Genomic DNA, 912071 nt, shown 5'->3' on the forward strand with positions numbered 1-912071 from the left:
CCCAGCCACGCCTGCACCCTGACGTTGGGCGCGGCGGCGCGGATCGCTTCGGCGAACCAGCGCGCCTTCGGCGAAACCTTTGCCAACGGCAACGATCCGTCGTGTTCGAGCGGTCCGGTGTGTACGTACAGGTCGCGGATGCCCGTGCCTCTCAGCCGTTCGCCGAGCGCGGTCACGTCGGCGGCGGTCTTCCGGCCGTCGACCCAGGCATGGCCGAGCCAGAGCGCGTCGTGGTCGCGGGTGCGCGCGTCCGCGGCCGGCTCACCGGCGTACTGCACCCGGAGCGAGATCGCATAGCTGCCGAGCGGTGCCACCACGAGCAGGACGATCGCGGCCGTCACCGCGACCAGTACGCGGCGAAGCCTGGATCGCCGGCGGCGCCTCACGCGTACGGCTTCAGGCCGGCGTAGATGAGGGTGAGCATCCGGTCCCGGACCGCGGGGTCCAGTTTGGCCGCGGTCGCGCCGCGGGAAGCGCCGATCAGCAGCGCGTACACCTCGGGGAACTCGGCGTCCGTACGCACCGCGCCGGCTCGCTGCGCGGCGGTCAGCAGGTCGTTGAAAGCCGAGCGCATGCCCCGGCCGGCCTCCTGGGCTTCCGCGCCGGCCACGGCGCCGGCGGCGGTCAGCGCCTCGGCGATCGCGAGCTTGGACGCGGACTCCGACACCACCTGGGTGAAGAACTCGAAGAACGCCTTCCCCGGTTCGGCGTCGCCGGACAGCTCCCGGGCCCGCTCCCGGAGCCGTTCCAGCCGCAGCGTCAGCACCGCCTCGAGCAGCTCGGTCTTGGTCGGGAAATGCCGGAAGACCGTTGCGATCCCGACCCCCGCCAGCCTGGCCACGTCATCGGTGGACGCGCTCGGCGACCGCCCGAAGACGTCGTCCGCGGCGGTCATGATCCTGGCCCGGTTGTCCCGTGCGTCTGCTCGCACCCCAGCTCCCCTCCGTCGCTCCTCAGCCTAGAAGACGCCCCGAACCCCGCATCTGGTTGTAAACGAAGTCAATACTCCATATATTCGAAGTCATCACTCCGTTTATCCCGTGAGGAACCCCCGATGACTCCCGAAGAGGTCTTCCTGAAGCTCGTGCACGGTGTCGCCGACCGAGACTTCGCCGCCCTGCCCGAGTTGTACGCCGAGCAGACCGACGTGCGGCACCCGATGAACCCGTACGGCGACCACCCGCTGCTGTCCCGGGACGCGCTCCGCGAGCACTTCGGTGGCACCGGTCCGCGGGTCGCCGAGGTGGTCCGGTTCCGGCCGGACGGCATCCGGGTGCACGAGACCGCCGACCCGGAGGTGATCGTCGCGGAGTTCGTGTACGCCGGCACCGTGCTGGCCACCGGCGAGCCGTTCCGGGTGCCGGCCGTGTTCGTGCTCCGGGTCCGGGACGGGCTGATCGTCGAGTCCCGGGACTACATCGACCACCTGGCGATGATCCGCGCCCGCGGTCAGGCCGGCGAACTTGTCACGCACCTGATGCAACCGGCGACCGCCACCGCGACGTCCTAGTCCACAGAGGCGCCGAACGGCCCCGGACCGTGACACCACCTGTCCGCCCGGGGCCGTTTCCAATGCTCAGGTGATGACGCCGCCCTTGGCGCGGCAGGTGTCCCGGAGGTGCCAGAAGTTGCGCAGGTACTCGTCGTGCACCGTCCGCCCCATCACCCGGACCTGTGCCTCGTCGGCCTGCCGGAGCGCCGAGTACGAGAAGTTGTGGCTGCCCGTGTACACCCGCGGCACGATGTCGTTGTCGAATCCGCCGTCGATCAGCAGGTACTTCGAGTGCACCCGGATATCGATGCCTGGGGCAACGTTGTAGTTGCACTTGGTGATCTGCACCGGCGCCGACTTCAGCGCGGTCAGCACGGCGTCGTTGGCATTGGTGAGTACGACGTCCACCCAGCAGCCGTCCTTGCGCAGCTGCGCCAGCCGCTGGGCGATCGCGGGCCGGTTGAAGTCCCACATCGCCACGCGTACGTCGGTCTGGTGCCGCGAGCCGTCCGGTTCGGTGTACGTGCAATGCACCGAGCCGAGGGTGTTGTAGACGGTGTCGGTGGCCGGGTCGTCGAACGGCTGCCCGGCCCGTTCCTGGCGCGGGAAGAAGAACACCCGGTAGTCCGTACCGCTGCCGGAATCCTTGTAGTAGTTGTTGTTCCCGGCCGCCACGTACCGGTACGAGCGCAGGTCGGAGAAGTAGGTCCGGTACGCCGCGTACGTCTTCGGATCCGAGTACGTGAGCGCGTTGTTGTACGCCTCGTTCTGGTCCCAGCTGCCCAGGTTCGCGGACGCCTGGTACACCACCGAGCCGACCTCCGCGCCGGAGCTCTGCCGGATCTTCGAGAAGGTGAAGAACTTGTTGTGGTTGTACGGCGTGACCGGCCCGTCCGACCACTGCTTGACCCGGGTCGCGATACAGCCGCGGATCGTCCCGGCGGGTGCCTTGTCGGCACAGTCGGCGACGTACGACGGCTGGTCGTCGGCGGAGCCGATGGCGGCCCGCAGCCGGTTGGTGGCGGCCGTGGTGGCGGACTTCTGGTCGACGATCAGCTTGATCCGGACGCCGCGATCGTGCGCGGCGACCAGCCGGTCGACGATGTCCGGGTCGGTCGCGGTGTCGGCGGTGTCCGGCGGATCGAACCCGAAGAACGACCCCTGGATCTCCTCGCCGGCCGGCACCCGGTCGATCAGGCCGGCCAGCTGCACCTGGATCGTGTTCTGCTGGGCGGTCGTCCCGGCCGGGTCGTTGAACACCGCGTGCCCGATCACCGGGTCGGGCACGGCGGGTACGGCGGGCGCGGCCGCCGGCTGCAACGCCGGCCCAGCGAGCAGTACCAGCGGGACAAGCAGCGCCGGACGCAGGGTGGACTGCAGGGTGAAATGCACGGTGTGACCTCCTGGGGGCGGATCAGAAGGATGTTCACTACCCAGTCCATGGTGCCGGAAATATTTCTTCCTGAACAGCGGAACGGCCCCCGACCGGGTGGTCGGGGGCCGTTCGGTTGCGGCTAGGTCAGCGGTCGCCCATCGGGACGTACTGGACGCCTCGCCCGCCGGTGTAGATCTGCTTCGGCCGGGCGATCTTCTGGTCGCCGTCGCCGAGCATCTCCAGCCACTGCGCCAGCCAGCCGGACGTCCGCGGGATCGCGAACAGCACGGTGAACATCTCCGGCGGGAACTGCAGCGCCTCGTAGATCAGGCCCGAGTAGAAGTCCACGTTCGGGTACAGCTTGCGGGAGACGAAGTACTCGTCCTCGAGCGCGATCTTCTCCAGCTCGACCGCGATCTTCAGCAGCGGGTTGATCCCGGTCACCTCGAAGACGTCGTCGGCCGCCTTCTTGATGATCTTCGCCCGCGGGTCGTAGTTCTTGTAGACCCGGTGGCCGAAGCCCATCAGCCGCTCTTCGCCGTTCTTCACGCCCTCGATGAACGACGGCACGTTCTCGACGCCGCCGATCCGGCGCAGCATCTTCAGCACCGCCTCGTTCGCGCCGCCGTGCAGCGGGCCGTACAGGGCGCCGATCCCGCCGGCCACCGCGGTGTACGGGTCGACCTGGGTCGAGCCGATCGCGCGGACCGCGTTCGTCGAGGCGTTCTGCTCGTGGTCGGCGTGCAGGATGAAGAGGATCTCCAGCGCGCGGACCAGCCGGTCGTCGGCGGCGTACTTCGGCTCGCTCATCTTGAACAGCATGGACAGGAAGTTCGCCGTGTAGCTGAGCTCGTTGTCCGGGTACACGTACGGCTTGCCCTGCGCGTGCCGGAACGCGAACGCGCCCAGGGTCGGCATCTTCGCGATCAGCCGGCGGATCTGCAGCGCCCGGGACTCCTCGTCGAAGATGTCCCGCGACTCCGGGTAGAACGTGGACAGCGCGCCGACCGAGGCCAGCAGCATGCCCATCGGATGGGCGTCGTACCGGAAGCCCTGCATGAAGGTCTTCAGGTTCTCGTGCACGAACGTGTGATACGTCACGTCGTGCGCCCACGCCTCGTACTCCGCCTTGTTCGGCAGCTTGCCGTTCACCAGGAGGTACGCGACCTCGAGGTAGTTGGACTGCTCGGCGAGCTGCTCGATCGGGTACCCGCGGTACTCGAGGATGCCCTTGTCGCCGTCGATGAAGGTGACGGCGGAACGGCAGGAGGCGGTGTTGACGAAACCGGGGTCGTAGGTGGCCAGGCCACCGTCGCCGTCGGCGGCGCTGATCTGCTTGAGATCCGCGGCACGGATGGTGCCGTCGGTGATGGCAAGGTCGAAGTCCTTGCCGGTCCGGTTGTCCCGGACGGTGAGCGACTGTTCGGTCACGATGCCCTCTTCGGAAGCTGGCGTCATCGGCCGCTGAGCGAGGGTTATGTCAGCCGGCGGGACGCGGGTCTGGACTGCAATCTTTACGGCTAAACTAGTGCGGTCCTCAGCTGCTTCCAAGCCGGGGTCCCCTCGGCGTCCGGGCTCACTTTGACCCGTACGCACCGACGCCGGTATTCTAGGACGCTGTTGTGCGTTCCAGGTCCATCCTCAGTCGGCGGACCGCTCGCCGACGTCCAGTTTTGTCAACCTCTGAGAAACGAAGGTCAACGACCGTGCGCACGTACAGCCCGAAGCCTGCTGACGTCACCCGTGAGTGGCACGTGATCGACGCCACCGACGTCACGCTCGGTCGGCTCGCCGTCCAGATCGCCACCCTGCTGCGTGGCAAGCACAAGCCGACGTACGCTCCGCACGTCGACGGTGGTGACTTCGTCGTCGTCGTCAACGCCTCGAAGGTGGCCCTGTCCGGCACCAAGCGGACCGACAAACTGGCGTACCGGCACTCGGGTCACCCGGGTGGTCTGACCGCGACGCCGATCGGCGAGATTCTCGACAAGGACCCGCGCAAGGCCGTCGAGAAGGCCGTCTGGGGCATGCTGCCGAAGAACCGCCTGAGCCGGAAGCTGCTGACCAAGCTGAAGGTGTACGCCGGCCCGGAGCACCCGCACACGGCCCAGCAGCCGAAGCCGTTCGAGATCACCCAGATCGCCCAGTAAGCGATCGACGAACCAGGTAAACGAGGATTCCCAGCGTGAGCGACATCACCACCGAGACCGAAGAGCTCGACACCGAGGTCCCCATCGACACCGAGGGCCCGGTCGCCTACACCTCCGAGACCAACCCGGCTCCGGAGCAGCGCGCCGAGCAGGGCCGGGTCGCGGTCATCAACCCGGCCGGCGCCACTGGTCGCCGCAAGGAGGCCGTCGCCCGCGTCCGGATCGTCCCGGGCACCGGCAAGTGGAAGATCAACGGGAAGGACCTCGACGTCTACTTCCCGAACAAGGTGCACCAGCAGCACGTGAACGAGCCGTTCGTCGTCGCGGGCCTCGAGGGCTCGTACGACGTGATCGCCCGGATCAACGGCGGCGGCATCACCGGCCAGGCCGGTGCGCTGCAGCTCGGCGTGGCCCGCTGCCTGAACGCGGCGGACCTCGAGGCGAACCGCCCGGGGCTGAAGAAGGCCGGTCTGCTCACCCGCGACGCGCGGATCAAGGAGCGGAAGAAGGCCGGACTCAAGAAGGCCCGTAAGGCGCCTCAGTACAGCAAGCGCTGATCACCTGATGGGGCGTTTGTTCGGCACGGACGGATTCCGTGGCCTGGCGAACGTGGACCTGACCGCGGAGCTGGCGCTCGACCTCTCGGTCGCGGCAGCTCACGTACTCGGCGAGGCCGGTGCCTTCCAAGGGCACCGGCCACGCGCCGTTGTGGGGCGGGATCCGCGGGCCAGTGGTGAGTTCCTGGAGGCGGCGGTGGTGGCCGGTCTGGCCAGTGCCGGCGTCGACGTGGTCAAGCTCGGCGTCCTGCCGACGCCGGCGGTCGCGTACCTGACCGGCTCGACCGGTGCCGATCTCGGCGTGATGCTGTCGGCCAGCCACAACCCGATGCCGGACAACGGCATCAAGTTCCTGGCTCGCGGCGGGATCAAGCTCGACGACGCGATCGAGGACGCGATCGAGGCCAAGATGGGCGAGGAGTGGCAGCGCCCGACCGGTGCCGACGTCGGCCGGGTGACCGACGACGGGCAGGGTTTCGAGACGTATGTCTCGCACCTGGTCCGCTCGGCGCCGAACCGGTTCGACGGCCTGAAGGTCGTGATCGACTGCGCGAACGGTGCCGCGTCCGAGACCGCGCCGGAGGCACTGCGCCGGCTCGGTGCCGAGGTGATCACGGTCGCCGCCGCGCCGGACGGCCTGAACATCAACCTGAACTGTGGCTCCACCCACATCGAGGGTCTGCAGCGTGAGGTGCTCGGGCACCGCGCCGACGTCGGCATCGCGCTCGACGGCGACGCGGACCGCTGCCTGGCGGTGGACGCGAACGGTGAGCTCGTCGACGGCGACCAGATCCTCGCGGTGCTGGCGCTGGCGATGCGGGACAGCGGCCGGCTGTCGAACGACACCGTCGTCGCGACCGTGATGAGCAACCTCGGCTTCGTCCAGGCGATGGTCCGGGAGCAGATCGCGGTCGAGCAGACCAAGGTCGGCGACCGGTACGTACTGGAGGCGATGAAGGCCGGCGGGCACAAGCTGGGCGGTGAGCAGTCCGGGCACGTGATCCTGTCCGACCACGCCACCACCGGCGACGGCACGCTGACCGCGGTGATGCTGCTCGCGCGGGTCGCCCAGACCGGCAAGGGCCTGGCCGACCTGGCCGCCGCGATGACCCGGCTGCCGCAGGTGCTGGTGAACGTGAAGAACGTGGACAAGTCGCGCGCCGGCACGGACGAGACCGTCCAGTCCGCGATCGCCGCGGCCACCACCCGCCTCGGCGACACCGGCCGGGTCCTGCTCCGGCCCTCCGGCACCGAGCCGCTGGTCCGGGTCATGGTCGAGGCCGAGTCCTCGGACACCGCCCACGAGATCGCCCACTCCCTCGCCGACGTGGTCGCAACCTCACTCAAGCTGTAGAAGCGCCGAGCTGAAGGGGCCGGAGAGATGACCTCTCCGGCCCCTTCAGCGTTTTCAGGACACCGAGATGTCGACCGACGGACGCAGTACGGCGGCCGCCGCGAGCGCCTCGTGCACCGGGTTCGCCAGGAACTCCTTGATCAATCCGTCCGCTGCCGGCTCATCCGCCAGCGGGAGCGCGAGCTGCTCGTACGCCGCCTGGAACCGTGGTCCCCACCGGCGTGTACCGAGCCGGGCGGTCCGTGAGCAGTTGTCCACCATGTACGCGACGTCCCGCGCGTGCATGTACGGCAGCAGCGAGTCGACGGCTTCGATGATCGACTCGTTCACGATCTCCGACCAGGCATGGCCACGCGCGGCGAACTCGTCGGCCTGGGCCGTCATCGTCGCCACGAACAGCCCCGCGGTCAGTGGATCGACGACGGCCGGTGCAGCCTCGCGCCGGGCGTGTGCCTCGGTGCCGGCCCGCCACATCGGGCTGCCGCTGATCGCGGTCATCGGCCGGGTCGCAAGCCGCTGCTCGGCCAGGATCACGCTGCGCAGTTCGGTGCCATCGGCAACTTCGTCGTAGATCTCGGCGACCAGGTCACGGGCCGGCTGGTACGCGGCGGCGTACGCGCGGTCGAAGGCATCCTCGTCGCCGGTGGCCGCGCGGACCGCCGCCAGCCCGGAGTCCGAGATGGTCCGGGCAATCGGGCCGGTGACCGACTCGGTCGACCGCTGGTACGCCGTCACCGCGTCGTCGCCGCCGATCCGGAAGTGCCGGTACAGCGCCTCGACCAGGCCGTGTACGGCGCCGAGCAGGATCGCCCGCTCGCCGACGATGTCCGACAGGTACTCCGATCTCAGCGTGGTCGCGAACGTGTACGGCGATCCGAGCGCGATCGACCAGGCCAGCGCCCGATCGGTCCCGTGTCCGTCCGGGTCGGCGTGGACGGCGATGCTCGCGTTGATGCCGGCGCCGTTGATCGTTTCGCCCTGCTGGTACAGGCGGCGGACCGAGTCGCCCATTCCCTTCGGGCAGACCGCGATCACCGGATGCCCGGCCGGGAAGTCGCTGCCGATCGAGGTCAGGTGGCCGAGCAGGAATCCGTGGGACAGGCCAATGGTCGCGCCGGGCGCCAGCGCGGCGAAGATCTGCTCGTGGTTCGCGGCCAGCGCGGCGTCGGCGATCAGCAGGATGACCAGGTCGGACGTGCCCGCGACGTCGAGCCAGTCGCCAAGAGTGCCGTTCTCCTCGGTGAAGCCGTTCTTCCGGGCGTCCGCGGCCGATGCCGAACCCGGACGCAGCCCGACCGACACCGTCACGTCGGTGCCCGCCAGCGAGTCCCGCAGGTTCAGCGCCTGGGCGCGTCCCTGCGGACCCCAGCCGAGTACGCCGATCCGCCGGACGCCGTGGAGCGCTTGCGGCAGCAGCGCGAACAGGTCCCGGCCGCCGCGCACGATCGTCTCGGTCCCGCCCGGCACGGTCATGATCTCGGTCCTGAAGACCGACGAGGTGATGGTGTGCATGCCTTTCAGTGAAAGCCGATCCGGTACATTGCAGCAAGCGCAACATCTGCATCGGATCGTTGCGGGAGGTGAAATGGAACGCCGCGAGCTCGAGTTGTTCCTGCATCTGGCCAGGACGCTGAACTACGGGCGTACGAGCCTGGAGTCGCATGTCAGCCCGGCCACGCTGACCCGGACGATTCAGCGGTTGGAGGCGCGGGTTGGTGGGCGGTTGCTGGATCGTGGTCCGCGTGGGGTGGTGCTGACCGCGGAAGGGCAGCGGTTCGCGGCGTATGCCGAGCGGGCGCTGGCGCTCTGGAACGACTATCGGGCGGGCGCGGACGAACCGGCCGGGTTGACCGGTGAGCTGAAGATCTTCGCGACCGTCACGGCCTGCCAGATGCTGCTGCCGGACCTGCTGGCACCGTTGCGGGCGGCGCATCCGCAGATCCGGCTGAACGTGCGTACGGGTGACGCGGCGGCCGCCCTGGCGCGGCTCGATGAGGGGGAAGTGGATGTCGCGGTCGCCGGGATTCCGCGCCGGTTGCCGCAGACGTTGGTGAGCCGGACGGTCGCGGTGACTGACCTCGTCCTGGTGAGCAACGGCGAGCCACAGGAGGAGTACGTCGTACCCGCGCGTGGGCTGGTGCGGGAGGCCGCGTTCCGGTGGTTTCGGCGGTGCGGTGTGAAGCCGGTGATTGCTGCTGAGACCGACGGGCACGAAGCGCTGCTCGCGCTGGTCGCGCTGGGCTGTGGGATCGGTGTGGTGCCGCGGCTGGTGCTGGATTCGTCGGTGATGCGGGAGCGGCTGGTTGAGGTTGAGGCGGAGCTTGAGCCGCTTACGGTTGGGCTTTGTGTGCGGCGGGACGATCTGCACCGGCCTTTGGTTGCCGCGTTCTGGGGGCTGTGACCGTAGCGCCGGGGTGTAGTTTCGCCGGGACGAGTTGGGGTGGGAGTGGGTCGGCGCCTTCGAGTTCGCGGAGCAGGGCCTCGGTGCCCAGTTGGCCGAGCTCGGGGCCGGGGGTGCGCATCATGGTGAGCTCTGGGTCGGTCATCGCGGCTGTTTCCGGGACCATCAGCAGGGACAGGACCGAGAGGTCGCCGGGTACGTCGTACCCGGCGCGCTTGAGACCGGCGACGGCGCCGAGGGCGGCATACTCGTTGAGTACCAGGACCGCGGTCGTCTCCGGATGGTCCGTGACGAGTTGCTCGGCGGCGACCTTCCCGGCCTGGGTGGTGTCCAGACAAGGCACGACCACGACCGGCAGTCCGTACGCGGCGGCGGCCCGGCGGTACGCGGCCTCGGTCCGCACCCACGGCCCGTACGAGTGGAAGCGTGGGTCGCTGAGATCGCCGGAGATCAGCGCCAGCTCGCGATGGCCCAGTTCGTACACGTGCCGGATCGCGTCGTCGACGGTCGTGTCGAAGTCGATGTCCACATGCGGCAAGCCGTCAAGTTCGTCCGTACGCCCGATCAGCGCGAACGGCGTACCCGCCTGCTGGAGGACGTCGACGCGCGGATCGTCCAGCTGTACCTCCATCAGCACGACGCCGTCGACCAGGCCCTGGCCGAGCAGTTCGCGCAGCTCGACGCCGTCGTTGCCGACCGGCCACAGCACCAGGTGGTAGTCCTCCTTGCGCGCCGCCTCGGCCGCGCTGGTGAAGAACTCGGCCGTCGACATCCCGAACCGGTGCTCCAGCGCCGGGTACGCCATCGCGATGATGTGCGTACGCCGGCTGGCCAGCGCGCGGGCGACGACGTTGCGCCGGTAGCCGAGCTCGGCCATCGCCTGCTCGATCCGCGCCCGGGTCGCCGCGGTCACCGGTTTGGTGTCGTTGAGCAGGAACGAGACGGTCGCGATCGAAACCCCGGCCCGTTCGGCAACCTCCCGCATCGTGGCCATCGATCCAGCCCCCTCTGAACTCTTGACAGCAGTGTGACGTAGGGAACATAGTCCTTCAACGCCTCAGTTAAGCGGTTTACCGGCGAATTCACAAGGTTCACCGCTGCCCGGTCGAAACGCTGCGAAGGAGTCCGATGTCATGATCAGCAAGCGGATCGCCGCCGTGCTGGCGGGTGCGACCACGGTGTCGCTCCTGCTGACGGCCTGCGGTGACAACGGCGCCGGCGGCCAGTCGCCGGCGGCCGGCGACAGCGTCAAAAGCCTCACGATCCTGGACTACTACAACAACGATCCGGACAAGTCCCTGGTGCAGAAGGGGCTCGACTCCTGCGCGACCAAGCTCGGCATCAGCATCCAGCGGGAGACGGTGCCTGGTGACACCCTGATCCAGAAGGTGCTGCAGCAGGCCTCCTCGAAGACCCTGCCGGACGTACTGATGCTCGACAATCCCGACGTCCAGCAGATCGCGGCCACCGGTGCGCTGGCGCCGCTGAACGACCTGGGCGTGAACTCGGACGGCGTCATCAAGGGCATGGTCGACGCGACCTCGTACCAGGGCAAGCTGTACGGTCTGGCGCCGGTCACCAACACGATCGCGCTGTTCTACAACAAGGACCTGCTGGCCCAGGCGGGCGTCCAACCGCCGAAGACCTGGGACGAGCTGAAGGCGGCGGCGAAGAAGCTCACCAAGCCGGGCCGGTATGGGATCGCCTTCAACGCCAACGCGACGTACGAAGGCTCCTGGCAGTTCTTGCCGGCGATGTGGACCAACGGCGGTGACGAGACCGATCTGAGCAGCCCGCAGGTCGCGGAAGCCCTGCAGCTGTGGGTGGATCTCGTGCAGTCGGGGTCCGCGTCGAAGAGCGTCATCAACTGGACGCAGGGCGACGTGAAGGACCAGTTCCTGGCCGGCAAGGCGGCGATGATGGTGAACGGCCCGTGGCAGATCCCGGCCCTGGAGAAGGTGCCGTCGGTGAAGTGGGACGTGGTCACCTTCCCGGTGAACAAGCCGGATCAGACCCCGGTCGCGCCGCTCGGCGGTGAGGCCTGGACGGTCCCGCTGAACAAGGATCAGGCCAAGCAGCAGAAGGCCGCGGACTTCGTGAAGTGCCTGAATTCGGACGAGAACGAGCTGGCCTGGGCCAAGGCCCGGTTCACCATCCCGACCAAGACCGCGCTGCTCGACGAGTACGTCAAGCAGGTGCCGTCGATGAAGGCCTTCGCCGAACAGGTCAAGACGGCCCGGGCCCGGACCGGCAAGCTCGGCGACAAGTGGCCGGACGCCGCCAAGGTGATCTACCAGGCGATCCAGCTGGCGCTGACCGGTAAGGCCTCGGCCCAGGACGCCTTCAAGCAGGCGTCCGGCGGCTGATCGGCATGGTCACGCTGACCCGTACGACTCGCACCAGCACCGCCGGCCGCGCGCGGGTACGCGGCCGGCGGGGCGAGGACCTGACGAAGGTGCTCTTCGTACTGCCGGCCGCGGTCGCGATGGTGGCGCTGTTCGGCTACCCGGTGGTCAAGAACCTGCTGATGAGCCTGCAGGACTACGGGCTGAAGACGTTCTTCACCGGCGTCGCGCCGTGGATCGGGCTGAAGAACTACAGCACGGTCGTGACCGACAACCTGTTCTCGGACGCGATGCTGAACACGGCGCTGTTCACGGTCGGGTCGATCGTGTTCCAGTTCGCGATCGGGCTCGGGCTGGCGCTGTTCTTCCGGAATCGCTTTCCGCTCAGCGGGCTGATCCGTTCGTTGTTGCTGCTGCCGTGGTTGCTGCCGCTGATCGTGTCCAGCGCGACGTGGCGGTCGATCCTCGAACAGGACAGCGGCATCCTCAATCGCACTTTGCTGGGTTTGCACGTGATCGACGATCCGGTGCCGTGGCTGAACTCGCCGTCGGTCGCCCTGATCGCGGTGATCGGGGTGAACATCTGGATCGGCATCCCGTTCAACGTGACCCTGCTGTACGCGGGCCTTTCGGAGATCCCCGACGAGTTGTACGAGGCCGGTCAGCTCGACGGCGCGACCGGGTGGCGGGCGTTCTGCTACATCACCTGGCCGAACCTGCGGTCGGTCGCGAGCGTACTGCTGATGCTCGGGGTCGTGTACACGATCAAGGTCCTCGACATCATCCTCGGTCTCACCGGCGGCGGTCCGGCGAACGCGACGCAGACGCTGGCCACCCAGTCGTACGAGAAATCCTTCGTGGACTTCCGGTTCGGTCAGGGCGCGGCGCTGAGCAACATCCTGATCGCGATCTCGTTCGTGTTCGCGATCTTCTACCTGCGCGGCACCCGTCGCGCCCCTGACGAATAACAGCCGAGTAGGAGAGAACGATGAAACGTACGGCGTACGCGGTCATCGGCGTACTCATCCTGTGCGTGATGCTGTTCCCGGTCTACTGGATGGTGAACGCGTCGCTGCAACCGTCGGGCAACACGCTGACCGCCGGCTTCCTGCCCTTGCACCCGACGTTCGCGGGTTACAAACGCGCGCTCGACGAGCAGGGCGGGAACCTCGTCACCAGCATGATCATCGCGGCCGGCACGGTCGTGCTCAGCCTGGCGATCGCGACCCCGTGCGCGTACGCGCTGTCGCAGTTCCGGTCCCGGTGGGTGTCGATCGGGCTGCTGGCGATCCTGATCTCGCAGATGATCCCGGGGATCGTGATCGCGAACGCGCTCTACACCGCGTACGAGCGGATCGGCCTGCTGAACTCGATCCCGGGCCTGATCGTCGCGAACTGCAGCAGCGGCATCCCGTTCGCGATCCTGATCCTGCGGTCGTTCATGCTCTCGCTGCCGCCGTCGCTGGTGGAGGCCGCGCGGGTGGACGGCGCCGGGCTGTTCCGGGCGTTCGTCGCGATCGTGCTGCCGATCAGCAAGAACTCGCTGATCACCGCCGGACTGTTCAGTTTCCTGTTCTCCTGGAGCGATTTCCTGTTCGCGCTGACGCTGACCACCAAGGGCGGCGTCCGGCCGGTGACGCTCGGGATCTACCAGTACCTCGGCACCCAGGTGCAGAACTGGAACGCGGTGATGGCGACCGCGGTGCTCTCGGCGATCCCGGCCATCGTGCTGCTGGTCGCCGCGCAGAAGTACATCGCCGCCGGTGCCATCGGCGGGGCCGTCAAATAACCATTGGGGAGACCAACTATGAAGGTACTTGTCTGGGGCGAGAACCGGCACGAACAGGTCGAGCCGCACGTCCGGGAGATCTACCCGGACGGCATGCACGAGACCATCGCCGCCGGCATCCGCGAGAACCTGGACGCGGACGTGTCCACCACCACCCTGGACGAACCGGAGCACGGTCTGACCGAGGAGGTGCTGGCCGGTACGGACGTACTGGTCTGGTGGGGTCATGCCGCGCACGGCGAGGTCGACGACAAGGTGGTCGACCGGGTGTACCAGCAGGTCCTGTCGGGTATGGGCCTGATCGTGCTGCACTCCGGTCACTGGTCGAAGATCTTCGGCAAGCTGATGGGTACGACCTGCACGCTGCGCTGGCGCAGTGAACGCGATCGGGAGCTGGTCTGGACGGTGAATCCGACGCATCCGATCGCACAGGGCGTACCGCATCCGATCGTGATCGAGCAGCAGGAGATGTACGGCGAGTACTTCGACATCCCGGTACCGGACGAACTGGTCTTCGTGTCCTCGTTCTCCGGTGGCGAGGTGTTCCGTTCCGGCTGCACCTTCCGCCGTGGGCACGGGAAGATCTTCTTCTTCTCGCCGGGCGACCAGGACTACCCGGTGTACCACCACCAGGACGTCCGGAAGGTGATTGCGAACGGCGTCCAGTGGGCACAGACGGACCTCCCCGAACGAAAGGTTCCGACCTTGCTGCGTTACGAGACCGGCGACTTCTTCACCGGACACGGTTACACCGGCCCGATCGAGGAGCGCGCGGATGACTGAACCCGTACGCCTGCTGCAGGCCGGCGCCGGTGGGATGGGCCGGGCCTGGCTGCGGACCATCGCCGCCGACCCGGACGTCGAGCTGGCCGGCCTGGTCGATCTCGACGTCGAGGTGGCCCGGGCGGCCGCGGACGAGCACGGGTTCCGTGACGTCCCGGTGGCGGCGTCGATCGACGAGCTGGCCGGTGCGGCGGACGCGCTGATCGACGTGACGGTGCCGGCCGCGCACCCGAAGGTGAGTGTGGACGCCTTGCTGCGCGGGCTGCCGGTGCTGTGCGAGAAGCCGCTGGCCGAGACAGTGCGGGAGTGTCTCGGCATGGTCGCCGCGGCTGAGGTGAGCGGGAAACTGCTGATGGTGTCGCAGTCCCGGCGGTACTTCCGGGCCGTCACCGCGTTCCAGCGGCAGCTCGCCGAGCTCGGCCCGATCGGTACGCTGACCTGCGAGTTCTACAAGGCGCCGCACTTCAGCGGTTTCCGGGAACGGATGGCCGAGCCGCTGCTGGTCGACATGGCGATCCACCAGTTCGACCTCTCCCGGAAGCTGATCGGCGCCGAGCCGGTGTCGGTGTACTGCGACTCGTACAACCCGTCCTGGAGCTGGTTCGACGGGAATGCCGCGGCGTCCGCGATCTTCACGTACACCGACGGCACCCGGTTCGCGTTCTCCGGTAGCTGGTGTGCCGCCGGCCTGGAGACGTCCTGGAACGGCCGGTGGCGCGCCAGTACGCCCGGCGGCACGGCCACCTGGGACGGCGACAACGCTCCGATCGCGGCACTCTCCTCCGGCGAAGACCTGCCCGCCGTGATGACCGACGATCCCGAGGAGATCGCCGGTTCGCTGACCGAGTTCGTGAACGCCGTTCGCACGTCGACCACGCCCCAGTCCGAAGTGCATGCCAATGTCGTGAGCATCGCCATGGTCGAGGCGGCCGTACGCTCCGCCCGCGCCGGCGTCCCGGTCCAGATCGCCGACGTGATCACCGACGCGTACGCCGAGGCCCTGGAAACCATCACCACCCCCTCCCTCCAAGCCGCCTTGGCCGCCTGGCCCAACCCCCTGAAGGCCGTCGGCCTCGACTGACACCCCGCGGCGCACAACCGCCCCAAACCGGTTTGGGGCGGTTGCGCGCGTGGAGTGGGGAGGGTTGTACTCCCGGTTTGGGGGTGTCAGGCTCCCCAAACCGGTTTGGGGGGCTTGGGTGCGTTTAGCCTGGCGGGCATGAGTGAAGCGATGACGCGGGCCCGGTTGGTGCCGATGCGGCCTAGAGATCCGGGGGAGCCTGGGCGGGTGGCGTCGTCGCTGGAGCTGTTCTTCGACCTGGTGTTCGTGGTCGCGGTCAGTGTGGCTGCTTCCCAGTTGCATCACGCGTTGTCGGAGCAGCACGTCGGCAGTGGGTTGCTGTCGTTCGCGATGGTGTTCTTCGCGATCTGGTGGGCGTGGATGAACTTCACCTGGTTCGCCACCTCGTTCGCCACCGACGACTGGCTGTACCGGTTGCTCACGATCGTGCAGATGAGCGGCGTACTGGTGCTGGCCGCCGGGATCGAGCGGGTGTTCACCGAGAAGGACTTCAGGGTCGTCGTCCTCGCGTACGTGGTGATGCGGGTGGCGATGATCGCGCAGTGGCTGCGGGCCTCGCGCTCGGCGGGTGAGAGCCGGCGCGCGACGCTGCTCTACGCCGGTGGGATCGCGTTCGTGCAGGTGCTCTGGCTGGTGTTCCTGGTGCTGCCGGAATCGATCCAGCTCGCCGCCTGGGTGGTGTTCGTGGTCGTCGAGATCTCCGTACCGGTGGTGGCCGAGCGGCGCGGGACGACGCCGTGGCATCCGCATCACATCACCGAGCGGTACAGCCTGTTCACGCTGATCCTGCTCGGCGAGAGCCTGCTCGCGTCCGCGAACGCGATCATCGAGGCAGTCCACGACCACGAGGCGCTCGGTCCGCTGATTTCGCTGTCCGTACTGACGCTGGTGGTCACCGCCGCGCTCTGGTGGATCTACTTCTGGCCGCCGCACCACACCGCGATCACGTCGTTCGGGCGGTCGCTGCGGTACGGGTACGTGCACTACTTCGTGTTCGCCGCGGCCGGTGCGTTCTCCGCCGGTATCGAGGTCGAGATCGACGTGATCACCCATCACACCGAGCTGAGCGAGATCGCGGCGTCGTACACCGTGACCGTACCGATCGCGATCTTCGTCCTCGGCATCTGGTGGATCGCCCTCCGGGACAACGCCGACCGCGTGGTGAACCTGGTCGTCCCGCTCGGCGCCGTCCTGGTCCTGCTGGACCCGCTGATCCCGGTCCCGTTCGCACTAACCGCAGTGTTCATGGCACTGGTGGTCGCGACCCTGGTGGTGCGACCGCCTGTCAGCCAGGAGTAGTTGCCGAGCCCAGCTCGGCGAGGGCAGTGGCTACGCGGCCGTGGGCGGCCTCCAGCGCGGCCTGGGCGGCCGGGATGGGGGCACCGGTGAGCAGGTGCACCAAAGCCGGCTTGAGCTCGCCGTCGGCCGCGGCCAGCGCGGTCTCGCAGGCGGTCTCGTCGGCGCCGGTGGCCTCGCCGAGGATGCGCAGCATCCGGCCGCGGAGCTTCTTGTTGGTGGCGACCAGGTCGACCATCAGGTTCGACCAGGTGCGGCCGAGTTTGATCATCAGCGTGGTTGAGAACGCGTTCAGAATCATCTTCTGCGCGCTGCCGGCCTTCAGCCGGGTGGAGCCCGCGATCACCTCGGGGCCGGTGTCCGCCGCGACCACGATGTCGGCCAGCGGCGCCAGCGGGGCGTCCGGGTTCGACGTCACCAGTACGGTGGTCGCGCCGGCCGCGCGGGCGGCCTTCAGCGCGCCGGCCACGTACGGCGTGCTCCCGGAAGCAGCGAGGCCGACGACGAGGTCCTGAGCGGTGACGGCGGCCGCGTCCAGGGCGCCACCGTCCTCGGAGTCCTCGACGTTCTCGACCGCGCGGAGCAGGGCCTCCATGCCGCCGGCGTGGTGGGCGACCACCAGCCCGTCCGGCACGTGGAAGGTCGGCAGCAGCTCGGCGGCGTCCAGCACCGCCAGCCGGCCGGACGTCCCGGCGCCGAAGTAGTGCACCCGGCCGCCGCCACGGATCGCCTCGACGGCAGCGTCCACGGCCTTCGTCAGCTCCGGGATGACGGTCGCGACGGCGCCGGCGACCCGGGCGTCCTCGTTGTTGACCAGATGGAGGATTTCGGACGTGCCCACCGCGTCGATGGCGAGCGTCCTCGGGTTGCGCTGCTCAGTCGGTGAGGTCACGGGGATGATGTTAGTTTCCTACCGAAGCTTTTTCAATTCTGTTCATCCTTGACGAAGTAGCTGACGTCACTCGGATCCTTTGAGCCGGTGCCCACGTACCGCACTCGCAGTCTCCTCGAGCGCCTTCCGGGCGTCCGGCAGCACCTGCTGAGCGACTCCGATGAACAGGCAGTCGATCACCGTCAGTTGCGCGATCCGGCTCGCCATCGCCCCGGACCGGTACGTCGTCTCCCGGGCCGCGGTGGTCAGCACCAGGTCGGCCGTCCGGGCCAGCGGGGAGCGGGGAAAGTTTGTCACCGCGACGGTGGTGGCGCCGTGCTTGGCGGCCTCCTCGAGCGCCTCGACCACCTCGACCGTGGTCCCGGTGTGCGAGATCCCGATCGCGACGTCGCCCTCGCCGAGCAGCGCCGCGCTGGTCAGGGCGATGTGTACGTCCGACCAGGCGAACGCGACCCGGCGAATCCGGTGCAGCTTCTGCTGCAGGTCGAGCGCGACGAACGCGCTGGCCGCGAAGCCGTACAGGTCGACCCGGGGCGCCTTGGCGACCGCGTCCACCACCTTGGCCAGGGTGTCCACGTCGACCTGCTGGGCGGTCTCCCGGACCGCCCGCTCGTCGGCGAACGCGACCTTGCTGACCACGTCGGCCAGCGAGTCCCCGGGCTCGATGTCACCGCCCACCTCGGGGTGCGCGCTCTCCTGCGCCGACTGGGCCGCCAGCTGCAGGCGGAGCTGCGGATAGCCGGGGACACCGATCTGCTTGCAGAACCGGATGACCGTGGTCTCCGAGGTGGATGCCACCTCGGCCAGTTCGGAGATCGTCATCGCCGCCACTCCGCCCGGGTCCGCGAGGACCGCGTTCGCCACCCGCTGCTCGGCCGGCGCCAGCGCGGGCATCACCGCGCGGACCCGGACCAGCAGCGGCCCCGTGGGTTCTGGAGAGGTCGTTGAATTCATGACAGCCACGGTACGGCGCCTATGCACGAGATGGGATCACCGACGCGAAAGTCTCCAACCCGATGCGGTAAATGACTCCGGCGAGCGTTCGCCGTCGAGGAGTACACCGCCCCGGCTGGTGATCTTGACGCCGTCCACGTACACGCCGCGGCCCTGGTACTGCGGATCGGTCGTGTACCGCCAGCGGATGGTCTGCTCGCCCGCGCCCAGTTCGGCGCTGACCTGATGCCAGCGCCGGTCGCCGGAGCCGCTGATCGAGCCGTCGGTGTCGATCACCGAACCCCGGTCCAGTACGGAGAACGGCACCTTCGTCCAGGTCGTGCCGTCGCTGGACGTCTCCAGGTACAGCAGATCCGTGTCCTCGGTGTCGATGAACAGGTCGAACGCCAGCTTCGCGCCGGTCGGCGGAACGGCGATCCTGGTGGCCAAGGTGGTGGTCGCGTTGTCGGCCGTACCGGAGAACCAGGCGTCCTTTCCGTGCCGTGGGCCGACGCCGAGGGCCAGCGCGAGGCCTTGCGCGACGGCCCGGCGGGCGGGGCTGTTGCTGCCCCAGTCGCGGCTCGGGTGGACCCGGTTGCTGAGCAGGATCGCGAACGACCGCGAGTCGAAGTCGATCACCAGCGACGTCCCCGTGTACCCGGTGTGGCCGGCGGTGCGCGGACCGGAGAGCCCGCCCATGTACCAGCGCTGGTTCAGCTCGAAGCCGAGCCCGTGGTCGTTGCCGGGGAAGCTCTGGTTGAAGTTCGTGATCATCGCGGTGACCGAGGATTCCTTCAGGATCCGCGCGCCGCGGTAGCTGCCGCCGTTCAGGAGTGCCTGCGCCAGTACGGCCATGTCGTCCGCCGTACTGAAAACGCCCGCGTGCCCGGCCACGCCGCCCAGGGACCAGGCGTTCTCGTCGTGCACCGAACCCCAGACCATGCCGCGTGGCGGGGACGACTGGTACTCGGTCGCGGCGATCCGTGGCTTCTTCTTCGCGTCCGGGTTGTAGCCGGTGTCGCGCATCTGCAGCGGCTTGGTGATCCCGTCGGCGACCAGCTTGTCCAGCGTCTTCCCGGTCACCCGATGGGCCAGCTCGCCGAGGGCGATCAGGTTCAGGTCGCTGTACAGGTACTTCGTCCCCGGTGGGTCCTGCAGTTTCGCGGTCAGGGCGAGCTGCAGCCGCTCCTCCGGCGTCTTCCCGCTGCTCCACAAGGGCAACCAGGACGGGAATCCGCTGGTGTGCGTGAGTGCCTGCAGTACGCTGACGTGCTCCTTGCCGTTCTGCGCGAACTCGGGGACGTACGTGGCGATCGGCGCGTCCAGGTCGACCTTGCCCTTCTCGACCAGCTGCATCACGACGATCGACGTGAACAGCTTGGAAACCGAGGCCATGTCGAAGATCGTGTCGGTACGCATCGGGAGCTGTTGGTCCGGCGGCAGCTCGGTGCCCTGGCCGTCGGCGTACTTCACCGCCAGCCCGGTGGCCGTCCGGGTGACGATCTTCCCGTTGTGGCCGAGCAGCGTGACCGCGCCCGCGTACATCGGTTTCGCTGTCCCGATCGGCTTGGTCCAGGCGGCCACCTGGGCCAGCGCGGCGTCGATCGGCGCCGGATCGAGACCGGCCTGGGCAGGGGTGGCGTCGCGCAGCAGCGTGGTCTTCGGCGCGTAGCCGTCGTGCGGCCGGTCGAACCGGCCGGAATCGTTGCTGCCAGCAACTGCAGGGGTTGCCATCGTGAGTATCACCGCAGAGACACTAGTCATTGTGGCCCACCGCTTCATCGGTGCGCTCCCTTGTACAGAAGGTACTTCGCCCGCCGAGCGGTCCACGCCTCGGTCTCGGGCCGCCAGGCCGCGACGATCTGGTCGGCGGTCGCGCCGGCGAGCAGCATGGTCCGGAATCGGTCCGATCCGGTCAGCAGGTCGATCCATCGGCCGGGTGGGGTCTCCGCCCGCCAGGTGAACTCCGGGTAGAGCTTACGGGCCTCGACGATCAGGTGCGTCGCGGCCGTGATCGCCTCCGCCTTGCCCGGGTCGGTGATCTGTACCTGCAGACCACCGCACAGTACGTTCGCGTTCTTGCTGATCGTCGGCGTGAAGTACGCCTCCCGGAACGCGACGCCGGGGATGTTCTTGGTCTGCAGCGCCTGCGCCCAGCGGTAGTCGACGTACGGCGCGCCGATCAGCTCGAACGGCCGCGTCGTGCCGCGCCCCTCGGACATGTCGGTCGCCTCGAACAGACACAGACCCGGGTACAGCAGGGCAGTGTCCGGCGTGGGCATGTTCGGACTTGGCATCACCCACGTCAGGCCGGTCGCGTCGTACAGCTGGTCGCGCTTCCAGTTCGAGACCTGGATGACGGTGAGGTCCTTCAGCCGGCCGCCGTTCGGTTCCAGCGGGAGGTACTCGGCGTCGAACATCCGGGCCAGCTCGCCCACCGTCATCCCGTGCTGCTGGAGGATCTCCTTCTTGCCGACGCCGGAGGTGTACCCGGGTTTGAGCATCGGCCCGCGGGCGTACCCGCCGACCGGGTTCGGCCGGTCCAGGACGACGAACCGCGCGCCGGTCCGGACCGCCGCGAGCATGGCCTCGAACATGGTCCAGATGTACGTGTAGAACCGCGCGCCGACGTCCTGGATGTCGAACACCACGGTTTCCACGCCGGACTTCGCGTACAGCGTGGCGAGCTTGTCCGCGTTCGCGCCGTACGCGTCGTACACCATGATGCCGGTCCGTGGGTCGACGTGATCGCCCTCCGAACCGCCCGCCTGCGCACTGCCGCGGAAGCCGTGTTCGGGGCCGAAGACCGCGACGATGTCGACCTTCCCGGACGCGTGCATGGTGTCCACGACGTGCGTGTAGTCGGGCAGGATGCCGGTCGGGTTGCTGATCACGCCGACCTTCTGGCCGGCCAGCGCGCGCCAGCCGCTCCTCGCGAGCACCTCGGCGCCGGTCATCACCTTGCGGTGCGTCCCGGCCGAGGCGGTGGGTACGTCGATCAGCGGGGCGGCGGCGACCGCGCCGGCGCCCGCGAGCAGACTGCGTCGTTTCATCAGGTCTCCTCAGGAACGGAACGTCAGGTCGGCAACGATCGGTCGGTGGTCACTCGGCGCCTGCGCGACCGGGACCTCCGCGGGCACCTCGGCCCGCCGCACCCGCAGCCCGGCGCCGACGGTGACGAAGTCGATCCGCTTGTTCGCGGCGACCGCCGGACAGGTGTACGGACCGCCGGTCGTCTTCCCGGCGGCGGTCCACGAATCGGTCAGCCGGGTCCACAAGCCGGCCAGCTCCGGCGCCGTGGCCTCGGCGTTGAAGTCGCCGACGAGTACCTGCAGATCCCCGCGCCGGTCCTGCGCCAGAATCCGCGTCGTGTCCGCGACCTGCATCCTGCGTACGGTCGGGTCGCCGCGGTAGTCCAGGTGCGTGCAGTACGCATGCAGCCGGCGCCCGCGTACGTCGACCTCCGCCTCCAGGAAACCGGGCGCCGGCGCGGGCACCGGATTCGGGTCCTGGGTGGACAGCCTGGTGATCGAGTGGTTCTCGCCGCGCACGATCGGGAACCGGGACAGCAGGCCGACGCCGTACTGCCGCCGTGGCTGACCCGTCGCGGGCGGATCGAAGTCGTAGATCGGGGCGAACGCCGAGTACATGCCGAGTTTTCCGGCCAGCTCGGCAATCGTGTCCAGCCACTGGCTGCGGGCGTCCCAGTGGACGTCGACCTCCTGCAAACCGATCAGGTCCGCGTCCAGCGCCTTCAGTGCCTGCGCGGTCCGGTCCAGGTCGAACACGTTGTCCGTACCGGCACCGGCGTGAATGTTGTACGAGGCAACGGTCAGCCGGGTGTCGCGCGGATCGAAGGTGAGCCCGTGACCGAACGGATGCAGCACCGGCGCCGGATCCGTGCCGTTCGGTCGTGCCGGGATCTCGACCGGGAGCTTGCCCGTCGGCGCGATCTCGCCGTACAGCACCTTGGCCAGCGCCTCCATCGACACGGCCGTGTTCCCGTACGTGACCAGGGTGGTCGCGGCAGGCTGGAAGTACGCGACGTCGTACGGGTCGCGGACCGGGATCACGATCACCGGGCGTCCGGTGGACAGCAGGCCGTTGACCAGCTTCTGCTGCTTGGCCAGCTTGTCAGTGACCTCGGTGTCCCACGCTTTGTTGGTCAGCACAATGGTCAGATCGGCCGCGCCGGTGGCCGCCAGCGCGTCGGCGATCTTCGCGTCGGTCGGCGTGGTGCCGGTGTCCTTGACGACGGTCGTTGCGCCGCGGCGCTGCAGCGCGGTCGCGAGCGTCGTGGGGGAGAAGCCGGTGACCAGGATCTTCCGCGGCGCCGGTGATAGCGGGAAGAGGTCGGCGTCGTTGCGCAGCAGCGTCGTACTGTGGTCGGCGATCCGCTGCGCCTCGGCGTAGCTCGCCGGAGTACCGATCAGTTTCGCGACCCGGGTCAGGTCGACGTACGGGCGATCCACCAGGCCGTTCCCGCGCTTCAGCGTGAGGATGCGGGTGACGCTCTCGTCGATCCGGGTCTCGCTGATCCGGCCACCACGAACCGCGGCCAGCACCGAGTTGTACGCCAGACCGGGATCGACCGGCATCAGCAACTGGTCGACGCCGGCCTCGATCGCCCGGAGCGGGATCTCCGCGTCGCCGTACTTGTCCCGGACGCCCTGCATCGCGAGCGAGTCGGTGATCACCACCCCGTCGAAACGGAGCTGTTCGCGCAGGATTCCGGTCAGGATCGGCCGGCTCAAGGTGGCCGGGTCGCCGGACGGGTCGAGTGCCTTGACCACGATGTGCGCGGTCATGATCGACTGGATGCCGGCCCGGATCGCCGCCTGGAACGGTGGCAGGTCGAACTCGGTCCACTCCGCCAGCGTGTGGTGGATCTCCGGGATGCCGACGTGGCTGTCGGTGTCGGTGTCGCCGTGACCGGGGAAGTGCTTCGCGGTGGCGACGATCCGGCCGTCCCGCTGGTACCCCTTCACCTGGGCGGCGACCAGCTGCGAGACCAGCGTGGGGTCGGACGAGATCGAGCGGACGCCGATCACCGGGTTCAGCGGGTTCAGGTTGACGTCGGCGTCCGGCGCGAAGTCGGTGGTGATGCCGATCGCCTTCAGCTCACGTCCGGCGATCGCGCCGGCCTTGCGCGCGTACGCGGCCGAGCGGGTCGCGCCGAGCGGCATCCCGCCGGGGAACTGGGTCACGGGCGGCCCGACCCGGACGACGGTGCCGTACTCCTGGTCGGTGCTGATCTGCAGCGGGACGCCGCCGTTCGCGATCGCGGCGGCCTGCAGGCCGTTCGACAGCTGGGCGATCTGCCGCGGGTCCTTCACCGAATCGGTCCAGGTGAAGTAGATGACGCCGCCGAGGTGGTACTTCGCGACCACTTCGGCCGGCGTGGCGACGCCGAACAGCTTGGTGTTGCGGGCGTCGGCGGTATCGGCGGCAGCGCCGTACGCGTAACAGACGAACAGCTGGCCGACCTTCTGCTCCAGCGTCATCCGGCGCAGCGTGTCGTGGACCCAGCGGTCCGGGCGGGCATCGGCGGCGAGGGGGCCGGCGACCGTCGAACCCGCGACGGTGGCCGCCGCCAGTCCGAGGGTTTGGCGTCGGGTCAGTTCCATCGGTGTCACCAACTCAGTCCGGGCGGGCAGGGGCGAGCGGCAAAGTAACTGAATTACAGATACTCCCCAACGACGCGAAAGTTACCCACACGGGCACGGTGGGTCAAGAGTCGGTGACGCGGGGTTCGATGATGGCAGATCGCGGTGCGGCGACCGCCAGCACGGCGTGTTCGTGCGGCAGATAGCTGAGCCGGAGACCGGGCGCGGACTCGACCGGTCCGGCGTCGAGCGGCATTTCCCGGCGCAGGCCCGCGTGGTGAAGGCCGAGACCGAGCGCCTTGCCGACGGCTTCCTTCGCCGTCCACAGGCGCAGAAAAGCAATCAGCTGATCAGGCTGGGCGCGCAGCCAGTCGCGTTCTTGTGGGGTGTACCAACGATCGACCAGCGGCTGGAAATCGCGCGGCCGGAGCTCCTCCAGATCCACGCCGAGCGGGCCGTCGGACGACGCGGCCACCACCACCCATTGCTGCGTGTAGCTGAGACTGACCGCGAGCCCCGCGATCCGCGGCCGGCCGGTTTCGTCGTGGGTGAGTGCCGGGCGGTCGACCAGGGTTCCCGCGAGTTTCAGCAGCAGCTTGTGAGCCGTCGCGCGCGGCCGCGCCCCCGCGGACGCCAACCACACCTGCACTGGACTACCCACCGACCGACCGTACCCGACCGAGGCGCCTTGTCGACAAAGATCCACCAGCCAGGTCACTTTGAGAAGCCACCGTGCATTCTTTGGCCCGACGAATGCGCGGTGGCTTCCCAAGGTGGGGTCGCCGTACGGACGCGGCGGTCGTTGTCGCGGCGGCTGGTCAGAGTTTGCGCAGTCTGACCCAGCGCACGGCGTGGTCGGCGCCCTTGCGGAGGACCAGCGTGGCGCGGGAGCGGGTCGGGAGGATGTTCTCGCGCAGGTTGGGGCCGTTGATGCCGTCCCAGAGCGACTCGGCCTTCTTCACTGCCTCGTCGCGGCTCAGCTCGCCGTAGCGGACGAAGTACGACTCGGGGTTGCGGAAGGCGGTCTCCCACAGTTTGAGGAAGCGTGCCACGTACCAGGAGCGGATGTCGGCGGCGGCCGCGTCGACGTACACCGAGAAGTCGAAGAAGTCGCTGACCGCCAGACCGCTTTTGCCGTCCGCGTGCCGGGGGGCCGGCTGCAGGACGTTCAGGCCCTCCAGGAGCAGGATGTCGGGCTGTTCGACAGTGGTCCGGACGCCGGGCATCCGGTCGTAGTGCAGGTGCGAGTACACCGGCGCCTCGACCGCGTCGATCCCGGACTTCACCTCGACCACGAAACGCAGCAGTGCCTTCCGGTCGTACGACTCCGGGAAGCCCTTGCGCTGCATCAGGCTGCGGCGCTCGAGCTCGGCGTTCGGCCAGAGGAACCCGTCGGTGGTGACCAGCGCGACCCGCGGGTGCTCGGGCCAGCGGGCCAGCAGCTCGCGCAGCAGCCGGGCGGTGGTCGACTTGCCGACGGCAACCGAACCGCCGATGCCGATCACGAACGGGGTCCGGGTCGCGGCCGGTTTGCCGAGGAAGCTCTCGGTGTCGGCGTGCAGCGCGCGGGCGTGCCGGACGTACAAGGACAGGATCCGGGACAGCGGCAGGTACACCTCGCGGACCTCGTCCATGTCGATCTCGTCGCCGAGACCACGCAGCCGCTCCACCTCGTCCGCCGTCAGCGGCGAGACGGTGGTCTCGGCCAGCTGGGCCCAGGTGGCCCGGTCGAGCTCGGTGTAGGGAGTCACCTCCCGCGACGGCTGCAGCATGTGGCCCATTCTTCCCATCGGTGCCGGATGCACCCACCCCCGGTCGGCGTGGGCTTCGTCTCAACCCTGGCACACCCACCGAAACTTTCGCTGACCGGTTCATATGCGAAGATCACCGCCCGATGACCGTAGATACCGCCTGGCTGGGTACTCAGCGGCTGCCCGAGGTGACCGTGCATGCGTCCGGGGTGCTGGCCCAGACGATCCGGGCCGAGGTCCGACGGACGCACCGGCTCCGCACCGACGCGCACCTGTCCGTCTGCACGCTTGCCCGGGTCCGGGAGACGCCGCTCTGGCAGGAGGTCGAGGCCGCGGTCCCCGAGCACGGTCTGGGGGTCGAGGGGTTCGTGGTGGTGCGACGAGGCAACGATCTGGTCGTCGCCGCCGAGGACGGGCACGGGTTGCTGTACGGCTACTTCTACCTGCTCCGGTACTTCGAGTGGATGACCGGCGACTTCACCGTCGTCGAGCAGCCGGCGGTACCGATCCGGATGCTCGACCACTGGGATCAGCTCTCCGGCACGGTCGAGCGCGGGTACGCGGGTGGATCGATCTTCTTCCGCGACGGCCGCGTGGTCGAGGACCTGACCCGGGTCCGGGCGTACGCGCGGTTGCTGGCGTCGGTCGGTATCAACGCGGTCGCGTTCGCCAACGCCGAACTGCCGGACGTCGCGCGGCTGGCCGGCGTTTTCCGTGAGTACGGGATCGCGGTCAGCCTGGCCGTGGATTTCACCGACGATCCGCGGGACGAGCGGGTCGCGCGCTGGTGGTCCGCGACGGTCGCGCGGTGGTACGAGGTGGTCCCGGATCTCGGTGGCCTGGTCGTCCGGGCGGGCCGCGATGCCGACGGCGCGAACGTGCTGGCGCGGGCGGTGGCGCCGTACGGCGGGACGGTGTTCTGGCGGTGCGCCGGGACCGGGCCGGCGCCGGACTGGCGGGATCGGCGATCCGACCAGGCCCGGGCCGCGTACGACCAGTTCATCCCGCTGGACGGCCGGTTCGAGGAGAACGTCGTACTTCAGGTGAAGCACGGTCCGCTCGACTTCCAGGTACGCGAGGCCGTGTCGCCCCTGCTCGGGGAACTGCAGGAAACGCCGCTGGCGCTGGAGTTGCAGGTCACGCAGGAGTACTCCGGGCAGCAACTGGACCTGTGCTACCTCGGGCCGTGGTGGCGGGAGATCCTGCAGTTCGACACGACCGGTGACAGCGGCGCGACCGTTGCCGACCGCATCGGTGCAATCGTTGCCGTGTCCAACGTTGGTGATGCCGACAACTGGACCGGGCACAAGTTTGCGCAGAGCAACCTTTACGCGTACGGGCGGCTGGCGTGGGAGCCCGCGGCCGATCCGGTGAGTCTGGTGCACGAATGGGCGGCGGCCACCTTCGCGCTGGACGACTGGACCCGGAGTGAACTCGTCACGATCATGGCCGGGTCCTGGCGTACGTACGAGCGGTACACCGCCCCGCTCGGAGCCGGTTTCATGGTGACGCCGTCGACGCACTACGGGCCGAGCATGACCGGGTACGAGTACTCCGGGCGTGGGCACTTCGCGGACCGCGACGGCGTCGGCGTGGACCGAACCGTCAAGACCGGCTCCGGCTTCACCGGGCAGTATCCGGAACCACTCGCGAGCCTGTACGAGGACCTGTACACCTGCCCCGAAGAGCTGTTGCTGTTCTTCCATCACGTTGCCTACGGCCACGTACTGCGCAGCGGTGTGACTGTGCTGCAGCACATCTACGACGTGCACTTCCAGGGGTACGCCGAAGTGGAGGCGATGGTCGCGCAGTGGCAGGCGATCGCCGCCCGCTTCGAGCCGGCGGTCCAGGAGAACGTCACGTCCAGATTCGACGCCCAACTCGCCAACGCCCGCGAGTGGCGCGACCAGGTGAACACCTTCTTCCACCGCCTCAGCGGCATCCCGGACGCCCACGGCCGCGTAATTCACCGCTGAGCACCCCGCCACCGCGCTAGTCTGGGTCGAAAGTTTCGACCAGCCGGGGAGGGTGGCGTGACTGAGCGGCCGACGATTGCGAAGATCGCCGAGCAGGCCGGGGTGTCCGTACCGACGGTTTCCAAGGTGCTGAACGGGCGGTCCGACGTGGCCGAGGCGACCCGGGCGCGGATCGAGAGCCTGATCCAGGAGCACGGCTACCGGCGGCGCGGCGCGGGTACGCCGGCCAGTCCGATGATCGACCTGGTGTTCAACCTGCTCGGCGGCGAATGGGCGATGGAACTCATCCGCGGCGTCGAGGAAGTCGCCCGGGCCGAGGGCGTCGAGGTGGTGCTGTCCGAGTGCGGCGGCGCACTGCGCCCACGGCAGCAGTGGATCGAGTCGGTACTGAACCGCCGCCCGCTCGGCGTGATCATGGTCTTCTCCGACCTGGACGCCGATCAGCGCGCCCAGCTGGAAGCGCGCCGGATCCCGTTCGTGGTCGTCGATCCGGTCGGTGACGTCGGCGACGACGTACCGTCGATCGGCTCGGCGAACTGGAACGGCGGCCGGATGGCGACCGCCCATCTCCGCGGCCTCGGCCACACCCGGATCGGGATGATCAGCGGCCCCGTCAGCACGTTGTGCTCGCGGCAGCGCATCGACGGGTACACGGACGCCCTGCGATCCACCGGCGTCGAGCCGGACCCCGCGCTGATCCGATCCGCCGATTTCGAGGTCGGCGGCGCGTACCGCGAGGCGCTTGTGCTGTTGTCCGTCGCCGACCGGCCGACCGCGATCTTCGCCGGCAGCGACATGCAGGCCCTCGGCGTCTACCAGGCCGCCCGCGAGCTCGGTCTGGACATCCCGCGCGACCTCTCGGTGGTCGGGTACGACGACCTGCCGCTCGCGCAATGGGTGACGCCCGCTCTGACCACCGTCCACCAGCCGCTGCAACAAATGGCCGAGCTGGCCACCCGCGTCCTCCTCGACCTCGCCCGCGGCGTCACCCCGCCCGCGCTCCGCCTCGACCTCGCCGTCGACATGCGCGTACGCCGCTCCACCAGCAACCCTCCACTCTGACGGGCATCCCCTCAACCACAGGGTTGCCCCCTGGAAATTCGAGGGGGCAACCCTCCGGCTCAGGGGATGAGGCTGCGGATATGGTGGGGCGCATGATCGTCGGCGTGGGGATTGATGTGGTCGACGTGGATCGGTTCGCGCGTACGTTGGAGCGGACGCCGGGGTTGCGGGAGCGGGTGTTCACGCCGGTCGAGGCGGTGAAACCGCCGGCCTCGCTGGCGGCCCGGTTCGCGGCCAAGGAGGCGCTGGCGAAGGCGCTCGGCGCGCCGGCCGGGATGCACTGGCACGACGCCGAGGTGCAGACCGACGAGACCGGCCGGCCGTGGCTGGAGATCACCGGCACCGTCGCGGCCCAGGCGGCCAAACTCGGCGTCCAGAGTCTGCATCTTTCGCTGAGTCACGACGCCGGGATCGCTTCCGCGGTGGTCGTCCTGGAGGGTTGAGCATGCGGCACGCGTACACCGTCGAGCAGGTCCGGTCCGCCGAGGCCGCGCTGATGGCGAAACTTCCTCCGGGTACGTTGATGCAGCGCGCAGCCACCGGCCTGGCAGTTGCCGTCAGCAACTTCCTCGGCCGGACGTACGGCGCGAACATCGTGCTGCTGATCGGCTCCGGCGACAACGGCGGCGACGCACTGTACGCGGGCGCGCGCCTGGCCCGTCGGGGCGCTCGGGTGACCGCGATCCTGCTGTCGGAAAAGGTCCATGCCGCCGGGCTCGAGGCGTTCCGGCTCGCCGGTGGCCGGGTTGACACCAGCGATGCCCTCGCCGGTGGCCGGGTTGGTGCGAGCGACGACCTCGCGGATGCGGACGTGGTCCTGGACGGGATCGTCGGCATCGGTGGGCGACCGGGCCTTCGGCCGGACGCGGAGGCGCTGGTTCGACGCGTCGAGCAGCACGGCGTACCGATCGTGGCCGTCGACGTGCCGTCGGGCGTCGACGTCGACACCGGCGAAACACCCGAATCGCATCTGAACGCGGCGCTCACCGTCACCTTCGGTACGCACAAGATCTGTCATCTCGTCGATCCGGCCGCGACCGCCTGTGGTCCGGTCCATCTCGTCGACATCGGCCTCGACCTACCGCCTGCCGAAGTGCAGTCGCTGCAGGCGGATGACGTACGCGCGCTCTATCCGGTGCCGCACGGTGAGTCGGACAAGTACTCCCGCGGCGTGCTCGGGTTGATGGTCGGCTCGCCGCAGTATCCGGGTGCCGCGGTGATGGCGACCGCCGGCGCCTTGGCCGGTCCGGTCGGCATGGTTCGGTACGTCGGCTCGTCGTCGGTCGGGCAGGCGGTGCTCGCCGAGTACCCCGAGGTGGTCGTCGGCGAGGGTCGCGTGCAGGCGTGGGCCGTTGGTTCCGGTATTTCCACCAGCGGGGTGGATCGCGATCGGTTCACTCGGCTGATCCAGCAGGACGACGTACCGGTGATCGTGGACGCCGGGGCGATCGGCGCGTTGGGTACGAAGCACTCGGCGCGCCTCGTGATCACGCCGCATGCGGGTGAGCTCGGCCAGTTGCTCGGCGTACCGCGCGCGGAGATCGAAGCCGGCCGGTTGCACTATGCGCGGACCGCTGCCGAGGAACGCCAGCTGACCGTGCTGCTGAAGGGCGCGACCACGGTCGTCGCGTCCCCCGACGGCACGACGTACGTGAACCCGATCGCCACGCCCTGGCTGGCCACCGCGGGTTCCGGCGACGTACTGGCGGGGCTGCTCGGCGCGTTCCTCGCCTCCGGGCTGGATGAGGCTCGCGCTGCTGCCTTGGCCGCGTACCTGCATGCTGCCGCCGGCACGCTCGCCTCCGCCGCCGGCCCGATCACCGCGATGTCGATCGCCCACGCCCTCCCAGCAGCCACCCGGCACCTCCTCAGCTCCTGACTACGGCGCCGTCAGGTCCAAGCCTCCTGCGGTGTTGCGCAGTTGCAGCGTCTTGCCGTCGACCTTGTACGTGACCTGCCCCTTGAGGCCGTTCAGCACCGTGGACTCGATCTTCCCGGCATCGCCCGGACACGCGCGGCGGGTGGTGGCGAGATCCCCGAAGGTCAGCGTTCCGGTGCCCCGCGCGACCATGCCCTGAAAGCTGTTGCAACCGGTCGATCCGGTCACGCGTTCGCCGTTCACCGTCAGCCAGACCTTGTCGAATCCGGCGCCGTGCGAGGCGGTCTCGCCGGTCACCACCGTGGCCAGCGTCCACCTCGTACCGTCCAGAGCCGGCGCGGGCTCGGCGATCTTGCGATCGGTCAGCGAGATCGTCGTACTGCCCGAGGTGAGTTCGAGTTTGCTGCCGTCGAGCTTCCAGGACGGTTTCGCCTGCAGGATGTTGCCGAGCCACGAGTCCTGGCCCTGCTGCGGGCCTGGGCAGCCCATCGCGGTCGACGACAGCTCGCCGTCGAGCGTGATCCGGCCGTCGGTCGTCGACACCTTCGACTGCATCGAGTTACAGCCGGCATCGGCGATCAGCCGGCCGTCCGCGGTGAACTGAAGCCGGACCTGGGTCCGCGGCGCCAGCGGGCGCGGCTTGCCGTTCTCGGTGACCGCGGTGGACAGGTAGGTGTTGCCGATCAACGATCCGGTCTTGCCAGGGCCGGGTTGTCCGGTCTGGTTCGTCTGCTTGGGCAGATCACTGGGCTGATCTCCGGGACCGGTCGCGGATTCGGTCCCGCAAGCAGTCAGAGTCAGCAGCAGGCCGGCTCCGGCGAGGGCGATCATCGGTTTGTTCACACCCTGAGGACGCTGCCGGAGGTCCTCGCGTTGCAGCTGTGGGCTCCGTAATATCGGGATGTGGCCATTCGGAGCCGTTACCTCGTACCGACGGTCGTCCTGGCCGCCGCCGCGCTGGTCGTCACGCCGATCGTCGTCCGCGCGAACAAGGACACCCCGGTCTCGACCGCCAACGCCGCCACCAACCCGCCGGCACCTAGTACACGACCGGTGCCTAGTACGCCGGCTGTCACCAAGTCCTGTACCAAACCCGACTGGGTCACCACCGCCACCGACAACGTGGGCGAGGGGCGTACGTACGGGCAGTACTACCTGCACAACAACATGTGGAACAACCACAACGGTACGTACACGATGTCGGTGTGTGACTACGACAACTGGTACGAGGACGTCACGCAGCCGAAGCCGGACGACCTCGGCGTACAGGCGTACCCGAACGTGCACAAGGACTACGACGACACCCCGTTGGCGAAGATCCGGTCGGCGGACTTCGGTGCGACCGCGCCGAACTGCGACGGCTGCATCTACAACGTGGCGTTCGACATCTGGATCAACGAAGGCTTCGAGAACGAGCTGATGATCTGGACCCAGAACTCCAACCAGACCCCGGCCGGCTCGAACCTCGGCGTCACCACGATCGGCGGACAGCAGTACGAGGTGTGGAAAACCGACGGCGCGAATACGCCCGGCGGGATCTTCACCTACAAGTCGGTGCATCCTCAGACCGCCGGCACGATGCCGCTTCAGGAGTTCTTCAAGGATCTGGAAGCCCGGAAGTGGATCCCGGCGAAGTCCACCACCTGGCAGGTCGACTTCGGCGTCGAGGTCGTCTCCACCGGCAACACCAGACAACGCTTCACCTTCACCGACTTCGCCATCCACGAGCGCTGACCGCCGCATAGGGTGCGGGGTGTGATCGGGATGGTGATTTTCGACAACGACGGGGTGCTGGTGGACTCCGAGCGGCTGGCGAACGGGATCTTGGCGGAGCTGCTGACCGAGGCCGGGTTGCCGTACACGTTCGAGGAGACCGTGCGGGACTTCATGGGTGGGTCGATGGCCTCGATGCGCCGGCACGCCGAGGCGCGGCTCGGGCGGGCGTTGCCGGCGGATCTCGAGGATCGGTACCACCAGCGGTTGTTCGACGGGTTCGCGCATTTGCAGGCGATCGACGGGGTCGAGGGCGTACTCGATCACCTCGACGCCGAAGGCATCACCTACTGTCTCGCGTCGTCGGGTACGCACCGGCGGATCCGGACCGCGCTGACCGCGGTCGGGTTCCTGGATCGGTTCGAAGGGCGGATCTTCAGCGCCGAGGACGTCGCGCACGGCAAACCCGCGCCGGACCTGTTCCTGCACGCGGCCGCGACGATGGGCGTGAAGCCGGCCGGCTGCCTGGTGATCGAGGACAGCCCGCTCGGCGTCGCCGCGGCGGTCGCGGCCGAGATGGAGGTCTTCGGGTACGCGGGGATGACGGACCCGGCGAAACTTTCCGATGCGGACAAGATTTTCCACCACATGGGCGCCCTCGCCGAGCTGATCGACCGCGCCTGAGACACTGTCAGGACCATGTCTAGTCCTCAGTCTTCCCCGGTCCGGGCCGAGGCGGTCGTCGATCTGGCCGCGATCCGCCACAACGTCGCCACGCTGCGTGCCCGCGCCGAGGGCGCCCAGCTGATGACCGTGGTGAAGGCCGACGGGTACGGGCACGGGATGGTGCCGGTCGCCCGCGCCGCCCGCGAAGCCGGGGCGGACTGGATCGGCGCGGCCGTGCTGGAGGAGGCGCTCGGGCTGCGCGCGGCCGGTGACACCGGGCCGATCTTCTGCTGGCTGACCACGCCCGGTGAGCCGCTCGCCGACGCGATCGAGGCCGGTATCGACCTGTCCGCGGGCGCGCCGTGGGAGATCGACGAGCTGGCGGCCGCCGTGACGGACCGCCCGGCGCGGGTACACCTGAAGATCGACACCGGGATGTCACGCGGTGGCGCCGTACCGGAGGAGTGGCCGGCGTTGATCCGGGCCGCGGTCCGGGAGCAGGCCGCCGGGCTGATCGAGGTCAAGGGCATCTGGTCGCACCTGGCGTCGTCGGACGAGCCGAAGAGCCCGGCGAACGAGTCCCAGCTGGCCACGTTCACCGAGGCGATCGAGGTGGCCGAGTCGTTCGGCATCGACGCCGAGTTCAAGCACCTGGCGAACTCCGGCGCCACGCTGGCACTGCCGGAGACGCACTTCAACCTGGTCCGGCCGGGCGTCGCGACGTACGGGCTGTCGCCGTTCGGGCACGCGCTCCCGTCGGCCGAGCTCGGGCTGGTTCCGGCGATGACGTTGCGGGCCCGGTTCGCGATGGTGAAGCGCGTTCCGGCCGGGGCCGGGGTCTCGTACGGGCTGACCTGGACCGCGCCGCGACCGTCGACGCTCGGCCTGGTCCCACTCGGGTACGGCGACGGTCTGCCGCGGCACGCGTCGAACGGCGCGCCGGTGCAGTCCGCCGGTGGGCGGCACGCGGTCGTCGGCCGGATCTGCATGGATCAGTGCGTGGTGAACCTGGAGGACGACGAGGCGGCCGCGGGCGACGAGGTGGTGCTGTTCGGCCCGGGTACGTCCGGCGAGCCGACCGCCGACGACTGGGCCGACGCGGCCGGGACGATCAACTACGAGATCGTCACCCGCCTGGGCGCCCGCATCCCCCGCCGGTACGTCGACGGGACGCAGTCCGTCCCCCACCCAGCCGCGCCCTCCTCCCACCCGGCCGCGCCCTCCTCCCACCCGGCCGCGCCCTCTTCGCACCCGGCCGCGCAGCCCTCCTCCCACCCCGCGGGGCAGTCGGCCTCCCACTCCGCCGGGCAGTCGGGCTCGCGCGACACTCCCTCGGTCGACGGGTAGGTCGGCGTGTCCAAAGCAGGGCGGACCGCTGGTCTGATCGGCGCCGCGGTCGGTGTGCTGGCGGCTGGAGCCGCGGCCGGTGTCGCGGTCGAGCGGCAGGTGATCGGCCGCCGGTCGGGTCAGCAGAAGCAGCTCGAGGCGGAGCCGTTCGGTTCGTTGCGCGGTACGCCGCACATCTTCACCGCCGACGACGGCGTCGAGCTGTACGTCGAGGTCGACGAACTGAAACGGTCCCGCCGCCCCGCGCCACCGAAGCGCCGCCTGGGCCGGAAGCTGCCGTTGCCGCCCGAGGACCTGACGGTGATCTTCGCCCACGGCTACGGGCTGAACATGGACGCGTGGCACTTCGAGCGCCGCGAGCTGGCCGGGATCGGCACCATGGTGTTCTACGACCACCGTTCGCACGGCTGCTCCGGCCGGTCGCCGAAGGAGCACGTCAGCATCGATCAGCTCGGCCAGGACCTGTACGGGATCATCGAGCGGTTCGCGCCGACCGGCCCGGTGATCCTGATCGGCCACTCGATGGGTGGCATGACGATCATGGCGCTGGCCGAGCAGCATCCGGAGCTGTTCGGCGATCGGGTGATCGGTGCCGGGCTGTGTTCGACCAGCGCGGGCCGGCTGGACCAGGTGCCGATCGTGTTCCCGGGGAAGCTCGGGATGCTCGCTCGCGCGCTGGCGACGCCGACGGTGTCGGTGCTGGCGCGGATCCCGGACGTGGTCGAGCGCGGCCGGAAGGCGGGTACGGACATCAGCTACTTGCTGACCCGGAAGTACTCGTTCGGTTCCGAGGTGCCGCCCGCGTTCACCGAGTTCGTGAACGAGATGATCGCGGCCACGCCGATCGAGGTGATCGCGGAGTTCTACCCGATCTTCGCGCTGCACGACAAGTACGAGGCGCTGGAGCCGCTGCAGAAGGTGGAGTGCGTGGTGATCGGCGGCGACCGGGACCACCTGACCCCGTTCAGCCACGCCGAGGAGATCGTCCGGCGGGTGCCCGGCGCGGAGCTGGTCGAGGTACGCAACTGCGGCCATCTCGGCCTGATCGAGCACCACCGTGAGTTCACCGCGGCCCTCCTTGGCATGATCGAGCGAGCCGAACAATCGCTAGGAACCACATGACCGATTTACATGTCGTCGACGCCACCGTGGAGCACGCGGATGAGATCGTCGGGGTGATTCATCACGCCTTCGCGGCCCGGCGGGTACTGGACCCGCCGTCGACCGCGTTGTCCGAGAACGCCGGTACGGTCGCCGCGGCGATCAAGGCGCACGGTGGTCTGCTGGTCCGGGTCGGTGGCGTACCTGCCGGGGCGATGCTGTTCGAGCAGATCGGTGACGTACTGAATCTGCGTCGCGTGTCGGTCGATCCGCGGTTCCAGAGTCGTGGCGTCGCGTCGGCGTTGGTGGGTTGCGCGGAAGAGGTTGCCGTACGCCGCGGACTCGCCCGGGTGAACCTGATCGCGCGGGTCGAGCTGCCGGACACCGTCGAGTTCTGGCGCCGGCGTGGGTACTCCGTCGTCGACCAGCAGGGTCAGAACCTGATCTACGCGAAGGCGATGCCGATCGAGCTGACCGTACCGACCGCCGACGACATGCAGGCGATCGGCAACGAGCTGGCCGGTCAGCTGCGCGCGGGCGACGTCCTCGTCCTGTCGGGTGATCTCGGCGCCGGCAAGACCACGTTCACGCAGGGCCTCGGCGCCGGATTGCAGGTACGCGGCGCGATCACCTCCCCGACCTTCGTGATTTCGCGGGTGCATCCGCCGCTCGGCGATGGCCCGGCGCTCGTACATGTCGACGCGTACCGGATCGGCGGGTTCGCGGAGCTGGACGACCTCGACCTGGACGCCAGCCTGGAGGACGCGGTCACGGTGGTCGAATGGGGACACGGCCTGGCCGAGGCGCTCGCCCCGGATCGGCTGGATGTCGTGGTGACCCGCGGCGACGACGACACCGACGAGACCCGCGCGCTCCGGATCATGCCGGTCGGCCCGCGCTGGGCCGCGTCCGGCGTTCGGGTGTCCGTACTGGAGAAGAGCTGACATGCTGCTTGCCTTTGACACGTCGAGTGCCGCCGTCACGGTCGCGCTGGCCACCCCGACCGGGGAGATCGTCGCCTCGTCGACGACCGTGGACGCGCTGCGCCACGGCGAGCTGCTCGCGCCCGCGATCGCGGCGGCGCTGGAGACCGCGGGCGTCACGCCGCGCGACCTGACCGGGATCGCGGTCGGCGTCGGCCCGGGTCCGTTCACCGGCTTGCGGGTCGGGCTGGTGACCGCGCGGACGATGGGCGAGGTGCTGGGGATCGAGGTCTCCGGTGTCTGCAGCCTGGACGTCCTCGCGCGGCAGTCGTCGCTGACGTCGCCGGTCGCGGTCGCGACCGACGCGCGGCGCAAGGAGATCTACTGGGCGCTGTACGACGGACCGGCCGCGGACGGCAGTCGCCGCCGGCTGGAAGGTCCCGCGGTGGACAAGCCGGCCGAGGTCGCGCACGTGCTGTCCGGCCTGCCGGTGATCGGCCGCGGCGCGGTGCTGTACGCCGATGCGCTCGGCGTGGCCGATGCCGACGTCACGGAGTACCCGTCGGCCGAGGTGCTGGCGACCGGCGTCGCGACCCGAACCCTAGAGGTGGTCCCGCCGGAGCCGCTGTATCTGCGCCGCCCGGACGTCACGATGTCCGGCGGGCCGAAGAGGGTGTCTCAGAACCCTGCACCTACTGCGGCGCAGGGTTCCGAGACCTCCTCTAAGAGCGTGCTGTGAGACCACGGATCCGTGCGGCGCGTACGGACGACCTTGCTGAGCTGGTCGCCCTGGACGCGGCGTGCTTCGGGTCGGCGGCGTGGAGCGAGGTCGCGTGGGCCGACGAGTTCGACCGGCTGTCCGAGGACCGGGTGGTTCTGGTCGCGGACGAGGGCGCGATCGCGGGGTACGTCGTACTGCTGGTTCCGCCGGTCGTGCTCGACGTGGTCGAGGTGCTGCGGATCGCGGTCGCCCCGGCGGAACGGCGGACCGGCGTCGGCGGGCAACTGCTGACGGTGGCACTGGATCGGTGTACGGGCCGGACCGTCCTGCTGGAAGTTGCTGCCGGCAACGAAGCGGCGATCGGGCTGTACCAGGGGTTCGGGTTTGTGGAGATCAGCCGGCGGAGCGGGTACTACGCCGGTGGCGAGGATGCGGTGATCATGCGGTGGCGGGAGGAATCATGAACGAAGGTCCCTTGATCCTGGGGATCGAGACGTCGTGCGACGAGACCGGTGTCGGTATCGTCCGCGGCCAGACGCTGCTCGCCGACGCGATCGCGTCCAGCGTCGAGGAACACGCCCGCTTCGGCGGGGTGGTACCGGAGGTGGCCAGCCGGGCGCACCTGGAGGCGATGGTGCCGACCATCCGCCGCGCCTGCGAGACGGCCGGGATCAAGCCGTCCGACGTGGACGCGGTCGCGGTCACCAGCGGACCCGGTCTGGCCGGCGCGCTGCTGGTCGGCGTCGCCGCCGCGAAGGGCCTGGCGTTGTCGCTGGACAAGCCGATCTACGGCGTGAACCACCTGGCGGCGCACGTCGCGGTGGACACGCTGGAGCACGGTGACCTGCCGAAGGGCTGCGTCGCGATGCTGGTGTCCGGCGGGCACTCCTCGCTGCTCGCGGTCCATGACATCACCGACATCACCGACGGCGTGGTCCCGATGGGGAACACGATCGACGACGCGGCCGGTGAGGCGTTCGACAAGGTGGCCCGGGTGCTCGGGCTGCCGTTTCCCGGCGGGCCGTACATCGACAAGGCGGCGCGCGACGGCGGCGACCGGTTGTACGTGAAGTTCCCGCGCGGGCTGACCTCGCCGCGGGACCTCGAGCGGCATCGGTTCGACTTCTCGTTCTCCGGTCTGAAGACGGCGGTCGCGCGCTGGGTCGAGGCGAAGCGGCGGGACGGCGAGGACGTACCGGTGAACCACGTCGCCGCGGCCTTCCAGGAGGCGGTCTGCGACGTGCTGACCCGGAAGGCGATCGACGCGTGCAAGGACCGTGGGTTCGAGCACCTGCTGATCGGTGGCGGCGTCGCGGCGAACTCGCGGCTGCGGGTAATGGCCGAGGAGCGCGCGGCGGCCGCGGGGATCGCGGTCCGGGTGCCGAGGCCGGGGTTGTGCACCGACAACGGCGCGATGGTGGCAGCGCTCGGATCGGAGCTGGTCCGGGCCGGGAAGGCGCCGTCGCCGCTGCACCTGCCGGCCGACTCGTCGATGCCGATCACGGAGGTGCTGAACAAGTGAGGTGGACCGGGCCGGACGGGTTCGAGGCCGATGACGACGTCGCGCGGGTCGATGTCGACGTGGTGCACGGGTTCTTGAGTACGTCGTACTGGGCGGCCGGGATTTCGCGGGACGTGGTGGAGCGGTCGATCGCCGGGTCGCTGAACCTCGGCGTGTACGCCGCGGATGGCGCGCTGGTCGCGTACGCGCGGATGGTGACGGACCGGACGACGTTCGCGTGGCTGGCCGACGTGTTCGTACTGGAATCGCATCGGGGGCACGGGCTCGGCAAGTTCGTCGTGTCGACGTTCTTGGAGCATCCGGAGTTGAAGGGGATTCGGCGGTTCATGCTGGCGACGGCGGACGCGCACGAGCTGTACCGCGCGTACGGCTTCACCGAGGAGGAGCCTGGCCGGCTGATGACGATCCGCCGCGACGCGTCGGAGTTGTACGGCCGGCAGTGAGTACACCGGGGGCGCGGCCGGCTGCGAGGGTGCCGGGGGTCGACCTGGTCCGGAACCCGCCCGGGGCTTCGGATCTGGTGCTGTTGGCGCATGGGGGTGAGGAGGAGTCGCTCGGGAATCCGCATTCGTGGCGGCCGGCGCTGCTCCGGATGTGGCCGTTCGCGGTGGCTGCACGGTCGGCGGCACCGGGGGCAGCGGTTGGCTTCATGCGCTACCGCTACCGCGGCTGGAACGCTACCGCAGCTGACCGGTTTGACCCGCCTCACCCGGCCGCCCGCGCGGTGGCTGATCCGGTGGTTGATCTTCGGGCTGTGTTGGATCAGCTGCCTTCGGTTGTGCGCCGGGTGCTTCTGATCGGGCATTCGATGGGTGGGCGGGCAGTGGTTGCCGCCGGTGATCACGCGCGGGTGGCTGGGGTGCTTGCGCTGGCGCCCTGGTTGCCGGTGGGGGAGCCGCTGGTTGGGCTGCGGGCGCCGGTGATGTTCGCGCATGGGGCGGATGACACGATCACCGATCCGGCGGCGACGATGGCGTACGCGGCGCGGGTGCGGGCGGCGGGCACACCCGTGCGCACGTACTTGCTGGCCGGCGAAGACCACGCGATGCTGCACCGCTCCGGCGACTGGAACCGCCTGGTAGCAGACTTCATCCGCTCAGCCCAGGACAGTCAAGAGCTGTCCGGCAGCCAGGAGTTGCCGGAAACCAACCGTGGTCTCCAGGCAGCAACTGTTGGAGAGATCGCACTGGCGCGGTTCCGCTTGCCAGTGCGGGAACGCTTCCGGGTGGGGTGAAAGCAGAGGCCTGGGGGTGGTGCGTACCGCTTGCTCCCCAGGTGAACGGTCAGCGGCCAACCGGTTCCGTCCTCCAGCCTGCCGAAGCCAGGTGAACGCCGGGCGTTGCCTGGATGACCGGTTAGTGGCGGGTCTCCGGGGAGCGCGGCAGCGGACGCAGCACCTCGCCCGCCGGCAAGTCACCCGGAGACCCGCACGCGAGTCGATCATATGTTCGAATACAACTCGAACGCAAGTCCCACGGTGAATTTCAGCCGGTGATCCGGCGGCACGAGTACGCGGTGGCGTCGCGGCCGATGCGGGTGATGATCAGGGTCGCGGACGCCTGACCTTTCGGGGCGAGCTTCTTGCGCAGCTGGGCCGGATCGAGATCGACACCGCGCTTCTTGATCTCCAAGGTGCCGATTCCCTGCGTACGGACCCACGTACGCAGGGCCTTCTCCTTGTACGGCAGCTCTTCGAGCACTTCGTACGCCGACGCGAGTGGGGTCCGGGTGTACTTGGCTGCTGTGACATAGGCGATGCGCGGGTCCAGTAGCCAGCCGTACACTGCCGCGGCAACCGCGGTGACCAGACCGGCGCGTACTACGGCACCGTCCGGTTCGTAGATGTACTGGCCGACTGGGCCGGCGTCAGCCTCCGGTGCGTCCGAGACAGTCACTTCGCCTGGCAGCAGGGTCGCGCGGCGCGGCTTGCCTCCGTACAGCGCACCGGACCAGAGCGCAGCCTCCTTCACCTCGCCGGAGTCGCTGATCCACTCGGCCTCTACGTCCGGTGGGATCGCATCGTGCGGAATGCCCGGTGCGACCTTCACGCAGGCTGTTCGCTGCAGTAGGCCGGTGACAAACGACCAGGGTGGCGAGTAGGCGTTGTGGTCGAACACCCGCCGTCCGTCTGCTCGCCGCGCTGGGTCCGCGAATACCACGTCGTACGGCGTGAGGTCTGTGGACTCCGCGTCGCCTACCAGTACCTGTCCGGTCAGTCCGAGGGCGGTGAGGTTGGCGCGGGCGGTGGCTGCTGTTTCCGGGTCGCGTTCAATGCCAGTGACCTGCAGTCCGGCGCGGGCGGCGCTGATCAGGTCGCCACCGATTCCACAGCCCAGATCGACCACGCTGGCTCCGGGGAGGGCGGCTGCGATGCGAGCAGCTCGGTGCGTACCCACGGTGGTTCTGGTGGCTTGTTCCAGGCCGTCCGGGGTGAAGTACATGCGGTCTGCGTCCGTACCGAACTTGGCGATCGCGCGGTGGCGCAGTGCGGCTTGGGTGACCGCGGTCGTGACCAGCGCAGCGTCGTACCGGCGTCGCAGCTTCTCCACCAGCTGCAGCTCGCCACCGGGCCGGTACTCGCTGCACGCGGCCGCCAGTACCTCGGCGCCTGGTCCGTCCAGCAGGGCAGTGACAGTCACCCGGCAACTCTAGAGGGGACTGGAACAGCTCCTGCTCCAAGTGCGGGTCCCCATCGAGTACAGCCGCCAGTTCATCGCCGACCGCGTCTTGGGACCGTAGATGCCATCCACGGTGAGGTTGTGGCGGCGCTGGACCGTCTTGATCGCCGCCCGGGTGTTGCTGCCGTAGATGCCGTCGACAGCCAGCTTGGTGCCGTAGCAGAAGTTCAGGTTGCGCTGCAGTACCCGGATGGCCGTGTCGGGGTCGCCGGAGCGGTTGGAGCCGCGATAGGGCTTGTCGCCGTACATCAGGTTGCAGTTGGTGCTCGCACTGTCCAGAAGCGTCGGCAAGGGGATGCCCCAGCTGCGGTTCACTGGTACGAGCCGAGCCGACCGGCACTGCGGTAGCGCGGCGGCCGCCTTCAGCTCGGCGGCGGTCGCGTCATGGGAGCCGGACTGGTCAGTGGCCTTGTTCGCTGTCTTGCCGGCTGCTTTGTCGGCTGCTTTCGGTGCGGCGGCGCCGGCCTGATTCGCGGCGCGGTGTTTCGACGCGTTCGCGGCGACCGCGCCGAGGCCGAGCGCGCCGACGGCGGCCAGCACCATCAACACCCGGCCGGACACCTTCGGCAACGCCGGAAGCTTGAACGCCATGGGCTCCTCCACACCGTTCCCGGAGACCGCTCCGGACGGACATTTCCAGCAGAACGGTCCCATGCCGGAGGGGTCCGCGCCCAGCGCCTGACCACATTCCGTACCCGTTCCGTGCCCGTTCGTACCCGCCCGGGCATCGGCTCGGCCGAGAAACCTTGGCACTCGAGTTGACCGAGTGCTAATCGCGGCCTAGATTCGGTGTTGGCACTCTCCCCCGGAGGGTGCCAGCGGTCCGGCCTCTGACCCCCGCGACGGCAGGGGAGCGCGACCACCTCGAAAAGACAAGCGAATTCGACCGTGGAGGTCAGCAAGTGTCGGTCACGATCAAGCCGCTCGAGGACCGTGTCCTCGTCGCGCCGCTCGAAGCCGAGCAGACCACGAAGTCCGGCCTGGTGATCCCGGACACCGCCAAGGAGAAGCCGCAGGAGGGCGAGATCCTCGCCGTCGGCCCGGGCCGGATCGACGACAACGGCAACCGCGTCCCGCTGGACGTCGCCGTCGGCGACAAGGTCATCTACTCCAAGTACGGCGGCACCGAGGTCAAGTACGACGGTCAGGACTACCTGATCCTGGGCGCCCGCGACATCCTCGCAGTCGTCAGCAAGTGACGAACCACCGCTGTTCCTGACCGACACCGCCCCGGAGCCCCAGGCGCCGGGGCGGAGTGGGTTCCGGCCGGCCGCTCCGGCGGCCCGGCCGGGGAACGGCGGCCGGCTCGTTGCCTGCACCGAAGACATTCAGAAAAGGACTGGTTCTCTTCATGCCGAAGATCCTCGAGTTCGACGAGAACGCGCGGCGCGCGCTGGAGCGCGGCGTCGACAAGCTCGCGAACACGGTCAAGGTGACGCTGGGGCCGAAGGGCCGCTACGTCGTCCTGGACAAGAAGTGGGGCGCCCCGACCATCACCAACGACGGTGTCACCGTCGCCCGTGAGGTCGAGCTGGACGACCCGTTCGAGAACCTTGGTGCGCAGCTCACCAAGGAGGTCGCCACCAAGACCAACGACATCGCCGGTGACGGCACCACCACCGCGACGGTGCTGGCGCAGGCGCTGGTGCACGAAGGCCTGCGGGCGGTTGCCGCGGGCGTCAACCCGATGGGCCTCAAGCGCGGTATCGAGGCGGCCGTCGAGGCCGTGTCGGCCAAGCTGGTCGAGACCGCCCGTCCGGTGGACGACAAGGGCGACATGGCCCACGTCGCCACCATCTCCGCCCGGGACGCCGAGATCGGCAGCCTGATCGCGGACGCGTTCGACAAGGTGGGCAAGGACGGTGTGATCACCGTCGAGGAGTCGAACACGTTCGGCACCGAGCTCGAGTTCACCGAGGGCATGCAGTTCGACAAGGGCTACATCTCGCCGTACTTCATCACCGACGCCGAGGCCGGCGAAGCGGTGCTGGAGGACCCGTACATCCTGATCCACCAGGGCAAGATCTCCGCGATCGCGGACCTGCTGCCGCTGCTGGAGAAGGTCGTGCAGTCCGGCAAGGCGCTGCTGATCATCGCCGAGGACGTCGAGGCCGAGGCGCTGTCCACCCTGGTGGTGAACAAGATCCGCGGCAACTTCACCTCCGTCGCCGTCAAGGCGCCGGGCTTCGGTGACCGCCGGAAGGCGATGCTGGAGGACCTGGCCGCGCTCACCGGCGCGCAGGTCGTGGCCCCGGAGGTCGGGCTGAAGCTCGACCAGGTCGGCCTCGAGGTGCTCGGTTCGGCCCGCCGGATCGTGGTCTCGAAGGACAACACCACCGTCGTCGAGGGCGCCGGCAAGGCCGACGACATCGACGGCCGGGTGAACCAGATCAAGGCCGAGATCGAGCGCACCGATTCCGACTGGGACCGGGAGAAGCTGCAGGAGCGGCTGGCCAAGCTGGCCGGTGGCGTCTGCGTGATCAAGGTCGGCGCGGCCACCGAGGTCGAGCTGAAGGAGAAGAAGCACCGGATCGAGGACGCGGTGTCCGCGACCCGGGCCGCGATCGAGGAGGGCATCGTCGCCGGCGGCGGCTCCGCGCTCGTGCACGCGGCCACCGTGCTGGACAGCGGTCTCGACCTGGCGGGCGACGAGCTCGCCGGCGTCCGGATCGTCCGCAAGTCGGTCGTCGAGCCGCTGCGCTGGATCGCCGAGAACGGTGGCTACGAGGGTTACGTCGTGACCTCGAAGGTCGCCGAGCTCGAGGTCGGGAGCGGCTTCAACGCGGCCACCGGCGAGTACGGTGACCTGCTGGCGCAGGGCGTCCTGGACCCGGTCAAGGTGACCCGGTCCGCGCTCGCCAACGCCGGTTCGATCGCCGCGCTGCTGCTCACCACCGAGACCCTGGTGGTCGACAAGCCCGAAGAAGAAGAGCCCGCCGCGGCCGGTCACGGCCACGGTCACGGTCACTGACCTTCAGGCAGCTAGTTCGACAGCACAGCACACACACAGCACCGCCCGGCAGGCAACTGCCGGGCGGTGCCGTGTTTTCGGGAACTAATGTGCGTCTGGTGACAGATTCTTTCCGCGAAGGCGGCGTACGGGTCCGGGAACGCCGTGACGAGGACCTCGACGTATGTGCCGAACTGCTCCGGGTGGTGCATGAACAAGCCGGGTACCCGATCAACTGGCCGGCTCATCCGCGCGGGTGGCTGACGCCCGCGAGCCGGCTCGGATGCTGGGTCGCGGAGCTCGACGGCCGGGTCGTCGGGCACGTTGTGCTGACGGCGGTGGGGGAGCGCGCCGAGGTGGAGCGGCTCTTCGTGGACCCGACGGTGACCCGGAAGGGGATCGGGCGCCGGTTGCTCGACCACTGCGTGACGGCCGCCGCCGGCTTCGGGCGGGAGCTGTCGCTCGAGGTGGTGGACAACCGCGGCGCCGCCGTACATCTCTACCGGCGCGCGGGGTGGACCGAAACCACCCGTACGCCGATCGACTGGGGCGGCGAACATGCGACAGAACTGATCCGTTTCAGCCCACCCGCGCGTACCTGACCCGTCAGTAGTGACGGATCGTGATCAAACGAGGGACTGGATCACGCCCAGCCACTAGGCAACAAGAGTTGAGCGCCGTACCATCTTTCAGGCTGACCGGTCTGACACGAGGGGGCGAGGGGTGACCGAGGTCCGAGTACCTGACACCCACGACCGGGTCGAGCTCAGGGATCTTGCCGCGCTGGCCGGCGACGGGGACCGTACAGCTCTCAACGACCTGCTCACCAGGGTGCGCGCTGTGGCGCACCGCTACGTACGGTCCCGGTTGTGGACCTATCCCGGCGGCGCCGACATGGTCGACGACGTCGCGCAAGAGGTATGTGTCGCGGTGTTCGGCGCGCTCAGCCGGTACCGGGACGAGGGGAGGCCTTTCGAGGCTTTCGTCTACGGCATCGCGGCCCGCAAGGTCGCCGATGCCCAGCGTGCGTTCGCGGTCGCCGACGTCTCGACGCCGGACCTGCCGGACGGCGCGGACGAGTCACCGACGCCGGAGGAGCGCGCGGTTCGGCAGTCCGAGGTCCAGCACATCATCGGCCTGCTGGACAAGCTGCCGGAAAAGCTGCGGGAGATCCTGCGCCTTCGCGTCGTCGCGGGGTTGTCAGCCGAGGAGACCGGCCGGGCACTGGGAATGACACCGGGGGCGGTGAGGGTCGCACAGCATCGGGCGTTGAACACGCTCAGGGGGTACGTGGGGCATGAAGCACAGCTGGAACGAGGAAGAGCAGGGGAGGGGCATCATGGCTGACCGTTTCGATCTGGACGCGATCGAGTCCGATGACGCGCTGCTCGATCTGCTCGCCGCCGGTGGGGAGTCCGCCCGCTCGGCGGGCGAGCGCGACCCGGCCGTCCAACTGCTGGCCGAGCTCCGGCTGGCGGTGGAGGTCGAGGACGAGCTCCCGGTGGAGACCATCGACGATCCGGAGAGCTTCCTGGCGCGGTGCGCCGCGCTCAACCCGATCACCGACCCGTTCGCCCGCAAGGTGGCGACCCGGGGGCTGGCGCTCGGGGTGGCCGCGGTGGCGGCGCTGTCGGTCTCCGGGGTGGCGGCCGCCGTCAACGGCGATCCGCTGTCGCCGTACGAGAAGGTGATCGAGAAGGTGGTCGACGCGGTCCGCCCGCAGACCAGCTTCCCGAAGGAACAGCTCGACGGCCTGCCGGTGCTGGACAAGACCAAGATCGTCAAGGTCGCCAAGGACTACCAGGACAAGGCCCGGGCCGGTCATCTGGACCAGAACGACGGCACCGGCAACCCGGGTACCGAGGACCCGAACGCGCGGGAGCTCCCGAACCCGCCGCAGGTCGTGGTCCCGCCGGAGAAGCCGCTCGCGGTGCTGGACAAGCCGACGATCGGGCCGCCGGTGCCGGCGAAGCCGGTCGGCGACAAGACCGGTGACCCGACGACCGACCCGGGCGGTGACCAGGGCGGCGGCGACCAGGGCACGGACCAGCCGACGAGCCCGCCGAGCACGCCGACGACCACGCCGCCGCCGAGCGAGCCGACGGAACCGACGACCACCACCACGCCGACTCCGACGCCGACCGACCCGACCACTACGACGACGCCGAGTACGCCGCCGAAGGGTGACACGGGCACCGGCGACGGCGGGAGCCCGACGGGTGCGCCCACCGGCGACCCGGGTACTGGCGAGGCTGGTAGCGGTGGTGACGCGGGCACGCCGTCCGCAGGCACTACGACGACTCCGACCGGCTCGGACACGACCGCCCCGAGTGGTGACACCACGGGCGGTACCGACACCACTGGTTCGGACACTACTGGCACCGGCGGTACGGACGGTACTGGCCTTCCGGCTACTGGTGGTGACGGGCAGAAGCCTGCTGGTGACGTCACTCAGGTCCCGACTGACCTGGCGAGTGTGGTGGGGGAGCTCGTCGGCAAGGCGATCGCGCCGGTGCTGCCGACCCCGACCGGTACGCCGACCACGCTGGAGAGCGCGCAGCGCTTCTTCGGCCCGGCCGACGCCGCCGTCAAGCCGCGGACCGTACACCACGAGACCGCCAAGTCCGCCAAGCACGACAAGGCGGCCAAGTCCAAGGCGGCCAAGTCCGGCAAGTCGGCCAAGGGGCACGGGAAGCACTCCAGCGGAAAGGTCAGTACCGGTTCGGTCCGGAAGGCCTATCCGAAGGGCAAGCACTCCACCGGCGAGTACCCGGAAGGCAAGCACGCGGCGATCGACCGTACGCACGGATCGACCGAGGACCTGGTGCTGCTGACCATCCTCGGCGTGATCAACAAGCCGACCGAGTAGACGTACTTCCGGCACCCGCCCGTCCCCGCGACCCGCGGTGGGCGGGCGGCGCCGTGGACGGCGGATTCGGGTGCTGGTGGCGGCGCGGATAGGATGGGGTTCCGTTCTCGCCGTGTAAAGGTGCTCGTTTTCCCCATGGACATCACACCCGCTGGAGTTCCCGACAAGTTCGCCGTCCTCGGCCTCACCTTCGACGACGTGCTGCTGCAGCCCAACGAGTCCGACGTCATCCCGTCCGAGGCGGTCACCCGGTCCCGGGTGAGCCGCAACGTGTGGGTGAACATCCCGCTGCTGTCCAGCGCGATGGACACCGTCACCGAGGCGCGGATGGCGATCGCGATGGCCCGCCAGGGCGGCCTCGGCGTGCTGCACCGCAACCTCGCGATCGAGGACCAGGCCCAGCAGGTCGACCTGGTCAAGCGCTCCGAGTCCGGCATGATCGCGCAGCCGATCACGATCGGTCCGGACGCCAGCATCGGCGAGGCCGACGCGCTCTGCGCCCAGTACCGGATCTCCGGGGTTCCGGTGGTGGACGACGCCGGGGTGCTGGTCGGCATCGTCACCAACCGTGACATGCGGTTCGAGAACGATCTGTCCCGCCCGGTCCGCGAGGTGATGACCCGGCAGCCGCTGATCACCGGCAAGCAGGGCATCGCCGCCGACGACGCGATGGCGCTGCTGAGCAAGCACAAGGTGGAGAAGCTGCCGCTGGTCGACGACGCCGGCAAGCTCACCGGGCTGATCACGCTGAAGGACTTCGTCAAGCGCGACAAGTTCCCGCTGTCGACCAAGGACGCCACCGGCCGGCTGATGGTCGGTGCCGCGATCGGCTTCTTCGGCGAGGCGTACAAGCGGGCCATGACGCTGGTCGAGGCCGGGGTCGACGTGCTCGTGGTGGACACCGCGCACGGTCACTCGAAGGCGCAGATCGAGATCATCCGCAAGCTCAAGGCCGACCCGGCGACCCGTGGCGTCGACGTCGTCGGCGGCAACGTCGGCACCCGGGTGGGCGCGCAGGCGCTGGTGGACGCGGGCGCGGACGGCGTCAAGGTCGGCGTCGGGCCGGGCTCGATCTGTACGACCCGGGTGGTTTCGGGCGTCGGCGTGCCGCAGGTGACCGCGATCTACGAGGCGTCGCTGGCGTGCAAGCCGGCCGGCGTACCGGTGATCGGCGACGGCGGCCTCCAGTACTCGGGTGACATCGCCAAGGCGATCGTCGCCGGCGCCGACACGGTGATGCTCGGTTCGCTGCTGGCCGGTTGCGAGGAGTCGCCGGGTGACCTGGTGTTCATCAACGGCAAGCAGTTCAAGGCGTACCGCGGGATGGGTTCGCTCGGAGCGATGTCGTCCGGCGGCCTGCGCAAGTCGTACTCGAAGGACCGCTACTTCCAGCACGACGGCGGTTCCGACGAGAAACTGATCGCCGAGGGCGTCGAGGGCCAGGTCCCGTACCGCGGCCCGCTCTCCGCCGTCGCCCACCAGCTGATCGGCGGCCTCCGCCAGTCGATGTGGTACACCGGCGCCCGCACCGTCCCCGAACTCCAGGAAAACGGCCGCTTCGTCCGCATCACCTCGGCCGGCCTCCAGGAATCCCACCCCCACGACATCCAAATGACCGTAGAAGCCCCGAACTACTCCGGCCGCTGACCGCCCGACCTGAAGGAATCACCAGATGACCGAGATCGAGATCGGGCGGGCCAAGCGGGGGCGGCAGGCGTACGCGTTTGACGACATTGCGATTGTGCCGTCGCGGCGGACGCGGGACCCCGAGGAGGTTTCGGTTGCCTGGCAGATCGACGCCTACCGGTTCGAGCTGCCGATCCTGGCGGCGCCGATGGATTCGGTGATGTCGCCGGAGACGGCGATCGCGATCGGGAAGGCCGGGGGGCTCGGGGTGCTGAACCTCGAAGGGCTCTGGACCCGGTACGAGGACCCGAGCGGGCTGCTCGAGGAGATCACCCGGCTCGACGTCCAGCAGGCCACGCACCGGCTGCAGGAGATCTACGCGGCGCCGATCAAGCCGGAGCTGATCTCGCAGCGGGTGCAGGAGATCCGCGACTCGGGCGTGACCGTGGCCGGCGCGCTGTCGCCGCAGCGGACCAAGCAGTTCGCGAAGCATGTCGTGGACGCGGGCGTCGACCTGTTCGTCATCCGCGGCACGACGGTGTCCGCCGAGCACGTGTCCGGTCAGGCGGAGCCACTCAACCTGAAGCAGTTCATCTATGACCTCGACGTCCCGGTGATCGTCGGTGGCTGCGCGACGCACCAGGCGGCGCTGCACCTGATGCGTACCGGCGCGGCCGGCGTGCTGGTCGGGTTCGGCGGCGGCGCGGCGCACACCACCCGGAAGGTGCTCGGCGTCGCGGTGCCGATGGCGTCGGCGGTGGCGGATGTCGCGGCCGCCCGGCGGGACTACATGGACGAGTCCGGCGGCCGGTACGTGCATGTCATCGCGGACGGGTCGGTCGGCCGGTCCGGTGACGTGGCGAAGGCGATCGCCTGCGGCGCGGACGCGGTGATGGTCGGTTCGCCGTTGGCGCGCGCGAGCGACGCGCCCGGCGGCGGGTACCACTGGGGTGCCGAGGCCTGGCACCAGGATCTGCCGCGCGGCGAGCGGGTCGAGGTCGGTGTCACCGGCACGATGGACCAGATCCTGTTCGGCCCGTCCTGGGTGCCGGACGGCACGATGAACCTGGTCGGCGCCCTCAAGCGCGCGATGGCCACCACCGGGTACACGGAGCTCAAGGAGTTCCAGCGGGTCGAGGTCGTCGTCGGGTGACCGCGGCCGGTAGGGGCTGATGAGCACCGGCGTACTGCTCCTCCACGGGTCGAGCGGTGTGCCTGATCTCGACCGGGCGCGCATCCTCGCGGCGGAGGGGTACGACGTACTCGCGCCGCGCTGGGCCGTGCGCCACGAGGTACCGCTGGAGTCGTTCCCGGTGGATGAACTCGCCGGGCGCAACGAGCGCGTGGTGGTGATGGGCAGCTCGTGGGGAGCCGAGGCCGCGCTGCTGCTGGGTGCGTTCGACGCGCGGGTCGATGCGGTGATCGCGTTCGCTCCGAGCGCGTACGTGTGGGGGCGGAACCTGGAGGACGGGAGTCACGCGTCCGCCTGGACCTGGCGGGGTACGCCGCTGCCGTACGTTCCGTTCGATCCGGATTGGCGGGCGGATGATGATCCGCCCAGCTACACGGGGTTGTACGCGCAGAGCGTCCGGACGTACGCGAGTGATGCGGTAGCTGCCCGGATTCCGGTGGAGCGGGTTCGCGAGGTGCTGCTGGTGGTCGGTGGGGACGATCAGGTGTGGCCGGCGGGTGCGTTCGCGGCGGAGATCGTACGCGGGCGGGGTGCGCTGGAGACGCCGGTCGTGACGGTCGCCGAGGCTGGGCATCGGGCGGTGCTGCCGGGCGAGGAGCCGAAGCGCGCCGGGCAGCGGATGGCGCGCGGCGGCACCGACGCGGCCGACCGGCAGCTCGGCACGCTCGCCTGGCCGAGCGTGCTGCGAGTGCTCGCCGGAAGCTGACGGCAGGGTTATCCACCCGCGTTGTGGGTTCTCCACTCGTATACCGGTGGAGAACCCACAACAGCGGTGGATATCCACTCGCGTTGGCGCGCGGAGCGCGCGCTTGGGTTGATGGGTTCTGGAAGGATTGCGGCATGGGATTGTTCAACCGACGCAGCAGCCAGGACACGGACAATGTTGCCCTTGCCGCAGGGCGGGCACGACTGTCCCCGGACGATGTGGATCAGGTGCGGTTCCTGATCACCACCAAGAAGGCGGTGCACGCGGTCAAGCTGATCCGTGAGCGCACCGGGCTCGACCTGAAGCAGTCCAAGGAGCTGGTCGACGACATCCGGCTCGGGCGGTACGTGGCGCCCACCACCGGCACCCCGGTCGTACGCCGCCCGAACACGAACCTCGCCGAACGCACCCGCGCGCTCAAGGCGGCCGGTGAGCTGCACCAGGCGACCGCTCTGGTCGTGTCCGAGACCGGCATGACCGAGGCCGAAGCCGGCCTGTTCGTCGGTGCCCTCCGCGCCGACCTGTCCGAGTAACCCGTCACCTAGGACGGCGTCCAGCGCGGGTCGCGGCCCGAGGCGGCGAGCAGCGCGTCGGCGGGGTCGGTGAAGCCGTCGAGGTGTTCGCCGATGATGCCGGCCGACCGGTACAGCTCCTCACGCTCGGCGAACCACGTCCGTACCTCGTCCACAAGCTCTGGCTCCATCCGTGTCGGCACGCCGATCGCCACCGCCAGATCCCACCCGTGGATCAGGTGGTCCGCCGCCAGCTGACGCAGATACTCGTCCGGCTCCTCGTCACCGTACGAAAGGTGCACCTTGCCGACCGCCAGGCCCGCCGAGACCGTCGCCTCCCGGGCGGCCGCCGATGCCGCGCCGGCCGGGTCGTCCCCGAGCAGGTCGCCACTCAGGGCGTCTCCGACGGCGGCGATCGTCTTGCCCGCCATCAGCGGTACGACCCAGCGTTCCTCACCGACGACGTGGTTCACCAGCGCCCGGACGTCCCAGTCCGAGCACGGTGTCGGCGCCGACCACTGATCGCTGTCCACCGCTGACACCAGCTCCGCGAAGTTCGCGACCGTGCGGTTGTGCAACTCGACGACATCCATGACCGCACCCCCTCCCCAGCGTCAGCGTCCGCCGCGGAGGACAGCACGTCAAGCTACCGGCCGAGCTGGAGTTGCTGGGCGGCCTCGTGCGCGTGGTGGGACGCGGCGACATCGCCGGTGGCGGCGAGGAGGTTGCCGTGGTGGTGGTAGCAGGACCCGGCCAGGTCCTTCATCTGCAGATCGTCGTCCGCGTACGGGATCAGCGCCGTCGCGACCTCAGCACACCAGCCGGCCAGATCAAGCGCGATCTCGGTCCGCCCGGCCTGGAAGTACGCCGCCGAGATGTCCAGCAGCAGCCGCGCCCAGATCGGCATGTACGTAGCGGTCTCGAACCGCATCCGGTGCGACTCCCGCTCCGACGAGATCGCGAACAGATAGTGCGCTTCCAGCCCGAGCGTCAGCGCGGTGTCGCCGTCCTGCACCAGCAGCGGACGGACCAGCTCAGCCAACTCGGTCGCCCGCACAGCTGCTGATTCAGGGTCGGTGCGCCCGGACACCGTCGCCAGCGTCATCCCGGGCGCGGGTTCGCTGAGCGCCACCAACCGGTGGTACTGCTCGAACGTCCCGAGCTTGACCTCCGCGTTCTCCAGCGCCGCCACCAGCGTCGGCGGTAGCCCGCGATCCAGCTCGTCGACCACCCGCGTCGCCGCCTCGGCGTCGGTGTCGTACGCGGTGCGCAGGCAGGACTCGCCTTCCAGCCGGCCGACGATGCCGAGGTGCTTGCCCTTCCGGACCAGGGCGGCGACCAACGTACGCATGTCGGTCGCCGACTCCGAGTCAGCGAGCGTGTCGGCGGTGGTCAGCCCGATCTCGTCCGCTTCCAGCGCCAGGTCGAGCCGTCCCTCGGCCGCGTGCACATCGGCCGACACCGCGGTCGCCGTGCACAGATAACGCGCGTACGAGAGCGACTGCGGACTCTCGTTGATCTGATCGGCGAGTTGGAGGAACAACTGGGTGGCCGCGTCGGCGGAGGCGACCGCGAGGGCGGGATCGCCGTACCGGCGCAGGATCAGCGCGTTCATCGCGAGTACGCGGGCGAAGTCCGGCTGATGCTTTACGCCGTCCGCGCCGCCGACGAGTTGCCCGTACGCGATCACCGCGCCGTCCATTTCGAGTACGGCGGTGGCGCCGTACCCGCGGTGTGCCTGGGTCATCGCGCGGCGGGCGCGGACGTCGGCGAGGAAGCAGGTCGCGTCCAGTACGCCGGCGTCCTGGAGCTCGGTGTAGCCGAGTTGCGCCTCGTGCAGCGCGGCCAGCGCCTCCTCGTGCCGCCCGGACGCGTTCAGCGAGCCGGCCAGCTCGTACTGGGTAGCGGCCATCAGGTGCTTGGCCTCGTAGTGGTTCGGGTGCCCTTCGGCCCGTTCCCTGGCCAGCTCGATGACCCGTTGCTGGTACGGCCCGGCCTCGTCGGCCCGGCCTTCCTCGATCAGCACCTGCGCGGTCTGCAGCGCCTCACCGAGCTCGTCCTCAGGCGGCGTCCAGAGCCCCCCGCTGTCCACCATCTTGACGTCCCGCTCCTTCATGTTGAAGAGGGCGTCAGCTTAATGCGGATCTGATACTGACACCGTCTATTACCCACAGGTAGCCTGGGCAGATGAGCGAGCAGACCTCGATTCCCGCGGATCCGGAGCTTGATCCGACGGCGTCGTACGCGACCGATCAGGCAGTCATCCGCCGGTTGTCGGGGTTGCTACGCGCGACGGCCGGAACCAGGACGTCGTACGCGCCGGCCACCGGTCAGCCGATCGCCGACCTGCCGGTGTCCAGCGAGGACGATGTGATCGCCGCGGTCCGGCTGGCTCGGAAGACGCAGGAGAGCTGGCGGCGGGTGCCGCTGGCCGAGCGGGCCGCGATCCTGCTCCGGTACCACGACCTGGTGCTCGACCACCGGCACGAGTTGGTCGACCTGATCATTCGTGAGTCCGGCAAGGCGCGGAAGCAGGCGTTCGAGGAGCTCGCCCACGTCGCGCTGACCGCGCGGTACTACGGCCGCAAGGCGTACGAGCTGCTCGAACCGCAGCGCAAGCTCGGCATCTTCCCGGTGCTCACCCGCGCCGAGCAGCGCTTCGTACCCAAGGGGGTCGTCGGCGTCATCTCGCCGTGGAACTACCCGCTGACGATGGCGATCTCGGACGCGCTGCCCGCGATCCTGGCCGGCAACACGGTCGTCCACAAGCCGGACAGCCAGACGCCGCTGACCGCACTGCGCGGCATCGAGCTGCTGTACGAGGCGGGGCTGCCCCGCGATGCCTGGCTCGCGGTGAACGGCGACGGCCCCACGGTCGGCGGCGCGCTGATCCAGAACGTGGACTACATCTGCTTCACCGGCTCGACCAAGACCGGCCGGCTGGTCGCGAAACAGTGCGGCGAGCGGCTGATCGGCTGCAGCCTGGAGCTCGGCGGCAAGAACCCGATGCTCGTACTGCGTGACGCCGACGTCAATCGGGCCGCCGAAGGCGCCATCCGGGCCTGTTTCGCGAACGCCGGCCAGCTGTGCGTCTCGATGGAACGCCTGTACGTCGCGGACCAGGTGTACGACGCATTCGTGACCGCCTTTGTCGACCGGGTGAAGAAGATCCGGCTGAGCGCGGGTACCGGCTGGGATGTCGACATGGGCTCACTGATCTCCAAGGCCCAGCTGGAGACGGTCACCCGGCATGTGGAGGACGCGCGTACGCAGGGCGCGACCGTACTTGCCGGCGGCAAGCCCCGGCCGGACATCGGCCCGCTCTTCTACGAGCCGACCGTCCTGTCCGGCGTCACACCCGCGATGGAGTGCTTCGACAACGAGACCTTCGGCCCGGTGGTTTCGATCTACCGGTTCTCGGACGAGTCGGAGGCGATCCAGCGGGCCAACGAGGGTGAGTACGGGCTGAACGCCAGCGTCTGGACCCGCGACGGCCGCCGTGGTCGCGCGGTCGCCGCGCAGCTGATGGCCGGTACGGTCAACGTGAACGAGGGGTACGGCGCGACGTTCGGCTCGATCGACACCCCGATGGGCGGCATGCGGTCGTCCGGCCTCGGCCGCCGGCAGGGCGTCGAAGGCATCCGCCGGTACGTCGAACCGCAGGCGATCGCCACCCAGCGCCTGATCCCGATCGCCGCCTCGCACGGAATCTCCGACGAGAAGTTCGCCGACCTGATGACGGGCGCCCTTCGGGTGCTGAAGAAGATCGGCCGCCCATGAGTTTTGACTACGACGTCCTCGTCATCGGGTCCGGCTTCGGTGGCTCGGTCAGCGCGTTGCGGCTGACCGAGAAGGGGTACCGCGTCGCCGTGATGGAAGCCGGGGCGCGGTTCGAGGACGGGGCGTTCGCGAAGAACTCGTGGGACACCAAACGGTTTCTGTTCGCGCCGAAGCTCGGGATGTACGGCATCCAGCGGATCAGCGCGCTCCGGGACGTGATCATCCTGTCCGGGGCGGGCGTCGGCGGCGGCAGTCTCGTGTACGCGAACACGCTCTACGAGCCGCTGCCCGCGTTCTACACCGATCGGCAGTGGGCGCACATCACCGACTGGAAGGCCGAGCTCGCGCCGTACTACGACCAGGCGAAACGAATGCTCGGCGTCGCGACGTACCCGGGTTTCTCGCCGGCCGACAAGGTGATGAAGCAGGTCGCCGAGGACATGGGCGTCGGTGACACGTTCCACCCGACACCGGTCGGCGTGTTCTTCGGCGAAGCCGGTGTCGAGGTCGACGATCCGTACTTCGGCGGCGCCGGCCCACGGCGTACCGGCTGCATCGACTGCGGTGAGTGCATGACCGGCTGCCGGCACAACGCGAAGAACACCCTGACCAAGAACTACCTGTACCTGGCCGAGAAGTCCGGCGCCGAGGTGTACTCGCTGACCACCGTCACGTCGGTCGTCCCGCTGCCCGAAGGCGGGTACGCCGTGGACACCGTGCGTACGTCGAACCGCAAGGTCACCCGGCGCTTCACCGCGCGGCAGGTGATCTTCGCGGCGTCCGCGCTGGGTACGGCGAAACTCCTGCACCGGCTGCGCGACGAGGGCAAACTGCCGCGCCTGTCGCAGCGCCTCGGCGTGCTGACCCGGACGAACTCCGAGTCGCTGCTCGGCGCGATCTCGCGGGAGCGGGACGTCGACTACACCCGCGGCGTGGCGATCACGTCGTCGTTCCATCCCGACGACATCACCCACATCGAGCCGGTCCGGTACGGCAAGGGCAGCAACGTGATGTCCTTGCTGCAGACGGTCCTGACCGACGGCGACGGCGACAAGCCACGGTGGCGTACGTGGCTGCGGGAGCTCGGCGTGCAGCGCAAGCACATCCGCCGCCTGTACGACCTGAAGCACTGGTCCGAGCGGACCGTGATCGCGCTGGTGATGCAGACCGCGGACAACTCGATCACCACCTTCGGCAAGCGGGACCGGCTCGGGCGCTGGCGGCTGACCTCGAAGCAGGGTCACGGCGCGCCGAACCCGTCCTGGATCCCGGTCGCGAACCAGGTGGTCCGGCGGATGGCGAAGCTGATGAACGGTACCCCCGGCGGCACCATCGGCGAGCCGTTCAACGTGCCGATGACCGCGCACTTCATCGGCGGCTGCGCGATCGGCGACTCCGCCGAGACCGGCGTGGTCGATCCGTACCACCGGGTGTACGGGTACGACGGGCTGCACATCATGGACGGATCGGCCATTTCCGCGAACCTCGGCGTCAACCCGTCCTTGACGATCACCGCCCAGGCCGAGCGGGCGCTGTCGTTCTGGCCGAACAAGGGCGGTACCGACCCGCGCCCGGACCCCGGCAGCGCGTACCGGCGGATCGATCCGGTCAAACCGGAGCACCCGGTCGTACCCGCGGACGCACCCGGCGCGCTGCGTCTCCCGATCATTCCCAAACAGCCCGTGACGGAGCCGTAACAATTCCGCCATCGGCGGCCTGTTCGGCAAATGAAAAAACCTCAGCAATGTCACGTGCTGAGGTTTTCGAAAAGGGCCGTAAAAGGGAGCAAGCCCCTCGGGAACGTTTCCGCCCAAATCGTTTCCCGAGGGGCTCACTCAAGCCGGGGTGAGGCGCCCGGCGCTTGGGATCGGGTCACCAGCCACAGCTGGCGACCCGAGCTCTTGGTTACTACCTTACCTCCGATTTCCAGGACTTTGGGCCTTGTGACCACTCTGCGTGCTGATCGTAATGATCAACATTCGTAGCTCCTGGTAACCGGGTGGCGGTCTTCCTTGCGGTAACCGCCTCTGCACACATCAACGAGCCCGTCTACAGGGGGTTACGAGGTTCCCCAGAAAAATCCAAAAACTTTTCCCGGGAAGTGCGGAGAGTGGTCATGAGGCACTTCAGGCCCCCATGTTCCACGTGACGCCCGCCGCAGAACCGGCGTACCCGTCTGACCTACTGTGAGCCGACCGAACTGATCAGGGCAGGAGAACCATGAGCGACATCCTGGGCGTGGCACGTGAGCAGGTACTGGAACAGGGCACCGGGCTGAACCAGGAGCAACTGGCCGAGATCCTGCGGACGCCGGACGAGCAACTGCCCGAGCTGCTCGCGCTCGCGCACGACGTCCGGGTGAAGTGGTGCGGCGAGGAGGTCGAGGTCGAGGGGATCATCTCGCTGAAGACCGGCGGCTGCCCGGAGGACTGCCACTTCTGCTCGCAGTCCGGTCAGTTCACCTCACCGGTGCGGGCGGTCTGGCTGAACATCCCGGAGCTGGTCGAGGCCGCCAAGGAGACCGCGAAGACCGGTGCGACCGAGTTCTGCATCGTCGCCGCCGTCCGCGGCCCGGACGAACGGCTGATGAGCCAGGTGAAGGCCGGCATCGAGGCGATCAACGCCGAGGTCGAGATCAACATCGCCTGCTCGCTCGGCATGCTCACGCAGGCGCAGGTGGACGAGCTGAAGTCGTGGGGCGTGCACCGGTACAACCACAACCTCGAATCCGCGCGCTCGTACTTCGGCGACGTCGTCACCACGCACTCCTTCGAGGAGCGCTGGGAGACCTGCCTGATGGTGCGCGACTCCGGGATGGAGCTGTGCTGCGGCGGCCTGGTCGGGATGGGCGAGACACTCGAGCAGCGGGCCGAGCTGGCCGCGCAACTGGCCGAGCTGGACCCGCACGAGGTCCCGCTGAACTTCCTCAACCCGCGCCCGGGTACGCCGTTCGGCGACCTGGAGGTGATGGACGGCAAGGACGCGCTGCGGACCATCGCCGCGTTCCGGCTCGCGATGCCGCGGACCGTGCTGCGGTACGCGGGCGGCCGCGAGCTGACGCTGGGCGACCTGGGTACGCGCGAGGGACTGCTCGGCGGGATCAACGCGGTCATCGTCGGCAACTACCTGACCACGCTGGGCCGCCCGGCGACCGCCGACCTGGACCTGCTGGCCGAGCTGAAGATGCCGGTCAAGGAACTTCAGAAGACGTTGTGACCGAGGAAGAGGTTGTGGCTGGGACGTACTGCGGCCGCTGTGGTCGTGAGCTGACCGACGGCGGCCACGAGGACTGTCGCCGGGCGCTGGCCCTGGAACCGCCCAGGTACTGCGCCGACTGCCGGCGCCGGATGGTCGTCCAGGTGCACCCGATGGGCTGGACGGCCCGCTGCTCGGTCCACGGCGTGCTCGAGCCTGCATCGGAGGATCTGCGGTGACACAGTTGAGTTGGCAACAGCGTGACGCGGAGCTGCTTTGGCACCCGTACTCGTCGCTCACCGCCCCGGACCCGATGCGGCTGGTTCGCGGCGCATCCGGCGTCCGGCTGGAACTGGACGACGGCGCCGGCGGTACGGTCGAGGCGATCGACGCGATGTCGTCCTGGTGGTGCATGATCCACGGGTACCGCAACCCCGTCCTGGATGCCGCCGTCAAGAATCAGGTCGACGACTTCAGCCATGTGATGTTCGGTGGGCTCACCCACGAACCGGCGATCCGGCTGGCCGAGCGGCTGGTGGAGATCACGCCGGCCCCGCTCCGGCACGTGTTCTTCGCCGACTCCGGGTCGGTGTCGATCGAGGTGGCGATCAAGATCGCGCTCCAGTATCAGGTTGCCCGCGGCAACAGTGGGCGGAACCGGATGCTGACCGTTCGGGGCGGGTACCACGGCGACACGTTCGCGCCGATGAGCGTGTGCGATCCGGTGAACGGGATGCATTCGCTGTTCACCGGCACGCTGAAAGAGCAGGTGTTCGGCCCGCGGCCGCCGGCCGGATTGGACCGCGCGGAGGATGATCCGGAGCTGCAAGCCTGGATCGCCGGCATCACCGAGCTGGCCGAGAAGCACGCGGACGAGATCGCGGGCATCATCATCGAGCCGGTGCTGCAGGGCACCGGCGGGATGTATCCGTACAGCCCGGTCTGCCTGCGGGTCCTGCGTGAGCTCGCCGACCGGCACGGTTTCCTGCTGATCCTGGACGAGATCGCCACCGGGTTCGGGCGGATCGGGACGTTGTTCGCGTCGGAGTACGCCGGGATCGATCCGGACATCCTCTGCGTCGGGAAGGCGATCACCGGCGGTTATCTGACGCTCGCGGCGATGCTGTGTACGACCGAGGTCGCGCACACGGTGTCGAACGGACCGGGCGGCGCGCTGATGCACGGGCCGACCTTCATGGCCAATCCACTCGCCTGTACGGTCGCGCTCGCGTCGATCGAGCTGCTGCTTTCGCAGGACTGGGCCGCGCGGGTGGCGTCCATCTCGGCCGGGCTTTCGGCGGGACTCGCTCGAGCGGCGGAGCTGCCGGTAGTGAAGGACGTTCGGGTGATCGGCGCGGTCGGTGTCGTACAACTCGATCGGCCGGTAGACGTACCGAAGGTGACGGCGGCGGCGCTCCGGCGGGGCGTGTGGGTGCGGCCGTTCCGCGATCTGGTGTACACGATGCCGCCGTACATCAGCACCGACGACGACATCGCCACCATCGGTACCGCGATCACCGCCGCGGTCGAAGAGGCAGGCTGATGCGCAGGACGTGGTACGAACGGAAGGCCCGCGGATGCTGACGGAAGCGGAGGGTGGCGGATGCTGACGGAGTGGTTGGGGCCGAAGGCCGTGGCGCTGGAGACCCGCGGGTTGACGCGCCGGTTGCACGCGCGGGCAGCCGGCGACGACCTGATCGACCTCGCCGGCAACGACTACCTCGGCCTGAGCCGCGACTCACGCGTGATCGAAGCCGCCGCCGAAGCCGTCTGTACCTGGGGAACCGGGTCGACCGCATCCCGCCTCGTCACCGGCACCACCGCGCTGCACGAAGAACTGGAGCAGGAGCTCGCCGCGTACGCGGGCCAGGAATCAGCGCTCGTCTTCTCCTCCGGCTACCTCGCGAACCTCGGCGTCGTCACCGCCCTGGCCGGCCCGGGCACCCTGCTGATCTCCGACGAACACGTCCACGCCTCGCTCGTCGACGCCTGCCGCCTGTCCCGCTCCCGGGTCGAGATCGTCCCGCACAACGACGTCGACGCGGTCGCGAAACTACTTGCCGAACGCAACGAACGGCACGCGGTGGTGATCACCGAATCGATCTTCAGCGTGCTCAGCGACGAAGCCCCGTTGACCGATCTCGCCGCGACCGCCCAGCAGTACGAGGCGTTGCTACTCGTTGACGAAGCCCACGGTTTAGGTGTCACGGGCAACGGCCACGGCTCCGTACACGCCGCCGGTCTCGCCGGACAGGACCACGTCGTGGTGACGATGACGCTGTCCAAGGCGATGGCTTCGCAAGGTGGCGTCGTACTCGGACCGTCCGTGCTGCGCGACCACCTGATCAACCGCTCCCGTCCGTTCATCTACGACACCGGCCTGAACCCCGCCGCCGTCGCTGCCGCCCTGGCCGCCCTGCGCGTACTCCAAGCCGAACCGAACCGACCAGCCGCCATCCATGCGGCCACCGCCCGCCTCGCCGCCGCCTTCGACGTTCCGCCTCCCGCCGGCCCGATCGTTTCGATCCCGATGCCCGGCCCCCACGAAACCGTCCGCGCCGCCAACTTCTGCCACACGAATGGCATCCGAGTCGGCAGCTTCCGCCCCCCATCCGTCCCCGACAACATCTCCCGCCTCCGCCTGACCGCCAACGCCACCCTCACCGACCTTGCCCTGACCCAAGCCATCCGAACAATCCAAACCGCCCTCACCCCCTGACCCCCACCCGGTCCCATCCCCGCACGAAACCATCCCCGCAGCCGAACCCTCCCCTTAGCGCGGCGCCGAACCCTGCACTTGAGGGGGCAAGTTCTGGGCGTACCGGCACCTGTTCCCGGGCCGCACACCTGCTCTTGGGCCGCACACCTGTTCGCGGACAGCACGCCTGGGGTCGCGGGTCGGCGCCTACACTCGGGTGATGCGCATCCTGCTCGTTACCGGCACCGACACGGGGGTCGGTAAGACCGTGACCACCGCCGCGCTCGCGGTGCGGGCCGCCGCTAGCGGGACGGTCGCCGTGGTCAAGCCGACCCAGACCGGTGTGGGACCGGGCGAGCCGGGTGATCTGAGCGACGTAGCGCGGCTGAGCGGGATCACGGACGGGTACGAGGGGATCCGGCTGCGTGATCCGCTGGCGGCGACCACCGCCGCGCGGCGCGAAGGGGTGGCGCTGCCGTCGGTCGAGACGCAGGCCAAGCTGATCGAAGAGCTGGCCGGGACGCGGGACACCGTGCTGGTCGAGGGTGCCGGTGGGCTGCTGGTCGGGCTGGATGCCGAGGGCAACAACCTGGCCGATCTCGCTGAGTACTTGACCACGCCGTTCAAGTTCGTGGTGGTCGCCCGTGCCGGGCTGGGGACGCTGAATCACACCGGGCTGACTGTCGAGGCACTGCGCGCTCGCGGGCTGGAGATCGCGGGGCTGGTGATCGGCAGCTGGCCGGAGGCTCCCGATCTCGCGGAGCAGTGCAACCTGGAGGATCTGCCGGCGACGACCGGAGTGCCGGTGATCGGGCGGATCCCCGCCGGGGCCGGGGAGTGGAGCCAGGAGGCATTCGTGGCATCCGCACCCGGATGGTTCAAGTGACGGAACCAAATCGCCCCGAGGACGAGCTCCCGAGTCAGTCCGGGCATGCGGCTCAGCCCGAGCACGGGCGCGGGCCTCAGCCCGACAGCGAGCTCGGGCGTGCGGCTCACCCCGAGCACGGGCGCGGGCCTCAGCCCGACAGCGAGCTTGGGCGTGCGGCTCAGCCCGACGGCGGGGTCGGGCGTGGGGCTCCCTCTGAACATGGGCTTGGGTGTCCGGCCCGGTTTGATGTGGGGGTTGGGTATTGGGTGGTGGATGATCCGGTGGCGGTGCGGGAGGTGCTGCTGGACCCGGGGACGTTTCGGCCGGACAACGCGGTGCTGGCGCATACGCCGTTGTCGGTGAAGGCGTTGCGGGTGCTGTCTGGTGCCGGGTTCGCGCTGCCACCCACACTGGCGAACAACGCGGGTGAGTCGCACCGCCCGATCCGCGCCGCGGTAGCGCGCTTCTTCAGCCCGGCCCGGGTCGCCGCGGTGGAGCCGCTCGCGCGGGAGCTCACGTCCGCACGGGTGGATGCGGCAAGAGCACAACTAGCGTACGGAGACCAGGTCGACCTCGTACAGGCGATCGCCGCGGAGCCACCGGCGCTCGTCGTACTGCACCTGCTCGGCCTGACCGATGTCGACGTCCCCGCGTTGAAGGCGTGGAGTCTGGACTCACTGGAGCTCTTCTGGGGTCAACCGGATGCGGACCGCCAACTAGAGCTCGCGCACAGTGCAGCCGAGTTCTACAGCTGGCTCCGGGCGCGTACGAGTGCCGCGCGTACTGCACCTGCTGATGACCTGTTCGGTGCGCTGGTCGGGTTGGGGCTGACCGACGAAGAGGTGTGCGCGGTCGGGTACTTCCTGTTGATCGCCGGACAGGAGACCACCACGCAGCTGATCTCAACGGCGTTCCAGCGTCTCATCGAGGCTCCTGGTGAACCGGTTGACGTTGTCGAGGAGGTGCTGCGGGAGAGCTCGTCAGTGCCGACCTGGCGGCGGGTCACTGCCTGTCCGGTCACGGTCGGTGGGGCCGAGGTGCCGGCGGGTGCGCCGGTGCTGCTCGGGCTGAGCGGGCATGGCGGTCCGGCTGACCTTGCGTTCGGGATCGGCGTACACCGCTGCCTGGGCGCCGGGCTGGCGCGGCTGGAGGCGCGGGTCGCGTTGGAATGTGCGCGGGACCTGTTGAGTGGTGTGCGACTGGTCGAAGAACCGCCGATGATCGACCTGCTGTCGTTCCGGGCGCCGCGGCGGCTCCTGGTTCGCGCGGCCACGCGTTGACGGTTACCGCATTACAGCCTTTCTGACCTGCGGCGATAGGCTCTGGCCGTGGCCCAAGGTATTTCGCAGCATGAACTCGTCCTGGTGGTGGACTTCGGCGCGCAGTACGCGCAGCTGATCGCGCGGCGCGTCCGCGAGGCGAACGTGTACTCCGAGATCGTTCCGCACTCGATGCCGGTCGACGAGATGCTGGCGAAGCGGCCGAAGGCGATCATCCTGTCCGGCGGTCCGCAGTCGGTGTACGCCGAGGGCGCGCCGCGGGTCGACTCCGGGCTGTTCGAGGCCGGGGTGCCGGCGTTCGGGATCTGCTACGGGTTCCAGGCGATGGCGCAGACGCTCGGTGGCGACGTACGCCGGACCGGGCTGCGTGAGTTCGGCCGGACGCCGGTCACGGTGAGCGCGGCCGGGACGCTGCTGGCGGACATCCCCGAGGAACTGAACGTCTGGATGTCGCACGGTGACGCGGTGCACGCGCCGCCGGCCGGCTTTGCCGTACTGGCCGCGTCCGAGGGCGCGCCGGTGGCGGCCTTCGAGGACCTGGACCGCAAGCTCGCGGGCGTGCAGTGGCATCCGGAGGTGCTGCACTCCCAGGCCGGGCAGGCGGTCCTGGAGCATTTCCTGTACGAGATCGCCGGCTGTGCCGGTGACTGGACCACCTCCAACGTGGTCGACGAGCAGGTCGCGCTGATCCGCGAGCAGGTCGGCGACAAGCAGGTGCTGTGCGCGCTGTCCGGCGGGGTCGACTCCGCGGTCGCGGCGGCCCTGGTGCACAAGGCGATCGGCGACCAGCTCACCTGTGTGTACGTCGACCACGGCCTGCAGCGGGCCGGTGAGTCGGAGCAGATCGAGAAGGACTTCGTCGCCGCGATCGGGATCCGGCTGGAGGCGATCGACGCCGAGGAGCAGTTCCTGACCGCGTTGGCCGGGGTGACCGATCCGGAGCAGAAGCGGAAGATCGTCGGCCGGGAGTTCATCCGTACCTTCGAGGCGACCGCGCGCAAGGTGGACGCCGAGCGGCACATCGAGTTCCTGGTGCAGGGCACGCTGTACCCGGATGTGGTCGAGTCCGGCGGCGGTGCCGGCGCGGCGAACATCAAGTCGCACCACAACGTCGGCGGGCTGCCCGACGACCTGCAGTTCAGCCTGATCGAGCCGCTGCGGACGCTGTTCAAGGACGAGGTCCGCGAGCTCGGGCTGGCGCTCGGCCTGCCGGAGACGATGGTCTACCGGCACCCGTTCCCGGGGCCGGGCCTGAGCATCCGGATCATCGGTGAGGTGACCCGTGAGCGGCTGGACATCCTCCGCGCCGCGGACCTGATCGCGCGCACCGAGCTGACAGCGGCCGGGCTGGACCGCGACATCTGGCAGTTCCCGGTGGTGCTGCTCGCCGACGTCCGCTCGGTCGGCGTCCAGGGCGACGGCCGCACGTACGGGCACCCGGTCGTCCTCCGCCCGGTGACCAGCGAGGACGCGATGACCGCCGACTGGGCCCGCCTGCCGTACGACGTGATCGAACGCATCTCCACCCGAATCACCAACGAGGTCGACGAGGTGAACCGAGTAACCCTCGACGTCACCAGCAAGCCCCCGGGCACCATCGAGTGGGAGTGATCCCGCGCCCGGGGTGAACCGGGTGGTTGGTACTCTTCGGAGAGTTGCTCTTCGGCCACGGCGGGTGACTACCTCGGGGGAGGGGATCGTGGTGTACCGCATTCATTTCGACTGTGCGGATCTGGCCCGGACGACGATCGCGCAGCGGCCGGACCCGTTGTGGGAGGTACTGCTCGGCCTGCACGTGCTGCAGGGCGACGAGGAGCCGGAGGTCTACGGGCCCTGGCGGGAGCGGGTACGGGGCCGGCTGACCGTTCCGGAGCGGGAACTGATCGCGCTGGCTCCACCGGTGGGGTACTCACCGGACTTCCTCACGCCACGTGCGGCGGGGGAGGGGCTCGAGGCCGGACTGACGGCGGTCGCGGCGACACCGGCCGGCCAGTTGATATCGGAGCTCCGCCGGCTGTCGGACAGTGTCCGCCTGCCGAACTGGACGCGCCGGCTCGCGTCCGGTGACACCGGAGTGATGACCCGGCTCGTCCACGGGCTGCGGTCGTTCCACCGGACCAAGATCGCGCCGCAGCTGCCGATGATCTCGACCGCGATCGAGCCGGCCGTCGCGCAGCACAACAGCATTGTCGCGAACGACGGGTTCGAGTCGCTGATCCCGCAGCTGCACGGGTCGCTCGGCTGGGCGGCTCCGGTGTTGTCAGTGGACATGCCACACGTCAACCGCGACCTGTACCTGAACGGCCGTGGGCTTCGCCTGGTGCCGTCGTTCTTCTGCTGGAAGTACCCGATGATGCTGCTCGACCCGACCTTGCCACCGGTGCTGGTGTACCCGGTCAAGCACGATCCGGCGCCGGTTGTCGTACGTCGCCCGGACCGTGATCGCGCGGTGGCAGTGCTGTTGGGGCGGACACGGGCACAGGTGCTGACGTGTATCTCGGATGGTGCCTGTTCGACCAGTGAGCTGGCTGCCCGGACGGGGATCTCGCCTGCTTCGGCCAGTGAGCATGCACGGGTGCTGCATGACACCGGGCTGGTTACTACGCACCGGGTTGGCAGTTCGGTGCGGCACACGTTGAACCGGGTGGGCGCGGAGGTGCTTGCGGGTGCTCGTACCTAGCCTGTCTGGGCCTGGATGCCGTCGAGCAGGCGGTCCAGGCCGTAGCGGTACGACTCCGATGCGGCTTCCTGTGTAGTGGACTGGTAGCCCTTCGCGTTCCAGATCGTCGTCATCGCGGGGTGCCGTTCGACGTCGAAGTACGTCTCCCACAGGTCGTTCCGCTCGTGCCACCAGGCGTCGTTCGCCTGGCCGGTGGTGCGTTCGATCAGCCTGCTCTCGGCTTCGAGGCCGGCGGCGGAGTCGATGTACGTGGTGATCGCGAGCGCCGCCGTATTCGTCTCGGCGGCACTCAGGCCGAGTACGAGCATCGCCGCCAGCAGGTACTCACGGGCAGCCAGCATGGCCGGGCCGACCGGCGGGCGGATCGTGGAGATCTGCGACAACCACAGATGCCGCTGGAACATCGCGCGGGTCTGCCCGGAGTAGATCTCGATCTGTTCGCGCCAGTCGTCCGGCCGCTCGCCCGGACCGGGGAGCTCACGCTCGCTCATCACCTGGTCGACCATCAGGTCGAGCAGTTCCTCCTTGGAGGGTACGTACGTGTAGAGCGTCATCGTGCCGACGCCGAGTTCCTTCGCGACGCCGCCCATCGAGGCAGCGGTCAGCCCGTGCTCGTCGGCCAGCCGGATGGCGGTCAGTACCACGTCGTCCAGGTCGAGCGACGGCCGCCGCCCGGCGCCGCGCTTCCGGTTCGGTTCGGCCGGGCGGTGGTTGCGCCACAGCAGCGCCAGCGTCCTGTCCGGCTGCCCCGCGCCGCTCTGCTGCTTGTTCACAGGGCAACGATAGGCGCTGGGTCGAATTCTCGTATACCATACGAGAATTCGATCGGAAGGAGAGAACGGCATGACGATCTTGGTGACGGGCGCGACCGGGAGCGTGGGGCGACTGCTGGTGGACGAGCTGGTGGCCGCGGGCGCGCCGGTGCGGGCGCTCACCAACAATCCGGCCAAGGCGGCGCTACCGGCCGGCGTCGAGGTCGCGCGGGGGTACCTGGGGAAGCCCGCGACCTTGCCGGCCGCGCTGGCCGGAGTGGACACCGTGTACCTCGCGCCACTGCCGGCGTACGTCGAGGAGTTCGCCAGGTGCGCGCGGGAGGCCGGCGTACGGCGGGTGGTCGTGCTGTCCGGTGAGCCGGCCGACTACGAGGCGCAGGGTGATCCGTCGACCTGGCACTACCACCGGATCGAACGGGCGATCGAGGCGGCCGGATTCGACTGGACGTTCCTCCGGCCCGGGCAGTTCATGAACAACACCTTGGACTGGGCGGAGTCGATCAAGAAGGAGGGCGTGGTCCGGGCGCCGTACGCCGGGGCGGTGCAAACGCCGATCGATCTCGGTGACATCGCGGCGGTGGCGCGGGTGGTCTTGCTGTCGGAGGAGTTCGGCAAGCAGAAGGTGGCGATGAGCGGCCCGGAGGCGATCACGCAGCCGGAGGAGGTCGCGTACATCGCGGCGGCGATCGGCCGGGAGGTGCGCTTCGAGGAACAGACGCCCGCCGAGTACTTGGATCAACTGGCACCCGTGATCGGCCTGGAGACCGCGCAGTGGTTGCTGGACGGCTTCCGGATGATGTCCGAGTACCACCTGAAGCCGGAGTCGACGGTCGCCGACCTGACCGGGCGGCCGGCGGTCACGTATCGGGAGTGGGCGGTCGCGAACGCGGACGTCTTCCGATGAGCTTGCATCTTATCTGAACATGTGTTCGACTGTGCGGTATGAGGTGGGCCGGGCAGCGGATCGATGTGGAGGCGCCCGATGCGCTGCCCGGCCTCGGCTCGATCGCGGGGCTGGTGCGGTCGGTGACCACTCCGGAGTTCCAGGGCGTCACGTTCCATGAAGTGCTGGCGCGGTCGGCGCTGAACTCGGTGCCCGGCGCGGCGGCGCTGCCGTTCAGTTGGACGGTCAATCCGTACCGTGGCTGCACGCACGCCTGCCGGTACTGCTTCGCCCGGCCGACGCACAAGTACCTGGAACTCGACACCGGGCAGGACTTCGACCGGCAGATCGTCGTGAAGACCAACGTGGCCGAGGTTCTGCGCCGGGAGCTCGCCCGGCCGTCCTGGTCGCACGAACCAGTTGCCCTCGGCACCAATGCCGATCCGTATCAGCGCGCCGAAGGCCGGTACCGGCTGATGCCCGGCATCATCGACGCGCTCGCCTCGTCCGGTACGCCACTGTCCATCCTGACCAAAGGAACCTTGCTCCGCCGCGACCTCGGGCTGTTGTCCGCCGCCGCTTCACAGGTGCCGGTGGGGATCGCTATGTCGCTGGCCTTGGGCGACGACGAACTACGCCGAAGCCTCGAGCCGGGCGTACCTTCGGTCCGCGGCCGCCTCGACCTGATCCGCGCGATCCGCGCCGCCGGTCTCCCGTGCGGCGTGATGGTTGCTCCCGTCCTTCCGTGGCTCACCGACTCCACCGATCAGCTGGATAACCTCTTCACCCAGCTGGCCGAAGCGGGCGCCACCGGCGTCACCACGCTCCTCCTCCACCTGCGTCCCGGCGTCAAGGACTGGTTCATGCAGTGGCTGGCCCGCGACCACCCGGAGCTGGTCGCCCGCTACGAATCCCTCTACGCCCGCGGCTCCTACGCCGCCCCCAGCTTCCGCAAGGCCTTCGAAGCCAAGGTCCGCCCGCTACGAGCCAAGCATGGCTTCGCCGGCGCCGCGTCCCACCGCCCCGAGCCGATCGCCGGGATGCATGTCACCACCCAGCCGCAGGCGGTGCAGCAATCCCTGTTCTAGGAAACAGGGAGGAAACGCCCGTCGCGCTGAGATCAGCGGTGTGAAAAAGCGAACCCAGCTGACCGCCCTGGCCGCGTCGCTGGCGGTGATCGGCGGCTCGGTGACCGCCGTGAGCGCCAGCGTGGTCTCCGCCGTCACCTGGAAGTCCTGTCCTGCGTACTCGGACGAGGTGGCCCGGAGTCTGGGGGTGACGCCCGAGCAACTCGCCACCTTCCGCACTCTGATGGACCGGCTGCAGTGCGGGACGGTCCGCGTGCCGCTGAACTACGCGGATCCCGGCGGACGGATGATCGACGTCGCGGTGACCCGGCTGCCGGCCACTGACCGCAAGCACCGGCAGGGCAGCGTTGCCGTGCTGCCAGGTGGGCCGGGCGGCAGCGGGTACCTGGACCCGATCTTGCGCGTGGTGTTGCGGAACGACGAGTTCGCCAAGCTCAACCGTCAGTACGACGTGATCGGGTTCGACCCGCGGGGCGTCGGCTCCAGCACCAAGGTCGCCTGCGCGCCCGGTCCGATGGGTCCGACGCGGCCGGGCCCGTTGACGAAGGCCGCGGCGAAGCAGATCTACGACGCGCAGGTCACCGCGAACCAGCGGTGCTCGACCTCCGATCCGGCGTTTCTCGGGCAGCTCACGACCCAGAACGTGGCGCGGGATGTCGACCGGGTGCGGTCCGCGCTGGGGATTCGTGCGCTCAACCTGATCGGGTTGTCCTGGGGACGTATCTGGGGATCGTCTACCGCAGTACCTTCCCGGCCCACACCGGGCGGGTCTTCCTGGACAGCCCGGCGCCGCCGTGGACCGAGCTGGACCGGCACATCCTGGAGAGTGCCGCGGCCCAGGAACGCAACTTCGCCCGGATGGCGGCCTGGCTCGCCCGCCACGACGCGACGTACCACCTGGGCAGTACCGCGCGGAAGGTACGCGCCGAGGTCCTCCGGCTCGTCCGCGCGTACGACCGGAACCCGAAGACTTACAGCGATTTCCCGTCGCCGATCGACGGCTCCACCATCGCCGACCTGGCCGGCCGCGCCGGCACGGACTGGCCCCGGGCGGGTCAGGCCCTGAACGAGCTGCGGACGGCTACCGGCTCGACCGTGCCGCCGACCGTCAAGGACCTGTTCGGCGCCCGCCGACCGGCCCCCGGAACCCCCGAAGCGACGAACTTCACCATGAACTGGGCCGTCAGCTGCAACGAGGACGGCAGCCGGTCCAGCTTCGAGGCGAGCTGGCGTGACTACCAGCAGCTCCAGAAAACGAGCCCGGTCACCGGCCGGAGGTGGGGACCCCCGGCCCGCTGCGCCGGTTGGTCGCTGCCCGTCCAGCACCCCACGCTCCGGCACTCCGACGGCTCCCTCATCCTGGCCGCCCACCTGTACGAGAACATGTCGGTCTACGCCTGGGCGCTGGAAACGCGGAAAGCCGTCGGCGGCACCGTCTACACGATCCCCGACGACGCTCATGTCGCGACGACCAAGGTCCCGCGGTGCGCCGCGGAAGTGGTTACCTACTTCGTATCCGGTGCTCGTCCCCGACCCTGCCCGGGGCTTCAACCGCCGGCCTGACAAGCCGCCCAGCCTGACAAGCCCGCCCAGCCTGACAAGCTCGCCCGGCCCTCGGATCGTCACTGCGAGGTGAGGATTCGCGGGCCTTCCGGGGTGATGGCGACGGTGTGTTCGGCGTGGGCGCCGCGGGTGTGGTCGGTGGAGCGGAGGGTCCAGCCGTCGGGGTCGATGCGGTAGGCGGAGCTGGGGCCGGTCCAGAACCAGGGCTCGATGGCGAAGACGTGGCCGGCGCGGAGCTTGAGGCCGCGGCCGGCGCGACCGCCGTTGGCCAGGTGCGGCTCCTCGTGCATCCGGCGGCCGATGCCGTGCCCGCCGAAGTCGAGGTTGGTCCCGAGGCCGGCGTCCTTGCCGATCCGGCCGATCGCGGCGCCGATGTCGGTGATCCGGCCGCCGTCGACCGCGGCCGCGATACCGGCGGCGAGGGCTCGCTCGGTGGTCGCGATCAGATCCAGGTCCTCGGCCCGCGGTGTACCGACGCAGAAGCTCGTCGCCGCGTCCGCGCACCAGCCGTCGACCGACGCGCCACAATCCACGTTGAGCAGATCGCCGTCCTGCAGCCGAAGATCCGATGGCAACCCGTGCAGCACGGCGTCGTTCACCGACGTACAGATCACGCCACTGAACGGCGCCGGCGCGAACCCGGGCTGGTACCCGTCGAAGGTCGAAACCGCGCCGGCCGAGCGCAGCACCTCCCGCGCGACCTCGTCGAGCTCGCGCAACGAGACGCCGACCGAGGCCGCCTTCCGCACCGCCGCCAGCGCGTCGGCGACCACCCGCCCGGCGGCCCGCATCTGCTCGATCTGCGCGGGTGTCTTCAGCTCGACCATGATGTCCTCGACTCCTGGGATAGTTATACCGGTACTTCTATCACGCCGGGCCGGGTGGCAATCAACTCGGGCCCGCGGAAAATGCTTTGAGGCCAAGCCGTCCGGCCGCTTAGGGTCGGCGCATGATTACGTACTTCGTGATGGTCCGTCGTGCCCGCCTCCGGGCAGGCGAGGGGTGCCTGGGGATGGCATCCGCTCGATAGTCGCTGGGCCCAACGCGTCGTCGACGCCGCCGAGGTAGAACCCGGCGAACTCGTCCTCGACGTCGGAGCCGGACTGGGCGCGCTGACCGCGCCGCTGGTCCGGGCCGGTGCCCGAGTCATCGCTGTCGAACTCCACCCCGGCCGGGCCGACCGGTTGCGCCGGCGGTTCGCGGACGCGCCGGTGACGGTGGTCCGGGCCGATGCCGGTGACCTGCGGTTGCCGTCACGGTCGTTCCGGGTGGTGTCGAGTCCGCCGTACAACATCTCCACCTTGTTGCTGAAGCGCCTGCTGGCGCCGGGTACCCGCCTGGTGTCAGCGGATCTGGTGCTGCAGCGACAGGTGGCGAATCGGTGGGTACGCGGTGATGCTCCGGGCGCGAACCGGTGGTTCCGTCACTACGACCCTTCGATCGGGCTCCGCCTTCCCCGCAAGGCATTCACCCCGCCTCCACATGTCGACTCAGCAGTCCTGGTACTGCGCAAACGCTGAACTACGGAGCGAACCCCCACTCGGTCAGAGGTGACCGGGTGGGGGTTTCTGCTTGCCGGCGGTGCCGTCAGCCGTGCCAGGAGTTCCACAGCGCGGCGTACGAGCCTTTACGGGCGACCAGCTCGTCGTGGCTACCGAGCTCCGAGATGCGGCCGTCCTCCACCACCGCTACCCGGTCGGCATCGTGCGCGGTGTACAACCGGTGTGCGATCGCGATCACAGTCCGCCCTTCCAGTACGGCGGCCAGCGAGCGTTCCATGTGCCGTGCGGCCCGCGGATCGATCAGTGACGTCGCCTCATCCAGTACGAGCGTGTGCGGATCGGCCAGCACCAGCCGGGCGAGTGCGAGCTGCTGCGCCTGCGCGGGCGTCAGTGCCAGCTGCCCCGAACCCACTCTGGTGTCCAGACCGTCAGGCAGTGCCTCGGCCCACTCGCGAGCGTCCACCGCGCCGAGCGCATCGAGTAGCTCGTCATCAGTGGCTGACGGACGTGCCATCGACAAGTTGTCCCGCAGCGTGCCAACGAAGACGTGGTGTTCCTGCGTCACCAGAGCGACCTGCTTGCGCAGCTCATCCAGTGGCAGGTCCGTCATCCCCACGCCGCCCACTGTCACCGAACCAGTTCGTGGTGGATGGATTCCGGCGACCAGTCGGCCCAGTGTCGATTTACCAGCACCGGACGGTCCGACCATGGCGATCCGCTCGCCCGGTGCGATGGTGAGATCGACACCGTGCAGTACGTCCCGTCCCTCGACGTACGAGAACCTGACGTCACGTGCTTCAACCAGCTCACCATCAGGCGTACGCCCGGATGGCGTGCGGTCGTCAGGTACATCGCTGATCCCCAGCAGTCTTGCGAACGCCGCACCGCCGGACTGGAGCTCGTCCAGCCAGGAGAGCAGGCGGTCGACCGGGTCGATCAGCTGGTTCACGTACAGAACGGCAGCCGTGACCGCGCCGAGTGAAACGTGGCCGTTGAGGTGCAGCCAGCCGCCGAACAGCAGTGTGCCGACCACTGGCACCAGGTATCCCAGCTCGGCAGCCGGGAAGTACACGGTCCGTAGGAACAGCGTGTACCGCTCGGCGTTGTACGACCCGCCGATGTCCGCGTCGCCCCGGCGTACGCGATCGTCGTACCGCCGGAGTGCCTCGACAGTACGTGCGCCCTCGACCGTTTCGGCGAGCGAACTGGTCATCTGCGCGTACGCCGCGTTCTCGCGCAGGTAACCGTCCTTGGCGCGCCGCAGGTACCACTTCGTGCTCAGCCAGAGCAGCGGAACCATCGCCACCAGCGGCACCAGCACCCAGACCCCGACCAGCAGCGTGGCGACGGCCGTGAACAGTACGGTGACGAACGCGATGATGGTCTCCGGTACGGCGAACCGCACCGTCCGCGACAACGTGTCGACGTCTCGCGACGTCCGCGACAGCAGATCACCCGTACCGGCGCGCTCGACCGTGCCGATCGGAAGTGCGAGCGCGTTGTCGACGAACTCCTCCCGCAGCTCGGCCAGCACCTGCTCACCCAGCGCGAACGACTTGAACCGCGCCCACCGCGTCAGCAGCGACTGCGCCACGATGAAGACGGCGATCACCGCGATGACCAGGTTGACCTTGGCAGCGGTCGTGCCGTGCTGCACGTTCTGGACCAGGTCGCCGATCAGCCGCGGCGCCGCCAGACCGCTCACCGCTGCCAGCGCGTGCAGGAGCATCGCGGCCAGCAGCGTACGGGGATGCCGGCGCGCCAGCCGACGCGCGTGCCGACGGATCTCGGCCGACCCGGCGACGGGCAGGATCTGTTTCATCGCAGGGCCTCCTCTTCCTCGGTCTCGGGTTCTGTCTCGTCGTCGGTCTGGCGGGTCACGGTCCGGCGGTAGCGCGGGTTGGAGTCGAGTAGCTCGCGGTGCCTGCCGACCGCCGCCACCCGACCGGCCGCTACGAAGATCACCTCGTCGACCCGGTCCAGCAGCAGTGGGCTGGCGGTCAGTACGACGGTGCTGCGGCCGGCCCGGTGGTCGCGCAGCCGGTCCGCGATCCGTGCCTCGGTGTGTGCGTCCACAGCCGATGTCGGCTCGACCAGCACGAGTACGGACGGGTCAGCGAGTAGAGCGCGGACAAGTACCAGTCGTTGCCGCTGCCCACCGGAGAACGAGCGGCCCTTCTCCTCGACCTCCGAGTCCAGTCCGTCCGGTAGTGCGACCAGCACGTCCTCGGCCGACGCCGTACGCATCGCGGTCATCAGTTCCTCGTCAGTACGCCGGCCGTCCGGGTCCAGCTCAGTACGCAGCAGGCCGGTGAACAGCTGGGAGCTGGTGTCACTGACCAGGATCCGCTCGCGTACGTCCGCCCGTGTCGCACTGGCCAGCGTCACACCGCCGTACCGGACTTCGCTGGTGTCGTCGTAGCGGCCCAGCTGGTCAGCTAGTACGGCGTAGGTGTCCGGCTCGGCGGAGACGATCGCAGTGAGCAGACCATCCCGTGCGCGTACGCCAGACACCGGATCGACCAGGTCACCGGCTTCCGGCAGCCGCACTGGCTGCTCCGGGTCGGTGATGTCCGGCCTGAGCTTCAGCACCCGGTTCACTCGACCGGCCGCGACCAGACCGCGCATCAGCTGGTTGGCGAACTCGGTCGCTGTCCGGAGCGGTAGTACCAGGAACGTCGCGTACCCGTAGAAGGCAACCAGTGACCCCGGGCTGAGCTGACCGCGTAGCGCGAAGTGCGCGCCCAGACCGACCACCAGCACCACGAAGATGCCCGGTAGCAGCACCTGGGCGGCGTCCAGCACGGACTGGATGCCGGCCACCCGCACACCGGCCTTCCGGACCTGCTGCGACTCCGTCCGGTACCGCCGGGAGAACGACTCTTCACCGCCGATGCCACGCAGCACCCTCAGACCGGCGACGATGTCGGAGCCCAATGAGTTCAGCTCGCCGACCGCCTCGCGTTGCGCGGACTGGCGCCGGTGCAGCGGCCGGAGCATCGGGCCGAGGCAGAAGAGCATCACCGGTACGCCGATCAGTACCACCAGACCGAGCGTGGTCGACGACGACAGCAGGATCACCGCGACCACGAAGAACGCCACGATCGAGCCGGCGAACCGGGCCGAGATCTCCATCAGGTTACCGATGTACGACAGGTCGCCGGCGCCGACGCTGACAACCTCTCCGGTGGCCAGGTGCTTCGGCAGCGTCGCGCCCAGGTCCGCCGACTTCCGGGTCACCACCTGGACCGTCCGGTACGCCGCGGTGAGCCAGTTGGTGACCGCGAACCGGTGCCGCATGATGCCGGCGACCGCCTGCACCACGCCGACCGCGAAGAGCAGGGCGGTCCACTGCAGCAACCGCTTGCCGTCGCCGGCCGCGACCCCCTCGTCGATGGCCCGGCCGAGGATCGCCGGGATGAACGCCTGCGCGCCCATCCAGAGAATGCCGAACGCCATCCCGCCGGCGAGCGTACGGGACTGCCCGCGGGCGACCCACCACAGGTAGCGGGCCGGCGAGCGATGGTTCGGGACGCCGGGATCGGCGAGCGGCAGATGTCTCATGGCTTCTTCAGGCTAGGTCGCGCCACTGACAGTTCGCATGCGAATTAGCTCCGCGCGCGTGCGGCCGCCGGTACACGCGGTGACGGTGACGGTCGGTAGAGCTTCACCTTGCGTTGGGCAACGGGTTCCCACCGGGCAATCTGCGGCCCCTGTCCTGGAACCATGTTGGTGATCGCGCATCGGGGAGCGAGTGGCTACCGCCCGGAACACACACCGGCCGCGTACCGGCTGGGAGCGGTACAGGGCGCCGACTACCTGGAGCCCGACCTGGTAGCCACGCTGGACGGCGTCCTGGTCTGCCGGCACGAGAACGAGATCTCCAGTACTACTGACGTGGCTGATCACCCGGTGTTCGCGGACCGGAAGATCACCAAGATCGTCGACGGGACGGCTGTTACCGGCTGGTTCGTGGAGGACTTCACGTACGCGGAGCTGCGGACGCTGCGCGCCAAGGAGCGGATGCCGGCGCTGCGGGCGAGCAACACGGCGTACGACGGGCTGGAGGAGGTACCGACCTTCGACGAGGTGGTAGCCCTGGCCCGGCGCGAGTCGGCGCGGCTCGGGCGGCCGATCGGGGTCATCCCCGAGCTGAAGCACCCGGCGTACTTCCGGCGGCTCGGTCTGCCACTGGAGGAGCTACTGACCGAGCGGATCGTGGCACTGGGACTGCGTGCGGACGAGATCATGGTGCAGTCGTTCGAACCGACCAGTCTGCGTCGGCTGGCGGTGATGACGCGGGTACCGCTGGTACAGCTGATCGACTCGGAGAGCGCACCGAACGACTTCCTGCGTACTGGTGACGGTCGCTCGTACGCTGATCTGCTTGCACCGTCCGGGTTGCGGGAGGTCGCTACGTACGCGCAGGTGCTGGCGCCGCACAAGGACCTGGTGATTCCGCGAACTGCTGACGGGTGTCTGGGGGAGCCGACTCGTCTGGTTGATCAGGCACACCGTGCCGGTCTGGCGGTGCAGGCCTGGACGTTCCGGGCGGAGCGGCGCTTCCTACCTACCGCGACTGACTTCGCTACCGAAGTCACCCGGTTCGCCGCGCTGGGGCTGCAGGGCGTCTTCGCTGACCACCCTGACCAGGCTGTTGCCGTACTACGAGGAGCTGCGCTCAACGTGTGAGCGGCAGCGGGGTGACCGCTGGCTGTGGTCACCCCGCCAGAGTGGCCGTGGGTGCTGCGTCCGTGCCGGCACAGGGTTGGCGCGGTGCCGGCGCAGTGACCGTCACGCCGCCGGGGGCTTGGTGCCGGTGTTGTTGCTGGTGTCGTCGTAGAGGCGGGCGGCGATGTCGTTCTCGGTCGTGTTCTGGTTGTGGTTGACCGTCTGCTGAACGTTCTGCCACACGGCCTTGCCGTCGGACTCGGGAATCACGATCCAGGCGACCGCGTACCCGATCATGGCGGCACCACCGGTGATCAGCGTCAGCCCGACCCAGCCGAGCCGGACCAGCGTGACGTCGACGTTCAGGTACTCGGCGATACCACCGGAGACACCCGACAGCATCCGCTGGTTGGCGGACCGCCGCAGGATCTTGCCGGACAGGTTCTGAAACGGTGCGTTGGAGTTCGTCATGGCTCTACTCTCCCGCCCCGGCGCCCTCCACCACATCCGGATCGGCACCGACCCACCCCTGACCCACCCCTGACGACTTCCGGCTGACCCAGGACTGTCGGTGCGGGTCGTTAGCGTTGGGAAGTATGGACATGGCGGCGGTGGTGAAGGTGATGAGTGAGTTGCCCGGTGCGGAGGAGCACGAGGGCTGGGCCGGCCAACCGGTCTTCAAGGTCCGCAACAAGAGCTTCGCGTACCTGTCCGAGGACCAGACCCGAATGCACCTGAAAGCACTCCGCGAGGAACAGGAGGCCCTGGTCGCCGAGAACCCCGACGTCTTCACCCCCTCCTGGTCCGGCGGCCGCTTCGCCTGGCTGGAAATCAACCTCCCCCACGCCGACCCCGAAGAACTCCAAGAACTGATAACCGAAGCCTGGCGCCTAACCGCCCCCAAGTACCTGATCGCCCAACTGACGGCTTGACCGGGGCAGCCGCCTGACGCCGCGCGGGGGCTGGCTTGCACTCGGGTGGGGCGAGTGCTAATACTTGGTTAGCACTCCACGGGTGAGAGTGATAACTGCTCGGCTCGCCGGAGTGTGTAAGAAGACGGCCTCGATGAGGTGCCGGAGCGTGGCGGGACATGAGCGTCGCGACCCTGGTGCCGTCCGTCGCGGGCATCGGAGCCGGCTGAACCACAAAGACTCGACGCGGGAGGACTCGCGGAGAATGCCCAAGCTGATTGCTTTCGATGAAGAGGCGCGCCGCGGCCTCGAGCGGGGAATGAACACCCTCGCCGACGCCGTCAAGGTGACGCTCGGCCCGAAGGGCCGCAACGTCGTGCTGGAGAAGAAGTGGGGCGCCCCCACGATCACCAACGACGGTGTCTCCATCGCCAAGGAGATCGAGCTCGAGGACCCGTACGAGAAGATCGGGGCCGAGCTCGTCAAGGAAGTTGCCAAGAAGACCGACGACGTCGCCGGTGACGGTACGACCACCGCCACCGTGCTGGCCCAGGCCCTCGTCCGCGAGGGGCTGCGCAACGTCGCCGCCGGCGCCAACCCGATGGGCCTGAAGAAGGGCATCGAGAAGGCCACCGAGGCGGTCAGCGAGCAGCTGCTCAAGCTGGCCAAGGACGTCGAGACCCGCGAGCAGATCGCGTCGACCGCGTCCATCTCGGCGGCGGACAACCAGGTCGGCCAGATCATCGCCGAGGCGATGGACAAGGTCGGCAAGGAAGGCGTCATCACCGTCGAGGAGAGCAACACCTTCGGCCTCGAGCTCGAGCTCACCGAGGGTATGCGCTTCGACAAGGGCTACATCTCGCCGTACTTCGTGACCGACACGGAGCGGATGGAAGCGGTCCTCGACGACCCCTACATCCTGATCGTGAACAGCAAGATCTCGAGCATCAAGGACCTGGTCCCGGTGCTGGAGAAGGTCATGCAGACCGGCAAGCCGCTGGCCATCATCGCCGAGGACATCGAGGGCGAGGCGCTGGCCACCCTGGTCGTCAACAAGATCAAGGGCACCTTCAAGGCCGTCGCCGTCAAGGCGCCGGGCTTCGGTGACCGCCGCAAGGCCATGCTGGTCGACATCGCCGTCCTCACCGGCGGCGAGGTGATCTCCGAGGAGGTCGGTCTGAAGCTGGACTCGGTCGACCTGGAGCTGCTCGGCCAGGCCCGCAAGATCGTCGTCACCAAGGACGAGACGACCATCGTCGAGGGCGAGGGCGACGCGGACCAGATCGCCGGCCGGGTGAACCAGATCCGCGCCGAGATCGAGAAGTCGGACTCCGACTACGACCGCGAGAAGCTGCAGGAGCGGCTGGCCAAGCTGGCCGGTGGCGTCGCGGTGATCAAGGTCGGCGCGGCCACCGAGGTCGAGCTGAAGGAGCGCAAGCACCGCATCGAGGACGCCGTTCGCAACGCGAAGGCGGCCGTCGAGGAGGGCATCGTCGCCGGTGGTGGCGTCGCTCTTCTGCAGGCGTCCGTGGCGGCGTTCGAGAAGCTGGAGCTCGTGGGTGACGAGGCGACCGGCGCGCAGATCGTGCGTCAGGCCGTCGAGGCCCCGCTGAAGCAGATCGCCGTGAACGCCGGCCTCGAGGGTGGCGTCGTGGTGGAGAAGGTTCGCAACCTCGAGCCGGGTCACGGTCTGAACGCCGCGACCGGTGAGTATGTCGACCTGATCGCCACCGGCATCATCGACCCGGCCAAGGTGACCCGGTCCGCGCTGCAGAACGCGGCGTCGATCGCGGCCCTGTTCCTCACCACCGAGGCCGTCATCGCCGACAAGCCGGAGAAGGCCGCGGCCGCTCCGGGTGGCGCGCCGGACATGGGCGGCATGGACTTCTGATCCAGTAGTCCGACAGCACCCGCAGTACCCCAAGCGGCCCCGAGCACATGCTCGGGGCCGCTTGCTGTTCCGGGGCCGCGATCAGGTGCCGGTGATCAGGTGGTGGGCGAGGACGGGGGAGAAGGTACGGGTGGGAAGGGTGGGGGCGAGGCCGCAGGGGCCGTCGGATTCGCCGGGGGTGCGGAGCCAGAGGTGCAGGTCGGCGGGGGCCGGGGCGGTGGCCGGGGGTGCGCCGAGTTTGCGGGCGGGTGGGTTGCAGGAGCTGCCGTCGGAACCGTTGCCGTTGCGGCTGGTGTCGATGACGAAGTGCGTACCACCGCCGAGCGCGGTGAGGATCTCGTTGCCCCGCGCGGTGGACTGTTCGGTACTGAAGTAGTCCGCCGTGTTCAGCGCGAACCCGCGGATCTTGCCGACGTCGGCGAGGCGCAGGCGGCGGGCGATCTCCTTCGCGCCGGCCGAGCTCACGGTGCCGGCGTCGAGGTACGCCCACGTGTTCGGGTTCTTCGCGGCGAGCAGCCCCACCGCGTACTTGAGCATCGCGATCCGCCCGTCCCACTGCGCCGCCGGGTAACAGTCGAGTCCGGCCAGCGCGTTCGGTTCGAGTACGACGATCGCCGGCCGGGCTCCGATCCCGTCCGACACGGCCGTGATCCAGTTTCGGTACGCGGCGTCGGTCGTCGCCCCGCCGCCGATCCCGCACTGCCGGCCGGGCAGGTTGTCGGTGATCAGCACCGGCAGTTTCCCGGCCCGGTCAGCCGCGGTCGTGTACGCCGTGACTGCAGCCTTCGCCTCGCCGCTCCAGCTTCCGATCCAGCGCGCCGACGGCTGACCCGCGATCTTCGACGCGAGCGCGGTGTCCTCCGGGTGCCGGCGTGCGTACGCGGCGGCCGCCGACGCCGGGTCGACGTACAACCCGTGCGTCAGCCGCACCGGGTCGCCGGTCGTTTCGGCCAGTCCGGTCGCGGGCCGGCCGAAGACGAACAGTGCGGCGGTCAGCAGCAGGCCGGCGGTCAGCGAACGTGCGACCGGGTGCGGCCGATGGGCGGTCAGCGAACGCGCGGCCCGGTGCGGCAGGCGCGAAGTCGGCATCGGTGCAGCGTCCTTCCGTCCAAGGAATGATCACTCAACGTGCCGACGACATTACCGCCAGTGGATCAACTGTTTTCGTCGACCTCGCAGAACGAGGCGTAGTGGTCGCCGGTGTAGTAGACGTGCGCGGGCGTGGTTTTCGCACCGCCGCCGATCAGCCGGCGGGCGCCGCGGTCGGGCGAACCGGGCGTCTTCACGGTGTACTCGTGGTAGTACCCGGACGACTGGCTCGGCAGAATGCCTTCCCGGTTCGAGAAGACGGTGCCGTCCTGGCGGTACGGGAACGGTCCGCCGGAGTGGATGAGCTTGAGCGTGTCGGATGCCTGCGAAGGCAGCGAGCTGAGTGCACAGGTGTCTATCGCCGTGATGGACGACGACGTGGGGTGGGCGGTGGGGGCGGCGTACGCCGTGGAACCGAAGGCGACGGTGGTCGCCAGGGTCACGGCAGAGATGAGGGTTCTCATACCGCCGAGGATCCTCCGTCCAGACCGGCGACGGGTCATCCCAAGTGTGAATAACAGGTGGACTATGACCCCGGCCGCGTTCTAGGGTCTAGCTCGGCGAGAACAATCTTGGAGTGGAAGGAGCGACCGATGCGTACACCGACTTGTTTCCCGGCGCGCCCGGCCCGCTCCGCCAGCTCGCACTGAGCGGACCCCCGCGCCTCCCGTTGGAGGATTCGTGACCATCCGCACCACCGTCGAGGCCGACCTCGACACCATCATCGCTCTGATCGAGCAGCAGTCCGTCAACACCGTCACCCTCGACCGCTACCGCGAGTATGTTGCCGCCGGCTACTACCGGCACGACTGGACCTGGGTCCTCGAGGAGAACGGCAGCATCCAGGCGCTCGCCATCTGGTGGGGCGGACCGGAAGAACCGCTCCCGTTCAGCATCGACGGTTTGTACTACGCCGGCGATGGCGACCCGGTCCCGGCGTGGACCGCGCTGATCGAGCATGTCCTCGCGGCTCGTCCGGCTGATGCCGAACCGCCGGAGTACCACTTCTTCCTGGACAGCGACTGGGAGAACGATCCCGAGGTCGTCGCGCCGCTCGACCAGCGTACGCGGGCAGCCGTCGCCGCCGGGCTGACCGAGGTGACCGACCGGCTGCGCTACGAGTGGAAACCGGAGTACGGGTTGCCGAAGCGCTCCACCCGGCTGCGTTTCGAACCGGCCGACGACGAGGCGTTCGTGAAGATGTTCATGCAGGTCAGCGAGAACAGTCTGGACGCGGCGACGGCCCGCGAGATCGCGCGGATCGGCGTCGAGGGCGCGGCGCGGGAAGAGTTGGCGATGTACAAGTCGATGCCCGGTGACCGTGCGCTCTGGCGGCTCGCGTACGACGAGGCCGGCGAACTGGTCGGGTTCGAGATGCCGTCCGCGAACGCCGGTGGTCCCGTGGTCGGCTACCTCGGCGTCGTACCCGAGCACCGCGGCAAGGGGCTGATCGACGATCTGCTGGCCGAGCTCACCCATCAGCTCGCCGATGCGAAGCAGATCCGCGCCGATACGGACTTCGGCAACGTGCCGATGGCGAAGAGCTTCGAGCGGCAGGGATACCGCAAGTTCGCGGTCCGGCGGGTGCTGTCGTTCCCGCAGAGCTGAGCCGGCGACGACCGCGGCGCTGAGGTAGAGACGCGCGACTCCCCGAGCCCTATGCTCCCTGACATGTCAGCTGGGCTGGGGGGATCGGGGAGTCGCGGCGATGCGTGACATCGCGCTGATCATGCATGTCGTGGCGGGGGTGTTCGCGGTACTGTTCGGGCCGCTCGCGATCGTGCTGACGCTGCGCCGGCGTGGGTTGAACTGGGCCGGCGAGGTGTACCACTGGACGATCGCGCTGGTGTGCCTGACCGCGCTGGTGATGGTGCCGTACGAGTGGGGACGGCTCTGGTACTTCGGCCCGATCGCGGTTGCCACGTACTTGTTCGTGTACTTCGGGCAGCGTGCGGCGGAAGCGCCCGGTGGGCTTTGGTATCGCGGGGTGCTGCGCGGGTACGGCGGTGGGTGGATCGCGCTGTGGACGGGGATCGCGATGATCGCGCTGCCGCGTCACCCGTGGACGTGGGCGATTCCGATCGTGCTGGGGTTGGCGGCGATCGAGTGGCTGTGCTTCCGGCCGGCGCCGAGCTGGACGCATCTCCAGCCGGGGCGAGGTTGACGCACCCGCGACCGGGCAGAGGTCAACGCCTGCGATCGGGCAGCGGTTGACGCACCTGCAAACCGGCAGAGGTTGCCTGCTGGCCCGCTTGGCTGAAGGGTTGCCCCCTGGGATTTTGAGGGGGCAACCCTGCGGTTCAGGGGGCTAGGCCTGGCCGGCTTGTTCTTCGGGGGTGGATTTGCGGACGACCAGGCGGGTCCAGGCGCCGACGTAGATGCGGTCGTCCGGGTTCAGTTCCTGGCGCTGGCCGGGGACGATCGGGGTGTCGGGGAGCGGGCCGGCGGCGGACGCGACGTACGTGCCGTTGGAGGACTGCAGGTCCTCGATCCACCAGCGCTGGCCGTCGGTGGTGAGTTGCGCCTGGCGGCGGCTGACGCCGGTGTCGTCGCCGCAGTCGATCTCCGGGTCGATGCCGCGACTACGGGACGGGCGGCCGACGAGGAGGCTCTTACCGTTCAGTGCGATCACGGCGGGGAGGCCGGGGGACGGGCAAGGGTCTTCGCTTTGCTGGACCGCGTACCAGTCGGGGTCTACCCAGCGTTCCACTACCCACTCACCGATCGCTGCTTGCGGAGCCGCTGGTGCTGGTGCCGGGGCGCCTGCCTGGTCGAGTGGTGCGGCCGGGCGGGGCATGGTGCCGGTGGTGAAGTCGTAACCGCAGTTCTCGCAGAACAACGCGTCGACGGATGCCGCCTCAGAACAGCTAGGACACAACTGCCCACCCACCGATGCACTACCTCCAGCCACTGCACTTCCGGGAGGCGGTGCGGTCGCGCCGGGTCCGGTCGGTGGTGCTACGGCGCCGGCGGTCGGGCCGTACGCGGGGGGTGTGCTTGCGGCCGCTGCACTTCCGGCAGGGGGCGTGCCGGGTCCGGTGGCGCCGGGTGGTGTCGTGCCGGTGGCTGTCGCGGGCGCTGGTGGCGTGAGGCCAGGCGCCGCGCCAGCCGGTGGGGTGCTGCTGGGTGCTGTGCCGGGTAGCGGGGTGGTGCCGGGTGCATTGCTGGTGCCTGTGCCGGGTGCGCTGCTGCCTGTGCCTGTGCCTGTGCCTGGGGCGGGGAGGGGGAGGCCGCAGACGTCGCAGTAGTCGGTTGAGGTGGTGGGGTGTCCGCTGGGACAGGTTGCTGTCATTTCCTCACCCGGGTGGTCTTGGTGGAGGCGGTGTCCAGGGCCATCTCGTCGGCCTTTTCGATCGTGCGCTTGAGCCGCACCGTACCCGTTTCCTGGTCGTCGATGTCGACGACCTTGCGCAGGCGGGTCGTGGCCGCCTCGTTTCCGGTGGCCGCGGCGAGCTGGACCGCACGCCCGAGTTTGGTGGTCGCGGTAGCCGTGTCTCCGGCGGCCTTGGCGGCCAGACCGTCCTGGATCGCCTGCGCCAGCTCGGTCTGCCCGGTGTAGTGCGCGACCTCCGGACTGATCCGCGTGGTCAGCGCGTCATCGGCCGACCACAGCGCCTTCACCAGCCCCTGCGCGACGACATCGTCACCCAGTACGAGCTGCACGCGCGCCGCCAGTTGCTCCTGCCCGATCGCCTTCGCGGCCAACCGGATCGCCACGTGATAGTCCCGCGACTCATCACCCCAGGAACCAGTCGGGTACGAGCCGGTCAACGGGTTGATCACCGCACGCCGTGACGTCAGGTCCTCCACGGTCGGCGCGACCTGCCGTACGAACAGCACCTCCGCGCCCTGTGGTGCCCACACGCGCAGGTCGGCCTGCGCCACGCCGCGACTCATCGCGTTCTGGATCAGCTTGGAGAACTCCTCGGCGAGCTGGTTCGGTGCCGGGATGATGTCGACGGTACCGAGCAGTGCCTGCGCGATCCGCCGTACCTCGTCGACCTGCCAGGCCACCCCGACCCCGCGCGTGTCGCACTGGAACTGGCCGGTCACCGACTCGATCGCCTGGGTCAGCGCCTCCGGCGTCTCGTGCTGGTTCTCGCCGTCGGTGAGCAGGATCGCGTGCTTCTGCGACAGCGTCGGCACGGTCGCGAACACCCGCGACGCCAGCCGCAGCCAGGTACCCATCGCGGTCCCGCCGTCGGCGTAGAACCGGGACACGGCGTCCTTGGCCGCCTGCCGGGTGTACGGGTCCATCTTCACCATCACCGGCTCCGCGGACGGCGGGAACGCCAGCTGGGCCCGGTCGTTGCCGGAGATGACCGCGAACCAGACCCCGTCGAGGATCTGGTCGAGCGCGGTCTGCGCGGCGTACGCGGCGGCCTGGACGCCGTCGCGCCCCATCGAGCCGGAGGTGTCGACGATGATGATCTCGCCCGCGTCGCCGCTGCCGGACTGCCCGGCCGCGCCGGCGCCGGCGCAGTTCACGGTGACGATGGCGTGTACGTCGGTCCCGCCGTCGGGCAGGAACTCGTTCTGGTAGACGGTGGCGGTGAAGTCGGCCATTTCGGGTTCCTATCGAAAGGTAGGTGCTGAGGTTCAGATCCGCGCGAGCGCGACGGTGATGTTGTCCTGGCCGCCTTGGGCGTTGGCCCAGTCGACCAGCGCGGACGCGGTGGCCCTGGGCTCGCCACCGGTGCCCGCAGCTGTCTGACGTACGAGGTCGGCCAGCGGTGCCGCCTCGGAGCAGTAGTTCCACAGACCGTCCGAGCAGACCAACAGCCAGCCCGGACCGGTTACCTGCAGCGTTGTCGTTCGCGGAGTGTGGTCTGGTGCGTCCTTGCCGAGCCAGCGGGTGATCGCATGCGCGTGCGGGCCGGACTCGGCTTCCGCGCGGGAGACGCCGGTAGCAATCAGCTCCGCCGCCCACGAGTCGTCAGTGGTCAGTCCGACTGCTTCGCCAGCGTCCGGGAACCAGTACGCGCGGCTGTCCCCGATGTTGCCTGCTACCAGCAGGCCGTCCTCCAGTACGGCTGCGACGAACGTGCAGGAGGCTGGGTTCGGGCTGTCCGGGCTGGTTGAGTCGATGACCGCATCACTGGCCGCATCGGCTGCTGCCTTCAACCGCGCCACGATCGCGCTGCTACGGGAGGAGTCGGTCCCGAGGCCTTGAGCGTGCCCAGCTTGCAGTACCTCACGTGCCGCCCGTGCAGCAGCCAGTGAGGCTACATCGGAGTCCATGGACGAGCTGACGCCGTCACAGACCACCAGCAGGGCCCGGCTACCCGGTGTCTCGTCCGCTGCGATCGCCATGGCGTCCTCGTTGCGGCTGTGCCGGATGCCCCGGTCACAGACACCAGCCACCCACGCCGCGGGCTGCTCCTCGAAGTGGTCACGTGGCTTGGCTGCCTTGGTCCCGCAGGTCTCGCAGTACCCGTCCGGTCCGACTGTGCCACCACACGAGTGGCACGGGCCAACAGCGTTCACCACGGCCGCGGTGAGCTCGACTGTCGGCTCGGTGTCGGTGTCCAGCGCCGGTGTGCTCGGGCTGGTGCCGGGGTGGAGCTCGGCGCCGCAGGCCTCGCAGAAGCGATCGGCCTCGGACACCGGCCCGCCACAGCTGGGGCAGACCGTCTCGGTCGTACTCGTCATCGCAACGTCCATCCTCGAACCTCGTTGGCCAGGTCGACCAGGCCGATCCGTTCCGCGCGGCTGCCGGCCTGACTGGCCAGCAGCCGGTAGGTGGCCTCCAGCCCGTCCCGCAGGGCCGGCTCGGTGGCCGACCGCCCGTCGATCCGGACAGCTTCCTGCGGACCGGACTGCCGCACTTCCGCAAGTGCGGTTTGGAACACGTTAGCGGCCAGGTTGGCCCGGTCGACCGGATCGATGGTCAGCGTGGCGATGCTGTCCATCGCCTGAGCGAGCGCGGGGAGGCCACGCCCCGATCCTGCCAGCAGTCCGGCTCGCTGGCGACGAGCCCGTACGTACGCGCCGCTGGTCCGCGGTACCAGGTCGAGCGCGCCGAGCGCTCCGTCCAGGTCGTTGCGCTGCGTACGGATGGTCGCCAGCCCGAAGGCCGATGGTGCGATGTAGTTGGCATCCGTACGCGCGCAGGCGAGGTACAGGCCCTCGGCGACGTCGTACTCGTTGCTGTGCTCACAGGCGATCGCCAACGCCAGTTTGGGTCCCAACTCGCCCGGCACCTGCCCGTACACGGCGTTGAACGCGGACTGCGCTGCTGCCGAGTCACCACGGGCCAGCGCGACCAGTCCGGCCATCCAGACCGCTCGCCACTCCCACGGGTCGTTGTTGAGCAGGTCGGACACTGCGGTGTCCACCAGGTCGTACCGCTCGGGACCTACTTCCAGCGCAGCGGCTGCTACCTCCAGCAATGTCTGTGGCGACTGCTCCGGCGCATCGATCAGCAGCTCGAGCCGCTTGTCAGCGTCCGGCACGCTGACTGTCTTGAGCCAGCCGGCCATCTTGTCGCCCTCATCCGGTACGAGCGACGGCAGCTGCTGCCACGGTGCAGCCGCGTCACCCAGACCGGCCGACTTGTCACCAGGTGTACCGAACAGCAGCGAGGACGCGGAGTGCTGGGCCGCCTTGACGCCCTGCTTCTCCGCGACCACCTCACGCAGTACGCCCAGCAACTGCACGCGGAACTCATCCGCGGACTGGAAGCGGTCCGCCGGGTCCGGCGCGCACGCCTTGGCCAGCAGCCGGTACACCGAGTCGTACTTCTGGAACAGCGGCACCTCGGCGACCGGCGGCAACGAGTCGACGTACCGGCCCTGGTACCCGCGGAACTCCATCGCCAGCACGCACAGGGTCCGGCCGAGCGTGTAGATGTCGGAGGCAACCGACGTACCGACCTCGGCCACCTCGGGCGCCTGGAAACCGACCGTTCCGTAGATCGCGGAGTCCAGGTCGTCGATCCGCCGGACCCCGCCGAGGTCGATCAGCTTGACCGCGTCCCCGACCTGGATGATGTTGTCCGGCTTGAAGTCGCAGTACACCAGGCCGAGGTCGTGCAGGTACGAGAACGCGGGCAGGATCTCCAGCAGGTACGCGATCGCCTGGTCGATCGGCAGCGCGTCGTACTGGCCGTGGTTGGCCGCCATCCGCTGCTTGAGCAGTGTCTTCAGCGACGTACCGCCGACGTACTCCATCACGATGTACCCGGCGCCGTCATGGGTGACGAAGTTGTAGATTTCGACGATCAGCGGATGCTCGACCCGGGCCAGGAACTGCTGCTCGGCGATCGCGGCCGCGACGGCGTCCGGGTCCTCGGAGTTCAGCAGGCCCTTCAGTACCACCCAGCGGTCGGACACGTTCCGGTCCTGGGCCAGGTAGATCCAGCCGAAACCACCGTGCGCGAGACAACCGGCCACCTGGTACTGCCCGCCGACCAGATCACCCGCGTGCAGCTTCGGAGCGAACGAGAACCGGCTGCGGCACTTCGGGCAGAACCCTTCGGTACGGCCGGGCTGGCCGTTGCGCGACCGGCCGACCTCGTTGCCGCAGCTCGGGCAGTTCCGCCGGTCCTCCGGGACCATCGGGTTGGCCAGAATCGCCGTACTGGCGTCGATCGCGGGGATCGACGGTACGTTGGTGAGGCCGGCGCCGAGCCGCGCGCCGCGCAACCGGGTGGACGACGTACCCAGCTTGCGGGTCAGTTTCGAGCCGGCCTGGGCCGCGCGGGCCGAACCGAGCGGCGTCGAGGCCAGGCGGTTGGAGGCGCGCGAAACGGTCGACACCGAGCTGATCGGGTCGGGATCGGGTGCTTCCGCACGCTCCGCGGCCGGTGAGCCGCACACGTCGCAGTACCCATCGGCGTACGTCCCGGTGCACCCCGGCTGAACACAAGCGCCGGCCGCGGCGGATGCTGCGGGAGCGGAGGCGGCCGGAGCAGACGAGGCAGCTGGGGAGCCGCAGACGTCGCAGTAGCCGTCCAGGATGCTGCCGGTGCAGCCCGGCTGGGTGCAAGCGGTGGTGGTCGTCATTTCGTCCCTTCCAGGTAGGCCTGGTAGGCCGCTACCAGTGCACCGAGGCGGGCCAGGTCGGTCGGCTCCGCCTCGATCACCGCCCGGCCGCGCCGGTACAGCTCGGCGAGATCTTCGTTGCCGGCAGCAACACTTGCCGCCTTCACCTGATAGGCGTCCAGCAGCTGACTCAGTTCGTCCCGCCGTTCGAGCACCGCGCCGTACGCCGCCTGTGCCTGCCCGAGCGCGCGCCGGACCGCGTCCAGCCGGGTCAGGTACCGCGTCAGCTCGGCCGGCGTGTTCGGCACCGGTCCAAGCGCGGTCACGTCCGGTACGCCGAGGCGTGGCGCGGGCGTGACCGCGGCAACCGCCTTGTCGGCGAGCGCGCGCACCGCCGTACCCTGCGCTTCCAGCTCGGACCGCAGCGTACGCGCGCGAGCCACGTCCGCCGCACGTTCTTTGCGAGTCGCCGCGCCGACGATCAGATCCCGCTCGGTCTTCGCGGTGGCCAGCTCCAGCGGGCCGATCAGCCCGCCGATGTCCGCGCCGCGTTTGTTGCGTTCGGCAAGGTCCGTCAGGCGGCGATCCAGGTCGTGGTGCTCGGCAAGCGCCTGGTTGCGTACGTTCGCGGGCTCTTGTTTGACCAGGTCACTGATCCGTTCCACGTCGGCCCGCAACCGCCGCAGCCGCGCGGCCAGGTCGGCGTCGCCGGGCTCGAGCGCGAGCTTGGCGCGCAGGCTCGACGCCAGCGCGTCCGACAACTTGCATGCCTCGGGCAACGAAACCGCGAGTGAGCCGCCGGCGCCGCCCGCGTCCAGTCCGCCCCAGATCAGCGCGGAGATCCGCTCGGTTTCCTGCACGCCGACGCGGCCCGAGTCCCAGCTGACCAGGATCAGCTCGTACCGGTCCGAAACCGCCTTCCAGACCGTCATGCTGAGCACCACATCCGCGCTCAGCGCATCGGCATCCGGCGAGTGCAACGCGGCGGTGTCGAGCTCGTCCAGCTCCGCCTTCCGCCGGTCCCGCCACTCGCCGAGCGCGGTCAGGAAGGACAGCAGCTCCGTCGCCGGAACGCTGCTCCCCATCCGTCCCGGCGGCGGTGGCGCCGAGACTGTCGGCGTACGCACCGTCATCGGCCGTAGACCGCGACCGGAGGAGCCGGCAGTTTGCCCAGGTCAGGCATCAGCCACTTGTTGTAGGACCCCATCCAGGTCCCGTCGGTCTTGATCTTCTCCAGGACACCGTTGACGAACTTCACGAACTCGATGTTGTTCTTGTTGATCCCCAGCCCGTACGGCTCGTCGCTGATCCGCTCGGTGAGCACCTTCGCGTACGGGTCCTGCGCGGCGTCACCGGCGAGCACGGTGTCGTCGCCACTGATCCCCGCCGCCTTGCCCTGCTGGAACAGGACCAGGCAGCCGGTGTCGGAGTCGGCGGTGACCGGCTTGATCTTCGGGTTCGCCTTCTTCAGGTTGTCCAGGCTGGTCGATCCGGCCGGGGCGCAGATCGTCTGACCGGACAGGTCGGCGAGTTTCGTGGCCTTCGAGTCGAGCTGGACGAGGGTCTTCTGGCCGGACCGGTAGTACTCGGCCGAGAACGCGATCTGGTTCCAGCGGGCGCAGTTGATGGTGATGTTCCGGGCGACGATGTCGACCAGGTTCTGCTGCAGTACGGGGATGCGCTGCGGGCTGGAGATCACCCGGAACTCGACCTTGTGCGGCTGCCCCTTCGCGGGCGGACCGAAGATCGCATCGGCGACCGCGTTGATCATGTCGATGTCGAAACCCTCGATCTGCCCGGTGATCGGGTTCCGCGAGCCGAGGTGCAGGCTGTCCGCCGACACGCCCGCGATCAGCCGCCCGCGCTTCTGGATGTCCGCCATCGTCGTGCCGGCCGGCATCTGCATCGGGGCGGGCAGCGGCCCGTCCGGTGCGTACGACGCGAGTTCCTTGGTCTTGTCGCATGACTCGGCCGGGGCGGGCGCGGCCGACGAGGTGGTCGGCTGTGGCGCCGCCGGGATCTCGGTGGCGGCGTAGTTGCCGGTGCCACAGGCGGTGAGCAGGAGCGCGGTGGCGGCGGCGATCGGGATCAGCTTCTTCATCGGTACTCCTCCAGTCGCTGCGACATGCCCCACGCGACCAGCAGCGCGGCGGCGATGCCCACGGCCAGACCGAGCCAGCCGAGCGGCGCCAACCCGGTCCGGGCGTCACCGAGCTTGCCCTGCACCGCGCTGCTCGCCTCCTGCAAACGCTGGTCGGACGTACTGTCGAACTGGTCGAAGGCGGTCACCGAGTCCGTCGAGTACGGTGTCTTGGCCTGACCGATCGCGATGCTCACGGCGTTGTCCCACTGGCCCTTGCTGTCCTGGTCGCGGATGTACTTGTGCACGGTGCCGTAGGTCAGCCACTGCGACTGCAGCGCACTGTCCCCGAGTTTGTCCACCTGGTTGAGCACTTCGCCGGCTGACGCGTTGTACGCCTTGTCGAAGCTGTCGCCCGAACCACGCGCGATCAGCGTCAGACTCTCGTTCGAGCGGGCGTCGTACGCGGCGATCCGGGCGCGGGACAGTCCGACCGTACGGTCGTACGCGCCGTGATTGGTGTCGTTCGCCGCGCTCGATGCGCCGGCCAGGAGGACCCCGCCGATGACCGTGGTGAGCAGTACGAGTACGCCGCCGGCGGCGATCGGGACGTTGAGATAGCGGTGCGTACGACGGGCGAGCCAGCGCAGCGTGAGCGCGAAGATCAGCAGCGTGAGTACGCCGCCGGCGATCACCCAGATCGTGCCGTACCCGACGCCGTCGAACTCGGTACCGACGCGCTTCTCGTTCGCGTCCACCAGTGCTTTCACCAGCGGGAGCGAGTCGTTCTGGAGAACCGAGTTCGCGTCCTTCAGGTACTGGGAACCGATCGGTAGACCCTGGCGGTTGTTCGCGCGGGCCTGCTCGATCAGGCCTTCGTACGTGATCAGGGTCTTGTTCAGCGCGCCCAGCGCGTCGCGGTCGGCCGGTTGCGCGGTCGCCGCCTCGGCGATCAGGCCGGCCGCGGCCGCGAGCGAGTCGACGAACTGCTGGCGTTGCCCGGGTGGTTCCAGGCCGCCGACCAGGAAGGCGTTCGTCGCGTCGGCGTTCGCGCTGACCAGGTTGGTGTGGATCGCCTGAATCCGGACCAGCTGGGCGGCGTTGTCCTGCGCGCGCTGCAAGGCGCCGTCGGACTGCTGGAAACCCTGCGCGGCGGCGAGACCGAAAACCACACTCATCGCCGCGGCCAGGATCAGGAACGCGCGCATCCGGCCCGGCGTACCGTCGAACCAGCGCGCGACCGCGCCACGCCCGGCCGGGCCTGGGGCCGGCGCCTGGACCGCTGTACCAGCTGGTGCGGCCGGCGACCAGGTCGCGGGCGGCGCACTCTGCGTCTGGGTCACGCCGTTTCTCCTTGCTCGCTCTGCTCGCCGGACGGCTCGCCTGCTGCTCGCCCCGCCTCTGGCTCCCCGGCCTCTGACTGCTCGGCCTCGGGTTGTTCTGGGTCGGGTTCTTCGGTGAGGTCTGTTGGGAGGATCTGACGCAGTTGGTCGGTGGTCGGTGCCGTCACGTCGCGCAACCGCCACGCCTGCCGGCCGATCGCTGCCTCGAGTACGTTCCGCGCGAACCGCCCGTTGCCGAACGAACTGTCCCGCGGCGTCTCCGCGAGAATCTCCTCAAACGCCTCCACCGCCGCCGGCACCAACTCGTAGTCAGCTGCCGTCGCCAAACCGGTAAGAATCTCGGTCAGCTCGTCATCCGCGTAGTTCTCGAACTCGATGGTGGTCCGGAACCGGCTGGCAAGACCCGGGTTCGCCGCGATGAACGTACGCATCGGTTCGGGGTAGCCGGCAACGATCACCACCAGGTCGTCGCGGCGGTCCTCCATCTCCTTGACCAGAGTGTCGACCGCCTCCCGTCCGTACTGATCGGCGCCGTTGTCACCCGCGGTCAGGCTGTACGCCTCGTCGATGAACAACACTCCACCGGCGGCCGACTCGACCACCTCGGCGGTCTTGGTCGCGGTCTGTCCGAGATACCCCGCGACCAGCTCGGACCGGTCGACCTCAACCAGCTGCCCCTTGGACAACAGACCAAGCGCCTTGTAGATCCCACTCACCAGCCGCGCGACGGTCGTCTTCCCGGTCCCCGGATTCCCCACGAACACCAGATGCCGCGTGATCGTAGGACTCTTCAACCCCGCCTCGACCCGCAACTTCTCCACCCGCAACACCGCAACCTGCCGATGCACTTCCCGCTTGACCCGCCCAAGCCCAGTAAGCCCATCCAACTCCCCAAGCAACTCCTCAACCGACTTCTCCGGAACCTCTGCAGACTTCTTTTCCGGTTCTTTGGGTTCGGGAGCTGGGGTTGAGGTGAGTTGTACTGGCTGGGCTCCTGCTGCTTGTAGTTGTGCTGCTGCTGCGACGGATGCGTTCCCCACCACGCGCATGGTTGGTTCGCCGAGGGTGCAGGCTGCTGACGCGACCTCGGCCAGCGCCTGCGCGTACGCGACCCGCTCCGGCGAACCCGCCGCGATCAGCTCACTCAGTACGCCGGTGGGCGCCCCACGCCAGCGACGTCCGCGAACAGCCGCGTCGAAGAAGTCCTGGATCGTGGCCCCGTCGATCACCGTGCTCCAGTCGGCAGGCGCACCAGGCGCGGATTCAGCCACCGCGGCCGCCAACGCCAGCGCCTCAGCCCGAGCCCGCTCTTCGCCGACCCCAGCCCGCGCCGCAACCACCAGCACTCCCGCCAACGCCTCCCGCAAAGAACTACCCCCCACGCCACTCATGACCCACCCCGCCCCGGCGGCGGCACCAACGGCCCACCCGATCCAGCACCCGGTCCACCCGACCCAGCACCCGGTCCACCCGACCCAGCCCCGGGTCCCCCCGGCCCAGCGCCTGGCCCACCCGCCCCCGCGCCGGGGGATGCGTCCGGACCTGCAGGAGGCGCTGGAGTTGAACTGGTCGGGCCCAGAGCGAGAGTTCCGCCCGTGGAACCCGTGCCGAACTTCTCTTCCAGGAATCTGCCGTGCGCGATCAGCGCCGCCGCGTCCGCCCGGTTCACCGCGTCGAAAACCTTGTCCATCGTCGCGCCCAGCAGATCCAGCTGGTCGATCAGGATCATCAGCGAGGTCTTCCCACGATCCACCGGCCGGGTGTCCGCCCACTGACGCGGCAGCCGCAGGTACCCGCCGATTGCCTCCGGCAAGTAGTCGGTCGCGGTCGCCATCACCGAGTACGCCTGCGCGCTGCCACCAAGGTTCCCCAACCGCGGAATCGTCTCCCGTACCACCCGGACCACCCGCCCGACCCGCGACGCGACCACGGCCGGTACGGCACCACCGGCGACCAGTTCCTCGACGCGTACGAGCGCCGCGAGCAGGTCGTCGGTCGTCGGCGGCCCGGCTACCGGGGCAGGCTCGGGCTCCTCCTTGCGGCCGGTCAGCCGCGCGAAGAAGTCACCGAACGCCACGAAATCTCCCCCCAGTACCCGGACGTGGATCAGCGACCGAGGTCGAGATCAAGGCTGCCGTGGACGACCTGCTGGTTCTGCTGTGCGACCCGGTCCAGGTACGAACGCGACTTGGTCACCTCGTTCTCCAGCGTGCCGATCGTCGCGGCCATGTTGTCCAGCGCCTCGCTCTTGAACGTGTCGATCGCGTCCATCGTCGCGTAGATGTTCGCGAACGCGGCCTGCAGCTGCGGCAGCCCGATCGTCGCGGACGCGGCCTGCTGCTGGATCGCGACCGAGTTGTCCTTGAGCATCTGCGAGGTGCGCTCGATCATCCCGCTGGTGGTGCTGTTCAGCGCGGTGATCTGGTCCAGTACGAGCTTCTGGTTGCCGAGTGCCTGCGCCACGATCACGGCCGTACGCAGCGCCGACACGGTGGTGGTGGAGGCGCGGTCGACGCCCTTGATCAGCTCGATGTTGTTCTTGATCACGATGTCGATGGCCAGGTAGTTCTGGATCGAGACCGCGAGCTGGGTGAGCAGGTCCTGGTGCTTCTGCCGGACGTAGAACAGCACGTCCTCGCGGAACGCCTTCGCCTTCTCCGGGTTCGTCGCGTCCAGCTCCGCGATCGCGGCGGACAGTCGCGCGTCCAGGCGCTCGGCGACGTACACGTACTGGTTCAGCCGGGTCATCGCGTCCCAGAGGTTCTGCTTCTCCAGGTTCAGCGCGGCGTTGTCCTTGCCGAGCTCGTCCTGCCCGTTGCGCAGGCTGTGCAGGATGCCTTCGAGATGGCTCTGCGCGCTCTGGTACTTGCGGAAGTAGTCCTCGATCTTGTCGCCGAACGGGATCATCCCGAGCAGCTTCTTCGGGCCGCTCGCTTCCTTCGGGTCCAGGTCCTCGACCGTACGGCGCAACTCGAGCAGGGTCTTGCCGACGGTCGATCCCTCGGACAGGCCGCCGCTCTGCAGCGCCTTCACCGGCGACTGCAGCAACCGGTTCGAGCTCTCGGCGGCCGCGCGGATGTCGACGTCACCCATGCTGCGTACGTCGCTCGCCTTCGCCGCGAACTCCGGCGACCGCGGCTCGGCCGCCATCAGCGCGTTCAGGAAGGTGTCGACCTTGGTGTCCAGCCCCGGCAACGCGGCCGCGTCCACGGCCGGCGCCATCGTCGGCGCGGCGGTGGTCGCGACCGGCTGTGACGGCGGCGGCGCGGTCAGTATCAGCCCCGGCGCGGTAGCCGTCGGCGGCTGCAACGGAGAAACCCCCGCCTGCGCGGCTGTCGGTTGTGGGGCGGCCGGCTGTGCGGCGGCCGCGGCGCCCGGCTGAATGGCGCCCGCGCCCGGCGTACCAGGCGTGTTGTCTGCTTCGGTCATCGTCGTTCCCCTCCGGTGGCCTCCGCGAGCCGTCCCCTCCGCCCGCGCCCTGTCTCCTCCGTGACGCGCACACAATCTACGCGGTTCCCGGTCCCCCCGCCCCAGTCGTTAGCTACTCGTTGCTAGGTCCGGTGTGGTGATCCAGCGCCTACTGCGCGTCACTCGGCACGGCACCTCGCTGCACGGGAGGAAAGGCCACGATGAAACCACATCGAGGCCTCCCCTCCCGCGCACCGAGCTACCGCACCGAGCACCTGCTCGCTACGGCGCTGGATCACCACACCGGACCTGGCTGCGACGGAAGGAGACGAACGCGAACCCATCGTGAGCATCGCGGGACGTTTCGGTCCAGTGGGATGGGTCGATTGGTGGGAACGTCACGTCGCCGGTGGGGGACTGGGCTACTTCGGTGAGTTCGAGGGCGTCGGCGTGGGGGAGGGCCTGGCGGTAGATTTCGCCGCCGCCGGCTACGAAGAGCGTGCCGTCGTACGCGAGCGCCTCGTCCAGGGAGTGGGCGACGGAGACGCCGTCGGCGGACCAGCCGGGTTGCCGGGTGACGACGACGGTGCGCCGGCCGGGTAGTGGGCGGCCGATAGAGTCGTACGTCTTGCGACCCATCACCAGCGTGTGGCCGAGGGTGAGTTGCTTGAAGCGCCGCAGGTCCTCGCGGATGCGCCAGGGCAGGTCGTTGTCCCGCCCGATCACACCGTTCTGTCCAACCGCGGCGATCAGTATCACGCTCATACGGCGATCGGTGCCTTGATCCCCGGGTGCGGGTCGTACCCGACGAGTTCGACGTCGGCGATCTCGTACGCGTCGATCGCGTCCCGGTGCCGGAGGTTCAGCGTCGGCAGCGGCCGGGGCTCGCGGGTGAGCTGGAGGCGCGCCTGGTCGAGGTGGTTGAGGTACAGGTGCGCGTCGCCGAGCGTGTGCACGAAATCACCGGCCTCGAGCCCGGTCTGCCGCGCGACCATGTGCGTGAGCAGCGCGTACGAGGCGATGTTGAACGGGACGCCCAGGAAGATGTCGGCCGACCGCTGGTACAGCTGGCAGGACAGCCGCCCGTCCGCGACGTAGAACTGGAACATCGCGTGGCACGGCGGCAGCGCCATCTCGTCCACGTCCGCGACGTTCCACGCGTTCACAATGTGCCGGCGCGAGTTCGGGTTCTTCTTGATCGACTCGACCACGGCCGCGATCTGGTCGACGTGCCGGCCGTCCGGGGTTGGCCAGGAGCGCCACTGATAGCCGTACACCGGGCCCAGCTCGCCGTCCGCGTCGGCCCACTCGTCCCAGATCGAGATGTTGTTCTCGTGCAGCCACTTGATGTTCGTGGAGCCGCTGAGGAACCAGATAAGTTCCCCGATCACCGACCGCAGGTGCAGCTTCTTCGTCGTCACCGCCGGGAAGCCGGCCGAGAGGTCGTACCGCGACTGGTACCCGAACACACTCAGCGTGCCGGTCCCGGTCCGGTCCCCCTTCTCCACCCCGTTGCCGAGCACATGCCGAAGAAGATCCAGGTACTGCTGCATACGGCCAACCTACACTGGCGAATCGCCTTGATGCTGGCAAACTCTCGGTGTGGAACACGTACTGACCATGGTGGTCCGGGTCGAGAAGAACGCGCGGCCGGCGCAGACCGACGCGCTGGAGACGGCCGCGCGCGCCGTACTCGCGATCCTTGCCGACGAGCGTTCGGTCGGCGAGGGGGAGTGGGCCGAGGCGATGACGGACTGGCAGGACCATCAGATCCGGAAGATCGTCAAACGCGCCCGCGGAGCGGAGTGGCGGCGTACGGAGAATGTGCCGGGGATCACGATGATCGGCACCAGCGCTGGTGCTGACTCGCCTGATGAGGTGAACGCGGCGCAGGTACGAGTGTTTCCGCCGACCACTGTGGATGAGGTACCGCTGGAGCTGGCGAAGTTGCAGGTCAGTGGGACGGATTTCGAGGACTCGGCGGACCTGCCCGCGGTGGCGGCCGGCGTGCCGGTGTTGTGGGTGAACCCGGAGTTGGAGATGTCGAGCGGCAAGGCGATGGCGCAGTGCGGTCACGCTGCGCAACTCGCTTGGTGGGCGTTGCCGGACGAGGCCCGCAAGGAGTGGGTGTCCACCGACTTCGCGCTCGCCGTGCGGCGCGCTGACCGGGCGGGTTGGGCCAGGCTTCTCGGCAGCGGGCTTCCGGTTGTGCAGGACGCTGGTTTTACCGAGATCGCTCCGGGGTCTCGCACGGTGATCGCGGACCATCCGCGACTTCGGTGAGAGTCAGGGGCGGCTCGGGTACGGGTTAGGCCGATCCCTGATTGCCGACCGAGCGTGTTTTTGGCTGACTGGAAAGGTCGGGCCGATCCACGGCCCCGGAGTGCTGGGGAACAGATGAACGATACTCAACTGGTCGAAGAGCTGCGTAAGTTGCGGGTGTCCGTGGAGAGCCTGCGCCTGTCGATCGACACGGCTACCTCCGCTGGTACGAACCTCGCGGACAGCCCGTCGGACCTCCGTGACCGCGGCGAGGAGATCGCGGCGACACTCGAACAACTCCAGTCACTCCACGAGGACGGCGTCATCTCCGGCGACGACTACGAGACAAACAAACAAAAACTTCTCTCCCGCTTCGTAGTGGTCTAAGGGAAGCTTTCCTGTTGGAGTAGGGGGTTGCCCCTTCAAATTTCCAGGGGCAACCCTGCGCTTGCGGGGATGCCCTTTCAAATGGGGGGGTTCGGGTCAGCGGGGGATTCGGTAGTGGAGGTGGGTTACTCGGTTGCCTTCGACGACCTGGGGGACACGACGGCGGAGACGATGACGTCACCCATGACTACTTCACCACCCGGTACGTGAGGTGCTGCGCGGACGGTGTCGACACCGCGTCGATCAGCTCAAGCGCGTACCCGGGCGCGGCGCCGGCCGGGAACAGTCGGGTCCCGTCGCCGAGGACGACCGGCGCGACGTGCAGCCGCAGTACGTCGGCCAGGCCGGCGGCGAGCACCTGGTGGCAGATCTGCCCGCCGCCCATCACCGAGACATCCTTGCCATCAGCAACTTCCTGCGCCCGCGTGACCGCTTCCGCCGGACTCCGCACGAAGCGGAACCGGTCACCGAGCCGGGTCTGCTCCGGTGCGGAGTGGGTGACGACGAAGATGGGTGCGTTCACCTCACCGGTCGGCTTGGCGCCGTAGCCCATCTCGTCGCTCCACCCCCGTGGACCGTCGATGATGTCGAACAACGTACGTCCCTGGATCACCGCACCGGTCGCCGCGAACGTGTCGTCCAGGATCTTCTGATCCGCGTCCGTACCCTGGAAGACCCACTCGTGCAGGGCTTCGCCGCCGTCGCCGAGGCCGTTGTCAAGGGCAACATTCGGCCCGGTGACGTACCCGTCCAGGGACACCGAGATGTCGACGATGACCTGGCTCATGATCAGCTCTCCTTGGCGAGCAGTTCGGCGAGGCGGTCCATCGAGTCGTTGATGCCGCTCTCCATGCCGTACTCGATCGACTGATCGCGCGCGCTGACCGACGGGAACACCGACCGTTGGTGCAGCCGGACGCCGCTCCCGGTCGATTCGAGCGTCATCTTCTCCAGGCAGACCTCGCCCGGCGCGCCTTCCCACTCGAAGGTCTGGATGATCAGCTTGTCCTGCTCGACGGTGTGGAAGACGCCATGGAAGGCGTACTCACCCTGGTCGTCGCGGTGGATGTACCGGTACTTGCCACCGGGGCGTACGTCGTACTCCTCGATCGTCGCGTCCAGGTCGCGCGGACCGAGCCACTGGGCGACCAGGTCCCGGTCGGTGACGACCCGGAACAGCTGGGCCGGGGTCGCGTCGAACTCCCGGGTCACCTCCACGAACGGCGTACCGGCGGGGGTGTTGATCGTCGTCTCGCTCATTTCTCCTGCTCCTTCACGGTGTTCAGCAGCGCGTCCATCCGGCGGAAGCGCCGTTCGGTTTCGAGCCGGTACTCGTCGATCCAGCTCGTCAGTGCTTCGAGGGCGGCCGGCACCAGGTGGCACGGGCGGCGCTGGCCGTCCCGGCTCCGGGTGATCAGCCCGGCGGTCTCCAGCACCTGGATGTGCCGCGACACCGCCTGCTTGGTGATCGGGAACGGTTCGGCCAGCTCGTTGACCGTGGCCGGCCCGCGGGACAGCCGCGCGACCATCGCCCGCCGAACCGGGTCGGCGAGCGCCGCGAAGGCCCGGTCGAGCTGATCGTCATCAACCATCATCTTTATCAACCATTTCCTTGATCAACCGATGTGTTGAATATAGGCAGTGCCGGGCGAGCTCGTCAAGCCCGGGAATAAGCAACCCAGGTTGACATCGATCGGTTGTCAACCTAGGTTGCTTGCATGAACGAGTTGGTGGATCCGGAGGACCCCGCGGCCGGGCTGGCCGCCGTGGTGGCGTTGCGGCGGCTCGCCGATCGGCTGGAGGACAGCCAGGTGGAGCGGGCGATGCGGGCCGGGTGGAGCTGGTCCGAGGTGGCCGAGGTGCTGGGTGTGACCCGGCAGGCCGTGCACAAGAAACACGCCCGGCGGCTGCTCGCCGCCGGGGTAGCCCTGAGGAGGCGCTGATGTCGGATGCCAAGGATGTCCGCTCGATCCTGGTGCACGCGGGCCGGGCCGAGGCCCGCCGCGACGGCTCCCGGACGATCGAGGCCGAGCACGTACTGCTCGCGCTCGCCGGGATGCAGGACTCGTCGGCCGCCCGGATGCTGGCCGCGGCCGGCCTGACCGAGGACGCGATCCGGGCCGCGCTGGACAGCGAGTGGGAGCAGAGCCTGGCCGTCGCCGGGATCGCGGTCCGGACCGGTGGGCTGCCGCCGGCGTCGCCGGAGCCGGGGCGCGATCCGCAGATCGGCGAGTCGACCAAGTTGGTGTTGCGCCGGGGGACGGACGCGGCGCCCAAGGGGGCTCGCTTCGGTCCGATGCGCATCCTGGTCGGCCTGCTCGACTCCGACCGCGGCCGCGTCGCCCGCGCCCTGCAGGCAGCCGGGGTCGACCGCACCGCCCTGCACGCCGAGGCAGCCGAAGCCCTCGCCAAGGGGACCCATTGAACCCCCGGGACGCACCGAACCAGGGCGCGGTAGGCAGCGGAGGCGTAGCGAGCCGCCGGAGTACGTCACGTGTTGTCCTGCTGCGATGCGGTCTGGTCGCCGGTCCGCTGTTCGTCGTGACGTTCCTGCTGGAAGGCGCCTTCAAAGGTTCGGGGTACGACGCGCTCCGCCATCCGGTCAGCTCGCTGGAGCTCGGGAGCCACGGCTGGATCCAGGTCGCGAACTTCCTCGTCGCGGGCGTACTGACGATCGCCTTCGCGACCGGGGTCTGGCGCTCCGGTCACCGATCCGGCGGCGTACTGATCGGAGTATGGGGCGCCGGACTGATCGGCGCCGGCCTGTTCACCACCGATCCGGTCAACGGGTTCCCGCTGAACACGCCCGACGTCGCGGCGTACACCACGTCGGGCGCGTTGCACGACGGCTTCTCGCTGCCCGGCTTCCTCGCGCTGGCCGTGGCCCAGCTCGTCCTCTGCCGCGGCGGCTGGAAGTGGCTGACCTATTCGTTGCTCAGCGCAACGGCCTATGTGGTCTGCTTCGGGTTGACGAGTTCCGCGTTCAACCAGACCGCGGGGTTGATCGCGGTCGGTGGACTGTTCCAGCGGATCACGGTCACGATCGGATGGGCGTACACCGTCGCGCTCGCGATCCGCCTGCTTCGCCGGAGCTAGATTGTTTCGAAGCCCGCCATCATCGCCATGTCCTCGTGTTCGAGGTTGTGGCAGTGGATCAGGTACTTGCCCTTGTGGGCGGTGAACTTGACCAGGACCTCGACCACCTCGGCGGGGCGGATGTCGACCGTGTCCTTCCAGCCGTGGTCGAACTCGGAGAGCTTCGACCGACCGCCGCGGGTCAGCACCTGGAACGGCGCCAGGTGGACGTGGACGGGATGGTGTACGTCGGTCACGAACGTCCAGATCTCGTACTGATCCAGTTTCACCTGTGCCTGCATGACCTTCGGGTCGAACGCCTTGCCGTTGATCGTCCAGCCGCGGTGACCGCCGGCGTCGCCGCGGCGGAAGCGCCATTCGCGTCGTACCACCCCGGCCGGCCGGGGCGTCACGGCGTACGTGGACAACGTCGCCGGGATCCGCGTGTCGTCAGCCGCCTTCCGGGCGATCTTGAAACGCATGACGTTCGCGTTGCCGTCCAGCCGGTTGACCACGGTCACTTCGTCACCCGGCTGGTACTGCGAGAAGTCCACGATCACGTCGAATCGCTCGGCCGGCGCGACCACCAGCGTCTTGTGCTCGATCGGCTTGTCCAGCAGGCCGCCGTCGCTGCCGATCTGTACGAACGTGGCCGGTCCTTTGTCGAACCCGAGCTCGTACCGGCGCGCGTTGCTGGCATTCAGTACGCGGAACCGGTACCGCACCGCGTCCACCTCATGCACCGGCCACGGCGCTCCGTTCACCAAGGTGACATCGGCGACTACACCCTCCATGTACTTGGCCTCGACGCCCGGACCGTCCTTCAGGGCCGGGTACAAGAACGAGCCGTCCGCGTCGAACGCGCGGTCCGCGATGATGAGTGGGATCTCCCGATCGCCCTTGGGCAGTGGGAGTTCGGCCTCCTCCTCGTCCCGGATGATGTGCAGCCCGAACAGTCCGCGGTACACCTGGGGAGCGGTGTAGTCCATGGTGTGGTCGTGGTACCAGAGCGTCGCGGCGCGTTGTGCGTTCGGGTACGTGTACGTACGCCGCCCGGTCGTCATGTCACCGCCCTCCATGTGCCCGCCCATCTGATGCCCGCCGTGCTGCCCGTTGGCCGGCATGATCAGGTCGAGTGGCCAGCCGTCACTCGGCGCGGGCGTGTGGCCGCCGTGCAGGTGGACGACTGTCGATACGTCGAGCTCGTTGACCTGCTCGACGATCGCGGTGCGCCCACTGCGTACGTCGAAAGTCGGTCCGGGGAGGATGCCGTCGTACCCCATCGCCTCGGTTTTGAGGCCGGGGAGGATCTCCAGGCTCGCCTTGCGCTGGACCACCTGGTAGTAGTCGGCCTTCGCGTCCGATCGGATCGGCTTCTTCACCGGTGGGATCGGCAGCGGGACCTGGAACGGTTCGGGCAGTTTCGCCTTGCTGCGCAGGAGTTCGCCGGCCTGGGCCGGGTTGGCTTCCTGGCCGCAGCTGGTCAGGGTCAGGGCGGCGCCGGTGCCGCCGGCGACGGCCAGGAAACCACGGCGGGACATCTTCATCGCTTCGCCTCCCGGCGGCTCAGGCGTGCGGCGGACCGGAACGACCAGACCGTCATCCACACCACGGTGGTGACGAGCGCGGTGCCGAGGGGAATGTGGACGGCGAAGTCCTGCAGGTACCCGTAGGTCAGCTGGACGAACTCGGCGATCGTCAGCACCGCGGACACGATCAGCGGCCAGAACCGGCCGCCACCGGCGAGCGCGTAGCAGCCGGCGATGACCGTCTGGATGAACGCGATCAACCAGAGCGACGTGCCGATGGCGCTGTGCGTATCCATCGCGTCGACGTTGCCGGCCAGGAAGTACCCGGCCATGATCGGCTGCATGATGATCAGGATCGCGTGGATGACCAGTGTGATCCGGAGCAACTGCAGACTGACGCGCGGCCGCCGTACCTTGGCCGGCGCCGTGATCGCGCTCATGCGGGTACCACCTTGCGGATGCGGTTGATCCAGAACGCGAACACGACCGTGGCGCCGACCAGCGCGATGCCGAGCGGGACGTGGATCGCCAGCTGGCGGCTGTAGCCCACCGCGATCTGCGCCACCTCGCCGGCCAGGATCAGCAGGCTCACCGCCGGCGCCGTCCAGCGGCCGCCGGACCGCCACCAGATCGTGGCCGCCAGCACCTGGAACAGGCCGAGGAAGGCCAGCGCCAGACCGGTCGGCTCGTGCATCCGCATGCCGGCCGGCGATCCGTTCAGGTACACGCCGGCGAACACCGGCTGCAGACAGATCGCCACCGCATGGACCGCGGCGGCCGCGCGGAGCAACGTCAACGACTTCATGGACCAGACAATAGTAGCCTGGCTACATGTAGAGCAATCAGGTATGACCCTGGTCTCAGGTCAGCCGCCCCAGCGCCGGGACAACCGGTCTCAGGTCAGCCGCCCCAGCGCCGGGACAACCGGTCTCAGGTCAGCCGCCCCAGCGCCGGGACAACCGGTCTCAGGTCAGCCGCCCCAGCGGAGCGACCGTGATCCCGGCGCGTTCGCAGACCCAGTGCGGGTCCGGGCCGAGCTCCGGCTCGATCCGGAGCTCGTGGTCCTGAAGGTCGTCGCAGGCCGTACACCGCGGCCAGCGGATGCCGGAGTCGACCAGGCGATCCTGCACGTCCTGCGCGACCAGCCCGGCGATGTGCTCCGCGCCGTCCGGCCACTGGTCCAGCCACCACTGCCGTCCCGCGACCGCGTCCTCCAGACAGGACACCATCACGGGATCGTTGAACCCCCGGGCGGCGAGGTCGTGCAGCACCATCGCCCGGGCAGTCAGCAACACCCCTGGCTCACTCATCCCGTACAGCGTGCCAGACCCCACCGACAAAAACGCACCGCCCAACCCCGGCCCCCAACCCCGGCGCCCAGCCGCGGCGCCCAGCCCCGGCGCCCAACCCTGGTGCCCAACCCTGGTGCCCAACCCTGGTGCCCACCGCGCCGAACGCCGCCGGCCTCCGGCCATTTGAGTTGTTAACCTCCGCGGCTGCCCCTTCACCCCCGGCAGGCAGGAGGTGAAGGGGCAAGCCGCGTGGTTAACCCCTTATCAGCCGGCCACGGTTTGGCAGGTGGGGGTGGGGTCGATGCGGTTGGCCAGGCGGAGTTCGCGGGCGGCGGCGGTGCGCAGGACGGCGCCGATGCGGGCGCGTGCGGCGAGCGGGCGGCGCGGCGGCTCGTACTCCTGCTGGGGAGCGTTCGGCAGCGCCGACTGGGCGAGGTTGCGGGCGTTCTCGACGGCGGTGTTGCCGGGGATGAAGTACGTCATGGTTCTGCTCCCTCCGGAGAGCGTGGTTGATCGCCCCGGGAACCGAGCGGTCCCAGGGAGGTTTGTGTGGTTGTCAGCGCTTGGGTGCCGGACCGCTGCTGGATCGGACGATCAGCTGGGTCGGCAGCAACAGTTGGCGTTCGGTGCTGGCCGGGTCGAGCAGGATGCGCCCGACGGCGCGCCCCTTGTCCTTGATCGGCTGCCGGACCGTGGTCAGTCCGACCGCCTCCGCGGCCGGGATGTCGTCGAACCCGGCCAGGGTCAGGTCCCGTCCGGGTGTCAGCCCGCGGACCTTCATCGCCTCCAGCGCGCCGAGTGCCTGGACGTCGCTGAGCCCGACGATCGCGGTCGGCCGGTCCTGCGAGTCGAGCGCGTACTCGGCACCGCGCCGCCCGGACGCGATCGCGTTGTGGCCACCGGAGACGATCCGCAGCCGGGCGTCCGGCATCGTCTTCTGCAGGCCACGAATCCGCAGCTCGCAGTCGGTGTAACCGACCTCGTCCAGGGTCAGCTCGACCGGCCGGCCGCCGGCCGCCTGGGCGTTGTCGACCAGGACGACGACCTCCCGATGGCCGAGCCGGGCCAGGTGCTCGCCCAGCTGCGCGGCCGCCTCCAGCTCGTCGATCGCGACCCAGGACAGCGACGGGTGGTCACCGCGGTCGGTGGAGACCGCCGGGATGCCACGGTTGTCGAGGATCTCGAGCGCCGGGTGACCGCCCGGTACGCAGAAGATCGCCGCCGCGTCGATCGCCGCCTGCTGCACGGCGTTGCTGCCGCCGGTGATGTCGGTCGAGCTGAGCGGCATCAGCAGCAGGCTGGTGGCGAACTCCTCGGCGACCTCGGCCAGCCCGGCCAGGAAACCGACCGCGTACGGGTCCGAGAAGGCGTAGGCCAGTTTGTCGGTGAACAGCACCCCGACCGCACCCGCCTTGCCGCTGCGCAGTGCCCGTGCCGCCGCGTCCGGCCCGGCGTACCCGAGCTCGTGGGCGGCGGCCAGGATCCGCTCGCGGAGCGCGACGGACAGCTGATCGGGCTTGTTGTACGCGTTGGACACGGTCGACGGCGACACGCCGACGGCTTTGGCCACGGTCTTCAGCGTCACTCCGGCCATCCCGCTCCCTCCTCATCTGTATCGTTCTTCTAAATCGATCTAGAAAAACGATACAGAAGCCCGCCGCGGAGTGCAACACGAATTCCGCGAATCTGCGAGAGGATGATCCCCATGGGTTCGTTGCTGGAGATCATCGCGCTGCATCCGGCGGACGCGGAGGCGGCGCAGGAGGGTGGGGCGGACCGGCTTGAGCTGTGCGCCTCGATGGAGGCGGACGGGCTGTGTCCGTCGGTGTCGACCGTCAGTGCCATTCGCCGGGTCACCGACCTGCCGTTGCGGGTGATGCTGCGCGTGGAGAACTCGTTCACCACCAACGGCGCCGACCTGAACCGCCTAACGGCCATGGCGCAGTCCTACTTGTCAGCCGGGGCAGATGGCTTCGTACTGGGGTTCCTGACGCCCGACAACCAGGTTGATGTCGATTCGGTGGCCGCACTGGTCAGTACGTTCGCCGGTACGCCGTGGACGTTCCACCGGGCTATCGACGCAGTGCTGGAGCAGCAACCAGCTTGGCGCGCACTACGCGGCCTGCCCGGGCTGGACTGTGTACTGACCGCCGGATCCTCTATCGGGGTCAGCCACGGGCTGGACGACCTGTGCAAGCTGGCGAAGGAGGACCCCGCCGTAGCCAGTGTGATGATGGCTGGTGGTGGACTGCAGCCGGAGCATGTGCCGTGGCTGTTCCAGAGTGGCGTACGCCGTTTCCACGTCGGAACGTCAGTACGCCAGGACGGGTCGTGGACGAAGGCGTACGTGAACTCGCGCTTCGTCCGGTCGTGGCGCAACCTGCTCGATGCCCAGGACGCCCGCGACGCCCAGGACGCTCGCGAATGATTCTGATCGACCCGCCCGCCTGGCCGGCCTGGAACCGGGTCTGGTCGCATCTGGTCAGTGACGAGTCCCATGACGAGCTGCACGCGTTCGCGAAGGCGGCCGGCATTCCGGTGCGTGGATTCGATCGGGACCACTACGACGTACCCAGTGACCGGTACGACGACCTGGTCGCGGCTGGTGCCGTGCCGGTGTCCAGCCGGGAGCTGGTACGCCGGCTGATCGCTGCCGGACTGCGGCACCGAAAGCAGCCCCCGACTCAAGGGTCTTGAGCCGGGGGCCGTGCTTCAGTCGAGCAGCTCGGTCACGGTGCCCGCGGCGACGGTGTGGCCGCCCTCGCGGACAGCGAACCCGAGGCCGACGTTCATCGCGATCGGCTTCTCCAGCTCCACGTTCAGCTCGATCGAGTCGCCCGGCATCACCAGGTTGATCTCACCCAGGTCGATGCCACCGGACACGTCGGTCGTGCGGAAGTAGAACTGCGGCCGGTAGTCCGCGGCGAACGGCGTGTGCCGGCCACCTTCGGCGGTGGACAGCGCGTGCAGCGTGGCCCGGAACTTCCGGTGCGGTCGCACGCTGCCCGGCAGCGCCACCACCTGGCCACGACGGACCTCGTCGCGCTTCACGCCACGTAGCAGCACCGCCGCGTTGTCACCCGCGTCCGCGGACTCCAGCGACTTGCCGAACGTCTCCAGACCGATCGCCGTGGTGGTCACGGTCGGGCCGAGGCCGACCACCTCGACCTGGTCGCCGAGCTTCAGCGAACCACGCTCGACCGCGCCGGTGACCACGGTGCCGCGGCCGCTGATGGTGAGTACGTTCTCGATCGGCATCAGGAACGGCTCGCCCAGCTCACGGTCCGGCACCGGTACGTAGCTGTCCACCGCGTCCAGCAGTTCACCGATCGCGGCGGTCCACTTCGGGTCGCCTTCCAGCGCCTTCAGCCCGGACACCCGCACAACCGGCACGTCGTCACCCGGGAAGCCGTACTCCGCCAGCAGCTCCCGGACCTCCAGCTCGACCAGGTCGAGCAGCTCCGGGTCGTCGACGGTGTCCGCCTTGTTCAGCGCGACCACCAGGTACGGCACGCCTACCCGTTGCGCGAGCAGCACGTGCTCACGCGTCTGCGGCATGGCGCCGTCCTGCGCGGAGACGACCAGGATCGCGGCGTCCACCTGGGCGGCGCCGGTGATCATGTTCTTCACGTAGTCGGCGTGCCCGGGCATGTCCACGTGCGCGTAGTGCCGGGTCGCGGTCTCGTACTCGACGTGCGAGATGTTGATCGTGATCCCGCGCTGCATCTCCTCCGGGGCACGGTCGATGCCGTCGAAGGCGACGAAGCGGTTCACGCTCGGGTCGCGCTCCGCGAGCACCTTGGTGATCGCGGCGGTCAGCGTGGTCTTGCCGTGGTCGACGTGACCCATCGTCCCGATGTTGAGGTGCGGCTTGGTCCGCACGAACTGGCTCTTGGCCATGAGTGTTTCCTTTGCAGTCAGAAGATTCGCTGTGAGCCAGGACCCTCCGGGCTGCCCTCCGCGGCTGTCACCCGCACGGAGGGGGCCGGTGAGCGACCACCCTCCTCCGCGGGTCCCGCGCTGCAGGAGGAGGGTCAGATTCGCGTGCCGGCGAAGACTGCTGAATCAGCTGACGCGGCCCACGTGGGAGCGCCCGTCAGGCCGGTGCCTGACAGGTCGAACTCGAAAACCACGCGGAACATGCGGATCACGGTAAAGGTGAACGTCGCCGCCGGCAACTTGATTCCCGGCGTCCCGTAGCTCCGGCCAGGACTGCTAGTTCAGTGCGAAGAGGCGGGAGCCGTCGGAGAAGACGGGCCGGGCCGCGGCGACCGTGACGGCCGGCTTGTCGCAGGTGACGTCCTCGGACTTCACTACCGGCTCGGCGTTCGTACTGGGCAGGATCTGCCTGGCCTGCACGCCAGTAGTACCGATCATCACGGGGGAGCAGCTGCCGTTGGGCTGCGGCATCAGCGTGACCACGCGCCCGTCCGGGAGCAGTCCGAACCCGTTACGGGGGTACTCCGGTTGCTGCAGCTTCGGCGGTACCGGCAGCAGATGGTGCCACTGCGGAGTCCCGTCCGCGGGGCTCGACGACGACACGTCGTACGTCTGCGGCTGCCCGGGGTCGTTTCCAGTACGGCAGGTGATCAGTACGAGTGAGGCGTGCGTTGCCGCGAGCTGCGCGTCACAGGAGGATGCTCCGAGTCGCGGGCGTGGTGTGCCTGGTACGGGCGTGGTCCAGATGATGCGGCCTTCGCTGACATCCACTGACCACTGGTACAGCGTTCCGCCGGCCGCACCGGTCCAGATCAGCCCAGACACCTCACGGGTGTCCGGGACTGCAACCAGCTCACCGACCCAGGTGGACGGGTCCAGCTCCGCGCTCAAGTCGATCCGGCTACCCAGATCGACCTCCCAGCGCTGGGAGCCGGTCTTGACGTCCAGTCCGCGTACGTCGGCGCCGTTGCCTGCGCAGGCGTCGACCACTACGGCCTGGTCGCCAACAAGTACGCCCTGGGTCACGTTGCAGCGCACCTGCGCTCGCCAGTGCGTCGGACTGCTCACGCCGTGCGCCACGACGAAGTTGCCCTCCGCCACCAGCAACTGGTTCTCGTCGACTGCCAGTGCGGTCCCGTCGGTGTGGACCTCGGTCAGTACCTTCCCGCTGACCGCATCCAGCACGGCGTACGTGGGTAGGTCGATGCCCGCGGGTTCGCGGTACTGCGAGCGGGGCAGGTGCGCCGCGATCGTACGACCGTCCTGTGACACCAGCAGGCCCTTCACGCCGCTGGATGCCGCGTCCTGGACATCTGCCCGCGAGTACCGCCAGCGGATCTGACCGGTGGCGGCATCTGACATGACTACGCCGTCGGACCGCAGTTCGGCGACACCACCTGCGGTGCCGGTGATGGCGCCGGTTGCTGGTACCTCACGGCTCCACGCCAGCGTTCCGTCGAGCTGTACGGGCAGCTGGGTCGGTTCGATCGTGGTGGTCGTACTGACAGTGTTGGCAGTCTCCAGCCGCGCTTGTACGAACGGCTCGCCGGCTGACACCACGATCCACGCGAGCAGCGCGCCACACACGGCAGTCGCACCAACGCCCAGCCACCGCGGAGGTGCCTGGGCGTACGGCGGTGCGAGCCGCAACCGTCTAGCCAAGGCCAACAACGCACCGGCAAGTACTAGCGCAACCGATGCAAGCAGGAGGTACGGCCAGCGCTCCGACATCGCCGCACCCGGCTGTGCGGCCGGCCAGCGCCACCAGCACACACCGATCGCGATCAGCCCAATCACGGCGAAGACAATCGCCGGGACAGTGACCAGCCGCTGCTGCGCCCGCCGGAACCATGCACACGTCAGTCCGGCAGCCAGTGCCGTACCAGCGATCGGCGCCCACACCGGATAGCTGCCAACGTCCGAAGACTCCACCGGCCACTTGGCTGCGGCACCGAGGCCACGGCCGAGCAGAACAGAGGACGCGACGACCGCGCCGAGGGCTGCACCGAAGTAGATGACCGGAATCAGCCCGCCGATCCTCCGGGCCGCCCTAGGGCCCAGCGAGTCGACCTCCCGGGCCAGGTTCTCCCTGGCTGGTCGTTCCCACTCCGCGTGGCCACGCGGGGTCGTATACAGATCGGTTTCGCTCAGACTCTGCAGGAACGACATCCGGCCGCGGGCGAAGTCCCGGTCGGCGACATGCGCGTACTCCGCGCGGATGCCGGCCGCGTACTCGTCGTACCGCGCCTGCGCGAGGCTCAGGATCCGCAGGTCGGCGTCGCACAGCACGGCGCCGTTGCGGTCGTCCGGAGCGCAGTCGTGCTTCGCGGTCAGCCGGACCAGCCGGCCGATCTCCTCGACCTGGCCGGCCGGCAGGCCGGCTGCCGCCAGCTCGAGCTCGGCCAGCTGGGCCGAGACCTCCTCGTTCTCGCCGGGGTCGGCCCGCGGGTCGTAGATCGCGTCGTGGAACCAGGCCGCCAGCCGGACCGTGTCGGCGTCCTCGGCGTGCTCGGCCAGCTCGTCGACGGTCGCCAGCACCTCGGTCAGGTGCTGCTGGTCGTGATAATGACGATGTTGCTCTGCGTAACGAGCCAGCAGGTCGTCGCCCAACGGCTGCGCGTGCGGCAGCAGGCGATTCCACTGGTCGCGCAGGTCCATGGCTATGGAGTCTGACATCGGTTGGGAGCCTGAAACGAACGATTCGGCCTTCCTGGAGAGGGTCGTGGCCAAAGCGATATCGGCTCGTCACCTGACCGCTTCGCGACCTGCGGCGCACGTCACACTCTGAGACGGGCGAACGAGTTGCGAGACGCGCCGGCTACGCAACGTCACTAACGTAGGGCGATCACCGTGTCCGAACCGGAAGTCAGGACCAGGTTGCCGATGGCGCGCGGATCGCGGCCGCAGACGATCCCGGTGGGCAGCCGGACCTGCCGGAACCCGGCCCGGCTGATCACGTTCGCCAGGCAGCCGGCGCCGGCCGGGCTCAGCGAGACCACCCGGCCGTCCGCGGTCACGGCGACCTTCTCCCGCGGACTGACCGGAGCCACCGTCTGCCAGGCTGTCTGTCCGGTGTTCGCGTCGATCGCGGTGACGACGGTCTTGCGGCTCTCCCGGCTGCTCCGGCCGGGGCAGTCGACGACGATCAGGTACTTGCCGGAGGCATTCAGCAGCGTCCGGCACGCCCACGCCTTCGGCACTGCCCAGCGCCAGCGAATGTCACCGGTCCGGGGCTCGATGGCGGTCAGAGCAGCCGGGGAGTCGGAGTCACCACCTGGCTCCGCCACGACCACCAGACCGGCCACGACGACCGGCCGCCGGTACGTGTCCACCGCTGTCTTGGTCCACAACGTCTTGCCGGACTGTACGTCAAGCGCGGTCAGCTCGTCCGGTTTGTCGTCGCACGTGTGGCTGACGAAGCTGAGGACGGTCTCGGCGGTCGCAATCGCACCTACCTCAGTGCAGGCGCCTGGCTCGAAGGTCCAGCGTTCGTCGCCGTCCGGGTCGACGCCATGCAGCTTGCCGGAGCGTTCGCCGGTCAGCAGTGGCTGTGACTGCTGGATGAAGCGGTCGCGGGTGTGACTTGGCCACGCGGCCTTGCGGCGACCTGTGTTCGCGTCGAGCAGTAGGTAGCCCACATCGGAGAACTGAGCAAGTACGTAGTCGCCGTTGCCAGTTGCCGCGATCACTGGCTTCTCGTCGGAGTCGGAGCGGCTGTAGCGCCAGCGGAGTGCACCGGTCGCGGCGTCGAGCATCTGGACCACACCACCAGGCCGCGGTACGGCGATCCCGTACCGGGTGCCGATCGCCTCTTCGGCGCCGGTGCCCAGTACGGAGTCGCTGACCCAGGCGACCGAGCCGTCGAGCACGGAAGGACTGGACTTGCCGGCAGTGCGCGGTGCGCCTTCGACTCGTTCATTGGAGCTCAGTACGTAGCCACGTGACAGTGGCTGGATGAGCAGCAACAGGACGAGGGCCACTGCGATCGGTACGGCGAGCCAGGCGAGCTGCTGACCGAGGTTGCGCGCCGGGAGATAGCGAGCGGTCTTGGTACGGAGCAGTGAGGCGACCAGTGCGGCAGCGGCGGCAGCAAGTAGTAGAAGCAGTGCGGAGATGAGGAGCGGTACGCGAAGACCGACGCCAACGGCTGCATTGGTCGTCGGTACCTGGGCCCAGGCGATGAGCAGTCCGGTCACGGAGATCGCCAGCACGGTACCGGCGATCAGGCGGGCGCGCTGACTGGCGCTGCGAGCGCAGCGGAACAGTACCGGCGTGCTGAAGAACGAGAGGACAGCCAGCGCGACCGTGGGCCAACCCACTTCGTCCTGCGCGGCGGGGATCTGCCAGGAAGCACCTGATGCGGCAATGGCTACAACGGCTGCTGCTATCGCAGTGAATGTTGCCGTGGCAGTCAGTGCGGCTTGCTGCCATCCGCGCCAAGGTGCGGGGAGTTCGGTGTCCAGTCCGGCCAGCTCGGTTTCCAGGTTGACGCGGGCGACCGGACCGAGACGCTGGCGTGCCAATTGGGTTCGGTACAGGTGTCCGTCGAGCAGGTCGCGTACTTCGTCGTACCGGTGCTCCATCGCCCCTTTGCGGTCGCTGGCATCGCGCCGTACCTCGGACGTGTGGACGGCGTACCGGCTGGGGTCGGCGGCGAGGATGGCGTTGACGGCGTCGAGCAGCACGTCGCCGTTGGCATCACGGCGCGGTGGCGCGTACGCATCCGGTGGCGGCGTGGCCAGGTCGCCGGTGAGGCGGATCAGCCGGGCCACCTCGGCAATCCGGATCGACGGGACGCCGTACCGGGGCAGGAGCTGTTCGGCCAGGTGCGCCGACGCCTCGGCGTCCTCGGCCGGTGTACCGCCCGGGTCGTGGACCGCGCGGTGGAACCAGGCCGCGAGCCGGACGCTGGCCGGGTCGGTGGACAGCTGGATGAGCGAGTCGAGTGCCGTCAGGACGACACCGAGGTACTGGTCGCGGTACGCGCGCCGGTTGCGCTCGACGTACCTGGCGACCAGGTCGTCCGCGAGCGAGGCAGAGCCGGGCAGCAGGTCGTCCCACCGCGCCCGGAGTTCCACCACTGCATCAGTTTGCCAGCAGCACCTCTACAACCAGCCCACGATCACCCCACCACCAGTTTGCGGTTGGCGTGCGGCTTCACCCGCTGTGTGCGTTTGGTTACTGCTTGGCGGACAGGATGCCGGTCAGCAGGCCCGGGTAGAGCGCTTCGAGATCCTCGCGCCGGAGCAGGCTGATCCGGCGGGTGCCGTCGGTGTGGGTGGACAGCACGCCGGCTTCGCGCAGGATGCGCAGGTGGTGCGCGCGGGTGGACGCGGTGACCGGCAGCTCGATCTCGCCGCAGCAGACCCCGGCCGGATTGTCGGCCAGTGCACGCACGATCGTCAGCCGGACCGGCTCGCCCAGTGCCTGCAGCACCGACTCGACCCGGATCTCATCCCGCTCCGGCTGTGGCAGGACTTTTGTGGCCATGAATCCATAGTACGACCCCCGTCGAACTTCGATGATCTTCGTAGTACGATGACGATCGAATTAATGACTTCGTCCCGGAAGGTCTCCGATGTCCGCACGGATCTACCTGCTCGGTGCCGGTGCGTTCGCGGTCGGCACCAGCGCGTACGTCGTGTCCGGTGTACTGCCCGACGTGAGCTCCGAGCTCCATGTCTCGCTGACCGCCGCGGGTCAGCTCGCGACCGCGTTCTCACTGTCGTACGCGATCGGTGCGCCGATCCTGTCCACGCTGACCGGCCGGTGGGAGCGCCGTACCCTCCTGATCGCCGCACTCGTGCTGGCCGCGCTGGGCAACCTGATCGCGGCGCTGGCCGTGAACTACCCGATCCTGATCGTCGGACGGATCGTGGCCGCGTTCGGCGCCGCCGTGTACACCCCGGCCGCCACGCTGTTCGCCACCAGTCTGATGCCGCCGGAGAAGCGTGGGCGAGCCGTCGCGATCGTGTTCGGCGGTCTGACGTTCGCACTGGTGCTGGGCGTACCGGCCGGCACTCTGCTGGGCCCGACACTCGGCTACAAGGGCGTGTTCGCTCTGATCAGCGCAGTCGCCGTACTGGTCGCCATCGCCGAGCGGGGCGTGCTGCCGAAGGTCGAAGCGCCGCCAGTCGTCAGTCTGCGGGAGCGCTTCGCCGGAGTGGCCGACCGGCGCGTGCAGATCATCCTCGCGATGACGGTTCTTGCTGTCCTGGCCGCGTTCACGGTGTACATCTACATCGTGCCGCTGCTGAAGCACACCGCCGGTCTGACCGGCAAGGTCACCAGCCTGCTGCTCCTGATGTACGGCGTGGGTGCCGTCATCGGCAACTTCCTCGGTGGACGGATCACCGACCGGTTCGGCAGCCTCCGTACCCTCTTTGTGCTGATGGCGGCCATCACTGTCGTACTGGCCACGCTGGACGTCACTTTGACGACGGCAGTAGGTGCTGGAGCCGCCCTGGTGGTCTGGGGCATGCTGACCTGGGCGTTCAACCCGCCGGTCCAGAGTCTGCTCATGGAGCTCGGTGGTGGGCTGTTGATCTCGCTGAACGCATCTGCCATCTACCTGGGCGCCGGACTGTCCGCTGTGGTCGGTGGACTGGTCATCCAGACCCTCGGCGTCGGGTACTTGCCGGTGCTGGCGTCCGCACTGTCTCTGGTCGTGGTCGGCCTGGTCTACCTGCTCTGGCGGGACTCCAGCCTGCAGCAGGTAGAGGAGCTGGAGCGCGACGAGGGCATCTACGTCACGGCCACCGCTGACTGACGAGGACCAGTAGTACGGCAGGCTTCTGCCATGCCCCTGCTTGCCGGCGTGCTGCTGCTCGCCTCGACCCTGCTCGGTTCGAGTGACCCCACTCCTGTCATCGACGGCTGGAAGAACTCGCCGGTGTACGTCGACGCGACGCAGCGGTCACTGGTACCGGACAAGGACGCCGCCGCACTGGCCGAGCGGGTGAACGGGCACGACCCGGCGATTCACATCGCGGTCGTGCCCGCTGCCGTACTCAACGACGGTAGTACTGACATCAGTACGGCTGCCCACAGGTACGTGGACAAGCTTGTGGATGAACAGCGTGCCGACGGCATCTACCTGGTGGTGTTCGGCGGTGCGATCACGTGGGGGAGCGCGGTCGGCACCGACACCCCGATCGCGGACATCCTCACTGACGAGCTGGGTAAACACAGCCGATCCGATCCGGTCGGCACCCTCAACGGTGTACTGGACCAACTAGCCGTACCGAAGACATCCAGCGGTCCACCTGGTTGGTTGTGGCCGTTGCTCGTCGTGGTGGTGCTCGTGGTAGTTGGCGTACTGGTACTGCGCTGGTGGAAGTCCCGCCCGGCCAAGGACAGTGGCCCGGCGTTGTACCGGCCGTCGTACGACGTGCTGCCCGACGAAGTCGACTCGTTGGCGGAGCGCCGGGCCGCCGCGCGTGAGGACGTGACGCGCTTCGGCGAGGAACTGGATTCCGCTGACGTGCGTCTGGATGGCGTGAACACCACGGCGGACGTACAGGCGGCACTGGACGCGTACGCCGATGCGGGCCGCGTGGTCGATGGCGAACCGGACGACGACAAGCTGCGGACGGTTCGTGCCACGGTCGAGTACGGGCGCTGGCGGTTGGCCTGTGCGCAGGCCGCGGTTGCCGGCACGCCTGCACCGGCTAGGCGAGCCGCCTGCTTCTTCGACGCCGCGCACGGCACGTCCGTGACCGACTGGATGTACACGCCTCCCGGCGGACGGGCACGGGAGGTTCCGGTGTGTACCGCCTGTCGGGACCGGCTCTCGGGAGGAGCTCGATGAAGCGTCTGCTCGGTGCCCTGGCGATCGTCATGCTCTGGGCCTTGCCCGCACTGCCGGCGCACGCTGCCGGTGACCCGGAGGGCTATCTGAACACCGTCGCCGGTCACCTCGGCGACGCGGGCGTCTGGGTCGACCCGGCGGTGAAAGGGCTGACCAGCGCCGAGACTGCTCGTCTCGACGCGGCGGCGAAGCGCGCGGCCGCGCCGATCCGGATCGCGGTCATCCCCGCGGCCGCGATCAACACCTCCGACAACCGGTACTACGTGAACCTCGCCTGGGACGGTGAGGAGATCGCCGACCAGTTGTACGACCGAGTCGGTGTCGAAGGCGTGTATGCGGTCCTGGTCGACGCGACGTCGGAGAGCGCGGGTCGCGGGTTCCATGCTGTTCAGCGCGCCGACAAAGGACCGACGTACCACGTGGGCGACGCGGTGGACCAGGCGGTCGACTGCTGTGCGCCGGACTACGAGTCGATGCTCGAACGGTTCATCGAGCGCGCGCAGGTAGTGGACAAGCCGTTCTACGTCGACGCGGCGCCCTACGCCGGTACCGCGGCCGGGGTGTTCGGTCTCTGGTACGGCATCAGCACACTGGGCGCCCGCAGAGCCCGCCGGCAGGACGAGAAGTCCCACCTGAACGTCGTGAAGCCCCTGCTGAACGAGGAGATCATCGCACTGTCCCAGCAGGTCTCCGCACTGCCGACGACCTCGGACGCGCAGCAGTCCAAGCTGTCCAAGGATGTGCTCGACACCGTTGAGAAGGCACGGCATCGGCTCGACGAGGCCAAGGGCGATGCGGACGTCGAGGCGGTGACTACCTTGCTCGGCTCAGCTCGCTACGGCCTGGTCTGTCTGGATGCTGTCCGCGCGGGCGAGCCGATCCCGGAGCCGACGGCACCGTGCTTCTTCGACCCCCGGCACGGCCCCAGCACGACGGAAGTTGACTGGAGACCGGAAGAAGGCACCATGCGCCCGGTCAGTGTCTGTGCGGCCTGCAAGCAGCGCGACGAGGCCGGGGAGAAGCCAGAGATCCGGATGGTGAAGGGCTGGCAGATCGAGCGGCCGTACTGGGAGTACGCGGAGGACCTGGCCGCGTACGTGGACGGCTACTGGTCACGTGGTGACGGGAGCCAGTGGTGGTTCCCCGATTCGGACTTCCGTCGCCGCGGCGACGAGATGCGGTCACGCTGGCGTTCTCGCCGCGCCGGCGCGCGCTTCAGGCGGTTCAGCTCGAGTATCGGCAACTCGGTCGGTGAATGGTCCACATCGTCCAGCAGCAGCTCCGGCAGCGACGACGGCGGCGGCTGGTACGGCAGCTCGAACCGGCGTGGCTCCTGGTCGTCGCGGACGCGGTCCAGCGGTGGCGGCTCGTCCCGGCGCTCGTCACGCCGGTCCGGCGGCTCACGCGGCTTCTAGGTGGCGTAGCACGGTTCGAGTCGGCTCACGCGGTTTCTAGTACGGCAGGCAGGTCCTCGCTGTGCAGTACGGCCAGTGAGGTGACCGCACGGGTCAGGCAGACGTACAGCCGGCGCAGCCCGGTCCGTTCATCCGCTTCACCGGCGACGATGCCAGCAGGCTCCACCAGCACCACGTGGTCGAACTCCAGACCCTTTGCCAGCGACGCCGGTACGACATCCAGGTGCGCGTCCACATCGTCCTCGTCTCCCAGTACGGAGTACGCGACTCCCTCGCCCTGCAACGCCTTCCGGGTAGCTGGTACGAGAGCATCCGGAACGATTAGGCCGATCGAGCCGAGCCGCTCGGACACGTCGTGCACAGTACTGACCGCCGCGGCGAGACTGTCCGGTACGCGGGTGATGGTGAGCTCACCACGTGCCCGTCGTACCGCCGTCGGTGGTTTGAGGTGCGGAGCGATCGTCGGGAGGAGACGGGCCGCGTACTCGATCACCTGACCCGGGACCCGGAAACCGGCAGTCAGCTCCTCGGTGTGGGCGCTGGTCTTGCCCAGGTGCTTCAGTGCCTCGTCCCAGGACGGCGTGGCCCACGGAGTGGTGCCCTGGGCGATGTCACCGAGGACAGTCATCGACCCGGTCGAGCAGCGGCGGCCGACTGCTCTGAGCTGCATCGCGGACAGGTCCTGCGCCTCATCCAGTACGACGTGGCCGAGTGACGGCGTACGGTCGACCAGGTCGGCGATCTCGTCGATCAGCGTGGCATCGGCAACCGACCACTTCGCCGCCCCGGCCGAGCGCGGCACCTTCTCCCAGCTCAGTAGCGCCTGCTCCTCGTCAGTGAGGATGCCGTCGGCGTGTACGGCCAGCAGCTCGCGGTCCGTGAACAGCTGGAACAGCAGCTTGGCCGGATCTACAGCCGGCCACAGTGCATCGGCGTACTGCTTCACTGGCCGGCTGCGCGCGACCGAGTCTTGTACGCGGTCGTCCGGTGAGTCACCTGCCGCCTCCATCCGCAGCAGCACCGCATGCGCCAGTCGCTGCGGCAGCATCGCGCGCCCGGCCCCGTACCGGATGCCGCGGTTGCGGAGCTCGTTCACCAGCTCCTCCGCCTGGTACGCGGCGACTCGCCAGCGGTGCGCACCACGTGGTACGACCAGCGACTCGTCCGGCAGCTTCACGTGCGACCAGACAGCACGGTGCAGTACGTCGGCCATCCGCGCATCGCCCTTGAGCACGTCGACCGCCGCGGGCCCCGGTCCGGCGATCTTGACCCGCGCGACCATCTCCTCGACAGTCGTCTGCTTCGCCTCGATCTCACCCAGCGCGGGGAGTACGTCGCCGATGTACCGCAGGAAGCTCGCGTTCGGTCCGACCACCAGTACGCCGGCCCGGCTGAGCTGGTCGCGGTACGCATAGAGCAGGTACGCCGCGCGGTGCAGGCCGACCGCTGTCTTACCGGTACCCGGGGCGCCCTGGACGCAGATGGTGTCCTCGACGCCGGCCCGGACGATCACGTCCTGTTCCGGCTGGATGGTGGCGACGATGTCGCGCATGGGGCCGGAACGCGGGCGCTCGATTTCAGCGTCCAGGATGTCGCTGTGCTGGTCGGCCGCGCCGTCGGCGGTCAGGTCCTCGTCCTCGAACGCGGTCATCTCGCCGTGCGTGAAGCCGAACCGGCGGCGTACGCCCACGCCCATCGGCTCGGTCTTGCTGGCCCGGTAGAACGGCACCGAGATGTCCGCGCGCCAGTCCACCACCAGCGGCTCGCCCAGCGCGTCGTTGACGTGCCGGCGGCCGATGTGGAACGTCTCCTCGGTCGGCTCCAGGTAGTCCAGCCGCCCGAAGAACAGCGGTACGTCCGGGTCGTCCTCCAGTTCCTTCATCCGCCGGAAGATGGCGGCCTGCAGGAACTCCTGGTTGACCCGGTCCGCGCTGTGGATCTCCAGCGCGCCGGTCTTCTCCCGCATCAGCGCCAGCGCCGACCGAGAGGTCTTCAGATAGTCCTTCTCGGCCTGAAGGGTGTCGGACGTGTCTGAGGGCATGCTGAAACCTCCGGCGAGTAGGGGAGCCCAGCCACGTTACTTGAGCACTCTGCGCGGTGGAACCGAATTACGGGCCAACGGCCGGTAGGCGCGCAGTCCCGGACGGAGCAGGAACGGCAGGCTGGCCGCCAGCAGGAGCAGCGCGACGATTCCGTCGAGCCAGTAGTGGTTGGCGGTCACCACGACCACGCCGAACGTGATGAGCGGGTGCAGCAGCCACAACCAGCGCCACCGCGACCGGGTGATCAGGACCATCGACAGCGCGATCAGCGCGGCCCACCCGACATGCAGGCTGGGCATGGCGGCGAACTGGTTCACCGGACCACCGGAGTGGTCCGGACCGTAGACGGACTGGTCGTACAGCAGCCCGGTGTCGACGAAACCGGGCATCATCCGCGGCGGCGCCAGTGGGAACAGGATGTGACCCACCGTGGCCAGCGCAGTCAGTGACACCATCGTCCACCGGACATGCGGGTACGCCTTCGGCCGCCAGATGCTCAGCCAGAGCAACACGATCGCAGTGAGCGGGGCGTGCACGCTCGCGTAGTACAGGTTGGCGCTCTTGAGCAGCTGCGGGAACTGCATCGCCCACTGCTGGATCGACGCCTCGTTCGGCAGGTGCAGCCAGCTCTGGAGCGACAGCACCTCGTGCGCATGGCCGAACGCGGACCCGGTATGCCGGGCCGCGATCTGTCTGCCCAAGCTGTAGATCAGGAACAAGGTCGCCAGCAGTACTGCTTCCCGCACTACTCGCCAGACGACCTGTGCCTTGCGTTGTCCTTGTTCTGTTTCCCCACCAAGCCCCACCGGCTCCAGTGCCTGCGTCCCCATAGCTTTCGACGGTACTCGTCGTTCGCTCAGGATTTACTCAGGCGCAACCCTGGCGTTGCCCTGGGCAACCCCCGAGCGACGGTTCGTGATCTGGCCGTCACGCCACCGCGATCAGCCCTTCACGGCGCCGGTCAGGACGCCCTTGGCGAAGTGCCGCTGCAGGAACGGGTAGATCAGCAGGATCGGAACGATCGACACCACCAGGATGGCCATCTGGATCGATGCCTGTGGCGGCAGCAGCTCGGTGCCCAGTTCGGCGCTGCCCAGCTGGGTGTCGTTGATGACGTACGTCCGCAGCACCAACTGCAACGGCCAGAGCTTGGAGTCGTTCAGGTAGAGCAGCGCGGAGAAGAACGCGTTCCAGTACGCCACCGCGTAGAACAGGCCGATCACGGACAGTACCGCCTTGGACAGCGGCAGCACGATGTACGAGAACGTCTTCAACTCACCCGCACCGTCGATCCGGGCGCTCTCGGTGATCTCGGTCGGCAGGTTCATGAAGAACGCCCGCAGTACGACCACGTTGAACGCGCTGATCATCGTCGGCACGATCAGCGCCCAGATGCTGTCCAGCAGACCGACGCCCTTGACGGTCAGGTACGTCGGGATGATGCCGGGGGAGAACAGCATGCTGAACAGCACCACCAGCAGGATCGGGCGTCCGGCCGTGAATCCGGGCCGAGCCAGCGCGTACGCCAGCAGGCACGACACGGTCAGGCTGAGCAGCGTACCGATGACCGTCACGAAGATACTGACGAACAGTGCCCTGGTGACCACGCCACCGGAGAACAGCGACTGGTACGCGGCGAAGTTCACCGACTTCGGGAAGAGCACCAGACCGCCGGACTCGTTGATCTGCTTGTTCGGCGCCACGCTGGTCGAGATCACTCCGACGAACGGGATGATCACGACCGCGCAGAACACCAGCAGCACGAGTCCCTTGAAGACGCGCATCGGCCACGACGGCATCGGTACGCCCTGAACAATTCTCCTGGGCCCGATCTTGCGACTCATCGGGAGTACACCCCCTGCTCTCCGAAGATGTGCGCCACCTTGTTCGCGGTGAGTACGAGGATGACGCCGACGACGCCCTTGACCAGACCGACCGCCGCCGCGACGCCCCAGGCACCACCGAGTACGCCGTTGTTGTAGACGTACGTGTCCAGTACTTCACTGACGTCTCGGCCGACCGCCTGTTGCTGCAGGATGATCTGCTCGAACCCGACGGTCAGTGAGTCACCCAGCCGCAGGATGAACAGCAGAATGATGATGCCGCGCAGACCGGGCAGCGTGACGTGCCAGAGCTGCCGCATCCGGCTGGCACCGTCGACACTCGCCGCCTCGTACAGCTGCGAGTCGATCTGGGACAGGGCGGCCAGGAACAGGATGGTGGCCCAGCCGGTGTCCTTCCAGATGATCTGCGACGTCAGTAGGACGTGGAACAGCTCGGAGTTCCCGATGATGTTGATCGTGGTCAGGTCGTGTGAGCGCAGGTAGTTGTTCAGCAGGCCGCTGCCGCCGAGCATCTGCTGGAACAGCGCGACCACGATCACCCAGGACATGAAGTGCGGCAGGTACAGGATGCTCTGGGCGATCCGCTTGATCCGCTCCGAGAACAAGGAGTTCAGCAGCAGGGCGAGCAGGATCGGCGCCGGGAACACGAACACCGACTGCAGGCTGGTCAGGACCAGTGTGTTCTTCAACGCCCGCAGGAAAGCCGGATCACCGTTGAAGATGACGCTGAAGTTCGCCCAGCCCGACCAGTCGCTCCCACCGATGCCGAGGAACGGCTGGTAGTCCTTGAACGCGATCACGTTGCCGAGCAGCGGCACGTAGTGGAACGCGATGATCAACGCGGTACCGGGTAGCGCGAACAGCAGCAGCACCCGGTCCCGTACCAGCCGCCGGCCAAGACTCAAATGCTGCCCCGGCTGCTTCGTGGTCCTTTGCAGCATCTACTTCCCTGCCGTGTCTGCGTGAGCCTGCTCGAGCTCGGTCCGGATCTTGTCGCCGCCGGCGGACTTCCAGTCCTGCACACCGGCCGCCCATGCCGACACCGGCTTCTTGCCCTGCACGATCTGGTTCTCCAGGTCGAGCATGGTCTTGTTCAGCTGCGCCTGCTTCTTCGACAACGTGTCGGAGTACAGGCCGTACGACGCGTCGTACACGAGGCGGTCCGCGACCTTCTGCTGGATCGCGTGCTGCTTCTGGGGTACGTCCGGCTTGCCGGCCCAGTAGAGCGCCAGCGTGCTGTCGCTGATGTACTGCAGGCCGATACCGGTCTCCACCGTGCCGACCTTCGTCGGTACCGGGTCCGTACCCTGCAGCGTGTAGTGGCGGCCCGCCACGCCGTACTTGCGGAACAGATACTCCTCGGTGCCGAACGGTGCGGCCATCCAGTTGGCCACCTTCAGCAGCGTCTCGGCCGAGTGCTTGCTGTCCTTGCTGAACGAGGTGACGTTGTTCAGCGCCGAACCCATCCACGGCTTGCCTTCACCGCCGTCGAAGCCCGGCACGTCGAGCATGTTCACACCGAAGTTCGGATCGCCGGTGTTGTCGGCGTAGTACTGGTTCCAGGCCACGAAGCTGTCGTAGTCGAAGGCGGCGATGCCACCGTTGAACCACTGCTTGCGGGCACTCGCCTTGTCGTTGAACGCGTCCGGGTTGATCACCCCGGCGGCGACCATCTTCCGGCCCGCTTCCAGTGCCTGCTGCTGCGCCTCATGCTCGTACATCGAGCTGAACTTGCCGCCGTCCTGCTTCCAGACGTTGGGAATCCCCAGCATCATCCGGATCGTCGAGATCGGCACCCGGGTCCAGGCCCACTTGTTCTGCTTCGGCGCGGTCAGCTCCTTGGCCAGGTCGAAGAACTCCTGGAAGTTCTTCGGCGCCGGGTTCTTGATGCCCTTCGCGGCGAGCAGGTCCTCGCGGTAGAGCGCCAGCGACGTACGCGACATCCCGCGCGGCACCGGCACGCCGTAGATCGCGCCGTTGAAGACGCAGCCCTTCCAGTACTCGGACGGGATGTTCGCCAGGAACGGGTACTTCTTCGCGGCATCGCCGGACAGGTGCTCGGTCAGATCCATGCACTTGGACTTCACCAGGCCGGGGATCTGCGGCGTGTCGGTCGGGATGTTCAGGATGTCCGGCAGGTCACCGCCGGCGATCCGGGTGGCGAACTTGTCCTTGTACTCGTCGTTGGACGCCATGCTGATCTGCAGCTCGGAGCCGAGGCGCTTGTTGACCTCCTGCCAGAACTGGTTCTGGTCGGCGGCCGGCGGGATCGCGCCCGGGATGTTGGTCATGAACGTGATCGGCTTGCCGTCGCCGGGCACCTCGGTGATCGCCTTGACCGGGTTCGCCGGGTACTTCAGGAAGCCGTCCAGCACCACGTCCGTACCCGGCAGGTCCGGCTTGATCTCGCCGTACTTCGTGTACGTGGGCAGTTTGACGGCCGCGTTCGCGGTGGCAGCGTTCTTCTTGTCCGACGCGCACCCCGCCAGCAGCGGCGTACCCGTGACCGCGACAGCGGCGGCGGCCAGACCGCCGCCGAGGAATGATCTTCTGCTGACTGGCATGAGGCCTCACTTCCATCGGAGGGCCACACCATGACATAGTACGTCCTATGTCTTCAAGAGTCGGCGCGACGGAAATCGTCTTCGACCCCGCCGGGAGCGGCTACCACACGTTCCGCATCCCGTCCGTGCTGGCGAACGGCTCTGTGGTGCTGGCGTTCGCCGAGGGACGGCTGCACGGAGCTGGTGACGCCGGCGAGATCGAGATCGTGCTGCGGCGTTCCCTCGACGGCGGCCGGAGCTGGCTGCCGCTGCAGGTCGTGTCAGCAGTGGCCGGCAAGACCTGTGGCAACCCGGCGCCGTTGCTGGACCCGCAGTCCGGGGACGTCGTGCTGGTGACCGTGCAGAACGGTGCCGACGCAGTGGAGATGTCACTCGCCCGCGGTACTGATCCGGTCGACGGGCGGCGCGTCTTCGTACAGCGGTCGTCTGATGACGGTGCGACCTGGAGCGACGCCGAGGAGATCACTGCACAGGTCAAACCGGCTGACTGGGGCTGGTACGCGACTGGACCGTGTCACGGCATCACACTGCGCTCCGGGCGGCTGGTCGTACCGGCCAACCACTCGCACGTACCCACTGAGCCGGTGGATGACCTGATCCGGCTGAACGGTGGGCACTGCATCTACAGCGACGACGGCGGTCGTACCTGGTCGGTTGGCTTCGTGGACCGCAACGACGGGCCGGAGATCAACGCCAACGAGACCACAGTGGCCGAGTTGCCCGACGGGCGGTTGTACTTCAACGCCCGCAACCACCAGGGCACCGGCCCGGCCCGCGTACATGCCTGGTCGTCGGACGGCGGTCAGACGCTCGATGCGCCGTACACAGGGATTCCAGAGATCACCGCACCCGGTATCCAGGGCAGCGTGCTCTGCCTGCCGGACGGGCGGTTGCTGTTGTCCACACCGGTGAACCCGTCGTCCCGCCGCGAGCTGACCGTCTTCGTGTCCGAGGACTCCGGTGTGACGTGGAAGCCCGCCCTGGTCGTGCACGAGGGCATGGCCGGGTACTCCGATCTGGTGCTGCTCGCCGACGGCTCGATCGGCATCTTCTACGAGGCCGGTGAGACCTCGTCCTTCGCGACCCTGCGTTTCGCCACATTCGCCCTTTGAGGTTGGGAGACCCCTTGACCGTACCCGCCCAGACCACCGCCCGCCTGACCGGCGTCGTACCGCCGCTGGTCACTCCGCTGACACCCGAGTACGACGTCGACACCGCATCACTGGCCCGGCTGATCCAGTACCAGCTGGCCGGGGGCGTGGACGGGGTGTTCGTACTCGGCACCTCCGGCGAAGGCACGTTTCTGACCGACGAACAACGACAGGTCGTGCTGGAGACCACTGTCGCGGAGGTGGCCGGGCAGGTACCGGTGCTGGCCGGTGTGATCGACACATCGACCGGTCGGGTCGCCGCACACGTTTCTGCCGCGCTGAAGGCTGGTGTGGATGCACTGGTGGCGACAGCGCCGTTCTACGCCGCGACACATCCAGCGGAGATCGAGCGGCACTTCGTACGGCTCAAGTCACTGGCGGGTGACACGGCCATCTATGCGTACGACATCCCGTCCCGGGTGGGTACGAAGCTGTCGGCGTCGCTGGTGCTTTCGCTGGGGGAGCAGGGGGTGATTGCCGGGGTGAAGGACTCGTCGGGGCAGGAGACCAGCCTGCGGCAACTGGTGATCTCCCGGCGTGAGCTGGGTATGCGGGACTTCGCTGTGATGACCGGCTCCGAGGTGACGGTTGACTCGTCGCTGGCGTTCGGTGTTGATGGAGTTGTACCTGGGCTGGGGAACGTGGACCCGGCCGGGTACGTGCGGTTGTTCAAGACCGCGGTGGCCGGGGACGCCGCGGCCGCGCGGGCAGAGCAGGACCGGTTGTTCCGGCTGTTCGAGATCATCGAGGTGGCGGACCGGTCACGGATGGGCGCCAGTTCGTCGGCGCTGGGTGCGTTCAAGGCCGGGCTGTACGTGCTCGGCGTGATCGACTGCCCGGTGACGGCGTACCCGTGCATTCCGCTCAGCGACACCGAGATCGACGCCATCCGGCCGTTACTGGACCGTGCCGGATTACACTGAGCGGTCCTGACCAAGGGAGGCCGGCAGTGACAACGGGTGGGCTCAGCCGGGCACGAGGCGCGGCGGGAAACCAGTCCTTCATCCGGGACGCGATCAAGTCGTACATCCTGGAGCGCGGTCTGAAGGCAGGTGACCCGCTGCCGAACGAGCAGGACCTGATGGCGCAGCTGGGCGTCGGCCGGCACCCGCTGCGGGAGGCGATGAAGGCACTGCAGGCGGTCGGCATCATCGAGATCCGGCACGGCTACGGCACGTACGTCGGCGAGGTCAGCCTGCAGTCCCTCGAAGACGGTCTGGCCTTCCGGATGTCCCAGTCGATGGCCGGCGACCTCCGGGACGTACAGAACGTCCTGGAGGTCCGCCAGGCCATCGAGGTCGGTCTGGCCGACGACGTCGTCCGGCAGTTCCAGGAGCACGGCTACGACACCCTGGAGCCGATCGTCGAACGAATGGAAGCCCAGGCGGCCGAGGGCAACTACTTCCCCGACGAGGACTGGGCCTTTCACCAGGCCCTCTACGAGCCCCTAGGCAACGCCTTGGTGATCGACCTGCTGTCAGTCTTCTGGCGCACCTTCGCCCAGGTCGACGCCCGCCTCCCCGGTGCCCGTTACACCCCCGCCGACGCCGCCGCCTGGCACCGCGACCTCCTCCAGGCCCTCACCACCGGCAACCCCACCACCTACGCCCACTCAATGAAATCCCACTTCAACGGCATCCACACCCGCCTCGGCGAGTAACAGCGCACATCAGGGGAAAGGGTTTCTGCGTCAACGACTTTCCCCTGCTCCTCAGGTGAAGAGGTTTTCTGCGTCCACGATCGTGTACGCGTAGCCCTGTTCGGCCAGGAAGCGTTGGCGGTGGGCGGCGAATTCGGCGTCGATGGTGTCTCGGGCGACGATGGAGTAGAAGCGGGCGGTGCGGCCGTCGCCTTTGGGGCGGAGGACGCGGCCGAGGCGCTGGGCTTCTTCCTGGCGGGAGCCGAAGGTGCCGGAGACCTGGATGGCGACCGACGCCTCGGGGAGGTCGATGGAGAAGTTGGCGACCTTACTGACCACCAGCCGGGTGATCTCGCCGGCCCGGAACGCGTCGAACAGGCGCTGGCGTTCGCGGACCGTCGTCTCGCCCTTGATCACCGGACATTCGAGCCGTTCGCCCAGCTCGTCCAACTGGTCGATGTACTGACCGATGACCAGCAGCGGTTCATTCGCGTAGTGGTCGGCGATCTGCCGCACCAGCCTGGACTTGGCCGGCGTGGATGCCGCCAGCCGGTACCGGTCCTCCGGTTCAGCAGTCGCGTATACGAACCGCTCCGTCTGCTCCAGGTCGACGCGTACCTCGACGCAGTCCGCCGGTGCGATCCAGCCCTGTGCCTCGATGTCCTTCCACGGCGCGTCGTACCGCTTCGGCCCGATCAGCGAGAACACGTCGCCCTCACGGCCGTCCTCGCGGACCAGCGTGGCGGTCAGGCCGAGCCGCCGCCGGGTCTGCAGATCAGCGGTCATCCGGAAGATCGGCGCGGGCAGCAGGTGCACCTCGTCGTACACGATCAGGCCCCAGTCGCGCGCGTCGAACAGCTCCAGGTGCGTGTAAACGCCCTTCCGCCGCGTGGTCATCACCTGGTACGTGGCGATGGTGACCGGCCGGATCTCCTTCCGCGCACCGGAGTACTCGCCGATCTCGTCCTCGGTCAGCGTGGTGCGGCGGAGCAGCTCGTCCTTCCACTGCCGCGCGGACACCGTGTTAGTGACCAGGATCAGCGTGGTCGCCGACGCCTGTGCCATCGCGGCCGCACCGACGATCGTCTTGCCGGCACCACAAGGCAGTACGACGACACCAGAGCCGCCGTGCCAGAACGAGTCGGTCGCCTGCTCCTGGTACGGGCGCAGCTCCCACCCGTCACGTACGAGCTCGATCTTGTGCGCTTCGCCGTCGACGTACCCAGCCAGGTCCTCAGCCGGCCAACCGAGCTTCAGCAGGGTCTGCTTGAGATGCCCACGCTCCGACGGGTGCACCAGCACGGTGTCGTCGTCGAGCCGGTCGCCCAGCATCGGTTTGACCTTGTTGCTGCGGAGCACCTCCTCCAGCACCGGCCGGTCGGTCGTAACCAGGACCAGTCCGTGCTGCGGGTGCTTCTCCAGCCGCAGCCGCCCGTACCGATCCAGTGTCTCCGCTATGTCGACCAGCAGCGAGTGGGGAACCGGGTAGCGGCTGTAGCGCAGCAGCACGTCGATGACCTGCTCCGCGTCATGCCCTGCGGCCCGCGCGTTCCACAACCCCAGTGGCGTCAGCCGATAGGTGTGTACGTGCTCCGGCGCCCGCTCCAGCTCAGCAAACGGTGCAATGGCCTTCCGGCACTCGTTGGCATCCGCATGCGCCGTCTCCAACAACAACGTCTTGTCCGACTGCACGATCAGTGGACCGTCTGTCACCCGCTGCTCCTAACTTCGCCCCGACCCTCCATTGTGCCTGACCCCACCAACAACCAGGCCGGGCTACTCCACCGCGCGAGCAGCTGAGATCCGGTGCAGGGCGTACGTACGCGGGGTATCACTGGTGTCGTCGTACGCGGTCAGCCAGCCATCGGCCACCCGAGCGGGTTCGACGATGCGCTCGGAGGAGTGGCCGTTGTGGTCGACATAGGCGATCCACGTACGGGTATGGGACTCGGCCGCGTTGGTGAGGACCGCGATGGTTTCGGCGGGCGCGGCGGGTTCGGTGAGTCCCTCGTCGCCAGGCCGTTCGGCGGCGATCCGGTCGCCCGTACGGACCCTCTCGATCACTGCCTTCACCTGGTCGTCGGTCAGGTCGAACGCGGACTCGTTGAAGTCCCGGCTGGTACGGCGTCGTGGGGCCGTCCCACGACGCGGCGCGCCGGTCACATGGACCGCACCGTCGAACGTCTCGGCCAGCGGAGCCAGACCGGCGTCCCGCAACCGGCTCAGCACCATGTCCGGCGGCGACGGTGACACGACCACCGTCGGTGCGAGCCGGCGGAACCTGACCCCGGGCAGGTTCGACGTCAGCAGCTGCGTCACCACGTTCTCGTCGTCACACCGCAGGTACGTCGAAGCAGTTCCCAACCGCAGTACGCCATGGCGTCGCGCCACGTCGTCCACCAGGTACGTCAGTGGCTGCGGCACGGGCGTACGCGAATGCTCTGCCAACCAGGCGTGTAGCTGAGCCGCCGTACGCCCCAGGTCGAACGCACGCCGGACCGAGCTCTCACTGAACCGGTAGACCCCTGCACCACCATCGGACTCGACATCGGCCATCGCGGACAGCTCATCCTGTACGACACGCACCAACGGCCCAGGAGCTATTGCAGTGAGATCAGCCTGCAGCAGCACCTCTGACACCGGGTCAGGCATCAGCGGGCTGATCGCCGCAGCCAGCTCATCGACTGTCGGCTCTGACCCGAGTAACGGCTGCGCGTGCTTTGCCAGCGCGCCAAGCCCGGTCAGCCCGAGCAGCGCCGCTTCGGACACGCTCCACTCGACCAGGTCGTCCCGGAACTGCCCACCGCGCCGCGGCCGATGCCACGCCACCCAGGTCACCACAGACTCCGGGGAAGGCGCCGTACCAACAGCTGCCTGGGCCAGCGCCTGCAGCGTGAGCACTCGGATCTCCGGTGCGAGCAGTCGCTCCAGGTCCGGTGCCAATGCATTGATGAGTCGATCACGTGCAGCCGCAGTACCGCCGCCGCTGTCCCGTCGGCCGATCAGTCCGATCGCTCGGAGCCCAGAGAACCAGGCATTGACCAGCTGGCCCCAACGATGCGCCAGATCAAGCTCCAGCCAGTCGTCGTACCCACTGGTCGGCAGCCAGAGCTCACCGGTTCCTACTTCGACCGCAGCAACCAGACCGGCCGCGTACGCGATCTCCAGTACGGCCGCAGCCGTGTGCTCTTCCGCACCGATCTTCCCGGCCAGGCTGCGCAAGTCACGGACACCAACGCCACCCGTACGCAGCACAGGCGGCGGCTCCGTACTCAGCTGCTCCAGTGCCCGGTCAACGAGCCGCACCATGTCGAGAGCTGCACCGGCAGCGGCCCGGTCCGCGATACTTGCCGACACCTTCTTGCCGTCCAGCGGCGGCGGCACTGGCCTTGTCGACGCCAGCACCCGCCCGGCGCGCAGGTGCAGGCCGATCTGCCGCGGCAGCACAACCGTGTTCGCATCCTTGGGTACGACCAGGCCGCGCGCCAGCAACCGCTCCACTGGCGTACGGGCCGACGCGATCGTGACTGGACGATCTGCCTTCTCAACGGACCCGGTTGGTGGACCCCAGGTCAGTTTGTCGAGTACTGCACGCGCATCGGGACCAGCGTCCTCGATCAGCTTGTCCAGATCGCCGAAATGCCGGGTAGTACTCGGTCCGAGACCAGCTGGGGTGGGACCGAGTAGTTCGTGGACCGCGCGGATCAGCCGCAGGTCGTCGTCCGTACCCCAGATCAGGGCCAGGTCCAGCAGTTCGGCCACTCGTGGTCGCACTACCTCCACTGGCTGGCCGACGCCTTGTGCGAGCGTGTTCAGGTCGACTGGCTCGGGTAGTGCGGACAGTGACTCGAGTAGGTCGACGCCGAACTCGTCCAGCCGGTTGATGGCGCGGGCGGCGGACGCGTTGCTGGTCGCCCGGGCCGACAGCTGGCCGGTGTCCGCGGGGATCGGCAACGCGAGGTCAGGGCGCCGCCGGAGCAGTTCACCGAGCGCGGCGTCGTCCCAGCCCCGTAGCGCCTCAGCGAGGGTACGGGGGCGGGTCGGCTCGGTCGTGCTCATCCTTCCAAAGGTACGGCCCCAGTGGTCCGCACCCCAAGGCTGCCTCCGCCGCTGCCCCCCGCGGTCGGCACTCCACGGTTGCGCCCGGCAGTCGGCAGCCCGAGGTCGGTGCCTGCTGTCACTCGGCTGCGCCGGCGTGGCCGATCTGACGGAAGCCGACACGTTTGTAGACGGCGGCGACGGCCTCCGACTGCGCGGAGAGCATGACGACCTCGACGCCGTGGTCCAGCGCGTGTTCGACCAGAGTGGAGGTCACGGCCGCGGCCAGGCCCCGCCGGCGCATTGACGGCAGCGTACCGACGCCGACGATCTCCGACACGGTGTCGACCGGCTGGTGGTTCCCGCTGGCGACGATGCCGTCCGCAGTGTACGCGGCAGCGCCCACAGACACGCCACGCAGCATCCGGTCGCGCAGCGCCGCCGCCACGTCGTCCGGAACCTCAGTCGCCGCGGCGTCCCGCTCTGCCGGCCCAGCCGAGCCGACGCCGGTACCAGGCTCACTGAAGGCCAGACCGACCACCGCACGCGCCCGACGCACCTCGTTGTCGTCCGCCGGCAGGATCTCGCAGCGAGCATCAGCTACTGCCGGCCGGAAGTCCTTGCGCTCCAGCACCAGCAGCGGGTGTTCGACCACTGTCAGTCCAGCACTGATTGCAGCCGGTCCCAGCGACGGACAGGTCTCCACGACCCACTCGAAGCTCAGTGGGATCTCCAGCTCGGCACACCGCGCCCGTACGCGCTCGATGTCGTCCGGCGCGATCGTGGCGCCGGAGCCGGGCACTGGCCGCGCGTAGTACGGCCACACGGTCGTACTGCGGAACAGGGTGAACGGTCCGAGCTGTTCGGCAACCGCACCGGACAGTGGGACGCTGTGAAGGTAACTGTCAACTCTGGTGATCATCGCGAGGAAGTGAACCACCCGGAGCGGCCGGACGCCAAGGGTTATGTCGAAGTACGTCGATCGGCTCCGACGTGTCGTACGCCGGCAACAAGAGGCAAACGAGAGCCAAGGAGCGACAGATGGAGAAAGTGACGTCCGCGGACGGTACGGCGATCGCGTACGACCGGGTGGGCCACGGCGACCCGGTGATCCTGGTCGGGGGCGCCTTGTGCGACCGGGACTCGAACCGCCCACTGGCCGACGCTTTGGCGAGTCGGTTCGACGTGATCACGTACGACCGCCGCGGCCGCGGTGACTCCGGCGACACGACGCCGTACGCGGTGGAACGCGAGGTGGACGACCTCAACGCCCTGCTGGCGGTCCTCGGCGGCACGGCGGCCTTGTACGGGCACTCGTCCGGCGCTGGTTTGGCGGCGATCGCGGCGAGCAGAGGACTGCCGTGCACGAAGATCGCACTGCATGAGCCGCCGTACGGACCGGATGACGTGGACCCGTCCGACGACGGTGAGCACGTGCTAGAGCTGATCGGCGCCGGTCAGGGTCGCGAGGCGGTCGAGCTCTTCCTGATGATGACCGGCATGCCGCAAGCAGAAGCACTGGCCATCGCAGCCACGCCCGGGCTGGCCGAGCTGGCACCGACGCTCGCCTACGACTTCGCCGTGATGGGCTACGGCCTCAACGGCGGCGGTACGCCGGTGGAGCTGCTCCGCGCGGTCAAGCCGGAGACGCTGGTACTCGCAGGCACCGCGTCCGCGCCGTTCATGGTCGACGCGGCGCATCGGATCGTGTCGATCCTGCCATCGGCCCAGTACGCCGAACTCGCTGACCAGCACCACGCCGTACCACCGGAGGTGCTCGCTCCGGTACTGGCGGACTTCCTCAGGCGATGATCTCGAACGTCACGACCAGGTCAGCTGTTCGATGGGAGCGCTTCGGTGAGTTCTTCCAGTTCGACCACCAGACACGGGCCGCCGTCGAAGGCGCCGCCGTCGATGCCCAGGGCCAGCCCGTCGGCGTACAGGTGTGGGCCGGTCAGGAACTGGGCGTCGATGCCGAGCTGGTCGGCGACGATGCTGTGGCCGTGCACGATCCGGTGACCGCCCAGGTGCTGCAGCATGATCCGGGCGACCTCCGGGCCGCTCGGTCCGCGGAAGGCGTACCGAGAGGTCATCCGGCGCCAGATCTCCCACCACACCTCGATGTCGTCGGAGTGCAGCTGGGCGTGAGCCGCGGCGTTGATCTGGTCGCGGGTGTCACCCCACTCGACGTACTCGGAGGTGTCGGAGTGCATCAGTAGGTTGCCGGCGTCCAGGGCCAGCAGTGGCTGGTCGAGCAGCCACGCCACCTCCTCGTCCGTGAGCAACTCCTGGTCCCGGTCCAGGCCGCCGTTCAGCGCCCAGGACCGCTCGAAGCTGCGCAGCGTCAACCCGTCATGCGGTACGAACGTGTCACCGAACTTGTGCATCCCGAGCGCGAGGATCTCGTGGTTGCCCAGCAGCATCCGGATCGCGCCCGCCGGTGCTTGCGCGATCAGGCCGCGGACGTAGCGGAGTACGCCGATGCCGTCCGGGCCACGGTCGAAGAAGTCGCCGAGGAACCACAGCCGGGCGTCCGCACCGGCCCAGTTGCCGTCCGCGTCGGTGAGGCCGGCGGCGTGCAGGGCGGCGGTCAGTTTGTCCAGGTGGCCGTGGATGTCACTGACCGCGTACACCCGAGTCATGTCAGCCCCGCAGGGTCAGCACGACCAGGACGATGTTCAGGGCCGTGACGGCGGTGGCTACCAGGCATGCCGCGAGAGTAGTCGCCCGGCGGTTGACAAGGTCGCCCATGACGCGCCGGGATGCGGTCAATCTCACCAACGGCCACAGCGCGCACGGGATGCCGAAGCTCAGCACCACCTGCGAAATCACGAGTGCGCGGCTCGGGTCGATGCCAACCGCAAGCACAACCAGCGCCGGTACCAATGTGACCAGGCGGCGGACCGCCAGCGGTACGTGGCGCTGCCAGAAGCCGTCCAGGATCACCGAGCCCGCGTACGTACCCACTGAGGAGGAGGCGAAGCCACTGGCCAGCAGAGCGAGGGCGAACAGTAGGGCGGGCAGCTGGCCGAGTCGGTCGCCTATTGCCACATGGGCAGCGTCCAGCGAGTCAGCGCCGGTGCCTTTCAGAGCTGCGGCGGCCAGGACGACCATAGCGAGGTTGACTGCACCGGCCAGCGCCATTGCCACCGCTACGTCGAGCCGGGTGGCCCGTAGTACCCGCGACTTGCCGCTGGGGGAGCGGATCGCTTTCCAGTGGCGGTCGGTGACCAGCGCGCCGTGCAGCCAGATCGCGTGTGGCATCACGGTTGCGCCGAGCATGCCGGCCGCGAGTACGAGGGACTGCGTGCCGTCCAGGTGCGGCACCAGACCGCCGGCGACGCCGCTGGCAGACGGGCTGGCCTTGGCCGTTGATACGACGAAACCGATCAGTACTACGGCCAGTAGCCCGATGATCGCCGCCTCGAACGGACGCTGCCCGCGCTTCGACTGGTAGATCAGCAGGCCGAACGACACGAGACCGGTGATCACACCGCCAAGCAGGAGCGGTACGCCGAACAGGAGGTTCAGTGCGATCGCACCGCCGACCACCTCGGCCAGGTCGGTCGCGATGGCCACCAGCTCGGCCTGGGCCCACAGCCCGGTCGACGTGGAGCGTTTGAAGTGGTCCCGGCACAGCTGCGGCAGCGTACGCCCGGTGGCGATGCTCGCCTTGGCCGACAGGTACTGCACCAGCACGGCCATCAGGTTGGCGCCGACCACCACCCAGCAGAGCAGATAGCCGTACGTGGCGCCCGCTGCGATGTTGGTGGCGAAGTTACCCGGGTCGACGTACGCGACCGCCGCGACGAAGGCCGGTCCGAGCAACAACAACCCGGACCGGTTCAACTGCCGCTTCAACGGAGCCGGTGCGTACATGAGAGCAGTGTGTACTACACAGCTACGCCCAGGCGAACAGCACCTCGAGCGAAACCTCCACGGTGTGCTCACCGGGGGTGATGTTCAGGCTGGAGTCGTACGCGCCCTTGCCAAGCGCCGACACCGCCTCCGCCTGCATCGGAAAGCCACGCTGGCTCTCCGCGATCGCGGTCACCGACCCGAGCGAGAAGCCGGCCAACCCGGCCAACTGCTCCGCCTTCGCGGTGGCATGCCGGAACGCCAGCTCACGTGCCTGGACCAGCATCGCGCTCTTGTCCTCGATGTCGAACTGCAACCCGTGCAAGGCCAGGCTGTTGCCCGCAGCACCAACTGCCGCGTTCAGCAACGCGCCGAACCCGGTCAGGTCCTTCGTCTGCACCTGAATCGTGTGCGACGCCCGGTAGGCCGCGTCCGTACCCGGCTCCCGGTACTCCTGAAACACACTGACCGCACTGGTCTCCAGCTCCCCCTCCCCAACCCCCTGCCCCCGCAGCACCGCAACCACCGCATCAGTCCGCCCGCCCACGGCAGCCACCGCCGAAGCCACGTCCCCCGCCACCTGCTCCACCCCAAAAGTCACCCGCAAAACATCAGGCAACCCACGAACCTGCCCCGACCCGACAACACTCACCCCAGTATCCATAACCGCCAGTCTCGCATCCGCTCAGCTGGCTCGGGGGATTATTCGGGCGGGGATGTTGTGGTGGTGGCAGAGGGAGAGGAGGGCGGTGCCGTCTATTAGTTGGAGGGGTTTGCCGTTGGCGAACTGGTAGCTGGTGGGGCCGAAGCCGGAGGTGGTGATGAGGATGCCTTTGGTGGCGCCGGCGTCTACTACGGTGCCGAAGAGGTCGCGGACTGCTGAGGGTGGGACGGTGCGGGTCCACAGCTTGGCCTGGACGACGAACTTGCCGCCGGTGATCGGGCGGGGGTCGTACGCGACGCAGTCGATGCCGCCGTCGGTGCCGCGGCGGAACAGCTGGGTGTCGAGGCCCATGCGGGTCAGCAGGTTGTGGACCAGGTGTTCGAAGGACTCGGGGCTCAGGTCGAGTAGGTTCGGCCGGGCGTCGATTTCGCTGATCACGTCGACGGCTTCGATGGTACGTGGATCGGTCAGGTCGAACTCGAGTACCGGCTCGACCGGCTGTAGTTCCTCCGGGTGCCGTGACACCTCCGCCGCGAAGTAGTGCCGTACGCACGCCACTGGGTCGAGTTGGTCCAGTACGAGCGCCTGGTACTGCTCACGTGTCGCCCGCAACGTGATCAGACACGGTCGTACCGTCTGACCCGTGGTGAGGTCCACCGACTCCACCATGCCGTTGAAAACCACGGTGTCGACCACTCCGTACTGGTCGCTGCCGAAGACGAGGTGCAACGCCCGCAGCGCCAACTGCGCCACCAGCTGTTGGTACAGCCGCCGTAGCTCCAGTGGATCGCGCGGTACGGCAAGCACGGTGTCCAGTGCGCGGTCGTAGCGGTACGACTCCTCCGCCGGCACCACACTGACGTCCGGTAGGTCCCACTCCACCGCCAGCAACGTCGACTCGGGTACGTACGCGACCTTGCGCCGGCGTGGAAAGTCCAGTGGTTCCGGTACTCGGTCCAGCGCCTTCGTGAAGTAGCGCGTGACCGCCTCCCGATCGTGGTTCCGCACAGCGCGTTCGTACGCGTCTACCCGTGCATGCTGTTCAGCAGTCGCCTTGTCCAGCCGGCGTTGGTGTTCCACCTGTTCGCGGAGCGCCCGCGCCACCCGCTCCCGGCGGTTCTCCTCGAACGTCCGGTGCCGTTCGATCGCCTCGGCGAACCGGTCCTCCGCGTCGGCGAGCCGGCGGGCGAACCGGCGCTCGGCACCCCACCAGCGGAACCGGCCCGGCGGGTGGGGCACGAACGCATCCCAGACCGGTCCGGGATGCGCTTCGAGATCGGCCGGCGAAACCGTCGGCGGTGCCCGGCGCGGCGCCCGTTTCAGCGTCTGCAGGTCGGTGCCGTGGACGTCGACGGCGAGCGCGCCGGCCAGGATGCCGCCCAGGACCCGGACGTGTTCCCGCACCGCAGCGGTTCGCTGTGCCGCGTCCGCGGTGCGCCCGGGCGGACGGTCGCTGCGAGCGTGACCTGCCATGGATCGGTCCATCGCCTCACACCTCTCGACTCCAAGGTAACCGGCCAACCACGCTGCGCGACCGTTGTGACGGAGAGTTGGTAAGGACATTGCTTGCCGTCCACCCCCTGTTTCCTGCCGCACGTGCAGCTGCAAACGCACCCGACTGCTCTTGCCGCCGGCATCCGGTGGAGTGACGATGAAAAGATGAGCCTTCCGTCGTACGCGTCCGGGGTGTCCGAGGTCCCGTTGCTGGGCGAAACGATCGGGGCGAACCTCAGACGGACGATCGCGACGTACGGCGAGCACGACGCCCTGGTGGAGGTCCAGACCGGTAGACGCTGGACGTACGGCGAGTTCGGCGCCGAGGCCGAACTGGTCGCCCGCGGCCTGATCGCCCGCGGTATCGCGAAGGGTGACCGGGTCGGCATCTGGGCCCCGAACCGCGCCGAATGGACGATCACCCAGTACGCGACCGCGTTGATCGGCGCGATCCTGGTGAACATCAACCCCGCGTACCGTACGCACGAGCTGTCGTACGCCCTGAACCAGTCCGGCGTACGCACCCTCGTCTCGGCGACCGACTTCAAAACCAGCAACTACCGCGCGATGGTCGACGAGGTACGCCCGGACTGTCCCGCCCTGGAAGAAACGATCTACCTCGGCACCGGTGACTGGGACGCGCTCCGCGACGACGCGAGCCGGATCACCCTCGCGGAACTGAACGCCCGCGAGGCCGAGCTGTCCTTCGACGATCCGATCAACATCCAGTACACCAGCGGCACCACCGGCTTCCCGAAGGGCGCGACGCTTAGCCACCACAACATCCTGAACAACGGCTATTTCGTCACCGAAACGATCGCCTTCACCGCCGACGACCGGCTCTGCGTGCCAGTTCCGTTTTATCATTGCTTCGGTATGGTGATGGCCAACCTCGGTTGCACCACGCACGGTGCCTGCATGGTGATCCCGGCGCAGGCGTTCGACCCGGTCGCCACTCTGCAGGCGGTCCAGGACGAGCGGTGCACCGCCCTGTACGGCGTACCCACGATGTTCATCGCCGAACTCGGCCTGCCGGACTTCGCCGAGTACGACCTGACCTCCTTGCGTACCGGCGTGATGGCCGGATCTCCTTGCCCGGTCGAGGTGATGAAGCGTTGCGTCGCGGACATGCACATGGCCGAGGTGGCGATCTGCTACGGCATGACCGAGACCTCGCCGGTGTCCACCCAGACCCGGCGCGACGACGACCTGGATCGGCGTACGTCGACCGTTGGCCGGGTGATGCCCCACGTCGAGGTGAAGCTGGTCGATCCCGCCACCGGACTGATCGTCGAGCGTGGCGAACCGGGCGAGCTGTGCACCCGTGGGTACTCGGTGATGCTCGGCTACTGGGACGAGCCGGAGAAGACCGCCGAGGCGATCGACCAGGCCCGCTGGATGCACACCGGCGACCTGGCGACGATGCGCGCCGACGGGTACGTGAACATCGTCGGCCGGATCAAGGACATGGTCATCCGCGGCGGCGAGAACGTGTACCCGCGGGAGATCGAGGAGTTCCTCTACACGCATCCGTCGATCGCCGACGTGCAGGTGATCGGCGTACCGGACGCGAAGTACGGCGAGGAACTGTGCGCCTGGATCAAACTCAAGCCAGGCGCGGACCCACTCGACGCGGACGCCGTGAAGGCCTTCGCCACCGGGCGGCTGGCGCACTTCAAGATCCCGAAGTACGTGCTGCTGGTGGACGACTTCCCGATGACGGTCACGGGCAAGATTCGCAAGGTCGAGATGCGGGCGAAGTCCGTGGAACTGCTCGGATTGACGTGAGCAGCGCGCCGACCCCGAAGAGTCCGCCGAGCACGCTGACCGCCGTCCACCCGGCCCGCTCGTACAGTGCGGTCGACACGATCGCGCCCAGTCCGCTGCCGAGCGAGTAGAACACCATGTACCCGCCGATCAACCGGCTGCCCGCCTCCGGCCGCAACGGATAGATGCGGCTCTGGTTGGTGACGTGGATCGCCTGCACGGCGAGGTCGAGCAGGACCGCCCCGATCGCCAGCGCCACCAGCGTGTACGGCGTCCAGCCGATGACCAGCCAACTAGTTGCCAACAGCACCGAAGCGAGGGTGGTGACGAGCCGCCCGTGACCGCGATCGGCCAGCCGCCCGGCCGGTCCGGCGGCGAACGCGCCGGCGGCGCCGATCAGTCCGAAGATGCCGATCTCGGTGTGCGACAGGCCGCGTTCGGTCAAGGGCAGCGCGATCGCGCTCCACAGCGTGCTGAACGACGCGAAGATGAAGAACGCGCGGAGGGCGCTCTGGCGGAACAGCGGCTCGGTGGTCCACAGCTCGATCGTTGACCGCAGCAACTTTCCGTAGCTCAGCCCGGCCTTGGGTTGCGGGGTGGACCCGACCAGCGTCAGCGCGATCAGCAGACAGAGCGCGCAGGCAACGAAGTAGACCGCTCGCCAGCCCGCGACGTCGGTGAGCGCGCCGGACGCGGTCCGGGCCAGCAGGATGCCGACGACGATCCCGGTCGTGATCGTGCCGACCGTACGCCCGCGTCCGGCCGGATGGCTCAGCGCCGCGCCGTATGCGACCAGGGACTGCGTGACGACGGCGAGCGCTCCGATCGCGGCGAGGCCGACGAGCAACGTGGCGGCGCTTCCGGCCAGGCCGGTGACCAGAAGCGCGACCGCCAGCAGTACGAACTGGAGCTGGATCAGCCGCCGGCGGTCGAGCAGGTCGCCGAGCGGTACCAGGAAGAACAGACCGAGCCCATACCCGATCTGGGTGACGGTGACGAACAGGCCGACCGTGCCGGCGCTCAGCCCGAGGTCCGTGCCCATCGTGACCAGCAACGGCTGGGCGGCATAGACGGTCGAGACCGCGATCCCGGCCGCGACCGCGAGGAACAGGCGATGCCTGGAAATTGGTTGCATGTTGCTACCGTACGAGATATTGGTAGCATGATGCAACCAGGAGGTGCGGGATGGTCAAACGGACCAGGTTCGACGAGGAGAGTTGCCCGGTCGCGCGGTCGGTGGACGCGGTCGGCGACTGGTGGTCGCTGCTGATCGTGCGGGACGCGTTCGACGGCAGCCGCCGGTTCGGCGACTTCCAGCGCAGTCTCGGCGTGGCGAAGAACATCCTCAGTACTCGGCTGAAGGCCCTTGCCGACAACGGGATCCTCGAAATGGTCCCGTCCGGGGCGCGGCACGATTACGTCCTGACCGCGAAGGGTGAGGCCTTGTTCCCGGTGATCGTGGCGCTGCGCCAGTGGGGTGAGGCGTTCGCGTTCGCGCCGGGGGAGCCGCACTCGGAGCTGCTGGACCGCTGCGAGGGCCGGCCGCTGCGCGCCCTCGAGGTGCACGCGGCCGACGGCCGGCTGATCGCCCCCGAGGACACCGAGGTGCGAAAGGTCTAGAGCCCCGCCGCGAACGCCTTCAGGCTCGGCGTCTCCTCGCCGCGCCGCCAGATCAGCACCAGCCCCGAGTCGGGTACGCCGGTGAGCGGAATGCTGACGATGCCGCTCCGGAGGTGGTACGCGGCGGTCGGCTGACAGACGAGCATCGCCCCGTGCCCGGCCGCGATCAGCGACAACCCCTCCTGGAACGTCTGCACCTCCGGGCCGCGATGAATCAACGCGCCACCCGGCGTCTGCGTGGGCGCCTGCGCCTGCCGCCAGTACCCCGGCGCCGGCCCTTTGAAGCCGATCAGCGTCTCGCCGGCAAGCTCTTCGGCCTCGATGGTCGTGCGCCCGGCCAGTCGATGGCTGGTGCAGACGGCGAGCGTCTGCGGGTGCGTGGAGAAGACCGGCCCGACGACCAGATCGTCCTCGGCGACCGGCACCAGCACCACGGCCGCATCGATCGTCCCACGCCGCAGTGCCCCGAACGGGTCGTTCAGCGGGAGCTCGCAGGTTTCGATCAAGCAGTTCGGGTGATCGGACTGGAAGGCCGCGACGGCATTCAGGATCTCGTCGTTCGCCACGCCCTGGAAGCCGATCCGGAGCCTTCCCTTACCGTGGGTCGCGTGCTCGCGCGCGTTCTCGACCACCCGCTCCAGCGCGACGTACGCGGGCCGTAGTGACACCAGGAACTCCTTGCCGAGTGGAGTGAGCGCGACTCGGCGGCTGGTCCGCTCGAACAGTGGCCCGCCGATCCGCCGCTCCAGCGCTTGCAGTAGCTGGCTGACCCGGCTCTGCGAGAGGTAGAGACGTTCCGCCGTCCGGCCGAAGTGCAGCTCGTCGGCCAGTACCAGGAAGCACTCCAGCTCGCGGATCTCGACTGCCACGTTCGCCGCCACCTATCGATTAGCTCAGCTAATACAAGCATCTTCGGATCGTCGTTGTTCCCGGAATCATCTGGCCGCTGAATGGTGACATGACATCAATTCGCGCGGCGGACGGCGACCAGGAGACCAGCGCGGTCCGGACCCGCGGCTGGGCTGCCTCGGTGACGATGGCGGCGACCGTGTTCACCGTGGTGACCGCTGAGATGCTGCCGGTCGGCCTGCTCACCCCGCTGAGCTCGGCCCTGCACGTGACCGAGGGCGCGGCCGGCCTCAGCCTCACCGTGACCGGGATCGTGGCCGCGATCGCGCCGCCGGTGCTGCCGGCACTGCTCGGCAAACTCGATCGCAGGACCGTACTGAGTGCGCTGATGGTGCTGCTCGCGGTCGCCGCGTTCGCCGCCGCGGTGGCGCCGGTCTTCGCGGTGTACCTCGGCGCGCGCGTCCTGATGGGGATCTCGATCGGCGGGGTCTGGCTGCTCGCGGTCGGTCTCGCGCGCCGTGTCGTACCGGAGCACGCGGCCGGTCCGGCGACCTCGCTGATCTTCAGCGGGATCGGCATCGCTTCCGTGCTGGGGGTTCCGGCCGGTGCGTACGTCGGCGAGCTGGCCGGCTGGCGCTGGGCCTTCGCCGGCATCGGCGTGCTGTCGATCGCTCTGGCCGTGGCGCTGCGCCGTTACCTGCCATCGCTGGCCGCCGAGCAGGCCGTGCGGTTGCGGGATGTCGGGGCGGTGTTGCGGATTCGGCAGGTCCGGGTGGGGCTCGCGCTCGTCGCGTTGATCGTGACCGGCCACTTCGCCGCGTACACGTATGTCCGGCCGCTGATCGAGCCGCACACCGGGCCGGCGCTGATCGGTACGCTGCTGCTCGCGTACGGCGCGGCCGGTGTCGCCGGCAACTTTCTCAGCGGTGCGCTCCGGCCGGTCCGCGCGTTGATGATTGTTGCCGGCGGCATCGGATTGGTCGCGTACGCGATGCCGGTCCTCGGTACGACCCTGGCCGGATCACTTGTCTTGCTGGTGATCTGGGGTTTCGCGTACGGCGGCACGAGCGTTTCCACGCAGGCGTGGACGCACGCGGCGGCGCCCAGTGCCCCCGAATCATCGTCCGCTGTCCTGGTGGGGGTATTCAACGGATCGATCGCACTGGGCGCCTTCACCGGCGGCCAGGTCGCGGACCGTTTCGGCACGACCACGGTCACCTGGCTTCCCGCGGTACTCGCTACCGCGGCGCTTGCTGTGCTGCTGGCGAACTACCGGACGGCCGCAAGGGCGGCCGAGTCCTCGTCGCCGAAGGTGTCCTCGAGTTTCTCCGGCGAGTAGTCCAGGTCGATCCCGGCCACGTCCGCGCCGACCGCCGACTCGATCGCTCCGAGCCGGCGGGTGGCGCGATCACCCGCGTACGTCATCAGCGCCGTCGGGTTGATCTCGGCCGGCAGCTCGGGGGAGTTGTCCATCGCCCACTGGATCTGGGTCAGCGCGTGCGGCAGCAGCGATTCCATCGTGTCGGTGACGATCTGCCAGTTCGACGCGTCGGCGGCGACATGACGGCGGCAGGTGAACGTACCCCAGGCCATGTGCCGCCGCTCGTCGTCGCCGATCCGGCGGATCAGTTCCTGCATGCCGGGCAGCACGCCGCGGGCCGTACACAGCAGGTTCCAGGCGTGGTACCCGGTCAGGGCCAACGTCCCTTCCACCACGTGGTTGTACGTCACCGAGGCGCGCACCTGATTGGCCGGCGACGGATCGTCGGCGAGCGACTTCAGCGCGACCGGGAGCGCCTCGTAGAAGATCGCCCGGTACCCCGGGTTGTTCTCCACGTAGTGATGCAGATCCTCGGTGACACCGACCGCGTCCAGCCAGAGCCGGAAGACCGCGGTGTGCTTGGCCTCCTCGAAACAGAACTGGGTCAGGTACATCTCGTCGCCGAACCGGCCTTCGGCGGCCATCGCCTGCAGGAACGGCTGCAGGTCCTCGGTCACCGCCTCCTCGCCGGCGATGAACTGGGAGCAGAGCATCAACGCGTTGTCCTTGTCGTTGTCACTCAGCTCCTGCCAGTCCTTCGCGTCCTGGCTGAAGTCGATGTCGCGGGGGTTCCAGAACTTGCGGTTGCCCTTGTCGAACAGCCGCAACGGCAGCGCGTCCCAGTTCAGGCCGCCGGACCGCAGCGAGCTGAAGCCCTGTCGGTGCAGTGTCTTTTCCTGGGCAGGATTCGTCATGCGTGCTGCCTCCTGGATTCGGTCAAGAAGGGAGAGAGGACGCGAGCCAGCTGCGCCGCCACCACCGCGGGGGGAGGGCCCGGGGTGACGATGTGACTGATGACGACGCGCAAGGCGACGTCGACGCAGCTGGTCGCGTCCTCCGCCGGCACCTCCGGCCAGTGTTCCCGGACGTGTGCGTCCAGCCGGAGGTGCGCCAGTTCCAGCACCTGCTGTCCCCGTGTCGTCAGCAGCTGACTGGCCTGGTCCGATCCCGGCTGGCCCAGCGCCGCCTTCACCAGCGGGTTCTCCCCGGCCAGTGCGAGCGCCCGCTCCACGGCGGCCTTGAGACCGTCGATCGGATCGGACTGCTCGGCGAGCGCCGCGTTCACATCCAGCAGGAACCGCTCGGTCTCGCGTGCCGCGACGGCTTCCAGTACGCCCCACTTGTCGCCGAACTCGTTGTACACGGTCTGGCGGGACACCCCGGTACGACGGGCCACCTCGGCCATCCGGAGTCCGTCGTACCCACCTGTTTCGATGGCGTCCTGTGCGGCGTCCAGCAGCTCGTCGCGCAGCCGGCGCTTGGTCCGATCGGCAAACGAGTCCATGAGGACAGGGTTTACAAAAATGGCTCTGATGTCAAGTGGTCGGACACCATGTCCAAGAATGTCAACCAGGTTGGGATGCGAGACGGCGATGGCTGACGGAGCACGTAGGGTTGGGGGCGTGTCAACCGCCGCGATCCAGCCCACTCCCGATACCGCCGACGTGCCGGAACTGGTGGTGGGATTCGACCTGGACATGACGCTGATCGACTCCCGGCCGGGGATTCAGGCCGTCTGGGACCTGCTGGCCGCGGAAACCGGCGTAGCGATCGACACCGACCTGGTCGTCAGCCGGCTCGGGCCGCCGCTGACCTGGGAAATGGCGAACTGGTTCCCCGCGGAGCAGGTCGACGCGATGGTCGCGCGGTACCGCGAGCACTACCCGTCGTACGCGATCACCGGCAGCCTGCCGCTGCCCGGGGTGGCCGAGTCGCTGGCCGCGATCCGGGCGTTGCGCGGGCGGACGATGGTGGTGTCGGCGAAGTACACCCCGTCGGTACGCCTGCACCTCGAACACCTCGGCCTGGACGTCGACGAGCCGGTCGGTGATCTGCACGGCGCCGAGAAGGGCACCGCGCTCCGCGAGCACAGCGCGACGGTTTTCGTCGGCGACCACACCGCCGACATCGATGGCGCGCACGCCGCCGGCGCGATCGCGGTGTCCGTCGCGACCGGGCCGTTCAGCGCGGACGAGCTCCGGGCGTACGGTGCCGATGTCGTACTGAACGATCTGACCGAGTTCCCGGCCTGGCTCGACGCGTACGTGCTGGAGCAGCGGCTGGAAGCGCTGATGCGGCGGCTGACCACGTACGACAAGCTCGTCGTCGCGTTCAGCGGTGGCGCCGACTCGGCGTTCCTGCTCGCCGCCGCGGCCCGCGCGATCGGCCCGGCCAACGTGGTCGCCGCGACCGCCGTGTCGCCTTCGCTGCCGGCCGCGGAGCTCGAACCGGCGGCCCGGTTCGCCGACAGCCTCGGCGTCCGGCACGTCACCCCGCACACGCACGAGATGGAGCGCGAGGGGTACCAGGCGAACTCCGGCGCGCGCTGCTACTTCTGCAAGGCCGAGCTGATCGAGACCCTGCAGCCGATCGCCGACGAGTTCGGCATCACCGCGATCGCGACCGGAACCAACGCCGACGACGCGATTGCCGGGTTCCGGCCGGGCATCCGGGCCGCCTTCGAGCGCGGCGCGCTGACCCCGCTGAAGGACGCCCGGCTGACCAAGGCGCAGATCCGTACCGCGTCCCGCAGCTGGGGGCTCGAGACCTCCGACAAGCCGGCCGCCGCGTGCCTGTCCAGCCGGATCGCGTACGGCATCCGCATCACGCCGAACCTGCTGGTCCGGGTCGACCGGGCGGAGCAGGCGGTCCGCGAGCGGCTCGCCGGGTACGAGGTCGAGAACGTCCGCGTCCGTGACCTCGGCGACGCCGCTTCGATCGAGATCGACGCGGCGCTGCTCGGCCGGGTCGACCAGCAGCAACTGGTCGACGCGGTGATCGCGGAAGGGTTCCCGGCGGCCCGGGTCGATCCGCGTGGATTCCGGTCCGGATCGATGAACGAACGGTTGCCGGAACCGGACAAGTACCGCAACCTCTGAGGACCGCGCGGCGGCACCGGTTCAGGCATTTCCCGGAGGCGCCGTCGCGCGCCTTCACGTACGCTGGGCTCCGGATCGGACCGCCCGTCCGATCGGCATCGACTGTTACCGACTGAAGAGGTTGCCGTGCCCGTTGGCAAGGTCAAGTGGTATGACTCCGAGAAGGGGTTCGGATTCCTCAGCAAGGAGGAGGGCGGCGACGTGTACGTCCGCGCCGAGGCCCTGCCGGCGGGCGTGACCAACCTGAAGCCGGGCCAGAAGGTCGAGTTCGGCGTCGTCGAAGGACGCAAGGGTGAGCAGGCCCTGCAGGTCCGGTTGATCGACCCGCCGCCGTCGGTGGCGAAGGCGATGCGGCCGAAGCCGGAGGAGATGCAGGTGGTGATCGAGGACCTGATCAAGCTCCTCGACCGCGTCGGCGAGGGCTACCGCCACGGCCGCCACCCCGACAACAAGTCCGCCCGCCAGGTAGCCACGGTCCTCCGCGGCGTCGCCGACAAACTCGACTACTGACCCCCGCCCGCCCAGGTCCTCGCCGCTCCAGCCCGGTCCGCGGCGCGCCGCGTGCACAACCCTCCAGTTCAGGGGGCATCCCCTTGAATGAAGGGTTGCCTCCTGGAAATTCGATGGGGCAACCCTTCGGTTGGAGGGGCAGGGCTTCAGCGGATGCGGTCGATGCCGGCCTGGATGCCGTCGAGGACGGTGTTCAGGCCGAAGCGGAACTCGTCGGTGTCGTCGGGGGGTAGCTGACCGAAGGCGGCGGCGATGCCGGGGAAACGGTCCGGCGTTGCCAGATGGGCGAGGCGTTCGACGTACTGGCGATCGGCCTCGCGGGCCTCGTCCGGATCGGTCGCCATGTTCGCGGTCAGTTGCGTCGTACCCCGTACGTAGATGTTGACGAGCAGCATCGCGGACAGCCGGTCCTGCGGGGGCAGCGGCGTGCCGTCGAACGCGTGCAGCGCGGACTCCAGCCAGGTCAGCTGGTTCGGTGACAGCGGCGGCTCGTAGACCGGGATCTGCAGCACCCACGGATGCGCCCGCAGGCCGTCGCGGAACGCCTCGGCCCAGGTGGTGATCCGGGCCCGCCAGTCCTGCTCCGGGTCGAGCTCCGGCGGTACGCCGAACGCGTGCTCCACCATCACCACGTACAGGTCGTCCTTGGCGTCGATGTACCGGTACAGCGACATCGTCGTGAACCCGAGCTCGGCCGCCACCTTGCTCATCGACACCGCGCCCAGCCCGCCCGCGTCCGCCAGCCGAACGGCCGCCCGAGCGATATCACTGATGTGAAACGCCGGCTTGGGCCCCGGCCGGCTCCGCCCCTCGACCCCCCACAGCTGCTCCAGCACCCGCGGCAGTTCCACCTCGTCCATGCGCACCATCCTCTCCCGGCCTCCCTTCAGCTTATCTGTTTACATCATAGACAGTCTTGCGTATGGTCTGTGTATGGCGCACACAGTGTGTGGCGTAGACAGATAATCCTGGAGGGGTGTCATGGGTACGACGGAACGGGCCGGGCGCAAGGAGTGGATCGCGCTCGGCGTCCTCGCGCTGCCGCTGTTGCTGGTCTCGATGGACGTGTCGGTGCTGTACTTCGCGGTCCCGTTCATCAGCGCCGACCTCGGCGTGTCGGCGACCGAGCAGCTGTGGATCTTCGACATCTACGGCTTCGTCCTCGCCGGTCTGCTGATCACCATGGGTTCGCTCGGTGACCGGATCGGCCGGCGCCGGCTGCTGCTGTTCGGCGCGATCGGCTTCGGCGTCGCATCCCTCGCGGCCGCGTACGCGCGGAACCCCGAGCAGCTGATCGCGGCCCGCGCCGCGCTCGGGATCGGTGGTGCGACCCTGATGCCGTCGACCCTCGCGCTGATCCGGAACATGTTCCACGACGCCAAGCAGCGGCAGCAGGCGATCGCGTTCTGGAGCGCGGTGATGATGGGCGGGATCACGCTCGGCCCGGTGCTCGGTGGGTTCCTGCTCGAGCACTTCTGGTGGGGATCGGTGTTCCTGATCAACACGCCCGCGATGGTGCTGCTGCTCGTACTCGCGCCGGTGCTGCTGCCCGAGTTCAAGACGCCGGCCGCCGGGCGGTTCGACCTGCTCGGCTCCGTACTTTCGCTGGCCGCCGTACTGCCGGTGATCTGGGGGATCAAGGAGCTCGCCGCGCACGGTGCCTCCGTACTGCCGGTGGTGGCGATCGCCGGTGGGCTGATGTTCGGACTGTTGTTCGTGCAGCGGCAGCGCACCGCCGTACACCCGATGGTCGACCTGTCGATGTTCCGCAACCGGGCGTTCAGTGGCTCCCTCGCGGCGAACACGATCGGCACGCTGGCGCTGGTCGGGAACGCGGTGTTCCTGACGCAGTACCTCCAGCTGGTGCACGGGTTGAGCCCGTTGAAGGCAGCGCTCTGGTCACTCGCTCCGTCGGTACTGGTCGGTGGCGCGGCTCCGTTGGCAACCGCACTCGCCGGAAAGCTGGACCGGGCGTACGTGATTGGTGGCGCGTTTGTTCTTGCGGCATCCGGATACGCGGTGCTGACTCAAGTGCACGTTGATTCGTCGCTGGCCGTACCGCTGGTCGGAGCTGGTTTGCTCGCCGCCGGTTTGGTGATGGTGATGACGCTGGTGACCGAGGCCGTGGTCGGGTCGGTCGCGCCGGAACGCGCTGGTTCGGCGTCGGCGGTGATGGAGACCTGCTCCGAGTTCGGCGGTGCGCTGGGGATCGCGATCCTGGGTTCGATCGGGACCGCCGCTTATCGCGCCGATGTCCCGTCCGGGTTGCCGCCGGCCGTTGCGGGGCCGATCCGGGACGGTCTTCCTGCTGCGACCGCCGCGGCCGGTCATCTGCCCGCTCAACTCGCCGATGCGGTCCTCACTACGGCCCGCCATGCCTTCACCCACAGCATGAACGTGGTCGCGCTGGTGGGCACCGTCCTGCTGCTGGCCACCGCGGTCACCACCACTCTCACCCTCCGCGGCACGACCCCGGTCCCCGCCCCTGAAGAACCCGAACTCACGCCTGCCGCGTGACCCCGTCAGCGGGGCGGGCGGCCACCGCCGGGGCGGCGCTTGAACAGGCCGCCACGGTTCCGCTCAACCGTAGGCTCCTCAGCCCACGGCGCCCGCGCCTCCCCAGAAACCTCATCCTCATCCGGCTGCCCACTCCACCACCGCCCAACCACCCCGTCACCCTCAGCACGCACGGCTCCATCGCCTCGCGGGGCTCGGTCACCACTCAGCCCCGCATCACCGCGTCCCGTCCGGTGATCGGGTGCCTCCCCACCATCCCGTTCCACGGACGGTGAGGGGTTCTGGGGTGGTGACGGGATGTTGCCCGGGCGCCACTCGATGGTTGGTTCGTCGTGGGAGGTGGACCGGCTCGCGCGGTTGGCGCGCTGCTCGGCGACGCTGAGGATCGTCCGGGTAGTACCGGTCCGATCATCCGCCTCGTACGCGTCCTCGTCCCGACCGTCCTCCTCGACCCGATCGCGACCGTGGTCCTCGGTCTGCTCGCGACCGTGGTCAGGCGCCTGTCCACCGGGACGCGGTCCGTCAGGTCTACCCGGCCGGTCCGAGCCCTGAGCCGAACGACTGGACGGACGCATCCGGAGCACCAGGAAGACCACGACCAGCAGCACCCCGGCCAGGAAACCGAACCCCAACCGAGGGATCAGCGGAAGCACGATCCCGCACCCACCGCCGATCACCCAGGCCAATTGAAGCACCGTCTCGGATCGAGCGAACACCGACGTGCGCACGGATTCGGGTACGTCCCGCTGGATCATCGCGTCCAGCGACAACTTGCCCAGCGAACTGCACAACCCGGCCACGAAACCGAGCGCGATCAGGATCGGCAGCCCGTACAGCACCGCCACCGCGACCGCGACCACGGCGTCCGCGAGCAGCACCACCAGGACGACCGCCTCCGGTTTTCGTGCCTTGAGCAACGATCCGAGGACGGTACCGAGACTGTTGCCGATCCCGGCCGCGGCGATCACCGCGCCGGCCGCGACCGCGCCCTTGATCCCGCTCACCGGCTGGTCCCGGAGCAGGAACGCCAGGTACATGGTCAGGAACCCGGACACGAACCGCAGCCCGAGGTTGCACCGGATACCACGTGATACGGCGGCGGTGACGGCGCGGCGGCGGGCGTCCCGGCCGGCCGTACCGGTGACTTCCTCGTCGGCCGGGGAGTCGACCGCGCTCGGCAACCGGATCGCGAGGATCAGGCCGATCAGGTACACCACCGCGGCCCAGCGCAGCGACCACTCCGGCCCGATCGCCGCGAACGCGCCCGCGATCCCGGCGCCGACGGTCGCGCCGGCGACACCGGCCAGCGAGATCCGGGAGTTCGCGGTGACCAGGGTGATCTGCCGGGGGAGCAGGCGCGGTACGGCGGACGCGCGGGTGACGCCGTACGCCTTGGAGGCAACCAGGCACCCGAGCGCGGCCGGGTACAACCAGACCGACTCGTGGCCGGAGATCGAGGACGCCAGGCCCCAGACCAGGAACGCGCGGGCGCCGAGCGTCGCGCCGATCGCCCAGCGGCGCCCGTGCCGGAACCGGTCCAGCATCGGGCCGATCAGCGGCGCCATCAACGCGAACGGCGCCATCGTCAGCAGCAGGAAGAGCGCGACCCGGTCGCGGGCCTGGTCGCTGGGTACGGTGAAGAAGACCGTGCCGGCGAGGGAAACCGCGAACGCCGTGTCACCGGCCGCGTTCACCGCGCCGAGCTCGATCAGCCGCGACAGCCCCGACTCGCCTGCTCCCTGCGCGCTGGTCAGCCCTCGAATCCGCCGCCCGGTCGCCCGGCCGACCTTCCCACCAACTTCCGCGGCGCGCTTGGAGGCCGACGCGACCCCAGTCGCACCGACCTTTGAGGCATGCCCGACCTTTTTGCTGGCACTGCCAACCCGCTTGCCCGCACTACCAACCCGGTCCCGGGCCCCCTGCACCCGTTCCCCCGCTGCCTTTCCACCACCACTCGCCGCGTTGCCGTCTGGTCCGGGGCGGTTTCCACCGGAGGTCGGCCTCGGGTCGGCAGGGTCGGGAGGATGCATGGAACCATCCTGCCTCGCCCCAGGGACAGAGCGCAGCCACCGCGCGTACGCGCCGCGGTAAACCACGGGCCGGTTGCCGCGATCACAAGCTGTCGTGACGGTGCCCGCGAGCTGGTGTTTGCCGGGTGGGCTGCGGCTGGGTTGCCGCGGCCCCGGGCTGAGGTGGCGGTGGGTCGGAGCTGGTGTTTGCCGGGTGGGTGGGTGGTTGTTCGGGTTGGTTGTGGGTGGTGGGGAGGGGTTGGGTGGTGGGCATTCGGCGTACGGGGGACGGCGTGCGAGAATGGGCGATTGTGACCCCCGCCAGAGCTCCGGAAACGGTACGTGCCAAGCCCGACGCCGTCTGCGTCGCGGCGGTCGAACCGGCCCGTGACGCGGCGATCGCCGAGGCCGGCGCCGCGCGGGTCGGCGAGCATCTCGGTCAGCTGGTCGAGGGCGAACGCCTGGTCACGCACTACTTCGCGTCCACCCACCCCGGGTACCAGGGCTGGCGCTGGGCGGTCACGGTCACCCGCGCCTCCCGGGCCAAGACGGTCACGGTGAACGAGGTGGTGATGCTCCCGGGCGACACCGCGATCGTCGCGCCGGAGTGGGTGCCGTGGTCGGAGCGCGTCCAGCCCGGCGACCTGCGTCCCGGCGACCTGTTCCCGACGCATGCCGACGACCCGCGCCTGGAGCCGGGTTTCACCGACACCGCCGACGCCCCGGAGGACGTTCGCGCGGTCGTGGACGAGCTCGGTCTCGGCCGTGAGCGGGTGCTGTCGCCGTTCGGTCGCGAGGACGCCGCCGACCGCTGGTACGCGGGTGACTTCGGCCCGTCGTCCCCGATCGCGCAGGCGGTCCCGTACAAGTGCCACTCCTGCGGGTACTGGATCCGGCTGGCCGACAGCCTCGGCCAGGCGTTCGGCGTCTGCGCCAACGAGATGGCGCCCGGCGAGGCGCGCGTGGTCGCGTACGACTACGGCTGCGGCGCCCACTCGGACGCCACCATCGAGAACCCCGACCTGCCGATCCCCGAGCACGCCTTCGACACCACGGGCTACGACACCCTCCAACTGACCGAGCAGCCGGCCCTCCCGACCGAGGCGTAAGACCCGGCTCAGTCCTCGACGGCGGGGCGGTCGCCGCGCTGGATGGCGGCCCAGCGGCGCTTGCAGTACCAGAGGCCGATCAGGCCGAGGCCGAAGCCTGCTACCGGTACCCAGATCCACCAGTCGAGGCCGTCGTCCTTCAGCTGGTTGCGGAACAGCATGAGTACGACGAATGCGATCGCCCAGATGACGATGCCGGTGATCACGCTGGGAATGCCGGACAGGTCGAGCGGCTTCACCTCGGCGTGCACGAGCTCACCGCGCGCCAGCTGACTGGTCGGATCGGTGCGCTTCTTCGCCGCGGGCTGCTCCTCGCTCACACACTTACCTTAGCTGCCGATGCACAAAGGTTTGTGGTAGGTGCTCGCAACTGCACGGTAGGACCTGGCACGATGCGGGCATGAGCTCGCCCAAGGCCGCGACGGCCCGCTCCGGTACCGGTCCGCTGGACTCCTTCTTCAAGATCAGTGCACGCGGTTCCACCGTCGGGCGTGAGGTCCGGGGTGGCCTGGTGACGTTCTTCACGATGGCGTACATCGTGGTGCTGAACCCGCTGATCATCGGCACCGTCAAGGACGGTGGCGGTCAGTTCGTCGGTGGTGGCACCGACCCGGCGGTGGCGATCGCGAAGATCGCCGTCGCGACCGCGCTGGTGGCGGGGGTGGTGACGATCCTGATGGGTCTGGTCGCGAACTTCCCGCTCGCGCTCGCGACCGGCCTTGGCCTGAACGCGTTCCTGGCGTTCTCGGTGGCGACCAAGATGACCTGGGCGGACGCGATGGGCCTGGTGGTACTCGAGGGCCTGATCATCTTGATACTCGTACTGACCGGCTTCCGGAAAGCGGTCTTCGAGGCGGTGCCGCTGCAGCTGAAGATCGCGATCAGTGTCGGGATCGGGTTGTTCATCACGTTCATCGGCGTCATCGACGCCGGTTTCGTCCGCCGCCCCGCGGCGCTGACCGGGCCGCCGGTGGAGCTGGGCGTCGAGGGCCACCTGCGTGGCTGGCCGGTGCTGGTGTTCGTGTTCGGCCTGCTGCTGATCGTGATCCTGTACGCGCGGAAGGTGAAGGGCGCGATCCTGATCGGCATCCTGGCCGCGACCGTACTGTCGGTGGTGATCGAGACGATCGGGAACATCGGCGCCCGCACCGACAAGAACCCGGGCGGCTGGGGCCTGAGCGTGCCGAAGCTGCCGGACCAGTGGTTCACGAAACCGAACCTGGACACGATCGGTGAGTTCAACCTGTTCGGTTCGTTCGAGAAGATCGGCGTGGTGTCGGCGCTGCTGCTGATCTTCTCGCTGATGCTGGCCGACTTCTTCGACACGATGGGCACGATGACGGCGATCGGCGCCGAGGCCGGCCTGAACGACCAGGACGGCATCCCGCCGAACTCGCAGCGGATCCTGATCGTGGACAGTGTCGCGGCCGCTGCCGGTGGCGCCGCGTCGGTGTCGAGCAACACGTCGTACATCGAGTCGGCGTCCGGGGTCGGCGAGGGCGCCCGGACCGGCCTGGCCAGTGTGGTGACCGGGATCTGCTTCCTGATCTCGATGGTGGTCGCGCCGCTGGTGACGCTGGTCCCGTACGAGGCGGCGACGCCGGCGTTGATCCTGGTCGGGTTCCTGATGATGACGCAGGTGAAGGGGATCGACTTCGACGACCTGGAGGTCGCGTTCCCGGCCTTCCTGACGATCGTGCTGATGCCGTTCACGTACTCGATCTCGGCCGGCATCGGCGCCGGCTTCGTCGCGTACGTGATCCTCAAGGTGGTCCGCGGCAAGGCCCGCCAAGTACATCCACTGATGTGGGTGGTCGCCGCCCTGTTCGTCATCTACTTCGCGATCGGCCCCCTGACCGACTGGCTGACCTGATCGGCGGCGGTGGCGCGGAGGGTCAGGTAGTCGGTGCGGGCGGCGAAGAGGTCGCGTAGTTCGGTGGTTACGTTGTCGAGGAACTCGGCGCGGTACGTCGAGTCGGTGAGTAGGGCGATCGAGTAGTACAGGCCGGTGAAGTTCGCGATGCCGACCGAGACCTTGATCAGGGAGGCGCTGAGTACGAGCGGGTGGTTCATCAGCGTGACGTGGTACGACCAGGAGCCGAGCGGGACGCCCCACTGGTCGTAGATGTGCTCACTGATCGCCAGCAGGCCGAAGGCGACGAAGAACAGGCCGACGCCCGTACTGACCACGAGGACCTGCATCCACTGCCGGATCATCAGGTTGACGCTGAGGTTCACCCGCTGGATGCGCTGCAGCGGCGGGCCGGACCCGGCGTCACGCTCGATCGCGTCGACCTCGCGCGGCAGCCGGATCAGCAGGAACACCGTGCTCAGCAGGGTGAACGCGACGACCGAGAAGATGATGAACGCGGTCGGCATCCCGGCGAACACCTGCCACATGTCCGCGGTGATGAACAGCACCAGCGAGAAGACCAGCAGCAGCGGCAAGGCGCGGATGAAGCTGGCGACCGAGTTGGCCAGCTCGGTCGCCAGCCGGCGTACGCCCCAGATGACCGTCGCGATCAGGCCGTAGCCGATCACGATGTACGCGACGCCGACCAGCAGCAGGTTGCCGATCGCGATGCCGAAGAACTGTTTCAGCTGTCCCTGCGTGACGAGCGGCAGGAGTGCGGGCAGCAGGACGAACATCGCCAGCTCCGGGATGCCGAAGCGGGTCGGCAACGACCAGAACGGCCGGCCGCGGAAGCGGTTCAGCAGGCCGAAGCCGGCGACCAGGGCGATCAGGCCGCCGAGCGCGGCCAGCAGGTTCTGCCACCAGTGCCAGTCCAGTGAGGTCGCGCCGAGCATCTCGGCCAGGAACACCAGCACCAGCAGCGGCGCGGCCCGGGTGAAGATGTCGTGCGTCGGTGAGAAGTCCTCGATGAACAACGGCAGCCCCGCCCGGCGGAACCGCTGCTCGTACCGCGCCAGCTCGGCACTCGTCCCCATGTACGGGAACCCTAGCCCGTCCCCGTACCAAAGCACGGGTAGACGGCGGAACACCTTGGCCACCAACCCCCTTCGGGGCAGTGGAATATCAGTCGGTGGTCAGACGTTTTAGTTAGCAAAGGTAATGAGTTAAGGTAAGGATATGCCCGAAGTAGTAGCCCAGCAGGTGAAAAGTGACGTCGGCCTGGCGAGTGCGTTGCGGTCGTCGACCCTGCGGTTGTCGCGGCAGATCCGCCGGCAGCGCGAGCCCGGGCACGACCTGACCGCGAACCAGCTCAGCGTGCTCGGCGCGCTGGCCAAGCACGAGCTGATGACGATCGGCGAGCTGGCCGCGCACGAGCAGGTCAAGCCGCCGTCGATGACGCGGATCGTGACCAACATGGAGGAGGCCGGCCTGGTCGCCCGCCGGCCGCACCCGACCGACAAGCGGCAGATCGTCGTCGAGCTGACCGACCACGCCGACGAGCTGATCCTGGCCAACCGGAAACGCCGCGACGAGTGGCTGCAGACCAAACTGAAGCAACTGACCCCTGAGGAGCGCGACATCCTGCGCAAGGCAGCACCCGTGCTGGAACGACTGGCGGCTCGATGAGCCCCACGTTCCGCGCGTTCAAAGTCCGGAACTTCCGTCTCTACGCCTCCGGTGCGATCGTCTCCAACGTCGGCACCTGGATGCAGCGCGTCGCCCAGGACTGGCTGGTCCTGGAGCTGACCCATTCCGGGACGGCACTCGGCATCGTCACCGGTCTGCAGTTCCTGCCCGCGCTGCTGCTCGGCCCGTACGCGGGTCTGGTCGCGGACCGTTTCCCGAAGCGGCAGGTGCTGACGCTGACCCAGGTCGCGATGGGTACGGTCGCGCTGGTCCTCGGTGGACTGACGATCAGCGGGCACGTACAGGCCTGGCATGTGTACCTGCTCGCGCTGCTCTTCGGTGTCGGAACCGCCTTCGACGCGCCGACCCGGCAGGCCTTCGTGGTCGAGATGGTCGGCCGCGACGAGCTCTCGAACGCGGTCGGGCTGAACTCGGCGTCCTTCAACGCCGCCCGCCTGCTCGGCCCGGCGCTGGCCGGTCTGCTGATCAACTGGATCGGGACCGGTCCGGTGATCATGATCAACGGGTTCACGTACGCCGCGGTGATCGTGTCGCTGCGGCTGATGCGCGTCGGCGAACTGCACACCCCGAAGCCCGCGGCCCGGGACAAGGGCATGATCCGGGACGGGATGCGGTACCTGTGGCGCCGGCCGGATCTGATGATGGTGCTGGTCGCGGTGTTCTTCGCCGGCACCTTCGGGCTGAACTTCCAGATGACGTCCGCGCTGATGGCGACCGAGGCGTTCCACAAGGGCGCGGGGGAGTACGGCATCCTCGGGTCGGTGCTCGCGATCGGCTCACTGTCCGGTGCGCTGCTGGCGGCCCGGCGGGTGCGGATTCGGGCCCGGTTGGTGATCGGCGCCGCGATCGCGTTCGGCGTACTGGAGATCGTCAGCGCGCTGATGCCGACGTATCTGACCTTCGCGCTGGTGCTGCCGCTGGTCGGTCTGACCTCGCTGACGATGCTGACGTCGGCGAACGCGACCATGCAACTGAGCATCGAGCCGACGATGCGCGGGCGGGTGATGGCGCTGTACATGACGGTGCTGATGGGTGGCACGCCGATCGGATCGCCGTTCATCGGCTGGATCGGGCAGGAGCTCGGCGCGCGGTACTCCCTGATCGTCGGCGGCGGGCTGACCGTGCTCGGCACGGTCGGTTCGGTGCTGTACTTCTCCCGCCGCCGCGGCCTGGCGATCCGCCCGAGACTGCTGCCGCGCCCACACCTGGAGGTGCTGCCCCAAACCGAGCTACTCGGCGAAAAGGCAATCCTGGACGCCGCCCCCGACCCGGTCCCAGCACAATCCGGCGCAGCCAAGAAGAAAGACGCCGACCCCCAGGTCGCCTGACCAACTGGTCGGCGCCCAGGGTGACGCGGTGGTGCGGCGGTGCGGTGGCGCCGCGGGGCTCGCCGGGAATTGGTTTGCCGGCTAGGGGCGGATGCGGGTTAGCAGGCGGGTGGCGAAGAACAGGGCGTCTATGTCGGTGCCGCGTTCGGTGCGCATGGTGGCGGGGTCGTGCTTTGGTTTCGGGCGTTCGGTTGGCGTACCGGGCGTGGTGATCCGGAGGAACCCGCTGCCGCCGAGTCCGCCCTGGTACGGCGCCCACTGGACGTCGATGATGTCGCCGAGCTGCACCGACCACGGGTCGCCCAGGGCGCGTTTCTTCCGGCCCACGCCGCGCTGGTATGCGAACGTGAGCTGTCCGTTCGCCACCGTCAGCGTCGCGTCCCGCCCTTCGATCCGGTCCGCCGCGGCCGGTGGCGCGACCAGCCAGGCGGTCGAGGCGGTCGCCGGTACGTCGCGCCGGACGAGCGTACGGCGGATGTGGCCGGCGATCTCGTCGGCGAGTACGGGGTCCACGGCCGGGAAGTCGTACGGGTCGAGCAGCACGTCCGCGCCGGTCACCGCCTGCAGCGGATCGCTGCCGTCCCGCAACACCAGCCGGAACCCGGAGTCACTCACCTCGACGCTTTGCACCGCCTCCACCGGCACCACCCGCTCACCCAGCCGCCCCCGCAGCGAGCAGTTCAACGCGTCCAGCCCGGCCCCGTCGTACCGGATCCGCAACACCCCGATCCCGTCCCAGCCGACCGACCCGTACGCGCTCACCAACTCACCACCAGCCACCCGCCCCATCCTCCCCTGTCCCCGGGTCCACCGCAGTCCCTCGCGTGTGCAAACCCCCCCACCCCCACCCCCAACTCCCACCCCCCCCGCCCACAGGCCGACCCCGCCCACCCTCCCGTCCACCCGCACTCCCACCCACCGCGGGCCGAACCCTCCGTTTGAGGGGGCATCCCCGCGACTGGAGGGTTGTCCCCTGGGAATTCGAGGGGGCAACCCTCCACTCGAGCAGGCAAGCCCAGGGCACAACCCCGTGCCGCGGGCCTGTTGGCATGGGCGCACCTCCCCGCCAGCCGTCTTTTGTCTTTCCCTGCCGCAGACTTGTTGGCATGGGCGCACCTCCCTGCCAGCCGTCTTTTGTCTTTCCCTGCCGCAGACTTGCTGTCATGGGCGCACCTCCCTGCCAGCCGTCTTTTGTCTTTCCCTGCCGCAAGCTTGCTGTCATGGGCACAATGGGGTGTGACTCATTACGATCTGGTGATCATCGGGACCGGTTCCGGCAACACGATCGTTAATCGGCGGTTTGCGGGCTGGAAGGTGGCGATTGTCGAGCGCGGTACCTTCGGCGGTACCTGCCTGAACGTCGGCTGCATCCCGACCAAGATGTTCGTGCACGCGGCTGACGTCGCCGCCACCCCGTCGGTCAGCTCCCGGTTCGGTGTCGACGAGGAACTGCTGGGCGTGCGCTGGGCCGACGTCCGGGACCGGATCTTCGGCCGGATCGACCCGATCGCCGCGGGCGGTTCGGAGTACCGGCATCACAACCCGGACAACGCGAACGTCACCGTGTACGACGGCACCGGCCGCTTCACGGGTGACAAGGAGCTGACGGTCGACAACCAGGACGGCTCGACCAGCGTGTTCAGCGCGGACCGTTTCGTCCTCGCGAGCGGCAGCCGTCCGGTGATCCCGCCGATCCCGGGGCTCGAGGAAACCGGCTACCACACCTCGAACACGATCATGCGCCTCGAGCAACTACCGGCCCGGCTCGCGATCATCGGCAGTGGTTTCGTGGCGGCCGAGTTCGCCCACGTCTTCGCGTCGTTCGGCGTGGACGTGACGATCATCGCCCGTTCGAAGGCGCTGCTCCGGCACGAGGACGCCGAGCTCGCCGCGCAGTACACCGAGATAGCGCAGCAGAAGTACGACGTACGCCTGAACCGGGAGACGATCCGGGTAACCCGGCACGACGACGGCGAGATCGAGCTGAAGATGCTGCACCCGGACGGCGCCGAGGAGCTGATCGTCGACGAGCTGCTGGTGGCGGTCGGCCGGGTACCGAACTCGGATCTGCTCAACCTGGACGCGACCGGCGTCGAGGTCGACGGCGAGGGCCGGATCGTCGTGGACAAGTACCAGCAGACCAACGTCGACGGGATCTACGCGCTCGGCGACGTGACCAGTCCGCATCAGCTGAAGCATGTCGCGAACCACGAGGCGCGCGTGGTGAAGCACAACCTGCTGAACCCGGACGACCGGATCGCTTCCGACCACCGGTTCGTACCGCACGCGGTGTTCAGTTCGCCGCAGATCGCATCCGTCGGCCTGACCGAGGAGCAGGCGAAGGAACGCGGAATCCCTTATGTGGCAGCGGTTCAGCGCTACGCTGACATCGCGTACGGCTGGGCGATGGAGGACACCACCGGCTTCGCGAAGGTGATCGCCGACGCGAACACCGGTCAGCTGATCGGTTGCCACATCATCGGCCCGCAGGCACCGACGGTGATCCAGCCGGTGATCCAGGCAATGAGTTTCGGTCTGGACGCGTATGCGATGGCGCGCGAGCAGTACTGGATTCACCCGGCGATGCCCGAGGTACTGGAGAACGCGCTGCTCAAGCTGGAGCTACATCCGAAAGGCTGAGATCACCTCGGCCACCGAGTCGAGTGTTTCGAGGTCGGGCAGGCTGATCATCACTTCGGCCACGCCCGCCTCGGACAGCTCGCGGAACCGCCTGATCTGGTCGTCGACGGTGCCGGCGTTGACGGCCGCCGCGTACGTCGCCGGGTTGGCGTTCCGCGGCCGCAACCCCTGCACCAGTTGCTCGACGGCGCGATGATCCTTGCCGACCAACGTGGTGGACAGGTGCGTCAACTCGACCGGCCGGGAACTCACGTCCCGCAAGTACGCGGCCCGCTCCCACCCACCAGCAAAGGGAGATGGTCCTGCAACGGCCTTGGATAACAGGTGGTGTCGGGTACCGAGAGCACCTTGCCGTGGAACGGTTTGTTGCCTGGTCCCGCCCACCACTCAGTACGTCCAGCGTCGCCGCGATCTTCCCCAGATGCGCGACATTCCGGTACGTGATCCCGGAAATCAGCGTCCCGAGCCGCACCCGGTTCGTACACGCGGCCAGGTACCTGAGCGTGGTCCAGCTTTCCAGGAAGTCCTCCCAGGCCCGCCCCACCTGCGGAATCTGCCGGCCGTAGTACGTCGTCGTACCCCTCGTCCGACCGCCACACACGCCATCCCCGCCGTACGCGCGACCCGAAGCCACTCCAGCCGTCGCTCCTTGTCCAACCCCAACGTGTCGATCACGGTCGTCAGCCCGCGTCCGATCCGCTGCCGCCACCACGTCCAGCAGCGCGAACGCATCCGCACTGGCCGCGAGGTCGTCCTCGCCGGCGCCGACCAGCGCGTGCAGCCGGTCGCTCGACACGATCAGCTCCGGACCGAAGTGCTCGGCCGCCCAGGTCGACTTCCCGGACGCGCCCGGACCGACGAGCACCACCACGCACGGCGACGGAAGCTTGAGCTCGTTCACAAAAGCAGTTTCCACCACCGATACGCTTTCCGGATGCGATTGTTCGTGGCAGTGGTGCCACCTCTTGAGGTAGTGGAGGATCTGAGCGAGTTCGTCGAGCCGCGCCGGGACCATCCCGACGACGACATCCGCTGGGCATCGGACCAGCATTGGCACATCACGCTGGCGTTCCTCGGCGAGGTGCCGGACTGGAAGTCCGAGGAGTTGGAGGAGCGGCTGGAGGCGGCGGCCAAGCGGCAGCAGCCGTTCGAGCTGCGGATCGCAGGAGCCGGCGCGTTCCCGGGCGTACCGGATGCGCGCGTGCTGTACGCCGGAGTGCGCGACGAGACCGAGTCACTCAAACACCTGTCGATGACGACCCGATCGGCCGCGAGCAAGGCCGGCGTCCAGGTCGAGGCCCGGAAGTTCGCGCCGCATCTCACGCTGGCGCGGCTGCGGCGGCCGATCGACGCCACCCGATGGGTACGGATTTTCGACACGTACCGTAGTCCCGCGTGGACGGCGGGCAGTTTGCAGCTGATCGAGTCCCGATTGGGCGAAGGGCCGGGCCACAGTGCGGCGTACACCACAGTAGGCGAATGGGACTTCTTAGGTTAACCTCAACAAGGTTAGCCGTACCTAAGTCTATGAAAGTGTCTCCGCCATGCTCGCGAACTATCTGATCGGACTCCGCGAAGGACTCGAGGCATCGCTGGTGGTCAGCATCCTCGCCACGTTCCTGGTCAAGTCCGGGCATCGGGATCGGCTCAAACTGGTCTGGATAGGTGTCGCCAGCGCGCTCGCCGTCGCGGCCGCCGCGTGGGGCCTGCTGCAGTTCGTCACCGCACTGACCGCGCGCTCGTTCACCACCCAGGAAACCGTCGGCGGGGTGATGTCGATCCTCGCCGTCGGGTTCGTCACCTGGATGATCTTCTGGATGCGGAAGGCGTCCCGCGGCATTGCCAAGGAGCTCCGCGAGCGGATGGGCCAGGCGCTTGAGGTCGGCTCCCGGGCGGTCGTCATCCTGGCTTTCCTCGCGGTCTTCCGGGAGAGCATCGAGACCGCGTTCATCGTGTACGCGTCGGCGGCGACCGCGACCACCGCCGTACCGTTCATCGGCGTACTCCTCGGCCTGGCCACGTCCGTGCTGCTCGGTGTCGCGATCTACAAGGGCGCCGTGAAGATCAACCTGGCCGTGTTCTTCAAGTGGACCGGCGCGGTGCTGATCCTGGTCGCGGCCGGCATCTTCGCGTACGGCTTCCACGACCTGCAGGAAGCCGGCATCCTGCCCGGCCTGCACAACCTGGCCTTCGACATCTCGCACGTGGTCCCGCCGGACAGCTGGTACGGCGTGCTGCTGAAGGGCATCTTCAACTTCAACCCGGCGCCGAGCGTACTGGAGGCGACCGCGTGGGCCGTCTACCTCGTACCGGTCCTGGTGCTGTACTTCCGCCCGGTGAAAAGCTCCACGCCACCCGCCGTACCGGTCGTGAAGACCGCCGGCGAAGCAGTCTGAATCATCCCCTCATCCCTTTTGTTTCAGGAGAACCATGTCCGCGTCCAGGGCCGGTAAGGCCACTCTCGCCGGTGTCGTCCTCGGGCTCGCCGCGCTGACCGCGTGCGCCAAGGCCGAGCCGGCCGGGAAAGACGACGGCACCGGACCGGTGTCGGTCAAGGCGTCCGACTCGGGCTGCGACCTGAGCCGCCGGGACGTGAAGGCGGGCACCAGCACGTTCTCGGTGTCGAACGGCGGCAGCAAGGTCACCGAGTTCTACGTGTACGCCGACGGTGACCGGGTGATGGGCGAGGTCGAGAACATCGGCCCGGGCCTCAAGCGGGACCTGATCGTCGAGTTGCCGACCGGGAAGTACCAGGCGGTGTGCAAGCCGGGGATGGTCGGCGACGGGATTCGCGGCGACCTGACGGTCACCGGTGACGCGGCGCCGCAGACGTCCGAGGACGCGCTGCTGAAGCAGGCGACCGAGGGGTACCAGCGGTACGTGAACTCGCAGGCGATCGCGCTGGAGCAGAAGACCACCGAGTTCGTCACCGCGGTCAAGGCCGGCGACGTGGCGAAGGCGAAGGCGTTGTACCCGGTGTCGCGGACGTACTGGGAGCGGATCGAACCGGTCGCGGAATCGTTCGGCAACCTGGACCCGAAGATCGATGCCCGGGTCAACGATGTCGAGCCGGGTACCGAGTGGACCGGGTACCACCGGATCGAGCAGGCGCTCTGGGTGTCGAACAGCACCAAGGGGATGGCGAAGTACGCCGATCAGCTGCTGGTGGATGTGAAGACGGTGGTGGCGAAGGCGAAGGTCGTGAAGGTCACGCCGCTGCAGATGGCGAACGGCGCGAAGGAACTGCTGGACGAGGTCGCGACCGGCAAGGTCACCGGCGAGGAAGACCGTTACTCGCACACCGACCTGTGGGACTTCGAGGCAAACGTCGAGGGGTCGCAGGCGGCCGTCCAGGCACTGCGCCCGGCGCTGCAGCAGCGCGACCCGGCGCTGGTGAAGCAGCTCGACACCAACTTCAAGACGGTCTTCGCCGCCCTCGACAAGTACCGCGACGGCGACGGCTTCAAGCCGTACACCGCCACCGAACCGGAAAAGAAGACCCTCGGCGCGGTAGTAGACGGCCTCGCCGAACCGGTAAGCCGGGTAGCCGCAACCATCGCCAAAAAATGACAGACGAAAAGCCCACTCCGGGCAATCGCACCCCGGCAACCACTGACCGGTCCTCCGGGGGCCAGGCCTCGGATGCCAACACCGTCTCGGGCGTTGGCTCTGCTCCTTCTTCCGCCGTCGCCCCGGCGCAGCCGGGGCGACGGCGGGGGTTTTCCCGGAGGGGGTTGTTCGGGGCGGCTGGGGCTGCGGTTGTTACTGGGGTTGCTGGGTATGCGGCGCACTCGGCTCTCGACACCCAGCCAACGCAGGCGGCTGACAACAACGGGCCTGTTGACTTTCATGGTGTGCATCAGGCGGGGATTGTCACGCCGGTGCAGGATCGGTTGCATTTTGCGGCGTTCGACGTCACCACCACGAGTCGCGACGACCTGATCAGCTTGCTGAAGGAGTGGACCGCCGCGGCCGCGCTGCTGACGGCCGGGAAGGACATCGGGCAGTACGGCGCGGTGAACGGCCCCGACGAGGCACCGCCGAAGGACACCGGCGAAGCCGTCGGCCTGCCACCCGCCCGCCTGACCCTGACGATCGGCTTCGGCCCAGGCCTGTTCGACAAACGCTTCGGTCTCGCCGCGAAACGACCGAAGGCCCTCGTCGACCTGCCGCATTTCATCGCCGACAACCTGGATCCGCAGCGTTCCGGCGGCGACCTCGCCGTACAAGCCTGCTCCGACGACCCGCAGGTAGCAGTCCACGCGATCCGCAACCTGGCCCGGATCGGCTTCGGCCGGGTGGCGGTCCGGTATTCACAGCTCGGCTTCGGGCGTACGTCCTCCACCTCGCGCGCCCAGTCCACCCCGCGCAACCTGTTCGGCTTCAAGGACGGCACGAACAACCTCAAACTGGAAGAGGCCGACAAGCTCGAACAGCAGCTGTGGGTCCAGTCCGAGGACGGCCCGGACTGGATGGTCGGCGGCTCGTACCTGGTGTCGCGGCGAATCCGGATGCACATCGAGACCTGGGACCGTACGTCGCTCGGCGAGCAGGAGGCGGTGATCGGGCGCGGCAAGGGTACGGGCGCCCCGCTCGGCAAGGCGGACGAGTTCGACGCGATCGACTTCGCGGCGAAGAACGCCGACGGTGAACCGAAGGTGCCGACCGATTCGCATGTCCGGCTCGCGCATCCGCAGTTCAACAACGGTGCCGAGCTGCTCCGCCGCGGGTACAACTTCGTCGACGGCTCCGACGGTCTCGGTCGGCTGGACGCGGGCCTGTTCTTCCTCGCCTACCAGCGTGACCCGCGCAAACAGTTCATCCCGATCCAGAAGCAGCTGTCCCGCGACGACAAGATGAACGAGTACATCGAGCACGTCGGCTCCGCCGTCTTCGCCTGCCCGCCGGGCGTCACCCCAGGCTCGTACTGGGGCGAGAAGCTCTTCAGCTAGGGCGTACTCCGACGAAGGTCAGCACCTCGCAGGAGAACACCCGGACGTCGTCCTGGTTGAACAGCTCGGCCCGCGTACGCACCAGTCCGCGATCTGGTTTGGACCGCGACAACCGGGCTTCCATCACCTCGGTACGCAGCCGCAGCTCGTCGCCCGGACGTACGGGTGCCAGCCACCGCAGCTTGTCGATGCCCGGCCCGCCCAGGCTCCCGACCTTCCTCAGGTACTGATCGGCGTACAGCCGCATCATCAGGCCGGCGGTATGCCAGCCGCTCGCGATCAGGCCCTTGAACGGCCCGTCGGCCGCCGCGGCGGGATCGATGTGGATGTACTGCGGGTCGAACTGCTCGGCGAACTCGATCAGGGCTGCCTGGTCGATGGTGACGGTGCGGGGATGGTGGGTACGAACGCCCGGCACGTAGTCCTCGAAATACATCAGGTCCCCTTTCGTCAGGTAGGGCGGCGAGATTACCCGACGAAAGGGGACCGTGAAATTGAAACTTGCTATTTAACTGCACCCGCAGTTACTCCGGCAACAAAATGCCGCTGAGCCAGTAGAAAGCCAATAACTACCGGAATGCTCACTATCAGCGCGGCAGCCATGATCTGGTTCCAGTAGATGTTGGTCTGGGTGGAGTACTGGCGCAGGCCGACCGACAACGTACGGTTCGCCTCCGTCGTCATCACCGACGCGAACAGCACTTCGCCCCAAGCAGTCATGAACGAGTAGATCGCCACCGCGATCACCCCGGGCCGCGCCGCCGGTAGTACGACCCGCCACAACGCACCCATCGGACCGCAGCCGTCCACCAGCGCGGCCTCGTCCAATTCGCGCGGAATGCTGTCGAAGTACCCGGCCAGCATCCAGATGGAGAACGGCAAACTGAAGGTCAGGTACGTGATGATCAAACCGAGCCGGGTACCCACCAGTTGCAACCCGAGCGAGTTGTTGAGGTTCACGAAGATCAGGAACAAGGGCAGCAGGAAAAGTACGCCCGGGAACATCTGCGTCGACAGTACCGTGGTGGTGAAAACGGTCCGGCCGCGGAACCTGAACCGTGACACCGCGAACGCGGCCAGAATCGCGATCGCCACCGAGAACACCGTCGCCGCCACCGAGACGATGGTCGAGTTCACGAAGTACCTGGCCAGCGGCACCGTTTTCCACATGTCGACGAACGGCGCCAGGGTCAGGTTCGACGGCCACCAGGTGAACGCGCCTTGCACGTCCTTCAGCGGTTTCAGCGACGACGTCACCATCACGTACAGGGGGACAAGCACGAACAGTCCGAGTACGGTCAGGACGACACCGCGGTAGATCTTGAAGCCCCTGGTCTCACGCACGACGTGACCTCCTGCCGGTGCCGAGCAGATAGATTCCGGTGACGATCATCAGGAAGATCAGCAGCAGTACGGACATTGCCGCGCCGGTGCCGAAGTTCCAGGTCAGGAACGACGCGTTGTAGATGTGGAACGTGATCAGGTCACCGGCCGGCGGCTGCGCGGTCCCGAACAGAACGTACGGCGTGTTGAAATCGCTGAACGTCCACAAGAACAGCACCAGCACGAGTACCAGATTGACCGGCCGTAGCGAGGGCAGGGTGATGTTGCGCCATTGCCGGAGGTTGCCGGCGCCGTCGACCGACGCGGCCTCGTACAGATCGCGCGGAATGCTCTGCATACCGGCCATCAAGGTGAGGAACGCGAACGTCCACAGCTTCCAGCCGGCCACGGTGATCAGCGAGACCAGTGCATTGCCACCGATCAGCCAGAACGTCTTCCCGTCGCTCAAATGCAATTGGTCCAGTACGTGGTTCACGGCGCCGGTGTCGCGCTGGAGCATGAAGTTCCAGGTCAGGATTCCGGCGTACGCAGGCAGCGCGTACGGCACCAGGAACAGCGTCCGTACCAGACCGCGCCCGCGAAACTCGGGCTGCAGCGCGACCGCGGCCGCCATCCCGAGTACCCACGAGAACGCGACCGTGATCAGCGAGAACGCGATCGTGACGCCGAACGACTTCAGTAGGCCCTGCCCGACGGCGTTGTTGAAGTCGAGCGCGACCTTGTAGTTGCCGAGCCCGGCGCTGGGGGCGGACGACCAGTTCGCGATGAAGAACTTGGTCAGTTTGATGAAGCTCATCCAGATCCCGACCAGCATCGGGATGATGTGGATGAACAGCTCCAGCAGCACCGCCGGGGCCAGCAGCGCGTACGGCAGCCAGCGTTTCAGCCCGGGCCGCTGCTCGGGGCGGCCCCGGCGCCTGGTCGGCGCCGGAGCCGCGGTCTCGGTTGCGACGGCCATCGTCAGCTGCTCGCCGCCACCTGGTCTTCAGCGGTCTTGAGCGCCGCCTTCACGTCGTCCGCGCTGACCGTGCCGCCGGTCGCGATCTTGGCGAACATCGTGTTCATCGCCTTGCCGACGGTGCTTTCGAACTGGTCCTCGGCCGGCACCAGCGGCAGCGGCTTGGACTTGGTGTTGTAGATGTCCTGGAAGGTCGCGGCCTCGGTCGCGTCGGTGGTGAAGTTCGGCTTCGCGTCCTTCAGTACCGGCAGCGCGGAGAACGGCTTGTCCAGCGTGCTCTGCGTGGTCGCGTCCGTCATGTACTTGACGAACTTCAGCGCCGCATCCTTGTGCTTGGTGTTCTTGAACACCGACAGGTTGATCCCGGCGACGTGGCTGGCCACCTGCTCACCACCGGCCGGCGCCGGGAACGGGACCACCCCGTACTCGCCGGCTTTCATGCCGTTGGCAACGATCGAGGAGTCGGCGTTGTTCTGGTTGATCACCATCGCGACCTTCTTGGTGGCGAAGTCGTTCACCGACTTGGTGCCGTTGTCGTACTGCGCGTTCGACGGGTTCGCGACCTTGTCCTGCTGCATCAGGTCCAGGTACCGCAGTACGCCCTGCACGTTGCCGTCGGCGGTGAAGGCCGGTTTGCCGTCGGCGCTGAACCAGTCGGCCTTGTTCTGCGCGGCGTTGATGAAGGCGAAGTGCACGTTCTCGGTGTAGGAGCCGGCCGCGAGTGCCATCCCCCACTGCTTGCCCGGGATGGTCAGCTTCTTCGCGGCGGTGACCATTTCCTCCCAGGTCTTCGGCGGCTGCAGTCCGGCCGCGGCGAACATCGCCTTGTTGTAGTACAGGCCGTACGCCAGACCGTAGAGCGGGACCGAGGTCGGGTCGGTGCCTTCCTTGCCGCCGGTCGCCAGCGCGGTCGGTACGAACTTGTCCTTGCCGCCGATCGCGGTCATCGCGTCACCGTCGAACGGCAGGAACGCGTCGGTGGCCTGCAGCGAGGCGGCCCAGGTGTTGCCGATGTTCACCACGTCCGGTGCCTGGCCGGAGGTGATCGCGGTCTGGATGCGGGTCTGCAGGTCGTTCCAGCCGATCACCTCGAGGTTGACCTTGATCCCGGTCTCGTCGGTGAACTTCTTCAGTACCGGGGTCAGCACCTCCTTGTCGTTGTCCAGGCTGGTGCCCTGGTTGCTGGCCCAGTAGGTCAGCGTCTGATCACCGGAGCTGCCGCCGGAGGAGCCGTTCTTGTCGCCACCACCACAGGCGGCGAGGCTGATTCCGATGGCGGTCGCCGCAACCGCGGCAACAAGCGAACGCAGTCTCACGTCGGACTCCCTCGTCCCGTCGAGCCCCCACGGACCTGCGGGGGCGGATCGGGCCCATCCTGACCTAACCGGTTAAGTTTCGAAACCCTAACCGGTTCAGTAACCCCCCGTTCGTTACGACCTCGTGATCTGTAACCACCCCACCCGCGCCCACGCGCACCCACCCGCGCCCACGCCCCGTACACCCACCCGCGCCCACGCCCCGTACACCCACCCGCGCCCACGCCCCGTACACCCGCCCGCGCCCACGCCCCGTACACCCGCCCGCGCCCACGCCCCGTACACCCGCCCGCGCCCACGCCCCGTACACCCGCCCGCGCCCACGCCCCGTACACCCGCCCGCGCCCACGCCCCGTACACCCGCCCGCGCCCACGCCCCGTACACCCGCCCCGCCCGCGCCCACGCCCCGTACACCCGCCCGCGCCCACGCCCCGTACACCCGCCCGCGCCCACGCCCCGTACACCCGCCCGCGCCCACGCCCCGTACACCCGCCCGCGCCCACGCCCCGTACACCCGCCCGCGCCCACGCCCCGTACACCCGCCCGCGCCCACGCCCCGTACACCCGCCCGCGCCCACGCCCCGTACACCCGCCCGCGCCCACGCCCCGTACACCCGCCCGCGCCCACGCCCCGTACACCCGCCCGCGCCCACGCCCCGTACACCCGCCCGCGCCCACGCCCCGTACACCCGCCCGCGCCCACGCCCCGTACACCCACCCGCGCCCACGCCCCGTACACCCACCCGCGCCCACGCCCCGTACACCCGCCCGCGCACACCCGCCCTGCCCGCGCGCGCCTCCCACCCTCCGCCATTTGAGAGGTGAACCCCTGAAAGTGCCCGTTCACCTCCCGCGTACGTGGGGTGAAGGGGCAATTTGAGGGGTGAACCACTCAAATGTCAGCGGTGGGCGGGGCCGGAGGATTCGCGGCGGTGGAGTTCGCCGGCGGGGGCCTGTTGGTGCAGGGCGACCGAGCTGGTGGTGGTGCTGGCGGCGGCGGTGACCAGGCGGAGCAGGAGGTCGGCGGCGGCGCGGCCGCGTTCCATCGTCTTCTGGTCGACCGCGGTGATCCCGGGCCGGGCGAACTCGCACAGCGGCGAGTCGTCCCACGCGAGCACCGACACCTCGCCGGGTACCGCGGTGCCGAGCTCGGTCGCGACCCGGAGCGCGGCGACCGCCATCAGGTCGTTACCGAGCACGATCGCGGTCGGGGGATTCGCCCCGGTGAGCAACTGGCGGGTCAGCTCGGCGCCGTCGTCGTACCGGTAGCTGCCCTCGATGTGACGTACGGAGATGCCGCGCCGCGTGGCCCGGTCCCGGAGGATCTGCATCCGCAGCCGTTCGTGTACGAAAGTGAACGGACCGCTGATATGCGCGATGTTGGTGTGCCCGAGCTCGCCGAGGTGATCGAGCAGCAGCGTGACCGTCTCTTCCGGCGAGCTGATCAACCGCCCGACCGAGTCGTCCGGCGCGTTCGAGCTGACCACCACGCACGGCACGCCGAGTTCCTTCAGCAACGGGATTCGCGGGTCGTCGTCGAGCTCGTCGAACAGGATGAACCCGTCCACCCGGCCCTGCCGCGACCACCTTCGCAGTACGTCGAGATCCTCGCCGTGCTCGCCGGTGAGCCGGAGCAGCAGCGACGAATCGACCTCGTTCAGGTACTGCTCGATGCCGACCAGGGTGCGCATGTAGAACGCCTCGGTGGAGATCAGCGTGGGGTCGCGGGCGATCACGATCCCGATCGTCCGGGTCCGGCTGGCCGACAGCGCGACCGCGGCGGAGTTCGGGTGGAAGCCGAGTTCTTCGGCCAGGTCGAGCACCCGCTGCCGGGTTTCCTCGCTGACGCCGGCGCGGCCGTTCAGCGCGTACGAGACCGATGCCTTCGAGATCTCCAGCCGTCGGGCGAGATCGCTGATCGTGACCCGATGACCGCGGCGCGTACTGCCACCTGGGCCGTCGCCGGCCGTGTCACCGCCACCGTTCGTTCCGGATCCGCTCGTGGTCATCGTCTGGCTCCCCGCACAGACGGGAGATTAGCAGCGGCTCGCTGGGGGTAGCCCTGCCGGCAAGTTTTGGATAGCGTTTTCCCATGGCTTCGACGGAACCGTTGCGACTGGATTTCCTGCCCTGGGAGTACGCCCGGAACGCCTCGGACGCGGAGCGCGCGCGGCAGGCCGAACGGCAGGCGCGGCTCGGCGGATCGCTCGAACTCGCGGCCGACGCGTACGTCGCGGAGTCCGCCGCCGTGTACTGCGACGAGCTCCGGATGGGCGATCGTTCGTACATCGGCGCGCACGCGTACGTGACCGGGAAGATCGTGCTCGGACCGGATTCCACCATCAACCCGTTCTCGGTGGTTCGTGGTGCGGTGACGATCGGCGACGGGGTCCGGATCGGCGCGCACACGTCGCTGCTCGCGTTCAACCACGGCACCGCGCCGGGTCAGCCGATCTTCAAGCAGCCACACACCGCGCGTGGCATCACCATCGGCGACGACGTCTGGATCGGTTCGAACGTGACGATCCTGGACGGCGTCACGGTCGGTCCGCACACCATCATCGGCGCCGGCGCGATCGTCACCAAGGACATCCCGGCGAACTCGGTGGCGGCCGGCAACCCGGCCCGCATTCTCCGATCCCGGACAGGAGCCGCCATGACAGGTGATCTCGGTACCAGGCTGAAGGACTTCGCCGCGCGGGCGCGGGAGCAGGTCGACGACGTACTGGCGCGGTGCTGGGACGGTGAACGGTTCGTCGACCGGCCGGGTCCGGTACGCGAGCCGGCGATCCGCCCGTGGTGCGATGCCGTCGAAATCGCGGACCTGCTGGTACGGCGTACGCCATCTGGTCACTCCCGCGACGACCTGATCCGGCGGTTCCGCGCGCGCCAGGATTCGGTCAGCGGACTGGTATCGCCAGGGGACCTGTCCGACGACGGGATCGGCAAGCCGTCGGATGTCGAACTTGCTGTCCTTGAAGGGCCCGCGAGCTACCACGTGCTTTGTGTCGGGTACGCGCTGCAGGTCCTTGGTAGCGGGTTCGAGCACCCGATCACGACCGACTACACGCTCGACGATCTGGACAAGTTGCCCTGGGCAAGAGGGGCGTGGACGGCGGGCTCCGCGATCGACGCGCTCGGTACGGCGCTGGCCCGGAACCTCCATGATCACAAGCAATCCGGACCGCTTGAACCGTTGCTTGGCTGGTTGCTCACTCGCGCTGATCCGAAGACCGGAGCGTGGGGTGAACAGCATCCGGACGACGGTTGGTTGCAGGTCGTGAACGGCTTCTATCGGCTGACGCGTGGTACGTACGCGCAGTTCGGCCTGCCGTTGCCGTACCCGGAACAGGCCGTCGCGACGGTGCTTGCGCATAGCAACGATCGGCGGATGTTCAGCGGTGACAACTACAACGCCTGTAACGTACTCGACGTCATCCATCCGCTGTGGCTCGCCCGGAAGCAGACGTCGTACGGAGAGCAGGACGGGCGGCGGTGGGCGGAGCAGCAGCTGCGCGCGATCCTGCCCCGGTGGGTGGACGGTGCCGGTTTCGCGTTCGCGCCGGACGGCATCGACGACCGCGCGGTTCCGGGCCTGCAGGGTACGGAGATGTGGCTGGCGATCATCTGGCTGCTCTCCGACTACCTCGGCCGGTCCGACGACCTCGGCTACCGGCCACGCGGCGTGCATCGGCCCGAACCCCTGGTCAACTCGCGTTGACCAGGACCTTCCGCCTACCCTGACGGGGTGGACCCCCGCACGCGCCGACTGGTGACCTCGCTCGTACTGGCCGCCCTCGTCGCCATTGTGGTGGTCGCGGCGCTCGTCCGGTGACGCTAACGTCGGGCGCATGACTGCCACCTCCACCAGCCCGCGGTCGTCGTACCTGATGCGAGCGGGCCTGGTCCGCAACGTCCGGTCGGGGGAGCACCTGACCACCTTCGTGGTGTCCGGGGTGGCGACGGTACTGATCACCCGGCTGCTGCTCAGCCTGAGTGGGTACCCGCAGATCGGCGGCAAGGGCCTGCACATCGCCCACGTACTGCCGGGTGGTCTGCTGATGCTGATTTCGATCGCACTGCTGCTCGGGTACGTCGGACCGGTCGTCCGCCCGGCCGCCGCGACCGTCGGCGGCATCGGCTTCGGCCTGTTCATCGACGAGGTGGGGAAGTTCGTCACCTCGGACAACAACTACTTCTACAAGCCGACCGCCGCGATCGTGTACGTGGTGTTCGTACTGATCGTGCTCGGCTTCCGGTTCCTCACCACGCGGCGGCCGATCGACCAGCGGGAAGAGCTGGCGAACGTGATCGACCATGCGGTCGAGGGCGTAGCCGGTGGACTGTCCCGGCGCCGCCGTGCCGAGGCGGCAGAGCTCCTGGGCGTGGTGGATCGCGGTGTGCCGGGGCGGCGTGAGACAGAAGACCTGCTCGCGGTCTGTCCGCCGGATGAGGTGGAGCTGGCTGCTCCGGTCGATGCGGCTTGGCGGGCGTTGCAGCGCGGGTTCGAGCGGCTCGCGACGCACCCGAAGGCGCCGACGGTGGCGGTCGCCGTACTGGCCCTTCAAGTGGTCGGTGAGATGGTCATCGCGGCCGTGGTGGGGGAGGGGATCGACCATCTGCCTGTACTCGGCGTGACGGTCGGGAGTTTGCTGTCGGCGATGTTCACGGTGCGGGGCGCGCTGGCGCTTCGGAAGGGCAACCGGGCTCGTGCGGTCCGGCTGTTCGAGCTGGCGGTGCTGGTGTCGCTGCTGATGACGCAGGTGTTCCAGTTCGCCGCTACTCAGTTCGCGGCTGCCTTCGGGATGCTGCTGGACCTGGTGATGCTCGGCCTGCTGCGGGCCGAGCGCGACCGGATGCGGCGGGTACTGGGTGACGTTGGTGAGACGGCTGTTGGTACTGCTGTCGGTAGTGCCAGGGTCAGGACGCGCCCACTGCCACCTGATCCGGATCAGCCGCCGTTCCCGGAGGACCCGTCGGACCCGGTGTAGCTTTCCAGTTCTCGTGCCGGCCGATCAGTACGGGTGACATGGTGGCGATCAGGTAGATCGCACCACCAGCTAGTAGCGCGGGTGCCATGCCGACACCTGCGATGGCGACGCCGGCGATCACGCCGCCCAGTGGTACGCCGGTCCAGCAAACCGCGTCGGCCAGTGAGTTGACCCGGCCGAGGAGGTGGCGGGGGATGCGCTCGATGAACAGGGCACCGAGCACCGGGTTGATGAAGCCGGCGCCGACGCCGCCCAGGGCGTACACGGCCATCAGCGTCCAGACCGGCGCATCGGTGGCCATCGCGACGAACCGTGGTGCACCGGCTATCAGGAACGCGATCGTGAAGACCAGCTTGCGGGGTATCCGCTCGCCGATAGCCGCTGCCAGCAAGGCGAACGCGGTGGCGGTCGCTCCGAAGCAGGTGAGGATCAGACTGGTGTGGCCGGGGCCGTAGCCGTGGTCCTTGATCCAGACCGGCAGTAGTACAGCTCCGACCGCGGCGTCGAGCAAGTTGGTGACCGCGATCATCACCACCAGCGGCAGCATCAGCTTGTCGGTCCTGAGGAAACGCCATCCCTCCAGCAGACGACGCCCGTACCCCTGCTCCTCCTGCTGCTCCGGTATTTCGACCCGCTCCTGCTTGGGCAGCCAGCGGGCGATCAGTACGGCGCAGATGCCGAATGACGCGGCGTCGATCCACAGTGCGTTGACCGAGCCGACCAAGGCGATGAGTCCGCCGGCCAGTGCGTACGCGAAGAAGCCGGCCAGGCGCTCGGTCGTACTCTCCAGGCCGGTGACGCGCTCCAGCGGGACCTTGGCGGCGCGGGCGATGTCCGGGATCAGCGTGCCCTTGGCGGCATCACCTGGTCCGCGGAGCGCGCCGGCGACCGCGACGAGTGCGATCAGCGTGGGAAAGTGCAGTAGGCCGAGCGTATGTAGAAGAGGGATGAGTCCTACTACTGCCGTACTGGCCGTGTCTGCCACGATGCTGACGCGGCGGGCTCCGACCCGGTCGATCAGTGGGCCGCCGATGGCCTTCGCCAGTACCAGCGGGGCCATCTCGGCCATCGCGACCAGGCCGGTCTTGACCGGCGATCCGGTCGTGATCAGCACGAACCACGGGATCGCGATGGAGCTGACCCGCGTACCGCAGATGGACACCACGTTCGCCACCAGGAACGCTGCCAGTGGCGCCCGGTTCCTTGTCTCGCTCATCGTTTGCCCCCTGTCCTGTGGTCCGCTAGTGCGTCTCGCGTGGGAATGCCTGGATCTGGACGCTTACCTGCTCGGCGCCCTCGGGCAGCGGGGCCCTGAGGTCGGCAGCGCGGTACTTGTCCAGCACCGCCAGGACCTCGCGCATCATCGCCGCGAGCTGATCGGGTCGCAGCTGGAACGCGTAGTCGGCGAGCAGACTGGCGTCGCGCCAGTCCGCCGGCATCGTCTGCATCGCGTCGATGTAGCTGAAGATGTTCTCCGCGTACGTCTGCCCGACGCCGTGCAGGAAGCCGAGGGCCAGCTCCGGCTCCTGGTCCAGCAGCTCGGACGAGTCGAACTCGGTGCTCTGGTGCGCCGCCTGCCACCAGCGGTCACGGGCGTTGCCGCGGCTGTCGTCCTCGACGACCAGACCAGCCTCGGCCAGTTGGCGGAGGTGGTAGCTGGTCGCACCGGTGTTGACGCCGAGCCGGCCGGCCAGCGTCGTCGCGGTCTGCGGGCCGTGGATCCGGAGCAGACCGACGATCCGGTTCCGCATCGGATGCGCCAGGGCCCGGACCAGATGCCGGTCCAGCCTGATGGAACTGGTCTCGTCGTTGTCGCTCATGGTCTTGAGCATAGGACTGCAAAGACTCTTTGCAAAGAGATTCTGCAAAGAAGTTCTGCGGTCGGTTGTCCACAGGGCGCGAAGTGGCCGGTCCGCGGGGGCGCGTTCGCGGCATCTTCTCTGTCGACCGGAATCCCGGCAGGGCGAAACCCGATCCCAGGCGGGACCTGATCCAGCGGGACCCCGTCCAGCGGGACCTGATCCAGCGGGACCTGATCCAGCGAGAGTCAACCCAGTGAAACGGAGAACAGCGATGATGCGTGTGATGCTCGAGGAGGCCGACTACTGCGATGTCGCCGCCGATCTGATGACATTCGACGAAGGCGCGGTGGTGTTCTGGCGCGACGGCGAGGAGGTCGGCCGCCAGCGCCAGTCCCGGATCCTCTCCCTCGAGCTCCTGGACGAACGCTCCGCGAAGAGGCGCATCCAGCGCGCCCGAAAACATCACCCGAAAGCCTGGAGCCAATGGAGCCCAGAAGACGAACAGACCCTCATCACGATGTTCAACCAGGGCTCCACCAAGGAACAACTGGTAGCAGCCCTAGGCCGCCAGGAAGGCGGAATCGCCGCCCGCCTGAGATCCCTAGGCCTCCTCGAAGAAGACCAAAAACTAACCTGACCACCTGTGCAACTCGCCGACCACCGACCACACCGGCTCCCGTCGCCGGCGGTCAGACGGCGATGATCTCGACCAGGCCGCCGAGTGCGCGGAAGTCCTTCGGGTTCCGGGTGTACAAAGCAGCCTCGTGGGTGGCTGCGGTCGCCGCGATCACCAGATCGAAGGCACGGGCGCGTGGCTGTGCCCCAGTTGCCGCGACAGTTGCCGCGAAGGTGCCGTAGGTGCGTGCCACCGCGTCGGACACTGGCAACGCGTCAAAGGCTCGCTCAATGCCGGCCAGCCGGCGCAGTCTCTCGGCGCGGACTTCCGGTGTTTTCGCGACAAGGACGCCGAAATGCAGCTCGGCAAGGCTGATCGTGCTGATCGCGAGTTCCGCATCGACTTTCTCGGCGAGGCCCTCGATCAGAACGCTGGTATCGAGCAGCGCTCTCATTCCTGCGCTGCCCAGGGGTCGGCGAGGTCTTGATCGATGAGCTCACGGTCGGCCTGCCAGTCGTCGTCGGAGCGACGGCGCAGGACGTCGGCGATCTCGTCGTAGCGCCGCCAGTGATCTCGCTCCGGCGGACCTAGAACGGCTGCCGGTCGCCCGGAAACCGTGATCACCAGGCGCTCGCCGGCTTCGGCGCGGCGGACGAGATCGCTCGCGTGCTGTCGTAGCTCACGAAGTCCGAGTGCGTCCATATGTTCAAGGTAGCACATGTGCTACCTGTGTGTTTGTCGTCGGACCGCGACAGGAGCCGTGCCCGGGAAGCGGGGGAGTGGGTTGTCATCGGGCCGGTACTTGGGAGCACGGCGCGGCACCGGACGGGAGGTGGGTTTTGGGGCGGTGGGAGAATGGCGCGATGCGGTCTGAGGTGCGGTTGGAGGGTTTGGCGCGGTCGGTGGATGCCGGGGCGCGGACGGCTGCTGCCCAGGCGCGGGAAGCTTCCGGTGGGCTTGAGGTGGTACGGGGGGCGTTGCTGGGGCGCGAGAGTTTGGTGCGCGGGCTGGCGTCGGGCCGGCGGCGTGGGGTGGACGGGCCGCCGTACTTGCGGGTCGAGCTGCGGTACGTCGATCTGAAGGGGGTGCGCCACCTGCAGATCACCGAGTTCGACGAGCGTCAGGCGCATACCCGCAACGTCGCGGCCGCGGAGCTGGAGCAAGCGGTCGACGAGTTGCTCGGTCAGGCGTACGGGTCGTGGCATGTGGAGACGACCACCGAGACGCTGCGGCTCCGCTACACCAAGAAAGGTAAGGAGCTGCTGCACCGGCAGGACGACGACCGGGAGCAGGAGACCCGCCACGACCGGGTGAAGCGCCGGGTGCTCGACCCGGCGGCGCCGTTCCTGATCGAGCTCGGGATCAGCGATCACCAGGGCCGGGTCAAGCCGTCGCGGCAGGCGAAGTACAAGCAGATCGAGGAGTTCTGCAAGCTCCTCGCGCCGGCTCTCGACGAGGCGATCGCGGCCGGGCGGATCGCGGCCGGCCGGCCGTTGCAGGTCGTCGACCTCGGCTGCGGGAACGCGTACCTCACCCTCGCCGCGTACCACCTGCTGACCGCGGCCGGGCACGACGTACGGATGACCGGGATCGACCACAACCCGGGCGCGCGGAAACGGAACACCCGGGTGGTCGAGGCGCTCGGCTGGCAGGACCACCTGCGGTTCGTCGACGCGACCATCCAGGCGGCCGAGCTGGACGTCCGGCCGGACGTGGTGCTGGCTCTGCACGCCTGCGACACCGCGACCGACGACGCGCTCGCCCGGGCGGTCGGGTGGCAAGCATCACTCGTTCTGGCGGCTCCATGTTGTCATCACGACATCCAAACGCAGCTCAAGAGCGTCACACCACCGGCGCCTTACGCGCTGATGACGAGATATGGCATCGTTCGTGAGCGGTTCGCCGACGTCCTGACGGACTCCCTGCGGGCAGCGGTGCTCCGACAGGTCGGTTACCGGGTGGAGGTCGTGCAGTTCGTGGACAGTCAGCACACGCCGCGCAATCTACTGCTCCGCGCGGCCCGCACCGGCGCCAAGCCGACCCCGGACCTCCAGTCCGAATACCAGACCCTGATCGCCGAATGGCAGGTCAATCCCCGCCTGGCCCAACTCCTGCTACCCCCGACCCCGACGCCCGCCGGAACCCCCACGGAACCGGCCGACCTGGCGGAACCGACTCACCCGGCAGCATCGGCCAACCTCACGGAGCCGGCCCACCCGGCGGAATCGGCCCACTCCGCGGAACCGGCCCACCCTGCCGCATCCGAGCCGGTCGGGGCGTCGGCTCAACCCGGTGTATCTCGGCCGGGAGGGGTGGTTTTGTGAGGCGGTTGCGGGTTGCTCTTGGGTTGGTTGGGGCGACGGTTTGTGTGCTGGTGGGGGTGGCGCTTCCCACCACTGCCACCGCGAACCCGGCGGCCGATCCGACCGCGACCGCGCCGACGAAGCTGTTCACGGTCCGGGACGACCGGCTCAAGGAGACGACCGGCCTGGCGAAGAGCGTGAAGCACGACGGCATCTACTGGGCCGTCAGCCGCTCCGGCGATACCGGCCGGGTGTTCGCGGTCGACCAGACCGGCAAGGTGAAGGCGGTCCTGCGGATCAGCGCGAAGGTCGTCGACGTCGAAGCCGTCGGCGTGGACCGGAACGGCTTCATCTACCTCGCGGACATCGGCGACACCAAGGGCAACCGGGACCAGATCGAGGTCTACACGTTCCCCGAGCCGGAGACGCTGCAGGACCAGGACAAGATCCCGTACCACCGGTACGACTACACCTATCCCGACGGAGCGCACGACGCCGAGACCTTGCTGATCGAGCCGGGTACGAGTCAGCTGTACTTCGTCACCAGGTCCTCGCAAGGTGCCGGGGCCATCTACTCGGCGCCGCCGTCGCCTAGCCGTCAGGGTACGAACAAGCTGACCAAGTTCGCGGCCGCGCCGTCCGGGGGGATCACCGACGGGACGTTCCTGCCGGATGGTCAGCGGGCCGTGCTGCGAAGCGCGACCGAGGTGTCCACGGTCGCATGGGGTGACACACCCACGGTCGTCGCTCGCGTCACCGCGTCAACAGGTGCGGGCAAGTCGGTAGCAGTCGGTCCGGCCGACGGAACCGTCGTGGTCGCCAGCAGCGGTACGAACGCGGCGTTCTACCAGCTGACCGCACCCGCGAAGCCGGCCGATACCACCACCAGTACGCCGCCGTCGGCCAGCGCCACCCCGAAGCCGGCCACCGCCTCGGACTCCAGCAGTTCGACCGCCGGCAAGAGCCACAACCTGCGCTGGATCATCATCGGTGCTGCCGCGTTCGCGATCCTCATCACCGTCCTCACCTTCCCGCCCGGCCGCCGCGAACGCCAGGACCGCCAAGCCGAGAACGACCGCCTGACCGGCCAATCCCCACCCACCCCCCGCCGCCGCCAGCCCCAATAACAACCCCACCCACCCCTGCTGCCGTTCCGCGCCGGGTCACCGTGCTGTCGTCGGGGCGCGCCGGGGACCACGGTCGCGGGGGGAAAGACAACAGCCGCCGACCCCGGGTGGGGTGGCGGCTGTTTGGGGGGATGAGGGTTACTTGAGGTTTTCGACTACGTAGTCGATGGATTGGGTGAGTTTTTCGACGTCGTCTGGGTTCACTGCGGGGAACATCGCGACCCGGAGCTGGTTGCGGCCGAGTTTGCGGTAGGGCTCGGTGTCGACGATGCCGTTGGCGCGGAGGGTCTTGGCGACCGCGGTGGCGTCGATCGAGTCGTCCAGGTCGATGGTGCCGACGACCAGGGAGCGGGCGTCGGGGTCAGTGACGTACGGGGTCGCGTACTCCGACTTCTCGGCCCAGGTGTACAGCCGGTTGCTGGAGTCGGTGGTACGGGCGACGCTCCGCTCGAGACCGCCCTGGTTGTTGATCCAGTCGGTCTGCTCGGCCATCAGGAACAGGGTGGCGAGCGCGGGCGTGTTGTACGTCTGGTTCTTGCTGGAGTTGTCGACCGCGGTGGCGAGGTCCAGGAAGGCCGGGATCCAGCGGCCGGAGGCGGCGATCTCCTCGACCCGGGCGAGCGCGGCCGGGCTCATCAGCGCGATCCACAGGCCGCCGTCGGAGGCGAAGCCCTTCTGCGGGGCGAAGTAGTACACGTCGGCCTCGTTCAGGTCGACCGGGAGGCCGGCCGCGCCCGAGGTGGCGTCGATCGCGACCAGCGCGCCCTCGTCGGCGCCTTCGACCCGGCGGACCGGGGCCATCACGCCGGTGGAGGTCTCGTTGTGCGGCCACGCGTACAGGTCGACGCCGGCTTCGGCGACCGGGATCGGGCGGGTGCCGGGCTCGGACTTGATCACCGACGGGTCGCCGAGGTGCGGGGCGAGCTGCGAAGCCTTGGCGAACTTCGAGGAGAACTCACCGAAGTTCAGGTGCTGGCTCTTCTCCCGGATCAGCCCGAACGTCGCGATGTCCCAGAACGCGGTCGAACCACCGTTGCCGAGCACCACCTGGTACCCGTCCGGCAGCTGGAAGAGCTCGGCCACACCGTCCTGTACCCGCTTGACCAGGTTCTTCACCGGGGCCTGGCGGTGCGAGGTGCCGAGCAGCTTCGCGCCCTCGGACGCGAGCGCGGCGATGGCCTCCGGACGGACCTTCGAGGGGCCGGCGCCGAAGCGGCCGTCAGCGGGCTTGAGCTCTGCAGGAATCTTGATGTCGCTGGTCACCAGCGTCTTCCCTTCGTCGTCTGCATCTCAGATAGCCGACGACGCTGTCAGCGAGTCCATACTCGCACACCGCTGCCAACCGCCACCGCGGGGTCTCACCGGAGCCCGGCGGAAGCTACTCGTGCTTGCGGGTGATCGTCTGCATCCCGGTCAGCAGAGCGACGGGACCCTCGGGCGTGTCTGTCCACTCGCCGCAGGCGCCGCCACCTTCGGCGACCTCCAGAGTGAGCTCAGCACCGTCCATCCGCAGCGCCGGGTGGTAGTAATGCGCGACCCGCTCCGCCTCACCCTCGATGTAGTGACCGATCAGTGCGCGCCGGAACCGGTCGGTGGTGACGTTCGGGTTGCTCCCGTGCACCAGCGCGCCGTGGAAGAACAGCACGTCGCCCGGTTCCATCTCGACCGGTACGGCGTCGGTGGCGGACGGCAGCGGTACGGTCACGTCGGTGAAGCTGACCGTGGTGTCGGCCTTCTCGGTGCAGAGGATCGGCCACCGGTGTGACCCGGGGACGACCTCGAGGCATCCGTTCGCCTCGTCGACCTTGTCGAGGGCCATCCAGGCCGCGACGCACGTACCCGGGTCGGCCTTCAGATAGAAGTTGTCCTGGTGCAGCGCCTGCCCGCGGGAGCCCGGCGGCTTGAAGTACAGCATCGTCTGCACCGCGTACGGCGATCTGCCGAGCAGTCCGGTCAGTACGTCGTCGATGCGCGCGTCAGTCAGCCACTGCAGCGAGGTGTCGTCCCAGCGGTGCATCTGCGCCATCCGCGGGTACCGCTTGAGCGGGTCGCGGTCGGGCGAATCGTGGCCGGCGAAGTTCTGCCCCTTCGGCCCGCGATGCCGGACGTCCATGTAGTGGTCGCGCAGTCGTTCGGCCTCGGCGGTGCTGAACAGTCCGCGCACCAGCGTGTACCCGGTGCGCTCGAACTCGTCCCGGAGAACGCGATCGTCGATGTTGGATGAAACGCTCATGCACAACTCCCGCATTCGTGCCGTACTGTGCCTGACGTCAGCAATTCTCCAGCCAGCGCCATGCCTGTGACGACGGACGATCCACGCGAGGACTTGAACTTTTGAAGCAGAACGTGCCCGAGGTACGGGTCGGGCTGAGGTCCGCGCCGACGTTCTGGCGCTGTGAACCGAGCTGGTCGTGGACGTCCCGCCCACTCGCCGACCACCTGCTCTGGTGCGTACTCGACGGCCGGGGCGTACTGGAGTACGCGGGCCGCCGGCATGAACTGCACCCAGGTGTCTGTGCGGTGTTCCGGCCGGGGGACACGCCACGTGCGAGCCATGACCCGCACCGCAGGCTGCTGGTCTTCGGCATGCACTTCACCGCCACGCCGACCGCGGCGCCGGAGCCGCGGTGTGGTGAGGTGATGGACCGCGAGCTGCTCGGTGTACTCGCGCGGACCAGCGACGCGGCGTACCAACGGCAGGACGCGCTCGGTACGCATCAAGCCGAACTGTGTCTCCAGCAACTGATCACGCTGGTGTGGGACGCGGTGCACAACCCGGGCCGGAGCGGCAGCGATGCGGCGATCGACGAGATCGCCCGGCTGCTCCGGCAGGACCCGGGCCGGGTGTGGTCGGTGGCCGAGATGGCGCGGCGCGCGTTGCTGAGCCGGGCGCAGTTCACCCGCCGGTTCGTCGCGCGGCTGGGGATGTCGCCGGCGCAGTACCTGATTCAGGCGCGGATCGACCGGGCGCACCAGTTGCTCACCGAGAGCGGCATGACCGTCACGGAGACGGCCGCCGCCCTCGGGTACACGGATGTTCCGTACTTCAGCCGGCAGTACCGGCAACGAACAGGCCGCTCACCCAGCCAGGACCGCTGAGCCGAGCCAGGACCGGTGAGCCGAGCCAGGACGGCTGAGCCGGGCCTGGACCGGTGAGGCGAGCCAGGACCGCTGAGCCGGCCGGGACCGTCAGGTCCAGTCGGGGTTCCAGCCTTCGACCGAGTCGGCGGGCCGGGAGGACGGGCCGGAGTAGATCGCCGACGGCCGGATCAGCCGCCCGGTGCGTTTCTGCTCCAGCACGTGCGCGCTCCACCCCGCCGTCCGCGCGCAGGTGAACATGGAGGTGAACATCGGCGGCGGCACCTCGGCGAAGTCGAGCACGATCGCGGCCCAGAACTCCACGTTCGTCTCCAGCACCCGGTCCGGCCGCCGCTCGCGCAGCTCGGCCAGCGCGGCCTGCTCCAGCGCCTCGGCGACCTCGTAGCGCGGCGCGGCGAGCTCACGTGCGGTCCGGCGAAGCACCCGGGCGCGCGGGTCCTCGGCCCGGTACACCCGGTGCCCGAAGCCCATCAGCCGTTCGCCGGCGTCCAGCAGGCCCTTCACGTACGAGCGCGCGTCACCCGACTTCTCCACGCCCTCGATCATCGTCAGGACCCGGGCCGGAGCCCCGCCGTGCAACGGACCGGACATCGCGCCGACCGCGCCGGACAGCGCCGCGGCGACGTCCGCGCCGGTCGACGCGATCACCCGCGCGGTGAACGTCGACGCGTTCATCCCGTGCTCGGCCGCGGACGTCCAGTACGCGTCGACCGCCTGGACGTGCTTGGGGTCCGGCTCGCCACGCCAGCGGATCATGAACCGCTCGGTGATCGTCTTCGCCTTGTCCACCTCACGCTGCGGCACCATCGGCTGCCCGGTCCCGCGGGCCGCCTGCGCCACGTAGGACAGCGCCATCACCGCCGCGCGGGACAGGTCGTCGCGGGCCTGCACGTCGTCGATGTCGTACAGCGGCCGAAGCCCCCACGCGGGTGCGAGCATCGCCAGCGCGGACTGCACGTCGACCCGGACGTCGCCGGTGTGTACGGGCAGCGGGAACGGTTCGGCGGGCGGCAGGCCCGGTGTGAACGCGCCGTCGACCAGCAGGCCCCAGACGTTCTCGAACGGCACCCGGCCGACCAGGTCCTCGATGTCCACCCCGCGGTAGCGGAGCGCCGAACCTTCCTTGTCCGGCTCGGCGATCTGCGTGTCGAACGCGATCACGCCTTCCAGCCCGTGCTGCACCTCGGTCGTCGGATCTGACATACGCTCCCTCGTCCTCTTGGTCGGCGCGAGGCCCACCAGGAGAGCCGCGCACCGTCGGCGCTCAGGCAGCATAGTTCGCCACCCTCGCGGCCGGACAGCTTTGTGACCGGTTCGAGCACCCGAGCGCCCGCACCACGCCGTACCGCGGGCTGGTTGACCGGTCAGAGGTCTACTGTCGTCGGCATGACAAAGCCCCTCCCCGCCCTCGGGCTCGTGATCGGCCTCATCATGACGTACGTCGGGATGGCCGGCGCGTCCCTCGCGACCAGCAAGCTGATGATCCGGGTCCAGATCTTCCGCAACGACTTCGGCCACACGCTGCCGTGGCTGGCGTTGCTGGTCGCGATCGCGGTCGTGCTCGGCGTACTGATGGTGCTGCCTGCGATCGGTTCGGGCGTGACCACCGGCGCCGGGCTGCTGATGACCGTGGTCGGGCTGGCCGCGGTGCTGCTGCCGGTCGAGCACGCCCTGGACCTGATTCGGCTGTTCGACATCTTCGGGAAGCGGCTCGGCGCCTCGTACCTGCTGTTCGACGGGACCGTGCTCCTGGTCGGCATCCCGTTGCTGCTGGTCGGTATCCGGCGCTGGACGCAGGACGCCAAGCTGGCAAAGCTCACGCAAGGCCCGCAGCAGCCGCAGCAGTGGGGCGGCTACCCAGGCCAGCAACAGCAGCCGCCACAACACCGGTCCCCGCAGGACCAGCGGCCGCAACACCAGTACCCCCAGCAGCAGCCGCCGCAGTACCCGGGCCAGCAGCCGCCGCAGTACCCAGGCCAGCAGCCGCCTCGATAGATACGTCAGTAGGCTCGTTGCGTGGACCTAGCGGAGATGCGGCGTACGTACGGCCTGGGCGAACTGCTCGAGAGTCAGGTGGATGCTGACCCGATCGCGCAGTTCCAGGTGTGGCTGGAACAAGCAAGGGCGGCCGGACTGGCAGAGCCCAACGCGATGGTGCTGGCCACCGCGGACGGCAACGGACGCCCGTCCGCGCGCACGGTGCTGCTGAAGCGGGTCGACGAGCGTGGCTTCGTCTTCTATACCAATCAGCAGTCCCGCAAGGCCGACGACCTCACCGCGAACCCGTACTGCGCGCTGGTCTTCCCCTGGCATGCGATGGAACGTCAGGTACGAGTAGAAGGCGCCGTCACCAAGCTGCCGACCGACGAGGTGGACGAGTACTTCGCGAGCCGGCCACGTGAGTCACAGCTTGGTGCGTGGGCATCGCAGCAGAGCCAGCCGGTCGAGTCCCGCGAAGAGCTGGACCTGCAGTACGAGTCCTACGAGCGCCAGTGGCCGGAGGGTACGGAGATCGCGACGCCGTACTTCTGGGGTGGCTATCTGGTCACCCCGGAAGCGTTCGAGTTCTGGCAGGGCCGCACCGGCCGGCTGCACGACCGACTGGCCTACCGCCGGGCCAGCTCCGGTTCCGACTGGGAGCTGTCGCGACTCCAGCCCTGACTCTCCTCCCGGAAGCCGTGCTTCTTCCACCACCGCGCCAGCGGCCGTGGAGCCCACCAATTGGCGTGACCAAGCAACCGCATGGTGGCTGGTACGAGTAGCGCCCGGACGATCGTCGCGTCCAGTGCGATCGCGATCACCAGCCCGACGCCGATCATCTTCACGAACACGATCCCGGACGTGGAGAACGCGGCCACCACGATGATCAGCAGCAACGCCGCACTGGTGATGATCCCGCCGGTGCGCTGCAGTCCTAGTGCTACGGCCTGGGTGTTGTCGCCGGTCCGGTCGTACTCCTCCCGGACGCGGCTGAGCAGGAACACCTCGTAGTCCATCGACAGTCCGAACAGTACGGCGAACAGCATCACCGGATTGGTCGAGTCGATGAACCCGGCGGCGGTGAAGTGCAGTAGCCCGGACAGATGTCCTTCCTGGAAGATCCACACCATCGCGCCGAACGCTGCCGACAGCGACAGCACGTTCATCAGCAGTGCCTTCGCGGGTAGTACGAACGACCCGAACGCCAGGAACAGCAGCACGAAGGTCGCCAGCACGACGAACCCGACCATGTACGGCGTCCGCTGCTTCAGCACCTGCAGCAGATCGATCACCGCAGCAGTCTCTCCACCAACCTGTACGTGCGTACCGCCCGGTGCAGCCACTGCTCGGACGCCATGTACGACGTCCCGCGCCGGCAACTCCTGACCGGTGTACTTGGTGTGCACGACCACCGATGCGATCCCGTGGGCGTACCCACCGATCCGTACGTCCTCCACGTCCCGCACCTGCTTCAGCTTCGCTATGTACGGCGCTAGTGCGGCGGACGGATCAGTCGGCGGCGAATCGAACCGCACCGCGGAGTAGATGTCCGATCCACCCGCACCTGGGAAGTCGCGCTGCAGTGTCTCGGTCACGGTCCGGGACGTCGCACCCGGTGGCAACGAGCGGTGATCGACGCCACCCAACTGAGCGCTCAGGAACGGGATGCCGAGCACCAGCAACACTGGCACGAGCACCAGCACGTACCGCACCGGTCGCCGCATCACACTGTGCGCCAACCGGTACCACGTGCCATGTTCGGACGCCGCCTTGCGTGGCTTGAAGACCTGCAGGCTGTTCACCCGATGCCCAAGGACAGCGAGCAGGGCCGGAAGCGCGGTCAGCGCGGCGAGCATCGCGATCGCCACCGCGGCCGCGCCGCCGTACGCCATCGACTTCAGGAACATCACCGGGAACAGCACCTGGCTGCTGATCGCCACGCCGACGGTGATCCCGGAGAACGCGACCGTCCGCCCGGCGGTCGCCATCGTCCGGGTCAGCGCCGTCTCGACATCGTTGCCGTGCGCAAGCTCTTCGCGGAACCGGGTGACGATGAACAGCGCGTAGTCGATCGCCAGCCCGAGCCCGATCATGGTGACGATGTTGATCGAGAAGATCGACACGTCGGTGATCGCGGCCAGCCCGCGCAGCAGCAGGAACGCGCCGAGGATCGCGAGCCCGCCGACGAACAGCGGCAGCGACGCGGCGACCAGGCCGCCGAACACGATCACCAGCAGCACCAGCACGATCGGCGTCGAGATCGCCTCGGCCCGGACGATGTCGTGCTCGGTCTGCGAGTTCACCTCGTCGAACACCGCGACCTCGCCGCCGACCTTGCTCTCCAGGCCGGGCGGCGTGGCGCGTACGTCCGCCGCGATCCGCTGGAAGGTCGCGAGCCGGTCTTCCTGGGTCGCGCCGGCCAGCGTGAGTACGGCGTACGTACTGTGCCCGTCCGTCGAAACGAACGCGGGGGACTTGCTGCTCCAGTACGTCATGGTGCCGACGACGTCGGACTTCGGCAGCCCGGACAGATGATGCTCGACGGACCGCCGGAATTCCGGATCGGCGACCGTCCCGGACTGGCTGCGGTAGAGCACGATCACGTCGGTGCCGGTCCGGCCGACGTTCTGCTCGATGGTCTTGATCGCGTTCGCGGACTCGGTGTCCGGCGCGTCGAAACCACCGTTCGCGAGCGAGCCGAACACGCCGGTGCCCCAGACCAGCCCGAGGGCGACGAAGACTCCGGTCAGGGCGAGCACCAGACGGCGCCGGCGGTAGGCGAAATGGCCGAGCTTCTCGAACACGAACGCTCCAGGACAGCGTAGATTGAACGGCAGGAGATGAGAGTGAACAGTGTTAACTGTTAACGGTGTTCACTCTACGGCCGGGCCCTACAGTGATGTCAAGGAGTGTTTGCGCAGTGAAATCACCGACGACCGGACGGGACCGGCGCCGGGCGGCGACAGTGGCCGAGATCAAGGCGGCGGCCCGGCGGCTGCTGGTCAGCGGCGGGACGGCCGCGGTCGGCCTGCGCGCGGTGGCCCGCGAGCTCGGCCTCACCCCGCCGGCCCTGTACCGGTACTTCCCGAGCCACGAGGCGCTGATCAGCGCCCTGGTCGCGGACCTGTACGACGAGCTGACCAATACGCTGACGGACCTGCAGAACGCCGACGGGGAGGTGGACCTCGGTACCCGGCTGTACCTGCTCGCGAACGGGCTCCGGGACTGGGCGCTCGCCCATCCGGCCGAGTTCGGGCTGCTGTTCGGGACGGCCGTGTTCGACCCGGAGGACGACTGTCACGAGGAGACGCCGGGGCACCGGGCGGCGATGCGGTTCGGTGGGTTGTTCAAGGAGCTGGTGGCGATGGTCTGGCACCAGAAGCCGTTCCCGTACCCGGCCGACGACGTGCTCGGGCCGGTGCTGGTCGAGCAGCTGACGGCGGAGTCGGAGCACTTCCACGGGATGCCGGCCGGCGCGATCTACCTGTCGCTGAACTACTGGAACAGGCTCTACGGCCTGATCTGCATGGAAGTCTTCGGCCAGTTGCACTGGGTGCTCCCGGACGCCACCGCGTACTTCGAGGCCCAGCTCTTCGAGATCGGCGAAGCCCTCGGCCTGGATTGCCCGATGCCGGAATAGCTCTGTGCCGCAAAAGAAAGAAGCCCGCGGGCGCTTCCAAAGACATGACCGGGTGGTCACGCTCAGGGTCAGGCGGACTACCTGACTGCCCGCGGGCCCGGTGGCGGCGTTGAATTGGCCGCACACTTGCCCACAACTAGTGGTTGGCGGTCAGCCCGCCGCCACCTCACGAGTCCGATAAGACTTCATGCCTTGGACCACCTCCCTTCGCGTGTACTGCGAACCTACTGCCGCCCGGTCCACCCTTCAACCGGTTTTCGCCCTGAGATGAACGACAATCGGGCCCATGATCAGACTCGGTTTGCCGGCCGTCGTGCTGTTGATCGGAACCGCCTGGTTCGGGTGGGCGTCGTACCGCCGGGCCGCAAGCGCGGAGCAGGCACTGGCCGAGGTCAACGCCGAACACCGGGCGCTGACGCGGGAGGTCAGATCGCTCGAACGGGCGGTCGCGGCCGCCGAGCAGGGCCTGCGTACGCTCAGCTCGCACCCGTCGGTGCCGCGCGACGTAGCGGTCACCGCCGACCTGACCCTCGCCGATGTGCGGCGACTGGTGGAACGTGACAAGGAGCTCGACGACTGATGGCAAAGCTGGGGAACGCTGCTGCGGCGATCAAGCCCAAGGGCAGCGTGAAGGCGAAGGTGATCGGCGGGGTGGTCGTCGGGGTGATCGCGCTGATCATCCTGTTCAACATCTTCAACTTCGCGAACACCGATACGAACCGGATCGGCCTGCACTACGGCGGCGGCATCATCGAGGACAAGAAGTTCAAGTCGATCATCCCGCCCGGTTCGACGAACTCGCTGATCGGGCCCGGCGACACGGTGTACACGTACCCGATCGACCAGCGCTCGTACATCATCGGGGGTGACGGCGCCGACACCGACTCCGGTGACGAGGTGACCGTGGTCAGCAAGGACAACGTCCGGCTCGGCGTCCGGGTGCAGGTGTACTTCACGCTGAACCGGGACAAGGACGTGATCAAGTCCTTCCACGAGCGGATCGGCCTGAAGACCGAGGCGTACGAGGAGCGCGGCTGGAACACCATGCTGCAGAGCTACTTCCGGCCCCAGATCGACCGGGCGCTGGCCGCGGTCGCCACGAACTACGGCTGGGCCGAGCTGTACAACAACGAGGCGAAGAAGTCGCAGTTCCAGTCCGCCGCGGCGAAGGAGTTCACCCGGCTGCTGCCGGCCGCGGTCGGCGGTGACTACTTCTGCGGGCCCGGCTACAACGGCAACAACGACTGCGGCGAGCTGTCGTTCACCGTGCAGAAGCCGATGCCGCTGGACAAGGGCATCATCGACGGTCTCGAAGCCAAGCAGCGCGCCGAGCTGGCGAAGGCGACGCAGGAGCAGAAGAACCAGCAGGTCAACGTCGAGCTGCAGTCGGTGAAGCAGCAGGTCGCGATGCTCGGCGCGCAGGGCTACCTGCTGAAGACCGCGATCGAGTCGGGCAAGATCCAGTTCATGGTCATCCCGCAGAACGGGAACGTCAGCATCCCGGTGCCGACGACCACGCAGTCCGGGCAGCCGAACCAGGAACCGAGCACGCCACCGGCAAGATAGGACCATGAACGCGCTGCCGTCCCATCTCGAGCTGGTGCGGGGTGTCGTCCTGCCCAAGCCGGTCGGCGCGCACCCGGTGCTCGACTTCGTCAACACCCGGTCCGAGTGGACCAGCCGTGCCTCCGCCCGGACCGAGTGGCTGACGTCGTACGAGGCCTTCCTGATCTGGAACGCGTACGTCGGCCTGCAATCGTCCGCTCTGACGGACCGGTTGATCGAGCAGGCCGATCCGGTTGAGGCCGCGCGGTCGCTGCGGACCACGCTGGACTTCAGGAGCGACCTGTACGACGTACTGACCGGTGCGGCCGGCAATGCGTTCGAGCCGGTCGCGCGGCTGGTCGAAAAGGCGTCCGGCCGGCTGCGGCTGGTGCGGTCGGACAACAAGATCACCTGGGAGCTGCCGGAAGATGTGGTGCTCCCGTTGCATCACCTGGCGGTGCTCGCGGGTGAGCTGCTCACCGGAGCATCCCGCGAGTACGTCCGGACCTGCCCGTCCTGCGGCTGGCTGTTCCTGAATCCGCGGGGCCGCCGCCGGTGGTGCTCGATGGCGACCTGCGGCAACCGCGCCAAGGCCCGGGCGCACGCGGCCCGAGTCCGCTAAACGGGGCAGGCTGCGCGGCCAGGATCCGCTAGACGGGCAGGCTGCGCGCGGCTCGGGTCCGCTAGGCAGGCAGGCTGCGCGGCCCGGACCTGCTAGTTGAAGGCGGCTGGGTCGACAGTGATCCAGGTGTGCTTCGCGCGGGCGAGGACGCGGCCGTCGGCGTCGTACAGCGTGCTGGCGGTGTAGGTCTTGCGGCCGTCCTCGCCCAGGTAGCGGCCGAGCGCGATGCATTCCTCACCGACCTGCGGCCGCGCGTCGATGCAAGCGGTCAGCTGGCCGAGTACTGACGGACGTCCGTCGAGGTCGATCGTCCAGCCGCCGGGGCAGTCGAGCGCGGCCCAAAGGAACAACTCGTCGACCAGCCCGTCGGTGCCGAGGTCGGCCGCCGGCCGCCAGGTGCAGGCCGTGCGCCCCGCGCCGATCGGGCCGGGCTGCAACCGCAGACCACCCTGGTTCGCGGGACCGCAGACGAAGCAGGTCGGGAACGGATGATTGTGCAGCCCGCGGTACGCCGCTTCGGCCGCTCGTGCTTCCTCCGGCGCGACCGGATCGATGGTCGCGTCGGCGAGGAAATCGCTGTCAAACGGTGCGCCTTCCGCGACCAGTACGTCACCGTGCGTGAGCCGTGCACCCTCGGCCGTCGCCGCCAACTCAAGCTCCTGCTGCAACGGCGGAGGCATTCGCAGTGTGACTTTGGGTACGTGCGAATCATCGAGTCGCGCCGCCAGCGCGGTCCCGACCAAGCCGGCCACGTACCCACCGTTCCCTGACCGCTCCGGACCCTGAAACCGCCGCTCGACCCGCACAAAACTCATGGTCCACGACCTTAGGCCATGCACGGAGAACAACCGTTTGCACACAGGGCGTACGCAGGTGTGAGGGGTGTGGTCGGTGGGAAGAAAAGGGATTCAGGGAAATCTGAGGATTTCTCGGAGACAAACCGACTGAGCCCTCCAGTTCAAACGTCCGTTTGAACTATGCTGACTGCAAGCTACTGCGCGTGAGCAGGTGGGGTGCCTGAGCGAGTGGTAGCCGGGGGGAAGGAGAACTCTGTGGAAACACCGGTCGAAACGACCCGGGAAAGACTGCTCAACGTCGCCGAGCAGCGGTTCGGCGAAGGGGGCTACGAGGGGACGTCGCTGCGCGCCATCACGGTCGCCGCGGCCGCGAACATCGCGGCGGTCAACTATCACTTCGGGTCGAAGGAAGCCCTGTTGCGGGCCGCGGTCGGCCGGGCGATGGCGCCGGTCAACACCGAACGAAGGCGCCGGCTGGACCAGCTGGAGGCGGCCGGGTCACCGACGCCCGAAGATCTCATCCGGGCGTTCATCGAGCCCGGCCTGGAGCTGGTGCTGCGCCGCGGCGAGCGCGGCGCGGTGGTCGCGCGCTTCATCGGCCGGATCGCGTTCGACCCGAGCCGGCGGATCCGTGAGCTGTACGCGGCCGAGTCCGAACCGGTCGAGAGCCGCTACCGGGCCGCGCTGCAGCAGGCGCTGCCGCAGGCGTCCCCGGAAGCGGTCGCGTTCGGGTACGTGAACATGCTGGGCCTGCTGGCCCTGCACCAGTCCCAGGCGCTGTCGCCGGCTCCGGGCGCTGAAGGGGCGGGCGCCGACGACCAGGGCAAGCTCGCCGAGAACCTGATCGCCTTCCTGGTAGCGGCCTTCAACCAGGGCCTGCGCGGCTGATTCACACCCACCCCGCCGGTCGTCGGGGTGGGTGAGTTTTGTCCGGGTTTTGCTCATGGATGTTCGGACTGTCAGGTAACGCTGCATAATGGCGCTCTGTGGACCCCTGTGAAGTCGTGGTTGCCGTCGACCTCGGTGGAACCCGGATGAAGTGTGCCCTGGTCGCCGCCGACGGTGCCGTGCTGCACCGGGAGACCCGGCCGACGCCGCGGGCAGCCGGTGGCCGGGCCGTACTGGACGCGTTGCTCTCGACCGTGGTCGAGCTCGGGCAGAAGGCGACCGCGGAAGGCCATCGCGTCCGCGCGATCGGCGTCGTGGTGCCGGGTGTCATCGACGCCGAGCACGGCACCGTCGGCGCCGAGAACCTGGAATGGGTCGGGACGCCGGTCCTCGCCGAACTGCAGGCGGCGGTCCGGGCCGCGGGCAGCGACGACCTACCGATCGTGCTCGCCCATGACGTCCGCGCCGGTGGGTACGCCGAGCTGCGGCACGGCGCGCTCGCCGGGACGACCAACTCGATGTTCCTCCCGCTCGGTACCGGGATCGCGGCCGCGATGGTGGTCGACGGTTCGCTGGTCAGCGGCGACGGGTACGCGGGGGAGCTCGGGCACTCGAAGTTCATCTACGGTGACGCCGCCGAGCTGTGTGCCTGCGGCCAGTGGGGCTGCCTGGAGACGGTCGCCTCGGCCGCCGCGCTGGCCCGGCGGTACACGGCGCGTACCGGGCGGACCGTCGACGGCGCGCGTGAGGTGATGGAGCTGCTGGCGGCCGGTGACGAGGACGCCGCGGCGGTGTGGCAGGTCGCGCTGACCGCGCTGATCGACGCGCTGGTCCTGTACACGACCCTGGTCGCGCCGACCCGGATCGCGATCGGCGGCGGGCTGATCGGCGCCGGGGAGACACTGTTGCAGCCACTGCGCGAAGGAGTCCACGCGCGGATCACGTTCCAGCGCGAGCCGGAGATCGTGGCCGCCGTCCTCGGCGACGAGGCCGGCTGTCTCGGCGCCGCGCGGATGGCCTGGGATCGCGCCGACGAGGAGGAAAAGAACGTATGACGACCTATCGGGTCGGCCGGGTGGTTACGCCGGACGATGTCCTGGAGCATGCCTGGATTCAGGTGGTCGGAGAGGACATCCACGCCTTCGGGCGCCGGTCCGAGGGGATGCCGGCAGACGGCAAGCGGCCCGAGGACCTCGGTGACGTGACGGTGGTGCCGGGGTTCGTCGACATCCACACGCACGGAGGCGGCGGGTCGTCGTTCTCGACCACTGACCCGGAGGAGGCCCGCAAGGTCGTGGCCTTCCATCGTGGGCACGGTACGACCACCACGCTCGCCAGCCTGGTGACGTCGCCACTCGACGTACTGGTCGCGCAGACCGCCTGTCTGGAGGAGCTGGTCGCCGACGGGGACATCGCGGGCGTGCACCTCGAGGGACCGTTCCTGTCCGAGGCGCGATGCGGCGCGCACGAGCCGTCGCTGCTCCGGCCGCCACTCACCGAGGACATCGCGACCGTACTCAGCGACGCGGTGAAGATGGTGACGATCGCGCCCGAGCTGGAGAACGGACTGGAAGCGATCCGCCAGGTCGTCGACGCCGGTGTGGTCGCCGCGCTCGGGCACACCGACGCGACGTACGAGCAGATGGTGGCCGGCGCGGATGCCGGTGCGACCGTCGCGACCCACCTGTTCAACGGCATGCGGCCGTTCCATCACCGCGACCCCGGCCCGGTCGGCGCCGCGCTGAACGACGAGCGGTTGCTGCTCGAGGTGATCAACGACGGCATGCACCTGGACCCGCAGGTGGTCCGGGTCGCGCTGGCCGCGGCCGGCGTACACCGGATCGCGCTGATCACCGACGCGATGGAAGCGACCGGGATGCCGGACGGCCGGTACAAGCTCGGCGGTCTCGAGGTCGACGTCAACGAGGGCCTGGTGACGCTTGCCCACGGCACACATTCGATCGCGGGCAGCACGCTGACGATGGACGTCGCGTACCGGAACGCGGTGAAGTCCGGGGTTTCGCTGGTGGACGCGTCGCGGATGGCCTCGACCACTCCGGCGCAGACCTTCGGCTGGTACGACGTCGGTTCGATCGAGACCGGTAAGCGGGCGGACCTCCTGCTGCTGGACGAGGAGTACACCGTCCAGAAGGTGATGCGGGCCGGGTCGTGGCTGGATCGATGATCGGCACGGTCACCCTGAACCTCGCGCTGGACGTCACCTACGAGGTGGACGAGCTGGTGGTCGGCGGCAGTCATCGCGTCGACCGAACCCGGCAGCGCGCCGGTGGGAAGGGCGTGAACGTCGCGCGGGTGGCGGCGACGCTCGGGCATCAGGTGCTCGTCCTCGGCTTCGTCGGTGGCGTCACCGGTGAGCTGGTCGCCGAGGAACTGTTCGATGCCGGGCTGACCGCGCTGCTGACTCCGATCGCCGGTGAGACCCGGCGAACCGTTGCCATTATCAACGGATCGGACGGCGACGCGACGATCTTCAACGAAGCCGGGCCGACCGTGAGCGGCGACGAGTGGCGCGCGTTCCTGGACCGGATGCCGTGGGGCCGGCTCGGGGTGCTGTCCTGCTCGGGCAGTCTGCCGCCGGGCCTGCCGGCCGACGCGTACGCCGAACTCGCGGTGCACGCCCGGCATCACGACGTACTTTCGGTGATCGACACCGGCGGTGACGCGCTGACTGCCGCCGCCCGTGCCGGCGCGGTGGTCCGGGCGAACGCGTCCGAGCTGCGCGCCGCGGTCGGCGACGCCGAGGTCGAGGACGGCGCGGCCGAGCTGGTCGCGCTGGGCGCGACCGCCGCGGTGATCACCGACGGACCGCGCGGGATGGTTGCCGCCAGCAAGAAAGGTGTCTGGCGCGCGCTGCCGGTGGAGACCGTTCGCGGCAACCCGACCGGCGCGGGCGACGCGTGTACGGCGGTGGTCGCCGCCGCGGTCGCGGAATCGGCCGAGCCGGACTGGACCATCGTGCTCAAGTCCGCCGTCGCCGCCTCCGCCGCGGCCGTGCTGACACCCGTTGCCGGGGACATCGATCTCGGCGCGTACCGCCGTTGGCAGCCCCAAGTTTCCGTTCAGTAGAAGGAGTTCTCATGCCGTTGGTTTCCGGAGCCGAGGTGGTTTTGGCTGCCGCCAAGGCCGGGCGGGGCGTCGGTGCGTTCAACGTGATCCAGCTGGAGCACGCGACCGCGCTGATCGCGGGCGCCGAGCAGGCCGGCGCGCCGGTGATCCTGCAGATCAGTGAGAACGCGGTCAAGTACCACGGCGCGCTCAAGCCGATCGGTGTCGCGACGCTGGCCGCGGCCGCGGCCGCGACGGTGCCGGTCGTCGTCCACCTCGACCACGCGATGGACCGGGACCTGGTCACCGAGGCGGTCACGCTCGGGTTCACGTCGGTGATGTACGACGCGTCGAAGCTCGAGTACGCGGACAACGTGGCGAGTACGACCGAGGTGACGAAGTACTGCCACGACCACGGCGTGTTCGTCGAGGCCGAGATCGGGGAGGTCGGCGGTAAGGACGGCGTGCACGCGCCCGGCGCCCGGACCCGGCCGGACGAGGCGCTCGCGTTCGCCGAGGCGACCGGGGTCGACGCGCTGGCCGTCGCGGTCGGCTCGTCGCACGCGATGACCGAGCGGACCGCGACACTCGACTTCGAGCTGATCGCTCAGCTCCGTCAGGCGGTCCCGGTTCCGTTGGTGCTGCACGGTTCGTCCGGTGTTGCCGATCCGGATCTGACCCGCGCGGTCGAGGCCGGGATGACGAAGGTCAACATCGCGACGCACCTGAACAACGTCTTCACCGGCGTGGTCCGCGAGGTCCTGGCGGAGAACCCGAAGCTGGTCGACACCCGCAAGTACCTCGGCCCGGCCCGCGACGCGGTCGCCGCCGAAGTCACCCGTCTGCTGGGCGTACTGAAAGCAGTCTGATGCCCGACCAGCCCGGACGGTGCTGATGGCTACCGCGGGCGACCAGCCTGGTTTGGCGCGGCGTCTCGGGGTGGGCGACGCGGTGCTGATCGGGCTGGGGTCGATGGTCGGCGCCGGTGTGTTCGCCGTCTGGTCGCCGGCCGCCCGCGCAGCCGGCAGCGGCCTGCTCGCCGGGCTGGTGATCGCGGCCGTCGTCGCGTACTGCAACGCGGCGTCGTCCGCGCAGCTGGCAGCCGTCTACCCGGTCTCAGGCGGCACCTATGTGTACGGGCGGGAGCGGCTGGGGGAGTGGTGGGGTTTCGCCGCCGGATGGTGTTTCGTCATCGGCAAGACCGCATCCTGCGCGGCGATGGCGCTCACCTTCGCGACGTACGTGACCTCGATCGGCTGGCTGCAACGCGTACTCGCCCTGGTGGCGGTCGTAGCACTCGCGGCAGTCAACTATCGCGGCGTGACCAGAACCGCGCGACTGACCAGAATTCTCGTCACCTGCACCCTCGCGGTACTCGCACTTGTACTGGTCCTGCTCTTCACCACCGACTCGCAACAGCAGCACGTATCGACGGCAACCTCCGCGTACGGCGTCCTGCAGTCCGCCGGACTGCTCTTCTTTGCGTTCGCCGGGTACGCCCGGATCGCGACCATGGGTGAAGAAGTCCGCGACCCCGCGCGGACCATCCCCCGCGCCGTCACCATCGCGCTGACTGTTGCTATCGGCATCTATCTGCTGGTCGCGGTCGCCCTGCTCCGGCACGGCGACCCCGCGTCGACCGTTGCGCCCCTCGCGGCCGCGGTCGACGGGGCCGGTGCGGCCTGGGCAGTACCGGCCGTACGGGTCGGCGCCGCCCTCGCCAGCCTCGGTGCCCTGCTCGCGTTGATCGCCGGCGTCGGCCGTACGACCCTGGCGATGGCCCGGAACCGGGACCTGCCCAGCTGGCTGGCCGCCGTACATCCCCGCTACCAGGTGCCGCACCACGCCGAGCTCGCGCTCGCCGGGGTCGTCGGCGTACTGGTCCTCAGCACCGATCTGCGCGGCGTGATCGGCTTCTCCTCGTTCGGAGTCCTGTTGTACTACGCGATCGCGAACGCGTCCGCCTTCACTCAGCCGGCCGAGCAGCGCCGCTGGCCGCGGGCCGTCAACGTGCTCGGCCTGACCGGGTGCGTCGTCCTCGCGGTCACCCTGCCCTGGACCTCCGCCGTGGTGGCCGCGGCGGTGCTCGCCGCGGCCCTGTTGGTCCGCCGGGTCAGGAAAGGTCGCGCCGGATTCGCCAGAAGCTGAAGCCGGTCAGCAGCAACGCGAGTACGAAGAACAGGCCGAACTCGCGCCACTGCAGTGCCCAGAAGGTGTCCGCGGTGAAGTACTTGACGTGCTGCCGGTAGCCCTCGTCCGCCAGGCGCTGATAGCACGCGGTCATGTCGGCGCGGGAGGTCGGCTTCTCCGCGCCGGACGGATTCGGCGGCGCCATCGGCGCGCACTTGATCGCCCAGTCGGGCAGGGAGTTCTGTACGGTGCCCGACTTGTCGACCGTCTTGTCGTAGAGCTTCCACGCGCCGACTGAGTCGACCGCGACCTCCATCGACTTGACCTGTGGAGCCGTGTCCGGCCCACTCAGCTGGAACCCACGCATGCTGTCGGCGGTCGCCGCCACGTACTTGTCGGTCGGCGCCAGCAGGTGCGGACGGATGAACGTCGGCGTGACGATCTGGATCAGGATCACCGCCGCGAGCGTGATCGCCAGCGCGACCAGGGTCCGGCGGACGACCAGGCCGACCGCGACGCCGAGCGCGAACGCGAACGCCGCGTACCCGACCGGGACCAGACCGCGGGCCGAGAAGGTGGGCGGGAACATTCGCGGCAGATACGTGTTCGAGTCCTGCCCTGCCTGGAGCGCGTCGTCGATCGGGTCCGACCACCAGGTGACCGCGAAGCTGAGCAGACCGGTGATCCCGACCGCGGTCAGCCCGGTCACGCCGACCTTCGTGGCCAGCCAGCGGAAGCGCGAGATGCTCTGACTCCACGCCAGCCGATGCGTACCGGCCTCCAGTTCGCGGGCGATCAACGGCGCTCCCCAGAACGCGCCGATCACCGACGGGATCGCGTACAACATCACCTGACCGACCCGGTAGAGCAACGGGTCGAGCCGTTCGAACGCAAGGTTCTTGATGAAGCCGTCGGTCAGCCGGCGATAGTCGTCGAGTAGTCCCGGGCCGGTCGCCGCGAAGAAGATCCCGGCCGCCAGCACCACCCCCGCGATCACCAGGAACTGCACGCGGAACTGCCGCCACGTCAGCCAGATCATCGCTGCACCTCCAGTACCGGGCGCTCCGGCTGAACATCGCGGCCCATGTACGCGAGTACCAGGTCCTCGAGCGTGAGTTGGGTGACCGTCCAGGCCGGATCGAGAATCGGCTGATCGGTCCGGATCAGGTACGTGGACTGGCGATCGGTGTGGCTCGCGGTCACCACGTGCTGATCGCGCGGCAGGTCCTTCTGGTCGCGGCGCGGACCGGTCAGCCGGTAGTGCGTCGCCAGCAGGGTGTCGATCTCGCCGCTGACCTGTACGCGGGAATCCACGAGCACGATGAGGAAGTCGCAGGCGCGTTCCACATCGGAGACCAGGTGCGAGGACAGTACGACGCTGAGCTCCTGCTCGGCGACCGCCTCCATCAGGTCCTGCAGGAACTCGCGCCGGGCCAGCGGGTCCAGCGCGGCGACCGGCTCGTCGAGGATCAGCAGCTCGGGCCGCTTGGCCAGGCCGAGGGTGAGCGCGAGCTGCGCGCGCTGACCGCCGGACAACCGGCCGGCCCGTTGCTTCGGGTCCAGCTTGAGGTGCTCGATCCGGTTCTGGGCAAGGGATTCGTCCCACGCCGGGTTCAGCCGCGCGCCGAGCCGCAGATGGTCGGCGACGCTCAGCCGGGCGTACGTCGGGGTGTCCTGCGCGACGTAGCCGACTTTCGCCTGCTGGGTACCGGCCGGCGCGCCGAGCACCTCGACCGCGCCGGCGGACGGCGTCAGCATGCCGACCGCCAGGTTCAGCAGGGTGCTCTTGCCGGCGCCGTTCGGCCCGACCAGCCCGACCACATGTCCGGCCGGAACCTCCAGGTCACAATCGGTCAGCGCCCAGCGCTGCCCGTACTTCTTGCCCAGACCGTGGGCTTGCAAGACAGCCGTCACGCTATGTCCTCCTGAGCGGCGGACCGAAAGGTGGTCAGGAACAACGCCTCGATGCTCTCGTCGTCCAGCCCCGCCTTGCGGGCCTTGGCGAGCCAGCGGCGCAGGTCCTGCCGGAGCGGGCCGTGCGCGGCGAGCGTGTTGTCGGTGAGGGTCCGGGTGACGAACGTGCCGCGCCCCGGCCGGGCCTGCACCAGGCCTTCGTGCTCGAGCTCGCGGTATGCCTTGAGCACGGTGTTCGGGTTGATCGCCAGCGCCGCCACCACGTCTTTCACGGTCGGCAACTGATCACCCTCGCGCAGCAGTCCGAGCCGCAACGCGTTCCGGACCTGCTGAACGATCTGCTGGTACGGCGACACCCCCGAGCGCCCGTCCAGATGGAACTCGATCATCCATTACCCCATTCATCTAGTTGACTAGCACTATAGGGGTACGACTCGAGTACGCGTCAAGAGTCGGCGGAGGTCAGCGGATCGCTTCGTACCGGCGGAGCGCCTCGCGCCGGGCCTCGCCGTGGTCGACCAGCTGATCCGGGTACCCGGCCGCGCCGCCGTGCTTCCACGGCTCGTGCGCCGCCTTGCCGTCCAGTTGCCGCAACTCGGGAACCCAGCGCCGGACGTACGCGCCGCTCGGGTCGAACTTCAGGCCCTGGGTGACCGGATTGAAGATGCGGAAGTACGGCGCCGCGTCCGCGCCACAGCCGGCCACCCATTGCCAGTTCAGCGCGTTCGAGGCCAGATCGCCGTCGCGCAAGGACCGCATGAACCAGCGGGCGCCGTACTTCCAGTGGATGTGCAGGTCCTTGACCAGGAAGGACGCGACGACCATCCGGACGCGGTTGTGCAGGAAGCCGGTCGCGGCCAGCTGCCGCATGCCGGCATCCACGATCGGAAAGCCGGTGCGGCCGGTGCGCCAGGCCTCCAACGGGCCGCCCTGCCCGCGCGGTTCGTCGTACTGCATGCGGGCGAACTCGGGGCGCAACGGTTCCCAGGCGGCGCGCGGGTACCTGGCGAGCAGGTCGGCGCAGAACTCGCGCCAGGCCAGCTCCCGCCGGTACGCCTCAGCGCCGGCGCTGTGCCGGCGAGCCAGGTCCGCGAGCATCGTGCGCGGGTGGATCTCGCCGTACTTCAACGGGACGGACATCCGCGACGTACTGTCCAGATCAGGCCGATCCCGCTCGTCGGCGTACGCCGAGACTCCCGCCAGCCAACCACGCCAACGCTCACCAGCCGCGGCCTCACCCGCCTCCACCGCACCCGCGTCCCCCGTGCCAGCGTCACCCGCGCTCGCGTCCCCCGCCTTCTTCACACCGGGTAGTTCCTCGCCCGGCGCCTCGATCCAGCGCACGTCTTCCGGCGCGTCCACCGGTTTGCGCCACCCGTGCTCCAACCACGCCCGAAAGTACGGCGTGAACACCTGATACGACCGCCCCTGCTGATTGAGCACCCGCCCCGGCGCGACCGCGTACGCCGACCCCGTCCGCACCAACGGGCACCCCAGGGCGCCTTCCACCGCCAGATCGCGCTCCTGCCCGTACGGCGCGTAGTCAGCGCTGACATGCACGCTCGACGCCCGCACCGCACCCGCCACCGCGGGCACGACCTCAGCCGGATCACCCCGTCGCACCACCAGCCGCCCACCCATCGACGCCGACAGCGCGTGCAGCGACGCCAGCAACTGTTCGCGCCGCGGATCGCCCGATCGCTCCCAGAGCAACGGATCCAGCACGAACAGGCCGAGCACCCGCCCGTCGCCCGCCGCGACCGCGTCCAGGAGCGCGGGATTGTCCGCCAGCCGAAGGTCGCGCCGGAACCACATCATTGCCGTCATCGCGCTCATCCTCCGCCTGTACCCCAGGGAATTGGGTAAGGCTTGCCTGCATAGGTGAGAATGGTTGTCGTGAGCGAGCTGATCGATACCACCGAGATGTACCTGCGGACCGTCTACGAGCTGGAAGAAGAGGGCATCCTGCCGTTGCGGGCGCGGATCGCCGAGCGGCTGCACCAGTCCGGTCCGACGGTCAGCCAGACGGTCGCGCGGATGGAGCGGGACGGTCTGATCAAGGTGGAGGGCGACCGCCACCTGGAGCTCACCGACGTCGGGCGGAAGCAGGCGGTCCGGGTGATGCGCAAGCACCGGCTGGCCGAGCGGCTGCTGGTCGACGTGATCGGGCTCGAGTGGGAGGACGTGCACGCCGAGGCGTGCCGCTGGGAGCACGTGATGAGCGACGCGGTCGAGCTGCGGCTGCTGCAGTTGCTCGGCAACCCGACCGAATCGCCGTACGGGAACCCGATTCCGGGCCTGGAGGAGCTGCAGGTCACCAGCGCAGCCAGCGGGATCGAGGAGTTCCGGATCGGGGTCGAGCCGCTCGACCAGGTGCTCGACCAGGCCACCGGCGAGAGCGTCCGGGTGCTGGTCCGCCGGATCGCCGAGCCCGTACAGACCGACGACGGCGCGATGGCGGTGCTCCGTAAGGCCGGCGCGCTGCCCGGTCGCGAGGTCGACTCGACCCTCGACGCGGAGGGCGTCCTGGTCGGCAGCCGCGAAGCCGGCGGCGTGATCAGCGACGAAACGGCCGGCCACATTTTCGTCAGCCGCGTCTGACAAAGTCAACTCTGGGTTAACGCTGCGCACCCGGCGGGCGACGCCGGGTCGTCAGCAGGTACGGTCGGGCCGCTATGTCTGAGAATGATGCGATCGATTGGCCGGAGTACCTGCGGGAGTTCCACTCCGCGGCTCCGGGTTGTACCGAGGCTTTGCTGTCGCGGGCGGTGGCCGGCGACCACACGCCGTACCGCTGGCTGGTCCGGGCCGTCTCCGGTGAGGCCCGCCGGGTGCTGGACCTCGCCTGCGGCAACGGCCCGGTGGCGCGCGAGCTGTACGGGCGCTGGGTGGTCGGCGTGGACAACAACGCGACCCAGCTGGCCGGCGCGCCGAACCCACGCGTGCAGGCCGACGCGGTGCACCTGCCGTTCGCGAACGAGGTCTTCGACGTCGTCACCTGTTCGATGGGCCTGATGGTGCTGCAACCACTTCCGGACGTACTGCACGAGGCGGCGCGGGTGCTGCGGCGTGGTGGCGTACTGGCCGCGATCGTCCCGGCGGTACGGCCGCTCCGGCGCGGTGACATCCGTACGCTCAGCGGGCTGACCACGCGGCTCCGGTCGACGCCGCAGTTCCCGGCGGGTGGGGAGATCACCGAGCTGAAGGACCAGCTGAAGCACGCCGGCTTCGACGTGATGGAGAGCCAGCGCGAGCGGTACGTGTACCTGATCCGCACCCGCGACGATGCCCTCCGGTTGGTCAACGCGCTGTACCTGCCGGGTACGCCGGACGTCCGCCGCGACGCCGCGGTCGCCTGGCTCGCGGACCGTGCCGAGACCAAGGACGGCCTCGAAGTGGCGATCCCGATCCGGCGGATCACCGCCATGCGTACCAAGGTCGCGCTGACCGGCTCCTGAGCACTCAGGCTCACCCGGGCATTCGGTAGGTACGGTGTGCCTGTGAGTGCGCTGCGCTGGTCCGTCCGGACGCTCGACCGGGCGCTGGACGGTGAAACGGTCTACCGCGAGCTGCTGGCCGGCGAGCCGGTGGCGTACTGGCTCGACGGCAGCTTGACGGACCGGTTGCCGCGGCGGGTTTCTGTTCTTGGTACGACGCTGGGTGCCGGGGCGGAGGTGCTGGTTCGGGATGCGGCCGACGGGGACGTGTTCGAGGAACTGGACAAGCTGCTCGCTGAGCGGACGGGGGAGCCGCCGCCTGAGCTGGACGGGTTGTTCTGTGGTGGCTACGTCGGCTACTTCGGGTACGAGCTGAAGGCGCTCACCGGCGGAACTGCCGCGCACCAGGCGACCACGCCGGACGCACTGTGGATCTGGGCCAACCGTTTCGTCGTCATCGACCACGACCGCGACGTGACGTACCTGGTCGCACTCGACCTAACCGGCGCAGGTGAGGACTGGCTGGATCGGGCCGAGCGGTCCGCCGCGGACTGGTGGATGCCTGGCGTCGACGTACCGGCGATTGCCCGGCTGGATCTGGAAGCGCATCTCGAGCAGGACCGGCCGACGTACCTGGCCGGGATCGAACGTTGCCTGGCGGAACTCGCGGCCGGCGAGACGTACGAGGTGAACCTGACGAACCGCGTCCGCCTGCCCGCCGTACCCGATCCGTTCGAGTTCTTCTGCTGGCAGCGATCCGCGAACCCGGCGCCGTACGCGGCCTTCCTCAGATCCGGTGACCTCGCGGTCGCCAGCTCGTCGCCGGAACGCTTCCTCACCGTCGACGCGGATCGCTGGGCCGAATGCCGTCCGATCAAGGGCACCGCGCCGCGCGACCTCGACCCGGACCAGGACCAGCTGGCCGCGAAGTCGCTCGCCGAGGACGACAAGACCCGCGCCGAGAACCTGATGATCGTCGACCTGATCCGCAACGACCTCGGCCGGGTGAGCGAACCCGGGACCGTGCAGGTCCCGCAACTGATGCAGGTCGAGAGCTATCGGACCGTACATCAGCTGGTGACGACGGTACGCGGGCGATTGCGCGCTGACGTCACAACGATCGGCGCGGTTCGCGCGTGCTTCCCGCCCGGGTCGATGACGGGCGCGCCGAAGATCCGCACGATGCGGATCATCGACGAGCTGGAGTCGAGCGCGCGGGGCGTGTACTCGGGGGCGCTCGGCTATCTGGCCGTGGACGGCCGGGCGGATCTCAGCGTCGTGATCCGGACCGCGGTACTGACCCCGGACGCGACCGTGATCGGCGCCGGGGGAGCGATAGTCCTGGACTCCGAGCCGGACGCCGAGTACGAAGAAATGTTGCTCAAAGCAACAGCTGCGGTGGGAGGGAAATGATGACTGACTTGCTGGTGGCGGATTCGTTTCTGGTCGCGGGTGGGAAGGTTCGGGGGCTGGAACTGCATCGGGACCGGTTCGTGGGTTCGTGCGCGGCGGCGGGGATCGCGGTGGAACGGGTCCGGGCGGAACGGTTCTGGGATGAGCAGATCGCCCGGCTGCCTGGGTTCGGGCGGTGGTTCCCGCGGTTCGAACTGAGCTCGGCGGGGGAGTTCGCGGTGCAGTTGCGGCCGGCGCCTCCGATCGGCGGTGCGGTCCGCGTCGCCGTACACGACGGACCGGACCCGAGAACCGCACCCAGGGTGAAAGGGCCCGACCTGGAACTCCTCGGCAAACTCAAGGCGGCCGCCCCCGACCGCGCCGACGAAATCCTCCTGCTGGACACGGACGGAACGGTTCTTGAGGCGGCGTACTCGGCGATCGCTTGGTGGGAGGACGACACGCTCTGCTTCCCGCCGTCCGATCGGCCCTTCCTTCCGTCCGTCACCGCCCACCTGCTCCGCAAAATAGCCACCACCCAAGGCGTGGAGATCGCTGAACACCCCATCACCCCCACCGAACTCCAGGCAACCACCGAAGCCTGGCTCCTCAACGCCCTCCACGGCATCCGCCCCATCCACGCCTGGAACGCCTCCCCGATAGACCCCCTCCCCAACTCCCAGGCCCCCCACTGGCAATCCCACCTGACAACCCTCTCCACCCGCCTCCCCTAACCCACCCCACCACCGCCCCCACCGCCGCCCCGGCCGAGTGCATTTGAGGGGTGAACGTCGGGGGTTGCCGGTTTGCCCCCTGTATGCGGGGTGTGAAGGGACCGGTTGAGGGGTTCACGTCTCAAATGACGGCGGCTGCGAGGGAGTCGCGTGGGCGAGGAGGCATGCGGCCAGTCGAGGCCGTACGCGGCGGCGTGTCGGGCCGGCGGGCGGGGTTGGGCTGGAGGATTTTGCAAATGTGATATCAGTTTGGTAGCTTGGAGGTATCGAGAGGAGCTTGTGATGGTAGATGTGCGGATGCCTGCGGCGAAGGTGGTTGAGCGGGCGGGTGGCGAGGCCAATGGGTGGCTGATGTTTCTGCTCGGGCTCGTGCTGGCGGCAGCGGGGGTGTTCCTGCTCGTTTTCCGGAATCAGGACGGCACGCTGGTGATCGCCGGAATCGGCGCGATCGTGCTCGCGCTGATCGTGCTGAAGGGTCTGACGGCGGTGTCACCCGGCCGGGCGCGGGTCCTGCAGGTTCTCGGGCGGTACTCGGGGACGATCCGGACCAACGGCCTGCGCTGGGTGAACCCGATCTCCACCCGGCGTGAGGTCTCGACCCGGATTCGCAACCACGAGACGTCCGTTGCCAAGGTCAACGATGCCGACGGCAACCCGATCGAGATCGCCGCGGTGGTGGTCTGGCAGGTCGAGGACACCGCGCAGGCGACGTTCGAGGTGGACGATTTCGTCGAGTTCGTGGCGATCCAGACCGAGACCGCGGTCCGGCACATCGCCAACAGTTACCCGTACGACGTGCACTCCGAGCAGGACGTGCTGTCGCTGCGGGACAGTACGCACGAGATCACCGAGAAACTGTCCGCCGAGATCGGCGCCCGGGTGCATGCGGCCGGGGTGCGGGTGATCGAGTCACGGATCACCCACCTCGCGTACTCGCCCGAGATCGCCCAGGCGATGCTGCGCCGCCAGCAGGCCGGCGCGATCGTCGCGGCCCGGCAGCAGATCGTCGAAGGCGCGGTCGGGATGGTCGAGCTCGCGCTGGAGCGGCTGTCGGAGCACCGGGTGGTCGACCTGGACGAGGAGCGGAAGGCGACGATGGTCAGCAACCTGATGGTGGTGCTGTGCGGCGACCGGGATGCTCAGCCGGTGGTCAATACCGGCTCGCTCTACCAGTGAGCCGCGGGCCGTGGCCGTCGAACGGAAGAAGATCCTGCTCCGGCTGGATCCGGCTGTGCACGACGCGCTGGCCCGCTGGGCGAACGACGACCTGCGCAGCACCAACGCACAGATCGAGTACCTGCTCCGCCGGGCCCTGGCCGACGCCGGCCGGCTGCCCGCCGGAGTAGGCAAACTCCGCGGCCCGGGCCGCCCGCCCAACGAGGAGAGCGATGAATAAGACGGTGGTGAAGCGCTCCGGCCGATCAGGGCCAAGTGCCTCCGGTCGCGCGAGGAGGGCCGGATGAGCAAGCCGGTGGTGACGCCGTTGCGGCGATCAGGGCGGTCAAGTCGGTCGGGTTCGGCTCGGCGACCCGGCCGGCAGCGGAAGACTGTTGCCCTAGGCAACGCGACGGTGCCGGACGGGATCGCGGCCAGGTTGTTCCTGCTGTCCTGGGATCCGGTCAAGGGAAAGCTGCGCGGGCAGGCCAAGCTGGGCAAGCTGCTGCGAGCCGCGGTGCTGGTCGACCTGCAGCTCAACGGAAATGTTGCTGACGACAACGGCCGCGCCCGGGTGACCACGGCGGCAGCCCCGATCGACCCAGTGCAGGCGGCAGTGCTGGAAGAACTCCGCGCGGTGGGGCCGCGGCGCTGGCGGCACTGGATCGACCGCCGGAACCACCTGACGGTGCGGATGGTCCGCGACGAGCTCGCCCGGGCGCAGCTGATCAAGGTCGAGCCACGTCGCGTGCTGGGCATCTTCCCGGCCGGCCGGATCACCGTCCGGCACCCGCTGATCCGCCGGCAGCTCCTGCATGCCGCGCACGACACGCTGCGCCCGTCCCGGGTCGTCTCCCGGGTGGATCTCCGGGACGCGTCGATCGCCGTGCTGGCGGCCACCGCCGGCCTGCGGATCGTGATCAGCAAGGAGCAGCGGCTGCGGCACAAGGACCGGCTGGCGCAGCTCGCGGTCCGGGTCGGCCCGGTGGCGCCCGCGCTGAAGAAGTCGCTGCAGAGCCAGCACTCGGGCGGCTGACCTCGGCGACCCGCCCCATGTCAACCCCCCCGACCCGCCCCATGTCAACCCGCCCGACCCGAGCCATGTCAACCCGCTGCGCCCGCTGCGCCCGCTGCGCCCGCTGCGCCCGTCCGCTGCCCCGCGCTCTGGGAGGTGCTATGGTTCTTTACTCAAGTAATGAACCAAGTAACGACGCCGGCGACAGGGGGTGCTGATGTTCGACGACCGGAGCCCGATCTATCTGCAGATCGCCGACCAGATCAAGAACGACATCGTGACCGGCGTCCTCGCCGAGAACGAACAGGTGATGTCGACCAATCAGTACGCCGCCTTCTGCCGGATCAACCCGGCGACCGCCGCCAAGGGTTTCGGCCAGCTGGTCGACGAAGGGGTGCTGTACAAGAAGCGCGGCATCGGCATGTTCGTCGCGCCGAACGCGCGGGACCTGCTGCGTACCGGCCGGAAGGAATCGTTCTTCGCCGACGTCGTCGACCCGATGATCCGGGAGGCGAAAGCAATCGGCATCCCGCTCACCGACATCGTCCGGCACCTCGCCAGTTACGGAGACGCGTGATGACGTCCGCCCTGACAGTACGAACCGAGAACGTCTCGGTCCGGTTCGCCGGCCTGCCCGCGCTGGACCGGCTCGATCTCCGGCTGGCGCCGGGGAAGATCCACGGGTTGCTCGGCCGGAACGGCTCCGGGAAGAGTACGCTCGCCGCCGCGCTGGCCGGGTTCCGGCGGCCGGACGAAGGACGCGTCCTGATCGAAGGCGGTGATCTCGGCGCGGCGCAGGAGCCGTACGAGAACGCGGTCGTCACCAGCCGGGTCTGCCTGATCCGGGACTCCGGCGACAACCCGGCCGGCGCGCAGGTGCGGCAGGCCGTGCAACTCGCCGCCGCGCTGCGCCCGTACTGGGACGCCGACCTCGCCGGTGAGCTGCTGGACCGGTTCGAGCTGCCGATGAAGCAGAAGATCCAGAAGCTGTCCCGCGGCAAGAAGTCCGCGCTCGGCGTCGTGCTCGGGCTCGCCAGCCGCGCGCCGCTGACCATCTTCGACGAGAGCTACCTGGGCATGGACGTACCGTCCCGGAACCTGTTCTACGACGCCTTGCTCGCCGACTACGCCGAGGTGCCGCGCACGATCGTGCTCTCCACGCACCTGGTCAGCGAGGTCAGCGCGATGCTCGAAGAGGTGGTCATCCTGGACGGCGGCCGATTGGTCACCCAGTCGCCGGTGGACGCGCTGCGTGGGCGTGGCGCGTCGGTCGTCGGCCCGGCCGCGGCGGTCGACAAGTTCACCGCCGGCTTCACCGTGCTCGCCGAGGAGCGCCTCGGCGGGACCAAGTCCACCACCGTTCTCGGCGATCTGCATCCGGCGCTGGTCGCCGACGCGGCGGCCGCCGGCCTGGAGATCGGCCCGGTCGGTCTGCAGGATCTGTTCGTCCACCTCACCGCCTCGACGGGAGCCCGGTCATGAGCGGCACGACGGTCAGCGACCGCGCGACCCTGCCCCGCGGAGTCACCGATCTGCGGCGGTTCAAGCACGTCGTGAACGCGATGACCCAAGGCATGCGGCAGATGCTGGTCGGCTACTGGGTGGTGATGCTGGTCGCGCTGCTCGGCGTCGGGATCGTGATCGCGCTCCTGACCGGCGGCGTCAAGGCCAGCGTGTGGGACTACGGCACGCAGTCCCCGAAGTACTTCTCGATGGCGATCGGGATCACGCTCACCCCGGCGTTCTTCACCCTGCTGATCGCGCAAGGCGTCACCCGGCGGATGTATTCAGTTGCCTCCGGCATCTACCTGACCGGGACCGCGGCCGCTACCGCGCTGTTGTGGCTGCTGGCGTACCAGGCCGAGCATGCCCTGTACGCGGGGCAGGGCTGGCCGGACAAGCTGACCAACCCTCACCTCTTCACGAACACGTCGCAGGGCGGGCTGATCTTCGCCGAGTTCTTCCTGATGATCCTGGCCCACGAAGTGACCGGGTGGCTGCTGGGCATCACGTTCTTCCGCCTCGGCTTCTGGCGCGGCGTACTGTTACTGCCGGTGAGCCTGGTCCCAGCCGTCGCCGCCGAGCTGCTGCTGGTGGCGCAATGGCTCGCGGACCTGCTGCGCAACACCGGGTACCAGCGCCCGCCGCTGGCCATCGCGATACCGTCGGTACTGATCGTGAGCGCACTCGGCGTCTACACCGGCTATCGGCTCCTTCTGCCGCTCGCCCCGAAACCCGCGAAGGGCTAGTGCGCACTAGTTATGCACAGGGGTTGTGCATAACCGGGACCGATTCTGTGGACGATTCGGCAATTGCTGTGGACGACCGGATCTGTTCTCAGGAAAGGGTTGTGCCGGCCCGGCGACGAGCGTAGAACTGACGGCACGCGGCTTCTACTCGAAGCGGCGGGTCGAACGGAAACCGAGGGCCCTCGCGGTGGGGATCCCCACCGAGGTAGACCGGTGACGGGGTCTGCCGGCCGCCACGGACCCGGATCGGGAAGCTGGAGACGTCACTGTCCCTTCAGTTGGTGCGGGCCCCTCCGACTCATACCTGGAGGGGCCCGCCTTCGTCTGTCAGCTCACTTCAAGGTGATCGCCAGTACGGTGTGCGCGCCGCGCGCCGGTACCTGCACCTGCGTACCACGGCTCGTCGTCACCACCTGGTACGCGACTGGATGTCCGTTCAACGAAACGCCCTTGACCTTCGCGCCGGACGGGATGACGGCGCCTACCGTCAGTGCCGCCCCGACGCCCTTCGCGGTGACGTCGGTGGTCAGTACCTTGCCGGCCTGGCGCGCGGTCACGTCGACCGCGCCGCGACCGACCAGCACGTTCTTCCCGGCGACCTGCTGCTGGCCTTCCGGCAACTGCGGGACGACCGCGATCCGGCCGTTGCCGAGATCCGGGTCCACGCCGAGCTGCTGGTGTACGACCGGCCAGAGGATGCCGTACGCGCCCCACGCCTGCAGTGCCATCGAACGGTCGTAGAACGGCCGGCCGATGTTCGCGGGGGAGTCCGGCGACGGGGCGATCTCCGGCATCGCGCCGGGGGTCTCCCAGACCGACGGGTCGAGCTGAATCCGCGCGTTGCCGGTCGTGTACACCTGCTGCTGCTTCTTCCCGAGCCGACCGAAATTGCCCTCGGCAACAGCCATGATGGAGGTGTTCAGGCCGAAGATGCTCCGCTCGCTCTTCACCTGCGAGACGACCCCGTCACAGGATGCACCTGGGTTGCCGGCCGGGTCCGAGGTCGGCCCGGTGCCGGTGTGGAACAGGCCGAACTCACCTGTGTAGCAAGGCGTTTCGCGCTGGTCGAGTGCTGTCTGCGCATGCTCGGGTGACGCCAGCGGCGTGGCAGGCTGTCCGGGCTTGGTCAGCATCGCTTCCATCGGCGTGACACCGATCCAGTGCCGCTGGAAGATCGGGGTGTTGTCGTTCGCAGGGTTGGCCGGGTCGTCGATCGAGTCGGCGTAACCCATTGCCTTCGGCACCCACCACTGCGCCTCGAAGCGGGACTCCAGGTCGGTCGCCCGGGCAGTCGCCCACTGCTGCACCTTCGAGTCGCGCTTCGACGCGGCCAGGTCGGCAAGATCACGCAGGCCGCGCGCCAGGTACACGGTGCTGTCGAGCTTCTCCACGCCCATCCCGGCACGCTCGACGTTGGCAAGACCCTCGGGCCACCCGTCGCCGTCCTTGTCCAGTTCGCGATACACGTACTGGAGGTTGCGGACGCTGAAGTCGTACATCTCGTCGCGGAACTTGTTGTCACCGGTCCAGCGCCAGAGCAGCGCGACCGTACTCGGGAACTTCACCGTCTCGTCCGTGTTACCGGGGCTCTGGTTCGAGCCGTAGTACACGTCGCCGGTCGGCGTCACCTCATGGGCGACCTTGCCACTGCGCTTGTTCAGGATGTCGCTGATGTCGCGGAGCGCGCGCAGGTGCTCCTTCACGGTGTCGAACTGACCGGCCGCGACGGCCGCGAAGGCGGTGTACTCGCCGTCGGTCGCGAACAACCACGGGTAGTCCGGGAAGCCGGCGCCGAACCAGCGCGCGGCATCGACCGTGCCGGCCGGCGCGGGGTAATCCTTGCCCTCGTTGACATCTCGGATCTTCAGATCGCGTGCCTCCTGGACCGAATCGGCCAGGTTCTGCTTGCTCCACTCGACGCTCTGCTGCAGCAGCCGGTCACCAGGCAGGTCAACCGCCGACTGTGCGTCGATCTGCTTCCGCGCGGAAGTCTTTGCCCGCAGCAACTTGTCCGGGTTGCTCAGGGCCTTGCCGTACTCGCGTTGCGCGGCCTGAGTGCCCTGATCCGAGCCGGCCACCGCGAACCAGATGGTCTGCTGCTGACCAGGCGCGAGCTTCACCTCGTACGTGAGCCGGCCGCCGGTGCCCTTGCCGACCAGCGAGTCGTCACAGCGCGCGGGTGTCGTACCGTCCGCCGGGCAGATCACCGCCGGGTCCTGCGGGCCGCGATGGTTCGGCCCGAGCTGGTGGCTCGTCGGACGCAGGGACGATCCGGCGTACGCGGCGAAGTCGTGGGCGGTCGCGTTCGGGTACGACGGGGTGCCCTGCTCGCGGAAGCGGAGCGCGCCGTCGGCGTACGCGCCGGTGTCGGGCAGGTTCGCGTCCGCCGCGCTGGGTGTGGTCCAGCCCCACGGGTACGGCTGCATCAGCTCGGAGTGGGCGTCGACGTCGAGTTTCACGGTCTTCGCGGTGGCCGAGCTGAGCGTCAGGCCGACCAGGGTGGCGCGGATGCCGTCCGGCACGAAGTCGGTGCGGCGGACGTTCACGGCGCCGGAGTAGTCGATCCGGCTGTACCCGTGACCGCTGGTGTACTTCGCGGCCGGGACCTGCTTGCCGAGCCAGTTCCCGTCGAGGCCGAACCACAAGCCGTCGAGGAGTTTGATGGGCTGGGTCCAGAAACCACCCATCTCGCCGCGGACATGCCAGCCGGCGGCGGGGTACAGACCGGACTCGTCGCCCATCGCGTACGCCCGGTCGCCCACCACCAACGACCGCCGATCAGCGAGCCGGGTGGTCTCGGACAACTCAGCCGCCCCGGCCGCACGGGATGCACCGCCGGCACCGGCTTGAGTGGGGGCGGTTCCGGGGGTTGTTCCGTTCGCGGTGGTTGGTGTTGGGCCGGCCAACGCTGAGGCGGTGCCGGCCAGGATGGTCGCGGTGGCGAGCAGGGCGACGCCCACGGTGCGGCGTACGCGCCTGGGCGGGGACGTACTACTTCGGCTGGTTGGGTTGGTCGGATGGGGAGTCATGGCGGTTCCTCCTTCTCGCGGCGCCCGGGGGACAAGCGCCGGGGACTCATCCAGGGACGGAGCTGCCCCTGATCACCAGTTCTGGCTGCAGCAGGCGTTCGGCCGGGGCCCCACCGGAGCCGCCGGTCAGGATCGCGATCAGTTCTTCCGCGATCAGGTCCATCGGTTGCCGGAAGCTGGTCAGGCCGGGGGAGACGACCTCCGCGAGCGGCGAATCGTCGAAACCGGTCACGCCGACATCCGGACCAGGTCGCAGGCCGCGCCGGGTCAGCTCGCGGAGCGCGCCGAGCGCGAGAATGTCGCTCAAGGCAACGATCCCGTCGACCTCGCGCCCGGCGTCGAGCAACTCGCCGGTGACGCGGGCGCCTTCTTCGATACTGTCCTCGCGGCACCGCACGGCCAGGGAGGTGGTCGGCAGGCCGAGACGTTTGCACTCGGTACGCCATCCGCCGAGCCGGTCCTCGCCGAGCCCGGACGATTTCGGCCAGCCGACAAAGGCGATCCGGCGGCGACCGGTGTCGTACAGATGCCGCACCGCCAGCGCGGATCCGGCCGCGCCGTCGACGTCGACCCACGGCCCCGGCTGCGTGGTCTCTTTCCACACCCGCCCGAAGCTGACGAAGGGGATCTCCTGATTCTTCAGCCATCCGTGCCGCGGGTCGCGCGTCTCGGTCTGCGAAAGCACGAACCCGTCGACCAGCCGGCGCGCGTGCAGGTCGTCGTACGTAGGCATCCCGTCGACGCCGGGTTCGGCGGTGAACAGGAGGATGTGCCGCGCCGTACGCTCCGCCGCCGCGCACAATGCGTGCAGGAACTGGTCCATCACCAGATGCGTCCGGTTCGGCCAGTTCGGCACGCAGTACCCGATCAGCTCGACGGCGCTCGTCCGCAGGCTCCGCGCGTTACGATTGGGCCGGTAGTTGAGCAGCTCGATGGAGCGGTTGACCCGAGCCAACGTGTCCGCCCGCAACCGATGCGGCGCATTCAGCGCGTTTGATACGGTCTGCACCGAAACCTCGGCATGCGCAGCAACCTGCTTCAAAGTAGCCACGCGGCCTCCACCGGTTTTAACGTTCAAAACACCGGCAGTCTCTCCCAACCGCAAGCACCTGTCAACGGCTCAGATCTTCGGCGGACCCTGCCGGACGAGGGCGAGCGTGTCCTCGACGCGCAGCGGCGGAATCCACCGCCCCCACCAGGCAGCACCGGCCTCGGCGAACGCACCCGGATCGCCACCGCTGACCTTCACCTCAAACCCCGGCCGAGCTTCGGCAAGCAGCTCCCGTACGTCCCGCGGGGTGATCTGCCGCGGCGCGGCGGTCGTCCCCTTGTACGCACAGGACCCATCCCACCGAACAATCCGCCGACGCACCGCCGGCACCAAGAAGTTGCCTCCCACCCAGATCGGTACCCGCGGCCGCTGCACCGCCGGCGCCATCAGCCGCACCCCATCCAGCCGGTAATGCTTCCCCGCCGCACTCACCGGTTGTCCAGTCCACAGCCGATCGATCAACTCCAGCCCTTCATCCAGCATCTCCGCCAGCACCCGCTGCCCGACAGCCGGCATGAACGGATCGCCCGGATCCCCAATCCCCACCCCAAGAATCAACCGCCCGTTCGACAGCTGATCCAACGCCACACACTCCGCCGCCACCTTCCACGGATGCCGCCGCGGAAGCGGCGTCACGGTAGTCCCGATCCGGATCCGCTCAGTCGCGGTTGCTATCGCAGCCAAGCAGATCCACGGGTCGTAGGTCGGTTGCGACGCATCCCCCTGGTAGACGAGGTAGTCCTCGAGGAACAGGGCATCCCACCCGGAGTCCTCCACCACCCGGGCAAGCTCCGCCAGCCCGCGGGGGTCCCGCCCTTCCCCCACCGCCCCGACTGTCACTGAGAACCTCATCTGCCCACGCTATCTGCGGCGGGAGGACAGGAGGTGTTGGGCGGTGGGGTAGTGCACCTGGGCGGGACGGGGGGTTTGCGTACGGTGTCTCGGGGGTGCACTACCTGTCGTTATGCCGGTCAGGCGGTGTGGCCGCCGGCGATTGTCAGTTCGGTGCCGGTGATGTAGGCGGCGGCGGGGGTGGTCAGGTAGGTGATGGCGGCGGCTACCTCGGTGGGGATGGCGAAGCGGGGGATGGCGAGGTCCGCCAGCTGAGGTGCGGCGTACGGGCCGTTGGCGGGGTTCATTTCGGTGTCGGTGGGGCCGGGCTGGATGACGTTCGAGGTGATGTTGCGGCCGCCGAGTTCGCGGGCCAGCGCCTTGCTGAGGCCGACGAGTGCGGACTTGCTCATCGCGTACAGCGTCATGCCGGGGCTGGTCACCCGCCCGGCGGCGCAACTGCCGAGGTGGATCAGCCGTCCGCCGTCGGACAGCAGCGGTACGGCGGCCTGAGTGGCCGCGTACACCCCACGGACGTTCACCGCCAGCACCCGATCGACGTCCTCCAAGGTCAGATCGGTGATCGGCGCGATCGCCCCGACACCCGCGTTGTTGACCAGAATGTCCAATCCACCAAGGGCTTCCGCGGCCTCGCGTACGCCGTCGCCGACCGCGATCGCGTCACCCGAATCCACCGCGTACGCGAACCCGCGCCGCCCGAGCGCCTCGATCTCCTGCACCACCTTGGCCGCCGAGTCCGCCGACGAGTGGTAGGTGATCGCCACATCCGCCCCACGCTCCGCCAGCGCGACCGCGGCCGCCGCCCCGATCCCACGACTGCCACCGGTAACCAGTACCTTCTTGCCAAGTAGTTCGTTCATGTTTCAATCTCACCGCCCACCGACCCGCGAAGCTGGCGAAAATCCGCCACCGGATCCTGGCGACGCAAAACCGCCAGGATCACCCGCGCGGCACGCTGGCCGGCAGCATCCAGAACTGCACCGCTTCCATCAGCCGATGGTGCTTGGTGTTCTGGAACGACGCGACCCGCCACTCGCCGTCGTCCTCCAGCACCAGCGTCAGCGTCTGCACCTTCGCCAGCCGCGCCGGCCGCTTCTTCCCGACCTCGCCGCGGGTGACCACGACGGCCGTCCGCTCGCCGTGCACGTGCAGTTCCACCAGCTCGCTGAACATCCGGGTGTCCTTCAGGAACTTCCCGAACAGCGCGGCATGCCCCGCCACCAGGTCGTCCCGGCCGCGATACACGGTGCCGACGAACGTCACGTAGCTCGCGTCCGCGCAGAACTCCCGCCCGTACGCCTCCGCGTCGCCCCGATCCCAGGCCTTGGTCAACCGATCGAGCACGGCCAGCACCCGGGTCTCCGCTGCCACCTGCATGATAACTTCCTCCCTGCAGTATCTTCACTAAGCTAATATCTGCTCTGATGCAGATATCTAACCCGGAGGTGCCCACCCATGTCAACCGAGCAGGAGCGCAATGCCGTCTTCCGGCGGTACCTGAGCGCGATGGCCCTGCACAGCCTGGCCAGTGCGGAAGCGGCCGGGCTGAACGCGACCGACTACTTCGTCCTGAACCTGCTTGACCTGACCGGGCCGCGGACATCGGGTGAGCTGGCCCGCTGGACCGGCTTGAGTACGGGGGCGACCACGCGGATGATCGACCGCCTGGAGCAGCGTGGGCACGTCAAGCGCGGCTTCGATCCGGCCGACCGGCGCAAGGTCGTGGTGGAGATGGGCGAGCCACCGAAGACCGTGGGCCAGGCGGTCGCGGGTGCGCGCCGGCGGATCGGCGGGGTGATCGGGGCCTACTCCGGCGCCGAGCAGGAGATCCTGTTCCGGTACTTCGCCGAGGCGGCCGAGGCGTATCAGGCGTCGACCGAAGAGCTGATCGACCGCCGTACCTCGATGTCGTAAAACCGCTAGTGAATGTCGGTGTGGGCAGGGATGCTGGAGGGCGTGTACGAGTGCAGGGAACGATGCGTCCGCGCGGTCCAGTCGAAGGACGCGCGGTTTGACGGCTGGTTCTTCACCGCGGTGCTGACGACCCGGATCTACTGCCGGCCGAGCTGCCCGGTGGTGCCGCCGAAGGTCGAGAACATGCGGTTCTACCCGAGCGCGGCGGCCGCGCAGCAGGCCGGGTTCCGCGCCTGCAAGCGGTGCCGCCCGGACGCGAGCCCGGGATCGCCGGAGTGGAACGACCGCGCCGACCTGGTCGCCCGGGCGATGCGCCTGATCGCGGACGGCGTGGTCGACCGCGACGGCGTACCAGGCCTCGCGACACAGCTCGGCTACTCGGTGCGTCAGGTCCAGCGCCAGCTTCTGGCCGAGCTCGGTGCCGGTCCGCTCGCGCTCGCCCGCGCCCAGCGCGCCCAGACGGCGCGGTTGCTGATCGAGACCAGCGAGCTCCAGATGGCCGACGTCGCGTTCGCGGCCGGCTTCTCCAGCGTGCGTACGTTCAACGAAACCGTCCAGGAAGTCTTCGCTCTGGCGCCGACCGAGCTGCGCCGCCGCGCCCGCCGTGGCACGACCACGACCGCCCCCGGCACGATCTCGCTCCGCCTCCCGTTCCGCGCCCCGCTGACGCCGGACAACCTGTTCGGGCACCTGATCGCGACCGGCGTACCAGGCGTGGAGGAATGGCGCGACGGCCACTACCGGCGTACGTTGCGCCTCCCGCACGGCCACGGCGTGGTCGCGCTCCGCCCGATGCCCGACCACATCGCCTGCCAGTTGTCGCTCACCGATCAGCGTGATCTCGCGATCGCGATCAGCCGTTGCCGCCGGATGCTCGATCTGGACGCCGACCCGATCGCGGTCGACGACCTGCTGAGCACGGACCCGGTGCTCGCGCCGCTGATCGCGAAGGCCCCCGGCCGCCGCGTGCCGCACACGGTCGACGGCGAGGAGTTCGCCGTCCGCGCGGTGCTCGGCCAGCAAGTCTCGACGGCCGCGGCGCGTACGCACGCGCATCGCCTCGTCCTGCGGCACGGTGAGCCGATCGAAGACGTCGGCGGCGGCCTGACCCACCTCTTCCCGACCATGCAGGCGCTGGCCGGTCTCGACCCGGAGACGCTCGCGTTCCCGAAGACCCGGCGTACGACCCTCACGACGCTGATCGCGACGTTGGCAGCGGGCGAGATCGACCTGGGCGCCGGCGCGGACTGGGATCACGTCCGCGAACAGCTCGCCGCCCTGCCGGGCATCGGCCCGTGGACGGTCGAGTCGATCGCGATGCGATCCCTCGGTGACCCGGACGCCTTCGTGGCCAGCGATCTCGGTATCCGGTACGCGGCCCGTGACCTAGGCTTGCCCGAGGCCCCGAAACCACTGACCGACCACGCCCGCGCGTGGCGGCCCTGGCGTGCGTACGCGGTGCAGTACTTGTGGGCCACCGGTGAGCACGCGATCAACAAGCTCCCGGCCGCGGACGATCCGACGTACCAGGTGCCCCGACTCTCGACGGAGTGAGCATGACCGAACTGACCACCGACCGGCTGCTGCTCCGGAACTGGAAGGAGTCGGATCGGGAGCCGTACGCCGCGCTGAACGCCGACCCGGCCGTGATGGAGCACTTCCCGGCTCCGCAGACGCGCGAGCAGAGCGACGCGCTGATCGACCGGAACCGCCCGGCGATCGACGAGCGCGGCTGGGGACTGTGGGCGCTGGAGGTCCGCGAGACCGGCGAGTTCATCGGTTTCACCGGTCTGTCGGTGCCGAGTTTCGAGGCGGCCTTCATGCCCGCGGTCGAGATCGGCTGGCGCCTCGCGAAAGGTGCTTGGGGCAACGGTTATGCGAGTGAGGCGGCGCGGGCGGCGCTCGCGTACGGGTTCGGCCCGGCCGGCCTGGACGAGATCGTCTCGTTCACCGCGACCCCGAACCTGCCGTCGCAGCGGGTGATGCAACGGATCGGGATGACGCGCGACGAGGCCGGCGATTTCGACCACCCGAGGATCGAGGTTGGTCATCGCCTGCGCCGGCACGTCTTCTACCGGATCAGCCGTTCGCAGTGGGAGTCGACCCGGTGACGTACGCCGTCGTCGACAGTCCGCTCGGTCCGCTCACCTTGGTGGGGACCGACGCGGACGAGCTGACCGGGTTGTACATGGATCAGCAGCTGTACCGCCCGGAGCAGGAGACGTTCGGCGATCGTGACGACTCGATCCTGCCGGCGGTGGCCGAGCAGCTGGACGAGTACTTCCATCACGGCCGGACCACCTTCGACGTACCGCTGCACTTGCGCGGCACCCCGTTCCAGCGGCAGATCTGGACCGCGCTTCAGACCATCCCGTACGGCGAAACCAGCACGTACGGCGGCCTGGCGACCGCACTTGGTCTGGGCGGGCGCTCGGCCCGGGCCGTTGGTTTGGCCAACGGAAAGAACCCGATCAGCATCATCGTGCCCTGTCACCGCCTGGTCGGCGCCGACGGGAAACTGACCGGGTACGGCGGTGGGCTGCCGCGCAAGCGGGCCTTGCTGAACCACGAGCAGGCACAACCCGTACTTGTTGAGTGATGGGGTTGTGCCTGCCCGCTGATCAGGAGCGGGTGTCGGCGGTGTCGTCGATCTGTTCGGCGGCCGGTGCGCCCGCCGCGGCCAGCACTGGCTTCGGCTTGAACACCCGGCGGGCGAGCGGCTCGGTGTAGCGAGCAGCGATCGGGCCGAGGATGACCAGGATCAGTACGTACGCCGTGGCCAGCGGACCGAGTCGGGGCTCGACGCCGACGGCCAGGCCGGCGATCACGATCGAGAACTCACCTCGGGCCACCAACGTACCGCCGGCCCGCCAGCGTCCCGCGGTCGAGATGCCCGCGCGGCGCGCGGCGAACCAGCCGGTCGCGATCTTCGTCAACGCGGTCAGTACGGCGAGCGCGAACGCGATCGCCAGCACCGGCGGGATCTTCCGCGGATCGGTGCTCAGTCCGAAGAACACGAAGAACACCGCGGCGAACAGGTCCCGCAGTGGGCTCAGCAGGTTCCGCGCGCCGTGCGCGACCTCACCGGACAGCGCGATGCCGACAAGGAACGCGCCGACCGCGGCCGACACCTGCAGTTGCTGGGCGATCCCGGCGACCAGCAGGGTCAGGCCGAGTACGACCAGCAGCAGCATCTCGGGATTGTCCGAAGACACCGCGCGGCTGATCACGCGCCCGTACCGCAAGGCCACGAACAGGACCACGCTCACCGTGCCGAGTGAGATCAGCAGCGTGATGCTTCCACCGGCCAGGCCGACGCCGGCCAGCAGCGCGGTCAGGATCGGCAGGTAGACCGCCATCGACAGGTCCTCGAGAACGAGGATGCCCAGCACGACAGGGGTTTCGCGGTTGCCCAGCCGGCCGAGGTCGCCGACGACCTTCGCGATCACGCCGGACGACGAGATCCAGGTGACGCCGGCCAGTGCGACCGCCGCGACCGGACCCCAGCCGAGCAGCAGCGCCACGGCAGCGCCGGGCAGCGCGTTCAGCAGGAAGTCGACGGCGCCGGACACCCATTGTGTCTTCAGCGTGCCGACCAGATCGGACGCGGTGTACTCGAGGCCGAGCAGCAACAGCAGCAGGATGACGCCGATCTCGGCGCCGGTGGCAACGAACTCCTCACTCGCCGCCAGCGGCAGCAGGCCGCCGTGCCCGAACGCGAGCCCGGCCAGCAGGTAGAGCGGAATCGGGGAGAAGCCGAGCCGGCTGGCGATCCGGCCGAGGACGCCGAGGGCAAGGATGACCGCGCCCAGCTCGATCAGCAGGGCGGTGATGTTCTCGTGCATCTCACCCACCCGCGATCAGGTCGGCAACGGCATCGACGCCTTCGCGGGTGCCGACCACTACCAGGGTGTCGCCGATCGCGAACCGGAAGTCGGGCGTCGGCGACGGGGTCGCGCCGGTCCGGCGGAGCACCGCGACGATGGACGCGCCGGTCCGGCTGCGGACCTGGGTGTCACCGAGCGTGCGGCCCGAGTACGGCGACTTGGCGGTGATCGGGATGTGCTCGGTGACCAGGTCGATCTCGATCTCGCCGCGGACCGGGTCGATCTGCTCCGGGACCAGCAGCCGGGCCAGCGCGGCCGCCTCGCCCTTGGCTAAGGGCACGGACGCCTGGCACTCGTCGTCGTCATCGGGCTTGTGGAAACCGAGGAACCGCCGGCCGTCGTTGTGTACCACCACCGAGACGTGCTTTCCGGCCTCGGTGACGAGGTCGTACCGGATGCCGATCCCGGGGAGCGTGGTCGTGGTCGGGTGGGCCTGGTGGTCCATGGTGCTCCAGATGCATTGGTGATGAATACAAGGCGTCTGCAACCATTCTCTCAAACCGGTGGTAACCGATCCGGCCGCCGACTGTGACCTGAATTGCAATCAGGTGCAGTGCAACGAGTTGCATAGTTACAGTGCGGGTATGGCGCTGGAGCACGCGATCCTGGTCTCGCTGACCGAGCGGGCCGGCTCCGGGTACGAGCTGGCCCGGCGGTTCGACCGGTCGATCGGGTACTTCTGGCCGGCCACGCATCAGCAGATCTACCGGGTGCTGCGCCGGATGGACGAGGCCGGCTGGGTGAAGCACACCGAGATCGCCCAGGAGGGCCGGCCGGACAAGAAGGTGTACCGGATCGCGGGCAAAGGGCGCGCCGAGCTGACCCGGTGGCTGGCCGCGCCGGAGGACCCCGCCGTACTGCGCGACGGGCTCGGCGTGAAGCTCCGCGGCGCGTCCCTCGGCGACGCCGGCGTGGTCCTGAAGGAGGTCGAACGGCACCGGGCCGAGCATGCGACGCGGCTCGAGGTGTACCGCGGGATCCGGAAGCGCGACTTCCCGAAGGCGGCCGAGCTGCACGGCCGGGACCTGCACCAGTACCTCGTCCTGCGCGGCGGTATCCGCGCCGAGGAGTCCTTCGTGGCCTGGTGCGACGAAGTGATCGATGCCCTCCGGAAGGACAGCCGATGAGCGCGTACCCGCATCTGCTCGAACCGTTGGATCTAGGGCACGTCGTGCTGCCGAACCGGGTGATCATGGGTTCGATGCACACCGGGCTCGAGGACCGGTTGAGCGATCTGCCCAAGCTGGCCGCGTACTTCGCCGAACGCGCGCGCGGCGGTGCCGGCCTGATGGTCACGGGCGGGTACGCGCCGAACCGTACCGGCTGGCTGACGCCCTTCGGTTCGGCCTTGACCAGTACGAAACAGGCGACCAGGCACCGGTTGCTGACCGATGCGGTGCATGCCGAAGGCGGCCGGATCGCACTTCAGATCCTGCACGCCGGCCGGTACGCGTACCACCCGTTCAGCGTCTCGGCGTCGGCCTTGAAGGCTCCGATCAACCCCTTCAAACCGCGGGCGCTCTCCGACCGGGGCGTTCGCCGGCAGATCGCCGCGTACGCCGACTGTGCCGCGCTCGCCCGCGACGCCGGGTACGACGGCGTCGAGATCATGGGCTCCGAGGGGTACTTCATCAACCAGTTCCTGGCCGAGCGGACGAACCGGCGCACCGATCGCTGGGGCGGTAGCCCGGAGAACCGGCGCCGGCTCGCGGTCGAGATCGTCCGGCGTACCCGGGAGCGGGTCGGCACGGACTTCCTGATCATCTACCGGCTGTCGATGGCCGACCTGGTCGAAGGCGGTCAGACCTGGGACGACGTGATCACGCTCGGCCGCGAGATCGAGGCGGCCGGGGCATCGATCATCAACACCGGCATCGGCTGGCACGAGGCCCGCGTACCCACCATCGTTACGTCGGTCCCGCGCGCGGCGTTCACCAGCGTGACCGCGGCCTTCAAACCACACGTGTCGATCCCGGTCGTCACCTCGAACCGGATCAACCTGCCGCAGGTCGCCGAGGAGGTACTGGCCCGCGGCGACGCCGATCTGATCAGCATGGCCCGGCCGTTCCTGGCCGATCCGGAATGGGTGCTCAAGGCAACAATAGACCGGGCCGACGAGATCAACGTCTGTATCGCCTGTAACCAGGCCTGTCTGGACCATGTGTTCGCGAAGAAGAAGGCAAGCTGCATGGTCAATCCGCGGGCGGGCCGGGAGACCGAGCTGCGGCTGGAGGTGACCCGCCGGGCCAAGAGCATCGCGGTCGTCGGTGCTGGGCCGGCCGGGCTCGCGGCGGCGGTGACCGCGGCCGAGCGCGGGCATCGGGTCGAGCTGTTCGAGGCGAGCAACGAGCTCGGTGGACAGTTCGGGATCGCGCGTCGGATCCCGGGCAAGGAGGAGTTCGCGGAGACGATCCGGTACTACCAGCGGCGACTCGAACTGACCGGAGTGAAGGTGCACCTCGGGCGTCGCGCGACGCCGACGGACCTGGACGGGTTTGACGAGGTCGTGCTCGCGACCGGGGTGGTGCCGCGGGTGCCGGCTATTCCCGGCATTGATCACCCGAAGGTGCTCTCGTACGTCGAGGTGGTGCGGGGCGGGAAGCCCGTGGGGGAGACAGTCGCGGTGATCGGGGCCGGTGGGATCGGGGTGGATGTGAGCGAGTTCCTGACCACGCTGGAGTCGCCCGCGCTGGATCTGGTGGCGTGGCAGGCGGAGTGGGGTGTCGCGGACCCGGTGACGGTTCAGGCGGCGCTGGGAGTGCCGCGGCCGGAGGCGTCGCCGCGGAAGGTGTATCTGTTGCAGCGGAAGGCTGGGAAGATTGGTGCCGGTCTGGGTAAGACCAGCGGTTGGGTGCACCGGGCGGCGCTGAAAGCCAAGCAGGTCGAGCAGTTGCGCGGGGTGAACTACGAGCGCATCGACGACGAAGGGCTGCACATCAGCTTCGGGCCGAAGCGGGAGAACCCCCAGGTGCTCGCGGTCGACACGGTCGTGATCTGCGCCGGCCAGGAACCACTCCGCGACCTAGCCGAGCCGCTCCGCGCAACGGGCAGACCGATCCACCTGATCGGCGGCGCCGACGTAGCCGCCGAGCTAGACGCCAAACAAGCCATCGACCAGGCCACCCGCCTAGCCCTCACCCTCTGACTGCGTGCCCTAAGGACAGGAAGTAGTCCCGCTTCAAGGCGCGCGCCAGGCTCAGACAAGCACAACCGACAGCCGCGATCGCCACTACTTCCTGTCGTTGGACACAGCTAGTGCACCTCGGCCGGTGCACTAGTGCGCGGTGGCGTTCTGGCTTTGAACTAGTGCACCGTGTACGGCGTACGCGCACTAGTTGAAGGAGTGGGAGTTATGAAGACTGTTCTGATTTCCGGTGGTGGGATCGCGGGGCCGGCGTTGGCGTTCTGGTTGCGGCGGTTCGGGTTCGCGCCGACGGTGGTGGAGATCGCGCCGGGGCCGCGGCCGGGTGGGCAGACCGTGGATCTGCGTGGGGTGTCGCGGGTGGTCGCCGAGCGGATGGGACTGATGCCGGCGGTGGCCGGGCGGCAGGTGCATGAGCGCGGCCTCGAGTACGTGCGCGCCGACGGGCGCCGGACCGCGGCGATGGCGGCCGAGGCGCTCGACGGCGCCGGCCCGGTCGCGGAGATCGAGATCCTCCGCGGCGACCTGGCCGAGCTCCTGACCGACGCGACCACCGACGTGGAGTACCTGTACGGCGACTCGATCACCGCCCTGCGACAGGACCTCGAGCCGAGCGAACCAAGCACCGCCACCCTCAGCCGCAGCAGCGGCGGCACCAGCAGCGGCATCAGCAGCGGCACCAGCAGCGGCACCAGCACCGGCGGCGGCTGTGGTGGGGTTGAGGTTACTTTCGCGAGTGGGGGCGAGCGGCGGTTTGATCTGGTGGTCGGTGCGGATGGTGTGCATTCGCGGGTGCGGCGGCTCGCGTTCGGGCCGGAGGCGGACTTCGTTCACCACCTCGGCGGCTACACCTCGTACTTCACCATCGAGACACCGGAAGACCTGCAGCACTGGATGAAGATCTACACCGCTCCGGGTGGTCGCTGGATCGCGCTGCGGCCGGACCGCGACCCGCGGTTCGCGAAGGTGCTGCTCAGCTTCCGTTCGCCGGTGCTGGACTACGACCGGAAGGACCTCGCGGCGCAGAAGCGGCTGGTTCGGTCGCGGTTCGAAGGTCTCGGCTGGCACGCCGAGAAGGTGCTGGCCGGCCTGGACGCGGCGGACGATTTCTACCTCGACACCACCAGCCGTGTCGTCGTCCCGGACTGGTCCCGCGGCCGGGTCACGCTCGTCGGTGACGCGGGGTACTGCGGTTCCCCGATGGCCGGTCACGGTACGGCGCTCTCGCTCGTCGGGGCGTACGTCCTCGCGGGCGAACTGGCCGCGGCGAACGGTGATCACGCCCGCGCGTTCCCGGCGTACCAGGCCCGGATGCAGGCGTACGTGGAGCAGCGGATGGAGCTTCCGCCGGGTGGGCTGAAGATGGCGATGCCGATGTCGTCGTTCGGCATCGCGTACCGCGACCTGGTGCTCCGGGTGATGACCTCGCCGATGATGTCCGGCGCGCTGGCCAAAATGGCGCGGGTGAAGCCGGACGCCATCGACCTGCCGGAGTACAGCGGGCTGCCTGAGCGCAGCGGGCTGCCGGAGCACTCGGTCGGGTTGCCGGAGGGGTCAGTCGAGCGGGGAGACCCAGTCCGGGTTGCGGCCGAGGAGGCCGAGTAGCTGGTCGAGGTCGGAGGACGTGCCGGACACCTTGACGCCGCGTTCGAACGCGTACCCCGGCCCGCGGTTCGCGTCGGTGTCGGGGATCCGGCGGGCCAGCGTGAGCGCCAGCTCGACCATGTCCGGTGGCGGGTTGTACGGGACGTCGATCGCGCGGGCCAGGTCCCAGGCGTGCACGACGCAGTCGAGCTGGTGGAAGGTCAGCGCGATCCGGCGCGGGAACGAGCCGAACTCGCGGACCTCCACCAGCCGGTCCAGCGCGCCGCCGTCGGCGAACGCGTCCGCGACCCGGACGTTCGACCGCCGGTACGCGCCGGCCGGGTTGTCGGCGAGGCGGCCACCGTTCCAGGTGTGCACGGTGGCGGAGCCGTTCTGCGCGGCCGCGGCCAGGCCCTCGTTCTGGCTGACCACGTGCCGGAGCAGGCCGCGGACGGTCCAGTCGGGGCAGGGGGTCGGAAACCACAACTGCTCGGCGCGTACCTGCATGACGACTTCCCCGAGCACCGCGCCGGCCCGGCGATCCAGATCCCGGATGTCCATCCGCTCTCCTTCAGTGGCTGCACCGAGCATAAGTCGGTACGCCGCCGTCCGCAGGGAAACGCCTGCGGCACAAGGGACAACCCGCACAGCGGTGGAACAGATGATGCCCAGGTGTCGCGGCAGGTTGCAGGCAGCAGGCAGCAGGCAGCAGGCAGCAGGCAGCAGGCAGCGCGCGGCGGTTGCGAGCAGCAGCAGGTGGCAGGCGGCGGTTGCGAGCAGCAGCACGCCGCGCGTGCGGCGCCGAGCCGCGATCAGGCCTTGGCGGCGGCCTTAGCGGCCTTCTTGAAGTTGCGGACCTCCAGCAGCGACGCGGCGTCGGTGACGTCCGCGATCGAGCGCCGGGAGCCGCGGTCGCCGTAGTTGCCGGCGGCCTCACGCCAGCCCTTCGGCTGCACGCCGCGCTGCTTGCCGAGCAGCGCGAGAAAGATCTTCGCCTTCTGCTCGCCGAAGCCCGGCAGCGCCTTCAGCCGCTTCAGCACCTCGGCCCCGTCCGGCTTCGGGCGCCCGGCCAGCCAGATGTTGCTGGTTTCACCGTCGTACTTGTCGAGGATCTCCTGGGCCAGGGCGTGTACCCGGCGGCCCATTGACCCGCCGTACCGGTGGATCGCCGGCGGTGTGACGGCGAGCTCGACGAACTCCTCCACGTCGGCCGCGGCGATCTTGCGCAGGTCGAAACCGTCCATCCGGTTCGCGATCTTCAGCGGTCCGGAGAAGGCGTGCTCCATCGGGTACTGCTGGTCCAGGAGCATCCCGACCAGCAGGGCGAACGGGTCGTCGTTGAGCAGCTGGTCGGCGTCCGGGTTGCCGGTGAGTTGCAGTTCGCGCAGCATGCCGTCCATCTTGACATGGCGTCAGCGCGTGGGCACGCGCGTGCGCCAGAGCAGGTAGACGAAGTACGGCGCGCCGATCAGGGCGGTCAGGAGGCCGGCTGGGATCTGGGCCGGGGCGAGCAGGGTTCGGCCGAGGCTGTCGGCGAGGCTGACCAGGACGGCGCCGAGCAGTGCCGCGACCGGGAGGATCCGGGCGTGCCGGCCGCCGACCAGGGCGCGGGCCGCGTGCGGGGCGACCAGGCCGACGAAACCGACCACGCCGATCGCCGAGACCGCCGCCGCGGTCAGCAGCGCTGCCGCCAGCAGCATCACCAGCCGGGTCCGCTCCAGCCGGACGCCGAGGATGCGGGGGACATCGTCGTCCAGCGCGAGCAGATCCAGCTCCCGTCGTACGTGCACGATCAGCGGGGTCAGTACGGCCAGCGCGATCGTGACCGGGACGATCTGCGGGAGCGTACGCCCGTAGGTGCTGCCGGAGAGCCAGGTCATGGCGAGGCTCAGGTTCCACGGGTCGGTCGCGACGATCAGCAGCGTGGTGATGGCGGTCGCGGCCGACGAGACGCCGACGCCGATGAGTACGAGCCGGTCCGAGCTGAGGCCGCCGCGCCAGGAGGCGACGTACACCAGGCCGAAAGTGAGCAGCGCGGCGACGGCTGCCGTACCGGACAGCAACCAGATGCTTGCCGACGGCACCAGGATCAGGATCGTCACGGCGCCGACGCCGGCCCCGCCGGTGATGCCGAGGATGCCTGGTTCGGCGAGCGGGTTCCGGCAGACGGCCTGCACGGTCGTACCGGCGATGGCGAGCGCGGCGCCGCACAGTATCGCGGAGAGTACGCGGGGGATGCGCTGGTCCAGGACGTACGTGATTGCCCGGCCGGAGCGACCGCTGATCCAGTTGACCAGGTCGCCGGTACGAAGGAAGGCGTCGCCGGTCAGCATCGCGCCGACGAGGGCCACGACCAACAGAACGACAAGGGCGATCGTGACGAGCCAGAACGTGCGCCGACTGCGTACACCGGAACCTGTGCCGCCGGGAGAGCGCCCGGAATCGCGGTGCCGCCGGGCCAGCCAGACCAGGACGCCCGCGCCGACGACCATCGTCATGATGCCGGTCGGGATCTCCACGCCGGCCTGGCCGCCGAACAGCGCCCGCAGGATGACGTCCGCGGCGAGTACGACCAGGACGCCGGCCAGGCCGGAGAGCGGGAGCAGGACGCGATGCCGGAGTACGCCCGGAACGATCGGGGCGATCAGCCGGACCAGTACGGGCGCGACCAGGCCGACGAAACCGACCGGTCCCGCGACCGTGACCGCGGCGGCGGAGAGCAGGACCGTGACCAGCGTGGTCAGGATGCGTACCCGGCGTACGTGCACGCCGAGGACCGCCGCGGTGTCGTCGCCGAGCGTGAGGATGTCCAGTTTCGCCGCCAGCAGGAACGCGCCGACGATGCCGAGGGCAACGATCGGCGCCATTTGGGTGACCGCGTGCAGGTCGGTCTGGACGAGCGTGCCGGCACCCCAGGCGAACGTGCCGACGGTTTCCTCGCGGTACAGCAGCAGGAGCAGCGTGGTCACGCCCGCGAGTGCCATCGCGACCGCGGACCCCGCGAGGATCAGCCGCGTCGGCCCGGTCGCGCCACCGGCGGACAGGGCGAGTACGAGACCCGCGGCCGCCAGCCCGCCGAGGAACGCGACGCCGCCGGCCGACAGGACGGGCAGCGGAATCCCGAACGCGGAGACGACCACGACCGCCAGGTACGCGCCCGCGTTGACGCCCAGCGTGTCCGGCGAGGCCAGCGGGTTTCGCGCCAGCGACTGCAGTCCCGCGCCGGCTACGCCGAGGGCAACCCCGACCAGTACGCCGGCCAGCAACCGCGGCAAGCGCGACGCGATCAGTACGTTCTGCGCGTCGTCGGAGCCGCGGCCGATCACCAGCCGGACCAGATCCCCGGCCCCGATCGAGGACGTGCCCTGCGTCAGATGTACCGCCGCCAGCATGATGATCGCCGCCGCGACCAGCACGAAAACGCCGGCCACGCGCACCGTACGGACCGGCTGCCGGAGGGTTTCGGCAGCCGGCGCGGTGACCTGGGTCAAGAGGTGACTGCCTGGACGGCGGCGTCGACGAACTGCTCGGCCGACTTCGGCCCGCCGAACATCCAGATACCGTCGGGCAGGCGATGGACGTTGCCCGCCTTCACGAACGGAAGGTTCTTCCAGATCGCGTTCCCGGCCAGGTCCTCGCCGAACACGTCGCCGCCGTCGTTCTTGTTCGCGATGTACAGGAACGTACCGTTCGGGAGCTTGGTCAGCCCTTCCAGATCGGTCTGCGCCATCCCGTACACCTTGTCGCCGGCGCCGGTCCAGCCGTTCTTCAGGCCGAGCTCGGCCGCGACCGCGCCGAGCAGCGAGCCGGAGGTGTACATCCGGATCGAGATCGTGCTGCCCTGCTTCCAGCCGTCGGACATCGTGAAGCCGGTACCGGCCTTGCCCGCGTCGGCGATCTTCTTCTTGCCCTCGGCAACTGCCTGGTCGAAGCCGGCGGTCAGCTGCTTCGCCTGCTCCTGCTTGCCGGTGGCCTGGCCGATCAGGTCCAGGTTGGTCTTCATCTGCGGGATCGCGTTCGCCGCGTCCGCGCCGCGCAGCACCAGCACCGGCGCGGCCTTCTCCAGCTGGGCGATCGTGTTCGCCGACTCGTCGGTGGTGGTGACGACCAGATCGGGGTTCAGGGCAACGATCGCGTCGACGCTGGACTCGCCACGGGTCCCGACGTCCTTCACCGACGGATCCAGCTTCTCGGCGGTCACCCAGTTCGTGTACCCCTTGACGTCCGCGACGCCGACCGGCATCACGCCGAGCGAGATCAGGCTTTCGACCGCGTTCCACTCGAGCGCGACCACCCTCGCGGCCGGGGCTTTCAGGTCGAGTTTCTTGTTCCGCGCGTCGGTCAGCGACACCGGCCGCGCGGCCGCGGTCGACGTGTCGTCGGAGGTGGTCGGTTCGCTGGTGCCGCACGCCGTCAGGGACAGCAGGGCAGCAGCGACCAGAGCGATGGCGGTTCGTCTCATCAGAATGACTTTCAGATCGTGGTGACGCGGGACAGGTGCTTGCCGATGGGGCGGGTGCTGACCAGGCCGGTGGCCGGATCGGTGCCGACCTCGATCCGGATGCCGTACGTCTCGGTCAGCGCGCCGGCCCGCAGGACCTCCTCCGGCGTACCGGTCGCGCGTACTCGCCCCTGATCGAGTAGCGCGATCCGGTCGGCCACCGCGGCCGCCTGGTTGAGGTCGTGCAGGACGACACCGACGGCAACTCCGTGCTCGTCGGCGAGTTCGCGCATCAGGTCGAGAATCTCGATCTGGTAGCGCAGGTCGAGGAAGGTGGTCGGTTCGTCGAGCAGCAGGACGCCGGTGTCCTGTGCGAGGCAGGTCGCGAGCCAGACGCGTTGCAGTTCGCCGCCGGACAGCTCGTCGACCGCGCGGTCGGCCATCGCGCGTACGCCGGTGACCGTCATCGCGTGCTCGATCGCCCGTGGGCCGTCCGCGTCGTCGTTGCGCCAGCGGCCCTTGTGCGGGTGCCGTCCGTACCCGACGACGTCGCGCACGCGGACGCCGTTCGGGGTCGGCCGGGACTGCGACAGCAGCGTGACCTTGCGGGCGAACTCCTTCGCCGACAGGGCGAGCGCGTCGTCGCCGCCGGGGAACGTGATGCTGCCCGCGTCCGGCTGGTGCAGCCGGGCCAGAGCGCGGAGCAGCGTCGACTTGCCGCTGCCGTTCGGCCCGACGAGCGCGGTCACGCTCGCGGCCTCGATCCGCAGCGACGCGCCGTCGACGACATGCCGGCCGTGATACCCGAGGCGCAGCTCGGCGCCGGTCAGCCCCACCAGTTCGTGCATGCGATGGAGGATAGCCTTACCTAATCTGACATGTCAGCAGTGGTCTCATCCTGAACTAGTGCGCGTACGATGTACGCGCACTAGTTTGGGAGGCTTGATGAGTGACGCGCCGTACTTGGCGATCGCGGCGGAACTGCGGCAGCGGATCGAGGACGGGGAACTGCGGCCGGGGGAGCGGGTGCCCTCGACGCGGGCGCTGGTCCGCGACTTCGGGGTGGCGATGGCGACCGCGACCAAGGCACTTCAGGTGCTGCAGCAGGAGCGGCTCGTGCACCCGTCACCGGGAGTCGGGACCGTGGTGGGTCCACCGCCGCGTACCCGCCGTGCCGACGGTGCCGCGCCGGAGCGGCGGGTACTGCCGGACGGTTCGCTCGACCTGAACCGGGCCGAGGTGGTGGAGATGGGGATCGCGATCGCCGACGCGGAAGGACTCGCCGCGCTGTCGATGCGGCGGATCGCGGCCGAGCTCGGGGTGTCGACGATGGCGCTCTACCGGTACGTCGGCGGGAAGGACGCGCTGGTCGTACAGATGGTCGACGCGGCGATCGGCGAGTTCCCGCTGGGTCCGGCGCCGGCACATTGGCGGGACGCGATCGCTGCGGTCGCGCGGGTGCACTGGGCGGCGTACCGGAAGCACCTTTGGCTGGCCAGTGCGATCAGCCTCAGCCGGCCGCAACTCGTACCGCAACTGTTGCCGCACACCGACGCGGTGCTCGGGGCGTTGCGCGGTTTCGAGAAGAGCGCGGCGCTCTCGACGATGATCAGCCTGTTCGCGTACGTGCGCGGGATCGCGCTGGTGATGGAGGCCGAGGCGCAGGCCGAGCAGGACACCGGCGTGACGGCCGACGAGTGGGTACTGCGGCAGGGCGACCAGCTGGCGGCGATGATCGCGGCCGGCAACCTGACCGCCTTCGGCGACCTGCTCGCCGACGACTTCGACTTCGACTACGACCTGGACAAGTTGTTCGAATTCGGCCTCGGCGTCTTCCTCGACGGCCTGTCCACCCGGTGAAGGGGTGTCTGGTGCTCCCACGCCTACTGCGCGGCACTCGGCACGGCGTGGGAGCACCAGACACCCCTTACGCTGAGTACTGACAACGACTCCGGAGGTGGCGGTGGAGCCAGTGTTCGCGCCGGGTGTGCCGGACGGCGTACGGCGGTTGTACGAGCGCAGGCCGGAGTTGTTCGTGGCGGCGGACGCGCCGCGGCCGCGGCGGGAGACCTCCTGGTCGGCGGCGCCGGGGAGCACGTTCGGCTCGTTGCTGGTATGGATCGGGGTGTGCGTCGGCGGGTGGATTCTCGCGCTGATCGTGATGGCGGCGACGCTGCCGACCGCGGTGGCGGGATGGATCTCGGTGGTGCTGGCCGGGATCGCGGTGGTTGCCACCGGCGGGATCGTGGTGAAGACGATGGCCGAGGATCGCGGCCACAAGGCGGTCCGGGTGCAGCACGGGAAGTACCTGCTGCCGGAGGATTTCGACGACGCGGCCGGGCGGTTGCTGGGGCGGGCGCAGCGCGCGGTCAAAACGGTGCTTGAGGCAACGGTTACCCGGCGCGGGTTGCTCGACGACGTGAAGAACGAGCTGGTGCTGCCGGAGCAGTTGTGGGACATCGCGCAGGTGCTGCGCGAGCAGACGGTGTTGCGAGCGCGGCAGCACGACATCGCGCGGGGGATGGCGACCGCCGAGCTGGATGCGGTGCTCGGACCGCAGCGGCGGGCGCTGGCGTTGTCGGTCGACGCGATCCGGCGCAAGGTGGATCTGCTGGATCGGTACGCCGACCGCGTACGCTCCGCCGATGCCGCCCTTCGAGCCGAGGCCGCACTGGGCGACGGCGATCGCTACATCGAGCTCCTGGCGCGTACCGAACCAGCCGGGGACACGTCGGTGGTAGAAGGTTTCGCCGACGAGGCGAACGCGTTGAAAGACACCCTCACCAGATCGATCAACGCCGCCCGCGACGCCGGCAAAACCCTCGCACTACCTGACTAAAGACCAGAGAGAAGCTCTTCTTCTTGCTCTGGGGTCAGGCCGACGGTCAGCTCCGCTGTGCCTTGATCCCAGTCGAGTACATCGGCGACCGTCTGCCGCAGCGGCGTGACCGGCATCCCGGCCGCCTGGGCCTTCGCCGGGTTGCGTCGGCGGGCGTTCCACTCGGTCTCTGCCTCGACGAGCGGGAACCACTCCGGCACGGCATCCCTGGGAACAGGTACGAGCTCAACCGTCGTACCCGCCAACTCGGCCGCGACCTCGATCAGCTCCGCGAGAGTCGACTCCGGGCCGATCGCATTGAAGGCACCGTCCCGTCCATCCGCGATCAGCTGCACGACCAGCCGCCCGACATCCCGGCTGTCGATCAACTGCAACGGGTGCTCCGGCTTCGTCGGCAGCGCGACCCGCCCACCCCGCGCACCACGCCGGATCCAGTACAGCACCGTGTCCGACGAGTCACCCGGTCCGGTCACCCGGCCGGGGCGTACCAGCGTCGCCCGGGTGCCGTACCGCTCGACCACGTCGTCCTCACACGCCACCTTGCACGGCCCGTAGGTCTCGTTGGTCAACTCCTCCGCATCGCGCATCGGGTCACGTCGCGGCGCGGTCTCGTCGGTACCCGGCGGGAGGTCACGCGCGTACACCGCGTGGCTCGACACGAACACGTACCGCCCGACCCGATCGCCGAGTACGTCCATCGCCTGGTCGACGTCGCGAGTGCGGTACGCGCTCAGGTCGACCACCGCGTCCCACTCGCCGGTCCGCAGCGCGGTGTAGTCGCCGGTCGACCGGTCGCCGACCAGCTCCGTCACCCCGGCCGGCAGCGGCCCGCTCTGCCCGCGGCTGAACGACGTCACCTCGGCCCCGTGTGCCAGCGCGTCCGCCACGATCGCGCGCCCGACAAACCCGTTTCCACCCAGCATCAGTATCCGCACGACCGCCGAACCTACCTGCCCGATCGGGCAGATGGACAACCGATTAACTGTGTAACACGTCTGAAGAGGTAAGGGGTGCGGTGGGTGGCGCACACTGGAGGTGGTGGACGGCGACAGGGGAGCCATGGGGAGACGTGCGCACGTAGGCCAGGAACAACCTCGGTCGATGCCAAAGCTTTTGGGGTTGACCCTGGTCGGCGCACTGCTTCCGGGGGTTGGGCTGATCATCGGCGGTCGCCGGCGGTTGGGTGCGTTCGTGCTCACCGTGTTCCTCGGGCTGGTCGGGCTCGGCGTGTACGTCGGGCTGACCCGGCGCGACGAGGTGCTCGCGGCCGCGGTGGTACCGAGCCGGCTGCTGCAGACGTCGATCCTGATCGGCGTCCTCGCGATGCTCTGGATCGTGGTCATCGTCGCCTCGCACCGTTCGTTGCGTCCGGCAACGGGAAGCGCCGGCGGCCGGGTCCTCGGCGCGGCGTTCGTCGGGTTGCTGTGTTTCGCGGTCGCGGCGCCGTCGGCGATCGGCGTCCAGACCGTGCTGGCCCAGCGGACGCTCGTGCAGGACGTCTTCCAGGGGCAGGAGGAGAGCAAGAGCGCGACCCGGCCGGCGACCGTGAACGTCAAGGACCCGTGGGAGGACCGGCCGCGGCTGAACCTGCTGCTGCTCGGCGGCGACGACGCGCCGGACCGCGAAGGGGTGCGGACGGACACGGTGATCGTCGCGAGCATCGACACGAAGACCGGTAACACCGCGCTGATCTCGCTGCCACGGAACCTGACCTTCATGCCGTTCCCGGCCGACTCGCCGCTGGCCAGGTTCTACCCGAACGGTTTCGGCAAGGAAGGGCTCAGCCTGGACGGGCGGCTGGAGTGGATGCTGACGGCGATGTACCAGAACATCCCGGACGCGCATCCCGGCATTCTCGGCCCGTCGGACAATGAGGGCGCGGACGTACTGAAGGAGTCGGTCGGCGAAGCGACCGGGCTGAAGCTGGACTACTACCTCCAGGTCAACCTGCGCAGTTTCCCGGAGATCGTGGACGCGCTCGGCGGGATCACCGTGAACGTCAACGAGCGGGTCGCGATGGGCGGGGTCAGCAGTTCGCACATCCCGCCGAAGGAATGGATCGAGCCCGGCCCGAAGCAGCACCTCGACGGCCGGCACGCGCTGTGGTTCGCTCGCGGCCGGTACGGCGCCGACGACGACCAGCGGCAGGTCCGGCAGCGCTGCGTCATCAAGAGCATCGTCGACGCGGCGGACCCGCAGACGCTCGTCACCAAGTACAAGGCGATCGCGAAGGCCGGCCGGCACCTGCTCCGTACCGACATCCCGCAGGAACTGCTGCCGGCGCTGGTCGAGCTCGGGCTGAAGGTGAAGTCCGGCACGGTGTCGAACGTGACGCTGGATCCGGAGAAGTTGCGCCTGAAGTACTTGCACCCGGATTACAAGGCGCTCCGCGAGACCGTACAGACCGCACTGGAATCGGCGCCGCCGCCCGCGACCAGTACACCGGTGGCACCCAAGCCCACCACCACTCGCAAACCGGTCACCGCGACCAGCACCCCGACGTCACCCCCGGGTCCCACCCAGGACCTCGCCGACGCCTGCGCCTACCACCCGAACGGCGACCAGCCGAACTAGTCCGTCGGAACCGTGCGGCCGAAGAGGGCTTCGGCGACGGCGGCCAGGTGGGGGCGGAGGTCGTCCTCGGTGGCGTCGGCGAGGGCCGGGGTGCCCACGGCGGTTCGGAGGATGCCGATGCCGAGCAGCCAGGCGGCGAAGAGCTCGGTCCGGAGGTGCTTGTCTTCGTTGCCGTCGGCAAGGTCTGACAGCACGCCCAGATAGCCGTCACACACCTGCCGGCGGAGACGGTCCTTCATGTCCTCGTGACCGGCCGAGCGGAGCATCGCGATCAGCGGGTGCTCCCCGGCGTACTCGGCCCAGTCCTCGAACACCAACTGCCGCATCAGCTTGGCCGGCAGCTCCTCCACCGGCCCGTCGGGCAGGATCACCGGCTCCGACGACCTCGCCATCGCCTCGGTGAACAGCCCGGACTTGGAGCCGAAGTAGCGGAACACGAGCGCCGGATCGACACCGACGTCGCCGGCCACGTCCCGGACACTGGTGCCGTCGTACCCGTCGCGGGCGAACCGCAGCCGCGAGCACTCCAGCAACTTGGCCCGGGTCGCCTCCCGATCCCGCTTGTGCGCCATCCACCCAGCTTAAGTCATCGCTCGTTGACATCGTACCGGGGGCGGCTCTACGGTCTAAGTCATCGATCGATGACTTGGGAGCTGAAACGGATGAAGGATGTAGTGGTGGCCGGCGGCACTACCGGCATGGGCCGGGAGATCGCCTTGCACTACCTACGGGCCGGCGCGCGCGTCACGGTGATCGGCAGTACGCCGTCGCGGGGCGAGGACCTGCTGGCCGCGGCCCGGGAGCTGCCGGGAACCGCCGTGTTCCTGCACGCGGACCTGCTGTCCGTCGCGGAGAACCACCGCGTGATCAAGGAGCTCGAGAGCCGGTACGACAAGCTCGACGTGCTGGTACTGGCCGCGATGGTGCCGTTCGTGAGGCGCCGGGAGACCGTCGACGGACTCGAAGGTACGTTCGTGCTCTATTACCTGAGCCGCTTCATCCTGAGCTTCGGCCTGACCGAGCTGCTGGAGCGCGGCGAGAACCCGATCATCGCGAACCTCGGCGCCACCGGGATCACCAAGGGCGCGGTCAACTGGGACGACCTGCAGTTCGCGCGGAAGTACAGCACGGTGAAGGCGACGATCAGTGGCGGACGGGCCAATGACCTGCTCGCGGTGCACTACCTGCAGAACCACCCGGACGGCCGGACGAAGTACTTCGGCATCCAGCCGCCGTACACGAAGAGCGGGACGAACCACCTGCCGCAGCCGCTGCGCGCCCTGGCCAAGGTGAGCGCCGCGCTGTTCGCGAAGCCGGCGGCCGAGAGCGTACGGGACACCCTGGAGGTACTGGAAGCGCAGCCGGCCGAGCGGCTGATCCTGCGCGCGGTGGGCCGGCCGGTCGATCCAGGGCTGAAGACGTTCGATCCGCGGGCGGCGCGCAGGCTGTACGAGCTGACCAAGGAACTGATCTGAATCCGGGTGTCGATCCGGTGCCGGCCCGCTCGACGTGAGAGTAAGAGATCGACCGAGAACACGAGGAGCAGCCGCAATGCGATACATGATCATCAACAAGGCAGATGGCGCCAGCGAGGCCGGGAAGTTGCCGGGGCCGGAGGTGGCGGAGGGAGTCGGCAAGGTGGTCGAGGACCTCTCCAAGGCCGGGGTGCTGCTGTTCGCCGAGGGCGTGCACCGCAGTTCGCTCGGTGCCCGGGTGAAGGTCGCGGACGGCCGCCGGACCGTCACCGACGGCCCGTTCGCCGAGACCAAGGAGCTGGTCGGCGGCGTGATCGTCGTCGAGGTCCGGAACCGGGACGAGGCGATCGAGTGGGCCGCCCGGCTGGCCGAGGCGCTGGACGGCGAGGTCGAGGTACGCCGCGTGGTCGAGGAAGCCGACTTCGACTCGGACCTGTTCCAGCACTGATCCGAGATCCTCGGGAACCACCTGTCCATTCCCGCCACGTCCGTTCGTGGAAGGGACATGAACAACAAACTGGTGGTTCCCGAGGCCGAGTTGTACTACGAACTGCGCGGTTCAGGACCGTTGGTCGTCCTGATCGGTGCACCGATGGACGCCGACGCGTTCGCGCCGCTGGCCGGCCTGCTCGCATCCGAGTACACCGTGCTGACGCATGACCCGCGCGGTGTGAAGCGCAGCACGCTCGCACCCGGCGGTACGTCCACCCCGGAGCAGCGGGCCGACGACCTGGCCCGGCTGATCCGGCACGTCGACGCCGGTCCGGCCGTCGTCCTCGGTTCCAGCGGCGGAGCAGTCACCGCACTGGCGCTGGCGCAGGCGTACCCGCGGCTGATCCGTACCGTGATCGCGCACGAGCCGCCGCTCGACCGGCTGCTCCCGGACGCCGACGAGCTGCTGGCGAAGTCGGAAAAGATGATGGCCGACTACCTCGCGGGTGACGTGACCGGAGCGTGGAAGCAGTCCTTCGCGGTGGCGAACATCTTCATCCCGGACGAGGTGGTCGAGCAGATGTTCGGCGGCGAGCGCGACCCGGAGGACGTCGCGGCGGAGCGGTTCTGGTTCGGTCACGAGATGCGCGAGAGCATCACCTGGCTGCCGGACGTGGCTCAGTTGCGTACGGCCAACATCGTGATCGGGATCGGTGCCGACTCCACCGGGCAGCTGTGCGACCGTACGTCCACCGCGCTGGCCGCCCAGCTCGGTATCGAGCCGACCCGGTTCCCGGGCGGGCACACCGGCTTCGCGGACGCGCCCGAGGTGTTCGCCGAGGCCCTGCGGGTGGAGCTGAAGGCCGCGCCCGGGTCGCGGTGAGACTCGCGCGTGGATCGTCGGGGTGAGTATGTGAAGCTGGGGGTGTCCGGTCCGTGCGCGGGTGTGTGATCGCGGTCGTACCGGGCACCGGTCGAAGGTGCCGCGTTGCCCGCGTGGCGGCTTGACCTCAACCGTGGTTGAAGTTTCAAGCTGGTGTCGCTGGCTGAGGACACCGCAGATATCGGCCCTGAGGGCCCCGACGAAGGAGCAGAGTTGACCACGTACACGCTTCCAGACCTCCCGTACGACTACAGCGCCCTGGCGCCCAGCATCGCCGGCGAGATCATGGAGCTGCACCACGACAAGCACCACGCGACCTATGTGAAGGGCCTGAACGACACCCTGGACAAGCTGGCCGAGGCCCGCGACAAGGGTGACTTCGGCGCGATCGTCGGGCTGGAGAAGACGCTCGCCTTCAACCTCGGCGGGCACGTCAACCACTCGATCTTCTGGAAGAACCTGTCCCCGGACGGCGGCGACAAGCCGGACGGCGAGCTGGGTGCCGCGATCGACGAGTTCTTCGGCTCGTTCGACAGCTTCCAGGCGAACTTCACCGCGAGCGCGACCACCATCCAGGGCTCCGGCTGGGCGATCCTCGGCTGGGACGCGCTGGGCGGCAAGCTGCTGATCCACCAGCTGTACGACCAGCAGGGCAACCTGCCGGCCGGCCAGATCCCGATCGCGATGCTGGACATGTGGGAGCACGCGTTCTACCTGCAGTACAAGAACGTGAAGCCGGACTACGTCAAGGCGTGGTGGAACGTGGTGAACTGGGCCGACGCCCAGGCCCGCTTCGACGCCGCCCGCACCGGCGCCGCCGCCCTCATCACCGGCGCCTGACCACACCGCTCGTCCCAGCGCCGAACACCGGCGCCGACAACCAGTGCTGGGCATCACCGCCTGAGCGCCGTTTCGGCATCTGTCTCACGCCCGCCCGCGCCCGCCTCGCGGGCGCGGGCGGGCGTGGTCGTGTCAGCGACAGAAGTCGGCGATTACTGGGGCGATGGCGGCGGCCTTGATGACGTGGTTCTGGCCGGGGATTTCCCTGTGCCGGGCGCCGGGGACGGCGGTGGCGAGGGATCTGGTGGAGGTTTTCATCCAGGTCGGGCTCTTGCCCCCGTTCACCACCAGGACCGGCTCGTCGATCGCGGCCCACTGGGCGGAGCCCATCGGGTCGCCGAAGCAGTTCTCGCCGACCACCTGAGCGTCGTACGGCAGCGTGTGCGCGATCGCCTTCATCGGTTTCCAGGCCGGCATCAGCTTCATCATCGTGACGAAGATCCCGGGCAGCCCGATCCCTTTGGTGAAGAAGTACCTGATCGCATCGCCCGCCTCGAGCGCCTGGAGTTCGGCGACCCACTCGCGCGGGATCTGCTTGCGGCTGTCGTCCACCACGTACGGCGGCTCGAACGCGACCAGCTTCTCGACCGGCAGCCCCGCCGCGGCCGCCCGGAGCGCCAGCGCCGCGCCGGACGACGACCCGTACGCGAACGCTGACCCGCCGGCCGCCTCGATCACGGCGGCCAGGTCCTCGATCTCCCGCTCGACCGCGTACTCGGCCGCGTCCCCGGAATCCCCGCGCCCACGCCGGTCGTAGTTGTACACGGTGTACCGGTCCGCGAGCAGCTCGGCCAGTTCGGGCATCGGTCCTTGCGCCCGGCAGCACAGCGCGCCGTCGACCAGTACCAGCGCGGGCCCGCTGCCCCGCCGGTCGTACGCGATCTTCGTCCCGTCCTTCGAGGCTACGGTGTCCATGATTTCCTCCTGCTTTCGGTGACCGTCTCACCTCTGCGTCGACCGTGGAGGATCAGCCTCGACTGTCTGTGACGTGGATCACATTTCAGTTTCGCTGACGGCAGCCCGTTCGAGCAGCAGCTTGCGTTCGCGTTCGTTGCGGGTCAGCCCGGCGGCCCTCTCGAACTCGGCCCGCGCCTCGGCGTACCGCCCGAGTTTGAAGAGCAGGTCGCCGCGTACGCTCGGCAGCAGGTGGTAGTCCTTCAGCGACGGCTCGTCCGCGAGCAGATCCACCGCTTCCAGGCCGCGCGCCGGACCGAACGCCATCGAGATCGCGACCGCCTGGTTCAGCTCCACGACCGGCGAGGGCGCGACCTGGGCGAGGACCGCGTACAGACCGGCGATCCGGGCCCAGTCGGTGTCTTCGGGGTCGGCCGCGCGGGCGTGACAGGCGGCGATGGCGGCTTGCAGCAGGTACGGGCCAGGTGGTTTCTCCAGCGCCCAGGCCCGGTCGATGCCTTCGAGTCCGCGCCGGATCAGCAGCCGGTCCCAGCGGCGGCGGTCCTGGTCGAGCAGCAGCACCGGCTCGCCGTCGGGGCCGGTGCGGGCTCCCGCGCGGGACGACTGCAGCTCCATCAGCGCGAGCAGGCCGAGGACCTCGGGCTCGGTCGGCATCAGCTCCACGAGCAGCCGGCCGAGCCGCATCGCCTCGTTGGCCAGCGCCGGCCGCATCCAGTCGTCGCCGGCGGTCGCGGAGTACCCCTCGTTGTAGATCAGGTACACGACTTCGAGCACCGACGAGAGCCGATCCAGCAGGTCCGGGCCGGACGGCACCTCGAACTCGACGCCGGCCTTGGCCAGGTTGCGCTTGGCCCGGACGATCCGCTGCGCGATCGTCGGCTCCGGGGCGAGGAACGCGCGCGCGATCTCATCGGTCTTCAGGCCGCCGAGCAGTTTCAGCGTCAGCGTGACCCGGGCGTCCATGGTGAGTACGGGGTGACAGGCGGTGAACACGAGCCGGAGCAGGTCGTCCTCGATGTGGTCTTCGAGGATGGCCTCCACGTCGTCCTCGACGCTCTCGCCGTCGATCTCCAGCTCATGGCCCATTTCGGCGAGCTTGCGCTGGTACGTCTCCTTGCGCCGGATCAGGTCGATCGCGCGCCGCTTGGCGATCGTCATCAGCCAGGCACCCGGATTCTTCGGTACGCCGGACTCGGGCCACTGCTCCAGCGCCGCCACCAGCGCGTCCTGAGCCAGCTCCTCGGCCAGCCCGACGTCCCGCACGATCCGGGCCACACCCGCGATGATCCGCGCCGACTCGATCCGCCAAACCGCGTCGACCGCCCCACCCGCATCAGTAACCGTCACCCGCCGATAGTAGACACGAACCCAGCAGCCCCGCTCCCGCCCGAATCGGACCTGCTACGTCAGGCGCCAGAGGGAGGTTGTTTCTTGGGCTCGTGCTCGGGTGTGGTGTGGGCTGACGTGCCGTCGGCCGCTGAGCGTGAGGCCGGCGGTTCGGGCCAGGAGGGGTATCTCGTCCGGTTGCCTCAGGCCCAGGTGCTCGGCGAGATCCGACATCACCAGCCACACCTCCCCGCCTGGCCGGAGATGCTCGCGGGACTTTCCGAGGAAGTCGCGGAGCATGCGGCTGTCCTCGTCGTAGACCGCTTGGTCGAGCGGCGTGAGCGGCTTCGCCGGGATCCATGGTGGGTTGCACACGATGAGATCCGCCGTACCGGGCGGGAACAGGTCGGTCTCCAGCACGGTGGCGGTGACCTGCAAGCGTGCCAAGTTCGAGCGGGCGCAGGCGACCGCGCGCGGGTTGTTGTCAGTGGCAACCAGCTGCCGAACCCCGCGGCGGGCCAGGATCGCGGTGAGCACCCCGGTTCCGGTGCCGACGTCGAACGCGGTGCCCGCGGCCGGCAGCGGTTGCTCGGCAACCAGATCGGCGTACTCGGATCTGGTCGGCGCGAACACGCCATAGTGCGGATGGATGCGGTCGCCGAGCGCGGGTACGTGCACGCCTCGGAGTCGTAGTTGATGCGCTCCGATGACACCCAGCAGTTCCCGCAACGGAACCGTCCGCTCACCGCCGGACGGGCCATAGGCCTGATCGCAGGCGGCGCGTACGTCGGGTGCTCGCCGCAGCGGGACCCGGTGATCGGCCAGGGGGATCAGTAGCGCGTTCAGGACCCGGACGCGCTCGGCCTGGCGGCGGCGCTGGTTGGGAAAGGAGCCGATCCGGATGGCCGGCACTCGCCGCCCGAGCGCGGCGAGAAGTTGTTTCGCGTTCTGGAAATCACCTGTCCAAAGAAGTGCGGAGCCGCGGTTGATCAGGCGCAGTGCCCGGTCCGCGGAGATGCCGTCGTCGACGGCGATGACGTCGTCCATGAGTCGTCCCTGCCAGTGCGGAGTGAAAATGGCCAGCACGGCTCACCCGGACGCCGTGGTGGCGCCGGGGAGCGGGGGACGGGGACTAGCGGACTACTGCCGCGTGCCTGGGCGAGGTCACCGGACAACTGTAGACAGGTGCACCGATAGACTTTCTGACCGGATACCCCCTCGGACGATGGCATGAGGTTTGCTGTGCTCACCATGCAGGACGCGCTGCTGGCGCTGACGAAGTACTGGACCGACCGCGGCTGCATGGTCGTGCAGCCGTTCAACACCGAGGTCGGTGCCGGGACGCTGAACCCGGCCACGATCCTCCGGGTGCTCGGTCCCGAGCCGTGGCGGGTGGCGTACGTCGAGCCGAGTGTCCGCCCGGACGACGCCCGCTACGGCGAGAACCCGAACCGCCTGCAGACGCACACCCAGTTCCAGGTCGTGCTCAAACCGGACCCGGGGAACCCGCAGGAACTGTTCCTGGACAGCCTGACCGCGCTCGGGATCGACATCGACGCGCACGACGTCCGGTTCGTCGAGGACAACTGGGCGAACCCGGCGACCGGTTCGTGGGGTCTCGGCTGGGAGGTCTGGCTGGACGGCCTGGAGATCACCCAGTTCACGTACTTCCAGCAGGCCGGCGGGATGACGCTGGACCCGGTGTCGGTGGAGATCACCTACGGCATCGAGCGGATCATGATGGCGCTGCAGGGCGTCTCGCACTTCAAGGACATCGCGTACGCGCCGGGCATCTCGTACGGTGAGGCGTTCGGCCAGGCCGAGTACGAGATGAGCAGGTACTACCTGGACGACGCCGACGTGGAGTCGCAGAAGCGCCTGTTCGAGGAGTACGCGAACGAGGCCCGCCGGATGATCGACGACCGGCTGCCGGTGCCGGCGCACATTCAGGTACTGCGCTGCTCGCACACGTTCAACGTGCTGGACGCCCGCGGCGCGGTGAGTACGACCGAGCGCGCCAAGGCGTTCGGCCGGATGCGGACGCTGGCGCGCGAGGTGTCGCGACTGTGGGCCGAGCGCCGCGACGAGCTGAAACACCCGTTGGGTCAGGCCGAGCTGCCGCCCGCGGCGGAGGAGCCGACCGAGTTCCCGGCGAGCAGCGGGACGCGGCAGCTGACGTTCGAGATCGGCACCGAGGAGATGCCGCCGTCGGAGGTCACCAAGACGGCCGCGGCGGTGCAGACCGCGCTGGAGGAGAAGCTGGCCGCGACCCGGCTCGGGCACGGCAGGATCACCACGTACGCGACGCCGCGGCGCGTGGTCGCGTTCGTCGCCGAGGTGCAGGCCGGCGAGCCGGACGCCGACCGGGTGGTCCGTGGTCCGCGGAAGTCGGCCGCGTACGACGCCGACGGCAATGTCACCAAGGCCGCCGCCGGGTTCGCCCGTGGTCAGGGGGTGGACGCGAGCGAGCTGCACGCCCTGGACGTCGACGGCGTCGAGTACGTCGCGGTGACGAAGCCGGACCCGGGCCGTGCCGCGGCCGAGGTGCTGAGCGGCGTACTGAAGGAGATCGTCGCCGGGCTGCGCTCGGACAAGAACATGCGCTGGAACGACGCGAACCTGTCGTTCACCCGGCCGATCCGCTGGCTGGTCGCGCTGCTCGGCGATCAGGTCGTACCGGTCTCGGTGTCGTCGCTCGCGGCCGGCCGGACCACCCGCGTACACCGGACCGCGGCCCAGCCGAAGGTGGAGATCGCGGCCGCCGAGGGGTACCTGGACCTGCTGCGGATCCACGGGATCGAGGCCGATCCGGCCCGCCGGCGGTCCCAGATCGTCGACGCCGCCGCCGAGCTGGCCGCGAAGGTCCAGGGCACGGTCGACGTCGAGGGCGAGGCCGCGCTGGTCGACCAGATCGTCAACCTGATCGAGGAGCCGACGCCGATCCTGGGTGGGTTCGAGGCCGACTACCTGGACCTGCCGAGCGAGATCCTGACCACGGTGATGCGCAAGCATCAGCGGTACCTGCCGGTCCGGGATGCTGACGGCAAGCTGCTCCCGCATTTTGTTGCCGTGGCCAACGGTTCGGTCGACGCCGACCTGGTCCGGGCCGGCAACGAAGCGGTGCTGCGGGCCCGGTACGAGGACGCGGCGTTCTTCTGGCGGGCCGATCTGGACACGCCGCTGGAGTCGATGAAGGGCGAGCTGGAGAAGCTGGCCTTCGAGGAGCGGCTCGGGTCGATGGCCGACCGGGCCGGGCGGATCGGCCGGATCGCGGAGTCGCTGGCCGCGAAGGTCGAGCTGGGCGGCGACGACCTGACCACGCTGAAGCGGGCCGCCGAGCTGGCGAAGTTCGACCTCGGTTCGCAGATGGTGGTCGAGCTGACCAGCCTGGCCGGCACGATGGCTCGCGAGTACGCGCGCCGCGCCGGTGAGACCGAGGGCGTCGCGCAGGCGCTGTACGACATGGAGCTGCCGCGATCGGCCGGTGATCCGGTGCCGTCGACGATTCCGGGTGCGCTGCTCGCGCTGGCGGATCGGTTCGATCTGCTGGCCGGGCTGTTCGGGATCGGCGCGAAGCCGACCGGAAGCTCGGACCCGTTCGCGTTGCGGCGGGCGGCCGGCGGAGTGGTCGCGATCCTGCGCGAGCACCCGGAGCTGCGGGCGATCACGTTGCCGGTCGGGCTGCAGGCCGCGGCGGACGAGATCGGTGCCCAGGGCATCGAGGTGCCGGCCGAATCGCTGGCGGAGGTGGCCGAGTTCACGGTCCGGCGGTACGAGCAGCAGCTGATCGATCGTGGGGACGACCATCTTCAGGTCGCCGCGGTGTTGCCGTTGGCAACTGCTCCGGTGGTGGCGGACGAGGCGCTGACGGCGTTGCAGGGGCTGGTCGGGAACGGTGAGTTCGCCGATCTGGTGGCCGTGTTGCAGCGGGTGCGGCGGATTGTTCCGGAGGGCACCGAGGCGGCGTACGACTCGAGCAAGCTGACCGAGCCGGCCGAGGTTGTACTGCATGGCGCGGTGGAGAAGATCGGCGAGGCGCCGACCGGGCTGGCTGACTTCGTCGCGGCGGCGTCGGTGCTGGTGGAGCCGGTGAACGCGTTCTTCGACGAGATCCTGGTGATGGCGAAGGAGCCGGAGCTCCGGGCAGCCCGGCTGGGCTTGCTCGCCACGATCAGCAAACTCGCCGCCCCGGTGCTCGACTGGCAAGCCCTCGGCACCAGCCTGAGCCCAGCCGAATGAGCGCAACATGAGCACCGCATGAGCCGGGTGGGCCCGGATGGGCGCGGAGTGAGTGTGGGATGAGCGGTTTCGGGGTGGTTGAGGTTGCCGGACGGGCGGCGGAGGTTGCCCCGCGCCTGCGGGCGTATCTGCCGCCGACGCCGTTCGTTCGGTACGACGCGTTCAGCGACGAGCTGGGTGCCGAGCTGCTGGTGAAATGTGAGCACCAGCAGCGCACCGGTTCGTTCAAAGCGCGTGGTGCGCTGGCGAAGGTGCTCACCCTGACCGACGCGCAACGTGCGGCCGGGGTGATCACGGCGTCCACCGGCAACCACGGCCTCGGCGTCGGCAACGCGCTGGCGATGCTCGGCGGACACGGCATCGTGTACCTGCCGGAGAACGCCGCACCGGGCAAAGTGGCCGCCCTCCGTCGGCTCGGCCTGGAACTACGGGCCGAAGGCAACGACACCGGCGCCCTGGAACTGAAGGCCCGGGCGTACGCGACCGATCATGGTCTGACGTACGTTCCGCCGTACAACGACCCGGACGTCATCGCCGGGCAAGGCACCATCGCCGTCGAGATCCTTGACCAGCTACGCACGGCCGGCGGGCAACTCGATACCGAGGAGCTGGACGCGATTGTCGTATCGGTGGGTGGCGGCGGTCTGATCAGCGGTGTCGCCGCGGTACTGAAGCAGGCCCTCCCCGGCATCCGCGTGTACGGCGCGCAGCCGGCCGTCGACGACGCGATGGCCGCGTCCGTACGCGCCGGTGAGATCGTCCAGGTCGACGCGCAACCAACCCTGTCGGACGGTACGGCAGGCAGCGTCGAGCCGGGCAGCATCACCTTCGGCCTGTGCCGTGAACTGGTTGACGACTGGGTGCTGGTCGAGGAGGACGCGATCCGCGCAGCGCTCCGGCTGGTGATCGACACCGAGCACCAGTTGATCGAGGGCTCCGCGGCGCTCGCGTTCGCGGCCGCGCGGGAGCGCCGTACCGAGCTGGCCGGGAAACGGGTCGCGGTCGTGTCCTGCGGTGGCAACATGTCGTCGTCGACCTTGGTGACCGCGCTTGCGTGAGCTCGTGGTTCTCGGGACCGGCAGTCAGGTGCCGTCCCGGGAACGCACGCAGAACGGGTACTTCCTGCGCTGGGACGACGAGGGTTTCCTGTTCGATCCGGGCGAAGGCACGCAGCGGCAGATGCTGTACGCCGGGGTGCCGGCGAGCGCGATCACGCGACTGTGCGTGACGCACTTCCACGGCGATCACTGCCTCGGCGTACCCGGGATCGTGCAGCGGCTGTCACTGGACGACGTACCGCATCCGGTGCGCGCGCACTACCCGGCGTCCGGGCAGACCTATTTCACCCGGTTACGGTACGCGGCGTCGTTCTTCGAGCGGGCCGAGTTGCTGGAGGAGCCGGTCGAGGCGGACGGGTTGTTGTCGGTCGGCTCGTTCGGTCAGTTGTGGGCGCGCCGATTGGAGCATCCGATCGAGTCGTTCGGTTATCAACTGCTCGAGCCGGACGGTCGCCGGATGCTGCCCGGCAAGCTTGCCGCGTACGGGGTGACCGGACCCGCCGTCGGTCGGCTGCAACGGGCCGGATCGATCGAGGTGGACGGCCGGACGGTGCACCTGGACGAGGTCAGTGAGCCGCGACCGGGGCAGCGGTTCGCGTTCGTGATGGACACCCGGTTGTGCGAGAACGTGCTGCGGCTGGCCGAGGATGCCGATCTGCTCGTGATCGAGTCCACCTACCTGTCGTCCGAGGCGGAGCTGGCCCGGCGGTTCGGGCATCTGACCGCGCGGCAGGCGGCCCGGGTCGCGGCGGAGTGCGGCGTACGCAAACTGGTCCTCACGCACTTCTCCCAGCGCTACCTGGAGCCCGAGCGCTTCCACGCGGAGGCGGCGGCCGAGTTCTCCGGCGAGATCGTGGTCGCGGCGGACCTCAGCCGGACAGCGGTACCGCCGCGGCGGTAACACGAACATTTGATGAGCGACGCGCGAATACTCGGCATCGGTGGGGGTCGCGGGATTAGCATTGCCCGCGAATGTAAATCGCCGATCGCCCGCCGAGTCCCAGGAGCATCCTGTCGTGCGCACCCCCCGTCTGCTGCCGGCGGCTGTCGCGCTGGTGCTGGTCGGTACGGCAGCTGGGGTGACGGTCTGGCGGCCCTGGGAGGGGTCTGCTGACGCGTCGAGCGGTCCGGGTGGGATCACGATCTCGCGGAGTCAGTGCGGTCAGGGCTGGACCGATCCGAAGGCGGGGCGGCAGACGATCGTCGTCCACAACACCGGGTCCGCCGCCGCGGAGGTCGATCTGGTCGAGATCGGCAGCGGGAAGGTGTACGGCGAGGTGGAGGGCCTCGGACCGAACACCAGCGCGCCGATGGACGTGCAACTCGGCGCCGGCAAGTACGCGATCCGGTGCCTGATCGAGGACACCGATCCGATCACCGGGCCGACGGTCACGCTGACCGGTGATGCCGTGGCTGGGGCGGCGGCGGTTCCGGTGACGAAGAACGACATGCTGCCGTTGGTCAAGCGGTACGAGGCGTCGGTCGCGTCCGGGGTCGCCGCGCTGGCGGCGAAGACCGACAAGTTGCGCGCCGACGTGGGCGCGGGGGAGCTGGCGGCGGCACGGGCCGACTGGCTGGGCGCTCACCTGGCGTACAACTCGCTGGGCGCTGCTTACGGCGCGTTCGGTGACTTCGCGGACCGGATCGACGGGCCTGACGCAGGGTTTCATCCGTTGGAGAAGGGGTTGTGGCACGGCGCTCCGGCCGTGGTGCTGAAGCCGGTCGCGGATCGGTTGGCGGCCGCGGTGCACGGGTTGCAGGCGGATTTGCCGAACGAGCAGGTCGATCCTGACGATCTGGGTCTGCGCGCGCACGAGATCATGGAGAACGCGCTGCAGTTCGAGCTGACCGGGGAGAACGATCAGGGCAGCGGTACGTCGCTGAACACCGCGCTGGCGAACTTGAACGGCACGGCGACGGTGCTCGCGATTCTCGATCCCGTACTCGAACCGCGTTATCCCGAGCTGCCGCAGGTACGGAAGTGGGAGGCGCGGGTACGAACCCTGCTGACCGCCCATCAGAACACCCCGGTCAACCAACTGAACCGCACCACCAGAGAACAACTCAACGGCGCCGTCGGCCAACTCCTGGAAGTACTGGCCCCAGTAGCCACCCTCTGTGAAGTCAGGAGGGGATGATGAAGCCCGAGCCGCCGGCATGCCCAGAGCGCCGATCACCCGCTGCATCCCTCGCTGCATCCGCTGATGCATCCGCTGATGCATCCGCTGCTGCATTGGGCGCGGAGCGCGGGAGCGTCGGCCGCCGCTCTTTCCTCCGCGGCGCACTGGCAGGCGCCGGCGCGGCAGCTGCCACCGGCACAGCAGCGTCAGCTGCCACTGGTGCGACGGCGGCCGCTGCCACCGGCGCCGCGGCTGCCGGCTCGACCACGACCACAGCCGCCGCCCAGTCGGCGGGTGCTCCGGCGCCCGTCCCGTTCCATGGAGTGCATCAGGCTGGTGTTACTACCGGTCAGCAGCGACAAGCTGTGTTTGCCTCCTTCGACGTGGTTGCTGTGGGCAAAGATGAGTTGACCGACCTGTTCAAGACCCTGACCGAGCGGGCCCGGCTACTGACTACCGGCGGTGCGCTTCCACCCGTCGGAATCACCGCGCCACCACCCGACTCCGGCGTACTCGGACCGGACATGCCGGCCGACGACCTCACGATCACCGTCGGCGTCGGCGCCTCGCTCTTCGACGACCGGTACGGTCTCAAGGCCCGCAAACCGGCCAGGTTGACCGCGATGAAGGAGTTCCCGAACGACACCCTGGACCCGAGCCTGTGCCACGGCGACCTGAGCCTCCAACTCTGCGCGAGTGACACCGACACCGTCCTGCACGCGCTCCGCGACCTCGCTCGGCACACCCGGGGCGGAATGCAGCTCCGCTGGCGGATCGACGGCTTTCAAAGCCCGCCGCGCCCATCCGGTACGCCCCGCAACCTGATGGGGTTCAAGGACGGCATCGTCAACCCGGCCCAGTCGGAGTACGACAAGCTGGTTTGGGTCGGCCGCGGCAACGGCGAGCCGCCCTGGACCGAGGGTGGTACTTACCAGGTACTTCGACAGATCCGGATGCTGGTCGAGTTCTGGGACCGGGTGTCGATCGGTGAGCAGGAGAACATGTTCGGCCGGCGCCGCGACTCCGGTGCACCGTTGGACGGCAACCACGAAACCGACAGCCCGGATTACGCGGCCGATCCGACCGGTGGCGCGATCCCGTTGACCAGTCACATCCGCCGGGCCAACCCGCGTACGCCGGAGACTGCCGCCAGTCAGTTCCTGCGGCGCGGCTACAACTACGACAAGGGCATCGATTCGGTCGGTGACCTGGACCTGGGCCTGTTGTTCTGCGCGTATCAGCAGGACATCGCCCGGCAGTTCGTGGCCGTGCAGACCCGGTTGGCCGATGAGCCGCTCGTCGACTACATCCGGCCGGTCGGTGGCGGCTACTTCTTTGTGCTTCCCGGTGTCCGGGACGGCAACGACCACTACGCAAAGTCGCTGCTGGAATGAGTTACCCAGAAGGAGAAGGCATGCGCGCAAGACTCCGGGTCGCGGCGACGGCTGCCGCGGCCGCGACCGGCCTGGTGCTGGCTGCGGGTTGCAGCGGTACCACTCATCAACTGACCAACGCCGCGTACCAGCTGGACGCCGCGGCGTACCAGCACCCGGTGCGGACGACCACGCCGATCAAGCACGTGGTGGTGATCTTCGGCGAGAACATCTCGTTCGACCACTACTTCGGTACGTATCCCAACGCCACCAACGAGAATGGCACGCCCTTCACCGCGGCCCGGCACACGCCCAAGGTGAACGGTCTGTCCAAGCAGTTGCTGACGCACAACCCGAACGCGTACAACCCGAAGCGGCTCGCGCCGTCGCAGGCGCTGACCTGCGACCAGAACCACGGGTACAGCGCGGAGCAGAAGGCGGTCAACGGCGGCAAGATGGACAAGTTCGTCGAGAACACCGAGACGGACAAGTGCACCGGCCAGCCCGTACTGTTCGGCGAGCCCGGTCTGGTGATGGACTACTACGATGGCAACACCGTCACCGCGATGTGGAACTACGCCCAGCACTACGCGCTGAACGACAACTCGTTCGACAGCGTGTACGGCCCGTCGACGCCCGGCGCGATCAACCTGATCTCCGGACAGACGCACGGCGTCCAGGCGATGGACCCGAAGACCGGCAAGCCGACCACGGACGCGTACGCGGTGCAGTCGCCGGACCAGAACGGGATTGGCACCATGACCAACGACCCCGACCCGTACTACGACGACTGCTCCAACAACAACGGCAAGTCGGCGAACAACCTGGCCGTGATGCACGGGCAGAACATCGGCGACCTGCTGAACCGGCAGCACGTCACGTGGGGCTGGTTCCAGGGCGGGTTCAAGCCGACCGGGACCGCCAACGACAAGGTGGTCTGCGGTACGCAGCACGCCAACGTCGGCGGAAACCTGGCGACGGACTACAGTCCGCACCACGAGCCGTTCCAGTACTACCGGTCGACGGCGAACCCGAAACACCTGCCGCCGTCGTCGGTGGCCGCGATCGGCAAGACCGACCAGGCCAACCACCAGTACGACACGTCCGACTTCGACGCGGCCGTTGCCGCGAACAACCTGCCCGCGGTCAGCTTCCTGAAGGCCGGCGAATACCAGGACGGCCACGCCGGGTACTCGGACCCGCTGGACGAGCAGGCGTTCGTGGTGAAGGAGCTGAACCAGCTGCAGAAGTCGAAGGAATGGTCGTCGACGGCAGTCGTGCTGGCGTACGACGACTCCGACGGTTGGTACGACCACGTGAAGGCACCGGTGGTGAACGGTTCCCACGACGCGGCGCTCGACCAGGCCGCACTGTGCGGCTCGAAGCCGGCTGCCGGCGGGTACGCCGATCGGTGTGGGTACGGCCCGCGGCTGCCGCTGCTCGTCGTGTCGCCCTACGCGAAGACGAACCACGTCGACCACGCACTGACCGACCAGACCTCGGTCCTGAAGTTCATCGAGGACAACTGGCGGACCGGGCGGATCGGCGACCACTCGTTCGATCAGCGGGCCGGCAGCATGAACAGCATGTTCAGCTTCTGGGGGCACCCGAACACCAGGAAGCTGATCCTGGACCCGAAGTCCGGCGCCGTCGTCAGCTGAGAATCAACCACTGAGAACTGCCTCGCCCTGCAGGGTTTCAGCAGGGCGAGGGTCAGTGCTCAGCCAGGAAGTCGTCAATCAGCGCGTTGACCTGCTTCGGTGATTCCAAAGCGGCCAAGTGTGCGGCCTGTTCGAGCACCACGAACCGCGCGCCCGGAATAGCGTCGGCCATCACCTTGGTCTCCGCGACCGGGAAAGTCTGATCCTCGGCGCCCGCCACCACCAGTACCGGCGAACGGATCGCGTGGAACAGTGCTCGTTGGTCCGGCCTACGGATGACCACGCTGGTGACGGCGTGCATCCCGGAGCGGACGTTCACCCGGTGGACGAGGTCGTTGACCTTGGCAACAACTTCTGGCTTCTCCCGTGCCGCGGTCGGGCCGAGGAACGCGCCCAGCACCGGTCGGGTGAGTGGTCCGCGAACTCCGCCGAGAAGGTGCGCCGACCGGGTCAGCACGCCGTACTCGAAGCGCTGCCGGCGGCCCGCGGGGGAGGCGGTCGCGTTCATCAGGACGGCGCGCCCGGTCCGGTCCGGGTGCAGGGCCGCGAAGGTCCCGCCGATCATTCCGCCCCAGCTGTTCCCGATCAGGTGGACCTTGTCGACACCAAGATCGTCGACAATCTGCAGTACGACCCGCGCGCACTCCGCGAAGCTGAACGGCTTTGTCAACAATGCACTGCCGCCGTGCCCCGGTGGATCGACCAGGATCACCTGGAAGCGGCCGGCGAAGTGCTCGGCCTGCGCGGACCAGAGCGTGCCGTCCATCAACAGACTCGGCCAGAACAGCAGCGCGGGGCCGGACCCGTCGATCCGCAAACGGATCCGGCCCAGTACGGTCTCGACGTACCGATCCTGCATGTCTGAACGCTACCGGTCACAGCGGTGGTACGGACTCCATCAGGCGCGTCGTCAACTCGCGGATGCAGTCGACCAGCTCCGGCGGTGACTGCACCTCGAACGGCAGGCCGAGCGCACCGAGATGCAGTGCGAGATGTTCGAGCGAGTTCGCCCCGGTCTCGACCAGCGTGGTCGCCTCGTCGATCGGTGTCACTGCCGCGACATGCGTCCCGTACCGGTCGGCCACCTGTTCGGCCGGTGCACGGACCAAGATGCGGGCCTGATGCCGGTACGCCCCGGAGGCGACGCCACGGATCGTGCTCGCCAGGTCCGGCGCTTCGCGTGGGGTGAAGCGCGGCCCGGTCGGAATCCGCGGCTCGAGCCGGTCGAGCCGGAACGTACGCCAGTCCTCCCGGTCCAGGTCCCACGCCACCAGGTACCACCGGCGACCGGTGTGTACGAGCCGGTGCGGCTCAGTTGTCCGGGTGGTCGCCGTACCGTCGTGGTTGCGGTAGTCGAACCGGAGTCGCTGGTGGTCGCGGCAGGTCGCAGCGACCGCGAGCAGTACGTCAGGCAGTACGGCCGGACCGCTCTCCGGGGTGACCGCGATCTGCTGCAGCAGCTCGATCCGGTGCCGCAGTCGCGACGGGAGGACCTGTTCGAGCTTGGTCAGCGCCCGCACCGACGACTCCTCAGTACCGGCCACGGTGCCGGTCGCTGCGGCCCGCAGTCCGACCGCCACCGCCACCGCCTCCTCGTCATCGAGCAGCAGCGGCGGCAGCGAGGCACCCGCGCCGAGGCGGTAGCCGGCCACCCCGGACACGGCGTCGACCGGATAGCCCAGGTTGCGCAGCTTGTCGACGTCACGCCGAACGGTGCGGACCCCGACGCCCAGCTCCTCGGCCAGAGCGGCGCCGCTCCACTCCTTGGGTTGCTGCAGGAGTGACAGGAGCCGGAGCAGTCGAGCGGAAGTTTCGAGCATGGTGACAGTTTGCCAGCCAGTTAGGACTGTAGCTGTCCTAACTGGCTGGAAGACTAAAACCATGATCAAGCCGTTCAGCATCGACATCCCGCAGAGCACCCTCGACGACCTCGCCGCCAAGCTGGCGAGCACCCGCCTCCCCGCGCCGCTGCCCGGCGACGACTGGACCACCGGTGTCCCGGTGTCCTGGCTGTCGGAGCTGGCCGAGTACTGGCGCACTTCGTACGACTGGCGGGCCGCCGAGAAGGAGCTCAACTCGTACCCGCAGTTCACCACCGAGATCGAAGGGCAGCGGATTCACTTCATCCATGTCCGCTCCGCGGAGCCGGACGCGCTGCCGCTGATGCTCACGCACGGCTGGCCGGGATCGATCGTCGAGTTCCTGGACCTGATCGGCCCGCTGACCGACCCCGTCGCGCACGGCGGGCAGGCGGCGGACGCGTTCCATGTCGTGATTCCGGCGCTGCCCGGGTTCGGGTTCTCGGGGCCGACGGCGGATGACAACTGGACGTTCCCGCGGATCGGGCGGGTGTGGGCCGAGCTGATGAGCCGGCTCGGGTACGAGCGGTTCGGCGTGCAAGGTGGTGACCTCGGCGGGTCGGTGTCACCGGAGGTCGCCCGGGCGGTGCCGGAGCGCGTGGTGGGCGTCCACACCAACGGCGGGACGAACCTGCCGCCGATGGAGCTGTCCGAGGACGAGCTGAAGTCGCTGACGCCGCTGGAGCAGGACAAGATGGCGCGGATCGGGCAGTTCATGCAGGACGAGTTCGGCTACATCTCGATCCAGTCGACCCGGCCGCAGACCCTGGCGTACGGGCTGGTCGACTCGCCGATCGCGCAGCTGGCCTGGATCATGGACAAGTTCCACGCCTGGACGCACCCGGCCGAAACCTTGCCGGAGGCAATCATCAGCAAGGACCGGTTGCTGACGAACGTGATGATGTACTGGCTGACCGGCACCGGCGGCTCGGCCGCGTACATCGGGTACGCGCAGCCGCGGGACTGGACGCCCCGGCCGAACTCGGGTGTCCCGACCGCCGTACTGGCCCTCGCGCACGACGTGGCGATCCGCCGCTACTGCGAGCCGTCGAACAACATCACCCGCTGGACCGACGTCGACCACGGCGGCCACTTCGCCGCGCTGGAAGAGCCCGAACTGCTGGTCGGCGACGTCAGGGAGTTCTTCCGCGACCTGCGCTAGGTCACTGATAGTAATCATTTGGGCAGATCTGGTGGCTTGGAGTCGATTCTCAGGTGATTCCTTGGTTGGGCCGATGGACTTCTCAGGCTGGCGCGCTCTACTCGTAGTAGAGGGAAATGGCTGAGGAGGGCGACGGCAATGAGCGAGAGCGGCGGGCAGTACGGGGGCGGACAGCAGTCCGGTGGGCCGCAACAGGGTGGGCCGCGGTACGGCGGGCCGGGTTACCCGGGTGGGCAGTACAGCGGGCCGCGGTACGGGCAGCCGTACTACGGTGGACAGCCGCCGTACGGTGGGCAACCGCCGTACCCGTTCGGTCCGCCGCCGCAGCCGCCGAAGAAGCACCGGCGGCGACTGCTCGGTGCCGGCGTACTGGGTCTGGCCGCCGTCCTGGTCGCCGGATCGGTTGCCTGGGGCATCGATCAGCGCGCCGACCGGAGCACCTCGCAGCTGTCCCAGAAGGCTTTCGACGCCTCGTCGGTGGCGGCGAACGTGTCGCCGGGCCTGGTCGACGTGAACACCGTGCTCGGGTATGAGGGCGCACGGGCCGCCGGTACCGGGATTGTGCTCACCTCCAACGGCGAGGTGCTCACCAACCACCACGTGGTCGAAGGCGCCACGTCGATCACCGTGACCGACATCGGCAACGGCAAGACGTACAAGGCGAGCGTGGTCGGGTACGACTCGCAGCACGACATCGCCGTCCTGCAACTGAAGGACGCCGCCGGCCTGCAGACCGCGAAGACCGGCAACTCCGACCAGGTGAAGGTCGGCGACCAGGTGGTCGGGGTCGGGAACGCGGGCGGCGCCGGCGGTACGCCGAGCTATGCGAGCGGGAAGGTGACCGCGCTCGGCCAGGCGATCACCGCGACCGACCAGAACGGGCAGGACCCGGAGAACCTGAAGAACCTGATCCAGACCAACGCGAACATCCAGGCCGGCGACTCCGGCGGCCCGCTGGTGAACGCGAGCGGCCAGGTGGTCGGGGTCGACGTGGCGGGCGGCAGTGCGAACGGCGGCGGGCAGGGCTACCGGGGGCAGACCTCGGCCAGCACCGCGCATGCTGCCACCGCGACGCTGGCGACGGCCGGCGACAACGGGTACGGGTACGGGAACGGGCAGGACAACGGGTACGGCGACGGAAACGGCTTCCCGTTCGGCGGCTTCGGCGACGGCAACGGCAACGGTTCCGGCAACGGGAACGGCCAGGACAACGGGAACGGCCAGGACAACGGGAACGGCCAGAGCAACGGCGACGGCTCCGGCAACGCGCAGGGGAACGGCAACGGGACCGCGACCGAGGGGTACGCGATTCCGATCAACGAAGCGCTGTCGATCGCCCAGCAGATCGAGAACGGCAAGTCGTCGTCCGCCGTCCACATCGGCGACTCCGCGATGCTCGGGGTCTCGGTCGTCACCACGCCGGGCACCACCGGCGCGGTCGTCGGCGACGTACTCTCCACCGGCCACGCGGCCGCGGCCGGCATCTCCGCCGGTGACGTGATCACCTCCTTCGGCGGGCACGCGGTCGACTCCCCGGACGCGCTGTCCAAGCTGCTGAACAACCAGCACCCGGGCGACAAGGTGGAGGTCGGCTGGACCGACCAGTCCGGTCAGACCCACAAGGCCACCATCGAGCTCATCACCGGCCCGGTCCGCTGACGCCGTACCCCCTCCCCAGCGGACCGCACCGATCGGGCCCAGCGCTCTCCTCCCCCTCGAGCGCTTCGGGCCCGATCGGCCTGTCCGGCCGGTGAGCGGTGGCCGGGATCACTACCGGCCGGGGTGAACAAGCGTTTACGATGCTCGAGTAAACAGTTGTTCACCCCTGTGAGGACTCCGCGCTTGACCGTCCGTCCTGCCGTCCATCCGCGCCTGATCCTGGCCGCGCTCGCCTTCTGTGGCGTGCTCGTCTCGGTCAGCCAGACCATCGTCGTGCCGCTCCTGCCGGTGCTGCCCGGCATCACCCACAGCCCGCCGTCCGACGTGAGCTGGCTGATCACCGTCACGCTGCTCACCGGTGCCGTCTTCACCCCGCTGCTCGGCCGCGCCGGCGACATGTACGGCAAACGCCGCGTGCTGCTGATCGCGCTGTCGTCGATGGTGATCGGCTCCTTGCTCTGCGCCAGCAGCTCCGACCTGACCGTACTGATCGTCGGCCGCGCGTTTCAGGGCGCGGCGGTCGCGGTCGTACCGCTCGGGATCAGCATCCTGCGCGACGAACTGCCACCCGCCCGGGTCATCCCGGCGATCGCGATGATGAGCGCGACCCTCGGCGTCGGCGCCGCGTTCGGCATCCCGGCCGCGACGCTGGTGGTCGAGTACGCCAACTGGCACACGATGTTCTGGATCAACCTCGGCCTTGGCCTGCTCGACATCGTGATCGTCCTGCTGATCGTCCCGGAGTCGGCCGTCCGGTCCCGCGGGCGCTTCGACGTACTCGGCGCCGTCGGCCTCAGCGCGTTCCTGGTCTGCCTGCTGCTCGCGGTCTCGAAGAGCGGCAGCTGGAGTACGACGAGCATCGTCGGCCTGTCCGCGATCGCGATCCTGATGGTCCCGCTCTGGGGCTGGTACGAACTGCGGACGAAGAGCCCACTCGTCGACCTCCGGGTCTCCGCGCGACCGGCCGTGCTCTACACCAATCTCGGCGCGCTGCTGATCGGCTTCGCGTTCTACGCCAACTCGCTCTCGACTGCTCAGCTCGTCCAGGAGCCGACCTGGACCGGGTACGGACTCGGCGAATCGATCGTGGTGAGCGGACTCTGCCTGCTGCCGGGCGGGGTGGCGATGGTGCTGCTCTCGCCGGTATCCGCGCGAATCTCGAACGCGCGCGGTCCGCGGTTCACGCTGGCGATCGCGTCCGTGCTGATGGCCGCCGGGTACGTGGTGCGCCTGTTCACCAGCTCGAACGTGGCCGGCATCGTGATCGGCGCGACCGTGGTCTCGGCGGGTACGGCCGTGGCGTACTCGGCACTGCCTGCCCTGATCATGCATGCTGTGCCGGTGACCGAAACCGCCGCCGCCAACGGCCTGAACACGCTGATGCGGACGATCGGGTCCGCGATCTGCAGCACGGTCGTCGCCACCGTACTGGCGAACATCACGATCACGGACGGCGGCCGGGTCGCGCCCGCGCTGGCGGCGTACCGGATCGTGTTCGTGGTCGCGGGGATCGCGGCCGTGGTCGCGGCCGGGCTGGCGTTGCTGATCCCGGTCCGCCGGACCGAGCCCGCGTACGAGGTGGTCAGGACGTGACGGATCCGGGGCGGACCTCGATCCTGCGCGCGGCGCGGAAGGCGTTCGCGCGGGAGCCGTACAACGCGGTCACACTGCGCGGGGTCGCCGCCGACGCAGGTGTCAGCGCCGCCCTGATCGTCAAGCACTACGGCAGCAAGGAAGCGCTCTTCGAGAAGGTCGCCGACTTCAGCGAGGCCGCCCAGCTGTTGCTGCAGGCGCCGAACGAGCGGCTCGGCGAGCACGCCGTCCGGACCCTGGTCGAGTACCGGCGCGAGAACGACCAGGACCTGCTGGTCCGGGTCGTGTTCGCGGCCGGCAAGGGGGACGAGCGGGCCCAGATCCGGGACCACTTCCGCGACCAGGTCACCCGCGCCTTCGCCGCCCGGCTCACCGGTCCGGACGCCGAGCTGCGGGCCGCGCTGATCACCGGCCAGCTGCTCGGCCTCGGCGCCGCGATCGCGATCGACAAGACCGGCCCGATCGCCGTTGCTGATCTGGATCAGGTCGTCGCTCTGTACGCGCCGGGTCTGCAGGCCCTGATCACCCCTTGAGCTGATCACTCCTTGAAACAGCGTCTTACAATGTGATCTGAGGTGCTCGTCGCGGACGCTGCCGCCGCTAGCATGGACGATCCAGGCCGAGAGGCGCTGCAACGGGCCGCCGGCCCGCCACGCTCGACCTGAGTGCACGCCCGCGTGCACCCTGCAAGGGCGCCTCCGGAGATCGTTTCTGGAGGGGACGGCAGATGACCGAGACCGCGCTGCGCGAGCTGCTCGACCAGCGGATCGTCGTACTCGACGGTGCCTGGGGCACAATGCTGCAGAACGCCAAGCTCGAGCCCGCGGACTACGCCGGCGATCGCTTCGGCGACCACACCCACGACGTGACCGGCGATCCGGACCTGATCAACCTGACCCGGCCGGACGTGATCCTCGACGTCCACCGGCAGTACCTGGCGGCCGGCGCCGACATCACCACCACGAACACCTTCACCGCGACCGGCATCGGCCAGGCGGACTACGGCCTGCAGGCGTACGTACGGGAGATGAACCTCGCCGCCGCCAGGCTCGCCCGGCAGGCGGCGGACGAGTACGCCACCCCGGACAGCCCGAAGTTCGTCGCCGGATCGATCGGCCCGCTGAACGTCACGCTGTCGCTGAGCCCGCGGGTCGAGGACCCGGCGTATCGCGCGGTCACGTTCGAAACGGTCAAGGCCACGTACGCCGAGCAGATCGCCGCGCTCGCCGAGGGCGGCGTCGACCTGCTGCTGATCGAGACCATCTTCGACACCCTGAACGCGAAGGCGGCCGTCGCCGCGGCCCGGGAGGTCGCCCCGCACCTTCCGCTGTGGATCTCGGTCACCATCGTCGACCTCAGCGGGCGGACGCTGTCCGGTCAGACCGTCGAGGCGTTCTGGAGCTCGATCGAGCACGCCGATCCGCTGGTGGTCGGCGTCAACTGCTCTCTCGGTGCCGAGGAGATGCGGCCGCACGTCGCCGATCTGGCCCGGTTCGCGGGTACGTACGTCGCCTCGCACCCGAACGCCGGCCTGCCGAACGCGTTCGGTGGGTACGACGAGACGCCCGACGAGACCGCCGGGATGCTTGAAGAGTTCGCCGAGTCCGGTCTGGTGAACATCGTCGGCGGCTGCTGCGGTACGACGCCGGCGCACATCGCGCGGATCGCCGAGTCGGTGAAGGGCGTCCCGCCGCGTACCGTCGTGGCCACCGACCACACCACGCGGTTCTCCGGGCTGGAGCCGTTCAAGATCGGCGCCGACACCGGGTTCGTGATGATCGGCGAGCGGACCAACGTGACCGGGTCGGCGAAGTTCCGCCGGCTGATCGAGGGCGACAACCACCAGGCCGCGGTGGACGTGGCGCTGGAGCAGGTCCGCGGCGGCGCGAACCTGCTGGACGTGAACATGGACGCCGACCTGCTGGACAGCGAGCAGGCGATGACCACGTTCCTGAACCTGATCGCGACCGAGCCCGAGGTGGCCCGGATCCCGATCATGATCGACAGCTCGAAGTGGTCGGTGCTGGAGACCGGGCTGAAATGCGTGCAGGGCAAGGGCGTGGTCAACTCGATCAGCCTGAAGGAGGGCGAGGAGCAGTTCCTCGACCACGCCCGGCGGATTCGCGACTACGGCGCCGGCGCGGTGGTGATGGCCTTCGACGAGCAGGGCCAGGCCGACACGGCCGAACGCAAGGTGGAGATCTGCGGCCGGGCGTACGACCTGCTGACCCAGAAGCTCGGCTTCCCGGCCGAGGACATCATCTTCGACCCGAACGTGCTCGCGGTCGCCACCGGGATGGCCGAGCACAACGGGTACGCGAAGAACTTCATCGACGCGTTGCCCCTGATCAAGGCGCGCTGCCCGGGCGTACACATCAGTGGCGGGATCTCGAACCTGTCGTTCTCGTTCCGCGGCAACGACATCGTCCGGGAGGCGATGCACTCGGCGTTCCTGTTCCACGCCGGCAAGGTCGGCCTGGACATGGGCATCGTGAACGCCGGCCAGCTCGCGGTGTACGAGGACATCCCGAAGGACCTGCTGGAGCTGGTCGAGGACGTCATCTTCAACCGCCGCGACGACGCCACCGACCGGCTGGTCGCCTTCGCGGAGAACGTGAAGGGCAAGGGCAAACAGCGCGAGGTCGACCTTTCCTGGCGGGAAGGAACAGTCGAGGAGCGGCTGTCGCACGCGCTGGTCCACGGCATCGTCGACTACATCGAGGCCGACACCGAGGAGGCGCGGCAGCAGCTGCCGCGGCCGCTGGAGGTGATCGAAGGTCCGTTGATGGCCGGGATGAAGATCGTCGGCGACCTGTTCGGGGCCGGGAAGATGTTCCTGCCGCAGGTGGTGAAGAGCGCGCGGGTGATGAAGCGCTCGGTCGCGTACCTCGAACCCTTCATGGAGGAGGAGAAGGAGCAGGCCCGGCGGGAAGGTCGCGCGGAGCTGGTCCGTGGGCAGGGCAAGGTCGTGCTCGCGACGGTCAAGGGCGACGTGCACGACATCGGCAAGAACATCGTCGGCGTGGTGCTCGGCTGCAACAACTACGAGGTGGTCGACCTCGGCGTCATGGTGCCGGCGGCAAGGATCTTGGACACCGCGGTGGCCGAGGGCGCGGACGCGGTCGGCCTGTCCGGGCTGATCACGCCGTCGCTGGACGAGATGGTGTCGGTTGCCGCCGAGATGGAGCGGCGCGGCCTGAAACTGCCGTTGCTGATCGGTGGCGCGACCACGTCGAAGCAGCACACCGCGGTCCGGATCGCCCCGGCGTACGATCACACCACCGTGCACGTACTGGACGCGTCTCGCGTGGTCGGTGTGGTCTCCGATCTGCTCGACCCGGATCGTGCCGAAGCGCTTGCCAAGAGCAACAGTGTGGAGCAGGAGCGGCTGCGCGAACAGCACGCGAACAAGCAGCGCAGCCCGTTGCTCACGGTCGAGCAGGCGCGCGCGAACCGGGAGCCGGTCGAGTACGGCGAGTTGCCGGTGCCTGCCTTCACCGGGTTGAAGCGGGTGTCGCCGTCGATCGAGACGTTGCGCGAGATGGTCGACTGGCAGTTCTTGTTCCTGGCCTGGGAATTGAAGGGCAAATACCCGGCGATCCTGGAGCAGCCGGTCGCGCGGGAGCTGTTCGACGACGCGAACACGTTGCTGGACGAGATCATCGCCGCCGGGTCGTTCACGGCCGAGGGCGTGTACGGGTTCTGGCCGGCGCACGGCGCGGGGGACGACATCGTGCTCGACGGTCTGGATCGGTCGTTCCCGATGTTGCGGCAGCAGACCGAGAAGCCGTCCGGGCGGCACAACCGGTGCCTGGCGGACTATGTCGCGCCGGCCGGAGATCACCTGGGTGGGTTCGGGGTTGCGATTCACGGTGCCGAGGCGCTGGCGAAGTCGTACGAGGAACGCAACGACGACTACAAGGCGATCATGGTGAAGGCGCTGGCCGACCGGCTCGCCGAAGCGTTCGCGGAGTGGATTCACCTGGAGGCGCGGAAGGCGTGGTTCGAGCCGGACGTGCAGCCGGTGCTGGCGGATCTGCATGCTGAACGGTTCCGTGGGATCCGGCCGGCGCTCGGGTACCCGGCCAGCCCGGATCACACCGAGAAGAAGGACCTGTTCGAGCTGCTCGAGGCGGAGAAGATCGGGCTCGGACTGACCGAGTCGTACGCGATGACACCGGCCGCGGCGGTCAGCGGACTGATCTTCGCGTCCCCGGCAGCAAAGTACTTCAGCGTCGGCCGCCTCGGCCGCGACCAGATCACCGACTACGCCACCCGCCGAGGCCTCACAACCACCGAGACCGAACGCTGGCTACGCCCCAACCTCGCCTACGACCCGGAGTAACTTGGGAGGTGCTGCCGGCGCAGTGCTGGTCGGAGCGGCCGCTCGCCTTCCCGCCTCCGCCGTAGGCGGATGTGTTTAACCCAGGCCGTGCTGGTTGTGGCGGTTGGCGTTGCGGTCTGGTGTGGCTGAGGAAGTTGTGGTGCCGGTGGCGGTGGTTGCAGCACCGGCGGCCGGGGCGAGGGCGGGGTCTTGGGTGAGTCTGCGGAGGAGCGGGTCGGCCTTCTCCGCGGCGGTTTGGACCGCGTTGGCGGTGTGCTCCGGCTGCCCTCGCTCAACCGCCTGAGCAAAGCCGTACTCGATGGTGCGTGCCGCCCGAAGACGCTCAGGCCATTGCAGCTCGTCGGTCCCGGGCAGCAGTTCGACCGTCTTCTCCCAACACCGGTCAGGCTGCACCGAGAGCATCCAGTCCGACAGCGCGGCAAAGTCCTCCGGCCCAGCCGGCGTACCACCCTGCTGCCGCACGACCTCCGTCACCGACTCGACCCACGGAGCGCACGGATCATCGGCACGGATCAGACCCCTGGCCATAACTCCTCCAAAGCGTTCGGCGGAGCCAGGAAAGGGGCGGTACGGGTTCACCCGTCGGCCGGTTTCAACCTAGGCTGACGAGATGACTGTGACTGTTCGACCAGCCACCGCCGCGGACGCGGAAGCAGTGGCAGCGGTCTGGTACCTGGGCTGGCAGGACGGGCACCTCGGCCACGTACCGGACGAGCTGACCGCACTGCGGACCGAGGAGTCGTTCGGTACCCGCGCGGCGGCCCGCGTCGCGGACACCACGGTGGCTGTGGCCGACGGTGAGATCGCGGGCTTCGTGATGGTCGTCGGCGACGAGGTCGAGCAGGTGTACGTCGCGCGCGACCACCGCGGCTCGGGCGTCGCGGGCACCTTGCTCGCCGAGGCCGAGCGGCAGGTGCGCGCCAACGGGCACGACGAGGCCTGGCTGGCAGCCGTGACCGGGAACGCGCGAGCGCGCCGGTTCTACGAGCGCAGCGGCTGGACGGACGCGGGCGCTTTCGACTACGCGGCCTCGATCGACGGCGGCACGTTCCCCGTCCCATCACACCGGTACGTGAAACGCGTACAGGACGCTTGAGCCGGCTCCGACGAGCCACGGCAGGGCCTACGCTGCTGGGATGAGTGAGTGGTCGAGCGGGGGCATCTACGAGTCCTATGTCGGGCGATGGAGCCGACTGGTCGCGGCGGAGTTTCTAGGTTGGCTCGACCGGCCGGAGGGGCTTCGCTGGCTGGATGTCGGTTGTGGGACTGGCGCGCTGACCAGCACGGTCCTGCAGACCGCGGCTCCGGCGGCGGTCCTTGGCGTCGACCCGTCGGCCGGGTTCGTCGAGTACGCCCGGGAGTCGGTGGATGATCCGCGCGCAACGTTCGAGGTCCGGTCGGCGGCGGAGTTGCCGGACGGGCCGTACGACGTGGTGGTCGCAGGGCTGGTGCTGAACTTCATCCCCGAGCGGGTCGACGCGCTGCGCCGGATGCGGGCGATCGGTGGGACTGTCGCCGCCTACGTGTGGGACTACGCCGACGGCATGCAGCTGATGCGGTACTTCTTCGACGCGATGCAGGAGCTCCGCCCGCAGGACCGCGATCACGACGAGGGCGTACGGTTCCCGTTCTGCACCGCCGAAGGTCTGGAGCTGCTGTTCCGCGAGGCCGGCTTCGAGTCGGTCCGTACGCGCGAGATCGTCGTCCCCACGGTCTTCCAGTCCTTCGACGACTACTGGCAGCCGTTCCTGGGTGGCCAGGGCGTAGCACCCGCGTACCTGCGCGGCCTGGCCCCGGCGGACCAGCAGGCTCTCCGCGAAGCAGTGCGCGCCCGCCTGCCAACCCACTCGGACGGCTCGATCCACCTGACCGCACGAGCCTGGGCCGTCGCAGGGTGAGGTAGCTCTCTCGCGGTTCGTCGGACCGGCATGTCAAGACCAGGCGCTCGGCTCCGTCGTATCTGTGAGAGGAGAGCGCCGATGAAGTTCTTGCTGATCCTGCAGGGTGATGGTGCGGGGCGGTTGCAGCGCCAGGAGTTCGAGCGGGTTGCTCATGACGCTGGTGAACTGGTTGGTGGCGAGCAGCTGGCCGATGCGCAGCTGGCGGTTCGGCTGCCGGACACCGAACCGACCCGGATCGACGGGTACTACCTGATCGACGTGGAGAGCCGGGAGCGAGCGGTCGAACTCGCGCGCCTGCTGCCGGACGCGCGAGTCGCCGGTCGTTCCGTGGAGATCCGTGCGGTCATGCACCCGACCGCGGCGGACTTCTAGACCACGTCGAACCACAGACTGGTCGCCAGTGCGGTCTCCGTGACGCTCTTCCGTTCCAGCCGGACAGTGCGGCCACCCGCCTGGTCGAACAGACGGGTGCCGTCGCCCAGCATCACCGGCGCGAACAGCAACAGCACTTCGTCCAGCTCGCCCGCCTCGATGCACTGCTTCGCGACATTGGCGCCGATCACGTTGACGTACCTGTCTCCGGCCGATTCCTTCGCGGCGGCAAGCGCTCGCGCGAAGTCATTCACGTACGTGACACCGGGCTCCGGTGCATCCGGCACCCGGTGCGTGACCACGTACATCGGACCGCTCCAGCCGCCGCCGAACGCTTCGCCCTCGCCGGTCTCGCCCTTGTGCGGGTCGTCGCCGTCGTGCGAGCGGCGGCCGACCAGCAGCGAACCGATCCGCGGTATCAGCGCGTCCACCTCCGGATTGGGACCGAGGTACGGGCGCATCCACTGCATGTCACCGCCCGGACCGGCGATGAAACCGTCCACCGACATTGTTACCGAGTAAAGAACCTTCGCCATTCGTGTCTCCTTTTCCGTGGCCGGTTGTTTGGGACGAACGAGCTGAGGAAAACTCTTCGTCACGGCCGGGTTAGCCAGCGGCAGGTTCTGTGGATACCCTTTGCCGCGAGTCGGAGTTTGGATCGGGAATTGAGGTGCAACGCGGCAGATGACAGAGCCGATCGACCTTGCGCGAGCATCCCCGGCGCGACTTTACGACGCGCTGCTGGGTGGCAAGAACCACTTCGAGGTCGACCGAAAGCTGTGTCACGAGCTACTCGACCTCGCCCCCGACCTGCGCACGCTGTGTACGGAGAACCGGCGCTGGCTGGCCGAGGCGATCACCCGGATGACGACCGAGGGCCGGATCGACCAGTTCCTCGACCTCGGCGCCGGCCTGCCGACCGCCCAGAACACGCATGACGTCGCGCTCCGGCTGAACCTGGCCGCGAAGGTCGTGTACGTGGACAACGATCTGACCGCGATCTCACACGGGCGGGCGCTGCTCGCGGACGAGAAGAGCAGCTTCTTCGCCGACGCCGACCTGGCCGACCCGGCCGCCGTGCTCGCGCACCACGCCGTCACCGCCGGCCTGGATCTGCATCGCCCGGTGGGCCTCCTGTTCGGCCTGTCCCTGCATTCGGTCACCGATCTCGACGAGGCGGTTCAGGTGGTCGGGGACTACCTGGCGGCCGTTCCCTCCGGCTCGTACCTGGCCCTCACCCACCCGCTGAACCCGCACGACGGCAGCCGGCTGTCGTCGTTTTCGACCGGGATCGCTGCGAAGCTGAAGAGCGCTTTCCCGTGGGGACGGTTCCGGACCCGGGACGAGATCGCCCGGTTGGTCACCGGCCTCGACCTGGTCAGGCCGGGCCTGGTCGATCTGACCGGGTGGTGGCCGGCCGACGAGCAGAACCTCAGCAGGACCGGCGCCGGCCAGCTCCTGATGGTCGCGCTCGGCCGCAAACCGTAGGAATTCACTGGTGCCCGGCTCTTGGCCGGACCATGATGGACCGCATGTCTGCCAAGACCGCTGCCGCTTACTGATCACCGCGCGCCCACCCGGCGCGCGCTCTGTTCAAGCCTGTCCACCCGACAGGCTCCCCAGCGTGCAGTCCTTCTTGGAGTCTTCTCATGACCATCGAGTCATCCTGGGTCGAGATCGCGTGTGACGAGTCGGGGTTCTCCGGCACCAACCTGCTCGACCCCACCTCACCTGTCATCACCCACGCCAGCGTCGACCTCTCCGTAGCTGCAGCAGCCGACCTGATTGCAGTACTACGTACCCGCCTGCGCCGCCGGTCGGAGTACAAGTCCAACCAGTTGCTACGACCGGAGCAGCGTCCTGCACTGGAGTGGCTGCTGACCACACTGCATGGACATGCCCACGTACACGTCATCGACAAGACCGCGTACGTCGCCGCGCGTGTGTTCGAGCTCTTCACCGAGGAACCGTCGTACGGAGCGGGCACTGCGCTCGGTACGAACCACTCTGCCGCGGTAGCGGCCGTACGGAACCGCACTGGCTTCCTGGCTGCCTTTGTGGACCTGACGCGGACCAAACGGGTCAAGCTGCTTGATCACACGGCCATCGACCGGTTCTTCGCGACGATGCCGGCTGACGTACCCGCGTTGCGGTTGGTGACCCGGGTCCGGGTCGAAGCGGTGATGAGGCGGTTGATCGACGACGACCCGGAGATACCGCCGCCATTGGAGCCACTGGTGCCGGCACTCGCGGAGACGCTGCTGTACTGGAGCGGCGGCCGGCGAGCGGTAGCTGTGGTGCACGACGAGCAGAGTGCGCTCACGAAGGGACGGGTGGACCGGCTCGGCGCGTACCTGGCTGAGCGGGCTCCACTGCGCTCGTTCGTACAGGTCGACTCTCGCGAGGATCCGCGAGTACAGGTGGCTGACTTCCTGGCTGGGATCGCCCGGCGCGGTACACCGGACTTGGCCGGCTTGCTCGCGCCGTACCTCCAGCTGTCTGTTCAGCCGGGCGTTCAGTCGTGTGCGGCGACGAAGTCCTCCCAGGTGTGAGTGCCGAGGTCCGCGCCGGTCAGAGTGAGGTTGCCGCCGGCGCGGTACACCTTGCCCACCTTGCCGGGCACATGGACCGGTACGGACAGCCGGCGCTTCCCAGTGGCTCGCAGGTAGTCACGGGCCAGGTCGGACACGCTGTACACCTTGGGACCGACCAGGTCAGCCACCAGGCCCTGCGGTTCGCCGAGCGCCAGCTCAGCGAGCCGCTGCCCCACGTCCCTGGCATCGACCGGCTGCAGCCGGGCACCACCAAGCTTCGGGAGCACAGGCAGCTTGGCCATCCCCTGCACGATCGTCCAGGCGAACTCGTGCAGCTGCGCGACCCGTACCACCGATGACGGCACCGAGGACGCCAGGACAGCCTGCTCGGCGCCCAGCTTCGACTTGAAGTACGCCATCGGCAGCTGGTCGACCGCAGTCACCGAGATGTGTACGAGGTGCCGTACGCCCGCCCGCTCCGCTGCGCGCACCAGGTTGCCGGTACTGACCTCGTCGCCCTTCGGACCACCGGCCAGGTGCACGATGACGTCTGCACCGGCTACTGCCTGGTCGAGGCCTTCTCCGGTGAGCAGGTCGACTGCCAGGTACTCGACGCCGTCACCGCGGTCCTGCGCGTGCCGGGTCAGTACTCGCACCTTGCAGCCCGCCTCCTGCAGCAGCGGGACCACCTGCCGGCCGATCGTGCCGGTGCCACCGGTTACCAGGATCGTGCTCATGTCGTTCTCCTCTCGGGTTCTGATCTCCTGACGGATCTCGGCCCGGCGAATGTGACTCGATGTGACCTGGAATACAGCGGGCAAAAATGTCGAGGCATGATCGAGGCCTCCGACCTACGGGTGCCGGGGCGCACCAGGCGTACCGGCTGAGAACGCACTGGAGGCGCTGTCATGAAGTACGTGGTGCTGATCCACTCCAACCCGCAACCGTGGGGTCACCCGACGATCGACTACACCCAGGTCGGGCGGGCCGTCCCGGACCAGGAGCGGGCGGCGATGGCCAAGGAGTTCGAGGAGATGCTGGGTGAGCTGTCCGAGTCCGGTGAACTGGTCACTGGGCTGGCCCTGGACGCTCCGGCGACCGCGCGGACGTATCGGTTCGAGGGCAAGCGCCCGGTGAGTACGGACGGGCCGTACGCCGAGTCCAAGGAGCAGCTGGCCGGGTTCTTCGTACTCGACTGCGCCACCCGGGAACGCGCGGAAGAACTGGCCGCCAAGTTCGCCGGTCCCGGCGACGTGATCGAGCTCCGGCCGGAGATGGAATTCTGATCACTGCGCGAGATTGCATGATTTCGTACAGTAACGCGCGCGGCGTGACGAAACCGCGGATCGGGAGTGACGTACGCCGTACCGCGGCGGCGAAAGCTCCCTTACGCTGAGGGACTCACCGAGTGTCAGGAGGGGTGCCGTGACCACGGTCTTGCTGATGGGGCCGCCCGGAGCGGGCAAAGGAACGCACGCGGGGCTGCTCGCGGAGCACCTCGGCGTACCGGTGATCGCCACCGGTGACCTGTTCCGGAGCAACATCGCGGACGGCACCGAGCTCGGCAAGACCGCGCAGGGTTACCTCGACGCCGGTGAGTACGTGCCGGACGAGGTCACCAACGGGATGGTCCGGGACCGGCTGGCCGAGCCCGACGCCGGTCCGGGATTCGTCCTCGACGGGTACCCGCGGACGCTCGACCAGGCCGGCGTGCTGGACGACATCCTCGGCCGGCAAGGGCGATCGCTGGACGCGGCGCTGGTGCTGCAGGTGCAGCCCGACGCCCTCGTCCACCGGCTGCTCCGGCGGGCCGAGCTCGAACACCGCTCCGACGACACCGAGGACGTCATCCGGCGCCGGTTCGAGGTCTACCACGCGCAGACCGCGCCGCTGTTCGACCTGTACGCCGATCGCGGGATTCACCACGAGGTCGACGCGTCCGCGGACATCGGCACCGTGCGTACGCGGGTCTGGCAGGTCGCGGTCCAGCTCAAGCCGGCGGCCTGAGTGTTCGTGGGAACATCCGTTGGGCGGAGCAAGTTGTTCTGAGCATGCATGGTGAGTACAAGGTGCCGGGCGGGAAGCTTGTCGTCGCCGATCTGGACGTGGTCGACAACCACGTCCGGGCCGCGCAGATCTCCGGGGACTTCTTCCTCGAACCGGACGACGCGCTGGAGCGGATCAACGGAGCACTGGCCGGTCTCCCGGTAGGCACCGCGGCGGCACAGATCGCCGCCCGGGTCCGTGGCGTGCTCGGCGACGGGGTCGAGATGCTCGGCTTCTCGCCCGAGGCGGTGGCGGTCGCGGTCCGGCGGGCGCTGACCGGAGCAACTGGTTGGCGCGACCATCAATGGGAGTTCGTCCACGACGTACCGCGGGAGCCGGCGCTGCAGATGGCGCTGGACGAGGTGCTGGCCGAGCAGGTCGGCAACGGCGAACGTCCGCCGACGCTGCGGGTCTGGGAATGGGCCTCGAACGCGGTCATCATCGGCAGTTTCCAGTCCGTACGCAACGAGGTCGACCTGGACGGCGCGGCGCGCAACGACGTCACCGTCGTACGCCGGATCAGCGGCGGCGGCGCGATGTTCGTCGAACCTGGCAACACGATCACGTACTCGCTGTACGTTCCGGAATCGCTGGTTTCGGGGCTGTCGTTCGTCGAGTCGTACGCGTACCTGGACGACTGGGTGATTGGTGCACTCAACGATCTCGGGATCGCGGCCACGTACCAGCCGATCAACGACATCACCTCACCGGCCGGGAAGATCGCCGGCGCCGCGCAGAAGCGGTTCGCCGGCGGGGCGGTGCTGCATCACGTCACGATGGCGTACGACATGGATGCGGCGAAGATGCTGGACGTACTCCGGATCGGCCGCGAAAAGCTGTCCGACAAGGGGACCACGAGCGCGAACAAGCGCGTCGACCCCTTGCGCAGCCAGACCGGGCTCGACCGCGCGGACGTGATCGAGCGGATGGTGGGCACCTTCAAGGCCCGTTACGGCCTGGCGCCCGGTGCGATCGACGACGCGACGGTCGAGCTCGCCGACGACCGGGTCAGGACGAAGTTCGGCACCGAGGAGTGGCTCACCCGCGTCCCGTGACCGCTGCGCGGATTACGCCGGGTTGGTTGCGCCGGGTTGGTTACTCGGGCGTGGTGATGGGGACGGCCGTGCCGCTGACGTGGACGCGGTTGTCGCCCGGGCGTAGTTCCACCGTGATCAGGCTCGGGCGGCCGAGGTCGTCGCCTTGGTGCAGCGTGATCTTCGGCTGACCGAGGCCCAGCTCACGCAGGTACGCGCCGAACGCGGCCGCCGCCGCGCCGGTGGCCGGGTCCTCGACGACCCCGCCGACCGGAAACGGGTCGCGTACATGAAAAACGGTCGGCGACTCGCGCCAGACGAGCTGCAAGGTGGTGAGATCGCGCTCCAGCATGTACGCGAGCAGCCGATCGAAGTCGTAGTCCAGCTCGGCCAGCCGCTCCCGGGTAGCCGCCGCCAGCACAAGATGACGCGCCCCCGCGTACGCGACCCGCGGCGGCAGCGCCGGCTCGAGATCACCCGCCGACCACCGCAGGATCTCCAGCACATCACCAAGCTCAACCGGTTCAACGGCCGGCTCGACACTGCTCAGCGTCGCCCGCAACCCCGCATCCACACTCACCGGCACGATCCCGGCCGGCGTCGAGAACACCAGTTCCCCAGGCCCAACCCGCTCCGCCAACGCAACCGCCGTCGCCACCGTCGCATGCCCACAGAACGGCACCTCCGCCTTCGGCGAAAAGTACCGAACCGTCCGCACCCCGCCCGCATCCGGCCCACCCGTCAGGAACGCCGTCTCGGAGTACCCAACCTCCGCCGCGATCGCCTGCATCTCCCGCCCATCCAGCCCACCAGCATCCAGCACCACCCCCGCCGGATTCCCCCCACCCGGATCCCCAGTGAACGCGGCATAGCGCAGCACAGTCGTCATACGCCCATCCAATCAGCCACCGGCCAGCTCCGCGATCTGCTGGACGTAGTCGACAAGGAACGGGTCATGCTCCTCGAAGGGATAAGCGAGGTAATAGGCGTCCACCGCTGCCGGTGCGCTCACGAATCCACACCGAGGCCACAGCGCGATCATGTCGTCGTGGTCCGGCGCGCGGCTGGCCAGCAGCTTCATCAGAAAAATCTGCTGCGCCGGCGGGCAGAGGACGGTGAGATGACTGTGTTCGTACACCACTTCGCAGTTGTCGAGGTCAAGTCCGGCAGGGGAGAACATCGCGGCGGAGTCGTTGAGCCAGCTTGCTTTCAGACCGTGTCGCTCGCCCACCTGGCGGACGACGCTCTTCACCTCTTTGGTCAGCCTGGTCAGAGAGTCGACGTCCGCGGTGGACTCGCGAAGATCGTGCAAGGCCAGGTACGACCCACCGACGACAACCAACCGGCAGGAAAGACTCCGGCCGGCCAGTTCGTCGGCGAGTTCGGTGAGGTGGTCGAGGATCTCTGCCTTGTTCAGGACGACGGGAACTCGGCCAGGGGTTCCGTGGCTCATGCCGCGTTGCGCCAAAGGTCGTGGGTGGGGAGCCAGATGTTGCGGGCTGCCAGTTGGATTGGGGTCTGTGCCCGCGCCCGGCGGATCCGGGCCGGCGTGCCGGGCGTCTCCCAGGGCGTGGGTGATGACGGAACCGATCGGGTCCAGCGTGGGCGGGGGAGCCCGGCGTCGTCGGCCAGCTTCTCCGCGACGCCGGCCAGCAGTGCGTCGAACGCGGCGTCACCGGTTCGGTCCGGCGGGGACGCGATTGCCGCCGCGGTAAGTTCAGGATGCTCGGCGAGGACGTCCAGGAATCCCCGCAAGCGTGCCCAGTTGATCTTGCGGACCCGCGCATCAGGGGCGTACGCCCCGGCCAGACTTCCGATCGTGAGTTCCGGCGCCAGTGCGGGCGTCCGCACTGCGACCGACAACTCCTGGCCCGCGGCCGCGACAAGCCGGGACAGCATGGTCAGCGTCGGGTCACTCGATCCCGCCTCTATCCGTGAGACGGTCGAGGTCGGAACCCCGGCTTTGGCCGCCAGCGCGCTTCTGGACAGGCCGGCATCCTCCCGTGCCTGTCTCAGTAAGTCGCCCGCGCTCATGTAAGTAGCATATATGCAACATCTGGTGGTTCTCAACGCTCGCCGGCCGCGTAGCGTGCGGGTTATGGGTATCGGGTACGTGATTTTGTACGTGGGGGAGCTTGAGGTTTCAGTGGGGTTCTACCGGGATGTGGTGGGGCTGGCGTACAAGTTCACGGATGCGGGGTACGCCGAGTTCGACGCGGGTGGGGTGCGGTTCGGGTTGTACGAGCGGCGGCGGGCGGAGTGGTTGACGGGGGAGGTGGTGTCGCCGGGGGCGGGTGGGGAGGTGGTGGTGATGGTCGACGACGTGGATGGGTGCGCGGCGCGGTTGCGGGCGGCCGGGGTGCCGGTGCTGAGTGGGCCGGCGGACCGTCCGTGGGGACATCGGACGGTCCACGTGGCTGACCCGGATGGTTTCGTGGTCGAGTTCGCGCAGGAGATCCCGCGAACCCGCCGGCGCCAGTAGGCCTGCATCCGCGTCAACGGCGGCCTACCGGCGTACGCGTCAAGGGCGGCCGGGTCAGCGGCGGTTTTGTTGCCAGCGTTGGCGGGACATGCCGCTGATCAGGACGATCCAGAACAGGCCCCACAGCAACCACGGTGCGGTCAGAGCGATCGAGCTGATCACCAGACCGACCATCAGGAACGGCGCGATCATCAGGAACGCCGGCGGGGGAGCGGCGCGGCGCGGGCCTCGGACCGGCCAACCCTGCTGAGCTACCTGTACCTCGGCCGATGCCGGCAGGTCGTCGAAGAGCGGCTCGATGTCATCCACGTACCGGGCGCGCGTCGCCTGCTCGCTCCGCTCCTCGAACTCCGCCTGGGTCAACCGCCCGGCGACAAAGTGCTCGCCGAGCGCCGAAACCGCGCGATCCCGCTCGGAATCGCCGATCCGCAGCCGTTTACCGGCGCTGCCGCCCCGTCGGCCCGTCTCTTCACCGTCACCCCGTTGGCCCGCCTGCTCGCCGTCGTCCTCGCGCCGGGTGGTGCTGTCCTGCAGGTTGTTCAGCATCATCGGCCAGCTGGTGCCCCGTCGGCCTGTCTGCGCACCGGCCCCGCCGTTCCAGCCTGATCCGTTCCAGCTCGGGCCGTTCCAGCTCTGCCACTCGCGTTGCCAGTTGCGTTGCCACTCACGGTGCCATTCGCGCCGGGCGGCGCGGGCGGCCGCGCGGCGGTCGCGGTCGGAGGATGCGCTCATGACCGGTCCCGCTCGCCGTCCGGCTCGCCGGCGTCGTCTTCGGCGAGGATGCCGTACAGCTTGCGGCGCAGCTCGCCGACCGCGTCCCGGGCCTTCGCCTGCTGCTCCGGCGTTCCGGTCGCCATGATCTGCCACATCGCGGTCGCGACCTGCCCGAGCACCGGCCGGAAGCCGTTCTCGTCGTCGCCACCGGGCGCGCTCATCGCCTCCCAGGGCGCGGACACCTCGTCCTGGTGCTCCCCGACGTACGTGCGGCCCTCGTCGGTGAGCCGGAACGTACGCCGCCCGGCCTCCGCGTCCGCGGTCACCAGGCCCTCGTCCTCGAGCTGCTGCAGCGTCGGGTAGATCGAGCCGGGGCTCGGCTTCCACACGCCGCCGCTGCGCTCGGCGATCTCCTGGATGATCTGGTACCCGTTCATCGGCTGTTCGGCGAGCACGGCCAGGATCGCCGCCCGGACGTCGCCACGCCGCGCCTTCGGTCCGCGCCAGCGCGGCGGCGGACCCCACGGCGGGCCGAACATCTGCCCGCCACCGAACATCCCCCACTGCGGGCCGTACTTCTGCTGATGCCCCTGGTGGGTGCGGCGGCCGGTCATCGCCGCGCGCAACTCGTCAATGATCTCGTCAAAAGTCGAACAGTGCCGCGTGAACTGCGCCCAAGGCCAGCCCGCGGCGTACGCCGATCCGGTCATCTGGACCACCCGTCCCTTGCCAAAAGTGACTGCGATAGTTCGACGATATATCGCGAACCATCGCAACCCAAGGAATCAGCGGGTGAACTTCAGATCCTTCACTGTCGCCGCCAGCACGACCGCGTTGTCCTGCACGTTCACCGAGGTCAGCTGCGCGCCGAACGGCAACTCCGGCAGGCTGATCCCGCGCGCGAGCAGGTTCTTCAGCCGGTCCTGCAGAGCCGACGGGGCACCGGTAGCCGACTCCTCGAGAGCCAGTGCGATCCGGCCCTGCTGCACCTGCGGTACGACCGGGACGTCGATGTTGATGCCCTGCATCGCCAGCTTCGCGTGCAGCTTGCCGTTGACCACCTCGGTCGTCAGCCCGGCCAGTCCGGTACTGCGGACCGCCAGCCGCCCGACCTCCCGCGGCGACATCCGGACCTGCATGTCGGTCGTGCCGACGGTGACGGTGCCGGACTGCTGGAACAGCAACGAGCGCGGCACATGAACGTTGTTCATGTCGACCGTCAGGTTCTCGCCCGGGACCTTGTCGAAGGTCGGCTTTCCCATCGTCAGGTTGACTTTGGAGAAGTCCTGCTTGATCAGCTGCGGGATGAAGAACCCGTTGATCTTCACGGACGTGTCGGCGGAGCGTACGCCGTACTTCGCCGCCTCCTTCTGCGCCATCGAGGCGAGCTGGTTCTGCGCGACCACCCCGGCGACCTTGTCGACGACGAACGCGAGGATCGCGACCAGCACCAGCGTCACGACGAGCCGGCGAAGCCACCGGCCCTGCCTGCTAGGACTCATTGCTGCCTTTCCCGATCAGCCGTGCCGGAGGCGCGGAATTCAACCCAGCATCTCCCTCAGCGCGTCGTCGGTGGACGTGGGTTCGAGGCCGAAAGCAACAGTCGCGGCGGTGGAGTCGAGAATGAACGGACGCTGCCACTGGTACTGCATCTCCACTGTCTCGCGTGCGGCCGGATTGACCAACCCGGCCAGCCGAAGCAGTATCCCCGGAAGCGGCGCGACCCGCGCCGGCCGCGCACCTGCGAGCTCCGCGGCCCGCGTTGCGAGCTGGCGTACGGAGAGCGGTGCAGGTGTCGGTACGTGCCACGCACGGCCCCAGGAGCTCTCGTCATCGGCAACCGCGATCAGCGTCCGAGCGACATCGCCTACGTACGTCCAGCTGTGCGGCGCATCCAGCGCACCGGGCATCGCCCCGCGCTTACCGGCAATCACCTTGGGCAGCACAGTCACGCTGAACGGGGACACCGCACCCTTACCCAGGTAGTCCGACCCGCGTACTTCAGCAGTCCGGATTCGCCCCGCCTCGTGCGCCGCCAGTGCATCGGCCCACACCTGCGCCCGTACCTGACCTTTCACCGTGTTCGGCAGCATCGGCAGGTCTTCCCGCATCGGCCCGTCCACCGCGCCGTACCCGTACAGGTTCCCCGTGGTCACCAGCACCGCGCCGGACGCCTCAGCCGCCGCGACCAGCGCGGCACCAAGAGGCGGCCATTCGGTAGTCCACTTGCTGTACGCCGGTCCCGCGCACGAGTAGATCGCCCGCGCGCCGTCGACGTACGCGGTCAACCCTGCCTTGGCATCAGCGGTGACCCGCTCGACCCCGTCCGGGCCACCACCGGATCGGGTGATCACCCGAACCTGTTCGCCTCTGGCAACCAGCAACCGGGCCAATACGGACCCAACGGCCCCGGCCCCGACAACAACGTGCATGGCTGCTCCCCTTCGGTACTGGCATCGGTGGCGGGCCGAAGCCCACTCAGACGTTATCCGACCACGATGTCCAACCGGAGGGCGGTGCGCCGGGAAGGGTTTTGGCGCGAGTGACCTCGCGCCAAAGCCCACTCGTGTACTCAGCGGTGGCGCGCCGGTGTCAGCGGGAACACCGGTAGCACCGTCCGCTTCCAGGTGAAGTTGGTGACTCCGGCGAAGGATGCGTACCAGGCCACGGCAGCAGTCACCAGACCGAGCCAGCCACCCACCTTCGTCATGGTCGGCGCGGTCCCGAGCGCGCCGATCGTGAGGAACAGGAACGTCAGGGTCAGGAAGACGAAGACGCCCAGCACCGCGCCACTGACCCGGGCCGCGGCCACCGTCATGTACGCGGTGAAGATCGTCCAGGCCAGCAGGAACAGCCCGGTCGCCGTCGCGGCGTTCGCACCGAGCCCGGGCAGGACGAACTTGACGTACGCGGCGAACGACAGCCAGAACGCCCCGAACGAACTGAACGCCAGCGCGCCGAACGTGTTGCCCTTCCGGAACTCCCACATGCCGGCCATGAACTGGCCCAGCCCGCCGTAGAAGGCGGCGAGCGGCAGCACCACGGCCTCGAGGGTCGCGTTGCTGATCAGGTGCGCGTTGAACACGCTCAGGACGAAGGTCGTCATCGCGAACCCGGCCAGCCCCAACGGCGCCGGATCGGCGATGGTCACCCCCGTGTCGATCTGCTGCCGGAGCGGCGCTTCGACCGCCGTCCCCTGCGCTTCGACGGGCGTACTCGTCGCTTCGAACGCAGTACCTTTCTGTGTATCGGACATCACAACTCCTTCTCGCGGACAACCGGCGACACGCCGACGCCATCCATGTGTGACGTACCTTTCAGCGTAGTCCGATAATGCGAAAAGGCTCCCGGAGAACCGGATCGATCAGACCGGGGTCGGGCGCGCGCAGCGCGGGCACACCTGGGCCGGGGCCGGCCACTTCCCGGCGCAGTACCGGCAGTAGTAGCGGCGAGCCCACCAGATAACGGCCAGCGTGGGCACCGTCGCCGTGAGTATCAGCCCGGCCGCCAGGACCGCCGGAACGGCGAACAGATCGCCGAGCGCGGCCAGTACGACGCCCAGCGCGACCAGAACGGACAGCACGAGCACCGCGTTGAGTGACCGGGGACCACCCGGCCGCATCCGCGCCAGCCGGTGATCGAGTCGCGGGTCTTCCGCCCGCAGCGCACGCTCAAGCGCACCCAGTTTCAGTTCTTCGTCGTCACTCAGCTTCACTGCGGTCTCTGCTCCGGTCGATGGTGTCCCGCCATGATGACCCGGCCCGGCCAAATACACCAAGCCCCGTCCTGACTCCGGACTACCACCCACCGTGCCATCCGCCCAGCAGCCCAGCCCCACGAAGGCTGCCTACTGACCCGCCACAACCCCAACTGAACCCACATCTCCCCGCAGCCCAAGGCCGCTCGGGTGCCCCCGGCAGGATTCGAACCTGCGACGCACGGTTTAGGAAACCGACGCTCTATCCCCTGAGCTACGGGGGCGCACGCGGGGACAGCTTAGCGGAGGCTGGTCAGCCGGTGAGGGCGGTTACTCCCAGGTGGCCGGTGATGGATTTGTAGCGCTCGGCGTACAGGGTGGTGCAGCGGGAAGAGGCGCAGCCGGCGCCGGCGAAGGTGATGCCGCGGATGGTTGCCGAGGAGGAGCCGCGGCGGGAGTAGAGCGGGCCGCCGGAGTCGCCGCCGATGATGGCTATCTGGCCGCCGCGGGTGGCGCGGATGACGTACGTCGTGCAGCCCTCGTTGTCGCAGTACTTGGCCGACGTGGAACGGACCGTGAGGCCGCACAGGGACGTACTGAAGCTGCCGGACTGGCAGACCACCGTGCCGACGCCGGGGTCGCCGCCGCCGGTGACCGTGCGGGTGTCGGCGGAGTCGCCGGGGCCGTCGGTCCAGATCTTCGGGCCGTACGCGCTGCCCGTGATCAGGGACTGGTCGTAGTCCGGGTAGTTCGTCCGGACCGTGGTGGTGCCGTAGTAGTTGGTTCCCGACTTCCAGATCGTCCCGGCCGGACCGCAGTGCCCTGCCGTGACCGATCCACGCTGGCCGTTCGAGCGGCGTACGACGGAGAAGCCGGCCGTGCAGTTCTTCAGCGCGGAGGTGATCCGGGCGCCGCCCCAGTGGCCGCCCTTCGGGGTGTCGCTGAGCCTGGATGTGCGTGCTAGCGAACCGGCGACGAGCTGGACTCCGGACAGGTCGCGGAGCCCGGCCAGTGACGCGGGTGACGTACTGGCCTGGTCGTACTCGACGACGACGTTCTCGGTCAGCGGATCGAGGTCCGCGGCGAACGTCGTCCGGCCGGCATCGGCTGACCAGGAGCGGGCGCCGACCGCGTTCCACGCCTCCGCGATCGACTGAGCTGAGCGGCAGCTGCGTTCGACGCGGACCAGCTGCTTGCCGGCCGACGGCAGGTTTCGCGCCATCGCCGACTGGTACTTCTTGCTGTCGAGCTTCGCCGAGTCGACGACGACCTTGTACCCGGACGTGGCCGAGCCGACCACGCCGATGATGCCCTGGCTCAGCCCGTACGGTAGTCCGGATTTCGGGCGGCCGGTGGCGTCCAGCGGCTCCAGCGAGTCGACCGCGGCCGAGATGCCGTCGCCGATCGACTCACCGAGCGGCCGCGCGTCGGACTTCGAGGTCGGCTGCGACAGCCGCTGCGCGTCGGTCGAGCTCGCGCTCGGCTGCGCGTGCGAACAGGCCGTGGCAGCGGTCACCGCACCCGACGAGGGTGCGGTGAGGGCAACCGCGAAGAGTGATGCTGAGCCGAACGTGATCAGCGGGACGGTAACAGAGAGTCGCACGTGGCTCCCCACATTGGTGGACCTGGCCCTTAGATCGTCCGGTCAGGACTCCGCTCCGTCAAGTCTTGATCACCGTCCGCAAGCAAATTCGACTACCGTGCGCGAGCGTAACTCGCAAGTCGGCGCCCGTCGGCGGCGAAGAACTGCAGCGTGTCGCCGGACACCGCGATCCGCTTCGCGGCGTCCAGTACGCCGGTGTGCGGGACGTTGTCGCAGCCGATCATGTGCTGTGGCCCGGAGGTCGCGCTGAACGCACCCCGCTGGCCGATCGTGAACGTGCCCTGAAGGCTGTTGCAGCCGTCCGAACCGCCCCAAGTGCCATCCGGGTGCAGGACCAGCACCGGATCCTCCGGCCGGGGGGTCCTCAGCGCCTTCACGCCGGCCATCTGCAGCGGGCGCCACGTACCGGACACGGTCTTGGCGGTCGGCGGCTCCGGTGCCGGCGTCGCCGAGGCGGAGGCCGGAGCGGCCGCTATCGGTGTTTGCGCGGGCTTGCCGTGCGAACCGGCCAGCCCGAAGCCGGCCACGACCACTGCAGCGACGGCCACCGCGGCCGCTCCGGACACCAGCCAGGTCCGGCGCTGGGCGCGGCGCGCGCCGGTGGTGGCGCGCTCGGTCAGCGTGCCGGCCGGCGGCACCGAGGCCGCGGCGCGTTCGAACGTACCGCGCAGGTCATCCTCGAGATCGGTGTTGCTCACGACAACCTCTCATCGACGCGATGGGACTCTCTGGTCTTCCGCAGTGCCGCGAGCGCGCGGCTCGCGGTCGCCCGTACGGAGGAGGGCTTGATGCCGAGCAGGTCGGCGATCGTCTGGTCGTCCAGGTCCTGGTAGTAGCGCAGCACCAGGACGACCCGTTCCCGGGCGGTCAGCGTTGCCAGCGCGCGCCAAAGATGGTCGGAGTCGGCGATGCCGGTGGCGTGATCGGGCACCGTGTGCTGCGGGTCGATATCGGCCGTCGGAGCCTCGGTGTACGAGCGTCTGCGCGTCATCGACAGGAACTCGTTCACCAGGATCCGCCGGACGTAGTGATGCGGATCGTCCGCGCCGCGCACCTTCCGCCAGGACCGGAACGCCTGCATCAACGCGATCTGTGCCAGGTCCTCCGCCCGCTGGTAGTCGCCGGAGACGGTGAACCCGAGTCGCACCAGTTCCTGCCCACGGGCGGATACGTACTCCTCGAACTCCACTCGCCACTCCCTGGCCGGCCGTACAACTCCTCACATCTATTAAGACGCATCGAGTCGCGCGGCTGATGCAACCGTTCGTACACAGTTGGATCTCGCGATACGGATCTCGCGGCGCTGCCTTGGACTGCCTTGGACTGTCTGCGCGGTCCGATAGGTCAGGCCGCGGCCTGCCCTGCGGGTGGGCCTCGGAAAGGGTCCGCAGGGCAGGCGCGGGTCACCCCGCTCCGGACGGCTTCGGGGTGCACGTCCGGGCGCGGGGGGTCAGCGGAGGCCGAGTGACTTGGTCAGCTCGGCCGTCACCTGGCGTGGTGCCGGCAGCGTGCCAGGCTTGCCCTGGCCCTCCAGGGAGGTCGCCACCAGCCGGTGGCAACCGAAGGCTTCGGCGGTGAAGGACAGCACGCCGCGGTCGTTGTCGGTGAACCGCAGGACGTACGTGGGGCCGAGTTCCTTGGTGCAGATGCTCGGCTTCTTCGCGACCGGCTTGGCCGCGTTGACCAGGGCGAACAGCTCGGTCGCCTGCTTGCCGTTGCGCTTGGTCTTGACGGTCGCGTAGTCCTGCCCGGCCGCCTGCGCGTCGAACTGGCAGATCGTCACACTGACCGGGTGGAACGCCGAGGTGGCGACGCCCTGGCCCCAGACCACTTTGTCGGTGGCGGTGCGGACGGCCGTGATGGTTTCCGGGCAGTCCATGCTCGGGGTGCCGCTGGGGGTGGGCGACAGGCTGGGGGTGGTCGGGGTGTCCGTGGGCTGTGCGGCGGGCGGGGACGAGGCGTTCTCGGTGCCGCAGGCGGCGGCGAATCCGAGTACGGCCACGACGAGCGTCGCACCGATCAGGCCCCGGGTCCGTAATGCACTCACGACTCGGTCCTTCCGGGTTGGCAAGGTCCACCATGATGCTCGAACGGGGTCACGCCGCGCGTGCCGGAACATCACGGCAGCACGTCTATCCGGTCACGCCGCCCGATCGAGCGGCAACCGAGGCACACCTGTAACCCGCGCGCACTGGCCGCCCCCTCGTCCTCGGACCCGTACTACGCACCCGACAGGGCGATCTCACGGTCGTCCGGCGAACCCTCTCCGGCTGCCCGGCGCCCACCTCCGCGTCGCCCGGGATGCACTGCCCGGGATGCGCCGACCGGCCGTAGCGGCTGCCGTTGTCCCCGTGGCGCCTTACGATGCTGTGTCGTGGGCCGGAAGAAAGACGCTGCCGCCGCCGCGCAGCGCGCACGTGAGGAATGGCAGCTCGGCGTCGACTGGGCGCGCTGGCTGCTGGCCGGCAACGTACCCGCCGAGCTCACCATGTACGGGCTGGTGCTCGACCCGGGCGAAACCGCCTACATCCAGACCAACGCCCAGTACGCCCGGTTGTACGGCGGAAACGGGCGCTACACGCACACCGGCGGGTTCTTCTTCGGCAAACCGGCGATGGTGGTCGGAATGATGGCCGCCACCGCCGCGGTGAACGCGAGCCGGAAGTCGGCCGCCAAGCGGGACATGCAGCAGTCGTGGCGCGACGCGCAGGAGCTCCCGGTGGTGGCGACGAACTACCGGCTGCTCTGCCACGTCCCGGCGAAGGGCTGGATGAGCTTCTACTACAGCGCCGTCCAGGAGTTCTACCCCGATCCGGCGAACTGGACGATCACCTTGGGCTTCCAGAACGCGGTCCCGCTCCGGCTGTCCGGCCTGGCCACGCCGACGCTCTCCGTACTGACCTCCTGGTGTGTGCTCGGCAACAACCGCTGGTACGGCGAACCGGGGATCGCGCCGCTGATCCGGGAAGCCGCCGGATCCCAGTTGCAGGGTGGTTCCGGGGCCCCGATCGAGGGCGAGGTCGTGCAAGGCGAGATCGGTCCGGGTACGTCCTGGGGACTCGGTAACCTGGGACTATGACGAGCCCGTACGAGGACGACGAGCCGCTGCTGCCGGAACAGACCCGCGACGACGACCCGCGGAGCTGGGGCGACAACGACTTCGGCAGTGACGACGACGATCGCATCCTGAACGAGGTCCCCCCGCACCACGGCGGCTGACGGTGAACAGCCGGCGAAGTGTTCCGGGCTGGTGAGAATCGTTGGGGCCTCCAATGGATGAACACGGGTTCGAGTAGCGGTTTCGCCTGTACCGGTGGAGAATCCGTCGCAGCAGCGGTAGACGATCGTGGGGTTCGTCGACTGAGGGGGAGACGTGGAACTTCGGGGTTTTTCCGAAGGGTACGGCGGCCGGGTGGCGAGTTGGGCAGTGGACGCCAAGGAGGTGGCGTTGCTGTCGGGGCGGGTGGAGTACCCGTTCCCACCCGAGTTACGGACCAACTGGCGGACGGCTGACGCGGACATCCACTCCTATCTGCTGTTCGACGGGGAACGGCCGGTGGGTTACGGCGAGGTCTGGCTGGACGACGTGGAGGACGAGGTCGAACTGGCCCGGATCATCGTGGACCCGGAGGTTCGCGGTCGTGGGGTCGGCGCCGAACTGGTCCGGGCCTTGCTCGGACCGGCCCTGGACGCCGGGTACGCGGAGGTGTTCTTGCGGGTCCGCCCGGAGAACGCGGCGGCGATCCGCGCCTACCACCAGAACGGCTTCGTCGACGTTCCCGCCGGGTTGATGGAGGAATGGAACGGCGGCCAACCGGTGCCGTACCGCTGGATGCGCTACGGCGGCGAACAGGTGGACACTGGCGAGCTCAGGGGCCGAGAGAACTGCTGAGGAAAGCACGCCCACCTGCCACTACGACGAACTGCTACCGCGACGAACTGCCACTACGACGAACTGCTACCGCGACGAACTGCCACTACGACGAACTGCTGCCGTGACGAACTGCCACTACAAACGCACTGCCGCTACAACGCGATGCTGCCGCGACGACTGCTGCCGCTACGACGGGCTGCCGCTACAAACGCACTTCTGCTGCAACGCGGTGGTGCCGTGACGACTGCTGTCGTGGCCTGCCGCGCGGTCAGGGGCGGGGGTCGGTGCTGCCGGCGCGCAGGAGGTCGCGGATCTCGGTGAGCAGTTCCTGGTCGGCGGTCAGCGGTTCCGGTTCCGGCTCCTGACCGCGCTTGCGCCGTTCGGCCAGCTTGTTCATCGGCAGCACGATGAAGAAGTAGACGGCCGCCGCGGTGAAGAGGAAGATCAGTGCCTCCTGCAGGATCGCCCCGATCTTGAACTCCGCGCCGTTGAGTTTGAAGTTCCACACGCCGCTGATGTCCGTCTTGCCGAAGATCGCCGCGATCAACGGGTTGATCAGGTTGTCCACCAGCGCGCTGACGATCTTGCCGAACGCCGCGCCGATGACGACAGCGACCGCCAGGTCGATGACGTTGCCGCGCATCACGAATTCCTTGAAGCCCTTGAGCATGTGGTGCCTCCACGAAGCGGGTGGGATGTACCCGGACGAAGCGGGTGAGGTGTACCCGGACAAGGTAGGACCACAGGCCTGCTGGAGCTAGGGACCGCGCCGCGCGCCGGTGCATCGTCGCGCACTGTTTCCGGGGACCGGTCAGCTGGTGTCCGGAGTCAGAGCCACGGTGATGCGTGAGTTCGCACTGGCCTGGGCCAGTTTGGTGGCGACCTCGGAGGTCGTCGCGACCACGACCAGCGCACCCGTACCAGCCGATCGCGGCACCGGCAGGGCGATCACAGGCACGGCCCGGGCGAGCAGTCCAGCGGTGTCTCTCGTGGTGCTGGTCGCCGCGTACAGGTTGAGGTGATCGCCGACGCGGAGCAGCGCGCTGATGTCGGCATCGTCGACCCGGAGCGGGTACGCGACTGAGCTGGGCGGAATCGCGGGTGGGCCGAGGAATCTCGCGTCGGTCAGTGGTTCGCCGGCACGAACCGGCCCGCTGAGTACGCGCCTGCTGAGGTCTGCGCCGGGTCTGAGGGCGCCGGCCGGCACGGCCGCGGACGGCAGGCCAACGGTCCGTAGGTCGCCGCCCGTGGGCACCACGCCGCCGGCGAGGTCGCGCGCCGCGGCCAGCACCGGAATCGTCGGTGGCGGCGCGGGGGACAGGGAGAGAAGGCCGAAGTACACGGCGGCCGCGGCGGCGATGCCGGCCAACAGCCGACGGTGCCACCGGGCGGCCCGGATCAGGTCACGGAGCGGATCACGAAGCAGGGAAGGGATCATGCCGGAGAAGATACGATTTTCGCCGACTCCGGCGGTTCAGTTATCCACAGGGGGCAGCCGCACGCGGTACCCGAGCCCGGGGGTGGGTCAGGCGGCGCTGGTCCCGGAGGACGACGAGCTGCTGGACGACGAGCTACCCGACGAGCTCTTCGCGGCCGTCGAAGAACCCGACGAGGACGAGGACGACGAGGAATCCGAGGAAGACGAACCGGACGACGACGAGCCCGAGGACGAACCCGAACCCGACGACTCGGACTTCGCCGGTACCGAACTCTTGCCGGACGAGCGGCTGTCGGTGCGGTAGAACCCGGAGCCCTTGAACACCACGCCGACGGCGTTGAAGACCTTGCGCAGGCTGCCCTGGCAGTTCGGGCACACGGTCAGCGCATCGTCCGTGAAGCTCTGGCGCACCTCGAGCGCTTCGCCACAGTCGGTGCACTGGTATTGGTACGTCGGCACGGTCGGTTCCCTTCAAGCCGCTGGCACTCCTACTACCCGACTGCTAATAATGCGCCAGCGGCCCGAACTATTCCAACTCAGCCCTGCCGGCGGACCGTAAAGTTCCAGCAGCCGGCCACCACGTTCCGCACCTGAACGCTGTCCACTGCCGCGTCCTCGAACAGTCGTTTGAGTTCGGTCTCCGCGGTCCCGGCCTCCGCCAGCACACCATCCAGCATCTGGCCGTTCGCGTCGTACTGACGCAGGACCGCGCGCCGGTCCCGGAAGTCGATCGGGAAGCTACCGGTGTCCGGCTCCGGACAGTCCAGGGTGTGGACGAACACCGGCCCGACCTCGGCGTACGGTCCGCCGACGGCCATCGGGCGGTACGCGACCAGCGCGATCTCCGCGCCCGCGGCGGCGATCGTCAGGCAGCAGCGCAGCGGCTCGCCGCCTTCGGACCGGCGCGGAACGACGCTGTTTCCGGAGTCGTCATGCCGGTTGCGGCGAATCCGGTCCAGAGCGGAACCGGGGACTCCCTCATACCTCAACTCAGCGTTCATGTCGATGGAACGCAGAGCAACGCAAAGTTGTGAGGCACCCCATTTGGGGCACGGGGCGGGATTCTCTACGGTTGGGTCCGTGCGTCGCCTGCTTCGAGCCGTCATCATCAGCGGAATCGCCCTCACCACGGTCCTCCTGGTGATCGCCGGTACCGTCGTTTTCGTCGTCCGCCACTCGTTCCCGACCTACGACGGGACGATCGACCTGGAGGGACTGGACGGTGACGTGAGCGTCGTCCGGGACGCCAACGGCATCCCGCAGATCTACGCCGACACCCCGGCCGACCTGTTCGCCGCGCAGGGCTACGTGCACGCGCAGGACCGGTTCTTCGAGATGGACTTCCGCCGGCACGTCACGTCCGGCCGGTTGAGCGAGCTGTTCGGCAAGACCGCGCTCGAAACCGACAAGTTCGTCCGTACCCTCGGCTGGCGCCGGGTCGCGGAGCAGGAGCTGCCGCTGCTCAGCCCGACCACCCGGCAGTACCTGGACGACTACGCCCGCGGCGTGAACGCGTACCTGGCGAAGCACAACGGCTCCGGGCTGAGTCTCGAGTACGCGGTCCTGTCGGTGCAGCCCGGTGGCCCGAAGAACTACACGCCGGAGCCGTGGACGGCCGCCGACTCGCTGGCCTGGCTGAAGGCGATGGCCTGGGACCTCGGCGGCAACCTGGATGAGGAGATCACCCGGACCAAGCTGCTGGCGGCGTTCCCGCAGCGCAACATCGAGAGCCTCTACCCGCAGTACCCGTACGAGCGGAACCAACCGATCATGCCGACTGGTTCGGTCAAGGACGGCAAGTTCACCGCGAAGCCGACCAGCAACGAGGTTCGCCGTGGCATGCTCACCCAGGACCTGCTGAAGTCTCTCGACTCGGTGCAGAAGGTCGCCAAGGGCCTGCCCCAGCTCCTCGGCCAGGGCGACGGCGTCGGCTCGAACTCGTGGGTTGTCTCCGGCGACCACACAACGACCGGCAAGCCGCTGCTGGCCAACGACCCGCACCTGGGCGCCACCATGCCCGGGATCTGGACGCAGGTCGGCCTGCACTGCAACAGCATCAGCAAGAGCTGCCCGTTCGACGTGTCCGGCTTCAGCTTCTCCGGTCTGCCCGGAGTGGTGATCGGCCACAACAACGCGATCTCGTGGGGCTTCACGAACCTCGACCCCGACGTCCAGGACCTGTACCTGGAGCGGATCGAGGGCAACAACGCGCTCTACAACAACAAGTGGCGCCCGATGGTCACCCGCGAGGAGACGTTCAAGGTGGCCGGCCAGAGCGACCCGGTGAAGATCACCGTCCGGGAGACACGGCACGGCCCGCTGATCTCGGATGTCGGCGACGACGAGCGGAAGGTCGGCGAACAGGCAGCGACCCAGGCGAAGTACCCGAAGGCGTACGGCGTCGCGCTGCAATGGACCGCGCTGAACCCGGGAAAGACCGCCGACGCCCTGTTCGCGATCAACGTCGCGCAGAACTGGTCCCAGTTCCGTGCCGCCGCCAAGCAGTTCCAGGTCCCCTCGCAGAACCTGGTGTACGCCGACACCGACGGCCACATCGGGTACCAGGCTCCTGGTCTGATCCCGATCCGGTCGATCGGCCGCGGTGACTGGCCCGTACCCGGCTGGGATCCGAGGTACTACTGGAAGGGCTACGTACCCTTCGATGCGCTACCGACGGAGTTCGATCCACCGGACGGGATCATCGTCACCGCGAACCAGGCAGTGGTACCCCGGACGTACACGTACTACCTGACGAACTCCTGGGACTACGGCTATCGGTCGCAACAGATCCTCGACCGGATCAAGGCGGCCGGGAAGCTGGACGTGAACGCGATGGCGTCGATCCAGCTGGACACCAAGAACAAGGCCGCCGAGATGCTGGTCCCGTACCTGCTCCGGATCAGCATCGACGACGCGTTCGACCGCCAGGGCCAGGACATCCTGCGGAACTGGGACTTCACCCAGCCGCCGGACTCCGCCCCCGCGGCGTACTTCAACGTGGTCTGGCGCAACCTGCTCGCGCTGACGTTCCACGACCAGCTCCCGGAGGGCACCTGGCCGGATGGTGGCTCGCGCTGGTTCGAGGTGATCCACAATCTGCTCGGCCAGCCGAACAGCGGCTGGTGGGACGACATCCGTACGCCGCAGCGGGAGAGCCGGGACGACATCCTGCGCGAGGCGCTGATCAACGCCCGCACCGAGATCACCCAGAAGATGGCGCGTGAGCCCGCCAACTGGCAGTGGGGCCGGCTGCACAAGCTCACGCTGACCAACCAGACGCTGGGCAAGTCCGGGGTCGGCGTAGTCGAGAAGATGTTCAACCGCGGCCCGTACGAGCTTGGCGGTGGCACTTCGATCGTTGACGCCACCGCCTGGGACGCGTCGGAGGGGTACGGAGTGACCGCGACACCGTCGATGCGGATGGTCGTCGACCTGTCGGACTTCGACCAGTCCCGGTGGGTGAACCTGACCGGTGTCTCCGGGCACGCCTACTCGTCGAACTACACGGACCAGACGGACCTGTGGGTCAAGGGCGAGACGCTCCCGTGGGCGTACACGAAGGGCGCTGTCGAAGCGACCCGCAAACACACGCTGACCTTCACGAAACCTGGCAGCTGAGCTCGGCTGCCAGCTGAGCCCAGCCCTGGCAGCCGGGCTCAGCTCTGGTGGCTGAGCTCGGGTGCCAGGTTGCCGGGGCTTACCAGGCGGGTGTGCTGGCCTCCGCGAACAGTTCTTCCGGCCAGGTCCAGATCGCCCGCTGGGTGAGCAGGATGGAGATGGTGCGGTCGGCCGGCGTGGTCGACCACAACGTGCCCAGGCCGCCCGCCCAGCCGTACTGCCCGCCAACGGACACCCCATAGCCCCAGCCGGTGTCCGGACCGAGGAACCCAACAGCCGCCTCCCGCTGCGTGGGTGTCAGGTGATCCGTTGTCATCGCCGCGACGGAATGCGGTGACAGCAGACCGCCGCCGTCCTCCAGCAGCATCCGCGTGAACGCATGGAAGTCATCCACGGTCGAGATCAACCCACCGGCCGCGTCCGGGAACGGTGGCGGCGTCAGCCACTGACTCCCGACGGCTGGGTCGAGTACGTCGGTCCCGATGTACGCCGTGGTCAGCCGATCAGGGTCAGACGCGGTGAAGCCGGTATCGCGCATTCCCAACGGCTGGAAGATCCGCTCCGCGAGGAACTCACCCAGCGGCTGACCCGCGACGCGCGCCACGAGTACGCCAAGTAGATGCGAACCGGTGGCGTACAGCCACTGCTCACCCGGCTGGTACTGCAGTGGCAGCGTCCCGAACCGTTTCATCCACTCGTCAGGCTCCAGCTCAGTACGCGGAATCGGTGGGCCGAATGTGTGCACACCGAGCTCCTGTTCGCGCTGGCGCAACTCAGGGTTGTCCGACTCACCTAGACCGAGCCGGAACGTCAGGAGGTCCTCCAGCGTGATCGGTCGCGCCGCGGGCACGGTGTCCTCCACAGGACCGTCGGGCCGTCGCAGTACGACCGGATGCGCCAACTCCGGCAGTACGTCGGCTACTGGCGCGTCCAGCGTCAACCGCTTGTCATCGACGAGCAGCATGGTCGCGGCAGCCACGATCGGCTTGGTGAAGGACGCCACCCGGAACAGGCTGTCCCGCTCCAACTCCGGTCCGTCGTACGCGGCCTTGCCGTGCACTTCGACCTTGGTCTCGTCGCCACGGCTCACCAGACTGATCAGTCCGGCAACCACACCGTTCTCTACGTACGTTTCAAGCATCAGTGCAGTCCTCCAGCGAACGGCATGTCCCGCCATTGGGCAGCGAACATGCGGATTCCGTCGGCCAGGTCCGGGAAGTGCGGCACCAGCGGCGTACACACCATGACCTGTAGCGCGCGGGCGTGGTCCATCAGTTGCTGGACCTGTGGATCCAGTGGCGTGCTCGCTGCCGCGTCGTACGCACGGTAGAGCTCCGGGCCGAAGCCGGCGATGTCCCACTCGCGCGGTCCGACGGTGACGTCCTCGAAGTCGGCCCAGAGCGGACCGTCGACGGTGTTGATGAGGTTCCACGACGGGGCATCGCCGTGGATCGGCTGCACGACCGCTGACGGAAACGCAGCCTCGAAACCGGCGCGACTGCCCAGCACCGGCTCCAGCACCTTCCACTCGGCCCGTGCCCGGTCGAGGTCCGCCTCTTCGAGCAGACCCGGTACGGCGTCCATGGTCCCGAGCACCTGCCCAATGAGCTGCAGTGGACTCATCCACAGCAGTTCTCCCGGGTACGTGGCGAGCTGTGCGTGCAGATCGACCACCCTGGCTGTGGCACCCGCATAGTCAGGTTCAACAGCCTGGTCGACCTCCACGTACGTCCAGAGCGTCATGGACAACCCGTCCTGCTCTACCGGCTTCAGCGGCACGAGGGGACTCGGCGTCACCACAGGTAGTCCCTGCTCGGCCAGCCAGGTCACAGCGTCCAGTTCACGCTGCTGACGGCCGTCCGGCCCTTTGAAGATGTCCGGCAGGTCCAGCGGCACTCGGGCCACGACAGGTGCCGGCTGCAGGTGGACGACGGTCGAGAAGCCTTGGTAGAGCACGGCCGGATCGGTGACGGTCAGGCCCATTGCGCGTGCGGCTGTGGCTGCGGCTTGAACCGCGGTCTCAGTCATGCCCCGATCTTTGCAGTGGGATCAAGTGGTTCGGCGTCAGCGCCGCGTGGACCGGCCGGTCGTGCGTGTCGAACGGGAGCGTCGCTACGACCTCCGTGTCGTACACAGCGGCCCACACCGGCGTACCGGGCCGCGTACGAGCCAGTGCGCGGTCGTACGAGCCACCGCCGCGCCCCAGCCGCACGCCGTCGCGGGCGACAGCCAGAGCGGGGCAGATGACCAGATCGGCGGTGGCGATCGCGTCCGAGCCCAGATCGATCGGTGGCTCCGACAGACCGAGCCGCCCCGGCACCAGGTCGGCCGCACCAGGTGCGACGCCCCAACCGAGGTCGTTGTCGGCGTACAGGATCGGTAGGAGCACCTCGTGGTTCGTGGCGAGCAGCCAGTCGATCAGCGCACCGGTCTGCGGTTCCGGTCCCATGGACACGTAGAGCGCGACCCGGTACACGTCCGGCAGCACCTGTTGGGCGCTCGCCAGCAGTCCCTCGGAGCGGGCCCGCCGGGCTCGCGCATCGAGAAACTGCTGCCGCGCCGCGGCCTTCGTCAAGTACACAGACCGATCGTATGAGCGTGACGCGTGCAACAACGGGATTACCGTCCGTCCCCTAGGGTTGGTCCATGGGTGAGGTGGGTCTCAGACAAGCGCAGGAGAAGATGCGCGCGGCCGGTGCCGCCGATGTCGCGATACGTGTCTTCACGCACTACTACCGGCTGCTGGAGTCCGGGCAGCAGGGCAAGATCCGCGAGGCGGATATCGAGCCGGTCGGCGAGTTGCCACATCTGGAGCACCTGGACACCGATCCGGACGCGCTCCGCGCCGCGTTGGCCGAGACAGCGGTGATCAAGCTCAACGGCGGCCTCGGTACGTCGATGGGCGTCACCGGCCCGAAGTCGGCGCTGCCGGTCAAGGACGGGCTGAGCTTCCTGGACATCATCGCCCGGCAGATCCTGAGCACCCGGCGCGCGTACGACGTGCGGCTGCCCCTGGTGCTGATGAACTCGTTCCGGACCAAGACCGAGTCGCTGCAGATCCTCAGCGAGTACGAGGGGCTGGCGATCGACGGCCTGCCACTCAGCTTCCAGCAGAACATGGAGCCGAAGCTGCTCGCCGACGATCTGACGCCGGCCGAGTGGGAGCCGGACCCGGAGCTCGCCTGGTGCCCGCCCGGCCACGGCGACCTGTTCACCGCGCTGGTCGCCTCCGGCACGCTGGACGCGCTCCGCGAGCACGGCTTCCGGCACGCGTTCATCTCGAACGCCGACAACCTCGGCGCCACCCCGGATCCACGGATCGCCGCCTGGATGGCGGAACATACCGTACCGTTTGGTATGGAGGTGTGCCGGCGCACCCGCTCCGACCGGAAGGGCGGTCACGTCGCGGTCCGGAAGTCCGACGGCCGGCTGATCCTGCGGGACAGTGCCCAGGTCGCGGACGACGAGACCGCGTACTTCCAGGACATCACCCGGCACAAGATGTTCAACACCAACAACCTGTGGATCGACCTGGACCGGCTGGCCGAGCTGATGTCCGGGCACGACGGCATCCTCGGGCTGCCGATCATCGTGAACCACAAGACCGTCGACCCGGCCGACCCGGGATCGCCGAAGGTGATCCAGCTGGAGACCGGGATGGGTACCGCGATCGAGACCTTCGAGGGATCACAGGCGGTGATCGTCGACCGCAGCCGGTTCAAGCCGGTGAAGACGACGAACGATCTGCTGGTGCTGCGGTCGGACGTGTACGAGCTGGACGAGGCCGGTGATCTGACCACGACGCATGAGGGCGACGAGCCGTACGTGGACCTGGACCCTGAATACTTCAGGATCCTGGCCGACTTCGACGCCCGGTTCGCCGCCGGGCCGCCGTCGCTGGTCCGCGCCGACCGGCTCGAGGTCCGCGGCGACGTTGCCTTCGGCAAGGACGTGGTGGTGATCGGCGACGTCGAGGTGTCCGCCCCCGACGGCAAACGCCACGTGATCCCAGACGGAACCGAACTCAGCTGAAGACGAGCAGCGCGGAAGGTGGCCGGCGCCGAGATGGACGGGGGGCCTGGGGATGGACGGGCCGGAAGGCTGGGCAGGGCTGAAGAGGGCAGGGGTAGGGGCGGACGGGCCCGGAGGCTGGGCGGGGCTGAAGATGAGCGGGGCTGGGGATGGGCTGGGCTGAAGGTGGACGGGCCGGAAGGCAGGACCGGAGCTGGGGATGGGTGGGCTGAAGATGGGTGGGGCTGAGCGTGGATGAGGTGTTGATTCGGCTGTTGGAGTCGGCTGATGTCGGGGAGGCGGCTGCGGTTTGGTGGGGAGCCCGGCATGCGGACGGGTCGCAGTTGCCGCCGGCTGTTCACACCGCGGAGCAGGTCGTCACCTGGTTCGCGGACGTGCTGCTGCCGGACGGGCAGACCTGGGTGGCGCTCGACGATGACCGGATCGTCGCGGTGCTCACCCTGGATGGTGACGACCTCGACCAGTTGTACGTTGCCCCCGAGGCAGCCGGGCAGGGGATCGGGTCCACGCTGGTCGACCTCGCCAAGGACCTCCGCCCGGGTGGTCTCGCGCTGTGGACGTTCCAGAGCAACATCCGCGCCCAGGCCTTCTACCTCTCCCACGGCTTCCGCGAGGTACGCCGCACCGACGGTGCCGGCAACGAGGAGCACGCGCCGGACGTTCGGATGGTGTGGGGAACCCCTGACGACAGGACGTAGCGCCCAGCCGCCAACGCCAACGCCAACGCCGACACCGCCGCCAACGCCAACGCCGACACCGACGCCGACGCCGACACCGCCGCCGACACCGACGCCGACACCGACGCCGACACCGACGCCGACACCGACGCCGACACCGACGCCCACGTCGACTGCGAAGCCGCCGACTCCGACGCCGGCGTAGATGGCTAGGGGTTGGTGCGGGTCCGCCGGCAACAGTCGGCCTTGCGGCGTGGTGTTGACGCGCGCTGATCGCGACATCCGGATGCGTGCGGCCGCGGTCGGCTCGACGTGGCAACTACCTCCTGTGGGTGGGACAGATTAGGGTCGGGTCGTGAGACGGAGTGTGGATGAACATCTGGAGGTTGTGCTCGGGAGGGTGACGGCGTTGCCGGCGTTCGACCAGCCGTTGATGGACGCCGTCGGGCTGATGCTCTGCGAGGACATCGTGTCCGGCGTGAGCCTGCCGGGGTTCGACAACTCGGCAATGGACGGGTACGCGGTGCAGGCCCGTGATCTGGCCGGCGCCTCGGACGAGAACCCGATCCCGCTGCCGGTGGTCGGGGAGTTCCGGGCCGGTCGCAGCGAGCCGATCGTGGTCACCCAGGGGACCTGCGTACGGATCATGACCGGTGCGCCGATGCCGCGTGGTGCGGACAGTGTGGTTCCGGTCGAGTGGACCGACGGCGGGACGGTGACGGCACGGTTCACCAAGCAGCCGCCGGTCGGTGGATCGGTCCGGCGCGCCGGCGAGGACGTGACCGCCGGTACGCAGGTACTGGACCGCGACACCGTGCTGGGCCCGCGGCAGATCGCCGTACTGGCCGCGGTCGGCCGGGCGCGGGTGAAGGCGCGGCCGCGACCGCGGGTGGTGGTGATCTCGACCGGTGCCGAGTTGCGCGAGCCGGGCAGCCGACTGGGTGACGGGCAGATCTACGACTCGAACAGCTACACCCTGGCCGCCTGCGCCCGGGACGCCGGAGCAGTGGCGTACCGCGTCGGCATCGTCGATGACGACCCCAAACGGATCATGGACACCCTGTCCGACCAGTTGGTACGGGCCGACCTGGTGATCACCACAGGCGGCGTCAGCATGGGCGCGTACGACATCGTCAAGGAGGAGCTGTCCAAGCTCGGCACCGTGGACTTCCCACAGGTCGCGATGCAGCCCGGGAAACCGCAGGGGTTCGGTGTGATCGGTGAGGACGAGGTACCGATCTTCACGCTGCCTGGCAACCCGGTGTCGGCGTACGTGTCCTTCGAGGTGTTCGTCCGGCCAGCCCTGCGCAAGATGATGGGCCAGATGCCGTACCGGCGCGCACTGGTACCCGGTGTGACGCTGGACGGGTTCAGTTCGCCCGCCGGACGCCGGCAGTACGTCCGCGCCACGGCTACGGCAGGCGACGAGGGCTGGATGGCCAGTACAGTCGGCGGGCACGGCTCACACCTGCTCGGCGGGCTGAGCCGGTCGAACGCACTGATCGTGGTGCCTGAGGACGTGACAGCGGTCCGGGCCGGCGATCAGGTCGAGCTGATGCTGCTGGACGAGGAGACCGGATGACTGAAGGCCCTGCGCGGTTGACCCACGTCGACGAGTCCGGGGCGGCCCGGATGGTCGACGTGTCAGCCAAGGACGTGGGTGTACGGCGTGCCGTTGCCAGTGGCAAGGTTCTGGTGTCGGCCGAGGTGGTGACCGCGCTGCGCGGCGATGGCGTACCCAAGGGTGACGCACTAGGCGTCGCCCGGATCGCCGGGATCATGGGAGCGAAGCGGACACCCGATCTGGTGCCGCTGTGCCATCCGATCGCCATCACCGGCGCCAAGGTCGACCTGGAGGTGGCGGATGACGCGGTACTCATCCAGGCCCAGGTGAAGACCACTGACCGCACCGGTGTCGAGATGGAGGCACTGACCGCGGTTGCGGTTGCCGGCCTGGCCGTCATCGACATGGTGAAGGCACTGGACCCGGCTGCCGTGCTCACTGACGTACGAGTCGAGCTGAAAGAAGGCGGTAAGACCGGGCACTGGGAGCGGCCGTGAGAGCTCTCGTCGTCAGCGTGTCGAACCGCGCGGCAGCAGGGGTGTACACCGACACCACGGGTCCACTGATCGCGCTGCGGTTGGCGGAGTGGGGTTTCGAGGTGTCAGGACCCCAGGTAGTGCCAGATGGCGAACCGGTAGGGGATGCGCTGCGAGAGGCGATCGAAGCGGCGTACGACGTGGTGCTCACCACAGGCGGTACCGGGATCTCACCAACCGACGAAACGCCTGAACAGACAGCAGATGTACTCACCAAAGAGCTGCCTGGCGTAGCGGAGGCGATCCGGGCGTACGGCGTGGCCAACGGCGTACCCACCGCTTCACTGTCCCGCGGACTAGCCGGAGTGGCACGTACTACCGTCATCGTGAACCTCCCCGGTTCACGCGGCGGCGTCAAAGACGGTCTGGCCGTACTGGAGCCGCTGCTCCGACATGCGGTCGAGCAAGTACACGGCGGCGACCACGTACGGACGGACACCGACTGATGGCGATCGTGCACTGGCCGGTGGAGCTGCAGCACGGCCAGGTGGGGCTGCGACCGCTACGAGCCGGTGACGGCAGTGAATGGGCCGCGGCGCGCCAGCGGAACGTCAGCTGGCTACGGCCCTGGGACGCCACCCAGCCACCCGGTGCGGACGACGGCGCACGCACCTTCCGCGCTATGGCACGCGACTGGAACCGCCAAGCACGCTACGGACGCATGCTCCCGTTCGTCATCACCTACGGCGGTGCAGCCGGCGCGGGCGTACGCGCCAAGTGGCCGCTCGTCGGACAGCTCACGGTGTCCGGCATCACGTACGGCTCCGCGCGCTGGGCCAACCTCGGCTACTGGGTCGACGAGCAGTACGCCGGCCGCGGGATCGTGCCGACAGCCGTCGCGATGGCCGCCGACCACTGCTGGTTCACCCTCGGCCTGCACCGCATCGAAGTCGCGATTCGCCCAGAGAACAAGGCAAGTCTGCGCGTCGTCGAAAAGCTCGGTTTCCGCTACGAAGGCGAACGGCCAAGGTTCCTGCACATCGACGGCGACTGGCGCGACCACCGCATCTTCGCGCTCAACCTCGAAGAAGTCGGACCCGGTCTCGTATCCCGACTCGGCTGACTACGCTGCGTACTGGTCACATCAGTCACACGAGTCTTCTTGCGACACACCGTCCCACGTACCCCATCTGGCCCCCGCCGCGCCTTAGCGTCGTCGCATGGGGACGACAGGCTTGATCTACGTGGCGATCGTCGCCGCCTGGGCCGCCTATCTCGTCCCGATGTGGCTGAAGCGCGGCGACGAAGCGCGGCGCCGGCCGGTGTCGTCCGCCGCCGATGCGCGCGTACTCTCCCGCGACCCGTCGCGGCCCCGGTACGTCGTCCGCCCGGCCGGCGCCGCCACCGCTGACGACGACTCGCCGCCGCCCAAGCGGTACATCCCGAACCGGGCCCGCCGGGTGGCCGCCATGCGCCGCCGGCGGGTGCTGTCGATCCTGACCCTTTCGCTGCTGTCCGTCGTCGCCCTCGCCGGACTCGCGATGCTGCCCTGGTGGTCCGTCGCCGTACCGGCAACCCTCATCGCCGGATTCGTCGTACTCACCCGGGTGCAGCTGCGGCGGCAGGCGCGTACCCGCATCGAAGCCGCCGCCGAACGGCGCACCCGCGACCAGGCCCGGCACGACCGCGGCCCAGCCGGCAAGCCCGCGCCGTCACCCGACAACGAGCTGACCATCGAGGTCAAGCTCCCCGCCGAGCCCGCGCCGGAGCCCGAAAAGAAGCCGGCCCAGCCGCCCTCCGAAGGCCTCTGGGACCCGGTACCGGTGACGCTGCCGACCTACGTCATGAAAGAAAAAGCACCCGACCGGACCGTCCGCACCATCTCCCTCACCGACGACGAAGTCTTCTCCAGCGCCCGCACCACCGACCCCGCGCAGAAGCCCGTCGCGACCGAGCCCGTCGTACCCGAAGAACCCGAAGTGAAGCGCGCCGTTGGAGACTGATATCCGGTTTTAGACTCAGGCACTCAACGTGTTAGAGTCTCCCGGTCGCCAGGGAAACCGAAGCGACCAGCCTGGGGCTGTGGCGCAGTTGGTAGCGCGCTTCGTTCGCAACGAAGAGGCCAGGGGTTCGAATCCCCTCAGCTCCACGAAGGCGATGGGCGGCGTGTGTCGCGCACTACGTGCGCTGACCGCGTCGCCTTCGTTATTTTGTGCGGCTGCGCTTCGCTTGCCGCGGGCGGGGGCTCCGCCACCCGCACCCCCTTGCGCCTTCGCTTCGCTCGGCTCCGTGGTTGGTCGTCTCGGTTGGCTTGCCGGTGGTGGTTGGGCGCCGCGGATGGGTTTCCGCCTGGGTTGCTCATCGCGGTCGGCTTTCCGGCGCGGATTGCTCGTCGCGGTGGGTTTGCCTTCGCTTCGCTTGGCTCCGTGGTTGGTCGTCTCGGTTGGCTTGCCGATGGTGGTTGCTCGGCGTGGGTTGGCTTGCCGGTGGTGGTTGCTCGGTGTGGGTTGGCTTGCCGGTGGTGGTTGGGCGCCGCGGATGGGTTTCCGCCTGGGTTGCTCATCGCGGTCGGCTTTCCGGCGCGGATTGCTCGTCGCGGTGGGTTTGCCTTCGCTTCGCTCGGCTGTGGGGGCTTGGCGCCGCGGCTGGGTTTCGACTTCGCTTCGCTTGTCGCGGGGGTTGCCTGCGCTTCGCTCGGCTGTTGGGGCGGGTGTGTCTGACTTCGCTTCGCTTGTCCGTGGTGGGGGCCTTGGGCAACTTTTAGGGGCGGATGGCGGTTAGGACCAGGTTGATTGTGGTGTTTACCTGGGTGGTGGTGACCGGGGCGGTGTGTAGGAGTAGGCGGTAGTAGACGGGGCCGTAGAGGAGTTCTACTACGGTGGGGAGGTCTACTTCGGGGCGGATCTCGCCGGCTTGTTGGGCCTTGGTCAGGCGGGTCAGGCAGAGTTGGACTCGGGGGCGGATGAGGGCGTTCAGGAGGGCGTCGGAGATGGCTGGGTCGCTTTGGGCGGCGGCTATCAGGCCCTTGGAGTACGCGGCGAAGAGGGGGTCCGTGACGGTGCGGACGAGGGCGTGCAGTTGGGTGTGGAGGTCGGCTGCGAGGTCGCCGGTGTCGGGGAACTCCAGGGTGTTGGCGGCGCGTTCCTCGATTGCTTCGAGCAGGATCGCGGCCTTTGAGGGCCACCAGCGGTAGAGGGTTTGCTTGCCTACGCCGGCCTGTTTGGCGATGCCCTCCATGGTGAGGCGGGCGTAGGTCTCGGTGCTGCACAGCTCCAGGGCCGCGTCCAGGATCGCGCGCCGGGCGCGTTCGCTGCGGCGGTCGGGGTTCGGGGTCGCCATTAGACCAGTGTACGAGACGAGACGTTGTGTCTTGACAGTGACCCGAAGCGAGACTTAGCGTCTCGCGGTGAGACGAGACGTCTCGTCATAGTTCACTAGAGGGGAACTCCCATGTCCGAAGCCTCGGTACGCCGGTACGCCGGCCTATTCGGGATGATCGCCAGCGCCTTCATCGTGGTTCAGGTGCCGCTGTACTTCCTCTATCCCGGCGCCCCGCCGGATTGGGACATCCTGACCCGCAGCCTGATCGGGATCGTCGGCTGCGTGTTCTACATCCTGTTCTTCACCGGCCTGCGCCAGCTGATCCACCAGGTCGACCTCGCCTCGGACTGGATCGCGGGCGTGGTCCAGGCGGCCGGCCTGCTCTGGGTGGCGATGGTGTTCGTACCGCAGTCGATGGAGGCCGGCGCCGCGATCTCGGTCGACCACGACATCGACACCACCAAGGAAGGCCCGTTCGCGGCCGCGCAGTACCTGATGCAGGGGCTGATTTCACGTCTGCTGATGGCGCTGTTCCTGATCGCGCTCGGCATCGTCGTCACCCGGCTCCGGCTGCTGCCGAAGTGGGTCGGCCGGTCCGCGTTCGTGCTCGCCGCGATCAACCTCGCGTTCGTGCCGGCGATCTACTCCAACGACGACCCGTCGAACTTCTACGCGGTCCAGGGCTGGGGCACGACCGCCAGCATGGGCGCGCTGTGGAGCCTCTGGCTGCTGGCCGTCAGCATCAGCACCTTCCGCAGCGCCCGCCGGGTCGCTCCGGCACCGGCCGGCCGCCGGGCCAGCGTGGACGCCTAGCTCCGGCCGAGCACCTAGGCCGAGCACATAGGACGAGCACATAGGACGAGCACAGATCGAGCACCTAGGACGAGTGCATAGCACAAGAACACGCGTCAGCTAATCTTGACTCATTCCAGAAAGCGCGGAAGACTGCAGACGTGCCGACGGTGGATGAGCTCCAGGGGTTGTTGCGTGCGGCGGCGTTACGGGTGACCCGGCCGCGGCTGGCCGTGCTGGCCGCGGTGTACGGGTTCCCGCACGCGGACACCGACTCGATTATCGGTGCCGTACGCAACGACCTGCCGGAGGTGTCGCACCAGGCCGTGTACGACTCGCTGCACACGTTGACGGCAGCGGGCCTGGTGCGGCGGATCCAGCCGCTGGGGTCGGTGGCGCGGTACGAGTCGCGGGTCGGTGACAACCATCACCACGCGGTCTGCCGGACCTGTGGCGCGATCGCCGATGTCGACTGCGCGGTCGGGCACGCACCCTGCCTGACCGCGTCCGAGGACAACGGTTTCGTCATCGACGAGGCCGAGGTCATCTACTGGGGACAGTGCGCCGACTGCTCACGCCGTACCTGAACTCGAAGCAACTCGAAGTAGCAAACGTCCAGTGCTGGAAGGAATTCGATGTCCGAGAACCACGAGCCACTGCCCGGCGAGGCCTCCGAACAGAGCCGCGGCGGCGAGGCCGGCGCCACTGCCGGTGGCTGCCCGGTGAACCACGGTCAGGGCGTGCACCCGACCAGCGGAAACGCCAACCGTGAATGGTGGCCGAACCAGCTCAACCTGAAGATCCTGGCCAAGAACCCGGCCGTCTCGAACCCGCTCGGCGCGGACTTCGACTACGCCGCCGAATTCAAGAAGCTGGACCTGGCCGCGGTCAAGGCCGACATCGCGGAGGTGCTGACCACCTCGCAGGACTGGTGGCCGGCCGACTTCGGCAACTACGGCCCGCTGATGATCCGGATGGCCTGGCACAGCGCCGGCACGTACCGGATTCATGACGGCCGCGGTGGCGCCGGGGCCGGGCAGCAGCGGTTCGCGCCGCTGAACAGCTGGCCGGACAACGGCAACCTGGACAAGGCCCGCCGGCTGCTCTGGCCGGTGAAGAAGAAGTACGGCCAGAAGATCTCCTGGGCCGACCTGCTGGTGCTGACCGGCAACGTCGCGCTGGAGACGATGGGCTTCAAGACGTTCGGCTTCGCGGGCGGCCGGGAGGACGTCTGGGAGCCGGAGACCGACGTGTACTGGGGTCCGGAAACCACCTGGCTGGACGACAAGCGCTACTCCGGCGACCGTGACCTGCAGCGTCCGCTCGGCGCGGTCCAGATGGGTCTGATCTACGTGAACCCGGAAGGCCCGAACGGCAACCCGGACCCGGTCGCCGCGGCCCGCGACATCCGCGAGACGTTCGCCCGGATGGCGATGAACGACGAGGAGACCGTCGCGCTGATCGCCGGCGGCCACACCTTCGGCAAGACCCACGGTGCCGGCCCGGCGGAGAACGTCGGCGCCGAGCCCGAGGGCGCGCCGATCGAGCAGCAGGGCCTGGGCTGGAAGAGCACCTACCAGACCGGCAAGGGCAAGGACGCGATCACCAGCGGCCTCGAGGTCACCTGGACCACCAAGCCGACCCAGTGGACGAACGACTTCTGGGAGATCCTGTTCGGCTACGAGTGGGAGCTGAGCAAGAGCCCGGCCGGCGCCAACCAGTGGGTGGCGAAGAACGCCGAGGCGATCATTCCGGACGCGCACGGTGGCCCGAACAAGCTGCCGACGATGCTGACCACCGACCTGTCGCTGCGGTTCGACCCGATCTACGAGCCGATCTCGCGCCGGTTCAAGGACAACCCGGACGAGTTCGCGGACGCGTTCGCCCGGGCCTGGTACAAGCTGACCCACCGCGACATGGGTCCGGTCGCCCGGTACCTCGGTCCGGAGGTTCCGAGCGAGGTGCTGATCTGGCAGGACCCGCTGCCGGCCATCGACCACGAGCTGATCGGCGACGCGGACGTGACCGCGCTGAAGGCGGCGATCGCGGCCTCCGGCCTGTCGGTGGCGCAGCTGGTCTCCACCGCGTGGGCGTCGGCGTCGACGTTCCGCGGCAGCGACAAGCGTGGTGGCGCCAACGGCGCGCGGATTCGCCTGCAGCCCCAGGCCGGCTGGGAGGTCAACAACCCGGACGAGCTGGCGCAGGTGCTGCGTACGCTCGAGGGTATCCAGCAGTCGTTCGGGAAGCCGGTTTCGCTGGCCGACCTGATCGTGCTCGCCGGTGGTGTCGGGGTGGAGATCGCCGCGAAGAACGCCGGCCACGACATCGTCGTACCGTTCACGCCCGGCCGGACGGACGCGACCGCGGAGCAGACGGACGCGGACTCGTTCGCCGCGCTCGAGCCGGTCGCGGACGGTTTCCGCAACTACTCCGGCAAGGGCAACCCGCTCCCGGCCGAGTACCTGCTGCTGGACCGCGCCAACCTGCTCACGCTGAGCGCGCCGGAGCTGACCGTCCTGGTCGGCGGCCTGCGGGTCCTCGGCGCGAACTACGACGGTTCGAAGCACGGCGTACTGACCGACAACCCGGGCACGCTGACGAACGACTTCTACGTCAACCTGCTCGACCTCGGTACCGAGTGGCACGCGACCGACGACGGTCAGGAGACCTTCGAGGCGACCGTCGACGGCAAGGTCAAGTGGACCGGTACCCGCGCCGACCTGGTCTTCGGTTCGAACTCGGAGCTCCGGGCCGTGGCCGAGGTGTACGCGACCGATGACGCCGCGCCGAAGTTCGTCACGGACTTCGTCGCCGCCTGGCACAAGGTGATGGAGCTCGACCGCTTCGACCTGCGCTGACCAAACCCTGAACTGGCTCCCGCGCGCGTTTTGCGGGAGCCAGTTCGGCATTTCGACAGGAGGTGTCCGCCGGCAGCTAGTGCACCTGAGCCTGTTGGTGATGGCGCGTACGGTGTCTCAGGGGTGCACTACCTGTCGAGCTGCAAAGGAATGGGGTCTGTGATGCGGTTTCATCATGATCGGGAGCCGGCTGGTGATCTGACCTTCAGTGACGTCTTCCTGGTACCGAACCGGTCCGGTGTGGCGTCCCGGCTGGATGTGGATCTGTCCACGTCGGACGGGACCGGCGCGTCGATTCCGATCGTCGCGGCGAACATGACCGCGGTGTCGGGGCGGCGGATGGCGGAGACGATCGCGCGCTGTGGTGGGCTCGCGGTGCTGCCGCAGGACATCCCGGTGGATGTGGTGTCGGAGGTGGTCGGTTGGGTCAAGCAGCGGGACCCCGTACATGACACCGCGCTGGTGCTGCCGCCGACCGGGACGGTGGGGGAGGCGCTCGCGCTGCTCCCGAAGCGAAACCACGGCGCGGTGATTGTGGTCGACGACGGCCAGCCGGTCGGGGTGGTGACCGAGGTCGACTGCTCCGGCGTCGACCGGTTCACCCAGCTGGACGCGATCATGTCCCGGGAGCTGCTGACCCTGCCTGCTGGGATCGACCCGGAGGCGGCGTTCGGCCTGCTGCACGACGGGCGGCATCGGCTGGCGCCCGTGGTGGACGCGGCCGGCCAGATCGTCGGCATCCTGACCCGGGAGCGCGCGCTCCGGGCGACGCTGTACGACCCGGCCCTGGACGCGGCCGGCAAGCTGACGGTCGCCGCCGCGATCGGGATGAACGGTGACGCCGAGCAGAAGGCGAAGGCGCTGCTCGACGTCGGCGTCGACGTACTCGTCCTGGACACCGCGCACGGTCATCAGGAGCGGATGCTCGAAGTGGTCGAGCGGGTCCGGGCGCTCGGTCCGAAGGTACCGATCGTGGCCGGGAACGTGGTCACCGCCGAAGGCGTCACCGATCTGGCCAACGCCGGCGCCGACATCATCAAGGTCGGGGTCGGGCCGGGCGCGATGTGTACGACCCGGATGCAGACCGCCGTCGGCCGGCCGCAGTTCTCCGCCGTACTGGAGTGCGCGGCGAAGGCCCGTGAACTCGGCAAGCACGTCTGGGCCGACGGGGGCGTACGGCACCCTCGGGACGTCGCGCTGGCGCTGGCCGCGGGCGCGTCGAGCGTGATGATCGGATCCTGGTTCGCCGGCACGTACGAGTCGCCCGGCGATCCGCACCGGGACAACCAGGGCCGGATCTACAAGGAGAGCTTCGGGATGGCGTCCGCGCGGGCGGTGCGGTCCCGGACCGTCGAGGACAGCCCGTTCCAGCGGGCCCGGAAGAGCATCTTCGAGGAGGGCATCTCGTCCGCCCGGATGTACCTGGACCCGGACCGCCCGAGTGTCGAGGACCTGCTGGATTCGATCGTCTCCGGCATCCGCAGCTCGTGTACGTACGTCGGCGCCGCGAATCTTGCCGAGTTCCACGACCGGGCGGTGGTCGGGTTGCAGACCGCAGCCGGGTACGCCGAGGGCAAGCCGCTGGACACCAGCTGGTGAGACCTCATCCCCGGGGTGAGGTTGAGGGCACAACAAGTTCATGCGCCGGGCGATGGCGGGCGTCGCGGATCGGTGGCACCGTGTAGGCAACAGGGGGAGCCAGGGCACCGGGGGCATGCAGTTCGGGTGGTGTCCTGCTCGCGGTCGCGGGCACTGACGCAGGGTTGAGCCGAGGCTTGGGAGGGCGACTCGGTAACCGGCGCTCGGCGCCCGCGACCGCATGCGCCGATTCAGTTGGCAAAACGCGGGGTACAGCGGCATAGTCAGGGAATCGATGCTGCAGCCGTGTTTGGGGAGCCGGTGTCGTGGAAACGGACAAGGCTGCCCCGTTGCGGGTTGACGCGGAGACGGCGATCATCCTGCGCGAGGCGTACCACAAGATCGAGGCGCTGTTCCGGACCGACCACTACGGCCTGTACGACTACGTCCGGGTGGTGGCCGGGAAGATCGCGCGCGTCGACGCGTTCTTCATCGGCTTCCTGCACGGCAGCCGGCGGGTGCGGTACCCGTACGGGTACGACGACGGCGCGTACGTCAGTCCGGACACGCACACGTTCGGGCCGAACGGGCAGACAGCCTGGCTGATCAAGCACCGGCAGACGTACCGATTCGCGTACGACAACGGGTCCGCCCTGCACGCCGGGGTACCGATCGGGGACCAGACCCGGCGCTCCGCCGACGTGGTGACGGTGCCGATCTTCCGGGCGGTCAAAGACGGGGCGGACCAACTGTTCGGGATGCTGTCGATGCAGAGCTACCTGCCCGGCTCGTACGACGACAACGCGGTCCGGGCGTTCGAGTGGCTGGCTGGTCTGGTGGAGCGGGTGCTGACCCGCGAAGGCGAGGACAAGGACGCGTTGCGCCGCCTGCCCGCCGGCGACACCGGGCCGAACCTGCTGACGTCCGACCACGTGGTGGAGTACCTGACGCACCGGGTCGCGTCGATCCGCGACATCGCGGCCGAGGCGCTGACCGAACCGGACCTGAACGCCGCCGTTCACACCCACCTGACCCGGATCATCGACGCCACCGAGCACATCCAGACCGAACTGATCGAGATGCTGCTGGAGACCGACGAAGGTCCGGAACGCCGGTTCGCGAGTCTGACCAAGGCCCAGCAGGGCGTCGCGGTACTGCTCGCCGACGGTTTCGACAACGATCAGCTGGCGGCCGAGCTCGGCGTCAGCCCGAACACGGTCAAGACCCACCTGAGCGCGATCCTGCGCAAGTACGGTCTGCGCAGTCGCGCCCAGGTGGCCGACGACGTCCGGCGGTACCTTGCCCGTTGATGGGGCCTGTCGATCAGGCCCGCTGATTCAGTACGACCGGGCGACGTACGCGATCAGGTCCGGCTCGTTGTCGCCGATCGGAAGCGAACCGTCCGGGCGCTGCAGGCAGCGGACCGTGATACCCGATTCGCCGAGGCGATCCTCGCCTTCCTCACCGAGCGTGGCGTACGGCAGGCTCGCCCAGCCGGACGATGCGGCCTCCACCGCGTCGTCGACGGTCGTGACCGGGGTGATCCGCTCCGCCTGCCGCGCGGACGCCTCCGCCAGCAGGTGCACCTGATCGTCATCGATCGCGCGCGTGACGGTACTGACCAGGTCCGCCAGGCCGACCGTGGATTTGCCGTTCGCGCGCAGGCGGCGTACGACCGTGGCGGCGTTGGCGGCCAGGTCACGGGGGCCGAGTTCGATCCGGATCGGTACGCCCTTGAGCTCCCAGTTGACCGCGCGGCGGCCGAACGGCTGGTCGACGCGATCGTCGAGCGTGACGCGGAGACCGGCCGCTTCGAGGTCCGTGGCGATCGCCCGGGCCGCGCTGATCGTTTCGTCCTTCACCGCCAGTACGACGACCTGGACCGGCGCGACCGCGGGCGGAACGCGGAGGCCGGCGTTGTCGCCGTGGACCATGATCATGCCGCCGACCAAGCGCGTCGTACTGCCCCAGGACGTCGTCCAGGCGAGCTCACGCCGGCCTTCACGCGACAGGTAGCCGATGTCGAACGCACGCGAGAAGTTCTGGCCGAGCTCGTGCGCCGTACCCAGCTGCAGCGCCTTGCCATCACCGGTCATGGCTTCCAGCGTCATCGTGTTGATCGCGCCGGCGAACCGTTCACGCCGGGTCTTTCGCCCAGCCAGGACAGGGATTGCCAGCAGGTTGACCATCACGTCGCGGTACACCTCGGTGAGGATTCGCGTCGCGTACGCGCGGGCGTCCTCCTCGGTGGCGTGTGCGGTGTGGCCTTCCTGCCAAAGGAATTCGGTCGTCCGCAGGAACAGTCGCGGCCGGAGCTCCCAGCGGACCACGTTGGCCCACTGGTTCAGCAGCAGCGGCAGGTCGCGGTAGCTCTGCACCCACTTCGCCATGTACTCGCCGATCATGGTCTCCGAGGTCGGCCGCACTACCGCGGGCTCCTCGAGTTCCTTGCCGCCGGCATGCGTCACCACCGCGAGCTCCGGGCTGAAACCGGCCACGTGTTCGGCCTCGCGGCGGAGGTAGCTCTCCGGAATCAGCAGTGGGAAGTAGGCGTTCTCGGCGCCGGTTGCCTTGATCCGCCGATTCATTGCCTCCTGCAACAGTTCCCAGATCCCGTACCCGTACGGTCGCACGACCATGGTCCCCCGGACCGGCCCGTTGTCGGCGAGCTCGGCCTTGGTGATCACGTCCTGGAACCAGCGCGGAAAGTCCGTGGCCTGATCGGCAAGCACGGAACGGGTCGTCTTCATGCCGTCCGAGTGTAGAAGCAGGTCGTGCTGCCCGCCGCCCAATTATCAGTCCCCCGGCGCCCTGCGGGCGCCGGGGGACTGAAGAAAAGCAGGAGTGGCGAGAGCCTGATCGCCGGCTGGGGCGAGAGCCCGGTGCACAGCTGGTGCCGGAGGCCGACCTCCGCCGTGGGTGGTGCTGCTAGCTAGAGCGAAGCCAGGGCTTCGTTCCAGGTTTTGGAGGGGCGCATGATGGCGGCTGCCTTGGCCGGGTCGGGCTGGTAGTAGCCGCCGAGGTCGGCCGGGGTGCCCTGGACGGCGATCAGCTCGTCGACGATGGTCTGCTCGTTCGCGGCCAGCTTCTCCGCGAGCGGCGCGAACGCCTTCGCCAGGTCGGCGTCGTCGGTCTGCTTCGCCAGCTCCCGCGCCCAGTACAGCGACAGGTAGAAGTGGCTGCCACGGTTGTCGATCCCGCCGACGCGACGGGTCGGCGACTTGTCCTCGTTCAGGAACGTGGCGGTGGCCCGGTCCAGGGTGTCGGCGAGGATCTGCGCCCGCGCGTTGCCGGTCGACTGGGCCAGGTGCTCGAAGCTCGCGGCCAGCGCGAAGAACTCACCCAGGCTGTCCCAGCGCAGGTAGTTCTCCTTGACCAGCTGCTGTACGTGCTTCGGCGCCGAACCGCCCGCCCCCGTCTCGAACAGACCACCACCGGCCATCAGCGGCACGATCGACAGCATCTTCGCGCTGGTACCGAGCTCAAGGATCGGGAACAGATCGGTCAGGTAGTCACGCAGCACGTTGCCGGTCACCGAGATGGTGTTCTCGCCGCGGCGGATCCGCTCCAGCGACACCTTGATCGCGTCCACCGGCGCCAGGATCCGGATGTCCAGGCCCTCGGTGTCGTGCTCGAACAGGTACGTCTGCACCTTCGCGATGATCCGCGCGTCGTGCGCCCGGGTCTCGTCCAGCCAGAACACTGCCGGGTCGCCGGTGGCCCGGGCCCGGTTGACGGCCAGCTTGACCCAGTCCTGGATCGGCGCGTCCTTGGTCTGGCAGGCGCGGAAGATGTCGCCGGCCGAGACAGCCTGCTCGAGCACCGCCGCACCGGCAGCGTTCACCAGCCGGACGGTGCCGGTGGTCTGGATCTCGAACGTCTTGTCGTGCGAGCCGTACTCCTCGGCCTTCTGCGCCATCAGGCCGACGTTCGGCACCGACCCCATCGTGGCCGGGTCGAACGCGCCGTTCGCGCGGCAGTCGTCGAGGACCGCCTGGTAGATGCCGGAGTAGCTGTGGTCCGGCAGCACGGCGAGGGTGTCGTGCTCCTCGCCGTCCGGGCCCCACATGTGGCCGGAGGTACGGATCATGGCCGGCATCGACGCGTCGACGATCACGTCCGACGGGACGTGCAGGTTGGTGATGCCCTTGTCCGAGTCGACCATCGCGAGCTTCGGGCCGTCGGCCAGCTCGGCGTCGAACGAAGCCTTGATCTCGGCGCCCTCGGGCAGCGTGGCGATTCCGTGCAGGATGCCGCCGAGGCCGTCGTTCGGGGTCAGGCCGGCCTTGGCGAGCACATCGCCGTACTGCGCGAACGTCTTCGGGAAGAAGGCCCGGACGACGTGACCGAAGATGATCGGGTCGGACACCTTCATCATGGTGGCCTTCAGGTGCACCGAGAACAGCACGTCGTCGGCCTTCGCCTGGGCGACCTGCGCGGTCAGGAACTCGCGCAGCGCGGCCACATGCAGTACGGACGCATCCACGACCTCACCGGCCAGCACCGGGATGGACTCGCGCAGCACCGTGGTGGTGCCGTCGTCGCCGGCCAGCTCGATCCGCAGCGTGTCGTCGGCCGCGATCACCACCGACTTCTCGGTACCGCGGAAGTCGTCGGTGTCCATCGTCGCGACGTTGGTCTTCGAGTCGGCGCTCCAGGCACCCATCCGGTGCGGGTGGGTCTTCGCGTAGTTCTTCACCGAGGCGGGCGCGCGGCGGTCCGAGTTGCCCTCGCGCAGCACCGGGTTCACCGCGGAACCCTTCACCTTGTCGTACCGGGCCTGGACCTCGCGCTCGGCGTCGGTCTTCGGCTCGTCCGGGTACTCCGGCAGGGCGTACCCCTGGGCCTGCAGCTCGGCGATCGCCGCCTTCAGCTGCGGCACCGAGGCGGACACGTTCGGCAGCTTGATGATGTTCGCCGCCGGCGTCTTGGCCAGCTCGCCGAGCTCGGTCAGCGCGTCCGCGATCCGCTGGTCTTCCTGGAGGTACTCGGGGAAGACCGCGAGGATACGGCCGGCCAGTGAGATGTCCCGCGTCTGCACGCCGACACCGGCCTGGCCGGCGTACGCCTGGACGACAGGGAGGAACGAGTACGTGGCGAGCGCCGGAGCCTCGTCGGTGTGGGTGTAGATGATCGTCGAGTCAGTCACAGCCCCCACCCTAATGGGCGATCCAGCCCGCTCAGCCGCCGCGTGGGCAGGCTCACGCTCCGTCGCCGGAACGCCCAAGGGTTCTTCGGCGATCGGCCCCGTCGCCGGGACGCCGGCGGTTCTTCGGCGATCCACTGCGTCGCCGGGACGCCAGTGGTTCTTCGGTGATCCGCTTCGCGACCGTCCGCGACCGTCCGCGACCGTCCGCGGCCGTCCGCGGCCGTCCGCGGCCGTGCGCGGCCGTGCGCGGGGTCAGGCGCCGTTGAGGTCGTCGGGGTGTGCCAGGTGGATACCGGCCGCGACCGTGACCGCGCTGGTGAACGCGAGGGTGTCGATCGGGGAGGACGCCGCGACCGTCGCGCCGGCCAGCGAGCCGAGGCCCTTCGCGCCGTCCCAGGTACAGTCGACGAACACCGCCTTGGCCGCCTTGACCTGGGAGAACTCCACGCCGGACAGATCGCAGCGCCGGAACACCGCGCCGGTCAGTTCCGCGGAGACCAGGTCGGCGTTCTGCAGCCGGCAGTCGGTCAGCTCCACCTTGTGGAACTTGGCGAACCGGAACGAGGCGAAGTCCAGCACGGTGTCCCGGACCGTCACGTGCTGGAAACTCGCGCCGGGCCCGGAGAACCCGATCATCCGGGACGCCGTGATCGTGACGCGGGTCAGCGCCGCGTCCGACCAGCGGGCGTTGGCGACGTCGCACTGGGTGAGCTCGGTGTCGACCACGATCAGCTTGTCCAGGTCCGACCCGGCCAGTTTGCAGCGGGTCAGGCGGCAGCCGCCGAGCTCGACATGCTCAGCCTCCAGGTCGCTGAGGTCGATGTCCTCGAGGGCGAGGTCGAGCAGCCGCTCCTCGTCGTCGATCTCCTCCGGCAGCACGGAGTCGAGCTGGGTACGGACACGAGGCGCGGCAATCTTCACCCCACAGACCGTAACGGGCACCACCGACAGAAAAAGCAGCACCGCCCGAGCGGGTGCAGCGGCTAGCGCCGACGGGGTTGGGGTGTTTGGGGAGTCTTGCCTACCCGAAATGGGCAGTACGACTCCCCGGTCCGGGTAGTACCGCGCCCCGAACCGTTTTGGGGAGTGCGTGGGGGGGGGGGGGGGGGGCTGCGGGTCGCGCCGGTGGGCGGTTCTTCGGAAGAAAATTTGCGCATGGAGCCGGAAAAGTTCCGCAAAGGCGGTCTGACTGCCGCGCGTGCGATCCGCCGGCCACCGTCGGCTCCGAGTTGGCCCCACGCCTACGACCCAAGAGCCGGTGAACCACGCAGTTTGCCCCTTCACCCCCCGCCTGCGAGAGCTGAAGGGGCATTTGCGGAGGTTAACCACGCAGATGGTGTCGGGGGAGTTAGGTGGTGCGGAGGTAGTGGGCTGCGGCGCCGAGGAGGGCGGAGTGTTCGGTGTCGGGGGTGGGGGTGGCGGGGAAGGTGAGAGCGTCGGCGATCAGGTCGTAGGCGCCGGAGATCGAGCCGCCGAGGACCGTGCTGGTCACGCCGAAGCGGTCGATCCACGGTTGCAGCGCGCTGGAAAGGTCGGTGAACGCATCCACCAGCACCTCACGGGCGACGGTGTCACCCGCACGCGCTCGGTCGGCAATCTCCTTCACGCCAAGCGCTGCAGTCTCCTTCGCACCAGGCGCTTCGGTCTCCCTCGCACCGAGTGCCCCAGTCTCCTTCGCACCAGGCGCTTCGGTCTCCCTCGCACCGAGCGCCCCAGTCTCCTTCGCACCAGGTGCTGCAGTCTCCTTGGCGCCGGGCGCTTCGGTCTCCCTCGCACCGGGCACTGCAGTCTCTCTCGCGCTGGGTGCTTCGGTCTTCCTCGCGGAAGGTGCTTCGGGGGCGGTGCGGTTGGTGTAGCGGCGTTGGATTGCTCGGGCGGAGATTGAGTCCTCCAGGGGCTTTCCGGCGTACTTCGTCTTGTACAGCTCGCCGCCTGGCGGGACGGCGTTGCCGTCGCGGACTACCCGGCCGTCGGCGAGGAACGCCGTGCCGATCCCGGTACCGATGGTGACGCCGAGGCAGCGTTCGACACCGCGGACCTGGCCGGCCGTCCATTCACCGACCGCGAACGCCTCGGCGTCGTTCATGAACATCACCCGCTCGATCCCCAGCTCAGTACGCAGCGCGGCACCGAGATCGAACCCGTACAGCTGATCGAACTTGCCCTGCCCCCGGTACCAGGCGACCCCAGTGGCGAAGTCGAACGGGCCCGGCAGCGCGATCGCCAGCCCGTTTGCCAGCGGCAACTTCCGGGCCGCGTCGGCGAGCTGCTCGACAACCTGCGCGGCCGCCGCTTGGGACTCCAGTTCGGCCCGGTCCATCTCGGTTACCTGCCACGTACCGGGTGTGACCACCGCCGCGGTGGCGTGACTTCCCCCGACTTCCAGCACCGCTACGTCCATCCGCTCATCATCGCAGCCGTCCTGATCACGGACCGAGGGAACCCGTGGTGGCTCCTGTCCGTAGAGTGACTGGAGCGAGAGGATGGGAATGCCGACCGAGAGCAGGACGACGTCCGTGGTCGCGGCGCTGAGCGTCGTGACGGCGGTGTTCGGTCACGTCCTGGCCGGTGGCGGTGGTTTGCCGTTCAACGTCTTGGCGCCGTTGGTCGCGCTGACCGGGGCGTGCTGGCTGCTCGGTGAGTACTTGGCCGGCGAACGACTGCTCACGGTGCTCGTCCTGGCCGGTGTGCAACTGTTCGTACACGTCACGCTGGACGCCGCCAGCACGCACGACGGGATGGCGATGTCGCCGGGGATCGGCGGCAGCCTGATGATGACCGGCGCGCACCTCGGCGTACTGCTGGCCGGCGTACTCGCGGTCACGCGCACGCACCGCTGGGTGGGCCGCGTACTGCGCGTGTTCGCCCGGTTGTTGCCGCGGCTCCCGATTCTCCGTCCAGTACGGCTGCATGTCGCCGCCGTACCAGGCAGCTCCGAGCCGTGGGTACCGATCGGTGCCCGGCTCGGGTCGAGCGTTTCCGGACGCGGACCTCCGGGCGTACGAGTGAACTCCGCCCGCTGACACCGGCCACTCGCGCCGGATCACTCGTATGCCTTGAAAGGTTCTCCCATGCCCAAGAGATTCGCCCTGCGCGCCGTCGCGATCGCGGCGGCGTCCGCCCTGGTGGTGATCGGTGCCGCGACCTCGGCGTCGGCGCACGTGTCGGTGTCGTCGCCGGACGCCAAGCCCGGTGGGTACGGAAAGCTGGTCTTCCGTGTCCCGACCGAGTCCGACAACACCAGCACCACCAAGCTCGTCGTGTCGCTGCCCAAGGACCACCCGTTCGCGCATGTCGGCGCGCAGGTGAAGGACGGGTGGAAGGTTGAGAAGAAGGAAGAGCAGCTGCCGGCTCCGGTGAAAGTCGGTGACGTCACGCTGACCAAGGCGATCACGACGGTCACCTGGACCGCGACCGGTACCGGGATTCCGCCGAACGACTTCGACGAGTTCGCGCTGTCGGTCGGCAAGCTGCCCGAGGGGGTCGACGCGTTGAGCTTCCCGACCGAGCAGACGTACAGCGACGGTGAAGTGGTCAAGTGGGCCGAGGTCGCGAAGGACGGCGCCGCCGAGCCTGAGCACCCGGCGCCGACGCTGAAGCTTGCGGCGGCGGTCGCTCCGGTGGCCGCGACGACGTCCGATTCGACGAGTACGACGGACAAGCCGGCGCGTTGGCTCGGCGGCGGTGGGTTGCTGATCGGGCTGCTCGGATTGGCGTTCGGTCTGCGGCCGCGGAAGCCCGCGGTTGCCGCCGGCACGCCCGCGAAGCCCGCGAAGCCCGCGGGGTCCGCGGGGTCCAGGCCTGCGGAACCCGGGCCTGCGGAATCCGGGACAGCGGAGTCCGGGACAGCGGAGTCCGGGAAGTAACCGTGCGCCGATTGATTGCTGTCCTGGTTGCGTCGCTGGTCACGCTGGTGCTTTCCACCAGCGTGGCGGCGGCGCACGCCAAACTCGAATCGATGACGCCGGCCGACGGTTCGTCGTCGGCGGCGCCGCCGACGAAGGTGATCCTGACCTTCAGCGAGCCGGTCGGGTCCGACGGTACGCAGGTGCAGGTGAAGTCGCCGAGCGGGAAGAACGTCGCGAACGGTGACCTCACGGTGGTCGACAACACCGTCACGCAGCCGGTCGGCGCGATGGTCGAGGCCGGGAAGTACCAGGTCGAGGCCCGCGTGGTCTCGGCCGACGGGCACCCGATCACGGTCACCGGGTCGTTCACGGTCACGCATGCCGGTCACGCATCCACCGCCCCCGGCACCGACCCGACCGCCACCACACCCGCGAGCCAGTCGAACAGCAGCTCCAGCACGGTGACCATCGTCGCCATGTGCCTGGTCATGCTGGTCGTCGTAGCCCTCGCCATAGTAATCGTCCGCCGCCGCCCAGCCTCATGACAACCGACGAACCCGCCAACGCACACCCCGCGGAGTCGGGGAGCGGTTCCCCGCCTCCAGCGGCTGGCCTTCCTTCCCCACCCGCCGTCAGGCGGGCTGGTGTGATTGTTTCCGGGATGGTTGCTGTTGGCATCGTTGTGATGGTGGTCGCCCTGGTGGCTGCCGGCGGTGCGCCGCAGCGGGCTGAGGACGGGTTGCTGGGGGCCGGGTTCGGGATCTCCTGGGCGGTTCCGGTGCTCCGGATTCTGGCGGACCTAGCGGCTGTTGCGACCGGCGGCGCCGTGCTCGCGGTCGCACTCTTCCTTCCCGCAAAGGACGGAAAGCTAGGCAGTACGGCGATCCGGGCCTGTCAGGACGCCGCGCTGGCAGCCGGTGTCTGGGCCGTCGCCAGCATCGGTGGCCTGATCGCCACCGCGACGGTCATCCTCGGCATCCCCCTCTCGCACCTCGCCGAACACGCCGCCCCAGCCGGCCAACTACCCCAGGTCCGCGCCCTGGCAGCCGCCGTCGTACTCACCGCTGTACTAGCGGTAGTCCTCAGCGGCACCAAAACCAGACGCGGCGCCCAACTGGCCGCCCTGCTGACGCTGGCCGCCCTGATCGGCCCACTCCTGACCGGCCATTACGCCATCGAACGCCCAAGCATCTGGTCGATCCTCGCCACCACCTCGCTCGTCGTACACGTGACCGCGGCCACCATCTGGATAGGCGGCCTGGCCGCCGTCCTCCGGTACGCCCGCTCGCGCCCCGCGGTCGAACTTTTCAGCACCCTCGCACTGAGCTGCGCGATCACCATGGGCGTAACCGGTCTGCTCACCGCCGAGATCCACCTGGACGGGAGACAAGGCGGCTGGGGCCTGATCACGCAATGGGTGACGACCGGGTACGGCGCGCTCGTCTTCGCCAAGACCGTCGCCTTCGCGATCCTGGTGACGGTCGGATGGTGGCATCGGCGGCGTACGCTGCCGGTGCTCGCGTCCGGCGACCAAGCCGCCTTCCGGCGACTGGCGGCGGTGGAACTGCTGATCATGGCAGCCACGATCGGCCTGGCCGTCGCCCTCTCCAGAACGCCATGAATCGCCAGCGCACTGCGAATCGACAGGACCTCATGAGTCAAGACAACGCCAGGAGTCGACTCGATGACATGTCAACAGCCGTCCGTACAATAGGTGGATGACGGAACCGCGGTGGCTCGACCAGCGTGAGGCGCGACTTTGGCTGTCGTACCGCGACACGCACCGCGAGCTGATGCGCGCGCTCGAGGCGCGGATGATCAGCAATTCGGGCCTTTCCGGCGCCGACTACGCCCTGCTGCACCCACTGTCCGAAGCGGAGAACGGCTTGCTCCGGACCCGCGATCTGGGCCGCTCGGTCGGGTGGGAACGCAGCCGCCTGTCGCACCAGGTCAGCCGGATGGAGAAGCGCGGCCTGGTCTGCCGCGAGGAGTGCAGCGACGACGCCCGCGGCTCGATGGTCCGGCTCACCGAGCTCGGCCGGAAGGCGATCGACGCCGCCGCGCCCGACCACGTCGAGGCGGTTCGCTCGTACTTCTTCGACCGGCTGAGCGTCGCGGAGCAAGAGCAGTTGACCACTTTGCTGGACCGGATCGCCGCCGATCTCCCGAACACCTGCACGCCGGCGGACTGCGATCCGGTGGACTGCGAGGAGTAACCACCAGTAACAACCGCCACGGAGCCGAGGACACGCCGTCACGGAGAGCGATCGCGAAGGGCGCCGGAAAGAATGAGGACGTCTCGTCCGGATGCGCGCTGGATTTGACAATCGTTTTCACTAAAGGTGAGGATGGTGCGCATGTCCGAGGCTCTGAGCAGGCGTGGGTTTCTGGGGTTGGGCAGCGCTGTCGGGCTGGCCGCCGCGGTGGGATGTGGCGCGGACGGCGAGGCCGCCGCGCAGCCGAAATCAGGTGGCCGGCTGCGCGCGGTGTACGCGGGTGGTGGCGCGAAGGAAGTGCTGGATCCACACGTGCAAAGCCTGTTCGTCGACATCGCGCGGCACAAGGCGCTGTACGAGAAGCTGGTCGAGCTCGGGCCCGATCTGAAGCCGGTGCCGCGGCTGGCGTCGAAGTGGGAACACGACGGGACCGCGACCACCTGGCGGTTCAGCCTCCGGGACGCGACGTTCCACGACGGCGCGAAGCTGGTCGCCGAGGACGTGCTGTTCAGCCTGGCCCGGATCGCCGACCCGGCGGTGCCGGAGCGGGTCGCGCAGTCGTCGCTGGCGACGCTGGATCTCAAGCGCAGCAAGGCGATCGGCCCCGCGACGGTCGAGCTGGTGCTGACCGCGCCGAACGCGGAGTTCCCCGCGTTGCTGGCCGGGATCGGCACCCAGATCGTGCGGAACGGCTTCAAGGACCCGACCAAGCCGATCGGTACGGGCGCCTTCAAATACACGTCGTTCGAGGCCGGCCGGTCGCTGGTGGCGGCCCGGTTCGACGACTACTGGGACGGGCCGGCCCGGATCGAAGAGTTGCAGATCCTGTCCGCCGACGCCGAGGCGCGCGCCAATGCCGTCCAGGGCGGCCAGGCCGAGTACGCGAATGACATGACCGCGACGTTCGCCCGGACGGCCGAGGCCGGTCGCACCGTGAAGATCGTGGCGGCGAAGGCCAGCACGATGCAGGCGTTCGTAATGAAGGTCGACCAGGCGCCGTTCGACAACCCGGACGTACGGCTCGCGTTCAAGCTGCTCGCCGATCGGCAACGACTGGTCGATGTCGTACTCGCCGGGCGTGGCGAAGTGGGGAACGACCTTTTCGGCAAGGGATATCAGTACTATCCGGCCGAGCTACCGGCCCGGGAACGCGATGTCGACAAGGCGAAGGCGCTGCTGACGAAGGCCGGGCTGGTGGGTAAGCAGGTGGAGATCTTCACCGCTGACGCGTCGGCCGGGTTCGTCGAGGCGGCGACCTTGTTCGCGGAGCAGGTCGCGGAAGCCGGCGTCCGGCTGAAGGTGACGACGGGCAGCCCGCAGACGTACGCGAAGGACCTGCTGACGAAGGGTGCCATCGGCAACCATCGGTCCGGCGCGATGCCGATCCCGCAGTACGTCACCGATCGGCTGCTGACGCATTCACCGTTCAACGTGACGCACTGGCGGCGGCCGGCGTTCGATGCCGCGTTCGCCGCGGCGCGGGCGACCACCGACGAGGCGCAGCGGTCGGCGAAGTACGGCGCGCTGCAGAAGACGTTGCGGGACGAGGGCGGGATCTTGGCGTGGGGCCTGCCGGACTATCTCGTGGCGGTGTCGGCGAAGGTGCAGGGTGTGCAGGCGGCGCCGCCGAACACCTTGGACCAGGGCCGGTTCGACAAGGTGTGGCTGACCTGAATGCGGACGTACGCCGTCCAGCGGGGTCTGCTCGCAATTGTTCAACTTGCCGTCCTTTCGGTCCTGGTGTTCGTCCTCACCTCGCTGCTGCCAGGTGACGCCGCGGACCTCCGGTTCACCGAGACGCTGTCGCCGGAGCAGGTCGCGCGGCTGCGTGACGAGCTCGGTCTCGATCAGCCGGCGCCGGAGCGTTTCGTACATTGGCTGGGGAATGTGTTCAGCGGCAACCTCGGTACGTCGCTGATCAGCGGGGGACCGGTGGCCGGCATCGTCCGGAACTCGATCGGCGCGACGCTCGTACTCACCCTCGCCACCCTGGCCGTGGTCGTGCCACTGGCCGTTGCCCTCGGCATCGTGATGGGTACGCGCGAGAACGGCCGGCTGGACCGGACGATCACCTCGATCACCCTCGCGTTGTCGGCGATCCCGGACTTCGTGATCGCGGTCGTCCTGGTAGCGGTGTTCGCGCTCAAACTCGGCTGGCTGCCCGCGACCTGGATCGGCGGCGACCTGCTCGCCAGCCCGGCGTTGCTCGTGCTCCCGGTCGCGGTCCTCTTCGGGCGTACGGTCTGCCTGCTGTCACGTCAGGTCCGGGCCGGGACGATCACCGCGTTGAACGCCGAGTACGTGGCTCAGGCGCGACGCCTCGGCGTACCGCGCCGGCGGCTCTTGTTGCGCCACGTCCTGCCGAATGCCGCTGTCCCGGGCATCCAGGAGCTGGCGCGTACTGGTGACACGCTGCTCGGCGGGGTCTTGGTGGTGGAGGCGATCTTCGCGATTCCTGGTTTCGCGACCGCGTTGGTAGATGGGGTCGAGACTCGTGACATCCCCGTGGTGCAGGCATTGACGCTCACGCTCGCCGTGGCCGCGTTGCTGATCAACCTGGCCGCTGACCTGACGTGTAATCGGCTCGTTCCGCGGACGGAGCTGCTGCGATGAAGCGGTGGATCGGAGCGAGTGCATCGGCGGTGCTGGTCGTGGTGCCGTTGGCGATCGCGGTGTTCGGGCCGTTCCTGCCGTACGAGGCCGCGCCCGGGTCGCCGTACTCCTCGGAGGGTTTGCTGGGGACCGACGGGTTGGGGCGGGACGTACTCGGCCTGCTCCTGATCGGTGGGCGGACCGCGTTGGGGATGGCGTTCGGCGCGGTCGTGCTGGCGTACGTGATCGGCGGACTGATCGGCCTCACGGCGGCGTCGACGCGGCATCGATGGCTGGACGAAGGCTTGATGCGCCCGCTCGACGTACTGCTGCCGTTGCCGTCGTTGCTGGTCATCAGCGTGGTTGCGGTCGGTTGGCAGGCGTCGGCGGTGGCGATCACGGTCGCCGTCGCGATGGTGAACGTGCCGACGGTCGCGCGACTCGTACGGGCGGCGGCGCTGGACGCGGCCAGCGGGCCGGTGGTCGAGGCGCTCCGGATGCAGCGCGAGTCGTGGGTCGCGATTCAGCTCGGGTACGTGGGGCGGTCCGTACTTGGGCCGGTGGCTGCTGATCTTGGGACCCGGATCACGCTGGCTGTGTTCTTGGTTGCCTCGGTCAACTTTCTCGGATTGGGGTTGAGCCCGACCGCGCCGGACTGGGCGGTGAGCATCTCGCGTAATCGTGAAGGGTTGCTGCTGCAGCCGTGGTCGGTGCTGGCGCCGGCGGTGCTGCTGGTGTCGTTCACACTCGGGTTCAACCTGCTTGCCGATCGGCTCGTGCATCGGTCGCGGCGGCTGGTGGGGAGTTCGGTATGACGTTGGTGCGGGTCAAGGAACTGACGGCGACGGTGGGTGACGCCGTCCTTGTCGATGGGGTGTCGTTCGAGGTTGTCGCCGGGGCGGTGACGGCGCTGGTGGGGGCGTCGGGGTCGGGGAAGACGACGTCGGCGCTGGCGTTGCTGGGGGAGCACGGAGACGGGGTACGGCTGGCGGGTCACGTCGAGGTCGACGGGGAACTGGTTGTCGACGGCAACGGGGTGACGGGTGCGGCGGTTGGCGTTCGCGGACGTGGGGTCGCGTACATGCCGCAGCATCCAGGCAGTGCGCTGAACCCGGCCCGGCGAATCGGTACGACGCTCCGCGAGCTGGCCCAACTACACGGAGGCGACGTAGCCGAAGCAGTTCGCGCCGCCCAGCTAGAAACCGGCAAGGAGACCCTCAGGCGGTTTCCGCATCAGTTTTCTGGGGGGCAGCGGCAGCGGGTCGCGTTGGCTCAGGCGCTGGCCTGCCGCCCGAAAGTACTCGTCCTGGACGAACCCAGCACCGGCCTCGACTCGATCACCCGGCTGCAACTCGTCCAAGAACTCCGCGACCTGGCCAACTCCGGACTCGGCATCTTGCTGCTGAGTCACGATCTCGACCTGGTCCGCGCGCTCGCCACCCAGGTCGTCGTCCTCTCGGCCGGCCGGGTTCTGGCGGCCGGCGGCACCGACGTACTCCCATTGTCCCCCGACCTGCCCACACCGGGAACCACCACCGCCCGGCAGCCGTTGCTTAAGGCAATGGACCTGTCAGCCGCGCTGCGGCCGCGCGGCCGCGACCCCGTCCTGCGCGAGGTCGGCCTCGACGTCCGCGCCGGCGCCTGCCTGGGCGTCGTCGGCCGCTCCGGCAGCGGTAAAACCACGCTCGCTCGCTGCCTGGCCGGCCTGCACGAGCGCTTCACCGGCCACATCCTGCTCGACGACGAACCACTGCCGGTGCTGCGCCGCCGTACCGCCGAACAGAACCGCCGCGTCCAGTACGTCTGGCAGGAGGTCCGTGGTTCCTTCGACGAACGCCGCCCGGTCGATCAGCAGGTTGCGCGTACGGCGCAACGTCTCCGGGGCCTCGGCGCCGAACCCGCGTACACCGAGGCCGTCGCCACCCTGGCCCGGCTCGGCGTCGCCGCGATCACCGCGAGCCGTCCACCGAGCCGGCTGTCCGGCGGCGAACTGCAACGCGCCGCCTTGGCTCGTGCCGTACTCGCCGAGCCCGACGTACTGATCTGCGACGAGATCACCACCGCTTTGGACGATCGCGGTACGGCACTCGTGCTCGATCTGCTGACCGAGTTGAAGGCGCGCGGTACGGCGCTGATCTGGATCGGCCACGACCTCGGACTGGTCGCGGCGGTTGCCGATGAGGTGCTGGTACTGGACGCCGGCCGCGTGGTCGAGCAGGGACCGCCCGCGTCGCTGATGACCGCACCACACCACGACCTGACCCGGCGGCTGGTCGACGCCGCCCGGATCGGCCGGCCCGAGACTCCGCCCGTGCTATCCCCCGACTCAAGGAGCGAACCGCGCCGATGACGCGACTGCACGACCATTTGGCGGAGGCGATCAAGGACCCGGACCCGATCCGCGTCCGGTCCGGCGGTAGCCCGGAGGAGGACCTGATCTGCCTGCGATTCGAGACGATGAAGGTGTACTCCGCGCTCGGCGCCGTACGCCACCTGCTGGACACCGGCCGGGTACACCCCGGCGACACGCTGATCGACAGTTCGAGCGGGATCTACGCGCACGCGCTGGCGCTGGCCTGCCACCGGTACGGGATGAAGTGCCACATCGTCGGGTCCACCACCGTTGACCGCACGCTCAGGGTTCAGCTGGAGATCCTCGGCGCGACCGTCGAACAGGTGCCGTCCTCGAACAATCTGCAGCTCGACCAGAACCTCCGGGTCCGGCGGATCGGCGAGATCCTGCGGGACAACCCGACGTACCACTGGATGCAGCAGTACCACGACGACATCCACTACCTCGGGTACCGCGCGGTCGCGGACCTGGTCGCGTCGCTCGTACCCAGCGGGCCGGTGTGCCTGGTGGGTGGCGTCGGGACCGGTGCATCGACCGGCGCGATCGCGGCGTACCTGCGGGAGCGTGGCCGGGACGTGAACCTGGTCGGCGTGCAGCCGTTCGGGAGCGTGACGTTCGGCGCCGGGCACACCCAGGACCCGGAGATGATCATCGCCGGGATCGGGAGCTCGATCGAGTTCCGCAACGTCCGGCACGAGTTGTACGACCGCATGCACTGGATCTCGTTCGAGTATGCGATGTCGGCGGCGGTGGATCTGTTGCGTACGTCCGGGGTGTTCGCGGGCCTGTCGGCCGGGGCGGCGTACCTGTCCGCGCTGTGGGAACACAACTGTGATCGGGACCGCAAGCACGTGTTCCTGGCCGCGGACACCGGGACGCGGTACGTCGAGTCCGCTTTTGCCCGGCATGCCGAGGCGCGGCCGATGGCGTCGATGCGGCCGCGGGAGATCGACTCGCTGGACCAGCTCGCGGTGCCGTGGTCGGCGATGTCGTGGGATCGGCGCGAGTCCGGCCGGGCCCGGCGCGCGGAGTTTCCAGCTGCGACTCCGTCGCATTAGTGTGGGCCTGTGTTACTTCGGGAGCTGTTCACGGCGGCTGAGGTCGACCGGTTGCGGAACGTGGTCGAGCGGGTCCATGCGGAGGTCGTCTCGGCGGCCGAGGCCGGGGAGACGACGGTCAATGTCTGGCCGGACGGGCACCGGCTGGAAACCGTCCGCGGGACCACGATCCACTGGGAGCCGGACGCGGCCGGCAAGGCGGTCCGCAGCCTGTCGCCGGTCTCGCGGCTGGACCCGCTGCTGGAAACATTGTGGGACGAGCCAAGGTTGGTCGAGCCGATGAGTTCGTTGATCGGGGCACCGGCCGGGCGGTTCGTGGCAAAACTGAACTTCAAGCGGGCCGGCGTCGGGTCGGAGTTCGCCTGGCACCAGGACTTCCCGTACTGGTACGGGTGCTGCGGCGCGGACGCGTACGACATCGCGACCGCGATCGTGATGCTCGACGACAACACGGCCGCCAACGGCGCGATGACGCTGATCCCGGGCAGCCCCGCCGAAGGCCCGGTCCGCCGCGATCCGCTGGACCCCACCGGTTTGCTGGTCGACCCGACGGCCGTGGACGAGAGCCGCGCGGTCACGGTCGAGGCGCCGGCTGGGTCGGTGCTGATGTTCCCCGGCCTGATGGTCCATCGCTCCGCCCCCAACCACACCGCCACCGACCGCCGTTCCCTCCTCTACTGCTTCCAGCCTTCGGGCCGGCCTGAGTTGTCCGCCTTGCATTACAACCCTGAAAGGCTTGCTGACTTACCATGACTGCTTCCGTGGCCGAGTTGACCGCGTGCGTTCTCGACGGGTCGTACGGGCCGTCGCCGGCGGACTTCGACATCACCAGCGCGTTCTGGCTGCATCACACGACACGGTTGCCGGGCGCCGAGGTGACGTACCGGAACTACTACGTGCTGCTCCGGGTCGGCGAGGTGTTCGGTGCCTGCTCGTTCGAGGCCGACGAACTGGAACCTTCGTTCTGCGCCGACACCTCCGGGCGTACGCTGGCCGACGTACTTTCGTCCGACGATCCGCTGCCGGTGCGGATCGCGGCTCTGGACGCGTACCTGGCGGCGGTCGAACCACATCACGAGTCGCCGTACGCCGAGGAGATCGTGCTGCCGGCCGGCACGCCCGACGTCCGCGCCCGGGCCCGGGACGCCGCCGTCGCCGGCCTGCTGGAAGTTGCTGAGGGCACCAAAGTCGCGCTGATCGGGGTGGTGAACCCGCTCGTCGACGCGATCACCGCCCGCGGCGGTACCTGCCTGCCGTGCGACTTCAACCTCCGCCGGACCGCCTCCGGCCTGCCGGTGACCCGCGACATGACCGAGGTGATCGACGCCGCCGACGCGGTCGTCGCCACCGGCATGACGCTGTCCAACGGTTCCTTCGATATCCTGCTTTCTCGTTGCCGTGAGCAATCAAAACCACTGGCCATCTACGCCCAGACCGGAAGCGCCGTAGCCCGCGCCTTCCTCCCGTCCGGCGTGACCGCTCTCTCGGCCGAACCTTTCCCCTTCTCCCAGTTCAGCTCCCGCCCGAGCAGCCTCTACCGCTACAGGACGGCGACATGACCACTCAGAACCACCAGCCAGAAGTAAAAGCCATCACAACCACTGGTGAGGTACCAGGGGATCTGAAGATGGCTCGGCGGTTGTGGCCTTTTCTGCTCGCTTCGACCGTCAGCCTGATCCCGTTCACGGTGTTCGGGATGTACCTGGTGCCGATCGCCGGCGCCGCGGGTGGGAGTGTGGCGGAGATCGGCGGGCTGCGGGGGCTCGGCGGACTCGCGGCACTCGCGGTCGGCGTATCCCTCGCACCCCTGATGGACCGGGTAGCGCGCGAGCTGGTCGCCGCCGGCGGCCTCGCCCTGCTGGGCATCTCAGCCGCATTAGGAGCCATCGGCAACGTCTTCGCCCTGGCCGGTTTCTGCCTCCTGATCGGCGCGTCGACCTCCATCCTCGCCCCGTCCATCGGCGCGGCGGCAGCGGACCGCTTCACCTCCCCAGCCGCCGCCGGCCGCGCCGCGACCCTCGTCTCCGCGACCACGTCGGCAATGGCGATGCTCGCCGCCCCCGTACTCGCCGGGCCCGGCCTGATCTGGGGCTGGCGCGGCAACCTGCTCGCCGCCTCGGCCATCTCGCTCGTACTGTCCGCCGCGTTCTTCTGGCGCGGTCGCGGCCGCAAACCCGCGATCACCAAGAACGAGCGGATGAGCTACCTCGCCACGTACCGCGCGCTCGCCCGCGTACCCGGCGCCCTCCCGCTGCTCGCGGTCGCGATGCTCCGGACCGCCGCGTTCATGGGGTACTTGGCGTACCTCGCCGCGTTCTACGACGAGAAGTTCGACCTGGCGCCGGGATGGTTCGCACTGGTCTGGTCGTTGAGCGGAGCGTCGTTCTTCCTCGGCAACCTCCTCGCCGGCCGGTACGTGGCCACCGACGGCACGGGCATCACGCCCGAGAAGATGCTCCTGATCGGCATCAGTACCGCCCTGGTCGCGGTTGGCGCGTTCTACTTCTCGCCGTCGTTGCCGCTGACGCTGTTCCTGACCGCCCTGATGGGCGCCAGCCACGCCACCGTCGCCGCCTGCGTCACCACGCTCCTGGTCCGCCGCAGCGGTGACCTCCGCGGTTCGGCCCTCAGCGTCAACGCCGCCGGGATGAGCCTCGGCACCTTCCTCGGCGCCGCGATCGGCGGCCTCGGCCTAGCCCTGGCCAACTACCCCGGCACCGCCGCCACCTTCGCCGCCCTGACCTTCATCGCCCTACTCTGCGCCCTAAAAGTCCGCCCCTAACAGTGAGGATGTAGGCGTGGACCCCGCAGTGGTCGTCCTGACTCGGCCCCTAACTGACTTCGGGTCTTGAACGGGATCTGTCGGTCGACCTGCTGCGGGGTTCGCTTGCACTCACTCGGCGAGAACTCGTGACTTCATAGGAGCCTGTGCCAGCAGGCACCCATCACTGTTTTGTCCGTCGCTCGGCTGGTGCGTGCCGCCCTGACCGTGTCGAATGGAAGGACGGCGATGTCTACCATCGCACAGCCAGATGCCGTGTCCCAGGCCGAGATCACCGGTGGTGTCGACACTCACCGCGATACCCATACGGCGGCTGCGATCGACCAGACGGGCCGGATGCTCGGTCACCAGACCTTTCCCGCCACTGGTGCCGGCTATGCGGCTTTGCTGGCCTGGCTGGGCTCGTTCGGGCCGGTCGTTCTGATCGGTGTCGAGGGCACCGGCGCTTACGGGTCGGGCCTGACCGGCTACCTGACCGGGCAGGGTGTGACCGTGGTCGAGATCGACCGGCCCAGTCGTAAAACCCGCCGGACAGCAGGCAAGTCCGACCCGATCGACGCCGAAGCAGCCGCCCGAGCCGCTTTGGGCAAAGTACGCACCGGCATCCCCAAGAACCGTGACGGGCAGGTCGAGGCACTACGGAACCTGCGCATCGCCCGCAACAGCGCCGTCAGCCAGCGCGCTGACTGCCTGCGCAGAATCAAGGCCCTGATCGTCACCGCACCACACGACCTGCGCCAGCAACTACGCGGCCTCACCAACCCGCGCCTGATCGACACCTGCCACAACCTGCGACCCGACCCTAATCAGATCGCGATCCCACAACACGCCGTCAAAACCGCGCTACGCTCCCTGGCCCGCCGTCACCTCGCAGCCCAGCACGAGATCGCCGAGCTCGATCAACTCATCACCGAACTCATCAACACGATCAACCCCGAACTGCTCACCCTCAACGGCGTCGGCCCCGATGTCGCCGGCCAACTCCTGGTCACCATCGGACAAAACCCAGAACGCATCCACTCCGAAGGCGCCTTCGCGATGCTCTGCGGAGTCGCCCCCATCCCCGCATCATCCGGCCAGACCCACCGCCACCGACTCAACCGCGGCGGCGATCGCCAAGCCAACTCAGCCCTCTACACCATCGTCATCAGCCGACTCCGCTGGGACCCACGCACCCGCGCCTACCTCGAACGCCGCACAACCAACGGACTGTCCAAGAAAGACATCATCCGATGCCTCAAACGCCTCATCGCACGCGAGATCTACTACGTCCTCACCAAACCACAAACCCCTTGACCATCCATAGGAGCATCCCCCACCGCGCACACCCCACCCCACCGCGCACACCCCGCCTCACCGCGTACGCCCCGCCTCACCGCGTACGCCCCGCCTCACCGCGTACGCCCCGCCTCACCGCGTACGCCCCGCCTCACCGCGTACGCCCCGCCTCACCGCGTACGCCCCGCCTCACCGCGTACGCCCCGCCTCACCGCGTACGCCCCGCCTCACCGCCACCCCCAGCCCTCGCGGCCCGGAGCCATTTGAGGGGTGAACGTCTGAGGTGGTCCCTTCACCTGCGGGGTGCGGGTGGTGAAGGGACCATTTCAGGGGTTAACCACTGAAAGGGTGGGGCGGGTTCAGGGTTGTCACGGTGGTTCGGATCGGCCGGACTCGATATATCGTTCAGTTTTATGGAGAACCTGCCCGATCGCCCGCATCCGCACGCGCACCTGCGGGCGTCCGACATCGATCGTGACCAGGTGGTCGACGTACTGCGGGAGGCCCTGATGTCGGGGCGGTTGTCGCAGGACGAGCACGCCGACCGGCTGGAGCAGACCCTGCAGGCGAAGACGCTCGGTGAACTCGAGCCGATCACCCGCGACCTGGTCGTACCCGGTCAGGCCGCGCCGGTGCCGGTGGCGCAGCCGGCCGCGTCGACGGCGAACAGCCCGGTCCCGATCGAGGAGCCGGCCGACCCGAACGCCAGCCTCGACAACATGGTGGCGATCTTCGGCGGCGGCGAGCGGAACGGCCGCTGGCGGGTGAAGCGCCGGACCAACGCGATCGCGGTCTTCGGCGGGCACGACCTGGACATGACCGACGCGGTGTTCGAGGGCCGCGAGGTGACGATCTGGGCGTTCGCGGTGTTCGGTGGGATCGACATCACCGTACCCGAGGGGGTGACGGTGCGTAACGAGGGCGTCGGCATCTTCGGCGGCTTCGGCGCCCGCGGCAGCTCCGACCCGGACCCGAACGCCCCCGTCGTAGTGGTCAAGGGCCTGGCTCTCTTCGGCGGCGTCGGCGGCCAGTCCTCCGCCAAACGCCACGGCAAGAAGAACAAACGCCACCTGGGCCACTGAACGCCGCCTCGGCCACCGAGTACACCAATGGCCGGCGGAGCAATTCGGGTGCGGCACCAGCTGCCGAGCTCGTAGCCTGCGGGGATGAGTGACAACACGTTTGTCCCCGCCGATTTCGACGTGCCGACCGAGTTGGTGGCACCGGAGTTCCGGCTGGTGCCGCTCGGGGGTGAGCACAACGTCGCGGATCTCGCTGCCTGGAGCGGGAGTATCGAGCACATCCGGGCGACTCCGGGCTTCCAGGGGAGCAGCTGGCCGCCGGTCGACGGGATGACGGCCGAGGCGAATCTCGGCGATCTGGTGCGGCACCGGGAAGACTTCGCCGAGCGGCGCGGGTTCACGTACACGGTGCTCGAGGCCGGCACGGGTGATGTGATCGGCTGCGTCTACATCTATCCGAAGCGCGGTGACGAAACAGTCACCGACGTACGGTCCTGGGTACGCGCCGATCGTGCCGAGTTGGACATCGTGCTGTACGAAGCGGTCAGCGGCTGGCTCGCCGCCCGCTGGCCGTTCGGGACCATCGAGTACGCGGTCAGATCCAGGACTTGAACCACATGCGGTTGAGCCAGTCCGGGTGGGGGAGGACCTTGTCGGTCAGGATCGGCCAGATGTAGGCGAAGTTCAGGACCACCAGGACGACGAACGCGCCGACCACCGCGCTGCCGATCAGGCGGCGCGGGGTCGCGGTACTGAGGGCGGTACGGGCCGGGCCGAGGATCTTGCCGAGGACGAGTGACAGCGCGATCACCGTGAACGGGATCATCGTCACGGCGTAGAAGAAGAAAATAGGCCGGTCGTCGAATGCGAACCACGGCACCCAGCAGGTGGCGAAACCGAGGATCGGGATGCCGAACCGCCAGTCCCGGGTGGCGATCCACAGCACCAGCGCGGCGAGCAGCGCCAGCGCGCCGCCCCACCAGAGCAGTGGCGTCCCCAGGGCAGAGATCACCTGCAGACAGTTCGTCCCGGCCGGGGCGTTGCAGCCCGGCGTACCGGGCTTGATGTCGTTGACCGCGTCGAAGCCGATCGGGCGGGCGATGATCGGCCAGCCGGCCGGGTTCGACTGGTACGGGTGGGTGGCGTGCTTGATGTAGTCACCGGTGTGGAACGCGAGCACTTCCTTGTGGTACTCGATCAGTGACCGGAAGTCGTCGGGTACGACCTTCATCACGCCATGTGCCGGATTGCTGGCGGCCCAGTTGTGGTCGTACGCGTTGTCGTGCAGCAGCCAGCCGGTCCACGTCGCGACGTACGTCACGCCCGCGACCAGTACCAGGCTGACGAACGCCGGGATGCCGTCGACGAGCGCCGACTTCACGAACGCGAACCGGACGCCGAGCGCGCGCCGGGCGCCGAAGTCCCACGCGAACACCAGGATGCCGAACGCGGCCAGCGTCCAGACCGCCGACCACTTGGTACCGAGGGCCAGCCCGAAGCAGATACCGGCCGCGATCCGCCACGGCCGGACCAGCAGCCAGCGGCCGATCGTCCGGCGGGCACCGTCCGGGGTCGGCGTGTCCAGCGTCTCGGCGTGCCGGCGGCGGGTCCAGTCCCGGTCCGCGACCAGGCAGGAGGTGGCCGCGACCAGCCAGAACGCGAGGAAGATGTCGAGCAGCGCGACCCGGGACATCACGAAGTGCAGTCCGTCGACCGCGAGCAGTAGTCCGGCGATGGCGCCGATCAGCGTCGAGCGGGTCATCCGGCGGACGGTCCGGATCAGCAGCAGTACCGTCAGGGTGCCGAACAGGGCCGGCATGAACCGCCAGCCGAAGGTGTTCATCCCGAACAGTTGCTCACCGGCGGCGATCATCCACTTGCCGACCTCGGGGTGTACGGTCAGGCTCGGCGTGTCCTTGAAGACGTCCAGGTTGCCGCTCAGGATCGCCTTGTCGGCGGCACCCTCCGGCTGGTCGATGAACTGCCGCGCGTACCCGAACTTGAGCAGGCTGAACGCGTCCTTGGCGTAGTACGTCTCGTCGAAGACGAACTTCACCGGGTTGCTCAGGTGCCAGAACCGCAGCACGCCGGCCAGGACGGTGATCACCAGGGTCGCGATCCAGCCGCCGTCGAAGTCCTTCGGCATGGCCGGGTACAACCGCTCCTTGAGCGGCGGCAGCCGCCGTCCGAGCACGTCCCGCCCGAGCGTCTCCAGCTCTTCGCCGGCGTCGCCCCGCCGCGCAGTCCCGTCCTCGATCACAGCAGCCACGCCCGCCATCGTACGGACGCCCAGGTCCCACCGCCTCCCCCGCCTGTGGAAAACCCGGGCTGCCCGTCCCCGACCTCCTACAATCAATGCCATGAGCACGCCACGCGAGGAACTGCACGCGCTGATCGACGCATTGCCCGACGAAGCCGCGGCGGAGCTCGTACCCGACATGCGCGAGATCCTCAGGCACCGTCTGGAGATGCGCCGCCGTCGGGCCACCGAACCCAGGCCGTGGCCACCGAGCTGGTTCGGTGCCAGCGTCGGCAGCCGTCCGGACACCGCCCGGCGGAACGAAGAGATCCTGCGAGACGAGTTCGGTCGCGGCGAGTGATCGTCGTCGACACCGGTCCGCTCGTCGCGGCCGTGCTTTCGAACGACGATGACCACCGCGTCTGCGTCGATCTGTTCGCGGCCGCCCATCTCAACCGTGAGCAACTGGTTGTCCCGAGCTTCGTCATCCCCGAGGTCTGCTACCTCATCCAGCGTGACCTCGGCGCCAAGGTGGAGGCCGACTTCGTCGAGTCGCTCGCGGCAGGCGACTTCGCGGTGGCCGAATGTGAATCCGAGTTGGACCGGATCGCCGACTTGATGCACAAGTACGCTGATCTGCCGCTCGGGGTCGCTGATGCCGCGGTGGTGGCGGTCGCCGAGGCGCTGGGGGCGCGGGAAGTGGCGACGTTGGATCGGCGGCATTTCACCGTGGTGCGCCCGCGGCACCTTGATGGTTTTGCCCTGCTCCCATGAATGGGCGGCTGGTGTTGGCGGGGACGCCTATTGGGGATGTGGGGGACGCCTCGGGGCGGTTGGGGCGCGTGCTGGCGGAAGCGGATGTGGTCGCGGCGGAGGACACGCGGCGGTTGCGGCGGTTGACTTCCGAGTTGGGGATTCAGGTGGGTGGCCGGGTGGTCAGCTACTTCGAGGGGAACGAGCGGGAGCGGACGCCGGAGTTGCTGCAGGCGCTCACCGACGGGCAGACCGTGGTGGTGGTGACGGACGCGGGGATGCCGAGCGTGTCGGACCCGGGGTACCGGTTGGTGGCGGCGGCGATCGAGGCGGAGGTCGTGGTGACGGCCGTGCCGGGGCCGTCGGCGGTGCTGACCGCGCTGGCGTTGAGCGGCCTGCCGGTGGACCGGTTCACCTTCGAAGGGTTCCTGCCGCGCAAACCGGGCGAGCGCGGCCGCCGGTTGACGGAGCTCAAGGACGAACCGCGGACGATGGTGTTCTTCGAGGCACCGCACCGCCTGGCGGCGTCCCTCGAATCCATGCAAGAAGCCTTCGGTACGGACCGCCGCGCCGCCGTCTGCCGCGAGCTCACCAAGACGTACGAAGAGATCAAACGCGGACCGCTGAACGAGCTGGTGACCTGGGCCGAGGCGGGCGTCCGCGGCGAGATCACCGTCGTGGTCGCGGGCGCGGACCCGGACCGCGCCATGACCCCGGCGCAGCTGGCGGCGGAGGTCGCGACGGACGAGGAGGCGGGTACGCCCCGCAAGCAGGCGATCTCCGACGTGGCGAAGCGCTTCAACGTCCCGAAACGGACGGTGTACGACGCCGTACTCGCTGCCCGAGACCCTGGTAAATAGACCTGGCGCCCGGCACTACCCTTGACTGCATGTCCGAGAAGGCCTATTACGTCACCACCCCGATCTACTACGTCACCGCCGCGCCGCACATCGGCAGCGCGTACACGACGGTGGCCGGGGACGTCCTGACCCGTTGGCACGCCCAGCGGGGCGAGCACAAGTGGTACCTGACCGGTACCGACGAGCACGGCGAGAAGGTGATGCGCAGCGCGCAGGCCCAGGGCATGACCCCGAAGGAGTGGACCGACAAGCTCGTCGAGGAGGCCTGGAAGCCGGCCTGGGTGGACGTCGACATCGCGTACGACGACTTCATCCGTACCACCGAGCAGCGGCACACCGAGCGGGTCCGCGAGTTCTGGCAGACGCTGTACGACAAGGGCGACGTCTACAAGGGCGAGTACGAAGGCCTGTACTGCGTGGGCTGCGAGGAGTTCAAGCTGCCCGCCGACATCCGCACCGACGAGGACGGCACCCAGCGGTGCATGATCCACGGTACGGAGCTGGAGACGGTCTCCGAGACGAACTACTTCTTCCGGCTCTCGGCGTACGCGGACAAGCTGCTCGCGCTGTACGAGGAGCAGCCCACTTTCGTCGCCCCGTCGAGCGCCCGCAACGAGGTGATCGCGTTCGTCAAGCAGGGTCTGCAGGACCTGTCGATCACCCGGTCGACGTTCGACTGGGGAATCCCGGTCCCGTGGGACGAGGACCACGTCCTGTACGTGTGGATCGACGCGCTGCTGAACTACGTGAGCGCCGCCGGGTACGGCACCGACCCGGAGCGGTTCGAGGAGCTTTGGCCGGTCGACGTGCATCTGGTCGGCAAGGACATCCTGCGCTTCCACGCGGTGATCTGGCCGGCGATGCTGATGGCGGCCGGGGTGGCCGTACCGAAGCAGGTGTTCGCGCACGGCTGGCTGCTGGTCGGCGGCGAGAAGATGAGCAAGTCGAAGCTGACCGCGATCGCGCCGCACGAGATCACCGACCACTTCGGCTCGGACGCGTTCCGGTACTACTTCCTGCGTACGATCCAGTTCGGTTCGGACGGGTCGTTCTCCTGGGAGCACCTGAGCGCCGTGTACACGTCCGAGCTGGCGAACGGCCTGGGCAACCTGGCCAGCCGGATCGCGGCGATGGTCGGCAAGTACTTCGACGGCGCGCTGCCGGAGGCGGCCGACCACGGCCCGGCCGAGCAGGCACTCGCGGACAAGCTCGCCCAGACCGTCGCGACCGCCGACAAGGCGCTGGACACGCTCGCGTTCCACGATGCGCTGGCCGCGATCAACGAGCTGGTCGGCGCCGTGAACGGGTACGTCACCGAGCAGGAGCCGTGGAAGGTCGCGAAGGACGAGACCCGGCGGGACCGGTTGGCGACGATCCTGTACTCGGCCGCCGAAACCCTCCGCGCCGTCGCGGTCCTGCACAACCCGACGATGCCGAAGTCGTCCGCCAAGCTCTGGACGCTCCTCGGCGCCGAGGAGAAGCTGGGTGCCCTGGCCGACCAGCGTGTCCAGGACGCCGGCACCTGGGGCCAGCTCCCGGCCGGCGCCACCCTGACCAAGGGTGACCCGCTGTTCCCCCGCCTCGAAGAGGCCTGATCGCGACGCGCCTCGAAGAGGCCTGATTGCAACACTTTGCCGCCGCCGTCCGGGAATGCCGGGCGGCGGCGTCCCCTTTTCCTTGAAGGGGCAACCATTTCTCCAGGAGGCGATTCGATGCGTGCGGTGGTGTTCGAGGAGTTCGGCGGGCCCGAGGTTCTCAAGATGGAGGATCGGCCGGAGCCGCAGGCCGGCCCCGGGCAGGTGCGGATCGCGGTCCGCGCGGCCGGGGTGAATCCGTACGACTTCAAGATGCGGCGCGGCTGGACCAGGGCGTTCGCCGAGCCGGTGCTGCCGGCTATTCCGGGGTTCGAGGTGGCCGGCGTTGTCGACCAGGCGGGGGAGGGTGCCGCGTTCGCGGTTGGCGACGAGGTGGTCGGGTGGTCGCAGGGCGGGGCGTACGCGGAGTACGCGATCGCCGGGACCATCGCGGTGAAGCCGGCCGGGTTGAGCTGGGAGCAGGCGGCGAGTATCCCGATCGCGGGCGAGACCGCGCAGCGGGTGCTCGACGAGGTGGCGGTGAAGCCGGGTGAGACGGTGCTGATCCATGGCGCCGCGGGTGCGGTCGGCTCGGTCGCGGTGCAGCTCGCGAAGGCGGCGGGCTTGACGGTGGTCGGGACGGCGTCGGCGGCGAACCACGACTATCTACGGTCGATCGGCGCGATCCCGGTCGCGTACGGTGATGGGCTGCTCGAGCGCGTGCGGGAGGTCGCGCCGCAGGGGATCGACGCGGTCATCGACACCGCCGGGAAGGGCGGGCTGGAGGAGTCGATCGAGCTTCGCGGCGGTACCGAGCGGATCGTCACGATCGCCGACTACGAGGGCGCGGGGAAGCTCGGTATCAAGACCAGCGGTGGCGGCCGGGAGCCGGAGGAGATCCAGGCCGGGCTGACCGACCAGCTGCAGGCGGCCGCGGACGGCAAGCTCACGGTCCGGATCGCCGCGACGTACGCCTTGGCGGACGCGGGCGAGGCGCAGGACCTGAGCGAGTCCGGCCACGCCCGCGGCAAGGTCCTCGTACTTCCGTAGTGCGGACCTGCAGCACTCACTCACTGAGTGCTGCAGGTCCGGCCCTTACACGTAGGCGAACCGCGACTCCGGCGTCGGTACCTCATCCACCCGCGGATCCCAGCGATCCACGAACTGCACCCCGGCCGGGACCTCGATGCTCTCCGTCGACGTCCAGCCGCGAGTCAGCGTCCGGAAGTCCGGTACATCCGGGTGGTAGTGCGGCTTCCCGGTACCAAGCGCGTCCCGAGCCATCGGCGCGCTCAGCGCCTGGTACCGGAAGTCGGCCGACATCCGCAGCCGGTTGGTCCGGTTCGGCATCGCGCCGTGCACGGTCAGGCTGCCGAACAAGAGCACATCGCCCGGCTGGTACGACGTCGTCCGCCATTCCGGATGGTTCTCGTCGGCCTCGGCCCGCATCATCCCGGGACCGTCGGATGCCTTGACCGGAAGCACGCCGAGCCGTGGCGACCCGGCGAAGACCCGGAGCCCACCGATCTCCGGCGGCGCCTCGCTCAACGGCAACCAGGTGGTCAGCGTGTCGACGGACCCCTGGATGAACCGGTAGTCCTGATGGATCGGGGTCGGGTTCGCGCCGGGTGACGGCGGCGCGATCCGGCAGATGTGCGCCGGGTGCGCGAACGCTTGCTCGCCGAGCAACCGCCCGGCCAGCGACACCAGCTCCGGCCGTACGGCCAGCTCGTGGAACGCCTGCGTGCTCTGGATCGCCGTGTACGCACCGAAGAACCCGGCCGATCCTTCTTCGACCGCCCGCCCGGACGCGATCAGGTCCCGCGGCTCACTGTCCGGCGCGAGCCAGTCGCTGTCGTACAGAATCCGCGCGAGCTGCTCATGCACGTCCCCGACGACATCGCGAGGCAGCAACCCCCGGAAGAACAGGTACCCGTCCCCGGCCAGCCGACCGCGCAGTACTTCGTCGTCGTCCAGGTCCCCGTACGAGTCGGTCAGTTCTTTCATTTGTCGTTTCCGATCTTGTCCATGGAGGCGGCGATGTCGCTGACGTTGACCTTGTTCAGGTACAGGTCGTTGACCGCCTTGTTGATCTCGGTCGACTTGGCCGTCCAGCCTTCGGTGATCGGCAGGTTCACGGTGCTGCCGGCGGCCGAGGCGATGAACGGCTGGACGTCGATGTTCTTCTTCTTCCAGTACGCCTGGTACCCGGCGCCCGCGTCGTTCAGGGCCGGGATGATGTAGCCGGCGTCGCCCATCAGCCGCTGTGCCTTCTCCGAGCCGAGGAACGCGACCAGCTTGCCGGCCTGGTCCGGGTGCTTGGTCTTGGCGAACATCGCCTCGGCCAGGCCGTTGATCACCACGGTCCGCCCGGACGGTCCGGCCGGCATCGCGGCGACGCCGATCGGGAACTTCACCTCGGGCAGCGCGAACGGCAGCAGCGCGTTGTTCGCCGGGAACATCGCCACCTCGCCGCGGTAGAACATCTCGGTCGCCTGCCCGGTCGGCGGGTTGGTCCGGGTACCGTCCGGCGAAACCTTCCACTTGAAGATCAGGTCCCGGGCGAACTGCAGTGCCTCGACCGACTTGTCGCCGGCGAAGTCGAAGGTGCCGTACGGCTTGTCGATCGCGTGCCCACCGTTCGACGCGATCCAGTTCAGCCACTGCGTCTGGCTGTGGTTCCAGGAGCAGAAGCCCCACTGCTTGCTGCCGACGGTCAGCTTGCGGGCGATCTCCAGGAAGTTGCCGGAACCGTCCGGTGCCCAGGTCAGCTCGGCCGGCATCGTGACGCCGGCCTTCTGGAACAGCGTCTTGTTGTACAGCAGTCCGACGACGCCCAGGTCCTTCGGCATCCCCAGCTGCTTGTCCTCGAACTTGTACGACTGCACGACGTTCTCGTTGTACGAGTCGAGCTTCAGGCCGGCCTTCGAGATCAGGTCGTCGAGCGGCGCGAGGACGCCCTTCGACGCGAAGTCCGGGAAGTAGTCGACGGTCAGCCAGAACACGTCCGGCGCCTTGCCGCTGGCCAGCTCGGTGGTGAGCTTGGTCCAGTACTGGTCCCAGGGCAGTACTTCCATCCGGACCGTGATGTCCGGGTTCTCCGCGGTGAACGCGGCGAACACTGCTTTGTACCCTACTTCCTGCTGCTCGTCCCAGAGGCGGTAGACGAGCTCGACCTTGCCGCCGCTGCTGCTCGCCTTGTCGTTCGACGAACCGCAGCCGGCCAGCGCGAGCACACTGCCGGCACCGATCAGAAAGGTCCGCCGGGACAGGCCCACTGCCGAATTCTTGGGGGACATCAGAACCTCCGCATTACTTGAGCCCGGTAACCGCGACCGAGCGGACGATGAAGCGCTGGAAGACGACGAACAGCACCAGCAGGGGCACCAGCGCGATCAGGCTGCCGGCCATCACGGCGTTGTAGTCCACGCCGACCTCGCCCTTGAACAGGGCGATGCCGACCGACAGCAGCCTTTTGTCCTCGCTGCTGGTGATGATCAGCGGCCAGAGGAAGCTGTTCCAGTTCGCCACCACGGCCAGTGTGGTGACGGTGACCAGGATCGGTTTCGACAGCGGCAGCACGATCGAGATCAGGGTCCGGACCCGGCCGGCGCCGTCGATCCGGGCCGCGTCCTCGAGATCCGCGGGGATGCTGCGGAAGAACTGCCGGAGCAGGAAGATCGCGTACGGCGTACCGAGCATGGTCGGCAGCATCAGACCGGCCCAGGTGTCGACCAGGCCGAGCTTCTGCATCATCAGGTACAGCGGGATCATCGTGACCACCGGCGGCACCATCAAAGTCGACAAATACACCCAGAACAGCGCGTCCCGGCCGGGGAAGGACAGCCGCGCGAACGCGTACGCCGCCAGTACCGCGAACACCACCTGGCCGAGGGTGATCCCGGCCGTGACCAGCGCGGTGTTCAGCAGGTACCCGCCGAACCCGGACGCGAACAGCCGGTCGAACGCGGCCGTACTGGGCGGCAGCCCCGGCTCCCACGGCATCGTCTCGGACAGTTGTCCGGGGCCCTTGAACGCGGTCAGCAGGGTGAGGAAGTACGGGAAGATCGCGAACACACAGCCGGCCACCAGGACGGCGTACGGGAAGATCTTCAGTTTCATCCGGACACCTCATAGGTCGTACGGCGCTCGAAGTAGACGAACTGGGTGATGGTCGCGACCAGGACGACCGCGAACAGCAGCACCGAGATCGTCGACGCGTACCCGAAGTCGAACTTCTTGAACGCCTCTTCGTAGATCAGGTACGTGGTCACCTCGGTACTGTCACCAGGACCGCCCTCGGTCATCACGAAGATCGTGTCGAAGGCCTGGAACGAACCGATCACGTTGGTGATCAGGACGAACAGCATCGTCGGCCGGAGCAGCGGCAGCGTGATGGTGAAGAAGTGCGCCACCGGTGAAGCGCCGTCCAGGGACGATGCCTCGCGCAACGATGCCGGGATGTTCTGCAGACCGGCCAGGAAGAACAGCATGTTGTACCCGGCGAACTGCCAGATGTGTACCGCGGCAACGCTCGGCATCGCCAGTACCGGCGAGGACAGCCAGGCCGGACCGTCGATCCCGAACACGCCGAGGAACTGGTTCAGCGCGCCACGCCCTGGGTCGAAGATCCAGCTCCAGACCAGACCGAGCGCGACCGGCGTAGCCATCCACGGGATCACCAGCAGCGCCCGGAAGTACTTCATCCCGCGCAGCTTCCGGTCCACCAGGAGCGCCAGCAGCAGCGACAGGATGGTCGTACCTGGTACGCAGATCGCCACGTAGTACAGCGTGACCAGCAGCGAATGCCAGACGTCCGAGTCCGCGAACAGCTTCTGGTAGTTGGCGAGCCCAACAAACTCCGGTGTCGCGAGCAACTTCCAGTCGAACAGGCTGAGCACCAGCACGATCACTACCGGCGCCAGCAGGAAGCCGAGGACGCCGACCAGGCTGGGGGCGAGCAGCGCGTACGCCGCGGCGGTCTGCCGGCCGCGCCCGCGCTGCCGCCGGCCGCGAGGGGCCGGCCTAAGCATCAGGGTCCTTGAGCGGATGCGGCCGCGGCGAACTCGGGACGAGCAGCTCGCGGGTACGGTCGATCGCCCATTCGTCCAGCGCGCCGATCGGGTCGCTGGACATCCGCAGCCCCGGCCCGTCCTCGATGTGCTGCGCCCAGATCTCGCGCTCCTGCACGTCGGGCCGCACGATCAGGCAGTCGGAATCGTTGGCCCACCAACGACCGTGCAGGAACTCGCGCGCCACCGAGGTGGACCGTGCGCCCCGCTGACCCGGCTGGCTGATGTCGCCGGACGGTGGGTCGACCAACGGATCGGTGTCGGGCGAGACGCGCATCGCGTCGACCAGTCCGAGGCTCGGCAGGATCGGGGCGCCGCAGCCGTGCAGGATGCGATTCGGTCCGACCGCTTCGCGGAGCAGCCGCAGACCGTGCCGGTACGCCGTGATGCCGTCGACCTGTTCGTGCCGCTGCCCTTCGATCGCGCCGGCGTACACGAAGTCGAGCTTGAAGTGGTCGTAACCCTGCCGGCAGAGCTCGGTGAACACGTCCTGGATGTGCCGCGCGGCGCCCGGGTGGGTGACGTCCAGGACAAGTTGCTCCTGGCCCCAGTTCGTACCGGCGTTGATGCCGGGGACCAGCCATTCCGGGTGCTTGCGGGCTGTTTCGCTGCCGGCGGCAACCAGGAAGGGTGCCACCCAGATGCCGGCCCGGCGGCCGCTGGAGCGGATGTCGGCGGCCAGCCGGACGGTCGACCCGAAGTCGTCCCGCGGCGTCAGCCAGTCGCCGATCTCGGTCTGGTACCCCTCGTCGAGCAGGACCAGGTCGACGCTGAGCTCATGCTGGTCGAACTGGCGTACGTCGTTCATCACGTCGCGCTCGGTGACCTTGCCCCAGTACGCGTACCAGCTGCACCACGACGGACCGAACACGCGGACCGGCGGCGCGCCGGCGGCGAACGTCTCGGCCCAGTCGGCCAGCGCCTGGTTCGGATTGGTGTGCGTACTGGTCGTGGTCTGGACCTCGCCGTCGGCGGAGATCACCAGCCGGTCGCCGTGGACCTCGGCCCGGATCGACGGAACCACGTCCGGGGAGAGCGCGGAGAAGACGACGACCTCACCGCCGGTCGCGACCGCGAGCAGGCCCTCGCCCTGGAACCGGCCGGCGTCGACGCCGGGACGGTAGGCCATCACGTGATGGTTGGGCGCGGTCGGCCGGGGCGGCCGGGCGTCGAGCCGGTACCAGCCGCTCGGGCTCCAGGACTGCCAGCCGTGCTCGAAGACCAGCGTGCCGGCATCAGGTACGAGCTCGGCGACGGGAGCGAAAGGCACGAATCCCTCGATTCAATGGGGTGCAGGATCTTGCTGCTGTGCCGCTAATCTTGGGGCGCGAACAAGGAGATCCACCATGACGGAGCCTGCTGACTTCGAGCACGATCTTGCTACCCAAGTGCTGATCGAGCTGTACAGCGAGATCCCGCCACCGAGCAAACTGGTGACCGGGCACTTCCACAGCGGCGGTGATTACCGCGTCGTCCGGCCGGATGGTGTCGGCAGTTGGTACCTGCTCTACACGGCCTCCGGCACCGGGCAGTACGCCCTGGGTGACAACACTCTGACACTGCGGCACGGGGACGTGCTGCTGGTCAGCCCGGGGACGCCGCAGGACTACGGCACGGTCGGTACGTACTGGGAGTCCTGGTGGGCGCACTTCCAGCCGCGGCGGGAGTGGCACTCGTGGCTGTCGTTGCCGCAGGCAATGCCCGGGCTGTCGTACGTCCGGCTGGCGAGGTCGTCGGAGACGGACCGGGTGGTGTCGGCGTTCGACCGGCTGCACCGGGACGCGCAGCGCGCCGGACTGTCGCCGACCGGTGACACCGAGTTGCATCTGCTGGAGAAGAGTGTCGCGACCGAGCTGACCATGAACGGCATCGAGGAGGTGCTGCTGACCGCGGTCGCCAGCCTGCGCCGCGAGACGCAGCACCTCGATGCCCGCGTGCATTTGGTGCTGGAGGCAATCACCGCCGACCCGGCCCGGCCGCACACGCTGACCTCGCTGGCCGGGCTCGCGCAGGTGTCCGTGTCCCGGCTCGCGCATCTGTTCAAGGAGCAGGTCGGCGACTCGATCATGAACGTCGTCCTCGCGCTCCGGCTGCAGCGCGCGGCCGAGTTGCTCGGCGCCACCGACATGTCGGTGGCGCAGATCGCGGCCGCGGTCGGGTTCGACTCACCGCACTACCTGAGCCGCCAGTTCGGCCGCCGGTACGGGATGTCACCGACGGCCCACCGGAACGCGGTCAGGAAGCCGGAGCTAGAGCTATATTGAGCTCGGTCGCGGCCGCGTAGTCGGCACCTCCGGCCAGACCGACGAGGCGTACGTACCGTGCCGTCGTACCGGCCGGAATCCGCGCGATCTTCGCGTCGACGCTGCCGTCCCACGACCCCTTCGCCACCGACGTGAACGTGCTGCCGTCGGTGCTGGTCTGTACGTCGTACGAGGAGATCCGCCCGTTCGGCACATCGGCGTCCTGCCGTGGCGTGTACACCAGCGCCTCGATCGCGCGCGGCGTCTTGAGGTCAAGCGTGATGTACTGCGGCAGCGGCGCGTGCGGGCTCCAGTTGGAGTGCCACATGGTCGTGCAGTTGCCGTCGATCGCGGCCGCCGCGCTGTATGCCGCCCCGCCCTGGCTGGTGGCGGTCGCGGTCATCTCGTTCTGCGGAAGCAGGTTCAGCGGACCGAACGGACCGTCCGACGGCGGCGGGGTGCCTGGGATCGCCGTCACCCGGCCGAGGTTCGGTGCCTTGAGCAACGGATGGGTCCGCAGGTAGTTCAGGAACACTTCCTGGCCCATGCGCGGCGCTCGCTCCAGGTTGGTGTACTGCTGGAAACCCGGATACCCGTACTGCGCGCCGTGCAACGGCATCGCCGCACTCGTCGTCACCCGGTACGTCTTGTCGAGCCGCAACGGTCTTCCGTTCACCAGAACCTTTGCCGGATCGACGCGGTTGCCGACCGGTTTGCCCAGGTCGTACGTGTAGCGGAAGTTGTCCGACGTCGCCAGCGAGGACAGTCGCGTACAGCCGTACGCGGGCGGAATCCACTGCTGTTCGAGGACATCCTTGACCGTGGAGCCTTTCATCGAGAGCGTGGTGATCGGAGAGATCCCGGCCACCGGCCACGCGGCGCCGTACGTCACCGTGCCTGCTTTCAGGCCGGCCGCGATCACGTCGACGCCGAGATCGGCCGGAACCAGCGCGAAGTCGCCGTCCGCCTCGTGCCTGTACAGGTCCGCGACCAGGTTGCCGGTCCGGCTCTCCGCCTTCGGCGCGAAGTCCAGGTCGCGGTCGAGCTTCGTCAGCGGTTGCTGCTGGCGCGTGGTCCACTTGTCCATCCAGTACTTCACGATCTTCTGGACGCCCGGATCCGGCGTCAGGTCCTTGGTGACGGCGTGGTTGGCGGCCGTGGTCGCGGAGCGGATCACGTCACCGGTGGCCGGATCGAGCGAAAGGTTCACCTCGCCGAGTACGCGGCCGTGGTTGCTTGCCTCCAGCACCGGCCTGGGTACGCCGTTCGGGTCCGGGATCATGCAGTTGAACGCGGTGTGCCAGTGACCGCCCAGGATCACGTCGATGTCCGGTGACATCGACCGGGCGGCGTCGAAGATCGGGCCGGTCGGGTTCTTGCAGTCGTTGTACAGCCCGCCCTGCTGGCCGCCCTCGTGCATGCTGACCACGATCGCGTTCACGCCTTGCGCCTTCAGCTCGGCCGCGGCCCGGTTCGCGGCGTCGACGACACCCTGGAACTCGAAGCCGGAACCCTTGATCGACAACGTTTCGGTCGGCGTACCCGGGAAGCCCAGGCCGATGAAGCCGATCCGCTGCGTACCCGCCTTCGCGATCCAGTACGGCGGCAGTACCGGCTGCTTGCTCTTCGGGTTGACGATGTTGGCGGCGTGGTACGCGTAGTCGGTGCCGTGGAAGTTCCGGCCGGTCGAGTCCTTGAAGCAGCTGTCGAACCCGGGCTTGCCGTAGCAGGCGCCGGTGGTCATCCGGCGCAGGAACGGGAACTCACGGTCGAACTCGTGGTTGCCGGCCACGTCGAAGTCCATCCCGAAGGCGTTCAGTACCTCGATCGTCGGCTCGTTCGCGAACGCCTGGGTGTAGTCCGGCCAGCCGCTGAACTGGTCGCCGGAACCGATCAGGAAGCTGTTCGGCTTGCCGGCGCGGAGTTTGTCCAGGTGCGCCTTCAGGTACCCGGCGCCGCCGACCTGCTGGGTACCGGACGGTCCGGCGATGGTCAGGTTCTCGGTCTCGGAAAGGTAGCCGTGCAGGTCGGTCAGGCTGAGTACCTGCACCGGGATCGGGGCCGGCGTCGCGCTCGTCGGGCTCGGCACCGCGACCGCCGCGGCCACCAGGCCGAGCGCGGCGAGGATCGAGCTGATCCGGGACTTTCTGGTCATCGGCTGCTCCTGTCAGTCGGGACACGCAACGTACGACCTGCCGGCGCGGCCCGGACAGCTCCGGAGCTGCTGACTTCCTGCACGATCCGGCTGACGCGTTTCTACAAGCGCTCCGGGTACCGGTAGCCGTACCGTCGGGCCGGAAAGGAGTTCACGATGACTGGATATCTCGCGACGGCGGAGGTCGACATCAACGCGCCGGCCGACCGCGTCTGGAGCGTACTGACCGATCCCGCCGAGCTGAAGCAGCTGTGGTTCGGCGCGGACGTGGCGACGGACTGGACGGTAGGCAGCCCGATCACCTGGACCGGCGAATGGGAGGGCAAACCCTTCCAGGACAAGGGCAAGATCCTGGAAGTCGCCCCCGGCCGCCTGCTGAAGTTCACCCACTTCAGCCCCCTGACCGGCCAACCAGACGCACCCGAGAACTACCACACCCTCACCTACGAACTATCAGGTTCCACCCACCTCACCCTCACCCAAGACAACAACAGCACCAAGGACGAGGCCACCCACGCCCAAGGCATGTGGGAGTCCCTCCTGGCCAACGTCAAGAAGGCCGCCGAGGCTCAGTAATCTGGGCCCCATGGCAGCTGATGGTGTTGAGGTTGGTCGGCCGACGCGGGAGCGGGCGGGGGTGGGGGAGGACGGGCGGGTGCGGGACCGGAAGCGGCCGGCCGTGCCGGATCCGTTGCCGGTGAGTGTGGTTGACGCGCACTGTCATCTGGATATTGCTGATGGGGAGGATGGGGACTGGCTGGGGGCGGCGGAGGCGATTCGGTTGGCCTCGTCGGTGGGGGTGACCAGGATCGTGCAGGTCGGGTGCGATCTGCCGGGGGCGGTGTGGGCGGTCGAGGCGGCCGCGCAGTACCCGAATCTGATTGCCGGCGTCGCGCTGCATCCGAACGAGGCGCCGAAGTTGAAGGCCGCCGGTGAGCTGGACAGCGCGCTGGCCGAGATCGAACGGCTGGCCGCGAGTTCGGACAAAGTACGGGTGATCGGCGAGACCGGGCTCGACTACTTCCGTACGGGGGCCGACGGGCAGGCGGCGCAGCACGAGTCGTTCGCGGCGCACATCGAGCTGGCGAAGCGGCTGGGCAAGACGCTGATGATCCACGACCGCGACGCGCACGACGACATCCTGCGCATCCTGGACCGCGAGGGCGTACCCGATCGGCTGGTGATGCACTGCTTCTCCGGCGACACCGAGTTCGCCCGCGAGTGCGTCAACCGGGGCGCGTACCTGAGTTTCGCCGGCGTGGTCACCTTCAAGAACGCCCAGTCGCTGCGGGACGCGCTGGCGGTCACGCCGATCGACCGCATCCTGGTCGAGACCGACGCCCCGTACCTGACCCCGTCCCCGTACCGCGGCAAGCCGAACGCGTCGTACCTGATCCCGCACACGGTCCGCCGGATGGCCGACGTACTGAACATCTCCACCGCCGAACTCTGCGCGGCCCTGAACACCAACGCCGACAACGCTTTCGGAGGGTCCTGGTAGCGGAACGTCAACGTTCTCCCGACCCGTTGCCCGCGGCCGCCGGCAGGCGCACGCTGAAGACGCCGGCCTCGTCCGGGGCCGGTTCCCGAGGGGAGGGGTTATGAGCGTACTGATGACTCTGCGGGTGACTGGGGATCCGACGGCGGTCGAGAAGCTGGGCGCGGACAACGGCGCGCTCTTCCAGGGAGTGGTGGCGGACGCGCGGAGTCGCGGCGTGATCTCGCATCACTTCTACGGCAACGGGTCCGAGGTGTTCGTGGTCGACGAATGGCCGGACGAAGCATCGTTCCAGGGGTTCTTCGAGCACGCCGGGCCGCGGATCCAGCAGATCATGGCGGCGGCCGGAGTGACGGCGGAGCCGTCCATCGAGTACTGGCGGCACCTGGAGGTCGGCGACGACGTCGGCTGATGCCGCTCGCGGCCACCTGGTAAACACTCCGCATGGAGTTCAGTGAGGTCGTCCGGCGCCGGCGCATGGTGCGGAACTACGATCCGGACCGGCCGGTGCCGGACGAGGTACGCGAGCGGATCCTCGAGCACGGCCTGCGGGCCCCGTCGGGCGGCTTCAGCCAGGGCTGGGCGTTCCTGACGCTGGAAGGCGAGGACCGGGAGCGGTACTGGCGGATCGCGGCCGAGGAGCCGGATCAAAAGTATGTTGAATGGATCACAGGGTTGCGCCGCGCGCCGCTGCTGATCCTCGCCTTCGCGCACAAGGACGCGTACCTCGATCGGTACACCGAACCGGACAAGGGCTGGACCGATCGGGACGAGGGCCGCTGGACCGCGCCGTACTGGTACGTCGACACCGGAATGGCCGTCCTGCTGATGCTCCAGACAGTGGTCGACGAAGGCCTGGGAGCCTGCTTTTTCGGGCCGCCCGCGGACAAAGTGGGCCGGTTGCTGCGCGAGTTCGGCGTACCCGAAGGATTCGACCCGGTCGGGGTGCTTTCGGTCGGATACCGGGCTCCGGACAAACGGTCGCCGTCGTTGAAAAGGGGGCGCCGGACGACCGCCGAAGTGGTTCATCGGGGGCATTGGGGCAATTACCGCGAGTAATTGCCCTGCTACACCTTTTTTCGACTCGCCGGACAGGGGATTGGCACTTCCGCGTCCTGTTCGTTATTGTCCCGTGACGTTGGCCGGGATCGGGGAAGATTCCGGGCAGCACGCCCCTCGGCGTTGACCACAGGTTCCGGGCCATCAGTCCGGCGCTCGCGGCCGGTGCCAGTGCTGTCCCACCCCGTGCCCGGGTAGCCCTACCTGGGAGCTTTAGTGCGTAAGTCCATCATCGTGGCCGTCGGTGCGGCGGCCGCGTTAGCCGTCGCGGGCGGCTCGGTGGCATATGCCACCAAGAGCAAGACGGTCTCCATCTCCGTCGACGGCCAGGTGCGGAAGGTACACACCTTCGGCTCCACCGTGGCAGACGCCCTGAAGGCCGAAAAGGTTCAGGTCGGTGACCACGACGTGGTCGCGCCGAGCGCGGACAGCCAGCTCAAGGACGGCCAGGAGATCTCGGTGCAGTACGGCCGCCAGCTGACCGTCGACGCCGACGGCGTGAAGAAGGCCTACTGGACCACCGCCGACAACCTGAACGAGGCTCTCGGCGACCTGGGGCTGCGGTACGACGGCGCGCAGCTGTCCACCAGCCGGAGCGCCCCGCTCGGCCGGGAGGGTCTGCAGCTGACCGTGAAGACCCCGAAGACCGTGCAGATCGTGCACCTGGGCAAGACCATGACGATCAAGTCGCTGGCCGGCACCGTGGGTCAGGCGCTGACCGAGGCGAAGATCCGCTGGGACGCCGACGACCGGATCACCCCGGCCGCCGCGACCCCGCTGAAGCTCGGCGTGAACACGATCGGGTACGTCCAGGTCCTGCAGAAGACGGTCACCAAGAACGTCGCGGTCCCGCATGGCTCGGACAAGACCGAGTCGGCGAGCCTGGTCGAGGGCACCACCAAGACCACCACCAAGGGCACGGACGGCTCGAAGGCCGTCACGTACCTGTACACCTACCTGGACGGCAAGCTGTCGGCCACGAAGGTGGTGGGGTCGAAGCTGGTGACCAAGGCGGTCGACGAGCAGATCGTGGTCGGTACCAAGCCGAAGCCGGCCGACACCACCACTGACAGCAAGCCGCCGGCGACGAGTGACGGTGGCGCCTGGGACCGGATCGCGCAGTGCGAGTCCGGTGGTAACTGGGCGTCGAACACCGGTAACGGCTACTACGGCGGCCTGCAGTTCGACCACGGCACCTGGGCGGCGTACGGCGGCACGGCGTACGCGAACAACGCCAACGGCGCGTCCAAGGCGCAGCAGATCGCGATCGCGGAGAAGGTCAAGGCCGACCGCGGCGGGTACGGCGCCTGGCCGCACTGCGGCAAGAAGGCCTGACCGGAGTGGTTTCCGGTTCTGCCAAACTGACGAGGTGACCTCGTCTGATTCATCCACGTCCGCCGGACCGAGACTTCTCGGTCCGGCGGACGTGCGTTCACTGGCCGCGTCCCTCGGGGTCCGCCCGACCAAACAGCGCGGGCAGAACTTCGTCATCGACCCGAACACGGTTCGCCGGATCGTCCGGGCCGCCGGGCTGGCGGCGGGTGAGACGGTGCTCGAGGTCGGTCCTGGGCTCGGTTCGCTGACCCTGGCGCTGCTCGCCGAAGGGCATCGGGTGACCGCGGTGGAGATCGATCCGCTGCTGGCGCGGGCGCTGCCGTCGACGATCGCCGCGTACGCCCCGGAGCAGGCTGCCGGGCTGACCGTGGTCGAGGCGGACGCGATGGAGGTCGGGCCGGCCGAGATCGGTGCTCCGACCGCGTGCGTGGCCAACCTGCCGTACAACGTCGCCGTGCCCGTGCTGCTGCATCTGCTGCAGGTGTCGGACTCGCTGCGGCACGGGCTGGTGATGGTGCAGTCCGAGGTCGCGGACCGGCTGGCGGCGGCGCCTGGGTCGCGTACGTACGGCGTGCCGTCCGCGAAGGCCGCGTGGTACGCCGAGGTGCGGCGCGCCGGGCCGATCGGGCGGAACGTGTTCTGGCCGGCACCGAACGTGGATTCCGGTCTGGTTGCCTTCGAGCGGCGCGAACCGCCGGTGACGGCGGCGACCCGCGAAGAGGTGTTCGCGGTGATCGAGGCGGCGTTCTCGCAGCGCCGGAAGACGGTCCGGTCCGCGCTGGCCCGCTGGATGCCGGACCGCGACCGCCTGGACGAGGTGTTCCGGAGCACCGGAATCGACCCGCGGCTGCGCGGCGAAATGCTCGGGATCACCGACTTCGCCGCCCTGGCCGGTGCGGCACGGACCGCGTGAGACTCGTGCGCGCGGGAAGACCGCGACATGCCCTAGCCTGTGCCCGTGCCACCTTCTGCTGAGGTCACGGTGCGGGCGCCGGCCAAGATCAATCTCGGTCTGTCCGTCGGCCCGCCGCGCCCGGACGGCTTCCACCCGGTCGCCACGGTGTACCAGGCCGTTGCCCTGTACGACGACGTGACCGCGACCGTCCGCGACGACGACGGGGACGTGACGGTCGAGATCGTGGGTGATTTCGCGGCCGGCGTACCCACTGACGAGACGAACCTCGCGGTCAAGGCGGCGCGGCTGCTGCAGGCCGAGTACGACGTGGACGAGGGCGTCGACCTGTCGATCCGGAAGACCATCCCGGTCGCGGGTGGGATGGCCGGCGGTTCGACCGACGCGGCCGCGACGCTGGTGGCGTGCAACCGGTTGTGGGGTCTGCAGCTGACCCAGACCGAGCTGCAGCATCACGCGGCCGAGCTCGGCAGCGACGTACCGTTCTGCCTGGTCGGTCACACCGCGCTCGGCCAGGGCCGCGGCGAGCAGGTCACCGAGGTGATGTCCCGCGGGACCTTCCACTGGGTGTTCGCGATCGCCGACGGTGGTTTGTCCACCCCCGACGTGTACGGCGAACTGGACCGGATGCGCCCGCTGCGCCGGGTCGAACCGCCCCAGGTCCGCCCCGAACTGCTCTCCGCCCTGCTGTCCGGCCGCCCCGGCGCCCTCGCCGTTGCTCTCGGCAATGACCTTCAGGCGGCCGCGCTGTCACTGCGCCCCGAGCTCGGCGAAACCCTCCAGTTCGGCCTGGACCAGGGCGCCCTGGCCGCGCAGATCTCCGGTTCCGGCCCGACCTGCCTGTTCCTCGCCGCCGACAGCCGCAACGCCGTCGACCTGGCGGTCGAACTAGCCGAATCCGGCCTCTGCCGCATGGTCCGCCAAGCCGAAGGCCCAGTCCCCGGCGCCCGAATCCTCCCGGCCATCGTCAACCGGTAGAAAATCGCTCGTCGTGGCTATCGGTCGGTGTTACGGTCCGAGAGCTACAGCCATTTGTCTTTGAGACGGGAGACCGGGATGCGCCGCGTTGTGATCGACCGCATTGGTATTGATCGCTTCGAGGCATTCGCGAGGACTCTTGAACTCTTTGACGATGGGTATTGTGGCGCATGTCGACGCCGGTAAGACCAGTCTGACCGAGCGGCTGTTGCATGCCGCCGGGGTGATCGACCGGGTCGGGCGGGTGGACGACGGGAACACCCAGACCGACTCGATGGAGCTGGAGCGGCAGCGTGGGATCACGATCCGGTCCGCGGTGGTGGCGTTCGCGCTCGGTGACCTGCCGGTCAACCTGATCGACACGCCTGGGCACTCGGACTTCATCGCCGAGGTCGAGCGCGCGCTGTCCGTACTGGACGGCGCGGTGCTGGTGATCTCCGCGGTCGAAGGCGTCCAGCCGCAGACCCGGCTCCTGATGCGTACGCTGCACCGGCTGCAGATCCCGACCTTGCTCTTCGTGAACAAGATCGACCGCGTCGGCGCCCGGTACGACGAGCTGCTCGCCGACATCCGGCGACTGCTGACACCGGCCGCCGTACCGATGGGGACCGTGACCGAGCTCGGGGTGCGGTCGGCCCGGTTCGAGCCGTCGCCGGTACGGAACCCCGTGCTCGGCGAGGTGCTTGCCGAGCGGGACGACGACTTCCTGGAGCAGTACCTGGAGGACAACCACCCCGACTACGCGACCGAGCTGCGCCGGCAGGTCGCGCGCGGCGTCGTGCATCCGGTGTACTTCGGCTCGGCGATGACCGGCGCCGGCGTACCCGAACTGATCGGCGGTATCCGTGCCTGGTTGCCACGAGCAACCACATCATCGGAAGATCCCTTACAGGCAAGGGTATTCAAGGTGGAGCGTGGCGCGGCCGGGCAGAAGATCGCGTCCGCGCGGATCATCGGCGGCGCACTCACGGCGCGTACGCCGGTGGACGTCCATCCGGTCGACGGGTCCGCGTACCAGACTCGTCCGAGCGGGATCGAAGTCTTCGAGCAGGGCAGCCGGCATTCGGTGGACCGGGCCGAGGCCGGGCAGATCGTGGCGTTGCGGGGGCTGAAGAGCATCCGGATCGGGGACCAGCTCGGCGTCCGCGGCGGGCAGGTCGCCCGGTTGTTCGCACCGCCGACGCTGGAAACCGTGGTGACCGCGCGCGACCGGGTCAAGCTGTTCCAGGCGTTGACCCAGCTGGCCGAGCAGGACCCGTTGATCCGCGTCCGCAAGGCCGATGAGATCACCGTCAGTCTGTACGGCGAGGTGCAGAAGGAGGTAATCGCCTCGCTGCTCGCCACCGAGTACGGCGTCGAGGTCACGTTCAGCGAGACGACACCGATCCACGTCGAGCAGCTGATCGGCACCGGCAGCGCGCTCCGCGAGATCACCGCGCCGGGGAACCTGTGGGCGGCCGGCGTCGGTTTCCGGGTGTCACCGGTTGCCGAGGGCATCGAGTACGAGCTGGAGGTCGAGCTCGGCGGGCTGCCGCGGGCGTTCCACAACGCGATCGAGGAAACGGTCCGGCAGTCCTTGCATCAGGGGTTGTTCGGGTGGGAGGTCCCGGATATCCACGTCGCGTTGACGCACACCGCGTACTACAGCCCGGTGACCGTTGCCGCGGACTTCCGTCGTCTCGTCCCGCTCGTCCTGATGCAGGCGATCGCCGCGGCGGGTACGCGGGTGATGGAGCCGGTCAATCAGTTCGAGCTGGACGTACCGGCGGAGACGATCTCCCGCGTGCTGGCGCATGTCGCGGAACATCGGGGTGTGGTCACGCACACCAACCTCACCGAAACCCAGGCGCACCTGGAAGGCACGATTCCGGCCGCGACCACGCACGGCTTCGAGTCCGCGTTACCGACCCTCAGCCACGGCGAGGGGATGCTCGCGACCGCCTTCCACGCGTACGTCCCGGTCGGCGGGCCGCCCGCGACCCGTACCCGGACGGATGGGAACCCATTGAACGAGAAGGAGTACCTGATCTACCTGGGTCAGTCGAACCGCTGAAGGATGGTGTGGATCTCGGTGACCGTCTCAGGCACCGCGGGGGAGTGCGCCGTGATGCTGAGGAGCTCGCGAAGGTGAAGGAGTGGAGCCCGCTCGCGCCAGCCGGGCGTGAGCGGGTGGACCTCCTCGTAGGCGGTGAAGAAGTCGCCGGAGAGATTGCCGTAGATCAGCAGCGTGGCGAGATCGGCCTCCGGCCAGCCGTAGTACACGGCCGGGTCGATCATCGCCGGCCCGCCATCAGGTCCCGGAAGCAGGTTGCCGTGCCACAGGTCGCCATGCAGGAGGGCAGGCGGTTGCGCCGGGATGATCTCAGCCAACCGCCGCACCACCCGCTCCAGCAAACGCCGCCCAGCCGCCCCAAGCTGCCGACAGGTCGGGTGGCAGGTCGGCCTGTGTTTTGACGACTACCAATTTCCCCAGGTTGGTGCGTACGCGGTACGTCTTGCTGGCGTAGCCGCCTTCCAGTGGATCGGCTGAAATCGGGTCGCCGAGGGACAGGCCGTCGAGCCAGGCGGGGGTCAGCATCTGGACGATCCTGGCACGGGTTTGGCACTGGCATGGCGGGGGTGTGGCGGTCGGCTACCCTGGGGCGCGTTATGCAGGCACCTAACTTGGTCAATCTGGAAGCTGTTTCGAAGGGCTTCGGGACCCGGACACTGCTTGACTCGGTCAGTCTCGGCGTCGGCCGGGGCGAGCGGGTGGGCGTGGTCGGGCGGAACGGCGACGGCAAGTCGACGCTCCTCCAGCTCCTGGCCCGGCGGATGGAGCCCGACGGCGGCCGGATCACGCAGAACCGGGACCTGCGGCTCGGGTACCTCGGGCAGAGCGACGATCTCGACCCGGAGCAGACCGTGCTGCACGCGGTCCTCGGCGACGTCGAGACGTACACCTGGGCGGCCGATCCGCGGGCGCGCTCGGTGATGGAGCACTTGCTCGGCGAGGTCGACCATCAGGCCCTGGTCGGCAGCTTGAGCGGTGGTGAGCGCCGCCGGGCGTCGCTGGCCAGGCTGCTGCTCACCGACGTCGACCTGCTGGTGCTCGACGAGCCCACCAACCACCTCGACATCGAAGCGGTCAGCTGGCTGGCGGGCCATGTCACGGACCGCGCCGGCGCGCTGATCGTGGTCACCCACGACCGCTGGTTCCTGGACGCCGTCTGCACGGTCACCTGGGAGGTCCAGGGCGGTCGCATCACGTCGTACGACGGTGGGTACGCCGCTTATGTGCTGGCGAAGGCCGAGCGCGCCCGGACGGCACAGGTGACCGAGGCGAAGCGGCAGAACCTGCTGAACAAGGAGCTCGCCTGGCTGCGGCGCGGCGCACCGGCCCGTACGTCCAAGCCGAAGTTCCGGATCGAGGCCGCGAACGCGCTGATCGCCAACGAGCCGCCGCCGCGCGACAAGCTGGCCCTGTCGCAGCTCGCGACCGCGCGGCTGGGCAAGGACGTGTTCGACGTCGAGGACGTCAGCCTGAGCTTCGGCGACCGGACGATGCTGGACCGCGTCACCTTCCGCCTCGGCCCGGCCGACCGGATCGGCCTGCTCGGCCCGAACGGGGCCGGCAAGACCACGTTCCTGAAGGTCCTGACCGGGCAGCTCGCGCCGGACCGGGGCCTGGTCAAGCAAGGCAAGACGGTACGTGTCGCCAATCTGTCCCAGACGCTGGAGGAGATCGACGGTTCGGTCACCGTGCTCGACCACATCACGGCGATCCGGCGTACGGCCGCGCTGGCGGGCCGCGGCGGTGAGCTGACGTCGTCACAGCTGCTGGAACGGTTCGGCTTCACCGGTGACAAGCTGACCACCCGGATCTCGGACCTGTCCGGTGGCGAACGGCGCCGGCTGCAACTGCTGCGCATCCTGCTGGACGAGCCGAACGTGCTGATCCTGGACGAGCCGACCAACGACCTGGACGTCGAGACGCTGACCGTCCTCGAGGATTTCCTCGACGGCTGGCCGGGCGTGGTGGTCACGGTGACCCACGACCGGTACTTCCTGGAGCGGGTCAGTGACATGGTTTACGCGATCATGGGCGACGGCCGGGTACGCCATCTGCCGCGCGGTGTCGAGCAGTATCTGGACGAACTCGAGGCCGGAATTCCGCGCCGGCCGGCGTCGAATGTGTTGACACCGGCGACGGCGATGTCCAATGATTTGCCGGTCGCGGAAAATGCCGCGCCGATTGTTGACGCGGCAGCGGCCCGGGCGGCGAAGAAGGAGCTGAACCGGATCGAACGGCAGCTCGCGAAGCTGACCGAGACCGAGCGGAAACTGCACGACCAGCTGGCCGTCAGCGCGAGTGACTACGCCCGGCTGGCCGAGCTGGACGCCGAGCTGCGGAAGCTCGCGGACGAGCGCGGCGAACTGGAGACGGCCTGGTTCGAGGCGGCGGAACGCGCCGAATAGCAGGGTTCTCGCGGTGTTCGAGCCGCGGCGCCCCTCCGATCCCCTGTGATTCGGAGGGGGCGCCGAGCTCGTGGGTGAGCGGGCCCCGTGCCGGCCTGCGTTGTTCGGGCCCCGAGCCCCGGACACCGCGCGACCGCATTCGGCGGACCACCTCTTGCCGCCGAAGTCACCGTCTTCCTGACACTTTGTAGTCGATTCGCGACCGACGGTGATGACCCTAGTCCGGGTCCTCGCTCAGTGTCGATAGTCGTCGGCTACAGCAGTCTCACGATCTTGTTGCAACTAGCAACGATCGGAGCCGGGTGGAAGTGACGGGTCGTCTTTTCGGATAATTCCGGCACAATTCTCTATCTCATTTGTCAGTACCAGGAATCGGCATTGTCGCGGCGCTGAAACCGATTGTTTCCGTGGCTCAGTGCTTTTCCTGGTCGAAGGGCCGGACGAGTTCGCGCAGGACCCGGGCGATCCGCTGCTGGTCGCGCTCGCTCAGCGACCCGAGCAGCGCCCGCTCGTGGGTGAGCAGGTCGGCCATCGCGGCGTCCACAGCGTCCCGGCCGGCCGGGGTCAGCTGGACCAGCACGCCGCGCCGGTCGTTCGGGTCGGGCAGTCGCTCGACCAGGCCGCGCGCGGTCAGCCGGTCGACCCGGTTCGTCATCGTGCCGGAGGTGACCAGGGTTTCCTTCAGCAGTTTGCCGGGGGAGAGTTGGTACGGAGCGCCGGCCCGGCGGAGCGCCGCCAGTACGTCGAACTCCCAGGACTCCAGCCCGTGCGTGTCGAACGCCTGACCACGCGCCCGGTCCAGGTGCCGGGCCAGCCGGCTGACCCGGGACAGCACCTCCATCGGCGCCACGTCGAGGTCCGGCCGCTCCCGGCGCCAGGCCTCGATCAGCCGGTCGACCTCGTCCTCCATGCGTCGAGACTACCCATCAAGACTCTTGACATCAAGACAAGTGCCGTGCTTAAAGTATCTCGATATCAAGATAAACCCCATCCGAGAGGGGCAGGAACCGATGCGTACGTCACCGGTGTGGAGTCCAGAGCAGTACGGCACGTACGCCGACGAGCGCGCCCGGCCGTTCCGCGATCTGGTCGAACGAGTGCGCGCGGACGACGTACGCACCGTGGTCGACCTCGGCTGCGGACCGGGCGCGCTGACCGCGACGCTGCGGCAGGTCTGGCCGGACGCGGTGGTCCGGGGGATCGACAGTTCGCCGCAGATGCTCGAGGCGGCCGAACAGTACGCCGACGAGCGGTTGTCCTTCGAGCTCGGCGACGTCCGTACCTGGGCGGTCGAGCCGGGGTCGCTGGACGTGATCGTCACGAACGCGACGCTGCAATGGGTGCCCGAGCAGCTCGACCTGCTGCCCGGGTTCGTCCGGGCGCTGCGGCCGGGCGGGTGGCTGGCGATCCAGATCCCGGGGAACGGGAACGCGCCGTCGCACGCGATTCTGCGCGAGTTGGCCGGTACGGAGCCGTACGCCCAGTACGCGAAGGATGCGTCGCTGCGGCCGGACGTACCAGGGCCGGCTGAGTATGTGGACGCGCTCAGTGCGGAGGGATGCGTAGTGGATGCCTGGGAGACGACGTATTTCCATTTGCTGGCCGGCGACAACGCCGTCCTCGAATGGGTGAAGGGCACCGGCGCGCGTCCCGTGCTGCAGTCGTTGCCGGATGACGTACGGCCACAGTTCGAGGCGGAGTACGGCGCGCGGCTGGCGCAGGCGTACCCACAGAAGTCGTACGGGACGCTGCTGCCGTTCCGCCGGATCTTTGCCGTGGCGCGGAAGGCCTGACGATGCGGCTCGACCATGTACAGGTGTCGTGCCCGCCCGGTGGTGAGGACGTGGCGCGGGCGTTCTACCGGGACGCGCTCGGGATGACCGAGGTGGAGAAACCGGAGCTGCTGAAACCGCGCGGTGGTTGCTGGTTCAGGTCCGGTGCGGCCGAGATTCACATCGGCGTCGAGCAGGCGTTCGTACCGGCGATGAAGGCACATCCGGCGCTGGCCGTTGACGATCTGGACGCGCTCGCGGCGAAGCTCGAAGGCCTTGGTTTCCCGGTCACCTGGGACAACGAAACGATCCCGGGCCGCCGACGGTTCCATACCGCCGACGGCCACGGGAACAGGATCGAGATCGTGTAACAGGCGGCTCGTCCGACCCCCTCAAAGCCGGACGAGCCGCGAGGGCAGGTCTCCCAATTCCTCGCTACGGCGTGGAATCGGGAGACCTGCCCTGGATCATTCGGTCGCCAGCGCGCCGGCCGGGGCGACCTTGGCGGCGCGGCGGGCGGGCAGTACCGACGCGAGCAGGCCGGCGACCGCGGCGATGGCGGCGATCGCGATCAGCAGCGTGCCGGGTACGGCGTACTGCACGCCGCCGTCGACGGTCTGACCGCCCATCAACGCGGCGGTTCCGGTCCAGCCGTAGACCAGGCCCAGAACGATCCCCAGCCCGGCCGCGACGAGTGCCATCAGCAACGATTCGACAGCGAGCATCGCCCGCAACTGCCGGCGGGACAGGCCCATCGCCCGGAGCAGCGCGTTCTCCCGGGTTCGCTCCAGTACGGACAGGCTGAGCGTGTTACCGACGCCGACCAGCGCGATCAGTACCGAGACCCCGAGCAGACCGACCCCGACGATCAGCAGCACGTCGAAGATCTTCGTGTAACTGGTCCGCTCGGCCAGACCACCGCTGACCGACAGGTCCTTCACGGTCGGGATCGACTGCTCGACGGCGTCGATCACCCGCGAACCGTTCGCCTTCGGGTCCGACGCCAGCCAGTACCCGGTGACGGGCGCGTCCGGCGCCAGCTTCGCCAGGTCGGTCGAGGTGAGCGTCATCGCGTACAGGCCGGTCGCGCGCCGCGCCGTCACGGTCAGCTTGTGCGCGCCGGTGCCGATCGTGACCTTGGCGCCGTCCTCGGCCTTCAGCAGGTTCATCGTCGAGTAGTCGAGCAGCGCCGTACCGGGCTTCAGCGCGCTCGCCAGGTCGGGATTGTGGATCACCGAACCGGCCGCGCCGGCATCGATGCCGGTGACCTCGACCTCGTCGCCGGCCGCCTTCACCCGGACCTGGCTGACCGGTACGACCTGCGTGACGCCCTTGATCGCGCGCAACTGATCGGCGGCGCCGGACGGCATCTTCTCGTTGTACGTGGCCACCACCAGATCCACCGGGTACTGGCCGTCCATCGACACGTCGAACGTCTTCCGGACCGAGGCGATACCGACACAGGTGAGGCTGATCAGCGTGACCCCGATCAGCAGGGCGGACGTGGTCGCCGCCGTACGCTTCGGGTTCCGGACCGCGTTCGCGAGCGCGATCCGGCCGGGTACGCCGCTGCGGGCCGGGAGCACGCCGATCACGCGGATCAGCGCCGGGACGAGCAGCGAGCCGACCGCGAGTACGCCGAGGAACGACAACGCGCCACCGGCGACACCGATCAGTACCTGGTGTGCTGCCGCGCCGGCCGCCAGCAGCAGGCCGCCACCGGCGAGCAGCAGGAAGCCGAGGATCAGCCGCAGGATGCCGGCCCGGGACGCGGCCGCCGGAGCGACCTCCGGACGCAGCGCGGCCAGCGGCGCGACCTTGGTGGCACGGCGCGCCGGTACGACGGCGGCGATCAGCGTGGCGACGGTACCGAGTACGAGGGGGAGCAGCAGTGACGACGCGTCCAGGTGCAGCGGTACCGGCGGAATGCCCCAGTTGAACTCGCGGGACATCGCCAGCGCGAGCGCGGACAGCGCCACCCCGAAGATCACCCCGATCGCGGAGGCGATCGCCCCGACCACGGTGGCCTCGGACAGTACCGAGGTGAACACCTGCCGCCGGGACGCGCCGACGCAGCGCAGCAGCGCCATCTCGCGGGTGCGCTGGGCGATCACGATCGTGAACGTGTTGCCGATCACCAGACAGGCGACGAACAGCGCGATCACCGCGAACATCCCGAACACGCCACCGAGTACGTCGATCCCGTGCGTGAAGCCCTCCACCTCGCGCTGGATGAACTCCGCGCCGGTGTAGACCATCACCCCCGGCGCCACGACCGCCCGGACGGCCTCGGTGAGCTGTTCAGGGCTGACACCGGGCTTGGCGGCGAGGTTGATCGCGGCGATGTACTCGTCGGGCGCGAAGGTCTTCACCGCCGCCGGGGTCGCCACCGCCGGGGCCGAGCCGATGTACTTCGAATCGTCGATCAGACCAACGATCCGGACCGTCCAGGACTTCTTGTCGTACGACTCCAGCCGCAGGGTCTGACCGACCCCCACCTTGTACTTGGCCGCCTCGCGGGCCGGCAGCGCGATCTCGGTCGTTGCGGTAGGCAACCGGCCGGACGAGGTCGCCGGACCGGCGATCCGGCTGGTGTCGTACAGCGACTCGACCACCAGCGACGTCGGCCGGACCAGTCCCGGGAAGGACGCCTGCAGGAAGGCCGACGTCCGGGTGATCACCGACGCGGCCTGCGGCAGCGCCTTCGCCCTGGCCACATCGGTGGGTGAGATCGACGCCTGATTCGTCTTCACGACCGTGTCGACACCCTTGTACTGGGCGCCGATCGTCTCGTCGACACCGTGCGACGCGGACGAATGCACGACCATCGCGAGCGAGCCGAAGCCGACGCCGAGAACGATCGCCAGGCAGGCGGCGATCAGGCGGCCCAAGTGGGCGCGCAGCGAGGACAGCAGCGAACGGCGCACGTCAGGCCCCCAGCTGCCGCAGCGCGTTCAGGACGCTCTCCGGGGTCGGCTCGAGCAGTTCGCCGGCCAACTTGCCGTCGGCAAGCATCACCACCCGGTCGGCGTACGAGGCCGCGAGCGGATCGTGCGTCACCATCACCACGGTCTGACCGAACTCACGGACCGAGCGGCGCAGGAACCCGAGTACCTCGGCACCGGACCGCGAGTCCAGGTTGCCGGTCGGCTCGTCCGCGAACACCACCTCCGGCCGGCCGACCAGGGCCCGCGCGACCGCGACCCGCTGCTGCTGACCACCGGACAGCTCCGACGGGCGGTGCGTGAGCCGGTCCGCCAGTCCGAGTACGTCGATCAGCGTGGCCAGCCACTGCTGGTCCGGCTTGCGGCTGCCGAGCTCCAGCGGCAGCAGAATGTTGTCCTTCGCGGACAGCATCGGCAGCAGGTTGAACGACTGGAACACGAAACCGATCCGGTCCCGGCGGATCTTGGTCAGCTCCGCGTCCGGCAGCCGGGTCAGCTCGGTCTCCCCGAGCAGCACCTGACCGTCGGTCGGGCTGTCCAGCCCGGCCAGGCAGTGCATCAGCGTCGACTTGCCGGACCCGGACGGGCCCATGATCGCGGTGAACCGGCCGACCCCGAAGTCGACCGAGACCCCGTCGAGCGCGGCCACCGCGGTGTCACCCTGTCCGTAGACCTTACGCAGCTCGTGCGCACGGATCGCGGTCCGTGGCTCCCCGTCCTGCGGCAGTCGCCCGGTGCCGATCTGCCCGGTCTGCAAGCTCATGTCACTCCTCAACTCAACTGAACGTTGGTCAAGAAGTTAGTGAGTACGCGGCCCGATCTCGTCGGACCGGAGACTGGAGTCCGCGTACTACCTGGGTATGAGAGGGCGTCTCCTACTTTGTCGGCCGGACCAGGCCTGTCTCGTACCCGAGGACTACCAGCGCGACCCGGTCCCGGAGCCCGGTCTTGGCAAGGATCCGGCCGATGTGCGTCTTGACCGTTGCCTCGGACAACGTGAACAGCTTGGCGATCTCGGTGTTCGACAGACCACGGGCGACCTCGATCAGTACCTCGCGCTCGCGGGCCGTCAGCTCGGCCAGGTCCGGCCGCTCGGCTCCGGCGTCGGGCAGCGCGCCGGCGAAGTGCTCGAGCAGGCGTTTGGTGGTACTCGGCGAGACCACCGCGTCACCGGAGTACACCTGGCGGATCGCGTTCAGCAGATCCGCCGGCGGGGTGTTCTTCAGCAGGAAGCCGGCCGCGCCGGCCTTGATCGCGGCGAACGCGTACTCGTCCAGGTCGAACGTGGTCAGCACGATCACCTTCGGCGGCTGCCCGTCAGTCGATGCCTGCGGCAACGACTGGAGCCGCTGGGTGGCCTGGACCCCGTCCAGCCGCGGCATCCGGACGTCCATCAGGACGACGTCGCACGCGGTCACCTGGATCTTCTCGACCGCCTCGCCGCCGTCCCCGGCCTGCCCGACCACGCGCATGTCGGCCTGCGAGTCCACCAGCATCGTGAACCCGGCCCGGACCAGCTCCTGGTCGTCGACCAGGAACACCCGGATCACATCGTCTGACACTTACCCTCCGTTGGGCAGGTTGTACGGCAGCCTGGCGATCACCTCGTAACCGCCGCCCGCCTTCGGTCCGGCGCTCACCGTACCGCCCGAGACCGAGGCGCGCTGCCGCATCCCGACCAGACCGTGACCCGGATCGCTGCTCGGCGCGACCCCGGCCCCGCGGCCGTCGTCGGTGACCACCACGGTCAGCATCTCGCGCCCGAAGTCCAGGGTGACGGAGGTACGCGCTCCCGGCCCGGCGTGTTTCAGCGTGTTCGTCAGGCCTTCCTGCACGATCCGGTACGCGGTCAGGCCGAGCAGCGCCGGCAGGTCCCGCGGGCGGCCGGTCACCTCGTACGCGACGGTCAGACCGGCGGCCCGGACGTTCTCGATCAGCTCCGGCAGGCTGGAAACCCCCGGCTGCGGGCGCGGCTGGTTCGGATCCAGGTCACGCTGCTCGTCCTGTTTGAGCAGGCCGAGCATCTTTCGCATCTCGGTCAGGCTGGCCCGGCCGGTGTCACCGATCGTCGCCAGCGCCTTCTTCGCCGCCTCCGGGGACTGATCGGCCGCGTACAGACCGCCGTCGGCCTGGACGATCATGATCGACAGACCGTGCGCCACCACGTCGTGGATCTCGCGGGCGATCCGGGTCCGCTCGTTGCTGACCGCCAGCTTGGACTCCCGGTCCCGGTCGCGTTCCAGCTGAGCGGCGCGTTCCTCCAGCTGCGCCACGTACAGACCGCGGGTCCGGCGGCGTTCGCCGAGCGCCCAGACCCCGAAGACGAGCGCGCCGAGCGCGACCATCATGGTGATCTGCTGCTTCCAGTCCGAGTTCGACCAGTAGCGCGAGGTTGCCATCAGTACACCGAGACCACCGATGCCGAGGGCGATCCGGCTTTGCTGCACGTCGCCGTACACGGTGATCGCGTACAGACCGACCAGCAGACCGACGTTGCCGGGCATCAGCTGGACCTGGGCCAGCCACTGCAGCAGGGCGACCGAGCAGACCCCGTAGAACACCAGCTCCGGATGCGTACGCCGCCAGACCAGCGGCGCGAGCATGCCGAACGCGAGGAACCCCTCCAAGTGCGCCTGCGCGAGCGACAGGAACCCGAAAGTCACGCACAAACCGCCGGCCAGGAACAGGTCGAACGCCCTGCTCCGGGCAGGCACCGGCCGTGCGGTCAGCATCCCCGTCATGCGAGCCAGCGTACGGGGCGCCACGCCCGCGGACGTCATGCCACGGGCGGATCTGGGTGTGGGGGTCTAACGACAGGAGGTAGTCATCTGCCCGCGCCGTTCGGCACCGCGCCGCACCGGAACTCGGGCCGTCGGAGGGGACTACCTCCTGTCCTTACGGCACGCCTACTTGTGTGGGCGGGTCGAGAGGGTGGGCTTGGGTTCGAGGCCGGAGAGGCCGTTCCAGGCCAGGTTGACCAGGTGCGCGGCGACGTCCGGCTTCTTCGGCTTCCGGGCGTCCAGCCACCACTGGCCGGTCAGCGCGACCATGCCGACCAGCATCTGCGCGTACATCGGCGCGTTCTTCGGGTCCAGCCCGCGGCGCTTGAACTCCTCGGCCAGAATGTGCTCGACCCGGGTCGCGACATCGCTCAGGATCGAGATGAACGACCCGGTCGACGACCCGACCGGCGAGTCCCGGACCAGAATCCGGAACCCGTCCGCGTTGTTCTCGATGTAGTCCAGCAGCGCCAGCGCGGCCTGCTCGACCAGCTCGTGCGCGCGCCCCGCCGTCAGTGCGCCGGTGACACCGTCGAGCAGCGCCCGGACCTCACGGTCCACGACGACCGCGTACAAACCTTCCTTGCCGCCGAAGTGTTCATACACGACCGGCTTGGAGACCTCGGCGCGATGCGCGATCTCCTCGACCGAGGTGGCCTCGTACCCCTTCTGGGCGAACAGGCCGCGGGCGATCGTGATGAGTTGTTCGCGACGCTCGGCACTGGTCATCCGGATTCGGCCGGACCGCCGCGGTTTTGGTTCCGTCACGTCGTGATCACGTCAGCATCATGCCGTACTTCCGGTCTTGCCGGTGGTGGTTTTCGCTCTCAGGCAGCTTTCAGCGTACGCGTCGAGGCGTCCACCCGGCGCGCCTCCAGCCGCTCCTTGACCGGCCAGCGGACGTCGCTCACCCAGCCCATCCGCTCGAAGAACCAGATGCAGCGCGCCGACGTGTCGAGCTGGCCCTTCAGTACGCCGTGCCGGGCGCAGGTCGGGTCGGAGTGGTGCAGGTTGTGCCACGACTCGCCCTGGCTCAGGATCGCCAGCCACCACACGTTGCCGGACTTGTCCCGGCTCTTGAACGGCCGGTCGCCGATGGTGTGGCAGATCGAGTTGATCGACCAGGTGACGTGGTGCAGCAGCGCGATCCGGACCAGGCTGGCCCAGAAGAACGCGGTCAGCGCGCCCTGGATCGACCACGACCAGAGACCGCCGATGACGGCCGGCGCGAGCAGGCTGACGGTGACCAGCATCGGGAACATCCGGGACACCTTCACGATGTCCTTGTCCTTCAGCAGATCCGGCGCGTACTGCCGCTGCGGCGTCTGCTCGGTGTCGAACAGCCAGCCGATGTGCGCGTGGTAGAACCCCTTGGTCAGCGCGCCCATCGTGTGCCCGTACTTCCACGGGCTGTGCGGGTCGCCGTCCCGGTCGGAGAACTTGTGGTGCTTGCGATGGTCCGCGACCCAGCGGATCACCGGCCCCTCGATCGCCAGCGAACCAGCGATCGCCAGCGCGTACTTCAGTGGCCGGTTCGGCTTGAACGACTTGTGCGTGAACAGCCGGTGGAACCCGATCGAGATCCCGTGCCCCGCGACCGTGTAGAACACCACCGCCAGCACGACGTCCCGCCAGCCGAGGAACCCACCCCACGCGATCGGCACCGCCGCCAGCACCGCCAGGAACGGGATGCCGATGAACAACGCCAGCGCGACCTGCTCCCAGGTCTTCTTCTGCTCACCACCGAGCGTCCCGGTGTGCACGTCCTCGACCGGCGCGGTACGGGTGGGCGCGTCCGGCGTGGCAACGGGTGGAGTCATGGCTGTTCTTCCCTCGGGTCAGGGGTTCCTTACCTACGCCACCGTAACCTACGGACCCGTAGGTTAGGAACCCCTCGCGTGTCGCCCACCCCACTCATGGCAAACTGTCCCGGCAACCACGATCCCCCGTGGGGTAATCGGCAGCCCGCGAGACTTTGAATCTCGAAGACCAGGATCGAAACCTGGCGGGGGAGCAATCAAGAACCCCCGGCTCATCAGTCCACCGAGCCGGGGGTTTGTGCTGCCGCGGCCGATGATCGACGCTGTTCTACTGCTGGAAGGGCCAATCCGCTCTACTGCTGGAAGTTCCAGTTGGCTCTACTGCCAGAACTGCCAGTTGGGTGGGGCCTTGGGGAGGTTGGGTGGGGGTGTCCAGCCGGGTGGGGGTTGCCAGGTTGGGTCGGGTGGGGGCCAGTTGGGTGGTGGGAGCGGTAGCGGCCGGCTCGGATCGTCCAGCCGATCGACCAGGCCGCCGCGAGCACGGCCACGAGCAGCAGGATCGCGCCGCCCTTCGCGAAGGTCATCGGTTCGCCACCGCAGCCGGCGTCGTCGGGTACGCAGGGGTCGGACGGCACTCCCAGCATCGCGATCCCAAGAAGACCCAGCACTCCACAGATGCCGCCGACCCACGCCCCACCCAGAACCAATCCGGTGTGCCTGGGCGCGTCGAAGTACCCGTGAAACACCCGAGGATCATCCGGCGCCCGCAAACTCACGCCGCCAATTACAGCCGCGTACGCCCCGATCCGCCCACACCCCGCCCCCGCTCGCCACCCAATCGTGACGCGCACCCAGATCGCTTCGCGTACGACGTGAGCACGCCGGCGCCCACATTCTGCGTTGATCAAAGCTGCGACGGCTGGCTCTATTCTGCGGGGATGGTGGGTGAGTTGGGGGCGTTTCCGGTGCTGTGGTTTTTGCGGCATGCCGGGCTCGCGAGTGGGGTGATGGTTGGTTTGTTTGCCGTGACGGGTGTGTTGACCTGGCGCGACCCGATCATCCGTACGCGGGTGCTGCCGCTCGGGATCGCGCTCGCCGGCTGGGCGTCGATGGCCGTGCTTCCACTTCTGATGCTGCTCTTCGGCGGGCGCGAAGGTGCCGCCGCCCTGCTGTGGATCGTGGCCGGGCTGTACGCGCTGTGCATCGTCGCGACGCTCGGCCGTCCGTTGCTGATCTTCTCGGACCTGTTCGACGACGCCGAAGGCGAGATCTCACCCGCAGACCAGCGCCGCTCGACGATCGGCCAGTTCGTACTGATCGCAGCGATCTGCGTCGCCGTCGTAATCGTGATGGCGTGAAGGGGAGTACTCGCGGAACCACGACGGGCGTGCGGTGGGTGGTCGAGTGCTTCGCCGAGGTAGCCGTACTCGATTCCGGCGAGGTGTTTGATCAGGCCGAGGAGGTTCGTGCCGGTCGGTGTACGTGGGCGCCGCTGCTCGTACTCCGACAGGCCGGCCAGCTTCTCAACCAGCTCCGCCCGACGGTGCTGAAGCAGGTTCAGCAGTTCGGGTTTGAGGTTCGTCATGGGGTGGCGAGCCAGGTGGTGTACGTGGTGGGGTCGGTGTTGCTGCCGCAGATGATGGTGGTCAGGTGGCGGTTGGTGAAGCGGGTGGGGTTTTCGAGGATCGCGGCGACGCCCAGGGCGGCTGAGGGTTCGGTGATCAGGCCGGCGTGGTCGTGGAGTACGCGGATCGCTTTGATGATGGAGGATTCTTCGACCAGTACGGCGTCGTCGGCGACGGCGAGCAGGTCGGTGAGGACTTCGGGGATGGGGCGGCGGCCGGCCACTCCGTCGGCGATCGTGTTGATCGAGTCGGTGGTGACGACGCGGCGTTCGTGCCAGGAGCGGGTCATCGCCGGTGCGCCGTGGGGCTGGACGCAGATGATTTCTACTTCTGGGGCGAGAGTTTTCAGCACGTACCCGATGCCGGTCGCCATCGCGCCGCCGCCGAGAGCGATCAGCACGGCCGGCCCTTCGCGCGGAGCGGATCGCTGGTCGCCGGCAGTCGTCCGGCCCACCGAGCTGTTGCCGGGCGGGGTGTTGCTGGGCGTGGTCGTGTACGGCGGGTGGTTACCTGGTGCGGAGGTTTGGAAGGCTTCGGCGAGTTCCAGGCCGATGGTGGCGGCGCCTTCGCAGGTTTCCAGGTCGAGGCTGTCTTCCAGGAGGCGGATGCCTTCCGCGCCGGCGATCTCGGCGGCTCGGTCGCGGGCGAGTTCGTGGTCGCCGTCGACCAGTTCGAGTTTGGCGCCGAGCGCCCGGATGCGGTCGAGTTTGGTGGGCGTCGCGAACCGTGAGGCGACGACGGTGACGTCGATGCCGCGGCTCCGGGCGGACCAGGCGAGGGCCTGACCGAGGTTGCCCGCACTCGCGCAGACCACGGCCGGGGAGCTCGTACGCGCGAGTTGATCGGCGACCACCTCGGTGCCGCGGCCCTTGAAACTGCGTACTGGGTTCGCGGTCTCGAGTTTGATGCTGAGCGCACATCCGAGTACTGGGTCGAGGGCCTCGCACCGGTACAGCGGACTGTCCAGAAACACCGGATCAATCACCCGCCGAGCCGCCCGAATCCGCCCCAGATCAAGCCGAGTCTCCAACACGAACAGCACCCTATCCGGGGCCGTACGCGCCGTCGTTCAGAAGAGTGGCGAGTAGCCGCCCGAGGTTCGGCGGGAAGACGGTCGCTGTGGTCCGACCGAGAGCGGCTGCCGACCACCACTCGAACCCAAGAATGCTGCGTGCCTCGTGCTCAGTCAGCGCGGTCGGCCGCGGACTGAAATGAGCCACGCGATGCAGCAACCATTCCTCGTGTACGTCCAGGCGCCGCCCGTCGTACTCGTACACATGATCCCGTCGCCACACCAGTTCCCCCGGTGGAAGCGCAGTCAGCCCAGTCTCCTCGTACGCCTCACGCGCCGCCGCCGACTGGAGGGTCTCGCCGGGCTCGATGCCTCCGCCGACCGGGTACCAGCACTCGGCGCTCGTTCGCGGGTCCTTGGCGTGGATGAGGAGCAGGCGATCGGTTGGGTCGACCAGCAGGAGCTTCACCGTTTGCCGAGCGGTGGAAAGGCTGGGGGACCGCGATGTGTGGGCGGGTGGAGGGGGCATCGGAGTGGGCTCAGTCGGATAGGAAGGTGCGGAGGTGGTTGGACCAGGTGGTGGGTTGTTCGAAGTGGGACATGTGGGCGGTGTTGGGGATGACCACGAGCTGGGTGTTGGGTACGGCGTCGTGGAGGCGGTGGGCCAGTTGGACGGGGAAGCCCATGTCCTTTTCGCCGTGCAGGATGAGGATTGGTTTGGCGAACTCGCGCAGGGTTTGTTCGGGGTCGCGGGTGAACCAGGGGTGGGTCAGGCCTTGGATCGCGCGTTCCAGCGACCAGTCGCCCAGGTCGGGCCCCAGCGATTCGAGGAGTTGCAGGTACTCGGGCGCGCGGTCGAGGTCCCAGACGAAGATGGTCGAGTTGCGGAGGGTGCCGTTCGCCTCGTCCTCGACCTTCTGGCGGCGCTGGTACTCGGGCCAGTCGGCCAGGTACGGCTCGTTGTCCGCCGACGTGTACGCCGAGGTCGACGCGAGCACCAGCCGGCGTACCTGCTCCGGGTGCTTGTCCACGAACTGGATCGCCGCGCGGCCGCCGGTGGAGAAACCGAGGAGATCCACCTGACCTAGCCCGAGGCGTTCGATCAATCGATGGGTGTCGCGGACGACGAGCTCAGGCTGCAACTGGTCAGCCGGCAGACCGCGCGTACTCCGCCCGCAACCGCGGAAGTCGAACAGAACAACGTGATGATCACGCGCCAACGGCTCGAAACCGGGCAGCAGATACCCGTGACCGACGTCCGGCCCACCATGAACAACCACCAGCGAAGGCCGCTCGCCCCGCCGCCCGAGCTCCCGGACGAACAGCGTCACGTCCCCGACATCCACCAGTGATTCCTTCATTCACAAAGCCTTTCAGCGGCCACCGACAGTTTCGGGTGTTCGGCTCGCTGGGACGCCGTCGTGCGAGTACTCGCTTGTCAGGCCGGAGGTTGTGGGGTGGCTGGCTCGATGAGGCAGAAGACGGTGCCGTCGGAGGACTGGAGGACGACGAAGTCGGCGTCGGGTGGGTAGGTCCAGTCTTCGACGTGGGTGGCGCCGAGGGCCAGGAGGCGGTCGACTTCGGCTTGGATGGTGGAGCTTGGGTCGACCCAGAGGTCGAGGTGGGTGCGGTCGGTGTCGTCCAGGTGCAGGCGGGTGGGGCGGGCGGCCGGTGGTGGTACGAGGAAGTCGGGGTTGCCGGCCGGGGGGAAGTTGAGGGCCGGTCGCAGAGGCCACTGACAAGAGCCGGGTGCAAGAGCAGCGGGGTGGGTGGAAGTGTGCGTAAGGACAGGTGGTGTTGGGTGGGGAGGTAGTGCACCTGAGCGTGAACGTGGGTGTGTGTACGGTGTCTCGGTGGTGCACTACCTGTTCTTCGGTGCGGTAGGAGCGCGTCGCGGGGGTGAAATCGGTCTCGTCCACCCGGGTGAGGGGACGGTTCGGGAGCAAGTAGGCTTGCGCGGGCACTGCATCGGGTGCCCATGCTGATACTTGTCGAAAGAACTCGCAGGGAACTCGAGGAGAAGACCGCGTGACTTCCCATCGCCCCGCGGCGGTCGTGATCATGGCCGCCGGTCTCGGAACCCGGATGAAATCCGCGACCCCGAAGGTGCTGCACGAGATCGGCGGGCGCAGCCTCGTCGGGCATGCCGTGGTGACCGCCCGGGCGCTCAGCCCGGAACACCTGGTGGTCGTCGTCGGCAACGGCCGTGAACTGGTCGAGGAGCACCTGAAGGCCGTCGATCCGGAGGTCCGGACCGCTGTCCAGGAGCAGCAGCTCGGTACGGGGGACGCCGTCCGCGCCGGGCTGACCGCCGTACCCGGCGACTTCGACGGCTCGGTGATCGTCACGTCGGGTGACGTACCGCTGCTCGAGGCGGAGACGCTGCACGAGCTGGTCGCGGCGCACGACAAGGACGGCAACGCGGTCACCGTGCTGACCGCGCGGGTGCCGGACCCGACCGGGTACGGGCGGATCGTGCAGGGCGCGGATGGGACCGTCGCGGCGATCGTCGAGCACAAGGACGCCACCGCCGAGCAGCGCGCGATCGACGAGATCAACGCCGGCATCTACGTCTTCGACGCGGCTACCCTGCGTGACGGTTTGAGCCGGCTGACCACCGACAACGCGCAGGGTGAGCTGTACCTGACCGACGTACTGGGCATCGCCCGCACCGACGGCAAGCGGGTCGGGTCGCATGTGACCGGCGACGCGATGCAGACCGAGGGCGTCAACGACCGGGTCCAGCTCGCTACGCTCCGTGCCGAGCTGAACCGCCGGACGCTGCTGCGGCACATGCGCGAAGGCGTCACGATCGTCGACCCGAACACGACCTGGATCGACAGTACGGTCGACCTCGCCCGTGACGTCACGCTGCTGCCGAACACCCAGCTGCACGGCGCCACCACGGTCGGTACGGGTACGACGATCGGCCCGGACACCACGCTGACCGATCTCGAGATCGGCGCGAACGCGACCATCATCCGTACCCACGGGTCACTCGCCGTGATCGGTGACGGCGCTTCGGTCGGGCCGTTCGCGTACCTGCGGCCGGGGACCAAACTCGGCGTGAAGGGCAAGATCGGGACCTTCGTCGAGACCAAGAACTCGACCATCGGCGACGGTGCGAAGGTGCCACATCTGACGTACGCCGGGGATGCCACCATCGGCGAGGGCGCCAACATCGGGGCGGGCACGATCTTCGCGAACTACGACGGCGTGGCGAAGCATCCGACCCATGTCGGGAAGCACTCGTTCATCGGCAGCAACTCGGTGCTGGTGGCGCCGCGGACGATCGCGGACGGGGCGTACCTGGCCGCCGGGACCGCGCTGACCGAGGACGTCGGGCCGGGCGAGATCGCGGTCGCCCGCGGCCGGCAGCGCAACATCAAGGGCTGGGTCGAGCGCAAGCGCCCCGGCACCAAGACCGCCGCCGCCGCCGAAGCCGCCCTCGCCGCCCAGGACGAGCAGGACGAGCAGGCGCGGCCGGGTGAGCGCGGCGAGTAGCGGGAATCAGCGGGTCAGCGAGATCAACGGGAGGCGCGGGCGGATGAGCGGGATGAAACGAACCACCGAGAAGAACCTGATGGTCTTCTCCGGCCGGGCCCATCCCGGTCTGGCCGCGGAGGTCGCCGAGGAGCTCGGCTCCGGCCTGGTGCCGACCCAGGCGTACGACTTCGCCAACGGCGAGATCTACGTCCGGTTCGAGGAGTCGGTCCGGGGCAGCGACGCGTTCGTGATCCAGAGCCACACGTCGCCGATCAACGAGTGGATCATGGAGCAGCTGATCATGGTCGACGCGCTGAAGCGGGCGTCGGCCAAGCGGATCACCGTGGTGCTGCCGTTCTACGGGTACGCGCGGCAGGACAAGAAGCACCGCGGCCGGGAGCCGATCTCGGCGCGGCTGATGGCGGACCTGTTCAAGACCGCGGGCGCGAACCGGCTGATCTGCGTCGACCTGCACACGTCGCAGATCCAGGGTTTCTTCGACGGCCCGGTTGATCATTTGATGGCGCTGCCGATCCTGAGCGACTACGTGGCGCGGAAGTACGGCGATCAGCAGCTGGCCGTGGTCTCGCCGGACGCCGGCCGGATCAAGGTCGCCGAGCAGTGGTCGGCCCGGCTCGGCGGCGCGCCGCTGGCGTTCATCCACAAGACCCGCGACATCGACCGGCCGAACGAGACGGTCGCGAACCGGGTCGTCGGTGAGGTGAAGGGCCGGGTCTGCATCCTGGTCGACGACATGATCGACACCGCCGGCACGATCACCAAGGCGGCCGACGCGCTGTACGCCGAGGGTGCCGCCGGGGTGGTGATCGCGGCCACGCACGCGATCCTGTCCGGGCCCGCGGTGGACCGGCTGAAGAACTGCCAGGCCAGCGAGGTGATCGTCACCAACACGCTGCCGATCGCGGAGGAACGCCGCTTCGACAAGCTGACCGAGCTGTCGATCGCGCCGCTGATCAGCCGCGCGATCCGCGAAGTCTTCGAAGACGGCTCGGTAACCAGCCTGTTCGAAGGCCGCGCCTGACCCAGACCCGCCTGAGAACAAGGGCCGAACTCATCTAGTCCGGTAGTCCTCAAACACGTACGCCGGAACGCGCTCCGCGATCCCGCCCAGCGCCGACGTCACCTCGGTCACCCGCGGAGCAGTCCAGTAACCAACCCGATGCGCGCGGCCTCGGCCGTTCTGCCGGTGAAGAAGGCAGTGCGACGGCGTACTGAGCGCAGGTACAACAGCAGCAGGCCGCCGGCGGACGCGATCAGGATAAGGATGGTCATCGGTACGTCGGCTGGCCGTAGTCGCGGAGTACGAAGGGTGGGATCAGGTCGATCAGCCGGGTCATCGCCTCCAGCCGGGCGTGCACATCCGGTACGTGGAAGCCGCCGACGCCCCACGTGACGAACGCGTTGCCGGAGATCAGCCACTCCAGGGCCGGGTTGTACTGGACGCACTCCATCATCCGCGGATGCATGACCGCCGACCCGTACCGGTCGTCGTCGCAGTCGACCCGGAACTGCTCGTTGAAGGCGGCGTTCTCCAGTTCGAGGTCGCGGCCGTGGAACATCCGGCGCAGGCCGGTTTCGCGGGTGATCATCAGCGGCGGCAGCGCGACCGGGAGGTTCAGGGCAACGAAGTGCACGTGGTGCGTGGACTGCGTCTTCCCGTTGCTGGTCACGTAGCGGTAGTCGAACAGGTACATGCCGCGACCGCGGTACGAGCCGGCCCACGCTTCCGTGACGTCGCCGCCCGCCGGGAACACGCTGCCGGCGATCTGTAGCAGCCACGGGTCCGGCGGGACCAGGTACCACCCGGATGCCGCCGCCTGGGCGGCCCGCTCCTGCGCCAGCGCGCGCCGGCGGCGGCCGTTCCGCAGGACCAGCGCGACCAGGCCGAGGACGACCAGCATCAGGACCAGCGGAATGAGCAGGGCAAAGAACGAGATCACCACCGCAAGGTACCGAGGTCGGCAGGTCGACAGTACGTATACGCCCACTGGGCGCCGCGGTAGGCGGGGCGGGCGGCCGGATCGTGGGTCAGTGGACATATACGTACTGTCCAACTGCCGAAGGTGCGGGCGGGGGAGGGTGGATTTCCCGTCTGGGCGGGCTCGTGGGTAGACTGTTTTGGTTGCCTCGGCGAGGGACGCCCCCCGAGAAGTATGGGCGCGGCTCCGTGATCGACGCGGTGGTTCGTTGCCTGACGCCTTCCCCGGGGTCAGCAGGCGCCCGCTGAGGCCGCAGCCTAGTTCCACCCAGTCAACAGATCACCGCAACGCTTTTGAGGAGTTCAGTCGTGGCCGAGGTCAAGATCCAAGCCGAATCACGGACGGAGTTCGGCAAGGGGGCTGCCCGCCGAATCCGCCGGGACAACAAGGTTCCCGCTGTCCTCTACGGCCACGGCAGTGACCCGGTGCACATCACGCTGCCCGGTCACGACACCATGCTGGCCCTGAAGACCGCCAACGCCCTGCTGTTCATCGAGGTCGAGGGTGGCGAGTCCCACCTGGCGCTGCCGAAGCAGGTCCAGCGCGACCCGCTGAAGGGCTACATCGAGCACGTCGACCTGGTCATCGTCAAGCGTGGCGAGAAGGTTCAGGTCGAGGTCGCGGTGCACCTCGAGGGCGAGGCCGTCTCGGACGCGCTGGTCGTCACCGAGCACCCGTCGATCCTGGTCGAGGCCGAGGCGACGCACATCCCGGAGAGCATCACCGTCTCCGTCGAGGGCCTCGAGATCGGCGCCCAGATCCACGCGTCCGACCTGACCCTGCCGACCGGCGCCACGCTGGCGATCGAGCCGGACACCCTGGTCGTGAACGTCACCGCCCAGCCGACCGCCGAGCAGGTGGACGCGGAGCTGGCCGAGGCCGAGGCGGGCGTGGAGAAGGACGAGCCGGTGGCCGCCGCCGCCGAGTAGTCTGCAGGCGGCAGCACCAACAGAACCTCTGGAGGGCCGGGATCCGTGGCGGACGACGTGTGGTTGGTCGTCGGACTGGGGAATCCCGGCCCTTCGTACGCCCGGACCCGGCACAACATCGGTCACCTGGTGGCCGACGAGCTGGCGGCCCGGACGGGTACCAAGTGGAAGCAGAGCAAGCAGGTCAAGGCCGAGGTGATCGAGACCCGGATCAGCGGCCTGCGGACGGTGCTGGCCAAGCCCCGCGCGTACATGAACGAGTCCGGCGGACCGGTCTCCGGGCTGTTGAAGTTCTTCAAGCTGGACCCGGCCAACCTGGTCGTCGTGCACGACGAGCTGGACATCGACTTCGGCGTGCTGCGGTGCAAGTTCGGCGGCGGCGACAACGGCCACAACGGCCTCCGGTCGGTGCGGAAGTCGGTTGGCACCGGTGAGTACTATCGAGTCCGGTTCGGGGTGGGTCGTCCGCCGGGCCGGCAGAACCCCGCCGACTTCGTCCTGAACGAGTTCTCCGCGGCCGAACGCAAGGACCTTCCGTTCGCCGTCGACCGGACCGCGGACGCGGTCGAGTGCCTGCTCACCGACGGCCTCGAGTCCACCCAAGGACGGTACAACTCTTGAAGCTGGACAACTCGTGAAACTGCGCGGCCTGGTCGACACCCTGATCACCGACCCGGTGCTGGCCGGCGCCGTCCGGGACGCCCGCGGCGACGACGTCACGACCCTCGACCTGAGTGCGCCCGGTCCGGTACGCCCGGTGGTGCTCGCCGCGCTGGCCGCGAGCCGGAACGGCGCCGACCGGCCGGTGCTCGCCGTCACTGCCACGTTCCGCGAGGCCGAGGAACTGACCGAGGCGCTGCAGTGCCTGGTCGAAGAGCCGAGCACCGTCGCGTACTACCCGGCCTGGGAGACGCTTCCGCACGAGCGGTTGTCGCCGCGTTCCGACACGGTCGGCCGCCGCCTCGCCGTACTGCGCCGGCTCGTCCATCCGGACCCGTCGGACGAGACCACCGGACCGATCAAGATCCTGGTCGCGCCGGTGCGGTCGGTGCTGCAGCCGCAGGTCGCCGGGCTGGCCGACCTGAAGCCGGTGCAGTTGCATGTCGGTGATTCGGCCGAGCTCGAAGATGTCGTCGAGCGGCTCGCCGGCGCCGCGTACCACCGGGTCGATCTGGTCGAGCGGCGCGGTGAGTTCGCCGTCCGCGGCGGCATCATCGACGTGTTTCCGCCGACCGAGGAGCACCCGCTCCGGGTCGACTTCTTCGGCGACGACGTCGAGGAGATCCGGTACTTCGCGGTCGCCGATCAGCGTTCGCTGGATGCGGCCGAGCACGGCCTGTGGGCGCCGCCCTGCCGTGAGCTGCTGCTGACCGACGAGGTCCGCACGCGCGCCGCCGTACTGGCCAAGGAGCACCCCGAGCTGGCCGAGCTGTTCGAGAAGCTCGCCGAGGGGCATGCCGTCGAGGGGATGGAGTCGCTGGCTCCGGTGCTCGTCGACGACATGGAGCTGCTGGTCGACCTGATGCCGGCCGGTACGCATGTGGTCGTCAGCGATCCGGAGCGGGTACGGGCGCGGGCGCATGATCTGGTCGCGACCAGCCAGGAGTTCCTGGAAGCGTCCTGGGCCGCCGCAGCCGGTGGTGGCGAGGCACCGATCGACCTGGGCGCGGCCGCGTACATGTCGCTGGGTGACGTCCGGTCGCAGGCGCTGGGCAAGGGTCTGGCCTGGTGGAGTCTGTCGCCGTTCGCGGCCGCACCGACCGATGCGACGCCCGAGCTGCGGGACTCGATGGGCGAGCGGATCGCGTTCGACATCGACACCGAGGCCGGGGCGGTCAGCAGCCGCATCCTCGCCGTTCGCGAGGTCGATCCGTACCGGGGTGAGACCGGCGCGGCGGCCGAGGACATTCGCGGCTGGCTGCGGGGCGGCTGGCGGGTCGTCTGCGTCACGGAGGGGCACGGTCCCGCGCAGCGGCTGGCCGAGGTGTTCTCCGAGGCCGAGCTGCCGGCCCGCCTGGTCGACGAGATCGCGGGAGTGCCGGAGCCCGGCGTGGTGCTGATCTCGCAGGGCCAGCTGGAGCAGGGTTTCGTTGCCGAGGGCATCAAGTTCGCGGTACTCACCGAGAACGACCTGTCCGGGCAGCGATCGGCGGCCGAACGGCGTTCCCAGCAACGGATGCCGTCCCGCCGGAAGAAGACGATCGACCCGCTGGAGCTGCAGCCCGGCGACCACGTCGTGCACGAACAGCACGGCGTCGGCCGGTACGTCGAGATGATGCAGCGGACGGTCGGATCGGGTTCACAAAAGGCCACCCGTGAGTACGTGGTGATCGAGTTCGCCGCCAGCAAGCGCGGTCAGCCCGGCGACCGGTTGTACGTACCGACTGATCAGCTTGACCAGGTCACCCGGTACGTCGGTGGCGAGCAGCCCACGCTGGACAAGATGGGCGGCGGCGACTGGGCCAAGCGCAAGGGCCGCGCCCGCAAGGCGGTCCGCCAGATCGCGGGCGAGCTGATCAAGCTGTACGCCGCGCGGCAGGCGACCAAGGGGCACGCGTTCGCGAAGGACACGCCCTGGCAGCGGGAGCTGGAGGACGCGTTCCCGTTCGTCGAGACGCCGGACCAGCTGGCCACGATCGACGACGTGAAGCACGACATGGAACGCATCACGCCGATGGACCGGATCGTCTGCGGTGACGTCGGTTACGGCAAGACCGAGATCGCCGTCCGGGCCGCGTTCAAGGCGGTGCAGGACGGCAAGCAGGTGGCGGTACTCGTGCCGACGACGCTGCTCGTACAGCAGCACTACGCGACCTTCGCCGAGCGGTACGCCGCGTTCCCGGTGAACGTCGCGCCGCTGTCGCGGTTCCAGACCGACAAGGAATCCAAGGCCGCGATGGACGGCCTCGCGGACGGGTCGATCGACGTCGTGATCGGTACCCATCGGCTGCTGTCCGGCGAGATGCAGTTCAAGGACCTCGGCCTGGTGATCGTCGACGAGGAGCAGCGGTTCGGCGTCGAGCACAAGGAGCAGCTGAAGCGGCTGCGCACGGCGGTCGACGTACTGACCATGTCCGCGACGCCGATCCCGCGGACGCTGGAGATGTCGATCACGGGCATCCGCGAGATGTCCACGATCGCCACCCCACCGGAAGAACGGCACCCGGTGCTGACCTTCGTCGGCGCGTACGACGAGCACCAGGTGACCGCCGCGATCCGGCGCGAACTGCTCCGTGAGGGTCAGGTCTTCGTCGTCCACAACCGGGTGAACACGATCGAGAAGGCGGCCGCGCGGATCCGCCAGCTGGTACCCGAGGCGCGCGTCTCGGTCGCGCACGGCCAGATGAACGAGCACACCCTGGAGAACGTGATCCAGGGCTTCTGGGAGAAGCAGTCCGACGTGATCGTGTGTACGACCATCGTCGAGTCCGGGATCGACATCTCGAACGCGAACACGATGATCGTCGAGCGCTCCGACCTGCTCGGTCTGTCCCAGCTGCACCAGCTGCGTGGGCGGGTCGGCCGCGGCCGCGAACGGGCGTACGCGTACTTCTTCTTCCCGCCGGAGAAGCCGCTGACCGAGACCGCGCACGACCGGCTGGCCACGATCGCGCAGCACGCCGATCTGGGTGGCGGGATGGCGGTCGCGATGAAGGACCTGGAGATCCGCGGCGCCGGCAACCTGCTCGGCGGCGAACAGTCCGGGCACATCGCGGACGTCGGATTCGACCTGTACGTCCGGCTGGTCGGCGAGGCGGTCGCGGAGTACCGCGGCGACACCCAGGCCGAAGAGCCCGAGGTCAAGATCGAGCTGCCGATCGACGCGCATCTGCCGCACGACTACATCCCGTCCCAGCGGCTCCGGCTCGAGATGTACCAGCGGCTGGCGGCCGTACGCGACGCGGACGCGATCGCCGAGCTGGTGGAGGAGCTGCACGATCGGTACGGCGACATCCCGGCGGCCGTACTGAACCTGATCGAGGTGGCGAAGTTCCGCAACCACGCCCGCCGGGCCGGTCTGCACGACGTCACTCTGCAGGGGAACCTGATCCGTTTCGGGCCGGTCGAGCTGCCTGATTCGAAGGTGCTCCGGCTGAACAGGCTGTACCCGAAGAGTCTGGTGAAGCCGCAACTGCATACCATTCTGGTGCCACGACCTGCCACCAGGCCGATCGGCGGTCAGCCGCTCCGCGACCAGGAGTTGCTGCAGTGGTGCACCCGGTTGATCGACGACGTGATCGCCGAACCGATCGGAGTACCGGCGTGAACCTGACGACACACAGCGTGACTAGGCGAGGAGATTCGGTGAGCAGAGGGCGGAAGCTTGGGGCTCTCGGTGCGGCGGTGGCCACGGTGCTGCTGGCCGGCGGCTGCGCGGCGGGTACGCACCCGGGCGCGGCGGCCATGGTCGGCGGCACCGAGATCAGCATCGGCGACGTCGACAAGACCGCGCAGGCGGTGACCGCTGCGCTGGGGAAGAAGTACGACACCGCGTCCGCGCTGAGCGACATGGTCAGCAACGTGCTGGTCGAGAAGGTACAGCAGCAGAAGTCGATCACGGTCACCCCGGCCGAGACCGCGGTGGCGGCGAAGGCAGTCGTCGGCGGCGACCAGCAGACGTACGAGAAGTTCCAGGCCGACTCGGTCGCGCGGGACTTCCTCAACCAGGTCGGCACCGCCGCGATCGTCACCGCCAAGCTCGGCGGCGGCACCGTCGAGGACCTGCAGAACCAGGCCAAGCTGCAGCAAGGCAGCGTGGCCCTGCGGGACGCCATGAAGAACGTCGACGTCACGATCGCGCCGCGCTTCGGGCAGTGGACCGACGGGCGGATCGACAGCGCGGTCTCCGGATCGCTGTCGGTGCTGTCGCCGCAGACGGCCGCGCAGCAGAAGGCCGCTCAGCAACAGCAGCAGCCGCAGCAGGGTCAGGGCTGATCCGTTGAGCGCGAGTGAGGTCGGTGGGATCAAGGTCGTCCTGACCAGCCCCCGGGTGGCCCCAGGGCTGCTCACTCGCGCTACCTGGCAGCCGCTGGAAGCCGCCGACGAGATCGCCGCGTCCGGCGGTCCGGACCGGCCTGACGTCCAGGCGGTGATCGGCTCGGGTCTGCCGGTCACGCAGGTCGAGGGCGACGCCACGGCCGCGTGGACCTGGCTGACGGCAGCCGCCCGTACGGGCCGCCAGGCCGTCTGGCTGACCGCCGACGACGGCGACCCAGCCCTACGCCACCTCATCGCCGACGCGCGCATCCGCGACCCGCAGGCGCCCTACGACGTCGAGATCCTGCACGGGTCGTACGACGTACCGGGTGCTCGGCTGATCGATCTGGTCCGGGTGATGGATCGCCTGCGGCGGAACTGCCCCTGGGACCAGGAGCAGACCCACGAGAGCCTCGCGAAGTACCTGCTCGAGGAGACGTACGAAACCCTCGAAGCGATCGACACCGGCGACGCCGAGCACCTCCGCGAGGAGCTTGGCGATCTGTTGCTGCAGGTCGCGTTCCACTCGCGGATCGCCGAGGACCGTGTCACCGGGGACGACGATGCCGAGGGTGGTGGGTTCACCATCGACGACGTTGCCGCCGGGATTGTCGAGAAGCTGATCCGCCGGCACCCGCACGTGTTCGGCAGCGTGGATGCCGCGGACGCGGCGGCCGTCGAGGCCAACTGGGAAGCGATCAAGGCGACCGAGAAACAACGCACCTCGGTCCTTGAAGGCATCCCGCTCGCCCTGCCCGCGCTGGCCCTCGCCGACAAAGTACTGGGCCGGGCCGCCAAAGTTCTCCCCGCCGACACCGAGCAGCTCGCTGAACCCGAACCGGTGGACGAGACCGAGCGGGTCGGGCAACAACTGCTGGCAATCGTCCGCGAGGCCCGCGCCTCCGGCGTCGACGCCGAACAGGCACTACGCACCACCATCCAGCACCTGACAACAGAAATCCGCGCCGCCGAAGGCTCTTAGCTACTGCGGTCCGTCGAGGAGGTTGCGGAGGGCGTCGCGGTGGGTTGTGTAGGCCTGCTGCCCAGTCTTCGTCATCCGGTACGTGGTGGTTGCTCCGCGTCCGTGACCACTCTTCGTCGTCGCCACGTACCCGGCCGCTTCCAGCGCCGACATGTGCTTCGACAGGTCCGAGTCGGCCACGCCCAGATAGTCCTTCAGGAACTTGAACGTGACGGTCGTCGCATTCGCCAGCACCGCCATCGCGGCCAGCCGTTTCGGCGCGTGGATGACCGGGTCGAGTCCGTCGATCACCCGAGCCGCTCCCGTACCTTCGCCGCCGCGATCGCGTACCGGCGCTCGTAGTACCAGATCCCGGCCGTCACCAGTACGAACCCGGTCCCGGCCGCGACCGGTACGCCACCCAGCCACCAGACCGCAGCGACGACCAGCACGATCACCGGGAGGGTCAGGAAGTACCCCTTCCACAGCCGCCCGATCTCCCGCGGCGGCCGGCCCCGCCCCGGGAACGGCATCGCGCCGTGCCGTCGCTGCATCCAGTTCAGGAAGCCCAGTTCGAGCGCCAGCAGAATCGCCAGCGACGCGAAGAACAGCGCCGAGTTCTCCCGCCACCACGTGAACGTCCCGATCATCCCGGCCACCCACGCCCCGACCACCGGCGGATACCACCACGCCGTCTTCGGGTAACTGACATACGGCGCCGCCTCGGCCCGCTCGATGATCCGCAGCTGCTCCCCAGCATCACTTTCCATACCGGAAAGCTACCCCATAACTTTCCACTTCCGCAAGTAGAAAGTTATCGGATCGTGTGCCGAAGGACAGGTAGTGGTGGGCCGAGAGGTAGTGCACCTGAGCGTGAAGTGGTCCGCGTGTACGGCGTCTCGGAGGTGTACTACCTGTCGTTAGGTACAGCGATATTTGGATGCGGGGCGGCTGCTGGGCTGGGACCGTGGGCGGGTGGATGTTGCTGGGGTGCTGCGGGAGCGGTGGGATCTGAAGGCGGCGCGGCTGGAGGTGCTGACCGGCGGGATGAACTCGGCAACCTGGCTGGCGTCGTCGGAGGGCGACGCGTGGCGCGTAGTGGTGAAGTCCGTGGATGTGGATGACGCGTCGTTCGGGCCGGGTCTCGAGTTGGCGGTGCGGCTGGATGATGCGGGCGTGGTGAGCGGTCGGCCATGGTCCAGCAAGGGCGGCCGGCTCGTTGAGCGGGCCGACGATCGGCAGGTCGCCGTCCTGGAGTACGTCAGTGGCGAAGAACTGGGAAAGACCGCCGCGGACCGGACCTCGATCGGGGACCTGCTCGGCCGCGTACACACGATCGCCGCCGTCGAAACCGGTGACCTGCAGGACTGGCTGCGCGTACTGATGCCGTTCGACGACTATCTGGATCTGGAGCCGTGGATTCGGCCGGCGGTCGCGGACGCGATCGCCCGGGCCACGGCGCTGGGCGAGACCTGGGCCTGGCTGCACGGGGACGCGGCCAGGGAGGCGTTTCGGCGGCAGCCGGACGGCAGTGTCGCGCTGATCGACTGGGGGAGTGCGCTACCCGGCCCGATTCTGTACGACGTCGCCTCCGCGGTGATGTACGCCGACGGGTCACCCGAGCACGTCGTGGCCGCGTACGTTCGCCGGCGACCTGATCTCGCCGGCGAGCTCGCCCGCGGGCTGGACGCTTTCCTGCACGTTCGCTGGGCCGTTCAGGCCGGCTACTTCGCGTGGCGGATCGGGAACAACGTGCTGACCGGGATCAGCGATGAAAGCGAGAACCGGAAGGGCCTGGCCGACGCCCGTCGGGCCTTTGGCGGGTAGCCGGATTCGGCTGATTTGCAGGCGATCCGGGGGTCCACGGGGTGTTGCTGACGCCGGAGGTACCGCGGGGTGGGATCGTTGGGGTGACGCGGTCCACTGGGTGGGGTGGTCTGGAGGCTAGGCTCAGCACGATTCGTCATCGAGAACTTGGGAGTCAATGTGGCCACCATCGAGGCCGTCGGCGCCCGCGAGATCCTCGACTCGCGCGGCAACCCCACTGTCGAGGTCGAGGTTCTGCTCGACGACGACACCGTCGCCCGGGCAGCGGTCCCGTCCGGCGCGTCCACCGGTCAGTTCGAGGCCGTCGAGCTGCGGGACGGCGACAAGGACCGGTACGGCGGCAAGGGCGTGCAGAAGGCCGTCACCGCGATCCTTGAAGACATCGACAAGGAGATCGTCGGGTACGACGTACACGAGCAGCGGCTGATCGACCACGCGCTGCTCGACCTGGACGGCACCCCGAACAAGGCAAAACTGGGCGCGAACGCGATCCTCGGCGTCAGCCTCGCCGTCGCCAAGGCGGCCGCGGAGAGCTCCGGCCTGCCGCTGTTCCGCTACGTCGGCGGCCCGAACGCGCACGTCCTGCCGGTGCCGATGATGAACATCCTGAACGGCGGCGCGCACGCGGACAGCAACGTCGACGTGCAGGAGTTCATGATCGCCCCGATCGGTGCCGCCACGTACGGCGAGGCGCTGATGCAGGGCGCGACCGTCTACCACGCGCTGAAGGCGGTGCTGAAGGAGCGCGGCCTGTCCACCGGTCTCGGCGACGAGGGCGGTTTCGCGCCGAACCTGGAGAGCAACCGGGCCGCGCTGGACCTGATCGCGGTCGCGGTCGAGAAGACCGGGCTGCAGCTCGGCAAGGACATCGCGCTGGCGATGGACGTCGCCGCGAGCGAGTTCTTCACCGAGGGCGTGTACGCGTTCGAGGGCGGCAAGAAGTCCGCGGACGAGATGATCGCCTACTACGCCGACCTGGTCGCGTCGTACCCGATCGTCTCGATCGAGGACCCGCTGAACGAGGACGACTGGGCCGGCTGGCAGGGCATCACCGGTGAGCTCGGCAGCAAGATCCAGCTGGTCGGCGACGACCTGTTCGTCACCAACGTCGAGCGGCTGCAGCGCGGCATCGACGAGAAGTCGGCGAACAGCCTGCTGGTCAAGGTGAACCAGATCGGCTCGCTGACCGAGACCCTGGACGCCGTCGACCTGGCCCACCGCAACGGCTTCAGCTGCATGATGAGCCACCGTTCCGGTGAGACCGAGGACACCACGATCGCCGACCTCGCGGTCGCGACCAACTGCGGTCAGATCAAGTCCGGCGCGCCGGCCCGGTCGGACCGTACCGCCAAGTACAACCAGTTGCTCCGGATCGAGGAGGAGCTCGACGACGCGGCGACGTACGCCGGTCGTTCGGCCTTCCCGCGGTACCAGGGCTGATTTCAGGGGGTCGCAAGGCATGCCGTCCCGTCGGGATACCGGTGCACGACCCGGCTCGCGTCCGTCGAGCCGGACCCAGTCGCGTCCGCAGCGCAATGCCTTCGGCCCCGCCCCGACCCGCCCCGCCCGGCGGGGCGACCAGCCCAAGCGGCGTACGACGGGTGCCGCGGCCGGTCCGGCGCGCACCCGCGGGTCGCGCAACCTGACCGGCCGGGCGGCCGTCGTGCTGCTCGTACTCGGCGCGCTGATCGTGTCGTACGCGCAGAGCCTGCGGGTGTGGTTCGACCAGCACCAGCAGGTCAGCGCGCTGAACCAGGAGATCCGCGACCGGGAGAAACGGGTCGCGGAGCTGAACGACGAGATCGCCCGCTGGGACGACGACGCGTACGTGAAGGCGCAGGCGCGGCAGCGGCTCGGCTGGGTGATGCCGGGTGAGGTCGGCTACCGGGTGATCGGCGCGGACGGGAAGCCGGTCGGCGCCCCGCCGGAGCCGTCGGCGCCGTCCGACGGTGCGGCCGAGACGCAGAAGCCGACCTGGTACACGAAGCTGTGGGGCAGCGTCGAGGGCGCCGGCAAACCACCGGCGGCGGCGACCCCGCCGGCCCGGACCCAACCCACCCCGAAGACGATCCTGACGCCGCCGCCTAAGGTAACCAGGTGAGCGTCAGTCCTTCCGGCCAGGTCAGCCCTTCGGATCAAGAAGCAGTCAGCAAGCAGCTCGGGCGTACCGCGCGGGGGATCCGTTCGATCGCGCACCGGTGCACCTGCGGTCTCCCCGATGTGGTCGAGACCGAGCCGCGGTTGCCGGACGGTACGCCGTTCCCGACCACGTACTACGTCACCTGCCCGCGACTCGCGTCCGCGATCGGAACGCTGGAGTCGTCCGGGCTGATGAAGGACATGACCGACCGGTTGGCGGATGACCCGGAGCTGGCCGAGCGGTACCGGGGCGCACATGAGGCGTACCTGGCGCACCGCGAGTCGATCGACCACGTCGCGGAGATCAGCGGGATCTCCGCGGGTGGGATGCCGACGCGGGTGAAGTGCTTGCATGTGCTCGCCGGTCATTCGCTGGCCGCCGGGCGCGGGGTGAACCCGCTGGGCGACGAAACCCTCGACGCCCTGGAGGACTGGGGCCGCCGAGGTCCGTGTGTCTGAGGACGTCACCAGAGTCGCGGCAATCGACTGCGGTACGAACTCGATCCGCCTGCTGATCGCCGATGTGCGCGCTGGCCAACTTACCGAGGTTGATCGGCGGATGATGATTGTGCGGCTCGGTCAGGGGGTGGATGCGACTGGCGCGTTCGCTCCCGAGGCGCTGGAGCGGGTTTTCCGGGCCGCCGACGAGTACGCCGAGGTGATCCGCTCCACCGGCGCCACCCGCGTACGCTTCGTCGCCACCTCAGCCGCCCGCGACGTCAGCAACCGCGACGCCTTCCTCGAAGGAATCCAGTCCCGCCTCGGCACCACCCCCGAAATCATCACCGGCCCCCAAGAAGCCCACCTAACCTTCCAGGGCGCCACCCAGTCGCTCCCCGCCCTGACCCCGACATCCGGCGCCGCTGGTGAGCCGGTAGTACCCGGGCCATACCTGGTAGCCGACATCGGCGGCGGCTCAACCGAACTGATCCTCGGCAACTCCACTCCCACCGCCCGCACCGCCTCAGCCGACCGCGCCTCCGCCGACCGCCCCGCGTACGCCGACCGGCGTCGCGCTGGTGCGTCGGGCGTCATCGCCGCCGAGTCGCTTGACCTCGGCTCTGTCCGGCTCACCGAGCGTCATGTCACCACCGACCCGACCAACCCCGCCGAGCTCGCCGCGATCGCCCGCGACATCGACGCCCTGCTCGACCACACCACAGTCCCCATCGCCGACGCCCGCGCCCTGGTCGCCGTAGCCGGCACCGCGACCACCGTCGCCGCGGTCGCCCTCAACCTCCCCGAGTACGACCGCGCCGCCGTACACCACGCCCAACTATCAGCCGACGCCCTCCGCGCCGCCACCACCTGGCTGACCACCACCACCCGCGCCGACCGCGCCGCCGTACGCTCCATCCACCCCGGCCGGGTTGACGTCATCGGCGCCGGCGCCCTCATCCTCCAACACCTCTTCGACCGCCTCCCCATCACCACCCTCACCATCTCCGAACACGACATCCTCGACGGCGTAGCCCTCTCCCTGGCGGACTGACGGGTTGTTTCACCACTGACCGGTTGTAGTAGGTCACCGGTGAAACAAATGGCCAGCGGTAGTCTCTAGTCTGGGGCTATGGAGCTGCCGCATCCGTTGACTGGGGAGTTGTTTGGTAGTCCGGTGCCGCCGGGGGCTGGGTGGCCGGGGGATCCGGCGGTGCGGGGTACTCGGGTTGCGCGCGATGCGGATGAGGTTGTGCGGTTGGCGCGGACCGGGGAACTGCATGAGCTTGATGCTCGGGTTTCGGTTTGCCGTGCTTGTCCGCGGCTGGTGGAGTGGCGGGAGGATGTTGCCGTCAGCAAGCGGAAGTCGTTCGCGGATCAGCCGTACTGGGGCCGTCCGATTCCCGGGTGGGGTGCCGACGAGCCGCGGATTCTGATCGCCGGCCTGGCTCCGGCGGCGAACGGTGGGAACCGGACCGGCCGTGTCTTCACCGGGGACCGCTCCGGCGACTGGCTGTTCGCGAGCCTGTACCGGGTCGGTCTGGCCAACCAGCCGACCAGCGAACACGCCGGCGACGGCCTGCGCCTGATCGGTACCCGGATGATCGCCGCCGTCCGCTGCGCGCCACCCGCCAACAAACCCACTCCGGCCGAACGCGACACCTGCGCCCCTTGGTACAACCGCGAACTGGAGTTGGTCCTCCCCACGACCAAGGCCATCGTCTGCCTGGGCAAGTTCGGCTTCGACGCCCTCCTCACCGCCCTGGCCGCCCTCGGCACGACCGTCCCCAAACCCCGCCCCAAGTTCGGCCACGCCGCCGAGTACCTGATCAAAACCCCGCACGGCGACCTGACCGTCCTGGCCAGCTTCCACCCCAGCCAGCAGAACACCTTCACCGGCAAACTCACCGAACCGATGCTCGACCAGGTCCTGACCCGAGCCAAAACCCTGGCCGGCCTGGATGGTCCGGCGATCGCCGGATGAGTGCCCGGGACGGGATTCGAACCCGTACGCCTTTCGGCTGGGAGGTTTAAGCTCCCTGCGTCTGCCGTTCCGCCACCCGGGCGCTCCGGACGAGAGTACTCGGTGGAGGGCGTTTCGGAACTCTACTGGTAGACCTTTCGGGGATACACGGCGTGGGCGCCGGCGACGCGGTCCAGGAAGAGTTTGCCGGCGCAGTGGTCGATCTCGTGCTGGAGGGCGCGGGCCTCGAAGCCGTCGGTGCTGATGGTGACCGGTTCGGTGCCGCCGGGGAGTACGCCGGTGACGGTCAGCCGGGTGGCGCGTTTGACGTCGCCGGTGAAGTCGGGGACGGACATGCAGCCCTCGCGGGCCTTCTCGTTCCGGCTGGACTCGACGATCTCGGCGTTGCAGAGCACGAAGACCCCATGGCACGTACGCGTCTTGGGGTGCCCGCTGACGTCGAGCGAGAACATCTGCGCGGCCACGCCCACCTGCGGCGCGGCCAGGCCGACACAGCCGGGGGAGACCCGCATCGTCGCGACCAGGTCGGCGGCGAGCTGGATCATTTCGGGATCGCGCGGGTCGACGACCGCGCCCTCGGTCGCGAGCACCGGATGCGGGGCGCGGACCACGTCAAGTACGCGGCCCTGAACGCCGAGCAGTTCCGGGGACCAGCCGGAGATCACCTCGGTCACGGTCACAGCTCGTCGCTCTCGGCGGGGCGCAACGTGACGCCGACCCCGAGCTCTTCGGCGGTGATCTCGAGCGCGCGGTTCAGCGTCGTCAGCTCGGCGGCCGGCGGCAGCTCGACCTCGGCGGTCAGTACGTACAGCCCGCCGCTCAGCCGCGTCGACATGTCCGTGACCGTACCGCCGGCGGCCGCGACCATCCGGGTCACCGCCGACACGATCCCGGGCCGGTCCGCGCCGTGCACGCTCAGCAGGTACGGCGCGCCGATCGCCGCGTGCCGGTGCTCCGGACCCATTTCCCGGACCGTGATGACCAGCTCGCCCCGCAACGGCTCCAGCGCCGCCTTCACCTCGTCGTACGGCCCGGCGCACACGATCATCATCGCGAAGTGGCCGCGCAGCAGCGTCATGGTCGAGTCCTCGAGGTTCACACCGGTACCGACCAGTGCCTCGGTGACGTCCGCGATGATTCCCGGCCGGTCCGGACCGATGACGGTGACTGCGAGCTGACTCATGCCCGGCAACCTACCGCCGACCTAAGTACCGAAGACAAACGACTTCGGTATGCGGACACGGGCGTACGCCCCGGCAACCGCTTACGCACCGCTACATTCGAGCTATGAGCGAGCTTCCGGCCGGGCCTTCCAGCAAGCCCGCGCGCCCGCGCCGCAGCGCCCGCGACTGGGTCGTGGACAGTGTCGCGTTCGCGGTCGCGGTGCTGATCGGGCTGGTGCTGTACACCGACGGTGAGCAGGATTCGGTCAGTCATTGGCTGCTCGCGGCCGACTTCTACGTCGGGATGGCCTTCTGCCTGACGCTCTGGTTCCGGCGGCGCTGGCCGGTGCAGCTCGCGCTGGTCGGGGCCGTGGTGTCCGCGTTCTCCGAGTCGTCCGGTATCGCGGCGCTGATGATGATCCTGACGGTGGCGATCTACCGGCCGTTCCGGATCACGTTGCTGGTGTTCGCCGCCAACGCGGTCTGCCTGCTGGCGTACATCGAGATCCGGAACAAGCCGGACGACCCGGCGGCGGTGCTGATCACAGCCGCGGCCCTGTACGTGGCGGTGGCCGGCTGGGGTCTGTACATCCGATCGCGTCGCCAGCTGCTGCAGACGTTGCGGGACCGCGCGGACCGGGCCGAGACGGTGGCCCGGCTGGAGGCGGAACAGGGGCAGCTCCGGGCGCGCGAGGAGATCGCGCGCGAGATGCATGACGTACTCGGGCATCGCTTGTCGTTACTGAGCGTGCACGCCGGCGCGCTCGCGTACCGGCCGGACGCGTCCACCGAGGAGGTCGCCGGTGCCGCCGAGATCATCCGCGCCAGCGCGCATCAGGCGCTGCAGGACCTGCGCGAGGTGATCGGCGTGCTGCGCGCACCGGTCGGCGAGTTGCCGCATCCGGCGTTCGCGGACCTGCCGGCCCTGGTCGAGGGCTCCCGCGCGGCCGGTATCCCGGTGGAACTCACCCTCGACGCGCCGGGCGCGCTGCCGGAGCACGTCGGGCGTACGGCGTACCGGATCGTGCAGGAAGGACTCACCAACGCCGTCAAACACGCGCCGGGCGAACCGGTACGGATCAGCGTGACCGGTGCCCCCGGCAACGGATTGTCGGTCGAGCTGGTCAACCCCGCACCCAACCGCCGCCGAGGAGACGGCCAGGGTTTGAAGGGCCTCAGCGAACGCGCCGCCCTGGTAGAAGGCCGCGTCGAACACGGCCGCACCCCCGAAGGCGACTTCCGCCTCTACGCCTGGTTACCGTGGCCCGCATGACCGAGCGAAGCGAGGGCATCATCAAGCGCAGCCCATTTTGTGCCTCAGCCGCGCCCGGAGCGAAGCGAGGACGTGGATGAGTATTCGGGTGCTTATCATCGACGATGATCCGCTGTTGCGTGCTGGGCTGAAGTTGATGCTGGGTGGCGCGGAGGACATTCGGGTGGTCGGCGAAGCCGGGGACGGTACGGGCGTACAAGGGCTGATCGATCGACTCGCGCCGGATGTCATCTTGATGGACATCCGCATGCCCGGTACGGACGGGCTGACCGCGACCGAGGCGGTGCGACGGCGGCCGGGAGCGCCGGAGGTCGTCATCCTGACCACCTTCGACGCCGACGAGCATGTGCTGCGCGCGCTTCGCGCCGGCGCGGCCGGGTTCGTCCTCAAGGACACGCCACCCGCGGAGATCGTCGAGTCGGTACGGCGGGTGGTCGCCGGCCAGCCGGTGCTCTCCCCGGCGGTGACGAAACGCCTGATCACCCGGGTCGCGGACGCCGGCCAGGATCACCGCAAGACCAAGGCGGCGGCCCGGATCGCCGAGCTGAACGACCGCGAGCGCGAGATCGCCGTCGCGGTGGGGGAGGGGAAGTCGAACGCCGAGATCAGCGCGACGCTCTACCTCAGCGTCCCGACGGTGAAGACGCACGTCTCCCGGATCCTGACCAAGCTGGACCTGAACAACCGGGTCCAGATCGCCCTCCTCGTCCACGACGCCGGCCTCCTCCACGACTGACCCGCGCCCCCGCACCCCCGACTGACCCGCGTCCCCCGACGTCCCCGGCTGACCCGCGTCCCCCGACGTCCCCGGCTGACCCGCGTCCCCCGACGTCCCCGGCTGACCCGCGTCCCCCGACGTCCCCGGCTGACCTGCGGTCCCGGCTGGCCGGTGTCACCGACTGACCGACGTCCGGCTGACCCGTGTCCCGGCTGACCCGTGTCCCGGTTGACCGGTGTCACTGGTTGAGCGAGTCGGTGGTCAGCGCGGTTCGAGGATTACTACGGCGGTGGGTTTCGAGCGCCGTGCTGCCCAGGCGTCGAGGTGCTTGTCGATCTGCTGCCAGCGGGCCCACAGCCGGGTCCGCTCCTCGCCCTCCGCGGCGCGTCCCCGCACCGGCCGCTTCCCGTCGGCGACGACAACCTCGGCGTCCGGGTGCGCTTGCAGGTTCAGCCACCAGGCAGGCTCCGGATCCTCCCAACCGTTCATCGCCATCGTGACCAGGTTCGGTCCGTCCTCGAAGTACCCGAGGATCACGCCGCGCGGCTCACCGGTGCGCCGGCCGGGCACGGTCAGGTGCAGGGTGCCGTAGTGCTCGTCGTCTCGTGGTAGCGACAGGCCGAGCCGGCCGCCACTCCTGTTGTAGATACCACGATGGATCTTCCAGGCCAGCCACTTCACCCAGCGCGGTGGCAGCCACCCGGTCCGTTCCGCAGCACTCATGCCCCCTCCAGACACTCATGTGGTGTCCAGGGTGACAGAAGGCCGGGCCCCCGGCGAGTTGGAGGCCCGGCCGATCAGGTGGTGTTACGACTGCGTCGCCCGCTGGAACTCCTCGTTCGGCGTCTGCAGGCTGCCGAGGCTGGTGACCTCGCGGCGGAAGAACAGCGCCAGTGTCCAGTCGAGGATGACCCGCATCTTCCGGTTGAAGGTCGGTACCCGGGAGACGTGGTACGTCCGGTGCAGGAACCAGGCCAGCCAGCCCTTCACCTTCACGCCGTACAGCTGGGCGACGCCCTTGTGCAGGCCGAGGCTCGCGACCGAGCCGACGTACTTGTGCTCGTAGTCCTGCGGCGGCTGACCGTCCACGACCCGGAGGATGTTCGCGGCGAGCCGCCGCGCCTGCCGGACCGCGTGCTGCGCGTTCGGGGCGCAGTACGTGCCGGCCGGGCCGGTCAGGTCGGGTACGGCGGCGTTGTCGCCCGCGGTCCAGGCGTCCTCGACGCCCTCGATCCGCAGGTTCGCGAGGGTCTTGACCCGGCCCTTCTCGTCCAGCGGGAAGTCGGTCGCGGCCAGTGCCGGGTTGGCCTTCACGCCGGCCGTCCAGACGATCGTGTCGGCGTCGAACTCGTCGCCGTCGCTGAGGATCACGCGACCCTTCTCGCAGGACTCCAGCCGGGTCTCCAGCCGGATCTCCATGTTCCGCTTGCGCAGCTGGTCGACGGTGTACTTGCCGAGTTCCTCACCGACCTCGGGCAGGATCCGCCCGGTCGCCTCGACCAGTACCCAGCGCATGTCCTCGGGGTTGATGTTGTCATAGTACCTGGTCGCGTACCGGGCCATGTCCTCGAGCTCGGCGAACGCTTCCACGCCGGCGTACCCACCGCCGACGAAGACGAACGTGAGCGCGGACTTGCGCAGCACCGGGTCGGGTTGCGACGACGCGACATCGAGCCGGTCCAGCACCTTGTTCCGGAGCGCGATCGCCTCTTCGACGTTCTTGAACCCGGTCGCCTCCTCGGCCAGACCGGGGATCGGCAGCGTACGCGCGATCGAACCGAGGGCGACGACGATCTGGTCGTACGCGAGCTCGTACGCCGGGCCTTCCTCGGGCAGCACCTTGGCGACCTTGCCGGCGTGGTCGATCCCGGTCACCCGGCCGGTCACCACCCGGCAGCCCTTGAGGGTCTTGCGCAGCGGCACCACGACGTGCCGCGGCTCCACCGATCCGGCCGCGGCTTCGGGCAGGAACGGCTGGTAGGTCATCACCGAGCGCGGGTCGACCACGGTGACCCGGATCCGGCCCTTGCGGGCGGCGCGGCGCAGGCCGTACGCGGTGTACATCCCGACGTAACCGCCTCCGACGACGAGGATGTGCGGCACCTGGGCTGTCATGCGGTTCACTCTCCCTGAGTGGATCTCCGACTTCATGTTCACTTCAACGCTAAGCGCTCGTGAAAGATTTCACAAACCATCGTGGGAGTGATCTCACCTACCGAACATCCCCCGCTGGAGGGAGTACCCATTCCCTCATGGTGGGGTCACCGACACGTCCGCGACCAGTACCCGGCCGAGCCGTCACGCAACCGCAAGCCCGGCCGGCGCCGCCGGATCGGTGGTAGACCTTCGTCAGAGGTGTTGCTCAGGTACGGGGTAGTGCGCGTCAATAGGGGGGTGGAGAGCTACCGCACCCCGGTCCTGATTGGTTCGCTGCTGGCTCCGCCCGCGGTGTGCGCGTTGCTGACGCCATTCCGAAGTCATTTCGACAATGCGAATGCCGCGCTCGTGCTGGTGGTCGTGATCGTCGCCGTCGCGGTCTTCGGCATTCGGGTCGCGGGCGTACTCGCGGCCGTGTCCAGCGCGGTCTGGTTCGACTTCTTCCTGACCGTGCCGTACAACAGCTTCCGGATCGACAGCAGCAACGACGTCGAGCAGGCCGTACTGCTGATGGTGATCGGCGTCGCGGTCACCCAGATCGCGATCTGGGGCCGTCGGCAACAAGCCAACGCGTCCCGGCGGCGCGGGTATCTGGACGGCGTGATCACCACTTCGCAGGCGGTCGCGGCCGGTGCGTCCGCCGACGACCTGATCGAGCAGGTACGGGCCGAGCTGACCGCCGTACTGGGGATCGACGGTGTGAAATTCGTTGCTGGTAGCAAGCAAACCGAGGCGCCCCGGCTGAACCCGGACGGTACGGTGGCGCGCGGTCAGCACGTCCTGAAGGTCGAACGCGACGGCCTGCCGACGAATGCCGAGATCGAGCTGATCGTCCAGCACGCCGGTGCCACCCGCGGCCGGTTCCTGCTCACCGCCGCCAGCCGGATCGCCCGCCCCGACCTCGAACAGCGCCTGGTCGCGGTCGCGCTGGCCGACCAGGTCGGCGCCGCGCTGTCCACCCAGGAAGCAATTCACCCGCACGTCTGATCGCATCGTCAACCGATTGAGTCGTGCAACCGTTTTCCCGGGCCTGGTTTCGGTTGGAGAACAAGGGAGTAATTCTCAGATTGCGTTAAGGGTGGGGCCGTAGTATCGCGATACGACCCCGGATGTGGGTCATCAGGAGGAAAACATGCAGAGCAGTAACCCGGTGCTGAACCGGTCGAGTGCGTTCGCGCCTGGCCAGGGCCAGGCATACCCGGGCGCCGCTCCGTACGGTCAGCCAGGCGCCTATGGCTACGGCGGCACGGGCATGCCGCCGAACCAGTACCAGGGCGCTCCGGCCGCGAGCCGCCCGATGACCATGGACGACGTGATCGTCAAGACCGCGATGACGCTCGGCGTAGTCACCCTGTTCGGCGCGCTGGCCTGGTGGTTCGTACCGAAGACGCTGGTCACCCCGCTGTTCCTGGCCGGTGCGCTGGCCGCGTTCGCGATCGCGATGGTGCTGTCGTTCTCCCGGAAGATCAACCCGGCGCTGGTGATGGTGTATGCCGCGGCCGAGGGCGTCTTCCTCGGGATCGGCTCCAAGTTCATCGCCGCCTGGACCGGCGCCGGCACCGGCATCGTCGTCCAGGCCGTGCTGGCCACGCTGGTGACGACCGCGCTGACCCTGGCCACCTACAAGTACTTCCAGATCAAGGTGACGCCACGGTTCACCAAGATGGTGGTCCTGGCGACGATGGGCTTCGCCGGCGTGATCGTGATCAACCTGATCGCGAGCCTGTTCGGCTTCAACTCCGGGATCGGCGGCTTCGGCGCGATGGGCCTGCTGTTCGCCGCGATCGGCGCCGGGCTGGCGGTGTTCAACCTGATCCTGGACTTCGACATGATCGAGCAGGGCGTCCGGCACGGCGCCCCGCAGAGCGAGGCCTGGCGGGCCGCGTTCGGCCTGACGGTGACGCTGGTCTGGCTGTACTGGAACATCCTGCGCATCCTCGCCATCCTCCGCGGTGGCGACTGATCGCAGCGTCAAGCCGTAGTTGAAACAGTGGAAGGGCCGGTTCAGGTGGACCGGCCCTTCCGCCTGTTCCGGCACCAGTACAACCGGTTCGCACCGCCCCTCCGTCCGATGCATCACGGGGCGTCTTGACCCCACCCCACGCCCCACGCAGTACACCCACCGGGCACTCCACACCCACCGGGCGCTCCCCGTGAGAACCCACCGTGCATTTCAACGGCCGATGGGTACGCGGTGGCTTCCCAAAGCGCGCCGGGCGGCGGGTACTCGGGACGGGGCCGGCGGCGCGGTTGGTGATTGGCTGGGCCGGGAACGTGAAAGACCTGCCCCTCCACCTGAAAGGGCAGGTCTTGCCGGGTTGTCTCCTTTGCGGTTCAGCCCATTCGCCGGTGCGCCTTGACCAGATCGAACTCGTGGACGATGGCGGTGGCGTGCCCGTGCGCGAGTTCGTACTCGCTGGAGAGCCATCGCACTCTGTCGTCGAAGCGCAGGAACGACGGTCCGTCGTTCATCAGCTGGAACCACTCGGTCATCTGGCGTCCGGTGCACCTGGGCACTGCCTCCACCAAACGCTGGTGCGTCTCCTCGGAGTGGTTCAAGCCCATCTTCGCCTCCCGTCATCGGGGTACCGCGTAGTTATCGACTGTGCACCAACCGGACGCCGGTTATCAAGACTCCGGCCAGGAAACTCGCCGCTCAGCGGACGCACAACCCTGTAACTACTGGCCGACCGGCACGCTTTCGCCGCGGTCGGTGGTGTTGCCGGCGTCCGCGGTGTCCGGCTCGACCCGATCGACATCGGCCTTCGGGTGCCGGCGGCGGTGCCGCAACGAGGCCCAGCGACCGCGCGGTCCGCGCTCCCGGCCGGCCACCTCGGTGGCGGCGACCTCGGTACCGGCCCGGCGGGCGGCCTGGACCGCGGCGTCCGCGACCGGCAGGATCGCCTCGCCACGGAACGGCTCCGGGTGGACCATCGACTCCGGCCCGACCCCCATCGCGGCCGCGACCGACGGCAGCAGCGCCGCCGACGCCGCGGCGTACCCGGTCGCCGACGGGTGGAAGTTGTCCCGCCCCCACATCGACGGATCGGTCCGGAACACCTCGCCGAGCAACGAGCCGAGCGACACCGAGCGGCCGCCGGCCTCGACCACCGCGATCGTCTGCGCGGCCGCCAGCCGGTGACTCCAGGACCGGGCCACCCAGCGCAGCGGCGGCACGATCGGCGGAACCACGCCGAGGTCCGGGCAGGTACCCACCACCACCTCGCAGTTCGCGGCGCGCAGCCGGCGGACCGCGGTGGCGAGCAGCCGGACCGAGGTCGACGGCGGCATCTTCGCCTTCACGTCGTTCGCGCCGATCAGGATCACGGCGACATGCGGCCCGGCCTGCAGCGCGGTGTCCACCTGCACGGCGAGATCGGTCGACTTCGCGCCGGTCTTCGACACGTCGACCAGCCGGACCGGACGCTCGGCCAGCTCGGCGAGGCCGGAGGCGAGCATCACCCCGGGCGTCTCGTCCGGCGACTCGGTGCCGTACCCCGCGGCACTGGAGTCGCCGAGCATGGCGAACGTGACCGGATGTCCTGGGAACCGGCCGTACAGACCGTTGCCCGGAGTTGGGTAGTAGCGCATCGGCCCGATCACACGCTTCACGTACTCGGCCTCTGCGGTCAGTACGCCGTAAACGGTGGCACCGATGAGTCCGAGTCCCCCGCCCCCGAAGGCTGCGGCCTGGGCCAGCTTCTTCGCTGCCCGGGCTTTACTCATGTAATAAGCATTACACGCTGTTATCGCGATGCAAGTGAAAATAGGGCAACGGCGCTCGTATCACTACAGTAAAGATGTGCGCTACGCAGAATCACTCCTGGACCTGGTCGGCAACACCCCGCTGGTGCGGCTGACGAAGACGGCCGACGGTGCGCGGCCGCTGGTACTCGCCAAGGTCGAGTACTTCAACCCCGGCGGCTCGGTGAAGGACCGGATCGCGGTCCGGATGATCGAGGCCGCGGAGGCGTCCGGTGAGCTCAAGCCCGGCGGCACGATCGTCGAGCCGACGTCGGGCAACACCGGCGTCGGGCTGGCGATGGTCGCGCAGCAGAAGGGCTACAAGTGCGTCTTCGTCTGCCCGGACAAGGTCAGCGAGGACAAGCGCAACGTCCTCAAGGCGTACGGCGCCGAGGTCGTGGTCTGCCCGACCGCGGTCGCGCCGGAACACCCGGACTCGTACTACAACGTGTCCGATCGGCTGGTCCGCGAGATCCCCGGCGCCTGGAAGCCCAACCAGTACGCCAACCAGAACAACCCGCGTTCGCACTACGAGACCACCGGCCCGGAGCTGTGGGAGCAGACCGAGGGCAAGATCACGCACTTCGTCGCGGGCGTCGGTACCGGCGGCACGATCAGCGGCACCGGCAAGTACCTGAAGGAGGTGTCCGGTGGCCGCGTACAGATCATCGGCGCGGACCCGGAGGGTTCGGTGTACTCGGGCGGTACCGGCCGTCCGTACCTGGTCGAGGGCGTCGGTGAGGACTTCTGGCCGGAGACGTACGACCGGGACATCTGCGACCGGGTGATCGAGGTGTCCGACGCGGACTCGTTCGCGCTGACCCGGCGGCTCGCCCGCGAAGAGGCGATGCTGGTCGGCGGCTCCGCCGGGATGGCGGCCGCGGCGGCGATCCGGCTGGCGCACGAGCTGGACGACCCGGACGCGGTCATCGTCGTACTGCTGCCGGACGGCGGCCGTGGTTACCTGACCAAGGTGTTCAACGACGACTGGCTCGCGCAGTACGGCTTCCTCGCGCACACCCGGCAGGGCGCGACGCTCGGCGACATCCTGGCCCGCAAGGACGGCAGCCTGCCCGGCATGGTGCACACCCACCCGCACGAGACGATCGCCGAAGCGGTCGCGATCCTGCGTGAGTACGGCGTATCGCAGATGCCCGTCGTCCGGGCCGAGCCGCCGGTGATGGCGGCCGAGGTAGCCGGCGCGGTGTCGGAGCGGACGCTGATGGACGCGCTGTACTCCGGCAAGGCGCGGCTGGCCGACATGGTCGAGCAGCACATGGACCCGGCACTGCCGTCCCTGGGCGCCGGCGAACCGGTGACCAGGGCGGTCGAACTGCTCGAAGGACGCGACGCCCTGATGGTGCTCGACGACGGCAAGCCGGTGGGCGTACTGACCCGGCAGGACCTGCTGGTCCATCTGTCCGCCGACTGACTCCCCGTTCCCGCCCGACGACGTCGCGCGGTTCCCGGGAAGACTTAGCGGTCCACGACCGACGGGATGATGGCGATCAGCGCGGTGATCACAATGCCGACCACAACCACTGCCGCTCCGAGAATCTGAAGAATTTCCATACCTCAAGAATCCTCCACCACCCCTCTCCAGACATCGGCCTCCGGATCGGTCTTCCCCTCATCCCAAGGTCGTACGCCGACACACCCACCCTCCTACTAGAGGAGTCCGGGTTATCACCTAATGGACCCACCAAGGACCCCGCTCCACGGCGACTGCCTGTCGCCGCCTCCGGCGGGGTGCTGCCGCCGCGAGGTGGAGCGTCTACGCCGTGGGAACTGTGGTCGCGGGAACAGGAAAGGACACCGCTTCGCGGCGACTGCCTGTTGCCGCCTTCGGCGGGGGTGCTGCCGCCGTGAAGTGGAGCGTCTACGCCATAGGAACTGTGGTGGCGGGGACAGCTCCGCCTGCACCTACCCGTCCAACGATGTAGCCCGTGACCGCAAGCGGAACACCATCACCGCATGGGGCAGGGGATGGGAATTCCGTGAGTTGCGGTCACAGGCTACTCGTTCAAGCAGTACCTGTTCAGTTGGTGCGCTCCCTCAATTACGGCAGGAGCAAATGCCGGTCACTAGTAGACAGATTTCCAGTTCACGTCAGTTGCCCGCTTGCCAGTGGTTAGCATTTCCATGATCGCTTTGCGGATCAGCTCAACCGTGACGACTGAATCGGGCGGAAAACTCTCGTCGTGACCTTCCGAGAAGTAAGGCACATCGGCGTCGCCGTCCCTTTTGCCTTGCGCATAGAAGCTTCCATCAACGTCGGTGAATCCGAGCGCTGCCGCGGATAGTTTTGGATTGATGCCGACTCGGATCTCGTGATCAGGGAGCCCGCGCTCATTCTTCGGCCGCTCGTTGATGTACAGCGCTGCTAGATTGTTGTCGGCGTCTTTCTTTGCCTCGGCCAGAAGGTGTGCGATGAAATTCGAAACACCCGCCTCGGTTTCGACGGGCATCTCATATCCGTCAGAACCGAAATATGCACTGATCGTGAAAGTCATTCTGACCCACCGTCGCTTTCGCCTTCAAAGGTCTTCCTGTACCCACCAGGACCATAGATTACTAGCTTGGCTCCAGGTGGCAGGAATTGGGGGCAGCAGCGTGACGCAGTTGAATAGCTTGGCGCTGCAAGGAATATTGTTGAGGTAGAGCCTGGCGTACTTGATTCCTCGGTCGCGCATGTGCATTGCAAACTTGATTTCTGTGTGGGTGATTCGGTCGTAGACTGGCCATCTTTTCTCTTTGCAGAGGTCGAGTGCCTTCTTTTGCAGTTCCCCGCGTCCACTGATGAATTCCGCTGCGGTCCCGTTCTCGTCGATGTATAGCCCGGTGGTTGGTCCGTGCTGTCCGCGCTGAGGCAGCCGACGCATTACAGCTGCAACGATGTCCTCGCTCGGTTCTGAAGGATCGACATCGCTTCGATGCTGGCGGCTCGGGTCCGGCCTATTTCCGCCGCCGCTCCCGCCGCCACCGGGTGCGGCGGGCCGCTCGCCGCTGACCATTTGCTGTACCCAACCGAGCGCGATATCGGGAACTCGTCCGGCTTCATCCGCCGCCTTTTCACAGGCCCGTGCCGCCGCTTCGAGCTGGAGTGCGGCCGTGCGGGCCGCCGCATGACTTGAACCGAACCCGGCCAGATAGCCGGCGTGATCCCGGCACCGAGCTGCCATGCGTAGCAGATACCCACTCATCGCAGGAATCTGCTGAATGCTCGCTAGCAGCTCGGCGGCGACGCGCTGCAATTCGGATGGCATCAGGTGCGGCCATCAGAGTTGATCGGCATAACTTTTACAACTCTGCGCTGCGATCTGCAGGGCTTCCGCCGCGTCATTTACAGCCTTCCCAGCCGTGTCGAGTAACTGGATGATCTGGGCATCAGCATTCGTGGCCGAGCCCCGAATCAGTTGTTCCACTTGCGCACCACTCTGGGAGAACCTGATTCTAAAACCTGCAAGGCTCCCGGCTCCCTGAGTTGCGTCGGTAGACATTTGATATAGCTGCTCTTTTAGTTGCTGAATCTGCGACATGAACATTCCTCTCAACCAACGGGCGGATTCCATCTGACACAGAAGAGCGCGACCCCTTTACGTGCCATTCGGGTATCGGGGTGGCCCGCGACCGCAACGGAAACACCTTCACCACAGGGGAGCGGATAGGAGTTCCCGAGAGTTGCGGTCACGGGCCACTGTTCACAATGCGTAGCTATTCAATTGTTGTGGCCCGACATTTCCCTGATGCTCGGGCGCCAGGGAGAATGCCAGGGATTCACAATCCCCAGCTCGCCCGGGGGACTGTGGCTATTGGAAACGACGGGGCGGGTGTGTGCGCTTTCCCGCGTGCGGAGGGGGGACCGGGCGGCTACACCGCACCGCGCCCCGTCGAACGCCAGGGTGGCCGGGCAGGAGAATGCTCGCCAACCACGCTGACGGGACTATTCGACGTGTCCGGGAAACAACACCATCACTCCGAGGTTCTTGATCTCTTCCAAGATCACCGGTGGGTCGTCATGAAGATTCGAGAAGTGGTGCACTCCCGGTGTTATCAAGACTCTCTCTTTTCGGCCACGGAGCTGTCCGAGCATCGCTCTGTAGGCAATTCCATATGGCTGTATTTCCAGTTGCTCGACGAAAATTTCAGTGACTTCCAAGGATCGGAATTGAGCGAACTCCCGCATCCGCTCAATAGCCCGGTCCATTTCATCGTGCGTCACATGGCCCTGTTCCTGCAGGTACATCACAGCGAATGCCTTCGGGCATCCTCTGTCTGGTGAGTGGTCCGGCTGAGGTATGTGCTCGGCGCGTCCACCCCATTCCATTTCTGACCCTTCTTAATCGAGCCATACCACTTCGGTCGACCCGCTGTGTCCATGAACTTGCATTACGTCGTTAATGTTTGCCCATATGGAAGTAGCCTGCGGATTTCCGGGCCAGTGCAGGGCAACCGCACCGGATGACCAAACAGCCCCTTCGGCAACGACGCCAATCCCCGATATGCCGCTAATGTCGTTGTGTCGGAACAAGTGAAACCGCTTTGGTCGTTCTGTAATATTCATTCTGATTCCATCCCCCGTCGTGGTTGGCCGTGGTCGTTTCCGGCAGTGGATTCATCGCCCATTCAAAGACGACTAGCGTTTCTCCCCCTGTCATGAGGTGCGGGGGTTAACCTTGATACGAAGCCTGCAGGGGCGGTGACCCTCTGTGAAGGGCGACGCTGTCTCCAGTCGGCGGAGAGATACATTGGAGACACTGCGTGACTGACTGATCAACGATGAGTGAGGCGAGCCGGAGCATGTCGGAAGCACGGGAATCCGCGCTTGGCACTGCACTTGCAGTCAGGCGCGCCCGGCGCGGGAAGTCTCTCGCGGACCTCGCTGCGGCAACGTTCGTTTCGCGGGGCTGGATCAACAATGTGGAGGCGGGAAGGCGCTGGCCGCATTGCGATTGGGTAGAGCTTGCCGACCGGGAGCTGGGCGCGTCCGGCGAGCTAGTCGCGGTATGGCGACGTGAGAATCTGGAACGCGAACGAGAATCGGTCAGGCGTGAGGCTTTGCGAAAGAGTGAGCGCGAATCGCAACTGCTCCTGGCAGCCGAACCGGACGCGGTGGATCTGGACGAGATTAACCAGCTGATCTCTGAACTGGCGGTCACGTATCTTTCGAGTCCACCCGGCCCGATGCTCAATCAGGCAATGTCACTACGTGGCGAATTGATTCGTCGACTTTCGATTCGCAATATGAAATCTAGTCGGTTCTCTGATCTTCATGTAGGTCTCAGTCGCGTATCTGGAATACTTGCCTACGCCGCGTTGGATCTCGGTGACGCTCAGGGCGCAGCAACTCATGGTGCCGTTTCCTATAAGATGGCCGCTCAAGCTGGAGACAGCGAGCTAATGGCATGGAGTCGTGGAACACAGTCGCTGATTGCTCGATTCGACAAGGATTACGTACTCGGCCAAGAATTGATTAATGACGGAATGAAGTACGCCGGGCAAGGAACTTCGGAGATTCGATTGATCTGCGGAGCTGCTCAATGTGCTGCCAATCTTGGTGACAGCACGTCAGCAAGGGCCTTGCTTGTAGAGTCCAATCGTGAACGCGAGCGTAGTACGCAGGACGCAGTAGAGGGATTATTTGGCTTCTCTCGCGCTAAGCAGGCCTACTACTCAGCATCTTCCCTCATGTGGCTGTCTGACAATGAATCTCTTCAAGACGCCGAAACGAATGCCATGCTCGCAATCGAAACCTGGGTCAATGAACCCCCCGAGCAGCGATCTCTAGATGATGAGGCGCTTGCGCAGGTGTATCTCGCTACTGCGCGCCTAAAGATGGGAGAATTAGAAGGCGCGATGCATGCCGCGCGGACAGTGCTGGAGCTTCCGGAAGACCGACAGATCTCATGGATAGTGAATCGCCTGGCCGATCTTAGCGAGCTGCTTGGTAACGACAGGTTCAAGAATTCGAAGGTTGCCAGCAGCGCTAGAGACGAGCTGTTGTCCTACCGCACGTAGTCCAACCGTCTCGGCCGCCGGTGGGACGACCCTCACCACGCCGACCTGAGTAAGCCCGGCCTCCAAGCTTCCCGGCCCCTCGACGGACACGACCGCCGACGGGCCGCGAGCGCGCATGAGTGGCGTGGCACTTGACTCCCTCGAATTTTCAGGGGGCAACCCTCTGCCGGAGTAGGCAAGCCCGACCAGCCGCAAAGAGCAGTCCACTCGGGTGCTGGTGAGCCTCTGCCGAAATGCGGTCCCGTGCTGGGGCATCCCGCCTGAACCATTCCCTACGGGGGCACAGCCTCCAACGCCACGGATGCAGCACCCCGCCGAAGGTGGGCAACAGGCAGCCGCCGAGAGGCGTGTCCCTTCTCCTACGAGCACAGGCCCGACGGGCACAGGCTCCACCCGGCGGCGGTAGCAACCCCGCCAGAGGCGGCAATAGCTAGCCGCCGCGGAGCGGTGTCGTTGTGGGGTTAGTGGACTACGGCGAAGTCGGTGGGGTCTAGTTTTCGGGTTTGGTGCCAGTACTTCATGGTCCAGTCGGGCCAGATGGTGGAGTTTCGGCCGGAGGGGTCCAGGTACCAGCTGGTGCAGCCGGATTGCCAGACGGTGTTGTTGAGGTCGCCTTGGATCGTGTCGACGAAGCGTTCCTGGACCTCCTCGCGGACCTCGACGTACGACGCGCCTCGTCGGCGGAGCAGGTGCAGTGCCTGCATCACGTACCGGACCTGGGCCTCGATCATGAAGACCATCGACGAGTGGCCGAGGAGGGTGTTCGGGCCGACCAGGAGGAACAGGTTCGGGTACCCGGCGACGGTGATGCCGAGGTGCGCGCCGACGCCGTTGTGCTTCCAGTGGTCGGCGAGGTCGACGCCGTCCTTGCCCAGGACCGGCATCCGGGTCAGGTTCGCGGAGACGGTGAAGCCGGTGCCGAGGATGAGGGTGTCGCAGGCGCGGTCGGTGCCGTCGGCGGTGACGACGCCGGTCGGCGTGATCCGCGTGATCGGGGTGCTGACGACGCTGACGTTCGGGCGGGCGAGCGCGGGGTAGTAGTCGTTCGAGATCAGGATCCGTTTGCAGCCGATCTGGTAGTCCGGGGTCAGCTTGGCGCGCAGTTCGGGGTCGGTGACCTGTTTGTGCAGGTGCCGCTTCGCCTGGAGTTCAAGGCCTTTCATCAGCTTCGGGTTCCCGGCGAAGCCGGCGCCGCGACCTTCGAGACCCCAGTAGACGGCGTCGCGAATCACCCGCTGGCCGGCCGGGAACCGCTGGTACAGCTTGCGTTCCCAGCCCGCGATGGCCCGGTCCGGCTTCGGCGTGACCCACGGCGCGGTCCGCTGGTACACGTCCAGCTGGGCGACCTGCGGCGCGATCTCGGGTACGAACTGGATGGCGGACGCACCGGTCCCGATCACCGCCACGTTTCGCCCGCGCAGGTCCTGGGAGTGATCCCAAAGCGCGGAGTGGAACGCCGTACCGGCGAAGGTGTCCAGGCCGGGGAGGTCGGGGACGTTCGGCTGGTGCAGGCTGCCGACGCCGGTGACCAGGGCCTGGGTCTCGATCGTCTCGCCGCCGTTCACCGTGACGGTCCAGCGGCCGGTGGCCTCGTCGAAAACGGCCTCGGTGACTTCGGCGCCGTACCGGATCTTGTCCGCGATGCCGTACTTGTCCGCGCAGTGCCGCAGGTAGTCGAGGATCTCGTTCCAGGGCGCGAACATCCGGGTCCAGCGCGGGTTCTGCTCGAACGAGAAGGAGTACAGGTACGAGGGGATGTCGCAGGCGCAGCCCGGGTACGTGTTGTCCCGCCACGTGCCGCCGAGGTCGTCGGCCTTCTCCAGGATGACGAAGTCCTCGCAGCCGGCCTGCTTGAGCTTGATCCCCATGCACAGCCCGGAGAACCCGGACCCGATGATCACCACCTCAGCCATAGCTGCCGAGGTTACTCCTTCAACCGGTACAAGGTCTCGCCTGCGTTCGGGACGACGAAGGTGTCCGGGTCGGCCTCGTACGCGGTGAGGTCGATGGTGGCGGGGTCGAGATACCCGAGGTTCGCGCCGCGTACGACGTCCTCGGCGATCCCGGTCGCGAGCGTGACCTGGACGCGCAGGTGCTCACCGGTGGCCGGGTCCCAGGTGCCGGCGCCGCGCAGGTGGGTCGAGTGCGCGAGTACGCCCCAGTGCAGGTCGCGGAACTGCTCCCACTGGCCGAGGAAGTAGTCGCGGCAGTGGTACCCGATCCGCGCGATCTCCGGATGCATCGCGGCCAGTTCGGTGACGTGCGGCGCGTACAGGATGACTTCGCCACCGTCCGCGACGATCGGCTCGACCTTGTAGAACCCCTTGGCCGCGGTCCAGATGTCGGCGTACTTCGCCGGCATCACCGACACCACCCGCCGCACCGGACGGTCCAGGTACCGGACGTGGGTCTGCGCGGAGATCTCGGCCGCGGCGCGCCACGACTCGGTGGTGTCGCCGAACGCGATCGCATGCAGCGCGTCCGTACCGGACTGGGCGACCACGGACAGCGCGAGTTTCTCCGCCGGGATCATCGCCGCGGCCTCGTCGATCAGTGCGCGTACGGGCGTGATGCCCGGTGTGCCGATGATGTTCGCGCTGGTGATCAGTGCGCCGAGCCAGTGCGACAGGTCGATGACTTCCTGACCGGCGACCCCGGGGAAGAAGTACTTGTTGCCGCCGGAGAACCCGACCACCTCGTGCGGGAACACCGGGCCGACGACCAGCGCCACGTCGTGTTCGACGACCGCGCGGTTCAGCCGGACCGGTACCTCGTCGCGGAGCATCTCGGCGGAGATCTCGCCGACCCGCGCGGAACTGATCGTGCCGAGGCCGGCGAAGGTTTCCGGGTTCCACCACTCGTGGTTGAGTACGTTCGGGTAGTCGTCGCCGAGGTGCTTGCGGAGCTGTTCGGCGGTCATCTCCGCATGGGTGCCGAGGGCAACCAAAATCGTGACCTGGCTGCCTTTGAGGGCCTGTGTGACCGCCTTCAGCAGCAGCGGGAGCGGGCAGCTGCGGGTCGCGTCGGGGACGATAACGCAGACGCTGCGCCCCGCGAGACCCGCGCCGGCCAGGGCGTCACCGATGAACGCCGTCACCTCGTCCTCGGTCAGGACCTGACCCGCACCACCGATCACCGCTGCTGTAGTCACAACTCGACCCTACTCACCGCCTGCGCCTTGGTGGGGTTGGGCCGCGTCGAGCGCGACCATTGGACGCCGACGATCACCGCGTACGCCACACCCGCCGCCGGCGCCGCCCAGAACCGGAAGAACGGGAGCTGACCGGCGAAGGCGGTCGCGGCGAACACCAGGCCGTACGTGGTCAGCCCGGCGACCGTGCCGCGACGGCGGGATTCGAGCGCGGTACTGGGAAGCGGACCCATGTGGTTGTCGAGCGCGGCGCCGAACGCGCTGAGTCCGACCAGCGTCAGCACGATGAAGAGGATCGCGCCGGGCAGCTCGCCGAACGCAATCGCGGCCACGTTCACGAACGTCACGACGGCGAACACGAGCGCCATGTCGATGGCACCGAAGATCAGGTGCGTACGGCGCCTGCGGCGGAGGTTGATGTCGTCGGCCGTGCGTACGGGGCCCGGGTCGCCGGTGAGGCGGCGTACGACGAGGACGAGGCTGACCGCGATCACGGCCAGCAGGAGTACGCCGATGATCGACAGGACGACGGATCGGGTCGTCGACATGTACTGGCGGACGGTGTCGCCGTACACGCAGCTCGCCGACGGCGGGAACCAGCCGCTACGTACCGTGGTCAGGTTGTCCTCGGTGAGGAACTTCTTGCCACAATCCCGGTCCGGGTCGTACCAGCCCGGCATCGACAGCGTCACCACTGTCGCCCACACCAGCCCGCCGAGAAGCCCCAGCCCCAGCAACCAACCCGCCCGCCGCCGCACCACGTCCACGGCTCTACCTTCTCATTGGTGGCCGGGAGTTACGCCTCCGGTGACAGCTGCTTGGTGTACATCAGGTTGGCGCTGTCGTCGTTGCGGACGAGTTCGCCGGGCGGTACGGGGCGGTTGTCGTACATCAGGCCCTTGCCGTCGGGGATGTAGCCGCGACGGGCGTACATGCGCTGGGCGGTGCCGTAGTCGGCGTACAGGCCGACGCCGATGCCGACCACCGGGGATCGGGTGGCGACCAGTTCCTCGGCGGCGTCCATCAGGGTGGTGCCGATGCCGCGCCGACGGTACGGCGGGAGGACGTTGAAGTCCTGGATCTCGGGCATCACCTGGAAGTACGGCGACACCCAGCGCACCGTCACGTACCCGGCGAACACGTCGTCGACCGTCGCGACCAGTACGTCCCGGTCGCCGGCTTCCTGCTCGGCGAGGTACCGGCGGTACTGGCTCGCGGGTTTGTCCCAGCCCAACGCGGCGAAGGCGGCGGCGAGCACCGGCGGATCGTCGGCGTGCAAGGGGCGGATCGCAGGTCCGGACATGCCCGACAGCCTGCTGTGCGGACGGTGACGGCGCAAACGAGTTTAGTAGCGGTCAAAACCTGACCGCTATATCTTCTAGAGTTCTGGGCATGACGAACAATCCGGTAAGTGGTGAGCGGGCCGACCTGCTCGAGTTCCTGGGCAAGCACCGGCACTTCCTGCGGCACACCGCGCAGGGTCTGACCGACGAGCAGGCGAGTACGCGCTCGACGGCGAGCGAACTGACGATCGGCGGCGTGATCAAGCACGTGTCGGCGACCGAAGCACACTGGGCCGGCTTCGCGCAGGGCAAGGGCGGCAACCTGCCGACCGAGTACACGCCGGAGGTGATCGCCGCCTGGCAGGACCAGTTCCGCCTGGTCGAGGGCGAGACGCTGGCCGACGTACTCGCCGAGTACGAGAAGGTGGCCGCGGCGACCGACGAGTTGGTTCGTACGCTCGACCTCGACGTCAGCTTCGAGCTCCCGTCCGCCCCGTGGCAGCCGCCGGGCGTGTTCTGGACCGTACGCCGCGTCTTCTTCCACATCGCTGCCGAAACCGCCCAGCACTCCGGCCACGCCGACATCATCCGCGAAACCATCGACGGCCAAAAAACCATGGGCTGACCCCGGCCGACCCGAACCCCGCGCCCCCAACCCGAACGGATCTCCACCGGCGTTGAGGGTTCTCCATCGGCACACCAGTAGAGAACCCTCAACACCAGTGGATATCCGTCTGTTGGGGGAACTGCTTCCGGGGGAGTGGGGCCGCGGGAGTCTGTGGTGGTGGGGGGCGTTGGCGGGTCGCGAGGAACGTGGGGTGCGGCGCGCGGTGGAATGGCGTTGCCGGGCTTTAGGAAGCCGGGGTCGCGTGGCATTGGAGGGTTGTGGGGCAGCCGGGGTGCGGCGGGGTGTTAGTGGGTTGTGAGGAAGTTGGGGTGGGGGAGTTTGGGGTGGGGGTGGGGTGGCGTTAGCGGGTTGCGAGAAGGCTGGTGTGGGGGGATCCGGGCGCTGAAGATGGGCTGGTGATCGGAGCGGATGCTGGGGTGTCGAGGTGATCGGCGGGTTCGTCGTCGAGGGTGCGCTGATCGGCGCCGCGGGCTGCGCGGTCTGGGAGGTGGCGGTCCGCGCTCGGCGGTGGGTCCGAAGCACCCGGCGGCTCAGCCGGCTCGCGCGCTACCTGGAGCACACCAGTCATTCGTTGCGCGAGGTCGCGTTGAGCATCTGGAAGTCGACTGATCCGTCGATGCGTCAGGTCGCGCACGCGATGCTCGACCTGACCGCGGAGTTCGAAACCGCCGCGGCCCGCTGCCGGTCCCGAACCTGGCGTCCACAGCGCGCGCACCGTCACCATCTGAACAACCTGATGACGGCGGCCCAGGTGCTGCGCCGTACCGCCCACAGCCCCCAACTCGACCGCACCACCGACGGCGCCGCCCTGCACCTGATCGCCGACAGCCTCCGCCGCACAACCACCCTCGGCTTCGCCATCGAACCCCCAACCCGAGGCCCGGCCACCCCCCTCCATCCCAACCCAGCCAACACACCAACCTGGACCAACCCACCCCCGCCAACCAACCCCCACCCCACCCGAAACACCCCACCCACCCCGGGTCACGACCCCCACCCCCGACCCGCCACAGACCTGACCCCCAGCACCTCCCACACCCCAGCCGCGAGCCCAACCCGCGACGCTCACCCAAGCCCCGATGCGTACCCAACCCACGGCGCGGCCGTGCAACCCGACGCGCACGTGACCCCCGGCGCGGACCCGAGTCACGGTGCGTACCCGACCCACAGCGCGGACGTGCGACCCGACGCGCACGTGACCCCCGGCGCGGACCCGAGTCACGGCGGGTACCCGACTCGCAGCGCGGACCCGAGCCGGGGTGGGTACCCGAGGTCTGGTGTGGTTCCCGACTCGGCGGGTGTGGCGGCGGCGCTCTCGTTGACGGACCTGGCCAACCTCCGGACCGCGCAGATCGCCGAGCGCATCACCGCCGGCCTGACCGCGCCCCACGCCACCGTCGAATCCCGCTCGACCGCGCCCCATGCCCCGGCCAATCCCCGCTCGACAGAGCCCCGCGCCGCGGCCAAATCCCGTCTGTCCGCGCCCCGCGCCGCGGTTAAGCCCGGCCGGCCGCCAACCGCCCGCCCCCGCGGCACCACCACACCAACCTCCCACGGCCGCGACCTCTGAGCCCCAGACCCGCAGTCCGGCCGGGTGCCTCGCCGGCTGAGCCCACCCCACCCCACCCGCCCGGCGCGGAGCTCCGGTCGGTGGCTGTGGGCCCGTACATCGAACGCGGCACCTGCGCGTACGGTCTGCTACTGGGCGCGGCGGCGTGGCGCCTGGAAGCGGTGGACTTCTTGGGGCCAGCCGCAGGCGGTTGCGATTTTGCCGGCCCAGAGTCGCGCTGCCGCCTCGTCCGCGACGTCGACGACCGCGAATCCGCCGAGGTGTTCCTTGGATTCGGCGTACGGGCCGTCGCTGAACAGTGGCGTGCCGCTCGAGGCGTCGACGCTCACCACCGGCGCGTCCGGGTCCAGTCCGCCGGTGAAGATCAGCACCCCGGCCGCCTCCATCTCCGTCCGCAGCGCGGTCACCCGCCGCCCCGCCTGCTCGAATTCCGCGTCGGTCAGATCCGGTACCCAGCTCTGATCGAACGCGATGAGGTACTCAGCCATCTCGTCTCCTCAATCCGGGGCGGCCCCAAAGCCCACCCTCCACCATCACCACGAACCCCAACCCCACAATCCGACACCACCACCAACTTCCCGTACGGTGCGCACACACGCCGAACGGAGATCACATGTCCAAACTCGTCCGCGACCGCATCCCGGACCTGATCCGCGCGTCCGGCGCCGAGCCGATCACCCACCGGGCCACCGCACCCGAGTACACGCACCAACTCCGCGCCAAACTCCAGGAGGAGGTCGACGAGTTCCTGACCGCGGACCCGGCCGGCGCAGTCGAGGAGCTGGCCGACATCATCGAGGTCGTCTACGCCCTGGCCGCCGACCTGGGCGCCACCAGCGAGTCCTTGGACGCGACCCGCGCCACGAAAGCCGCCGAACGCGGTGCCTTCACCACCCGCACCATCTGGAGCGGCAACCGCTGACGCAAATGGGAGGCACCAGGGGACTGGGTGGTGCCAGGATGCTGGCATGGGTGTGCGGGCGTTGAGTTTCGGGTCGGTGGCGGAGGCGTACGAGCGGTACCGCCCTGGGTACCCGACCGAGCTTCTCGAGCTGGTGGTGGCGTACGCCGGCGCGCCGATCCGCACCGCGCTTGAGATCGGCGCCGGGACGGGCAAGGCGACGCGGCTTTTCGTACAGGGCGGGATCGCGGTCACGGCGACTGAACCGGACGCGGCCATGCTCGCGGAGTTGCGCAAACACCTGCCGAACGTCACCACCGTGCAGGCCGCGTTCGAGGACCTGCCGTTGGATTCGGCGTACGACCTGGTGTACTCGGCCGCCGCACTGCATTGGACGAACCCGGACGGGCGCTGGGACCGGATGGCCGCACTCGTCCGGCCGGGTGGTGTCTTCGCATCGTTCGGTGTGCCGATCCAGCTGGCCGCCCCGGACCTCACGGAGGCAGTACGCGCGGCCCGTGCCCCGTTCCTCGACGACGACGGCGTCCCATCACCCGACGGCACGCCCGCGGATCACCCGATGCAGTGGCCCGGCACCGAACTCCAGCAGTCCGAATGGTTCACCGACGTCCGGCAGACGGTGATCCCCCGCCGAATCACGATGCCCGCCGCCGACTACATCGGCCAACTGTCGACAGTCTCGGCGTACGTACTCCTGAAGCCCGCCGACCGCGACGAGGTCTTCCGCCGAATCCTCCACGTCCTCCCGGAAACCGTCGAACTCAACGCCGAAGTCCAAGCCCACCTGGCCCACCGCCGCTAACCAGCGCGTACGGCAGCGCCCCAAGCTCAGCCCTGTTGGTCGGCCGGAAACGGTGCGCCGGTGTTGCTGTGGCAGCGGTAGCCGTTGGGGTTCTTGTGGAGGTACTGCTGGTGATAGGCCTCCGCGTAGTAGAACGTGGTGGCGGGGGCTATTTCGGTGGTGATGTCGTCGTAGCCGAGGGGTTTGATGACGGGGGCGTACAGGTCGCGGGTGCGTTCGGCCTCGGTGCGCTGGGCGTCGGTGGTGTAGTAGATCGCGGAGCGGTACTGGGAGCCGAGGTCGTTGCCCTGGCGCATGCCCTGGGTCGGGTCGTGGGTTTCCCAGAAGACTTTGAGCAGGTCGGTGAAGGTGGTCTTGCTGGGGTCGTACACGATCCGGACCGCTTCGGCGTGGCCGGTGCGGCCGGTGCAGACTTCCTCGTACGTCGGGTTCGGGGTATAACCGCCCGCATACCCGACGGCGGTGGTGTACACCCCGGGCAGTTGCCAGAAGATCTCCTCGGTACCCCAGAAACATCCCGTTCCGAACCAGACTTCCTCGAAGCCCTCAGGTGCGGCGGCGGTCTGCGGGGTGTGCAGGACGATGTTGTCGTCGGGTACGGCGAAGCCGGGCGTGTCCCGTCCGGGCAGGGCGGCCGACGGCTCGACCATGGCGGTGTTGCGGGTGAAGAACGACATTCTCACGCCTCTCGCAGTCTGACTCTCATAGTCCCTCAACGCCCACGCCCAGGCGAACCTTCCCCGGCGCCCTTACGGCATCAGGCGATCATCACCCCGGGCCGGGCCCCCCGCACGGAGGCGTACGACTCCGCGACGCGCGCGACGCCTTCCCGGAGCGCGTCCACTTCGAGCGTGAACGGGAGCCGGACGAAGGATTCGAGGCCGCCGTCGGGGGAGAACCGGGAGCCGGCGACCAGCAACGCGCCGTTGCGCTGGGCGACGCCGACCAGGCTGGAGCCGACCGGCTCAGGCAGTTCGCACCAGAGCGAGAGCCCGCCGCCAGGCAACCGGAAGTTCCACGACGGAAGGTCCCGGGCGACCGCGTCAGCGAGTGCATCCCGCCGCTGCGCCAGCGCGGCCCGGCGCTCGGGCAGCAGCGTGGCGCGCTGCCGCAGCAGGTCCGCGACAACGAGCTGCTCCAGCACCGGGGCCCCGAGGTCCAACGACGCCCGGGCGTCCAGCACCCGCGCCACCAACGAGGACGGCACCCGCATCCACCCGATCCGCAGCCCGCCCCAGAACGACTTGCTCACCGATCCGACCGTGATCACCCCGTCCGGGTCGTACGACGCGAACGGCGGCGGCATCTCCTGCCCGTCCAGCGACAGCTCGAACAGCGTCTCGTCCACGATCGCCGTCGTCCGGCTGCGCGCGAACGCGGCCGCGAGTTGCTGCCGATCCGCCGCCGGCAACAGGAAACCGGTCGGGTTCTGGAAGTCCGCGACCAGCCACGCCGCCCGCGGCGCCGTCTGCCGAATCGTTGCCTCCAGCAATGGAAGGTCCCACCCACCGGGCGACATCGGTACGGCGACCACCCGGCAGCCGCTGCGCCGGATCGCGTCCACCGAGTTCGGGTGGGTCGGGCTCTCGGTCAGTACCCGATCGCCTATCTGGGTGAACGCCCGGACCGCGATCGACGTCGCCGCGAGCGCGCCGGCGGTGACGATGATCTGATCCGGCGAGGTCGGCAGGCCGCGTTCGCCGTACGCCGCCGCGATCTCCGCCCGCAACACGGGCAGCCCCTGCGGGTGGTACCCAGGCGTCGTCAGGTGCACCGGCATCTCCGCGGCCGCCGACGCCACCGCCGTACTGATCCCCGGGATCGCGGACGGCGCCGCGCAGGTGAAGTCGTACAACCCGGCGGTGTCGATCCATGGCGCCTGGTGCCGCGCGAGCCTCGGCTCGACCTTCGTCGGCAGCGCCGTGACGCTGCCCGAACCGCGCCGGCTGATCAGGTACCCGTTGTCCCGCAGCTCGCGGTACGCCGACGCGACCGTGGTCCGGCTGACCCCCAACGCGTCGGTCAGCTCGCGCTCACTCGGCAGCCGCGAACCGGGCATGATCCGCCCGTCCGCGATCAGCAGCCGGAGCCGTTCGGCCAGTACGCGGTACGCCGGGCCGGTGCCGTCGGCCCAGTCACCGAGCAGACTGGACAAGGTGCTCGCGGGGAGATAGCGCATGCAGTCCACTATCGCGCAATTGGCTATCGAACACCAGGCCACTTGGCACCGACACTGGAGTACGTGACCGCCACCTCCGCTGCCCCGTCGCGGCAGCTCGCGCCCATCAACCCGATTCAGCAGCTGAAAGCAGGCCACCTGCCGCGCCGCCTGGTCCAGCTGTACGTCGGCCTGACGCTGTACGGCGCCTCGATGGGCCTGATGATCCAGGGCAATCTCGGCCTGAACCCCTGGGACGTGTTCCACGTCGGCATCACCAAGCACCTCCCGCTCAGCTTCGGGACCGTCGTGATCGCGATCAGTTTCGTCGTCCTGCTCGCCTGGATTCCGCTCCGGCAGTGGCCTGGCGTCGGTACGCTCAGCAACGCGATAGTGATCGGCCTGGTCGCGGACCTCACGCTGGCGACCGTCGGCCGGCCGGACGAGCTCTGGTTGCGGATCGTGTTCATGCTGGCCGGTGTCGTGGTCAACGCGCTGGCCGGCGCGATGTACATCGGCGCGCAGTTCGGCCCCGGGCCGCGCGACGGGCTGATGACCGGCCTGGTACGCCGCACCGGGTTGAGCGTTCGCCTGGTGCGTACGTCGATCGAACTCACCGTACTCGCGACCGGTTTCCTGATGGGCGGATCGATCGGCGTCGGCACGGTCGTGTACGCGCTGTCGATCGGCCCGTTGGTCCACTACCTGCTGCCACTCTTCACGGTCCGGCTGAAGGGCCAAGCCTGACAAATGCGGCGGGCCCCCGGACCTGGTGTGTCCGGGGGCCCGCCGCTCTCGCAGGACCCCTCAGCCTGCGGGTCTTTTCAGCCGACCGGCTCCAGCTCACGCTCCTCGGGAGCCGCCGAGCCGTTCTTCAGGCGCCGCGGCCACCATGCGCGGGTACCCAATAGCGCGATCACGCTCGGTACCAGGAAGATCGACATCACGAACGCGGAGATGACGATCCCGGCCGCGACCGAGAAGCCCATCTCGGTCAGCAACGCCATCCCGGCCAGCATCAGCGACGAGAAAGTCCCGGCCAGGATCAACCCGGCCGCTGCCACCGACGGACCACCGTGCTCGATCGCCAGGTCGGCCGCGGTCCGTGGATCGGTGCCGCGTTCGGCTTCTTCGCGCAGCCGGGCGATCATCAGGATGTTGTAGTCGGTGCCGATGGCAACGACGAACAGGTACAGCATGATCGGCAGCGAGAACGTCACCCCGGCATGCCCGGCCGCGCCCTGGAACACGAACACGGTCGCGCCGATCGAGCTGAAGAAGCTCAGCACCACCGCGAACATCAGGATCAGCGGCGCGATCAGCGACCGCAGCAGCAGCGCCAGGATGATCGCGATCAGCCCACCCGCGACCGGGAAGATCACCGACAGGTCCCGGCTGTTGGCGGAACGGATGTCGGTGTAGCTCGCGGTCACGCCACCGATCAGCGCGGTCGTTCCTTGCGGCGCCTCGGCGTGCGCCGTGTCCCGGAGCTGCCCGTCGACCAGGTCGAGCGCGGCGTTCGCGTACGGGGGATCGTCCAGTACGACGTTGATCTGGGCAACGGTCCGGTCCTTGTTCAGCAACGCCAGGCTGCCGTCCGCCCCGGCCGGAAGTACCGCGCCGACTCCGTCGACCTTCGCGAGTTTCCCGGCGTACGTGCTGAGTTCGGCCGGGTCCAGCGGAGTGCCGTTCGTGCTGCGTACGTACACGGTGGTCGGGTTGAGCGCGCCGGCCGGGAAGCCGGACTGCAGGTCCTTGATCGCGCGCGCCGACTCGGTACCGTCCGGGAGCTGGCCGAACGCGTCGTAGTCGACCTTCATCCCGAGCGAGCCGAGCGCGAGTACGACCATCACCGCGCCGGAGATCGCCGCGACCACGGCCGGCTTGCGCGCGGTGAACACCCCGAGCCGCTTGAACATCGCGCCCTTCGGCGTCCGCTGCCAGGACTTCGACGGCCAGAACACCTTCGGGCCGAGCAGCGACACGACCGCCGGGATCAGCGTGATCGCCGCGAACGCCATCACCGCGACCGCGATCGCGAGGCCCGGGCCGAGGCTCTTGAACCCGCCGAACACGGCCAGCAGCAGCGCGCTGAACGCGACCACGATCGCACCCGCCGCCGACACGATCACCTCGGCGACGCGGGCGACCGCGTCCACCAGGGCCTGTTTCGGTTCCTCGCCGGCCCGGAGCCGTTCGCGGTAGCGGAAGAGCAGGAACAGGATGTAGTCGGTGCCGACGCCGTACAGCACCACGGTCAGGATCGTCTGCAGGTCCTGGGTGACGTGCAGATCCGTCGCCTTCGCGACCAGCGCGATCAGGCCGGGCGCGATCGCGGACACCAGACCGACGGTGAGAATCGGCAGGAACGCGGCGATCGGGCTGCGGTAGATCACCAGCAGCAGGCCGACGATCAGTATCAGCGTGGCGATCCCGACCACCACGAAAGCGTTCTCGAACGCGTCCTGGTTGTCGAGGTACAGCGCCGCGTCGCCGGTCACGCCGTACTCGAGGTCGGCGCCGGTCAGCGCGGGACCGGTCACGTCACGGATCTTCTGGACCGCATCCAGGACCGCCTGCTCGTCCGGGAGTCCCTTCAGGCCGACGCTGACGATCTGTACCTGCTTGTTCGGCGAGACGGCTTGTGGGCCGGTGACCGCGGCGGTGACGCGGTCGATCTTCGCGCTGGTGATCTTGGCCGCCAGCGCGGTGATTTTGGCCTGGTCGGCGGCGGTCAGTTCACCGCCCGCGCCGCGCTTGACCACGATGCTGGCGGTCGCGTCGTTGGTCTGCCCGAACGCGTCCGCGGCCAGCTTCTGCGCCTGCACGGATTCGTACTTGTCCGGCAGCAGCGCCGCCTGGTCCTTCGTGGTGACGTCCGCGAGGGTCGGCGCGAACGCGATCACCGCGATCGCCGCGACCACCCAGGCGGCGATCACTTTCCACGGATGGTGGACGACGAAACGCCCGAGTCTGGTGAACACCCCGAACCCTCCTGAGGGTCAGCTGGCTGTCAGGTTGACCTGAATCACTGTCTACCTGCCGGTCGGTAGGTAGACTACCTGCCGCACGGTAGGCAAGTGAAGATGAGAAGGTGGTGACGTGCAGCACCCGACCGGTTCCCGTGACACCAAGGGCGACATCCATCGCGCCGCCGTCCAGCTGTTCTCGACCCAGGGGTACGAGAAGACCAGCCTGCGCGAGATCGCCGAACAAGTCGGCATCACCAAGGCGTCGCTCTACTACCACTACTCGTCGAAACAGGACCTGCTGCGCGCGATCATCGGCACCTTCCTGGACGACATCTCCGTGGTGCTGAGCTCGGTGGAGACGATTCCGTGGTCCCCGGAGGCGGAGCAGGAGGCACTCCGGGCGTACGTGGACGTGGTCGTCGCACACCGGAGTACCGGGCCGACACTGCTCCGCGACATCACCGCGGTGCTCGCCGCGTTCGGGGACGACCTGGACGCGCTGATCGCCCGGAGCCGCCGCTTCCAGCTCTGGCTGGCCGGCCCCGACCCGACCGCCGCCGACCGCCTCCGCGCCGCCGCCGCGGTCGAAACCGTCGGCGCCGCGATCTCAACCGACGTCGACCTCGAGGCCACCCCCGCCGAAGTCCGCGCCATCCTCCTGGAAGCCGCGACCGCGGTCCTCAGTCACCGCGGCCAACCCCCACCCACCTAGCCAAACAAGAACGCTTTCCGACGAACCGGGGCCTGTTGCCCTTGCATTCGCCGGAAAGCGCTCTGGATATCTGCTGCAAACACTCCTACGCCGTGCAGGTCAGTCCGTGCCGCGCTCGGTCCGCACCCGCCGTGGCGGCTCAGTCCGTGCCCGTTGTGCGGCTCAGTCCTTGCCGCGGGTGGTGTCGCGGTTGGCTCCTGGCTTGGAGGCACCGGACCTGTCGCTGCCCGCGGCTGTCTGAGCAGCTTGCTCGGGGCTGGATGGCCTTGGTGGAGCTACGTCACCCGCGGCATCGAGGGCTCTGACGGTGTCTGCTTTGGCCGCCAGCTGTTTGTTTTCCGGTGCGGACTGAACCGGCGCCGGCTGCGGCGGAGAGGTCTCCGGGTGTACGGCGCGGTCCACCCACTCCTGATCGGTCACCGGCGAAGGACCCGACCGGTCCTCACCAGCAACCGGCTGCACCGCCGCCGGAGCCTCCGATTCCACCCCAGTCACCGTTTGCTCCGGCTCCCGCACCTCCGGCGCGACCTGCTCCGGCGCGACCTGCTCCGGTGCGACCTGCTCCGGTGCGACCTGCTCCGGTGCCTGAGCCTGCTCCGGCTGCTGCGCCTCGGGGTGCGGTGTTTCCGGCGGGACAGTGGCTGGTTGTGGCGACTCCAGAGGCGGCCACGGTTGTGCGGGCGGTCGGTTCTTCCCCGCATTCGGATTCGGCCTTGGCCTCGGTGCAGGCCTCCTCGGCGACTCCGGCTGCTGCGGGTCACCAGCTTGCGCCTGCGCCTGCGCCTGCGCCTGCGGCTGCGCCTGCGCCTGCGCCTGCGCCTGCGCCTGCGGCTGCGCCTGCGGCTGCGCCTGCGCCTGCGGCTGCGCCTGCGGCTGCGCCTGCGGCTGCGGCTGCGCCTGCGGCTGCGCCTGCGGCTGCGCCTGCGGCTGCGCCTGCGGCTGCGCCTGCGGCTGCGCCTGCTGTTGTGCCTGGGGTTGTGCTGGTGCTTGTTGTGGTTGGGGTGGCTGCTGTTGTGCCTGGGGTTGTGCTGGTGCTTGTTGTGGTTGGGGTGGCTGCTGTTGTGCCTGGGGTTGTGCTGGTGCTTGTTGTGGTTGGGGTGGCTGCTGTTGTGCCTGGGGTTGTGCTGGTGCTTGTTGTGGTTGGGGTGGCTGCTGTTGTGCCTGGGGTTGTGCTGGTGCTTGTTGTGGTTGCGGCGGCTGCTGTTGTGCCTGGTACTGGGCCAGTTGGGCCTGGAGGGCCTGCATGTTCGCGGCTTCTTGGGCGGCTTGGGTGGCCTGTTGCTGGATCAGCTGTACGAGCTGCGCGTTGAGCTGCTGAGTCGAGGCCAGTGCCGCCTGAATGGCCTGCTGGTTCTGCAGGATCCGCTGCTGGATGGCGGCGAACTGCTGAGCATTCGCCTGCTGCTGCGGCACCTGCCCAGGCTGCGGTCCCTGCGCCTGTCCAGGCTGCCTCGGCTGCTGCAAGGGACCCGGCTGCACAGGACCCGGCTGCACGGGACCGGGCTGTACCGGTCCGGGCTGTACCGGTCCGGGTTGCACCTGCCCGGGCTGCGCCGGCGCCTGCTGTGGTTGCGGCGCCTGGAACACCCTGCTGATATTCCCCTGTGCCAGCGCCGACAGGCTGAGCTTGGTCAGCGTGCTGTCGCTCCCGATCGCCCGCAGTACTCGTGGATCGGTGTTCTTCGCGTCCTTCATCGCCATCACCAGCGCGGCCTTGAGCATCTTCTTCCCGCGCCGGATGTTGCGCCGGCGGGAGACCGCGTTGGCTGCCCGCCGGAACGGGTTCCGGGTCGTGCGGTTCGGTGCCTGGGTCGCCCGTATGCGGGCGTTCGCCTCCTGTGCCCGCTGGTTGGCGACACCGGTATGCAGATCCGGCCGGATCCCGGCGTTGACGGTGCTGGTCGCCAGCCGCCGCAGGTCGCCCTTGGTCATCTGCGAGCGGCCGATCCGCTCGAGCACGTCCGGGTCCATGTTCTTCACGTCGCGGGCGGCGAGCGCGTACGCCGCCTTCAGCGTCTTCGCGCCCTGCTTCGTTTCCCGGTTCGCGGCCCAGCGAGATCTCCGGCTCGGACGTTCTGGTGAGGGCTGGCTCATCTGGGGTCTCCTAGTCGATGTAGACGGCGTAGTTGACCCCGACGGCGGTCGTCAGGGGTTCGTTGCTGGGCCGGGTGCTGTACAGGTGGATCTGCGCGCCCGGCCGCAGCCAGACGGCCAGGTGCCGGCGGCCGGTTCCCGCGCCGGGCTCCCACTCGTCCGCGAACGTCGGACTGCCGGAGTCGCCGATGTAGTCGGGTTCGCCCCAGTGCTGGGTGGCTAGGTTCAGGTGGTCGGGCCAGTGCGCGTCCAGCCCGGCCTCGGCCTCGGCGATGTCGTCCGGGCCGATGTCGTACGCCGACCAGCCGCTGTCCGGGCAGTCCGGGAACGCGAGCCCGTCGAACACGATCATCGTGGTCCCGCGCCGGGTGACGAAGCCCCAGGAGACCATCTCGTCGTCGATCACCTCACCGGGATCGAGCGGCCACGGCGCCCACGACGTCTGACCCATCACCCGCTGCACGAGGGCGCGTACGACCTCCGGCCCGGCGTCGTCGTCGTCCGGACCCGCGATCACGGTCCAGTCCACAATCTCGGCGAGATCCGCCATCGCCAGGTCATCCTGGTCGAGCGGCCTGTCCTGCGTCTTCATCCGGCCTGTGCCGTCCTTCCTGCCCGGTGAGTGGCGGCAACCCTCTGTGCGCAACGGTAGGGGTCGCAGTGGGTCATTCGCCAGCCGGTTCGACGCGCCGCGGCCCAATCCGGATCCGCCGAAGTTCCCTGGTCGTGGACGGCCTGCCGGTCCCGAGCAGACCAGGCCGTACGCTGGTCCGGTGAACAAGGAACACCGTTACGGCTTCGAGACCCTCGCCATCCACGCCGGGAACGAGCCCGACCCGACCACCGGCGCGGTGGTGCCGCCGATCTACGCCACCAGCACCTACAAGCAGGACGGCGTCGACGGCCTCCGCGGCGGCTACGAGTACTCCCGCTCGGCGAACCCGACCCGGACCGCGCTGGAGGAGTGCCTGGCCGCGATCGAGGCGGGCAACCGCGGCTTCGCGTTCGCCAGCGGCCTGGCCGCCGAGGACACCCTGATCCGGTCGGTCTGCGCGCCGGGCGACCACGTGGTGTTCCCCGACGACGCGTACGGGGGCACCTTCCGGCTGTTCTCCCGCGTCCTCGGCAACTGGGGTGTCGAGATGACGCCGGCCGCGGTCACGCACCCGGAGGCGATCCGGGCCGCGATCCAGCCGGGGCGGACCAAGGTGGTCTGGCTGGAGACACCGACGAACCCGCTGCTCAACGTCGCGGACATCGCCATCGTGGCGCAGATCGCGCATGACGCGGGCGCGTTGCTGGTGGTGGACAACACGTTCGCCTCGCCGTACCTGCAGCAGCCGCTCGAGCTGGGCGCGGACGTGGTCGTGCACTCGACCACCAAGTACATGGGTGGGCATTCCGACGTGGTCGGCGGCGCGCTGATCGTGCGTGACGCCGAGCTGGCCGAGAAGATCGCCTTCCACCAGAACGCGATCGGCGCGGTCGCCGGGCCGTTCGACGCGTGGCTGGTGCTGCGCGGGATCAAGACCCTGGGCGTACGGATGGATCGGCACAGCGACAACGCCGAGAAGGTCGTGGAGTTCCTGCAGCGGCACGAGTCGGTCAGCCAGGTGCTGTACCCGGGACTCGACGGTCACCCGGGGCACGAGACCGCAGCGAAGCAGATGAAGCGGTTCGGCGGCATCGTCAGTTTCCGCGTCACCGGCGGGGAGAAGCAGGCGCTGGACATCTGCAACAAGGCGGAGGTCTTCACGCTCGGTGAGTCGCTCGGCGGCGTCGAGTCGCTGATCGAGCACCCCGGAAAGATGACCCACGCGTCAGTCGCCGGTACGCCCCTGGAGGTCCCGGCCGACCTGATCCGCCTGAGCGTCGGCATCGAAACCGCCGACGACCTCCTCCAGGACCTGGACCGCGCGCTGTCCTGACTACTGTCCAGCGACGGAAGTTCGGTCAAGGGTTGGGGGTAAGTGGTGGGACTGGTGGTGGCCGTCGACTTCGGGTCGACGTTTACCAAGGCGGTGGCGGTTGATGGGGATTCGGGTGCGGTGGTCGCGCGGGCGGAGCATCGGACGACCATCGACACCGATGTGATGGACGGGTGGCATGCCTGCCGCGCGGTGCTTGAGGACGTGGACCGAGGCGTCAGGAACGCCGAAGTGCTCGCGTGTTCGAGCGCCGGCGGCGGTCTGCGGATCGGTGTCGTCGGCAACGAAGAGCTGGTCACCGCCGAGGCCGGGAAGCGGGTCGCGTTGTCCAGCGGCGGGCGCGTGGTCGCGGTGGTCAGCGGCGGACTGTCGGCGTCCAGCCAGAAGGAGCTCCGCAAGGACCGCCCGGATGTGGTGCTGCTGCTCGGCGGTACGGACGGCGGCAACTCGGCCGTACTGCTCAAAGCGGCCGAGACCCTGGCGAAGTACAACTGGCGGAAACCGATCGTTGTCGCGGGCAACGTCGACGCCCAGGCCGAGATCACCGAGGTACTCGGCGCGGTACCGCACGTGCTGGCCGGCAACGTGGTCCCGGAGATCGGGGTGTTCGCGCCGGACAGTGCGCGGGCGGCGATCCGGGAGATGTTCCTCAAGCACGTGATCGGCGGCAAGAACCTGTCTCGCGACCCGTCCTTCGCCCGGATGGTCCGCGCCGCGACCCCCGACGTCGTACTGCGCGGCGTCGAGGTACTCGCCGGTCTGCACGGTGACGTCGCGGTCGTCGACATCGGCGGCGCGACCACCGACGTACATTCGGTGATCGAACTCGACCCGGAGGACGCGAACCTCGGCCGCGAAGTGGTCGCCACCCATCCGGTCACCCGTACGGTCGAGGGCGATCTCGGCATGCGATGGAGCGCCGTACCGGTGGTCGAGGCCGGCGTCGAAGCCGAGCTGGTCGCCGGCGAGAGCGAGTTGCGTACGGCGGCCAGGCACCGGCACGACGACCCGTCCTTTCTCCCGGACAGTCCGCGCGAGGCGGCGTACGACGAGCAGTTGGCGAGCGTGGCGGCGACAGTCGCCCTGCGCCGGCACGCGGGCCGGCAGCGGATCGTTTTCGGCCCTGGCGGGCGCGTGATCGAGCGGTCCGGGAAGGACCTGCGCGAAGTGGATCTGCTGGTCGGGTCCGGGGGAGTGCTGCGGCACAACCCGCCTGAGGTCGCGGCGCGGATCCTCGGCTCGATCGGTACGAACGCGCGGGCGGAAGGCTGGCTCGTACCGCAACACGCCGAAATCTGCATCGACCGCGACTACGTACTCGCCGGCGTCGGCCTCCTCGCCGACCTCGCACCGAAAGCAGCCGAAGGCCTGGCCGGACACATTCATACAACGGCCACGACCGGGCACTAGCTAGGCTCATCACCAGTGCGAGTCACGGAGGTGGGATGAGCAACCTGGGGCGGGACGAAGCCGGCGAGCCGGAGCGGGAGAGCCCGGTCGCCGACAACGAGGTGCCGGCGGGCACCACCGACGACGCCGATCCGGGCAAGGCGCGGGAGTTGGATGGGGCGGGGGAGTCGGCGGGCGGTCGGCGGGTTGATACCGGGGTGACCAGGGGGATGGAGATCGCCAGCGCGTGGTCCTGGCGGTTCCTGGTGATCGTCGCCGCGGTGGTCGTGATCGGGTACACGATGCGGTACCTGTCCGAGGTCGTCGTTCCGGTGACCGTCGGCGTACTCCTCACTGCGCTGCTGGTGCCGGTCACCAACGGTCTGCAGAAGCTCCGCGTACCTCGCGGTCCCGCTGCCGGGCTCACCGTGATCGCGACCCTGATTGTGATCGCCGGCCTGCTGACCCTGGTCGGTACGCAGATCGCCGGCCAGTTCGAGGACCTGTCGAAGCAGGTCGGCGAAGGGGTCCAAAAGCTCCGCGAGATGGCCCGGATCAACTTCGGGCTGACCGACGCGGACATCACCAACCTGTTCAAGCAGCTGCAGAAACAGTTCACGTCCGGCGGCGCGCTCGGTCAGCAGGCGGCAGCGGTCGGTACGACGGCGACGCATGTGGTCGCGGGTCTGTTCATCGCGCTGTTCTGCCTGTTCTTCTTCCTGTACCAGGGCGAACAGATCTGGAGATGGCTGGTCCGGCTGTTCCCGCGCCGGGCTCGCGACAAGGCGGACTCGTCGGGCCGGCGGGCGTGGGTTTCGCTGACCGCGTTCGTCCGGGCCACCGTCATCGTCGCCGCGGTCGACGCGATCGGTATCTCGCTCGGCGCCGCGATCCTCGGCCTGCCACTGGTCAGCGCGATCGGCATCCTGGTGTTCGTCGGCGCCTTCGTACCGGTGGTCGGCGCGCTGGTCAGCGGCGTGGTCGCGGTCCTCGTCGCACTTGTTGCCAAGGGCCCCATCGTGGCGATCGTGATGCTCGCGATCGTGATCGGCGTACAGCAGCTCGAGGCGCACGTACTGCAGCCGTTCCTGATGGGCCGCGCGGTCAGCGTGCACCCACTGGCGGTGATCCTGGCGATCGCCACCGGCGTCGTCATCGCGGGCATCGTCGGCGCTCTGGTCGCCGTACCCACCGCCGCCGTCATCAACGCCATCGTCAACCACCTGGCCGGCAACGACCCCGACCCCGACCCACCAAGACCACTACCGAGGCGCCCCCGCCCCGCCCCAACCGAAGACTGAACCGACAACGCCGACCGTCGCCTCCCACTTCGGTGTGAGGCAACGAAAAACGCCGCCGGGTATCTGCCCGGCGGCGTTCTTCTCGGTCAGCGTCAGCGCCCGCCGATCCCCTTGTTGTCGTTCCCCTTGGTGAGATTGACCGGGCTCTGGGTGTTCTCTCCGGTCCCCTGCGCCGGCGGCTGCCCGGCAATCGCCTGCGGCGAAGCGACTCCACCGAGCGCGGCGAGAGCGGCCCGCTCGCCGTCGCCGGAACGCTGCTGCTCCTGGCTGGTGGTGACGACCCCTTCGAGCGCCTGGCCGGTGGCCGCCTCCCTGGTGGCCGGCTCGGCCGTGGCCGCCGTCTGGTGGACATTGCTCCAGTGCGCGCTGAGCTGGTTCACGTCCCGCGTAGGTGCACCCTTCAACGCCGGATCGGCGCCGGCGTTCTTCAGCGCCGCCATCGTTGCCCGGGCACCTTCGGCGATGATCGATCCCCGGGTCTTCTGTACCTGGCCCCAGCGGCTGGCGCGGTCGGCCACGTTCCGGCCGGCTTCGGCTACCCGCTGGCCACCCGCCACGGCCGCGTCCGCCGTGGCGCGAGCACCCTGCTGGACTGCCTGCCCGGCGACCTGCGCGCCATCCACCGTGGCGTCCCAGCCGGCCCGGGCCACGTCGGCGGTCGCCTGGCCGAACTCGGTGGCGCGGTCACGCGCGACCTGGGCGCCCTGCTGGATAGCCTGTCCGGCAGCTTGCGCACCCTGAACGACCGAGTCCCGGGTGTTGAGGGCGATGTCGGAGGCCGCCTGGCCGAACTCGGTGGCGCGGTCACGCACGGCCTGGGCGCCCTGCTGGATGGCTTGTCCGACTGCCTCCCGGCCCGCCTGGACCCGCCCGGCCACCTCCTGGCCGAACTCGGTGGCGCGGTCGGCCACGTTCTCGCCGAACTGCCGGGCCTGGCTCGCCAGCTGGACCGCACCTTCGCTCAGTCGCTGCGCGGTGTGGGTGTACACCGCCTGCACGCGACCGGTGGCCTCCCTGATCTTGTTGTTCAACCGGGTCTTCAAACTCGGCTTACTCGCCTTGGCGATCATCTTGTCGATGATTTCTCTGTCCGCGGAGGCGATTGCCACCACGTTGCCCCATTGCTGGTCATTCAGCTGGCCAAAGCGGTCCATCGCAACGTCCCAGTTGCGGCCGGGCTGCGGGCCCTCGGTGGGTTGCGTCATTTCTCGGGCTCCTAGTCGATGTAGACCGCGTAGGTGACGCCCACCGCATCAGTCAACGGCGCCTGCGTCGGCTTGTTGCTGAACAAGTGGAACTGGGCACCGGGGCGGACCCAGACGGCCAGGTGGCGGCGGTCGGCGCCGGCGCCTGGCATCCACTCGTCGAGGAAGGTGGGACTGCTGTCGTCACCCACGTAGTCCGGCCGGCCGAGGTGCTTCTGGGCCAGCTCGAGCATGGTCGGCCAGTTCTGGTCGAGCCCGGCTTCGGCGGCCGGGATGTCGTCCGGGCCGATGTCGTACGCCGACCAGCCGCTGTTGCGGGCGTCGGCGAAGGCCAGCCCGGGGAACACGACGATGGTGCTGCCGCGCTTGGTGGTGAAGCCCCACGACGCGAGCACGTCGTCGATCTTCTCGCCCTGGTTCAGTGGCCAGGGCTTCCAGTCGGTCGCGGACGTGACGCGCTGCACGATCGCGCGCACCACCGCGGGGCCGGTCTGGTCGTTGTCCGGTCCCGCGATCGGCTTCCAGTCGCTGATTCCGGCCAGATCGGCGATCGCCAGATCATCCTCGTCGAGCGGCCTGTCCTGCGTCTTCATTCGGCCTTGTTCCTTCCATCGGTGCTCAAGCCGTTATCGGTAAAGGTACGGCGTTTCAGGGCCAAGCCCCGGGGCGGAGGCCGGTCTGTGGACAACCCGCTGAACCAGAAAACGAAGGCGTTCCCGGTCTGGTCCGGACAGGTGATCGGGTCGTGAGCGGCGCGAACCGATCGGTGCTGCTGCGGTGGTTCAGCTGAGCCCGTGACCCCGGCCGGTGGAACGGTTCGGCTGGCTGCCGGGCTTGTCGCGTTCGCCGGCCGAGGTGCCGGGACGGGACTGCCCCGGTGTCACCGGCGGCAAGGTCGCCGCGTCGCGTGCCTGCGTCAGGTCCGGCGACAGCCGCGGGGACGGCGCGTCGTCGCCCAGGCGCGCGTACGCCGCCTGGGTGAGCGCCTGGTCCGAGACACTGCTGTTCTCGGGGCCGGTGCCGGGTGGACTGCCCGAGTTGGCCAGGCCGTCACGACGCTCCTCGCGGGCTCTGTGAATTGCTGTTCTCATGTCCCCTCCTCTTCGAGGTAGACCACATAGTTAATACCTACCGACGTCGTCAACGGCTTGCGGCGCGGCTTGTTGCTGTACAGATGGATCTCCGCACCGGGCGGTGTCCAAACGGCGAGATGGCGGCGATCGAGACCGGCTCCCGGTGCCCAGTCGTCGTCGAATCCGGCCTTGCTGTCTACTCCGACGTACGAAGGCTGTCCCCAGTGCCGGCAAGCGAGGCTGAATTTTTCCGGCCAGTGTTCGTCGAGTCCGGCCGCGACCTCGTCGATGTCCCACGGCTCGATCGCGAACGCCACCCAGCCGCTGAAGGGGCTGTGCGGAAGGACCTGGTCGTCGTACACGGCGAGCTCGGTGTTCCGGCGGGTCAGGAAGCCCCAGCCGTCGAGCTGGTCGTCGATCACCGTCTTGCGGTTGATCGGCCACGGCTTCCAGTTGGTCGCGGACTTGACCCTGCGGATCAGTCGCCGGACCGGTACCGGCCCGGTGGCGCCCGTGTGCGGCCCGCCGAGGCGCCGCCAGTCGCGGACGTCGGCGAGGTCCGCCATCGCCCGGTCGTCGTCGTCCAGCGGTCGATCCAGTGTCTTCATCCCTGCGGCTGCCCCTGTCGCTCCGGTTCCTGACGAAACTATGACCCCGGCGGGGTCACGCGGATGGTCGTCCGGTGTACAGCAGACGAACAGCCGTCCTGGAAGCTTCCCAGGACGGCTGTCGGGTTGGTCAACCGCCGTTTGGTCTCAGTGCGGTATCGGTGCTCCGGTGCCGGTCCGGATCCGCACTGGACCAGTGCCGGATCCGTATCGGACCAGTGCGGATCAGGGCCGATCAGTGCATGGCAGCCGCTGCCGAGGACTCCAGCGAGTCCTCGCCCTCGGCCTTCGGGCCGTCGTTGCGGCCGGCCAGCCGCTGCTCCGGGGTGATGATCGCGATGATCAGCGCGATCGCCAGGAACGGCAGGGAAACCAGGAACACGTCGCCCATCGCGTCGACCAGGCCGTGCAGCGCCCAGCCCTTCATCGGCTGCTGCAGAGCGTGCAGTGCCTGCACGCTGTTCGCCGCCTTGGCCAGCTGGTCGACCATGCCCTGCGCGGCCTGGGGGACCAGGTCGGTCAGGTGACTGGTCAGCCGGCTGGTCAGCACCGCGCCGTACACGGCCGTGCCGATCGCGCCACCCATCGAGCGGAAGAAGGTCATCGTCGAGGTCGCGCTGCCCATGTGCTGCCGGGGCACGCTGTTCTGCGCGGCGGTGACGGTGATCTGCATCGACAGGCCCAGCCCGGCGCCCATCACGAACATATAGATCGCCAGCTGCCAGTACGGAGTGGAGAGGCTCAGCGTGGACAGCATCACCATCGCCGCGCCGACCGCGACCGCGGAGATGATCGGGTAGATCTTGTACCGGCCGGTCTTGCTCATCAGCTGGCCGCTCGGGATCGACGCGGAGAAGATACCGACGATCATCGGCAGCAGCGCCAGGCCGGACCGGGTCGGCGACATGTCCTTGACGGCCTGCAGGTACAGCGGCAGGAAGATCAGCGCGCCGAACATCGCGAAACCGAGCAGGAACGCGTACCCGGCGTACCCGGAGAAGATCCGGCCCTTGAACAGGTCCATCGGGATGATCGGCTCGGCGACCTTGAGCTCGACGAAGACGAACACGACCGCCAGTACGACCGAGGCGCCGAGCAGCGCCAGCGTGGTACCGGTGCCCCAGCCGTTGGTCGGGCCGCTCCAGGAGACGGCCAGCAGCAGCGAGGTGACCGCGGCGGCCACGGTGGCGGCGCCGAGGTAGTCGATCTTGTGCGAGCGCTTCACGTGCGGCAGCTTCAGCACGGCGCCGACGATGCCGAGGGCAACCAGGCCGATCGGCAGGTTGATCCAGAAGATCCAGCGCCAGCCCGGACCGTCGGTGAGCAGACCGCCGAGCAGCGGGCCGGCCACCGAGGACAGACCGAAGACGGCACCGAAGTACCCCATGTACTTACCGCGCTCGCGCGGCGGGATCACGTCGCCGATGGTGGCGAACGCGAGCGACATCAGACCACCGGCACCAAGACCCTGGACGGCCCGGAAGCCGATCAGCATCTCGATGTTCTGCGACAGCGCGGCCAGTACGGAACCGGCCAGGAAGGTGACGATCGCCGCGATGAACAGCGGGCGGCGGCCGTACAGGTCGGACACCTTGCCCCAGAGCGGGGTCGAGGCGGTCGAGGTCAGCAGGTACGCGGTGACCACCCAGGACAGCTTGTCCAGGCTGTTGAACTCGCTGACGATCCGGGGGAGTGCGGTACCCACGATGCTCTGGTCCAGGGCGGCCAGGAACATGCCGGCCATCAGTCCGCCGAGGACGACCATGATCTGCTTGTGGGACAGGTAGTTGGGACCGCCGTCCGGAGTCGGTGAGGCGCCGCCGGCGGTAGCGGGCTCTGTGGTGCTCATCTGGTGCTCTCCAGGTTCTTGTCGGTGTTCGCACGGGCGGCGGAGTCGCCGTCGTCCGTGGCTTCGTCGAGGTCGTCGGGGCGCTCTGCCGGAGCGGACTTGTGCAGCCGCGGTGCTACCGCGGCCCAGCCCTTGTCGGCCCAGGCGGCGCTGGTGGGAGCTTCGGTGAGGGCGGCGACGCCGTCCGCGAAGCGGGTCATCAGCCGCTCGAAGGTCTGCACGTCCTGCTCGGACCAGCCCTCCATCGCGGCACTGAGCAGCTCCATCCGGTGCCGGGCGCCGGCCTCCCACTGCTCCACGCCCTGCTCGGTCAGCTCGACCCGGAAGGCGCGGCCGTCGTCGGGGTCGGGGGAGCGGCGGACCAGGCCGAGCTGCTCCAGCGACCGGACGTGCCGGCTCGTGGTCGAGGCGTCGAGCTCCAGTCGCGCGGCCAGATCGGACAGTCGCAGTGCGCCGTTGCACCGCAGCGCGAACAGCACGATGTGCGCGCTGTGGTCGATCGTGTCGCCGGGCTGCTTGGCCTTGAGCCGGCGACCGACCCGGGTGAACGCGTGCATGACGCCCTCGATGGGCGTGCGCGGAGAGTACGCGTCGTTTACTTGCATGCTGCAAGCATATACATGCTTGCGTGATACACGCAAATGAGTTTCCAAGGTGTTCAACTGAGCCGCCACTTATTTGCTCTCGGTCGCCGAGTGGTTACTGTCCGCAGCGGAGGAGAATCTCTCCCGTGCATGCGACGGTGGAAGGAGAGGTTTTGTGACGCGGGTAGCGGTGGTGACCGGTGGTGGGTCAGGGCTGGGACGGGAGATGGCGCTAGCGCTGGCGGGCGCCGGATTCCTGGTGTGGGTGACCGGCCGAACCGAGGACAAGCTGAAGGAAACCGCCGCGGCGGCGGGAGAGGTAAGGAGCGAGGCGGCTGGGGGTGGGGCCGGCGGCGCTGGTGGGCGGGTGCGGTGGGCGGTTCTGGATGTGGGGGACGGGGGTGCGGTGCGGGAGTTCTTCGGCGGGCTGGAGCGGGTCGATGTGTTGGTCAACAACGCCGGTACGGGGGCGCCGGCCGCGGCGGTGCAGGACGTTGCCGAGGCGGACTGGCGGCGGGTGGTGGACACGAACCTGACCGGATCGTTCCTGTGCGCGCAGGCGGCGTTCGACCTGATGTTGCGGCAGGACCCGAAGGGTGGGCGGATCATCAACAACGGGTCCATCTCGGCGCACGTACCGCGGCCGCGGGGGATCGCGTACACGGCCAGCAAGCACGCGATCTCCGGTCTGACCAAAGGACTGGAGCTGGAAGGGCGGCCGCACGGGATCACCGCGTGCCAGATCGACATCGGCAACGCCGCGACCGCGATGACCGAACGGATGGAGCAGGGCGTACTCCAGCCGGACGGATCGATTGCGGCCGAACCGACCTTCGACCCGAAGATCGTGGCGGACTTCGTCGTCCGGATCGCCCAGCTCCCGACCACGGTCGCCGTACCGAACCTGACCGTGATGGCAGCCGGCATGCCGTACGCCGGCCGCGGCTGACCGTCGCTCTTACCTCACCGCCGCACGACGTCAGTCGGCAGGGAGGTCCGGCCACAGCTCCTTAAGTGCAGCGATGATCCGCGCGGTTGTCTGGCCCATGAACTGGACTCCGGCCAACTCGGTGTCACTGCCGGCGTACTGCTCCGGCACGACCACGTCCCCACCAACCCAAGTACGCCGCACCCGCTGCGTCGCGCTGATGTCGTCCAGCGGGTCACCGTCCACCATCAGCAGATCAGCACGCGTACCAGCAACCAGCCGGCCGCGGTCAGTCAGTTTGAACGCGTCAGCGGGCGCACTGGTCGCGGCCACGAGCGCCTCGGCCGGAGTGAGCCCAGCACGCACCAGATGTTCCAGCTCCCGGTGTAGTGACGCTCCGAAGACCATGCCGGGGTTCGGAGCGTCCGTCCCAGCCAGTACGGGCACGCCGGCTCGTAGCAGCGCCAGTGTGTTCGCCCTCGCCGCGGCACCGTCCGGCGGCTGCGGTGGCATCCACCGGCGAGACTGCTCGTTCAGTACCCGCCTCCACCTCGCAGGCATCCGTTGCATCAGCTCAGGCGCGTCCTGCAAGGGCAGTCGCCCGGACGGACAGGTGTACCCGTCGACGATGTCCAGAGTGGCGATCACCGCAGTACTACTACTGGCGACCGCCTCGATGTCCTGCGGCGACATGAGATCAGACGGTGCATGCGCGAGTACGTCAGCGCCGCACTCGACCACCTTGACCGCACTCGCCGCGGTCGACACATGTGCGACAACAGTCAGCCCGCAGTCGTGAGCCGCGTCGACCAGTGCTCGCAGCGTGGCCTCGTCCAGTGTGGGGATGTCCATCCCCGCGCCAGACCCGTCGTCGTAGATCAGCTTGAGGTGGTCAGCTCCCTCCGCGATGCGATCGGCGACGAACTGCTTGGCATCCGCCGGACCGGTGACGTACGGGATCGGTGGGAACGCGATCGTCGGGTGACCGCCTGGAACGGTCGCGCCGATGCTGGACGTGAAGAACGACGAGCGCGGAGTCTCCTGTTCGATCACCTCGGGCATGCAGAACTGGTCGAACTGCGTGGTCACACCGAAGGTCGCCGCGAGCTGCGTACAGCCAGGGATGAGGTGAACATGCGAATCGATCAGTCCGGGCAGCAGGGTGGTTCCGGAGCCGTCGATCACCGTGTCGCCCGGTTGGACGAGGTCCGGCCCGCCAACAGCAGCGATGCGACCGTCCGCGACCCGTAGACAGCCCTGTGGGAGTACGGCGCCTCGGTCGATCAGCTGGGTGTGCAGGATGGTGAATGACATGCCGTGGACGCTAGGGGGTGACGTAACGTCATACTCCAACCCGTTTACGGAGGTGCAGTGGAGCGTACGGTCAGTGAGGTGGCCAAGCTGGCCGGTGTCTCGGTACGGACACTGCGTCACTACGACGCCATCGGACTGCTACCGCCGGGCCGCGTAGCGACGAACGGCTACCGGTACTATGGCCGGTCGGAGCTGCTCCGGCTGCAGCGGATTCTGCTACTCCGGGAGCTTGACGTACCGCTGCCCGCGATCTCCCGCATCCTGGACGAGCAGGAGGATGAGGTCACCGCACTGCGCGGACACCGCGAGCAGTTGTTGGCGGAGCGCAAACGGCTGGACACCATGCTCGGGTCGGTCGAACGGACGATCGCGGGTGTATCCGGTGACGAGACGGTGACCGATGCGGAGTTCTTCACCGGACTGACCGAGGCGCGGTCCCGGCTGCATACCGAACTGGCTGAGCGGTTCGGCGCGGAGGTTGTCGAAGGGTTCGAGCGAGCCGTACGGGAGACCGACGGCTGGACGCGGGAGGACTACGAGCAGCTGGGCGACGAGGGCCGTCGGCTGCTACTGCGGATGGCCGCGGCCCGGGACCGCGGCGTACGGCCGGATTCACCCGAAGGACTCGAGCTGATCGAGCTGCATTACCAGGGCGTACTCGAGCTGTGGCCCGCGACGCCGACGACGTACTACGCGCTCGGTGATCTCCTGGTCGAGAACGCGGATCAGCGCGCCATCATCGAGACCGTGGACAAGGATCTGCCCGAGTGGCTCGCGGCGGGAGTGCGGGCGTACGCGGTGCGACGGCTCGGGTATGCCCAAAACGACAAGAAAACTGTCCGTGGGGGCGTCTAGTCTCAGGCAGGTGAGTGAGCAGCGGGAATCCTTGGTTCATGTCCGCGGCCTGCGGAAGTCGTACGGCGACTTCGAGGCGGTCCGTGGGATCGACCTGGACGTGTGGCGGGGTGAGGCGTTCGGGTTCCTCGGCCCGAACGGCGCGGGCAAGTCGTCGACGATGCGGATGATCGGCGCGGTCTCCCCGACCAGCGGCGGGACGCTCCGGATTCTCGGCCTGGACCCGGCCACCGACGGGCCGGCGATCCGCGGCCGGCTCGGCGTCTGCCCGCAGGAGGACACCCTCGACACCGAGCTCACCGTCCGGGAGAACCTGACCATCTACGGGCGGTACTTCGGGCTCAGCCGGGCCGAGTGCCGCAACCGCGCGGACGAGTTGCTGGAGTTCGTCGCGCTCACCGAGAAGGCGAAGGTGAAGGTCGACGAGCTGTCCGGCGGGATGAAGCGGCGGTTGACGATCGCGCGGTCGCTGGTCAGCAAGCCCGACCTGCTGCTGCTCGACGAGCCGACCACGGGGCTGGACCCGCAGGCGAGGCACCTGTTGTGGGACAAGCTGTTCCGGCTCAAACAGGCCGGTGTCACGCTGATCATCACCACGCACTACATGGACGAGGCCGAGCAGTTGTGCGACCGGCTGGTGGTGATGGACGGCGGACTGATCGCGGCCGAGGGTTCGCCGGCCGAGCTGATCCGCGACTACTCGACCCGCGAGGTCACCGAGCTGCGCTTCGGGCCGGACGTGATGCTCGCCGACCACGACGCCCTGGCCGGCAAGGTGGAGGATCTCGCGCAACGGATCGAAGTCCTGCCGGACCGCCTCCTGCTCTACACCGACGACGGAGAGCGTGCCGTCGCCGCCGTCCACGAGCGCGGCCTGCAACCGGCTGCGGTCCTGGTCCGTCGTTCCACCTTGGAGGACGTGTTCCTCCGCCTGACCGGCCGGACGCTGGTGGACTGACATGGCGATTGCTCTGGAGAACGGTCGCCGGATGTTCGACTACTGGCTGACCGTCTACAAGCGGACCTGGAAGGGCAGCCTGATCAGCAGCTTCCTGCTGCCGATGCTGTACCTGGCCGCGATGGGGATCGGGCTCGGCTCGTTCGTGGACAGCAACGGGACCGGCGCGCTGGGCGGCGTCAGCTACCTGCAGTTCATCGCGCCGGGGTTGCTCGCCTCGACCGCGTTGCAGATCGCGGTCGGCGAGGCGACGTACCCGGTGATGAGCGGCCTGAAGTGGCAGAAGTTCTACCACTCGATGATCGCGACCCCGCTGCGGCCGGCGGATGTGGTGTACGGGCAGCTGGCGTTCATCGCGTTCCGGGTGTTCAGCTCGTGCACGGTGTTCCTGGTGATCATCGCGTTGTTCGGTGGGCTCAAGTCACCGCTCGGCGTGCTCGGCCTGCCGATCGCGTTGCTGGTCGGTCTGGCGGTCGCCGCGCCGATCGCCGCGTACGCGACCACGCTGGAGAACGACTCCGGTTTCGCGATCGTGTTCCGGTTCGGCGTGGTGCCGGCGTTCCTGTTCTCCGGGGCGTTCTTCCCGGTGTCACAACTGCCGGACTGGATCGAGTGGCTGGCGTACGTGAGCCCGCTGTGGCACGCGGTCGACCTGGCCCGCCACCTGAGCCTCGGCACGGTGAACCCGTGGCTGGCGCTCGTCAACATCGTCTACTTGCTGGCCTGGCTGGTGGCCGGCACCTGGCTGGCCGTTCGCGGCTTCACACGAAAGCTGATCGGCTGATGGCGACCATTGCGGCCCGGGTGCTGCCTGTTCCGGTTCGGCTCGGCGGGGGCCGGCATATCGTCGAGCGGAACTTCCTGCTGTACCGGCGGTCCTGGGTGGTGTTCCTGTCCGGGTTCTTCGAGCCGGTGTTCTACCTGTTGTCGATCGGGATCGGCGTCGCGCATCTCGTCGGCGACTTCACCCTGTCCGACGGGACCAGGATCGCGTACGCGGCGTTCGTCGCGCCGGCCATGCTGGCGAGTTCGGCCATGAACGGGGCGATCTTCGACTCGACGTACAACATCTTCTTCCGGATGAAGTACGCCAAGCTGTACGACTCGATGCTGGCGACGCCGCTGCGGCCGTGGGACGTGGCGACCGGTGAGGTGACCTGGGCGCTGCTGCGCGGAGCCATCTACTCGGCGATGTTCGTCGTGGTGATGCTCCTCATGGGCCTGGTGAAGTCGTGGTGGGCGCTGCTCGCGCTGCCCGCCTCGGTGCTGATCGGGTTCGCGTTCGCCGGCGCGGGGATGGCGCTGACCACGTTCATGCGCAGTTGGCAGGACTTCGAGTTCGTTCAACTGGCGATCATGCCGATGTTCCTGTTCTCGGCGACCTTCTACCCGGTCGAGACATACCCCGGGGTGATCCGTTGGCTGGTCGAGATCACCCCGTTGTACCAGGGTGTCGTGCTGGAGCGGGCCTTCACCACCGGCAACGTCGGCTGGTTCCTGCTCGTACACGCCGGCTACCTGGCCGCGATGGGTGCCTTCGGCATGTACGTCGCGTCGCGCCGCCTGGGCAAGCTCTTGCTGAAGTGACTCACCGGTCGAGTACTCCGGCCAATGCGAACAAGTCAGCGAGGGTGAAGTGGTTCGGCGTCGCGCTCGGGAGAGTGGGGCGCCAGTCCGCGGGCGCAGCATGGCTGGGGTCGGCCAGCGGGCCAAGCATGGTTTCCGCGAGCAAGCGGCTGCCCAGTGGACCAAGTGTGGCTCCGGCTGTCACCACCTCGGCTTCGGCGAGTAGGTAGTACCAGAGCGGCGTGGAGCGATCCAGACCGTACGGCTGCAGCTCAGCGAGGTCAGCGGCTGCCAGGACTGGTATGCCCAGAGCTGTGGCAATGGCCTGACCGGATGGGATCTGCCAAGTGAGGTGCCGAAGCAGATCGCGCTGTGGCAGTGAAACCGGTAGGTCACCTGCTGGATTGGCGTGGCGTGGCAGCCGGAACAGCGGAGTACACACCGAACGCCGTATCGGCCGCGCATTGGTTGCGAGCAGCTCGCGCCAGTCGACGTACCGGTCTGGGCCAGGGCAGCCACCGCGCAGGTCGGGATTGTCCGGGCTGAACAGATAGGCGGTCAGCTTGTTGTTCACCTGGTACGCCGGCCGCAGCTGCGCATGCCCGAACCGCAGTGCGATCTGCAGCTCAACAGGCAGCCCGGTACCAGGCAGCCCGGTACCAGGCAGCCCAGTACCAGGCGGTGCGAGCCCAGTGGCGCGCTCGCACGTGCCCGGCTCGACCAGACCGGCCAGGTACTCGTGGCGGATGATCCACTGGTAGTGCCAAACGACCTCACGACGGTACGCGGCGAAGCTGGTCACTCCGGAGGCCCGTAGCCGTTCGACCACGTGGTTGTGGAAGCGCAGGAACGCGGCATGCAGCGCACTGAGCATCAGCGTGTCGTCGTTGCGCAGGTCGAATGTCATGGTGGTGCCGTCCGGTGCGCGCGGTACGTCCTCGTACTGGCCGTTGGACCCGACTATGAGCAGTGCCGGGTCCTTCGGGTCGAAGTGAAGTGCTGGCGGTCCGGCGGCGTACACGGAGTCGAGGTCCAGCCAGGGCGTGCGGTGGTTGGTGGTCAAGAACGGATCGGCCGGACGGGCCAACCGCGTTCGCGGATCGAGCGACAGGTCATGACTGACGAACTGCCCGAAGAACGCACTCACCGTGTCCTGTGCTCCACCACCCGGTTCAGCCGCGAGTAGGCCGGGGTCCATGGTGAGGTCGTCGCGCGCGTCGAGCGGACCGTTCGCACGACCTAGCTCGAGCAGCGCCGCGACGACCTCCGGGGCGTGTTCGGCGAACGGCGGCAGTGCGAACGCGCGGCTGTAACTAGTTGCAGTACCCATCGCAGTGGAAGCTCCACCCGCCACCACAGCCGTACGAGGTCCGGGTGCAGTTGTACTTCCGGAACGCGCAGAAGTCGCCACACCAGTCGTCCCAGGTCGAACACGCACAACTGTCAGCCGGTGCCATCCCGGCGTTCTCAACCGGTCCGAGTGTGCCGAACAGCGCCTGCGCGTCCTCACGCCGGTACGCCGACCGCACCAACTCGTCGAACCGTTCCCGCGTTCCGAACTCCGCCCCGGAGTGCTCGAACCCACGCCGTACGAACGCCTCGAACTCATCCAGTACAGCGGCCTGCTTGCCGACCAGTGCCGGTCCAGTGGCGCGGTGCCGACGTAGCTGCTCCAGCCAGAGCTCCTGCCGCACCGGCAACGACAGCTGGGTGAACACGGCCCTCCGGTACGCCATCGGCAGCCGCGTGATCTCGTCGTACGTCTGCGGCAGTCTGCCCTGGCGTGCATCCACCCAGGCCTGTACGTCGCTGGTCGTACCGGTGGCGAATGCGGGCAGCTTGCCGGTAAGCACGATCCCTGCTGCCACACCGGCGCCCAGGCCAAGGCGGAGGAACTGCTTGCGGTCCAGCTGAGCGCGGGGCTTCGATGCCTCCGGCACAGACCTCCAGAAGCGTTTGGCGTCGCGACCACGCTGCCCGACGCCGCGTACGCCTCACAACCGTTTCGAGCCTCACCGAATGCCTCGCCGAATGCCTCGCCGAGCAACGCGGCGGAACCCCGGACGCGGCGGCGGCGTCTGCTGGAACATGACGTTCGAGGCAGACCTGCGCGGGCCGAAAGTCCCATTGCCAGGTGGACCAACGCGATGGATCGGGGACTCGTTCCGGCTGCTGACGGAGTACTTCGGCACCGAGGCGTTGCGCCGGCCTGCCGTCGTACCGGAGGAATTCGTACCGGCCGGGTACGACGGGTCGGACGCGGCCGCGCGGGAGCTGTGTGTACGGGTGTGCGAGCGGATGGGCGTCCAGCCTGAGCAGGTGCACTTCAGCTTCCGGCTGGAGAAGGTGACCGAGGCGGCCGAACTGCTCGGGTCGGTGATGCTCGACGACTACCTCGACCCGGATCATCCGCTGTCGAAGGACGCGGCACCCGGCGACCGGGCCGCGGTTCGTACGCACTCCAACCGGCTTGGTATTGCTTCGTTCGAGCAGGTCGACCGGATCATCCAGGCTGAGCTGACGAGTGGCCAGGGCGATGACGGCGAGCAGTTGTTGCCGTTTCTGGTCCGGCGGCTGGGTGCGGCCGAGTTCGGCGCCGAGCTCGTCCATTGCCTGCTGGCCGCGGCTGCCTCCGACCAGGGCGCCGGCCGCACCACGTACGCGCCGCCTGTCGTACGCCCCGGGCCGGCACTCGGACGCTGGGTGGATCTGGCCGCCGACTGCCCCGGCGTCGACCCGATCCCCGGTCACTGCGCCGTCCTGCTCCGATCCGACATCCTCGCCGACCCGCTGAAACTGCTGGCGGCCGTCTCCCACGAGCTCAGCCACGAGCTCCTGTCCCGCCCGGCGCCGCCCTGGGCCACCGGCCCACTCGAAGAGCCGTTGACCGATCTGTGCGCGCTGTTCCACGGGTTCGGCATCGTCCTGGTCAACGCCGCGGTGGACGAGACGACACTGGACGGCGAATGGGTACACACCTCCGGGTACCTCGGCGAGAACGCGGTCGCGGAAGCACTCGCCCTGTACCGCTTCGAACAACACCGCCTGCGCCACGACGGCCGGCTCGTCCCGGACTGGCACCAGGCCCTCGACCCCGTACCGCGCGCCCGTTTCGTGTCCCGCCTCGACGAGCTGATCGGTGGACCGCCGACAGTGCTCGGTTGGTGATCCCGGCCGCGACAAAGATCCAGTGGAACGGCTGATCATCCGGCCGCGTCCTTTCGATATGAATCTGATCGGTGCTTGGCGGCGCCGGCTCCGCGAGCGCGAGCTGTTGTACGGTCCGAAGGTCCTGCTCCCGGGTGGACCGGAGCAGTGGATCGAGGACACGCTGGACTGGCTGATCGGCCAGTTCGGGACCGAGCCGCTGCGTCGCCCGCCGGTACTGCCGACCGCCTTCGTGCCCAAGGAATACGACGGTTCGGAGCGGGCGGCCTGGGAGTTGTGCGTCCGGGTGTGCGCCTGGATGGAGGTGCCCGACGACCGAATCCGGTTCAGCTTCCGGATGGAGGAGGTCCGCGCGGCCGCCCGCAGCGCGGCCGTGCACCGCTTCACCGCCGAGCAGCCGCGCGAGCTGGTCGCGCTGTCGGGGCTGCAGGCAACGATGACGCCGGCCGAGGTCGCGGCCCTCGTGGCCGAGGGCTTCGACGCCGAGATCGCGGTACTGACCGAACGTGAGCTGGACGCCGAGCTGCGGCGGACCACGGCGATCGCCCAGGAGACCGATCCGAACCGGCGCGCCGACCTGTACGCACGCGCCGAAGCAGTGTGGTCCGCGCCCGCGGGCTCGGGGTCGCGGGCGTGCTGGATCGACCTGCGTACCGGCGGCCGCGAGGGCACCGCGGTGATGCTGTCGGCAACCACTCTCGCCGAGCCCGCCGCGGTGGTGGCGGCAGTCGCGCACGAGCTGGGCCACGAGGTGCTCTGGGGATACCACCTGATCGACCGGCAGCGGCCGGACGCGGAGGCGGTCAGCGACCTGTTCGCGGTCTTCCACGGCTTCGGCGTTTTCCTTGCCAACCAGGCGGTCGAGCGCGTGCCGGGGAAGCGCTCGATGCTGCAGAGCCTTGGCTACCTGGGGGAGCGCGGCGCGTCCGACGCACTGGCCGCGTACTGCTTCCGCCGGCATGGACTGTGGGCGGAGTCGCTGCTGCCGGTGCTCCCGACCGAGCTCGACCGGGCGGTACGGATCCGTACCTTCGCGCGGCTCGCGACGCTGGTGAAGAACGCCGAGATCTCGTCCATCCAGGAGGGCGCGCCGCTGAGGTGAACCCGACGACGGCCGGACCTGGCAGGATCTGGCGAGTGAGGATCGCGATGGTGCGGAACAACCAGCAGATTCGGTCCTTGAAGGCGCCACGCGAACGGCTTCCCGGCGGCAGCCGCCGGTGGATTCGCGCGTCGATGGACTGGCTGGTGGCGGAGTTCGGCCGGGACGTACCGCATCGCCCGATTGCCGTGCCCGCGGACCTGATCCCGGTCGCGTACGACGGTAGCCACGCGGCCGCGACCGAGCTGTGCGGACGGGTCGACGGGCGAATGGACCTCCGGCCAGGTCAGTGCGGCCTCAGCTTCGAGCTCGATTGCGTACGCCGGCCGGGCGGCGGGACCGTCAAGGAACAGTCCGGCCGCTGGATGCGCGGAACCGAACAGAACCTGATCCAGCTCGCGCCGGCACTGCCCGCCGACCCGGTCGCGCTGATCGCGATCTACGCGCACGAGGTGGGTCACGAGCTGTTGCTGGGCAGCGGACGGATCACGCCGGCCGCCCGCCCGGATCACGAGTCGCTGACCGACCTGCTCACCGTCTTCTACGGCCTCGGCATCTTCACCGCGAACGCCGCGTACGAACGCCGCCCGCGCCCGAACGGTCGCGGCAAACAACCACTCGCCCGCGGGTACCTGCGGGAAGCCGCGCTGTCCGAGGCGCTCGCGTACTACGCGATGCTCCGCGGCGAACGGCATCCGGAGTGGGAGCGGCACCTGGACGCGCCCGTACGCCGCGGCATGCGCAACCAGCTGGCGGTGCTGCACCGGTAAGACTCGCTACACCGTCAAGAGTCGCTACACCGTCAAGAGTCGCTACACCGTTAGGAGTCGTCGCAGCCACCACACGCCGCCGCGGTACATCGACTCCTTGCTCGGTCCGGTCAAGTAGTCGGGCAGGTGCAGGTACGTCATCACCTGGTACAACGCCCCGAGCTCCTCGGCGAGTTCAAGCGCGCGCCGCAGCGCGGCCGGGTCGGCGTATTCCTCCCACTCGCTCAAGTACGCGTCCCGCACTTCCGGTTCGCGGGACAGCGGCGAGCGCTCCTCGACGAAGGTCACCAGGTCCAGGAACGGATGCGCCAGCGCGGCATCGGTCCAGTCGAAGGCGAGGACCCGGCCGTCCTTCACGGCGAGGTTGCGCGGGTGCAGATCGCCGTGCAGCAACGTCTCGGGTACGCCGATCGCGGCCAGCTCGTTGATTGCCTCGCGCAACTGTTTCGCGCGCTCCGGCAGCCGGTCCCGTTCGGCCGGTTCGAGCCGGTCGGTGAACGGGTTGGGGCCGAGCAGGCGGTCGACCTCGGCCGCGAGGACAGCCAGCCGCCGATCGGCGCAGGTGAACTCCAGCAGCCGCTCGGGCTGATCCGCGTAGCTTCGCTGTAACCGGGCATGGCGACGGACCGCATCGATCCAGACGCCGAGCTCGGTCTCGTCGGACAGCGGCGTACCGAGGTCGCGCAGCAACATCCACGCCCGCCGCTCGTCGATGGCGATCGGCGCTGGGACCGCATCCGGGCGATCGGCGGACGCGCGGTGCAGGAAGAGCGGCTCGTGCGCGAAGAGGAACGGCAGCGCGTCCGGCCGTACCGGCTTGATCGTGGTCGAGTGCGCGAGCGCTTTGAAGTACACGTCGCCGTCGGCGGTCGGGATGCGCAGGACGTTCGACAGACCCCAGGACTTGAGCTGCGACCACGGGCCGGTCGCTCGGACATGCTCGGCGATCCACCGCGGCGCCTCGTCGTACCACTCCGGATGCGTCCAGGCGGGCAGATCGGCCGAGCTGACCGGCCGGTCGTACACCCACGTCGCGTCGGCGGGTGGTTCGGTGATCGGGCTCATCAGGTACGTGGGCGGGTCGTCGGACAGACAGGTGAGGACGACGGCCTCGATGCCGTACGTGTCGCGGACCGCCTCCACCACCGGCGCGACATCCGGGAACCACGTACTCGACGGCGCGTCGACCTCCACCTCCAGCGTGAGGGTCGCTTGATCGCCCGGACGGACCACGACAGCCGTTACCTTCATGTCCTGCAGCGTATGTGCCGGGCACAACCGTATTTCGCACTAGGGTTACAGAGTGATCGAGGCCAGGGATGTGGTCCGGGCGGCCGAGCTGCTGCACGATGTGGTCGCGCCGACTCCGTTGGAGTACTCGCGGTGGCTGAGCGAGCTAGTCGGCGGTGACGTCTTCCTGAAGTGCGAGAACCTGCAGCGAACCGGGTCGTTCAAACTGCGTGGGGCGTACGTACGGATGGCGCGACTGTCCAAATCCGAGCGCGACCGTGGCGTCGTCGCGGCCAGCGCGGGCAACCACGCGCAGGGCGTCGCGCTGGCGGCGCAGTTGCTCGGGATCAAGTCGACCGTGTTCATGCCGAACGGCGCGCCGATCCCGAAGGAGAAGGCGACCCGCGCGTACGGCGCCGAGATCCGCTTCGTCGGTACGTCGATCGACGACTGCCTGACCGCGGCGCGGGCGTACGCGGCCGAAACCGGCGCGGTGCTGATCCACCCGTTCGACCACCCGGACATCGTCGCCGGCCAGGCGACCACCGGGCTGGAGATCGTCGAGCAGTGCCCGCAGGTGCGGACCGTCGTCGTACCGACCGGTGGTGGCGGCTTGCTCGCCGGGATCGCGACCGCGATGCAGCGGGACGGGATGCCGATCGAGGTCGTCGGCGTCCAGGCGGCCGGCGCGGCGGCGTACCCGGCGTCGCTGGCGGCGGGGGAGCCGGTGCAACTCGACCGGATGACCACGATGGCGGACGGGATCGCGGTCGGCCTGCCGGGGAAGGTGCCGTTCGAGACGATCCAGCAGTACGTCGGCGATGTCCGTACCGTCGGCGAGGACTCGTTGTCGAAGGCAGTCCTGCTGGTACTGGAACGCGCCAAGCTGGTGGTCGAGCCGGCCGGTGCGGCCGCGGTTGCTGCCGTACTGGATGAGCCGAAGCGGTTCAAACCGCCGGTGGTCGTGGTGCTGTCCGGTGGCAACATCGACCCGTTGCTGTTGATGCGGGTGATCCGGCACGGCATGGCGGCGGCCGGCCGGTACCTGTCGTTGCGAGTACGCATCCCGGACACGCCAGGCGGACTGGCCACGTTGCTGACCGAGCTGGCGGCACTGGACGCCAACCTGATCGAGGTCGTGCACGAGCGGATCTCAGAGACGCTCAGCCTGGAGGAGGTCGAGGTAGCGCTTCAGCTGGAGCTGCGCGGCGAGGAACACCGCCAACGCATCCTCACCGATCTCACCGCGAACGGCTACAGCTACACCCTCAACTGACCCAGCAGTGTCAGCCGGCCAGCCGCCTCAACTGACGCAGCAGGCTCAGCCGGGTTGGCGGCTTGACGATCAGGTCAGGCGAGTGGGCTCGCAGCTCTTCACCAGCGGTGCGTGCAGGCGCTGCGCGAGCACTTCGCGCTGCGTCGGCTGGGCTTCCTGCTGGCGGTGCAGTCCCTCGGCGGTCAGCCGTACGTTGACCGCGCGCCTGTCCTCCGGGCACATGTGCCGCTCGACCAGGCCGGCAGTCTCCAGCCGGCCGATCACGCGCGACAGCGCGCTCTGACTCAGGTGTACGGACTTGGCGATCGTTGCGACCTTGGCGGAGTGCTCCGGCAGCTCGGCGAGCCGCTCCAGCACCTCGTACTCACTCATGCCGAGCGAGTGACCGGCCTGCAGTGCCCGGTCAAGGGCGCAGGTGAGGTCCGCGTGGCGAGCCAGTAGCTCGCGCCATTCGCGCACATCGGCGGTGGTCTCACCAGGCCCACCGCTGACCTTCGTAGCGGTCATGTTCTGGACCATAGCATGCACACGCAATCAATGCAAACGCATTTAATGCCTAGACATTAGATGCATGCGCATGCAATAGTCTCTCCTCGTGACTACGCAAACCCCAACTCCAGCCGGTACTGCACCGGCCCGCATGACCTGGGATGCACGTCTCTGGGGCGCGCTTCTCGTCGTCTGCGGCGTGATCTTCCTCGACGGCCTGGACGTGTCCATGGTCGGCATGTCCCTGCCGTCCATCGGCGCCGACCTGGGCGTCTCCCTTTCTTCCCTGCAGTGGGTAGTGACCGGTTACGTACTCGGGTACGGCGGTCTGCTGCTGCTCGGCGGCCGGACCGCCGACCTGCTCGGCCGGCGCCGGGTGTTCCTGATCGCCCTGGGTGTCTTCGCCGTGGTCTCGATGCTGAGCTCGCTGGCGACCAACCCCGAACTGCTCATCGCCGCGCGGTTCGTGAAGGGCATCGCGGCCGCGTTCACCGCGCCGGCCGCGCTCTCCATCATCACCACCACCTTCCACGAGGGACCGGATCGCAACCGGGCACTCTCGATCTTCACCACCTGCGCCGCCAGCGGCTTCTCGATGGGCCTGATCCTCGGCGGCGCGCTGACCGAGGTCGGCTGGCGCTGGACCTTCCTGATGCCCGGCCCGGTCGCCCTGATCGTGCTGCTGTTCGGCATCAAGCTGATCCCGAGCAGCCCGCGCGACGATGCCTCGGGCGGGTACGACGTACCAGGCGCGATCACCGTCACCGGCGGCATGCTGGCCCTCGTCTACGCGGTTGTCGGCGCGGAGCACGCCGGCTGGGTGTCCGTCCAGACCATCGGGCTGTTCGTCCTCGCCGCGGTTCTGCTGGCCGGATTCGTCGCCATCGAGCTGCGTACGAAGAACCCGCTGGTCCGGCTGGGCATCCTGCGCAACCCGTCGCTGCGGCGCGCGAACCTCGCCATCCTGACCGTGTTCGGCTCGTACGTCGCGTTCCAGCTGATCGGCACCATGTACCTGCAGAACCTGCTCGGCTGGTCGTCCTTCCAGACCGCGCTGGGCTTCCTGCCGGCCGGCATCCTGGTCGTCACGCTGTCGCCGAACGTCGGCAAGATCGTCGACCGGGTCGGTACCGAGAAGATGATCATCGTCTCGATGGCGCTGTTCGTCGCCGGGTACGCCCTGTCGCAGCGGATCGGCCCGGAGTCGGAGTACTTCTCCACCGTGTTCCCGACCATCATGCTGCTCGGTCTCGGGTTCGCGATCGGGTTCCCGTCGCTGAATATCCAGGCCGTGTCCGGCGTACCGGACCACGAGCAGGGGCTGGCGTCCGGCCTGTTCAACACCTCCAACCAGGTGGGTGGCGCGGTCGTACTCGCGATCGTGACCGCGGTGATCAGCAGCCAGACCGTCGGCGTGACCGCGCCCACCGGGGTGCTGTCGGCGTACAAGTCCGGGCTCGGGGTCGTGACCGGGATCGCGGCGCTCGGGCTGGTGATCGCCCTCACCGGGCTGCGCGGCCTGAAGGCGCGGCGGGCGGCCGAGGAAGCCGAGGCGGCCGAACTGGCAGCGGTACAGAAGGAGCTGGCGGCGGAGGAGATGGAGCCGGCGGCGTGACAACAACCAGCTCCGCTCGGGGCTGTGCGGTGATATGACAGCACGTGGTGCGGACTCCTTCGGGGGTCCGCACCACTGCATTTCGGGGGTTACCCCGATTGGTTTCGGCCCCGCGGAGTGCTGGACTTGGAACATGGACGAGCGAAGCGAGGGCATCATCAAATACAGCGAGCATTGCTCATGCCCGCCCGGAGCGAAGCGAGGACGGGCATGAGCAACCAGAGCTACGACCAGAAGGTCAAGGACATCCTGGACCGGGTCGCCAACGGTCACCTGTCACCCGAGGAGGCCACCACGCTGATCGCCGCCCTCAAGCCGGCCCCATCCGAAGGCCCCGGCGCATCCGAGGCCCCCGGCGTACGCGGTGCGGCCGGCCCGGCGGCCAACGCTCCGGTTGCCGACAACGGAGACCCCACCTCCTGGCCCCGCCCCTCAACCGGCGACACCCCGTCCCCCACAGCCTGGGCCGACGCCGTCGACTCCCCGACTGCCGAGCAACCGACGGTTGCGCCGTCCGGCGTGCAGGACAGTGTGCCCGGCGCGGTGACCGAGCCGGATGCTGCCTCGGATGAGGAGGAGTTGGTGGAGGAGCAGCACAGCAACGTGCCGATTCCTTCCGGGGTGCAGCGGGTGACGATCCGCGCGATCGGCCGCCGCGTACGCCTGATCGGCGAACCGGCAGTGAACGGTGTGGCCGTCGACGGACCGCACGTGATCAAGCGCGACGGCGACACCCTCGCGATCAGCAGCGAAGGCGACATGGGCGTCTCGATCGACGGTTTCAGCATGCTGCGGAACCCGACCGACCTGAAGGCGCACGTGAACGGCCTCGCCAAGGAACTCTCGATCCGCGTCAACCCGAACCTCCAGGTGGAGGTGGAGGTGACCGGCGGCAGCGTGAACGCCGAACGCGTCCCCGGCCTGTCCCGCGTCCGCGTCACCGCCGGCACCGCGAAGGTCGCCGACGTGGACGGCCCGATCGACGTCCTGGTCCAGGCCGGCACCGCCTCGGTGGACGGCCAGATCACCAAGGGCCGCTCCCGCGTCCGCGTCGAGTCCGGCACCGCCACGGTCGCCCTCCGCCGCGGCTCCGACGTCCGCGTCCACACCGAAGCCCAACTGGGCCGAGTCACCTGGACCGGCGCCGTCTCCGGCCAATCCAAAGACGTAGAAATCGGCCGCGGCCGAGCCGCCCTGGACGTAGAAGTCCTGGTAGGCACCGCCCAACTAACCTCTGACTGACCCACCCCCGACTGGCCTCGCCCCCGCCCCCGAGCCAGTCCGCTCGCCCTCTTACGCACAACCCTCCATTTCAGGGGGCATCCCCGCGACTGTGAACTGGTCCCCGAAAGTTGGACTGGCTGGGTAGGGAGCCTATGCCGTGAGGGTCTGGGTGCGGTATTGCACTGGGCTCAGGCCCTTGAGTGTTGTTGAGGTGCGGTGGTTGTTGTACCAGTGGATGTAGTCGGCGAGTGCGGTGGTGAACGCGTCGGCGCTGGTGAAGGTGGTGTGGTGGAAGAGTTCTTCTTTGAGGTGTCCGAAGAAGTTCTCGATGATGGCGTTGTCGTAGCAGTTGGCTTTGCGGGACATCGACTGGGTCGCGCGGGCGGTGGTGAGTAGGGCCTGCCAGGAGTGGTGCTGGTATTGGAAGCCTTGGTCGGAGTGGACCAGCAGGCCGGGGCTGGGGCGCTGGGTGGTGAGTGCTTGTTGCAGGCTGGAGTTGGTGAGTTGCAGGTTAGGTGAGTCGCTGGTTGTGTAGGCGATGATCTGGCGGTCGAACAGGTCCATGACCGGCGACAGGTAGAGCTTGCGGCCGGCGATGGCGAACTCGGTCACATCGGTGACCCACTTGCGGTTCGGAGCGGTGGCGGTGAAGTCACGGGCCAGCAGGTTCGGTGCGGTCTTGCCAGTCGCGCCGGTCGTGCTGGTCTGGCCTTTGAACGAGTTGTAGCGGCGGCGGCGCCGGACCAGGCAGACCAGCCCGAGGCGCCGCATCAGCGCCAGGACGGTCTTCTTCGCGACCCGCCAGCCGGCGGTCACCAGTTCGCGGTGGACGCGACGATGCCCGTAACGGCCTTTGTTGTTCTCGAACACTTCCCGGATGGCGGTCTTCAGGGCGGCGCGTGGGTCCGGCGAGGCGAGGCGGGCCTGGTGGTAGAAGAACGTCGACCGGGCCAGACCAGCAACCTCCAGCAATACCTCGAGGCGGTGGTCAGCCTTGAGAGCGGTGACGGCCTGGGCCTTCAGCGTCGTTGCTGGGCTCTCAAGGCACGCAATTTTCCCAGGTAGGCGTTTTCGGCCCGCAGCCGCTCGTTCTCGCGACGCAACCGCTCCAACTCACTCACCTCACCCAATTCACCCGCAGACCGGCCACGATCACCACCACCGGCACCCGGTGGGCGGCCCGGACGTTTCGGGCGCAACCCGTCATCACCCTCGTCGCGGTACTTACGGGCCCAGTTCTCGATCAATTTCGGCGACGACAACTCGAACTCCCGCGCGAGCGCGACCTTCGTCTCGCCCGCGAGAAACCGCCGGACCACCTCGCGCTTGACCTCGAACGAGAAGACCCGTTTCCCCGGCATCGCCACCAACGCTCCCGTACCTCGAACACGCCACCGGTCGTACAACCGGTTCACCGCTGAAGCACTCCCACTCAGCCGCACCGCGACCGCCTGCCGGCCCCAGCCAGCCTCGAACAACGCTACCGCCTCACACCGCTGCTCCTCAGACAACGAACTACCACCACGCATACAACCACTCCCCAGAATCAGAACTGAATTTCTCAGTCCAACTTCTGGGGAGCAGTTCACTGCAGGGTTGCCCCCTGATAATTCGAGGGGGGCAACCCTGTACCTCAGGGGATGTCCTCTCGGGTGGAGGGTTGTGCGGAACGGGCCGGTTCGGGGGCTGGTTGGGGTGGGTGTTCGGATCAGGTGGCAACCGCCTTCGCGGGGATGGTGCGGAGGTGGCGGAGGGGGGAGAGGTAGAGGAATGTGGTGCCGGCGAGGGTGCCTAGGCCGGTGATCCAGAGGGTGGGGTGGAGGCCGAAGGTGGTGCCCAGGGTGCCGCCGAGGAGGCTGCCGAGGGGGGTGGCGCTCCAGGAGACGAAGCTCATGGTGGCGCTGACTCGGCCTTGCAGGTCAGGTGGGCAGAGGCGTTGCTGGGTGCTGACCTGCAGGATGTAGCTGACGATGATGCAGAAGCCGGCCAGCAGGGTGCCGGCGACGAACCAGGTCACCTGCCAGCCGGGGGCGGTCAGTGCCTGGACGGTGAACGCGACCGCGATCCCGGTCGAGGAGAGCAGCAGCGTACGGGCGTCTCCGTACCTGCGACTGATCTTCTCGGTGACGGTTGACGCGACGATCGCGCCGAGCAGACCGATCATGCTGAGTACGCCGATCGTGGCGGGCTGCAGGTGTACCTCGCGGACCAGGTAGACGATCATGATCGCGCCGGCCGCGGACTGGAAGAGCATCGTCACCATCGTGTTCAGGGCCAGCGGCCGGAGCAGTGGATGGTGGAAGACGTAGCGCAGTCCGGCGCCGATCTCGCGGCGCAGGCCGGGACGCTCGGGGCGTACGGGCTCCGCTTCCGGCGTACGGATCGAGCGCAGCCAGAGCGCTGACCAGAGGAAGCTCAGCGCGTCCAGGCCGATTGTCAGCGCGGCGCCGAGCCATTGGACGAGCAAACCGCTCGCGCCGGCGCCGACCACCGCGCCGATCGAGTGGTTCGCGGCCAGTTTCGCGTTGCCGGGCAGCAACTGGTCGCGATCGAGGAGGCGCGGCAGGTACGAGTTGTGCGCCACGTCGAAGAGCACGGTCAGTACGCCGGCCGGGATCAGTACGAGGTACAGCTGGGTCAGCGTGAGTACGCCGAACCACCAGGCGATCGGGATCGACGCGAACAGCAGCGCGCGGAGCAGATCGGCGTACACGAGGACCGGTCGGCAGCGGATGCGGTCGGCCCAGGCGCCGGCGAACAGGCCGAGGCCGAGCCAGGCGGCGGTTTCGCAGGTCCGGAGCAGCGCGACCTGCAGGGTGGACGCGTTCAGATTGAGGACGGCGAGCAGGGGGATCGCGCCCATGGTCAGCCGGGTGCCGAGCTGACTGAGCAGGTCGGCGGCCCACAGGCGGCGGAAATCCGGGTGTCGCAGGATGCTCATTCCGCGACCGTAAGGGCTGAGTTGAGTCCTGTCGACTCAAGTATCAACAAAGTTGAGTCGACTGGACTCAATATAATTGGGAAGTGAAATTGTCGGTGATCTCCGGCAGGATGGGTGGCCTGCATCACATCCATAGGGGAGGACGAATGGCCGCAATCGAGGCAAGTGGCCTCGTGAAGACGTTCAAGGGCCGGAAGAACACGGTCAAGGCGCTGGACGGGATCGACCTCGACGTGCCCGAAGGCAGCGTGCTCGGCCTGCTCGGCCCGAACGGCGCGGGCAAGACGACAACGGTCCGGGTGCTGACCACGCTGATGAAACCCGACGCGGGTACGGCGCGGGTGCTCGGGCACGACGTGGTGAAGGACGCGGACATGGTCCGATCGCTGGTCGGGCTCTCGGGGCAGTACGCGGCCGTCGACGAGCTGCTCACCGGCCGGGAGAACCTGTGGATGTTCGGCCGGCTGTACCGGCTCGGCAGTCAGCAGGCGAAGGAGCGGGCGGAGGAACTGCTCGCGACGTTCGATCTGACCGAGGCGGCGGACCGGACCCTGAAGACGTACTCGGGTGGAATGCGCCGCCGGCTCGACCTGGCCGGTTCGCTGATCGCGCACCCGAAGGTGCTGTTCCTGGACGAGCCGACGACCGGCCTCGACCCGCGGTCCCGGATCGACCTCTGGAAGATCATCCGCGACCGGGTCCGCGAGGGGGTGACGATCCTGCTCACCACGCAGTACCTGGAGGAGGCCGACGAGCTGGCCGACAGCATCGCCGTGGTCGATCACGGCTCGGTGATCGCGCGCGGCACGGCCGACGAGCTGAAGGCGAAGGTCGGTGGCGAACGGATCGAGGTGGTCGTGCACGATCCGGCCGACACCACTCGCGCGCTGGAGTTGCTGACCACCGCGCTCGGCGTCGCCGATCCGGAGTCGACCACGATCGAGGAGCACACCCGGCGACTGACCGTACCGGCGCCGGGCGGGTCGAGCACGCTCGTCGAGGTGATCCGGACCCTGGACGCCGCGCGGATCCGGATCGCCGACATCGGGTTGCGGCGGCCGACCTTGGACGACGTGTTCCTCACCCTGACCGGGCACGAGGCCGAGCAGAAGGAGTCGCTGTGAGTGTGGAGCTGCCGGCCAAGGTGAACCCGCTGAGCCGGGCCCTGTCGGATGCCGGAATCCTTGCCTGGCGGAGCCTGAAGCGGATTCCGCGGACGCCGGACATGCTGATCTACGCGACCATCCAGCCGATCATGTTCGTGCTCCTGTTCGCGTACGTGTTCGGCAACGCGATCCCGATCCCGGGTTTCCCCGGACCGCGGGCGTACCGGGAGTTCCTGATGTCCGGGATCTTCGCGCAGACGATGGCGTTCGCGGTCGCGTCCGCGAGCGTCGGGCTGGCCGACGACATGTCGAAGGGCCTGATCGACCGGTTCAGGTCGTTGCCGATGGCAAGGTCCGGGGTGATCGCCGGGCGGGTGATCGGCGACCTGGTGTTCAACGCGTTCGTGATGCTGATCATGGTGATCTGCGGATTCATCGTCGGCTGGCGCTGGCACAACGGGATCGGCCAGGCGCTGGCCGCGTTCGCGATCCTGCTGCTGTTCGCGTTCGCGATGCTCTGGGTGGGCGCGCTGATCGGGCTGTCGGTCGGCGGGCCGGAGGTGGCGTCGTCGGCCGGGCTGATCTGGCTGTTCCCGCTGACCTTCCTGTCGAACGCGTTCGTCCCGACACCGCAGCTGCCGAAGGCCCTGCAACCGGTGGCCGAGTGGAACCCGATCTCGTCGATCGTCGCGGCCTGCCGGCATCTGTTCGGCAATCCGTCGCCGTTCGCCAGTCCGGACGGATTCCCGGCGCAGCATCCGGTCTGGCTGTCACTGATCTGGTGCGTGGCGATCATCGCCGTGTTCGCCCCGCTGGCCGTCCGCAAGTACCGCAGCGCGACCGGGCACTGACGGCGTACGCGTTGCTGACGGGGACCGCCGGCAGTTGAAGGACTGCCGGCGGTCCCGGCGGCGGACCACAAAAGCAAGCGCCCCGGTGGGGTGACCACCGGGGCGCTCGGAAGCTTTGGTGGTCAGCCGGTGAACGGTTCCGCGGCGACGATCTCGACGGTGACGGGCTTGCCGTTCGGCGCCTCGTACGTCGCCTTGTCGCCCTTCTTCTTGCCCAGGATCGCGGCGCCCAGGGGCGACTGCGGGGAGTACACGTCGATGTCCACCGACGCGTCCAGGGCGAGCAGTTCGCGGGAGCCGAGCAGGAACGTCTCGACATCGTCGTCACCGGCGAACGTGATCGACACCTTCATCCCCGGCTCGATCTTGCCGCCGGCCTTCGGGGTCTCGCCGACCCGGGCGCGGCGGAGCATGTCCTCCAGCTGCCGGATCCGGGCCTCGACCTTGCCCTGCTCGTCCTTCGCGGCGTGGTAGCCGCCGTTCTCCTTGAGGTCGCCCTCGTCCCTGGCCTCGCTGATCCGCTGGGTGATCTCGGCACGGGCCGGGCCCTTCAGGTGCTCGAGCTCGGACTTCAGCTGGTCGTAACCGTCCTGCGTCAGCCAGACAACGCTGTCCTCATCGATCTTCTGCGTCACGGGCTGCTCCTTGTGTTGGGATGGGCAGGAAATACTGCTGGCCGCCGTCGTCGACGGCGACCATTCCATCGAGCGTAGCAAGAGACCACGGATCACGCAGGGGTTCTCAGGCGTCGCAAACGCTCGGAAGGCGCTTGCCGTCAGCGTGAATCGCCCCCTTTCCACCGAGTCACGGCAACCGATTGCCCACCCACCCACCCACCGCGGCCCGGCGTCCGCCGGCCCCAAACCGGTTTGGGGAGTTCAGACCCCCCGATTTGGCCGGTTGCCCTCCCCGAACCGGTTTGGGAGTGCGGGGGCCGGGCGGGGGGGGGCAGGGTCAGCGGGGGCGGTGCTGGGTGGGGGTGGTGCAGCCGACCAGGACGACCGAGGTGGCCGCGCGCTGGGTGGTCAGGGTGACGGGGAGCGTCTGGTGCCGGGCGGAATCCGCGGGGACCGTCACCGTCACCTCGCCGACGATCGAGAAGTCCGCCGCCTTCGCCTGTACCCGGCAGCTGGCCTCCTCGGACTTGCTCCGTTCGACCTTGATCGTCGCCTTCGCGCTCGTCGGCGAGACGATCTCGAACCCCTGCAACTGCGACGTCACCGCCGGATTCGACTGGATCCAGGCCACCCACACCAGCCAGACCAGCGCGGTCAGCGCGAGCACGCCCAGGCCGCCGATCACGAGCGGCCGGCGGGAACGCGCGGGCTTTCCGTACCGGGCGTTCAGGTCGGTACCGGAGTCGGTACCAGGGCCGGTGCCGGGGGACGTCGGAGAGTCGATCACAGGTCAGTCCAGGGGGTCGGTCGTGGGTTTTGCCGGGTGTCGTAGGACCATTGTGTCTTGTGAGTGGAGATCTTCGGTTGTTGCATGTGCACGCCCACCCGGACGACGAGTCGAGCAAGGGCGCCGCGTCCACCGCCAGGTACGTGGCCGAAGGCGTGGAAGTGCTGGTCGCCACGTGTACGGGCGGGGAACGCGGATCGATCCTGAACCCGAAAATGGACCGGCCGGAAGTGCTGGCGAACATCACCGAGATCCGCCGCAAGGAGATGGACAGCGCGCGCGAGATCCTCGGCATCCGGCAGGAGTGGCTCGGCTGGGTGGACTCCGGTTTCCCGGAGGGCGATCCGCTGCCGCCGCTGCCGGAGGGCTGCTTCGCGGGGCAGAAGGTGGAGGACGCCGCCGCGCCGCTGGTGAAGCTGATCCGCGAGTTCCGGCCGCAGGTGGTCACGACGTACGACGAGAACGGCGGGTACCCGCACCCCGACCACGTGATGTGCCACCAGATCACGGTGGCGGCGTTCGAGGCGGCGGGGGACAAGGACGCGTACCCGGAGCTTGGTGAGCCCTGGCAGCCGCTGAAGCTGTACTACCACCACACGTTCCACTACGAGCGGATGAAGGCACTGCACGACGCGATGGTCGAGCGCGGGCTCGAGTCGCCGTACGCGGAGCGGCTGAAGGACTGGAAGCCGGACCCGGAGAACGAGCGCCGGATCACCACCCGGGTGGAGTGCGCCGAGTACTTCGAGGTGCGCGACCAGGCGCTGCTCGCGCACGCGACCCAGATCGACCCGGACGGTTCCTGGTTCGCGGTGCCGCTGGCCGTACATCAGGCGGCCTGGCCGACCGAGGACTACGAGCTGGCGCGGAGTCTGGTCGAGTCGGAGCTGCCTGAGAACGACCTGTTCGCGGGGCTCCGCTGACGGGCGGCACGGACAATGAGAGAATGGTGGCGTGACAGCGATGATCTCCCTTCAGACGGCCGAGATCGACCCGAACGTGGTGAAGCCGGGTTGGATCGCGCTGCTCATCGTGCTCGCTCTCGGTGCCGTCACGGTGCTGCTGTGGCTGAGCATGCGCAAACAGCTGAGGCGGATCGACGTGGACGGCGCTGGTGCGGACGGCCCAGCACGGTCCGGCGACCCAGCGAGTCCGGACAACTCGCCGTCCCCGGCTGGCGATGCAGCGCCGAAGACTTCGGAGACCCCGACGACGTCGACTGAAGCCAAGGAACACACCTCGCACTGATGTCGGTTGGGTAGCCGGCGCGCTGACTCAGCGCGCTCGTTTCGTCGCGCTGACGGTGCGCTGACGCGGTGCGCGGGCGTCGTGACTTCGGCCCCGTGCGCTGACTCCGTGCGCTGACTCCGCGCGCTGGTTCGGTCGCGCTCGGGTGAGTCGGCTGGGTCTCGGTGTGGTACCGGTTGGAACACCCTGATCACGACATGGTTTCGGACTGGGCTGCCCACCTCCACGTGACCCTATAGTGAGCCGCGTGCTGACAGGAGCCCACGTTCGGTCCGTACGTTGACGGCGGCCCGCGGTCAACGGGTGGCCCGGCATCGCATGCCCGGACGCCTGGTCGCGGGCGGGGTCGCGGCCGTCGTGGTCGCATCGGTGGCGCTGGTGATCGCCCTGTTCGCGGCCGGCAGTCAGCCGCAGAACGCCGGTCTGCTCGGTGGTCCGAGCCTGTTCGTCTCCTGGCTGGTGCCGTTCTTCCGGCTGATCTCCACGCTGGCGACCGTCGGTTGCGCCGGCGCGTTGCTCGCCGCGGTGGTCCTGCTCAGGATCGACGGCGGCCCGCTCGGCGTACAGGGCCGGCGCGCGGTCCGGGACGCGAGCAACTCGGCCGTCATCTGGGCGGGGTGCGCGTTCGCCGGCGCGATCGTGACCGCGGCAGTCATGCTCAACACCCCCGTACGCCTGCTGCGTCTCCGCCTCGACGACGCGCTCGGCGTACCCGAGGTCAAGTCGCTGCTGATCACGGGCATCCTGGTTCTCGCGCTGGCGATCGGCATCCGGCGCGTACAGACCGCATCCGCCGCGAGCCTCGGCGTACTCGTCGCGATCGGCGCGCTCGTACCGACGGCCGTGACGACGTATCCACGGAACGAGTCGTACGTAGTACTGGCCGGAATCGCCCTGGTCATCCACGTGATCGCGGCAACCACCTGGATCGGCGGCCTCGCCGGCCTGGTCCGCTACGGCCGCGCCAGCCGCGGCGGCCTGCCGATCGTCCTCGAGCGCTACGGCCAGGTCGCGTACGTCTCGTCGATCGCCGTAGTCCTCAGCGGCCTGATCACCGCCGCCGGCCGCCTGGCCGCGATGAGCAACGGCTGGAGCGGGATCTTCAGCACCCTCACCTCAAACCCGTACGGCGCCCTCCTGATCGCCAAGGTCATCGCCTTCGCCATCCTCATCACCCTCGCCACCCTCCACCGCACCCACTCCCACGGCGACCTCCTCACCGGCGGCCGCCCCTTCTGGCGAGTAGTAGCCACCGAACTAGCCACCATGGCCCTAACCCTCGGCCTTTCCGTAGCCCTCTCCCAAACCGCTTAGCACTACTGCCTGGAACTACGGTTGGGGGTATGGCGAACGAGCTTGGGGCTTCGGCTAGTCCGTATTTGCGGCAGCACGCGGGGAATCCGGTGGAGTGGCGGGAGTGGGGGGCCGCGGCGTTCGCGGAGGCGCGGGAGCGGGGCGTGCCGGTGTTCTTGTCGGTGGGGTACTCGGCTTGTCACTGGTGTCATGTAATGGCGCATGAGTCGTTCGAGGATGTGGAGACGGCGGCGTACCTGAGTGCGCACTTTGTCAGTGTGAAGGTGGATCGGGAGGAGCGGCCGGACGTCGACGCGATTTATATGGCGGCGACGGTGGCGATGACGGGGCAGGGTGGGTGGCCGATGTCGGTGTTTCTGACGCCGGCGGGGGAGCCGTTCTTCTGTGGTACGTATTTTCCGAAGGATGCGCGCGGTGGGATGGCGTCGTTCCGGCAAGTGCTGGAGGCGATCGCCGACGCGTGGCGGAACCGGCGCGAGCAGCTTGACGGGATCGGCAAGCGGGTGGTCGATCAGCTCGGCGCGCGGCAGCAGCTGGGCGGCGGCTCGTTGGACACCGCGCGGGCGGTGGAGTTGTTGAAGACCGAGTTCGACCCGGTGGATGCCGGGTTCGGGCGGGCGCCGAAGTTCCCGCCGTCGATGGTGCTCGACTTCCTGCTCCGGCACCACCGGCGTACGGGCAACGGCGACGCGCTCGCGATGGTGGCCCAGACCTGCGAGCGGATGGCGCGCGGCGGCATGTACGACCAGCTGGCCGGCGGCTTCGCGCGGTACTCGGTGGACGGCCAGTGGATCGTGCCGCATTTCGAGAAGATGCTGTACGACAACGCGCTCCTGCTGGACGTCTACACGCAGTGGTGGGCGATCTCCGGTGACCCGCTGGCGCGGCGGATCGCGACCGAGACCGCCGACTTCCTGCTGGCCGAGTTGCGTACGCCGGAAGGTGGTTTCGCGTCCGCGCTCGACGCCGACACGGACGGTACGGAGGGCAAGTACTACGCCTGGACGCCTGACGAGCTGCGCGACGTACTGGGCGCGGACGCCGGCTGGGTGATCGACCTTTGCGAGGTGACCGGCACTTTCGAGCACGGATCGTCCGTACTGCAGTTGCGCCGGGACCCCGATGAGCGCTGGGCCCCGGTACGCGCGAAGCTGCTGGAAGCGCGCAACCGGCGTACATATCCAGGCCGTGACGACAAGGTGGTTGCAGGTTGGAACGGGCTCGCCATCACCGCCCTTACCCGTGCGGGCGTGGTCCTGGATCGGCCGGAGTACATCGAGGCCGCACGGGCCGCCGCCGAATTGATCCGGTCGGTACACCTCGACGCGGAGACCGGCCGGCTGCACCGGACCTCGCGGGACGGCACGCGGGGTACCGCGCACGGCGTCCTTGAGGACTATGCGGCCTTCGCGCAGGGCTGTCTGACGTTGCTCGGGGCAACCGGCGACCTGGTCTGGTTCACGACCGCGGAAGCCTTGCTGGACAGGACTCTGGAGCAATTTATTGCCGATGGCTCCTATTTTGACACCGCGGCGGACGCCGAAGAGCTGATCTGGCGCCCGCAGGACGCGACCGACAATGCCACGCCGTCCGGGGCCAGCCTTGCCGCCGAGGCTTTCACCACACTGGCCAGCCTGACCGGATCGGCCCGGTACGAGACCGCGGCCGAGCAGGCGCTGCAGGCATCCGCGGCGATCGCCGAGCGCGCCCCACGGTTCGCCGGCCGGGCACTCGCGGTCGCGGACACCATCGCCGGCGGGCCGCTGGAGATCGCGATTGTGGGTGCGTCGCCCGAGCTCCGGCGGGTCGCGTTCACCCAGGCGCAGTGGGGTACGGCGATCGTCGCGGGCGCGCCCGGTCTGGCCGTACCGCTCTTCGACGGCCGGGCCCTCGTCGACGGCCGGCCGGCGGCGTACGTATGTCAGAAATTCACCTGCCGGCTGCCCGTTTCGTTGCCGGAACACCTTCGGGACGCGCTGCGGCCGACCGGCTGAACCCTGCCCAGGTGCGGGTTTTCCCTGCCGTTTCGGTCGAATCCCTTGACTCACGGCGACCGGGCGGCAACAGTCGGTCCCCAAGTCGGATGTAACGGAAATCGCATGCACCGACACAAAGTGTCACAACTGAGGCAGTGGCACTGTTGCGTCAACATCCGGCCGGTCCCCAACTGAATTGGTCGCTGCGCCCAAACAGCGACCACACCGTGAGGAGATGTTGTCTTGAGACGACTGACATCAGCAGGGGTGGCGATCGTCGCGGCAGCCGGTCTCGCCGTCACGATCACCGCTTCGACAGCGGGTGCCGCCGACCGATCGGTTCCGCTCCCGGCGTCCGGCTTCAACCAGCCGGCCGCCGTCCAGGCCGAACAGGCGCTGACCGCGCGGACGGCCACCGCGCTCGGGCTCGGCAAGGGCGAACAGCTCAAGGTCCGCGATGTGGTGAAGGACGCCGACGGTACCGAGTACGTCCGCTACGACCGTACGTTCAACGGCCTGAAGGTCGTCGGTGGTGACCTGATCGTCAAGCGCAAGGGCGAGGCGATCGGTCAGGTCACGTACAACCGTGGCGCGAAGGCCGTCGAGGTCGCGACAAAGCCGACTCTGTCCCAGTCGGCCGCACTGGCGAAGGGCGCGCAGGCCGCGAAGTTCAAGGCCTCCGGCAACAAAGGCCAGTTGGTCGTGTACGTGACGCCGGCCAAGCCGGTGCTCGCGTACGAGGTGGTCACCACCGGCGTGAAGCCGGACCAGACCCCGTCGGTACTGCACTCGTTCATCGACGCCAAGACCGGTGCGGTGCTGGCGCAGGACGACGAGATCAAGGCCGGTACCGGCAACTCGATGTACGCCGGCACCGTCTCGATCGGTACGTCCGGCAGCTACACCATGTCGGACCCGAGCCGTGGTGGTAACTACACGACCGACCTCAAGGGCGCGACCAGCGGCAACGGCACGACGTTCACCAACTCCACCGACACGTGGGGCGACGGAACCGCGTCGAACCGCCAGACCGCCGCCGTGGACGCGCACTACGGCGCCCAACTGACCTGGGACTACTACAAGAACGTCCACGGCCGGAACGGCATCTTCAACAACGGTCAGGGTGCTCGTTCCCGCGTGCACTACGGCAACGCGTACGTGAACGCGTTCTGGGACGGCACCCAGATGACGTACGGCGACGGATCGGGCAACACGCACCCGTTGACCGCGATCGACGTCGCCGGTCACGAGATGAGCCACGGCGTCACCGAGGCAACCGCCAACCTGAACTACTCGGGTGACGCGGGCGGCCTGAACGAGGCGACCAGTGACATCTTCGGGACCATGGTCGAGTGGTCCGCGAACAACTCGACCGACCCGGGTGACTACCTGATCGGCGAGAAGATCAACATCAACGGCAACGGCACGCCGCTGCGCTACATGGACAAGCCGTCGAAGGACGGTGCCAGCAAGGACTGCTGGACGACCAGCACCGGTGGCCTGGACCCGCACTACTCGTCCGGCCCGCTGAACCACTGGTTCTACCTGGCGTCCGAGGGTACTGGCAGCAAGACCATCAACGGTGTCACGTACAACAGCACCGCTTGCAACGGCACGACGTTCGCCGGCGTCGGCCGGGACATCGCCGCCAAGGTCTGGTACCGCACGCTGACCACCAAGCTGAGCTCCGGCAGCACCTACAAGGACGCCCGCGAAGGGGCGATCAACTCAGCGAAGGAGCTGTACGGCGCCGATTCCGCGCAGTGCAAGGGCATCGAGGCCGCCTTCGGTGGGATCTCGGTCCCGGCCGGTTCGGCCGCCTGTGGCGGTGGCACCACGCCGCCGACCGGTGACAACCTGCTGAAGAACCCGGGCTTCGAGTCCGGCGCGGTCGACTGGACCGGCACCGCCGGCCCGGTCACCAACAACACCGGCCGCCCGGCGCGTACCGGCACCTGGAAGCTCTGGCTGCAGGGCAACGGCCGCGCCACCACCGAGAGCGTCGGTCAGTCGGTCGCGATCCCGGCATCGGCCTCGTCGGCAACGTTGACGTTCTGGATCCGGATCGACACCGCCGAGACCACCACCACGACGGCGTACGACACCGCGAAGGTGCAGGTCGTGGACGGGTCGACGACCAGCACGCTGGCGACGTACTCGAACCTGAACAAGAACACGTCGTACGTGCAGAAGACGCTGAACCTTTCGGCGTACAAGGGAAAGACGGTCACGGTGAAGTTCGTCGGCCAGGAGGACTCCTCGGCGCAGACCAGCTTCGTCGTCGACGACACGTCCCTGACAGTGAGCTGATCCGCTCACCCTGAGTCGTCCGGGGCGCGGCGCCACCGCCCAGGCCCGCGCCCCGGATCCTCTTCTTCGTGAGGAGATCGGTTCATGCGTAAAGCTCTCGCCCCCGCGCTCGGTGCGATTCTCGCGTTGGTTGTCCCAAGCAACGTTGCGTTCGCGGCCGATTCGCCGGACATTTCCGTCACCAACACCAAGGCCCATCTGGACCAGTTGCAGTCGATTGCCACCGGCAACGGTGGTAATCGGTATACCGGCCGGCCCGGGTACAAGGCTTCGGCCGACTACGTGAAGGCCAAACTGGACGCGGCCGGCTACACGACGACATTGCAGTCGTTCAGTACGTCGGCCGGTACGTCGTACAACGTGATCGCCGAATGGCCGCACGGTGATGCGAACCATGTGGTGATGGCCGGTTCGCATCTGGACAGTGTCAGCGTGGGTCCCGGTATCAACGACAACGGTTCGGGCAGCGCCGGCGTACTCGAAACCGCCCTCGCCTACGCTGCCAGCGGCCAAACTCCCAAGAACCGGTTGCGCTTCGGCTTCTGGGGTGCCGAAGAGCTCGGTCTGCTCGGCTCGAAGTACTACGTGAACAACCTGCCCGCGGCCGATCGGGCAAAGATCGAGCTCTACCTGAACTTCGACATGATCGCGTCACCGAACCCGGGGTACTTCGTGTACGACGACAACCCGGCCGGTGACGGTGCCCGCGACGAGCTGGTCTCGTACTTCACCAGCAAGAACGTGCAGACCGAGTTCATCGACGTACAGGGCAGGTCCGACCATGCTGCCTTCAGGTCGTTGGGTATACCCACGGCCGGGACGTTCTCCGGTGCCGAGGAGATCAAGTCGTCGGCACAGGCAACGAAATGGGGCGGTACGGCCGGCCGCGCGTTCGACCCGTGCTACCACCGGTCCTGCGACACCATCAGCAACCTGGATCTCACGTCGCTGGATCGCCAGATCGATGCCATCGGCCACATGATCTGGACGTACGCGCAGAAGGACTACACCGGCGGTCCGCCGCCTGGCGGTGGGAACCTGCTGCAGAATCCGGGTTTCGAGTCCGGTGCGACCGGCTGGACCGGTACGACCGGGGTGATCACCAGTAGCACGTCGCGGCCCGCGCACAGTGGGTCGTACAAGGCGTGGCTGCAGGGGAACGGCCGGAGCAGTACCGAGAACCTCGGTCAGTCGGTGGCGATCCCGGCGACGGCTGCTTCGGCCGCGTTGTCGTTGTGGATTCGGATCGACACCGCGGAGACCACGTCGTCCACGGTGTACGACACGGTGAAGGTGCAGGTGGTCGACGGGTCGGCGACAAGTACCTTGGCCACGTACTCGAACTTGAACAAGAGCGCGGCGTACGTACAGAAAACGCTCGACGTGTCGGCGTACAAGGGGAAGACGGTCACGGTGAAGTTCGTCGGCCAGGAGGACTCGTCGGCGCAGACCAGTTTCGTGATCGACGATGTGGCGGTGACTGCCGGCTAGATCTTCGTACAGAGCTTGCCTGGTGGGATGGCGGCTTCGGTGAGGAGTTTGCTCACCGGGGCCGCCAGCGGCTTCAGCTTCGGGTCCTCGATCCGGGCCGTCTTCCCGTTCGCCGACACCGCGACGATCATGTCGTCGGGATGCCGCGTCGACGGCTTGGTGGCAACCAGGCCGGCCCAGTCGACCTGTTGAGCCGCCGCGGTGATGGTCGTCAGCAGACTCGGAGCCAGCTTGCACCGAACCGGCGCCTTGCCCCGCGAGCTCACCGTCGCGACACCGTCGGTCCCGATCAGTACCTGATCGTCAAAGCCGGCGAACCCGCCGGTCCGGCTGACCGTCAACGGCAGTCCGGCCCCGGTGGGTGTGGCCGTCGGCAGCGTGGGTGCACTGGGCGACGGCGTGCTACTGACTGGGCCGCTACCGCCACCGGACTCGCTGCCACACCCGCTCAGCGCAATCCCGGCCACGACGACCACCGCTACGTACCTGCTCAGGTTCCTCACCCACTATGGATACCCGATTCGGCACCATCCGTTGCACCTGTGACACGACTGAAATGTTCAGATCGCCTGTGACACCAGGTCGACCATCGCACGGGTCAGGAGTACGCGGTGCTCGAACAGCTCCAGTGGTGCGCCATCGTCGGGTAGGGCGGTGAACGCGGCACGTACGAGCAGCGAGCCCAGGTAGCCGTACAGGACGTCGTCGTGTGACACCTGCATCCCCTCAGCCGCCAGACCCTCCTGGAACGCGCTGAGGATCAGGTTGTGCACCGCCGGCAGCGCGTCCGGTGCTAGCTCGCCCGCGTGTGCCAGGCCGATCAGCAACTGTCCCAGGTCGAACCCAACCGCTTGTGGGCAGTCAAAGCCCTAGTCGATCAGTACGAACTCATCTGGTTTGTCATGTGGCACCAGTAGGTTCTGCGGGCTCGCGTCACCGTGCTGGTAGCACTGCGGTAGTGCGTCCAGCGCGTCTAGTACAGCTGGTACTCGTTCGCCTAGTGCGAGCAGGTCGTCGCGCAGTCCGTACTCCCCGAGGTTGGTGACCGCTGCAGCGAGCATCGGGTGCCGCCAGGTCTCCGGATCAGCCAGTGCGGGCAGTGCGGCCTGCATGACCCGGCCGTTCGCGTAGTAGCGCAGTGCGTAACCAGGCGTACCGAAATGAGGTCGGGGGAGTAGCGGCTCGACCAGGTGGGGTTGCCGGCGCGCCGACAGCCGCCCGAGCAAGTACGCCGCCCGTCCGAACCGCTCCAGCGGCCACGGCCCCGGCTCCTGGACGACGTTCTCCATCCAGATCGTGCCGCGCTCGTCGTCGTACACGTCGATGCGGTAGGCGGTGGCAAGCCGCATCCCCTCCGGCAGCAGCTCGCCGACGCCACTGCGATGCACCGCGATCTCCAACTGCCAGGGCATGTACTCGATGAAGCTCTCGCGGAACTCCATCGGCATCTGCTCAAGCACCGGCGAGTACCGAACCGACTGCAACTTCTTCACAAAACACGACCAGTCCGCACCACCAGCGGTCGTACCGAACACCCGATGCAGCGACTCCGTACTCGGCGTACCGATCGGATAATCAACCGCCTCAACCCACACCGCCCCCGGCACGGCCCCCGGATCCCCGGTAATCACCCGCACCAGCGCAACCAACTCCGCGCCGCCCACCACACCCAACATCCCGCCCCCCACCACCCAGGCCCACTACGCACCCAGTAAACCCACCCCCAGCCCAAAAGAACACGGCACGACCCTGGTGCGTTTGATCGCCGGAACCTTCGACGGCAACGCTTTGAAAGTAACATCCGAGGTGTTACTATTCGAGTAGTTGGGAGGTGGGGAGATGCATGCAGTCGATGCCTTGGGGACTCTGGAGCTGCTGGGTTCCGGTCAATGGGGACTTGTGACGACCGCGCAGGCGGACGAGGCAGGCGTGTCCAAGATGCGCCTGTCCCGCCTCGCCGAACATGGCACCGTCCAGCGTGTGCGGCATGGCGTTTACGCACTTCCCTCCGCCGGTGCGGGGCCAATGCAGGGCGTACGTGCGGCGTGGCTTGCCACCGGCAGTCGGCCGGCGGGAGACGGTCCGTTTGCCGTGGTGTCCGGTCAGTCTGCCGCGGCAGTGCATGGTCTTGGCGACCTGCTGCCCGCCCAGTACGAGTTCACCACCGCGGTCCGGCGCCAGACCACGCAGCCTGACATCCGGTACCGCAAGCGAGATCTGCCTGAAGCCGAGGTCACGCGGGTAGGCGGACTGCCCGTGACCACTGTTGCCCGCACTGTCAGCGACCTGGTCACCGCCGGGACAGACTTCGATCACCTTGCGGTGGTGGTTCGCGATGCCGTCACCACCGCGGGTGTCGGGTCGGCTGCTCTGGTTCAAGCACTCGAGCCGGCTGCCGCACGGTTCGGATCCCCGGATGGCAAGGCCTTGTTCGCCAGACTGCTGGACGCTGCCGGTTATCGACCTGACCCCTTGATACTCGAGTTGTCGGCTCCAGAACTTCAGAAGAAGCTCCTCCAGGCGGTCATGCCTCAACTCGAGGCCGTTGTGGCCCAGGCCGTCGCCGAGCAACTGCGCCGGCTGACACCGAAGTCTGAAACGCGAGCTGCCGATCACCGGCCGGATGGGAAGGCCGACGCATGAAGCAACCGCTGAATCGGCTGGAAGCAAACCGCCTGCGGCGATCCCTGGGAACGAAGCTCGCCAACGAGGCCAAGAGCCGCGGAGTCGCTGCCGATCCTGTCCGTAAGCAGTACATCTTCGCGATCTTCCTGAGTCGCGTCTTCCAGGATCGGGATGTTCCGTGGGTACTCCTCGGCGGCAACGCGCTACTGATCCGGATCGGCGGCGGTCGATTCACGCAGGATGTGGATCTTGCTCGCGAGACGCCCTGGGCCAGTTCCGCAGCGGCATTGTCCGAGCTCCGGCAACTTTCCGCACGCCCCTATCGTGACGACCCGTTCGAGTTCGAGCTGTACTCGCTCGCGTCCGATTTGGCCGACATTGTTCGGATCATCGCCGCGATCCCGTTCGATGCCGGCCGGCTCGTCACTGTCCTTCGACGGGAAGCCGGTCGGCGCCGAATGGAGTTGCCGACGGCGTTCCGGGCACCCAGCAGTGAGTGGCGACTCGGCTTTCCGCGGGCGGCTGCCGAGTTCGCGCAGTATCCGCGCCAGTACTGGGACCTGTCCGCGGCGCTGTCCTTCTGTGATGACTGCCTGGGTGGCCTGCTGAAGGGCGACCGCACTACCGGTTCCTGGGATCCCGAGGGTTCTTCCTGGCGGTAGAACGCGCGATCGCAGCTCGTTGCGGTCCCGAGGTCAGCCGACGGTGTAGGTGGCGATGCTTACGGCTATGTAGTGGCAGGCGAAGGCGGCGACGGTGAAGGCGTGGAAGATTTCGTGGAAGCCGAACCAGCGGGGGGACGGGTTCGGGCGCTTGGTGCCGTAGACGATCGCGCCGATGGAGTACAGGCCGCCGCCGACGGCGATCAGGGTGACCACGGCGGTGCCGCCGGTGTGGTAGATGTCGCCCATCCAGAAGATCGCGACCCAGCCGAGGGCCAGGTAGATGGGGGTGTAGATCCAGCGGGGCGCGCTCAGCCAGCAGATGCGGAACAGGATGCCGAGGGCGGCGCCGCCCCAGACCAGGCCGAGCATCAGGACCCGGTTCGCGCCGTGCAGCAGCACCATCCCGAGCGGGGTGTAGGTGCCGGCGATCAGCAGGAAGATGTTGCTGTGGTCGAGCCGGCGCAGGATCGCCTCGCCGGTCGGGCCCCAGTAGAACCGGTGGTACAGCGCGGAGATGCCGAACAGCAGCATCGCGCCGATCGTGTACACGGCCGCGGCCCAGCGGGCGTTCGCGTGCGGCGCCAGGCAGACCAGGACGATGCCGGCCGCGGTCGCGAGCGGAAAGGTGCCGGCGTGCAGCCAGCCGCGGAGCTTGGGCTTGAGCGGACCGATCCGCCCGGAGAGCGGGTTGCCGAGTTCCTGAGGCCGCGCACTGGTAGCGGACATCGCCGTCCTTTCGAGGGGTAGCCGGGCGGTGGTGTACCTACGCAACCGTAACCTACGGAACCGTAGGTTTCATCGGCCGGAAGGATGAAATGTAGGCGAAGTCACCGCGGGCCCGCAGCGCTCCCGCGGTTTCGATGCCGGAAGTCCCGGAAAAGTTCGGCTCGGCCGGCAGGTTTTCGTGAGCCACTCCAAGGCCTCTCCGACCTGGGCGAATGTGGGCTAGCCTCGTGATCGAGAGTCTTCGAGGAGAGCATCCTGCCCATGCGGACACCTGGCAAACAAAAGCTGCGCGACGCGGTCTACGGCCTGTACGAGCGGCGGCTGACCCGATCGCTGTCGCCGGACCGGATCCCGCGGCACATCGGCGTCATCATCGACGGCAACCGCCGCTGGGCCCGGCAGGTCGGCGACCCGGTGTCGCGCGGTCACGAGGCCGGGGCGACCAAGATCACCGAGTTCCTGCACTGGTGCGAGGACGTCGGCGTCAAGGTCGTGACGGTCTGGATGCTGTCCACCGACAACCTGACCCGCCCGGCCGACGAGCTGGAGCCGCTGCTCCGGATCATCGAGCAGACGGTCGAGGAGCTGACCACGATCGGCCGCTGGCGGATCCACCCGGTCGGCGCGCTGGACCTGCTGCCCGGCAGCACCGCCGAGGCCCTCAAGGCGGCCGAGACCGACACCCAGGACCTGGACGGCCTGCTGGTCAACGTCGCGGTCGGGTACGGCGGGCGCCGCGAGCTGGCCGATGCGGTCCGGTCACTGCTCCTGGAGGAAGCGGCGAAGGGCATCTCGATCGAGGAGCTGGCCGACCGGGTCGACGTCGAGCACATCGCCCGGCACCTGTACACCAAGGGCCAGCCGGATCCGGATCTGGTCATCCGGACGTCAGGGGAGCAGCGGCTCGGCGGCTTCCTGCTGTGGCAGAGCGCGCTCAGCGAGTTCTACTTCTGCGAGGCGCTCTGGCCGGACTTCCGGCACGTGGACTTCCTCCGCGCGATCCGCAGCTACGCCCAGCGCGAGCGCCGCTTCGGCACCTGAGCCACCCTCGCTCGATCCGCCTGACGCGCCTGAGCGCCGGCCGCAGCGCGGGCAGGTCGTGCGTCGGCGTAGGTAGTAGGCGTACGTCGCCATGCCCAGCGCGGCGCCCCAAACGGTCCACAGGATGCCCGGGCCGGTGACCGCCCAGTTGTCGCCGTGCAGCGGCAGCTGAGCGTTCATCAGGCCGGCCGGGATCAGTACGACCGACACGATCGACGCGGGGATGATCGCGAGCATCGGCGGTACGCGCCGGCCGGCCTTGAACCAGATCCACCGCGGGTACACCTCGCCCCATCGGCGGACCAGGCCGTGGGTGAGGACGCTGCCGCCGGCTCCGGCCACCGCCAGGCCGAGGCCCATCTCGAGCATCCCGGGCGTGTCGGCCATCATCCTGTGGAAATCCTTGCTGATCCCGACCGGCCAGCCGAAGAACCAGGCCACCCGGGTGAACTCGTACGGAACGTTCGCCAGCACCGCGACCAGAACCGCCCGCCGGCCCCACCGGAGCGCCGCCTCCGGGCTGGTCCAGGCCGGCTGTACGTGGCCCCGGCCGCACGACACGCACTGCTGCCGGCTGCGCCGGTGGTACGCGATCGCGGTCGCCGCCCAGAGCAGTCCGCCGACGAACACGACGATCAGGTGCACCCGATGCCAGTACAGGATGTCGCCGACGCCGCCCTGCGGTCCTGGTACGCCGGTGAACGCGAACACGAGCAGTGCTGGCGCCATTACGAGCATCGCGATCAGTGTGTAGTCAGGTACTACCAGTGCGAGGCAGACCGCGAGTACGGCGGCGATCGCTTGGAGTACTGATCCACGTGGTTGAGTCCGGGTCATCACGACTGCCAGTACCGCGCCGCCCAGTCCCACAGCCGCCATCACCGGTGCGACCACGTGCGCCGGCGCACCCTCCAGTACTGAGCCGGTAGCGCGGTTGTCGGGTACCTGCGCGAACGGGTAGCCCGCGCCTCCGAAGGTCCAGTACATGCCCAGTACGCCGTACACGAGGGACCAGAGCGCAGTGGCGTACCCGGTCCAGATCGGCCAGTTCTTTCGCATGCACCGAGCCTCACGTGGCGGCACGCCTGGCGGATCACCCAGCGGAGTGAGCGGCCTCCCCCGGGTGAGGGGAAGGTGTAACGCCGCGTTAACCCCGTGGCCGGGCGTGTCGGGCTGCGCCGTTTGGCGGAGGCTCCTACTCTGACAATGACGGTCGGAGGGGAAGCCGGCTGTCCGGGAGGCCCGATCAGCTTGAGAATCGTTTGCCAGCCGGTTGCCCCATGAGGGGCCGAACGGAGTACCCGAGACCCACGGTCTCGTCCGCACTGATTCCCGGATTCGCCGGTACGGCGGTCCGGAGGGGATCTGCATCCGGTCCCCGGGCCAGCTCCCGGTCCATCACCTAACCACTGGTGGGCCGGGCGAGGTGCAACGTCGCGGCCCAGAAGAGGACGTGCGACATGGCTGCCACCCACGCCAAGGCGTCAAGTACCTCATCCACACCGGCCCAGCGCACCTTCGTGCTGGACACCTCGGTGCTCCTCTCCGACCCGCACGCGATGCTGCGGTTCGACGAGCACGAGGTGGTCGTCCCGGTGGTCGTCGTCACCGAATTGGAGGCCAAACGGCATCACCCGGAACTCGGCTACTTCGCCCGCACCGCGCTGCGACTGCTCGACGAGCTCCGGATTCTGCACGGACGTCTGGACGCGCCCCTGCCAGTGGGGGAGAAGGGTGGAACGCTTCGGGTTGAGCTGAATCACACCGACCCGGAGACGCTGCCGGCTGGTTTCCGGCTCGGTGACAACGACAGCCGGATTCTGGCCGTGGCCTGCAACTTCATGGCCGAGGGCAAGGACGTCACGCTGGTCTCCAAGGACCTGCCGATGCGGGTCAAGGCGTCGGCGTGCGGGCTGCAGGCGGAGGAGTACCGGGCCGAGCTGACCCTGGAGTCCGGCTGGACCGGGATGGCCGAGCTCGAGGTCGAGACCCACGTGGTGGACGACCTGTACGAGGACGGTGCGGTCGAGCTGGCCCAGGCAGGTGAGTTCCCGACCCACACCGGGCTGGTGCTGCTGTCCGACCGGGGCAGTGCGCTCGGGCGGGTGATGCCGGACAAGCGCGTCCGGCTCGTACGCGGCGACCGCGAGGCGTTCGGCATCCGCGGCCGGTCGGCCGAGCAGCGGGTCGCGCTGGACCTGCTGCTGGACCCGGATGTCGGCATCGTGTCGCTGGGCGGCCGCGCCGGTACCGGCAAGTCCGCGCTGGCGCTGTGCGCCGGTCTGGAGTCGGTGATGGAGCGGCGGCAGCACAAGAAGGTGGTGGTCTTCCGGCCGCTGTTCGCCGTCGGCGGGCAGGAGCTCGGCTACCTGCCGGGCAGTGAGTCCGAGAAGATGCAGCCGTGGGCACAGGCGGTGTACGACACGCTCGGCGCGCTGACCAGTAGCGACGTGATCGACGAGGTGTTCGACCGGGGGATGCTGGAGGTCCTGCCGCTGACCCACATCCGCGGCCGGTCACTGCATGACGCATTCGTGATCGTTGACGAAGCACAGTCGCTGGAGCGCAACGTACTGCTCACCGTGCTCTCCCGGGTCGGTGCCAACTCGCGGGTCGTACTGACTCACGATGTGGCGCAGCGGGACAACCTGCGGGTCGGACGGCACGACGGCGTGGTCGCGGTGGTCGAGCAGCTCAAGGGGCACCCGCTGTTCGCGCATGTCACGCTGACCCGCTCGGAGCGGTCGCCGATCGCCGCGCTGGTCACCGAGATGCTGGACGATCTCCAGTTGTAAGCAGTGTTCTAGCTGTTCGGTCATTGAATTCTGTTAAGCGAGAGTAAGAACGGTGCGGTCGCCACGCGGCGGCCGCACCGTTCGTCCGTGACCTGCTTGTGATCACGCTCGGTTTACGCCAGAGTATGTTCTCGTTGCAGCCGACGGGGGTCGGGTTTTCTCGGAAGGACAGATGAAAGCGAAGCGCTCCGTCGCGGCTCTCTCAGTGACTGGGATCGTCGTGGTCTCCGTGGTCGCCGGTATCGATCTCTTCAGCTCCCCCGGGAGCAGCAGTGCGTCGGAGAGCGTGTCCGGGCGGGCCGAACTGGCAGTCATCAACAGTGGCAAGGTCCTGACCAGCGCCGCGCCGTCCGCCACGCCGAAGTCCGGCGACCTCTCCGCTGCCGCCGACGCGGTCCGGATGCGGAACCAGGTCGAGGCGATCGAGCAGCAGCGGATCGTGCTGCAGAACGCCGCCGATCAGAAGAACGATGCCAAGAACGCCGCCATGCGGCGGTACCAGGCGCTCCAGGAGGCCGACCGCTCGGTTCGCGAGGAGCGGGCCAGCCGGGACGCCGAGCGGAAGAAGTACGAGGGCACGCCGAAGGAGGTCGCGATGAACCTCCTCCCCGACCACGGCTGGGGCCAGAGCCAGTTCAGCTGCCTGGAGAAGCTCTGGAACAAGGAGTCCCGCTGGAAGGTCAGCGCGGCCAACCCGACCTCCTCCGCGTACGGCATCCCGCAGGCACTGCCCGGGAAGCGGATGGCGGCGTACGGGTCGGACTGGCGTACCAACCCGGTCACCCAGATCAAGTGGGGCCTGGACTACATCGATGCCACGTACGGCTCACCGTGCTCCGCGTGGGCGCACTCGGTGGCCAAGAACTGGTACTGACCCAACTGTGGAGCTGGCACGGGCGGTGAGTGCCCGCGGCGAGCTGGTGCTGCGCCGGCGTGACGGCGGAGCGCTGGAGCTGCGGGTCAACGGTGTGTTCGTGATGGACGACCAGGAGACGTCCAGCGAGGAGCTGCTGGCGTCTGCCGCGCTGGCCGCCGTACGGCACCCGGACCGCGTGGTGGTCGGCGGGCTCGGCCTCGGCTACACGGTCCGCGCGTTGCTCGCCGATGCACGGCTCGGTCAGGTGCTGGTCGCGGAGATCGAGCCGGAGCTGGTCGGCTGGATGCGCTCCGGGCTGGTCCCGTCGGTCCTCGACGATTCGCGGGTCGGCGTGGTGGTCGGCGATGTACGGGCGGTTGTCGCGGATCTGGTCGATGCATCGGTCGACGCGATTCTGCTGGATGTGGACAACGGTCCGGACTTCCTTGTGTACAACGAGAACTCGGCCATCTACACGTCCGGCTTCCTCGCCGTCTGCCGGGCGAAACTGCGCACCGGCGGGGTGCTGACGGTCTGGTCCTCGTCGTCGTCGCCCGCGCTGGAGACGGCCGTCACCTCGGTCTTCGGTGACTGCGAGGTGAAACCGGTGCCGGTCGCGCTGCAGAATCGGGCCGAGACCTACTACGTGTATCAAGGCGGCGCCTAGCCCCGTGGGTTGTCCACAGGTTGCGGATCGGGGCGTTTCGGTGCGGGCCGGACACGTACTCTGCAGGTATGGGAGATGACGCGGAGTTCCGGATCGAGCACGACACGATGGGCGAGGTCAAGGTGCCTCGGGACGCGTTGTGGCGGGCGCAGACACAACGTGCGGTGGAGAACTTTCCGATCTCCGGGCGGCCACTGGCACCGGAGCTCGTGCACGCGCTCGCCCAGATCAAGGCCTCGGCGGCAGTGGTGAACGCGTCCCTCGGCGTGCTCGACGCGGACCGGTCGGCCGCGATCGTGGCGGCGGCGGACCAGGTGGCCGGCGGCGAGTTCGACGCCGAGTTCCCGATCGACGTCTTCCAAACCGGATCGGGTACGTCGACGAACATGAACGTGAACGAGGTCCTGGCCACGCTCGCCACCCGCGAGCTCGGCGCGGACGTGCATCCGAACGACCATGTGAACGCGTCCCAGTCCAGCAACGACACCTTCCCGTCCGCGATCCACGTCGCGGCCACGGCCGGTGTCGTCGAGGAGCTGCTGCCGGCGCTGGAGCACCTCGCGGATTCCCTTGCCCGGAAGGGATCTGAGTTCGCGGAGGTGGTGAAGTCCGGGCGGACGCACCTGATGGACGCGACTCCGGTGACGCTCGGCCAGGAGTTCAACGGGTACGCGCAGCAGATCCGCCGTGGCGCCGCGCGGGTGCGGGCGACGCTGCCGCGGGTCGCCGAGCTGCCGCTGGGCGGGACCGCGGTCGGCACCGGTATCAACACGCCGCCTGGGTTCGCGGGCGCGGTGATCACCGAGCTGAACCGGCGGACCGGTCTGGAGCTGTCCGAGGCGGAGGATCACTTCGAGGCGCAGGGCGCGCGGGACGGTCTGGTCGAGCTGTCCGGGCAGCTGAAGACGGTCGCGGTCAGCCTGACCAAGATCTGCAACGACCTGCGCTGGATGGGTTCCGGGCCGCGCGCCGGGCTCGGCGAGATCGCGCTGCCCGATCTGCAACCGGGATCGAGCATCATGCCGGGCAAGGTGAATCCGGTGATCTGCGAGGCGACCCTGATGGTCGCCGCGCAGGTGATCGGCAACGACACCACCATCACCGTGGCCGGTGCCGGCGGCAACTTCGAGCTGAACGTGATGCTGCCGGTGATCGCGCGGAACCTGCTGGAGTCCATCACCCTGCTGTCGAACAGCTCCCGTCTGCTGGCCGACCGCTGCGTCGACGGCATCACCGCGAACGTGGAGCACGCCCGCGCGCTGGCCGAGTCGTCACCCTCGATCGTCACGCCGCTGAATCGGTACATCGGGTACGAGAATGCCGCCGCGGTCGCGAAAAGTGCTTTGAAACAAGGGAAAACGATCCGTGAAGTAGTGATCGAGAACGGTCACGTGGCGAAGGGAGACCTGACCGAGGAACAACTGGATGCCGCCCTCGACGTACTGTCCATGACCCGCCCGGCCACCTCGTGACGGCGCGCTACTGGGAGCCGGGCACCACGATCGAATGGGTGTACGAGGGCTCCGGGCCGCACGCCCACCTGCCGAACGTACGCCCGATGACCGTGGTGCGGGACGACGCGGATGGACTGGTCGCCTGGCTCGCGCCTGGTACGCCGTTGCTGAAACCGGTGCTCACCGACGGGCGCGAGACGCGGCATGCCGGTCCGGTCGCGATGTTCACCGCGGACCGGGTGCTGAAACTCGACGTCTGGCGCGGGACCGGGATTCTCAAGGTGTCGCCGCCGGGCAAACCGTGGTCGGTCTGGCACTTCTGGGACGCCGACGGGACGTTCCGCGGCTGGTACGTGAACCTAGAGCACGAGCATGTGCGTGACTGGGCCGCACGTCGTACCAGCACGGTCGACCATGTGCTGGACCTGTGGATCAACCCTGACCGCAGTATCGAATGGAAGGACGAGGACGAACTCGAAGGCGCTGTCACGGCGGGCCGCTACACACCCGCGGAAGCAGCCGACATCACCAACGACGCCCACCTCGCCATCCGCGACATCGAGGCCTGGGCCCCACCCTTCTCCGACAACTGGCAAACCTGGACACCCCCACTCACCTGGAAGGTCCCCACCGCACCCACCACCCACAACCCCAGCCTAATAGCGGAGGAGCTACACACCTGATGCCCCAACCGCAGTCTGGCGAACGAAACCGGTCGGTTGCGGATACGGCGGTGGAGATTCTGGGGTTGACCGGGTGGCCGGGTGGTTGAGGGTGCTGGGTGGCAACAGGTGCGTTACGAGGGGTTGCAACCGTCGCGTACGGCCTTAGCTTGGAGATATGTACACCATCGAGTTGCAGACCGAGGAGCTTCAGCTGCTGCGCTCGGCCCTCGGCAGTTATCTCCAGGCGTTCGGGCACAACGAAGCCGATCTCGTCAAAGCCACCAGAGCCCTACTGGCCAAACTCCCCGAGGAGCTCGAAACCAAGGCCGGCTGAAGGGAGTCAGCTGCGGGGGCGGACGGTGAGGGGGACCGGTTTGGCGGTGGAGGTGAAGAAGTCGTTGCCCTTGTCGTCGACCACGATGAAGGCGGGGAAGTCCTCGACCTGGATCTTCCAGATCGCCTCCATCCCGAGCTCCGCGTACTCGATCACGTCGACCGACTTGATGCAGTCCTGCGCCAGCCGCGCCGCCGGTCCGCCGATCGAGCCGAGGTAGAAGCCGCCGTGCTCCTTGCACGCCGCCGTCACTTTCGCCGACCGGTTGCCCTTGGCAAGCATCACGAACGACCCGCCGGCTGCCTGGAACTGGTCCACGTACGCGTCCATCCGCCCCGCCGTCGTCGGCCCGAACGAACCGGACGCGTACCCTTCGGGCGTCTTCGCCGGACCCGCGTAGTACACTGCGTGATCGCGCAGGTAGGCAGGCATCGGCTCGCCCGCGTCCAGCCGCTCCTTGATCTTCGCGTGCGCGATGTCCCGCGCCACCACGAGCGGACCGGACAGTGACAGCCGCGTCTTCACCGGCAGCTTGGACAGCTCCGCGCGAATCTCGCTCATCGGCCGGTTCAGGTCGACCCGGACCACCTCGGAGTCGTCCAGGTGCTCGTCGGTGGTGTCCGGCAGGAACCGGGCCGGCTCACGTTCGAGCTGCTCCAGGAACACACCCTCCGGCGTGATCTTCGCCAGCGCCTGCCGGTCCGCCGAGCAGGACACCGCGATCGCGACCGGGCAGGACGCGCCGTGCCGCGGCAGCCGGATCACCCGCACGTCGTGGCAGAAGTACTTCCCGCCGAACTGCGCGCCGATCCCGAACTGCTGCGTCAGCTTGAAGACCTCCTCCTCCAGCTCCACGTCCCGGAACCCGTGCCCGACCGGCGATCCCGTCGTCGGCAGCGTGTCCAGGTAGTGCGCCGACGCGTACTTCGCGGTCTTCAGCGCGTACTCGGCCGAGGTGCCACCGACCACGATCGCGAGATGGTACGGAGGGCAGGCCGCCGTACCGAGTGAACGGATCTTCTCGTCCAGGAACTCCATCATCCGGTTCGGGTTCAGAACCGCCTTGGTCTCCTGGTACAGGAACGACTTGTTCGCGGAACCGCCACCCTTGGCCATGAACAGGAACTTGTACGCCGGGTCGCCGGTACCGGGGGTGGAGTACAGCTCGATCTGGGCCGGCAGGTTCGAACCGGTGTTCTTCTCGTCCCACATGGTCAGTGGCGCCATCTGGCTGTAGCGCAGGTTCAGTTTCGTGTACGCGTCGTACACGCCGCGGCTGATCCACTCCTCGTCGGCGGCGCCGGTGAGTACGCCCTCGGACTTCTTGCCCATCACGATCGCGGTGCCGGTGTCCTGGCACATCGGGAGGACGCCGCCGGCCGAGATGTTCGCGTTCTTCAGCAGGTCGAGCGCGACGAACCGGTCGTTGCCGGACGCCTCCGGGTCGTCGATGATCCGGCGCAGCTGCTCCAGGTGCGCGGTCCGCAGGTAGTGCGAGATGTCGTGCATTGCCTCCGCGGTCAGCGCCTGCAGTACCTCGGGCTGCACCTGCAGGAAGGTCCGGTCGCCCACGGTGAACGTGCTGACACCCTCGGTGGTCAGCAGCCGGTACTCCGTCTCGTCGGCACCCAGCGGCAACAAGTCGGAGTAGTTGAAGTCGGCAGACACCGGGCATACCTCCAGATGAAGTGGACTGACCAAAGCCTAATCTCCCGCCCTCAGGGGCCGGCTCAGGGGTGAATGGGGGAGGAAACGGGTCTGCGAGTGGGGGTGGGCGCGCGTATGGTTTTGCCGTGGCTCAGGATGACGTACCCCGGGATGGCGTTCCCCAGCAGCAGCGACCGCAGGACGTGTCGCCGGTGCCGAGTGGCGACGAGTTGGCGCTGCGGCGGCGGGTGTCCGACATGGAGCGGGAGGAGGTCGCCGACGTGCTCCGCGAGGCCGCGGGCGAGGGCCGGCTCTCGTACGGTGAGCTGGAGGAGCGGCTCGAGTCGCTGTACGGCTCCAAGACGTACGGCGAGCTGGTCGAGCTGACCGCCGACCTCCCGGCCGGTCCGAGCGCGCCCGGTCATGGCGTACCGGCCGTGGACCCGCAGCACAGCGGCGGCGCGATGGTCGAGTCCGGCCCGGTGATCAACGTGTTCCTGTCCGACACGAAGCGGCTGGGCAACTGGCTGGTGCCGCAGCGCCAGGAAGTCCACGCGGTCCTCGGCGACGTCACCCTCGATTACACCGAGGCGAGCATCCCGTACGACGAGATCGTGGTGGACGTGAAGTCGATCCTCGCCGACGTGAAGATCCGCGTACCCCAGAACGCGATCGTCGTCCTGGACAGCAACCCCATCCTGGGCTCGGTCACCGAACAGGAATCCGGCCTGGCTGCCGTCCCCGACCCCAACGCCCAGCCGACCACCCCCAAACGCTTCCACATCCGCGGCACCGCCATCCTCGGCGAAATCAAAATCAAACGAGGCCCCCGCCTCTCCAAACGCCTCGGCCTAACCTGACCCAGCCGCCTAGCGCCCTATTCGTCCAGGGCTGCAGGTGCTTCGCGGTGGGTTGCCTCCAGCCAGGTGTGGAGGGCAGGGAGGTTGCGGATGTTTTCGCGGGGGAGGTGGAGGCGCTTCCGGGTAGTGGTCCTTGGGGTGATCGGGACGGAGCGTTCCCAGGGCGGGTCGGGCATCAGGTGGTGGGGGCCTCGGTGGAAGGTGTCTGGCGGTGGTCGGTCAGGAGGGCGGTGAGCCAGGTGCGGAAGGATTCCAGGTCGCTGACGTGGTTCTGGGTGAGTACGAGGCGCTTGGCCCAGACGTCCTTCGGGTGAATGGGTAGCTGGCGCGTCATTCTCGGGCCGTGCGGCAGGTCGATCGAACTGATGTCGTCCCAGGCCATGAAGCGCCGGCGTCCGTAGTGGATGCCGCGATGATCGACAACCACGACCGGCCGCTGGGTGATCAGCTGCCAGATGACCCCAGCGCCGACTACCACGTACACCGCGAACAGTACGTAGCTGGTCACGCGCCAATCGCTGTAGAACAGGCGCGGGAGTGCACCGAGTCCGATCAATGCGAACGGCAGCATCGACGGAAACAGGTACGCCCATCGACGCAGCGGAAACTCCACCCGCTGATTCCGGTGCCACTCCACCATCCACGCTTCAGGCAGCCGCTCACCCATAACCCGCACGCCGTCCCCCAGCCTCGACCTCCCCCCGGAGCAGGCTCACTGTAATGCACAACACTTGTCCCATGAAGCGCTCCAGGACAGGGCCCAAACGACGGGGTGGCGGACGGCTCCTGGCCCTGGTGCAGTTCTTCGCGTTCCTGACGGCGGCCTTCGGCGGCTTGGGGCTGTACTCGTCGCACCTGTCACGTCCGCTCGATCAACCTACCGCGACGGCTAACGGAACGGTGGTCAGTACCCACGAGTCCACGTGGTTCCCCAAACGCGCCGGCTCGGCCAGTGTCCGGTACGCCGTGGGTGGGGCGGACTACCTGATCAAAACGCGCCGGGACCCGGGGGAGCACTTTCTGCGCATCGGCGACGTCGTCCCGGTCGAGTACGCCGTTGCCGCGCCGGCCGCTGCTCGTGGGGTCTGGGCAGCGGATGCGGCGCGGTCGGACGCCACGGTGTGCTTCTGGATTGCCGGGGTTTGTGCCGGGTTGGGGCTGGTCAGTTTCGGTGGGTGGTGGCGGTCCAGCGGCCGGCGTGGTGGGTGATTTGGATGGGGTGGGCGAAGGTTTGGGTGATCAGGGGAGTGGTGAGGACCTCGTCGGCCGGGCCGGTGGCGAGGAGGCGGCCTTCGCGGAGGAGGGCGGCGTGGGTGGTGCAGGTGGGGAGTTCCTCGAGGTGATGGGTGACCAGGAGCCAGGTCAGGTGTGGGTGGGAGGCGTGGATCTGGTCGAGGGTTTCGAGGAGTTGTTCGCGGGCGGCGACGTCGAGACCCGTTGAGGGTTCGTCCAGGAGCAGGAGTTTCGGGTCGGAGATGAGCGCGCGGGCGATCAGAGCGCGGCCACGTTCGCCCTGGGAAATGGTGGTCCAGGGCGACTTGGCGTGCGCGCCGACGCCGAGCAGGTCGATCAGCTCGTAGGCACGAGCGGTCTGTTCGGCGGTCGGCTCCCAGCGCGGCATTCGTTCGATGGTTCCGGTCAGGCCGGTCAGCACGACGTCGTGGATGGTGAGCGGCGAGCGCAGCGGGTGGCGCGGGTTCACGTGGCCGATGGATTCACGCAGCGTGCGGATGTCGACCGTACCCAACCGTTTGCCCAGGATCTCGACCGTGCCGCGGGTTGGGTGCGTGACCGCGCCGCACAGGCCGAGCATGGTGCTCTTCCCGGCGCCGTTCGGGCCGAGCAGCGCCCAGCGTTCACCCTCGGCCGCGGTCAGCGACACCCCGGTGAGCAGCGGTTTGCCGTCCCGGACGAAATCGACGTCCTTCAGTTCGAGCACCCGTAAACCTCCTCGTACAACGCCTTCAGCTCGGCCGCGCTCGCTTCCCGCCCGGTCCGGTCCGTGTACTCCTGGACGTGCCGCGCGAACACCGCTTCCTGTTCAGCCGGCAACCGTACGCCGTACACGGATTCCAGTACGTGCGCGATCCCACCTTTACCCGACTGGCTGTTCACGCGGACCACCGCCTCGTACCCGCGGCCGACGTCGGCCGGATCGATCGGCAGGTACGGCACCTCCCAGAACCCCGGTCCCTGGACGGCGAAACCCTTCCGGATCGCGTCCTGATGCGTACCCGAGAACGCGGTGTACACGAGTTCGCCGACGTACGGATGCCGCGGATGAATCGGCATCCGGGTGCAGTACTCGACCACGTCCTTGATCCGGTCGATGTCCGAGAAGTCGATCATCGGGTCCACGCCCTGGGCATGGAGGTTCAGCGCGAGGGTGGCGATGTCGACGTTGCCGGTGCGTTCGCCGTTGCCGAAGACGCAGCCCTCGACGCGTTGCGCGCCGGCCAGGACGGCGAGTTCGGCGCAGGCGACCCCGGTGCCGCGGTCGTTGTGCGGGTGTACGGACAGGATGACGCCGTCGCGCCGGGGCAAGTTCTGATGCATGTACTCGATCTGGTCGGCGTACACGTTCGGAGTCGCGACCTCGACCGTGGCCGGCAGGTTCAGGATCACCGGTCGTTCCGCGGTCGCGTCCCACTGTTTGGTCAGGTGGTCGGCGAGTTCGAGGATGAAGTCCGGCTCGGTCAGGTTGTACACCTCGGGCGAGAACTGGAAGCGCACGTTGTCCCCGGCCAGCCGCTGGATGTGCTCCGATCCGGCGTAGATCATCGCGGCCAGTTCGTCCCGGGTACGGCGCAGCACGACATCGCGCCACACCGGCGCGGTCGCCGTGTACATGTGGATGACCACGTCGCCGCGGATGCCCGCGACCGATTCGACCGTGCGCTCGATCAGGTCCTTGCGGGCCGGGGTGAAGACGACGATGGTGACGTCCGGCGGGACCAGGTCCGAGCCGGCCAGCAGCCGGACGAAGTCGAAGTCGGTCGTGGACGCGGACGGGTAGCCGACCTCGATCTCCTTGTAGCCGATGGCAACCATCAGCTCGAAGAACTTCCGCTTCCGCTCGGGGTCCATCGGGTCGGCCAGCGCCTGGTTGCCGTCCCGGAGGTCGACCGGCACCCACAGCGGCGCGGTGGTGATCCGGTTGTCCGGCCAGGTGCGGGCGACCGGCGCGCCTTGGATCGGGCGCGGCACCGGGACCTTGGCGAAGACGTCGCGGTAGCGGTGGCTGGGCATGGGGGAGGGTTGCTGACGGTTCACGATCGTGGGTCCTTCCGGGGTCCGAAGCGGGTGGACCGGCGGATGACGGCACTCCACGGGGGGAGCGCCGGTCGAATCAGCTCCCGCCGTGGCGGCCAAGAAGGAGGAGGCCCGCGAGCCGGAGGGTCGACATGCCGAGTACCGTATCAACTCCTCAGACAAGCTGACAACCTGAGAACCAATACACTTGCCCAATGATTCGCCGACACCCGCTGGCCGAGCAGGCCGCTGAGGAGTTGCTGCGCCGGATCGGCAGCGGTGAATGGGCAGTCGGCGCGAAGCTGCCTGGCGAGACCACGCTGGCTGCACAGCTGGGCGTCGGCCGGTCGACGATCCGGGAGGCGGTGCGTGAGCTCGCCGGTCGCCGGGTGCTGGAGAGCCGGCAGGGCGCCGGGGTGTTCGTGCTCGCGCTCGAGGCCGCTGAGGACTGGGACAAGGTGCTCCGCAAGGCGGACATCACCGACGTACTCGAGGGCCGGCTGGCGATCGAGACCGAAGGCGCCCGGCTGGCCGCGTCCCGGCGGACTCCGGACGACCTGAAGAACTTCCGCTACACGCTCTCCGACCGGCGGAGGGCCGCGGTGAGTGCACCGGACGACTGGTACATCGAGGCTGACCTGGCGTTCCATCGTGCGATCGTGACGGCCGCGCACAACGCGGTACTCACCGAGTTGTTCGACACCTTCGTTCCGCGGATCCGGCGGGCGATGGTCGACATGCTGAAGATGGACGACGAGCACCGGCACCGCAACGACCAGGCGGCACACGCGGCGATCGCCGAGGCGATCCGGGTGAAGGACGCCGACCTGGCCGCATCCCTCTCCCGCCAGCACCTCAGCGCCGTCCGCAACTCCATCACCTAGCGCAACTGCGCCGACCCGCCGCCATCGCCTAGCCGCAGCGATCGGTTCGCCGCGGCGATCGCTGGTCGCCGTCGGCGCGATGTGTTGTGGTTAGTTGCGGTGTTGGGCGAGTACTGAGCGGAGCCAGGGTGTCAGTGCGTCCAGGTCGTCGACGTTGTCCGGGGTGATCGTCAACGGCCGCGTACGCCGGTCCGTCGGCTGCACGCGGACGCTTCGTGCCAACGGAAGCCCGACCGGCGCATCGATCCGGCTGATCGCGCTCCAGGGGAGCGTGCGCCCGCGGGTGATGCCGGACTCGTCCACCGTGAGCACCGGACGGTTCGTGATCAGCTGCCAGACAGCGTGCCCGGTGCCGTACATGAACGCGGCCAGTGCGGTCAGCCGCAGGACGCCGAGTGTTCCGGAGATGTCGTTGTTCTGCAGGTGCTGGAGGTTCGTCAGCGCGGACACCACTGTCAGCAAGCCGAAGCCGACCAGGCGGGCGTACACCCGTACGCGGCGAGGTGGAAAGACCACGCTGCCTTCTGACTCGAGCTCGGCCGCCCATGCGTCTGCCGACATGTCAGGCGCCCCACCTGTCTGTGTGGTCGGCCACAGTGGGCGGATCGGCGCCGTGCCGGGTGCAGGTGATCGCAGCGGCTTTCACCGCGTAGTCGACCACGTCGTGCAGGTCTTCGGCTCCCAGACCGGCCAGGCGCTTCTCACCGAGCAGACCGCGTGCGTTGAGGCCGGCGATCAGTGCAGACATGAACGAGTCACCTGCGCCCACTGTGTCGACCACATCGATCGCCGGCGCCGGTACGTCGACCTGTATGTCCCGGCTGACTCCAAGAGCGCCGCCGCTGCCGCGGGTGATCACCACGCACTGCGTACGCTCCGCAGTGAGTAGCTCCTGCGCTATGGCTTCGGGCGTCTGCCCCGGGCGCAGGAACTCACAGTCCTCGTCACTCAGCTTGACCAGGTCGCTCAGCGCCGCCAGCTCCCGTACGGCAGACCAGGTCGACACCGGGTCCGGTGTGATGCTGGGACGCGCGTTCGGGTCAAGAGTGACTGTCACTGGCTGGTCGATGAGTGACTTCAGGAAGTCGTGGATGGCTGCCGCACCAGGCTCGAGCACGGTCGCGATCGAGCCGGTGTGTACCGCTGGGCACCCGCGTGACAGTGAGAGCGTCGGCGGCTCCCAGGAGATGTCGAACTGGTACGTCGCGACGCCCGCCGCGTCCAGCGTCGCCGTCGCGGTGCTGGTCCGGAACTTGGCGTCAACCGAGCCAGGAGCAAGCTGCACCCCGTTACCGAACAGGTGCGCGCCAAGTTGATCCCCGTACGCGTCGGTGCCGAACCGGGTCACCAACTCGGTAGGAACCCCCAGTCGAGCCAACCCCACCGCGACATTCGCCGGAGACCCACCCGGAGTCGCCTGCACCTTCCCGTTCCGGCCGCTCTTGGCTACAGCTCCAACGATGTCAACCAGAGCTTCCCCAACTACTAGAACAGGGGCGCTCATCTGGCGTGCTCGAAGTCGATGGTGGAGTAGGCGCGGAGTTTGGCCAGCTGGTGGACGCTTTCGATGGTACGGATGGTGCCGCTGCGGGAGCGCATCACCAGGGAGTGCGTACGGGCGGTGGAGCGGCCGTAACGCACGCCGCGGAGGAGCTCGCCGTCGGTGATACCGGTGGCCACGAAGAAGCAGTCGTCGCCGCTGACCAGGTCGTCGGTGTCCAGTACCCGGTCCAGGTCGTGGCCGGCGTCCAGTGCCTTCTGCCGTTCGGCGTCGTCGCGCGGCCACAGCTTGCCCTGGATCTTGCCGCCCAGGCACTTCATCGCGCAGGCGGCGATGATGCCCTCCGGCGTACCACCGATGCCGAGCAGCATGTCCAGACCGGTGTCCGGACGGGCCGCCTCCACCGCGCCGGCCACGTCACCGTCGGAGATGAACTTGATCCGCGCGCCGGTGGCCCGGATCTGCGTCGCGAGCTCCTCGTGCCGGGGCCGGTCGAGCAGCACCACCGTGACATCGTCGACCGACGAACCCTTCGCCTTCGCGACCCGGCGGATGTTCTCGGCGACCGGCAGCCGGATGTCGACCACCTCGGCCGCTTCCGGCCCGACCACGAGTTTCTCCATGTAGAACACCGCGGACGGGTCGTACATCGAGTTCCGCGCCGACACCGCCATCACCGCGATGCCGTTGTTCATCCCCTTCGCGACGAGCGTCGTACCGTCCACCGGGTCGACCGCGACGTCGCACGCCGGGCCCTCGCCGGAGCCGACCTGCTCGCCGTTGTAGAGCATCGGGGCGTTGTCCTTCTCGCCCTCGCCGATCACCACGACGCCGTCCATGCCGACGGTGCCGATCAGCGTACGCATCGCGTTCACCGCCGCGCCGTCGGCGCCGTACTTGTCACCACGGCCGACCCAGCGCCCGGCCGCCATCGCGGCGGCCTCGGTGACCCGCACCAGTTCGAGCGCGAGGTTCCGGTCAGGCGCGTGCGCCTCGACCTCCAGATGGGCAGGTGGCGTGGTCGGGTCCATGTCCACGGATCGTAGCCAACGCCTCCGGCCGGTGTTCCGGCGGATTGGGCGGCACGAGACACTGTCGGTATGAGTTCCACAGGCCAGGGTGCTTCCGATCAGGGTGCCGCCGACGACACCGCGGCCGACACCGCCGCGCGCGAACGCGCGCAGGTGCTGGCGGAGCGGAACGAGTACCGCCAGGCGTACCGGCGGGACAAGGCGAAGTCGCAGACGGTCGGAAACATGGTGTTCGCGCTGGCGATCTGCCTGGCGGTGGTCGCGTTCCTGGTCCTGGTCACCTGGCGGCCGCACAAGGAGGAAGTCAAGGCGATCGAGTACACCGCGCAGCTCGAGGACGCGAAGAAGGTCGCCGCCTGGGTCCGCGGGCCGGAGCCGATGCCGTCCGGCTGGAGTGCGACCAGCGTCGAGTTCCGTACGCCGCAGCAGGAGCCGATCACCTGGCACCTCGGCGTGGTGACGGCGGCCCGCAAGTACGTCGGTCTGGAGCAGTCGAACGTCACCACCGGCAAGTTCCTCGGCGACAAACTCGGCCGCACGTCCGACGACGGCACCGCCGCGGTGAACGGCGTCACCTGGCAACGCAAGATCCTGCTGGACCGAAAAGGCGAAACCGCCCTGGTCCTGGTCGGCGCCGGCACCACCACCATAGTCACCGGCAACGCCGGCTACCCAGACCTGGAAGCCTTCGCCTCAGTCCTCCACTGACCACCCCCGCTACCCCCCGCGCCGCGCTGTCGTCCGGATGCGGTGACTGGCCGAACTCTGCACCTGAACGGGCAAGGCTCGCCGTGCGTGGGGTGAACGGTTTTCGGACGGGCGTTGACAGCGGGGTTGGGCGGGCGGTTGTATCGAGGATCGGCTCGTGCACGCTCGGGGATTAGCGAGAGGGCCTTTGATGGCTGCGCCTGCCAGGCTGGGGAGTTGACCCGCCGATGTTCGTCACGGGGTTGCTGCTGGGCGCGGGAAGCTCGCCGCATTTGGGTACGCCGTGGCAGTTGCTGGCCTATCGAGGCGACACGTTGCTCGGCTGCACGGTGCAAGCCGCGCGCGAATGCGGTTTCGACCAGCTGATCGTGACGCTCGGAAGCGCATCGGGCCAGGTACGCGACCGGGTCGACCTCGGCGGCGTACGGGTTGTCGACTCACCGCACTTCGACACCGGCAGCGCATCGATCGTCCCGGCGCTGGACGCGGTCGACCGGCGGGCGGACGGCATCGTCGTACTGCTCGGTGACCAGCCCGGAGTCACTTCCGCGACCGTGTGGTCACTGGTCGCCGAGGCCGCGACCCCGATCGGTGTCTGCCGGTACGGCGATGGTGAGAGTCAACCATGCTGGTTCGGCCGCGAACTGTTCGGTGAGCTGCGTGGCCTGCGTGCCGACGCCGAGCTGTGGAACCTGGTCGGCAGCGGCGTGCATCCGGTCACCAGAGTCGATGCTATCGGCAACATTCCGCCGCGGATCAGCACCTGGGCGACGTACGAACGAGTCATTTCCGGCGCACCCGGGCCGGCGGTCGAACCGCCGCCCGGCACACATTCGAGCGCGCTGCCCACCAACCCCCACCGCCGGCGGCGCCGCACCAGCACCTGACCGACTGGGAGTGGATCAGGTCCTGGTGCGCATCGGGTGGTCAGTCGGCGCCGGCCAGGCGCAGGCCGACGACGCCGGTGACGATCAGGGCGATGCAGGCGATTCGGGCGGGTGTGATCGGTTCGTCGAACAGGATGATTCCGAGGGTGACGACGCCGACCGAACCGAGGCCGGTCCAGATCGCGTACGCGGTGCCGACCGGGAGGCGGTCGAGGGTCCTGGCCAGCAGGGCGACCGAGATCACGCCGAACACCAGCACCCCGAGCGTCGGCCAGAGCTTGCTGAAGCCCTCGCTCGGTTTCAGGCTGAGTGCGAACGCGATCTCGAACGCCGCCGCGACCAGCAAGATGAGCCAGGCCATCAGGCTGCCTGTACTCCGCGCAGGTGCCGGTGGGTGATCGTCGCGACGCGAGCACCGAGCGCTGCCGCGGTGCGCAGGTCGGTGGCCGGCGGCGCCTTCTCCGCGGACAGGTCGCCGTCGGATTGCGCCATCGCGCCGAGCCAGCTGCCGAGCCGGTTCAGGTCCTCGATGCTCGCGGTGCTCTCTGCCCAGCCCGGGTAGATGTCCAGGCCGACCCAGATCATCCCGTGCTGCGCGGCGAAGACGGCCAGGTCGACCAGGCTGTTCAGCTTGTCGCCGTTGATCGCCTTCGAGTTGGTGAACCCGGCCGCGATCTTGTCCCGCCAGCCGAGGTCGCCGGCCCAGATCTTGACGCTTTCCTCGGCGAACTTCTTGAACACCCAGCTCGGGCTGCCCATGTATGTCGGGGTGCCGAAGATGATCGCGTCCGCCGCGTTCAGCCGGGCCCAGACATCGTCGGTCAGCTCGTCCAGCGGGACCAGGTCGGTGCTGGTGCCGGGCACCGACGCGGCGCCGGTGGCGACGGCCTCGGCCTGCCGCGCGGTGTGCCCGAACCCGGAGTGGTACGCGATCGCCACACGGGCGGGGGTGGTGGTCATGGCTGCTTCCTCCTGAGGCTTTAGCGGACTACAGTCCGTCTTATGGAAGACAGTACCGGACCGCAGTCCGTTTCACAACGAGGTTTGCCGGTGGTGGGTGAACCACGCCCGGAGCGCGCGGATGCGCGGCGGAACCGGCTCCGGGTTCTGGAGGCGGCCGACCGGTTGTTCACCGAGCACGGCGTGAAGAACGTGTCGCTCGACGCGATCGCCGCCGAGGCCGGGGTGGGGAAGGGGACCGTGTTCCGGCGGTTCGGGGACCGGGCCGGGCTGGCGGTCGCGCTACTGGACGAGCGTGAGCAGGAGCTGCAGGCGAAGATGCTCAACGGGCCGCCGCCGCTGGGGCCTGGCGCGCCGCCGGTGCTTCGGGTCGAGGCGTTTCTGGAGGCGTACCTGGAGCTGCTTGATCGGCATGTCGAGCTGTTCATGGACAGCGAGAACGCGTCGGACGGGGCGCGGTACCGGATCGGGTCGTACCACCTTTGGCACCGGCATCTGGCCCATTTGATCGAGGCGGCCCGGTCGGGGCTGGACGCCGACTACACGGCACATGTCCTGCTGGCGCCGCTCGCGGCGGATCTGCACAACGCGTTGCGGGGCCAGGGGTTCGACCTTGAGCGGCTCAAGGCTGGGCTCACCGCAGTAGCCAAAGCCCTGCTGCCGACCTGACCGCCGCCCCGGTCCAGCCGGTTACCCGCCGGTGGTTGGTGCTGGGGGCGGTTGTGCCCGGGGGACTTGGTTTAGTTGGGTTTTTGTTCGTGGGTGGCTTGGGCCTTGGTCAGGCGTTCGCGGGCGCCGTCCAGCCAGTGTTGGCAGGTGGTGGCGAGTTCCTCGCCGCGCTCCCACAGGGCCAGGGACTCCTCCAGAGTGGTGCCGCCGGCCTCCAGTTTGCGGACGACCTCGATCAGCTCCTCGCGGGCCTGCTCGTAGGATATTTCCGGTCGGTCGCCGCTCACTTCGTCTCCTCGGACTTGACTTCCACCGCGAAGCGGCCGTCGGTGACCCGCGCTTGCAGCAGGTCCCCGGGCGCCACCTGCGCCATTTCCCGGACGGCGGTGCCGTCGGCCAGTTGCAGCACCGAGTATCCGCGCTCGAGCGTCGCCTTCGGTGACAAGGCCCGGACGCTCGCCAGCCGGTGCGTGATGTCGTCGCTGGCGCGGTCCAGCCGGTGCGTCAGGGTCCGGCGGTTTCGCTCGACCAGCGCCGTGATTTCGTCGCCGCGCCGCTGCAGGTCGGTCACCGGAGCTGCCAGCGCCGGCCGGCTGCGCACCGCCGCCAGCGCGTGCGTCTCCCGGTCCAGCCAGGAGGTGATTGCTCGCAAACCGCGCTCCCGCAGCAGGCGTACGCCGTCGAGCTCCTCGCGGACGTCCGGCACGATGCGTTTCGCCGCGTCGGTCGGCGTCGACGCGCGCAGGTCCGCGACCAGGTCGAGGAGTGGTGAGTCCGGCTCGTGGCCGATCGCGCTCACCACCGGCGTACCCGTCTTGGAAACCGCGCGGATCAGGCCCTCGTCGGAGAACGGCAGCAGGTCCTCCAGTGAGCCGCCGCCGCGGGCAATCACGATCACCTCGACGGCCTCGTCCGCGTCCAGTTTCCGCAGCGCGGTCATCACCTCACCGGCCGCGGACGGTCCCTGCACCGACGCGTACTCGATCCGGAACGCCACCGCGGGCCAGCGGCGTTTCGCGTTCTCGAGTACGTCCCGCTCGGCGGCCGAGTCGCGTCCGCAGATCAGGCCGATCGTGTGCGGGAGAAAGGGCAGTTTCTGTTTCCGGTACGCGGCGAAGAGGCCCTCTGCCGCCAGCAACTGTTTGAGGCGCTCGATCCGCGCCAGCAGCTCGCCGATGCCGACGTGACGGATCTCGTTCACCGCGAGCGCGAGGGTGCCGCGGCGGGCGAAGAAGTTCGGCTTGGCGTTCACCACTACCCGCGAACCGTCCGTGACCGGCGGGTCGACCGCTTCGAACACCCGGCGATTGCAGGTGAACCGCAGCGAGATATCGGCGTCGGTGTCCCGGAGCGTACCGAAAACGGTGGTCGTCCCGCGCCCGATCGAGACGTCCGTCAGCTGCCCCTCGACCCACACTGCCCCGAGCTGATTGATCCAGCTCGCAATGCCGTTCGCAATCGTACGAACGGCGGCGGGCGCATCCGGCGACGTCTCCAAAGCCACCCCCAGACCCTACGACCCCGCACCGACAAACCGGGTCAGGCGCCTCAGGTGAACTCCCGGACAACACGTTCGAGCACGCCGTCGGGGAGTACGCCGGGCAGGGTCAGCTGCTCCAGCATGTAGCCACCGACGGCGAGGTAGAGCAGCAGCGGATCGCCGGGCAGCCCGTGTTCGCGGTGCAGCCGCATGGTTTCGTCGAGGTTCTCGCGTACGCGCCGGGCGAGCGCCGCTTGCAACGCGGGGCGGCGGGTCGCTTCGAGGCGGAGCTCGAGCAGCGCGAGGTACCCGGACCGGTCGGCGCTGAGCCGGGCGCGCAGCAGGCCGAGGAGCGCGCCGAGGAACTCGGTCGACGGCGGCTGATCGAGATCGGCGCTGTCGGGGCCGAGCCGGTCGTGGACCCGCAGGCCTGCTTGCAGGAGCAGGTCGTCGCGGTTGGCGAAGTAGTTCGAGGCGGTGCCGTGCGGTACGCCGGCCGCGACGTCCACCGAGCGGAACGTGAGCCCGCGCGCGCCGTCGGCAGCGAGCACCTCGATCGCCGCGTCGACGAGCGCGGTCCGCCGTTCAGGGTTGGTACGCATCAAACTCCTTGAGGATGAAACCACTACGTATAGAGTACTACGGACGAAGTGTTTACGAGAGGGAGACATGCGCGAACTGACCTACTTCATCGCCGCCAGCCTGGACGGGTACGTCGCCGCCGACGACGGCGGTGACCCGACCGACGTGAGCCCGGGCGGGTTCTTCCTGTCCCAGGGCGACCACTCCGTGCCGCTGATCGAGGCGTACCCGGAGACGCTGCCCGGGGCGGTGCGGCAGGCGCTCGGGCTGGACGCGGAGAACCGCGTCTTCGACACCGTGCTGATGGGGCGACGGACGTGGGAGCTCGGCGTCGAACTCGGCACCACCAACGCGTATCCGCGGTTGCGCAACCTGGTGTTCAGCCGAACGCTCGGCGCGAGCCCCGACCCGACGGTCGAGCTCGTCGGCACCGACCCGGTGGAGCGCGTCCGCGAGCTCAAACGCGAACCAGGCCTGGGGATCTGGCTCTGCGGCGGCGGCGCGCTGGCCGAGTCCTTGTGGCCGGAGATCGACCGCCTGGTGATCAAGGTCAACCCGGTCGTGATCGGCGCCGGCGTCAAGCTCTTCGAATCTGAGCAGACCGACGTCCGGACACTCGAACTCACCGACCACCAGATCTACGGCAGCGGCATCGCAGTCCTCACCTACCGCAAGCCGTGATGCCCTGAGTCGGCGAAAATCCTTTGCGGTGAAGGGGTTTTCGGGGGATTCTTGCCGGGCTGGTTCACCTCCCGTGAGGAGCCGCTCCGACAGGGCGGGCGGCTCCTCGGGGTGATGGTGGTCACAGGGCATGGGTCGAGTCGGTCGGGTGCGGCCCGTACCATTGGAGCGTGACTGCCCAGCCTGACGACTCTGGTACTTCGACCGCGGTGCGGACCAAGCGGGTGCTGCTGGCGGCCCCCCGGGGGTACTGCGCCGGCGTGGACCGAGCCGTCGTCGCGGTGGAGAAGGCGCTCGATCTGTACGGACCGCCGGTGTACGTGCGCAAGGAGATCGTGCACAACAAGTATGTCGTGCAGACCTTGCAGAAGCGCGGTGCGATCTTCGTCGACGAGACCGACGAGGTGCCCGAGGGCGAGACGGTGATCTTCTCCGCGCACGGCGTGGCCCCGGTGGTGCACGAGGAGGCGGCCGCGCGGCAGTTGAAGACGATCGACGCGACCTGCCCGCTGGTGACGAAGGTGCATCACGAGGCGAAGCGGTTCGCCGCCACCGACTACGACATCCTGCTGATCGGCCACGAAGGTCATGAGGAAGTCATCGGTACGTCCGGCGAGGCGCCCGATCACGTACACCTGGTCGACGGCCCGGACGACGTACCCAACGTGACCGTCCGCGACCCGGAGAAGGTGGTCTGGCTGTCCCAGACCACGCTGTCCGTCGACGAGACGATGGAGACGGTACGCCGGTTGCGCGAACGGTTCCCGCACTTGCAGGACCCGCCGAGCGACGACATCTGCTACGCGACGCAGAACCGGCAGGCGGCGGTGAAGAAGCTCGCGCCGGAGGCCGACCTGATGCTCGTGGTCGGCTCCCGTAACTCGTCCAACTCGGTGCGCCTGGTCGAGGTGGCGGTCGAGCACGGCGCGAAGGCCGGTTACCTGGTCGACTTCGCCGACGAGATCGACGAGGCCTGGCTGGACGGCGTCGACGCGGTCGGGGTGAGCAGCGGCGCGAGCGTACCCGAGGTGCTGGTCCGCGACGTCCTGCGCTGGCTTGCCGAGCGCGGTTACGCCGATGTCCAGGAGGTCACCACCGCGGAGGAGAGCCTCACCTTCGCCCTCCCCCGCGACCTCCGCGCCGACCTGAAGGCCGCCGGCCTCCCCACCACCGGCACCTCCGACCACGCCTGGACTATCTGACCGTCACCGTTGTGGTCGCGGTGGTCGGAAACCAGCCTTTCGTTCCGCAGTAGTGCACCGTGTAGGTGAACTTGTAGGTGCCGGGGCGTTTGAACGTGTGGCTCTCCGACTGATAGCTCTCGGACCCCGACTTGAGCTGAGTGCGGGCGCAGTCGACCGCCCCACCGTCGGAGCCGGTGTTGTAGCCGTCGCCGAAGGCGTAGACGGTCCCCGCCGACAGGTTCAGGAACGACGTGGTTGCCGGTAGCACCGTGTTCTCCGGCTGCACCTTCGGGATGTATGCCTTGCCGGAGACCGTGATGTTCATGGTCACGGTGCGGCCTTTGATTGCTGGTTTGAGGACTACCTGGATCGGTGGCGGTGGTTTCGGGGTAACCGTCGGCGGGCCGGTGATCACCGATTTCGGTGCGCCGGGGCTGTTCGTCACCGGTGGCGCGCCGCCGATGTCCGTGACGTTGCCGAGGGCAAGGGCGACTGCCGCCGCGCCGGCGGCGGCCACCAGTGCGACGCCGGTCGCGCGCCGCCGGCGTACCGTCCGGACCCGGTTGAACACTGCTTCGCTCGGTACGGCGCTGGGCGGCGGCGGATCGGCCACCAACTGCTCGAACCGGCTTTTCAGATCGTCGGTCATGGCTCAGCCCTCCTTCTGGGCAGGGGAGGAGACGGCGGCGACCAGGTGATGTTCGCGGAGTTTCGCCAGCCCGCGGGACACGTTGCTCTTCACGGTGCCGACCGAACAGCCCATGATCTGGGCGATCTCCGCTTCGGGCAGATCCTCGAAGTACCGCAGCACCAGCGTCGCGCGGGTACGCCGGGGGAGCGTGGCGAGTGCCCTGAGCAACAGGTCACGATCGTCCACCACCCCGTACTCGGACGGTGCGGCCGGCTCCGGAAGGTACTCCGTCGGCGTCTCGCCCTTCCATTTCCGGCGCCACCACTGCGTACTGGTGTTCACCATCACCGTGCGGGTGTAGCTCTCCAGCGCGTTGCCGCTGCGCAGCGAGTTCCGGTGGAACCACACCTTGGTCAGGCTCGTCTGGACGAGATCCTCGGCCAGATGCCATTCTCCGGTCAGCAGGTACCCGAATCGCTGTAACGCCGTGAACCGTCCGTCCACGAACTCGGCGAACTCGAGATCCCGTCCTGGATCCATCCCACACCCCTCGGCAGCTTTCTCTCACCCGGTCAGGAGTGTGATGAGCCGAAGGTTCCGAAAGGTTGAGCTGTGATCCGGCGGAATCGAGGTTGTGATCTTCAGACCGCGGCGTCGTACCGGGTCTGGGCAGTAGTGATGGCCGGCAGGTGGTTTTCGGCCCAGTCGGACAGGACGCTGATCGGGGCGATCAGCGACGTACCGAGCGGCGTGAGCGTGTAGACGACACGGGGCGGGATCTCGGCGAACACCTCACGGGTGATCAGGCCGTCGCGCTCCATCCGGCGCAGCGTCTGGGTGAGTACCTTCGGCGCGACCCGGCCGATGCCGTCGCGGAGCTCGGTGAAGCGCAGCGGGCCGTCGCGCAGCAGCAGGACGGCGAGCACGGTCCACTTGTCGCCGATCCGGTCCAGGATCACCCGGGTCGGGCAGTTCGGGTCGAAGACGTTGCCTTTGGTTACCACAAGGTACTTATAGCACGTTGAAGTAGCCAGTTACCAATCGATACTGTCGAGGTCAGAGCCAATCGAAAGGAAACTGGGAATGAAGATCGCGGTGTACGGCGCGAGTGGGATGGTCGGCAGCCGAGTGGTCGCCGAGGCGATCGGTCGTGGGCACGAGGTGACCGGCGTCACTCGATCCGGCGGTGAACTTCCGGCCGGCGTCCGCGCGGTGCGGGCGAACGCGAACGATGTCGCGGCGGCGAAGGAGCTGGCCGCGGACGTCGACGCACTGGTCGCGGCGATCGGTCCGAGCCGGGCGGGTGGCGACCACCAGGAGTACCTGGACGCGGTCGACACCCTGGTCGCGGCGGTACGTGGCACCGCGACCCGGCTGATCGTGGTCGGTGGCGCGGGCAGTTTGGTTGTCAACGGCAACCGGGTGGTGGACGCGCCCGACTTCCCGGCGGCGTACAAGAACGAGTCACTGACCGTCTCCCAGGCGCTGGAGAACCTTCGCGCCACCGGCGAAGAGGTCAACTGGACGATGCTGTCCCCGGCGCTGACGATCGCGCCGGGCGAACGTACCGGTGTCTTCCGCCTCGGTCTGGACGAGCCGATCGGCGACCACATCTCCGCCGAGGACTACGCGATCGCCCTGGTCGACGAGCTGGAGCAGCCGGCCCACAACCACCACCGCTTCACCCTGGGCTACTGAGCACGGGGCTACTGGGGCAGTGGGCTACTGGGTGTTCGGCTGCTCGGGTAGGTGCTCCACGTACTTCCCCAGCACGTAGTCCCAGCCGGTGTCGTAGCTGAGCCGCGCCCGGGCGCCGTCACCGCGATGCTCCCACCCGGAATGAACCAGCCGGACCTCGGTGCCGGCCGCGGTAGGCGTGAATGTGACGGTGACCCGGCCGGCCTCACTCGGCTCGCTGCCGGGATGCCAGCTGAAGCTCAGCGACCGCGGCGGATTCCAGGCGGACAAAGTTCCCCAGGTCGCTAGCTCGCCGGCCGCGCCGTACTCGACGATGCGGCCGCCGACAGCGCCCTCCAGACGTACCTCGCGCGCCGCGTCTTCGCCGACCGAGTGGCCGAACAGTGGCCACCAGGCCGATGTCTCCGCGGTGAACGCCTCGAACGCTCGCTCGACGCCGACCGGTACGACCACCTGTTTCACCAGTGGTGCGATCTCCTGCTCCACGTTCATCTCCGCTCCTCGTCGGTCCGCTTGACGTGCTCGGCGTACGCCTGCAGCGCATCGCCCCAGAACTGGTCGAGCCACTTCCGCAGCTCGTCGAGACCGGCCTGGTGGACCCGGTAGATGTTGCGCGTACCGCGCGACTCGTGCCGTACCAGACCGACCGCCCCGAGCACCTTCAGATGCTGCGAAATGGCCGGCCGGCTGACGGGCAGGTGCTCAGCCAGGCCACCGACCGAGCACGGCCCACCAGTCCGCAGGGTCTCGAGGATCACCCTGCGGGTCGGGTCGCCCAGCGCGTCCAGCACAGGCCCCGCGGCAACAAGTGATCCGTAAGTTTCCACGAACGGTAAGTTGCCACTAACGGAACTTGGCGTCAAGGGGTCAGTTGAGGGGGTCGAGGGTCAGGGTGGCTTGTTGGGGGTTGGGGGCGTGGATCAGGGACTCGTGGTTGCCGACGTCGTCGAAGGCGAAGGCGTAGGCGCGGGTGTCGGCCATCTGGGCGTGGATGGTTTTGGCGTACTGGTTGGTGACGGCGTCCTGGTAGAAGTTCGCGTTGCTCGGGTCCGGCTGGTTGGGGTTCGTCAGCAGGGTGGTGCGGTTGAAACCGGCGCAGAGCGTACGGGAAATTGGTCCGCGGATCTGGTCGTTCGGTGCGTCGAGCAGTTTGAAGCAGCCGAAAACGCTGGCCGAATCAGGTTTCTGGAATGACGTGACGACCGCGCCGGAACCGTCGGTGAAGTTCATGACATTGCCCGTGACACGGCCGAAGTACTTCGTACCCTCACCGAACGGGGCCACGGTCAGCGTTTCCGAGGCGTACTTCGACCAGACTCGATTGATGTAGTCATCCATCGCATTCGCGGGAAGGGCGCCGGTTTCCACGCCGTACAACGGAGAAAGCGCACGCAGCACCGAGCCATCGGGTGCTGTCTGGATCAGCCCGCCCCAACCGCCGGCGGTGTCGCGGAGCGTGTTGTAGACCGCGTTGTACCCGCCGGGCTTGAGGCGGCCGGTGGTGTTTCCGTTGACGCCGACCGCGTACGGCGCGGAGAACATGTCGACCTGGGTGCTGTTGATCCACAGCCCACCATCGTTCAGCGTGTACTCCGACCAGTTGAACAGGATGTTCCGGTTCGGGTCGCTGGGGTTCTGTACGGCCGGTTGCACCAGGCCGCCGGTGGTCAGTTTGAAGACGAGCTTTTGGCCGTACGAGAAGTACACCCGGCCGGAGAACTTCGGTAGCTGGATCGTGGTTGCTTGGCCGTTCGCCGGTCCTGGGATGGATGCGTCCGGTGCTGGGGCCGGCGGGTTGCCGCCGGCCGGCCAGGCGTGGAACGTACCGGCGGCGTCGGCCCAGCCCTGCTGCCCAGTCGCCAGGTTGGTGCCCAGGTTGTAGATGTAGACGGCGTCCGCGCGCCCCGAGTTGTTGGTGACGGTCAGTGGAATAGTCGTCGGTACCGCCGCTGGGGCTGGTGGTGCCGACAAGATGCCGGTCAGTGCCGCCGCCGCGATGACGATCGGCAGTCGTGTTGCGAAGCGCATGGTGTTCTCCTCACGTCGCTTGAGAGAGCGCTCTCATCCTGTCGTGAGGCAACCACCTAGTGTCAACGGCTGACTACTGTCGGCTTTCCGACAGGCGGGGGGATCGGCTCGGGCGCAGGTCCTGGCCGTCCAGCTGGCTGGGGCCGGGGAGCAGAGACCTGCGCGTCAGCCGGCCTGGGTCGGGGGCCAGTGTCTGGTGGGTTGGGGGTCTTCCAGGGCGAGGAACTCGGGCGCGGTGAGAGGTCGCACGGACGCCTCGATCGACTCCATCGCGGTCAGCTCGGACTCGGTGACGTGCAGGTCGCGGAGTTTGCGGGCCGTGATGAAGACCCGCCGCTCGAACGATCCGACCGTCCCGTTGTACGCCTCGACCGCTGACGTCAGCGAGCGCCCGACCCGGCCGAGATGATCGCCCATCGTGCCCAGGCGCTCGTACAGCTCCCGCCCGAGCTCGAACACCTGCTGCGCCGACTCGGTCAGCGCCGACTGGTTCCACGCGTACGCGGCCGCGCGCAGCGTCGCGATCAGCGTCGTCGGAGTCGCCAGGATCACCCGCCGCTCCGCCGCGTACTCCAGCAGGGCCGGCTCGACGTCGAGGGCCGCCGACAAGAACGACTCGCCGGGTACGAACAGGATCACGAACTCCGGTGACGGCGAAAGCCTGGTCCAGTACGCCTTCGCGGACAGCTGGTCGACATGCGTACGCAGATGCCGGGCATGCGCGCGCAACCGGTCCTCGCGGAACTCGGCGTCATCGGACTCGCTCGCGTCCAGGAACGCCGCCAGCGGCACCTTCGAGTCGACGACGAGATTCTTGCCCTCGGCAAGCCGGACCACCAGGTCCGGACGCAGGATGCCGTCCTCCCCGAAGGTCGTCGCCTGCTCGGTGAAGTCGCAGTGCGCGACCATCCCGGCCAGCTCGACGGTCCGGCGCAGGTGCAGCTCGCCCCAGCGCCCGCGGACCTGCGGTTTTCGGAGCGCGGTCGACAGCGACGCGGTCTCGCGGCGCAACGCCTCGCCGCTCATCCGCACCTCGTTGACCTGCTGGTGCAGCTGGCTCTGCCAGGCCGCCCGCCCCTTCTCGAGCTCGCCCAGTTGCGCGTGCAGGCGATCCAGCGCCTCCTTCACCACCGCCTGGCCGCCCAGCTGCTGACCGACGGACGTCCGCTCCTGGGTCAGCTCGACGACCCGGTCCTCGGCCGCGTCCCGCTCGGCGGTGATCCGGGCCAGCCGGGAACCGTCGCGCCCGCGCGCCCAGAGCACGCCGAACGCGGCGCCCAGCAGCAGCCCGATGAAACCGAACAGCAGGATCAGCAGCAGCGTCGTACCGGTCATGGCACTGATGGTGCCGAAGGCCACCGACAGTTTTCGGGACCGACGCTCAGCAATCCATCGCGGGAAAGCTGTATCCCTGCGCCTTCAGCAACGGAAGCACCTTGTCCAGCGCCGCCACCGTCTGCGCGCGGTTCCCGCCGCCGTCGTGCATCAGGATGATGTCGCGGTTGTGCGCGCGGGTCAGGATGTTGTGCACGATCGCGTTCGTGCCCGGCCGGGCCCAGTCGCGGGGGTCGACGTTCCAGAGCACCTGGACCTTCCCGGCGGCCCGGATGTCGGCGCGTACCTTCGGGTTCGACGCGCCGTACGGCGGCCGGAAGCAGGTCGACTGCGGTCCGTCGAAGATCTCGTGGTGCCGTTTCGCCGGTGACACCGCGGTCAGCTGCGGGTGCGTGATCGAGTGGCTGCCGATGGTGTTGCCGGCAGCAAGTACCTGCTCGCGCAGGCCCGGGTGCGCTGCCTGCATCTCGCCCAGCTCGAAGAACGTCGCGTGCGCTCCGTACTTGGCCAGGACCTGCAGGATCCGTGGCGTCCAGAGCGGGTCCGGGCCGTCGTCGAAGCTGAAGAACAGCACCTTTTTGTTGCCGGAGGCAAGCGCCGCGGTCGGGTTCGGGGCCGGCCGCCGCGGGGTCGACGGCGGCGCGTTCAGCGTCGGCGTCTCGGTCGGCTCCGGACCCGGTGTCGCCGAACTCCGTGAGGTCGCGGCCGCCGGTTTCGGTTGCCGTTCGTGCCCGAGCGCCAGAACGAGCAGCGAACCGGCGACGACGGCGAGCGCGACTCCGGTCGCGACGAGCGCGGCGAACTTACGGGACATCAAATCTCCCCCTTGCGGATCAGGCGGTTTCCCAGCTCCCCCTCAGGAGCCCTCACATGAGTGGAAGACGCCTTACCCGTCAGCTTGGTTGGCGCGGTCGTGTTGCGGAGAGATCTCGACTGTCGCGGCGGTACCGCGGTGGTACAGCCTGCCTTCCAGTGATTTCACGCTCGCGACCAGCACAAAGCTCATGCTGACCAGCAACGACCAAGCACCGAATTTCTCCGGATGTACGATTCGCCACACGCTGACCTGATCGGGATAGTTCCACGCGTCCAGGAAGGTGCCGGCGTTCTCCGCGATCCAGAGGAAGAAGCCGATCAGCGCGAAGGACACCGCCAGTGGCATCCGGTAGCGCCGTACGCCGACCGTGAAGAACACCCAGGCCCGGCGCAGCACGACCAGCAGGCCGATCGCGATCGGGATCCGCAGGTCGGGCAGCCAGTGGTGGGTGAAGAAGTTCAGATAGATCAGTACGGCGAACACCGTGGTCTGGAGCGGGCGGTATCCACTCACGCGGAGGTCGAACCGGCGCCAGGCCTGACAGAGGTAGCTGCCCACCGCGGCGTACATGAACCCGGCGAACAGCGGCACGCCCGCGAACTTCGTCACCGCGTCACCCGGGTACTGCCAGGAGCCGACGTGCACCTTGAACAACTCGAGCCCGAGTCCCACCAGGTGGAAACCGAAGATCACCGCCACCTCGCGCCACGTCTCCAGCCGGACCAGCCAGAAGAGCAGTGTCAGTACGAGGCAGTACAGCAGCAGCGCGTCGTACCGGGCGATCGGCAGGTCGACGTACTTGGACACCGCCAGGCCCGCGAACAGGAACGCCGGGAACAGGCACGACACCACTTCGAGCCAGCCGAAACGGAGCAGTTGCACGCAGCCGAACACGAAGCGTGAGGACAGGCCGGTACGATCGGTCCAGGTGGTCACGGTGGGGAAGACGCCGGATCCGGGCGGCTGGTTGGGGGTTCGGCGCCCCGGCCGCGTACCCTTGCCTCCCGTGGCACTCACCATCGGAATCGTCGGGCTCCCGAACGCGGGCAAGTCCACCCTGTTCAACGCGCTCACCAAGAACGACGTACTCGCCGCGAACTACCCGTTCGCGACCATCGAGCCGAACGTCGGCGTGGTCGGCGTACCCGACCCGCGGCTGCACAAGCTGGCCGAAGTGTTCGGATCGGCGAAGGTGATCCCGGCCACCGTCCAGTTCGTCGACATCGCCGGGATCGTCCGCGGCGCGTCCGAGGGCGAAGGGCTGGGCAACAAGTTCCTCAGCCACATCCGCGAGTCGGACGCGATCTGCCAGGTCACCCGGGTGTTCCGCGACGACGACGTCACCCACGTCGACGGCAAGGTCTCGCCGGCCGACGACATCTCCACCATCCAGACCGAGCTGATCCTGGCCGACCTGCAGACCGTCGAGAAGGCGATCCCGCGGCTGGAGAAGGAAGCCCGGCTGAAGAAGGAGAGCGTCGCCGTCCTGGACGCGGTCCGGGCCGCGCAGAAGCACCTCGAGGCGGGTACGCCGATCATCGCGACGGACGTCGACCGCGACGCGTTGCGCGAACTGATGCTGATGACCGCCAAGCCCTACCTGTACGTCTTCAACTGTGACGCCGACGAGCTCGCCGACGAGGACCTGAAGCAGAAGATGCGGGACCTGGTCGCGCCGGCCGAGGCGATCTTCCTGGACGCCAAGTTCGAGGCCGAGCTGGTCGAGCTCGGCGACGAGGACGAGGCCCGCGAGATGCTCACCGAGATGGGCATCGACGAGCCCGGCCTGGACGTGCTGGCCCGGGTCGGTTTCGACACCCTCGGCCTGCAGACGTACCTGACCGCCGGCCCGAAGGAATCCCGCGCCTGGACCATCCCCCGCGGCGCCACCGCCCCCGAAGCCGCCGGCGTCATCCACACCGACTTCCAGCGCGGCTTCATCAAGGCCGAAATCGTCTCCTTCACCGACCTGACCGAAGCCGGCTCCATGACCGCCGCCCGAGCCGCCGGCAAGGTCCGCATGGAAGGCAAGGACTACCTGATGCAGGACGGCGACGTAGTCGAGTTCCGCTTCAACGTCTAACAAAAGAGGCATCGCTGAGGAGGGGTCGGGGCCGACCCTCCCGGCTGCCAGTTGTGGGTCCGCTCGGCGAGCAATCTCACATGCGTTGTGGACAGCATCGAATGCCCACGGGAATCGATTTCTCCACGGCAGTTGCGCCTGCGCTGCGCAGGTAGCGATTCAAGCCTTCGACGTACTGGGGTTCGGTCCGTGTTCCCTCGGTGACCACAAGAATGCGCCGAGCGGGCTGCCTCTTGGGTCGGTTGGCGCGCCTGCCCGGCTTGGGCACTGCCATCTCAGTGGTCCTCGGCGCCGACGAGTGCGGCCAGCATGCTTGGCGAAAGTCGGGGAGTCCCACCGTAGCGGCCCGTGAGATAACGCCGCGCTATGTTCGCGTCCGGGTGCTTCGGGAAGTCGGCGAGGCAGGTCAACTCGGTCGCGCCTTCGTAGGTCTTGTCCGTGAGCCAGACCTGTTCGGGCTCCAACTTCACCTCACTCAGCGGCGACAGGACGTACGACTCGTGGCTGGTGAAGATGAGCTGCGCGCCCTGGGTGTTGACCAGTGGGTCAGTGAACGCCCCGAGTAGGACCTCAAGAAGGTGAGGATGCAGGCTGGCGTCGATCTCGTCGACGAGGAGCAGCCCTCCTGCACGCAGTGTCTCCAATGCCGGCACCGCGATGGCGAGCCACGCGATCGTTCCGTCGCTCTCGTCCTGGATCGAGAACTTGGGACATTCGTCAGCGCTGCCGCGATGGACGAAGACCATATGCCGGACCATTTGGGCGAGTTGGTCGTCATCCAGGTCGGCGGGCTCCACGTCTTCGTCTTCAGCCTTCTCGTCGGTCGCGTCGCTCGGTCGCGTCTCCTCTTCGCGCAGATCGCGCTGGAGCCGGCGGACGGCGCGGCGTACGTGCTCGGGGATGTTCCTCTCCTCGATGCTGACGTTCACAATGCCGATGTCCGCGACCTGCAAGAGTGCTTCGAGGTCGGTGAAGGTGATGTTCCCCTCGGCCAGCGAGTCCGCGATGCTCGACAGTCGTCCCTCGCGGTGGGAGTCCTTCACCAGAACGTAGTCGAACCCGACGGCCAGATTGTGAGCCACGGAATACAGCGGCGTATCGCGCAGCAACAGCGCGCGGCTGAGCACCAACTCACGTCCGGTTACTTCGATCCGTGCGCGCAGGCTTGGATGAAAGGTGATTGTGCTCGCGTCACGGTCCCGATCGAGCAGCGTGCGCCACCGTGAACGGGGGACGTCACGCAGCCACTCGCGTTTGATGCCGTCATGGTCGACCTCGAAGCCGTACAGGTGCCGGCGTCCCTCGTGGACGAAGTCGAGCTCGTACGTGCTGGATGACGTGCGAGCGGTCCCATCGAGCAAGAACGGTGCCCGATGCATGGACTTCGACGCCTGCCAGGCTGTGGCGGACAGGCTGATCGCCGCGAAGGCGTATCGAAGTGCATCCAGCAAGGCGGACTTGCCGGACGCGTTGCCGCCGAAGACCCCTGCCACTGGATATGTCACGGAGAGCCAATCGTGATCCTGGGGCCGGAGGGTGCGCAGCGACGGATGCGTGAGGTCGACCGTCACCTCGTCCCGGATGCTCTTGTGATTGCGCACCGTGAAGCTCAGCAGCGTCATGTGTCAAAGATGACATTCGGAGAGCGTTGGTTTGAACGATTTTCGAGCAAATCGGGGATCTCAGCGACGATCGCGATCGTCGACTGTGCCGGGCTGCGCAATGTTCGTGGCCGGTTCCGGGGCAATTCGTGAGGTTCAGACGACGATGGTGGTTAGGGCTGCCCAGAGGAGTGGGGAGTTTTCTGGGTGGGGTTTGGTGCGCCAGGTGATTAGTTGGGTGCGTTGCCAGGTGTTTAGGTAGTGTGCGGGGTCGGGGTGGTCGTGGGCGGTGTCTACGGCGGTGATGGCCTCCGAGAGTGGGCGTGTTGTGGTGGGTACGCCGGCCAGGGTGTGGAAGGCATGGTTTGTAGGTAGGGGCCAGCGGGTCGCGGTGACCAGGTGGGCGCCGTTGTGGAGCATGGCTGTGGCGAGGCCGAATGATTCGGTGAAGCGTAGGTCGCCGCCGGTTTCGCAGCCGATCAGGGCTACTCGGGGTGGGGCGGGCCAGATGCGCGTACCGGGCTGACCGTCGCTGTGTAGGGGGAGTGTGCCGAGGAGGAGGTCCTTGGCGGACAGCGGGCGGTGGGTGCGGGTCAGATCGGTGAGGCCGGTGGTTTCTGGGCCGCAGGAGAGGTGCATGGCGCCGTCCTCGCTCTGGCCTCCTTCTACTGGTGCACCGGTTACGTGGCCGACATACAGGAGTCTGCGGGCGCCGCTGCGGAGTACGTCGCTTAGCCAGTCGCGGTTGAGGTCTGTGCGGCGGAACGCGTCCGGTGCGGTGGCGGTGTGCGGTTGGACGGCGCCGGTTGCTGCGTGACGCTGGACCAGGGCGAGTAGGTCCGGGTCGGAGCCGGGTGGACCTAGTACCGAGCCAAGCGGTGAGTCAGCTCGGAAGCCTGGGACGCGCGGATCAAGCACCAACACAACCGGCCAGTCCACAGTGGTGTTGCTTGGCTGGGTTTGTTGGCGGCGTAGGGAGGTTGGGGCTGTGGTTACTACGTCTGCCAGGTCCAGGAGGCGGGTGTCGGCGTCGTCCAGTGCCAGTAGCTCCCACGGGACCTGTGCGACTCGGGGCGATGGCTGGATGCGTACTAGTGGCCGGCCTGCACGTTCCAGTACGTGGCGTAGCTGTGCGGTTAGTCCGTCCGGCCAGAGCGCCTTGCCGAGCGTACGTGCGAGCTGCGCTTCGCCACGCTGGTCCGACAGCGCACCTGACGCGAAAGCACGGCGTACGCCATCAGCGCCTTCGCCCGTGCCAGGTAGTGCAGCGGCCAGCTCGCGTACTGCCGCATCGACTTCATCAGCAGGCCCGCGGCCAGTACCGAACCCAGTCGCGCCGCCGGCCCACGTCCACGTCATAAACAGGTCACCAGCGTCAGCCAGCCGGATTTGTACTACCGGGCGGCTGGTGAGCTCGGAAGTGTTCCAGAACGGCACCTCCTGCTCGTCCACGATCGGCCGGCGGTAGCGGAACTCAGCCGCAGCTATGTACTCCTGAAGCGCAACCCGTTCCGCGGACATCCGTACCTTCGGCGGCGGCGCGACGCGGAGCCCGATCGACGCGGCAGCATCCGCAGCAACACCTCCGAGCGTCAGAGGCGAGCCGTACGTCTTCATCGCAGGCTCCGGGAAGACCGGTGCCGCAGCAGCAACTGCCGGCGGTGCGCCTAGTGCGAGCGCGGCGCCGGCGCACTGGTGTTCTACCAGTTCGAACAGTAGGCCCTGGTCCTCGCGGCGGACAGCCAGGCGGAAGACCAGCCGCATGGCGTCATTGGCCAGCTCAAGCCACTGGTTGCGGGCGTACGCGGTGACGAAGTCGTGGCGGGCAGCGGCCAGGGTCAGCGCAGCCGGGAGGGCCAGCGACAGCGCAGTGTCAACGGATGCGCGCTCGTGATCGCCGTGGTCTGTCTGGTTCAGGTTGTCTTCGAGAGTCCGCGCCAGCATCAGGTCGACCTGCGCGCACCGTTCATACAGCTCCTGCGCCTGGTACACGTCGCGCGCCTCCTGCGCCAGGCGCTGCAGCTCCTCGATGTCACCTCGCTCGTACGCGTGCTGAGCGGCCAGTAGCTTGCTGTCCGCGGCCGCGATCGATGCGCCGAGCCGTGCGAACCGGTCCAGGCTGGTAGTGATCAGTGCACGTGCGTTCGCAGTGTCGCCGCGTAGATCGGCGAGGTGGCTCCGTGCCTGTTCACAGGTTGCCAGGTCGCCGTACCGGCGCTGCTGTTCGAAGTACGTTGATGCCTGCGTGAACAGCTGCTCCGCTTCGTCGAGCTCACCGCGTTCCATCGCCACGTACGCCCGGTGTGCGAGCAGCGTTTGTACTTCACCGGTGTCGCGCAGTGTCTGGAAGCCCTGCTCTGCTTGGGCGAAGTAGTCCTCAGCCAGGTCATACCGCCCGGTAGCAGTGCAGATCGACCCGAGTGCGGTCTGCAGCCGGGGGATTGCCTCCACGGCAGTTGGCGGTGTGGTAGCGAGCACGAGGCTCGCATGCTCCTCCGCCTTACCCCACTCGCTGCGGTTGATCAGGAGAAGCACACGGTTCAGGCCGAGCTCGGCTGCACGCAGTCCGTCCGGGTCGGTGAACTCGGTCAGTACGGTTGCGGCCTGGTCGAGCCAGTCGAGTGCCTCGTCCAGATGGCCGGTAGTACTGAGTACTGCGGATCTGGCCATCATCGTACGGAGCTGCAGCTCCAGCCACAGTTGCCGGCCGTGTGGTCCCATCGGTGCTTGCGCGACGCTGTCGAGCAGCGCATGCGATCGCGTACTGGTGTCGTCGGCGCCGGGCAGATCGGATGCCGAGAGGTGGACGCTGGTGAGGTCGGCCAGTAGGTGGGCTCGGAGGAACCGTACGTCGGGTGAGTCCTCCAGCGATTCCGCCAGGACAAGCAGTTCGGCGTACAGGTCGTACGCGGCGGCGAACTCGGCTGCCAGGTGATGCTCGTGCGCGCGGGCGAACCCTGCGTCGAACGGGTCGCCGTACAGCTGGAGGTGCTGCGGGTTCGTACTGTCCGTCATCCGTCAGTAGTCCCCATCATCGCCGGCCCCGGCAAGGACCTCCGCGAGTAGCAGCTGACCAGCTGGTTCGGTGCGCATGCGCTCGCGGGCAAGGTTGCGGATCGCGGCCCGGTCGGCGCTGGCGTCGGACGCGGCGCCGGGATCGAACCCCGGCAACAGCACCTCCACACCAATCAACAGCTGTTCCGGAGATGGCAGGGTGATGTCCGCTTGACCGGTCCAGCTGTCGTCCTGCCTGGTGAGGCGTATCCGGGGCGGTTCGGCCTGGTCGGGCCGGCTTCCGGCGGGTAGGCGGACCTCTGCGGCGAGTGGCGTACCAGTCGGGGCCGACGGATGCGCGACGACCTCGATGTCCAGTTGGCGGCGGGCGCCCTGGGCGCGGAGGGTCCAGGAGATCGCCTCCTCGGCGGCATCGACGAAACCGGGTGGGTACCGCCGCCAGTCGTTGATTCCATTGCCTCGGGCAATCAACCGGCCGGTGCCGGCGTGCTGAGCACCAGCCGCGAGGGCGTAACCGCTCTTCCTTGCGATCAGTTCATTTGCCGAGGTGATGTCTGATTCCTGGGCCAGGGAAGCATGCAGCGTACGCAGCGCCGGACTGTCTAGGCCGGCGCAATCAGCGGCGTCGTCGATCAGCCGCAGAACCTCAACCAGCTGCCGCGCCACTGGTGATGCGATCGAGGGACTGTGCAGCCAATGGAGCAAGGGAACCAGTGCGGACTGGTGTTCTTCGATCAGCTCGGGTATGCAGTCGTCGTCATCGAACAGTTGCTGGCACTGGTGGGTGAGTGCGGCAGTCTCCAGGGCGAGTACGGCTGGGTTGAGGTCCGGGATGCCGTCCAGGTACGACGCCGGCCACCAGCGGGCGGCCCAGTGCGCGAAGGCGAGCCGCCCCGCCGTACGCGCAAGAGCCGACACCTCCGCGACAACAGCAACCTCTGCAGTGGCCACCTGCTCGTTGTACAGCGCCCATAGCCACTGCTGTGCGCGTACGGGGTCGTGGATGTGAGCGGTTGGCAGCCTGGGGCCGTCGAGGACTGACCAGGTGAGTACCGCGCCGGCGACGTCGAGTACTGCGTGGGTGAAGTCCGCGGTACCTGTGGTGGGGGCGGCGGCCGGGACCACGCTGATGGTGCCGTCGGGCGACTGGGTGGTGTGGACGGTTGTCGCAGGCATCAGGCGCTCCTCGACTCGGCCGGGTCCGCTGTGGTGGCTGACAGGGTCCGCAGGGCGGCGCGGACGCGTGCGCGGTGGTCCATCATCACGGAGCGAGCCACGCCGTCGAGTACCGTCCACGCTGCCGGCAAGTCCGGGAGGGGTGCGTCGCGGACGTCGCGGCCGTGGAGGCGTACCCAGAGTCGGCGCATGTACGCGCTCCAAGGTGTACGTAGGTCCTGGGCGAGTGAGTTCAGTACACCGCCGTCGGGGTCGGGGGAGACCGTCATGCGGCGCGCACGGAGTACGGAGGCCTCTCTTCGCCAGCGGCTGTTGACGGTCCGGTGCGCTGCAGTAAGGCCTAGCCCGCCGCCGACGCCCAGTGGGTCCAGACCGCTGGCCAGGCGGGCGCCGAGCGTGGCAGCGACTCGGAGGGTTTCGTTGGACAGACCTAGTGGGGAGCTGCTGCGGCTGACCTCTCGGCTGACGAGGGTTGGCACCGGTGGGAGCTCGTCGCGGCGGGTCGACGACTGGAGTACGACGAACAGGCGGTCGAACAGGGTGCGGTCGAGTGGTGCGGGGAGGGTGGCTGTCGAGGCACTGCGACCGACCTCGGGGCGTACGGGAACCGGATGCACTGTCAGGCCCAGATGCGTCGGTAGCTCATCAGAGCCCCAAACCCCGCCCGCCTGTGTCCACACCAGCTGACCGAACAGTTCACCGTGTCCAGCCGCGACCATCGCCGCGTACGCCACTGAGTCGTCCAGAGAGTCCAGTACCTCATCCGCCAGCGCAATAACCGCAGCAGCATCAGGTTGCGGCAGAAGAGCGCGGGCAGCCCAGGACTCGATCAGGGCCGCGTCCAGTTGTGTGCGGTGTTCGGTACTGGTCAGGTGGTTGCGGAGGGCTTCCACTGTGCGGTCCGCGGTGTCGTCGGCGATCTCCTGGACAACGGTGCGAGCGATGGTCTCCGCATCGGATGGCGGTGCACCGTGTTCGGTTGCCAGCTCGTAGCACCGCTGGAAGTACAGGTCCTGTGGGTTACCAGCTACGACACCCAGCGCCCGGCGGGCCTTCTTCAACAGGGTGAACCAGTGCGCCGTCGCAGCGAGGCAGCCCGCCGACTCCACAATCAGAGCGTTGAGACGCGCGGCCTGGTCCGGTGCAAGGAAGTCTGTCGCGAGCTCCGGATGCAGCGCGGGCCGGACGATCAGCGGCAGCACGATCAGCTTCACCGTGCGGGTCAGTGGAGCGCCACCAGGACCGCTCAGTGACTCCAGTCCGGGCCCGAGGTCACGCCAGGCGTGGTCGATGACCATGGCACGCGGGCGGCCCGCACCGGTCGCCTGGTTCGGCATACCGGGAGCGTACGTGGTCCCCGTACGCGCGGGCGAACCTGGGATCGGTAGACGCCACGTGCCGCCTAGCGTCCTGCACGTACACCGAGTAGCAGCACTAGGAGAAGACATGGGACTCTTCGGACGCAAGAACCGTGAGCAGCAGGCCGCCGAGATCATCAGCAAGGTGGCGAGCGGCAAGGGGTTCTACGGTCGCACCACTCGCGCGTTCCTTGGTCAGGAGGACTTCGCCAAGGTCCAGCAGTCGATCGGGGCGTACCAGTCCGGTCATGACGTACGCCAGTTGCTCGCGGCGGGCGTACCGACCGTACCGGCCATCGTGGTGTCGGTTGCTGACACCGGTCGGCTCATCAACTACGACCCGGTTGTCGACCTGGTACTGCAGTTGTCCGGTACGGATGCCGCAGTAACGCTCCGGACGATCGTCTCGAAGCTGCGCATCCCGCGCACCGGTGACCAGGTACACCTGATCGCGGACCCCAGCACACCGGGTGCGTACCTCTACGCCGGCGACGGCGTGAACCCGTGACCACGCCGCTGGTGCGGGCTGCGGGCTGAGATGGCCGGGGACGAGATCCACTGGGTGCTGGTGTCGCGGATCACCGGGGTGGGCGCGGTCGCTGTGTACGGGAGCGCGGGCACGATGATCTTGTCCGGACCGGTGATGCTGGGCGCCACCTTGCTGGCCGGGGCGGACATGCTGGTGATGGGGATCATCTTCACGGTCCTGATGCTTCCGCTCGGCCTCGCGCTCTGGGCGAACACCTCGGTCGAACGGGAGCAGAACCGGCAGCTTGACGCGTTCGGTGTGCCGGCGATCGCGGAAGTCACCGGGCTGGGCGAATGGGACGACGGCGAATCAGCCGGGATCACCCTCGAACTCCGGGTCAGCGGCACCGGCTTCCCAGCCTTCGAGACAACCTGGAAGCGTTCAGCGTCTCAGGACCTGAGAGTGGGCACGCGGGTCACCGCCGTCGTCGAGCCGGGCATCGGCCTCTGCCGCGTCGACCTGTGATCGGTCGGCGTGCCTGTGATCAGCTAGCGCGGCCGGTGATGAGTCGGCGGGGCTTGCGATCAGGCGGCGCGGACTGGGGTGTCAGTGCGAGTTGGCGATCTGGTCGGCGGCGTTGTGGACGAGGGTGATCAGTTCGGGTGGGGAGATCACCTGGGCGGCGCCGGCTTGAGCCAGGACGGCGGCGCAGGCTTCGTGCGGGTTCTCCAGGTCGGCGTGTACGAGCCAGCAGCCGTCTTCGGTGGGGATGACCGGGTGTGTGGCGCGGAAGCGGCGGAGGGCGTGGTCGCGGACCTTGAGGACCATCGGGTAGGAGGGGCGGGAGGCTTGGAACTCCCGCTGCGACTGGAGCCAGTACGCGGCGAGGTCGAAGCCGGGCGGGCGGGTGAAGGGGCGGTCGGTGGAGGCGGCGGAGGTCAGGCGGGAGAGGCGATAGGTCCGGAGCCGGCCGTCGGTGCGGGCGGCGACGAGATACCAGGTACGGCTCTTGGCGACGAGCCCCAACGGCAAGACGGCAAACGGCCCACGGCCGGACGCTGACGGTGCGGGCGGCGTGGGCGGCGTGACGCCGGCCGGCAGGGACGGAGGGGTGCTGTCGGCGGTCGGCAGGGACAGCGGGGCGCTGCCAGCGGTCGGCAAGGACGGAGGGGTGTCGGCGGTCGACGGCGTTGGAGGGGTGTTGTCGGCTGCTGGCTGGGGGTTTTCGCCGTAGGTGATTTCCAGTTGGTGTTCTTGCCAGACGGCTTCGCGGCAGAGGGACAGCCAGCGGGGTGTCTCCCGGTGGTCGTCCCAGCCGGCGTGGTCGATCAGCAGGCGTTGACGCGCGTACTCGGCCTCGCGACGTACGCCCTCCGGCAACGACGCGATCAGCTTCGTGACAGCGAGTTCGCTGGACGCATCCAGCCCCAGATCAGCCAGTACGTGCGCGGTCGCACCGACGAACACCGACATGACCTCGGACGGCGTGAGCCCGGTCAACCGGCTGCGGTAGTCGGGCAGCAGCGCCCACCCACCGCCCCGCCCGCGGATCGAATAGACCGGAACACCAGCCAGACTGAGCGATTCAAGGTCCCGCTGAATCGTCCGCGGCGACACCTCCAGCGCGGCCGCGAGCTGCGTGACCGTGGACTGGCCACGGGTCTGCAGATGCAGCAACAGGCGGAGGAGCCGTTCGGCGCGCATCCTTCGACTATCGCAGAAAAACAAGCCATCAGCTGGCGTCTTTTGTTCTTGCGGTCGGTCGCACGACCCGCAGCCCAGGTGCGTGCCGTCGTGGAGTCAGCGGGGACTGTCTGTGATGAGCGCGGACGTGTCCGCGAGGAAGTCGGCGGTGCTGTAGCGGTCGAGGAGCGAGGTCTGCAGGATGTGGGCGTAGATCAGGTTCAGCATGACCCGTGCCTGCCGGGGCGCCTGGGTGTGGGCCTGTCGCGGGTCGAGTCCGCCTCCGGTGGAGAGCCAGCGGGTGGCGTATTCGCGGACGAACTCGAACGCGACGGTGTAGACCTCGTTCGCGGCCGCGCGGACGGTCGGGTTGGTGACCGCCTCGGCCCAGACCTGCACGATGAAGCCGGTTGGCATCTCCGCTTGCGCGATCTGTTCGGTGATCAGCGTTATGAGGCGTGCAGGAGCGGGGAGCGGGTCAGACTCCAGGAGTCCTTCCAGGCCGATGAATACGCCGCCGACGGTCGTGCGAGCGACGTGGGCGATGATCTCGTCCTTGCTCGCGAAGTGGGTGTAGATCGCCCCGGAGGACAGGCCTGAGCCGTCGACGATGTTCGCCATCGAGGTCGAGTGGATGCCGCGCACCGCGAACTGCTCCAGCGCCGCGCGCGCGATCTGCTCGCGCCGCGCCTGCCGCCGCGACTCGCTGATCTTCGGCATCGCCGGCACTCCCATCCCAACAGAACGAACGTTCCCGCAGCATGCTCGGAAACATCCCTGGCCTTGACTTTCCCGGTGCAGAGAACGCTACCATAAAGAGCGATCATTCGGGTTTTTTGAGGCGAGGGGTTCATGGACGTGAACCAGACCGAAGAGGCTGTGGACTGCGTAGTGGTGGGTGGTGGCCCGGCCGGAATGATGGCGGGCCTGCTGATGGCACGCCAAGGTGTTCGAGTGCGAGTTCTCGAGAAGCATCCCGACTTTCTCAGAGATTTCCGGGGCGATACGATCCATCCCTCCACGCTGCGGATCATGGACGAACTCGGCATCATCGAGCGATTCCTCGAGATTCCGCACCACCGCATGAAGACCGTCGCCGTCTCTTCTCCGGACGGGGAGTCGGTGTTCGCGGATTTCTCGCTGCTTCCCGAGCCGTACAACTATGTGGCGTTCATGCCGCAGTGGGATTTCCTCGACTTCCTCGCGAACGAGGCTCAGGCCTACCCATCGTTCGAGTTGACCCGAGAAGCCGAGGTGACCGAGCTGGTTGTCAAAGGCAACCAAGCACGCGGAGTCCGCTACGCCACCCCGCGGGGCGAGCAGACCCTGCCCGCTCGCCTGGTCATCGGTGCGGACGGTCGTCACTCCACCGTGCGCACCCTCGCGTGGCTTGCCCCGACCGAGAACGACGCTCCCATGGACGTGCTCTGGTTCAGGATCAGCCGTGCGGAAGACGACCAGGTGCCGTTCGTCAGCGTCGGATCAGGGTTCACCATCGTCGCCGTAAACCGCGGAGCGTACTGGCAAGTGGCCTACTGCATCCCCAAGGGCGAGTACGACCACTTGCGCGGCTATCCCATCGACATCGTTGCCGACCGTATCCGCCAAGCCATTCCGGTCCTGGCGGAACGATTCACGCGAGAGATCTCCGGCTGGGACGACCTCAAACTCCTCAGCGTCTCGGTCAACCACCTGCGACGCTGGCATCGCCCAGGCCTGCTCTGCATCGGAGACGCCGCACACGCCATGTCGCCCGCCGGCGGCGTCGGCATCAACCTGGCGATACAGGACGCGGTAGCGGCCGCGCGAATCCTTGGCCCTGGCCTGGCGGCGGGCAAGACTCCCACGGAGACGTTGCTGAAACGAGTGCAGAAACGGCGAGAGCAACCGGCACGCATCATCCAAACCGGCCAGGTGAAGATCCTTGCCGACCTGTACCCGAAACACCTCGACGACACCTACAACACCCCTATGGCCGCGAGAATTGTGCGCCGCTCGCGCCTGCTGCAGAAGATCCTCGCCCGAGTCATCGGAATAGGTCTGCGGCCGGAGCACGTCTGACGCGACAAGTCCGCAGCTGCAGCAGCAGGCGGAGGCGCGCATCCTTCGACTGGCGCAGAAAACAAGCCATCAGCTGGCGTCTTTTGTTCCTACGGTCGGTCGCATGACTGCAGTCCAGGTGCGTAACCTCTCGATGTCCTATCAGGCCCCGGTCCGCAAAGGCGGATTACGGGCCGCGCTCGGTTCGCTCGTGCGCCGTGAGTACAAGACGGTGCAGGCACTCGACCAGGTGTCGTTCACGATCGCGCCCGGCGAGGTGGCCGGTTTCATCGGGCCGAATGGTGCCGGCAAGACCACGACGATGAAGATCCTGTCGGGCATCCTGCATCCCACCGGCGGCGAGGTCGAGGTGCTTGCCGCGACGCCATGGCACCGGCGCGCGGCGTTTCTGAAGCGGATCGCGTTCGTGCGTGGCAGTCAGCCGGTCGGTGGTTCGCAGGAGCTGACGGTGATGGATTCGCTGGAGTATCAACGGATCCTGTACGACGTACCACGTCCGGCTTTCCGTCGTACGCTAGCCGAACTCGAGGTGCTGCTCGACCTGGATCCCCTGCTGGAGCGGCAACTTCGCGCCCTCAGCCTCGGCGAACGAATGCGGGTCGGTCTCGCGATGGCGCTGATCTACCGCCCCGAAGTGCTGTTCTTGGACGAACCAACGATCGGTCTCGATGTCAGCGCGGCGAGTCAGATCCGCGAGTTCGTCGCGGAGTACGTCGAGCAGACCGGCGCGACCGTGCTCCTGACCAGCCACTACATGGCCGATGTCGCATCGCTGTGTCCGCGGTTGATCCTGATCGATCACGGCCGGGTCGCGTACGACGGGCCGCTGGCGGAACTGTCCACGCGCCTGTCGCCGTACAAGCTGATCCGGATCTCGGCGCGTGGCGCGGCGAACCCGGAGCAGTTCGGGGAGGTGGTCGAGAAGTCCGACGGGCAATGGGTTCTGCGCGTACCGCGTGACGAGGTGGCCGGTACGACGGCGCGGTTGCTGCAGGCGCTAGAAGTCGTGGATCTCGCGGTCGAAGAACCGCCGCTGGAGAAGGTCATCGACCAGGCGTACCGGGAAGGTCTGCGATGAGAACCGCGGTATTGCTGGGTTTCCGGCTCCGGCAGGAGGTGCTGGCGTGGTCAGGCGCGTGGTGGTTCCTGGCGACCCTCACCGTGCAGGCAGTGGTGGCGCCGCTGATCGGACTGTTCGTCTGGTCCGCCGTTTACCCGGATGATCCGGCGATCGCGCGGTACTACATCGTGGTCATCCTGGTCACCTTGATGACCGAGTCGTTCGAGCAGCACACGTTCTCCAATCAGATCTACGACGGTACGCTCAGCCACGAACTGCTCCGCCCACAGCCGGTCGTGATCGGCGTGATCGGGATGAATCTCGCGACGCGGATCTGGCTGACCTTCCTCGGTGCACCGGTCGTCGTACTGGCCGGGATTTCGCTGCGCGCCGGCTTCGACTGGGCGGCGGTGTTGCGGAGCGCGCCGTACATCGTGCCGGCCGGAGTGCTGGTTTTCCTGTGGACCTTCCTGCTGTCGCTGACCGCGTTCTGGACCGACAAGGTGCATTCGATCGTCGGGTTCGGCAGCCAGCTGATCTTCCTGCTCGGCGGCACTGCGGCCCCGATCGCGCTACTGCCGGAAGCCTGGCGGCGCGTTGCCGAAGTCCTGCCGTTCTACGGCATGATCGGTCTCCCCGCCGACCTGGCCGCGGGCACCCGCTCGACGGGGTCGCTCGGCTACCAACTCGCCTGGATCGCGGTCCTTGGTTCAGCCGTCACGATCAGTTGGCGAATTGGCGTACGCAGGTACACGGCGGTGGGATCATGAAGCTGCTTCGCCTGGTGGGTGTGGGTTTCTCGATGGCGCTCCGCCGGAGCGTGGCGTTCCGGATCAATCTGTTCTTCGACGTTCTGCTCGCGTTCACCGGTCTCGGTACGGCGATCGCCGCGGTGCTGATCGTGTTCACCCGCGCGGACAGTCTGGCCGGGTGGTCGAAGGCGGAGTTCCTGGTGCTGATCGGGACGTACCAGTTGATCACCGGGCTGCGGGCGACGTTCGTCGATCCGAACCTGGCGTGGTTCCCGGAAACCGGGATCCGGAACGGGAAGCTCGACGGCTATTTGTTGCAGCCGGCATCGAGTCTGTTCCTGGCGAGCCTGTCGCTGTCGTCGCCGTTGGCGCTGATCCAGTTCGTACTCGGCGGGGTCGTACTGGGCTGGGGGATCGGGGCCACGGACCGGCCGCCGAGCCTGGCCGGCGTACTCAGCTGGCTGGTGCTGGTCGTCGCCGGGCTCGTGGTGACGTGGGCGTTGAGCGTGCTGCTGGCGTGCCTGGCCTTCTGGGCGCCGAAGTTGCAGCTCGACGTGTTCTACCACTCCGCCTGGCAGCTCGGTCGGTACCCGACGGATGTGTTCACTCGCCCGATCCGGGTGTTACTGACGTACGTCTTCCCGATGGCCCTGATCGCGTCCATCCCATCCGCCGCACTGCTCCGCGGCCCGCGGTTGGCGCCCGTACTGGCAGGGGTGGCTGCCGCTGGCGGAACTGCCGCCCTGGCGGCACTGGCCTGGCGCGCCGGCCTCAAGCGCTACACCGGCGCCACCTCATGATCGGCCTGACGACTAGGCGTCGAGTAGCGCGGTGAGGGTGTGGTGGGCGGTGCGGGACATCACGGGGTTGGTGTCGACGTAGTACCAGAGGCAGCCGATGGCCTGGGCGAAGGACCAGGCCATGCCGCGGCGCCACTCGGCGTCGTCACTGCCCAGCGCTTCCCGGAACGCCTTCCGCGCGGTCGGGTCGAGCAGGTTCCAGGCCGGCTGAAGATCCATCGCGGGGTCGGCGACGGCGAACCCGCCGACGTCGATCACCGCGGCCAACCGCCCGTCCGCGACAAGCAGGTTGCCGGGCATCAGGTCGCGGTGCGTCCACACGTCCGGTTCGGTACGCGGCGCCGTACGCAACTCGGCCCACAATCGCGCCAGCGCGTCGATGTCGATCATGCCGCGGCTCTTCTCAAGCCCCTCGGCGACGTACGTGTCCTGGGACGTCAGCGTGCCGCCCCGCCACGACCCGGTGAACACGCGCCCTTCGGTCGGCTCGGCACGCAACGCCAGTACGAAGCGCGCCAGGTCCTCGGCGAAAGCGGTCGACCCGGAGACCTCCGCGTCGTACGCGATCGTGCCCGGCAACCAGCTGTACACCGCCCAGGGCAGCGGATACCCGGCACCCGGCGCACCGATCGCGACAGGCTCCGGCGTCGGGTACGGCGAGATCGCCCGCAGCCGGCGCGCCGCGGTTGCCTCGTCATCCAGCTCCGCGCGGATCTCCGCCGGATCGCCCGGCAGAATCGGGAACCGGGCCACCAGCTCAGCGCCGATCCGGAACAGTGCGTTCACCGTCCCGTGCGAAGGCACCGCCCGCACCGCGAGCCCACTCCACGCCGGGAACTGCTCGCTGATCAACTCCGAGACCAGCCCGACACTGACATCCAACTGCCCGGCATGCATCACCCGCCAAGTATCCGCGGCTCCCAACCCGTCCGCATGCCAATTACCGCCGCGGGTCTCAGTGGGTGGCGAGCGGGCGGGCGCGTTCGGTGGCGAGACGGATGGCGAAGACCGCCAGGGCGGTGCCGGTCAGGTAGCGGTGGACGCGGAGCCAGGTCGGGCGGCGGGAGAGGAAGCCGGCGATCGAGCCGGCGGTGATCACGAAGACCGCGTTCACCGCGACGCCGACGGCGAGCTGGACGAAGCCGAGGATCAGGCTCTGGCTGCCGAGGTGCCCACGGGACGGATCCAGGAACTGTGGCAGCAGCGAGATGTAGAGAATCGCGATCTTCGGGTTCAGCAGGCAGGTGAGCAGGCCCATGCCGAACAGTTTGCGGGGCCGGTCGGGCGCCAGCTCCTGGGTCGCGAACACCGAACTGCCGCCGGGACGGAACGCGTTCCAGGCGAGCCAGAGCAGGTACGCGGCGCCGATCAGCTTCAGCGTCAGGTAGATTTCCGGAACCAGCGCGAACAGCGTGGCCAGCCCGGCGCTGGCCGCGAGCAGGTACACGAAGAAGCCGAGGCCGACCCCCGCCAGCGAGACCAGCCCGGCCCGGCGGCCCTGGGCGATCGAGCGGGAGACCAGGTAGATCATGTTCGGCCCGGGCGTGATCACCAGGCCGAGCTCGACCAGCGCGATCCCGAGCATTGCCTCACCGCTGACCAGCATTTCGTGTCCCTCTCTCGGTTCCGTTCCGGGCGTACGCCGAACCTAACAGCGGGACGCGTACGTCCGCGGAGGTTTTCACGGACGGAGATTTCGGTCGCGGCGGTACTGACTCTCGGTTAGCGTGGGTGCGTACGCCTGACGGTTTGTGAAGGAGACGGTATGAGCGACAAGTCCAGCGAGCCGGCGGACGATCTGCAGAAGAAGTTTCGGGAAGCGCTGGAGAAGAAGAACGCCGGCAACCACGCGCACCCGGGCCGCGGCGTCCGCGGTCAGGGCGTCGGCGAAGCGCACAACGACAAGCAGAAGCGCCAGTTCCGGCGCAAGTCCGGCAGCTGAGAACCGCCACTGTCCATCCATCCACTGAGCCCCGGGTCGCCGCCCGGGGCTCGACCTTTTCCGGCGGCCCTTCGGCCGGAACCGTGAGTGCTTCCGGTCGACCTAGGGCCGGACCTCGAAGACCAGGTTGAACGGTGATTGGGCGACGGTCCGGAAGCGGGTGAAGCCGGCGGCCTTGGTGACGTCGCGGATGCGCGCCGGGCCGGCCTGGGTTCCGAGCGCGAGACCGACCGGCTGGGACAGCGACGCCGGCGTGCACAGCAGCGTCGAGAAGCCGTAGTACGCCCGGCCGACCGGGTTCAGGTTGTCCTCGACGTGGTCGCCGGCCATCGGTTCGACGAGCATCCAGGTGCCGTCGGGCGCCAGCGCGTCGCGTACGTGCCGGGCCGCGCCGACCGGGTCGCCCATGTCGTGCAGCGCGTCGAAGGTGGTGACCAGGTCGTACCCGGCCCCGCTGAACTTGTCGGCCGGCGCGACCTCGAACGTCACCCGTCCGCCCAGACCCGCGTCCGCGGCCCGGAGCCGGGCCGTTTCGATCGACGGTTGGTGGTAGTCCGATCCGATGAACGTCGACCGCGGGAACGCCTCGGCCATCAGGACGGTGGACGCGCCGTGACCGCAGCCGATGTCCGCCACCGACCCACCGCGCTCGAGCCGCGCGACCACGCCCTCCAGCGCCGGCAGCCAGCTGGACAACAGATTGGCGTTGTACGACGGCCGGAAGAACCGCTCACACCCGATGTGTACGTCCGACGTGTGCTCGTGCCAGCCGATGCCCGCGCCGCTACGTGCTGCCTCGATTGTCTGCGTGGCGTGCTGCACCGTGCCTAGCGCGATCTGGAAGAACCCCGGCAAGTACGCGGGGCTGCTCGGGTCAGTCAGGGCAACGGTCTGTTCTGGCGGCAACGTGTAGCGACCAGTGGCTGTGTCGTATTCGACGAACCCACCTGCTGCCTGGGCGTTCAGCCACTCGCGGGTGTAGTGCTCGTCGGTACCGGTGCGTTCCGCCAGTTCAGGTGCCGTGGTCGGCCCGTGGTCGGCCAGCGCCTGGTAGTAGCCGAGCCGGTCGCCCATCACGACCAGTGCCGCGTTCAGCGTCGCTCCGACCTCGTCCACCGCCCGGTACACCAGACCCATCAGTTTGTCGCTGTCGATCGCAACAGTCATGGCTTCCTCCCCTAGTGGTGCCTGTTAGTGCTTATGGCCGAACGTAGGCAGCGGCGGCCGGCCATCGCATCAGGTGGGTCACCTGGTGCACACTGCGAAACATGCTGATCGGGCGGGCCGCGGAGCGCCGGGTGATCGAGCAGCTGATCGCGGGGGCACGCGTCGGAGCCGCCGGCGTACTGCTCGTCACCGGCGAACCCGGCATCGGCAAAACCACCCTGCTCGACGAAGCCGCCGCACTGGCTACCGGACTGCGTGTACTACGTGCCCGCGGCACCGAAGCCGAGCGGGAGCTTCCCTTCGCCGGCCTGCTCCAACTGCTTCGCCCGGCGTTGGCGCACCTGAACCGCATCCCCACGCCACAGCAGTCCGCGCTGTCATCCGCACTGGCACTCGGATCAGCTGCGGCCGGCGAGGGAGGTACTCAGTCCGCGGATCGGTTTGTGGTTGGAGCCGCGACACTCAACCTGCTCTGCCGGTACGCCGAGGATGCGCCGGTGGTGCTGATCGTCGACGACGCGCACCAGCTCGACCAGCCCTCAGCTGAGGCGCTGCTGTTTGCCGCGCGGCGGCTGGTGGCTGATCCGATCGTCATGCTGATTGCTGTACGCGCCAACGAACCGCATCCGTTCGAGGCGGACCTGCCACGGCTGCAGCTGGAAGGGATTCCGCTGGAGGCGGCACGGCAGCTGATGCGGCAGCTGCCCGGTGAGCTGGTCGAGCAACTGCACCGGAGCGTCGCAGGTAACCCGCTGGCGCTACTCGAACTAGCAGATGACCCGGACCGCCTGCAGCGGGTGCCTCCTGGTGTGCCGCTACCTGTCCCGGCCATGCTCGCCGAAGGGTTTGCTGCCAGAGCGAACCAGCTGACGCCAGATGCACGCGCTGCGCTGCTGGTTGCCGCAATTGACGAGTGTGAGCTCGGTGCGGTGACCAGAGTGTGCGAGGAGCTCGGTGCCGACGTTGCCGCGCTGGCGGAGGCCGAGGCGGTTGGACTGATCGCGATTCGCGACGGTGAGGTGCTGTTCCGGCATCCGCTGGTGCGGTCCGCGATCTACAGCACGGCTACGCCTGTTGAGCGGCGTACTGCGCATGCTGCGGTGGCTCGGACGACGCCAGACCCCGACCGGCGCGCCTGGCACCTGTCCGAGGCTGTTCTGGGCGCTGATGATCAGGTAGCGGCTGGACTGGTGGTTGCGGCCGAGCATGCGGCGGCACGGGGTGCGCATGCGGTGGCGGCGACGGCGTACGAGCGGGCCGGACGGCTGAGTCAGAAGCCGCAGGAGCGTGCTCGCAGGCTGGTTGCCGCCGGAGCCGCCGCATGGTCGGCCGGGCTCGCGGAGCGGGCGCAGGCGCTGCTGGACGACGCGCTGGCGCTGCAGCCGCCGGTACAGGTTGGTCTCTGGGCGCAGGAGATCCGGGGCGACATCGAGGTCAAGTGCGGATCGCCGCGACGGGCTCGCGACATTCTGGTTGCCGCCGCGGCGGACTGTGACGACCCGGAGGTCGCTACCGCGCTGCTTGCGGACGCGGTCGGCGCGTGCTTCCGGATGTGTGATGCGGTGGCTGGGCTGGAGGCCGCGTACGAGCTGGACCGCCTGCTTCCGGCCGTGCACCGACCAGGACTCCGCGTGGTCGGGATGCTGGCGAGCGGAGTAGCCAAGATCCTCGCCGGCCACGGCGGTCCCAACCAACTACACGAAGCAATCTCAGCCGCCTCATCCGAGCGAGTGGAGCGGGACAGCAGGTGGGAGTTGTGGGTGCGGTTGGGGGCTCTGTGCTTGCGGGAGACCGGGGCCCGGCGGACCCTGCGGCAGCAGGCGATGCTGGACCGGCCCGGACAGGTAGCCCTGGCGTCCCTGCCGGAGCTTCTGTTCGTAGTAGGTCGTGACGACGCGACCACCGATCGCTGGGCGGACGCGGAGGCGTCGTACGACGAAGCGATCCAGCTGGCACGGGAGACCGGGCAAACCGCCGTACTGGCAATGAACCTGGCCGGTATGGCTTGGCTGTCGTCTCACCAGGGGAGGGCGGAGTGCCAGGAACTAGCGGCAGAGTGTCTGCGGATCTGCACCGATCACGAGATCCACCTCGGCACAGTGTGGTCGCTGTTCGCCCTGGGAGACCTGGAACTCGGACGGGGCGATCCGGCATCAGCGCTGCCCCAGTACGAGCATCTGGTCGACGTACTGGCTGAGTACCGCCTGAAGGACCCGGACTTGTCCCCAGCGCCCGAGCTGGTTGAGGTCTATGTACGCATGGGACGTGTGCCTGATGCCCAGCGAGTAGCGCAGGAGCACTACGAGCTGGCGGCGGCGAAAGGACAGCCCTGGTCGCTGGCGCGGGCAGCACGAGCGCGCGGTGTAGCCGCTGACAGCGAACGGGACTTCCTACTGGCGCTGGACCACCATGCCGAGACGGTGGACGTTTTCGAACTGGCCCGGACCAGGCTGGCGTACGGCGCGTGGCTGCGACGCGTACGACGCCGGGTGGACGCTCGTACGCAGCTGCGGCTCGCAGTGGAAGGTTTTGACGCGCTAGGCGCACCCGGTTGGGCTGACCAGGCCGCTGCCGAACTCAAAGCCACCGGAGAGACAGCGCGGCGCCGCGTACCCAGTACTGCGGACGATCTGACGCCACAGGAACGGCAGATCGCTCTGCTGCTCGTGGATGGGCGCAGCATCCGGGAGACGGCGGCACGGCTGTTCCTCAGTCCGAAGACTGTGGAGTACCACTTGCGCAAGGTGTACGCGAAGCTGGGCATCCACTCCCGTACCGAGCTGGCCGGCCACTTGGGTACTACTCGAACGTAGGCTGGCTGGATGAGGCAGCCGTTCACGGAAACGAGTGGTATCGCCCGGCACTGGGGCTTCGAGGATCTCGCGGCCAACGGACCCGTACAGCGGCTCACGCTGTTCACCGGGGTCCCGGTCTGTCTGATCACTGGGTACGCGGAGACCCGCGAGTTGCTGGCGCACCCGGACGTGGTGCGGTCGCCACTGGAAGGTCCGCACCGGGACACGGTGCTGGATGACCTGATCGCCAGGACCGAACAGCACATGCTCGGCGCCAACCCGCCCGACCACACCCGCCTGCGCAAGCTGGTCACGGCAGCTTTCACCCGGCGCCGGATCGACGCGATGGAACCACGCATCCGCGAGATCGCCACCGACCTACTCGACCAGCTGTCCGCCACCACCCAACCGGTTGATCTCGTGGATGCGTACAGCTATCCGCTGCCGATCACCGTGATCTGTGAACTGATCGGGATTCCGGCGATCCGGCGGGACGACTTCCGGCGCTGGTCGTCGGTGATCGTGAACGCCGCCGCGCACCCGGCGGACGAGTACGTCGAGGCGACCACGCTGATGCTCGACTGCGTCCACGATCTGATTGTCGACAAACAACAATCGCCGAGCGACGACCTGCTCTCCGGCCTGATCCAGGCCCGCGACGGCGGCGACCGGCTCAGCGAGGACGAACTGACCTCGATGGTCTTCCTGCTGCTCGCGGCCGGTCACGAAACCACTGTCAGCCTGATCACCAACGGCGTACACGCGCTGCTCCGGCATCCCGAGCAGCTCGAGTTGCTGAAGGCGGAGCCGGAGCGGTTGCCGGCCGCGGTGGAGGAGTTGCTCAGGTACGACGGTCCGCTGCAGGCCGCCATCCCGTACGTCACCCAGGCGCCGATCGACATCGCCGGGCAGCGGATCGCGGCCGGTGAGGTGATCGTGTTCGCGCTGCTCCCGGCGAACCGCGACATCCGGAAGGTCGAGCGGCCGGACGAGCTGGACATCACCCGGGACGACGCCACGCACCTCGCTTTCGGGCACGGCATCCACCACTGCCTCGGCGCGCCCCTGGCCCGGCTCGAGGGCCGAATCGCGCTCGAGCTCCTGTTCGACCGCTTCCCGAATCTCCACCTCGCCGACCCCACCCAGGACCCACCCCGCACCCCCAGCCTCCTGATGAACGCGATCCGCGAACTCCCCGTCCACCTCTGACACGCGGCCCCATTTGAGCGGTTAACCTCGCCGACTGCCCGTTCACCACCCGCATGCGAGGGGCGAACGGGCAATTTCAGACGTGAACCACTCAAATGCCGTGCGGCTGGCAGGCGGGTGGGCGGACGGGTGGGCAGGTGGCGAGCAGACGGGTGGGGAGGCGGCGGGCGCGCGGGTGGGAGGTGGGTGGGGGTGAACGGGGGGTGAAGTGGGGTTGAATCGCGGTGGTGGGATTGCTGGGTGGTTGGGTGGGGATGGCATTCTTTTCGGGTGACGGAGTTGATGGAGGTTGCGCGGCACCTGCTCGGGATCGCGATGGCCTCGCATTGGCTGCTGCTCATCCTGTTCGCCGCCGCCGCGCTCGACGCGGTGTTCCCGGTGGTGCCCAGTGAAGGCATGGTGATCACCGCCGGGATGGCGGCCGCGGCCGGGCATCAGAATCTGCTGCTGGTGATCGCGGTCGCGATGGCCGGGTCGGTGATCGGCGAGTCCGCCTGCTACTTCCTCGGTCGTGGGTCCGGCCCGGTGCTGCATCGCTGGATGCGGCGCCAGGAGCGGCGTCAACAGCTGTACGACAAGGTCGCGACGGCGCTGCACGCGCGCGGCGGGCTGATCCTGATGACCGTTCGGTACATCCCGGGCGCGCGGATGGTCGCGACGCTGACGGCGGGCGCGACCCGGTACTCGTTCAAGAAGTTCCTGGTGTTCACGTTCTTCGGCGTCACGATCGCGTACACGTACGTGGCGCTGCTCGGGTATCTGGGTGGGGACGCGTTCGCGCACGACCAGTTGAAGGGGCTCGCGTTCAGCCTCGGACTCGCGGCGGTGATCGGCCTGGTGATCGAGACCGCCCGCCGAATCGCCGTCAAGCGCCGCGCAGCGAAACTCCCAGCCGCCTGAAGAGATCCCGGCCGGCTGAACATCACGGCTGGTTAACGATCGTCGCCTTGGTTCGGCCGTGGGGGCGTGTCCTGGACCAACCTTCGGGTGGTTCCGTGCGTCAGTAGGTAGGTGGTGAGGCCAGGGGTTAACCTCGCGGCCGCCGCGTTGGTCGGCGCGGCGGTGCTGGCCGGATGCGCCGACGTACCGCCGTCCGGCGCGCCCACCCCAGGCAAATCCGGCGCCTCGACGGGCAAACCCGGCGACTCCAAGCCCAACCCGAGCACGCCGGCGAAACCCGGTCCATCGTCGACAACCCCATCGTCGACAATCCCCTCGCCGACGACCCCGTCGTCAACAATCCCAGCGCCGACGATCCCAGCGCCGACAACGCCCGGACCGACGGCCCCGGCGACCGGGCTGCCGGCGGCGGCGCCGGTGACGAGAAGCTTCCCGAGCCGGTTGCCGAACGGGAAACCGCCGCTCTTCGTCGTCGTCTCCTTCGACGGCGCCGGCGATCTCGCGCTCTGGGCCCGCTGGCGCGCCGTCGCGAAGCAGGTCAACGCGCGGATGACGTTCTTCCTCTCCGGCCCGTACCTGTACCCGGAGAACCACCGCACCGACTACAAACCGCCGTTCCACAAACCCGGCGCCTCCGAGATCGGCTGGGGTGACACCGCGAACGTCCTCGCCCGGACCACCGTGCTGCGCGAAGCGATCGCCGAAGGGCAGGAGATCGGTACGCACGCCAACGGGCACTTCTGCGGCGCGACCGGGATCGGGAAGTGGACGACCGCGCAGTGGACCGCCGAACTCAGCGCATTCGACCGCATGGTCCGTACCGGCCCGACCCTGGCCGCGGGCAAAACGGTCGCGCCGCCGTTCGACCCGTCGACGGTGAAGGGCATGCGGACGCCGTGCCTGGAGGGCAACCGGGCCGCGTACCGGCTGGCGATGGCGAAGCGCGGGATGCTGTACGACGCGTCCGCGCCCGGGTACATCGCCTGGCCGAAGAAGGTCAACGGCCTGTGGAACTTCCCGCTGGAGTCGGTGACGCTGGCCGGGACCGGCAAGAAGACGCTGACGATGGACTACAACCTCTGGTACGCCCAGACCAAGGCCCGCAAAGCGCCGCTCGCGCAGGCGCCGGCGCTGCGGGCACAGGTCCTCGCGACGTACCGCGCCGCGCTGGCCAAGTCGCGGGCGAGTGGGAACCCGCCGCTGTTCCTCGGCAACCACTTCAACCGATGGAACAACAGCGTGTACTCGGATGCCCTGACCGACTTCGTCAAACAGACGTGTACGCAACCGGACGTGCGCTGCGTGTCCAACATGGAGCTGGCGAGCTGGCTGGCGAAGAACGGCGTACCTACCGGACAGAACCGCCCGTCATAACCTCAGCAATCACAGCTTCAGATACCCGTACGCGCTCTGCCAGGTGCCGCCGTCCTTGATCCGGCCGACCACCAGCCGCTGCAACCTGGTGTCCTGCGGCAGCTCGTCGAGCTGATCGATGCCATGCGTACGGAAGGTGAAGAAGATCGCGCTGTCCTGGCTGTCGTTCGGCGTCCCGTACGGAGTGAAGCGCCGGCCGAACCGCACCATGTTCGAGTCCTGAGGCAGGTTGTCCAGCAGATACGGGTCGAGCAGCCACGACCACAGGTTCGCCGTCTGCACCGGGAACTCCGGGAAGTACCGCGGGAAGAACTCACGCGCCTGGGCAAGGCTGTCGTCGACAAGCTCGTCAGTCAGCGGACCGGTCTCCGGGATATGTACGCCGATGATCCACTCGCCGGTCTCCGTACCAGGCACCGGTCGCTCCTCGGTGACCTGGTGCAGCAGGTACTGCAGGCGGCCGAGCGCGTAGATCTGACCGACCCAGTGGATGGTCATCCACCAGTGCGTCTCCAGGCCGTAGCTCCCGTGCGTACGCCGATTGACCTTGATCTGCTGCCCCAGGTCGGCCAGCGTCGCCCAGCTGATGTCGTCCGGAATCCCGCGCTCGGCGTGGAACCGGCGGATGTCCGGGACGGTCTCCAGGAACGCCTGGATCGAGTCCCGCGGGTCCTCCGGCATCTGGAACCGCGGCTCACTCCCGAGCTTCCCGACCGATGACCGGATCTGCTCCACCAGCCCCCGCACCGCCACCGGGTCCGCCTGGTACGCCTCCGCATCCTCCCGATCCGCGTCGGCAAAACCCAACTGGCGATACACCTCGACACTTGTCACTCGTCAACGGTAACCGATTCCCCCGTGGCCAGAGACTTACCGTTCTTCGGCCAGGCCCAGGTACAGGATTTTGGGGTCGGCCGGGTTGAAGGCAAGGGACGGGATGCCGTCGTTGCGGTTGTGGTGTTTGGTGAGTTCGCCGGTGGACGGGCGGAAGCGGTACAGGTCGGCGCCGAAGTTCGCGAAGGACGTGCCGTAGCTGAAGTAGATGAGGTCCGGGTCGGCCGGTGACGCCCACATCTGGTTGCCGTTGATCAGGTCGGCCTGGGTCTGGTCGAGTACCTCACGGAACTTCTGGCCGCCGTCGATGGACTCCCAGATGAACCGCGTCGACCGGTCCCGGTCGTACCCCTCCATCCACACCTTGGACGGGTCGGCCGGGGAGATGGTCAGGCTGAACGCGTTCACCCGCTCGACCGGGCGCGAACGGGTCCAGCTACGACCGCCGTCGAAGGTGACGTACACGCCGTCGGACATCACCCCGACGACGACGTGATCCGGGTTCCGCGGATCGATCACGGCGTCGTACGCGTACAGATCACGCGCCGGGAGGACGCCGGTGCGCTGCCAGCTGATGCCGTCGTCGGTCGAGTCGTACAGCTGGCCGTCGCCCGCGACCACGCGCAGCCGGCCGGGCCGGGCGTTGAGCGCGGCCAGCCCGCCACCCTCGACCGGGCCGGCCACGGTGCTGACGTTGGCGCCGTGTACGCGGAGGATCGGCTGGTCGTTGACGCTGTAGATGTACGCCGAGTCGTCCGGCCCGGCCTGCACGTCGTACGTACTCAAATCGTCGGTGAACTTGTCCAGGAGTTGCCAGCTGCATCCGGCGTCGCTGGAACGCTGGATCTCCCGCTGGCCGATGCTGATCAGGGTGTTCGGTGCTTGCAGCGCGGCGACCTTCGCGTACGTGACGGCGCGCAGTCTGCCGGTGGTCGGGGCGAGGGTTTCGCCGTCCGACTCGGTGATCGTCACCGAGCCGTCGCCGTACACGGTGTCGCAGTGCGGCCGGTTCCAGAACCAGCCGGGTCCGGCGGCACCGGCCGTACCGGGAATCAGCGCGAGGAGGACGGTCAGAGCACTACCCAGGGCGAGGCGGTGTGAGGTCATCCCTTAGGTGTAAGGGTTTACCAACGAACCGCACAGCGCTCATCGGTGGCCAACAGGCGCCATGACGGGAAGCGGTCAGCTGGCCGCGGTGTCGATGTGCCGGGCCAGGATCAGGTCGTTGTCGGTGATGCCGCCGGCCTCGTGGCTGCTGACCCGGAAGGTGACGGTGGTCCAGCGGATGTCCATGTCCGGGTGGTGGTTCATCGACTCGGCCAGCTGCGCGACGGTCGCGACCAGCCGGATACCGTCCAGGAAGGTTTCGCTCTTGACGCTGCGGACCAGCTCGTTGTCGACGACCTTCCACTCCGGCAGGTGGTCGCGCAGCGCGAGGTCGATCTGGTCATCGGTCAAAAGGTCAGCCATGCAGTCACTCTAGACCTCTGCCCGCCGGACCCGCGCCGCGGCCGACAGCCCCGCACCGGCCAGCACCGCGCCCGCGACGATGATCACGCCGAAGACCCACGGCCGCGGATTGTCGGAGTTGAAGGCCAGCAGGGTTCCGCTGATTGCCAGCGCGGTCGCGATGCTCATCGTGCCGGCCATCTGACCGGCGCTGCTGTTCCGTCCGGCGTTGTTGTGATCGGACAGATCCAGCGTCAGCACCGACAGGCTGGACGAGCTGAGACCCATCCCGATCCCCGCGAATCCCCAGCCGATCAGACCGAACCAGGTCGTCGCGTCGGTCCAGGCCAGCAACGACGTCACCAGCAAACCGACGGTCATCAACGCCAGGCCCGTACGCAGCACGGTGACCCGTTCGATCCCGTGCTCACGCCCCTGCAACCACGATCCGAACGCCCAGCAGACGCCGGTGATCGACAATGTCACCCCGGCCCGCGACGGGCTGAAGTTGTGCTGCAACGTCAGCAACAGCGGCAGGTACGCTCCGACTCCGGCGAACGCTGCGCCACCGAGCGCACGGACCGCGACGACGGCCGGGAAACCACGTCGCGCCACGAAAGTACCCGCGGGCATGACGCGTACCGCGGACCGTCCGAGGACCAGGAGCGCGACGACGACCGCCGTACCACCGAGGACCGGATGCGCCTCGAGATGATCGCCCGCGACGGTCATCGAGAACAAGGCGACGGATGCGGCGAGCGCCCACGGAAGGGCAGCGCGCCAGGCCGCGAGCTCGGCGGCATCGTCGGCGCTGCGCTCGGGTACCGGCGAGGTCGCCGACTGGCGCATCGCCGGCCGAAGGAGCAGCCAGCTCGGTACGAGCAGAACGACCGCGCCGAGGAACACCCAGCGCCAGCCGAACTGCTCGGTCACCACACCGGTCACGACCGGGCCGAGCACGGACGGCAGGATCCACATCGCGGCGAACAGCGAGAACATCCGCGGCCGCAGTACGGCAGGCAATGCCCGCGCGACCAGGACCATCAGCGACACGTCGAGCAGTCCTTCGGCCAGACCGCTGAGCAGCCGGCCGGTGATCACCATCGGCATCGTGGTCGCCGTACCGACCAGCAACTGGGCAAGTGCGAACGAGACCGCGCCGGCACGTAGCGTCGGGATCGGGCCGCGGCGATCGGACCAGAGGCCGGCGATCGCGAGGGAGATCAGGTAGCTGGCGTTCGGCGCCGCGTTCGCGAGACCGAAGCTGCCGAGCGCGTGGAACTCGCGGACCATCGTCGGCAGCGCCGTGCCGACCGCGCGGTTCTCGAAGGCGCCGAGGGTGACCAGGCCGATCACGCCCAGTACCAGCGGGAGGTGCCGGCCGGTGAACAGGCGGGGGCGGGTCGTGGGCTCGGCGGTCCGGGCGGTCGAGGTCATGACCGCTATCGTCGAAGTTGAAGTTAGGTTGAAGTCAAGAGGAGCGGTTGCCGGGCAGCCGGAAGATCAGCACCAGCACGCGCAGCACGAGTACCGCGCAGATCACCAGCAGGTTGTACCCGAAGAACTGGAACAGGCTGATCGAGTCGGTGAACTTCGGGCCGCCGGGCGTACCCAGCAGCAGCACGGCCATGATGCCGGCGGTCGCGCCGATGATCGCCAGCAGCGCCTGATGCAGCAGACCGGTGAAGTGCCGGCGGTCGCGCTCGTCGGCCAGCAGCCGGACGTTCACGCCGAGCCGGCCACTCTCCGCGGCGGCCGCGATCCGGTCGATCCGGCGCGGCAGCCGGCGCAACATCGGCAGCAGCGTGGCGAGCTCCTCGGTTGCCGTCCGGCGAAGCGCGTCCGGGGCCAGCCGGTCCGTGACATGCGCGCCCGCGAACTCCCGCGACGCCTCGACCAGGTCGAACCCGGGGGAGATCCGCGAGATCGTGCCCTCGACCGTCGCAAGCGCCCGGAACACCGCGGCGACCTCAGGGGGTACGCCGAGGTCGTGCGACGTGATGATCTTGAACAGGTCGTTGAACATCGCCGGACCGAGCGCGACACCGGCGGTCAGGTGCTTGGTCATGAACTGCCCGACCGCCCGTTCCAGCCCGCGCTCGTCGATCACGTCCGGCCGGTAGACGATCTCCAGCAACGCGTCGGTCGCGGAGACCGGATCGCCGTGGTCGATCGCCAGCAGGAACCGCTGCAGCGCCTCCCGGGTGGCCGGGTCCAGCCGGCCGACCGAGCCGAGGTCGAGCATGCCGATCCGGCCGTCGGTGAGCAGCAGGAAGTTGCCGGGGTGCGGGTCGGCGTGGAAGACACCGTCGATCGCCACCTGTCCGAGCAGGCAGTCGAAGAGGGTCCGGCCGAGCCGTACCGGGTCGAGTCCGCGGTCGGCGATCGCCTGTTGCGCGTTCCCGAGACCGATCCCGTCCAGGCGCTGCATGGTCAGTACGCGGCGGGTGGAACGGTCCGGGTAGAGCCGGGGCACGACCAGGTCCTTGCTGCCGGCAACGGAACGCCCGGCCGCGACCGCGGTCATGTTGCCGGCCTCGACGGTGAAGTCGAGTTCCTCGCGCATCGCGTCGGCGAAACCGTCGGCGAGCGCGCGTACGCCCATCGCGCGGCCCCAGTCGGTGTTCCGGTCGAGCAGCCGGGCCAGCCGGCGGACGATGTCGAGATCGCGTTCGACCAGGCCGGCGATGCCGGGGCGCTGCACCTTGACCACCACCGCCTCGGCGTTGGCGCCGGCGGACAGGCGGGCGGTGTACACCTGGGCGATCGAGGCGGCGGCGAGCGGCTTCTGGTCGAACTCGGCGTACAGTTGGTGTGGTGGCGCGCCGAGCTCTTCGGTGAGTACGCGCTCGATCTGCGGCCACGGCACGGGCGAGACCTGGTCCTGGAGATGGCTCAGCTCGGCGGCGACCGCGGCCGGGATGACGTCGCTGCGGGTCGACAGCACCTGCCCGAGCTTCACGAACGTGACACCGGCCTCGTCCAGCGCTAGCCGGAGCGAACGGGCCAGGTCGGCCTGCCCGGCCGCGTTCTCCCGGCCGGGGCGCCGGCGGCCGCGCAGGTACGGGCCGAGGCCGTGCTTGAGCGCGATCCGCATGATCTGCAGGTACCGTCCGGTACGCGCGATCCGGCCGCCCAGATCCCGGCGCAGATCGCGGGCCCGGGGCAACGAACCGGTCGGGACGAGCGCCTCCGACAGCACCAGGAACACCAGGCCGGTGAGCATCGCGCACAGCGTCGTCAACCCGAGCAGCGCGACCGCCACCGCGTTCGAGCCGGTGAACTCGCCCGACCCGACCAGCGCGTTCGCGATCGGGCTGAACACCGCCAAGGTCAGTGCCGCGCCCAGGCCCATCCGGACCAGCCCGAACCGTACGCCGAGCAGCCGCTGCGCCACCGGTACGAAGATCACCGCGAACACGGCGATGCTGAACAAGGCTCCCACCACAACACCCATGCCCGCACCCTAGGTGCTTGAGCCGCCCGACCGGCTCACCCACGCGAGTGAACCACCCCCCAACCCGCCCGTCCCGAACAACCCTCCACTTCAGGGGTCATCCACTGAGGTGGAGGGTTCGGCGGGTGGTTCAGGGGGTACGCGGGTCAGGCGGGGCGGCGGCGGATCTTGTTGCCGAGCCAGACCAGCGGGTCGTACTTGCGGTCGGCGACCCGTTCTTTCATCGGGATCAGCGCGTTGTCGGTGATCTTGATGTGTTCGGGGCAGACCTCGGTGCAGCACTTGGTGATGTTGCAGAAGCCCAGGCCGTGCTCGTCCTGGGCGGCGTGCTGCCGGTCGGCGGCGTCGAGCGGGTGCATGTCCAGCTCGGCGATCCGCATCAGGAACCGTGGCCCGGAGAAGTTCTCCTTGTTCTCCTCGTGGTCACGGATCACGTGGCAGGTGTTCTGGCAGAGGAAGCACTCGATGCACTTGCGGAACTCCTGCGAGCGCTCCACGTCCTGCTGCTGCATCCGGTACTCACCCGGCTTCAGGTCCGCCGGCGGCTTGAAGGCCGGCACCTCGCGGGCCTTCTGATAGTTGTACGAGACGTCCGTGACCAGGTCCCGGATCACCGGGAAGGTACGCATCGGGGTGACCGTGACGACCTCGTCCTCTTCGAACGTGTTCATCCGGCACATGCACATCAGCTTCGGCATGCCGTTGATCTCGGCGCTGCAGGAGCCGCACTTGCCGGCCTTGCAGTTCCACCGGACCGCCATGTCCGGCGTCTGGGTGGCCTGCAGCCGGTGGATCACGTCGAGGACGACCTCGCCCTCGTTCACCTCGACCTCGTAGTCCTTCAGCTCGCCGCCGTCGGCGTCGCCCCGCCAGACCCGGAATTTGCCCTTGTAGCTCATCGACGTCCTCGCTTCGCTCCGGGCGCCGATGAGGCACGAATCGCACTGTCCAGTTTGATGCCCTCGCTTCGCTCGGTCATGCTGTCGGCAGCTCCTCATCCGTCAGGTACTTCGAAAGCTCCTCGACCTCGAACAGCTCGAGCAGGTCCGCGCGCATCGGGATCTGCTGCTCCTCGGTCACGTTCACCGAGCCGTCGGCGTCCAGCGCGCAGACCAGCAGCTTCTTCCGCCACTCGGCGTTCATCCCCGGGAAGTCGTCCCGGGTGTGACCGCCGCGCGACTCCTGCCGCAGCAGCGCCGCGCCGGCCACGCACTCGGACACGGTCAGCATGTTCCGCAGGTCGAGCGCCAGGTGCCAGCCCGGGTTGAACTGGCGGTGGCCCTCCACCGTCATCTTCGCGATCCGGCCGCGGAACTCGGCCAGCCGGCCGAGCGCCTGCTCCATCTCGGCTTCCTTACGGATGATGCCGACCAGGTCGTTCATCGACTGCTGCAGGTCCTGGTGGATCGAGTACGGGTTCTCGCCGCCCTCGAGCTCGAACGGCGCCAGCGCCTCGGTCGCGGCCGCGTCCACGTCGGCCTCGCTGATCTTCGGCCGGTTCGCGCCGAGCTCGTCGACGTACGTGGCCGCGCCCAGGCCGGCCCGTCGCCCGAAGACGAGCAGGTCGGACAGCGAGTTGCCGCCGAGCCGGTTGGACCCGTGCATGCCGCCCGCGACCTCACCGGCCGCGAACAGTCCGGGCACCCGCGACGACGCGGTGTCCGGGTCGACCTCGACGCCACCCATCACGTAGTGGCAGGTCGGACCGACCTCCATCGGCTCCGCGGTGATGTCGACGTCGGCCAGCTCCTTGAACTGGTGGTGCATCGACGGCAGCCGCCGGGTGATCTCCTCGGCCGGCAGCCGCGAGGACACGTCCAGGAAAACGCCACCGTGCGGCGTACCCCGGCCTGCCTTCACCTCGGAGTTGATCGCCCGGGCGACCTCGTCCCGCGGCAGCAGTTCCGGTGGGCGCCGGTTGTTGTCGGCGTCCTTGTACCAGCGGTCGGCCTCTTCCTCGTTGTCCGCGTACTGCGCCCGGAACACGTCCGGCACGTAGTCGAACATGAACCGCTTGCCTTCGGAGTTCTTCAGTACGCCACCGTCGCCGCGGACCGACTCGGTGACCAGGATGCCCTTCACCGACGGCGGCCAGACCATGCCGGTCGGGTGGAACTGGATGAACTCCATGTTGATCAGCGTCGCGCCGGCCCGCATCGCCAGCGCGTGCCCGTCACCGGTGTACTCCCAGGAGTTCGAGGTGACCTTGAAGGACTTGCCGACCCCGCCGGTCGCGAGTACGACGGCCGGCGCGTCGAACAGGATGAACCGGCCGGACTCGCGCCAGTACCCGAAGGCGCCGGAGATCGCGTCGCCGTCCTTCATCAGCTCGGTGATCGTGCACTCGGCGTACACCTTGAGGTTGGCCTCGTAGTCGCCGGTGGCCTCGAAGTCCTCCTGCTGCAGCGAGACGATCTTCTGCTGCAGGGTACGGATCAGCTCCAGGCCGGTGCGGTCGCCGACGTGCGCGAGCCGCGGGTACGTGTGGCCGCCGAAGTTCCGCTGGCTGATCTTGCCGTCCGGAGTGCGGTCGAACAGCGCGCCGTACGTCTCCAGCTCCCAGACCCGGTCCGGGGCCTCCTGGGCGTGCAGCTCGGCCATCCGCCAGTTGTTCAGGAACTTTCCGCCGCGCATCGTGTCGCGGTAGTGCGTCTGCCAGTTGTCGTTCGAGTTCGCGTTGCCCATCGCGGCCGCGCAGCCACCCTCGGCCATCACCGTGTGTGCCTTGCCGAACAGCGACTTGCAGATGATCGCGGTCTTCTTGCCCTGCTCGCGGGCCTCGATCGCCGCGCGCAGGCCGGCGCCGCCGGCCCCGATCACGACGACGTCGTAGGAGTGTCGTTCCAGCTCAGTCATATCCAGAAATTCCCGGTCAGTTGATGAAGCGCAGGTCGGAGAACCATCCGGCGGACAGCGCCATGATGTAGAAGTCGGTCAGGATCACGGTGAACAGCGACGTCATCGCGAACGTGCCGTGCTTCGGGTTCAGCTTGGACACGAAGGTCCAGTACCGGTAGCGCAGCGGGTGCTTGGAGAAGTTCTTCAGCCGGCCGCCGACGATGTGCCGGCAGGCGTGGCAGGACAGCGTGTACAGCCACAGGCAGACCAGGTTCACCCAGATGATCAGGGTGCCGAGGCCGATCCCGAAGCCGCCGTCCTTGCCGTGGAAGGCGAGGATGCCGTCGTACACGTTCAGCAGGCCGAAGATCAGCGCGCCGTAGAAGAAGTACCGGTGCAGGTTCAGCGCGATCAGCGGGAACTTCCGCTCCCCGGTGTACGCCTTGTGCGGCTCCGGTACGGCGCAGGCGGCCGGCGCGAAGAACAGCGAGCGGTACCCGGCCTTGCGGTAGTAGTAGCAGGTGCCGCGGAAGCCGGCCAGGATCACGAACGTGATCAGGCTGAACGGCAGGAAACGCGGGAAGTCGCCGAACCAGGTGCCGAGATGGCTGGAGCCGGGTACGCAACTGCTGGTGACGCACGGCGAGTACAGCGGGGTGAGGTAGTGGTACGAATCGACCCAGTACCACTTGTTCATGAAGATGCGGATCGTCGCGTAGACGATGAAGAACAGCAGAATCACGCCGATACGCAACGGCGCGAGCCACCATCGATCCGATCTCGCGGTCTTGAGGCCTACCTGCGCGCGGCCCGGGCTACTTACCCCCGTGGCCATCAGACCCGTCCTCGCTTCGCTGCGGGCGATTCTGATGCCCACATGGCGCTGTCCTTAATGGTTCTCTCGCTTCGCTCGTTCACGGAGCGTGCCTGTCGGGCGCGCCGAAGCCTTCGTGTTCCGCGTCTGTCCACATGGACGCGTCGTACTCCACGTCGGAAATCTCCTCGAGTTCCTCCGGAACGGGTCCGGGCCTGTGCCTGGGGTCGGGCGGGCCGAGCTCTGCGAGGTCGTCGCTCAGCCGGGCCACGTCGGACACCAGGCGGCGGATGCCGAGGGTGTCACCGTACTCCTGGCTGAGATTGCCGACGGCCGTATGCAGCCCCTCGAGCGCGCGGACGACCGCAGCGGTGGCTTCACGGCTGCTGTTGCCTTCACCCATGGCCGACTCCAGTAATGGTCATGTAGCTGTCAGTATGGGCACACTTTGCCCCTGTGGAGCGCGCAACGGAAGACCCGTCGGTACGGCGTGTTTCCAGTTAGGCTTACCTCAGTTGCGACCGGCCGACGGGTGGAGTAATGGAGCGAATCCGGCCTGTAGGACAACGAGATTCGCCGGTGGGGTGAGGGTCTCGACCTGCTCCAGCCCGGTCGGCCGTTGTGCTGTGCCGTACCCATTCCACGACCAGGGCAACACCCGGCCGCCGATCACCAGCGCCGGCCGGCCGTCGAATCGCACCATCGCGCCGTCTGGCAGTTCGGCCAGGTTCTGGACGGTGGTTCGTTGCTGCCGCGTGCGTGAGTCGACCCGCTGGTGGTGCAGTACGGCGTCCATGTCGGCCGCGCGTGGGCGTTCGGCCAGGGCGTTCGCGGTCGCCCAGGCGCCCGCGTACAGCAGGAAGTCCCTGCGCCGGCAGCAGTGGCAGGGGCGATGGCCGGCCGCGAGCGCGACTGCCTCGTCGAAGAAGAACAGCGCGGTCCAGCGGCCTGGTGGCATCGGGTCGCGCCGGATTCCCTTCCATTCAAGGACACAGCAGATCCACGCCTTCGACCGCCAGCGGGTGCTGCCGAGCGTACGGTCCGGGCGGTGGATGCTGCCGCGGTTGCCCAGCAGCAGGCCGCGGCCGGGGTCGGCGACGATCTCCTGGGTGGGCAGAACCCTGTTCTGCAACGGCATACCCGCATCGTGCCGCATACCAGGGACAGTTTCTGGCAGAGTCGCCCTGACCGGGGCGGTGGGGCGGGGAAGGAATTGATGCAGTGCAGATTGTGGTGGGAGTCGCGGTGGTAGAAGAAGGACGCGTGCTGGCGGCGTACCGGCCGGGGCCTGATGGTGGGTGGGAGTTTCCGGGCGGGAAGGTGGAGCCGGGGGAGTCCGAGGAGCAGGCCGCGGTCCGCGAGATCCAGGAGGAACTGGACGTGGAGATCGCGGTCGGTGAGTCGCTCGGGCCGGGCGTGGACATCTCCGCCGAGTACCGGCTGCACGTCTACCGCGCGCGGATCGTGGCCGGCGATCCGGTCCCGCGGGAACACTCCGAACTGCGCTGGTTCGGCCCGGCCGAGCTCGACGAGTCGGACTGGCTGGCCCCCGATCGGCCTTTCGTCCGGAGGTTGCGCCCGAGAATTTGAGTGTCGGAAGTCACACCCCGGCCCGCGTTGGCTGCTCAGTCACGATTCGGTGACGGAGGGTCTGCGAGCCATGGCGTCCACAGTGCGAGATACGTAGCCTTCCCGGCAACCCGGACCGATCCGGGCCGAGGGGCTCGGGCGCACTCACCACAGGACCGGGTGATGAGCAATGACGCTGGGGGTATCGGAGGCATCGCCGCCGGACGAGGGCTTGCCCGCGGACGCGCTGGCCGGGACCGCCGAGGCAGGTGAGATCGAGGGCCGGTCGCTCGGCCGGATCGCCTGGACCAGGCTGCGCCGGGACAAGGTCGCGATGATCAGCGCGGTGGTGATCCTGCTGATCATCGCGATGGCAGTGTTCGCGCCGCTGATCGTGAAGCTGAACGGGTTCCCGCCGGACCAGTTCAACAAGCTCGACGCGAACGGGAACCCGCTGCTGAACACCCGCGACGGCGGCATCCCGATCGGCGGGCTGTGGGGCAGCGGCACCAGCTCGCAGCACTGGCTCGGCGTCGAGCCGCAGAACGGCCGGGACGTGTTCTCGCGGCTCGTCTACGGCACCCGCGTCTCGCTGCTGGTGGCACTCGGCGGCACCATCATCGCGGTCGTTCTCGGCACCGTGATCGGGATGGTGTCCGGCTACTTCGGCGGCTGGGTGGACACGCTGCTCAGCCGGCTGATGGACATCATGCTCAGCTTCCCGTCGCTGCTGTTCGTGATGGCGCTGACCCCGGTGATTGCCTCCCGGGGCCAGGATCTGTTCGGGATCCCGGACGACAACACGCTGCGGATGGGCGTACTGATGTTCGTCCTCGGCTTCTTCGGCTGGGCGTACCTGGCCCGGATCGTCCGCGGTCAGACGCTGTCGTTGCGCGAGCGGGAGTTCGTCGAGGCGGCCAGGTCGCTCGGCGCCGGCCCGGGGTACGTGATCTTCCGGCAGTTGCTGCCGAACCTGCTGCCGACGCTGCTGGTGTACACCACGCTGCTGATCCCGAGCTACATCACCGCGGAGGCCGCGCTGTCGTTCCTCGGTGTCGGGATCAAGGAACCGACGTCGTCGTGGGGGCGGATGATCGCCGACGCGTCGGACTGGATCGAGAGCAACCCGCTGTACCTGTTCTTCCCGGGGCTGGCGCTGTTCATCACGGTGCTCGCGTTCAACCTGCTCGGGGACTCGGTCCGCGATGCTCTCGATCCGCGCGCCGGAAGGAGCTGACCGGTGGGCCGCTTCCTGATCCGCCGGCTGCTGCAGGCGGCGTTCGTGCTGGTGGTGATCAGCGCGATCACGTTCTTCCTGTTCTGGGCGACGCCGGCGAACCCCGCGCTGCTGATCTGCGGCAAGAACTGCAACACCGAGACGGTCGCCCAGGTGAACGCGACGTACGGCTTCGACGATCCGCTGGTCGTGCAGTACGGCCACTACATGCAGGGCCTGGTCAGTCCGGGCGGGCGGACGATCGGCTCCGAGGGCAACGAGCGCCACTGCGCGTGGCCGTGTTTCGGGGAGTCGTACCAGAACGGCATCCCGGTCTGGGACTCGATCCGGGACGCGTTCCCGGCGACGCTCTGGCTGGCTGCCGGCGCCGCGGTCCTCTGGCTGCTGGCGGGGGTGCTGCTCGGCCTGATCGCGGCGCTGCGCAGAGGCAAGTTCGCCGACAAGCTGAGTGTCGGGCTGGCGCTGTTCGGGGTGTCGTTCCCGACCATCGTCTTCGGGTACCTGCTGCTCTTCCTGTTCATCGTCAAGCTGAAGTGGATCCCGTTCCCGGACACCGCGAACTCGGCGTTGTTCACGGTCGGCCCGGTGAAGTGGCTGCAGTTCTACATCCTGCCGTGGATCACGCTCGCGCTGGTGTTCGCGGCCCTGTACACGCGGCTGACCCGCGCGAACATGATCGACACGATGAACGAGGACTACATCCGGACCGCCCGGGCCAAGGGCCTGGACGAACGGACCGTGGTGTTCAAGCACGGACTGCGCTCGGCGCTGACGCCGATCGTGACCATCTTCGGTCTGGACGTCGGCGGTCTGCTCGGCGGCGCGGTGATCACCGAGCAGATCTTCAGTATCACCGGGCTGGGGAAGTTCTCGATCGACTCGGTACTCAGCAACGACCTGCCCGCGATCATGGGCGTGGTCCTGTTCGCGGCGATCTTCGTGGTGCTCGCGAACATCGTCGTGGACGTCCTGTACGCCGTCATCGACCCGCGCGTGCGGCTGTCCTGACCAGGTGAGGTGACCTGTGACCGAATCCATGTCCGCCCGGCCGTTCCTCGAGGTCAAGGACCTGCAGGTCCGCTTCCCGACCGACGACGGTGTGGTGAAGGCGGTGAACGGCCTGAGCTTCACGCTGGAACGCGGCCGGACGCTCGGCATCGTCGGTGAGTCCGGTTCGGGCAAGAGCGTGTCCAGCCTGGCCGTGATGGGGTTGCACAAGGGCAGCCGGGCCGAGGTGTCCGGCGAGATCTGGCTGGACGGCGCCGAGCTGGTGGCGATGCCGGTCTCCGAGATCCGGACGTTGCGGGGCCGGAAGATGGCGATGATCTTCCAGGACCCGCTGTCGGCGATGCATCCGTTCTACCGGATCGGCGACCAGCTGACCGAGGCCTACCTGGTCCACAACGACGCTCCGAAGGCGGTCGCCCGCAAACGCGCGATCGAGCTCCTGGACCGGGTCGGGATTCCGGCGCCGGACAAGCGTTTCCACGACTACCCGCACCAGTTCTCCGGCGGGATGCGGCAGCGCGCGATGATCGCGATGGCGCTGATGTGCGATCCGGCGCTGCTGATCGCGGACGAGCCGACCACCGCCCTGGACGTCACCGTGCAGGCCCAGATCCTGGACCTGATGAAGGACCTGCAGCAGGAGTTCAACTCCGCGATCATCCTGATCACCCACGATCTCGGCGTGGTCGCGAAGATGACCGAGAACGTGGTGGTGATGTACGGCGGCCGGGTGGTCGAGTCCGGCAACGTCCGGGACATCTTCTACCGGCCCGAGATGCCGTACACCTGGGGACTGCTCGGTTCGATCCCGCGGGTGAACCGGACCGGTGACCAGCGGCTGAGGTCGATCCGGGGTACGCCGCCGTCGCTGATCAACCTGCCGGCGGGCTGCCCGTTCGAGCCGCGCTGCGACTACCAGGAGCACGCGGACGGGACGCCCTGCGGGGCCGAGCTGCCGGAGCTGCTGCAGATCGGCGGCGGTGCCCGGGACGGGCATCTGGTCCGCTGCCACATCGGCGGCGACCAGCGCCGCAAGTTGTTCGCCGAGCAGATCAAGCCGAGCCTGTGAAGCCCGAGGAGCGCCGATGAGTACGACGACCTCCGCCGCGCCGGCGGCCGGGCAAGGGACGGTACGCGGCGAGCTGCTGCTGGAGACCAAGGACCTGCGGCGGTACTTCCCGATCACCCAGGGGATCATCCTCCAGAAGCAGAGCGGCGCGGTGAAGGCGGTCGACGGGGTCGGGCTGCGGATCCACGCCGGCGAGACGCTCGGCGTGGTCGGTGAGTCGGGCTGCGGGAAGACCACGACCGGCCGGCTGGTGACCAGGCTGGATGAACCGACGGGTGGCTCGATCTCGTTCCTGGGCGCGGACATCACCCATCTCGGCCGGTCCGCGATGCGCCGGTACCGGCGGGACATCCAGATGATCTTCCAGGACCCGTTCTCGTCGCTGAACCCGCGCCAGACCGTCGGCGCGATCATCGCGTCGCCGTTCGACATCCAGAAGGTGCGCAGCCCCGGCGGTACCCGCAAGGCGGTGCAGGAGCTGATGGAACGGGTCGGGCTGAACCCCGAGCACTACAACCGCTATCCGCACGAGTTCTCCGGCGGTCAGCGGCAGCGGATCGGCGTCGCCCGGGCGCTCGCGCTGCGCCCGAAGCTGATCGTCTGCGACGAGCCGGTATCGGCCCTGGACGTCTCGATCCAGGCGCAGATCGTGAACCTGCTGGAGGACCTGCAGGAGGAGTTCGGGCTCGCGTACCTGTTCATCGCGCATGACCTGTCGGTGATCCGGCACATCTCCGACCGGGTCGCCGTCATGTACCTGGGCAAGGTGGTCGAGACGGCCGGGCGGGACGAGCTGTACAACCACGCCCGCCACCCGTACACGCATGCGTTGCTGTCGGCGGTTCCGGAGGCCGACCCGGACGCCGAGGAGCAGCGGGAGCGGATCCGGCTGACCGGCGACGTACCGAGCCCGCTGAACCCGCCGTCCGGGTGCCGCTTCCGGACCCGGTGCTGGAAGGCCCAGGACATCTGCGCCGATCAGGAGCCACCGCTGGTCCAGATCGGCGCGCCCGGGCACGAGGCTGCATGTCACTTCCCGGCGGAGCCGGGGAATTGATGGAGTCCGGCGGGGCCGGGGAATTGATGGAGTCCGTCGGAGAGAGACGTGATTTGAGCAGCACTGGAAGTGAGGAAAGTCATAGCTCAACGCCGCCGTGACCCGGCGGCGATCTCAGCACAAGGAAGGAAATCACTGGCCATGGATCACCTCAAACGAACCCGATCGGCGATCGCCCTGGGGATCGGGGTGGGTCTGACCGCAGCCGCCTGCGGCGGAGGCGGGGGAACCTCGTCGTCCGGCGGGGAGAGCGCGGCCGGTGCCAAGGGGGGCACCGTAACGGTCTATCACGTCAACGACGTCGAGCATCTCGACCCGGCCCGCAACTTCGTCACCGACTCGAACATGATCGGCAAGCTGATCACCCGGACCCTGACCGAGTACCGCTACGACGCGAAGACGAAGAAGATCGTGCTGGAGAAGGACCTGGCCGAAAGCTACGAGGCCAGCCCGGACTTCAAGACCTGGACCTTCAAACTGAAGGACGGCCTGAAGTACGAGGACGGTACGGTGATCAAGGCCGCCGACATCAAGTACAACGCGGAGCGGTCGTTCGCGCCGGACATGGCCGAAGGGGCGCCGTACGCGCACGAGTACCTTGCCTGTCCCGGTTACAAGGGCCCGTACGTGGCGAACAACAACGGCGGCAAGGGCTGTACGGCGATCGAGGTCCCGGACGACAAGACGATCGTCTTCAAGCTGAACCGGCCGGTCGCCTCCTTCGACGGCACCACCAGCATGAAGGTGTTCGCGCCGGTGCCGCAGGCGAAGGACACCAAGACGCAGTACGACAACCACCCGGTGTCCACCGGTCCGTACAAGATCGAGTCGTACACCCGGAAGAAGCAGCTGGTACTGGTCCGCAACGACCAGTGGGACGCGAAGTCGGACCCGATCCGCGACGCCCGGCCGGACAAGTTCATCTTCAAGTTCGGTGACGCCGAGGCGACCGTGGACCAGCGCCTGATCGCGAACGGTACGGCCGATCAGAGCTCGCTCAGCTTCGCCGGTCTGCAGCCCGAGAACATCGCCAAGACGAACCAGGCCGGCGTCAAGGACCGCATCGTCGAAGGTACCGACATCTGCCGCCGGTACATCGCGTTCAACCAGCAGAAGCCGTTGCTGAAGAACCAGAAGCTCCGCGAGGCCCTGTACTACGGACTGGACCGGACCAGCTACCGCGACGGCCGGGGCGGCGAGCGACTTGCCAAGGTGGTCGACTCGATCATCCCGCAGGACATGGAGGGCTACACGCCGGAGGAGCACTTCAAGGCTCCGCCGGAAGGTGACCAGGCCAAGGCGAAGCAACTGCTGACCGAGGCCGGCTACAAGGGTGAGAAGCTCACGCTGTCCACCGCTGACTCCGGTCTGGCCGTGAAGGCGGCCGAGGCGGCGCAGGCCTCCTGGAAGGCGATCGGCGTCACCGTGGAGATCCAGAAGATCCCCGGCGACAACTACTACTCGACCGAGCAGCAGGACTCCGCCGCGGCCGACCTGATCACCGCCGGCTGGTGCTACGACTGGGCCAGCCTGACGACGATCGTGCCGTCCGTCTTCGGGCCGGACACGACCGCGCCGGGCAAGGCGGCACAGAACAACTACGCGCGCAGTCAGGCCGGTTGGGACAAGCTCGCGGAGCTGTCCAAGGAGACCGACAAGCAGAAGCTGGAGTCCGGCCTGTCCGGGCTGTACACCGAGATCATGACGAGTGCCCCGATCGTGCCGACGGTCCAGGACCTGAACGTGTACGTCGTCGGCTCCAACCTGGACAGCGTGGTCACCGACCCGAACACCGGCGGGCTGCCCGACCTGACCCAGCTCGGCGTCAAGAAAGTGAGCTGACCTGCAACTTGTATGGGTCGTTTGTATGGGTTGTACCTGGTGACCGGCCGGGTGCACCGGCAAGAATCCTGCCCACGGCTCTTGGGGAGGAGTGACTGATGTCGGTGTACCCGGCGGTGGCGGCGGTGCGGAGAGAGGACTTCGCCCCGGAAATCGTCTGCGAGGTGTACGACCTGGACTCGCGCCGGCACGGCGCGACGGCGGCCAAGGAACTGACCAGCCGGCAGGTGACGATCGGCCGGATGATGGCGACCGGCGCGAAGGATGCCGCGATCGCGCGCGACCTGGGTCTGTCGCTGCGGACGGTGCGGTCGGAGATCAGCGCGCTGATCGCGGGGCTGGGCGCGAAGTCCCGGTTCCAGGCCGGCTGCCTACTGGTCCGCCGCTTCGGCTGAGCGGCCGAGCCGACCGGGTGAGCTGAGCGGCCGGGCTGACCGGGTGAGCTGTCCGTATGAACGGGCCGGTCGCGGGGTGCCGCCGGAAACTCGCCGGAAACTGTCGGGCCGCCGACGTAGGCTTTCGGCATGGTTGAGCTTGCTGAGCGCCGGCTGCTGCTGGTGCACGCCCACCCGGACGACGAAACGATCAACAACGGCGCGACGATGGCGCGCTACGTGGCCGAAGGGGCCCACGTCACGCTGGTCACCTGCACTCTCGGTGAGGAGGGTGAGGTCCTGGTCCCGGAGCTCGCCCATCTGGCCGCCGATCAGGAGGACGGCCTCGGCCGGCACCGGATCGGTGAGCTGGCCGGCGCGATGGCCGAGCTCGGGGTCACCGATCACCGCTTCCTCGGCGCCGCGGGCAAGTACCGCGACACCGGGATGATCTACAACGAGCACGGCAACGCGGACGTCCCGCCGGAGACCCGCAAGGACAGCTTCTGGCAGGCCGACCTGCTGGACGCGGCCAACGACCTGGTCCCGGTGATCCGGGAGCTCCGTCCGCAGGTCCTGGTCACCTATGACCAGTACGGGAACTACGGCCATCCCGATCACATCAAGGCGCATCGCGTGGCGACGTACGCCGCCGATCTGGCCGCCGCCCGGTCGTACCGGGAGGACCTCGGTCCGGCCTGGGACGTGCCGAAGATCTACTGGACGGCGATGGCGGAGTCGCGGATGCGGGAGCAGCTCCGGCTGCTGCGTGAGGCCGGTGACACCACCACCTTCGAGGGGATGGACCCGGACGGTCCGCTGCCGCCGATGATCACGCCGGACCGGTTCATCGACTGCGTGATCGAGGGCGGGCAGTTCATCGACCAGAAGATGAACGCGATGAAGGCGCACGCGACCCAGATCACCGTCGACGGCCCGTTCTTCGCCCTGTCGAACAACGTCGGCAACCAGATCTGGGGCTCCGAGCCGTACCGGCTGGTCAAGGGCACCGCCGCCCCGGGCCCGGACGGCCTCGAACACGACCTGTTCGCCGGCCTGTAATTCATCGCCGACTAGGTGACGGTTCCCACACGCTCGGTTGAGACATCAAGCTCTGGTCAGGAATAGCCTGCTGACGTGTCCTCAACCGAGCCGAGTGGGAGTGTGCCCGCTGCCGACTTCCGGGTCGCGCTCGGGAAGTTCGCGGCCGGGATCACGATCATGAGCACGTCGCAGGACGGCGTCGCGCACGCGATGACGGCGAACGCGTTCACCTCGGTCTCGCTCGATCCGCCGCTGGTGCTGGTCTGCGTGGACAAAGGCGTACGCATGCACGCCGCCGTACTGGACTGTGGGTACTGGGCGGTGTCCGTACTGTCCGCGGCGCAGCAGCCGATCGCCTACCGGTTCGCGCGGTCCGGGCGGGATCTGTACAGCCAGTTCGACGGCATCGGGACGACGGCGGGCCCGAAAACCGGCTGCCTGGTCGTCGACGGCGCGCTTTCGTGGCTGGAGTGCCGGACCTGGGCCACGTACGACGGCGGTGACCACACGATCGTCGTCGGCGAAGTGCTGAGCCTCGGCAACGGCGAATCGACCGCCGACGGAGCGCTCGTCTACTACTCTCGTGGCTACCGGGAACTGCCCGGCGACCGAGCGTGACGGGCGGGTCGGCGGGGGCTGGCCCGGAGGCCGGGACGGCCTGTTTCGTCCCGTAGGATGTGCGCTTGTGCCCTGACCAAGGCTCGAGCAGGAGGACACTGTCCGGTGGGGAGAAAACAGCTCGCGGGGATCATCGCCGCCGCTGGATTCGGTGTAGTCGTCGTCGCGTACGGCGCCGCGTTCGCGTTCGCCGGTGACAAGGTCCCGGGTGACACGACGGTGCTCGGAATCCCGCTCGGTGGGCTCTCCAAGAACGACGCGAAGGCCAAGCTCGAGGCCGGTTTGAAGGACCGGGCCGGCGCCCCGATCGCGCTGACGGCGGGTGGGTCCAAGTTCCAGGTGGTGCCGGCCGACGCCGGGCTGTCGGTGGACGTGGACGCGACCGTTGCCGCCGCCGGCGCGGGCCGCAGCCTGGCCCCGGGCCGGATCCTGCGGGCGCTGAGTGGTGGCGACGCGGTCGAGCCGGTGGTGACCAAGGACGACGGGAAGCTGAAGGCGGCCGTCGACAAGCTGGCCGGCCAGGTGAACCGACCGGCCACCGAGGGCACGATCACCTTCAAGGGCACCAGGGCGGTTCGGCACGACTCCGCCGACGGGCTGCAGCTCGACACCGCGAAGGCCCCGGCGGCGGTGCTGGCGGCGTACCCGTCGAACGGTGAGCCGAAGGACCTTCCGGTCAGCGTGACCAAGCCGAAGGCCGGGTCCGAGGCGATCGCGAAGGCGATGAAGGAGTTCGCCGAGCCGGCCATGTCCGGCCCGGTCCGGCTGAGCGTCGGCTCGAAGTCGGTCGACCTGACCGCGGCCGAGCTCGCGCCCGCGCTGACGCTCACCGCGCGTGAGGGCGAGGTCATCCCGGCCCTGAACACCAAGGCGCTGGAGCCGCTGTTCGAGCAGCGGTTCAAGTCGCTGGAGACGCTGCCGAAGGACGCGACCGTACAGATCTCCGGCGCCGGACCGAAGGTGGTTCCGGCGGTGGACGGGATGGTGGTCGACCGGGCCAAGATCGGTGCCGCGATTCTGGCCGCGCTGCCGAAGCCGACCGGCGAGCGCCGGGCCACCGTGCCGCTGATCGCGACGAAGGCGAAGTTCACCACCGAGCAGGCGACCGCGCTCGGGATCACCCAGCGGATGGGCGACTTCACCACCCAGTTCCCGCACGGCACCGGCTACCGGAACGTGAACATCGGCACCGCGGCGGCGAAGATCAACGGGACGCTGCTGAAGCCGGGCGAGACGTTCAGCCTGAACAAGGTCGTCGGCGAGCGGACCAAGGAGAACGGGTTCACCGAGGGCAACATCATCAGCGGCGGCAAGTTCGTCCTGGACCTCGGCGGCGGCGTCTCCCAGTCGGCCACCACGACCTTCAACGCGGCCTTCTTCGCCGGGCTGAAGATCCTTGAGCACAAGGCGCACAGCGTCTACATCGACCGATACCCGGTCGGCCGCGAGGCGACCGTTGCCTGGCCGTCGGTGGACCTGAAGTTCCTGAACGACTCCGGTCACGGCGTGCTGGTGCAGACGATCTTCAAGGCGTCGACGCCGGGTACGCAGGGCAGCATCCGGGTGATCGTCTGGGGTACGAAGACCTGGCAGATCACCGCGGGGCAGTCCGAGCGTACGAACTACCGGTCGCCGAGCGTGGTCTACAACACCGCTGCCGACTGCCGGGCGCAGGCGCCGACGGCCGGGTTCGACATCACCGTGTTCCGGTACTTCGCGAAGAACGGCGCCCGGGTGAAGACCGAGTCGTTCACCACCAAGTACAACGCGGCCGACGACATCCGCTGCGGCCCGAAGCCGGGTACGCCGGTCACCCCGCCACCCGGTGGAGTCAAACCACCACCAGGCCGCTAACCGCGGTTGAGCCTCCGCTGTCGGGTTGTTTCACCGGTGGCCTGTTGTAGCTGGTCACTGGTGAAATAACCTGCCAGCCGCTAGCTGCGGTTGAGTTGGTGGAGGCCGGCCGCGACCTCGTTGAAGACGGGCTCCTCGATCACCGCGCCCTCGCGGCGGACCTGCGCCGGGTCGATCCGTAGCACCCGGTCCAGCCGGATCTCGCTCGGCCGGTGCTCCTTGTCCCACGCGCCGCTGCCGATGTCCAGCCAGACCCGGCCCCAGCGCGCCTCGTCGACGGCGTCGCGGTCGTGGTCCTTGCTGGTGAGGATGAGCGCGAGCAGGTACGGCGCGTCCCAGCCGACCACCAGCACCGGCCGGTCCTTGCCGCGGTGGTGGTCCTCCTCGAACGGCACCCAGGTCCAGACGATCTCACCCGGGTCGGCGACGCCGTCGTCCGGATGCGGCGTGTACTCGACGTGCACCGTTCCTTCGAAGTCGCCCGCGTACTCCGGCCGCTCGGCCACGTGATCCGTCATGGCACCCGAGCGTAGCGCCCTCACATGACGAGGGGCTCACACCGTTTCATCGGTGTGCACATCACTCAGACGCCTGCGAAGACCGGTAACCGGGGCGCGATTCTCGCCGTCCTGCTCACCGGCCAGTTCATGGCGAACATCGATACCGCGGTCGCCAACATCGCCAGTCCGTCGATCGCGACCGACCTGCACGCCTCCGAAGGCGCGGTCGGTCTGGTCATCTCGGGGTACGTGGTCGCGTTCGCCGTCCTGCTCATCACCGGCGCCCGGCTCGGTTCGTCGTTCGGGTACCGGCGGACGTTCCTGCTCGGCCTGGCCATCTTCACGGTGGCATCGCTGGCCTGCGGGGTCGCGCCGGACATCACCACGCTGATCATCGCTCGCTTCGTCCAGGGCGCGGGCGCCGCTCTGATGGTTCCGCAGGTGCTCAGTGGCATCCAGCTGCACTTCCAGGGGCGCGACCGGCTCAAGGCCCTCGGGTACTTCTCGATCGCGCTGTCCGGTGGCGCGGTCGCCGGGCAGCTGCTCGGCGGCGTACTGATCGCCGCGAACCTGTTCGGTACGGACTGGCGACCGATCTTCCTGGTCAACGTACCGATCGGCATCGCCCTGGCTGTTGCCGGGCGGCGTCTGCTGCCGGCCGATCAGCCAGGTGATCGCGACCGGTTGGACCTGGTCGGCGTATCCGTTCTGTCAGCAGCAGTTCTGCTTGTCATAGTGCCGCTCCTGCTCGGTTCGGAACGTGGCTGGCCTGTCTGGTCGTGGCTGTGCCTTCTGCTCAGTCTGCCGATGCTGGCGCTGTTCGAGTACGGCGAGCGTCGTACGGCCGCGCGTGGTGGACGGCCACTCATTGCACGCCAGGTACTAGGGCATCGGTCCGTACGCGCTGGTCTGCTGGCTCATGCGTGCACCAGCGGTACGTACTTCGCATTGCTCTTCGTACTCGCCATGTACCTGCAGAGCGGTCTGCACAAGGGCCCTGCGTACTCAGGGTTCGCCATGGTGGTGTGGGTTGCTGCATTCGGTCTGGCTGGACCTGTGCTGCCCAGACTGCGTAGAGGAGTGCGCTGGATGCCAGTAGTGGGCTGCCTGATCCTGGCGGTTGGCTACCTGTCGGTACTGGGCTACCTGTTGCTGGGCGGTCGTACTGGGCCGCTGCTGTTCGCTCTGCTTGGTATTGGTGGTCTAGGGCTGGGCATCAGTGCGAACACGCTGATCGGTGCGGTGACGTCCACGCTGCCGCCGCAGTACGCGGCTGATCTCTCTGGAGTCGTTGCTACCAACGCACAGCTCGCTGGTGCGCTGGCTGTCGCGTTGGCCGGCTCTACGTACGCGGCACTCGCTCAGGACCCCGGACGGGCGCTGGCTGTTGTACTGGCCGGGTTCATTGTGCTGACGCTGGTTGGTGCGCGGGCAGCTCACCGGTTGGTCAGATAGCGGTAGCGGTACGCCTCCTGGTACCCCAGCCTTGTGTACGTCGTGAGGGCCGCCGTGTTGTCCTGGAGCACCTCCAGGTAGGTACGGCGGCCACCTAGAGCACCTGCCCACCGGGCGAGGCCCTGGACGATGGCGGTTCCCAGTCCGCGGCGGCGGAAGTCCGTAGCGACCCGGACTGTGTCTACGCCCAGCCAGTGGCCGGTCATAGCGCCACGGGCGACCGCCGCGACCTGTCCGTCGAGGGAGATCGAGGCGAACCTCGCCTTCGGTGCTCCTTCGAGTACCTGCGGTGCTGCGGCTGGTACGGGACCTTCGAAGGCGCTGGCGTACCAGGGGTCATCCGGTCGCTCCGCCAGCTGTACGTCGTACGCCGGCTGGGCGTTCACGTGGTCAAGCGTGGTGTGCATGACCAGTACGTCGGACTGCTCCGGCCGCGCCTCCATCCAGCCGCAGGCGCGGATCGCCTCTTCGTACGGGCTGCCGACCCGGATCAGGGCCTGTGCCGGTAGATCGTGCTTGGCGTAGAAGTCCACTGACTGCTTCAGCGCCTCTGCCACCGGCACGCCAGGGTCTCCGGCGGGCAGGAGCGAGTTACCACGGCCGGTCCAGCCTGCTGAGGCCCGCAGTAACCAGTGACCCACGTACGCCGTTTCGACCGCCGGACGGCCCAGCGCGGTGGTCAGGAACAACTGCTCGACATCCACCGGGCGGAGCGGCATTTCCGGAATGGTCTTGGCCGCTGTCACGTCGCCCAGTGGGATGCCGTGGACAGTACCGTCGGCGTGCCGGACACTCAGGGCGTGGTTGTCGCAGGCGGCCAGGACGCCGATCAGATCGGTCAACCCACCCGGAATCCGGTGCCGGACGACAACACGGTGGCCGATATCACGGGTACCAAGGCCTGACACGATCCGGACTCCTGGCAAAGTGGGCGACGTACTACCGTGATACTAGAGACACCGTGCATCACCGCATCGCAGCACCCCGAACTCGACGCTGCGCTTGCCTGCCATAGGAGGAGTAGCAGTGACCTACGTCATCGCGCAGCCGTGTGTTGACCTGAAGGACCTCGCTTGTGTCGAGGAGTGCCCCGTCGACTGTATCTACGAGGGCAACCGGATGCTGTACATCCACCCGGACGAGTGCGTCGACTGCGGGGCGTGCGAGCCGGTCTGCCCGGTCGAGGCGATCTACTACGAGGACGACACCCCGGAGCAGTGGAAGGACTACTACACCGCGAACGTCGACTTCTTCAACGACCTCGGCTCCCCGGGCGGCGCGTCCAAACTCGGCAAGATCGACAAGGACCACCCGTTCATCGCCGCTCTCCCCCCGCAGGAGCACGACGAGTAGTCTTCAGTTACAGCAAGTAACAGGGCGTCCCGGGATGGGGCGCCCTGTACTTATTGCTCGAGTACGTCTACGTGGACGTGATCGAGGTGCCGGAGGATTTTCGGGTCGCCGGAGCGTTCCGGGGGCGTGTAGTCCCGCCACCCGCTGTCCGACTTGTTCCCCGCCGTCCAGATCTTGTCACTGAAGATCACCGTCTGGATCTTCAGCAGATCGGCCCGCGCGACCAGGTACTGCGCGATCGCCCACCCTTTGGTCGTGTTCGGCGCCGAGATAGGCCGCACGAACACATCGACGGCCCGCCCCTCGTAGTGCGCCGACCCCTCCATATGCCCGGTACTCACCCCACCAGGCTGATACCCACCGGTGGTCAACTTCCCGAACGTACGCGCCAGATCCTTCCGCACCGCGTCCGCCCGCGGCGTCAGCCCGTCCGCGCCCACTACCTGCGTCGGCACCGAATCCGTGTTCACCGTGCAGCTGAACACGCTCTCCGACTGCCCGGTCAGCGCCGACGCCAGCACCCGCGCGTCCGCCTCGTGATCGGCGTACGCGTTCGGGAACGCACTCCGCTGAACCCGATCGGCCGCGACCGTGATCGACAGCTTCTGGTAGTTCTTGATCTTCACCAGCGCGTCGTAGAACTTCCCGGCCGCGTAGTGCGGGTCGCGCACCTGCGCCGCCGTACCCCAGCCCTGTGACGGCCGCTGCTGGAACAGCCCGAGCGAGTCCCGGTCGCCGTGCGCCAGGTTCCGCAGGCCGGACTCCTGGTACGCGGTGGCGAGCGCGATCGTCGCCGCCCGGGCCGGCAGCCCGCGGCGGACCGCGACGCCGGCGATGATCGCCGCGGACTCGGCCTGCTCGAAGTCGAGCACCACCTGCTGCCCGCCCACGGTCGCGCTGCACTGCTCCCGCGGCTGCAGGATCGAGCCGACATGCTTGCTGCCGAGCCAGGCGATCCCCGCTCCGACGGCAATACTCAGCGCGCCGATGGCTCCGACGGCCACCAGCACACCACGCTTCATCGGCATACCGCTCCCAACGTTCGGAGGCGGGGGACAGGTTCCGGTTCGCTGATCACGAACTGGTTGACGTGCGTTGCCTCACATTGGTTGGCTCAGCCGGGCCGGTACTGCCTCGTGCTGGCCTCGTCCTCGGCCGGTCTCAGGCGTTCGCGTGCAGGGCCTCGTTGAGGGTGATCCCGCCGCCGGTCCGCGGCCGGGCCTCGACCGCGCCGGTGACCGAGTTCCGGAGGAAGAGCAGCCCCGGCTGACCGGACAGGTCGCGGGCCTTCACCACGGTGCCGTCCGGGAGCGTCACCTTGGTGCCGGCGGTGACGTACAGTCCGGCCTCGACCACGCAGTCGTCGCCGAGCGAGATCCCGGTCCCGCCGTTGGCGCCGAGCAGGCAGCGCTTGCCGATCGAGATCACCTGCTTGCCGCCGCCGGACAGCGTGCCCATGATCGACGCGCCAGCGCCGATGTCACTGCCGTCGTCGACCACGACACCGGCCACGATCCGGCCCTCGACCATCGAGGTACCGAGCGTGCCGGCGTTGAAGTTCACGAACCCCTCGTGCATCACCGTGGTGCCTTCGGCCAGGTGCGCGCCCAGCCGGACCCGGTCCGCGTCGCCGATCCGGACCCCACTCGGTACGACGTAATCCGTCATCCGGGGGAACTTGTCGACGCTCGTCACCGAAAGGTGCTGGCCCGCGGCGCGCGCCCGGAGCCGTACCTGCTCAATCTGCTCGACCGGGACCGGCCCGAGCGACGTCCAGGCGTTGTTGGGCAGCGCGCCGAAGATGCCGTCCAGGTTCACACCGTGCGGCTGAACGAGTCGATGCGACAGGAGGTGCAGCCGCAGGTACGCGTCCGCTACGCCGGCCGGTGCATCCGCTAGGACCAGTTCGGTCACTACTACCTCGCGGCGTACCTGCCGGAGGTCGTCGGTGCCCTCCGCCGCGACCAGCTCGGTCGGCGCCTTGGCGTCCGCTACCCGCGCGCCTAGCTCGGGCGCCGGGTACCAGACATCAAGTACGTCCCCAGCAGCAGTAACAGTCGCAAGTCCGAATCCCCAGGCCCGCGCGGCGTTCTCCGTCATGCCCCTACCCTAATTCGCTCGCCCACTGGGACTGACAACCGCCCGCTTGCTGGTCGTTTTATTCGCTCCGAGGTGCCGGGGAGAGCGTGGTGTACTGGCCGGATGCTTGCCGACTGGGTGCCGAGTGACGTGGTGGTGGCGGTGCTGGGGGCGCCGGAGGCTGATGAGGTGCACACCGAGTTGCTGCGGCAGTGGGGGTCGTCGGAGGTTTGGCGGTTGTCGTACGGCTTGCGGAGCGTGGTGGTGAAGCGGGGGAGTGACGCGCAGGCGGGGGAGCTGGGGGCGTACGAGCGGTTCGTACTGCCGCTGGGGTTGCCGGCGCCGGAGGTGCTGTACGGCGCGGGTGACGTGCTCGTACTTGCCGATGTGGGTCGGGTGACCCTGGAGCAGGAACCTACTGCCGAGGGGTTCGTGGCGGCGGCGGAGCTGGTCGCGCGCCTCCGCGAGAAGACACTGGACGAGCCGACCGACTTCCCACCGGAACGGGTTGAGGAACTGGCCGCACGAATCGAACGAGCCGGGCAAGGCGGGTCGGCTGCTCCGAGCAGGACGGGCGAGGGGAGCTGCTCAGGCCGGGCGAGCGGATCGGCTGAGCGGGGTGGGGCGGCTCGGTTGGGTGGGGTTGAGGTTAGGCGGTTGGTGCGGGCGGTGGAGCGGGTGCATCGGGATGCGGGGGTGGGGGTGGTGCATGGGGACTTCGTGCCGAAGAATCTGGTGTCGGACGGGACCCGGTGGTCGGTAGTGGATTGGCCGGTGGCGTACGCGGCGCCGCACCTCGGTGACCTGTACACGCTGGTCCGCGAAGCGGTTGCCCTCGGCTACGACCGCGGTCCGATCGTCGCCCGGTACGTGGAGGTGTCCGGCGCCGACCCGTTCCTCGTCGACCGGCAGTTGCTCGTCGGCGGCGCCTGCTTCTGCCTCCTCGCCCTGACCTTCGTCGTCGAGGAAGGCATCCGCACGATCCCCGGCTCGGAAGCCTGGATCGCCCCGCTGCACTCCGAACTCACCGACCTGATCGAACAGCTCTCATGAACCTCCTCGTCCTCGGCGGCACGAAGAACCTCGGCCGCCACGTCGTCGAGGCCGCCCTCGCCGCCGGTCACGAGCTCACGCTCTTCAACCGCGGCCGCACCAATCCGGAGCTCTTCCCGGGCGTACGCCGCCTGATCGGCGAACGCGCCGCGCCGGACGTACTCGCGGCAGGTGAGTGGGACGGCGTCATCGACCTGTCCGGCTTCTTGATCCGCGACGTTTCACTCAGCGCCGCCCTACTGCGTGATCGCTGCGCCCACTACACGTTCATGTCGTCGATCGCCGTGTACGCGAGCAAGACGGCGCGCGGGATGACCGACTCGGCGCCGTTGCTGCCCTGGCCGGACGGCGCGCCGGAGGACGAGTTCACGATGGACCTGTACGGCCCGTCGAAGGTGCGCTGCGAATCGTTGCTCAACGCCACTTTCGGCGAGCGTACGGCCGCCGTCCGGTCCGGGTTCGTGGTCGGTCCGTACAACCCTGATTTCGGCAACTGGGGATGGGCACTCGCGCACGGTGGTTCGCTGGAGTGCGCGGCTCGTCCGGAGCAGCCGATTCAGTACATCGATGCCCGGGATCTCGCCGATTTCCTGCTCCGCGTGACGGTCGAGCGGTCGCCTGGTCCGTACAACGCGGTCGGTCCGACTCGGACGATGACCGAACTGGCCGACGCCTGGCTCGCCGCCGCGCCGGGATCCCGAACGGTTGACTGGTCGCCGGCAACTGATCGGTTTCACCTGCCTCACGACGGGTCCAACGACGGCACCTTCCAGCTCGACAACAGCCGGGCCGTCGCGGCCGGGCTGCGGCTCCGGCCGGACGCGGAGATCGCCCGCGACTACCTCGCCTGGCTCCAGGCCGGAAACATCCCGCCAGACCCGCCGCACTGATTCGTAAGATGATGCCGTGATCATCAAAACAGGCGGCGGACCCGGTGGACCGACGAGTCCGCGGGCCGGGTTCAGCAGCGTTGACGCGACTCGCTACTCGGGCAGCAGCGGCGGCAGGCAGGAGGTCGACCTTCCTGTCGCCGAGCGAGTGATCCAACCCGGTGATCGCCTCCGCTACAAGATCTACCCGGAACTGGACGCGGCGCTCACGTACACCGCCACGTACGCGGCCGTCGAGCTGGCCTTCGCCGACGGAACGCGGTCCGCCGGCCTGGACCAGTACGGGAATCCAGCCGATGCCGCCGGACAGGGCGCCGCCAAGATCCTGTACACGAACCAGTGGAACGACGTGCAGGTCGAGCTACCCGCAGGTAAGACGGTCGCCCGCGCCGTACTGGTGGTGGATGCCCCAGAGCCGGGCCATGAGTTCGCCGGCTGGATCGACGACGTCGAGATCGGTCCGGCGCCACCAGCGCCCGACGGCACCGACCTGGCCGCGTACGTCGACACCCGCCGCGGTACCAACGCCAGCCACGACTTCTCTCGCGGCAACACCCTCCCGATCACCGCCTGGCCGAACGGCTTCAACTTCCTCACCCCGGTGACGAACGCGTCGACACACCGCTGGCCGTACGAGTACCACCGCGCCAACAACGCCGACAACCGCCCGGAGCTGCAGGGACTGACGTTCTCGCACCAGCCGAGCCCGTGGATGGGCGACCGTGACCAGCTCACGATCATGCCGGTCGCAGCGGCCGATCCGCTCGGCGATCCGGCCGAGCGCGCGGCCGCGTTCAGTCACGACGACGAGATCGCGCGCCCGGACCTGTACGCGGTGACGCTCGCGAACGGCATCCGCGCCGAGCTCACGCCGACCGATCACGGCGCGACCTTCCGGTTCACCTTCCCGGCCGACGCGCCCGGCCGGCACCTGGTCTTCGACACGATCGACGAGAACGGCGAGTTCGGGTACGACGGTACGGCGCTCACCGGCTGGGTCGAGAACGGTTCGGAAACCGGCCGGACCCGGATGTACTGCTACGGCCTGTTGTCGGCCGCACCAACGAAATTCGGCCCGGCGATCGGTGGTCGCGCCAACGGTCGCGCGGCCACCTTCGACGTACCCGAAGTGACGTTGCGGATCGCCACCTCGTTCATCGGCGTCGACCAGGCGCGGCACAATCTCTCGCTGGAGCTCGAAGGTCGTACTTTCGAGGAGATCCAGGCCGCCGCCAATGCGGTCTGGAACGAACGGTTGCAGGTGATGCGGCCGGAAGGCGCGACGCTGCCGCAACTGCGGACCGTGTACGGAAACCTGTACCGCCTGAACCTCTACCCGAACTCGCATTTCGAGAACGTGGGTACGGCGGAAGCGCCCGAATACCGCTATGCGAGCGCGGTGCTGCCGGTTGAAGGTACGGCGACCGCGCGCGACACCAATGCGGTCGTGAGGCCCGGCAAGATGTACGTGAACAGTGGGTTCTGGGACACGTACCGGACCGCGTGGCCGGCGTACGCGTTCTTCTACCCGGAGTTGACCGGCGAGCTGATCGATGGATTCGTGCAGCAGTACCGCGACGGCGGGTGGATCGCGCGCTGGTCGTCACCGGGGTACGCCGACTGCATGACCGGGACGAGTTCGGACGTGTCGTTCGCGGACGCGTACCTGAAGGGCGTGCCGCTGCCGGATGCACTCGCGACGTACGACGCCGGGCTCCGGAACGCGACCGTCGCGCCGGAGGCGACCGAGGTCGGGCGAAAGGGCGCGGAGACCGGGTTCTTCGCCGGGTACGTGAGCACCGGCACCGAGGAGAGCGTTTCGTGGTCGCTGGAGGCGTACCTGAACGACTTCGGGCTCGCGCAGGTGGCGGCGCGACTGGCCGAGGACCCGGCGGTGCCGCCCGCGCGGCGCGCTGAATTGCTGGAAGAAGCGGAATACCTGCGGCGGCGGTCGCTGAACTACGTGCTGCTGTTCGACGACGCGATCAATTTCTTCCAGGGGCGGCGCCCGGACGGTACGTTCGCCAAGCCGGCCGCCGAGTTCGACCCCGAGGAATGGGGCGGCGACTTCACCGAGACGGACGGCTGGAACTTCGCCTTCCACGTCGCGCACGATCCGCGCGGTCTGGCCAATCTGTACGGTGGCGCGGCCGGTCTGGAAGCCAAACTCGATGCATTCTTCGCGACCCCGGAACTGGCGGTGAAGAAAGGCACGTACTCGATCGTCATCCACGAAATGGTGGAGGCGCAGGCGGTCCGGATGGGCCAGTTCGGGTTCTCGAATCAGCCCGCGCATCATATCGCCTGGATGTACAACTACGCGGGCGCTCCGAACAAGACGCAGGCGATCGTACGCGAGGTCCTGGATCGTTTGTACGTCGGCGAAGAAATCGGCCAGGGATATCCGGGCGACGAGGACAACGGCGAAATGTCGGCGTGGTATTTGTTCGCCGCGCTCGGCTTGTACCCGCTGCGCGTCGGCGCGCCCGAGTACGCGATCGGCTCCCCGCTGTTCCCGCGCACCGTCGTCACTCCGCTGGGCGGTTCACCCCTGACCATCACCGCCGACGGCGCCGAACACCCGTACGTCCAAGCCGTTTCCCTGAACGGCCGCAAGCTGTCGACGGCCTCCGTCGCACACGCCGACCTGATCGGCGCGACTCAGCTCGACTTCACGCTCGGCGCGGCTCCGTCCACGTGGGCGACCCAGGAGTTCCCGCCGTCACTGACAGCGGATGACAAGATCGCCACCCCGCTGACCGACCTGATCCCCACCGACCCGTCCAACCCGCTCTTCGACGACACGTCCGCCACCGAAACCCGGCTGGGCCCGCACACCACCTGGTCGCTGCCCGCCCCCGGCACCGCGACCCTCTACACGCTCACCTGCGCCGACGCCGAAACCGCCCCCACCGCCTGGCGCCTGGAAGGCTCACTCGACGGCATCACTTGGACCACCCTCGACAACCGCACCAACACCATCTTCCGCTGGCCGCGCCAAACCCGCCCCTTCACCATCCCCACTCCGGGCGCCTACCAGCACTACCGCCTGTCCCTCCCCACCCCAGCCACACTCACCCAACTGGAGCTCCTGCAGTAACCGGCGGGCTACTGCTTGGGGGCTGAGGTGGCTCGGATGTGGAGTTCGGTGCGGAGGGTGACCGTGGACGGCGGGCGGCCGGGGGCTGCCGTGCGGTCCTTGAGGAGGAGGCCGGCGGTGCGGCCCAGCTCGTACGTGGGCTGGGCGACCGTGGTCAGGCTGGGGATGACCAGGTCCGCCCACGGGATGTCGTCGAAACCGACGATCGCGATGTCGTGCGGTGCGCGGACGCCCTTCTTGGCCAGGCATTCGAGGGCGCCGACGGTCATCAGGTTGTTGGTGACGAACAGTGCCTCGGGCGGATCGTCCAGCTCCAGCAGGCTTTCCATCGCCGCATACCCGCCGGCCTCGCGGAAGTCCGCGTGCCGAACCAGATCCTTGTCGTACCGGATGCCTCCGCCGCGGAGCGCGGAGCGATACCCGGCGAGGCGATCCATCGCGGTGGAGACCTTGCGCGGCCCGGTGATGCACGCGATCCGCCGGTACCCGCCGTCGATCAGATGTTTCACACCCTCGAAAGCGCCGTGCTCGTTGTCGACCAGTACGGTGTCGGCCTCGACGCCCTCGACCCGGCGGTCGATCATCACCAGCGGGATCTTCGCGTCCGCGAGCAGCTGGACACCCTCGGCCGTACTGGTCGGCGAGATCACCACGCCGGCCATCTGCTCGGTCAGCACCGCCGATGCGTACGCGGCCTCCTTCGCCGGATCCTCGTCGGAGTTGCACAGCACGACGTGGTACCCCTCGGTCTGCGCGACGTCCTCGAGACCACGGACCAGCGAGGTGAAGAACGGGTTCTCGATGTCGGAGATGACCACCGCCCAGAGGTTCGTCGACGACTTGCGCAGGTTCCGGGCGACGCCGTTCGGGCGGTAGCCGAGCTCGGCGACCGCGGCGCGGACCTTCTCGGACAGCTCCGGGTCCACGTTCCGCCGGCCGCTGAGCACCCGCGACACCGTCGCCGGCGACACCCCCGACCTACGCGCGACGTCGTAGATCGTCGTCATACCTGCTCCCCGCTGGAGATCCGATGGTCGTCTGGATCGCACTCTAACCCCGACCCAGACCCAAGGATCTCATGAGGCGGGCGACGTATCAGCCGAAGCGCCGGGCTGGGTGGTATCGCGGGAAGTGCTGGGGTGGTTGGTGGCGGGCGGCACGGTCGGCGAAGCGCCGGGCTGGGTGGTGGTGAGGGTGAGGAGGGAGCGGGCGGCCTCGTGGGTGGGGGCGGAGGCGGCGGCGCCGTTGGTGGTGGTGGAGAGGGCGCCGGCGGCGTTGGCGAGGCGGGCGGCCTCGATCAGCGGGGCGTCGTGGGCCAGCGAGGCAGCCAGCGAACCGCAGAACGCGTCCCCGGCGCCGACCGTGTCGACGGTCGCGACCTGATGTGCCGCGATCCGTTCCTCGTACCCGCCGTCCCGATCCAGTACGTACGCGCCACGTGCGCCGAGCGTGACCACGCAACCGCGCAGATCCCAGTCCTCGGCGAGCTTCCGCGCGATCGCCGGCACCTGCGACTCGTCCTCACAATCGAGTCCGGTCAGCGCCGCCGCCTCGACCTCGTTCGGTACGAGCACATCGACGTACGCCGCCAGCGCCGGATCCACCGGGCCGACCGGCGCCGGCGTGAGAATCGTCGTGACGCCCGCGGTCGAGGCGAGCCGAAGGGCGGAATGGCTCGCCTCGACCGGCAGCTCGAGCTGAACACTCAGCACCTTGCTCGCGACCAGCGCCTCGGTCGCCGCGTCCACGTCGGCCGCGGTGATCGCCGCGTTCGCACGCGACACGATGATGATCGAGTTCCCGCCATCGGGCAGTACGAGCGGAAGTCCGACTCCGGTCCCGAGCGACGGATGCCGTACGACCCACGAGGCGTCGACGCCGTTCGCCGAAAGCAGCTCCAGAAACTCCTCGCCGTACCGGTCTTCGCCGATCGTGCCGACGATCGCCGTCCGCGCTCCCATCCGGGCGGCCGCGATCGCCTGGTTCACGCCTTTGCCACCGAGGAACTCGGCGAACCCGGTTCCGTGCAGCGTCTCGCCCGGCAACGGTCGCCGCTCGGCCGACGCGACCAGATCCTTCATGAACGAGCCGAGCACGCAGACGTCGTACTCGCTCATGCCTGGTCCTCCCGCAGACGTTTGCCCAGGGCACCGGACGGGTGAAACCGCGCGAAGTCCTGATGACTGAACTCCCGCAGTACGACCAGCGCGCAGGCGAGCGCGTCGCCCATCGCCAGGGAAGCGGTGGTCGAGGCGGTCGGCGCCAGGTTCAGCGGGTCGGCCTCGCGCAGCACCATCGTGTCCAGCGTGTACGTGGCCAACCGGGCGAGTGTCGACTGCTCTCGCCCGGTCATCGCGATCACCGGGATGTCCCGCTCGCGCAGCATCCGCGCGAACGCGCACACCTCGGCGGTCTCACCGGACGCGGACAATGCCAGCACGATGTCCCGGTTCGTCACCGCGCCGGAGTCCCCGTGCAGTGCGTCACCGGAGTGGATGAAGGTGGCCGGCGTACCGGTGCTGGCCAGCGTGGCGGCGATCTTCCGGCCGACCAGACCGGACTTGCCGAGACCGGTCACGACCAGGTGGCCTTCGCAGCGCGCGACCGCGGTCAGTACGTCGAGGAACACCCCGTCGAGCCGGCCGGCGAGCGCGGACACCGCCGCGGCCTCGGTCTCGATGGCGTCCCGCGCCGCCTGCAGTCCCCGCGCGACCAGGTCCCTCGGCAACTCGGCGGCACCGCGTAGTTCGTCGGCACCGCGCAGCTCGGCGGCCGCGGGCAGCTCGTCGACCGTGCGGTGGGCGGACGCACGGTTCGGCACAACTGGCATTCCAGCGCCTCTCATCTCAGAAATCGATTTCCGAAGATTAGGCAGCTCGATCCGCCGGTGTCAACGTCTGCATCCAGGTCGAAACCCTTGCCCACAGGTACGAATCGGGGGAGTTGATCACATCATCACCGGACCGGCTCTTGACCGGCCAGGTCGCCGATCGTAGATTGCGAGAAATCGATTGCCCTCTCGAAGCCGCCGAACCAGGTTCACGCCGCTGCCGCAAGGTCGTGCCCCCGGGTCGCGGTTCGGCCGTTCGTGAACACACCCCTGGAGCACCTGATGGCCGCAACACCCACCCCTGCCAGCCAGTCCGGCCTCGCCCGGCAGTTCAGTCGCCGGTCCGTCCTGCGCGGCGGGCTCGGTGCCCTCGCCGCGTCGGCGGTGGGCGTACCGCTGCTGTCCGCCTGTGGCGGAAGCTCTTCCAGCGGGAACGCCAAGGAGTTGTCGTTCTGGAACTTCTACGGCCCGTCCGACGACCAGGGCCCGCAGAGCAAGTGGTTCGTCGACACCGTCGCCGAGTGGAACAAGAACAACGACGTCAAGGTCAAGCTGCGGTACATCCCCGGCAAGGACTACCTGAACGGGACCACGCTGCAGACCGCGTTCCAGTCCGGCCAGGGCCCGGACATCTTCCTGATCAGCCCCGGCGACTTCCTCCGCTACTACAACGGTGGCGTGCTGCAGGATCTCGGGTCCGCCTTGTCCGACGAGGCGAAGAAGGACTACCTGCCCGGCCTGCTCGAGGCGCGCAGCGTGGACGGCAAGGTGTACGGCCTGCCGATGGAGATCGAGCCGCTCGCGATGTACTACAGCGAGGCCGCGTTCGAGAGCGCCGGCCTGTCCGAGGGCGACCTGCCGAAGACCTGGGACCAGACTCTCGCGATCGCCCAGAAACTCACCAACAGCAAGCGGTACGGGGTGATGTTCGAGACCGCGCCGGGCTACTACCAGAACTTCACCTGGTACCCGTTCATGTGGCAGGGCAACGGGAACGCGATCAAGGACGGCAAGTCCGCGTTCGACTCGCCGGCCGCCGTCCAGGCGCTGAAGTTCTGGGGCGACACGATCAAGACGAAGGTCGCGCCGCGGAAGGCGCTCGGCGACGGCGGCGGTGACGTGGTGTCGAACCTCGGCTCCGGCGCGGCCGCGATGCAGCAGAGCGGGATCTGGGCGGTCTCGGACCTGCGCACCAAGGCGAAGAACTTCAAGTACGGCATCATCCCGCTGCCCACCCCGGACGGCGGTCAGGCCGCCACCGACCTCGGCGGCTGGGCGTTCGTGGCGAACTCGAAGGGCGCGAACCCGGAAGCGGCGGCGAAGTTCATCGCCTGGGCGCTCGGCTCGACCGACGCGGCCGGCGTCGAGCGGCAGCGGCAGTGGAACACCGTGGTGAAGACCAACCTGCCGCCGCGCAAGTCGGTCCAGGAGGCAGCGGACGCCAAGGGCGCGTTCGCCGACGGCGCGCTGAAGAAGTACGTCACCGAGATCGCGCCGACCGGGAAGCCGGAGCCGCGGTTCCCACCGGAGGTGTACCAGCCGATCGCGGACGCGATCCAGGCCTGTCAGCTGAACGGGTCCGACCCGGCCAAGGCGGCGGCCGACGCGGCGCAGAAGATCGACACCTTCCTGAAGACCTACCAGGGCGCGCCGATCAGCTGATGGTGACGACAACAGCCCCACCGTCCGCACCGAGGACCAGACCGCACGCGAAACCGAAGGCCGGGATGACGCGGAAGCGGCGCGAGGCGCTGGCGGCGTACGCCTTCCTCGCGCCGGACACGATCGGCCTGTTGCTGTTCGTGGCGATCCCGATGGTGCTCGCGTTCGGTGTCGCGTTCTTCAAGGTCGATGGCTTCGGCAACTATCAGTACGTTGGTCTGGCCAACTACAAGCTGATGGCCGGCGACGATCAGCTCTGGGCGTCGCTGAAGGTCACCGCGACGTACGTGGTCGCCTTCGTACCGATCGCCTTCGTGGTGAGTTTCGCGCTGGCGATGCTGGTCCGCAACCACTTCAAGGGCATCGGCTGGGTACGCTCGGCGTTCTTCCTGCCGAACGTGGTCAGCCTGGTCGTCGTCGGTCTGATCTGGCAGTTCCTGCTCGTGGACAAGCAGGGCGCGCTGTCCAAGCTGCTGGCGCCGCTCGGGCTCGGTGACGTGTCCTTCCTCGGTACGCCGTCGCTCGCGCTGGGTACGTACGTGGTGATCAGCGTCTGGTTCCTGATGGGATACCAGATGCTGGTCTTCCTGGCCGGTCTCAAGGACGTGCCGAAGGAGCTCGAGGACGCCGCCGAGATCGACGGTGCGGGCCCTTGGCAACGATTCCGGTACGTGATCTGGCCGCTGCTGCGCCCGACCAGCTTCTTCGTCGTGGTGAACTCGACGATCGGCGCGGTCACCGGTCTGCAGGCGTTCGACCTGGTCTTCGTCCTCACCAAGGGTGGTCCGGCCCGGGCGACCAGCACGGTCGTGCTCTACATCTACGAGCAGGCGTTCACCTTCAACAACATGGGGTACGCCGCCGCGCTGACCACCGTGGTCGTCGCGATCCTCGTCGTCTGCACCGGCCTGATGTTCGGCTTCACCCGAGGAGGTCGTTTTGACGAGGATTAGAATCGTTCCGATCCTTGCCCATGTTCTCGCGATCATCGCGGTGGCGCCGCTGCTGTGGATTCTGATCAGCGCGTTGCGGCCCGCGGAGGACGTGTTCAGCTTCGGCTGGCCGCGGCACTGGACGCTGAGCAACCTGCAGTACGTGTTGCTGAAGATCCCGATGCCGCGGTTCATGCTCAACTCCGCGATCGTGTCGGTGACGGTCACGGTGATCGCGCTGTTCTTCCACTCGATGGCGGCGTACGCGCTGGCGCGACTGCGCTTCCCGGGCCGCGGGATCATCTTCTCCGGAATCATGTCGACGCTGCTCGTGTCGCTGCCGGTGATCCTGGTTCCACTGTTTCTGGTCGCAAAGCAACTGGGTCTGCTGGACAGTTACGCCGGTCTGATCGTGCCGAGCATCTTCCACGCGTTCGGGATCTTCCTGCTCCGGCAGTACTACCTGAACATCCCGCGCGAACTGGAAGAGGCGGCCGACCTGGACGGCTGCGGGTACTGGCGGCGGTACTGGAGCGTCATCCTGCCGCTCAGCCGGCCCGTACTGGCATCGCTGTCGGTGCTGTTCTTCCTGGCCAACTGGAACGCGTTCCTGTGGCCGCTGACGATCACGCGGAACCCGGATCTGCGGGTCATCCAGCTCGGTGTGTCCGGCATGCAGGGGCAGTACGCCTCGGCGTGGAACCTCATTCTCGCGGCCGCGGTGATCGCGGCCATTCCGACGGTCGTCGTGTTCGTCGCGGGCCAGCGCCGGCTGGTCGACGCGATGAAGACAACCGGCCTCAAGTGAAGGGATAGCTCATGAAGCGTGGGGCCTTGCTCGCTGTCCTGCCGCTGGTCCTCGGATCGGCGACCCTCCTCACCCAGTCCCAGAACTCGCCACCGCCAACCGCCGCGTCGACCGCCATCGGCACGGCACAGGTGGAGTCGAAGGGCACCCCGAGCCCGAGCGACGGCGACCTGTGGCCGTCCTGCTGGGCCGGCAACGACAAGCTGTACGCCGCGAACGGCGACGGCAAGGGATTCAGCACCGGCGGCGACTTCGCCGACATCGCCGTCAGCGAGATCAACGGCACCCCCGGATACTTGTCTGGGGCAACGATCTCGAAGGGCGACCAGGTCGGGTCGATCTGGAGCGGTCCCGGGTACAACCGGAAACCGACCGGAATGGTGTGCGTCGGTGACACCATGTACCTGGCGGTGCAGGATCTCGCGCTCGACTTCAACGACGTACCGGCGGCGAGCATCCTGAAGTCCACCGACCACGGCAAGACGTGGACCTGGGACAAGAAGAAGCCGATGTTCGCCGACCACGTGTTCACCACGATCTGGTTCGCGGACTTCGGCAAGGGTGGCGCGCTCGCGCCGGACGGTTACGTGTACGCGTACGGGCTGGACGGCAACTGGCGCGACTCCTTCGACGACACGGTTCCGGACCCGCAGAGCGTGTTCCTCGCCCGTGTCCCGAAGAACAAGGTGCAGGACCGCGGCGCGTGGAAGTTCTACACCGGTTCGGGCTGGTCGGCGAAGATCGCTGACAAGAAGCCGGTACTGACCGACACGCGGCGGTTGTACGCGCAGACGTACGGCACGAACGCGTCGAACTTGAGCGTGATCAGCCAGGGCGGCGTCACATACCTGGCGAAGCAGAAGCGCTACGTGTACACGTCCTGGACCGAGTACACCTTCGAGTTCTACGAGTCGCCGACGCCGTGGGGCCCGTGGAAGCACTTCATGAGCAAGGACTTCGGTGGGTACCCGTGGTCGACCTCGAAGTACGGCGGGTACGGCGTGACCATCCCGTCCAAGTTCGTCCAGCCGGACGGGAAGACGATGTACCTGCAGGCGAACGTGTGCCCGTGCGGCGGCGGCGGGATCGGTACGTCGGTGTACAACTTCAACCTGCGCAAGCTCGTACTCACACCGTCGTCCGACGCGCCGGCCGCCAACCTGCCCGGCCCGGACACCCTGGCGGCGCCCGCGAGCGGAGCGGTCGCAATCTCCAAGTCGACAAATTCCGGCAGTCTCGCGCTGATGAACGACGGCGCGCGGACGGGCAGTGAGTCGGACTTCGACGACGAGGTGAAGGGCGCGTCCTGGTGGGGGTACGAATGGCCGGCGCGGCACAAGGTGAACAACGTCGAGTTCACGTCCGGCACGGTGTCGGCGCAGGGCGGCTACTTCACGGGCCGTCCGCGAGTACAGGTCAAGCAGAACGGTGAGTGGGTCGAGGTCGGTTCGCAAACGGTGTCGCCGGCGTACCCCGGTGATGCGACGGCGGGGGCGAACACGACGTACACGTTGACGTTCCCGACGCAAGAGACCGATGGCGTCCGGGTGATCGGTCTGCCCGGCGGGACGCGCTCGTACACGACCGTGTCCGAGTTGGCGGTCCGGTACGTCGCGCAGCTGGCCGACGGTGGGTTCGAAGGTACCGGTGGTGGCAAGCCCGCGTGGCAGTTCGAAGGCGCTGCCGCCAATGGTGTCGACCGTGGTCTGGGCTTCGCGCACTCCGGTGCGAACAACGGCTGGATTCGCTGTACCTGCACGGGTTTCAGCGATCTCTACCAAACCGTTCCGGTGACGCCCGGCGCGACGTACACCTTCGGTTCGTGGATCAACGCGTCCGCGAATCTGCCTGCCGACCAGGGCCGGTTCGGTGTACGCGCCGGAGGCCAGGACCTGGCCGGCACGACCTTCGGCGCCGGCACCGGCTACGTACACCATGAGGTAACTGTCAAAGTCCCTGCCAACACCCACGAGCTGACTGTCCACGCCGGCTTCACCGGGCCGAACAAGGACACGTGGATTCAGGTGGACGACTTCACAGTGAGTTGAAAGACCGGAGTGGTCGGTGGTGTCGTGGGAGGAGTGGTCGGCGCTCACGGCCAGGGGAGGAGCTCCGGGCCGGTGACGGGGGACGGGCGACCTGCGTACCAAGCGGTCAGGTCGGGGAGGCTGCCGGTCAGGACGAGGTCCTGGCCGGTGCCGTTCTCCCAGGTGGCGGTGGGGGACTGGAGGATCAGGTGCGTGCCCTCGGGCGTGCGGGCGCGGAGGAAGTCGAGCAGGTGCAGGCAGAAGTCGGTTGGCCAGGACGCTGGAGTCACTCCCAGATCCAAGTCAGTGGTGTGGATGGTCAGCTCGCGCCAGGTGGCTTCCAGACCGGCCGCCAAGTTGCTGTTGCGGTGGAGGATCGGGCGGTCCCAGTCGTCCTCGCTGACCTTGTCCCATGAGGTGAGCAGAGTGGTGACGGCTTGGGTGACATGGGCTGCCAGTTCGGTGGCGGGGCGATCGGCGCCGGCCTCGATGGCGGCATCGCGGGCAGGGCGGCCGCCGTCGTACACCTCGATCAGCCGGCCCTGGAGTGCCTCGTCGACCTGCCGGGTCATCGCCTCGGAGAAGTTGGCGAGGTGCGTGATCACGTGACCGCGGGACCAGCCCGGTAGGGCCGAGTCGGCGCGGGCGGTGGGGTCGTCCAGGTCCGCGACCAGGCCGAGCAGTTGGCCGGCGGCGGTGCGGATCGGCTCGGCGGCATCCGCGGTTCCGGTCAGGGCCACAGCATCTCCTTCGTCCAGCCGGCCGGTGCGTTGCCGTCGGCGGTGTCGAGTCGGTAGCGGAGGCGTACGTGCCGGCGGTCCTGGTCGGATTGCCAGAACTCGGCTTCCTCGGCGCGCAGCGTGTACAGCGTCCAGTTCGGCGCGACCAACTCCGGGTCGTCGGCGATTCGCTCGGCCTGTTCCTTCACCGCCACGTCGATGTCGGAGCGATCCGTCAGTACCGCGCTCTGCTTGCCGACCAGCGCCTCGGCGCGGGCCGCGACCGGGCGGGCCAGGAAGTCGCGCGCGGATTCCTCGGCCGGCGCGGGCTCGACCGTACCGACGATCCGGACCTGGCGCCCGAGCGGCACCCAGTAGAACGTCAGCGCCGCGTACGGCGAGATGTCCAGCTCCTCGCCCTTCCGGCTCGTCGACGTCGACGCGAACTGCCAGCCGTCGTCCGTCACGTTCTTGAGGATCAGCACCCGCCCGTTCGGCCGGCCATCGGCGCGGACCGTCGACAACGTCATGGCGCACGGCTCGGGCACCTGCTCGTCGATCGCGGTCAGCAACCACTCGACGAACAGCGCGTGCGGGGTGTCGGGCGACTCAGCGGGTTCCCAGGCCGGCGGGTTCCCGGTCAGGGTCGGTACGGCGCGCAGCCGGGTACGAAGATCGGTCACGCGCCGACCCTAAGCGAGTGATTCACATGCCAGCAAGCGGATATCCCATTAGTATCACCAGATGACCACGCTCGCCCTGGCCTTGGCCACCACGATCAAGCACGACGGGCATGGCGGCGTGGCCGACCTACTGTCCACGCCGGAGCAGGCAAGTGCGTGGTTCAGTACGTACGAACCCCTCGTACGCGACGTCCTCGGAGCCGCACCGGTTGAGCCGGAGTTCTTCCAGGGCGACCTGCTTCGGGTACGGCGTGCGGTGCGGGCGCTCTTCGCGCGAGCGGTGCCCGGCGCGCCCAGCAAAGCCGACGCGAACCGGCTGATGGATGCGGGCGACGCGCTCCGGATGCTCAACCGGGCAGCGGACCGGCTCGGTACCACCCACCTGGACTGGCCGGCCGACGGTCCGCCGGTGCTGCGCTGGTCCGGGCGCACCGACGACCCCACCGCGCTGCTGATCGGCGCCATCGCGCGCTCCGCGATCGACTTCCTCGCCGGTCCGGACCGCGACCGGCTACGCGCCTGCCCGGCCGCGCGGTGCGTCAAGTACTTCCTCCAGGACGACCCACGCCAGACCTGGTGCTCCCCGTCCTGCGGCAACCGCGAACGCGTCAACCGCCACTACCGCAAACGCACCACCTGATGCCCTCGTCGATAACCTGACGCCATGACCAAGCTTGACCTGACCGTGTCCGCGCCCGACCTGACCGAGGCGCTGGTGAACATCGCGTCCGTCAGCGGTACGGAGGAGAAACTCGCGGACAAGGTCGAGAAGGCGCTCTCGGCGTACCCGCATCTGAAAGTCTTCCGGCACGGCAACACCGTGGTCGCGCGCACCGACCTGGGCCGCGCCGAGCGGATCGTCCTCGCCGGGCACCTGGACACCGTCCCGCTGAACGACAACCTGCCCGCGCGCCGCGCCGACGGACTGATCCACGGGCTCGGTGCCTGCGACATGAAAGGCGGCGTCGCGGTCGCGCTCCGGCTCGCCGCCACGCTGACCGAGCCGAACCGCGACCTCACCTACGTCTTCTACGACTGCGAGGAGATCGAGGCCGAGCGGAACGGCCTGTTCAAGCTGACCCGGTCCAACCCGGAGCTGCTGGAAGGCGTCTTCGCGGTCGTGATGGAGCCGTCCAACGCGGCGGTCGAGGCCGGCTGCCAGGGCACGATGCGGATCGAGGTCACCACCCGCGGCGAGCGCGCGCACTCGGCCCGCTCCTGGATGGGTGTGAACGCGATTCACGGCGCCGGCGAAGTCCTGGCCCGCCTCGGGGCGTACGAGCCGCGCCGCGTACCCATCGACGGACTGGAATACCGCGAAGGACTCAACGCGGTCGCGATCACGGGCGGGATCGCCGGCAACGTCGTACCGGACCTGTGCACGGTCACCATCAACTACCGCTTCGCCCCGAACCGCTCCGAGGCGGAGGCCGAGGCGCACCTGCGGTCGGTGTTCGAGGGGTTCGACGTGGTCGTGACGGACTCCGCGCCGGGCGGCCTGCCCGGCCTGGACCGACCGGCCGCGGCCGCGTTCCTGCAGGTGGTGGGCGGCGAACCCCAACCCAAGTTCGGCTGGACCGATGTCGCCCGCTTCACCCAACTCGGCGTACCCGCCGTCAACTACGGCCCCGGCGACCCCCTGTACGCCCACAAACAGGACGAGTTCGTCCCCGAAGCCGAGATAGCCCTGTGTGAACAACGCCTGAGGACTTGGTTGACAAGCCGCGCCTGAGCGGGCTCTGTTTCCGCGCACCGAATAACCTGGACGCATGTCAGAACCATCGATCCACCCCGACCGTCCGGTTGGCCAGCAGCAGCGCGGGCCGATCCTGATGCGGCGCAAGCAGGTGCAGCACTCCACCTCCGAGCAGCGGCTGCTGGACAGCCGCGGCCCGTCGGACTGGGTGCACACCGACCCGTGGCGGGTGCTGCGCATCCAGTCGGAGTTCATCGAGGGATTCGGGATGCTGGCCGAGCTCGGCGCCGCGATCAGCGTGTTCGGTTCGGCCCGGACGAAGCTCGACGACCCGATGTACGCCGCCGCCGAGCAGTTCGGCCGGAAACTGGTCGGTGCCGGGTACGCGGTGATCACCGGCGGCGGACCGGGCGTGATGGAGGCCGCGAACAAGGGCGCCTCGGAGGCCGGCGGCGTCTCGGTCGGCCTCGGCATCGAGCTCCCGTTCGAGAACGGCATGAACGAGTGGGTCGACATCGGGATGAACTTCCGGTACTTCTTCACCCGGAAGACGATGTTCGTCAAGTACGCCCAGGGCTTCGTGGTGATGCCCGGCGGGTTCGGCACGCTTGACGAACTGTTCGAGGCGCTCACGCTGGCCCAGACCCGCAAGGTCACCTCGTTCCCGGTGGTGCTGTTCGGGTCGGCGTACTGGGGCGGCCTGGTCGACTGGCTGCGTACCACCATGCTCGCCGACGGCAAGATCTCACCCGCCGACCTGGACATGTTCGTGGTCACCGACGACGTCGACGAGGCGATCAGCTACATCGTCAAGGCCGGCGAGCTGGCCGACGCCGCCGCCGAACAAGCCGCCGAAGCAGCCGCCCACGAAGTCGAGTCCGCCACCGACCCCACCACCCATTCCCACCAACTAGGCTCCGACGGCAGCTAACCCCCCCCGCCGCGCCCGCCCAGCCAGCCGGCCAGCCCGCCCGCCCGGCCAGCCAGCCAGCCAGCCAGCCCGCCCGCCCGCCCGGCCAGCCAGCCCGCCCGCCCGCCCGCCCGGCCAGCCAGCCCGCCCGCCCGCCCGGCCAGCCCGCCCGCCCGGCCAGCCCGCCCGCCCGGCCAGCCCGCCCGGCCGGCCCGCCCACCCGGCTCCCGCCGGCAACCGAGTCGGTCACGCGAACACCCAGCGCCGTACCCACAGATCGGCCGGTGGGAGTGCTGCGTCGGAGCGGACGGGTCGGGGCTCGCTGGGGTTAACCACTCGTCTTGAGGGGCGGGGTCCAGTGGTCTAAGCAACGAGTAGTTCGGCCAGTGCTTGGGCTGGGGTTTTGAGGTTGAGTGTAGGGCGGGGTCGTTGGTTGAGGGTGGTGGCGATCTGGTCGAGGCTGGCGGCGGTGTGGGTGGACAGGTCTGTGCCTTTGGTGAGCCAGAACCGCAGGAGCCGGTTGGTGTTCTCGTTGGTGCCGCGTTGCCAGGGGGAGTGGGGGTCGCAGAAGTAGACAGGCATGTTCAGATCGAGCTGGATGCGCCGGTAGGCGGCTAGTTCGCGTCCGCGGTCCCAGGTCAGGGAGCGGCGCAGGTGGTCGGGCAGGGTGCGCATCTGGGTGATCATGGTCTCGGCCACGGTGTCGGCGTCGTGCTGGCCGGGCAGGTGCAGCAAGATGGTGAACCGGGTGGTGCGCTCGACCAGTGTGCCGACCGCGGAGCGGTTGCCGGTGCCGATGATCAGGTCGCCTTCCCAATGTCCGGGCACGGCACGGTCGGTGGCCTCGGCGGGGCGTTGACTGATCGTGAACGCTTCCCGGTACGGGTTTCGGGCCTGGCGATGGTCGCCGCCGCGGGGTTTGCGGGCCGTGCGGCGCAGGCTCAACTGCCGGTGCAGGTCTTGTCGCAGCTGGCCGCGGGTCTGCACATACAGCGCTTGGTAGATGGTTTCGTGCGACACACGAGCCATCCTCTCCTGCGCGCTGTCGCCGGGGTGATCACGGCGCAGTACTGCCGCGATCAGGCCCGGGGACCAGCCGGTGTCCATCCAGCCGGTGATCCGGGCGCACAGCCCCGGATCGGCGGCCAGCTTGAACTCCTTGGGCCGGCGCCGCCGCTCATGAGCGGCACGGTGAGCCACCGGCGCCCAATAGGACCCGTCCCGGCCGCGATTGCGGGCCACCTCACGCCAGATCACCGACTTGTCCCGCCCGATCGCCTCACCGATCCCGGCATACGACAACCCCTGCCGTAACAGCACAGCGATCACCGCCCGGTCCTCACTGGTCAACGGCCGCCGAGCTCGCGTCCCCGCGACCCCACCCGGGACTGCTGCTGGCACGCTGCCCGGCAACCCACCAGCTCTGTTCTGCCGCAACGATGGCTCCACAAGCCCCGATGTTCGCCACCACAACGAACCCGTATCCCACGACACGCCGACCGCCGACGCCGCTGACTGCACCGACCACCCACCACCCACCAGCGCGAAAAACTCATCCCGCACTCCGTACGGATACCTCATCGGCATACACAACACCTTCCATCAGGCGTTGCTTCGACCACTGGACCCCGCCAGGGTTCACCACCGGTATACGGGTGGTGAACCCTCAAGAGGAGTGGTTAACCACCCGCGTTGGAGAGGCGGGTGGGGAGCCGAAACCCTCGGTGCCGGCGCTGAAAATGCGGGTGTCGGTGCGGGTGACTCGGGCGGCATGGCACGATCGGTCCCGTGATGTGGTTCTTCGGGCTGATCGTGATCGTACTGATCGGGGCTGTAGCAGTCGTGGCCTCCGGGCGTTGGGGTGCCATGAGCACCGCGTACGACGACCGCCCCGACATGACCGTCCCCGCCCGCCAGGCCCTCACCGCGACCGAGATCGAGTCGGCCCGCTTCGCCGTCGGCGTCCGCGGCTACCGCATGGACGAGGTGGACACCCTCCTCGAACGCGTAGCCAAAGAGGTAGCCGAACGCGACCGCCGCATCGCCGACCTCGAACGAGCCGTAGCCCCCATCCTCGACACCCCCAACGGCACCGGCTTCACCACAAGCCCCACAAACACCCCCACCGACTTCGAGGATCCCGGCACCCGGCCCCCCATCATGGTCGGCGGCAACTTCCCCGAACCCCCCACAACCCCCGAGCACCCCACCGCCCCCCAGACTCAGCCGTCTGCCGACGCCCTGGCCGAGCAGTACACGGACGCGCGCGCTCAGCAGTACACCGGCACCCAGACCGATCAGCCCACGGATGCTCAGGCACAGCAGTCGACCGGTGCTCAGACTGGGCAGGCCGCGGCGCCCGTCGTACCACCTGCGGTCGCCTCGTCAGCGGTCGAGCAGTCTGCTCCGCCGGCCGGCGACCCCACCGCCGAACAGGCCGCGCCCACCACCGACCAGACAGCCGAGTCGACCGCGCCAGCTCCCCAGAGCACACCGCCGGTCACACCCCCAGCACCTACCGGGCCCGCGTCCACGCCACCCGCGTCCACTCCACCCGCGTCCACCGTGCCCGCGTCCACCGCGCCCGCGTCCACTCCACCGGCGTCCACTCCGTCAGTACCGGGTGGTGTGCAAGCGCCAGGTCCGCAAGCTCAGATGGCACCTGCTGGGAGCTCCAGGAACCAGCCGGCCGACCACCCCTCGTACGAACCAGCGGACGACGACCCAGCAACCACCGAGCTCCCACGCACGAACCATGCGGCCGACGAGTACGAACGCCTGCAAGCCGAAGCCCGTGCAGTACTGGAAGCCCAGTCCCAGCCCGTAACCCCCCGCCGTACCCCGGCACCCCAACACTCCTCCACCCAGCAACCCCCAACCCAGTCCTTCACTCAGCAATCCTCGACCCAGGAACCCCCGAGCCAAGTCTCAGCCCAGCCCCAACCGTCCGCCCCCGAGGACCGCGCTCAGCAGCGCCGCCCTGCACAAGACCAGGCCACACCCGAGCCGCCCGTACAGCACCTCGCGCAGGAGCAGCAGGCGGGTACTGGGGAGCAGGCGGACGTGCGGGACAACGGGGACGCGGGGAGCGGGGACCAGGAGGAGGGGTGGCGGTTTTGGCCGCCGGAGGGGGCTGATGGGGAAGGGGCTTATCGGCGGCCTAGCTGATGGTCGGCTTGGGTGAGCGGGGCGTACGCCGGGCAGAGGCGGCTGTGATGCTCCGCGTGAGTCCGGAGGTCGCCTGGGACGTGGTGATGGACTGGGAGCGGCAGTCGCGGTGGATGTTGTTCACCCGGGTGTGGGCCACCGGGAACGGCGGCGTGGGGGTCGGAGGTGGGGTCGCGGCGCGTACTTCTGTCGGTGGTGTCGGGTTCACTGACGACATGGTCATCACCCGCTGGGAGCCGCCGCGTGAGTGCACGGTGAAACATCTCGGCAAGCTCGTCCAGGGCACAGGCACGTTCACCATCGAGCCCGTACCCCTCACCACATCCAATACCAACCACCCCACACCCCACCCAGACAGCCCCAACCACGCCCACACCGACCGGGCGGTTGGTGGGGTGGGGTGTCGGGTTGTTTGGCGGGAGGATGTGGTGCCGCCGTTCGGGTGGGTTGGGGCGGTTGGGTGGTTGGTGGGGCGGTGGGGGTTCGAGTTGTTGATGTGGGTTTCGTTGCGGCGGTTGGTTCGGGAGGTTGGCGGGTGACGGTGGTTGGGCCGGACGGGCAGGCGCGGTGCGGGTGGGCAACCTCAGCGCCGGAGTACGTCGAGTATCACGACACCGAGTGGGGCAAGGAGATCCGTACCGACCTCGGCCTGTTCGAGCGGATGACGCTCGAGGGGTTCCAGTCGGGGTTGTCGTGGATCACGATTCTGCGGAAGCGGGAGAACTTCCGGGCCGCGTTCGCGCGGTTCGACCCGGTGGCGATCGCGGCGTACGGGGACGCGGACTTCGACCGTTTGATGGCCGATCCGGGGATCGTCCGGAACCGGTTGAAGATCAACGCGACGATCTCGAACGCCCGCGCGCTGCTCGAGCTGGACGACGGCGAGTTCACCGAACTGCTCTGGTCGTTCCGGCCCGCGAAGCACGTCACGCCGCGCACGTTGGCCGACGTACCCGCGACCACACCGGAGTCGGTGGCGATGGCGAAGACCCTGAAGAAGAAGGGATTCGTCTTCGTCGGGCCGACCACCGCGTACGCGTTGATGCAGGCGACCGGGATCGTCAACGACCACCTGAAGACCTGCATCGCGCGCTGACCAACCCTGTTACGGGCGCCGATCGGACCTGCTTCACGCGCCGGCCAAACCCTGCTTCACGCGCCGGATCTCGTGCACGTGCAGCTGGTTTGTGCAGATGCAAACGGTACTTTGCCGGAAACCAAAGACAAACGGCTGAACGAGTTGTGCTCCGGGTACTGAACGTGATGAGGTGTTCAGCGGGCTCCCCGACTGTCAGGTGGTTGTCCGGCCGTGACTCGCCCTGCCGGAACGTGGTCTGGGAGCCCACCAAACGTCTGGTTCCGCGCTACGGCAATTCGTTGGTGCCGTCAACGGTGTACGCCGTCCGGAACACGTCGCTCCCGGTCAGACCGGTGAGCTGCGTGCCGGTCGGCGTCGTCGTGAGATAGAGGTTCGCCTCGGCGTACGCGTCGGCCGCGTCGTCGTCGGACGTGCCGAACTGGCGGGTCCAGGTACGGGTGTGATCGGCGGCGTACTTCGCCAGTACGCCATCGAACTTGCCGAGTGCGGTCTCCAGCGCGCCATCGGTGAACCCGCCGACGTACAGCTCGCCGGACCGGTTGACCGCGATCGCGGCGCCCTTGTCGTTCCCGCTCGTGCCGAACTGATCCCGCCACGTCAGCACACCGTCGGCGTCGGCACGGGCGACCATGATGTCCTTGTCGCCGTTCAGGGTTCCGGCGAAGTCGCCCGCGGTGTACCCGGTCAGGTACACGCCGCCGGCCGGATCCGCCGCGAGGGCCCACACTTCGTCCGACGCGGCGGTGCCGTACTGCCGCATCCACACCGGATCGCCCGCGGTCGAGTAGCGCGCGACGAACCCGTCGATTCCACCCGCCGGCGTACCGAGCGCGCCGCCGGTCATGCCGCCCAGATAAACGGCACCGTTGGAGACCGCGACCGCCATCCCCTTGTCCTCGCCGGCGCTACCAGCTTGGCGTACCCACGCCTGCCGCCCGTCGCTGCCGAACCGGGCGACGAACACGTCCTTGTCGCCTTCGTTGGTGCCACCAAGCGATCCTTTGGTATACCCGCCGACGTAAACGTCGGTTCCGTCGACGGCGATCGAGTACCCACGATCCGCGACGCCGGGTACGCCGAACTGGGTGACCCAGCGACGGTTCCCGTTGGGGTCGTACTGCGCGACGAACGCGTCGTCGGTCGTGTTGCCGGCATGTGATCCGTCGAGGTTGCCGTTGGTATACCCGGTCAGCGCGATGTTGCCGTCGGCATCGACCGCTACACCGTACGCCCGGTCGGTGCCGCTCGTACCGAGTGAGCGGGTCCACTCGCGCGTACCGTCGGCCTTGTACTTCACCAGGTTGACGTCGGTGCCGCCGGCGTACGATTGCCCGTCCAGTGCGCCCGCTGCCGCGATCGCCTGGTAAACGTTGCCCGCGGCATCGGTCGCGATTCCGCCGGCGCGGTCGTCGCCGGGCGTACCGATGATCGCGGCGCGCATCGGCGTGGCCGGCGGCTTGCCGAGGTACTGGAAGATGTACTTCGCGCCCTCGACGAACGTCGGGCCCCAGACATCCCAGTCGTGCCCGCCGTTGACGACGCGGAACTCCGACGTCAGGTTCGGTACGCGCGCGGCCTGGTTGTACACCACGTGCGACTCGAAGTCGAGGTCGTGGGTGGCGTCGATCGGCTTCGGATTCTTGTACTCGTCGTCGCCGACCGCGATGAACAGATGCGACTTCAGGCCGGTCGCCGCGAACGACTTCAGCGCGGCGGGCCAGTTCAGCTTCAGGTACACCGACTCCACGAACGGATCGCGTCCCTTGCCGAAGGCACCGAAATCGCGGGTGCTGGAATCGCTCGGCGGCAACGGGAAGTACACGGCCGGGCTGAGGACGATCGCCGCGCCGAACACGGTCGGGTGGACCAGCGAGTACCGCAGCGCGCCGGCGCCACCCATCGAGTACCCGGCGATCGCGCGCCCGGTCCGGTCCGCGATGGTCCGGTAGGTGGCGTCGATCCGCGGAACCAGATCCTTGACGAACGCGGTCTCGACCGGCTGCCCCGCCGGAATCTTCCCGTCTGCGCTGCCCTTGTACGCCGAGTCCACGTACCAGCTCGCGCGGTTGCTCCACGGCGCATCCGGCATGACCGCGATCATCGGCGGGATCTCCCCACTACCGATCAACTGATCCAGCCGGCTCTTCAGTTGAGTCCACGCGCTCATCGAGTCACCACGCCCGTGCAGCAGGTACACGACCGGATAACGCGCCGTCGACTCCGCGTATCCGGCCGGCAGATACACGTTGTACGCGATATCGGCCCGCAGCGTTGCAGACGGCGCAACCCCACTCTTAATCACCCCCGCCGCCGCAGCGCTCGGCGCCGCAGCCCCCGGCGCGGCGCCCGCCGATGCGGATGTGGCGAACGGCGTGGCGATCGCCGTCGCGCTGGACGAGGCCGCGCGCGACCCCGGAACAAGAAGGCTCCCGACCAGCGTGGCAACGGTCAGAGCAGGCAGCAGCAGTTTCCTCACAAGCATGTTGTAATCGCTTACGTAAACGATTACAAGACCTCGCCACGCCCGAGGTCCGGACAGCTTGCCCCCTCAGCCAGCGGGTTGCCCCCTCGATTTTCCAGGGGGCAACCCTCCACTCGAGGGGATGCCCCCGCAAGTGCAGGGTTGTGCCCCAGTCGGCGGGCGAGCGTACGCCCCCGCGCCCCCGCGCCGCCGCGACGATGGGTGCACGGCGGGCGGTGCGGGGTGCGGGGTGGTGCCGGGGTGGTGCCGGGGTGTGCATGGCGTGCGTTGTGGAGTGCGCGGGGTGCACGGCGCGCGGGGCGAGCGGGGTGTGCTGCCGGTAGGGCGGGTGGTGTGGCCGGTGGTGTGGGGTGCCTGGCGAGTGCGCCGGGGCGCACGGCGCCGGGTGTGTGGCGTGGGATGCGGGGGTGGGCGGGTGGTGCGGGTGCGCGTGCGGGGTGGTGCGCGTGCGGTGGGTTGGGGGAGGGCGGGTTAGTGGCCGGTGAAGGTTGGGTTTTGTTTGGTTACGAAGGAGGTGACTGCGTTGTGGTGGTCTTCGGTGGCGCCGGTTAGTTGCATTTGGGTGGCTTCGAAGGACAGGGACTCGGCCAGGGTGTGGGTGGCGGAGTAGTTGAGGGATCGGCGGACGGCGCCGTACGCGATTGTTGGGCCTTGGGCGAGCTTGTTGGCGAGGTCGGATACGGCGGTGGCGAGGTCGGCGGGTGGGACGACCGAGGTGGCGAGGCCTAGGTCCAGGGCTTCGGCGGCGGGGACGGTGCGGGGGAAGTAGAGCAGTTCGAGTGCTTTGGCGTGGCCGATCAGGCGGGGGAGGGTCCAGGAGATGCCGGTGTCGCAGGAGAGTGCGATCCCGGTGAAGGCGAGGTTGAAGCCGGCCGTGTCGGCGACGATCCGGAAGTCGCACGCGAACGCCATCGACGCGCCGGCCCCGGCCGCGACTCCGTTGACGGCGGCGATCACCGGCTTGGGCATCTCGGCCAGGGCGAGCGCGATCGGCGTGTAGTGGTCCGGCACCGTACTCCAGAGTGCTGCCTGATCGTTCGCCTGCAAGAGCCCGATGTGCTCCTTGAGATCCTGCCCGACGCAGAATGCTCGCCCGGTGCCGGTCAGCACCACGACGCGTACGCCGGGGTCGTCCGCGGCGGCGCGGACGGTGTCCCGGAGCAGGATCTTGGTCGGCGTGTCGAGCGCGTTCATCGCGTCCGGCCGGTTCAGCGTGATGGTCGCAACACCCGCGTCGACGGCGTACGTGACGCTGGCAGCGCCGGCCCCACTGTTGCCAGCGCCAGCGGAAGCGGCGGTGTCGGCGGAAGCGCTAGTGGCGTCAGCGCCAGTGGTGCCGGCGTTCGTGCTGTGTGCAGGGGCGCTGCCGGGAGTGCTGGAGCCTGTGGTGTTGGGAGAGCCGGGGGTGCTGGTGGGGTCACTCATTGTGGTCGGCTCCTTGACTGTGGGTTAGGGGTGTTGGTGTCGTGTCAGGCAGATGTCAGGTGTTGGCGAGGCAGCTGTCGACGAAACGCCCGGCCGCGGGAGCTAAACGTTCGGCGTGGAAATCGAAGAACGCGGCGGCCTTGGTGCCGGCCCAGTCGGTCGGGAGGAGCTCGTCGGGGAGGCCCGGATCCCGGAACAGGAACTTGCGCCATTCGTGCACCAGCTCGGACCGGACCGCGAACGCCTGCTCGTCGCCGGGCGCGTCGCCCGCACCGGCCGGCACCCCCGCGGCGGCGTCGACCAGCGCCTTGGCTTCGATCAGCCAGGCGTCGTACGACGCGCCGAGCTCGTCCAGTTTCCAGACCCGCCGGGCGAACTCGACGGCGTCCTCGCCGACGGGTGCGCGGAACCGGTCCGCGGCGATGTCCTCGATGCCGAGAATCTGGTCGACCTCGGCGTCGTTGCGCAGCCCGACCCAGGCGCCGTCGGAGAGCGGAGCCCAACCCAGGAAGGCGAGTTGGCTCGCGAGCTGTTCGCGGCGGCGCGCGTTCGGGACCTCGCGGAGGATGCCCAGGTGCCAGTGCCGGTCCCAGTCGCCCGGCCCCTCGGCGCCGGTGGCCATCGGCGTGCCGTCGGGGGCGGTCCGGTAGATCCGGGCGGCGGCGTCGTCGAGGCGGCGACGCGCCCGGGCGGTCAGCGCGTACCCGGGCTGGCCGTCGAGCCGGACCGGCTCCAGCCAGCCTTGCCGGACCATCCGGGAGACGGCGGTACGGACGGCCGGCGGATGCACGCCCAGCGGCGCGAGCAGCCGGACGAGGGCCGCGACCGGGGCCTGCGCGCCGCGGGCGCGCAGGTGGTCACCGTAGAGGTCGAAGAGGGCTGAACGGGCGTGCACAAGACTCGAGTCTGCCGTATGGTGCACGGCTCTGGCCCGGGATCGGGAATAATGGGGTGCGATACACACTGCGATACGCGCCGACGGCGCATCACCGCAACGGCGCCGGCGACGGTCCCCCGCGCGGTGTCGTCGCTCAACACCGACACTGGGAAGGGGTGCGCGCATGGCGGCGATGAAGCCGCGGACGGGCGATGGTCCGCTCGAGGTCACCAAGGAGGGCCGCGGGATCGTGATGCGGGTTCCGCTCGAGGGCGGCGGCCGGCTCGTCGTCGAGCTCAACGCCGACGAAGCGACCGAGCTCGGCAATGCACTGAAGGCCGTCGTCGGCTGATCACATCCTCCGGGGGTCTCGCACCCCTTGCCAATCACTCCGGCCCCGGTGGCTGCCGTTCACGGGCACCCGCCGGGGTCGTACCGTTGTCCAGGCATGTTTCATGTCAGACATATTTGATCAAACAGTGAGGTCCTTCTAGTGGCTCGCCGTAGCGCTTCGTCTCCTTTCCCCAGCCTTCCGGTCGTGACCTGGCAGCCGGGTCTGCCGGTGCACGGGGCGCCCGCCTGGGTAGTCGTCCTCGACGCCGAGGGTGGCCTGCCGGCTGCCGCGAAGGAGGCCGGTGAGCGGCTCGGGGTGGACCTCGGCCGGCTGCTGGAGGCGCAGCTTGCGACCGGGTTCAGCCCGGCGGCGGGGGCCACGGTGGCGTACCCGCTGCTGACCGGTGAGGCGAGCGAGGTGGTCCTGGTCGGTGCCGGTGACGGCAGCGCGAAGGACCTGCGACACGCCGGTGCGGCGATCGCGCGGTTCGGTCGCGGCAAGGACGAACTCACCACTGTCGTTGCTGAGGGCATCGATGACGCGGCGCTCCGGGCGTTCGCGGAGGGCGTGATCCTCGGCTCGTTCTCGTACACGCTGAAGACCGTCGACCCGGGCGAGCCCGCGGTCGGGCAGGTTGCCGTCACGGACGGCACCGACGGTACCGACGGGGCGCGGCAGCAGGTGCTGGACCGCGGCGTCGTGATCGGCCGGACCGGCTGGCTGGCGCGGCAGCTCGCGATCACCCCGTCGAACGCGAAGGACCCGGCCTGGCTGGCCGCGCGGGCGACCGAGGTGGCCGCCGCGACCGGTCTGGAGGTGACGGTCTGGGACGAGAAGAAGCTCGCCGCCGACGGCTTCGGCGGCATCCTCGCGGTCGGCCGCGGCTCGACGCGTCCGCCGCGGTTCGTCCGGCTCGACTACGTACCGGCCGGCGCGACGAAGAACACGCCGTACGTGGTCCTGGTCGGCAAGGGCATCACGTACGACACCGGCGGCCTGTCGCTGAAGCCGCGCGAGGGCATGGTGTCGATGAAGCGTGACATGACCGGCGGTGGTTCGGTGATCGCCACCATGTCGGCGCTCCGCGAGCTCGGCGCGAACGTCCGCGTCACCGGCCTGGTCTGCGCCGCGGAGAACATGCCGTCGGGTACGGCGTACCGGCCGGATGACGTGATCCGGCACTTCGGCGGCCGGACCACCGAGGTGAAGAACACCGATGCCGAAGGACGGTTGGTCCTCGCGGACGGTCTGGCGTACGCCGTGCAGGAGCTGAAGCCGGATGTACTGGTCGACATCGCGACGCTGACCGGCGCGATCAAGGTGTCGCTCGGCGCGATGCTGTACGGCGGACTGTTCGCCACCGACGACGCGCTGGCGGACAACCTCGCGGACGCCGGCCGGGTGTCCGGTGAGGAACTGTGGCGGATGCCGCTGCCGGCCGAGTACGAGGATCTGATCTCGACCCCGATCGCCGACTCGGTGAACAGTTCGAAGGGCCCGGGTTCGATCACGGCCGCGCTGTTCCTGAAGGCGTTCGCCGGGGACATCCCGTGGGCGCACCTCGACCTGTCGTCGATCGCGGAATCGCCGGCCGACCGGTTCGAGTACTCGATCGGCGCGACCGGCGCCGGCGCCCGCCTCCTCACCACCTGGCTGACCTCCGAAACCCCAACCGCCGGCATCTGACCCAGCCGCGAGAACCCGCGTCGACAGCCCGGCCGCGACGCGATCCGGTCGCGGGCTATCCGAGTCGCTCCCGGAGGAACTCGACGATCCGGTCGCGGGCCGGACGCGCCTGCGGGACCAGGCCGGGCAGGCTGAGGAACGCGTGTCCGGCCCGGTCGAACTCGTTCACCTGGACCGTCGTCCCGGCCGCCCGCAACCGCTCGGCGTACGCGCGTCCGTGATCGGCCACCGGGTCGAGCACCGGGATCACGAACAGCGTCGGCGGCAGCCCGTTCAGGTCGGCGTACAACGGTGACAGCTCGCGTGGATCGGTCCCGTCCGGCACGGCGACGTGGCGGAAGAAGTCGACGGCTTCACGAGTCAGGTTCGGCGTGTCGGCGTACTCGCTCATCGACTGGTAGTCGAGTGCGGTCGAGGTCAGGTCGACGCACGGGTTGACGAGCACCTGCGCGCGTAGTGAGAGGCCGGCGTCCCGGGCACGGAGTACCGACAGCGCCGCGACCATCGAGCCGGCGCTCTCCCCGGCGAGCGCGATCCGCCCCGGGTCGATTCCCCACTCGTCGGCATGACGTAGCACGTGCCGGTACACCTCCCAGCCGTCGTCGACCGCGGCCGCGAGCGGGGTGTCGTAGTCCATCAGCCGATGCTCGACGGAGACGACCACCGCGCGTACGCCGGCCGCGACGTGACTGTTGATCCAGTCGCACTGCACCGCGGTCCCGACGTAGCCGCCACCGTGTACGTGAACGACCAGTGGCAGCGTTGTCGATGCGTTGACCGGGCGGTACACCCGGACCCGGATCGTGCGGTCGGGGAGGCGTACGTCCTGCCAGCTGATCGAGGCGCCGCGGTGCGGGAAGCCGGTGGCGAGGCGAGCCGCCCGGGAATTCACGATGCGGTTCTGGGCCTGGCCGAACGCGATCAGCTCCGCGGGCGACATCGCGAAGAAGCCGGGTTCCTTGCGCAGCCCGTACAGCACCCGGATGCCGAGCGGCTGCCGGTGCTTGACGGCCGGCGCGCCGGCGCCCGGCCTGCTGGTGGCGGAGTGGGTCATCGGGCACCGTCCTGAGTTTCGCTACCGTTAGTATCGATACCGACGGTAGCATAACTGGGTAGGATGCGGCCATGACTTCCGCGAGCAGTTCGGCCCGGCCCGGGCGGCCCCGGTCCAGCGTCGACGCGGAGGTGTTCGCGGCGACCCTGCGGACGATCGACGAGCTCGGGTACACGCGGGCGACCGTCGACCGGATCGCCGCCGCGGCCGGGATCGCGAAGACGACGATCTACCGGCGCTGGCCGTCCAAGGGGGCGCTGGTGACCGCCTGCCTGGTGGACACGTTCGGCTCGTTGCCGCTGACCGGGGCCAGCCGGTCCGGCGATCTGGCGACCGCGATCCGGTACGGCGCCGCGAAGATCGGCGAGCCCGGGGTCGCCGCCGCGTTCGCCGGGGTGTTCACCGACGCGATCGGCGACCCGGCGCTCCGCGAACTGCTCGCCGGGCAGTTGCAGGAGCCGTACCGAGTCGCACTGCACGATGCGCTCGGCGAGCCGGATCAGCGGATCCTGTTCCTGATCGACGTGGTGATCGGCACGCTGCTGCACCGGATGGGGATGACCGGCGAGCCGATGGTCGACGCGGACGTCGATGCGCTGATCAACATGCTCCAACGTGAACTCGGCTGATCAACGGAACATTTCCGGCAGTTATCGGCAGAAAAGTTCCGGAAAGTCAGACGGCGTCGAGTTCGGTGATCGCGTCGGCGGGCAGGGTCAGGTCGCGGGCGGCGAGGTTCTCGCGAAGGTGGGTCAGCGATGACGTACCCGGGATGACGACGCTGGTCGTGGAGCGTTGCAGCAGCCAGGCCAGGGCGACCTGGTACGGGGTGGCGTCCAGCCGGGCGGCGACCTTCGTCAGCGTCTCGGACTGCAAGGGGGTGAAACCGCCGAGCGGGAAGAACGAGGCGAAGGCCAGGTTGTGTTCCGCGGCGTAGTCGACCACGTCGTCGTCTTCGCGGTTGACCAGGTTGTACAGGTTCTGGATCGTGACGATCGGCGCGATCGCCTGTGCCTCGCGGATCTGGGTGATCGTCACGCCGCTCAGGCCGAGATGCTTGATCAGGCCTTGCTGCTGCAGCTCGACCAGGGTGCTGAACGGCTCCGCGATCGACTCGTCGTTGTGCCCGGCATGCGCGCTCGAACGCAGGTTGACGACATCCAGGACGTCCAGGCCGAGGCGGTCCAGGTTGCCGTGTACCTGCTGCCGCAGCTCGTCCGGTGCCAGCGCCGGAATCCACGACGCGTCGTCGCCGCGCCGGGCGCCGACCTTGGTGACCAGGTGCAGCTCGGCCGGGTACGGGTGCAGGGCCTCCTTGATCAGCTCGTTGACCACCTCCGGTCCGTAGAAATCGCTGGTGTCGATGTGTGTCACGCCGAGGTCGACTGCTGCCCGAAGGACCGCGATCGCCTGTGCGCGGTCCTTCGGTGGGCCGAAGACTCCGGGTCCGGCCAGTTGCATGGCGCCGTACCCCATCCGGGTCAGCGTGAGATCTTCGGCGAGGGTGATGGTCGGGTTCGTCATACCCATCACTCTTCGCTCACCGCCCGCCGTTAGGCAGTGCCCGGCCGATCCTGGTACTGCCAGAACCTAGGCTCGGCGCAGGTGCTGCCGACGACCTAGGCCCGCCGTGCGTACGCCCGGATGATCTCCGGGTACGCCGCGAACGCCGTCCCCGCGTGATCGACCGGACCCATCGAGTGGACCGTCACCTCCGCGCCACGGGAGCGTAGCGAGGCCGCGCAGACGTCGGCGTTGGCCGCGACCACGTCGGTGTCCTTGGTACCGCTGTACAGGTGCACCGGCACCCGCGGTGTCCAGTCCCGGCAGATCTGGTCGGCGGACTGGATCGCCCGCAGGAACCGTCCCTCCGGGTGCTTCAGCCGCTGGAGGAACGCCGGCGTGAACAACTTCTCCGGCGAGTCCGGCAACCCGGCAACGATCTCCTGATCGGTGTGCGACCCGTCGAACAACCCCTCGACAGTCGACGCGTACGGTGCCTGGAACGCCTCGCGCGGATCGTCGTACATCCCGACGGTCCGGTCCCACGCCGTCACCAGGTACGCCAGGTAGAACGACGCGGTCGGTGCCAGCAACCGCCCGTCGAAGGCGGCCGGCAGCTCGGTGCGGAGCAGATCGTACGGCCCCGCGACCGCGCGAATCTCGCCGAGCCGGAACGGACCGACCTCGCCCCGGCTGAGCGCCCGCCCAAAAGCAACCGACGCCCGGCCGCCCTGCGAGAACCCGGTGACGAGCACATCACGCTTCAGCACGACACCGTGCCGCGCCGCGAACGTCCGCGCCGCCAGCAGCAGATCGGCCGACGCCGTGGTCTCGGTCTTGGTGTCGACGTACGGATGCTGCCCCGGCCCGAGCCCAAGCCCGAGGTAGTCCGGCGCGACCCCGACCAGCCCCTGCCCCGCGAACAACGCCGTGACCAGCCCATCGGTCGACGCCGGATCCACGGACGCGGCGGCCGCCTTGGTCGGGTTGGTACCGTGCAGGTACTCCACGACCGTCAGCGCGCCGCGGCGCCCGTTCGGGAGCACGATGATCCCGCTGGCGGTCGTCGGCCGGTTGTCGTGGTCGATCGTCCGGTAGACCACGCGGTACGCGGTCACGCCGTACGCCGACTTCGGCGCGCCTGGGAAGTCGGTGGCGGCCGCGTCCAGTTGGGCCGCGCTCAGCTGCGCGATCGGCACCGCCGACACCAGCGCGCCACGTGGCGCGTGCACCCGGGAGACGGCGGCTTCGGACAGCGACGGCTGATCGACGGCGCCGAACGCCGACAGCGGGAAGGTGAGCAGGGCAGCGGTCGCGAGCGTGGCGGCGACGGTCTTGGTCAGGCGAGAAGTCATACCCCAACCCAACCTCCGCGCGAACCCGGACAACATGGTGTGACCCCCCGGGACCCAGGTGGGGTTTTCCCTACCAGCCAAAGAAGTATGACAACGAACCTGGCGCCCCGGCCCGTAGTTACAGGTGTGACCGATCGACCGCACGTGGTGGCTCTCGTGGCCAACAACGTCATCAACGACAGCAGAGTTCTGAAGGAAGCGGCGGTACTCGCCGACGCCGGCCTGCGGGTAACCGTGCTCGGCGTCTCGCTCGACGAGCACACCTCCGTCGACCGGCTGGAGAGCGGCGCGGTGATGGTCCGGCTACCCGGGACGTTCACCTTCCGCGACGGCCGGCGCCGCCGCCGGCAGCGGCGCCGGGACTGGCGGCTGCCGCTGCTCGGAGGCCACATCCCCGGTGAACTGGTCGTCCGCAAAGCACTTCTGGAGGCCCGCCGCGCCGAGCTGAACGTCGGGGCCGGCCGCGGCCCCCGCCTGCTCGGGCATCGAGCCAGGCAGCTCGTCTTCGCCGGAGCGCGCGCCCGCGGCCTGCTGATCCGGCACCAGAACCGCGCCTTCAAACTCGGCTGGCGAGTCTGGGACGGCGTGGTCGCGCGGACGCCGTGGGCCGTCAGCTGGCCCGGTACGGTGCCCGAGGCGTACGACTACGAGACCATCTTCGGCCCGGTCATCGACCGGCTCGATCCGGATGTCATCCACGCGCACGACATGCACACGATCGGCGTGGCGGTCCGCGCCGCCGCACGATCCGCCCGGGCGGTGCCGGCCATCCTGGGCCCGAGGGTGGTCAAGGTGGTCTATGACGCGCACGAGTACGTGCCCGGGATCGCGCGGTACGGCGCGCGTACGCCCCGGTTCATCGCTGCCTGGGCGCGGCACGAGCGGGACTACCTTCCGGTCGTGGACCGGGTCGTCACGGTCAGCCCGGCGATCGCCGAACGGCTCCGGCGGGAACACGCCCTCGACCGGTTACCGGACGTCATCCTCAACACACCCGACCTCCCCGAACCGAACCTCCCCGAATCGCGCGTGCCCGGACCGGACCGGCTCGGCGTCACGGTTCCGGTCGGTGCCGACATCCGGGGCCGGATCGGGCTGCCGGCCGGGGTTCCGCTGATCGTGTACAGCGGCGGCATCACGGTCGTACGCGGGATCGACACCGCGATCAGGGCGTTGCCGAAACTGCCCGGCGTACACCTCGCGGTGGTTGCCGTCCCGTCGCCGGATCTCCCGGGTGTGGACGTACTACGGAAGCTCGCCGCCGACGTCGGCGTGACCGAGCGCGTGCACTTCCTGCATCCGGTCGGCCCACGCGAGGTGACCGCGTTCCTGCGTACGGCGGATGCCGGCATCATCCCGATGTTGCGCGCGCCGAACCATGAGATGGCGTTACCGAACAAGCTCTTCGAGTACAGCCTGGGCGGTCTGCCCGTGCTGGTGAGTGACATGGCCAGCTTGCGTGAGTTCGTCACCCGTACCGGAATCGGGGAGGTGTTCGCGGCCGGTGACAGCGCCGACTTCGCGGCCAAGTGCACGGTGTTGCTGGGTCAGCTCGACAGCTACCGGCTCACTGACCCGGCGTTCCGTGAAGAGGCAGCGTGGAGCGGACAGGCCGCGCGGCTCCGGAGCGTGTACGCAGACCTGCTCGACCGGGACGTCAAGAAGGGACAGGGAGGAGCGGGATCGGATGACTACAAGCTGGTCAGGAGGCTCTTGTAGAGCTCGACCGTCTGATGCGCGACCGCGTCCCAGCCGAACTGCGTCACTGCACGCTCGCGCCCGGCCTTACCCATCGCCTCCGCCTTCGCCGGATCGTCGACCAGCGCGTTGATCCCGTCGGCGAGCTCGCGTTCGAACATGTCTGGGTCGTTCTCGTCGTACCGAACCAGTGTGCCCGTGACGCCGTCGTCCACGACCTCGGGAATGCCACCGACCGCGCTCGCGACGACGGCGGTCTCGCAGGCCATCGCCTCCAGGTTCACGATCCCGAGCGGCTCGTAGATCGACGGGCAGCAGAACGCCAGCGCGTGCGTCAGCACCTGGCGCACCTGCTCCCGCGGCAGCATCTCCGACACCACGAACACACCGTCGCGGGCCGCCTTGAGGTCGTCGATCAGCGCGTCCGTCTCGGCCTTCAGCTCGACCGTGTCGGCCGCGCCCGCCAGCAGGACAAGCTGCACCGACGGGTCGAGACGCAGCCCGGCGCGGAGCAGGTGCGGTACGCCCTTCTGCCGCGTGATCCGGCCGACGAACGTGACGTACGGCCGGTTCAGGTCGACGCCGAGCCGTTCGAGGACCTGGGTCGACGGGTCCGGGTGGTAGAAGTCCGCGTCGATGCCGTTCGAAATCACATGGACGCGCGCCGGGTCGACCGACGGGTAGCAGTCGAGGACGTCGGTACGCATCCCGCGGCTCACCGCGACGACCGCGTCCGCCGCCTCGTACGCGGTCCGCTCGGCCCAGCTGGACAGCCGGTACCCGCCGCCGAGCTGCTCGGCCTTCCACGGGCGCCGCGGCTCCAGCGAGTGCGCGGTCACCACGTGCGGCACGTCGTACAGCAGCTTGGCCCAGTGGCCGGCCATGTTCGCGTACCAGGTATGCGAATGCACCAGCTCGGAGTTGCCGACCGCGGCCGTCATGGTCAGGTCGGTGGACAGGATCCGCAGCGCCGCGTTCGCGTTCGGGAGCCGGGGGTCGTCCTCGGAGTGCGCGGTCGCGCCTTGCCGGGGCTCACCCATGCAGTGCACGTCGACGTCTACCAGCCGGCGTAACTCGCGGACCAGGAAGTCGACATGCACCCCCGCCCCGCCGTACACGTCCGGTGGGAACTCTCGCGTCAGGATGGCGACCTTCATAAGCTCCGACTGTAAGCCATCGCACCCCCTTCAGGGCATCAGGCGACCTCCGTCGGTACCCAGAAGCGCAGCTTTCCGTGACGCTCGTCCTCCAGCTCGCCGCCGGCCGCCTCGATCACCTTGCGGGACCCGGCATTGTCCACATCGCAGGTGACCAGCGCGGGCTCGATGCCGAGCGCGGCCGCGATCGGCAGGGACTGGGCCAGCATCCGGGTCGCGTGGCCCTGCCGGCGCGCCGACGGGCGGACGAAGTACCCGATGTGGCCGGCCACCTCGAGCAGCGGCGGGGTCAGGTAGTGCCGGATCGAGAGCCGGCCGAGGAACTCGACGCCGTCGACGAACCACAGCACGGTCTGGTGCACGATGCCGGGCGGCAGTACGGTCGCCGGCTCGGCCTCGCCCTTGATCGCCTCCACCAGCTGGTGGAACTCGGCGGGGTCCGCCGCCCGCTCCCGGCTCCACAGCTCGTCGTCCCCGGCGATCGACTTCGGTCCCAGCCAGTGGACTTCCTCGGGTGCCAACTCGTCCCAGGCCGCGAGGAACGAACGGTGAACGGCAACAGTCGGAACGACGAGGATCGGCATCTTTACAGTGTTACGACACCCGCAACCGCTTATGCACGCGCCCGTCCGGGATTAGGGTGCCGTCATGGCAAAGGCGCCCAGAGTTCTTGGAATCGTGCTGGCTGGTGGCGAGGGTAAGCGGTTGATGCCGCTGACTGCCGACCGGGCCAAACCGGCCGTGCCGTTCGGGGGCAGTTATCGCCTGATCGACTTCGTGCTGTCCAACCTGGTGAACGCCGGGTACCGCAACCTGTGCGTGCTGACCCAGTACAAGTCGCACTCGCTCGACCGGCATGTGACGCTGACCTGGCGGATGTCGACGTTCCTCGGCAACTTCGTCACCTGTGTACCGGCGCAGCAGCGGCTCGGCCCGCAGTGGTACCAGGGCAGCGCGGACGCGATCTACCAGTCGATGAACCTGATCAACGACGCCGACCCGGAGTACATCGTGGTCTTCGGCGCCGACCACGTGTACCGGATGGACGCGTCCCAGATGGTCGCGGCGCACATCGAGCGCGGGAACGGCGTGACGGTCGCCGGGATCCGGGTGCCGCGGACGGAGGCGACCGAGTTCGGCGTGATCAAGACCGCCGCCGACGGGCACGCGATCGAGGAGTTCCTGGAGAAGCCGGCCGATCCGCCGGGCCTGCCGGACTCGCCGGACGAGGCGTTCGCGTCGATGGGCAACTACGTGTTCAGCCGGGACGTACTGGTGGAGGCGCTGCGCAAGGACGCCGCCGACCCGGCGTCCCGGCATGACATGGGCGGCGACATCGTGCCGATGCTCGTTGCCGAGGGCAAGGCCGGCGTGTACGACTTCCAGGAGAACGACGTACCCGGCGCGCTGGACCGGGACCGCTCGTACTGGCGCGACGTCGGCTCACTGGACTCGTACCACGAGGCGCACATGGACCTGGTCTCGATCCAGCCGGTGTTCAACCTGTACAACTCGGACTGGCCGATCTTCACCTCGCACCCGCAGCTGCCGGGCGCGAAGTTCACCGACAACGCGACGGTCGGCGAGTCGATCGTCTGCCAGGGTTCGATCGTGTCCGGCGCGACCGTCGACCACTCGGTCCTCGGGCCGAACGTGATCGTCAGCGCCGGCGCCCGGATCGAGCGGGCGGTGATCATGGACAACTGCAAGATCGGGCGCGACGTGGTGCTGAAGAACGTGATCCTCGACAAGAACGTGGTGGTACCGGACGGGGTCGAGATCGGCGTCGACCCGGACCACGACCGGGAGCGCGGATTCACCGTCTCGAAGGGCGGCGTGACCGTACTCGGCAAGGGTCACCTGATCGAGCCACTGGAACCCGCCGTCCAAACCACTGACGAGGCCGGTTCGAAGGACTCAGCCGGTTCTGCTGATTCCGTGGATGAGGTTGCTGAGGCGTGACGGTCGACCCGTTGTCCGAGCCGGGTGCACGGGAGCTGGAGGTCGCGGACCCCGGCCACCGGGAGCTGTTCGACATCCCGCCCGCACAAGGCGGTACGTACCCGGACGTGGCGTACTTCGCCGGCAACTCACTGGGCCTGCGCCCGAAGGCGACCCGTACCGAACTGCTGGAGGACCTGGACGCCTGGGCCGCGCTCGGCGTCGAAGGTCATCTCGACGCGGACCGCCCTTGGCTGCCGTACCACGAGCTCCTGACCGGCCCGGCCGCCCGCCTGGTCGGCGCGTTACCGAGCGAGACGGTCGTGATGAACTCGCTGACCGTCAATCTCCATCTGCTGATGGTGTCGTTCTACCGCCCGACCCGCTCGCGGCACCGCATCGTGATCGAGGACAGCGCGTTCCCGTCGGACAGTTATGCAGTACGCTCCCAGGCCGCCTTTCACGGATACGACGCCGAGGACGCGATCATCCGCCTTCGGCCGCGCCCGGGCGAGGACAGCCTGCGTACGGCGGATGTGGTCGAGCAACTCGGCGCCGACGTCGCGCTCGTACTGCTCGGTGGGGTGAACTACCTGACCGGCGAATTGATGGACATCCCCACGATCACGAAAGCCGGTCACGCGGCCGGCGCGGTCGTCGGCTGGGACCTCGCGCACGCTGCCGGGAACGTACCGTTGGCCTTGCACGACTGGGATGTGGACTTCGCGGCCTGGTGCTCGTACAAGTATCTGAACGCCGGTCCGGGCGCGCTGGCCGGGGCGTTCGTGCACGAGCGGCACCTCGGCGGGGACCGGCCGCGATTCGAAGGCTGGTGGAGTACGGAGGCGGCGACGCGGTTCGAGATGAAGCCCGAGGCCCGGCCGCCCGCGACCGCGGACGCGTGGCAGGTGTCGAACCCGCCGATCTTCTCGATGAGCCCGGTCCGCACGTCGTTGGAGCTGTTCGACAAGATCGGCATCGAGGTGCTGCGGGAGCGGAGCGTGCGGTTGACGGCGTACCTGGAGAAGCTGCTGGCCGGCGGGCCGTTGCAGGTGATCACCCCGGCCGACCCGGCGCGGCGGGGCGCGCAGTTGTCGCTACGGGTCCAGGGCATGCGCGCCGGTGAGTTGTCGCGGCAGTTGCGCTTCGGGTACGGCGTGATCGCGGACGCCCGCGAGCCCGACGTACTGCGCCTCGCGCCGGTGCCGTTGTACTCGACCTACCACGACTGCTGGCGGGCCGCCGCGGCGTTGGCGGAGGTGGTGCCGGCATGAAGGTGGCGATCGTCGGAGCCGGTCTGACCGGCAGTCTGCTGGCCTGCTTCCTGGCGCGGCGCGGCCTGACCGTGACGCTGTACGAGCGCCGGCCGGACCCGCGTACGGGCGTGGCCGAGCGTGGCCGGTCGATCAACCTGGCGATCTCCGAGCGCGGTCTGGACGCGCTGCGGCGGATCGGTCTGGTCGACCAGGTGATGGCCGACGCGCTGCCGATGATGGGCCGGATGATCCACCCGGTGACCGGCCCGCTGGACTTCCAGTCGTACTCGGCGGCGGGCGATCGCGCGATCAACTCGATCAGCCGCGGTACGCTCAACAACGCGCTGCTGACCGCCGCGACGGCCGCGCCGCAGGTGTCGGTCGAGTTCGAGCACCGGCTGGTGGAGCTGGACTCGCAGGCCGGGCAACTGGTCTTCGCGACGCCGCGGGGAAAGGTGTCGGTGACCGCCGACATCGTGCTCGGGACGGACGGCGCCGGGTCGGCGGTGCGCGAGCAATTGCTTGCCGAGGGCATCGTTGCCGAGGACGTCAACTTCCTCGACTACGGGTACAAGGAGTTGTCGATCCCGGCCGCCGACGGTGAGTTCGCGCTCGATCCGGGCGCGCTGCACATCTGGCCGCGCGGTACGTCGATGATGATCGCGCTGCCGAACCCGGACCGATCGTTCACCTGTACGTTGTTCTGGCCGGCCGGATCGTTCGACGCGCTCGACTCGGCGGGCGGCATCGAGGACCACTTCCGGCTGAACTATCCCGATCTGTTGCCGTTGGCACCGAATCTGGTGGACGACTATCTGAGCAATCCGGTCGGCGTGCTCGGCACCGTACACACGTTGCCGTGGCAGGCGCACGGGCGGACGGCGTTGCTGGGCGATGCCGCGCACGCGATCGTGCCGTTCTACGGGCAGGGCGCGAACTGCGCGTTCGAGGATGTCGTCGAGCTGGACCGCTGCCTGGACGACACGGGCGGTTCGTGGGCGCGGGCACTGCCGTTGTTCGAGGCGCGCCGCCGGGAGAACACCGAGGCGATCGCGGAGATGGCACTCGCGAACTTCATCGAGATGCGGGACAAGGTCGCGTCACCGGTCTTCCGGCTGCAGAAGCGCGTCGAGCATGCGCTGGAGCGGCTGCTGCCCGGGACATACGTCTCCCGGTACGAACTGGTCTCGTTCAGCACCACCCCGTACGCCGAGGTCCGGCACCGGGTCCACCGCCAGCACCAACTACTGGGCGCCACGGCGGTGGCCGCCGCCGGCGCCCTCCTCGCCCTCACCCGCCGAAAGCGCCACCGATGAACCGCGCACTTGTGTGGAGGTGGGTCGGGTGAGCCTGTGGTCAGCTGAGCTGTTGACGGGACAGCCGAGGTCAGTCGGGGTGCTGCGGCATTTTGTCGACGGCGCGTTCGTGGAGAGCGCGTCCCGGTTCGCGAAGCTTTCGCCGGTGACTGGTCAGCAGATCTTTGAGGTCTGTGAAGCCGACTCGTCGACCGTGGATGCGGCCGTCGGGGCGGCGCGGCAGGCGTTGAGCGGCCCCTGGGGCCGGATGAGTGAGCAGGAGCGCGCGGCGGTGCTGAGGCGCGTCGCGGACACTCTGGAGCGCCGGTTCGAGGACCTGGTCGCGGCGGAGGTCGGTGACACCGGCAAGTCGATCAGCCAGGCTCGTACGCTCGACATCCCGCGGGGCGCGGCGAACTTCCGGGCCTTCGCGGACTTCGCCACCACCGTGCCGACCGAGTCGTACCAGACCACGCTCCCGGACGGCCGGCGCGCGCTGAACTACGCGGTCCGGAAACCGGTCGGTGTGGTGGCGATCGTGGTCCCGTGGAACCTGCCGTTGCTGCTGCTCACCTGGAAGGTCGCCCCGGCCCTTGCCGCCGGCAACACGGTCGTGGTCAAACCGTCGGAGGAAACCCCGTCGTCGGCGACCGTGCTCGCGGAAGTGATGGCGGAGGCCGGCGTACCGGCCGGTGTGTTCAACCTCGTGCACGGTTTCGGCCCGGCGTCGGCGGGGGAGTACCTGACCCGCCATCCGGGCATCGACGCGATCACCTTCACCGGCGAGTCCGCGACCGGTACGGCGATCGCGAAGGTCGCCGCCGACCGGGTGAAGGCGGTGTCGTTCGAGCTCGGCGGAAAGAACGCCGGGCTGATCTTCGCCGACGCCGATCTGGACGCGGCGGTCGAGGGTTCCGCTCGCTCGGTCTTCACCAACGGCGGTCAGGTCTGTCTGTGTACGGAACGCCTGTACGTGCAGCGATCCGTCTACGCCGAGTTCACCGAACGACTGGCCCGGCGCGGGTCCGAACTGACCTACGGCTGGCCGGCCGACGAGGCGACCATGAACATGCCGCTGATCTCGAAGCAGCACCGCGACAAGGTCCTCGGGTACTACGACCTGGCGCGTACCGAAGGCGCCGACGTACCGACCGGTGGCGGTGTACCGTCCTTCGGCGACGCCCGCGATGGTGGTTGCTACGTGCAACCAACTGTGCTGACAGGCTTACCGGCGGACGCGCGGACGAACCGGGAGGAAATCTTCGGACCGGTGTGCCACGTGGCGCCGTTCGACACCGAGGAGGAGGCGTACGCGCTGGCGAACGGCAGCGATTACGGGCTTGCGGCAACGGTCTGGACGCGCGACGTCGGCCGGGCGCACCGGGCCGGTACCGCGCTGGAGGTCGGGTTGTGCTGGATCAACACCTGGTTCCTCCGCGACCTCCGGACACCGTTCGGCGGCATGAAACTGTCCGGCGTCGGCCGCGAGGGCGGTCGGCACTCGCTGGACTTCTACACCGAAACCACGAACATCTGCGTCGAGCTGACCTGACCCCGGCGATCAGCGGTTGGTCAGCATGGTGAGTAGTGGGTTCACGCGTTCGGGGCCGAGCAGTCGGCTCAGTTCTTCGAGGTCCCGGTTCAAGTTCGGGATCGCGTCCAGGGCGATCTGGTCGGCGAGGACCGCGGCGAGCAGGCGCGCGGCCGGCTCGTCGTACCCGGCCGCGAGCGCGAAGCAGACCAGCTCGAAGCGGTAATTGCCCTTGCCGGGCAGCCCGCGGAGCGCGTCCAGCTGGCCTGGCACATCGTCGGGAAGAACGATCTTCGGCGATCGCAGCTGCTCGATCGCCACCTTCAGCGCGGTCCGGAAGAGCGCCTCGGCCCGCACCCGATCGCCCTGATACAGCCACCCCAGCCCTTGACCGTGGAATCCGACCGCGGCCGGTGGGTCGAATTCGGCGGCGCGTTCGTAGTCGGCGATCGCCTCCGGATAGCGGCCGAGCGAGAGGTAGGTCCGCCCGCGGCTGCTCCAGATCGCCCGGACTTCCGGCGCGAGCTCCAGCGCCCGGTTGAAGTCGCTCAGCGCCGCCGCCGGCTCGTCCTGCCCGAGCAGAAAGGTGCCGCGGACAGAGATGATCGAGGCGCTGACCGGTCCGCGGCGCCGCGACAACTTGACCGCCCGGTCCAGGTCGCGGCGCGCGCCGGCGACGTCGCCGGCCAGCGCGCGCGCCCGCCCGCGGAGTACGAACGCCCCGGGCAACCGTGAGAACACTTCGAGGAGCGTGTCGAAGTCCGCGATCGCCTTCGCGAAGTCGCCGCGTTGCTGGTGCAGAATGCCACGGGACATCAGTGTTTCCAGGTCGTGCGGGCTGCGCAGGATGCCCTGGTCGAAGGCGGCCAGCGCCCGCTGGTAGTCACCGTTCTCGGCCCGGATCACGCCGATCGTACGGATCGCGTCCACCGAATCGGGATCGAGCTCGAGGGCGCGGTCCAGGTCCGCGTACGCGGCGGTCTCGTCGCCGTCGCGGTAGCGGAAGTCCGCCCGGACGGTCAGCAACTCGGCCGACCGCGGCGCGAGCCGGATCGCCCGATCCAGCTCCGCGATTGCCTCCGGCAACCGTTTCTGGTCGGCGTACGCCCGCGCCCGCGCGAGCAACGCGTCCGGATCCGAGAGCTCACCCGCATCCGTTGGCGGACCGGCGGGCTTTTGCTCTTCGGGTTGGAGGCCGCCGGTGAACTGCTCGATCACGGTTCGGACGGCCGCCACATCGGCCTCGAAGCCCGTACGCGGGACCCGTTCGAGGTCGGCGACCGCGTCCTCCTCGCGTCCCAGCATCGCGCGTACGGCGGCCCGGAGCAGTCGTGAATCCGGCGCGTCCGGGTCGAGCTCCACGGCGTGGTCCAGATCGGCGAGGGCCTCGAAGAATCGTCCCCGGGCGAACTGGAAACCGGCCCGCAGCACCAGCCAGGCCGGGTTGCCGGGGGCGACAGCGACAGCGCGATCCAGGTCCGCCTTCGCCTCGGCGGTCTGGTTCAGCTCCTCACGCAGCGAGCTCCGCGCGACCAGCAGGATCGGATCAGCCGGGTCCAGGACAACCGCACGGTCGAGGTCCGCGAGAGCCTCCTCGTACTGCTGCAGTCCCCGGTACGCCGCGCTTCTACTCGAGTAGGCGAGCACGTAGTCCGGGTTGCGCCGAACAGCTTCATCCAGATGCCGCAGCGCCTGCTGGTACTCGCCCAACTCGGTCCGGATCTGACCACGCAATTCCTCGGCGATGCCAGAAGGCCCCAGCACCCGGTCAGCACGATCCAGGTCCTGCAACGCCTCACGGTCCCGTCCCAGACTGTGCTGCAGCGCCGCGCGGTCGATCAGTACGTACCAGCGGTGCGCGTCGTCAAGCGTTCGGTCCTCGGCGAGGTTGTCCAGCATCGCCAGCCCGTTCTCCAGCCGGCCGCTCACCCAGCCTGCCAGCTGTTCACCCCGGGCGCGTACCGCGTCGTTGCCACCGTCCAGCCCGGCGTCCACGATCATCTGTGCCCAGGCCGGTGTTCCGTTGGCCCAGCGGTAGACGTCGATGAAGTCCTGCACGGCGCCCGGCAGCGCTGCCTCGCCGGTCGCGCACAGCTCGTGGTAGGTCTCCTCGCGGCTCAGAGCGACCCACCGGCGGTTTCACCAGCGCCCGACGGCCGGCAGGGCGAGCTGCTCCTTCCGCTGGCCGTAGTGCGTTGCCAGTGCGCGGTGGCGGTCGATCCAGTTGTCCGGAGCGGCCCGCCGCGACGAGCGGAGCATCGCCTGCCGAACCACGGCGTGGTACCGATATCCGTCGGCGTGCGCGCTCACGAAGGGCAGACCGCACACCCATTCGAAGTCGGCCGCCGGATCCGCGGCGACCGACAGGATCTCCCGGTCGAGACGGCGCGGCAGGGCAGCGGCCTGCGCGGCAGCCCGGTGATCCGGGTCGGGAACGCCGTTGAGGAACCGGCTGACCGCGGTGTCGACCGGGTCCGCCGCGCGCGCCGTGCCGTCGGTCGCGGCGGCCGCCAGCAACGCGACCAGCACCGGCAGGCCACCGGACAGCTCCAGGACGAGGTTCGCGGTCGCGGGGTTGGTGACGCCGCGGGCCGCCAGCAGTTGCCGTGCCTCGGCCTCGGTGAAGGTCGGCAGCTCGACATCGGCGCGGATGTTCACGAAGCCGGCCCACCGGTTCGCGTCGAGCGGATGCTGGCCGGACAGTACGAGCAAGAATCCGGCCGGCAGATCGCCGTACCGGCCTTCCAGCAGTTGCAGGAGCCAGTCACCGAGGACCGCCTCGGTCTGCTCGAACGCATCCACGAACAGCGCCACCGGCCGCTGGTCGCCGAGCTTCCACAGATCGGTGACGAAGGCCTTGCTGAGCACCTCGATCGGTGCCAGCAGCAGATCCGGGTCGTGCTTGCGGCCGAGCCGGCGGCCCAGGAACGCGCGGAGCTGATCGACCTGCTCCGCGGCGTCGTTCTTGTCGATCTCCTCGGTGAACGCGCCGACCACCGGGACGTTCGCGGCCGCGCGAAGACCGATCCGGACCGCGGAACGGGTCAGCAGCGCGGACATTCCGGCCGGCGCGTTCGGATCGGAGTCGAGCGTACGCCGATCCTTGCGATACCGGGCCAGCATCCGCCGGAAGCCGGTGCACTGGGCGCCCGACGCGGCCAGCCGGTCGGTCAGCTGCTCGATCGCCGACAGGATGTCATTGGCCGTGTCGATCGCCCCGACCGCGTACCCATGCCGCTCGGCGAGTTGCTGCCAACGCTCGACCAAGGTGGTCTTGCCGACCCCGCCGACGCCGTACAGGCTGATCAGGAACCGGCGCCGGGGGTCGTCGACCGGAAGCGTCAGGTTCTGCTCGAACTGGGCGAGCGCCACGCCGCGGCCGACGAAAAGGTCCTGCCGGCGAGCCCGGATACGGTCCTGCAGGGACGGTCTCCGGTCGCTCACCTCAGGGCCCCCAGCTGTCGTCCTGCTCCACGGAGCCACGATCGTACCGGCCTTTCCCGGCCGGCCCGTTGGTACCGACGCGCCGTGAGTGCTTGGCTCGGCGGCGATTCTGTGGTCAGGATGCAGTCATGGCCGATGCGACGGTGGTCCCGGGCAAGGCGGTGCCGCGCGGGCGGTACCCGCATGTGAAGGTCGCGAACGGGTTCGCGTTCGTCTCCGGTACGTCGAGCCGGCGCGCCGACAACACCATCGCGGGGGCCGCGGTGGATTCGCTCGGCACGGTCACGCTCGACATCCGCGCGCAGACCCGCGCCGTACTGGAGAACCTTCGCGACATCCTCGGCGCTGTCGGGGCCGGCCTCGACGACCTGGTCAGCGTGACCACGTACCTGGTGTCGATGAACGACTTCGGCGGCTACAACGAGGTGTACGGGGAGTTCTTCGACGCGAACGGCCCCGCGCGGACCACGGTCGCCGTCCATCAGTTGCCGCATCCCCAGCTCTTGATCGAGATATCCGGAACCGCAGTGATCCCGCAGGAGGCGTGAATCCAATGGTCAATCTCGAGTCGACGAACTTCCCGGAGTGGATCGAGGAGAACAAGCACCTGCTGAAGCCGCCGGTCGGCAACAAGCAGATGTTCCCGACCGGGGACGACTTCATCACGATGGTGGTCGGTGGCCCGAACCAGCGCACCGACTTCCACGTCGACCCGTACGAAGAATTCTTCTACCAGATCTCCGGGGAACTTCGGGTGCTGGTCCAAACACCTGACGGCCCGGCCACGGTCGAGGTGAACGCGGGCGAGATGTGGGTGCTGCCAAGGAACATGCCGCACTCGCCGCAGCGCGGGCCGGACTCGATCGGCCTGGTGATCGAGCGGGTCCGCGAGCAGGGCACGCTGGAGAAGTTCCGCTGGTACTGCGCGAACTGCAACGCGATCGTGCACGAGGTCGAGCTGCAGGTGAACGACATCGTCGCGGACCTGCCACCGGTGTTCAAGGCGTTCTACGAGAGCGAGGACGCGCGGACCTGCCCGCAGTGCGGCACGCTGCACCCGGGCAAATGACGGTCGACGTCCACACCCATCTCGTACCGAAGGGCTGGCCGGACCTCTCGGTAGCGTGCGGTGGGCACGGCTGGCCGTGGCTGCGGATCGACTCCGAGCGTGCCGCGATGATCATGATCGGTTCGTCGGAGTTCCGCCCGATCGGACCGCAGACCTGGGATCCGGCCGTCCGCCGCGCCGACATGGATGCCGACGGCATCGATCTTCAGGTGGTCTCGCCTACCCCGGTGTTCTTCGGGTACGAGCGCCCGGCCGCGCAGGCGGTCAAGCTGGCCAGGATCTTCAACGACCTGACCCTGGAAACGCTGGCGGGCGACGAGCGGTTCGTACCGTTCTGCCAGGTCCCGTTGCAGGATCCGGACGCCGCCTGCGCCGAACTCGACCGTTGCCGCGCCGCCGGTCATGCCGGGGTCGAGATCGGCAACCACGTCGGGGACAAGGACCTCGACGACCCGGGGATCGTTGCCTTTCTCAAACATTGCGCGGAGACCGGTACGCCGGTGCTGGTCCACCCCTGGGACATGCCGGGCGGGCCGCGGCTGGACCGGTGGATGGCACGCTGGCTGACCGGGATGCCGGCCGAGACCCACCTGTCCTTGCTGGCGATGATCCTCGGCGGCGCGTTCGACCGGTTGCCGCCGTCGCTGCGGATCTGTTTTGCTCACGGCGGCGGGAGTTTCGCGTTCTGGCTCGGCCGGCTGGAGAACGCCTGGCACCGGCGCGGCGACCTGGTCCGTGGTTGCTCGGAGCATCCACCCTCGGCGTACCTGGACCGGATCCTGGTCGACACGGTGGTGTTCGAATCAGCGCCTTTACGGCTACTTGTCGATACCTTGGGGGAAGACCGCGTACTGGTCGGCAGTGACTACCCCTATCCACTGGGTGAACGGCCGGTCGGGGAGGTGGTACGAAAAGCCGGCTTCCTGACCGCGGACCAGCAGCACAAGTTGCGTACCGGTAATGCGCTGCGCTATCTCGGGAGGCCTGTATGAGTGAGGACCGGTCGGTACTGTCCCGGAAGGCACCTGAGCCCGACCAGGAGCTTCGCTACGGCGACCACGCGGACCAGGTGATCGACTACTGGCACGCGAAGGACTACCGGTCACCGGTGGTGTTCCTGCACGGTGGCTTCTGGCGGCCGGAGTACGACCGCGTGCACGCCCGGTCACTCGGCGCGGCGCTGTCGGACCGTGGTTGGCCGGTGCTGTCAGTGGAGTACCGGCGCGAGCCCGGTAACCCGGATGTCACCACAGGCGACGTACGGACCGCACTGGACGCGCTACCGGACCTGGTGAACCTGGAAGCAGGCTTCGTACTGGTGGGGCACTCGGCAGGCGGTCAGTTGGCGCTGTGGGCCGCGTCGACCCTCAACCCGGTCCGTCTGCGCGGGGTGATCGCGCTGGCTCCCGTAGCTGACCTACTACAGGCCGACCGCTTGGACCTGGATGGCGGTGCCGTACAGGCGTTCATAGGCGGCGGCGTACGCAACGACCTGGACCCGGTGCACCTGCCGGCCTCAATCGCCCCCGTCACCCTGTTCCACGGCGTCAACGACTCAGTAGTACCGATCAGCATCACCGAGTCGTACTACAGCGCCCACCCCACCGCCCACTACCACCGCCTCGACCACTGCGCCCACTACGAACTGATAGACCCCCAAACCGACCCCTGGCAAAAACTCCCCCCAGAACTAACCCGCCTCACCAGCTGACTCAATCGTTTGCTTCCGAGTGGACCTTCGCGTAATTACGCTCGCCGAGGACTAGTCCACAAACTCGGGAGACACAGCATGCGAAAGATCCTGGCCGGCGCCGTACTCGGCCTCGCCGTCGCGGCTCTACCGCTGACCGGCGCGCAAGCGGCCACCCAGACAAGCCAGTCGACTCACCTGGCCCAGTCGACCCAGTGGCGGGGTCACTTCACCACCGGCGTCGACTGCCGAGCGGCCGGCAACAACATCCTGATGACCAGCCCCAAGGCCCAAACCTACGAATGCCGCCCCTTCAACCTCGGCGGCTTCGACCTCTACGTCACCTACGACTGAGCTACCCCAACTCAGGGATGCGGCGCCAGACAGCACCTCGTCCGGTGCCTTCCGGACTGACCTTCTGTTCGGCCTTGAGCTCCTCGAGGACGAGCCGGATGGTTTGGTCGCTGATCCCAGGCAGCGCCGTTCGAACGTCCGCAAGCCGGAACACCGGTGCCGCATGCCTGAGTATGTGCGTCCTGACCCGGTCCTGCTTGGTCCCTCCGCTCCGATCGCTGGCTGCCCGGCGCGCGAACACCTGGTACGCCGATGCCAGGACGTCAACGAAGTAGGTCAGCCAAGGCCAGGGGTCAGCGTGGTCGTCATGCCAATCATCGGTTGAGCGCAGAAGGGCCGCATAGTACTGGTCGGCGGAGTCGGCGATGAGGTGTTCAAGCGAGACCCACCTGCAGACCTCGTAGCCGGCGTCGATCAGCAGCGCGTTCGTCAGCGCGCGGGCAACTCGGCCAGATAGTCAGCCGTCCGCATCGCAGGCACCGGAATGAACCGGACCGTCGTACTGCCGTCCGGTGAGCGATCGACGACCAGGTTGTCGTCGGTTTTCAGCTGGCCACCTGGGTACGCCGTCTCAGACCAGAGCAGCCGGTGAAGATGGAGCAACAGTCCGATGTTCAGCGGGCGCCACTCCTCTTGGAACAAGTAGTCGAGCGCTTTGCGGTAGCCGACCAACTCTTGCTCACTCCGGTTGCGCAGTACGCCCGCAGTCCCCTCGATGACGCGCTCCGCCCGCGCGACATCCGGCACGATGACACCCTCGATCGCCGAGGAAGCGGTGATGCTCTGGATTCGGGCCCGATTCGCCAGCTGAAGCGCCGGCAGCTGATGCCGAACGAGCGCACCGGAATCCTCCAACAAGAAACCGGCAAACATACTAATCTCAGATCATCTTAGTATGTTTGTCGGTTTTCTTGGCGGGTTTCGCCGTGCACTTTCGCTGTGCGTCGCCGGCTACCAGCTCTCCGTCTTCGGCCTATTTCAGGCGTTTGGCGGCGGTTAGCAGGCCGTCGGAGGTGGGGAGGAGGGCGGAGACGAGGTCGTCGTCCTCGCGGACGGCTCGGATCAGGTCGCGGAGGGCCATCGTGTCGGCGTCCCGGCGGGCGGGGTCGGCGAGGCGGCCGTTGGCCAGGACGCCGGCGAAGACGACCAGGCCGCCGGGGCGCAGGAGCCGGAGGGCCTCGTGCAGGTACGCGGTGTTCTCCCGGCGGTCCGCGTCGCAGAAGACCAGGTCGTAGTGACCGTCGGTGAGGCGGGTGACCACGTCCAGGCCGGAGCCGGCGATCAGGCGGAAGCGGTTCGACGTGATGCCGGCGTCGAGGAAGGTCTTGCGGGCCAGGCGCTGGTTCTCGGCGTCGATGTCGACCGTGGTCAGGGTGCCGTCGGCGCGCATCCCGCGCAGCAGCGCGAGCCCGGAGACACCGGTCCCGGTGCCGATCTCGACCACCGCCTTGGCGCCGGCGCACGCTGCCAGCAGGCTCAGCGCCGACGCCGCCCCCGCGCCGATCGGGGCGATCCCGCTCTCCGCGGCGCTCGCCCGCGCACCGGTGACGGCTTCGTCCGCACCGGTGTAGTCCTCGGCGTAAGCCCAGGACGTCGGGTCGATGCCGGTGGCGATGGTGCCCTCCCAGTACTCGGACGGGTGATCTGCGGCTGCGCTACTCATGCTGCACCGAAGCCTAGCGGGTACGGGTCCGCTTTCCGTGCTGCACGCGCAGAGGTTGCGCACTCCTGCTCATAACAACCGGCCTACAATCAGCTATGATCGTCGGCAGCAGACATGACTCACCCGGTGAGGGAGGTGCGGAGTGCGGTCAGGCGCGGATGACGTCGATGCCGGCTTCCTTGAAGACGCCGAGCTGGCTCTCGTCGGCCTGGGCGTCGGTGACGAGCGTGTCGATCTCGCTCAGCTCACAGATCCGGGCGAAGGCGCGCTGCCCGAGCTTCGAGGAGTCCGCCACCACGACCACCTTGGCGGCCCGGCTGACGATCAGCTGGTTGATGTTCGCCTCGCCCTCGTGATGAGCGGTGGCGCCGGTCTCGTCGATCCCGTCGACGCCGATGAAGGCGATGTCGAGCGACAGGTCGGACAGAATCCGGTGCGACAGCGGGCCGATCATCTCGTACGACTGCGGCCGCGCCACGCCTCCGGTCAGCACCATCTTCACGTGCGGCCGGACGATCAGCTCGTTGGCGATGTTCAGCGCGTTGGTGACGAGCGTGAAGGCCGGCTCACCGTGCTCGGCGGACAGCTCCGGGCGGGTCGCCAGCGTCCGCGCCACCTCGGAGATGGTGGTGCCGCCGTTCATCCCGATCACCATCCCGCGCCGGACCAGCGTCGCCGCCGCCTGCGCGATCCGCTGCTTCTCGGACGCGAAACGCGCAGTTTTGTAGCGCAGCGGCAGGTCGTACGACACCGCGTTCGCGACCGCGCCGCCGCGGGTCCGGGTGAGGAGCTGCTGTTTGCCGAGATGATCCAGGTCACGCCGGATGGTGGCCGCGGACACGTGCAACTGCTCGGCGAGCTCGTCGACGTCGATGGCGCCCTTTTCGGCGAGCGACTCGAGCAAGGTGTTGAGCCGTTCATAACGCTTCACCCGGGGCTCCTCCTTCACACAATCGGTCAGCCGGGTGGCGGCTGGTTGGCACCATTCGATCACGTTCGAGCAGTTTCGACCATGACAAGTGCGGAGACGACATGACCCAGACGCCATTCGTGAGCAGTGAGATCGCCACTCAGCCGGACCTGTGGCGCCAGGTTTCGGCGGGTTTCGCGCAGTACGGCGGTGCACTTCCGCGGGCCGGTCTGCGCGTCGCGGCCGTCGGCTGCGGCACGTCCTGGTTCATGGCGATGGCGTACGCCGCGCTCCGTGAGGACCTCGGACAAGGCGAGACGGATGCGTTCGCGGGCTCGGAGTTCCCGGCCGGCCGGGCGTACGACGTGGTGGTCGTGATCAGCCGCTCCGGCACCACCACCGAGGTACTCGACCTGATCCGCGGCACCGACCTGCCGACCGTCGCGATCACCGCGACCCCGGGTTCGCCGATCGTCGACCTGGCCGATCAGACGATCATGCTCGACTTCGCGGACGAGCAGTCGGTCGTACAGACCCGGTTCGCCACCACCACGCTCGCGTTGCTGCGCGCCTCGCTCGGTCAGGACCTGACCCAGGCCGCCGCGGACGCGGAGACCGCGCTGACCGTCGACGTCGACGAGCTGGCCAAGCTCGAGCAGGTCACGTACGTGGGTACGCGCTGGACCGTCGGTCTGGCCCATGAGGCCGGGCTGAAGCAGCGCGAGGCCGCGTCGGCGTGGACCGAGGCATACCCGGCGATGGACTACCGGCACGGCCCGATCGCGATCGCGCAGCCCGGCCGCGGCGTTTGGATCTTCGGCGAGCCGCCGGCCGGCCTGGTCGACGACGTGACCGCGACCGGCGCCACGATCGTGCACCACGCCGCCCTGGACCCGATGGCGTCCCTGGTCGTCGCCCAGCGCGTAGCGGTCGCCAAGGCCCTGGCCCTGGGCCTCAACCCGGACCAGCCCCGCAGCCTGTCGCGCTCCGTCATCCTCGGCTGAGTCATCCTCGGCTGAGGGTTATCCACCCGTGTTGGGGGTTCTCCACTGGTGTGCGGGTGGAGAACCCCGGCGGGGTCCAGTGGTCTAAGCAACGAGTAGTTCGGCCAGTGCTTGGGCTGGGGTTTTGAGGTTGAGTGTAGGGCGGGGTCGTTGGTTGAGGGTGGTGGCGATCTGGTCGAGGCTGGCGGCGGTGTGGGTGGACAGGTCTGTGCCTTTGGTGAGCCAGAACCGCAGGAGCCGGTTGGTGTTCTCGTTGGTGCCGCGTTGCCAGGGGGAGTGGGGGTCGCAGAAGTAGACAGGCATGTTCAGATCGAGCTGGATGCGCCGGTAGGCGGCTAGTTCGCGTCCGCGGTCCCAGGTCAGGGAGCGGCGCAGGTGGTCGGGCAGGGTGCGCATCTGGGTGATCATGGTCTCGGCCACGGTGTCGGCGTCGTGCTGGCCGGGCAGGTGCAGCAAGATGGTGAACCGGGTGGTGCGCTCGACCAGTGTGCCGACCGCGGAGCGGTTGCCGGTGCCGATGATCAGGTCGCCTTCCCAATGTCCGGGCACGGCACGGTCGGTGGCCTCGGCGGGGCGTTGACTGATCGTGAACGCTTCCCGGTACGGGTTTCGGGCCTGGCGATGGTCGCCGCCGCGGGGTTTGCGGGCCGTGCGGCGCAGGCTCAACTGCCGGTGCAGGTCTTGTCGCAGCTGGCCGCGGGTCTGCACATACAGCGCTTGGTAGATGGTTTCGTGCGACACACGAGCCATCCTCTCCTGCGCGCTGTCGCCGGGGTGATCACGGCGCAGTACTGCCGCGATCAGGCCCGGGGACCAGCCGGTGTCCATCCAGCCGGTGATCCGGGCGCACAGCCCCGGATCGGCGGCCAGCTTGAACTCCTTGGGCCGGCGCCGCCGCTCATGAGCGGCACGGTGAGCCACCGGCGCCCAATAGGACCCGTCCCGGCCGCGATTGCGGGCCACCTCACGCCAGATCACCGACTTGTCCCGCCCGATCGCCTCACCGATCCCGGCATACGACAACCCCTGCCGTAACAGCACAGCGATCACCGCCCGGTCCTCACTGGTCAACGGCCGCCGAGCTCGCGTCCCCGCGACCCCACCCGGGACTGCTGCTGGCACGCTGCCCGGCAACCCACCAGCTCTGTTCTGCCGCAACGATGGCTCCACAAGCCCCGATGTTCGCCACCACAACGAACCCGTATCCCACGACACGCCGACCGCCGACGCCGCTGACTGCACCGACCACCCACCACCCACCAGCGCGAAAAACTCATCCCGCACTCCGTACGGATACCTCATCGGCATACACAACACCTTCCATCAGGCGTTGCTTCGACCACTGGACCCCGCCCCCCAACATCAGTGGAGAACCCGCCGCGTGGGGTGCTTGGGCGGCGGGCGATCAGGAGGCCGGCGGTGGCTGCGGTCAGCAGGCCGGCGGCGGTGGTGGTGAGGGTGGCCTGGGTGCCGGACAGTGGGATCAGCAGGCCGGCGGTGGCTTGGCCCAGGGCGGAGGCGCCGACTCGGAGGCTGGCAGCGGTTGTGCTGACCCGGCCCTGAAGTGGCTCCGGGCTGTACTGCTGCCGCGCCGCGAACATGGCCGGCAAAGTAGGCCCTTCCACGAGTCCGGCGGCGACAGCGAGCAGTAGTAGGACTCCGAATGATGCCGCGTACGGCCAGGTGCCTAGTACGAGACCGTACGCCGCGACGGACACCACCACGACGTACTCAGGCCGCCAGCGTGCTTGGACACGGCCGAGTAGTAGTGCCGTGGTGACGCTGCCGAGCTCTACTGCTGTCCACAGGTAGCCGGCGGCCGACTTGGGAAGGCCGAGCGACGCCACGTGTAGTGGTAGTGCGATCAGCAGCATGCCGGTGAAGCCCATCAGCAGAGTGGTCGTGACTGTTGACGCTCGCAGCGGCGGCGTACGGGCGAGATGGCGTAGTCCGCCGACGACTGAGCTGAGGAACTGCTCGCCGCTGGCGCCGACCGGTGGGAGTGCTGGTAACCGGGTGATGGCGATGATGCTCAGTGCGGCGGCGGCCACGATCACCACGACTGCCGCGTCGACGGCGACTACCGCGGCGACAGTAGCTGCGGTCGCTGGTCCGGCGATCGCGGCCGCGCTGAAGCTGACCGCCTCGAACGAGTTTGCGCGAGCCAGCTGATCCGGCCGGAACAGGCTGGGCAGCATGCTGGTGAACCCGCCGCTGACCATCGGCAGCGTGGTGCCGGCGATCGCGGCGAGGGCGGGGGAGACCCAGCTCGCGCTGTGGCCGACGAACGCGAGAAGCGCGAGCATGACGGCCGCGAGGGCGGCCTGATTGACCGCGAGCGCGCTGCGTCGATGGGGTGTTCGATCGAGCCAGGCACCGAGGAGTGGGCCGGTGACGATCGCCGGCAGGGCGTACGCGGCGCCGGTCAGGCCGGCGAGCGCGGGGCTGTCCGTACGATCCAGTACCAGCAGGACGAGGGTGAACGCGACCATCTCGTCGGCGAACCGGGCGAGGGTGGCCGCGAGGTAGTAGCTGAGCACTTTCCCTCCTTGTAACGCTGATCTGGCTGTTACGCGTTACGCTAGCAAATACGTTACGGGAGGAGTCCAGTGGAAATTCAGTCGCCGGATCGGTTGGTGCGGCTTGCGGTGGATCTGGTGAACACCCGCACGCTCGATCCTGAGCAGCTGGTTTCACCGGGGTCGTTGCGGGCGTTCCTGCTCGAACACGGTGAGCCGGAGCCGGTCGAACCGGACGAGGACGACCTGGTCGCGGTGCGCGCGGTCCGGGAGCGGCTCCGCCCGGTGTTCCACGCGGACGGCAGGGTGGCGGCCGGCGTACTGAACGGGTTGCTGGCGGAGTACGCCGTGAAGCCGTACTTGTCGGATCACGATGGGGCGCCATGGCATCTGCATGTGGCTGATCCGGATGCGTCGTGGGGTGAATGGCTGGCCGCGACGACAGCGCTCGGGCTGGCGACGTTCGCGGCTGGTCACGGGTTCGAGGCGCTAGGGGTGTGCGCGGCGGCGGACTGCGAGCGAGTGTTCGCCAACCCGGCCGAACACCGCCCCCGCCGCTTCTGCACCCCCCGCTGCGCAACCCGAACCCGAGTAACAGCCCACCGAGCCCGCAACCCCTAACACCACCTGCTTCCCCCACCACCTGCTTCCCCACCAGCTGAGGCGCGGCCGGGGTGGGCGTCTGGTGCGAAACCAGTTTCGTCTGAGGTCTGGTGAATGCGAAAGCGCTTGCGCTACTGTGCGGAACGGTCGGCTTGCCGATCGCCATCCGCGCAGAGGAGTTCCGATGAACAGGTTTGCAATTCGTTGTGCTGCCGGGCTTTCCGTGCCGTTCCTGCTGGCGGCCTGCTCCAGCGCGCCGTCCTCGGGCGACGCCGCCGGAGCCGGTTCAGGGTCCGGCGAGCAACAGGTGACGATCACGGTGGGTGACCGTCCGACCAGCTCGGACCCGGCCAACCGGGCCCAGTACGACCAGAAGGTGGCCGACTTCCAGAAGGCCAACCCGGACATCAAGCTGAACCCGGTCGAGACGCTCTGGGACCCGACCACCTTCCAGGCCCAGGCCGCCGGCGGTCAGCTGCCGGACGTACTGAACGTGCCGTTCACCGAGCCGCAGGGCCTGATCGCCCGCAAGCAGGTCGCCGACCTGACCAAGGTGCTCAAGGACGACGGCCTGATGACCCAGCTGAACCCGAACGTGCTGAAGATCGGCCAGGACCAGTCCGGCAACGTGTACGCGGTCCCGACCGCCGCGTACTCGGTCGGCCTGGTCTACAACCGCGACCTGTTCACCAAGGCTGGGCTCGACCCGAACAAGCCGCCGGCCACCTGGGACGAGCTGCGCGCGTACGCGAAGCAGATCACCCAGAAGACCGGTCAGGCCGGGTACGCGCAGATGACCACCAGCAACACCGGCGGCTGGATGTTCACCACGCAGAGCTACGCGTTCGGTGGCTCGATCGAGAACGAGGACGGCAGCAAGGCGTCGTTCGACGACGCGCCGTCGCGGGCCGCGCTGCAGGCGCTGCACGACATGAAGTGGGTGGACAAGTCGATGGGCCAGGCGGTGCTCTACGACATCGACGGCATCTCCAAGGCGTTCGCGGCCGGCAAGATCGGCATGTACATGTCAGCGCCGGACGCGTACCGCACTCTGGTCACGACGAACGGTCTGAAGGCGTCGGCGTTCGGTATCGGCCCGATGCCGCAGCAGAGCGGTGACCACGGCACATTGAGCGGTGGCAGCGTCCAGATCGTCAGCCCGAACGCCACCGACGCCGAGAAGGCAGCAGCGATCAAGTGGATCAAGTTCGCGTACCTGAACAAGTACGTGAACCAGGACGCCGCTGTGACAGCTGCCAAGAACGGCGTGGCGGCGAAGCAGCCCGTTGGTGTACCGGGGCTTCCGGTGGTCGCGGCCGACCAGTACTCGACGTACCAGGACTGGATCAAGCCGTACGTGAACGTCCCGTTGGAGAACTTCGCGCCGTACACGAAGGTGGCCGCGGACCAGAAGATCATCCCTGAGCCGCCGGTGAAGGCTCAGGAGGTGTACGCGGCGCTCGACCCGGTCGTGCAGACCGTACTGGGCAGCGAGAAGGCGGACATCTCCGCGCTGCTGACCAAGGCCGCGGGCACCGTGAACGCCAAGCTCGGGCGCTGAGTTGCTTCGCCGCCTGCGCAACGGTGTACCGGCAGTGCTCTTCGCGCTGCCGGTACTACTGGTCTTCCTGGTGTTCTCGTGGGGCCCGATCGTCAAGGGCCTGGTGATGAGCCTGCAGCAGACCAATCTGATCGATCCGGTCAAGTGGGTCGGGCTGGAGAACTTCCGGTACGTGTTGAGCGACCCAGCCGTCGGGCAGGCGTCACTGAACACCCTCTGGTTCACCTTGCTGGCGCTGCTGTTCGGTTTCCCGGTGCCGTTGCTGCTGGCAATGTTCCTGTCCGAGCTACGTGGCCGGTCCTGGCTGTACTCCACACTGGCGTACTTGCCGGTCATCACCCCGCCGGTGGTTGCCATCCTGCTCTGGCGGTTCTTCTACGACCCGTCGCCGGGCGGCATGTTCAACAGCATCCTGGGCAGTGTCGGGCTCGGACCGTTCCTCTGGCTGGACAGTCCGTCATCAGCAATGCCGTCCATCGTGCTGGAAGCGACGTGGGCCGGTGCCGGCAACGCAGTGATCATCTACCTGGCCGCACTGACCTCCGTCCGTACTGACCTGTACGAGGCGGCTGAGCTGGACGGTGCAGGCGTAGTACGCCGCGTATGGCACGTGATGCTGCCGCACCTGCGCAGTGTCCTGCTGTTGATGCTGCTGCTCCAGATCATCGGCACCATGCAGCTGTTCACCGAGCCGTTGCTGTTCACCGGTGGTGGACCACAGGGAGCGACTACAACCATCTTGCTGCTCATTTACAACTACGCCTTCGTCAACGGCGACTACGGAGCTGCTACCGCGCTGAGTGTGCTGCTGGCCTTGGCGCTCGCGGTGGTGTCCGCCGTGTTCCAGTTGGCCACTCGTGGATGGAGTACGGAGTGAGCGAACGGAGTGCACTGTCGGACGCGGACCGGAAGCTCACCCGGATACGTGTGCCGTTCGTCATCGGGCAGGTCCTCGTACTGATCGGACTGCTCGTTGCCGGTCTCGGACCGCTGCTCTGGTTGCTCAAGGCAGCGATCTCCCCGACCCAGGACAGTGTGCGCTCGCCACTCGCGTGGTTCCCGTCCGGTGAAGTGCAGTGGGGAAACCTCAGTACTGCCTGGCAACAGGGCCACATCGGGTACTACCTGGGTAACACCGCCATCATCGCCGCCGGCTCCGCTCTGGCGTCGCTGATCGTGTGTACGACAGCCGGCTACGTACTGAGCGTGCTGCGCCCACGCTGGGGTGCAGTGTTGTCCGGCGCGATTCTGGCCACGCTGTTCGTACCCCACATCGTTTCACTCGTCCCGCTGTACCTGACCGTGCTGAAGGTGCCAGTAGTACATGCCAACCTGACCAACACGTTCTGGGCGGTCTGGCTGCCACCCGCGGCCAGTGCGTTCAACGTGCTGATCGTGAAACGCTTCTTCGACAGCATCCCGCGGGAGTACTTCGAAGCGGCCCGGATCGACGGCGCCGGTGCACTCCGGGTGTTCACCTCACTGGTACTCCCGCTGTCGCGGCCGATCCTCGGCGTGGTCCTGCTGCTCAGCATCATCTCCTCCTGGAAGGACTATCTGTGGCCTCTGCTGGTGCTGACGAATCCGGATCTGCAGCCGGTCTCGGTGGCGTTGCCCAAGATCGCCAAGGTGACGGAGCTCAACATCCAGTTGGCGGGCCTGTTCCTGGCCCTGCTCATCCCGGTGCTGCTGTTCCTGGTGTTCCAGCGAGCGTTTCTGCGCGGCGTCGGCCTGTCGGGAGGAATCAAAGCGTGAAACGAGTTCTGGTCACCGGTGCGGACGGTTCGATCGGCCGGGCCGCGGTGGTCGGTCTGCAAGCCGCCGGGTACGAGGTGACCGGCCTGTCCCTGCGCTACGACCACACCAGTACGGCAGATCGCCCACTGGTAGGCGATGCGCGATCAGCCGACGACGTCGGCGCCGCACTGGACGGTGTGGACGCGGTACTGCACCTGGCCGCCATCCCGCACCCCAGTCTGGGTACGCCGGAGGAGGTGTTCGAGAACAACGTCGCGGCGACGTTCAACGTACTCGCACAGGCTGGACAGCAGGGCATCGGCCGCGCGGTGATCGCGAGCAGCATCAACGCGTTCGGCGTACCCATGAACGTCAACCAGGTCGTACCGGCGTACTACCCGCTGGACGAGGAGGTGCACGCGGACATCTCCGACGCGTACTCGTTGTCCAAGAGCGTCGACGAACAGAGTGCACGGATGGCTTGGCGGCGCTGGGGAACCGACGTGATCGCACTGCGCTTCCCACTGGTCAAGGACCATGCGGAGCTGCTCAAGTTCGCGGCCAGGGCGGAACGCGACCCGTCCGGGATGGCCCGCGAAGGCTGGGCGTACTTGGACCTGCGGGACGGCGTACGCGCGATCATCGCCGCACTGGAGTCAACGGTCGCCGGCGCGCATGTGGTCGGGCTGGCGGCCGACGACATCCTGATCGACCGGCAAACGGACGAGCTGCTACGGGAGTACGCGCCGACCGTCCCGCTACGGCGGCCCGTGCACGGCCGGGACGCACTGGTCGACACTGCACGGGCGAAAGAGCTGCTGGGCTTCACGCCGCGGTTCTCGATCCACGACGACGATCAGGTGGTCTCCGCGGTCACGATCTGAGGCGCGACGTACTGGATGCCGGGCTTCGGGTCGGGTTCGAGGAGCTGGGCCGCCACCTGCCGGCCGATCTCCTCGAGCCCGACGTCGACCGTGGTCAGGTGCCGGGAGGTGCGCTGGTCGTGCATCAGCTGCTCCCAGTTGTCGACGCCGATCAGCGAGACATCGCCGGGTACGTCGCGGCCGGCGGCTCGTACCGCACGCTCGGCGCCGCGGGCGATCGCGTCGCTCCCGCAGAAGATCGCGTCCACGTCCGGCGACTCGGCCAGTACGGCGGCGGCCGCCTCCGCGCCCCAGTCCTCGCGCCAACGGCCGAACCGCACCGGCGCGGCCCACGCCAGCCCGGCCTCCGCCAGCATCTCCTTGGCGCTGGCCGCGCGCTTGACCGCCGCGTTGTCGTGCGGCTCCGCGGTGATGTGCGCGATTTTCCGGCGCCCCTTGGACAGCAGGTGCTGGATGGCGATCCGGCCGATCGCGTCGTCGTCGGAGGTGATCGTGACGTCGTCCGGGTTCTCGGTGTACGTGAACGCGTAGATCACCGGTACGTCGAAGCGGCTGGTCAGCGACGGGGTCGGGAACGACGTGCCGGTACCGATCACGATCACGCCGTCGATCCGGCGGGCCCGCAGTTGCAGGATCGACTCGGTCACGTCGTGGTCGTCGATCCGGGCGTCGTACAGCAGGATCGCCTGCTCCTTGGCGCCGAGCTCGGTGGCGGCGGTGGCGAGCACCACGCGGGTGAACGGGTTCGACGCGCGGTGCGTGAGCACGCCGATGGTCTGGCTGCGGCCGCGGGCGAACGACCGGGCCAGCGCGTTGTGCCGGAACCCGAGCTGGTCCGCCGTGGTCCGGACGTGCTGCCGGGTCGCGGCGGAGATCCGGTCGGTCCCGTTCAGCGCCTTCGATGCCGTCGACAACGACACCCCCGCCGCCGCGGCCACATCGGACAACGTGATCACCGGTTTGGCCATTCCCCCATGTTAGTTGGTTCCGAGCCGTTGACAGGTGGCTCGCCGGGCAGCAGGGTTTGGGGAGCGAAACCGCTTTCGCTCCCTGGGAGGAGAGTTTCATGACCCGTCGCCGCTCGGGCGCAGTCAGTCTTCTCACGGCCGGTCTGCTGCTGGCCGCCGTACTTCAGTCACCGGCCCGCGCCGCGACCGCCGCCGCGCCCACGCTGACGATCACACCGACCACGGTCGGCAACACGTTCACCGTCGGGCAGCAGGTGCAACTCGGCTTCAGCACCGACGCGACCACCGTCAGCTGGACGGTCCGCGATGCTGCCGGTACCGAAGTGAGCAAAGGCTCCGCATCGGCCGCTGCACTCAACGGACAGCTCACACTGCCGATCAGCACACCCGGCTGGTACCAGACCGATCTCGCCGCGGTGGCTGCCGACGGTTCGACCACGCTGGGCGGTACGGACTTCGCCGTACTCACCCCACACGACTTCTCCACCTCCACCGACACTCGCATCGGCGTCGCGTCCGCACTGGGCTTCGGTGGCGTGGCCAACCCGGGTCTGGAGGCCGTACCGCTGATGGCCAACGGGGGTATCTCGACCGCGCGGGACGAGGCGTTCTGGTCCGCGGCCGAGACCACCAAGGGCGTCATCCAGTTCCCGCAGAAGGTCAAGGACTACAAGAAGGCGCTGGACGACAACCACGTCGACTTCCTGAACATCCTCGACTACGGCAACTCGCTGTACTACCCCGACGAGGCGCCGTCGACCGACGAACAGCGGGCCGCGTTCACTCGGTACGCTGTCGCGGCTGTTGACGAGTTCGGTACGGAGCACACGACGTACGAGCTTTGGAACGAGTGGAACCTGCGCGACCAGAACGGCGCCGCGAAGGCCAGTCCGGAGAACTACGTCGCGCTGCTCAAGTCAGTCAGCGCAGCGGTTCGTGCGAAGCATCCGGATGTGAAGCTGACCGGTCCGTCGCTTGCCGTCATCAACGACTGGCAGGGCTGGTTCACCAAGTTCGCGGACCTCGGTGGGCTCGACTACGTGGACGCGGTCACCATCCACCCGTACGTGCAGCCGCTCGACCCGGAGGCATCCGTTGCGTACGTGAACACCATCCGCGGCATCATGGCGGCGCACGGCTCCAGCAAACCGATCTACATCACCGAACAGGGCTGGGCCACCGGTACGAACCCAAGTGCGGTGTCCGAGCCGGCACAGGCCCGTGACCTGGTACGCGGCCAGCTGCTGTCGTACGGGAACGGTGTCGCGCGGTACAGCTCGTACAACTTCATGGACTCCGGCAACAACCCGTCCGACGTGGAGCACCGGTTCGGCATGGTGCGTAACCGGCTCGACTCGCGTGGTGCGCTCGTACCCAAGCCGTCGTACGTGGCAACTGCTGTCCTGGCTCGGCAGATCGACCAGCTTCCACTGATCGGACAGACCCGGTTCGGTACGAACGGGTACGACGTCTCGTTCAACGCGGGGAGCGGACAGTCGGTCCACGCGGTCTGGTCGACGACACCCGGTCTGGTGAACATTGCGGCACCAGCTGGATCGCCGGTGCAGATAACTGACCTGTACGGGGTGACGACCACACTGACTGCGGACGCGGGTGGTCACGTGTGGATGACTGCTGGACCAGACCCGTTCTACGCACGCGGCGCGATCACTGGCGTGGCACCGTCCAACCGGTTCGGGCTGTCCATGTCACCGGAGATCGCCGGCGACCCAGCCACCGGCACGCTGACGTTCACCAACCCGGATGCGGTGGCGCACACGTTCACTGTGTCGGCCGGTGGCACTGAGACGAGTGGCTCGGCGGCTGCAGGTGCAACGGCTACTGCTGCAGTGGCCTATCCGGCACAGGACTCGACCGGGCCGCGTACGTACTCGGCGAAGGTCAGCGTCGACGGGCAACCAGTCGGACTGGTGTCCGCGGCTGGCACAGCGACCCCTCCGCTGTCAGTTACTGCTTCGCACGTACTGAACGGCAGTGGAAAGGACCTGCTTCGTTTCCGGGTCACCAACTCCTCGTCACAACCCATCATCCTGAGCGGCCTCGACTGGACGGCTGGAGCGGCGTCAGGCACGTTGCTGGCCGGCTGTGTGGTCCCCGCACACGGCACGGACGAGGTCGATGTGGCGCTGACGCTCGACCAGGCCACTACCTGGTCTGCCAGTCTGCGTCGGACGGGTGCTGCTGACATCCAGGCATCCGGCAAGCTGGTTCCGGTCACTGCGCCAACAGTCGCCAAGCGGTACACGGTCAACTTGGACGGCGTCATTGACCCGGTGGTCGCGCGGCAGCCGGCCATAGCGCTGGAAGGCACTGGTACCCCACCGGTGACCGGCTGGGGCGGTCCCGGTGACCTGTCCGGCAGGCTGTGGCTCACGCACGACGACCAGAACCTGTACCTGTCAGCCAAGGTCACCGACGACGTGTTCTCCCAGCCGAGCCGTGGCGGCAACATCTGGGGCGGTGACGGGCTGCAGCTCGGTATGACAGCCGGTGCGCCCGGTGAAGCAGTCCAGACGCAGGAGATCGGTGCCGCGCTGACCGATGCGGGTCCGGTGGACACCTGGCGTTGGACACCGACCAGTCAGACAGGTGTACCGCCGGGCGTCCAGGCCAAGGTGGTACGTGACGAGGCGGCGCACACGACCACGTACGAGATCGCTGTGCCGTGGAGCACGCTCGGTGTCGCGGCCAAGGACAGGCTGATCGCGGCGACCGTCGTGCTGAACGAGAACGACGGCACTGGGCGGCGTGGCTGGCTGACCTGGGGCAGGGGCGTCGCCGAGACCAAGAACCCCGGGCTGTTCAACGCCATCAGGCTCGACCCGTCCGCTGCCAGGTAGCCGGTCCCTGACTCGGCGTAGGTGCCCTGGAACGCTGCCCGAGGGGCACCTACGCCGTACCCGGCCGACCCGCCTAGGATCGGCACTGGGAGTCCACAGGACCCGGGAGGGGTGCGAGTTGAGTCACACCGTGCTGGCCGAGCTGGTGGCCAACGTGCTGAAGGTCACCGCCAAGGCCGGGGACACGGTGGAACCGGATGACATCCTGGTCATTCTGGAGTCGATGAAGATGGAGATACCGGTACTGGCCGAGGTGGCCGGCACCGTGACCGAGCTGAAGGTCGCCGAAGGCGAAGTGGTCCGGGACGGAGACCCGATCGCCGTCATCGACCCGAGGTGACGCAGAATCATGCAGGGGTGATTCAACCGAAATGGCCGTCCGCGCGTCTTTACCGGTGAGGGCACCGGCCGGGAACTTCCGGCCGGAGCGCCGCGTTGAGCCGACGTACGACGAACTCAGGGTCTTTCCCGGGTTCTCCCGACGTGCGAAAAGGACGGTGACCGCGGCACCATGGCCTTCACGCTCATTGCCGAGAGGACCCAGGGAGGCGTTGCGGTGAAGCCGTTCAGCACCTCGACGGTGCCCGCGACCCAACCGGCGGCCGAGGCCCTTCCCGAAGCGCTGCCGTCCTGGGACGAGATCGTCCGGAACCACTCCGCCCGCGTCTATCGGCTGGCCTACCGCCTGACCGGTAACAAGCACGACGCCGAGGACCTGACCCAGGAGGTCTTCGTCCGGGTCTTCCGGTCGCTGTCCTCGTACACGCCGGGGACGTTCGAGGGCTGGCTGTACCGGATCACCACGAACCTCTTCCTCGACGGCGCCCGCCGCAAGCAGCGGATCCGCTTCGACGGCCTGCCCGAGGACGCGCACGACCGGCTGCCCGCCAAGGGCGAGGGCCCGGCCGAGAAGCTGGACTCGGACCTGTTCGACCACGACGTCCAGGACGCGCTCGACGCGCTGCCGGAGGACTTCCGCGCGGCCGTGGTGCTGTGCGACATCGAGGGCATGACGTACGACGAGATCGCCGATGTCCTGGACGTGAAGCTCGGCACGGTCCGCAGCCGCATCCACCGCGGCCGGTCGATGCTGCGCAAGCACCTGGAGCACCGGGCCCCGCGGTCCGGCCAGACCCGTGTCGGCGGCCCGCCCACCGACGGTCCGGCCACCGATGGCCTGTTCGACGGCGGTGACCTCCGATGACGCACCCGCTGGACAAGCTGAGCGCTGTCGTCGACGGCGCGCTGGACCACGACTCCCGGGACCGGGTGCTGGTGCATCTGGTGGGCTGTGACAGCTGCCGGGCCGAGGTGGACGCGCAGCGCCGCCTGAAGGCGCGGATGTCGGCGGTGGAGTCACCTGATCCGTCCACTGACCTGATGCAGCGCCTGATGGGTGTCTCGTCGTTCTCGACCGAGCCACGGGAGGAGGTCCGCCCGGTGCTCACACCGGCGGTCAGCCTCTTCCCACAGCGGTCCGCGTTCCCGGCCGGGCGTACAGGTGGCACTCGGCCGGGCGCCGGGCGTGGCGTCCGCTCCCGGCGCCGTACCGGTGTGCTGGGTGCTGCCGGCTCAGCAGCCGCGGTCGCCTCCCTGCTCGGGACGGCCTTCGTCATCGGCGACCCGGCCCGCTCGGAGCAGCCGCCGACGCTGCAGCCGCCGGTGGCCAGCTTCTCCTCCGACCATGCGACTACTACCGGGGGAGCGCCGTTCGCCGACCCGGTCGCGGTGCTGAGCTCGTACACGGGCGGCGGGTACGCGGGGCTGAGCCCGACGCTGGGTTCGGCTTTGGGCTCGAGTCCGGCCCTGGGCTCGGTTCCGGTGGGTTCGAGGCCGGGTTCCACGCTCGGCCCGGTGGCTCTGACCGGACGCTGACCGGTGAGCCTCACCCGGCTCGCCGTCCTGGTCAGCACTGCCCTGATCGGCTTCGGCCTGCCCTTGCCCGCCGGCGCCGCGCCGCTCCTGCCGCTCGGTTCGAAACCGGACTCGCCGAGCGCGGTCAGCTGGCTGCGTAAGGCCGCCGCCGCGCCGAACCAGGTGTCGTACCACGGCACCCAGATCATCACCGCCTGGGGACCGCAGGGCGCCAGCTCGGCGATGTTCAACATCGTGCACGCGGCGTCGCAGGGGTCGGAGATCAGCGTGGTCGGTTCGTCCGCGCCTGGCGCGAAGGCGTTCGTGCAGCGCGCTACGACGACCGGTGCGGCCATTGACGGCGGACCATTAGCGTTGCTGCAGTCCACGTACCAGCTGGTCGACAAGTGCTGTACGGACCTGATCGGCCGGCCTGCAGTACAAGTGGAGGCGCTACGGGACGACCAGACGCTGGCGGCTCGGTTCTGGATCGACAAGGCGACTGGGTTGTTGCTGCAGCGCCAGCTGTTCAGTGCGGACGGCAAGACGATGGTGCGGGCGACAGTGTTCACTGAGTTGGAGATCGAGAGCTCGGAGTTCCTCGGTCACTTGCCACCGATGCTGCCGAACGGCGTGGAGTCAGTGGGCTTGGGCAAGGTCGACAAGCTGCGTTCACAAGGCTGGGTTTGCGCACCGGACCTGCCGGCGTCGCTGACGTTGTACGACGTACACCAGGACACCAGCAACGGGTCACTGCAGTTCTCGTACTCGGACGGGCTGTTCAACGTGTCGCTGTTCGAGCAGCGCGGTGCACTCGACCCGGCCGCGGTCGCGGGGTTCAGCACTACGGACAGTCCAGGTGTGTACGTACGGTACGGAATGCCGTCGTACGTGGTCTGGTCTTCCGGTGGGATCGTGTACACGCTGATCGGTGACCTGCCCGCGGAGCAGCTCGGTCAGGTGGTTCGGGCGTTCCCGCACGAACAGCCGATCCAGCTGACCGCGATCCAGCGGCTGGGGACCGGGCTGGCCAAAATCGCGACCTGGCTCACTCCGATGGGTGCACTTTCGCCGAAGCTGGGATAATCGATCTGGATGCCCCTCCGGTTGTTCCCCGGCCGGGCCTCCGACCGACGACCACGACGACGTGAGGCGGGGCACCGTGAACGACGACGCCGAGCCGACAGTTCCCACCCCGGCACCCCCGAACCCCGCTTCGGACCCGCCCCCCGGCTCACCCACGCCCCCCACCGCTACCCCTCCCGCACCCGCTGCCCCCGGCTCATCCACCGCTGCCCCTGTGAGCCCTGGCACCGCCACTCCCGCCGACTCCTTCACAGCGCCTGGCGCTGCTCCTTTGAGTGGGTTGACTCCGCCGGCGCCCGGTGCCGGCGCGTTCCCGCTGCGGGCGCCCGGTTCGGACGCCGCCTACCGGCAGACCACCGGCGGGCGCTCCACCACCCAGCGCAGTTTCGGCCAGCCTGACCCGCAGGAACCGCGCTTCCGCCCGATCTACCCCGGGCAAGCCTGGCCGACCGAACAACCGCAGTACCGCCCGATGTACACACCGCCCCCACCAGCGGACTGGCACCAGCAGCAGGCCCGCTCGTACTCCGCGGAACCCCCGAAGGTGAACCGCGTAGTCGCGATCGCCGCCCTGGTAGCTCTCGTCATCGGCGTCCTGGCCGGCGCCGGCGCCGCCACCGCCGTGGTCGCACTCGGCGGCAACAACCCACCCGTCACCGAACAGCCCGACCCGCCGGTGGGCAACGGCGCCGACCCCAAGATCCGTACCGGCTCGGTCTCCGCCGTCGCCGCGGCACTCCTACCGAGCGTCGTGCAGCTGAAGGTGCAGGGCTCGGACAACTCCGACGCGACCGGCTCCGGGTTCGTTATCGACAACGTCGGCCACATCCTGACCAACAACCACGTCGTCGCCGCGGCCGCCAAGGGCGGTTCGATCCAGGTCGTCACCAACGGCAACAAGACCGCGACCGCGCGACTGGTCGGCCGCTCACCCGCGTACGACCTGGCCGTCGTACAGGTGGCCGGGCTGGATGCGCCGTCGGTGCAGCTCGGCCGGTCGGAGCAGGCCGTGGTCGGGCAGGACGTGGTCGCGATCGGTTCACCACTCGGCCTGGCCGGTACGGTCACGTCCGGCATCATCTCCGCGAAGAACCGTCCGGTGACCACCGGCGATTCGGTGGACCAGGCGTCGTACATCAGCGCGCTGCAGACCGACGCGGCGATCAATCCGGGCAACTCCGGTGGCCCGCTGGTGGACATGAACGCGCGGGTGATCGGCGTCAACTCCGCGATCGCGACCGTACCCGGCGCGGGTGAAGGACAGAGCGGGAGCATCGGGCTCGGGTTCGCGATCCCGATCGACCAGGCCCGGCGGACCGCCCAGCAGCTGATCGCCAACGGCAAGGCGTCGTACCCGGTGATCGGGGCCAGCGTCGACATGCAGTTCGAAGGTGGTGCGCGGGTCAGCGCGGTGAGCACCGGTTCGCCGGCCGCGCGCGCCGGTCTGCGGGTCGGTGACGTGGTCACCGCGATCAACAACCAGCCGGTGGACAGCGCGGAAGTACTGATCGTCGCGATCCGCACCTACCAGCCCGGCCAGGCCGTCCGCCTCGCGTACGAACGCGGCGGCCGCGCCCGGACGGCGACCGTAACTCTCGCCCAGCAAATCGGCTGACGCATAAGCTGGATTGTCGAGATACCCTTGTCGGCGTCCGGGGCAAGTACAGGAGGGTGAGGCCATGTTCGGCATCGGGCCATTGGAACTGGTCGTGATCGCGATCGTCGCCGTGCTCGTCTTCGGCCCCGATCGCCTGCCGGAGTTCGCGCGGACGGCCGGCCGGCTGCTCCGCCAGGTCCGCCAGATGGTCAACAACGCCCAGAACGACCTCCGCAACGAGCTCGGCCCCGAGTACGCGGACCTCGAGCTGCAGGACCTGAACCCCAAGAACTTCGTCCGCAAACACCTCCTCGACCCGATGGACGACGACGAACCCTCGTCCACCGAGTTCACCGACACCCCGGCCCAACGCCTCCCCGCCGGCGCCAAACCCCCGTACGACCCCGAATCCACCTGACCCCTGTGGAAAACCTCCCAGCTCGGGCCGCCGCGATGGATACGCTCAAGCAGGAAGGGGCGGGCGGGCGAGTGCTGCGACCGCGAGGGCGCCGGCTGTGGCTGGGAGTAGGGCGAGGATGCCCCACAGGGGTGGGAACGGGTGCACGCCGTACTCGGTGACGAGTAGGAGCGCGAGGGCGGCCGTGATGGTGAGTAGGACAGCTGTCACGGCGGCGCCGGCGGCGATTAGGCGCGGCGTACGGGCGAGCGCGACCACCAGCAGCCAAAGCAGCAGGTTGAAGGCAGCGACGCCGTACATGAGGCCGTAGACGGTGCCTGAAGTGATGGTCTTGCCGTACGCGGCGTACGCCGACGAGGCGTGGTTGAACAGGCTTCGGCCACCGGCCTGATCGGCGATCGCGGCCACCGCCGGCGCCAGGGAGAGCGCGACGGCGATCAACGGAGTTGCTCTTTTAGAAAGTGACTTTCTCATGCAAGTGACTGTACAAACGGCGTGCCGCGGGCGTCAAGAGTTTTAGACAGTCACTTGCTGAAGCGTGTTGCTGTCTCGTAAGGTGCGGGTATGGCTACCGGGTTGCGGGAACGCTGGCGGGTGAAGGCGCGGCGGACGATTCAGGAGCGCGCGCTGGATCTGTTCGACGAGCGCGGGTTCGACGCGGTGACGATCGAGGAGATCGCCGCCGCGGCGGAGGTCTCACCGTCGTCGGTGTACCGGTACTTCAGGACGAAGGAGGGGCTGATCGTCGCCGACGAGTTCGACACGATGAGCCAGCAGGCACTGGAGGAACTGCTCGACGTCAACGACCCGGTAGGCAGCATGATCCGGATCGTCCGCGCGTACGAACAGGTCGAACCTGCGACCAACGGATTAGAAGGTGGAAGCCCCGAGCCCGCACCAGGCAATCAAGCTCCAGCCCAACCGGGTGATCAGATGCCGGCTTCACCGGGTGATCCGGCCGCGCCTGGTGGTCGGGCGCCGGCTCCTCTGGGGGATCAGGTGGTGCCTGGTGGTCGGGCGCCGGCCTCGCCGGGGGATCACGTGCCGGACTTGTCGGATGATCAGGTGCCGGCGGTGGCGGGTGGTGATCGGCGGCGGGCGGGTGGTGCTGAGCCGGTTTCGTATCGGCGGGTGCGGTACTTCTTCAAGGAACCCTCGGTGCGGACGGCGTTTCTTGCCTCGCTGGATCGCGCGAGTCAGCGGATCGCGCCGTTGATGATCAGCGGTCAACTGACCCCGACCCAGGCTCGCGTCGCCGCGAACGCGCTGGTCTTCGGGTACTTCTCCGCGCTCGAGCAGTGGTACCAAGAGGACGGCGTACGCCCGATCGCCGACTACGTCGAGCAAGGCCTCGCCCCACTCCGCCCAATCTGGTCAACCCCCACGGAGTCCACGCCTGCCGCTTCGATCTCCGCCGACTAGGCCTCGGCGCCCGCCGACTAGCCGATCGGCAGGCGGGACCAGGATGAGCCCCGACCGCAGCGTCGCCGAGGTCGCCGGCTGGCCCGACGATGACCTGGAAATGGGCCGCGATCGGCGACAGCTCAGCGGCCGATCGGCGACGGCTCAGCGGCCGATCGGCGACGGCTCAGCGGCCGATCGGCGACGGCTCAGCGGCCGACGGGGGAGAGGCCTAGTTGGCGGCCTAGTAGGCCGCGGGGTTTGCCGCCGAGGGTGGTGGCGATTTTGGCGAGGATCTGGGCTGCGGGGGCTTCTGGGTCGGCGCCGGCGAGGGGTTGGCCGAGGTCGCCGCCGGAGCGTAGGCGCTCGTCGAGCGGGATCTCGCCCAGGAGCGGGATCGCGTACCCGAGCCGCGCCGACAGCGTTTCCGCCACGCGCGTACCGCCACCCGAGCCGAAGATCTCGATCCGGTGTTCCGGGCCGCAGTGCGGGCAGGGCAGGAACGACATGTTCTCGATCACGCCCGCGACCCGCTGGTGCACCATCTGCGCCATCGTGCCGGCCCGCTCGGCCACCTCGGCGGCGGCCTCCTGCGGCGTCGTCACCACGATCACCTCGGCGCTGGTGAGCCGCTGACCGACCGAGATCGCGATGTCCCCGGTTCCCGGCGGCAGGTCCAGCAGCAGTACGTCGAGATCGCCCCAGTACACGTCGGCGAGCATCTGGACCAGCGCCCGGTCCAGGATCGGGCCGCGCCACGCGACCACCTGATCGCGCTTCGGCTTCAGCATGCCGATCGAGATCACCTTCAGGCCGTGCGCCGGGACCGGCATGATCATGTCGTCGACAGCGGTCGGCCGCTCGTCCGCGACACCGAGCATGGCCGGCACCGAGTGCCCGTAGATGTCCGCGTCGAGGACGCCGACCGAGAGCCCCTGGCGCGCCATCGCGACCGCCAGGTTGACCGTCACGGACGACTTGCCGACGCCGCCCTTGCCGGACGCGATCGCGAACACCTTGGTCAGCGAGTCGGCCCGGGAGAACGGGATCTCCTTCTCCGCGACGCCGCCGCGGAGCTGGGTCTGCAGGGCGGAGCGCTGCTCGGCGGACATCACCCCGAGGTCGATCTCGACCCCGGTGACGCCGTCGAGTTTGCTCACCGCGGCGGTGACGTCGCGCCGCAGCGTGTCCTTCATCGGGCACCCGGCGACGGTCAGCAGCACGCGTACGGCGACCACGCCGTCGTCCCGAACCAGAACGGATTCGACCATCCCCAGGTCCGTGATCGGCTTCTTGATCTCGGGATCCAGCACTCCACCGAGCGCTGCGGTCACCTGCTCAGCAGTGGCAGCCATGCCCCAAGGCTACGTGGTCCCCGCCCCGCGCCGGACCACGGTCCATGTGACGTACGTCCGCCAAGGCAAACCTAACCCCAGCCAACGCTGTCGGCGCAGAGACCATTTGAGTGGTTAACGTGTCTGGTTGCCTGTTCACCGGCCGCATGCGAGGGGTGAAGGGGCACGTTCGGGGGTTCACCACTCAAATGGCCTTGGGGTGGAGCGGGGGTTCGCGTACGGGTTACAGGCCGGGGGCGCCGTAGATGGGGAACCAGCGGGAGAGGTCGGGTTCGAAGCGGAGGTCCGCGCCGACCACCGACTTGATCTGGAGTTCGGCGGCGTTGTCGCGGCGGTCGGTGCCGACCGGTACGAACGGGTACCAGGAGCCGCGTTTGTACAGGTACACCAAGCCCATGGTCTGGCTGCCGTTGGTGAATGTGACGAGGGTGCAGAGCAGCGCGGTGCCGAAGCCGGCGTCGACCAGGGACGTGTTCACCGCGTGCAGGTCGGTGACCAGTGTCTCCAGGTCGTCCGGTGCGGTTTCGCGTACCAGCCAGGTGAACCCGTACGAGTCGGTCGTACTGGTGAACTTGCCGTTGTCCAAAGCCAGCAGCTTGTCGACCTCGTCGCGCAGCGTGGAGAAGCCACCGCCCTCGGCTGCCTTGAAACAGACCGAGCCACTACCGGTCGGGCGGTAGTCGGCCGCGGTCTCCAGAGTGATCGCGGCCGACGGAAGCGAGAACAACTGATCAAGATTCGGCGGAACGGCTTTGCTCCTGCCCAGCAGGATGTCAAGAAGACCCATAGCTCTAAGCTTGCTCGCCCAACTCGCGGGAGAGGGTACCGAGGCGCTCCAGGCGTGTCTCCAGGGTCGGGTGGGTGGAGAACAGGTTCGACAGGCTGGCGCCCTTGCCGGAGAGGGCCGGGGCGAAGAAGAAGGCGTTGAAGGCCTCCGCCTGGCGCAGGTCCCGGGACGGGATCCGGGCGATGTCTCCGCTGATCTTGGTCAGGGCGGATGCCAGGCTCGACGGTCTGCCGGTGAGCATCGCTCCGGCTCGGTCGGCGGCCAGCTCGCGGTAGCGGGACAGGGTCCGGGTGAGCAGGAACGAGATCGCGTACACGGCCACCGACACGGCGATGATGGTGAGCACGATGACCGCGGTGTTCTGGTCGCGGTTCCGGCCCAGGCCGCCGTACAGGCCGAAGCGGGTGATCAGGCCGGCCAGTACGCCGAGGAAGGACGCGATCGTCATCACCGCGACGTCCCGGTGCGCGACGTGTGAGAGCTCATGCGACAGCACGCCCTCCAGTTCGTCCTGGTCCAGGCGGCGCATGATGCCGGTGGTGACGCAGACCACAGCGTTCTTCGGGTTACGCCCGGTGGCGAACGCGTTCGGCAGGTCCACGTCGGCGATCGCCACCCGCGGCTTCGGCATGTCGGCCAGCGCGCACAGGCGGTCGATCGCGCCGTGCAGCTCCGGTGCCTCCTCCGGCGTGACGATCCGGCCGTGCATCGCGTACAGCGCGATCCGGTCGGAGAACCAGTACTGCACGAACAGCATGCCGCCGGCGATCACCACCGCGATCACGGCACTTCTGGTCAGCGCGATCAGCAGTGCCACGAAGCCCACGTACAGCAGGCCGAGCAGGAAACTGGTGACCACCATCCGGCTGGACAGCCCCCGGTCGGGCGCGAATCGAGTCTTCATCCCCACGTCCTTCTTCTTCCTCAATAGCGAGGGTAGCTCGCGGTCAAACCCGGTCGTCCTCGCGGCTGTCCAGGTCGGTGAGCAGGGAGCGCAGCTCGGAGCGGAGGAAGTCACGGGTGGCGACCTCGCCGACCGCCATCCGTAGCGACGCCATCTCGCGGGCCAGGAACTCCATGTCCGCCCGGGTCCGGGAGTCGACGTCCCGGTCCCGCTCGTACTGCACGCGGTCGCGGGCCTCCTGGCGGTTCTGGGCGAGCAGGATCAGCGGCGCGGCGTACGACGCCTGCAGGCTGAGCGCCAGCGTCAGGAAGATGAACGGGTACTGGTCGAAGCGCAGGCTCGACGGGGCGAAGATGTTCCAGCCGATCCAGAACAGGATCGTCACCGTCATGTAGACCAGGAACTGCCCGGTGCCGAGGAACCGCGCGATCCGCTCCGACAGCCGGCCGAACGCGTCCGCGTCGTACGTCGGCCGCGGTACGAACGTCCGCCGCCAGTCGCGGGGGATGTCCAGCCGGGCCGCGCCGCGGAACACCCGGCGCTCGTCCGACGTCCGCCGGCGCTCATCGGTGGTACTGCTCCGCGGGCGGCGGTCGTCGGTGCTGCGGTCGTCACGTGGCATCGTGGTCCACCTCCTGCGGCTCTGGCTCGTGTGGCTCGAGGTGATCGCGTTCCCGCCAGTCGTCGGGGAGCAGATGGTCGAGTACGTCGTCGACCGTCACCGCGCCGAGTAGCCGGCCCTCGTCGTCCAGTACTGGTGCGGCAACCAGGTTGTACGTGGCGAGGTACTTGCTGACGGTCTGCAGGCTGTCGTCCGGGCGGAGTCCGTCCAGGTCGGTGTCCAACGCGGCGGACACCAGTTCTGACGGTGGCTCACGCAGTAGCCGCTGGATGTGGCCGATGCCGATGAACCGTCCGGTAGGTGTCTCCAGCGGTGGCCGGCAAACGTAGATCATCGCGGCCAGTGCGGGGCTCAGGTCGGCATTGCGTACGTGGGCCAGTGCATCTGCCACTGTGGCGTCCACGGGCAGGATGACCGGCTCTGACGTCATCAGACCGCCGGCAGTGTGCTCCTCGTACGTCAGCAGTCGCCGTACGTCTTCTGCTTCATCTGGTTCCATCAGTGTCAGCAGGCGTTCCGCTGTGTCGGTTGGCAGCTCCGCGATCAGGTCAGCGGCGTCGTCCGGGGACATCTCCTCCAGTACGTCCGCGGCTCGCTCTGTGTCCAGTCCGGCCAGGATCTCGACCTGGATGTCTTCCGGCAGCTCTTCCAGTACGTCGGCCAGCCGCTCGTCGTCCAGCGCCGCCGCGATCTCCTTGCGTCGCTTGGCAGACAGGTCATGCAGTACGCCGGCCAGGTCAGCTGCTCGCATCGACTCGAACGCGGCGAGGATGTGAGTTGCCCCCTGTCCTTCTTCGACCTGAGTGAACCCGCTGACATCAGCCCAGTCGAGGACGTGCGTCTGTCCGCGACGCCGGAACCGTTTGGAACCTTCCCGCACCGCTACCTTCGTCAGCAGCCAGTCCCTGGTCCGCCACTGCTCCATGGCCATGTCGAACACCACGGCGGTCGCGCCGGTGTCAGCAATGGTGACGGTCCGGTCGAGCAGCTCGCCCAGTACGAGTACCTCGGTCGCTCGCTGTTCGAAACGGCGCATGTTGAGCAGACCGGTGGTGATGACGTGCCCGACGTCCACCGAGGTGACCCGGGTCATCGGCAGGAAGATGCGGCGCCGGGTGAACACTTCGACGACCAGACCGAGTACGCGCGGCGGCTGGTTGCCCTGGCGCATCATCGTGACGACGTCCCGGATCTTGCCGACCTGGTCGCCGTTCGGGTCGTACACGGGCAGCCCGGCCAGCCGAGCGACGTAAACCCGCGACGGTGATCCGGTCATGTCCGAAGGCTAACCCGCCGAACCGGAGTCTTGGCTGAGGACGCTCAGCTGAGCTTCGGGCGGCGGCGAATCCGGCGGTGCAGGGTGATCGGCGGTTTGCCGCGGGTGGTTGCCCGGCTCGGCGGCGGCGTCTCGGCGCGCGGGGTGGCATCGAACCGCCCGGCCGACTCGGTGAGCTCACCGGTCGGCTCCAGCACGAGGATGTCCGCCTCGGACCGCCAGCGCTCGAGCTGGGTGTCCAGTCCGGCCGCGTTCAGGCGCTCGGTCCGCAGCACCTGCGCCGCAGCCGTCCACTCCTCGCTACCGGGCTCGAGGCGCCGTACGGTCGCCTGCCAGCTCGCCAACCGGTTCATGGCGGGTTTGGCGGGTACGACGACCTGCACCGCGCCGGAGGTCGCTAGCCCGGGTAGCGGCTGCTCCGCGCTGTCGGACCTGTCCGCGAGCACGACGTACTGTCCGTCGACGGTGGCGAACCAGGCCGGGACAGCGCGCCGGCCGTCCCAGGCCAGCCAGACCAGTCCGGCCTTCTTCATCACGCCGGCGATCTCGGCGACCGCCTCCTCGATGCTCACGACCCAAGCGTGACACAACTCAGCCGAGGTCTCGCATCGCTGTCTGTGCGCCGGCCTGGAAGCGGGTACGTGCGCCGAGCTCCTGCATCAGTGCGGCGATCTTGCGTTGCGCGGTGCGCGAGCTGACACCGAGCTGCCGGGCCAGCGCCTCGTCGGTCAGTCCTGCCAGTAGTAGTGCAACGAGAGTCTCGGCGCCGTCAGCCTTCACGGGCAGCGCCCGTTCCCACAGTGCCTCGAACAGTTCGACGTACGCATCGAACAGGCCACAGGGTTGCACCAGGACAGCGGATCGGTCGTTCAGCAGTACCAGCGCGAGGCGGTCGTCCGCGACGTACAGGTTGATCGGCAACGCAGGTAGTACACGCGCGGTTTCGTTGTCCTGTGCATCGAGTACGCCATGCTCGTACACAGTCCTGCACTCGGGCAGAAGACTTGCCGGCGCACGGTACGGCGTCTTGACCAGTCGTCGTACTTCGGTCCGTGCAGCCAGCTGTACTTGCTCAATCCGCTGCTGTACGGCGCCTGCACCTGTCACCAGCTCCACCATCGTCGCAGTCGGCGTACCGGTGTGGGTGCGGTACGCGGATGACAGGTCATCGATGTGTACGCGGGCGTCGCGCAGCCGGCGTTCTTGTTCAAGCAACAGCACTTCCAGCGCGATGTCCGGCGCCACCGCCACGTAGTGATCGTCTACTCGACTGACCAGCCCTTTGCTGACCAGGCTGTTCAGCACTGCATTCTCGGACGGGTGAGGTCCGGAAGCGACCAGGGCGCTGTACGCGTCCTCCTCGGCTCTGGTGAGGCCCAGCGCAGTCAGATCACCCACGATGGCCCAGCCAGCCGCGCAGTACGGCTTGGTAGCCGGCCTGGAAGCGGGTGTCGGCATCCAGCCGGTGCCGCATCCCGTCGATGTGCTTGCGAATGGTCCGTTCGCCCAGCCCCAGATGTACGGCCATCTCGTTGTCGGTGAAGCCGGACATCAGCAGGGCGAGCAGCTCCCGCTCGGACGCGGTCGGGCGATCAGCGGACGGCCCACCGTCGTACGTGGCCAACGGGACCGCTTTACGCCAGTACAACTCGAACAACGCGGCCAAGCCGGACACCAGCACCGGGTCGTGGATCAGCAGCGCGGTCTGATGCCGGGACGCGTGCACGTCGTACGGGACGAACGCCATCGGAGCGTCCGTGACGATCAGCTTCATCGGTACGTCACCCACGCGCGCCTGCTCGCCGTCCGCGATGCCCTGGATCAGCGCGGCCAACCGGCCGGGCCGGTCCATCGAGCCACGCCGGTCGTAGATCACCCGGAACGCCACACCGCGCTTCAGCTGGTCGATCTCCAGTTGGTTCACCTGGTTGGGGTCGTCCCGGTACGGCGGCGCGTCCCACCCGCACACCTCGTGCCGCGCACCGAGCAGCAGTCTGCTCATCGACTGCGCGATCTGTTCGCCCTGCAGGACTTCGACCAGGTCCGCCGGCTCACGCCGGGTCGTACTGCCGTGGAACCGCACTGTCAGCTCCACCATCTTCCGGCGCGCGTCCGCGAGCTCACGTTCCCGCCGGCGCGCCAGCTGGTCCAGCGCAGTGTCCGGCGGCAGGACCACGTACCTGGGTGGATTGGTGTCGACCAGCGTGACCAGGTCCAGTTCGATCAGCCGGGCAAGAGCAGCGGAACGGTCTGCGAGCTCGGTGGCGAGGACTGGGCGGCTGGAGACGAGTTCCTCGTACAGGTCCTGCTCCTGGCGATTCAGACCGAGCGGCTCGAGCACTGACCGATCATCGCCGGTTCCCGCCATTGGCGGGAACTGCCTGGCCAGACCGCTTCCGGACATGTCGCCGCCCTGCCAAGGTCTGCACAGGTCCGCCCAAAGGAGATCACCCATGACCAGATGGCGTATCCCAGTAGCCGCACTGTCGGCTCTTGCACTGCTACTCGGCTCCACAACCACGGGAGCTGCCAGTACGCCGCAGCAGACGCCGCCGGTCGCCCAAGAGGTGGCACAGGTACCAAGGCCGACCGGGAGTACGCAGCTAACGCTGATCACCGGCGACCGGGTTACCTACCAGTTCCTTGCGGACGGTACGCCGGTCGACGCCGAAGTCGCTGCGGCGCCCAGGGAAAACGGTCGGCCAGTTGTCTTCACGCAGCTTCGCCAAGGGGACCAGTACTACGTCTATCCGTCAGACGCCTCTGGGCTGATCACCAGTGGCCGGTTGGACAAGCGGCTGTTCGACGTGGCGTACCTGACCAAGTACGGCTACAACGACGCCAAGTCGGCCACGCTGCCGCTGATCCTGCAGCGTCGTACGGCCAAGTCAGCGCTGCCAGGGACGCGCAGCGTACGGCCACTGGCCAGCATCCGCTCCGAGGCGGTCGCACTGGGCAAGGCACAGGCAGCCGGCTTCTGGGCGGCGGTGGACACTCCGACCGCCCGGTCGCTCGACGGCGTGGCGAGCATCTGGCTCGACGGCAAGGTGCAGGCCAATCTGGACGTCAGCGTGCCGCAGATCGGCGCGCCAGCGGCATGGCAGGCCGGTTATACGGGCAAGGGCGTGAAGGTCGCCGTACTGGACACCGGTGTCGATCAGACCCACCCAGACTTGGCTGGGAAGGTTGCCGAGGCCGTGAGCTTCGTACCTGGGCAGGACGCGACCGACAAGCACGGCCACGGTACGCACGTCGCTGACACCATTGTCGGTTCCGGTGCGGCATCCGGCGGCAAGTACAAGGGCGTGGCGCCCGACGCGACGCTGCTGGTCGGCAAGGTACTCGACAACAGCGGTGGTGGGTCGGAGTCGGACATCATCGCCGGCATGCAGTGGGCGGCCGCGCAGGGCGCCGAGGTGATCAGTATGAGCCTGGGCGGCTGCTGCACCGACGGTACGGACCCGATGAGTCAGGCGGTGAACGACCTGTCCGCGCAGTACCACACGCTGTTCGTGGTGGCGGCCGGAAACGACGGCAGCGCGGGCACTCTCGGTGCGCCCGGTGTCGCGGACGCCGCCCTGACCGTCGCTGCGGTCGACAAGCAGGACAAGCGGGCCGCGTTCTCCAGTCAGGGACCGCGGCGGGTGGATCAGGCGCTCAAGCCGGACATCTCCGCGCCGGGCGTTTCCATCGTCGCGGCGCGTGCGGCCGGTACATCGCTCGGCCCGCTGGTCGGCGACAAGTACACGAGCCTCAGCGGTACCTCGATGGCTACTCCGCACGTCGCCGGCGCGGCCGCACTGCTGTCACAGGAGCACCCGGACTGGACTGGCCAGCAGCTGAAGGGCGCACTGATCAGCAGCTCCAAGGAGATCGACGGCACGGCGTACCAGGTGGGTTCTGGACGTGTCGATGTCGCCCGTGCGGTCAGTCAGGGCGTCTACAGCACCGGCAACGTTGACTTCGGCATCCTGCCCAGGCCGTACGACGTGCCGGCCGAGAAGACGCTCACGTACGTCAACACGACCGACCAGCCGGTGACGCTCAACCTGACCGCGTCGATCAAGGCGACCGAAGGTACGGCGCCGCCGAACGCACTCAAGGTGCCGGCGACGGTAACTGTGCCTGCCAACGGCTCCGCACCGGTCGCTGTCACCTTCGACCCGAGTGGACCGGGCACCTGGTACCAGGGCGCTGTCGTAGCTCGTTCTGGCAACACCCAGCTGCGTAACGCGGTCGCCGCGTACGTGCAGCCGCCACGGAACAAGCTGACTGCGTCGATCAAGCTCCCGGCCGGTGCGACCGACGTGCAGTACAACACCTGGTACTTCATGCGCCTGGACGACCAGTACGACCTGGACATCACCAACAACGTGGCGTACGCGCCGGGCGAGCAGAGTGTCGCGGGCACTCTCGACGAAGGCACGTACAGCGTCCAGACGTCGATCAACTGGCGTGACGCGGCAGGCAACCCACAAGTCACGCTGCTGACCAACCCGCAGGTCGATCTGCACGCCGATCAGAACGTAGTACTCAACGCGCAGACAGCCAGCAAAGTCAGTACGCGGACACCACAGGCCGCTGTGCCGGTCGACACGCAGGTTGGTTGGGTGCAGTCGTCTGCTGCCGGGATGTGGACGCTACGGGTCGGCGCGCAGTCGCAGTACAAGGAGGAGTGGGGTTTGTGGGCCACACCGACGCAGCAGGTGACCGTCGGGCAGTTCCTATGGCGTGACGACCGGCTACTGGCAAGACCGCCGGTTGCCATGTACTCCGGTGGGAGAGCGCTGGAAGCCAAGTACGTGACGCTAGAAGCGGAAGACGCCCGCTTCGACGGTACGAAGGCACTGCCGTTCGTCTTCGGTACGCCAGTACGCGGCGCGGTCGTACTGCTCGACGTATCGGACCTGTGTCCTACAGAGGCGTGGACGTGTCAGAGCGGCGTACTGGATCGTGCACTGGCCGCGCAGAAGGCCGGTGCGGTCGGTGTGATCGTGTACGGCGCCCGCGGTCGCGCACTGCTCACAGATGACGTTGCTGTTCCGATTCCCGTACTGACCATCCCAGCCGAACAAGGACATGCACTACGCGCGCGGATGCCCCGGATGATCACGGTGGTCGGCAAGGCCACCATCCCGTACGTGTACTCGCTGTCGTACCCAGTAGAAGGCCGGGTGCCTGCACTGCAGAAGACAGTGAGCTCCCGTGACCTGTTCCAGTTCGACAGCCGCTACCACGCCGATACACCGGGCACGCTCGCGCTCACCTGGAGTACAGCGAAGAAGTACGGCCGCGGTCTCGGCTCGACGAAACTGACAGTGCGAGCGCCTGGCGTACTCACTGAGTACGTCGGCCCGATGCAGAACGACGTACAGCGCAGCAGAAGCGGCAGCCTCACGTACGACGCTCCGGCCGACATGGAAGCGTTCCATCGCAGCGGTTGGGTCCAGTCGCGTACGGACGTGCTGACGCGTGCTGGACGACGGACCGACACGTACGGCGCCCAGCCGCTGGTGCACTCCGCCCTGAGGAACATCACGCCGGAAATGAACGACTACACCTGGAAGCTGTGCCAGGCGTGCCGCAGCGGCAACATCTTCATGCCTTGGCACACCCAGAGCAGTGATGGCCTGACTGGCGGTACGCAGACGTACTACTCCACCGAGATCCTGCGTGGCGAGCCGCAAACGCAGCTCAAGCTGTGGGGACCGGATGGCAAGGAGATCCCGGTCGAAGAGGGCTACTGGCTGTTCTTCATCGCACTGATCGCGGTGCCGTACTTCGTACTACCCGATGCACCAGGCCAGTACCGCATGAAGGAGACGTACCCAGCTCCGTACAAGCCGCAGCGCTGGGCGCGGACCGTCGACTCGGAGTGGACGTTCAGCACGGCCAAACCGACCGACGGCTTCCCGTACCGACCACCACTCGGGTACGGAGTGCACTGCGGCACTTGGGACACCATCACCCGACTCGGGAAGGACAAGGGCAGCTGCGCGGCCAACAGCCAGCTGTACTTGGGCTACGACCTCGGACTGCGCTTGGACAACACCCTGCCGGCTGGACGCGACCACAAGATCACCATCAGCGGCTACCACCACTCGTACCTCGGTAGCGATCCCGAACTGACCAGTCTGAAGTTGTCGGTGAGCTACGACGACGGTGCGACCTGGCAGTCCGTACGCACGACCAGGTCCGGCCGCAGCGAGTACAGCGCCGTACTGAAGCACCCGAAGCGTGCAGGCGCCGTCAGCCTGCGTACCGAAGGTGTTGACGCCGCAGGCAACACCATCAAGCAAACCATCACCCGCGCGTACGGAGTCACCATGCGGTGAATCAGGCCACACTCGGTAGGGAAGTGAGCCCGGTCACCGGGACAGCGGCGACGGAGGTCGTACGCTGCCGGTGACCGGGGAGTAACCGAGTGGAGGTCCCGATGACGGAACAGGTTTTGCGCAGTCGGCGGTCGTGCCTGGCCACGCCCGGCTCGAACCCGCGGTTCCTCGCCAAGGCGAAGGGGCTGGACGCGGACCAGGTGTTCCTGGACCTGGAGGACTCGGTCGCGCCGATCGCGAAGCCGGACGCCCGGAAGAACATCGTCGCCGCGCTGAACGAGGGCGGCTGGGGGAACAAGCTCCGTGTCGTCCGGGTGAACGACTGGACCACCGAGTGGACGTACGCCGACGTGATCGAGGTGGTCGGCGGTGCCGGCGCGAACCTGGACTGCATCATGCTGCCGAAGGTGCAGACCGCCGAGCAGGTGGTCGCGCTCGACCTGCTGCTCACCCAGCTGGAGAAGGTGCACGGCTACGAACCCGGCCGGATCGGTATCGAGGCGCAGATCGAGAACGCGCTCGGCCTGACCAACGTGAACGCGATCGCGACCGCCTCGCCGCGGGTGGAGACGATCATCTTCGGCCCGGCCGACTTCATGGCGTCGATCAACATGAAGTCGCTGGTGGTCGGCGAGCAGCCGCCCGGGTACGACGTCGGCGACGCGTATCACTACATCCTGATGCAGATCCTGATGGCCGCCCGCGCGCACGGCAAGCAGGCGATCGACGGGCCGTACCTGCAGATCAAGGAGGTGGACGGCTTCCGCCGGGTGGCGGGCCGGTCCGCCGCGCTCGGCTTCGACGGCAAGTGGGTGCTGCACCCGGACCAGATCGCCGCCGCGAACGAGGTGTACTCGCCGCGCCAGGAGGACTACGACCACGCGGAGAACATCCTCGACGCGTACGACCACTACACGTCGGCCGCCGGTGGCGCCCGGGGCGCGGTGATGCTCGGCGACGAGATGATCGACGAGGCGTCCCGCAAGATGGCCCTGGTCATCTCCGCCAAGGGCCGCGCGGCCGGCCTGACCCGCACCGACATCTGGCAGCCCCCGGCGGACTGACGCCGCCGATAGCGGGTTATGTCACCACGGGCGGGTTACAACACGTCATCCGCGCCACAACCCGCCGGCCGGCTCACAGCGCCCAGACCTTGAGGATGCGGATCGGCTTCACCGGCGGTCCGTCCTGGTCCGGGTCGGCGATGCCGGCCGCGACCATCCGGTCGAACGCGTCCATCCCGGCGATCACGTGGCCGAGCACGCTGTAGTTCGGCGGGATGTTCGCGAACGAGTGCACCACGAAGAACTCCGACCCGTTCGTACCCGGCCCCTGGTTGCCGTAGGCAACGGTGCCGCGCGGGTAGGTCTCCTTCCCGGACACCTCGTCCGGGAACTTGTACCCCGGCCCGCCCTCCTCCTGGCGGTAGATGTCGCCGCACTGCAGTACGCCGAGCCGGGCCGAGTTGGTCAGCCGGAAGCACTGCGTGGCGTCGTAGAACCGGCTGCGCACCAGATGGACGAAGTTGTGTACGCCGCACGGTGCGCCGGATCGGTCCATCCGGACCACGAACGGCCCGTAGTTGGTCAGGAAGTACACGTCGACGGTGCCCTTGGCCTTCGCCACCGGACTGGGCCGCCGGACCGGCTTGGCCGCCGGGTTCTCCGGTGTCGGCGTGAACTCGCATTTCACCACCGGTTTGGGGTGCTTGGCCGGCGCGGCGGACGCGGTCGTGGTCGTGAGGGTCGCGGCGACCAGGGTGGCCGCGATCAGGGCGGTGATCGATCGCTTCATGCGACGTACCGTAGTACGCCAATCGCTCCGCGTAGAGGTTCTGCAGAGGTTGTTCAGGGATTCCGCCGCGGACTCGATCATCACGCGCATCCCGCCTAAGGTGTTCCGGTCCGCTGCGGAAGGTGTGGTGCGTGAACGGCGAGGTACTGGCAGGTCGGTACCGGTTGCTGACCCTGCTCGGCAGAGGCGGCGCAGGTGAGGTGTGGGCGGCCGAGGACACGGTTCTCGCCCGTCAGGTGGCGCTGAAGCTGCTGCGCGGCCTCGACGGTGACCCGATGGAAGCGGTCGACCGGTTCCGGGCGGAGGCGCAGTCAGCAGCTCGACTGACCCACCCGAACGTGGTCGCGACGTACGACGTCGGTACCGAAGGCGACCACGTCTTCCTGGTGATGGAGCTGGTCCAAGGACCCGATCTGGCGCAGCTGATGCGCGACTCCGGTCTGCCGAGTGCCGAGCTGGTTGCCGACATCGCGGTCCAGGGCGCCCGCGCGCTCGACGCGGCGCATGCGGCCGGTGTGGTGCACCGCGACATCAAACCGGCCAACCTGATGCTGACGCCGGACGGCACGCTCAAGATGACCGACTTCGGGATCGCCAAGCGCGCCGGCAACGAGACGACCGGGCTGGGCGTACTGCTCGGCACGGCGTCGTACGTGTCGCCGGAGCAGGTACGTGGCGAACCGGCCACCCCTGCCAGTGACTGGTACTCGTTCGGCTGCGTACTGCACGAGCTGCTGACCGGTGCGCCACCATTCGCCGGTCCGACTGTTGACGTGGTCATGCGGCAGCATCTGGATGCGGTACCGCCACCTGTGGCGCGTGCTGACGTACCGCAGGAGCTGTCTGCTCTGGTCACGCACTTGCTGGCCAAGAACCCGGCGGACCGGCCATCGTCCACTGCACAGGTGTCTGCGCTGCTCACCCCGTCCAACAAGACGCAGGTACTGACACTGCCCCCAGCTGACCCGGCCGGCGTGACTCACGCGCAGGGCGTGACTCACGCGCAAGGCGTGACAGACACGCCAGGCGTGACTGGCGCCGCTGGTGTGGTCGGTGTGGGGAAGTGGGAGGAGTCGGAGCCCCGGACGCACCGAGCGGCGTCCACCGGCCGGCTCCCGCTGGTGAAAGTGGGTGTGGCTGCCGCTGTAGTGGTTGTCGGCGTGGTGGCGGCGCTGCTGTTGCGCGTGGGCCTGTCGGGTGACCAGCCAACGGCACAGGCAGGCGGTACGCCGTCTGCTCCGGTTCAAAAGGCGACCGCGGCTCCGAAGACCACCCCGGCGCCGACAACTGCCAGAACCTCATCCAAGCCGCCGAGTACGAAGCCGACGCTCAAGCCGACGCCGCAGGACTCTCGTGGCGTACTGGTGCAGCGGCTACGCAGTCTGGCGGCGCAGGTGCGGGCTACTGAGCAGAACAACCAGTCTGGCGGTCACGGCAACCAGAGCAAGGCGCCGCGTGAGGCAGCCAAGGACCTGGATCAGGCCGCCGAAGCGGTTGACGAGGGGGATCTGCAGGCCGCGGGGGAGCACTTCTACGCGGCCCGGCAGCGGCTGTTCGAGGCGCAGGTGCGTCACCGCTGGCAGGCGACTCCGCAGATCGTGACCCTGTTCGGCACGATCGGCCGCACCCTCCCACGCCCCGACTCCGACAACGAGTGAGCCACGCGACCCCAGCCAGCCCATCAATCCGGGTGTGCTGGGGTCGGTGAGTGAGGCACGCGACCTTCAACAGGTGGTGGGTGTCACAGCGGGTGTCACCCTCGCACCGGGATGCTGATTACCGCGATACTCGCGGGTAAGCCGTCCGAAGGAGGCGCACGATGAGCAGGTTGCAGCAGACCGACGGGCTGACCGACATCCAGGAGGAGATCCTGAAGACGGTCCGGGCCTTCGTGGAAGCGGAGATCCTCCCGGTCGCCACCGAGCTCGAGCACCGCGACGAGTACCCGGCCGAGATCGTCGAAGGCCTCAAGGAGCTCGGCCTGTTCGGCCTGATGATCCCGGAGGAGTACGGCGGTCTGGGCGAGTCGCTGCTCACGTACGCGCTCTGCGTCGAGGAGATCGCCCGCGGCTGGATGAGCGTGTCCGGCATCATCAACACCCACTTCATCGTCGCGTACATGCTGCTCCAGCACGGGACCGACGAGCAGAAGCAGAAGTACCTGCCGCGAATGGCGACCGGCGAGGTACGCGGCGCGTTCTCGATGTCCGAACCGGGTTGCGGATCGGACGTGTCCGCGATCAAGACCAAGGCCGCCCGCGACGGCGGCTCGTACACGATCAACGGCCAGAAGATGTGGCTGACCAACGGCGGCTCGGCCAACCTGGTCGCGGTGCTGACCAAGACCGACGAGGGTCAGGACTCGGTCTACAAGAACATGACCACGTTCCTGGTCGAGAAGGAGCCCGGCTTCGGCGAGGTCGACAAGGGCCTGACGGTGCCGGGCAAGATCGAGAAGATGGGCTACAAGGGCGTCGACACCACCGAGCTGGTCTTCGACGGTTACCGGATCGACGCCGGGCAGGTTCTCGGCGGCGTACCCGGCAAGGGGTTCTACCAGATGATGGACGGCGTCGAGGTCGGCCGGGTGAACGTGGCCGCCCGCGGCTGCGGGGTGGCGCGCAGGGCCTTCGAGCTCGGCATCTCGTACGCGCAGCAACGGGAAACGTTCGGGAAGAAGATCGCCGACCACCAGGCGGTGCTGTTCCGGCTGGCCGACATGGCGGTGAAGGTCGAGGCGGCGCACGAGCTGATGGTGAAGGCGGCCCGGAAGAAGGACAGCGGCTCCCGCAACGACTTCGAGGCCGGCGTCGCGAAGTACCTGGCCAGTGAGTACTGCGCGCAGGTGGTGGAGGACTCGTTCCGCATCCACGGCGGCTACGGCTTCTCCAAGGAGTACGAGATCGAGCGGCTGTACCGGGAGGCGCCGATGCTGCTGATCGGCGAGGGTACCGCCGACATCCAGCGGATGATCATCGGCCGCCGCCTGCTCGAGGACTACAAGCTGTAGATCGGGCTGTAAGCCTGCCCGGTGCGCTGGGTCGACAGGCGGGGCGGTGCCGGTCGGCCCAGCGCACAGCAGGGCAGGGTCTGAGGGGCTAGGCGGGTTGCCTGGTGTGGCCGGAGCCGTAGCCGGACAGCAGCCAGATGCCCAGCTGGGTGATCTCGTGCCGGACCGAGGCGCCGGCCCGGCGGGTGGTGATCAGCCCGGCCTCCCGGAGCACCGTCGCCTGGTGGCTGGCGGCGGCCGGGGAGATCCGGCAGCGTTTCGCCAGCTCCGTCGTCGTACACCCCGCGACCGTCGCCTCCAGCGCGGCGGCCCGGGTGGAACCGAGCAGCGAACCCAGCGGGTCACTCGACGGCGTTGCCTCCACCGACGCCTGCCGCAGGATGCCGGGCGCATGCTGGATCGGGTACACCAGGATCGGTTTCAGTCCCGGGTCCCGCAGCTTGGTCGGTACCTGCCAGCAGAACGCCGAAGGCTGCAACTCGATTCCCCTGCCATCGAGATACAGATCGCGGTCGTTCATGTCGAGCACCTGCAGGACCGGTGCCACCCACCGGACCCGCGGGTGCAACGACGACAGCAATCGGTCGACACCGTGCCTGGCCAGCGCCTCCCCACGATGGGCGTGGTCAGCTGACACGTGCGTGCCGATCGACTTCCAGTACGGCGCGATGGCCGCGTCGTGGTACGTACGGATCGCCCGTCCGAGCTTCTGCATCGACAGCCGGCCGCCCTGGGCCAGCTCCCGCGTCCACGGTGACGGGGGCCGGTACTTGCCGAGCAGGTCGAGCTGGCTGTGGACCTGCTGCCGCGGTGTCGCCAGCGCCAGCTCCAGCGCGGAGTCGAAGTCCGGCGCGGACTCGGCCGGGGTGAGGAAGTCGGGGGAGTAGCCCTTCGGCGGCGTCAGCTCCAGCAGCAGCCGCATCTGGTCCGGCGCCACCTTGGTCCGCACCTGACGGCGCCAGTCCTCGAAGATCAGCCGGCCGTCGGACTGCTGCAGCATGTGCAGACTGAGCAGCACCTCCCAGAGCGGCGCCGGCCTGGTGGCCACCGTGACCCGGGTCAGATCGCGTGGCGTGAAATGAATTCGAAGCACCGCGGGCCCCTCCCGTTTCCCTCTCGTCACGGCCGTCCCCGACGGCTTCGGTCGCGGAAAGTGATCAATTCCTGACCGAACGCGATGCCGGAATTCAATCAAGGCACCGGATTGGTCCACAACTGTTTGAACATTCCAATCGGGTAGTACTCCTGGCCATGGCAAAAGGTTGCCAAGCCGTCCGTCAGACGGTAGAGAACACCGGGTTCAAAGCCAGTGGTTCCGCTTGAACAAGCGGTAAAGGACGAAACACGCGACCGCCATCACGCCGAGTACGACGAAATAGGCGTACTTCAGCCGCAGTTCCGGCATGTAGTCGAAGTTCATCCCGTAGATACCGGCGATCATCGTCGGGACGGCGAGAATGGCGACCGAGGCCGAAATCCGCCGCATGTCCTCGTTCTCGGCCACCTGTACCTGGGCCAGCCCGGCCGCCAGGATCGAGCTGAGCAGCTCGTCGAACGAGATCACCTGCTCCTTGACCCGTTGCAGATGGTCGTCGACGTCGCGGAAGTAGTTCTTGATCTCGTCCGCGAGCAGCGGGTGCCGGAGCGCGACCAGCGTACGCATCGGGCCGGTCAGTGGCGCCACGGCCCGTTTCAGCTCCAGCACCTCGCGCTTCAACTGGTACACCCGGTCGATGTTCCGCCAGCCGCGCGGAGTGAACATCTCGGTCTCGATCAGGTCGATGTCCGCCTGGACCGCGTCCGCGACCTCCAGGTACCGGTCGACGACGTGGTCGGCGATCGCGTGCAGTACGGCGCCTGGTCCGGCCGCCAAACGGTCCGGCTCCTGCTCCAGCTCCTGGCGGAGGCCGGTCAGCTCACTGTGCTCCCCGTGGCGCACGGTGACCACGAAACCGGGCCCGCAGAACACCATCACCTCACCGGTCGCCACTACCTCGCTGGTGGCGGTCAGATCGCCGTGCGGCACGTACGTGACCGTCTTGAACACGGCGAACAGCGTGTCGCCGTACCGCTCGAGCTTGGGTCGCTGATGCGCTTTGGCCGCGTCCTCCAGCGCCAGCGGGTGCAGACCGAACTCCTGGCCGATGATCGCCAGCTGGTGCTCGGTCGGCTGGAACAGCCCGATCCAGACGAACCCCTGGCCGCGCTGCGCCCGGACCAGCGCCTCGGTGTACGAATCGACGCGCCGGTCGCGCTCACCGTCGCGGTAGAGACCCCAGTCGACCAGGGCGCCTTCCAGCTTGCCGGTGACCACGTCGTCGGGCGGGCGGCCGTCAGCGCCGGCACGCCGGGCGAACGCCCTCCCCATTCGGCGTGTCGCGCCTAGGTCCCACCGTCGCCCGGCCATCACCGGCGAGGCTATCAAGACGCGGTAACCAGGCGTCGGCAATGATGGGGGTGGAAGCACGTGGAGAGGAACGACGATGACCACGCAGGGCATGCCCTCGATGGACCCCCGGCCGACCGGCCTGACGATCGGGACCTATGACACCTACCGGGAGGCGCAGCGAGCCGTCGACTACCTCTCGGACGAGAAGTTCCCGGTCGAGCACACGACCATCGTCGGCAACAACCTCCGGCAGGTGGAGAAGATCACCGGCCGGCTGACCTGGAGCCGCGCGCTGACCGCGGGAGTGGCCAGCGGCGCCTGGTTCGGTCTGTTCGTCGGTCTGCTGCTGGGTCTGTTCACCAACGGCAACTGGCTGGCGGCGCTGCTCACCGGCGTCGTGCTGGGCGCCTTCTTCGGGCTGGTGTTCGGTGGGCTGAGCTACGCGCAGTCGGCCGGCCGCCGCGACTTCACCTCCCGGACCGCGGTGGTGGCGACGACGTACGACGTGCTGTGCGACTTCAAGTTCGCCGAGGAGGCGCGCAACCACCTGGCCAAGCTGGCGCTCAAGGGCGAGGTACACCCGCTGCTGCCGGACCACCCCGGCCAGCAGCCGGTCCAGCAGCAACCACTGCAGCAGCCGAGGGACTGACGCTGACCCTTGCCGGTGAGAGGTGACCTATCTCTCCCGTCGGTGAGAGCCAGACCACGGCCCCGGACCGCCCGGATTCGGCAGCATGGTAGCCACCCGACCGAGGAGGAGCCGAGATGCAGTTCGGGCGCAGCTACGAGGAGTTTGAAGTCGGCGCGGTCTACAAGCACTGGCCCGGCAAGACGGTGACCGAGTACGACGACCATCTGTTCTGTCTGCTCACCATGAACCACCATCCGCTGCACCTGGACGCGAACTACGCGGAGCAGACCACCCAGTTCGGCAAGAACGTTGTGGTCGGCAACTACGTGTACTCGATCCTGCTCGGCATGTCGGTCCCGGACGTGAGCGGAAAGGCGATCGCCAATCTGGAGATCGAGTCGCTCCGGCACGTCGCCCCGACGTACCACGGTGACACCATCTACGGCGAGACCGTCGTCCTGGACAAGTGGGAGTCCACCTCCAAGGACGACCGCGGCATCGTCCACGTCGAAACCAAGGGCTACAAGCAGGACGGCACCGTCGTCTGCCTGTTCCGCCGCAAGGTGATGGTCCCGAAGAACAACTACCTCGAAGCCCGCGGCGGCGAACAGCCCGCCCGCCCCGAACCCCGGCCTTGAGAAGCCACCGCGCATTCCCGGGCCCCGAAAACGCGCGGTGGCTTCACAAAGTGCGGTGGGGTCAGCTCAGGAACAGCTCGATGACGGGTACGAGGGTGGTCGGGCGCTGGATGGGGAGTTTCAGGGTGAGGGTGTCGGAGGCGACACCGCCCATCGTGGTGTTCTGAGCTTGCCGGTGCGGGTCGTTGACGATGCGCTTGATCTCGGACGCGTCGTTCAGTAGTTGCGCGTACTTGACCTTGCCGGCGAGACCTGGCAGGTGGATGTGACCCATCGGCCAGGAGAACAGGTGCAGGTACAGCCGGTTGCCCTTCTGGGTGAACCGGCAGTCGGCAGGTGCGGTGTACCCGTCGGCCGGCCGCGCGCCCCGGATGGACCGCTCGTGCAGCCGCATCCACTCGCCGATGGAAGCCAGCGTCGCGAGTGCCCGCGGGTCGAACTCGCCGCGCCCGGTCGGACCCACGTTAAGCAGCAGGTTGCCGTCCTTGGAGACCGAGTCGACGAGCATCTTGACCAGCGTCTCGGGTGACTTCCAGTCCAGGTTGTCGCGGTCGTACCCCCAGCTGCCGTTCAGCGTCTGGCAGGCCTCCCACAGCACCGGCTGCCCGTCCCGCTGCATCGGTCCGTCCGGCTGGTACTGCTCGGGCGTGACGAAGTCACCGGGGATGTCCAGCCGGTCGTTGATCAGGATGTCCGGCTGCAACTCCCGGACCATCGCCATCAGCTCTTCGGACCGCCAGTCGTCGCGGCCCTTGCCGTGTCCGTCCCGGCCGTCCGGGTAGTTGCGGCCCGGGTACGAGAAGTCGAACCACATGATGTCGATCGGGCCGTAGTTGGTCAGCAGCTCACGGGTCTGCGCGTGCAGGTAATCCGCGTACACCTGTACGTCGCGGCCGGCCGCCTTCGCGATTGCTTCCTCGTCGTCGCGCTGCGGGTGCACCAGGTCGATCGGGAACTCCGGGTGGTGCCAGTCGATCAGCGAGTGGTAAAAACCGACCCCGAGCCCCTCGGCCCGGCAGGCCTCCACGAACGGCCCGACCAGGTCCTTGCCCCTCACGGTCTTCGCGACCGTGTAGTCGGACACCTCGGAGTCCCACAGGCAGAAGCCCTCGTGGTGCTTGGTGGTCAGCACCGCGTACTTCATCCCGGCCTCGCGCGCGGCCTTCGCCCACGTGCGCGGGTCGTACAGGTCGGGTTCGAAGTGGTCGAAGTACGGCTGGTAGTCCTCGTCGGTCAGCCGCTCGTAGTTCTTCACCCACTCGTGCCGGGCCGGCAGCGAGTACAGGCCCCAGTGGACGAACAGGCCGAACCGCCAGTCGCGGAACTTCTCGACGGAATGCGCGGGAGGCGCGTCGGTCATTTCAGATCTCCTTAAGGGTTGAGAGGGCCTAACGGCCGCCGAGCCCGGTGACGAGCAGGCCGCGGACGAGGTGTTTCTGCAACAGGACGACGAGCAGCACGGTCGGCACCATCGCCATCACCGACGCCGCCATCATCAGATTCCACTGCGTACCCTGCTGGCCGATGAACTGCGCCAGGCCGAGCGGGACCGTGCCCTTGTCCTCGACGCTGTTGATGATGATCAACGGCCACAGGAAACTGCCCCAGAGACTGATGAAGGTGAACACGGTCAGGACCGCGATGGCCGGCCGCGCGAGCGGCAGCATGATCCGGAAGAACGAGCCGAACGGCCCGCAGCCGTCCACCCGGGCCGCCTCTTCCAGTTCGGCCGGGACGGTCAGGAAGAACTGCCGGAGCAGGAACGTACCGAAGGCAGTGAACGCCCACGGCAGGATCAGTGCCCAGTAGCTGTCCACCCAGCCCAGCGACTGCATCAGCCAGTACATCGGGACGATCAGGACCTCCTGCGGCACCATCAACGTGCCGAGGAAGAGGACGAACAGTTGCTCCCGGCCACGGAACTTCAGCCGGGCGAAGGCGTACGCGGACCCGCTCGACGCGGCGACCACGACCAGCGTTCCGGCGACCGCGACGAACATGCTGTTCAGGAAGTACTTGCCGAACGGCGCGAAGGTGAACGCGTCGGCGTAGTTCTGCCAGCGGATCTGCGAGCCGAACAGGTGCGGCGTCGGCGTGAACACCTCGTCCGCGGGCTTCAGCGACGTCGACACGGCGTACACCAGCGGGCCGAGGAACAGAATCGCGACGATCACCAGCAGGACGTGCGAGACCCCGAGCCGGAGCCGGCGGGCGGTGACGGAGGTGCTGGGGGTGGCTTCAGACGTCATAGTTCACCCACTTCTTCTGCCCGACGAACTGGATCGCGGTGATGCCCATGATGATCACGAACAGCACCCAGCCGGCCGCCGACGCCAGGCCCATGCTGAGGAACTGCCAGCCCTGGTTGTAGACGTACATGACGATGGTCTGGGTGGACACGCCCGGTCCGCCCTGGGTCAGGATGAACGGCTGCGCGAACACCTGGAACGAGGTGATCAGCGTCATCGTGGTGGCGAAGAAGATCGACGGCGTGATCATCGGCCAGGTGATGTACCGGAAGCGCTGGAACGGTCCGGCGCCGTCGATCTGCGCCGATTCCAGCTGCGACTGCGGTACCTGGTCGAGCGCGGCCGAGAAGACCAGGAAGTTGTACCCGAATCCCTGCCAGATCGACATCGCGACGATGGCCGGCATCGCCCAGTTCGACGACCCGAGGAAGTTCGGCGCGTCGACACCGAACCAGCTCTTCATCCCGGCGTCGAGCAGCCCGCCGGGCTGGAAGAGCAGCCGCCAGACCATCACGTTGGCGACCATCGGCGTCATCACCGGGATGAAGAACAGCACCCGGAACGCCTGCCGGCCACGGATCTTCGGGCCCAGCCAGGTGGCCAGGCCGAGGGATACGACCACGTTCAGCGGGACGTAGAGGACCACGAACAGGGCGGTGTTCAGCACCACCCGGCGGAAGACCGGATCGCCCAGCAGGTGCGAGTAGTTGCCGAACCCGAGGAACTTGCGGTCACCGAACACCGGCCAGTCGAACAGGCTGATCGCGAGCGCCATCGCGGTCGGGAACAGCGTGAACAGCGCCAGCCCGCCGAGGCTCGGCGCCAGGAAGACCGACGCGTACCGGCCGTCCCGCCGCAGCGCGGGCCGGCGCCCCGCCCGGGCCGCGCGCGGCGGCGTACCCGGGGGAGCGGCGGTGGTTTGTGTTGCCATCAGGAACCAGCGCCTGCCTGGTCCTGGATGGTCTTGAGGGCCTGATCCGGTGGGATCTCACCGTTCAGGGCCTGGGTGCCGAAGCGGGTGAGCAGGTCGTTGACCTGTACCCAGTTCTTGGAGGTGATCAGCGGCACCGAGTGCTCCGACGCGTACTCGATGACCTCCTTGGCCTCCGGGATCTTCGCGGCGGTGAACCACGCCGGGTGCGCGGCGGTCCGGGCCGGGTACGCGCGACCGGCGGCGGCCAGCGTGGTCAGCGGCTTCTCGCTGGTCATCGACACGATCGCCTGGAAGGCGGCATCCGGGGTCTTGCAGGACCGGGAGATGCCGAAACCGGAACCGGCCGTGAAGGTCTTGGAACCGTCCGGACCGGCCGGGATGGTGGCGATCCCGAGGTTGAACTTGACCTTGCCCAGGGTGTCGATCAGCGACCACGGGCCGTTCAGCTGCATCGCGGCCTTGCCAGAGGTGAACTGGGTGGTCTCGAAGTCGTTGCTGCCGGACGGTACCTGCGGGGCGATCTTGTCGGTCCGGACGAAGTTCGCGTACGTGGTGAACCCGTCCACGAACTTCTGGTCGGTGAGGTTCAGTTTGCCGTCGGCCAGCGGCTCGGCGCCGGTCAGCGTACGCACCCAGGACGTCGTGCCGAGATCGCTGGGCGTGGTCACCAGACCGGACTTGCCCCCGGCGGTGAGCTTCTTCGCGGCGGCCTTGAACTCGTCCATCGTCCACCCGGGCTTCGGGTCGGCGATGCCGGCGGCCTTGAACAGGTCCTTGTTGTAGAAGAGCACCATCGGGCCGGAGTCGTACGGGATCGCGATCTGTTTGCCGTCCGACTTCAGCCCGTCCATGATCGGCTTGTCGAAGTCCCCGGCCTTCAGGTCGTACTTCTTCATCAGGTCGTCCAGCGGCAGCATCGCGTTCGCGTACGACGCCAGCCGGAGCGACTGCATGCCGATGATGCACGGCGCCTTCCCGCTGGCCAGCAGGGTGCCGATCTTCGACCAGTAGTTGTTCCAGTCGGTGCCCTGGAGCTTGACCGTGATCCCCGAGTGGTCGGTGTGGGCCTGGTCGGCGACCTTCTGCCAGGCCGCCTGGTCCGCGGTACCACCGACCCAGAACTGCCAGGTCAGGTCGGCCTTGTCGGCCGAACCGGACCCGCCACTGCCGCTGCCGTCGTTCCCGCCCCCGCAGGCGGCGACGGCCGTCAGTGCCAGCACCGACAGCGTTGCGGTCACCCAGCGGCGCGCCCGCGCTGGTGTTCCTCTCATGCTGACCTCCAAGAAGAGCTGTGATTCATCCGATCAATATGCCGTGATCTGGACGAGAGTCAACAGTTCGTATCGGATATCCGAGATGTTGTAGTCGAGAAATCTATTGCCGAACTCTGGCGGACCCCCTAGACCTCCGATGTATGGTCCACAGACATCGGAGGTTTTGGTAGGCGGAGGGAGGGGTGGCATGGCGGTCACGGATGCGGCCATCGACCGGATCAAGCAGATGATCGTGTCCGGCGAACTGCGGCCCGGGGACCGGTTGCCGCGCGAGGCCGACCTGGCGGCCCGGCTCGGCCTGTCCCGGAACTCGCTCCGCGAGGCGGTCAAGGCACTCGCGCTGATCCGCGTCCTGGAGGTCCGGCAGGGCGACGGGACGTACGTGACGAGTCTCGACCCGGCGCTGCTGATGGAGAACATCGGGTTCGTCCTGGACCTGCACCAGGACGCCTCGGTGCTGGAGTTCTTCGAGGTGCGCCGGATCCTGGAGCCGGCCGCCGCCGAGCGGGCCGCGCTCCGGATGCCGGACGAGGACATCGCCGCCGTGCACAAACTGCTCGACGACCTCGGCCCCGATCCGTCGGTGGCGGACCTGCTCGACAGCGACGTCGAGTTCCATCGGCTGATCGCGGTCGGCAGCGGCAATCGGGCGTTGGCCTCGATCATCGACTCGCTCCGGCAACCCACCTACCGGGCCCGGATCTGGCGCGGCCTGACCCAGACCGACGCGGTGGCGCGTACGCTCGCCGAGCACCGCGCGATCCTGACCGCGATCGAGGCCCATGAACCGGAGGTCGCCCGGTCCTGGGCCACCGTCCACATCGTCGGCGTCGAACGCTGGATCCAGGAAGCCGTCGACCTCGAGGACGTTCACCCCTCGCGCGGCTAGCATGGTCCGGCTTCGGCTGCTTCCGGCGGCCGACCGGACCTGAGAACGAGGGGCATGAGCCGAAAGACTCTGATCGCACGCCGCGGCGCGTCCGCGCTGGCCGGCATCAGTTTGTTGCTGTTCGCAACGGCCTGCGGGGCCTCGGTGACCAAGGGCACGCCTCCGGGCGGCGGCGGTGGCGGAGGTGGCGGCACGAACTATGTGCCGAAGGCGACCGCGCTGAAGGTGTGTTCGCTGATCGACCTCGCACCGCTCGCGAGGTCGTTGCACTCCACCGGGTACACGTTCGGCCCGAAGGATGTACCGGCCGGGGTCGGCCTGGAGTGGAACGGGCCGCAGTGTTCGGCCCAGTTCACGCTGGCGCCGCTGGGCGGCACGGTGATGGTGCCGGCCCGGCTGAACGCGGCGGTGATCGCGTACCCGACCGCGGCCGAGGCCGACCAGCAGTTCCAGGACCGGGTGAAGAAGGCTGCCGACAAGGAGGCCGGTACCGCCACCGTCACCGAACTTCCCGGCGAGTGGACCAAGGGAACCATCGTGGTCAGCCGCGGACACGGGGACAACGCCCTGTACGCGCTGATTCGCAAGGACAGCTACCTGGTCAAGATCTCCCTCCAGGTGTCGTCCGACGCGGCGGGCAAGGCGAAGTGGCCGTTCACGCTGAACCAGACGCAGGCCACTGTCGCCTCGACCGCGAAGGCGTTCTACACCTCCGCTTCGGCCAAACTCACGGCTTGAGTTCGAGCAGGACCGCGGACGGCATCGGCAGGGTCACCTCGACGATGCCGTCCTTCAGGTCCAGTGGGACGGCTGTGAGCTTGGTGCGTTCGGCGAGGTCGGTCAGCTCCTCGTCGGTGGGCCAGTCGCCGAGGCCCGCGGCCGCGGTGTGGAGGTCGGCGGTGCCGATGGCCAGCACGGTCGCGGTGACCTGCCAGGACGGGTCCACGTCAGGCAACTGGACCTGGACCGTCCTGGTCAGTTCGGGTGCCCCGTCGGCCTTCGTCTGATCGAGGGTGAGGTTCCACAGCAGGATGGCGATCCGGTCGCGGTCGCGGGACGCCCACGCCTCGACCAGGCTGCCGCCGCCGTCACCGCTCGTGGTCACGGGCAGTTCCACCGGGCCGAGCCGGCTGAGCAGCGTCAGCGCGTGATACCTCGGCTTGGCGATCCCACCGACCGTACGCAACCCGAATCCACCGTGCAGGAAACGCGGCGGGCGGCCGAGTTCCTCGAAGTGGTCGGACGCGACCCAGTAGGAGAGCGCGTCGATCCGGCCGGCGGCGGATCGCATCCCGCGGAGCAGGAACACCCCGGAGAACACCGAGTCGTTGATCGGGTTGAAGTGCGTCGGCGTCACGCCCCACTCGGTCCACAGCACGCGCGCGTCCCCGTACCCGTGCCGCTCCAGTGATGCGCGTACGTCCAGTGGCGGCGAGCCGTAGGTGTGCGTGGAGACGAAGTCGACCGGCGTACCATACCGTTTGGTATGGTCGAGGAAATCATCCACCCAGCCGGCCGCCGCCGACGACGGGCCGCCGACCGCGATCCGCGGGTCGACCGACTTCACCGCGGCGGCGGACACGTCGTACAGCTGCAGGTACTCGGCCTTCGTGCCGGACCAGAACACCTCGAGATTTGCCTCGTTCCACACCTCGAAGTCCCAGGTCAGCACCTCCTCCAGGCCGTACCGGTCGACCAGGTGCAGGACCAGCGCCCGGACCAGATCGTGCCAACGGTCGTACGACGCCGGCGGGGAGATGATCGCGCCGTACGCGAACACCGTCTTCGCCGGGTCACTGGCCAGCTCGCGCGGCATGAACCCGAGCTCGACCACCGGCCGTAACCCGATCGCGAGCAGCTTGTCGTAGATCGCGTCGACCACCGAGAAGTCGTACGAGTCGCCATCGATCACGTGCGTGTCGTCGTGGAAGATCGCGTGCGCGCGGACCGTACGTACGCCCAGCTCGTCGTGCATCCGGCGGAGGGCGTCCTCGAGCTCGACGCCGATCTCGTGACCGCCGGTCAGGTCCTTGCAGAGCAGCTGGCTGAGCCGTTCGCTGCCGACCATCGGCTCCCACGCCCGGGGAAGTTCGGTGCCGTCGGCAACCGTGTCGACGACGACCGCTACCGTCGGGACGGTGCCGTCGGCAACCAAGGGGACGGCGCCGGCCTCATGACTCGGCCGCCCGGTCAGTACCGTCACCTCGGGCACGCTCGCGACCGCGTACCGGTAGGCCGTACCCGGCGTGCAGGTGGTGTCGACGTACGGCGGCGACGGCACCGAGAGGACGTCGCCGCTGTGATGATCGACCGGTTCCAGCGGACCGTGCGCACCGGTGCCGCGGAGGATCAGGTAGCCGGCCGCGCCGTCCACCGGTGACCAGTCGATCGTCACCTGGCCGGCTCCGCCGACCGCCGTCACCTCCTTCGGCGGCTCGAGGTCCGGGAAGGCGAACGCCCGCTCCTCGTCGCTGCGGAGCGCGATCCGCTGGTCCCAGTCGGTCTTGGCATCTTGCTGCATCAGTGGATGTCTCCTGTCACTCGAGGCCGGACTCGAACTGCTCCATCGCGATCAGCGGCCGAATCCGGCTCTCGACCGTCCGGGACGCGAAGTTCCGCCGGATCAGGTCGTTGCCGAACGCGTTGCCGATAGCACCCATCACCATCGCCTGATCGAGCGACAGGTAGCGCTTGGCGATCAGCCCGGACTTCACCGCGACCGAGTCGTAGAACCCGCCACCGCCGTACGCGTGCAGGGTGTTCTCGATCTTGCTCAGGTTGTCGATCGCCTGCCGCGGCGCGTACGCCATCGCCAGGAAGGCCGCGTGCGGGGTGACCACGCCGTCGCCGTACTTCGGGTTCGGGTTGGTGCCCTCCCGGCAGCCCTCGAAGCCGGCGTCGAAGTTCGTACCCTCGAGGTCGGACGGGTAGCCGTTCGGGTCCATCCCGAGCGCCTCCACGCCGTACACCGAGTACCCGCCTTTCGGGTTCGAGGCGGGGGAGAAGCCCCAGTAGCCGTACTTGGCGTCGTCCAGCCCGTGCTCGATCTGCGCGCGGACCGTGAGCGGGTGGTTGATCCCCCAGCTGCGCGGCGCCCAGGTCGCCTCAGGGACGAACAGGTCAGGCATCAGCGACTCGAACATGTCGCCGCCCCAGGACGGCACCATCCGCATCCCGCGGTACGAGTAGGTCCCCTCGAAGACATCCAGGCCGAGGTACGTCCGGTGTACGCCCTTGGGCTTCTGCTCCACCCAGGACCAGTCGCAGCTGTCGGGGAAGGTGCGGTACGTCGCGAAGTACTGCGTGTGCGGCACCTGATTGAGCGCGAAGCCCACGTACCCGGCGATCCGCGCCTCGGTGTTGCAGGTGTCGTAGTGGAACTTCCGGTAGTACACGTCCGGGCCGACGCCGGCGTGGTTGCCCTGGTCGGTCGCCTCGTCCGGCGGCTGGGTCTCGAAGAAGCCACCGCGCATCAAACCGCCGGGCCGCGCGGCCGGGTTGTAGTAGAACTTGAAGTTCATCCGGTTCAGCAGCTCGTCGGCCAGGGCACGGGCACGCGGCTCGGCGTTTCGTACCACCATCAGCGCGCACGCGAACCAGGCGTTGTCGACGCTGGAAACGAACGGGGTGATCGGGCGGGTGCCGTCCGGGTCGACGTGCAGTACCTCGCCGGTGGCCTCGTCGTACCAGTTGAAGTACATGCCGCTGGGCTGGTGATGGACGACGTTCTTCATCGTCGTCAGCGTTTGCGTGACGCGGCGCAGCGACTCCTGCGGCGAAATGATGCCGAGGTGCCGGGCGACCACCGTGCTCCACAGGTAGCCGCCGATGTTGGTGGGGGAGGTGTACTTGCTGCGGACCGGGTTGGTGACGGATTCGCCGATGTTGTCGGCGGGCAGCCCGGTGCGCTCGTCGGTCATCGCGACCAGACTGCGCCAGGTGTCCCGCGCCCAGCGGCCGACGAGAGCCTTGTCTTCGCGACTGGGTTTCCAGTTGGCTTTCAGGAGGTCGGCCGGTGCCGCGCTGCCACCGTAGGCGGGGGCAGCGGTGCCGACGAGAGCGGCGGTTCCGGTGGCGGCGAGCAGGGTACGGCGACTGATGTTGGCGGTCATCTTGTCTCCAGTAGGTTATTTGAGGCCCGTGATGGCGATGCCCTTGGTGACGTGGCGCTGGAAGGCCAGGAACATCACCAGGACGGGCAGGACGACCACGACCGCGCCGGCCATCAACAGGCCGTAGTTCTGCGCGTTCTGGCCGGTCGAGTACAGCGCCAGGGCGACGGGCAGGGTGTACTTGTCCTCGGTCTGCGCGACCACCAGCGGCCACAGGAAGTTGTTCCAGGAACCGAGGAAGGTCAGGATGCCGAGCGTGGCCAGCGCGGGCCGGGTCAGCGGCAGCATGATCCGGGCGAAGATGCCCAGCTCGGTACTGCCGTCCACGCGGCCGGCGTCGATCAGGTCGTCCGGCAGGCCGAGGAAGAACTGCCGCATCAGGAACACGCCGAACGGCGAGACCAGGAACGGCAGGATCAGGCCCGGGTACGTGTTCGCCAGGCCGGCGTTGGTGACCAGGACGAACAGCGGCACGAACGTGACCATGCCCGGGATCATCAGCGTCGCCATCACCAGGACGAACAGCGCGTTGCGGCCCTTGAAGCGGAGCTTGGCGAGCGCGTACCCGATCATCGAGCAGAAGATCAGGTTCCCGGCGGTGACGGCGAGGGCGACCAGGGCCGAGTTCAGGAAGTACCGCGGGAAGTTCGCCTTGCTGAACAGGTCGCCGTAGTTCTGGCCGGTCGCGTTCCGCGGCCACCAGGTCGGCGGGACCCGCATCAGCTCGCCCTGGGTCTTGAAACTGCCGAGCACCATCCACAGGAACGGTGCCGCGACGGCGACCAGGCCGAGTACGCCGATCAGGTAGATCCACCAGGTGCGGCGCATCACTTCTCCCTCAGCAGCCGGAACTGGATGAACGTGATCACCGCGATGACGACGAACAGGATGTACGCCATCGACGTCGCGAGACCGTAGTTGCCGAAACCGAACTGGTCGTAGGTGTACATCGAGATCGAGATCGTGCTGTCCAGCGGACCGCCCTGGGTCATCACGAACGGTTCCTCGAAGAACTGCAGGTACCCGATGCCAGTGGTCACGCTGGTGAACAGCACGGTCGGCCGGAGCAACGGCAGGATCAGGTACCGGAATCGTTGCCAGGAGCCCGCGCCGTCGATCTGGCCGGCCTCCTCGACGGACTGCGGGATACCTTGCAGACCGGCCAGGAAGATGATCATCGCGGAACCGAAGTTCCGCCAGACCGCCATCGCGATCAGCGACGGCATCGCCCAGGTCTTCGACGCCAGCCAGTTCGGCCCGTCGATGCCGACCCAGCCGAGCGCGGTGTTCACCAGGCCGTTGTCCGGGGACAGGACGAACCGCCAGATCACCGCGATCGCGACGATCGAGGTCACCACCGGGAGGTAGTAGCCGACCTTGAACAGTGCCTGGAACCGCTTCACGCCGCGATCCAGCAGCACCGCCGCGCCCAGCGCCACGACCAGCGTCAACGGAACACCGATCACCACGAAGTACGCCGTGTTGAACGCCGCCTTGCGGAACGTCTCGTCCTGCAGGGCCTTCGCGTAGTTCCCGAACCCGACCCCGTTCACTCCGAACGGCGTCCGGAGATCCCGCTGCTTGATGTCGGTAAAACTCATCCCCAGCGAACCGAGCACCGGCCCAGCCGTAAACCCCAAGAACAACACCACAAACGGCAGAACAAGCACCCAAGCAGCCACACTCTGCCGATCGAGCCGCCCGCCCCGACGAGAGGAGCGGACACCCACCGACCCAGACCCACCCGACCCAGACCCACCCGACCCGGACCCGCCCGGCGCGCGCCTATCCGCCCCACGCCCGCCCACGCTAGCCGTCGCTTTGCGACGCCCCGCTTCGTGGGCGTCGGCGGGAGAGCCGCCTCCGCCGGTAGTGCGGACGCCGGGTTCACGGGCAGCCGCGGCATCGCCACCCTCCGGTGCACCGGCTTCATTTTCCACCGGTTCGCCGGGCCGGAGGCTCGGCGAACCGGTGCTTTCCGGCGAGCTCATCAACTACCGCCGGTGCCGATCTGGGCTGCTTTGGTTTGGATTGCTTTTGCGGTGTCGGCGGGGGACTGGCCGGCCTTGGCCATCTTCTCGACCTCGGTGTCGAACGCCTTCGCCACCTGCTCCCAGTTCACGATCGCCGGCGGCGCCTTCGCGTCCTCCAACTGCTTACCGAACACCGGCAGCAACGGATCCGACGCGATGCTCGGGTCCTGCCACGCGCTCTTCACCGCCGGCAGGTCCGACGACAGCTTGAACCACGCCGCCTGCGTCTTCGGATCGGACAGGTACTTGACCAGCTTCCAAGCGCTGTCCTTGTTCTTCGACGACTTGAACACCACGAAGTCCGACCCACCGACGAACGACGTCGACGTCTTGTTCTTGGGGATCTGGAACACCCCGATGTTCGGCTTGATCGCGTCCCCACCGATCTTCGCCACCGACCCGGCCATCCACGGCCCGGAGATGAACATCGGCACCTGACCGTTCACGAACTGCGCCTCGGTCTGGTTCGGCGGCAGATCGGTGCCGGCCAGCTTCTCGGTGAAGAAGCTCTGGTAGTACTTCAGCCCTTCCTGCATCTCCGGGCTGTCGAAGCTGAACGACTTCTGGTCGTCGCCGGTGATGTTCGCCCCGGCCGACCAGGCGAACGGCATCACCGTCTGCCAGGACCCGTCACCACCCGGCTGCAGGTTGATCCCGTACTTCGCGCCGGCCTTCTCCTTCATCGCCTTGGCCATCGCCTTCAGCCCGTCCCAGTCCGTCGGGGGCGTACTGAAACCAGCCTTCGCGGCCAGGTCCTTGCGGTAGTACACCAGCCGCGTCTCCACATACCAGGGCACGCCGTACTGAGTCCCGCCGACCTTCGTGGTGTCCAGCGCGCCCGGGTAGAAGCCGGAGTTGTCGAAGCCCTGCGGGGTCGGGTCGAGCGCGCCGAGGTCGGCGAACTCGCCCATCCAGGTGGTGCCGACCATGGCGGCGTCGGGCAGCGTGTTGGCGGTGATCGCGGTGGTGAACTTGTTGTGCGCCGCGTCCCACGGGATCGGCGTGACGGTCACGTTCACGCCCGGGTTGGCCTGTTTGAACTGCTCCATCAGCTTGGGCAGGTTCTCGCCTTCGGTGCCCATCGCCCAGACCGTCAGGTTGCCGGTCGCGGGACCTTCGCTGACGCTCGTGGTGGGTTGGGAACCTCCGGCCGGGGCGTCGGTCGAACGGCCGCAGCCGGCCAGCGCCAGCGCCGTCGCGGTCAGCGCCGCACTGCCGATCACCAGCCGGCGGCGGATGCTGTGGGTGAACATGTGCTGTCTCCTCACTCGGTACTGCAGGGTTACCGCTACATCCCCCGGTTCGAGATCCCCGTACCGCAGCTGTCCCGCAGTACGAGTTGTGTCGCCAGTACGTCGTTGCGCGCCCGGGTTCGTACTCCGGTCACCCGCTCGTGCAGCCGCTCCGCGGCCACCCGCCCCAACTCGGCCATCGGCTGCCGCACCGTCGTCAGCCCCGGCGACACGTACCGCGCCGCCATCACGTCGTCCCACCCGGTGACGACAATGTCCTCGGGCACCCGAATCCCGTTCCGGACAAAGGACGCCACCAAAGCGAGCGCCAATTCGTCGTTCGCGCAGACCAGCCCATCGGGCCGGTTCCTTGCCTGAAGCACCTTTTCGGCGAGGGTCCGGCCGGCTTCTTCCGTCAGTGGTACGCGTACCGGTTTGGGAACCTGCAGTTCGCGGAGTGCATGTGCTTTGGCGAACCCGGCGTACCGCTCGGACACGTCGTGTGAACTGGCGGGGTCACCAACGAATTGCAGATTCTTCCGCCCGTGATCGAGCAGTCGCGTGGTGAGCTGCTCCGCGCTCGCGGCGCTCTCACTTCGTACCGAATCGCATCCGGTGACCGGCGGATGCGCGATCAGCACCAGCGGTACGCCCGCCTTGCGCAGACCCTGGATCGTTGGCACGTCCAGAGCGTTGCCATGGACAACGATCCCGTCGACGCGCCCGGCCAGGTCCATCACCGTACGCCGCGGATCCGGGTTCCCGTGCGTGACGGTGATGACGACGCTCTGCCCGTGTTCGCCCGCCCACCGCTCGTACCCCATCAGCAGATCGCCGTAGAACGGACCGGCCAGATCGGGCAGTACGAGCCCGTGCGCCTCATGCCGCTGCACGGCAAGGCTCCGCGCGGCCCGCAGCGGCACGTAGTTGAGCTCCCGCGCCGCCTGATCGACCCGTTCCCGCGCCTTCGCCGACACCGGCCCGGTCCCTTGCAGGACACGCGAAACCGTCGCGATCGACAGCTTCGCGTGCGCCGCGACGTCGTAGATCGTCGCGGGCCTGCCGGTCGGTCCGGATGCCATCGCCGTCGTCCTCGGGTAGAAGTGGAAGCGCTTACAGTTTGGATACCCTGCCCTGGATCGTTCAAACGGTCAAGGGTTCGGAGTCCGGTTTGCGAAGATGGGAGCGTGACCACAGACGAACGACAGGACCGGCTCTTCCTCGTCCGGCACGGCGAAACCGAGTGGAGCAGGTCGGGGCGGCACACGTCCGTGACCGACCTCCCGCTCACCGCCGAAGGTGAACGCGTCGCCAAGAGCCTGCGGCCGCGGCTCGCGGGCGAGTCCTTCGACCTGGTCCTGAGCTCACCGCGGCAACGCGCCCGCCGGACCGCGGAGCTGGCCGGCTTCCCGGACGCCGAGGTCGACGACGACCTGGTCGAATGGAACTACGGCGAGTACGAGGGCATCACCACCGCGGAGATCCGCCGGACCGTACCCGGCTGGACGATCTGGGACGACCCGGTCCCCAACGGCGAAACCCCCGCCCAGCTCAGTACCCGCCTGGACCGCGTCATCACCCGGATCACCGCCACCCCCGGCGACGTCCTGGTCTTCGGTCACTCCCACGCCCTCCGCGCCCTGACCGCCCGCTGGCTCAACCTCCCCGCCACCGAAGGCCGCCACTTCATCCTCGACACCGCCACCCTCTCCACCCTCGGCTGGGAACGCGATTCCCCCGCCATCCACCACTGGAACAGCTAAACAGCAGCTGCCGGTGGTCACGTGTTGAAGAGGTGGGTGATGAGGAAGGTGACGCGGGCCTGGTGGTGGGTGGGGCGGAGGCGGGTGCCGTGGTTCAGGGTGGCTTGGCCGTGGAGGGCGCTCCAGAAGACCTCGGTGGCGGTTTCGGGGTCGGTGGGCGCGGCCGGTTCGACGCCTTGGCGGATTTCGTCGAAGGCGGTTTTCAGCGGTTGCAGGGTTTCCTCGGTGCCGAAGATCAGGTCGGTCCCGCGGACGAACATCGCGTCGTACATCGCCGGGTGCTGTTCGGCGTAGTCGAGGTAGGCGTGGGCGAGGCCGCGGAGGCCGTCGCGCTCGCGGCCGGCGCGGAGGATGCCGGCGAGCTCGGCGAAGCCGCCCAGCGCGACCGCGCCGACGATCGCGTCCATGTTCCGGAAGTGGCTGTAGAGCACCGGCTGGCTGTAGTCGACGGCCTCGGCCAGCCGGCGGGTGGTGACGGCGTCCCAGCCGTCGGACTCGGCGAGCTCGCGGGCGGTCCGGAGGATCAGGTCGCGGCGCTCCTCGCGGGCCCGCTCCCGGCGTGACGGGGTCGGCATGGGCCAGATCTTAGCACCGCTAGACAATCTAGCGATGACAGAGTTAGCATCGCTAGAAAAGTTAGCGATGCTAGTTCAAGGAGATCCCGCCATGCGCCGCTTCACCACCGTCCTGACTGTCCTGCTCGGCGTCTTCCCGCTCACCTTCGGGGCCCAGTTCCTGTTCGCCGGGCACACCGCCGCGCCCAGCTTCGGCATCGACCCCTGGCCGACCGGCGTCGCGGCCGGCTACTTCGCGGTGAAGGGCATCCGCGACATCGTCATCGGGCTGAACCTGCTCACGCTGTTCGCGCTCGGCCAGCGGCGCGCCACCGGCGTACTGATGGGTGTGACCGCGCTGATCCCGATCGTCGACATGATCACCGTGCTCAGCCACGGCGGACCGGCCGCGACCGCGTTCGGCATCCACGGCCTGACCGCGCTCGTCATGCTCGTCGACGCCTTCCTGCTGCTCCGCGAGCGCCGGACCGCCGATCAGCCGGTCGCGGTCCACTCGTAAAGCTCGATCGTGCAGTACGCGCGGAACCCGAGCCGCTCGTACACCGCCCGCCCGGCAGGCGACGACCCCAGTACGGCGTACTCCGCATCCGCCGCCTGCAACGCCCCGTACGTGATCGCCGCGCCGATCCCACGCCGGCGCACTTCGGGGACTGTCATCACGAAGTACACCCCGGCCACGCCCGCTCCGAGGAACACGGTCGCCGTCGCCACCGCGGTGCCGTCCAGCCAGCCGATGTAGTGCCGCCACGGATCGCCGTACCCGAGCTTCCGGTACACCGACGCGACCCACCGCGCTTCCCGCTCACCTTCGCCGAATCCCTGTCCCAGCGTGGATTCCCACACCGCCAGCGCCGCGTCGTCCGGCACCCGCGTCAAGGTCAGGCCGGGTACGGCAGGCGGCGCGACCAGCTCGGCGATCCGCACTGCCATCCCCGGCTCCCCACCACCGGACACGAACCCCGCGTCCGTCAGCGCCGCCGGGTCGATCCGCATCGAAGGGCCGACGTGCCAGCATCCAGGTACGCCATGTTTCTTCAACGCGGCAACGGATTCCGCGACGGCGCTTACGTTGGACGCGCCCACGATCGCGTTGTGATAATCGATGGGCGACCCACCGATCGTCCACCGCGCGCCGGCGTCATCGCGCTGCTCGCCACCGCCCGCGGCACCCATCGCCATCAACAGCTCGGCCGCGTTGTCCTCGATCGCTCGTACCAAGTCCATGCCGGCCAGTGTGTCCCATTACCCGAAGGCAGCGCGATTGGTTTCGGCCCAGCCACGGAACGCCCCAGCCGGCCGGCCGAGTACGCGCTCGATGTCGTCGGTGATTGTTTGCGGGTCACCCCAGCGGCGTACGCGATCGGCAATGTCCCACTCAGCACCTGCTGAGTGGGGCCCGAGTCAGCGCCAGCCACAGCCGACCTCACCCGGCCTCCCCGACGACGCCTGGTTCAGCGCCAGCCAGAGCCCAGCCGATCTACACCTCACCGGCCTCCCGACGACACCGGTTCAGCCGGGGAGCGCGTTCCATTGGGTGAGTGTTGAGACGAGCAGAGTTGCCGTCGACATGGTCAGGAACTCGGCGCGGGTCACGAAGCGGGCTTCCGACGCGTCGTCACCGGCTGTGAGCGTCCCGCCGACCGCAGTCGCCTCGTAGTCGCGGATCACGTAGAGCTGGCCGCGGGCGCCGGGGCGTTCGACCTCGCCGACCAGTTCGCCGACCTCGACCGTCAGACCGGTCTCCTCGGCGACCTCGCGGGCGACCGCCGACGGGTCGTCCTCACCCGGTTCGACCCGGCCGCCCGGGATCGACCACAGGCCCCGGCCCGGCTCATGGGCCCGTTTCACCACCAGCAGCCGGCGCTGCTCGTCGTACACCAGGGCACCCACACAGTCGACGCGCTCCATGCACCCGAAGGATAGGTCGTCTGTGTACAAGTGCCAGGCCGCACCGGTGAACGCGGCTAGCATCAGCGGTAACAACTGCCAGCCAGACCCACCGAACCAGCCAGACCCGGCGAAGGGATCACCACAGCTCGTGCGCATCGACCTCCACACCCACTCGAACCGCTCGGACGGCACCGACCCGGTAGACGTCCTGATCAGGCATGCGCGGCAGGCGGGGCTGGATGTGATCGCGCTCACCGACCATGACACCGCCGACGGCTGGCCGGAGGCCCGCCTGGCCGCGGAGGAGCTGGGCATCGGGTTCGTGCCGGGGCTGGAGATCTCCTGCAAGCTGAACGGGATCAGTGTCCACCTGCTCAGCTACCTCCCGGACCCGTCGTACCCGCCGCTGGCCAAGGACCTGCAGATCATCCGCGCCGGCCGCAACGACCGGATTCCGACGATCGTGGCCCGGCTGAACAGCATCGGCGTGCCGCTCACCGTCGACGAGGTGCTCGCCCAGGCGACGGGTACGCCGTCGGTCGGCCGCCCGCACGTCGCCGACGCCCTGGTCGCGAACGGTACGGTCGCGAACCGGACCGAGGCGTTCGACCGTTACCTCGCCGACGGCCGCGCCGGCCATGTCGCGCACTACGCGCTGGAGCCCGGGCGCGCGATCGACCTGGTCCGCGAGGCCGGTGGCGTACCGGTGATCGCGCATCCGTGGGGACGTTCCAGCTACAAGGTGATGACCGAGGAGACCATCGGCCGGCTGGTCGACGACCACGGCCTGGCCGGGATCGAGGTCGACCATCAGGACCACTCGCCGGAGTCCCGGGAGGCGCTGCGCGCGATCGCCCGGAACCTCGGCATCATCTACACCGGCTCCAGCGACCATCACGGCGCCGGCAAGATCGACCACGACCTGGGTGTGAACTCGACCGAGCCCGAGCAGCTCGAGCGCCTGCTCGAGGTCGCCAAGACGAACGCCGCCGCCTCCGTCGGTCACGTCCCCGAGGCCTACCTGCCGTGAACAGCGTCATCAACACCGGCCTGTTCAGCTCGGTCTTCGTCACGCTGTTCGTGATCATGGACCCGCCGGGCACGGTTCCGCTGTTCATTTCGCTGACCGCCGGCCAGTCCCGGGCAGTACGGAAGAAGGCGGCCTGGCAGGCGGTGCTGGTCGCGTTCGGCGTGATCGTGGTGTTCGCCGCGTTCGGGCAGCAGATCCTGCACCATCTCGGCATCACGCTGCCGGCGCTGCAGTGCGCGGGCGGTCTGCTGCTCCTGCTGATCGCGTTGCAACTGCTGACCGACACCGCCGAGGACCCGGTCCAGACCAAGAACGTGAACATCGCGTTCGTCCCGTTGGGTACGCCGCTGCTGGCCGGCCCGGGCGCGATCGTCGCCACCATGGTGTTCGTCCAGCGCGCCAACGGGTCGCTGCCGGACGTGGTCGCGATCTCGGCCGGGATCGTCGCGATCCACATCGTGATGTGGCTGACACTGCGGTTCTCCGGCGTGATGATGCGCGTCCTGGGCGAGAACGGCGTCCTCCTGATCACCCGCATCGCCGGTCTGCTGCTGAGCGCGATCGCGGTGCAGCTGGTCGCCGGCGCCGTCCGCGACTTCATCAAGGCGGGCTGACTCGTGACCGACATGCTCCCGGGGATGCCGAAGCGCTTGTTCACCGCGACCCCGACGAAGCTGCTGAACTTCGCGGACTGCAAACGCAAGTACCGGTACACGTATCTCGAGTCGCCGCGCCCACCGAAGGGCCCGCCATGGGCGCACAACACGGTCGGCGCGATTGTCCACGAAGTGCTTGCAGACTTCTTCGGACGCTGGCCCGCTGCTCGTCGTACGCCGGACGAGGTGGTCGCGAAGATGCGATCGAGCTGGCGGAGCGAAGGGTTCCGCGACGAGCGGCAATCGCTGGACTGGCGCGAACGGTCCACCGAGATGGTGCTCGGGTACCTGCGCGACTCCGATCCGTACTACGAGCCGCGTGGCGTCGAGCGGACGGTCGGTTTCACTACTGAGCGTGCTTCGTTGCGCGGGCGGATCGACCGGATCGACGAACGCCCGGCCCGGGACGGCAGTGGTGGGACCGAGTTGGCGATCGTCGATTACAAGACCGGTCGCCGCCCGCTGACCGCTACGGACGCCCGCTCGTCGCTGGCGATGGCGTTGTACGTGCTCGGTGCGCGTCGCGTACTGCATCGGCCGTGTACGCGCGTCGAGCTGCACCACCTGCCGACGAACACCGTCGCCGCCGCGGATCATGATGACGAGTCGCTCGCCCGGCACCAGAAGCGCGCCGAGTCGATGGCCGACGACGCGGCGGCGGCGGAGGCGCGGTGGGCCGAGGGCCTGACGCCGGCCGAGGCCGACGCGGCGTTCCCGCCGGAGCCGTCCGCGTTGTGTGGGTGGTGCGATTTCGCCAAGATCTGCCCTCAGGGCCGCCGCGAGGCGCCGACCCGCGAACCCTGGGCCGGGCTGGACGAGCCGTCCCCGGTCCCGCTGGACGAGGCCGGCTGACTGGTCTCTGGTCATCCAGCAGCACCCGGTCGTGCCAGTGCCGTGTGCGTGGGGTGCCAGCGGGTGGGAGGAACCTGAGGGTGAACGAGAGGGGCTCACCTGATGGGTGCGAAGACTGTGAACAAGCTGGCGGTGACTTCTTTGGACGGGTCACCTGGGGCGACGCTGCACTACGAGGTCACCGGGTCGGGGCCGGTGCTGCTGCTGATCGCCGGTGAGGGCGCCGACGCGGGCGTGTTCTCCGGCGTCGTCGGCCAGCTCGCCGCCGACTACACGGTGGTGACGTACGACCCGCGCGGCAACTCGCGCAGCCGGACCGACGCGGCCGCCACCGACGAATCCGTGGCGCAGTCGGCCGCGGACGCGCTGGCGCTGATCGACACGGTCGCGGGCAGCGAGCCGGCGTACGTTTTCGGCACCGGCTCTGGCGCGATCACCGGCCTGGAGCTGATCACCGGCCACCCGGACCGGGTCCGGATGCTGATCGCGCACGAGCCGCCGTGTACCGAGATCCTGCCCGACGCCGCCGACGCGCGCGCGTTCTTCCAGGAGGTGTACGACACCTACCGCACGGACGGGCTGACCGCGGCCGACGTGGTGTACATGATGGGCACCGGGATGGACGACGACGCGATGCCGCCGCTGGAGGACCTGCTGCCGGAGTACCGCGAGCTCGCGGAGCGGATGCAGGCGAACGCGGCCAACTTCTACCAGCACAAGCTGTTGCCGTACACCCGCTATCAGCCGGATCTGGATGCCTTGAAACGGGTCGCTGACCGGATCGTACCGGCGGCGGGACTGGAGTCGTACCAGCATCTGCCGGCGCAGCCGATCGCGGTCGTCGCCGGGCAACTCGGCTGGCCGGTGGTGATGTTCCCGGGCGGTCATGGCGGGTACTCCAGCCATCCGGCGCCGTTCGCTACGCATCTCGCGCATCTGCTGAAGAGCGAGACAGTCTGATCCGATTTCCTGGTTCACCGGTCCGGGCGCGGGTCTGAGGGGTCCTGCGCCCGGCCCGGTTAGTTGTGCCCGGTTAGTTGTGCCCGGTTGGTTGTGCCGCTAGTTGTGCCTTGTTATTCGTGTTGACGGTCGGCCGTGGCGCGGCGTAGCGTCCCTCTTCTGCCCTTGACAATCGGTGTGGTTCAGCCATGCCGTCACAGTGGTGTCCGAACCCCCGGGTCTTCCTTGATTCGGGGCAGTTCCGCGTGCGCTGTGGCAGATCTGTGCTCCTCGGACACCACCTTGAGTGCGAGAGGAGGTAGTGGTGGGTGTCTACTGGGCGATCGCCGTCCGGTCGTTCCGGCGGTTCTCGACGTACCGGATCGCGACCGCGTCCGGCGCGTTCACGAACACGGTGTTCGGCTTCATCCTCTGCGGCATCTATCTGACGCTGTGGCACGAACGACCCGGACTCGGCGGGTACGACGTCGCCGACGCGCTCACGTTCGTCTGGTTGCAGCAGGGGCTGCTGATGCCGATCGGGATCTTCGGCGCGACCACGACCGTCGAGCTGGGGGAGCGGGTCCGCAGCGGCGAGATCGCGGTCGATCTGTACCGGCCGACGCGGTTGCTGCTCTGGTGGCTGTCGGTCGATCTCGGTCGCGCGATGTTCCAGCTGCTGGTCCGCGGCGGCGCGCCGTTGCTGGTCGGGGCGCTCGTGTTCGACCTCAAGTTCCCTTCCGGTCTGCTGGCCTGGCTCACGGTCGTGACCGGCATCGTGCTGGCGATCTTCGTCAGTTTCGGCATCCGGTACCTGGTCGCGCTGTCCGGCTTCTGGATCACCGACACGCGGGGAATGGAGCAGCTGGCGCTGGTCCTTTCGTGCTTCTTCTCCGGCATGATCCTGCCGCTGGTGGTGTTCCCAGGCTGGATCGGCGAGTTCGCGCGAGCGACACCGTGGGCCGCGACCATGCAGGTGCCGATCGACATCTGGCTCGGCCGCAACCCCGGCGGTACCGGCTCGGCGCTGATGTTCCAGCTGGGCTGGATCGTGGTGCTGTTACTCGGGGCGCAGCTCGTCACGACCGTGGCGACCCGGAAGGTGGTGATCCAGGGTGGTTGAGCGCGTGCTCCGGGCGCCGGGTCAGTACTGGATGCTGATCGTGATGTGGATCCGGTCCTCGATGGCGTACCCGTTGTCGTTCGTCCTGATGTTGGTCAGCTCGATGCTGACCACGGTGCTGGACTTCGTCGCGGTGGTGCTGATGTTCAGCCACATCTCTTCGTTCGGTGGGTTCTCGCTGCCGGAGATGGCGTTGCTGTACGCAACGGCTTCGATGACCCTCGGGCTCGCCGACCTGTGCACCGGATCGGTCGAACGGGTCGGGCAGCGGATTCGCACCGGGACCTTCGACGGGTACCTGATCCGGCCGGTGCCCGCGCTGTTGCAGGCGGCCGCGGACGGGTTCGCGCTGCGGCGGGTGGGGCGGCCGTTGCAGGCGCTGATCGTGATGGGGTTCGCGTTCCGCTGGCTCGACGTCGACTGGACAGTTGCCCGCGGCATCATGTTGGTGGTGTCGGTGATCGCCGGATCGGTGATCTTCGGGTCGATCTTCGTCCTCGGCGCCGCGTTCCAGTTCGTTTCGGTGGATTCGGCCGAGTTGGCCAACTCATTGACGTACGGCGGGCAGACGCTGGCGCAGTACCCGCTGGCGGTCTTCGGGAAGGAGATCGTGCGCGCGGTGACCTTCGTCGTACCGATTGCCTTTGTCAACTATTACCCGGTGCTGTTCGTACTGGGCAAGCCCGCGCCGCTGGGGCTGCCGTCCTGGATCGGGCTGCTGTCACCGCTGGTCGCCGTCGTGATGGTCGCGCTGGCGTCGCTGGCGTGGCGTTCCGGTCTTCGTCGCTATCGCAGTACAGGGAGCTGATGTCGTGCCCGTGATCGAATTGTCAGACGTTTCCCGCGCGTTCACGGTGCGGTCGAGAGTGGGTTTCCGGCGTACCCGGCGGGAAGTCCGCGCCGTGGACGGACTGTCCTTTTCCGTCGAGCCCGGCGAGGTCGTCGGGTATATCGGGCCGAATGGCGCCGGGAAATCCACGACCATCAAAATGCTGACCGGCATCCTGGTGCCGTCCGCGGGCAGTATCCGGGTCGCCGGGGTCGATCCGTCCCGGCATCGGCTCAAGCTGGCCAAGCGGATGGGCGTGGTGTTCGGGCAGCGTACGACGCTGTGGTGGGACCTGCCGTTGCGCGATTCCTTCGCCGTCCTGCAGAAAATGTACGAAGTACCGCTCGCCCGGCATCGCGAGAATCTGGCAACCTTTGTCGAGCTGCTGGACCTTGGTGACCTGCTGGACGTTCCGGTCCGGCAATTGTCGCTGGGGCAGCGAATGCGCGGCGATATCGCGGCCGCGTTGCTGCACGATCCGGAGATCGTCTACCTTGACGAGCCGACGATCGGCCTCGACGTGATCAGCAAGGCCCGATTGCGCGAATTCCTGGCCGAGATCAACGCGGCCCGGCGTACCACCATCATCCTCACCACCCACGACCTGGACGACATCGAGGCCCTCTGCACCCGAGTCATGGTCATCGACCACGGCCACCAAATCTTCGACGGAACCCTAGCCGCCCTCAAGGCCGGCCAGTCCGCACCCCGCACCCTCGTAGTAGACCTAGCCACCGCCCTCCCACCCATCCAAATCCCCGGCGCCACGGTCACCAAGGTAGAAGGCCCCCGCCAGCACCTGACCTTCCCCCCAACCACCAGCGCCGCCCCCCTCCTAACCCAACTCGCCGCCAACTACCCCTTGGTAGACCTCTCAGTCTCCGAACCCACCATCGAGTCAGTAATAACCCAGCTCTACACCCGCCCAGTAGACACCAGCTCTTAGAGGGCGGCTGAGAACTCTGACACCCTCTTAGTGGCGGCCGGTGTCCTTGGTGTGGCTTTCTGCGGCGCGGGCGCGCGGTGGAGCTGACGTTCTATTGCCGGCATTCAGCTCGACGGACTGCGTTTGCTGAGGTCCCGGCAGCACCCGCAACTCGGCATCCATCACCTGATTGAACCCGTCCTGCCCACGCACCATCCCGTCCAGGTCGATCCCTTGCGGCAACACCGGCGCTACCCCGAACACCCGCGTGTGCGCCGCCACCAGGAACGTCCGCATCACCGCATCCGAACCCCGGTTGAACTCGGGCGCCTGCACCAGAAAGTACGCGGCATCGACAAACGCCTGCCGCCGCGCCGCGGTTCCGGCCCCAGCACCCTGAACCGCGCCACCGGCATCCTCGAGTGCGCCCCCATTTTCCGCCCGCGCCTGCTCTTCCTCGAGCGCGGCCCGTCCTTCCTCGAGCTCAGCCAGCGTTTCGAACGACATCCGCCGCAGCACCTCCCGATCCGGCTCCACGGCGGTCTGCGTCATCATCGAGCCCAACTGCCAGCTCGGCATCGCCTGCCCCGAATCCTGGTCCGCGGGCAGCGGAACGAAGTGCAGCAGATTCCCGTTCATCGTCCGCCCATCTCGCAGCGTCACGACATTCTGCAACTCCCGTACCCCATCGTGCATTTCCGGCACGTCAGCCAACCGTTGCCACGCGACTTTCTGAAGCTCAGCCAGGTATTTGAACGCGGGCGACCCTTCTTCCTGCCGCCGGGGGTCTGGCATCACCGGGTTCCACTTGCTGTGCCGGATCGGCGTCAGCACGTCCTCCGGGTGCGAATCCGGCCGAGGCCACCGCCCACCGGCCGCCACCTGATACCGCCACTCCGTCACCCGCCGATAAGCCGCCTCGAACGCAGCCACCCGCTCCGCCCTAGACTCGGCCCCCTCCAGCCGCTGGTCCAGCACCACCAGCGCCGCCTCGGCCCCCGCGGCCTGGACGCGCGCAAACCCACCCAGCTGATCCCAAGCCGCGGGATTCCTGTCTGTCCGCACTACCGCCGGCGTAGGGAAACACCGCCACGAAACCCGCTCCACCTCAGCCGCCGCAGCCGGCCGCGATCGAGCGCACGTACGCGTGCCCCAACGCCGCCACCCACACCCGCCGCTCATCCTCGTTGACCAAACAGAGCTTCATCGTGTGACCCCCAGGTCCCGGTCGTGAACTGTCGACCGTTGCGTACGTTGTGCGGCGATCCGTGTTTCTCGGGGCAAGTTCGCCCGTCTGGAGTCACTGTAATTGTTCACGGCGACACGCGTTCCGCCCAGCTCTGTCAGCGTGTCCAAACCGGCCGGCGTCCGCAGCTGCGCCGACGCCGCGACGCAATTGGCACGCGCGGCAGTCCTCGCGCTGTCGGATGAAAGTGCGCTGCGCTCGATCTCGTACCAGCCTGTCGTGAGCTCCTTGACCCGAACTGAGGCATGCGAGTGCCATTGCACCTCGACCCGTTCGACATCCGGCGTACGAAGGTACGCGTGAATGCCCTTGTATCGCGAGCCATCCGTGTACCGAAGGAAGAAACTCAGCAGTCACGCGAGGCTCGACGGAAATCGTTCTCCTCAGCAACTCAAGACTTTCTCCGCGGCCTTTCCACCATGCCGGCGGACGATATCGACCGCAGAGACCGGTTTCGCACCCAGTCGAGCGGCCGACTCGCCGCGAACGCTCTGTGCAGATCAGACGGCTCGTACGCGTACTCCGGTTCAGGTGGCATGTGATCTCCCAGGTCTCTGTCCTTCGACCGTAGAGAGTTCGGACGGGGCCATGGGGTGGGATTTGGGATCTGTGGATAACTCGGGCAGTTGTATGGGTGCGGAGTGCGCGCCGGACAACTCGGGTGGGTTACGGATAGGCGGCGGGGGTGACCTCGGGGGTGGTGACGTCGTTGAGTGCGGGTACGGGCCAACGGGCAGCGGATTCGGGGGTGGTGAAGGTATGCCGACGATGACGGACGTACCAGCGGACGTGGACGCGCCGGCAAAGGCTGACGCACCGGCGGAGGCTGACGCGCCGGCGGAGGTGGACGCGCCGGCGGAGGTGGACGCGCCGCCACGTGACCCCGCTGGTTTCGTCGCCTGGGCACGGCCGCACTTGAACGCGATGACCCTGCTGGCCGGTCGCCTGGCACCCGGCGCGAACCCGGACGTCATCGTGCAGAACGCACTATCCCGAGCCTGCGCAACCCGAAACCGATACAACCCAGCCCGGCACACACCATCAACCTGGCTACTGAAACTCACCGCCACCCAATCCCACAAAACCAAACGCCACAACCGACGCCGAACCATCTCCCCCAAGACCCGAGCCGACAAGTACCCAAACGATGCGTACTTGAACGGCACACACCTGAACGACGCGAGCCTGAACGACGCGACCCTGCACGGGGTGGGCCGGCCTGGCGCGAAACCGAGCGGCGCGAACCTGCACGGCGCGGGCGTGAGTGGCGCGGGCGTGAGTGGCGCGAATCTGAGCGGCGCGGGGGTCGGTGCCGGGGCGGGCCGGGTGCTGCCGGTGCTGGATGCGCGCGGGGACCTGGAGGACGCGCTGCTTTCACTGTCCGTCCGCCAACGCCTGGCGGTCGACTGTTACTACTTCGCGGACCTCACCATCGCGGAAACAGCCGCGGTCATGTCCTGCTCCGAAGGCACCGTCAGATCAACCCTCTCAGCAGCCCGAACCCACCTCCGCACCCTGCTCGAGGTCCTCGAATGACCCCCAACCACCAACCCCTCACCCCTCGCCGCCTACCCACACCTTCGCCCCACCCCACCACCGGCACCCGCCGCACCTGCGCCGGGCCGCCGTGTACCACGAGCGATGCCAGCAGCAGGTGTGCCGAGCTGCTCCGCCGCAGCGTCTCCGGCTGCCGGAACCGCATGCGGCCCGCAGACCGCGCCGTCGGTGGTGCAGCGGGGTTGCCGGTTGAGGTGCAGGGTTGCCCCCTCGAATTTCCAGGGGGCAACCCTGCATTTCAGGGGGCAGCCACTCAACTGGAGGGTTGTGCCGGTTGGCGAGCCAAGGTGCAGTACATGCTGAGGGCTCAGGCCGGCCGGGCCCAGCGCAGCAGGATGTGCGTTCTGACCACGTGGCACCTGCAATACGTGCGGCACCTGACGTTCGTGCGGTACCTGGAGATCGTGTCGCGGCTTCAGTACGCCCGTCGAATCCAGTACGTGCGACGGTTGCAGGTCGTGGCTGGGGGCGTGGAGCAGGGGCAGCGCGGCTGGGGTACGTGCAACGGCTCGGTTGGTTGGGGCGTCCCCGGGGTGATGGGTGGGCGGGGTGGTTGGCGCGTGCGTGGTGAGGGTTGGTTCGGTGGGGATGGGCTTGGGTTTTGGGTGGAGGGTTTGGGATGAAGCCGGTTGATGAGATGGATGAGATGTTGCGGCGGGCGGGTGCGCGGTGGCGGGCTGATCAGCGTGGGCCGGCGGAGCCTGATGTCGCGTTTGTCGTGAGCGGCGGGCGGAAGCGGCGCCGGTGGGTGTCGGCGTTGGCGGCCGCGAGCGTGGCGGTGGTCGCGGCGGGTGTACTGGCTGTCGCGCCGGGCGATGTACCGGCCGCGAACGGCGTTGCAGCATCGGTCGACCAGGGCGAAGCTGGCCCCCGCAACCGACCGGGCATGGCGGGTACGGACCGTGCGCCGAGTGCCGATGGGCCGGGTGCGGGTGTGGGTGGGGTGGCGAATGAGGGGTTGTTGGTGGGGGTGGGGGATTTGGTTCGGGTTAGTGGGCGGGTGATTGGTGTTCCGGGGAAGGTGCCGGTGTACTGCGCGCCGCTTGCGGTTCCGGTTGTTGGGTATGCGAAGGGGCAGGAGCCGGCGCCGAGTTGTCCGGCGGGGTACGCGGTGGCGTTGTACGGGGCCGACCTGGACCGCATCGCCGGTGTCACCACGGTCAAGGGTGTACGCATCGGCGACGCGACTTTCACGGGGATCTGGCGCGGGCGGTCGATCGACGTACGGGAACAGTCCGCGATGGTCGCGCCTAAGCCGGAGGCACTTCCGGAGCTGCCGTGCGCGGCGCCGGAAGGTGGATGGCGGCCTGAGCCGAGCAATGTTTCGTCGCCGGCGGTGAACGCGTTCTTGGCGGCGCATGCCGGGCAGGCGTACGGGCCGGTCATCTACTACCCGTACGGCACGAGTCGTGGCGCGCCGGTCGTCACCATGGTCGGGGTCGCGCATGGCGATCTGGGGGCGTTCCGGGATGCGTTCGAGAAGGTGTACAGCGGGAACTTGTGCGTGGCTCCGGTCTTGATGAGCCGGGCGGATGACGAACGGGTGAGCAACGCGCTGGCGTCGACGGTGAACGCGAAGGGTCTTGGGATTTACGCGTCGTCCGGTGCCGGGATGACGGGCGGCCCGGCGAGCGTGTCGATGATCGCGTATACGGAGCAGGTGAAGTCGGCGCTCACACCCATCGGACTCGGCCTGATCCGGGTTGAGCCCCAGGTCGTACCCGTGCGCTGAGTAGGACCTCCCAACAATCACAACCCCTGGCGCCGCGCTCGGTGACGTCGGTGGCCGCGACTTCCACCGAGCGGCGCATCCCGCCGGTATCCCATGGAATCTCCGGCGGCGTGCCCTTGGGGGATTGGTCGGATGCGGCTGATGCCCGGTGTCGGCGGAGGCGGTTGCAGGCCGATGACCCGCAACGGGCGAAGTTCGTGTGCCCGGCGGCGCCCGGGATGCTGTACCCAGCGGTGGATCGTGGTGGGTTTGGGGGTGCTGTTCCATCAGGGTCGAAACGGGGGACGGGGGTGTGGTTGGCGTGTCATCGTGTGCGCATCCGTTCGCGCACGTGAGGCAGGTGGCGTATGGCGAAGCTGGCGACCGGGGCCGTTGCGGTGTTCTCGTTGGCGATGTCGGCGCTGCTGCCACTCGCTGGCGATCACGTTGAAGGTACGGCGAGAAACGCGACGGCAGCGTACGAAGCTAGGCCTGGTATACCGAAGGCGGATGCCCGTTCGGCGAGGAGCTCGGCGCAAACGGGGTCCGCGGTTGACTCGGCATCGGCGCGGGCGGGGTCGGCTGTTGGCGCGGGGTCGGCGGACCCGCTGCCCGCGCGCCCCAATACGTTGCGGAACCCGATTCGGGAGAACGCCGCCGATCCGTGGATGGTGTTTGCCGAGGGCAACTACAACCTGCTCTACACCCACGGCGACAAACTGGTCGGCGTCTCCGCCCCGTCCGTAGATGGTCTCGCCGCCGCCCCGCAGCAAACGCTCTGGCAGCCGCCTCCAGGTGAAGCGTGCTGCAACCTCTGGGCCCCGGAGATCCACCAGTTCGACGGCAAGTGGTACCTGTACTACACCGCCGACAACGGAACCGACTCCCAGCACCGGATGTTCGTACTCGAAGCCGATCACCCGATGGGACCGTACGTTTTCAAAGCGAAACTCGACACCGGCGACGTACATTCGATCGACGGCAGCGTACTGAAACTGCCCGACGGCCGGCTGTTCCAGATTTGGTCGAGTGGTCGCGCGGACGGCCAGAACCTCTACATAGCGCCGATGAGCAACCCCTGGACCATCAGCGGCCCGCCTGCCCTGCTCGCACGCCCGGATCAAGCCTGGGAACAGAACGGCCGCAAGGTCACCGAAGCGCCGGTCGCCCTGGTGCACGACGGAAAGGTGTTCGTCTACTACTCCGGCAGCGCCTGCGAATCGCCCGACTATTCACTCGGCGTACTCGAACTCGCCGGCGCCGACCCGCTCAATCAAAGTGCCTGGACGAAATCCGGTCCGGTCTTCAAACGCAACGATGCCGCGTGGGTGTTCGGTACCGGGCACAACGGCTTCTTCACGTCACCGGACGGCAAGGAGACCTGGCTGGTATACCACGCCGTCACCAGCTCGAGCGGTTCGCCGGCCGGCAGTTGCAGCGCTGGTCGTACGGTTCGGATCGGCAAGGTCTCGTACGACGCGGCCGGCAGGCCCCAGCTTGGTATACCAAACGCAGCCTGGCGGACCGTCACCCTCCCGTCCGGCGACCCCGGCGCCGACATAGTTGCCGACGGCATCTATGAGATCGCGCCGAAGAACGCGCCGAACAACCGTCTGGAGGTCGACGCCTGCTCGGCCGCCGACGCCGCGACCGTACAGGTTTACACCCGGATCGCCGACAGCAGATGCCAGAAATGGCGACTGAGTTATCTCGGCGACGGATCATACAAATTCCTCAACAATGACAGCGGAAAAGCGCTCGACGTTTCCGGCTGCTCGGGTGCGAACGGTGTCAAGGTCATTCAATGGCCGTACTGGGGCGGTGATTGCCAAGAGTGGTACCTGGACGCCATCGGCGGCGGGTACTACAAGCTGACCTCCAAGGTCGGCGGCCGCGTACTCGACGTCGGCGGATGCAGTACGACACCGGGCGCGGACGTCGACGTTTGGCCGTACTGGCAGGGTGACTGTCAGCAGTGGAAGCTGGAGAAGGTCGGATGAAGCGCTGGATCGCGGCGCTGGCCGCAGTCGCGCTGGTCGCTGTCGGGCAGCACGCGGTGGCGCGGGAGCAAGCGCCACAAGCCTTTCCGGACGTGAAAACGCGTACGAAGGGCATCATCCCGCCGGGCGGAGTGCTCAGTTCGAAGACGGGTGGGAACACCGTCGACGCCGAGCTTCGTGAGGACACGCCGCGTGCCGATGGCCGCCATCACTACGATTCGCGCAAGCTGATCGAGCGGCTCAAGGCGATGCACGTGAACACGTATCTGTTCGGGGTCTGGGAGTCGCCAACTGATTGGGACGACCTGCGCAGCGAGTTCGCGCCGCTGGCCCGCGCGGCCGGGATCGACATCTGGGTCGACCTGGTGCCGCCGACCGAGTGCCAGACGGATCGGCCCGAAGGCGCGTACCTGGAGGGGTACTGCTCGCGGCCGTTCAAGCTGGACTTCATCGCCTGGGCGCGGAACATCGCGACGCTGTCCCTGCAGTACCCGAACATCAAGGCCTGGCAGGTCGACGATTTCCTTGCCGGGGACGTCAACGCGAAACTGTTCACGCCCGAATATCTGAGCAAGATCAAGGCGACGCAGGACGCGATCAACCCGAACCTCGGTCTGCTCACCACGATGTACCGCTGGGACTACAGCGACGAGCATCTCGATCGCTTGGCACCGTACATCGACGGCGCGATCTTCCCGTACCTGGGCGGAGCACAGAGCGCCAGCGACCCGCGCTTCGTTGCCAGCCAACTCGACGAGCTGCGCGCCAAACTCACGCCCAGGCATCTCGACCTGATCGTGCTGCTGTACACCGATCGCTTCCTCGACGCGGCGCTGCCGCCGAGCCCGGAGGCGGTCAGCGAGGCACTGAAGCAGGCGATGCCGTACGCGGCCGACGGCCGGATCGGCGGCATCGTCGCGTACGGTGCCCCGGTCAACTATGATCGCCGGCCGACGGTTGCCTCGAACAACCTTGCCCAGACCGGCGACGGCCGGCTGAGCTTTGCCCAGGGCAACTACACGACGGCGGCCGCGGGCGGGTACGCGGAGGCGTACCAGCAGGTCGCCGTCGATCCGAACGCGGGCAGCTGGAAGCTCGATTTCGCCACCTACGACCAGGTCAGCCGCACCCCGTCGAAGTCCGGGAAGCTGTTCAAGGAGGTGCTGGTCGACGACAAGGTGGTCTGGCGGTCGGATGTGGCCGATGAGTTCGGCTTCACCTGGGCGCCCGCTTCGGTCGATCTGACCGCCGCGCTCAGAGGGAAGACGACCGCCAAGCTGGCGTTGCGACTCGCGGTTGATGGTGCGGCCAACTTCCCGATCGATGTCGGGTTCGACAGTCTGGTGCCCACCGGGTTCACCGTCGCGAACTTCGGCTTCGAGGACGTGAACCCCGCGACGCGCGCGTGGAAGTTCGCGCAGCGCAGCGACAGCGTGTACGGGTCACTCGAAAAGGTGACGCCGCATCAGGCGAAGGATGTGTACGACGTGATCGCCGCCGCGTTCGCCGGTCAGCCCGCGCCCGCCGTACCGACGACGCCGTCCGGTCCGATTCCCACCAACTTGCCGCGGACCGGATTGGTATACCAGCCTGGTGGAGCGAATACGGTCCAGAACAGCGCGATGTACGGCAAAGGGCGGCTGAGTTTGTTCGTACCGGAGCGCACGGCCACCGGGACGAGTACGTGTATCTGGGCCGAACAACGCATGCCGGTCGATCCGAACGCGCCACGGTACGAGATTTCCTGGTGGGATTACGACGGGTACGCGGCCGATCTGTGGGGGTACCACCTGAAACAGGTCTCGATCGTCACGTCGAAAGGCCGGAAACTGCTCAGCAACATCGACGCCGCGAGCGCGCCGAAATTGTGGATGAACGGCCAGGGCGGGTGGGGGCCGATCGACATCAGTCAGTTTGTCCGGGGTGAGAGCTCTGTGGTCATGCAGTTCGCATTGTGCGAGCAGCAAGGCGTGGGCGATTACATGATCGATGTCGGCTACGACGAAATCGAGGCAGTCGGTCTGACCGTGACCAACGGCGGTTTCGAGCAAGGCAGCACCGGTTGGACGATCGTCAGCCCGCATCCCGGCATGCAGGCCAAGGTAGTAACCGCTCCCTAAACTTGACCGACCGCAGGAGGCACCGCCCATGCCATCCCGTCCACTCCTCACACTCGCGGCCGCCCTCGCCGCGCCGCTTCTGATCCTGCTCACCGCCAACGCATCCACACCCCACGCCGCCGCCTCGACCCGCACCTCGGTGACTGCCGGCACGACGACCGCGGCCGCCGGGACCACCGCGGCCGCTGCGACCGAGGCAGCGGCAGTGAGCAAGGGAACCGTTGGGTGGGACACGCTGCGCCGGCTGGACCGGCTGCCGTACCTGGCGCCGGGCACCAGCACGCGGCAGTTCTCCGGTTTTGCCCGTGACGGCAGCAACAATGACGGCTTCAACGGCACCTACTCATGCCTCCGCGAAACCGCCGCCGGCTGCGTGATCGCGGAAGACTCCGGCCCGGGCCAGATCGACTCGATCTGGTTCACCCGGCTGCGCAACGGTGCCCCGGACGTCACCGACACCGGCACGATCGCGATCACCCTAGACGGGTACGACGATCCTGAACCGCTCGCTGAAGGACGTCACGGACGGCCGCGCCGGCGCGCCGTTCGTACACCCATTGGTCGCGAACGCGAGCCAGGCCGGCGGCGGTTTCCAGATCAAGGTCCCGATGCCGTACCGCCAGTCGATGCAGATCGTCGTCCAGCACAACCCGCTCTTCTACCACGTGAACTACCGGCACTTCCCGGACGCGGACGGCATCGCCACCTTCACCCCGACCGACCCCGCGAACGACGTACTCGACAAACTCCGGGCCGCCGGTACGACCGACCCCAAGCCACCCGCGGCCGGTACGACGACCGCCGCGCAAACGCATGCCCTGGGCAACGGACAGGAAGTTGCCTTCGGCACCTTGCAGGGCCCGGGTTCGATCAGCGCGCTCAAACTCCGCTTCGTGATCACTCGGTCCTGCTCAACTGGAACGCCCCGCTCGGCGCCACGTCGTACCGGATCTACTCCGCGACCACCGCCGACGTACCGATCACGCCGGCAAATCTGGTCGGCACGGCACCAGTTCCGGCGTACCTGCACAAGGCCCTCCGCAGCGGTCAGCAGCGGTACTACAAGGTGGTCGCGGTAGACGCGGCCGGCAACGCGAGCGCCCCGACGCCGACGCTCGCCACCGTCGCCAAGCGGTCCACCGTGTCCGACGTCGACGGTGACGGCAAGGACGACGTGGTCACGTTCACTCGCGGCGACCAGGCCGACGTGTACGTCGCCAAGTCCACCGGCCAGCGGTTCGATGGCGACGGACAGCTCTGGCACCCGTCCTTTGCCATTGGCAACGAGATCCCGCAGACCGGCGATTTCAACGGCGACGGCCGCGACGACATCATCACGTTCACCCGCGGTACGAAGCACGAGGTCTGGGTAGCGCTCTCGAACGGCGTGAACGGCTTCCTCCCGGCCACGCGCTGGCACACGTTCTTCGCGCTCGACGGCGAGGTACCGATGGTCGGCGACTTCAACGGCGACGGTCGCGACGACATCGTCACGTTCACCCTCGGCAGCACCCACGACGTGTACGTCTCGCTCTCCGACGGCACCAAGTTCGTCGAGACCAGCTGGCAGTGGCACTCCGACTTCGGCTGGCCCGGTGAGGTGCAGGACGTCGGCGACTTCGACGGCGACGGCCGGGACGACATCGCGACCTTCACCCGTGGCAGCTCGGCCAGCGTGTACGTCGCGCTGTCCGACGGCAAATCATTCCTCGGCACCGGCTGGAAATGGCACGGGCATTTCGCGACCGGCACCGAGACCCCCGACGTCGGCGACTACAACGGCGACGGTCGCGACGACATCGCGACGTTCACCGGCGGCACTGCGGGCGACGTGTACGTGGCGACCTCCACCGGCGGATCGTTTACCGGCGACGGCGACCTCTGGCACGGCTCGTTCGCGTTCAACACCGAAGTACCCGGATCAGGTGACTTCAACGGCGACGGCCTGTCCGACATCGTCACGTTCACTCGGGGCAGTACTGCCGACGTGTACGTGGCTACGTCGAACGGCCACGACTTCGTACCAGACCCGCAGGCTCCGCTCTGGCACAGCCACTTCGCGGAGGGCACCGAGTGGCCGGCGCCGTCAGCGCTCAGGCCGTAGTGAAGCTCTGGTAGTCGTGGAAGAAGTCCACTAGCAGGCGGGCGGTCGCTGCAGGCTGGTCGATGGCAGGGGAGTGGCCGGCATCCGGTACGACCTCCGCCTGTACACCGAGCGCCGCAGCCATCGCCTGCTGAACCGGTAGCGGCCAACCGTCGTCCGCTGCACCGTGCAGTACCTGCGTACGCACACCGGCCTTGGCGAGTTGATCCGTCTTGTCCTCGGCATCCGTCAGCCGCCGGGTGATCTCAGCCAGGCTGGTCGGTACGTTGCCGGTGAACCGCTTCCGCAAGAACTCGGCGACGTCAGCGGCCGGAGCGGCGTACCCAGGGGACTTGCTGTCGTGCTCGAGCTTCATGTCGTACACCTGCTCGATCGGTAGGTTCTCCAGCCCGAACGCCAGCATCTGCAGACTCTGCAGCGTGGCCTCGTCCGTGAACGCAGCTGGACCGGAGCACATCAGCGAGACCGTGGAGAACACCGACGGGTCCGTCAGTACGGCCTCGCGAGCCACCAGCCCACCGAACGAGTGTCCGACCAGCTGGCTGTATCCGCCCAGTGCCTTGCTCATGGCGACCACATCCGCGCCCAGCTCAGCCAGCGAGTACGCGGACTTGTCAGACGGACCCGCGGTCTCGTACTGACCGCGCTGGTCGACTGCCACGGTCCGCCAGCCGTACCGGCACAGGTGGTCGACTAGAGGAGTGAAGTCCTCTTTGCTGCCCGTCCAGCCCGGTACGAGCAGCACGGTGCCCAGCGGCGTCCCGATGTCGGGTACGGCGGTCAGCGTGGCGAACGAGCCACGTTCGGTCTCGAGTGTCTCGGGGTGCACCCCATCGGGCAGCGACAACTTACGTGGCGTACTCACATACCAGAGCGTACCGAGCGGCGGTGCGGCGTGGGTTTCGCGGTGCGGCACAATGGCCGGGTGCCTCGCACTCTCGCCGTCGCCAACCAGAAGGGCGGCGTGGCCAAGACAACCACCGTCGCCACCCTCGGCGCAGCCCTCGCCGAGCTCGGCCAACGGGTACTACTGGTCGATCTGGACCCGCAGGCCTGTCTGACGTTCTCAGTCGGAGTAGATCCAGAGGACCTGGACAAGTCGATCCACCACGTGCTGCTCGGCGGAGTGAAGGCGCGGGACGTGCTGATCGAGTTCGACGATGCTCCGGACCTGCTGCCGGCCACCATCGGGCTGGCGACCGCGGAGGTGCAGCTGGCCCGGGAGAGCGGTCCCGAGGCCGTGCTGCGTACTGCACTGCGCGCGCTGCGGACGTCGTACGACTGGATCATCGTCGACTGCCCTCCAACACTCGGCCTGCTCACGGTGAACGCACTGTCGGCAGCATCCGACGTACTGATCCCCTTGCAGTGCGAGACGTTGGCACATCGTGGCGTAGGGCAACTACTTGACACAGTGCACGACGTACGCCGCCTGACGAACCCCAGTCTGCACCTATTGGGCGTACTCCCGACGCTGTACGACGGGCGCACCACGCACGCCCGCGCCGTGCTGGAGACGATCGCCGACACGTACTCGCTGGATGTGCTGAAGCCGGCGATCCCGAAGTCGATCCGGTTCGCGGAGGCGCCGGCGGTTGGTGAGACCGTACTCAGTACCGCACCGGACTCGCCCGGTGCACAGGCCTACCGGGCGCTGGCAGGCGCTCTACTCTGACCTACTCCTCTGCTTGTTGTGCTGCCGGTTGGGTGAGTGGGCGGCGGCGCCGGAAGCGCCACAGCGGTACGCCGATGATCGCGAGCAGTACCAGGAAGGGCAGTGCGGCACCGACTGCCTTCGCCAGCGCCGAGAACACGGCGGTAAACGCATGCCAGCCACCCTTCAGGCCGGCCACGAACCCCTTGTCCTGCTTGGGTTCGGTCTGGGCCGGGGGCTTGCCCTTCGCGGTCAGGGTCAGCGTGAGCGTCGCTAGCTCGGTCTGCAGCGAGAGGTTCTTCTGCTTCGCCAGCAGGGCCTCCAGATCGGATTCGCGGCGGGTCAGCTCGCTCTCCACCGAAACGATGTCGCCGATCGTGTTCGCCTTCGCCATCAACGCCCGCATCCGATCCAAACTCGCCCGCTGCGACGCGATCCGGCTCCCCACATCCACGACCTGCTCGGTCACATCGGTCGACTCCTGCTGAATCGCCAACCTGGTCCCCAGGCCGGACAGCCGCTGGATCGCGCTCTCGTACGCCTTCCCCGGAACCTTCACCACCAGATTCGCCCGCGTTACCTTCCCGTCCGCGTCGCTCCCGGTGTCCTCGGACGCAACCACCCCGCCCAGCCCTGCAACCACCCCCACCGCTTTCTGCCGCATCCCCGAAACATCATCCCCCTCAACAGTCAACGCCCCCGTCCGAACAATCGCCCGCCCAGCCAACCCCTGCCCTTGCCCACCCTCCCCACCGCTACTGGCCCCTTCCTTACCCGCCCCTTCCTTACCGGCCCCCGACTGCCCCGCCCCGGGCTCCCCAGCTCGCGGCACTCCCGGCGCCTGCGGGTTCGCCACCCCCGATGTCCCCTGCTCACTCCGCGCACTGTCACTGGCCGTCTCACTCCCACCAGCACCACACCCCGCCAGCAACACCCCAACCACGACCGCACCCGCGGCAACCCCACCAATCCGCCCCATCACCCAGCCCTTCTCTAGTGGTTACCGCCCTAGGACGACCCACAACCCCCACCTGTTGCACCCCAACCACCCAAAGACCAACAAACCCCGCAGAACACGACAAACAGCGCAGACGACCGCCTGCAGCCGAACAGTCCAAAAGACCCGCACGGAGAACAGGCGCGGAGACCGCACGGAGGACGGGTGCGGAGAACGGGTGCGGAGGACAGGTATGGGGAGAACGGGTACGGGGAGAACGGGTACGGGGGCGGCTGCGGAGGGCAGGTACGGAGGGCGGGTGCAGGGGGTGCGGAGGACAGGTACGGGGGGCGGGTGCGGGGGGGGCAGGTACGGAGGTCAGGCGCGGGGCAGGCACGGAGAACAGGTACGGGACAGCCGGTGCGGAGGACGGGTGCGGAGGACAGGTACGGAGAGTAGGTACGGAACAACCTGTGCGGAAGGACGGGTAGTGCCCGCCGCGGCAGGCTGTATCCATCCCCGCCCCACGGCTCCTCGTACTGCCCAGTCCCCGACCACTACCCGTCGCTCGGTACCAGCCCGGGCGCCCTTCCCCTCAGCGCAACCGGAGGCGAACCGACCAACGAATCGCTTGGCTTACGTCCCGGGCATGAGCGGCCGCCGCGCGAGGATCGCCGCCCGCGACGACTGCCGCCCGCGACGACCGCCGTCCGCGATGGTCGACCGCGACGACGGTCGAGCCGCGTGGCTTGGCCCGTTACATGACTCACCGGCGCAACCGCTGAGCAGTTACGCCGGTGAGCCGATGGTTCTATTCGCTCCTGGTGCTACTTCTTAGGAGCACTGAACAACGGCGAACCTGCCTTACCCTTCGCCGCCTTCTTCGCAGCGCCTGCAGTTGCCTTCTTGGCTGTGCCCGCGGGTGCTTTCTTGGCTGCTGCTGTGGCGGTCTTCTTCGTCGTGCCTGCGGCTGCCTTCTTGGCCGTGCTTGCAGGTGTCTTCTTGGTCGCCGTTGTAGCGGTCTTCTTGGCTGTGCCCGCGGGTGCTTTCTTGGCTGCTGCTGTGGCGGTCTTCTTCGTCGCGCCTGCAGCTGCCTTCTTGGCCGTGCTTGCGGTTGCCTTCTTGGTGGCCGTTGTAGCCGTCTTCTTGGCTGCGCCCGCGGGTGCCTTCTTGGCCGCAGCTGTGGCGGTCTTCTTGGCCGCGCTTGCGGATGCCTTTTTGGTGGCCGTTGTAGCCGTCTTCTTAGCTGCGCTTGCGGGGGCTTTCTTGGCTGCTGCTGTGGCGCTCTTCTTGGCTGCGCCTGCAGCTGCCTTCTTCGTCGCGCCCGTCGCGGTCTTCTTGGTGGCCGTCTTTGCGGCCGCCTTGCTGCTCCGTGCTTGCTTCGTCGGCTTCTCCGCCGCCTCAGCTGTTGCAGCGCGCTTCTGGGTCCCCGAACGCTTGGCCGCCGTGGCGGTGTCAGCCTTTGCCGGCGCGGCCGCCTTCTTGCCTGCGGCTCGCTTTGCAGGCGCGGCAACCTTCTTAGCCGCCGCCTTCTTTGCGGGCGCGGCGACCTTCTTGGCTGCCGTCTTCTTTGCGGGCTCCGCAGCCTTCTTTGCTGCCGCTCGCTTTGCGGGCTCGGCGGCCTTCTTTGCTGCGGCTTGCTTGACGGGCTCGGCGGTTTTCTTGGTTGCGGCCCGTTTGGTGGGCTTTGCGGTGGGGGCCTCGGCTTCGGCAGGTGTTGTCTTGGCTTCGGCCGCTGGTGTTGAGGTGGCTTCGGCTGTTTTGCGCGTACGGGTCCGCTTGGCGGGCTTCTCGTCCGCTGTCGTGGGCTCCGGAGTGGAAGCAGCCGCAACTGCTTCGGTGACAGGCGCTGTGGCCGTCTTGCGCGTACGGGTCCGCTTCGCGGGCTGCTGGTCCGCGCCGGACTCGGGTGCCGGTGCCGGAGCGGGCGCCGGGGCTTCTGCTGTGCCTGCCTCGGTGGTTGTCAGCTCCGCGGCGTCCGCCGGCTTGCGGTTGCGGTTGCGTTTGCGGGGCTTGCGAGACGTGGAAGCAGCAGAGTCGTCAGGGCCGGCCGAGCCGCTCGTGCTGCCAGAACCAACCGAACCAACCGAACCAACGGAGCCGGCCGACCCGGCTGAACCAACGGAGCCGGCCGAACTGGCCGAGCTGGCTGAACCGGCCGAGTCGGTGGTGTTGGCTGAGGTGGCGGGGTTGGGGGTTTCGGTTGTTGGGGGGACCTCGGTGTTGGTGGTGACGTCGGCGAGTTCCTCGACCGGTTGGCCGGCGCGGGTGCGCTTGCGGGTCCGGTTGCGCTTGCGGGACGACGAACGTCCGGACGATGCGCCCTCGGAGCGACCGTCGCCGGGACGGCCGCGGTCGTCACGAACGTGCTCGCTCCGGCCGTGCGCGTCCACACCATCGCGATCGCGCCCATGCGTGTCGCGGGTGCGGTCGTCGCGGCCGTGCTTGTCCACGCCGTCGCGGTCGCGAGCGTGCGTGTCCTGGGTGCGATCGCGCCCTTGCTCGTCGCGACGGTGGGCATCGCGAGTGCGGTCACCACGCCCACGCTCGGTACGCCCGTGCTCGTCGCGGCTGCGGTCACCGCGCGCGCGGTCGTCGCGCCCACGGTCGCCACGCGAACCACGGCCGTCGCGGTCGGCATGTGAGCCACGCGCGTCGCGGTCAGTACGCGAGCCACGCGAGTCGCGGTCGGCATGTGAGCCACGGTCGCCGCGGGAGCCGCGGGACTCGCGTGTGTCGCGGGGCTCGTGGGGTTCGCGGGCGGTGCGGATTCGGCCCTTGGCTTCGGACGGGATGCCGAGGTCGTGGTACAGCTCCGGCGACGTGGAGTAGATCTCCTGCGGTTCGTCGTACGGGAGGTCGAGCGCCTTGTTGATCACCTTCCACCGGGTCACGTCCGGCCAGTCCACGAAGGTGACGGCGATTCCGCTCGCCCCCGCGCGGCCGGTACGCCCGATCCGGTGGATGTAGGTCTTCTCGTCCTCGGGGCAGGTGTTGTTGATGACGTGCGTGACGCCACCGACGTCGATTCCGCGGGCGGCGACATCGGTACAGACCAGTACGTCGATCTTGTCGCCGCGGAACCGGGTCAGCGCACGTTCGCGGGCCTGCTGGTTCAGGTCGCCGTGGATCGCGGCCGCCTTGAAGCCGCGGTCCTGCAGGTCGTCGGTCAGCCGGGACGCCTCGCGTTTGGTCCGGCAGAAGATCATCACCCGGCCGCGGTCCTCGGCCTGGAGGATTCGCGCGACCACCTCGGGCTTGTCCAGATCATGCGCCCGGTACACGAACTGCGCGGTCGTGGGCACCATCTGGGTGTCCTCGTGCGACTCGGCGCGGATGTTCAGCGGGTGCCGCATGTGCGTCCGGGCCAGCCCGATCACCGCCGACGGCATCGTTGCCGAGAACAACATCGTCTGCCGCAGCTCGGGGGTCTTGCGGAGGATCCGCTCGACGTCGGGCAGGAAGCCCAGGTCGAGCATCTCGTCGGCCTCGTCCAGGACCAGGACCTTGATGTGGCCGAGGTCGAGTACGCCGCGGTTGGCCAGGTCGAGCAGGCGCCCGGGCGTACCGACGACGACGTCGACGCCGCTCTTCAGCGCATCCAGCTGCGGCTCGTACGCGACGCCGCCGTAGATGGTCAGCACGCGGACGGTGCGTACGGTGGACGCGGTGGCCAGGTCCTTGGCGACCTGAATGGTCAGCTCACGGGTCGGGGTGACGACCAGGGCCTGCGGCTTGCCGGGCGCGGCCAGTTCCTCGTAGTCGGCTTCGCCGGGGGAGATGGTGCGCTGCAGCAACGGAATACCGAAGCCGAGCGTCTTGCCGGTGCCGGTCCGGGCCTGACCGATCAGGTCGGTACCCATCAGAGCGACGGGAAGCGTCATCTCCTGGATCGGGAACGGTTCGATGATGTTGACGCGGTCGAGTGCGTCGCAGATCTCGGGGAGCACCCCGAGCTCTCGGAAGGTGGTCAGGCTGATCGCCTCTCACATGCTTGTGCGGACAGTGTGCTCAGTGGCCGGGCGCCTGGGACCGTCTCGGGCCCCGATCGTGAGGCGCGGGGACACTGTGCAAGCACCTCGCACCAGCTTGCCCATCTGGGCGCGTCACCGGCGAATCGCCCACCAGTGTAACCGCAACAGACGTCAAGGCTGCGCCGTGTGGTTTGCGCCACTCGCCGGGACGGGTCTCGCGGGCGGGAGTGTGGTTCATACCACCCGCGCTCACGGGCAGATAAGGTGCCGGGCATGGAGCAGACGGCCTTTGACGATCCCGCCTACCGGGCCGCGGCGGTGGATTTGCTCGGTGTCCTCGCGTACGGGGAGCTGACCGCCTTCGAGCGGATGGCCGAAGACGCCAAACTCGCGCCGACCCTGGACGACAAGGCGGAGCTGGCGGCGCTGGCGACCACCGAGTTCGGGCACTTCCAGCGGCTCCGGGACCGGCTGGTGCAGCTCGGTGTCGATCCGATGGAGGCGATGCGGCCGTTCGTGACGCCGCTGGACGCGTTCCACGACCACACCGCGCCGTCGGACTGGCTGGAAGGGCTGGTCAAGGCGTACGTGGGTGATGGTCTCGCCAACGACTTCTACCGGGAGATCGCGTCGTTCGTGGATGCGGAGACGCGGGCGCTGGTACTGGACGTGTTCGCGGACTCGGGTCAGGCCGAGTTCGTGGTGGACCGGGTCCGGGCGGCGATCGAGGAGGACCCGAAGCTCGGCGGACGGCTTGCGCTCTGGGGCCGGCGCCTCGTCGGCGAAGCGCTCAGCCAGGCGCAGCGGATCGCCGCCGACCGCGACTCGCTGACCGCCCTGCTGGCCGGCAGCGTCGACCGCCCCGGCCTGGACCTGGCAGCGATCGGCCGCATGTTCACCCGCCTCACCGAAGCCCACACCGCCCGCATGACCGCGCTCGGCCTCCAAGCCTGACCCACCCCGAACCCGACACCGGCACACCGGACATCCCCGCCGCGCAACCCTGCGAGTGGTGGGTAATCCCCTGAGGTGGAGGGTTGCCCCCTCGAATAATGAGGGGGCAACCCTGTGCCTTGCGGGGGTGCCCCCTCAACGGCAGGATGCTGCCTGGATCAGGCGGCTTTGGTTCTGCTGTTGCGGGCGGAGATGATGGCCACGACGATCGCGGCGCAGATGATCTGGATCAGGTACTGGATCCAGTCCGGTCCCGGAGTGTCCTTGACTCCGAGGAGCTTCGCGATCAGACCACCGATGAAGGCGCCGATGCCGCCGCCGAGGATGGTCCAGCCGAGGCTGATGTTCTGCTTGCCGGGGAGCACCAGCCGGGCCAGCGGCCCGAAAATGATGCCCGCGATGAGGCTGACGATGAGCATCCAGACCCAGTACACGGTTCCTCCTTGTGGGGGACGACCAACCTGCGCCGGTCCAGTGCCCCGTGACAAACCAGACCAATCACGGCGCAGGTCTTATCGACAATCGTCCTCCCACGGCGGCTCCGCGCAACCGGGACACGCAGCACCGTGTCCAGAACGGGATCAGATCGCGCCGAAGCCCACCTTGCGGGCCGACACCTCGCCGATCTCCACGTACGCGAGCCGGTCGGCCGGGATCAGCACCCGGCGGCCCTTCTCGTCGGTCAGCTGGAGCAGGCCGGTCTTCCCGGCGAGCGCCTCGGCGACCAGCTCCTGGACCTCTTCCGGGCTCTGCTCGCTCTCCAGAACCAACTCACGATTGGCGTGCTGCACGCCGATCTTGACCTCCACGAAACCCTCCGGGCACGCTCCGACCGGCGGCTTTCGCCGGTGACGCTTCGAGCCTATCCGCTCCGGTCGCCGAGCCCGCACCCGTCCGCCGAGAGCAGAACCTCCGAGCGGCCGGAGCGGCACCTCCGAGCGGCGGGAGCGGCACCTCCGAGCGGCCGGAGCAGAGCCCTCCGGGCGTCGGGGAGCAGAACCTTCCAGCGGCGGACGCGGTCGGCGGGAGGGTCAGTTGTCGGTGCGCGGGAAGCCGCGGATGCCCCGCCAGGCGAGGGACGCGACCAGGTCGGCGGCGTGTTCCTGCGGCAGCGACGGATTGCCCTCGCCGAGCCAGTAACGGGCGCTGACCTGCGCCATGCCGACCAGGCTGACGGCCAGTACCATCGACTGCTCGCGGCTCAGCCCGGCGTCCGCGCTGATCACCTCGGACACCGCCTCGGCGCAGGCGTGGGTGACCCGGTCGACCCGCTCCCGGACGGCCGGTTCGTTGGTCAGGTCGGACTCGAAGACCAGCCGGAAGGCGCCCTGCGCGTTCGCCACGTAGTCGTAGAACGCGTGCATGGTCGCCGCGACCCGGAGCTTGTTGTCCTCGGTCGACTTGAGCGCCTCCTGTACGGAAGCGACGATCGCCTCGCAGGAGGTGTCCAGGAGCGCCAGGTACAGCTCCAGTTTGCCGGGGAAGTGCTGGTACAGGACCGGCTTGGAGACGCCGGCGCGGTCGGCGATGTCGTCCATCGCGGCGGCGTGGTACCCGTTCGCGACGAAGACTTCCTGGGCCGCCTCGAGCAGTTGCGCGCGGCGCGCCAGCCGAGGCAGGCGGCTGCCGCGGCGGGGTGCGGTCTCCGGTGTCGTCGACACGTCGGGCTCCTTCGGTGATGCGCTCCGGTGGCCGGCTTCGTCCGTCACCAGGTCGTTCCACGAATCCTACCCAGCAGTCCTCCCGACCAGTAGCTTCCCCACCACCGGATCCGCCGCCGCGCCGGGGCGGGGGCGTTCCAACGTGGCAACGATCACGCCCGTCGCGACTGACGCAGAGCGGTCCCAGGGGGTGCGAGCCCAGCCGGGGGTCGACGGGGAACCACGCAGCGGGGGAGCGGGCGCGGCGGGGACCGGACCGGGGAGCGGGGTCAGCGGTAGTCGTCGTCCTCGGGGCGGCCGATTTCGTGGCGTTGGTCCTCGACGTCGGCTGGGTCTGCCTCGGTCGGTAGGGCGGAGTCCTCGGTTCGGTCGTCCACCACGGTCGACGTCAGCCGCTGCTCGAGCGCGTCGGCCTCGGCGGCGTCGTCGGGCAGGTTCTCATCGCCCAGGCCCTCGTACTCGGTCTCATTGGTCATGCGACTCGCTCTCCTTCCGGACTGCGACGGCTATGACACTTACGACGGTAGCGGCTGCGGATCGTCGTACAGCCCGTCCAGTACGTCGCCGTACGCCTCGATCCGCTCCAGTACGTCGTGTGGCATGAAGCGGAGCTCCTCTGGTGACGTAGCGGACGCCACTTCGTCCCAGTCGATCGGTGTGGACACCCGGGGCTCGTCAGAACCACGCAGGGAGTACGGGGCCAGCGTGGTCTTCGCACTGGCGTTCTGGCTCCAGTCGATGAACACCTTGCCCGGCCGGAGCGCCTTGGTCATGTTCGCGGTGACGCTCTCGGGCAGCGCCTCCGCCAGCTGTTCTGCCAGCTGCTTGGCGAATGCACTGGTCAGTTTGGACGAAGCAGGCTCGATCGGTACGTACAGGTGCATGCCCTTGTTGCCGGAGGTCTTCGGCCAGCCCTCCAGCCCGTAGTGGCTCAACAGTTGCCGTAGCGCCAGTGCGACGTCGCAGCACTCCACGATCGTCGCGCCAGGCCCCGGGTCGAGGTCGAACACGATCAGGTCGGCCTGTGGGTCCTTGCCCTGGTCGGACAGCCCGATCCGCCACTGCGGTACGTGCAGCTCGAGCGCAGCGAGGTTGGCCAGCCACACGACCGTCTGTACGTCATCCGCGACGACAAAGTCGGCCTCGTCGCGCCCGGTGGAGCTGCCAGGTGTAGGCAGGGTCACGGTGCGTACCCAGGTCGGCGTACCGCGTGGAGCGTTCTTCTCGAAGAAGTACGCGGCCTCCGTACCGTCCGGCCAGCGTTTACGGGTCAGCGGCCGGTCACTGAGGTGTGGCAGCAGCAGCGTCGCCACCTGGTGGTAGTAGTCGATCACCTCGGCCTTGGTGAACCCGGTCTGTGGATACAGCACTTTGCCGAGGTTGGTCAGCTTCATGGTCTGCCCGTCAACCTCAGTAGTCAGCTGCTGCTGCGCTCCCGCCATGTGTCCCAGTCTCCACCTGGCAACCGTCCTAACATGGTGACCGTGGATAGTTACGGGTCAGTAACCGGGGACGGGGTGCCGCTGGGGGCGCAGGACTGGCCGGCGCGGCGGGTGCCGGTGGACGGGGTGGAGCTGCTGGTCAGGGACGTACCTGACGCGGCGCCGGACCTGCCACCTGCACTGTTCGTGCATGGTCTGGGCGGGTCCTCGCTCAACTGGACCGCTCTGGGCCTTCTACTGAACGACACGATCCGTGGAGTCGCACCGGACCTGCCAGGCTTCGGGCGTACGCCGCTGGCTGGGGTAGCTGGGATCTCAGAGCAGGCTGCTGTGCTGGTGGCGTTGCTGGAGCGGGAGTTCGACCAGCCGGTCCATGTGTTCGGCAACTCGATGGGCGGAGCCGCTTCAGTCGCTCTGGCTGCCCAGCGCCCCGACCTGGTGGCGTCGCTCACCCTCATCTCACCAGCACTGCCGCATCCGCGCGTGTCCACCAGTGCACTGTGGTTCACCGTGCTGGCCACGCCACGGCTCGGTCCCGCGGTCATGGAGCGTACGCGGCGACTGCCGTTCGACCAGAGGTTCCAGGCGTCGTTGTCGATGGTCTTCGGCGACCCGCGGTCGCTGGCGCCGGAGGTACGCGCGGCGTACGAGCAGGAGCTGCACCGGCGTGACACCGATCCGTGGGGTCAGGAGGCGACCGTCTCTGGTGCGCGCAGCATCCTGCGGTCCTCTCTGGCCAGACCGAGACGGTCGCTCTGGGCGGACGCCGCGAAGGTGGAGTGTCCGGTACTACTTATCTACGGCGGCCGGGACAAGCTGGTGGACGCGCGGATTCGCACCAAGGCCCAGCGCACGTTCCCGAACGCCCGGCTGCTCTATCTGCCGCAGTCCGGTCACGTCGCGCAGATGGAGCATCCGGATCAGGTGGCCGGCGCGTTCCGCCAGTTGATCGAGTCGAATCCGAGCCTGGACTGAGACACGACTGAGCGGCTGATCCGGTCAACTTTCCGCTCGCCGGACGAGTAGTACAGGTGATGTTTGCCTGCTGACAATCGAATGAGAGGACCGCTGTGCGAGTGATCGGCAGAACCGCCCGAAGTCTGTAGTTGGGGATGGTCGCACTACTGGGTGTGGGGACGCTCACCGCGGCCGCGGCGGCACCCGAACCGCCGCCCGCCCAGGAATCGGCGCCCGCCGCCGCAAAAGTTGCGCAAGGCAACCAATGGGACGTGCGCGCGGTCAAAGGTGGGTACCAGCTGACCCTGCGCCTGGACGCGCCGGCACCGATGCGGGCGTCGCTCCCGCTGCTGGTCGTCGACGGCCGTCCGGTGGGCGTGGCGAAGCAGTCCGCGAACCGGAAGACACTGACACTGACAACTGCTGATCCGGCCGTCCTGAAGGCGCGCGACGTACGCCTGGTCTGGTCCGGTGACCTGGGAAAGCAGGCCGCCGGCCAGAGCCGTGCCATCCCTGCCCCAGGACCGACTGACGCGTACTGGTTGAAGGCACGGAGCGCGCCGCTGCTTCCTGCGGACCCAGGCGCGCTGGGCAAGTACAAGGTGGACACGGCCGAGTACAACCTGGGTGACGAGGCAGTGAACCTGCCTGGTCTCGGCCATCGCTCGGAGGTGCGCGGCAAGGTGTACTCGCCGCGTGGTGCGGTCGGCCCGCGGCCACTGGTCATCTTCTTGCACGGTCGACACGAGGCCTGCTACGGCGACCCGACGCATCCGTCCGAGAACGAGAAGCCGTGGCCGTGCCCGGCCGGTATGAAGGCGATCCCGAGCTACCGCGGGTACGACGGTGCGGCGAACGCGCTGGCCAGCAACGGGTACCAGGTGGTGTCGATCAGCGCCAACGCGGTGAACGCGTGGGACAGCGACGCGTACGACGCCGGTGCGCAGGCACGTGCCGAGCTGGTCCTGGACCACCTGGCACTGTGGCGGAAGTGGTCGACAGTCGGCGGCGGACCGTTCGGTACGCGCTTCGTCGGCCGAGTCAACCTGCAGAACGTCGGTCTGATGGGCCACTCACGTGGCGGTGAGGGTGTTGCCCGTGCCGCGGTACTGAACGCGGACCGCGGCGGCCAGTACGGCATCCGCGCCGTCCTGCCACTGGCACCGACCGACTTCGCCCGGACGACTGTGCCGGGAGTAGCCATGAGCGTAGTACTGCCGTACTGCGACGGTGACGTGTCTGATCTGCAGGGGCAGATGTTCTACGACGACACCAGGTACGCCGTAGACGGTGACACCGCTCCGCGGTCGACGGTCACGGTGCTGGGCGCCAACCACAACTTCTTCAACACCGAGTGGACACCGGGGCAGTCCGAAGCGCCGTCAGACGACGACTGGTCCGGTGACGCGAAGCAGGCGCCCTGCGGAGCGAAGTACGCGGGCCGGTTGACTGCGAAGCAGCAGCAGGCTGTGGAAACGGCGTACGTCGCCGGCTTCTTCCGGCTACAGCTGGGCAACGAGAAGCAGTTCGTAGCGCAGTTCGACGGCTCTGACGCGCGGGCTGCCTCTGCTGGCAAGGCTGTTGTTCGGGTGGTGTCACAGGCGCCTCTGGCGTCGCGGCGTGACCTGAACCGCTTCGACACGCCGCTGCCTGCCGGTGCGGTCAGTGGGAAGGCATCGGCGACTGTCTGTGCTGGTGTGACACCGCCGTCCGGATCGGAGCGAGCGGCCACTCCGACCTGCATGAAGACAGACGACTGGGGTAACGCGCCGCACTGGGGTGCTGGGTGGTTCGCCAGCAAGACACCGACGGTTGCAGTCACCAAGCTGGCCTGGACCGGCACCACTGGAGTAGTGCGGGTCGCCGTACCGTCCGGGCAGCGTGACGTACGTCGCTTTGCCGCACTGACCTTCCGCGCGATGCCGGACCCGGCTGGTACGCCCAAGACCGACCTGACCGTTCGAGTCGTCGACAGGCACGGGCGTACGGCCGCCGTGCCGGTGTCTGCCGTCAGTGACGCGCTGGTGCGGATGCCGGGCGCCAACGCGATGGGGCTGCCGAAGAACCTGCTGCGCACCGTGCGGATTCCGGTGGCGTCGCTGAAGGGCGTCGACCTGAGCGACGTACGCGCCGTCGAGCTCCGGACCGACCGCGTGGCGACTGGGTCGGTGTTCGTGAGCGACCTGGGGTTCTCGTCGCCAGGGCTCGGGCTGTCGGCACCTGCGGTGCTGTTGCCGAAGCTGTCCGCGTCGAACGTCACCGTGAAGGAGGGGGACAAGGGCACCAAGCTGATGGACTTCTGGGTCAGCATGTCGCGTCCGAGCCTCCGCCCGGTCAGTGTGTACGCCCAGACGAATGGGGACCTCGGCGAGACCGTCGGGGAGTTTGCACGGCAACTGGTGTTCAAGCCGGGACAGGTACGGCAGAAGGTGTCCTTGCCGGTGACGGGGAACACCAGGGACAGCTACGACCTGAAGTTCGACCTGGTGCTGTCGAAACCGCACAACGGGCTGCTGAACGAATCCTTCGGCCACGGGCTGGTGCAGGACGACGACCCGACGCCGACGCTCACGCTGGGCAACCTGACGACCGTGGAGAAGGCCGGAGTGGTCAACTTCCCGGTCAAGTTGTCGGCGCCGAGTGACAAGTACGTGGGCTTCAGCGGCGTACTGAAGGACGGGACGGCGGTGCTCCGGAAGGACTACACGACGGTGGACGACGACGGCACCGGCACGGTGGACCGGATCGTCACCGGCTCCATCGAGCCCGGTCAGACCACCGGTGACTTCGGGGTGAAGATCCTCGACGGCAAGGTCAAGGAGCCGACGAAGACGTTCAGCCTGGTCATGAAGGAGGTCGACGGCGCCGAACTGAGGCTTCCGCGCACGCTCACCGGCACCATCACCGACAACGACTGAGACGGACAGCCCGGTATGTGGACCAGCGGTGGGGTGGCCGCGGATCTGCGGGAACATGGAGGAGGGTCAGTTGGTTGAAAATCTTCAGACCCGAACCACGTCTTCCTGAGGAGCCGACAACGTGTCACTGCCACCGCTGGTCGAACCGGCCGACGAGCTGACGATTGACGAGGTGCGGCGGTATTCGCGGCATCTGATCATCCCCGAGGTCGGGATGGCCGGGCAGAAGCGGCTGAAGAACGCCAAGGTGCTGGTGATCGGCGCCGGCGGTCTCGGCAGCCCGGCGCTGCTCTACCTGGCCGCCGCGGGCGTCGGCACGCTCGGCGTGGTCGAGTTCGACACCGTCGACGAGTCGAACCTGCAGCGCCAGGTCATCCACGGGCAGTCCGACGTGGGCAAGTCCAAGGCGCAGTCGGCCAAGGAGTCCATCCTCGAGGTCAACCCGTACACGAACGTCGTCCTGCACGAGACCCGGCTGGACAACGACAACGTGTTCGAGATCTTCGAGCCGTACGACCTGATCGTCGACGGTACCGACAACTTCGCCACCCGCTACCTGGTGAACGACGCGGCGGTGCTGCTCGGCAAGCCGTACGTGTGGGGATCGATCTTCCGGTTCGACGGCCAGGTCAGCGTGTTCTGGGCCGAGCACGGCCCGTGCTACCGCTGCCTGTACCCGGAGCCCCCGCCGCCCGGCATGGTGCCGTCCTGCGCCGAGGGCGGCGTGCTCGGCGTACTCTGCGCGTCCGTCGGCGCGGCCCAGGTCACCGAGGCGATCAAGCTGCTCACCGGGATCGGCGACCCGTCGCTCGGCCGGCTGAACATCTACGAGGCGCTCGACCTGAACTGGCGCGCGCTGAAGGTCCGCAAGGACCCGAACTGCGCCATCTGCGGCGAGAACCCGACCGTCACCGGGCTGATCGACTACGAGAGCTTCTGCGGCGCGCTGACCGAGGAGGCGGCCGACGCGGCGGTCGGATCGACCATCTCGGTGAAGCAGCTGAGCGAGTGGATCAAGCTGAAGGAGAACGGCGAGAAGGACTTCGTCCTGATCGACGTACGGGAGCCGAACGAGTACGAGATCAACAAGATCCCCGGCTCGGTGCTGATCCCGAAGGCGGACTTCCAGACCGGTGTCGCGCTGGAGAAGCTGCCGCAGGACAAGCAGCTGGTGTTCCACTGCAAGTCCGGCGTCCGCTCGGCCGAGGTGCTGGCGATTGCGAAGGGCGCGGGCTTCTCCGACGCGGTACACGTAGGCGGCGGGGTAGTGGCATGGGTCGACCAGATCGACCCGAGTCAGCCGTCGTACTGAGCTAGCACGGGCCGTCGTACTAGAACGGCATTCTGCAGGTAGTGACCGCCTCGGTGGCGGCGGGGTCGCCCGTTACCACCGGGGCGTCGTCGCGTCCGGACAGGGTTCGCAGGTACGACACCGCGTCCACGGAGGCGCGACCTACCGGCTCATCCCTCCCGAGCTGGTAGATCGCACCTCCAGGCCCAGTAAGTTCGAGTTCCACGGCCGGACGGTCCCTCCAGTACGGGCCGTCGATCACGTCGTACATCACCTGCGCGACGAGCTCAGCGGCGTACGGCCCCGCGTCGAACGGACGCCGGAGTGCTTGGCAGACGTCATCGCGGTGCATCCACAGGTCCCGCGCCAGCAGGATGTCCTGGATGTAACCGAGGCTCAGCCGGACGTCGTCGAACCCCTCCATCGTCAACGACACCCGCCGGAACAGCTCCGGGTTCTTGGAGATCTTCCGCGTCGCCTTCGCCCACACCTGGTCGAACAGCGCCCGCAACTCGTCCGGTGGCGTACCGCGGTGCTCATCCGCCTGGACCATCATGTGCGCGTCGATCCGCACTACCTCCGGGTACACCCGCTTCGCCTTCCGGTACCGGCGCGGGAACGACAGCATCCGGTTCACGTCCTCCGCCTGGCCGATCAGATGGCCGGCGATGTCCGCGACGTCCCACTCGTCGCAGACCGTACGGCGCGACCAGTCGTCCCCCTCGATCGACGCGAGCAGCATGTGCCAGGCCGTGAGCTCACTGTCCCGGTGCGTCCGGCACTGCGTCCGATCGGCCCGGCCGATCCCCTCCGCGAGTACTGCGGTCATCTCTTCCCCCTGGTTGGCGCGTAGTGCTGGTGGAACATGTCGAGCACGGTCGGAAGCATCCGGATGAAGCGCCCGTCCTCGAATGACGCGTCCGGCTCGTTAGCGATCTGCTGCGAGAGCAGTCCGGCCGTCAGCGACGTGTACAGCGCGATGCCCTCGTCACTGGCCGCAGCTGGGTGCAGATAGCCCGCCGCTGCTGTCATCAACAGGTGTTCGCGGAGGTCCTGCAGCGTTTCCTGCGCCGGCGCGTACGCCGCGGGGCTCGGCTCGAAGCCCGGAATGGTCCGCCAGAACAGCAGTTGTGTGTAGACGGGGTTGGCCAAGCACCACCTGCAGAACGCGGTCGCGGCGACCAGGTTGAGCTGTAGTAGGTCCTGGGTCGTTGCAGTTGCCAGGGCAGTCCGGTACGCGTCCCGCTGCAACTCACTGCCGCGCTGGAACAGCGCGTCGTAGATCGCCATCTTCGACGGGAAGTACTGGTACAGCGACGGCGGTTGCAGGCCGAGCCGCCGGGCCACCGCGGACAGACTCAGCGCCGCGACGCCGTCTGCCTCCATCAGCTCGATGGCGACGTCGAGGATCTCCCCGATCGTCTCTTGGCGGCGGCGGGTACGGCGGTCCGGCGCGGAAGTGCTCACAGCATGAGGAAAACCTAATACCATTAGGGAAGTCAATACCTCGTAGTTTTCAGCTCTTGTCCCCGGCGGCACGTACTGTCGAGACATGTGCCGAAACATCACCGTGCTGCGCGGACTCGAGCCGTCCGCGACCACTGAGGAGATCCACGCCGCCGCGCTGCAGTACGTGCGAAAGGTGACCGGGGTCGGTTCGCTGAGCGCGACCACCCGCGGCCCGATCGAGCGTGCCGCGGCCGAGGTCGCCAAGATCACCGAGCAGCTGCTCGCAGAGATGCCCGCGCGCCGCACCCCGCCGCAGACCGTGCCGCCGCTACGCCGCCCGGAAGTCCGCGCCCGCCTCGGCCTGGACTAGCCGAAAGTCTTCCCCGCGCCGCCCGGGCGAGCGGTAGTGTTCGGCTGGCGGGAAAGGGCTATGTCGAGGAGGCGCGGGATGCGGTTCGCGATCAAGACCAGGCCGGAGCACACCACCTGGCAACAGCTGCGGGACGTGTGGATCGCGGCGGACCAGTTCGAGCTCTTCGAGTCGGCCTGGCACTGGGACCACTTCTACCCGCTCACCGGCGACATGCAGGGCCCGAACCTGGAAGCGTGGACGACGCTGGGCGCGCTCGCCCAGGCGACCTCACGGATTCGGCTCGGCTGCCAGGTGACCGGCATGATCTACCGGCACCCCGCGGTGCTGGCGAACATGGCGGCGACCACCGACATCATCAGCAACGGCCGGCTAGAGCTCGGCATCGGCGCCGGCTGGAACGAGATGGAGACCGCCGCGTACGGCATCGAGCTGTACCCGTTGAAGGAACGCTTCGACCGGTTCGACGAGGGTACGCAGGCGATCGTCGCGCTGCTCACCGAGAAGGTCGCGAACTTCGACGGCAAGTACGTCAAGCTCACCGACGCGTACTGCAATCCGAAGCCGGTGCAGACGCCGCATCCGCCGATCACGATCGGCGGCAAGGGACCGAAGCGTACGCTCCGCGCGGTCGCCCGGTGGGCGCAGCAGTGGAACGTCATCGTCGCGAACCCGGAAGAGTGGAAGCCGCTCAAGGACGTACTGGTCCAGCGTTGTGAAGAGGTGGGTCGCGACGTCGGCGAGATCACCTGTTCGGTGAATGTCCGGATCGATCCGGACAGTCCGCTCGACAAGGCGGTCGCGGCAGCCGCGGCGTACGGCGAGGCGGGCGTCGACCTGGTCGTGATGAACCTTCCGCTGGACGCGCCACCGTCCGTGCTGGAACCACTCGCGAAGGCACTGGCACCACTCGCCTAGATTGTCCCTGTGGACAGGGAGGAGTACGTCGAGGCGGTGCTGCAAGCCGTGGAGTCGATCCCGGAGGGCAGCGTCGCGACGTACGGGGACATCGCCGAGTACGTCGGGCAGGGCGGGCCGCGGCAGGTCGGCGCGATCATGCGCGAGTACGGCGCGGCCGTCACCTGGTGGCGGGTGATCCGCGCGTCCGGCGTACCTGCTGACGAGGTCGGCGACGAACAGCTGGAATTGCTCCGCGCCGACGGCGTCCGAATCACCAACGGCCGGGTAAACCTCCGCACCGTCCGCTGGACCCCCGAACCCTGACAAACCCCCCAGCCCCGGTCGTGCACAGCCGGTTGTGAGTGAGTTGCGGGTGGTGCTTGAAAGCCTTGTTTTGTGTCCGTTTTCCGGTGATCGCGGGGTCGGGCGGGGTGCCCCGCGCGGATTGTCGGTGGCGTCTGCTGGGATGGGGCGATGGTCAGCAGACAGGGCTCCCGATACCGCTTGGTCCGGGCAGCAGGGCGCAGCGCGGAGGCCCCTGTCCTGGATGCCGATCAGCAGGCCGTCGTCGATCATCCCGGCGGCCCGCTGCTTGTCCTGGCGGGGCCGGGAACGGGTAAGACGACGACCTTGGTGGAGGCCGTCGTCGACCGCGTCCGGAACCGTGGCCTGAGCCCCGACGAGGTGCTCGTGCTGACGTTCGGGCGCAAGGCGGCGACCGAGCTACGCGACCGCATCACCGGCCGGCTCGGGCGGACGACCCGGGTGATGCCATCCATGACCTTCCATTCCTTTTGTTACGCGTTGCTGCGCCGCTTCACCCCGGCCGACGCGTTCGACGTACCACTGCGTCTGCCCTCCGGCCCCGAGCAGTCGCTGCGGTTGAGCGAGGCACTCTCGGGCAGCCGCGAGGTCGGCGCGGTGCGCTGGCCGACGAGTCTGCATCCGGCGTTGAAGACGCGCGGCTTCACCGACGAGGTCCAGGCGGTGATCGGCAAGGCACGGCAGCTCGGGCTGGACCCGGAGGACCTGTCCGCGATCGGGAGGTCGGCGGAGCGCTCCGAGTGGGTGGCGGTCGGCGACTTCTTCGAGGAGTACCTGCAGGTTCTCGACGCCGAGCAGGTGCTGGACTACTCCGAGCTGATCCACCGTGCGGTGATCCTCGCCCAGCAGCCCCAGGTGCAGGACAAGCTGCGGGCCGAGTTCAAAGCGGTGTTCGTCGACGAGTACCAGGACACCGATCCGGGGCAGACCAAACTTCTCCAGGCGATCGCGGGCGACGGGCGCGACCTGGTGGTCGTCGGCGATCCGGATCAGGCGATCTACACCTTCCGTGGCGCCGACGTACGCGGCCTGCTGCGGTTCACGGAGGAGTTCCCGGCGCGCGGCGGTGGCGAGGCGGCGCAGATCGCGTTGGGTACGACCCGCCGCTTCGGATCCACCTTGCAGCGGGTCTCCCGCAACGTCGTGAACCGCCTCGGCGTGCCGGGCACGCTGGACCGCGACACCTTCGACCGCTTCCGGAACCCGGACGCCTCGAGCTGCGTGTACGGCCCCGGAAAAGTCGAAGCGAACCTGTACTCGACCAGTGGCGCCGAGCTGGAACACATCGCCGACCTGCTCCGGCGCGCGCACGTCCAGGACGGCGTCGGGTGGCACGAGATGGCCGTGCTGGTCCGTTCCGGCAGCCGATCGATCCCACCCCTGCGCCGGGCGCTGGCCGCGGCCGGTATCCCGGTGGATGTCGCGGGCGACGAGTTGCCCCTGTCACGTGAGCCGGCCGTACGCCCGATGTTGCTGGCGTTGCGCGCGGTCGCCGATCCGGAAACGCTGACGGTTGAGGTCGTACGCGCCTTGGCGTTGTCGCCGTTGGGTGCGATGGACGCGGGGCAGCTGCGCCGGCTCGCGCGTGTGCTGCGGCGACGCGATCGGGATGCGGCAGGCGGCCAGCGGTTGCCCCGGTCGTCGGACGAGCTGCTGCGTGAAGCGCTGCTGAATCCCTTGCTCCTCGACGAGGAGGCATCGCCGGCCGAGGCACGGTTCGCCGCGCTCGGCGAACGGTTGCTCAAGGCAAGGAACATCGTGACCGCGGGCGCGGCGCCGGACGAGGTGATGTGGTCGCTCTGGGCGGAGTCGCCGTGGTTGCGGCGGTTGCGCGGCCAGGCGCACTCCGGCGGCGAGCCGGCCCGCGCCGCGAACCGGGACCTCGACTCGTTGTGCGCACTGTTCGACGCGGCCGGGCGGGCCGAGGAGCAGGTCGGGTTCAAGGGCGTGTCGGCGTTCCTGGCCGAGCTGGAGTCGCTGGACATCGCGGCGGACAACCGGTTCGACGGTACGTACCGCGAGGCCGGCGTGCAGCTGATGACCGCGCACCGGTCGAAGGGCCTGCAGTGGCGACTCGTCGTGGTGGCGTCGGTCCAGGAAGGTCAGTGGCCCGACCTGCGGCGCCGCGGTTCACTGCTGGAGCCGGACCGGTTGGGTACGGACGGGCTGATCGATCCGTTGTCGGCCGGCGCGCTACTGGCCGAGGAGAGACGGCTGTTCTACGTCGCGATCACCCGCGCCCGGGAGCGGTTGATCGTGACGGCGGTGCAGGCGCCCGAAGCCGATGGCGACCAACCGTCCCGATTCCTTGCCGAGCTGGACATTCCTTTGAAACTGGTCGCCGGAAGACCGCGACGGCCGTTGTCGCTGCCCGGCCTGGTCGCGGACCTGCGTTGCGTACTCGCGGATCCGGCTTCGTCGCCGGCGTTGAAGCGCGTCGCGGCGGATCGGCTGGCCGCGCTGGCGGATGCGGTCGACGACCGTGACCAGGCGCTGGTGCCGACGGCTGATCCCTCGCGCTGGTGGGGCGTACGGGAACGAACCCAGTCGGTGCGGCCGATCGCGGACCCGGAGCTGCCGGTGCCGTTGTCGGGAAGCGCGCTGACGACGATCGTGGACTGTCCGCTGCGATGGTTCCTGACCAGGCGGGCCGGCGGCGAGACACCGAGTACGTCGGCGATCGGTTTCGGGATGGTGCTGCACACGCTGGCCGACGCGGTCGCGACCGGGACACTGCCGCCGTCGGTCGACGAGCTGAACGGCTGGCTGGACAAGGTGTGGACGCAGCTCGAGTTCGAGTCGGCGTGGATCTCGGACCGGGAGCGTGGCGAGGCGGAGCAGGCGCTGCGGCGGTTCGTCGCCTGGCACCAAGGGCGCCCGGACCGGAAGCTGGTGGGCAGCGAGGTCGACTTCGACGTGCTGCTGCCGGACGAGGAGAATCCCGCGGTCCGGGTCAAGGGCCGGATGGACCGGGTCGAGCAGGACCCGGAAGGGACGATCCGGGTCGTCGACCTGAAGACCGGGCGGACGATCCCGACCAAGCCGGCGCTGGCGCGGCACGTTCAGCTCGCGATCTACCAGCGCGCGATCAACTCCCGTCAGCTGAAGAAGCTCGGCGAGGAGGCGACCGCGGGTGGTGCCGAGCTGGTCCAGCTCCGGCACGACGACAACGGCGGTTTCCCGAAGGTCCAGCACCAAGGCCCGCCGGAGGCCGACGAGGACGGCCGCACCTGGCTGGACGACGCTGTCGACGATGCCGAAACGATGATCCGTACCGAGAACCTCACCGCCCAGCGCAACGACGGCTGCAGTCGTTGCGAAGCGCGTGCGCTCTGCCCCATTCAGCCCGAAGGCCGGGAGATCGTCTGATGCCTGCCGTACAGCTGCGGACGACGGCCGACCTGTGTGACCTGCTCGGCATTCCGTTCAGTGATCAGCAGTTGGCCGCCATCACCGCGCCGCTCGCGCCCGGTGTGATCGTCGCCGGCGCCGGGTCGGGGAAGACGACCGCGATGGCGGCGCGGGTGGTGTGGCTGATCTGCACCGGGCAGGTGAAGCCGGAAGAGGTGCTCGGGCTGACCTTCACGAAGAAGGCGGCGAACGAGCTCGACGTTCGGATCCGCGAAGATCTGACCAAGGCCGGCGTGCTCGGATCGACGCTGCCACCGGACCAGAACCCGATCCTCGCCGCGCACCTGCGCAGCAACATCCCGAACTGGGAGCCCGAAGAACCGGGCGAGCCGGTCGTGTCCACGTACCACGCGTTCGCCGGCACGCTGATCGCCGAACACGGCCTGCGGCTCGGCCTCGAACCGGACTCGCGTGTCCTTGCCGACGCGACCCGGTTCCAGCTCGCCGGGCGGGTGGTCCGACGATCCGCTGGGCCGATCCGATTCGCGTCCCATCACGTACCCACCCTGGTCAACAGTCTGCTGTCACTCGACGGCGAGCTCGCGGACCATCTGCTCCGGCCGGACGATATCCGGGAGCACGATGACGCCGTACGCCAGGAGGTCGCGGCGGCACGCAAACAAACGGTCGAGGTACGCAAGCTCGCCGAGACCGCGCTGAAGCGGGGCGAGATCCTGCAGCTGGTCGAGGAGTACCAGGCGTACAAGGGTGATCGTGGGGTGGTCGACTTCGCTGACCAGATGGCGCTCGGCGCGCGGCTCGCGGAGGAGTGTCCCGAGGTCGCGGGCGTGGAGCGAGCGCGGTACAGGGTCGTGCTGCTCGACGAGTACCAGGACACCTCGGTGTCGCAACGGCGGATGCTGACCGCGCTGTTCGCGGGGCCGGACGTCGCGCACGGTCGCGGGCACCCGGTCACGGCGGTCGGCGATCCCTGCCAGGCGATCTACGGCTGGCGCGGCGCCTCGGTCGCGAACCTGGACGAGTTCCCGGAGCATTTTCCCCAGGCGGACGGGCGGCCGGCGCAGCGGTATGTACTGAGCGTGAACCGGCGTTGCGGCAGCCGAATCCTGGCCGCGGCGAACCAGCACGCGGCCGAGTTGTACGAGCAGCATCCCGGCGTGATTCCGCTGGAGGCGCCGGAGAACGCGCCCGAGGGAGCGATCACGGTCGGGCTGTTCGAGACGCGATCGCAGGAGATCGAGTGGGTCGCCGACGCGATCGTCGCCGCGCACCGCACCCGGAACCGCCGGTGGAAGGACATCGGCATCCTGATGCGTACGAACGTCGACCTCAGCGCGGTGCACGAAGCGCTGATCGCGCGCAAGGTGCCGGTCGAGGTGGTCGGGCTCGGCGGTCTGCTCGCGCTGCCGGAAGTCGTCGACGTGGTCGCGACGCTGCAGGCCGTCAACGACCTGACCGCGAACGCGGCGATGCTGCGTATCCTGACCGGCCCGCGGTACCGGATCGGCCATCGTGACCTCGCGCTGCTGGCGAACCGGGCCCGGCTGCTCGCCGACGCCGGCGCGCGCCCGGCCGCCGACGACCTGGTCGCCGCGCTGGACGCGGCGGTGGCGGGGATGGACTCGACCGAGGTGATTTCGCTCGCCGAAGCCGTCGACGACCCCGGGCCGGGGGAGTACGCGCCGGAGGCACTGGTCCGGTTCAAGGAACTGTCGGTCGAGCTGCGGGAACTGCGCGGGCATGCCAGTGAGCCGCTGCTCGACCTGGTCCGGCGGGTGATCAGCACGATCGGGCTGGACGTCGAGCTGACCGCGACCCCGGACCATGTCGAGGCCGGCCGGCGCGATCATCTCGCCGCGTTCCTCGATGCCGTCGGCAACTTCGTGTCGACCGAGTCGGATGGTTCGCTTGACGGGTTGCTGGCGTATCTGGCTGCCGAGGAGGAGTACGCGGCCGGGCTTGATCTTGCCGTGCCGAGCGAGGCGGACTCGGTGAAGCTGCTCACCACACACCGGTCGAAAGGGCTCGAGTGGCCGGTTGTTTTCGTGCCGACGCTGGTGTCGAAGGTGTTTCCGTCCGATCGGGGGCGGGACAAGTGGACCACCAACGCCAAGGTGCTGCCGTGGCCGCTGCGCGGTGACGCGGACACGTTGCCGGACATTCACGACCTGACGAACGCCGGGCTGAAGGCGTTCGCCGACGAGTGCAAGGACGTGAACGCGCTGGAGGAGCGGCGGCTCGGGTATGTCGCGTTCACCCGGGCGAAGGACCTACTCGTCGCGACCGGGCATTGGTGGGGCCCGACCCAGAAGCGCCCGCGCGGCCCGTCCGCGTACCTGGAGACGTTGAAGAAACACGCCGGTGAGCGGGTCATCGAGTGGGCCGAACAGCCGGAGCTGACCGCGGAGAACCCCGAGCTCGCCGAGCAGACACAGGCGCCGTGGCCGACGCCGTACGACGTCGATTCGTACCGGCGGCGGCTGGAGTCGGCCACGCTCGTGCAGCAGGCGCGGGCCGAGGGGCCGTCGGTCGAGGCGGAGGATTCGCTGCTGCTGGACGAGCAGGCGACGGTCGCGCGGTGGGACTCCGAGCTGGAACGATTGTTGTCTGAGGCAAGGGAAAGCCGGAGCCGGAAGGCGTACGAGGTGGCGCTGCCGGCCGCGCTGTCCGCGACCCAGGTGATGCGGCTGGCGAAGGACCCGGACGGTCTGGCCGCCGAGCTGGCCCGGCCGATGCCGCGCAAACCCAACCGGGCGGCGCGATTCGGGACCCGGTTCCACGCGTGGGTGGAGAGCTACTTCGGTCAGCAGCTGCTGCTCGATCCCGATGATCTGCCCGGCGCCGCGGACGAGGACATCGTCGACGACCGAGACCTGACCGAACTGATGGACGCGTTCCGGGACGGGCCGTTCGGCGAAACGACCCCGTACGAGATCGAGGCGCCGTTCGCGCTGTCCCTGGCCGGCCGGGTGATCCGCGGCCGCATCGACGCCGTGTACCAGGTCGTCCGCCCCGACGGCTCCCGCGGCTACGACGTGATCGACTGGAAAACCACCCGCGGCGAAACCGCCGACCCCCTCCAACTCGCCATCTACCGAGTCGCCTGGTCCGAACTCACCAACATCCCCCTCGAAAACATCACCGCCGCCTTCTACTACGTCCGCACCGGCGAAATCACCCGCCCCCCAAACCTCCCCGCCAAACCAGAACTAACCCAACTACTCAACGGCTGACGGGCCAGCTCGGCCGGCACGACGTCTACCGGACCGGGTGCGACGTCGAGTCGGCTGTCGTGGATTTCGCGATCCGGGTCGACGATCCAGTAGGACAGGACTCTGTGGTGTTCGTAGAGGGCGCGTTTGAGGGTCGTGTGTGGGGTGGGACGGAACGGACGGAGGCCGCCTACCCGCGGCCGCTATCCCAAGTGCAGCGGGTTCTCCAGCGTGCCGACGAACTGGAGCGAACCGGCGACGTCGGTGAGGTCGACCATTTGCTGGTTGTTGCGTAGTTGGAGACGGTTCAGGCAGGACAATGCGAACTCCGGCGCGAAGATGTCGTACTTCGCGAACGCCTCCGCCAGTTCGGGTGTCGCGGTCTGATAGTCGCGGATCGCCGTACTCACCACGTCCCAGAACTGCTCCGGCGTCAACAACCCTTCCTGGTCCAGCAGCGGTGACAGGAACCGGAAGATGCAGTCGAACACATCGGTGAAGATCGAAAGCAGCTTCTCGTCGTCGGGCACCTCGGCGCGTACCCGCTCGGCCTCCGCCGGCAGTGCGGTCGCCGGGCTGAGTACCGCGATCTCCTCGGCCAGGTCCTTCATGATCACGCGGATCGGAATCGCATCCCGCAGTACCAGGATGAGGTTCTCGCCGTGCGGCATGTACACCAGTTCGTACGCGTAGAAGCAGTGCAGCAAGGGGATCAGGTAGGCGTCCACGTACGCCCGCAGCCAATCGGCCGGCGCCAGCCCGGACGCCCGTACCAGCGAAGCCGCCAGCGATGCGCCGTGCCGATCCACGTGCAGCAGCGACGCCATCGTCGCCAGCCGTTCGCCGGACTCCAGTTGCGGTACGGGACTCTCCCGCCACAACGCCGACAGCATCTTCCGGTACGGCGACGTCTTGTCGGTGGCGTTCTCGTAGTACCGGTTGTGGTACCCGGCCGCCGCGATCTCCCGCAGTACGGAGAACCCGTATCGCTTCAGCACCACGTCGTTCTCGACCACCGAGTAGACCCAGTCGTTGATCGCCGGCGTCGCCGCCATGTACGACGGGGACAGCCCGCGCATGAACCCCATGTTCAGCACCGAAAGCGCCGTCTTCACGTAGCAGCGCGCCGGGTCCGACCGGTTGAAGAACGTCCGGATCGACTGCTGCGGCTGGTACTCGTCATCGCTCGAGCCGACCAGAACGATGTGCCGCTGGGCGATGTCCGCGGCGAACGTGATCGACGTCTTGTTCTCCCACTGCCACGGATGCACCGGCAGATACACGTACTCCGCCGGGTCGGCGCCCACGGCAACGATCTCCGCGGCGAACCGCTCCAGCGTCCGAGCGCCGAGCTCCGACCGCAGCAACGATTCATACGTAAGAGTGCTGCTGTGCGAGATCGTGGTCCGGTCCCGCCGGGTCGCGATCCAGGTCAGCCGGACCGCCGCGCCGGTCTCCGGTGCGTACGCCCGGTAGTCCGCGACGCCGAACCCGAGCCGCCCGTTGTTCGCGACGAAGCAGGGATGCCCTTCGGTCATCGCGGCCTCGACGGTCTGGAAGTCCGCCGTGACCAACTCGGCCGCGGTCAGGTCAGGTTTCGACAGTTTGTACGCGGCGGAGGCGAGCGTACTGCTGACCTCCTCCAGGTACACCGGCAGCATCTCGGCGCCGATCCCGAGCTGGTCATGAAACTCGGTGATGAACTCCAGCGCGTCCACCGACGCACCGTCGTCGCGGGTCACGGCGCCGATCTGCCAATGGTTCAACGGATAGCGCCGGGCGTCGAAGCGGTACCGGCCAACCCGATAACCATTGCCATCAGCAACTGGTTCGAGAATGCGCTCGTGGCTGAACTCGGCCAGCGCCTTCCGTACCAGCGCCTGGTTGGCGACCGTCCAGACTTCCGGGTTCAGATGCTCGATCATCAGCCCACCTCGCCCATCCGGGTCGCGTCGGCGTACTGGTCGCGGGTGCAGAAACTCAGCCAGGCCTGCTTGTCCGGCAGGTCCACGATGCTGTGCTTGCGGAATCCCATCCGCTCGTTCAGTGCCTGGATCTTCAGATTGCGGACGTCCGGCTCGACCACGATCCGGTCGGTCAGCGGATCGCCGAACAGGCTGTTCATGATCGTCTCGAAGACGGCTCCGGTGAACCCGGCGATCGGCGTCACCGGTGGTCCGGCCAGTACATGCATGCCGACGTCGCCCGGCGCCACGTCGTACACCTGGCCGACCGCGTCGTACGCCGGGTCGTAGCGCTCCATCAGGAACGCCGGCCGCCCGTTGTGCTCGCCGAGGAAGGCGTGGTGATGCGTACTGCGCTCGATCCGCAGGTACTCCGCGTGCACGTCGGCGACGGTGGCGGTCAGGAGACCCCAGTACCGCGCGTACGGCTGGGTAACCCAGCCGTGCAGCGTGGTCACGTCCGTCGTCAGATCGAACGGCCGCAGGCCGAGGGTGCCGATTCCGGGGGCGAACCACCGGTACGTCGGCTCGGGCAGTGCTCTGGTCATGGCTGCTCTGCTTTCGAGGTGGGCGAACCTGTCAGGTAAGGCTAACCTAACTAAATCCGGAGCCGGTACTCGGTCCACGACTGGAGACGGAGGCGGGAGATCGTCCGCGCGGCGGATGTGACGGGTGCCGGGTTCTGCCTACGTTGGGTACATGCTGATCGCCGAGGACCTCCTGCTGCTTCTGTACGACGACGAGACGGGCAAGCCGGTCACAGGGTCGCCTGGTCTCGACTACGCGCTCGCCGGCGCCGTACTGATCGAGCTGACGGTGCAGCGGAAGCTGGACATCACCACTGCCGGCAGTGGTGAGAAGCCGGGACGCCTGAAGGTGCTGGACGGCTCGCCCACCGGTGATCCGATCCTGGACGAGCGGTTGTCGCTGATCGTCAACAAGCCCGGCAAGAAGCCGAAGGACCAGATCGGTCAGCTCTCCAAGCGCCTGCGTGACCAGTTGCTCGTACGGCTCGCGGAGCGCGGCGTGCTGGAGCAGGACCAAGGCAAGGTACTTGGACTGTTCCCGGTGACCCGCTGGCCGGCCAAGGACGCGCGGCACGAGCTGGAGGTGCGGGCGCAACTGGAGAACGTGCTGAAGGTCGGTACGACGCCGGACGAGCGTACTGGTGCACTGATCGCGCTCCTGAGTGCACTGAACGTTGTGCCGAAGGTTATTACCGGAGCGGTGGACAAGAAGGCGCTGAAGCGGCGTGCGAAGGAGATCGCGGAGTCGGACTGGGCTGCCGAAGCAGTCAAGAAGGCAGTGACCGAGATGCAGGCCGCTGTCACCGCGGCCATTATGGTGTCGACAACGGCCGCCGCAACCTCAGCCAGCACCTAGCGGCGGCCGCGACGTCAGCAACAGCTAGCGGCGGCTGCAACGTCAGCCGGCAGCTGACGGCGGCTGCAACGAGCCGTAGTGAGATCAAGGCAGAGCAGCAAGTCGGGCCTTGATCTCCGGCTTGACCACCTTGCCGACCTTGGACCGTGGCAGATCGGGCCAGACGAGCACCTCCTTGGGCGCCTTCACACTGCCGAGCCGTGCCTTGGTGAACGCGATCAGCTCGTCCGGCTCGACCACACTGCCCGGCTGCAGCTGCACTACCGCGACGACTCGCTCGCCCCACTTGTCGTCCGGCTGACCGACCACCGCACAGTCCCGTACGGCCTCGTGGGCCATCAGCGCCTGCTCCACCTCCGTCGAGTACACGTTGAAGCCGCCGGTGATGATCATGTCCTTTGCCCGGTCGACGATGTACAGGTAGTTGTCGTCGTCCAGGTAGCCGATGTCGCCGGTGTGATGCCAGCCGTACGCCGACGCGGCCGCGGTGGCATCCGGATCGCGGTAGTACCCGCGCATCACCAGCGAACCGCGGACGACGATCTCGCCACGTTCGCCGGGCGGGAGCAGTACGCCGTCGGCGCCCATGATCGCCACCGTGACCAGCGGGGACGGGCGTCCGGCGGAGGACAGCCGAGCGGATGCGACGTTGCCACTGGCATCGAAGTGTGCGGCCGGCGGAAGTGCGGAGATCATCATCGGTGCCTCGGTCTGACCGAACAGCTGTGCCATCACCGGTCCGATCCGGTGCAGTGCTTCTTCCAGTCGCGCGACTGACATCGGCGCGGCGCCGTACCAGAAGCACCGCAACGACGACAGGTCAGTGGAGTCCAGCTCGGGCGCTGCCAGCACCATGTAGATCAGCGTGGGCGGTAGGAACGTGTGCGTCACGCCGTGTCGCGGTATGAGCTCCAGGAACGTGTGTACGTCCGGAGAGCGCATGATGACGATCTCTCCGCCGGAGGCGAGGACTGGGAAGCACAGCACGCCTGCCGCGTGAGTCAGCGGCGCCAGTGCCAGGTAGACCGGCCGGGTGCCGAACGGGTACCCCATCAGGGTCAGCGCGGTCATCGTCTCCAGGTTGCTGTTGCTGAGCATCACTCCCTTCGGGCGACCGGTAGTGCCGCCGGTACCGACGATCATCGCCAGGTCGTCCGGGTCGGTCAGGTCAGGTGTCGGCTGGGACGCGCCCCCGCGGAACGCGTCCCAGCCGACGGTTCTCCGGCCAGCAGGGTGGGGGTTGGGGCCGGAGCTACTGGGCTCGCCGTCGAGGCACACGAACGTGTGTACCTTCGGCAGCGAGTCCCGGATGCGGTCCACCAGCGGCGCGAACGCCGCCTGGTAGATCAGTACTTCACAGTCGAACTGGTCGAGCAGTTCACGGTTCTCCGCGGCCTCGTTGCGTGGGTTGATCGGGCACCAGATCGCACCGGCCCGGCTGATGCCGAACACGCAGCTGAACGCCACCGGGTCGTTCGCGGACAGGATCGCGACCTTCCCACCAGGGCGTACGCCGGTTGCTGCCAGCGCACCGGCGATTCGGTACGACAGCTGCTGCACTTCGGCGTACGTCAGCGTCTCGCCGTCCGTCGTCAGACACGCGGCGTCCGGGCCGAGTGATGCACCCTTGTCGAGGTAGTCGACCAGTCGCACGGTGGCTCCTACCGCTGCACGGTCAGCTGTGGCTCGGACACCAGCCCGAAGCCACGCAGTACGCCGAGCAACTCGCGGTGCCCGAACGCCTGGCAACCGCTGGCGAAGCCGACTCGTTTCGGTGGTGTCTGAAGCAGTGAGTACGCCGCGTACGCCTGGAGCAGGCCGGTCTGCTGGTAGTTGCTGTTGCCGTGAATGACACAGTGCGCCCGGCCGAGCGGTCCGGACGCGTGTACCGAGTCCAGCGACTTGTTGACGCGTGGGTTCTCCCGTGGCGGCATCTGGTTCATCACCTGACGTGCTGTCTCGGTCAGAGCCGCGTTGCGCTCGTCGGCGGCCATGTCCTTCGTGGCCTCCAGTGCACCCGCCACGATCTGCGGTACGCCGTGCATGAGCGCTGCATTGAACACACCGCCCTGTGCCTTGCAGTTGGCCACTCGGGGGTCGCGTTTGAACCAGACCGGGTGAGACGTGCCGCCCCAGGGCAGTGACAGTGCCAGCTCATGCTGTCCTGGCACTACCAGTGGCACGAGACCTTGCTCTGGGAACTCCACGTACTCGTTCTGATCCAGGAAGTGCGCTTTGGACGTCGCTGCATTCACCAGGATCGTACGAGTCGAGGCGATGGTCGGACTGCCGCCCCAGAACACCGCAATGTCCAGTGTGTCCAGGCCAGGCTCTTCCAGACACAGCTGCGCCGCGATCTCACCAGTGGTGTACATCTGCGCGATACCAGGCGACAACAGCAACCCAGCCTCCGCGAACTGAGCGCCGTACTTCTCGTCGCAGGTGATCAGCCAGTCCTGCTCACCCGTGGTGTCGGTGTAGTGCGCACCCGCCGCCAGCGCCGCCTCCACCGCCGCCGGCCCAAGCTCGCTGAACGGTCCAACCGTGTTGAGTACGACAGCCGCGCCCGTGAACAACTCGGTCAACGCCGCGACATCATGCTCAACCGCGGTGACCTCGTAGTCAGCCGTCTCAATCCCAGGAACACTCGACTCCATCGAGTCCTTGAGCTTCTCCTCGCTACGCCCAGCAGCAACGAACGGCACGCGATAATGCCGCAAGTACTCACAAACCAAACGCCCGGTATACCCAGAAGCGCCGTACACGACTACTGGCTTTGTGCTCATGTCACATCCCCATTCCGCCGTCGACGGGCAGGCCTATTCCGGTGATGAAGCGGGACTCGTTCGAGGCCAGGAAGACGACTGCGTCGGCCATGTCGGTTACGTCGCCGAGGCGGCCGGCGGGGGTTAGGCCGATGACTGCGGCGACGGCTGCGTCGGGTGACTCGAAGAGGCCTAGCTGGGCTACGTCGTTGGCCAGGCCGGCGCCCATCGCGGTCGGGACCAGGCCGGGGTAGATGCAGTTGACGCGGACGCCGTAGCCGAGCTTGCCGGATTCCATCGCGGCCACGCGGGTGAGGCGGTCGACGGCGGACTTGGTCGCGGAGTACACGGCGATCCCGGGGAAGGCGATGGTGGCCGCGACCGAGGCGACGTTGATGATCGCGCCGCCCTGACCGGCCAGGCCGTCCGGGCGCATCGTCCGCAGGCCCCACTTGACGCCGAGGGTGGTGCCGAGCACGTTCACCTCGAGCATCTTCCGGATCTCGTCGGCGGTGACCTCGGTGAGCAGGCTGGTGATCTCCACCCCCGCGTTGTTCACCAGGATGTCCAGCCCGCCGAGGATGTCGTTGGCGGCGACCACCGCGTTCTCCCAGTCGCCGTCGTCGGTGATGTCGTGGGCGACGAACCCGTTGCCGGCGCCGTACTCCTGGTCGAGCGCGTCGGCGACCGCGGCGCCGGCGTCCTTCTGGATGTCGCTGATCACCACTTTGGCGCCGGCCGCCGCGAGGGCTTTCGCCATGCCCTCGCCGAGCCCCTGCGCGCCGCCGGTGACGAGGGCCTTGCGGCCGGAGAGATCGAGTGAACCCATCTGTAGCTCCTTTGCTGACCGGACCCCCGTGGGGTGTTTCACACTCTGGCCATTCCTTTGACACTCGTCAAGACTTTGTTTGACAGTTGTCAAGAAAACGCCGGACGGCTGGAACATGACGGCCCGCGGCGGGGTACTCTGACGCAACCGGCGATCAGGAAGGTGGGTGCGTGACGGTGGCATCTGCGACCGCGGCCGAACCGGACCGCCCCGCCCGGGTGTCCGGGATCGACAAGATCGAGCGCCGCCGGGTGGCACTGGCCGAGTCGGCGCTGAAGACGCTCGGCGAGCTCGGCTACGCGCGGACCAGCCTGCGCGAGATCGCCAACAACTCCGAGTTCACCCACGGGGTCGTGCACTACTACTTCCGCGACAAGATCGACCTGATCAGCTACTGCGTGCGGTACTACAAGACCAAGTGCGCCCGCCGGTACGACGAGGTGGTCGAGACCGCGGTGTCGGCGGACGAGCTGTCCACCGGGTTCCTGGCGAAGATGACGCAGACGCTGGTCGAGGAAACCCCGATGCACAAGCTCTGGTACGACCTGCGGGCGCAGAGCATGTTCGAGGAGCAGCTCCGCCCGGACGTCGAAATGATCGACAAGCTGCTCGAAGAGATGATCTGGCGGCTACTGACCAGGTACGCGGAGCTGACCGGAAGCACACCGGCCGTCGACGCGCCAACGGCGTACGCATTGGTCGACGGGCTGTTCGAGCAGGCAGTGGTCGGCTACTCGGCGAACCCGGACGCGGTCCCGGGCCGGCTGGCCGACCGGATCACCCAGGTACTGCCCAAGCTGGTCACGGCGTAGCGGCTCCTGAGCACCGGTCGCTGCAGGCCGGCGCTCAGGAGCCTGGAGTCATTCCGCTCCGCAGTTGACCTTGCAGAGCTTGTCGGTGAGCGTGAGGATCGCTCCCGGCTGCTCGGAGTCCACCTCAGTGGAGAACTCGACGGTCCAGTTGCCCGCCGTGGTCGTACCGGACGCCTTGCCCTGTTGCTGCTTCAGCCAGTCGACAATCTGGCCGCGTGGGTTCACATGCGCCAGTTCAAGCGCGTCCGGGGCGAACTCGGTCAGCTTGGTCGTCGCCTCGGCTGCTACGCCGGTTGCCTGCAAGGACAGCACCGCCGGCCGCGGCTGGCTGCCGATCAGTGCCTGCACCGACGTGGTGCCTTGGCTGCACGTCTCGTACGCCTCGTCGGTGCTGCACTTGTAGCTCTTACCGGTGAGTGCGGTGACGACCTGTGCGGTGGTCAGGTCCGGCAGCGTCTCCTCCGGACCGGACGAGCTGCTGCTCGCCTGTGGTGTACCAGCGCTGCTGGAGCTACTGGAGTTGCCGGAGGCCGCCGGCTTGTCGTCGGAGGACTTGCCGGAGCAGGCCGCCGTACCGGTGATGACAGTGGCGCAGATCAGGACGACCGCGCCGTACCGGCGGTTCAGACCGGCACCTCGATCGCGGCGTCCAGAGCGATGGTGATCATCTCGGAGAAGGTGGTCTGACGCTCCTCGGCGCTGGTCTCCTCCTTGGTGATCAGGTGGTCCGACACCGTCATGATGCCGAGCGCCCGGCGGCCGAACTTCGCGGCCAGCGTGTAGATCGCCGCCGCCTCCATCTCGATCCCCAGCACGCCGTACTCGGCAGTCCGGGAGACCAGGTCGGCCCGGTCGTTGTAGAACAGGTCACCGGAGAACACCTGGCCGACGTGTACGTTCAGCCCGGCCGCCTCGGCCGCGTCCACGGCCGCGCGGAGCAGCTTGTAGTCGGCGGTCGGCGCGTAGTCGATGCCGTGGAAGCGCAGCTGGTTCATCTGCGAGTCGGTGCTCGCGGACATCGCCACGATCACGTCCCGGACCCGGACCGCCTCGGTCAGCGCGCCACAGGTTCCGACCCGGATCAGGGTCTGGACGTCGTACTCCGCGAACAGCTCGTTCGCGTAGATGGACGCGGACGGCTGACCCATGCCGGAGCCCTGCACGGAGATCCGTTCACCCTTGTAGGTGCCGGTGAAACCGAACATGTTCCGGATCTCGGTATAGCAGATCACGTCGGACAGGTACGTCTCCGCGATCCACTTGGCCCGCAGCGGGTCACCGGGGAACAGTACGCGCGGTGCGATCTGCCCCTTCTCGGCGGCGATGTGAATACTCATGCCGGGATGCTCTCACGGAGGCGGGATATGTTGAGGCACGTGGCCTACTCCATCGCACCTGGTTCGCTAGCGCTGTCCCGGCCCGTACTGGACCGGGCGGGTGACCGTAGACGTGACGACGACTGGCTGGACAAGGCCTGGGCCGCGTCAGACACGCAGGTGGTCCTGGTAGCCGGTGACCAGGTGCAGGTGGTCGACGACCGCACCACACTGCGGTTCCTGCCGCCTGCTGAGGCGCCGGACGGCATGCGGGTCTTCCTGGGCATCGACCGGGAGTCCGGTGCCGGCATGACTGCTGACGGCCGGGCCGTGTTCGCCGTCCTGGTCGATGGCGAGGCTGATGAGTCGTACGGCGGCCTGCGCGAGCTAGGCGCCGTACTGGACGACAGAGAGGCCGGTATCGCGGCCCATGTGGTCGGACTGGCCAACTGGCACGCGGTACACACCCACTGTGCGAACTGCGGTGAGCACACCGAGGTAGTGGACGCCGGGCACGTACGGCGATGCCCCGCGTGCGGGGTGTCGCACTTCCCGCGCAGTGATCCGGCGATCATCGTGCTTGTCACCGACGACCAGGACCGGGCACTGCTGGGGCGCAACGCGGCGTGGCCGGAGGGCCGGTACTCCACGCTGGCCGGCTTCGTCGAGCCGGGCGAGTCGCTGGAGGCCACCGTCCGCCGGGAGGTGCTGGAGGAGACCGGGGTGATCGTCGGCGCGGACATCGAGTACGCGGGCAGCCAGCCGTGGCCACTGCCCGCGAGCCTGATGCTCGGCTTCTACGCGAAGGCGACCGGCTTCGACATCGAGGTGGACGAGGACGAGATCTCCGAGGCGAAGTGGTTCACCCGGGAGGACCTCCGTGTGCTGGTCGAAGCCGGCACGATGGCGCTCCCGGGTGCGATCTCCATTTCCCGCTGTCTGATCGAGGGCTGGTACGGCGACAGCCTCACCGGCAGCTGGTGATCACCTGCCCACGTTCGATCGGGCCGCGGCGACTCTGATCAGTACGCCCTCCCAGCGTTCCACCGAGCCAGCAGATTCGAGCTGCCGGAGCTTGCGGTCTACTGCGACCACATAGGCGCCGTGGCTCGGCCAGTCCGCCTTCGCGTCCGGTAGTACGTCGGTCAGTGTGCAGCCGTAGCTCAGGAAGCGGTTCGAGACATGGCTGTCGATGTTGCCCGTCCAGACCGTCGTGCGGACATCAGACTGCGGACATGGGTCGACCGGTGCCGTGTACGAGGCCAGATTGGTCGGGTTCACGTAACCGTCCGGGCGGAGCAGCATGTAGTACGTACCGTCCGGTGTCTGAGTGAGCCGGTTGAGACCGCGGCTCCTCAGTACGGTGGTGTGGCCGCTGAGGCTGTCCACAACGAACAGCCGCCCACCGGCCACTCCGTACAGGTAGCCGTCGCGCCAGGACAGTGCACCGTCCTGCGCGCCGGTGGCTCCGCTGAACACGGGCAGCAGGCGTAGTACGTCGCCTGTCGCCGGGTCGGCCACGAAGACGATGCCGTCGGCCAGACCCCAGATGTTGCCGTCCGGTCCGGTGGTCAACTCGTTGATACTGGCCGCACCAGGAACTGGTACTACGTCGGTGAGGACCTGGCCGGTGGATGGGTCCACGTTGATCAGGTGTGCCTCAGTGGCCTTCGGATCGGTGCCCTGACCACCTTCGATGCTGGACCCGGCCCAGACCGTGTTGCCAGTCGGCAAGACGGACGCGATGGTCTGGTCAGTCACCAGGTTGCGGTACACTGTGTGGCTGCCCGTCGGTACGTCGTACACGGTCAGTGCGCCGCCGTACTCGCCGTACGACGGGGTAGTGCCGACGTAGACGCGATTACCTGCGGGGACTACCGCGACCGGCCTGTTCTGGTGGTCACTGTCGACCAGACTGAACAGTTCCTTCGGGTTGATCGGGCTCTCCGGAGCTTTCGGATCCCAGAGCGACAGCCTGCCGTACGGATAGATGCCGACGTACATCTTGCCCGTACCGTCCCACGCCCAGCCCTCCACCTGTCCTTGCCGGGTGGTTGTGGTGCTCTTGCCAGTAGCAGGGTCGTAGATTGCCGTTGTGCCGTTCAGGTAGACGTTGACGAACACCTTGCCGGTACTGGGATCAGCCAGTGCATGCATCAGCGGCGACGGCACGTACTGGAACGGTGAACTCCACTGGGCGAGGGTCCCGTCCTGTGGGTTGTACCGGAACGTGCCACCGGAGTAGTTGCCCGCTAGGCCGTACAGCACGGGTACGCCATTCTCTGTCACCCAGCCGTAGCCGATGGATGCGCCACGGGACAGCGTGCGTGGCGGTGAGACCGGGCCGACCGTGTTGGTTGCCAGGTCGTAGTGAATGAGGGCCAGGGTGTTGTTGGTGAAGTACACGCCACCGGGACCGGCCGCGGAGACACCGCGCGCGGCGATCGGGTAGTCCATCACCTGCTGGCCGGTCGTGGCATCGGTGTACTTGATCTGCTCACCGGTGACTGCATCGACAACCACCAGTCGGCTACTGGCGTTCGCGAACACCTTGCCGCCCGCGTAGTCCAGGTCGATGAAGTCCTTGGCCGTCGTACCCGGAGGAGTGATGTCTTCGACCACTTTGGTGTCCACGTCGATCCGGAGCAGCCGGGCGTTCGGAGTGGAGACTCCGACGAACAGCTTGCGGTGATCGGGGTCGTAGACGGTGGAGCGCGCGTACTGCTGCACCGGGTCCAGTGAGCCGTAGTCGGTGACCTGTCCGTTCGACGTGTCGTACTTGAACGCGTGGGCGTTCGGATACGTCCCGGCGTACACGTTGCCGTCCGGGTCGGCCGTCAGGCCGTAGATGACCGACTGGCCGGGGATCGGCTGGCCCAGGTCGGTCAGCGTGCCGGTGCCCGGGCTGTAGCGGTACAGGTGCGCGTTGGAGTACGTGCCGAGGTACACGTCGCCGTTCGGCACGACGACGATCGCCCATGCACCGGCGGCGCCTGGCAGTGCGACTGTGTTGAGCAGTTGCCGGCTGTGCAGGTCTACAACGTTCAAACGGGCGTTCTCGCCGGCCGGCACGGCGTACACGACGTCGCGGCCGTCCGGCGTACGCCCGACCGCGCCCTCCATGATGGTCAGCGAGCTGACCGGTGAGCCGAGGTCCTTGATGACCTCGTCGGCCGGGCCGAGCGGCCGGGCCGGTGGACCGAGCGGCCAGTTCTCGGAAGGGAACGGATCCGGCCGCTCGTGGCCGGGAGGATTCGGTGGACCGGCGCTGGGCGGAGCGGCGCCGGCGGATGGCCCACCCGTCGCGAGCAGGCCGGCCGCGACGGCGAACGTGATCAGGAAACGACGGAAAGAACGGCGCGAGAACATGGCGGACTCCCTGCGACGTAAGTTTCATCGCAAGGTATAACGGTCATGACCGTAAGTCCATAACTCAGGTCGCATGACCTGAGCCGGGTAGTTACGCCGCGAGCTTCTCCGCGACCTGCGCCAGCGACGGGTTGGTCATCGCGGTGCCGTCCGGGAAGACCACCGTCGGCACCGTCTGGTTGCCGTTGTTGATCTTCTCGACCAGCGTGGCCGCGTCCGGAACCTGCTCGATGTCGATCTCGGTGAACTCGATGCCGGCCCGCTTGAGCTGGCCCTTGAGGCGGTGGCAGTAGCCGCACCACGGGGTCGAGTACATGGTGAAAGCTGACATCGGCGGACTCCTGGGGGAGTGGGAGGGGAAAACTGTCGGGCGTCCCGTCTAGGGTTGCCCTCGACGTATTCGAACCATGATGCAGGTGGTGCTGTTCCCGCATGTCCCAGCCCGTGAGCGAGTTCACACGATCCGCCTCCGCGGAGGAGCTCCTGGATGCCCTCGACCCGGAGCAGCGGGAGGTCGCGACCACCTTGCAGGGCGCGGTCGCGGTGCTGGCCGGAGCGGGCACCGGGAAGACCCGGGCGATCACCCACCGGATCGCGTACGGCGTGCGGATCGGGACGTTCGACCCGGTCCGGGTGCTCGCGGTGACGTTCACCCAGCGGGCGGCCGGCGAGATGCGCGGGCGGCTGGCCCAGCTCGGCGTCCAGGGCGTGCAGGCACGGACGTTCCACTCGGCCGCGCTGCGCCAGGCCCGCTTCTTCTGGCCGAAGGTGTACGGCGGGGAGCTGCCGCCGATCGTGGACCGGAAGTTCCCGCTGCTCACCGAGGCGGCCTCGCGCTGCCGGGTCCGGGTGGACACCCCCGCCCTGCGCGACCTCGCCGGTGAGGTCGAGTGGGCGAAGGTGAGCAACGTCCGGCCGGACGACTACGCCCGGCTGGCGCCGAAGGCGGGCCGTACGCTCGCGGCCTTCGACCCGGCCACGATCGCCCGGATCTTCGCCGCCTACGAGGACGTGAAGCTGGAGCGCGGGCGGATCGACCTGGAGGACGTGCTGCTCTGCGCTGTCGCGCTGCTGGCCGAGGACGAGCGGGTCGCCGCGGAGATCCGCCGGCAGTACCGGACCTTCGTCGTGGACGAGTACCAGGACGTCTCGCCGCTGCAGCAGAGCCTGCTCGACCTGTGGCTGGGCGGCCGCGAGGACGTCTGCGTGGTCGGCGATCCGGCGCAGACCATCTACTCCTGGGCCGGCGCCGAGCCGGAGAACCTGGTCCGGTTCGCCGCCCGGCACCCGTCCGCCAGCGTGATCAAACTGGTCCGCGACTACCGGTCGACGCCCCAGATCGTCGAGGTCGCGAACAAGATCCTCGACGCGGCCGGCCCGAACGGTCTGCCTGGGCGCGTCACCTTGCGCTCGCAGAAGGAGGCCGGCCCGGCGCCGGTCTATCGCGAGTACTCCGATGAGGTCGCGGAAGCGGACGCGGTGGCGCGGGCGGTGGTGAAGTTGCAGGACGAGGGCGTTGCCCTACGCGACATCGCCGTACTGTTCCGGACCAACGCCCAGTCGGAGAACTTCGAGCAGGCGCTCGCCGAGCGGAAGATCCCGACCGTACTGAAGGGCGCGGAGCGCTTTTTCGAGCGGGCCGAGATCCGGCAGGCAGCCCTGCTGCTCCGTGGCCAGGCGAAGGCCGGTGACCTCTCGGACGAGCTCGTCACCACCGTCACCGGAGTGCTCGGTGGAGCTGGGTGGACGCCGGAGCCGCCGACCGGGACCGGTGCGGTCCGGGACCGCTGGGAGTCGTTGAGCGCGCTCGTGACCATGACTGGCGATTTCGCCGCGGAGCACCCGTCGGCCGGCCTGGCCGAGCTGATGACCGAGCTGGACCGGCGTGCGTCGATCCAGCACGCGCCGTTGGCCGAGGGGGTCACGCTGGCGACACTGCACGCCGCCAAGGGGCTGGAGTGGGAGTGCGTCTTCATTGTCGGCGCCCACGAGGGCACGCTGCCGATCAGCTACGCCCAGACCCCGTCGCAGGTGGAGGAGGAGCGACGGCTGTTCTATGTGGGCGTGACGCGGGCGAAGCAGCAACTGTTCGTCAGCTGGTCCACCTCGCGTTCACCGGGAGGGCGTGGCCAGCGTGGACCTACCCGGTTCCTGGATCCGATCGGCGTCCGTACCGCACGCTCCGAGTGGAAACCGTCGGCCCCGGTGAACTGGGAGCGCCCGGCGAGCTCGAGCCGGTCCGGCCGGCCGATCCCGAAGTGCCGGGTCTGCGGCCGCGGCCTGCTGGACCCGGGCGCGCGCAAGCTCGGCCGGTGCGAGAGCTGCCCCTCGACGATCGACCAGAAGCTGTACGAGGCGCTGATCGAGTGGCGGACCGAGCAGGCGGAGTCGGAGCGGATGCCGGCGTTCGTGATCCTGACCGACGCGACGCTGACCGCGATCGCCGAGACCCGGCCGAGTGATCCGCAGGCGCTCCGGCAGATCCCGGGGATCGGGCACACCAAGCTGGCCAAGTACGGCGAGCACATCCTGAACCTCTGTACCCGCTGACCTTTCACGTCCGGGCGCCGGCCGGCCGTGCCGCGGCGGAATTGCCTTGCCAGGCACGTACTCCGCGGCGCACCCTTGAGGACAGGCCGTGTTCTGCTGCTGGCAGACGTGGCAGTTAGGTGACACAGGCAACGATCCCGGAGCGTGCGGATGGCGTCCCGGAGCGTGCCGGAGACGTCCACGATGTGATGCGAACGGGTCGCAACAGCGAGATCCGGCCGCGGTGGCGGCAACTTCCGGCCAACTTCGCGAACTGGCGTTAAATAGTTTGCGGGCTCCGGCGCGGACAGCGTACTGTTCTTTCTGCGGTCGAATCCTGGCCGAAAACTTCAAACCACCATAGCGATCGAGCTTACCGCCCGCTTCGCCACAACGAGAGGAGGTGCCTTGGAAATGATCACCAACACGGTTAAGAAGCCGTTCAGCGACGCTGCCGCGCTGCCGTGCGCCCAGATTCAGGGTGCCTCGCCGCGCCTGCACGTCGCGACCGTTGTGCTCATGGCTTCCGGCGCTGTCCAGATCAAGGGCGGAGCTGTCGGCGATGTGAAGTACGGCGGTTCGGGTTCTCGAGCATGGAGTCCACCGGTCTGACAAGCGTCAGAGCCGGCACCTCCAAGGCCGCGGAACCCGAATAGGGTCCGCGGCCCTTTTTGTTTGATCAGCGCGGCGTTTGATCAGCGCAGTTTTGTCAGCACAGTTTTGGCGGCTACCAGCCGGTAGTCGTCGAGGACGACAAGAGATCAGCACACAACAGTCACTGGGAGGTGACCGGAATGAGCGTGAGCTTCCTCGATGTCTTCACCGAGGTGGCCTCGTCGCAGGACCTGCCCTGTCGGTCCTACGCGCCAGAACTCTTCTTCGCCGAATCGCCGGCGGACGTCGAGTACGCGAAGTCGCTTTGCACGACCTGCCCGCTGAAGGCGGAATGCCTGGCCGGAGCGCTCGAGCGTTCCGAGCCGTGGGGAGTGTGGGGTGGCGAGCTGTTCGTCCAAGGTGTGGTGGTTCCGCGCAAGCGGCCCCGTGGGCGTCCCCGCAAGAGCGACACCGTTACCGCAGCCTGACGACAACCCCTACGAAAACGAGTCCCGACGATGACAACCCAGACTTACACCAGGAGCACTGAAATGCATTTACTTCATGAAGATCTCGCCCGTGCTCATTGTCGTACTTCACTGAAGGACGCAGAGCAGAACCGGCGCTTCCGCCTCGCTCACCAGATCGAGCGGGCAGAGAAGCAGGCCGAGCGGGCCAACCGGCGGGCCGCGAGGGCCAGCGCGCGTGCGCGCCTCGCACTCGCCCGCCTGGTCTGATCCACCCAGTAACACCAGCCTGACCAGCTGAAACACAGTCTGAGGGGCGGCTCCCAACGGGGGAGCCGCCCCTCAGGCGCGTTCCTGGAGCAGCAGTTGCTGCAGACCGATCAGGGTGATCCCGCTGACGATCTCGTGCCGGGCGATCATCGCCGGTACGTCGGCCAGCGGAATCCACTCGATCCGGTCCGACTCGTTCAGCTCGGTCGGTTCGCCGATCCGTACCGCGCGCTCCGCCCGGTACACGAAATGCCGCGAGTCCATGATCCCGGCGGCCGGCTCCGAACGGATCAGCTCGGTCAGGCCGTCCGCCCGCCAGCCGGTCTCCTCCTCCAGCTCCCGCGCCGCCGCGGCCTCCGGACTCTCCCCGGCCTCGATGATCCCCATCGGGATCTCCCACGCCCAGGTGTCGGTCAGGAACCGGTGCCGCCACATCAGCAGCACGTGCTGGTCGCGGGTGACGACCGCGGCCGCGATGTTCCGCATCCGGACCGCGTGGTAGTCGAACCGCTCGCCGTCCGGCTGCTCGACGTCCAGGCGCCGTACGCTCAGCCAGCGGTTGGCCCAGACTTCACCCTCATTGTGAACAATCCATCGCACCGATGCAGACTAGTGCCATGGCATTGGCTACTTGTGCACTGTGCGGTCAGCAGGCGGAGTCGGAGGACGCGCCGCTGACCTGGATGACGTCGTTCGAGAACGGCCGCAAGCTGGTGTACTGCGACCGCTGCGCCCGCGAGAACGTCCGCGGCATCGAAGGCAAGCTCGACCCGGTCTACTGGTAGCTCACGAGCTGTACTGATCCGGAGCCCGCAACCCCGGTCCACCGACCTGGAGTCCGAGCGCCTCGGCCCGGCCCTTCGGCTCCTCCCACGCCTCCTGCCGCCCGAGCACGGTCAGGTCGAGGTACCGGTAGCAGTTGTGGAAGTCCTCCAGACCGCGCCCGAAGGTGGAGTAGGTGTGGAAAACCTCCTCCCCGGCCCGTACGAACGTGCTGATCCCGGGCATCTCCTCGCCGTTCATGTCAGCCGTCCACGGGCCGTCCGTCCAGGGCGTACCTTTCTGGTTGGCCAGCTCCTCCCGTGTACGGAAATGCAGCAGCACCGGGGCGATCCGGTCGTCGAGCGTGGCGTGGAAGTCGTAGTTGAAGTCGCCCGGGTACGACGAGTACCAGGGGAACTTCCAGCCCATCCGCTCCCGGTACGCGGCCAGTTTCGGGTACGGCGCCCGCGACACGGCGGCCAATGACGTGTTGCGGGCGTGCAGCTGCCGCAGGTTGCCGATCTCGTCGGCGGCGGACGAGCAGCTCGAACACGCCTCGTCCCAGTCCGGCCCGAACATGAAGTGGTGGATCACCAGCTGATCGCGGCCCTCGAACAGGTCGAGCAGCCGCACCGGCCCGTCCGGACCCTCGAAACTGTACGGCTTCGTGATCCGCACCATCGGCAGCCGCCGCCGCTCCGCGTTCACCCGGTCCCGGGCGCGGGTCATTTCCTTCTCCAGCCGCAGCAGTTCGCGACGTGCCGCCAGCCACTCCTCGGGTGAAACGGCTTCGGGAAGATTACCGATCGTCATCGTGGCTCCACTCGTCCTGGCGAAACAGCCCTTTGCAATCTATGTCGATCCTGAGGGCGCCCGCTCGACGCAGGGGTACAGCGCAACCTCGTGCTGGCCCTCCTGGAAGGACCTGATGATGACCATCACCCGTGCGACCGACGCGGTGGCGAGCGGCAGGCGGCAGTGGATCGCGCTGGGCGTACTGTGCCTGGCGGCCCTCCTGGTGTCGCTCGACCTGTTCGTGATGCTGCTGGCGGTGCCGGCCATCACCGAGGCGCTCGGCGCCACCAGCAACCAGCAGCTGTGGATTCTGGATGTGTACGGCTTCATGGTGGCCGGCCTGATGATCACCATGGGCAACCTCGGTGACCGGCTCGGCCGCCGCCGGTTGCTGCTGATCGCCGCGGCCGTGTTCGGCGTCGCGTCGGTCGTCGCCGCGTACTCCGTGAACCCGGCCATGCTGATCGGTGCCCGCGCCGCGCTGGGCATCGCCGGTGCGGCCATAGCGCCATGCACCCTGTCGCTGATCTCCACGTTGTTCCCGGACGAACGGCAGCGTGCCACCGCGCTGGGTGTGTGGGGCGGCTGCTTCACGGTCGGTGCGATCATCGGACCGATCGTCGGCGGCGTACTGCTCGATCACTTCTGGTGGGGGTCGGCGTTCCTGATCGGCGTACCGGCCATGGTGGTGCTGCTCGCGCTAGGCCCGGTGCTGTTGCCGGAGTACCGCAATGAGCGTGCCGGGCGGATCGACGTACCTAGCGTGGTGCTGTCGTTGGCGGCGATCCTGCCGGCGATCCACGGCCTGAAGCACCTGGCGACGCACGGCGTCGGCGCCCAGTCCGTTGGCGCATTGCTGGTCGGCGCGGCGTTCGGGTGGTTCTTCGTACGCCGGCAGCGTCGGCTGAGCGATCCGCTTGTGGACGTACGGCTGTTCACCAGGCCGATCTTCAGCGTCACGTTGGGCAGCATGACGGCGTACTCGATGCTGTCCGGTGGGGTGATGGTGTTTGTCGCCCAGTACTTCCAGCTGGTGAAGGGGATGACTCCTTTGGAGGCGGGGCTGGCACTGGTTCCGGGCATGATCACGTCGACGATCAGCTTCCAGCTGGCGCCCCGGCTGGCGCAGTACATCCGCCCGGGCGTACTGATCCCGGCTGGTATCGCCTTCACCGTCGCAGGCATGGCCGTAGTCAGTCTGACCACATCCACCACCATGCTGGTGATTGCGTTCGCGGTGCAGTGCATCGGCCCGGGCGCACTGGTCACGCTGGGTACGAACCTGGTGATCGGCTCGGTCCCGCCGGAGAAGGCTGGTTCCGCAGGGGCGCTGACCCAGACCGGCAACGAGTTCGGTTACTCACTGGGTATCGCTGTCCTGGGCAGCGTGGTCGCAGCGGTCTACCGCAGCCGCATGGACGGGCAGGGCGGCAAGTCACTGGGCGAAGCAGTCGGCCAGCGCGTACCTGGTGACGTACTGGACCAGGCTCGGGACGCCTTCACCTCTGGCCTGCACCTGGCAGCGGGGATCACTACAGTGGCACTGGTAGCGATGGCGGTGCTGCTGGCCGTCACCCTGCGGTCGCTGCCGGTCCTCAGCCGTCGGTGAAGCCCGGCAGCAGTTCCTCCAGCACAGGCCGGAACGGCGCCTCCGCCTCGAGCTGGGAGAGTACTGCGATGCCACCGATCCACACCCGGTGGATCAGCATGTAGGAGGGCGGCAGGTTGAGCCGCAGCGCCAGCGAGGCGTTCGGCGAGCGGAAGTCGCCGGTCCGGTTTGCCTGAGCCCGCATCCAGGCCCGGCTGAACTGGAACGTCGGCTCCCGCGCCGGGTCCGCGAACGGCGCCAGGTAGTCCATCAACTGCTCCGGGTCGATGTCCATCCGCGGCTTGATGAAGCCCTCGGCCCGCAGCCCGTCCCGGACCGCCTCGCCGTCACCGTTGAGCGAGATCCGCAGCAGCCGCCCGATCGCCGGCGGCAGGCCGTCCGGGAGCCGGGCGCAGAGGCCGAAGTCGACCACGCCGAGCCGGCCGTCGGCCATCACCCGGAAGTTCCCCGGATGCGGGTCCGAGTGCAGCAACCCGGCGTACTTGGGCCCGCTGAACATGAACCGGACGTACTTCAGCCCGATCGCGTCCCGCTCCTCCTTGCTGCCTTCGGTGATGTACGAGGACAACGGCCGGCCCTCGATCCACTCCGAAACGATCACCGTGGGGGAGTGCTTCACCACCCGCGGTACGACGAACTCGGGATGATCCTTGAACGCATCCGCGTACTGCTGCTGGGCCTGCGCCTCGCGGTCGTAGTCGAGTTCCTCGCCGATCCGCTCCTGCAACTCGGCGACCAGCGGCTTCACCTCCAGCCCGGGAACCAGGGTGCCCAGGGTCCGGGCGAACCGGCCGAGCTGGCGCAGGTCGCTGCGCAGCGCGTCCGCGGCGCCGGGGTACTGCAGTTTGACCGCGACCTCGCGGCCGTCCTTGAGCCGGCCGCGGTGCACCTGGCCGATCGACGCGGCCGCCGCGGGTACGTCGTCGAACTCGTCGAAGCGGTCCCGCCAGCGTTTGCCCAGCTCCCGGGACAGGATCGTGTGCACGGTCGAGGCCGGCATCGGCGGGGCGGAGTCCTGCAGCTTGGTCAGGGTGGCCCGGTAGGGCGCCGCGAGCTCCTCCGGCATCGCGGACTCCATCAGGCTGAGCATCTGCCCGAACTTCATCGCGCCGCCCTTGAGCTCGCCGAGGACGGCGAACAACTGCTCGGCGGTGCGGCGCTGGAACTCGGCCAGCACGGCCTCGGCGGGTGCGCCACCGATCCGCTTGCCCAGGCCGACCGTCGCCCGCCCGGCGGCGCCGAGCGGCAGGCTGGCGAGTTTCGCGGTCCGGCTCAGCGCCTTGCGGGGGAGGTCAGACACGCCTCCCATTCTGTCCGGTCACCCAAGCCCAGCCGCTCCTGGGTGCCGTGTGTCGCGCCACATCTCGGACCGGCGCCCGCCGGTCTGCCCCGGTCGGTGTCCTGGTCCAGGTCCTGGCCGGTCCTGGCCGGTCGTGGCCGGTCGTGGCCGGTCGTGGTGGCCGTGGTGGCCGGGACGACGAGAGGCGGCGCCCGGCACGCGCAACGTGCCGGCCACCGCCTCTACGACTTGGTGCGTCAGGCCTTGCCGAGGATCCGGTTCAGGTTCGTACCGCACTCGGGGCACTTGGCCTTGGCCATGCGCGTGCCCTTGTCGTTGACCTTGACCTCGCCGTCGGCGGTGCGCTTGGCCTTGCACTTGACGCAGTAGAACTCGCCGCTCCAGGTCTCTGCCATGAGGGCCCTCTCCTTGCTCTGAATTCCAGCCCGGGGGTGTGGCCCCGGGCAGTCGTTGGATGCTAACGGCAGAGGTTCCTGCCGTAGGCCGTTCGGCCCAGTCGGGATTCACCCTACGACAGCCTGACGCCGGCTCAAGCCCACCTCCCGGTCCAGGACCCGCCGGAATCCCGCGAGGAAAGCCCTTACCGAAACTTTCGCCCGGACGGAACAGGCTCCCGGTGAGCCGCCTCCGGAACAGCTCGGCTTCCCCTCCGAGCGGCCCCGGAAGCGGTCCGGGAGCCTGTTGACACCGACGCTATGAGGCCCGGGCCGAACCGGCAAGCCCAGGTTGTCCACCCCTGTGGATAACTCTGTGCGCAACCTGTGGGACGCGCCGCCGGGGGTTGTGGACCAGCGGGGGAACACGGTGTGAACAACGGCCGGCGGCAGGTTCAAAATCAGGCGCCTGACCTGCGAAAACATCGATGCACAGGATGTGGACCGAAGAAAGTTGTCCGATTCGGAGGGTACATTTTTGAGCCATGGCCGACTCTCCACCGCGCCCGATCCCGCCGTACGTGGACATCCGTCGCAGCAAGCGCCGCAAGCGCACGGTCAGCGCGTACCGCGACGGTGAGCGGGTGGTCGTGCTGATGCCCGACCGGCTGTCCGCCGCCGAGGAAGCGCGCTGGGTGGAGACCATGCTGGCGCGGCTGGAGAAGCAGCGCGGCCGATCCCGCGTGTCGGACGAAAAATTGTTGGCCAGAGCACACGAACTCGCGTGTCGCCACCTCCCAGAAGTGCCCGAACCTGCGTCGGTGAGGTGGGTTTCGAACCAAAACAGACGCTGGGGATCGTGTACTCCGGCGGATCGCTCGATCCGGTTGTCGACCCGGTTGCAGTCGATGCCGGCCTGGGTCGTGGACTACGTACTGGTGCACGAGCTGGCGCACCTGATCGAGCCGACCCACAACGCCAGCTTCTGGGCCCTGGTCCACCGCTACCCCAAGGCCGAGCGCGCCGAGGGCTACCTGGAAGGCGTCTCCGCCGCCTCCTCCCTGAACCTCGAAGACTTCTGACCCGCCCGGCTCCACCCCGGCAACTCCGGTCCCGTACGGCGTACGGAAAAGGGTGGGGTGGGGATTTCCCCAGGGTGCGGCCGGGGGCTTCCTGCATGGCCGGGGACGGGGTCCGGCGGCGAGGCTTTTGGCCGTAGCCAGCGCCACGCCAGGTGCGCTGGGTGGGGCGCCGGTCCGGCGCGGAGGGGCAGGAACGTTATGGCCAGGGGACAGATCACGGTCCGGGCGGCGCGCTGGAGCGCCACCCATCCGTGGCGGGCGATCGCGATGTGGGTGGTCGTGGTGATCGCCTGCTTCGCGCTCGGTTCGGTGACCGGGACGAAGCAGTCGAAGAACGAGGGGGACATCGGCGAGGTCACCCGGGCGGACACCATCGTCAAGTCCGGCAACTTCGACGACCCGGACGTGGAGAGCGTGCTGATCACGGCACCGTCCGGGCAGCTCGACCAGACGCAGGCGACCAAGGCGGCCGGCGTGGTCGTGCAGCGGATGCGCGCCCTCGGTGGGGTCGCGGAGGTCGCGCCGCCGATGCCGTCGCCGAAGCACGACGCGGTGATCGTCAGGGTGACCCTGAAGGACGCCGCCGAGGGTACGAAGGCGGATGCCCGGGTGCAGCCGCTGCTCGACACCACCGCGCAGGTCCAGCAGCAGTACCCGAATCTCCGGATCGAGGAGGTCGGTGGCGTCTCGATCGACAAGGCGCTGACCGAGACACTGGGCAAGGACTTCAAGCGCGCCGAGATGTTCAGCCTGCCGGTGACGCTGGCTATTCTGCTGATCGCGTTCGGTGCGCTGATCGCCGCGTCGGTGCCGCTGCTGCTCGCGCTGTCCGCGGTCGCCGCCGCGATCGGTCTCGCCGCCGCGGCGTCCCAGCTGGTGCCCGCGGTCGACGCGGTCAACAGCGTGATCCTGCTGATCGGGATGGCGGTCGGCGTCGACTACTCGCTGTTCTACCTCCGTCGTGAACGTGAGGAACGCGCCAAGGGTCGCGGCCACGTCGACGCGGTCGAGATCGCCGCGGCGACCTCCGGTCACGCCGTGGTCGTCTCCGGTACGGCGGTGATCATCTCGATGGCCGGGCTCTTCCTGGCCCGGGACGCGGTCTTCTCGTCCTTCGCGGTCGGCTCGATCCTCGTGGTCGCGGTGGCGGTCGTCGGTTCGCTGACGGTGCTCCCCGCCGTGCTCGCCAAGCTCGGGCGCTGGGTCGACAAGCCGCGGATTCCGCTGGTGTGGCGCCTGACCGCAAGCAAGGGCAAGCCCCGGTTCTGGCCGGCCGTGCTGAAGCCGGCCCTGAAGCACCCGGTCGCCACGCTGCTCGTCGCGGTCACCGCGCTGCTCGCGATCGCTTCGCCCGCGCTTGGCATGACGCTGAAGTTCCCCGGAACCGAGGATCTGCCGCGGACCACGTCGGTGATGAAGGCGTACGACCGGTTGACGGCGGCCTTCCCAAGTACAGGCACGAGCCACCAGGTTGCCGTACGAGCTCCGGCGAACCAGCAGCCCGCGGTGAAGGCGGCGCTGGCCGAGCTGATGCAGCGCACCAAGGGCGACAAGCTGTTCGCGGCGGATGGTCTGGAGGAGCCACGGTTCTCCAAGGACGACACCGTTGCGACGATGGAGGTCGCGACTCCGTACGAGGGTGGCAGTCAGCAGGCCCGCGACTCGTTGGTCAAGCTGCGCAAGGATCTGATGCCGGAAACGGTCGGCAAGGTGCCCGGCGTCGAGTACGCGGTCGGTGGGTTCGTGGCCGCGGACGTGGACTACGCGGCGCATACGAAGTCGAAGTTGCCACTGGTGATCGGGTTCGTACTGCTGCTGACGATGATCGTGATGATGGTGACGTTCCGCTCGGTGGTGGTCGCGATCACCGCGATCGCGCTGAACCTGCTGAGCGCGGGCGCGGCGTACGGTGTCGTGACCGCGGTCTTCCAGAACACCTGGGCCGAAGGGCTGCTGCACTTCCGGTCGAACGGTGCGGTGGTGAGTTGGCTGCCACTGTTCCTGTTCGTGGTGCTGTTCGGCCTGTCGATGGACTACCACGTGTTCGTGGTCAGCCGGATTCGTGAAGCGGTGCTGCGCGGCGTACCGACCAAGCAGGCGGTGGCCGAGGGAATCACCGGTTCGGCCGGCGTGGTCACGAGCGCGGCGGCCGTGATGGTCGGGGTGTTCGCGGTCTTCGCGACACTGAGCACCCTGGACATGAAGCAGCTCGGCGTCGGCCTCGCGGTCGCGATCCTGATCGACGCGACGATCATCCGCGCGGTCGTGCTCCCGAGCGCGATGATCCTGCTCGGCGAGGCGAACTGGTGGGCCCCCAAGTGGCTCCGCCGCAACCCCGCCAAGCACGCGGCCCCAGTCCCAACAGAAGAAGAACGCGAACTGACCCCCGTCGGCTAACCACCCCGTCAGGCGCTCCACCTCCCCAAGGTGGAGCGCCTGCCGCGCCACGCTCTGACCTCTTGACCCGCCTGCTGTCGAGCCGACTTCTTGACCGGCCTGCCGCCGCGCGGCTAGTTCTCACCCGCCTGCTGTCGGGCGCGGTGGGCGGCGGCTTTTACCCGGCTCTGGCATTGCGGTGAGCAGAACCTGCGCTGCCCGTTCTTGGACACGTCCACGAAGACTCGATCGCACTGCGGCGCCGCGCACACCCCGAGCCGCCCGCCCAGGTCACTGCCGACCGCGAGAGCCAGACCGGCCGCGCATCCGGCCGCCCAACCGTTGGCGAGCTGCTCGTCAGGCCCGTGAAAATGCAGACTCCACGGCCGATCCTGGCCGCGGTCGAGCTGCGGGCGCGCGTTCGTTTCCACCAGCAACGCGTTGATCTCGACGGCGGCCGAGTCCAGGTCGCCGGAACTCGCGGCCTCGAAGACGGTCCGCATCCGTCCCGCCAGCTGTACCAGCCGCCGCGCGTCGTCCGCCGGCACCGATTCGGCCGAGTACCCGAGTGCGGTGAGCGCGCCGGCGACGGCCGCGGTGACTGCCTCGGGTTCGTCCGCGGGTGCGTCGTACGCGACCCCGCCGGAGTACCCGGGCGTCAGCCGGTTCACGTACTCCACCGACGCGGCCAGCACCACCCGGGCATGACTATCAAAAGACACTTGACCAGTCATGCATAGCCTCCTTAGGCTCTCTCGTGACCGATCATATCCATTTAGATAGTCACGGAGAAGTTCGATGAGTGCTGTGTCCACCCCGATGGCGCCCTGGCGCGGCCTTTCTCCGGCGGTCTGGATTCTGGTGCTGGCCCGGGCGGTCAACAAGATCGGCGCGTTCACCCTGCCATTCCTCGGCGTGGTGCTCACGGTCGAGTTCGGCGCGTCGCTGGGTCAGACCGGGGTGATCCTCGCGGTCTTCGGCGCCGCGACGATCCCGTCCCGGTTGCTCGGCGGTCAGCTTGCCGACCGCCTCGGCCGCCGCCGTACGATCGTCCTCGGTCTGACCGGTTGCGCGGTCGCCCAGCTCTGGATCGCGTTCAGCCACGCCCTCTGGTCGGCGGTGCTCGCCACGATCCTGCTCGGCTTCGCGTTCGAGATCTACGAACCACCGAGCCAGGCGATGATCGCGGACGTCACCGATCCGGAAGACCGGCCCGCCGCGTACGGCCTGTACAGCGCGGCCCTCGCCGCCGCCGGCGTACTGGCCGGGCTGCTCGCCGCCGCGATCAGCCACTGGGACCTCCGCTGGCTGTTCGCCGCCGATGCGATCACCTGCCTGGCCTGTTCCGTACTGGTCGCGCTGACCCTCCCGAACGAGGCACGCGAGCCGAAGGAACCAACCCCCACCGTGCCGGTATGGCGCGATCGCCGCCTGATGCTGCTGCTCGCGGGCGGCACCGTGTTCGCGACGATCTACATGCAACTCGTCATCGGCGTACCGCTGACTCTCCTCGAGCAGGGCCTGCCGAAGTCGGGTACGGGCATCATCCTCGCGGTGTCGGCCGTGACCCTGATCGCCGCCCAGCGCCTGCTCCGAGTGCAGCATCTGGACGACTTCCGCGCGATCGCCACCGGCTACGTACTGGTCGCGGTCGGCCTGGTCGTCGTCGCACTCGCGCACAGTCTCGCGATCTTTCTCGTCGCCGCGGTCCTCTGGAGTCTCGGCGAGCTCTTCCTACTGGCCCGCTACCTCACCCAGGCTTCCGGCCTCGCGCCCGAGCAGGCCCGCGGCCGGTACCTGGCGGTGTTCGGTCTGAGCTGGGGGATCGCCACCACGATCGCCCCGCTCACCGTCACCCAGCTTCTCGCATCGGCAGGTCCGGCCGGCCTCTGGCTCACGACCGCCGCGGTGGCCGCCGTGCTCGCCGTACTGCAGCCGTGGTTCAGGAAGCGGCTGGCTCCAGCCTGACCGTCAGGCCCTTCGCGACCGGAGTATTGCTGCCCTTCGCCAGATCATCGGCCGACATCAGCACGTTCGTCTCCGGGTAGTACGCCGCGACACATCCGCGTGCCGTCGGGTACGCGACCAGGCGGAAATGCGATGCCCGTCGCTCGACGCCCTGGAATTCGCTGACGATGTCGACGTACGCGCCGTCCTGCAACCCGAGCTCCGCCAGATCATCGGGATTCACGAAGACGACCTCGCGGGTGCCGTGCACGCCGCGGTACCGGTCCTCGAGCCCGTAGATCGTGGTGTTGAACTGGTCGTGGCTGCGCAGTGTCTGGAGCAGCAGCCGGCCTGGCTCGGTCGGCAGCCAGGTGAGCTCGTTCGCGGTGAACTGCGCCCGGGAGTCGGACGTCTTGAACTCGCGCTTGTCCCGCGCCGCGTGCGCGAGCAGGAATCCGCCGTCGCCCGCCCGCAGCCGGTCCTCGTAGTTCTCGTACCCGTCCGCGACCCGCCCGATCCGCTGCCGGATCAGGCTGTAATCGTCGGCGAAGTCCGCCCACGGAATCTGCCCGACGTCCGGCACGACCGCTTGCGCCAGCCCGCACACGATCCCGATCTCCGACTTCAGCTCCGGCGCCGGAGGCATCAGGTTCCCCTTCGACAGGTGTACGGCGCCCTGAGAATCCTCCACCGAGACGGACTGCGGCCCGGCCGCGGTGTGATCGTGATCCGTCCGCCCCAGCGTCGGCAGGATCAGCGCTTCCCTGCCCGTGACCGTGTGCGAACGGTTCAGCTTCGTCGACACGTGCACGGTCAGGTCGCACGCGCGCAACCCGCGATGTACGACCTCGGTGTCCGGCGTCGCGGAGGCGAAGTTCCCGCCCATCGCGAAGAACACCCGGACGTCAGCGTCCCGCAGCCGCTTCACGGTCGCGGCCGCGTCGATGCCGTGCTCCCGCGGCGACGTGAACGCGAACTCGCGATCGAGCTTGTCCAGGAACGCGTCCGGCATCTTCTCCCAGATCCCCATGCTGCGGTCGCCCTGGACGTTCGAGTGGCCGCGCACCGGGCACGGACCGGCGCCGGGTTTGCCGATGTTGCCCTGCAGCAGCAGCACGTTGACAATCTCGCTGATCGTCGCCACCGCCTCCCGATGCTGGGTCAGACCCATCGCCCAGCAGATCACCGTCGCCTTCGACTTGACGAAGCGGTCCGCGAGCTCCTCGATCTCGGCCCGGCGCAGCCCGGTGGCCAGCTCGACGGCGTCCCAGTCCAGCTCGGCGTTGTGCTTGGCGTACAACTCGAATCCGCTGGTGTGCGACTCGACGAACGTCTTGTCCAGTACGGTTCCCGGGTTCGCCGCCTCGGCCTCGAGCAGAAGGTGGCCGAGGGCAAGGAAAAGCGCCTGGTCGCCGCCGATCCGGATGCGCAGATGCTGGTCGGCGAGCTGCGTACCCTTGCCGACCAGGCCGCGTGGTTTCTGCGGGTTCATGAACCGCATCAGACCGGGCTCAGGCAGCGGATTGACCGCGACGATCGAACCGCCGTTGCGCTTGGCGACCTCGAGATGGCTGAGCATCCGGGGTGCGTTGGTCCCGGGGTTCTGCCCGACGATCACGATCAGCTCGGACTCTTCGAGCATCTTCAGCGTGACCGCGCCCTTGCCGCTGCCGATCACCCGGGACAGTGCGGTGCCCGACGACTCGTGACACATGTTGGAGCAGTCCGGCAGGTTGTTCGTACCGTAGGCGCGGACGAACAGCTGGTACAGGAACGCGGCCTCGTTGCTGGTCCGGCCGGAGGTGTAGAAGACGGCGTCGTTCGGGTCGGCGAGCGCCTTCAGGTGCCGGGCGACGACCTGGAACGCCTCGTCCCAGCCGACCGGCTCGTAGTGGGTGGCGCCGGCCCGGAGCAGCATCGGCTCGGTGATCCGGCCGAACTTACCCAGGTCGAACTCGGAGATCCGGTCCAGCTCCGTCACCGAGTGGGTCGCGAAGAACTCCCGCGGCACCCGTTTCCGGGTCGCCTCCCAGGCCACCGCCTTCGCGCCGTTCTCGCAGAACTCGGCCGTGTGTTTGTGCTCCGGGTCCGGCCAGGCGCAGGACGGGCAGTCGAACCCGCGATCCTGATTCATCTTCAGGAAAGCGCGGCCGCTGCGGACCGTACCCATCTCGCGGAGACCGAACTTGAACGACGACAGCACGGCCGGTACGCCCGCTGCCTTCTGCTTCGGCTGCTCGATGTCGACCATGTTTCAACCATAGATCCATCTATCGTGGAGCGCGGCCTTGATAGCCAGGACTGTGGACAACCTCTCGGCCGGGGGAGTGGATACTGGGCCGGAACCGCGCAGGGTGATGGGAGACCGGTGTCGATGAGTGACTGGTACGGGGACCAAGCGCCCGTGGACAGGCGAGTCGTCGTACTCGTCGCGCCGGCCCGCGGGACCTGGGCGCCGCCGGGACGTGATTCCGAGGCATGGCGGCTGGCGCTCGCCGAGGACACGTACGAGGTGCTCGCCGCGCTGGACCAGGTCGACGTTGCCGTCGCGGTGTCCGGTGGCGACGACAACGCGGTTGCCGAACTCAGCGCACTGACCTGGCCGGGCACCCCCGCGTACGCCGTCGATGCCGAACGACCTGTGCTGCACGCGGTGGAGCTCGCTGGTCCGGCCGCGGCCGTGGTTGCCGTGTCTCATGACGTACCTGACCTTCCGGGGCTGCTGATCGGCAAGCTCTTCCGCGCTTTGAGCCACGCCGACATCGCCGTCACGCCCGCCGAGGACGGCTCGCTCGCGGCGATCGGCGTCAAGCTTCCCGTCGCCGGTTGGCTCACCGATCTCGCGCCGACGTTCGACACCCCGCTGGCCGTGCTGGAGTCGCGCAAACCGCGCCGCCACGCCGTCGCCACCGGCCCCGGCTGGCACCGGCTGCGGTCGAACGCCGACCTGGCCCGACTCGACCCCGGCCTCGAAGGCTGGGACGCGACCCGCTCCATCCTCCGCCGCGCCTGACCTGTCACCTGGCCTGCTATCTGGCCCGTTGTCTGTCTTGGCAGTTGCTACGTCACTTTCTGGGCCGCGGCTCGTTCTCCATGCAGCGGGGACTACGGGGAACCAGCGGGGAACTTCCAGCTGATCGCCGATGCCGTTCAGGGGCGGTACCCGACGTCAGCGACCCCGGCCGGCCGCATCGCGAAGATGCGGCCAGCCAGGCGGTCACGTTTGGTAGCCGGCGCGCTGTGATCTGAGTCATACGTCGGCAATCCGCCCGGCCCAGCCGGACATCTCGCTTGTATGGAGCTGAGTGTTCGCACCCGCGTACCGGCGGGCCGTCCCGACCTTTCCCGGTCCACCGTCGACGCGCGTACCCGAGTGGGTGGTCAGCTTCCGTCGTTGACCGGCATGCGGTGGATCGCCGCGTTCGCGGTGTTCGTCTACCACGTCCGCAACTTCGGCTACTTCGGCCCGGGCCACGGCGGTCGCCTGGTGAACTGGGCGTTCGGCGCCGGCGCGGCAGGCGTCTCGTTCTTCTTCATCCTGTCCGGCTTCGTACTGGCCTGGTCGGCCCGCCCCACGGACCAGGCCCGCCGCTTCTGGCGCCGCCGGCTGGCCCGCGTATACCCAGTTCACCTGGTCACTGCAGTCATCGCCGCGGTGCTCGCGTACACACTGGTCCCCGGTCTGCGACCCGGCAGCCTGAACGAGGCCGCCGCGAACCTGCTGCTCGTCAGCTCCTGGAAAGCCGAGTGGTGGCAGGCGCTGAACCCAGTCAGCTGGTCGCTGGTCTGCGAGGCGTTCTTCTACGCCACCTTCCCACTTCTGTACGCCGGCCTGCGCCGCCTGCCTGCCCGTGCCCTGTTCGCGATCGCCCTGGCCAGCGGTGCGCTCGTCATGTTCCTGCCGTGGGCGAACACGCACTACGCACTCGGCTGGACGCTGTATTCGTCCCCGCCCGCCCGGCTACCGGAGTTCGTCCTCGGCGTCGCACTCGGCCTGCTGGTCAAGGCCGGCGCGTGGCGCGGACCCGGACTGGACGTATCCCTGGCGATCACCCTGATCGGCTACTTCCTGACCGCCCAGGTGGCGCCCGAGTACGGCTACGCCGCCTGCACGGTCATCGGCCTGTCTCTACTCATCCCAGCCGCGGCCACCACCGACCTCGCCGGCACACCGACGTTCTGGCGTCACCCCACCCTGGTACGGCTCGGCGAATGGTCCTTCGCCTTTTACATGATCCACCTCTTGGTCATGGCCACCACCGAGGCCGTACTGGGCACCCACCCGAACTACGCCACCGCTCCCGCCCTAGTCGCCACAGCCGCAACCTTCACCATCTCCCTCACCCTCGCCTGGGCCCTACACACCCACCTGGAAACCCCCGCCCGCCACCTACTTCTCCGCCCCTGGCACACCCACGGTCTGTTACGCGGCGTACGCCTCGCAACGCCCCGCCGCTCAACCCGCCTGGGCTCGGTCATGCCGCACGTCGACCACCCCGGAAGGCGCTGACATGACCACCACGACCCGGCTCCGAGCCGCAGGAGTCCTCAGCGCCCTCGTCCTGGCGTCAACGGCCCTGACCGCCTGCACCAGCCAATCCACACCCCAGGCCCGCACCTCAGCCGCCCACCCACAACCCTCAAGCCGAAAAGCTGCTGCGGGGGTGGTGGTTGTCATCGGGGCGTCTGTCTCCGGCGGTTACAACGCCTCGCCCGGCGCGGCTTGGCCCACCGAACTGGCCAACCGCCTACACCATTCCGATCCCTCGTACCAACTGGTGAACGCCAGCATCAGCGCCACCCGCCTGCTCACCGACAGCGGACCCACCATGCCCAGCTCCCTGACCCGCGAAGACAAGGACGCCCTCGCGGTACCCGGAGTACGCACCGTCATCCTCACCGACCTGATCAACGACATCCAGCAACCCCCGCACCAGTACGACCCAGCGGTGATCATCGCTGGCCTCAAGTCCTTCATCACCCGAGCCCACGCGAAACAGGTGAGAGTCGTCGGCACCACCATCCCGCCGTACGGCGGCTTCGAACGCTACGAACCAGCCGGCGAACGCTGCCGCCAAGCCGTCAACACCGCCATCCGCGCCGGCCGTCTCTTCGACGCCTTCATCGACTTCGACGCCACCCTCAAAGACCCCACCACCCCCACCCGCCTCCGCCCCACCTACGACTCCGGCGACCACCTACACCCCAATACCCCAGGCCACCAAGCCATCTCCCAATCCATCAACCCCACCCTGCTGACCCAATAACCCACCCCACCACTCACCGGCAGAACGAGCTTCAGGTTCTGTACGACCCGGGGCCTGGTGTTTGGGTCAGGGCTTTGGGTGTGAAAGGGCCAGCCGGGCTCGGGTGGTCAGCTGCTTCACGGAGGCGTCCAGGTCGCCGGGGAGCGCACTGAACGGGAACCACGCAAGATCGTCGGATTCGTCGCTGATGGTGTGCTCGGTGTCCGCCGTCGCGGTGATCAGGAACTGAACGTCCAAGTGATACGCCCCCGCGCACCCACCACCTTCGAGCAAGTGGCGAGACAGCTGGAGAGGCTGCGGCGAGACCGTAAGATCGCTCAGCCCCGACTCTTCAGTCGCTTCCCGGAGAGCCGCACCGGCGAGCGTACGGTCGCCCGGCTCGCAGTGCCCGCCCAGTTGCAGCCAGCGCCCGACGGTCTTGTGAAGGGTGAGCAACGTCCGCGTACCCGACCCGTCAACCACGAGCGCACTGGCGGTGAGGTGCTCCGGCCGGCAGCTCCTCCACATCCCATCCGAATGCTCGGCGAGGTGCCGCAGATAGTGCACCCGCAGCCCCTCCTGCTCACCATCAGGCGCCCGCCACCCCCGCAAAACCCCAACCGCATCCTCAAGAAGCACCCACCAAGTCTCCCCGCCCCCCACCACCAAAACCCACCCGGGTCCCCCTCACCCACCCCCCCGCCGCCACGGCCCTGCCCTGCACCCGCATCCACTCATCCCGCTCAACCACGCGCACGTGGGTAGCCCTCACCCGGCCCGCCCCCGCCGCCACAGTCCTGCCCTTCACCCGAACCCACTCATCCCGCTCAACCACACCCACCCAGGCCTCCCACTCACCCGCCCGGCGGTCACGCGCCCGCACGTCGTCGCCACCCGCCTCACCACCGGAGTCTGGGCGTCACGCGCTCGTACGTCGTCGCCACTCGCCTCACCACCGGAGTCTGGGCGTCACGCGCTCGTACGTCGTCGCCACTCGCCTCACCACCGGAGTCTGGGCGTCACGCGCTCGTACGTCGTCGCCACTCGCCTCACCACCGGAGTCCCGGCGCCACGCGCGCCACGGGCTCGTACGTCGTGGCCACCCGCCTCACCACCCGAGCCCCGGCGCCACGCGCTCGTACGTCGGTTCCCGCCTCACACGTGCTCGCCCGACCGCACCCGCCAAGGACTCTCAGTCGCCCAGGTCCGTGTCACGCGGTTCTGGCTCGTACGTACCCGCCTCGGGTGTTTGCCTCAGGCAGGTGCAGGGTGTCCTGCGTCCGACGTGATTCTGGCCCGTATTACTCGGTGGGGGGTTTGCCGGTGTCGTCCTTGGGGTCGTCGGTGGGTTTGGGGTCGAGGAAGTCGGTGATGTCGATGTCGGCGAGTTCGCCGGCGTGCTGCGCGAAGCCGATCGGGTCGTCCAGGTCCGAGGTGCTGGGCATCAGGTCGGGGTGCGACCAGAGCGTGTCGCGGCCTTCGGTGCCGCGGGAGTCGCGGACGGCTGCCCACAGGTTCGCGGCGTCGCGGAGGCGGCGGGGCCGGAGCTGCAGACCCACCAAAGTGGCGAACGTCTGCTCGGCAGGACCACCGGCCGCCCGCCGGCGCCGGACCGTTTCGGCCAGCTGTACGGCGGCCGGCATTCTGTCCTTGGTCGCCTGGCGTACGACGTCGTCGACCCAGCCTTCGACCAGGGCCAGCGTGGTTTCGAGGCGTACGAGCGCCGCCTTCTGCTGTGCGGAATCCTCAGGCTCGAACAGGCCACCGGCGAGCGCTTCCTGCATGGCTTCCGGGTTCTGCGGGTCGATGTCGGCCATCGCGCGCTCGATCTTGCCGGTGTCGACCTCGATCCCGGCCGCGTAGTCGGCAACCGCGGCGAGCAGGTGCTGCCGCAACCACGGCACCCCGGCGTACAGCCGCTGATGCGCCACCTCGCGCAGCGCCAAGTACAGCCGGACGTCCTCGTCGGTCAGCCCGAGCCCTTCGGCGAACTTCGCGATGTTGTCCGGCAGCAGGATCGCCTGGCCGGTCGGCCCGAGCGGCAGTCCGATGTCGGACGAACTCACGACCTCGCCGGCCAGCTCACCGAGCGCTTGGCCGACCTGCGCCCCGAAGACGGAGCCGCCCAGCTGCCGCAACATCCCGGCCATCGGCCCGGCGAACTGCTGCGCCTCGGCCGGCAGCGCGTTGCCCATCGCGCCCGCGACATGCTCGGCCACCGGGTCGACGATCGTCTGCCACACCGGCAGCGTGTTCTCGACCCACTCCGCCCGGCTCCAGGCCGCGGACGTCGCGGACACCTCGGGCAGCGTGGTCGCCTGGTCCAGCCAGTGCTCCGCGAGTCGCACCGCGTCCGCGACCCGATCGCTGTCGGTCTGGGTCATCGACCGGTCGCCCGCGGTCGAGACGGTCTTGCGGGCGATGTCCTTCGCCAGATCCCAGTTCACCGGCTTGCCGTCGGTGGAACCGCTCAGCAACTGCTGGACCTGCGCGAAGATCGCGTTCAGGTCCGGGGTGCCGCCCGCGCCGGCCGCACCGGAGAACTGCTGGAACATGGCCTCGAACGGCGTTCCCTTGAACGGGTTGTCCGGTTCGTCGCTCATCGGAGGACCTTCCTGTGCGGGTGGGGCGTACAACTCCAACGTACTGGTTCCGCCGATCAGTTCCGCCCCCGGCGAACGCATCAATGGTTCCTGTTCGCCGCGGGCTGAGTGCGGTACGGCGCCGGCCGGTAGGTGGCGAAGGCAACAGTCTCTCCCGGTACACGCGGCAGCACGCACCGCAGCGGTCGCCGGAAGACCGGTCGACGCGTACCCCGAACCGCTCGGCCGGAACGGTACTTGGGAGGCATCAGCGCACCTCCGGGAAACCGCCACCGGAGCCGGTAAAGAGGAGGGGATGTGGGGTGCCGGGTGTGGGAGAGGGAGAATTGGACGATCGGGGATGCGAAGGTGGGCACGTGACTGCGGGGGTCCGGCGGGAATGAGGGACGGATGAGCGACGCGATCAGGCTGCTGGACATTCGAGACGGTGTCCTGTCCAGCGACGAGGTGCTGGCTGCCGTCTCCGACCCTGCCGCGGGCGGGACCGCGCTTTTCATCGGAACCGTGCGCGATCACGATCAGGACAAGCCCGTCGACCGGCTCGGGTACGAGGCGCACCCGGACGCGCTGGAGCACCTGCGGAAGGTCGCGCAGCGGATCTGCGACGACCCTGCGGTGACCGCGCTGGCGGCGGTACACCGGACCGGGGACCTGGAAATCGGGGACGCGGCGGTAATCGTGGCGGTGGCCGCGGCACACCGGGATGTCGCCTTCGCGGCCTGCCGGCAGTTGATCGACGAGCTCAAGGCCGAGGTCCCGATTTGGAAACACCAGCACTTCACCGACGGTGGCAGCGAGTGGGTCGGCGCGCACTGACCCGTACGCTGGGCGCATGAAGGTGGCCGGATGAAGGTTTTGGCGTGGCTGGCGTTCCCGCTGGCCGCCACGCTGCTGGCGATGTGCTGGGCGGCGTGGCGTGGGTGGCGCAACCGTGAACCGCGCCGGTCCGGTGGTCCCTTCGCGTCGGTCGACGAGTTCCGCCGGTTCAACGCGGCACTGGCCGCGCCGGGTCCGAGTGCCACGCCGGAACGCCGCCGCGGGTTCGGTCGTCGTGTTCATCAGCAGGCTCCCGCGGACGCGCGTACCCAGCAGACTGCCGGCGGCGGGTTCAGCACCGAGATCCGCGGTCCGCAGGTCACGACCGGCAGCAAGCAGGCAAGCAAGCAGGATGGCAAGCAGCCGGGTAACCAGCCGCTCGCCGCTGAGGCCGCCGCGCGGGCCGTCGCGGGCGAGCCGGTACTTCCGACCGAGGTCCGTGGCTCCGGCTCGGGCACCACCGAGATCGCAGGGCAGGGTTCGTGACACGTCGTACCGCCACTTTGGTCACCTCGATCGTCGTACTGGTCGCCTCGCTCGGGCTGGTCACCGCGTTCCCGGTGCCGTTCGTGTCGTTCAGCCCAGGACCGGTGAAGGACACGCTGGGATCGGCGAAGGGCAAGCCGGTGATCGAGGTCACCGGGCACGAGACCTTCCCGACGTCGGGCCAGCTCGACCTGACCACCGTTTCGGTCACCTCGCCGAACCGCGAACTGACCCTGCCGCAGGCGATGCGCAACTGGCTGGACCCGCACCACGACCTGTTCCCGCGGGACATCATCTATCCGCCGAGCCAGAGCGCTGACCAGGTCGAGCAGCAGAACACCGCCGAAATGACCGGTTCGCAGGACAGCGCGGTCGCGGCCGCGCTGCAGGCGGCGAAGGTTCCGTTCCACACCAAGGTGTCGACGGTCGCGGACAAGACGCCCGCGGAGGGCAAGCTCAAGCCCGGCGACATCGTGCTCGCGGTCGACGGTCACCCGGTGACACAGGTCCCGCAGGTCGGTGAGCTGGTCCGCAAGCACAAGGTCGGGCAGAACGTCGTCTTCCTGATCCGGCGCGGCACCGCCGAGCAGACCGTGGTGCTGAAGACCGCTGCCACCCCAGGCGACGAGACCCGCCCGATGGTCGGGATCACGATCGGCGTCGAGTCGCAGGTGAAGGTCACGGTCAATCTCGGCCAGGACATCGGCGGCCCGAGCGCGGGCACCGCGTTCGCGCTGGCCATCTACGACAAGCTGACCCCGGGCGCCCTGCTCGGCGGAAAGCACGTGGCCGGTACCGGCACCATCGACGCGCTCGGGCAGGTCGGCGCGATCGGTGGCATCCAGCAGAAGATCGCCGGCGCCAGGAACGACGGCGCCACGGTGTTCCTGGTCCCGGCGCCGAACTGTGAAGCCGCGCTGCACGCCGGCGTGAGTGGCATCCAGCTGGTGAAGATCACCACGCTGACCGAGGCGATCAGCGCCTTGCAGGCCCTCGTCAGCGGCAAGGGAGTCGTCCCGTCGTGCAACCCATGAGTCACCCGTACGCACCGGCCCGCCGAAGGGAAGATCTGCCGGCATGGATTCCGTAGCCACGCTGCCGCCCGACGCGCTCAGTCGCGCGGTGATCGAGATCGAGAAGCACGTGAGCGGTGCGGGCTGGGACCAGCCGGCGCAGCTGTTCGCGCTGGTCCCCACCGAAGAACTGCTCCGCGCCGAACCACAGCTGGCCGCCGAGCTGGGAGCGGAAGACGCCTCCCAGCCGCTGACCCCGGTCGCCCAGGGTGAGCTTCCCGGTGGCCTCGAGGACGACAACCTGGCCGATGCACTCGGCCGGATCGAGTGGCCGGACGGAGTGGCCGGCTGCGCGCTGGCGATCGAACGGATCGTCCTGCCGGCCGCGTCCGAGGCCGGCCTGTCGAACGCCGAGTCCGGCTCCGAGCTGGCCCGGCTGGCCGGCAGCGATCCGCGCCGGCACGAGGTCCGGATGGTCGCCGCGGTGCTGCGCGAGGGCGCCCGCTTCGGCGCCGTCCGGTTGCGCGAACACGACGAGGACAGCGCCGTGCTCAGCGGCGCCGACTTGGTCCCCACGCTGTGCCAAGTACTGTCATTGACATTCGAACCCTCGGTCGGCAGCCGGCCGGCCGCGGGTTCGGGGGTCGACGGCATCAGCGACGATGAGGAGAAGCGACCATGAGCGACGGCGTCTACGACATGCCGGAGGAGCCGCCCCGCCGGGCGCGGCGAACGGGCGGCCGTCCACGGGCGCTGCTGCCGACGATCGCCACGCTGATCGTCCTGCTCATCCTCTTCAGCGTTTTCACCGATGTCTGGACTCAGCGGCTCTGGTACCGCTCGGTTGACCTCGGCTCGGTGTTCAGCACCGTGCTCGGCACCCGGGTGCTGCTGTTCGCCGTCGTCGGACTGGTGATGGCGGCAGCCGTCGTCGCGAACATCATCGTCGCGTTCCGCACCCGGCCGCGGGTCGCGCTCGCGCCGTCGCCCAGCCCAGGGTTCGAGCGGTACGGCGATCTGCTGCAGCAGCACGGGAAGATCGCGGTCGGCGTGATCGCCACCCTGATGCTGGTCTTCGGCGGTTCGGCCGCGTCGGGGGAGTGGAAGGTCTTCCTGGCCTGGCGCAACCGGACCCCGTTCGGTGTCACCGACAAGCACTTCAACAAGGACATCTCGTTCTTCGTCTTCGACTACCCGTGGCTGCGGGTGCTGCTCGGCTTCGGCTACTCGATCGTCCTCCTGTCGCTGGTCGCGGCGATCATCACCCACTACTTGTACGGGGGATTCCGCCCGTCCGCGAAGGGGCAGAAGGCCTCCGGCGCCGCGCAGGTGCAGTTCTCCGTGCTGCTGGGCCTGCTCGTACTGCTGAAGGCCTTCAGCTACTGGCTGGACCGTTTCGGACTCACCACTTCCGACGGCAGACTCTTCACCGGTATCTCCTACACGGGTGACAACGCGATCCTGCCCAGCAAGGAGATCCTGGCGGTCATCGCGGTCCTGTGTGCTGTCCTGTTCTTCGCCAATGTGGTCCGCCGGACCTGGCTGCTGCCCGGTGTCGGCACGGTGGTGCTGATCCTGTCGGCGATCCTCCTCGGCGCGCTCTGGCCGGCGGCACTCCAGCAGTTGCGCGTACGGCCGAGCGAGCCGGTGCGTGAAGGCCCGTACATCACGAAGAACATCGAGGCGACGCGGCAGGCGTACGGACTCGAACAGGCCGATGTCACCGACTATCAGGCCAAGACGACCGCGACTCCGGCCGAGCTGTTGCAGGACACCGAGGTGCTGCCCGGTATCCGGCTGATCGACCCGAGCGTGGTCGGCCCGACCTTCGAGCAGCTTCAGCAGGTCCGCGGGTTCTACTCGTTCCCGACCGATCTGGACGTCGACCGGTACAGGATCAACGGCAAGGTCAACGACACGGTCATCGCCGTCCGTGAGGTGCAGGTCGACCGGCTGCCGGCCGGTCAGCGCAACTGGAACAACGACCACACCGTCTACACCCACGGTTACGGCGTGGTGGCCGCGAACGGCAACCAGCGCGCCGCCGACGGTACGCCGGTCTGGACCGAGAAGGACCTGCCACCGACCGGGCAGCTCGGCAAGTACGAACCGCGGATCTACTTCGGCGAGCAGTCCCCGGACTACTCGATCGTCGGCGCTCCGAAGGGTGCACAGCCGGTCGAGCTCGACACTCCGGAGGGCAAGTCCGGCGGCGACCCGACGCTGAACACCTACGAGGGCAAGGGCGGCGTGCCGGTCGGGTCGTTCTTCAACCGGTTGCTCTACGCCACCAAGTTCCGCGACGCGAACCTGCTGCTCTCCAGCCGGGTCAACCCGGACTCGAAGATCCTCTACGACCGTACCCCGCGCGAGCGGGTCGAGAAGGCGGCGCCGTGGCTGACGCCGGACGGTGACCCGTACCCGGCGATCGTCGACGGTCAGGTGGTCTGGATCGTCGACGGCTACACCACCTCGGACAACTACCCGTACTCCGAAAAGGTCGCGCTGGACGTCAGCACCCGGGACACCACCACGGGCCGCGGCACGATCGCCCAGCAGCCGAGCGAGAAAATCAACTACATCCGCAACTCGGTCAAGGCCGTCGTGAACGCGTACGACGGTTCGGTCCAGCTGTACGCGTGGGACGACTCCGACCCGGTGCTGAAGACCTGGATGAAGGCCTTCCCCGGAACCGTCAAGCCGAAGTCGGACATCTCGCCGGACCTGATGGCGCACCTCCGCTACCCGGAGGACATGTTCAAGGTGCAGCGCGACATGCTCGCCAAGTACCACGTCCAGGACTCGGACACCTGGTACCAGAACAGCGATCTGTGGCGTGTTCCGGACGACCCGACCGCGGTCTCCTCCGGTGACTCCTCGACGCATATCCCGCAGCCTCCCTTCTATCTCTCGTTGCGGATGCCGGGTCAGTCCGACCCGAAGTTCTCGTTGACGTCCGTCTACGTACCGAACGGTGAACGGGAGAACCTCACTGCGTTCATGGCAGTGGATTCCGAGGCCACGTCACCGGATTACGGCAAGTTCCGGATTCTGCGATTGCCGGGCAACCTGCAGATACCTGGTCCGGGGCAGGTCTACAACAAGTTCCAGACCGACGAAGGCATCAGACAGGCGTTGCTGCCGATCAACCAGCCGAACAGCGGCGCAAGAGCCCAGTTCGGGAACTTGCTGACGCTGCCGCTCGGTGGAGGTCTGCTCTACGTCCAGCCGGTGTACTCGGTGCGGACCAGTGGACCGGGTAGTTATCCCGTCCTCCGGTACGTCCTGGTGTCCTTCGGTGATCGGGTCGCCTACGGGTCCTCGCTGCAGGAAGCCCTGACCAAGGTCTTCAACACCAGCGTCGACACCGGCGAACAACCACCGGGAACCAAGACGCCGCCGGCGCAGCAGGCGAACCAGACCGTGAAGCAGGCGCTGGCCGAGGCCGAAGCCGCGTACACGGCGGCGCAGACCGCCCTGAAGAACGGCAACCTCGCCGAGTACCAGGCGCAGGTGGACAAGATGAAGCAGGCGATCGACAGGGCCGCCGCTGCCGGTGCCGCGGTCACTCCGACTCCGACACCTGCGAAGCCATCCGCGACAACGACGCCGAATCCGTCGAGTCCGCCGAGCTCACCGACCGGCTGACCCACGCGGCTTCCCGGGGCGGCGACACCGACAACAGTCGGCGTCGCCGCCCCGTTCCGTTGCCTACGGCATCAGGGCTCCGTTGCCTACGGCATCAGGTTTTCGACTCCGGGCGGAACTCGGCCGCGGTGTCCAACACGTCCTCGTCCGTGAAGCGTTCGGGGTCGACTGTCACCTCGGCGGCGACACCCGGCTCGATGAAGTAGAACACCTCGTCGCCGGCGAACAGACCGTCGTACCCACCGACCTTGACCGGCGTCAACTGCCAACTGCCCGGCTCCTTCTCCTCATACTCGATCAGGAACTTGTTCAGCGCCTCGAGATCGGTCAGCCGCTCGCCGCGCAGCGTCTTCACGGTCAGGTCGACCTTGTACGCGCCTTCCGCGTCCGGACCGGTCTCCCAGACCCGGCTGTGGAATGAAACGTCGCCCCACTCGTACTCGAAGTCGCTCGGTCTGCCGATGCCTTCGGGTAGGTGCCCGATCACGAAGCCGTCCAAGGTGTCAGCCCTTTGCTCGGTCGATGGAGGTGCCGCCGCGTAGGCCGACGCTGCCGTGACCTCGTGCGCCGACGCGGGGACGGCCGCCGACAGACCTAGCGAGGCGAGGACGACCGTGCTTCCGGTCACGATACGACGAGCAGACGGCACGACTCGGGAACGAAGCGATGAACACGACATGGCTGCCTCCTGGGAACCGCGGCGCCCCGCCTGCTGCGAGACACCTTCCTGCCCAAGAAGATGCAGCGATCACCCCACCCGCGGACGGACGATTCCGAAACCTGTGGACAACCCGCTCCTCGAAGCGCGATCACCCGGTCCCGGGAGCCGATTTGGTTGCTCAGCCCAAATCCTCTAAGCTAAAGACACAACGACGCGGGGTGGAGCAGCTCGGTAGCTCGCTGGGCTCATAACCCAGAGGTCGCAGGTTCAAATCCTGCCCCCGCTACCAGGAAAAGCCCACTGACTTGGCGAAATGCCAGTCAGTGGGCTTTCGCCATTCACCACGGGATCAAGTCGTTCGGCACTTGCATTCGGTACTCGGGTACGGGCTCAGCGTCGGGGATGAGTGCGAATGAAGACTGGGTGTCGTCCGCTTGTACGTTGCCGACGGTTGAGTGGCCGTTGCGGGTTGCTGAGTTTGACCAGTTGTTCGCGACTGCGCTGCGTGCGGTTGAGTGGCGGGATGCAATGAGGTTGTTGCTGGTACTGGATGCCGGCGCGCAGGCGGCCGCGCGTGAGCTGACGGATCGGGAGACGGGTTGCTGCTCGTTCTTCAGCTTCACCTTCGCGCCGGCCGGGGACGGCACGGTCCACCTTAAGGTCGGCGTACCGCCGGCTCACAGCGCGGTGCTGGGAGCGCCGGCGGCCCGCGCCGGGGAAGTGGCGAATTCATCTCGGATTTCGGAGATAGATCTTTCATCCTGAAGAGAGACTATGCTGGCGCCAACGGAACTTCGGCGAGTGCGGAAGGGCGTGGCAGATGACCGCCGTCAGCGTCATCGGGCTCGGGACCATGGGGCAAGGGATCGCGGTCGCCGCCGCCGCGGCCGGGCATGTGGTCGCGGTCTTCGATCAGCCGGAGCGGCTCGAGGGTTGCGTACGCGCCCTGAGCGATCGTTTCGCGCGATACACCGCCAACGGTGAGCTGAAGATCACCGCGTACGGAGTGCTCGGTGATGCTGTCCGCGGCGCCGAGATCGTGATCGAGGCGGTTCCGGAGGATCTCGGCGTCAAGCATGAACTCTTCAAGGACCTCAACGCGCATCTCGACCCGGCTGCGGTCCTCGCGACCAACACCTCGTCATTACCGCTCGACCAGCTGGCCGGGCCGGTCGCGGCGCCCGAACGTTTCCTGGCCGCGCACTTCTTCAATCCCGCCGAGCTGATCCCCGGCGTCGAGGTCGCCGCCACCCCGCGGACGGCCCAGGAATCGATCGACCGCCTGACCACCTTCCTGCACTCGTGCGGCAAGGAGCCGATCCTGGTCGCGCCCCGCGCCGGCTTCGTCGCGAACCGCCTGCAGCTCGCCCTCTTCCTCGAGGCGCTGGCGTGCGTCGAGGACGGCACCGCGACGGCGGAGGAGGTCGACGCGGTCATCCGGCGGACGGTTGGTTTCCGGCTGCCGGCGTACGGTCCGTTCACGATCGCCGACATGGCAGGTCTCGATGTCTACCACGCGATCCTCGGGGTTCTGCAAACGGAGTACGGCCCCCGCTTCGCCGTACCCGAGCGCCTGCAAGAGCTGATCGATGCAGGCCGGCTGGGTGTGAAGGCCGGCGCCGGGTTCCGCGAGTACTCCCGCAGCGACGCGGCGGACCTGGTCGGACGCCGAGATGCGCTCTACCGCCGGCTGGCCGAGGCCCTGGCATGAAAGCAGTCATGAAAGCAGCCGGGAAAGCGGTAGTGACCGGCGCCGGGCGGGGCATCGGCCGAGCGATCGCGGTACGGCTCGCCGCCGATGGTGCCGAGGTCGTACTGGGCGGCCGCGACACCGATGCATTGAAGGAAACCGCGAGACTCTTGGACGGCGAGGTCATGTCGTCGCGGTGGATGTGTCGGACGAGCAGTCGGTACGGCGGTTCGGCCGCGAGACTCGGGAGCGGTTCGGCGTACCCGATGTGGTGGTGTGCAACAGCGGAGTCGGCGGTCCTTCGGGATTACTGTGGGAGTTGGAGCTTGCGGACTGGGAGCAGACGTTCGACGTCAATGTGACCGGGACGTTCCTGACCCTGCGCGAGTTCATGCCAGGCATGATCGAGCGTGGCAGCGGCAGCGCCGTGCTGATCGGCTCGATGACCGGGAAGCGGCCGCTGGCCGGGCGTACTCCGTGCGCGGCATCCAAGCTCGCACTCGTCGGCCTTGCCCGCACCCTCGCACTCGAAGCCGGACCGGACGGCGTCAGAGTCAACGTCGTTCCCCGGGTTTCGTCGCCGGCCCGCGCCTGGACTGGGTCATCGATGCCCAGGCCGAAACCCTCGCCGAAGACCCGACGGTCCTCCGCGCCAAACTGACCGCCGACATTCCCCTCCGCCGCTTCGTTCCACCCGAAGACGTCGCCGCCGCCGTCGCGTACCTCGCCTCCCCGGCCGCCGCCTCAATCACCGGCACCGACCTCAACGTCACCGCCGGCCTGGAGATGCACTGAGGGGCGAGTTGGTTGCTCAGGGGTGATCATCTACACTCGTTCTCGTACGAAAGCGGCGCGGGGTGGAGCAGCTCGGTAGCTCGCTGGGCTCATAACCCAGAGGTCGCAGGTTCAAATCCTGCCCCCGCTACTTGGAAGGCCCTCTGATCAGGCGAACTGGTCAGAGGGCCTTCATTTGTGCTCCGGAAGGAGCCGGACGGTCCGGGCAGGGGGTTGCTGCCGCGGTCAGGTTCTCGCTTCCCGACAGGCGGACCGTGGAAGGCCGTGAGCGCTGTCCGTCAGTAGGCTGGCGGGCGTGGCTGGTTCGGTGGCGGGCCAGGGCGTTCGGCGTGGGAGAGATGATTGGACAGCAAGCCTGAGCTTTCGGGGATTCTTGGTGGGGGACGGCGGACGCGGTTGTTGTTCTACGGGATGACGCCGCCGCGGCAGTCGATGGAAGCGGCGGCGCGTGATCGGTTCGTCGAGGTGACCAGGGGGCGGCTCGAAACGCTCGACGTGGATGCGTTGATCCTCTACGACATCGACGAAGAGGCCGAGCGGACTCCGGACGAGCGGCCGTTTCCGTTCAGCCCGACGATGGATCCGGCGGACTTCCTGACTGACCATCTGAGCTGGTGGGACCGTCCGGCGATCGTGTACCGGTCTGTCGGCAAGTACGCGCCGGCTGAGCTGGACTCGTGGGTACGACGGCCGTCCGACCGGCTCGGGACGGTGCTAGTCGGTGCGGCCACCAGCACCGCGCCCGTCAAGACCACACTGCCGGACGCGTACGACCTGTGGCGGCGCGGCGAATCCACGCTGCCGCTCGGAGGCGTCACGATCCCGGAGCGGCACGCGTCCCGGCAGGACGAACATCACCGTTTGCTCCGTAAGCAGCAGAGTGGCTGCTCGTTCTTCGTCACCCAGGTCGTGTACGACGTCGGCGCCGCGATGGATCTCGCTTCGGACTATCTCTACCTGTGCCGCGAGCAGGGCCTCGAACCAGTGCCGATGGTGTTCACGCTGTCGATCTGCGGTTCGGTGAAGACGCTGGAATTCCTTGCCTGGCTGGGCGTACGGGTTCCACGCTGGCTGCGCAACGAGCTGGTGCACTCCGCTGATCCGGTCGCCGACTCGTACGCCCATTGTGTCGCGATCGCCCGTACCTTGTCGGCGTACTGCCACGACCACGGTGTCCCGTTCGGCTTCAACGTCGAAAGCGTCTCCACCCGCCGGGTCGAGAACGACGCGAGCATCGCGCTCGTCAAGGAACTACGCACCTTCGTCGGCTGAACGGAGTGCGGCCCGATCGCCGGGAAGTCGGCGAATTTCGGTTGACGGCTACCTTTCGAAGGTTTCTTACGTAAGAATGCGGCGCAACTCGTCGATCGAACGGAGAGCGCCCGTGACCGCACCCCCACCGCCAGAACTCGATCGGCGGCGATTTCTGCAGCTCAGTGGTCTGACCGCCGCGACGGTCTCGCTCGGTGTTGCCGCGCCGGCCAGCGCGGTCACCGAACCCCGGCGTCCGATCCCGGCCGGCGTGTTCGCGCTGGGCGTGGCCTCCGGTGAGCCGATGCCGGACGGATTCGTGCTCTGGACCCGGCTCGCACCGGACCCGGGCGCGCTCGACGGACACGGCGGGATGGGCAAAGAAGACGTGCCGGTCACCTACCAAGTGGCGACGGACCGGCGGTTCACCCGGGTAGTGCGCGCCGGCGTGGCGATCGCGTCGCCGGAGCTTGGGCACTCGGTACACCCCGAGGTCCGCGGCCTGCAGCCCGGCCGCGAGTACTTCTACCGGTTCCGGGCCGGCGCCCAGGTCAGCCCGATCGGCCGGGCCAAGACGTTCCCGGCGCCAGGGCAGCAGGGGACGACGTTCTCCTTCGCGACCGCGTCGTGCCAGGCCTGGTACCACGGCTACTTCTCGGCGTACAAGCACCTGGCCGCGCGTACCGACCTGGATGCAGTGTTCTTCCTCGGCGACTACATCTACGAGTACGGAATCGTTGCCGGCGGCAATCTCTGGAAACAGGGTGTCACGGTCGGCCCGGAGCACGCGGTCGAGATCGAGACCCTGGAGCAGTACCGGTTGCGCTACGGCTTGTTCAAGTCCGATCCCGATCTGCAGGCGGCTCATGCGGCCGCGCCCTGGCTGCTCACCTGGGACGACCACGAGGTGCAGAACAACTACGGCAACAACACCTCGTACTACGGCATCCCGCCCGAGCTCTTCCCGTACCGCCGCGCCGTCGCGTACCGGGCCTTCTACGAGAACCTGCCGATCTCACTGAACAGTCTGCCGGAAGGCCCCGATCTGCAGCTCTACCGGCGGCTCGACGTCGGCACACTGGCCCGGATCAACATGCTCGACGGCCGCCAGTACCGGGATCCGGTGCCGACCAGTGAAGCCGACCGGCTCAGTGAGTCGCGCACCATCCTCGGCGCGGCGCAGGAGCAATGGCTGTACGACGGGCTGAAGGGCTCCCCGGCTACCTGGAACATCCTGGCCAACGGCGTCGTGTTCACCGCTGTCACCGACGACCGGACCGAGCAGTGGGACGGTTATCCCGCCAACCGCAAGCGGCTGCTGGCCGCGATGGGGGAGACCTCGAACACGGTCGTCCTGACCGGTGACGTGCACCGGGCCATCGCCTCCGAGCTGAAGGCCGACTTCGCGGACCCGGCCTCGAAGACCATCGGTGTCGAGTTGATCTGCTCCTCGATCGCCTCCGACGGGGATGGTGCCGAGACCGACGGCTACGCCAAGGACTGGATGGCTCATCCGTACATGAAGTTCTACAACGCCCGTCGCGGTTATGTGTACGCGCGAATCACCGAGACGGAGATGATCTCGGAGTTCGTCAAGGTGCCGTACGTCCAGGCCGACGCGAATGCCGTCGCGACCGTCGCGGCACGATTCCGGACACCGGCCGGCGCGCCCCGATTGGAGGCTCTGTGATGACGGAGAACACCGCGGCGGGGCGAGGCAGGCCCAACCCGCCTACCATCACGGGGCTCGGCGGCACCGGCGACATCGGCACCGCCACGCTCAGCTGGACTCCGGTGCCCTGGGCAACAGTCGTCGACCACTACGCCGTCCAGGTCTCGACCGCGGGCTCGCCCTGGGCGCCGCTGGCCAAGACGGTGTACCCGCATTTCGTACATCGGGGTCTTGGGTTCACCGGCGTCACCAGGTCGTACCGGATCGTCACGGTGGATGCCGCAGGCAATGTTTCGGCACCTTCCGCGGCAGCCGACGTGGCCAACAAGACCTCGGTCACAGTGTCTGGTACGCCGATCGCGTGGGTCGGAAGCTTCGACGGGAAGGGCGAGTTCGCGCTGACGCCGAACAAGAGCGCGCAGTACCCGGTGAAGTTCCCGAACGACGTCGACTACACGTACCCGACGTCGGTGCCCACCGAGGACTGGTGCTACCTGATGCCGGGGCCGGCCGACAAGTGGGCCGGCTCCAAGAACCACCAGGTGCTGTTCCGCTTCGACCTGCCCGAGGCGCCGGCGAAGGACCTGGATCTCGCGCTCTGGCTGATCGACAGCCACGCGAAGATCCCCGGCTCGGCCGTACTGTCCGTCAACGGCACCACGGTCGACCGGCTCACCTTCTTGCCCGGTGCGACGAAGGGCTCGACGATCAGCGACAGTACGCTGCCGAACTCGCCGCTGAAGCCGTCGTACCTCGAACGCCCGCTGCCCAAGGACCTGTTCAAGCCCGGCCAGAACGTGATCCAGCTCCTCAAGGACAACGGCTCCTGGATCGCCTTCGACGCCTTCGGCATCTACGGCCGGCCCTGATCGGCAAGGCCGAGTGCCCGATCTCCTCTCAGCAAGCTGAGAAGTGCATGACCGGCTGATGATGGTTTTGTCATCAATGGATGGAATTCCCGTGTGGTAAGAGGTTGTGGGGTTTGTTGGTGCCCTCCCTGGGTTCCGCGCGTCGCGATTGAGGCCTAGCGTGCGGATTGGTTGCTGCATCCAGGGAGGGGAATGTCATGCGACGAAAACTTGCTGTGCTGGCCGCCGTACCGGCCGTGGTGTTCGGGTCACTCGCCGCCGTGCCGGCGCAGGCGTCCGGTGCCACGATCACGGTGCATCCGGGTCAGTCGATCCAGGCGGCCGTCGATCGGGCCGCGCCGGGGACGACGATCGTTCTCGCCGCCGGAACGTACCGGCAGAGCGTGCTGATCCGGAAGGACCGGCTCACCATCCGCGGCGAGGGGAACCGCACCGTCCTGATGCCGCCGGCGAAGTTGCCGAAGAACGTTTGCACGACGGACTTCCTCGGCGGTCACGGCGCCGCGTTCTGCGTGTTCGCGAAGAAGCTGGACGCGGCGCAGAACGTGGTCACCCGGGTGTTCGATACGAAGATCTCGGATCTGCAGGTGCGCGGTTTCGACGGGATGGGGATTGTGGCGTTCGGCGGTTCGGGGTTTGTCGTCCACGACGTGACCGCGATCCACGACGGTGATTACGGGATCGCCCGGTTCAACACGGTCGGCGGAGCGGTGTACGACAACGTGGTACGGAACAACAACGAGGCCGGTATCTACGTCGGCGATACCGCGATGGCGAACGCGATCGTCCGCGACAACGATGCGACCGGGAACGAACTCGGCCTGTTCGTCCGGCACTCCCGGTACGTGAAGGTGTTCGGCAACAGGTCCTGGGGCAATTGCCAGGGTCTGCTGATCCTCGACGACGGGCAAGCCGGCGGTGCCGGGAACGTGGCCGCCTGGGACAACGATCTGAACCGGAACAACAACTTCTGCGCCGCGAACGCCGAGCACCCGCCGCTGCAAGGCGGTGGCCTGCTGGTTCTGGGCGGCACCAAGAACGTCCTGCGTGACAACACGGTGCTTGGGAACGTCGGCAAGCAGTTCAACTCCGGCGGAATCGTGCTGGTGTCAGCCGGCATGTTCCACGGTGCCAATGCGGCCTGGAACACCGTCGCCGACAACGAGGCGTTCGGCAACAGCCCGGCCGACCTCCGTTGGGACGGCCTCGGCGCGGGAAACCGTTTCCTCGACAACAACTGCCGCACGTCGATGCCCGCAGGGCTGTGCAACTGACCTGAACGACCGGCACTGAGTGCCGACCGAGGAAGTGCGCCACCACCGAGCCTCACACAAGGCGCGGTGGTGGCGTTTCATGGGAGGAACAGCCGTTCGGAGCGTGTGAAGGGATGAAGCGCGACCATGGAATCCCTGGACAGTCCGCTGCTGCGGATGCGGATCGGCGCTCCGGAGACGATCACTCTGGACGCGGCGGGTGACGGCGTGGAGCTGTCCGGCGACGGCCGGGAGTCGGCGGGCGTGGTTCGGGAGTCGGCGGCGCTTGTGGAGCTGGCGCGTGGTCGGCAGGCGAGAACGATTGCGATCGGGTTCGGGCGTGACGCCGGGGTCCGCGATACCGTCAGGGTCTTGGCGGATGGCTGGGAGGCGCAGGGAGGCGAGGCCGTGCTGGAGTTGTCTTGGCCGGAGGTGGCGGCGTCTTGGCTTCGGCAGGCTACTAGGTTTGCGGCGGCTGATCCTGATCTGTGGATCATGTTCGGTCCGCCGCTGGGGTGGGCGCAGATGACTCGGCGGCTGCTGTGGTCGACGCCGTGGGATCCCGCCCGAACACTGCTCTCCGGTGCGCTTTCCGATCGTCGCGTACTCGACCTCGTTGGACTGCACAACCTGTCGGGGATTGCGGGCGTCACCCGCGACGGGAGCCGGTGGGAGCTCGGCGGAGGACGAGGCTTTGGGCTGTGACGTTGTTTCCGATGGATGACGAGCCCAGCCGGCTTGGGGATGGGGCTGTTCTGGTTCCGGGGTGGCTCGGGATCGAGGAGCAGGTGTGGATTGTCGGTGAGTTCAGGAACTGGGTCGCCGGGCCGGTGCCGATTCGGGCTGCGAAGGTGCGTGGGCATGAGATGTCCGTACGCACGGTGTGCCTGGGCTGGCACTGGCAGCCGTACAAGTACACACGGGCCGCCACCGACGTCAACGGTGCCCGGGTGCTGCCTTTTCCGGATTGGATGGTTCGCCTCGGTCAGCGTGCGCTCCGCGAGACCGGGCACTCCGGCGCGGAGGTTGACGCGTACGCCCCCGACACCGCGCTGGTGAACTACTACGACGACGCCGCGCGGATGGGGATGCACCAGGACAAGGACGAGCGTTCGCTCGCGCCGGTGGTGTCACTGTCCATCGGGGACGACTGCACGTTCCGTTTCGGCAATACCGAGAACCGCGGCAGGCCGTACACCGACGTCAGGTTGCGGTCGGGTGACCTCTTCGTCTTCGGTGGAGCATCGCGTCTCGCGTACCACGGCGTCACCCGCGTCCACTCGCGCACCGCCCCCGAGGGCTGCGGCCTGACGACCGGACGGATCAACATCACCATGCGCATGACCGGCCTGACGGACTGAGGGCAACAAAAGCACCCACAAAGCAAAAGCACGGCTGGGGTGTCGTGGCGAGACGACACCCCAGCCGCGCGCCCAGCTACTTCAGCAGGAACGCATTCACGATCGTCTGGTCAACTTTGTTGCCTTCAGCATCGGATGCGGTCGCCTTGAGCGAGACGGACTTGGCGCCGGCCGGGTGCTTGATCAGCGCCAATGTCCTGCCTCCCACCGAGTAGACCTTGACCGGCTGCCAGGTCGCGCCGCCGTCGTGGGAGACGGCCAGCGAGTCGACCTTGCCCTGCTTGCCGGCGTTGTGGTCGACGGTGATCGGGAGCAGCGTCGGGACCTTCGCCGAAGCGTTCGCCGGTGGGGCGAAGCGGACCGCCAGCAACGGCAGCGGCGCCGGCTTGTCACCGGTGACGCTGTCGGAGCGGAAGGTCCAGTCCGCGACGATCCGCGACGACAACGGGTTGTTCCGGGTACCGACGATGTGCAACTGGTACGTGCCCGCGCCGGCCGGAACCCTGACCCTCTCAAGGTAGCCCGGGAACGTCTCGGTCGCGATCACTTGACCGTCCTTGGAGAGGACGGTGGTTCCCTCGGTGATCGCGAACCCGGCGCCGCCGGCCCGCGAGTCGGTGTGCAACGGGATGTCGAAGTGCAGGTCGTCGCCGATCCGCCCGGCGCTGTCATAACTCCGCCTGTACGAAGGCAGGGCCGGGCCGAACACCGGGAATCCCCAGCGGGTGGTCGTTGTCCGGCCGAGCTGGTATGTGACTGGCGCGGCCGTCACCTGCATCGCGAGCCCGCGGACGTCGTCCGGCTTCTCGGACTCGACGAACGCCGGGTACCACGCCTTGCCCGGGGTGTAGAGCTCGTCCAGCGTGAACGGCAGCGCCCGCGTGACACCTTCCCGGATCCCGTACGTACCGGGCTTGCTGCCGGCATGTTGCGCCTTCACCCGAGCCAGTGACCTGTCCCGTACCCGGCTCACGAGCTTGGCCGGGACCCGGCCGAGGTCGTCCCGCGCCAGGTGGTACTGGTAGCTCGAGTTGGCCGGCGCCGCCAGCTCCGCCCCCTTCAGGAACCGGAACGCGTCCGGCGCCGCGCTGGTCCGGCTCGGAATCACGGTCGATCCCTCGAAGGTGCTGTTGAGATAGATGGCCCCGGTCGACTCGTCGCCACCCCAGACGGTGTCCCGCGCCATCCCGAACACTGCCGTCGAGGTGACGGCGTCCGGTTTGTCGACCTGGAAGCCGACCGGCACCCCGGTGCGCGCGTCGACGGTCACCTCGCCGGGCCCGTCGACCGTGAACGACGGTTCGGCGGCGTACGCCGCCTTGCCGAGCTTTTCGTCGTCGACATAGGCCTCGAAGTAGTGCTGACCCTTGATCAGCCGGGACGTCGTCGTACTCCCGCTCTCCTCCGCCGGCAGCACGGCGGTGGGATGCTCGATGCTCACGAACCGGTACCCATAGTTCGTGGTGGGCTTCCCGTCGAATCCGACGAAGTTCACCTTGACGTCGTAGCTCTCCACCTCGCGGTCGACCGTGATCGGCGTCCGGAGCTCACCAGCGGCGATCACCCCGGTGTAGATGCCGTCGGTGCCCTCCACGGCGGTGTTGGTGGTGACCGTCGCGGTCGCCTTCCCGCCGGCCGGGATGGTCAGCGAGGCAGGGGAGACCGAGAACATCTCCGCCGGCGCCGGCTTGCCGTCCGGGTCGTTCACCTGGGCGGCCAGGTTCAGCGTGACCGGAGCCGAGCCGAAGTTGGAGTAGGTGACCTCGCGACTGATCGGCTTGTCGTCCTGGTGCGGCCAGCGGACGATGCCGTTGCTGATACTGCCGACCGAGGCGCGCACCGTCGATTTCGTCACCGCGGCCACGTCGACCCGGCCGGCGCCCTGCTCGAACACGGACAGTTTCGGGTTGGGTTTCGCCGTACCCATCAAGGTGGCCTTGAGCTCGCCGGCCTTCCAGTCCTTGTGTTCCTGGGCCAGAATCGCCGCGGCACCGGCGACGTGCGGAGCGGCCATCGACGTACCGGACAGCTCCAGGTGGTCCTTGCCGACGTTCGGGGCCTGCTGGCCGAGGACACTGTCCTTTGCCTTCGCCGCGACGATGCCGACGCCTGGCGCGGTGATGTCGGGTTTGATCGCGTTGTCCAGGTACCGCGGGCCGCGACTGGAGAAGTCGGCCAGGTTCTCGTCGTGGTCGACCGCGCCGACGGTCAGCGCCGAATCGGCGGCGGCCGGGCTGCCCGGCATGCCACCACTGTTGCCGGAAGCAACGACAAACAGGGCGCCGGTCTCGCTGGTCAGCCGGTTGACGGCCAGTGACATGACGTCCGTGCCGTCACTGGGCCAATCGGAGCCCAGGCTCATGTTGACGACCTCGGCGCCGGCCTTCGCGGCCCATTCCATCCCGGCGATGATGCCCGCTTCGGAACCGAACCCGTTGTCGTCGAGCACCTTGCCGTTGAGCAGCTTCGCGTCCGGCGCCACGCCACGATAGACGGCGTTCTCGCCGGTCACGATCGACGCCACATGCGTACCGTGACCGAACTTGTCGATGGTCCCGCTGCTCGAATCGGTGAAGTCCTTGGCTGCCGCGACCGCGTCCTTCAGGTCGGGATGCGTGGTGTCGATTCCGGTGTCCAGTACGGCGACCTGGATGCCCTTGCCGGTGAAACCATTCTTCCAGGCCTCGGGCGCGCCGATCTGCGGAACGCTCTTGTCCAGAAAGGCGCGGACCGGTCCGTCCAGGCGAATCCACTGCTTGGACTTGGACTTCGTCCGCAGCGCGTTGCGGGCGCCCGTCCAGTACGGCGCGTTCTTGCCGATGCGGATCGCCGTACCGCCGATGCTCGGCAGGCTGACGGACTTGCCGGCGCCGGATCGCAGCGCGACCGGACCGCTCACGATCAACGGAATGTCGGACCGCGACCGGTCGTCGAACCCGTGCTTGATCAGCTGCGTGACGTTGAACAGACGCGGATCCAGCTCACCGGAGCGTACGGCGGCGTCCGCGTCCATCGGCACCACGGTCAGGTCGCCGTTGACCTCCTTGCGCTCGATGAACGTGACCTTCTCGCGGCCCTTGGCCGGTCGGATCTTGGCCGGCTGGTCACCGCGCAGGCTGACTCGATCGCCGGTGATCAGCGTGACGTCACCGGTGACTTTGCTATCGGCAACTGTACGGGCGGGCACCTTGCCACCGGCCGGCTGTTCCGCCGACGGCTTGGGTCCGTTGAGTTGTGCGCCGCTTGCCGCCGCGGCTCCGCCGAGTATGCAGCTCCCGGCAACCAGCGTGGCCACGACGGCCACGACGGGACGACGTCGTCCCTTCCTCATAACACCTCCACATAGGCCTCACGGATGGGTGGATATCAGCCTTATGTCCGGAAAGCGCCAAGCGTTTCGGCCGCTGATCGGCTGTAATGGAGTTGCAACAATTTAACTGAAATCAATTCAGTTTGGACAAATAGTTACTATTAATCCGTCCTTGATTCCGAAGGAAACGGATTGGTGACTCAGGATGGAATGGCGGCCGAGCCGGCGCGCGCTGCTGGCGTCAGTGGGGATCGCGGGGGTTGGCGGCGGCGCCGGTCTGTGGTGGGCGCTCGACGACCAGTGCACCTGTGCGGACTCGGCGACCGCGCCGATGTCAGCCGAGGCCAAGGCCGCCTTGGCCCGCGTTGCGCCTACTGGACTGCGCCGTCCTTCGGCGGTGATCACGCGAGAGAACCGCCGGACCGGTTCGAACGGCTGGAACCTCCGCAGCGGCCGGACCAGTGACGACAAGCGTCGCCAGATCCAGGGGTACGCCTCGGCCACCAGCGTGCAGGCCGGCGAAGAGCTGCACTTCCACCTCAGCTGCGACTCGCCCCAGCAGGTGCGCATCGACCTGTATCGCCTGGGCTTCTACGGCGGCAAGGGCGGTCGGCTGGTGCTGAGCAGCCCGCCGCTGGGCGTTGGGACCCAACAGCCGCCGAGTACTGACCCCAGCACGCACCTGGTGTGGTGCCAGTGGACCCGTACCTGGACGGTGCGCATCCAGGCCGACTGGCTGTCCGGCTACTACCAGGCCGTCTTCACCAGGGCTGACGGTGTACGGGCGGGGACCGTCTTCGTAGTACGCGACGATGCGCCGACCAGCGAGGTAATGGTGGTACTGCCCTTCACCACCTATGCCGCGTACAACTGGTGGCCCCGTGACGGGCAGACAGGGTCCAGCCTGTACGGGATCGAGGGCGCCAAGGGTAAAGCGAAGCAGGTGACCTTCGACCGCCCGTACCACGAACACGGACTGCCCAGCCGCCACGAGCTGGATCACCGGCTGATCTGGTGGCTGGAACAGCAAGGCTTCGACTGCCAGTACGCCACCAGCATCGACCTGCACGAAGGCCGGATCGACCCGGGCCGGCATCGGCTACTGGTCTCCAGTGGGCACGACGAGTACTACTCGGACGAGATGCGTTCAGTGGTCGTCAAGGCCCGCTCGGGTGGGACGAACCTCGCCTTCTTCGGCGCCAACGCCATGTACTGGCGAATCCGGCTGGAAGCCGGCCGAACGGGCGGCGCGAACCGGATCGTCACCTGTTACAAGTCGAAGGACGACCCCGAGCGCTCCGCCCCAACCCGTCAGTGGCGGCAGGTGGACTTGCCCGAGCAAGCCCTGATGGGCAGCCAGTACACGTCCCGCATGAAGCAGCCGCACCCACTGGTGGTGAGCTCGCCCGAACACTGGATGTGGGCCGGGACCGGGGTTCAGCAGGGAACTCAGTTCCCGCGGATCGTGGCAGTGGAAGCGGACCGGGTGATGGACAAGTTCGAACTGGCACCCGGCTCAGAGCACGCGACGCTCACCAGTTCGCCGTTCTGCAACGCTGCCGGGGACGAGGATCTCCAACAGACCGTGTTACACCGCGCCCCGGCCGGCGGGTACGTGTGGAACGCCGGCACCTTCCACTGGTCGTTCGGCCTGAGCCACCCCAAGCTACAAGATCCCCGGCTGGAGCGAGCCACCTTCAACCTGCTGACGCGAATGCTGGGTCACGACTGAATCAGAAGAACTCGTCGAGGAGGATGTAGTACGCCAGCTTCGCCGGAGCTGGTGAGGTGCCGTACTGGGCCAGGAACTGCTCGGCGTGGCCGGGCTGGAACGGGTCGTCGCTGAGCTCCCGGTGCAGGATCGCGAGATCCAGCCAGCGGTCGGCGATCCCGAGTTTGCCGACGTCGATGAACCCGGCCAGTTCGCCGGTGCCGGGGACGAGCAGGACGTTCTCGGGCGTCAGGTCGCCGTGGCAAACGACCAGATCCTCGGCGGGTGGCCGGTTTCGTTCGAGTTCGCCGAGCAGTTGGTCGCCCGTCCACCCGGCGTACTCGTCCTCAAGGTTGTCCAGGTCCACGAGACCGGCTTGCACCTGCGCTGTGGCCAGCCGGGTCGTGACGTCCACCTCGCGATGAAATGGGCAGCTGCCGGTCGGGAGCTCGTGCAGCATCCTGGCGATGTCCGCTAGCGAACGGACAACCGTGCCGAGGTCGTCGCCCGGCCAGTCGGCGGCGGGGATTCCAGGCACCGACTCGGTGATCAGCCAACCTGCCCGGCCGTCCTGCCCGTGGCCGACGACCTTCGCGGTGGCGACACCTTGCCCGGCCAGCCACTCCAGTCGCTCGGCCTCCGCGGTGATTGCCGTGACATCCTCGTCCACCTTCAGGAACATGCCTGCCGATCGATACACCTCGGCACCCGACTCGCCGGTTTCCACCAGGCTCCACGAATCGCTTCCGTAGCGAGCGATCAAGCGTTTCGCAGTCTCCATCACCCTCGCGACCGTAGCCGCTCCCGCGCCCGGCGCGCGACCTCAATTCAGCCGGCGCGTACGGAACCGCGGTGGTTCAGCGCGGCCGGTGGTAGTACGTCTCGCCGTTCTTGGTGGCCCGGCCGAACTCGACGATGGTCGCGCCCTTCAGATTCCGCGCGATCTCGAGGCCGGACTGGCAGCCTGGGTCCGCGGCGGTGAGGGTACCGGAGCATTTCTCACCCGGTTCGAGGACCCGGATCTTGCCGGCCTCATTTTGGGGTACGGAGTAGCCGGCGAACTGAGCAATCGCGGTCGGGCTGAGTGGGATCACCGTCACCGTCACCGGCAACCCCATGGCCCGGAACTCGGCGTTGTAGCGGGCCGGGTCGGCGTCGGGGTCGATGACGCGGACGATCACGGAATCGCCTTCCCGGGTGAAGGACAACGCGCGGGCCTGAGTTTGCCCGGGGCCGGTGACGACGCTGGCCGCGACCACGCCGGCAATCAGCAAGCTGAACGCGCTGGCGAGCGCGAGCCGCTGTTTCCCGGAGCCAGCCAGCTGGAAGCCGCGCCACCCGGACGCCGTGGTCGGGCGGGGCTCTTCCTCGGGGCTGAGCATGGTGATGTCGCGGGACAGCTGGGTCCAGGCGGCGGCGCCGACCTCGGTGCCGGTGGTGCTGGGCTTGAGAGCGCGGATCGCCGCGTCGATGTCAGACGTCTTCATGCGAGATCTCTCCGTTCACGGCAGTATTCGAGGGGACAGCATTCGAGGAGACAGCATTCGAAGGGGCAGCATTCGAACGGTCAGCGACCAGCTCGGTGAACCGTCGCCGGGCCCGGAACAACCGGATCCGCACCGCGTTCCGGGAACAGCCCAGAACGGTCGCGATCTGTGCGGTGCTCAGGTCTTCCCACGCGACCAGCGTGAGCAGCTCGCGATCCGGTTCGGGCAGTGCGCGGAAGGCCCGTGCCATCGTCGAGTCGGCGTCGCTGAGTTCGGGTCCTGGCACGGAGGTGTCCGTGAGCTCGTCCCGGAGCTTGTACGTGAGCGCCGTCCGCCGTACCTCGCCGCGCCGGTGGTTGGCGAGTACCCGCCGGGCGACGCCGAACAGCCAGGGCCTGGTCTGGTCACCGGACGGCACCTCCTCAAGGCGTCGCCAGGCGATCACGAACGTGTCGGACAGCAGGTCGGCGGCGTCGTGGCTGGAGCCGGTGCGTCGCAGCAGGTATCCGAGCACCGCCTCCCGATGGGTGCCGAACACCTCCTCGAACCGCTGTCGACGGTCGTCGAGCGGCGGATCGTGCACGGCGTCCTCACTCACCGGCCCGAGCCGGGGCCTGATCGGTGTCTCGGTCATACCCCCTATCTGTCCGGCATCCTGCCAAACCATTTCAGCCGCGGACCCCGGCGAACCTCGTCAGTTACCGATTCGACGCGGGGAGATTGTCAGGCCGAGCGCCGCCTCGATTGCCCGGAGTGAAGCGTGGCTCTCCGCCGCGTACGTTTCTTCGGGTACGTGGATGTGGCGGTTGATCCGTTCGGTGAGCCAGGTGGCGTCACGGGGAGCGTGGTCGGCGCTTTCGTCCATCGTGGTGTCGCGGGACAGGTTGGACGAGAAGATCCCGGCCGCCGAACGGGGCAGAAAGTCCTCGTAGACGATCGGCCGAAGGATCACGGATCCGTCGTCGAGGAGCCGATCGAGCTCCGCCGGAGCCGCGCCGGACCCGGCGTGCCCGCCTCGACCGGTGCGGGTTCGAGGCGGCGCCCACCCCGAACCAGCGAGGTGGTACGAGAAGTAGGCCAGGCCTTGGCGTTCGAGCTCCCGTTCGGTACTCGGCATGCCGACGGACCAGATGCCGGCCGCGAGCTCCTGCCGAGGCCGCCCCGGATCGCCGGCGACGGCTTCCTCGACCTTCAGCATCAGCTCGTCGTACCGCGCGCGGCCGAGCGGGGTGAGCGCGATCCCGCGGGCCTCGACCTCGCCGAAGCGGACCCGGAGGGTTCCGTCGGTCAACGTGCCGTCCGGGTCACGAAAGCGCCGTGGCTCGGCCAGCGCGCGGAACGAGGTTTGCCGGAGCAGTACCTCCGGACCGTCCCAGGCGGGCGGACCCTGAATGGCGTCGATCATCTCGATGCCGCGCTCGGTCATCGATCGATAGAGGTCGTCGATGTCGAGTACACGCGGCGTGAGGTGGTTGATATGCGTCGTGGTGACGCCGCCGATGTCGGCCGCGACGCCGGAGATCGCCTCGAGCTCCGCGTACCAGGCTCGATCCACCGGCTCCGCGGACAGCGCGAAGGACGCGGTGGCCAGGTCGAGGAACCGGTCCGCGTCGTCGGCGCCAAGGCCGTCGCCGGCCTCGGAGCGGTCGGCCAGTTCGAGCAGTTCCGCGGGGAACAGCGTGCGCGCTTCGAGGAACCTCGTCAGTCGGGCCTCGAGGTCGGCATCGAAGAACCGCCGGTCCTGCGGTACCAGCATCGACGTGAAGACGCGGAACGGGTTGGCCGCGAGTTCGTCCCGGTCGAGCGGACGAAAGGCGGTCGAAATGACCGGAATCGGCTGTGGATGCGCGTCCCGCAGGTCGTAGAACCCGACCGGGTACATGCCGACGGCACCGAAGATCCGGGCGAGCTGCGACAACTCGGCCGGCGTACCGACGCGTACCGCACCATGCCGTTCCGCCGTGACGCGCTCCAGGCTGCCGAAACGCTCCGCGGTTGACCCGTTGGCCGCGAGCACCCGCTCGTTGACCTCCTGCGCCACCTCGACCAGGGTCCGGTACGCAGGCACCTCGCGGCCGTACAACTCCGACAACCGGACGGCGAGACGCGCCCGCAAGCTGGTCCTGTCCACGAAGGTCATCGCTGCCTCTCCATAGGCGCACCACGCAGCCTCATCGCCTCGCGGACCCGTTCCTGCGCCAGGGCGTACGCGGCCTGGTGCGGCGGGATGTCGCGCTGCCGGCTCTCCTCGATGACCCGGTCGGTGTTGGCCCGGAGCTTCGCCGAGATCATCGTGAAGACGGCACCGGGCTCGACCGGGAACGGCGACTGCCGCGCGTCCATCGAGTGCGCCGCGGCGACGATGCCGCCGGCGTTCGCGATGAAGTCGGGTACGACCGTGATCCCGCGCTCGTGCAGGAGTTCCCGCGCGGCCGGCGTGGTCGGCAGGTTGGCGCCTTCGACGATCAGGGCCGCGGTCGTCGTCTTCGCCACGTCGACGTCGATGACGTCCTCACGGGCGGCAGGGACGAGGATGTCGGCGTCGACGGACAGCGCGGCCGCGGGCGGCTGGGCCGGACCGTACTCGGTGACACATCGGTCGCCGTGTTCGCGGCGGAGCTCGATCAGTCGCTGGATATCGATGCCATCGGCATCGATCACCGCGCCTTCCGCGGTCGACACGGCGACGATGACCGCGCCCAGTTCGGCATAGCGGCGGACGGCGGCCTGGCCGACCGCGCCGAAGCCCTGGACCGCGATCCGGGCGCCCTTCAGATCGAGCGCGAGCCGGGCGGCGGCCGCATCGGTGGCTTCGGCGACCCCGAATCCGGTCACGCCGAGTTCGTCGTACGGCAGGCCGCCGAGCGCGGCCGGGAGGCCGACCGCCGCGCCACGATCGCCCAGCTCGTCGGCGAAGATCGCGGCGTCCGCCTCAGTGAGACCCATGTCCAGACCGAACACGTACTCCCGGGGTACTTCGTTCGCCAATGCCCGCGCGAACGCGCGCAGGATCCTTTCCTTGTCCGCGCCCCGGGGATCGCCCTGGATGCCGGCCTTGGCGCCGCCGTGGAACAGGTCGGTCGCGGCCCATTTCCAGGTCATCGTCCGGGCCAGCCGGGCGACCTCGGCGACGCTGAGGTCGGGGCTCATCCTGGTCCCGCCCTTGCCGATCCCGCGCGCGGTGTTGTCGATGACGAGCACACCACGCATCCCGGTCCGGCGGTCGGAGACGCAGACGATCTTCTCCGGTCCCCATTCGTCGATCAGGTCGAAGGTGTCAGCAGTCATTGGTTCGAAGGTCCTTCGGGTCGTGCCCGGACTTCTCACCGCGACGGCCGGACCGGCCGTTCTGACCGAGGTGGCCGGCGAGGAGCTGGGCGAGGTGGAGGCCGCGCTGTTCGGTGAGGTCGGCCAGTTGGGTCCGGCAGGAGAATCCGTCGGCGAGGACGGCGTCGTAGGTGGCGTCGGCGACGGCAGGCAGGAGTTGTTGTTCGGCCACGGCGACCGACACGTTGTAGTGACCGGATTCGGCACCGAAGTTTCCGGCCAACCCACAACAACCACCGAGCCGCTGCACCGATGCACCCGAGCTCACGAGGAGCCGTTCGTCGGTGTCCCAGCCCATCACCGCATGGTGATGGCAGTGCGGCTGTGCGACGACGCGGACGCCGTCGAGTCGTGGCGGCGTCCAGTCCGTGTGCTCGGTCAGCAGCTCACCAAGTGTCTTGACGCTCGCGGCGACAGCACGCGCTTCCTCGGAGTCGAGCAGTTCGACAGCGTCGTGCCGCAGTACGGCTGTGCATGAGGGCTCGATGCCGACGATCGGGATGCCCTTCCGAGCCGCCGCGGCGAGGGTGCCGACGGAGCGGCCTAGGATGCGTTTGGCAGCGTCGAGTTGCCCGGTCGAGATCCAGGGCAGGCCGCAGCAAACTGTCGGTGCGGTGATCGTCGGCGTGAAGCCGGCCTGTTCGAGAACCCGGATCAGGTCCTTGCCGACTTCCGGGGTGAAGTGATCGGTGAAGCTGTCGACGAACACGACGACCGGCTTCCCGCCCGGCCGTACCTCGGCTTTGCCGAACCACGCACGCAGAGTCTGCTCCGCGAAGCGCGGAATGGATCGGCGCCGATCGACGCCCGCCAGCCAGAGTGCCAGCGGGCGTACGCCTCGGAGCGACGTCAACCGGTTGGCCAACCGCGGAACATGGCTCGCCAGCCGGGCCCAACGGGGAAGCCATCCGAGCGAGTAGTGCGTCCGCGGCCGGAGACGCCGGCGGTACGTCTGGTGGAGCACCTCCGACTTGTACGACGCCATGTCGATCCCGGTCGGACAGTCGGAAGCACAGCCCTTGCAGGAGAGGCACAGATCGAGCGCGTCGTGCAGTGCGGGGTCTGCCCAACCGTTGACGAGTTCGCTGTTGACAAGCTCTTGCAGCAACCGCGCGCGGCCTCTGGTCGAGTCCTTCTCATTGCGCGTCGCGGCGTACGAAGGACACATCACAACGCCCGCGCCCTGAGCGACCGAACGGCATTTGCCCACCCCGGTACACCGGTGCACGACCCGCGAAAAGTCGCCGTTGTCGTTCGCGTACGCCAATGCCAACTGTGTTCGAGGTGCTTTGGCCGAAGGGACCCGGAGCGATGCGTCGATCTTGTCCGGTTGCACAAGCACGCCAGGGTTCAACAGCCCGTCGGGGTCGAAGATCTGCTTCACAGCGGCGAACAGCTCGATCAGTCGCGCGCTGTAGAGGTGGGGGAGCAGCTCACTGCGTGCACGTCCGTCCCCGTGTTCACCCGACAAGGAGCCGCCGTGCCGCGCGACCAGCGCCGCTGCCTGTTCGAGGAAGTCCCTGAACACGTGCGTGCCGCCCTCGGCCGCGAGCGGGAAGTCGAGGCGTACGTGAACGCACCCCTCGCCGAAGTGACCGAACGGCATCGAGGTGAACCCGAAGTCGTCCACCAACTCGTCGAACTCGCGGAGGTAGGACGCGAGCCGCGCGGGCGGAACCGCGGCATCCTCCCAGCCCGCCCAGGCCGGTTCGCCGGAAGGCGCGCGGCCCGCGAGCCCGGCGCCGTCCTCCCGAATCCGCCACAGGACGGAGATCTCGCCTGGTGCGGTGACGATCCGGGCGTCGATGGCAGCGACGTCCTTGATCAGCCGCCGCGCCCGCTCCACGGAGTCCTCACCGCAGAGTTCGACGAAGAGCCAGGCCTTGCCTTGGGGGAGATCCGGTACGGCGGATGCTCCGCGACGCTCACGCAATACGTCGACAATGCGTGAGTCCAGACCTTCGCAGGCGGTCGGGCCGTGCTGCAGCACCGGCGGCGTGTCAGCGGCGGCGTCGACGATGTTTTCGTAGCCGAGGGCAACCAAGACGCGATGGTCCGGTGCCCGGACGAGCCGGACGGTCGCCTCGGTGACGATGCCGAGCGTGCCCTCGCTGCCGACCAGGACCCGGCTCAGGTCGAACCCGTTCTCCGGCAGAGCGTGCTGCAGTGCGTACCCGGAGATCTGCCGGCCGAAGGTACCCAGCTCGGTGCGAATCGCGGCCAGGTTTCGATCGATCAGTCCGCGCAGCCGCGTACGCCCGGAGTCGAAGCCCTCGGCGCCGTCCGTCCAGGTACGGAGCAACTGCCCCGTACCTGTGAGGAGTTCGAGTCCTGGCACGTTGTCCGACGTTCGCCCGTACCCCAGTGAGCGGGAGCCGCACGCGTCGTTCCCGATCATCCCGCCGATGGTGCACCGCGTCGACGTCGACGGGTCCGGTCCGAACCGCAGTCCGTACGGCGCCACCGCGGCCTGAAGCTGGGCCTGTACGACGCCGGGCTGTACTTTGGCCAGCCGCCGCTCGGGATCGATCTCCAGTACGCGGTTCAGGTGCCGGCTGAAATCCAGCACGATGCCCGGCCCGACCGCGTTGCCCGCCACGGACGTACCAGCACCGCGAGCGGTGATAGGTACGCCCGTCGCGCCGGCGACCGTGAGAGTCGCGATCACGTCATCGAGCGAGCGCGGCATCACCACGGCCCGCGGTACGACCCGGTAGAGCGACGCGTCGGACGAGTACGCGGCCCGGGAACCCTTGTCGATGTGTACGTCGGCGACGCCCGCGCGGTTGAGTTGACGACGGAGGCCGTCCAGTTGGTTCATGACCGATCAGGCAAACTCGACGCCCTGCGCGAGCGGAAGCTCGGCCGAGTAGTTCACCGTGTTCGTCGTCCGGCGCATGTAGTTCTTCCAGGCGTCCGAACCGGACTCGCGGCCGCCGCCGGTGTCCTTCTCGCCGCCGAACGCGCCGCCGATCTCGGCCCCGGACGGCCCGATGTTGACGTTGGCGATGCCGCAGTCGGACCCGGTCGCGGACAGGAACAGCTCGGCCTCGCGCGCATCCAGCGTGAAGATCGAGGACGACAACCCCTGGGAAACATCGTTGTGCAGGGCAATGGCTTCGTCGAGGTCGCGACAGGTCAGCAGGTAGAGCAGCGGAGCGAACGTCTCCGCCTTCACGATGTCGGTCTGGGACGGCATGGCGATGATCGCCGGATGGACGTAGTAGCCGTCGGCAACCTCGGCGCGTTGTCCGCCGGTGACCAAGGTCCCACCGTCGGCCTGTGCCTGGTCGACAGCGGCACCGAAGGCCTCGTAGGCCTGCTGGTCGATCAATGGTCCGACCAACGTACCTGGTTCGAGCGGGGAACCGATCGGCAGCGTTTCGTAAGCGCTCGCGAGTCGCGCCAGCAGGTCGTCGTGGATGGACTCGTGGACGATCACGCGCCGCAGCGAAGTGCATCGCTGTCCCGCCGTACCGACCGCGGAGAAGACGATGCCCCGGACCGCGAGATCCAGATCGGCGCTCGGGGCAACGATCGCGGCGTTGTTGCCGCCGAGCTCGAGCAGCGATCGGCCGAGCCGGGCCGCGACGCGCGGAGCGACCTCCTTGCCCATCCGCGTCGATCCGGTCGCGGAGACGAGCGGAACTCTCGCGTCGTCGACGAGCGCCGCGCCGACGGTGTGGTCCCCGATCAGGATCGACGTGATCGCGGCCGGTGCGCCGACTCGCCGCGCTGCCTCGGCAGCGAGCGATTGACAGGCGAGGGCGGTCAGCAACGTCTTCTCGGACGGCTTCCACACCACGGCGTCACCGGCGACGAACGCGAGCGCCGCGTTCCATGACCACACCGCGGCCGGGAAGTTGAACGCCGAGATCACGCCGACGACGCCGAGCGGATGCCATTGCTCCATCATCCGGTGCCCGGGCCGCTCGGTGGCGATGGTCAGGCCGTGCAACTGCCGGGACAGCCCGACGGCGAGGTCGCAGATGTCGATCATCTCTTGCACCTCGCCGAGGCTCTCCGACGTGATCTTGCCCGCCTCGATCGAGATCAGGGTCGCAAGCTCGGCCTTGTGCTCGCGCAACAGTTCGCCCAGCTCACGGACGAGTCGTCCGCGTACGGGCGCTGGTACGGCACGCCAGTCGAGGAAGGCGGCGTGGGCCGCACCAATGATCGTGGCCACGTCCTGCACGGTGTTCCCGCGGAGCCGGCCGAGTTCGCTGCCGTCGATCGGCGAGTGACAGCTGAGTTCACCGGCAGGGTCGAACGGATCCTTCACACCGAGCCGGTCGAGAGCATCCAGTGCCTGGGCGGTGAGATCGGTCATCACGCGTCCTTCGTCCAGAACAGGTCACGGGCATTCGCGCCGAGCAGCCGTTCCAGTACTGGCGTTTCGAGGCCGATCTCCTGCCACTCATGGAGGACCCGGTCGATCGGCATCACCGGCCAGTCGGTTCCGAACAGCACCTGGTCGACGAGTACGCGCGGCAGGAAGCTCATCAACACGTCCCAGCCGGAGCCGGGGCGCCCGACGTACTTCGGCGACAGTCCACCGAACTCGAGGTAGACCGTCGGGTGGCGGCGCGCCACCGCGCAGTACTCCGCGACCCAGGGCCATCCGCCGTGGCAGGCCATCAGGCGCAGTTGAGGAAAGTCACACGCGACCTGGTCGAGCAGTTCGGCCCGCTCGTGCCGGATCGGATGCATCCGCGAGTAGTTGATCCCGGTGTGCAGCGCGACCACGAGCCCGAGTTCCTCGGCACGCGCGTACGCCGGGTACAGCCGGCGGTCGTCGATGTCCATGCCGAAGAAGGCCGGCTGGATGTTGACACCGGCCAGGCCCAGCGCGGCGATGGCGTCGACCTGACGCGCGGCCGCTCCCGGCGAGGCCGGAGGGAGCATGATGGTGCCGACGCCGGCGAAGCGATCCGGGTGCTGGGCGACGAGCCCGGCGACGGCGTCGTTCAGCTGCGCCGCGTCGGCGTCGTCCTCGTACTCCGCGTGAATCACCGCCCGCGCGATGCCGGTGTCGTCGAGCTCGCCGAACATCGCGGCCAGCGTGCCGGCCTCGGACTTGGCGCTCAGATCGAGGATGCGGTCGTACTGCTCGTGCAGCAGGGCGGGGGAGCTGCCGCGGACCTTCGCGCGCAGCTCGAAGGGCAGCCGGACGCGTGCGTCGATCAGTTCCATCGTGGTCGCCTACTCCTCGGGTCGGTCGGTGTCAGCCCTTCGATTAAAATTGATCGATCGCTCAAATGTCAATCCCGAACAGGGCGGTCCGGTGGTCTCAAGGACTGTCATTTTTGTCCAATCGTTCGATAGACTCCGGGGATGCGTAACGGCGTACCCAGTCCAGGTCCGGTGATTCGTACCGTGCTCGGCGACATCGAACCGGCGCGCGCCGGGCACACCCAGCCGCACGAGCACGTGCTCTCCGACATGTCCGCGATCATCAAGCCCTGGGGCGTCGGGCACGTATCGGCGGCGCACGCGGTGGCCGATGCGCCGGGCGGCGGGGTCGAACCCGAGCTGTCGGTCACGGCGCGCCGGTTGGCCGAGCAGCCGGTCGAGCTCGCGAACTACGACGCGATCCGGCGGGAGGTCCTCAACCTCGACAACCTGCGGCTGACCTCGGAGGACGACGCGATCGCCGAGCTGGAGCTGTACCGGCGGGCCGGTGGCGGGTGCGTCGTCGACTCGTCACCGATCGGGATGGGCCGGGACCCGATCGGGCTCGCGCGGGTCTCGCGGTCGACCGGCGTGCACATCGTGATGGGTAGCGGGTACTACTCGCGCCAGTACCATCCCACCGGCCTGGATCAGGTTTCCGAAGCGGCCATCAGCGCGGAGATCGTGTCTGACCTGACCGAAGGCGCCGGATCGACCGAGGTCCGCGCGGGCATCATCGGCGAGATCGGGCTGAGCTGGCCGCCGCATCCGACGGAGTTGAAGGTACTCCGGGCCGCGTGCCAGGCCCAGGTCGCGACCGGCGCCGCGCTGCAGATTCATCCCGGGCGTGATCCGCGGGCACCGATCGAGGCGATGGCCGTGGTCGAGAAGTACGGCGCCGATCCAGGCCGTACCATCATGTCCCACGTCGACCGTACTTTGTGGGCCCCGGAGGACCTGACGGCCCTTGCGGAGACCGGCTGCTACCTGGAACTCGACCTCTTCGGGCAGGAGTCCAGCTACTACGCCTTCAACCCCGACGCGCGCCGGCCGAACGACCGTACCCGGATCGAATGGCTGGCGACGCTGACGGACCAGGGATTCGGCGCCAAGCTCTTGGTGTCGCAGGACATCTGCCAGAAGGTCTACCTGCGTAAGTATGGTGGGCCAGGCTACGGGCACGTCCTGGCGAACGTCATCCCGCTGATGCGGCGGATGGGGTTCACCGCGACGGACGTGCGACGGCTGACGGTCGAGAACCCGGCCGCGGCCCTGTCCCTCGAGAGGATGAACAGATGAGCCCTGTCGCATCGCGCCGCAACCTGCCGGCGCGGTCGCGGACACCGTCCGCCCAGCAAACGAAGTCCGAGCAGACCGAGCTCAAGCTCCTGCAGACCGCCACCTGGCTGTTCTCCGAGCGTGGCTTTCACGGCACCAGCATCCGGGACATCGCGGACGCGGCGGAGGTCGCCGTCTCGGCGCTGTACTACTACACCAACTCGAAGGACCGGCTGCTCGAGGAGATCATGCGCCGCTCGCTCGGCGTGCTGACGTCGAGCGCGGAGGCGGCCGTCGACGGTTTCGGCGAGCCGGCCGAGCGACTCGCCCTGCTGGTCGGATCGCATGCCGTCTTCCATGCGCGCAACCCGCGCAGCGCGGCGGTCACCGATCATGAGTTCACCGCCCTGAGCGGCAAGGTACGGCGCGAGATCCTCGGCCTTCGGGACAACTACGAGGCGCTGTGGAAGTCGGTCTGTGAGGCCGGGGTCCGGGACGGCACGTTCGCCGAGCGGGGCTCGGTGGCGCGGCTCGCGCTGCTCCAGATGACCACCGGCATCGCGCACTGGTACCGGGCCCGCGGCGAGCTCGGCGTGCCGGAGCTCTGGGAGCAGTTCGCCACCATGAGCCTCTCGCTGATGGGCGCCGAGCGGGACGGCGAGCGGCTGACCTTCGCGTCGCTCGAGCTGCCCGCCGCGGAGCTGCTGATCGACCGGGCCCACCTCCCGATCGAGCCGCGCCGCAAGCCGAGCGGGATCTGACTCCGGCGGAAGCCGGGCCGCGCTCGCGGTCCGAGTAGAAATTTGATCGAACGATTGACAAATTTGGAGCCTTCGTGACATCCAGTGGCGAGTTGTGGTCCACGGTCGGGGACGAGCTGGCGGCGCAGATCGCCGGCCGGCACTTCGGTATCAGCGGGACGGTCCGGCGGCTCGACGGCGAGCGCGACCTCAACTACCGGGTCAGTACGGACGACGGCAGCAGGTATGTACTGAAGCTGCACCACCCGGACAGCGACCCGCGGGAACTCGACCTCCAGAACGAGGTCCTGCGGCATCTCGCCCGGTCGTCCGTCGACCTGGCGCCGCGCGTCGTCAGCACGGCGAGCGGCCAGTCGATCGCCCAGGTCGAGTGGGTGGACGGCATCCGGTACGCGCGGCTGCTCTCCTGGCTGGACGGCGTGCCGTGGGCAGATTCACCAGCGACGCCGGAGCGGATGACCGATCTCGGCCGCCGGCTGGCCGAGATCGACGTCGCCCTGGCGGACTTCGCGCATCCCGCCGACCGGCGGCCGGAGCTGGCCTGGCGGATCACGGCGGCGCCGCAAATCGCGGCGCAGGCCATGACGATGGCCGGCGCGATCGACGAGTCGCTGCGACCGGTCGTCGCGCGCGTCGTCGATCGGTACACCCAGCACACCCGCCCGGCCTTGCGCGGGCTGCCCGAGCAGGTCGTCCACCACGACGCGAACGAGCACAACATCCTGCTCGACGCGTCCGGGTCCGTGGCGGGCATCATCGACTTCGGCGATGTCGTCCGGGTGCCACGGATCACCGAACTGGCGGTTGCCTGCGCGTACGCGATGCAAGGTCACGACGATCCGATCGGCGCGATCCTGCCGCTGGTGAGTGGGTACGACGCGATCGCGCCGCTCGGCGTGGCCGAGCTCGACGTGCTGGTCGACCTGATCGCGGTCCGGCTGGCGATGAGCGTGTGCATGTCGGCCCGGCAGCTCGCCGACGATCCCGCGAACACATACCTCGGCATCAGCCAGGCCGGCGTCAGGTCCGCACTGATCACGCTCGACGGTCTGGATCGCGAGCTGGGTACTTTCCGGCTCCGCGATCACGTCGGGTTCGAAGCGAATCCGGCGGCGCGGAGCGTGCGGCAGTACTTCGAATCGGGACGGGCCGAACCTGCACCGATCGTGGCTGCCGGCACCCGGCCGGATGTGACGACAACGCATTACGGCGAACAGGTCACCGAAGGCATCAGCCTGCTTCGAGAGGTTGCGGCCGTCCCGGATTCGCCGGTGTACGTCCCGCTGGACGGCGTGGTGTTCGAGGTAGGTGATGACCGCGTCGCGACCACGCACCGTACGCCGGACGGCACCGAGTTCTGGACCGTCATCCACGGCATCGTGCCGGGGCTGGAGCCTGGAACCGCTGTCGAGCGGTCGCAATCGATCGGCCGGACCGGGCCGGCCGGACGCGTCGGCGTTCAGTTGGCCACGCATCGATCCGGGCTGACCACGCCGGTACGCGACGGTGATGCCGATCTGTGGCGGAGTATCTGCCCCGACCCCAATCTGTTGATCGGAGATCCCGACCCAGGCTCCGTACGCCCGCGCCGTCACTCCGAAGACCTGGCTCGATTGCGAACGGTGAACTTCAGCCGGGCGATGGACATCTCGTACCGGCAGCCGCTGCACATCGTCCGCGGCGAAGGTGCGTATCTGTTCGACCGCGACGGCAATCGGTGGCTAGATCTGGTGAACAACGTCTGCCATGTCGGGCACGCGCACCCGCGCGTCACCGCGGCGGCGCACCGGCAGGCGACCGTCCTGAACACCAACACCCGGTACCTGCACGAGTCGATCGTCGAGTACGCGCGCCGGATCGTGGAGTTGATGCCCGACCCGTTGCGGGTGTGCTTCTTCGTCAACTCGGGCTCGGAGGCCAACGACCTCGCGCTCCGGCTCGCCGCGGCGCATACCGGCTCCCGGGACGTACTGGTGCTGGATCACGCCTATCACGGCAACCTGTCGTCGCTGATCGGCCTGAGTCCGTACAAGTTCGCCCGCTCCGGGGGAGAGGGCCCGCCGGGTACGACGTGGGTCTGCGAGCTTCCCGATGTGTACCGCGGCCGGCTGCGCGCGGGTCGCGATCAGGACCTCGCGAAGGGGTACGCCGTTTCGGTGGACGACCGCCTGTCGGAACTCCATGCAGCAGGCCGATCACCGGCGGCGTTCTTCGTCGAGTCCTTGCAGAGTTGCGGCGGCCAGATCGTGCTTCCCGACGGGTACCTGCGGCAGACCTTCGCCGCGGTCCGGGCGGCGGGCGGAATCTGTGTGGCCGACGAGGTGCAAGTCGGGCTGGGCCGGGTCGGTTCGCACCTGTGGGGCTTCGAGATGCAGGGCGCCGTTCCGGACATCGTCACGCTCGGCAAGCCGCTCGGCAACGGTCATCCGCTCGCGGCGGTGATCACGACGCCGGAGGTCGCGCGGTCGTTCGAGACCGGGATGGAGTGGTTCAACACCTTCGGTGGTAACCCGGTGTCGGCCGAGGTGGGACTGAGCGTGCTCGATGTACTGCGGGACGAGGGATTACAGGCGAATGCCGCCGCGGTCGGGGACCGGATGCTCTCTGGCTTGCGGGAGCTGGCGGCGCGGCATTCGCTGATCGGTGACGTTCGCGGCGCGGGTCTGTTCATCGGTATCGAACTCAGCCACGACGACCGCCGGCCGGCCGCCGCCGAGGCGGCCGCGGTCAAGGAGGCGGCCAAGCGTCGTGGCGTGCTGCTGTCGACCGACGGGCCGGACGGGAACGTGCTGAAGATCAAGCCACCTCTCGTCCTGAGCGCGGCCGGCTGCGACCATTTCCTGGAGGTCTTCGACGCCGCTCTCGGCGCGGGCGAATTCACTCCGGCGAGTCCTTGACCGGACCGCAAAATTGAGCGATCGTTCGATCTATCAGGAGCTCCGGATCCGTTTCGGGACTCGGGCCGACGAATGGAAGACAGCGATGAGAACTGAGCGCGCGAGGCGACCGGCCGCGGTGGCCGTGGTCCTGCTGCTGACGGCAAGCTGTGGGTTCCGGAGCGCGGACGCTCCGGCCGGCTCGGCCGTCGCGACCCAGCAGCTGGTGACGACCACGGCGGCCGGAACGGAAGCCGTCGACTCGATCACCTGGGCGCTGTACCGGGATCCGACGTCGATCGATCCGATCACCACCGGGGACTACCCCGAGCTGACCGTCACGAGCCTACTCTGCGAGTCACTGTTCCGTCAGCAACCTGATGGCTCGCTGGGCCCGGGACTTGCCACCAAGATCGACTACCCGGACCCGCTGAAGGCCGTGATCACGCTGCGCCAGGGCGTGACCTTCTCGGACGGTACGCCGATGACGGCGGCGGATGTTGTCTTCAGCATCGGCCGGAACCGGGATCCGAAGGCCGGTGGCTACTGGGCGCCGGTGTTCGCGCGGGTGAAGTCAGTGGTCGCGACCGACGACCACACCGTGCAGCTGACGCTGACCGAGCCCGACTACTGGCTGCAGTCCGCCCTCTCGTTCGCGGCCGGCGACATCGTCTCGAAAGCGGCGGTCACCCGGGCCGGCAAGACGTACGGAACGCCCAAGGGCGGCGCGGTGTGTACGGGACCGTACAAGCTGAAGAAATGGCAGCCCGGCGATGCGCTCACGGTCGAGCGCAACGACAGGTACTGGAACGCTGACGTAAGGCCACGGGTCCGCGAGATCAAGTTCAAGGGCATTCCGGACGAGTCGACGCTGGCCTCCGGTCTCCAGACCGGCGAGGTCGACGGCGCGTACCTCGAACTGCCGGTGTCTTCACTCGATCAGCTCAAGAAGAGCGAGGCGGTACGGATCTATCGTGGACCGTCCTTCCTGGTCGACGCCTTCATCGTCGCCGACACGGACCGGGGCATTCTGAAGGACCCGCGCGTCCGGCAGGCACTCTCGCTGGCCTTCGACCGGGACAGCTACATCACCTCCCTGTACCGCGGGACCGCGCAGCCGTCGCGCGCGCTCGGCAGCCCGGGGACCTGGGGTGCGCAGAAGGCGACCTTCGAGGCCGCCTGGCAGCGACTGCCCGAGCCCACTGTCGACATCGCCAAGGCCAAGTCGCTGATCGAGGCGGCCGGAGTGTCCGGTCAGACCATCACGATCGGGATGAGCAGCGAGATCAACAAGCTGGTGACCGAGGCCAACGCGTTCAAGTCCGCGGCCGAGAAGATCGGCCTGAAGGTCAAGCTGACCTCGTTCTCGGCGAACGCGTACGGCTCGCTGTTCCTTGATCAGAAGGCCCGGGCGCAGGTCGACGGGTTCTTCACCACCAACTTCCCGAACTGGGCCGATCCGGCCCGGCTGTACGCGACGCTGGCGGTTCCGGGCGCGGAGCAGGACTACGGCGCGTACCGGAACCCCGAGGTGGCGGGTCTGCTGCAGAAGGCGCGCGGTTCGGCGGACCCGGCGACGCGCGCCGACCTGACCGTGCAGGCGCAGGACATCCTGGTCAAGGAGCTGCCCTGGATCCCGATCGTGGCACCGGACACCGTTCTGGTCCTGAACAAGAAGTTGTCTGGGGCAACGGTCTCGTCCCAGCACTTCTCCGCCCCGTGGGCGACCGGCCTGGGCGGCGTGAAATAGATGGCGCGCTACCTGGTCCGGCGGGCGGTGATGCTCGTCGTGACCCTTGTGGTGTCGAGCTTCGTCGTCTTCTCCGGCGCCTCGCTGGCGCCGGGCAACCCGCTGTCCGCGCTGGCCGGTGGCCGATCGCTTCCGCCCGAGACGATTGCCGTCCTCGAGGAGCGGTACCGGCTGGGTGATCCGTTCCTGGTCCGGTACTTCGCCTGGGTCGGAGACGCGCTGCACGGCAATCTCGGGATGTCGATCGCCCTCCGGCAGGACGTTTCGTCGCTGATCGCGGCCCGGGCGGGTACGACCGCCGAGCTGGTCCTGTACGCGACCGTCATCATGATCGTGGTCGGTGTCGGGCTCGGACTGATCGCGGCACTCCGGCCCGGAAAGGTCGACTCGGCCGTCGTCGTACTGACGGCCGTCGTCGTCGCCGTCCCGCCGTTCGTGGCCGCGATCGTGCTGATCGTTTTCCTGTCCGTCGGTCTCGGGTGGTTTCCCGCGTTCGGCGGCGGCAGCGGCGTACTCGGCACGATCCACCACCTGACCCTGCCCGCGATCGCGCTGGCGGCTGCCGCGACGGCGTCGGTCGCCCGGATCACCCGGACGACGGTCAAGGACCAGCTGTCGCGCGAACACGTCCAGACCGCGATCAGTCGCGGCCTGCCGTACGGAACGGTCGTCCGTCGGCACGCCTTGCGGAACGCGCTGGTGCCGATCGTGACGCTGACCGGGATCACCACGGCGTCGATGATCGCGCTGGCGGCAGTGGTCGAACGGGCCTTCAGCCTGAACGGGCTCGGCGCCTATCTGGTCGAGGCAACGCTGTCGAAGGATCTCGCGGTGGTGCAGGGCATTTGTCTGGTTCTGGTGACTACGTTCGTCGTGGTCAACACCCTGGTCGACGTACTCGCCGCCGCTCTGGATCCGCGGATCAACCTGGGAGCTGGTCAATGAGTGTGCTGCGAAGTGGCGCGCCGGTCGTGATACGGCTCCGGCGCGGCGGCGGATCCCGCTGGGGCGTACTCGGCTGGATCTCGTTCTTGGTGATCGGACTGGCGTTGGTCGCGGCCGTGGCCGGGCCGGCGCTCACGTCCCAGGACCCGAACGACAGCGACCTGGCGCGGGCGTTCACGGCTCCGGCGCCGGGGCATCCGCTCGGGTTCGACAGTCAGGGCCGTGACTTGCTTGCGCGCTTGCTGGTGGGTGCGCGCAGCTCCCTGCTCGGGCCGCTGGGCGTCGTCGCGCTCAGTATGGCGGTCGCGATCGTGGTCGCCATCTCCTGCGCCTGGTTCGGTGGATGGTTCGACTCGATCGTTTCGGCCGCCCTCGAAGTGATGTTCTCCTTCCCCGGGATCCTGCTCGCCGTTCTCGCGGCGGCGGTGTTCGGCGCGGGTCTGGGAACCGCGGTGCTCGCGTTGTCGGTCGCGTACGTGCCGTACGCGTCGAGGTTGTTGCGGAGCGCGGCGTTGTCGGAGCGGCGCAAACCGTACATTCAGGCGCTCGAGATCCAGGGTGCTCCGGCGACAACTATTTGCCTACGGCATCTGGTGCCGAACCTGCTCCCGCTGATCGCGGCGCAGTCGACCCTGTTCTTCGGGTACGCGATGGTGGACCTGGCGATCCTGTCGTACTTCGGTCTGGGCGTGCAGTTCCCGGACGCGGACTGGGGAGTCATGGTCGGGACCGGACAGACCGGCGTACTGCAGGGTTACCCGGCGGAGTCGCTCACCGCCGGTTGCCTGATCGTCGCGCTCGTTGTCTCGTTCAACGTCCTCGGCGAGCGGATGTCGCAGCGCGGACCACAGCGGCGTACGCGGCGTCTTCCGGGACTCCTGCTGCCGAGACGGGACGTGTGACATGACGGAGCTGCTGGAAGTTTCCGGACTGAATGTCGCGCTGGAGGTCGACGGGGAATCCCGGCCGGTACTGCGCGACGTCTCGTTCCGGATCGGCAAGGGTGAAACGGTCGGGCTGGTCGGCGAATCAGGTTCGGGCAAGTCGATGACTGCCCGGGCGGTGGCGCGGCTGCTTCCCGCGGGCGCCGAGGTACGCGGCTCGATCCGCTTCGGGGGACTGTCGGTCGCGGAGCTGACCGGGTCCGACCTGCGCAGGTACCGGTCGCGGGTCGGGATGGTGTTCCAGGACCCGCGGGCGCACATCAACCCGGTCCGTACGGTCGGCGACTTCCTGACCGAGGCGTTGCGGCTGAACCGGAAGGTCAGGCGTTCCGATGCCGAGGAACGCGCCGTGCGGATGCTCGGTGAGGTCGGTATCGCGGACGGTGCGCGGCGGTTGCGCCAGTACCCGCATGAGCTTTCCGGTGGCCTGTTGCAGCGGGTGATGATCGCTTCGGTGCTGCTCAGCGAGCCCGAACTCGTCCTCGCCGACGAGCCGACGACCGCGCTCGACGTCACCACCCAGTCCGAGGTGATGGCGATCCTGCAGGAGCTCAGTGACGAGCTGGGACTGGCGATGCTCTTCATCACCCACGACCTGGAGCTGGCCGCGGCGGTCTGCGACCGCACGGTCGTCATGTACGCCGGGCAGGTGATGGAGACGCAGACGTCGGAATGCTTGCAGAATCGCCCGCTGCATCCCTACACGTCGGCGCTGATGGCCTCCCGGCCGAGCCTGACCGGTCCGCGGGAACGACCACATGCCGTACCCGGACGACCGTTGTCCGCGTTCGAGGTCGACCTGGGCTGCCCGTTCGCGCCGAGGTGTACGCACGCCGACGAACTGTGCTTGGCGGAGGCACCCGGTATCCGCTCGATCGACGACGGCGAGGTGGCGTGTCATCACGTCGACGAACTGAGGAAGACGAGCCGATGACCGAACCGATCTTGGAAGTTGCCGAGCTGCACAAGCAGTTCGGCGCGGTGACGGCGGTGAACCACGTCAGCTTCGCGCTGGCGCCGGGTGAATCGCTCGCCATCGTGGGCGAATCCGGGTCCGGAAAGACGACGGTCGCGAAGCTGGTGGTCGGCCTGGAGGCGGCGACCTCGGGAAGAATCGTTGCCTGCGGCAGCGATCGGTCCACGCCGGCCCGGTCGGCCAAGGAGCGCCGGCGGCGGGGCCGGAACGTCCAGATGGTGTTCCAGGACCCGTACCTGAGCCTGGACCCGCGACAGACCCCGGCCGCGGCGATCGACGAGGTGCTCCGGCTGCACACCACGTACGACACCAGCACCCGCGGACGCCGTACGCAAGAGCTCGCCGGCCTCGTCGGCCTCGACGACCGGCAGCTGCACGCGCTGCCGGCCCGGCTGTCCGGTGGTCAGCGCCAGCGGGTCGCGATCGCCCGGGCGCTGGCCGCCGAACCCCAGGTGCTCATCCTGGACGAGGCGGTGGCGGCACTCGACGTTTCGATCCAGGCGCAGGTCCTCGGTCTGCTGGCCGACATCCGGGCACAGACCGGTGTCGCGTACCTCTTCATCAGCCACGACCTCGCCGTGGTCCGGCAGGTGTCCGACCGGATCGCGGTGATGAAGGGCGGCGAGATCGTCGAGGCCGGCGAGACGCTCGGCACCTTGGACCACCCGCGCCATCCGTACACCCGATTGTTGCGTGACAGCGTTCCCGGACCTGGCTGGAAGCCCAGCCGCCGTCCGGTCGACCTGCCTGAGGAGGCACGATGACTGTCAATACCACCCCTGCTCCGCCGGCCCCGCTTGGGATGGCGGAGCACGGATGGCCGTCGGCGACCGAGCTGGCCGACCAGATCCGGACCGGCCGGCTGGCGTCGGTCGCGGTGACCCGCCGCTACCTGGACCGCATCGAGGCCATCAACCCGGAGTTGAACGCCTTCTGCCGGGTCGAGGCCGCCGCTGCCCTGCAGGCGGCCGCCGAGGTCGACGAGGCCGTTGCCCGAGGCGACGAACTGCCACCGTTCGCCGGGGTGCCGATCGCGATCAAGGACCTGCATCCGGTTCGCGGCTGGGAGCTGTGCAGCGCCTCGAACGCCGTCGGCAACGTGGTGATGGACGATGACGCGGTCGCGGTACGGGCGCTGCGGAACGCCGGCTTCGTCTTCGTCGGCGCGACCACCTCGCCCGAGTTCGGTACCGTCTCGGTGACCGAGTCGGCCCGGCATGGCGTCACCCGCAGCCCCTGGGACGTGAAGCGCAGCCCGGGTGGTTCGAGCGGAGGCACCGCGGCGGCCGTTGCCTCAGGCATGCTTCCGCTCGGGCACGGGTCGGACGGCGCCGGCTCGATCCGGGAACCGGCCAGTTTCTGCGGTCTGGTCGGCATGAAGCCGAGCCGCGGTCTCGTGCCGGGGGACGCGATGTTCATGGAAGGCTTCGCCACCGAAGGGGTGCTGACGCGTACGGTCGAGGACACGGCGGCGTTGCTGGACGTGTTCGCGGCCGAGCCGGGCGTCGGTTGGTACCGGCATCCGGCGCAGCCCGTTCCGTACCGGCAACGCGCCGCTGAGGACCCGGGCCGGTTGCGGATCGCGTTCAGTACCCGGCCGGCCTTCCCGACCTGGGTCGACCCGGCCGCCGTGGCCCGCGGCCGGCAGGCGGCCGAGCTGGTCGCCGCGCTCGGCCACGACGTCGTCGAGCGTGACATTCCCGGGCTCGACCAGGACTGGTTCCAGGCCCACTTCGACATCATCTACGCGACCGGTTCCGCCGAGGTCGAGATCGAGGACGAGTCGGCGGTCGAGCCGTTGAACCGTACGTTGCGCGAAGCGGGGCGGCGGACCGACTCGATCGACTACGTCCGGGCCGTGATCGAGCTGCAGCTGGCGGCCCGGCAGATGTACACGTTGTGGGACGACGTGGACATCCTGCTGACCCCGACCAATCCGGTGCTCGCGCCGGGGGAGGGGGCATTGTGGCAAGGGCAGGGTGCCGATCCGTGGTTGCCGCTGCGGCGGGCCGAGGAGACGGCGGCGCTGACGGTGATCGCGAACGTGCTCGGCCTGCCGGCGATCTCGATCCCGTTGGTGGAAGCCCGCGACGGGATGCCGCTCGGGACCCAGCTGATCGGTGGCCGCAACGACGACGGCACCGTGCTGGCGCTGGCCGGTCAGCTCGAGCGTGCGTACCCCTGGCGGCACCGCTACCCGGCCGGCGTGACGCTGTGAACCGGCGAAGATCCGGCCGAGGAGGAGACGACCGATCATGACCATCCCCGTGCTGCCCCGGATCTCCGACTACGTGGGGCATTGGGCCGGCATCCACCCCGAGCGGGAGGCGCTGGTCGGTGACAGCGTGCGCTGGACGTACCGCGAACTCCAGGCCGAGGTCGATGCCATCGCCGCCGCACTCGTGGGGCAAGGCGTCGGCCGGGGCGATCGGGTCGCCCTGCTCGGCCGTACGCGACCGGAATGCTTCGCGCACTTCCTCGCGACCGCGAGCATCGGAGCGATCTGGGTCGGGCTCAACCCGCGGTACACACTGGACGAGATCACCGCGATCCTGGCCGACAGCCGGCCACGCCTGGTGTTCTCGATGATCGAGCCGAGCGAGACCGGGTTCGCCGAGCTGCTGGGTGGCATCAGCGAGCAGACCGGCCCGTCGGTTCCGCTGATCACCCGCGGGGACGCGGGACCCGGGATCTCCACCGGATGGGCCGCCTTCCTGGCGGCAGGGACCGACCGCAGCTCGCTGGACGTGGCTCGGAAGGCCGTCGAACCTCACGACGCCGCGGCCATGATCTACACCTCCGGAACCACGGGGAAGTCGAAGGGCGCACTGGTACCGCACGTCGGCCTGTCGAGCTGCGGCGTGATTCAGACGTCCCGCTGGTACGGCGATGCGCCGCGGAAACTGTGCGACCTGCCGCTGAACCACATCGGTGGTCTCGGTGACATCTGTACGTCGATCCTCACGGCCGGCGGCACCGTCGTCTTCATGGCGAAGTTCGACGCCGCGGGTGCGCTGCGGATGGTGGAGCGCGAGCGCCTCACGCACCTGTACTACATACCCACGCAGTTGCTGGCCGCTGTCGAAACCCCGGAGTGGGAGACCTGCGACCTCTCGTCTCTCGAATGGATTCTCTGGGGTGGTGCCGCCGCTCCGCTCGGTCTGCTCGAGCGGCTCGCCCAGAAAGGCGCGAAGCTCGGTACGAGTTACAGCCTGACCGAGTCGACGGGTTCGGTCACGTACACGGAACCCGACGATCCGCTGGACGTACTGGCCTGGAGCGTCGGTCGCATCGATCCACGGTACGAGGTGACGATCCGGCGCGCCGACGGCAGTACGGCGAACGACGGCGAAGAGGGCGAGATCCTGATCCGCGGCGAGCACATCACCCTCGGGTACTTCGGCCGGCCGGAGGCGACCCGGGAGGCGATCGACGCCGACGGCTGGCTGCACACCGGCGACCTGGCCCGGATCGAGCCCAACGGGCACGTCCGCCTGGCCGGTCGCCTGAAGGAGATGTACAAGTCCGGCGGCTACAACGTGTATCCGCGCGAGATCGAGTCCGTACTCGAGCAGCATCCGGGGGTGTCGCTGGCCTCTGTCGTTGGCGTACCCGACGATCGCTGGGGCGAGGTGGGGCATGCCTTCGTCGTCGCCGGTGACGTGTCGGCCGATGAACTGGAGACGTTCCTGGCCGAGCGGCTGGCCAACTACAAACGCCCGAAGCGGTTGTGGCTGGAGCAGAGCCTGCCCCGGCTGCCGATCGGAAAGGTCGACAAGGCCGCGCTCCGGCGCCGGATCGCCGCTGAGCCGAAACCCACGAGCAGGGAGAACCGATAATCATGAGCTGGACTCTGTCCGCGCCCGTCCTCGCGTTCCTGGACGGTGGCCCGAAAGGCCTGTTCCTCGACAACGGCTTCGTCGACGCGATCGATCCGGACATCATCAAGGTGATCAACCCGGCCACCGGCGAGGTGATCACCTCGGTGCAAGGTGGCGGAGCGCGCGATGTCGACCGCGCCGTCACCAGCGCCGAGCGGGCGTTCAACGGCAGCTGGTCGCGGACCAGTGCCGCTGAGCGGGCGAAGCTGCTGTGGCGCCTGGCCGACCTGATCGACAAGCACGCCGAGGAACTGGCCGTACTCGAGACGCTGAACAACGGCAAGCCGCTGTCCCTGGCTCTCGGCGACGATCTGCCCGAGACCTCCAACGTCTTCCGGTACTTCGCCGGGTACGCCACCAAGAACTCCGGGCAGACCATCGACGTGGCCGACGTCGACGCGCATGTCTACACGCTGCACGAGCCGATCGGGGTGACGGCCGGAATCATTCCCTGGAACTACCCGCTCGCGATCGCCGCGTGGAAACTCGCGCCCGCGCTGGCGGCCGGCAACGTGATGATCCTCAAACCCGCCGAGCAGACGCCGCTGTCGGTACTGCGGCTGGCCGAACTCAGCGCGGAGGCCGGGTTCCCGCCGGGCGTGATCTCGATCGTGAACGGGTACGGCGAGACGGCCGGCGAGGCGATCACCACGCATCCGCGGATCGAGAAGGTGTCGTTCACCGGTGAGAAGCGGACCGGGCAGCGGATCGTCGAGGCGTCGGTCGGCAACCTGAAACGCGTGACCCTGGAACTCGGCGGCAAGTCGCCGAACGTGGTGTTCGCCGACGCCGACCCGGCACAGGTCCGGGACGGCGCGCTCTGGGGCATCTTCTACAACATGGGCCAGGACTGCTCGGCCGGATCGCGGTTGTTCGTCCACCACCGTCGCTATGACGACGTCGTCGCGGAGCTGGTCTCGGACGCGCAGGCGCTGCGCGTCGGCCCGGGACTCGACGAGGCCAGCCAGCTCGGCGCGCTGGTCACGGCCGAGCACACCGCGCGGGTCGTCGAGTACCTCGATCTCGCGCGGGACGAGGGTGTCGTCCAGGCCGGCGGTGGCCGTGTACTGGACGGAGAACTTGCCAACGGCAACTTCATCCGGCCGACCGTGATCACCGACACCACTGACGACGCGCGGGTCGCCGCCGAGGAGATCTTCGGGCCGGCGGTGGTGGTGCTGCCGTTCCGGGACGAGGACGAGCTGATCCGTAAGGCCAACGACACCGTGTTCGGGCTCGCGGCCGGGGTCTGGACCCGTGATGTCGGTCGCGCGCACCGCGTCGCTCGCCGATTGAAGGCGGGCACCGTCTGGGTGAACACCTATGGCGACGCGGACGCTGCCGTACCGTTCGGCGGGATGCGGATGAGCGGCTACGGGCGGGACAAGGGCTCGTACGCGATGGAGGCTTACACCGCTGTCAAGACGGTGTGGGTCAACACGCAGTACGCGGGGGCGGACGCACGCTGACGTACGCCCCCGCTGTTGCCGAGGTTCAGTCGGTTTTGGCCGACTGAACCTCGGCCCATGAGGGGCCGTAGTGTTCCTTGAACACTCCACGCACCATCTCGGCCACTGCCTGCGGCGCCTTCGCCATCGAGCCCGCGTCGTACGGCGGCTGCGGGTCGTACTCGATCGCGAGCTGGACGCCCTGGGCGTACTCGGCGCCTTCCAGCAGATCGACCAGCCGGAGCGCCATGTCGATACCGGACGACACCCCGGCCGAGGTGATGACCCGGTCGTGCACGACGACGCGCTCGGACACCGGTTCGGCGCCGAACACCCGCAGGCTTTCGAGTTCGCACCAGTGCGAGGTCGCCCGGCCGCCGGTGAGCAGGCCGGCCGCGCCGAGGAGCAGGGACCCGGTGCAGACCGAGGTTGTCCATCGGGCCGACTCGTGCGCGGTCCGCAGCCAGTCGAGGATGGTCTCGTTCTCCAGGTACTGCTGCGTCGTGCTCCCGCCGGCCACGACGACCAGATCGGGCCTGGTCACCTCGCTCAGCGGCACCGAGGGCAGTACGAAGTTGGGTTGGTCAGCCTCGATCGGGCCGCCGCCGGCGGACACGAAGCGGGCGTCCGCGGCCGGCAGGCGACTGAGCACCTCGAACGGCCCGACGGCGTCGAGGGAGGTGAATCCTGGGTAGATCAAGAGGGCGATCTGCACGGTATGCCTCGTCTTCGGTGCGTGAAGTCTCGGATCGATGCACTACTCGACTGATTGAGTTTTGATCGATTGATCGATTAACTTTAGCCCATGATCCCGACTCTGACGATGGTTTCGGATGTGGTGGTGATCGGCGCTGGCACGGCCGGCTGTCTGGTCGCCCGGAAGCTGGCGCGAGGGACGACGGCGAGCGTCCTGCTGATCGAGGCCGGGCCGGACTACGGGCCGCTGGCCGACGAGCTGTGGCCACCCGAGCTGCTCGACAGCTCGACGTTGCCGACCAGCCACGACTGGGGGTACACGGGTCCCGGCGCGGAAGGGCAGACCGGCTGGGCGTTCGAGCGGGCCAAGGTCGTCGGTGGTTGCTCCGCCCACAACGGATGCTCGCAGACCGTCGGCTTCGGCGCCGACTACGAGCAGTGGGGCCTGGACTGGACCCGGAGCGAGATCGAAGCACGGCTCACGTCGCTGAATCGCGCGCTCCAGGTCCGCCAGTACGCCGACGACGAACTGACGCCGTTCCAGCAAGGTGTGATGGAAGCCATGGTGCAGCGCGGCCTGCCGCGGACCGATGATCTCGACGTACTCGACGGTGGCGTGGGTTGCGGACCGTCACCGGTCAACAATCCCCGCGGCGTGCGCTGGAACTCGGGGTTCGCGTTCCTCGACGAGGCGCGATCCGAGCGTACGCTCCGGGTTCTCGGTCGCGCTCTGGTCGAGCGGTTGGAGGTCGAGGACGGCGTCGTACGACGTGCCGTCGTCCGCGCCGATGGGCAGCTGATAGTTGTCGAGGCGCGGCACTTCGTGCTCTGTGCCGGCGCGTACGGTTCGCCGGAGCTCCTGCTGCGTAGTGGAATCGGGCCGGCGGCGGAGCTCGCGGCGGTCGGGATTTCGGCGGCCGTGGACCTGCCGGGTGTCGGACGCAACCTGCACGACCACCCGACGCTCGAGCTGAGGTTCGCGCCGAGCGAACTGTTGCTCCGGCAGACCGCGGACTTCGCCCGTACCCGACCAGCTCCGGATGAGCAGGTCATCGCGAAGGCCGATTCATTGCTGGGCGACGGCCCCTACGACCTGCATCTGTTTCCGTGGACCGATCCGCCGTCGACCGGCCTGGAATGCGTCCTGCCGGCTGCCTGTCTGACGCCGAGATCGCGTGGCGCGGTGGTTCTTCGTACGGCGGATCCGACGGTGCCCGCATCGATCGACCACGCGTATCTGCGTGATGCCGACGGGCATGACCGAGCCGTACTGATCCGAGGGCGTGAGCTCTGGAAGGAGATCAGTAGCGCGCCAGGGTTGAGCCCGCTACTTGGCGATCGGATCCCGGACGCGATCTCGGGTCGCGGTTATCGGTTCGCGCACTACTGGCATCCGGTCGGCACCTGCGCGATCGGTGCCTCGCCGGACAGCGGAGCCGTCGCCGACGCGGACGGACGCGTTTTCGGTGTCGAGAACCTGCGCGTACTGGATGCGGCCGCGATTCCGGTGGTGCCACGAGCCACGACGAACTTGCCCGTGTTGTTGCTGGCCGACCATCTGGCGGACCGGCTTGTCGCCGCACTGGGTGCGGCCTGATCTCGGAGTACGACTTGATGACAGCCCTCACGCTGATTCGCCATGCCACGATCCTGCTGGAGCTCGCCGGGCAGACCTTCCTGGTCGACCCGATGCTGGACGACGCGCGGAGCCACGATGCGGTCGAAGGAACGTCCAACCCGACCCGCTGGCCATTGGTCGGCCTACCGACCGGCGCGGCCGAGGTCGTCGCCTCGGCGACGGCGGTGCTGATCACGCACACCCACGTCGACCACCTCGACGACACCGCGATCGCGTTCCTGCGGGACCGTTCGGTGCCCGTCTTCTGTCAGCCCTTCGACGTCGCCGAGCTGACCGAGCGCGGCCTCCCGGATGTCCGGCCGGTCGACGAAGTGACGCACTGGCGCGGAGTCGCGATCCGGCGAACCGGCGGGCAGCATGGAACCGGCGCGCAGGCCGACCTGATGGGACCGGTCTCCGGCTGGCTGCTCACCCACGGCGGTCAGCAGGTCTACGTCGCCGGTGACACCGTGTGGTGTGACGAGGTCGCCGCCGTCCTGGACGTCAACCAGCCGCAGGTCGTCGTCGTCAACGCGGGCGAGGCACGGATGGTCACCGGAGACCCGATCACGATGGGCGCGGACGATGTCTTCGCGACCTGCCGGTACCCCGGCCGGCGCCAGGTGATCGCGGTCCATCTGGAGGCGCTGAACCACTGTGGGCTGACCCGCGCGGAGCTGGCGTGCGATGCGGCCGCGGCCGGTCTGGAGGTCACGATTCCGCGCGACGGGGAGCGAGTTTCCTTGTTCCAGGGCTGATCTCTTGACTCGTCAGGTACTGCTCTCTACCTTCCTGCTATCGAACGTTCGATCAGAAAGTAGCCACCTGACCCCCAGGAAGCAGACCGCTGATGATGCCGAAGCCCTACCTGCGATTGCTGACCGCCCTGGCCGCGGTGCTTGCTCTTTCCAGTTGCTCGGCAGGTAATGCCGCCGAATCGTCCGGACCCGCGTCCGCCCCGGTCCGCGGTGGTGAGCTCACCGTCCTGCGGGCCGCAGACGTCGACTCGTGGGACCCTGACAAGGCGCTGATGCCGAGCACCTTCGAGACGCTCCCACAGGTGATGGAAGGGCTGGTCCGGCCGAGCGCGGACGGTGCCACGGTCGTGCCCGGGCTGGCCCAGAAGTGGGTGTTCGACGCGGGGCACCGGACGCTCACCTTCACCCTCCGGCCGAACCTCCGGTTCAGCAACGGGGCGACGCTGACGTCGGCGGACGTGGCCTTCTCGGTCAAGTTGTGGCAGCAGAGCGTGTCGTACGGGACGCTCTACTCCGCGATCCAGAGCGCCTCGACTCCGAACGCGACGACGGTCGTACTGAAGCTGCACCGGCCCAGTACGTTCCTGCTGTCCTGGCTCGGCAACGGTACGGCGGTGGTGGTACCGAAAGGCTTCGGGGGAAAGTCCCGGGCGGACTTCTTCCGGAAGCCGATCGGCGCGGGTCCGTTCGTGATCGACTCGTACACGCCAGGTCAAACCCTCCGGCTGGCCCGGAACAGCCACTACTACGGCGAAGGACGGCCGTACCTGGACGCGATCACGTACAAGGTCGTGTCCGATCCGAACCAGCAGCTCCTGCAGTACCAGAGTGGTCAGGCGGACATGCTGGAGTCGGTTCCGCTCGATGTGTCGGCACAGTTGCCCGCAGCGGATCGGCATCTGGTCAAGCCGTCGTCGACCATCCACGCCGCCTTCGTCAACACCACGAAGGGACCGGGTACGGATCTGCACTTCCGGCGCGCGATCTCCTATGCCATCGATCGGGACAGCTACATCAAGTCCGTCTTCAGTGGCTTGGCGACGCCGGCCAAGGGCGGCCTGCCGATCGGCGTACAGGGCTCGTCAGCGTGTGATTGCACGTACCGCTACGACCAAGCGGCCGCCAAGGCGGAGCTCAGCCGATCCGGGTACGACGGTTCGCCGGTCGTGCTGCTGGTGGACGCGTCGTCGCCGATCTCTACCCGCGGCGGTGAGGTGGCGGCGCAGATGCTCAGGGCCGTCGGGATCAAGGTCGACCTGCAGCCGGAGGAGGGGCAGGTGATGTTCGACCGTTATTCCAAAGGGGATTACGGGATCGAGCTGGCCGAGGTCGCGAGCGTGTCACCGAGCGTCGGGGACATCTTCGGGCTGGTGTCGTACATGGTCACCGGGAGCGATCCGGGCAAGGTGATCAGCGGCGCGTTCGACAAGCTGGACGTGGCGCGAACGGAGCCCGAGCGCCAGCACGCCACCAAGCTCGCGGAGAACTGGATCGGCGAGCACCTGCCGTACGTTCCGATCGCCTATCCCGATCGCGTCCTCGCGGCCGCTCCGAAACTGCACGGGCTGCAGGTCACGCCGTACCTGAACTATCCGGCCGACCAGCTCTGGATCGGCTGACATGAACAGCTCCAGGATGCAGCTACTGGCCGCCAGGCTGCTGCAGGTCGTGCCGGTACTGGGGTTGTTGCTGGTCGTGGTCTTCGCGCTGCAGGCCTTGCTCCCGGGCGATCCGGCCCGCGCGATCGCCGGGCCGCGAGCGACCGAGCAGCAGGTCCAGGTGGTACGTGCCGAGCTGGGCCTCGACCGGCCGCTCCCACAACGGTTCGTCCGGTACGCCGAGTCGCTCGGTCACTTGGATCTGGGTCGATCGAACCGGAGCAACCTCCCCGTCAGTACGATCGTCGAGCAACGTGCTGGTGTCACGATCGCCCTTCTTCTTGGCGGGATGGCGATGAGCATCGCGCTGTCCGGCCCGGCCGCCTTCCTACTGGCGCTGCGTCCTTCGTCGTGGCCGGCGCGGCTGGTCGAGCGTGGTCTTGCCGTGGTGCTGAACTGCCCGTCGTTCTGGGTGGGGCTGATGCTGGCCACCGTGGTCGGTCTGAAACTGCGCCTGCTGCCGGTCGGTGGACTCCAGCCAGGCGTTTCCGGGCAGGTACGTTCGCTGATCCTGCCGTCGATCACGATCGGCTTGGCGATCATGCCGTTCCTGGCGCGGAGCGCGGCTACCAGCCTGCGTGAAGTGGTCGCGTCGGACTATCTGATGACGGCTCGATCCGTCGGCGGTCGCGGGTGGTTCCTGATCCGCCGGCACATGCTTCGGAACGCACTGCCACCGGTCGTTACGCTGCTGGGCTTCCAAGCCGGCGCGCTGTTGTTCGGCGCCGTCGTGGTCGAGCAGACGTTCGGCCTGCCGGGACTGGGCGCGGAGATGATCACGGCGGCCGCGCAGCGCGACTTTCCGGTCGTCCAAGGCCTGACCCTGCTGTTCGGGTTCGGCATCGTGCTGTGCAATCTGCTGGCCGACGTCGCGGTCGCCTGTCTGGATCCGAGGACCCAATGGAGCTGACCGCAGGGCGGCGAATCCTCCCGCCGCGAATGCATCAGGTGTCGATCGCCATCCTGGCCCTGCTCGTGCTGGCGGCCTTGTTCGCGCCGATCGTCGCGCGCTACGACCCCGCGCAACAATCGCTTCAGCAACTCGCGCCGCCCGGTGGCGGGCATTGGCTGGGTACCGACGCGCTGGGTCGCGACATCTTCTCCCGGCTGCTGTACGCGCTGCGTACCGACCTGATCCTGATCGTCCCCGCCGCCGCGTTGCCGATGCTGCTCGGCACCGCGATCGGCGGCATCGCGGGACATTTCGGTGGCGTACTGGACACGGCGGTGCGCTGGATCGCCGACGTGTTCCAAGGGCTTCCGGTCTACGTGTTCCTGATCGCGTTGGTCGCGGTACTCGGGCGTGGGGTCACTTCGTTGCTGACGGCATTCACCGCGCTCGGCTGGATCGTGTACGCGCGGCTGATCCGGACCGAGGTGCGGCGGGTCAAGGAAGCGAACTTCGTTGCCGCCGGCTACCTTCTCGGACATTCCTGGACCGGGGTGCTGTGGCGGCACGTGCTGCCCAACGCGAACCGCCAGACGGCCGCTTACTTCGTCTTCGACCTCGGCATGGCGCTGCAAGGCATCGCGGTGCTGTCCTTCTTCAATCTCGGCGTGCCCGCCGGTACGCCGGAGCTCGGCGCGATGGTGGCGGAAGCACAGATCTATCTGCGCAGCCATGCGTGGCTGGCTGCCGTTCCAGGCGCGACGATCGTTCTGCTCGGTCTCTGTATCGCCTCGTTGGGCGACTACGTCCGGGCTCGTTCCGGAGGCGAAAGCTGATGGCTACTGAGGTGCTGAAGGTCGAAGGGCTCCGGGTCGACGTCCAGAGTCGCGGGCGCTCCGCGTCGGTGCTCGACGGGCTGTCGTTCGCCGTCGGGGCGCGGCAATGTGTCGGCGTCGTGGGGGAATCCGGGTCCGGGAAGTCGATCGCGCTGCGGGCGGTGATGGGATCGCTGCCGGCCGGGGCTGAGGTTCGGGCCGGAACGGTCGCGGTGCATGGAGGTGCTCGGCAGCCGGCCGGCGAGCATCCACCTGGTGTCGCGATGGTGTTCCAGGATTCGTTCGCCGCCCTCGATCCGACCATGCGCATCGGCACGTACCTCGCGGAGACCGTCCGGCGGCATCGCCGGATCTCCCGCCGGGCCGCGTGGCCCGCGATGCTCGAACTGCTCGGCGCGGTCGGAATCCCCGATCCGGCCCATCGGGCGCGCGCCTACCCGCACGAGCTGAGCGGCGGGCTGCGGCAGCGAACCGCGATCGCGCTCGCCCTGGCCACCGACCCGGAGGTGCTCCTGTGCGACGAGCCGACGACGGCACTCGACGTCACGCTGCAGGCGAAGATCCTGATGCTGCTGCGCCGCAAGCAGCAGGAGAGCGGACTGGGGCTGGTGTTCGTGAGCCATGACATCGCGGTGATCCGCCAGATCGCCGATGTGGTCGCGGTCATGTACGCGGGCCGGATCGTCGAGATCGGTCCGTCCGCCGATGTGATCGGTTCGCCGCGGCATCCGTACACGCGGGCGCTGGTGGCGGCCGTTCCGGACCTCGACCATCCCGAACCACGGTTCGCTTCGATCGCCGGCGCGCCGCCTGACCCGTTCGAGTACGCGCCGGGCTGCCGGTTCATGAGTAGGTGCTCGGTCGCCGGGGACGGCTGCTCGACGCCGACACGAGGCCTTGACGGTACGGAGAGCAAGCATCGATCGGACTGCGTGCACGACACGATCACGCTCGGACCACGCCGATGATCGCGTTGCTGGAGTTGCGGAAGGTCGGTGTCGAGTACGCCGCGCGGACCGGCTTCCGGAACCAGCGGCTCCGGGTCGTGGATGACGTCGACCTGGCGATCGGGCGTGGCGAGATCGTCGGGCTGGTCGGCGAGAGCGGCTGCGGAAAGTCGACCCTGGCCCGGACCATGGTCGGACTCGTACGACCGGCGACCGGCCAGGTGCTCCTCGACGGCGAACCACTCCCGGACAAGCGGCCGGCCGCGACCCGGCGCCGGATCCAGATGGTCTTCCAGGACCCCGGCTCGTCACTGGATCCGCGGCACACCGTCGAACGGATCCTCCGCGTACCGCTACGCCTGCACCACCTGGCCGATCGTGGCCGGGAAGCCGCCCGGATCCTCGAACTCCTGGACCTGGTCGGCCTGCCGAAGCGGGTGCTCTCATCCAGATCGGGTGCCCTGTCCGGGGGCCAGCGGCAACGGGTCGCGATCGCCCGTGCGGTCGCCACGGCCCCCGACCTCATCGTCGCGGACGAGGCCGTCGCGGCACTCGACGCATCGGTCACCGGCGCCGTACTGAACGTGCTCGCCGATCTCCGCAAGGAGCTCGGGCTCACTGTCGTGTTCATCTCGCACGACCTGTCAGTGGTCCGCGGGCTCTGCGATCGGGTCGCCGTGATGTACCTCGGCAAGGTGGTCGAGGAGGCGTCCGCGGAGTCACTCTTCACGGCACCCGCGCACCCGTACACCCGGGCTCTGCTGAACGCGGTGCCGCGCGTGGACGTACCGCTCGCGGCGCCGGCGCTGCTCGGTGACGAACCGCCCAGCCTGCTGGCGCCGCCTTCCGGTTGCCGATTTCACCCGCGCTGCCCGGCCGCGTACGCGCCGTGCTCGACCACGTCGCCGCCGATCGAGCGGCAGGGCGGGCGGAGTGTCCAATGCCACTTGGGGTTCGATTTCGGTTCGGTGATGCAACCTGATGGGGTTGCCGGGACTTGTGCAGGGAAAGGGGCCGAATCTGGGGAGTGGTGATGGCTGACGGCGACACGGTGCGGGAGCTGTACGAGGGGTGTTACCGGCGGCTGGTCGGGCAGTTGTTCGCGATCTGCGGGAATCGGGGCGAGGCCGAGGACGCCGTGCAGGAGGCGTTCGTCCGGGCGGTCGAGAAACCCGGCCGGTTCGCGCGGCTCGAGAACCCGGAGGGCTGGCTGCGTACCGTCGCGCTGAACTCCGTCCGCCAGCGCTACCGCCGCGCGCTCCGCTTCCACGGGTTGATGTCCCGCGCGGGTGTCCCCGAGACCACGACCGCCGGGCTGTCGGCGGACCGGGTCGCGCTGGTCGAGGCCCTGCGGCACCTCCCGTACGAGCAGCGGGAGGCGATCGTGCTGCACCACATCGTCGATCTGCCGGTACGGGAGATCGCGACCCAGCTCCGGGTCGCGGAGGGGACGGTCAAGGCCCGGCTCTCCCGGGGCAGATCCCGGCTGGCTCCGCTCGTCCACGAGTTCGCCGATGACGCTTTAGCCGATGACGCCGACGAGGCTGAGGAGGTCGACCATGTCTGAGCTGAAAGAACTGTCCTGGGAGATCCAGGAGACCGTCCAGCCGGTGCCCTTCGAGGTGCTGGAGCGGCGTGGCATCCGCCGCCGGCACCGTCGGCAGGCGCTGACCGGCGCGGGCGTCGTCGTGGCGGTGGCGATCGCGGTGCTGGCCGCCGTACTGCCGCTCCGGAACGTGATCGGCTCCGAGAAGCCACCGGCCGGTCCGCCGGCCTCGATCCAGGTCGACCCGACGGCCGAGAAGCTGATCGGCGGCAAGAAGTCGGGCGCTGCCGGGATCGTGTACGCCACGCCGACGCGTTGGGCCGCGGTGTGGGTGTCGCCCGGGCCGAAGTACACGTCGCTCTCCGCCGCGGTGCTGGTCCGGGACGGTGTACGTGCCACCGCGCCGGTGCGCCAGAACGGGTACGGCGTCGTCCGGGTCGGTGACGAGGTGCTGGCAATGTCGAGCCCGACGAGCATGAAGGGAACCGATCCGACCTGGGCCCAGTCCGTGCTGGTCCGCCTGACGGCTCAGGGCCGGACCGAGAAGAGGATGCGCTGGGCTCCACCGACGACCGAGTTTGACGCCGGCGACGTACTGGTGGCGTCCAGTACGCTCCGGGCGCTGAATCCGGAGACCGGTGTGCTGCGGGAGGTGAAGGTGCCCGGGATCGACACCGTCTACCAGGTCGACCGTGACAACACTGGACGGGTCTGGCTGGTCGGCGGCAAGAGCAGCGGGGTCGGCAACATCTACTGGACCGATGACCAAGGCAAGACCTGGAACCATTCAGTCATCAGCCCGGGCCGGATCAGCGGCAAGCTGGCGGTCAGCCCGGACGGCAAGACGTTGCTTGCGGTCCCGGGCTGGAAGCCGAGCGCGGGGCCCCGCGAACCGGTGCCGATTCGACTGTCCACCGACGGGGGCGAGCACTGGACCACGGTGGCCAACCGCGACAACACCTACGTGTCGGCCCTCGTTGCCTTCGACAACGGCACGGGGCTTGTGCTCTACCAAGGCAAGAAGCGCGAACTGCTCCGGCCTGGCGCCGGTACGCCACTGACGCCGCCGACCGACCTGGGTGACCTCCAATCGCTGGGCGAGTTCGTGTACGGGATGCAGTACAACGGCGACAACGTGATCACCAGCACCGATCAGGGCAGGACCTGGAAGTACTTCGTACCTCAGTAGTGCTACTTCGCGAGGTAGCGCAGGCCGAGGATGAAGGGGAGGCCGTTGGGGGTGCCGATGCCGGTGGTGGTGTCGTAACCCTTGACGGTCGTCTGGTCGGTGTCGGTCGGATTGTGGGAGTCGAAGACGTCGATGGTCGCGCTGTCGGTAGCGGTGGCCGGGGTGTAGGCGGCACGGTTCTGCTGTGGCATCGCCTTGTTGATCGGCAGTACGTCGTTGATCGCGCGGGTGCCATGCAGCCGGTACAGGAGCGGGTTGATGAAACCGAACGGTGTCCGCCGCCCTTGCTGGGCACCGGCGATCAAGCCGGCGACCAGCGGGGCGGACAGGCTGGTGCCCGCGTTGACCATCGTCCGGTACGTGGGTTTGCCCTTGTCGTCCAGCGTCGTGTAGCCGGTCAGCATGCCGGTGTCGAGGTCGGCGACGGCCGCGAGGTCGGGTACGGCTCGGTTGACGACTGTTCTCCCACCGACGCGTACGTGTGACATCGACGCTGGTACGACGCCCTTCTGGTACGCCGGCTGCGCGTAGACCAGGCTGGTTCCGCCGCCCGCGCCGGTGATGCCGAGCTCGCTCCACTTGCGGTCCTCGAACATCGCCGAACCGTTCGACCAGCCGGTCTCGAACACTCGGTTGCTCCGGGCATCGAGTCCCAGCGTCGTACCACCGACCGCTGTCACGAGCGGGTCCGATGCGGTCATGGTCAGGCCCGGGGTGTCGCCGGACGACAGGTACAGGCCGACACCTTCGGCAGCCGCCCGGAGCGTGATCGCGTGCCAGGTCTTCGGGGAGACATCGCCGATCGGGATCTGCCACGAGTTGGAGACGATCGACGCGCTCGGCCGATGACCGTCGCCCGTCAGCACGGCCAGTACGGCGTTGAGCAGCGCCTGGTCTTCGTCGCAGCCGCTTCCGACCACCATCAGCTGATTCGCCGCGGGCGCCATCGCGTACACGGCCTCGGAATCCATCTCCGCTTCGTCGTTGTACTGCTGCGCGCTGCGGGTGCGCTGAGTTTTGGTACCGCACGAGCCGACGTGGATCTCGCGGAACTGGTTGGGTTTGGGGGCCGGCAGGTGGTTGCGTCGCGCGTACTCCCGCAGCGTCTGCGCCATGTTGGTCGGCGCCTCGCTCTCGGTCAGTGCGACGGTCTGGCCGCGGCCGGTCGCCGCCCAGGACGCACCGTACGCCGCGCGCAACTGCTGGGCGGAGTAACCGCACACCGGCAGCGAGGCTTTCGCGAATCCGCGGTACGAGGGGCTGACGGTCCGCACGTGCTGAGCCCAGTACGCGGAGCAGGTCGGCTGTCGGCGTGCGACCGATGCCGACCGCGGCGCGGCCTCGTTGCCCAGACCGGTCACGGACATGATGTTCGGCGCGAGCGATGGTGGTACGGATTGCAGTTTGGACACCGGGCCGGACGCCGAAATGTAGTCGCGGCCGCTGCTGACCTGTACGTCGGTCATGCCGCGGTGGCGCAACCAGTCCGAGACCGCGTTCGCCGTCGCGGCGGACGGTCCGAAGCGGGCCGTGTACGCGTTCGGGCTGAGGTAGTGGTGGAAGTCAGGACTGCCCGGGGTGGAGACCGCCGTGGCGAACCGTGCGGCGCCGGCCAGGTCTGAGGTCAGCCAGATCTGAACGGTCACGTTCTGCTCGCCTGTTTGTGCTTCTCCCGGCGCGGCGTGCGCCACTCCGGCGATCGCCAGCGCCGCGGCGCCGGTCAGTGCGACGACAGTCCTGATCAAAGTTCTCCCCGTTCAGCGCGTCGATCGGTAGCCAATCGATTACCTTACGCGCACAGAAGTCATACCTTGGGCTGACAGGCAGTCAGGGACGGTTGGGGCGAAAACCCCGATGCGCGCCCGGTGGGGCATCGGTAACTTTCGGTTCGTGAAGACGTACGAGTTGAGGATTCAGGGGTTCTCCGGCACCGGCGAGGCGCTGGCGATGCAGGAACCGGTGGCGCGGGTGCTCTGCCCGGTCGAGGCCCACAACGGCCCGTGCGACGTGCCCTGGGGGTTCACGCTCGCCGACGACACCGACGACCTGCTGCTGGGCATCTACGCGACCCCGGAGAAGGCCGCCGAGGTGGCCGACCAGGTCCGCGCCGTCGTCGGCGGCCGCACCGTGTCGCTGGCCGAAGGCGCGCCCGGCCGCTTCGAGGAACTGATCGAGCAGTACCAGATCGAGCACCCCGAGGACTGAGGTCAGGCAGCTTGCGGGACGCGATTCTGGGCGGCCCAGACAGCGCGGCGGAGCTTGGTTTTGTCCGGGTAACCGGCGGCATGGCCGATGGTGTAGACGTCGTGGCTGCGCATGTTGACCATGCCCGCGACGTACCAGACCGGGCTCCCCTCGGCCAGCATGGTGATGATCATGTTCCGGACGTCGGCGCTGATGTTCATTCTGACCCTCTCCCTTGGTCGCTCTCACTGATACGTCGAACCAGGAGCGGCGAAAACGACAGGCCCGGGAAAACAAAGCGCCCCGATCGATGATCGGGGCGCTTGTCCGTGTGGGTCCCGGGGGGATGGGACCACCACACGAGGGGGGACCTTGACGTTAACTCGATGAAGGGGTCACAGCGGGTGGTTTCGGTAGCGATTTCTTCACCGGCTGGTGCGTCTCCGATACAGAGCGGTTGCCAGCAGCACGGAGAACAGGAGTAGACCACAACACCACGCGAGCGCCAGTCGGCCGTTGTTTCCCATCGGCGTGCCGGTCAGCAGACTGCGAACCGCCTCGATCACCGGAGTGATCGGCTGATGCTCACTGATCGGCTGCAGCCACTTCGGCATCGAGTCCGGCGGTACGAACGCACTGCTCAGGTACGGCAGGAACAGCATGAAGAAGCTGAGCGTACTGGCCGACTCGACCGTCTTGGCGATCACACCGAGTCCAGCGGCCAACCAGGACAGTGCCACGACGTAGAGCAGCAGTAGACCGATAGCCGCGAGCCAGTCGATCACTCCACCGCCAGGACGGAACCCCATCGCCAACGACGCGAGGATGACGATCGCAGTGGATGCCGCGTTACGCGCCACACTCGCGACCACATGCCCGGTCAGTACCGCGAAGCTCCGGATCGGCAGTGAACGCAGCCGGTCGATCATCCCCGTATTCATGTCATCGGCAACCACCATCGCGGTCGACGCCGCCCCGTACCCAGTAGTGAGCAGCAGGATGCCCGGTACGACGTAGTTGACGTACTGAGTACCTGTGTTGATCGCGCCGCCGAACACGTACAGCGCCATCATCAGCAGCGGCAACAGGATCGAGGCGAACAACGTGTCGACGTTGCGCCGCGCCAGCCGCACGCTCCGGTCGATCATGGTCGCCACATCCGAGCAGGCGGCGACAACTCCTTGGTGTGACATCAGCAACCTCTCAGGCGGTCAGGGCGAGGAACACGTCGTCCAGCGTGGGCCGGTGGGATGACACCCGCTCCGGCTCCAGTCCGTTGTCGCGTAGCAGGTCGAGTACGTGGTGCAGGTGCGCCGCCGTACCGTCGGAGGGCACGTTCAGTACGAGCTGGTTCGCCACACCGTCCAGTACGCCGGTCGCCTTCTCTACCTGTGCCTCCTCGGCGAACCGCAGTTCGATGCGTTCACCACCGATCTGCGTCTTGAGCGCGTCGGCAGTCCCACTCGCGACGATGCGACCCTGGTTGAGCAGTACTACCCGGTCGGCGAGCCGGTCCGCTTCCTCCAGGTACTGAGTGGTGAGCAGGATGGTCGTACCGTCCCGGACCAGGTCGACGATCGCGTCCCACATGGCCGAACGGCTGGCTGGGTCCAGTCCGGTCGTCGGCTCGTCCAGGAAGATCACCCGCGGCCGGGCGATCAGGCTCATCGCCAGATCGAGCTTCCGGCGCATACCGCCCGAGTAGGTCTTCACCCGCCGGTCCATCGCCGCGGTCAGGCCGAACTGTTCCAGCAACTCGTGCGTACGCAGCTGTGCGCTCCGCCGGCCAAGATGCATCAGCCGGCCGACCATCACCAGGTTCTCCCGGCCGGTCTGGTTCTCGTCGACTGCCGCGTACTGGCCGGTCAGGCTGATCACGCCACGGACCCGGCCCGGTTCACGGAGCACGTCGTACCCGGCGATGGTCGCGGTACCGGCGTCCGGCCGGGTCAGCGTGGTCAGGATGCGCACGACCGTGGTCTTGCCCGCGCCGTTCGGACCGAGTAACGCGAGCACCGACCCCGCCTCGACGCTCAGGTCGACACCGGTCAGGACCTCGGTCGCGCCGTACGACTTCCGTAGCCCGGCTGCCTCGATGATCATCGTCCCCTCCTTACTGCGTATCGAATACGCTAAATAGCGTAGCAGGTACGCAGTAAGGCTTGGCAAGCCCTAGACTGACCGCGTGGACGACAACGAGCTGCCGGCTGACGTGGCGCTGATGTGGCGGGTGCGGGCGGCGCCGCGGCGCGGGCCGAAGCCGGCGCTGACGCTCGACGACATCGTCGCGGCGGCGGTCGCGATCGCGGACGAGGAAGGCGACCTCGGCGCGGTCTCGATGGCACGGGTCGCGGAGCGGCTCGGCAACTCGACGATGGCGCTCTACCGGCACGTGAAGAGCAAGGACGACCTGCTCGTGCTGATGTCGGACGCCGCCGTCGAACGGCCCGATCCGCTGCCGGCGGGGATCGGCTGGCGGACCGGTCTGACCTTCTGGGCGGACGGCGTGATGACCGCGATCCGCAAGCACAAGTGGTACGCGAACGTGCCGATCTCAGGTCCGCCGGCCGGCCCGAACAACCTCGCCTGGTTCGACCTGGCGCTCGGCGCGCTGCAGGGCACCGGCCTGCCGGAGGAGGCGAAGGTCGGCGTCGTGATGGGCCTGATCACCTACGTGCAGGGGCAGATCCGGGTCTCGTTCGACCTGACCGCGGGCTTCGACGACGACCCGGCCGCGTTCGAGCACTACGGCGCGACGCTCGCGCGGGTCGTCGATCCACGCGTGTACCCGGCGGTGGCGAAGGTCCTCGCAGCGGGCGTCTTCGCGGCCGGCGTCGGTTTCGAGGAGAGCAACGACGCCGATTTCGACTTCGGGCTGCAGCTCTATCTGGACGGTGTGGCCGCGTTCATCGAACGGGTAACCGGATGAGCGCGTCCGCGGCCGGGGCGGTCGCCGCGATCAGGTGAGCATTTCGCTCGTCCGATCCGTACGTACGCTCACGTGCTTCCTGGGCTGACCTGCCGAAGTGGCGATGGCGTGCTTCGAGGCGGGCGTGCCGTAGTGCATCGGGCACTTCGACGTACCAGCACTGGTCGAGGAGCGCGCGGACGGCCGACCAGGGCGGCTGATCGAGCAGCAGGTAGTTGCCTTCGGTGATGACCAGCGTGACCTCGGGCGCGACGCCGATGCTCGCGGCGATCGAATCCTCGATACCGCGGTCGAAGCGTGGCGCCCAGAGCTGCTCGTCCGGCCGCTCCTTCAACCGGCGCAGCAGCGCCACGAAGCCGAAACCGTCGAACGTGTGCGGCGCGCCCTTCACGTCCGCGAGACCCAGCTCGTCCAGGACCGATTGGGCGAGGTGAAAGCCGTCCATCGGTACCAGCGCGACCTGGTGCCCGTCGGCGGTCAGCTTCGCGGCGAGCTGCTCGGCGTACGTCGACTTGCCGGCCGCTGGTGCTCCGGTGATGCCGAGAAGTTGTCGCCTGCCGCACGTCGCGAGCCCGGCCGCGCGCTCGTACGCGTCGGCCGAGTCGAGTGTTCGCACGTCAGTCCTCGGGTGGCGCCTCGGCGCCTTCGCGTTCGTCGCGCTCGGCCCACTCCATCAGGGTGGCGAGCGAGTACACGTCGTCGTCGATCGAGGCGTGCAGGTCGCCCAGCTCGGCGTACCGTTGCGGCACCGTGCGGATGGTGAAGTCCTTCGGGTTCACGTCGTCGACCTCGTCCCAGTGGATCGGCGTCGAGACCGTACCGTCCGCGTTGCCACGGACCGAGTACGCGGACGCGATCGTGTGGTCGCGGGCGTTCTGGTTGTAGTCCACGAACAGCTTCTTCGGGTCGCGGTCCTTGCGCCACCACGTCGTCGTCACGTCCTCCGGCGCGCGCCGCTCGACCTCCCGGGCGAACGCCAGCGCGGCACGGCGTACGTCGGAGAACCCGTACTCCGGCCGCACCCGGACGTACACGTGGATGCCGCTGCCGCCGGAAGTCTTCGGGTAGCCGACCGCGCCGAGCTCGTCGAGCACCTCGTGGACGACGCCCGCGACCCGGCGGACCCGGTCGAACGGACAGTCCGGCATCGGGTCGAGGTCGATCCGCCACTCGTCTGGCTTCTCGGTGTCGGCGCGGCGCGAGTTCCACGGATGGAACTCCACGGTCGACATCTGCACCGCCCAGGCGACGTGCGCGATCTCGGTGACGCACAGCTCGTCGGCGGTCCGGTTGTACCGCGGGAACTTCACCTGGACGGTCTCCATCCACGGCGGTGCTCCGTGCGGCAGCCGCTTCTGATGCACCTTCTCCCCGGCGACCCCGTCCGGGAAGCGGTGCAGCATGCACGGCCGCTCCCGGAGCGCGTTCACTATCCCGTCGCTGACGGACAGGTAGTACTTGACCAGGTCGAGTTTGGTCTCGCCGTGCGCCGGAAAGTACACCCGGTCCGGGTTCGAGACCCGCACCGTACGCCCACCGACCTCCAGCTCAACCGCGGGGCTCTTCGCCTTCCCTGCCATGCCCACAACCTAACCGCCCCCGGGGACAACCGGCACTAGGCGAGTCTGGTCAGCCAGCCACGCGTGTCGGGGGTGCGGCCGTACTGGAGGTCCAGGAGCGCGGAGCGGATCTTCGCGGTCACCGGGCCGACGCCGTAGTCGACCGTGTGATCGCCGATGGTGAGATCGCCCTCCGGCCAGGCGACCCGGCCGATCGGAGTGATCACGGCGGCCGTTCCGGAGGCGAACACCTCGGTGATCTCGCCGGAGCGGACACCGTCCTTCCACTCGTCCGCGGAGATCCGGCGCTCCTCGACCGGATGGCCCAGGTCCGCGGCCAGCTCCAGGACGGACGCCCGGGTGACCCCTTCGAGGATCGATCCGGACAGCTCAGGCGTCGCGATCCGGCCATCCGCGTACACGAAGAACATGTTCATGCTGCCGATCTCCTCGAGCCACTTGTGCTCGACCGCATCGACGAACGCGACCTGCTCACAGCCGTTCGCCACCGCCTCGGCCAGGCCGGCCAGGCTGGAGGCGTAGTTGCCACCGCACTTCGCCGCGCCGGTGCCGCCGGGCGTCGCGCGGATCGAGGAGGTGGTCAACCAGATGGAGACCGGCTTCGGACCGGTGTTGAAGTACGGGCCGGCCGGGGACGCGATGACGCCGAACAGCACCTCATGTGACGGCCGTACGCTCAGGACCGCCTCGGTGGCGATCATGTACGGCCGGAGGTACAGGCTGGTCTCGCCGTCATCGGCAGACGGCACCCACGACTCGTCAACGGTCACCAGCGCACGCAGCGCCGCGACGAACTGCTCCTCCGGCACGTGCGGCAACGCCAGCCGCTCAGCGCTCGCCGTGAACCGCGCTGCGTTCCGATCCGGCCGGAAGGCCCACACCGACCCGTCCGCGTGCCGGTACGCCTTGAGGCCCTCGAAGATCTCCTGCGAGTAATGGAACACAGCAGCCGCCGGGCTGAGCGACAACGGCGCGTACGCCGTCACCTTCGCATCACGCCACCCGTGCTCGACCGACCAGTTGGCAATCACCATGTGATCCGTAAACGACTGCCCGAACACCGGCTCCGCCAACACCGCCGCCCGAGCCTCCGCACTGGCCGGATCACTCCGCAACTCAACCGCAAAGTCCCAAGCACCTGCCACTACCGCGCCCCGCTGTTCACCTGTCACTCCCCGCACGCTACCCCGCCCCCACCCCACCCCTCGACCCCGCGCCCATACTCCGGCCACTCCGGCACGTCAGCCGCGCCAGCAAGCGCCGCAGCTCCGTCAGTTCGCGCCTAGCAGGCTCCTTCTTCTCCACAGCCTGAAGAACCCTGCGCGCGGCATCCGCCACCCACAGGCTGTGCCACTCATCAGGCAGCTCGACCAGCACCCGCAAGGCCAGCGCCAGCCCAGCAGGCACCTCATCAGCCGCCACCAAACACTCAGCCAGCCCCAACTCAAGCCCCGCCCGCTCACCGTGCCAGCCCTCAGCACAGAGCTCCCTGGCTCGCGCCAGCAGGACACACCCCGCGATGCCGTACCCGAGCCGCGCACTGACCAGCCCCTCGACCCAATGCAGTTGGTACGGCAAGGGACCAAGCAACCGCGCGCCGCCCTGCCGGGCCGCCTCACGACCCACAACATCAGCTCTCCGGCCACACGTGTCGCCGACCACAAGCGTGTCGCTGACCAGCAGTTTGTCGCCGGCACCAACCAGCTCCCGCAACGCCTGACCCGCGTCCTCACTCACTCCGAGCTCAGCCAGCACCAGCGCACGAGCCGCCAATGGCAGGAACCCCGCCGCGTCCGGCGCCCGCCGATCCATCGCGACCGTCTCATCCGCCAACCGCAGCAACCCAGCCAAAGACTGCCGTTCACCCAGCCCACTGATCACCGCCCGCGCCCGTACCAGCGCGGCCAACCCCACTGCACCGGCACTGCCCACTCCACCGGAACCGCCCGCACTGTTTGTTGCAACGGCACTGTCCGCAGCCGCCTGTGCGGCCCACCACCAGCGTCGTGCGGTCGCGCACTCGCCAAGCCCAGCGAGGGTCTCGGCGATCAGTACACTCAGCTCAACTGCCTGTGGGTCTCCGTTGTCGCAGGCCTGCAGAACACTGACCAGCTCCGGCAGCAGTACAGCGGGCGGTACGGAACGGATGTCGCCGAGCACGTCACCCGGACCACCGTGCGCGCCAACCGCCACGACCAGCCCACGCCACGCCGATTCCAGCGAATCACCACCGCCCGGCCGATCCACCCACCGCGGTGCCGCGGATCTTTGCTCGAAGCCGGTGATCAGTCTGCCGCCGGCACCGAGCTCCTGGTCGCAGCGTCGGGCCAGGTCGGCCGAGCCTGGACGCTGCCCGCGCTCCACCTGTGACAGATAGCTGTGGTCGTACCCGGCGCGTGCTGCCAGTTGCCGCAAGCTCAGCCCGGCCGCCTGCCGGTACTGCCGCAACCGTTCCCCGAATCCCACCGCCTGGGTGGCAGCGGCCGTACGTGCGTCAGGGGCCTGGTTGGTGGGTGGGCCGATGAGTTGGCCGGTCTGGTTGGTGTTGGTCGGTGTGGTGGCCAGTGTCTTCGTCACAGGATCACCCGTTCGTGCTTGGAGCTCATGTGGTGCGTGTTGCCGAAGCTACAAGGGCGCACCGACAGAAACCTCGTAAAAGAAGGGGTGTGGGCTGTGGGCTGTTCTTGCAGCCCACAGCAAACACCTGTTCGTCGCGGCACCTCTGGGCCAGTCTGAAGGGGTGAACACACTGCAGCGACAGGCTCGACTCTTCCGTCTGGTGCGGCACACCACACCTACTGCGATCCTTGCCGAGGGAGTGGAGTGGTCCGATGGCGCGACCACTGTTCGCTGGCGTGGACGCTGGCCCGGGACGTCCACCTGGGACGCAGGTGTCCCTGCCCTGCTGGCCGCCCACGGCACCAACGGCCGTACACAAGTCCACTGGTTCACACCCATGACGCCCGGCGTGTCCGTCGGGCCGGAACCCACGGACACCGTTGCTCCACCCCTACCGGGCGCGGCGGGCCGGGTTGGGCACGCGAACCCCGTTTGGCTGCCGGCGCCGGCCCCCGACGGGCGTTGCGCGCGGTGTGGCCGGGAGTGGCCCTGCTTCACCTGCGGTCCTTGACGGCGCGAAGCCACCCAGAGGTACCCGCAGCAGTACGGAACAACGTGTGAAAGTCGATCGCGTCGTTCAGCGCGAACAAGATCGTCACGATCAGCTGAAGCGGTACGCCTGTGGATAACGGATGACCGTTTGTGGGCTGCCGCTGGTATGAAGGAGGCATGACAGCGGCAGCTACTCGTGCGGTGATTCTTACCGTGGATGACGACCCGGGGGTTTCCCGGTCGATTGCTCGGGACCTCCGGCGGCGGTATGGCGAGCAGAACCGGATCGTCCGGGCGGAGAGCCCGGGGCAGGCGCTGGACGCGCTGAAGGAGCTGAAGCTGCGGGGGGAGCCGGTGGCGCTGCTGCTGGCGGACTACCGGATGCCGCAGATGTCGGGGATCGAGTTCCTCGAAGCGGCGATGGACCTGTTCCCGCTGGCGCGCCGCGTGCTGCTGACGGCGTACGCCGACACGGATGCGGCGATCCAGGCGATCAACGTCGTCGATCTGGACCACTACCTGCTGAAACCGTGGAATCCGCCGGAGGAGAAGCTGTACCCGGTGGTCGACGCGATGCTCGACCTGTGGCGGACGACGCCGGAGCCGTCCGGTGACGAAACGCGCGTGATCGGTCACCGTTGGTCGGCGCCGTCGTTCGCGGCCCGCGACTTCCTGGCCCGGAACGCGGTGCCGTACCGCTGGCTGAACGTCGACGACGAGGAGGCCAAACGGCTGCTCGACGCCGCGGAGGTGGACGGATCGGCGCTCCCGGTCGTCATCACGCCCGACGCGAGTGTGATGGTCGCGCCGTCCGAGGCGGAGCTGGCGGAGAAGGTCGGCCTGACCACCGCGCCGACGCAGGACTTCTACGACCTGGTTGTGGTCGGTGGCGGCCCGGCCGGGCTCGGTGCGGCGGTGTACGGCGCCAGCGAGGGCCTGCGGACCGTGCTGGTCGAGCAACTGGCGACCGGCGGCCAAGCCGGCCAGTCCAGCCGGATCGAGAACTACCTCGGCTTTCCGGACGGGGTGTCCGGCGCGCAGCTGACAGACCGGGCGCGGCGGCAGGCGGTGCGCTTCGGGGCCGAGCTGCTGACCACCCGGCAGGTGGTGGGGCTGGAGACGCTCGGGAACGCGCGGCGCCTGCGGTTCGCGGACGGCAGCGAGATCTCGGCGCACTCGGTGATCCTGGCGACGGGCGTGGCGTACCGGACGCTGCAGGCGCCTGGGGTGGACGATCTGTGCGGCCGGGGCATCTACTACGGCTCGGCGACCACCGAAGGGCCGGCCTGCGCGGGCGCCGAGGTGTACATCATCGGTGGAGCGAACTCTGCCGGTCAGGCGGCGGTGTACTTCTCCAGGCATGCGAAACGCGTGCATATGCTGGTCAGAGGACCATCACTGACCGCGACGATGTCGTCGTACCTGATCGACCAGATCGACGCGATCGACAACATCGACGTACACACCTGTACACAGGTCGTTTCCTGTGTGGGCTCGGAGCACCTGGAACATCTCACCCTGCTGAACAGCGAGACCGGGGAGAAGCGCGAGGTGGACACGGAGTGGATGTTCGTGTTCATCGGCGCGGCGCCGCGGACGGACTGGTTGCCCGGTGACCTGCTCCGCGACGAGCGTGGCTTCGTGCTCACCGGCCCGGACCTGCACGGCAGACCGCCGGGCTGGGTGCTGGAGCGGGAGCCGTACCACCTGGAGACGAGCATGCCGGGCGTGTTCGCGGCCGGCGACGTGCGGGCCGAGTCGGTGAAGCGGGTCGCCTCGGCGGTCGGCGACGGAGCGATGGCCGTGACACTGGTGCACCGATACCTGGAGATGCTCTGATGACCGAGAACACCGTTGAGCCGCGGCGGCTGAGCCCGGACGAGCTGCGCACGCTGTTCCTGTTCGAGAGCCTCACCGACGAGCAGCTCGGCTGGCTGTCCGAGGCCGGGTACGTCGAGGAGGTACGCGACGGCGTCGTCTTCAACGAAGGCGACGAGGCGACCTGCTGCTACGTGCTGCTGTCCGGCGAGATCCGGCTGTGCAAGCTGTCCCACGGTGAGCTGGTCGAGATCAACCGCACCGGCCAGCGCGGCGTGTACTCGGGCGCGTTCAACGCGTTCTTCGGCGCCAACGACCACAAGTCGTACACGGCGACCATGCAGGTGACGCGGCCGTCGGAGTTCTTCGTGATCAGCGCCGACACGATGGCGACGATGATGAACACCTGGTTCCCGATGGCGGTGCACCTGATCGAGGGCTTCGTGATGGGGATGCGGCGGACCAACGAGACGCTGGGGGAGCGCGAGCGGCTGCTGGCGCTCGGCTCGCTGTCCGCCGGTCTGACCCACGAGCTGAACAACCCGGCCGCGGCGGCAGTCCGGGCCGCGGCGACGCTGCGGCAGCGGGTCTCCGGGATGCGGTCGAAGCTGGCGATGCTCGCGGACGGCACGCTGGACGCGACCAAGCTGCACCAGATCGTCGCGCTGCAGGACGATGCGGTCGAGCGGCTGGAGAAGAACAAGGACAAGGACATCCCACCGATGGAGCTGTCCGACCGCGAGGACACGCTCATCGACTGGCTCGAAGATCACGATGTCCAGGCGAGCTGGGACGTCGCGCCGGTGCTGGCGTCGGCCGGGCTGGACGTGGAGTGGATGGAGGAGGTGCTGACGGCGGTCGGGCCGAAGTACCTTGAGGGCGCGGTGCGCTGGTTGATGTACACGATCGACACCGAGTCGCTGATGAACGAGATCGACGACTCGGTCACCCGGATCTCCACCCTCGTTGGTGCCGCCAAGCAGTACTCGCAGATCGACCGGGCGCCGTACCAGACCGTCGATCTGCGCGAGTTGCTCAAGTCGACGCTGGTGATGATGTCGGGCAAGCTTCAGGGATACCAGCTGGTCAAGGAGTTCGATCCCGACGTGCCGGCGATTCCGGCGTACGCGGCGGAGCTCAACCAGGTCTGGACGAACATCATCGACAACGCGGTCAGCGCGATGGGCGGCGCCGGGACGCTGACGATCCGGACCCGGCGGGACGGCGCGTACGCGGTGGTCGAGATCGGTGACACCGGGCCGGGGATTCCGGAAGAGATCCGGCGACGGATCTTCGAACCGTTCTTCACCACCAAGCCGATCGGCGAGGGCACCGGGCTGGGGCTGGACATCTCCTGGCGGATCGTGGTGAAGAAGCACCACGGTGACCTGCGAGTGGAGTCCGAGCCGGGGCGTACGGTGTTCAAGATCGTGCTTCCGCTCGACCCCGAACGGGAACTGGAATCCGATCCGGCGCTGCTCGACTGACCACCACGACGAGCTCGATCCGGCTGCGCTGGTTTCCCGTGTGATTGCTTAGGGCAACCAGTTGAGGATGGTGGTGATCACCTCCGGGTCGACGTGGCCTTCGGCCTGGTAGTCGGCCGGCGTGGACGGGCCGGTGCCGGGGAAGAACAGGTGGTTGTCGGCGTCCAGTACGGTGACGGTCGCGTTCGGTACGCCCGTACGCCAGGCAGGTAGGTCGTCGGCGACGGTGACCTGGTAGTCGCGTCCGCCTTGCAGGACGAGGATCGGTACGTCGAGCTTGGCGGCGGTGGCGACCGGGTCGTATGTGCGGAGGTCGAGCCAGAAGGACGCGGGCAGGCCGAACGGGAGATCGGTCGTCTCGGGTGACAGGTCCGGGCTGTCGACGGCGGCTGCTTGGCGTTCGAAGAGTTCGATGGTTCCCGGCGGGACGGCTTCCGGGCTGGTCTCGGCGAGGTAGCGCATCACGCGGACGGCGGCGTGGTGCATCGGCTGAGTGTCGCCGGCCATGATCACCACGCCGGCAACGAGCGGTTCCTCGGCGGCGATCTTCGGAGCGATCTTCCCGCCCATACTGTGGCCGATCAGTACGATCCGGTCGGCGTACTCGGCGAGGGTGCGGACTGCCGCGGTGCCGTGCGGGACGTATTCCGCGGTCATCGTGTAGCCGGGTTCGAGCATCGCTTCGGGGCGGTTCGCGGTTGGCTTGTCGTACCGGAGGACCGCGATGCCCTGCGTGGCGAGGCCCCAGGCGAGGTCCTTCAGCGGTTTGTTCGGGCCGCTGGTTCCGTCGCGATCGAAGGGGCCGGCGCCGGGGAGCAGTACGACACCGGTCCGGGAGCCGGGATGGGTCGGGAGGGTGAGCGTGCCGGGGACGGTACGGGCGGCCGCGTCCAGGGTGAGGTCGCGCTCGGTGAAGGTGGCCGGGTCGGCGTACGCCGGGGGAGTCCAAGGAGACATCAGCATTACCTTTCTCGTTCTTTGCGAAAGGTAGCACGATGTGAGATTGTCTGCCTATGGGTCCGTTGGAACTGCTGGGGCATCCGGTGCGGTTGCGGATCGTGCATGCGCTGCGCGGCGGGCGTGAGCTGACCACCGGCGAGCTCGGAGAACGGATCACGGACGTTTCGAAGGCAACGCTGTACCGGCACGTCGAGCTGCTCGCCGAAGGCGGAATCCTCGAGGTCGCGGCCGAGCAGCGGGTTCGCGGCGCGGTCGAGCGGCGCTTCCGGTTGCAGGCCGAGCGCGCGTCGATCACGCCGGAGCAGTTGGCGGAGCTCACCGTGGAGGATCACCGGCGGGGGTTCGCGGTCGCGATGGCGGCGCTCGTGGCCGAGTTCAACGCGTACGCCGATGGCGAAGGCGCCGATCCGGTCGCCGACCTGGTCGGCTACCGCCAGCACGGCATCTGGCTCACCGAACCCGAGCTCCACCAACTGATCGCCGCCCTCCGCGCCGCGATCCTCCCGGTCCTCACGAACGAGGCCACCCCCGACCGCGCCCGGTACCTCCTCAGCCCCATCCTCTTCCCAACCGCCGACAACTGACGGGCCGGCGCCGCTCCCGCTTGAGCTTCTCCACTCTTGTTGTGGGTTCTCCACTCGTATACCGGTGGAGAACCCACAACACGGGTGGATATCCACGCGTGTTGCGGGCGGCGGAAGGGGAACCGAGGTGTTTGGGGGACCGCTACCTGTTCTTCGGGTCGCTGGTTAGCGGAGGGCGGTGCCTTGGGTGTGGGTGAGGAGGGAGAGGTCCTGACGGGTGGGGAGGGATTCCCAGTCGCCGAAGGCGGTGACGCAGAAGGCGCCGGAGGTGGTGGCGCGGTGCAGGCGGGCTTCGGGGGCGAGGTCGTCGAGGGTGGCGGAGAGGTAACCGGAGACGAAGGCGTCACCGGCGCCGATGCTGTCGACCACCGTGACGGAGAGCGCGGGCTGGTGGATCGTGTGTACGCCGGATGACGCGCCAACGGGATCGGGGTGTACGCCGGATGCTGCGGCGATGGCGTCGGGGTGTACGCCGGATGCTGCGCCGGTGGGGTCGGTGCGCTTGTCGGCCGGGACGGTGGGATCGGTGGGCTGGTGGGTCGGGGATGCGGCGGGGGCGGTGTGTGGCTGCGCGGGGGAGGGGGTGCGGGTGTGGAGCCAGGCGCCTTTGTGGCCGGCGGTTACTACTAGCTGGGTGGCGTGTTCGAGGAGGGGTGGGACGGGGTTGGGGGCATCGGTGAGGAGGTCGAGTTCGTCGTCGGAGGCGAAGATCGTGTGCACGTACGGGAGGAGTTCGCGGATGGTCGCGGCGGCTTCGGGGCGGGACCAGAGGCGGGCGCGGTAGTTCACGTCGAGGGAGACCTGGGTGCCGGCGGCGGAGGCGGCGCGTACGGCGGCGAGGGTGGCGGCGCGTGTTGCCGGCGAGAGGGCGGGGGTGATGCCGGTGACGTGCAGGAGGGTCGGTTTCGTCGCCTGGATCGCGGCGGTGGCTTCTTCCGGGGTGAGGGTGGAGGCGGCCGAACCGCGGCGGTGGTAGCTGACCCGGGTGATGTCGTGCGACGGCTGGTCGAAGGCGATGAAACCGGTGAAGGAGTCGTCGGCGAAGCGGATCTGGCTGGTGTCGACGTTCTCGGCGCGGAGGGTGCGCTGGATCAGGCGGCCGGGTTCGTCGTTGCCCAGGGCACCTAACCAGGTGGTGTGGTGGCCGAGCCGGGCGACGCCGATCGCGACGTTGCTTTCGGAGCCGGCGATGGACAGATGCGCGTCCCCGCCGAGCCGCATCGGCCGAGCGGTCCGCACCGAGACCATCGTCTCGCCAAGAGTCAGCAGGTCAGTCATCAACAGGCTCCGAAGTAGGGAAAGACAGCTGGGCTGTCGCGCGGTGGGACGAGCGGGGGGCGGGGGAGTGCGGTCGGGGTGTGGAGGGGGTGGGGGAGTGTGGTCGGGGTGCGGAGGTGGTGGGGCGGGGGGAGTGCGGTTGGCGTGCGGAGGTGGTGGGGGCGGGGGACGAACAGTGCGGAAGGTTGGGCTTGGGGTGGGTTAGAGGTTCAGGGCGGTGCGGAAGAGGGTGGCTCGGATTGACAGTTCGGAGAGGGGGCCGCCGGCGGCGGCGTCGCCGAGCAGGGGGGAGCCGACGCCTACCGCCAGGGCGCCGGCGGTGAGGTACGCGGGGGCGGACTGGGCGTCGACGCCGCCGACGGCGATCAACGGGACGTCGGGCAGCGGTGCGCGGAGTTCGCGCAGGTAGCCGGGGCCGTGGACCTTGGCGGGGAAGATCTTGACCGCGGTGGCGCCGAGGTCGACGGCGGCGACTACCTCGGTGGGGGTGAGGGCGCCGCAGAGCAGCGGCAGACCGAGCTCTACCGAGCGGTGCGCGCCGCGGGTGATCGCCGGGGTGACCGCGAAGCTGGCCCGGGCGGCCGCGACCTGGTCGGCCTGCGCCGCGGTGACCACGGTGCCGGCGCCGATCAGGATGCTCGGGTCGTACTGGTCGCGCGCCGCGGCGATCGCCTCGACCGCGCCGGGCGTGGTGAGGGAGATCTCCAGGGTGTTGACGCCGGCCTCGACCAGCGTCTGAACGCAGGCCAGGGCGGTTTCGGCCCCGTCGGCGCGAATGATCGCGAGCAGTTTCCGGCTGCGGAGTTCGGCAAGCAGGTCCATGATCTCCAACTTATGTGATCGGATAAGACATAGGACGTCCCATGAGCTCTGGCGTGGACGCCTGATCTGTGGCTGAATTACACAGTGAACAACCGCCCCGTTGTTTACTTAGTGGAGGCATCCGCTCATGCCCAGGCTCAAGATCCTGGCCGCGCTGGCTCTGACCGCGGCCACCCTCACCCTGCCGACGCCCACCCAAGCAACCTCCCGAGCAACCACCCAGGCAACCGTCCAAGCCGTCACCCAGACCGTGCTGTTCAACAAGGGGGACGCGGGCTTCGGCTGTTACCGCATTCCCGCGATCGTGCGTACGAAGTCCGGCGCGCTGCTCGCGTTCGCCGAGGCCCGCCGGGCCTGGTGCGCCGACTCCCAGGAGATCGACCTCGTCCTCCGCCGTTCCGACGACGACGGCCGGACCTGGTCGGCCACCCAAACCGTGCTTTCCGGCACCGACACCGACCCGGACGCGGTCGCCACCCGCGGCAACCCGACTCCGATCGTCGATTACGAGACCGGCCGGATCGTGCTCCTGTCCACGATGGATCCGGGTACGACGAGCCGCCCGCGAACCCCGTACGTCCAGGTCAGTGACGACGACGGCAGGACCTGGAGCAAGGCGAAGAACATCGGTTCGCAGATCGACGACCCGGTCTGGGGCTGGTATGCGACCGGCCCTGTCCACGGCATCCAACTCACTCGTGGCGCGCACGCCGGCCGGCTGGTCGCGGGCACCAACTACGACAACGGCGCCCAGAAGAACGCCGGCCAGTTCGTATACAGCGATGACCACGGCGTGACCTGGCACAAGGGCGCGACCGACCTCCGCGCGGACGCGACGCCGCAGGAGATCAGCGTGGTCGAGAAGGTCGACGGCGGGGTGTACGCCGGTGCGCGCAACAACGCCGGCACTTCGGGCGCGAGCCGGATGGGCGCGGTCAGCAATGACGGCGGCGAGACGTTCGCGGCTCCGTTCGCGACGATCGACGGCCTGACAACGCCGGTGGTCCAGGGCTCGCTGCAACGCCTTCGCGCGGTCGACCAGGGCGACAAGTACAACCGCATCCTGTTCGCCGCACCGGCCGACCCGGACCGGCGGCGGTACATGACGATCCGGTCCAGCTTCGACGAAGGCAGGACCTGGCAGTCGGTCGACGAAGGTACGCGGATCACCAGCGACTGGTCCGGGTACTCCGATCTGGCGATCCTCGACACCGGCGAGATCGGCCTGCTGTACGAGGGCGGAACGGTGGACGCCCGTGACCAGATCCGGTTCGCGCGGTTCGCCGAAAGCGACATCGGCTTCCCGGATGCGCCGCGGACGGCAACCACGCCGGACGTCTCCGGACAGGGCAACCACAGCTACCTGCGCGGTGCTCCGACGGCGGTGGCCGGGAAGTTCGGGCAGGCGCGGGACTTCGATGGCGTGGATGACGCGCTCCAGCTCCCGTACGCCGAGTCGCTGGCGGTCGGTGCGGGCGATTTCACCGCGATGGCCTGGATCAAGTACGGCGCGAGTACGGCGAACCAGGCGATCTTCTGGGGGTACGGGATCAACGAGTTCTCCCAGTTCTGGCTGCGCGCCGAACCGGCGGACGGCCGGATTCGCGGTCTGATCACCACCGGCGGAAATACTGCCTCGGTGCAGACGGCGCAGGCGTACAACGACACCACCTGGCACCACGTCGCCCTGCAACGTAAGGCCGGCACGCTCTCGATCTGGGTCGACGGCGCTCAGTCGGCGAGTGTGGCCGCGCCGAGTGGATCGGTCAGTCCGGGACGCCCATTCAAGATGTACGTCGGCCAGCGCCTGGATGGCGTGCATCATTTCGACGGATCGATGGATGAGGTACGGCTGTACAAGCGGGCGCTGTCCGCTGACGAACTCAACAGCATTCGCACCACCAACAGCACCTCGGTGCCGAACGCCGTACTCGACTTGCCCCTCGGGTGACATCAGACTGGCCTGGCGGTCAGCGTGAGCCGCCAGGTCAGTTCGCCGCTCGCGGGCACCACCGCCGCGTCGGACGGGCCTGCGGTGGCGAGGTCGAACACCCGGCCGAGCATCGGCTCGACGCCGAGGCTCCGGTACGGCGCGTCGGCGGGGAAGCCACCAAGGTTCCGCCAGAGCGCGGTGGAGACTGGTTGTCCTGGGCAACTCAACGTCATGGTGAGTTCGGCGGCGCGGTCGCGAACGGACACCGTTGGGCAGTCCACCAGTACCGCGCCGGCCGCGCTGCCGTCGCTCGGGCCGTAGGTGTTCAGGTCGAGCGGGGTCGGCCAGGCCGCGGTCACCCATGGCGCGTCGCCGGGCCAACTCCACGGCAGCCACGGCGCTGCCTCGGGGTAGATCCGGCATTCCGTTGCCGGAGGCGCGGAGATGGTTGCTCCTGGCATACAGTCCAAGAGTGCGTGCGCCGCCCAGACGAAACGGTAGCCGGGTGGGGCCTGCAGATGGTAGTCGACGGCAACGGTATCGGCCCCGAAGGTGAAGACCCGGGTCAGCACCGCGTCCCCGTACACGACGTAGCCGTCCCACGGCTGGTTCCACAGGCCGCCGTGGTCGGGCGTACCGCGGACGGTCGGGAAGCATTCGTCGACACCGCCCGCGTCGATGAAGGTGGCGAGACCGGCCCGCGACCCGGAGATCAGGCCGGGCCCGGCCCACAGCCATTCGCGACCGGCAAGCTGTAGGGACGTCCAACGACCGCCGTCGCCGGCATCAACCGCGACAACGGTCACCAGGACCTCACCACTCCGCGAACGAGCCGTCAGCGTGCGTCCACACCGGGTTGCGCCAGGCGTGACCGGTGCGGTCCGCGGCGCGTACGGCCGTCTCGTCGACCGTGATGCCCAGCCCGGGACGCGGATTCCAGACCGCATGACCGTCGACCCAGGTGAACGGACCAGGATCGACAACGTACGAGGTCAGGTCGCTGTTCACGTTGTAGTGAATGCCCCGGCTCTGCTCCTGGATCAGCAGGTTCGGGGTCGCGAACGACACTTGCAACGATGCCGCCAGCGAGATCGGACCGAGTGGGCAGTGCGGTGCAAGTAGCGCGCCGTGAGCGTCCGCGAGTACGGCGATCCGCCGCAGCTCCGAAATCCCGCCGGCGTGCGAGACATCGGGTTGTACGACCGCGACGCCGGCGTTCAACGGGGCAAGGAATTCCGAACGGTGAAAGAGCCGTTCGCCGAGCGCGACCGGAACGGACGAGGTGGCAACGACCTCGGCCAGATGCGCCAGCTGCTCCGGCAGCACGGGTTCCTCGACGAACAGCGGGTGCAAGTCCTCGACCGCATGCAGAATCCGTCGCGCCGCGGCCACGCCGACGCGTCCGTGCAGGTCGATCGCGACATCGCGATCATCGCCGAGCACCGCCCGGGCGGCGGCGAGCCGGGACACGATGTCGTTGATCTCGGCAACGGATGGCGAGGGCCGGACCTTCCCGCTGGCGTTCATCTTCACGGCCGTCATCCCGGCCTCCACCTGCGCGGCGACGGCCTCACTGATCGCGGACGGTTCGTCGCCACCGACCCACGCGTACACGCGGACGCGATCGCGGACCCGGCCGCCGAGGAGCGCGGCGACCGGCGCGCCGTACACCTGGCCGGCGAGGTCCCACAGGGCCTGGTCGAGACCGGCGACCGCGCTGCTCAGCACCGGGCCGCCGCGGTAGAAGCCGCCTTTCGTCAACACCTGCCAGTGCCGCTCGATCTGCAACGGGTCCTGGCCGATCAGGTACTCCGCGAGTACGTCGACGGCGGCGCGGACGACCTCGGCGCGGCCTTCGACCACCGGTTCGCCCCAGCCGACCACGCCGTCGCTTGTCTCGACCCGGCAGAACAGCCAGCGCGGCGGAACCAGGAACGTCTCGATCCGCTCGATCTTCACCGCTGCCTCCGCTTCGAGCTGCGTACTTCGGTCAGGTCGTCGGCCGATCTCGCCAGCAGCTCCCGCATCGCGAGCTCGGCTCCGTCCGGATCGTGCGCGCGGATCGCGTCGACCACGCGGCGGTGGCTCGGCACCGGATCGGCCGCCGGTTTCGCCTTGTGGACAAGGCGATCGCGGTCCGCGAGTCCCGATTCCATGATCACTTCCAGTTTGGTCAGCAGCTCGTTTCCAGTTGCCGCGAGCAACGTTCGGTGGAACGCCAGGTCCGCGGCGGCCGCGGCGTGATGGTCGCGCGCCGAGTCCATCGCCGCGAGGGCCTCGTCCAGCGCGGCCAGGTGCGTCGCCTCGCCACGCAGCGCGGCCAGTCGCGCCGCGGCGGGTTCCACGATGCCGCGTACCTCATGCAGGTCCTCGAGCAGGCCGGGACGGGTATCGGCGTCGGTGACGCGCCAGCGGATCACGTCCGGGTCGAGCAGATTCCAGTCCGCGCGCGGCCGGACGTACGTGCCGCGCTTCTGCCGCGCATCGACCAGACCCTTGGCGGTCAGTACTTTCAGCGCCTCGCGGACCGCGGTCAGGCTGACGCCGAGCTCGGACTGCAGCTCGGCGATGTTGATCGTCGCACCTTCCGGCACCTGCCCGGACAGAATCCGGCGCGCCAGTTCCTCCACGATCTGCCCGTGCAGGCCGCGCGCCACCACCCGATTCGTCACGCGGAGTCCTTCATCGCGGACCATCCGCCGTCGACGACCAGGCTGGCGGCGGTCACGTACGACGCTTCCGCCGACAGCAGGAACGTCACCGCCCTGGCGACCTCGTCCGGTTCGCCGAGCCGGCCGATCGCGGTCGCCTGCGCGCTGCGCTTCAGGTCCTCCGGCCCGTACCGGTCCCAGGCGGCGGTCAGGATCGGGCCGGGCAGAACGGAGTTCACCCGGATCTGCCCGCCGTACTCGACCCCGAGCTGGCGGGCGAGCGCGACCAAAGCACCCTTGCTTGCCGCGTACGCCGCGTGGCCGGGGATGCCCGCCAACGCGTGCACCGACGAGATGAGTACGACCGAGCCGTCGCCGGCCGCGAGATCGTCGTGCAAGGTACGGAACCCGAGGAACGCGGCCGACAGGTTCACATCGAGCTGCCGCTGCCAGGACGCCGGCGTCATCTCATGCGCCGGCCGAACGTCGGAGATGTACGCATTGCTGACGAGCCCGTTGATCCGCCCGAGCTCATCGCGCCCGCGGGACAGTACTTCCGCCCAGGTGTCCGGCGCCGAGACGTCGCCGACGACAGCGATCGTCTGCCCCGGCACCTCCGGACACGGATGAACGTCGACCTGCACCACCCGCGCACCCTCGGCGACTGCCTGGGCGACGCAAGCCGCCCCGATCCCCGACGCGGCCCCGGTCACCACGATCACCCGCTCACCCAGCCGCACCAGCGCCTCCTGTACTCATAATTTAGGAATTAATATGCCAGCCCTTCAACCACCACCGCAAGCTGCCGATCACTGCCAGGGGATCTCGGTTGAGTGGTGCCAGGTCCAGGTGCGGTGGCGCCAGGTGGGGGATTGCTGGGCCAGGCGCGTGGCGTACGCCGGCCAGTCGGTTGGGGTGTGGTGGGACCAGGCCTTTTCGGCGGCGCCGGGGAGGCGGGGGAGGAGCATCAGCTCCAGGTCCTCTGAGCTGAGGATGGTTTCGCACCAGATCGCCGCCTCGACGCCGACGAGTTGGTCGGTCGAGGTGACACCTGGTGTGTTCTCGACCGGGTCCCAGGAGATGCCGTCGCGAAGGGTGGCGGGTCCGTAGAACTCCAGGCCCAGTCGCTTGCGGGCTTCCTCCTGCGCCGGGTCGGACGACGGGTCGCCGTGCGGGCGGTCGAAGTACACCCACGTGGTCGGCGAGGCGATCAGGCGCGTACCGGCCGCGAGTGCTTTCGGCGCGTCCAACTTCGCCTTCTGGAAGTGCTCCAGCAGCATCGGCAGCACGTTCTCCGGAAGGCGTGGCGCGTTGCCGGTGTCCATCGCGTCGACGTCGATGCTGATCCAGTACTGCGCCACGTCGTCCGGGCCGGTCGCGCCGCGGGCGATCTCCTGCCAGCCGACAACCTTCTTCCCACGGGCGCGGACGAGCGCGGCGGCTCGCTCGACAAAGGCCGCGTGATCCTCGTCGGGCATCCCCCAGGTCTCGTCGCCGCCGATGTGTACGTACGCGCTCTGCGGGAACTGCGGGATGACAGCATCCAGTACGTCCTCGACGAACGCCCAGGTCTCGGCGCGATCCGGTTGGAGCGCGTTCAGCGGGACGGAGTTTCCGTCGCCGAAGTCGATGCTGCGCAGCTCGGTCGGCGCCAGTTCCGGGTACGCGGCGAACACGGCCGTGGTGTGGCCGGGCATGTCGATCTCGGGTACGACGGTCACGTACCGCTCGGCCGCGTACTGTACGAGCTCGGCCAGCTCCGCCTGGCTGTAGTACCCACCGGGGCGATCGCCGAGCGCGCCGCGGGCGCCGACCTCGGTCAAAGCGGGACGGGACGGTACTTCGACGCGCCAGCCCTGGTCGTCGGTCAGGTGCAAGTGGAGGACGTTCAGCTTGTACAGGGCGAGCATGTCGATGACCCGGCGTACCTCGTCAGGTCCGTGGAACGTCCGGACCACGTCGAACGACAGCCCGCGCCACGCGAAGCGCGGTCCGTCGGCGATGCGGGTCGCGGGTAGTACCGCGCTGCCGTCCTGCAGGTGCGCGGAGATGAGTTGGCGCAGCGAGGTCAGGCCGCGGTGGACCGCTTCGGGGGTCGGGCCCCAGACGCGGATGCCTTCGCCGGTGATCTCCAGGCCGTGCCGCTCGTCCACGGATTCGCCGTCGGCGCGCAGCCCGGCGACCGGGTCAACCTCGTCGACCGGCTCGATCGCGAGGGTGATGCCCGCGGTGCCGGTGAGTTCCAGCCCGGTGTCCAGTGCCACGTCCTGGATGAAGCGGGTCGCGGGTCCGGCGAGTTCGGGAGTGGTGACGGTGATGCCGGTCGTGGCGGTCAGGGTGTACGTGCCGTCGGCGGCTGTGGTCTGCGCGGGCGCGGGGATCACGGGAAGGCTCATCCGACGAGTTTGCGGCAAGACCACGAGGCGGGACAGGCCTCGGAGCAGGCTCGGCAGATTCTTTCCGGGTTAACCGACTCGCCGTTCGATGGTGACATGACGGCCATCATGGTGCAGTCTCCTTCTGTCGGATCATGCTTGTTTCTATCGCCAAGGAGACAATTATGCGCAGAACCGCCGCCGTGCTGTCGGCTGCGCTGATCGCCGGCCTCGTGCCTGCGGCAGCGCACGCCGCGCCCCCACCGGTTCCCGTGCAACTGGTGTCCATCACCGACTTCCACGGTTACCTGCGGCCGCCGACGCCCGCCGACGGCGGCACCATCGCCGGCCCGGACGGCGCCACCCAGGTCGTCGGCGGTGCCGCGTACCTGGCCACGCACCTGAACGAGATCCGCGCCGGCAAGAAGAACTCGATCTTCTTCACCGACGGCGACAACTTCTCCGGCTGGCCGTTCGAGGTGGACGTGCACGCCGACGAACCGACGATCGAGGTACTGAACGCGCTCGGCGTCGAGTTCTCCAGCGTCGGCAACCACGAGCTGGACGTGTCGAGGAGCTTCCTGGTCGACCACATGGAGAAGGGCAAGTGCTTCGGCAAGGTCGGGGTGGACAGCTGCTTCACCGACTCGACCGGCCGGCGGTTCCACGGTGCCGACTTCGACTTCCAGTCGGCGAACATCGTCGACGCCAAGGGCAAGACCATCGTCGCGCCGTACACGATCCGGATGGTGAAGGACCGCGGCCGGACGTACCCGATCGGCTTCATCGGCCTGACCGTTCCGGACACACCGGTCGGCTCCACGTCGTACCAGCCGGATCTGAAGGCGCTGGACCAGGTCGAGTCCGCGAACCGGGCGGCCGCCGAGCTGACCAAGCGCGGTGTGAAGGCGATCGTGCTGAACATGCACGACGGCGGTACGGACGCGTCGGCGACGTACGACAACTGCGTGAACCCGACCGGACCGGCGTTCGACGTGGCGCGGCAGGTGACGCCCGACATCGACGCGATCGTCACCGGGCACTGGCATGCCGCGTTCAACTGCAGCATCCCCGACCCGGCCGGGAACCCGCGCCCGGTCGTCGAGGCGGCGAACCACGGGCGGCTGATCAGCGAGATCAACCTGCAGCTCGACCCGCGCAGCGGTGAGGTGCTGCGGGACAAGACCACGTCGGTGAACCACGCGGTCACCCGTGACGTCACGCCGGACCCGAAGATCCAGAAGATCGTCGACTACTGGGCCGCGGCGGGCGACCGGAAGTACGCCGAGCCGGTCGCGACGATCACCGGAGACTTCACGCGTACGCCGAACGCTGTCGGTGAGAGCACGATGGCCGACCTCGGGGCGGACGTGCACCTCTGGACCGCTCGGCAGAACGGGCCGGCTGACCTCGGGGTGATCGCCGCCAAGCCGGCCACCGGGTCGACGGCGGTCCGTGGCGACCTGCTGGTTGCCGCGAGCAACAAGCCGGGCGACGCCAACGGCCGGGTGCTGCTGGGCGAGTCGTGGGACGCGTACGGGTACGGCAACCCGGTGCTGACGGTCAGCCTGACCGGCGCGCAGCTGGATGCGGTCCTCGAACAGCAGTGGCAGCCGCAGGCGAACGGCACGGTGAAGTTCGCGCCGCTCGCGCTGTCGTCCAACGTCAAGTACGCGTTCGACGCGAGCCGTCCGGTCGGTGACCGGATCGATCCGGCCGATGTGAAGCTCGACGGCGTCGCGCTGGACCCGGTGAAGACGTACCGGGTCGCGGCGCTCGCCTACACGGTGATCGGCGCTGACGGGTACTCGGCGTTCAAGGCGTACACGAACCCGGTCCGCAACAACACGGACCACGAAACGTTCGCCTCGTACCTCCGTACCCACAAGACGCTGACCCCGGCGCCGCTGGACCGGGTGACGCAGAAGGGCTAGCCGCCAAATCCGGCAGGTCGACAGGAGCAGTCGACCTGCCGGATTTCGGCTACTACGTGGTGACGCGGACGTAGTCGACGGTCATGGTTTGGGGCAGTTGGGTGGTGCCGTCCGGGTAGCCGGGCCAGTAGCCGCCGACTGCCAGGTTCAGGATCATGAAGAACGGGTGGTTGAAGACCCAGGTGTTGCCGTTCAGATCCGCGGGCGTACGGCGCTGGTACTGCACGCCGTCCACGTACCAGGTGATCGAGTCCGGCGCCCAGTCCACCGCGAAGGTGTGGAAATCGTCCGCGAAGGACCAGCCGTTCGGATGGTTGTACGCGGCACCGATCCCGCCCGCGCCCGAATAGCCGGGCCCGTGAATGGTGCCGTGGACGGTGGCCGGCTCCCGGCCGATGTTCTCCATGATGTCGATCTCGCCGTCGTTCGGCCAGTTGCCGCCGCCGAGCATCCAGAAGGCCGGCCAGATCCCTTGCCCGCGCGGAATCTTGATCCGCGCCTCGAACCGGCCGTATGTGTGGGTGAAGGTCTGTGCGGTCAGCAGCCGCGCCGACGTGTACTGGCACGGGCCGTAGTGGCACTGATAGCCACCGTTCTCCTGGCGCGCGGTGATGACCAGATTGCCGTTGCCGTCGAGCGCCGAGTTGCGGGTGCTGTTGGTGTAGTACTCCATCTCGTTGTTGCCCCAGCCGTTGCCGCCGATGTCGTACCGCCACTTGGCGGGATCGGGGGCCTGACCGGCCGGGCCGTCGAAGTTGTCCTCCCAGACCGTCGCGGTCTGGGCCGCGGCAGCCTGCTGATGGCCGGTCGCGGCCGGCTGGAGGAGGGCGGTGCCGACTGCGACGGCACCGATCGCGACGAATGCGAGCACGCGGGAACGCTGCATGACTACCTCATTTCCGGGGGCGTCTGAATGAGGATGCTGCTTGCGCGGCAGCGTGTCATGAGAACGCTCTCATCGCAACCCCGAAGCGGAATTTGACCCTCCGGTTACCGGAGGGTGGAAGCTTGTCGCATGACGGCGACGGTGACGGTGGGGGAGTTCTCGCGACTCACCCACCTGAGTGTGAAGACCCTGCACCACTACCACGAGATCGGCCTGCTCGCGCCGGTTTCGGTCGATGCCTCCTCCGGCTACCGGCGGTACGGCACCGGCCAGGTGGAGACCGCGCTGCTGATCCGCCGGCTGCGGTTGTTGCGGATGCCGCTGCCGGATGTACGCGCCGTGGTCGAAGCGGGTGAAGGTACCGCCCGGGAGGAGACCCTCCGTACGCACCTGGAACGGATGGAACGAGAGCTTGCCCAGACACGTGACGTGGTGGCGTCGCTGCGCGAACTGCTGACGCCGGGGCGGCCGGTGCTCGACGTCGAGTACCGCTTCATTCCGCCGTTCCGGGCGTACGGCGTCCGTGGTCAGGTGCCGCGTGACGGCATCGGCCCGTGGTGCGAGTACGCCTTCGGGCGGCTCGGCGCGGTCACCGGTGACATCTTCGCGACCTCGGGCGCGACGTACAGCGATGAGTTCTTCACCGACGACGAGGGTGAGGTGCTGGCGTTCCATCCGGTGCCGCTGGACCAGCCCCCGGCCGACGGCGTCGAGCTCGTCGACCTGTCCGGCGGATACTTCGCGATCGCCGTGCACAGCGGGCCGATGACCGATTTCGACCGTACGTACGGCGCGCTCGGCAGCCACGTCGCGGAGTACTGCGAGGTGGCGCCGGGACCGATCCGTGAGCTGTACCCGATCGGGCCGGGTGATGCACCAGACCCGGCCGATTACCGAACCGAAGTCTGCTGGCCGATCCAGCGGATTCCTGTACTGAAAGGCTGAGAAATGTCCGTGACATTGGAGAACATCGCCGTCGACTGTACTGACGCGCAGACCCTGGCCACCTTCTGGGCGGCCGTCTTCTCCACCGAAGTAGATGCTGATGGCAACCAGTTCTTCGCGACCGTGAACCGGGCCGCGGCCGGGCCGACGATGATGTTCCTGCAGGTGCCCGAGCCGCGGAACGGGAAGAACCGGCTGCACCTCGACCTGGTCGCCAGTGACTGGGCCGCCGAGGTCGACCGGCTGGTCGGGCTGGGCGCGAAGCGGCTGGACGAGCACAACGAGTACGGCACGCACTGGATCACGCTGACCGACCCCGAGGGCAACGTGTTCGACGTCGCGGAACAGCACGGCTGAGCCGCAGGGCTTGATCGCGTGCCGCGGTCGCGCGTGCGGCGTGGCGAGGCGTACCTCAGTCCATTCGGTCGAGGTGCGCCTCGAGCGCGTCCAGCCGGCCGCGCCACAGGTCGCGGTACGGCTCCAGCCAGGCGTCGAGCTCGGCCAGCGGCGCCGGCCGCAGCTTGTACCAGCGGCGTTGCGCGTCGTGGCGTACTTCGACCAGGCCGGCGTCGCGCAGTACCTTCAGGTGCTTGGACACGGCGGGCTGACTGAGCGAGAGCGCGTCGACGAGTTCGCCGACCGGACGTTCGCCGGTGCGCAACAGGTCGAGGATCTCCCGCCGCCGCGGCTCCGCCAGCACCTCGAACGTAGTTGCCATACCAGGAATATAACCCGGCCCGGCGGGTCTAGGGAGTGTGGCCGAAAGCCGCGGTGAACGCCTCGCGGAAGAGGGTCGGCAGGTCGGGGTCGCTGTCGTCGGACGCCCAGCGGAGCAAGGCGGTGTGGGCCGCTCCGAGGCAGGCGCTCGCGGCGGCCCGGGCGGCGTACTCGAGGGTGGGATCGTCAGCGCAGATTGCAGTCACGAACGCCTCCTGCAGGCGGAACTGGCTGTCCAGATGCCGGGCCTGCAGCGCGGGCGTCGAGATCATCAGTTGCAGTCGCGTACGGAGCAGGTCGTGGTCGTTGGTGACCGCCAGGTCAAGCGTGGCGAGCACGGTACGCCCGATCCGGTCGGCGAGTGAGCCGGTCGCGGGCAGTTGGGTGATCTTCGCCGCGGCCAGTTGGTCGAAGTCGTCGTACAGCACCAGGTCTTCCTTGGTGGGGAAGTTCCGGTAGACCGTCATCGCGGAGACGCCGGCCGCGGCGGCGACGTCGTTCACCGTGGTCGCGTCGTACCCGCGGTCCGCGAACAGGCGGAGCGCCTGGCGCTGGACGCGTTGCCGGGTGTCCGCGCGCTGGCGGTCCCTGAGGTTCATGTGGTAGATACTAACATCATGATAGTTTCTAACATGAATGATCAGGTGGCGTTGGTGACCGGGGCATCCCGCGGCATCGGGCGGGCGATCGCGGAGCGGCTGGCCGCGGCCGGTGCCGAGATCGCGGTGCACTACAACCGGGACCAGGCCGGCGCCGAGGAGACGCTGGCACGGATCGGCGGGCGCGGGTTCGTGCTCGGCGCGGAGCTCGGCGTACCGGGCGATGCCGACGAGGTACTCCGGCAACTGCAGACAGGTTTGGCGGGGAGGCCGCTTGGCGTACTGGTGAACAACGCCGCCGCGCCGCCGAACGGACCGATCGACGCGGACACCGAGGCCGGGTTCGACCGGTTGATGGCGGTGAACGTACGGGCGCCGTACTTTCTCATCCAGCGGTTGCTGCCCGTACTCGCCGACGGCGCGCGGATCGTCTCGCTGTCCTCGGTCGCGACCCGGATGGCCAATCCGGGGCAGACCTCGTTCGCGATGACCAAGGGCGCGGTCGAGACGATGACGCGTACGCTCGCGCAGGAGCTCGGGCGGCGCGGCATCACGGTGAACGCCGTCGCCCCGGGCGCGACCCGGACCGAGGCGAACGGCGCGGTCTTCGAAGCGCCCGGTCTGACCGAGCTGATCGTCGGCCAGACCGCGCTCGGCCGATTGGGCAGCGGTGAAGATGTCGCCGAGGTGGTCGCGTTCCTCGCCTCGCCGGGGGCGCGGTGGATCACCGGTCAGGTCGTCGACGCGTCCGGTGGGCTGCACCTCGGGGTGGGGTGATCAGGGCGTCGATTCGGAGTCCAGGAAGAGCTGGACGTTGGGGTGGGTGCGCAGTGCGGTACCGGGGTGGTTGGGGCCGATCGGCTGGTTGAGGGTGTCGCGTACGGCTTGCAGCTTGACCGCGCCGGGGACGGATCCGATCAGTGCATGGGCGTTCAGCAGGCGGGGGATCGTGACGGTGATCGCGTGCGTGGGTACGTCGTCCAGCGTCGGGAAGTTGCCCTCGTCGACCTGTTGGCGGCGGCTGGTGCCGTCCAGCGCGACCAGCTTCGTCGCCTGCGGGTCGGCGAAGTCGGCGGGCGGGTCGTTGAAAGCCAGGTGGCCGTTGACGCCGAGGCCGAACAGGACGAGGTCGAACGGCTCGGTGCCCATCAGATCCGCGTAGTGCTCCGCGCCGGCCTCCGGTGCGAGCGGGTGGAAAGTTGCCTGCGGCACCTTGTCCAGGAAGCTCCGGTGCAGCCAGTTCCGGAACGCCTGCGGGGCGTCGGCGGCCAGGCCGACGTACTCGTCCATGTGGAAGAACTCGATCAGCTTCCAATCGATCCCCGGCGCGTTGGCGAGTGCGGTCAGGGTCGCGGCCTGGCTGGGCGCCGCGGCCAGCATCACACGGGCCTGTCCACCAGTCGCGGTCGCCTGGCGGAGCAGCTCGGCGGCGGCCGTCGCGGCGGCGCGGCCGAGGTCCGCGCGGGTCGGGAGGGTACTGATCCGCGGCGCGTGCTCGACGGTCATGAAGACTCCTTCGGGGAGACATGTGGTGCGCACAGGCTTACACAACCGGGGCTTCCCCCGATCGGATCGGGGGTTTTCCCCCGGTCGGTACGGTGGGTGGCCCGAGGCGGAACCGTGGGCTGGCTCCAGTGTTTGTGGGGAGCCGGCTCACTAACTTCGTCTGCATGGTGACGACGACAAGTCAGGCACTGATGACCACGCTGCAGACAACGACCGCGGAGCCGACCGGCGGAGTGGCCGGGTGGGCGATCGATTTGATGGAGCGGCTCGGTCCCGCCGGTGCCGGGCTCGCGGTCGCGCTGGAGAACCTGTTTCCACCACTGCCGAGCGAGGTGATCCTGCCACTGGCGGGGTTCGCGGCCAACCGGGGTGATTTCGGGTTGATCAACGCGATCGTCTTCACCACGCTCGGCTCCGTGATCGGGGCACTCGCCCTGTACGGGGTGGGCGCGGTGCTCGGCCGGGATCGGACCAGGGCGCTGGCGTCGAAACTGCCACTGGTCAAGGTGCGGGACGTGGACAAGGCCGAGGAGTGGTTCGTTCGGCACGGTTCGAAGGCGGTGCTGATCGGGCGGGTGGTGCCGGTCGTTCGGAGCCTGATCTCAGTGCCGGCCGGGGTGGAGCGGATGCGGCTCGCGGTGTTCCTGCCGCTGACCGCACTGGGCAGCCTGGTGTGGAACTCCTTGCTCATCCTCGCCGGGTACCAGTTGGGCGAGCGGTGGCATGTGGTCGAGTCATCGGTCGGGGTGTTCCAGAAGCTCGTGATCGTCGGCGCGGTGGCGGCGGTCGCTTGGTTCGTGGTTGTCAAGCTCAGGGCCAAACGTTCGACATCTGAGAAAGTCAAGTAGGGCGCTCGACTTTCACTACGCTCAAGGCATCACAACCAATGCCTCAGGAGTTGGGTCAGATGCCATCAGCCGCATTCGAGTCGCAGGCCGCACCAGAGCCGCAGAACGCCCTGGCGCCGCAGACCGTACCGGAGCCGCTGGTTTGGCCGCAGTCGGTGGTGACGGTGGTCGGCAACCCACGACCAGGCTCGCGGACAGCCGCCGCGGCCGCGTCCGTCGCGGAGTTGCTCGCCTCCGAGCTCGGCACGCCGTACCGAATCGACGAGCTCATTGATCTGGTCACGTTCGCACCAGCGATCTTCCGCGGCGACCAGTCCAGCAAGGCAGAACGGACCGGCGAGGCAGAACAGACCGGGGAAGCACAACGGGCAGCCGAGGTAGAACGGGCCGCGCTGGAGAACGCCGTCGACCTGGTGTCATCCGCCTCAGTGATCGTCATCGCCACACCGGTCTACAAAGGCAGCTACACCGGCCTGGTCAAGAGCTTCCTGGACATCCTTCGCCCCCAGGCCCTAGCCGGCGCGGTCGTGATCCCAGTGACGGTCTCCGCCGCCCCCAGCCACAAACTCCTGGCCGACCAACACCTCCGCCCAATCCTCGCCGAGCTGGGCGCCACCACCCCCGTCCCCGGCGTCATCCTCGAAGAACACGACCTCGAAGACCTCCAAGTAGTCCTCGCCACCTGGATCCGCACCAACGCGACCATCATCCAATCCACCACCATCGCCCTCCAACCAGTCCCCGAACCCACCCCAACCCACTAACCCCCACTCCCACCCCCCGGGCCCGCCCACTCGGCTTGGGGGTTCTCCGCTCGTGTACCAGTCGAGAACCCCCAACACAGGTGGATATCCACTAGCGCCTGGTCGTAGTCGTGGGGTGTAGGGACGGTTGCGGGCGTTCATCTCTGAGGTGGCCGCGGCGTGGGAGTTGGTCCATCACAAGTGCCTTCCAGCCCGTACGCACACGCCCCTGCGCGTACTCGGCCCGCGCGGGGTACGTACGCACACGGGCCTTGGCACTTACGCGCGGCCCGCGCGAGGTTGGCCGGTGCAAGCGGCCCGGCGCTTTCAGCAGTTGATGACTGATGCTGCACGCTGGCGGGAGGTTGCCTGCTTGAGTGGAGGTTGCCCCCTGGAAATTCGAGGGGGCAACCCCGTTTGAACTGGTCCCCGAAAGTTGGACTGGCTGGGTAGGGAGCCTATGCCGTGAGGGTCTGGGTGCGGTATTGCACTGGGCTCAGGCCCTTGAGTGTTGTTGAGGTGCGGTGGTTGTTGTACCAGTGGATGTAGTCGGCGAGTGCGGTGGTGAACGCGTCGGCGCTGGTGAAGGTGGTGTGGTGGAAGAGTTCTTCTTTGAGGTGTCCGAAGAAGTTCTCGATGATGGCGTTGTCGTAGCAGTTGGCTTTGCGGGACATCGACTGGGTCGCGCGGGCGGTGGTGAGTAGGGCCTGCCAGGAGTGGTGCTGGTATTGGAAGCCTTGGTCGGAGTGGACCAGCAGGCCGGGGCTGGGGCGCTGGGTGGTGAGTGCTTGTTGCAGGCTGGAGTTGGTGAGTTGCAGGTTAGGTGAGTCGCTGGTTGTGTAGGCGATGATCTGGCGGTCGAACAGGTCCATGACCGGCGACAGGTAGAGCTTGCGGCCGGCGATGGCGAACTCGGTCACATCGGTGACCCACTTGCGGTTCGGAGCGGTGGCGGTGAAGTCACGGGCCAGCAGGTTCGGTGCGGTCTTGCCAGTCGCGCCGGTCGTGCTGGTCTGGCCTTTGAACGAGTTGTAGCGGCGGCGGCGCCGGACCAGGCAGACCAGCCCGAGGCGCCGCATCAGCGCCAGGACGGTCTTCTTCGCGACCCGCCAGCCGGCGGTCACCAGTTCGCGGTGGACGCGACGATGCCCGTAACGGCCTTTGTTGTTCTCGAACACTTCCCGGATGGCGGTCTTCAGGGCGGCGCGTGGGTCCGGCGAGGCGAGGCGGGCCTGGTGGTAGAAGAACGTCGACCGGGCCAGACCAGCAACCTCCAGCAATACCTCGAGGCGGTGGTCAGCCTTGAGAGCGGTGACGGCCTGGGCCTTCAGCGTCGTTGCTGGGCTCTCAAGGCACGCAATTTTCCCAGGTAGGCGTTTTCGGCCCGCAGCCGCTCGTTCTCGCGACGCAACCGCTCCAACTCACTCACCTCACCCAATTCACCCGCAGACCGGCCACGATCACCACCACCGGCACCCGGTGGGCGGCCCGGACGTTTCGGGCGCAACCCGTCATCACCCTCGTCGCGGTACTTACGGGCCCAGTTCTCGATCAATTTCGGCGACGACAACTCGAACTCCCGCGCGAGCGCGACCTTCGTCTCGCCCGCGAGAAACCGCCGGACCACCTCGCGCTTGACCTCGAACGAGAAGACCCGTTTCCCCGGCATCGCCACCAACGCTCCCGTACCTCGAACACGCCACCGGTCGTACAACCGGTTCACCGCTGAAGCACTCCCACTCAGCCGCACCGCGACCGCCTGCCGGCCCCAGCCAGCCTCGAACAACGCTACCGCCTCACACCGCTGCTCCTCAGACAACGAACTACCACCACGCATACAACCACTCCCCAGAATCAGAACTGAATTTCTCAGTCCAACTTCTGGGGAGCAGTTCAGTTTGAGGGGGCTGCCCCTCATACGGCAGCAAGCTCAGGGGTTGGCCGGTGAGGTTGTCCGTTCGCTGGTCGTATCCGGGGAATCGACGCTTGTATCCGAGGTCGGCGATGGGGGCTGCGAGCGGAGTGGTGTCCGGGACGGTGCTTTCGGGTACGCCGGATGATGGACGCTCGTGACTCGAGCGCGACGTTGGTGTGCCTCGTTCAGCTGAAGGCGGTGCGTCGACTCGATCCCCCGGCTCTCGGGGCGCCGGGGGATACCTGACCGATGTACGGTCCGGCGGGCAGCCGGTCGTGTTTGACCGGCTGCCGGTTGAGCGACTGGCTGACTAGCTGATCCGTTGGGTGGTTGGGGTGGGTGGGGATTGGGTGGTTGGGATGGGTGGGGTTAGTCGTGGTTGGGGCTGGTGGGGGTGTGGCGGAGGGTGGTTAGGGCGGGGAGGAGGGTGGAGGTGAAGGTTAGGACGGCGGCGGTGGCGGCGATGGTTAGGTAGATGGAGATGGGGCCGGTGGGGAGGGCGCTGGTGGAGATGGTTGCGGAGAAGGGGATCAGGCAGGCGAGGGCGACCGCGGTGCCTAGCGTGATACCGGCCAGGGTGATGAGGGTGCTTTCGGTGGTGAGCATTCGGAGGACCTGGAAGCGGGTGGAGCCGGTCAGACGCTGGAGGGCGAATTCGCGGCGCCGGCGCAGTGTCGTCGAGACCAGGGTGTTGACCACCGAGACCGCCGTGTACGCGATCAGCATGCCGACGAGCATGTAGTTCACCCACGCCTGCGTCTGCAGATCGGCCGCGTTCTCGGTGACCAATGTGCTGCGATCAGCGACGTGTACGCCGGGATGCGCTGCCGCGACCTTCGCCAACGCCGGGCCAACGTCCGTGCCAGGCGCGGTGCGTACGAGCACCTGCTTTGTCAGGCCATCAGTCGTGTGAGCGGCGACCAACGACGCGGGCAGGATGAGCGTTTCGTACCCACGTTCCGCCGCGAACGTCGCGACCACCCGCAACTTGACGGGCGTACCGTCGCCCATCGTCAGCTCGATCTCCGAGCCGACACCACGCCCGGTCTTCGACGCCATGTACTCCGGAATCGCCGCCGTCGATCCGGTCAGTCCGGTCAGCGAACCGGCGGTCAACCGCACCGGCGCCGTACCGTCCTTACCTTGCGCGTCGACGCCGATCACCGGTGCGCCGTCCTCGTCGAACGGAGCGTTGCGTGGCTCGTCGATCGCCGCGGTACTGCGGACGAATGCCGACGCCGAAGTCACGCCAGGAACCGCGCGTACCTGCTTGAGCACCGTCGACGACATCCCCGCATCCGAAGCCAGTACAGCGTCCGCCCGCAGGTCACGAGTGAATGCCTCCGAGGCCGCATGTACCTGCGTGGTCTGCATGTAGAGGTTCGCGGTCGAGATGCCGACGGCAAGCATCACCGGCATCACCGCGGCCGACATCGCCACGGATCGTGCCGACAGGTTGCGGATCGCGAGCCGACCGTTGACCCGGGTGAGTGCCTGCACCGGCCAGCGCCAGAACGCCAGCACCAGATTTGTCCAGAACGGCCCGAGCAGCGCGACCCCGATCGCCCAGCAGAGTACCGACGGTCCCGCCGTCGCGCCGGCCAGCGGGCCGGTCATGACTGCCGCGGTGACGATCAGCAGCGCGAGTCCGCCACCAAGGAAGGCCAGGCCGAAGAACAGGCGTACCCAGCCGAACCACTTCCGCTGCAGCGATGCTTCGACGAGCGCCTCGACCGGGCGGATCTTGGCCGACTTCCTTGCCGCGATCAGCGCCGCGCCGATGGCCGCGAGTACTGCCGCGCCGGCGCCGGCCGCGAACGGAATCCAGCCCTGTGAGAACTCGACCACCGGCGACGCGACGCCGTGCGAACCGAGCTGCTCGAACAAGAACCGGCCGAGGAAGATGCCCGGTACGCACCCGAGCGCGACCGCCGGCAGCGCGACCATCAATGCCTCGCCGAGGATCATCTTCCGGACCTGACCCGGGGTCGTGCCGATGCCGCGGAGCAGGGCGAACTCGCGTTCCCGGTGCTGGGCGGAGAGCGCCAGCGTGGACGCGACCACGAACATCATCGTCATCACCGCGATCCCGCCGAACGAGCCCGCGATCGAGATCAGCGCGGTCCGGTGCGACTCGGCGTCCGGGTGCTCGGCCAGGCCGCGGTCGACGCCGGACCGGACGGTCAGGTTGCCGTCGATCGTCTCCAGGCGCTTCTGGACGGCGTCAAGATCGGTGCCTTGGGCAACTTGTACGCCGACGTCCGCGAACCGGTCCGGGTTGCGTACGAGCTGGGCGGCGTCCTGGTCGGAGAAGAACGCATGACCGGACGGACCACTCGCGACGCCGCTGATCGTGAACGTCTTCGGGGTGCCGTCGATCATGAACACGGCCCGGCCACCGACCGTGCCGGACGGGACCACGACCTCACCGGAGCGCGGCGCGCGACCAGCCGTCAGGGTGTACGGCGCGAGCGACGCGCTGGACCAGTTGTGCCCCTCGGCCACCGACGAGGCCACCGAGGTGCTGATAGCAGGAAAGGTGTAATCGCCAGTAGCGGACGAAACCCCTTCAGCAGAACGGATCTTGCCGAGCAGCTCGACCGGTACGCCGACCCGCTCCGGCAGGGGAGTGGCGTCCTCGCTGCCGGGCCGCAGATGTGATTGCTTGCCGGTGACAACGAGTGAGGCGGCGGCCAGGCGCTCCGGCTGGACGTTCGACCGGATGCCGGTTTCCATCAGACCGCCACAGGCCATCACGATCGCCGTACCGAAGATGACGGCGACGAAGGTGGCGATGAATCCGCTCTTGCGGAAGCGCAGGGTACGGACGGCCAGGCGCATCATCCGGCCACGACCTGGAGGTTCGAGCGGGCGCCGAGGTGCGTCATCCGGTCCGCGACCTGCTCGGCCGTCGGCGCGGTCAGGCTGCCGGCCAGTACGCCGTCGGCGAGGAACACGACCTGGTCGGCGTACGACGCCGCGACCGGATCGTGCGTGACCATCACCACGGTCTGACCTTGCGAGCGCACCGGCTCCCGGAGCAGTTCGAGTACGTCGGCCGCCGTCTGCGTGTCGAGCGCGCCGGTCGGTTCGTCGGCGAAGATCACCGCCGGCCGGGAGACCAGCGCACGGGCGATCGCGACGCGCTGCTGCTGACCGCCGGACAGTTCGCCCGGACGGTGCTTGTGCCGCTCGGCGAGACCGACCCGGTCGAGTACCTGGCGGACCGCTTCCTTGTTCACGCGGCGGCCGTCGAGTTCCTGCGGCAGGCAGACGTTCTGCCAGACGGTCAGCGCGGGCAGCAGGTTGAAGGACTGGAAGACGAACCCGATCCGCTCCCGGCGCAGCTCGGTCAGCTTGCGCTCGCTGAGCCCGGCCAGCGGCTGGCCGTCGATCAGCACACTGCCCGAGGTCGGCCGGTCGAGTCCGGCGGCGCAGTGCAGAAAGGTGCTCTTGCCCGATCCGGACGGACCCATCACCGCGGTGAAGGTACCGGGGGCGAACTTCATCGAGATCCCGTTCAGAGCGGTGACCGTGTTACCACCGCGTCCGTAGACTCGGCGTACGTCGTCGAGGACGACCGAGTACCCGGTCCCGTCGATGGGTTCCTGCGTGCGCTTTCTCATGCCGACGACGCTACGGAGCGGCGACCATCACTTCGATGGTGCTCAGCCGCCTGCCCGGGTGGACAAAAGTCCACCTTCTGTCTGCTCTCCGAAACCTCCCCGCGAGCCGGCGCCGTTCTGGCGCCGAAACGGGTTAGGAGCGGAGCAGGGCGCGCAGGCCGGCCTGGTAGCTGGCCGGGGTGACGTCGCCGATGATCAGCCGCTGCAGGATGAACCCGGGAATCATCCCGAACATCACCTGCGCGACGCACTCCGGATCGACGTCCGGGTCGAGCGTGCCGTCGGCCTGCGCGCGCCGGGCGATCTCGAGGAAGTGGCCGCGCAGCCGGACGTACTTGCCCTTGGCGACCGCGCGGATCGCCTCGTTCCGGAGTGACTCGGACCAGGCCTGGATCCCGACCCGGGTGACGTCGCCGCCGGGTGCCTCGGCGATCGTGACCACGTGCTCGATCGTCGCCTCCATCGCGGCCAGCGGGGTCAGTGGCGCGCCGGTGTCGAGGATGTGGTCGAACAGTTCGTCGACCGTACTCAGCGCGTCTTCGGCGATCGCGGCGACGATCTCTTCCTTGCTCTTGAAGTAGCCGTAGACGGCGCCCGCGGACAGGCCGGAGGCCCGGATCACGTCGGCCATCGTGGTCTTGTGGAAGCCGTCCTCGATCACGCAGGTCCGGGCCGCGGCGACGATCTGGGCGCGGCGGGCCAGGCGGTGTTCTTCGGTGACCTTCGGCACCTTCGCAACTTAAAACGAATGTCCGTTCTTGACAAGTCGGAGCCTCCCGCGCCAGGCTCGACGGTATAAAGAACGGTTATTCGGTTTATTAGGGAGAGCAGCTCATGACCACTGAGGCGCACGCGGCCCCACGCCGGCCGCCCTTGCTTGCTGTCGTCACCCTGCTGACCGCGGTCCTCACCGTGCTCCTGATCGCGTTCGCCTGGCCGTCGGCCCGCTCCGAACCGCGGGACGTACCGCTCGCCGTGGCCGGTCCGGCGCCGGCGGTCGCGCAGGTCAAGGCCGCGCTCGACCAGGCGATGCCGGGTGGGTTCGAGCTCACCGCCGTACCCGACCGGGCGGCCGCGGTGCAGCGGATCAAAGACCGGGACGCGTACGGGGCGATCGTGCTGGACGCCGCGCAACCCGAGGTACTGACCGCGTCGGCGGGTGGTCCGGCCGTCGCGCAGGTCCTCACCCAGCTGGCCGGCCGGATGCAGACGCCGGCGAAGGTGACCGATCTGGTGCCGTTGCCGAAGGACGACCCGCGCGGCGCCGGACTCGCCGCGGGCGCGCTGCCGCTCGTACTGGGCGGGATTCTGGCCGCTGCCGCGCTGACGAAGCTGGTGCGGTCCGGACCGAAGCGGATGATCGGCGCGATCACGTTCGCGGTCACCGGTGGGCTCGCGCTGGCGGCCGTACTGCAGTACTGGCTCGGCTCGTTCGAAGGCAGCTACCTCGGCAACGCGGGCGTGATCGCGATGTCGATCGCGGCCATCAGTCTGACCTTGCTCGGTCTCGAATGGCTGCTCGGTACGCCGGGGCTCGCGCTCGGCGGCGCGGTGATGATGCTGCTCGGCAACCCGCTCTCGGGGATGACGAGCGCGCCGGAGATGCTGCCGAGCGGCTGGGGTGCGCTCGGACAGTTGCTGCCGCCCGGAGCCGCCGGTACGGCGTTGCGCTCGGTCAGCTTCTTCGACGGCGCCGGCGCCGGCCGCCCGCTCGTCGTACTGACCTGCTGGCTGCTGGTCGGCCTGCTCTGCTGCGGCCTCGGCGCACTGCGCTCGCGCGGACGCGCCGTACCCGCTGGTCAAGAGGCGAATCCGGTCCCGGCCTGACAAAGTACGAGGGTGCCGGCCTGACAAAGTACGGGTATGGCAACGCGGTGACCGGATCGTTACGTCCGGCTCGCCGCGTTGGCACGTAACTGCCGCGACAACGTTGTCTGTCAAGCATTGACTTCGGCCGGTGAGCGCTCCTACGGTCACGGGAAAGCCCGCAGGGTTTGGGTAGTGGTACCGCATGACAACGATTGCCCGAAGGTGGACCTGATGCTGACCAGGAAACGTTTCAAAGCAGGCCTCGGAATCAAGGCGGCAGCCGCCGTGAGCGCACTTCTGCTCGCGGTCACGGCCTGCAGTCAGGGCTCGACGACGAAGCAGCCGGACTCCGGCGGTTCGCAGAGCGCCGGTCCCGCGCACATCAAGATCGCGTACCAGCAGTGGGGCCCGGGCACGGTGATGAAGCAGTTCCTCACCGGCGTGAAGTCCGAGTACGAGTCCGCGCACCCCGGCTCGCAGGTCGAGATCGTGCCGATCGTTGCCAGCGAGAACGACTACTACACCAAGCTGCAGCTGATGATGCGCTCGCCGAACACGGCGCCGGACATCGTGTACGAGGACACCTTCCTGATCAACTCCGACATCACCGCGGGGTACCTGAAGCCGCTCGACGACTACATCAAGGGCTGGGAGGACTGGAACCAGTTCGAGGAGACCGCGAAGGGCGCCGCGAAGGGCGCCGACGGCAAGACGTACGGCATTCCGGACGGCACCGACACGCGTGCGCTCTGGTACAACAAGCAGATCTTCGCCAAGGCGGGTCTGCCCGCCGACTGGCAGCCGAAGAACTGGGACGACGTCCTCGCGGCCGCGCGCACGATCAAGCAGAAGGTGCCCGGCGTGACGCCGTTCAACATCTACTCGGGCAAGCCGATGGGTGAGGCCTCGGCCATGCAGGGCTTCGAGATGCTGCTCTACGGCACCAAGGACACGCTCTACAACTACGACCAGAAGAAGTGGGTAGTAGGCAGCCAGGGCTTCAAGGACGCGCTGAACTTCATCAAGACCGTCTACACCGAAGGCATCGGCCCGTCGCCGAAGGAAGCCCTCGACCCGAACATGGGCTCCCGGGTCGGCAGCGAACTGCTGCCGGGCGGCAAGCTGGGGATCGCGCTGGACGGTTCGTGGCTGTACAACAACTGGCTGAAGACCGGCCCGAAGCCGTGGCCGGCGTGGAGCGAGACGCTCGGCCAGACCGCGATGCCGACCCAGGACGGTGGCGGCAAGGGCAAGATCAGCCTTTCGGGTGGCTGGACCTGGGCGATCCCGGCCAAGTCGAAGTCGCCGGACGCCGCCTGGGACTTCATCAAGACCCTGCAGACGCAGAAGAACGCGACCAAGTACGCCACCGACGGCGCGCAGATCGCGGTCCGCAAGGACGTCGCGTCGGACACCTCGTACAAGGAGTCCTCGAAGAGCACGCAGTTCTTCACCGATCTCGTCTCGGTGACCGTGTACCGGCCGGCGCTGCCGGAGTACCCGAAGGTGTCGAACGAGATCATCACCGCGATGGAGGCGGTGATGACCGGCCAGTCGTCGCCGGACGACGCCGCGAAGAACTACGACCAGGCGGTCGAGGGCATCGTCGGCGGCAAGGACAAGACGACGACCCAGAGCACCGGACAGTAGTCCCGGCTCGAAGGGATCCCCGCTGTGACGACGACTGTCGCGCCGTCCGCGGCTGCCCCCGCTCCGAAACGGAGCGGGCGGCCGCGCGGCGCCAAACTGGTAAAGATGCTGCCGCTGACGCCGGCCATCGGGCTGATGCTGGTCTTCCTGGCCGGCCCGATCCTGTACTGCGTGTACGCCGCGTTCACGAACATGGCGCTGACCGGTACCGGCGCGGCGAACGTGCAGTTCGTCGGCCTGGAGAACTTCCGGAAGGCCTTCGGCAGCAACGCGTTCACGAACGCGATCTGGATGACGCTGGTGTTCACGCTGATCTCCGCGATCATCGGCCAGAACACCCTCGGACTCGGCCTCGCGCTGCTGATGCGCCGATCCACCAAGGTGGTGCGGAACTTCGTCGGTACCGCGGTGATCGGCGCCTGGGTCCTGCCTGAGGTGGTCGCGGCGTACCTGTTGAGCGCTTTCTTCAACGACAACGGCACGCTGAACGTGATGCTGCACGCGGTCGGTCTGCCCGGTCAGGACTGGTTGTACGCGGCACCGATCATCGCCGTGTCGCTGGCCAACATCTGGCGCGGTACGGCGTTCTCGATGCTGGTGTACTCGGCGGCGCTGAGCGAAGTACCCAAGGAGATCGAGGAGTCGGCCGAGATGGACGGCGCGGCCGGGTTCCGCCGGCTGGTGTTCGTCACGCTGCCGATGATCAGCCGGGCGATCATGACCAACCTGATGCTGATCACGCTGCAGACGCTCAGCGTGTTCGGCCTGATCTACGCGATGACCCGCGGCGGCCCGGGGACGAAGAGCCAGACGTTGCCGCTGTACATGTACGAGCAGGCGTTCAGCTTCTCCCAGATCGGGTACGGCACCGCGATCGCCCTGGTGATGCTGGCGATCGGTGCGGTCTTCTCGCTGATCTACCTGCGTGGACTCAACTCGGAGGCAGCGTGATCGCGCGCGATCGGATGAGCAAGCTCGCGTCGAACCTGGTCCTGCTGGCGATCGGCGTGCTGTTCGTACTGCCCTTGCTGTGGGTGCTGTTCGCGTCGATCAACCGGACGGCCGGGCTGCGGGTGGAGTTCCCGACGCATCCGACACTCAACAACTTCAAGGCCGTACTGAACACCGACACGACGTACCGCCCGGTGCTGAACGGTCTGGTGCTGTGCGGTGGGTCCGCGTTGCTGACGATGGTCTGCGCAGTGCTGGCGGCGTACCCGCTGTCGCGCTTCAAGACCAGGTTCAACCGGCCGTTCCTGCTCACCGTGCTGTTCTGCACCGGGCTGCCGATCACCGCGGTGATGGTCCCGGTGTACGGGCTGTTCGTGCAGCTGAACCTGGTCGACACCATTGGTGGCACCATCATGTTCATGGCGACCAGTTCGTTGCCGTTCGCGATCTGGCTGACCAAGACGTTCATGGACGGCGTACCGATCTCGCTGGAGGAAGCGGCCTGGGTCGACGGCGCCGGCAACATGCGCGCGCTGCGGGCGATCGTGCTGCCGCTGATGTGGCCGGGGATCGCGGTGGTGCTGATCTTCACCTTCATCGGCATGTGGGGCAACTTCTTCGTACCGTTCATGCTCTTGCTCTCCCCGGAGCGGTTGCCGGCGTCGGTCAGCATCTTCACCTTCTTCAGCCAGTACGGCGAACCGAACTACGGGCAGCTCGCGGCGTACTCGATCATCTACACGATGCCGGTGCTGCTGCTGTACCTGCTGCTCAGCAAGAAACTCGGTGGCGCTTTCGCGCTGGGCGGCGCGATCAAGGGCTGAGCAAGGCGTTCAGCGCGCCGGGTTCCAGGTCGACGGCGCGTTTGATCGCGTCCAGCGGCAGGTCGATCCACAGCGCCTCGGCCAGGCGGCGGCGGACGTGGCCGGCAGCGCCCTTGTCGGCCAGGTGCAGGTAGACGAGCGCCTGGCCGAACGGCGCGCGGATACTCGACGCACAGGCATCGGCAGCACTGCTCTCGCCGAGTTTGTCGGTGACCTCGGAGATGATGCGGTACGCGTACAGCCGTCGTTCGTCCCAAGGCACTTGACCGAGCAGCGCGACCGCGCGGTCGCGATAGACCTGGGCCTGCTCCAGATCCCGGTTGTGTACGGCAGCGAGCGCCAGCTGGGCGTAGATCTCGGTCAGATGTTCGTCCTCGGAACGGCTTGCCAGCGTCGCTTCGGCGGCCGGGTAGTCGCGGGCGGTCGCCAGGGCCTGAGCCACTGAGAAGGTGAGCTCAGCGAATCTGGCTGCTGATGCGACGGATCGGACGTACTCGACCATCGCGTGCGCGTCGCGGGGAGTACAGGTGGCGGCTTCGAGGACGAGGTACAGGTCGTAGTCCCGGCGGGAGCCCGACAGCAGGGCGAACACTTCTCGCGCCAGCTCGGCCGCGGCGGTCGGGTGGCGCGGGCGGAGGGACTGCGCGAGGTCCAGCAGAGCGGCCGCGCGATCGGTCGCCGTCGGTAGCCCGTGAATCATCGACCGGAGCGTCGCGAGGTCACCGGCACTCGCGAAGGCGACCAGGATCGGCTGCACTCTGGAGTAGTGATCAGGATAGACGGCGAGGAAAGTACGACGGGCCAGCTCGACGTCACCGGTCAGCAACGCCGCTGGGAACGCCTCCTCGTACGCGGTCCTGCGGTTGATCAGCGAATCGGACGAATCCGTCCAGGACAGCAACGTGGGCGCTACGTTCTGCAGCACCGCGGTCGCCGCGGTGAGTTCGTGCTGCCGGGCCAGCGCATGGGCGAGAGCGCAGCGCCGGATGATCCGTACCTCGGGATCGCTCGTCGAGCTGACGACGGATCTGGCCCGGTCGAGCTGCCCAGCGGCGACGGCGAGCAGGATCAGCTCGATCGGGCCGATCCGGTCCAGCGGCGCCGAACGATCGGCTGAGGCCATGATCCGGCGGCTCTCGGCGACGAAGCGGCGGGCTTGTTCGCGCTCGCCGGCGAGCGCCGCGTGCTTGGCGACCACGGCGTAGGCCTCGGCGTGGTGGCCCTTCGGGCCTCGGCAGTACTCCTCCCAACGGCAGCATTCTTCGGCGTGGCGATAGTTGCCCTTGGCAGCAAACGCCACTGCCAGCTCCTGCTTGCACGTCACACTCCCGCCGGAGTACTCCGCCAGCAGTTCGTCCTCGGACATCGATCGAAAGTCGTGCGGCCAGACCGGTCGATACCCGCGGATCGAGCGGTACAAGGACTCCGCACGGCGCCGATCGCCGCGCCCGGCCGCCGCCTGTGCACGCGCCAGCACGACGCTGTTCCGGCTGACCGGGTACAGGTCCATCTGCTCGGTGTACTCGTCGGCGCGCGCGTAGTCGCCCGCCCCCTCGGCGGCGGCTGCCAAGTGCGCACAGATCGATACGCGTACGTCGTAGTCGTCGACCGTCTTTGCCAAGGCCGACGCCTGTCGGTGGTCGCCGGCCCGGTCCGACAGCCAGGCCATCGCGGCGATTCGCTCCGCGTTGTCGCGGACGTGCCGTACGAGCGACCAGGCGCGGGCAAGGTCGGAGTCGGCGACGACCTGAGCCAACTCGACCAATGCCCGCGGCCGGGAGTCGGTCACCGAGTACGCCAATGCCTCGGCAAGAGTGGGTTCGCCCAGTAGCTCGAGTACCGAAGGAAGACAGGCGGGCATACCGGCGTATTGGGCAGCGAGGTCGGCACGTCGTACGGCGAGCCGCATCGCCACCGTCAAGTCAGGGAGTGGCTGCATCGTGTTGAGGCGGTGTGCCAGGAACAGCTCGGACAGGGCGAGCTGATCTGCACCGGTCCAGGCCCGTAGCCGGTCTTGGCGCTCGTTGTCATCGGCGCACCAGAGCAGACCGTCCAGGTCACCGACCGCGGCGAGTAGGTGTGGATAGGCGCGCAGCAGGTAGTCCGGTGTGCCCTCTGGCCAATGCCGCTGCTGATAGGTCTCCGCCCAGGCGCGCAACTCGCGGCGTCGTTGGGCAACTTCGGCGCCAAGTTGTTCTTCCGCGGTGGCGCGGAGGGCGTCGTGGCTGAATACATAGCCGGCTTCGGTCAGCCGTACGCTACGTCCGAGTACCCCGGCGAGCTGCTCGGCGAGGTCGAAACGCGATCGTCCGGTCAGCTCGGCCAGATCGTCTTTGCTCAGGCCACCTCCGGAGGCCGCGAGCAGGCCGATCACCGGGCGATCGGGGCCGCGCAGTACGCGAACGAGCTCGTTTGTTGCCTCCCGCTCCAGGTCGACGGCGTGCGGCGAGGGCGACAGGCGGCGTAGCTGGTAGGTCCGGAGCGGATGGTCTGTGCGGACGTCTACCGGAATTGACAGACCGGTCCGGCTGGTCAGGATGATGCGCAGATTCGGCGGGACCCGGCGGGGGAGCAGGGAGGCGATACTCGGTCTGCTCAAGTCCGATCCGGTGTCTTCGTCGAGGCCGTCCACGACGAGTACAAGGCGTTGTCCCACTTCGGCGGCGCGGGCGGCCGCGGACTCGTACGCCGATGCCAGCGCCTGGAAGCGGTCCGGCTCGTCGGAACCGGGCAGCAGCTGCGGGAGGATCGCTGACAGGTAGGCGTCGGAGTCCGACTGGCCGGGGAGGCGGCGGGTGACGAAGAACGAAACGACCTCCACGCCGGGCGGCGGATGGAGGACGAACCAGGACAGCAACGCGGATTTGCCGGCCCAAGGCTCGGCTTGCCACCACAGACAGAGCTCGTCGCTTGCACAGAAGGCGGCCAGCTCAGCGAGTTCTTCGGTGCGATCGAGCAGCTGGTCCGGGGCGATCGTGTTCGAGAGCGTGAGCAGTCGGGCGTGCCGGGTTCGCTCGTGCGGACTTCGAAGGACGTCCGGGGCCGCGGGGTGGACGCCGAGGAGGCTGGCCAGCTCGGTCAGGGTCCGCTCGTCGAAACGTACTGCGGAGAGGCGGCCGAGGCCTTCGGAGCGGTGATGTTCGGCGAGTACGCCGATGATCCGGTCGCCGGAGAACAGGGCGGCGCCGGACATGCCGTCCCAGGGTGAGCGGCGCGGATCGGGGTCCGCGGCCGGCGGGCTGACGGTCACCTCGAGAGTGCCTTCGCGGCGATTCGACAGTGTCGCGAGCGTACCGTCGGCCTGGTGCGTGTCGCGGTAGCTGGCGTGGTCGCTCTCGGTCCGCAGCTTGAACCACGGGAAGCCGACCGCGCGTACGTGAAGACTCGCGGCCCGGTCGCCGATGCCGCCGAACCGCGCGATCGGGACCGGGTCACCGGCGGGGGTGATCGCGAGTACCGCGAGGTCGCCGGCCGACCAGACGACTTCGCCCGATGCGGACCATTCGCCGGGTATGTGGTCGGCGTCGAAGCGTACGCGGATGGATCGCGCGGCGGCGATCACGTGCGTCGCGGTCAGTACCAGACCCTGCCGAATCAGGTAGCCCGAGCCACGACGCTCGACCCCACCGGCCATCGTCACGATAACCTCGGCAACCCGATGCCCGTCGACCTCCGTCATACCGGCCCGACCGTTGGCGACCGCTTCTCTTGCGGGTTCACCGTCAGCGTTCGCCGGGTGCGGGGTCGCCGGCGATCCACGGGCGTTCGCCGGGGCTCTTCGCCAGCCGGGGTTCGAGCGTGAGCTTGATCCGCTGGGTGGACTCGGTGCTGAACCGCGCGTCGGCGCCGGCATCGACCACCCAGAACCTGACCTTCGCCGTCGGCCCGGCCTCCTTGCCGACGACGACGTTCAGCTCCAGCTCGATCGGTCCCAGCTCGAACCGCAGGTCCTCGTCCGCGCCGTCCGCCAGCGCCGCCGACAACTCGGCGCGAAGCTGCGAGACCACCGTCGCCAACTCGATCTTCACGAACCCTCCATCAGTCCTGGACCGACACCCTAAGCGCGGGCCGGTTCGCGATCAGTCGTCGAGCGTACGGTGGATGTCCTGCCAGGAGGTGAGTTTGCGGTCGAAGGGCCAGTCCCGCTGGGCGTCCGGGATCGCGTTGGCGTAGCGGTCCAGCGCGATCGGCGCCAGCACGCCGCCTGCCGCGGGGGATCGGTCGAGTACGAGCGCGAGCCGGATCGTGAACGTGGTCAGCCTGGTCAGCCGACCGTGATCCGGCGCAGTCTCAAGGTCCTTCAACTGACCGCGGAGCTGCTTGAGCGTACGCGCGGCCGCGCGGCGGGCGGATCGGCCTGTCGCCTGCTCGTCCGATGGGATGCCCAGGAGCTCAGCGACGGTTGCGAGACTCGCCTCCGGCGGATCGGACTTGCGGGCGGCCTGGATCGCGTCGGCGATCTGATCGAGGAGCGCGCCGAGCTGACGGACCAGGTCGGGTACGGTCCGGTCCGCGGTCTTCCGCCGGTTCGTCGCGAGGGCCTCGACCCGCGCGTACTCGGTCTCCACCGTCGTACGCAGCGTGTCCGGCCAGTCGTCGAGCCCGGTCAGGTCCTCGTGCTGCGGCGCGGACGGGTTGAGATCACTGGCGTTCAGCGGCTTCGCGCCGGCCCGCGCCGCCGTGATCTCCTCTTCGAGCTTCTTCCGAGGTCCAGGAACAATTGAGCTCACGCGTCCAGCCTACGCAAGTTCCACACTGACGGTACGACGAGTGTGATCACGGTGATCAGTACGAAGAGCCCGGCGCCGTACAGCTCGACGGCTTTCGCGCTGATCGCGGCCGCGAGGTAGCCGACGGTCAGCTGACCCAGCGGGCCCGCGATGAACGAGCCCAGCATGTCGTACGAGGCAACCCGCGAAAGCTTGTCGATCGGTACCTGCTGGCCGAGCGCGGTCTCCCAGCTGATCCCGAAGATGCCGAAACCGACGCCGAGCAGGAACGCCGACACCGCCATCACCGGGGTCTTCGGGTACAGGGCGAGTGCCAGCAGCACCGGGACGGTCAGGAGCATGCCCAGCATGCCGATCCGGAGCGGGCGGCGCGGCCGGAGGCGGAGCATCAGCACGCCGCTCGTCACCAGACCGGCGCCGAAACACGCGCTCACCAGACCCCAGCCGGCGCGGCCGAACGTACGGTCCGCGATGACCGGGCCGAGGGTTTGGTAGCAGGCGGTGAAGATCAGGTTCAGGAGTCCGAAGGCGAGGACGATCACCCAGACCCACTGCCGCGACACGAACTCGCTCCAGCCCTCGCGCAGGTCGGTCAGTACGGAGCCGGCGGTCCGCGCGATCCGTGGAATCGTCAACCTGGACAGCAAGAACGCGCCGATCAGGAAGGAGAGCCCGTCGACCGCGAGGCCGATCCCCGGACCGGTCAGTCCGACGATCACGCCCGCGACCGCGCCGCCGCCGATCATCGCCGCCGACCGTGCGAAGCCCGCGATCGCGTTCGCCTGCGGCAGTTCGGCGCGATCCACGATCGACGGCAGGATGCCCGTCATCGCCGGCATCACGAACGCGGCCGCGGTCCCGTTCACCGCCTCGATCGCCGCCAGCTGCCAGATCGTCGCGTGCCCGCTGAGCACCAGCGCCGCCGCCAGTCCCTGGGTGAGTCCGCTGACCGTGTTGGCCACCACCAGCACCAGATGCCGCGGCAGGCGGTCCGCGATCACGCCACCGATCAGCATGAACACGATGTTCGGAATGCTCCGCGCCGCCAGCACGATCCCGACCGCACTCGCCGAATCCGAAACATCCAGCACCGCGAACACCAACGCCACCGGCGCGATCGTCGACCCGAGAATCGAAACGAACCGAGCCGAAACGAACACCCGCACATCCCGGCGCCGCAAAACCGCCAGATCCCGCCGGAACCCCACCCTCCAACCCCCTCCCCAAAACCCGCCCGATCCTAACCACCCCCTCCACACGGCCTCCGCCTCCACCCCAGTTCGCCAGGCGAATCCGCCGCCACCGCTATCGCCGCCACCGGTCGAACCCTGTGTTTGACGGGGCATCCCCGGAGCTGCAGGGTTGCCCCCTCGAAATTCCAGGGGGCAACCCTGCATCCGAGCGGGCAAGCTCTCCGGCCAAACGGGGGCTGAGAGTCCAGTGGGGAAGTGGTATGGGCGGTTGTCTGTCGTTGTCACTGGGGGTGATGGGGGGAATGCGGGTAGGTTGAGGTATTGGTCCCTCGAAATGCAGGAGGCTCCGTGAAGATCAATGACGTGCTGCGTGGTAAGGGTAGTCAGGTCGTCACCATCTCCCCAGAAGCCACTGTCACCGAACTGCTCGCCCTGCTGGCCGAACACAACATCGGCGCGGTGGTGGTGAGCGCGGACGGGGCGTCGGTTGCCGGGATTGTTTCCGAGCGTGACGTGGTCCGGTTGTGGAACGGTACGCCGGATGCCGGTGAAGTCCGGGTGAGCGCGATCATGACCGCCGAGGTGCACACGTGTACGCCGGATGACCTGATCGACAACCTGATGCGGATGATGACGGATCGGCGGATCCGGCACGTGCCGGTCGTTGTCGACGGCAATCTTGCCGGGCTGGTGAGTATCGGGGACGTGGTCAAGTCCCGGATCGGTGAGCTCGAGTTCGAGAAGGAGCAACTCTCCAACTACATCAGCAGCTGATCAGATGGTGACGACGAAGACCATCGTCACCAGTACGAACAGCAGCCCGGCGCCGAGCAGGACCGTGCCGATCAGGCCGCAGATCTGCCCGGCCTGAGCCATGCCCCGGTTGTTGTACACGCCTGGCGTCGCGTCGATCTCCCGTACAGCCTGCCGGCCGAGCCACCACGCGATCGGTGACAGGAACAGCAACCCGGTGCAGAAGGCAACGACCCCGAGCACGAGCGCGACCGTCGCCTGCGAGTGGTCGCGCGGTACGCCGTACGCGGGCAGGTCCTGGTAGCCGGGCTGCAGTTGGTACCGGGTCAGCTCGGGGGACTGGGTCAGCTCGGGGGGCTGGGTCGGCTCGCGGTACTGGGCTGGCTCGCGGTACTGGGTCGGCTCGGGGTAGGTCATCGCGGTTCCTCCGCTCAGCGGCTGAGCGGAGGAACCTTGCGTTCCGTCAGCCCAGCTCGATCAGGTCGCCGAGGTCGAGGCCCGCGAGCTGCGGGCGTACGTCCTTCGCTTCCCCTACGACGACGACCAGTAGCCCATCGGTTCCGACGTATCGCCGGTAGGCCTCGGTGGCGTCGGCCGCGGTGGTGGCGGCGATCTGCGCGAGGTACGTGTCGGCGAAGTCCACCGGTACGCCGTTGGCGATGTTGCTGCCGACCTGCTGCGCCACCGAGTCGGCCTGCTCGTACCGGAGGGGGGCGGTCCGGATCAGGCTGTCCTTCGCCTCCTGGACCTCCTGCTCGGTCAGCCCGTCGCGGGCCGCGCGCAGGATCCGCAGCGCGTCACCGATCGCGGCGCCGGTCACCTCGGTGCGTACGGCGCCACCGAGGCTGAACGTCCCGCCCTTGCGCGGCGCGGCGAAGCTGGTCCGCGTCCCGTACGTGTACCCCTTCTCCTCCCGCAGCACCGTGTCGACGCGCGAGGTGATCGTCCCGCCGACGACATGGTTCGCGACCGCGGCCGAGCCCCACGCGGGGTCGCGCCGGTCCGGTCCCGCGCAGCCGATCAGCAGCTGGCTCTGCACCGAGCCGGGCCGGTCGACCAGTACGACGCGGTTGCCCGGCAGGTAGATCGGCTCTTGCGACTCCAGCGCGGGTCCGGCCGAGGACGTCCAGCTACCGAAGGCGGAATCGATGATCCCGGCAACATCCACCCCGGTCGCGTCACCGGCGAACAGGATCTCCGCACGCTCCGGCCCGATGTTGTTCCGGTAGAAGTCCGCGACCTGGACGTTGGTCAGCGGCCGGATCGTGTCCGGCGTACCCGCGGTCGGCCGGGAGCGTCGCGTCGACGGGCCGAACAGATGCGCCGCGAACGCTTCCCTGGCCCGGTACCCGGCGTTGGCGCGCTCCTGGTTGATCTCACCGAGCCGGATCGTCACGTGCCGCCCGACATCGGCCTGGTTGAACGCCGGCCGGGTGATCGCCTCGGCCAGCAACTGCACGGCCGGCTCGAGGTGCGACACCGGCACCGAGATCTCCACGTGTAGTGCATCCGAGCTGACATCGACCCCGTACGCGGCGCCGTGCCGCTCCAGTGCGGCGGCGAACTCGTTCGCGGAGTGCAGCTCGGTACCTTCGTCGAGGGTCCGCGACATGATCGTCGCGACGCCTTCGAGCTCACGTGGTTCGGCGATCAGCGGCATCGCGATCGTGACCCGGACGGTCGCCACGTACTGCCCCGGCCGGTCGAAGACGTGCACCGGCGTACCGACCGCGGTCCGGGTGGTGACCGACTCCGGGAACTTCCACGGACCCGGCGCGCCGACAGCCGGCGGCGTGGTCAGAACCTGGCTCATTCCTGCTCTCCCGACTCTTCTGCAGCTTCGGCGGCCTCGGCGGCGGCTTCACCGCGACGGTAGCTGACCTGCACTCGGCCGGCCGCGCGAATCCATTGGGCGGCGGCCGCCTGGACCTGCTCGACGGTCACGGCCTGCACCTGGTCGATCCGGGTGTTGATCCGGTTCGCGTCACCGAACAGCAGGGCGTGGTGCGAGATCTCGTCCGCGCGGCCGGCGCACGTCGCCAACTGCTCGAGCCAGTCGCGCTCGGCCTGCGCCTGTACGGTCGCCAGCTCGTCCTCGGTGACGCCGTCGGCGGCGAGTTTCTCGATCTCCTCGAGCAGCGCGTCCTCGACCTTCCGCAGGTCGATCCCGTCGGACGCGATCCCCGTCAGCGTCCCGAACGAGACGCCGCCGATCAGCGGCAGCGCGCCGCCCGACACCGACTGGGCGATCTGCTCGTCGCGGACCAGCCGCCGGTTCAGCCGGCCGCTCTGGCCGGCCGCGAGAATGTCGAGCGCGAGCCCGGCCGCGTCCAGCTCCGGCGTGCCGTCGACCGGCAACCGGAACATCATCGTGACCAGGTCGGACGGTACGTCGGACTCCACGTCGTCACGGCGCACGTCCGTCATCGGGCCGATCGTCCCGTCCGGCGCGGGCGGCGGCGCCGGAATCGCGGGCAGGTGCCCGAAGTACCGCTTCGCCGCGTCGAACGCGTCTTCCTCGGACACGTCGCCGACGATCGTCAGGACCGCGTTGTTCGGGCCGTAGTACTTGCGGAAGAACGCGTGCACGTCCTCCAGCGACGCGGCGTCGAGATCGGCCATCGAGCCGATCGTCATGTGCGCGTACGGATGGTCCGCGGGGAAGGCGAGCTTCACCAGGCGCTCGTACGAGTCACCGTACGGCCGGTTGTCGTAGCTTTGCCGCTTCTCCTCCTTGACCACGTCCCGCTGGTTGTCCAGGTTCTCCTGGTTGACCGCGTCCAGCAGGTACCCCATCCGGTCCGCCTCGAGCCAAAGCGCGAGGTCCAGGCCGCCGCTGGGCAGTGACTCGAAGTAGTTCGTGCGGTCGAAGAAGGTGCTCGCGTTCAGGCTCGCGCCGGCCGTCTCCAGCAGGCTGAAGTGCTGACCGGAGGCCACGTTGCGAGATCCCTGGAACATCAGGTGCTCGAACAGGTGCGCGAACCCGGTCAGGCCCGGCGGTTCGTGGCGCGACCCGACGTCGTACCAGAGGTTGACGGCGACGATCGGGACCGCGCGGTCCGAGCTGACGACGACCCGCAGGCCGTTGTCGAGCGTCTGCTCCGCGATGGGGTACGTCAAGGGCATACCGGCCACCTTACGTGGTCACGGAACTCGTTACCGGTGGGTTGTCGATTTCGGGTCCGGTCGCGCATCGGGATGGTGAATGCTGGAATCAGGAGCGATTGGAGAGGTGAGTCACGGTGGGCAAGTACCTGGTGATGATCTACGACGACGAGGCGAAGTGGGACGCGGCCGATCCGTCGGTGATGGCGCGCAACGACGTGAACCATCGGGCCTTCGTGGCCGCTAACGGGGCCGCGATCCGGGGTGCCGGGCAACTCGACGGGAGCACGACCGCCACGTCGATCCGCTCGGACGGGAACGGCGGGCACGTGGTCACGGACGGCGTTTTCGCCGAGACCAAGGAGGTGATGGGCGGGTACTACCTGATCGAGGCAGCCGACCTGGACGAGGCACTCGCGATCGCCAAACAGGTCCCGTCCCCCATGGGCGGCGTAGAGGTCAGACCGCTGGTCAACGGTGACTGAATCACCCACGCCGGCGATGGTGCCGACGGGTGTCCCGATGGTTTCGTCAAGCGGTTGCTGCTGCGATGTTGGGCTCCCCAAACCGGTTTGGGGAGGGTGGGTGCGTGGTGCGGGGAGTGTTGTACTCCGGGAATGGGCTGCTGGGCGCCCCAAACCGGTTTGGGGCGGCGGCGTGGCGGAAGCGGTGGGGGTGGCGGAATCGGTGGGGCGGGGTGGCGGACGCGGTGATGGTGGTGGAAGTGGAGGGGTGACTGACGCGGTGATGGTGGTGGAGGTGGAGGGGTGACTGACGCGGTGGGGGCGGCGGTGGCGGAGGCGCATGTGCGGGAGTGGGCGTTCGTTCTTGCCGCGACGGCGCGGGTGGCGGCCGATCTGGATCTGGCCGAGGACTGTGTGCAGGACGCGTACGCGAAGGCGCTGGTGCATTGGCGGGAAACCGGTGTGCCGCGGCGGCCGGGCGCGTGGCTGACGACGGTCGCGACCCGCCGGGCGCTGGAACTGCACCGCCGGGCCGACGTGGCCCGCCGGAAACTGCCACTGCTGATCGACCGCGCGGACGGCGCGGTCGGAGGGGATGCGCTCGACGGGGGAGTGCGTGGCGGGGGAGCGCCCGACCATGGAGCGCGCGGTGGGCGAGCGCTCGGTGGGGATGCAGGGGGCGGGGATGCGCTCGGTGGGTATGTGTGGAGTGGGGTTGATGCGTATCCGGATGATCGGTTGCGGTTGGTGTTTACGTGTTGTCATCCGGCGTTGGCGGAGGAGGCGCGGGTTGCGTTGACGCTGCGGTTGGTGTGTGGGTTGACGTCGGCGGAGATCGCGAAAGCGTTCCTGGTGAAGGAAGCGACCATGCAGGCGCGGATCACGCGGGCGAAGCAGAAGATCTCGCGGTCTGGGATTCCGTACCGGATTCCGCGGGTGGCGGAGTTGCCGGAGCGGATCGGTGCGGTGCTGGATGTGGTGCACCTGGTGTACGCGGCTGGGCACACTGCTGGTGATGGTGACGAGCTGACGCGACCGGAGCTGGCGGACCGCGGGTTGGATCTGGCCCGGATGATGCGGATGCTGCTGCCGGAGGATGCTGAGGTTGCTGGTCTGCTTGCGCTACTACTGCTTACTGAGGCACGACAACCCGCCCGGGTAGATGAGACCGGTCAGCTGGTGCTGATGGAGAACCAGAACCGCGCCCTGTGGGATCAACAGTTGATCGCCGAGGGACTGCAGCTGGTGCCAGAGGCACTTGCCGGGGGAGCAGGCGGGTGCGGCACGGTGGGCGGCGTCACGGGCGGTGCGGCTGGCGGGGGAGTCGGTGGGGGCGGTGGGGTGGGGGTTGGGCGGTTTGGGGTTATGGCGGCGGTGGCGGCTGTGCATGGTGAGGCGGGGCGGTGGGAGGACACTGACTGGGGGGAGATTCTTGGGCTGTACGACGTGCTGTTCCGTCGCTGGCCCTCTCCGGTGGTAACGCTCAACCGGATCGTGGCGTTGAGCTACGTCGCCGGCCCAGCCGCTGCACTGCGAGAACTGGAGGAACTCAGCAACGACCCAGCGCTGGCCACCTACCCGTACCTCGCCTCCACCCGCGCTGAGCTCCTACGTCGTACCGGACGGTCAGCCGAAGCACGTGCCGCGTACGAGGAAGCGCTGGCGTTCACCAGCAACTCGGTCGAGGCGGACTTCCTGCAGCGCCGGATCACGCCAGACGCTTGAGTACCTCATCGTGCAGCCGCCCGTTGGTGCCGACAGCGTTCGGCCCGTTCGGACCGGGTACTCCGTCGACCGACGTGAACTTCCCGCCCGCCTCCTCGACGATGATCGCCAGCGCGGCCATGTCGTACAGGTTGAGCTCCGGCTCCGCGGCGATGTCCACCGCGCCTTCGGCAACCAGCATGTACGACCAGAAGTCGCCGTACGCGCGGGTCCGCCAGCAGGCGTCCATCAGCTCGGACCACTGGTTCTTCTTGCCGATCTTCTCCCAGCCCTTGAGCGAGGCGTACGACAGCGAGGCGTCGTCGATCGTGCTCACGTCACTGACCCGGCACGGTTGCGACGAGTGCAGCGCGCGACCGGTCCAGGCCCCGTCGCCGTACGACGCCCACCAGCGTTTCCCGAGGGCCGGCGCGGACACCACGCCGACGACCACCTGGTCCTCGATCATCAGACTGATCAGCGTCGCCCAGACCGGTACGCCGCGGATGTAGTTCTTGGTGCCGTCGATCGGGTCGACCACCCAGCGGCGTACGCCCCACCCGGACGTACCGTCCTCTTCGCCGACGAACGCGTCCCGCGGCCGGGCCCGGGCGAGCGTCTTGCGCATCACGTCCTCGACCTTCTGGTCGGACTCGCTCACCGGCGTCAGGTCCGGTTTGGTCGCGACGTGCAGGTCCAGCGCCTTGTAGCGGTCCATCGTGGTGGAGTCCGCGTCGTCGGCCAGGATGTGGGCGAGCCGCAGGTCATCCGTGTGCGAAGGCATGCCGGAAGGCTAGCTTGCCGGGCGACCAGCCAGAAGTGGGGACCGCGGACGGGGCAGATTGAACCGAATCCGGCGGTCGGCCGTGCTATAGGTGCTTGCACACGGCCTACGACTGCCGGGAGGCGTCCATGTTCGAGCGGTTCGGGGACCTGCCACTGCACGTGCTGGTGATCCACCTGGCCGTGGTGGTGCTGCCGGTGAGCACGCTGACGGCGATCGCGTTCGTGGCGGTGCCGAAGTGGCGCCGGCTGCTGCGCTGGCCCGCGCTGGTTCTCGGCGTCGGGGCGCTGGTGTGCGCGTTCGTGGCGAAGAAGAGCGGTGACGCGTTCGTGACGGCGCTGCCGCAGCTGCTGCCGCTGGTCCAGCTGCACCGGTCTCGTGGCAACCTACTGCTCTGGTTCGTGCTGGCGTTCGCAGTACTGGTGGTGGCCGCCTTCCTGCTGCTCGGCAGGCCAAGCGCACCGGCCGGTGCCAGGGATGGCAGGGCAACCATCAGCCGCCCACTGGAGCTACTGGTGATCGGGGCGGTCGTCGTGATGGCTGTCGTGGTCATCTACCAGACCATCCTGACCGGTGACGCCGGCGCGCGGGCGGTCTGGGGCAACATCCTGCCGAAGAAGTAGTCAGCTGGTGGTGGCGCGGCTGGCGAGCAGCCGACGGAACGAGGCCACCCGGTCGGCGTCGGCCTCACCTGCTGCCACAGCCTCGTCGAGCGCACAGTCCGGCGCGTCCGCGGCGTGCGTGCACCCACGCGGGCAGTCCTGGGCGAGGTCAGCCAAGTCAGGGAACGCATGGATCAGCTTGTCCGGGTCGACGTGCGCCAGGCCGAACGAGCGGATGCCGGGGGTGTCGATCAACCAGCCGCCGCCAGGCAGCCGCAGTACGACGGTGCTCGTCGACGTGTGGCGTCCGCGCCCGGTGACCTCGTTGACGATGCCGATCGCCCGGTCCGCGCCCGGGATGATCGCGTTGACCAGTGTGGACTTGCCAACGCCGGAGTGACCGACCAGCACGCTGGTGCGGTCCTGCAACTGCTCACGAAGCGCCGTCAGGTCCCCGCCCTGCCGCGTAGCGACCGACTCGACGCCAAGCGGTCTGTAGATGGACAGCAGCGGGTCAGGGTCGGCCAGGTCGGTTTTGGTCAGACAGAGCAGCGGTCGCATGCCGGCGTCGTACGCGGCGACCAGGAAGCGGTCTATCAGACCAGTGCGAGGCTCTGGGTTCGCTACGGCGACCACGATGACCAGTTGGTCCGCATTGGCAACCAGTGGGCGCTCGACCGGGTCGTCGTCATCCGCTGAGCGGCGCAGCAGCGTCGTACGCGGAACGACTTCGACGATCCGGGCCAGTGTGCCCTCGTCGCCGCTCGCGTCACCGTCCAGCTTGACCCGGTCGCCGACGATGACGCCCTTGCGGCCGAGCTGGCGTGCCTTCATCGCGGTCACCTGGCGGTCGCCGACCCAGCAGGTGTACCGGCCGCGGTCGCGGGTGGTGACGAAGCCTTCGGCGGCGTCGTCGTACGAGGGGCGGTCCTTGGTCCGCGGCCGGGTGCGGCGCTTGGGCCGGTCGTACCGGGCCTCCTCGTCGTACCGCGACATCAGCTGACGAGCTCCGACCACAGCTCGGGAAACTCTGGCAGGGTCTTCGCGGTGGTGCCGATGTTCTCGATCAGCAGCCCGTCCACGAGCAGGCCGAGGACGGCGGCGGCGTGCGCCATCCGGTGGTCGGCGTAGGTGTGGAAAAGCCCGCCACGCAACGGCTTCGGCCGGATCTCCAGGCCGTCGGCGGTCTGGGTGACGTCACCGCCGAGCGCGTTGAACTCGGTTTCGAGCGCGGCCAGCCGGTCCGTCTCGTGGCCGCGCAGGTGCGCGATCCCGCGCAGGTACGACGGTCCGTCCGCGAACGCGGCCACCGCCGCGATCACCGGTGACAGCTCGCCGACCTCGCTCAGGTCCAGGTCACAGCCGACGATCCGGCCGGTACCTCGTACGGTCAGGCCGGCTTCGGTCTGGGTCACGTCGGCGCCGAAGCGGGTGAAGATGTCGCGCAGGTGGTCGCCGGGCTGCGTGGTCTCGGCCGGCCAGCCGGTCACGGTGACCTCGCCGCCGGTCAGCACGGCCGCGGCCAGGAACGGCGCGGCGTTGGACAGGTCGGGCTCGATCGCGGTGTCCAGCGCGCGGATGGGGCCGGGAGCAACGACCCAGCGGTTCGGCTCGGCGTCGTCGACCTGGACGCCACGCTCCCGCAGCATCGCCACCGACATGTCCAGATGCGGCTGCGACGGTACCGGCTTGCCGTCGTGACGGATGTCGACACCGGCGTCGTACCGGGCGCCGGCCAGCAGCAGCGCGGACACGAACTGGCTGGACCCGGACGCGTCCAGCGTCACGGTGCCACCGCGCACCGAACCGGTCCCGGACACCGTGTACGGCATCCGCCCGGTGCCGCCGTCGTCGATCCGTACGCCGAGAGCACGCAACGCGTCGAGGATCACGCCCATCGGCCGCTCGCGCGCGTACGCGTCACCGTCGAACGCGACCATGCCGTCGGCGAGCGCGGCCACCGGCGGTACGAACCGCATCACGGTGCCGGCCAGCCCGCAGTCGACACTGGCCGGGCCCTTCAGCGAACCAGGGGTGACGGTGACGGTCGAGCCGCTCTCGCTGATGCCCACGCCGAGCGCGACCAGCGCGGACCGCATCAGCGAGGTGTCCCGGGCGGCCAGCAGGCCGGTCAGGTGCGACGGGCCGTCCGCGAGCGCGGCGAGGATAAGGGCCCGGTTGCTGATCGACTTCGACCCGGGCACGGTGACCCGTCCGCTGACCGCACCCGTGGCCGACGGTGCCGGCCACCCCTGATCCACGCTCATGCCACTCCCTAAGCTCATCGTTGCTCTCACGATGAGCCTAGGGCACGCGGGCTACTGGAGCTTCCAGCCCTGCGGTAGGACCATCGACAGCGTCTGCGGCGAGTTGTTGAAGACCGGTACCGGCAGCGTCTTCGGGTACGCGTAGTTGGCCACCTGTACGCCCGGTCCGGACGTCGCCCCCGACGGCGGGTTGATGCCCTTCTGGAAGCCCGCCACCGGGAGCAGGGTCTTGGTGTCCAGGTAGTAGACGGCGTGTACGCCCGTGCTCAGCGGCCACGGGCTCGCCCACGGCCAGCTGACCGGGTCGTTGCCGGACTCCTTGAACGCCCACATCGAGATCGCCGAGCCGCCGTCCTCGTCGTTCGCCAGCTTGACCGGCTTGAAGTCGACCACCTGGCGTACGTACGTGTGGCCGCTCGCGGACAGCAGCGTCGGCTTCTCCGGATTCATGTACCCGGTGTACGTACGCAGCGTGGCCAGCACCTTGTCGGCCTGAGCAGCCGTCAGCCCGCTGGAGAACAGACCGTCCCCGGCGTACGTGTACGGCTTCTTCCGGCACTCGGGGGAGTCGAACGGAACGACCTGCCACTTCTTGGCGTAATTGCCCCAGCTGTAGTTCTTGCCGTCCTTGCAGATCGCGTTGGTCGGCTCGTCGTCGGTCGCGCCGTGCCGCGCCGTGGTGGCGAGGTAGAACTTGTCACTCTTGTGGTCGATCGCCGAGTCGGTCGTCAGCCACAGGTCGCCGCGGCTGAGGAACTTCTGCTGATCCGGGAAGTACGCCACCTTCAGCCGCGCCAGCGGCTGACTCATCTGCCGCTTGGCCACGCCCTCGAAGAACGTCGCCGGGTCGACCTCGGCCAGCGACGCCGCGGTCACCGGCTGACCCGGATCGATGGTCTTGCCGTGCGGTGCGGCGGCCGCGTCGCCGCCGCCGCTCAGCTTGTTGTAGCCGAGGATTCCGACCGGGATGCCGATGATCAGCACCAGCGCGGCGATCAGCACCCAGAGCACCGTCCGCCGCCGCTTCTTCGGCTGCTGGGGACCCCCAGGCCACGGTTGCTGCTGGGGATACGGCTGTTGCTGGGGGTACGGCTGTTGTGGGTATTGCGGACCGTAGTTCGACACTGTGCAAGGGTAGAACTGATTCAGCTCAATTCGGCTTTGAGCTCCGCCTTGGCGAGTCGCGCGGCCCGCTTCGCCTCACGGGCCAGCTGCTTCGTCTCCCGCTTGGCCACCTTGGCGCCGCGCTTGGTCTCCCGCTTCGCCGCCTTCGCGCCGTGGGTGGCCCGCCAGGCGACGCCCGGCTTGCCCTCGGTGTCGACCGCGGCCAGCAGCAGGCCGCCGAGCAGCCCCAGGTTCTTCATGAACTGGATGCGCTGCTGGTTCCGGACCGCCTTGTCCTTCTCCAGCCAGAACGAGTGCCCGGCCAGCGTGGTCGGTACCAGCGAGGCCGCCAGCAGCGACGCGCCGAGCCGGCGGCCCTTGCCGGACGCCAGCGCCAGCCCGCCGACCACCTGGGCGGCACCGTTCAGCCGGACCAGGTTGGCGGTCGTGTCGGGAATCCGGTCGCTCACCTGTGGCGGCGCGACCTTCTTCACCATCGGCACAAACCGGTCCGTCACCGGCTGCGCCTTGGGCACCAGCGGCTCGGGATTGCGGATCGAGTTCGCGCCTTGCACGACGAAAATGACGGACAGCAACGGCCTGGCCAGTGCGCGCACGACAGTCATGCCTCCTTCATACACCACGTTTCGTACGACTCCCGGTACCCACCGCTGATGCTCCGGCCCCGGAGCGGCTCAGATCGGGCAGCCGTCCGGCCCGCAGGCAGCGTCACCGTCAGTGGTGGCGCCCGGTGCGGTGATCAGGGTCACCGGCTTCCGGTCGGCGTTCGCCCGGCGCAGTGCCTCCTGGAACACCTCCACCGGCTGCGCGCCGCTGACGCCGTACTTCTCGTCGATGACGAAGAACGGCACGCCGTTGGCTCCGTACGCGACGGCTTGGGCTTGATCGGCGGCGACGTCATCGGCGTACTCCGTACCGTCCAGCACCGCACGTGCTTTCTCGGCCGGGATGCCTGCCTCAGTGGCCAGCTCGAGCAGGGTGGCGTGGTCACCGACCGGGAGGCCGTCGGTGAAGTACGCCTTGAGCAGCCGCTCTTTCAGTCGGCCCTGGGTGTCAGCCGGGACCTCACCGGCCTCAGCCAGGTGCAGCGCGAGGTGCAGCAGCCGGTGTGCGTCCACTGTGTTCACCGGCTTCGCCTGGTCGAGGTGGTACTCCAGACCGTCCTCTGCTGCCACCTCGGTGACCTGGGCGTTCGCCTGCAGGCCCCACTCGCGGCCGCGGCCGTACTTCTCGCCGAGCCGGGTGGCCAGGTCGCGCGGGTCGTCGTTGGTGGACGACGGATCGAGCTGGAAGCTGTGCCAGACGACCGTCGCGGTGTCACCGCTCTCGGCGAGCGCCGCTTCGAGCCGGCGCTTGCCGATGTAGCACCAGGGGCAGACGACGTCGGACCACACATCAATGCGCATGTCAGTCGCCAACTGACCGGTCCGTGGACCTATTCCCAACTGGACTCCGGTGTGACGCGTCTGACGCACCATGGACGACGAACTGGTGCGGACCCTGTTGAAAGAGCAGTTCCCCGATCTGGTCGAGCTGGAGCTGCGGGAGGTCGACGGTGGCTGGGGCAACCAGATGTGGCGGCTCGGCGATGACCTGGCGATCCGGATGCCTCGTCACGAGGACGCGCCTGACCTGCTGACCAGGGAGCACCGCTGGGTTCCTGAGTTGGCCGCCCGGCTGCCGCTGCCGGTTCCGACCCCACTGCGCCTGGCCGAACCGTCGGACCGCTTCCCCTGTCCGTGGCTGATTACCACCTGGGTACCAGGCGAAGCGGCTGACCGGAGTCCGATCAGTACGGCGCGGTCGGCCGACGTACTGGCTGGATTCCTCCAGGCCCTGCACACCGAGGCACCAGCTGATGCGCCAGTCAGTGTCCGCAGCAGCCTGCCGCGCAGTCTGCCCTGGGGCTTCGACAACCTGCCCGAGTACGTGGACCACGCGGACGACATCCGTGCGGTAGTACAGGACGCGCTGGCGGCGCCGCCGTGGGACGGCGTACCGCTCTGGCTGCACGGCGACCTGCACCCTGCGAACGTGGTAGTTGCCGACGGCACGCTTGCCGGCGTGATCGACCTGGAGGAGGTGTGCGCGGGCGACCCGGCGAACGACCTGGCGGCCGCTTGGATTCTGCTCCCGGACGGTGCCGCCGATCGGTTCTTCCAACTGTACGAAACCGACCAGGCGACGGTACGGCGAGCGCGCGGCTGGGCGGTGCACCGCGCGATGTTCCTGGTCGCGATGGGGATCAACGGCGACCAGGGGCTACCCGGTGGGAAGGCGCACTGGGGACCGATCGGGCGTGCTGCCCTGGCGCGGCTGACAGCCGCGTAGGCGCCGCCTGACACCAATCCCTCGCCGTGTCAGCGCCCCCTGACACCAGTCTCTTGTCGTGTCAGCTCGGTGGCGGCCTGATGTCAGGGCCGTCGCCGAATCTGGTTCCAGACCCCAACCGGAGTCTTCAACCAGAAAGGCACCACGATGAACACCTTCGACACCCCGCAGCCGATCTCCGCGTTCCTGGACCTCCCGGCCGGACGCGTACGGCTCGTCGCCACCGACCGGACCGACACCATCGTCGAGGTCCGGCCGGCCGACCCCTCGAAGAGCCGCGACGTGAAGGTGGCCGAGCAGGTCAAGGTCGAGTACGGCGACGGCGTCCTGCGGATCGAGTCCACCGCGAAGAACCAGTACTTCGGTCCGTCCGGCTCTCTCGCGGTGACGGTCCAGCTGCCCGCCGGTTCGCAGGCCGAGGTACGGGCCGCGAGCGTCGAGCTGACGACGGTGGGACGGTTCGGCGACCTGACCGTGAACAGCGCTCACGGCGCGATCGACATCGAGGACGTCGCGAGCGCCAAGCTCACCACCAGCGCCGGCGACGTTTCCGTCGGCCGGCTGAACGGCCCGGCGGAGATCCGTACCAGCGCGGGCGACATTCGGGTAGCGGAAGCCGTGCGCGGCGAGGTCGTCCTGCGGACCGAAGCCGGTGCGGTGGAGATCGGCGCCGCCCCGGGCGTCTCGGCCTCCCTGGACGCCGGTACCGCGAGCGGCCGGATCAGCAACTCCCTGCACAACACCGAAGGTCCCGCCCCGGAGCTCACCATCAAGGCGACCACCTCCATGGGTGACATCCGCGCCTACAGCCTCTGACCTCCGCCGATCGAAAGGAGCACAGCCTGATGTCAAACGGGTTCAGCGAAGCCGGACTGTCCAAGGTGCACGACGTACTGGCCCGGCACGTCGATTCCGGGAAGATCCCCGGGGTGGTCGCGCTCGTCAGCAAGGGTGACCACACCCACGTCGAGACGATCGGGACGATGCGTCACGACGGCGGTCCGGCGATGAGCCGGGACACGATCTTCCGGATGGCGTCGACGTCCAAGCCGGTCTCGATGGCGGCCGCGATGGTGCTGCTCGACGAGTGCCGGCTGCGGCTGGACGACACGGTCGACGAGTGGCTGCCCGAGCTCGCCGGCCGGAAGGTGCTGAAGCGCATCGACAGCGAGATCGACGACACCGTTCCGGCACGCCGGCCGATCACCGTACGCGACCTGCTGTCGTCCACGTTCGGCCTCGGTATGGACATGACGATCATCGGTACGCCGATCATGGCGGAACTGTTCGCGCTGGGCATCACGCCCAATGCGCCGGTGCCGATGCCCGAACCGGACGAGTGGATGCGCCGCCTCGGCACGCTGCCGCTGATGTACCAGCCGGGCGAGCGCTGGCAGTACCAGATGAGCAACGACGTACTCGGCGTGCTGGTCGCCCGGGTCACCGGCCGGCCGTACGACGAGTTCCTGCGGGAGCGGATCTTCGAGCCGCTCGGGATGAAGGACACCGGCTTCTGGGTGCCGGCCGGCGACATCCACCGGCTGCCACCGCTGTACGCGCCGGACCCGGCGACGGGGGAGTTCCAGGTGTGGGACGAGGCGGAGGGCGGACGGCACAGCGCGCCGCCGGCGTTCCCGAGCGGTGGCGGCGGCCTGAACTCGACCGCCGACGACTACCACGCGTACTTCCGGATGCTGCTGAACCACGGCATGCACGACGGCAAGCGGATCCTGTCCCGCCCGGCCGTCGAGCTGATGACCAGCAACAGCCTCACCGCCGAGCAGTTGGCCGCACGCGAGGCGCTCGCCCGCGACAACGTACACATCTCGTTCGGGCAGGGGCAGCAGGGCGGTTGGGGGTACGGGATGGCGGTCCGGACGTACCGGGGTGACTATGCGCCGATCGGTCAGTTCGGTTGGGACGGCGGCGCCGGCACCTCGACGTACGCGGACCCGGCGAACCAGGTCATCGGCATCCTGCTCACTCAGGTCGGCACCACCGTGCCTTGGTCCGTACAGCTGATGAACGACTTCTGGACCACGCTGTATCAGGCGATCGACTGACCACAGCGCCGGACCGCCAGCAGGGCGTACGCGCGCGCTGCCTGCAGGACGTCGGCGAGCACGACATGCTCGTCGGCGGCATGCGCGTACCGGACATCGCCTGGGCCGTACTGCAGGGTCGGGATGCCGGCCGCGGCGTACTGGCGCAGGTCCGAACCGTAGGGCGCGCCCTGGACGGCGGGAGCCGGACTGCCAGTGTCGGCGACCGCCTGGAGGGTGTCCGCGAGCAGCGGGTCGCCCTCCGGAAGCAGACCGGACGCGAACTCGCCGCCCGGCCAGGTGACCTTGACCGGGTGGTCGCGGAGCCAGTCGTCCTTCGCGCAGGCCTCGGCGATGGCGGTCTCGAAAGCGGCGCGGGCGTCGGCGAGCGGCTCACCCAGGCGTACGCCGTATCTGCCCTCCGCGACCAGGTGATCCGGGACCGTACTCGCCCAGTCGCCGGCCGCGATCGTACCGACGGAGAGCGGGTTCGCGAGGTCGAGATGCGCGAGGAGCGGATGCGGGGCGAGGTTGCGAGCGGCCTCGAGGTCCTGCAGCGCGGACTGGAGCACGGTGAACTTCTCGATCGCGTTCACGCCCCGGGTGCGGGTCGAGCCGTGGGTCGCGAGGCCCGGCACCTCCAGGCGGAAGGTCAGTGAGCCGGCATTCGCGGGGATGACGGCCCCGGCGGTCGGCTCGGCGATCAGGCAGGCCTCGCCGCCATGGCCGCGACGTAAGGTCGCGAACGCGCCGGCACCGCCGTCCTCCTCGCCGATCACCGTGTGTACGGCCAGTGGTTTACGCAGTTGGATGCCGGAAGCAACGATCGCCGCGACCGCGCCGAAGATGGCGGCGACCCCGCCCTTCATGTCACAGGTGCCGCGCCCCCACATCACCCCGTCCTCTATCACTGCCCCGAACGCGGTCCCCGGCACCACGTCCACATGCCCATTGAGCACCAGCCCCGGCACCGCACCTGTTCCCAGCGCCGCAGCTCCTCCCGGTACCGCACTGCCACCCAGGACGCCGACGCAGCCCCAAGCGCTCGTGCGCTCGACCTCCATCCCCGGGAACTCCGGGTCGGCTGCCAACGCGTCGAGATCCAGCTCCCAGTGATCGACGGCCAGCCCCAACTCGCTCAGCCGCCGCGCACACCAAGCCTGAACGTCAACCTCGGCCGCCGTCCCGTCCACACTCGGGATCCGCACCAACTCGCGCAGCTCATCCACGATCCGCGCATCATCCACCGCCGCCAGTACAGCCCGCTCGTCAGCACTCACCATGCGCACATCATGCCGCGTACCTAAGGACAGGAGGTACTAGAGTTTCAGCTAGTACACCTGAGCGTGGTCAGGCCTTCCGCGTACGGTGTACGCCGGTGTACTACCTGTCCTTAGGTACAGCATTCAGGGCGTCAAGCGGTGCAGGTCACGGGGGAAGAGGGTTACCTCGCGGATGTTCTCGGCGCCGGTCAGGCGGCTGACGAAACGTTCCAGGCCGATGGCGAAGCCGCCGTGGGGTGGCATGCCGTGTTTGAAGGCCTGCAGGTACGACGTGTACGCGGGCGCGTCGGGTGACTCGCCGCGTGCCGTCAGCGCGGCCGCGTAGTCGGAGTAGCGGTGCAGGCGCTGGCCGCCGGTCACCAGCTCGACCCCGCGGAACAGCAGGTCGAACGAGTTGGACCACCGCAGGTCCGACGGTTGCGGATGCGTGTAGAACGGGCGCTTCGCCATCGGGTACCCCTCGACCGCGACGAAGTCGCTGCCGTGCTCCGACAGCGCCCACGCACCGATCGCGCGTTCGTCGGCCGGTGCCAGGTCCGGTTCGTCCGGGTTCGCGCCGGCGATCTTCAGCGCCTCGGTGAAGTGCAGCACCGGGACGTCGACCGGGATCTCCGGCAGCGCGACGCCGAGCCGTTCCAGCGCACCGCCGGCGCGCTCACCAACCGCTTCGAGCATCCCGGCGATCGCCGCCCGGAGCATCGCCAGTACGTCGCGGTGGTCCGTGATGAAACCGAACTCCGCGTCCAGCGACACGTACTCGGCCAGGTGCCGGACCGTGTCGTGCGGCTCCGCCCGGAACACCGGACCGACCTCGAAGACCCGCTCGAACACGCCGACCATCGTCTGCTTGTAGAACTGCGGTGACTGCGCCAGGTACGCCGGGCCGCCGAAGTAGTCGAGCGCGAACACGTTGGCACCGGATTCAGTGGCCGTACCAACGATCTTCGGGGTCTGGATCTCGGTGAAGCCCTGACCGCCGAGCGTCGACCGGAACCCGTACATCGCGGCCGCGGCGATCTCCGCGCCGGCCCGGATCACCGGGTGCCGGAGCGCGACCGGCGCGTTGTCCAGTACGACCGGCAGCCCGGCGCCGACGGACGGCCGCCAGAGCTCGATCGGCGGCGTCGCGGCCGGCTCCGTGAGCGGCTCGATCACCGGGTCGACCAGCTCGGCACCACCGGGCGCCTGCGGGTTGGCGGCGACCGTGCCGGTCACCTGGACCACTGTTTCCTCGGTGAGTTCGTCCAGTTGCTCCGGTGATTCCTTCACGACGATCTGCGCCAGGCCGGACCGGTCGCGCAGGATCAGGAAGCTGACCGCGGCGAGCCGTCGTCTTCGGTGCACCCAGCCGGCCACCGTGACGGACTGGCCTACTGCTGAGGGGATCTCATGACTGAGAATGCGCATTGCTGTTTCACCTCCAGGTTTGTCTCGAACCCCGGAGGTGTGGGCGAAGGGGAATCTCGCGGTGCCACCACACCTTCACCGGACCAGGAGCTGCGGCCCCTTGTCCGGCCTCTTGCACGGCATTCGCTCGGGAGTGTCTTCACGACCGCTCCACGTGCCGCCTTCACAGCTACCGGCGACTCTCTCGAACGTGGCGTACGGCGCTACTCGGTTCCGTCAACGCGAACAGAACAAGAGTAAACGACAAAGCAACCGTATTTCACCACCCCGCTGCTGGGCTCCCCAAACCGGTTTGGGGAGCCCAGCAGCCCGTTTTGGGTGGGCATTCCGCCCCAAACCGGTTTGGGGCGGCGGGGGTAGGAGGGCGATCTGGCTGGCGTGTTCAGCGGCGGGGGGTGTTCGGGGGGATCTGGACCGCGTCGGTGTCCTCGCGGCCGCCGACGCGGGCGTGCACGGTCAGGGTGTTGGTGGCACCGGTCCCCGGCCAGGCGCTCCACTCCGAGTTGAACGGCTTCCGGTAGTCGTTCGTCGTACAGGTCGCGCGCCGGATGTCACTCGACCGCTCACAGGTCCACCCGGCGTTGCTCGACCAAAGGAAGAACAGGTTGCGGCCCCAGGAGATGTCCAGGGTCACCCGCTTCCCCTGCGCCCCGTTCACCTTCAGGAATCGGTTGTAGGCGTACGGATTCGGGTCGTCCTGCGGTTTCGGCGTGATGATCTGCAGTAGTGAGTCGTCCTGCCGGATCGCCGGTAGCACTTCGCTGTCGGTATCGCTGACCAGATCCGCCTGCGCGGTCACCGTGAACGTACGCGCCTTCGCCGGGGAGTCGTCCGGTACGTCGAAATCGGCCCGCAGCGGAGCGGGTCTGTCCGGGTTCAGTGCCGTGCAGGTCTTGGCCGAGACCGAGCACTTCCAGCCGGCCGGGTTCGCCGCGATCGGCCACTCCAGCGCCGCGCCGTAGCCGAGCTTCAACGTCACCTTGGCCCGGCCGGCGCGCGGGGCAACGGCCAGGATCAGGTGGTGTACGTCCGGGTCGGCGGCGCCGTCGAGGATCTTCAGCAGGTTCTCGTCGGTGCTTGCCTTCGGCTCCAAAGTCCGGGACGCGTAGTCGTACAGCCGGCCGGTCTTCGCGTTCACCGTGAAGGTCCGGTCGGTGACCGATCCGCCGGTCGGCGCGTCGAAGCTGACCGGGATCGGCCGCGGCGCGGTCGTGCTCGCCGCCGTACACGTTCCGGCCGCCTTGTCACAGGTCCAGCCGGCCGGGTTCCCACGGAACGGCCACTCCAGCTCGGCCCCGTACTTGAGCGAGATCACCACCGGATTCGTGTTCCCCGCCGGCGGCGTAATCGTCACCATGAACCGCAACGCAACCGCCGCCTGCCCACCGGCTCCAGCGGCCGTGCCGCCACCCGCCGCACTGCCATCAGCCGGCGGCACCGCCGCGCCAACGCCGCTCGCGGGCACCGCGGCACCGGGGTTGCCCGCAGGCACCGCCGCGCCGGCTCCCGGCCCGAACGCCGTGCCGCCCGGCGGCACCACACCACTACTGCCCGGCGGAAGTGCTGCACTTCCGCCGCCTGGCGGGATGCTGATTGTCACCATCCCCGGGTAGCGGATGGAGGTGGTCGGGGTCGGCTTCGGTGGGGTCGGCTTGGTCGGGACCGGTGTGGTCTGGGTCGCCGTCGGTTGCGTCGGCGCGGTGGTTGGTGCCGTTGTCGGCGCGCTGGTCGGCGCCGACGTCGGCTGGGTTGCCGGGGGCTTCACCGGCGGCTTGACCGGTGGTTTGACCGGCGGCGGCACCGAGGGCTTGCTCGGCGGCACCGGCGGTTTGCCCGGTGGTTGGGTCGGCTGCTGCGTCGGCGGCTTCGGCTGGTCGATCGCCGCCGGGGGAGTGTCCTTGCCGGTCAGCGCCATCGCGGCCAGCGCCGCCGCGACCGCGACAACGACCACGGTCCCGGCGCCGACAGCGGTCCGCGTGCTGTTCTCGGTGACCTTGCGCCACCCGGTGACGAAGAATCCGACCAGCCCGACCTTCGCGCCACCAGCCGCGGCCAGGTAGCCAAGACCCGCCGTGCCCAGCAGCGCCGGGGCAAGCAGCGCCGGCAGCGCACTGTTGACCTCGACGAGTTCCAGGTACACCGCGGTGCACTTGGCGCAGTCGTCCATGTGCTCCCGGACGTTGCGGTTCTCCCGCTTGGTCAGCCCACCGCGTACGTACGCGCCGAGCCGCTCGGTCGTCCAGCGGCAGCGGTCCCCGGCAACGTCGGCCAGGTGCTGCTGCAGGTACGCCTGCCGAAGCCCTTCCCGCGCCCGGTACGCCAGCGCGGAGACGCCGTTCGCGGTCAGGCCGAGCATCGGCGCGATCGCGGCCGGCTTCTCACCTTCGACCTCGGTGTGCCACAGCACCGCCTGCCAGCGTTCCGGCAGGCTGGCGAACGCCTTCGCCGCCGCGCCGCTCTCGAAGCCGGTGACGGTCGGATCGTCGAAACCTTCCGGCTCCCGCTCGTACGCGGCGATGTCGTCGGTGGTCTGCACCTTCATGCCGGACCGGATCCGGTCGACGTGCACCCGCCGGACCGTGGTCAGTAGATAGGCCCGGAACGAGATGTCGGGACCACCGCCGGCCCGGAGCGCGTCCAGCACCTTCGCGAACGCGTCGCTGGCCAGGTCGTCGGCGTCGTTGGCCGGGACCAGTTGACGGGCCATCCGCTCGGCCGCGTGATGGTGCCGCGCGTACAGCTCCCCGTACGCCTCCAGGTCGCCGTTGCGGACGCGCGCGATCAGCTCCGCGTCGCCCGGTACGTCCGGCCGGCCTTCCGGCGTCTCCATCCATCTCCCCCGTGGGTCTGTGACAACTCTCTGTGCGGCGACGTGACAGTCCGTCACTTCCTGCCGGAGACAAGGCTCCCACGTGCGACCGCGGAACGCATCTTTCCTGACGCGGAACTGTGCCTCTTTCCTGACGAGAACACCAGGCCCGAAGTTACGCCTGAAAAAAGTCCGGAAAAAGTTCCGCGAATCCGCGTCATGAACTTCGCGGCGGTCTGTCTCATCGGCGTACGACGCTTCCGGCCGACCGGTCGGGAGACTGACGGGACAACTGAGGAGGGCCATGTCGCTGTTCGCGGACATCCGCCGACGGTTCGACCTACGGCCCGGCAAATCGTCCCTGAACCTGGCGGGGTCGCCCGCCCGGATCGCGCCGGCGGCGTCGTACCCGGAACAACCGTGCGGGCGGAGGGAGCCGCACGGCACAGCTGGCACCGACCACAGCGCCTATCTCGCGATCGCCGAGGCGCTACGGGACGGAGCCGATGTCGTGCCTGCGTCGGACGAGGTCGGGCGCCGCTTGGCGGCCGACGGAGTCTCGCTGATGGAGGCACTTGATGGGCTGAGTGCGTTGTACCGCTCGATCGCCGGGGGCGAGCCGGCTTTCGCGGCGGTACGCGCACTCAGTTCCAGCTGGGCCGAGGCATCCCTCGTCTATCTGCACTCGCTGTCCTGCGAGGACCCGCTGACCGGGCTGTCCAGCCTGGCGCACCTGCGGTCCCGGCTGGGCGAGCTCTACCGAGAGGCGGAATTCCGTGGAACTTCCGTACCGCAAACCCATGCACTGGTGGTTGTCGAGCCGCTCAATCCGGCGGGCACCTCGCCGTTCGATCGCGAACTCCGGCTGGTCGACGTCGCGGAATGCCTGCGGATCGTCTTCTACGGGGGTGACGTACTGGGCCGCGTCGGCTCACACCGCGCGGCGGCGCTCGTCGGCCGCGAGCCGAACCTGCCGGAGCAGGTCGCGACGGTACGAGCCCTGATCACGCAGTGGCGGATCGACACCGACGTACCGCAGCTGGCCCGGATCTGGATCGAGGGCCTGCCCGGTAGCGACGCGATGGCCGGGAACCTGCTCGACGAGCTGACCAGGCCCTGAGAACTTGCGTCCGGACGCCTACAGGGGGGCGCCCGGGCGCATCAGTCCGGCGGCGGATCGCCTAACACGGGGTGGGCGATCCGCCGCCGCTTGATCTCACGGCACCACGACGACGACCGGGGCGTCCTTGCGGCAGGTCAGGCGGTGGCCGAGGGAGCCGGTCAGGCGGTGCCGGCGTTTCGCGGACCGGCCGACCACCACCAGGTGCGCGTCGACGTCGCGCGCGACCTCGGCCAGCGTGCCGATCGCGTCGCCGTACGCACTGACGAAACTGAACGGGATGCCGAGCTCGTCCGCCCGGATCAGCGCCTCGGTCTCGATCTCGCCGGCCATTTCCTGTCTGGTCGCCTGCGCGGCGGCATAGTCGTACGGAACACCGAGCGCGGCGGTCGGCTCGGCGAACGGCATCACGTACACGGCGACCAGCCGCCCGTGCGTCCGCCGGGCCTCGCCGGCTGCCCAGGCGAACGCGTCCCAACTGGTCGCGGAACCGTCCAGCCCGACCACGATCGCCGGCACCCCGGTGTTCTGGTGGTTGGGTACGCGGGTCCGCCGCGCTTCGGCGTCGTAGCTCATCTGGTCACCTCTTCGGCGGCGTACGGCCGTCCTGGCTCTCGTCGGCGAGCTCCATCAACCGGAGCAGCGCCGGCAGCGCGGCGTCGAGCGCCGCCGTGTCGTGGTCGTCGAGTTTGTCGATCAGCTCGGTCACCGTCAACGCTCCCGAGGCGCGCATCTCGCGTAACTGACGGCTGCCCGCGTCGGTGCCGGCCACCAGTACGACCCGGGCGTCGGCCGGATCGCGGCGGCGCTCGGCCAGGCCGAGATCCACCAGTTGGGTCACCAGCGCGGTCATCGACGGCTGGGTGACCTCCTCGCTGACGGCCAGGTCGGTCAGCCGCCGCGGGCCGGTGCGCTCCAGCGTGGACAGCACGGAGATGGCCGTCAGGCTCAGCGTCCGCGGCCGTCGCCGGATCGCCACGGCGGCCAGCCCGAAGAGGGCCTCGCCGACCGCGGCAGTACGAGTGCTCATGCGGCAAGTATAGGCCGATCTATATAGATTTGGTTATGCAAACCGCCACAACTGTCCGTGCGGGTGTCTAGGGTGGCTGTATGTGCGGTAGATATGCCTCCAGCCGGGCTCCGTCCGACCTCGTCGCCGAGTTCGAGATCGAGGCCGGGAACGTCCGCGAGTCGGTGGAAGAGCTCGGCGAGAACTACAACGTCGCGCCGACCAACCAGGTGATCGCGGTGGTCGAGCGGAAGAACCGCGAGCAGCCGGACACCACGGTCCGGAAGCTGACCACGGTCAAGTGGGGTCTGGTGCCCTCCTGGGCCAAGGACACCTCGATCGGGAATCGGCTGATCAACGCCCGGATGGAAACGGTCGCGGAGAAGCCCGCGTTCAAGAAGGCGTTCGCGACCAGGCGCTGCATCCTGCCCGCGGACGGGTACTACGAGTGGTACACGGCCGAGGAGAAGGTGAACGGCAAGCCGGTCAAACAGCCGTACTTCATCCATCCGCCGGACGGCAGCGTCCTGGCGATGGCCGGCCTGTACGAGATCTGGCGCGACAAGTCGGTCGAGGACCCGGACCGTGACGACGCCTGGCTGTGGACCTGCACCGTGCTCACCACCTCGTCCACCGACGACCTGGGCCGGATTCACGACCGGATGCCGCTCCTGGTCGAGCGCGAGCGGTACGACGCGTGGCTCGACCCGCTGTCCTCCGACCCGGACGACCTGCTCGAGTTGCTGGTCCCGGCCGCCCCGGGCCGCCTGGAGGCGTACGCGGTGTCGAAGGCGGTCAGTTCGGTGAAGAACAACGGGCCGCACCTGCTCGATCCGCTGCCGCCGGACGGCGAATCCGCGCCGGACGACGCGACCACCTTGTTCTGAACAGTTCGTTCGTGAGTTTCGTGCCCGGCGCTTCACCGGTGGTGATGACAGGATGGGGCGGGTGACGGACGAACGGATGGTGCGGACCCCGCACGGTGAGGCCCGGATCGTGGCGTACCGCGCGCGGCGCCCGGTGGCGACGCTGGCGCTCGGTCATGGGGCCGGCGCCGGGATCGAGTCCGGCGACCTCGCCGCCCTGGCCGCGCGGCTGCCGAAACAGGACATCAACGTGTTCCTGATCGAGCAGCCCTGGCGGCGGGCCGGCAAGAAACTCGCTCCGGCACCGAAGGTGCTCGACGAAGCCTGGATCGCCATCATCGGGCAGCTCCGGGTGCGTACGCCGCTGGTCCTCGGTGGCCGCAGCGCCGGCGCCCGGGTGGCCTGCCGGACCGCGAGCGGGCTGGGCGCGTCCGGCGTACTCGCGCTGTCCTTTCCGCTGCACGCGCCGGGGAAGCCGGAGAAGTCGCGGGTGTCCGAGCTGCAGAGCGCCGGGCTGCCGACGCTGGTGGTGCAGGGGGAGCGCGACCCGTTCGGTACGCCGGAGGAGTTCCCGCCGCTGACCGAGATGGCGGTCGTGCCGGACGCCGACCATTCCTTCAAGGTCCCGAAGCGGGCCGAGCTGGACCAGCAGGAGACGTACGACCTGCTGGTCGAAGCCGTGTTCGAATGGGTGGTCCGGGAAGTGTCCGGATAACGGCCGGGGCCGCCGGGAATGCCCCCGTGGCCGGGCGTGTTGTGACGAACATGATGGCGACGAGACAGGCTCCGGAGCGGGTTACCGGCAAGACCCCGGTATTCTCGATCCCGATGCCGACTCCCACCACGACCGAGACACCCGAGCAGCGCACCGCGCGGTTCGAGCGCGAAGCCCTGCCGTTCCTGGACCAGATGTACGCGGCGGCGATGCGGATGACCCGCAATCCGGCCGACGCCGAGGACTTGGTGCAGGACACCTTCGCGAAGGCGTACAGCTCGTTCCACCAGTTCACGCCGGGTACCAACCTGAAGGCGTGGCTGTACCGGATCCTGACGAACACCTTCATCAACGGGTACCGGAAACGGCAGCGGCAGCCCACCCAGTCGCCGACCGAGGAGATCGAGGACTGGCAGCTGACCGCCGCCGAGTCGCACACTCCCGGCGGACTGAAGTCGGCCGAGGCAGTCGCCCTCGAGCATCTACCTGATTCGGACGTGAAGAGCGCCCTGCAGGCCATCCCGGAGGACTTCCGGCTGGCCGTGTACCTCGCCGACGTCGAAGGTTTCGCGTACAAGGAGATCGCCGAGATCATGGGTACGCCGGTCGGCACCGTGATGTCCCGGTTGCACCGGGGCCGCCGCCAGTTGCGCGACCTGCTCGGCGACTACGCCCGGGACCGCGGCCTGATCCCGGCAACAGACGAAAGCACGGACGCGGCAGCGCCGGCCCCGGCCACGGCCGGCACCGACGGCGCCGCGGAGAAGGAGGAGTCGTGAGCTGCGGCGAGCCCCACGACACCGACTGCGGAGAGATCCTGCAGCGGGTCTACGTCTTCATCGACAACGAACTCGAGGACGCCAGCACCGAAGACATCCGCCGGCACCTCGAAGAGTGCGCCCCCTGCCTGGACGAATACGACCTGGAACGCTGCGTCAAAAAACTCGTCCACCGCTCCTGCGGCTCCGACCACGCCCCCGACGCCCTCCGCCAAAAAATCCTCCTCCGCCTAACCCAAATCCAAATAGACACCACAACCACCCGAACCGATTGACGGTGTTCGGACCGATTCAGATCGGGTTCGTGGCAAGGGTGTAGGTGTACGTTTCGCCGCGCTCGAGGAGCGTGGCGAGTTCGTCGGCAAAGCTCGCGTGAATAGGCGAACGGCCGGCCAGTAATGTCGCCGCCGTTCTGGCCTGATCGATCGCGTCCGAACGAGCTCCGGCCGCCGCGCTGATTCTCGCCAATTCGAGCAGCGCCCGGCCTTCGCGCGCGATGTCCTTGTCCCGCCGCGCGACCTCGACGCCCGCGGCGGCATGGCGGAGCCCGGTTTCGAAGTCGCCGCGGACGCCGAACGCGGAGGCAAGAGTCTGATGTGCCTCGCTCAGTCCGATCTGGTTCTGCGACCGCGCGGCCACCTCGAGACCACGCTGCGTCAGCCCGATCGCCTCCTCGAACCGGCCCGAGACCAGGTGCGAGAAGCCCGCGTTCACCAGGCGCTTGAACAGTGATCGCTGGTCCCCGGACTCTTCGCCGAGCCGGATGCCGCGATCGAAGGCCCGGTCCGCGCGCTGATGATCGCCGACCTGGTTGTACAGGCTGCCGACCGCGATGTAGGCAACGCCTTCCAAGGTGGTGTCGCCGAGCTCGTGACCCAGCTGCAGCGATCGGTTGCCGAACGCAAGGGCTTCGTCCAGTCGCCCGAGCTGGCTGAGAACGTAGGTAAGGGACGAACAGCAGCGGGACTGTCCGGAGAGATCCTGCTGTGCCTCGAACATGCTCAAGGCCCTGGAAAGCAAGGGAACCGCCGCCTCGAGGTCGCCGTTCTCGACCTCTGGGATAGCGGCGTCGTGCTGCAGCCAGGCAGCAGTCTCTGGCAGTCCCAGCTGCTCGGCACGGACGACCGCGTCGCGACCGAGCTCGTGCATCTCGAGCCAGCGACGCCGCGGCTCGTGATAGCCGAACATAGCCAGCGCGAGCTCGGGAAGCAGCGCCGTCAGGCGCAGCGAGGTGTCCAGCGCCTGCGCGGCCCGGTCCATCAGGTTGCGATGCTCACCGTCGAACCAGCGCATCGCCGACGCGCTGTCGGTGAACGAAGGCTTCGCGGTGGCCGGAGGACTGGCAAGCTTCAACCGGGGACTTGCCGGGTGGGTCAGTGCCTGGCAGGCCCAGCCGGCCGCGATGTAGAACCGCAGCACCCTTTCCAGGGCTCGTTCGCGCTCGGCCCGCGGGATGGTTTGCTCGGCGAGCTCCCGGCTGAACGCCCGGATCAGATCGTGGAAGCGGTACCGCTCCGGGGCGACGGACTCCAGCAGGTTCAGGTCGACAAGGCGTTCGAGGATCACGCCGGCCCGGCGGACCGGAATCTCCAGCAGCGCGGCGGTGACGTCCACGATCAGATCGGAGCCGTCCGGCACGGCGAGCAGTGGGAGCGCGCCGGCCGCCTGCCGGTCGAGCTCTCGATCGCTGGTCTCCAGGAAGCGTAAGGAACTGGCGATGCTTGCCCGCACGCTGGTCTCGTCGGAACCGAGGCCGTCGAGCCGGCTGGCCTCGTCCTCGAGCGCGTCGACGAGGTGCTGGATCGGCCAGGCCGGCCGGGACGCGAGCCGGCCGCCGACCAGACGGATGGCCAGCGGAAGCCGCCCGGAATAGGCCGCGAGCGTCCTGGCGGCGTCCGGCTCGGCGGCCACCCGGGCCGGGCCGACGACACCGGACAGGAGCTCGACGGACTCGGACTCCGACAAGGCGTCCAGCAGGATGTGCCGCGCACCCGGCAGGTTCACCAGCGAATCGCGGCTGGTGATGATCGCTGCCGAGCCCGCGCTGCCTGGAAGCAGCGGCAGGACTTGCGCGACGTCGCCGGCATTGTCCAGCAGGACGAGAACCCGGCGGCCGGCCAGCTGGGATCGCAGCAGGGCGGCGGCTTCCTCGATGTCGTCGGGAATCGACGCGACGGCGGAACCCAGCGAGCGCAGCAAATGCCGTTGGGCATCGGCCGTGGTCATCGGCGCGCCCGGGCCGTAGCCGCGCAGGTTGAGATAGAGATGGCCGTCCGGGTAACTGTCGGCCAACTTGTGCGCGGCCTGAACCGCCAGCGTGGTCTTGCCGATTCCGCCCATCCCGCTGACCGTGACCAGACCCACCGAGGTGCTGCCCACCCCGGCCGGAACGCGCAGCACCGAAAGGATCGCGTCGATCTGGGCCGCTCGACCGGTGAAGTCGCGCGTGGCCGGAGGTAGTTGCCACGGCGTCGGAACCGGATCACCCGCGGGCGCGGAGTCCTTGGTCGCCGCCGGCCGCGGCCGGCCACCCTTGCCGCGGGCAACGGACAGGAAGTCCTCGGCTTCGGTGCTGGTCAGGGCGAGGGCCTTGGTGAGGGAGCGGACGGTGTCCAGCCGGGGGCGGCTGCGGGTGCCGCGTTCGAGCACGCTGATCGCCTGCTCGCTCAGCCCGGCCTTCTCGGCAAGGGCCGCCTGGGTCAGACCGGCCCGGGTGCGGAACGCGCGCAACAGCTCGCTCAGGCTCACCGTGCTCAGCAGTCTCGCCTCCCCATGCATCGGAACCAGGCCGGATTCGGTCAGTGCCGGAAACCTCCGGGCCTAACTCTAGGGGGATCGACCGACAGCCGCCGGTAGTTATCCACAACGCCGCCGAACCACGCCACCGAATGGCCAACGATCGTTTGAAAGATAGCATTCAGTACGCGCGTGGAAACTCTCCGGATACAAGACCTCTGGAAAGCTGGTCTGCTGTAAAGCTGTGACCAAATCGCAAAGACCCCGGATTTCTCCGAGGTCCTCGCTGTCTGTAGCCGCCTGAGTCAGGCGTTGGGGCGCTTGCCGTGGTTCGCGCCCTTCTTCTTGCGTGCACGGCGCTTGCGGCCGGTCTTTCCCATTTCTAAGCCTCCTTGAAACAACTGCAAAGAGTCACAGTCTCTCATATTCGGTCCGACTTCGCCTGTCCAACGGCAGGTCACGGTCTGCCTTACAGTGTTTCGGCGCGGCTGGTCTGCGCAAAAATACTGAAGAGTCAGCGAGTGCTGTCTGCCCCCCTACGCCCTGTCGATCTACGGGGCGTAAGACTGTGAGCGCTGGACGGAGGTGCGACATGTTCGCCAACGGCTGGGACTGGTAGTCGGATCATGAACCTGCGGATCTGGAAATCCTGACCCTGCGATTGTTGGACGGAGGTAACACCATGCTTGATGGCGGTTGGGACTGGTAGTCCGATGACGCCCGTACAGGTAGCGTTGCGCACGTGAGCCGGCGGGTACTGCTTCAGATTGTAGTGGTCGTGACGTCGACCACCGCTCTGGTGATTCTGGGGTTCGCCGTCGCCTCCGCGCGAATCGATGCCCCCACTGTCTGCCTCGGTCTCCTGATGCTGGCCGGATCCGTGCTCCGGCCGCGCGTCGGGCAGATTTACCGGACCTCTCTCGATTATGTAGTGGTCATCGCGCTCTATCTCTTGTCCGGTGTGAGTTCGGCGATCCTGGTCTGCGCGGTCGGTGCGCTGGGTCAGGACCGGCGGCATCCGTTGCAGAAGAAGGTCTTCAACGGCGCGCAGTCGGTGATCTGTGCCGCGGCGGGTGGAGCGGTGTTCCACTTCGCGAACGGGCCGATCGGCGCCGACGTGTTGCTGCACCCGTGGTCCGCGATCTGGAGCACGACCGCGGCGAACGCCACCTGGCTGGTGGTGAATGCTTTGCTTCTGTGCGTCGTGCTCTCCGTCGAGCCCGGTGATCCGACCCCGATCGCGTTCCTGCGCAAGGTGGCGCTGCCGACGTCGCCTTCGCTGCTCGGCTACGGCCTCCTCGGCCTGCTGCTCGCGGTCGCCTGGCTGTCCGGCCTGAACTTCCTGTCCATTCTGCTGATCTTCATCCCGTTGTACGTCAGTCGCTGGGCGCTGTCCCAGTACGAGGCCGAGCGCCGCGCGCAGGCAGCGACGATGCGCGCCTTCATCCAGGTGATCGAGACCAAGGATCTCTACACCCGCGGCCACTCGGAGCGGGTGAGCGAAGGCGTCGGCATGCTCGGCCGGCACCTCCATCTTCCGGAGGACCGGCAGCAGGCACTCGAGCATGCCGGGCTGCTGCACGATGTCGGGAAGGTCGGGGTGCCGACCAGCATCATTCGTAAGCCGGGGCGGCTGGACGATTCGGAGATGGACGCGATCCGGTTGCACCCGGCGCGTGGGGTCGAGCTGATCGGGAACATCCCGTTCCTCGAAGAAGTGAAGTCGGCGGTGCTTCATCACCACGAGAAGTACGACGGCAGCGGGTACCCGGCCGGCTTGAGTGGGACCAACATCCCGTACTTCGCGCGGATCATCGGGATCGTCGATGCGTTCGACTCGCTGACGTCAACGCGGTCGTACCGGCCGGCCCGTGGAGTCGACGAGACGCTGGCCATTCTGCTGCACGACCGGAACACCCACTTCGACCCCGAGTTGGTGGATTCCTTCGTCGAGGTCATCCGGAACCGTGGCTGGAAGAGCGCGACCGATCAGCCCGCGCCCGACGGCTCCGTCGCCGCCCCGATCGACCACGACGACCTCAGCCTCGGCAGTGGCGGTGGCGCGTCCGGGTCAGCGGCAGGACCAGGCTGATGGCCGGCGGCGTGATGACCGAAGGGCTTGAGCTCCGCCGGATGGGCAGTGGCGTGGTCATCCTCGTGGCCGGGGTCGTGGTGGCCGTGATCGCGATCGCGATGACCGCCCGCCACGGAGTCACCGAATGGCCGTACGCGCTGTCCTTCGGAGTGCTGATCGCGGGTGGCGAGATGGTGCAGTTCCGGGTCGACCGAACCCGGAACCGGGCGCCGATCGCAACCAGCGCGGCGCTGGCCTACGCCGTGCTGCGCGGCCCGTCGCTCGAGTTCCCTCCGGACGTCGCGCAGGTCATCGCGGTCACCGCGGTCGCGACCGGTGCCGGGATTCTGCCCCGGGCCATCGCCGGGCTCTGGTGGGACGCCGTCGTGTCCTGCCGGCGTGGTATCTCGGTGGCGTGCGCCGCGGTGGTGTTCGCGGCACTGACCTCGCGGGACCTGCTCTGGACCGGGCGTTGGCAGGAAGGGATCTGGATCGCCGGCGCGATGCTGGCGGCGGTGCTGGCGGCCGGTATCACCGACGCCCTGATCGGCGCCGGGCAGGCGACCGAGCGGTACAACCGGCCGTTCCCCGCCGCGATGCGGGACGAGCTCGTGGTGCTGACCCGGATCGGCCTGGCGATGGGCATCACCGGCATGCTGCTGGCCGCCGCCACCTCGCTGATCGGTCTCTGGGGACCGCCGGTGGTGCTGGTGCCGTTGTTGCTTACGCAGTTTGCGTTTCGGCGGTATGCGTCGGCGCAGCGGACTTATCGGACTACGGTTCGGTCGATGGCTCGGAGTACGGAGATTGCCGGGTTCAGTAGTCCGGGGCAGAACGCGCGGACGGCGGCGCTGGCGGTGGCTGTGGGCAACGATCTGGGGTTGACGCCGGCGCGGATGGAGGCGCTGGAGTACGCGGCGTTGTTGTCGGGGGTCGGGCAGTTGGCGTTGGCGGATCCGAGTCCGGGTGGGGCGTCGTTGTTGCGTACGCGGGCGGAGCGGCAACGGGCGGCGGAGATCGGGGCGGCGGTGATCGAGCGGTCGGGGGTGCTGGATCATGTTGCGGAGATCGTGCGGCACTCCAACGATCCGTACCGGCAGGGGCGGGCGAACAATGCGGACATTCCGTTGGAGAGCGGGATCGTGAACGTCGCGCTGGCGTACGAGCAGTTGGTGGGGGAAGGGTCGGGGCAGTCGCCGGAGAAGGCGATGGAGTCGATCGGGCTGGGGATCGGGGCCGAGTACGACCCAGTGGTGGTCGAGTCACTACGCCGAATCGTCGGCCGCGGCTTCCGCTTCTGAACCCAGGCCAGAGCTTGTTGAACCCGGCAGTGCAGCTGGCGACGACAGGCCGGGTGACTGCTGTTCAGCACCGTCCACCGCTGGCCGTCGGCTGTGCCGACCAGCACGATCGCCCGAAGGGGTGGGGTCGTCGGGGTCGGCCGGGCGGTTGTCCGGGCCGGCTGAAGGGCGGTGGTCGGCCGGGGTGCTGGCGGTGCGGGGGTTGCCGTTGTTGGGCTGCTGGCCGGTGGTTAGTTGGCGGGTGGCTTGGGGGGAGAGGTGGAGGAGGGCGGGGGTGCCGGCGCAGGGTTCCAGGTGGGGCCAGGTGGGGGCGGTGGTGGTTGGTACGCGGCCGGAGGCGCCCATGCCCGTGTACAGGAGGAGGCCGGCGCCGGCGGCGATCAGTACGTCGCCGGGGCTGACGGCTTGGCCGACGTGGGGGAGCGCTACCGGGACCACGTCGCCCAGCCACGGGAGGATGGTTGCCGCGTGGGTGAGCTCGTGGCGGGGATCGGTGATCGCGGCGTTGCCGACGCCGGCGCGTTGCAGCGCGGCCAGTGAAACCGGCATCGCGCCGTTCAGCGCGACCACCAGGGCGTTCGCGAAGAAGCCGACGGCCAGCAGCCCGACGCCGGGGTGCCGGAGGTTGAGGCGGAGGAAGACCGCGATGCAGACCGCCGACCCGATCAGCCCGACCGGGTACGCGTTTCCGCCGAGGAGTGAACCGAGCAACTGGCCGATCGCCGCGGCGGCGAGCCAGTGCACGCCGGTCAGGGAATTGCTGCCGAGCTGTCCGAACCGGCCGCCGGTCGCGAGCGCCACCCCGGCGGCGAGCACCATGACGAGGAGGACCAGCAGCACGGTGTGATTCTGCCGAATCAGGAGCCCGAAACCGGGCAAGCTGCTGTCGCAGCGTGTCGACGCAGCCGCAAAAAGTCACCCACCCGCCGCCCTGCCGCCCGTCCATGTCAGCGGTGAACCACTGAAACCGCCGGCGTCGCCGCCCGTCCATCTCAGCGGTGAACCACTGAAACCGCCGCCCTGCCGCCCGTCCCATTTCAGGGGTTAACCATTGAGGTTGCCCGTTCACCCCGCGCATGCGGGAGGTGAACGGGCCGTTTGAGAGGTGAACCTCTCAAACGGCCCGCGGGGGGCAGGGTCAGGGTTTGGCGGGGGCGGGGCCTTCGGTGATGACGTCGGCCACGCCGGGGTCGCCGCGGTCGGCGGTGTAGTCGGACGGGTGGGTGGTGTCCTGCCCGTCCGGTACCTTCAGCGCCCGGAAGACGATCGTCAGCACGATCACCACCAGCAGGTTCAGTACGAAAGCGGTCAGCGCGATGTACGCCTGCGTGTCGGTGAACGGAATCTTCGCCAGCGATCCGCCGAAGTGTTTCCCGGTCGCCGGGTTCACCACGTTGTACGCGGACAGGGTGCCGAACAGCATCGCCACCGCCCAGCCGGCCAGCAACGCGTACCGGTGGAACCAGCGGGTGTACAACCCGACCACGATCGCCGGGAACGTCTGCAGAATCCAGATCCCGCCGAGCAACTGCAGGTTCAGCGCGATCGTCTTGTCCATCCCCAGTACGAACACCAGCGCGCCGACCTTCACCAGCAGCGACGCGAGCTTGGAGACCTTCGCCTCCTGCGCCGGGGTCGCCGACGGCTTGATGAACGCGCGGTAGATGTTGCGGGTGAACAGGTTGGCGGCGGCGATCGACATGATCGCCGCCGGGACCAGCGCGCCGACCGCGATCGCCGCGAACGCGATCCCGGCGAACCAGGACGGGAACTCCTGATCGAACAGCCGCGGGATCGCCAGCTGCGGATTCGCCAGCCCGTCCAGGCCCTTCACGTTCACGTTCGCCTTGATCGCCATGAAGCCGAGCAGCGCAAGCAGACCGAGCAGCAGCGAGTACGCGGGCAGGATCGCCGCGTTCCGGCGAACCACGTTGCGCGTCTTCGTCGACAGTACGGCGGTCACCGAGTGCGGGTACATGAACAGCGCCATCGCGGAGCCCAGCCCCAGTGTCCAGTACGAAACGTAGCCCGCGTCGCCCGGGATGAACGAACCGGTGGGCTTCCCGGTCGCCGGGTTCGGCTTGCTCATCTTCTCCTGGGCCGCGCTGAAGATGCCGTCCCAGCCGCCGAGCACGTGCGGCAGGTAGAAGATCGCGACCAGGATGACCACGTAGATCAGGAAGTCCTTGACGAACGCGATCATCGCGGGCGCGCGTAACCCCGAGGAGTACGTGTACGCGGCGAGCACGGCGAACGCGATCAGCAGCGGCAGGTCCTTGGCGAGCGTGTTGTTGCCGCCGAGCCCCATCGTCTCGAAGACCGCCTGCATACCGACCAGCTGCAGCGCGATGTACGGCATCAGGGCCAGGATGCCCGTGACCGCGACCGCCAGCGAGAGCAGCTTGCTCCCGTACCGCCCGCTGACGAAGTCCGCCGGCGTCACGTACCCGTGCCGGTGCGAGACCGACCACAGCCGGGCCATGAAGATGAAGACGATCGGGTACGCCACGATCGTGTACGGCACCGCGAAGAAGCCGCTGATCGCACCGGTCGCGTACATCGCCGCCGGTACCGCGATGAACGTGTACGCCGTGTACAGGTCGCCACCGAGCAGGAACCAGGTGATGAACGTACCGAACCCGCGCCCGCCCAGACCCCACTCGTCCAGGTTGTCGAGGTGGCCGTTGCTGCGCCAGCGCGCGGCCAGGAAGCCCATCACGGTGACGGCGGCGAAGATCACCACCACGATGGTCAGCTGGATCCAGTCGACCTTGGTGTTCACTGGCCGTCCTCCTTCTCGGCGTCGCCGAGGCCCTGCGCCGCCCGGCGCTTACGCTCCTCGGCGCGGACCAGCCGGTAGCTGATGCTGACCAGGATCGCGGACAGGAACACCCAGAGCAGCTGGTACCAGTAGAAGAACGGGAAGCCCCACAGATGCGGGTCCTTCTTGGCGTACGTCGGCACCAGCAGCGGCACGACGACAGCCGCCGTCAGTAGTACACCGGAGATCCAGTACGCGGGTTTGATCGCGGACAATCGGGACACTGCAAACCTCCTCTGGACAACAGGCGCAACCGAGCACAGTACCGTTCGACCGGACTGTCCTCCAGACCATCAGGTTGGTGCATGGATAACGAAAAGGCATGGTTCGTACGGCGCGTCGTGCTGTCCGTGCTGTTCCTGGTCGCGGTCGCCGTGCCGCTGTACCCGGAGCTGTTCGGTCTGGATGAGGTGACCCCGTTCCCGCAACTCGTGGCGTACCGTCCGCAGGGCCTGGTCGTACTGCTGGTGCTGGCGTTGCTGATGCTCGTACGCCGTGGTTGGCGGATCGCCGCGGCACTGGCAGCCGTACTGGCCCTGGTAGGTGGTGCACTGGTCGCGCCACGGCACTTCTCGCATGCACGGCAAGCACCGGCCGATGCACGGCAACTGACCATCATGGTTGCCAACGTGCTCGGCGGTGGCGCGAATGCTGCTGACGTAGCGCAACTGATCCGGGACCGGAAGCCGGATCTGGTTTCGTTGCCGGAGGCACAGGTCGACGTACGCGAGCAGATCAACGCACTGCTGCAGGACCAGCAGTACAAGGGCTACACCGCGCAGCCGGGCTCTGCGGTCGAGAGCGCGACCAGTGTGCTCGTGGCACCGTCACTCGGCCCGGTCACCTTCGCCTCTGATCCGGGTACGACGCTGGGGAATGTTGTAGTGACCGGTGGGACGCTCGCTGGTGTCAGGCTGATCGCGTACCACGGGTACCCGCCGCTGACTGACGGCGTGATGACCTGGAAGCACGATCTGCAAGCCGTACGGCACTGGTGTTCCGAGGACCCGGCGACGATCGTTGCTGGTGATTTCAACGCGACGGTTGACCACGCCGACTTCCGGCAAGCGCTGGGTGGCTACTGCCGCAGTGTGGGTCCAACAGTTGGCGGTGGCCTGCAGGGGACCTGGCCGGCCGACCAGCCGGCCGTACTGCGCACCCAGATCGACCACGTGGTCGTGACGAGGCAGCTCCAGCCAGAACGGTTCACCACGTACCCGATCCGGGGTACTGACCACCGGGCGGTTGTCGCGACGGTCGCCGTTCTTCGTTAAGCCTGCGGATGCGCCGGCCGGTAGATGTACGGCTGGGAGGACTGCACTGCCTCGGTGAGCATCAGCAGGAGGTCGGCGCGGGCCTCGATCGGGCGGCCGAACAACTCGTCGTCACCGGGGATCGGGAAGCCCTTCACACCGATCGCCAGCTGGCTCAGCAGCACGTGCAGGACACCGCGGGCGTTGAACACGTTCGGGGTCGGCCACTCCGGCAGGGTCTCGTGCATCAGCGGCTGCTGGCCCGCGGTGGCGGCGACCGGCTTCAGCCAGCGTTCCAGCTCGTCGCTGGTCAGCATGTTGCGGTGCAGGATGGTCATCACCGCGTGCGCGACCCGGTCGTGCTCCTCGTGCACCCAGCGGTACGGGGTGTCCTTGACGATCCGGTCGGCGAGCACGTCGAGCAGCGCGCGCAGTACACCGGCGTCGCAGTGCCGGGACCGCGCCAGCGCGCCGATCGCGTCGGCGCCGTGGGCAACGGCATGCGCCCAGCCGCAGTCCGCGACGTACCCGCGCAGGTCGCGCTCGCGCAGCAGCCAGGTGGCCAGCCGGTCGCCCCAGCGCATCACCACCTCGTCGTGGACGAGGAACTCGGCGTTGTCGCGGTGGATCACCTCCGCCAGCGTCAGCGCGGTGAACGAGCGCCGGAAGACCGAATCGGTGCCGTCCTCCCCCAGGCCGTAGTTCAGTCCGGCGCACAGGCCGTCGCCGAAACCGGGCAGCAGGTCGTCGTACACGCCGCGTTCCAGCCAGGTGGCCAGGGTCGGGTAGGCCAGCGCGTCCCGCACCCGCGGGTCGGTACTGGCCAGGTCGCGGACCAGCTCCTCGGTGAGTTCGGTCAGCGTACGGTCGTGCGGTACCGCGTAGTCCGCGGCCATCACGTCCTGCCAGTACGTCGACTCCACCCGAGCATCCTTTCACTTGTGCCTGACCAATCAACACCCACACACACCCCGTTGTCGAGCGAACCACTCGGAGTGCTGGTATAAGGCTCTAGATACCATCAGGGCGTGCCGTCTTTGACCGATGTGGCGCGCAACCACACCACGCTCGACCAAGCCGATCTCGACCGCCTGCAGCTGCTGGTGTCCGACTGGCAGATGCTCGCCGACCTGTCCTTCGCGGACCTGGTGCTCTGGCTGCCGGACACCGAAGGGCTGGGGTTCTGGGCCGGTGCGCAGATGCGCCCGACGACCGGGCCGACGGCGTACCTGGACGACATCGTCGGCAGTTTCATCCCGCGCGGGCGCCGGCACCTGCTGGACCAGGCGTACGACGGCGGGCGGATCTGCCGTGAGGGCGATCCGGAGTGGCGCGACGACGTACCGGTCCGGGTCGAGACGATTCCGGTCCGGCGCGGTTCCCGGGTGATCGCGGTGATCGCGCGGAACACCAACCTGCTCGGCGTCCGGACCCCGTCCCGGCTGGAGATCGCGTACCTGCAGAGCGCGACGGACCTGGCCCGGATGATCACCGACGGCATCTTCCCGTACGGCGGCGAACGGCTGTTGTCCACCACCCCACGGGTCGGTGACGGCTGCATCCGGGTCGATCGGCACGCAATGGTGACGTTCGCCAGCCCCAATGCGTTGTCCGCATACCGGCGAATGGGTCTGGTCACCGATCTCGTCGGCAGCCGGCTGAAAGACGTCACCGCCGAGCTGCTGCACTCCGGCCGCAAGGTCGACGACGTCCTCGCCTCGGTGCTGACCGGACGAGCCGCCCAGGAGATCGAGATCGAGAACCCGCAGGCGACGCTGTTCCTGCGGGCGATCCCGCTCCGCGCGGACGGCGCGCACACCGGCGCGCTGATCCTGCTCCGGGACGTGACGGAGCTGCGCAGCCGGGAGCGGGAGCTGGTCACCAAGGAGGCGACCATCCGGGAGATTCATCATCGCGTCAAGAACAACTTGCAGACGGTCGCCGCGTTACTCCGGATGCAGGCCCGGCGGATCACGGTGCCGGAAGGACAGGTGGCGCTGGCCGAGGCGGTCCGCCGGGTCGGGTCGATCGCGATCGTGCACGAGACGCTGTCCGAGTCGTTCGACGAGCACGTCGACTTCGACGACGTCGCGGACCGGGTCGCGGCGATGGTCGCGGACGTGTCGACGGTCGCGACCACGGTGGAGACGCGGCGCGGCGGTACGTTCGGCGTACTCGACTCCGAAGTGGCGACTCCGCTGGCGATGGTCCTGACCGAACTGATGCAGAACTCGGTCGAGCACGCGTTCGGTGCCCGCGACGGCGGCGAGGCGACCGGGACGATCGAGCTGACCGCGGAACGCTCGGTCGGGCGGCTGCGGGTCACGGTGATCGACGACGGGCTGGGCCTGCCGGCGAACTTCGACTCGGAGCTGTCCGGGAACCTGGGGCTGTCGATCGTCCGCACGCTGGTGATCGGCGAACTCGACGGCACCCTCAGCTTCGGCAACCGGCACGACGGCCGGCCCGGCACCCAGGTCACCCTGGACATCCCGGTCAAGGAGTAACGGCCGGGTGGGGGAAGGGTGCGGAAACACAAAGGCCCCGCGGTTCGCTCCGCGGGGCCTCGAAGAGGTTTGTCAGGCGGTGCGGATGCGCTGACGGGCGTTGCGGCGCTTGAGAGCGCGGCGCTCGTCCTCGCTCAGGCCGCCCCAGACACCGTGGTCCTGGCCGGCTTCGAGTGCCCAGGCCAGGCACTGCTCACGCACGTCGCAGCGTCGGCACACCTGCTTGGCTTCCTCGATCTGCATGATCGCGGGTCCGGTGTTGCCGATGGGGAAGAACAGTTCCGGGTCCTCGTCGAGGCATACGGCCCGGTGGCGCCAATCCATGGCGGATCCCATCTCTCTCAGTAGTTGACGTATGCTGTTCGGACAGGTCTGTACCCGAACGGCGATGCTGTACTCGTGGTCCGTTTCGCACGGCGGTGGGTGCTGGCGTGCGATCTGCTGCTCTCAACACAACTTCTGCCTTGTGTTGTGAACGCGTTCACGAACGACACCATGTTCCCAATCTCAGCTATGTGAAACAAGGGGTCTGGAGTTGTCGATCCGATCACAACACTTCCTTAACACTCCGAACCGGCACATAACGGCGTTCCCCATCCGGTAATCGGACGGAGCGGCTTTTCCGCATGCACCCGTTCACTGCAGGTAACCGTTCCAACTTCGTTTTGGTTACGCACAACCCTCGGAAACCTTGGCACTAAGCTGGCGCGGTGCCGACCGATTCCCCAGCAGCCACCGTTCCGAGACCGCTCAAGCTAGCCGCGGCAGTGGTCGCTGTGGAAGGGCTTGTGCTCTTCGTCCTCGGAATTGCCGAAGCCTTCACGATTCAGAGTGCCCGGCTGGTCCTCGGCCTGACCACCAGCGCCTTCTTCATCGTGTACGGGCTCGGGCTCGGGCTGGTCGCGTTCCTCGGGTTGTGGCGGGCGGCGCGCTGGAGCCGCGGGCCGACGGTTTTCACCCAGCTGATCCAGCTGCTGGTCGCGTACAGCTTCTGGGGCGGTGGTACGAAAGTGGTCGCGGTGGCACTCGCGGTGCTCTCCCTCACCGTACTGATCTGCATCTTCCAGAAGACGTCCACCGACGCCTTGGCCGGCGGCGACAACGACCACCCGGTGCTGTAACCGCAGCTACTCCTTCAGCAGACCTGTCCGGAGTTCGGTGAGGGTACGGGCCAGCAGCCGGGAGACGTGCATCTGGGAGATGCCGATCTCCTCGGCGATCTGGGACTGGGTCATGCCGCGGAAGAACCGCAAGGTCAGGATGCGCTTCTCGCGGGTGTCGAGCTGCGCCAGCAGCGGTTTCAGCGACTCCCGGTACTCGACGCTCTCCAGCGCCTCGTCCTCGCCACCGAGGCCGTCCAGGACCGTGGTGGCGTCCGTCTCGTTCTGATCGGGAGCGTCCAGGGACAAGGTGTTGTACGCGTTCGCGGACTCCAGGCCCTCGATCACCAGATCCGGCGACAGGCCGAGCCGTTCGGACAGCTCCGCCACCGTCGGCGCCCGGCCGAGCTCCTGGGTCAGCTCGGCGGTCGCGGCGGTCAGCGACAACCGCAGCTCCTGCAGCCGGCGCGGTACCCGGATCGCCCAGCCCTTGTCCCGGAAGTACCGCTTGATCTCACCGAGGATGGTCGGCGTCGCGTACGTGGAGAACTCGACGCCCCGGTCGGAGTCGAAACGGTCGATCGCTTTGATCAGACCGATGGTTGCCACCTGCACCAGGTCGTCGTACGGCTCGCCCCGGTTGCGGAACCGGCGGGCCAGGTGCTCCACCAAGGGCATGTGCAGCGCGACCAGGCCGTCCCGCGCGGCGGCGTGCGCGGGGTCCTTCGGGCCGTCCGCGGCCGCCATCGCCTGGAACAGCCCGGCGGTCCGGGACCGCAGGTCTGAGTAGTCCTGGCCTTCGACGGCCGGGGTTTCGGCGTCGGTCACAGGCTCTCCGTGGCGGTGGCGGTTGCCGTCACGGTGATGGTGAGCCGGCCGTCGATCGTCTCGGCGGCGGCCGATTCGACCAGCGCGGTCAGTACGGTCCAGCCGAACGAGTCGGTGTCCGGGGTCCAGCCGTTCGGAACGATCGCGCTGACGCGGACCAGCAGCTTCGGCGGCTCGATCAGGAACACGCAGTCCAGTACGCCGTCGGCGGCCTCCGGCAGCAGCAGCGCGCAGGCCTCGTCGACGGCGATCCGCAGGTCGTCGATCGCGTCCAGGGTGAAGTCGTTGCGGGCCGCGAGATTCCCGACCACCGAGCGCGGTACGGCGATGTACGCGCCATCCGCCGGAATGCTCAGCCGCACCTCGTCGACTCGTCCCATACTCACTTCAACTCCCGCGCGGTTGGCTGGTTTCGGTCCGACCGTACCCGAATTCAGAGGTGTTCGTGCTCCGAGCGGAGACGGGCGAGGAACGCCTGGGTACGCGGGTGCCGTGGGTTGCCGATCACGTCCTTGGGCGGACCGGACTCGACCACAACGCCGGCGTCCATGAAGACGACGGTGTCCGCGACATCGCGGGCGAACGACATCTCGTGGGTGACCACGATCATCGTCATCCCGTCCAGCGCCAGCTCGCGCATCACCGCGAGTACTTCGCCGACCAGCTCCGGGTCGAGCGCGGACGTCGGTTCGTCGAACAGCATCAGCTTCGGCTGCATCGCCAGCGCCCGCGCGATCGCGACCCGCTGCTGCTGCCCGCCGGACAGTTGCGCCGGGTACGCGTCGCAGCGATCCGCGAGGCCGACCCGGTCGAGCAGCTTCATCGCCCGTTCCCGCGCGGCCTTCTTCGCCTCCCGGCGGACCTGCAGCGGCGCCTCGACGATGTTCTCCAGCGCGGTCATGTGCGGGAACAGGTTGAACCGCTGGAAGACCATCCCGATCTCGCGCCGCTGGGCCGCGATCTCCTTGTTCTTCAGGCGGTACAGCTTCCCGTTCCGTTCGGTGTACCCCATCAGCTGGTCGTCGACCCAGATCCGGCCGCCGTCGATCGACTCGAGCTGGTTGATGCAGCGCAGGAAGGTGGTCTTACCCGAACCGGACGGTCCGAGCAGACACACCACCTGTCCACGCTCGACGTCGAGGTCGATGCCCTTCAGTACCTCGTTGTGGTGGAACGACTTGGTCACGTTGACCGCATGCACCAACGGCATCAGGCACCTCCTGCACCGGCCGGGCGGGCCGCGCGGGGACCACGCGGCGCCTTGGTCCCGAAGCCGCGGCCGAAGTGCCGCTCCAGGAAGTACTGGCCGATCATCAGCACGCTGGTGGCGGCCAGGTAGTACAACGTGGCGGCGACCGCGATCGGGAACGTTTTGTAGTACGTCGTACCGATCGACTGCAACTGGTAGAACAGCTCACCGATCACCGGTACGGCCACCAGCAGCGAGGTGTCCTTCAGCATCGCGATGGTCTCGTTGCCGGTCGGTGGCACGATCACCCGCATCGCCTGCGGCAGTACCACCCGGCGCATCACCTTGCCGCTGCTCATCCCCAGTGCCTGCGCGGCTTCCGCCTGGCCCTTGTCCACGCTCAGCATGCCGGCGCGGGCGATCTCAGCCATGTACGCGGCCTCGGAGAGACCCAGTCCGATCACACCGGCGACCAGGCCGGTGAACACCTGGTTGGCGTCCAGGTTCAGGAACCGTAGGTCACCCGACAGCCCGAACCACTCCATCAGCTTCCAGTCGAACGGGACACCGAACGAAAGGCCCTGCGGGAACAGGATGCCCAGTGTGCCCATGCTGAACAGCAGGATGTACCTGGGGATGCTCCGGAAGAACCAGGTGAACACCCAGGAGACACCGGACAGGATGGGGTTGTCGGACAACCGCATCACCGCCAGCAGTACGCCACCACCGACGCCGACCACCATGGACAGCGCGGTGACCAGCAGCGTGCCCTTGAGGAAGCCGGCGATCACCGGCTGCTGGTTCATCGCCTGGAACACGAAGCTCCAGTCGAAGGCCTTGTTCGTCACCAGCAGGTGGACCAGCATCGCCACCAGTACGGCGATCACGGCGATAGCCACCCACCGGCCGGGATGCCGGACCGGTACCGCGTCGATCCGGCCCGGACGGCCGGCCACCTGGTCCTGTGGCCGGCTCTGCGCATCGGCACTCATGCTTCAGCTCACGGGTTGACGGCGTAGTCGGTGATCGCCCCGGAGTCGTTGTTCCACTTCTGCAGGATCGACTTGTAGGTGCCGTCGGCGTTCAGCTCCTGCAGCGCCTTCGTCACCGCCTGCGCGAACTGGGTGTTCGCCTTCGGGATCACATAGCCGTACGGCGCCGCGTCGTAGATGTCACCGAGCTGCTCGAGCTGACCGTTGGTCTGCTTGATCGCGTCCAGTACGACCGGGGAGTCGGCCAGCATCGCGTCGGACTTGCCGGACACCAGGTCCGCGGTCGCCTGGTCCTGCTTGTCCCGCGGCAGCTCCTTGATCGGCGGCTGGCCGGCGTCCTTGCACTTCTTCTGCCGGATCGGCAGATCGTCCAGCTGCTGCGTGGTACCGGTCTGGACGCTGACGGTCTTGCCGCAGGCCTGGTCGGCCTTGACGCCCTTCGGGTTGCCCTTCGCGGTCGCCCACAACGTACCGGCGCTGAAGTAGCTGACCATGTTGACCTGTTTCTTGCGCTCGGCGTTGATCGTGAACGACGAGACGCCGACGTCGTACTTGCCGCCCTGGACGCCGGTGATGATGGTGTTGAAGGTGGCCGGCTGCCACTCGACCGTGACGCCGAACTTCCGCGCGACCGCGTTGAACAGGTCGACGTCCATCCCGACGACGGTCTTGCCGCCCTGCAGGAACTCGTTCGGCCGGTAGGTCGCGTCGGTGCCGACGACGATCTTCCCGGCGGTCTTGATCTTGGCCGGCAACGCGGCGGCCAGCTCGGCGTCCGTGCTCGCCGGGGCACTCGACGGAGCGCTGGACGGGCCGCTCGACGGGGACGTGGTGGACCCGCCACCCTCGAGGGAGTTCGAACCGCACCCGGCGGCCGCGAGAACCAGGACACCGGACAGCGCCAGCGTCCTCCGCAGGACAGACATCCAGTCCTCCAAACCCGGGCGCCGGCCGTCCCGGCGCCATGTGTCCGCATCTTGACACAGCACCCTGCCCGGGGCGCATGCATTGGCGCGTAATGGAGACCGATTCGTAGTGTGACGGCGCGAACGCTGCGTAGCGTCGATCGCCGGGCACGGAGCGTGACGTCAGACCACCTGGATCGCCGCGGGCCCGGATTCGACCAGCTCGCCGATCACCGGATGGCCGGGGATCTCGCCGGCGATCAGCAGGCCGCCGGAGGTCTGCGCGTCCGCGAGCAGCAAGAGCTCGGCCTCATCGACCTGATAGTCCACCGAGTCCCGGACCCATTCGAGATTGCGCCGGCTGCCGCCAGGTACGTAGCCGGCGGCGAGCGAGGCGCGTACGTCCTCCAGGTACGGCACGGCGGATGCCTCGATGATCGCGGACACGCCGCTCGCGCGGACGAGCTTGAGCAGATGGCCGAGCAGCCCGAAGCCGGTGACGTCGGTCGCACAGACCGAGCCCGCGGCCAGCGCCGCGCGTGACGCGTCGCGGTTCAGCGTGGTCATCGCCTGAACTGCCTGTGGGAACACCTGACCGGTGGCCTTGTGCCGATTGTTGAGTACGCCGAGACCGAGCGGTTTCGTCAAGGTCAACGGGACGCCCGGGCGGCCGGCATCGTTGCGGAGCAGGCGATCCGGATCGGCGATGCCGGTGACGGCCAGCCCGTACTTGGGTTCCGGATCGTCGATGCTGTGCCCGCCGGCCAGATGTGTGTCCGCGGCCGAGCACACGTCGGCGCCACCGCGCATCACCTCCGCGGCCAGCTCGAACGGGATCTTGTCCCGCGGCCACGCCAGCAGGTTGACCGCGACGACCGGATCGCCACCCATCGCGTACACGTCGGAGAGCGCGTTGGTGGCCGCGATCCGGCCCCAGTCGTACGCGTCGTCGACGACCGGCGTGAAGAAGTCGGCGGTCGCGATCATCGCCCGGGTCCCGTCGATCCGGACCGCGGCCGCGTCGTCGCCGTTCTCCACGCCGACGAGCAAGGCGCCACCCGCGCGGGCGGTCCCGGTGCCGGCGAGCACTCGTTCCAGTTCGCCCGGCGGGACCTTGCAGGCGCAACCGCCACCGGCGGCGTACTGGGTGAGCCGGGGCGGCGCGGCGCTGACCATGAATTCACGGTAGGGCACCGCGCGTCACCACCCGGCGACACGCCGAACCCGTACGCCGCGCCGGCCGCGCTCTTGAGAGGGTGTTGCGCGGAGGCGTACCTCGTCTGGTGACGGGCGCGGTCTTCAACACCGACGTGGCCGAGCATCTCGGCCAGGCGGGTTCGATTCCCGTCCGCCTCCGCCAAACCGCACTGCTCCATCTGACTGAGCTGGAGGTGGTTGGTGGACGATCCGCGACGCGTCACGCCGCGTACTGACGTGGTGCTGGCCGATCCTGACGTGCAGGCCGCGGTGGCTCGGCTCGGCAAGCGCATCGTGAAGCAGGCCGTTGACGACGTACTCGATAGGTGCCGGCGGGGTGAGGTCGATCCGTCTCACGTCGCTGCGGCCGTGGTCGCTGCACTGCCTGCGCGGGCGACCTCGTTGCGGGCGGTGCTGAACGCGACCGGAGTCGTGGTGCATACGAACCTGGGCCGGGCGCCGCTGTCGGCGGCTGCTGTCGATGCGTTGCAGGTTGCCGCTGGGGCGACTGATGTCGAGCTCGATCTGGTCAGTGGGCGCCGGGGCCGGCGTGGGCGGGCCACGCTGGCGGCGTTGCAGGCGGCAGTACCGGACGCGGGTGGCGTACACGTGGTGAACAACGGTGCCGCGGCGCTCGCGTTGGTGACGTGTGTGCTGGCGAGTGGCAAGAACGTGGTGATCGCGCGTGGTGAGTTGGTCGAGATCGGCGATGGGTTCCGTATCCCGGAGTTGCTGGAGTCGGTGGGTGCGACGCTGCGCGAGGTGGGGACGACCAACCGGGTCAAGCTGAGCGACTACGCCGGGGCGATCGACGCCGAGACCGCGTTCGTGCTCAAGGTGCATCCGTCGAACTTCCGGGTCGAGGGGTTCACGGCCGCGGTGCCGGTTCGGGAGTTGTCCGGGCTGTCGGTGCCGGTTGTGGTGGACATCGGGTCCGGTTTGCTGGCGGCGCATCCGCGGTTGCCTGATGAGCCGAGTGCTGGTGCGGTACTGCGGGCTGGTGCTCGGTTGGTCACTGCATCTGGGGACAAGCTGCTCGGGGGACCGCAGTGTGGCTTGTTGCTGGGGGAGCGGGAGCTGGTCGAGCGGTTGCGGACGCATCCGTTCGCACGGGCGTTGCGGGTCGACAAGCTGGCACTCGCCGCGCTGGAGGCGACCCTGTCTGGGCCGCCGACGCCGGTTGCGGTCGCGTTGGCGTCACGGCCGGAGGAGTTGCGGAGGCGCGCGGAGAGGATCGCTTCTGAGCTGGCTGCCTATGGTGCTGTTGCGGTGGAGTCGACTGCTGCGGTTGGTGGTGGCGGTGCGCCGGGTGTCGAGTTGGAGAGTGCGGCTGTCTCGCTGCCTGCTGAACTGAACGACCGCCTCAGGACAGGAACTCCAGCAGTAGTCGGTTACCTTCACGGCGGCCGTTTGCTACTCGACCTGATCGCTCTCCCGGCAATACACGATCCCCACCTTGTCGACGCGGTGCACAAGGCGGAGAAGGGGGAGGGGTGATGTGGGTTGTTGCTACGGCGGGGCATGTTGATCATGGGAAGTCTTCGTTGGTTTGGGCGTTGACTGGTAGTGATCCGGATCGGCTGGCGGAAGAGCGGCGGCGGGGGCTGACGATCGAGCTTGGTTACTGCTGGACCGACCTGCCGGGCGCGGGACAGATTGCGTTCGTGGATGTGCCAGGGCATGAGCGGTTCATTCAAACCACGCTCGCGGGGGTAGGCCCAGTGCCCGCCGTTCTCTTCGTGGTAGCGGCCGACGACGACTGGATGCCGCAGGCAACCGAACACCTGGCCGCGTTGGATGCCTTCGGCGTACGCCATGCGGTCCTGGCCGTGACCCGATCCGACCTGGCAGATCCACGGCCGGCCACCGAACGCGCCATCGCCCACCTGAATCGAACCTCACTGCGCGGCGCCCGGACAGTTGCCGTGAGCACCCGTACCGGCATCGGTCTGGACGAACTCCGCGATGCCCTTGCAGAGCTGGTGAATTCGCTACCACGACCAGCGCCGACCGCCGACGTACGCCTCTGGGTGGACCGCTGCTTCACCATCCGCGGCGCCGGCACCATCGTCACCGGAACCCTGCCCGCCGGCACCATCACCGTCGGCGACCAGCTGTCCCTCGGCGCGGACACCGTGCGCGTGCGCGGCATCGAAACCCTCGGACAGCCAGCTACGACGATCAGCGGCACGGCCCGCGTCGCCCTGAACCTTGGCAGCAAGACCCCGTTCACCCTAGGCCGGAGCAGCGTCCTCACCACCCCGTACGCCTGGCATCACACCACCACCGCCGATCTTCGCGTCCCGGGCCTCGGTGACGTACGCCGTCCGGACCGGATGACGTTGCACGTCGGCGCGGTCGCCGAAGCCGTGCACGTACGCCCGCTGGACGCCGCACTGGCCAGGATCGTGTTGCCAAGGGCCCTGCCGCTCCGAGTCGGCGATCGCGCGATCCTCCGCGATCCAGGAAACCGAACCATCCTGGCCGCCGTCGTCGTCGATCCGGCGCCGCCGCCGCTCGGTCGGCGCGGTGCCGCGGCCCGGCGAGCGGCCGAGCTGGCGACTGCCGACGGCACAGTCGATCCAACCAAGGAGGTATGGCGCCGGCGCCTCGTCGCTGCATCCTTGCTTCGGCAGATCGGCGTCGATCCCGCGGCCGCTTCCGCCGTACGCGCCGGTGACTGGGTGCTGAGCCGCGAGCACGCCGCAACCCTTCGAGACAAGGCGATCGCGCTGATCCGGACCGAAGCCGATGCGCCGGAGCTGGGCCTGCCGCTCGCGGTTGTCGCCCGGCACCTCGACCTGCCCGAACCGGATCTGGTCCGTCCGTTGGTCCAGCCACCATTGCGGCTGGCGGGCGGCGCGGTGGTGATCGACCTCGACGCACCGAGTCCCGCGATGGCCGCGTTGCGGCGACTGATCGCGGAGCTGACCGAAAGTCCGTTCGCCGCACCGGACGCGAGCCGGCTGCGTACGCTCGGGCTGGACGAGAAGGTGATCGCCGCCGCCGTACGCGCTGGGCGGTTGGTGCGGCTGGACGGCTCGGTGCTGCTGTTGCCTGGCGCGGACCAGCTCGCGGCGCGGTTGCTGAGTGAGCTGCCGCAGCCGTTCACCGTCAGCCAGGCAAGAGAGTGCTTGGGCGTACCCCGGCGAATCGTGGTTCCGATCCTCGAACAACTCGACCGGACCGGCCGCACCCGCAGGCTGCCCGACAACCGTCACACCAGCCGCGACGAGCACGATTCTGGTCAATCAGTTGCCCATTATGGGCGCGGCCCCGCGAACCATTGACACGGTTCATGCACTGCCGTTCCATTCTCGCGTAATGGAGTGAGCGCGGACAGTCACCACGTGAGACGACCTGGGGGCAGCCATGCACGGCCTGGATGGCATCGCATTGATCGGATGGGTCGCCCAGACGATTCCCGCGTGCCTGCTGCTGTTTGCCGGCCTCGCCAAGCTCCGTCGGCCCGGAACGCCGGCCCAGGTGATCGCCCGGCTGGGTGCGCCCAGCCGCACCGCGCGTCAGGTCGCCTGGATCGTCATCACCGCCGAGCTGACCTTCGGCACTGGCCTGCTGGTCGCCGCCGGCGCGGCCTGGCCGCGGGTCGGCGCCGCGCTGCTCGCGATCGGCTTCGCACTCGCCGGACTGCGCGCGCTGACGGCGAAGCTGCACGTTCGCTGCGCCTGTTTCGGCGACGGGCAGGGGACCTTGGGCAAGCGCCAGCTGCTGGCCCTGCCGGGCTGGTTGATCGCCCTCGCGGTAGCGCAGCTCGTTGATGTGAACGGAAACGTACAAGGCGGTCTGGGTGTGCTGGCCGGAGCATTGACCGCCGGCTTCGCCGTCCGGCTGCTGCGCAACCTTGCCTTCTTACGCGACGTACGAGCCGATCGGGTCGCACTGACCTGACGAACACGATAGGGGGATCGGATGGTCACCGTACTGCTGATCGTCGTCTGCCTGCTGATCGCGATGGCGTTCGTCCTGCTGGGCGCCCAGATCGAACTGTTCGAGCAGGTCAAGCAACTGCGGAAGTTCCTTGATCTGGAGGACAAAGTCACCGATCTCGAGCTGGCGGCCGCGGGTGCCAGGCCCAGCGAGGTCGGGCTGCCGAAGGAGCTGGACCACGTCGAGACCGGCGCGGTCCTGTTGCTGTCCAACAAATGCGCGACCTGTCAGACGCTCGCCGCCACCCTGCGCGGCGGGCGGCTGCCGGACGGGATCTGGCTGCTCGTCGTCCCGGTCACCGGGGACGCGCGGGAGTTCGTCGATCACTACGAGCTGCGCGGCGACCGGATCAGCGTCGACCTCGGCGAGCTGACCACGAACCGGCTCGGGCTCGACGTGACCCCGTCCGCCGTGTTCGTCGAGGACGGCCGGCTCACCACCGCGCAGACGGTGCCGTCGGTACGCCACCTCCGCACGCTGCCGCCTCGCCGGGCGGCGAAATCCATCAGTTGAGGAGAACGGTATGAAACCAGCAAGAGGTGTCCGCCGGACATCAGCCGACGGAACGACACGGCGCGGATTTCTCGGCGGGGTGAGCAAGGTCGGCATGGCCGTCGTGGCCGGAGCGGCCGGCCTGGTCGAAACCGGCCAGAAGGCAATGGCCTCCCCACAGGCGACCTGGCGGTGCTGCAACCTGTACTTCGGTCAGCCGAACTGCCCGATCAACTCGTCCGGCTCGTACTACTGCACCCGCGGCACGATGCGGCAATGGTGCTGCTGCAGCGGCTCGCGTACGTACGCGTGTGGCGAATGCACGGGTGGCAGCAGCTGTGGCCAAGGCCCGTTCTACTGCTCGGCCGGCTGGACGACGGCGCCGAACACCTGCGTGTCCGGTTGCGCCAGCGGCGTCGCCACCGCCGATGCCGCGGAGCTGGCCACCTGGAACAACGGCACCTATCCGTCCGCGCCGGCACCGGACTACGTCGACGCCCACCCCGAAGTGTTCGCGGTCCGCCATCGGTGAACATGCATCCGCTGTTCGTCCTCGGCATGTTCGGCCTGCCGGTACTGGCCGGATTCGCCCAGCTGTTCAGTCTTTGAGGCATGTCGTTCGTCGGTTACCTCCGGCCGGTGGCCCAGTCGGAGTCCGACGACCGGCCAGCCGGGCGCTGGTCGATAGCTACCTTGGCCGTCGGCTTCCTGTCGTCGGCACTGCTGATGACGGCGGTCGTGTTCCTGCTCGGTCACGTCCTGACCACGGTGCTCGGTCTTGGGCAGCCGGCCCGCGCGGGCGTGGCAGCCGTACTGCTGACCGCGTGCTTCGTGGTGAACGGTGACCTGTTCAGGTTCAAACCGCCGATGCTGCAACGGCAGACTCCACAGCGGGTGTTCTACCTGTTCGGGCCGGTTCGGGGCGCGTTGATCTGGGGCCTGGACACCGGGCTGATGGTCACCACGTTCCGGATCAGCGCCGCGACCTGGGCGACGTTGGGCCTGGTGGCGCTGGGACTGCTGCCGTGGTGGGCCGGCGCGGCGTACGCGTTCGGGTTCGTCGTACCGGTGGCGATCGCGGTCCTGGGCGTACCGCCCCGGGAAGGGCCGGAGGACACCTCGATCGAGCCAGGCTGGTTGCTTGAGGCAATCACCCGGTTCGTCAAGCCGGTGTACCGGGTGGCGTCGATCCTGCTGGCGCTGAACGTGGTCACACTGGTCCTGATCGCGGTGGGTTGAGCGCCATGGGTCGAGCGGTGGCACCGTCCGGTGCCACCGCTCGGATTTCAGCTGGTCTGTTCCACGTGGGTCGGATCGAGGACGCGGCGCAGGAACGTCCGGGTGCGTTCCTCCTTCGGGTCGCCGATCACCGCCGCGGGCGGGCCCTGCTCGACGATCACGCCGCCGTCCATGAACACGACCCGGTCCGCCACCTCGCGGGCGAAGGCCATCTCGTGCGTGACCACGAGCATCGTCATCCCGTCCAGGGCGAGCTTGCGCATCACCGTCAGTACGTCGCCGACGAGCTCCGGGTCGAGCGCGGAGGTCGGCTCGTCGAACAGCATCAGCGCCGGGTCCATCGACAGCGCGCGGGCGATCGCCACCCGCTGCTGCTGGCCACCGGACAGCTGGGCCGGGAACGCGTCGATCTTGTCGCTCAGCCCGACACGTTCCAGGTTGGCCCGGGCGACCCGTTCCGCCTCGTCGGCGGTGCGCTTCAGGACGGTGCGCTGGGCAACCGTGCAGTTCCCGAGTACGGACAGATGCGGGAACAGGTTGAACTGCTGGAAGACGATCCCGATCTGTTGCCGGGCCGCGTCCAGGTGACAGTCCGGGTGGGTGATCTCCTCGCCGCGGACGAACACCTGACCCTGCTGCGGCTGCTCCAGCAGGTTCACGCACCGCAGCAGCGTCGACTTGCCCGATCCGGACGGGCCGATCACGCAGACCACCTCGCCCTGCTCGACGGTGAAGTCGATACCGCGCAGGACGTGGTTGTTACCGAACGACTTGTGCAGGTCCTTGATTTCTACCGACTGGGGTGGTGGGGCGGGGGAGGTATTCAGGTTGGCCATTTATCGGGTCCTCGCTGTCCGGGCTTCGAGCCGGCGGGCCAGGATGCCCAGCGGCAGGGTGATCACCAGGTAGCAGAAGCCGCAGACCACGATCGGGGTCAGGTTCGAGTCCGTGTTCGCCAGGTCCCGGCCGAAGCCGGTCAGCTCGTACCCGTCCGCGGCGACGCCGATCATGAACACCAGCGACGAGTCCTTCACCAGCAGGATCAGGTCGTTGGTCAGCGGCGGCAGCACGATCCGGAACGCCTGCGGCAGCACGATCTTCCGCATCGCCAGCCCGGCCGGCATCCCGAGCGACCGGGCCGCCTCGACCTGTCCCTTCGGCACCGCCTGGATCCCGGCCCGGATCACCTCGGCCATGTACGCCGACGCGACGATCCCGAGCGCCAGCCAGACCACGCCGTACGGATCCCACGGAATCGTCATCCCCGGGAACGCCAGCGGCAGCAGGCTGAACGCGATGAAGACCACGATCGCGGGCAGGCCACGGAAGAACTCGATGTACGCGGTCGCGATCCACCGGTACGGACCGACCTGGCTGAGTTTCATCAACGCCAGCAGCGTGCCGCCGGCCAGCCCGATCACGAACGCGCCGGCGGTGTACTCGAGCGTTTTCACCAGCGCGTTCAGGACGCCGTCGGTGAAGGTGGACTTGATGAACTCCGGCTTGAAGAACACGCTGCCGATCTGGCCCCAGTTCGCACTGAAGGCAGCGGCCAGGACCAGTACGATCAGGATCGCGTACTGAATCCAGCGGGAGCGCCGGGCCCGCTGCCGCGGGCTCAGCCCCTTCCGCTCAACGGTGGTTCCGGTCGAGGTACTCACTTCTTCGGCTCAACCCCGAACCACAACTTGTAGATCTCGTTGTACTTCCCGTCCGACTTGGCCTTGGTCAGCAGCTCGTTGAACTTGGCCACCAGTTTCGGGCCGCTGCCGTCCTTCAGCGCGCCGAACCCGTACTGCTCGCCGGTGTGGAACTCGGCCACCACCGCCATGTCGTCGTTCGCCTTGACGAAGTCGTAGAGCACGCCGTTGTCGTTGATCGCGGCGTCCACCCGGCCGGACTTGACGTTGTTCTCCTGCAGCGCCAGGTCGTTGAACGGGATCACCGTGTACCCGTTCGCGGCCGCGTTCGCGTCCGCGTACTTCTTGCCGGTGGTGTCCGCCTGGGCGCCGAGCTTCTTGCCCTTCAGGTCGGCCAGCGACTTGATCCCCGAGTCCTTCTTCGTCATCAGCACCTGGGTCGCGTCCATGTACGGGTCGGTGATGCTGATCGCGGCCTGGCGCTCCGGCGTGATCGTCATCGCGCCCATGCCCATGTCGCACTTCTTCGCCTGGAACGCGGCGCCCGAGGTGACCTGGGACCACTCGATGTTCACCACGTCCTGTTCGACGCCGAGGTCCTTGGCGACCAGATCGAGCAGGTCGACGTCGAAGCCGACGACCTTGGTGCCGTCCTTGTACTGGAACGGCTTGTACGGCAAATGCGTACAGATCGTCAGTTTTCCGGGCTTGACCAGCGTGATGCCGGCCGCTTTCGCCTTGTCCTCGGAGCCACTGCTGCTGCCCGAACCGCCACCGCACGCGGTGAGCGTGAGCGCGAGGACAGCGGCCGAGGCGGTGAGTGCCCGTGCTCGGCGGGTACGGAGAGAGGGGACGATGTTCATCGCGGATTCTCCTCGACAGGGGTTGTGAATCCGAGAATCCTGGCACACCTCGGTGCCTGTGTGACCCATCACAACAGACCAGTCGGCTCTGTGGTTTACTCGTACGGACGGGTGACCCCCTGGCAACGGCGCGTTCGACGCACCCTCATCGAACGCCCACCACCGCAACCTCCGCTCGATTTTCCCTCGAAGGGTCCCCGTATGGTCGCCCAAGCTGTTGAATCAGTCGTTCCCACCGATGCGTACGCCGGTGACGCGGTTTTCGAACTGCATCGCGGCGGCAAGATCGAGGTCAGCTCGTCGATCCACGTCCAGGACGCCGACGACCTGTCCAAGGCGTACACCCCGGGCGTGGCGCGGGTCTGCACCGCGATCGCCGCCGAACCGGCGCTGGCCCGCCGCTACACCTGGACCTCGAACGTGGTCGCGGTCGTCACCGACGGCACCGCGGTGCTCGGCCTCGGCGACATCGGCCCGGTCGCGTCGCTGCCGGTGATGGAGGGCAAGGCCCTGCTGTTCAAGGAGTTCGGCGGCGTCGACTCGGTACCGATCGCGCTGGACTGCACCGACGTGGACGAGTTCGTCGAGACGGTCGCCCGGATGGCGCCGTCGTTCGGCGGGATCAACCTGGAGGACATCTCCGCGCCGCGCTGCTTCGAGATCGAGCGCCGGCTGAAGGAGCGGCTGGACATCCCGGTCTTCCACGACGACCAGCACGGTACGGCGGTGGTGGTCCTGGCCGCGCTGCGGAACGCGCTCCGGGTGACCGGCAAGGAGATCGAGGACATCCGGGTGGTCATCTCCGGTGCCGGCGCGGCCGGGGTCGCGTGCGCGCGCATCCTGCTGCAGGCGGGCGTCGGCGACCTGGCCGTTGTCGACAGCAAGGGTGTACTGCACGAGGACCGTCCCGACCTGAACCCGGTCAAGCTGTCGCTGGCCCGCGACACCAACACCGGCGGTCTGTCCGGCCGGCTGGCCGACGCGCTGGCCGGAGCGGACCTGTTCCTCGGTGTCTCCGGCGGCACGGTCCCGGAGGAGGCCGTTGCTTCGATGGCCGACGACGCGATCATCTTCGCGCTCGCCAACCCGAACCCCGAGGTACACCCCGACCTCGCCCACCGGCACGCTGCCGTGGTCGCGACCGGCCGCTCCGACTTCCCGAACCAGATCAACAACGTGCTGGCCTTCCCCGGCATCTTCCGGGGCGCCTTCGACGCAAGCGCCACCCGGATCACCGAAGGCATGAAACTCGCCGCCGCCGATGCCCTGGCCGGCCTGATCAGCCCCGCGGACCTGCGCGCCGACTACATCATCCCGTCTCCCTTCGACCCCCGCGTCGCCCCGGCCGTCGCGGACGCGGTCGCCGCCGCGGCAGCTGCCGAAGGCGTCACCCGGGACTGATCGTCGAGGAAGCCCCGGATCAGCCGAATCCACTCGTCCGGGGCCTCCACGAACGGCAGATGCCCGGACGCCAGCTCGGCGTACGCCGCGGATTCGATGCCGTCCGCTACTTCGCGGTGGTGGTACGGCGTGACCATGTTGTCGTGGCTGGTCGAGATGACCAGCGTGGGTACGGTGATCCGGGCCAGGTCGGCGCGGACATCGACCGTGTCGATCAGATCGAGGTGGTCAGCGGTTCCGGGCGGCGAGCCGCCGTTCGCCAAGGACGCGGCCAGTTCCGGCTCGGTCAAGCGGTCGAGGAACGGCGTACCGGCGGCGAGCAGATGACCGAAAGCGGCGAGCTGCTCCGGATTGCCGAGCAGCTCGCGCCAGAGCCGTACGAGCAAGGTGAACCGTGCGGTGGGCTTGGCGAACGGCGCTGTCAGTACGAGTGCGCTGACCCGGTCCGGGTGCCGGACGGCGGCGCGGATCGCGAGCGCGGAACCCAGTGAGTACCCCACGATCGCGAACCGGTCGTGCCCGGCGCCGGCCGCGACCAGTTCGTCGGCGAGCCCGTCGACCGTCAACGGCTCGGACCGGCGTGCTGCCGTACCGGTTCCTGGCAGGTCCAGCCCGATGACGGTGTGATCGGGTGACAGGTTCTCGATCAGCGCCGCGTAGTTGGCCTGGATGCCGCCGCCCGCACCGTGGGCCAGAAGAATCGTCGTCATGAACCGAGGCTAAACTCCGACATTGGTGTCAGAGTCAAGTCGCGGAGGTCGGCAAGGTGCGCATGCAGGCGATGGTGGCCCGGACCGGAGTGAGCGAGCGCCTGCTCCGGTACTACGAAGAGCAGGGCTTGCTCCGCCCGGAGCGCCTGCCCAGCGGGTACCGCGAGTACGCCGAGACCGACGTGGAGCTGGTGGTCCGGATCCGGGCCTTGCTCGCGGCCGGGCTCTCCACGGCGACGATCGCGCGGGTACTGCCGTGTGTGACGGCGGAACTCGCGCCGACCTGCCCGATGGTCCTCGCCGAGCTGAACCAGGAACGGAACCGGATCAGCGCCTCCATCGACGTGCTGGAGGAGTCACGGCGGCTGCTCGACAGCGTGCTCGCCAAGCCGGTGGTGAGTTCGGTAACTGAAAGCCTGCTGACCGCGCTCTAAGGTGGTCTGCATGCTTGCTGCTTATGCCGCCAAGTTCGATGCCGACGACCCCATCGCCGCGCTGGAGGTGGGGGAGCGGCCGGAGCCCGAGGCGCCGGACGGGTGGGTGACGATCGACGTCCGGGCGACCGCGCTGAACCATCACGACCTTTGGTCCCTGAAGGGCGTCGGGCTGGCCGAGCAGAGTCTGCCGATGATCCTCGGGTGTGACGCGGCGGGGGTGGACCCGGACGGCAACGAGGTGGTCGTGCACGCGGTGATCTCCGACCCGGCCTGGAAGGGCGACGAGACGCTCGACCCGAAGCGCTCGTTGCTGAGTGAGCGGTACCAGGGGACGCTCGCCCAGAAGGTCGCGGTACCGGCGCGGAACGTCGTACCGAAGCCGGCCGGGCTGAGTTTCGAGCAGGCCGCGTGTCTGCCGACGGCGTGGCTGACGGCGTACCGGATGCTGTTCACCCAGTCGGGGCTCAAGCCGGGCGACACCGTACTCGTCCAGGGCGCGGGTGGTGGGGTCGCGACCGCGCTGATCACGCTGGCGCGCGCCGCCGGGATTCGGGTCTGGGCGACGAGCCGTGACGAGGCGAAGCGGGCCAAGGCGCTGGAGATCGGTGCGCACGACTCGTTCGAGTCCGGCGCGCGGTTGCCGGAGCGGGTCGACGCGGTGATGGAGACGGTCGGGCAAGCGACCTGGTCGCACTCGCTGAAGTCGCTGAAGCAGGGCGGCACGCTGGTGATCTCCGGCGCGACCAGCGGCCAGGCGCCGATGTCGGCCGAGCTGAACCGGATCTTCTTCCTGCAGTTGCGGGTGCAGGGTTCGACGATGGGTACCCGCGCCGAGCTCGCGGAGCTGGTCCAGTTCATGGCGAACGCGGGCATCGCGCCGCACATCGACACGGTCCTGCCACTCGCCGACGCCCGGGACGGCTTTGCCCGGATGAACGCCGGTGACGTCTTCGGCAAGATCGTCTTTACTGTCTGAGTGCAACCCGAGATCCGCCCGTTCACCCCCACCGACGCGGAAGCCGGAGCCTGGTGCCACCTCCTCTCCTGGCGCGAGGCATACGCGGGCCTCGCGCCGGACGACCTGCTGCTCGAGCGGACCTCTGACATCGCGCGCCGGATCGAGCGCTGGTCGATCCCGCTCGGCGCCGGGCGTACGCGCTGGATCGCACTGAACCCGGACCCCGACGCGCCGATCGAGGACCAGGTCGCGGGGTTCGTCGGGATCGGACCAGGGCGGGACGAAGACTCGCCGGTGCCGTTCGAGCTGGAGGCGATCTACACCCGGCGGGCGTTCTGGAAGACCGGGCTGGGCGGGCGGCTGCTGGAGGTTGCTGTTGGTGAGCGGGCCGCGTATTTGTGGGTGTTCGAAGGGAACGAGCGGGCGCTGGGGTTCTACCGCCGGCATGGTTTCGTGCCGGATGGGGCGACCCATCACGACGACTACTTCGACCTGGGCGAGATCCGGCTGGTCCGGAGTTGACGTTTCACGGCTGAAACATGGGCGTCGCGGCGGGGCAACGCGCCGGGTACACGCTGTACTCACCGATCCGCCCGATCGATGAGGAGATGAGCCCATGAGGCCTGTTTTGACGGTGATCGTTGACCCGGCCGACCGCTGGATGACGAAGGCCGCGTGCATCGGACAGGCGCCGTCGTACGACGAGACGGCGAGTACCTGGGAGCAGCGCAAGGCGCAGGCGACCTGCCTGACCTCCTGCCCGGTGATCGACCAGTGCCGCGAATGGGCCCGCCGAACCAAGTTCACCGGCACCGCCGCGGGCGAGAAGTTCCTCTCCGGCCGCCGCCGCGGCCGCCCCGGCCCGCAGGAACGCCGCGCCCGCCCACCGATCGACGAACAGCAGGCAAGCTAGCCGACCCCGCCGGTCTGATAAGTTGCGCGCCGAAATACCGTAAATTCGTGTGAGGAGCGCAGTGACCGACGAGAGCAGCAGTACCAGCCCGGAGCCGGAAGAGGCAGCAGCGCGGCTGGCCAAGGAACTGTCGGAAGGGGCTGCCAAGACCCCGCCGCTGCCGACCAACGCGGACGGCACCCGCAGGTACCCGAACAGCCCTGATGAGAACAGCACCGGGCAGACCAAGGGCTTGCGGTCGTACTCGGGCTGGACGAAGGGCCCCACGGTCGGGCGCTGACCCCTGCTCTTCGGAACAAATCCGGCGACAGTTTGCCGGATTTGTTCCGAAGATCAGACCTTGACCGGCTCTTCGGCCGGGGCGGTGACCGGTTGGGGCGTACGCCGGAAAGGTGCCGTGATCGTCGGGATCAACTGTTTGCGGTTGTGGATCGCGGCACCGATCGCCAGCAGCAGGTAGATCACGCTGATCACGTACCGCCCGGTCTGACTCGGTACGGCGAACTGGACCGCGAACAGGCCGAGCAACGTCCACGCCGCCCAGCGCGGGAAGCGCAGGTTCAGCAGGATCGCGATACCGAGCAGGGTCTGCGTGGCGGTCAGCAGGAACTCTTCGATCTGCCGGCCGTCCAGGTGCAGTGCCGGGCCGCCACCACCGATGCCGTACGCGATCGGGAGGCTGCCGATCAGCAGCGTCCACTGGTTCACCTTCGCCGAGATCAGCAGGCCGAGTGCCGCCGCGCCCTTGCCGCGCCAGGCGAACAGGATCGCGACGATGAACTCCGGCGCCTCCGAGGCCAGCGGCGCCAGCCACTGGACCAGCAGGAACTGGTCGATCCCGAGCGCCTGACCGCCCTGCACGAGCGAGTCGGCGAACGGCTCCGCGGCCGCGAGAATCACCCCGGCCGAAACCAGGAACATCGCGGTCACGGTGATCCGGCGCCGCAGTTTCGGCAACGCGCCGATGGTCGCCGCCGGCCCGATCAGGTCGGGCTCGTCGTCGTGGTCCGAGGTGGCCGCGCGGAACAGGTAGTACGCGAAGAAGGCGAGCAGCAGGACGCCGAGCGCCAGGTGGATCTCGCCGGCCACCGGGATCACGAACGCGACCACGCCGGCGACCGCGAGGAAGCCCAGCTCGCGGCGGTAGCCCGACTCGAGCACGAGCGCCTTGACCGTACGCCCGCTGCGCCGGGAGGCGATGTACAGGCTGATCAGGACCACGCTGGACCAGCCGAGGCCGAGGAGCAACCGGTTCGACCCGGTCATGTTGGCGGCCGCGTACTGGACATAGTCCGGGTTCGAGCCCGCGGTGTGCGCGAAGTACAGATCCACCGCGTACTCCGGCAGGACCGCGATCACCGCCAGCAGCGCGATCGCCAGCCCGCCGGAGATGTCCATCTCGGCCGCCTCCGCGGCCCAGGCGAGCACGAACGACGCGGCGACCACGGCCAGGCCGAAGATCGCGATCGAGGCCAGCGCCGGCGGGTGGGTGCCGGTGAGCCGGAGGGCGACCGCGGGGATCGCCGCCAGCAGCAGCAACAGCACGGGGCGGAGGGCTCGGAACATGTCTCCAGCGTGCCACCGTTTTGATACTTTCGCAATTGCGAAAGTGTGAGACCGTGCTCACCACGGCCCGGCGCGCTGTCCGGAGACCGCTCCACCGGTCACAATGACTGCGCGATGACCAACCCTGAACCGACGAAGGCGCAGCTCGACTCCGCCGCGGGCACCTTCGCCATGCTCTCCGCTCCGGTCCGGCTGCACCTGGTGTCACTGGCCGCACAGGGCGAGTACGACGTCGGAACCCTGGCGGAACGCGTCGGCGTGAGTATCGCCACCGCCAGCCAGCACCTCGGCAAACTCCGCCTGGCCGGCATCATCACCGCCCGCCGCGAAGGCCGCCGGCACATCTACACCGTCGACGACCCCCACGTACTCAACCTGGTCGACCAGATCTTCGAACACATCGCCCCCGACGGCTCCCTCGCCCCGGACCCACCCCGCCGTACGCGGCCACCACACACGGACTAGAGCACGTGCCGCAGGTACCGCCCCGGCGCCTGAAGGTACGCCCGCCAGTTCCGCACCAGCTCCAGCTCATCCCACGTGGTGCGAACCTCGACGACGGCGAGGCTGCTGGAACGTGACGCCGGGGTCGAGGTCCAGGCCGTCGGTCAGCAGTTGGTGGACGGCGGGGATGTTGTACGGCCAGTCGCCGGACAAGCGAATGCCCTTCGCGGCGGCGACCCGGCGTACGGGGTGCGTGGCGAAGGGCATTCGTTCAGCGTACTCAGACGGTGTGCTACTCGTCCTCGTCGTCCAACCGGGCCAGCCAGGTGGCGAAGCGCTCGATCGGGGTCTCGAACTCGGGGTTCAGGTCGACGAACTCGCGGAGGCGCTCGGCGAGGAAGGAGACGGTGATCTCCTCCTCGCCACGGCGCTTCTCGAGCTCCTCGATACCTCGGTCGGTGAAGTACACGTCAGCTGAACGCCTGCTTCAGCAGCGTCGCCTGCTCGGCGCCGTGGACGCCGTGCGAGCCGACCGCCGGGGCGGACATGGCCGGCCGGGACACCCGGTAGAACGGCTTGCCGCCCAGGTGCTCGGTCAGGTTCAGCGCCATGAACGGCCACGGACCCTGGTTCGCCGGCTCGTCCTGCACCCAGCGGACCTCGGTCGCGTTGCCGTACTTGGCCAGCTCGGCGACGATCTCCTCGTGCGGCAGCGGGTACAGCTGCTCGACCCGCAGGATCGCGGTGCTGATCTTGTCCGGCTCGACCTTCTTCCGCTCCGCGAGCAGGTCGTACACGATCCGGCCCGAGGCCAGGATCACCCGCTCGACGGTGCCCGGGTTCGCCTCCGCCTCGGCGTCGCCGATCACCGGCCGGAAGGTGCCGTGGGTCAGCTCCTCCGGCTGCGACACCGCCTCCTTGCGCCGGAGCAGCTGCTTCGGCGTGAAGACGATCATCGGCACGTGCTCCTCGCCGAGCGTGTGCCGGCGGAGCAGGTGGAAGTACGACGCCGGGGTGGACGGCTGCGCGACCGTCATCGCGTCCTCGGCGCACAGCTGCAGGAACCGCTCGATCCGGGCCGACGTGTGGTCCGGGCCCTGGCCCTCGTAGCCGTGCGGCAGCAGCAGTACGACGCCGGACTTCTGGCCCCACTTCGCCTCACCGGACGAGATGTACTCGTCGATGACCGACTGAGCACCGTTGACGAAGTCGCCGAACTGCGCCTCCCACAGGGTCAGCGCGTCCGGCCGCGCCACCGAGTACCCGTACTCGAAGCCGAGCGCGGCGTACTCGCTGAGCAGCGAGTCGTACACGTAGAAGTTGCCCTGGTTCTCCTCGTCCAGGTGCTGCAGCGGGACGTAGTCCTGCCCGTTGACCCGGTCGATGACGGCGGCGAACCGCTGCACGAACGTACCCCGGCGGCTGTCCTGACCGGCCAGCCGGACCGGCCGCCCGTCGAGCAGCAGCGAACCGAACGCGGTGATCTCCGCGCTGGCCCAGTCCAGCGGGCCTTCGGTGATCGCGTGCGCCCGGCGCTGCAGCTGCGGCTGCACCTTCGGGTGCACGGTGAAGCCTTCCGGCAGCGTGGTGTACGCGTCGGCGATCTTCTTCAGCACCTCGCGGCTGATCGCGGTCGCGTCCGGGCCTTCGGGCTTGTTCGGGTACTCCGGCGCCGTCACGTACGGCGGCGGGGTGTCCGGCTCGTTCTTGGCGTCCCGGACCTCGGCGAACACCCGCTCGAGGCGCTGCTGGAAGTCCTGCATCGCCTGCTCGGCCTCTTCGATCGTGATGTCGCCACGACCGATCAGCGCCTCGGTGTACAGCTTCCGGACCGAGCGCTTCTGCTCGATCAGGTCGTACATCAGCGGCTGGGTGAAGCTCGGGTCGTCGCCCTCGTTGTGACCGCGGCGGCGGTAGCAGACCAGGTCGATGACGACGTCCTTGTTGAACGCCTGCCGGTACTCGAAGGCCAGGTCCGCGACCCGGATGCAGGCCTCGGGGTCGTCACCGTTGACGTGGAAGATCGGTGCCTGCACCATCCGCGCGACGTCGGTGGAGTACATGGACGAGCGGGACGAGGCCGGCGAGGTGGTGAAGCCGACCTGGTTGTTCACGATCACGTGGATCGTGCCGCCGGTCCGGTACCCGCGCAGCTGCGAGAGGTTCAGCGTTTCCGCGACCACGCCCTGACCGGCGAACGCGGCGTCGCCGTGGACCAGCACCGGCAGCACCGGGAACGCGGCGCCGCGGTCCAGGATGTCCTGCTTGGCCCGGACGATGCCCTCGAGCACCGGGTCGACGGTCTCCAGGTGGGACGGGTTCGCCGCCACCGACACCTTGATCTTGTCGCCGAACTCGGAGACGAACTCGCCCTCCGCGCCCAGGTGGTACTTGACGTCACCGGAGCCCTGCACGGTCCGCGGGTCGATGTTGCCCTCGAACTCGCGGAAGATCTGGCCGTACGACTTGCCGACGATGTTCGCCAGCACGTTCAGCCGGCCGCGGTGCGCCATCCCGATCGCGACCTCGTCCAGCCCGGCGCCGGCCGCCTCCTCGCAGAGCTCGTCGAGCAGCGGGATGGTGGTCTCCGCGCCCTCCAGCGAGAACCGGCGCTGACCGACGTACTTGGTCTGCAGGAAGGTCTCGAACGCCTCGGCCTCGTTCAGCTTGGCCAGGATCCGCAGCTGCTCCTCGCGCGGCGGCTTGGTGTGCGGCCGCTCGATCCGCTCCTGCAGCCACTTGCGCTGCTCCGGGTCCTGGATGTGCATGTACTCGATACCGGTGGTCCGGCAGTACGAGTCGCGCAGGATGCCGAGGATCTCGCGCAGCTTCATGAACCGCCGGTCGCCGCCGCCGAACGAGCCGGTGGCGAACTCGCGGTCCAGGTCCCAGAGCGTCAGGCCGTGGGTGGCGACGTCCAGGTCCGGGTGGCTGCGCTGTTTGTACTCCAGCGGGTCGGTGTCGGCCATGATGTGGCCGCGGACCCGGAAGGCGTGGATCAGCTCCAGGATCCGGGCCTGCTTGCTGATGTCCTCCTCGTGGCTGTGCGGGAGGTCGGCGGCCCAGCGGATCGGCTCGTACGGGATCCGCAGGCTCTGGAAGATCTCGTCGTAGAACCCGTCGCCGCCGAGCAGTAGCTGGTGGATCCGGCGCAGGAACTCACCCGACTGGGCGCCCTGGATGATCCGGTGGTCGTACGTCGAGGTCAGCGTCATCACCTTGCTGACCGCGAGCTTGGCCATCGTCTCGTCGGCCGCGCCCTGGTACTCCGGCGGGTACTCCATCGCGCCGACGCCGATGATGCAGCCCTGGCCGGTCATCAGCCGCGGCACCGAGTGCTGGGTGCCGATCGTGCCCGGGTTGGTCAGGCTGATCGTGGTGCCCTGGAAGTCCGGCAGCGCCAGCTTGTTGTCCCGGGCCCGGCGGACGATGTCCTCGTACGCCATCCAGAAGTCCGCGAAGGACATGTCCTCGGCGGCCTTGATCGACGGCACCAGCAGCTGCCGCGTACCGTCCGGCTTCTGCATGTCGATGGCCAGACCGAGGTTGATGTGCGCCGGGTGCACCAGCGTCGGCTTGCCGTCGGTCTCGTCGTACGACGCGTTCATGTCCGGCAGCGTCTTCAGCGCCCGGACCAGCGCCCAGCCGATCAGGTGCGTGAAGGAGATCTTGCCGCCGCGGGCACGCTTCAGGTGGTTGTTGATGACGATGCGGTTGTCGATCAGCAGCTTCACCGGCACCTGGCGGACGCTGGTCGCGGTCGGGACCGTGAGGCTGGTCGCCATGTTCTGCGCGGTCCGGGCCGGGGCACCGCGCAGGATCAGCCGCTCGCCGGCCGGGTCCGCGGCGGCCGGAGCGGCGGCGGGCTTGGGCGTGGCGCTGGGCGGCTGGTTCACCGTGCCTCCGGTCGGGGCCGCCGGCTTGGCCGCGGGGGCCGGCGGCTGCTTGGCGGGAGCCTGCGTCGCCGGGGCCGGCGTCGCGGCGGCCGGGGCGTTCGGGGCGGGCACGGACGGCGCGCTGCCGCGGCTCGGCGCCTCGGGGGTCTTGTTGTCGGACACCGCGTCCGGCCGGGGCGCGTCGGCCGGGGAGCTGTCACCTGGGGCCGCGTCACCAGGCTTGTACGTCTTGAAGAAGTCCAACCACGCCGGATCCACCGATTTCGGGTCCTGCAGGTACTTCTCGTACAGCTCGTCGACCAGCCATTCGTTCGCACCGAAGGCTGCTAGGGGATTGGTGTCTGATGGCTCGGTGGCCACTTGGCAGTTCGCCTCTTCCGATTTCGGTCCGGTAGCACGTGGGTAATTCAGATGTTATGGGTGGTGCCCCAAGCAAAGGCTAATAGCAGGCGGACCACTTCCACAGCTCGGGACCACCGGACCAGTGTGTCGGGTGGTCAGGCCTCGGCGCGAGGGCGCATCCGCGGCTGAAACACTGCTGGCAAAGGTGTTTCAGGCCACATCCGGTCCGCTCCCGAAAGGTAGGTGCGGAGCGCAACGGCGTACGCTCCGGGACGCCTTGCAGGGGTGGCTTTCCGGCTGCTCCGGCCCGCTCTCCGGTCATACCGCCTGAGCGTAACCGCCCACCGTCCGCACCCGCACCTTCGCACACCGTGACGTCACCCTCCACCCCAAGGTGTGGCCAACGTCACGCCAGCGGATCAGTCCACTCGACGCCGATTGGCCTTCACCGGTTCGCGAGCCGGCGGACGCGTCGCGCGGCATACTGGCGGGATGGCGTTGACGGATGAGGCGATCGTCAAGATCAAGGGGATGATCACCTCGGGTGAGTTGGGGCCGGGGGATCGGTTGCCGAAGGAGGCGGATCTCGCGGCGCGGCTGGGTCTGTCGCGGAACTCGCTGCGCGAGGCGGTGAAGGCGCTGACGCTGGTGAACGTGCTGGACGTCCGCCACGGCGACGGCACGTACGTGACCAGCCTCGACTCGGCGCACTTGCTGGACGCGCTGAACTTCATGGTCGATCTGCACCGGGACGACTCGATCCTGCAGTTCTTCGAAGTACGCCGGCTGCTCGAACCCGGCGTCGCCGCGCTGGCCGCGACCCGGATCGGCCCGGAACAGATCACCGCGCTGCGGGTGCTGACCAGCGACCTGGCACCGGACGCGACGGTCGAGGAACTCGTCGCGAACGACCTGCGGTTCCACCACGGGATCGCCGCGGCGACCGGCAACCAGGTCGTCTGCTCGCTCCTGGACGGCATCTCCGGCGCGACCCAGCGGGCCCGGATCTGGCGCGGCGTCACCCAGGCCGGCGCGGTCGAGCGCACCCTCGCCGAGCACGCGGCGATCCTGGACGCGATCGAGGCCCGCGACGCCGAGGCGGCCCGGGCCTGGATGACCGCGCACATCGCCGGCGTCGAAACCTGGCTGCGCAAAGCGCCCTAGGGGTACGGCACGGGTACAAGGGAGGTATGGCGAACCAGCCACCTCCACCGCGGAGCGCGCTGACGTTGCGGATCGTGCTCGCGTCCTTCGGCCTGTGCCTGTGGATCGCGGCCGCGATCCTGGCCGCCGTGCTCGAGCTGCCCGGCGGCTGGGTGATCGCGTTCGGCGTACTGGCGGCGGTGGCCCTGGTCGACCTGGTGGTCGTTGCCCGCCGCAAGCTCGCCGAAAAGTAGTTGAAGGCGTCCACCACGGACCGTATTCTGGGCGGCGTCCCATTCCCGGCGTCAGGGGTCCACGTTGTAGCTCCGAGGTCTTTCTTCAGTCGATCGATCGCCACCGATCCGGTGCGCGGTCTCGTTTGAGACCTCGTTGGGAGTTCAACGCTGATGAGTTTTTCCCTGTCCTGTACCGACCTCTCCTTCGCCTGGCCGGACGGCGAGGTGCTGTTCGACGGGCTGACGTTCGTCGCGGGCCCGGTCCGGTCCGGACTGGTCGGCCGCAACGGCGCCGGCAAGTCCACGCTGCTCCGGCTGATCGCCGGCCGGCTCACTCCACAGCGCGGTGCGATCCGGGTCGCCGGTGAGCTCGGGTACCTGCCGCAGGACCTGACCCTCGACACCTCGTTGCGGGTCGACCAGGCGCTCGGCATCGAGGCGGTCCGGCGGGCGATCACCGCGATCGAGTCCGGCGACGCCTCGGAGCACAACTTCGGCATCGTCGGCGACGACTGGGACGTCGACGAACGCGCCGAGGCGCTGCTCGGCAAGCTCGGTCTGGGCGCGATCGCCCTGGATCGCAGCGTCGGCGAGCTGTCCGGCGGCGAAACCATCCTGCTCGGGCTGGCGGCCGAGCTGCTGCGGCGCCCGGACGTGCTGCTGCTCGACGAGCCGACCAACAACCTCGACCTGCGGGCCCGGCGGCACCTGTACGACGCCGTCGACCAGTTCCGTGGCGCGTTGCTGATCGTCAGCCACGACCGCGACCTGCTGGACCGCGTCGACCAGATCGGCGACCTGCGCAAGGGCGACGTCACCTGGTACGGCGGCAACCTGTCGGCGTACGAGGAGGCGGTCGCGGTCGAGCAGGAGGCGGCCGAGCGGATGCTGCGCGCGGCGGAGGCGGACGTACGCAAACAGAAGAAGGACCTGGTCGAGGCGCGGATGAAGATGGATCAGCGCCGGGCTCGCGGGCAACGTGCCTTCGAGCAGGGCGGGATTCCGAAGATCGTCGCGGGCGGGCTGAAACGGTCGGCGCAGGTGTCGGCCGGTAAGCACCTCGGGATGCAGTCGGAGCGGCTCGACTCGGCGCAGGAAGCACTTGCCGACGCCGAGGAGAAGGTCCACGACGACGACACCATTCGGGTCGATCTGCCGAAGACCGCGGTGCCGACCGGGCGGGTGGTGCTGCGGTTGGAGGATCACGTCCTTCGTACCGGAGCGCGCGTCGACCTGGAGATCCGCGGGCCGGAACGGATCGCGCTGACCGGGCCGAACGGTGCCGGAAAGACGACGTTGCTGCAGTCGATCGTGGCGGGGGAACTGCCGGCGGTGCCGTTCCGGTATCTGCCGCAGCGGCTCGATCTGCTCCGCGACGAGCTCTCGGTCGTCGACAACCTCGCCTTGCTCGCGCCGGGTACGGAGAATCAGGAACGGCGGTCGCGGCTGGCCCGGTTCCTGTTCCGGGGGCGGGCGGCGGATCAGTTGGTGAGTACGTTGTCCGGTGGTGAACGGTTCCGGGCGACGCTCGCCGCGTTGCTGCTGGCCGAGCCGCCACCGCAGTTGCTGATGCTGGACGAACCGACGAACAACCTGGATCTGTCCAGCGTGGCGCAGTTGAAGGACGCGCTCGCTTCGTACAGCGGCGCGCTGGTCATCGCCAGCCATGATCTGCCGTTCTTGCGGGAGATCGGCATCACCCGGTGGGTGGAGCTGACGCCCGGCTCGCTGGGCACGATCGACCCGCTGTAACCACTCGGCCGAAGCACGCCTGGTACGTCCCGCGCCGCGGGGGTACCGGGCGTGTTCTGGTCGTGGGCTTGAATTAGATACCCCTAGGGGGTATGTTTCAGGGCATGAACGAGCACGAGGGGCATCAGCACGCCGCCGCGCAACACGAGCACGGCGCGGCCAGTGGGCATGAGGGGCACGCCGGTCACGGCGCGGGTCATGGCGGTCACGGTGGGCATGGGGACCATGCGGCGCAGTTCAAGGACCGGTTCTGGATCAGCTTGGTGCTGACGGTGCCGGTGGTGTTCTTCAGCGAGATGTTCGCGCATCTGCTCGGGTACATGCCGCCGGAGTTCCCGGGGTCCGGGCTGATCGCGCCGGTGCTCGGTACGGCGATCTTCCTGTACGGCGGGCAGCCGTTCCTGACCGGTGGCTGGAGTGAGCTGAAGTCCCGCCGGCCCGGGATGATGCTGCTGATCTCGATGGCGATCACGGTCGCGTTCGTGGCGTCCTGGGTGACCACGCTGAAGCTGGGCGGGTTCGACCTGGACTTCTGGTGGGAGCTCGCGCTGCTGATCGTGATCATGCTGCTCGGGCATTGGCTGGAGATGCGCGCGCTCGGCGCCGCGTCCGGTGCGCTCGACGCGCTTGCCGCGCTGCTGCCCGACTCCGCCGAGAAGGTGACCGACGACGGCGTGGTCGAGGTGTCACTGCACGAGCTGCGCGCGGGTGATGTCGTACTCGTGCGCTCCGGCGGCCGCGTACCCGCCGACGGAACCGTGGTGGACGGGCAGGCCGAGGTCGACGAGTCGATGATCACCGGCGAATCGCGCCCGGTGTCGCGTGCGGTCGGCGACTCGGTCGTGGCCGGAACCGTTGCCACCGACAACGCGTTGCGGGTCGAGATCACCGCGGTCGGGGACGACACCGCGCTGGCCGGGATTCAGCGGCTGGTCGCGGAGGCGCAGGCGTCGTCGTCCCGGGCACAGGCCCTGGCGGACCGGGCGGCCGCGTTCCTGTTCTACTTCGCTTCGATCTCGGGCCTGATCACCTTCGCGGTCTGGGCCGTGCTCGGCAAACTGGACGAGGCCGTCACGCGTACGGTGACCGTGCTCGTGATCGCCTGCCCGCACGCGTTGGGACTCGCGATTCCGCTGGTGATCGCGATCTCGACGGAGCGCGCGGCGAAGGCCGGCGTACTGGTGAAGAACCGGCTGGCGCTGGAGCGGATGCGGACCATCGACGCGGTGCTGTTCGACAAGACCGGCACGCTGACCAAGGGTGAGCCGGCCGTCACCGGGGTGGCCACGGTCGAGGCGATCTCGCCGGACGAGTTGCTGGCACTGGCCGCGGCGGTCGAGGCGGACAGCGAACACCCGCTGGCCAAGGCGATCGTCCGGGCGCAGGCGGCCGAGACCGTCGGTGCGCGGGTCGGGGCCGGGGAAGGTGCCGGTGGCAAGCTTGTCGCCTCCGAGTTCCGGTCGCTGACCGGTCGGGGCGTGCAGGCGGTCGTGAACGGCGCGGAGGTCGCGGTCGGCGGACCGGCGTACCTGCGGGAGAACGGTCTGACCGAGCCGGCCGCGCTAGCGGCCGGCGTCACCGAATGGAAGGCGCGTGGCGCCGCTGTACTGCACGTGGTCCGCGACGGTCAGGTGCTCGGCGCGGTCGCGCTGGAGGACGAGGTACGGGAGGAATCCCGGCAGGCGGTGAAGGCGCTGCACGAGCGGGGCGTGAAGGTCGCGATGATCACCGGTGACGCGCATCAGGTCGCCGACGCGGTCGCCAAGGAGCTCGGGATCGACGAGGTGTTCGCGGAGGTGCTGCCGCAGGACAAGGACGCCAAGGTGGCGGAGCTGCAGGCGCGGGGCCTGAAGGTCGCGATGGTCGGCGACGGCGTGAACGACGCGCCGGCACTGGCCCGGGCCGAGGTCGGGATCGCGATCGGCGCCGGTACCGATGTGGCGATCGAGTCCGCCGGGGTGGTGCTCGCCGCCGACGACCCGCGGGCCGTGCTGTCGGTGATCGACCTGTCCCGGGCGAGCTACCGGAAGATGTGGCAGAACCTGGTCTGGGCGACCGGGTACAACGTGATCACCGTCCCGCTCGCGGCCGGCGTCCTGGCCTTCGCCGGGGTGGTCGTCTCCCCGGCCGCCGGCGCGCTGCTGATGTCGATCTCCACCATCGTGGTGGCGCTCAACGCCCAGCTGCTCCGCCGCCTCAACCTCGCACCGGACCGGCTGGTCAAGTAGTGGGATGACCGGCAGCTCGACAGGTAGTGCACCAGCGAGACACCGTACGCGCGGACAAATCCACGCTCAGGTGCACTAGCAGGCGCCAGACACCTCCTGTCGAGCTGCCGGTTTCATCAGGCCGCGGGCAGGCGGCCGAGTAGGCGTTGCATAGTGGTGATTTCAGTGGTTTGAGCTGTTTGGATCTGCTTGGCCAGGGTGATTGCGGCGGTGTCCTTGCCCGCTGTCTGCTCGGTCTTGGCCATCGTGATCGCGCCCTGGTGGTGCTTGATCATCATCTCGGTCCACATCCGGTCGAACATGGTGCCGGAGGCTTTCGACAGGTCCTGCATCTCCTGCTCGGTCATCATCCCGGTCATCGCATGCCCGCTGTGCATCCCGGGCGTCGGCACCGGCTGACCCCAGTTCTTGAGCCAGCCCGACAACTGCTCGATCTCCGGTGCCTGCGCGGCCTTGATCGCGGTCGCGAGCTTCTTCACGTCAGCGGTCGTTGCCTTCCGCAACGCCTGGTCGGCCATCTCGACGGCCTGCTGGTGATGCGGAATCATCTGGGTCGCGAACGCGACATCCGCGGTGTTGAACGCGGCCGCCGCGGAGGGTGATCCGGTGGCCGATGGGCTTGGGCTCGCGTGGTTCATCCCCGGCATCGGGTCCGAGCCACCACATCCGGCCAGGCCGAGTACCGCGGTCAGAACGGCAGCCGAAACCGCGGTCGTACGAAAGACGTGCGTCATCACATTCCTTGGGTTGTCGTGTGGATACAGCGGAAGAAGGCGCACGTCGGCCTATATCCGCAGTACTCCCAACGACGACAACATCCGCCCCGACGGCGGCGATCGCTCACCCAATACGCGGGGCAGCCGGCGGACCGGTGCACCGATCACCCGCCAGACCAGCAGGCTGCGCAGACCGAGGAGCAGCGCGAGTACCAGGGCCAGCCCGGTCAGTACGGCCATGCAGGCGCCGCCCATGCCGTCCATCTCGTCGGCGGGCACGATCTGTACGACGGACGGCCGGGTGTGCTCCATCGGCATCACCATCGGCGCGCCTGGTACCGCCATCGCGGCGTCGTGGTGCGAGGTCAGCCCGTGCATGCCGAAGACACCGGCGACCACGAGGAGTACGCCGAGTAGCCGAAGCAGTCGCGCTCCGCATCCATGCAGCAAACCGGCCATCCCGACAAGAGTACCGAGCTGGGCGGGTTGCACAGTCAGTACCCGAAGAGTGTGCACACTGGACGGTGAGGCCGGGGCGCGACCGTCGTACGTTCGGTGAAATCCCAGGGCTGGAGGTTTCCCATGGCCGGTTCATCTGTTGGTGCGGACGACTACGCGCTCGCCCGGGTGCCCGACTCGGCGCGGTACTCGTGGTGGTCGGTGGCGACCCAGCGGTTCGGGCAGATCTCGGCGCTCAGTCAGTTCCTGCTCGGCGCGACGCTCGGGTTCGGGATGAGTTTCTGGAGCGCGTTCTGGGCGCTCACGTTCGGCGCGGTGATCCTCGAACTGGTCGCGATCCTGATCGGCGTCATCGGCGCCCGCGAGGGTCTGCAGACCTCGGTGATCGCGCGCTGGACCGGGTTCGGTCAGGCCGGGTCGTCGCTGATCGGGCTGGCGATCGGGATCAGCCTGATCGGCTGGTTCGGGATTCAGTCGGCGGTGTCGGCGGCCGGTCTGAGCCAGCTGATCGGCGTCCTGCCGACCTGGGGCTGGTCGCTCGTCTTCGGCCTCGCGGTGACGCTGGTCGTGCTGCGCGGTTTCCACTCGATGGCCTGGGTCGCGTACGTGACCGTACCGGCCTTCCTGCTGCTGGTCGGCTGGTCGATCATCAAGGAACTCGGCAACCACAGCCTCGGCACGCTGGTGAACGCGGCCCCGGCCGGCCCGCACCTGAGCCTGCTGGCGGGTACGACGCTGGTGGCCGGCGGGTTCATCGTCGGTGCCGTGATCACGCCGGACATGACCCGCTTCAACCGCTCGGTCGGTGACGTGGTCAAGCAGACCCTGCTCGGCATCACGCTCGGCGAGTACGTGATCGGCCTGGTCGGCGTACTGCTCGCGCACGCCATCGGTTCGGCCAACGTGATCACCATCGTCACCTCGTCGGTGGGCTGGGTCGGCACGCTGGTGATCATCCTCGGCACGATCAAGATCAACGACTGGAACCTCTACAGCTCCGGGCTCGGCGTGGTGAACTTCATCGGCACCGTTTTCGGCCGCCGGGTCAACCGGGCCGTCGTGACGCTGGTGGTCGGCGTCCTCGGCAGCGTGCTCGCGGCCGGCGGCATCCTCGACAAGTTCACCGAGTTCCTGACCGTACTGGGCGTCGCTTTCCCGCCGATCGCCGGAATCATGGTCGCCGAGTACTTCGTGGTGAAGCGCTGGCGCCCCGAGCTGGACGCGACCCGGGCGGCCGGCGCGCTGCCCGCGACCGCGCCGACCTGGGTACCGGCCACGATCGTGATCTGGATCGGCGCGGCCCTGATCGGCAAGTACGTGACCTGGGGTCTGCCGAGTATCAACTCGCTCGTCGTCGGCTTCCTCGCGTACGTGGTGGCCGGCAAGCTCGGGCTGATCCGCGGGATCGGCACCAGCCGGACGATGGAGAGCGAGACCCCTGACGTGAACGCCGTACCCGCGACCAGCTGAGAGGACCATCCCATGCGAATCGGCATCGATGTCGGTGGCACCAACACCGACGCCGTGCTGCTCGACGGCGCCGGCACCGAGGTACGGGTGCTGGCCGCGAACAAGTCGGCGACCAGCGCGGACGTGACCGCCGGGATCATCGACACCCTGGACCGGCTGCAGGCGGAGCGATCCTTCGACCCCGCGCAGGTGCAGGCAGTGATGATCGGCACCACGCACTTCATCAACGCGCTGGTCGAGGCCCGGCGGCTGGCGCCGACGGCCGCGCTCCGGCTCGGCCTGCCCGCGACGGCTTCGCTGCCGCCGCTGGTGGACTGGCCGGAGCGGCTGGTCGGCGCGATCAGCGGCCGCAGCTACCTGGCGCACGGCGGCCACGAGTTCGACGGCCGGCACATCGCCGAGTTGGACGAGGACGAGCTGCGCCGGCACGCCGCCGACATGGTCGCGCACGGCGTCCGGTCGGTCGCGATCTCGTCGGTGTTCTCGCCGGTCAGCAACGAGTTCGAGCTCCGGGCGGCCGAGATCCTGCGCGCCGAGCTCGGCGACGAGGTGGCGATCTCGCTGTCGCACGAGATCGGCCGGATCGGGTTGCTGGAGCGGGAGAACGCGACGATCATCAATGCCGCGCTCCGTGAGCTGGCCGCGAGCATCGTGGACGGCCTGTCCGGCGCGGTGGCCGGTCACGGCATCTCCGCGCCGCTGTACCTGAGCCAGAACGACGGCACCTTGATGGACGTGGATTTCGCCCGGCGGTACCCGGTCGCGACGTTCGCTTCCGGCCCGACGAACTCGATGCGCGGGGCGGCGCTGCTGTCCGGTCTCGACACGTGCGCGGTGGTCGATGTCGGCGGTACGACCAGCGATGTCGGCGTACTCACGCATGGTTTTCCGCGGGAGGCGACGACCGAGGTGGACGTGGCCGGCGTACGCACCAACTTCCGGATGCCCGATGTGCTCAGTATCGGTATCGGTGGTGGAAGTTTGGTGGCCTCGGACAATGATCTGGTGACGGTCGGGCCGCGGTCGGTGGGGTACCGGCTGACCGAGGAGGCGCTGGTTTTCGGCGGGAAGACCTTGACGGCAACGGATATCGCGGTGGCCGCCGGCCGGGCTGAGATCGGTTCGGCGGAAGCCGTGGCCGAGCTCGATCCGACGTTGGTGAAGGCGGCGCTGGCCCGGGTCGCGGCGGACATCGCGGACGCGGTGGAGCGGATGCGGACGTCGCCGGACCCGCTGCCGGTGGTGGCGGTCGGTGGTGGGTCGATCCTGCTGCCGGACGATCTGCCGGGCAGTCTCGCGGTGCACCGGCCGGACAACTTCGCGGTCGCGAACGCGATCGGTGCCGCGATCGCGCAGGTCGGCGGCGAGGTCGACCGGGTGTACGCGATCGACCCGGGCCGGCGCGACGCGGTCGTGGACGAGGCGCGGCAGGAGGCCGTGGACCGCGCGATCGCGGCCGGCGCGGACCCGGCGGCGGTCCGGATCGTCGACTTCGATGAGGTCCCGATCCCGTACCTCCCCGGCAACGCGACCCGAATCCGCTGCAAGGCAGTCGGCGACCTACGACTGGGGGAGGCGTGATGGACGCGGACCTGCAGACCATAGCTGCCGGAGTGGAGTGGACGTGATGAAGCTTCGGGCGGAGGACCTGGGCGCGCTTGCTCGTGGGGCTGCTGTGCTGGGTACCGGTGGGGGTGGTGACCCGCACATCGGCAGACTGCTTGCACAGCAGGCGTTGAAGGAACACGGGCCGGTCGAGGTGGTTGCTGTCGGCGACCTTCCGGACGACGCCTGTGTGTTGCCGGTGGCAATGATGGGTGCGCCAACGGTGATGGTGGAGAAGCTGCCCTCGGCCGATCAGATCTCGATCGCGGTGCAGACCCTCGCGAAGTACGTCGGAAAGACGCCGACCCACCTGGCCTGTATAGAAGCCGGTGGGGTGAACTCGACCGTGCCCGTGATCGCCGCGGCGCAACTCGGTCTGCCGCTGGTGGACGGCGACGGGATGGGCCGCGCGTTCCCCGAACTGCAGATGGTGCTGCCGACGCTCGCCGGGATCGAGGCGACGCCGATGGCGATCGTCGACGAGAAGGGCAATCGCGGCGTCTTCGACACGGTCACCAACGAATGGGCCGAACGGCTGGCTCGCTCGGCGACGGTCGACATGGGTTGTTCGGCGATCGTTTCGCTGTACGCGATGACCGGCGCCGAGGTACGCGAGTCCTTCGTGGCCGGGACGCTCAGCAAGTGCGTGTCGATCGGCGAGGCGATCGACCGGGCGCAGCAACTGCACGGCGATCCGGTCGCGGCCGTGGTCGACGAGCTCGGCGGACGGCTGCTGCACGTCGGCAAGGTCGTGGACGTTCAGCGGCGTACGACGACCGGGTTCGCCCGTGGTGACGCGGCGGTGGACGGGCTGGACGGTTCGCAGGGCCGGTTGCTGGTGCTGCGGTTCCAGAACGAGCACCTGGTCGCGGAGCTCGACGGGACGGCGATCGCGACCACCCCGGATCTGATCATCGTGCTCGACACCGAGTCGGGTGAGCCGATCACGACCGAGTCGCTGCGGTACGGCCACCGGGTCAGCGTGCTGGCCGCGCCGGCCGACGAACGCTGGCACTCCCCGGCCGGCATCGAGCTGGTCGGCCCGCGTTACTTCGGCTACGACCTGGACCCGATCCGCGCCCTGGAGACGGTATGAGCAAGGGCAGCGAGGCCCGCGGCGACGAGCTGGGTGCGATGGGAGGCCGGGCATGAGTTGGCAGTTGGGAATCGAGCATTTGCGGGACCTTGCCCGCGGCGCGGCGATTCTCGGTACCGGTGGTGGTGGCGATCCGTTGATCGGGCGGTTGCTGGTCGAGCAGGCGATCCGGGAGTACGGGCCGATCACCGTGCTCGACCCCGGCGAACTGGACGACGACGCGTTCGTGGTCCCGACCGCGCAGATGGGCGCGCCGACCGTGATCGTGGAGAAGATCCCGCGCGGCAGCGAGCCGGTCGGTGCACTGCGCGCGCTGGAGAAGCACCTCGGCCGCAAGGCGGACGCGACGATGCCGATCGAGTGCGGCGGGATCAACTCGATGATCCCGCTGCTGGTCGCGGCGCGGACCGGCTTGCCGGTGGTGGACGCGGACGGGATGGGGCGTGCGTTTCCCGAACTGCAGATGGAGACCTTCTCGGTGTACGGCGTGCCGGGGTCGCCGATGGCGATCGCGGGCGAGCACGACGAGACCGTGGTGATCGACACCGGCGTGGACAACAAGCAGATGGAGTGGCTGGCGCGCGGGATCACGATCCGGCTCGGCGGAGTGGCGCACATCGCGGAGTACTCGATGACGGGCGCCGAGGTGAAGCGCACCGCCGTACCCAGGACGTTGTCGCTCGGCCTGTCGATCGGCCGGGCGGTACGCGAGGCGCGGGAAGCGCATGCGGACCCGGTCGAGGCGATCCGTACCGCGCTGGCGCCGACGTTGTACAACGAGTTGCGGGTGCTGTTCCGCGGCAAGGTGGTCGACGTCGAGCGCCGTACGGTCGAGGGGTTCGCTCGCGGGCGAGCCCGGTTCACCTCGTACGACGGCACGTCCGAGCTCGAACTGCGCTTCCAGAACGAGAACCTGCTGGCGATCGCCGACGGCCAGGTCGTGTGCACGGTGCCGGATCTGATCTGCGTACTGGAAGGTGACACGGCCGAGCCGATCACCACGGAGAGCCTGCGGTACGGCCAGCGGGTGACGGTCGTGGGCATCTCGACACCCGACCTGATGCGTACGCCGGAGGCGCTGGCGGTGTTCGGGCCGGCGTGCTTCGGCCTGGATGTCGAGTTCACCCCGGTCGAACTCCGCCCCGACAACCTCCTCGCCGTCCCCTGAACCATGCCCTGAGCCACCCCCGCTGAGCCATCCCCTGCCCCCGGCCCGCCGTGCTGACCCCTCCGCGGCGGGCCGGGGTTCCACCCGGGCGGACCTGCACCACTCACCAACCGCGCGCAACGCCGGCCCGGCACGCTCAGGAGGTGACCGACCGCGCCGGTTTGGCGCGGTTGATGAGTGCCGCAGGTCCGCGGTGGCAGGATCGGGGTATGAGCACGGTCGTCCGGGAGCAGGACCTGGAGGCGCTGGTGGTCGGTGTCACGCTGCTCGGCTCCGGTGGTGGCGGCGACACGGGCGCGTTCGGACGGATGCTGCGCCGCCGCCTCGGCGCCGGCGAACTGCTGCTGCAGGACGCGGTCGACGTACCTGATGTGTCGGTGAGTCCGATCGGCGTCGTCGGAGCGACCAGCGTGCTGATGGAGAAGCTGCCCAGCGGCAATGAGTTCGAGACAGCCGTACATGCGGTCAGCCGCTGGACCGGGCAAGCTGTCACCGGTCTGATGTCGCTGGAAGCCGGCGGGCTGAACGGGCTGACCGCGTTGATCGCCGCACTCGACCTAGGACTGCCGATGGTGGACGCCGACCTGATGGGCCGGGCGCTGCCGCGACTCGACCAGTTCTCTTGGGCAGTGGCCGGCCGTTCGCTGACTCCCTGTGCGCTCAGTGAGCCGAGTGGTCAAGTGATTGTGGTGGACAACGTCGACGCAACCGGACTGGAGCGGGCCGTGCGTAGTTTTGTGGCCCAGACAGGCGGCTGGGCAGTTCTGGCGCTGGCACCCACTCCGGTGCAGGCCGCGATAGCGGATTCCGTACCGGGCAGTCTGACGCGGGCACTCGCGCTGGGACGAGCGCATGCCGCGCTGGCACCGGCTGCCACTCCAGCTGTTGTCGCGGCCGACATGGGCGGTCGGTTGCTCGGGAGCGGGCGAGTCGAGGAGGTGGCTCGGCACCTGATCACGGATGGCGGAGCGGCGTTCGGCCGGGGCAGCGTCTGCGTAGTTGACTCCAGCAACCGTTCGGTCATCCGGATCGAGACCGAGAACGAGTACCTGCTCGCACTCGTCGACGGCGATCCTGTTGTCACCACACCGGATCTACTATGCGTCCTGGACCGCCGTACGCTGCAACCGATCGCCGTGGACACAGTGCGTACGGGTGACGAGGTGGTCGTGCTCGCATTGCCCGGTCCGACTTGGTGGCGACGTCCGGACCGCATCGAACACGTCGCCCCACAAGCCTTTGGCCTGCCGTACCCGCCGCAGCTCTTGGAAGCATCGTGACGACGCTGGCGGCCATGCTCAGCTCACCCGGCTGGCAGAGCGTGACCGTACTGGCGAGCGTTGATGCCGAGGTCAACCTGACTGGGTCGCAGGTACTGCTGGACGTGGCCTCGCATCCGGATGTGATGGCCGGCGAGTTGCTGGTCGTGTTGCTGGCTGCGGATCACACCGACTGGCGGATCGATGCTCTGATCAGTAGGGCATCGGCTGCTGGTGCATGTGGTTTGCTGCTCGCCGGAGTGGAGCCACTGAGTCGGGGCGCGCAACTCCTGGCTGAGCGGCTGCAACTGCCCGTACTGGGTTGTCCCGATCCGTTGGCGGCGCATGAGCACCTGCGCCGGGTCACCGCGGAGCCAGAGGTGGTTCGGTCTGACCTGGTACTGCGGGCGGTGTCCGCGCTCCGCCGAGCCAACGGCGACCTCGCGGCGGTACTACGGACCACGTCCCTTGTGCTGGAGCGACCTGTCACGTTGGCAGGCGCTGACGGCGGGACGCTGGCAGGTGACCCGCTGGAGCCTGGTGAACGGGCAGCGCTGGTGCAGGTGCTTCCGAGAGTCCCAGTGGCATGGGCAGCGCCGTACCGAGTGGACCTACCGAGTGGTGTGGTGCTGATCGCGGTGGCAGTACTAGGTGCTGGGCCGGTGTGCTGGCTGGTGGCGCGGCTGCCCGGTGTCGTGCCTGCAGAGGTGGCGGCCGTACCTGCGGTGCTCAGCGTGGTCGCACCAGCGGTGGGGGAGCAGTTGGCACTGCGGCGGCTGGAGTTGGAGCGGGACGCCAGGCAACGTACGTCGCTGCTCGGCGAACTGTTGCATGGTGAACCGTCCGAGGCGACCCGGCGGCGGGCGGTGGATCTGGGCTGGCAGCTCGACGGGTGGCACACCGGGATTCGGATCGGTGCCGACGGGCAGGTGGATGTCGCTGGTCGGCAGACAGACGTGGTGGAGGCGTTCGACGCCGAAGGTCTGCGGGCAGTGGTGGTCGAGCAGGGCGACGGCTGGTCGGCCTGGATCACCGCCGTAGGCGAGCCGACCGCTACCGAAGTACAACAACAGGCAGCCGCCATCCGTCGCGTGCAGCGGCGTCTGGCACAAACAGTCGACGCGTACGTTGGCGTGGGCCGCGTACAACCGGGTCCGAGTGGGATCGCCGTCACCCTCGCTGAAGCAGGTGATGCAGCTGGACTGGCCCGTGGTCGTGCCGAAACGGGCCGCTTCCTGCACGTGGACCGGTTGGGTCTGGCGCAACTACTACTGGCCTGGACTCGCACCGACACGTTCCAGCCGGCAGCCAAGGCACTCCTGGCACCCATCAAAGACCAGCCCGGCGACCTGGTGACCACACTGGCCGTCTACCTCGACACAGAGTCCTCACTGGCCGAAACAGCAGCAGTACTAGGGATCCACCGCAACACCGCAGCCGCCCGCATCACTAAGATCCAGCACCTACTAGGCGTAGACCTCACCAACCCGGACGAACGCCTGGCACTGCACTTGGCCTCGCGGACCACTGCTACGGAGTAGGAGCGTCCGCCCGCAGTAGCCCAGCCGACTTCAGATCCGCCCAAAGAGCAGCCGGGATCTCAGTACGGGCCAGTGCCGCGTTCGTACGCACCTCTTCCGGCGTACGGCAGCCAACCGCAATGCCCGCGACCGCCGGATGCGCCAACGGAAACGCCAGCGCGGCAGCAGGCAACGTGGTGTGGTGTGACTCGCACACGTCGGCCAACTTGTTCGCCTTGTCCAGCAGGGACTGAGCAGCAGGCTCGTAGTTGAACGTGGCGTCCGCGGCCGGACGTGGCTGGGACATCAGCCCGGAGTTGAACACGCCGACGGCAACCACCTGTACGTCGTTCGCCAGGCAGGCCGGTAGTACGTCGTCCAGTCCATCCGGATCGATCAGCGTGTACCGGCCGGCCAGCATGATCACGTCGATGTCGATCTCCCGCACGAACCGGGTCAGCATCGCCGACTGGTTCATCCCGGACCCGATCGCACCGATCACACCCTGCTCACGCAGCTCGATCAACGCCGGGAACGCGGTCGCCACCGCCTCCTCGTAGTGGTCGTCCGGGTCGTGTACGAACACCACGTCCAACCGGTCGGTACCGATCCGGCGCAGCGAGTCCTCGATGCTCCGCAGTACGCCGTCCCGGCTGAAGTCCCACCGGCGCCGACGGGTGGTGTCGACCGCGAATCCCTCGTCATCGGTAGCGGCATAGGGGGCGTCGTAGATGATCCGTCCGACCTTGCTGGACAGCACGTACTCGTTGCGCGGCTTGCCCCGGAGCCCGGCGCCAAGGCGTTCTTCGGCCAGCCCGAGTCCGTAGTGCGGTGCGGTGTCGAAGTACCGCCAGCCTTCGGACCAGGCCGCCTCCACGGTCGCGGCGGCCTCGGCGTCACTCACCGCGCCGAGCAGATTCCCCAGCGGCGCACCGCCGAGCCCTACTCGCTGTCCTTCCGGAAAGAGCCTCATCAGCGCGCCGCCGGAAGCCGCAGGTTCTGCATCCCGCCGTCGACGGCCAGCGCCGTGCCGGTGGTCGAGCCCGACAACGGACTGGCCAGGTACGCGATCGCCTGTGCGACCTCGTCGGCCGAGACCAGCCGGCCCATCGGCTGCCGCGCTTCGAGCGCGGCGCGTTCCGCGGCCGGGTCCGCCGCGACGTCGAGCAGCCGCCCGACCCACGGCGTGTCCGCGGTGCCCGGGTTCACGCAGTTCACCCGGATGCCTTCGCGTACGTGGTCAGCGGCCATCGCCATCGTCAGTGCAAGCACGGCGCCCTTGCTGGCCGAGTACAGCGCCCGGTTCGGCAGGCCCGCGGTGGCGGCGATCGAGCAGGTGTTGACGATCACGGCGGATCCCGACTTGCGCAGATGCGGCAGCGCGGCGCGGGTGACTCGAGCGATCCCGACCACGTTCACGTCCAGTACGCGATGCCACTCGTCGTCGTCGTTCGCGGCGACCGTGCCCTGGGCGCCGATGCCGGCGTTGTTCACCACGATGTCGATCCCGCCGAGCTGCAGGGCGGCCGCGGCGACCGCATCCCGGACCGAGCCGTCGTCGGTGACGTCCGCGGCGATCCCGGTCAACGGTTCGCCGGCCTCGGGCTTCAGGTCGAACACCACCACCTGGGCGCCGCGGGCAGCGAGCAGTCGCGCCGCCGCCAGTCCGATCCCCGAGGCGCCACCGGTCACCACGGCCCGCAGGCCGGCGAAATCCGTCACTTCTTGCCCTCCGTCAGGTCCGTCCAGATCTTGCCACCCGGGAACCGGAAGCCGGTCAAGGTCTCGGCGTCCATCTCGGCGCCGAACCCGGCCCGCACCGGCGTCACGTAGTGCCCGTCCCGGATCACCACCGGGTCCAGGAAGTGCTCGTGCAGGTGGTCGACGTACTCGATCACCCGGTCGTCCATCGATCCACTCACCGCGACGTAGTCGAACATCGACAGGTGCTGGACCAGCTCACACAGTCCTACCCCACCAGCGTGCGGGCACACCGGTACGCCGAACTTGGCCGCCAGCAGCAGGATCGCCACGTTCTCGTTGACGCCCGCGACCCGGGCCGAGTCGAGCTGCAGCACGGACAGCGCTTCGGCCTGCAAAAGCTGCTTGAACACCACCCGGTTCTGTACGTGCTCACCGGTCGCGACGCGAATCGGTGCGATGGCGCGCGCGATCGCCGCGTGCCCGAGGATGTCGTCCGGGCTGGTCGGTTCCTCCACCCACCACACGCCGTACGGCGCCAGCGCCTCGACCCAGCGGATCGCGTCCGCGACGTCCCAGCGCTGGTTGGCGTCGACGGCGATCCGGATCTCCGGCCCGACCGCCTCACGGGCCAGCCGCATCCGGCGGATGTCGTCGTCCAGGTCGGCGCCGACCTTCAGCTTGATCTGGGTGAATCCCTCCGCGACCGCCTCGTGACAGAGCCGGACCAGTTTCGCGTCGTCGTACCCGAGCCAGCCGGGCGTCGTCGTGTACGCCGGGTAACCGCGCTCCCGGAGCGTGGCCTCCCGCCCGGCGCGACCCGCCTTCGCCGCCCGCAGGATCTCCAGCGCCTCGTCCGGCGTCAGCGCGTCGGTCAGGTACCGGAAGTCGACCAGGTCGACGATCTGCTCCGGGGTCAGGTCCGACAGCAGCTTCCACAGCGGTACGCCGGCGCGCTTGGCGGCCAGGTCCCAGACCGCGTTCACGACCGCGCCGATGGCCATGTGCATGACGCCCTTCTCGGGGCCGAGCCAGCGCAGCTGCGAGTCGTGCACGAGCGACTTCCAGAACCCGCCGAGATCGTTCAGGGTGGCGTCCACGTCCAGCCCGATCACATGGTCACGGAGCGCTTCGATCGCCGCGGTCTGGACGTCGTTGCCGCGACCGATGGTGAACGCGAAACCGTGCCCTTCCAGCCCGTCACCGGCGTCGGTGCGCAGGATCAGGTACGCGGCCGAGTAGTCCGGATCGGTGTTCATCGCGTCGGAGCCGTCCAGGTCCAGGGAGGTGGGGAACCGGACGTCGTACGTCTCGAACTCGGTGAATCGTGGCATCGAGGACCCGATCTGCTGCGGTGGACGGGAGTGTCGCTGGGAATCCTATAGGATATGTGGCGATGCGGCATCTGGTCCCGCGGATCCGCCCGCTACAGTCGGTCGCGTGAACGAGCATGACGGAGCCCTCCGCCTCGGCAACCGGTCGTTCCGGCCGGGGGAGTTCGCGCTGATGGCGATCATCAACCGGACGCCGGACTCGTTCTTCGACCGGGGCGCGACCTACGCGACCGACGCGGCGTACGCGGCGATCGGCAAGGCGGTCGAGGACGGCGCCGACCTGGTCGACATCGGCGGCGTGAAGGCCGGCTACGGCGAACCGGTCAGCGAGGCCGAGGAACTGCGCCGGACGGTCGACTTCGTGGCCGGCATCCGGGCGCGGTACCCGGACCTGGTGATCAGCGTGGACACGTACCGCAGCGGCGTCGCCCGGCAGGTCGCCGAGGCCGGCGCGGACCTGATCAACGACACCTGGGCCGGCGCCGATCCGGACCTGGTGCACGCCGCCGCCGAGGCGGGTACGGGCCTGGTCTGCAGTCACGTCGGCGGCCTTTCGCCGCGCACCGACCCGCACCGGATGGCGTACGACGATGTGGTCGCGGACGTGATCCGGACGACCACCGCGCTCGCCGAGCGGGCCCTCGCGGCCGGGGTCCGGCGGGACGGCATCCTGATCGATCCGACCCACGACTTCGGCAAGAACACGCTGCAGTCGCTAGAGCTGACCCGCCGCCTCGACGAGCTGGCCGCGACCGGCTGGCCGGTGCTGGTCGCGGTGTCCAACAAGGACTTCATCGGCGAAACGCTCGAGTTGCCGCCGGGGCAGCGCGGCAACGGGACCCTGGCCGCGTTGAGCGTGTCTGCGTGGCTCGGCGCGCGCGTGTTCCGCGTCCACGACGTGCCGGCCGCTCGGCAGGCGCTCGATTTCATCGCCGTACTGCGTGGCACCGCGCGGCCGGCCGGAACCCGAAGGAGCCTGGCCTGATGCGCCGACTCGAGGATCTGTCCGACGACGAGCTGATCGCGGCGTACCAGGTCGCCGATCGTTCCGAACCGCACCTGCGGGCGAACTTCGTCAGCAGTCTGGACGGCGCGGTCGAGATCGACGGCAAGTCGAAGGCGCTGACGAGCGAGTCGGACAGTCGCGTGTTCAGCGTGATCCGGCGGCTGGCGGATGTCGTGCTGGTCGGTGCCGGCACGATCCGCGACGAGGGCTACAACCCGCTCCGGCTGTCCAAGTCCGCCCGCGCCTGGCGGACCGCGGCCGGCCTGGCCGAGAACCCGACGCTCGCGATGGTGTCGTCACGGCTCGAACTGAGCCCGGTGAACCCGGTCTTCCAGTCCGCGGTGCGGCCGATCATCGTCACCCACGCCGCCTCGCCGCCGGACCGGCGCGCGGCGCTCGCGGAGGTCGCGGAAGTCCTGGTTCTCGGTGAAGCCGAGGTGGATCTGCGGGCGGCGGCCGACGAGTTCGCGGCGCGTGGGATGACCCAGATCCTGTCCGAGGGCGGGCCGCACCTGCTCGGTGCCTTGACCGACGCGGACCTGGTCCACGAGCTGTGTCTGGCGCTCGCGCCGCTCCTGGCCGGGCCGGGCGCGGGGCGGATCACGGCCGGCCTGCCGACCACGCTGACCCGGCGGATGCGTCTGGAGTCGGCGCTGGCGGCCGGGGACGACTACCTGTTCTTCCGCTACCTCAGGGAGGCCTGAGTGCCTGTTGTCGCCGCCGCGGTCTGTCCACATCCGCCGCTGATCGTGCCGGAGGTCGCGTCCGGCGCCGCTTCCGAGCTCGACGACCTCCGCGCGGCTTGCCTGGCCGCCATCGACGCGCTGGCGACGGCGTCCTCGATCCTGGTCGTCGGCTCCGGGTCCACCGGCGCGTACGACGCCACGGCCGGCGGATCGTTCGGTGCGTACGGCGCGCCCGGTGTGCGGGTCGGAGCAGGCCCCGCCGTACTGCCGTTGTCGCTTGCCGTCGGTGCCTGGCTGCTCGACCAGACCAAGGCCGCGCGGCTGCCGCGTACGTACCGGGCCGTGCCGAGTGACACTGCTCCGGCCGACTGCGTTGCGCTTGGCCAGGAGATTGCCGAGAGCAATGAACGGGTTGGTCTGCTGGTCATGGGTGACGGTTCGGCGCGGCGCAGTGAGCATTCGCCCGTACACCTGCATCCGCGGGCGGAGTTGTTCGACACCACGGTCGCGGACGCGCTGCGGCGGGGTGATGTGGCCGTACTCAAGGCGCTTGATCCTGAGCTGGCCACTGAGTTGCAGGCCGCCGGCCGGGCGCCGTGGCAGGTGCTGGCGGGTGCTCTTGGTGCTACTACGTTGTCCAGTGGGGTGACGTACGAGGCTGCGCCGTACGGCGTGGGCTATCTGGTTGCCAGCTTCACCTAGTACACCGGAACCGGCAGCCAGCGGGAGGACGTGTCTGCCAGGTCGGTACGGCCCGCGCTGCGGAGCTGGTCGGCCAGTTCGGTACGTGCGGTGTGTACGACGGCGACCGTCTCGTCAGACGTGGCGTACGGACCGGACCAGTTGCACACCGCGTCTCCGGCGTACCAGTCGCCTGATCCTGCTCGTCGTACATGCGCTGTCGCGAGGCGCGCGGCCGGAAGCGGTACGCCGGCCAGCTGCACTACCGCGTCTACCGCGATGACCTCGGCGGTCAGATCGAGTAGCGGCTGCAACTCCACTGCATCCGTCAGCACGAACTCGTACCCGGCTGGTGCGCGCTCGCCCAACCAGGCGAGCGCCTCCTGCGCCGTCTCGTGCAGGTGTTTTGCGTTGTCCGGATCGGCCAGCGTGTGCACACCGCACATCCGCGTGTGGGTGGGCCGGAGCTCGTTCTGCCACAGGCGTACCTGCAGCTCGTCGCGGCCGGACAGCCGCCGGCCGAGAATCCGCGCCAGCCCGATGACGTCGAAGTTCAACTCGTCGACGGTCCGCTTCCGGCCCGGCGCCGCGTCCTCACCAGGTCGCGCCCCTCGGGTCGTCCACGGACCGACATGCCACCGTGCGAGCGCCGTCATACCGGCACCCTAACGCGGCGCCCTGACCCGGCACTTACTCCGGCTTGACCGGTGCCGGGACGTCGAAGGTCTTGGCCAGGTCGCCGAGGATGGACCAGGCGCCCTGCAGGCCGACCGCGGTCATCCAGGTCAGGTCGGGTACGTCGTGCACCTTCGGCGCGAGCGGCTTCCAGAGCGGGTTCGCCTTGAACTGGGCGGCGGTCTTCGCGCTCTGGCCCTTCTCGTCGGCGTAGGTGGTGACGAAGATCGCGTCCGCGTCGGCGTCCTTGATCCGCTCCGGGCTGATCTCGAGCGCGAAACCGGCGACGTCCTGCGACTTCGGCCGTTTCAGGCCGGCGTCCTTCAGCACGATGCCGGAGAAGCTGGCGTTCTGGTACAGCCGGGTCGGCCCGTCCACGAACCGGACCACCGAGACGGTCGGGTTGTTCGCCTTCGCGTTGATCGCGGTACCGACCGTCTTGGCCGCCTGCTCGTACGCGGAGATCTCCTTCTCGGCCAGGTCCTCGGCGCCGAGGGCCTTCGCCTCCATCCGGATGTTCTCCTTCCAGGTCGCCCCGGTGGTCTCGGACATGATCGTCGGCGCGATCGCGGACAGCTGGTCGTACAGCTTTTCGTGCCGGACCTTCGCGGTCACGATCAGGTCCGGGTTCAGCTCGGCGATCTTCTCCAGGTTCGGCTCGGCCAGGGTGCCGACCGACTTCGCCTCGGCGCCGTACTTGGTCCGGTCGTCGCCGAGGTAGTCCGGCAGCCGGCCGTTGATGGTGCGGTAGTCGGTGTACCCGACCACCGGCGTGTCCAGGATCAGCGTGGCGTCCACGAAGCTGGTGTCGAGCGCGACCACCCGCTTCGGCTTGGTCTTGATCTCGGTCTTGCCCATCGCGTGCTCGACCGTCCGCGGGAACCCGGCGGCCGCGGCGTCGCCGCCGCCCGGCTTGTCGTCGGTGCCGGACGAGCCACACGCCGACAGCGTGGTCGCGGCGAGGGCCGCGGCGGCGAGCAGGGGGATGATGCGGGGCAGGCGCACGGGTGTCTCCAGGGGACGCTCGGGATAAGGTGACTCACGACCACAGCAAAGTAAGGCAAACCTAACCATATGTCCTCCGCCACCCCACCCGCACCGCCCGATCCGCCGGCTGAACCAGGGAGCACCGGCGCGACCGATGCGCTCCACCACCCCGCCGCCCCGCGTGAAGCCGATGTGCCGCGCCAGTCCGGTGTCCCGCGTCAGCGCGGTGCGTTGCGTCCGGCCGGTGCGCCTCTTTCGGTTCGGCGGGTAGTGATGTTGGTCGCACTTGTTCTGGTGCTGTTGCTGGCGTTCGCGGCCAGCCTGGCGCTTGGTTCGCGCTGGCTCGGGCCGGGTGCGCTCTGGCACGCGCTGACCGCGAACAACGGGTCGGACCCGGACGTGATCATCCGCGGCCTGCGGTTCCCGCGGACGGTCGTCGCGGTGCTGATCGGCCTGTGCCTCGGCATCGCCGGCACCCTGATGCAGGGCCACACCCGCAACGCGCTGGCCGAGCCCGGCATCTTCGGAGTCAGCTCCGGCGCCGCGTTCGCGGTCGTGCTCGGCCTGCAACTAGGACTGGTCGACACGGTCTCGTCAACAGTCTGGGTCGCACTCCTCGGTGCACTGATCGCCACCTTCGCCGTCCAACACCTGGCGTCGAGAGGAAGCGGCGCCTCACCAGTCGGCCTAGCGCTGACAGGAGCAGCCGTCGCCGCCCTACTAGGCGCGCTGACAACCGCCATCGTGCTACTGGACGCGAACACACTGGACAGCTACCGCTTCTGGGCAGTCGGTTCAGTGGCCGGTCGCGGCCTGGACGTAGCCGGACAGGTCCTGCCGTTCGCAGCTCTCGGCTTGGTACTGGCAGCAGTGAACGCCCGTGACCTCGACCTGCTTGCGCTCGGCGACGATGTGGCCGCCGGACTCGGGCTGTCCATCCGCCGAGCACGACTGGTCGGTCTGGGCGCGATCGGTCTCCTGACCGCCGCTGGAGTCGCGGCCTGCGGACCGATCGGCTTCCTCGGCCTACTGTCCGGTCATGTCGCTCGCCGGATGTTCGGCGCGCGCAACACCTGGCTGATCCCGGCGGCCGGCGTCATCGGCGCCACCTGCCTGGTACTCGCGGACCTGGTCGGCCGACTGGTCGGTGGCGCCGGGGAAGTACAGGCAGGTGTCGTACTCGGCGTCGTCGGCGCTCCGCTGTTCGTGCTGGTCGTACGCCGCCGGGCGGTGGCACTGTGAGATCACGGACCGTCGTCCTGAGCATCCTGTTCGCCGCCCTCGCGATCGTGATCGCCCTGGTGTCACTCAGTGTCGGTACGGCTCGGCTGCCGCTCACCGACGTGGTCGAAGTACTACTCGGTGGCGGCCGTCGCGGTACGCGGCTCGTGGTGCTCGAACTGCGCCTCCCGCGGATCGCCACCGGTCTGCTGGTCGGAATCGCCTTCGCGGTGTCCGGCGCACTGCTGCAGACCCTGTCGCGGAACGCACTGGCCAGTCCGGACATCGTCGGAGTGAACTCGGGTGCGTCCGCCGGCGCGGTCGCCGTGATCGTGCTGGCAGGCACTGGTGGTGGGAACATCTCCGGCTTCGCAGCAAAGGTCGGTATCCCAGCCGCTGCCGTACTGGGCGGACTGCTCGCGACACTGATCGTCGGTGCGCTGTCGATCCAGCGTGGCGTGGTCGACGCCGGCAAGGTGGTACTGATCGGTGTCGGTATCGCTGCCGCGGCCAACTCACTGGTGGCGTGGATGCTCGTGATCGGTGACGTAAACGACGCTGGGCGTGCAGCTGCTTGGCTGGCCGGGTCACTGAACTCCAGAGCCTGGAGCGACGCGATCCCAGTACTGATCGCGGTCGTACTGCTGTTGCCGGTGGCCATGATGTTCAACCGCGACCTGTCCGCACTGGTGCTCGGTGACGACGTCGCGTCGTCACTGGGCGTACGGGTGGCTGGGATTCGGCTGGCGCTGCTGGTGATTGCGACTGTGCTGGCGGCGATGGCGACTGCCGGCGCCGGTCCGATCGCCTTTGTCGCACTGGTTGCGCCGCAGGTCGCGCAGCGGCTCACCCGGATGGAGCGGCCGCCGCTAGTGACTACAGCCACGCTTGGCGCGCTGTTCGTCGTACTGGCTGATTTCGTGGCACGTAACGGGTTGCAGTGGGCGCAGGTCGGTCCGTACGAGTTGCCGGTCGGCGTGGTCACGGCTGCCTGCGGAGCGCCGTACTTGCTTCACCTCATCGGTCGTCAGCAGAAGGGACGCTGAACGGTGCACGTCGAGAATCTGACTCTTGCGTACGACGTGAGTACGCCGGTAGTGGATGCACTGACGCTGGAGGTGCCGTCCGGTCAGTTGACTGCGATCGTCGGGCCGAACGGCTCCGGCAAGTCCACGCTGTTGCGTGGGATGAGCAGACTGCTCACTCCACAGACCGGTCGGGTCTTGCTGGACGGCAAGGACATCCACCAACTGCCGGCACGTGAGTTGGCCCGGAAGCTCGGTGTGCTGCCGCAGGGACCGGTCACGCCGGAGGGGATCAGCGTGGCCGAGCTGGTGTCGCGGGGACGGCATCCGCATCGTGGTCTGTTCGGACGGCTCACCTCTGCTGACGACGCCGCGATCGACGAAGCTCTCCAGGCGGTTGAGCTCACGGAGCTTCGGGACCGGCCGGTGGAGCAGTTATCAGGTGGTCAGCGGCAACGGGTGTGGATCGCGATGGTCTTGGCCCAGGGGACTCAGCACCTACTACTGGACGAGCCGACGACGTACTTGGACCTGGCGCACGCGGTGGACGTGATGAACGTGGTCCACGCGTCCGCGTTGACGGGCCGTACGGTGGTGGCCGTGCTGCACGATCTGACGTTGGCGGCGCAGTACGCGGATCACCTGGTGGTGATGGGGAACGGGCAAATCGCCGCACAGGGCAGTCCGGTCGACGTACTGACAGCGCCGTTGCTGGACGACGTGTTCGGCTTGAAGGCGACTGTGGTGGAAGTTGGTGGCGCGCCGGTTGTCGTACCGGACCGTAGGCTGGCCGGGTGACGTACACCGTGAACCGGCTGGCGGAGGTGCTGGCTGATTCGGTCAGCTGGATCTCCGTGCGTACGGCGGATGCGGTGCCCGGACCGGACTGGGTCTCGTGTGCCGACCTGATCGCGGAGCAGCAAGCCGGCGGCGATCCGACGTACGGCTGGCGGTCCGCGGCAGCGGCCGACTATGCCCGCGACTATGCGATCGAGCCACCGATTCAGGTCGCGGCCATGTTCACACTGATGTGGTACGTCCAGGTGCCCGCGGTGGTGGCCGGAGTGAGCGCCGCGGCCACTGGCGTATCACCTGATGTCTCACCTGCCGCCCTGGCGTTCAAACGGCACCCGACGGCGCACTACCCGGCCGAGATCGCACTGCTGTCCGATGCGGTGGTACCGATGGAAACTGCGGCGGAGCAGCTCAAGAACCACACGCGGGCGTTTCTGGACGGCTACCAGCCCGGTGTGAAGCTCGGGTCGTTGCAGCGGCTTGGTGCGGTGGACGACGAGGTACGGGCCGCGGTGCGGTTGCCGGAAGCGGCCCCGTACGCCGATCAGGCAGCGGCGGCGTTCGGTGTGTCACTGGAGCAGAAGCCGCGTACGTCCTGCTGCTACTTCTACGTGCTGCCCAATGTGA

The 912071-nt window shown here is 68.3% G+C and carries 870 protein-coding genes, 7 tRNA genes and 6 pseudogenes (2 of these 883 only partly in view); 475 read left to right on the top strand and 408 right to left on the bottom strand.

Going from position 1 to position 912071, the window contains the following annotated elements:
• Together HDA44_RS31435 and HDA44_RS31440 are read right to left on the bottom strand one after the other, a co-directional pair.
• Positions 1-386: the 5' portion of a glycoside hydrolase family 18 protein gene (locus HDA44_RS31435; protein WP_184840643.1), read on the bottom strand. Its footprint begins 445 nt before the window's first position; the window shows 386 of its 831 coding nt (coding positions 1-386); it begins with the start codon at positions 384-386; the stop codon falls past the left edge of the window.
• The gene (locus HDA44_RS31440) at positions 383-931 is read right to left on the bottom strand and encodes a TetR/AcrR family transcriptional regulator (RefSeq protein ID WP_319036121.1); all 549 of its coding nucleotides are present in this window, start codon (positions 929-931) and stop codon (positions 383-385) included. Before HDA44_RS31440 ends, HDA44_RS31435 begins: the two co-directional genes overlap by 4 nt.
• 123 nt (positions 932-1054) lie before the next feature.
• On the opposite strand from HDA44_RS31440, the gene HDA44_RS31445 reads away from it, so the two are divergent.
• Positions 1055-1510 carry a nuclear transport factor 2 family protein gene (locus HDA44_RS31445; RefSeq protein WP_184840644.1) on the top strand — a complete coding sequence of 152 codons (456 nt, stop codon included), beginning with the start codon at positions 1055-1057 and terminating at the stop codon, positions 1508-1510.
• Positions 1511-1576: 66 nt separating this feature from the next.
• Here the strand turns inward: HDA44_RS31445 and HDA44_RS31450 are convergent, their stop codons facing one another.
• Together HDA44_RS31450 and HDA44_RS31455 are read right to left on the bottom strand one after the other, a co-directional pair.
• Positions 1577-2884 carry a phospholipase D-like domain-containing protein gene (locus HDA44_RS31450; protein WP_202887667.1) on the bottom strand — a complete coding sequence of 436 codons (1308 nt, stop codon included), beginning with the start codon at positions 2882-2884 and terminating at the stop codon, positions 1577-1579.
• Between the two features lie 127 nt (positions 2885-3011).
• The gene (locus HDA44_RS31455; protein ID WP_184840647.1) at positions 3012-4325 is read right to left on the bottom strand and encodes a citrate synthase; all 1314 of its coding nucleotides are present in this window, start codon (positions 4323-4325) and stop codon (positions 3012-3014) included.
• A 248-nt stretch (positions 4326-4573) separates the two neighbouring features.
• On the opposite strand from HDA44_RS31455, the gene rplM reads away from it, so the two are divergent.
• Genes rplM through glmM form a run of 3 tightly spaced genes read left to right on the top strand, consistent with a single transcriptional unit; the run spans position 4574 to position 6928 of the window.
• The gene (gene rplM, locus HDA44_RS31460; protein WP_184840649.1) at positions 4574-5017 is read left to right on the top strand and encodes a 50S ribosomal protein L13; all 444 of its coding nucleotides are present in this window, start codon (positions 4574-4576) and stop codon (positions 5015-5017) included.
• Positions 5018-5052: 35 nt separating this feature from the next.
• The gene (rpsI, locus tag HDA44_RS31465) at positions 5053-5574 is read left to right on the top strand and encodes a 30S ribosomal protein S9 (protein WP_130441429.1); all 522 of its coding nucleotides are present in this window, start codon (positions 5053-5055) and stop codon (positions 5572-5574) included.
• Between the two features lie 7 nt (positions 5575-5581).
• A complete protein-coding gene (glmM, locus tag HDA44_RS31470; protein ID WP_184840651.1) occupies positions 5582-6928 on the top strand; it encodes a phosphoglucosamine mutase in 1347 nt (448 codons plus the stop codon).
• 54 nt (positions 6929-6982) lie between these two features.
• Here the strand turns inward: glmM and HDA44_RS31475 are convergent, their stop codons facing one another.
• On the bottom strand, positions 6983-8440 hold the full coding sequence (locus tag HDA44_RS31475; RefSeq protein WP_184840653.1) for a ketol-acid reductoisomerase: 1458 nt from the start codon (positions 8438-8440) through the stop codon (positions 6983-6985).
• 73 nt (positions 8441-8513) lie between these two features.
• Here HDA44_RS31475 and ilvY point away from each other — a divergent pair, with 73 nt between their 5' ends.
• Complete coding sequence (ilvY, locus tag HDA44_RS31480) at positions 8514-9329, top strand: HTH-type transcriptional activator IlvY (RefSeq protein ID WP_184840655.1); 816 nt, start codon at positions 8514-8516, stop codon at positions 9327-9329.
• Here the strand turns inward: ilvY and HDA44_RS31485 are convergent.
• Positions 9259-10323 (bottom strand): LacI family DNA-binding transcriptional regulator, encoded by a 1065-nt coding sequence (locus tag HDA44_RS31485; protein WP_184840657.1) that lies wholly within the window; start codon positions 10321-10323, stop codon positions 9259-9261. The two genes, ilvY and HDA44_RS31485, sit on opposite strands and share 71 nt — an antisense overlap.
• A gap of 139 nt (positions 10324-10462) precedes the next feature.
• On the opposite strand from HDA44_RS31485, the gene HDA44_RS31490 reads away from it, so the two are divergent.
• From HDA44_RS31490 to HDA44_RS31515, 6 genes are all read left to right on the top strand, one after another.
• The gene (locus tag HDA44_RS31490) at positions 10463-11695 is read left to right on the top strand and encodes a sugar ABC transporter substrate-binding protein (RefSeq protein WP_184840660.1); all 1233 of its coding nucleotides are present in this window, start codon (positions 10463-10465) and stop codon (positions 11693-11695) included.
• A 5-nt stretch (positions 11696-11700) separates the two neighbouring features.
• Positions 11701-12642 carry a carbohydrate ABC transporter permease gene (locus HDA44_RS31495; protein WP_184840662.1) on the top strand — a complete coding sequence of 314 codons (942 nt, stop codon included), beginning with the start codon at positions 11701-11703 and terminating at the stop codon, positions 12640-12642.
• Positions 12643-12662: 20 nt separating this feature from the next.
• A complete protein-coding gene (locus tag HDA44_RS31500; protein ID WP_184840664.1) occupies positions 12663-13463 on the top strand; it encodes a carbohydrate ABC transporter permease in 801 nt (266 codons plus the stop codon).
• A gap of 18 nt (positions 13464-13481) precedes the next feature.
• Positions 13482-14246: a ThuA domain-containing protein gene (locus HDA44_RS31505; RefSeq protein WP_184840666.1), complete on the top strand. Its 765-nt coding sequence runs from the start codon at positions 13482-13484 to the stop codon at positions 14244-14246.
• Positions 14239-15327, top strand: a complete 1089-nt coding sequence (locus HDA44_RS31510; protein ID WP_184840668.1) for a Gfo/Idh/MocA family protein — start codon at positions 14239-14241, stop codon at positions 15325-15327. The genes HDA44_RS31505 and HDA44_RS31510 overlap by 8 nt, the downstream gene beginning before the upstream one ends.
• 138 nt (positions 15328-15465) lie before the next feature.
• Positions 15466-16626: a low temperature requirement protein A gene (locus HDA44_RS31515; protein ID WP_202887669.1), complete on the top strand. Its 1161-nt coding sequence runs from the start codon at positions 15466-15468 to the stop codon at positions 16624-16626.
• On the opposite strand, the gene murQ is transcribed toward HDA44_RS31515, so the two are convergent.
• The 7 genes from murQ to coaA all read right to left on the bottom strand — a co-directional run bounded on the left by murQ (position 16613) and on the right by coaA (position 25826).
• Positions 16613-17515 (bottom strand): N-acetylmuramic acid 6-phosphate etherase, encoded by a 903-nt coding sequence (gene murQ / locus HDA44_RS31520; protein ID WP_184840670.1) that lies wholly within the window; start codon positions 17513-17515, stop codon positions 16613-16615. The genes HDA44_RS31515 and murQ overlap by 14 nt on opposite strands.
• A 66-nt stretch (positions 17516-17581) precedes the next feature.
• A complete protein-coding gene (locus HDA44_RS31525) occupies positions 17582-18469 on the bottom strand; it encodes a MurR/RpiR family transcriptional regulator (RefSeq protein WP_184840672.1) in 888 nt (295 codons plus the stop codon).
• 36 nt (positions 18470-18505) lie between these two features.
• A complete protein-coding gene (locus HDA44_RS31530) occupies positions 18506-20182 on the bottom strand; it encodes a serine hydrolase domain-containing protein (RefSeq protein WP_238352593.1) in 1677 nt (558 codons plus the stop codon).
• A gap of 44 nt (positions 20183-20226) precedes the next feature.
• Positions 20227-21501: an exo-beta-N-acetylmuramidase NamZ family protein gene (locus HDA44_RS31535; RefSeq protein WP_184840676.1), complete on the bottom strand. Its 1275-nt coding sequence runs from the start codon at positions 21499-21501 to the stop codon at positions 20227-20229.
• A 9-nt stretch (positions 21502-21510) separates the two neighbouring features.
• Entirely contained in the window at positions 21511-24075 is a 2565-nt protein-coding gene (locus HDA44_RS31540; RefSeq protein ID WP_184840678.1) for a glycoside hydrolase family 3 N-terminal domain-containing protein, read from the bottom strand.
• 103 nt (positions 24076-24178) lie between these two features.
• Positions 24179-24715, bottom strand: a complete 537-nt coding sequence (locus HDA44_RS31545; protein WP_184840680.1) for a 4'-phosphopantetheinyl transferase superfamily protein — start codon at positions 24713-24715, stop codon at positions 24179-24181.
• 157 nt (positions 24716-24872) lie between these two features.
• Entirely contained in the window at positions 24873-25826 is a 954-nt protein-coding gene (gene coaA / locus HDA44_RS31550) for a type I pantothenate kinase (protein WP_184840683.1), read from the bottom strand.
• A gap of 122 nt (positions 25827-25948) precedes the next feature.
• Between coaA and HDA44_RS31555 the strand changes: the two genes are divergently transcribed.
• The 4 genes from HDA44_RS31555 (at position 25949) to HDA44_RS31570 (ending at position 30722) form a co-directional block, all read left to right on the top strand.
• Positions 25949-27781 carry an alpha-glucuronidase gene (locus HDA44_RS31555; RefSeq protein ID WP_184840685.1) on the top strand — a complete coding sequence of 611 codons (1833 nt, stop codon included), beginning with the start codon at positions 25949-25951 and terminating at the stop codon, positions 27779-27781.
• Between the two features lie 57 nt (positions 27782-27838).
• On the top strand, positions 27839-28843 hold the full coding sequence (locus tag HDA44_RS31560; RefSeq protein WP_337906640.1) for a LacI family DNA-binding transcriptional regulator: 1005 nt from the start codon (positions 27839-27841) through the stop codon (positions 28841-28843).
• Positions 28844-28935: 92 nt separating this feature from the next.
• Positions 28936-29286: a holo-ACP synthase gene (locus HDA44_RS31565; RefSeq protein WP_184840687.1), complete on the top strand. Its 351-nt coding sequence runs from the start codon at positions 28936-28938 to the stop codon at positions 29284-29286.
• A 2-nt stretch (positions 29287-29288) separates the two neighbouring features.
• The gene (locus HDA44_RS31570; RefSeq protein ID WP_184840689.1) at positions 29289-30722 is read left to right on the top strand and encodes an NAD(P)H-hydrate dehydratase; all 1434 of its coding nucleotides are present in this window, start codon (positions 29289-29291) and stop codon (positions 30720-30722) included.
• On the opposite strand, the gene HDA44_RS31575 is transcribed toward HDA44_RS31570, so the two are convergent.
• The gene (locus HDA44_RS31575; protein WP_337906644.1) at positions 30723-31565 is read right to left on the bottom strand and encodes an META domain-containing protein; all 843 of its coding nucleotides are present in this window, start codon (positions 31563-31565) and stop codon (positions 30723-30725) included.
• A gap of 60 nt (positions 31566-31625) precedes the next feature.
• Between HDA44_RS31575 and HDA44_RS37715 the strand changes: the two genes are divergently transcribed.
• The 10 genes from HDA44_RS37715 to HDA44_RS31625 are packed head-to-tail and all read left to right on the top strand — an operon-like array spanning position 31626 to position 39949.
• Positions 31626-32456, top strand: a complete 831-nt coding sequence (locus tag HDA44_RS37715) for a GH12 family glycosyl hydrolase domain-containing protein (protein WP_184840691.1) — start codon at positions 31626-31628, stop codon at positions 32454-32456.
• Between the two features lie 30 nt (positions 32457-32486).
• Entirely contained in the window at positions 32487-33119 is a 633-nt protein-coding gene (locus HDA44_RS31585; protein WP_184844603.1) for an HAD family hydrolase, read from the top strand.
• A 15-nt stretch (positions 33120-33134) separates the two neighbouring features.
• Positions 33135-34448: an alanine racemase gene (gene alr, locus HDA44_RS31590; protein WP_184840693.1), complete on the top strand. Its 1314-nt coding sequence runs from the start codon at positions 33135-33137 to the stop codon at positions 34446-34448.
• 6 nt (positions 34449-34454) lie between these two features.
• Positions 34455-35570 carry an alpha/beta fold hydrolase gene (locus HDA44_RS31595; RefSeq protein WP_184840695.1) on the top strand — a complete coding sequence of 372 codons (1116 nt, stop codon included), beginning with the start codon at positions 34455-34457 and terminating at the stop codon, positions 35568-35570.
• Complete coding sequence (gene tsaE / locus HDA44_RS31600; protein WP_184840697.1) at positions 35567-36493, top strand: tRNA (adenosine(37)-N6)-threonylcarbamoyltransferase complex ATPase subunit type 1 TsaE; 927 nt, start codon at positions 35567-35569, stop codon at positions 36491-36493. The genes HDA44_RS31595 and tsaE overlap by 4 nt, the downstream gene beginning before the upstream one ends.
• Position 36494: 1 nt before the next feature.
• On the top strand, positions 36495-37211 hold the full coding sequence (gene tsaB / locus HDA44_RS31605; RefSeq protein ID WP_184840699.1) for a tRNA (adenosine(37)-N6)-threonylcarbamoyltransferase complex dimerization subunit type 1 TsaB: 717 nt from the start codon (positions 36495-36497) through the stop codon (positions 37209-37211).
• On the top strand, positions 37208-37657 hold the full coding sequence (locus HDA44_RS31610) for a GNAT family N-acetyltransferase (protein WP_184840701.1): 450 nt from the start codon (positions 37208-37210) through the stop codon (positions 37655-37657). The genes tsaB and HDA44_RS31610 overlap by 4 nt, the downstream gene beginning before the upstream one ends.
• Complete coding sequence (gene tsaD / locus HDA44_RS31615) at positions 37654-38715, top strand: tRNA (adenosine(37)-N6)-threonylcarbamoyltransferase complex transferase subunit TsaD (protein ID WP_184840703.1); 1062 nt, start codon at positions 37654-37656, stop codon at positions 38713-38715. Before HDA44_RS31610 ends, tsaD begins: the two co-directional genes overlap by 4 nt.
• A complete protein-coding gene (locus HDA44_RS31620; RefSeq protein ID WP_184840705.1) occupies positions 38712-39158 on the top strand; it encodes a GNAT family N-acetyltransferase in 447 nt (148 codons plus the stop codon). Before tsaD ends, HDA44_RS31620 begins: the two co-directional genes overlap by 4 nt.
• Positions 39159-39187: 29 nt before the next feature.
• On the top strand, positions 39188-39949 hold the full coding sequence (locus HDA44_RS31625) for an alpha/beta fold hydrolase (protein ID WP_184840707.1): 762 nt from the start codon (positions 39188-39190) through the stop codon (positions 39947-39949).
• Between the two features lie 250 nt (positions 39950-40199).
• On the opposite strand, the gene HDA44_RS31630 is transcribed toward HDA44_RS31625, so the two are convergent.
• The gene (locus tag HDA44_RS31630; protein ID WP_184840710.1) at positions 40200-41354 is read right to left on the bottom strand and encodes a THUMP-like domain-containing protein; all 1155 of its coding nucleotides are present in this window, start codon (positions 41352-41354) and stop codon (positions 40200-40202) included.
• A 9-nt stretch (positions 41355-41363) separates the two neighbouring features.
• Complete coding sequence (locus HDA44_RS31635; protein ID WP_184840712.1) at positions 41364-41984, bottom strand: peptidoglycan-binding domain-containing protein; 621 nt, start codon at positions 41982-41984, stop codon at positions 41364-41366.
• Between the two features lie 311 nt (positions 41985-42295).
• Between HDA44_RS31635 and groES the strand changes: the two genes are divergently transcribed.
• The 9 genes from groES to HDA44_RS31680 all read left to right on the top strand — a co-directional run bounded on the left by groES (position 42296) and on the right by HDA44_RS31680 (position 51269).
• A complete protein-coding gene (groES, locus tag HDA44_RS31640; RefSeq protein WP_130384566.1) occupies positions 42296-42592 on the top strand; it encodes a co-chaperone GroES in 297 nt (98 codons plus the stop codon).
• A gap of 152 nt (positions 42593-42744) precedes the next feature.
• Positions 42745-44364, top strand: a complete 1620-nt coding sequence (gene groL, locus HDA44_RS31645) for a chaperonin GroEL (protein WP_184840714.1) — start codon at positions 42745-42747, stop codon at positions 44362-44364.
• Positions 44365-44462: 98 nt separating this feature from the next.
• Positions 44463-44945 (top strand): GNAT family N-acetyltransferase, encoded by a 483-nt coding sequence (locus HDA44_RS31650; protein WP_184840716.1) that lies wholly within the window; start codon positions 44463-44465, stop codon positions 44943-44945.
• A gap of 121 nt (positions 44946-45066) precedes the next feature.
• Positions 45067-45690: an RNA polymerase sigma factor ShbA gene (gene shbA / locus HDA44_RS31655; RefSeq protein ID WP_184840718.1), complete on the top strand. Its 624-nt coding sequence runs from the start codon at positions 45067-45069 to the stop codon at positions 45688-45690.
• Positions 45683-47212, top strand: coding sequence for a hypothetical protein (locus HDA44_RS31660; protein WP_184840720.1), 1530 nt, complete (start codon positions 45683-45685; stop codon positions 47210-47212). The genes shbA and HDA44_RS31660 overlap by 8 nt, the downstream gene beginning before the upstream one ends.
• Before the next feature lie 135 nt (positions 47213-47347).
• Positions 47348-48859 carry an IMP dehydrogenase gene (guaB, locus tag HDA44_RS31665; RefSeq protein ID WP_184840722.1) on the top strand — a complete coding sequence of 504 codons (1512 nt, stop codon included), beginning with the start codon at positions 47348-47350 and terminating at the stop codon, positions 48857-48859.
• A 25-nt stretch (positions 48860-48884) separates the two neighbouring features.
• Positions 48885-49991, top strand: coding sequence for a GuaB3 family IMP dehydrogenase-related protein (locus HDA44_RS31670; protein ID WP_184840724.1), 1107 nt, complete (start codon positions 48885-48887; stop codon positions 49989-49991).
• 19 nt (positions 49992-50010) lie between these two features.
• Positions 50011-50736: an acyl-CoA thioester hydrolase/BAAT C-terminal domain-containing protein gene (locus HDA44_RS31675; protein ID WP_184840726.1), complete on the top strand. Its 726-nt coding sequence runs from the start codon at positions 50011-50013 to the stop codon at positions 50734-50736.
• A 134-nt stretch (positions 50737-50870) separates the two neighbouring features.
• Complete coding sequence (locus tag HDA44_RS31680) at positions 50871-51269, top strand: hypothetical protein (RefSeq protein WP_184840728.1); 399 nt, start codon at positions 50871-50873, stop codon at positions 51267-51269.
• Between the two features lie 8 nt (positions 51270-51277).
• Here the strand turns inward: HDA44_RS31680 and HDA44_RS31685 are convergent, their stop codons facing one another.
• Together HDA44_RS31685 and HDA44_RS31690 are read right to left on the bottom strand one after the other, a co-directional pair.
• Positions 51278-51841 carry a TIGR03086 family metal-binding protein gene (locus HDA44_RS31685; RefSeq protein WP_184840730.1) on the bottom strand — a complete coding sequence of 188 codons (564 nt, stop codon included), beginning with the start codon at positions 51839-51841 and terminating at the stop codon, positions 51278-51280.
• Positions 51842-51894: 53 nt separating this feature from the next.
• A complete protein-coding gene (locus HDA44_RS31690; protein ID WP_184840732.1) occupies positions 51895-53343 on the bottom strand; it encodes a hypothetical protein in 1449 nt (482 codons plus the stop codon).
• Positions 53344-53435: 92 nt separating this feature from the next.
• Here HDA44_RS31690 and HDA44_RS31695 point away from each other — a divergent pair, with 92 nt between their 5' ends.
• From HDA44_RS31695 to HDA44_RS38740, 10 genes are all read left to right on the top strand, one after another.
• Entirely contained in the window at positions 53436-55028 is a 1593-nt protein-coding gene (locus tag HDA44_RS31695; protein ID WP_184840734.1) for a succinic semialdehyde dehydrogenase, read from the top strand.
• The gene (locus HDA44_RS31700; protein ID WP_184840736.1) at positions 55025-56725 is read left to right on the top strand and encodes a GMC oxidoreductase; all 1701 of its coding nucleotides are present in this window, start codon (positions 55025-55027) and stop codon (positions 56723-56725) included. The genes HDA44_RS31695 and HDA44_RS31700 overlap by 4 nt, the downstream gene beginning before the upstream one ends.
• A gap of 523 nt (positions 56726-57248) precedes the next feature.
• Positions 57249-58244, top strand: a complete 996-nt coding sequence (gene bioB / locus HDA44_RS31705; protein WP_184840738.1) for a biotin synthase BioB — start codon at positions 57249-57251, stop codon at positions 58242-58244.
• A complete protein-coding gene (bsaP, locus tag HDA44_RS31710) occupies positions 58241-58462 on the top strand; it encodes a biotin synthase auxiliary protein BsaP (protein WP_202888814.1) in 222 nt (73 codons plus the stop codon). Before bioB ends, bsaP begins: the two co-directional genes overlap by 4 nt.
• Positions 58459-59766, top strand: coding sequence for an adenosylmethionine--8-amino-7-oxononanoate transaminase (locus HDA44_RS31715; protein ID WP_184840740.1), 1308 nt, complete (start codon positions 58459-58461; stop codon positions 59764-59766). Before bsaP ends, HDA44_RS31715 begins: the two co-directional genes overlap by 4 nt.
• Before the next feature lie 60 nt (positions 59767-59826).
• Complete coding sequence (locus HDA44_RS31720; protein WP_184840743.1) at positions 59827-60942, top strand: 8-amino-7-oxononanoate synthase; 1116 nt, start codon at positions 59827-59829, stop codon at positions 60940-60942.
• Between the two features lie 199 nt (positions 60943-61141).
• Positions 61142-61807 (top strand): dethiobiotin synthase, encoded by a 666-nt coding sequence (bioD, locus tag HDA44_RS31725; protein ID WP_184840745.1) that lies wholly within the window; start codon positions 61142-61144, stop codon positions 61805-61807.
• 251 nt (positions 61808-62058) lie between these two features.
• Complete coding sequence (locus HDA44_RS31730) at positions 62059-63069, top strand: cytochrome P450 (protein ID WP_202887671.1); 1011 nt, start codon at positions 62059-62061, stop codon at positions 63067-63069.
• A 48-nt stretch (positions 63070-63117) separates the two neighbouring features.
• Positions 63118-64680 carry a glutamine-hydrolyzing GMP synthase gene (gene guaA, locus HDA44_RS31735; RefSeq protein WP_420488548.1) on the top strand — a complete coding sequence of 521 codons (1563 nt, stop codon included), beginning with the start codon at positions 63118-63120 and terminating at the stop codon, positions 64678-64680.
• An 88-nt stretch (positions 64681-64768) separates the two neighbouring features.
• Entirely contained in the window at positions 64769-65749 is a 981-nt protein-coding gene (locus tag HDA44_RS38740) for an ArsR family transcriptional regulator (protein ID WP_184840749.1), read from the top strand.
• On the opposite strand, the gene HDA44_RS31745 is transcribed toward HDA44_RS38740, so the two are convergent.
• Entirely contained in the window at positions 65746-66522 is a 777-nt protein-coding gene (locus HDA44_RS31745) for a TetR/AcrR family transcriptional regulator (protein ID WP_184840751.1), read from the bottom strand. The two genes, HDA44_RS38740 and HDA44_RS31745, sit on opposite strands and share 4 nt — an antisense overlap.
• 70 nt (positions 66523-66592) lie before the next feature.
• On the opposite strand from HDA44_RS31745, the gene HDA44_RS31750 reads away from it, so the two are divergent.
• From HDA44_RS31750 to HDA44_RS39045, 4 genes are all read left to right on the top strand, one after another.
• A complete protein-coding gene (locus HDA44_RS31750; protein ID WP_184840753.1) occupies positions 66593-67426 on the top strand; it encodes an SDR family oxidoreductase in 834 nt (277 codons plus the stop codon).
• A 38-nt stretch (positions 67427-67464) separates the two neighbouring features.
• Entirely contained in the window at positions 67465-68493 is a 1029-nt protein-coding gene (locus tag HDA44_RS31755; RefSeq protein ID WP_184840755.1) for an Rv2578c family radical SAM protein, read from the top strand.
• Positions 68494-68779: 286 nt separating this feature from the next.
• Positions 68780-69559 carry an alpha/beta fold hydrolase gene (locus tag HDA44_RS39040; protein ID WP_420488558.1) on the top strand — a complete coding sequence of 260 codons (780 nt, stop codon included), beginning with the start codon at positions 68780-68782 and terminating at the stop codon, positions 69557-69559.
• Between the two features lie 29 nt (positions 69560-69588).
• Positions 69589-70056: an alpha/beta hydrolase gene (locus HDA44_RS39045; RefSeq protein WP_184840759.1), complete on the top strand. Its 468-nt coding sequence runs from the start codon at positions 69589-69591 to the stop codon at positions 70054-70056.
• Between the two features lie 59 nt (positions 70057-70115).
• On the opposite strand, the gene map is transcribed toward HDA44_RS39045, so the two are convergent.
• Positions 70116-70883, bottom strand: coding sequence for a type I methionyl aminopeptidase (gene map, locus HDA44_RS31770; RefSeq protein ID WP_184840761.1), 768 nt, complete (start codon positions 70881-70883; stop codon positions 70116-70118).
• A gap of 150 nt (positions 70884-71033) precedes the next feature.
• Here map and HDA44_RS31775 point away from each other — a divergent pair, with 150 nt between their 5' ends.
• Positions 71034-71576, top strand: a complete 543-nt coding sequence (locus tag HDA44_RS31775; protein ID WP_184840763.1) for a 23S rRNA (adenine(2058)-N(6))-methyltransferase Erm(C) — start codon at positions 71034-71036, stop codon at positions 71574-71576.
• A gap of 67 nt (positions 71577-71643) precedes the next feature.
• Here the strand turns inward: HDA44_RS31775 and HDA44_RS31780 are convergent, their stop codons facing one another.
• Together HDA44_RS31780 and HDA44_RS31785 are read right to left on the bottom strand one after the other, a co-directional pair.
• Positions 71644-73380, bottom strand: coding sequence for an ABC transporter ATP-binding protein (locus tag HDA44_RS31780; RefSeq protein WP_184840765.1), 1737 nt, complete (start codon positions 73378-73380; stop codon positions 71644-71646).
• Positions 73377-75122, bottom strand: a complete 1746-nt coding sequence (locus HDA44_RS31785) for an ABC transporter ATP-binding protein (RefSeq protein ID WP_184840767.1) — start codon at positions 75120-75122, stop codon at positions 73377-73379. Before HDA44_RS31785 ends, HDA44_RS31780 begins: the two co-directional genes overlap by 4 nt.
• Positions 75123-75284: 162 nt before the next feature.
• Here HDA44_RS31785 and HDA44_RS31790 point away from each other — a divergent pair, with 162 nt between their 5' ends.
• The gene (locus tag HDA44_RS31790; protein ID WP_184840769.1) at positions 75285-76250 is read left to right on the top strand and encodes a glycerophosphodiester phosphodiesterase; all 966 of its coding nucleotides are present in this window, start codon (positions 75285-75287) and stop codon (positions 76248-76250) included.
• Between the two features lie 102 nt (positions 76251-76352).
• Here the strand turns inward: HDA44_RS31790 and HDA44_RS31795 are convergent, their stop codons facing one another.
• On the bottom strand, positions 76353-76700 hold the full coding sequence (locus HDA44_RS31795; RefSeq protein WP_184840771.1) for a PspC domain-containing protein: 348 nt from the start codon (positions 76698-76700) through the stop codon (positions 76353-76355).
• A gap of 125 nt (positions 76701-76825) precedes the next feature.
• On the opposite strand from HDA44_RS31795, the gene HDA44_RS31800 reads away from it, so the two are divergent.
• On the top strand, positions 76826-77161 hold the full coding sequence (locus tag HDA44_RS31800; protein ID WP_184840773.1) for an MmcQ/YjbR family DNA-binding protein: 336 nt from the start codon (positions 76826-76828) through the stop codon (positions 77159-77161).
• A gap of 244 nt (positions 77162-77405) precedes the next feature.
• Positions 77406-79031, top strand: coding sequence for a chaperonin GroEL (gene groL, locus HDA44_RS31805; RefSeq protein WP_184840775.1), 1626 nt, complete (start codon positions 77406-77408; stop codon positions 79029-79031).
• A gap of 81 nt (positions 79032-79112) precedes the next feature.
• Here groL (HDA44_RS31805) and HDA44_RS31810 read toward each other — a convergent pair whose 3' ends face one another.
• Together HDA44_RS31810 and HDA44_RS31815 are read right to left on the bottom strand one after the other, a co-directional pair.
• Positions 79113-80120, bottom strand: coding sequence for a glycoside hydrolase family 6 protein (locus tag HDA44_RS31810; protein WP_184840777.1), 1008 nt, complete (start codon positions 80118-80120; stop codon positions 79113-79115).
• Positions 80121-80185: 65 nt separating this feature from the next.
• On the bottom strand, positions 80186-80584 hold the full coding sequence (locus HDA44_RS31815; RefSeq protein ID WP_184840779.1) for a guanyl-specific ribonuclease: 399 nt from the start codon (positions 80582-80584) through the stop codon (positions 80186-80188).
• A gap of 217 nt (positions 80585-80801) precedes the next feature.
• On the opposite strand from HDA44_RS31815, the gene HDA44_RS31820 reads away from it, so the two are divergent.
• Both HDA44_RS31820 and HDA44_RS31825 read left to right on the top strand, forming a co-directional pair.
• A complete protein-coding gene (locus HDA44_RS31820; protein ID WP_184840781.1) occupies positions 80802-81728 on the top strand; it encodes a GNAT family N-acetyltransferase in 927 nt (308 codons plus the stop codon).
• A gap of 100 nt (positions 81729-81828) precedes the next feature.
• Positions 81829-82284: a hypothetical protein gene (locus HDA44_RS31825; protein WP_184840783.1), complete on the top strand. Its 456-nt coding sequence runs from the start codon at positions 81829-81831 to the stop codon at positions 82282-82284.
• A 144-nt stretch (positions 82285-82428) separates the two neighbouring features.
• Here HDA44_RS31825 and HDA44_RS31830 read toward each other — a convergent pair whose 3' ends face one another.
• From HDA44_RS31830 to HDA44_RS31885, 12 genes are all read right to left on the bottom strand, one after another.
• A complete protein-coding gene (locus HDA44_RS31830; protein WP_337906650.1) occupies positions 82429-83010 on the bottom strand; it encodes an FHA domain-containing protein in 582 nt (193 codons plus the stop codon).
• Between the two features lie 398 nt (positions 83011-83408).
• Positions 83409-84686 carry a vWA domain-containing protein gene (locus HDA44_RS31835; protein ID WP_184840786.1) on the bottom strand — a complete coding sequence of 426 codons (1278 nt, stop codon included), beginning with the start codon at positions 84684-84686 and terminating at the stop codon, positions 83409-83411.
• Between the two features lie 33 nt (positions 84687-84719).
• Positions 84720-85784: a protein phosphatase 2C domain-containing protein gene (locus HDA44_RS31840; protein ID WP_184840789.1), complete on the bottom strand. Its 1065-nt coding sequence runs from the start codon at positions 85782-85784 to the stop codon at positions 84720-84722.
• Entirely contained in the window at positions 85769-88126 is a 2358-nt protein-coding gene (locus HDA44_RS31845; protein WP_184840791.1) for a serine/threonine-protein kinase, read from the bottom strand. The genes HDA44_RS31840 and HDA44_RS31845 overlap by 16 nt, the downstream gene beginning before the upstream one ends.
• Positions 88123-89238: a hypothetical protein gene (locus HDA44_RS31850; RefSeq protein ID WP_184840793.1), complete on the bottom strand. Its 1116-nt coding sequence runs from the start codon at positions 89236-89238 to the stop codon at positions 88123-88125. Before HDA44_RS31850 ends, HDA44_RS31845 begins: the two co-directional genes overlap by 4 nt.
• Complete coding sequence (locus HDA44_RS31855; protein WP_184840795.1) at positions 89235-90206, bottom strand: glutamate ABC transporter substrate-binding protein; 972 nt, start codon at positions 90204-90206, stop codon at positions 89235-89237. The genes HDA44_RS31850 and HDA44_RS31855 overlap by 4 nt, the downstream gene beginning before the upstream one ends.
• Positions 90203-91528, bottom strand: a complete 1326-nt coding sequence (locus HDA44_RS31860) for a hypothetical protein (protein ID WP_184840797.1) — start codon at positions 91526-91528, stop codon at positions 90203-90205. Before HDA44_RS31860 ends, HDA44_RS31855 begins: the two co-directional genes overlap by 4 nt.
• A complete protein-coding gene (locus HDA44_RS31865) occupies positions 91525-92919 on the bottom strand; it encodes an AAA family ATPase (RefSeq protein WP_184840799.1) in 1395 nt (464 codons plus the stop codon). The genes HDA44_RS31860 and HDA44_RS31865 overlap by 4 nt, the downstream gene beginning before the upstream one ends.
• The gene (locus HDA44_RS31870; protein ID WP_337906654.1) at positions 92916-93605 is read right to left on the bottom strand and encodes a hypothetical protein; all 690 of its coding nucleotides are present in this window, start codon (positions 93603-93605) and stop codon (positions 92916-92918) included. Before HDA44_RS31870 ends, HDA44_RS31865 begins: the two co-directional genes overlap by 4 nt.
• Before the next feature lie 29 nt (positions 93606-93634).
• Positions 93635-94957: a toxic anion resistance protein gene (locus HDA44_RS31875; RefSeq protein WP_184840801.1), complete on the bottom strand. Its 1323-nt coding sequence runs from the start codon at positions 94955-94957 to the stop codon at positions 93635-93637.
• A gap of 261 nt (positions 94958-95218) precedes the next feature.
• Positions 95219-95701, bottom strand: coding sequence for a dihydrofolate reductase (locus tag HDA44_RS31880; RefSeq protein WP_184840804.1), 483 nt, complete (start codon positions 95699-95701; stop codon positions 95219-95221).
• Positions 95698-96489: a thymidylate synthase gene (locus HDA44_RS31885; RefSeq protein ID WP_184840807.1), complete on the bottom strand. Its 792-nt coding sequence runs from the start codon at positions 96487-96489 to the stop codon at positions 95698-95700. Before HDA44_RS31885 ends, HDA44_RS31880 begins: the two co-directional genes overlap by 4 nt.
• Positions 96490-96538: 49 nt before the next feature.
• On the opposite strand from HDA44_RS31885, the gene HDA44_RS31890 reads away from it, so the two are divergent.
• Both HDA44_RS31890 and HDA44_RS31895 read left to right on the top strand, forming a co-directional pair.
• A complete protein-coding gene (locus HDA44_RS31890) occupies positions 96539-97219 on the top strand; it encodes an aminoacyl-tRNA hydrolase (RefSeq protein WP_319036051.1) in 681 nt (226 codons plus the stop codon).
• Positions 97220-97333: 114 nt separating this feature from the next.
• Entirely contained in the window at positions 97334-97585 is a 252-nt protein-coding gene (locus HDA44_RS31895; RefSeq protein ID WP_184840809.1) for an SHOCT domain-containing protein, read from the top strand.
• A 187-nt stretch (positions 97586-97772) separates the two neighbouring features.
• Here HDA44_RS31895 and HDA44_RS31900 read toward each other — a convergent pair whose 3' ends face one another.
• The 3 genes from HDA44_RS31900 to HDA44_RS31910 are packed head-to-tail and all read right to left on the bottom strand — an operon-like array spanning position 97773 to position 99180.
• The gene (locus tag HDA44_RS31900; protein WP_184840812.1) at positions 97773-98372 is read right to left on the bottom strand and encodes a dihydrofolate reductase family protein; all 600 of its coding nucleotides are present in this window, start codon (positions 98370-98372) and stop codon (positions 97773-97775) included.
• A 2-nt stretch (positions 98373-98374) separates the two neighbouring features.
• The gene (locus HDA44_RS31905; RefSeq protein ID WP_184840814.1) at positions 98375-98845 is read right to left on the bottom strand and encodes an SRPBCC family protein; all 471 of its coding nucleotides are present in this window, start codon (positions 98843-98845) and stop codon (positions 98375-98377) included.
• A complete protein-coding gene (locus tag HDA44_RS31910) occupies positions 98842-99180 on the bottom strand; it encodes an ArsR/SmtB family transcription factor (RefSeq protein WP_184840816.1) in 339 nt (112 codons plus the stop codon). Before HDA44_RS31910 ends, HDA44_RS31905 begins: the two co-directional genes overlap by 4 nt.
• Positions 99181-99303: 123 nt before the next feature.
• On the opposite strand from HDA44_RS31910, the gene HDA44_RS31915 reads away from it, so the two are divergent.
• From HDA44_RS31915 to HDA44_RS31925, 3 genes are read left to right on the top strand one after another with little or no spacing between them, the layout of a single operon-like run.
• Positions 99304-99528: a hypothetical protein gene (locus HDA44_RS31915; protein WP_184840818.1), complete on the top strand. Its 225-nt coding sequence runs from the start codon at positions 99304-99306 to the stop codon at positions 99526-99528.
• Positions 99528-100010, top strand: coding sequence for a Clp protease N-terminal domain-containing protein (locus HDA44_RS31920; protein WP_184840820.1), 483 nt, complete (start codon positions 99528-99530; stop codon positions 100008-100010). The genes HDA44_RS31915 and HDA44_RS31920 overlap by 1 nt, the downstream gene beginning before the upstream one ends.
• Positions 100007-100681, top strand: a complete 675-nt coding sequence (locus HDA44_RS31925) for a DUF998 domain-containing protein (protein WP_202887674.1) — start codon at positions 100007-100009, stop codon at positions 100679-100681. Before HDA44_RS31920 ends, HDA44_RS31925 begins: the two co-directional genes overlap by 4 nt.
• On the opposite strand, the gene HDA44_RS31930 is transcribed toward HDA44_RS31925, so the two are convergent.
• The 6 genes from HDA44_RS31930 to HDA44_RS31955 all read right to left on the bottom strand — a co-directional run bounded on the left by HDA44_RS31930 (position 100678) and on the right by HDA44_RS31955 (position 105075).
• Positions 100678-102207, bottom strand: coding sequence for a multicopper oxidase domain-containing protein (locus tag HDA44_RS31930; protein ID WP_184840821.1), 1530 nt, complete (start codon positions 102205-102207; stop codon positions 100678-100680). The genes HDA44_RS31925 and HDA44_RS31930 overlap by 4 nt on opposite strands.
• Positions 102204-102629, bottom strand: a complete 426-nt coding sequence (locus HDA44_RS31935) for a hypothetical protein (protein WP_184840823.1) — start codon at positions 102627-102629, stop codon at positions 102204-102206. The genes HDA44_RS31930 and HDA44_RS31935 overlap by 4 nt, the downstream gene beginning before the upstream one ends.
• Positions 102626-102994, bottom strand: a complete 369-nt coding sequence (locus tag HDA44_RS31940) for a hypothetical protein (protein WP_184840825.1) — start codon at positions 102992-102994, stop codon at positions 102626-102628. Before HDA44_RS31940 ends, HDA44_RS31935 begins: the two co-directional genes overlap by 4 nt.
• Before the next feature lie 160 nt (positions 102995-103154).
• Positions 103155-103499: a hypothetical protein gene (locus HDA44_RS31945; RefSeq protein WP_184840827.1), complete on the bottom strand. Its 345-nt coding sequence runs from the start codon at positions 103497-103499 to the stop codon at positions 103155-103157.
• A 246-nt stretch (positions 103500-103745) separates the two neighbouring features.
• Entirely contained in the window at positions 103746-103964 is a 219-nt protein-coding gene (locus HDA44_RS31950) for a hypothetical protein (protein ID WP_184840829.1), read from the bottom strand.
• A gap of 73 nt (positions 103965-104037) precedes the next feature.
• Positions 104038-105075, bottom strand: a complete 1038-nt coding sequence (locus HDA44_RS31955; RefSeq protein WP_184840831.1) for a LacI family DNA-binding transcriptional regulator — start codon at positions 105073-105075, stop codon at positions 104038-104040.
• Between the two features lie 111 nt (positions 105076-105186).
• Between HDA44_RS31955 and HDA44_RS31960 the strand changes: the two genes are divergently transcribed.
• Positions 105187-105909, top strand: a complete 723-nt coding sequence (locus HDA44_RS31960) for a copper homeostasis protein CutC (RefSeq protein ID WP_184840833.1) — start codon at positions 105187-105189, stop codon at positions 105907-105909.
• Positions 105906-106178 carry a DUF4031 domain-containing protein gene (locus HDA44_RS31965; RefSeq protein ID WP_184840835.1) on the top strand — a complete coding sequence of 91 codons (273 nt, stop codon included), beginning with the start codon at positions 105906-105908 and terminating at the stop codon, positions 106176-106178. Before HDA44_RS31960 ends, HDA44_RS31965 begins: the two co-directional genes overlap by 4 nt.
• A 15-nt stretch (positions 106179-106193) precedes the next feature.
• Here the strand turns inward: HDA44_RS31965 and tuf are convergent, their stop codons facing one another.
• The 4 genes from tuf to HDA44_RS31985 form a co-directional block, all read right to left on the bottom strand.
• Positions 106194-107381, bottom strand: coding sequence for an elongation factor Tu (gene tuf, locus HDA44_RS31970; protein WP_184840837.1), 1188 nt, complete (start codon positions 107379-107381; stop codon positions 106194-106196).
• A gap of 315 nt (positions 107382-107696) precedes the next feature.
• Positions 107697-110096 (bottom strand): hypothetical protein, encoded by a 2400-nt coding sequence (locus HDA44_RS31975; protein ID WP_238352595.1) that lies wholly within the window; start codon positions 110094-110096, stop codon positions 107697-107699.
• Between the two features lie 155 nt (positions 110097-110251).
• On the bottom strand, positions 110252-112501 hold the full coding sequence (locus HDA44_RS31980; protein WP_184840839.1) for an outer membrane protein assembly factor BamB family protein: 2250 nt from the start codon (positions 112499-112501) through the stop codon (positions 110252-110254).
• Positions 112502-112598: 97 nt separating this feature from the next.
• On the bottom strand, positions 112599-112910 hold the full coding sequence (locus HDA44_RS31985) for an ArsR/SmtB family transcription factor (RefSeq protein WP_184840841.1): 312 nt from the start codon (positions 112908-112910) through the stop codon (positions 112599-112601).
• An 88-nt stretch (positions 112911-112998) separates the two neighbouring features.
• On the opposite strand from HDA44_RS31985, the gene HDA44_RS31990 reads away from it, so the two are divergent.
• From HDA44_RS31990 to HDA44_RS32000, 3 genes are read left to right on the top strand one after another with little or no spacing between them, the layout of a single operon-like run.
• Positions 112999-114189: an MFS transporter gene (locus HDA44_RS31990; protein WP_184840843.1), complete on the top strand. Its 1191-nt coding sequence runs from the start codon at positions 112999-113001 to the stop codon at positions 114187-114189.
• A 30-nt stretch (positions 114190-114219) separates the two neighbouring features.
• Complete coding sequence (locus HDA44_RS31995; RefSeq protein WP_184840845.1) at positions 114220-115230, top strand: hypothetical protein; 1011 nt, start codon at positions 114220-114222, stop codon at positions 115228-115230.
• On the top strand, positions 115227-116645 hold the full coding sequence (locus tag HDA44_RS32000; RefSeq protein ID WP_184840847.1) for a hypothetical protein: 1419 nt from the start codon (positions 115227-115229) through the stop codon (positions 116643-116645). The genes HDA44_RS31995 and HDA44_RS32000 overlap by 4 nt, the downstream gene beginning before the upstream one ends.
• Before the next feature lie 25 nt (positions 116646-116670).
• On the opposite strand, the gene HDA44_RS32005 is transcribed toward HDA44_RS32000, so the two are convergent.
• From HDA44_RS32005 to HDA44_RS32025, 5 genes are all read right to left on the bottom strand, one after another.
• Positions 116671-118686: a HelD family protein gene (locus HDA44_RS32005; RefSeq protein ID WP_184840849.1), complete on the bottom strand. Its 2016-nt coding sequence runs from the start codon at positions 118684-118686 to the stop codon at positions 116671-116673.
• Positions 118687-118722: 36 nt separating this feature from the next.
• Positions 118723-119517, bottom strand: a complete 795-nt coding sequence (locus HDA44_RS32010; protein WP_184840851.1) for a phosphatase PAP2 family protein — start codon at positions 119515-119517, stop codon at positions 118723-118725.
• Positions 119518-119628: 111 nt separating this feature from the next.
• Positions 119629-120531 carry a carbohydrate ABC transporter permease gene (locus HDA44_RS32015; protein ID WP_202887676.1) on the bottom strand — a complete coding sequence of 301 codons (903 nt, stop codon included), beginning with the start codon at positions 120529-120531 and terminating at the stop codon, positions 119629-119631.
• A complete protein-coding gene (locus tag HDA44_RS32020; RefSeq protein ID WP_184840853.1) occupies positions 120528-121472 on the bottom strand; it encodes an ABC transporter permease in 945 nt (314 codons plus the stop codon). The genes HDA44_RS32015 and HDA44_RS32020 overlap by 4 nt, the downstream gene beginning before the upstream one ends.
• Entirely contained in the window at positions 121473-123095 is a 1623-nt protein-coding gene (locus tag HDA44_RS32025) for an extracellular solute-binding protein (protein WP_184840855.1), read from the bottom strand.
• Positions 123096-123142: 47 nt separating this feature from the next.
• Here HDA44_RS32025 and HDA44_RS32030 point away from each other — a divergent pair, with 47 nt between their 5' ends.
• The 3 genes from HDA44_RS32030 to HDA44_RS32040 are packed head-to-tail and all read left to right on the top strand — an operon-like array spanning position 123143 to position 125906.
• On the top strand, positions 123143-124207 hold the full coding sequence (locus tag HDA44_RS32030) for a sialidase family protein (protein ID WP_184840857.1): 1065 nt from the start codon (positions 123143-123145) through the stop codon (positions 124205-124207).
• Between the two features lie 14 nt (positions 124208-124221).
• On the top strand, positions 124222-125169 hold the full coding sequence (locus tag HDA44_RS32035; protein ID WP_184840859.1) for a dihydrodipicolinate synthase family protein: 948 nt from the start codon (positions 124222-124224) through the stop codon (positions 125167-125169).
• Between the two features lie 26 nt (positions 125170-125195).
• Positions 125196-125906: a FadR/GntR family transcriptional regulator gene (locus tag HDA44_RS32040; RefSeq protein ID WP_184840861.1), complete on the top strand. Its 711-nt coding sequence runs from the start codon at positions 125196-125198 to the stop codon at positions 125904-125906.
• Between the two features lie 51 nt (positions 125907-125957).
• On the opposite strand, the gene HDA44_RS32045 is transcribed toward HDA44_RS32040, so the two are convergent.
• The 3 genes from HDA44_RS32045 to HDA44_RS32055 all read right to left on the bottom strand — a co-directional run bounded on the left by HDA44_RS32045 (position 125958) and on the right by HDA44_RS32055 (position 130845).
• The gene (locus HDA44_RS32045; protein ID WP_184840863.1) at positions 125958-127598 is read right to left on the bottom strand and encodes a DNA repair helicase XPB; all 1641 of its coding nucleotides are present in this window, start codon (positions 127596-127598) and stop codon (positions 125958-125960) included.
• A 63-nt stretch (positions 127599-127661) separates the two neighbouring features.
• On the bottom strand, positions 127662-129944 hold the full coding sequence (locus tag HDA44_RS32050) for a helicase-associated domain-containing protein (RefSeq protein WP_184840864.1): 2283 nt from the start codon (positions 129942-129944) through the stop codon (positions 127662-127664).
• 118 nt (positions 129945-130062) lie between these two features.
• On the bottom strand, positions 130063-130845 hold the full coding sequence (locus HDA44_RS32055) for a GNAT family N-acetyltransferase (protein WP_184840866.1): 783 nt from the start codon (positions 130843-130845) through the stop codon (positions 130063-130065).
• A gap of 119 nt (positions 130846-130964) precedes the next feature.
• Here HDA44_RS32055 and HDA44_RS32060 point away from each other — a divergent pair, with 119 nt between their 5' ends.
• Positions 130965-131735, top strand: coding sequence for an alpha/beta fold hydrolase (locus HDA44_RS32060; protein ID WP_184840868.1), 771 nt, complete (start codon positions 130965-130967; stop codon positions 131733-131735).
• A gap of 20 nt (positions 131736-131755) precedes the next feature.
• On the opposite strand, the gene HDA44_RS32065 is transcribed toward HDA44_RS32060, so the two are convergent.
• The 4 genes from HDA44_RS32065 to HDA44_RS32080 are packed head-to-tail and all read right to left on the bottom strand — an operon-like array spanning position 131756 to position 135918.
• Positions 131756-132565: a metallophosphoesterase family protein gene (locus HDA44_RS32065; RefSeq protein ID WP_184840871.1), complete on the bottom strand. Its 810-nt coding sequence runs from the start codon at positions 132563-132565 to the stop codon at positions 131756-131758.
• 1 nt (position 132566) lies between these two features.
• Positions 132567-133802, bottom strand: a complete 1236-nt coding sequence (locus HDA44_RS32070) for an Nramp family divalent metal transporter (protein WP_184840873.1) — start codon at positions 133800-133802, stop codon at positions 132567-132569.
• A 22-nt stretch (positions 133803-133824) separates the two neighbouring features.
• Complete coding sequence (locus tag HDA44_RS32075; RefSeq protein ID WP_184840875.1) at positions 133825-134445, bottom strand: SIMPL domain-containing protein; 621 nt, start codon at positions 134443-134445, stop codon at positions 133825-133827.
• A 21-nt stretch (positions 134446-134466) separates the two neighbouring features.
• Positions 134467-135918: a restriction endonuclease gene (locus HDA44_RS32080; protein WP_238352596.1), complete on the bottom strand. Its 1452-nt coding sequence runs from the start codon at positions 135916-135918 to the stop codon at positions 134467-134469.
• A 186-nt stretch (positions 135919-136104) separates the two neighbouring features.
• Between HDA44_RS32080 and HDA44_RS32085 the strand changes: the two genes are divergently transcribed.
• Positions 136105-137727: an AMP-binding protein gene (locus HDA44_RS32085; RefSeq protein ID WP_184840880.1), complete on the top strand. Its 1623-nt coding sequence runs from the start codon at positions 136105-136107 to the stop codon at positions 137725-137727.
• Here HDA44_RS32085 and HDA44_RS32090 read toward each other — a convergent pair.
• Entirely contained in the window at positions 137663-138841 is a 1179-nt protein-coding gene (locus tag HDA44_RS32090; RefSeq protein WP_184840882.1) for an MFS transporter, read from the bottom strand. The genes HDA44_RS32085 and HDA44_RS32090 overlap by 65 nt on opposite strands.
• Before the next feature lie 50 nt (positions 138842-138891).
• Here HDA44_RS32090 and HDA44_RS32095 point away from each other — a divergent pair, with 50 nt between their 5' ends.
• On the top strand, positions 138892-139326 hold the full coding sequence (locus tag HDA44_RS32095; RefSeq protein WP_184840884.1) for a winged helix-turn-helix transcriptional regulator: 435 nt from the start codon (positions 138892-138894) through the stop codon (positions 139324-139326).
• Here HDA44_RS32095 and HDA44_RS32100 read toward each other — a convergent pair.
• Positions 139323-140195, bottom strand: a complete 873-nt coding sequence (locus HDA44_RS32100) for a LysR substrate-binding domain-containing protein (RefSeq protein WP_184840886.1) — start codon at positions 140193-140195, stop codon at positions 139323-139325. The two genes, HDA44_RS32095 and HDA44_RS32100, sit on opposite strands and share 4 nt — an antisense overlap.
• An 89-nt stretch (positions 140196-140284) precedes the next feature.
• Between HDA44_RS32100 and HDA44_RS32105 the strand changes: the two genes are divergently transcribed.
• Entirely contained in the window at positions 140285-141514 is a 1230-nt protein-coding gene (locus HDA44_RS32105; RefSeq protein WP_184840888.1) for an MFS transporter, read from the top strand.
• Here HDA44_RS32105 and HDA44_RS32110 read toward each other — a convergent pair.
• Complete coding sequence (locus tag HDA44_RS32110) at positions 141445-142410, bottom strand: R2-like ligand-binding oxidase (protein WP_184840890.1); 966 nt, start codon at positions 142408-142410, stop codon at positions 141445-141447. The genes HDA44_RS32105 and HDA44_RS32110 overlap by 70 nt on opposite strands.
• Positions 142407-143000, bottom strand: coding sequence for a TetR/AcrR family transcriptional regulator (locus tag HDA44_RS32115; protein WP_184840892.1), 594 nt, complete (start codon positions 142998-143000; stop codon positions 142407-142409). The genes HDA44_RS32110 and HDA44_RS32115 overlap by 4 nt, the downstream gene beginning before the upstream one ends.
• 118 nt (positions 143001-143118) lie before the next feature.
• Between HDA44_RS32115 and larE the strand changes: the two genes are divergently transcribed.
• Both larE and HDA44_RS32125 read left to right on the top strand, forming a co-directional pair.
• Positions 143119-144594: an ATP-dependent sacrificial sulfur transferase LarE gene (gene larE, locus HDA44_RS32120; protein ID WP_337906657.1), complete on the top strand. Its 1476-nt coding sequence runs from the start codon at positions 143119-143121 to the stop codon at positions 144592-144594.
• Positions 144595-144720: 126 nt separating this feature from the next.
• Positions 144721-145104, top strand: a complete 384-nt coding sequence (locus HDA44_RS32125) for a cold-shock protein (protein WP_184840896.1) — start codon at positions 144721-144723, stop codon at positions 145102-145104.
• A 146-nt stretch (positions 145105-145250) separates the two neighbouring features.
• Here HDA44_RS32125 and HDA44_RS32130 read toward each other — a convergent pair whose 3' ends face one another.
• Positions 145251-145964: a TetR/AcrR family transcriptional regulator gene (locus HDA44_RS32130; RefSeq protein WP_184840898.1), complete on the bottom strand. Its 714-nt coding sequence runs from the start codon at positions 145962-145964 to the stop codon at positions 145251-145253.
• A gap of 121 nt (positions 145965-146085) precedes the next feature.
• Between HDA44_RS32130 and HDA44_RS32135 the strand changes: the two genes are divergently transcribed.
• On the top strand, positions 146086-147621 hold the full coding sequence (locus HDA44_RS32135; protein WP_184840900.1) for an MFS transporter: 1536 nt from the start codon (positions 146086-146088) through the stop codon (positions 147619-147621).
• A gap of 5 nt (positions 147622-147626) precedes the next feature.
• On the opposite strand, the gene HDA44_RS32140 is transcribed toward HDA44_RS32135, so the two are convergent.
• Positions 147627-149651, bottom strand: coding sequence for an MFS transporter (locus HDA44_RS32140; RefSeq protein WP_184840902.1), 2025 nt, complete (start codon positions 149649-149651; stop codon positions 147627-147629).
• A gap of 290 nt (positions 149652-149941) precedes the next feature.
• On the opposite strand from HDA44_RS32140, the gene HDA44_RS32145 reads away from it, so the two are divergent.
• Entirely contained in the window at positions 149942-150739 is a 798-nt protein-coding gene (locus HDA44_RS32145) for a DUF3027 domain-containing protein (RefSeq protein ID WP_184840904.1), read from the top strand.
• An 8-nt stretch (positions 150740-150747) separates the two neighbouring features.
• Here the strand turns inward: HDA44_RS32145 and HDA44_RS32150 are convergent, their stop codons facing one another.
• The gene (locus HDA44_RS32150) at positions 150748-151059 is read right to left on the bottom strand and encodes a DUF2530 domain-containing protein (protein ID WP_184840906.1); all 312 of its coding nucleotides are present in this window, start codon (positions 151057-151059) and stop codon (positions 150748-150750) included.
• An 80-nt stretch (positions 151060-151139) separates the two neighbouring features.
• On the opposite strand from HDA44_RS32150, the gene HDA44_RS32155 reads away from it, so the two are divergent.
• Positions 151140-152612 carry an NCS2 family permease gene (locus HDA44_RS32155; RefSeq protein ID WP_184840907.1) on the top strand — a complete coding sequence of 491 codons (1473 nt, stop codon included), beginning with the start codon at positions 151140-151142 and terminating at the stop codon, positions 152610-152612.
• Here HDA44_RS32155 and HDA44_RS32160 read toward each other — a convergent pair.
• Positions 152573-153688 (bottom strand): hypothetical protein, encoded by a 1116-nt coding sequence (locus tag HDA44_RS32160; RefSeq protein ID WP_184840909.1) that lies wholly within the window; start codon positions 153686-153688, stop codon positions 152573-152575. The two genes, HDA44_RS32155 and HDA44_RS32160, sit on opposite strands and share 40 nt — an antisense overlap.
• A 142-nt stretch (positions 153689-153830) precedes the next feature.
• Here HDA44_RS32160 and HDA44_RS32165 point away from each other — a divergent pair, with 142 nt between their 5' ends.
• Together HDA44_RS32165 and HDA44_RS32170 are read left to right on the top strand one after the other, a co-directional pair.
• A complete protein-coding gene (locus HDA44_RS32165; protein WP_184840911.1) occupies positions 153831-154280 on the top strand; it encodes a MarR family winged helix-turn-helix transcriptional regulator in 450 nt (149 codons plus the stop codon).
• Positions 154277-155629, top strand: coding sequence for an MFS transporter (locus HDA44_RS32170; protein ID WP_184840913.1), 1353 nt, complete (start codon positions 154277-154279; stop codon positions 155627-155629). Before HDA44_RS32165 ends, HDA44_RS32170 begins: the two co-directional genes overlap by 4 nt.
• Before the next feature lie 81 nt (positions 155630-155710).
• Here HDA44_RS32170 and HDA44_RS32175 read toward each other — a convergent pair whose 3' ends face one another.
• The gene (locus HDA44_RS32175; RefSeq protein WP_184840915.1) at positions 155711-156409 is read right to left on the bottom strand and encodes a DUF4429 domain-containing protein; all 699 of its coding nucleotides are present in this window, start codon (positions 156407-156409) and stop codon (positions 155711-155713) included.
• 456 nt (positions 156410-156865) lie between these two features.
• Here HDA44_RS32175 and HDA44_RS32180 point away from each other — a divergent pair, with 456 nt between their 5' ends.
• Positions 156866-158269, top strand: a complete 1404-nt coding sequence (locus HDA44_RS32180; protein ID WP_184840917.1) for a mycothione reductase — start codon at positions 156866-156868, stop codon at positions 158267-158269.
• On the opposite strand, the gene HDA44_RS38745 is transcribed toward HDA44_RS32180, so the two are convergent.
• Both HDA44_RS38745 and HDA44_RS38750 read right to left on the bottom strand, forming a co-directional pair.
• Complete coding sequence (locus HDA44_RS38745) at positions 158252-158521, bottom strand: hypothetical protein (protein WP_337906840.1); 270 nt, start codon at positions 158519-158521, stop codon at positions 158252-158254. The genes HDA44_RS32180 and HDA44_RS38745 overlap by 18 nt on opposite strands.
• 184 nt (positions 158522-158705) lie before the next feature.
• Positions 158706-159320 (bottom strand): annotated as a pseudogene (locus HDA44_RS38750) (AAA family ATPase); the annotation flags it as partial.
• Between HDA44_RS38750 and thpR the strand changes: the two are divergent.
• From thpR to efeB (HDA44_RS32205), 4 genes are read left to right on the top strand one after another with little or no spacing between them, the layout of a single operon-like run.
• Positions 159204-159767 carry an RNA 2',3'-cyclic phosphodiesterase gene (thpR, locus tag HDA44_RS32190; protein WP_184840921.1) on the top strand — a complete coding sequence of 188 codons (564 nt, stop codon included), beginning with the start codon at positions 159204-159206 and terminating at the stop codon, positions 159765-159767. The pseudogene HDA44_RS38750 and the gene thpR overlap by 117 nt on opposite strands.
• Positions 159768-159813: 46 nt before the next feature.
• Entirely contained in the window at positions 159814-160665 is an 852-nt protein-coding gene (gene efeU / locus HDA44_RS32195; protein WP_184840923.1) for an iron uptake transporter permease EfeU, read from the top strand.
• A 34-nt stretch (positions 160666-160699) separates the two neighbouring features.
• Entirely contained in the window at positions 160700-161839 is a 1140-nt protein-coding gene (gene efeO, locus HDA44_RS32200; protein ID WP_184840925.1) for an iron uptake system protein EfeO, read from the top strand.
• The gene (gene efeB, locus HDA44_RS32205) at positions 161836-163221 is read left to right on the top strand and encodes an iron uptake transporter deferrochelatase/peroxidase subunit (RefSeq protein ID WP_184840927.1); all 1386 of its coding nucleotides are present in this window, start codon (positions 161836-161838) and stop codon (positions 163219-163221) included. Before efeO ends, efeB (HDA44_RS32205) begins: the two co-directional genes overlap by 4 nt.
• Here efeB (HDA44_RS32205) and HDA44_RS32210 read toward each other — a convergent pair.
• The 5 genes from HDA44_RS32210 to HDA44_RS32230 all read right to left on the bottom strand — a co-directional run bounded on the left by HDA44_RS32210 (position 163214) and on the right by HDA44_RS32230 (position 168849).
• Positions 163214-163657, bottom strand: a complete 444-nt coding sequence (locus HDA44_RS32210) for a MaoC family dehydratase (RefSeq protein ID WP_184840929.1) — start codon at positions 163655-163657, stop codon at positions 163214-163216. The genes efeB (HDA44_RS32205) and HDA44_RS32210 overlap by 8 nt on opposite strands.
• A gap of 68 nt (positions 163658-163725) precedes the next feature.
• The gene (locus HDA44_RS32215) at positions 163726-164565 is read right to left on the bottom strand and encodes a carbohydrate ABC transporter permease (protein WP_184840931.1); all 840 of its coding nucleotides are present in this window, start codon (positions 164563-164565) and stop codon (positions 163726-163728) included.
• A complete protein-coding gene (locus HDA44_RS32220; protein ID WP_184840933.1) occupies positions 164558-165523 on the bottom strand; it encodes a carbohydrate ABC transporter permease in 966 nt (321 codons plus the stop codon). The genes HDA44_RS32215 and HDA44_RS32220 overlap by 8 nt, the downstream gene beginning before the upstream one ends.
• 2 nt (positions 165524-165525) lie before the next feature.
• A complete protein-coding gene (locus tag HDA44_RS32225) occupies positions 165526-166839 on the bottom strand; it encodes an extracellular solute-binding protein (RefSeq protein ID WP_184840935.1) in 1314 nt (437 codons plus the stop codon).
• Positions 166840-167739: 900 nt separating this feature from the next.
• Positions 167740-168849, bottom strand: a complete 1110-nt coding sequence (locus HDA44_RS32230) for a LacI family DNA-binding transcriptional regulator (RefSeq protein WP_184840937.1) — start codon at positions 168847-168849, stop codon at positions 167740-167742.
• An 83-nt stretch (positions 168850-168932) separates the two neighbouring features.
• Between HDA44_RS32230 and HDA44_RS32235 the strand changes: the two genes are divergently transcribed.
• Complete coding sequence (locus HDA44_RS32235) at positions 168933-170561, top strand: acyltransferase (RefSeq protein ID WP_184840939.1); 1629 nt, start codon at positions 168933-168935, stop codon at positions 170559-170561.
• Between the two features lie 130 nt (positions 170562-170691).
• A complete protein-coding gene (locus HDA44_RS32240; RefSeq protein WP_238352598.1) occupies positions 170692-171831 on the top strand; it encodes a hypothetical protein in 1140 nt (379 codons plus the stop codon).
• Here the strand turns inward: HDA44_RS32240 and HDA44_RS32245 are convergent.
• A complete protein-coding gene (locus tag HDA44_RS32245) occupies positions 171761-173047 on the bottom strand; it encodes an MFS transporter (RefSeq protein ID WP_184840941.1) in 1287 nt (428 codons plus the stop codon). The genes HDA44_RS32240 and HDA44_RS32245 overlap by 71 nt on opposite strands.
• Positions 173048-173072: 25 nt before the next feature.
• Positions 173073-173651: a helix-turn-helix domain-containing protein gene (locus tag HDA44_RS32250; RefSeq protein ID WP_184840943.1), complete on the bottom strand. Its 579-nt coding sequence runs from the start codon at positions 173649-173651 to the stop codon at positions 173073-173075.
• Between the two features lie 253 nt (positions 173652-173904).
• Here HDA44_RS32250 and HDA44_RS32255 point away from each other — a divergent pair, with 253 nt between their 5' ends.
• Positions 173905-174270 (top strand): hypothetical protein, encoded by a 366-nt coding sequence (locus tag HDA44_RS32255; protein ID WP_184840945.1) that lies wholly within the window; start codon positions 173905-173907, stop codon positions 174268-174270.
• A 52-nt stretch (positions 174271-174322) separates the two neighbouring features.
• On the opposite strand, the gene HDA44_RS32260 is transcribed toward HDA44_RS32255, so the two are convergent.
• Together HDA44_RS32260 and HDA44_RS32265 are read right to left on the bottom strand one after the other, a co-directional pair.
• Positions 174323-174703, bottom strand: coding sequence for a PIN domain-containing protein (locus HDA44_RS32260; RefSeq protein WP_184840947.1), 381 nt, complete (start codon positions 174701-174703; stop codon positions 174323-174325).
• Positions 174700-174951, bottom strand: coding sequence for a type II toxin-antitoxin system Phd/YefM family antitoxin (locus HDA44_RS32265; RefSeq protein ID WP_184840950.1), 252 nt, complete (start codon positions 174949-174951; stop codon positions 174700-174702). The genes HDA44_RS32260 and HDA44_RS32265 overlap by 4 nt, the downstream gene beginning before the upstream one ends.
• A gap of 161 nt (positions 174952-175112) precedes the next feature.
• Between HDA44_RS32265 and HDA44_RS32270 the strand changes: the two genes are divergently transcribed.
• Both HDA44_RS32270 and HDA44_RS32275 read left to right on the top strand, forming a co-directional pair.
• On the top strand, positions 175113-176573 hold the full coding sequence (locus HDA44_RS32270; RefSeq protein ID WP_184840953.1) for a class I SAM-dependent methyltransferase: 1461 nt from the start codon (positions 175113-175115) through the stop codon (positions 176571-176573).
• Between the two features lie 56 nt (positions 176574-176629).
• Entirely contained in the window at positions 176630-177679 is a 1050-nt protein-coding gene (locus HDA44_RS32275; protein ID WP_337906665.1) for a hypothetical protein, read from the top strand.
• Positions 177680-177817: 138 nt separating this feature from the next.
• Here the strand turns inward: HDA44_RS32275 and serC are convergent, their stop codons facing one another.
• Positions 177818-178942: a phosphoserine transaminase gene (serC, locus tag HDA44_RS32280; RefSeq protein WP_184840955.1), complete on the bottom strand. Its 1125-nt coding sequence runs from the start codon at positions 178940-178942 to the stop codon at positions 177818-177820.
• 115 nt (positions 178943-179057) lie between these two features.
• Positions 179058-179912: a phytanoyl-CoA dioxygenase family protein gene (locus HDA44_RS32285; protein WP_184840957.1), complete on the bottom strand. Its 855-nt coding sequence runs from the start codon at positions 179910-179912 to the stop codon at positions 179058-179060.
• A gap of 101 nt (positions 179913-180013) precedes the next feature.
• Here HDA44_RS32285 and HDA44_RS32290 point away from each other — a divergent pair, with 101 nt between their 5' ends.
• Positions 180014-180778: an AraC family transcriptional regulator gene (locus tag HDA44_RS32290; RefSeq protein ID WP_184840959.1), complete on the top strand. Its 765-nt coding sequence runs from the start codon at positions 180014-180016 to the stop codon at positions 180776-180778.
• 90 nt (positions 180779-180868) lie between these two features.
• On the opposite strand, the gene HDA44_RS32295 is transcribed toward HDA44_RS32290, so the two are convergent.
• Positions 180869-181981 (bottom strand): citrate synthase 2, encoded by a 1113-nt coding sequence (locus tag HDA44_RS32295; RefSeq protein ID WP_184840961.1) that lies wholly within the window; start codon positions 181979-181981, stop codon positions 180869-180871.
• A 183-nt stretch (positions 181982-182164) separates the two neighbouring features.
• On the opposite strand from HDA44_RS32295, the gene HDA44_RS32300 reads away from it, so the two are divergent.
• Both HDA44_RS32300 and pdxH read left to right on the top strand, forming a co-directional pair.
• Positions 182165-182773 carry a hypothetical protein gene (locus HDA44_RS32300; protein ID WP_184840963.1) on the top strand — a complete coding sequence of 203 codons (609 nt, stop codon included), beginning with the start codon at positions 182165-182167 and terminating at the stop codon, positions 182771-182773.
• A 21-nt stretch (positions 182774-182794) separates the two neighbouring features.
• Positions 182795-183439, top strand: a complete 645-nt coding sequence (pdxH, locus tag HDA44_RS32305; RefSeq protein WP_319039025.1) for a pyridoxamine 5'-phosphate oxidase — start codon at positions 182795-182797, stop codon at positions 183437-183439.
• Here the strand turns inward: pdxH and HDA44_RS32310 are convergent.
• Entirely contained in the window at positions 183385-185562 is a 2178-nt protein-coding gene (locus HDA44_RS32310; protein ID WP_184840965.1) for an MMPL family transporter, read from the bottom strand. The two genes, pdxH and HDA44_RS32310, sit on opposite strands and share 55 nt — an antisense overlap.
• A gap of 116 nt (positions 185563-185678) precedes the next feature.
• Here HDA44_RS32310 and HDA44_RS32315 point away from each other — a divergent pair, with 116 nt between their 5' ends.
• The 4 genes from HDA44_RS32315 to HDA44_RS32330 all read left to right on the top strand — a co-directional run bounded on the left by HDA44_RS32315 (position 185679) and on the right by HDA44_RS32330 (position 188565).
• The gene (locus tag HDA44_RS32315; protein WP_337906670.1) at positions 185679-186398 is read left to right on the top strand and encodes a TetR/AcrR family transcriptional regulator; all 720 of its coding nucleotides are present in this window, start codon (positions 185679-185681) and stop codon (positions 186396-186398) included.
• A gap of 286 nt (positions 186399-186684) precedes the next feature.
• The gene (locus HDA44_RS32320; protein ID WP_202887680.1) at positions 186685-186978 is read left to right on the top strand and encodes a hypothetical protein; all 294 of its coding nucleotides are present in this window, start codon (positions 186685-186687) and stop codon (positions 186976-186978) included.
• Positions 186978-187964 carry an SPFH domain-containing protein gene (locus tag HDA44_RS32325; RefSeq protein ID WP_184840970.1) on the top strand — a complete coding sequence of 329 codons (987 nt, stop codon included), beginning with the start codon at positions 186978-186980 and terminating at the stop codon, positions 187962-187964. The genes HDA44_RS32320 and HDA44_RS32325 overlap by 1 nt, the downstream gene beginning before the upstream one ends.
• Before the next feature lie 4 nt (positions 187965-187968).
• A complete protein-coding gene (locus HDA44_RS32330) occupies positions 187969-188565 on the top strand; it encodes a CGNR zinc finger domain-containing protein (RefSeq protein WP_184840971.1) in 597 nt (198 codons plus the stop codon).
• 92 nt (positions 188566-188657) lie between these two features.
• Here HDA44_RS32330 and HDA44_RS32335 read toward each other — a convergent pair whose 3' ends face one another.
• Positions 188658-189380, bottom strand: a complete 723-nt coding sequence (locus tag HDA44_RS32335) for a hypothetical protein (protein WP_184840973.1) — start codon at positions 189378-189380, stop codon at positions 188658-188660.
• 237 nt (positions 189381-189617) lie between these two features.
• On the opposite strand from HDA44_RS32335, the gene HDA44_RS32340 reads away from it, so the two are divergent.
• The 6 genes from HDA44_RS32340 (at position 189618) to HDA44_RS32365 (ending at position 195464) form a co-directional block, all read left to right on the top strand.
• Positions 189618-190250, top strand: a complete 633-nt coding sequence (locus HDA44_RS32340) for a TetR family transcriptional regulator (protein WP_184840975.1) — start codon at positions 189618-189620, stop codon at positions 190248-190250.
• 116 nt (positions 190251-190366) lie between these two features.
• Positions 190367-191305 (top strand): ROK family protein, encoded by a 939-nt coding sequence (locus HDA44_RS32345; protein ID WP_184844633.1) that lies wholly within the window; start codon positions 190367-190369, stop codon positions 191303-191305.
• Positions 191302-192435 carry an N-acetylglucosamine-6-phosphate deacetylase gene (nagA, locus tag HDA44_RS32350; RefSeq protein ID WP_184840977.1) on the top strand — a complete coding sequence of 378 codons (1134 nt, stop codon included), beginning with the start codon at positions 191302-191304 and terminating at the stop codon, positions 192433-192435. Before HDA44_RS32345 ends, nagA begins: the two co-directional genes overlap by 4 nt.
• On the top strand, positions 192420-193337 hold the full coding sequence (locus HDA44_RS32355; RefSeq protein WP_337906672.1) for a 1-phosphofructokinase family hexose kinase: 918 nt from the start codon (positions 192420-192422) through the stop codon (positions 193335-193337). Before nagA ends, HDA44_RS32355 begins: the two co-directional genes overlap by 16 nt.
• Before the next feature lie 11 nt (positions 193338-193348).
• On the top strand, positions 193349-194185 hold the full coding sequence (locus HDA44_RS32360) for a class II fructose-bisphosphate aldolase (protein ID WP_184840979.1): 837 nt from the start codon (positions 193349-193351) through the stop codon (positions 194183-194185).
• Between the two features lie 25 nt (positions 194186-194210).
• The gene (locus HDA44_RS32365; protein ID WP_184840981.1) at positions 194211-195464 is read left to right on the top strand and encodes an APC family permease; all 1254 of its coding nucleotides are present in this window, start codon (positions 194211-194213) and stop codon (positions 195462-195464) included.
• On the opposite strand, the gene HDA44_RS32370 is transcribed toward HDA44_RS32365, so the two are convergent.
• The 4 genes from HDA44_RS32370 to HDA44_RS32385 all read right to left on the bottom strand — a co-directional run bounded on the left by HDA44_RS32370 (position 195430) and on the right by HDA44_RS32385 (position 199187).
• Positions 195430-196485 carry an ABC-2 transporter permease gene (locus tag HDA44_RS32370; protein ID WP_184840983.1) on the bottom strand — a complete coding sequence of 352 codons (1056 nt, stop codon included), beginning with the start codon at positions 196483-196485 and terminating at the stop codon, positions 195430-195432. The genes HDA44_RS32365 and HDA44_RS32370 overlap by 35 nt on opposite strands.
• The gene (locus HDA44_RS32375; RefSeq protein WP_184840985.1) at positions 196482-197360 is read right to left on the bottom strand and encodes an ATP-binding cassette domain-containing protein; all 879 of its coding nucleotides are present in this window, start codon (positions 197358-197360) and stop codon (positions 196482-196484) included. Before HDA44_RS32375 ends, HDA44_RS32370 begins: the two co-directional genes overlap by 4 nt.
• Positions 197357-197749, bottom strand: a complete 393-nt coding sequence (locus tag HDA44_RS32380; protein WP_165549724.1) for a GntR family transcriptional regulator — start codon at positions 197747-197749, stop codon at positions 197357-197359. Before HDA44_RS32380 ends, HDA44_RS32375 begins: the two co-directional genes overlap by 4 nt.
• Before the next feature lie 73 nt (positions 197750-197822).
• Positions 197823-199187, bottom strand: coding sequence for a cryptochrome/photolyase family protein (locus tag HDA44_RS32385; protein WP_184840986.1), 1365 nt, complete (start codon positions 199185-199187; stop codon positions 197823-197825).
• 60 nt (positions 199188-199247) lie between these two features.
• Here HDA44_RS32385 and HDA44_RS32390 point away from each other — a divergent pair, with 60 nt between their 5' ends.
• From HDA44_RS32390 to HDA44_RS32435, 10 genes are all read left to right on the top strand, one after another.
• Positions 199248-199961, top strand: coding sequence for an iron-dependent transcriptional repressor DtxR (locus HDA44_RS32390; protein WP_184844639.1), 714 nt, complete (start codon positions 199248-199250; stop codon positions 199959-199961).
• A gap of 74 nt (positions 199962-200035) precedes the next feature.
• Complete coding sequence (locus HDA44_RS32395; RefSeq protein ID WP_184840988.1) at positions 200036-200818, top strand: class I SAM-dependent methyltransferase; 783 nt, start codon at positions 200036-200038, stop codon at positions 200816-200818.
• A 42-nt stretch (positions 200819-200860) separates the two neighbouring features.
• A complete protein-coding gene (gene pabB, locus HDA44_RS32400) occupies positions 200861-202210 on the top strand; it encodes an aminodeoxychorismate synthase component I (RefSeq protein ID WP_184840990.1) in 1350 nt (449 codons plus the stop codon).
• The gene (locus HDA44_RS32405; RefSeq protein ID WP_184840992.1) at positions 202210-202923 is read left to right on the top strand and encodes an aminotransferase class IV; all 714 of its coding nucleotides are present in this window, start codon (positions 202210-202212) and stop codon (positions 202921-202923) included. Before pabB ends, HDA44_RS32405 begins: the two co-directional genes overlap by 1 nt.
• A gap of 282 nt (positions 202924-203205) precedes the next feature.
• Positions 203206-204099: an SPFH domain-containing protein gene (locus HDA44_RS32410; protein ID WP_184840994.1), complete on the top strand. Its 894-nt coding sequence runs from the start codon at positions 203206-203208 to the stop codon at positions 204097-204099.
• 10 nt (positions 204100-204109) lie between these two features.
• Positions 204110-204319, top strand: coding sequence for a type II toxin-antitoxin system antitoxin (locus HDA44_RS32415; protein ID WP_238353604.1), 210 nt, complete (start codon positions 204110-204112; stop codon positions 204317-204319).
• 63 nt (positions 204320-204382) lie between these two features.
• A complete protein-coding gene (locus HDA44_RS32420; RefSeq protein WP_184840998.1) occupies positions 204383-205114 on the top strand; it encodes a GOLPH3/VPS74 family protein in 732 nt (243 codons plus the stop codon).
• A gap of 196 nt (positions 205115-205310) precedes the next feature.
• Positions 205311-205670: a GntR family transcriptional regulator gene (locus HDA44_RS32425; protein WP_184841000.1), complete on the top strand. Its 360-nt coding sequence runs from the start codon at positions 205311-205313 to the stop codon at positions 205668-205670.
• Positions 205670-206575 carry an ATP-binding cassette domain-containing protein gene (locus HDA44_RS32430; protein ID WP_184841002.1) on the top strand — a complete coding sequence of 302 codons (906 nt, stop codon included), beginning with the start codon at positions 205670-205672 and terminating at the stop codon, positions 206573-206575. The genes HDA44_RS32425 and HDA44_RS32430 overlap by 1 nt, the downstream gene beginning before the upstream one ends.
• Positions 206572-207342: a hypothetical protein gene (locus tag HDA44_RS32435; RefSeq protein WP_184841004.1), complete on the top strand. Its 771-nt coding sequence runs from the start codon at positions 206572-206574 to the stop codon at positions 207340-207342. The genes HDA44_RS32430 and HDA44_RS32435 overlap by 4 nt, the downstream gene beginning before the upstream one ends.
• A 332-nt stretch (positions 207343-207674) precedes the next feature.
• Here the strand turns inward: HDA44_RS32435 and HDA44_RS32440 are convergent, their stop codons facing one another.
• From HDA44_RS32440 to HDA44_RS32460, 5 genes are all read right to left on the bottom strand, one after another.
• The gene (locus HDA44_RS32440; RefSeq protein WP_238352599.1) at positions 207675-210371 is read right to left on the bottom strand and encodes a glucosidase family protein; all 2697 of its coding nucleotides are present in this window, start codon (positions 210369-210371) and stop codon (positions 207675-207677) included.
• Positions 210372-210417: 46 nt separating this feature from the next.
• A complete protein-coding gene (locus tag HDA44_RS32445) occupies positions 210418-211422 on the bottom strand; it encodes a substrate-binding domain-containing protein (protein WP_184841006.1) in 1005 nt (334 codons plus the stop codon).
• 69 nt (positions 211423-211491) lie between these two features.
• The gene (locus tag HDA44_RS32450) at positions 211492-212274 is read right to left on the bottom strand and encodes an LLM class flavin-dependent oxidoreductase (RefSeq protein WP_184841008.1); all 783 of its coding nucleotides are present in this window, start codon (positions 212272-212274) and stop codon (positions 211492-211494) included.
• Positions 212275-212393: 119 nt separating this feature from the next.
• On the bottom strand, positions 212394-213134 hold the full coding sequence (locus HDA44_RS32455) for an SDR family oxidoreductase (protein ID WP_184841010.1): 741 nt from the start codon (positions 213132-213134) through the stop codon (positions 212394-212396).
• Between the two features lie 79 nt (positions 213135-213213).
• Entirely contained in the window at positions 213214-213651 is a 438-nt protein-coding gene (locus HDA44_RS32460; RefSeq protein ID WP_184841012.1) for an SgcJ/EcaC family oxidoreductase, read from the bottom strand.
• A 78-nt stretch (positions 213652-213729) separates the two neighbouring features.
• Here HDA44_RS32460 and HDA44_RS32465 point away from each other — a divergent pair, with 78 nt between their 5' ends.
• Genes HDA44_RS32465 through HDA44_RS32480 form a run of 4 tightly spaced genes read left to right on the top strand, consistent with a single transcriptional unit; the run spans position 213730 to position 216787 of the window.
• On the top strand, positions 213730-214188 hold the full coding sequence (locus HDA44_RS32465) for a MarR family winged helix-turn-helix transcriptional regulator (RefSeq protein WP_184841014.1): 459 nt from the start codon (positions 213730-213732) through the stop codon (positions 214186-214188).
• Positions 214189-214200: 12 nt separating this feature from the next.
• Entirely contained in the window at positions 214201-215742 is a 1542-nt protein-coding gene (locus HDA44_RS32470) for an AlkA N-terminal domain-containing protein (RefSeq protein WP_238352600.1), read from the top strand.
• Between the two features lie 2 nt (positions 215743-215744).
• The gene (locus tag HDA44_RS32475) at positions 215745-216299 is read left to right on the top strand and encodes a GNAT family N-acetyltransferase (protein WP_184841016.1); all 555 of its coding nucleotides are present in this window, start codon (positions 215745-215747) and stop codon (positions 216297-216299) included.
• Positions 216296-216787: a methylated-DNA--[protein]-cysteine S-methyltransferase gene (locus HDA44_RS32480; protein ID WP_319038996.1), complete on the top strand. Its 492-nt coding sequence runs from the start codon at positions 216296-216298 to the stop codon at positions 216785-216787. Before HDA44_RS32475 ends, HDA44_RS32480 begins: the two co-directional genes overlap by 4 nt.
• Positions 216788-216809: 22 nt before the next feature.
• Here the strand turns inward: HDA44_RS32480 and HDA44_RS32485 are convergent, their stop codons facing one another.
• Together HDA44_RS32485 and HDA44_RS32490 are read right to left on the bottom strand one after the other, a co-directional pair.
• Positions 216810-218033, bottom strand: a complete 1224-nt coding sequence (locus HDA44_RS32485; protein ID WP_184841018.1) for a cation:proton antiporter — start codon at positions 218031-218033, stop codon at positions 216810-216812.
• A gap of 1 nt (position 218034) precedes the next feature.
• Positions 218035-218520, bottom strand: a complete 486-nt coding sequence (locus HDA44_RS32490) for a cation:proton antiporter regulatory subunit (RefSeq protein WP_184841020.1) — start codon at positions 218518-218520, stop codon at positions 218035-218037.
• 139 nt (positions 218521-218659) lie between these two features.
• On the opposite strand from HDA44_RS32490, the gene HDA44_RS32495 reads away from it, so the two are divergent.
• The 3 genes from HDA44_RS32495 to HDA44_RS32505 all read left to right on the top strand — a co-directional run bounded on the left by HDA44_RS32495 (position 218660) and on the right by HDA44_RS32505 (position 222822).
• Entirely contained in the window at positions 218660-219202 is a 543-nt protein-coding gene (locus HDA44_RS32495) for a PadR family transcriptional regulator (protein ID WP_184841022.1), read from the top strand.
• Positions 219199-221220 carry an NADPH-dependent 2,4-dienoyl-CoA reductase gene (locus tag HDA44_RS32500; RefSeq protein ID WP_184841024.1) on the top strand — a complete coding sequence of 674 codons (2022 nt, stop codon included), beginning with the start codon at positions 219199-219201 and terminating at the stop codon, positions 221218-221220. Before HDA44_RS32495 ends, HDA44_RS32500 begins: the two co-directional genes overlap by 4 nt.
• A 207-nt stretch (positions 221221-221427) precedes the next feature.
• Positions 221428-222822, top strand: coding sequence for an FAD-dependent monooxygenase (locus HDA44_RS32505; RefSeq protein WP_184841026.1), 1395 nt, complete (start codon positions 221428-221430; stop codon positions 222820-222822).
• Here the strand turns inward: HDA44_RS32505 and HDA44_RS32510 are convergent.
• The 5 genes from HDA44_RS32510 to HDA44_RS32530 all read right to left on the bottom strand — a co-directional run bounded on the left by HDA44_RS32510 (position 222772) and on the right by HDA44_RS32530 (position 228090).
• Entirely contained in the window at positions 222772-223362 is a 591-nt protein-coding gene (locus HDA44_RS32510) for a TIGR03086 family metal-binding protein (protein WP_184841028.1), read from the bottom strand. The genes HDA44_RS32505 and HDA44_RS32510 overlap by 51 nt on opposite strands.
• A 251-nt stretch (positions 223363-223613) precedes the next feature.
• Positions 223614-224192: an HhH-GPD-type base excision DNA repair protein gene (locus HDA44_RS32515; RefSeq protein ID WP_184841030.1), complete on the bottom strand. Its 579-nt coding sequence runs from the start codon at positions 224190-224192 to the stop codon at positions 223614-223616.
• A gap of 21 nt (positions 224193-224213) precedes the next feature.
• Entirely contained in the window at positions 224214-226292 is a 2079-nt protein-coding gene (locus tag HDA44_RS32520; RefSeq protein WP_184841032.1) for an iron ABC transporter permease, read from the bottom strand.
• On the bottom strand, positions 226289-227263 hold the full coding sequence (locus tag HDA44_RS32525) for an ABC transporter substrate-binding protein (RefSeq protein WP_184841035.1): 975 nt from the start codon (positions 227261-227263) through the stop codon (positions 226289-226291). The genes HDA44_RS32520 and HDA44_RS32525 overlap by 4 nt, the downstream gene beginning before the upstream one ends.
• A gap of 11 nt (positions 227264-227274) precedes the next feature.
• Positions 227275-228090, bottom strand: coding sequence for an ABC transporter ATP-binding protein (locus HDA44_RS32530; RefSeq protein ID WP_184841037.1), 816 nt, complete (start codon positions 228088-228090; stop codon positions 227275-227277).
• Between the two features lie 97 nt (positions 228091-228187).
• Between HDA44_RS32530 and HDA44_RS32535 the strand changes: the two genes are divergently transcribed.
• On the top strand, positions 228188-229102 hold the full coding sequence (locus tag HDA44_RS32535) for a GntR family transcriptional regulator (protein WP_184841039.1): 915 nt from the start codon (positions 228188-228190) through the stop codon (positions 229100-229102).
• A gap of 103 nt (positions 229103-229205) precedes the next feature.
• Positions 229206-230081: a hypothetical protein gene (locus HDA44_RS32540; protein ID WP_337906679.1), complete on the top strand. Its 876-nt coding sequence runs from the start codon at positions 229206-229208 to the stop codon at positions 230079-230081.
• Here HDA44_RS32540 and HDA44_RS32545 read toward each other — a convergent pair.
• Positions 230078-231016: an NAD-dependent epimerase/dehydratase family protein gene (locus HDA44_RS32545; protein ID WP_184841043.1), complete on the bottom strand. Its 939-nt coding sequence runs from the start codon at positions 231014-231016 to the stop codon at positions 230078-230080. The genes HDA44_RS32540 and HDA44_RS32545 overlap by 4 nt on opposite strands.
• Before the next feature lie 166 nt (positions 231017-231182).
• Here HDA44_RS32545 and HDA44_RS32550 point away from each other — a divergent pair, with 166 nt between their 5' ends.
• Positions 231183-232655, top strand: a complete 1473-nt coding sequence (locus HDA44_RS32550; RefSeq protein ID WP_238352601.1) for an LCP family protein — start codon at positions 231183-231185, stop codon at positions 232653-232655.
• Here HDA44_RS32550 and HDA44_RS32555 read toward each other — a convergent pair.
• Entirely contained in the window at positions 232652-233227 is a 576-nt protein-coding gene (locus tag HDA44_RS32555; protein ID WP_184841046.1) for a TetR/AcrR family transcriptional regulator, read from the bottom strand. The two genes, HDA44_RS32550 and HDA44_RS32555, sit on opposite strands and share 4 nt — an antisense overlap.
• Before the next feature lie 90 nt (positions 233228-233317).
• Here HDA44_RS32555 and HDA44_RS32560 point away from each other — a divergent pair, with 90 nt between their 5' ends.
• From HDA44_RS32560 to HDA44_RS32575, 4 genes are all read left to right on the top strand, one after another.
• Positions 233318-234130, top strand: a complete 813-nt coding sequence (locus HDA44_RS32560; RefSeq protein WP_184841048.1) for an SDR family NAD(P)-dependent oxidoreductase — start codon at positions 233318-233320, stop codon at positions 234128-234130.
• 76 nt (positions 234131-234206) lie between these two features.
• A complete protein-coding gene (locus tag HDA44_RS32565; protein ID WP_184841050.1) occupies positions 234207-234578 on the top strand; it encodes a YciI family protein in 372 nt (123 codons plus the stop codon).
• 57 nt (positions 234579-234635) lie between these two features.
• Positions 234636-235445 (top strand): alpha/beta fold hydrolase, encoded by an 810-nt coding sequence (locus HDA44_RS32570; protein ID WP_184841052.1) that lies wholly within the window; start codon positions 234636-234638, stop codon positions 235443-235445.
• A 213-nt stretch (positions 235446-235658) separates the two neighbouring features.
• Positions 235659-236285 (top strand): superoxide dismutase, encoded by a 627-nt coding sequence (locus HDA44_RS32575; RefSeq protein WP_184841054.1) that lies wholly within the window; start codon positions 235659-235661, stop codon positions 236283-236285.
• 132 nt (positions 236286-236417) lie between these two features.
• Here HDA44_RS32575 and HDA44_RS32580 read toward each other — a convergent pair whose 3' ends face one another.
• The 3 genes from HDA44_RS32580 to HDA44_RS32590 form a co-directional block, all read right to left on the bottom strand.
• Complete coding sequence (locus HDA44_RS32580; RefSeq protein WP_184841056.1) at positions 236418-237200, bottom strand: alpha/beta fold hydrolase; 783 nt, start codon at positions 237198-237200, stop codon at positions 236418-236420.
• A 78-nt stretch (positions 237201-237278) separates the two neighbouring features.
• Positions 237279-238547: a sigma-70 family RNA polymerase sigma factor gene (locus HDA44_RS32585; RefSeq protein ID WP_184841058.1), complete on the bottom strand. Its 1269-nt coding sequence runs from the start codon at positions 238545-238547 to the stop codon at positions 237279-237281.
• A gap of 54 nt (positions 238548-238601) precedes the next feature.
• Positions 238602-239573, bottom strand: coding sequence for a methyltransferase (locus HDA44_RS32590; RefSeq protein WP_184841060.1), 972 nt, complete (start codon positions 239571-239573; stop codon positions 238602-238604).
• Between the two features lie 183 nt (positions 239574-239756).
• Here HDA44_RS32590 and HDA44_RS32595 point away from each other — a divergent pair, with 183 nt between their 5' ends.
• The 6 genes from HDA44_RS32595 (at position 239757) to HDA44_RS32620 (ending at position 248977) form a co-directional block, all read left to right on the top strand.
• The gene (locus HDA44_RS32595; protein WP_202887686.1) at positions 239757-242765 is read left to right on the top strand and encodes a glycine--tRNA ligase; all 3009 of its coding nucleotides are present in this window, start codon (positions 239757-239759) and stop codon (positions 242763-242765) included.
• A gap of 59 nt (positions 242766-242824) precedes the next feature.
• Positions 242825-243823, top strand: coding sequence for a pyridoxal-phosphate dependent enzyme (locus tag HDA44_RS32600; RefSeq protein WP_184841062.1), 999 nt, complete (start codon positions 242825-242827; stop codon positions 243821-243823).
• The gene (locus HDA44_RS32605) at positions 243816-244724 is read left to right on the top strand and encodes a ribonuclease Z (protein ID WP_184841064.1); all 909 of its coding nucleotides are present in this window, start codon (positions 243816-243818) and stop codon (positions 244722-244724) included. The genes HDA44_RS32600 and HDA44_RS32605 overlap by 8 nt, the downstream gene beginning before the upstream one ends.
• Before the next feature lie 115 nt (positions 244725-244839).
• Positions 244840-245961 (top strand): imelysin family protein, encoded by a 1122-nt coding sequence (locus HDA44_RS38755; protein WP_184841066.1) that lies wholly within the window; start codon positions 244840-244842, stop codon positions 245959-245961.
• 146 nt (positions 245962-246107) lie between these two features.
• A complete protein-coding gene (gene efeB / locus HDA44_RS32615; RefSeq protein WP_420488559.1) occupies positions 246108-247337 on the top strand; it encodes an iron uptake transporter deferrochelatase/peroxidase subunit in 1230 nt (409 codons plus the stop codon).
• Between the two features lie 20 nt (positions 247338-247357).
• Positions 247358-248977: a phospholipase C gene (locus HDA44_RS32620; RefSeq protein WP_184841069.1), complete on the top strand. Its 1620-nt coding sequence runs from the start codon at positions 247358-247360 to the stop codon at positions 248975-248977.
• A gap of 52 nt (positions 248978-249029) precedes the next feature.
• Here HDA44_RS32620 and HDA44_RS32625 read toward each other — a convergent pair whose 3' ends face one another.
• Positions 249030-249836 carry an alpha/beta fold hydrolase gene (locus tag HDA44_RS32625; RefSeq protein WP_184841071.1) on the bottom strand — a complete coding sequence of 269 codons (807 nt, stop codon included), beginning with the start codon at positions 249834-249836 and terminating at the stop codon, positions 249030-249032.
• 16 nt (positions 249837-249852) lie between these two features.
• Positions 249853-250797, bottom strand: a complete 945-nt coding sequence (locus HDA44_RS32630) for a helix-turn-helix transcriptional regulator (protein ID WP_184841073.1) — start codon at positions 250795-250797, stop codon at positions 249853-249855.
• A 61-nt stretch (positions 250798-250858) separates the two neighbouring features.
• Here HDA44_RS32630 and HDA44_RS32635 point away from each other — a divergent pair, with 61 nt between their 5' ends.
• From HDA44_RS32635 to metH, 5 genes are all read left to right on the top strand, one after another.
• A complete protein-coding gene (locus tag HDA44_RS32635) occupies positions 250859-251998 on the top strand; it encodes an epoxide hydrolase family protein (protein WP_184841075.1) in 1140 nt (379 codons plus the stop codon).
• Positions 251999-252136: 138 nt separating this feature from the next.
• Positions 252137-253657, top strand: coding sequence for a S1C family serine protease (locus HDA44_RS32640; RefSeq protein WP_184841077.1), 1521 nt, complete (start codon positions 252137-252139; stop codon positions 253655-253657).
• Positions 253658-253840: 183 nt separating this feature from the next.
• Positions 253841-255250, top strand: a complete 1410-nt coding sequence (locus tag HDA44_RS32645; RefSeq protein ID WP_202887687.1) for an MFS transporter — start codon at positions 253841-253843, stop codon at positions 255248-255250.
• The gene (locus HDA44_RS32650; RefSeq protein WP_184841081.1) at positions 255247-255783 is read left to right on the top strand and encodes a TetR/AcrR family transcriptional regulator; all 537 of its coding nucleotides are present in this window, start codon (positions 255247-255249) and stop codon (positions 255781-255783) included. The genes HDA44_RS32645 and HDA44_RS32650 overlap by 4 nt, the downstream gene beginning before the upstream one ends.
• A 194-nt stretch (positions 255784-255977) precedes the next feature.
• A complete protein-coding gene (gene metH / locus HDA44_RS32655; protein WP_184841084.1) occupies positions 255978-259595 on the top strand; it encodes a methionine synthase in 3618 nt (1205 codons plus the stop codon).
• A 75-nt stretch (positions 259596-259670) separates the two neighbouring features.
• Here metH and HDA44_RS32660 read toward each other — a convergent pair whose 3' ends face one another.
• A complete protein-coding gene (locus tag HDA44_RS32660) occupies positions 259671-260069 on the bottom strand; it encodes a hypothetical protein (protein WP_184841086.1) in 399 nt (132 codons plus the stop codon).
• 136 nt (positions 260070-260205) lie between these two features.
• On the opposite strand from HDA44_RS32660, the gene HDA44_RS32665 reads away from it, so the two are divergent.
• The 3 genes from HDA44_RS32665 (at position 260206) to HDA44_RS32675 (ending at position 261868) form a co-directional block, all read left to right on the top strand.
• Positions 260206-260691: a GNAT family N-acetyltransferase gene (locus HDA44_RS32665; protein ID WP_184841088.1), complete on the top strand. Its 486-nt coding sequence runs from the start codon at positions 260206-260208 to the stop codon at positions 260689-260691.
• 40 nt (positions 260692-260731) lie between these two features.
• Entirely contained in the window at positions 260732-261493 is a 762-nt protein-coding gene (locus HDA44_RS32670) for a class I SAM-dependent methyltransferase (RefSeq protein WP_184841091.1), read from the top strand.
• Positions 261494-261574: 81 nt separating this feature from the next.
• Entirely contained in the window at positions 261575-261868 is a 294-nt protein-coding gene (locus HDA44_RS32675; RefSeq protein ID WP_184841093.1) for a YciI family protein, read from the top strand.
• On the opposite strand, the gene HDA44_RS32680 is transcribed toward HDA44_RS32675, so the two are convergent.
• A complete protein-coding gene (locus tag HDA44_RS32680) occupies positions 261865-262404 on the bottom strand; it encodes a dihydrofolate reductase family protein (protein WP_184841095.1) in 540 nt (179 codons plus the stop codon). The two genes, HDA44_RS32675 and HDA44_RS32680, sit on opposite strands and share 4 nt — an antisense overlap.
• Before the next feature lie 148 nt (positions 262405-262552).
• On the opposite strand from HDA44_RS32680, the gene HDA44_RS32685 reads away from it, so the two are divergent.
• Complete coding sequence (locus HDA44_RS32685; RefSeq protein ID WP_184841097.1) at positions 262553-263356, top strand: SAM-dependent methyltransferase; 804 nt, start codon at positions 262553-262555, stop codon at positions 263354-263356.
• A gap of 161 nt (positions 263357-263517) precedes the next feature.
• Complete coding sequence (locus tag HDA44_RS32690) at positions 263518-264420, top strand: DUF3800 domain-containing protein (protein WP_184841099.1); 903 nt, start codon at positions 263518-263520, stop codon at positions 264418-264420.
• Here the strand turns inward: HDA44_RS32690 and HDA44_RS32695 are convergent.
• Positions 264384-265139, bottom strand: a complete 756-nt coding sequence (locus HDA44_RS32695) for an SDR family oxidoreductase (RefSeq protein ID WP_184841101.1) — start codon at positions 265137-265139, stop codon at positions 264384-264386. The two genes, HDA44_RS32690 and HDA44_RS32695, sit on opposite strands and share 37 nt — an antisense overlap.
• 171 nt (positions 265140-265310) lie before the next feature.
• Between HDA44_RS32695 and HDA44_RS32700 the strand changes: the two genes are divergently transcribed.
• From HDA44_RS32700 to HDA44_RS32710, 3 genes are all read left to right on the top strand, one after another.
• A complete protein-coding gene (locus HDA44_RS32700; RefSeq protein ID WP_184841103.1) occupies positions 265311-265688 on the top strand; it encodes a YciI family protein in 378 nt (125 codons plus the stop codon).
• A gap of 139 nt (positions 265689-265827) precedes the next feature.
• On the top strand, positions 265828-266409 hold the full coding sequence (locus HDA44_RS32705) for an adenylate kinase (protein WP_184841105.1): 582 nt from the start codon (positions 265828-265830) through the stop codon (positions 266407-266409).
• Between the two features lie 44 nt (positions 266410-266453).
• On the top strand, positions 266454-267503 hold the full coding sequence (locus HDA44_RS32710) for a lipoate-protein ligase LplAB (RefSeq protein ID WP_184841107.1): 1050 nt from the start codon (positions 266454-266456) through the stop codon (positions 267501-267503).
• A gap of 40 nt (positions 267504-267543) precedes the next feature.
• On the opposite strand, the gene HDA44_RS32715 is transcribed toward HDA44_RS32710, so the two are convergent.
• The 3 genes from HDA44_RS32715 to HDA44_RS32725 are packed head-to-tail and all read right to left on the bottom strand — an operon-like array spanning position 267544 to position 269516.
• Positions 267544-268371, bottom strand: a complete 828-nt coding sequence (locus HDA44_RS32715; protein WP_184841109.1) for a PhzF family phenazine biosynthesis isomerase — start codon at positions 268369-268371, stop codon at positions 267544-267546.
• Positions 268372-268383: 12 nt separating this feature from the next.
• Positions 268384-268935, bottom strand: a complete 552-nt coding sequence (locus HDA44_RS32720) for a DUF6036 family nucleotidyltransferase (RefSeq protein WP_184841111.1) — start codon at positions 268933-268935, stop codon at positions 268384-268386.
• Positions 268932-269516, bottom strand: a complete 585-nt coding sequence (locus HDA44_RS32725; protein WP_184841113.1) for a helix-turn-helix domain-containing protein — start codon at positions 269514-269516, stop codon at positions 268932-268934. Before HDA44_RS32725 ends, HDA44_RS32720 begins: the two co-directional genes overlap by 4 nt.
• A gap of 64 nt (positions 269517-269580) precedes the next feature.
• Here HDA44_RS32725 and HDA44_RS32730 point away from each other — a divergent pair, with 64 nt between their 5' ends.
• The gene (locus tag HDA44_RS32730; RefSeq protein WP_184841115.1) at positions 269581-269964 is read left to right on the top strand and encodes a VOC family protein; all 384 of its coding nucleotides are present in this window, start codon (positions 269581-269583) and stop codon (positions 269962-269964) included.
• Positions 269965-270018: 54 nt separating this feature from the next.
• On the opposite strand, the gene HDA44_RS32735 is transcribed toward HDA44_RS32730, so the two are convergent.
• The 11 genes from HDA44_RS32735 to HDA44_RS32785 form a co-directional block, all read right to left on the bottom strand.
• Positions 270019-270696, bottom strand: coding sequence for a DUF1707 SHOCT-like domain-containing protein (locus HDA44_RS32735; protein ID WP_238352602.1), 678 nt, complete (start codon positions 270694-270696; stop codon positions 270019-270021).
• The gene (locus HDA44_RS32740; RefSeq protein ID WP_184841117.1) at positions 270693-271388 is read right to left on the bottom strand and encodes a PadR family transcriptional regulator; all 696 of its coding nucleotides are present in this window, start codon (positions 271386-271388) and stop codon (positions 270693-270695) included. Before HDA44_RS32740 ends, HDA44_RS32735 begins: the two co-directional genes overlap by 4 nt.
• Positions 271389-271463: 75 nt before the next feature.
• On the bottom strand, positions 271464-272180 hold the full coding sequence (locus HDA44_RS32745) for an LmeA family phospholipid-binding protein (RefSeq protein ID WP_184841119.1): 717 nt from the start codon (positions 272178-272180) through the stop codon (positions 271464-271466).
• 39 nt (positions 272181-272219) lie between these two features.
• A complete protein-coding gene (locus HDA44_RS32750; RefSeq protein WP_184841121.1) occupies positions 272220-273110 on the bottom strand; it encodes an NAD-dependent epimerase/dehydratase family protein in 891 nt (296 codons plus the stop codon).
• Positions 273111-273250: 140 nt separating this feature from the next.
• On the bottom strand, positions 273251-273934 hold the full coding sequence (locus tag HDA44_RS32755; protein ID WP_184841123.1) for an acetate uptake transporter: 684 nt from the start codon (positions 273932-273934) through the stop codon (positions 273251-273253).
• 108 nt (positions 273935-274042) lie between these two features.
• Entirely contained in the window at positions 274043-274393 is a 351-nt protein-coding gene (locus HDA44_RS32760) for a DUF3040 domain-containing protein (RefSeq protein WP_184841125.1), read from the bottom strand.
• Positions 274394-274586: 193 nt separating this feature from the next.
• Positions 274587-274659, bottom strand: a tRNA-Arg gene (locus HDA44_RS32765).
• 29 nt (positions 274660-274688) lie between these two features.
• The gene (locus tag HDA44_RS32770) at positions 274689-275978 is read right to left on the bottom strand and encodes a S1 family peptidase (RefSeq protein WP_337906684.1); all 1290 of its coding nucleotides are present in this window, start codon (positions 275976-275978) and stop codon (positions 274689-274691) included.
• Between the two features lie 92 nt (positions 275979-276070).
• Complete coding sequence (locus tag HDA44_RS32775) at positions 276071-276676, bottom strand: META domain-containing protein (protein ID WP_184841127.1); 606 nt, start codon at positions 276674-276676, stop codon at positions 276071-276073.
• Entirely contained in the window at positions 276673-277167 is a 495-nt protein-coding gene (locus HDA44_RS32780) for a SigE family RNA polymerase sigma factor (protein WP_184841129.1), read from the bottom strand. Before HDA44_RS32780 ends, HDA44_RS32775 begins: the two co-directional genes overlap by 4 nt.
• A gap of 261 nt (positions 277168-277428) precedes the next feature.
• Positions 277429-278025 (bottom strand): hypothetical protein, encoded by a 597-nt coding sequence (locus tag HDA44_RS32785; RefSeq protein ID WP_337906685.1) that lies wholly within the window; start codon positions 278023-278025, stop codon positions 277429-277431.
• Positions 278026-278352: 327 nt separating this feature from the next.
• Here HDA44_RS32785 and HDA44_RS32790 point away from each other — a divergent pair, with 327 nt between their 5' ends.
• The 3 genes from HDA44_RS32790 (at position 278353) to HDA44_RS32800 (ending at position 279870) form a co-directional block, all read left to right on the top strand.
• A complete protein-coding gene (locus HDA44_RS32790) occupies positions 278353-279057 on the top strand; it encodes a hypothetical protein (RefSeq protein WP_184841131.1) in 705 nt (234 codons plus the stop codon).
• Positions 279054-279197, top strand: coding sequence for a hypothetical protein (locus tag HDA44_RS32795; RefSeq protein WP_184841133.1), 144 nt, complete (start codon positions 279054-279056; stop codon positions 279195-279197). The genes HDA44_RS32790 and HDA44_RS32795 overlap by 4 nt, the downstream gene beginning before the upstream one ends.
• Before the next feature lie 193 nt (positions 279198-279390).
• Positions 279391-279870 (top strand): GNAT family N-acetyltransferase, encoded by a 480-nt coding sequence (locus HDA44_RS32800; protein ID WP_337906687.1) that lies wholly within the window; start codon positions 279391-279393, stop codon positions 279868-279870.
• A gap of 250 nt (positions 279871-280120) precedes the next feature.
• Here HDA44_RS32800 and mscL read toward each other — a convergent pair whose 3' ends face one another.
• The 4 genes from mscL to HDA44_RS32820 all read right to left on the bottom strand — a co-directional run bounded on the left by mscL (position 280121) and on the right by HDA44_RS32820 (position 282291).
• Positions 280121-280522 carry a large conductance mechanosensitive channel protein MscL gene (mscL, locus tag HDA44_RS32805; protein WP_184841138.1) on the bottom strand — a complete coding sequence of 134 codons (402 nt, stop codon included), beginning with the start codon at positions 280520-280522 and terminating at the stop codon, positions 280121-280123.
• A 141-nt stretch (positions 280523-280663) separates the two neighbouring features.
• Entirely contained in the window at positions 280664-281290 is a 627-nt protein-coding gene (locus tag HDA44_RS32810) for a CpaB family protein (RefSeq protein WP_238352603.1), read from the bottom strand.
• An 87-nt stretch (positions 281291-281377) separates the two neighbouring features.
• Positions 281378-281749, bottom strand: coding sequence for an FmdB family zinc ribbon protein (locus HDA44_RS32815; protein WP_184841140.1), 372 nt, complete (start codon positions 281747-281749; stop codon positions 281378-281380).
• A 77-nt stretch (positions 281750-281826) separates the two neighbouring features.
• A complete protein-coding gene (locus HDA44_RS32820) occupies positions 281827-282291 on the bottom strand; it encodes a DUF1203 domain-containing protein (RefSeq protein ID WP_184841142.1) in 465 nt (154 codons plus the stop codon).
• A gap of 79 nt (positions 282292-282370) precedes the next feature.
• On the opposite strand from HDA44_RS32820, the gene HDA44_RS32825 reads away from it, so the two are divergent.
• Entirely contained in the window at positions 282371-284908 is a 2538-nt protein-coding gene (locus HDA44_RS32825; protein WP_184841144.1) for a penicillin acylase family protein, read from the top strand.
• A 79-nt stretch (positions 284909-284987) separates the two neighbouring features.
• On the opposite strand, the gene HDA44_RS32830 is transcribed toward HDA44_RS32825, so the two are convergent.
• From HDA44_RS32830 to HDA44_RS32840, 3 genes are read right to left on the bottom strand one after another with little or no spacing between them, the layout of a single operon-like run.
• Entirely contained in the window at positions 284988-286049 is a 1062-nt protein-coding gene (locus HDA44_RS32830; protein ID WP_184841146.1) for a serine hydrolase domain-containing protein, read from the bottom strand.
• Entirely contained in the window at positions 286049-286936 is an 888-nt protein-coding gene (locus HDA44_RS32835) for a phosphotransferase (protein WP_184841149.1), read from the bottom strand. The genes HDA44_RS32830 and HDA44_RS32835 overlap by 1 nt, the downstream gene beginning before the upstream one ends.
• On the bottom strand, positions 286929-287489 hold the full coding sequence (locus tag HDA44_RS32840; protein WP_184841151.1) for a 5-formyltetrahydrofolate cyclo-ligase: 561 nt from the start codon (positions 287487-287489) through the stop codon (positions 286929-286931). The genes HDA44_RS32835 and HDA44_RS32840 overlap by 8 nt, the downstream gene beginning before the upstream one ends.
• A gap of 65 nt (positions 287490-287554) precedes the next feature.
• On the opposite strand from HDA44_RS32840, the gene HDA44_RS32845 reads away from it, so the two are divergent.
• The 8 genes from HDA44_RS32845 to HDA44_RS32880 all read left to right on the top strand — a co-directional run bounded on the left by HDA44_RS32845 (position 287555) and on the right by HDA44_RS32880 (position 293806).
• On the top strand, positions 287555-288940 hold the full coding sequence (locus HDA44_RS32845) for a UTP--glucose-1-phosphate uridylyltransferase (protein WP_184841153.1): 1386 nt from the start codon (positions 287555-287557) through the stop codon (positions 288938-288940).
• Positions 288941-289170: 230 nt separating this feature from the next.
• Positions 289171-289638 (top strand): GNAT family N-acetyltransferase, encoded by a 468-nt coding sequence (locus HDA44_RS32850; protein WP_184841155.1) that lies wholly within the window; start codon positions 289171-289173, stop codon positions 289636-289638.
• A 334-nt stretch (positions 289639-289972) separates the two neighbouring features.
• Positions 289973-291199, top strand: a complete 1227-nt coding sequence (gene glp, locus HDA44_RS32855) for a molybdotransferase-like divisome protein Glp (RefSeq protein WP_184841158.1) — start codon at positions 289973-289975, stop codon at positions 291197-291199.
• Positions 291196-291678, top strand: coding sequence for a cyclic pyranopterin monophosphate synthase MoaC (moaC, locus tag HDA44_RS32860; RefSeq protein WP_184841160.1), 483 nt, complete (start codon positions 291196-291198; stop codon positions 291676-291678). The genes glp and moaC overlap by 4 nt, the downstream gene beginning before the upstream one ends.
• Positions 291675-292163, top strand: coding sequence for a MogA/MoaB family molybdenum cofactor biosynthesis protein (locus HDA44_RS32865; protein ID WP_184841162.1), 489 nt, complete (start codon positions 291675-291677; stop codon positions 292161-292163). Before moaC ends, HDA44_RS32865 begins: the two co-directional genes overlap by 4 nt.
• Positions 292163-292780: a GNAT family N-acetyltransferase gene (locus HDA44_RS32870; RefSeq protein ID WP_184841164.1), complete on the top strand. Its 618-nt coding sequence runs from the start codon at positions 292163-292165 to the stop codon at positions 292778-292780. The genes HDA44_RS32865 and HDA44_RS32870 overlap by 1 nt, the downstream gene beginning before the upstream one ends.
• A gap of 97 nt (positions 292781-292877) precedes the next feature.
• A complete protein-coding gene (gene sepX / locus HDA44_RS32875; protein WP_184841166.1) occupies positions 292878-293660 on the top strand; it encodes a divisome protein SepX/GlpR in 783 nt (260 codons plus the stop codon).
• 73 nt (positions 293661-293733) lie between these two features.
• A tRNA-Ala gene (locus HDA44_RS32880) sits at positions 293734-293806 on the top strand.
• A gap of 611 nt (positions 293807-294417) precedes the next feature.
• On the opposite strand, the gene HDA44_RS32885 is transcribed toward HDA44_RS32880, so the two are convergent.
• The gene (locus tag HDA44_RS32885; protein WP_184841168.1) at positions 294418-294996 is read right to left on the bottom strand and encodes a TetR/AcrR family transcriptional regulator; all 579 of its coding nucleotides are present in this window, start codon (positions 294994-294996) and stop codon (positions 294418-294420) included.
• 111 nt (positions 294997-295107) lie between these two features.
• On the opposite strand from HDA44_RS32885, the gene HDA44_RS32890 reads away from it, so the two are divergent.
• From HDA44_RS32890 to HDA44_RS32910, 5 genes are all read left to right on the top strand, one after another.
• Positions 295108-295791: a hypothetical protein gene (locus HDA44_RS32890; protein WP_184841170.1), complete on the top strand. Its 684-nt coding sequence runs from the start codon at positions 295108-295110 to the stop codon at positions 295789-295791.
• Positions 295792-295931: 140 nt separating this feature from the next.
• Positions 295932-296357: a transcriptional repressor gene (locus HDA44_RS32895; protein WP_184841172.1), complete on the top strand. Its 426-nt coding sequence runs from the start codon at positions 295932-295934 to the stop codon at positions 296355-296357.
• Positions 296358-296405: 48 nt separating this feature from the next.
• Positions 296406-298628, top strand: coding sequence for a catalase/peroxidase HPI (gene katG / locus HDA44_RS32900; RefSeq protein WP_184841174.1), 2223 nt, complete (start codon positions 296406-296408; stop codon positions 298626-298628).
• Positions 298629-298790: 162 nt separating this feature from the next.
• The gene (locus tag HDA44_RS32905; protein ID WP_184841175.1) at positions 298791-300227 is read left to right on the top strand and encodes a GuaB1 family IMP dehydrogenase-related protein; all 1437 of its coding nucleotides are present in this window, start codon (positions 298791-298793) and stop codon (positions 300225-300227) included.
• A gap of 305 nt (positions 300228-300532) precedes the next feature.
• The gene (locus HDA44_RS32910; protein ID WP_184841176.1) at positions 300533-301516 is read left to right on the top strand and encodes a LuxR C-terminal-related transcriptional regulator; all 984 of its coding nucleotides are present in this window, start codon (positions 300533-300535) and stop codon (positions 301514-301516) included.
• A gap of 27 nt (positions 301517-301543) precedes the next feature.
• Here the strand turns inward: HDA44_RS32910 and proS are convergent, their stop codons facing one another.
• The 4 genes from proS to HDA44_RS32930 all read right to left on the bottom strand — a co-directional run bounded on the left by proS (position 301544) and on the right by HDA44_RS32930 (position 307756).
• Positions 301544-302956: a proline--tRNA ligase gene (proS, locus tag HDA44_RS32915; RefSeq protein WP_184841177.1), complete on the bottom strand. Its 1413-nt coding sequence runs from the start codon at positions 302954-302956 to the stop codon at positions 301544-301546.
• 182 nt (positions 302957-303138) lie between these two features.
• Positions 303139-305355 carry an NADP-dependent isocitrate dehydrogenase gene (locus HDA44_RS32920; RefSeq protein ID WP_184841178.1) on the bottom strand — a complete coding sequence of 739 codons (2217 nt, stop codon included), beginning with the start codon at positions 305353-305355 and terminating at the stop codon, positions 303139-303141.
• Between the two features lie 252 nt (positions 305356-305607).
• A complete protein-coding gene (locus HDA44_RS32925) occupies positions 305608-306276 on the bottom strand; it encodes a pentapeptide repeat-containing protein (RefSeq protein ID WP_184841179.1) in 669 nt (222 codons plus the stop codon).
• A gap of 427 nt (positions 306277-306703) precedes the next feature.
• The gene (locus HDA44_RS32930; protein ID WP_184841180.1) at positions 306704-307756 is read right to left on the bottom strand and encodes an ROK family protein; all 1053 of its coding nucleotides are present in this window, start codon (positions 307754-307756) and stop codon (positions 306704-306706) included.
• Between the two features lie 88 nt (positions 307757-307844).
• Between HDA44_RS32930 and HDA44_RS32935 the strand changes: the two genes are divergently transcribed.
• The 16 genes from HDA44_RS32935 to HDA44_RS33010 all read left to right on the top strand — a co-directional run bounded on the left by HDA44_RS32935 (position 307845) and on the right by HDA44_RS33010 (position 323116).
• Positions 307845-308378 (top strand): hypothetical protein, encoded by a 534-nt coding sequence (locus HDA44_RS32935; protein WP_184841181.1) that lies wholly within the window; start codon positions 307845-307847, stop codon positions 308376-308378.
• Positions 308379-308426: 48 nt separating this feature from the next.
• Positions 308427-309221 carry a YcnI family copper-binding membrane protein gene (locus HDA44_RS32940; protein ID WP_184841182.1) on the top strand — a complete coding sequence of 265 codons (795 nt, stop codon included), beginning with the start codon at positions 308427-308429 and terminating at the stop codon, positions 309219-309221.
• A gap of 2 nt (positions 309222-309223) precedes the next feature.
• The gene (locus tag HDA44_RS32945; protein WP_184841183.1) at positions 309224-309748 is read left to right on the top strand and encodes a copper resistance protein CopC; all 525 of its coding nucleotides are present in this window, start codon (positions 309224-309226) and stop codon (positions 309746-309748) included.
• A gap of 116 nt (positions 309749-309864) precedes the next feature.
• On the top strand, positions 309865-310824 hold the full coding sequence (locus HDA44_RS32950; RefSeq protein ID WP_202887694.1) for a copper resistance D family protein: 960 nt from the start codon (positions 309865-309867) through the stop codon (positions 310822-310824).
• A gap of 97 nt (positions 310825-310921) precedes the next feature.
• Complete coding sequence (locus HDA44_RS32955) at positions 310922-311419, top strand: MarR family winged helix-turn-helix transcriptional regulator (RefSeq protein WP_184841184.1); 498 nt, start codon at positions 310922-310924, stop codon at positions 311417-311419.
• 141 nt (positions 311420-311560) lie between these two features.
• On the top strand, positions 311561-313093 hold the full coding sequence (locus HDA44_RS32960) for an ABC transporter substrate-binding protein (RefSeq protein ID WP_184841185.1): 1533 nt from the start codon (positions 311561-311563) through the stop codon (positions 313091-313093).
• The gene (locus HDA44_RS32965; protein WP_184841186.1) at positions 313094-314032 is read left to right on the top strand and encodes an ABC transporter permease; all 939 of its coding nucleotides are present in this window, start codon (positions 313094-313096) and stop codon (positions 314030-314032) included.
• Positions 314029-314826 carry an ABC transporter permease gene (locus HDA44_RS32970; protein WP_184841187.1) on the top strand — a complete coding sequence of 266 codons (798 nt, stop codon included), beginning with the start codon at positions 314029-314031 and terminating at the stop codon, positions 314824-314826. Before HDA44_RS32965 ends, HDA44_RS32970 begins: the two co-directional genes overlap by 4 nt.
• On the top strand, positions 314823-316361 hold the full coding sequence (locus HDA44_RS32975; RefSeq protein ID WP_184841188.1) for an ABC transporter ATP-binding protein: 1539 nt from the start codon (positions 314823-314825) through the stop codon (positions 316359-316361). The genes HDA44_RS32970 and HDA44_RS32975 overlap by 4 nt, the downstream gene beginning before the upstream one ends.
• Complete coding sequence (locus tag HDA44_RS32980; protein WP_184841190.1) at positions 316358-317422, top strand: pyridoxal-phosphate dependent enzyme; 1065 nt, start codon at positions 316358-316360, stop codon at positions 317420-317422. The genes HDA44_RS32975 and HDA44_RS32980 overlap by 4 nt, the downstream gene beginning before the upstream one ends.
• Positions 317423-317431: 9 nt before the next feature.
• Complete coding sequence (locus HDA44_RS32985) at positions 317432-318175, top strand: phytanoyl-CoA dioxygenase family protein (RefSeq protein ID WP_184841192.1); 744 nt, start codon at positions 317432-317434, stop codon at positions 318173-318175.
• Positions 318172-318981, top strand: a complete 810-nt coding sequence (locus HDA44_RS32990; protein ID WP_184841194.1) for a Rossmann-like domain-containing protein — start codon at positions 318172-318174, stop codon at positions 318979-318981. Before HDA44_RS32985 ends, HDA44_RS32990 begins: the two co-directional genes overlap by 4 nt.
• A complete protein-coding gene (locus HDA44_RS32995) occupies positions 318978-320204 on the top strand; it encodes an MFS transporter (RefSeq protein WP_238352604.1) in 1227 nt (408 codons plus the stop codon). Before HDA44_RS32990 ends, HDA44_RS32995 begins: the two co-directional genes overlap by 4 nt.
• Positions 320205-320393: 189 nt before the next feature.
• Positions 320394-321500 carry an IS110 family RNA-guided transposase gene (locus HDA44_RS33000; RefSeq protein ID WP_475584080.1) on the top strand — a complete coding sequence of 369 codons (1107 nt, stop codon included), beginning with the start codon at positions 320394-320396 and terminating at the stop codon, positions 321498-321500.
• Between the two features lie 395 nt (positions 321501-321895).
• Complete coding sequence (locus HDA44_RS33005) at positions 321896-322564, top strand: DUF1707 SHOCT-like domain-containing protein (RefSeq protein ID WP_184841195.1); 669 nt, start codon at positions 321896-321898, stop codon at positions 322562-322564.
• Positions 322565-322648: 84 nt separating this feature from the next.
• Positions 322649-323116, top strand: a complete 468-nt coding sequence (locus HDA44_RS33010; RefSeq protein ID WP_184841196.1) for an N-acetyltransferase — start codon at positions 322649-322651, stop codon at positions 323114-323116.
• On the opposite strand, the gene HDA44_RS33015 is transcribed toward HDA44_RS33010, so the two are convergent.
• Positions 323100-324782, bottom strand: a complete 1683-nt coding sequence (locus HDA44_RS33015; protein WP_184841200.1) for a dolichyl-phosphate-mannose--protein mannosyltransferase — start codon at positions 324780-324782, stop codon at positions 323100-323102. The two genes, HDA44_RS33010 and HDA44_RS33015, sit on opposite strands and share 17 nt — an antisense overlap.
• An 82-nt stretch (positions 324783-324864) precedes the next feature.
• Between HDA44_RS33015 and HDA44_RS33020 the strand changes: the two genes are divergently transcribed.
• The 5 genes from HDA44_RS33020 (at position 324865) to HDA44_RS33040 (ending at position 328980) form a co-directional block, all read left to right on the top strand.
• Positions 324865-325104, top strand: a complete 240-nt coding sequence (locus HDA44_RS33020; RefSeq protein ID WP_184841202.1) for a hypothetical protein — start codon at positions 324865-324867, stop codon at positions 325102-325104.
• Positions 325101-325517: a PIN domain-containing protein gene (locus HDA44_RS33025; protein ID WP_184841204.1), complete on the top strand. Its 417-nt coding sequence runs from the start codon at positions 325101-325103 to the stop codon at positions 325515-325517. Before HDA44_RS33020 ends, HDA44_RS33025 begins: the two co-directional genes overlap by 4 nt.
• Positions 325514-326356: a 16S rRNA (cytidine(1402)-2'-O)-methyltransferase gene (rsmI, locus tag HDA44_RS33030; protein WP_184841207.1), complete on the top strand. Its 843-nt coding sequence runs from the start codon at positions 325514-325516 to the stop codon at positions 326354-326356. The genes HDA44_RS33025 and rsmI overlap by 4 nt, the downstream gene beginning before the upstream one ends.
• Positions 326357-326385: 29 nt before the next feature.
• Complete coding sequence (gene metG, locus HDA44_RS33035) at positions 326386-327951, top strand: methionine--tRNA ligase (RefSeq protein WP_184841209.1); 1566 nt, start codon at positions 326386-326388, stop codon at positions 327949-327951.
• Between the two features lie 117 nt (positions 327952-328068).
• A complete protein-coding gene (locus HDA44_RS33040) occupies positions 328069-328980 on the top strand; it encodes an NADP-dependent oxidoreductase (RefSeq protein WP_184841211.1) in 912 nt (303 codons plus the stop codon).
• Positions 328981-329025: 45 nt separating this feature from the next.
• Here HDA44_RS33040 and HDA44_RS33045 read toward each other — a convergent pair whose 3' ends face one another.
• Genes HDA44_RS33045 through HDA44_RS38760 form a run of 5 tightly spaced genes read right to left on the bottom strand, consistent with a single transcriptional unit; the run spans position 329026 to position 334272 of the window.
• Positions 329026-329937, bottom strand: coding sequence for a phytanoyl-CoA dioxygenase family protein (locus tag HDA44_RS33045; protein ID WP_184841213.1), 912 nt, complete (start codon positions 329935-329937; stop codon positions 329026-329028).
• Positions 329934-331229: an ABC transporter substrate-binding protein gene (locus HDA44_RS33050; RefSeq protein ID WP_184841215.1), complete on the bottom strand. Its 1296-nt coding sequence runs from the start codon at positions 331227-331229 to the stop codon at positions 329934-329936. Before HDA44_RS33050 ends, HDA44_RS33045 begins: the two co-directional genes overlap by 4 nt.
• A gap of 13 nt (positions 331230-331242) precedes the next feature.
• Positions 331243-332052, bottom strand: a complete 810-nt coding sequence (locus HDA44_RS33055; RefSeq protein WP_184841217.1) for a carbohydrate ABC transporter permease — start codon at positions 332050-332052, stop codon at positions 331243-331245.
• On the bottom strand, positions 332049-332963 hold the full coding sequence (locus tag HDA44_RS33060; RefSeq protein WP_238352605.1) for a carbohydrate ABC transporter permease: 915 nt from the start codon (positions 332961-332963) through the stop codon (positions 332049-332051). The genes HDA44_RS33055 and HDA44_RS33060 overlap by 4 nt, the downstream gene beginning before the upstream one ends.
• Positions 332956-334272, bottom strand: coding sequence for an alpha-galactosidase (locus HDA44_RS38760; RefSeq protein ID WP_184841219.1), 1317 nt, complete (start codon positions 334270-334272; stop codon positions 332956-332958). The genes HDA44_RS33060 and HDA44_RS38760 overlap by 8 nt, the downstream gene beginning before the upstream one ends.
• Positions 334273-334348: 76 nt before the next feature.
• Between HDA44_RS38760 and HDA44_RS33070 the strand changes: the two genes are divergently transcribed.
• Complete coding sequence (locus HDA44_RS33070) at positions 334349-335266, top strand: helix-turn-helix domain-containing protein (RefSeq protein WP_184841221.1); 918 nt, start codon at positions 334349-334351, stop codon at positions 335264-335266.
• Here the strand turns inward: HDA44_RS33070 and HDA44_RS33075 are convergent.
• Positions 335238-337400: a discoidin domain-containing protein gene (locus tag HDA44_RS33075; RefSeq protein WP_184841223.1), complete on the bottom strand. Its 2163-nt coding sequence runs from the start codon at positions 337398-337400 to the stop codon at positions 335238-335240. The genes HDA44_RS33070 and HDA44_RS33075 overlap by 29 nt on opposite strands.
• A gap of 156 nt (positions 337401-337556) precedes the next feature.
• Between HDA44_RS33075 and HDA44_RS33080 the strand changes: the two genes are divergently transcribed.
• From HDA44_RS33080 to HDA44_RS33115, 8 genes are all read left to right on the top strand, one after another.
• Positions 337557-337976: an SRPBCC family protein gene (locus HDA44_RS33080; RefSeq protein ID WP_184841225.1), complete on the top strand. Its 420-nt coding sequence runs from the start codon at positions 337557-337559 to the stop codon at positions 337974-337976.
• A 10-nt stretch (positions 337977-337986) separates the two neighbouring features.
• Complete coding sequence (locus HDA44_RS33085; RefSeq protein ID WP_184841227.1) at positions 337987-338901, top strand: TatD family hydrolase; 915 nt, start codon at positions 337987-337989, stop codon at positions 338899-338901.
• Between the two features lie 100 nt (positions 338902-339001).
• Positions 339002-339310, top strand: coding sequence for a hypothetical protein (locus HDA44_RS33090; RefSeq protein WP_184841229.1), 309 nt, complete (start codon positions 339002-339004; stop codon positions 339308-339310).
• A gap of 32 nt (positions 339311-339342) precedes the next feature.
• Positions 339343-339957 carry a nitroreductase family protein gene (locus tag HDA44_RS33095; RefSeq protein WP_184841231.1) on the top strand — a complete coding sequence of 205 codons (615 nt, stop codon included), beginning with the start codon at positions 339343-339345 and terminating at the stop codon, positions 339955-339957.
• A gap of 216 nt (positions 339958-340173) precedes the next feature.
• Complete coding sequence (locus HDA44_RS33100) at positions 340174-341292, top strand: transglycosylase family protein (RefSeq protein WP_184841233.1); 1119 nt, start codon at positions 340174-340176, stop codon at positions 341290-341292.
• Positions 341293-341326: 34 nt separating this feature from the next.
• Positions 341327-342205, top strand: a complete 879-nt coding sequence (gene rsmA, locus HDA44_RS33105) for a 16S rRNA (adenine(1518)-N(6)/adenine(1519)-N(6))-dimethyltransferase RsmA (RefSeq protein ID WP_184841235.1) — start codon at positions 341327-341329, stop codon at positions 342203-342205.
• Positions 342206-342250: 45 nt separating this feature from the next.
• Complete coding sequence (locus HDA44_RS33110; RefSeq protein WP_425557196.1) at positions 342251-343183, top strand: 4-(cytidine 5'-diphospho)-2-C-methyl-D-erythritol kinase; 933 nt, start codon at positions 342251-342253, stop codon at positions 343181-343183.
• Between the two features lie 154 nt (positions 343184-343337).
• Positions 343338-345236: an elongation factor G gene (locus HDA44_RS33115; RefSeq protein WP_184841239.1), complete on the top strand. Its 1899-nt coding sequence runs from the start codon at positions 343338-343340 to the stop codon at positions 345234-345236.
• On the opposite strand, the gene HDA44_RS33120 is transcribed toward HDA44_RS33115, so the two are convergent.
• Together HDA44_RS33120 and HDA44_RS33125 are read right to left on the bottom strand one after the other, a co-directional pair.
• Entirely contained in the window at positions 345221-345553 is a 333-nt protein-coding gene (locus HDA44_RS33120; protein WP_184841242.1) for a fructosamine kinase family protein, read from the bottom strand. The two genes, HDA44_RS33115 and HDA44_RS33120, sit on opposite strands and share 16 nt — an antisense overlap.
• Positions 345546-345761, bottom strand: coding sequence for a hypothetical protein (locus tag HDA44_RS33125; protein ID WP_184841243.1), 216 nt, complete (start codon positions 345759-345761; stop codon positions 345546-345548). Before HDA44_RS33125 ends, HDA44_RS33120 begins: the two co-directional genes overlap by 8 nt.
• A gap of 71 nt (positions 345762-345832) precedes the next feature.
• Between HDA44_RS33125 and HDA44_RS33130 the strand changes: the two genes are divergently transcribed.
• Complete coding sequence (locus tag HDA44_RS33130; RefSeq protein ID WP_184841245.1) at positions 345833-347641, top strand: ABC-F family ATP-binding cassette domain-containing protein; 1809 nt, start codon at positions 345833-345835, stop codon at positions 347639-347641.
• A 412-nt stretch (positions 347642-348053) separates the two neighbouring features.
• Here HDA44_RS33130 and HDA44_RS33135 read toward each other — a convergent pair whose 3' ends face one another.
• Entirely contained in the window at positions 348054-348551 is a 498-nt protein-coding gene (locus tag HDA44_RS33135; protein WP_184841247.1) for a MarR family winged helix-turn-helix transcriptional regulator, read from the bottom strand.
• A 100-nt stretch (positions 348552-348651) separates the two neighbouring features.
• Between HDA44_RS33135 and HDA44_RS33140 the strand changes: the two genes are divergently transcribed.
• Complete coding sequence (locus tag HDA44_RS33140) at positions 348652-349434, top strand: methyltransferase domain-containing protein (protein WP_184841249.1); 783 nt, start codon at positions 348652-348654, stop codon at positions 349432-349434.
• Between the two features lie 2 nt (positions 349435-349436).
• Entirely contained in the window at positions 349437-349784 is a 348-nt protein-coding gene (locus HDA44_RS33145; RefSeq protein WP_184841251.1) for a VOC family protein, read from the top strand.
• Positions 349785-349880: 96 nt separating this feature from the next.
• On the opposite strand, the gene HDA44_RS33150 is transcribed toward HDA44_RS33145, so the two are convergent.
• The 6 genes from HDA44_RS33150 to HDA44_RS33175 all read right to left on the bottom strand — a co-directional run bounded on the left by HDA44_RS33150 (position 349881) and on the right by HDA44_RS33175 (position 356958).
• On the bottom strand, positions 349881-352340 hold the full coding sequence (locus HDA44_RS33150; RefSeq protein WP_184841252.1) for an FtsX-like permease family protein: 2460 nt from the start codon (positions 352338-352340) through the stop codon (positions 349881-349883).
• A gap of 1 nt (position 352341) precedes the next feature.
• Positions 352342-353121 (bottom strand): ABC transporter ATP-binding protein, encoded by a 780-nt coding sequence (locus HDA44_RS33155; protein ID WP_184841254.1) that lies wholly within the window; start codon positions 353119-353121, stop codon positions 352342-352344.
• A gap of 112 nt (positions 353122-353233) precedes the next feature.
• A complete protein-coding gene (locus HDA44_RS33160; protein ID WP_184841256.1) occupies positions 353234-353920 on the bottom strand; it encodes a response regulator transcription factor in 687 nt (228 codons plus the stop codon).
• Positions 353921-355099: a sensor histidine kinase gene (locus tag HDA44_RS33165; RefSeq protein ID WP_238352606.1), complete on the bottom strand. Its 1179-nt coding sequence runs from the start codon at positions 355097-355099 to the stop codon at positions 353921-353923.
• Positions 355100-355264: 165 nt separating this feature from the next.
• Entirely contained in the window at positions 355265-355906 is a 642-nt protein-coding gene (locus HDA44_RS33170; RefSeq protein WP_184841261.1) for a TetR/AcrR family transcriptional regulator, read from the bottom strand.
• A 59-nt stretch (positions 355907-355965) separates the two neighbouring features.
• Positions 355966-356958 carry an acyl-CoA desaturase gene (locus HDA44_RS33175; protein ID WP_184841263.1) on the bottom strand — a complete coding sequence of 331 codons (993 nt, stop codon included), beginning with the start codon at positions 356956-356958 and terminating at the stop codon, positions 355966-355968.
• A 122-nt stretch (positions 356959-357080) separates the two neighbouring features.
• Here HDA44_RS33175 and HDA44_RS33180 point away from each other — a divergent pair.
• Both HDA44_RS33180 and HDA44_RS38765 read left to right on the top strand, forming a co-directional pair.
• Positions 357081-357152: transfer RNA gene (locus HDA44_RS33180), tRNA-Gln, on the top strand.
• A 684-nt stretch (positions 357153-357836) separates the two neighbouring features.
• Positions 357837-358256, top strand: a complete 420-nt coding sequence (locus HDA44_RS38765; protein ID WP_337906841.1) for a hypothetical protein — start codon at positions 357837-357839, stop codon at positions 358254-358256.
• Between the two features lie 5 nt (positions 358257-358261).
• Here the strand turns inward: HDA44_RS38765 and HDA44_RS38770 are convergent.
• The 5 genes and pseudogenes from HDA44_RS38770 to HDA44_RS39050 form a co-directional block, all read right to left on the bottom strand.
• A pseudogene (locus tag HDA44_RS38770) lies at positions 358262-358483 on the bottom strand (mycothiol transferase); the annotation flags it as partial.
• Complete coding sequence (locus tag HDA44_RS33190) at positions 358480-359556, bottom strand: pyridoxal-phosphate dependent enzyme (protein ID WP_184841267.1); 1077 nt, start codon at positions 359554-359556, stop codon at positions 358480-358482. The gene HDA44_RS33190 and the pseudogene HDA44_RS38770, both read right to left, overlap by 4 nt.
• Positions 359557-359566: 10 nt before the next feature.
• Complete coding sequence (locus tag HDA44_RS33195; RefSeq protein ID WP_184841269.1) at positions 359567-360004, bottom strand: NUDIX domain-containing protein; 438 nt, start codon at positions 360002-360004, stop codon at positions 359567-359569.
• A gap of 70 nt (positions 360005-360074) precedes the next feature.
• The gene (locus tag HDA44_RS33200) at positions 360075-360896 is read right to left on the bottom strand and encodes an alpha/beta fold hydrolase (protein WP_184841271.1); all 822 of its coding nucleotides are present in this window, start codon (positions 360894-360896) and stop codon (positions 360075-360077) included.
• Positions 360897-360973: 77 nt separating this feature from the next.
• Positions 360974-361264, bottom strand: coding sequence for a VOC family protein (locus HDA44_RS39050; RefSeq protein ID WP_184844678.1), 291 nt, complete (start codon positions 361262-361264; stop codon positions 360974-360976).
• Positions 361265-361563: 299 nt separating this feature from the next.
• On the opposite strand from HDA44_RS39050, the gene glmU reads away from it, so the two are divergent.
• Positions 361564-363039: a bifunctional UDP-N-acetylglucosamine diphosphorylase/glucosamine-1-phosphate N-acetyltransferase GlmU gene (gene glmU / locus HDA44_RS33210; protein WP_184841273.1), complete on the top strand. Its 1476-nt coding sequence runs from the start codon at positions 361564-361566 to the stop codon at positions 363037-363039.
• 43 nt (positions 363040-363082) lie between these two features.
• Positions 363083-364063 (top strand): ribose-phosphate diphosphokinase, encoded by a 981-nt coding sequence (locus tag HDA44_RS33215; RefSeq protein ID WP_184841275.1) that lies wholly within the window; start codon positions 363083-363085, stop codon positions 364061-364063.
• Between the two features lie 107 nt (positions 364064-364170).
• Here HDA44_RS33215 and HDA44_RS33220 read toward each other — a convergent pair whose 3' ends face one another.
• Both HDA44_RS33220 and HDA44_RS33225 read right to left on the bottom strand, forming a co-directional pair.
• Positions 364171-364314 carry a hypothetical protein gene (locus tag HDA44_RS33220; protein WP_184841277.1) on the bottom strand — a complete coding sequence of 48 codons (144 nt, stop codon included), beginning with the start codon at positions 364312-364314 and terminating at the stop codon, positions 364171-364173.
• Positions 364311-364982 (bottom strand): hypothetical protein, encoded by a 672-nt coding sequence (locus tag HDA44_RS33225; RefSeq protein WP_184841279.1) that lies wholly within the window; start codon positions 364980-364982, stop codon positions 364311-364313. Before HDA44_RS33225 ends, HDA44_RS33220 begins: the two co-directional genes overlap by 4 nt.
• 347 nt (positions 364983-365329) lie before the next feature.
• Here HDA44_RS33225 and HDA44_RS33230 point away from each other — a divergent pair, with 347 nt between their 5' ends.
• Genes HDA44_RS33230 through HDA44_RS38775 form a run of 5 tightly spaced genes read left to right on the top strand, consistent with a single transcriptional unit; the run spans position 365330 to position 371909 of the window.
• On the top strand, positions 365330-365950 hold the full coding sequence (locus HDA44_RS33230; RefSeq protein WP_184841281.1) for a 50S ribosomal protein L25/general stress protein Ctc: 621 nt from the start codon (positions 365330-365332) through the stop codon (positions 365948-365950).
• 45 nt (positions 365951-365995) lie between these two features.
• Positions 365996-366571: an aminoacyl-tRNA hydrolase gene (gene pth, locus HDA44_RS33235; protein ID WP_184841283.1), complete on the top strand. Its 576-nt coding sequence runs from the start codon at positions 365996-365998 to the stop codon at positions 366569-366571.
• Positions 366572-366584: 13 nt separating this feature from the next.
• Positions 366585-370217, top strand: a complete 3633-nt coding sequence (gene mfd, locus HDA44_RS33240) for a transcription-repair coupling factor (RefSeq protein ID WP_184841285.1) — start codon at positions 366585-366587, stop codon at positions 370215-370217.
• A gap of 38 nt (positions 370218-370255) precedes the next feature.
• Positions 370256-370885, top strand: coding sequence for a hypothetical protein (locus HDA44_RS33245; RefSeq protein ID WP_184841286.1), 630 nt, complete (start codon positions 370256-370258; stop codon positions 370883-370885).
• Between the two features lie 4 nt (positions 370886-370889).
• Positions 370890-371909: a MazG family protein gene (locus tag HDA44_RS38775; protein ID WP_184841288.1), complete on the top strand. Its 1020-nt coding sequence runs from the start codon at positions 370890-370892 to the stop codon at positions 371907-371909.
• On the opposite strand, the gene HDA44_RS33255 is transcribed toward HDA44_RS38775, so the two are convergent.
• Both HDA44_RS33255 and HDA44_RS33260 read right to left on the bottom strand, forming a co-directional pair.
• On the bottom strand, positions 371910-372200 hold the full coding sequence (locus HDA44_RS33255) for a transcriptional regulator (RefSeq protein WP_184841290.1): 291 nt from the start codon (positions 372198-372200) through the stop codon (positions 371910-371912).
• Complete coding sequence (locus HDA44_RS33260; RefSeq protein ID WP_184841293.1) at positions 372197-372658, bottom strand: hypothetical protein; 462 nt, start codon at positions 372656-372658, stop codon at positions 372197-372199. Before HDA44_RS33260 ends, HDA44_RS33255 begins: the two co-directional genes overlap by 4 nt.
• 205 nt (positions 372659-372863) lie before the next feature.
• On the opposite strand from HDA44_RS33260, the gene HDA44_RS33265 reads away from it, so the two are divergent.
• The 6 genes from HDA44_RS33265 to HDA44_RS33290 all read left to right on the top strand — a co-directional run bounded on the left by HDA44_RS33265 (position 372864) and on the right by HDA44_RS33290 (position 378276).
• Positions 372864-373715 (top strand): phosphotransferase, encoded by an 852-nt coding sequence (locus HDA44_RS33265; RefSeq protein WP_184841295.1) that lies wholly within the window; start codon positions 372864-372866, stop codon positions 373713-373715.
• Between the two features lie 159 nt (positions 373716-373874).
• Positions 373875-375155: a phosphopyruvate hydratase gene (eno, locus tag HDA44_RS33270; RefSeq protein ID WP_184841296.1), complete on the top strand. Its 1281-nt coding sequence runs from the start codon at positions 373875-373877 to the stop codon at positions 375153-375155.
• Positions 375156-375174: 19 nt separating this feature from the next.
• On the top strand, positions 375175-375816 hold the full coding sequence (locus tag HDA44_RS33275; protein ID WP_184841297.1) for an FtsB family cell division protein: 642 nt from the start codon (positions 375175-375177) through the stop codon (positions 375814-375816).
• On the top strand, positions 375813-376313 hold the full coding sequence (locus HDA44_RS33280) for a DUF501 domain-containing protein (protein WP_184841298.1): 501 nt from the start codon (positions 375813-375815) through the stop codon (positions 376311-376313). Before HDA44_RS33275 ends, HDA44_RS33280 begins: the two co-directional genes overlap by 4 nt.
• Positions 376306-377346, top strand: a complete 1041-nt coding sequence (locus tag HDA44_RS33285) for a Ppx/GppA family phosphatase (RefSeq protein ID WP_184841299.1) — start codon at positions 376306-376308, stop codon at positions 377344-377346. The genes HDA44_RS33280 and HDA44_RS33285 overlap by 8 nt, the downstream gene beginning before the upstream one ends.
• A gap of 78 nt (positions 377347-377424) precedes the next feature.
• Positions 377425-378276, top strand: a complete 852-nt coding sequence (locus HDA44_RS33290) for a uracil-DNA glycosylase (RefSeq protein WP_184841300.1) — start codon at positions 377425-377427, stop codon at positions 378274-378276.
• 1 nt (position 378277) lies between these two features.
• Here HDA44_RS33290 and HDA44_RS33295 read toward each other — a convergent pair.
• From HDA44_RS33295 to HDA44_RS33305, 3 genes are all read right to left on the bottom strand, one after another.
• Positions 378278-378358 (bottom strand) — tRNA-Leu (locus HDA44_RS33295).
• A 40-nt stretch (positions 378359-378398) separates the two neighbouring features.
• Positions 378399-378950, bottom strand: coding sequence for a peptide deformylase (gene def, locus HDA44_RS33300; protein WP_337906702.1), 552 nt, complete (start codon positions 378948-378950; stop codon positions 378399-378401).
• 2 nt (positions 378951-378952) lie between these two features.
• Positions 378953-379459: a glycine cleavage system transcriptional repressor gene (locus HDA44_RS33305; RefSeq protein WP_184841302.1), complete on the bottom strand. Its 507-nt coding sequence runs from the start codon at positions 379457-379459 to the stop codon at positions 378953-378955.
• 104 nt (positions 379460-379563) lie between these two features.
• On the opposite strand from HDA44_RS33305, the gene HDA44_RS33310 reads away from it, so the two are divergent.
• Together HDA44_RS33310 and HDA44_RS33315 are read left to right on the top strand one after the other, a co-directional pair.
• Complete coding sequence (locus tag HDA44_RS33310; RefSeq protein WP_184841303.1) at positions 379564-380712, top strand: sensor histidine kinase; 1149 nt, start codon at positions 379564-379566, stop codon at positions 380710-380712.
• A 76-nt stretch (positions 380713-380788) separates the two neighbouring features.
• Positions 380789-381448, top strand: coding sequence for a response regulator (locus HDA44_RS33315; RefSeq protein ID WP_184841305.1), 660 nt, complete (start codon positions 380789-380791; stop codon positions 381446-381448).
• Between the two features lie 243 nt (positions 381449-381691).
• On the opposite strand, the gene HDA44_RS33325 is transcribed toward HDA44_RS33315, so the two are convergent.
• Entirely contained in the window at positions 381692-382153 is a 462-nt protein-coding gene (locus HDA44_RS33325; protein WP_184841307.1) for a nitroreductase/quinone reductase family protein, read from the bottom strand.
• An 84-nt stretch (positions 382154-382237) separates the two neighbouring features.
• Positions 382238-383545 (bottom strand): NAD(P)/FAD-dependent oxidoreductase, encoded by a 1308-nt coding sequence (locus HDA44_RS33330; RefSeq protein ID WP_184841310.1) that lies wholly within the window; start codon positions 383543-383545, stop codon positions 382238-382240.
• A gap of 279 nt (positions 383546-383824) precedes the next feature.
• On the opposite strand from HDA44_RS33330, the gene HDA44_RS33335 reads away from it, so the two are divergent.
• Both HDA44_RS33335 and HDA44_RS33340 read left to right on the top strand, forming a co-directional pair.
• The gene (locus HDA44_RS33335; RefSeq protein ID WP_184841312.1) at positions 383825-384574 is read left to right on the top strand and encodes a DUF4118 domain-containing protein; all 750 of its coding nucleotides are present in this window, start codon (positions 383825-383827) and stop codon (positions 384572-384574) included.
• Between the two features lie 145 nt (positions 384575-384719).
• Entirely contained in the window at positions 384720-385550 is an 831-nt protein-coding gene (locus tag HDA44_RS33340; protein WP_184841314.1) for a Bax inhibitor-1/YccA family protein, read from the top strand.
• 371 nt (positions 385551-385921) lie between these two features.
• Here HDA44_RS33340 and HDA44_RS33345 read toward each other — a convergent pair whose 3' ends face one another.
• Both HDA44_RS33345 and HDA44_RS33350 read right to left on the bottom strand, forming a co-directional pair.
• Positions 385922-386152 (bottom strand): DUF4287 domain-containing protein, encoded by a 231-nt coding sequence (locus HDA44_RS33345; RefSeq protein ID WP_134108161.1) that lies wholly within the window; start codon positions 386150-386152, stop codon positions 385922-385924.
• Between the two features lie 114 nt (positions 386153-386266).
• Positions 386267-387313 (bottom strand): SGNH/GDSL hydrolase family protein, encoded by a 1047-nt coding sequence (locus tag HDA44_RS33350; protein WP_184841316.1) that lies wholly within the window; start codon positions 387311-387313, stop codon positions 386267-386269.
• A gap of 76 nt (positions 387314-387389) precedes the next feature.
• Here HDA44_RS33350 and HDA44_RS33355 point away from each other — a divergent pair, with 76 nt between their 5' ends.
• A complete protein-coding gene (locus HDA44_RS33355) occupies positions 387390-388763 on the top strand; it encodes a cystathionine beta-synthase (RefSeq protein ID WP_184841318.1) in 1374 nt (457 codons plus the stop codon).
• A 652-nt stretch (positions 388764-389415) separates the two neighbouring features.
• On the opposite strand, the gene HDA44_RS33360 is transcribed toward HDA44_RS33355, so the two are convergent.
• From HDA44_RS33360 to HDA44_RS33375, 4 genes are all read right to left on the bottom strand, one after another.
• Positions 389416-389844 carry an Imm1 family immunity protein gene (locus HDA44_RS33360; RefSeq protein ID WP_184841320.1) on the bottom strand — a complete coding sequence of 143 codons (429 nt, stop codon included), beginning with the start codon at positions 389842-389844 and terminating at the stop codon, positions 389416-389418.
• A gap of 24 nt (positions 389845-389868) precedes the next feature.
• Positions 389869-390597: a DddA-like double-stranded DNA deaminase toxin gene (locus HDA44_RS33365; protein WP_184841322.1), complete on the bottom strand. Its 729-nt coding sequence runs from the start codon at positions 390595-390597 to the stop codon at positions 389869-389871.
• Positions 390598-390609: 12 nt separating this feature from the next.
• Positions 390610-390870: a hypothetical protein gene (locus tag HDA44_RS33370; RefSeq protein ID WP_184841324.1), complete on the bottom strand. Its 261-nt coding sequence runs from the start codon at positions 390868-390870 to the stop codon at positions 390610-390612.
• A gap of 404 nt (positions 390871-391274) precedes the next feature.
• Positions 391275-391580 carry a hypothetical protein gene (locus HDA44_RS33375; protein WP_184841326.1) on the bottom strand — a complete coding sequence of 102 codons (306 nt, stop codon included), beginning with the start codon at positions 391578-391580 and terminating at the stop codon, positions 391275-391277.
• Between the two features lie 530 nt (positions 391581-392110).
• Here HDA44_RS33375 and HDA44_RS33380 point away from each other — a divergent pair.
• A complete protein-coding gene (locus tag HDA44_RS33380) occupies positions 392111-393349 on the top strand; it encodes a helix-turn-helix domain-containing protein (RefSeq protein WP_184841328.1) in 1239 nt (412 codons plus the stop codon).
• A gap of 461 nt (positions 393350-393810) precedes the next feature.
• Here the strand turns inward: HDA44_RS33380 and HDA44_RS33385 are convergent, their stop codons facing one another.
• From HDA44_RS33385 to HDA44_RS33400, 4 genes are read right to left on the bottom strand one after another with little or no spacing between them, the layout of a single operon-like run.
• Complete coding sequence (locus tag HDA44_RS33385) at positions 393811-395262, bottom strand: flavin-containing monooxygenase (RefSeq protein ID WP_184841330.1); 1452 nt, start codon at positions 395260-395262, stop codon at positions 393811-393813.
• Between the two features lie 11 nt (positions 395263-395273).
• Positions 395274-396500 (bottom strand): lactate racemase domain-containing protein, encoded by a 1227-nt coding sequence (locus HDA44_RS33390; protein WP_337906705.1) that lies wholly within the window; start codon positions 396498-396500, stop codon positions 395274-395276.
• Complete coding sequence (locus tag HDA44_RS33395; RefSeq protein WP_184841332.1) at positions 396497-397267, bottom strand: hypothetical protein; 771 nt, start codon at positions 397265-397267, stop codon at positions 396497-396499. Before HDA44_RS33395 ends, HDA44_RS33390 begins: the two co-directional genes overlap by 4 nt.
• Before the next feature lie 29 nt (positions 397268-397296).
• Positions 397297-397803: a GNAT family N-acetyltransferase gene (locus tag HDA44_RS33400; RefSeq protein ID WP_184841334.1), complete on the bottom strand. Its 507-nt coding sequence runs from the start codon at positions 397801-397803 to the stop codon at positions 397297-397299.
• Between the two features lie 89 nt (positions 397804-397892).
• On the opposite strand from HDA44_RS33400, the gene HDA44_RS33405 reads away from it, so the two are divergent.
• Both HDA44_RS33405 and HDA44_RS33410 read left to right on the top strand, forming a co-directional pair.
• Entirely contained in the window at positions 397893-398408 is a 516-nt protein-coding gene (locus tag HDA44_RS33405) for a DinB family protein (RefSeq protein ID WP_184841336.1), read from the top strand.
• 427 nt (positions 398409-398835) lie between these two features.
• Positions 398836-399981: a hypothetical protein gene (locus HDA44_RS33410; protein ID WP_184841338.1), complete on the top strand. Its 1146-nt coding sequence runs from the start codon at positions 398836-398838 to the stop codon at positions 399979-399981.
• A gap of 128 nt (positions 399982-400109) precedes the next feature.
• Here the strand turns inward: HDA44_RS33410 and HDA44_RS33415 are convergent, their stop codons facing one another.
• Positions 400110-400469 (bottom strand): YciI family protein, encoded by a 360-nt coding sequence (locus HDA44_RS33415; RefSeq protein ID WP_184841340.1) that lies wholly within the window; start codon positions 400467-400469, stop codon positions 400110-400112.
• Between the two features lie 125 nt (positions 400470-400594).
• Here HDA44_RS33415 and HDA44_RS33420 point away from each other — a divergent pair, with 125 nt between their 5' ends.
• The gene (locus HDA44_RS33420) at positions 400595-400903 is read left to right on the top strand and encodes a nucleoside triphosphate pyrophosphohydrolase (protein WP_184841342.1); all 309 of its coding nucleotides are present in this window, start codon (positions 400595-400597) and stop codon (positions 400901-400903) included.
• Between the two features lie 46 nt (positions 400904-400949).
• On the top strand, positions 400950-401705 hold the full coding sequence (locus tag HDA44_RS33425; RefSeq protein ID WP_184841344.1) for a class I SAM-dependent methyltransferase: 756 nt from the start codon (positions 400950-400952) through the stop codon (positions 401703-401705).
• Positions 401706-401731: 26 nt separating this feature from the next.
• On the opposite strand, the gene msrA is transcribed toward HDA44_RS33425, so the two are convergent.
• The gene (gene msrA, locus HDA44_RS33430) at positions 401732-402382 is read right to left on the bottom strand and encodes a peptide-methionine (S)-S-oxide reductase MsrA (RefSeq protein WP_184841346.1); all 651 of its coding nucleotides are present in this window, start codon (positions 402380-402382) and stop codon (positions 401732-401734) included.
• 80 nt (positions 402383-402462) lie between these two features.
• Positions 402463-403884 carry a MocR-like transcription factor YczR gene (gene yczR / locus HDA44_RS33435; RefSeq protein WP_184841348.1) on the bottom strand — a complete coding sequence of 474 codons (1422 nt, stop codon included), beginning with the start codon at positions 403882-403884 and terminating at the stop codon, positions 402463-402465.
• Between the two features lie 63 nt (positions 403885-403947).
• Here yczR and yczE point away from each other — a divergent pair, with 63 nt between their 5' ends.
• Positions 403948-404610: a membrane protein YczE gene (yczE, locus tag HDA44_RS33440; RefSeq protein ID WP_184841350.1), complete on the top strand. Its 663-nt coding sequence runs from the start codon at positions 403948-403950 to the stop codon at positions 404608-404610.
• Positions 404611-404687: 77 nt separating this feature from the next.
• Here the strand turns inward: yczE and HDA44_RS33445 are convergent, their stop codons facing one another.
• Positions 404688-406847: an MMPL family transporter gene (locus HDA44_RS33445; protein WP_184841352.1), complete on the bottom strand. Its 2160-nt coding sequence runs from the start codon at positions 406845-406847 to the stop codon at positions 404688-404690.
• Between the two features lie 118 nt (positions 406848-406965).
• On the opposite strand from HDA44_RS33445, the gene HDA44_RS33450 reads away from it, so the two are divergent.
• The gene (locus HDA44_RS33450) at positions 406966-407547 is read left to right on the top strand and encodes a TetR family transcriptional regulator (RefSeq protein WP_184841354.1); all 582 of its coding nucleotides are present in this window, start codon (positions 406966-406968) and stop codon (positions 407545-407547) included.
• Between the two features lie 162 nt (positions 407548-407709).
• Here HDA44_RS33450 and HDA44_RS33455 read toward each other — a convergent pair whose 3' ends face one another.
• Complete coding sequence (locus tag HDA44_RS33455) at positions 407710-409641, bottom strand: hypothetical protein (RefSeq protein WP_184841356.1); 1932 nt, start codon at positions 409639-409641, stop codon at positions 407710-407712.
• A gap of 10 nt (positions 409642-409651) precedes the next feature.
• Positions 409652-410233: a hypothetical protein gene (locus HDA44_RS33460; protein WP_184841359.1), complete on the bottom strand. Its 582-nt coding sequence runs from the start codon at positions 410231-410233 to the stop codon at positions 409652-409654.
• Positions 410234-410414: 181 nt separating this feature from the next.
• Between HDA44_RS33460 and HDA44_RS33465 the strand changes: the two genes are divergently transcribed.
• From HDA44_RS33465 to HDA44_RS33475, 3 genes are read left to right on the top strand one after another with little or no spacing between them, the layout of a single operon-like run.
• A complete protein-coding gene (locus tag HDA44_RS33465; RefSeq protein ID WP_184841361.1) occupies positions 410415-411569 on the top strand; it encodes a cystathionine gamma-synthase in 1155 nt (384 codons plus the stop codon).
• Positions 411570-411614: 45 nt separating this feature from the next.
• Entirely contained in the window at positions 411615-412979 is a 1365-nt protein-coding gene (locus HDA44_RS33470) for a glutamate mutase L (RefSeq protein WP_184841363.1), read from the top strand.
• 35 nt (positions 412980-413014) lie between these two features.
• Positions 413015-414259 (top strand): AI-2E family transporter, encoded by a 1245-nt coding sequence (locus tag HDA44_RS33475; protein ID WP_238352607.1) that lies wholly within the window; start codon positions 413015-413017, stop codon positions 414257-414259.
• A gap of 92 nt (positions 414260-414351) precedes the next feature.
• Here HDA44_RS33475 and HDA44_RS33480 read toward each other — a convergent pair whose 3' ends face one another.
• The 6 genes from HDA44_RS33480 to HDA44_RS33505 form a co-directional block, all read right to left on the bottom strand.
• On the bottom strand, positions 414352-415464 hold the full coding sequence (locus tag HDA44_RS33480; protein WP_184841365.1) for a hypothetical protein: 1113 nt from the start codon (positions 415462-415464) through the stop codon (positions 414352-414354).
• 11 nt (positions 415465-415475) lie between these two features.
• Positions 415476-416057, bottom strand: coding sequence for a hypothetical protein (locus tag HDA44_RS33485; protein ID WP_184841367.1), 582 nt, complete (start codon positions 416055-416057; stop codon positions 415476-415478).
• A 189-nt stretch (positions 416058-416246) separates the two neighbouring features.
• Complete coding sequence (locus HDA44_RS33490; protein ID WP_184841369.1) at positions 416247-416555, bottom strand: hypothetical protein; 309 nt, start codon at positions 416553-416555, stop codon at positions 416247-416249.
• Positions 416552-417145, bottom strand: a complete 594-nt coding sequence (locus tag HDA44_RS33495; RefSeq protein ID WP_184841371.1) for a hypothetical protein — start codon at positions 417143-417145, stop codon at positions 416552-416554. The genes HDA44_RS33490 and HDA44_RS33495 overlap by 4 nt, the downstream gene beginning before the upstream one ends.
• A 235-nt stretch (positions 417146-417380) precedes the next feature.
• On the bottom strand, positions 417381-418994 hold the full coding sequence (locus HDA44_RS33500; RefSeq protein ID WP_184841373.1) for an MDR family MFS transporter: 1614 nt from the start codon (positions 418992-418994) through the stop codon (positions 417381-417383).
• Positions 418991-419599: a MarR family winged helix-turn-helix transcriptional regulator gene (locus tag HDA44_RS33505; RefSeq protein WP_184841375.1), complete on the bottom strand. Its 609-nt coding sequence runs from the start codon at positions 419597-419599 to the stop codon at positions 418991-418993. The genes HDA44_RS33500 and HDA44_RS33505 overlap by 4 nt, the downstream gene beginning before the upstream one ends.
• A 154-nt stretch (positions 419600-419753) precedes the next feature.
• Between HDA44_RS33505 and HDA44_RS33510 the strand changes: the two genes are divergently transcribed.
• On the top strand, positions 419754-420527 hold the full coding sequence (locus tag HDA44_RS33510; protein ID WP_184841377.1) for an SDR family NAD(P)-dependent oxidoreductase: 774 nt from the start codon (positions 419754-419756) through the stop codon (positions 420525-420527).
• Between the two features lie 30 nt (positions 420528-420557).
• On the opposite strand, the gene HDA44_RS33515 is transcribed toward HDA44_RS33510, so the two are convergent.
• Positions 420558-421820 carry an amidohydrolase family protein gene (locus HDA44_RS33515; protein WP_184841380.1) on the bottom strand — a complete coding sequence of 421 codons (1263 nt, stop codon included), beginning with the start codon at positions 421818-421820 and terminating at the stop codon, positions 420558-420560.
• 57 nt (positions 421821-421877) lie between these two features.
• Here HDA44_RS33515 and HDA44_RS38780 point away from each other — a divergent pair, with 57 nt between their 5' ends.
• Genes HDA44_RS38780 through HDA44_RS33535 form a run of 4 tightly spaced genes read left to right on the top strand, consistent with a single transcriptional unit; the run spans position 421878 to position 425220 of the window.
• Positions 421878-422675, top strand: a complete 798-nt coding sequence (locus HDA44_RS38780) for a MerR family transcriptional regulator (RefSeq protein ID WP_184841382.1) — start codon at positions 421878-421880, stop codon at positions 422673-422675.
• Positions 422676-422685: 10 nt separating this feature from the next.
• The gene (locus HDA44_RS33525) at positions 422686-423633 is read left to right on the top strand and encodes an ABC transporter ATP-binding protein (protein ID WP_184841384.1); all 948 of its coding nucleotides are present in this window, start codon (positions 422686-422688) and stop codon (positions 423631-423633) included.
• A 1-nt stretch (position 423634) separates the two neighbouring features.
• Positions 423635-424417, top strand: coding sequence for an ABC transporter permease (locus HDA44_RS33530; RefSeq protein WP_184841386.1), 783 nt, complete (start codon positions 423635-423637; stop codon positions 424415-424417).
• On the top strand, positions 424417-425220 hold the full coding sequence (locus HDA44_RS33535; RefSeq protein WP_184841388.1) for an ABC transporter permease: 804 nt from the start codon (positions 424417-424419) through the stop codon (positions 425218-425220). The genes HDA44_RS33530 and HDA44_RS33535 overlap by 1 nt, the downstream gene beginning before the upstream one ends.
• A 1-nt stretch (position 425221) precedes the next feature.
• Here the strand turns inward: HDA44_RS33535 and HDA44_RS33540 are convergent, their stop codons facing one another.
• Together HDA44_RS33540 and HDA44_RS33545 are read right to left on the bottom strand one after the other, a co-directional pair.
• Complete coding sequence (locus HDA44_RS33540) at positions 425222-426529, bottom strand: peroxidase family protein (RefSeq protein ID WP_184841390.1); 1308 nt, start codon at positions 426527-426529, stop codon at positions 425222-425224.
• Positions 426513-427139 (bottom strand): bacteriocin fulvocin C-related protein, encoded by a 627-nt coding sequence (locus tag HDA44_RS33545; protein WP_184841392.1) that lies wholly within the window; start codon positions 427137-427139, stop codon positions 426513-426515. Before HDA44_RS33545 ends, HDA44_RS33540 begins: the two co-directional genes overlap by 17 nt.
• Before the next feature lie 91 nt (positions 427140-427230).
• On the opposite strand from HDA44_RS33545, the gene HDA44_RS33550 reads away from it, so the two are divergent.
• Genes HDA44_RS33550 through HDA44_RS33560 form a run of 3 tightly spaced genes read left to right on the top strand, consistent with a single transcriptional unit; the run spans position 427231 to position 430239 of the window.
• Positions 427231-428367 carry a hypothetical protein gene (locus HDA44_RS33550; RefSeq protein WP_184841395.1) on the top strand — a complete coding sequence of 379 codons (1137 nt, stop codon included), beginning with the start codon at positions 427231-427233 and terminating at the stop codon, positions 428365-428367.
• Positions 428368-428425: 58 nt separating this feature from the next.
• The gene (locus HDA44_RS33555; protein ID WP_184841397.1) at positions 428426-429469 is read left to right on the top strand and encodes a hypothetical protein; all 1044 of its coding nucleotides are present in this window, start codon (positions 428426-428428) and stop codon (positions 429467-429469) included.
• A 35-nt stretch (positions 429470-429504) separates the two neighbouring features.
• On the top strand, positions 429505-430239 hold the full coding sequence (locus HDA44_RS33560) for a hypothetical protein (protein ID WP_184841399.1): 735 nt from the start codon (positions 429505-429507) through the stop codon (positions 430237-430239).
• 42 nt (positions 430240-430281) lie between these two features.
• Here the strand turns inward: HDA44_RS33560 and HDA44_RS33565 are convergent, their stop codons facing one another.
• Positions 430282-431490, bottom strand: a complete 1209-nt coding sequence (locus HDA44_RS33565) for an aminoglycoside phosphotransferase family protein (RefSeq protein WP_184841402.1) — start codon at positions 431488-431490, stop codon at positions 430282-430284.
• Between the two features lie 52 nt (positions 431491-431542).
• Here HDA44_RS33565 and ilvA point away from each other — a divergent pair, with 52 nt between their 5' ends.
• Positions 431543-432745, top strand: coding sequence for a threonine ammonia-lyase (gene ilvA, locus HDA44_RS33570; RefSeq protein WP_184841404.1), 1203 nt, complete (start codon positions 431543-431545; stop codon positions 432743-432745).
• A 69-nt stretch (positions 432746-432814) separates the two neighbouring features.
• Here ilvA and HDA44_RS33575 read toward each other — a convergent pair whose 3' ends face one another.
• Complete coding sequence (locus tag HDA44_RS33575) at positions 432815-433252, bottom strand: MarR family winged helix-turn-helix transcriptional regulator (RefSeq protein WP_184841406.1); 438 nt, start codon at positions 433250-433252, stop codon at positions 432815-432817.
• Between the two features lie 88 nt (positions 433253-433340).
• Between HDA44_RS33575 and HDA44_RS33580 the strand changes: the two genes are divergently transcribed.
• Positions 433341-434849: an MFS transporter gene (locus HDA44_RS33580; protein WP_337906710.1), complete on the top strand. Its 1509-nt coding sequence runs from the start codon at positions 433341-433343 to the stop codon at positions 434847-434849.
• A gap of 210 nt (positions 434850-435059) precedes the next feature.
• A complete protein-coding gene (locus tag HDA44_RS33585) occupies positions 435060-436091 on the top strand; it encodes a hypothetical protein (RefSeq protein WP_184841408.1) in 1032 nt (343 codons plus the stop codon).
• Between the two features lie 132 nt (positions 436092-436223).
• Here the strand turns inward: HDA44_RS33585 and HDA44_RS33590 are convergent, their stop codons facing one another.
• The 3 genes from HDA44_RS33590 to HDA44_RS33595 all read right to left on the bottom strand — a co-directional run bounded on the left by HDA44_RS33590 (position 436224) and on the right by HDA44_RS33595 (position 439014).
• Positions 436224-437126 (bottom strand): IS3 family transposase, encoded by a 903-nt coding sequence (locus HDA44_RS33590; protein ID WP_337906823.1) that lies wholly within the window; start codon positions 437124-437126, stop codon positions 436224-436226.
• Positions 437093-437434 carry a helix-turn-helix domain-containing protein gene (locus HDA44_RS37745; RefSeq protein WP_238352485.1) on the bottom strand — a complete coding sequence of 114 codons (342 nt, stop codon included), beginning with the start codon at positions 437432-437434 and terminating at the stop codon, positions 437093-437095. Before HDA44_RS37745 ends, HDA44_RS33590 begins: the two co-directional genes overlap by 34 nt.
• A gap of 347 nt (positions 437435-437781) precedes the next feature.
• The gene (locus HDA44_RS33595; RefSeq protein WP_184841410.1) at positions 437782-439014 is read right to left on the bottom strand and encodes an MFS transporter; all 1233 of its coding nucleotides are present in this window, start codon (positions 439012-439014) and stop codon (positions 437782-437784) included.
• Positions 439015-439160: 146 nt separating this feature from the next.
• Between HDA44_RS33595 and HDA44_RS33600 the strand changes: the two genes are divergently transcribed.
• Positions 439161-440138, top strand: a complete 978-nt coding sequence (locus HDA44_RS33600) for an ATP-binding cassette domain-containing protein (protein WP_184841412.1) — start codon at positions 439161-439163, stop codon at positions 440136-440138.
• Positions 440135-440971, top strand: coding sequence for an ABC transporter permease (locus HDA44_RS33605; RefSeq protein WP_319038809.1), 837 nt, complete (start codon positions 440135-440137; stop codon positions 440969-440971). The genes HDA44_RS33600 and HDA44_RS33605 overlap by 4 nt, the downstream gene beginning before the upstream one ends.
• A 122-nt stretch (positions 440972-441093) precedes the next feature.
• On the opposite strand, the gene greA is transcribed toward HDA44_RS33605, so the two are convergent.
• Positions 441094-441606, bottom strand: a complete 513-nt coding sequence (gene greA / locus HDA44_RS33610; protein ID WP_184841414.1) for a transcription elongation factor GreA — start codon at positions 441604-441606, stop codon at positions 441094-441096.
• 319 nt (positions 441607-441925) lie between these two features.
• Complete coding sequence (locus HDA44_RS33615; RefSeq protein ID WP_337906713.1) at positions 441926-442375, bottom strand: DUF4307 domain-containing protein; 450 nt, start codon at positions 442373-442375, stop codon at positions 441926-441928.
• A 59-nt stretch (positions 442376-442434) separates the two neighbouring features.
• On the opposite strand from HDA44_RS33615, the gene mca reads away from it, so the two are divergent.
• The 6 genes from mca to HDA44_RS33645 all read left to right on the top strand — a co-directional run bounded on the left by mca (position 442435) and on the right by HDA44_RS33645 (position 450714).
• On the top strand, positions 442435-443298 hold the full coding sequence (gene mca / locus HDA44_RS33620) for a mycothiol conjugate amidase Mca (RefSeq protein ID WP_184841416.1): 864 nt from the start codon (positions 442435-442437) through the stop codon (positions 443296-443298).
• Between the two features lie 31 nt (positions 443299-443329).
• Positions 443330-443623 (top strand): hypothetical protein, encoded by a 294-nt coding sequence (locus HDA44_RS33625; RefSeq protein ID WP_184841418.1) that lies wholly within the window; start codon positions 443330-443332, stop codon positions 443621-443623.
• 318 nt (positions 443624-443941) lie between these two features.
• Positions 443942-444937 carry a copper resistance D family protein gene (locus HDA44_RS33630; protein ID WP_184841420.1) on the top strand — a complete coding sequence of 332 codons (996 nt, stop codon included), beginning with the start codon at positions 443942-443944 and terminating at the stop codon, positions 444935-444937.
• A 29-nt stretch (positions 444938-444966) separates the two neighbouring features.
• Positions 444967-446931, top strand: a complete 1965-nt coding sequence (locus HDA44_RS33635; protein ID WP_184841422.1) for a thioredoxin domain-containing protein — start codon at positions 444967-444969, stop codon at positions 446929-446931.
• Positions 446932-447156: 225 nt separating this feature from the next.
• Entirely contained in the window at positions 447157-449223 is a 2067-nt protein-coding gene (locus HDA44_RS33640) for a M4 family metallopeptidase (protein ID WP_202887700.1), read from the top strand.
• Positions 449224-449307: 84 nt separating this feature from the next.
• Positions 449308-450714, top strand: coding sequence for a M28 family metallopeptidase (locus HDA44_RS33645; protein ID WP_184841424.1), 1407 nt, complete (start codon positions 449308-449310; stop codon positions 450712-450714).
• Here the strand turns inward: HDA44_RS33645 and HDA44_RS33650 are convergent.
• The 3 genes from HDA44_RS33650 to HDA44_RS33660 are packed head-to-tail and all read right to left on the bottom strand — an operon-like array spanning position 450711 to position 452390.
• A complete protein-coding gene (locus HDA44_RS33650) occupies positions 450711-451217 on the bottom strand; it encodes a hypothetical protein (RefSeq protein WP_337906715.1) in 507 nt (168 codons plus the stop codon). The two genes, HDA44_RS33645 and HDA44_RS33650, sit on opposite strands and share 4 nt — an antisense overlap.
• Positions 451218-451274: 57 nt before the next feature.
• Positions 451275-451541: a hypothetical protein gene (locus HDA44_RS37750; protein WP_184841426.1), complete on the bottom strand. Its 267-nt coding sequence runs from the start codon at positions 451539-451541 to the stop codon at positions 451275-451277.
• Between the two features lie 42 nt (positions 451542-451583).
• Entirely contained in the window at positions 451584-452390 is an 807-nt protein-coding gene (locus HDA44_RS33660) for a hypothetical protein (protein WP_184841428.1), read from the bottom strand.
• A gap of 163 nt (positions 452391-452553) precedes the next feature.
• Here HDA44_RS33660 and HDA44_RS33665 point away from each other — a divergent pair, with 163 nt between their 5' ends.
• Together HDA44_RS33665 and HDA44_RS33670 are read left to right on the top strand one after the other, a co-directional pair.
• Positions 452554-453357: a type IV toxin-antitoxin system AbiEi family antitoxin domain-containing protein gene (locus HDA44_RS33665; RefSeq protein ID WP_184841430.1), complete on the top strand. Its 804-nt coding sequence runs from the start codon at positions 452554-452556 to the stop codon at positions 453355-453357.
• Positions 453354-454001: a hypothetical protein gene (locus HDA44_RS33670; protein ID WP_184841432.1), complete on the top strand. Its 648-nt coding sequence runs from the start codon at positions 453354-453356 to the stop codon at positions 453999-454001. Before HDA44_RS33665 ends, HDA44_RS33670 begins: the two co-directional genes overlap by 4 nt.
• A gap of 33 nt (positions 454002-454034) precedes the next feature.
• Here the strand turns inward: HDA44_RS33670 and trhA are convergent, their stop codons facing one another.
• Positions 454035-454730 (bottom strand): PAQR family membrane homeostasis protein TrhA, encoded by a 696-nt coding sequence (gene trhA / locus HDA44_RS33675; RefSeq protein WP_184841435.1) that lies wholly within the window; start codon positions 454728-454730, stop codon positions 454035-454037.
• A 261-nt stretch (positions 454731-454991) separates the two neighbouring features.
• On the opposite strand from trhA, the gene HDA44_RS33680 reads away from it, so the two are divergent.
• The 7 genes from HDA44_RS33680 (at position 454992) to HDA44_RS33710 (ending at position 462542) form a co-directional block, all read left to right on the top strand.
• Positions 454992-455771: an isoprenyl transferase gene (locus HDA44_RS33680; RefSeq protein ID WP_184841437.1), complete on the top strand. Its 780-nt coding sequence runs from the start codon at positions 454992-454994 to the stop codon at positions 455769-455771.
• Positions 455772-457231: 1460 nt separating this feature from the next.
• On the top strand, positions 457232-458566 hold the full coding sequence (locus HDA44_RS33685) for a PhoH family protein (protein WP_184841439.1): 1335 nt from the start codon (positions 457232-457234) through the stop codon (positions 458564-458566).
• Positions 458567-458738: 172 nt separating this feature from the next.
• Positions 458739-459440, top strand: coding sequence for an aggregation-promoting factor C-terminal-like domain-containing protein (locus HDA44_RS33690; protein ID WP_184841441.1), 702 nt, complete (start codon positions 458739-458741; stop codon positions 459438-459440).
• A 7-nt stretch (positions 459441-459447) separates the two neighbouring features.
• Entirely contained in the window at positions 459448-460089 is a 642-nt protein-coding gene (locus tag HDA44_RS33695) for a polyamine aminopropyltransferase (protein ID WP_184841443.1), read from the top strand.
• Between the two features lie 68 nt (positions 460090-460157).
• On the top strand, positions 460158-461561 hold the full coding sequence (locus HDA44_RS33700; RefSeq protein ID WP_184841445.1) for a class II fumarate hydratase: 1404 nt from the start codon (positions 460158-460160) through the stop codon (positions 461559-461561).
• Entirely contained in the window at positions 461558-462226 is a 669-nt protein-coding gene (locus tag HDA44_RS33705) for a ribonuclease FAU-1 family protein (RefSeq protein ID WP_337906718.1), read from the top strand. Before HDA44_RS33700 ends, HDA44_RS33705 begins: the two co-directional genes overlap by 4 nt.
• A 157-nt stretch (positions 462227-462383) precedes the next feature.
• A complete protein-coding gene (locus HDA44_RS33710) occupies positions 462384-462542 on the top strand; it encodes a hypothetical protein (RefSeq protein ID WP_184841447.1) in 159 nt (52 codons plus the stop codon).
• A 6-nt stretch (positions 462543-462548) separates the two neighbouring features.
• Here the strand turns inward: HDA44_RS33710 and HDA44_RS33715 are convergent, their stop codons facing one another.
• Positions 462549-464210, bottom strand: a complete 1662-nt coding sequence (locus HDA44_RS33715) for a FumA C-terminus/TtdB family hydratase beta subunit (protein WP_184841449.1) — start codon at positions 464208-464210, stop codon at positions 462549-462551.
• A gap of 125 nt (positions 464211-464335) precedes the next feature.
• Here HDA44_RS33715 and HDA44_RS33720 point away from each other — a divergent pair, with 125 nt between their 5' ends.
• Positions 464336-465049, top strand: a complete 714-nt coding sequence (locus HDA44_RS33720; protein ID WP_184841451.1) for a DUF1707 domain-containing protein — start codon at positions 464336-464338, stop codon at positions 465047-465049.
• 175 nt (positions 465050-465224) lie between these two features.
• Here HDA44_RS33720 and HDA44_RS33725 read toward each other — a convergent pair whose 3' ends face one another.
• Positions 465225-465716 carry a hypothetical protein gene (locus HDA44_RS33725; RefSeq protein WP_184841453.1) on the bottom strand — a complete coding sequence of 164 codons (492 nt, stop codon included), beginning with the start codon at positions 465714-465716 and terminating at the stop codon, positions 465225-465227.
• Between the two features lie 71 nt (positions 465717-465787).
• Between HDA44_RS33725 and HDA44_RS33730 the strand changes: the two genes are divergently transcribed.
• Positions 465788-466258: a hypothetical protein gene (locus HDA44_RS33730; protein ID WP_184841455.1), complete on the top strand. Its 471-nt coding sequence runs from the start codon at positions 465788-465790 to the stop codon at positions 466256-466258.
• On the opposite strand, the gene HDA44_RS33735 is transcribed toward HDA44_RS33730, so the two are convergent.
• Together HDA44_RS33735 and HDA44_RS33740 are read right to left on the bottom strand one after the other, a co-directional pair.
• Positions 466212-466988 (bottom strand): ATP-binding cassette domain-containing protein, encoded by a 777-nt coding sequence (locus HDA44_RS33735; RefSeq protein WP_184841457.1) that lies wholly within the window; start codon positions 466986-466988, stop codon positions 466212-466214. The genes HDA44_RS33730 and HDA44_RS33735 overlap by 47 nt on opposite strands.
• Positions 466976-468322 carry a 2-isopropylmalate synthase gene (locus HDA44_RS33740; RefSeq protein WP_337906719.1) on the bottom strand — a complete coding sequence of 449 codons (1347 nt, stop codon included), beginning with the start codon at positions 468320-468322 and terminating at the stop codon, positions 466976-466978. The genes HDA44_RS33735 and HDA44_RS33740 overlap by 13 nt, the downstream gene beginning before the upstream one ends.
• Positions 468323-468516: 194 nt before the next feature.
• Between HDA44_RS33740 and HDA44_RS33745 the strand changes: the two genes are divergently transcribed.
• Entirely contained in the window at positions 468517-469185 is a 669-nt protein-coding gene (locus HDA44_RS33745; protein ID WP_184841459.1) for a FadR/GntR family transcriptional regulator, read from the top strand.
• Between the two features lie 90 nt (positions 469186-469275).
• Here HDA44_RS33745 and HDA44_RS33750 read toward each other — a convergent pair whose 3' ends face one another.
• The 3 genes from HDA44_RS33750 to glpX are packed head-to-tail and all read right to left on the bottom strand — an operon-like array spanning position 469276 to position 471717.
• Positions 469276-469746 carry a PH domain-containing protein gene (locus tag HDA44_RS33750; RefSeq protein WP_184841461.1) on the bottom strand — a complete coding sequence of 157 codons (471 nt, stop codon included), beginning with the start codon at positions 469744-469746 and terminating at the stop codon, positions 469276-469278.
• 1 nt (position 469747) lies between these two features.
• Positions 469748-470689 carry a carbohydrate kinase family protein gene (locus HDA44_RS33755; RefSeq protein WP_184841462.1) on the bottom strand — a complete coding sequence of 314 codons (942 nt, stop codon included), beginning with the start codon at positions 470687-470689 and terminating at the stop codon, positions 469748-469750.
• On the bottom strand, positions 470686-471717 hold the full coding sequence (glpX, locus tag HDA44_RS33760; protein WP_184841464.1) for a class II fructose-bisphosphatase: 1032 nt from the start codon (positions 471715-471717) through the stop codon (positions 470686-470688). Before glpX ends, HDA44_RS33755 begins: the two co-directional genes overlap by 4 nt.
• Before the next feature lie 69 nt (positions 471718-471786).
• Between glpX and HDA44_RS33765 the strand changes: the two genes are divergently transcribed.
• Entirely contained in the window at positions 471787-472425 is a 639-nt protein-coding gene (locus HDA44_RS33765) for a DUF4245 domain-containing protein (protein ID WP_184841466.1), read from the top strand.
• A 227-nt stretch (positions 472426-472652) separates the two neighbouring features.
• A complete protein-coding gene (locus HDA44_RS33770; protein WP_184841468.1) occupies positions 472653-473312 on the top strand; it encodes a nucleotidyltransferase family protein in 660 nt (219 codons plus the stop codon).
• Positions 473313-473352: 40 nt separating this feature from the next.
• Here the strand turns inward: HDA44_RS33770 and HDA44_RS33775 are convergent, their stop codons facing one another.
• Together HDA44_RS33775 and HDA44_RS33780 are read right to left on the bottom strand one after the other, a co-directional pair.
• The gene (locus HDA44_RS33775) at positions 473353-473673 is read right to left on the bottom strand and encodes a DMT family transporter (protein WP_184841470.1); all 321 of its coding nucleotides are present in this window, start codon (positions 473671-473673) and stop codon (positions 473353-473355) included.
• Positions 473673-474272, bottom strand: coding sequence for a flavodoxin family protein (locus HDA44_RS33780; RefSeq protein ID WP_184841472.1), 600 nt, complete (start codon positions 474270-474272; stop codon positions 473673-473675). The genes HDA44_RS33775 and HDA44_RS33780 overlap by 1 nt, the downstream gene beginning before the upstream one ends.
• Positions 474273-474365: 93 nt before the next feature.
• Between HDA44_RS33780 and HDA44_RS33785 the strand changes: the two genes are divergently transcribed.
• On the top strand, positions 474366-474941 hold the full coding sequence (locus HDA44_RS33785) for a TetR/AcrR family transcriptional regulator (protein ID WP_319043414.1): 576 nt from the start codon (positions 474366-474368) through the stop codon (positions 474939-474941).
• A gap of 71 nt (positions 474942-475012) precedes the next feature.
• Here HDA44_RS33785 and HDA44_RS33790 read toward each other — a convergent pair whose 3' ends face one another.
• Genes HDA44_RS33790 through HDA44_RS33800 form a run of 3 tightly spaced genes read right to left on the bottom strand, consistent with a single transcriptional unit; the run spans position 475013 to position 477023 of the window.
• The gene (locus HDA44_RS33790; RefSeq protein ID WP_184841476.1) at positions 475013-475228 is read right to left on the bottom strand and encodes an exodeoxyribonuclease VII small subunit; all 216 of its coding nucleotides are present in this window, start codon (positions 475226-475228) and stop codon (positions 475013-475015) included.
• Positions 475225-476445, bottom strand: coding sequence for an exodeoxyribonuclease VII large subunit (gene xseA, locus HDA44_RS33795; protein WP_184841478.1), 1221 nt, complete (start codon positions 476443-476445; stop codon positions 475225-475227). Before xseA ends, HDA44_RS33790 begins: the two co-directional genes overlap by 4 nt.
• 44 nt (positions 476446-476489) lie before the next feature.
• On the bottom strand, positions 476490-477023 hold the full coding sequence (locus tag HDA44_RS33800) for a TetR/AcrR family transcriptional regulator (protein ID WP_184841480.1): 534 nt from the start codon (positions 477021-477023) through the stop codon (positions 476490-476492).
• Positions 477024-477090: 67 nt separating this feature from the next.
• Between HDA44_RS33800 and HDA44_RS33805 the strand changes: the two genes are divergently transcribed.
• Together HDA44_RS33805 and HDA44_RS33810 are read left to right on the top strand one after the other, a co-directional pair.
• Positions 477091-477684 carry a dihydrofolate reductase family protein gene (locus HDA44_RS33805; protein ID WP_184841482.1) on the top strand — a complete coding sequence of 198 codons (594 nt, stop codon included), beginning with the start codon at positions 477091-477093 and terminating at the stop codon, positions 477682-477684.
• 170 nt (positions 477685-477854) lie between these two features.
• Complete coding sequence (locus tag HDA44_RS33810) at positions 477855-478886, top strand: 4-hydroxy-3-methylbut-2-enyl diphosphate reductase (RefSeq protein WP_184841484.1); 1032 nt, start codon at positions 477855-477857, stop codon at positions 478884-478886.
• Here the strand turns inward: HDA44_RS33810 and HDA44_RS33815 are convergent.
• The 3 genes from HDA44_RS33815 to HDA44_RS33825 all read right to left on the bottom strand — a co-directional run bounded on the left by HDA44_RS33815 (position 478879) and on the right by HDA44_RS33825 (position 480503).
• Entirely contained in the window at positions 478879-479517 is a 639-nt protein-coding gene (locus tag HDA44_RS33815; protein WP_184841486.1) for a hypothetical protein, read from the bottom strand. The two genes, HDA44_RS33810 and HDA44_RS33815, sit on opposite strands and share 8 nt — an antisense overlap.
• 3 nt (positions 479518-479520) lie before the next feature.
• Complete coding sequence (locus tag HDA44_RS33820) at positions 479521-480039, bottom strand: SigE family RNA polymerase sigma factor (protein WP_184841488.1); 519 nt, start codon at positions 480037-480039, stop codon at positions 479521-479523.
• 101 nt (positions 480040-480140) lie between these two features.
• Positions 480141-480503: a winged helix-turn-helix transcriptional regulator gene (locus tag HDA44_RS33825; RefSeq protein ID WP_337906723.1), complete on the bottom strand. Its 363-nt coding sequence runs from the start codon at positions 480501-480503 to the stop codon at positions 480141-480143.
• Between the two features lie 79 nt (positions 480504-480582).
• On the opposite strand from HDA44_RS33825, the gene HDA44_RS33830 reads away from it, so the two are divergent.
• Positions 480583-481197 carry an NAD(P)-dependent oxidoreductase gene (locus HDA44_RS33830; protein ID WP_184841490.1) on the top strand — a complete coding sequence of 205 codons (615 nt, stop codon included), beginning with the start codon at positions 480583-480585 and terminating at the stop codon, positions 481195-481197.
• 24 nt (positions 481198-481221) lie between these two features.
• Here HDA44_RS33830 and HDA44_RS33835 read toward each other — a convergent pair whose 3' ends face one another.
• The 6 genes from HDA44_RS33835 to HDA44_RS33860 all read right to left on the bottom strand — a co-directional run bounded on the left by HDA44_RS33835 (position 481222) and on the right by HDA44_RS33860 (position 486394).
• The gene (locus HDA44_RS33835) at positions 481222-481689 is read right to left on the bottom strand and encodes an SRPBCC domain-containing protein (protein WP_184841492.1); all 468 of its coding nucleotides are present in this window, start codon (positions 481687-481689) and stop codon (positions 481222-481224) included.
• Positions 481686-482024 carry a metalloregulator ArsR/SmtB family transcription factor gene (locus tag HDA44_RS33840; RefSeq protein ID WP_184841494.1) on the bottom strand — a complete coding sequence of 113 codons (339 nt, stop codon included), beginning with the start codon at positions 482022-482024 and terminating at the stop codon, positions 481686-481688. The genes HDA44_RS33835 and HDA44_RS33840 overlap by 4 nt, the downstream gene beginning before the upstream one ends.
• Before the next feature lie 40 nt (positions 482025-482064).
• Positions 482065-483225 (bottom strand): glycoside hydrolase family 64 protein, encoded by a 1161-nt coding sequence (locus HDA44_RS33845; RefSeq protein ID WP_184841497.1) that lies wholly within the window; start codon positions 483223-483225, stop codon positions 482065-482067.
• A 165-nt stretch (positions 483226-483390) separates the two neighbouring features.
• Positions 483391-484560 (bottom strand): DNA recombination protein RmuC, encoded by a 1170-nt coding sequence (locus tag HDA44_RS33850; protein ID WP_184841499.1) that lies wholly within the window; start codon positions 484558-484560, stop codon positions 483391-483393.
• A gap of 46 nt (positions 484561-484606) precedes the next feature.
• Positions 484607-485374 (bottom strand): polysaccharide deacetylase family protein, encoded by a 768-nt coding sequence (locus tag HDA44_RS33855; protein WP_184841501.1) that lies wholly within the window; start codon positions 485372-485374, stop codon positions 484607-484609.
• Positions 485375-485446: 72 nt separating this feature from the next.
• Positions 485447-486394 carry a DUF817 domain-containing protein gene (locus tag HDA44_RS33860; protein WP_337906726.1) on the bottom strand — a complete coding sequence of 316 codons (948 nt, stop codon included), beginning with the start codon at positions 486392-486394 and terminating at the stop codon, positions 485447-485449.
• On the opposite strand from HDA44_RS33860, the gene ychF reads away from it, so the two are divergent.
• On the top strand, positions 486384-487460 hold the full coding sequence (ychF, locus tag HDA44_RS33865; RefSeq protein WP_184841505.1) for a redox-regulated ATPase YchF: 1077 nt from the start codon (positions 486384-486386) through the stop codon (positions 487458-487460). The two genes, HDA44_RS33860 and ychF, sit on opposite strands and share 11 nt — an antisense overlap.
• Before the next feature lie 275 nt (positions 487461-487735).
• Here the strand turns inward: ychF and HDA44_RS33870 are convergent, their stop codons facing one another.
• The 4 genes from HDA44_RS33870 to HDA44_RS33885 form a co-directional block, all read right to left on the bottom strand.
• A complete protein-coding gene (locus HDA44_RS33870) occupies positions 487736-489082 on the bottom strand; it encodes an AAA family ATPase (RefSeq protein ID WP_184841508.1) in 1347 nt (448 codons plus the stop codon).
• A 135-nt stretch (positions 489083-489217) separates the two neighbouring features.
• Entirely contained in the window at positions 489218-492076 is a 2859-nt protein-coding gene (locus tag HDA44_RS33875; protein ID WP_184841510.1) for a CHAT domain-containing protein, read from the bottom strand.
• Between the two features lie 3 nt (positions 492077-492079).
• A complete protein-coding gene (locus tag HDA44_RS33880) occupies positions 492080-493252 on the bottom strand; it encodes a hypothetical protein (RefSeq protein ID WP_184841512.1) in 1173 nt (390 codons plus the stop codon).
• A complete protein-coding gene (locus tag HDA44_RS33885) occupies positions 493252-494589 on the bottom strand; it encodes a hypothetical protein (protein WP_202887704.1) in 1338 nt (445 codons plus the stop codon). Before HDA44_RS33885 ends, HDA44_RS33880 begins: the two co-directional genes overlap by 1 nt.
• A gap of 109 nt (positions 494590-494698) precedes the next feature.
• On the opposite strand from HDA44_RS33885, the gene HDA44_RS33890 reads away from it, so the two are divergent.
• Positions 494699-495118, top strand: a complete 420-nt coding sequence (locus tag HDA44_RS33890; RefSeq protein ID WP_184841514.1) for a hypothetical protein — start codon at positions 494699-494701, stop codon at positions 495116-495118.
• Positions 495119-495148: 30 nt separating this feature from the next.
• Positions 495149-495604 (top strand): hypothetical protein, encoded by a 456-nt coding sequence (locus HDA44_RS33895; protein WP_184841516.1) that lies wholly within the window; start codon positions 495149-495151, stop codon positions 495602-495604.
• Between the two features lie 81 nt (positions 495605-495685).
• Here HDA44_RS33895 and HDA44_RS33900 read toward each other — a convergent pair whose 3' ends face one another.
• Together HDA44_RS33900 and HDA44_RS33905 are read right to left on the bottom strand one after the other, a co-directional pair.
• Positions 495686-496783 carry a helix-turn-helix transcriptional regulator gene (locus HDA44_RS33900; protein ID WP_184841518.1) on the bottom strand — a complete coding sequence of 366 codons (1098 nt, stop codon included), beginning with the start codon at positions 496781-496783 and terminating at the stop codon, positions 495686-495688.
• 96 nt (positions 496784-496879) lie between these two features.
• Positions 496880-497482 (bottom strand): TetR/AcrR family transcriptional regulator, encoded by a 603-nt coding sequence (locus HDA44_RS33905; protein WP_184841520.1) that lies wholly within the window; start codon positions 497480-497482, stop codon positions 496880-496882.
• Positions 497483-497614: 132 nt separating this feature from the next.
• On the opposite strand from HDA44_RS33905, the gene HDA44_RS33910 reads away from it, so the two are divergent.
• The 4 genes from HDA44_RS33910 to HDA44_RS33925 all read left to right on the top strand — a co-directional run bounded on the left by HDA44_RS33910 (position 497615) and on the right by HDA44_RS33925 (position 501435).
• Positions 497615-498823, top strand: a complete 1209-nt coding sequence (locus HDA44_RS33910) for an FAD-dependent oxidoreductase (RefSeq protein ID WP_184841522.1) — start codon at positions 497615-497617, stop codon at positions 498821-498823.
• 103 nt (positions 498824-498926) lie between these two features.
• Complete coding sequence (locus HDA44_RS33915; protein ID WP_184841524.1) at positions 498927-499901, top strand: ABC transporter ATP-binding protein; 975 nt, start codon at positions 498927-498929, stop codon at positions 499899-499901.
• Positions 499898-500653, top strand: coding sequence for an ABC-2 family transporter protein (locus tag HDA44_RS33920; protein WP_184841528.1), 756 nt, complete (start codon positions 499898-499900; stop codon positions 500651-500653). The genes HDA44_RS33915 and HDA44_RS33920 overlap by 4 nt, the downstream gene beginning before the upstream one ends.
• Positions 500650-501435, top strand: coding sequence for an ABC-2 family transporter protein (locus HDA44_RS33925; RefSeq protein ID WP_184841530.1), 786 nt, complete (start codon positions 500650-500652; stop codon positions 501433-501435). Before HDA44_RS33920 ends, HDA44_RS33925 begins: the two co-directional genes overlap by 4 nt.
• A 12-nt stretch (positions 501436-501447) precedes the next feature.
• Here HDA44_RS33925 and HDA44_RS33930 read toward each other — a convergent pair whose 3' ends face one another.
• Together HDA44_RS33930 and HDA44_RS33935 are read right to left on the bottom strand one after the other, a co-directional pair.
• Complete coding sequence (locus HDA44_RS33930; RefSeq protein ID WP_184844715.1) at positions 501448-502332, bottom strand: aminoglycoside phosphotransferase family protein; 885 nt, start codon at positions 502330-502332, stop codon at positions 501448-501450.
• 58 nt (positions 502333-502390) lie between these two features.
• Positions 502391-503041: a LysE family translocator gene (locus HDA44_RS33935; protein ID WP_202887707.1), complete on the bottom strand. Its 651-nt coding sequence runs from the start codon at positions 503039-503041 to the stop codon at positions 502391-502393.
• A gap of 159 nt (positions 503042-503200) precedes the next feature.
• Between HDA44_RS33935 and HDA44_RS33940 the strand changes: the two genes are divergently transcribed.
• Positions 503201-503377: a DUF5302 domain-containing protein gene (locus tag HDA44_RS33940; RefSeq protein ID WP_184841532.1), complete on the top strand. Its 177-nt coding sequence runs from the start codon at positions 503201-503203 to the stop codon at positions 503375-503377.
• Positions 503378-503479: 102 nt separating this feature from the next.
• Here HDA44_RS33940 and HDA44_RS33945 read toward each other — a convergent pair whose 3' ends face one another.
• Positions 503480-504544 carry a class I SAM-dependent methyltransferase gene (locus HDA44_RS33945; RefSeq protein WP_184841534.1) on the bottom strand — a complete coding sequence of 355 codons (1065 nt, stop codon included), beginning with the start codon at positions 504542-504544 and terminating at the stop codon, positions 503480-503482.
• A gap of 101 nt (positions 504545-504645) precedes the next feature.
• Here HDA44_RS33945 and HDA44_RS33950 point away from each other — a divergent pair, with 101 nt between their 5' ends.
• The 4 genes from HDA44_RS33950 to HDA44_RS33965 all read left to right on the top strand — a co-directional run bounded on the left by HDA44_RS33950 (position 504646) and on the right by HDA44_RS33965 (position 510822).
• A complete protein-coding gene (locus HDA44_RS33950; RefSeq protein WP_184841536.1) occupies positions 504646-507357 on the top strand; it encodes a helix-turn-helix transcriptional regulator in 2712 nt (903 codons plus the stop codon).
• Between the two features lie 9 nt (positions 507358-507366).
• Entirely contained in the window at positions 507367-508548 is a 1182-nt protein-coding gene (locus HDA44_RS33955; RefSeq protein ID WP_184841538.1) for a cytochrome P450 family protein, read from the top strand.
• Between the two features lie 270 nt (positions 508549-508818).
• Complete coding sequence (locus HDA44_RS33960) at positions 508819-509448, top strand: DedA family protein (RefSeq protein ID WP_184841540.1); 630 nt, start codon at positions 508819-508821, stop codon at positions 509446-509448.
• 114 nt (positions 509449-509562) lie between these two features.
• Positions 509563-510822, top strand: coding sequence for a polysaccharide deacetylase (locus HDA44_RS33965; protein ID WP_184841542.1), 1260 nt, complete (start codon positions 509563-509565; stop codon positions 510820-510822).
• Positions 510823-510831: 9 nt separating this feature from the next.
• Here the strand turns inward: HDA44_RS33965 and HDA44_RS38785 are convergent, their stop codons facing one another.
• The 10 genes from HDA44_RS38785 to HDA44_RS34015 all read right to left on the bottom strand — a co-directional run bounded on the left by HDA44_RS38785 (position 510832) and on the right by HDA44_RS34015 (position 521352).
• On the bottom strand, positions 510832-511656 hold the full coding sequence (locus HDA44_RS38785; protein ID WP_184841544.1) for an acyltransferase domain-containing protein: 825 nt from the start codon (positions 511654-511656) through the stop codon (positions 510832-510834).
• A gap of 36 nt (positions 511657-511692) precedes the next feature.
• A complete protein-coding gene (locus tag HDA44_RS33975) occupies positions 511693-512763 on the bottom strand; it encodes a WD40/YVTN/BNR-like repeat-containing protein (RefSeq protein WP_184841547.1) in 1071 nt (356 codons plus the stop codon).
• Between the two features lie 75 nt (positions 512764-512838).
• Positions 512839-513126, bottom strand: a complete 288-nt coding sequence (locus tag HDA44_RS33980; RefSeq protein WP_184841549.1) for a 4a-hydroxytetrahydrobiopterin dehydratase — start codon at positions 513124-513126, stop codon at positions 512839-512841.
• 9 nt (positions 513127-513135) lie between these two features.
• Complete coding sequence (locus tag HDA44_RS33985; RefSeq protein ID WP_184841551.1) at positions 513136-514542, bottom strand: MFS transporter; 1407 nt, start codon at positions 514540-514542, stop codon at positions 513136-513138.
• Between the two features lie 34 nt (positions 514543-514576).
• Positions 514577-516562 (bottom strand): ABC1 kinase family protein, encoded by a 1986-nt coding sequence (locus tag HDA44_RS33990; protein WP_184841553.1) that lies wholly within the window; start codon positions 516560-516562, stop codon positions 514577-514579.
• A gap of 146 nt (positions 516563-516708) precedes the next feature.
• Positions 516709-517461, bottom strand: coding sequence for a succinate dehydrogenase/fumarate reductase iron-sulfur subunit (locus HDA44_RS33995; protein WP_184841555.1), 753 nt, complete (start codon positions 517459-517461; stop codon positions 516709-516711).
• A 76-nt stretch (positions 517462-517537) separates the two neighbouring features.
• The gene (locus HDA44_RS34000; RefSeq protein WP_184841557.1) at positions 517538-519418 is read right to left on the bottom strand and encodes a fumarate reductase/succinate dehydrogenase flavoprotein subunit; all 1881 of its coding nucleotides are present in this window, start codon (positions 519416-519418) and stop codon (positions 517538-517540) included.
• Between the two features lie 16 nt (positions 519419-519434).
• Positions 519435-520235 carry a hypothetical protein gene (locus HDA44_RS34005; RefSeq protein ID WP_184841559.1) on the bottom strand — a complete coding sequence of 267 codons (801 nt, stop codon included), beginning with the start codon at positions 520233-520235 and terminating at the stop codon, positions 519435-519437.
• Between the two features lie 79 nt (positions 520236-520314).
• Positions 520315-520617, bottom strand: a complete 303-nt coding sequence (locus HDA44_RS34010; RefSeq protein WP_184841561.1) for a hypothetical protein — start codon at positions 520615-520617, stop codon at positions 520315-520317.
• A 108-nt stretch (positions 520618-520725) separates the two neighbouring features.
• On the bottom strand, positions 520726-521352 hold the full coding sequence (locus tag HDA44_RS34015; RefSeq protein WP_184841563.1) for a hypothetical protein: 627 nt from the start codon (positions 521350-521352) through the stop codon (positions 520726-520728).
• 83 nt (positions 521353-521435) lie between these two features.
• Between HDA44_RS34015 and HDA44_RS34020 the strand changes: the two genes are divergently transcribed.
• The 10 genes from HDA44_RS34020 to HDA44_RS34065 all read left to right on the top strand — a co-directional run bounded on the left by HDA44_RS34020 (position 521436) and on the right by HDA44_RS34065 (position 531886).
• Positions 521436-521804 (top strand): (deoxy)nucleoside triphosphate pyrophosphohydrolase, encoded by a 369-nt coding sequence (locus HDA44_RS34020; protein WP_337906731.1) that lies wholly within the window; start codon positions 521436-521438, stop codon positions 521802-521804.
• 169 nt (positions 521805-521973) lie between these two features.
• The gene (locus HDA44_RS34025; protein WP_184841565.1) at positions 521974-523020 is read left to right on the top strand and encodes an ABC transporter permease; all 1047 of its coding nucleotides are present in this window, start codon (positions 521974-521976) and stop codon (positions 523018-523020) included.
• Between the two features lie 3 nt (positions 523021-523023).
• Entirely contained in the window at positions 523024-524028 is a 1005-nt protein-coding gene (locus HDA44_RS34030; protein WP_184841567.1) for an ABC transporter permease, read from the top strand.
• A gap of 28 nt (positions 524029-524056) precedes the next feature.
• On the top strand, positions 524057-525097 hold the full coding sequence (locus tag HDA44_RS34035; protein WP_184844726.1) for an ABC transporter ATP-binding protein: 1041 nt from the start codon (positions 524057-524059) through the stop codon (positions 525095-525097).
• A gap of 16 nt (positions 525098-525113) precedes the next feature.
• On the top strand, positions 525114-526154 hold the full coding sequence (locus HDA44_RS34040) for an ABC transporter ATP-binding protein (protein ID WP_184841569.1): 1041 nt from the start codon (positions 525114-525116) through the stop codon (positions 526152-526154).
• Positions 526155-526295: 141 nt separating this feature from the next.
• Positions 526296-527996 (top strand): ABC transporter substrate-binding protein, encoded by a 1701-nt coding sequence (locus HDA44_RS34045; protein WP_184841571.1) that lies wholly within the window; start codon positions 526296-526298, stop codon positions 527994-527996.
• A 98-nt stretch (positions 527997-528094) separates the two neighbouring features.
• Entirely contained in the window at positions 528095-528391 is a 297-nt protein-coding gene (locus HDA44_RS34050; protein ID WP_184841573.1) for a response regulator transcription factor, read from the top strand.
• Between the two features lie 129 nt (positions 528392-528520).
• Positions 528521-529432, top strand: a complete 912-nt coding sequence (gene mshB, locus HDA44_RS34055) for an N-acetyl-1-D-myo-inositol-2-amino-2-deoxy-alpha-D-glucopyranoside deacetylase (RefSeq protein WP_184841575.1) — start codon at positions 528521-528523, stop codon at positions 529430-529432.
• Between the two features lie 75 nt (positions 529433-529507).
• Positions 529508-530032 (top strand): flavin reductase family protein, encoded by a 525-nt coding sequence (locus HDA44_RS34060; protein ID WP_337906734.1) that lies wholly within the window; start codon positions 529508-529510, stop codon positions 530030-530032.
• 105 nt (positions 530033-530137) lie between these two features.
• On the top strand, positions 530138-531886 hold the full coding sequence (locus tag HDA44_RS34065; RefSeq protein ID WP_184841577.1) for a VanW family protein: 1749 nt from the start codon (positions 530138-530140) through the stop codon (positions 531884-531886).
• 80 nt (positions 531887-531966) lie between these two features.
• On the opposite strand, the gene HDA44_RS34070 is transcribed toward HDA44_RS34065, so the two are convergent.
• Positions 531967-532404: a type II toxin-antitoxin system PemK/MazF family toxin gene (locus HDA44_RS34070; protein ID WP_184841579.1), complete on the bottom strand. Its 438-nt coding sequence runs from the start codon at positions 532402-532404 to the stop codon at positions 531967-531969.
• Between the two features lie 54 nt (positions 532405-532458).
• Here HDA44_RS34070 and HDA44_RS34075 point away from each other — a divergent pair, with 54 nt between their 5' ends.
• Entirely contained in the window at positions 532459-533841 is a 1383-nt protein-coding gene (locus HDA44_RS34075; protein WP_184841581.1) for an MFS transporter, read from the top strand.
• On the opposite strand, the gene HDA44_RS38790 is transcribed toward HDA44_RS34075, so the two are convergent.
• Entirely contained in the window at positions 533823-534749 is a 927-nt protein-coding gene (locus HDA44_RS38790) for a GNAT family N-acetyltransferase (RefSeq protein WP_337906736.1), read from the bottom strand. The genes HDA44_RS34075 and HDA44_RS38790 overlap by 19 nt on opposite strands.
• Positions 534750-534867: 118 nt before the next feature.
• Here HDA44_RS38790 and fdxA point away from each other — a divergent pair, with 118 nt between their 5' ends.
• Positions 534868-535194, top strand: a complete 327-nt coding sequence (fdxA, locus tag HDA44_RS34085; protein ID WP_012923087.1) for a ferredoxin — start codon at positions 534868-534870, stop codon at positions 535192-535194.
• Positions 535195-535244: 50 nt separating this feature from the next.
• Here fdxA and HDA44_RS34090 read toward each other — a convergent pair whose 3' ends face one another.
• Both HDA44_RS34090 and dapD read right to left on the bottom strand, forming a co-directional pair.
• A complete protein-coding gene (locus HDA44_RS34090) occupies positions 535245-536216 on the bottom strand; it encodes a VldE C-terminal domain-containing protein (protein ID WP_238352609.1) in 972 nt (323 codons plus the stop codon).
• A gap of 139 nt (positions 536217-536355) precedes the next feature.
• The gene (gene dapD, locus HDA44_RS34095) at positions 536356-537294 is read right to left on the bottom strand and encodes a 2,3,4,5-tetrahydropyridine-2,6-dicarboxylate N-succinyltransferase (protein ID WP_184841585.1); all 939 of its coding nucleotides are present in this window, start codon (positions 537292-537294) and stop codon (positions 536356-536358) included.
• A gap of 102 nt (positions 537295-537396) precedes the next feature.
• On the opposite strand from dapD, the gene HDA44_RS34100 reads away from it, so the two are divergent.
• Genes HDA44_RS34100 through HDA44_RS34110 form a run of 3 tightly spaced genes read left to right on the top strand, consistent with a single transcriptional unit; the run spans position 537397 to position 542316 of the window.
• Positions 537397-538326 (top strand): phosphotransferase family protein, encoded by a 930-nt coding sequence (locus tag HDA44_RS34100; protein ID WP_184841587.1) that lies wholly within the window; start codon positions 537397-537399, stop codon positions 538324-538326.
• Positions 538323-539216, top strand: a complete 894-nt coding sequence (locus tag HDA44_RS34105) for a Rossmann-fold NAD(P)-binding domain-containing protein (RefSeq protein ID WP_184841590.1) — start codon at positions 538323-538325, stop codon at positions 539214-539216. Before HDA44_RS34100 ends, HDA44_RS34105 begins: the two co-directional genes overlap by 4 nt.
• Before the next feature lie 16 nt (positions 539217-539232).
• Entirely contained in the window at positions 539233-542316 is a 3084-nt protein-coding gene (locus HDA44_RS34110) for a GH92 family glycosyl hydrolase (RefSeq protein ID WP_184841592.1), read from the top strand.
• An 8-nt stretch (positions 542317-542324) separates the two neighbouring features.
• On the opposite strand, the gene HDA44_RS34115 is transcribed toward HDA44_RS34110, so the two are convergent.
• From HDA44_RS34115 to HDA44_RS34125, 3 genes are all read right to left on the bottom strand, one after another.
• Positions 542325-543323 carry a LacI family DNA-binding transcriptional regulator gene (locus HDA44_RS34115; protein ID WP_184841594.1) on the bottom strand — a complete coding sequence of 333 codons (999 nt, stop codon included), beginning with the start codon at positions 543321-543323 and terminating at the stop codon, positions 542325-542327.
• A gap of 69 nt (positions 543324-543392) precedes the next feature.
• Positions 543393-544433, bottom strand: a complete 1041-nt coding sequence (locus HDA44_RS34120; protein WP_184841596.1) for a ribokinase — start codon at positions 544431-544433, stop codon at positions 543393-543395.
• Positions 544430-545146 (bottom strand): KpsF/GutQ family sugar-phosphate isomerase, encoded by a 717-nt coding sequence (locus HDA44_RS34125; RefSeq protein ID WP_238352610.1) that lies wholly within the window; start codon positions 545144-545146, stop codon positions 544430-544432. The genes HDA44_RS34120 and HDA44_RS34125 overlap by 4 nt, the downstream gene beginning before the upstream one ends.
• A 282-nt stretch (positions 545147-545428) precedes the next feature.
• On the opposite strand from HDA44_RS34125, the gene HDA44_RS34130 reads away from it, so the two are divergent.
• From HDA44_RS34130 to HDA44_RS34145, 4 genes are all read left to right on the top strand, one after another.
• Positions 545429-546808: an ABC transporter substrate-binding protein gene (locus HDA44_RS34130; RefSeq protein WP_184841598.1), complete on the top strand. Its 1380-nt coding sequence runs from the start codon at positions 545429-545431 to the stop codon at positions 546806-546808.
• Between the two features lie 65 nt (positions 546809-546873).
• Positions 546874-547761 carry a carbohydrate ABC transporter permease gene (locus HDA44_RS34135; protein ID WP_202887717.1) on the top strand — a complete coding sequence of 296 codons (888 nt, stop codon included), beginning with the start codon at positions 546874-546876 and terminating at the stop codon, positions 547759-547761.
• Positions 547748-548548 (top strand): carbohydrate ABC transporter permease, encoded by an 801-nt coding sequence (locus HDA44_RS34140; RefSeq protein ID WP_184841602.1) that lies wholly within the window; start codon positions 547748-547750, stop codon positions 548546-548548. Before HDA44_RS34135 ends, HDA44_RS34140 begins: the two co-directional genes overlap by 14 nt.
• Before the next feature lie 11 nt (positions 548549-548559).
• Positions 548560-550596: a DUF4185 domain-containing protein gene (locus tag HDA44_RS34145; RefSeq protein ID WP_184841605.1), complete on the top strand. Its 2037-nt coding sequence runs from the start codon at positions 548560-548562 to the stop codon at positions 550594-550596.
• 44 nt (positions 550597-550640) lie between these two features.
• Here HDA44_RS34145 and HDA44_RS34150 read toward each other — a convergent pair whose 3' ends face one another.
• Both HDA44_RS34150 and HDA44_RS34155 read right to left on the bottom strand, forming a co-directional pair.
• Positions 550641-551315, bottom strand: coding sequence for a maleylpyruvate isomerase family mycothiol-dependent enzyme (locus HDA44_RS34150; protein ID WP_337906737.1), 675 nt, complete (start codon positions 551313-551315; stop codon positions 550641-550643).
• The gene (locus tag HDA44_RS34155) at positions 551306-551977 is read right to left on the bottom strand and encodes a pyridoxal 5'-phosphate synthase (RefSeq protein ID WP_184841607.1); all 672 of its coding nucleotides are present in this window, start codon (positions 551975-551977) and stop codon (positions 551306-551308) included. Before HDA44_RS34155 ends, HDA44_RS34150 begins: the two co-directional genes overlap by 10 nt.
• Before the next feature lie 61 nt (positions 551978-552038).
• Between HDA44_RS34155 and HDA44_RS34160 the strand changes: the two genes are divergently transcribed.
• The 3 genes from HDA44_RS34160 to HDA44_RS34170 are packed head-to-tail and all read left to right on the top strand — an operon-like array spanning position 552039 to position 554604.
• A complete protein-coding gene (locus HDA44_RS34160) occupies positions 552039-552617 on the top strand; it encodes a CGNR zinc finger domain-containing protein (protein ID WP_184841609.1) in 579 nt (192 codons plus the stop codon).
• Positions 552618-552641: 24 nt separating this feature from the next.
• Entirely contained in the window at positions 552642-553709 is a 1068-nt protein-coding gene (gene dapE / locus HDA44_RS34165; protein WP_184841611.1) for a succinyl-diaminopimelate desuccinylase, read from the top strand.
• Between the two features lie 37 nt (positions 553710-553746).
• Complete coding sequence (locus HDA44_RS34170) at positions 553747-554604, top strand: LOG family protein (protein ID WP_184841613.1); 858 nt, start codon at positions 553747-553749, stop codon at positions 554602-554604.
• A gap of 342 nt (positions 554605-554946) precedes the next feature.
• Here HDA44_RS34170 and HDA44_RS34175 read toward each other — a convergent pair whose 3' ends face one another.
• Positions 554947-556170: an IS30 family transposase gene (locus HDA44_RS34175; RefSeq protein ID WP_184830367.1), complete on the bottom strand. Its 1224-nt coding sequence runs from the start codon at positions 556168-556170 to the stop codon at positions 554947-554949.
• A 204-nt stretch (positions 556171-556374) separates the two neighbouring features.
• Between HDA44_RS34175 and HDA44_RS38315 the strand changes: the two genes are divergently transcribed.
• Together HDA44_RS38315 and HDA44_RS34185 are read left to right on the top strand one after the other, a co-directional pair.
• Entirely contained in the window at positions 556375-557751 is a 1377-nt protein-coding gene (locus HDA44_RS38315) for a DivIVA domain-containing protein (protein WP_272956665.1), read from the top strand.
• A 535-nt stretch (positions 557752-558286) separates the two neighbouring features.
• Complete coding sequence (locus HDA44_RS34185) at positions 558287-558847, top strand: DNA-3-methyladenine glycosylase I (RefSeq protein WP_184841617.1); 561 nt, start codon at positions 558287-558289, stop codon at positions 558845-558847.
• Positions 558848-559115: 268 nt separating this feature from the next.
• On the opposite strand, the gene HDA44_RS34190 is transcribed toward HDA44_RS34185, so the two are convergent.
• The 3 genes from HDA44_RS34190 to HDA44_RS34200 form a co-directional block, all read right to left on the bottom strand.
• A complete protein-coding gene (locus HDA44_RS34190; RefSeq protein WP_184841619.1) occupies positions 559116-561326 on the bottom strand; it encodes an alpha/beta hydrolase-fold protein in 2211 nt (736 codons plus the stop codon).
• Positions 561327-561803: 477 nt separating this feature from the next.
• On the bottom strand, positions 561804-562757 hold the full coding sequence (locus tag HDA44_RS34195; RefSeq protein ID WP_202887721.1) for an enoyl-CoA hydratase/isomerase family protein: 954 nt from the start codon (positions 562755-562757) through the stop codon (positions 561804-561806).
• Between the two features lie 55 nt (positions 562758-562812).
• The gene (locus tag HDA44_RS34200; RefSeq protein ID WP_184841621.1) at positions 562813-563652 is read right to left on the bottom strand and encodes a PaaX family transcriptional regulator C-terminal domain-containing protein; all 840 of its coding nucleotides are present in this window, start codon (positions 563650-563652) and stop codon (positions 562813-562815) included.
• A gap of 166 nt (positions 563653-563818) precedes the next feature.
• Between HDA44_RS34200 and HDA44_RS34205 the strand changes: the two genes are divergently transcribed.
• On the top strand, positions 563819-563986 hold the full coding sequence (locus tag HDA44_RS34205) for a DUF3117 domain-containing protein (protein ID WP_012923066.1): 168 nt from the start codon (positions 563819-563821) through the stop codon (positions 563984-563986).
• A gap of 186 nt (positions 563987-564172) precedes the next feature.
• A complete protein-coding gene (locus HDA44_RS34210; RefSeq protein WP_337906741.1) occupies positions 564173-565654 on the top strand; it encodes a leucyl aminopeptidase family protein in 1482 nt (493 codons plus the stop codon).
• Between the two features lie 55 nt (positions 565655-565709).
• Here the strand turns inward: HDA44_RS34210 and HDA44_RS34215 are convergent, their stop codons facing one another.
• Entirely contained in the window at positions 565710-566708 is a 999-nt protein-coding gene (locus HDA44_RS34215) for an alpha/beta hydrolase (protein ID WP_184841625.1), read from the bottom strand.
• Between the two features lie 71 nt (positions 566709-566779).
• On the opposite strand from HDA44_RS34215, the gene HDA44_RS34220 reads away from it, so the two are divergent.
• A complete protein-coding gene (locus tag HDA44_RS34220) occupies positions 566780-567337 on the top strand; it encodes a TetR/AcrR family transcriptional regulator (protein WP_184841627.1) in 558 nt (185 codons plus the stop codon).
• Positions 567338-567383: 46 nt separating this feature from the next.
• Here HDA44_RS34220 and HDA44_RS34225 read toward each other — a convergent pair whose 3' ends face one another.
• Together HDA44_RS34225 and HDA44_RS34230 are read right to left on the bottom strand one after the other, a co-directional pair.
• Positions 567384-568232, bottom strand: a complete 849-nt coding sequence (locus HDA44_RS34225) for an oxidoreductase (protein ID WP_184841629.1) — start codon at positions 568230-568232, stop codon at positions 567384-567386.
• Between the two features lie 95 nt (positions 568233-568327).
• Positions 568328-569566: an alpha/beta hydrolase gene (locus HDA44_RS34230; RefSeq protein WP_184841631.1), complete on the bottom strand. Its 1239-nt coding sequence runs from the start codon at positions 569564-569566 to the stop codon at positions 568328-568330.
• Positions 569567-569722: 156 nt separating this feature from the next.
• Here HDA44_RS34230 and HDA44_RS37770 point away from each other — a divergent pair, with 156 nt between their 5' ends.
• Positions 569723-571285 carry a glycosyltransferase gene (locus HDA44_RS37770; protein WP_184841633.1) on the top strand — a complete coding sequence of 521 codons (1563 nt, stop codon included), beginning with the start codon at positions 569723-569725 and terminating at the stop codon, positions 571283-571285.
• On the opposite strand, the gene glgA is transcribed toward HDA44_RS37770, so the two are convergent.
• Entirely contained in the window at positions 571258-572421 is a 1164-nt protein-coding gene (gene glgA / locus HDA44_RS34240; RefSeq protein WP_184841635.1) for a glycogen synthase, read from the bottom strand. The genes HDA44_RS37770 and glgA overlap by 28 nt on opposite strands.
• Before the next feature lie 38 nt (positions 572422-572459).
• Complete coding sequence (locus HDA44_RS34245) at positions 572460-573005, bottom strand: GNAT family N-acetyltransferase (protein ID WP_184841638.1); 546 nt, start codon at positions 573003-573005, stop codon at positions 572460-572462.
• 64 nt (positions 573006-573069) lie between these two features.
• Here HDA44_RS34245 and glgC point away from each other — a divergent pair.
• From glgC to HDA44_RS34265, 4 genes and pseudogenes are all read left to right on the top strand, one after another.
• Positions 573070-574278 (top strand): annotated as a pseudogene (gene glgC, locus HDA44_RS34250) (glucose-1-phosphate adenylyltransferase); the annotation flags it as partial.
• A 101-nt stretch (positions 574279-574379) separates the two neighbouring features.
• Positions 574380-575636 carry a kynureninase gene (gene kynU, locus HDA44_RS34255; RefSeq protein WP_184841640.1) on the top strand — a complete coding sequence of 419 codons (1257 nt, stop codon included), beginning with the start codon at positions 574380-574382 and terminating at the stop codon, positions 575634-575636.
• Positions 575633-576934 carry an FAD-dependent oxidoreductase gene (locus tag HDA44_RS34260; protein WP_184841642.1) on the top strand — a complete coding sequence of 434 codons (1302 nt, stop codon included), beginning with the start codon at positions 575633-575635 and terminating at the stop codon, positions 576932-576934. Before kynU ends, HDA44_RS34260 begins: the two co-directional genes overlap by 4 nt.
• A 28-nt stretch (positions 576935-576962) precedes the next feature.
• Complete coding sequence (locus HDA44_RS34265) at positions 576963-578465, top strand: 2-hydroxymuconic semialdehyde dehydrogenase (protein ID WP_184841644.1); 1503 nt, start codon at positions 576963-576965, stop codon at positions 578463-578465.
• 9 nt (positions 578466-578474) lie between these two features.
• On the opposite strand, the gene HDA44_RS34270 is transcribed toward HDA44_RS34265, so the two are convergent.
• Together HDA44_RS34270 and HDA44_RS34275 are read right to left on the bottom strand one after the other, a co-directional pair.
• Positions 578475-580502 (bottom strand): tetratricopeptide repeat protein, encoded by a 2028-nt coding sequence (locus HDA44_RS34270; RefSeq protein WP_184841646.1) that lies wholly within the window; start codon positions 580500-580502, stop codon positions 578475-578477.
• Positions 580503-580583: 81 nt separating this feature from the next.
• The gene (locus HDA44_RS34275) at positions 580584-581888 is read right to left on the bottom strand and encodes a P-loop NTPase family protein (protein ID WP_184841648.1); all 1305 of its coding nucleotides are present in this window, start codon (positions 581886-581888) and stop codon (positions 580584-580586) included.
• Between the two features lie 128 nt (positions 581889-582016).
• Between HDA44_RS34275 and HDA44_RS34280 the strand changes: the two genes are divergently transcribed.
• The 5 genes from HDA44_RS34280 to HDA44_RS34300 all read left to right on the top strand — a co-directional run bounded on the left by HDA44_RS34280 (position 582017) and on the right by HDA44_RS34300 (position 585001).
• On the top strand, positions 582017-582436 hold the full coding sequence (locus HDA44_RS34280; protein WP_184841650.1) for a RidA family protein: 420 nt from the start codon (positions 582017-582019) through the stop codon (positions 582434-582436).
• A gap of 5 nt (positions 582437-582441) precedes the next feature.
• The gene (locus HDA44_RS34285) at positions 582442-582957 is read left to right on the top strand and encodes a 3-hydroxyanthranilate 3,4-dioxygenase (protein WP_184841653.1); all 516 of its coding nucleotides are present in this window, start codon (positions 582442-582444) and stop codon (positions 582955-582957) included.
• Positions 582954-583949, top strand: a complete 996-nt coding sequence (locus tag HDA44_RS34290) for an amidohydrolase family protein (RefSeq protein WP_184841655.1) — start codon at positions 582954-582956, stop codon at positions 583947-583949. Before HDA44_RS34285 ends, HDA44_RS34290 begins: the two co-directional genes overlap by 4 nt.
• Complete coding sequence (locus tag HDA44_RS34295; RefSeq protein ID WP_184841657.1) at positions 583946-584668, top strand: alpha/beta hydrolase family protein; 723 nt, start codon at positions 583946-583948, stop codon at positions 584666-584668. The genes HDA44_RS34290 and HDA44_RS34295 overlap by 4 nt, the downstream gene beginning before the upstream one ends.
• A gap of 78 nt (positions 584669-584746) precedes the next feature.
• On the top strand, positions 584747-585001 hold the full coding sequence (locus HDA44_RS34300) for a hypothetical protein (protein ID WP_184841659.1): 255 nt from the start codon (positions 584747-584749) through the stop codon (positions 584999-585001).
• 429 nt (positions 585002-585430) lie between these two features.
• Here HDA44_RS34300 and HDA44_RS34305 read toward each other — a convergent pair whose 3' ends face one another.
• The 3 genes from HDA44_RS34305 to HDA44_RS34315 form a co-directional block, all read right to left on the bottom strand.
• Positions 585431-585856 carry a Fic family protein gene (locus tag HDA44_RS34305; RefSeq protein WP_184841661.1) on the bottom strand — a complete coding sequence of 142 codons (426 nt, stop codon included), beginning with the start codon at positions 585854-585856 and terminating at the stop codon, positions 585431-585433.
• A 118-nt stretch (positions 585857-585974) separates the two neighbouring features.
• A complete protein-coding gene (locus HDA44_RS34310) occupies positions 585975-586664 on the bottom strand; it encodes an O-methyltransferase (protein WP_184841663.1) in 690 nt (229 codons plus the stop codon).
• Between the two features lie 148 nt (positions 586665-586812).
• The gene (locus tag HDA44_RS34315; RefSeq protein ID WP_131334540.1) at positions 586813-587595 is read right to left on the bottom strand and encodes a DeoR/GlpR family DNA-binding transcription regulator; all 783 of its coding nucleotides are present in this window, start codon (positions 587593-587595) and stop codon (positions 586813-586815) included.
• A gap of 101 nt (positions 587596-587696) precedes the next feature.
• On the opposite strand from HDA44_RS34315, the gene HDA44_RS34320 reads away from it, so the two are divergent.
• Positions 587697-588578, top strand: a complete 882-nt coding sequence (locus tag HDA44_RS34320; RefSeq protein WP_184841665.1) for an SIS domain-containing protein — start codon at positions 587697-587699, stop codon at positions 588576-588578.
• Positions 588579-588662: 84 nt separating this feature from the next.
• Here the strand turns inward: HDA44_RS34320 and HDA44_RS34325 are convergent, their stop codons facing one another.
• On the bottom strand, positions 588663-589886 hold the full coding sequence (locus HDA44_RS34325) for an IS30 family transposase (RefSeq protein ID WP_184830367.1): 1224 nt from the start codon (positions 589884-589886) through the stop codon (positions 588663-588665).
• Positions 589877-591118, bottom strand: coding sequence for an MFS transporter (locus HDA44_RS34330; RefSeq protein ID WP_337906743.1), 1242 nt, complete (start codon positions 591116-591118; stop codon positions 589877-589879). The genes HDA44_RS34325 and HDA44_RS34330 overlap by 10 nt, the downstream gene beginning before the upstream one ends.
• 69 nt (positions 591119-591187) lie before the next feature.
• Between HDA44_RS34330 and HDA44_RS34335 the strand changes: the two genes are divergently transcribed.
• The 5 genes from HDA44_RS34335 to HDA44_RS34355 all read left to right on the top strand — a co-directional run bounded on the left by HDA44_RS34335 (position 591188) and on the right by HDA44_RS34355 (position 595882).
• The gene (locus HDA44_RS34335; protein WP_184841667.1) at positions 591188-591718 is read left to right on the top strand and encodes an ABATE domain-containing protein; all 531 of its coding nucleotides are present in this window, start codon (positions 591188-591190) and stop codon (positions 591716-591718) included.
• 166 nt (positions 591719-591884) lie between these two features.
• Positions 591885-593261 carry an extracellular solute-binding protein gene (locus tag HDA44_RS34340; RefSeq protein WP_184841669.1) on the top strand — a complete coding sequence of 459 codons (1377 nt, stop codon included), beginning with the start codon at positions 591885-591887 and terminating at the stop codon, positions 593259-593261.
• A gap of 34 nt (positions 593262-593295) precedes the next feature.
• Positions 593296-594138 (top strand): carbohydrate ABC transporter permease, encoded by an 843-nt coding sequence (locus tag HDA44_RS34345; protein ID WP_337906746.1) that lies wholly within the window; start codon positions 593296-593298, stop codon positions 594136-594138.
• The gene (locus HDA44_RS34350) at positions 594135-595016 is read left to right on the top strand and encodes a carbohydrate ABC transporter permease (protein WP_319037814.1); all 882 of its coding nucleotides are present in this window, start codon (positions 594135-594137) and stop codon (positions 595014-595016) included. The genes HDA44_RS34345 and HDA44_RS34350 overlap by 4 nt, the downstream gene beginning before the upstream one ends.
• Positions 595013-595882 carry an NAD-dependent epimerase/dehydratase family protein gene (locus HDA44_RS34355; RefSeq protein ID WP_184841674.1) on the top strand — a complete coding sequence of 290 codons (870 nt, stop codon included), beginning with the start codon at positions 595013-595015 and terminating at the stop codon, positions 595880-595882. Before HDA44_RS34350 ends, HDA44_RS34355 begins: the two co-directional genes overlap by 4 nt.
• On the opposite strand, the gene HDA44_RS34360 is transcribed toward HDA44_RS34355, so the two are convergent.
• Positions 595855-596850: a LacI family DNA-binding transcriptional regulator gene (locus tag HDA44_RS34360; protein WP_184841676.1), complete on the bottom strand. Its 996-nt coding sequence runs from the start codon at positions 596848-596850 to the stop codon at positions 595855-595857. The two genes, HDA44_RS34355 and HDA44_RS34360, sit on opposite strands and share 28 nt — an antisense overlap.
• 98 nt (positions 596851-596948) lie before the next feature.
• On the opposite strand from HDA44_RS34360, the gene HDA44_RS34365 reads away from it, so the two are divergent.
• The 7 genes from HDA44_RS34365 to HDA44_RS34395 all read left to right on the top strand — a co-directional run bounded on the left by HDA44_RS34365 (position 596949) and on the right by HDA44_RS34395 (position 604666).
• A complete protein-coding gene (locus tag HDA44_RS34365; RefSeq protein ID WP_184841679.1) occupies positions 596949-599711 on the top strand; it encodes a sugar-binding protein in 2763 nt (920 codons plus the stop codon).
• 118 nt (positions 599712-599829) lie between these two features.
• Positions 599830-600051 (top strand): biotin/lipoyl-binding carrier protein, encoded by a 222-nt coding sequence (locus tag HDA44_RS34370; protein ID WP_184841681.1) that lies wholly within the window; start codon positions 599830-599832, stop codon positions 600049-600051.
• A gap of 171 nt (positions 600052-600222) precedes the next feature.
• Positions 600223-600915, top strand: coding sequence for an RNA polymerase sigma factor SigE (gene sigE, locus HDA44_RS34375; protein WP_184841683.1), 693 nt, complete (start codon positions 600223-600225; stop codon positions 600913-600915).
• Positions 600912-601586, top strand: coding sequence for an anti-sigma factor family protein (locus HDA44_RS34380; RefSeq protein WP_184841685.1), 675 nt, complete (start codon positions 600912-600914; stop codon positions 601584-601586). The genes sigE and HDA44_RS34380 overlap by 4 nt, the downstream gene beginning before the upstream one ends.
• A 3-nt stretch (positions 601587-601589) precedes the next feature.
• A complete protein-coding gene (locus tag HDA44_RS34385) occupies positions 601590-602651 on the top strand; it encodes a sigma-E factor regulatory protein RseB domain-containing protein (RefSeq protein WP_184841687.1) in 1062 nt (353 codons plus the stop codon).
• 271 nt (positions 602652-602922) lie between these two features.
• Positions 602923-604266: a S1C family serine protease gene (locus HDA44_RS34390; RefSeq protein WP_184841689.1), complete on the top strand. Its 1344-nt coding sequence runs from the start codon at positions 602923-602925 to the stop codon at positions 604264-604266.
• Between the two features lie 64 nt (positions 604267-604330).
• A complete protein-coding gene (locus HDA44_RS34395) occupies positions 604331-604666 on the top strand; it encodes a sec-independent translocase (RefSeq protein WP_184841691.1) in 336 nt (111 codons plus the stop codon).
• Between the two features lie 45 nt (positions 604667-604711).
• On the opposite strand, the gene HDA44_RS34400 is transcribed toward HDA44_RS34395, so the two are convergent.
• Positions 604712-605107 carry a hypothetical protein gene (locus HDA44_RS34400; protein ID WP_184841693.1) on the bottom strand — a complete coding sequence of 132 codons (396 nt, stop codon included), beginning with the start codon at positions 605105-605107 and terminating at the stop codon, positions 604712-604714.
• 123 nt (positions 605108-605230) lie between these two features.
• Between HDA44_RS34400 and HDA44_RS38320 the strand changes: the two genes are divergently transcribed.
• The gene (locus HDA44_RS38320; protein WP_202887723.1) at positions 605231-606088 is read left to right on the top strand and encodes a TetR/AcrR family transcriptional regulator; all 858 of its coding nucleotides are present in this window, start codon (positions 605231-605233) and stop codon (positions 606086-606088) included.
• 188 nt (positions 606089-606276) lie between these two features.
• Here the strand turns inward: HDA44_RS38320 and HDA44_RS34410 are convergent, their stop codons facing one another.
• The 8 genes from HDA44_RS34410 to HDA44_RS38795 form a co-directional block, all read right to left on the bottom strand.
• On the bottom strand, positions 606277-607422 hold the full coding sequence (locus tag HDA44_RS34410; protein WP_184841695.1) for an Mrp/NBP35 family ATP-binding protein: 1146 nt from the start codon (positions 607420-607422) through the stop codon (positions 606277-606279).
• Positions 607423-607645: 223 nt separating this feature from the next.
• On the bottom strand, positions 607646-608209 hold the full coding sequence (pspAB, locus tag HDA44_RS34415; RefSeq protein WP_184841697.1) for a PspA-associated protein PspAB: 564 nt from the start codon (positions 608207-608209) through the stop codon (positions 607646-607648).
• Positions 608210-608213: 4 nt separating this feature from the next.
• Positions 608214-609113: a zinc metalloprotease HtpX gene (gene htpX / locus HDA44_RS34420; RefSeq protein ID WP_184841699.1), complete on the bottom strand. Its 900-nt coding sequence runs from the start codon at positions 609111-609113 to the stop codon at positions 608214-608216.
• A 43-nt stretch (positions 609114-609156) separates the two neighbouring features.
• Positions 609157-609735: a DUF1003 domain-containing protein gene (locus HDA44_RS34425; protein ID WP_184841701.1), complete on the bottom strand. Its 579-nt coding sequence runs from the start codon at positions 609733-609735 to the stop codon at positions 609157-609159.
• Positions 609725-611011 (bottom strand): magnesium transporter MgtE N-terminal domain-containing protein, encoded by a 1287-nt coding sequence (locus HDA44_RS34430; protein WP_184841709.1) that lies wholly within the window; start codon positions 611009-611011, stop codon positions 609725-609727. Before HDA44_RS34430 ends, HDA44_RS34425 begins: the two co-directional genes overlap by 11 nt.
• Positions 611012-611055: 44 nt before the next feature.
• Complete coding sequence (locus HDA44_RS34435; protein ID WP_184841711.1) at positions 611056-611583, bottom strand: hypothetical protein; 528 nt, start codon at positions 611581-611583, stop codon at positions 611056-611058.
• Positions 611584-611602: 19 nt separating this feature from the next.
• Positions 611603-612409: a hypothetical protein gene (locus tag HDA44_RS34440; RefSeq protein ID WP_184841713.1), complete on the bottom strand. Its 807-nt coding sequence runs from the start codon at positions 612407-612409 to the stop codon at positions 611603-611605.
• On the bottom strand, positions 612402-613352 hold the full coding sequence (locus tag HDA44_RS38795; protein ID WP_184841715.1) for a LuxR C-terminal-related transcriptional regulator: 951 nt from the start codon (positions 613350-613352) through the stop codon (positions 612402-612404). Before HDA44_RS38795 ends, HDA44_RS34440 begins: the two co-directional genes overlap by 8 nt.
• Positions 613353-613464: 112 nt before the next feature.
• Here HDA44_RS38795 and HDA44_RS34450 point away from each other — a divergent pair, with 112 nt between their 5' ends.
• Both HDA44_RS34450 and HDA44_RS34455 read left to right on the top strand, forming a co-directional pair.
• On the top strand, positions 613465-617346 hold the full coding sequence (locus HDA44_RS34450) for a S8 family peptidase (RefSeq protein ID WP_184841717.1): 3882 nt from the start codon (positions 613465-613467) through the stop codon (positions 617344-617346).
• A gap of 101 nt (positions 617347-617447) precedes the next feature.
• On the top strand, positions 617448-618410 hold the full coding sequence (locus HDA44_RS34455) for an HpcH/HpaI aldolase/citrate lyase family protein (RefSeq protein WP_184841719.1): 963 nt from the start codon (positions 617448-617450) through the stop codon (positions 618408-618410).
• Between the two features lie 73 nt (positions 618411-618483).
• On the opposite strand, the gene HDA44_RS34460 is transcribed toward HDA44_RS34455, so the two are convergent.
• Positions 618484-619140 carry a peptidylprolyl isomerase gene (locus tag HDA44_RS34460; protein ID WP_184841721.1) on the bottom strand — a complete coding sequence of 219 codons (657 nt, stop codon included), beginning with the start codon at positions 619138-619140 and terminating at the stop codon, positions 618484-618486.
• A 131-nt stretch (positions 619141-619271) separates the two neighbouring features.
• Between HDA44_RS34460 and HDA44_RS34465 the strand changes: the two genes are divergently transcribed.
• Positions 619272-620798: a protein kinase domain-containing protein gene (locus HDA44_RS34465; protein WP_184841723.1), complete on the top strand. Its 1527-nt coding sequence runs from the start codon at positions 619272-619274 to the stop codon at positions 620796-620798.
• A 161-nt stretch (positions 620799-620959) separates the two neighbouring features.
• On the top strand, positions 620960-622150 hold the full coding sequence (locus tag HDA44_RS34470; RefSeq protein WP_184841725.1) for an acyl-CoA dehydrogenase family protein: 1191 nt from the start codon (positions 620960-620962) through the stop codon (positions 622148-622150).
• 88 nt (positions 622151-622238) lie between these two features.
• On the opposite strand, the gene HDA44_RS34475 is transcribed toward HDA44_RS34470, so the two are convergent.
• Both HDA44_RS34475 and HDA44_RS34480 read right to left on the bottom strand, forming a co-directional pair.
• Positions 622239-623243, bottom strand: a complete 1005-nt coding sequence (locus HDA44_RS34475; protein WP_184841727.1) for a helix-turn-helix domain-containing protein — start codon at positions 623241-623243, stop codon at positions 622239-622241.
• A 207-nt stretch (positions 623244-623450) separates the two neighbouring features.
• Entirely contained in the window at positions 623451-624557 is a 1107-nt protein-coding gene (locus HDA44_RS34480) for a magnesium and cobalt transport protein CorA (RefSeq protein ID WP_184841730.1), read from the bottom strand.
• A 76-nt stretch (positions 624558-624633) separates the two neighbouring features.
• Here HDA44_RS34480 and HDA44_RS34485 point away from each other — a divergent pair, with 76 nt between their 5' ends.
• Together HDA44_RS34485 and HDA44_RS34490 are read left to right on the top strand one after the other, a co-directional pair.
• The gene (locus tag HDA44_RS34485; protein WP_184841732.1) at positions 624634-625188 is read left to right on the top strand and encodes a YflT domain-containing protein; all 555 of its coding nucleotides are present in this window, start codon (positions 624634-624636) and stop codon (positions 625186-625188) included.
• 116 nt (positions 625189-625304) lie between these two features.
• A complete protein-coding gene (locus HDA44_RS34490) occupies positions 625305-625808 on the top strand; it encodes a MaoC family dehydratase (RefSeq protein WP_184841734.1) in 504 nt (167 codons plus the stop codon).
• Positions 625809-625869: 61 nt separating this feature from the next.
• Here the strand turns inward: HDA44_RS34490 and HDA44_RS34495 are convergent, their stop codons facing one another.
• The 4 genes from HDA44_RS34495 to HDA44_RS34510 are packed head-to-tail and all read right to left on the bottom strand — an operon-like array spanning position 625870 to position 630262.
• On the bottom strand, positions 625870-627168 hold the full coding sequence (locus HDA44_RS34495) for an alpha-L-fucosidase (protein ID WP_184841736.1): 1299 nt from the start codon (positions 627166-627168) through the stop codon (positions 625870-625872).
• 28 nt (positions 627169-627196) lie between these two features.
• On the bottom strand, positions 627197-628057 hold the full coding sequence (locus HDA44_RS34500) for a carbohydrate ABC transporter permease (protein WP_184841738.1): 861 nt from the start codon (positions 628055-628057) through the stop codon (positions 627197-627199).
• A complete protein-coding gene (locus HDA44_RS34505; protein ID WP_184841740.1) occupies positions 628047-628988 on the bottom strand; it encodes a carbohydrate ABC transporter permease in 942 nt (313 codons plus the stop codon). Before HDA44_RS34505 ends, HDA44_RS34500 begins: the two co-directional genes overlap by 11 nt.
• A complete protein-coding gene (locus HDA44_RS34510; RefSeq protein ID WP_184841742.1) occupies positions 628988-630262 on the bottom strand; it encodes an ABC transporter substrate-binding protein in 1275 nt (424 codons plus the stop codon). Before HDA44_RS34510 ends, HDA44_RS34505 begins: the two co-directional genes overlap by 1 nt.
• A 190-nt stretch (positions 630263-630452) precedes the next feature.
• Here HDA44_RS34510 and HDA44_RS34515 point away from each other — a divergent pair, with 190 nt between their 5' ends.
• Positions 630453-631154: a FadR/GntR family transcriptional regulator gene (locus HDA44_RS34515; protein WP_184841744.1), complete on the top strand. Its 702-nt coding sequence runs from the start codon at positions 630453-630455 to the stop codon at positions 631152-631154.
• Between the two features lie 54 nt (positions 631155-631208).
• Positions 631209-631892, top strand: coding sequence for a hypothetical protein (locus tag HDA44_RS34520; RefSeq protein ID WP_184841746.1), 684 nt, complete (start codon positions 631209-631211; stop codon positions 631890-631892).
• On the opposite strand, the gene HDA44_RS34525 is transcribed toward HDA44_RS34520, so the two are convergent.
• From HDA44_RS34525 to HDA44_RS34550, 6 genes are all read right to left on the bottom strand, one after another.
• Positions 631882-633675, bottom strand: a complete 1794-nt coding sequence (locus HDA44_RS34525) for a GH39 family glycosyl hydrolase (RefSeq protein WP_184841748.1) — start codon at positions 633673-633675, stop codon at positions 631882-631884. The genes HDA44_RS34520 and HDA44_RS34525 overlap by 11 nt on opposite strands.
• A 16-nt stretch (positions 633676-633691) precedes the next feature.
• A complete protein-coding gene (locus HDA44_RS34530; RefSeq protein WP_184841750.1) occupies positions 633692-635266 on the bottom strand; it encodes a glucoamylase family protein in 1575 nt (524 codons plus the stop codon).
• 15 nt (positions 635267-635281) lie between these two features.
• On the bottom strand, positions 635282-636094 hold the full coding sequence (locus tag HDA44_RS34535) for a carbohydrate ABC transporter permease (protein WP_184841752.1): 813 nt from the start codon (positions 636092-636094) through the stop codon (positions 635282-635284).
• Complete coding sequence (locus tag HDA44_RS34540) at positions 636094-636867, bottom strand: carbohydrate ABC transporter permease (RefSeq protein WP_238352613.1); 774 nt, start codon at positions 636865-636867, stop codon at positions 636094-636096. Before HDA44_RS34540 ends, HDA44_RS34535 begins: the two co-directional genes overlap by 1 nt.
• A 389-nt stretch (positions 636868-637256) precedes the next feature.
• Positions 637257-638552 carry a sugar ABC transporter substrate-binding protein gene (locus HDA44_RS34545; RefSeq protein WP_184841756.1) on the bottom strand — a complete coding sequence of 432 codons (1296 nt, stop codon included), beginning with the start codon at positions 638550-638552 and terminating at the stop codon, positions 637257-637259.
• A 35-nt stretch (positions 638553-638587) separates the two neighbouring features.
• The gene (locus tag HDA44_RS34550) at positions 638588-639613 is read right to left on the bottom strand and encodes a LacI family DNA-binding transcriptional regulator (protein WP_184841758.1); all 1026 of its coding nucleotides are present in this window, start codon (positions 639611-639613) and stop codon (positions 638588-638590) included.
• Between the two features lie 105 nt (positions 639614-639718).
• On the opposite strand from HDA44_RS34550, the gene HDA44_RS34555 reads away from it, so the two are divergent.
• Positions 639719-640294: a histidine phosphatase family protein gene (locus HDA44_RS34555; RefSeq protein ID WP_184841760.1), complete on the top strand. Its 576-nt coding sequence runs from the start codon at positions 639719-639721 to the stop codon at positions 640292-640294.
• Between the two features lie 17 nt (positions 640295-640311).
• Here HDA44_RS34555 and HDA44_RS34560 read toward each other — a convergent pair whose 3' ends face one another.
• The gene (locus HDA44_RS34560; RefSeq protein ID WP_184841762.1) at positions 640312-640869 is read right to left on the bottom strand and encodes a TetR/AcrR family transcriptional regulator; all 558 of its coding nucleotides are present in this window, start codon (positions 640867-640869) and stop codon (positions 640312-640314) included.
• Positions 640870-640960: 91 nt separating this feature from the next.
• On the opposite strand from HDA44_RS34560, the gene HDA44_RS34565 reads away from it, so the two are divergent.
• Positions 640961-641368 carry a DUF4267 domain-containing protein gene (locus HDA44_RS34565; protein ID WP_184841764.1) on the top strand — a complete coding sequence of 136 codons (408 nt, stop codon included), beginning with the start codon at positions 640961-640963 and terminating at the stop codon, positions 641366-641368.
• Here the strand turns inward: HDA44_RS34565 and HDA44_RS34570 are convergent.
• Positions 641344-642093 (bottom strand): GNAT family N-acetyltransferase, encoded by a 750-nt coding sequence (locus HDA44_RS34570; RefSeq protein WP_184841766.1) that lies wholly within the window; start codon positions 642091-642093, stop codon positions 641344-641346. The genes HDA44_RS34565 and HDA44_RS34570 overlap by 25 nt on opposite strands.
• A gap of 285 nt (positions 642094-642378) precedes the next feature.
• A complete protein-coding gene (locus tag HDA44_RS34575; protein WP_184841768.1) occupies positions 642379-642777 on the bottom strand; it encodes an NUDIX domain-containing protein in 399 nt (132 codons plus the stop codon).
• Positions 642778-642907: 130 nt separating this feature from the next.
• Here HDA44_RS34575 and HDA44_RS34580 point away from each other — a divergent pair, with 130 nt between their 5' ends.
• The 7 genes from HDA44_RS34580 to HDA44_RS34610 all read left to right on the top strand — a co-directional run bounded on the left by HDA44_RS34580 (position 642908) and on the right by HDA44_RS34610 (position 649134).
• Positions 642908-643789 carry a PHP domain-containing protein gene (locus HDA44_RS34580; protein WP_184841770.1) on the top strand — a complete coding sequence of 294 codons (882 nt, stop codon included), beginning with the start codon at positions 642908-642910 and terminating at the stop codon, positions 643787-643789.
• Positions 643786-644403, top strand: a complete 618-nt coding sequence (locus HDA44_RS34585) for a MarC family protein (RefSeq protein ID WP_184841772.1) — start codon at positions 643786-643788, stop codon at positions 644401-644403. Before HDA44_RS34580 ends, HDA44_RS34585 begins: the two co-directional genes overlap by 4 nt.
• 24 nt (positions 644404-644427) lie before the next feature.
• Positions 644428-645297, top strand: coding sequence for a RecB family exonuclease (locus HDA44_RS34590; protein WP_184841774.1), 870 nt, complete (start codon positions 644428-644430; stop codon positions 645295-645297).
• 102 nt (positions 645298-645399) lie between these two features.
• On the top strand, positions 645400-646257 hold the full coding sequence (locus tag HDA44_RS34595) for an alpha/beta fold hydrolase (RefSeq protein ID WP_184841776.1): 858 nt from the start codon (positions 645400-645402) through the stop codon (positions 646255-646257).
• A gap of 304 nt (positions 646258-646561) precedes the next feature.
• Positions 646562-647359 carry an ABC-2 family transporter protein gene (locus HDA44_RS34600; RefSeq protein WP_184841778.1) on the top strand — a complete coding sequence of 266 codons (798 nt, stop codon included), beginning with the start codon at positions 646562-646564 and terminating at the stop codon, positions 647357-647359.
• Positions 647352-648167, top strand: a complete 816-nt coding sequence (locus HDA44_RS34605) for an ABC transporter permease (RefSeq protein ID WP_319037851.1) — start codon at positions 647352-647354, stop codon at positions 648165-648167. The genes HDA44_RS34600 and HDA44_RS34605 overlap by 8 nt, the downstream gene beginning before the upstream one ends.
• A 4-nt stretch (positions 648168-648171) precedes the next feature.
• Positions 648172-649134: an ATP-binding cassette domain-containing protein gene (locus tag HDA44_RS34610; protein WP_184841780.1), complete on the top strand. Its 963-nt coding sequence runs from the start codon at positions 648172-648174 to the stop codon at positions 649132-649134.
• A 27-nt stretch (positions 649135-649161) separates the two neighbouring features.
• Here HDA44_RS34610 and HDA44_RS34615 read toward each other — a convergent pair whose 3' ends face one another.
• Positions 649162-650178 (bottom strand): hypothetical protein, encoded by a 1017-nt coding sequence (locus tag HDA44_RS34615; protein ID WP_184841782.1) that lies wholly within the window; start codon positions 650176-650178, stop codon positions 649162-649164.
• A 940-nt stretch (positions 650179-651118) separates the two neighbouring features.
• Between HDA44_RS34615 and HDA44_RS34620 the strand changes: the two genes are divergently transcribed.
• The 4 genes from HDA44_RS34620 to HDA44_RS34635 all read left to right on the top strand — a co-directional run bounded on the left by HDA44_RS34620 (position 651119) and on the right by HDA44_RS34635 (position 657747).
• Positions 651119-651895 (top strand): sigma-70 family RNA polymerase sigma factor, encoded by a 777-nt coding sequence (locus tag HDA44_RS34620; protein WP_184841785.1) that lies wholly within the window; start codon positions 651119-651121, stop codon positions 651893-651895.
• Between the two features lie 640 nt (positions 651896-652535).
• Positions 652536-653648, top strand: coding sequence for a hypothetical protein (locus tag HDA44_RS34625; protein ID WP_184841787.1), 1113 nt, complete (start codon positions 652536-652538; stop codon positions 653646-653648).
• A gap of 608 nt (positions 653649-654256) precedes the next feature.
• Positions 654257-655627 carry a family 43 glycosylhydrolase gene (locus tag HDA44_RS34630; protein WP_238352614.1) on the top strand — a complete coding sequence of 457 codons (1371 nt, stop codon included), beginning with the start codon at positions 654257-654259 and terminating at the stop codon, positions 655625-655627.
• Complete coding sequence (locus tag HDA44_RS34635) at positions 655624-657747, top strand: hypothetical protein (protein ID WP_184841791.1); 2124 nt, start codon at positions 655624-655626, stop codon at positions 657745-657747. Before HDA44_RS34630 ends, HDA44_RS34635 begins: the two co-directional genes overlap by 4 nt.
• 339 nt (positions 657748-658086) lie before the next feature.
• Here HDA44_RS34635 and HDA44_RS34640 read toward each other — a convergent pair whose 3' ends face one another.
• Complete coding sequence (locus HDA44_RS34640; RefSeq protein ID WP_184841793.1) at positions 658087-658224, bottom strand: hypothetical protein; 138 nt, start codon at positions 658222-658224, stop codon at positions 658087-658089.
• An 80-nt stretch (positions 658225-658304) separates the two neighbouring features.
• Between HDA44_RS34640 and HDA44_RS34645 the strand changes: the two genes are divergently transcribed.
• Positions 658305-658826 (top strand): hypothetical protein, encoded by a 522-nt coding sequence (locus HDA44_RS34645; RefSeq protein WP_184841795.1) that lies wholly within the window; start codon positions 658305-658307, stop codon positions 658824-658826.
• Positions 658814-659851 carry an FG-GAP-like repeat-containing protein gene (locus HDA44_RS34650; RefSeq protein ID WP_184841797.1) on the top strand — a complete coding sequence of 346 codons (1038 nt, stop codon included), beginning with the start codon at positions 658814-658816 and terminating at the stop codon, positions 659849-659851. The genes HDA44_RS34645 and HDA44_RS34650 overlap by 13 nt, the downstream gene beginning before the upstream one ends.
• On the opposite strand, the gene HDA44_RS34655 is transcribed toward HDA44_RS34650, so the two are convergent.
• Positions 659841-660716 carry an alpha/beta fold hydrolase gene (locus tag HDA44_RS34655; RefSeq protein ID WP_184841799.1) on the bottom strand — a complete coding sequence of 292 codons (876 nt, stop codon included), beginning with the start codon at positions 660714-660716 and terminating at the stop codon, positions 659841-659843. The genes HDA44_RS34650 and HDA44_RS34655 overlap by 11 nt on opposite strands.
• Before the next feature lie 60 nt (positions 660717-660776).
• Here HDA44_RS34655 and HDA44_RS34660 point away from each other — a divergent pair, with 60 nt between their 5' ends.
• On the top strand, positions 660777-661526 hold the full coding sequence (locus tag HDA44_RS34660; RefSeq protein ID WP_184841801.1) for an AAA family ATPase: 750 nt from the start codon (positions 660777-660779) through the stop codon (positions 661524-661526).
• Between the two features lies 1 nt (position 661527).
• On the opposite strand, the gene HDA44_RS34665 is transcribed toward HDA44_RS34660, so the two are convergent.
• Together HDA44_RS34665 and HDA44_RS37790 are read right to left on the bottom strand one after the other, a co-directional pair.
• On the bottom strand, positions 661528-662484 hold the full coding sequence (locus tag HDA44_RS34665) for a DUF4349 domain-containing protein (RefSeq protein ID WP_184844753.1): 957 nt from the start codon (positions 662482-662484) through the stop codon (positions 661528-661530).
• 2588 nt (positions 662485-665072) lie between these two features.
• Positions 665073-666326: pseudogene (locus HDA44_RS37790) on the bottom strand (DEAD/DEAH box helicase); the annotation flags it as partial.
• Positions 666327-666689: 363 nt separating this feature from the next.
• Here HDA44_RS37790 and HDA44_RS34675 point away from each other — a divergent pair.
• Positions 666690-667370, top strand: coding sequence for a ferritin-like fold-containing protein (locus tag HDA44_RS34675; protein WP_184841803.1), 681 nt, complete (start codon positions 666690-666692; stop codon positions 667368-667370).
• 158 nt (positions 667371-667528) lie between these two features.
• Here the strand turns inward: HDA44_RS34675 and HDA44_RS34680 are convergent, their stop codons facing one another.
• From HDA44_RS34680 to ligD (HDA44_RS34700), 5 genes are all read right to left on the bottom strand, one after another.
• Positions 667529-667804 carry a GlsB/YeaQ/YmgE family stress response membrane protein gene (locus tag HDA44_RS34680; RefSeq protein WP_184841805.1) on the bottom strand — a complete coding sequence of 92 codons (276 nt, stop codon included), beginning with the start codon at positions 667802-667804 and terminating at the stop codon, positions 667529-667531.
• 147 nt (positions 667805-667951) lie between these two features.
• Positions 667952-668179, bottom strand: coding sequence for a DUF3107 domain-containing protein (locus HDA44_RS34685; protein ID WP_184841807.1), 228 nt, complete (start codon positions 668177-668179; stop codon positions 667952-667954).
• Positions 668180-668401: 222 nt separating this feature from the next.
• Positions 668402-669031: a TetR/AcrR family transcriptional regulator gene (locus HDA44_RS34690; RefSeq protein ID WP_184841809.1), complete on the bottom strand. Its 630-nt coding sequence runs from the start codon at positions 669029-669031 to the stop codon at positions 668402-668404.
• A 269-nt stretch (positions 669032-669300) separates the two neighbouring features.
• Complete coding sequence (locus tag HDA44_RS34695) at positions 669301-669507, bottom strand: hypothetical protein (protein WP_184841811.1); 207 nt, start codon at positions 669505-669507, stop codon at positions 669301-669303.
• 39 nt (positions 669508-669546) lie between these two features.
• Complete coding sequence (gene ligD / locus HDA44_RS34700) at positions 669547-670473, bottom strand: non-homologous end-joining DNA ligase (RefSeq protein ID WP_184841813.1); 927 nt, start codon at positions 670471-670473, stop codon at positions 669547-669549.
• A gap of 42 nt (positions 670474-670515) precedes the next feature.
• Here ligD (HDA44_RS34700) and HDA44_RS34705 point away from each other — a divergent pair, with 42 nt between their 5' ends.
• From HDA44_RS34705 to moeZ, 3 genes are all read left to right on the top strand, one after another.
• Positions 670516-671448: an alpha/beta fold hydrolase gene (locus HDA44_RS34705; protein ID WP_184841815.1), complete on the top strand. Its 933-nt coding sequence runs from the start codon at positions 670516-670518 to the stop codon at positions 671446-671448.
• A gap of 137 nt (positions 671449-671585) precedes the next feature.
• Entirely contained in the window at positions 671586-674348 is a 2763-nt protein-coding gene (locus tag HDA44_RS34710) for a Calx-beta domain-containing protein (protein WP_202887730.1), read from the top strand.
• 121 nt (positions 674349-674469) lie between these two features.
• Positions 674470-675660, top strand: coding sequence for an adenylyltransferase/sulfurtransferase MoeZ (gene moeZ / locus HDA44_RS34715; protein WP_184841817.1), 1191 nt, complete (start codon positions 674470-674472; stop codon positions 675658-675660).
• Between the two features lie 19 nt (positions 675661-675679).
• On the opposite strand, the gene HDA44_RS34720 is transcribed toward moeZ, so the two are convergent.
• Together HDA44_RS34720 and HDA44_RS34725 are read right to left on the bottom strand one after the other, a co-directional pair.
• The gene (locus HDA44_RS34720) at positions 675680-676468 is read right to left on the bottom strand and encodes a maleylpyruvate isomerase family mycothiol-dependent enzyme (protein ID WP_184841819.1); all 789 of its coding nucleotides are present in this window, start codon (positions 676466-676468) and stop codon (positions 675680-675682) included.
• A complete protein-coding gene (locus HDA44_RS34725; protein ID WP_184841821.1) occupies positions 676465-677106 on the bottom strand; it encodes a TetR family transcriptional regulator in 642 nt (213 codons plus the stop codon). Before HDA44_RS34725 ends, HDA44_RS34720 begins: the two co-directional genes overlap by 4 nt.
• A gap of 85 nt (positions 677107-677191) precedes the next feature.
• On the opposite strand from HDA44_RS34725, the gene HDA44_RS34730 reads away from it, so the two are divergent.
• The 5 genes from HDA44_RS34730 (at position 677192) to HDA44_RS34750 (ending at position 685287) form a co-directional block, all read left to right on the top strand.
• The gene (locus tag HDA44_RS34730) at positions 677192-677458 is read left to right on the top strand and encodes a DUF2277 domain-containing protein (protein WP_184841823.1); all 267 of its coding nucleotides are present in this window, start codon (positions 677192-677194) and stop codon (positions 677456-677458) included.
• 78 nt (positions 677459-677536) lie between these two features.
• Entirely contained in the window at positions 677537-678376 is an 840-nt protein-coding gene (locus HDA44_RS34735) for a TIGR03560 family F420-dependent LLM class oxidoreductase (protein WP_184841825.1), read from the top strand.
• Positions 678377-678385: 9 nt separating this feature from the next.
• The gene (locus HDA44_RS34740; RefSeq protein ID WP_184841827.1) at positions 678386-678682 is read left to right on the top strand and encodes an MGMT family protein; all 297 of its coding nucleotides are present in this window, start codon (positions 678386-678388) and stop codon (positions 678680-678682) included.
• A 150-nt stretch (positions 678683-678832) separates the two neighbouring features.
• The gene (locus tag HDA44_RS34745) at positions 678833-682051 is read left to right on the top strand and encodes an ATP-dependent helicase (protein WP_184841829.1); all 3219 of its coding nucleotides are present in this window, start codon (positions 678833-678835) and stop codon (positions 682049-682051) included.
• A complete protein-coding gene (locus tag HDA44_RS34750) occupies positions 682051-685287 on the top strand; it encodes an ATP-dependent DNA helicase (protein ID WP_184841831.1) in 3237 nt (1078 codons plus the stop codon). The genes HDA44_RS34745 and HDA44_RS34750 overlap by 1 nt, the downstream gene beginning before the upstream one ends.
• Positions 685288-685469: 182 nt before the next feature.
• Here HDA44_RS34750 and HDA44_RS34755 read toward each other — a convergent pair whose 3' ends face one another.
• Together HDA44_RS34755 and HDA44_RS34760 are read right to left on the bottom strand one after the other, a co-directional pair.
• Positions 685470-687191 (bottom strand): IucA/IucC family protein, encoded by a 1722-nt coding sequence (locus HDA44_RS34755; protein WP_184841833.1) that lies wholly within the window; start codon positions 687189-687191, stop codon positions 685470-685472.
• Positions 687191-687778 (bottom strand): GNAT family N-acetyltransferase, encoded by a 588-nt coding sequence (locus HDA44_RS34760; RefSeq protein ID WP_184841835.1) that lies wholly within the window; start codon positions 687776-687778, stop codon positions 687191-687193. Before HDA44_RS34760 ends, HDA44_RS34755 begins: the two co-directional genes overlap by 1 nt.
• A gap of 151 nt (positions 687779-687929) precedes the next feature.
• On the opposite strand from HDA44_RS34760, the gene HDA44_RS34765 reads away from it, so the two are divergent.
• Positions 687930-688613, top strand: a complete 684-nt coding sequence (locus tag HDA44_RS34765; protein ID WP_184841837.1) for a GOLPH3/VPS74 family protein — start codon at positions 687930-687932, stop codon at positions 688611-688613.
• Between the two features lie 84 nt (positions 688614-688697).
• Here HDA44_RS34765 and HDA44_RS34770 read toward each other — a convergent pair whose 3' ends face one another.
• Genes HDA44_RS34770 through HDA44_RS34780 form a run of 3 tightly spaced genes read right to left on the bottom strand, consistent with a single transcriptional unit; the run spans position 688698 to position 692207 of the window.
• Positions 688698-690266, bottom strand: a complete 1569-nt coding sequence (locus HDA44_RS34770; RefSeq protein WP_184841839.1) for an AMP-binding protein — start codon at positions 690264-690266, stop codon at positions 688698-688700.
• Positions 690267-690274: 8 nt separating this feature from the next.
• Positions 690275-691399 carry a DUF5938 domain-containing protein gene (locus HDA44_RS34775; protein WP_184841840.1) on the bottom strand — a complete coding sequence of 375 codons (1125 nt, stop codon included), beginning with the start codon at positions 691397-691399 and terminating at the stop codon, positions 690275-690277.
• 1 nt (position 691400) lies between these two features.
• Positions 691401-692207 carry an SDR family NAD(P)-dependent oxidoreductase gene (locus HDA44_RS34780; protein ID WP_184841842.1) on the bottom strand — a complete coding sequence of 269 codons (807 nt, stop codon included), beginning with the start codon at positions 692205-692207 and terminating at the stop codon, positions 691401-691403.
• A 170-nt stretch (positions 692208-692377) separates the two neighbouring features.
• On the opposite strand from HDA44_RS34780, the gene HDA44_RS34785 reads away from it, so the two are divergent.
• Complete coding sequence (locus HDA44_RS34785) at positions 692378-693019, top strand: TetR/AcrR family transcriptional regulator (protein WP_184841845.1); 642 nt, start codon at positions 692378-692380, stop codon at positions 693017-693019.
• 48 nt (positions 693020-693067) lie between these two features.
• Here HDA44_RS34785 and HDA44_RS37795 read toward each other — a convergent pair whose 3' ends face one another.
• Complete coding sequence (locus HDA44_RS37795; protein ID WP_238352616.1) at positions 693068-693367, bottom strand: hypothetical protein; 300 nt, start codon at positions 693365-693367, stop codon at positions 693068-693070.
• Between the two features lie 64 nt (positions 693368-693431).
• Here HDA44_RS37795 and HDA44_RS37800 point away from each other — a divergent pair, with 64 nt between their 5' ends.
• Positions 693432-693683, top strand: coding sequence for a hypothetical protein (locus HDA44_RS37800; protein ID WP_238352617.1), 252 nt, complete (start codon positions 693432-693434; stop codon positions 693681-693683).
• On the opposite strand, the gene deoD is transcribed toward HDA44_RS37800, so the two are convergent.
• Positions 693643-694356: a purine-nucleoside phosphorylase gene (gene deoD, locus HDA44_RS34795; protein WP_184841847.1), complete on the bottom strand. Its 714-nt coding sequence runs from the start codon at positions 694354-694356 to the stop codon at positions 693643-693645. The genes HDA44_RS37800 and deoD overlap by 41 nt on opposite strands.
• 39 nt (positions 694357-694395) lie before the next feature.
• Here deoD and nudC point away from each other — a divergent pair, with 39 nt between their 5' ends.
• On the top strand, positions 694396-695319 hold the full coding sequence (gene nudC / locus HDA44_RS34800; protein WP_337906765.1) for an NAD(+) diphosphatase: 924 nt from the start codon (positions 694396-694398) through the stop codon (positions 695317-695319).
• Here the strand turns inward: nudC and HDA44_RS34805 are convergent, their stop codons facing one another.
• Together HDA44_RS34805 and HDA44_RS34810 are read right to left on the bottom strand one after the other, a co-directional pair.
• Entirely contained in the window at positions 695320-697704 is a 2385-nt protein-coding gene (locus tag HDA44_RS34805) for a hypothetical protein (RefSeq protein ID WP_238352618.1), read from the bottom strand.
• Positions 697705-697795: 91 nt separating this feature from the next.
• Positions 697796-698035 carry a mycoredoxin gene (locus HDA44_RS34810; protein WP_184841851.1) on the bottom strand — a complete coding sequence of 80 codons (240 nt, stop codon included), beginning with the start codon at positions 698033-698035 and terminating at the stop codon, positions 697796-697798.
• 101 nt (positions 698036-698136) lie between these two features.
• Between HDA44_RS34810 and HDA44_RS34815 the strand changes: the two genes are divergently transcribed.
• From HDA44_RS34815 to HDA44_RS34825, 3 genes are all read left to right on the top strand, one after another.
• Positions 698137-700254, top strand: coding sequence for an ATP-dependent DNA helicase UvrD2 (locus HDA44_RS34815; RefSeq protein ID WP_184841853.1), 2118 nt, complete (start codon positions 698137-698139; stop codon positions 700252-700254).
• Between the two features lie 393 nt (positions 700255-700647).
• Positions 700648-700845, top strand: coding sequence for a hypothetical protein (locus HDA44_RS34820; RefSeq protein WP_184841855.1), 198 nt, complete (start codon positions 700648-700650; stop codon positions 700843-700845).
• Positions 700846-701027: 182 nt separating this feature from the next.
• On the top strand, positions 701028-701315 hold the full coding sequence (locus HDA44_RS34825; protein ID WP_132151798.1) for a WhiB family transcriptional regulator: 288 nt from the start codon (positions 701028-701030) through the stop codon (positions 701313-701315).
• Positions 701316-701636: 321 nt separating this feature from the next.
• Here the strand turns inward: HDA44_RS34825 and HDA44_RS34830 are convergent, their stop codons facing one another.
• The gene (locus HDA44_RS34830) at positions 701637-702164 is read right to left on the bottom strand and encodes an NUDIX domain-containing protein (RefSeq protein WP_184841857.1); all 528 of its coding nucleotides are present in this window, start codon (positions 702162-702164) and stop codon (positions 701637-701639) included.
• 17 nt (positions 702165-702181) lie between these two features.
• On the opposite strand from HDA44_RS34830, the gene HDA44_RS34835 reads away from it, so the two are divergent.
• Positions 702182-702349 carry a hypothetical protein gene (locus HDA44_RS34835; protein WP_184841859.1) on the top strand — a complete coding sequence of 56 codons (168 nt, stop codon included), beginning with the start codon at positions 702182-702184 and terminating at the stop codon, positions 702347-702349.
• A gap of 1 nt (position 702350) precedes the next feature.
• On the opposite strand, the gene HDA44_RS34840 is transcribed toward HDA44_RS34835, so the two are convergent.
• On the bottom strand, positions 702351-703139 hold the full coding sequence (locus tag HDA44_RS34840; protein ID WP_184841861.1) for a DUF899 domain-containing protein: 789 nt from the start codon (positions 703137-703139) through the stop codon (positions 702351-702353).
• Between the two features lie 118 nt (positions 703140-703257).
• Between HDA44_RS34840 and HDA44_RS34845 the strand changes: the two genes are divergently transcribed.
• Positions 703258-704730: an MFS transporter gene (locus tag HDA44_RS34845; RefSeq protein ID WP_202887732.1), complete on the top strand. Its 1473-nt coding sequence runs from the start codon at positions 703258-703260 to the stop codon at positions 704728-704730.
• Here the strand turns inward: HDA44_RS34845 and HDA44_RS34850 are convergent.
• Together HDA44_RS34850 and HDA44_RS34855 are read right to left on the bottom strand one after the other, a co-directional pair.
• Positions 704717-706039 (bottom strand): ABC1 kinase family protein, encoded by a 1323-nt coding sequence (locus tag HDA44_RS34850; RefSeq protein WP_202887734.1) that lies wholly within the window; start codon positions 706037-706039, stop codon positions 704717-704719. The genes HDA44_RS34845 and HDA44_RS34850 overlap by 14 nt on opposite strands.
• A gap of 227 nt (positions 706040-706266) precedes the next feature.
• Positions 706267-706425, bottom strand: a complete 159-nt coding sequence (locus HDA44_RS34855) for a DUF5679 domain-containing protein (RefSeq protein WP_012922897.1) — start codon at positions 706423-706425, stop codon at positions 706267-706269.
• 524 nt (positions 706426-706949) lie between these two features.
• On the opposite strand from HDA44_RS34855, the gene HDA44_RS34860 reads away from it, so the two are divergent.
• Together HDA44_RS34860 and HDA44_RS34865 are read left to right on the top strand one after the other, a co-directional pair.
• Positions 706950-707486 carry a M48 family metallopeptidase gene (locus HDA44_RS34860; protein ID WP_184841867.1) on the top strand — a complete coding sequence of 179 codons (537 nt, stop codon included), beginning with the start codon at positions 706950-706952 and terminating at the stop codon, positions 707484-707486.
• A gap of 198 nt (positions 707487-707684) precedes the next feature.
• Positions 707685-709883 (top strand): MMPL family transporter, encoded by a 2199-nt coding sequence (locus tag HDA44_RS34865; RefSeq protein ID WP_184841869.1) that lies wholly within the window; start codon positions 707685-707687, stop codon positions 709881-709883.
• 113 nt (positions 709884-709996) lie between these two features.
• Here the strand turns inward: HDA44_RS34865 and HDA44_RS34870 are convergent, their stop codons facing one another.
• Complete coding sequence (locus HDA44_RS34870) at positions 709997-710596, bottom strand: CGNR zinc finger domain-containing protein (protein WP_184841871.1); 600 nt, start codon at positions 710594-710596, stop codon at positions 709997-709999.
• 64 nt (positions 710597-710660) lie between these two features.
• On the opposite strand from HDA44_RS34870, the gene HDA44_RS34875 reads away from it, so the two are divergent.
• Complete coding sequence (locus tag HDA44_RS34875) at positions 710661-711830, top strand: MFS transporter (RefSeq protein WP_184841873.1); 1170 nt, start codon at positions 710661-710663, stop codon at positions 711828-711830.
• On the opposite strand, the gene HDA44_RS34880 is transcribed toward HDA44_RS34875, so the two are convergent.
• Complete coding sequence (locus HDA44_RS34880; RefSeq protein ID WP_184841875.1) at positions 711805-714060, bottom strand: FdhF/YdeP family oxidoreductase; 2256 nt, start codon at positions 714058-714060, stop codon at positions 711805-711807. The two genes, HDA44_RS34875 and HDA44_RS34880, sit on opposite strands and share 26 nt — an antisense overlap.
• A gap of 123 nt (positions 714061-714183) precedes the next feature.
• Here HDA44_RS34880 and HDA44_RS34885 point away from each other — a divergent pair, with 123 nt between their 5' ends.
• From HDA44_RS34885 to HDA44_RS34895, 3 genes are all read left to right on the top strand, one after another.
• Positions 714184-714822, top strand: a complete 639-nt coding sequence (locus HDA44_RS34885; RefSeq protein ID WP_184841877.1) for a DUF2064 domain-containing protein — start codon at positions 714184-714186, stop codon at positions 714820-714822.
• 282 nt (positions 714823-715104) lie between these two features.
• Positions 715105-716319, top strand: coding sequence for an acyltransferase family protein (locus tag HDA44_RS34890; RefSeq protein WP_184841879.1), 1215 nt, complete (start codon positions 715105-715107; stop codon positions 716317-716319).
• Positions 716320-716473: 154 nt separating this feature from the next.
• On the top strand, positions 716474-717076 hold the full coding sequence (locus tag HDA44_RS34895) for a GDSL-type esterase/lipase family protein (protein ID WP_184841881.1): 603 nt from the start codon (positions 716474-716476) through the stop codon (positions 717074-717076).
• 66 nt (positions 717077-717142) lie between these two features.
• On the opposite strand, the gene HDA44_RS34900 is transcribed toward HDA44_RS34895, so the two are convergent.
• Together HDA44_RS34900 and HDA44_RS34905 are read right to left on the bottom strand one after the other, a co-directional pair.
• Positions 717143-717694, bottom strand: coding sequence for an NUDIX hydrolase (locus HDA44_RS34900; protein WP_337906770.1), 552 nt, complete (start codon positions 717692-717694; stop codon positions 717143-717145).
• A gap of 662 nt (positions 717695-718356) precedes the next feature.
• Positions 718357-719658: a zinc-dependent metalloprotease gene (locus HDA44_RS34905; protein WP_184841883.1), complete on the bottom strand. Its 1302-nt coding sequence runs from the start codon at positions 719656-719658 to the stop codon at positions 718357-718359.
• Positions 719659-720048: 390 nt separating this feature from the next.
• Between HDA44_RS34905 and HDA44_RS34910 the strand changes: the two genes are divergently transcribed.
• From HDA44_RS34910 to HDA44_RS34930, 5 genes are read left to right on the top strand one after another with little or no spacing between them, the layout of a single operon-like run.
• The gene (locus HDA44_RS34910) at positions 720049-720474 is read left to right on the top strand and encodes a molybdenum cofactor biosynthesis protein MoaE (protein WP_184841885.1); all 426 of its coding nucleotides are present in this window, start codon (positions 720049-720051) and stop codon (positions 720472-720474) included.
• A gap of 30 nt (positions 720475-720504) precedes the next feature.
• Complete coding sequence (locus tag HDA44_RS37805; RefSeq protein WP_238352620.1) at positions 720505-720960, top strand: hypothetical protein; 456 nt, start codon at positions 720505-720507, stop codon at positions 720958-720960.
• Entirely contained in the window at positions 720957-721994 is a 1038-nt protein-coding gene (locus HDA44_RS34920; RefSeq protein WP_184841887.1) for a PDZ domain-containing protein, read from the top strand. The genes HDA44_RS37805 and HDA44_RS34920 overlap by 4 nt, the downstream gene beginning before the upstream one ends.
• A gap of 43 nt (positions 721995-722037) precedes the next feature.
• A complete protein-coding gene (locus HDA44_RS34925) occupies positions 722038-722655 on the top strand; it encodes a PPA1309 family protein (RefSeq protein WP_202887735.1) in 618 nt (205 codons plus the stop codon).
• Positions 722652-725621 (top strand): UPF0182 family membrane protein, encoded by a 2970-nt coding sequence (locus HDA44_RS34930; protein WP_184841889.1) that lies wholly within the window; start codon positions 722652-722654, stop codon positions 725619-725621. The genes HDA44_RS34925 and HDA44_RS34930 overlap by 4 nt, the downstream gene beginning before the upstream one ends.
• Before the next feature lie 94 nt (positions 725622-725715).
• On the opposite strand, the gene HDA44_RS34935 is transcribed toward HDA44_RS34930, so the two are convergent.
• The gene (locus tag HDA44_RS34935; protein WP_337906771.1) at positions 725716-726249 is read right to left on the bottom strand and encodes a hypothetical protein; all 534 of its coding nucleotides are present in this window, start codon (positions 726247-726249) and stop codon (positions 725716-725718) included.
• A gap of 245 nt (positions 726250-726494) precedes the next feature.
• Here HDA44_RS34935 and HDA44_RS34940 point away from each other — a divergent pair.
• From HDA44_RS34940 to HDA44_RS34990, 12 genes and pseudogenes are all read left to right on the top strand, one after another.
• Positions 726495-726571 (top strand) — tRNA-Met (locus HDA44_RS34940).
• 152 nt (positions 726572-726723) lie between these two features.
• Positions 726724-727047 (top strand): hypothetical protein, encoded by a 324-nt coding sequence (locus tag HDA44_RS34945; RefSeq protein WP_238352621.1) that lies wholly within the window; start codon positions 726724-726726, stop codon positions 727045-727047.
• Positions 727048-727102: 55 nt separating this feature from the next.
• Positions 727103-727993, top strand: a complete 891-nt coding sequence (locus tag HDA44_RS34950; protein WP_184841893.1) for a 3-hydroxyacyl-CoA dehydrogenase family protein — start codon at positions 727103-727105, stop codon at positions 727991-727993.
• 8 nt (positions 727994-728001) lie between these two features.
• A pseudogene (locus HDA44_RS34955) lies at positions 728002-728633 on the top strand (SDR family NAD(P)-dependent oxidoreductase).
• 8 nt (positions 728634-728641) lie between these two features.
• Positions 728642-728767 (top strand): SDR family oxidoreductase, encoded by a 126-nt coding sequence (locus tag HDA44_RS39060; RefSeq protein WP_420488560.1) that lies wholly within the window; start codon positions 728642-728644, stop codon positions 728765-728767.
• Between the two features lie 56 nt (positions 728768-728823).
• Positions 728824-728897 (top strand) — tRNA-Met (locus HDA44_RS34960).
• A 212-nt stretch (positions 728898-729109) separates the two neighbouring features.
• Positions 729110-730039 (top strand): methylenetetrahydrofolate reductase, encoded by a 930-nt coding sequence (locus tag HDA44_RS34965; RefSeq protein ID WP_238352622.1) that lies wholly within the window; start codon positions 729110-729112, stop codon positions 730037-730039.
• Positions 730040-730151: 112 nt separating this feature from the next.
• Positions 730152-731708: an alkaline phosphatase D family protein gene (locus HDA44_RS34970; RefSeq protein WP_337906772.1), complete on the top strand. Its 1557-nt coding sequence runs from the start codon at positions 730152-730154 to the stop codon at positions 731706-731708.
• A complete protein-coding gene (locus tag HDA44_RS34975) occupies positions 731708-732559 on the top strand; it encodes a polysaccharide lyase family protein (RefSeq protein ID WP_184841896.1) in 852 nt (283 codons plus the stop codon). Before HDA44_RS34970 ends, HDA44_RS34975 begins: the two co-directional genes overlap by 1 nt.
• A gap of 197 nt (positions 732560-732756) precedes the next feature.
• On the top strand, positions 732757-733833 hold the full coding sequence (locus tag HDA44_RS34980) for a right-handed parallel beta-helix repeat-containing protein (RefSeq protein ID WP_184841897.1): 1077 nt from the start codon (positions 732757-732759) through the stop codon (positions 733831-733833).
• Positions 733834-733959: 126 nt separating this feature from the next.
• A complete protein-coding gene (locus HDA44_RS34985; protein ID WP_184841899.1) occupies positions 733960-734517 on the top strand; it encodes a type 1 periplasmic-binding domain-containing protein in 558 nt (185 codons plus the stop codon).
• An 11-nt stretch (positions 734518-734528) separates the two neighbouring features.
• Positions 734529-735173 carry an alpha-ketoglutarate-dependent dioxygenase AlkB gene (locus tag HDA44_RS34990; RefSeq protein ID WP_184841903.1) on the top strand — a complete coding sequence of 215 codons (645 nt, stop codon included), beginning with the start codon at positions 734529-734531 and terminating at the stop codon, positions 735171-735173.
• Between the two features lie 76 nt (positions 735174-735249).
• Here HDA44_RS34990 and HDA44_RS34995 read toward each other — a convergent pair whose 3' ends face one another.
• Complete coding sequence (locus HDA44_RS34995; protein WP_184841906.1) at positions 735250-738504, bottom strand: S8 family serine peptidase; 3255 nt, start codon at positions 738502-738504, stop codon at positions 735250-735252.
• Between the two features lie 184 nt (positions 738505-738688).
• Between HDA44_RS34995 and HDA44_RS35000 the strand changes: the two genes are divergently transcribed.
• Positions 738689-740215 (top strand): N,N-dimethylformamidase beta subunit family domain-containing protein, encoded by a 1527-nt coding sequence (locus HDA44_RS35000; protein ID WP_184841909.1) that lies wholly within the window; start codon positions 738689-738691, stop codon positions 740213-740215.
• A 1-nt stretch (position 740216) separates the two neighbouring features.
• Here the strand turns inward: HDA44_RS35000 and HDA44_RS35005 are convergent, their stop codons facing one another.
• From HDA44_RS35005 to HDA44_RS35040, 8 genes are all read right to left on the bottom strand, one after another.
• The gene (locus HDA44_RS35005; RefSeq protein ID WP_184844769.1) at positions 740217-740975 is read right to left on the bottom strand and encodes an APH(3') family aminoglycoside O-phosphotransferase; all 759 of its coding nucleotides are present in this window, start codon (positions 740973-740975) and stop codon (positions 740217-740219) included.
• Between the two features lie 76 nt (positions 740976-741051).
• Positions 741052-741681: a hypothetical protein gene (locus HDA44_RS35010; RefSeq protein ID WP_184841912.1), complete on the bottom strand. Its 630-nt coding sequence runs from the start codon at positions 741679-741681 to the stop codon at positions 741052-741054.
• Positions 741668-742315: an RNA polymerase sigma factor gene (locus HDA44_RS35015; protein ID WP_202887738.1), complete on the bottom strand. Its 648-nt coding sequence runs from the start codon at positions 742313-742315 to the stop codon at positions 741668-741670. The genes HDA44_RS35010 and HDA44_RS35015 overlap by 14 nt, the downstream gene beginning before the upstream one ends.
• Positions 742316-742375: 60 nt before the next feature.
• Entirely contained in the window at positions 742376-743821 is a 1446-nt protein-coding gene (gene hglS, locus HDA44_RS35020; RefSeq protein ID WP_184841916.1) for a 2-oxoadipate dioxygenase/decarboxylase, read from the bottom strand.
• Positions 743818-744969 (bottom strand): Glu/Leu/Phe/Val family dehydrogenase, encoded by a 1152-nt coding sequence (locus HDA44_RS35025; RefSeq protein WP_184841919.1) that lies wholly within the window; start codon positions 744967-744969, stop codon positions 743818-743820. The genes hglS and HDA44_RS35025 overlap by 4 nt, the downstream gene beginning before the upstream one ends.
• Complete coding sequence (locus tag HDA44_RS35030; RefSeq protein WP_184841922.1) at positions 744959-747829, bottom strand: FAD-binding and (Fe-S)-binding domain-containing protein; 2871 nt, start codon at positions 747827-747829, stop codon at positions 744959-744961. The genes HDA44_RS35025 and HDA44_RS35030 overlap by 11 nt, the downstream gene beginning before the upstream one ends.
• Before the next feature lie 6 nt (positions 747830-747835).
• Positions 747836-749338: an L-piperidine-6-carboxylate dehydrogenase gene (amaB, locus tag HDA44_RS35035; protein ID WP_184841925.1), complete on the bottom strand. Its 1503-nt coding sequence runs from the start codon at positions 749336-749338 to the stop codon at positions 747836-747838.
• Entirely contained in the window at positions 749338-750201 is an 864-nt protein-coding gene (locus tag HDA44_RS35040) for an amidohydrolase family protein (protein WP_184841928.1), read from the bottom strand. The genes amaB and HDA44_RS35040 overlap by 1 nt, the downstream gene beginning before the upstream one ends.
• A gap of 141 nt (positions 750202-750342) precedes the next feature.
• On the opposite strand from HDA44_RS35040, the gene HDA44_RS35045 reads away from it, so the two are divergent.
• The 11 genes from HDA44_RS35045 to HDA44_RS35095 all read left to right on the top strand — a co-directional run bounded on the left by HDA44_RS35045 (position 750343) and on the right by HDA44_RS35095 (position 765060).
• The gene (locus HDA44_RS35045; protein ID WP_184841931.1) at positions 750343-751479 is read left to right on the top strand and encodes a phosphotriesterase family protein; all 1137 of its coding nucleotides are present in this window, start codon (positions 750343-750345) and stop codon (positions 751477-751479) included.
• Entirely contained in the window at positions 751476-752219 is a 744-nt protein-coding gene (locus HDA44_RS35050) for a TetR-type transcription factor C-terminal domain-containing protein (RefSeq protein ID WP_184841935.1), read from the top strand. Before HDA44_RS35045 ends, HDA44_RS35050 begins: the two co-directional genes overlap by 4 nt.
• Before the next feature lie 74 nt (positions 752220-752293).
• A complete protein-coding gene (locus tag HDA44_RS35055; protein WP_202887740.1) occupies positions 752294-755116 on the top strand; it encodes an aminotransferase class III-fold pyridoxal phosphate-dependent enzyme in 2823 nt (940 codons plus the stop codon).
• Positions 755117-755201: 85 nt separating this feature from the next.
• A complete protein-coding gene (locus HDA44_RS35060; protein WP_184841938.1) occupies positions 755202-756845 on the top strand; it encodes an ABC transporter substrate-binding protein in 1644 nt (547 codons plus the stop codon).
• Entirely contained in the window at positions 756846-757790 is a 945-nt protein-coding gene (locus HDA44_RS35065; RefSeq protein ID WP_184841941.1) for an ABC transporter permease, read from the top strand.
• Positions 757787-758692 carry an ABC transporter permease gene (locus HDA44_RS35070; RefSeq protein ID WP_184841944.1) on the top strand — a complete coding sequence of 302 codons (906 nt, stop codon included), beginning with the start codon at positions 757787-757789 and terminating at the stop codon, positions 758690-758692. The genes HDA44_RS35065 and HDA44_RS35070 overlap by 4 nt, the downstream gene beginning before the upstream one ends.
• A gap of 1 nt (position 758693) precedes the next feature.
• Positions 758694-759668 carry an ABC transporter ATP-binding protein gene (locus HDA44_RS35075; RefSeq protein WP_184841947.1) on the top strand — a complete coding sequence of 325 codons (975 nt, stop codon included), beginning with the start codon at positions 758694-758696 and terminating at the stop codon, positions 759666-759668.
• Positions 759665-760474, top strand: coding sequence for an ABC transporter ATP-binding protein (locus HDA44_RS35080; RefSeq protein WP_184841950.1), 810 nt, complete (start codon positions 759665-759667; stop codon positions 760472-760474). Before HDA44_RS35075 ends, HDA44_RS35080 begins: the two co-directional genes overlap by 4 nt.
• Positions 760471-761928 (top strand): amidase, encoded by a 1458-nt coding sequence (locus HDA44_RS35085; protein ID WP_184841953.1) that lies wholly within the window; start codon positions 760471-760473, stop codon positions 761926-761928. Before HDA44_RS35080 ends, HDA44_RS35085 begins: the two co-directional genes overlap by 4 nt.
• Before the next feature lie 37 nt (positions 761929-761965).
• Positions 761966-763549 carry a class I adenylate-forming enzyme family protein gene (locus tag HDA44_RS35090; RefSeq protein WP_184841955.1) on the top strand — a complete coding sequence of 528 codons (1584 nt, stop codon included), beginning with the start codon at positions 761966-761968 and terminating at the stop codon, positions 763547-763549.
• Positions 763550-763551: 2 nt separating this feature from the next.
• Complete coding sequence (locus HDA44_RS35095; protein WP_184841958.1) at positions 763552-765060, top strand: aldehyde dehydrogenase family protein; 1509 nt, start codon at positions 763552-763554, stop codon at positions 765058-765060.
• 25 nt (positions 765061-765085) lie between these two features.
• On the opposite strand, the gene HDA44_RS35100 is transcribed toward HDA44_RS35095, so the two are convergent.
• A complete protein-coding gene (locus HDA44_RS35100) occupies positions 765086-765754 on the bottom strand; it encodes a DJ-1/PfpI family protein (RefSeq protein WP_184841961.1) in 669 nt (222 codons plus the stop codon).
• 90 nt (positions 765755-765844) lie between these two features.
• Here HDA44_RS35100 and HDA44_RS35105 point away from each other — a divergent pair, with 90 nt between their 5' ends.
• The 9 genes from HDA44_RS35105 to HDA44_RS35145 all read left to right on the top strand — a co-directional run bounded on the left by HDA44_RS35105 (position 765845) and on the right by HDA44_RS35145 (position 775176).
• Entirely contained in the window at positions 765845-767332 is a 1488-nt protein-coding gene (locus tag HDA44_RS35105; protein WP_184841964.1) for a GMC family oxidoreductase, read from the top strand.
• 17 nt (positions 767333-767349) lie between these two features.
• On the top strand, positions 767350-768111 hold the full coding sequence (locus tag HDA44_RS35110; protein WP_184841967.1) for an MBL fold metallo-hydrolase: 762 nt from the start codon (positions 767350-767352) through the stop codon (positions 768109-768111).
• Between the two features lie 92 nt (positions 768112-768203).
• The gene (locus HDA44_RS35115; RefSeq protein WP_184841971.1) at positions 768204-769730 is read left to right on the top strand and encodes an ABC transporter substrate-binding protein; all 1527 of its coding nucleotides are present in this window, start codon (positions 768204-768206) and stop codon (positions 769728-769730) included.
• A gap of 1 nt (position 769731) precedes the next feature.
• Positions 769732-770679 carry an ABC transporter permease gene (locus HDA44_RS35120; protein ID WP_184841974.1) on the top strand — a complete coding sequence of 316 codons (948 nt, stop codon included), beginning with the start codon at positions 769732-769734 and terminating at the stop codon, positions 770677-770679.
• A complete protein-coding gene (locus HDA44_RS35125; protein ID WP_184841977.1) occupies positions 770670-771494 on the top strand; it encodes an ABC transporter permease in 825 nt (274 codons plus the stop codon). Before HDA44_RS35120 ends, HDA44_RS35125 begins: the two co-directional genes overlap by 10 nt.
• Complete coding sequence (locus HDA44_RS35130) at positions 771494-772462, top strand: ABC transporter ATP-binding protein (RefSeq protein WP_184841980.1); 969 nt, start codon at positions 771494-771496, stop codon at positions 772460-772462. The genes HDA44_RS35125 and HDA44_RS35130 overlap by 1 nt, the downstream gene beginning before the upstream one ends.
• Positions 772459-773475 (top strand): ABC transporter ATP-binding protein, encoded by a 1017-nt coding sequence (locus HDA44_RS35135; RefSeq protein WP_184841984.1) that lies wholly within the window; start codon positions 772459-772461, stop codon positions 773473-773475. The genes HDA44_RS35130 and HDA44_RS35135 overlap by 4 nt, the downstream gene beginning before the upstream one ends.
• Positions 773475-774008 carry an RNA polymerase sigma factor gene (locus HDA44_RS35140; RefSeq protein ID WP_184841987.1) on the top strand — a complete coding sequence of 178 codons (534 nt, stop codon included), beginning with the start codon at positions 773475-773477 and terminating at the stop codon, positions 774006-774008. The genes HDA44_RS35135 and HDA44_RS35140 overlap by 1 nt, the downstream gene beginning before the upstream one ends.
• The gene (locus HDA44_RS35145) at positions 774001-775176 is read left to right on the top strand and encodes a WD40/YVTN/BNR-like repeat-containing protein (protein ID WP_184841990.1); all 1176 of its coding nucleotides are present in this window, start codon (positions 774001-774003) and stop codon (positions 775174-775176) included. The genes HDA44_RS35140 and HDA44_RS35145 overlap by 8 nt, the downstream gene beginning before the upstream one ends.
• 2 nt (positions 775177-775178) lie before the next feature.
• On the opposite strand, the gene HDA44_RS35150 is transcribed toward HDA44_RS35145, so the two are convergent.
• Complete coding sequence (locus HDA44_RS35150) at positions 775179-776921, bottom strand: S53 family peptidase (protein WP_202887742.1); 1743 nt, start codon at positions 776919-776921, stop codon at positions 775179-775181.
• Between the two features lie 145 nt (positions 776922-777066).
• On the opposite strand from HDA44_RS35150, the gene HDA44_RS35155 reads away from it, so the two are divergent.
• On the top strand, positions 777067-777381 hold the full coding sequence (locus HDA44_RS35155; protein WP_184841993.1) for a hypothetical protein: 315 nt from the start codon (positions 777067-777069) through the stop codon (positions 777379-777381).
• Between the two features lie 2 nt (positions 777382-777383).
• Here HDA44_RS35155 and HDA44_RS35160 read toward each other — a convergent pair whose 3' ends face one another.
• The 3 genes from HDA44_RS35160 to HDA44_RS35170 all read right to left on the bottom strand — a co-directional run bounded on the left by HDA44_RS35160 (position 777384) and on the right by HDA44_RS35170 (position 779463).
• The gene (locus tag HDA44_RS35160; RefSeq protein WP_202887744.1) at positions 777384-777581 is read right to left on the bottom strand and encodes a hypothetical protein; all 198 of its coding nucleotides are present in this window, start codon (positions 777579-777581) and stop codon (positions 777384-777386) included.
• A 204-nt stretch (positions 777582-777785) separates the two neighbouring features.
• On the bottom strand, positions 777786-778553 hold the full coding sequence (locus HDA44_RS35165; RefSeq protein ID WP_184841996.1) for an ABC transporter permease: 768 nt from the start codon (positions 778551-778553) through the stop codon (positions 777786-777788).
• Positions 778554-778563: 10 nt separating this feature from the next.
• Positions 778564-779463, bottom strand: a complete 900-nt coding sequence (locus HDA44_RS35170) for an ATP-binding cassette domain-containing protein (RefSeq protein ID WP_184842000.1) — start codon at positions 779461-779463, stop codon at positions 778564-778566.
• 82 nt (positions 779464-779545) lie between these two features.
• Between HDA44_RS35170 and HDA44_RS35175 the strand changes: the two genes are divergently transcribed.
• Positions 779546-780289, top strand: a complete 744-nt coding sequence (locus HDA44_RS35175; RefSeq protein WP_337906782.1) for a TetR/AcrR family transcriptional regulator — start codon at positions 779546-779548, stop codon at positions 780287-780289.
• Here the strand turns inward: HDA44_RS35175 and HDA44_RS35180 are convergent.
• Genes HDA44_RS35180 through HDA44_RS36855 form a run of 4 tightly spaced genes read right to left on the bottom strand, consistent with a single transcriptional unit; the run spans position 780267 to position 784446 of the window.
• Positions 780267-780905 carry a nucleoside/nucleotide kinase family protein gene (locus HDA44_RS35180; protein ID WP_184842004.1) on the bottom strand — a complete coding sequence of 213 codons (639 nt, stop codon included), beginning with the start codon at positions 780903-780905 and terminating at the stop codon, positions 780267-780269. The genes HDA44_RS35175 and HDA44_RS35180 overlap by 23 nt on opposite strands.
• A 1-nt stretch (position 780906) precedes the next feature.
• Positions 780907-781869 carry a non-homologous end-joining DNA ligase gene (gene ligD, locus HDA44_RS35185; RefSeq protein ID WP_184842006.1) on the bottom strand — a complete coding sequence of 321 codons (963 nt, stop codon included), beginning with the start codon at positions 781867-781869 and terminating at the stop codon, positions 780907-780909.
• A 35-nt stretch (positions 781870-781904) separates the two neighbouring features.
• Entirely contained in the window at positions 781905-783050 is a 1146-nt protein-coding gene (locus tag HDA44_RS35190) for a branched-chain amino acid aminotransferase (protein ID WP_420488549.1), read from the bottom strand.
• A 1-nt stretch (position 783051) separates the two neighbouring features.
• Positions 783052-784446, bottom strand: coding sequence for a helix-turn-helix domain-containing protein (locus HDA44_RS36855; RefSeq protein WP_202887745.1), 1395 nt, complete (start codon positions 784444-784446; stop codon positions 783052-783054).
• Positions 784447-785157: 711 nt separating this feature from the next.
• Between HDA44_RS36855 and HDA44_RS35200 the strand changes: the two genes are divergently transcribed.
• Both HDA44_RS35200 and HDA44_RS38330 read left to right on the top strand, forming a co-directional pair.
• The gene (locus HDA44_RS35200; RefSeq protein ID WP_184842008.1) at positions 785158-786819 is read left to right on the top strand and encodes an FAD-dependent oxidoreductase; all 1662 of its coding nucleotides are present in this window, start codon (positions 785158-785160) and stop codon (positions 786817-786819) included.
• On the top strand, positions 786819-788285 hold the full coding sequence (locus HDA44_RS38330; protein ID WP_184842011.1) for an ATP-binding protein: 1467 nt from the start codon (positions 786819-786821) through the stop codon (positions 788283-788285). Before HDA44_RS35200 ends, HDA44_RS38330 begins: the two co-directional genes overlap by 1 nt.
• Before the next feature lie 48 nt (positions 788286-788333).
• On the opposite strand, the gene HDA44_RS35210 is transcribed toward HDA44_RS38330, so the two are convergent.
• Positions 788334-789242: an alpha/beta hydrolase family protein gene (locus HDA44_RS35210; protein WP_202887746.1), complete on the bottom strand. Its 909-nt coding sequence runs from the start codon at positions 789240-789242 to the stop codon at positions 788334-788336.
• Between the two features lie 56 nt (positions 789243-789298).
• On the opposite strand from HDA44_RS35210, the gene HDA44_RS35215 reads away from it, so the two are divergent.
• Positions 789299-789829, top strand: a complete 531-nt coding sequence (locus tag HDA44_RS35215) for a helix-turn-helix domain-containing protein (RefSeq protein WP_184842017.1) — start codon at positions 789299-789301, stop codon at positions 789827-789829.
• Between the two features lie 165 nt (positions 789830-789994).
• Here the strand turns inward: HDA44_RS35215 and HDA44_RS35220 are convergent, their stop codons facing one another.
• On the bottom strand, positions 789995-791107 hold the full coding sequence (locus tag HDA44_RS35220; protein WP_184842020.1) for a sugar kinase: 1113 nt from the start codon (positions 791105-791107) through the stop codon (positions 789995-789997).
• Between the two features lie 201 nt (positions 791108-791308).
• Complete coding sequence (locus HDA44_RS35225) at positions 791309-791929, bottom strand: bifunctional 4-hydroxy-2-oxoglutarate aldolase/2-dehydro-3-deoxy-phosphogluconate aldolase (protein ID WP_184842023.1); 621 nt, start codon at positions 791927-791929, stop codon at positions 791309-791311.
• 127 nt (positions 791930-792056) lie between these two features.
• Here HDA44_RS35225 and HDA44_RS35230 point away from each other — a divergent pair, with 127 nt between their 5' ends.
• A complete protein-coding gene (locus HDA44_RS35230) occupies positions 792057-793880 on the top strand; it encodes a sialidase family protein (protein ID WP_184842027.1) in 1824 nt (607 codons plus the stop codon).
• Positions 793881-793882: 2 nt separating this feature from the next.
• Here HDA44_RS35230 and HDA44_RS35235 read toward each other — a convergent pair whose 3' ends face one another.
• The 5 genes from HDA44_RS35235 to HDA44_RS35255 form a co-directional block, all read right to left on the bottom strand.
• Positions 793883-794668 carry a hypothetical protein gene (locus tag HDA44_RS35235; protein WP_184842031.1) on the bottom strand — a complete coding sequence of 262 codons (786 nt, stop codon included), beginning with the start codon at positions 794666-794668 and terminating at the stop codon, positions 793883-793885.
• Positions 794669-794675: 7 nt separating this feature from the next.
• Complete coding sequence (gene dgoD / locus HDA44_RS35240; protein ID WP_184842034.1) at positions 794676-795821, bottom strand: galactonate dehydratase; 1146 nt, start codon at positions 795819-795821, stop codon at positions 794676-794678.
• Positions 795818-796534, bottom strand: a complete 717-nt coding sequence (locus HDA44_RS35245) for a FadR/GntR family transcriptional regulator (RefSeq protein WP_337906784.1) — start codon at positions 796532-796534, stop codon at positions 795818-795820. Before HDA44_RS35245 ends, dgoD begins: the two co-directional genes overlap by 4 nt.
• Complete coding sequence (locus HDA44_RS35250; RefSeq protein WP_184842040.1) at positions 796531-797253, bottom strand: SDR family oxidoreductase; 723 nt, start codon at positions 797251-797253, stop codon at positions 796531-796533. The genes HDA44_RS35245 and HDA44_RS35250 overlap by 4 nt, the downstream gene beginning before the upstream one ends.
• 69 nt (positions 797254-797322) lie before the next feature.
• A complete protein-coding gene (locus HDA44_RS35255) occupies positions 797323-798909 on the bottom strand; it encodes a beta-N-acetylhexosaminidase (protein ID WP_184842043.1) in 1587 nt (528 codons plus the stop codon).
• Positions 798910-799073: 164 nt separating this feature from the next.
• Between HDA44_RS35255 and HDA44_RS35260 the strand changes: the two genes are divergently transcribed.
• A complete protein-coding gene (locus HDA44_RS35260) occupies positions 799074-800822 on the top strand; it encodes a bifunctional metallophosphatase/5'-nucleotidase (protein WP_184842046.1) in 1749 nt (582 codons plus the stop codon).
• A 52-nt stretch (positions 800823-800874) separates the two neighbouring features.
• Here HDA44_RS35260 and HDA44_RS35265 read toward each other — a convergent pair whose 3' ends face one another.
• Complete coding sequence (locus tag HDA44_RS35265; protein WP_184842049.1) at positions 800875-801708, bottom strand: glycoside hydrolase family 16 protein; 834 nt, start codon at positions 801706-801708, stop codon at positions 800875-800877.
• Positions 801709-801837: 129 nt separating this feature from the next.
• On the opposite strand from HDA44_RS35265, the gene HDA44_RS35270 reads away from it, so the two are divergent.
• Both HDA44_RS35270 and HDA44_RS35275 read left to right on the top strand, forming a co-directional pair.
• A complete protein-coding gene (locus tag HDA44_RS35270; protein ID WP_184842052.1) occupies positions 801838-802653 on the top strand; it encodes a MerR family transcriptional regulator in 816 nt (271 codons plus the stop codon).
• Between the two features lie 3 nt (positions 802654-802656).
• On the top strand, positions 802657-803010 hold the full coding sequence (locus tag HDA44_RS35275) for a VOC family protein (protein ID WP_184842055.1): 354 nt from the start codon (positions 802657-802659) through the stop codon (positions 803008-803010).
• A gap of 55 nt (positions 803011-803065) precedes the next feature.
• On the opposite strand, the gene HDA44_RS35280 is transcribed toward HDA44_RS35275, so the two are convergent.
• Both HDA44_RS35280 and HDA44_RS35285 read right to left on the bottom strand, forming a co-directional pair.
• Positions 803066-803371, bottom strand: coding sequence for an ArsR/SmtB family transcription factor (locus HDA44_RS35280; RefSeq protein ID WP_184842058.1), 306 nt, complete (start codon positions 803369-803371; stop codon positions 803066-803068).
• 28 nt (positions 803372-803399) lie between these two features.
• A complete protein-coding gene (locus HDA44_RS35285) occupies positions 803400-803969 on the bottom strand; it encodes a TetR/AcrR family transcriptional regulator (RefSeq protein ID WP_184842061.1) in 570 nt (189 codons plus the stop codon).
• 33 nt (positions 803970-804002) lie between these two features.
• On the opposite strand from HDA44_RS35285, the gene HDA44_RS35290 reads away from it, so the two are divergent.
• A complete protein-coding gene (locus HDA44_RS35290; RefSeq protein ID WP_202887747.1) occupies positions 804003-804746 on the top strand; it encodes an SDR family NAD(P)-dependent oxidoreductase in 744 nt (247 codons plus the stop codon).
• On the opposite strand, the gene HDA44_RS35295 is transcribed toward HDA44_RS35290, so the two are convergent.
• The gene (locus HDA44_RS35295; RefSeq protein WP_184842067.1) at positions 804747-805475 is read right to left on the bottom strand and encodes a 6-phosphogluconolactonase; all 729 of its coding nucleotides are present in this window, start codon (positions 805473-805475) and stop codon (positions 804747-804749) included.
• A gap of 164 nt (positions 805476-805639) precedes the next feature.
• Between HDA44_RS35295 and HDA44_RS35300 the strand changes: the two genes are divergently transcribed.
• Together HDA44_RS35300 and HDA44_RS35305 are read left to right on the top strand one after the other, a co-directional pair.
• Positions 805640-806323, top strand: coding sequence for a DedA family protein (locus tag HDA44_RS35300; protein WP_184842070.1), 684 nt, complete (start codon positions 805640-805642; stop codon positions 806321-806323).
• Between the two features lie 59 nt (positions 806324-806382).
• Complete coding sequence (locus HDA44_RS35305) at positions 806383-807087, top strand: NADPH-dependent FMN reductase (protein ID WP_184842073.1); 705 nt, start codon at positions 806383-806385, stop codon at positions 807085-807087.
• Between the two features lie 437 nt (positions 807088-807524).
• Here HDA44_RS35305 and HDA44_RS35310 read toward each other — a convergent pair whose 3' ends face one another.
• The 6 genes and pseudogenes from HDA44_RS35310 to HDA44_RS35325 form a co-directional block, all read right to left on the bottom strand.
• On the bottom strand, positions 807525-808427 hold the full coding sequence (locus tag HDA44_RS35310; RefSeq protein ID WP_337906823.1) for an IS3 family transposase: 903 nt from the start codon (positions 808425-808427) through the stop codon (positions 807525-807527).
• Positions 808394-808735, bottom strand: coding sequence for a helix-turn-helix domain-containing protein (locus HDA44_RS37820; protein ID WP_238352485.1), 342 nt, complete (start codon positions 808733-808735; stop codon positions 808394-808396). Before HDA44_RS37820 ends, HDA44_RS35310 begins: the two co-directional genes overlap by 34 nt.
• A gap of 30 nt (positions 808736-808765) precedes the next feature.
• Positions 808766-808984 (bottom strand): annotated as a pseudogene (locus HDA44_RS39065) (helix-turn-helix domain-containing protein); the annotation flags it as partial.
• 366 nt (positions 808985-809350) lie between these two features.
• On the bottom strand, positions 809351-811825 hold the full coding sequence (locus HDA44_RS35315) for an ABC transporter permease (protein ID WP_184842076.1): 2475 nt from the start codon (positions 811823-811825) through the stop codon (positions 809351-809353).
• On the bottom strand, positions 811822-812607 hold the full coding sequence (locus tag HDA44_RS35320) for an ABC transporter ATP-binding protein (protein ID WP_184842079.1): 786 nt from the start codon (positions 812605-812607) through the stop codon (positions 811822-811824). The genes HDA44_RS35315 and HDA44_RS35320 overlap by 4 nt, the downstream gene beginning before the upstream one ends.
• Positions 812608-812740: 133 nt before the next feature.
• Positions 812741-813337: a TetR family transcriptional regulator gene (locus HDA44_RS35325; RefSeq protein ID WP_184842082.1), complete on the bottom strand. Its 597-nt coding sequence runs from the start codon at positions 813335-813337 to the stop codon at positions 812741-812743.
• Positions 813338-813441: 104 nt separating this feature from the next.
• Between HDA44_RS35325 and HDA44_RS35330 the strand changes: the two genes are divergently transcribed.
• The 4 genes from HDA44_RS35330 to HDA44_RS35345 all read left to right on the top strand — a co-directional run bounded on the left by HDA44_RS35330 (position 813442) and on the right by HDA44_RS35345 (position 817841).
• Complete coding sequence (locus HDA44_RS35330) at positions 813442-814434, top strand: hypothetical protein (protein ID WP_184842087.1); 993 nt, start codon at positions 813442-813444, stop codon at positions 814432-814434.
• Positions 814435-814647: 213 nt separating this feature from the next.
• Entirely contained in the window at positions 814648-816066 is a 1419-nt protein-coding gene (locus tag HDA44_RS35335) for an extracellular solute-binding protein (protein ID WP_184842090.1), read from the top strand.
• 24 nt (positions 816067-816090) lie between these two features.
• Positions 816091-817017: a carbohydrate ABC transporter permease gene (locus HDA44_RS35340; protein WP_184842093.1), complete on the top strand. Its 927-nt coding sequence runs from the start codon at positions 816091-816093 to the stop codon at positions 817015-817017.
• Positions 817014-817841 carry a carbohydrate ABC transporter permease gene (locus tag HDA44_RS35345; RefSeq protein WP_184842097.1) on the top strand — a complete coding sequence of 276 codons (828 nt, stop codon included), beginning with the start codon at positions 817014-817016 and terminating at the stop codon, positions 817839-817841. Before HDA44_RS35340 ends, HDA44_RS35345 begins: the two co-directional genes overlap by 4 nt.
• Here the strand turns inward: HDA44_RS35345 and HDA44_RS35350 are convergent.
• The 4 genes from HDA44_RS35350 to HDA44_RS35365 are packed head-to-tail and all read right to left on the bottom strand — an operon-like array spanning position 817831 to position 823830.
• Complete coding sequence (locus tag HDA44_RS35350) at positions 817831-821520, bottom strand: trypsin-like peptidase domain-containing protein (RefSeq protein ID WP_184842101.1); 3690 nt, start codon at positions 821518-821520, stop codon at positions 817831-817833. The two genes, HDA44_RS35345 and HDA44_RS35350, sit on opposite strands and share 11 nt — an antisense overlap.
• Positions 821521-821563: 43 nt before the next feature.
• Positions 821564-821869: a trypco2 family protein gene (locus HDA44_RS35355; RefSeq protein WP_202887748.1), complete on the bottom strand. Its 306-nt coding sequence runs from the start codon at positions 821867-821869 to the stop codon at positions 821564-821566.
• A gap of 51 nt (positions 821870-821920) precedes the next feature.
• Positions 821921-822571 carry a hypothetical protein gene (locus HDA44_RS35360; RefSeq protein WP_184842104.1) on the bottom strand — a complete coding sequence of 217 codons (651 nt, stop codon included), beginning with the start codon at positions 822569-822571 and terminating at the stop codon, positions 821921-821923.
• Positions 822568-823830, bottom strand: a complete 1263-nt coding sequence (locus HDA44_RS35365; protein ID WP_337906786.1) for an MFS transporter — start codon at positions 823828-823830, stop codon at positions 822568-822570. The genes HDA44_RS35360 and HDA44_RS35365 overlap by 4 nt, the downstream gene beginning before the upstream one ends.
• A 282-nt stretch (positions 823831-824112) precedes the next feature.
• Here HDA44_RS35365 and HDA44_RS35370 point away from each other — a divergent pair, with 282 nt between their 5' ends.
• On the top strand, positions 824113-824538 hold the full coding sequence (locus tag HDA44_RS35370; RefSeq protein WP_184842110.1) for a CBS domain-containing protein: 426 nt from the start codon (positions 824113-824115) through the stop codon (positions 824536-824538).
• Here the strand turns inward: HDA44_RS35370 and HDA44_RS35375 are convergent, their stop codons facing one another.
• Genes HDA44_RS35375 through HDA44_RS35385 form a run of 3 tightly spaced genes read right to left on the bottom strand, consistent with a single transcriptional unit; the run spans position 824539 to position 827643 of the window.
• Positions 824539-824934 (bottom strand): DUF4190 domain-containing protein, encoded by a 396-nt coding sequence (locus HDA44_RS35375; protein WP_184842113.1) that lies wholly within the window; start codon positions 824932-824934, stop codon positions 824539-824541.
• Between the two features lie 46 nt (positions 824935-824980).
• Entirely contained in the window at positions 824981-826330 is a 1350-nt protein-coding gene (locus tag HDA44_RS35380) for a M16 family metallopeptidase (protein ID WP_184842116.1), read from the bottom strand.
• Positions 826327-827643 carry a M16 family metallopeptidase gene (locus tag HDA44_RS35385; protein ID WP_184842119.1) on the bottom strand — a complete coding sequence of 439 codons (1317 nt, stop codon included), beginning with the start codon at positions 827641-827643 and terminating at the stop codon, positions 826327-826329. The genes HDA44_RS35380 and HDA44_RS35385 overlap by 4 nt, the downstream gene beginning before the upstream one ends.
• Positions 827644-827759: 116 nt before the next feature.
• Here HDA44_RS35385 and HDA44_RS35390 point away from each other — a divergent pair, with 116 nt between their 5' ends.
• Complete coding sequence (locus HDA44_RS35390; protein ID WP_184842123.1) at positions 827760-828107, top strand: YciI family protein; 348 nt, start codon at positions 827760-827762, stop codon at positions 828105-828107.
• A 282-nt stretch (positions 828108-828389) separates the two neighbouring features.
• Positions 828390-829811 carry a DUF6596 domain-containing protein gene (locus HDA44_RS35395; protein ID WP_184842126.1) on the top strand — a complete coding sequence of 474 codons (1422 nt, stop codon included), beginning with the start codon at positions 828390-828392 and terminating at the stop codon, positions 829809-829811.
• On the opposite strand, the gene hisN is transcribed toward HDA44_RS35395, so the two are convergent.
• A complete protein-coding gene (gene hisN / locus HDA44_RS35400) occupies positions 829795-830574 on the bottom strand; it encodes a histidinol-phosphatase (RefSeq protein ID WP_184842130.1) in 780 nt (259 codons plus the stop codon). The two genes, HDA44_RS35395 and hisN, sit on opposite strands and share 17 nt — an antisense overlap.
• A gap of 128 nt (positions 830575-830702) precedes the next feature.
• Here hisN and HDA44_RS35405 point away from each other — a divergent pair, with 128 nt between their 5' ends.
• Positions 830703-831197 carry a DUF2231 domain-containing protein gene (locus tag HDA44_RS35405; protein WP_184842133.1) on the top strand — a complete coding sequence of 165 codons (495 nt, stop codon included), beginning with the start codon at positions 830703-830705 and terminating at the stop codon, positions 831195-831197.
• On the opposite strand, the gene rsgA is transcribed toward HDA44_RS35405, so the two are convergent.
• From rsgA to HDA44_RS35430, 5 genes are all read right to left on the bottom strand, one after another.
• Positions 831198-832172 (bottom strand): ribosome small subunit-dependent GTPase A, encoded by a 975-nt coding sequence (gene rsgA / locus HDA44_RS35410; protein WP_184842136.1) that lies wholly within the window; start codon positions 832170-832172, stop codon positions 831198-831200. It abuts the gene before it with no gap.
• Positions 832172-833443, bottom strand: a complete 1272-nt coding sequence (aroA, locus tag HDA44_RS35415) for a 3-phosphoshikimate 1-carboxyvinyltransferase (RefSeq protein ID WP_184842139.1) — start codon at positions 833441-833443, stop codon at positions 832172-832174. The genes rsgA and aroA overlap by 1 nt, the downstream gene beginning before the upstream one ends.
• Before the next feature lie 51 nt (positions 833444-833494).
• On the bottom strand, positions 833495-834568 hold the full coding sequence (locus tag HDA44_RS35420) for a hypothetical protein (protein WP_184842142.1): 1074 nt from the start codon (positions 834566-834568) through the stop codon (positions 833495-833497).
• A 20-nt stretch (positions 834569-834588) separates the two neighbouring features.
• Positions 834589-835173 carry a DoxX family protein gene (locus HDA44_RS35425; RefSeq protein ID WP_184842145.1) on the bottom strand — a complete coding sequence of 195 codons (585 nt, stop codon included), beginning with the start codon at positions 835171-835173 and terminating at the stop codon, positions 834589-834591.
• A gap of 69 nt (positions 835174-835242) precedes the next feature.
• On the bottom strand, positions 835243-835974 hold the full coding sequence (locus HDA44_RS35430; protein ID WP_184842149.1) for a DsbA family oxidoreductase: 732 nt from the start codon (positions 835972-835974) through the stop codon (positions 835243-835245).
• 70 nt (positions 835975-836044) lie between these two features.
• On the opposite strand from HDA44_RS35430, the gene HDA44_RS35435 reads away from it, so the two are divergent.
• The 3 genes from HDA44_RS35435 to HDA44_RS35445 all read left to right on the top strand — a co-directional run bounded on the left by HDA44_RS35435 (position 836045) and on the right by HDA44_RS35445 (position 838962).
• On the top strand, positions 836045-836899 hold the full coding sequence (locus tag HDA44_RS35435) for an aminoglycoside phosphotransferase family protein (protein ID WP_184842154.1): 855 nt from the start codon (positions 836045-836047) through the stop codon (positions 836897-836899).
• Between the two features lie 147 nt (positions 836900-837046).
• Positions 837047-837715 (top strand): DUF4097 family beta strand repeat-containing protein, encoded by a 669-nt coding sequence (locus tag HDA44_RS35440; RefSeq protein ID WP_184842157.1) that lies wholly within the window; start codon positions 837047-837049, stop codon positions 837713-837715.
• A 29-nt stretch (positions 837716-837744) separates the two neighbouring features.
• Positions 837745-838962, top strand: coding sequence for a serine hydrolase domain-containing protein (locus tag HDA44_RS35445; protein WP_184842161.1), 1218 nt, complete (start codon positions 837745-837747; stop codon positions 838960-838962).
• Here HDA44_RS35445 and HDA44_RS35450 read toward each other — a convergent pair.
• From HDA44_RS35450 to HDA44_RS35460, 3 genes are all read right to left on the bottom strand, one after another.
• Positions 838947-840224: a M20/M25/M40 family metallo-hydrolase gene (locus tag HDA44_RS35450; protein ID WP_184842164.1), complete on the bottom strand. Its 1278-nt coding sequence runs from the start codon at positions 840222-840224 to the stop codon at positions 838947-838949. The two genes, HDA44_RS35445 and HDA44_RS35450, sit on opposite strands and share 16 nt — an antisense overlap.
• Before the next feature lie 123 nt (positions 840225-840347).
• A complete protein-coding gene (aspS, locus tag HDA44_RS35455) occupies positions 840348-841631 on the bottom strand; it encodes an aspartate--tRNA(Asn) ligase (protein ID WP_184842167.1) in 1284 nt (427 codons plus the stop codon).
• Positions 841632-842013: 382 nt separating this feature from the next.
• Positions 842014-844461, bottom strand: coding sequence for a sigma-70 family RNA polymerase sigma factor (locus HDA44_RS35460; protein WP_184842170.1), 2448 nt, complete (start codon positions 844459-844461; stop codon positions 842014-842016).
• Positions 844462-844744: 283 nt separating this feature from the next.
• Here HDA44_RS35460 and HDA44_RS35465 point away from each other — a divergent pair, with 283 nt between their 5' ends.
• Complete coding sequence (locus HDA44_RS35465; protein ID WP_184842173.1) at positions 844745-845560, top strand: hypothetical protein; 816 nt, start codon at positions 844745-844747, stop codon at positions 845558-845560.
• A 96-nt stretch (positions 845561-845656) separates the two neighbouring features.
• On the opposite strand, the gene HDA44_RS35470 is transcribed toward HDA44_RS35465, so the two are convergent.
• Both HDA44_RS35470 and HDA44_RS35475 read right to left on the bottom strand, forming a co-directional pair.
• Positions 845657-846136, bottom strand: a complete 480-nt coding sequence (locus HDA44_RS35470; protein WP_184842176.1) for a universal stress protein — start codon at positions 846134-846136, stop codon at positions 845657-845659.
• A 4-nt stretch (positions 846137-846140) separates the two neighbouring features.
• On the bottom strand, positions 846141-846590 hold the full coding sequence (locus tag HDA44_RS35475) for a MarR family winged helix-turn-helix transcriptional regulator (protein WP_238352623.1): 450 nt from the start codon (positions 846588-846590) through the stop codon (positions 846141-846143).
• 80 nt (positions 846591-846670) lie between these two features.
• Here HDA44_RS35475 and HDA44_RS35480 point away from each other — a divergent pair, with 80 nt between their 5' ends.
• The 4 genes from HDA44_RS35480 to rsrA are packed head-to-tail and all read left to right on the top strand — an operon-like array spanning position 846671 to position 849204.
• On the top strand, positions 846671-847456 hold the full coding sequence (locus HDA44_RS35480) for an SOS response-associated peptidase (protein ID WP_184842179.1): 786 nt from the start codon (positions 846671-846673) through the stop codon (positions 847454-847456).
• A gap of 52 nt (positions 847457-847508) precedes the next feature.
• Entirely contained in the window at positions 847509-848150 is a 642-nt protein-coding gene (locus HDA44_RS35485) for an alpha/beta hydrolase family protein (protein ID WP_184842182.1), read from the top strand.
• 53 nt (positions 848151-848203) lie between these two features.
• Positions 848204-848929, top strand: coding sequence for a sigma-70 family RNA polymerase sigma factor (locus HDA44_RS35490; RefSeq protein WP_420488561.1), 726 nt, complete (start codon positions 848204-848206; stop codon positions 848927-848929).
• Positions 848926-849204 (top strand): mycothiol system anti-sigma-R factor, encoded by a 279-nt coding sequence (rsrA, locus tag HDA44_RS35495; RefSeq protein WP_184842188.1) that lies wholly within the window; start codon positions 848926-848928, stop codon positions 849202-849204. The genes HDA44_RS35490 and rsrA overlap by 4 nt, the downstream gene beginning before the upstream one ends.
• Positions 849205-849220: 16 nt before the next feature.
• Here rsrA and HDA44_RS35500 read toward each other — a convergent pair whose 3' ends face one another.
• A complete protein-coding gene (locus HDA44_RS35500) occupies positions 849221-851677 on the bottom strand; it encodes a helix-turn-helix domain-containing protein (protein ID WP_184842191.1) in 2457 nt (818 codons plus the stop codon).
• A 293-nt stretch (positions 851678-851970) separates the two neighbouring features.
• On the bottom strand, positions 851971-852045 hold the full coding sequence (locus tag HDA44_RS39070) for a 50S ribosomal protein bL37 (protein WP_369759046.1): 75 nt from the start codon (positions 852043-852045) through the stop codon (positions 851971-851973).
• Between the two features lie 398 nt (positions 852046-852443).
• Between HDA44_RS39070 and HDA44_RS35505 the strand changes: the two genes are divergently transcribed.
• Positions 852444-853757, top strand: coding sequence for an HD-GYP domain-containing protein (locus HDA44_RS35505; protein WP_337906791.1), 1314 nt, complete (start codon positions 852444-852446; stop codon positions 853755-853757).
• On the top strand, positions 853757-855040 hold the full coding sequence (locus tag HDA44_RS35510) for an HD-GYP domain-containing protein (RefSeq protein ID WP_238352624.1): 1284 nt from the start codon (positions 853757-853759) through the stop codon (positions 855038-855040). The genes HDA44_RS35505 and HDA44_RS35510 overlap by 1 nt, the downstream gene beginning before the upstream one ends.
• Here the strand turns inward: HDA44_RS35510 and HDA44_RS38340 are convergent.
• The 3 genes from HDA44_RS38340 to HDA44_RS35525 all read right to left on the bottom strand — a co-directional run bounded on the left by HDA44_RS38340 (position 855005) and on the right by HDA44_RS35525 (position 858085).
• Positions 855005-855880 (bottom strand): DUF5317 domain-containing protein, encoded by an 876-nt coding sequence (locus tag HDA44_RS38340; RefSeq protein ID WP_337906792.1) that lies wholly within the window; start codon positions 855878-855880, stop codon positions 855005-855007. The two genes, HDA44_RS35510 and HDA44_RS38340, sit on opposite strands and share 36 nt — an antisense overlap.
• Before the next feature lie 298 nt (positions 855881-856178).
• Complete coding sequence (gene mctP / locus HDA44_RS35520; protein ID WP_184844807.1) at positions 856179-857756, bottom strand: monocarboxylate uptake permease MctP; 1578 nt, start codon at positions 857754-857756, stop codon at positions 856179-856181.
• 62 nt (positions 857757-857818) lie between these two features.
• Entirely contained in the window at positions 857819-858085 is a 267-nt protein-coding gene (locus HDA44_RS35525; protein ID WP_184842194.1) for a DUF3311 domain-containing protein, read from the bottom strand.
• An 81-nt stretch (positions 858086-858166) separates the two neighbouring features.
• On the opposite strand from HDA44_RS35525, the gene HDA44_RS35530 reads away from it, so the two are divergent.
• Positions 858167-859135, top strand: coding sequence for an endonuclease/exonuclease/phosphatase family protein (locus HDA44_RS35530; RefSeq protein ID WP_184842198.1), 969 nt, complete (start codon positions 858167-858169; stop codon positions 859133-859135).
• On the opposite strand, the gene HDA44_RS35535 is transcribed toward HDA44_RS35530, so the two are convergent.
• The gene (locus HDA44_RS35535) at positions 859132-860037 is read right to left on the bottom strand and encodes a DUF2785 domain-containing protein (RefSeq protein ID WP_184842201.1); all 906 of its coding nucleotides are present in this window, start codon (positions 860035-860037) and stop codon (positions 859132-859134) included. The genes HDA44_RS35530 and HDA44_RS35535 overlap by 4 nt on opposite strands.
• Positions 860038-860142: 105 nt before the next feature.
• Between HDA44_RS35535 and HDA44_RS35540 the strand changes: the two genes are divergently transcribed.
• Positions 860143-861621 (top strand): histidine kinase N-terminal domain-containing protein, encoded by a 1479-nt coding sequence (locus HDA44_RS35540; RefSeq protein WP_184842204.1) that lies wholly within the window; start codon positions 860143-860145, stop codon positions 861619-861621.
• Positions 861622-861693: 72 nt separating this feature from the next.
• On the opposite strand, the gene HDA44_RS35545 is transcribed toward HDA44_RS35540, so the two are convergent.
• Entirely contained in the window at positions 861694-861945 is a 252-nt protein-coding gene (locus HDA44_RS35545) for a WhiB family transcriptional regulator (RefSeq protein ID WP_130383822.1), read from the bottom strand.
• A gap of 386 nt (positions 861946-862331) precedes the next feature.
• Here HDA44_RS35545 and HDA44_RS35550 point away from each other — a divergent pair, with 386 nt between their 5' ends.
• Complete coding sequence (locus HDA44_RS35550; RefSeq protein ID WP_184842207.1) at positions 862332-862742, top strand: hypothetical protein; 411 nt, start codon at positions 862332-862334, stop codon at positions 862740-862742.
• A 6-nt stretch (positions 862743-862748) separates the two neighbouring features.
• On the opposite strand, the gene HDA44_RS35555 is transcribed toward HDA44_RS35550, so the two are convergent.
• From HDA44_RS35555 to selD, 6 genes are all read right to left on the bottom strand, one after another.
• Complete coding sequence (locus HDA44_RS35555; protein WP_184842210.1) at positions 862749-863549, bottom strand: SigB/SigF/SigG family RNA polymerase sigma factor; 801 nt, start codon at positions 863547-863549, stop codon at positions 862749-862751.
• Positions 863546-863929 (bottom strand): ATP-binding protein, encoded by a 384-nt coding sequence (locus HDA44_RS35560; protein ID WP_184844810.1) that lies wholly within the window; start codon positions 863927-863929, stop codon positions 863546-863548. The genes HDA44_RS35555 and HDA44_RS35560 overlap by 4 nt, the downstream gene beginning before the upstream one ends.
• Before the next feature lie 53 nt (positions 863930-863982).
• Positions 863983-864759: an amino acid ABC transporter ATP-binding protein gene (locus HDA44_RS35565; protein ID WP_184842213.1), complete on the bottom strand. Its 777-nt coding sequence runs from the start codon at positions 864757-864759 to the stop codon at positions 863983-863985.
• Positions 864759-865730: an amino acid ABC transporter permease gene (locus tag HDA44_RS35570; protein WP_184842215.1), complete on the bottom strand. Its 972-nt coding sequence runs from the start codon at positions 865728-865730 to the stop codon at positions 864759-864761. Before HDA44_RS35570 ends, HDA44_RS35565 begins: the two co-directional genes overlap by 1 nt.
• Before the next feature lie 8 nt (positions 865731-865738).
• Positions 865739-866656, bottom strand: a complete 918-nt coding sequence (locus HDA44_RS35575) for an ABC transporter substrate-binding protein (RefSeq protein ID WP_184842218.1) — start codon at positions 866654-866656, stop codon at positions 865739-865741.
• A 162-nt stretch (positions 866657-866818) separates the two neighbouring features.
• Entirely contained in the window at positions 866819-867829 is a 1011-nt protein-coding gene (selD, locus tag HDA44_RS35580) for a selenide, water dikinase SelD (protein ID WP_337906793.1), read from the bottom strand.
• A 71-nt stretch (positions 867830-867900) separates the two neighbouring features.
• On the opposite strand from selD, the gene HDA44_RS35585 reads away from it, so the two are divergent.
• From HDA44_RS35585 to HDA44_RS35615, 7 genes are all read left to right on the top strand, one after another.
• Positions 867901-867995: transfer RNA gene (locus HDA44_RS35585), tRNA-Sec, on the top strand.
• A gap of 38 nt (positions 867996-868033) precedes the next feature.
• Positions 868034-869329: an L-seryl-tRNA(Sec) selenium transferase gene (selA, locus tag HDA44_RS35590; protein WP_184842221.1), complete on the top strand. Its 1296-nt coding sequence runs from the start codon at positions 868034-868036 to the stop codon at positions 869327-869329.
• Positions 869329-871122, top strand: a complete 1794-nt coding sequence (locus tag HDA44_RS35595; RefSeq protein WP_184842224.1) for a SelB domain-containing protein — start codon at positions 869329-869331, stop codon at positions 871120-871122. The genes selA and HDA44_RS35595 overlap by 1 nt, the downstream gene beginning before the upstream one ends.
• Positions 871123-871204: 82 nt before the next feature.
• On the top strand, positions 871205-871741 hold the full coding sequence (locus tag HDA44_RS35600; RefSeq protein WP_184842228.1) for a MauE/DoxX family redox-associated membrane protein: 537 nt from the start codon (positions 871205-871207) through the stop codon (positions 871739-871741).
• A 21-nt stretch (positions 871742-871762) separates the two neighbouring features.
• Entirely contained in the window at positions 871763-872293 is a 531-nt protein-coding gene (locus HDA44_RS35605; protein WP_184842230.1) for a hypothetical protein, read from the top strand.
• Between the two features lie 10 nt (positions 872294-872303).
• On the top strand, positions 872304-872804 hold the full coding sequence (locus tag HDA44_RS35610) for a twin-arginine translocation signal domain-containing protein (RefSeq protein WP_184842233.1): 501 nt from the start codon (positions 872304-872306) through the stop codon (positions 872802-872804).
• An 80-nt stretch (positions 872805-872884) separates the two neighbouring features.
• Complete coding sequence (locus HDA44_RS35615) at positions 872885-873511, top strand: hypothetical protein (RefSeq protein ID WP_184842236.1); 627 nt, start codon at positions 872885-872887, stop codon at positions 873509-873511.
• Between the two features lie 47 nt (positions 873512-873558).
• On the opposite strand, the gene HDA44_RS35620 is transcribed toward HDA44_RS35615, so the two are convergent.
• Genes HDA44_RS35620 through HDA44_RS35630 form a run of 3 tightly spaced genes read right to left on the bottom strand, consistent with a single transcriptional unit; the run spans position 873559 to position 876014 of the window.
• Positions 873559-874347 (bottom strand): amino acid ABC transporter ATP-binding protein, encoded by a 789-nt coding sequence (locus HDA44_RS35620; RefSeq protein ID WP_184842239.1) that lies wholly within the window; start codon positions 874345-874347, stop codon positions 873559-873561.
• Entirely contained in the window at positions 874348-875172 is an 825-nt protein-coding gene (locus HDA44_RS35625) for an ABC transporter permease subunit (RefSeq protein ID WP_184842241.1), read from the bottom strand.
• Entirely contained in the window at positions 875169-876014 is an 846-nt protein-coding gene (locus tag HDA44_RS35630) for an ABC transporter substrate-binding protein (RefSeq protein ID WP_184842244.1), read from the bottom strand. Before HDA44_RS35630 ends, HDA44_RS35625 begins: the two co-directional genes overlap by 4 nt.
• Positions 876015-876215: 201 nt before the next feature.
• Here HDA44_RS35630 and HDA44_RS35635 point away from each other — a divergent pair, with 201 nt between their 5' ends.
• Positions 876216-877415, top strand: a complete 1200-nt coding sequence (locus tag HDA44_RS35635) for an NAD(P)-dependent malic enzyme (RefSeq protein ID WP_184842247.1) — start codon at positions 876216-876218, stop codon at positions 877413-877415.
• Here HDA44_RS35635 and HDA44_RS35640 read toward each other — a convergent pair.
• Complete coding sequence (locus HDA44_RS35640; protein WP_184842250.1) at positions 877319-878125, bottom strand: alpha/beta fold hydrolase; 807 nt, start codon at positions 878123-878125, stop codon at positions 877319-877321. The two genes, HDA44_RS35635 and HDA44_RS35640, sit on opposite strands and share 97 nt — an antisense overlap.
• Positions 878126-878187: 62 nt before the next feature.
• Between HDA44_RS35640 and HDA44_RS35645 the strand changes: the two genes are divergently transcribed.
• The 5 genes from HDA44_RS35645 to HDA44_RS35665 all read left to right on the top strand — a co-directional run bounded on the left by HDA44_RS35645 (position 878188) and on the right by HDA44_RS35665 (position 880713).
• Positions 878188-878559, top strand: coding sequence for a MerR family transcriptional regulator (locus HDA44_RS35645; RefSeq protein WP_202887756.1), 372 nt, complete (start codon positions 878188-878190; stop codon positions 878557-878559).
• Positions 878560-878569: 10 nt separating this feature from the next.
• A complete protein-coding gene (locus HDA44_RS35650) occupies positions 878570-879538 on the top strand; it encodes a zinc-binding dehydrogenase (RefSeq protein WP_184842257.1) in 969 nt (322 codons plus the stop codon).
• Positions 879539-880042, top strand: coding sequence for a GNAT family N-acetyltransferase (locus tag HDA44_RS38800; protein ID WP_184842260.1), 504 nt, complete (start codon positions 879539-879541; stop codon positions 880040-880042). It abuts the gene before it with no gap.
• 94 nt (positions 880043-880136) lie between these two features.
• Positions 880137-880433 carry a WhiB family transcriptional regulator gene (locus HDA44_RS35660; protein WP_184842263.1) on the top strand — a complete coding sequence of 99 codons (297 nt, stop codon included), beginning with the start codon at positions 880137-880139 and terminating at the stop codon, positions 880431-880433.
• Positions 880434-880482: 49 nt separating this feature from the next.
• Positions 880483-880713 carry a hypothetical protein gene (locus tag HDA44_RS35665; protein WP_184842266.1) on the top strand — a complete coding sequence of 77 codons (231 nt, stop codon included), beginning with the start codon at positions 880483-880485 and terminating at the stop codon, positions 880711-880713.
• 53 nt (positions 880714-880766) lie between these two features.
• Here the strand turns inward: HDA44_RS35665 and HDA44_RS35670 are convergent, their stop codons facing one another.
• The gene (locus HDA44_RS35670) at positions 880767-881999 is read right to left on the bottom strand and encodes a sodium:proton exchanger (RefSeq protein ID WP_184842269.1); all 1233 of its coding nucleotides are present in this window, start codon (positions 881997-881999) and stop codon (positions 880767-880769) included.
• Positions 882000-882113: 114 nt separating this feature from the next.
• Here HDA44_RS35670 and HDA44_RS35675 point away from each other — a divergent pair, with 114 nt between their 5' ends.
• A complete protein-coding gene (locus HDA44_RS35675; RefSeq protein WP_134109011.1) occupies positions 882114-882464 on the top strand; it encodes an ArsR/SmtB family transcription factor in 351 nt (116 codons plus the stop codon).
• Positions 882465-882530: 66 nt separating this feature from the next.
• Here the strand turns inward: HDA44_RS35675 and HDA44_RS35680 are convergent, their stop codons facing one another.
• The 3 genes from HDA44_RS35680 to HDA44_RS35690 are packed head-to-tail and all read right to left on the bottom strand — an operon-like array spanning position 882531 to position 886699.
• On the bottom strand, positions 882531-882710 hold the full coding sequence (locus tag HDA44_RS35680) for a hypothetical protein (RefSeq protein ID WP_238352626.1): 180 nt from the start codon (positions 882708-882710) through the stop codon (positions 882531-882533).
• 25 nt (positions 882711-882735) lie between these two features.
• Positions 882736-882912: a DUF6104 family protein gene (locus HDA44_RS35685; protein ID WP_184842272.1), complete on the bottom strand. Its 177-nt coding sequence runs from the start codon at positions 882910-882912 to the stop codon at positions 882736-882738.
• 1 nt (position 882913) lies between these two features.
• A complete protein-coding gene (locus HDA44_RS35690) occupies positions 882914-886699 on the bottom strand; it encodes a multifunctional oxoglutarate decarboxylase/oxoglutarate dehydrogenase thiamine pyrophosphate-binding subunit/dihydrolipoyllysine-residue succinyltransferase subunit (protein WP_184842275.1) in 3786 nt (1261 codons plus the stop codon).
• A gap of 474 nt (positions 886700-887173) precedes the next feature.
• Here HDA44_RS35690 and HDA44_RS35695 point away from each other — a divergent pair, with 474 nt between their 5' ends.
• From HDA44_RS35695 to HDA44_RS35710, 4 genes are all read left to right on the top strand, one after another.
• Positions 887174-887845 carry a FadR/GntR family transcriptional regulator gene (locus tag HDA44_RS35695; protein WP_184842278.1) on the top strand — a complete coding sequence of 224 codons (672 nt, stop codon included), beginning with the start codon at positions 887174-887176 and terminating at the stop codon, positions 887843-887845.
• Positions 887846-887871: 26 nt separating this feature from the next.
• Complete coding sequence (locus HDA44_RS35700; protein WP_184842281.1) at positions 887872-888078, top strand: DUF6343 family protein; 207 nt, start codon at positions 887872-887874, stop codon at positions 888076-888078.
• Between the two features lie 153 nt (positions 888079-888231).
• Positions 888232-889812, top strand: coding sequence for an ABC-F family ATP-binding cassette domain-containing protein (locus HDA44_RS35705; RefSeq protein WP_184842284.1), 1581 nt, complete (start codon positions 888232-888234; stop codon positions 889810-889812).
• A gap of 104 nt (positions 889813-889916) precedes the next feature.
• A complete protein-coding gene (locus HDA44_RS35710) occupies positions 889917-892040 on the top strand; it encodes a heavy metal translocating P-type ATPase (protein WP_184842287.1) in 2124 nt (707 codons plus the stop codon).
• A gap of 116 nt (positions 892041-892156) precedes the next feature.
• On the opposite strand, the gene HDA44_RS35715 is transcribed toward HDA44_RS35710, so the two are convergent.
• Positions 892157-892774, bottom strand: a complete 618-nt coding sequence (locus HDA44_RS35715) for a DUF305 domain-containing protein (RefSeq protein WP_184842290.1) — start codon at positions 892772-892774, stop codon at positions 892157-892159.
• 51 nt (positions 892775-892825) lie between these two features.
• On the bottom strand, positions 892826-893215 hold the full coding sequence (locus HDA44_RS35720) for a DUF6153 family protein (protein ID WP_184842293.1): 390 nt from the start codon (positions 893213-893215) through the stop codon (positions 892826-892828).
• A gap of 123 nt (positions 893216-893338) precedes the next feature.
• Between HDA44_RS35720 and HDA44_RS35725 the strand changes: the two genes are divergently transcribed.
• From HDA44_RS35725 to HDA44_RS35750, 6 genes are all read left to right on the top strand, one after another.
• Positions 893339-894685 (top strand): purine-cytosine permease family protein, encoded by a 1347-nt coding sequence (locus tag HDA44_RS35725; RefSeq protein ID WP_184842296.1) that lies wholly within the window; start codon positions 893339-893341, stop codon positions 894683-894685.
• 12 nt (positions 894686-894697) lie between these two features.
• On the top strand, positions 894698-896266 hold the full coding sequence (locus HDA44_RS35730) for a hydantoinase/oxoprolinase N-terminal domain-containing protein (RefSeq protein WP_184842299.1): 1569 nt from the start codon (positions 894698-894700) through the stop codon (positions 896264-896266).
• A gap of 46 nt (positions 896267-896312) precedes the next feature.
• Positions 896313-897386: a DUF917 domain-containing protein gene (locus HDA44_RS35735; RefSeq protein WP_184844816.1), complete on the top strand. Its 1074-nt coding sequence runs from the start codon at positions 896313-896315 to the stop codon at positions 897384-897386.
• Between the two features lie 52 nt (positions 897387-897438).
• Entirely contained in the window at positions 897439-898554 is a 1116-nt protein-coding gene (locus tag HDA44_RS35740) for a DUF917 domain-containing protein (RefSeq protein WP_184842302.1), read from the top strand.
• Between the two features lie 209 nt (positions 898555-898763).
• Entirely contained in the window at positions 898764-899834 is a 1071-nt protein-coding gene (locus HDA44_RS35745; protein WP_202887757.1) for a DUF917 domain-containing protein, read from the top strand.
• Positions 899831-901354 (top strand): PucR family transcriptional regulator, encoded by a 1524-nt coding sequence (locus HDA44_RS35750; RefSeq protein ID WP_337906794.1) that lies wholly within the window; start codon positions 899831-899833, stop codon positions 901352-901354. The genes HDA44_RS35745 and HDA44_RS35750 overlap by 4 nt, the downstream gene beginning before the upstream one ends.
• On the opposite strand, the gene HDA44_RS35755 is transcribed toward HDA44_RS35750, so the two are convergent.
• Genes HDA44_RS35755 through HDA44_RS35765 form a run of 3 tightly spaced genes read right to left on the bottom strand, consistent with a single transcriptional unit; the run spans position 901344 to position 904368 of the window.
• Complete coding sequence (locus tag HDA44_RS35755; protein WP_184842305.1) at positions 901344-902306, bottom strand: aldo/keto reductase; 963 nt, start codon at positions 902304-902306, stop codon at positions 901344-901346. The two genes, HDA44_RS35750 and HDA44_RS35755, sit on opposite strands and share 11 nt — an antisense overlap.
• Positions 902306-903055: an SDR family oxidoreductase gene (locus tag HDA44_RS35760; RefSeq protein ID WP_184842308.1), complete on the bottom strand. Its 750-nt coding sequence runs from the start codon at positions 903053-903055 to the stop codon at positions 902306-902308. Before HDA44_RS35760 ends, HDA44_RS35755 begins: the two co-directional genes overlap by 1 nt.
• Entirely contained in the window at positions 903052-904368 is a 1317-nt protein-coding gene (locus HDA44_RS35765; protein ID WP_184842312.1) for an L-fuconate dehydratase, read from the bottom strand. The genes HDA44_RS35760 and HDA44_RS35765 overlap by 4 nt, the downstream gene beginning before the upstream one ends.
• 172 nt (positions 904369-904540) lie before the next feature.
• Here HDA44_RS35765 and folP point away from each other — a divergent pair, with 172 nt between their 5' ends.
• Genes folP through HDA44_RS35780 form a run of 3 tightly spaced genes read left to right on the top strand, consistent with a single transcriptional unit; the run spans position 904541 to position 906762 of the window.
• Positions 904541-905353: a dihydropteroate synthase gene (gene folP / locus HDA44_RS35770; RefSeq protein WP_184844825.1), complete on the top strand. Its 813-nt coding sequence runs from the start codon at positions 904541-904543 to the stop codon at positions 905351-905353.
• Complete coding sequence (locus HDA44_RS35775) at positions 905353-906078, top strand: pyrimidine reductase family protein (protein ID WP_184842315.1); 726 nt, start codon at positions 905353-905355, stop codon at positions 906076-906078. Before folP ends, HDA44_RS35775 begins: the two co-directional genes overlap by 1 nt.
• Positions 906079-906762 carry a class III extradiol dioxygenase subunit B-like domain-containing protein gene (locus tag HDA44_RS35780; protein WP_184842319.1) on the top strand — a complete coding sequence of 228 codons (684 nt, stop codon included), beginning with the start codon at positions 906079-906081 and terminating at the stop codon, positions 906760-906762.
• Here the strand turns inward: HDA44_RS35780 and HDA44_RS35785 are convergent.
• Positions 906759-907397: a hypothetical protein gene (locus HDA44_RS35785; RefSeq protein WP_184842322.1), complete on the bottom strand. Its 639-nt coding sequence runs from the start codon at positions 907395-907397 to the stop codon at positions 906759-906761. The genes HDA44_RS35780 and HDA44_RS35785 overlap by 4 nt on opposite strands.
• 34 nt (positions 907398-907431) lie before the next feature.
• Positions 907432-908421 (bottom strand): ABC transporter substrate-binding protein, encoded by a 990-nt coding sequence (locus HDA44_RS35790; RefSeq protein ID WP_337906795.1) that lies wholly within the window; start codon positions 908419-908421, stop codon positions 907432-907434.
• A 255-nt stretch (positions 908422-908676) separates the two neighbouring features.
• Here HDA44_RS35790 and HDA44_RS35795 point away from each other — a divergent pair, with 255 nt between their 5' ends.
• The 4 genes in view from HDA44_RS35795 to HDA44_RS35810 are tightly spaced (at most 3 nt apart) and all read left to right on the top strand, a layout consistent with a single transcriptional unit that may run on beyond the window.
• Positions 908677-909645, top strand: coding sequence for a FecCD family ABC transporter permease (locus HDA44_RS35795; protein ID WP_184842328.1), 969 nt, complete (start codon positions 908677-908679; stop codon positions 909643-909645).
• Positions 909642-910670, top strand: a complete 1029-nt coding sequence (locus HDA44_RS35800) for an iron chelate uptake ABC transporter family permease subunit (protein WP_184842331.1) — start codon at positions 909642-909644, stop codon at positions 910668-910670. The genes HDA44_RS35795 and HDA44_RS35800 overlap by 4 nt, the downstream gene beginning before the upstream one ends.
• Positions 910671-910673: 3 nt before the next feature.
• Positions 910674-911447 (top strand): ABC transporter ATP-binding protein, encoded by a 774-nt coding sequence (locus tag HDA44_RS35805; RefSeq protein WP_184842334.1) that lies wholly within the window; start codon positions 910674-910676, stop codon positions 911445-911447.
• Positions 911444-912071: the 5' portion of a (2Fe-2S)-binding protein gene (locus HDA44_RS35810; RefSeq protein ID WP_184842337.1), read on the top strand. The gene runs 32 nt beyond the window's last position; the window shows 628 of its 660 coding nt (coding positions 1-628); the start codon lies at positions 911444-911446; the stop codon falls past the right edge of the window. The genes HDA44_RS35805 and HDA44_RS35810 overlap by 4 nt, the downstream gene beginning before the upstream one ends.

The organism is Kribbella solani, from assembly GCF_014205295.1.
GTDB classification, from domain to species: domain Bacteria; phylum Actinomycetota; class Actinomycetes; order Propionibacteriales; family Kribbellaceae; genus Kribbella; species Kribbella solani.

Excerpts from the sequence above, each read along its gene's own strand:
- HDA44_RS31445 (WP_184840644.1), top strand. The coding sequence starts at position 1,055 with ATGACTCCCGAAGAGGTCTTCCTGAAGCTCGTGCACGGTGTCGCCGAC.
- HDA44_RS31455 (WP_184840647.1), bottom strand. The coding sequence starts at position 4,325 with ATGACGCCAGCTTCCGAAGAGGGCATCGTGACCGAACAGTCGCTCACC.
- glmM (WP_184840651.1), top strand. The coding sequence starts at position 5,582 with ATGGGGCGTTTGTTCGGCACGGACGGATTCCGTGGCCTGGCGAACGTG.
- HDA44_RS31475 (WP_184840653.1), bottom strand. The coding sequence starts at position 8,440 with ATGCACACCATCACCTCGTCGGTCTTCAGGACCGAGATCATGACCGTG.
- ilvY (WP_184840655.1), top strand. The coding sequence starts at position 8,514 with ATGGAACGCCGCGAGCTCGAGTTGTTCCTGCATCTGGCCAGGACGCTG.
- HDA44_RS31485 (WP_184840657.1), bottom strand. The coding sequence starts at position 10,323 with ATGGCCACGATGCGGGAGGTTGCCGAACGGGCCGGGGTTTCGATCGCG.
- HDA44_RS31490 (WP_184840660.1), top strand. The coding sequence starts at position 10,463 with ATGATCAGCAAGCGGATCGCCGCCGTGCTGGCGGGTGCGACCACGGTG.
- HDA44_RS31495 (WP_184840662.1), top strand. The coding sequence starts at position 11,701 with ATGGTCACGCTGACCCGTACGACTCGCACCAGCACCGCCGGCCGCGCG.
- HDA44_RS31500 (WP_184840664.1), top strand. The coding sequence starts at position 12,663 with ATGAAACGTACGGCGTACGCGGTCATCGGCGTACTCATCCTGTGCGTG.
- HDA44_RS31505 (WP_184840666.1), top strand. The coding sequence starts at position 13,482 with ATGAAGGTACTTGTCTGGGGCGAGAACCGGCACGAACAGGTCGAGCCG.
- HDA44_RS31510 (WP_184840668.1), top strand. The coding sequence starts at position 14,239 with ATGACTGAACCCGTACGCCTGCTGCAGGCCGGCGCCGGTGGGATGGGC.
- HDA44_RS31515 (WP_202887669.1), top strand. The coding sequence starts at position 15,466 with ATGAGTGAAGCGATGACGCGGGCCCGGTTGGTGCCGATGCGGCCTAGA.
- HDA44_RS31525 (WP_184840672.1), bottom strand. The coding sequence starts at position 18,469 with ATGAATTCAACGACCTCTCCAGAACCCACGGGGCCGCTGCTGGTCCGG.
- HDA44_RS31530 (WP_238352593.1), bottom strand. The coding sequence starts at position 20,182 with ATGGCAACCCCTGCAGTTGCTGGCAGCAACGATTCCGGCCGGTTCGAC.
- HDA44_RS31535 (WP_184840676.1), bottom strand. The coding sequence starts at position 21,501 with ATGAAACGACGCAGTCTGCTCGCGGGCGCCGGCGCGGTCGCCGCCGCC.
- HDA44_RS31540 (WP_184840678.1), bottom strand. The coding sequence starts at position 24,075 with ATGGAACTGACCCGACGCCAAACCCTCGGACTGGCGGCGGCCACCGTC.
- coaA (WP_184840683.1), bottom strand. The coding sequence starts at position 25,826 with ATGCTGCAGCCGTCGCGGGAGGTGACTCCCTACACCGAGCTCGACCGG.
- HDA44_RS31555 (WP_184840685.1), top strand. The coding sequence starts at position 25,949 with ATGACCGTAGATACCGCCTGGCTGGGTACTCAGCGGCTGCCCGAGGTG.
- HDA44_RS31565 (WP_184840687.1), top strand. The coding sequence starts at position 28,936 with ATGATCGTCGGCGTGGGGATTGATGTGGTCGACGTGGATCGGTTCGCG.
- HDA44_RS31570 (WP_184840689.1), top strand. The coding sequence starts at position 29,289 with ATGCGGCACGCGTACACCGTCGAGCAGGTCCGGTCCGCCGAGGCCGCG.
- HDA44_RS31585 (WP_184844603.1), top strand. The coding sequence starts at position 32,487 with ATGGTGATTTTCGACAACGACGGGGTGCTGGTGGACTCCGAGCGGCTG.
- alr (WP_184840693.1), top strand. The coding sequence starts at position 33,135 with ATGTCTAGTCCTCAGTCTTCCCCGGTCCGGGCCGAGGCGGTCGTCGAT.
- tsaE (WP_184840697.1), top strand. The coding sequence starts at position 35,567 with ATGACCGATTTACATGTCGTCGACGCCACCGTGGAGCACGCGGATGAG.
- tsaB (WP_184840699.1), top strand. The coding sequence starts at position 36,495 with ATGCTGCTTGCCTTTGACACGTCGAGTGCCGCCGTCACGGTCGCGCTG.
- tsaD (WP_184840703.1), top strand. The coding sequence starts at position 37,654 with ATGAACGAAGGTCCCTTGATCCTGGGGATCGAGACGTCGTGCGACGAG.
- HDA44_RS31635 (WP_184840712.1), bottom strand. The coding sequence starts at position 41,984 with ATGGCGTTCAAGCTTCCGGCGTTGCCGAAGGTGTCCGGCCGGGTGTTG.
- groL (WP_184840714.1), top strand. The coding sequence starts at position 42,745 with ATGCCGAAGATCCTCGAGTTCGACGAGAACGCGCGGCGCGCGCTGGAG.
- HDA44_RS31660 (WP_184840720.1), top strand. The coding sequence starts at position 45,683 with ATGGCTGACCGTTTCGATCTGGACGCGATCGAGTCCGATGACGCGCTG.
- guaB (WP_184840722.1), top strand. The coding sequence starts at position 47,348 with ATGGACATCACACCCGCTGGAGTTCCCGACAAGTTCGCCGTCCTCGGC.
- HDA44_RS31670 (WP_184840724.1), top strand. The coding sequence starts at position 48,885 with ATGACCGAGATCGAGATCGGGCGGGCCAAGCGGGGGCGGCAGGCGTAC.
- HDA44_RS31675 (WP_184840726.1), top strand. The coding sequence starts at position 50,011 with ATGAGCACCGGCGTACTGCTCCTCCACGGGTCGAGCGGTGTGCCTGAT.
- HDA44_RS31680 (WP_184840728.1), top strand. The coding sequence starts at position 50,871 with ATGGGATTGTTCAACCGACGCAGCAGCCAGGACACGGACAATGTTGCC.
- HDA44_RS31685 (WP_184840730.1), bottom strand. The coding sequence starts at position 51,841 with ATGGATGTCGTCGAGTTGCACAACCGCACGGTCGCGAACTTCGCGGAG.
- HDA44_RS31690 (WP_184840732.1), bottom strand. The coding sequence starts at position 53,343 with ATGGTGGACAGCGGGGGGCTCTGGACGCCGCCTGAGGACGAGCTCGGT.
- HDA44_RS31695 (WP_184840734.1), top strand. The coding sequence starts at position 53,436 with ATGAGCGAGCAGACCTCGATTCCCGCGGATCCGGAGCTTGATCCGACG.
- HDA44_RS31700 (WP_184840736.1), top strand. The coding sequence starts at position 55,025 with ATGAGTTTTGACTACGACGTCCTCGTCATCGGGTCCGGCTTCGGTGGC.
- bioB (WP_184840738.1), top strand. The coding sequence starts at position 57,249 with ATGAGCGACATCCTGGGCGTGGCACGTGAGCAGGTACTGGAACAGGGC.
- HDA44_RS31720 (WP_184840743.1), top strand. The coding sequence starts at position 59,827 with ATGCTGACGGAGTGGTTGGGGCCGAAGGCCGTGGCGCTGGAGACCCGC.
- bioD (WP_184840745.1), top strand. The coding sequence starts at position 61,142 with ATGCGCATCCTGCTCGTTACCGGCACCGACACGGGGGTCGGTAAGACC.
- HDA44_RS31750 (WP_184840753.1), top strand. The coding sequence starts at position 66,593 with ATGACGATCTTGGTGACGGGCGCGACCGGGAGCGTGGGGCGACTGCTG.
- HDA44_RS31755 (WP_184840755.1), top strand. The coding sequence starts at position 67,465 with ATGAGGTGGGCCGGGCAGCGGATCGATGTGGAGGCGCCCGATGCGCTG.
- HDA44_RS39040 (WP_420488558.1), top strand. The coding sequence starts at position 68,780 with ATGATCGACGTCGCGGTGACCCGGCTGCCGGCCACTGACCGCAAGCAC.
- map (WP_184840761.1), bottom strand. The coding sequence starts at position 70,883 with ATGGTCGAGCTGAAGACACCCGCGCAGATCGAGCAGATGCGGGCCGCC.
- HDA44_RS31780 (WP_184840765.1), bottom strand. The coding sequence starts at position 73,380 with ATGAAACAGATCCTGCCCGTCGCCGGGTCGGCCGAGATCCGTCGGCAC.
- HDA44_RS31785 (WP_184840767.1), bottom strand. The coding sequence starts at position 75,122 with ATGAGACATCTGCCGCTCGCCGATCCCGGCGTCCCGAACCATCGCTCG.
- HDA44_RS31790 (WP_184840769.1), top strand. The coding sequence starts at position 75,285 with ATGTTGGTGATCGCGCATCGGGGAGCGAGTGGCTACCGCCCGGAACAC.
- HDA44_RS31795 (WP_184840771.1), bottom strand. The coding sequence starts at position 76,700 with ATGACGAACTCCAACGCACCGTTTCAGAACCTGTCCGGCAAGATCCTG.
- HDA44_RS31800 (WP_184840773.1), top strand. The coding sequence starts at position 76,826 with ATGGACATGGCGGCGGTGGTGAAGGTGATGAGTGAGTTGCCCGGTGCG.
- groL (WP_184840775.1), top strand. The coding sequence starts at position 77,406 with ATGCCCAAGCTGATTGCTTTCGATGAAGAGGCGCGCCGCGGCCTCGAG.
- HDA44_RS31810 (WP_184840777.1), bottom strand. The coding sequence starts at position 80,120 with ATGCCGACTTCGCGCCTGCCGCACCGGGCCGCGCGTTCGCTGACCGCC.
- HDA44_RS31815 (WP_184840779.1), bottom strand. The coding sequence starts at position 80,584 with ATGAGAACCCTCATCTCTGCCGTGACCCTGGCGACCACCGTCGCCTTC.
- HDA44_RS31825 (WP_184840783.1), top strand. The coding sequence starts at position 81,829 with ATGCGTGACATCGCGCTGATCATGCATGTCGTGGCGGGGGTGTTCGCG.
- HDA44_RS31835 (WP_184840786.1), bottom strand. The coding sequence starts at position 84,686 with ATGGCCGACTTCACCGCCACCGTCTACCAGAACGAGTTCCTGCCCGAC.
- HDA44_RS31840 (WP_184840789.1), bottom strand. The coding sequence starts at position 85,784 with ATGGACGTTGCGATGACGAGTACGACCGAGACGGTCTGCCCCAGCTGT.
- HDA44_RS31845 (WP_184840791.1), bottom strand. The coding sequence starts at position 88,126 with ATGACGACCACCACCGCTTGCACCCAGCCGGGCTGCACCGGCAGCATC.
- HDA44_RS31850 (WP_184840793.1), bottom strand. The coding sequence starts at position 89,238 with ATGACGGTGCGTACGCCGACAGTCTCGGCGCCACCGCCGCCGGGACGG.
- HDA44_RS31855 (WP_184840795.1), bottom strand. The coding sequence starts at position 90,206 with ATGAAGAAGCTGATCCCGATCGCCGCCGCCACCGCGCTCCTGCTCACC.
- HDA44_RS31865 (WP_184840799.1), bottom strand. The coding sequence starts at position 92,919 with ATGAGTGGCGTGGGGGGTAGTTCTTTGCGGGAGGCGTTGGCGGGAGTG.
- HDA44_RS31875 (WP_184840801.1), bottom strand. The coding sequence starts at position 94,957 with ATGACCGAAGCAGACAACACGCCTGGTACGCCGGGCGCGGGCGCCATT.
- HDA44_RS31880 (WP_184840804.1), bottom strand. The coding sequence starts at position 95,701 with ATGAGCGTGATACTGATCGCCGCGGTTGGACAGAACGGTGTGATCGGG.
- HDA44_RS31885 (WP_184840807.1), bottom strand. The coding sequence starts at position 96,489 with ATGCAGCAGTACCTGGATCTTCTTCGGCATGTGCTCGGCAACGGGGTG.
- HDA44_RS31895 (WP_184840809.1), top strand. The coding sequence starts at position 97,334 with ATGAACGATACTCAACTGGTCGAAGAGCTGCGTAAGTTGCGGGTGTCC.
- HDA44_RS31900 (WP_184840812.1), bottom strand. The coding sequence starts at position 98,372 with ATGAGCCAGGTCATCGTCGACATCTCGGTGTCCCTGGACGGGTACGTC.
- HDA44_RS31905 (WP_184840814.1), bottom strand. The coding sequence starts at position 98,845 with ATGAGCGAGACGACGATCAACACCCCCGCCGGTACGCCGTTCGTGGAG.
- HDA44_RS31910 (WP_184840816.1), bottom strand. The coding sequence starts at position 99,180 with ATGATGGTTGATGACGATCAGCTCGACCGGGCCTTCGCGGCGCTCGCC.
- HDA44_RS31915 (WP_184840818.1), top strand. The coding sequence starts at position 99,304 with ATGAACGAGTTGGTGGATCCGGAGGACCCCGCGGCCGGGCTGGCCGCC.
- HDA44_RS31920 (WP_184840820.1), top strand. The coding sequence starts at position 99,528 with ATGTCGGATGCCAAGGATGTCCGCTCGATCCTGGTGCACGCGGGCCGG.
- HDA44_RS31930 (WP_184840821.1), bottom strand. The coding sequence starts at position 102,207 with ATGAAGATGTCCCGCCGTGGTTTCCTGGCCGTCGCCGGCGGCACCGGC.
- HDA44_RS31935 (WP_184840823.1), bottom strand. The coding sequence starts at position 102,629 with ATGAGCGCGATCACGGCGCCGGCCAAGGTACGGCGGCCGCGCGTCAGT.
- HDA44_RS31940 (WP_184840825.1), bottom strand. The coding sequence starts at position 102,994 with ATGAAGTCGTTGACGTTGCTCCGCGCGGCCGCCGCGGTCCATGCGGTG.
- HDA44_RS31945 (WP_184840827.1), bottom strand. The coding sequence starts at position 103,499 with ATGAGTGAGCCAGGGGTGTTGCTGACTGCCCGGGCGATGGTGCTGCAC.
- HDA44_RS31950 (WP_184840829.1), bottom strand. The coding sequence starts at position 103,964 with ATGACGTACTTCATCCCCGGCAACACCGCCGTCGAGAACGCCCGCAAC.
- HDA44_RS31955 (WP_184840831.1), bottom strand. The coding sequence starts at position 105,075 with ATGGCCGGAGTGACGCTGAAGACCGTGGCCAAAGCCGTCGGCGTGTCG.
- HDA44_RS31960 (WP_184840833.1), top strand. The coding sequence starts at position 105,187 with ATGGGTTCGTTGCTGGAGATCATCGCGCTGCATCCGGCGGACGCGGAG.
- HDA44_RS31965 (WP_184840835.1), top strand. The coding sequence starts at position 105,906 with ATGATTCTGATCGACCCGCCCGCCTGGCCGGCCTGGAACCGGGTCTGG.
- tuf (WP_184840837.1), bottom strand. The coding sequence starts at position 107,381 with ATGGCCAAGAGCCAGTTCGTGCGGACCAAGCCGCACCTCAACATCGGG.
- HDA44_RS31975 (WP_238352595.1), bottom strand. The coding sequence starts at position 110,096 with ATGTCAGACTCCATAGCCATGGACCTGCGCGACCAGTGGAATCGCCTG.
- HDA44_RS31985 (WP_184840841.1), bottom strand. The coding sequence starts at position 112,910 with ATGGCCACAAAAGTCCTGCCACAGCCGGAGCGGGATGAGATCCGGGTC.
- HDA44_RS31990 (WP_184840843.1), top strand. The coding sequence starts at position 112,999 with ATGTCCGCACGGATCTACCTGCTCGGTGCCGGTGCGTTCGCGGTCGGC.
- HDA44_RS31995 (WP_184840845.1), top strand. The coding sequence starts at position 114,220 with ATGCCCCTGCTTGCCGGCGTGCTGCTGCTCGCCTCGACCCTGCTCGGT.
- HDA44_RS32000 (WP_184840847.1), top strand. The coding sequence starts at position 115,227 with ATGAAGCGTCTGCTCGGTGCCCTGGCGATCGTCATGCTCTGGGCCTTG.
- HDA44_RS32005 (WP_184840849.1), bottom strand. The coding sequence starts at position 118,686 with ATGCCCTCAGACACGTCCGACACCCTTCAGGCCGAGAAGGACTATCTG.
- HDA44_RS32010 (WP_184840851.1), bottom strand. The coding sequence starts at position 119,517 with ATGGGGACGCAGGCACTGGAGCCGGTGGGGCTTGGTGGGGAAACAGAA.
- HDA44_RS32015 (WP_202887676.1), bottom strand. The coding sequence starts at position 120,531 with ATGAGTCGCAAGATCGGGCCCAGGAGAATTGTTCAGGGCGTACCGATG.
- HDA44_RS32020 (WP_184840853.1), bottom strand. The coding sequence starts at position 121,472 with ATGCTGCAAAGGACCACGAAGCAGCCGGGGCAGCATTTGAGTCTTGGC.
- HDA44_RS32025 (WP_184840855.1), bottom strand. The coding sequence starts at position 123,095 with ATGCCAGTCAGCAGAAGATCATTCCTCGGCGGCGGTCTGGCCGCCGCC.
- HDA44_RS32030 (WP_184840857.1), top strand. The coding sequence starts at position 123,143 with ATGTCTTCAAGAGTCGGCGCGACGGAAATCGTCTTCGACCCCGCCGGG.
- HDA44_RS32050 (WP_184840864.1), bottom strand. The coding sequence starts at position 129,944 with ATGAGCACGACCGAGCCGACCCGCCCCCGTACCCTCGCTGAGGCGCTA.
- HDA44_RS32055 (WP_184840866.1), bottom strand. The coding sequence starts at position 130,845 with ATGATCACCAGAGTTGACAGTTACCTTCACAGCGTCCCACTGTCCGGT.
- HDA44_RS32060 (WP_184840868.1), top strand. The coding sequence starts at position 130,965 with ATGGAGAAAGTGACGTCCGCGGACGGTACGGCGATCGCGTACGACCGG.
- HDA44_RS32065 (WP_184840871.1), bottom strand. The coding sequence starts at position 132,565 with ATGACTCGGGTGTACGCGGTCAGTGACATCCACGGCCACCTGGACAAA.
- HDA44_RS32070 (WP_184840873.1), bottom strand. The coding sequence starts at position 133,802 with ATGTACGCACCGGCTCCGTTGAAGCGGCAGTTGAACCGGTCCGGGTTG.
- HDA44_RS32075 (WP_184840875.1), bottom strand. The coding sequence starts at position 134,445 with ATGGATACTGGGGTGAGTGTTGTCGGGTCGGGGCAGGTTCGTGGGTTG.
- HDA44_RS32080 (WP_238352596.1), bottom strand. The coding sequence starts at position 135,918 with ATGGCAGGTCACGCTCGCAGCGACCGTCCGCCCGGGCGCACCGCGGAC.
- HDA44_RS32085 (WP_184840880.1), top strand. The coding sequence starts at position 136,105 with ATGAGCCTTCCGTCGTACGCGTCCGGGGTGTCCGAGGTCCCGTTGCTG.
- HDA44_RS32090 (WP_184840882.1), bottom strand. The coding sequence starts at position 138,841 with ATGCAACCAATTTCCAGGCATCGCCTGTTCCTCGCGGTCGCGGCCGGG.
- HDA44_RS32095 (WP_184840884.1), top strand. The coding sequence starts at position 138,892 with ATGGTCAAACGGACCAGGTTCGACGAGGAGAGTTGCCCGGTCGCGCGG.
- HDA44_RS32105 (WP_184840888.1), top strand. The coding sequence starts at position 140,285 with ATGACATCAATTCGCGCGGCGGACGGCGACCAGGAGACCAGCGCGGTC.
- HDA44_RS32110 (WP_184840890.1), bottom strand. The coding sequence starts at position 142,410 with ATGACGAATCCTGCCCAGGAAAAGACACTGCACCGACAGGGCTTCAGC.
- HDA44_RS32115 (WP_184840892.1), bottom strand. The coding sequence starts at position 143,000 with ATGGACTCGTTTGCCGATCGGACCAAGCGCCGGCTGCGCGACGAGCTG.
- HDA44_RS32130 (WP_184840898.1), bottom strand. The coding sequence starts at position 145,964 with ATGGACGAGGTGGAACTGCCGCGGGTGCTGGAGCAGCTGTGGGGGGTC.
- HDA44_RS32135 (WP_184840900.1), top strand. The coding sequence starts at position 146,086 with ATGGGTACGACGGAACGGGCCGGGCGCAAGGAGTGGATCGCGCTCGGC.
- HDA44_RS32140 (WP_184840902.1), bottom strand. The coding sequence starts at position 149,651 with ATGCATCCTCCCGACCCTGCCGACCCGAGGCCGACCTCCGGTGGAAAC.
- HDA44_RS32155 (WP_184840907.1), top strand. The coding sequence starts at position 151,140 with ATGAGCTCGCCCAAGGCCGCGACGGCCCGCTCCGGTACCGGTCCGCTG.
- HDA44_RS32160 (WP_184840909.1), bottom strand. The coding sequence starts at position 153,688 with ATGGGGACGAGTGCCGAGCTGGCGCGGTACGAGCAGCGGTTCCGCCGG.
- HDA44_RS32165 (WP_184840911.1), top strand. The coding sequence starts at position 153,831 with ATGCCCGAAGTAGTAGCCCAGCAGGTGAAAAGTGACGTCGGCCTGGCG.
- HDA44_RS32170 (WP_184840913.1), top strand. The coding sequence starts at position 154,277 with ATGAGCCCCACGTTCCGCGCGTTCAAAGTCCGGAACTTCCGTCTCTAC.
- thpR (WP_184840921.1), top strand. The coding sequence starts at position 159,204 with ATGCGATTGTTCGTGGCAGTGGTGCCACCTCTTGAGGTAGTGGAGGAT.
- efeU (WP_184840923.1), top strand. The coding sequence starts at position 159,814 with ATGCTCGCGAACTATCTGATCGGACTCCGCGAAGGACTCGAGGCATCG.
- efeO (WP_184840925.1), top strand. The coding sequence starts at position 160,700 with ATGTCCGCGTCCAGGGCCGGTAAGGCCACTCTCGCCGGTGTCGTCCTC.
- efeB (WP_184840927.1), top strand. The coding sequence starts at position 161,836 with ATGACAGACGAAAAGCCCACTCCGGGCAATCGCACCCCGGCAACCACT.
- HDA44_RS32210 (WP_184840929.1), bottom strand. The coding sequence starts at position 163,657 with ATGTATTTCGAGGACTACGTGCCGGGCGTTCGTACCCACCATCCCCGC.
- HDA44_RS32220 (WP_184840933.1), bottom strand. The coding sequence starts at position 165,523 with ATGGCCGTCGCAACCGAGACCGCGGCTCCGGCGCCGACCAGGCGCCGG.
- HDA44_RS32230 (WP_184840937.1), bottom strand. The coding sequence starts at position 168,849 with ATGACCACGAGCGGATCCGGAACGAACGGTGGCGGTGACACGGCCGGC.
- HDA44_RS32235 (WP_184840939.1), top strand. The coding sequence starts at position 168,933 with ATGGCTTCGACGGAACCGTTGCGACTGGATTTCCTGCCCTGGGAGTAC.
- HDA44_RS32240 (WP_238352598.1), top strand. The coding sequence starts at position 170,692 with ATGACTGCCACCTCCACCAGCCCGCGGTCGTCGTACCTGATGCGAGCG.
- HDA44_RS32245 (WP_184840941.1), bottom strand. The coding sequence starts at position 173,047 with ATGAGCGAGACAAGGAACCGGGCGCCACTGGCAGCGTTCCTGGTGGCG.
- HDA44_RS32250 (WP_184840943.1), bottom strand. The coding sequence starts at position 173,651 with ATGAGCGACAACGACGAGACCAGTTCCATCAGGCTGGACCGGCATCTG.
- HDA44_RS32255 (WP_184840945.1), top strand. The coding sequence starts at position 173,905 with ATGATGCGTGTGATGCTCGAGGAGGCCGACTACTGCGATGTCGCCGCC.
- HDA44_RS32260 (WP_184840947.1), bottom strand. The coding sequence starts at position 174,703 with ATGAGAGCGCTGCTCGATACCAGCGTTCTGATCGAGGGCCTCGCCGAG.
- HDA44_RS32265 (WP_184840950.1), bottom strand. The coding sequence starts at position 174,951 with ATGGACGCACTCGGACTTCGTGAGCTACGACAGCACGCGAGCGATCTC.
- HDA44_RS32270 (WP_184840953.1), top strand. The coding sequence starts at position 175,113 with ATGCGGTCTGAGGTGCGGTTGGAGGGTTTGGCGCGGTCGGTGGATGCC.
- HDA44_RS32285 (WP_184840957.1), bottom strand. The coding sequence starts at position 179,912 with ATGAGCGTTTCATCCAACATCGACGATCGCGTTCTCCGGGACGAGTTC.
- HDA44_RS32295 (WP_184840961.1), bottom strand. The coding sequence starts at position 181,981 with ATGTCAGATCCGACGACCGAGGTGCAGCACGGGCTGGAAGGCGTGATC.
- HDA44_RS32300 (WP_184840963.1), top strand. The coding sequence starts at position 182,165 with ATGACAAAGCCCCTCCCCGCCCTCGGGCTCGTGATCGGCCTCATCATG.
- HDA44_RS32320 (WP_202887680.1), top strand. The coding sequence starts at position 186,685 with ATGATCAGACTCGGTTTGCCGGCCGTCGTGCTGTTGATCGGAACCGCC.
- HDA44_RS32325 (WP_184840970.1), top strand. The coding sequence starts at position 186,978 with ATGGCAAAGCTGGGGAACGCTGCTGCGGCGATCAAGCCCAAGGGCAGC.
- HDA44_RS32330 (WP_184840971.1), top strand. The coding sequence starts at position 187,969 with ATGAACGCGCTGCCGTCCCATCTCGAGCTGGTGCGGGGTGTCGTCCTG.
- HDA44_RS32335 (WP_184840973.1), bottom strand. The coding sequence starts at position 189,380 with ATGAGTTTTGTGCGGGTCGAGCGGCGGTTTCAGGGTCCGGAGCGGTCA.
- nagA (WP_184840977.1), top strand. The coding sequence starts at position 191,302 with ATGACGACCTATCGGGTCGGCCGGGTGGTTACGCCGGACGATGTCCTG.
- HDA44_RS32360 (WP_184840979.1), top strand. The coding sequence starts at position 193,349 with ATGCCGTTGGTTTCCGGAGCCGAGGTGGTTTTGGCTGCCGCCAAGGCC.
- HDA44_RS32365 (WP_184840981.1), top strand. The coding sequence starts at position 194,211 with ATGGCTACCGCGGGCGACCAGCCTGGTTTGGCGCGGCGTCTCGGGGTG.
- HDA44_RS32370 (WP_184840983.1), bottom strand. The coding sequence starts at position 196,485 with ATGATCTGGCTGACGTGGCGGCAGTTCCGCGTGCAGTTCCTGGTGATC.
- HDA44_RS32380 (WP_165549724.1), bottom strand. The coding sequence starts at position 197,749 with ATGATCGAGTTCCATCTGGACGGGCGCTCGGGGGTGTCGCCGTACCAG.
- HDA44_RS32385 (WP_184840986.1), bottom strand. The coding sequence starts at position 199,187 with ATGACGGCAATGATGTGGTTCCGGCGCGACCTTCGGCTGGCGGACAAT.
- HDA44_RS32390 (WP_184844639.1), top strand. The coding sequence starts at position 199,248 with ATGGTTGTCGTGAGCGAGCTGATCGATACCACCGAGATGTACCTGCGG.
- HDA44_RS32395 (WP_184840988.1), top strand. The coding sequence starts at position 200,036 with ATGTCTGAGAATGATGCGATCGATTGGCCGGAGTACCTGCGGGAGTTC.
- HDA44_RS32405 (WP_184840992.1), top strand. The coding sequence starts at position 202,210 with ATGACTGACTTGCTGGTGGCGGATTCGTTTCTGGTCGCGGGTGGGAAG.
- HDA44_RS32410 (WP_184840994.1), top strand. The coding sequence starts at position 203,206 with ATGGTAGATGTGCGGATGCCTGCGGCGAAGGTGGTTGAGCGGGCGGGT.
- HDA44_RS32420 (WP_184840998.1), top strand. The coding sequence starts at position 204,383 with ATGAGCAAGCCGGTGGTGACGCCGTTGCGGCGATCAGGGCGGTCAAGT.
- HDA44_RS32425 (WP_184841000.1), top strand. The coding sequence starts at position 205,311 with ATGTTCGACGACCGGAGCCCGATCTATCTGCAGATCGCCGACCAGATC.
- HDA44_RS32430 (WP_184841002.1), top strand. The coding sequence starts at position 205,670 with ATGACGTCCGCCCTGACAGTACGAACCGAGAACGTCTCGGTCCGGTTC.
- HDA44_RS32435 (WP_184841004.1), top strand. The coding sequence starts at position 206,572 with ATGAGCGGCACGACGGTCAGCGACCGCGCGACCCTGCCCCGCGGAGTC.
- HDA44_RS32440 (WP_238352599.1), bottom strand. The coding sequence starts at position 210,371 with ATGACTCCCCATCCGACCAACCCAACCAGCCGAAGTAGTACGTCCCCG.
- HDA44_RS32450 (WP_184841008.1), bottom strand. The coding sequence starts at position 212,274 with ATGAGGTTCTCAGTGACAGTCGGGGCGGTGGGGGAAGGGCGGGACCCC.
- HDA44_RS32455 (WP_184841010.1), bottom strand. The coding sequence starts at position 213,134 with ATGAACGAACTACTTGGCAAGAAGGTACTGGTTACCGGTGGCAGTCGT.
- HDA44_RS32460 (WP_184841012.1), bottom strand. The coding sequence starts at position 213,651 with ATGCAGGTGGCAGCGGAGACCCGGGTGCTGGCCGTGCTCGATCGGTTG.
- HDA44_RS32465 (WP_184841014.1), top strand. The coding sequence starts at position 213,730 with ATGTCAACCGAGCAGGAGCGCAATGCCGTCTTCCGGCGGTACCTGAGC.
- HDA44_RS32470 (WP_238352600.1), top strand. The coding sequence starts at position 214,201 with ATGTCGGTGTGGGCAGGGATGCTGGAGGGCGTGTACGAGTGCAGGGAA.
- HDA44_RS32475 (WP_184841016.1), top strand. The coding sequence starts at position 215,745 with ATGACCGAACTGACCACCGACCGGCTGCTGCTCCGGAACTGGAAGGAG.
- HDA44_RS32485 (WP_184841018.1), bottom strand. The coding sequence starts at position 218,033 with ATGCACGAGAACATCACCGCCCTGCTGATCGAGCTGGGCGCGGTCATC.
- HDA44_RS32490 (WP_184841020.1), bottom strand. The coding sequence starts at position 218,520 with ATGGACCACCAGGCCCACCCGACCACGACCACGCTCCCCGGGATCGGC.
- HDA44_RS32495 (WP_184841022.1), top strand. The coding sequence starts at position 218,660 with ATGGCGCTGGAGCACGCGATCCTGGTCTCGCTGACCGAGCGGGCCGGC.
- HDA44_RS32500 (WP_184841024.1), top strand. The coding sequence starts at position 219,199 with ATGAGCGCGTACCCGCATCTGCTCGAACCGTTGGATCTAGGGCACGTC.
- HDA44_RS32505 (WP_184841026.1), top strand. The coding sequence starts at position 221,428 with ATGAAGACTGTTCTGATTTCCGGTGGTGGGATCGCGGGGCCGGCGTTG.
- HDA44_RS32510 (WP_184841028.1), bottom strand. The coding sequence starts at position 223,362 with ATGGACATCCGGGATCTGGATCGCCGGGCCGGCGCGGTGCTCGGGGAA.
- HDA44_RS32515 (WP_184841030.1), bottom strand. The coding sequence starts at position 224,192 with ATGCTGCGCGAACTGCAACTCACCGGCAACCCGGACGCCGACCAGCTG.
- HDA44_RS32525 (WP_184841035.1), bottom strand. The coding sequence starts at position 227,263 with ATGAGACGAACCGCCATCGCTCTGGTCGCTGCTGCCCTGCTGTCCCTG.
- HDA44_RS32530 (WP_184841037.1), bottom strand. The coding sequence starts at position 228,090 with ATGCACGAACTGGTGGGGCTGACCGGCGCCGAGCTGCGCCTCGGGTAT.
- HDA44_RS32535 (WP_184841039.1), top strand. The coding sequence starts at position 228,188 with ATGAGTGACGCGCCGTACTTGGCGATCGCGGCGGAACTGCGGCAGCGG.
- HDA44_RS32550 (WP_238352601.1), top strand. The coding sequence starts at position 231,183 with ATGCCAAAGCTTTTGGGGTTGACCCTGGTCGGCGCACTGCTTCCGGGG.
- HDA44_RS32555 (WP_184841046.1), bottom strand. The coding sequence starts at position 233,227 with ATGGCGCACAAGCGGGATCGGGAGGCGACCCGGGCCAAGTTGCTGGAG.
- HDA44_RS32560 (WP_184841048.1), top strand. The coding sequence starts at position 233,318 with ATGAAGGATGTAGTGGTGGCCGGCGGCACTACCGGCATGGGCCGGGAG.
- HDA44_RS32565 (WP_184841050.1), top strand. The coding sequence starts at position 234,207 with ATGCGATACATGATCATCAACAAGGCAGATGGCGCCAGCGAGGCCGGG.
- HDA44_RS32570 (WP_184841052.1), top strand. The coding sequence starts at position 234,636 with ATGAACAACAAACTGGTGGTTCCCGAGGCCGAGTTGTACTACGAACTG.
- HDA44_RS32580 (WP_184841056.1), bottom strand. The coding sequence starts at position 237,200 with ATGGACACCGTAGCCTCGAAGGACGGGACGAAGATCGCGTACGACCGG.
- HDA44_RS32590 (WP_184841060.1), bottom strand. The coding sequence starts at position 239,573 with ATGGACGACGTCATCGCCGTCGACGACGGCATCTCCGCGGACCGGGCA.
- HDA44_RS32595 (WP_202887686.1), top strand. The coding sequence starts at position 239,757 with ATGAGGTTTGCTGTGCTCACCATGCAGGACGCGCTGCTGGCGCTGACG.
- HDA44_RS32600 (WP_184841062.1), top strand. The coding sequence starts at position 242,825 with ATGAGCGGTTTCGGGGTGGTTGAGGTTGCCGGACGGGCGGCGGAGGTT.
- HDA44_RS32620 (WP_184841069.1), top strand. The coding sequence starts at position 247,358 with ATGCGCGCAAGACTCCGGGTCGCGGCGACGGCTGCCGCGGCCGCGACC.
- HDA44_RS32625 (WP_184841071.1), bottom strand. The coding sequence starts at position 249,836 with ATGCAGGATCGGTACGTCGAGACCGTACTGGGCCGGATCCGTTTGCGG.
- HDA44_RS32630 (WP_184841073.1), bottom strand. The coding sequence starts at position 250,797 with ATGCTCGAAACTTCCGCTCGACTGCTCCGGCTCCTGTCACTCCTGCAG.
- HDA44_RS32635 (WP_184841075.1), top strand. The coding sequence starts at position 250,859 with ATGATCAAGCCGTTCAGCATCGACATCCCGCAGAGCACCCTCGACGAC.
- HDA44_RS32640 (WP_184841077.1), top strand. The coding sequence starts at position 252,137 with ATGAGCGAGAGCGGCGGGCAGTACGGGGGCGGACAGCAGTCCGGTGGG.
- metH (WP_184841084.1), top strand. The coding sequence starts at position 255,978 with ATGACCGAGACCGCGCTGCGCGAGCTGCTCGACCAGCGGATCGTCGTA.
- HDA44_RS32665 (WP_184841088.1), top strand. The coding sequence starts at position 260,206 with ATGACTGTGACTGTTCGACCAGCCACCGCCGCGGACGCGGAAGCAGTG.
- HDA44_RS32670 (WP_184841091.1), top strand. The coding sequence starts at position 260,732 with ATGAGTGAGTGGTCGAGCGGGGGCATCTACGAGTCCTATGTCGGGCGA.
- HDA44_RS32675 (WP_184841093.1), top strand. The coding sequence starts at position 261,575 with ATGAAGTTCTTGCTGATCCTGCAGGGTGATGGTGCGGGGCGGTTGCAG.
- HDA44_RS32680 (WP_184841095.1), bottom strand. The coding sequence starts at position 262,404 with ATGGCGAAGGTTCTTTACTCGGTAACAATGTCGGTGGACGGTTTCATC.
- HDA44_RS32685 (WP_184841097.1), top strand. The coding sequence starts at position 262,553 with ATGACAGAGCCGATCGACCTTGCGCGAGCATCCCCGGCGCGACTTTAC.
- HDA44_RS32690 (WP_184841099.1), top strand. The coding sequence starts at position 263,518 with ATGACCATCGAGTCATCCTGGGTCGAGATCGCGTGTGACGAGTCGGGG.
- HDA44_RS32695 (WP_184841101.1), bottom strand. The coding sequence starts at position 265,139 with ATGAGCACGATCCTGGTAACCGGTGGCACCGGCACGATCGGCCGGCAG.
- HDA44_RS32700 (WP_184841103.1), top strand. The coding sequence starts at position 265,311 with ATGAAGTACGTGGTGCTGATCCACTCCAACCCGCAACCGTGGGGTCAC.
- HDA44_RS32710 (WP_184841107.1), top strand. The coding sequence starts at position 266,454 with ATGCATGGTGAGTACAAGGTGCCGGGCGGGAAGCTTGTCGTCGCCGAT.
- HDA44_RS32715 (WP_184841109.1), bottom strand. The coding sequence starts at position 268,371 with ATGACGACTGTGCTGCGCTATGCCGCGTTCACTGGGGATCCGGGTGGG.
- HDA44_RS32720 (WP_184841111.1), bottom strand. The coding sequence starts at position 268,935 with ATGAGCCACGGAACCCCTGGCCGAGTTCCCGTCGTCCTGAACAAGGCA.
- HDA44_RS32725 (WP_184841113.1), bottom strand. The coding sequence starts at position 269,516 with ATGAGCGCGGGCGACTTACTGAGACAGGCACGGGAGGATGCCGGCCTG.
- HDA44_RS32730 (WP_184841115.1), top strand. The coding sequence starts at position 269,581 with ATGGGTATCGGGTACGTGATTTTGTACGTGGGGGAGCTTGAGGTTTCA.
- HDA44_RS32735 (WP_238352602.1), bottom strand. The coding sequence starts at position 270,696 with ATGAGCGCATCCTCCGACCGCGACCGCCGCGCGGCCGCCCGCGCCGCC.
- HDA44_RS32740 (WP_184841117.1), bottom strand. The coding sequence starts at position 271,388 with ATGACCGGATCGGCGTACGCCGCGGGCTGGCCTTGGGCGCAGTTCACG.
- HDA44_RS32745 (WP_184841119.1), bottom strand. The coding sequence starts at position 272,180 with ATGAGTCCTAGCAGGCAGGGCCGGTGGCTTCGCCGGCTCGTCGTGACG.
- HDA44_RS32750 (WP_184841121.1), bottom strand. The coding sequence starts at position 273,110 with ATGCACGTTGTTGTCGGGGCCGGGGCCGTTGGGTCCGTATTGGCCCGG.
- HDA44_RS32755 (WP_184841123.1), bottom strand. The coding sequence starts at position 273,934 with ATGTCCGATACACAGAAAGGTACTGCGTTCGAAGCGACGAGTACGCCC.
- HDA44_RS32795 (WP_184841133.1), top strand. The coding sequence starts at position 279,054 with ATGACGAGCCCGTACGAGGACGACGAGCCGCTGCTGCCGGAACAGACC.
- mscL (WP_184841138.1), bottom strand. The coding sequence starts at position 280,522 with ATGCTCAAGGGCTTCAAGGAATTCGTGATGCGCGGCAACGTCATCGAC.
- HDA44_RS32810 (WP_238352603.1), bottom strand. The coding sequence starts at position 281,290 with ATGATCCCTTCCCTGCTTCGTGATCCGCTCCGTGACCTGATCCGGGCC.
- HDA44_RS32820 (WP_184841142.1), bottom strand. The coding sequence starts at position 282,291 with ATGAACGCTGAGTTGAGGTATGAGGGAGTCCCCGGTTCCGCTCTGGAC.
- HDA44_RS32830 (WP_184841146.1), bottom strand. The coding sequence starts at position 286,049 with ATGCTTGAAACGTACGTAGAGAACGGTGTGGTTGCCGGACTGATCAGT.
- HDA44_RS32835 (WP_184841149.1), bottom strand. The coding sequence starts at position 286,936 with ATGACTGAGACCGCGGTTCAAGCCGCAGCCACAGCCGCACGCGCAATG.
- HDA44_RS32845 (WP_184841153.1), top strand. The coding sequence starts at position 287,555 with ATGGGTGAGGTGGGTCTCAGACAAGCGCAGGAGAAGATGCGCGCGGCC.
- moaC (WP_184841160.1), top strand. The coding sequence starts at position 291,196 with ATGACTGAAGGCCCTGCGCGGTTGACCCACGTCGACGAGTCCGGGGCG.
- HDA44_RS32870 (WP_184841164.1), top strand. The coding sequence starts at position 292,163 with ATGGCGATCGTGCACTGGCCGGTGGAGCTGCAGCACGGCCAGGTGGGG.
- sepX (WP_184841166.1), top strand. The coding sequence starts at position 292,878 with ATGGGGACGACAGGCTTGATCTACGTGGCGATCGTCGCCGCCTGGGCC.
- HDA44_RS32885 (WP_184841168.1), bottom strand. The coding sequence starts at position 294,996 with ATGGCGACCCCGAACCCCGACCGCCGCAGCGAACGCGCCCGGCGCGCG.
- HDA44_RS32890 (WP_184841170.1), top strand. The coding sequence starts at position 295,108 with ATGTCCGAAGCCTCGGTACGCCGGTACGCCGGCCTATTCGGGATGATC.
- katG (WP_184841174.1), top strand. The coding sequence starts at position 296,406 with ATGTCCGAGAACCACGAGCCACTGCCCGGCGAGGCCTCCGAACAGAGC.
- HDA44_RS32905 (WP_184841175.1), top strand. The coding sequence starts at position 298,791 with ATGCGGTTTCATCATGATCGGGAGCCGGCTGGTGATCTGACCTTCAGT.
- proS (WP_184841177.1), bottom strand. The coding sequence starts at position 302,956 with ATGAAGACGACCCGTTCCGTGCTTGCCGATCAGGCCACGGACTTTCCG.
- HDA44_RS32930 (WP_184841180.1), bottom strand. The coding sequence starts at position 307,756 with ATGGACGTAGCGGTGCTGGAAGTCGGGGGAAGTCACGCCACCGCGGCG.
- HDA44_RS32935 (WP_184841181.1), top strand. The coding sequence starts at position 307,845 with ATGCCGACCGAGAGCAGGACGACGTCCGTGGTCGCGGCGCTGAGCGTC.
- HDA44_RS32940 (WP_184841182.1), top strand. The coding sequence starts at position 308,427 with ATGCCCAAGAGATTCGCCCTGCGCGCCGTCGCGATCGCGGCGGCGTCC.
- HDA44_RS32950 (WP_202887694.1), top strand. The coding sequence starts at position 309,865 with ATGGTTGCTGTTGGCATCGTTGTGATGGTGGTCGCCCTGGTGGCTGCC.
- HDA44_RS32955 (WP_184841184.1), top strand. The coding sequence starts at position 310,922 with ATGACGGAACCGCGGTGGCTCGACCAGCGTGAGGCGCGACTTTGGCTG.
- HDA44_RS32960 (WP_184841185.1), top strand. The coding sequence starts at position 311,561 with ATGTCCGAGGCTCTGAGCAGGCGTGGGTTTCTGGGGTTGGGCAGCGCT.
- HDA44_RS32965 (WP_184841186.1), top strand. The coding sequence starts at position 313,094 with ATGCGGACGTACGCCGTCCAGCGGGGTCTGCTCGCAATTGTTCAACTT.
- HDA44_RS32970 (WP_184841187.1), top strand. The coding sequence starts at position 314,029 with ATGAAGCGGTGGATCGGAGCGAGTGCATCGGCGGTGCTGGTCGTGGTG.
- HDA44_RS32975 (WP_184841188.1), top strand. The coding sequence starts at position 314,823 with ATGACGTTGGTGCGGGTCAAGGAACTGACGGCGACGGTGGGTGACGCC.
- HDA44_RS32980 (WP_184841190.1), top strand. The coding sequence starts at position 316,358 with ATGACGCGACTGCACGACCATTTGGCGGAGGCGATCAAGGACCCGGAC.
- HDA44_RS32990 (WP_184841194.1), top strand. The coding sequence starts at position 318,172 with ATGACTGCTTCCGTGGCCGAGTTGACCGCGTGCGTTCTCGACGGGTCG.
- HDA44_RS32995 (WP_238352604.1), top strand. The coding sequence starts at position 318,978 with ATGACCACTCAGAACCACCAGCCAGAAGTAAAAGCCATCACAACCACT.
- HDA44_RS33005 (WP_184841195.1), top strand. The coding sequence starts at position 321,896 with ATGGAGAACCTGCCCGATCGCCCGCATCCGCACGCGCACCTGCGGGCG.
- HDA44_RS33010 (WP_184841196.1), top strand. The coding sequence starts at position 322,649 with ATGAGTGACAACACGTTTGTCCCCGCCGATTTCGACGTGCCGACCGAG.
- HDA44_RS33015 (WP_184841200.1), bottom strand. The coding sequence starts at position 324,782 with ATGGCGGGCGTGGCTGCTGTGATCGAGGACGGGACTGCGCGGCGGGGC.
- HDA44_RS33020 (WP_184841202.1), top strand. The coding sequence starts at position 324,865 with ATGAGCACGCCACGCGAGGAACTGCACGCGCTGATCGACGCATTGCCC.
- rsmI (WP_184841207.1), top strand. The coding sequence starts at position 325,514 with ATGAATGGGCGGCTGGTGTTGGCGGGGACGCCTATTGGGGATGTGGGG.
- metG (WP_184841209.1), top strand. The coding sequence starts at position 326,386 with ATGTCCGAGAAGGCCTATTACGTCACCACCCCGATCTACTACGTCACC.
- HDA44_RS33040 (WP_184841211.1), top strand. The coding sequence starts at position 328,069 with ATGCGTGCGGTGGTGTTCGAGGAGTTCGGCGGGCCCGAGGTTCTCAAG.
- HDA44_RS33045 (WP_184841213.1), bottom strand. The coding sequence starts at position 329,937 with ATGAAAGAACTGACCGACTCGTACGGGGACCTGGACGACGACGAAGTA.
- HDA44_RS33050 (WP_184841215.1), bottom strand. The coding sequence starts at position 331,229 with ATGTCCCCCAAGAATTCGGCAGTGGGCCTGTCCCGGCGGACCTTTCTG.
- HDA44_RS33055 (WP_184841217.1), bottom strand. The coding sequence starts at position 332,052 with ATGAAACTGAAGATCTTCCCGTACGCCGTCCTGGTGGCCGGCTGTGTG.
- HDA44_RS33060 (WP_238352605.1), bottom strand. The coding sequence starts at position 332,963 with ATGCTTAGGCCGGCCCCTCGCGGCCGGCGGCAGCGCGGGCGCGGCCGG.
- HDA44_RS33070 (WP_184841221.1), top strand. The coding sequence starts at position 334,349 with ATGACGGAGCCTGCTGACTTCGAGCACGATCTTGCTACCCAAGTGCTG.
- HDA44_RS33075 (WP_184841223.1), bottom strand. The coding sequence starts at position 337,400 with ATGACCAGAAAGTCCCGGATCAGCTCGATCCTCGCCGCGCTCGGCCTG.
- HDA44_RS33080 (WP_184841225.1), top strand. The coding sequence starts at position 337,557 with ATGACTGGATATCTCGCGACGGCGGAGGTCGACATCAACGCGCCGGCC.
- HDA44_RS33085 (WP_184841227.1), top strand. The coding sequence starts at position 337,987 with ATGGCAGCTGATGGTGTTGAGGTTGGTCGGCCGACGCGGGAGCGGGCG.
- HDA44_RS33090 (WP_184841229.1), top strand. The coding sequence starts at position 339,002 with ATGAGCGTACTGATGACTCTGCGGGTGACTGGGGATCCGACGGCGGTC.
- HDA44_RS33095 (WP_184841231.1), top strand. The coding sequence starts at position 339,343 with ATGGAGTTCAGTGAGGTCGTCCGGCGCCGGCGCATGGTGCGGAACTAC.
- HDA44_RS33115 (WP_184841239.1), top strand. The coding sequence starts at position 343,338 with ATGGGTATTGTGGCGCATGTCGACGCCGGTAAGACCAGTCTGACCGAG.
- HDA44_RS33125 (WP_184841243.1), bottom strand. The coding sequence starts at position 345,761 with ATGCTGACCCCCGCCTGGCTCGACGGCCTGTCCCTCGGCGACCCGATT.
- HDA44_RS33130 (WP_184841245.1), top strand. The coding sequence starts at position 345,833 with ATGCAGGCACCTAACTTGGTCAATCTGGAAGCTGTTTCGAAGGGCTTC.
- HDA44_RS33135 (WP_184841247.1), bottom strand. The coding sequence starts at position 348,551 with ATGGAGGACGAGGTCGACCGGCTGATCGAGGCCTGGCGCCGGGAGCGG.
- HDA44_RS33140 (WP_184841249.1), top strand. The coding sequence starts at position 348,652 with ATGCGTACGTCACCGGTGTGGAGTCCAGAGCAGTACGGCACGTACGCC.
- HDA44_RS33145 (WP_184841251.1), top strand. The coding sequence starts at position 349,437 with ATGCGGCTCGACCATGTACAGGTGTCGTGCCCGCCCGGTGGTGAGGAC.
- HDA44_RS33155 (WP_184841254.1), bottom strand. The coding sequence starts at position 353,121 with ATGAGCTTGCAGACCGGGCAGATCGGCACCGGGCGACTGCCGCAGGAC.
- HDA44_RS33165 (WP_238352606.1), bottom strand. The coding sequence starts at position 355,099 with ATGACGGGGATGCTGACCGCACGGCCGGTGCCTGCCCGGAGCAGGGCG.
- HDA44_RS33175 (WP_184841263.1), bottom strand. The coding sequence starts at position 356,958 with ATGACTCCACCCGTTGCCACGCCGGACGCGCCCACCCGTACCGCGCCG.
- HDA44_RS38765 (WP_337906841.1), top strand. The coding sequence starts at position 357,837 with ATGGTGGGTGAGTTGGGGGCGTTTCCGGTGCTGTGGTTTTTGCGGCAT.
- HDA44_RS33200 (WP_184841271.1), bottom strand. The coding sequence starts at position 360,896 with ATGAAGGAATCACTGGTGGATGTCGGGGACGTGACGCTGTTCGTCCGG.
- HDA44_RS33215 (WP_184841275.1), top strand. The coding sequence starts at position 363,083 with ATGAGCGGGATGAAACGAACCACCGAGAAGAACCTGATGGTCTTCTCC.
- HDA44_RS33220 (WP_184841277.1), bottom strand. The coding sequence starts at position 364,314 with ATGACCATCCTTATCCTGATCGCGTCCGCCGGCGGCCTGCTGCTGTTG.
- HDA44_RS33260 (WP_184841293.1), bottom strand. The coding sequence starts at position 372,658 with ATGGAAAGTGATGCTGGGGAGCAGCTGCGGATCATCGAGCGGGCCGAG.
- HDA44_RS33275 (WP_184841297.1), top strand. The coding sequence starts at position 375,175 with ATGCCGTCCCGTCGGGATACCGGTGCACGACCCGGCTCGCGTCCGTCG.
- HDA44_RS33290 (WP_184841300.1), top strand. The coding sequence starts at position 377,425 with ATGGAGCTGCCGCATCCGTTGACTGGGGAGTTGTTTGGTAGTCCGGTG.
- HDA44_RS33305 (WP_184841302.1), bottom strand. The coding sequence starts at position 379,459 with ATGAGTCAGCTCGCAGTCACCGTCATCGGTCCGGACCGGCCGGGAATC.
- HDA44_RS33310 (WP_184841303.1), top strand. The coding sequence starts at position 379,564 with ATGAGCGAGCTTCCGGCCGGGCCTTCCAGCAAGCCCGCGCGCCCGCGC.
- HDA44_RS33315 (WP_184841305.1), top strand. The coding sequence starts at position 380,789 with ATGAGTATTCGGGTGCTTATCATCGACGATGATCCGCTGTTGCGTGCT.
- HDA44_RS33325 (WP_184841307.1), bottom strand. The coding sequence starts at position 382,153 with ATGAGTGCTGCGGAACGGACCGGGTGGCTGCCACCGCGCTGGGTGAAG.
- HDA44_RS33330 (WP_184841310.1), bottom strand. The coding sequence starts at position 383,545 with ATGACAGCCCAGGTGCCGCACATCCTCGTCGTCGGAGGCGGTTACGTC.
- HDA44_RS33340 (WP_184841314.1), top strand. The coding sequence starts at position 384,720 with ATGCAGAGCAGTAACCCGGTGCTGAACCGGTCGAGTGCGTTCGCGCCT.
- HDA44_RS33345 (WP_134108161.1), bottom strand. The coding sequence starts at position 386,152 with ATGGGCTTGAACCACTCCGAGGAGACGCACCAGCGTTTGGTGGAGGCA.
- HDA44_RS33350 (WP_184841316.1), bottom strand. The coding sequence starts at position 387,313 with ATGAGTAAAGCCCGGGCAGCGAAGAAGCTGGCCCAGGCCGCAGCCTTC.
- HDA44_RS33360 (WP_184841320.1), bottom strand. The coding sequence starts at position 389,844 with ATGACTTTCACGATCAGTGCATATTTCGGTTCTGACGGATATGAGATG.
- HDA44_RS33365 (WP_184841322.1), bottom strand. The coding sequence starts at position 390,597 with ATGCCATCCGAATTGCAGCGCGTCGCCGCCGAGCTGCTAGCGAGCATT.
- HDA44_RS33370 (WP_184841324.1), bottom strand. The coding sequence starts at position 390,870 with ATGTCGCAGATTCAGCAACTAAAAGAGCAGCTATATCAAATGTCTACC.
- HDA44_RS33380 (WP_184841328.1), top strand. The coding sequence starts at position 392,111 with ATGAGTGAGGCGAGCCGGAGCATGTCGGAAGCACGGGAATCCGCGCTT.
- HDA44_RS33385 (WP_184841330.1), bottom strand. The coding sequence starts at position 395,262 with ATGGCTGAGGTGGTGATCATCGGGTCCGGGTTCTCCGGGCTGTGCATG.
- HDA44_RS33400 (WP_184841334.1), bottom strand. The coding sequence starts at position 397,803 with ATGTCCGGACCTGCGATCCGCCCCTTGCACGCCGACGATCCGCCGGTG.
- HDA44_RS33405 (WP_184841336.1), top strand. The coding sequence starts at position 397,893 with ATGACGAACAATCCGGTAAGTGGTGAGCGGGCCGACCTGCTCGAGTTC.
- HDA44_RS33415 (WP_184841340.1), bottom strand. The coding sequence starts at position 400,469 with ATGGCTGAGTACCTCATCGCGTTCGATCAGAGCTGGGTACCGGATCTG.
- HDA44_RS33420 (WP_184841342.1), top strand. The coding sequence starts at position 400,595 with ATGTCCAAACTCGTCCGCGACCGCATCCCGGACCTGATCCGCGCGTCC.
- HDA44_RS33425 (WP_184841344.1), top strand. The coding sequence starts at position 400,950 with ATGGGTGTGCGGGCGTTGAGTTTCGGGTCGGTGGCGGAGGCGTACGAG.
- msrA (WP_184841346.1), bottom strand. The coding sequence starts at position 402,382 with ATGTCGTTCTTCACCCGCAACACCGCCATGGTCGAGCCGTCGGCCGCC.
- yczR (WP_184841348.1), bottom strand. The coding sequence starts at position 403,884 with ATGCGCTATCTCCCCGCGAGCACCTTGTCCAGTCTGCTCGGTGACTGG.
- HDA44_RS33455 (WP_184841356.1), bottom strand. The coding sequence starts at position 409,641 with ATGAGCCAGCCCTCACCAGAACGTCCGAGCCGGAGATCTCGCTGGGCC.
- HDA44_RS33460 (WP_184841359.1), bottom strand. The coding sequence starts at position 410,233 with ATGAAGACGCAGGACAGGCCGCTCGACCAGGATGACCTGGCGATGGCG.
- HDA44_RS33475 (WP_238352607.1), top strand. The coding sequence starts at position 413,015 with ATGAGCAACCTGGGGCGGGACGAAGCCGGCGAGCCGGAGCGGGAGAGC.
- HDA44_RS33480 (WP_184841365.1), bottom strand. The coding sequence starts at position 415,464 with ATGACGCAACCCACCGAGGGCCCGCAGCCCGGCCGCAACTGGGACGTT.
- HDA44_RS33485 (WP_184841367.1), bottom strand. The coding sequence starts at position 416,057 with ATGAAGACGCAGGACAGGCCGCTCGACGAGGATGATCTGGCGATCGCC.
- HDA44_RS33490 (WP_184841369.1), bottom strand. The coding sequence starts at position 416,555 with ATGAGAACAGCAATTCACAGAGCCCGCGAGGAGCGTCGTGACGGCCTG.
- HDA44_RS33495 (WP_184841371.1), bottom strand. The coding sequence starts at position 417,145 with ATGAAGACACTGGATCGACCGCTGGACGACGACGACCGGGCGATGGCG.
- HDA44_RS33500 (WP_184841373.1), bottom strand. The coding sequence starts at position 418,994 with ATGAGCACCACAGAGCCCGCTACCGCCGGCGGCGCCTCACCGACTCCG.
- HDA44_RS33505 (WP_184841375.1), bottom strand. The coding sequence starts at position 419,599 with ATGCAAGTAAACGACGCGTACTCTCCGCGCACGCCCATCGAGGGCGTC.
- HDA44_RS33515 (WP_184841380.1), bottom strand. The coding sequence starts at position 421,820 with ATGTCATTCACCATCCTGCACACCCAGCTGATCGACCGAGGCGCCGTA.
- HDA44_RS33530 (WP_184841386.1), top strand. The coding sequence starts at position 423,635 with ATGGCGATTGCTCTGGAGAACGGTCGCCGGATGTTCGACTACTGGCTG.
- HDA44_RS33535 (WP_184841388.1), top strand. The coding sequence starts at position 424,417 with ATGGCGACCATTGCGGCCCGGGTGCTGCCTGTTCCGGTTCGGCTCGGC.
- HDA44_RS33540 (WP_184841390.1), bottom strand. The coding sequence starts at position 426,529 with ATGGGTACTGCAACTAGTTACAGCCGCGCGTTCGCACTGCCGCCGTTC.
- HDA44_RS33550 (WP_184841395.1), top strand. The coding sequence starts at position 427,231 with ATGCCTCGCCGAGCAACGCGGCGGAACCCCGGACGCGGCGGCGGCGTC.
- HDA44_RS33555 (WP_184841397.1), top strand. The coding sequence starts at position 428,426 with ATGAATCTGATCGGTGCTTGGCGGCGCCGGCTCCGCGAGCGCGAGCTG.
- HDA44_RS33565 (WP_184841402.1), bottom strand. The coding sequence starts at position 431,490 with ATGAAGGTAACGGCTGTCGTGGTCCGTCCGGGCGATCAAGCGACCCTC.
- HDA44_RS33575 (WP_184841406.1), bottom strand. The coding sequence starts at position 433,252 with ATGACCGCTACGAAGGTCAGCGGTGGGCCTGGTGAGACCACCGCCGAT.
- HDA44_RS33585 (WP_184841408.1), top strand. The coding sequence starts at position 435,060 with ATGAGCAACCAGAGCTACGACCAGAAGGTCAAGGACATCCTGGACCGG.
- HDA44_RS37745 (WP_238352485.1), bottom strand. The coding sequence starts at position 437,434 with ATGCCGGGGAAACGGGTCTTCTCGTTCGAGGTCAAGCGCGAGGTGGTC.
- HDA44_RS33595 (WP_184841410.1), bottom strand. The coding sequence starts at position 439,014 with ATGAGCATCCTGCGACACCCGGATTTCCGCCGCCTGTGGGCCGCCGAC.
- HDA44_RS33600 (WP_184841412.1), top strand. The coding sequence starts at position 439,161 with ATGGCCGCAATCGAGGCAAGTGGCCTCGTGAAGACGTTCAAGGGCCGG.
- HDA44_RS33630 (WP_184841420.1), top strand. The coding sequence starts at position 443,942 with ATGCCCGGACGCCTGGTCGCGGGCGGGGTCGCGGCCGTCGTGGTCGCA.
- HDA44_RS33635 (WP_184841422.1), top strand. The coding sequence starts at position 444,967 with ATGGCGAACGAGCTTGGGGCTTCGGCTAGTCCGTATTTGCGGCAGCAC.
- HDA44_RS33645 (WP_184841424.1), top strand. The coding sequence starts at position 449,308 with ATGCGTAAAGCTCTCGCCCCCGCGCTCGGTGCGATTCTCGCGTTGGTT.
- HDA44_RS33660 (WP_184841428.1), bottom strand. The coding sequence starts at position 452,390 with ATGTTGGGTGTGGTGGGCGGCGCGGAGTTGGTTGCGCTGGTGCGGGTG.
- HDA44_RS33665 (WP_184841430.1), top strand. The coding sequence starts at position 452,554 with ATGCATGCAGTCGATGCCTTGGGGACTCTGGAGCTGCTGGGTTCCGGT.
- HDA44_RS33670 (WP_184841432.1), top strand. The coding sequence starts at position 453,354 with ATGAAGCAACCGCTGAATCGGCTGGAAGCAAACCGCCTGCGGCGATCC.
- trhA (WP_184841435.1), bottom strand. The coding sequence starts at position 454,730 with ATGTCCGCTACCAGTGCGCGGCCTCAGGAACTCGGCAACCCGCTCTCC.
- HDA44_RS33680 (WP_184841437.1), top strand. The coding sequence starts at position 454,992 with ATGCGGACACCTGGCAAACAAAAGCTGCGCGACGCGGTCTACGGCCTG.
- HDA44_RS33685 (WP_184841439.1), top strand. The coding sequence starts at position 457,232 with ATGGCTGCCACCCACGCCAAGGCGTCAAGTACCTCATCCACACCGGCC.
- HDA44_RS33690 (WP_184841441.1), top strand. The coding sequence starts at position 458,739 with ATGAAAGCGAAGCGCTCCGTCGCGGCTCTCTCAGTGACTGGGATCGTC.
- HDA44_RS33700 (WP_184841445.1), top strand. The coding sequence starts at position 460,158 with ATGGGAGATGACGCGGAGTTCCGGATCGAGCACGACACGATGGGCGAG.
- HDA44_RS33710 (WP_184841447.1), top strand. The coding sequence starts at position 462,384 with ATGTACACCATCGAGTTGCAGACCGAGGAGCTTCAGCTGCTGCGCTCG.
- HDA44_RS33725 (WP_184841453.1), bottom strand. The coding sequence starts at position 465,716 with ATGGGTGAGCGGCTGCCTGAAGCGTGGATGGTGGAGTGGCACCGGAAT.
- HDA44_RS33730 (WP_184841455.1), top strand. The coding sequence starts at position 465,788 with ATGAAGCGCTCCAGGACAGGGCCCAAACGACGGGGTGGCGGACGGCTC.
- HDA44_RS33745 (WP_184841459.1), top strand. The coding sequence starts at position 468,517 with ATGATTCGCCGACACCCGCTGGCCGAGCAGGCCGCTGAGGAGTTGCTG.
- HDA44_RS33750 (WP_184841461.1), bottom strand. The coding sequence starts at position 469,746 with ATGTCGGCAGACGCATGGGCGGCCGAGCTCGAGTCAGAAGGCAGCGTG.
- HDA44_RS33755 (WP_184841462.1), bottom strand. The coding sequence starts at position 470,689 with ATGAGCGCCCCTGTTCTAGTAGTTGGGGAAGCTCTGGTTGACATCGTT.
- glpX (WP_184841464.1), bottom strand. The coding sequence starts at position 471,717 with ATGGACCCGACCACGCCACCTGCCCATCTGGAGGTCGAGGCGCACGCG.
- HDA44_RS33765 (WP_184841466.1), top strand. The coding sequence starts at position 471,787 with ATGAGTTCCACAGGCCAGGGTGCTTCCGATCAGGGTGCCGCCGACGAC.
- HDA44_RS33770 (WP_184841468.1), top strand. The coding sequence starts at position 472,653 with ATGTTCGTCACGGGGTTGCTGCTGGGCGCGGGAAGCTCGCCGCATTTG.
- HDA44_RS33775 (WP_184841470.1), bottom strand. The coding sequence starts at position 473,673 with ATGGCCTGGCTCATCTTGCTGGTCGCGGCGGCGTTCGAGATCGCGTTC.
- HDA44_RS33780 (WP_184841472.1), bottom strand. The coding sequence starts at position 474,272 with ATGACCACCACCCCCGCCCGTGTGGCGATCGCGTACCACTCCGGGTTC.
- HDA44_RS33800 (WP_184841480.1), bottom strand. The coding sequence starts at position 477,023 with ATGCGTACCAACCCTGAACGGCGGACCGCGCTCGTCGACGCGGCGATC.
- HDA44_RS33805 (WP_184841482.1), top strand. The coding sequence starts at position 477,091 with ATGCGCGAACTGACCTACTTCATCGCCGCCAGCCTGGACGGGTACGTC.
- HDA44_RS33815 (WP_184841486.1), bottom strand. The coding sequence starts at position 479,517 with ATGACCGACGATCTGAAAAGCCGGTTCGAGCAGTTGGTGGCCGATCCG.
- HDA44_RS33820 (WP_184841488.1), bottom strand. The coding sequence starts at position 480,039 with ATGGATCCAGGACGGGATCTCGAGTTCGCCGAGTTCGTGGACGGACGG.
- HDA44_RS33830 (WP_184841490.1), top strand. The coding sequence starts at position 480,583 with ATGAAGATCGCGGTGTACGGCGCGAGTGGGATGGTCGGCAGCCGAGTG.
- HDA44_RS33835 (WP_184841492.1), bottom strand. The coding sequence starts at position 481,689 with ATGAACGTGGAGCAGGAGATCGCACCACTGGTGAAACAGGTGGTCGTA.
- HDA44_RS33845 (WP_184841497.1), bottom strand. The coding sequence starts at position 483,225 with ATGCGCTTCGCAACACGACTGCCGATCGTCATCGCGGCGGCGGCACTG.
- HDA44_RS33850 (WP_184841499.1), bottom strand. The coding sequence starts at position 484,560 with ATGACCGGTACGACGCTGCTGCTGATCCTGCTGTTCGGTTTCATCGGG.
- HDA44_RS33855 (WP_184841501.1), bottom strand. The coding sequence starts at position 485,374 with ATGTCCCGTAAGTTCGCCGCGCTCGTCGCGACCGGAGTCGCGCTCGCC.
- HDA44_RS33870 (WP_184841508.1), bottom strand. The coding sequence starts at position 489,082 with ATGACGCTGCTGAGCTTCACGGTGCGCAATCACAAGAGCATCCGGGAC.
- HDA44_RS33875 (WP_184841510.1), bottom strand. The coding sequence starts at position 492,076 with ATGACGGACAGTACGAACCCGCAGCACCTCCAGCTGTACGGCGACCCG.
- HDA44_RS33880 (WP_184841512.1), bottom strand. The coding sequence starts at position 493,252 with ATGCCTGCGACAACCGTCCACACCACCCAGTCGCCCGACGGCACCATC.
- HDA44_RS33885 (WP_202887704.1), bottom strand. The coding sequence starts at position 494,589 with ATGCCGAACCAGGCGACCGGTGCGGGCCGCCCGCGTGCCATGGTCATC.
- HDA44_RS33890 (WP_184841514.1), top strand. The coding sequence starts at position 494,699 with ATGGGACTCTTCGGACGCAAGAACCGTGAGCAGCAGGCCGCCGAGATC.
- HDA44_RS33895 (WP_184841516.1), top strand. The coding sequence starts at position 495,149 with ATGGCCGGGGACGAGATCCACTGGGTGCTGGTGTCGCGGATCACCGGG.
- HDA44_RS33900 (WP_184841518.1), bottom strand. The coding sequence starts at position 496,783 with ATGCGCGCCGAACGGCTCCTCCGCCTGTTGCTGCATCTGCAGACCCGT.
- HDA44_RS33905 (WP_184841520.1), bottom strand. The coding sequence starts at position 497,482 with ATGCCGAAGATCAGCGAGTCGCGGCGGCAGGCGCGGCGCGAGCAGATC.
- HDA44_RS33910 (WP_184841522.1), top strand. The coding sequence starts at position 497,615 with ATGGACGTGAACCAGACCGAAGAGGCTGTGGACTGCGTAGTGGTGGGT.
- HDA44_RS33915 (WP_184841524.1), top strand. The coding sequence starts at position 498,927 with ATGACTGCAGTCCAGGTGCGTAACCTCTCGATGTCCTATCAGGCCCCG.
- HDA44_RS33920 (WP_184841528.1), top strand. The coding sequence starts at position 499,898 with ATGAGAACCGCGGTATTGCTGGGTTTCCGGCTCCGGCAGGAGGTGCTG.
- HDA44_RS33925 (WP_184841530.1), top strand. The coding sequence starts at position 500,650 with ATGAAGCTGCTTCGCCTGGTGGGTGTGGGTTTCTCGATGGCGCTCCGC.
- HDA44_RS33930 (WP_184844715.1), bottom strand. The coding sequence starts at position 502,332 with ATGCATGCCGGGCAGTTGGATGTCAGTGTCGGGCTGGTCTCGGAGTTG.
- HDA44_RS33935 (WP_202887707.1), bottom strand. The coding sequence starts at position 503,041 with ATGCTGGTCAGCGGTGAGGCAATGCTCGGGATCGCGCTGGTCGAGCTC.
- HDA44_RS33940 (WP_184841532.1), top strand. The coding sequence starts at position 503,201 with ATGAGCGACAAGTCCAGCGAGCCGGCGGACGATCTGCAGAAGAAGTTT.
- HDA44_RS33945 (WP_184841534.1), bottom strand. The coding sequence starts at position 504,544 with ATGACTGTTGCGATCGACAGCGACAAACTGATGGGTCTGGTGTACCGG.
- HDA44_RS33950 (WP_184841536.1), top strand. The coding sequence starts at position 504,646 with ATGCTGATCGGGCGGGCCGCGGAGCGCCGGGTGATCGAGCAGCTGATC.
- HDA44_RS33955 (WP_184841538.1), top strand. The coding sequence starts at position 507,367 with ATGAGGCAGCCGTTCACGGAAACGAGTGGTATCGCCCGGCACTGGGGC.
- HDA44_RS33975 (WP_184841547.1), bottom strand. The coding sequence starts at position 512,763 with ATGACCTCACACCGCCTCGCCCTGGGTAGTGCTCTGACCGTCCTCCTC.
- HDA44_RS33980 (WP_184841549.1), bottom strand. The coding sequence starts at position 513,126 with ATGGCTGACCTTTTGACCGATGACCAGATCGACCTCGCGCTGCGCGAC.
- HDA44_RS33985 (WP_184841551.1), bottom strand. The coding sequence starts at position 514,542 with ATGACCTCGACCGCCCGGACCGCCGAGCCCACGACCCGCCCCCGCCTG.
- HDA44_RS33990 (WP_184841553.1), bottom strand. The coding sequence starts at position 516,562 with ATGGGTGTTGTGGTGGGAGCCTTGTTCAGCATCGCCGTGTTCGCGGTG.
- HDA44_RS33995 (WP_184841555.1), bottom strand. The coding sequence starts at position 517,461 with ATGAGCTACAAGGGCAAATTCCGGGTCTGGCGGGGCGACGCCGACGGC.
- HDA44_RS34000 (WP_184841557.1), bottom strand. The coding sequence starts at position 519,418 with ATGACTGAGCTGGAACGACACTCCTACGACGTCGTCGTGATCGGGGCC.
- HDA44_RS34005 (WP_184841559.1), bottom strand. The coding sequence starts at position 520,235 with ATGGCCACGGGGGTAAGTAGCCCGGGCCGCGCGCAGGTAGGCCTCAAG.
- HDA44_RS34010 (WP_184841561.1), bottom strand. The coding sequence starts at position 520,617 with ATGGGTGAAGGCAACAGCAGCCGTGAAGCCACCGCTGCGGTCGTCCGC.
- HDA44_RS34015 (WP_184841563.1), bottom strand. The coding sequence starts at position 521,352 with ATGCCGTTGCAGAACAGGGTTCTGCCCACCCAGGAGATCGTCGCCGAC.
- HDA44_RS34025 (WP_184841565.1), top strand. The coding sequence starts at position 521,974 with ATGACGCTGGGGGTATCGGAGGCATCGCCGCCGGACGAGGGCTTGCCC.
- HDA44_RS34035 (WP_184844726.1), top strand. The coding sequence starts at position 524,057 with ATGTCCGCCCGGCCGTTCCTCGAGGTCAAGGACCTGCAGGTCCGCTTC.
- HDA44_RS34040 (WP_184841569.1), top strand. The coding sequence starts at position 525,114 with ATGAGTACGACGACCTCCGCCGCGCCGGCGGCCGGGCAAGGGACGGTA.
- HDA44_RS34045 (WP_184841571.1), top strand. The coding sequence starts at position 526,296 with ATGGATCACCTCAAACGAACCCGATCGGCGATCGCCCTGGGGATCGGG.
- HDA44_RS34050 (WP_184841573.1), top strand. The coding sequence starts at position 528,095 with ATGTCGGTGTACCCGGCGGTGGCGGCGGTGCGGAGAGAGGACTTCGCC.
- mshB (WP_184841575.1), top strand. The coding sequence starts at position 528,521 with ATGGTTGAGCTTGCTGAGCGCCGGCTGCTGCTGGTGCACGCCCACCCG.
- HDA44_RS34070 (WP_184841579.1), bottom strand. The coding sequence starts at position 532,404 with ATGACGGATCACGTGGCCGAGCGGCCGGAGTACGCGGGCGACTTCGAA.
- HDA44_RS34090 (WP_238352609.1), bottom strand. The coding sequence starts at position 536,216 with ATGAAGCGTGGTGTGCTGGTGGCCGTCGGAGCCATCGGCGCGCTGAGT.
- dapD (WP_184841585.1), bottom strand. The coding sequence starts at position 537,294 with ATGACGGAGAACGCCGCGCGGGCCTGGGGATTCGGACTTGCGACTGTT.
- HDA44_RS34100 (WP_184841587.1), top strand. The coding sequence starts at position 537,397 with ATGCTTGCCGACTGGGTGCCGAGTGACGTGGTGGTGGCGGTGCTGGGG.
- HDA44_RS34105 (WP_184841590.1), top strand. The coding sequence starts at position 538,323 with ATGAACCTCCTCGTCCTCGGCGGCACGAAGAACCTCGGCCGCCACGTC.
- HDA44_RS34115 (WP_184841594.1), bottom strand. The coding sequence starts at position 543,323 with ATGACGACGATCTACGACGTCGCGCGTAGGTCGGGGGTGTCGCCGGCG.
- HDA44_RS34120 (WP_184841596.1), bottom strand. The coding sequence starts at position 544,433 with ATGAGCGAGTACGACGTCTGCGTGCTCGGCTCGTTCATGAAGGATCTG.
- HDA44_RS34125 (WP_238352610.1), bottom strand. The coding sequence starts at position 545,146 with ATGCCAGTTGTGCCGAACCGTGCGTCCGCCCACCGCACGGTCGACGAG.
- HDA44_RS34130 (WP_184841598.1), top strand. The coding sequence starts at position 545,429 with ATGGCCGCAACACCCACCCCTGCCAGCCAGTCCGGCCTCGCCCGGCAG.
- HDA44_RS34135 (WP_202887717.1), top strand. The coding sequence starts at position 546,874 with ATGACGCGGAAGCGGCGCGAGGCGCTGGCGGCGTACGCCTTCCTCGCG.
- HDA44_RS34145 (WP_184841605.1), top strand. The coding sequence starts at position 548,560 with ATGAAGCGTGGGGCCTTGCTCGCTGTCCTGCCGCTGGTCCTCGGATCG.
- HDA44_RS34160 (WP_184841609.1), top strand. The coding sequence starts at position 552,039 with ATGACCACGCTCGCCCTGGCCTTGGCCACCACGATCAAGCACGACGGG.
- dapE (WP_184841611.1), top strand. The coding sequence starts at position 552,642 with ATGACCAAGCTTGACCTGACCGTGTCCGCGCCCGACCTGACCGAGGCG.
- HDA44_RS34170 (WP_184841613.1), top strand. The coding sequence starts at position 553,747 with ATGTCAGAACCATCGATCCACCCCGACCGTCCGGTTGGCCAGCAGCAG.
- HDA44_RS34175 (WP_184830367.1), bottom strand. The coding sequence starts at position 556,170 with ATGCCGATGAGGTATCCGTACGGAGTGCGGGATGAGTTTTTCGCGCTG.
- HDA44_RS38315 (WP_272956665.1), top strand. The coding sequence starts at position 556,375 with ATGTGGTTCTTCGGGCTGATCGTGATCGTACTGATCGGGGCTGTAGCA.
- HDA44_RS34195 (WP_202887721.1), bottom strand. The coding sequence starts at position 562,757 with ATGAGTGACCCCACCAGCACCCCCGGCTCTCCCAACACCACAGGCTCC.
- HDA44_RS34205 (WP_012923066.1), top strand. The coding sequence starts at position 563,819 with ATGGCGGCGATGAAGCCGCGGACGGGCGATGGTCCGCTCGAGGTCACC.
- HDA44_RS34215 (WP_184841625.1), bottom strand. The coding sequence starts at position 566,708 with ATGACCCACTCCGCCACCAGCAGGCCGGGCGCCGGCGCGCCGGCCGTC.
- HDA44_RS34220 (WP_184841627.1), top strand. The coding sequence starts at position 566,780 with ATGACTTCCGCGAGCAGTTCGGCCCGGCCCGGGCGGCCCCGGTCCAGC.
- HDA44_RS34225 (WP_184841629.1), bottom strand. The coding sequence starts at position 568,232 with ATGACGAACCCGACCATCACCCTCGCCGAAGATCTCACGCTGACCCGG.
- HDA44_RS34230 (WP_184841631.1), bottom strand. The coding sequence starts at position 569,566 with ATGACTTCTCGCCTGACCAAGACCGTCGCCGCCACGCTCGCGACCGCT.
- glgA (WP_184841635.1), bottom strand. The coding sequence starts at position 572,421 with ATGAAGGTCGCCATCCTGACGCGAGAGTTCCCACCGGACGTGTACGGC.
- HDA44_RS34245 (WP_184841638.1), bottom strand. The coding sequence starts at position 573,005 with ATGCCGATCCTCGTCGTTCCGACTGTTGCCGTTCACCGTTCGTTCCTC.
- HDA44_RS34260 (WP_184841642.1), top strand. The coding sequence starts at position 575,633 with ATGAAGGTGGCGATCGTCGGAGCCGGTCTGACCGGCAGTCTGCTGGCC.
- HDA44_RS34280 (WP_184841650.1), top strand. The coding sequence starts at position 582,017 with ATGGCCGATGCGACGGTGGTCCCGGGCAAGGCGGTGCCGCGCGGGCGG.
- HDA44_RS34285 (WP_184841653.1), top strand. The coding sequence starts at position 582,442 with ATGGTCAATCTCGAGTCGACGAACTTCCCGGAGTGGATCGAGGAGAAC.
- HDA44_RS34290 (WP_184841655.1), top strand. The coding sequence starts at position 582,954 with ATGACGGTCGACGTCCACACCCATCTCGTACCGAAGGGCTGGCCGGAC.
- HDA44_RS34295 (WP_184841657.1), top strand. The coding sequence starts at position 583,946 with ATGAGTGAGGACCGGTCGGTACTGTCCCGGAAGGCACCTGAGCCCGAC.
- HDA44_RS34300 (WP_184841659.1), top strand. The coding sequence starts at position 584,747 with ATGCGAAAGATCCTGGCCGGCGCCGTACTCGGCCTCGCCGTCGCGGCT.
- HDA44_RS34310 (WP_184841663.1), bottom strand. The coding sequence starts at position 586,664 with ATGAGTAGCGCAGCCGCAGATCACCCGTCCGAGTACTGGGAGGGCACC.
- HDA44_RS34320 (WP_184841665.1), top strand. The coding sequence starts at position 587,697 with ATGACCCAGACGCCATTCGTGAGCAGTGAGATCGCCACTCAGCCGGAC.
- HDA44_RS34325 (WP_184830367.1), bottom strand. The coding sequence starts at position 589,886 with ATGCCGATGAGGTATCCGTACGGAGTGCGGGATGAGTTTTTCGCGCTG.
- HDA44_RS34340 (WP_184841669.1), top strand. The coding sequence starts at position 591,885 with ATGAACAGGTTTGCAATTCGTTGTGCTGCCGGGCTTTCCGTGCCGTTC.
- HDA44_RS34360 (WP_184841676.1), bottom strand. The coding sequence starts at position 596,850 with ATGGCCAAACCGGTGATCACGTTGTCCGATGTGGCCGCGGCGGCGGGG.
- HDA44_RS34365 (WP_184841679.1), top strand. The coding sequence starts at position 596,949 with ATGACCCGTCGCCGCTCGGGCGCAGTCAGTCTTCTCACGGCCGGTCTG.
- sigE (WP_184841683.1), top strand. The coding sequence starts at position 600,223 with ATGGCCTTCACGCTCATTGCCGAGAGGACCCAGGGAGGCGTTGCGGTG.
- HDA44_RS34380 (WP_184841685.1), top strand. The coding sequence starts at position 600,912 with ATGACGCACCCGCTGGACAAGCTGAGCGCTGTCGTCGACGGCGCGCTG.
- HDA44_RS34395 (WP_184841691.1), top strand. The coding sequence starts at position 604,331 with ATGTTCGGCATCGGGCCATTGGAACTGGTCGTGATCGCGATCGTCGCC.
- HDA44_RS38320 (WP_202887723.1), top strand. The coding sequence starts at position 605,231 with ATGGCTACCGGGTTGCGGGAACGCTGGCGGGTGAAGGCGCGGCGGACG.
- HDA44_RS34410 (WP_184841695.1), bottom strand. The coding sequence starts at position 607,422 with ATGGCTGCCACTGCTGAGCAGGTGACCGCAGCGCTCGGTGGAGTGCTG.
- pspAB (WP_184841697.1), bottom strand. The coding sequence starts at position 608,209 with ATGGGTCTTCTTGACATCCTGCTGGGCAGGAGCAAAGCCGTTCCGCCG.
- htpX (WP_184841699.1), bottom strand. The coding sequence starts at position 609,113 with ATGAAGACTCGATTCGCGCCCGACCGGGGGCTGTCCAGCCGGATGGTG.
- HDA44_RS34425 (WP_184841701.1), bottom strand. The coding sequence starts at position 609,735 with ATGCCACGTGACGACCGCAGCACCGACGACCGCCGCCCGCGGAGCAGT.
- HDA44_RS34430 (WP_184841709.1), bottom strand. The coding sequence starts at position 611,011 with ATGACCGGATCACCGTCGCGGGTTTACGTCGCTCGGCTGGCCGGGCTG.
- HDA44_RS34450 (WP_184841717.1), top strand. The coding sequence starts at position 613,465 with ATGACCAGATGGCGTATCCCAGTAGCCGCACTGTCGGCTCTTGCACTG.
- HDA44_RS34455 (WP_184841719.1), top strand. The coding sequence starts at position 617,448 with ATGACGGAACAGGTTTTGCGCAGTCGGCGGTCGTGCCTGGCCACGCCC.
- HDA44_RS34460 (WP_184841721.1), bottom strand. The coding sequence starts at position 619,140 with ATGAAGCGATCGATCACCGCCCTGATCGCGGCCACCCTGGTCGCCGCG.
- HDA44_RS34470 (WP_184841725.1), top strand. The coding sequence starts at position 620,960 with ATGAGCAGGTTGCAGCAGACCGACGGGCTGACCGACATCCAGGAGGAG.
- HDA44_RS34480 (WP_184841730.1), bottom strand. The coding sequence starts at position 624,557 with ATGGCCGGGCGACGGTGGGACCTAGGCGCGACACGCCGAATGGGGAGG.
- HDA44_RS34485 (WP_184841732.1), top strand. The coding sequence starts at position 624,634 with ATGACCACGCAGGGCATGCCCTCGATGGACCCCCGGCCGACCGGCCTG.
- HDA44_RS34490 (WP_184841734.1), top strand. The coding sequence starts at position 625,305 with ATGCAGTTCGGGCGCAGCTACGAGGAGTTTGAAGTCGGCGCGGTCTAC.
- HDA44_RS34495 (WP_184841736.1), bottom strand. The coding sequence starts at position 627,168 with ATGACCGACGCGCCTCCCGCGCATTCCGTCGAGAAGTTCCGCGACTGG.
- HDA44_RS34500 (WP_184841738.1), bottom strand. The coding sequence starts at position 628,057 with ATGACGTCTGAAGCCACCCCCAGCACCTCCGTCACCGCCCGCCGGCTC.
- HDA44_RS34505 (WP_184841740.1), bottom strand. The coding sequence starts at position 628,988 with ATGGCAACACAAACCACCGCCGCTCCCCCGGGTACGCCGCCGCGCGCG.
- HDA44_RS34510 (WP_184841742.1), bottom strand. The coding sequence starts at position 630,262 with ATGAGAGGAACACCAGCGCGGGCGCGCCGCTGGGTGACCGCAACGCTG.
- HDA44_RS34515 (WP_184841744.1), top strand. The coding sequence starts at position 630,453 with ATGGCGGTCACGGATGCGGCCATCGACCGGATCAAGCAGATGATCGTG.
- HDA44_RS34520 (WP_184841746.1), top strand. The coding sequence starts at position 631,209 with ATGAGCCGAAAGACTCTGATCGCACGCCGCGGCGCGTCCGCGCTGGCC.
- HDA44_RS34525 (WP_184841748.1), bottom strand. The coding sequence starts at position 633,675 with ATGCAGCAAGATGCCAAGACCGACTGGGACCAGCGGATCGCGCTCCGC.
- HDA44_RS34530 (WP_184841750.1), bottom strand. The coding sequence starts at position 635,266 with ATGACCGCCAACATCAGTCGCCGTACCCTGCTCGCCGCCACCGGAACC.
- HDA44_RS34535 (WP_184841752.1), bottom strand. The coding sequence starts at position 636,094 with ATGCGCCGCACCTGGTGGATCTACCTGATCGGCGTACTCGGCCTGGTC.
- HDA44_RS34540 (WP_238352613.1), bottom strand. The coding sequence starts at position 636,867 with ATGAGTTTTACCGACATCAAGCAGCGGGATCTCCGGACGCCGTTCGGA.
- HDA44_RS34545 (WP_184841756.1), bottom strand. The coding sequence starts at position 638,552 with ATGTTCACCCACAGCATCCGCCGCCGGCTGGTGATCGGCAGTGCGGCG.
- HDA44_RS34550 (WP_184841758.1), bottom strand. The coding sequence starts at position 639,613 with ATGGCATCCGGACCGACCGGCAGGCCCGCGACGATCTACGACGTCGCG.
- HDA44_RS34560 (WP_184841762.1), bottom strand. The coding sequence starts at position 640,869 with ATGCCGACCCCGTCACGCCGGGAGCGGGCCCGCGAGGAGCGCCGCGAC.
- HDA44_RS34565 (WP_184841764.1), top strand. The coding sequence starts at position 640,961 with ATGCGCCGCTTCACCACCGTCCTGACTGTCCTGCTCGGCGTCTTCCCG.
- HDA44_RS34570 (WP_184841766.1), bottom strand. The coding sequence starts at position 642,093 with ATGGACTTGGTACGAGCGATCGAGGACAACGCGGCCGAGCTGTTGATG.
- HDA44_RS34575 (WP_184841768.1), bottom strand. The coding sequence starts at position 642,777 with ATGGAGCGCGTCGACTGTGTGGGTGCCCTGGTGTACGACGAGCAGCGC.
- HDA44_RS34590 (WP_184841774.1), top strand. The coding sequence starts at position 644,428 with ATGCCGAAGCGCTTGTTCACCGCGACCCCGACGAAGCTGCTGAACTTC.
- HDA44_RS34595 (WP_184841776.1), top strand. The coding sequence starts at position 645,400 with ATGGGTGCGAAGACTGTGAACAAGCTGGCGGTGACTTCTTTGGACGGG.
- HDA44_RS34620 (WP_184841785.1), top strand. The coding sequence starts at position 651,119 with ATGCCGACGATGACGGACGTACCAGCGGACGTGGACGCGCCGGCAAAG.
- HDA44_RS34625 (WP_184841787.1), top strand. The coding sequence starts at position 652,536 with ATGAAGCCGGTTGATGAGATGGATGAGATGTTGCGGCGGGCGGGTGCG.
- HDA44_RS34635 (WP_184841791.1), top strand. The coding sequence starts at position 655,624 with ATGAAGCGCTGGATCGCGGCGCTGGCCGCAGTCGCGCTGGTCGCTGTC.
- HDA44_RS34665 (WP_184844753.1), bottom strand. The coding sequence starts at position 662,484 with ATGGGGCGGATTGGTGGGGTTGCCGCGGGTGCGGTCGTGGTTGGGGTG.
- HDA44_RS34675 (WP_184841803.1), top strand. The coding sequence starts at position 666,690 with ATGGAGCAGACGGCCTTTGACGATCCCGCCTACCGGGCCGCGGCGGTG.
- HDA44_RS34695 (WP_184841811.1), bottom strand. The coding sequence starts at position 669,507 with ATGACCAATGAGACCGAGTACGAGGGCCTGGGCGATGAGAACCTGCCC.
- ligD (WP_184841813.1), bottom strand. The coding sequence starts at position 670,473 with ATGGCGGGAGCGCAGCAGCAGCTGACTACTGAGGTTGACGGGCAGACC.
- HDA44_RS34710 (WP_202887730.1), top strand. The coding sequence starts at position 671,586 with ATGGTCGCACTACTGGGTGTGGGGACGCTCACCGCGGCCGCGGCGGCA.
- HDA44_RS34720 (WP_184841819.1), bottom strand. The coding sequence starts at position 676,468 with ATGACCGCAGTACTCGCGGAGGGGATCGGCCGGGCCGATCGGACGCAG.
- HDA44_RS34730 (WP_184841823.1), top strand. The coding sequence starts at position 677,192 with ATGTGCCGAAACATCACCGTGCTGCGCGGACTCGAGCCGTCCGCGACC.
- HDA44_RS34735 (WP_184841825.1), top strand. The coding sequence starts at position 677,537 with ATGCGGTTCGCGATCAAGACCAGGCCGGAGCACACCACCTGGCAACAG.
- HDA44_RS34745 (WP_184841829.1), top strand. The coding sequence starts at position 678,833 with ATGGTCAGCAGACAGGGCTCCCGATACCGCTTGGTCCGGGCAGCAGGG.
- HDA44_RS34750 (WP_184841831.1), top strand. The coding sequence starts at position 682,051 with ATGCCTGCCGTACAGCTGCGGACGACGGCCGACCTGTGTGACCTGCTC.
- HDA44_RS34755 (WP_184841833.1), bottom strand. The coding sequence starts at position 687,191 with ATGATCGAGCATCTGAACCCGGAAGTCTGGACGGTCGCCAACCAGGCG.
- HDA44_RS34760 (WP_184841835.1), bottom strand. The coding sequence starts at position 687,778 with ATGACCAGAGCACTGCCCGAGCCGACGTACCGGTGGTTCGCCCCCGGA.
- HDA44_RS34765 (WP_184841837.1), top strand. The coding sequence starts at position 687,930 with ATGCTGATCGCCGAGGACCTCCTGCTGCTTCTGTACGACGACGAGACG.
- HDA44_RS34775 (WP_184841840.1), bottom strand. The coding sequence starts at position 691,399 with ATGAGCACAAAGCCAGTAGTCGTGTACGGCGCTTCTGGGTATACCGGG.
- HDA44_RS34780 (WP_184841842.1), bottom strand. The coding sequence starts at position 692,207 with ATGGGTTCACTCGATCTCTCCGGCCGCAAGGCCCTCGTCACCGGCGGC.
- deoD (WP_184841847.1), bottom strand. The coding sequence starts at position 694,356 with ATGAGTATTCACATCGCCGCCGAGAAGGGGCAGATCGCACCGCGCGTA.
- HDA44_RS34805 (WP_238352618.1), bottom strand. The coding sequence starts at position 697,704 with ATGTTCTCGCGCCGTTCTTTCCGTCGTTTCCTGATCACGTTCGCCGTC.
- HDA44_RS34810 (WP_184841851.1), bottom strand. The coding sequence starts at position 698,035 with ATGTCAGCTTTCACCATGTACTCGACCCCGTGGTGCGGCTACTGCCAC.
- HDA44_RS34815 (WP_184841853.1), top strand. The coding sequence starts at position 698,137 with ATGTCCCAGCCCGTGAGCGAGTTCACACGATCCGCCTCCGCGGAGGAG.
- HDA44_RS34820 (WP_184841855.1), top strand. The coding sequence starts at position 700,648 with ATGATCACCAACACGGTTAAGAAGCCGTTCAGCGACGCTGCCGCGCTG.
- HDA44_RS34825 (WP_132151798.1), top strand. The coding sequence starts at position 701,028 with ATGAGCGTGAGCTTCCTCGATGTCTTCACCGAGGTGGCCTCGTCGCAG.
- HDA44_RS34835 (WP_184841859.1), top strand. The coding sequence starts at position 702,182 with ATGGCATTGGCTACTTGTGCACTGTGCGGTCAGCAGGCGGAGTCGGAG.
- HDA44_RS34840 (WP_184841861.1), bottom strand. The coding sequence starts at position 703,139 with ATGACGATCGGTAATCTTCCCGAAGCCGTTTCACCCGAGGAGTGGCTG.
- HDA44_RS34845 (WP_202887732.1), top strand. The coding sequence starts at position 703,258 with ATGACCATCACCCGTGCGACCGACGCGGTGGCGAGCGGCAGGCGGCAG.
- HDA44_RS34850 (WP_202887734.1), bottom strand. The coding sequence starts at position 706,039 with ATGGGAGGCGTGTCTGACCTCCCCCGCAAGGCGCTGAGCCGGACCGCG.
- HDA44_RS34855 (WP_012922897.1), bottom strand. The coding sequence starts at position 706,425 with ATGGCAGAGACCTGGAGCGGCGAGTTCTACTGCGTCAAGTGCAAGGCC.
- HDA44_RS34860 (WP_184841867.1), top strand. The coding sequence starts at position 706,950 with ATGGCCGACTCTCCACCGCGCCCGATCCCGCCGTACGTGGACATCCGT.
- HDA44_RS34865 (WP_184841869.1), top strand. The coding sequence starts at position 707,685 with ATGGCCAGGGGACAGATCACGGTCCGGGCGGCGCGCTGGAGCGCCACC.
- HDA44_RS34870 (WP_184841871.1), bottom strand. The coding sequence starts at position 710,596 with ATGACTGGTCAAGTGTCTTTTGATAGTCATGCCCGGGTGGTGCTGGCC.
- HDA44_RS34875 (WP_184841873.1), top strand. The coding sequence starts at position 710,661 with ATGAGTGCTGTGTCCACCCCGATGGCGCCCTGGCGCGGCCTTTCTCCG.
- HDA44_RS34880 (WP_184841875.1), bottom strand. The coding sequence starts at position 714,060 with ATGGTCGACATCGAGCAGCCGAAGCAGAAGGCAGCGGGCGTACCGGCC.
- HDA44_RS34885 (WP_184841877.1), top strand. The coding sequence starts at position 714,184 with ATGAGTGACTGGTACGGGGACCAAGCGCCCGTGGACAGGCGAGTCGTC.
- HDA44_RS34890 (WP_184841879.1), top strand. The coding sequence starts at position 715,105 with ATGGAGCTGAGTGTTCGCACCCGCGTACCGGCGGGCCGTCCCGACCTT.
- HDA44_RS34905 (WP_184841883.1), bottom strand. The coding sequence starts at position 719,658 with ATGAGCGACGAACCGGACAACCCGTTCAAGGGAACGCCGTTCGAGGCC.
- HDA44_RS34910 (WP_184841885.1), top strand. The coding sequence starts at position 720,049 with ATGAGCGACGCGATCAGGCTGCTGGACATTCGAGACGGTGTCCTGTCC.
- HDA44_RS37805 (WP_238352620.1), top strand. The coding sequence starts at position 720,505 with ATGAAGGTTTTGGCGTGGCTGGCGTTCCCGCTGGCCGCCACGCTGCTG.
- HDA44_RS34925 (WP_202887735.1), top strand. The coding sequence starts at position 722,038 with ATGGATTCCGTAGCCACGCTGCCGCCCGACGCGCTCAGTCGCGCGGTG.
- HDA44_RS34930 (WP_184841889.1), top strand. The coding sequence starts at position 722,652 with ATGAGCGACGGCGTCTACGACATGCCGGAGGAGCCGCCCCGCCGGGCG.
- HDA44_RS34950 (WP_184841893.1), top strand. The coding sequence starts at position 727,103 with ATGACCGCCGTCAGCGTCATCGGGCTCGGGACCATGGGGCAAGGGATC.
- HDA44_RS34975 (WP_184841896.1), top strand. The coding sequence starts at position 731,708 with ATGACGGAGAACACCGCGGCGGGGCGAGGCAGGCCCAACCCGCCTACC.
- HDA44_RS34980 (WP_184841897.1), top strand. The coding sequence starts at position 732,757 with ATGCGACGAAAACTTGCTGTGCTGGCCGCCGTACCGGCCGTGGTGTTC.
- HDA44_RS34985 (WP_184841899.1), top strand. The coding sequence starts at position 733,960 with ATGGAATCCCTGGACAGTCCGCTGCTGCGGATGCGGATCGGCGCTCCG.
- HDA44_RS34990 (WP_184841903.1), top strand. The coding sequence starts at position 734,529 with ATGGATGACGAGCCCAGCCGGCTTGGGGATGGGGCTGTTCTGGTTCCG.
- HDA44_RS34995 (WP_184841906.1), bottom strand. The coding sequence starts at position 738,504 with ATGAGGAAGGGACGACGTCGTCCCGTCGTGGCCGTCGTGGCCACGCTG.
- HDA44_RS35000 (WP_184841909.1), top strand. The coding sequence starts at position 738,689 with ATGGAATGGCGGCCGAGCCGGCGCGCGCTGCTGGCGTCAGTGGGGATC.
- HDA44_RS35005 (WP_184844769.1), bottom strand. The coding sequence starts at position 740,975 with ATGGAGACTGCGAAACGCTTGATCGCTCGCTACGGAAGCGATTCGTGG.
- HDA44_RS35010 (WP_184841912.1), bottom strand. The coding sequence starts at position 741,681 with ATGAAGACGTCTGACATCGACGCGGCGATCCGCGCTCTCAAGCCCAGC.
- HDA44_RS35015 (WP_202887738.1), bottom strand. The coding sequence starts at position 742,315 with ATGACCGAGACACCGATCAGGCCCCGGCTCGGGCCGGTGAGTGAGGAC.
- hglS (WP_184841916.1), bottom strand. The coding sequence starts at position 743,821 with ATGACCTTCGTGGACAGGACCAGCTTGCGGGCGCGTCTCGCCGTCCGG.
- HDA44_RS35025 (WP_184841919.1), bottom strand. The coding sequence starts at position 744,969 with ATGACTGCTGACACCTTCGACCTGATCGACGAATGGGGACCGGAGAAG.
- HDA44_RS35030 (WP_184841922.1), bottom strand. The coding sequence starts at position 747,829 with ATGAACCAACTGGACGGCCTCCGTCGTCAACTCAACCGCGCGGGCGTC.
- amaB (WP_184841925.1), bottom strand. The coding sequence starts at position 749,338 with ATGACCGATCTCACCGCCCAGGCACTGGATGCTCTCGACCGGCTCGGT.
- HDA44_RS35040 (WP_184841928.1), bottom strand. The coding sequence starts at position 750,201 with ATGGAACTGATCGACGCACGCGTCCGGCTGCCCTTCGAGCTGCGCGCG.
- HDA44_RS35045 (WP_184841931.1), top strand. The coding sequence starts at position 750,343 with ATGCGTAACGGCGTACCCAGTCCAGGTCCGGTGATTCGTACCGTGCTC.
- HDA44_RS35050 (WP_184841935.1), top strand. The coding sequence starts at position 751,476 with ATGAGCCCTGTCGCATCGCGCCGCAACCTGCCGGCGCGGTCGCGGACA.
- HDA44_RS35060 (WP_184841938.1), top strand. The coding sequence starts at position 755,202 with ATGAGAACTGAGCGCGCGAGGCGACCGGCCGCGGTGGCCGTGGTCCTG.
- HDA44_RS35065 (WP_184841941.1), top strand. The coding sequence starts at position 756,846 with ATGGCGCGCTACCTGGTCCGGCGGGCGGTGATGCTCGTCGTGACCCTT.
- HDA44_RS35070 (WP_184841944.1), top strand. The coding sequence starts at position 757,787 with ATGAGTGTGCTGCGAAGTGGCGCGCCGGTCGTGATACGGCTCCGGCGC.
- HDA44_RS35075 (WP_184841947.1), top strand. The coding sequence starts at position 758,694 with ATGACGGAGCTGCTGGAAGTTTCCGGACTGAATGTCGCGCTGGAGGTC.
- HDA44_RS35080 (WP_184841950.1), top strand. The coding sequence starts at position 759,665 with ATGACCGAACCGATCTTGGAAGTTGCCGAGCTGCACAAGCAGTTCGGC.
- HDA44_RS35085 (WP_184841953.1), top strand. The coding sequence starts at position 760,471 with ATGACTGTCAATACCACCCCTGCTCCGCCGGCCCCGCTTGGGATGGCG.
- HDA44_RS35090 (WP_184841955.1), top strand. The coding sequence starts at position 761,966 with ATGACCATCCCCGTGCTGCCCCGGATCTCCGACTACGTGGGGCATTGG.
- HDA44_RS35095 (WP_184841958.1), top strand. The coding sequence starts at position 763,552 with ATGAGCTGGACTCTGTCCGCGCCCGTCCTCGCGTTCCTGGACGGTGGC.
- HDA44_RS35105 (WP_184841964.1), top strand. The coding sequence starts at position 765,845 with ATGATCCCGACTCTGACGATGGTTTCGGATGTGGTGGTGATCGGCGCT.
- HDA44_RS35110 (WP_184841967.1), top strand. The coding sequence starts at position 767,350 with ATGACAGCCCTCACGCTGATTCGCCATGCCACGATCCTGCTGGAGCTC.
- HDA44_RS35115 (WP_184841971.1), top strand. The coding sequence starts at position 768,204 with ATGATGCCGAAGCCCTACCTGCGATTGCTGACCGCCCTGGCCGCGGTG.
- HDA44_RS35120 (WP_184841974.1), top strand. The coding sequence starts at position 769,732 with ATGAACAGCTCCAGGATGCAGCTACTGGCCGCCAGGCTGCTGCAGGTC.
- HDA44_RS35125 (WP_184841977.1), top strand. The coding sequence starts at position 770,670 with ATGGAGCTGACCGCAGGGCGGCGAATCCTCCCGCCGCGAATGCATCAG.
- HDA44_RS35130 (WP_184841980.1), top strand. The coding sequence starts at position 771,494 with ATGGCTACTGAGGTGCTGAAGGTCGAAGGGCTCCGGGTCGACGTCCAG.
- HDA44_RS35135 (WP_184841984.1), top strand. The coding sequence starts at position 772,459 with ATGATCGCGTTGCTGGAGTTGCGGAAGGTCGGTGTCGAGTACGCCGCG.
- HDA44_RS35140 (WP_184841987.1), top strand. The coding sequence starts at position 773,475 with ATGGCTGACGGCGACACGGTGCGGGAGCTGTACGAGGGGTGTTACCGG.
- HDA44_RS35145 (WP_184841990.1), top strand. The coding sequence starts at position 774,001 with ATGTCTGAGCTGAAAGAACTGTCCTGGGAGATCCAGGAGACCGTCCAG.
- HDA44_RS35160 (WP_202887744.1), bottom strand. The coding sequence starts at position 777,581 with ATGAACATCAGCGCCGACGTCCGGAACATGATCATCACCATGCTGGCC.
- HDA44_RS35165 (WP_184841996.1), bottom strand. The coding sequence starts at position 778,553 with ATGTCACACCAAGGAGTTGTCGCCGCCTGCTCGGATGTGGCGACCATG.
- HDA44_RS35170 (WP_184842000.1), bottom strand. The coding sequence starts at position 779,463 with ATGATCATCGAGGCAGCCGGGCTACGGAAGTCGTACGGCGCGACCGAG.
- ligD (WP_184842006.1), bottom strand. The coding sequence starts at position 781,869 with ATGGCAGGGAAGGCGAAGAGCCCCGCGGTTGAGCTGGAGGTCGGTGGG.
- HDA44_RS35200 (WP_184842008.1), top strand. The coding sequence starts at position 785,158 with ATGACAGCGGCAGCTACTCGTGCGGTGATTCTTACCGTGGATGACGAC.
- HDA44_RS38330 (WP_184842011.1), top strand. The coding sequence starts at position 786,819 with ATGACCGAGAACACCGTTGAGCCGCGGCGGCTGAGCCCGGACGAGCTG.
- HDA44_RS35210 (WP_202887746.1), bottom strand. The coding sequence starts at position 789,242 with ATGTCTCCTTGGACTCCCCCGGCGTACGCCGACCCGGCCACCTTCACC.
- HDA44_RS35215 (WP_184842017.1), top strand. The coding sequence starts at position 789,299 with ATGGGTCCGTTGGAACTGCTGGGGCATCCGGTGCGGTTGCGGATCGTG.
- HDA44_RS35220 (WP_184842020.1), bottom strand. The coding sequence starts at position 791,107 with ATGACTGACCTGCTGACTCTTGGCGAGACGATGGTCTCGGTGCGGACC.
- HDA44_RS35225 (WP_184842023.1), bottom strand. The coding sequence starts at position 791,929 with ATGGACCTGCTTGCCGAACTCCGCAGCCGGAAACTGCTCGCGATCATT.
- HDA44_RS35230 (WP_184842027.1), top strand. The coding sequence starts at position 792,057 with ATGCCCAGGCTCAAGATCCTGGCCGCGCTGGCTCTGACCGCGGCCACC.
- HDA44_RS35255 (WP_184842043.1), bottom strand. The coding sequence starts at position 798,909 with ATGAGCCTTCCCGTGATCCCCGCGCCCGCGCAGACCACAGCCGCCGAC.
- HDA44_RS35260 (WP_184842046.1), top strand. The coding sequence starts at position 799,074 with ATGCGCAGAACCGCCGCCGTGCTGTCGGCTGCGCTGATCGCCGGCCTC.
- HDA44_RS35265 (WP_184842049.1), bottom strand. The coding sequence starts at position 801,708 with ATGCAGCGTTCCCGCGTGCTCGCATTCGTCGCGATCGGTGCCGTCGCA.
- HDA44_RS35270 (WP_184842052.1), top strand. The coding sequence starts at position 801,838 with ATGACGGCGACGGTGACGGTGGGGGAGTTCTCGCGACTCACCCACCTG.
- HDA44_RS35275 (WP_184842055.1), top strand. The coding sequence starts at position 802,657 with ATGTCCGTGACATTGGAGAACATCGCCGTCGACTGTACTGACGCGCAG.
- HDA44_RS35280 (WP_184842058.1), bottom strand. The coding sequence starts at position 803,371 with ATGGCAACTACGTTCGAGGTGCTGGCGGAGCCGCGGCGGCGGGAGATC.
- HDA44_RS35285 (WP_184842061.1), bottom strand. The coding sequence starts at position 803,969 with ATGAACCTCAGGGACCGCCAGCGCGCGGACACCCGGCAACGCGTCCAG.
- HDA44_RS35290 (WP_202887747.1), top strand. The coding sequence starts at position 804,003 with ATGAATGATCAGGTGGCGTTGGTGACCGGGGCATCCCGCGGCATCGGG.
- HDA44_RS35295 (WP_184842067.1), bottom strand. The coding sequence starts at position 805,475 with ATGACCGTCGAGCACGCGCCGCGGATCAGTACCCTCCCGACCCGCGCG.
- HDA44_RS35300 (WP_184842070.1), top strand. The coding sequence starts at position 805,640 with ATGGTGACGACGACAAGTCAGGCACTGATGACCACGCTGCAGACAACG.
- HDA44_RS35305 (WP_184842073.1), top strand. The coding sequence starts at position 806,383 with ATGCCATCAGCCGCATTCGAGTCGCAGGCCGCACCAGAGCCGCAGAAC.
- HDA44_RS37820 (WP_238352485.1), bottom strand. The coding sequence starts at position 808,735 with ATGCCGGGGAAACGGGTCTTCTCGTTCGAGGTCAAGCGCGAGGTGGTC.
- HDA44_RS35315 (WP_184842076.1), bottom strand. The coding sequence starts at position 811,825 with ATGATGCGCCTGGCCGTCCGTACCCTGCGCTTCCGCAAGAGCGGATTC.
- HDA44_RS35320 (WP_184842079.1), bottom strand. The coding sequence starts at position 812,607 with ATGAGAAAGCGCACGCAGGAACCCATCGACGGGACCGGGTACTCGGTC.
- HDA44_RS35330 (WP_184842087.1), top strand. The coding sequence starts at position 813,442 with ATGACCACTGAGGCGCACGCGGCCCCACGCCGGCCGCCCTTGCTTGCT.
- HDA44_RS35335 (WP_184842090.1), top strand. The coding sequence starts at position 814,648 with ATGCTGACCAGGAAACGTTTCAAAGCAGGCCTCGGAATCAAGGCGGCA.
- HDA44_RS35350 (WP_184842101.1), bottom strand. The coding sequence starts at position 821,520 with ATGACGGAGGTCGACGGGCATCGGGTTGCCGAGGTTATCGTGACGATG.
- HDA44_RS35375 (WP_184842113.1), bottom strand. The coding sequence starts at position 824,934 with ATGACCTACCCCGAGCCGACCCAGTACCGCGAGCCAGCCCAGTACCGC.
- HDA44_RS35380 (WP_184842116.1), bottom strand. The coding sequence starts at position 826,330 with ATGAGCCAGGTTCTGACCACGCCGCCGGCTGTCGGCGCGCCGGGTCCG.
- HDA44_RS35385 (WP_184842119.1), bottom strand. The coding sequence starts at position 827,643 with ATGCCCTTGACGTACCCCATCGCGGAGCAGACGCTCGACAACGGCCTG.
- hisN (WP_184842130.1), bottom strand. The coding sequence starts at position 830,574 with ATGCCTTCGCACACGGATGACCTGCGGCTCGCCCACATCCTGGCCGAC.
- HDA44_RS35405 (WP_184842133.1), top strand. The coding sequence starts at position 830,703 with ATGTTCGAGCGGTTCGGGGACCTGCCACTGCACGTGCTGGTGATCCAC.
- rsgA (WP_184842136.1), bottom strand. The coding sequence starts at position 832,172 with ATGTCGCGGTACGACGAGGAGGCCCGGTACGACCGGCCCAAGCGCCGC.
- aroA (WP_184842139.1), bottom strand. The coding sequence starts at position 833,443 with ATGAGCGTGGATCAGGGGTGGCCGGCACCGTCGGCCACGGGTGCGGTC.
- HDA44_RS35425 (WP_184842145.1), bottom strand. The coding sequence starts at position 835,173 with ATGACTGTCGTGCGCGCACTGGCCAGGCCGTTGCTGTCCGTCATTTTC.
- HDA44_RS35430 (WP_184842149.1), bottom strand. The coding sequence starts at position 835,974 with ATGCGCATTGATGTGTGGTCCGACGTCGTCTGCCCCTGGTGCTACATC.
- HDA44_RS35435 (WP_184842154.1), top strand. The coding sequence starts at position 836,045 with ATGGACGACGAACTGGTGCGGACCCTGTTGAAAGAGCAGTTCCCCGAT.
- HDA44_RS35440 (WP_184842157.1), top strand. The coding sequence starts at position 837,047 with ATGAACACCTTCGACACCCCGCAGCCGATCTCCGCGTTCCTGGACCTC.
- HDA44_RS35445 (WP_184842161.1), top strand. The coding sequence starts at position 837,745 with ATGTCAAACGGGTTCAGCGAAGCCGGACTGTCCAAGGTGCACGACGTA.
- HDA44_RS35450 (WP_184842164.1), bottom strand. The coding sequence starts at position 840,224 with ATGGTGAGTGCTGACGAGCGGGCTGTACTGGCGGCGGTGGATGATGCG.
- aspS (WP_184842167.1), bottom strand. The coding sequence starts at position 841,631 with ATGCGCATTCTCAGTCATGAGATCCCCTCAGCAGTAGGCCAGTCCGTC.
- HDA44_RS35460 (WP_184842170.1), bottom strand. The coding sequence starts at position 844,461 with ATGGAGACGCCGGAAGGCCGGCCGGACGTACCGGGCGACGCGGAGCTG.
- HDA44_RS35465 (WP_184842173.1), top strand. The coding sequence starts at position 844,745 with ATGTCGCTGTTCGCGGACATCCGCCGACGGTTCGACCTACGGCCCGGC.
- HDA44_RS35470 (WP_184842176.1), bottom strand. The coding sequence starts at position 846,136 with ATGAGCTACGACGCCGAAGCGCGGCGGACCCGCGTACCCAACCACCAG.
- HDA44_RS35475 (WP_238352623.1), bottom strand. The coding sequence starts at position 846,590 with ATGAGCACTCGTACTGCCGCGGTCGGCGAGGCCCTCTTCGGGCTGGCC.
- HDA44_RS35480 (WP_184842179.1), top strand. The coding sequence starts at position 846,671 with ATGTGCGGTAGATATGCCTCCAGCCGGGCTCCGTCCGACCTCGTCGCC.
- HDA44_RS35485 (WP_184842182.1), top strand. The coding sequence starts at position 847,509 with ATGGGGCGGGTGACGGACGAACGGATGGTGCGGACCCCGCACGGTGAG.
- HDA44_RS35490 (WP_420488561.1), top strand. The coding sequence starts at position 848,204 with ATGGCGACGAGACAGGCTCCGGAGCGGGTTACCGGCAAGACCCCGGTA.
- HDA44_RS35510 (WP_238352624.1), top strand. The coding sequence starts at position 853,757 with ATGGCCGGCGGCGTGATGACCGAAGGGCTTGAGCTCCGCCGGATGGGC.
- mctP (WP_184844807.1), bottom strand. The coding sequence starts at position 857,756 with ATGGGCTTCCTGGCCGCGCGCTGGCGCAGCAACGGCCACCTCGACAAC.
- HDA44_RS35530 (WP_184842198.1), top strand. The coding sequence starts at position 858,167 with ATGGATAACGAAAAGGCATGGTTCGTACGGCGCGTCGTGCTGTCCGTG.
- HDA44_RS35545 (WP_130383822.1), bottom strand. The coding sequence starts at position 861,945 with ATGGATTGGCGCCACCGGGCCGTATGCCTCGACGAGGACCCGGAACTG.
- HDA44_RS35560 (WP_184844810.1), bottom strand. The coding sequence starts at position 863,929 with ATGGGACGAGTCGACGAGGTGCGGCTGAGCATTCCGGCGGATGGCGCG.
- HDA44_RS35565 (WP_184842213.1), bottom strand. The coding sequence starts at position 864,759 with ATGCCGTTGGTGCATGCGGTCAACGTGACCAAGTCGTTCCACCACAAC.
- HDA44_RS35570 (WP_184842215.1), bottom strand. The coding sequence starts at position 865,730 with ATGAGTGCCGATGCGCAGAGCCGGCCACAGGACCAGGTGGCCGGCCGT.
- HDA44_RS35575 (WP_184842218.1), bottom strand. The coding sequence starts at position 866,656 with ATGTCTGTCCTGCGGAGGACGCTGGCGCTGTCCGGTGTCCTGGTTCTC.
- HDA44_RS35595 (WP_184842224.1), top strand. The coding sequence starts at position 869,329 with ATGTGGGTTGTTGCTACGGCGGGGCATGTTGATCATGGGAAGTCTTCG.
- HDA44_RS35600 (WP_184842228.1), top strand. The coding sequence starts at position 871,205 with ATGCACGGCCTGGATGGCATCGCATTGATCGGATGGGTCGCCCAGACG.
- HDA44_RS35605 (WP_184842230.1), top strand. The coding sequence starts at position 871,763 with ATGGTCACCGTACTGCTGATCGTCGTCTGCCTGCTGATCGCGATGGCG.
- HDA44_RS35610 (WP_184842233.1), top strand. The coding sequence starts at position 872,304 with ATGAAACCAGCAAGAGGTGTCCGCCGGACATCAGCCGACGGAACGACA.
- HDA44_RS35615 (WP_184842236.1), top strand. The coding sequence starts at position 872,885 with ATGTCGTTCGTCGGTTACCTCCGGCCGGTGGCCCAGTCGGAGTCCGAC.
- HDA44_RS35620 (WP_184842239.1), bottom strand. The coding sequence starts at position 874,347 with ATGGCCAACCTGAATACCTCCCCCGCCCCACCACCCCAGTCGGTAGAA.
- HDA44_RS35630 (WP_184842244.1), bottom strand. The coding sequence starts at position 876,014 with ATGAACATCGTCCCCTCTCTCCGTACCCGCCGAGCACGGGCACTCACC.
- HDA44_RS35635 (WP_184842247.1), top strand. The coding sequence starts at position 876,216 with ATGGTCGCCCAAGCTGTTGAATCAGTCGTTCCCACCGATGCGTACGCC.
- HDA44_RS35640 (WP_184842250.1), bottom strand. The coding sequence starts at position 878,125 with ATGACGACGATTCTTCTGGCCCACGGTGCGGGCGGCGGCATCCAGGCC.
- HDA44_RS35645 (WP_202887756.1), top strand. The coding sequence starts at position 878,188 with ATGCAGGCGATGGTGGCCCGGACCGGAGTGAGCGAGCGCCTGCTCCGG.
- HDA44_RS35650 (WP_184842257.1), top strand. The coding sequence starts at position 878,570 with ATGCTTGCTGCTTATGCCGCCAAGTTCGATGCCGACGACCCCATCGCC.
- HDA44_RS35660 (WP_184842263.1), top strand. The coding sequence starts at position 880,137 with ATGAGGCCTGTTTTGACGGTGATCGTTGACCCGGCCGACCGCTGGATG.
- HDA44_RS35670 (WP_184842269.1), bottom strand. The coding sequence starts at position 881,999 with ATGTTCCGAGCCCTCCGCCCCGTGCTGTTGCTGCTGCTGGCGGCGATC.
- HDA44_RS35675 (WP_134109011.1), top strand. The coding sequence starts at position 882,114 with ATGACCAACCCTGAACCGACGAAGGCGCAGCTCGACTCCGCCGCGGGC.
- HDA44_RS35680 (WP_238352626.1), bottom strand. The coding sequence starts at position 882,710 with ATGCCCTTCGCCACGCACCCCGTACGCCGGGTCGCCGCCGCGAAGGGC.
- HDA44_RS35695 (WP_184842278.1), top strand. The coding sequence starts at position 887,174 with ATGGCGTTGACGGATGAGGCGATCGTCAAGATCAAGGGGATGATCACC.
- HDA44_RS35700 (WP_184842281.1), top strand. The coding sequence starts at position 887,872 with ATGGCGAACCAGCCACCTCCACCGCGGAGCGCGCTGACGTTGCGGATC.
- HDA44_RS35705 (WP_184842284.1), top strand. The coding sequence starts at position 888,232 with ATGAGTTTTTCCCTGTCCTGTACCGACCTCTCCTTCGCCTGGCCGGAC.
- HDA44_RS35710 (WP_184842287.1), top strand. The coding sequence starts at position 889,917 with ATGAACGAGCACGAGGGGCATCAGCACGCCGCCGCGCAACACGAGCAC.
- HDA44_RS35715 (WP_184842290.1), bottom strand. The coding sequence starts at position 892,774 with ATGACGCACGTCTTTCGTACGACCGCGGTTTCGGCTGCCGTTCTGACC.
- HDA44_RS35720 (WP_184842293.1), bottom strand. The coding sequence starts at position 893,215 with ATGGCCGGTTTGCTGCATGGATGCGGAGCGCGACTGCTTCGGCTACTC.
- HDA44_RS35725 (WP_184842296.1), top strand. The coding sequence starts at position 893,339 with ATGGCCGGTTCATCTGTTGGTGCGGACGACTACGCGCTCGCCCGGGTG.
- HDA44_RS35730 (WP_184842299.1), top strand. The coding sequence starts at position 894,698 with ATGCGAATCGGCATCGATGTCGGTGGCACCAACACCGACGCCGTGCTG.
- HDA44_RS35735 (WP_184844816.1), top strand. The coding sequence starts at position 896,313 with ATGAAGCTTCGGGCGGAGGACCTGGGCGCGCTTGCTCGTGGGGCTGCT.
- HDA44_RS35740 (WP_184842302.1), top strand. The coding sequence starts at position 897,439 with ATGAGTTGGCAGTTGGGAATCGAGCATTTGCGGGACCTTGCCCGCGGC.
- HDA44_RS35745 (WP_202887757.1), top strand. The coding sequence starts at position 898,764 with ATGAGCACGGTCGTCCGGGAGCAGGACCTGGAGGCGCTGGTGGTCGGT.
- HDA44_RS35755 (WP_184842305.1), bottom strand. The coding sequence starts at position 902,306 with ATGAGGCTCTTTCCGGAAGGACAGCGAGTAGGGCTCGGCGGTGCGCCG.
- HDA44_RS35765 (WP_184842312.1), bottom strand. The coding sequence starts at position 904,368 with ATGCCACGATTCACCGAGTTCGAGACGTACGACGTCCGGTTCCCCACC.
- folP (WP_184844825.1), top strand. The coding sequence starts at position 904,541 with ATGGCGATCATCAACCGGACGCCGGACTCGTTCTTCGACCGGGGCGCG.
- HDA44_RS35775 (WP_184842315.1), top strand. The coding sequence starts at position 905,353 with ATGCGCCGACTCGAGGATCTGTCCGACGACGAGCTGATCGCGGCGTAC.
- HDA44_RS35785 (WP_184842322.1), bottom strand. The coding sequence starts at position 907,397 with ATGACGGCGCTCGCACGGTGGCATGTCGGTCCGTGGACGACCCGAGGG.
- HDA44_RS35795 (WP_184842328.1), top strand. The coding sequence starts at position 908,677 with ATGTTGGTCGCACTTGTTCTGGTGCTGTTGCTGGCGTTCGCGGCCAGC.